This window comes from Bordetella genomosp. 12 (assembly GCF_002261355.1).
GTDB lineage: Bacteria > Pseudomonadota > Gammaproteobacteria > Burkholderiales > Burkholderiaceae_B > Bordetella.
In genome coordinates, this window is the sequence record NZ_NEVU01000003.1 from 1 (window position 1) to 911,317 (window position 911,317).

At 64.4% G+C, this 911,317-nt stretch carries 820 protein-coding genes, 25 tRNA genes, 1 other RNA gene and 3 pseudogenes; 341 read left to right on the forward strand and 508 right to left on the reverse strand.

What is annotated here, in order from left to right; translation table 11 throughout:
- Positions 1-1,098, forward strand: a 1,098-nt coding sequence (locus tag CAL22_RS12145; RefSeq protein WP_094813668.1) for an ISL3 family transposase, incomplete at its 5' end; no start/stop codon positions are given.
- A 279-nt stretch (positions 1,099-1,377) separates the two neighbouring features.
- Here the strand turns inward: CAL22_RS12145 and CAL22_RS12150 are convergent.
- Positions 1,378-6,426 carry an Ig-like domain-containing protein gene (locus CAL22_RS12150; protein WP_094813670.1) on the reverse strand — a complete coding sequence of 1,683 codons (5,049 nt, stop codon included), beginning with the start codon at positions 6,424-6,426 and terminating at the stop codon, positions 1,378-1,380.
- Positions 6,427-6,860: 434 nt separating this feature from the next.
- Between CAL22_RS12150 and CAL22_RS12155 the strand changes: the two genes are divergently transcribed.
- From CAL22_RS12155 to CAL22_RS12165, 3 genes are all read left to right on the forward strand, one after another.
- Positions 6,861-7,373 (forward strand): sigma-70 family RNA polymerase sigma factor, encoded by a 513-nt coding sequence (locus CAL22_RS12155; protein ID WP_094813672.1) that lies wholly within the window; start codon positions 6,861-6,863, stop codon positions 7,371-7,373.
- Positions 7,370-8,338 (forward strand): FecR domain-containing protein, encoded by a 969-nt coding sequence (locus CAL22_RS12160; protein ID WP_244193864.1) that lies wholly within the window; start codon positions 7,370-7,372, stop codon positions 8,336-8,338. The genes CAL22_RS12155 and CAL22_RS12160 overlap by 4 nt, the downstream gene beginning before the upstream one ends.
- Positions 8,339-8,447: 109 nt before the next feature.
- Positions 8,448-10,829 carry a TonB-dependent receptor gene (locus CAL22_RS12165; RefSeq protein WP_094813674.1) on the forward strand — a complete coding sequence of 794 codons (2,382 nt, stop codon included), beginning with the start codon at positions 8,448-8,450 and terminating at the stop codon, positions 10,827-10,829.
- Positions 10,830-10,844: 15 nt separating this feature from the next.
- Here CAL22_RS12165 and CAL22_RS12170 read toward each other — a convergent pair whose 3' ends face one another.
- Positions 10,845-11,420 (reverse strand): restriction endonuclease, encoded by a 576-nt coding sequence (locus CAL22_RS12170; RefSeq protein ID WP_094813676.1) that lies wholly within the window; start codon positions 11,418-11,420, stop codon positions 10,845-10,847.
- Positions 11,421-11,431: 11 nt separating this feature from the next.
- Entirely contained in the window at positions 11,432-11,677 is a 246-nt protein-coding gene (locus CAL22_RS12175; RefSeq protein WP_094813678.1) for an RNA-binding S4 domain-containing protein, read from the reverse strand.
- A gap of 158 nt (positions 11,678-11,835) precedes the next feature.
- On the opposite strand from CAL22_RS12175, the gene CAL22_RS12180 reads away from it, so the two are divergent.
- From CAL22_RS12180 to CAL22_RS12190, 3 genes are all read left to right on the forward strand, one after another.
- The gene (locus CAL22_RS12180; protein ID WP_094813680.1) at positions 11,836-12,345 is read left to right on the forward strand and encodes a sigma-70 family RNA polymerase sigma factor; all 510 of its coding nucleotides are present in this window, start codon (positions 11,836-11,838) and stop codon (positions 12,343-12,345) included.
- A gap of 2 nt (positions 12,346-12,347) precedes the next feature.
- Positions 12,348-13,370 carry a FecR domain-containing protein gene (locus CAL22_RS12185; protein ID WP_244193865.1) on the forward strand — a complete coding sequence of 341 codons (1,023 nt, stop codon included), beginning with the start codon at positions 12,348-12,350 and terminating at the stop codon, positions 13,368-13,370.
- A gap of 108 nt (positions 13,371-13,478) precedes the next feature.
- Positions 13,479-15,926: a TonB-dependent siderophore receptor gene (locus CAL22_RS12190; RefSeq protein WP_244193866.1), complete on the forward strand. Its 2,448-nt coding sequence runs from the start codon at positions 13,479-13,481 to the stop codon at positions 15,924-15,926.
- A gap of 52 nt (positions 15,927-15,978) precedes the next feature.
- Here the strand turns inward: CAL22_RS12190 and CAL22_RS12195 are convergent, their stop codons facing one another.
- Genes CAL22_RS12195 through CAL22_RS12205 form a run of 3 tightly spaced genes read right to left on the reverse strand, consistent with a single transcriptional unit; the run spans position 15,979 to position 18,720 of the window.
- Positions 15,979-16,785 carry a TatD family hydrolase gene (locus CAL22_RS12195; protein WP_094816547.1) on the reverse strand — a complete coding sequence of 269 codons (807 nt, stop codon included), beginning with the start codon at positions 16,783-16,785 and terminating at the stop codon, positions 15,979-15,981.
- Positions 16,786-16,805: 20 nt separating this feature from the next.
- Positions 16,806-17,495 (reverse strand): ABC transporter ATP-binding protein, encoded by a 690-nt coding sequence (locus CAL22_RS12200; protein WP_094813682.1) that lies wholly within the window; start codon positions 17,493-17,495, stop codon positions 16,806-16,808.
- A complete protein-coding gene (locus tag CAL22_RS12205; RefSeq protein ID WP_244193958.1) occupies positions 17,488-18,720 on the reverse strand; it encodes a lipoprotein-releasing ABC transporter permease subunit in 1,233 nt (410 codons plus the stop codon). The genes CAL22_RS12200 and CAL22_RS12205 overlap by 8 nt, the downstream gene beginning before the upstream one ends.
- Positions 18,721-18,865: 145 nt before the next feature.
- On the opposite strand from CAL22_RS12205, the gene CAL22_RS12210 reads away from it, so the two are divergent.
- The 6 genes from CAL22_RS12210 to CAL22_RS12235 all read left to right on the forward strand — a co-directional run bounded on the left by CAL22_RS12210 (position 18,866) and on the right by CAL22_RS12235 (position 25,294).
- A complete protein-coding gene (locus tag CAL22_RS12210) occupies positions 18,866-19,804 on the forward strand; it encodes a hypothetical protein (RefSeq protein WP_094813686.1) in 939 nt (312 codons plus the stop codon).
- A complete protein-coding gene (recJ, locus tag CAL22_RS12215; protein WP_094816549.1) occupies positions 19,786-21,492 on the forward strand; it encodes a single-stranded-DNA-specific exonuclease RecJ in 1,707 nt (568 codons plus the stop codon). Before CAL22_RS12210 ends, recJ begins: the two co-directional genes overlap by 19 nt.
- A 77-nt stretch (positions 21,493-21,569) precedes the next feature.
- A protein-coding gene (prfB, locus tag CAL22_RS12220; protein WP_143276969.1) for a peptide chain release factor 2 occupies positions 21,570-22,674 on the forward strand; the annotation gives its coding sequence in 2 pieces (ribosomal slippage) (positions 21,570-21,650 and positions 21,652-22,674; 1,104 coding nt in all).
- Positions 22,675-22,723: 49 nt separating this feature from the next.
- On the forward strand, positions 22,724-23,473 hold the full coding sequence (locus CAL22_RS12225) for an SDR family oxidoreductase (RefSeq protein WP_094813688.1): 750 nt from the start codon (positions 22,724-22,726) through the stop codon (positions 23,471-23,473).
- A 6-nt stretch (positions 23,474-23,479) separates the two neighbouring features.
- Positions 23,480-24,994: a lysine--tRNA ligase gene (gene lysS / locus CAL22_RS12230; protein WP_094813690.1), complete on the forward strand. Its 1,515-nt coding sequence runs from the start codon at positions 23,480-23,482 to the stop codon at positions 24,992-24,994.
- Positions 24,995-25,006: 12 nt separating this feature from the next.
- Positions 25,007-25,294, forward strand: a complete 288-nt coding sequence (locus CAL22_RS12235) for a hypothetical protein (protein ID WP_094813692.1) — start codon at positions 25,007-25,009, stop codon at positions 25,292-25,294.
- A gap of 138 nt (positions 25,295-25,432) precedes the next feature.
- Here CAL22_RS12235 and CAL22_RS12240 read toward each other — a convergent pair whose 3' ends face one another.
- The gene (locus CAL22_RS12240) at positions 25,433-26,320 is read right to left on the reverse strand and encodes a methylglyoxal synthase (protein WP_094816551.1); all 888 of its coding nucleotides are present in this window, start codon (positions 26,318-26,320) and stop codon (positions 25,433-25,435) included.
- 149 nt (positions 26,321-26,469) lie between these two features.
- Here CAL22_RS12240 and CAL22_RS12245 point away from each other — a divergent pair, with 149 nt between their 5' ends.
- The 3 genes from CAL22_RS12245 to CAL22_RS12255 all read left to right on the forward strand — a co-directional run bounded on the left by CAL22_RS12245 (position 26,470) and on the right by CAL22_RS12255 (position 30,539).
- A complete protein-coding gene (locus CAL22_RS12245) occupies positions 26,470-26,976 on the forward strand; it encodes a sigma-70 family RNA polymerase sigma factor (RefSeq protein WP_094813694.1) in 507 nt (168 codons plus the stop codon).
- Positions 26,958-27,929, forward strand: coding sequence for a FecR family protein (locus CAL22_RS12250; RefSeq protein WP_094813696.1), 972 nt, complete (start codon positions 26,958-26,960; stop codon positions 27,927-27,929). Before CAL22_RS12245 ends, CAL22_RS12250 begins: the two co-directional genes overlap by 19 nt.
- A 114-nt stretch (positions 27,930-28,043) precedes the next feature.
- A complete protein-coding gene (locus CAL22_RS12255) occupies positions 28,044-30,539 on the forward strand; it encodes a TonB-dependent siderophore receptor (protein ID WP_143276970.1) in 2,496 nt (831 codons plus the stop codon).
- A gap of 55 nt (positions 30,540-30,594) precedes the next feature.
- Here the strand turns inward: CAL22_RS12255 and iscX are convergent, their stop codons facing one another.
- The 10 genes from iscX to uvrB all read right to left on the reverse strand — a co-directional run bounded on the left by iscX (position 30,595) and on the right by uvrB (position 39,088).
- Complete coding sequence (gene iscX / locus CAL22_RS12260; RefSeq protein WP_094813698.1) at positions 30,595-30,789, reverse strand: Fe-S cluster assembly protein IscX; 195 nt, start codon at positions 30,787-30,789, stop codon at positions 30,595-30,597.
- Between the two features lies 1 nt (position 30,790).
- Positions 30,791-31,132: an ISC system 2Fe-2S type ferredoxin gene (fdx, locus tag CAL22_RS12265; protein WP_094813700.1), complete on the reverse strand. Its 342-nt coding sequence runs from the start codon at positions 31,130-31,132 to the stop codon at positions 30,791-30,793.
- A 9-nt stretch (positions 31,133-31,141) separates the two neighbouring features.
- Positions 31,142-33,004: a Fe-S protein assembly chaperone HscA gene (gene hscA, locus CAL22_RS12270; protein ID WP_094813702.1), complete on the reverse strand. Its 1,863-nt coding sequence runs from the start codon at positions 33,002-33,004 to the stop codon at positions 31,142-31,144.
- A 39-nt stretch (positions 33,005-33,043) separates the two neighbouring features.
- On the reverse strand, positions 33,044-33,550 hold the full coding sequence (hscB, locus tag CAL22_RS12275; protein WP_094813704.1) for a Fe-S protein assembly co-chaperone HscB: 507 nt from the start codon (positions 33,548-33,550) through the stop codon (positions 33,044-33,046).
- 3 nt (positions 33,551-33,553) lie between these two features.
- Positions 33,554-33,877: an iron-sulfur cluster assembly protein IscA gene (iscA, locus tag CAL22_RS12280; RefSeq protein WP_094813706.1), complete on the reverse strand. Its 324-nt coding sequence runs from the start codon at positions 33,875-33,877 to the stop codon at positions 33,554-33,556.
- Position 33,878: 1 nt separating this feature from the next.
- On the reverse strand, positions 33,879-34,283 hold the full coding sequence (iscU, locus tag CAL22_RS12285) for a Fe-S cluster assembly scaffold IscU (RefSeq protein WP_094813708.1): 405 nt from the start codon (positions 34,281-34,283) through the stop codon (positions 33,879-33,881).
- 36 nt (positions 34,284-34,319) lie between these two features.
- On the reverse strand, positions 34,320-35,531 hold the full coding sequence (locus CAL22_RS12290) for an IscS subfamily cysteine desulfurase (protein ID WP_094813710.1): 1,212 nt from the start codon (positions 35,529-35,531) through the stop codon (positions 34,320-34,322).
- A 21-nt stretch (positions 35,532-35,552) separates the two neighbouring features.
- Positions 35,553-36,101: a Fe-S cluster assembly transcriptional regulator IscR gene (iscR, locus tag CAL22_RS12295; RefSeq protein WP_094813712.1), complete on the reverse strand. Its 549-nt coding sequence runs from the start codon at positions 36,099-36,101 to the stop codon at positions 35,553-35,555.
- 216 nt (positions 36,102-36,317) lie between these two features.
- Complete coding sequence (locus tag CAL22_RS12300) at positions 36,318-36,809, reverse strand: low molecular weight protein-tyrosine-phosphatase (protein ID WP_094813714.1); 492 nt, start codon at positions 36,807-36,809, stop codon at positions 36,318-36,320.
- Positions 36,810-37,057: 248 nt separating this feature from the next.
- The gene (uvrB, locus tag CAL22_RS12305) at positions 37,058-39,088 is read right to left on the reverse strand and encodes an excinuclease ABC subunit UvrB (protein WP_094813716.1); all 2,031 of its coding nucleotides are present in this window, start codon (positions 39,086-39,088) and stop codon (positions 37,058-37,060) included.
- Between the two features lie 74 nt (positions 39,089-39,162).
- On the opposite strand from uvrB, the gene CAL22_RS12310 reads away from it, so the two are divergent.
- On the forward strand, positions 39,163-40,365 hold the full coding sequence (locus CAL22_RS12310; protein ID WP_094813718.1) for an aromatic amino acid transaminase: 1,203 nt from the start codon (positions 39,163-39,165) through the stop codon (positions 40,363-40,365).
- 199 nt (positions 40,366-40,564) lie between these two features.
- Positions 40,565-41,218 carry a transcriptional repressor LexA gene (gene lexA / locus CAL22_RS12315; RefSeq protein ID WP_094813720.1) on the forward strand — a complete coding sequence of 218 codons (654 nt, stop codon included), beginning with the start codon at positions 40,565-40,567 and terminating at the stop codon, positions 41,216-41,218.
- Positions 41,219-41,290: 72 nt separating this feature from the next.
- Here the strand turns inward: lexA and lon (CAL22_RS12320) are convergent, their stop codons facing one another.
- The 4 genes from lon (CAL22_RS12320) to tig all read right to left on the reverse strand — a co-directional run bounded on the left by lon (CAL22_RS12320) (position 41,291) and on the right by tig (position 47,255).
- Positions 41,291-43,720, reverse strand: a complete 2,430-nt coding sequence (gene lon, locus CAL22_RS12320) for an endopeptidase La (protein WP_094813722.1) — start codon at positions 43,718-43,720, stop codon at positions 41,291-41,293.
- Between the two features lie 165 nt (positions 43,721-43,885).
- Positions 43,886-45,184 carry an ATP-dependent Clp protease ATP-binding subunit ClpX gene (gene clpX / locus CAL22_RS12325; RefSeq protein ID WP_094813725.1) on the reverse strand — a complete coding sequence of 433 codons (1,299 nt, stop codon included), beginning with the start codon at positions 45,182-45,184 and terminating at the stop codon, positions 43,886-43,888.
- Between the two features lie 104 nt (positions 45,185-45,288).
- A complete protein-coding gene (clpP, locus tag CAL22_RS12330; protein ID WP_005014589.1) occupies positions 45,289-45,942 on the reverse strand; it encodes an ATP-dependent Clp endopeptidase proteolytic subunit ClpP in 654 nt (217 codons plus the stop codon).
- Between the two features lie 2 nt (positions 45,943-45,944).
- Complete coding sequence (gene tig, locus CAL22_RS12335) at positions 45,945-47,255, reverse strand: trigger factor (RefSeq protein ID WP_094813727.1); 1,311 nt, start codon at positions 47,253-47,255, stop codon at positions 45,945-45,947.
- A gap of 226 nt (positions 47,256-47,481) precedes the next feature.
- On the opposite strand from tig, the gene CAL22_RS12340 reads away from it, so the two are divergent.
- Positions 47,482-48,021, forward strand: coding sequence for a TIGR00645 family protein (locus CAL22_RS12340; RefSeq protein ID WP_094813729.1), 540 nt, complete (start codon positions 47,482-47,484; stop codon positions 48,019-48,021).
- Between the two features lie 58 nt (positions 48,022-48,079).
- Here the strand turns inward: CAL22_RS12340 and CAL22_RS12345 are convergent, their stop codons facing one another.
- The 6 genes from CAL22_RS12345 to CAL22_RS12370 form a co-directional block, all read right to left on the reverse strand.
- Positions 48,080-48,286, reverse strand: coding sequence for a cold-shock protein (locus CAL22_RS12345; protein ID WP_094813731.1), 207 nt, complete (start codon positions 48,284-48,286; stop codon positions 48,080-48,082).
- A gap of 255 nt (positions 48,287-48,541) precedes the next feature.
- Entirely contained in the window at positions 48,542-49,093 is a 552-nt protein-coding gene (locus tag CAL22_RS12350; RefSeq protein ID WP_094813733.1) for a DUF924 family protein, read from the reverse strand.
- Between the two features lie 124 nt (positions 49,094-49,217).
- Positions 49,218-49,421 carry a cold-shock protein gene (locus tag CAL22_RS12355; protein WP_005014599.1) on the reverse strand — a complete coding sequence of 68 codons (204 nt, stop codon included), beginning with the start codon at positions 49,419-49,421 and terminating at the stop codon, positions 49,218-49,220.
- A gap of 315 nt (positions 49,422-49,736) precedes the next feature.
- Positions 49,737-50,057 (reverse strand): hypothetical protein, encoded by a 321-nt coding sequence (locus tag CAL22_RS12360; protein WP_094813735.1) that lies wholly within the window; start codon positions 50,055-50,057, stop codon positions 49,737-49,739.
- Between the two features lie 35 nt (positions 50,058-50,092).
- The gene (locus CAL22_RS12365) at positions 50,093-50,377 is read right to left on the reverse strand and encodes a hypothetical protein (protein ID WP_094813737.1); all 285 of its coding nucleotides are present in this window, start codon (positions 50,375-50,377) and stop codon (positions 50,093-50,095) included.
- A gap of 54 nt (positions 50,378-50,431) precedes the next feature.
- On the reverse strand, positions 50,432-51,439 hold the full coding sequence (locus CAL22_RS12370; RefSeq protein ID WP_094813739.1) for an autotransporter outer membrane beta-barrel domain-containing protein: 1,008 nt from the start codon (positions 51,437-51,439) through the stop codon (positions 50,432-50,434).
- A gap of 427 nt (positions 51,440-51,866) precedes the next feature.
- On the opposite strand from CAL22_RS12370, the gene CAL22_RS12375 reads away from it, so the two are divergent.
- The 3 genes from CAL22_RS12375 (at position 51,867) to CAL22_RS12385 (ending at position 55,080) form a co-directional block, all read left to right on the forward strand.
- Entirely contained in the window at positions 51,867-52,178 is a 312-nt protein-coding gene (locus CAL22_RS12375; protein ID WP_094813741.1) for a DUF4148 domain-containing protein, read from the forward strand.
- Positions 52,179-52,477: 299 nt separating this feature from the next.
- Positions 52,478-54,274, forward strand: a complete 1,797-nt coding sequence (locus CAL22_RS12380; protein WP_094813743.1) for an ABC transporter ATP-binding protein/permease — start codon at positions 52,478-52,480, stop codon at positions 54,272-54,274.
- Positions 54,275-54,498: 224 nt separating this feature from the next.
- Positions 54,499-55,080 carry a GNAT family N-acetyltransferase gene (locus CAL22_RS12385; protein WP_167383626.1) on the forward strand — a complete coding sequence of 194 codons (582 nt, stop codon included), beginning with the start codon at positions 54,499-54,501 and terminating at the stop codon, positions 55,078-55,080.
- A 57-nt stretch (positions 55,081-55,137) separates the two neighbouring features.
- Here the strand turns inward: CAL22_RS12385 and CAL22_RS21145 are convergent, their stop codons facing one another.
- Together CAL22_RS21145 and CAL22_RS12395 are read right to left on the reverse strand one after the other, a co-directional pair.
- Entirely contained in the window at positions 55,138-55,446 is a 309-nt protein-coding gene (locus tag CAL22_RS21145) for a hypothetical protein (RefSeq protein ID WP_167383627.1), read from the reverse strand.
- A 391-nt stretch (positions 55,447-55,837) separates the two neighbouring features.
- Positions 55,838-55,924 (reverse strand) — tRNA-Leu (locus tag CAL22_RS12395).
- Between the two features lie 45 nt (positions 55,925-55,969).
- Between CAL22_RS12395 and dapC the strand changes: the two genes are divergently transcribed.
- From dapC to CAL22_RS12425, 6 genes are all read left to right on the forward strand, one after another.
- Positions 55,970-57,160, forward strand: coding sequence for a succinyldiaminopimelate transaminase (dapC, locus tag CAL22_RS12400; protein ID WP_167383628.1), 1,191 nt, complete (start codon positions 55,970-55,972; stop codon positions 57,158-57,160).
- A gap of 25 nt (positions 57,161-57,185) precedes the next feature.
- Positions 57,186-58,007 carry a 2,3,4,5-tetrahydropyridine-2,6-dicarboxylate N-succinyltransferase gene (dapD, locus tag CAL22_RS12405; RefSeq protein WP_094813751.1) on the forward strand — a complete coding sequence of 274 codons (822 nt, stop codon included), beginning with the start codon at positions 57,186-57,188 and terminating at the stop codon, positions 58,005-58,007.
- Complete coding sequence (gene dapE / locus CAL22_RS12410; RefSeq protein ID WP_094813753.1) at positions 58,007-59,140, forward strand: succinyl-diaminopimelate desuccinylase; 1,134 nt, start codon at positions 58,007-58,009, stop codon at positions 59,138-59,140. Before dapD ends, dapE begins: the two co-directional genes overlap by 1 nt.
- A 6-nt stretch (positions 59,141-59,146) precedes the next feature.
- The gene (gene prmB / locus CAL22_RS12415) at positions 59,147-60,037 is read left to right on the forward strand and encodes a 50S ribosomal protein L3 N(5)-glutamine methyltransferase (RefSeq protein ID WP_094813755.1); all 891 of its coding nucleotides are present in this window, start codon (positions 59,147-59,149) and stop codon (positions 60,035-60,037) included.
- On the forward strand, positions 60,034-61,959 hold the full coding sequence (locus CAL22_RS12420; RefSeq protein ID WP_094813757.1) for an ATP-binding cassette domain-containing protein: 1,926 nt from the start codon (positions 60,034-60,036) through the stop codon (positions 61,957-61,959). The genes prmB and CAL22_RS12420 overlap by 4 nt, the downstream gene beginning before the upstream one ends.
- A 275-nt stretch (positions 61,960-62,234) precedes the next feature.
- The gene (locus tag CAL22_RS12425; RefSeq protein ID WP_094813759.1) at positions 62,235-64,607 is read left to right on the forward strand and encodes a TonB-dependent receptor plug domain-containing protein; all 2,373 of its coding nucleotides are present in this window, start codon (positions 62,235-62,237) and stop codon (positions 64,605-64,607) included.
- An 11-nt stretch (positions 64,608-64,618) separates the two neighbouring features.
- On the opposite strand, the gene CAL22_RS12430 is transcribed toward CAL22_RS12425, so the two are convergent.
- Together CAL22_RS12430 and CAL22_RS12435 are read right to left on the reverse strand one after the other, a co-directional pair.
- On the reverse strand, positions 64,619-66,913 hold the full coding sequence (locus CAL22_RS12430; protein WP_094813762.1) for a UvrD-helicase domain-containing protein: 2,295 nt from the start codon (positions 66,911-66,913) through the stop codon (positions 64,619-64,621).
- Entirely contained in the window at positions 66,910-68,118 is a 1,209-nt protein-coding gene (locus CAL22_RS12435; RefSeq protein ID WP_094813764.1) for a DesA family fatty acid desaturase, read from the reverse strand. The genes CAL22_RS12430 and CAL22_RS12435 overlap by 4 nt, the downstream gene beginning before the upstream one ends.
- A 280-nt stretch (positions 68,119-68,398) precedes the next feature.
- Between CAL22_RS12435 and CAL22_RS12440 the strand changes: the two genes are divergently transcribed.
- Positions 68,399-68,764, forward strand: a complete 366-nt coding sequence (locus CAL22_RS12440) for a hypothetical protein (RefSeq protein WP_244193867.1) — start codon at positions 68,399-68,401, stop codon at positions 68,762-68,764.
- Positions 68,765-68,768: 4 nt separating this feature from the next.
- Here CAL22_RS12440 and CAL22_RS12445 read toward each other — a convergent pair whose 3' ends face one another.
- Positions 68,769-70,139 carry an RsmB/NOP family class I SAM-dependent RNA methyltransferase gene (locus CAL22_RS12445; RefSeq protein ID WP_094816557.1) on the reverse strand — a complete coding sequence of 457 codons (1,371 nt, stop codon included), beginning with the start codon at positions 70,137-70,139 and terminating at the stop codon, positions 68,769-68,771.
- Between the two features lie 190 nt (positions 70,140-70,329).
- Positions 70,330-70,935 (reverse strand): phosphoribosylglycinamide formyltransferase, encoded by a 606-nt coding sequence (gene purN, locus CAL22_RS12450; protein WP_244193959.1) that lies wholly within the window; start codon positions 70,933-70,935, stop codon positions 70,330-70,332.
- 111 nt (positions 70,936-71,046) lie between these two features.
- Between purN and CAL22_RS12455 the strand changes: the two genes are divergently transcribed.
- The 4 genes from CAL22_RS12455 (at position 71,047) to coaBC (ending at position 76,649) form a co-directional block, all read left to right on the forward strand.
- Positions 71,047-72,012, forward strand: a complete 966-nt coding sequence (locus CAL22_RS12455) for a bifunctional riboflavin kinase/FAD synthetase (protein ID WP_094816559.1) — start codon at positions 71,047-71,049, stop codon at positions 72,010-72,012.
- Positions 72,002-74,863 carry an isoleucine--tRNA ligase gene (ileS, locus tag CAL22_RS12460; RefSeq protein WP_094813766.1) on the forward strand — a complete coding sequence of 954 codons (2,862 nt, stop codon included), beginning with the start codon at positions 72,002-72,004 and terminating at the stop codon, positions 74,861-74,863. Before CAL22_RS12455 ends, ileS begins: the two co-directional genes overlap by 11 nt.
- 2 nt (positions 74,864-74,865) lie before the next feature.
- Complete coding sequence (gene lspA, locus CAL22_RS12465) at positions 74,866-75,381, forward strand: signal peptidase II (RefSeq protein ID WP_094813768.1); 516 nt, start codon at positions 74,866-74,868, stop codon at positions 75,379-75,381.
- A 62-nt stretch (positions 75,382-75,443) separates the two neighbouring features.
- Positions 75,444-76,649, forward strand: a complete 1,206-nt coding sequence (gene coaBC / locus CAL22_RS12470) for a bifunctional phosphopantothenoylcysteine decarboxylase/phosphopantothenate--cysteine ligase CoaBC (protein ID WP_094813770.1) — start codon at positions 75,444-75,446, stop codon at positions 76,647-76,649.
- Between the two features lie 31 nt (positions 76,650-76,680).
- On the opposite strand, the gene CAL22_RS12475 is transcribed toward coaBC, so the two are convergent.
- Positions 76,681-77,628 (reverse strand): hypothetical protein, encoded by a 948-nt coding sequence (locus CAL22_RS12475; RefSeq protein WP_094813772.1) that lies wholly within the window; start codon positions 77,626-77,628, stop codon positions 76,681-76,683.
- 127 nt (positions 77,629-77,755) lie between these two features.
- Between CAL22_RS12475 and CAL22_RS12480 the strand changes: the two genes are divergently transcribed.
- Positions 77,756-78,226: an Lrp/AsnC family transcriptional regulator gene (locus CAL22_RS12480; RefSeq protein WP_094813774.1), complete on the forward strand. Its 471-nt coding sequence runs from the start codon at positions 77,756-77,758 to the stop codon at positions 78,224-78,226.
- 16 nt (positions 78,227-78,242) lie between these two features.
- Here the strand turns inward: CAL22_RS12480 and pepE are convergent, their stop codons facing one another.
- A complete protein-coding gene (gene pepE / locus CAL22_RS12485; RefSeq protein ID WP_094813776.1) occupies positions 78,243-78,947 on the reverse strand; it encodes a dipeptidase PepE in 705 nt (234 codons plus the stop codon).
- A gap of 12 nt (positions 78,948-78,959) precedes the next feature.
- Complete coding sequence (locus CAL22_RS12490) at positions 78,960-79,991, reverse strand: metal-dependent hydrolase (RefSeq protein WP_094813777.1); 1,032 nt, start codon at positions 79,989-79,991, stop codon at positions 78,960-78,962.
- Positions 79,992-80,098: 107 nt separating this feature from the next.
- Here CAL22_RS12490 and CAL22_RS12495 point away from each other — a divergent pair, with 107 nt between their 5' ends.
- The 3 genes from CAL22_RS12495 to dut are packed head-to-tail and all read left to right on the forward strand — an operon-like array spanning position 80,099 to position 81,703.
- A complete protein-coding gene (locus CAL22_RS12495) occupies positions 80,099-80,740 on the forward strand; it encodes a DedA family protein (RefSeq protein WP_094813778.1) in 642 nt (213 codons plus the stop codon).
- 11 nt (positions 80,741-80,751) lie between these two features.
- Positions 80,752-81,213, forward strand: coding sequence for a hypothetical protein (locus CAL22_RS12500; protein WP_094813779.1), 462 nt, complete (start codon positions 80,752-80,754; stop codon positions 81,211-81,213).
- A 40-nt stretch (positions 81,214-81,253) separates the two neighbouring features.
- Positions 81,254-81,703, forward strand: coding sequence for a dUTP diphosphatase (gene dut, locus CAL22_RS12505; RefSeq protein ID WP_094813780.1), 450 nt, complete (start codon positions 81,254-81,256; stop codon positions 81,701-81,703).
- Positions 81,704-81,743: 40 nt separating this feature from the next.
- Here the strand turns inward: dut and CAL22_RS12510 are convergent, their stop codons facing one another.
- The 6 genes from CAL22_RS12510 to CAL22_RS12535 all read right to left on the reverse strand — a co-directional run bounded on the left by CAL22_RS12510 (position 81,744) and on the right by CAL22_RS12535 (position 87,096).
- Complete coding sequence (locus CAL22_RS12510) at positions 81,744-82,514, reverse strand: amino acid ABC transporter ATP-binding protein (RefSeq protein ID WP_094813781.1); 771 nt, start codon at positions 82,512-82,514, stop codon at positions 81,744-81,746.
- Positions 82,514-83,185, reverse strand: a complete 672-nt coding sequence (ehuD, locus tag CAL22_RS12515; protein ID WP_094813782.1) for an ectoine/hydroxyectoine ABC transporter permease subunit EhuD — start codon at positions 83,183-83,185, stop codon at positions 82,514-82,516. The genes CAL22_RS12510 and ehuD overlap by 1 nt, the downstream gene beginning before the upstream one ends.
- The gene (ehuC, locus tag CAL22_RS12520; protein ID WP_094813783.1) at positions 83,182-83,823 is read right to left on the reverse strand and encodes an ectoine/hydroxyectoine ABC transporter permease subunit EhuC; all 642 of its coding nucleotides are present in this window, start codon (positions 83,821-83,823) and stop codon (positions 83,182-83,184) included. Before ehuC ends, ehuD begins: the two co-directional genes overlap by 4 nt.
- A 10-nt stretch (positions 83,824-83,833) precedes the next feature.
- Positions 83,834-84,745: an ectoine/hydroxyectoine ABC transporter substrate-binding protein EhuB gene (gene ehuB, locus CAL22_RS12525; protein ID WP_094813784.1), complete on the reverse strand. Its 912-nt coding sequence runs from the start codon at positions 84,743-84,745 to the stop codon at positions 83,834-83,836.
- A 141-nt stretch (positions 84,746-84,886) separates the two neighbouring features.
- The gene (locus tag CAL22_RS12530) at positions 84,887-86,050 is read right to left on the reverse strand and encodes an ABC transporter substrate-binding protein (RefSeq protein WP_094813785.1); all 1,164 of its coding nucleotides are present in this window, start codon (positions 86,048-86,050) and stop codon (positions 84,887-84,889) included.
- Positions 86,051-86,118: 68 nt separating this feature from the next.
- Positions 86,119-87,096, reverse strand: a complete 978-nt coding sequence (locus tag CAL22_RS12535; RefSeq protein ID WP_094813786.1) for an ornithine cyclodeaminase family protein — start codon at positions 87,094-87,096, stop codon at positions 86,119-86,121.
- Positions 87,097-87,217: 121 nt separating this feature from the next.
- On the opposite strand from CAL22_RS12535, the gene CAL22_RS12540 reads away from it, so the two are divergent.
- Positions 87,218-87,640 (forward strand): OsmC family protein, encoded by a 423-nt coding sequence (locus CAL22_RS12540; RefSeq protein ID WP_094813787.1) that lies wholly within the window; start codon positions 87,218-87,220, stop codon positions 87,638-87,640.
- A gap of 102 nt (positions 87,641-87,742) precedes the next feature.
- A complete protein-coding gene (locus CAL22_RS12545; protein ID WP_094813788.1) occupies positions 87,743-89,011 on the forward strand; it encodes an Nramp family divalent metal transporter in 1,269 nt (422 codons plus the stop codon).
- A gap of 50 nt (positions 89,012-89,061) precedes the next feature.
- On the opposite strand, the gene ptsP is transcribed toward CAL22_RS12545, so the two are convergent.
- The 6 genes from ptsP to thrS all read right to left on the reverse strand — a co-directional run bounded on the left by ptsP (position 89,062) and on the right by thrS (position 95,254).
- Positions 89,062-90,756 carry a phosphoenolpyruvate--protein phosphotransferase gene (gene ptsP, locus CAL22_RS12550; RefSeq protein ID WP_094816563.1) on the reverse strand — a complete coding sequence of 565 codons (1,695 nt, stop codon included), beginning with the start codon at positions 90,754-90,756 and terminating at the stop codon, positions 89,062-89,064.
- Positions 90,757-90,865: 109 nt separating this feature from the next.
- On the reverse strand, positions 90,866-91,135 hold the full coding sequence (locus tag CAL22_RS12555; RefSeq protein WP_029580479.1) for an HPr family phosphocarrier protein: 270 nt from the start codon (positions 91,133-91,135) through the stop codon (positions 90,866-90,868).
- Positions 91,136-91,196: 61 nt separating this feature from the next.
- Positions 91,197-91,595, reverse strand: coding sequence for a PTS sugar transporter subunit IIA (locus tag CAL22_RS12560; RefSeq protein WP_094813789.1), 399 nt, complete (start codon positions 91,593-91,595; stop codon positions 91,197-91,199).
- Between the two features lie 13 nt (positions 91,596-91,608).
- Positions 91,609-92,565: a glutathione synthase gene (gene gshB / locus CAL22_RS12565; RefSeq protein WP_094813790.1), complete on the reverse strand. Its 957-nt coding sequence runs from the start codon at positions 92,563-92,565 to the stop codon at positions 91,609-91,611.
- A 167-nt stretch (positions 92,566-92,732) separates the two neighbouring features.
- Complete coding sequence (gene infC, locus CAL22_RS12570) at positions 92,733-93,302, reverse strand: translation initiation factor IF-3 (protein ID WP_244193960.1); 570 nt, start codon at positions 93,300-93,302, stop codon at positions 92,733-92,735.
- Positions 93,302-95,254, reverse strand: a complete 1,953-nt coding sequence (thrS, locus tag CAL22_RS12575) for a threonine--tRNA ligase (RefSeq protein ID WP_094813792.1) — start codon at positions 95,252-95,254, stop codon at positions 93,302-93,304. Before thrS ends, infC begins: the two co-directional genes overlap by 1 nt.
- Positions 95,255-95,721: 467 nt before the next feature.
- On the opposite strand from thrS, the gene CAL22_RS12580 reads away from it, so the two are divergent.
- Positions 95,722-96,462 (forward strand): response regulator transcription factor, encoded by a 741-nt coding sequence (locus CAL22_RS12580; RefSeq protein WP_094813793.1) that lies wholly within the window; start codon positions 95,722-95,724, stop codon positions 96,460-96,462.
- On the opposite strand, the gene hemN is transcribed toward CAL22_RS12580, so the two are convergent.
- The gene (hemN, locus tag CAL22_RS12585; RefSeq protein WP_094813794.1) at positions 96,463-97,851 is read right to left on the reverse strand and encodes an oxygen-independent coproporphyrinogen III oxidase; all 1,389 of its coding nucleotides are present in this window, start codon (positions 97,849-97,851) and stop codon (positions 96,463-96,465) included.
- Positions 97,852-98,219: 368 nt separating this feature from the next.
- Between hemN and CAL22_RS12590 the strand changes: the two genes are divergently transcribed.
- From CAL22_RS12590 to CAL22_RS21320, 3 genes are all read left to right on the forward strand, one after another.
- The gene (locus tag CAL22_RS12590) at positions 98,220-98,477 is read left to right on the forward strand and encodes a hypothetical protein (protein ID WP_094813795.1); all 258 of its coding nucleotides are present in this window, start codon (positions 98,220-98,222) and stop codon (positions 98,475-98,477) included.
- 156 nt (positions 98,478-98,633) lie between these two features.
- Positions 98,634-98,903 carry a hypothetical protein gene (locus CAL22_RS12595; protein ID WP_244193869.1) on the forward strand — a complete coding sequence of 90 codons (270 nt, stop codon included), beginning with the start codon at positions 98,634-98,636 and terminating at the stop codon, positions 98,901-98,903.
- Positions 98,904-99,033: 130 nt separating this feature from the next.
- Positions 99,034-99,528, forward strand: a complete 495-nt coding sequence (locus CAL22_RS21320; protein WP_244193870.1) for an RcnB family protein — start codon at positions 99,034-99,036, stop codon at positions 99,526-99,528.
- A 109-nt stretch (positions 99,529-99,637) separates the two neighbouring features.
- Here CAL22_RS21320 and CAL22_RS12610 read toward each other — a convergent pair whose 3' ends face one another.
- The 10 genes from CAL22_RS12610 to leuC form a co-directional block, all read right to left on the reverse strand.
- Positions 99,638-100,387, reverse strand: a complete 750-nt coding sequence (locus CAL22_RS12610) for a sulfite exporter TauE/SafE family protein (RefSeq protein ID WP_208621985.1) — start codon at positions 100,385-100,387, stop codon at positions 99,638-99,640.
- 407 nt (positions 100,388-100,794) lie between these two features.
- A tRNA-Val gene (locus tag CAL22_RS12615) sits at positions 100,795-100,871 on the reverse strand.
- A 111-nt stretch (positions 100,872-100,982) separates the two neighbouring features.
- The gene (locus tag CAL22_RS12620; RefSeq protein WP_094813800.1) at positions 100,983-101,642 is read right to left on the reverse strand and encodes a phosphoribosylanthranilate isomerase; all 660 of its coding nucleotides are present in this window, start codon (positions 101,640-101,642) and stop codon (positions 100,983-100,985) included.
- Between the two features lie 51 nt (positions 101,643-101,693).
- Entirely contained in the window at positions 101,694-102,764 is a 1,071-nt protein-coding gene (locus CAL22_RS12625) for a TRAP transporter substrate-binding protein (RefSeq protein ID WP_094813801.1), read from the reverse strand.
- Between the two features lie 14 nt (positions 102,765-102,778).
- Positions 102,779-103,594, reverse strand: a complete 816-nt coding sequence (gene truA, locus CAL22_RS12630) for a tRNA pseudouridine(38-40) synthase TruA (protein WP_094813802.1) — start codon at positions 103,592-103,594, stop codon at positions 102,779-102,781.
- Positions 103,595-103,600: 6 nt separating this feature from the next.
- Entirely contained in the window at positions 103,601-105,205 is a 1,605-nt protein-coding gene (locus CAL22_RS12635; protein ID WP_094813803.1) for a type IV pilus assembly protein FimV, read from the reverse strand.
- 189 nt (positions 105,206-105,394) lie between these two features.
- Positions 105,395-106,525 (reverse strand): aspartate-semialdehyde dehydrogenase, encoded by a 1,131-nt coding sequence (gene asd / locus CAL22_RS12640; RefSeq protein WP_094813804.1) that lies wholly within the window; start codon positions 106,523-106,525, stop codon positions 105,395-105,397.
- 145 nt (positions 106,526-106,670) lie between these two features.
- Entirely contained in the window at positions 106,671-107,747 is a 1,077-nt protein-coding gene (gene leuB, locus CAL22_RS12645; RefSeq protein ID WP_094813805.1) for a 3-isopropylmalate dehydrogenase, read from the reverse strand.
- A 77-nt stretch (positions 107,748-107,824) separates the two neighbouring features.
- Entirely contained in the window at positions 107,825-108,475 is a 651-nt protein-coding gene (leuD, locus tag CAL22_RS12650; RefSeq protein ID WP_094813806.1) for a 3-isopropylmalate dehydratase small subunit, read from the reverse strand.
- A gap of 12 nt (positions 108,476-108,487) precedes the next feature.
- A complete protein-coding gene (gene leuC / locus CAL22_RS12655; protein WP_094816565.1) occupies positions 108,488-109,891 on the reverse strand; it encodes a 3-isopropylmalate dehydratase large subunit in 1,404 nt (467 codons plus the stop codon).
- Positions 109,892-110,515: 624 nt separating this feature from the next.
- Here leuC and CAL22_RS21225 point away from each other — a divergent pair.
- A complete protein-coding gene (locus CAL22_RS21225) occupies positions 110,516-111,154 on the forward strand; it encodes a response regulator transcription factor (RefSeq protein ID WP_094813807.1) in 639 nt (212 codons plus the stop codon).
- 13 nt (positions 111,155-111,167) lie between these two features.
- Here CAL22_RS21225 and CAL22_RS12665 read toward each other — a convergent pair whose 3' ends face one another.
- The 3 genes from CAL22_RS12665 to CAL22_RS12675 are packed head-to-tail and all read right to left on the reverse strand — an operon-like array spanning position 111,168 to position 114,473.
- Complete coding sequence (locus CAL22_RS12665; RefSeq protein ID WP_094813808.1) at positions 111,168-111,986, reverse strand: M48 family metallopeptidase; 819 nt, start codon at positions 111,984-111,986, stop codon at positions 111,168-111,170.
- A gap of 26 nt (positions 111,987-112,012) precedes the next feature.
- Positions 112,013-113,071: a chorismate synthase gene (aroC, locus tag CAL22_RS12670; protein ID WP_094813809.1), complete on the reverse strand. Its 1,059-nt coding sequence runs from the start codon at positions 113,069-113,071 to the stop codon at positions 112,013-112,015.
- Between the two features lie 37 nt (positions 113,072-113,108).
- Entirely contained in the window at positions 113,109-114,473 is a 1,365-nt protein-coding gene (locus CAL22_RS12675; protein WP_094813810.1) for a putative bifunctional diguanylate cyclase/phosphodiesterase, read from the reverse strand.
- 253 nt (positions 114,474-114,726) lie between these two features.
- Here CAL22_RS12675 and CAL22_RS12680 point away from each other — a divergent pair, with 253 nt between their 5' ends.
- On the forward strand, positions 114,727-117,441 hold the full coding sequence (locus CAL22_RS12680; protein WP_094813812.1) for an EAL domain-containing protein: 2,715 nt from the start codon (positions 114,727-114,729) through the stop codon (positions 117,439-117,441).
- Between the two features lie 9 nt (positions 117,442-117,450).
- Here the strand turns inward: CAL22_RS12680 and CAL22_RS12685 are convergent, their stop codons facing one another.
- The 3 genes from CAL22_RS12685 to CAL22_RS12695 all read right to left on the reverse strand — a co-directional run bounded on the left by CAL22_RS12685 (position 117,451) and on the right by CAL22_RS12695 (position 120,174).
- Positions 117,451-118,185 carry a response regulator transcription factor gene (locus CAL22_RS12685; protein ID WP_094813814.1) on the reverse strand — a complete coding sequence of 245 codons (735 nt, stop codon included), beginning with the start codon at positions 118,183-118,185 and terminating at the stop codon, positions 117,451-117,453.
- A gap of 148 nt (positions 118,186-118,333) precedes the next feature.
- The gene (locus tag CAL22_RS12690) at positions 118,334-119,803 is read right to left on the reverse strand and encodes a protein adenylyltransferase SelO (RefSeq protein WP_167383631.1); all 1,470 of its coding nucleotides are present in this window, start codon (positions 119,801-119,803) and stop codon (positions 118,334-118,336) included.
- On the reverse strand, positions 119,803-120,174 hold the full coding sequence (locus tag CAL22_RS12695; RefSeq protein ID WP_094813816.1) for a DUF2069 domain-containing protein: 372 nt from the start codon (positions 120,172-120,174) through the stop codon (positions 119,803-119,805). The genes CAL22_RS12690 and CAL22_RS12695 overlap by 1 nt, the downstream gene beginning before the upstream one ends.
- A 17-nt stretch (positions 120,175-120,191) precedes the next feature.
- On the opposite strand from CAL22_RS12695, the gene CAL22_RS12700 reads away from it, so the two are divergent.
- The gene (locus tag CAL22_RS12700) at positions 120,192-121,538 is read left to right on the forward strand and encodes a YihY family inner membrane protein (RefSeq protein WP_094813818.1); all 1,347 of its coding nucleotides are present in this window, start codon (positions 120,192-120,194) and stop codon (positions 121,536-121,538) included.
- 76 nt (positions 121,539-121,614) lie between these two features.
- The gene (locus tag CAL22_RS12705; protein ID WP_094813820.1) at positions 121,615-122,073 is read left to right on the forward strand and encodes a CBS domain-containing protein; all 459 of its coding nucleotides are present in this window, start codon (positions 121,615-121,617) and stop codon (positions 122,071-122,073) included.
- Between the two features lie 94 nt (positions 122,074-122,167).
- Here the strand turns inward: CAL22_RS12705 and dusA are convergent, their stop codons facing one another.
- Positions 122,168-123,175 carry a tRNA dihydrouridine(20/20a) synthase DusA gene (gene dusA / locus CAL22_RS12710; RefSeq protein ID WP_094816569.1) on the reverse strand — a complete coding sequence of 336 codons (1,008 nt, stop codon included), beginning with the start codon at positions 123,173-123,175 and terminating at the stop codon, positions 122,168-122,170.
- A 157-nt stretch (positions 123,176-123,332) separates the two neighbouring features.
- Here dusA and CAL22_RS12715 point away from each other — a divergent pair, with 157 nt between their 5' ends.
- Positions 123,333-124,301: a homoserine kinase gene (locus CAL22_RS12715; RefSeq protein WP_094813821.1), complete on the forward strand. Its 969-nt coding sequence runs from the start codon at positions 123,333-123,335 to the stop codon at positions 124,299-124,301.
- A gap of 63 nt (positions 124,302-124,364) precedes the next feature.
- Positions 124,365-125,168, forward strand: a complete 804-nt coding sequence (locus tag CAL22_RS21325) for a BPSS1780 family membrane protein (RefSeq protein ID WP_244193871.1) — start codon at positions 124,365-124,367, stop codon at positions 125,166-125,168.
- A gap of 251 nt (positions 125,169-125,419) precedes the next feature.
- Here CAL22_RS21325 and CAL22_RS12725 read toward each other — a convergent pair whose 3' ends face one another.
- From CAL22_RS12725 to CAL22_RS12765, 9 genes are all read right to left on the reverse strand, one after another.
- Positions 125,420-126,211: a type II secretion system F family protein gene (locus CAL22_RS12725; protein WP_094816573.1), complete on the reverse strand. Its 792-nt coding sequence runs from the start codon at positions 126,209-126,211 to the stop codon at positions 125,420-125,422.
- 83 nt (positions 126,212-126,294) lie between these two features.
- Positions 126,295-127,146: a type II secretion system F family protein gene (locus CAL22_RS12730; protein WP_094813823.1), complete on the reverse strand. Its 852-nt coding sequence runs from the start codon at positions 127,144-127,146 to the stop codon at positions 126,295-126,297.
- Complete coding sequence (locus tag CAL22_RS12735) at positions 127,146-128,678, reverse strand: ATPase, T2SS/T4P/T4SS family (RefSeq protein WP_094816575.1); 1,533 nt, start codon at positions 128,676-128,678, stop codon at positions 127,146-127,148. Before CAL22_RS12735 ends, CAL22_RS12730 begins: the two co-directional genes overlap by 1 nt.
- Entirely contained in the window at positions 128,678-129,946 is a 1,269-nt protein-coding gene (locus CAL22_RS12740) for a type II and III secretion system protein family protein (RefSeq protein WP_244193872.1), read from the reverse strand. Before CAL22_RS12740 ends, CAL22_RS12735 begins: the two co-directional genes overlap by 1 nt.
- An 86-nt stretch (positions 129,947-130,032) precedes the next feature.
- On the reverse strand, positions 130,033-130,797 hold the full coding sequence (cpaB, locus tag CAL22_RS12745; RefSeq protein ID WP_279628549.1) for a Flp pilus assembly protein CpaB: 765 nt from the start codon (positions 130,795-130,797) through the stop codon (positions 130,033-130,035).
- A 55-nt stretch (positions 130,798-130,852) separates the two neighbouring features.
- Positions 130,853-131,437, reverse strand: a complete 585-nt coding sequence (locus CAL22_RS12750; protein ID WP_244193874.1) for a hypothetical protein — start codon at positions 131,435-131,437, stop codon at positions 130,853-130,855.
- Between the two features lie 44 nt (positions 131,438-131,481).
- Positions 131,482-132,171: a pilus assembly protein gene (locus tag CAL22_RS12755; protein ID WP_244193875.1), complete on the reverse strand. Its 690-nt coding sequence runs from the start codon at positions 132,169-132,171 to the stop codon at positions 131,482-131,484.
- Positions 132,172-132,239: 68 nt separating this feature from the next.
- The gene (locus CAL22_RS12760) at positions 132,240-133,625 is read right to left on the reverse strand and encodes a pilus assembly protein (protein ID WP_244193876.1); all 1,386 of its coding nucleotides are present in this window, start codon (positions 133,623-133,625) and stop codon (positions 132,240-132,242) included.
- Positions 133,622-133,882: a hypothetical protein gene (locus CAL22_RS12765; RefSeq protein WP_094813829.1), complete on the reverse strand. Its 261-nt coding sequence runs from the start codon at positions 133,880-133,882 to the stop codon at positions 133,622-133,624. The genes CAL22_RS12760 and CAL22_RS12765 overlap by 4 nt, the downstream gene beginning before the upstream one ends.
- A 260-nt stretch (positions 133,883-134,142) precedes the next feature.
- Here CAL22_RS12765 and CAL22_RS12770 point away from each other — a divergent pair, with 260 nt between their 5' ends.
- Together CAL22_RS12770 and lon (CAL22_RS12775) are read left to right on the forward strand one after the other, a co-directional pair.
- Positions 134,143-134,550, forward strand: a complete 408-nt coding sequence (locus CAL22_RS12770; protein WP_094813831.1) for an Hsp20/alpha crystallin family protein — start codon at positions 134,143-134,145, stop codon at positions 134,548-134,550.
- Complete coding sequence (gene lon, locus CAL22_RS12775) at positions 134,547-136,889, forward strand: endopeptidase La (RefSeq protein WP_094813833.1); 2,343 nt, start codon at positions 134,547-134,549, stop codon at positions 136,887-136,889. Before CAL22_RS12770 ends, lon (CAL22_RS12775) begins: the two co-directional genes overlap by 4 nt.
- Here lon (CAL22_RS12775) and CAL22_RS12780 read toward each other — a convergent pair.
- From CAL22_RS12780 to metE, 15 genes are all read right to left on the reverse strand, one after another.
- Complete coding sequence (locus tag CAL22_RS12780) at positions 136,877-137,971, reverse strand: acyl-CoA dehydrogenase family protein (protein WP_094813835.1); 1,095 nt, start codon at positions 137,969-137,971, stop codon at positions 136,877-136,879. The genes lon (CAL22_RS12775) and CAL22_RS12780 overlap by 13 nt on opposite strands.
- Before the next feature lie 98 nt (positions 137,972-138,069).
- Positions 138,070-138,201, reverse strand: a complete 132-nt coding sequence (locus tag CAL22_RS12785; protein WP_094813837.1) for an entericidin A/B family lipoprotein — start codon at positions 138,199-138,201, stop codon at positions 138,070-138,072.
- A 14-nt stretch (positions 138,202-138,215) separates the two neighbouring features.
- Positions 138,216-138,911: a fumarylacetoacetate hydrolase family protein gene (locus CAL22_RS12790; protein WP_094816583.1), complete on the reverse strand. Its 696-nt coding sequence runs from the start codon at positions 138,909-138,911 to the stop codon at positions 138,216-138,218.
- 245 nt (positions 138,912-139,156) lie between these two features.
- On the reverse strand, positions 139,157-139,690 hold the full coding sequence (gene ppa / locus CAL22_RS12795) for an inorganic diphosphatase (protein ID WP_094813839.1): 534 nt from the start codon (positions 139,688-139,690) through the stop codon (positions 139,157-139,159).
- A gap of 35 nt (positions 139,691-139,725) precedes the next feature.
- A complete protein-coding gene (locus tag CAL22_RS12800; protein ID WP_094813841.1) occupies positions 139,726-141,285 on the reverse strand; it encodes a heme biosynthesis HemY N-terminal domain-containing protein in 1,560 nt (519 codons plus the stop codon).
- Between the two features lie 4 nt (positions 141,286-141,289).
- Positions 141,290-142,462, reverse strand: a complete 1,173-nt coding sequence (locus CAL22_RS12805) for a uroporphyrinogen-III C-methyltransferase (protein ID WP_208621987.1) — start codon at positions 142,460-142,462, stop codon at positions 141,290-141,292.
- Positions 142,463-142,499: 37 nt separating this feature from the next.
- A complete protein-coding gene (locus tag CAL22_RS12810) occupies positions 142,500-143,279 on the reverse strand; it encodes a uroporphyrinogen-III synthase (RefSeq protein ID WP_094813845.1) in 780 nt (259 codons plus the stop codon).
- A 21-nt stretch (positions 143,280-143,300) separates the two neighbouring features.
- Positions 143,301-144,245: a hydroxymethylbilane synthase gene (hemC, locus tag CAL22_RS12815; RefSeq protein WP_094813847.1), complete on the reverse strand. Its 945-nt coding sequence runs from the start codon at positions 144,243-144,245 to the stop codon at positions 143,301-143,303.
- Between the two features lie 9 nt (positions 144,246-144,254).
- On the reverse strand, positions 144,255-144,377 hold the full coding sequence (locus CAL22_RS21440) for a hypothetical protein (RefSeq protein WP_279628543.1): 123 nt from the start codon (positions 144,375-144,377) through the stop codon (positions 144,255-144,257).
- Positions 144,364-145,086 carry a TerC family protein gene (locus CAL22_RS12820; protein ID WP_094813849.1) on the reverse strand — a complete coding sequence of 241 codons (723 nt, stop codon included), beginning with the start codon at positions 145,084-145,086 and terminating at the stop codon, positions 144,364-144,366. The genes CAL22_RS21440 and CAL22_RS12820 overlap by 14 nt, the downstream gene beginning before the upstream one ends.
- A gap of 141 nt (positions 145,087-145,227) precedes the next feature.
- The gene (locus CAL22_RS12825) at positions 145,228-145,926 is read right to left on the reverse strand and encodes a TerC family protein (protein ID WP_094813851.1); all 699 of its coding nucleotides are present in this window, start codon (positions 145,924-145,926) and stop codon (positions 145,228-145,230) included.
- 290 nt (positions 145,927-146,216) lie between these two features.
- Entirely contained in the window at positions 146,217-147,098 is an 882-nt protein-coding gene (sucD, locus tag CAL22_RS12830) for a succinate--CoA ligase subunit alpha (RefSeq protein ID WP_094813853.1), read from the reverse strand.
- Positions 147,099-147,119: 21 nt separating this feature from the next.
- Entirely contained in the window at positions 147,120-148,280 is a 1,161-nt protein-coding gene (gene sucC, locus CAL22_RS12835; protein WP_094813855.1) for an ADP-forming succinate--CoA ligase subunit beta, read from the reverse strand.
- Positions 148,281-148,290: 10 nt separating this feature from the next.
- A complete protein-coding gene (locus tag CAL22_RS12840) occupies positions 148,291-148,893 on the reverse strand; it encodes a DUF2889 domain-containing protein (RefSeq protein WP_094813857.1) in 603 nt (200 codons plus the stop codon).
- Between the two features lie 224 nt (positions 148,894-149,117).
- Entirely contained in the window at positions 149,118-151,415 is a 2,298-nt protein-coding gene (gene metE / locus CAL22_RS12845; protein ID WP_094813859.1) for a 5-methyltetrahydropteroyltriglutamate--homocysteine S-methyltransferase, read from the reverse strand.
- 139 nt (positions 151,416-151,554) lie between these two features.
- On the opposite strand from metE, the gene CAL22_RS12850 reads away from it, so the two are divergent.
- A complete protein-coding gene (locus CAL22_RS12850; RefSeq protein WP_094813861.1) occupies positions 151,555-152,475 on the forward strand; it encodes a LysR family transcriptional regulator in 921 nt (306 codons plus the stop codon).
- 7 nt (positions 152,476-152,482) lie between these two features.
- Here CAL22_RS12850 and recX read toward each other — a convergent pair whose 3' ends face one another.
- Positions 152,483-153,034, reverse strand: a complete 552-nt coding sequence (gene recX / locus CAL22_RS12855) for a recombination regulator RecX (RefSeq protein WP_094813863.1) — start codon at positions 153,032-153,034, stop codon at positions 152,483-152,485.
- A 49-nt stretch (positions 153,035-153,083) separates the two neighbouring features.
- Positions 153,084-154,145, reverse strand: coding sequence for a recombinase RecA (recA, locus tag CAL22_RS12860; protein ID WP_094813865.1), 1,062 nt, complete (start codon positions 154,143-154,145; stop codon positions 153,084-153,086).
- A 326-nt stretch (positions 154,146-154,471) separates the two neighbouring features.
- Here recA and CAL22_RS12865 point away from each other — a divergent pair, with 326 nt between their 5' ends.
- The 3 genes from CAL22_RS12865 to CAL22_RS12875 all read left to right on the forward strand — a co-directional run bounded on the left by CAL22_RS12865 (position 154,472) and on the right by CAL22_RS12875 (position 158,529).
- Positions 154,472-155,167, forward strand: coding sequence for a response regulator transcription factor (locus tag CAL22_RS12865; protein ID WP_094813867.1), 696 nt, complete (start codon positions 154,472-154,474; stop codon positions 155,165-155,167).
- Positions 155,168-155,282: 115 nt separating this feature from the next.
- Entirely contained in the window at positions 155,283-156,674 is a 1,392-nt protein-coding gene (locus tag CAL22_RS12870; RefSeq protein ID WP_094816585.1) for a sensor histidine kinase, read from the forward strand.
- Positions 156,675-156,852: 178 nt separating this feature from the next.
- The gene (locus tag CAL22_RS12875) at positions 156,853-158,529 is read left to right on the forward strand and encodes an MFS transporter (protein ID WP_094813869.1); all 1,677 of its coding nucleotides are present in this window, start codon (positions 156,853-156,855) and stop codon (positions 158,527-158,529) included.
- 355 nt (positions 158,530-158,884) lie between these two features.
- On the opposite strand, the gene CAL22_RS12880 is transcribed toward CAL22_RS12875, so the two are convergent.
- Positions 158,885-159,103 carry a hypothetical protein gene (locus CAL22_RS12880; RefSeq protein ID WP_005013561.1) on the reverse strand — a complete coding sequence of 73 codons (219 nt, stop codon included), beginning with the start codon at positions 159,101-159,103 and terminating at the stop codon, positions 158,885-158,887.
- Positions 159,104-159,254: 151 nt separating this feature from the next.
- Between CAL22_RS12880 and CAL22_RS12885 the strand changes: the two genes are divergently transcribed.
- On the forward strand, positions 159,255-160,154 hold the full coding sequence (locus CAL22_RS12885) for a recombination-associated protein RdgC (protein ID WP_094813871.1): 900 nt from the start codon (positions 159,255-159,257) through the stop codon (positions 160,152-160,154).
- Between the two features lie 74 nt (positions 160,155-160,228).
- Here CAL22_RS12885 and CAL22_RS12890 read toward each other — a convergent pair whose 3' ends face one another.
- The 6 genes from CAL22_RS12890 to CAL22_RS12915 form a co-directional block, all read right to left on the reverse strand.
- Positions 160,229-161,521, reverse strand: a complete 1,293-nt coding sequence (locus tag CAL22_RS12890; protein WP_094813873.1) for an aspartate carbamoyltransferase — start codon at positions 161,519-161,521, stop codon at positions 160,229-160,231.
- An 89-nt stretch (positions 161,522-161,610) separates the two neighbouring features.
- The gene (locus CAL22_RS12895; RefSeq protein WP_094813875.1) at positions 161,611-161,994 is read right to left on the reverse strand and encodes a hypothetical protein; all 384 of its coding nucleotides are present in this window, start codon (positions 161,992-161,994) and stop codon (positions 161,611-161,613) included.
- A gap of 9 nt (positions 161,995-162,003) precedes the next feature.
- The gene (locus CAL22_RS12900) at positions 162,004-162,432 is read right to left on the reverse strand and encodes a BPTD_2524 family lipoprotein (RefSeq protein ID WP_167383633.1); all 429 of its coding nucleotides are present in this window, start codon (positions 162,430-162,432) and stop codon (positions 162,004-162,006) included.
- Between the two features lie 116 nt (positions 162,433-162,548).
- The gene (locus tag CAL22_RS12905; protein ID WP_094813877.1) at positions 162,549-162,680 is read right to left on the reverse strand and encodes an entericidin A/B family lipoprotein; all 132 of its coding nucleotides are present in this window, start codon (positions 162,678-162,680) and stop codon (positions 162,549-162,551) included.
- 258 nt (positions 162,681-162,938) lie between these two features.
- Positions 162,939-163,274: a hypothetical protein gene (locus CAL22_RS12910; protein WP_094813879.1), complete on the reverse strand. Its 336-nt coding sequence runs from the start codon at positions 163,272-163,274 to the stop codon at positions 162,939-162,941.
- Between the two features lie 111 nt (positions 163,275-163,385).
- Positions 163,386-163,462 (reverse strand) — tRNA-Met (locus CAL22_RS12915).
- Between the two features lie 492 nt (positions 163,463-163,954).
- Between CAL22_RS12915 and CAL22_RS12920 the strand changes: the two genes are divergently transcribed.
- Positions 163,955-165,391: a PLP-dependent aminotransferase family protein gene (locus tag CAL22_RS12920; RefSeq protein ID WP_432264317.1), complete on the forward strand. Its 1,437-nt coding sequence runs from the start codon at positions 163,955-163,957 to the stop codon at positions 165,389-165,391.
- A gap of 103 nt (positions 165,392-165,494) precedes the next feature.
- Here the strand turns inward: CAL22_RS12920 and CAL22_RS12925 are convergent, their stop codons facing one another.
- Positions 165,495-165,740: a hypothetical protein gene (locus CAL22_RS12925; protein WP_094813884.1), complete on the reverse strand. Its 246-nt coding sequence runs from the start codon at positions 165,738-165,740 to the stop codon at positions 165,495-165,497.
- A gap of 127 nt (positions 165,741-165,867) precedes the next feature.
- Between CAL22_RS12925 and CAL22_RS12930 the strand changes: the two genes are divergently transcribed.
- Positions 165,868-166,176, forward strand: coding sequence for a hypothetical protein (locus CAL22_RS12930; RefSeq protein ID WP_244193877.1), 309 nt, complete (start codon positions 165,868-165,870; stop codon positions 166,174-166,176).
- A gap of 4 nt (positions 166,177-166,180) precedes the next feature.
- Here CAL22_RS12930 and blaHBL read toward each other — a convergent pair whose 3' ends face one another.
- On the reverse strand, positions 166,181-167,095 hold the full coding sequence (blaHBL, locus tag CAL22_RS12935) for an HBL family class A beta-lactamase (protein ID WP_094813888.1): 915 nt from the start codon (positions 167,093-167,095) through the stop codon (positions 166,181-166,183).
- A 140-nt stretch (positions 167,096-167,235) separates the two neighbouring features.
- Between blaHBL and CAL22_RS12940 the strand changes: the two genes are divergently transcribed.
- Positions 167,236-167,955, forward strand: a complete 720-nt coding sequence (locus tag CAL22_RS12940) for a phosphatase PAP2 family protein (RefSeq protein WP_094813889.1) — start codon at positions 167,236-167,238, stop codon at positions 167,953-167,955.
- Here the strand turns inward: CAL22_RS12940 and CAL22_RS12945 are convergent.
- The 10 genes from CAL22_RS12945 to CAL22_RS12990 all read right to left on the reverse strand — a co-directional run bounded on the left by CAL22_RS12945 (position 167,949) and on the right by CAL22_RS12990 (position 179,261).
- Entirely contained in the window at positions 167,949-168,671 is a 723-nt protein-coding gene (locus CAL22_RS12945; protein ID WP_094813891.1) for an ABC transporter ATP-binding protein, read from the reverse strand. The two genes, CAL22_RS12940 and CAL22_RS12945, sit on opposite strands and share 7 nt — an antisense overlap.
- A 9-nt stretch (positions 168,672-168,680) precedes the next feature.
- On the reverse strand, positions 168,681-170,438 hold the full coding sequence (locus tag CAL22_RS12950; RefSeq protein WP_094813893.1) for a branched-chain amino acid ABC transporter ATP-binding protein/permease: 1,758 nt from the start codon (positions 170,436-170,438) through the stop codon (positions 168,681-168,683).
- Complete coding sequence (locus tag CAL22_RS12955; RefSeq protein WP_094813895.1) at positions 170,435-171,349, reverse strand: branched-chain amino acid ABC transporter permease; 915 nt, start codon at positions 171,347-171,349, stop codon at positions 170,435-170,437. The genes CAL22_RS12950 and CAL22_RS12955 overlap by 4 nt, the downstream gene beginning before the upstream one ends.
- Positions 171,350-171,504: 155 nt before the next feature.
- Positions 171,505-172,692 (reverse strand): ABC transporter substrate-binding protein, encoded by a 1,188-nt coding sequence (locus CAL22_RS12960; RefSeq protein WP_094816587.1) that lies wholly within the window; start codon positions 172,690-172,692, stop codon positions 171,505-171,507.
- A gap of 72 nt (positions 172,693-172,764) precedes the next feature.
- Positions 172,765-174,018, reverse strand: a complete 1,254-nt coding sequence (locus CAL22_RS12965; RefSeq protein WP_094813897.1) for a dihydrolipoamide acetyltransferase family protein — start codon at positions 174,016-174,018, stop codon at positions 172,765-172,767.
- A gap of 12 nt (positions 174,019-174,030) precedes the next feature.
- Positions 174,031-174,729: a GntR family transcriptional regulator gene (locus CAL22_RS12970; RefSeq protein WP_094813899.1), complete on the reverse strand. Its 699-nt coding sequence runs from the start codon at positions 174,727-174,729 to the stop codon at positions 174,031-174,033.
- An 8-nt stretch (positions 174,730-174,737) separates the two neighbouring features.
- The gene (locus CAL22_RS12975; RefSeq protein ID WP_094813901.1) at positions 174,738-175,460 is read right to left on the reverse strand and encodes an SDR family NAD(P)-dependent oxidoreductase; all 723 of its coding nucleotides are present in this window, start codon (positions 175,458-175,460) and stop codon (positions 174,738-174,740) included.
- Entirely contained in the window at positions 175,444-177,639 is a 2,196-nt protein-coding gene (locus tag CAL22_RS12980; RefSeq protein WP_094813903.1) for a dehydrogenase E1 component subunit alpha/beta, read from the reverse strand. Before CAL22_RS12980 ends, CAL22_RS12975 begins: the two co-directional genes overlap by 17 nt.
- A gap of 15 nt (positions 177,640-177,654) precedes the next feature.
- Positions 177,655-178,425 (reverse strand): SDR family NAD(P)-dependent oxidoreductase, encoded by a 771-nt coding sequence (locus CAL22_RS12985; protein ID WP_094813905.1) that lies wholly within the window; start codon positions 178,423-178,425, stop codon positions 177,655-177,657.
- 182 nt (positions 178,426-178,607) lie between these two features.
- The gene (locus CAL22_RS12990) at positions 178,608-179,261 is read right to left on the reverse strand and encodes a thiopurine S-methyltransferase (RefSeq protein ID WP_094813907.1); all 654 of its coding nucleotides are present in this window, start codon (positions 179,259-179,261) and stop codon (positions 178,608-178,610) included.
- 147 nt (positions 179,262-179,408) lie between these two features.
- Between CAL22_RS12990 and CAL22_RS12995 the strand changes: the two genes are divergently transcribed.
- Positions 179,409-180,182 carry an SDR family oxidoreductase gene (locus CAL22_RS12995; RefSeq protein ID WP_094813909.1) on the forward strand — a complete coding sequence of 258 codons (774 nt, stop codon included), beginning with the start codon at positions 179,409-179,411 and terminating at the stop codon, positions 180,180-180,182.
- 20 nt (positions 180,183-180,202) lie between these two features.
- Here the strand turns inward: CAL22_RS12995 and CAL22_RS13000 are convergent.
- From CAL22_RS13000 to CAL22_RS13030, 7 genes and pseudogenes are all read right to left on the reverse strand, one after another.
- Positions 180,203-180,949: pseudogene (locus tag CAL22_RS13000) on the reverse strand (YoaK family protein); the annotation flags it as partial.
- A 69-nt stretch (positions 180,950-181,018) separates the two neighbouring features.
- Positions 181,019-182,008: an Lnb N-terminal periplasmic domain-containing protein gene (locus CAL22_RS13005; protein WP_094813913.1), complete on the reverse strand. Its 990-nt coding sequence runs from the start codon at positions 182,006-182,008 to the stop codon at positions 181,019-181,021.
- A gap of 32 nt (positions 182,009-182,040) precedes the next feature.
- Complete coding sequence (locus CAL22_RS13010; protein ID WP_094813915.1) at positions 182,041-183,480, reverse strand: N-acyl-D-amino-acid deacylase family protein; 1,440 nt, start codon at positions 183,478-183,480, stop codon at positions 182,041-182,043.
- Positions 183,481-183,482: 2 nt separating this feature from the next.
- Positions 183,483-185,072, reverse strand: coding sequence for an ABC transporter substrate-binding protein (locus CAL22_RS13015; RefSeq protein WP_208621990.1), 1,590 nt, complete (start codon positions 185,070-185,072; stop codon positions 183,483-183,485).
- Positions 185,069-185,749 (reverse strand): TetR/AcrR family transcriptional regulator, encoded by a 681-nt coding sequence (locus tag CAL22_RS13020; RefSeq protein WP_094813917.1) that lies wholly within the window; start codon positions 185,747-185,749, stop codon positions 185,069-185,071. The genes CAL22_RS13015 and CAL22_RS13020 overlap by 4 nt, the downstream gene beginning before the upstream one ends.
- The gene (locus tag CAL22_RS13025; RefSeq protein WP_094813919.1) at positions 185,736-186,656 is read right to left on the reverse strand and encodes a DUF6963 family protein; all 921 of its coding nucleotides are present in this window, start codon (positions 186,654-186,656) and stop codon (positions 185,736-185,738) included. Before CAL22_RS13025 ends, CAL22_RS13020 begins: the two co-directional genes overlap by 14 nt.
- A gap of 171 nt (positions 186,657-186,827) precedes the next feature.
- On the reverse strand, positions 186,828-189,836 hold the full coding sequence (locus CAL22_RS13030; protein WP_167383634.1) for an autotransporter outer membrane beta-barrel domain-containing protein: 3,009 nt from the start codon (positions 189,834-189,836) through the stop codon (positions 186,828-186,830).
- A 714-nt stretch (positions 189,837-190,550) separates the two neighbouring features.
- On the opposite strand from CAL22_RS13030, the gene CAL22_RS13035 reads away from it, so the two are divergent.
- Positions 190,551-191,258, forward strand: coding sequence for a MarC family NAAT transporter (locus CAL22_RS13035; protein ID WP_094813923.1), 708 nt, complete (start codon positions 190,551-190,553; stop codon positions 191,256-191,258).
- Here CAL22_RS13035 and CAL22_RS13040 read toward each other — a convergent pair.
- A complete protein-coding gene (locus tag CAL22_RS13040; protein ID WP_094813925.1) occupies positions 191,250-192,245 on the reverse strand; it encodes a Dyp-type peroxidase in 996 nt (331 codons plus the stop codon). The two genes, CAL22_RS13035 and CAL22_RS13040, sit on opposite strands and share 9 nt — an antisense overlap.
- A gap of 38 nt (positions 192,246-192,283) precedes the next feature.
- Positions 192,284-193,021, reverse strand: a complete 738-nt coding sequence (locus tag CAL22_RS13045; protein ID WP_094813927.1) for a GntR family transcriptional regulator — start codon at positions 193,019-193,021, stop codon at positions 192,284-192,286.
- A gap of 177 nt (positions 193,022-193,198) precedes the next feature.
- Between CAL22_RS13045 and CAL22_RS13050 the strand changes: the two genes are divergently transcribed.
- From CAL22_RS13050 to CAL22_RS13060, 3 genes are read left to right on the forward strand one after another with little or no spacing between them, the layout of a single operon-like run.
- Positions 193,199-194,161, forward strand: coding sequence for a Bug family tripartite tricarboxylate transporter substrate binding protein (locus tag CAL22_RS13050; RefSeq protein ID WP_094813930.1), 963 nt, complete (start codon positions 193,199-193,201; stop codon positions 194,159-194,161).
- A gap of 35 nt (positions 194,162-194,196) precedes the next feature.
- Positions 194,197-195,039: a fumarate hydratase gene (locus CAL22_RS13055; protein ID WP_094813932.1), complete on the forward strand. Its 843-nt coding sequence runs from the start codon at positions 194,197-194,199 to the stop codon at positions 195,037-195,039.
- A gap of 10 nt (positions 195,040-195,049) precedes the next feature.
- Positions 195,050-195,613 carry a FumA C-terminus/TtdB family hydratase beta subunit gene (locus CAL22_RS13060; protein WP_094813934.1) on the forward strand — a complete coding sequence of 188 codons (564 nt, stop codon included), beginning with the start codon at positions 195,050-195,052 and terminating at the stop codon, positions 195,611-195,613.
- A 176-nt stretch (positions 195,614-195,789) separates the two neighbouring features.
- Here the strand turns inward: CAL22_RS13060 and CAL22_RS13065 are convergent, their stop codons facing one another.
- Entirely contained in the window at positions 195,790-196,902 is a 1,113-nt protein-coding gene (locus CAL22_RS13065; protein ID WP_094813936.1) for a porin, read from the reverse strand.
- A gap of 25 nt (positions 196,903-196,927) precedes the next feature.
- Here CAL22_RS13065 and CAL22_RS21160 point away from each other — a divergent pair, with 25 nt between their 5' ends.
- Positions 196,928-197,086 (forward strand): hypothetical protein, encoded by a 159-nt coding sequence (locus CAL22_RS21160; protein WP_167383635.1) that lies wholly within the window; start codon positions 196,928-196,930, stop codon positions 197,084-197,086.
- A 67-nt stretch (positions 197,087-197,153) separates the two neighbouring features.
- Here CAL22_RS21160 and CAL22_RS13070 read toward each other — a convergent pair whose 3' ends face one another.
- Genes CAL22_RS13070 through CAL22_RS13090 form a run of 5 tightly spaced genes read right to left on the reverse strand, consistent with a single transcriptional unit; the run spans position 197,154 to position 201,267 of the window.
- Positions 197,154-198,077 (reverse strand): 3-keto-5-aminohexanoate cleavage protein, encoded by a 924-nt coding sequence (locus tag CAL22_RS13070; RefSeq protein ID WP_094813937.1) that lies wholly within the window; start codon positions 198,075-198,077, stop codon positions 197,154-197,156.
- 25 nt (positions 198,078-198,102) lie between these two features.
- On the reverse strand, positions 198,103-199,068 hold the full coding sequence (locus tag CAL22_RS13075; RefSeq protein WP_094813939.1) for a tripartite tricarboxylate transporter substrate binding protein: 966 nt from the start codon (positions 199,066-199,068) through the stop codon (positions 198,103-198,105).
- Between the two features lie 43 nt (positions 199,069-199,111).
- Entirely contained in the window at positions 199,112-199,624 is a 513-nt protein-coding gene (locus CAL22_RS13080) for a carboxymuconolactone decarboxylase family protein (protein ID WP_094816591.1), read from the reverse strand.
- 15 nt (positions 199,625-199,639) lie between these two features.
- Positions 199,640-200,461 carry an SDR family NAD(P)-dependent oxidoreductase gene (locus CAL22_RS13085; protein ID WP_094813940.1) on the reverse strand — a complete coding sequence of 274 codons (822 nt, stop codon included), beginning with the start codon at positions 200,459-200,461 and terminating at the stop codon, positions 199,640-199,642.
- A gap of 11 nt (positions 200,462-200,472) precedes the next feature.
- Entirely contained in the window at positions 200,473-201,267 is a 795-nt protein-coding gene (locus CAL22_RS13090) for an SDR family NAD(P)-dependent oxidoreductase (protein ID WP_094813942.1), read from the reverse strand.
- A 92-nt stretch (positions 201,268-201,359) separates the two neighbouring features.
- On the opposite strand from CAL22_RS13090, the gene CAL22_RS13095 reads away from it, so the two are divergent.
- Positions 201,360-202,256 carry a LysR family transcriptional regulator gene (locus CAL22_RS13095; RefSeq protein ID WP_094813944.1) on the forward strand — a complete coding sequence of 299 codons (897 nt, stop codon included), beginning with the start codon at positions 201,360-201,362 and terminating at the stop codon, positions 202,254-202,256.
- 36 nt (positions 202,257-202,292) lie between these two features.
- Here the strand turns inward: CAL22_RS13095 and CAL22_RS13100 are convergent, their stop codons facing one another.
- On the reverse strand, positions 202,293-203,435 hold the full coding sequence (locus CAL22_RS13100) for an alginate O-acetyltransferase AlgX-related protein (protein WP_094813946.1): 1,143 nt from the start codon (positions 203,433-203,435) through the stop codon (positions 202,293-202,295).
- 4 nt (positions 203,436-203,439) lie between these two features.
- Positions 203,440-204,849, reverse strand: a complete 1,410-nt coding sequence (locus tag CAL22_RS13105) for an MBOAT family O-acyltransferase (protein WP_094813948.1) — start codon at positions 204,847-204,849, stop codon at positions 203,440-203,442.
- A gap of 82 nt (positions 204,850-204,931) precedes the next feature.
- On the opposite strand from CAL22_RS13105, the gene CAL22_RS13110 reads away from it, so the two are divergent.
- Positions 204,932-205,795 (forward strand): polysaccharide deacetylase family protein, encoded by an 864-nt coding sequence (locus CAL22_RS13110; protein ID WP_094813950.1) that lies wholly within the window; start codon positions 204,932-204,934, stop codon positions 205,793-205,795.
- A gap of 37 nt (positions 205,796-205,832) precedes the next feature.
- Here the strand turns inward: CAL22_RS13110 and CAL22_RS13115 are convergent, their stop codons facing one another.
- The 11 genes from CAL22_RS13115 to bcsD all read right to left on the reverse strand — a co-directional run bounded on the left by CAL22_RS13115 (position 205,833) and on the right by bcsD (position 222,519).
- A complete protein-coding gene (locus CAL22_RS13115) occupies positions 205,833-206,504 on the reverse strand; it encodes an alginate O-acetyltransferase AlgF (protein WP_094813952.1) in 672 nt (223 codons plus the stop codon).
- Positions 206,501-207,163 (reverse strand): SGNH/GDSL hydrolase family protein, encoded by a 663-nt coding sequence (locus CAL22_RS13120; protein ID WP_094813954.1) that lies wholly within the window; start codon positions 207,161-207,163, stop codon positions 206,501-206,503. Before CAL22_RS13120 ends, CAL22_RS13115 begins: the two co-directional genes overlap by 4 nt.
- A gap of 49 nt (positions 207,164-207,212) precedes the next feature.
- Positions 207,213-207,872, reverse strand: a complete 660-nt coding sequence (locus CAL22_RS13125) for an SGNH/GDSL hydrolase family protein (RefSeq protein ID WP_094813956.1) — start codon at positions 207,870-207,872, stop codon at positions 207,213-207,215.
- A gap of 29 nt (positions 207,873-207,901) precedes the next feature.
- Complete coding sequence (locus CAL22_RS13130) at positions 207,902-212,140, reverse strand: cellulose biosynthesis protein BcsC (protein ID WP_094813958.1); 4,239 nt, start codon at positions 212,138-212,140, stop codon at positions 207,902-207,904.
- Complete coding sequence (gene bcsZ, locus CAL22_RS13135; protein WP_094813960.1) at positions 212,116-213,345, reverse strand: cellulose synthase complex periplasmic endoglucanase BcsZ; 1,230 nt, start codon at positions 213,343-213,345, stop codon at positions 212,116-212,118. The genes CAL22_RS13130 and bcsZ overlap by 25 nt, the downstream gene beginning before the upstream one ends.
- A complete protein-coding gene (bcsB, locus tag CAL22_RS13140) occupies positions 213,345-215,699 on the reverse strand; it encodes a cellulose biosynthesis cyclic di-GMP-binding regulatory protein BcsB (RefSeq protein ID WP_094813962.1) in 2,355 nt (784 codons plus the stop codon). The genes bcsZ and bcsB (CAL22_RS13140) overlap by 1 nt, the downstream gene beginning before the upstream one ends.
- A 2-nt stretch (positions 215,700-215,701) precedes the next feature.
- On the reverse strand, positions 215,702-217,960 hold the full coding sequence (gene bcsB / locus CAL22_RS13145) for a cellulose biosynthesis cyclic di-GMP-binding regulatory protein BcsB (RefSeq protein WP_094816593.1): 2,259 nt from the start codon (positions 217,958-217,960) through the stop codon (positions 215,702-215,704).
- Between the two features lie 62 nt (positions 217,961-218,022).
- Entirely contained in the window at positions 218,023-220,233 is a 2,211-nt protein-coding gene (gene bcsA / locus CAL22_RS13150; RefSeq protein WP_094813964.1) for a UDP-forming cellulose synthase catalytic subunit, read from the reverse strand.
- A complete protein-coding gene (gene bcsQ / locus CAL22_RS13155) occupies positions 220,230-221,009 on the reverse strand; it encodes a cellulose biosynthesis protein BcsQ (protein ID WP_094813966.1) in 780 nt (259 codons plus the stop codon). Before bcsQ ends, bcsA begins: the two co-directional genes overlap by 4 nt.
- On the reverse strand, positions 221,009-222,010 hold the full coding sequence (bcsP, locus tag CAL22_RS13160) for a cellulose biosynthesis protein BcsP (protein ID WP_094813968.1): 1,002 nt from the start codon (positions 222,008-222,010) through the stop codon (positions 221,009-221,011). Before bcsP ends, bcsQ begins: the two co-directional genes overlap by 1 nt.
- 53 nt (positions 222,011-222,063) lie before the next feature.
- Positions 222,064-222,519 carry a cellulose biosynthesis protein BcsD gene (gene bcsD / locus CAL22_RS13165; protein WP_244193878.1) on the reverse strand — a complete coding sequence of 152 codons (456 nt, stop codon included), beginning with the start codon at positions 222,517-222,519 and terminating at the stop codon, positions 222,064-222,066.
- A gap of 620 nt (positions 222,520-223,139) precedes the next feature.
- Between bcsD and CAL22_RS13170 the strand changes: the two genes are divergently transcribed.
- Both CAL22_RS13170 and CAL22_RS13175 read left to right on the forward strand, forming a co-directional pair.
- The gene (locus CAL22_RS13170; RefSeq protein WP_208621992.1) at positions 223,140-224,558 is read left to right on the forward strand and encodes a mannose-1-phosphate guanylyltransferase/mannose-6-phosphate isomerase; all 1,419 of its coding nucleotides are present in this window, start codon (positions 223,140-223,142) and stop codon (positions 224,556-224,558) included.
- A 19-nt stretch (positions 224,559-224,577) separates the two neighbouring features.
- A complete protein-coding gene (locus tag CAL22_RS13175) occupies positions 224,578-225,996 on the forward strand; it encodes an undecaprenyl-phosphate glucose phosphotransferase (RefSeq protein WP_244193879.1) in 1,419 nt (472 codons plus the stop codon).
- Positions 225,997-226,000: 4 nt separating this feature from the next.
- On the opposite strand, the gene CAL22_RS13180 is transcribed toward CAL22_RS13175, so the two are convergent.
- Positions 226,001-227,323: a hypothetical protein gene (locus CAL22_RS13180; RefSeq protein WP_143276971.1), complete on the reverse strand. Its 1,323-nt coding sequence runs from the start codon at positions 227,321-227,323 to the stop codon at positions 226,001-226,003.
- Positions 227,320-228,150, reverse strand: coding sequence for a WecB/TagA/CpsF family glycosyltransferase (locus CAL22_RS13185; protein ID WP_244193880.1), 831 nt, complete (start codon positions 228,148-228,150; stop codon positions 227,320-227,322). The genes CAL22_RS13180 and CAL22_RS13185 overlap by 4 nt, the downstream gene beginning before the upstream one ends.
- 193 nt (positions 228,151-228,343) lie before the next feature.
- Between CAL22_RS13185 and CAL22_RS13190 the strand changes: the two genes are divergently transcribed.
- Genes CAL22_RS13190 through CAL22_RS13210 form a run of 5 tightly spaced genes read left to right on the forward strand, consistent with a single transcriptional unit; the run spans position 228,344 to position 233,926 of the window.
- Entirely contained in the window at positions 228,344-229,456 is a 1,113-nt protein-coding gene (locus tag CAL22_RS13190; protein WP_094813978.1) for an SLBB domain-containing protein, read from the forward strand.
- The gene (locus CAL22_RS13195) at positions 229,456-230,217 is read left to right on the forward strand and encodes an SGNH/GDSL hydrolase family protein (protein ID WP_094813980.1); all 762 of its coding nucleotides are present in this window, start codon (positions 229,456-229,458) and stop codon (positions 230,215-230,217) included. Before CAL22_RS13190 ends, CAL22_RS13195 begins: the two co-directional genes overlap by 1 nt.
- Positions 230,218-230,265: 48 nt before the next feature.
- Positions 230,266-231,954 carry a GMC oxidoreductase gene (locus CAL22_RS13200; protein WP_094813982.1) on the forward strand — a complete coding sequence of 563 codons (1,689 nt, stop codon included), beginning with the start codon at positions 230,266-230,268 and terminating at the stop codon, positions 231,952-231,954.
- Positions 231,951-232,883, forward strand: a complete 933-nt coding sequence (locus CAL22_RS13205) for an NAD-dependent epimerase/dehydratase family protein (protein WP_094813984.1) — start codon at positions 231,951-231,953, stop codon at positions 232,881-232,883. The genes CAL22_RS13200 and CAL22_RS13205 overlap by 4 nt, the downstream gene beginning before the upstream one ends.
- 26 nt (positions 232,884-232,909) lie before the next feature.
- Positions 232,910-233,926, forward strand: a complete 1,017-nt coding sequence (locus CAL22_RS13210; protein ID WP_094813986.1) for a capsular biosynthesis protein — start codon at positions 232,910-232,912, stop codon at positions 233,924-233,926.
- Here the strand turns inward: CAL22_RS13210 and CAL22_RS13215 are convergent.
- The 26 genes from CAL22_RS13215 to CAL22_RS13340 form a co-directional block, all read right to left on the reverse strand.
- Positions 233,898-234,962 carry an acyltransferase family protein gene (locus CAL22_RS13215; protein WP_094813988.1) on the reverse strand — a complete coding sequence of 355 codons (1,065 nt, stop codon included), beginning with the start codon at positions 234,960-234,962 and terminating at the stop codon, positions 233,898-233,900. The two genes, CAL22_RS13210 and CAL22_RS13215, sit on opposite strands and share 29 nt — an antisense overlap.
- 65 nt (positions 234,963-235,027) lie before the next feature.
- Positions 235,028-236,302 (reverse strand): lipopolysaccharide biosynthesis protein, encoded by a 1,275-nt coding sequence (locus CAL22_RS13220; RefSeq protein ID WP_094813989.1) that lies wholly within the window; start codon positions 236,300-236,302, stop codon positions 235,028-235,030.
- Entirely contained in the window at positions 236,299-237,489 is a 1,191-nt protein-coding gene (locus CAL22_RS13225; protein WP_094813991.1) for a glycosyltransferase family 2 protein, read from the reverse strand. The genes CAL22_RS13220 and CAL22_RS13225 overlap by 4 nt, the downstream gene beginning before the upstream one ends.
- Positions 237,490-237,493: 4 nt before the next feature.
- The gene (locus tag CAL22_RS13230) at positions 237,494-238,420 is read right to left on the reverse strand and encodes a glycosyltransferase family 2 protein (protein WP_094813993.1); all 927 of its coding nucleotides are present in this window, start codon (positions 238,418-238,420) and stop codon (positions 237,494-237,496) included.
- Positions 238,417-240,675, reverse strand: coding sequence for a capsular biosynthesis protein (locus CAL22_RS13235; protein ID WP_094813995.1), 2,259 nt, complete (start codon positions 240,673-240,675; stop codon positions 238,417-238,419). The genes CAL22_RS13230 and CAL22_RS13235 overlap by 4 nt, the downstream gene beginning before the upstream one ends.
- Complete coding sequence (locus tag CAL22_RS13240; RefSeq protein ID WP_094813997.1) at positions 240,672-242,054, reverse strand: O-antigen ligase family protein; 1,383 nt, start codon at positions 242,052-242,054, stop codon at positions 240,672-240,674. Before CAL22_RS13240 ends, CAL22_RS13235 begins: the two co-directional genes overlap by 4 nt.
- Positions 242,055-242,065: 11 nt before the next feature.
- Positions 242,066-243,034 carry a CpsD/CapB family tyrosine-protein kinase gene (locus CAL22_RS13245; protein ID WP_094813999.1) on the reverse strand — a complete coding sequence of 323 codons (969 nt, stop codon included), beginning with the start codon at positions 243,032-243,034 and terminating at the stop codon, positions 242,066-242,068.
- Complete coding sequence (locus CAL22_RS13250; RefSeq protein WP_143276972.1) at positions 243,031-244,410, reverse strand: GumC family protein; 1,380 nt, start codon at positions 244,408-244,410, stop codon at positions 243,031-243,033. The genes CAL22_RS13245 and CAL22_RS13250 overlap by 4 nt, the downstream gene beginning before the upstream one ends.
- A 182-nt stretch (positions 244,411-244,592) precedes the next feature.
- Positions 244,593-245,036 (reverse strand): hypothetical protein, encoded by a 444-nt coding sequence (locus CAL22_RS13255; RefSeq protein WP_094814003.1) that lies wholly within the window; start codon positions 245,034-245,036, stop codon positions 244,593-244,595.
- Positions 245,037-245,077: 41 nt separating this feature from the next.
- A complete protein-coding gene (locus CAL22_RS13260) occupies positions 245,078-247,039 on the reverse strand; it encodes a hypothetical protein (protein WP_094814005.1) in 1,962 nt (653 codons plus the stop codon).
- Positions 247,036-249,315, reverse strand: coding sequence for an AAA family ATPase (locus CAL22_RS13265; protein ID WP_094814007.1), 2,280 nt, complete (start codon positions 249,313-249,315; stop codon positions 247,036-247,038). Before CAL22_RS13265 ends, CAL22_RS13260 begins: the two co-directional genes overlap by 4 nt.
- 140 nt (positions 249,316-249,455) lie before the next feature.
- Complete coding sequence (locus tag CAL22_RS13270; RefSeq protein ID WP_094814009.1) at positions 249,456-249,866, reverse strand: hypothetical protein; 411 nt, start codon at positions 249,864-249,866, stop codon at positions 249,456-249,458.
- On the reverse strand, positions 249,863-251,230 hold the full coding sequence (gene accC, locus CAL22_RS13275) for an acetyl-CoA carboxylase biotin carboxylase subunit (RefSeq protein ID WP_094814011.1): 1,368 nt from the start codon (positions 251,228-251,230) through the stop codon (positions 249,863-249,865). Before accC ends, CAL22_RS13270 begins: the two co-directional genes overlap by 4 nt.
- Positions 251,230-251,664, reverse strand: a complete 435-nt coding sequence (locus tag CAL22_RS13280) for an acetyl-CoA carboxylase biotin carboxyl carrier protein (RefSeq protein ID WP_094814013.1) — start codon at positions 251,662-251,664, stop codon at positions 251,230-251,232. Before CAL22_RS13280 ends, accC begins: the two co-directional genes overlap by 1 nt.
- An 11-nt stretch (positions 251,665-251,675) precedes the next feature.
- Positions 251,676-252,434 (reverse strand): LamB/YcsF family protein, encoded by a 759-nt coding sequence (locus CAL22_RS13285; protein WP_094814015.1) that lies wholly within the window; start codon positions 252,432-252,434, stop codon positions 251,676-251,678.
- 14 nt (positions 252,435-252,448) lie between these two features.
- Positions 252,449-253,429, reverse strand: a complete 981-nt coding sequence (locus CAL22_RS13290; protein WP_167383636.1) for a biotin-dependent carboxyltransferase family protein — start codon at positions 253,427-253,429, stop codon at positions 252,449-252,451.
- A complete protein-coding gene (pxpB, locus tag CAL22_RS13295; RefSeq protein ID WP_208621997.1) occupies positions 253,426-254,109 on the reverse strand; it encodes a 5-oxoprolinase subunit PxpB in 684 nt (227 codons plus the stop codon). The genes CAL22_RS13290 and pxpB overlap by 4 nt, the downstream gene beginning before the upstream one ends.
- A 5-nt stretch (positions 254,110-254,114) precedes the next feature.
- Positions 254,115-254,750 carry a GntR family transcriptional regulator gene (locus tag CAL22_RS13300; RefSeq protein ID WP_244193964.1) on the reverse strand — a complete coding sequence of 212 codons (636 nt, stop codon included), beginning with the start codon at positions 254,748-254,750 and terminating at the stop codon, positions 254,115-254,117.
- A gap of 131 nt (positions 254,751-254,881) precedes the next feature.
- The gene (locus CAL22_RS13305) at positions 254,882-255,604 is read right to left on the reverse strand and encodes an ABC transporter ATP-binding protein (RefSeq protein ID WP_094816597.1); all 723 of its coding nucleotides are present in this window, start codon (positions 255,602-255,604) and stop codon (positions 254,882-254,884) included.
- A gap of 41 nt (positions 255,605-255,645) precedes the next feature.
- Positions 255,646-256,407: an ABC transporter ATP-binding protein gene (locus tag CAL22_RS13310; RefSeq protein ID WP_094814022.1), complete on the reverse strand. Its 762-nt coding sequence runs from the start codon at positions 256,405-256,407 to the stop codon at positions 255,646-255,648.
- Positions 256,404-257,294, reverse strand: coding sequence for a branched-chain amino acid ABC transporter permease (locus CAL22_RS13315; protein WP_094814024.1), 891 nt, complete (start codon positions 257,292-257,294; stop codon positions 256,404-256,406). The genes CAL22_RS13310 and CAL22_RS13315 overlap by 4 nt, the downstream gene beginning before the upstream one ends.
- Positions 257,287-258,180, reverse strand: coding sequence for a branched-chain amino acid ABC transporter permease (locus tag CAL22_RS13320; protein WP_094814026.1), 894 nt, complete (start codon positions 258,178-258,180; stop codon positions 257,287-257,289). The genes CAL22_RS13315 and CAL22_RS13320 overlap by 8 nt, the downstream gene beginning before the upstream one ends.
- 87 nt (positions 258,181-258,267) lie before the next feature.
- Positions 258,268-259,377 (reverse strand): ABC transporter substrate-binding protein, encoded by a 1,110-nt coding sequence (locus CAL22_RS13325; protein ID WP_094814028.1) that lies wholly within the window; start codon positions 259,375-259,377, stop codon positions 258,268-258,270.
- A gap of 87 nt (positions 259,378-259,464) precedes the next feature.
- On the reverse strand, positions 259,465-260,235 hold the full coding sequence (locus CAL22_RS13330; protein ID WP_094814030.1) for an SDR family NAD(P)-dependent oxidoreductase: 771 nt from the start codon (positions 260,233-260,235) through the stop codon (positions 259,465-259,467).
- A 24-nt stretch (positions 260,236-260,259) separates the two neighbouring features.
- Positions 260,260-261,459: a PLP-dependent aminotransferase family protein gene (locus CAL22_RS13335; RefSeq protein ID WP_094814032.1), complete on the reverse strand. Its 1,200-nt coding sequence runs from the start codon at positions 261,457-261,459 to the stop codon at positions 260,260-260,262.
- A gap of 104 nt (positions 261,460-261,563) precedes the next feature.
- Positions 261,564-264,188, reverse strand: coding sequence for a 2-oxoglutarate dehydrogenase E1 component (locus tag CAL22_RS13340; RefSeq protein WP_167383638.1), 2,625 nt, complete (start codon positions 264,186-264,188; stop codon positions 261,564-261,566).
- 267 nt (positions 264,189-264,455) lie between these two features.
- On the opposite strand from CAL22_RS13340, the gene CAL22_RS13345 reads away from it, so the two are divergent.
- Both CAL22_RS13345 and CAL22_RS13350 read left to right on the forward strand, forming a co-directional pair.
- Positions 264,456-266,111: an acyl-CoA dehydrogenase family protein gene (locus tag CAL22_RS13345; protein ID WP_094814036.1), complete on the forward strand. Its 1,656-nt coding sequence runs from the start codon at positions 264,456-264,458 to the stop codon at positions 266,109-266,111.
- 10 nt (positions 266,112-266,121) lie between these two features.
- Positions 266,122-267,345, forward strand: coding sequence for a CoA transferase (locus tag CAL22_RS13350; RefSeq protein ID WP_094814038.1), 1,224 nt, complete (start codon positions 266,122-266,124; stop codon positions 267,343-267,345).
- A gap of 7 nt (positions 267,346-267,352) precedes the next feature.
- Here CAL22_RS13350 and CAL22_RS13355 read toward each other — a convergent pair whose 3' ends face one another.
- The 7 genes from CAL22_RS13355 to CAL22_RS13385 all read right to left on the reverse strand — a co-directional run bounded on the left by CAL22_RS13355 (position 267,353) and on the right by CAL22_RS13385 (position 274,087).
- A complete protein-coding gene (locus CAL22_RS13355) occupies positions 267,353-268,306 on the reverse strand; it encodes a LysR substrate-binding domain-containing protein (RefSeq protein ID WP_094814040.1) in 954 nt (317 codons plus the stop codon).
- A gap of 266 nt (positions 268,307-268,572) precedes the next feature.
- Positions 268,573-269,562: a tripartite tricarboxylate transporter substrate binding protein gene (locus tag CAL22_RS13360; protein WP_094814042.1), complete on the reverse strand. Its 990-nt coding sequence runs from the start codon at positions 269,560-269,562 to the stop codon at positions 268,573-268,575.
- A gap of 158 nt (positions 269,563-269,720) precedes the next feature.
- On the reverse strand, positions 269,721-270,698 hold the full coding sequence (locus CAL22_RS13365; protein ID WP_094814044.1) for a Bug family tripartite tricarboxylate transporter substrate binding protein: 978 nt from the start codon (positions 270,696-270,698) through the stop codon (positions 269,721-269,723).
- A 41-nt stretch (positions 270,699-270,739) separates the two neighbouring features.
- Positions 270,740-271,537: an SDR family NAD(P)-dependent oxidoreductase gene (locus CAL22_RS13370; RefSeq protein WP_094814046.1), complete on the reverse strand. Its 798-nt coding sequence runs from the start codon at positions 271,535-271,537 to the stop codon at positions 270,740-270,742.
- The gene (locus tag CAL22_RS13375; protein ID WP_348271699.1) at positions 271,534-272,559 is read right to left on the reverse strand and encodes an NAD(P)-dependent oxidoreductase; all 1,026 of its coding nucleotides are present in this window, start codon (positions 272,557-272,559) and stop codon (positions 271,534-271,536) included. The genes CAL22_RS13370 and CAL22_RS13375 overlap by 4 nt, the downstream gene beginning before the upstream one ends.
- The gene (locus CAL22_RS13380; protein ID WP_094814050.1) at positions 272,490-273,281 is read right to left on the reverse strand and encodes an SDR family oxidoreductase; all 792 of its coding nucleotides are present in this window, start codon (positions 273,279-273,281) and stop codon (positions 272,490-272,492) included. Before CAL22_RS13380 ends, CAL22_RS13375 begins: the two co-directional genes overlap by 70 nt.
- Positions 273,278-274,087 (reverse strand): N-acyl homoserine lactonase family protein, encoded by an 810-nt coding sequence (locus tag CAL22_RS13385; protein WP_094814052.1) that lies wholly within the window; start codon positions 274,085-274,087, stop codon positions 273,278-273,280. The genes CAL22_RS13380 and CAL22_RS13385 overlap by 4 nt, the downstream gene beginning before the upstream one ends.
- Positions 274,088-274,210: 123 nt before the next feature.
- On the opposite strand from CAL22_RS13385, the gene CAL22_RS13390 reads away from it, so the two are divergent.
- Positions 274,211-274,621 (forward strand): carboxymuconolactone decarboxylase family protein, encoded by a 411-nt coding sequence (locus CAL22_RS13390; RefSeq protein WP_094814054.1) that lies wholly within the window; start codon positions 274,211-274,213, stop codon positions 274,619-274,621.
- Between the two features lie 104 nt (positions 274,622-274,725).
- The gene (gene yihU, locus CAL22_RS13395) at positions 274,726-275,676 is read left to right on the forward strand and encodes a sulfolactaldehyde 3-reductase (protein WP_094814056.1); all 951 of its coding nucleotides are present in this window, start codon (positions 274,726-274,728) and stop codon (positions 275,674-275,676) included.
- Positions 275,677-275,701: 25 nt separating this feature from the next.
- Here yihU and CAL22_RS13400 read toward each other — a convergent pair whose 3' ends face one another.
- On the reverse strand, positions 275,702-276,409 hold the full coding sequence (locus CAL22_RS13400; protein WP_094814058.1) for a GntR family transcriptional regulator: 708 nt from the start codon (positions 276,407-276,409) through the stop codon (positions 275,702-275,704).
- 67 nt (positions 276,410-276,476) lie between these two features.
- The gene (locus tag CAL22_RS13405; RefSeq protein ID WP_244193882.1) at positions 276,477-277,520 is read right to left on the reverse strand and encodes a TRAP transporter substrate-binding protein; all 1,044 of its coding nucleotides are present in this window, start codon (positions 277,518-277,520) and stop codon (positions 276,477-276,479) included.
- 153 nt (positions 277,521-277,673) lie between these two features.
- Here CAL22_RS13405 and CAL22_RS13410 point away from each other — a divergent pair, with 153 nt between their 5' ends.
- Genes CAL22_RS13410 through CAL22_RS13420 form a run of 3 tightly spaced genes read left to right on the forward strand, consistent with a single transcriptional unit; the run spans position 277,674 to position 282,127 of the window.
- Positions 277,674-279,770, forward strand: coding sequence for a TRAP transporter large permease subunit (locus CAL22_RS13410; protein ID WP_094814059.1), 2,097 nt, complete (start codon positions 277,674-277,676; stop codon positions 279,768-279,770).
- Positions 279,767-281,149, forward strand: coding sequence for an MmgE/PrpD family protein (locus CAL22_RS13415; protein ID WP_094814061.1), 1,383 nt, complete (start codon positions 279,767-279,769; stop codon positions 281,147-281,149). Before CAL22_RS13410 ends, CAL22_RS13415 begins: the two co-directional genes overlap by 4 nt.
- A 24-nt stretch (positions 281,150-281,173) precedes the next feature.
- Entirely contained in the window at positions 281,174-282,127 is a 954-nt protein-coding gene (locus CAL22_RS13420; RefSeq protein ID WP_094814063.1) for a tripartite tricarboxylate transporter substrate binding protein, read from the forward strand.
- Between the two features lie 91 nt (positions 282,128-282,218).
- On the opposite strand, the gene CAL22_RS13425 is transcribed toward CAL22_RS13420, so the two are convergent.
- Positions 282,219-283,199 carry a Bug family tripartite tricarboxylate transporter substrate binding protein gene (locus tag CAL22_RS13425; protein WP_094814065.1) on the reverse strand — a complete coding sequence of 327 codons (981 nt, stop codon included), beginning with the start codon at positions 283,197-283,199 and terminating at the stop codon, positions 282,219-282,221.
- A gap of 32 nt (positions 283,200-283,231) precedes the next feature.
- Positions 283,232-284,170 (reverse strand): esterase, encoded by a 939-nt coding sequence (locus CAL22_RS13430; protein WP_094814067.1) that lies wholly within the window; start codon positions 284,168-284,170, stop codon positions 283,232-283,234.
- 87 nt (positions 284,171-284,257) lie between these two features.
- Here CAL22_RS13430 and CAL22_RS13435 point away from each other — a divergent pair, with 87 nt between their 5' ends.
- Positions 284,258-285,172, forward strand: coding sequence for a LysR family transcriptional regulator (locus CAL22_RS13435; protein ID WP_094814069.1), 915 nt, complete (start codon positions 284,258-284,260; stop codon positions 285,170-285,172).
- A gap of 176 nt (positions 285,173-285,348) precedes the next feature.
- On the opposite strand, the gene CAL22_RS13440 is transcribed toward CAL22_RS13435, so the two are convergent.
- Both CAL22_RS13440 and CAL22_RS13445 read right to left on the reverse strand, forming a co-directional pair.
- The gene (locus CAL22_RS13440) at positions 285,349-286,812 is read right to left on the reverse strand and encodes a metal-dependent hydrolase family protein (RefSeq protein ID WP_094816599.1); all 1,464 of its coding nucleotides are present in this window, start codon (positions 286,810-286,812) and stop codon (positions 285,349-285,351) included.
- Between the two features lie 100 nt (positions 286,813-286,912).
- Entirely contained in the window at positions 286,913-288,268 is a 1,356-nt protein-coding gene (locus tag CAL22_RS13445) for an MFS transporter (RefSeq protein ID WP_167383639.1), read from the reverse strand.
- Positions 288,269-288,430: 162 nt separating this feature from the next.
- On the opposite strand from CAL22_RS13445, the gene CAL22_RS13450 reads away from it, so the two are divergent.
- Positions 288,431-288,967, forward strand: a complete 537-nt coding sequence (locus CAL22_RS13450) for a DUF3455 domain-containing protein (protein ID WP_094814073.1) — start codon at positions 288,431-288,433, stop codon at positions 288,965-288,967.
- 44 nt (positions 288,968-289,011) lie between these two features.
- Here CAL22_RS13450 and glsA read toward each other — a convergent pair whose 3' ends face one another.
- Positions 289,012-289,950, reverse strand: coding sequence for a glutaminase A (gene glsA / locus CAL22_RS13455; RefSeq protein ID WP_094814074.1), 939 nt, complete (start codon positions 289,948-289,950; stop codon positions 289,012-289,014).
- A gap of 44 nt (positions 289,951-289,994) precedes the next feature.
- A complete protein-coding gene (gadC, locus tag CAL22_RS13460; protein ID WP_244193884.1) occupies positions 289,995-291,467 on the reverse strand; it encodes a putative glutamine/gamma-aminobutyrate antiporter GadC in 1,473 nt (490 codons plus the stop codon).
- Positions 291,468-292,025: 558 nt separating this feature from the next.
- Between gadC and hdeA the strand changes: the two genes are divergently transcribed.
- From hdeA to CAL22_RS13495, 7 genes are all read left to right on the forward strand, one after another.
- Positions 292,026-292,334: an acid-activated periplasmic chaperone HdeA gene (gene hdeA / locus CAL22_RS13465; protein WP_094814078.1), complete on the forward strand. Its 309-nt coding sequence runs from the start codon at positions 292,026-292,028 to the stop codon at positions 292,332-292,334.
- An 80-nt stretch (positions 292,335-292,414) separates the two neighbouring features.
- Positions 292,415-293,815, forward strand: coding sequence for a glutamate decarboxylase (locus CAL22_RS13470; RefSeq protein WP_094814080.1), 1,401 nt, complete (start codon positions 292,415-292,417; stop codon positions 293,813-293,815).
- 184 nt (positions 293,816-293,999) lie between these two features.
- A complete protein-coding gene (locus CAL22_RS13475; protein WP_094814082.1) occupies positions 294,000-294,290 on the forward strand; it encodes a hypothetical protein in 291 nt (96 codons plus the stop codon).
- Between the two features lies 1 nt (position 294,291).
- Positions 294,292-295,344, forward strand: coding sequence for a multidrug transporter subunit MdtN (mdtN, locus tag CAL22_RS13480; RefSeq protein ID WP_094814084.1), 1,053 nt, complete (start codon positions 294,292-294,294; stop codon positions 295,342-295,344).
- Positions 295,331-297,205, forward strand: a complete 1,875-nt coding sequence (locus CAL22_RS13485) for an FUSC family protein (protein ID WP_094814086.1) — start codon at positions 295,331-295,333, stop codon at positions 297,203-297,205. Before mdtN ends, CAL22_RS13485 begins: the two co-directional genes overlap by 14 nt.
- A 52-nt stretch (positions 297,206-297,257) precedes the next feature.
- A complete protein-coding gene (locus tag CAL22_RS13490) occupies positions 297,258-298,706 on the forward strand; it encodes a TolC family protein (protein ID WP_244193885.1) in 1,449 nt (482 codons plus the stop codon).
- Positions 298,703-300,346, forward strand: coding sequence for a Na+/H+ antiporter (locus tag CAL22_RS13495; RefSeq protein WP_094814090.1), 1,644 nt, complete (start codon positions 298,703-298,705; stop codon positions 300,344-300,346). Before CAL22_RS13490 ends, CAL22_RS13495 begins: the two co-directional genes overlap by 4 nt.
- Positions 300,347-300,450: 104 nt before the next feature.
- Here CAL22_RS13495 and CAL22_RS13500 read toward each other — a convergent pair whose 3' ends face one another.
- From CAL22_RS13500 to CAL22_RS13530, 7 genes are all read right to left on the reverse strand, one after another.
- Complete coding sequence (locus CAL22_RS13500; protein ID WP_094814092.1) at positions 300,451-301,188, reverse strand: SDR family NAD(P)-dependent oxidoreductase; 738 nt, start codon at positions 301,186-301,188, stop codon at positions 300,451-300,453.
- 137 nt (positions 301,189-301,325) lie between these two features.
- On the reverse strand, positions 301,326-302,291 hold the full coding sequence (locus CAL22_RS13505; protein WP_094814094.1) for a tripartite tricarboxylate transporter substrate binding protein: 966 nt from the start codon (positions 302,289-302,291) through the stop codon (positions 301,326-301,328).
- A gap of 31 nt (positions 302,292-302,322) precedes the next feature.
- A complete protein-coding gene (locus CAL22_RS13510; protein ID WP_094814096.1) occupies positions 302,323-302,988 on the reverse strand; it encodes an RraA family protein in 666 nt (221 codons plus the stop codon).
- Between the two features lies 1 nt (position 302,989).
- Entirely contained in the window at positions 302,990-303,841 is an 852-nt protein-coding gene (locus CAL22_RS13515) for a carbon-nitrogen hydrolase family protein (RefSeq protein ID WP_244193886.1), read from the reverse strand.
- A gap of 36 nt (positions 303,842-303,877) precedes the next feature.
- Positions 303,878-304,615 carry an HpcH/HpaI aldolase family protein gene (locus CAL22_RS13520; RefSeq protein ID WP_094814098.1) on the reverse strand — a complete coding sequence of 246 codons (738 nt, stop codon included), beginning with the start codon at positions 304,613-304,615 and terminating at the stop codon, positions 303,878-303,880.
- Between the two features lie 4 nt (positions 304,616-304,619).
- Complete coding sequence (locus CAL22_RS13525; RefSeq protein ID WP_094814100.1) at positions 304,620-305,876, reverse strand: aspartate aminotransferase family protein; 1,257 nt, start codon at positions 305,874-305,876, stop codon at positions 304,620-304,622.
- Between the two features lie 11 nt (positions 305,877-305,887).
- On the reverse strand, positions 305,888-306,943 hold the full coding sequence (locus tag CAL22_RS13530) for a phosphotransferase (RefSeq protein WP_167383640.1): 1,056 nt from the start codon (positions 306,941-306,943) through the stop codon (positions 305,888-305,890).
- A gap of 303 nt (positions 306,944-307,246) precedes the next feature.
- On the opposite strand from CAL22_RS13530, the gene CAL22_RS13535 reads away from it, so the two are divergent.
- Complete coding sequence (locus tag CAL22_RS13535; protein WP_094814104.1) at positions 307,247-307,942, forward strand: GntR family transcriptional regulator; 696 nt, start codon at positions 307,247-307,249, stop codon at positions 307,940-307,942.
- A gap of 114 nt (positions 307,943-308,056) precedes the next feature.
- Here the strand turns inward: CAL22_RS13535 and CAL22_RS13540 are convergent, their stop codons facing one another.
- The 3 genes from CAL22_RS13540 to CAL22_RS13550 are packed head-to-tail and all read right to left on the reverse strand — an operon-like array spanning position 308,057 to position 311,094.
- Positions 308,057-309,322 carry an MFS transporter gene (locus CAL22_RS13540; RefSeq protein WP_432264302.1) on the reverse strand — a complete coding sequence of 422 codons (1,266 nt, stop codon included), beginning with the start codon at positions 309,320-309,322 and terminating at the stop codon, positions 308,057-308,059.
- Positions 309,323-309,380: 58 nt separating this feature from the next.
- Positions 309,381-310,328, reverse strand: a complete 948-nt coding sequence (locus CAL22_RS13545; RefSeq protein WP_094814106.1) for an N-carbamoyl-D-amino-acid hydrolase — start codon at positions 310,326-310,328, stop codon at positions 309,381-309,383.
- A gap of 37 nt (positions 310,329-310,365) precedes the next feature.
- Entirely contained in the window at positions 310,366-311,094 is a 729-nt protein-coding gene (locus tag CAL22_RS13550) for an aspartate/glutamate racemase family protein (protein WP_167383641.1), read from the reverse strand.
- A 210-nt stretch (positions 311,095-311,304) separates the two neighbouring features.
- On the opposite strand from CAL22_RS13550, the gene CAL22_RS13555 reads away from it, so the two are divergent.
- A complete protein-coding gene (locus CAL22_RS13555; protein WP_143276973.1) occupies positions 311,305-312,228 on the forward strand; it encodes a LysR family transcriptional regulator in 924 nt (307 codons plus the stop codon).
- 48 nt (positions 312,229-312,276) lie between these two features.
- On the opposite strand, the gene CAL22_RS13560 is transcribed toward CAL22_RS13555, so the two are convergent.
- The 10 genes from CAL22_RS13560 to hydA form a co-directional block, all read right to left on the reverse strand.
- Positions 312,277-312,906 carry a glutathione S-transferase family protein gene (locus CAL22_RS13560; protein ID WP_094814112.1) on the reverse strand — a complete coding sequence of 210 codons (630 nt, stop codon included), beginning with the start codon at positions 312,904-312,906 and terminating at the stop codon, positions 312,277-312,279.
- Positions 312,907-312,922: 16 nt separating this feature from the next.
- On the reverse strand, positions 312,923-313,708 hold the full coding sequence (locus CAL22_RS13565) for an SDR family oxidoreductase (protein WP_094814114.1): 786 nt from the start codon (positions 313,706-313,708) through the stop codon (positions 312,923-312,925).
- Positions 313,709-313,732: 24 nt separating this feature from the next.
- The gene (locus CAL22_RS13570) at positions 313,733-315,160 is read right to left on the reverse strand and encodes an FAD-binding oxidoreductase (RefSeq protein WP_094814116.1); all 1,428 of its coding nucleotides are present in this window, start codon (positions 315,158-315,160) and stop codon (positions 313,733-313,735) included.
- A gap of 2 nt (positions 315,161-315,162) precedes the next feature.
- A complete protein-coding gene (locus CAL22_RS13575) occupies positions 315,163-315,822 on the reverse strand; it encodes an aspartate/glutamate racemase family protein (protein WP_094814118.1) in 660 nt (219 codons plus the stop codon).
- Between the two features lie 27 nt (positions 315,823-315,849).
- Positions 315,850-316,788, reverse strand: a complete 939-nt coding sequence (locus CAL22_RS13580; protein WP_094814120.1) for a dihydrodipicolinate synthase family protein — start codon at positions 316,786-316,788, stop codon at positions 315,850-315,852.
- A gap of 96 nt (positions 316,789-316,884) precedes the next feature.
- Complete coding sequence (locus CAL22_RS13585) at positions 316,885-317,553, reverse strand: amino acid ABC transporter permease (RefSeq protein ID WP_094814122.1); 669 nt, start codon at positions 317,551-317,553, stop codon at positions 316,885-316,887.
- 9 nt (positions 317,554-317,562) lie between these two features.
- Positions 317,563-318,240 (reverse strand): amino acid ABC transporter permease, encoded by a 678-nt coding sequence (locus CAL22_RS13590; RefSeq protein WP_094814124.1) that lies wholly within the window; start codon positions 318,238-318,240, stop codon positions 317,563-317,565.
- The gene (locus CAL22_RS13595; protein ID WP_094814126.1) at positions 318,240-318,992 is read right to left on the reverse strand and encodes an amino acid ABC transporter ATP-binding protein; all 753 of its coding nucleotides are present in this window, start codon (positions 318,990-318,992) and stop codon (positions 318,240-318,242) included. The genes CAL22_RS13590 and CAL22_RS13595 overlap by 1 nt, the downstream gene beginning before the upstream one ends.
- 25 nt (positions 318,993-319,017) lie before the next feature.
- Positions 319,018-319,872, reverse strand: coding sequence for a transporter substrate-binding domain-containing protein (locus CAL22_RS13600; RefSeq protein WP_094814128.1), 855 nt, complete (start codon positions 319,870-319,872; stop codon positions 319,018-319,020).
- Between the two features lie 47 nt (positions 319,873-319,919).
- On the reverse strand, positions 319,920-321,419 hold the full coding sequence (gene hydA, locus CAL22_RS13605; RefSeq protein WP_094814130.1) for a dihydropyrimidinase: 1,500 nt from the start codon (positions 321,417-321,419) through the stop codon (positions 319,920-319,922).
- A gap of 249 nt (positions 321,420-321,668) precedes the next feature.
- Between hydA and CAL22_RS13610 the strand changes: the two genes are divergently transcribed.
- Positions 321,669-322,583, forward strand: a complete 915-nt coding sequence (locus CAL22_RS13610) for a LysR family transcriptional regulator (RefSeq protein ID WP_094814132.1) — start codon at positions 321,669-321,671, stop codon at positions 322,581-322,583.
- A 22-nt stretch (positions 322,584-322,605) separates the two neighbouring features.
- Here CAL22_RS13610 and CAL22_RS13615 read toward each other — a convergent pair whose 3' ends face one another.
- The 6 genes from CAL22_RS13615 to CAL22_RS13640 all read right to left on the reverse strand — a co-directional run bounded on the left by CAL22_RS13615 (position 322,606) and on the right by CAL22_RS13640 (position 328,936).
- A complete protein-coding gene (locus CAL22_RS13615) occupies positions 322,606-322,929 on the reverse strand; it encodes a hypothetical protein (protein ID WP_094814134.1) in 324 nt (107 codons plus the stop codon).
- Positions 322,930-322,931: 2 nt separating this feature from the next.
- Positions 322,932-323,459, reverse strand: a complete 528-nt coding sequence (locus CAL22_RS13620) for a thiamine pyrophosphate-binding protein (RefSeq protein WP_208621999.1) — start codon at positions 323,457-323,459, stop codon at positions 322,932-322,934.
- 43 nt (positions 323,460-323,502) lie between these two features.
- Entirely contained in the window at positions 323,503-324,657 is a 1,155-nt protein-coding gene (locus CAL22_RS13625; protein ID WP_094814136.1) for a PepSY-associated TM helix domain-containing protein, read from the reverse strand.
- Positions 324,658-324,789: 132 nt separating this feature from the next.
- A complete protein-coding gene (locus CAL22_RS13630) occupies positions 324,790-327,192 on the reverse strand; it encodes a TonB-dependent siderophore receptor (RefSeq protein WP_143276974.1) in 2,403 nt (800 codons plus the stop codon).
- Positions 327,193-327,423: 231 nt separating this feature from the next.
- Positions 327,424-328,416 carry a FecR family protein gene (locus CAL22_RS13635; protein ID WP_094814139.1) on the reverse strand — a complete coding sequence of 331 codons (993 nt, stop codon included), beginning with the start codon at positions 328,414-328,416 and terminating at the stop codon, positions 327,424-327,426.
- A 16-nt stretch (positions 328,417-328,432) separates the two neighbouring features.
- A complete protein-coding gene (locus CAL22_RS13640) occupies positions 328,433-328,936 on the reverse strand; it encodes an RNA polymerase sigma factor (RefSeq protein ID WP_094814141.1) in 504 nt (167 codons plus the stop codon).
- A gap of 269 nt (positions 328,937-329,205) precedes the next feature.
- Between CAL22_RS13640 and CAL22_RS21335 the strand changes: the two genes are divergently transcribed.
- Positions 329,206-329,658: a PaaI family thioesterase gene (locus tag CAL22_RS21335; RefSeq protein WP_244193887.1), complete on the forward strand. Its 453-nt coding sequence runs from the start codon at positions 329,206-329,208 to the stop codon at positions 329,656-329,658.
- A 243-nt stretch (positions 329,659-329,901) separates the two neighbouring features.
- On the opposite strand, the gene CAL22_RS13650 is transcribed toward CAL22_RS21335, so the two are convergent.
- From CAL22_RS13650 to CAL22_RS13675, 6 genes are all read right to left on the reverse strand, one after another.
- Positions 329,902-331,248: an MFS transporter gene (locus tag CAL22_RS13650; RefSeq protein ID WP_094814145.1), complete on the reverse strand. Its 1,347-nt coding sequence runs from the start codon at positions 331,246-331,248 to the stop codon at positions 329,902-329,904.
- Between the two features lie 79 nt (positions 331,249-331,327).
- Complete coding sequence (locus CAL22_RS13655; RefSeq protein WP_167383642.1) at positions 331,328-332,497, reverse strand: mandelate racemase/muconate lactonizing enzyme family protein; 1,170 nt, start codon at positions 332,495-332,497, stop codon at positions 331,328-331,330.
- A 130-nt stretch (positions 332,498-332,627) separates the two neighbouring features.
- On the reverse strand, positions 332,628-333,995 hold the full coding sequence (locus CAL22_RS13660) for an MFS transporter (RefSeq protein WP_094814148.1): 1,368 nt from the start codon (positions 333,993-333,995) through the stop codon (positions 332,628-332,630).
- A 152-nt stretch (positions 333,996-334,147) separates the two neighbouring features.
- Entirely contained in the window at positions 334,148-335,596 is a 1,449-nt protein-coding gene (locus tag CAL22_RS13665) for an NAD-dependent succinate-semialdehyde dehydrogenase (RefSeq protein WP_094814150.1), read from the reverse strand.
- A gap of 36 nt (positions 335,597-335,632) precedes the next feature.
- On the reverse strand, positions 335,633-336,835 hold the full coding sequence (locus tag CAL22_RS13670) for an iron-containing alcohol dehydrogenase (RefSeq protein ID WP_094814152.1): 1,203 nt from the start codon (positions 336,833-336,835) through the stop codon (positions 335,633-335,635).
- A gap of 42 nt (positions 336,836-336,877) precedes the next feature.
- Positions 336,878-337,885, reverse strand: coding sequence for an Ldh family oxidoreductase (locus CAL22_RS13675; RefSeq protein WP_094814154.1), 1,008 nt, complete (start codon positions 337,883-337,885; stop codon positions 336,878-336,880).
- A gap of 87 nt (positions 337,886-337,972) precedes the next feature.
- Here CAL22_RS13675 and CAL22_RS13680 point away from each other — a divergent pair, with 87 nt between their 5' ends.
- Positions 337,973-338,692 carry a GntR family transcriptional regulator gene (locus CAL22_RS13680; RefSeq protein ID WP_208622000.1) on the forward strand — a complete coding sequence of 240 codons (720 nt, stop codon included), beginning with the start codon at positions 337,973-337,975 and terminating at the stop codon, positions 338,690-338,692.
- A 138-nt stretch (positions 338,693-338,830) separates the two neighbouring features.
- Here CAL22_RS13680 and CAL22_RS13685 read toward each other — a convergent pair whose 3' ends face one another.
- The 3 genes from CAL22_RS13685 to CAL22_RS13695 form a co-directional block, all read right to left on the reverse strand.
- Positions 338,831-339,823 (reverse strand): tripartite tricarboxylate transporter substrate binding protein, encoded by a 993-nt coding sequence (locus CAL22_RS13685; protein WP_094814156.1) that lies wholly within the window; start codon positions 339,821-339,823, stop codon positions 338,831-338,833.
- 97 nt (positions 339,824-339,920) lie between these two features.
- The gene (locus CAL22_RS13690) at positions 339,921-342,023 is read right to left on the reverse strand and encodes an acetate--CoA ligase family protein (RefSeq protein ID WP_094814158.1); all 2,103 of its coding nucleotides are present in this window, start codon (positions 342,021-342,023) and stop codon (positions 339,921-339,923) included.
- On the reverse strand, positions 342,020-342,826 hold the full coding sequence (locus tag CAL22_RS13695) for an enoyl-CoA hydratase/isomerase family protein (protein ID WP_094814160.1): 807 nt from the start codon (positions 342,824-342,826) through the stop codon (positions 342,020-342,022). The genes CAL22_RS13690 and CAL22_RS13695 overlap by 4 nt, the downstream gene beginning before the upstream one ends.
- A 122-nt stretch (positions 342,827-342,948) precedes the next feature.
- On the opposite strand from CAL22_RS13695, the gene CAL22_RS13700 reads away from it, so the two are divergent.
- Entirely contained in the window at positions 342,949-343,773 is an 825-nt protein-coding gene (locus CAL22_RS13700) for an IclR family transcriptional regulator (RefSeq protein WP_094814162.1), read from the forward strand.
- Between the two features lie 61 nt (positions 343,774-343,834).
- Here the strand turns inward: CAL22_RS13700 and CAL22_RS13705 are convergent, their stop codons facing one another.
- The 4 genes from CAL22_RS13705 to CAL22_RS13720 are packed head-to-tail and all read right to left on the reverse strand — an operon-like array spanning position 343,835 to position 347,440.
- On the reverse strand, positions 343,835-344,752 hold the full coding sequence (locus tag CAL22_RS13705) for an SMP-30/gluconolactonase/LRE family protein (RefSeq protein ID WP_094814163.1): 918 nt from the start codon (positions 344,750-344,752) through the stop codon (positions 343,835-343,837).
- A 15-nt stretch (positions 344,753-344,767) separates the two neighbouring features.
- Complete coding sequence (locus CAL22_RS13710) at positions 344,768-345,739, reverse strand: Bug family tripartite tricarboxylate transporter substrate binding protein (protein ID WP_094814165.1); 972 nt, start codon at positions 345,737-345,739, stop codon at positions 344,768-344,770.
- Between the two features lie 43 nt (positions 345,740-345,782).
- Entirely contained in the window at positions 345,783-346,094 is a 312-nt protein-coding gene (locus tag CAL22_RS13715) for an AtuA-related protein (protein WP_094814167.1), read from the reverse strand.
- Entirely contained in the window at positions 346,094-347,440 is a 1,347-nt protein-coding gene (locus CAL22_RS13720; protein WP_244193888.1) for an acyclic terpene utilization AtuA family protein, read from the reverse strand. Before CAL22_RS13720 ends, CAL22_RS13715 begins: the two co-directional genes overlap by 1 nt.
- A 118-nt stretch (positions 347,441-347,558) precedes the next feature.
- Between CAL22_RS13720 and CAL22_RS13725 the strand changes: the two genes are divergently transcribed.
- The 5 genes from CAL22_RS13725 to CAL22_RS13745 all read left to right on the forward strand — a co-directional run bounded on the left by CAL22_RS13725 (position 347,559) and on the right by CAL22_RS13745 (position 353,372).
- On the forward strand, positions 347,559-348,479 hold the full coding sequence (locus CAL22_RS13725) for a LysR family transcriptional regulator (protein ID WP_094814171.1): 921 nt from the start codon (positions 347,559-347,561) through the stop codon (positions 348,477-348,479).
- A gap of 226 nt (positions 348,480-348,705) precedes the next feature.
- Entirely contained in the window at positions 348,706-350,157 is a 1,452-nt protein-coding gene (locus CAL22_RS13730; protein ID WP_244193889.1) for an NAD-dependent succinate-semialdehyde dehydrogenase, read from the forward strand.
- Positions 350,154-351,281, forward strand: coding sequence for a zinc-binding dehydrogenase (locus CAL22_RS13735; protein WP_094814175.1), 1,128 nt, complete (start codon positions 350,154-350,156; stop codon positions 351,279-351,281). The genes CAL22_RS13730 and CAL22_RS13735 overlap by 4 nt, the downstream gene beginning before the upstream one ends.
- Before the next feature lie 32 nt (positions 351,282-351,313).
- Complete coding sequence (locus CAL22_RS13740) at positions 351,314-352,366, forward strand: Bug family tripartite tricarboxylate transporter substrate binding protein (RefSeq protein ID WP_094814177.1); 1,053 nt, start codon at positions 351,314-351,316, stop codon at positions 352,364-352,366.
- 46 nt (positions 352,367-352,412) lie between these two features.
- A complete protein-coding gene (locus CAL22_RS13745) occupies positions 352,413-353,372 on the forward strand; it encodes a tripartite tricarboxylate transporter substrate binding protein (protein ID WP_244193890.1) in 960 nt (319 codons plus the stop codon).
- 51 nt (positions 353,373-353,423) lie between these two features.
- Here CAL22_RS13745 and CAL22_RS13750 read toward each other — a convergent pair whose 3' ends face one another.
- The 3 genes from CAL22_RS13750 to CAL22_RS13760 are packed head-to-tail and all read right to left on the reverse strand — an operon-like array spanning position 353,424 to position 360,284.
- Positions 353,424-354,431, reverse strand: a complete 1,008-nt coding sequence (locus CAL22_RS13750; RefSeq protein WP_094814179.1) for a Bug family tripartite tricarboxylate transporter substrate binding protein — start codon at positions 354,429-354,431, stop codon at positions 353,424-353,426.
- A 54-nt stretch (positions 354,432-354,485) separates the two neighbouring features.
- Positions 354,486-356,933 carry a CaiB/BaiF CoA-transferase family protein gene (locus CAL22_RS13755; RefSeq protein WP_094814181.1) on the reverse strand — a complete coding sequence of 816 codons (2,448 nt, stop codon included), beginning with the start codon at positions 356,931-356,933 and terminating at the stop codon, positions 354,486-354,488.
- Between the two features lie 33 nt (positions 356,934-356,966).
- A complete protein-coding gene (locus tag CAL22_RS13760) occupies positions 356,967-360,284 on the reverse strand; it encodes an acetyl-CoA carboxylase family protein (protein ID WP_094814183.1) in 3,318 nt (1,105 codons plus the stop codon).
- A 271-nt stretch (positions 360,285-360,555) separates the two neighbouring features.
- On the opposite strand from CAL22_RS13760, the gene CAL22_RS13765 reads away from it, so the two are divergent.
- The 5 genes from CAL22_RS13765 (at position 360,556) to CAL22_RS13785 (ending at position 366,520) form a co-directional block, all read left to right on the forward strand.
- Positions 360,556-361,485, forward strand: a complete 930-nt coding sequence (locus CAL22_RS13765; protein ID WP_094814185.1) for a LysR family transcriptional regulator — start codon at positions 360,556-360,558, stop codon at positions 361,483-361,485.
- Between the two features lie 199 nt (positions 361,486-361,684).
- A complete protein-coding gene (locus tag CAL22_RS13770) occupies positions 361,685-362,092 on the forward strand; it encodes a Zn-ribbon domain-containing OB-fold protein (RefSeq protein ID WP_348271688.1) in 408 nt (135 codons plus the stop codon).
- 29 nt (positions 362,093-362,121) lie between these two features.
- Positions 362,122-363,273: an acetyl-CoA acetyltransferase gene (locus tag CAL22_RS13775; RefSeq protein WP_094814189.1), complete on the forward strand. Its 1,152-nt coding sequence runs from the start codon at positions 362,122-362,124 to the stop codon at positions 363,271-363,273.
- 23 nt (positions 363,274-363,296) lie between these two features.
- Entirely contained in the window at positions 363,297-365,393 is a 2,097-nt protein-coding gene (locus CAL22_RS13780; RefSeq protein ID WP_094814191.1) for a 3-hydroxyacyl-CoA dehydrogenase NAD-binding domain-containing protein, read from the forward strand.
- A gap of 125 nt (positions 365,394-365,518) precedes the next feature.
- On the forward strand, positions 365,519-366,520 hold the full coding sequence (locus CAL22_RS13785) for a Bug family tripartite tricarboxylate transporter substrate binding protein (protein WP_244193891.1): 1,002 nt from the start codon (positions 365,519-365,521) through the stop codon (positions 366,518-366,520).
- Positions 366,521-366,672: 152 nt separating this feature from the next.
- Here CAL22_RS13785 and CAL22_RS13790 read toward each other — a convergent pair whose 3' ends face one another.
- From CAL22_RS13790 to CAL22_RS13845, 12 genes are all read right to left on the reverse strand, one after another.
- The gene (locus CAL22_RS13790) at positions 366,673-369,042 is read right to left on the reverse strand and encodes a TonB-dependent siderophore receptor (protein ID WP_094814195.1); all 2,370 of its coding nucleotides are present in this window, start codon (positions 369,040-369,042) and stop codon (positions 366,673-366,675) included.
- Positions 369,043-369,276: 234 nt separating this feature from the next.
- A complete protein-coding gene (locus CAL22_RS13795; RefSeq protein WP_244193892.1) occupies positions 369,277-370,266 on the reverse strand; it encodes a FecR family protein in 990 nt (329 codons plus the stop codon).
- A complete protein-coding gene (locus tag CAL22_RS13800; RefSeq protein ID WP_094814199.1) occupies positions 370,253-370,759 on the reverse strand; it encodes an RNA polymerase sigma factor in 507 nt (168 codons plus the stop codon). The genes CAL22_RS13795 and CAL22_RS13800 overlap by 14 nt, the downstream gene beginning before the upstream one ends.
- A 367-nt stretch (positions 370,760-371,126) precedes the next feature.
- Positions 371,127-371,906, reverse strand: a complete 780-nt coding sequence (locus CAL22_RS13805) for a 1,6-dihydroxycyclohexa-2,4-diene-1-carboxylate dehydrogenase (protein WP_094814200.1) — start codon at positions 371,904-371,906, stop codon at positions 371,127-371,129.
- 15 nt (positions 371,907-371,921) lie between these two features.
- Positions 371,922-373,265 (reverse strand): MFS transporter, encoded by a 1,344-nt coding sequence (locus tag CAL22_RS13810; RefSeq protein WP_432264303.1) that lies wholly within the window; start codon positions 373,263-373,265, stop codon positions 371,922-371,924.
- 84 nt (positions 373,266-373,349) lie between these two features.
- Complete coding sequence (gene catA, locus CAL22_RS13815) at positions 373,350-374,285, reverse strand: catechol 1,2-dioxygenase (protein ID WP_094814204.1); 936 nt, start codon at positions 374,283-374,285, stop codon at positions 373,350-373,352.
- Positions 374,286-374,330: 45 nt separating this feature from the next.
- Complete coding sequence (locus tag CAL22_RS13820; protein ID WP_094816611.1) at positions 374,331-375,476, reverse strand: muconate/chloromuconate family cycloisomerase; 1,146 nt, start codon at positions 375,474-375,476, stop codon at positions 374,331-374,333.
- Positions 375,477-376,224: 748 nt separating this feature from the next.
- Entirely contained in the window at positions 376,225-376,557 is a 333-nt protein-coding gene (locus tag CAL22_RS13825; RefSeq protein WP_244193893.1) for a type II toxin-antitoxin system RelE/ParE family toxin, read from the reverse strand.
- The gene (locus tag CAL22_RS13830) at positions 376,514-376,828 is read right to left on the reverse strand and encodes a type II toxin-antitoxin system Phd/YefM family antitoxin (protein WP_094814206.1); all 315 of its coding nucleotides are present in this window, start codon (positions 376,826-376,828) and stop codon (positions 376,514-376,516) included. The genes CAL22_RS13825 and CAL22_RS13830 overlap by 44 nt, the downstream gene beginning before the upstream one ends.
- A 597-nt stretch (positions 376,829-377,425) precedes the next feature.
- A complete protein-coding gene (locus CAL22_RS13835) occupies positions 377,426-378,064 on the reverse strand; it encodes a CoA transferase subunit B (RefSeq protein ID WP_094814208.1) in 639 nt (212 codons plus the stop codon).
- Positions 378,065-378,076: 12 nt separating this feature from the next.
- The gene (locus CAL22_RS13840; protein WP_094814210.1) at positions 378,077-378,781 is read right to left on the reverse strand and encodes a CoA transferase subunit A; all 705 of its coding nucleotides are present in this window, start codon (positions 378,779-378,781) and stop codon (positions 378,077-378,079) included.
- Between the two features lie 116 nt (positions 378,782-378,897).
- A complete protein-coding gene (locus CAL22_RS13845) occupies positions 378,898-379,806 on the reverse strand; it encodes a LysR family transcriptional regulator (RefSeq protein ID WP_094814212.1) in 909 nt (302 codons plus the stop codon).
- A gap of 174 nt (positions 379,807-379,980) precedes the next feature.
- Between CAL22_RS13845 and CAL22_RS13850 the strand changes: the two genes are divergently transcribed.
- The 12 genes from CAL22_RS13850 to CAL22_RS13905 all read left to right on the forward strand — a co-directional run bounded on the left by CAL22_RS13850 (position 379,981) and on the right by CAL22_RS13905 (position 390,305).
- Positions 379,981-380,796, forward strand: coding sequence for an enoyl-CoA hydratase/isomerase family protein (locus CAL22_RS13850; protein ID WP_094814214.1), 816 nt, complete (start codon positions 379,981-379,983; stop codon positions 380,794-380,796).
- 14 nt (positions 380,797-380,810) lie between these two features.
- Positions 380,811-381,701, forward strand: a complete 891-nt coding sequence (locus CAL22_RS13855; protein WP_094816613.1) for an NAD(P)-dependent oxidoreductase — start codon at positions 380,811-380,813, stop codon at positions 381,699-381,701.
- Between the two features lie 75 nt (positions 381,702-381,776).
- On the forward strand, positions 381,777-382,985 hold the full coding sequence (locus tag CAL22_RS13860; RefSeq protein WP_094814216.1) for an ABC transporter substrate-binding protein: 1,209 nt from the start codon (positions 381,777-381,779) through the stop codon (positions 382,983-382,985).
- A 49-nt stretch (positions 382,986-383,034) separates the two neighbouring features.
- Positions 383,035-383,898, forward strand: coding sequence for a branched-chain amino acid ABC transporter permease (locus tag CAL22_RS13865; protein WP_094814218.1), 864 nt, complete (start codon positions 383,035-383,037; stop codon positions 383,896-383,898).
- Complete coding sequence (locus CAL22_RS13870; RefSeq protein ID WP_094814220.1) at positions 383,891-384,835, forward strand: branched-chain amino acid ABC transporter permease; 945 nt, start codon at positions 383,891-383,893, stop codon at positions 384,833-384,835. Before CAL22_RS13865 ends, CAL22_RS13870 begins: the two co-directional genes overlap by 8 nt.
- Before the next feature lie 7 nt (positions 384,836-384,842).
- Positions 384,843-385,577, forward strand: coding sequence for an ABC transporter ATP-binding protein (locus CAL22_RS13875; RefSeq protein WP_094814222.1), 735 nt, complete (start codon positions 384,843-384,845; stop codon positions 385,575-385,577).
- On the forward strand, positions 385,567-386,289 hold the full coding sequence (locus tag CAL22_RS13880) for an ABC transporter ATP-binding protein (RefSeq protein WP_094814224.1): 723 nt from the start codon (positions 385,567-385,569) through the stop codon (positions 386,287-386,289). The genes CAL22_RS13875 and CAL22_RS13880 overlap by 11 nt, the downstream gene beginning before the upstream one ends.
- Positions 386,290-386,335: 46 nt before the next feature.
- A complete protein-coding gene (locus CAL22_RS13885; RefSeq protein WP_094814226.1) occupies positions 386,336-387,097 on the forward strand; it encodes an SDR family NAD(P)-dependent oxidoreductase in 762 nt (253 codons plus the stop codon).
- 63 nt (positions 387,098-387,160) lie between these two features.
- Entirely contained in the window at positions 387,161-387,433 is a 273-nt protein-coding gene (locus CAL22_RS13890; RefSeq protein ID WP_227740069.1) for a Dabb family protein, read from the forward strand.
- Positions 387,434-387,471: 38 nt separating this feature from the next.
- Positions 387,472-388,602, forward strand: coding sequence for an NADH:flavin oxidoreductase/NADH oxidase (locus tag CAL22_RS13895; protein WP_094814228.1), 1,131 nt, complete (start codon positions 387,472-387,474; stop codon positions 388,600-388,602).
- 105 nt (positions 388,603-388,707) lie between these two features.
- The gene (locus CAL22_RS13900; protein WP_094814230.1) at positions 388,708-389,514 is read left to right on the forward strand and encodes an IclR family transcriptional regulator; all 807 of its coding nucleotides are present in this window, start codon (positions 388,708-388,710) and stop codon (positions 389,512-389,514) included.
- A complete protein-coding gene (locus CAL22_RS13905) occupies positions 389,511-390,305 on the forward strand; it encodes an IclR family transcriptional regulator (RefSeq protein ID WP_244193895.1) in 795 nt (264 codons plus the stop codon). Before CAL22_RS13900 ends, CAL22_RS13905 begins: the two co-directional genes overlap by 4 nt.
- On the opposite strand, the gene CAL22_RS13910 is transcribed toward CAL22_RS13905, so the two are convergent.
- From CAL22_RS13910 to CAL22_RS13955, 10 genes are all read right to left on the reverse strand, one after another.
- Positions 390,302-391,102, reverse strand: a complete 801-nt coding sequence (locus CAL22_RS13910) for an enoyl-CoA hydratase-related protein (protein WP_094814231.1) — start codon at positions 391,100-391,102, stop codon at positions 390,302-390,304. The two genes, CAL22_RS13905 and CAL22_RS13910, sit on opposite strands and share 4 nt — an antisense overlap.
- Positions 391,103-391,104: 2 nt before the next feature.
- Positions 391,105-391,893 (reverse strand): enoyl-CoA hydratase/isomerase family protein, encoded by a 789-nt coding sequence (locus CAL22_RS13915; protein WP_094814233.1) that lies wholly within the window; start codon positions 391,891-391,893, stop codon positions 391,105-391,107.
- A gap of 40 nt (positions 391,894-391,933) precedes the next feature.
- The gene (locus tag CAL22_RS13920; protein ID WP_094814235.1) at positions 391,934-392,896 is read right to left on the reverse strand and encodes an NAD(P)H-dependent flavin oxidoreductase; all 963 of its coding nucleotides are present in this window, start codon (positions 392,894-392,896) and stop codon (positions 391,934-391,936) included.
- A 58-nt stretch (positions 392,897-392,954) separates the two neighbouring features.
- Positions 392,955-393,920, reverse strand: coding sequence for a Bug family tripartite tricarboxylate transporter substrate binding protein (locus CAL22_RS13925; RefSeq protein ID WP_094814237.1), 966 nt, complete (start codon positions 393,918-393,920; stop codon positions 392,955-392,957).
- Between the two features lie 64 nt (positions 393,921-393,984).
- Positions 393,985-394,473 carry an FAS1-like dehydratase domain-containing protein gene (locus CAL22_RS13930; protein ID WP_094814239.1) on the reverse strand — a complete coding sequence of 163 codons (489 nt, stop codon included), beginning with the start codon at positions 394,471-394,473 and terminating at the stop codon, positions 393,985-393,987.
- A gap of 40 nt (positions 394,474-394,513) precedes the next feature.
- The gene (locus CAL22_RS13935) at positions 394,514-395,734 is read right to left on the reverse strand and encodes a CaiB/BaiF CoA transferase family protein (protein ID WP_094814241.1); all 1,221 of its coding nucleotides are present in this window, start codon (positions 395,732-395,734) and stop codon (positions 394,514-394,516) included.
- 13 nt (positions 395,735-395,747) lie between these two features.
- The gene (locus tag CAL22_RS13940; protein WP_094814243.1) at positions 395,748-397,763 is read right to left on the reverse strand and encodes an acetyl/propionyl/methylcrotonyl-CoA carboxylase subunit alpha; all 2,016 of its coding nucleotides are present in this window, start codon (positions 397,761-397,763) and stop codon (positions 395,748-395,750) included.
- A gap of 3 nt (positions 397,764-397,766) precedes the next feature.
- Complete coding sequence (locus CAL22_RS13945; RefSeq protein WP_094814245.1) at positions 397,767-399,371, reverse strand: carboxyl transferase domain-containing protein; 1,605 nt, start codon at positions 399,369-399,371, stop codon at positions 397,767-397,769.
- Between the two features lie 36 nt (positions 399,372-399,407).
- Positions 399,408-399,725 carry an AtuA-related protein gene (locus tag CAL22_RS13950; RefSeq protein ID WP_026383817.1) on the reverse strand — a complete coding sequence of 106 codons (318 nt, stop codon included), beginning with the start codon at positions 399,723-399,725 and terminating at the stop codon, positions 399,408-399,410.
- Between the two features lie 11 nt (positions 399,726-399,736).
- On the reverse strand, positions 399,737-401,113 hold the full coding sequence (locus CAL22_RS13955; protein ID WP_094814247.1) for an acyclic terpene utilization AtuA family protein: 1,377 nt from the start codon (positions 401,111-401,113) through the stop codon (positions 399,737-399,739).
- A gap of 521 nt (positions 401,114-401,634) precedes the next feature.
- On the opposite strand from CAL22_RS13955, the gene CAL22_RS21015 reads away from it, so the two are divergent.
- The gene (locus tag CAL22_RS21015) at positions 401,635-401,829 is read left to right on the forward strand and encodes a hypothetical protein (RefSeq protein ID WP_143276975.1); all 195 of its coding nucleotides are present in this window, start codon (positions 401,635-401,637) and stop codon (positions 401,827-401,829) included.
- Positions 401,830-402,182: 353 nt separating this feature from the next.
- Here the strand turns inward: CAL22_RS21015 and CAL22_RS13960 are convergent.
- From CAL22_RS13960 to ppk1, 6 genes are all read right to left on the reverse strand, one after another.
- Positions 402,183-402,259 (reverse strand) — tRNA-Pro (locus CAL22_RS13960).
- A 116-nt stretch (positions 402,260-402,375) separates the two neighbouring features.
- Positions 402,376-403,152: a phosphate ABC transporter ATP-binding protein PstB gene (gene pstB / locus CAL22_RS13965; protein WP_094814249.1), complete on the reverse strand. Its 777-nt coding sequence runs from the start codon at positions 403,150-403,152 to the stop codon at positions 402,376-402,378.
- A 27-nt stretch (positions 403,153-403,179) separates the two neighbouring features.
- Complete coding sequence (gene pstA / locus CAL22_RS13970) at positions 403,180-404,037, reverse strand: phosphate ABC transporter permease PstA (RefSeq protein WP_094814251.1); 858 nt, start codon at positions 404,035-404,037, stop codon at positions 403,180-403,182.
- Between the two features lie 14 nt (positions 404,038-404,051).
- On the reverse strand, positions 404,052-405,065 hold the full coding sequence (gene pstC, locus CAL22_RS13975) for a phosphate ABC transporter permease subunit PstC (RefSeq protein ID WP_094814253.1): 1,014 nt from the start codon (positions 405,063-405,065) through the stop codon (positions 404,052-404,054).
- Between the two features lie 117 nt (positions 405,066-405,182).
- Positions 405,183-406,220 (reverse strand): phosphate ABC transporter substrate-binding protein PstS, encoded by a 1,038-nt coding sequence (gene pstS, locus CAL22_RS13980; RefSeq protein ID WP_094814255.1) that lies wholly within the window; start codon positions 406,218-406,220, stop codon positions 405,183-405,185.
- A gap of 221 nt (positions 406,221-406,441) precedes the next feature.
- Positions 406,442-408,514: a polyphosphate kinase 1 gene (gene ppk1 / locus CAL22_RS13985; protein WP_094814257.1), complete on the reverse strand. Its 2,073-nt coding sequence runs from the start codon at positions 408,512-408,514 to the stop codon at positions 406,442-406,444.
- Between the two features lie 196 nt (positions 408,515-408,710).
- Here ppk1 and ppx point away from each other — a divergent pair, with 196 nt between their 5' ends.
- The gene (gene ppx, locus CAL22_RS13990; RefSeq protein WP_094814259.1) at positions 408,711-410,192 is read left to right on the forward strand and encodes an exopolyphosphatase; all 1,482 of its coding nucleotides are present in this window, start codon (positions 408,711-408,713) and stop codon (positions 410,190-410,192) included.
- Positions 410,193-410,257: 65 nt separating this feature from the next.
- On the opposite strand, the gene CAL22_RS13995 is transcribed toward ppx, so the two are convergent.
- The 5 genes from CAL22_RS13995 to CAL22_RS14015 form a co-directional block, all read right to left on the reverse strand.
- Positions 410,258-411,073 carry a GNAT family N-acetyltransferase gene (locus CAL22_RS13995; protein WP_094814261.1) on the reverse strand — a complete coding sequence of 272 codons (816 nt, stop codon included), beginning with the start codon at positions 411,071-411,073 and terminating at the stop codon, positions 410,258-410,260.
- A gap of 185 nt (positions 411,074-411,258) precedes the next feature.
- Positions 411,259-412,605: a phosphoglucosamine mutase gene (gene glmM, locus CAL22_RS14000; RefSeq protein WP_094814263.1), complete on the reverse strand. Its 1,347-nt coding sequence runs from the start codon at positions 412,603-412,605 to the stop codon at positions 411,259-411,261.
- Entirely contained in the window at positions 412,602-413,444 is an 843-nt protein-coding gene (gene folP / locus CAL22_RS14005) for a dihydropteroate synthase (RefSeq protein WP_094814265.1), read from the reverse strand. The genes glmM and folP overlap by 4 nt, the downstream gene beginning before the upstream one ends.
- A gap of 28 nt (positions 413,445-413,472) precedes the next feature.
- Positions 413,473-415,359, reverse strand: a complete 1,887-nt coding sequence (ftsH, locus tag CAL22_RS14010; protein ID WP_094814267.1) for an ATP-dependent zinc metalloprotease FtsH — start codon at positions 415,357-415,359, stop codon at positions 413,473-413,475.
- Positions 415,360-415,532: 173 nt separating this feature from the next.
- Positions 415,533-416,204 (reverse strand): RlmE family RNA methyltransferase, encoded by a 672-nt coding sequence (locus tag CAL22_RS14015; protein ID WP_094814269.1) that lies wholly within the window; start codon positions 416,202-416,204, stop codon positions 415,533-415,535.
- Between the two features lie 18 nt (positions 416,205-416,222).
- Between CAL22_RS14015 and CAL22_RS14020 the strand changes: the two genes are divergently transcribed.
- The gene (locus CAL22_RS14020; protein WP_094814271.1) at positions 416,223-416,831 is read left to right on the forward strand and encodes a YhbY family RNA-binding protein; all 609 of its coding nucleotides are present in this window, start codon (positions 416,223-416,225) and stop codon (positions 416,829-416,831) included.
- A 247-nt stretch (positions 416,832-417,078) separates the two neighbouring features.
- On the opposite strand, the gene greA is transcribed toward CAL22_RS14020, so the two are convergent.
- The 3 genes from greA to CAL22_RS14035 all read right to left on the reverse strand — a co-directional run bounded on the left by greA (position 417,079) and on the right by CAL22_RS14035 (position 419,799).
- The gene (gene greA / locus CAL22_RS14025; protein WP_094814273.1) at positions 417,079-417,555 is read right to left on the reverse strand and encodes a transcription elongation factor GreA; all 477 of its coding nucleotides are present in this window, start codon (positions 417,553-417,555) and stop codon (positions 417,079-417,081) included.
- 303 nt (positions 417,556-417,858) lie between these two features.
- Positions 417,859-418,308 carry a helix-turn-helix domain-containing protein gene (locus CAL22_RS14030; protein ID WP_094814275.1) on the reverse strand — a complete coding sequence of 150 codons (450 nt, stop codon included), beginning with the start codon at positions 418,306-418,308 and terminating at the stop codon, positions 417,859-417,861.
- A 174-nt stretch (positions 418,309-418,482) separates the two neighbouring features.
- Entirely contained in the window at positions 418,483-419,799 is a 1,317-nt protein-coding gene (locus tag CAL22_RS14035) for a solute carrier family 23 protein (RefSeq protein WP_094814277.1), read from the reverse strand.
- A gap of 136 nt (positions 419,800-419,935) precedes the next feature.
- Between CAL22_RS14035 and CAL22_RS14040 the strand changes: the two genes are divergently transcribed.
- From CAL22_RS14040 to CAL22_RS14065, 6 genes are all read left to right on the forward strand, one after another.
- On the forward strand, positions 419,936-420,211 hold the full coding sequence (locus CAL22_RS14040) for a FlxA-like family protein (RefSeq protein ID WP_094814279.1): 276 nt from the start codon (positions 419,936-419,938) through the stop codon (positions 420,209-420,211).
- 104 nt (positions 420,212-420,315) lie between these two features.
- Positions 420,316-421,638 carry an ABC transporter substrate-binding protein gene (locus tag CAL22_RS14045; RefSeq protein ID WP_094814281.1) on the forward strand — a complete coding sequence of 441 codons (1,323 nt, stop codon included), beginning with the start codon at positions 420,316-420,318 and terminating at the stop codon, positions 421,636-421,638.
- A gap of 66 nt (positions 421,639-421,704) precedes the next feature.
- Positions 421,705-423,396 carry an ABC transporter permease gene (locus CAL22_RS14050; RefSeq protein WP_094814283.1) on the forward strand — a complete coding sequence of 564 codons (1,692 nt, stop codon included), beginning with the start codon at positions 421,705-421,707 and terminating at the stop codon, positions 423,394-423,396.
- 3 nt (positions 423,397-423,399) lie between these two features.
- The gene (locus CAL22_RS14055) at positions 423,400-424,485 is read left to right on the forward strand and encodes an ABC transporter ATP-binding protein (RefSeq protein ID WP_094814285.1); all 1,086 of its coding nucleotides are present in this window, start codon (positions 423,400-423,402) and stop codon (positions 424,483-424,485) included.
- A gap of 12 nt (positions 424,486-424,497) precedes the next feature.
- The gene (locus CAL22_RS14060; RefSeq protein WP_094814287.1) at positions 424,498-425,406 is read left to right on the forward strand and encodes a LysR family transcriptional regulator; all 909 of its coding nucleotides are present in this window, start codon (positions 424,498-424,500) and stop codon (positions 425,404-425,406) included.
- Complete coding sequence (locus CAL22_RS14065) at positions 425,399-426,037, forward strand: histidine phosphatase family protein (RefSeq protein ID WP_094814289.1); 639 nt, start codon at positions 425,399-425,401, stop codon at positions 426,035-426,037. The genes CAL22_RS14060 and CAL22_RS14065 overlap by 8 nt, the downstream gene beginning before the upstream one ends.
- 5 nt (positions 426,038-426,042) lie before the next feature.
- Here the strand turns inward: CAL22_RS14065 and CAL22_RS14070 are convergent, their stop codons facing one another.
- The 4 genes from CAL22_RS14070 to carA all read right to left on the reverse strand — a co-directional run bounded on the left by CAL22_RS14070 (position 426,043) and on the right by carA (position 432,236).
- Positions 426,043-426,804, reverse strand: coding sequence for an SDR family oxidoreductase (locus tag CAL22_RS14070; protein WP_094814291.1), 762 nt, complete (start codon positions 426,802-426,804; stop codon positions 426,043-426,045).
- A 67-nt stretch (positions 426,805-426,871) separates the two neighbouring features.
- The gene (gene lpxO / locus CAL22_RS14075; protein WP_094814293.1) at positions 426,872-427,768 is read right to left on the reverse strand and encodes a lipid A hydroxylase LpxO; all 897 of its coding nucleotides are present in this window, start codon (positions 427,766-427,768) and stop codon (positions 426,872-426,874) included.
- A gap of 63 nt (positions 427,769-427,831) precedes the next feature.
- Positions 427,832-431,071, reverse strand: a complete 3,240-nt coding sequence (carB, locus tag CAL22_RS14080) for a carbamoyl-phosphate synthase large subunit (RefSeq protein WP_094814295.1) — start codon at positions 431,069-431,071, stop codon at positions 427,832-427,834.
- Positions 431,072-431,081: 10 nt separating this feature from the next.
- Complete coding sequence (carA, locus tag CAL22_RS14085; RefSeq protein WP_167383643.1) at positions 431,082-432,236, reverse strand: glutamine-hydrolyzing carbamoyl-phosphate synthase small subunit; 1,155 nt, start codon at positions 432,234-432,236, stop codon at positions 431,082-431,084.
- A 228-nt stretch (positions 432,237-432,464) separates the two neighbouring features.
- Here carA and tal point away from each other — a divergent pair, with 228 nt between their 5' ends.
- Positions 432,465-433,421, forward strand: a complete 957-nt coding sequence (tal, locus tag CAL22_RS14090; RefSeq protein ID WP_094814297.1) for a transaldolase — start codon at positions 432,465-432,467, stop codon at positions 433,419-433,421.
- Positions 433,422-433,472: 51 nt separating this feature from the next.
- On the opposite strand, the gene CAL22_RS14095 is transcribed toward tal, so the two are convergent.
- The 12 genes from CAL22_RS14095 to CAL22_RS14145 all read right to left on the reverse strand — a co-directional run bounded on the left by CAL22_RS14095 (position 433,473) and on the right by CAL22_RS14145 (position 448,343).
- Positions 433,473-434,267 carry an ABC transporter permease gene (locus CAL22_RS14095; protein ID WP_094814299.1) on the reverse strand — a complete coding sequence of 265 codons (795 nt, stop codon included), beginning with the start codon at positions 434,265-434,267 and terminating at the stop codon, positions 433,473-433,475.
- 5 nt (positions 434,268-434,272) lie between these two features.
- Positions 434,273-435,082: an ABC transporter ATP-binding protein gene (locus CAL22_RS14100; RefSeq protein WP_094814301.1), complete on the reverse strand. Its 810-nt coding sequence runs from the start codon at positions 435,080-435,082 to the stop codon at positions 434,273-434,275.
- Positions 435,075-436,115, reverse strand: a complete 1,041-nt coding sequence (locus tag CAL22_RS14105) for an ABC transporter substrate-binding protein (protein WP_094814303.1) — start codon at positions 436,113-436,115, stop codon at positions 435,075-435,077. Before CAL22_RS14105 ends, CAL22_RS14100 begins: the two co-directional genes overlap by 8 nt.
- 90 nt (positions 436,116-436,205) lie before the next feature.
- A complete protein-coding gene (locus CAL22_RS14110) occupies positions 436,206-437,456 on the reverse strand; it encodes a CaiB/BaiF CoA transferase family protein (RefSeq protein WP_094814305.1) in 1,251 nt (416 codons plus the stop codon).
- 95 nt (positions 437,457-437,551) lie between these two features.
- Positions 437,552-438,160, reverse strand: a complete 609-nt coding sequence (recR, locus tag CAL22_RS14115) for a recombination mediator RecR (protein WP_094814307.1) — start codon at positions 438,158-438,160, stop codon at positions 437,552-437,554.
- A gap of 14 nt (positions 438,161-438,174) precedes the next feature.
- Positions 438,175-438,501 carry a YbaB/EbfC family nucleoid-associated protein gene (locus CAL22_RS14120; RefSeq protein ID WP_094814309.1) on the reverse strand — a complete coding sequence of 109 codons (327 nt, stop codon included), beginning with the start codon at positions 438,499-438,501 and terminating at the stop codon, positions 438,175-438,177.
- A 40-nt stretch (positions 438,502-438,541) separates the two neighbouring features.
- Complete coding sequence (locus CAL22_RS14125) at positions 438,542-440,611, reverse strand: DNA polymerase III subunit gamma/tau (RefSeq protein ID WP_094814311.1); 2,070 nt, start codon at positions 440,609-440,611, stop codon at positions 438,542-438,544.
- Between the two features lie 141 nt (positions 440,612-440,752).
- An RNA gene (gene ffs / locus CAL22_RS14130) (signal recognition particle sRNA small type) lies at positions 440,753-440,850 on the reverse strand.
- A gap of 72 nt (positions 440,851-440,922) precedes the next feature.
- Positions 440,923-444,312 carry a UvrD-helicase domain-containing protein gene (locus tag CAL22_RS14135; RefSeq protein ID WP_094814313.1) on the reverse strand — a complete coding sequence of 1,130 codons (3,390 nt, stop codon included), beginning with the start codon at positions 444,310-444,312 and terminating at the stop codon, positions 440,923-440,925.
- Between the two features lie 3 nt (positions 444,313-444,315).
- Positions 444,316-446,970 carry a PD-(D/E)XK nuclease family protein gene (locus CAL22_RS14140; protein WP_094814315.1) on the reverse strand — a complete coding sequence of 885 codons (2,655 nt, stop codon included), beginning with the start codon at positions 446,968-446,970 and terminating at the stop codon, positions 444,316-444,318.
- Between the two features lie 54 nt (positions 446,971-447,024).
- Positions 447,025-447,156: a hypothetical protein gene (locus CAL22_RS21445; RefSeq protein WP_279628544.1), complete on the reverse strand. Its 132-nt coding sequence runs from the start codon at positions 447,154-447,156 to the stop codon at positions 447,025-447,027.
- Positions 447,153-448,343, reverse strand: coding sequence for an MFS transporter (locus tag CAL22_RS14145; protein ID WP_094814317.1), 1,191 nt, complete (start codon positions 448,341-448,343; stop codon positions 447,153-447,155). The genes CAL22_RS21445 and CAL22_RS14145 overlap by 4 nt, the downstream gene beginning before the upstream one ends.
- A 236-nt stretch (positions 448,344-448,579) precedes the next feature.
- On the opposite strand from CAL22_RS14145, the gene CAL22_RS14150 reads away from it, so the two are divergent.
- Together CAL22_RS14150 and pbpG are read left to right on the forward strand one after the other, a co-directional pair.
- A tRNA-Arg gene (locus tag CAL22_RS14150) sits at positions 448,580-448,654 on the forward strand.
- A 312-nt stretch (positions 448,655-448,966) separates the two neighbouring features.
- On the forward strand, positions 448,967-450,127 hold the full coding sequence (gene pbpG, locus CAL22_RS14160; protein ID WP_167383644.1) for a D-alanyl-D-alanine endopeptidase: 1,161 nt from the start codon (positions 448,967-448,969) through the stop codon (positions 450,125-450,127).
- A 91-nt stretch (positions 450,128-450,218) separates the two neighbouring features.
- Here pbpG and CAL22_RS14165 read toward each other — a convergent pair whose 3' ends face one another.
- From CAL22_RS14165 to CAL22_RS14185, 5 genes are all read right to left on the reverse strand, one after another.
- Positions 450,219-450,590: a ribbon-helix-helix domain-containing protein gene (locus CAL22_RS14165; protein WP_094814319.1), complete on the reverse strand. Its 372-nt coding sequence runs from the start codon at positions 450,588-450,590 to the stop codon at positions 450,219-450,221.
- A 74-nt stretch (positions 450,591-450,664) separates the two neighbouring features.
- Entirely contained in the window at positions 450,665-451,243 is a 579-nt protein-coding gene (locus tag CAL22_RS14170) for a DJ-1/PfpI family protein (RefSeq protein WP_094814321.1), read from the reverse strand.
- Between the two features lie 86 nt (positions 451,244-451,329).
- A complete protein-coding gene (ybaK, locus tag CAL22_RS14175) occupies positions 451,330-451,818 on the reverse strand; it encodes a Cys-tRNA(Pro) deacylase (RefSeq protein WP_094814323.1) in 489 nt (162 codons plus the stop codon).
- A 13-nt stretch (positions 451,819-451,831) separates the two neighbouring features.
- A complete protein-coding gene (xerD, locus tag CAL22_RS14180; protein WP_094814325.1) occupies positions 451,832-452,758 on the reverse strand; it encodes a site-specific tyrosine recombinase XerD in 927 nt (308 codons plus the stop codon).
- 27 nt (positions 452,759-452,785) lie between these two features.
- Positions 452,786-453,697 carry a LysR substrate-binding domain-containing protein gene (locus CAL22_RS14185; protein ID WP_094814327.1) on the reverse strand — a complete coding sequence of 304 codons (912 nt, stop codon included), beginning with the start codon at positions 453,695-453,697 and terminating at the stop codon, positions 452,786-452,788.
- 268 nt (positions 453,698-453,965) lie between these two features.
- Between CAL22_RS14185 and CAL22_RS14190 the strand changes: the two genes are divergently transcribed.
- The 4 genes from CAL22_RS14190 to CAL22_RS14205 all read left to right on the forward strand — a co-directional run bounded on the left by CAL22_RS14190 (position 453,966) and on the right by CAL22_RS14205 (position 458,835).
- Positions 453,966-455,630: a thiamine pyrophosphate-binding protein gene (locus CAL22_RS14190; RefSeq protein ID WP_167383710.1), complete on the forward strand. Its 1,665-nt coding sequence runs from the start codon at positions 453,966-453,968 to the stop codon at positions 455,628-455,630.
- 54 nt (positions 455,631-455,684) lie between these two features.
- Positions 455,685-456,878: an acyl-CoA dehydrogenase gene (locus CAL22_RS14195; protein ID WP_094814331.1), complete on the forward strand. Its 1,194-nt coding sequence runs from the start codon at positions 455,685-455,687 to the stop codon at positions 456,876-456,878.
- Between the two features lie 188 nt (positions 456,879-457,066).
- Positions 457,067-458,062: a Bug family tripartite tricarboxylate transporter substrate binding protein gene (locus CAL22_RS14200; protein ID WP_094814333.1), complete on the forward strand. Its 996-nt coding sequence runs from the start codon at positions 457,067-457,069 to the stop codon at positions 458,060-458,062.
- Positions 458,059-458,835 carry a class II aldolase/adducin family protein gene (locus CAL22_RS14205; protein WP_094814335.1) on the forward strand — a complete coding sequence of 259 codons (777 nt, stop codon included), beginning with the start codon at positions 458,059-458,061 and terminating at the stop codon, positions 458,833-458,835. Before CAL22_RS14200 ends, CAL22_RS14205 begins: the two co-directional genes overlap by 4 nt.
- Before the next feature lie 18 nt (positions 458,836-458,853).
- Here the strand turns inward: CAL22_RS14205 and CAL22_RS14210 are convergent, their stop codons facing one another.
- From CAL22_RS14210 to CAL22_RS14220, 3 genes are all read right to left on the reverse strand, one after another.
- Positions 458,854-459,297 carry a MaoC family dehydratase gene (locus CAL22_RS14210; protein ID WP_094814337.1) on the reverse strand — a complete coding sequence of 148 codons (444 nt, stop codon included), beginning with the start codon at positions 459,295-459,297 and terminating at the stop codon, positions 458,854-458,856.
- Between the two features lie 86 nt (positions 459,298-459,383).
- Positions 459,384-460,943, reverse strand: coding sequence for an acetolactate synthase large subunit (locus tag CAL22_RS14215; protein ID WP_094814339.1), 1,560 nt, complete (start codon positions 460,941-460,943; stop codon positions 459,384-459,386).
- Between the two features lie 181 nt (positions 460,944-461,124).
- Positions 461,125-462,051 carry a helix-turn-helix transcriptional regulator gene (locus tag CAL22_RS14220; RefSeq protein WP_094816619.1) on the reverse strand — a complete coding sequence of 309 codons (927 nt, stop codon included), beginning with the start codon at positions 462,049-462,051 and terminating at the stop codon, positions 461,125-461,127.
- A gap of 104 nt (positions 462,052-462,155) precedes the next feature.
- Here CAL22_RS14220 and CAL22_RS14225 point away from each other — a divergent pair, with 104 nt between their 5' ends.
- Genes CAL22_RS14225 through CAL22_RS14230 form a run of 3 tightly spaced genes read left to right on the forward strand, consistent with a single transcriptional unit; the run spans position 462,156 to position 466,580 of the window.
- Positions 462,156-464,228, forward strand: coding sequence for a TonB-dependent receptor (locus CAL22_RS14225; RefSeq protein ID WP_094814341.1), 2,073 nt, complete (start codon positions 462,156-462,158; stop codon positions 464,226-464,228).
- Entirely contained in the window at positions 464,209-465,420 is a 1,212-nt protein-coding gene (locus CAL22_RS21340; RefSeq protein WP_143276976.1) for an MFS transporter, read from the forward strand. The genes CAL22_RS14225 and CAL22_RS21340 overlap by 20 nt, the downstream gene beginning before the upstream one ends.
- Positions 465,417-466,580: an FAD-dependent monooxygenase gene (locus CAL22_RS14230; protein ID WP_244193896.1), complete on the forward strand. Its 1,164-nt coding sequence runs from the start codon at positions 465,417-465,419 to the stop codon at positions 466,578-466,580. The genes CAL22_RS21340 and CAL22_RS14230 overlap by 4 nt, the downstream gene beginning before the upstream one ends.
- Before the next feature lie 54 nt (positions 466,581-466,634).
- Here the strand turns inward: CAL22_RS14230 and CAL22_RS14235 are convergent, their stop codons facing one another.
- From CAL22_RS14235 to fba, 5 genes are all read right to left on the reverse strand, one after another.
- Positions 466,635-467,663: an L-threonylcarbamoyladenylate synthase gene (locus tag CAL22_RS14235; protein WP_094814345.1), complete on the reverse strand. Its 1,029-nt coding sequence runs from the start codon at positions 467,661-467,663 to the stop codon at positions 466,635-466,637.
- The gene (locus CAL22_RS14240; protein WP_094814347.1) at positions 467,656-468,834 is read right to left on the reverse strand and encodes a 5-(carboxyamino)imidazole ribonucleotide synthase; all 1,179 of its coding nucleotides are present in this window, start codon (positions 468,832-468,834) and stop codon (positions 467,656-467,658) included. The genes CAL22_RS14235 and CAL22_RS14240 overlap by 8 nt, the downstream gene beginning before the upstream one ends.
- A gap of 87 nt (positions 468,835-468,921) precedes the next feature.
- Entirely contained in the window at positions 468,922-469,443 is a 522-nt protein-coding gene (purE, locus tag CAL22_RS14245; RefSeq protein WP_167383645.1) for a 5-(carboxyamino)imidazole ribonucleotide mutase, read from the reverse strand.
- Between the two features lie 221 nt (positions 469,444-469,664).
- Positions 469,665-470,546, reverse strand: coding sequence for a phosphoribosylaminoimidazolesuccinocarboxamide synthase (locus CAL22_RS14250; RefSeq protein ID WP_094814348.1), 882 nt, complete (start codon positions 470,544-470,546; stop codon positions 469,665-469,667).
- 192 nt (positions 470,547-470,738) lie between these two features.
- The gene (gene fba, locus CAL22_RS14255; protein ID WP_094814350.1) at positions 470,739-471,803 is read right to left on the reverse strand and encodes a class II fructose-bisphosphate aldolase; all 1,065 of its coding nucleotides are present in this window, start codon (positions 471,801-471,803) and stop codon (positions 470,739-470,741) included.
- A 274-nt stretch (positions 471,804-472,077) separates the two neighbouring features.
- Between fba and CAL22_RS14260 the strand changes: the two genes are divergently transcribed.
- A complete protein-coding gene (locus CAL22_RS14260; protein ID WP_208622002.1) occupies positions 472,078-473,346 on the forward strand; it encodes a dicarboxylate/amino acid:cation symporter in 1,269 nt (422 codons plus the stop codon).
- On the opposite strand, the gene CAL22_RS14265 is transcribed toward CAL22_RS14260, so the two are convergent.
- On the reverse strand, positions 473,347-473,799 hold the full coding sequence (locus CAL22_RS14265; protein ID WP_094814353.1) for a GNAT family acetyltransferase: 453 nt from the start codon (positions 473,797-473,799) through the stop codon (positions 473,347-473,349).
- Between the two features lie 209 nt (positions 473,800-474,008).
- The gene (locus tag CAL22_RS21165) at positions 474,009-474,161 is read right to left on the reverse strand and encodes a hypothetical protein (RefSeq protein WP_167383646.1); all 153 of its coding nucleotides are present in this window, start codon (positions 474,159-474,161) and stop codon (positions 474,009-474,011) included.
- Positions 474,162-474,391: 230 nt separating this feature from the next.
- Between CAL22_RS21165 and CAL22_RS14275 the strand changes: the two genes are divergently transcribed.
- Both CAL22_RS14275 and CAL22_RS14280 read left to right on the forward strand, forming a co-directional pair.
- Positions 474,392-474,820 carry a tripartite tricarboxylate transporter TctB family protein gene (locus CAL22_RS14275; protein WP_094814357.1) on the forward strand — a complete coding sequence of 143 codons (429 nt, stop codon included), beginning with the start codon at positions 474,392-474,394 and terminating at the stop codon, positions 474,818-474,820.
- Positions 474,817-476,331 (forward strand): tripartite tricarboxylate transporter permease, encoded by a 1,515-nt coding sequence (locus tag CAL22_RS14280; protein ID WP_094814359.1) that lies wholly within the window; start codon positions 474,817-474,819, stop codon positions 476,329-476,331. Before CAL22_RS14275 ends, CAL22_RS14280 begins: the two co-directional genes overlap by 4 nt.
- 52 nt (positions 476,332-476,383) lie before the next feature.
- On the opposite strand, the gene CAL22_RS14285 is transcribed toward CAL22_RS14280, so the two are convergent.
- From CAL22_RS14285 to CAL22_RS14295, 3 genes are all read right to left on the reverse strand, one after another.
- Positions 476,384-477,274, reverse strand: coding sequence for a DMT family transporter (locus CAL22_RS14285; RefSeq protein ID WP_432264304.1), 891 nt, complete (start codon positions 477,272-477,274; stop codon positions 476,384-476,386).
- A gap of 84 nt (positions 477,275-477,358) precedes the next feature.
- Positions 477,359-477,994 (reverse strand): hypothetical protein, encoded by a 636-nt coding sequence (locus tag CAL22_RS21345; protein ID WP_244193897.1) that lies wholly within the window; start codon positions 477,992-477,994, stop codon positions 477,359-477,361.
- Complete coding sequence (locus CAL22_RS14295) at positions 477,994-478,413, reverse strand: hypothetical protein (RefSeq protein ID WP_143276977.1); 420 nt, start codon at positions 478,411-478,413, stop codon at positions 477,994-477,996. The genes CAL22_RS21345 and CAL22_RS14295 overlap by 1 nt, the downstream gene beginning before the upstream one ends.
- A 470-nt stretch (positions 478,414-478,883) precedes the next feature.
- Here CAL22_RS14295 and infA point away from each other — a divergent pair, with 470 nt between their 5' ends.
- Together infA and CAL22_RS14305 are read left to right on the forward strand one after the other, a co-directional pair.
- Positions 478,884-479,147: a translation initiation factor IF-1 gene (infA, locus tag CAL22_RS14300; protein WP_094814362.1), complete on the forward strand. Its 264-nt coding sequence runs from the start codon at positions 478,884-478,886 to the stop codon at positions 479,145-479,147.
- 95 nt (positions 479,148-479,242) lie between these two features.
- A complete protein-coding gene (locus CAL22_RS14305; protein ID WP_094814364.1) occupies positions 479,243-479,557 on the forward strand; it encodes a hypothetical protein in 315 nt (104 codons plus the stop codon).
- On the opposite strand, the gene CAL22_RS14310 is transcribed toward CAL22_RS14305, so the two are convergent.
- From CAL22_RS14310 to mog, 3 genes are read right to left on the reverse strand one after another with little or no spacing between them, the layout of a single operon-like run.
- Positions 479,547-480,374, reverse strand: coding sequence for a peptidoglycan DD-metalloendopeptidase family protein (locus tag CAL22_RS14310; protein ID WP_208622041.1), 828 nt, complete (start codon positions 480,372-480,374; stop codon positions 479,547-479,549). The two genes, CAL22_RS14305 and CAL22_RS14310, sit on opposite strands and share 11 nt — an antisense overlap.
- A gap of 20 nt (positions 480,375-480,394) precedes the next feature.
- Positions 480,395-480,733: a hypothetical protein gene (locus tag CAL22_RS14315; protein WP_094814366.1), complete on the reverse strand. Its 339-nt coding sequence runs from the start codon at positions 480,731-480,733 to the stop codon at positions 480,395-480,397.
- Between the two features lie 53 nt (positions 480,734-480,786).
- Positions 480,787-481,425 (reverse strand): molybdopterin adenylyltransferase, encoded by a 639-nt coding sequence (gene mog, locus CAL22_RS14320; RefSeq protein ID WP_094816629.1) that lies wholly within the window; start codon positions 481,423-481,425, stop codon positions 480,787-480,789.
- Positions 481,426-481,546: 121 nt separating this feature from the next.
- Between mog and CAL22_RS14325 the strand changes: the two genes are divergently transcribed.
- Positions 481,547-483,022, forward strand: a complete 1,476-nt coding sequence (locus CAL22_RS14325; protein ID WP_094814367.1) for an inorganic phosphate transporter — start codon at positions 481,547-481,549, stop codon at positions 483,020-483,022.
- 36 nt (positions 483,023-483,058) lie between these two features.
- On the opposite strand, the gene CAL22_RS14330 is transcribed toward CAL22_RS14325, so the two are convergent.
- Genes CAL22_RS14330 through CAL22_RS14345 form a run of 4 tightly spaced genes read right to left on the reverse strand, consistent with a single transcriptional unit; the run spans position 483,059 to position 485,411 of the window.
- Positions 483,059-483,400 (reverse strand): AzlD domain-containing protein, encoded by a 342-nt coding sequence (locus tag CAL22_RS14330; RefSeq protein ID WP_094814369.1) that lies wholly within the window; start codon positions 483,398-483,400, stop codon positions 483,059-483,061.
- Entirely contained in the window at positions 483,397-484,095 is a 699-nt protein-coding gene (locus tag CAL22_RS14335) for an AzlC family ABC transporter permease (RefSeq protein ID WP_094814371.1), read from the reverse strand. Before CAL22_RS14335 ends, CAL22_RS14330 begins: the two co-directional genes overlap by 4 nt.
- A gap of 51 nt (positions 484,096-484,146) precedes the next feature.
- Positions 484,147-484,461 (reverse strand): chaperone modulator CbpM, encoded by a 315-nt coding sequence (locus CAL22_RS14340; protein ID WP_094814373.1) that lies wholly within the window; start codon positions 484,459-484,461, stop codon positions 484,147-484,149.
- 2 nt (positions 484,462-484,463) lie between these two features.
- A complete protein-coding gene (locus tag CAL22_RS14345; protein ID WP_094814375.1) occupies positions 484,464-485,411 on the reverse strand; it encodes a DnaJ C-terminal domain-containing protein in 948 nt (315 codons plus the stop codon).
- Between the two features lie 214 nt (positions 485,412-485,625).
- On the opposite strand from CAL22_RS14345, the gene CAL22_RS14350 reads away from it, so the two are divergent.
- From CAL22_RS14350 to fabI, 7 genes are all read left to right on the forward strand, one after another.
- Complete coding sequence (locus tag CAL22_RS14350) at positions 485,626-486,108, forward strand: GNAT family N-acetyltransferase (RefSeq protein ID WP_094814377.1); 483 nt, start codon at positions 485,626-485,628, stop codon at positions 486,106-486,108.
- A gap of 25 nt (positions 486,109-486,133) precedes the next feature.
- Entirely contained in the window at positions 486,134-486,463 is a 330-nt protein-coding gene (locus CAL22_RS14355) for a DHCW motif cupin fold protein (protein ID WP_094814379.1), read from the forward strand.
- An 86-nt stretch (positions 486,464-486,549) separates the two neighbouring features.
- Positions 486,550-487,185, forward strand: coding sequence for a glutathione transferase (yfcF, locus tag CAL22_RS14360; protein WP_094814381.1), 636 nt, complete (start codon positions 486,550-486,552; stop codon positions 487,183-487,185).
- A gap of 204 nt (positions 487,186-487,389) precedes the next feature.
- Positions 487,390-490,023, forward strand: a complete 2,634-nt coding sequence (locus CAL22_RS14365; protein WP_094814383.1) for a DUF3141 domain-containing protein — start codon at positions 487,390-487,392, stop codon at positions 490,021-490,023.
- Between the two features lie 17 nt (positions 490,024-490,040).
- The gene (locus CAL22_RS14370; protein ID WP_094814385.1) at positions 490,041-490,979 is read left to right on the forward strand and encodes a phosphate acetyltransferase; all 939 of its coding nucleotides are present in this window, start codon (positions 490,041-490,043) and stop codon (positions 490,977-490,979) included.
- An 8-nt stretch (positions 490,980-490,987) separates the two neighbouring features.
- On the forward strand, positions 490,988-492,178 hold the full coding sequence (locus tag CAL22_RS14375) for an acetate/propionate family kinase (protein WP_094814387.1): 1,191 nt from the start codon (positions 490,988-490,990) through the stop codon (positions 492,176-492,178).
- The gene (gene fabI / locus CAL22_RS14380) at positions 492,175-492,939 is read left to right on the forward strand and encodes an enoyl-ACP reductase FabI (RefSeq protein ID WP_094814389.1); all 765 of its coding nucleotides are present in this window, start codon (positions 492,175-492,177) and stop codon (positions 492,937-492,939) included. The genes CAL22_RS14375 and fabI overlap by 4 nt, the downstream gene beginning before the upstream one ends.
- 7 nt (positions 492,940-492,946) lie before the next feature.
- Here fabI and CAL22_RS14385 read toward each other — a convergent pair whose 3' ends face one another.
- The 4 genes from CAL22_RS14385 to tkt form a co-directional block, all read right to left on the reverse strand.
- A complete protein-coding gene (locus CAL22_RS14385; protein WP_208622003.1) occupies positions 492,947-494,626 on the reverse strand; it encodes a SulP family inorganic anion transporter in 1,680 nt (559 codons plus the stop codon).
- A 99-nt stretch (positions 494,627-494,725) separates the two neighbouring features.
- The gene (locus CAL22_RS14390) at positions 494,726-495,919 is read right to left on the reverse strand and encodes a phosphoglycerate kinase (RefSeq protein WP_094814391.1); all 1,194 of its coding nucleotides are present in this window, start codon (positions 495,917-495,919) and stop codon (positions 494,726-494,728) included.
- 112 nt (positions 495,920-496,031) lie between these two features.
- Positions 496,032-497,042, reverse strand: coding sequence for a type I glyceraldehyde-3-phosphate dehydrogenase (gap, locus tag CAL22_RS14395; protein ID WP_094814393.1), 1,011 nt, complete (start codon positions 497,040-497,042; stop codon positions 496,032-496,034).
- Between the two features lie 14 nt (positions 497,043-497,056).
- Complete coding sequence (tkt, locus tag CAL22_RS14400; RefSeq protein ID WP_094814395.1) at positions 497,057-499,096, reverse strand: transketolase; 2,040 nt, start codon at positions 499,094-499,096, stop codon at positions 497,057-497,059.
- A gap of 185 nt (positions 499,097-499,281) precedes the next feature.
- Between tkt and CAL22_RS14405 the strand changes: the two genes are divergently transcribed.
- Positions 499,282-500,016, forward strand: a complete 735-nt coding sequence (locus CAL22_RS14405) for a 16S rRNA (uracil(1498)-N(3))-methyltransferase (RefSeq protein ID WP_094814397.1) — start codon at positions 499,282-499,284, stop codon at positions 500,014-500,016.
- A gap of 11 nt (positions 500,017-500,027) precedes the next feature.
- On the opposite strand, the gene CAL22_RS14410 is transcribed toward CAL22_RS14405, so the two are convergent.
- The 4 genes from CAL22_RS14410 to CAL22_RS14425 form a co-directional block, all read right to left on the reverse strand.
- A complete protein-coding gene (locus CAL22_RS14410) occupies positions 500,028-500,492 on the reverse strand; it encodes a barstar family protein (protein ID WP_094814399.1) in 465 nt (154 codons plus the stop codon).
- Entirely contained in the window at positions 500,489-501,700 is a 1,212-nt protein-coding gene (locus CAL22_RS14415; RefSeq protein WP_167383647.1) for a patatin-like phospholipase family protein, read from the reverse strand. The genes CAL22_RS14410 and CAL22_RS14415 overlap by 4 nt, the downstream gene beginning before the upstream one ends.
- The gene (locus tag CAL22_RS14420; protein WP_094816633.1) at positions 501,681-503,969 is read right to left on the reverse strand and encodes an NADP-dependent malic enzyme; all 2,289 of its coding nucleotides are present in this window, start codon (positions 503,967-503,969) and stop codon (positions 501,681-501,683) included. The genes CAL22_RS14415 and CAL22_RS14420 overlap by 20 nt, the downstream gene beginning before the upstream one ends.
- Positions 503,970-504,044: 75 nt before the next feature.
- Positions 504,045-504,872 carry a hypothetical protein gene (locus CAL22_RS14425; protein ID WP_094814401.1) on the reverse strand — a complete coding sequence of 276 codons (828 nt, stop codon included), beginning with the start codon at positions 504,870-504,872 and terminating at the stop codon, positions 504,045-504,047.
- A 33-nt stretch (positions 504,873-504,905) separates the two neighbouring features.
- Between CAL22_RS14425 and CAL22_RS14430 the strand changes: the two genes are divergently transcribed.
- Positions 504,906-506,060, forward strand: a complete 1,155-nt coding sequence (locus CAL22_RS14430) for a pyridoxal phosphate-dependent aminotransferase (protein WP_094816637.1) — start codon at positions 504,906-504,908, stop codon at positions 506,058-506,060.
- A 51-nt stretch (positions 506,061-506,111) separates the two neighbouring features.
- On the opposite strand, the gene CAL22_RS14435 is transcribed toward CAL22_RS14430, so the two are convergent.
- The gene (locus CAL22_RS14435; protein ID WP_094814403.1) at positions 506,112-506,930 is read right to left on the reverse strand and encodes a lytic transglycosylase domain-containing protein; all 819 of its coding nucleotides are present in this window, start codon (positions 506,928-506,930) and stop codon (positions 506,112-506,114) included.
- Positions 506,931-507,014: 84 nt separating this feature from the next.
- On the opposite strand from CAL22_RS14435, the gene CAL22_RS14440 reads away from it, so the two are divergent.
- Positions 507,015-508,559: a UbiD family decarboxylase gene (locus CAL22_RS14440; RefSeq protein WP_094814405.1), complete on the forward strand. Its 1,545-nt coding sequence runs from the start codon at positions 507,015-507,017 to the stop codon at positions 508,557-508,559.
- A 77-nt stretch (positions 508,560-508,636) separates the two neighbouring features.
- Here the strand turns inward: CAL22_RS14440 and CAL22_RS14445 are convergent, their stop codons facing one another.
- From CAL22_RS14445 to CAL22_RS14460, 4 genes are all read right to left on the reverse strand, one after another.
- Positions 508,637-508,993 (reverse strand): hypothetical protein, encoded by a 357-nt coding sequence (locus CAL22_RS14445; protein WP_094814407.1) that lies wholly within the window; start codon positions 508,991-508,993, stop codon positions 508,637-508,639.
- Positions 508,993-509,418: a phage holin family protein gene (locus tag CAL22_RS14450; protein WP_094814409.1), complete on the reverse strand. Its 426-nt coding sequence runs from the start codon at positions 509,416-509,418 to the stop codon at positions 508,993-508,995. The genes CAL22_RS14445 and CAL22_RS14450 overlap by 1 nt, the downstream gene beginning before the upstream one ends.
- A 41-nt stretch (positions 509,419-509,459) precedes the next feature.
- Positions 509,460-509,777 carry a DUF883 family protein gene (locus tag CAL22_RS14455; protein ID WP_094814411.1) on the reverse strand — a complete coding sequence of 106 codons (318 nt, stop codon included), beginning with the start codon at positions 509,775-509,777 and terminating at the stop codon, positions 509,460-509,462.
- 88 nt (positions 509,778-509,865) lie between these two features.
- Positions 509,866-510,579 (reverse strand): hypothetical protein, encoded by a 714-nt coding sequence (locus CAL22_RS14460; protein ID WP_094814413.1) that lies wholly within the window; start codon positions 510,577-510,579, stop codon positions 509,866-509,868.
- A gap of 486 nt (positions 510,580-511,065) precedes the next feature.
- Here CAL22_RS14460 and cysG point away from each other — a divergent pair, with 486 nt between their 5' ends.
- Entirely contained in the window at positions 511,066-512,457 is a 1,392-nt protein-coding gene (gene cysG, locus CAL22_RS14465; RefSeq protein WP_094814415.1) for a siroheme synthase CysG, read from the forward strand.
- 2 nt (positions 512,458-512,459) lie between these two features.
- On the opposite strand, the gene upp is transcribed toward cysG, so the two are convergent.
- Together upp and dacB are read right to left on the reverse strand one after the other, a co-directional pair.
- The gene (upp, locus tag CAL22_RS14470) at positions 512,460-513,098 is read right to left on the reverse strand and encodes a uracil phosphoribosyltransferase (RefSeq protein ID WP_094814417.1); all 639 of its coding nucleotides are present in this window, start codon (positions 513,096-513,098) and stop codon (positions 512,460-512,462) included.
- Between the two features lie 54 nt (positions 513,099-513,152).
- A complete protein-coding gene (gene dacB / locus CAL22_RS14475; RefSeq protein ID WP_244193898.1) occupies positions 513,153-514,604 on the reverse strand; it encodes a D-alanyl-D-alanine carboxypeptidase/D-alanyl-D-alanine endopeptidase in 1,452 nt (483 codons plus the stop codon).
- Positions 514,605-514,779: 175 nt separating this feature from the next.
- Between dacB and queA the strand changes: the two genes are divergently transcribed.
- The 5 genes from queA (at position 514,780) to secF (ending at position 520,387) form a co-directional block, all read left to right on the forward strand.
- Entirely contained in the window at positions 514,780-515,823 is a 1,044-nt protein-coding gene (gene queA / locus CAL22_RS14480) for a tRNA preQ1(34) S-adenosylmethionine ribosyltransferase-isomerase QueA (protein WP_244193899.1), read from the forward strand.
- Complete coding sequence (gene tgt, locus CAL22_RS14485) at positions 515,820-516,956, forward strand: tRNA guanosine(34) transglycosylase Tgt (RefSeq protein ID WP_094814419.1); 1,137 nt, start codon at positions 515,820-515,822, stop codon at positions 516,954-516,956. The genes queA and tgt overlap by 4 nt, the downstream gene beginning before the upstream one ends.
- A 153-nt stretch (positions 516,957-517,109) precedes the next feature.
- Positions 517,110-517,451 carry a preprotein translocase subunit YajC gene (yajC, locus tag CAL22_RS14490; RefSeq protein WP_094814421.1) on the forward strand — a complete coding sequence of 114 codons (342 nt, stop codon included), beginning with the start codon at positions 517,110-517,112 and terminating at the stop codon, positions 517,449-517,451.
- Positions 517,452-517,513: 62 nt separating this feature from the next.
- On the forward strand, positions 517,514-519,394 hold the full coding sequence (gene secD, locus CAL22_RS14495) for a protein translocase subunit SecD (protein WP_094814423.1): 1,881 nt from the start codon (positions 517,514-517,516) through the stop codon (positions 519,392-519,394).
- A 57-nt stretch (positions 519,395-519,451) separates the two neighbouring features.
- Positions 519,452-520,387 (forward strand): protein translocase subunit SecF, encoded by a 936-nt coding sequence (gene secF / locus CAL22_RS14500; protein WP_094814425.1) that lies wholly within the window; start codon positions 519,452-519,454, stop codon positions 520,385-520,387.
- 187 nt (positions 520,388-520,574) lie between these two features.
- On the opposite strand, the gene CAL22_RS14505 is transcribed toward secF, so the two are convergent.
- The 3 genes from CAL22_RS14505 to CAL22_RS14515 form a co-directional block, all read right to left on the reverse strand.
- Positions 520,575-520,651: transfer RNA gene (locus CAL22_RS14505), tRNA-Asp, on the reverse strand.
- Positions 520,652-520,690: 39 nt separating this feature from the next.
- Positions 520,691-520,766, reverse strand: a tRNA-Glu gene (locus tag CAL22_RS14510).
- Positions 520,767-520,792: 26 nt separating this feature from the next.
- A tRNA-Ala gene (locus CAL22_RS14515) sits at positions 520,793-520,868 on the reverse strand.
- Between the two features lie 158 nt (positions 520,869-521,026).
- On the opposite strand from CAL22_RS14515, the gene CAL22_RS14520 reads away from it, so the two are divergent.
- Positions 521,027-522,064, forward strand: coding sequence for an aldo/keto reductase (locus tag CAL22_RS14520; RefSeq protein WP_094814427.1), 1,038 nt, complete (start codon positions 521,027-521,029; stop codon positions 522,062-522,064).
- On the opposite strand, the gene lnt is transcribed toward CAL22_RS14520, so the two are convergent.
- From lnt to miaB, 5 genes are all read right to left on the reverse strand, one after another.
- Positions 522,061-523,656: an apolipoprotein N-acyltransferase gene (lnt, locus tag CAL22_RS14525; protein ID WP_094814429.1), complete on the reverse strand. Its 1,596-nt coding sequence runs from the start codon at positions 523,654-523,656 to the stop codon at positions 522,061-522,063. The two genes, CAL22_RS14520 and lnt, sit on opposite strands and share 4 nt — an antisense overlap.
- Positions 523,653-524,531 (reverse strand): HlyC/CorC family transporter, encoded by an 879-nt coding sequence (locus CAL22_RS14530; protein ID WP_094814430.1) that lies wholly within the window; start codon positions 524,529-524,531, stop codon positions 523,653-523,655. Before CAL22_RS14530 ends, lnt begins: the two co-directional genes overlap by 4 nt.
- A gap of 137 nt (positions 524,532-524,668) precedes the next feature.
- A complete protein-coding gene (ybeY, locus tag CAL22_RS14535) occupies positions 524,669-525,148 on the reverse strand; it encodes an rRNA maturation RNase YbeY (RefSeq protein WP_094814432.1) in 480 nt (159 codons plus the stop codon).
- On the reverse strand, positions 525,135-526,160 hold the full coding sequence (locus CAL22_RS14540) for a PhoH family protein (RefSeq protein WP_094814434.1): 1,026 nt from the start codon (positions 526,158-526,160) through the stop codon (positions 525,135-525,137). The genes ybeY and CAL22_RS14540 overlap by 14 nt, the downstream gene beginning before the upstream one ends.
- Positions 526,157-527,572, reverse strand: coding sequence for a tRNA (N6-isopentenyl adenosine(37)-C2)-methylthiotransferase MiaB (miaB, locus tag CAL22_RS14545; RefSeq protein ID WP_094814436.1), 1,416 nt, complete (start codon positions 527,570-527,572; stop codon positions 526,157-526,159). The genes CAL22_RS14540 and miaB overlap by 4 nt, the downstream gene beginning before the upstream one ends.
- 181 nt (positions 527,573-527,753) lie before the next feature.
- Between miaB and CAL22_RS14550 the strand changes: the two genes are divergently transcribed.
- The 9 genes from CAL22_RS14550 (at position 527,754) to CAL22_RS14590 (ending at position 531,471) form a co-directional block, all read left to right on the forward strand.
- On the forward strand, positions 527,754-528,455 hold the full coding sequence (locus CAL22_RS14550; protein ID WP_208622006.1) for a phosphatase PAP2 family protein: 702 nt from the start codon (positions 527,754-527,756) through the stop codon (positions 528,453-528,455).
- A gap of 108 nt (positions 528,456-528,563) precedes the next feature.
- Positions 528,564-528,639: transfer RNA gene (locus tag CAL22_RS14555), tRNA-Ala, on the forward strand.
- A 25-nt stretch (positions 528,640-528,664) separates the two neighbouring features.
- Positions 528,665-528,740, forward strand: a tRNA-Glu gene (locus tag CAL22_RS14560).
- A gap of 37 nt (positions 528,741-528,777) precedes the next feature.
- A tRNA-Asp gene (locus CAL22_RS14565) sits at positions 528,778-528,854 on the forward strand.
- 207 nt (positions 528,855-529,061) lie between these two features.
- Positions 529,062-529,137 (forward strand) — tRNA-Ala (locus CAL22_RS14570).
- Positions 529,138-529,142: 5 nt separating this feature from the next.
- Positions 529,143-529,218, forward strand: a tRNA-Glu gene (locus CAL22_RS14575).
- Between the two features lie 39 nt (positions 529,219-529,257).
- Positions 529,258-529,334 (forward strand) — tRNA-Asp (locus CAL22_RS14580).
- 323 nt (positions 529,335-529,657) lie between these two features.
- A complete protein-coding gene (gene bioB, locus CAL22_RS14585) occupies positions 529,658-530,626 on the forward strand; it encodes a biotin synthase BioB (RefSeq protein WP_094814438.1) in 969 nt (322 codons plus the stop codon).
- Complete coding sequence (locus tag CAL22_RS14590) at positions 530,623-531,471, forward strand: DMT family transporter (RefSeq protein ID WP_094814440.1); 849 nt, start codon at positions 530,623-530,625, stop codon at positions 531,469-531,471. The genes bioB and CAL22_RS14590 overlap by 4 nt, the downstream gene beginning before the upstream one ends.
- A 16-nt stretch (positions 531,472-531,487) precedes the next feature.
- On the opposite strand, the gene CAL22_RS14595 is transcribed toward CAL22_RS14590, so the two are convergent.
- The 3 genes from CAL22_RS14595 to CAL22_RS14605 all read right to left on the reverse strand — a co-directional run bounded on the left by CAL22_RS14595 (position 531,488) and on the right by CAL22_RS14605 (position 533,321).
- Positions 531,488-531,826 carry a 2Fe-2S iron-sulfur cluster-binding protein gene (locus CAL22_RS14595; protein ID WP_244193900.1) on the reverse strand — a complete coding sequence of 113 codons (339 nt, stop codon included), beginning with the start codon at positions 531,824-531,826 and terminating at the stop codon, positions 531,488-531,490.
- Positions 531,823-532,407 carry an NUDIX domain-containing protein gene (locus CAL22_RS14600; protein WP_208622008.1) on the reverse strand — a complete coding sequence of 195 codons (585 nt, stop codon included), beginning with the start codon at positions 532,405-532,407 and terminating at the stop codon, positions 531,823-531,825. The genes CAL22_RS14595 and CAL22_RS14600 overlap by 4 nt, the downstream gene beginning before the upstream one ends.
- A 65-nt stretch (positions 532,408-532,472) precedes the next feature.
- Positions 532,473-533,321 carry a sulfite exporter TauE/SafE family protein gene (locus CAL22_RS14605; protein WP_094814446.1) on the reverse strand — a complete coding sequence of 283 codons (849 nt, stop codon included), beginning with the start codon at positions 533,319-533,321 and terminating at the stop codon, positions 532,473-532,475.
- Between CAL22_RS14605 and CAL22_RS14610 the strand changes: the two genes are divergently transcribed.
- Positions 533,320-534,213 (forward strand): LysR substrate-binding domain-containing protein, encoded by an 894-nt coding sequence (locus CAL22_RS14610; RefSeq protein WP_094816645.1) that lies wholly within the window; start codon positions 533,320-533,322, stop codon positions 534,211-534,213. The genes CAL22_RS14605 and CAL22_RS14610 overlap by 2 nt on opposite strands.
- Here CAL22_RS14610 and CAL22_RS14615 read toward each other — a convergent pair.
- Both CAL22_RS14615 and CAL22_RS14620 read right to left on the reverse strand, forming a co-directional pair.
- The gene (locus CAL22_RS14615) at positions 534,198-534,416 is read right to left on the reverse strand and encodes a DUF3820 family protein (protein ID WP_094814448.1); all 219 of its coding nucleotides are present in this window, start codon (positions 534,414-534,416) and stop codon (positions 534,198-534,200) included. The two genes, CAL22_RS14610 and CAL22_RS14615, sit on opposite strands and share 16 nt — an antisense overlap.
- An 82-nt stretch (positions 534,417-534,498) precedes the next feature.
- On the reverse strand, positions 534,499-534,819 hold the full coding sequence (locus CAL22_RS14620) for a hypothetical protein (RefSeq protein WP_094814450.1): 321 nt from the start codon (positions 534,817-534,819) through the stop codon (positions 534,499-534,501).
- Between the two features lie 325 nt (positions 534,820-535,144).
- Between CAL22_RS14620 and CAL22_RS14625 the strand changes: the two genes are divergently transcribed.
- Entirely contained in the window at positions 535,145-535,558 is a 414-nt protein-coding gene (locus tag CAL22_RS14625) for a copper resistance protein NlpE (RefSeq protein WP_094814452.1), read from the forward strand.
- 9 nt (positions 535,559-535,567) lie between these two features.
- On the opposite strand, the gene CAL22_RS14630 is transcribed toward CAL22_RS14625, so the two are convergent.
- The gene (locus tag CAL22_RS14630) at positions 535,568-535,747 is read right to left on the reverse strand and encodes an oxidoreductase-like domain-containing protein (RefSeq protein WP_094814454.1); all 180 of its coding nucleotides are present in this window, start codon (positions 535,745-535,747) and stop codon (positions 535,568-535,570) included.
- A gap of 122 nt (positions 535,748-535,869) precedes the next feature.
- On the opposite strand from CAL22_RS14630, the gene CAL22_RS14635 reads away from it, so the two are divergent.
- Together CAL22_RS14635 and CAL22_RS14640 are read left to right on the forward strand one after the other, a co-directional pair.
- Positions 535,870-536,505, forward strand: a complete 636-nt coding sequence (locus CAL22_RS14635; RefSeq protein ID WP_094814456.1) for a hypothetical protein — start codon at positions 535,870-535,872, stop codon at positions 536,503-536,505.
- Positions 536,506-536,674: 169 nt separating this feature from the next.
- The gene (locus tag CAL22_RS14640; protein WP_094814458.1) at positions 536,675-536,884 is read left to right on the forward strand and encodes a YdcH family protein; all 210 of its coding nucleotides are present in this window, start codon (positions 536,675-536,677) and stop codon (positions 536,882-536,884) included.
- A 94-nt stretch (positions 536,885-536,978) separates the two neighbouring features.
- Here CAL22_RS14640 and CAL22_RS14645 read toward each other — a convergent pair whose 3' ends face one another.
- Complete coding sequence (locus CAL22_RS14645) at positions 536,979-538,265, reverse strand: MFS transporter (protein ID WP_094814460.1); 1,287 nt, start codon at positions 538,263-538,265, stop codon at positions 536,979-536,981.
- Positions 538,266-538,372: 107 nt separating this feature from the next.
- On the opposite strand from CAL22_RS14645, the gene CAL22_RS14650 reads away from it, so the two are divergent.
- From CAL22_RS14650 to CAL22_RS14665, 4 genes are all read left to right on the forward strand, one after another.
- A complete protein-coding gene (locus CAL22_RS14650) occupies positions 538,373-539,269 on the forward strand; it encodes a LysR family transcriptional regulator (protein WP_094814462.1) in 897 nt (298 codons plus the stop codon).
- A gap of 66 nt (positions 539,270-539,335) precedes the next feature.
- A complete protein-coding gene (locus CAL22_RS14655; protein WP_094814464.1) occupies positions 539,336-540,139 on the forward strand; it encodes an aspartate dehydrogenase in 804 nt (267 codons plus the stop codon).
- A gap of 138 nt (positions 540,140-540,277) precedes the next feature.
- Positions 540,278-542,356, forward strand: coding sequence for a putative bifunctional diguanylate cyclase/phosphodiesterase (locus CAL22_RS14660; RefSeq protein WP_094814466.1), 2,079 nt, complete (start codon positions 540,278-540,280; stop codon positions 542,354-542,356).
- Between the two features lie 101 nt (positions 542,357-542,457).
- Complete coding sequence (locus tag CAL22_RS14665) at positions 542,458-543,579, forward strand: AI-2E family transporter (protein ID WP_094814468.1); 1,122 nt, start codon at positions 542,458-542,460, stop codon at positions 543,577-543,579.
- Here CAL22_RS14665 and CAL22_RS14670 read toward each other — a convergent pair.
- From CAL22_RS14670 to aceA, 5 genes are all read right to left on the reverse strand, one after another.
- Complete coding sequence (locus CAL22_RS14670; protein ID WP_094814470.1) at positions 543,551-544,312, reverse strand: ABC transporter permease; 762 nt, start codon at positions 544,310-544,312, stop codon at positions 543,551-543,553. The two genes, CAL22_RS14665 and CAL22_RS14670, sit on opposite strands and share 29 nt — an antisense overlap.
- Positions 544,309-545,226, reverse strand: coding sequence for an ABC transporter ATP-binding protein (locus CAL22_RS14675; protein ID WP_348271691.1), 918 nt, complete (start codon positions 545,224-545,226; stop codon positions 544,309-544,311). Before CAL22_RS14675 ends, CAL22_RS14670 begins: the two co-directional genes overlap by 4 nt.
- 178 nt (positions 545,227-545,404) lie before the next feature.
- Positions 545,405-545,830: an organic hydroperoxide resistance protein gene (locus CAL22_RS14680; RefSeq protein ID WP_094814472.1), complete on the reverse strand. Its 426-nt coding sequence runs from the start codon at positions 545,828-545,830 to the stop codon at positions 545,405-545,407.
- 125 nt (positions 545,831-545,955) lie between these two features.
- A complete protein-coding gene (locus tag CAL22_RS14685; RefSeq protein WP_094814474.1) occupies positions 545,956-546,411 on the reverse strand; it encodes a MarR family winged helix-turn-helix transcriptional regulator in 456 nt (151 codons plus the stop codon).
- A 156-nt stretch (positions 546,412-546,567) separates the two neighbouring features.
- Complete coding sequence (gene aceA / locus CAL22_RS14690; protein ID WP_094814476.1) at positions 546,568-547,884, reverse strand: isocitrate lyase; 1,317 nt, start codon at positions 547,882-547,884, stop codon at positions 546,568-546,570.
- A 322-nt stretch (positions 547,885-548,206) separates the two neighbouring features.
- Here aceA and queF point away from each other — a divergent pair, with 322 nt between their 5' ends.
- The gene (gene queF, locus CAL22_RS14695; RefSeq protein ID WP_094816649.1) at positions 548,207-549,049 is read left to right on the forward strand and encodes an NADPH-dependent 7-cyano-7-deazaguanine reductase QueF; all 843 of its coding nucleotides are present in this window, start codon (positions 548,207-548,209) and stop codon (positions 549,047-549,049) included.
- 45 nt (positions 549,050-549,094) lie between these two features.
- Here queF and CAL22_RS14700 read toward each other — a convergent pair whose 3' ends face one another.
- The 12 genes from CAL22_RS14700 to CAL22_RS14755 form a co-directional block, all read right to left on the reverse strand.
- Complete coding sequence (locus CAL22_RS14700; protein ID WP_094814478.1) at positions 549,095-550,333, reverse strand: MFS transporter; 1,239 nt, start codon at positions 550,331-550,333, stop codon at positions 549,095-549,097.
- A gap of 142 nt (positions 550,334-550,475) precedes the next feature.
- On the reverse strand, positions 550,476-551,048 hold the full coding sequence (gene pgsA / locus CAL22_RS14705; protein WP_094814480.1) for a CDP-diacylglycerol--glycerol-3-phosphate 3-phosphatidyltransferase: 573 nt from the start codon (positions 551,046-551,048) through the stop codon (positions 550,476-550,478).
- Positions 551,049-551,088: 40 nt separating this feature from the next.
- On the reverse strand, positions 551,089-552,915 hold the full coding sequence (gene uvrC / locus CAL22_RS14710; RefSeq protein WP_094814482.1) for an excinuclease ABC subunit UvrC: 1,827 nt from the start codon (positions 552,913-552,915) through the stop codon (positions 551,089-551,091).
- The gene (gene nagZ, locus CAL22_RS14715) at positions 552,878-553,936 is read right to left on the reverse strand and encodes a beta-N-acetylhexosaminidase (protein WP_094814484.1); all 1,059 of its coding nucleotides are present in this window, start codon (positions 553,934-553,936) and stop codon (positions 552,878-552,880) included. Before nagZ ends, uvrC begins: the two co-directional genes overlap by 38 nt.
- Before the next feature lie 10 nt (positions 553,937-553,946).
- Positions 553,947-554,384 carry a holo-ACP synthase gene (gene acpS, locus CAL22_RS14720; protein ID WP_094816651.1) on the reverse strand — a complete coding sequence of 146 codons (438 nt, stop codon included), beginning with the start codon at positions 554,382-554,384 and terminating at the stop codon, positions 553,947-553,949.
- Between the two features lie 137 nt (positions 554,385-554,521).
- Entirely contained in the window at positions 554,522-555,247 is a 726-nt protein-coding gene (locus tag CAL22_RS14725; RefSeq protein WP_094814486.1) for a pyridoxine 5'-phosphate synthase, read from the reverse strand.
- On the reverse strand, positions 555,244-556,767 hold the full coding sequence (locus CAL22_RS14730; protein WP_094814488.1) for an efflux transporter outer membrane subunit: 1,524 nt from the start codon (positions 556,765-556,767) through the stop codon (positions 555,244-555,246). The genes CAL22_RS14725 and CAL22_RS14730 overlap by 4 nt, the downstream gene beginning before the upstream one ends.
- A complete protein-coding gene (locus CAL22_RS14735) occupies positions 556,764-559,979 on the reverse strand; it encodes an efflux RND transporter permease subunit (RefSeq protein WP_094814490.1) in 3,216 nt (1,071 codons plus the stop codon). Before CAL22_RS14735 ends, CAL22_RS14730 begins: the two co-directional genes overlap by 4 nt.
- A gap of 60 nt (positions 559,980-560,039) precedes the next feature.
- Positions 560,040-561,260, reverse strand: a complete 1,221-nt coding sequence (locus tag CAL22_RS14740) for an efflux RND transporter periplasmic adaptor subunit (RefSeq protein WP_094814492.1) — start codon at positions 561,258-561,260, stop codon at positions 560,040-560,042.
- 190 nt (positions 561,261-561,450) lie between these two features.
- Complete coding sequence (locus CAL22_RS14745; RefSeq protein ID WP_094814494.1) at positions 561,451-561,822, reverse strand: helix-turn-helix domain-containing protein; 372 nt, start codon at positions 561,820-561,822, stop codon at positions 561,451-561,453.
- 137 nt (positions 561,823-561,959) lie between these two features.
- Positions 561,960-563,159, reverse strand: a complete 1,200-nt coding sequence (locus CAL22_RS14750; protein WP_094814496.1) for a DUF3734 domain-containing protein — start codon at positions 563,157-563,159, stop codon at positions 561,960-561,962.
- A gap of 18 nt (positions 563,160-563,177) precedes the next feature.
- The gene (locus tag CAL22_RS14755) at positions 563,178-563,762 is read right to left on the reverse strand and encodes a DUF4136 domain-containing protein (RefSeq protein ID WP_208622043.1); all 585 of its coding nucleotides are present in this window, start codon (positions 563,760-563,762) and stop codon (positions 563,178-563,180) included.
- 103 nt (positions 563,763-563,865) lie between these two features.
- Here CAL22_RS14755 and CAL22_RS14760 point away from each other — a divergent pair, with 103 nt between their 5' ends.
- Positions 563,866-564,669, forward strand: coding sequence for a TOBE domain-containing protein (locus CAL22_RS14760; protein WP_094814500.1), 804 nt, complete (start codon positions 563,866-563,868; stop codon positions 564,667-564,669).
- Here the strand turns inward: CAL22_RS14760 and CAL22_RS14765 are convergent, their stop codons facing one another.
- The 6 genes from CAL22_RS14765 to CAL22_RS14790 form a co-directional block, all read right to left on the reverse strand.
- Positions 564,670-565,356 carry an ATP-binding cassette domain-containing protein gene (locus tag CAL22_RS14765; RefSeq protein ID WP_094814502.1) on the reverse strand — a complete coding sequence of 229 codons (687 nt, stop codon included), beginning with the start codon at positions 565,354-565,356 and terminating at the stop codon, positions 564,670-564,672.
- Positions 565,353-566,024 (reverse strand): molybdate ABC transporter permease subunit, encoded by a 672-nt coding sequence (gene modB, locus CAL22_RS14770; RefSeq protein ID WP_094814504.1) that lies wholly within the window; start codon positions 566,022-566,024, stop codon positions 565,353-565,355. The genes CAL22_RS14765 and modB overlap by 4 nt, the downstream gene beginning before the upstream one ends.
- Before the next feature lie 10 nt (positions 566,025-566,034).
- Positions 566,035-566,790 (reverse strand): molybdate ABC transporter substrate-binding protein, encoded by a 756-nt coding sequence (modA, locus tag CAL22_RS14775; protein WP_094814506.1) that lies wholly within the window; start codon positions 566,788-566,790, stop codon positions 566,035-566,037.
- Between the two features lie 102 nt (positions 566,791-566,892).
- Complete coding sequence (locus CAL22_RS14780) at positions 566,893-567,687, reverse strand: ABC transporter ATP-binding protein (protein ID WP_094814508.1); 795 nt, start codon at positions 567,685-567,687, stop codon at positions 566,893-566,895.
- Position 567,688: 1 nt separating this feature from the next.
- Positions 567,689-568,579, reverse strand: a complete 891-nt coding sequence (locus tag CAL22_RS14785; protein WP_094814510.1) for an ABC transporter permease — start codon at positions 568,577-568,579, stop codon at positions 567,689-567,691.
- A 91-nt stretch (positions 568,580-568,670) separates the two neighbouring features.
- On the reverse strand, positions 568,671-569,639 hold the full coding sequence (locus tag CAL22_RS14790) for an ABC transporter substrate-binding protein (protein WP_094814512.1): 969 nt from the start codon (positions 569,637-569,639) through the stop codon (positions 568,671-568,673).
- Between the two features lie 226 nt (positions 569,640-569,865).
- Here CAL22_RS14790 and CAL22_RS14795 point away from each other — a divergent pair, with 226 nt between their 5' ends.
- Complete coding sequence (locus CAL22_RS14795; RefSeq protein ID WP_094814514.1) at positions 569,866-570,822, forward strand: aldo/keto reductase; 957 nt, start codon at positions 569,866-569,868, stop codon at positions 570,820-570,822.
- A gap of 37 nt (positions 570,823-570,859) precedes the next feature.
- On the opposite strand, the gene sodC is transcribed toward CAL22_RS14795, so the two are convergent.
- The 7 genes from sodC to CAL22_RS14830 all read right to left on the reverse strand — a co-directional run bounded on the left by sodC (position 570,860) and on the right by CAL22_RS14830 (position 577,785).
- Positions 570,860-571,384: a superoxide dismutase family protein gene (sodC, locus tag CAL22_RS14800; protein ID WP_094814516.1), complete on the reverse strand. Its 525-nt coding sequence runs from the start codon at positions 571,382-571,384 to the stop codon at positions 570,860-570,862.
- A gap of 117 nt (positions 571,385-571,501) precedes the next feature.
- Entirely contained in the window at positions 571,502-572,470 is a 969-nt protein-coding gene (locus CAL22_RS14805; protein WP_094814518.1) for a Bug family tripartite tricarboxylate transporter substrate binding protein, read from the reverse strand.
- 168 nt (positions 572,471-572,638) lie between these two features.
- Positions 572,639-574,180 (reverse strand): malonate--CoA ligase, encoded by a 1,542-nt coding sequence (locus tag CAL22_RS14810; RefSeq protein ID WP_094814520.1) that lies wholly within the window; start codon positions 574,178-574,180, stop codon positions 572,639-572,641.
- Between the two features lie 5 nt (positions 574,181-574,185).
- Complete coding sequence (locus CAL22_RS14815; protein ID WP_208622009.1) at positions 574,186-574,965, reverse strand: enoyl-CoA hydratase/isomerase family protein; 780 nt, start codon at positions 574,963-574,965, stop codon at positions 574,186-574,188.
- Positions 574,966-576,225, reverse strand: a complete 1,260-nt coding sequence (locus tag CAL22_RS14820; protein ID WP_094814522.1) for a malonyl-CoA decarboxylase domain-containing protein — start codon at positions 576,223-576,225, stop codon at positions 574,966-574,968. It abuts the gene before it with no gap.
- The gene (locus tag CAL22_RS14825) at positions 576,188-576,937 is read right to left on the reverse strand and encodes a GntR family transcriptional regulator (protein WP_094814524.1); all 750 of its coding nucleotides are present in this window, start codon (positions 576,935-576,937) and stop codon (positions 576,188-576,190) included. The genes CAL22_RS14820 and CAL22_RS14825 overlap by 38 nt, the downstream gene beginning before the upstream one ends.
- Positions 576,938-577,014: 77 nt before the next feature.
- Positions 577,015-577,785: a spermidine synthase gene (locus CAL22_RS14830; RefSeq protein ID WP_094816655.1), complete on the reverse strand. Its 771-nt coding sequence runs from the start codon at positions 577,783-577,785 to the stop codon at positions 577,015-577,017.
- 36 nt (positions 577,786-577,821) lie between these two features.
- Between CAL22_RS14830 and CAL22_RS14835 the strand changes: the two genes are divergently transcribed.
- Positions 577,822-579,408, forward strand: coding sequence for a gamma-glutamyltransferase (locus CAL22_RS14835; protein ID WP_094814526.1), 1,587 nt, complete (start codon positions 577,822-577,824; stop codon positions 579,406-579,408).
- Positions 579,409-579,504: 96 nt separating this feature from the next.
- Here the strand turns inward: CAL22_RS14835 and typA are convergent, their stop codons facing one another.
- The 8 genes from typA to scpB all read right to left on the reverse strand — a co-directional run bounded on the left by typA (position 579,505) and on the right by scpB (position 590,882).
- Positions 579,505-581,325, reverse strand: coding sequence for a translational GTPase TypA (gene typA / locus CAL22_RS14840; protein ID WP_094814528.1), 1,821 nt, complete (start codon positions 581,323-581,325; stop codon positions 579,505-579,507).
- Between the two features lie 10 nt (positions 581,326-581,335).
- Positions 581,336-582,076: a tRNA pseudouridine(55) synthase TruB gene (truB, locus tag CAL22_RS14845; RefSeq protein WP_094814530.1), complete on the reverse strand. Its 741-nt coding sequence runs from the start codon at positions 582,074-582,076 to the stop codon at positions 581,336-581,338.
- Positions 582,077-582,118: 42 nt separating this feature from the next.
- Positions 582,119-582,517, reverse strand: a complete 399-nt coding sequence (gene rbfA, locus CAL22_RS14850) for a 30S ribosome-binding factor RbfA (protein WP_094814532.1) — start codon at positions 582,515-582,517, stop codon at positions 582,119-582,121.
- A gap of 27 nt (positions 582,518-582,544) precedes the next feature.
- A complete protein-coding gene (infB, locus tag CAL22_RS14855; RefSeq protein ID WP_094814534.1) occupies positions 582,545-585,658 on the reverse strand; it encodes a translation initiation factor IF-2 in 3,114 nt (1,037 codons plus the stop codon).
- A 76-nt stretch (positions 585,659-585,734) separates the two neighbouring features.
- On the reverse strand, positions 585,735-587,213 hold the full coding sequence (nusA, locus tag CAL22_RS14860; RefSeq protein ID WP_094814536.1) for a transcription termination factor NusA: 1,479 nt from the start codon (positions 587,211-587,213) through the stop codon (positions 585,735-585,737).
- A complete protein-coding gene (gene rimP / locus CAL22_RS14865; protein WP_094816657.1) occupies positions 587,210-587,689 on the reverse strand; it encodes a ribosome maturation factor RimP in 480 nt (159 codons plus the stop codon). The genes nusA and rimP overlap by 4 nt, the downstream gene beginning before the upstream one ends.
- Before the next feature lie 413 nt (positions 587,690-588,102).
- Positions 588,103-589,842 (reverse strand): 23S rRNA pseudouridine(2605) synthase RluB, encoded by a 1,740-nt coding sequence (gene rluB, locus CAL22_RS14870; protein WP_167383712.1) that lies wholly within the window; start codon positions 589,840-589,842, stop codon positions 588,103-588,105.
- A gap of 41 nt (positions 589,843-589,883) precedes the next feature.
- Positions 589,884-590,882, reverse strand: coding sequence for an SMC-Scp complex subunit ScpB (scpB, locus tag CAL22_RS14875; RefSeq protein ID WP_094814540.1), 999 nt, complete (start codon positions 590,880-590,882; stop codon positions 589,884-589,886).
- A 71-nt stretch (positions 590,883-590,953) separates the two neighbouring features.
- Between scpB and CAL22_RS14880 the strand changes: the two genes are divergently transcribed.
- Positions 590,954-591,030, forward strand: a tRNA-Met gene (locus CAL22_RS14880).
- 596 nt (positions 591,031-591,626) lie between these two features.
- Here the strand turns inward: CAL22_RS14880 and CAL22_RS14885 are convergent.
- The 7 genes from CAL22_RS14885 to CAL22_RS14915 form a co-directional block, all read right to left on the reverse strand.
- Positions 591,627-592,541 (reverse strand): LysR family transcriptional regulator, encoded by a 915-nt coding sequence (locus CAL22_RS14885; RefSeq protein ID WP_094814542.1) that lies wholly within the window; start codon positions 592,539-592,541, stop codon positions 591,627-591,629.
- A gap of 79 nt (positions 592,542-592,620) precedes the next feature.
- Positions 592,621-593,673: a CobW family GTP-binding protein gene (locus CAL22_RS14890; protein ID WP_167383649.1), complete on the reverse strand. Its 1,053-nt coding sequence runs from the start codon at positions 593,671-593,673 to the stop codon at positions 592,621-592,623.
- Between the two features lie 215 nt (positions 593,674-593,888).
- Positions 593,889-593,964, reverse strand: a tRNA-Asn gene (locus CAL22_RS14895).
- A 112-nt stretch (positions 593,965-594,076) separates the two neighbouring features.
- Positions 594,077-594,152: transfer RNA gene (locus tag CAL22_RS14900), tRNA-Thr, on the reverse strand.
- A gap of 165 nt (positions 594,153-594,317) precedes the next feature.
- The gene (gene maiA / locus CAL22_RS14905) at positions 594,318-594,962 is read right to left on the reverse strand and encodes a maleylacetoacetate isomerase (RefSeq protein ID WP_094814546.1); all 645 of its coding nucleotides are present in this window, start codon (positions 594,960-594,962) and stop codon (positions 594,318-594,320) included.
- 55 nt (positions 594,963-595,017) lie between these two features.
- The gene (ispH, locus tag CAL22_RS14910; protein ID WP_208622044.1) at positions 595,018-595,995 is read right to left on the reverse strand and encodes a 4-hydroxy-3-methylbut-2-enyl diphosphate reductase; all 978 of its coding nucleotides are present in this window, start codon (positions 595,993-595,995) and stop codon (positions 595,018-595,020) included.
- A gap of 8 nt (positions 595,996-596,003) precedes the next feature.
- Positions 596,004-596,459, reverse strand: coding sequence for an FKBP-type peptidyl-prolyl cis-trans isomerase (locus CAL22_RS14915; protein ID WP_094814550.1), 456 nt, complete (start codon positions 596,457-596,459; stop codon positions 596,004-596,006).
- 72 nt (positions 596,460-596,531) lie between these two features.
- On the opposite strand from CAL22_RS14915, the gene radC reads away from it, so the two are divergent.
- The 6 genes from radC to CAL22_RS14945 all read left to right on the forward strand — a co-directional run bounded on the left by radC (position 596,532) and on the right by CAL22_RS14945 (position 602,517).
- Positions 596,532-597,209, forward strand: coding sequence for a RadC family protein (gene radC / locus CAL22_RS14920; RefSeq protein ID WP_094814552.1), 678 nt, complete (start codon positions 596,532-596,534; stop codon positions 597,207-597,209).
- Between the two features lie 54 nt (positions 597,210-597,263).
- Positions 597,264-597,893: an arylformamidase gene (gene kynB, locus CAL22_RS14925; RefSeq protein ID WP_094814554.1), complete on the forward strand. Its 630-nt coding sequence runs from the start codon at positions 597,264-597,266 to the stop codon at positions 597,891-597,893.
- An 81-nt stretch (positions 597,894-597,974) separates the two neighbouring features.
- Positions 597,975-598,814, forward strand: coding sequence for a tryptophan 2,3-dioxygenase (gene kynA / locus CAL22_RS14930; protein ID WP_094814556.1), 840 nt, complete (start codon positions 597,975-597,977; stop codon positions 598,812-598,814).
- Positions 598,815-598,972: 158 nt separating this feature from the next.
- The gene (locus tag CAL22_RS14935; RefSeq protein ID WP_094814558.1) at positions 598,973-599,236 is read left to right on the forward strand and encodes a type B 50S ribosomal protein L31; all 264 of its coding nucleotides are present in this window, start codon (positions 598,973-598,975) and stop codon (positions 599,234-599,236) included.
- Positions 599,237-599,395: 159 nt separating this feature from the next.
- Positions 599,396-601,126 (forward strand): ArnT family glycosyltransferase, encoded by a 1,731-nt coding sequence (locus CAL22_RS14940; protein WP_094814560.1) that lies wholly within the window; start codon positions 599,396-599,398, stop codon positions 601,124-601,126.
- On the forward strand, positions 601,123-602,517 hold the full coding sequence (locus CAL22_RS14945; protein WP_094814562.1) for an MATE family efflux transporter: 1,395 nt from the start codon (positions 601,123-601,125) through the stop codon (positions 602,515-602,517). Before CAL22_RS14940 ends, CAL22_RS14945 begins: the two co-directional genes overlap by 4 nt.
- 70 nt (positions 602,518-602,587) lie before the next feature.
- Here the strand turns inward: CAL22_RS14945 and CAL22_RS14950 are convergent, their stop codons facing one another.
- The 3 genes from CAL22_RS14950 to radA all read right to left on the reverse strand — a co-directional run bounded on the left by CAL22_RS14950 (position 602,588) and on the right by radA (position 605,169).
- Entirely contained in the window at positions 602,588-602,812 is a 225-nt protein-coding gene (locus CAL22_RS14950) for a hypothetical protein (protein ID WP_094814564.1), read from the reverse strand.
- Positions 602,813-602,970: 158 nt separating this feature from the next.
- Complete coding sequence (locus CAL22_RS14955) at positions 602,971-603,741, reverse strand: sulfite exporter TauE/SafE family protein (RefSeq protein WP_094814566.1); 771 nt, start codon at positions 603,739-603,741, stop codon at positions 602,971-602,973.
- Positions 603,742-603,810: 69 nt separating this feature from the next.
- Positions 603,811-605,169 carry a DNA repair protein RadA gene (gene radA, locus CAL22_RS14960; protein WP_094814568.1) on the reverse strand — a complete coding sequence of 453 codons (1,359 nt, stop codon included), beginning with the start codon at positions 605,167-605,169 and terminating at the stop codon, positions 603,811-603,813.
- Between the two features lie 170 nt (positions 605,170-605,339).
- On the opposite strand from radA, the gene CAL22_RS14965 reads away from it, so the two are divergent.
- Positions 605,340-605,945, forward strand: coding sequence for a hypothetical protein (locus CAL22_RS14965; protein ID WP_244193901.1), 606 nt, complete (start codon positions 605,340-605,342; stop codon positions 605,943-605,945).
- Positions 605,946-605,954: 9 nt separating this feature from the next.
- On the opposite strand, the gene CAL22_RS14970 is transcribed toward CAL22_RS14965, so the two are convergent.
- A complete protein-coding gene (locus CAL22_RS14970; protein WP_094814570.1) occupies positions 605,955-606,671 on the reverse strand; it encodes an SDR family oxidoreductase in 717 nt (238 codons plus the stop codon).
- 111 nt (positions 606,672-606,782) lie between these two features.
- Entirely contained in the window at positions 606,783-607,913 is a 1,131-nt protein-coding gene (alr, locus tag CAL22_RS14975; protein WP_094814572.1) for an alanine racemase, read from the reverse strand.
- Between the two features lie 106 nt (positions 607,914-608,019).
- Here alr and hpnC point away from each other — a divergent pair, with 106 nt between their 5' ends.
- From hpnC to hpnE, 3 genes are read left to right on the forward strand one after another with little or no spacing between them, the layout of a single operon-like run.
- Positions 608,020-608,841, forward strand: coding sequence for a squalene synthase HpnC (hpnC, locus tag CAL22_RS14980; protein ID WP_094816661.1), 822 nt, complete (start codon positions 608,020-608,022; stop codon positions 608,839-608,841).
- Between the two features lies 1 nt (position 608,842).
- Entirely contained in the window at positions 608,843-609,706 is an 864-nt protein-coding gene (gene hpnD, locus CAL22_RS14985) for a presqualene diphosphate synthase HpnD (protein ID WP_094814574.1), read from the forward strand.
- Positions 609,703-611,022 (forward strand): hydroxysqualene dehydroxylase HpnE, encoded by a 1,320-nt coding sequence (gene hpnE / locus CAL22_RS14990; RefSeq protein WP_094814576.1) that lies wholly within the window; start codon positions 609,703-609,705, stop codon positions 611,020-611,022. Before hpnD ends, hpnE begins: the two co-directional genes overlap by 4 nt.
- Before the next feature lie 8 nt (positions 611,023-611,030).
- On the opposite strand, the gene crcB is transcribed toward hpnE, so the two are convergent.
- Entirely contained in the window at positions 611,031-611,411 is a 381-nt protein-coding gene (gene crcB, locus CAL22_RS14995; RefSeq protein WP_094814578.1) for a fluoride efflux transporter CrcB, read from the reverse strand.
- 18 nt (positions 611,412-611,429) lie between these two features.
- Positions 611,430-611,975: an HdeD family acid-resistance protein gene (locus tag CAL22_RS15000; protein ID WP_094814580.1), complete on the reverse strand. Its 546-nt coding sequence runs from the start codon at positions 611,973-611,975 to the stop codon at positions 611,430-611,432.
- Positions 611,976-612,150: 175 nt separating this feature from the next.
- Here CAL22_RS15000 and CAL22_RS15005 point away from each other — a divergent pair, with 175 nt between their 5' ends.
- Genes CAL22_RS15005 through CAL22_RS15025 form a run of 5 tightly spaced genes read left to right on the forward strand, consistent with a single transcriptional unit; the run spans position 612,151 to position 616,464 of the window.
- The gene (locus tag CAL22_RS15005; protein ID WP_094814582.1) at positions 612,151-612,777 is read left to right on the forward strand and encodes a PepSY-associated TM helix domain-containing protein; all 627 of its coding nucleotides are present in this window, start codon (positions 612,151-612,153) and stop codon (positions 612,775-612,777) included.
- Between the two features lie 20 nt (positions 612,778-612,797).
- Positions 612,798-613,313: a DUF2271 domain-containing protein gene (locus CAL22_RS15010; protein ID WP_094814584.1), complete on the forward strand. Its 516-nt coding sequence runs from the start codon at positions 612,798-612,800 to the stop codon at positions 613,311-613,313.
- Positions 613,314-613,340: 27 nt separating this feature from the next.
- Positions 613,341-614,141 carry a DUF4198 domain-containing protein gene (locus CAL22_RS15015; RefSeq protein WP_094814586.1) on the forward strand — a complete coding sequence of 267 codons (801 nt, stop codon included), beginning with the start codon at positions 613,341-613,343 and terminating at the stop codon, positions 614,139-614,141.
- 5 nt (positions 614,142-614,146) lie between these two features.
- Complete coding sequence (locus tag CAL22_RS15020; protein WP_094814588.1) at positions 614,147-615,136, forward strand: FAD:protein FMN transferase; 990 nt, start codon at positions 614,147-614,149, stop codon at positions 615,134-615,136.
- Complete coding sequence (locus CAL22_RS15025; RefSeq protein ID WP_094814590.1) at positions 615,133-616,464, forward strand: sulfite reductase subunit alpha; 1,332 nt, start codon at positions 615,133-615,135, stop codon at positions 616,462-616,464. Before CAL22_RS15020 ends, CAL22_RS15025 begins: the two co-directional genes overlap by 4 nt.
- Before the next feature lie 15 nt (positions 616,465-616,479).
- Here CAL22_RS15025 and CAL22_RS15030 read toward each other — a convergent pair whose 3' ends face one another.
- Together CAL22_RS15030 and CAL22_RS15035 are read right to left on the reverse strand one after the other, a co-directional pair.
- On the reverse strand, positions 616,480-617,439 hold the full coding sequence (locus tag CAL22_RS15030; RefSeq protein ID WP_167383650.1) for a tripartite tricarboxylate transporter substrate binding protein BugE: 960 nt from the start codon (positions 617,437-617,439) through the stop codon (positions 616,480-616,482).
- Positions 617,440-617,480: 41 nt separating this feature from the next.
- A complete protein-coding gene (locus CAL22_RS15035) occupies positions 617,481-618,929 on the reverse strand; it encodes an N-acyl-D-amino-acid deacylase family protein (protein ID WP_094814592.1) in 1,449 nt (482 codons plus the stop codon).
- A 102-nt stretch (positions 618,930-619,031) separates the two neighbouring features.
- Here CAL22_RS15035 and CAL22_RS15040 point away from each other — a divergent pair, with 102 nt between their 5' ends.
- A complete protein-coding gene (locus CAL22_RS15040) occupies positions 619,032-619,979 on the forward strand; it encodes a LysR family transcriptional regulator (RefSeq protein ID WP_094814594.1) in 948 nt (315 codons plus the stop codon).
- A gap of 55 nt (positions 619,980-620,034) precedes the next feature.
- On the opposite strand, the gene clpB is transcribed toward CAL22_RS15040, so the two are convergent.
- Positions 620,035-622,638: an ATP-dependent chaperone ClpB gene (clpB, locus tag CAL22_RS15045; protein WP_094814596.1), complete on the reverse strand. Its 2,604-nt coding sequence runs from the start codon at positions 622,636-622,638 to the stop codon at positions 620,035-620,037.
- A gap of 159 nt (positions 622,639-622,797) precedes the next feature.
- Between clpB and CAL22_RS15050 the strand changes: the two genes are divergently transcribed.
- From CAL22_RS15050 to CAL22_RS15060, 3 genes are all read left to right on the forward strand, one after another.
- A complete protein-coding gene (locus CAL22_RS15050) occupies positions 622,798-624,342 on the forward strand; it encodes an alanine racemase (protein ID WP_094814598.1) in 1,545 nt (514 codons plus the stop codon).
- Between the two features lie 127 nt (positions 624,343-624,469).
- Positions 624,470-625,198, forward strand: coding sequence for a fumarate/nitrate reduction transcriptional regulator Fnr (gene fnr / locus CAL22_RS15055; protein ID WP_094814600.1), 729 nt, complete (start codon positions 624,470-624,472; stop codon positions 625,196-625,198).
- Positions 625,199-625,205: 7 nt separating this feature from the next.
- Entirely contained in the window at positions 625,206-626,357 is a 1,152-nt protein-coding gene (locus CAL22_RS15060) for an alpha/beta hydrolase (protein ID WP_094814602.1), read from the forward strand.
- A gap of 9 nt (positions 626,358-626,366) precedes the next feature.
- Here CAL22_RS15060 and CAL22_RS15065 read toward each other — a convergent pair whose 3' ends face one another.
- Both CAL22_RS15065 and CAL22_RS15070 read right to left on the reverse strand, forming a co-directional pair.
- Complete coding sequence (locus CAL22_RS15065) at positions 626,367-627,782, reverse strand: MFS transporter (RefSeq protein ID WP_094814604.1); 1,416 nt, start codon at positions 627,780-627,782, stop codon at positions 626,367-626,369.
- Positions 627,783-627,851: 69 nt separating this feature from the next.
- Positions 627,852-628,355 (reverse strand): peroxiredoxin, encoded by a 504-nt coding sequence (locus CAL22_RS15070; RefSeq protein ID WP_094814606.1) that lies wholly within the window; start codon positions 628,353-628,355, stop codon positions 627,852-627,854.
- Between the two features lie 181 nt (positions 628,356-628,536).
- Here CAL22_RS15070 and CAL22_RS15075 point away from each other — a divergent pair, with 181 nt between their 5' ends.
- Positions 628,537-628,992, forward strand: coding sequence for a hypothetical protein (locus CAL22_RS15075; RefSeq protein ID WP_094816665.1), 456 nt, complete (start codon positions 628,537-628,539; stop codon positions 628,990-628,992).
- A gap of 9 nt (positions 628,993-629,001) precedes the next feature.
- On the opposite strand, the gene CAL22_RS15080 is transcribed toward CAL22_RS15075, so the two are convergent.
- A complete protein-coding gene (locus tag CAL22_RS15080; RefSeq protein WP_094814608.1) occupies positions 629,002-629,880 on the reverse strand; it encodes a dienelactone hydrolase family protein in 879 nt (292 codons plus the stop codon).
- Between the two features lie 20 nt (positions 629,881-629,900).
- A complete protein-coding gene (locus tag CAL22_RS15085; RefSeq protein WP_094814609.1) occupies positions 629,901-633,239 on the reverse strand; it encodes a DUF748 domain-containing protein in 3,339 nt (1,112 codons plus the stop codon).
- A gap of 127 nt (positions 633,240-633,366) precedes the next feature.
- Between CAL22_RS15085 and moaC the strand changes: the two genes are divergently transcribed.
- From moaC to CAL22_RS15110, 5 genes are read left to right on the forward strand one after another with little or no spacing between them, the layout of a single operon-like run.
- A complete protein-coding gene (gene moaC / locus CAL22_RS15090) occupies positions 633,367-633,855 on the forward strand; it encodes a cyclic pyranopterin monophosphate synthase MoaC (protein WP_094814611.1) in 489 nt (162 codons plus the stop codon).
- A complete protein-coding gene (moaD, locus tag CAL22_RS15095) occupies positions 633,836-634,087 on the forward strand; it encodes a molybdopterin converting factor subunit 1 (RefSeq protein ID WP_208622012.1) in 252 nt (83 codons plus the stop codon). Before moaC ends, moaD begins: the two co-directional genes overlap by 20 nt.
- A 4-nt stretch (positions 634,088-634,091) precedes the next feature.
- Entirely contained in the window at positions 634,092-634,562 is a 471-nt protein-coding gene (locus CAL22_RS15100; protein ID WP_094814615.1) for a molybdenum cofactor biosynthesis protein MoaE, read from the forward strand.
- Positions 634,559-635,077, forward strand: a complete 519-nt coding sequence (moaB, locus tag CAL22_RS15105) for a molybdenum cofactor biosynthesis protein B (protein ID WP_094814617.1) — start codon at positions 634,559-634,561, stop codon at positions 635,075-635,077. Before CAL22_RS15100 ends, moaB begins: the two co-directional genes overlap by 4 nt.
- On the forward strand, positions 635,074-636,273 hold the full coding sequence (locus CAL22_RS15110; protein ID WP_094814619.1) for a molybdopterin molybdotransferase MoeA: 1,200 nt from the start codon (positions 635,074-635,076) through the stop codon (positions 636,271-636,273). The genes moaB and CAL22_RS15110 overlap by 4 nt, the downstream gene beginning before the upstream one ends.
- Here the strand turns inward: CAL22_RS15110 and mobA are convergent.
- The 3 genes from mobA to CAL22_RS15125 are packed head-to-tail and all read right to left on the reverse strand — an operon-like array spanning position 636,270 to position 639,028.
- Entirely contained in the window at positions 636,270-636,854 is a 585-nt protein-coding gene (mobA, locus tag CAL22_RS15115) for a molybdenum cofactor guanylyltransferase MobA (protein WP_094814621.1), read from the reverse strand. The two genes, CAL22_RS15110 and mobA, sit on opposite strands and share 4 nt — an antisense overlap.
- Positions 636,847-637,926, reverse strand: coding sequence for a GTP 3',8-cyclase MoaA (gene moaA, locus CAL22_RS15120; RefSeq protein WP_094814623.1), 1,080 nt, complete (start codon positions 637,924-637,926; stop codon positions 636,847-636,849). Before moaA ends, mobA begins: the two co-directional genes overlap by 8 nt.
- A 28-nt stretch (positions 637,927-637,954) precedes the next feature.
- On the reverse strand, positions 637,955-639,028 hold the full coding sequence (locus CAL22_RS15125) for a substrate-binding domain-containing protein (RefSeq protein ID WP_094814625.1): 1,074 nt from the start codon (positions 639,026-639,028) through the stop codon (positions 637,955-637,957).
- A 163-nt stretch (positions 639,029-639,191) separates the two neighbouring features.
- On the opposite strand from CAL22_RS15125, the gene CAL22_RS15130 reads away from it, so the two are divergent.
- Genes CAL22_RS15130 through CAL22_RS15155 form a run of 6 tightly spaced genes read left to right on the forward strand, consistent with a single transcriptional unit; the run spans position 639,192 to position 646,428 of the window.
- Positions 639,192-639,689: a formate dehydrogenase subunit gamma gene (locus tag CAL22_RS15130; protein WP_094814627.1), complete on the forward strand. Its 498-nt coding sequence runs from the start codon at positions 639,192-639,194 to the stop codon at positions 639,687-639,689.
- Positions 639,686-641,245: a formate dehydrogenase beta subunit gene (locus CAL22_RS15135; protein ID WP_094814629.1), complete on the forward strand. Its 1,560-nt coding sequence runs from the start codon at positions 639,686-639,688 to the stop codon at positions 641,243-641,245. Before CAL22_RS15130 ends, CAL22_RS15135 begins: the two co-directional genes overlap by 4 nt.
- 11 nt (positions 641,246-641,256) lie before the next feature.
- Complete coding sequence (gene fdhF / locus CAL22_RS15140) at positions 641,257-644,124, forward strand: formate dehydrogenase subunit alpha (protein WP_094814631.1); 2,868 nt, start codon at positions 641,257-641,259, stop codon at positions 644,122-644,124.
- A gap of 17 nt (positions 644,125-644,141) precedes the next feature.
- Positions 644,142-644,963 carry a formate dehydrogenase accessory sulfurtransferase FdhD gene (fdhD, locus tag CAL22_RS15145; protein ID WP_094814633.1) on the forward strand — a complete coding sequence of 274 codons (822 nt, stop codon included), beginning with the start codon at positions 644,142-644,144 and terminating at the stop codon, positions 644,961-644,963.
- Between the two features lie 28 nt (positions 644,964-644,991).
- Positions 644,992-645,252 carry a formate dehydrogenase subunit delta gene (locus tag CAL22_RS15150; protein WP_094814635.1) on the forward strand — a complete coding sequence of 87 codons (261 nt, stop codon included), beginning with the start codon at positions 644,992-644,994 and terminating at the stop codon, positions 645,250-645,252.
- Positions 645,253-645,303: 51 nt separating this feature from the next.
- Complete coding sequence (locus CAL22_RS15155) at positions 645,304-646,428, forward strand: methyltransferase (protein WP_094814637.1); 1,125 nt, start codon at positions 645,304-645,306, stop codon at positions 646,426-646,428.
- A 16-nt stretch (positions 646,429-646,444) separates the two neighbouring features.
- On the opposite strand, the gene CAL22_RS15160 is transcribed toward CAL22_RS15155, so the two are convergent.
- Entirely contained in the window at positions 646,445-646,969 is a 525-nt protein-coding gene (locus CAL22_RS15160; protein WP_094814639.1) for a chromate transporter, read from the reverse strand.
- Positions 646,966-647,532, reverse strand: a complete 567-nt coding sequence (locus CAL22_RS15165) for a chromate transporter (RefSeq protein WP_094814641.1) — start codon at positions 647,530-647,532, stop codon at positions 646,966-646,968. Before CAL22_RS15165 ends, CAL22_RS15160 begins: the two co-directional genes overlap by 4 nt.
- A 167-nt stretch (positions 647,533-647,699) precedes the next feature.
- On the opposite strand from CAL22_RS15165, the gene CAL22_RS15170 reads away from it, so the two are divergent.
- The 3 genes from CAL22_RS15170 to CAL22_RS15180 all read left to right on the forward strand — a co-directional run bounded on the left by CAL22_RS15170 (position 647,700) and on the right by CAL22_RS15180 (position 649,823).
- Positions 647,700-648,125, forward strand: a complete 426-nt coding sequence (locus CAL22_RS15170; protein WP_094814643.1) for a universal stress protein — start codon at positions 647,700-647,702, stop codon at positions 648,123-648,125.
- 107 nt (positions 648,126-648,232) lie between these two features.
- On the forward strand, positions 648,233-649,036 hold the full coding sequence (locus CAL22_RS15175) for an EamA family transporter (protein ID WP_094816667.1): 804 nt from the start codon (positions 648,233-648,235) through the stop codon (positions 649,034-649,036).
- 82 nt (positions 649,037-649,118) lie between these two features.
- A complete protein-coding gene (locus CAL22_RS15180) occupies positions 649,119-649,823 on the forward strand; it encodes an SDR family oxidoreductase (RefSeq protein ID WP_094814645.1) in 705 nt (234 codons plus the stop codon).
- Here CAL22_RS15180 and CAL22_RS15185 read toward each other — a convergent pair.
- The 3 genes from CAL22_RS15185 to CAL22_RS15195 are packed head-to-tail and all read right to left on the reverse strand — an operon-like array spanning position 649,807 to position 651,563.
- Complete coding sequence (locus tag CAL22_RS15185; protein WP_094814647.1) at positions 649,807-650,655, reverse strand: anti-sigma factor family protein; 849 nt, start codon at positions 650,653-650,655, stop codon at positions 649,807-649,809. The two genes, CAL22_RS15180 and CAL22_RS15185, sit on opposite strands and share 17 nt — an antisense overlap.
- Positions 650,652-651,176 carry an RNA polymerase sigma factor gene (locus CAL22_RS15190; protein ID WP_094814649.1) on the reverse strand — a complete coding sequence of 175 codons (525 nt, stop codon included), beginning with the start codon at positions 651,174-651,176 and terminating at the stop codon, positions 650,652-650,654. Before CAL22_RS15190 ends, CAL22_RS15185 begins: the two co-directional genes overlap by 4 nt.
- A gap of 12 nt (positions 651,177-651,188) precedes the next feature.
- A complete protein-coding gene (locus tag CAL22_RS15195; RefSeq protein ID WP_094814651.1) occupies positions 651,189-651,563 on the reverse strand; it encodes a COG4315 family predicted lipoprotein in 375 nt (124 codons plus the stop codon).
- Between the two features lie 228 nt (positions 651,564-651,791).
- Between CAL22_RS15195 and kdpA the strand changes: the two genes are divergently transcribed.
- Genes kdpA through CAL22_RS15220 form a run of 5 tightly spaced genes read left to right on the forward strand, consistent with a single transcriptional unit; the run spans position 651,792 to position 659,539 of the window.
- Positions 651,792-653,471 (forward strand): potassium-transporting ATPase subunit KdpA, encoded by a 1,680-nt coding sequence (gene kdpA, locus CAL22_RS15200; RefSeq protein ID WP_094816669.1) that lies wholly within the window; start codon positions 651,792-651,794, stop codon positions 653,469-653,471.
- Positions 653,472-653,482: 11 nt separating this feature from the next.
- Entirely contained in the window at positions 653,483-655,537 is a 2,055-nt protein-coding gene (kdpB, locus tag CAL22_RS15205) for a potassium-transporting ATPase subunit KdpB (RefSeq protein WP_094814653.1), read from the forward strand.
- Positions 655,538-655,547: 10 nt separating this feature from the next.
- Positions 655,548-656,174, forward strand: a complete 627-nt coding sequence (kdpC, locus tag CAL22_RS15210; RefSeq protein ID WP_094814655.1) for a potassium-transporting ATPase subunit KdpC — start codon at positions 655,548-655,550, stop codon at positions 656,172-656,174.
- A 4-nt stretch (positions 656,175-656,178) separates the two neighbouring features.
- Complete coding sequence (locus tag CAL22_RS15215; RefSeq protein WP_094814657.1) at positions 656,179-658,839, forward strand: sensor histidine kinase; 2,661 nt, start codon at positions 656,179-656,181, stop codon at positions 658,837-658,839.
- Positions 658,829-659,539: a response regulator gene (locus CAL22_RS15220; RefSeq protein WP_094814659.1), complete on the forward strand. Its 711-nt coding sequence runs from the start codon at positions 658,829-658,831 to the stop codon at positions 659,537-659,539. The genes CAL22_RS15215 and CAL22_RS15220 overlap by 11 nt, the downstream gene beginning before the upstream one ends.
- Before the next feature lie 11 nt (positions 659,540-659,550).
- On the opposite strand, the gene CAL22_RS15225 is transcribed toward CAL22_RS15220, so the two are convergent.
- From CAL22_RS15225 to atzF, 3 genes are read right to left on the reverse strand one after another with little or no spacing between them, the layout of a single operon-like run.
- Positions 659,551-660,267: a GntR family transcriptional regulator gene (locus tag CAL22_RS15225; RefSeq protein ID WP_094814661.1), complete on the reverse strand. Its 717-nt coding sequence runs from the start codon at positions 660,265-660,267 to the stop codon at positions 659,551-659,553.
- A 1-nt stretch (position 660,268) separates the two neighbouring features.
- Entirely contained in the window at positions 660,269-663,910 is a 3,642-nt protein-coding gene (gene uca / locus CAL22_RS15230) for an urea carboxylase (RefSeq protein ID WP_094814663.1), read from the reverse strand.
- Positions 663,911-663,927: 17 nt separating this feature from the next.
- On the reverse strand, positions 663,928-665,736 hold the full coding sequence (atzF, locus tag CAL22_RS15235; RefSeq protein WP_094814665.1) for an allophanate hydrolase: 1,809 nt from the start codon (positions 665,734-665,736) through the stop codon (positions 663,928-663,930).
- Between the two features lie 446 nt (positions 665,737-666,182).
- Between atzF and urtA the strand changes: the two genes are divergently transcribed.
- Genes urtA through urtE form a run of 5 tightly spaced genes read left to right on the forward strand, consistent with a single transcriptional unit; the run spans position 666,183 to position 671,730 of the window.
- Positions 666,183-667,433, forward strand: a complete 1,251-nt coding sequence (gene urtA / locus CAL22_RS15240) for an urea ABC transporter substrate-binding protein (protein ID WP_094814667.1) — start codon at positions 666,183-666,185, stop codon at positions 667,431-667,433.
- A 20-nt stretch (positions 667,434-667,453) separates the two neighbouring features.
- Positions 667,454-669,073, forward strand: a complete 1,620-nt coding sequence (gene urtB, locus CAL22_RS15245; RefSeq protein ID WP_208622013.1) for an urea ABC transporter permease subunit UrtB — start codon at positions 667,454-667,456, stop codon at positions 669,071-669,073.
- Complete coding sequence (gene urtC, locus CAL22_RS15250) at positions 669,070-670,209, forward strand: urea ABC transporter permease subunit UrtC (RefSeq protein WP_094814669.1); 1,140 nt, start codon at positions 669,070-669,072, stop codon at positions 670,207-670,209. Before urtB ends, urtC begins: the two co-directional genes overlap by 4 nt.
- A complete protein-coding gene (urtD, locus tag CAL22_RS15255; protein WP_094814671.1) occupies positions 670,206-671,030 on the forward strand; it encodes an urea ABC transporter ATP-binding protein UrtD in 825 nt (274 codons plus the stop codon). The genes urtC and urtD overlap by 4 nt, the downstream gene beginning before the upstream one ends.
- A 1-nt stretch (position 671,031) precedes the next feature.
- Positions 671,032-671,730 carry an urea ABC transporter ATP-binding subunit UrtE gene (gene urtE, locus CAL22_RS15260; protein ID WP_094814673.1) on the forward strand — a complete coding sequence of 233 codons (699 nt, stop codon included), beginning with the start codon at positions 671,032-671,034 and terminating at the stop codon, positions 671,728-671,730.
- Here urtE and CAL22_RS15265 read toward each other — a convergent pair.
- Complete coding sequence (locus tag CAL22_RS15265; protein ID WP_094814675.1) at positions 671,727-672,209, reverse strand: YajQ family cyclic di-GMP-binding protein; 483 nt, start codon at positions 672,207-672,209, stop codon at positions 671,727-671,729. The two genes, urtE and CAL22_RS15265, sit on opposite strands and share 4 nt — an antisense overlap.
- A gap of 134 nt (positions 672,210-672,343) precedes the next feature.
- Between CAL22_RS15265 and CAL22_RS15270 the strand changes: the two genes are divergently transcribed.
- Entirely contained in the window at positions 672,344-672,808 is a 465-nt protein-coding gene (locus CAL22_RS15270) for a CopD family protein (protein WP_167383652.1), read from the forward strand.
- Between the two features lie 3 nt (positions 672,809-672,811).
- Here the strand turns inward: CAL22_RS15270 and CAL22_RS15275 are convergent, their stop codons facing one another.
- Positions 672,812-673,489 carry a M23 family metallopeptidase gene (locus CAL22_RS15275; protein WP_094814677.1) on the reverse strand — a complete coding sequence of 226 codons (678 nt, stop codon included), beginning with the start codon at positions 673,487-673,489 and terminating at the stop codon, positions 672,812-672,814.
- A gap of 159 nt (positions 673,490-673,648) precedes the next feature.
- A complete protein-coding gene (locus tag CAL22_RS21450) occupies positions 673,649-675,040 on the reverse strand; it encodes a methyl-accepting chemotaxis protein (protein ID WP_094814679.1) in 1,392 nt (463 codons plus the stop codon).
- 431 nt (positions 675,041-675,471) lie between these two features.
- Between CAL22_RS21450 and CAL22_RS15285 the strand changes: the two genes are divergently transcribed.
- Positions 675,472-676,356, forward strand: coding sequence for a class I SAM-dependent methyltransferase (locus tag CAL22_RS15285; RefSeq protein WP_244193904.1), 885 nt, complete (start codon positions 675,472-675,474; stop codon positions 676,354-676,356).
- Here CAL22_RS15285 and CAL22_RS15290 read toward each other — a convergent pair.
- The 7 genes from CAL22_RS15290 to CAL22_RS15320 form a co-directional block, all read right to left on the reverse strand.
- Positions 676,328-677,206, reverse strand: a complete 879-nt coding sequence (locus CAL22_RS15290; protein ID WP_094814683.1) for a pirin family protein — start codon at positions 677,204-677,206, stop codon at positions 676,328-676,330. The genes CAL22_RS15285 and CAL22_RS15290 overlap by 29 nt on opposite strands.
- Positions 677,207-677,399: 193 nt before the next feature.
- A complete protein-coding gene (gene cyoD / locus CAL22_RS15295; protein ID WP_094814685.1) occupies positions 677,400-677,744 on the reverse strand; it encodes a cytochrome o ubiquinol oxidase subunit IV in 345 nt (114 codons plus the stop codon).
- A complete protein-coding gene (gene cyoC / locus CAL22_RS15300; protein WP_094814687.1) occupies positions 677,744-678,358 on the reverse strand; it encodes a cytochrome o ubiquinol oxidase subunit III in 615 nt (204 codons plus the stop codon). Before cyoC ends, cyoD begins: the two co-directional genes overlap by 1 nt.
- A 6-nt stretch (positions 678,359-678,364) precedes the next feature.
- The gene (gene cyoB / locus CAL22_RS15305; RefSeq protein ID WP_094814689.1) at positions 678,365-680,341 is read right to left on the reverse strand and encodes a cytochrome o ubiquinol oxidase subunit I; all 1,977 of its coding nucleotides are present in this window, start codon (positions 680,339-680,341) and stop codon (positions 678,365-678,367) included.
- A 3-nt stretch (positions 680,342-680,344) separates the two neighbouring features.
- Positions 680,345-681,253 (reverse strand): ubiquinol oxidase subunit II, encoded by a 909-nt coding sequence (gene cyoA / locus CAL22_RS15310; protein ID WP_094814691.1) that lies wholly within the window; start codon positions 681,251-681,253, stop codon positions 680,345-680,347.
- Between the two features lie 265 nt (positions 681,254-681,518).
- Entirely contained in the window at positions 681,519-682,076 is a 558-nt protein-coding gene (locus CAL22_RS15315; protein ID WP_094814693.1) for a response regulator transcription factor, read from the reverse strand.
- Complete coding sequence (locus tag CAL22_RS15320; protein WP_094816673.1) at positions 682,073-683,275, reverse strand: ATP-binding protein; 1,203 nt, start codon at positions 683,273-683,275, stop codon at positions 682,073-682,075. The genes CAL22_RS15315 and CAL22_RS15320 overlap by 4 nt, the downstream gene beginning before the upstream one ends.
- A gap of 224 nt (positions 683,276-683,499) precedes the next feature.
- Between CAL22_RS15320 and CAL22_RS15325 the strand changes: the two genes are divergently transcribed.
- The gene (locus CAL22_RS15325) at positions 683,500-684,090 is read left to right on the forward strand and encodes a DUF2325 domain-containing protein (protein ID WP_094814695.1); all 591 of its coding nucleotides are present in this window, start codon (positions 683,500-683,502) and stop codon (positions 684,088-684,090) included.
- A gap of 49 nt (positions 684,091-684,139) precedes the next feature.
- On the opposite strand, the gene CAL22_RS15330 is transcribed toward CAL22_RS15325, so the two are convergent.
- Positions 684,140-684,355: a hypothetical protein gene (locus CAL22_RS15330; RefSeq protein ID WP_094814697.1), complete on the reverse strand. Its 216-nt coding sequence runs from the start codon at positions 684,353-684,355 to the stop codon at positions 684,140-684,142.
- Between the two features lie 231 nt (positions 684,356-684,586).
- On the opposite strand from CAL22_RS15330, the gene CAL22_RS15335 reads away from it, so the two are divergent.
- Positions 684,587-685,138 (forward strand): Dps family protein, encoded by a 552-nt coding sequence (locus tag CAL22_RS15335; protein ID WP_094814699.1) that lies wholly within the window; start codon positions 684,587-684,589, stop codon positions 685,136-685,138.
- A 129-nt stretch (positions 685,139-685,267) separates the two neighbouring features.
- Entirely contained in the window at positions 685,268-686,029 is a 762-nt protein-coding gene (locus tag CAL22_RS15340; protein ID WP_094814701.1) for a 3-oxoacyl-ACP reductase, read from the forward strand.
- Here the strand turns inward: CAL22_RS15340 and CAL22_RS15345 are convergent.
- From CAL22_RS15345 to CAL22_RS15355, 3 genes are all read right to left on the reverse strand, one after another.
- Positions 686,026-686,511 carry a hypothetical protein gene (locus tag CAL22_RS15345; RefSeq protein WP_094814703.1) on the reverse strand — a complete coding sequence of 162 codons (486 nt, stop codon included), beginning with the start codon at positions 686,509-686,511 and terminating at the stop codon, positions 686,026-686,028. The genes CAL22_RS15340 and CAL22_RS15345 overlap by 4 nt on opposite strands.
- 67 nt (positions 686,512-686,578) lie before the next feature.
- A complete protein-coding gene (locus CAL22_RS15350) occupies positions 686,579-687,274 on the reverse strand; it encodes an LrgB family protein (protein ID WP_432264305.1) in 696 nt (231 codons plus the stop codon).
- Positions 687,264-687,665 (reverse strand): CidA/LrgA family protein, encoded by a 402-nt coding sequence (locus CAL22_RS15355; RefSeq protein ID WP_094814705.1) that lies wholly within the window; start codon positions 687,663-687,665, stop codon positions 687,264-687,266. The genes CAL22_RS15350 and CAL22_RS15355 overlap by 11 nt, the downstream gene beginning before the upstream one ends.
- 124 nt (positions 687,666-687,789) lie before the next feature.
- Between CAL22_RS15355 and CAL22_RS15360 the strand changes: the two genes are divergently transcribed.
- The 3 genes from CAL22_RS15360 to CAL22_RS15370 all read left to right on the forward strand — a co-directional run bounded on the left by CAL22_RS15360 (position 687,790) and on the right by CAL22_RS15370 (position 690,622).
- Positions 687,790-688,683: a LysR family transcriptional regulator gene (locus tag CAL22_RS15360; protein ID WP_094814707.1), complete on the forward strand. Its 894-nt coding sequence runs from the start codon at positions 687,790-687,792 to the stop codon at positions 688,681-688,683.
- Positions 688,684-688,716: 33 nt separating this feature from the next.
- Complete coding sequence (locus CAL22_RS15365) at positions 688,717-690,087, forward strand: gluconate:H+ symporter (RefSeq protein WP_094814709.1); 1,371 nt, start codon at positions 688,717-688,719, stop codon at positions 690,085-690,087.
- A 100-nt stretch (positions 690,088-690,187) separates the two neighbouring features.
- Entirely contained in the window at positions 690,188-690,622 is a 435-nt protein-coding gene (locus tag CAL22_RS15370) for a GNAT family N-acetyltransferase (RefSeq protein WP_094814711.1), read from the forward strand.
- Positions 690,623-690,635: 13 nt separating this feature from the next.
- Here CAL22_RS15370 and CAL22_RS15375 read toward each other — a convergent pair whose 3' ends face one another.
- The 7 genes from CAL22_RS15375 to CAL22_RS15405 all read right to left on the reverse strand — a co-directional run bounded on the left by CAL22_RS15375 (position 690,636) and on the right by CAL22_RS15405 (position 700,862).
- Complete coding sequence (locus CAL22_RS15375; RefSeq protein ID WP_094814713.1) at positions 690,636-692,300, reverse strand: ABC transporter ATP-binding protein; 1,665 nt, start codon at positions 692,298-692,300, stop codon at positions 690,636-690,638.
- A complete protein-coding gene (locus CAL22_RS15380; protein WP_094816677.1) occupies positions 692,297-693,751 on the reverse strand; it encodes an ABC transporter permease in 1,455 nt (484 codons plus the stop codon). The genes CAL22_RS15375 and CAL22_RS15380 overlap by 4 nt, the downstream gene beginning before the upstream one ends.
- A gap of 5 nt (positions 693,752-693,756) precedes the next feature.
- Positions 693,757-694,734 (reverse strand): ABC transporter permease, encoded by a 978-nt coding sequence (locus CAL22_RS15385; protein ID WP_094814715.1) that lies wholly within the window; start codon positions 694,732-694,734, stop codon positions 693,757-693,759.
- The gene (locus tag CAL22_RS15390) at positions 694,731-696,971 is read right to left on the reverse strand and encodes an ABC transporter substrate-binding protein (RefSeq protein WP_094814717.1); all 2,241 of its coding nucleotides are present in this window, start codon (positions 696,969-696,971) and stop codon (positions 694,731-694,733) included. Before CAL22_RS15390 ends, CAL22_RS15385 begins: the two co-directional genes overlap by 4 nt.
- Positions 696,972-697,072: 101 nt before the next feature.
- Positions 697,073-697,699 (reverse strand): thermonuclease family protein, encoded by a 627-nt coding sequence (locus CAL22_RS15395; RefSeq protein WP_094814719.1) that lies wholly within the window; start codon positions 697,697-697,699, stop codon positions 697,073-697,075.
- Positions 697,700-697,723: 24 nt separating this feature from the next.
- Entirely contained in the window at positions 697,724-698,728 is a 1,005-nt protein-coding gene (locus CAL22_RS15400; RefSeq protein WP_094814721.1) for a magnesium and cobalt transport protein CorA, read from the reverse strand.
- A gap of 58 nt (positions 698,729-698,786) precedes the next feature.
- A complete protein-coding gene (locus CAL22_RS15405) occupies positions 698,787-700,862 on the reverse strand; it encodes an ATP-dependent helicase (RefSeq protein ID WP_094814723.1) in 2,076 nt (691 codons plus the stop codon).
- A gap of 64 nt (positions 700,863-700,926) precedes the next feature.
- Here CAL22_RS15405 and CAL22_RS15410 point away from each other — a divergent pair, with 64 nt between their 5' ends.
- A complete protein-coding gene (locus CAL22_RS15410; protein ID WP_094814725.1) occupies positions 700,927-701,826 on the forward strand; it encodes a DUF72 domain-containing protein in 900 nt (299 codons plus the stop codon).
- Here CAL22_RS15410 and CAL22_RS15415 read toward each other — a convergent pair.
- The gene (locus CAL22_RS15415; protein WP_432264306.1) at positions 701,823-703,337 is read right to left on the reverse strand and encodes a PLP-dependent aminotransferase family protein; all 1,515 of its coding nucleotides are present in this window, start codon (positions 703,335-703,337) and stop codon (positions 701,823-701,825) included. The genes CAL22_RS15410 and CAL22_RS15415 overlap by 4 nt on opposite strands.
- Positions 703,338-703,478: 141 nt before the next feature.
- Here CAL22_RS15415 and CAL22_RS15420 point away from each other — a divergent pair, with 141 nt between their 5' ends.
- From CAL22_RS15420 to CAL22_RS15430, 3 genes are all read left to right on the forward strand, one after another.
- A complete protein-coding gene (locus CAL22_RS15420) occupies positions 703,479-704,744 on the forward strand; it encodes a 4-aminobutyrate--2-oxoglutarate transaminase (protein WP_094814727.1) in 1,266 nt (421 codons plus the stop codon).
- Positions 704,745-704,816: 72 nt separating this feature from the next.
- Positions 704,817-706,280, forward strand: a complete 1,464-nt coding sequence (locus tag CAL22_RS15425) for an NAD-dependent succinate-semialdehyde dehydrogenase (RefSeq protein ID WP_167383654.1) — start codon at positions 704,817-704,819, stop codon at positions 706,278-706,280.
- Between the two features lie 197 nt (positions 706,281-706,477).
- Positions 706,478-707,356, forward strand: a complete 879-nt coding sequence (locus CAL22_RS15430; RefSeq protein ID WP_094814731.1) for an inositol monophosphatase family protein — start codon at positions 706,478-706,480, stop codon at positions 707,354-707,356.
- Here the strand turns inward: CAL22_RS15430 and CAL22_RS15435 are convergent.
- The gene (locus tag CAL22_RS15435; RefSeq protein ID WP_094814733.1) at positions 707,349-708,173 is read right to left on the reverse strand and encodes an NAD-dependent protein deacetylase; all 825 of its coding nucleotides are present in this window, start codon (positions 708,171-708,173) and stop codon (positions 707,349-707,351) included. The two genes, CAL22_RS15430 and CAL22_RS15435, sit on opposite strands and share 8 nt — an antisense overlap.
- 31 nt (positions 708,174-708,204) lie before the next feature.
- The gene (gene epsC, locus CAL22_RS15440) at positions 708,205-709,149 is read right to left on the reverse strand and encodes a serine O-acetyltransferase EpsC (protein ID WP_094814735.1); all 945 of its coding nucleotides are present in this window, start codon (positions 709,147-709,149) and stop codon (positions 708,205-708,207) included.
- Positions 709,150-709,530: 381 nt separating this feature from the next.
- On the opposite strand from epsC, the gene CAL22_RS15445 reads away from it, so the two are divergent.
- The 12 genes from CAL22_RS15445 to dld all read left to right on the forward strand — a co-directional run bounded on the left by CAL22_RS15445 (position 709,531) and on the right by dld (position 726,897).
- Positions 709,531-710,193 (forward strand): TetR/AcrR family transcriptional regulator, encoded by a 663-nt coding sequence (locus CAL22_RS15445; protein WP_094814737.1) that lies wholly within the window; start codon positions 709,531-709,533, stop codon positions 710,191-710,193.
- Between the two features lie 34 nt (positions 710,194-710,227).
- Positions 710,228-712,549 (forward strand): acyl-CoA dehydrogenase, encoded by a 2,322-nt coding sequence (locus CAL22_RS15450; protein WP_167383715.1) that lies wholly within the window; start codon positions 710,228-710,230, stop codon positions 712,547-712,549.
- 11 nt (positions 712,550-712,560) lie between these two features.
- The gene (locus CAL22_RS15455; protein ID WP_094814741.1) at positions 712,561-713,853 is read left to right on the forward strand and encodes an acetyl-CoA C-acetyltransferase; all 1,293 of its coding nucleotides are present in this window, start codon (positions 712,561-712,563) and stop codon (positions 713,851-713,853) included.
- A complete protein-coding gene (locus CAL22_RS15460) occupies positions 713,850-715,835 on the forward strand; it encodes a 3-hydroxyacyl-CoA dehydrogenase NAD-binding domain-containing protein (protein ID WP_094814743.1) in 1,986 nt (661 codons plus the stop codon). Before CAL22_RS15455 ends, CAL22_RS15460 begins: the two co-directional genes overlap by 4 nt.
- On the forward strand, positions 715,832-717,124 hold the full coding sequence (locus tag CAL22_RS15465) for an OmpP1/FadL family transporter (protein WP_094814745.1): 1,293 nt from the start codon (positions 715,832-715,834) through the stop codon (positions 717,122-717,124). The genes CAL22_RS15460 and CAL22_RS15465 overlap by 4 nt, the downstream gene beginning before the upstream one ends.
- A 60-nt stretch (positions 717,125-717,184) precedes the next feature.
- Positions 717,185-719,569: a 3-hydroxyacyl-CoA dehydrogenase/enoyl-CoA hydratase family protein gene (locus tag CAL22_RS15470; RefSeq protein ID WP_094814747.1), complete on the forward strand. Its 2,385-nt coding sequence runs from the start codon at positions 717,185-717,187 to the stop codon at positions 719,567-719,569.
- A gap of 9 nt (positions 719,570-719,578) precedes the next feature.
- Positions 719,579-720,772 carry an acetyl-CoA C-acyltransferase gene (locus CAL22_RS15475; protein ID WP_094814749.1) on the forward strand — a complete coding sequence of 398 codons (1,194 nt, stop codon included), beginning with the start codon at positions 719,579-719,581 and terminating at the stop codon, positions 720,770-720,772.
- The gene (locus CAL22_RS15480) at positions 720,773-721,345 is read left to right on the forward strand and encodes a DUF4442 domain-containing protein (RefSeq protein ID WP_094814751.1); all 573 of its coding nucleotides are present in this window, start codon (positions 720,773-720,775) and stop codon (positions 721,343-721,345) included.
- Entirely contained in the window at positions 721,282-721,893 is a 612-nt protein-coding gene (locus CAL22_RS15485) for a chalcone isomerase family protein (protein ID WP_094814753.1), read from the forward strand. The genes CAL22_RS15480 and CAL22_RS15485 overlap by 64 nt, the downstream gene beginning before the upstream one ends.
- A gap of 7 nt (positions 721,894-721,900) precedes the next feature.
- Entirely contained in the window at positions 721,901-723,565 is a 1,665-nt protein-coding gene (locus CAL22_RS15490; protein ID WP_094814755.1) for an AMP-binding protein, read from the forward strand.
- Between the two features lie 315 nt (positions 723,566-723,880).
- Positions 723,881-724,840: a LysR family transcriptional regulator gene (locus CAL22_RS15495; protein ID WP_094816681.1), complete on the forward strand. Its 960-nt coding sequence runs from the start codon at positions 723,881-723,883 to the stop codon at positions 724,838-724,840.
- 236 nt (positions 724,841-725,076) lie between these two features.
- Positions 725,077-726,897: a D-lactate dehydrogenase gene (gene dld / locus CAL22_RS15500; protein ID WP_094814757.1), complete on the forward strand. Its 1,821-nt coding sequence runs from the start codon at positions 725,077-725,079 to the stop codon at positions 726,895-726,897.
- 149 nt (positions 726,898-727,046) lie between these two features.
- Here dld and CAL22_RS15505 read toward each other — a convergent pair whose 3' ends face one another.
- From CAL22_RS15505 to CAL22_RS15525, 5 genes are all read right to left on the reverse strand, one after another.
- On the reverse strand, positions 727,047-728,486 hold the full coding sequence (locus CAL22_RS15505) for an NAD-dependent succinate-semialdehyde dehydrogenase (protein WP_094814759.1): 1,440 nt from the start codon (positions 728,484-728,486) through the stop codon (positions 727,047-727,049).
- Positions 728,487-728,535: 49 nt separating this feature from the next.
- On the reverse strand, positions 728,536-729,330 hold the full coding sequence (locus CAL22_RS15510; RefSeq protein ID WP_094814761.1) for an HpcH/HpaI aldolase family protein: 795 nt from the start codon (positions 729,328-729,330) through the stop codon (positions 728,536-728,538).
- A gap of 9 nt (positions 729,331-729,339) precedes the next feature.
- Positions 729,340-731,064 (reverse strand): L-arabinonate dehydratase, encoded by a 1,725-nt coding sequence (araD, locus tag CAL22_RS15515; protein WP_094814763.1) that lies wholly within the window; start codon positions 731,062-731,064, stop codon positions 729,340-729,342.
- A 54-nt stretch (positions 731,065-731,118) separates the two neighbouring features.
- Positions 731,119-732,093, reverse strand: coding sequence for a Bug family tripartite tricarboxylate transporter substrate binding protein (locus CAL22_RS15520; protein ID WP_094814765.1), 975 nt, complete (start codon positions 732,091-732,093; stop codon positions 731,119-731,121).
- 158 nt (positions 732,094-732,251) lie between these two features.
- Positions 732,252-733,061, reverse strand: coding sequence for a GntR family transcriptional regulator (locus CAL22_RS15525; RefSeq protein WP_094814767.1), 810 nt, complete (start codon positions 733,059-733,061; stop codon positions 732,252-732,254).
- A 75-nt stretch (positions 733,062-733,136) separates the two neighbouring features.
- On the opposite strand from CAL22_RS15525, the gene CAL22_RS15530 reads away from it, so the two are divergent.
- The gene (locus CAL22_RS15530) at positions 733,137-734,594 is read left to right on the forward strand and encodes a sulfatase-like hydrolase/transferase (RefSeq protein ID WP_094814769.1); all 1,458 of its coding nucleotides are present in this window, start codon (positions 733,137-733,139) and stop codon (positions 734,592-734,594) included.
- Positions 734,595-734,800: 206 nt separating this feature from the next.
- Here the strand turns inward: CAL22_RS15530 and CAL22_RS15535 are convergent.
- The 4 genes from CAL22_RS15535 to CAL22_RS15550 form a co-directional block, all read right to left on the reverse strand.
- A tRNA-Arg gene (locus tag CAL22_RS15535) sits at positions 734,801-734,877 on the reverse strand.
- A 45-nt stretch (positions 734,878-734,922) separates the two neighbouring features.
- Positions 734,923-736,041 (reverse strand): alkene reductase, encoded by a 1,119-nt coding sequence (locus CAL22_RS15540; protein ID WP_094814770.1) that lies wholly within the window; start codon positions 736,039-736,041, stop codon positions 734,923-734,925.
- A 49-nt stretch (positions 736,042-736,090) separates the two neighbouring features.
- A complete protein-coding gene (locus tag CAL22_RS15545; protein WP_094814772.1) occupies positions 736,091-736,390 on the reverse strand; it encodes an ArsR/SmtB family transcription factor in 300 nt (99 codons plus the stop codon).
- Between the two features lie 203 nt (positions 736,391-736,593).
- Positions 736,594-736,670 (reverse strand) — tRNA-Arg (locus CAL22_RS15550).
- A gap of 203 nt (positions 736,671-736,873) precedes the next feature.
- On the opposite strand from CAL22_RS15550, the gene CAL22_RS15555 reads away from it, so the two are divergent.
- From CAL22_RS15555 to CAL22_RS15570, 4 genes are read left to right on the forward strand one after another with little or no spacing between them, the layout of a single operon-like run.
- Positions 736,874-737,776, forward strand: coding sequence for a metal ABC transporter substrate-binding protein (locus CAL22_RS15555; RefSeq protein WP_094814774.1), 903 nt, complete (start codon positions 736,874-736,876; stop codon positions 737,774-737,776).
- Entirely contained in the window at positions 737,776-738,642 is an 867-nt protein-coding gene (locus CAL22_RS15560) for a manganese/iron ABC transporter ATP-binding protein (protein ID WP_167383655.1), read from the forward strand. Before CAL22_RS15555 ends, CAL22_RS15560 begins: the two co-directional genes overlap by 1 nt.
- Positions 738,639-739,490: a metal ABC transporter permease gene (locus CAL22_RS15565; protein ID WP_094814778.1), complete on the forward strand. Its 852-nt coding sequence runs from the start codon at positions 738,639-738,641 to the stop codon at positions 739,488-739,490. The genes CAL22_RS15560 and CAL22_RS15565 overlap by 4 nt, the downstream gene beginning before the upstream one ends.
- On the forward strand, positions 739,487-740,311 hold the full coding sequence (locus CAL22_RS15570; RefSeq protein ID WP_094814780.1) for a metal ABC transporter permease: 825 nt from the start codon (positions 739,487-739,489) through the stop codon (positions 740,309-740,311). The genes CAL22_RS15565 and CAL22_RS15570 overlap by 4 nt, the downstream gene beginning before the upstream one ends.
- A 66-nt stretch (positions 740,312-740,377) precedes the next feature.
- Here CAL22_RS15570 and CAL22_RS15575 read toward each other — a convergent pair.
- A tRNA-Arg gene (locus CAL22_RS15575) sits at positions 740,378-740,454 on the reverse strand.
- Between the two features lie 193 nt (positions 740,455-740,647).
- Between CAL22_RS15575 and CAL22_RS15580 the strand changes: the two genes are divergently transcribed.
- The 3 genes from CAL22_RS15580 to CAL22_RS15590 are packed head-to-tail and all read left to right on the forward strand — an operon-like array spanning position 740,648 to position 745,780.
- Positions 740,648-743,011, forward strand: coding sequence for a membrane-bound PQQ-dependent dehydrogenase, glucose/quinate/shikimate family (locus CAL22_RS15580; protein WP_094814782.1), 2,364 nt, complete (start codon positions 740,648-740,650; stop codon positions 743,009-743,011).
- A 13-nt stretch (positions 743,012-743,024) separates the two neighbouring features.
- A complete protein-coding gene (locus CAL22_RS15585; RefSeq protein WP_094814784.1) occupies positions 743,025-743,687 on the forward strand; it encodes a TetR/AcrR family transcriptional regulator in 663 nt (220 codons plus the stop codon).
- The gene (locus CAL22_RS15590; protein WP_094814786.1) at positions 743,687-745,780 is read left to right on the forward strand and encodes a TonB-dependent receptor; all 2,094 of its coding nucleotides are present in this window, start codon (positions 743,687-743,689) and stop codon (positions 745,778-745,780) included. The genes CAL22_RS15585 and CAL22_RS15590 overlap by 1 nt, the downstream gene beginning before the upstream one ends.
- Positions 745,781-745,795: 15 nt before the next feature.
- Here the strand turns inward: CAL22_RS15590 and CAL22_RS15595 are convergent, their stop codons facing one another.
- On the reverse strand, positions 745,796-747,178 hold the full coding sequence (locus CAL22_RS15595) for an MFS transporter (protein WP_208622046.1): 1,383 nt from the start codon (positions 747,176-747,178) through the stop codon (positions 745,796-745,798).
- A gap of 124 nt (positions 747,179-747,302) precedes the next feature.
- Between CAL22_RS15595 and CAL22_RS15600 the strand changes: the two genes are divergently transcribed.
- Positions 747,303-747,773 (forward strand): DUF1348 family protein, encoded by a 471-nt coding sequence (locus CAL22_RS15600; protein ID WP_094814790.1) that lies wholly within the window; start codon positions 747,303-747,305, stop codon positions 747,771-747,773.
- A 66-nt stretch (positions 747,774-747,839) separates the two neighbouring features.
- On the opposite strand, the gene CAL22_RS15605 is transcribed toward CAL22_RS15600, so the two are convergent.
- From CAL22_RS15605 to cysS, 6 genes are all read right to left on the reverse strand, one after another.
- Positions 747,840-747,932: transfer RNA gene (locus CAL22_RS15605), tRNA-Ser, on the reverse strand.
- Between the two features lie 94 nt (positions 747,933-748,026).
- On the reverse strand, positions 748,027-749,286 hold the full coding sequence (locus tag CAL22_RS15610) for an aspartate kinase (RefSeq protein ID WP_167383656.1): 1,260 nt from the start codon (positions 749,284-749,286) through the stop codon (positions 748,027-748,029).
- An 85-nt stretch (positions 749,287-749,371) separates the two neighbouring features.
- Complete coding sequence (tilS, locus tag CAL22_RS15615) at positions 749,372-750,424, reverse strand: tRNA lysidine(34) synthetase TilS (RefSeq protein ID WP_094814794.1); 1,053 nt, start codon at positions 750,422-750,424, stop codon at positions 749,372-749,374.
- Positions 750,425-750,441: 17 nt separating this feature from the next.
- Positions 750,442-751,407 (reverse strand): acetyl-CoA carboxylase carboxyltransferase subunit alpha, encoded by a 966-nt coding sequence (locus CAL22_RS15620; RefSeq protein WP_094814796.1) that lies wholly within the window; start codon positions 751,405-751,407, stop codon positions 750,442-750,444.
- Between the two features lie 33 nt (positions 751,408-751,440).
- Positions 751,441-752,085, reverse strand: a complete 645-nt coding sequence (locus CAL22_RS15625; RefSeq protein WP_094814798.1) for a DNA-3-methyladenine glycosylase family protein — start codon at positions 752,083-752,085, stop codon at positions 751,441-751,443.
- A gap of 10 nt (positions 752,086-752,095) precedes the next feature.
- Complete coding sequence (gene cysS, locus CAL22_RS15630) at positions 752,096-753,556, reverse strand: cysteine--tRNA ligase (RefSeq protein WP_094814800.1); 1,461 nt, start codon at positions 753,554-753,556, stop codon at positions 752,096-752,098.
- A gap of 200 nt (positions 753,557-753,756) precedes the next feature.
- Between cysS and CAL22_RS15635 the strand changes: the two genes are divergently transcribed.
- Genes CAL22_RS15635 through CAL22_RS15645 form a run of 3 tightly spaced genes read left to right on the forward strand, consistent with a single transcriptional unit; the run spans position 753,757 to position 755,838 of the window.
- Positions 753,757-754,437, forward strand: coding sequence for a tetratricopeptide repeat protein (locus CAL22_RS15635; protein WP_094814802.1), 681 nt, complete (start codon positions 753,757-753,759; stop codon positions 754,435-754,437).
- Positions 754,434-755,075, forward strand: coding sequence for a peptidylprolyl isomerase (locus CAL22_RS15640; protein ID WP_208622014.1), 642 nt, complete (start codon positions 754,434-754,436; stop codon positions 755,073-755,075). Before CAL22_RS15635 ends, CAL22_RS15640 begins: the two co-directional genes overlap by 4 nt.
- Positions 755,068-755,838, forward strand: a complete 771-nt coding sequence (locus CAL22_RS15645; protein WP_094814804.1) for a UDP-2,3-diacylglucosamine diphosphatase — start codon at positions 755,068-755,070, stop codon at positions 755,836-755,838. The genes CAL22_RS15640 and CAL22_RS15645 overlap by 8 nt, the downstream gene beginning before the upstream one ends.
- 60 nt (positions 755,839-755,898) lie before the next feature.
- Here the strand turns inward: CAL22_RS15645 and CAL22_RS15650 are convergent, their stop codons facing one another.
- From CAL22_RS15650 to CAL22_RS15660, 3 genes are all read right to left on the reverse strand, one after another.
- Positions 755,899-756,762, reverse strand: a complete 864-nt coding sequence (locus CAL22_RS15650; protein WP_094814806.1) for an undecaprenyl-diphosphate phosphatase — start codon at positions 756,760-756,762, stop codon at positions 755,899-755,901.
- Positions 756,763-756,783: 21 nt separating this feature from the next.
- Positions 756,784-758,370, reverse strand: coding sequence for a TerC family protein (locus CAL22_RS15655; RefSeq protein ID WP_094814808.1), 1,587 nt, complete (start codon positions 758,368-758,370; stop codon positions 756,784-756,786).
- A 200-nt stretch (positions 758,371-758,570) separates the two neighbouring features.
- Positions 758,571-759,350, reverse strand: coding sequence for an inositol monophosphatase family protein (locus CAL22_RS15660; RefSeq protein WP_094814810.1), 780 nt, complete (start codon positions 759,348-759,350; stop codon positions 758,571-758,573).
- A gap of 143 nt (positions 759,351-759,493) precedes the next feature.
- Between CAL22_RS15660 and CAL22_RS15665 the strand changes: the two genes are divergently transcribed.
- Entirely contained in the window at positions 759,494-760,303 is an 810-nt protein-coding gene (locus CAL22_RS15665; RefSeq protein ID WP_094814812.1) for an RNA methyltransferase, read from the forward strand.
- Between the two features lie 99 nt (positions 760,304-760,402).
- Here the strand turns inward: CAL22_RS15665 and CAL22_RS15670 are convergent, their stop codons facing one another.
- Positions 760,403-761,398, reverse strand: a complete 996-nt coding sequence (locus CAL22_RS15670; RefSeq protein ID WP_094814814.1) for a Bug family tripartite tricarboxylate transporter substrate binding protein — start codon at positions 761,396-761,398, stop codon at positions 760,403-760,405.
- Positions 761,399-761,574: 176 nt separating this feature from the next.
- Between CAL22_RS15670 and CAL22_RS15675 the strand changes: the two genes are divergently transcribed.
- Positions 761,575-762,330: an IclR family transcriptional regulator gene (locus tag CAL22_RS15675; protein ID WP_094814816.1), complete on the forward strand. Its 756-nt coding sequence runs from the start codon at positions 761,575-761,577 to the stop codon at positions 762,328-762,330.
- Between the two features lie 16 nt (positions 762,331-762,346).
- Here CAL22_RS15675 and CAL22_RS15680 read toward each other — a convergent pair whose 3' ends face one another.
- The 5 genes from CAL22_RS15680 to CAL22_RS15700 form a co-directional block, all read right to left on the reverse strand.
- Positions 762,347-763,195, reverse strand: a complete 849-nt coding sequence (locus CAL22_RS15680; RefSeq protein WP_094814818.1) for a mechanosensitive ion channel family protein — start codon at positions 763,193-763,195, stop codon at positions 762,347-762,349.
- 58 nt (positions 763,196-763,253) lie between these two features.
- A complete protein-coding gene (locus CAL22_RS15685) occupies positions 763,254-764,354 on the reverse strand; it encodes a DUF1513 domain-containing protein (protein WP_094814820.1) in 1,101 nt (366 codons plus the stop codon).
- Entirely contained in the window at positions 764,344-765,414 is a 1,071-nt protein-coding gene (locus tag CAL22_RS15690; RefSeq protein ID WP_094814822.1) for an imelysin family protein, read from the reverse strand. The genes CAL22_RS15685 and CAL22_RS15690 overlap by 11 nt, the downstream gene beginning before the upstream one ends.
- Complete coding sequence (locus CAL22_RS15695; RefSeq protein WP_432264318.1) at positions 765,411-766,814, reverse strand: di-heme oxidoredictase family protein; 1,404 nt, start codon at positions 766,812-766,814, stop codon at positions 765,411-765,413. Before CAL22_RS15695 ends, CAL22_RS15690 begins: the two co-directional genes overlap by 4 nt.
- Positions 766,815-766,900: 86 nt before the next feature.
- Complete coding sequence (locus CAL22_RS15700) at positions 766,901-768,199, reverse strand: imelysin family protein (protein WP_094814827.1); 1,299 nt, start codon at positions 768,197-768,199, stop codon at positions 766,901-766,903.
- A 303-nt stretch (positions 768,200-768,502) separates the two neighbouring features.
- On the opposite strand from CAL22_RS15700, the gene CAL22_RS15705 reads away from it, so the two are divergent.
- Genes CAL22_RS15705 through CAL22_RS15730 form a run of 6 tightly spaced genes read left to right on the forward strand, consistent with a single transcriptional unit; the run spans position 768,503 to position 773,369 of the window.
- A complete protein-coding gene (locus CAL22_RS15705; protein ID WP_094814829.1) occupies positions 768,503-769,504 on the forward strand; it encodes an ABC transporter substrate-binding protein in 1,002 nt (333 codons plus the stop codon).
- A gap of 3 nt (positions 769,505-769,507) precedes the next feature.
- On the forward strand, positions 769,508-770,284 hold the full coding sequence (locus CAL22_RS15710) for an ABC transporter permease (RefSeq protein ID WP_094814831.1): 777 nt from the start codon (positions 769,508-769,510) through the stop codon (positions 770,282-770,284).
- Between the two features lie 3 nt (positions 770,285-770,287).
- Positions 770,288-771,109: an ABC transporter ATP-binding protein gene (locus tag CAL22_RS15715; RefSeq protein ID WP_094814833.1), complete on the forward strand. Its 822-nt coding sequence runs from the start codon at positions 770,288-770,290 to the stop codon at positions 771,107-771,109.
- Between the two features lie 21 nt (positions 771,110-771,130).
- A complete protein-coding gene (locus tag CAL22_RS15720) occupies positions 771,131-771,313 on the forward strand; it encodes a DUF4089 domain-containing protein (RefSeq protein WP_094814834.1) in 183 nt (60 codons plus the stop codon).
- Entirely contained in the window at positions 771,310-772,689 is a 1,380-nt protein-coding gene (locus tag CAL22_RS15725) for an AtzE family amidohydrolase (RefSeq protein ID WP_094814836.1), read from the forward strand. Before CAL22_RS15720 ends, CAL22_RS15725 begins: the two co-directional genes overlap by 4 nt.
- On the forward strand, positions 772,686-773,369 hold the full coding sequence (locus CAL22_RS15730; RefSeq protein ID WP_094816685.1) for a GntR family transcriptional regulator: 684 nt from the start codon (positions 772,686-772,688) through the stop codon (positions 773,367-773,369). Before CAL22_RS15725 ends, CAL22_RS15730 begins: the two co-directional genes overlap by 4 nt.
- Here CAL22_RS15730 and CAL22_RS15735 read toward each other — a convergent pair.
- Positions 773,366-773,896 (reverse strand): antibiotic biosynthesis monooxygenase, encoded by a 531-nt coding sequence (locus CAL22_RS15735; RefSeq protein WP_094814838.1) that lies wholly within the window; start codon positions 773,894-773,896, stop codon positions 773,366-773,368. The two genes, CAL22_RS15730 and CAL22_RS15735, sit on opposite strands and share 4 nt — an antisense overlap.
- Before the next feature lie 190 nt (positions 773,897-774,086).
- On the opposite strand from CAL22_RS15735, the gene hpxZ reads away from it, so the two are divergent.
- Positions 774,087-774,458: an oxalurate catabolism protein HpxZ gene (hpxZ, locus tag CAL22_RS15740; RefSeq protein WP_094814839.1), complete on the forward strand. Its 372-nt coding sequence runs from the start codon at positions 774,087-774,089 to the stop codon at positions 774,456-774,458.
- Between the two features lie 70 nt (positions 774,459-774,528).
- The gene (locus CAL22_RS15745; protein ID WP_094814841.1) at positions 774,529-775,077 is read left to right on the forward strand and encodes an NADPH-dependent FMN reductase; all 549 of its coding nucleotides are present in this window, start codon (positions 774,529-774,531) and stop codon (positions 775,075-775,077) included.
- Between the two features lie 864 nt (positions 775,078-775,941).
- On the opposite strand, the gene CAL22_RS15750 is transcribed toward CAL22_RS15745, so the two are convergent.
- Complete coding sequence (locus CAL22_RS15750) at positions 775,942-776,160, reverse strand: dodecin (protein WP_094814843.1); 219 nt, start codon at positions 776,158-776,160, stop codon at positions 775,942-775,944.
- Positions 776,161-776,227: 67 nt separating this feature from the next.
- Positions 776,228-777,130 carry a LysR family transcriptional regulator gene (locus CAL22_RS15755; RefSeq protein ID WP_094816687.1) on the reverse strand — a complete coding sequence of 301 codons (903 nt, stop codon included), beginning with the start codon at positions 777,128-777,130 and terminating at the stop codon, positions 776,228-776,230.
- Between the two features lie 98 nt (positions 777,131-777,228).
- Between CAL22_RS15755 and CAL22_RS15760 the strand changes: the two genes are divergently transcribed.
- On the forward strand, positions 777,229-778,242 hold the full coding sequence (locus tag CAL22_RS15760; RefSeq protein ID WP_094814845.1) for a zinc-binding alcohol dehydrogenase family protein: 1,014 nt from the start codon (positions 777,229-777,231) through the stop codon (positions 778,240-778,242).
- A gap of 2 nt (positions 778,243-778,244) precedes the next feature.
- On the opposite strand, the gene CAL22_RS15765 is transcribed toward CAL22_RS15760, so the two are convergent.
- The 4 genes from CAL22_RS15765 to CAL22_RS15780 all read right to left on the reverse strand — a co-directional run bounded on the left by CAL22_RS15765 (position 778,245) and on the right by CAL22_RS15780 (position 782,401).
- Positions 778,245-778,517 carry an LPXTG cell wall anchor domain-containing protein gene (locus CAL22_RS15765; RefSeq protein ID WP_094814847.1) on the reverse strand — a complete coding sequence of 91 codons (273 nt, stop codon included), beginning with the start codon at positions 778,515-778,517 and terminating at the stop codon, positions 778,245-778,247.
- Between the two features lie 96 nt (positions 778,518-778,613).
- Complete coding sequence (locus CAL22_RS15770) at positions 778,614-779,588, reverse strand: Bug family tripartite tricarboxylate transporter substrate binding protein (RefSeq protein ID WP_094814849.1); 975 nt, start codon at positions 779,586-779,588, stop codon at positions 778,614-778,616.
- 84 nt (positions 779,589-779,672) lie between these two features.
- Entirely contained in the window at positions 779,673-780,851 is a 1,179-nt protein-coding gene (locus CAL22_RS15775) for an alpha-hydroxy acid oxidase (protein ID WP_094814851.1), read from the reverse strand.
- Positions 780,848-782,401 carry a sulfatase-like hydrolase/transferase gene (locus CAL22_RS15780; protein WP_094814853.1) on the reverse strand — a complete coding sequence of 518 codons (1,554 nt, stop codon included), beginning with the start codon at positions 782,399-782,401 and terminating at the stop codon, positions 780,848-780,850. Before CAL22_RS15780 ends, CAL22_RS15775 begins: the two co-directional genes overlap by 4 nt.
- A gap of 101 nt (positions 782,402-782,502) precedes the next feature.
- Here CAL22_RS15780 and CAL22_RS15785 point away from each other — a divergent pair, with 101 nt between their 5' ends.
- The 4 genes from CAL22_RS15785 to CAL22_RS21230 all read left to right on the forward strand — a co-directional run bounded on the left by CAL22_RS15785 (position 782,503) and on the right by CAL22_RS21230 (position 787,702).
- Positions 782,503-783,006 carry a MarR family winged helix-turn-helix transcriptional regulator gene (locus CAL22_RS15785; RefSeq protein ID WP_094814855.1) on the forward strand — a complete coding sequence of 168 codons (504 nt, stop codon included), beginning with the start codon at positions 782,503-782,505 and terminating at the stop codon, positions 783,004-783,006.
- Positions 783,007-783,410: 404 nt separating this feature from the next.
- Positions 783,411-786,038, forward strand: coding sequence for a DNA mismatch repair protein MutS (gene mutS / locus CAL22_RS15790; RefSeq protein ID WP_432264307.1), 2,628 nt, complete (start codon positions 783,411-783,413; stop codon positions 786,036-786,038).
- On the forward strand, positions 786,035-787,222 hold the full coding sequence (locus CAL22_RS15795; protein ID WP_094814859.1) for a cupin domain-containing protein: 1,188 nt from the start codon (positions 786,035-786,037) through the stop codon (positions 787,220-787,222). Before mutS ends, CAL22_RS15795 begins: the two co-directional genes overlap by 4 nt.
- Before the next feature lie 234 nt (positions 787,223-787,456).
- Positions 787,457-787,702 carry an endopeptidase gene (locus CAL22_RS21230; RefSeq protein WP_208622016.1) on the forward strand — a complete coding sequence of 82 codons (246 nt, stop codon included), beginning with the start codon at positions 787,457-787,459 and terminating at the stop codon, positions 787,700-787,702.
- Between the two features lie 65 nt (positions 787,703-787,767).
- On the opposite strand, the gene bamC is transcribed toward CAL22_RS21230, so the two are convergent.
- The 4 genes from bamC to CAL22_RS15820 all read right to left on the reverse strand — a co-directional run bounded on the left by bamC (position 787,768) and on the right by CAL22_RS15820 (position 791,258).
- Positions 787,768-788,886, reverse strand: coding sequence for an outer membrane protein assembly factor BamC (bamC, locus tag CAL22_RS15805; protein WP_094814861.1), 1,119 nt, complete (start codon positions 788,884-788,886; stop codon positions 787,768-787,770).
- Between the two features lie 17 nt (positions 788,887-788,903).
- Entirely contained in the window at positions 788,904-789,809 is a 906-nt protein-coding gene (dapA, locus tag CAL22_RS15810; RefSeq protein WP_094814863.1) for a 4-hydroxy-tetrahydrodipicolinate synthase, read from the reverse strand.
- Between the two features lie 86 nt (positions 789,810-789,895).
- Entirely contained in the window at positions 789,896-790,543 is a 648-nt protein-coding gene (locus CAL22_RS15815) for a site-2 protease family protein (protein ID WP_094814865.1), read from the reverse strand.
- Positions 790,544-790,631: 88 nt separating this feature from the next.
- Positions 790,632-791,258 (reverse strand): L-threonylcarbamoyladenylate synthase, encoded by a 627-nt coding sequence (locus tag CAL22_RS15820; protein ID WP_094814867.1) that lies wholly within the window; start codon positions 791,256-791,258, stop codon positions 790,632-790,634.
- Positions 791,259-791,322: 64 nt separating this feature from the next.
- On the opposite strand from CAL22_RS15820, the gene ypfJ reads away from it, so the two are divergent.
- From ypfJ to CAL22_RS15835, 3 genes are all read left to right on the forward strand, one after another.
- A complete protein-coding gene (gene ypfJ / locus CAL22_RS15825) occupies positions 791,323-792,171 on the forward strand; it encodes a KPN_02809 family neutral zinc metallopeptidase (protein ID WP_167383657.1) in 849 nt (282 codons plus the stop codon).
- 331 nt (positions 792,172-792,502) lie between these two features.
- Positions 792,503-793,054 carry a hypothetical protein gene (locus tag CAL22_RS15830; RefSeq protein ID WP_094814869.1) on the forward strand — a complete coding sequence of 184 codons (552 nt, stop codon included), beginning with the start codon at positions 792,503-792,505 and terminating at the stop codon, positions 793,052-793,054.
- Positions 793,051-793,815 (forward strand): DUF1828 domain-containing protein, encoded by a 765-nt coding sequence (locus CAL22_RS15835; RefSeq protein ID WP_094814871.1) that lies wholly within the window; start codon positions 793,051-793,053, stop codon positions 793,813-793,815. The genes CAL22_RS15830 and CAL22_RS15835 overlap by 4 nt, the downstream gene beginning before the upstream one ends.
- A 3-nt stretch (positions 793,816-793,818) precedes the next feature.
- Here CAL22_RS15835 and CAL22_RS15840 read toward each other — a convergent pair whose 3' ends face one another.
- The 4 genes and pseudogenes from CAL22_RS15840 to CAL22_RS15855 all read right to left on the reverse strand — a co-directional run bounded on the left by CAL22_RS15840 (position 793,819) and on the right by CAL22_RS15855 (position 795,612).
- On the reverse strand, positions 793,819-794,112 hold the full coding sequence (locus CAL22_RS15840) for a hypothetical protein (RefSeq protein WP_167383658.1): 294 nt from the start codon (positions 794,110-794,112) through the stop codon (positions 793,819-793,821).
- A 107-nt stretch (positions 794,113-794,219) separates the two neighbouring features.
- Positions 794,220-794,551 (reverse strand): annotated as a pseudogene (locus CAL22_RS15845) (carboxymuconolactone decarboxylase family protein).
- Between the two features lie 156 nt (positions 794,552-794,707).
- Complete coding sequence (locus CAL22_RS15850; protein WP_143276979.1) at positions 794,708-795,364, reverse strand: hypothetical protein; 657 nt, start codon at positions 795,362-795,364, stop codon at positions 794,708-794,710.
- A gap of 172 nt (positions 795,365-795,536) precedes the next feature.
- Positions 795,537-795,612 (reverse strand) — tRNA-His (locus CAL22_RS15855).
- Positions 795,613-795,742: 130 nt separating this feature from the next.
- Here CAL22_RS15855 and cls point away from each other — a divergent pair.
- Positions 795,743-797,203, forward strand: a complete 1,461-nt coding sequence (cls, locus tag CAL22_RS15860) for a cardiolipin synthase (protein WP_094814875.1) — start codon at positions 795,743-795,745, stop codon at positions 797,201-797,203.
- A 73-nt stretch (positions 797,204-797,276) separates the two neighbouring features.
- Here the strand turns inward: cls and CAL22_RS15865 are convergent, their stop codons facing one another.
- A complete protein-coding gene (locus tag CAL22_RS15865) occupies positions 797,277-797,894 on the reverse strand; it encodes an O-methyltransferase (RefSeq protein ID WP_094814877.1) in 618 nt (205 codons plus the stop codon).
- A 190-nt stretch (positions 797,895-798,084) separates the two neighbouring features.
- Between CAL22_RS15865 and CAL22_RS15870 the strand changes: the two genes are divergently transcribed.
- From CAL22_RS15870 to CAL22_RS15885, 4 genes are all read left to right on the forward strand, one after another.
- Positions 798,085-799,266 (forward strand): PepSY-associated TM helix domain-containing protein, encoded by a 1,182-nt coding sequence (locus CAL22_RS15870; RefSeq protein WP_094814879.1) that lies wholly within the window; start codon positions 798,085-798,087, stop codon positions 799,264-799,266.
- A gap of 172 nt (positions 799,267-799,438) precedes the next feature.
- Positions 799,439-799,951 (forward strand): sigma-70 family RNA polymerase sigma factor, encoded by a 513-nt coding sequence (locus CAL22_RS15875; RefSeq protein ID WP_094814881.1) that lies wholly within the window; start codon positions 799,439-799,441, stop codon positions 799,949-799,951.
- Entirely contained in the window at positions 799,948-800,955 is a 1,008-nt protein-coding gene (locus CAL22_RS15880) for a FecR domain-containing protein (RefSeq protein WP_094814883.1), read from the forward strand. Before CAL22_RS15875 ends, CAL22_RS15880 begins: the two co-directional genes overlap by 4 nt.
- Positions 800,956-801,112: 157 nt before the next feature.
- Positions 801,113-803,458 carry a TonB-dependent receptor gene (locus CAL22_RS15885; RefSeq protein ID WP_167383659.1) on the forward strand — a complete coding sequence of 782 codons (2,346 nt, stop codon included), beginning with the start codon at positions 801,113-801,115 and terminating at the stop codon, positions 803,456-803,458.
- 290 nt (positions 803,459-803,748) lie between these two features.
- On the opposite strand, the gene CAL22_RS15890 is transcribed toward CAL22_RS15885, so the two are convergent.
- The 6 genes from CAL22_RS15890 to CAL22_RS15915 all read right to left on the reverse strand — a co-directional run bounded on the left by CAL22_RS15890 (position 803,749) and on the right by CAL22_RS15915 (position 808,881).
- Positions 803,749-805,068, reverse strand: coding sequence for an MFS transporter (locus CAL22_RS15890; RefSeq protein WP_208622018.1), 1,320 nt, complete (start codon positions 805,066-805,068; stop codon positions 803,749-803,751).
- Positions 805,069-805,109: 41 nt separating this feature from the next.
- Entirely contained in the window at positions 805,110-805,583 is a 474-nt protein-coding gene (locus tag CAL22_RS15895; protein ID WP_094814887.1) for a RidA family protein, read from the reverse strand.
- Entirely contained in the window at positions 805,580-806,647 is a 1,068-nt protein-coding gene (locus CAL22_RS15900) for a DUF4392 domain-containing protein (RefSeq protein WP_244193905.1), read from the reverse strand. The genes CAL22_RS15895 and CAL22_RS15900 overlap by 4 nt, the downstream gene beginning before the upstream one ends.
- 7 nt (positions 806,648-806,654) lie before the next feature.
- On the reverse strand, positions 806,655-807,653 hold the full coding sequence (locus CAL22_RS15905; protein ID WP_244193906.1) for a threonine ammonia-lyase: 999 nt from the start codon (positions 807,651-807,653) through the stop codon (positions 806,655-806,657).
- A gap of 179 nt (positions 807,654-807,832) precedes the next feature.
- The gene (locus CAL22_RS15910) at positions 807,833-808,750 is read right to left on the reverse strand and encodes a LysR family transcriptional regulator (protein WP_094814891.1); all 918 of its coding nucleotides are present in this window, start codon (positions 808,748-808,750) and stop codon (positions 807,833-807,835) included.
- A gap of 54 nt (positions 808,751-808,804) precedes the next feature.
- Positions 808,805-808,881 (reverse strand) — tRNA-Arg (locus CAL22_RS15915).
- Between the two features lie 182 nt (positions 808,882-809,063).
- Between CAL22_RS15915 and CAL22_RS15920 the strand changes: the two genes are divergently transcribed.
- Complete coding sequence (locus CAL22_RS15920; RefSeq protein ID WP_094814893.1) at positions 809,064-810,350, forward strand: phospholipase A; 1,287 nt, start codon at positions 809,064-809,066, stop codon at positions 810,348-810,350.
- Between the two features lie 88 nt (positions 810,351-810,438).
- Positions 810,439-811,032: a hypothetical protein gene (locus tag CAL22_RS15925; protein WP_094814895.1), complete on the forward strand. Its 594-nt coding sequence runs from the start codon at positions 810,439-810,441 to the stop codon at positions 811,030-811,032.
- Between the two features lie 180 nt (positions 811,033-811,212).
- On the opposite strand, the gene CAL22_RS15930 is transcribed toward CAL22_RS15925, so the two are convergent.
- Both CAL22_RS15930 and CAL22_RS15935 read right to left on the reverse strand, forming a co-directional pair.
- Entirely contained in the window at positions 811,213-811,734 is a 522-nt protein-coding gene (locus tag CAL22_RS15930) for a DUF4142 domain-containing protein (protein WP_094814897.1), read from the reverse strand.
- Between the two features lie 115 nt (positions 811,735-811,849).
- Positions 811,850-813,232: a hypothetical protein gene (locus CAL22_RS15935; RefSeq protein WP_244193907.1), complete on the reverse strand. Its 1,383-nt coding sequence runs from the start codon at positions 813,230-813,232 to the stop codon at positions 811,850-811,852.
- Positions 813,233-813,559: 327 nt separating this feature from the next.
- Between CAL22_RS15935 and CAL22_RS15940 the strand changes: the two genes are divergently transcribed.
- The 8 genes from CAL22_RS15940 (at position 813,560) to CAL22_RS15975 (ending at position 823,244) form a co-directional block, all read left to right on the forward strand.
- Entirely contained in the window at positions 813,560-816,139 is a 2,580-nt protein-coding gene (locus CAL22_RS15940) for a sensor domain-containing protein (RefSeq protein ID WP_094816698.1), read from the forward strand.
- Between the two features lie 126 nt (positions 816,140-816,265).
- Positions 816,266-816,775, forward strand: a complete 510-nt coding sequence (locus tag CAL22_RS15945) for a MaoC family dehydratase (protein ID WP_094814899.1) — start codon at positions 816,266-816,268, stop codon at positions 816,773-816,775.
- Between the two features lie 23 nt (positions 816,776-816,798).
- Complete coding sequence (locus tag CAL22_RS15950; RefSeq protein WP_094814901.1) at positions 816,799-817,779, forward strand: Bug family tripartite tricarboxylate transporter substrate binding protein; 981 nt, start codon at positions 816,799-816,801, stop codon at positions 817,777-817,779.
- 5 nt (positions 817,780-817,784) lie between these two features.
- Positions 817,785-819,200: an MmgE/PrpD family protein gene (locus CAL22_RS15955; protein ID WP_244193908.1), complete on the forward strand. Its 1,416-nt coding sequence runs from the start codon at positions 817,785-817,787 to the stop codon at positions 819,198-819,200.
- The gene (locus CAL22_RS15960; RefSeq protein ID WP_094814905.1) at positions 819,197-820,369 is read left to right on the forward strand and encodes an acyl-CoA dehydrogenase family protein; all 1,173 of its coding nucleotides are present in this window, start codon (positions 819,197-819,199) and stop codon (positions 820,367-820,369) included. The genes CAL22_RS15955 and CAL22_RS15960 overlap by 4 nt, the downstream gene beginning before the upstream one ends.
- Positions 820,366-821,586, forward strand: coding sequence for a CaiB/BaiF CoA transferase family protein (locus CAL22_RS15965; RefSeq protein WP_094814907.1), 1,221 nt, complete (start codon positions 820,366-820,368; stop codon positions 821,584-821,586). Before CAL22_RS15960 ends, CAL22_RS15965 begins: the two co-directional genes overlap by 4 nt.
- The gene (locus tag CAL22_RS15970; protein ID WP_094814909.1) at positions 821,583-822,380 is read left to right on the forward strand and encodes a GntR family transcriptional regulator; all 798 of its coding nucleotides are present in this window, start codon (positions 821,583-821,585) and stop codon (positions 822,378-822,380) included. Before CAL22_RS15965 ends, CAL22_RS15970 begins: the two co-directional genes overlap by 4 nt.
- A 3-nt stretch (positions 822,381-822,383) precedes the next feature.
- Positions 822,384-823,244: an HpcH/HpaI aldolase/citrate lyase family protein gene (locus tag CAL22_RS15975; RefSeq protein WP_094814911.1), complete on the forward strand. Its 861-nt coding sequence runs from the start codon at positions 822,384-822,386 to the stop codon at positions 823,242-823,244.
- Here CAL22_RS15975 and CAL22_RS15980 read toward each other — a convergent pair.
- The 4 genes from CAL22_RS15980 to CAL22_RS15995 all read right to left on the reverse strand — a co-directional run bounded on the left by CAL22_RS15980 (position 823,228) and on the right by CAL22_RS15995 (position 832,536).
- Entirely contained in the window at positions 823,228-827,907 is a 4,680-nt protein-coding gene (locus tag CAL22_RS15980) for an autotransporter outer membrane beta-barrel domain-containing protein (protein ID WP_094814913.1), read from the reverse strand. The genes CAL22_RS15975 and CAL22_RS15980 overlap by 17 nt on opposite strands.
- Before the next feature lie 661 nt (positions 827,908-828,568).
- Positions 828,569-830,974 (reverse strand): TonB-dependent siderophore receptor, encoded by a 2,406-nt coding sequence (locus CAL22_RS15985; protein WP_094814915.1) that lies wholly within the window; start codon positions 830,972-830,974, stop codon positions 828,569-828,571.
- Positions 830,975-831,058: 84 nt separating this feature from the next.
- Positions 831,059-832,021: a FecR domain-containing protein gene (locus tag CAL22_RS15990; RefSeq protein WP_094814917.1), complete on the reverse strand. Its 963-nt coding sequence runs from the start codon at positions 832,019-832,021 to the stop codon at positions 831,059-831,061.
- The gene (locus CAL22_RS15995) at positions 832,018-832,536 is read right to left on the reverse strand and encodes a sigma-70 family RNA polymerase sigma factor (protein WP_094814918.1); all 519 of its coding nucleotides are present in this window, start codon (positions 832,534-832,536) and stop codon (positions 832,018-832,020) included. The genes CAL22_RS15990 and CAL22_RS15995 overlap by 4 nt, the downstream gene beginning before the upstream one ends.
- A 236-nt stretch (positions 832,537-832,772) precedes the next feature.
- Here CAL22_RS15995 and CAL22_RS16000 point away from each other — a divergent pair.
- The 27 genes and pseudogenes from CAL22_RS16000 (at position 832,773) to mobF (ending at position 861,318) form a co-directional block, all read left to right on the forward strand.
- Positions 832,773-834,034 (forward strand): annotated as a pseudogene (locus CAL22_RS16000) (M20 family metallopeptidase).
- A 26-nt stretch (positions 834,035-834,060) separates the two neighbouring features.
- On the forward strand, positions 834,061-834,696 hold the full coding sequence (locus CAL22_RS16005) for a trimeric intracellular cation channel family protein (RefSeq protein ID WP_094816700.1): 636 nt from the start codon (positions 834,061-834,063) through the stop codon (positions 834,694-834,696).
- Positions 834,697-835,130: 434 nt separating this feature from the next.
- Complete coding sequence (locus CAL22_RS16010; protein WP_094814920.1) at positions 835,131-835,892, forward strand: SDR family oxidoreductase; 762 nt, start codon at positions 835,131-835,133, stop codon at positions 835,890-835,892.
- 282 nt (positions 835,893-836,174) lie between these two features.
- Positions 836,175-836,468 carry a plasmid mobilization protein gene (locus CAL22_RS16015; RefSeq protein WP_094814922.1) on the forward strand — a complete coding sequence of 98 codons (294 nt, stop codon included), beginning with the start codon at positions 836,175-836,177 and terminating at the stop codon, positions 836,466-836,468.
- Between the two features lie 58 nt (positions 836,469-836,526).
- Positions 836,527-837,201 (forward strand): TrbM/KikA/MpfK family conjugal transfer protein, encoded by a 675-nt coding sequence (locus CAL22_RS16020; protein WP_094814924.1) that lies wholly within the window; start codon positions 836,527-836,529, stop codon positions 837,199-837,201.
- Between the two features lie 11 nt (positions 837,202-837,212).
- Positions 837,213-837,872 carry a lytic transglycosylase domain-containing protein gene (locus tag CAL22_RS16025; protein ID WP_094814926.1) on the forward strand — a complete coding sequence of 220 codons (660 nt, stop codon included), beginning with the start codon at positions 837,213-837,215 and terminating at the stop codon, positions 837,870-837,872.
- Between the two features lie 92 nt (positions 837,873-837,964).
- A complete protein-coding gene (locus CAL22_RS16030; protein WP_094814928.1) occupies positions 837,965-838,285 on the forward strand; it encodes a TrbC/VirB2 family protein in 321 nt (106 codons plus the stop codon).
- Between the two features lie 3 nt (positions 838,286-838,288).
- Complete coding sequence (locus CAL22_RS16035) at positions 838,289-838,609, forward strand: type IV secretion system protein VirB3 (RefSeq protein WP_094814930.1); 321 nt, start codon at positions 838,289-838,291, stop codon at positions 838,607-838,609.
- Between the two features lie 10 nt (positions 838,610-838,619).
- Positions 838,620-841,079 (forward strand): VirB4 family type IV secretion/conjugal transfer ATPase, encoded by a 2,460-nt coding sequence (locus tag CAL22_RS16040; protein WP_094814932.1) that lies wholly within the window; start codon positions 838,620-838,622, stop codon positions 841,077-841,079.
- The gene (locus tag CAL22_RS21025) at positions 841,076-841,624 is read left to right on the forward strand and encodes a hypothetical protein (RefSeq protein ID WP_143276980.1); all 549 of its coding nucleotides are present in this window, start codon (positions 841,076-841,078) and stop codon (positions 841,622-841,624) included. Before CAL22_RS16040 ends, CAL22_RS21025 begins: the two co-directional genes overlap by 4 nt.
- 191 nt (positions 841,625-841,815) lie before the next feature.
- Entirely contained in the window at positions 841,816-842,199 is a 384-nt protein-coding gene (locus CAL22_RS16050; RefSeq protein WP_094814936.1) for a hypothetical protein, read from the forward strand.
- A 39-nt stretch (positions 842,200-842,238) separates the two neighbouring features.
- Positions 842,239-842,943, forward strand: coding sequence for a type IV secretion system protein (locus tag CAL22_RS16055; protein ID WP_094814938.1), 705 nt, complete (start codon positions 842,239-842,241; stop codon positions 842,941-842,943).
- A gap of 9 nt (positions 842,944-842,952) precedes the next feature.
- Positions 842,953-843,903, forward strand: a complete 951-nt coding sequence (locus tag CAL22_RS16060) for a type IV secretion system protein (protein WP_094814940.1) — start codon at positions 842,953-842,955, stop codon at positions 843,901-843,903.
- An 88-nt stretch (positions 843,904-843,991) separates the two neighbouring features.
- On the forward strand, positions 843,992-844,132 hold the full coding sequence (locus CAL22_RS16065) for a conjugal transfer protein (RefSeq protein ID WP_094814942.1): 141 nt from the start codon (positions 843,992-843,994) through the stop codon (positions 844,130-844,132).
- A 3-nt stretch (positions 844,133-844,135) separates the two neighbouring features.
- Positions 844,136-844,822: a virB8 family protein gene (locus tag CAL22_RS16070; RefSeq protein ID WP_094814944.1), complete on the forward strand. Its 687-nt coding sequence runs from the start codon at positions 844,136-844,138 to the stop codon at positions 844,820-844,822.
- 28 nt (positions 844,823-844,850) lie between these two features.
- Positions 844,851-845,723: a TrbG/VirB9 family P-type conjugative transfer protein gene (locus CAL22_RS16075; protein WP_094814946.1), complete on the forward strand. Its 873-nt coding sequence runs from the start codon at positions 844,851-844,853 to the stop codon at positions 845,721-845,723.
- Between the two features lie 10 nt (positions 845,724-845,733).
- Complete coding sequence (gene virB10, locus CAL22_RS16080) at positions 845,734-846,867, forward strand: type IV secretion system protein VirB10 (protein WP_094814948.1); 1,134 nt, start codon at positions 845,734-845,736, stop codon at positions 846,865-846,867.
- The gene (gene virB11 / locus CAL22_RS16085; protein ID WP_094814950.1) at positions 846,845-847,864 is read left to right on the forward strand and encodes a P-type DNA transfer ATPase VirB11; all 1,020 of its coding nucleotides are present in this window, start codon (positions 846,845-846,847) and stop codon (positions 847,862-847,864) included. The genes virB10 and virB11 overlap by 23 nt, the downstream gene beginning before the upstream one ends.
- A gap of 122 nt (positions 847,865-847,986) precedes the next feature.
- On the forward strand, positions 847,987-848,904 hold the full coding sequence (locus CAL22_RS16090; protein WP_094814952.1) for a TrfA: 918 nt from the start codon (positions 847,987-847,989) through the stop codon (positions 848,902-848,904).
- 428 nt (positions 848,905-849,332) lie between these two features.
- Entirely contained in the window at positions 849,333-849,791 is a 459-nt protein-coding gene (locus tag CAL22_RS16095; RefSeq protein ID WP_208622020.1) for a hypothetical protein, read from the forward strand.
- A gap of 31 nt (positions 849,792-849,822) precedes the next feature.
- Positions 849,823-850,275: a hypothetical protein gene (locus CAL22_RS16100; RefSeq protein WP_094814954.1), complete on the forward strand. Its 453-nt coding sequence runs from the start codon at positions 849,823-849,825 to the stop codon at positions 850,273-850,275.
- A complete protein-coding gene (gene stbB, locus CAL22_RS16105) occupies positions 850,272-850,979 on the forward strand; it encodes a StbB family protein (RefSeq protein ID WP_094814956.1) in 708 nt (235 codons plus the stop codon). The genes CAL22_RS16100 and stbB overlap by 4 nt, the downstream gene beginning before the upstream one ends.
- A gap of 11 nt (positions 850,980-850,990) precedes the next feature.
- Complete coding sequence (locus tag CAL22_RS16110) at positions 850,991-851,425, forward strand: hypothetical protein (protein WP_094814958.1); 435 nt, start codon at positions 850,991-850,993, stop codon at positions 851,423-851,425.
- Between the two features lie 11 nt (positions 851,426-851,436).
- A complete protein-coding gene (locus CAL22_RS16115) occupies positions 851,437-853,047 on the forward strand; it encodes a type IV secretion system DNA-binding domain-containing protein (RefSeq protein WP_094814960.1) in 1,611 nt (536 codons plus the stop codon).
- Between the two features lie 137 nt (positions 853,048-853,184).
- The gene (locus CAL22_RS16120; protein WP_094814962.1) at positions 853,185-855,827 is read left to right on the forward strand and encodes an AAA family ATPase; all 2,643 of its coding nucleotides are present in this window, start codon (positions 853,185-853,187) and stop codon (positions 855,825-855,827) included.
- Positions 855,828-855,851: 24 nt separating this feature from the next.
- Positions 855,852-858,116, forward strand: coding sequence for a hypothetical protein (locus tag CAL22_RS16125; protein WP_094816704.1), 2,265 nt, complete (start codon positions 855,852-855,854; stop codon positions 858,114-858,116).
- A gap of 304 nt (positions 858,117-858,420) precedes the next feature.
- The gene (gene mobF / locus CAL22_RS16130; RefSeq protein ID WP_094814964.1) at positions 858,421-861,318 is read left to right on the forward strand and encodes a MobF family relaxase; all 2,898 of its coding nucleotides are present in this window, start codon (positions 858,421-858,423) and stop codon (positions 861,316-861,318) included.
- 92 nt (positions 861,319-861,410) lie between these two features.
- Here the strand turns inward: mobF and arsH are convergent, their stop codons facing one another.
- Entirely contained in the window at positions 861,411-862,169 is a 759-nt protein-coding gene (gene arsH / locus CAL22_RS16135) for an arsenical resistance protein ArsH (protein ID WP_094814966.1), read from the reverse strand.
- A 128-nt stretch (positions 862,170-862,297) separates the two neighbouring features.
- Here arsH and CAL22_RS16140 point away from each other — a divergent pair, with 128 nt between their 5' ends.
- From CAL22_RS16140 to CAL22_RS16165, 6 genes are all read left to right on the forward strand, one after another.
- Positions 862,298-862,636: an ArsR/SmtB family transcription factor gene (locus tag CAL22_RS16140; RefSeq protein WP_094814968.1), complete on the forward strand. Its 339-nt coding sequence runs from the start codon at positions 862,298-862,300 to the stop codon at positions 862,634-862,636.
- A gap of 61 nt (positions 862,637-862,697) precedes the next feature.
- Positions 862,698-863,195 carry an arsenate reductase ArsC gene (locus tag CAL22_RS16145; RefSeq protein WP_094814970.1) on the forward strand — a complete coding sequence of 166 codons (498 nt, stop codon included), beginning with the start codon at positions 862,698-862,700 and terminating at the stop codon, positions 863,193-863,195.
- Entirely contained in the window at positions 863,192-863,677 is a 486-nt protein-coding gene (locus CAL22_RS16150; protein WP_094814972.1) for an arsenate reductase ArsC, read from the forward strand. Before CAL22_RS16145 ends, CAL22_RS16150 begins: the two co-directional genes overlap by 4 nt.
- 74 nt (positions 863,678-863,751) lie before the next feature.
- Entirely contained in the window at positions 863,752-865,038 is a 1,287-nt protein-coding gene (locus CAL22_RS16155; RefSeq protein WP_094814974.1) for an arsenic transporter, read from the forward strand.
- Between the two features lie 374 nt (positions 865,039-865,412).
- Positions 865,413-866,894 carry a SulP family inorganic anion transporter gene (locus CAL22_RS16160; RefSeq protein ID WP_208622021.1) on the forward strand — a complete coding sequence of 494 codons (1,482 nt, stop codon included), beginning with the start codon at positions 865,413-865,415 and terminating at the stop codon, positions 866,892-866,894.
- A gap of 10 nt (positions 866,895-866,904) precedes the next feature.
- The gene (locus CAL22_RS16165) at positions 866,905-867,741 is read left to right on the forward strand and encodes a universal stress protein (protein ID WP_094814976.1); all 837 of its coding nucleotides are present in this window, start codon (positions 866,905-866,907) and stop codon (positions 867,739-867,741) included.
- 659 nt (positions 867,742-868,400) lie between these two features.
- Here CAL22_RS16165 and ssb read toward each other — a convergent pair.
- Both ssb and CAL22_RS16175 read right to left on the reverse strand, forming a co-directional pair.
- Positions 868,401-868,859 (reverse strand): single-stranded DNA-binding protein, encoded by a 459-nt coding sequence (ssb, locus tag CAL22_RS16170; RefSeq protein WP_094814978.1) that lies wholly within the window; start codon positions 868,857-868,859, stop codon positions 868,401-868,403.
- A gap of 64 nt (positions 868,860-868,923) precedes the next feature.
- Entirely contained in the window at positions 868,924-869,733 is an 810-nt protein-coding gene (locus CAL22_RS16175; RefSeq protein WP_094816708.1) for a DUF3560 domain-containing protein, read from the reverse strand.
- Between the two features lie 702 nt (positions 869,734-870,435).
- Between CAL22_RS16175 and CAL22_RS16180 the strand changes: the two genes are divergently transcribed.
- Positions 870,436-871,956: a site-specific DNA-methyltransferase gene (locus CAL22_RS16180; RefSeq protein WP_094814980.1), complete on the forward strand. Its 1,521-nt coding sequence runs from the start codon at positions 870,436-870,438 to the stop codon at positions 871,954-871,956.
- Positions 871,957-871,965: 9 nt separating this feature from the next.
- Entirely contained in the window at positions 871,966-874,656 is a 2,691-nt protein-coding gene (locus tag CAL22_RS16185) for a DEAD/DEAH box helicase (protein ID WP_094814982.1), read from the forward strand.
- Positions 874,657-874,712: 56 nt separating this feature from the next.
- On the opposite strand, the gene CAL22_RS16190 is transcribed toward CAL22_RS16185, so the two are convergent.
- Both CAL22_RS16190 and CAL22_RS16195 read right to left on the reverse strand, forming a co-directional pair.
- Positions 874,713-875,240, reverse strand: coding sequence for a JAB domain-containing protein (locus tag CAL22_RS16190; RefSeq protein ID WP_167383660.1), 528 nt, complete (start codon positions 875,238-875,240; stop codon positions 874,713-874,715).
- A 310-nt stretch (positions 875,241-875,550) separates the two neighbouring features.
- On the reverse strand, positions 875,551-875,979 hold the full coding sequence (locus CAL22_RS16195; RefSeq protein ID WP_094814986.1) for an antirestriction protein: 429 nt from the start codon (positions 875,977-875,979) through the stop codon (positions 875,551-875,553).
- Between CAL22_RS16195 and CAL22_RS21170 the strand changes: the two genes are divergently transcribed.
- The 3 genes from CAL22_RS21170 to CAL22_RS16205 all read left to right on the forward strand — a co-directional run bounded on the left by CAL22_RS21170 (position 875,978) and on the right by CAL22_RS16205 (position 877,762).
- Positions 875,978-876,127 carry a hypothetical protein gene (locus CAL22_RS21170; RefSeq protein ID WP_167383661.1) on the forward strand — a complete coding sequence of 50 codons (150 nt, stop codon included), beginning with the start codon at positions 875,978-875,980 and terminating at the stop codon, positions 876,125-876,127. The genes CAL22_RS16195 and CAL22_RS21170 overlap by 2 nt on opposite strands.
- A 342-nt stretch (positions 876,128-876,469) precedes the next feature.
- Entirely contained in the window at positions 876,470-876,829 is a 360-nt protein-coding gene (locus CAL22_RS16200; protein ID WP_143276981.1) for a helix-turn-helix domain-containing protein, read from the forward strand.
- A gap of 678 nt (positions 876,830-877,507) precedes the next feature.
- Complete coding sequence (locus CAL22_RS16205; RefSeq protein WP_094814990.1) at positions 877,508-877,762, forward strand: helix-turn-helix transcriptional regulator; 255 nt, start codon at positions 877,508-877,510, stop codon at positions 877,760-877,762.
- A gap of 9 nt (positions 877,763-877,771) precedes the next feature.
- On the opposite strand, the gene CAL22_RS16210 is transcribed toward CAL22_RS16205, so the two are convergent.
- From CAL22_RS16210 to CAL22_RS16255, 10 genes are all read right to left on the reverse strand, one after another.
- Positions 877,772-879,037 carry a tyrosine-type recombinase/integrase gene (locus tag CAL22_RS16210; protein WP_094814992.1) on the reverse strand — a complete coding sequence of 422 codons (1,266 nt, stop codon included), beginning with the start codon at positions 879,035-879,037 and terminating at the stop codon, positions 877,772-877,774.
- A gap of 188 nt (positions 879,038-879,225) precedes the next feature.
- Positions 879,226-879,310 (reverse strand) — tRNA-Leu (locus tag CAL22_RS16215).
- A 111-nt stretch (positions 879,311-879,421) separates the two neighbouring features.
- Positions 879,422-881,815 carry a TonB-dependent siderophore receptor gene (locus tag CAL22_RS16220; RefSeq protein ID WP_244193910.1) on the reverse strand — a complete coding sequence of 798 codons (2,394 nt, stop codon included), beginning with the start codon at positions 881,813-881,815 and terminating at the stop codon, positions 879,422-879,424.
- 102 nt (positions 881,816-881,917) lie between these two features.
- Positions 881,918-882,859: a FecR domain-containing protein gene (locus CAL22_RS16225; RefSeq protein ID WP_094814994.1), complete on the reverse strand. Its 942-nt coding sequence runs from the start codon at positions 882,857-882,859 to the stop codon at positions 881,918-881,920.
- Positions 882,856-883,362, reverse strand: coding sequence for a sigma-70 family RNA polymerase sigma factor (locus CAL22_RS16230; protein WP_094814996.1), 507 nt, complete (start codon positions 883,360-883,362; stop codon positions 882,856-882,858). The genes CAL22_RS16225 and CAL22_RS16230 overlap by 4 nt, the downstream gene beginning before the upstream one ends.
- A gap of 133 nt (positions 883,363-883,495) precedes the next feature.
- A complete protein-coding gene (locus CAL22_RS16235; RefSeq protein WP_094814998.1) occupies positions 883,496-885,103 on the reverse strand; it encodes a mucoidy inhibitor MuiA family protein in 1,608 nt (535 codons plus the stop codon).
- 111 nt (positions 885,104-885,214) lie between these two features.
- Positions 885,215-885,973, reverse strand: coding sequence for an iron ABC transporter ATP-binding protein (locus tag CAL22_RS16240; RefSeq protein ID WP_094815000.1), 759 nt, complete (start codon positions 885,971-885,973; stop codon positions 885,215-885,217).
- Positions 885,970-886,854, reverse strand: a complete 885-nt coding sequence (locus tag CAL22_RS16245) for an iron chelate uptake ABC transporter family permease subunit (protein WP_244193970.1) — start codon at positions 886,852-886,854, stop codon at positions 885,970-885,972. The genes CAL22_RS16240 and CAL22_RS16245 overlap by 4 nt, the downstream gene beginning before the upstream one ends.
- A gap of 70 nt (positions 886,855-886,924) precedes the next feature.
- Positions 886,925-887,914, reverse strand: coding sequence for an ABC transporter permease (locus CAL22_RS16250; RefSeq protein WP_094815002.1), 990 nt, complete (start codon positions 887,912-887,914; stop codon positions 886,925-886,927).
- Between the two features lie 2 nt (positions 887,915-887,916).
- The gene (locus CAL22_RS16255) at positions 887,917-888,831 is read right to left on the reverse strand and encodes a siderophore ABC transporter substrate-binding protein (RefSeq protein ID WP_094815004.1); all 915 of its coding nucleotides are present in this window, start codon (positions 888,829-888,831) and stop codon (positions 887,917-887,919) included.
- A 292-nt stretch (positions 888,832-889,123) separates the two neighbouring features.
- Between CAL22_RS16255 and CAL22_RS16260 the strand changes: the two genes are divergently transcribed.
- On the forward strand, positions 889,124-890,275 hold the full coding sequence (locus CAL22_RS16260) for a glycosyltransferase family 4 protein (RefSeq protein WP_094816713.1): 1,152 nt from the start codon (positions 889,124-889,126) through the stop codon (positions 890,273-890,275).
- Positions 890,276-890,320: 45 nt separating this feature from the next.
- Here CAL22_RS16260 and secG read toward each other — a convergent pair whose 3' ends face one another.
- From secG to CAL22_RS16275, 3 genes are all read right to left on the reverse strand, one after another.
- On the reverse strand, positions 890,321-890,761 hold the full coding sequence (secG, locus tag CAL22_RS16265; RefSeq protein ID WP_094815006.1) for a preprotein translocase subunit SecG: 441 nt from the start codon (positions 890,759-890,761) through the stop codon (positions 890,321-890,323).
- A 21-nt stretch (positions 890,762-890,782) separates the two neighbouring features.
- The gene (gene tpiA / locus CAL22_RS16270) at positions 890,783-891,535 is read right to left on the reverse strand and encodes a triose-phosphate isomerase (RefSeq protein ID WP_094815007.1); all 753 of its coding nucleotides are present in this window, start codon (positions 891,533-891,535) and stop codon (positions 890,783-890,785) included.
- Between the two features lie 186 nt (positions 891,536-891,721).
- Positions 891,722-892,696 (reverse strand): NAD(P)H-quinone oxidoreductase, encoded by a 975-nt coding sequence (locus CAL22_RS16275; RefSeq protein WP_094815009.1) that lies wholly within the window; start codon positions 892,694-892,696, stop codon positions 891,722-891,724.
- Between the two features lie 118 nt (positions 892,697-892,814).
- On the opposite strand from CAL22_RS16275, the gene CAL22_RS16280 reads away from it, so the two are divergent.
- A tRNA-Ser gene (locus CAL22_RS16280) sits at positions 892,815-892,904 on the forward strand.
- Between the two features lie 558 nt (positions 892,905-893,462).
- Here CAL22_RS16280 and CAL22_RS16290 read toward each other — a convergent pair.
- The 3 genes from CAL22_RS16290 to CAL22_RS16300 form a co-directional block, all read right to left on the reverse strand.
- Positions 893,463-896,015 carry a TonB-dependent siderophore receptor gene (locus CAL22_RS16290; RefSeq protein WP_143276982.1) on the reverse strand — a complete coding sequence of 851 codons (2,553 nt, stop codon included), beginning with the start codon at positions 896,013-896,015 and terminating at the stop codon, positions 893,463-893,465.
- Positions 896,016-896,254: 239 nt separating this feature from the next.
- A complete protein-coding gene (locus CAL22_RS16295; protein WP_094815015.1) occupies positions 896,255-897,250 on the reverse strand; it encodes a FecR family protein in 996 nt (331 codons plus the stop codon).
- 79 nt (positions 897,251-897,329) lie between these two features.
- On the reverse strand, positions 897,330-897,833 hold the full coding sequence (locus tag CAL22_RS16300) for an RNA polymerase sigma factor (protein ID WP_094815017.1): 504 nt from the start codon (positions 897,831-897,833) through the stop codon (positions 897,330-897,332).
- A gap of 190 nt (positions 897,834-898,023) precedes the next feature.
- Between CAL22_RS16300 and CAL22_RS16305 the strand changes: the two genes are divergently transcribed.
- Positions 898,024-898,932 (forward strand): LysR family transcriptional regulator, encoded by a 909-nt coding sequence (locus CAL22_RS16305; protein ID WP_094815019.1) that lies wholly within the window; start codon positions 898,024-898,026, stop codon positions 898,930-898,932.
- A gap of 33 nt (positions 898,933-898,965) precedes the next feature.
- Here the strand turns inward: CAL22_RS16305 and CAL22_RS16310 are convergent, their stop codons facing one another.
- The gene (locus tag CAL22_RS16310) at positions 898,966-900,081 is read right to left on the reverse strand and encodes an NADH:flavin oxidoreductase/NADH oxidase (RefSeq protein WP_094815021.1); all 1,116 of its coding nucleotides are present in this window, start codon (positions 900,079-900,081) and stop codon (positions 898,966-898,968) included.
- A 144-nt stretch (positions 900,082-900,225) separates the two neighbouring features.
- Entirely contained in the window at positions 900,226-900,741 is a 516-nt protein-coding gene (locus tag CAL22_RS16315; RefSeq protein ID WP_094815023.1) for a polyketide cyclase, read from the reverse strand.
- 283 nt (positions 900,742-901,024) lie between these two features.
- Here CAL22_RS16315 and CAL22_RS16320 point away from each other — a divergent pair, with 283 nt between their 5' ends.
- The gene (locus tag CAL22_RS16320; RefSeq protein WP_244193911.1) at positions 901,025-901,561 is read left to right on the forward strand and encodes a PIN domain-containing protein; all 537 of its coding nucleotides are present in this window, start codon (positions 901,025-901,027) and stop codon (positions 901,559-901,561) included.
- Here CAL22_RS16320 and CAL22_RS16325 read toward each other — a convergent pair.
- The gene (locus CAL22_RS16325) at positions 901,555-902,772 is read right to left on the reverse strand and encodes a threonine ammonia-lyase (RefSeq protein ID WP_094815027.1); all 1,218 of its coding nucleotides are present in this window, start codon (positions 902,770-902,772) and stop codon (positions 901,555-901,557) included. The two genes, CAL22_RS16320 and CAL22_RS16325, sit on opposite strands and share 7 nt — an antisense overlap.
- 154 nt (positions 902,773-902,926) lie before the next feature.
- Positions 902,927-903,832 (reverse strand): LysR family transcriptional regulator, encoded by a 906-nt coding sequence (locus CAL22_RS16330; RefSeq protein WP_094815029.1) that lies wholly within the window; start codon positions 903,830-903,832, stop codon positions 902,927-902,929.
- 102 nt (positions 903,833-903,934) lie between these two features.
- On the opposite strand from CAL22_RS16330, the gene CAL22_RS16335 reads away from it, so the two are divergent.
- From CAL22_RS16335 to CAL22_RS16345, 3 genes are read left to right on the forward strand one after another with little or no spacing between them, the layout of a single operon-like run.
- Entirely contained in the window at positions 903,935-904,582 is a 648-nt protein-coding gene (locus tag CAL22_RS16335; RefSeq protein ID WP_094815031.1) for an HAD-IA family hydrolase, read from the forward strand.
- Positions 904,583-904,628: 46 nt separating this feature from the next.
- A complete protein-coding gene (locus tag CAL22_RS16340; protein WP_094815033.1) occupies positions 904,629-905,798 on the forward strand; it encodes a DSD1 family PLP-dependent enzyme in 1,170 nt (389 codons plus the stop codon).
- The gene (locus tag CAL22_RS16345) at positions 905,788-906,186 is read left to right on the forward strand and encodes a RidA family protein (RefSeq protein WP_094815035.1); all 399 of its coding nucleotides are present in this window, start codon (positions 905,788-905,790) and stop codon (positions 906,184-906,186) included. Before CAL22_RS16340 ends, CAL22_RS16345 begins: the two co-directional genes overlap by 11 nt.
- Positions 906,187-906,204: 18 nt before the next feature.
- On the opposite strand, the gene CAL22_RS16350 is transcribed toward CAL22_RS16345, so the two are convergent.
- The 3 genes from CAL22_RS16350 to rpsO all read right to left on the reverse strand — a co-directional run bounded on the left by CAL22_RS16350 (position 906,205) and on the right by rpsO (position 909,612).
- Positions 906,205-906,933 (reverse strand): hypothetical protein, encoded by a 729-nt coding sequence (locus tag CAL22_RS16350; protein WP_094815037.1) that lies wholly within the window; start codon positions 906,931-906,933, stop codon positions 906,205-906,207.
- A 154-nt stretch (positions 906,934-907,087) separates the two neighbouring features.
- Positions 907,088-909,253: a polyribonucleotide nucleotidyltransferase gene (pnp, locus tag CAL22_RS16355; protein ID WP_094815039.1), complete on the reverse strand. Its 2,166-nt coding sequence runs from the start codon at positions 909,251-909,253 to the stop codon at positions 907,088-907,090.
- A gap of 89 nt (positions 909,254-909,342) precedes the next feature.
- A complete protein-coding gene (rpsO, locus tag CAL22_RS16360) occupies positions 909,343-909,612 on the reverse strand; it encodes a 30S ribosomal protein S15 (RefSeq protein WP_012418311.1) in 270 nt (89 codons plus the stop codon).
- Between the two features lie 270 nt (positions 909,613-909,882).
- Between rpsO and CAL22_RS16365 the strand changes: the two genes are divergently transcribed.
- A complete protein-coding gene (locus tag CAL22_RS16365) occupies positions 909,883-910,401 on the forward strand; it encodes a hypothetical protein (protein WP_094815041.1) in 519 nt (172 codons plus the stop codon).
- A 46-nt stretch (positions 910,402-910,447) separates the two neighbouring features.
- Here the strand turns inward: CAL22_RS16365 and pssA are convergent, their stop codons facing one another.
- Positions 910,448-911,218, reverse strand: a complete 771-nt coding sequence (pssA, locus tag CAL22_RS16370) for a CDP-diacylglycerol--serine O-phosphatidyltransferase (RefSeq protein ID WP_094815043.1) — start codon at positions 911,216-911,218, stop codon at positions 910,448-910,450.
- Positions 911,219-911,317: the final 99 nt, after the last annotated feature.

Below are 911,317 nucleotides of genomic sequence, written 5' to 3' on the forward strand. Positions count from 1 at the left end.
ATGCTGTGCGAGCAGTGCGGCGCACGATGTCGCCAGGTCCATGAGACCACGGTGCGACGGGTGCGAGATCTGCCGCTATTTGAGTACCGGGTTGTTCTTCACGTGCCACGCCGGCGCCTGTTGTGTGAGCGATGCGGTGGCCCGCGCTTGGAGCGGCTTTCTTGGCTGGGTCGCTACCAACGGGTGACGGATCGGCTTGCGGCGGCCTGCAGCCAATTGCTGCAATCAAGCAACGTGCAGGCGGTGGCAAGGTTCTTCGAACTGGGTTGGCACTCCGTCAAGGCGCTGGACAAGGCCCGGCTCCGAGCGTCAATGCGCGAGCCGGATTGGTCCAGGATCGAGTATTTAGCGATGGACGAGTTCGCCCTGCATAAAGGGCATCGGTACGCGACAGTAGTCGTCGATCCGATCAGCAGGCAGGTGCTGTGGATCGGCCCAGGACGCTCACGCGAGACGGCTCGGGCGTTCTTCGAGCAATTGCCGCGTGGGGTGGCCCAACGCATCAAGGCCGTTGCCATCGACATGACTACGGCCTACGAGTTGGAAATCCAGGCCCACTGCCCACAGGCGGAGATCGTCTATGACTTGTTCCATGTCGTGGCCAAGTACGGACGAGAGGTCATTGATCGGGTGCGCGTGGATCAGGCCAACCAACTGCGCCAGGACCGTCCCGCGCGTCGGGTCATCAAATCGAGCCGCTGGCTGCTATTGCGCAACCGCGACAAGCTAGACCGGCAGCAGGCCGTCCGGCTCGACGAATTGCTGCAAGCCAACCAGCCGCTGCTGACGGTCTATGTTCTGAGGGACGAACTCAAGCGGCTCTGGTTCTACCGAAGACCTGCCTGGGCAAAACAAGCCTGGCACCACTGGTGCGAGCAGGCCGAGCAAAGCGGTATAGCCCCCTTGAACACCTTCGCTCAGCGTCTGAAAGGCTATCTGCATGGCATCCTGGCCAGATGCCGACATCGACTAAACACCAGCATCGTTGAGGGCATCAACAACACCATCAAGGCCATTAAGCGGCGCGCCTACGGGTACCGAGACCAGGAATACTTCTTCCTCAAAATCCGCGCCGCCTTCCCCGGTAATGCTCAATGAACCATAAAAAAGGGCGTTGCGGGATGGCGGCACAGGCGCGCGTTGAGCGCTGTTCTGGCGTACCGTCATCCGCTGTTGGCAAGTACTTTAGCGATAAGCTCAGACCAGATAAGCCGCCCGATTCCTACGGATTTGTAGGAAAGATCTGAACGTCAAAGACAGCCCGCCCAAGGCCAGCCATCACGCCCTGGCAAGCCCGATGAGGCGAGTGGAAAACGCCCGGCCTAGCAGGGGAAAAGCAGCAGAGCCCCGTGCGCCCGCAGGCCCGCGAATATGACTTCAGTCATAGACCTGCACATTGAGCATCAAGCGATAGACGCCCTCGCCGGGGATCGTGACGCGCAGCTCGACAAGGTTGTTGTAGCGACCGCGCGGCACGATGCTGACCGATTTTTTGTCGCTGAGCCGATCCCGAAAGCCGATGGCAAATACATTGCGCCGCTTACTCCTGTCATAGCGCAATTCGGTTTCGATATTGCGTTGGACGTAGTTCGCGACCACGAGGTCATAGCCCCCCGAAATGTTGGTCGGGTGTACGCTCACCTTGGCCTTATCCTTATATTTGAGATCCAGGTAGAGCATCCAGAGTCTGCCGCCCGAGTTGCCGGATTTGCTAATAGACAAGTAGTGCTGGCTGGATAGCTCAAACAGCACGGCGCTGGACGGCAGCTTGGCCCCGGTCCGACTGTCTTGATACTGGCGTGTCGCGGGCGCGCTGGTGTTGCCGGCCTCGTCCCTGGCCAGTGCGCGTATCTCGCCCGAGGCGATATCCTGATCCGAGCTGACGGCGTAGTTGCCGTTCTTGTCGGCACGCGCCGTTTTCTTGCTTCCGCCGGGGAAGGTCACATCGACCCAAGCCAACGGTTCGGTCTTGCCTCGCACGGTGACCCGCCCGTTGCTGCTATCGGTTTCCGGGGCATTCATGGACGGTACCCCAGGCGGCGTTTTATCTATCTCATCGTTGTACTGGCGGGTGGCCGCCGCGCCCTGATTGCCTGCGGCATCGGTCGCACGAATCACGATGTTGCCGGAGGGCACATCCTGGGCGGACTGCGCCTCGAAGCGGCCGTCCGCCCCCGCCTGGACACGCTGCTGGCTCCCATCACTGAACACCACCGTGACCGAGGCACCAGGCTCGGCCTGGCCTGAAACCGTCACCCGCCCCGTTTGGGTATCCGTGTTGACGCCCGAGATGACCGGCGCGGCCGGCGGCGTCACATCCACCTTGTCGTGATAGTCATAAGTGGTGGTGCCGCTGGTATTGCCCGCGGCATCCGCGGCCCGGGCCGTGATCGCGCCCGAGCCGATATCCTGCCGAGAGACGGCGCTGTAGGCGCCCTGGGCGTCTGACTGGACCGTTACGCTGGTGCCATCCGGAAAGCGCACCGTCACCGTCGAGGCGGGCTCGGCGCGGCCGGTGACCGTGACCCTGCCGCTCTGCGCATCGGCCGTCGCCGAGACGATGGTGGGTGCAGCGGGCGGCGTGGCGTCGACCTCGTCGACATAGGCCTGCTGCGCCGGAGGGCTGGCGTTGCCGGCCGCATCGCTGGCCTGCACCACGATCCTGCCGGACATCATGTCGCGCGAGGAACTCGCCATATAGCTTCCGTCGGCGGCTGCCACGGTCGATGTCGTGCTTCCGTCCGGCCATTGGACCCGCAGCACCGCGCGCGGCTCGGCCTGGCCTGTCACCGTCACATAGCCGGTATGGGAGTCCGTGCTCACCTTGCTGATGTGAGGCGCCGGCGGAGCCGTCACATCCACCTGATCCTGATAGGCATGATGCGTCGGGCGGCCGACATTGCCCGCGCGGTCCGTCGCCTGAACCGTGATCGTGCCCGACTCCACATCCCGCTCGGAGGTGGCCGTGAATCCGCCGCCGGCGTCGGCCGTGATCACCTTGCTCGACCCATCGGGAAAGCGCAGCGTCACCCTCGCGCCTGGCTCGGCGGTGCCGGTGACCGTGACTTTGCCCGTGGCCGGGTCGGCCGCCACCGAGACGACTTCTGGCGCATCCGGCGGCGTGGCATCCACCTGGTCTCGATAGACATATCGTGTCCGGGCACTTTGATTGCCCGCCGCGTCGGTGACATAGGCGGTGATGTTCCCTGACGCGATGTCCGCAGCCGAGGTGGCCGTGTACTGCCCGTCGCCCGCCGCGGTGCTCGTCGTGCTGGATCCATCGGGCCAGTGCACGGTGACCGCCGCGCCGGGTTCCGCACGGCCGGTGACGGTGACCTGCCCGGTGCCCGGATCGGCCGCAGCGGCATCGATGCTGGGCGCGTCCGGCGCCGTCCTGTCCACCGTATCGCGATAATCGTGGCGAGTCTGCGGCCCGCGATTACCCGCCGCATCCGTGGCCGTCGCGTAAACCGGGCCGGACTCGACATCCCGCAACGACGTGGCGCGGTACTGACCCTGCGCGTCGGCTTGCACGCGTTCCACGCTATGATCCGGGAACCGGACCTCGACCCAGGCTTGCGGCTCCGCCTCGCCGCGCACGGTGAGCCGGCCCGTCGTGTCGTCGGCCACGGCGGCCAGAATGGAGGGCGCGGCGGGCGCCGTCTTATCGACCGTGTCCTGATAGTCCCGCGCGACGCGGGGGCTGACATTGCCCGCGGCATCGCTGGCCTGGGCCACCACCTCGCCCGACGCAATATCTCCGCTCGAGGTAGCGCGGTAACGGCCATCCACGCCGGCAGGCACCCGCAGCACTTCGCCATCGGGAAAACGCAACGTCACCATGGCTTGCGGTTCGGCCATCCCTTCGACCGTGACGCGGCCGGTCTCGGCTTGCGTGTGCAGTCCCTCGATCGTGGGCGCCTGCGGGGCCGTCCGGTCGATCGCGTCGGCATAGTCATGACGAATGACCGGGCTGCGGTTGCCTGCCGCATCGGTAGCCGCGGCCAGAATCGAGCCAGACTCCTGATCCTTGTCAGACGTGACACGAAACCTGCCCTGCTGATCGGCCTGCACGCGCCGGACGCTGCCATCCGGAAACACCACCTCCACCTGCGCCCCGGGCTCGGCCTGACCCGCCACTGTCACGCGCCCCGCATGGGCCTCTGCCTCCACCGTCTCGATGACCGGCGCATCCGGCGCCGTCCTGTCGATGCTGTCGTGATAATCCAGGGTCACTTTAGGCCCCGGATTGCCGGCGGCGTCCGTCGCGCCGGCGACTATGCTGCCCGCCGGCACGTCACCATCTGACTGGGCCTCAAACGTGCCGTCCTCACCCACCTTCAAACGCCGGCGCGAGCCATCCGGAAAGATCAGCTCGGCTTCGGCATCCGGCTCTGCCTGCCCCACGACAGTGACGCGTCCGGTGTCGGCAGCCGTCACCACCCTGACAATGACCGGTGCGGCAGGCGGGGTTTTGTCGCGCACATCCACGTAAGGCCGGACCGTGGCCGCCTCCTCTTCCCCCGGGCGCGGCACGCGCAGCGCCCGCAAGGGGCCGGACGGCACGTCGCCGGCCGAGGTCAGGCGATAGCGGCCTTCCGCGCCCACGGCCGCCCGTTCGCGGCTGCCGTCCGGAAAAGTCAATTCAACGTCGCTGCCTGGCTCGGCCTGCCCGAGCACCGTGACCCGGCCAGTATCCTCGTCAGTCAGCACGGCATCGATCGTGGGCGCCACCGCCGGCGGCGGCTGGTACTGTGCGCCCGTGCGCGCCTCCTCCCTGGTCTGCGGGTCGATGGCTCGCACCAGCACCTGCCCCTGTCCGACCGCGCGGCGCGAGCGGGCCTTGAATAAACCCTTGCCGTCGGACTTGGCCGAAACGGACTCGCCATTGGGAAAGTGCACCACCACATCCACACTGGGCTCGGTTTTGCCAGATAAGGCCAGGGCGCGGTCTGCCGGCTGGGGCGACATCGTCAGGAGCGCGACCTGCAGCTTGCCCAGCACTACCTGGTCGACGTACGGCACGGTGAGTTCCTGGCTCTGATCGCCGTCGGCATTACGGGCCCGCAGCACCAACTGACCCGAGGGCTGATCCGTATCACTGGTGTAGCGATAGCGGCCAGCCGCATCCGCCGAGGCTGAGCCTGCGCTGCCATCCGGCATGCGTATCTCGACCGTGGCGTACGGCTGAGTCAGCCCGGCCACGGTGACACGGCCGTTGATGACATGGGTGGACAATTGGGTCAGCGACAGCGCAAGAATGATCTCCTTGCGCCGCGTCTTGAGCACGATGCGGCTTTCGCGCGACACGAGCGCCATGCGCGGGTTTTCCGCCGAAAAAGGCGCCGCGTCTGCCGGCAAGCGGCGCAGCTGTTTGGCCAACGGCTCGTCCCACGAGATCGACAGCCCGATCTGCACGCGGATTTGCCGCTCGCCGCCCAGCACCTTCGTCTGCTCCAGCCCCAGACTCAGCAAGGGAATGGGCCGGTACTCGAGGCCATACCTGAAACCGCTGGCGCGGTGCTGCGGCTGCCCGTTGTCGTAAAAATCGACGCTGGCGCCGTTCCAGCGGAAGTAAGCCGCACTCAAGCTCAGCCCTGGCACTGCTGCAGGGCGGTAGCGCATGCCGAAATCCACACCCGATGCCGGCCTCTCCTGCAGCCTATCCTCATGCCGGCTGCCGCGCCAACCGGACAGCGGCGCATAGACGTTGCCATGCAAGGTAAATGCCGGCGCGATCGCTTCCCACCCTACCGACGCGCGCCAATGCCGCTTGCCGAACTCGTGGTCCAGGAACCCATTGACGCCAAGCAACCAGCCCCCGTCCAGTTGGCGCCGGTAGACGGCGCCCGCATTGGCGGTAGGCCGGTCATTCTGACTGTGCGCCCCGAGCTGTGCCAGGAGAGACTCCTTGCCCGAACGCTGGAGCTCCTCAATGGTGTTGAACGCCACGGAGCGGCGCCCCGTTGCCAGATCAAGCTGCAGCGCCCCATCCAGATGGCGCAGCCAGGGCAGACCCGAGCCGCGCGCCTTGGCGACCGCGTCCTGCAGCGCCCGGTTGAGTTCGCCCTGCGCCTGGAGCCTGAGATAGCGGCCATTCAGGCCGCTGGTCTGGCCTTCGCGCTGCTGAGCGGCCAGATCGCGCCATTGCGCGGCCAGGGTTTCCGCCCACGCGGGGGGTTCAGGCTGTGCGGCGGCGTCGTCTGCGGGCGCCAGAACCGGCGCGCCACGCGCGAGCACCGATAAGGGCAGCAAGGACTGCATCAGCAAACTGCCCCCTACTGTCGCCGCCACGGACTGGCGGGCGCGGCGTTTACCGCGGCGGCACGCACGGCGCGCCTGCCTATCGTTGTGGCCCCGCACCTGCCGCCGTGTCCCCGCGCCTGGGGCCAGAGACCGTACCAGGCGATAGATATGCTTACTCATGGGGCTTCCTTCGACAAACGGCGCATGGCGCTCTGCTCGCGCCCGCCCTGCGACGGCTAGGAAGGCGCTGGCGGCGGTTGAACAAGGCTTGAAACGAGCGGCCCGGGCGGCGCATGCCCGCCGCGCCTCGGGCCGCTTCTGGCTATGCAACGCACTTTATCGATTACCTCGGACGTGATAAGCCGCCTGAGCCCGACGCGCGTGTGGGATGTGTCTCTAGATCGCCTCGCGCTCCCGCCTCGGCCGCACGGCAGCCGCGCCCGGCACGACGATCGCTGCGCCGCCTAAGCCCCGGCACCTGTCAGGGATGTGGTCATCCCATTGCGGGCGGCCTGCCGGCCACCCGTAGGACGGAAGAAAGCGCCAATTGCCAAAACCGCCGGGGCTGCACCATAATTGATAGCCATTCTCATTCCCTCCTGACCCGGCCTTCCATGGCGTCCCCCTCTTCCGCCTCGCTGCCGCCCGATGTCGCAGCGCTCTACAGTGAGCACCATGGCTGGCTGCAAGCCTGGCTGCGCCGCCGTCTGGGCAATGCCTTCGATGCCGCGGATCTCGCGCACGACACGTTTGTGCGGCTGCTGCGCCAACTGGAGCCGATCCGCGAGCCCCGCGCCTACCTGACCACGGTCGCCCACGGGCTCGTTGTCAACCACTGGCGGCGCCTGGACCTCGAGCGCGCTTATTGCGAGACGCTGGCCACGGTCGACGAAGCCCTGGCCCCGTCGCCCGAAGAAGGGGCATTGCTGCTGGAAGCGCTCTGCGAACTGGACGCGCTGCTCAACCAGCTCAACCCCAAGGCGCGTACGGCGTTTCTGCTCGCCCACCTGGAAGGCCACACGTACGCCGAGATCGCCACCCAGCTCGCGGTCTCCGAACGCATGGTCAAGAAGTACATGGCTCAGGCGATGCTGCACTGCCTGACTGCCGGCCAAGCGGCATCGTGAGCGCAGCTCGTCCCAGCTTCGAGGTGCTGCAAGAGGCGGCGCAATGGTTTGCCGAGCTCGGCGCCTCCCCCGCCGATGCCGAACAGCACCGCCGCTGGCGGCTCTGGCACGAGGCCGATCCCACCCACCAACTGGCCTGGCGCCAGGTCGAGGCCATCAGCGGCAAGTTCAATACCGTACCGGGCGGGGATAAGCCGCTGGCGCACCGGATGCTGGACGCCGCCGCACGCGCGCGGACCCGGCGGCGGCACACCCTCAAAACATTGGCCTGGCTATGCGGAGCGGGGCTGGGCGCCAGCTCGCTGGCCTTGCCCTGGGGCCGCTGGACCGCCAAACATCACACAGGTCTGGCCGAGCGGCGCGACCTGCGCATGGCCGATGGCGCGCAAATCTGGCTGAACACCGACAGTGCCATCGACGTCGATTACACGCCGACGCTGCGCCGCATCAGGCTGCTGGCCGGCGAAATCCTGATCGCCACGGCCGCCGATACGCAAGCGCCGCCGCGGCCTTTTGTGGTGGATACCGCCCAAGCGCGACTGCGCGCCCTGGGCACCCGATACAGCGTTTATCAGCAAGACGGCAGCACCGTGCTGGCCGTATTCGACGGCGCCGTGCAAATAGAACCCCGGCTTGGCGGCCCGCCCATGGGTATCGTGCAGGCAGGCCAGCAGACGCGGATCGGCCCCCAAGGACCGGGCCCCATCGAAGCCGCCGACATGAGCCGCCGCGCCTGGGCCGAAGGGCTGATCGTGGCGCACAACCTGCGTTTGCAGGATTTCGTGGCCGAGCTGTCACGCTACCGCCACGGCTATCTGGGGTGCGACCCCGCCATCGCGGATCTGCGTCTGGTGGGTACCTATGCGATCGCCGACACCGATCAGGTGCTCGAAACCCTGCAGGCGACACTGCCGCTGCGCGTGCGTAAACCGTTGCCCTGGTGGACCGTGCTCGAGCCCCGCTGACGCCTCGCGTCGGCCGGCGTTCCCCATCGCCATGGGCGAGTTCCCCTTTTTGGGCCCTCGATTGGCATACCGGGTGAAAGCACATTCTCCTCTCTCATCCGGACCCACCATGCGCAAGCCCTCCCGCCCCCGCCCTGCCCTGAGTTTGCCGGCCGCTGCCGCTGCGACGCTGATCTGCCTGTCGGCGGCCGCGCCCGCGACCACCCGCGCGCAAACGCCCGCCGCCGACACTGCCCCTGAACGCGACTACAACATCCCGGCGGGCCCACTTAGCCGCGTCCTGACCGAATTTGCCCTGCAGGCCGGCATCCAGGTCTCGGCTGACGCGGTCCTCACCGAAGGCCGCCAGAGCCCGGGGGCACGGGGCCGGCTGAGCGTGGCGGACGGACTGAACGCCGTGCTCAACGGTACCGGCTTGCAGGCCCAGCGCCGTGGCAACGCCTACACCTTGCGCCTGGCTCCCGAGGCGGTGACCTTGCCAGACATCCTGGTCCAAGGCCGCCCCTCTCTGGCTCAGGAGGGCCTGGCCAGCGACGGATATCGCGTCAGCAGTGTGTCGTCGGTCGGCGCCCTGGGGGGCATGGATGTCCGCAGCGCGCCCTATTCGATCAGCGTTATCCCGCGCGAGCTGCTGGAAAACGTACAAGCCCAGTCGCCGGACGATGTCTTCCGCATCAATCCCTCCACGCTGACGCAAACACCCCAGATCAGCGGCTGGGCGCCGATGGTCAAGATCCGCGGCTTTAACAGCTACGACCGCGCCGAAGAAGGCCTGCGCCGCTCCTATGGTTTCGCCGCGTCGATCGAAGACAAGGAACGGGTCGAAGTGCTCAGCGGCCTGTCGGGCTTTCTCTTTGGCGCGGCCTCGCCGGGCGGCATGGTCAACTATGTCTACAAGCGCCCCACGCAAGAGCGCTTCAACAGCATCACCGTCGGTAACTATGGCGGCAGCCAATACTATGTGCATGGGGATTTCGGCGGCCCGGTCGATGACAATGGTGTGTTGGGTTATCGCCTGAATCTGGTGCGGCAGGATGGCGACACATCGGTGGATGATCAAAAAATCGACCGTACGCTGGCAACGCTGGCGCTGGATCTCAAGGTCACCGATCGCCTGAAATTCGAACTGGGCGCCTCCTACAGTGATTACAAGATGCGCTCGCCGACGGCTTACTGGTTTGTGTCCGATGGCGTCAAGCGGCCCGCCGCGATGGACACCAGCAAGGACTGGAGCCAGCCGTGGATACGCGACGAAACCGAAAGCCGTAAATGGATGGCCCGCATGACCTACGAGGCCAATGACCATCTGACCGTGCGCGTAGCGCATCTGCGCGAGTACCAGGACCGCCCGGTCCAGTATCACACCATGAACCTGGTTCAGGCAGGCGACGTCTACAAGCAACTGCGCCAGAAAGTGGGGCCGACGCGCACCGAGTCCGAAGCCTGGCAGGCGTTGGCCGATGTCTCCTTCGATACCGGCGCGGTGGGTCACAAGGTGACCATGGGCTACTACGGCTACACCGACAGGCAATGGCAGACGACCTACTTCCCCCACACCGGTTATGTCGGTCCTTACAGCCTGAGTTCGCCGACGCATGTTCCCGAACCGGACTGGCCCTCCGATGCCGATGCCCGGCAGTACTTCTCCAGCCGCATCCGCAACGACAACTTCATGATCGGCGACATGGTGCGCCTGAACGAACAGTGGTCCGTGCTGCTGGGCGTGAACCGCAGCACGATCAAATACATCGACCGCAATCAGAGCGGCGAACCGACGCAGCCTGACTACGACCGAGGCCGCACCTCGCCCAACGCCTCGCTGATTTATCTGCCCGCGCCCTGGCTGACGACGTATGCCACCTATATCGAAGGCTTGGAGCAAGGCGGCGTAGCGCCTGACGAAGCGATGAACCGCACGCAAGTGCTCGCTCCGATGCGCAGCAAACAAAAAGAACTGGGCATCAAGGCCGAGTTGGGCGGGGTGCTGGTCAGCGGCGCGCTCTTCGATATCGAAAAGGCGTACGAGTACATCAACAACGCCGACGTCTATGTCCAGGATGGTATCCAGCGGCATCGCGGCGCGGAGGTCTCGGCCGTCGGCAAGGCCACCGAAGCCTGGACGATCATGGGGGGTGCCACCTGGTTGCAGGCACGCGTGCAAGGCGGCGAGAACGACGGCAACGCCCCTATCAACGTACCCAAGGTCGTCCTCAAGCTTTATTCGGAGTACGCCCTGCCCTTCGCTCCCGGGCTAAGCCTGACGGGCGGCATCTACCATATCGGCAAGCAGTGGGCCACCGACACCAACAGCAGCCGCCTGCCTTCCTACACCACCTTCGACCTCGGGCTGCGCTATACCACCAAGGTCAACGGGCACCCGGTCACGCTGCGCCTGGCCGTCAATAACGTCGCCGACCGCAACTATTGGCTCAACAGTTACTACCTCGGCAACCCCCGCACGATCGCCTTCTCGGCGCAAACGCAGTTCTGAGGCGGTCAGGCCGCGCTAGAACGTCTGGCCATGCAGCAGCTTGGCCAGTTCTGGCGCGGTCATCAGCGAGATATTCTGCAATTTGGCGTAGTGCCAGGCTTTATCGGAAACCTCACCCAGCGTGATGAAAATAGCCTCGCCCGCGCCGCGTTTTTCGCGCAGCGACTGCAGTTCGCGCAAGGGCTCGACGCCAATGCTGGCGGCCTTCCAGCGGCGCGCGCTGACCACGGCTTCTTTGTCTTTCTTGCGCAAGGAAAAATCGGCGCCCGGCGTTTGCAGGCGCTCGACCTGACAGCCATCGCGCTCGAATCCGGCCTGGGCCGTATTGGCGAACTCCGCCCAGGACATTGCCGCCACCGCCTCGGCCACGGCCAGCACGCGCGCCTCCGAAGGCTTGTTCCAGCGCCGCACGGCCGAAATGACAGAAATGGCCGCAAAAGGCACCGCCACGAAAACCCCCATGGCAGCCAGATCTTTGGGTAGCACGGCAAAACCGCCGACGCACAACACCAGGGCCACGCCCGCGCTCATCCACCACGGCGAGCGCAGCAGCACGGCGAAGATGGAATCCTGCGACATTTTGAATTTCATGGCGAACCGGCTCAAAGAGGGTCTTCGCCGCTGGGCGCGGCCCGCACCACGATGCGGGCATCGCCGCACGTGACAATCTGGCCGCTGCGGATCTTGGCTGTCTTGCGCGTTTCCAAGACGCCGCCCACGCTGACCTGGCCATCGGCCACCAGCGCCTTGCCCGCACCGCCGCTGTCGGCCACGCCGGTCGCCTTGAGCAACTGGTTGATTTCTATATAGGGAGCGCCTTCGGCGAGCGTGAATTCAATGAGCGGCATGCGAGCGGAACCAGAGGGTCGAACAGTGGGCGCATCATACCTGAGCCCTTTGGCCCGGCTGCGCGCGACGTTGCACAGTTTGTTTAGTTTCGGTTATAAATGATAAACATTCCCATTCAATAAGCAGTGCCTCTGAGCCGCCATGCCGCGGTTGCCCCATGCCGACCGCCGAGCTACCCGCGCAGCACGACCTGCACACGCTATATAGCGATCATCACGGCTGGCTCTTTCGCTGGTTACGAAAAAAACTGGGCAATAGTTTTGACGCGGCCGATCTGACGCAAGACACCTTCGTCAATGTCATCACGGCCGGCTCCCTGGAGAGTATTCGCGAACCGCGCGCGTTTCTGGTGACGGTGGCCCGCCGCCTGGTGGCGCATCGGCACCGCCGGCAGGTGCTGGAAACCAGCTATCTGGAAATTCTGGCCGCACTGCCACAGGAGATGGCCCCCTCGCCGGAAGCGCGTTTGCTGGCCCTCGAGGCACTGCAAGAGCTCGACAGCGTGCTCGACGGCCTGCCGCCCAAAGCCAAAGAGGCGTTTTTGCTCGCCCACCTGGAAGACCTCAGCTACGCCGACATCGCCGCCCGGCTGGGCGTGTCCAGCAGCTCGGTCAAGCAATATCTGATCCGCGCCAACCGGCAGTGCCTGTTTGCGCTGAGCGCCTGAATATGCCGCGTCAACCGATATTGGTGCATCCAGCACGGCCGCCCATGGCCGGTGGCCAACCCATCAGCGAGGCCACGGCTGACGCCGCGGCGGAGTGGCTGACGATATTGATGTCAGGCGAGGCAACGCCCGAAGAACGGCAACGCTGGCAACAATGGCGTGCCGCCAATCCCGAGCACGAGCGTGCCTGGCAGCATGTCGAGGCGGTGACGGGCCGTCGCCTGCCGCTCATGCAGTCCAGTGCGGCCTACCAAACCCTCTCTCCCTATCACGGTGCCTCGGCGCGCTCACGCCGCAAGGCGCTGCGTCTGTTGCTGTGGGGCGGCGTCCTCGGCGGTTCGGCGCTCTTGGCCAGCCGCAGCCAGACCTGGCAGACCATGACGGCCGACTACCGCAGCGACACCGGGCAACAGCGCGCCATTGCACTGGACGACGGCACGACCATCCTGCTGAACACCGCCAGCGCCATCGACGTGCGCTTTGACAGCGACGTGCGCTGGGTCAGGCTGGTCGCCGGCCAGGCCATGATCCGCACCGGACACGCACTGATCAACGGCCGGCCAGACCCCCGGCCGTTCATCGTTCAAACCGCCCAGGGGCGCATTCGCGCGCTCGGCACCCGTTTCATGGTGCGGCAAGAGGACGATCGCAGTGCGGTCGCCGTGCTGGAAAGCGCGGTGGAGATTACGCCGCTCAGCGCGAATGCGCGCCGGCTCGATGCCGGAGAAAGCGCGTTCTTTACGCGCCACGGCGTCGACGCCCCGGCCGCCGTGACCGACCGGGAACTGGCCTGGACTCAGGGCCAGATCATTGCCGAAGATTTGCCGCTGGCCGATTTTCTGGCCGAGCTGTCTCGCTATCGTCCCGGGCTGCTGCGCTGTGATCCGTCGGTGGCCCATCTGCGCCTGTCGGGCGTCTTCCCCTTGCAGGACACCGACAACATTCTGGACATGCTGCCCAAGTTTCTGCCGGTGAAGATCTCGCAGCGCACCCGTTATTGGGTGGTGGTTCAGCCTCAATCTTGATCGCTGTTACAAAATAGTCGAAAAAAAACCCTGCGCGGGCTGCCCGATTGCCCGTCTCGCGGTTCATACCCAAGAGAACTTCACGTTACCTACTTTCTTGGGGACTTCATGCGGACCGTCGCAAGACCCGGCGCCTATCGCCACCACCACCATCCCGCTCGCCTTGCCGCCAGCGCCCGTGCCATGCGTCTGCGCCCTGCCGCCCTGGCCGTCGCGCTGGGCCTGGCACTGGCCGGCGCCCTGCCGGCTGCGCACGCGCAAACCGGCGTCGCGCAAGCCCAGGCTGTCCGCTTCAGCATCCCGGCCGGGCCGTTGGCGCCGGCGCTGCGCACGCTGGCCAGTTCGGCCAACATCCTGTTGTCCTTTACCGAAGATCAAACCCGGGGCAAGACCACGGCCGGCATCAATGGCAGCTATACCCCGGGCGCGGCCTTGTCCGCACTGCTGGCCGGCAGCAACCTCGAAGCCGTGCGGCAAGACAACGGCGGCTATCTGCTGCGTGCCTTGCCCAGCACCATTCTGCCGGCCGTCAAAGTGACCGGCATCACCGCCAGCGACGCCAACACCGAAGGCAGCGGCTCATATGCCGCGACCAGCGCCACCGTCGGCAAGATCCCGGTCGCGCTGCGCGAAATCCCCGCTTCGGTTTCGGTCTTGACGCGCCAGCGCATGGACGACCAGAACGTCACCACCATCCAGCAAGGCCTGCGCTACGTGACCGGCGTCGAATCGATCGATTACGGCGACGGCACGGCGTACTTCCGTGCGCGCGGCAATCAGATGGGCATCGAGTTCGACGGCGTGTCCATCATGAACGGCCTGCAGTATCAACAGCAGTTCGATATGGCCATGTATGACCGCGTCGAAGTCATGCGCGGCCCGGCCGGCGTGACCGACGACGCGATCGGCCAGCCCGGCGGCACCGTCAACCTGGTGCGCAAGCGCCCCATGGATGAATTCCATATGTCGGGCGAGACCCAGGTCGGCACCTTCGGCAGCGTGCGCCAGGTGTTCGACGTGACGGGACCGCTCAACCAGGAAGGCACGCTGCGCGGCCGGGTCGTGATGGCAGGCAACAATTCGCTGCAATCGACCGACGACACCCGCAACAAGAATGGCATGCTCTACGGAGCGCTGGACTACGACATCTCGCCGCAGACCACGCTGTCGCTGTCGGCCGGCTATCAGGTCACGTCGATCAGCGGCATGGACTATGGCGCGCCGGGCGTGCTCAATGCCAGCCGCACCGCCCTGATCGGCGGCTTGTCAGGTTCGCCTTCGGACAACTACAGCCCCGACTGGAACCACTCCCATGTTGCGATGAAAGAGGCCAACGCCAATCTGGTTCACCGCTTCGACAATGGCTGGAACTGGGATACCACGACCTTCTACCGCAACGGCAGCCTGAGCGCGAAGTACGCCTATTCCGGCCCGGGCGCGACGGCAGAGGGCCTGAGCGAGTTTGGCGACCAGCGCCAATCGTCGGAGACGGAATGGTTCGGCTTTGACAGCCATGTCTCTGGCCCGCTGCAAGCCTTCGGCCGCACCCATACGCTGACGGTCGGGGTGAACTACTCGCAGATGCACTCCACGCAGAAGTACGGCTTCGAGTCCGTGTATGGCCCCTACCCGGGCGGCACCTTCAGCCTTTATGACCCCAACGCCGTGCCCGAGGTGTCGGTCCCCTTCACCAGCGGCAACAAAGACCGGCTGCAGCAGTACAGCCTGTACACGCAGGCGCGCCTGCGGCTGGCCGATCCGCTGACCCTGGTGCTCGGCGCGCGCGAAGCCTTCCTGGACGAACGCTCAAAATCCATCCTGCCGACCGCGGCGGATTGGGAGACCGTGGCCAAGGTCAACCACCGCTTCCTGCCCTCGGCGGGCCTGGTCTGGGACGTGACGCCGGCCACCACTGCCTATGCCAGCTTCTCGCGTTTCATGAGCGCACAGACCAGCACGACCTATACCGGTGCCATGCTGCCCCCGCGCACGGGCGAACAGTATGAAGTGGGCGTGAAGAACAGCTTTTTCGATAACCGCCTGACCACGACCGTGGCGCTCTTCCGCATCAATGACAACAACCGGGCGGTCGAAGATCCCAACCATCCCATCGGCAGCATCCCGGGCGGCAAGGCGCGCAACCAGGGCGTCGAGTTCGAAGTCGCGGGGCAGCCCACGCCCAACTGGAACGTGTTCGCGGGCTATACCTACCTCAACGTCAAGTATGACAACGACAGCCCCGACCTGACCGACGGCACCGATCCCAAGCATCTGTTCAAGCTCTGGACCAACTACCGCATCACCGAGGGTGCTTTGCGCGACGTCACCGTCGGCGGCGGCATGCTGACCCAGAGCTCCACCTATCGTGGCGTCACGCAAGGCGGATATGCGATCTTCAATGCACAGGTGGGCTACCGCATCAATGCCAACGTAGATGTCGCGCTGCAGTTGAACAATATCTTCGACCGCACCTATTACATCCGTCCGCCCAGCACCTTCTTCAGCGTCTATGGCGATGGCCGCAATGCCATGCTGACGCTGCGCTACCGCATGTAGCGGGGTGCGCCGGTGCGCGCTGACCCTGAACGGGTCACGCGCGCCGGCGGTCTCACGCCAAGAAGGCCAGACGCGGCAGGACCCGACGCGCCGTCAGCGTCGTCTGGCGAGCCACCTCATCGAGCGGGCAAGCCCGCAAGGCGGCCAACTCGGCCGCGATGCGCGGCAACTGCCCGGGCGTGTTGCGCCGGTCTGGCTCATGCAGCCACGCGGGCGGAATATCCGGCGCGTCGGTTTCCAGTACCAGATGCGCGAGATCGAAGGCGGCGGCATGACGCCGGATCTGCAGCGCACGAGCGAACGTCATGGCGCCACCCACACCCAAGGCAAAGCCCAGATCGATGAAGGCCTGGGCCTGTTGCGCACTGCCATTGAACGCGTGCGCGATGCCGCCGCGCTGCCCGCGCTGGCGGCGCAAATACTTCAGCAAAATATCCTGCGACCGTCGCACATGCAGCAGCACCGGCAGGCCGAACTCGGCGGCCAGCGCCAGTTGGGCCGCATAGAAATATTCCTGGCGTGCGCGCGCTTCGCCGCTGGAAATGTCAGGGACGAAAAAATCCAGGCCGATTTCGCCGATGGCAACGAAACGCGGATCGGGCAATGCCGCCTCGACCACCTGGCGCAGGGCCGCCAGGTCCTCCTGGCCTGCCCGCGCCACGTAAAGCGGGTGGATGCCCAGGGCGTAGCTGCCGCCTGCGATGCGATGGGCCAGGTCGCGCACGATGGAAAAATTCGCGCGCTCGACGGCTGGAATCACAATGGCGCCAACCCCGGCGGCATGCGCCCGATCCGCCACGGCCTGACGGTCGGCGTCGAATTCGGCGGCATCGAGGTGGCAATGGGTATCGATCAGCATGGCAGGCAGGCTGCCCCGGATCAACCCGGCAGCAAGCGTCCGTTTTCCATGTGCAGTTGCCGGTCGGCCCGGGCAGCCAGCTCGGGATCGTGGGTCACGATCGCAAAGGCCGTGCCCGACTCGCGGTTGACCCGGGTGAGCAACTCGAACATGTTGTGCGCGGTGTGGCGATCCAGGTTGCCGGTGGGCTCGTCGGCCAGCACGCAGGCCGGCCGGGTGACCAGCGCTCGCGCCAGGGCGACCCGCTGTCGTTCGCCGCCGGACAACTGGCCTGGATAATGGCCTTCACGGGCGGCCAGACCCACCTGGGCCAAGACCTCGCGCGCCTGAGCACGCGCCTGTTCACGATCGGCTCTGCGCACGATCAACGGCATGGCGACATTGTCCAGCGCCGTGAACTCCGGCAACAGGTGGTGAAACTGGTAGACAAAGCCCAGGCTGCGGTTACGCAAGGCGCTTTTACGGGCCTCGGACAGGCCATCGGCCGACGTGCCATCCACGATGAGCGAGCCGCTGCTGGGCACATCGAGCAGCCCCAGAATATGCAGCAAGGTACTCTTGCCCGACCCCGAGGCGCCGACGATGGCGACCATCTCGCCGCGCGGCACGACCAGAGAGACGTCGTCAAGCACCTGGATCCGGGCCGGACCCTCGTCATAGACCTTGGACAGATGTTCGGCGCGCAGCGCCGGCTGGAGCGTATCAGTCATGGCGCAACACCTGGGCCGGTTGCAGGCGCGAGGCGCGCCAGCTCGGGTAAAGCGTGGCCAGCAGAGACAGTACCAGGGAGGTCACTCCGATGGTGATGATGTCGCCAGCCTGCGGATCGGAGGGCAAGGCGCTGATGAAGTAAATCTCGCGCGGCAGAAAGTGCACCCCGAACAGCCCCTCGATGAAGGGGACGATGATGTGTACGTTATAGGCAATGACGATGCCGCCCGCGACACCCAGCAAAGTGCCGATCACGCCGATCAGCGCGCCCTGGACCAGGAAAATGCGCGCCACTTCGCGCGGCCCGGCGCCCAAGGTGCGCAGGATGGCGATATCGGATTGTTTATCCTTGACCGCCATCACCAGCGAAGACAGCAGATTGAAGGCGGCCACCGCGACGATGAGCGCCAGAATGAGGAACATCATGCGCTTTTCGGTCTGGACGGCGGCAAACCAGGTGCGATTGTTGCGCGACCAGTCGCTGGCCATCACGTAAGGCGGCAGCACGCGCGTGAGTTCGGCGGCGACTTCCGGCGCCCGCTGCATGTCGGCCACGCGCAATCGCACGCCGGCCGTGCCGCTGTCGCGAAAGACCTTGGCCGCGTCATCGTCGTCGACAAACACCAGGGAAGAGTCATACTCATAGTGGCCTGAGGTAAAGATACCCGCCACCGTGAACTGCCGCATGCGGGGCGCAAAGCCCGCCGGGCTGATGGAGCCTTGCGGCGCCAGCATCAACAGCGTGTCGCCGACCTTCACGCCCATGCTGTCTGCCAGATCGCTGCCCAGCACCGCCCCGAAACTGCCTGGCTTGAGGTCGGCGAGTTTGCCGCTGACCATCTGCTTGGGTAGATCGGACACCTCGCCCTCGAGGGTGGGGTCGATACCGCGCACCTGCACGCCGCGCAGCGCCTGCCCGCGCACCAGCATGGCCCCGGCGGCGACAAACGGCGCGCCGCCCTTGACCTCGGGATTCTTGCGGGCAGCGTCGGCGAATTCCTGCCATTGCGCCAGAACGCGGTCGGGCAAGGCGCCCGGGATATACAGTTCGATATGAGGCAGCACCGACAGCATGCGGTCGCGCACCTCTTTCTGGAACCCGTTCATCACGGATAGCACCACGATCAGCGCCGCGACGCCAAGCGCGATCCCGGCCATGGAGGAGGCCGCGATGAAGGAAATGAAGCGATCCCGGCGCCCACCGCGCCGGCCCAGACGGGCCAGGCCCGCATAGCGGGCACCGATCCAGAGTTCGTAAGGTAATTTCAGCACCCGCGCATTATGGCATTAACCCGGGCGGCAAAGCACATCCGGGCATGGCCGTCTGTGACGGTCTGTTGGCGGCGCGGACCGGACTACAATTCCGGCCATGCACATCGTGATTCCCGGCGCCCTGCCCGACCTCGCCGTGGCCAGCGAGCTGGCCCGTCATCTTCCCGAACATGCCCCCACCTTCAGCCGCTGGCTGACGCTGGGTCAGGCCACGACCGCCCGCTTCGATCCGCAGACCCATGGCTGCACCGCCTACGAAGGCTGGCAGCTTCAGGCTGCCGGGTTCCATGCCGAAGCCGGGCAACCTCTGGGCGCGGGCCTGGGCCCGATGCTGGCCGGGGTGCACAGCGGCTCACAGCCCGTGTGGCTGGGCGAGCTTGTCCATCTGGCGCTCGGCGCGGATACCGCATCGCTGCTCGACCCGGATCTGATGGACCTGCGTCCCGAAGAAGGCGCGGCGCTCTATGAGGCCATCGCCCCGCTTCTGGCCGACGGCGAATTCAGCGCCGAGATGATTCATCCGCAGCGCTGGCGCCTGAGTCTGCCGGCTGCCATGGCGCCCCGGCCGGCCAGCCCGCACGCCGTGGCGGGCGACCGTCTGCAGCACTGGTGGACCCAGGATGCCGCCAGCCGGCCCTGGCGCCGCCTGCTCAATGAGATGCAAATGGCCTGGTACGAACATCCGGTCAACGAAGCCCGCGCCGCGCGCGGCGCGCCGCCGATCAACGCGCTGTGGCTCTATGGCGGCGCGCGGCCCTGGCAACCGGTGCCGCACGAGGCGCTCGTCTACACCGAGCTGGATGCCTTGGCGCGCGCGGCAGACTGGGGCGGCTGGCTCAGGGCCCTCGCGGCGCTGGACGCCGAACATCTCAAACCGCTGGCCGACGCCGCGGGACAGCCGCTGCGCCCGCTCGAACTGACAATGCTGGGCCGCGATCGCCGCGCCGGCATCACTCTCAAACCCCGCGCCGGCCTGCTCAAGCTGCTGCCCGCGCGCAAACATCATTGGAACAGCTGGTGGTCACACCCCGTCTAACCGTCCGCTCGGCCGACCTGTCGGCCTGCCAGGCGCTGCAAAATGCCGGCGTCCACCCTCTGCTTGCCCGCCTTTGGGCCGCTCGAGGCGTGACAGAGCCCGCCCAGACCCAGATGGGCTGGCCTGCCTTGCTGCCTCCCGGCACCCTGACCCACTCCCAACATGCGGCCGCCGTGCTCGCCGATGCCATCCAGGCGGGCAAACGCCTGTTGATCGTGGCCGACTACGACTGCGACGGCGCCACGGCCTGCGCCGTCGGCCTGCGCGCCTTAAGCGCCATGGGCGCGGATGTCGATTTCCTGGTGCCCAACCGGTTCGAGACCGGCTATGGGCTGTCTCCCGCGGTGATCGACCTGGCCGTCAAGCACCGCAGCGGCAAGCCCGATCTCATCATCACGGTCGATAACGGCATCGCCAGCGTGGACGGCGTGGCCGCGGCCAATGACGCCGGCATAGGCGTGGTCATCACCGACCACCATCTGCCCGGCGACACCCTTCCGCAGGCGCTGGCCATCGTCAACCCTAACCAGCCCGGCTGCGGCTTTCCGTCCAAGAACCTGGCCGGCGTAGGGGTGATTTTCTACATGATGCTGGCGCTGCGCGCCGAATTGCGCCGCCGGGGGGTTTACGCGCCCGACGGCGGCCCGCGCCTCGATGCCCTGTCCGATCTGGTGGCGCTGGGCACGGTGGCCGACGTGGTCAAACTCGACGCCAACAACCGGCTGCTGGTCACCCAGGGCCTGCAGCGCATGCGCAGCGGTCGCATGCAGCCCGGATTGCGCGCGCTGTTTGCCGTCGCGGGCCGCGAACCGCGCTCGGCCAGCGGCTTTGACCTCGGCTTTGCCCTGGGGCCGCGCATCAACGCCGCCGGCCGCCTGGCCGACATGAGCCTGGGCATCGCCTGCCTGACGACCGACGACGAAGACCAGGCGCTGCGCATGGCGCGCGAGCTGGACAACATCAATCGCGAACGCCGCGGGATCGAGGCCGAGATGCGTGAACAGGCCATGGCCGCCATGCAGACGCCCGGGGCCGTGGCCGGCGCCACGGTCTGCGTTTTCGACCCGTCCTGGCATCAGGGTGTCGTGGGCCTGGTCGCATCCCGCCTGAAAGAAAAATTCTGGCGCCCCACCCTGGCTTTCGCGCCCGCCGGCGATGACGAACTCCGCGGCTCGGGCCGCTCCATCCCGGATGTGCATTTGCGCGACGTGCTGGACCTGGTGTCCAAACGCCACCCCGGCCTGATCCGCAAGTTCGGCGGTCACGCCATGGCAGCCGGCCTGACTCTGGGCCGCGAAGGCCTGGCCGACTTTGCGCCGGCGTTTGACGCCGCCGTCCGCGAGCTGACCGGGCGCGATCGTTTCGAGCCCTTGCTCGAGACCGACGGTTCGCTCGAAACGGGCTATGCCAACGCCGAAGTCGCAGGCTTGCTGCAGCAGCAGGTCTGGGGGGCGGGCTTCGCCGCGCCGCTCTTTCTGGACGAGTTCACCGTGCGCAGCCAACGTCTGGTGGGCGAAAAACACCTGAAACTCTCGCTCGAGCGTGGCCACCAGCGCTTTGACGCCATCTGGTTCGGGCATGACGAAATGATGCCCGAGCGCATCCAGGCCGCCTACCGCCTGGAGCAGAACGTCTGGAACGGCATGGTGACGGCACAATTGGTCATTGAATACGCCGAGCCGGCATGAAAACAGGGCCGGCATCCATGGTCCGGCCCAAGCACGTTAAAATGCCAGGTTTCGCATAAAAGTCACCAGGATCAATCATGGAAGCCGAACGTCAGAACCAGATCGCCGCCCGCCTTGCCGACTACGCGGAGCGCGAGCAGGCTCTACGGAGGTATCTTTGACTACGATGCCAAAACTGAACGCCTGCACGTTGTAAACGCCGAGCTGGAAGACCCCGCCGTCTGGAACGACCCCAAGCACGCCCAGGATCTGGGCCGCGAGAAAAAGTCGCTCGAAGACGTGGTGCAAACGCTGACCGAACTGGGCCAGGGTGTCGCTGACGCCAGGGAGCTGTTCGAACTGGCCGCGGCCGACGACGACGACGCCACGCTGGAAGCCATCGAGGACGACGCCAACGGTTTCCAGGAACGACTGGAAGGCCTGGAATTCCGCCGGATGTTCTCCAACCCGGCCGACCCGCTGAACTGCTTCCTCGACATTCAGGCCGGCGCCGGCGGCACCGAAGCCCAGGACTGGGCTTCCATGCTGCTGCGTCAGTATTTGAAGTATGCCGAGCGCAAAGGCTTCAAGGCCGAGGTGCTGGAAGAATCCGAAGGTGAAATCGCCGGCCTCAAATCCGCCACGATCAAGATCGAAGGCGAGTACGCCTTTGGCTATCTGCGCACCGAAACCGGCGTACACCGCCTGGTCCGCAAAAGCCCCTTCGATTCCTCCGGCGGGCGGCACACTTCTTTTGCCAGCGTCTTTGTCTACCCCGAGGTGGACGAGTCCTTCGAGGTCGAAGTCAATCCCGCGGATCTGCGCGTCGATACCTACCGCGCCAGCGGCGCGGGCGGCCAGCACATCAACAAAACGGACTCGGCCGTGCGGATCACGCACATGCCCTCCGGCATCGTGGTGCAGTGCCAGAACGACCGTTCCCAGCACCGCAACCGCGCCGAAGCCATGCAGATGCTGAAGTCCAAGCTGTATGAACTCGAGATGCGCAAGCGCATGGCCGAGCAGCAGAAACTCGAAGACTCCAAGACCGATGTGGGTTGGGGCCACCAGATCCGCTCCTACGTGCTGGACCAAAGCCGCATCAAGGATCTGCGCACCAACGTCGAAATCTCCAACACCCAGAAAGTGCTCGACGGCGACCTCGATCCTTTCATTCAGGCCAGCCTGAAGCAAGGCGTTTGACCTCCGGGGGCGCAAGCCCCTTTCCTGCAGCCTACGGAAGCCCGCAATCATGACCGACACGTTTGCAATTCTGACCGGCGCCTCGCGCGGCCTGGGCGCTGCCCTGGCCCGCGGTCTGCTGCGGCCTGGCATCGAACTGGTGACCCTGGCCCGCCGCAATGATCCCGCGCTGGCCGATCTGGCCCGCGATCACGGCGTGACCTTGCGCCAGATCCAGGTGGACCTGGCCGATACGCAGGCCGCCACGCGCGCCGCGGCCGAGCTGGTCATCCCGCGCGATGCCAAGCGCTATGTGCTGATCAACAATGCGGGCACCGTGCATCCCGTGGCCAACACCAAGGCCCTGAGCGACGCGGCGGCCATCAGCCAGGCGCTGGCGCTCAACGTCACCGCCGTCATGCTGCTCACCGCCCGCTTTCTGCAGGCCGTCGACGGTCTGCAGGCCGACCGGCGCATCATCAACATTTCCTCCGGCGCGGGGCGCAACCCTACCGCCGGCTGGGGCGTGTACTGCACCACCAAAGCGGCCCTGGACATGTACACCCGCGTCCTGAAGACCGAGCACGGCGCATCGGGCCTGCGCGCGGTGTCGCTGGCCCCCGGCATCGTCGATACCGGCATGCAGGCCGATATCCGCGCCAGTGATCCGGCCGCTTTCCCGGGCCTGAGCCGGTTTCAGGACTTCCACGCCACCGGCAAGCTGGCCGCGCCGGCCGATGTGGCCGCCAACATCCTCGCCTACCTGGATCGCGAAGACTTCGGCCAGACCGAAATCGACGACATCCGCAATTACCACTGACCCATCATGACTGATCACTCGCCCACCGCCCAGGATGAAAACCGCTTGATCGCCGAGCGGCGCGCCAAGCTGGCCAAACTGCGCGAGGCCGGCGTTGCCTATCCCAACGATTTCGTTCCGGATGCGCAAGCCGCCCGCCTGCACGACAAATATGACGAACAGGATGCCCAGACCCTGCTCGAATCCGCCGTGCACGTCAAAGTGGCCGGGCGAATGATGCTCAAACGCGTCATGGGCAAAGCCAGCTTCGCGACGCTGCAAGACGGCACCGGCCGCATCCAGATCTACCTCGACCGCGGCACGCTGGGCGAGGAGGTCTATGCGGCCTTCAAACAATGGGATATTGGCGACATCATCGCCATCGAAGGCTCGGTCTTCAAGACCAACAAAGGCGAGCTGACGGTGCACGCCGCGCAGGCGCGCCTGCTGTCGAAGTCGCTGCGCCCGCTGCCCGACAAATTCCATGGCGTTTCCGACCAGGAGCTGCGCTATCGGCAGCGCTACGTCGATCTCATCATGACCGACGCGACACGGCGCACTTTCGAGGCCCGCAGCAAAGCCGTGGGCGGCATCCGGCAGGCCATGCTGGCCGCCGGCTTTCTCGAAGTCGAAACGCCCATGCTGCATCCCATTCCGGGCGGTGCCGCAGCCAAGCCCTTCGTGACCCATCACAATGCGCTCGACATGGAAATGTACCTGCGCATCGCCCCTGAGCTTTACCTCAAGCGCCTGGTCGTGGGCGGATTCGATCGCGTCTTCGAAATCAACCGCAACTTCCGTAACGAGGGCGTCAGCCCCCGGCACAACCCCGAGTTCACCATGATGGAGTTCTACGCGGCCTATGCGGACTACCGCTGGCTGATGGACTTCACCGAGTCGCTGATCCGGCAGGCCGCCATCGCCGCGGCCGGCAGCGCCGTGCTCACCTATCAGGAGCGCGAGCTCGATCTGTCCAAACCCTTTGACCGCCTGACGATCTGCGAAGCTATCCTCAAGTACGCCCCGCATTACACCCAGGCCCAGCTTGATGACACGGCTTTCGTGCGCGCCGAGCTGAAAAAACTCGGCGCCGATGTCGACAAGGCGCCGCTGGCGCGCGCGGGTCTGGGCGCGCTGCAATTGGCGCTGTTCGAAGAAACGGCGGAGTCCCAGCTCTGGAATCCCACCTACATCATCGACTATCCGGTCGAGGTGTCGCCCTTGGCCCGTGCCTCCGATACCCGCGAAGGGATCACCGAGCGCTTCGAACTCTTCATCACCGGACGCGAAATCGCCAACGGCTTCTCCGAGCTCAATGATCCGGAAGACCAGGCCGAACGTTTCCGGGCGCAGGTCGAGGCCAAAGACGCGGGCGACGAGGAAGCCATGTACTACGACGCTGATTACATCCGTGCGCTCGAGTACGGCATGCCGCCGACCGGCGGCTGCGGCATCGGCATCGACCGCCTCGTCATGCTGCTCACCGACAGCCCCAGCATCCGCGACGTGATTCTGTTCCCGCACTTGCGGCGCGAAGACTGAGGCAGCGCCACGATGCTTGCCAAGGTGCTCTTGCTGGCAGGTCTCGTGGTGCTGGCGCTGTACGGCTTCCTGCCGCGCCGCCGTGGCCCCAAGGGGCCGGCGCGGCGCGGCTTTCTATTCTGCTGCGCCGCCTGCGCCGTGCTGCTGGCCAGCGCGGTGCTGGCCTGCCTGTTGTGGATGAGCCGCGCCAGTCTGGTGGGCGCGGACGGCAAGCTCGACTTCCTCTTCCCCCTGGCCCTGACGCAATTGGTGCTGGCCTTGGCCTGCGGTCTGCTCGCCTACCGGCGCCGTCCGCGCTGACTTCCCTGCCTGCCAGACCAGCCGCCTCGCGCGCCCTGTCCGGCCCGGGGCTCGCACGACGCGCCTGGCACGCGCGGACGGCCCCAGTGCAGGAGCGACATCCCCGCGCGCGGGCCCGTCGCTCAGATGCGCGCGCGTCTAGCCCGCCTGGCGCGTACGCACCGCCTCGGCCCAACGCCGCGCCACCGAGGGCGACGTGGCGCAGGTAGCCGATTCCGTCACCACGCGCACGGCCCGCTCGAGCAGTTGAATGTCGGCCTCATGCTGACGCGCCACATGCGGATCTTCGAAGAAAATGACGCGCTGACACTGATGCTCGAGGACGAGCTCGGCGATCTGCGCATCGCCGCCCAAGGGCCCGCTCAAGTAACGGGTCACCCAGGGCCGGTCTTTAGGCCAGCCGCGCGACCAGGCCAGCTCATTGAGCCGCCCGCCCGTCGTACCCGTGGCCACCCGCCGCGCAAACTGCGACAGCACATCGAAATACGCGTCCGCAAACGCCACCATCTCGTCCTTGAGCGCATCGTGGGCGATCATGGCCAGCGTCTGGCCCTCGAAGCGGAATAGCCGCCCCAACGCCGGATCCGGCGTCAGCCCGGCACGGATACGTTCGACCTCTATCCATTCCATGGCGCCCGCCAACGTCGAAATGAACGGGCGGCCGTGCGTGATGCATTGCCGCTTCAGGGCCAGGGCCTCGGGAAAAATCGACGAAGGATCGACCGGATCGATCAGGTAGATGGCGCCATCGAATGGCGCCTGGCCATCACGCCCTTCGGTCACGCGGGCCACCAGCTTCATCAAGCCGCCCTCGCGCCCATAGGGATAGCGGATCAGGCCACGATAGCCTTGCAGCATGCCTTCCCGCACGATGGCATCGTGCGTGCGGCCCACCGTATGCAGCTCGATGCCCATCTCCCGGATGGAAGCGCCACTGGCGCGCAGCCAGCTGAACAGCGCCGCGTCGGGGGTTTCGTGATGCAAGCGGTTGGCGGCCAGGCCGAAACGCAGGGAGGGCACGGTCATGATGCTCGGGGAGGCAGAAGAAAACGGCATCATACCGCCGCGCGATGACAACACCGCCCTTGCCGGGAATTGGCCGCCCGCCCGTTTTAAGTAATAATCATTCCTATTACAAATGACTTCATGGTGCCGCCTCCGGGCAGCAAGGCAAATTGGACGCTTCGGATTACGCATCGCCGCCCAGCCTGGAAACGCTCTACGGCGATCATCATCCCTGGCTGCAGGCATGGTTGCGCAGGCGCCTGGGCAATGCCGCGGATGCAGCAGATCTGGCCCAGGACGCCTTTGTGCGCCTGCTGGCCAAACCCCTATCCTTCGGCAGCCGTCCTCAGGCGCGCGTTTATCTGCGTACGCTGGCCGGCGGCTTGTGCGTCGACCTCTGGCGCCGCCGCCAGATCGAGCAGGCCTGGCTGGATACGCTGGCCGCGCAACCTGAGGCGCAGGTTCCCAGCGCCGAGCACCAAGCCATCGTGCTGCAAACGCTGCAAGAGGTCGACCGCCTCATCCGCGGCCTGCCGGTCAAAGCCGCTCACGCCTTCATCATGGCAGTCGCTTGCGAAATGAGCGATCAGGAAATCGCCACCGAACTCGGCGTATCGACGCGCATGGTGCGCAAGTACGTGGCGCAGGCCATGCTGCAATGCCTGAAGAAACTGTAAGGCTGGCGGCCCGCCAGGGTGATCCGCTGGAGCAGGCTGCGGAATGGTTTGCCGTACTGCGCTCGGGCCAGGCCACGGACGCCGAACGCACGGCCTGGCAGCATTGGCATGATGCCTGCCAGGCCAATGTCCATGCCTGGGCCCAGGTCGAAAGCGTGGGCCGCATGTTCCTGCCTATCCGCCGCAGCGAAGCGCCCGGGGTGGCCGTCCAGGCCTATCGGCGCGCCGAATTCAACCAGGGCCGGCGTCGGGTCGTCCTGGGCCTGGCCGCGCTGGCCGGCGCAGGCCTGGCCGGCCATACCGCCTGGCAAAGCGGCCTGCTGCCTCCCTGGGGCGCCGACTTCCGCAGCACCACGGGCCAGGTCCGCGACATCGTGCTGGACGACGGCACGCGCGTCTGGGTCGGCACGGCCAGCGCTTTCAATCAAGACTACAGTTCCGGCCTGCGGCGGCTGGAACTGCTCGCGGGAGAAATTCTCGTCAGCACCGCGCCCGACCCTTCCCGGCCTTTCGTCGTCGATACTCCGCAGGGCCGTTTGCGCGCGCTGGGCACACGTTTCTCGGTGCGCCGCGACGGCGATGGCACCGAGGTGGCCGTCTACCAGGGCAACGTGCAGGCTCGCGCACGTTCGGGTGCCACCGCCCTGCTACCGGCCGGCTGGCGTGCGCGCATGAGCAGCCAATCCATCAGCCCGGCCGTCGAGGCAGATCCGGATGCCGAGGCGGCGACACGCGGCTTATTCATTGCCAAGAATATCCCGCTGGCCGATATGGCCCGCGAACTGGCGCGCTACCGCCTGGGCCATCTGGGCGTGGCGCCCGAAGTCGCTGCGCTGCCAGTGTTCGGCAGCTTCCCGATGACCGATCCGGATCGCACACTCGCCATGCTCGAGTCCGTCCTGCCCGTCAGAGTCCGGCGCCTGCCTTGGTGGGTGGACATCCTCCCACGCTGACCCGCGGGCTGCGGCGAAAATTTTTTTTAAAAAGAGTTCCGCTTTTTGCGTCTCGTTCGATGAACAGGATGAGAGATCTCCTGATCACCTTCCGATATGCCTGAGGAACGCTTCATGTCCACCCGCTTGTCCCACCGCGGCCGCGCCGCCCCGCTTCGCCACGCCGCCATCATGCCCACGCCCGCCTGGCCGGCCAAGATGACGCGCCTGGCCTGCGCCGTCGCCATGCTCGCGCTGGCGCCGATCGCGGCGCAGGCCCAGGCCGCGCCCGCGGCCCTCTCGGCGCAAAGCAGCCGCAGCTACGACATTCCCGCCGGCGCGCTGGAACCCGTACTGTCACGTTTTGCCGCCGAATCCGGCGTCTTGCTCGCCAGCCCGCCCGGTTTGACGGCCGGACGCAGCAGCCCGGGCCTGACGGGCAGTTACACGCCTGCTGGCGCGCTCGCTGCCATCCTGGCCGGCACGGGATTGCACGCCATCCAGGACTCGCATGGCCAGTACCGCCTGCAGGCCGACGCCCATGCCGTGGCCACCCTCACTCCGGTCGCGGTCACGGGCCGCGACCTGGCCACCACCGAAGGCAGCGGCTCCTATACCGCCAACGTCACCACCATAGCCAAGGGCGATCAAGCACTGCGCGAGATTCCCCAGGCCGTGTCGGTCATCACCCGCCAGCGCATGGATGATCAAGGCGTCACCGATGTGCGCGAAGCCCTGAACTACGCCCCCGGCGTCTCCATGGTGTCCAACGAACCCGGCGGCCAGTTCTACTCGCGCGGCTTCTTCATCCAGAGCTATCAGTTCGATGGCGTGCCGCTCGAGCGGCAGTTGTACGCCCGCGGCTCGGCATTCAACTCGGATACCGCGATCTACGATCGCATCGAGATCATGCGCGGGCCGCAAGCCCTGTTCGAGGGGGCTGGAGACCCCTCCGGGTCGGTCAACCTGGTACGTAAACGCCCCACTCAGGAACGGCAGTTCATCGTGACCGGCCGTGTCGGCAGCGATGATCAGTACGGCGCGCAGGTGGATTTTGGCGGCCCGCTCAACGACAGCGGTACCGTACGCGGCCGCGTCGTCGCTGACTATGAAACCAAAGGCTCATTCCGCGACTACGTCGACAGCAACGAACGGACCTTCTACGGCGCGCTCGATATCGATCTCACACCGTCCACCACACTTGGCCTGGGTTACAGCCGAGAGAACCCCTACGGCGTCATCGATTGGACCGGTCTGCCCAACTACGGCGATGGCTCGATGCCGGACTACTCGCGCTCGACCAATCTGAGCGCCAAGTGGAACCACGCTTACAAGACCCAGAACACCTGGTTTGCCGACCTGACCCACCGCTTTGCCAATGGCTGGAAATTCAAGGCCGCCGTCGTGCGCGTGGACGAAGCCAACGACATCAAGTATCTCTTGCGCAGCGGCAGGCTCGGACCGCCCAATACCTATCGCGGTGATGCCTACGCCTTCGATATGAATTCGCGCAATCTGGGCGCCGATGCCTACCTGTCAGGCGACACCACGCTGTTTGGCCGCCGCCTGGATTTCACCGCGGGCGGCAACTTTTCACATCAGCGCAGCACCGACCTCTGGGGCTGGCGGCGCAACGTCGAAAGCCTGAACGCCAGCTACGATCAGAAGGTCTCCATCCCGGCGCTGGACAGCGACACCATCATCGCGACCAATCGCATGGACGACGGTTACCGTTCGGACAAGAAAGGTCTGTACGCCAATCTCCGCTACCAGATTCTGGATCCCGTGGCCGTGGTGCTGGGCGGCCGGGTGTCGTGGTTCAAGCAGACTTATGTCTCCGATGGCATCTGGGGTTACTCGGAAAGCACTGCCCAGGAGAAAAGTGAGTTCACGCCCTTTGCCGGCCTGATCTTCACGCTCACGCCCAAGTGGTCGGCCTACGCCAACTACGCCGAAATCTTCCGCCCGCAAAGCCAGCGCGACGCCTCCGGCAACTTCCTCAGCCCGGTGACTGGCAAGAACTATGAACTGGGTCTGAAGGGCTCGCTCATGGATGGCAACGTGGACGTGCTGTTTGCCATCTTCCGCACTGAGCAGAAGAAAGTCGCCTTCGAGGACGACACCGTCTCCGAGAGCATCGCCGAGATACGCTGCGGCGGGACGTGCTACCGGCCCAGCGCTCAGGTTCGCAGCCAGGGCTTCGAGAGCGAGATCTCTGGAGAGGTCTTGCCAGGGCTGCAACTGGCCGCGTCGTATACCTACACCCACACACGCCACCTCGGGTCCGACATCCCCTCCGTCGGCTATGACATCTCGTCCAACACCGGCATACCGCGCCATATGGCCAAGTTGTGGGCCAACTACCGCCTGCCTGGTCAATGGAACCGCTGGTCGGTCGGCGGCGGGGTCAACACGCAGAGCAAGTCTTCCGACTTTGGCTACTACGGACGCATGCAGGGCGGCTACACCACCCTCGATGCCCGCGTCGGCTATCAGGTCAACGAGCGCCTCGGTCTGGGCTTGAACGTCTACAACCTGACGGACAAGAAGTACTTCAGCTCCATCAGCTATGACCACAACTTCTATGGCGCGCCGCGAAGCTTCCTGCTGACCGCTCGCTACCGCATGTAGGCCAGCAAAAACAAGAATCCCGCACATGGCGGGATTCTTGTTTATACGCGAGGGCTTACTCGGCCTCTTCGATCCAGGCCATCTGGATGGCCTCGAGAATCTTTTCGCCGCAGCGGGCCGGGTCATCTTCAAAGCCCGGCAAAGCCATGACCCACTCGCGCAACTGCGTAAAACGCACGGTCTTGGGATCGATGTCCGGATGCGTATCCACCAGGGCTTCGGCGATCTGATAAGTGTCTATCCACTTCATGTCAATGATCCTCCTTGGCATGGTTGATCGTGTACTTGGGAATCTCGATGGTGAGATCCTGCTCTTCGATGATGGCCTGGCAAGACAGGCGGGATACCGGAGTCAGGCCCCAAGCCTTGTCCAGCAGATCCTCCTCGTTGTCGCTGGCATCTTCCAGCGAGGCATAGCCCTGACGCACAACGACATGGCAAGTGGTGCAAGCACAGGAAAGCTCGCAAGCATGATCGATGTCGATATGATTATCGAGCAGCACGCGGCAGATGGACTTGCCTTGCGGCGCGTCATCGATGACAGCGCCTTCGGGACACAAATCGGGGTGAGGCAATACAGTCAGTTTCGGCATGACTTCGAGTTAAGCGAGTTCGTCCAATTTACGGCCGGCCAGTGCGGCGCGGATACTGCGATCCATGCGCCGGGCGGCAAAATCCTCGGTGGCGTCAGACAAAGCCTGAACCGCCTGGCGCACCGCTTCCACGTCGGTGGCCAATTGCGCTTGTGTGGCGGCCTGCAATGCGGCATCCACGCGCGCCCTCTCCTCGCTATCGAGCAGATCGCCGTCAACAGCCAGCGCGGCGCTGACGGACTCCACCAATTGACGCGCCTCAACCTGCTGCTCGCGCAGCATGCGCGCCCTGGCGTCGTCATCGGCATGAGACACGCTGTCGGACAGCATGCGCGTGATTTCATCGTCGGACAGGCCATACGAGGGCTTGACCGTCACCGCAGCCTCAACGCCCGTACTCTGTTCGCGCGCGGTCACGCTGAGCAAACCATCGGCGTCGACTTGGAACGTCACGCGGATACGGGCGGCACCGGCCACCATGGGCGGAATGCCGCGCAACTCGAAGCGGGCCAGCGAGCGGCAGTCGGAAACCAGATCGCGCTCGCCTTGCACGACGTGCACGCTCATCGCGGTCTGGCCATCCTTGAACGTCGTGAACTCCTGGGCGCGCGCCACCGGAATGGTGCTGTTGCGCGGAATAACGCGCTCCACCAATCCACCCATGGTCTCAAGCCCGAGCGACAGCGGCGTGACATCCAGCAGCAGCCAGTCTTCGCCCGGCGCGCGATTGCCCGCCAGCAGATTGGCCTGCAAGGCCGCGCCCAACGCCACCACCTGATCCGGATCGAGATTGGTCAACGGCGGCGTCCCGAAGAAGGCGCCAACCGCTTGCCGCACGGCGGGCATGCGGGTCGCTCCGCCCACCAGCACGACGCCCTTGACGTCGGCCACGGCCAGACCGGCATCGCGCAAGGCGCGGCGGGCAGCCTGCAGGGTGCGGTCTATGAGCGGTGTGGCGAGCGCTTCGAACTGCGCACGCGTCAACGTGGCGTTCAGGCTGCGGCCGCCTTCGAGCGTGACGGCGATGGCGGCCTGTCCGGCGTCGGTCAGGGCTTCGCGCGCGGCGCGCGCGGCGACCAACAGGCCGCGCCGATCCGATAGCGACAACCCCTCTACAGCCTGAGCGGCCACCAGGTCGGCCACGATGGCATGATCGAAATCATCGCCACCCAACACGGTATCGCCACCGGTGGCGATCACCTCGAACACGCCCTGGGACAGACGCAAGATCGAAATATCGAAGGTGCCGCCGCCCAGGTCGTAGACGGCGTATACGCCTTCGGCGGCCTGATCCAGGCCATAGGCGATTGCCGCGGCCGTCGGCTCATTCAGCAGACGCAGCACATTCAGGCCCGCCAGCTTGGCGGCATCGCGCGTGGCCTGACGTTGCGCATCATCAAAATAGGCGGGCACCGTAATCACGGCGCCGACCAGATCATCGCCCAGCACGTCTTCGGCACGCTGGCGCAGCGTGGCCAGAATCTGCGCCGAGACCTCGACAGGACTGACATCGCCGTGCAGCGTGCGCAAGCGCACCATGCCGGGCGCATCGACAAAGTCATAAGGCGCGGCGCTATCACGCGCATCCTGCGCCGAACGGCCCATAAAGCGCTTGACCGACACGATGGTATTGGCCGGGTCACTCGCCTGGTGCGGCAAGGCGCCGCGGCCGATGGCCACGCGCCCCTCGGGAAGATACCGTACCGCGGAAGGCAGCAAGGCATGGCCTTCGGCATCCGGCAACACTTCGGGCACACTGCTGCGCACGGCGGCCACCAGGGAATTGGTCGTGCCCAGATCGATGCCTACCGCCAACCGCCGCTGATGCGGGGCGGGCGATTCGCCGGGTTCGGAAATCTGCAATAAAGCCATTGTTGTATTTGTCGCTGAACGCGCCCTGCCGGGCCGCTGCTAGGGCTGGATGGAAGCCAGCTCCTGAGCCAGTTTTTCAATGAACATCCACTCGCGGACCTTTTGGCCAGCGGCGGGATAGTCTTTACGCTTGTCGATCAAATCGGCCAGCGTCTGCCGCATCGCCGCGCGCGCCTGGCCCAGTTCGGCGTCCAATGTCCGCCTGGCCTGCTCGTCATGACGCGCCTCATCGAGCAGCTCGCGCCACTCCATCTGCTGCATCAGAAACGCCGGCGCCATCGCCGTATTGCTCTCGGTCTGCAGATCCACGCCCGCGGACTCGCACAGATAGCGTGCGCGCAGCAGGGGATCTCGCAGTTGCCGGTAAGCCTCGTTGGCGCGCGCAGCCCATTGCATTGCCACCCGGCGCTCAGGCGCGCTGGCGGTGGCAAAGCGGTCGGGATGGACGCGGGCGGCGACGTCGCGCCAGGCGGTTTCAAGCGCCTGGCTGTCGAGCTCGAACGTGGCGGGCAGGCCAAAAAGGCTGAAATGATCGTCAGCGGCCAAGACCTACACCGTGAACGACTCGCCGCAGCCGCAGGTCGCCTTTTCGTTGGGGTTGCGAAACTTGAAGCCCTCATTGAGGCCTTCGCGCGCATAATCCAGCTCGGTGCCGTCCAGGTAGGCAAGGCTCTTGGGATCGACGAAGACCTTCACGCCGAAACTTTCGAACTCCATGTCGTCGGCCTGCACTTCGTCGACGTACTCAAGCTTGTAGGCCATGCCCGAGCAGCCGGTCGTGCGCACACCCAGGCGCAGCCCGATACCCTTACCGCGCCGTTGCAGATAGCGGCCGATATGATTGGCCGCCTGTTGGGTCAGGGTGACGGCCATATCAGTCTGCCGCAACAGCCTCGGCCACGCCGTGCTTGGTCTTGTAATCCTGCACGGCGGCCTTGATGGCGTCTTCAGCCAGGATCGAGCAGTGAATCTTGACCGGGGGCAAGGCCAGCTCTTCGGCGATCTGCGTATTGCGGATGGACATGGCTTGATCCAGCGTCTTGCCCTTGACCCATTCGGTCACCAGCGAGCTGGAGGCAATGGCCGAACCACAGCCGTAGGTCTTGAAGCGCGCGTCTTCGATCACGCCCTCGTCATTGACCTTGATCTGCAACTTCATGACGTCGCCACAGGCCGGTGCGCCGACCATGCCGGTGCCGATGGAGTCGTCGCCCTTGTCGAACGAACCGACGTTGCGGGGATTTTCGTAGTGGTCCAGGACCTTATCGCTGTATGCCATGATGATTCTCCACGTATGTGATGACTTGCGGCGCGCTCAGTGCGCAGCCCATTGCACGCTGTTCAGATCGATGCCTTCCTTGGCCATTTCCCACAGCGGCGACATGTCGCGCAGCTTGCCGACACGGCTCTTGAGCAATTCGACGGCGAAGTCGACTTCCTGCTCGGTGGTGAAGCGGCCCAGGGTAAAGCGGATCGAACTATGCGCCAGTTCGTCATTGCGGCCCAGCGCGCGCAATACATAAGAAGGCTCCAGGCTGGCCGAGGTGCAGGCCGAGCCACTGGAGACGGCCAGTTCCTTGATCGCCATGATCAGGGACTCGCCTTCAACGTAATTGAAGCTGATGTTCAGGTTGTGCGGCACGCGGTGTTCCATGCTGCCGTTGACATAGACTTCCTCGATCTGCGAGAGGCCTGCCAACAGGCGGTCGCGCAACATGCGCACGCGCTCGTTCTCCGTGCCCATTTCTTCGCGCGCCAAGCGGAACGCCTCGCCCATGCCCACGATCTGATGGGTAGCCAGCGTGCCGGAGCGAAAGCCCCGCTCATGACCGCCGCCGTGCATCTGCGCTTCGATGCGCACACGCGGCTTGCGGCGTACATACAGCGCGCCGATGCCCTTGGGGCCATAGGTCTTGTGCGCCGAGAAAGACATCAGATCCACTTTGAGTTTCTGCAGATCGATCTCGACCTTGCCCGTGGCCTGAGCCGCGTCGACATGGAAAATAATGCCTTTTTCACGGCAGATCCCGCCGATGGTCTCGACATCCTGAATGACGCCGATTTCATTGTTGACCATCATCACCGACACGAGAACGGTGTCCGGACGCAGCGCGGCCTTGAAGACCTCCAGGTCCAGCAAACCGTCATCCTTGACATCGAGATAGGTCACTTCGAAACCCTGGCGCTCCAACTCACGACAGGTGTCCAGAACCGCCTTGTGTTCGGTCTTGACCGTCACGATGTGCTTGCCGCGCTCGGCGTAGAAATTCGCCGCGCCCTTGATGGCCAGGTTGTCTGACTCGGTCGCGCCGGAAGTCCAGATGATTTCGCGCGGGTCGGCATTGACCAGCTTGGCCACCTCGGCGCGCGCATTTTCGACGGCCTCTTCGGCATCCCAGCCAAACGCGTGGCTACGCGAAGCCGGATTGCCGAAATTATCGTAAAGCCAGGGGATCATCTTCTCGACCACGCGCGGGTCGACCGGCGTCGTGGCTGAGTAGTCCAGGTAGATGGGGCGGTTGCTCATGAGTACAGTTCCTGATGCTTCTTAAACGGTAGCCGCGGCATTGGCGGCCGTGCCCGAGACGGCGGCCGTTGCGGCATTGGCATTTGAGCCTGCGCGATTGACGCGCACCGAACAGCCTTGGGCTTGATTGTTGGCTTCCTGCAATTGGCGCACGCGCTGCTGGTCCACCAGATCCTGCAGGGAAACCGAATCGAGATAATCGACCATCTTGCGGTTCAGGGTCGCCCAGAGCTCGTGCGTCATGCACTTGCCGGGTTTGCCGTCATTGCCGCTGGTGCAATCCCGCTTGCCGCCACAGCTGGTGGCGTCCAGGGGTTCGTCGACCGCGAAGATGATGTCGGCAACCGTGACATTGCGCGCCAGGCGAGCCAGGGAATAGCCGCCGCCGGGGCCGCGCACGCTGTCCACGAGTTCGTGACGGCGCAGCTTGCCGAACAGTTGCTCCAGATAGGAGAGAGAAATATTCTGGCGCTGGCTGATCGCCGCGAGAGTGACCGGGCCGCTATGCTGCCGCATAGCCAGATCGATCATGGCAGTCACGGCGAAACGTCCTTTGGTTGTTAGCCGCATGATGAGTTTCCTGTGAATCTGTCGGGACCCGCCTGCCGGATACAGACAGCAATCCCGGCTATACACTCTGGCCTAATACCTGAGTAATTGCCTCAAGTATAGCAAATTCCCGAGTAATTTGCTAAGTATCTCAAGTTGAAAAAACCGCGCCTGGGCGCGGTTCATGGCATGGCGGCAAGCGCCAAAACCTGCGGGGCCTTTCGGCCCCCAGAGAGATCAGGCTGCCTGGTACTGGGTAGCACGCTTGCGCACCAGCTCCAGCACGCCCTGACAGGCATCCTCGAGATAATCGAGCACCTTGCCAAAACCTTCCGGGCCGCCATAATACGGATCGGGCACGGTGGCTTCTTCGAAATCATTGGCAAAGCGCATCAGCAGCATCAATTTGTGCTGATAGGCCTTGGGGCACTGCTGCTGCAGGGCAGACAGATTATCCCAATCCATGGCAAGAATCAGGTCATACTCGCGGAAGTCTTCCGGCGTAACCTGACGGGCCAGGCATTGGCTGATGTCATACCCGCGCTTGCGCGCAGCTGCAACCGCCCGGGCATCCGGGGCTTCGCCGATATGGAAGGCATGCGTGCCGGCGGAATCGATCCGCACCATCTCACCCAAGCCGGCATCATTCACCAGATGGCGAAAGACACCCTCTGCGCTCGGCGAGCGACAGATATTGCCCATGCAAACGAAAAGTACCTTGGTCATCATGGGAGCCAGTGTGCGGGAAAACCCGGAATATAGCAAGCTTTTTTTGCTTTTTTGTGATTTAGGGGTCAATATCTCAGAAGATTTTTTTATTCAATAAAATCAATAACTTGAATAGAAAAATTAAGGCGCGCAATGATGTTTTTTGACGTCTTTTTGCATATTGCGCGCCAAGGCTTGACACGACCCCGGATAAGCATATAACGCGCCCTCGCGGCGCGCGCGGCATCAGCCCCGCGCGCCGCGGGAGCTTACTGCGCGCCGTCCAACAGAACGCGGTTTTTCAACGCGGTCAGGGCATCGCGCGCTGCCGCAGCCTGCTCGAACTCCAGGTTGCGGGCGTGGTCCATCATGAGCTTTTCCAGGCGTTTGATTTCGCGCGCCATGGCTTTTTCGTCGCTCAGGGCCGCAGCCGGCACCATGGCCTCCAGCGGATCGTGCGACTCGGCCGGCGCCAGAACGCCATCAATCATTTCGCGCACCGCCTTGCTCACCCCGCGCGCCGTAATGCCGTGGTCTTCATTGTGCTGCAACTGCTTGGCGCGCCGGCGGCTGGTTTCGTCCATCGCCCGCCGCATGGAATCGGTAATCCGGTCAGCGTACAGAATCGCATGACCATGCAGATTGCGCGCGGCGCGCCCGATAGTCTGGATCAAACTACGCTCCGAACGCAGAAACCCTTCTTTGTCCGCGTCCAGAATCGCAACCAGCGACACTTCGGGAATATCCAGCCCTTCCCGCAGCAGGTTGATGCCGACCAGCACGTCGAAGGTGCCCAGGCGCAGATCCCGGATGATTTCCACCCGTTCGACCGTGTCGATATCGGAATGCAAATAGCGCACCCGTTCACCGTGCTCGGTCAGAAAGTCCGTCAAATCCTCCGACATGCGCTTGGTCAACGTCGTCACCAGCACCCGCTCCTGGCGGGAAACGCGCTTGCGGATCTCGCCCAACAGATCGTCGACCTGCGTCAGTGCCGGGCGGACCTCCACCTCCGGGTCCACCAGGCCGGTGGGCCGCACGACCTGCTCGACCACGTTGTCGGCGTGCTGGCGCTCGTACTCGGCCGGCGTGGCCGAGACAAATACGCATTGCCGCATACGCGCCTCGAACTCCTCGAGCCGCAACGGCCGGTTATCCAGCGCCGAGGGCAGCCGGAAACCGTACTGCACCAGCGTTTCCTTGCGGGCCCTATCGCCGCGGTACATGCCGCCCAACTGCCCCATGGTCACATGGCTCTCGTCGATGAACATCAAGGCGTCAGCGGGCAAATAATCGATCAGCGTGGGCGGCGGCTCGCCCGGCGCAGCACCGGACAGATGGCGCGAGTAGTTTTCGATACCCTTGCAAAAGCCCAGCTCCTGCAGCATCTCGAGGTCAAAGCGCGTGCGCTGCTCCAGCCGCTGCGCCTCGACCAAATGACCGTCGCGGGTAAAGCTGGACAGCCGCTCGCGCAGCTCTTCCTTGATGGTTTCGATGGCGCGCAACACTGTTTCGCGCGGCGTCACATAATGCGAGCCTGGATAGACCGTGAAGCGCGGCAGCTTTTGCCGCACCTTGCCGGTCAGGGGATCGAAGAGTTCGAGGGTCTCGACCTCGTCGTCGAACAGGGTCAGACGCAGCGCCAGCTCGGGGCTTTCGGCCGGAAAAATATCGATCGTCTCGCCGCGCACACGGAAGGTGCCGCGCGTGAACTCCGCATCGTTGCGGGTGTATTGCATGGCCACCAGCCGCGCCAGCACCTCGCGCCGGGAAATATTGTCGCCCGTGCGCAGGATGAGCACCATGGCGTGGTAGTCGCCAGGATTGCCGATACCGTAGATGCAGGACACCGTGCCCACGATCACGGTATCGCGCCGCTCGAGCAGGCTTTTCGTGGCCGACAGCCGCATCTGCTCGATATGTTCATTGATCGAGGAGTCCTTCTCGATGAACAGATCGCGCGTGGGCACATAGGCCTCAGGCTGGTAGTAATCGTAATAAGAGACGAAATACTCCACCGCATTGCGCGGAAAGAACTCGCGCATCTCGGCGTAGAGCTGGGCGGCCAGCGTCTTGTTGGGCGCGAGCACGAGCGCCGGGCGGCCCAGCCGCGCGATGACGTTGGCCATCGTGTACGTCTTGCCAGAGCCGGTCACGCCCAAAAGCGTCTGGTACATCAATCCATCGGCGATGCCCTGCGCCAGGCCGTCGATGGCCGCAGGCTGATCCCCGGCAGGCGGATACGGCTGGTAGAGCTGAAACGGGCTACCGGGAAATTCCACGAATCCAGGGTCTGTCATGCTAGACTGTCCGAGGGTAAACCCCCCATTATCCACAGCACATCAACGTGCGTCCACCCATACTCCCAACATCCATGAGCACCCTCTTCGCTTCTGTCGAACTCGCGCCCCGCGACCCCATCCTTGGCCTGAACGAGCAGTACAACGCCGATACCCGTCCCGGTAAAGTGAACCTGGGCGTGGGCGTGTACTACGATGACGAGGGACGCATCCCCTTGCTGGGCGCTGTTCGCAAAGCCGAAATCGCCCGCGTCGAAGCCGCGGCCGCTCGTGGCTACCTGCCCATCGAAGGCATTGCCGCCTACAACAAAGGCGCGCAGACCCTGCTGCTGGGGGCTGACTCCGTCGTGGCCGCCGAGGGCCGTGCGCTGACCACCCAGACGCTGGGCGGCACCGGCGCACTGAAAGTGGGCGCAGATTTCCTGAAGCAATTGCTGCCCCAGTCCAAGGTCATGATCAGCGACCCCAGCTGGGAAAACCATCGCGCCCTGTTCGAGCGCGCCGGCTTCAAGGTCGAGAACTACCCCTATTACGATGCGGCCACCCGCGGCCTGAATTTCGAAGGCATGCTGGCGGCTCTGCAAGCTGCCCCCGAGCAAACCATCGTCGTGCTGCATGCCTGCTGCCACAACCCCACCGGCGTGGACCCCACTGCCGAGCAATGGAAGCAGATCGCCGACGTCGTCAAGGCCCGCAAGCTGGTGCCCTTCCTGGACATCGCTTACCAAGGCTTTGGCGAAGACCTCGATGAGGACGCTTCGGTCGTCCGTCTGTTCGCCGGCATGGATCTGACCATGCTGATCAGCTCGTCTTTCTCGAAGTCCTTCTCGCTGTACGGCGAGCGTGTGGGCGCCCTGACCGTCGTGGCCGGCAACAAAGACGAGGCGACACGCGTCCTGAGCCAGCTCAAGCGCGTGATCCGCACCAACTACTCCAACCCGCCCACCCATGGCGGCACCGTGGTTGCCAACGTGCTGAACACCCCCGAGCTGCTGGCCGAATGGAAGCAAGAACTCGCCGGCATGCGCGACCGCATCCGCCTGATGCGCAAGCAGCTGGTTGAAAAAATCAAGGCCCAGGGCGCCGCCCAGGACTTCAGCTTCGTGCTCCAGCAGCGCGGCATGTTCTCCTACTCCGGCCTGACCGCCGCCCAGGTGGATCGCCTGCGCGAAGAGCACGGCGTCTACGCGGTTTCCAGCGGCCGCATCTGCGTGGCGGCCCTCAACAGCCGCAACATCGACGTCGTGGCTGCCGCCATCGCCGCCGTGATCAAGTAAACCGGTGCGGGCCCGGTGTCGCCGGGCGAGTTCCGAAGCGCTTCAGCCTCCCAAGCTGAGGCGCTTTTTTCATGCCCGCTCGCCCGCTGCCCGCTCCAGGGCGCGCTTGCATTTTTCCGCTGCGTCCCCCAGAATCACGCTGTATATACATACAGTCCGCGGTTCACACAAGCCCCGGGCCATCATTGGGATCGCTACCATGGCCACCAAACTCACGGACCGCCAGCAGGAAATCCTGGATCTGATCCGGCAAACCGTCGCCCGCACGGGCTTTCCTCCCACTCGCGCCGAGATTGCTCAAGCGCTGGGCTTCCGGTCGCCCAATGCCGCCGAAGATCACCTCAAGGCCCTGGCGCGTAAAGGTGCCATCGAGCTAACCGCCGGCGCATCGCGTGGCATCCGTCTCAAGGGGCCCGAGCCCGGCACCGCGGCCCAGCCGCTACTGCCCATCCCGGCGCTGGCGCAACTCTTGCTGCCGCTGGTCGGCCGCGTCGCAGCCGGCTCGCCCATCCTCGCGGCCGAGCATGTCGAGCGCGAGGTCGGCGTGGATCCGGGCCTGTTTGCCCAAGCGCCGGATTACCTGCTCAAGGTCCGCGGCATGAGCATGCGCGATGCCGGCATCTTCGAGGGGGATTTGCTGGCCGTCAAAAAAGCCGCCGAGGCACGCAACGGCCAGATCGTCGTGGCCCGCCTGGGCGATGACGTCACGGTCAAAAGGCTGCAGCGCCATGGCAGCCGCATCGAATTGCTGCCCGAAAATCCGGAGTTCTCGCCCATCGTCCTCAGCCCGGACGATGAATTCGCCCTCGAAGGCATTGCGGTCGGCCTGATCCGCACCCATAGCTTGCACTGACGCCGGTTCGCCACGCTGCAGGGCAAAAAAAACGCCATCGCAAGATGGCGTTTTTGTCTTCGCAGACGGCGATCAGTGCTTGAGCACCGGGTCGCCAGATTCCACCGGCTTGTTGACGAGAGCCTCCTTGACGGGCTCTTCGTCGGCCAGGGGCTCGGGCTGACGCTCCAGCGCCAGTTCCAGCACCTTGTCGATCCAGCGCACCGGCACGATCTCCAGGAAGTTTTTCACGTTGTCCGGAATCTCGGCGAGATCCTTCACGTTTTCTTCGGGGATCAGGACGGTCTTGATGCCACCACGATGCGCCGCCAGGAGTTTCTCCTTCAGGCCACCGATGGGCAGCACCTCTCCGCGCAAGGTGATTTCACCGGTCATGGCGACGTCAGCGCGCACCGGGATGCGCGACAACGCCGACACCATGGCGGTGGTGATGGCGATACCCGCCGACGGGCCGTCTTTGGGCGTCGCACCCTCGGGCACGTGGACGTGCATGTCGTGCTTCTCGAACACGCTGTCGGCAAAACCCAGACGGCGGGCGCGTGAGCGCACCACGGTGCGGGCCGCTTCCACCGACTCCTTCATGACATCGCCCAACGAACCCGTGCGCTGGATGTTGCCCTTGCCGGGCATATCCGCCACTTCGATGGTCAGCAGATCGCCGCCCACTTCCGTCCAGGCCAGGCCAGTCACCTGACCAATCTGGTTCTCTTTCTCGGCCATGCCAAAGGTGTAGCGACGTACACCCAGGTAATGGTCGAGGTTCTCAGCGTTGACCACGACCGGACCCTGTTCGGGCTCGCCCTTGTCCTTGGCCGTGAGCAGTTGCTTGACCACCTTGCGGCAGATCTTGCCAACTTCGCGCTCGAGCGACCGCACACCCGCTTCACGGGTGTAGTAGCGCACGATGTCGCGCAGCGCGCTCTCCTCGACCGTGAGCTCATTCTCCTTCAAGCCGTTGTTCTTCATCAGCTTGGGCAGGAGGTGATCGCTACCGATATGGATTTTTTCGTCTTCGGTGTAACCCGACAGACGAATCACTTCCATCCGGTCCAACAGGGCCGGCGGGATGTTCAGCGTGTTGCTGGTCGCCACGAACATTACGTCGGACAGATCAAAATCGACCTCGATGTAATGATCCTGGAAGGTGTGGTTCTGTTCGGGATCCAGCACCTCCAGCAGCGCGGACGACGGATCGCCCCGGAAATCCATGCCCAGCTTGTCGATTTCATCGAGCAAGAAAAGCGGATTACGCACGCCGACCTTGGACATGTTCTGCAGGATCTTGCCCGGCATCGAACCGATGTAGGTGCGGCGGTGGCCACGAATCTCGGCCTCGTCACGCACGCCGCCCAGCGCCATGCGCACGAACTTGCGATTGGTGGCTTTGGCGATGGACTGCCCAAGCGAGGTCTTGCCCACGCCCGGAGGGCCTACCAGGCACAGAATAGGCGCCTTGACCTTATCCACCCGCTGCTGCACGGCAAGATACTCAAGGATGCGTTCCTTGACCTTGTCCAGGCCATAGTGATCGTCATCCAGCACCCGCTCGGCGTTGGCGATGGAGTTGTTGATCTTGCTCTTTTTCTTCCAGGGAAGATTGATGATCGTATCGATGTAATTACGCACCACCGTGGCTTCGGCGGACATCGGCGACATGAGCTTGAGCTTCTTGAGTTCGGCATCGGCCTTTTTGCGCGCCTCTTTCGGCATATGCGCGGCGATGATCTTCTTCTCGAGCTCTTCGATGTCGGCGCCTTCTTCGCCCTCGCCCAACTCTTTCTGAATGGCCTTGACCTGCTCATTCAGATAATAGTCGCGCTGGCTCTTCTCCATCTGCTTCTTGACGCGACCGCGGATGCGCTTCTCGACCTGCAGAATGTCGATCTCGGTCTCCAACTGCGCGAGCAGCCCTTCCAGGCGCTCGGCGGTGGGTATGATCTCGAGCATCTTCTGCTTCTGCTCGAGCTTGAGCGGCAGATGCGCGGCAATGGTGTCGGCCAGGCGGCCCGCGTCGTCGATGCCGGCCAGGGACGTCAGGATCTCGGGCGGGATCTTCTTGTTGAGTTTTACGTACTGCTCGAACTGCGCGACGATGGCGCGACGCAAAGCTTCCGCTTCGGGGCCGGCCGTCGTGTCAGGCGCGATCGGCGTGACCTGGCAAGTGAAGTGCGAATCAGCATCCTGGATGCTATCGATGCGCGCACGCTGGCTGCCCTCTACCAGCACCTTGACGGTGCCGTCGGGCAGCTTGAGCATTTGCAGAATGCTCGCCACGCAACCGATGTCGTAAACGTCTTCCGGGGTGGGATCATCCTTGCCGGCGGATTTCTGGGCCACCAGCATGATGCTTTTACCCGCTTCCATAGCCACTTCCAGCGCACGGATCGAGCGCGGACGCCCGACGAACAGCGGAATAACCATGTGCGGAAACACCACCACGTCGCGCAGGGGCAACAGGGGCAGATCAATCGGATCTGAAGGCAGGGTCTGGCTCGCAGACATAGGGGGTTCCTCAGAGTGAATGAGAGGGACACAAGAGCTACATAGGCCCAAGGTCGGTTACGTCTGATATGGGAACAATAGCCCAAAAATCAAGATGCAGATTGCCAGTCGGCATCAAGATGCAAAAAAACCCGCCAAAGACGGGTTTTTTTACAGAGAACGGGCTCAGGCCGCAGCGTCTCGAACCTCGCCCTGCCCCGCTTTGGCAGACTCGGCGCTGTCGTCGGCATAAATCAGCAAGGGCTTGCCTCCGCCCTCGATGGCGTTGTCATCGAGCACGACCCGGCTGACATTCCCCTGGGAGGGCAAGTCATACATGGTGTCGAGCAATGCGGACTCAAGAATGGAGCGCAAGCCGCGCGCGCCAGTCTTGCGCTTGAGCGCCTTGCGAGCGATGGCCGTCAAGGCATCCGGACGGATATCCAGCTCGGCGCCTTCCATGGCAAAGAGCTTCTGGAACTGCTTGACCAGCGCGTTCTTGGGCTCGGTGAGAATCTGCACCAACGCAGCCTCGTCGAGCTCATCCAGCGTAGCCACGACCGGCAGACGGCCCACCAGTTCCGGAATCAAGCCGAACCTGACCAGATCCTCGGGCTCGGCTTCACTGAAGAGCTCGCCCACGCCACGCTCTGACTTGGCGCGCACCGACGCCGAGAAACCGATGCCGGATTTTTCGGTACGGTCACGGATGACTTTCTCCAGCCCGTCGAACGCCCCGCCCACGATGAACAGAATGTTCGTCGTATCGACCTGGACGAAGTCCTGGTTGGGATGCTTGCGGCCGCCTTGCGGCGGCACGGACGCCACGGTGCCTTCGATCAGCTTGAGCAGCGCCTGCTGCACACCTTCGCCCGAGACGTCACGGGTAATGGACGGATTGTCGGACTTGCGGGAGATCTTATCGATCTCATCGATGTAGATGATGGCGCGTTGAGCCTTCTCGACATCGTAATTGCAGTTCTGCAGCAACTTCTGGATGATGTTCTCGACATCCTCGCCCACGTAACCGGCCTCGGTCAGCGTGGTGGCGTCGGCCATCACAAAAGGCACATTCAGCATACGTGCGAGCGTCTGCGCCAGCAGCGTCTTGCCCGAGCCGGTCGGCCCGATCAGCATGATGTTGCTCTTGGAGAGCTCGACTTCGTCGCCCTTGATCTCGCCGTGCCGGATACGCTTGTAGTGGTTGTACACCGCCACTGCCAGCATACGCTTGGGGCCGGTCTGGCCAATGACGTATTGGTCCAGGAAGGATTTGATCTCAACCGGAGTTGGCAACTCGGAGCGAATCGCCGCGCGCGCGGTCGCCTGCGCTTCCTCGCGGATGATGTCATTGCACAGGTCTATGCATTCATCGCAGATGAATACCGACGGACCTGCGATCAGCTTGCGGACCTCATGCTGGCTCTTGTTGCAGAAAGAGCAATGCAGCACTTTTGCGTCTGCCGATCCCTTTTTTTCAGGCATAAGTGTTTCTAGTCTCTGGTAGGAGATGCCTCTCCCGTTGCCGGAAGAGGCATGCAACGCTTATCGGACGTGGCGGCAGGGCCTGCAAACCAGGCGAAGACGTATCAAACGTCTTCGCGTCGGGCCAGAACCTTGTCTACCAAGCCATACGATACCGCATCTTGAGCCGACATGAAGTTGTCACGCTCGGTGTCTATGGCGATGCGCTCGACCGGCTGGCCGGTGTTCTCGGCCAGAATGCGATTGAGGCGCTCGCGCAGATCGAGGATTTCCTTGGCCTGGATCTGGATGTCGCTGGCCTGCCCCTGGGCACCGCCCGAGGGCTGGTGAATCATGATGCGGGAGTTGGGCAGCGAAAATCGCTTGCCCTTCTTGCCCGCCGCCAGCAAGAACGCCCCCATGCTGGCCGCCAACCCGGTGCACAAGGTCGACACATCGGGTTTGACGAACTGCATGGTGTCGTAGATGGCCATCCCTGCATACACCGACCCGCCGGGCGAGTTGATGTAGAAAGAAATGTCCTTGTCAGGATTCTCCGATTCCAGAAACAGCAATTGGGCGACGACCAGATTGGCCGTGGCGTCATTGACCGGCCCGACCAGAAAGATCAGGCGCTCGCGCAACAAGCGCGAGTAAATGTCATAGGCGCGCTCGCCGCGGCCGGACTGCTCCACCACCATGGGGATATAGCCCAGCCCGGTGGGCGTCACCGACGCCCCGCCATACATTGCCGCATAGAAATCGGTGAATCGCTGCATAGTTATGCCATCCCCATCAACTGATCGAAGGGAACCTTTTCATCGGTTACCTTGGCCTTTTCCAGCACGTAGGCCACAACGTTGTCCTCCAGCACGATCGCCTCGATCTCGGCGCGGCGCTGACGGTCCGACAGATAGTAGCTGACAACCTGAGCGGGCTGCTCGTAGTTCTGGGCGAACTCTTCGATGCGGGCGCGGACTTGCTCGGGCTTGGCTTGCAGTTGCGCTTGCTTGACCAGCTCCGACACCAGCAGACCCAGACGCACGCGGCGCTCGGATTCAGCGGCGAAGACTTCCGCCGGCATGGGCATGCTGTCGGCATTGGGCACGCCGCGCTGCTTGAGCTCTTCGCGAGCCTGAGCGATACGGCCTTGCACATCGTTGTCCACCAACGCCTTGGGCACGTCGAACTTGGCGGCGTCGACCAGGGAATCCATCACGCTGGTCTTGGTGCGGCCTTGCGAACGGACTTTGACTTCGCGCTCGATGTTGCTGCGGATGTCGGCCTTGAGCTTTTCGACGTCGGCATCAGCCTGACCCAGCGACTTGGCGAATTCGGCATCGACCGCCGGCAGCACGGCTTCGGCCACTTCCTTGACGGTGATGGTGAATTCGGCCGTCTTGCCAGCCACTTCCTTGCCTTGGTAATCCTCGGGGAAGCTCAGCGGAAATACCTTGGTCTCTCCAGCCTTCAGGCCGCGGGCAGCTTCTTCGAACTCGGGCAACATACGGCCCTGACCCAGCACGAAGGGGAAGTCTTCGGCCTTGCCGCCTTCGAAGGGCACGCCATCGATGGTGCCGGCGAAATCGAGGATGACGCGGTCATCGTCTTGCGCGGCGCGGCCTTCGCGGGTTTCGTAGGTGGCGCGTTGCTTACGCAGGACGTCGAGCGTCTTGTTGACTTCCGCGTCGCTGACTTCGGTTTCGTAACGCGTGACGGCCAGGCCGGCCAGATCGGGAACGGCGACTTCGGGATAGACCTCGAAGGTGGCCGCGAAGGCCAGCGTGCCATCATCCACGCCTTCGGTCTTGGGCTCGAGCGACGGGCTGCCGGCAACGCGCAACTTGGCGCCTTCGACGGCCTGCTCAAAGGCACGGCCCACTTGGGAGTTGATCACGTCGTAGCGGATGCTCGGACCATGGCTGCGCTCGAGCATGGCCATCGGCGCCTTGCCGGGACGGAAACCCGGCACCTTGGCGGTGCGGGCCACGCGCTTGAGCTGCGCCTGGACTTCCTTTTCCACGTCGGCCACCGAAATGGCCAGATCAACACGGCGCTCCAGGCCGGAGAGGGTTTCAACCACAGGCTGCATTAAAAGACCTATTTTCCGAGGGATGAGAAGAAATCGACCCCGGTAACCGACGAATCGAACCGGGTAAACCGGCAATTTTACCGGAAACTGGCCCGGCAGCCCCAAACCCCCTGCCGCCGCCCCTTCCGCAGCGCCTCATCGGGCGCATACGGGCACTGCAAAAGGCAAGCCGCCATTGCTAGAATGCGAGCCGCCTGAATCCAACACCCCCATAGGCTCGCAAATCATGAATCCCCAACAGCCCCCCCGGCTCGGCATCCTGCCGGCCCTGATCTTCAGCTCGCGCTGGCTGCAACTTCCTCTTTACCTGGGCCTGATCGTGGCCCAGGGCGTGTACGTCTTTCTCTTTCTGAAAGAGCTCTGGCACCTCGTCTCGCACACCAACAGCTTCGGCGAGATGGACATCATGCTTCTGGTGCTGGGTCTCATCGATGTGGTGATGATTTCCAACCTGTTGGTCATGGTGATCGTCGGCGGCTACGAAACCTTCGTGTCGCGTTTGCGCCTGGAAGGCCACCCGGATCAGCCGGAATGGCTCAGCCACGTCAACGCCAGCGTCCTGAAGGTCAAGCTGGCCATGGCCATCATCGGGATTTCGTCCATCCACCTGCTACGGACCTTCATCGAGGCTGGCAACCTGGGCTCGGCCAATGCGCGCTTTACTGAAACCGGCGTCATGTGGCAGACCATCATCCACGTGGTATTCATCCTGTCGGCGGTCGGTATCGCCTATGTGGATCGACTGACAAGCAGTCACGAGCACTGAAAGCTCTGCGGAATGAATAAGCCCCGGCCTGAAACCGGGGCTTATTCATCACAGAACTTCAAGCAAGAATCATGATGTTTTTGGCACTGGGGCCTTTAGGGCCTTCGCCAATCTCGAACGACACGCGCTGATTCTCCTGCAGCGTTTTGTACCCTTCGCTGCGAATCTCCGAATAATGGGCAAAGAGATCCTTGCCCGCGTCATCGGGGAGGATGAATCCGTAGCCCTTCTCAGCGTTGAACCACTTAACAATACCGGTTGCCATGAACTGTCCTTGAACCAAAGAGGCGATTGCTCGCGGGATGCCGGACGCCAAGGATGGGACGGGAAACCCCGCTTGCGACATAGGACCTGTACCGCGTCGCTTGACCTCGTCAAGCCAGTGTAGGAGTGATGTCGCGCAACGGTCAAACCCGCCGGGACACCCTCGCAAGCCCGCCCCTGACCTGTCACAAAACGACACAATGCCGCAGACAGGGCCGTGTATTCAGCGCAACAGCAGCAAAGGCGGACTTATTATTCAACCAGCAAATCCGCCGCTGTCGAGAAAATGCTGTTCTTCGCTCGAAGTTTCACGACCGAGGCTTGCGTTTCTATGCGGAAAGCGGCCAAAACGCGCAATGATATCTCTATGGATAACAGCAAAGCGCAAGGTTTCTCCGCCCAAGGGCGTCATTAATCGAACGCCCTCTTCCTGAGCCTCGTTATTTTCCGCGTGCTCATATGGCAAATAAATGAATGGCCGCAGTTCCGGCTCGACCTTCACATCCAGACCGCGCGCAACCGCCCGACGCGCCACTGCCAAAGCCAGCCCGTCGGTGGCGAACATATGGCCGGTGCCCCGAAACGCATTGCGCGGAAACTGGTCGAGCAGCACCAGCAAAGCCAGCACGCCCTCGGCGTCCGCTTCCCAGCCGGCGAGCTCGCCACGGGCTGCGGCATAGTGCGCCTCCAGAAACCGCCGGCGAAAATCATCATCGAACGCCACATCCCGCGTGAACCAGCGCTGGGGTCCGGCCTGGCGCCAGAAAGCCAGCACTGCCGAAGGCTGGCAGGTAGACGAAGAGGACATATCTGACTCCCAAGGACGAGGGTGATCTCGGATTCTAATGCTCGCGACGCCAGGGGTCGCGCCGGCGACGGGCAACAAAAAAGCCCCTTTCGGGGCTCGGCTTTGGCCTAGATTCAGCTATTTATTAGATGATCTGAATCTTGGTAGCCTGGGGACCCTTGGGGCCCATCGCCGTGACGTAGCTCACGCGCTGGTTCTCTTCGAGGGTCTTGAAGCCATTGGACTGGATCTCGGAGAAATGAGCGAACAGATCCTTACCACCCGATTCCGGGGTGATGAAGCCATAACCTTTCTCTGCGTTGAACCACTTAACGACGCCGGTTTCCATACTGTATTTCCTAAGATAGTGGGTGCGGACGCACCCGGAGCCACGATGCAATCAAGGAGGGGACAGCAGGACAATAACTGATGCCGGAAAAGGCACGGCACTGAACAGACTTCGCAACACTTGATCTCTCGTGCCGACACTATCGTCAGGTTCCCCTCCTAAGTCAAGATAATCCATAAAAAGGCGTCCGAAGAATGCAACAAATAGAAACTGCCGTTACGTGCAGCTTTAACTCGCGCCCATATTCGCGGACGTCTTATTTACTAATAATCAAAGAGATAGCTGTGAAAATGTGCTAAAGCGAGCACTTAGTGCTCATTCATCGATCGGCAGGCCCAGGAGGTCCAAAGCGGCGGCAAAACAGTCGGCGTCAGCACAGAAGAACACCACCACGTCAGCCGGGTTGAGATTCTCCAGTACCTCATCAATCTGCTCCTGAGCACCGTCGACGCTGTCGACGGAGGCCGCGTGAATGGATGCCCCTTCGGCCAGGGCTTCGGGCGGGACGAAGTCCGCGATGGCATCCAGATCGGGCTCTCCCAGGACGATATAGACGCCAAAACGGGCGCCGTCCATCGTGGTCTCCAGACTGATGCCCGATTCAAATTCGCCGGTCTGGCGGCTGATGATTTCCATTACACGTTTCCAGGTTGAGCCCAGAGGGCATTTCGCTAAAGCGTACCGACCTTGCGGTGACGCACACGGCGAGTCAAAAGCGCGCAAGCGCAGGCAATGACCAGGCAGAAAAGACCCGCTGCCACGGCCAGGAGCGCGGCCATGCCAGCGGTCTCATTGGATGAGGACAGATGCGCCACGGCCGCCAGCGCCAGCACGGCAGCCAGGCTTACGCCGCGCAGGGTGGATCCCAGGGTGCGAAGGTGGCCGGCGGCCACCCCCGCGCCCAGCGCGAAGGCCACGAGGGCCGCCATCGACCAGAACAGCGTCTCATAAGGCATCGTGGCACTCCGCGCCATTGCGTGGCGCATTATAGGCGGCGCGTTTTCTTGCCGCTAAAAGCGGTAGGAGTAACCCACGACGGCGGTCACTTCGTGCGAGATATCCGGACCGTGCCCGTAGCGAAGATCCACAAAAGCGCGGTGCGGGCCCGAGTCCAGGGCCAGGCCGCCCCCGATCCGCCAACGGTCGCCCGGCAGCGTTGCACTGTAGGTCTTGCCGTTGTAGCCCACCGTGTCGTCGTTGGAGAGTTGGGCGAGGTAAGACATGCCCACATAGGGGCGCAAGTTGCTGCCGCCGGCCAGGGTGATATCGCGGCCGACGCGGGCGCCGACACGGCCGATCACCGAGTTCTGGCCACTGTACTCATACAGGATTTGCGCCTGAGGCTCCACGAACCAGCCCTTGCCCAGCGCGAAGTGATAGCCCGTCTCGAGACTACCGGTGAACACGTTGTGCTTGTCGCTGGCGTCGTAGCTCCGGTTGAGCTGCGGGACATCTATCTCCATGTCCAGCTTGATGCGTCCAGCCCGCGTGGCGAAATCGACATACCAGCCTTCCGGTTCGAAGTAGGTCAGATAGCTGCCGATGTAATAGTTGCGGATCTTGCCATCGCCGCCTTCCGAGTCGTGGACCTTACCCCAGCCGGTGCCGCCGTAAACACCGAGAAATAGATGGCCTTTCCCGAGGTCCCAGCCGTAATCACCCCCGATGGACCCATATTTGAGCCGCTCCCTGAAGGCTGGCGCATCCGAGGTGGATGCGTGGTAGCTGGTGATCCCCCCCCGCGTCCACAGCCCGCCTTCGCCGCCGTCGCGCAACTCCCACATGCGCTGCTGCAAATAACCCATTTGGGCATCGAGCAACAAAATGCCGGCGGCCTGGACCATGGCTACCGCCTGATTCGTGCGTTGCAGGACATGAGCCTGGATCTGGCTGGCGGCCGCAGCTGCAGCACTGGCCTGAGTCCCCCCCGTTGACGGTGCCGCCCATGCCGGGGCCTGCCCCAGCGCCGTCATTGCCAAAAGATACGCACCTTGTCTGACATACCGCCGCTGAACCATCTGGCCGCTCCTAGGATGTGAAAACAGGTAGTGCTCTTTCTCGCTATTCCTTTCTGGCCGGCTACGCGCGGCCCTGGTTACGCTGACAAACACCCGAACGCGTCATTGGGACGTGTCTGATCGTATCTTGCTTCTTGCCGTCACAACAGCCTTTTATCGCCGGATCCTCGCCGCGCGCATCGCGCCTTCGAAGCGCTCCGCGCGGCGCGGAGAAGCCAGTCACTGAGCCGCACAATCATCCCAAATAAAACATAAATAAGACGTTCAATTACTAATTACTTATATTTATGGAATAATTATTCCCATAAACAGGGGTTTATCCTAGTGTTGCAAGGGCGCACAATTCAGTCATCGGGAAACAACAACGAACTTCGACGGAAAGGCCGCCGAGTCCGGATCCCAGATCCAACGAACCGGAGGTATCACCATGAAGACCCTTACCAGTGCAGTGCTCGTATCCCTTGCCGTCTTGAGCACCGGTGCTTACGCATCGCAGAACATCGAACCCAATGACGTTCCCTTCCAAGGCGTCTACAGCCAGGCCGACAGCGCCACGACCCGGGCTCAAGTGGCCGCGGATCTGCAACAGGCCAAGGCCAGCGGTCAATACACGTTCGGCGAACTGGACTACCCAGCCGTGCAAGCCAGCGCTCCGTCGCTGACCCGCGCTCAAGTCAAGGCAGAACTGGCGCAAGCCAAGACTAACGGGCAATACAGCTTTGGCGAACTGGATTATTAATCCATGTGATTAATGGCGGCGCCCAAAAACGCCGCCATACGTGAACAGTTCAATAAACGCCGGCGCAAGCCGGCGTTTATGTTTTGCACTCGCAACGACAGTAGCAAACCGTTGTTCGAGCGCAACACATTACTGACACCCTCAAGCCCGCCGATGCCAGCAACACGGGTCCGATCCCGCACGCCGCCGTCCGAGTGCCATGCCTTGCCCCAATCGGGCGCAGACAACCTCCCGCCACTGGAACCAATCCACGCCAGCCGATCTAAGTGGCATGGCCGCAGTCGGCCACTCGGAAGACCATGGATTGGCACTCTCAGCTCAGCGATAGCCTCATATGGCTGCTGAACGCGTTTCTCATTTGTGCATCAGCCTGCGCAGCGGCCGGCGTCCTACTGATCCGCTCCACCCGCTGGGGCCGACAGTTCTGGCGGCTCGCCGGCCCCTATCTGGCGCCGAAGCGCTCCTACAGACCCCTCGTCACCCTGGCGGTGCTTTTGCTGCTCGCCTTGGCCGGGGTGCGAATGACCGTCCTCTTTTCCTTTTGGTACAACGGCTTTTACAGCGCACTGCAGGCGCTGGATGGCGCCGCATTTTGGCGCTATCTGGGGATTTTTGCGGTGCTGGCGGCGGTGCACGTCCTGCGCACACTGCTGGATAGCTATGCCGGACAAGCATTTGATATCCGGCTGCGTCAGTGGCTGACCCAGCGACTGACCGCAGACTGGCTGCAAGGTCGTGCCTACTACCGCGACCACTTCCTGCCGAATCCCGCTGACAATCCTGACCAACGTATCGAACTGGACATCAACAGTTTCGTCATTGGCTCCCGAACCCTGGCCCTCGGGACGATCAGCGCGCTCGTATCGCTGGTCGAGTTCACATTGATTCTTTGGGGGCTGGCGGGCGCCTTGCCTTTGGGTAGCGTGCAGATCCCGCACGGCATGGTCTTCGCCGTCTATCTGTATGTGATCGTGGCAACGCTTTTTGCCTTCCGTATCGGCCGCCCCTTGATAAGACTCAGCTTTCTCAAAGAGCGATTGGCCGCGCATTTCCGATATGCCCTGATGCGCCTGCGCGAGAACGCCGAAAACATCGCCTTCTATGCAGGCGAACCTATCGAAGCTCGCACCCTGTCCAACCGTTTCAGCGCCATGATCGCCAACGCCTGGGCGTTGGTGTTTCGCGGCTTGAAATTCGACGCCTTCAATCTTTCCGCCAGTCAGATCGCAGTGGTCTTTCCCTTCATCGTGCAGGCACCGAGGTTCTTTAGCGGCGCGATCAAGCTGGGCGACGTGATGCAGACCGCACAAGCATTTGGTCAAGTCCAGGATGCGCTGTCTTTTTTTCGCAATTCCTACGACAGCTTCGCTCAATACCGCGCCGTGCTGGAGCGCCTGAACGGCTTTCTGGATACCAACGAGGCAGCACGCGCCCTGCCCTCGGTTCACACCCTGCACGTGGCCGGACGCTTCGAGGTACGCAGCCTGCGTCTCGAACGCCCGGATCACAGCGCATTGTTCCCGCCGCTCAACGTCGTGCTGCACCCGGGAGAATCCCTGCTCATCCAGGGCCATTCAGGCGTGGGAAAAACCACACTGCTGCGCGCATTGGCTGGCCTGTGGCCCTACGCCGAGGGCCAAGTCGAGCGGCCCGTCCGCCAGCAAGCCTTGTTCTTATCGCAACGACCGTATCTGCCCCTGGGCAGCCTCAGGCACGCCATTCACTACCCCGCCGCCGCTGGGCTCGATCAGGATGCGCGGCTGATGGCGATACTCGATCAGGTATGCCTGAGCCATCTGCGGGCACGCCTCGATGACGATCTCGATTGGTCGCGCGTACTGTCTCTCGGCGAACAACAGCGCATCGCCTTTGTTCGGGCACTCATCAACCGCCCGGGCATCGTATTTCTGGATGAAGCGACCTCCGCGCTGGACGAAGGGCTGGAAGCCGCGATGTATCAGCACCTGCGACGTGCTTTGCCGGACAGCATCCTGATCAGCGTGGGCCACCGCAACACGCTGACGGTCTTTCACACGCACTGCCTGCATCTTCAAGCCGGAGACTGGACACTGGAGCGCTTGCCCGGACAAACCTGAAGAGACTGTTCCATAACGAATGGCGGGACACCTGCCTGCAGATAACAGGATGGAGCCGGACGGCACGCCATGCCGGTGACCGGCGCACTCACCCGGTCTCGCGCAAGGGATACAAAACCGGCGCCGGCGGGACCAACCGGCCACCCTGGGCCTGCGGTTACCATATGCGCGGTTCGGCCCCGCGCATCACGCCGCGGCCACGATGCCCTTTCTGGAGTGTTGTTTTGATTTCCCAAGCCGTATGCTCGGCGCTGGCCGAAGCGCTGGCCTCAGACCCCTTTTACCAAGCTGTCACGCCAGATGCTGCGACGCATGCGGAGCGACTGCAGCAACTGGAGAGCTATGCTCGCCTGGCGATTGACGAAGCCCTGGGCACAGGGGAGGTCTGCGTCGCCGATCCCGACGGCATTGCCATCTGGCACACCCTGCGAGGCAGCGCTGAACGACGCCAGGCACTGGCCGATACCCGAAGCCGGGCCTTGCAGCAGTTACTCTCGGCGCAAGGCTACGACAACTACGTCCGCATCTGCGAGAACATGAACCGGCAATTGCCTGCCGACCTGCAGGACAGTTGGTACTTGTCCATTTTGGGCGTGCGCCCCGGCGCGCAAGGCCAGGGGCTGGGCCGCCGCCTGCTTGCGGCCACGCTGGCCCGGGCCGACCGGCAAGGCGCCGGCACCTACCTGGAAACCTTCAATCCCGAAAGCCTGCCCTTTTATCGCAAGCTGGGCTTCAGCCAGGAAATCTGCCTGGACGAAGCGGTGACCCGCAGCACGTACTGGCTGCTCAGCCGCCCTCCGGGCTGACCGGACCCGAGCTTGCCCGCCACGCTGCCACCGTAGGCGGGCGTGGCCGGGCAGCGTTCAATGCACGAAGTGCTGCCAAAGCCATACGGCCAAACGCAGCAGCGCCGCCCCGCCAAACAGCCAGGCGTGGCCAAAAAGAAAACCGAAGGTCATCCAACCGCTGGCGCCGTCGACGCGTCGAGCGGAGTACTCCACGCGCAAGACCAACAGGATAGCCAGCACCTCCAGCACAACCACCGTGGGCAAGACCCAGCGCCACGGAAATCCGAGCAAGGCGACAAAACCAATAAACAACAGCGCCAACCCCGCCATATAGCCGGCCACTGAGCCCAACTGCCTGAAAAACCCCTGATCGGACGCGCGCATTGCCAAAGCCACCCAGGATGGAAAGCCGCCACGATACTCCGTATTGACCACAAGAGTGAGCGGCAAATCGGCCGCGACAAAGCGCCGCGCCCGTTTCGCTTCCGTTTCGCCGCGAATGACCGTAAAGATCAGCCCAGGTCGGGCGCTGGCGCGGCAGACCGCCCGCCATCCGGGCACGCGCCGGCATCGGCGTGTTTTCGTTAACGGCGCCCAACATGGGCAGCAGAAAAGCAAAAACGCACCGGCTAGGCGGCCGCGCAAGTCGGCGGCACGAAGCGGTGCGTCATCTGCCGGGACGCTGGCGAAATGATGTCATTTCCTTGCCAGACAGCCCTGAAGCCCAGGAATCAACACTCGGAATTATCCAAGCCTTTGATTCTCAGGAATTTATTGGTGCGAAGGGCGGGACTCGAACCCGCACACCTGTTACGGCGTCAGGACCTAAACCTGGTGCGTCTACCAATTTCGCCACCTTCGCAAAGCCAAGCCCGCTATTGTAGCTTGCTTGTTAAAATCTTGCTCTATGAATCCAAGACTCGATGCTCTGCATCCCTACCCCTTCGAAAAATTGCGCGCGCTGCTGGCCGAGGCCGGAGCGCCGCCGCAGGGGCTGGCGCCCATCAATCTCTCGATAGGCGAACCCAAGCATGCAGCGCCTGCGCGGGTGGGCGAGGCGCTTTGCGCCAACCTGCAAGGTCTGTCCGTCTACCCCGCCACCAAAGGTGAGCCGGCGCTGCGCCAGGCGATCGCACAATGGCTGTCGCAACGCTACAGCATTCCCGCTCCGGACGCCGACCGCGAGGTCCTGCCCGTGCTGGGTTCGCGTGAAGCACTCTTTGCGTTCACCCAGGCTGTGATCGATCCCGCTGCCGATGCCTTGGTGATCTGCCCGAATCCTTTCTATCAGATCTATGAGGGCGCCGCGCTGCTGGCCGGCGCCACGCCCTACTTCGTCAATGCCGACCCCGCACGCGATTTCGGTTGCGACTGGGCGGCTGTGCCGCAAGAGGTGTGGAAGCGCGCGCGATTGGTTTTCGTGTGTTCGCCGGGCAATCCCGCCGGCAATGTGATGTCGCTGCAAGACTGGCGCGTGCTGTTCGAGCTATCTGACCAGCACGGTTTCGTCATTGCCTCCGATGAGTGCTATTCGGAGATTTATTTCGACGACGCCCCGCTGGGCAGCCTGCAGGCCGCGCGTCGCCTCGGCCGCGATGACTATCGCAATGTGGTGGCCTTCTCCAGTCTGTCCAAGCGCTCCAATGTGCCTGGCATGCGCTCCGGCTTTGTGGCGGGCGACGCCAGCCTCATCAACCGCTTCCTGTTGTACAGGACGTATCATGGTAGCGCCATGAGCCCGGTAATTGCCGCGGCCAGCGTCGCTGCCTGGGAAGACGAGACGCATGTGGCGGAAAACCGCCGCGCGTATCGGGCCAAGTTCGACGCGGTGCTGCCCATTCTTCAACGCGTGATGAATGTGCGGCAGCCTCAGGCAGCGTTCTATTTGTGGGCGCCCACGCCCGGCTCGGACACCGCTTTTGCGCGTGACCTGTATGGGCGCACGGGCGTAACCGTATTACCGGGCAGTTTTCTCGCCCGCAGCGCGCATGGCGTCAATCCGGGCGCCGGGCGCGTGCGTATCGCGTTGGTGGCTCCCTTGGCGCAATGCGTCGAAGCTGCCGAGCGCATTGCGCATTTCATCAAGACTTCCGTTTGACCAACCCTTGGAAAGTAAAAGCTTCATGACTCTCGATCTGCAAACCACTATCGAAAAAGCCTGGGAAGCCCGGGCCAATCTGTCGCCTTCCGATGCGAGCGCCGAAGTGCGTGAAGCGGTCGAGCACACCATCGACGCGCTGGACCATGGCCGCCTGCGCGTGGCCGACAAATCCAGCGGCCAGTGGGTCGTGCATCAGTGGATCAAGAAAGCGGTCCTGCTGTCTTTCCGCCTGCAGGACAATGAAGTGATGGGCGAAGCGCCCCTGACTTTCTACGACAAGGTGCCCACCAAGTTCGCAGAATACGGCGCCGCAGCCTTCAAGGCCGGCGGTTACCGCGTGGTGCCGCCCGCCGTGGCCCGCCGTGGCGCCTTCATCGGCAAGAACGTCGTGCTGATGCCCTCCTATGTCAACATCGGCGCCTATGTCGATGAAGGCACGATGGTCGACACCTGGGCAACGGTCGGTTCCTGCGCACAGATCGGCAAGAATGTTCACCTGTCCGGCGGCGTGGGCATTGGCGGCGTGCTGGAGCCGCTGCAGGCCAACCCCACCATCATCGAAGACAACTGCTTCATCGGCGCGCGCTCCGAAGTCGTCGAGGGCGTCGTGGTCGAAGAGAACTCCGTGCTGGCCATGGGCGTGTTCCTGTCGCAAAGCACCAAGATCTATGACCGCGCCACCGGCACGATCACCTACGGCCGCGTGCCTTCCGGCTCGGTCGTGGTGCCGGGCTCGCTGCCCTCGGCAGACGGTTCGCACAGCCTGGCCTGCGCCGTGATCGTCAAGCGCGTCGATGCACAGACCCGCGCCAAGACCAGCATCAACGATCTGCTGAGGGCTTGATGAGTACCGTACTGGATCTGGTTAAAGACCTGATCGCCCGTCCGTCGGTCACGCCGGACGACAAAGATTGCCAGCAGTTGCTGGCTGATCGCCTGGCGCGCATCGGTTTTGTCTGCGAAACCATCGCCCGCGGCGGCGTCACCAACCTGTGGGCCCGCCGTGGCTCGCAAGCCCCCTTGGTGGTCTTTGCCGGCCACACAGATGTCGTGCCGCCCGGCCCGCGCGAAAAATGGGACAGCGATCCCTTCGTGCCGACCGAGCGCGATGGCTTTCTGTATGGCCGGGGCGCGGCCGACATGAAGAGCTCCATCGCCGCCTTTGTGGTGGCGGTGGAAGAATTCGTTGCCGCACATCCCCAGCACGAAGGCTCGATTGCTTTCTTGCTGACCTCGGATGAGGAAGGTCCGGCCATTGACGGTACGGTCATCGTCTGCGAAGCATTGCAGGCCCGCGGCGAACAGCTGGACTACTGCATCGTGGGGGAGCCCACCTCCACCACGGATGTCGGCGATGTGTGCAAAAACGGCCGCCGCGGTTCGCTGTCGGGTCAACTGACCGTCAAAGGTATCCAGGGGCATGTGGCTTACCCCCACCTGGCGCGCAATCCGGTGCACCAGGCCGCTCCGGCCTTGACCGACCTGGTCGGTATTGAATGGGATCAGGGAAATGAATACTTCCCGCCCACGACGTTTCAGATTTCCAATATGAAGGCGGGCACGGGCGCCACCAACGTGGTCCCGGGCGAGGCCGTCGTGTCGTTCAATTTCCGTTTCTCCACGGCCAGCACACCCGATTCGCTCAAGGCACGCGTGCATGAGGTGCTCGATCGCCATGGTCTGGAGTATGACCTGGCCTGGGAATTGGGCGGCGAACCCTTTCTCACGGCGCGTGGCTCGCTGACGGACGCCTTGTCGGCGGCGATTCTGGCCGAAACCGGCCGCACCACCGAGCTGTCCACCACGGGCGGAACGTCGGATGGCCGCTTCATCGCCAAAATCTGTCCCCAAGTCATCGAGTTCGGGCCCTGCAACGCCACGATCCACAAGATCAACGAGCGCATCGCGCTCGACAGCCTGACTCCTTTGAAGAACATTTACCGGCGCACGTTGGAAAACCTGCTGCCGGCACATTGAGGCTTTATGCCGTCTATCGATCGCCAAGAACTGCAGACCCTGCGCGACCTGATCCGCTACGCGGTCTCGCGCTTTCATGCTGGCGCTGTCGCGCTGGGCCACGGCTCTGACAACGCCTGGGACGAGGCCGTCTATCTGGTGCTGCACGGTTTACATCTGCCTCCTGACACGCTGGATCCCTTTCTGGATGCGCGCGTGCTGAGCGAAGAACGCGACCGCGTGCTCAGCCTGATCGACCGCCGCGTCAATGAGCGCATACCGGCGGCCTACCTGACACAAGAGGCCTGGCTGCGCGGCCAGCGCTTCTATGTCGACCAACGCGTCATCGTGCCGCGCTCGCCCATCGCCGAACTGCTCGACCATGGCCTGAGCCCCTGGGTACAGGATCCGGAATCGGTCGACCGTGCGCTGGACATGTGTACCGGTTCGGGCTGCCTCGCCATCCTCGCCGCCCTGGCCTTTCCGCATGCGCGTGTCGATGCCGTGGACGTATCGGCCGATGCCTTGGCGGTGGCTGGCCGCAACGTCGCCGATTACGGGCTCGAGGATCGAGTGGCGCTGCATCAGAGCGATCTGTTCGACGCGTTGCCCGAGGCGGCCTATGACGTCATTGTCTGCAACCCGCCGTATGTCAACAGCCAATCCATGGCCGAACTGCCGGCCGAGTACCGCGCAGAACCGTCACTGGCGCTGGCTGGCGGCCTGGACGGGATGGACCTGGTGCGCCGGATTCTGCAGGCCGCGCCGCGCTACCTGACGCCGCAAGGCGTGCTGGTGCTGGAGATCGGCCACGAGCGCGACCACTTCGAGGCCGCCTTCCCCGATCTGCAACCCTTGTGGCTGGATACCGAGCAAGCCTCGGATCAGATCCTGCTGTTGACCCGCGAGCAGTTGTGATACGTGCTTCTGGATTGACGTTGCGCCGCGGCACCAAGGTGCTGCTCGACGGCGCGGAGTTCGTTGTGAACCCCGGCGAACGAGTAGGTTTCGTCGGCAAGAACGGGGCCGGTAAGTCCACGCTGTTCGCGCTGCTGACCGGCGCGCTGGACCAGGACGCCGGCTCGCTGGATCTGCCGGCCGGCTGGCGCATTGCCAGCGTACAGCAGGAGATTGCCGCCGATGACAAGCCTGCGCGCGAGTTCGTCATCGACGGTGACACGCATCTGCGCGCACTGCAGGCCGAACGCGCCAGTCTGAGCGACGACCAGGGTACGCGGATCGCCGAACTGGAAGCCGCTCTGGCAGAAGCCGATGTCTGGAGCGCCAACTCGCGTGCCGAGCAGCTCCTGGCGGGGCTGGGATTCGCGCCCGAAGAGTGGATGCAGCCCGTGGCCAGCTTTTCCGGAGGCTGGCGCATGCGCCTGGCCTTGGCGCGTGCCCTGATGGCGCCGTCAGAGCTGCTGCTGCTGGACGAGCCCACCAACCACTTGGATCTCGATGCCATGCTGTGGCTGGAAAAGTGGCTGGCCGCCTATCCGGGCACCGTGCTGCTGATCTCCCACGACACCGAGTTTCTCGACGCCGTCGCGCGCGTCATCCTGCATTTCGACCACGGCAAGTTGATCCGCTATCGCGGCGGTTACGACGACTTTCTGACCCAGCGCGCCGAACGGCTGCGCCAGGCCAGCCTCGCTCACGAACGCCAATCGCGCGAGACCGCGCGCCTGCAGGGCTTTATCGACCGGTTCAAGGCCAAGGCCTCCAAAGCCAAGCAAGCGCAAAGCCGCGTCAAGGCGCTGGCGCGTATGCAGACGCTTGCGCCCCTGCATGCGGAGGCCGGGATCGACATCCGTATCCCCTCGCCCGATCACACGCCCGATCCGCTACTGGTGCTGGATAAGATGGCGGCGGGCTATACCAACGCCGCGGGCCAGCCCGTCTCCATTCTGCGCGACGTCACGCTGATGGTCCGCGCCGGTGCGCGTATCGGCGTGCTCGGCGCCAATGGCGCGGGCAAAAGCACGCTCATCAAGACGCTGGCTGAAGAGATTCCGCTGCAGGCCGGCGAGCGGCGGGCCTCACGCGGCCTAGCCATCGGCTACTTCCATCAGCACCAATTGGACATGCTGGATCTGGAAGCCGCCCCGCTGCAGCACCTGGCGCGTCTGGCGCCCGATGTGCGCGAACAGGAATTGCGCAACTATCTGGGCGGCTTCGGTTTCTCCGGGGACACGGTCAACAGCAAGGTGGCGCCCATGTCCGGCGGCGAAAAAGCCCGCCTGGCCCTGTCACTCATCGTGTGGCAAAAGCCCAATCTGCTGCTGCTGGACGAACCGAGCAACCACCTGGACGTCGAGACGCGCGAGGCGCTGGCCGCGGCGCTGGCCGAATTCTCCGGCAGCATGTTGCTGGTCTCCCATGACCGGCATCTGCTTCGCACGACGGTAGACAGCTTCTGGATCGTCTCCGACGGGCAGGTCAGAGAGTTCGATGGCGATCTGGAGGACTACCGGGACTGGCTGGCCGCCCGCAACGCGCAAGAGCGCGCCGAAGCCGCTCCCCGCGAAAGCGAAGGCATCGACCGCAAAGCCCAGCGCCGCCTGGAGGCCGAACAGCGTCAGAAACAGGCCACGCTGCGCAAGCCGCTGCAAGCCCGCCTGACCAAGGTCGAGGGCGACATGGACAAGCTGCGTGCGCGCCTGCAGGCGCTGGATGCCCTGATCGCCGATACCGATCTCTACACCGATGCCCGGCGCGCCGAGCGCCAGCAGGTGATGAGCGAGCATGGCGATTTGGCGAAACGCCTGAACACGCTCGAAGAAGAGTGGTTGGACATCCAGACCTCGCTGGAAGCCATCACGCAAGACCAGATCGGCTGACCTGCAAGGCAGGCCCGGCGGCGCGCGCCAGCTCCCAGTGCGCGCCGCACCGCACCGGCCGAAGGCCCCGGCTGGTGAGTTCCCTCCTCACTGCTGCAGCCTCCGCGGCGCTTTCCGACTTTGTTGTGTGACCTTTCGCCGCCGGTCCGGCAATGCCCCCGGCAGGCCGACACGCGCCTATAGTTTGGGCTCTCGTTGGTTCCCAATTTCATCATGCACGGCGCTCATCCCCTTCTGCTCCATGGCTGTTTTTCACTGTCATCTGGAAGTTCAGAATGTGGATTCCCCCGCTTCGGCGCTACGCGGCGCTGACCACTCTTGTCCTTTGCGGCAACGCCACGGCGCAGGAACAACCGGCGCCGCAACAGTCCGCCACGCCTTGGCTGGACGCCGTATCCGTGACGGCGCCACTGCCCCGTGAGCATGTGTTTACCTCCAGCGAAATCCGCGCCACCCCCGCCTCCAACCGCGACCTGAGCACGCTGCTCTCGACGCTGCCGTCCGTGCGCCAGGATAATGCTGCGGCCGATAGCGCGGATCGCGGTTCGCTGGACGTGGCGGACATCTCCTTCCATGGCGCCAGTCCTTACCAGAATCTGTTCTTGATCAACGGCGTCACTGCCACCAACCAGGTCGATCCCGCCAACAAGGATCGCCTGTTGGGCAGCGTGCCCAGCAACCCTCAGGCTTACTTCCTGGACACGGCCTTGCTGGGCGAGGTGCGGGTCTTCGACAGCGGCATCCCGGTCGAGTACGGCGCCTTCACCGGCGGCGTAGTCGACGCCAGCCTGCGGCGGCCATCGGGCGGCAATCATATCGAGGCTGGCTACCGCTGGAATAGCTCCAACCTCACGCGACAGCGCGTCCCCGACTATGACCTGGAAAAGTGGACCCAGGGCGAGCCCGGGTTTTCGCCGACCTGGCGCAAACGGTTTTATACCGTGACCACCGACCTCTCGCTGGGCGAGAACAGCGGAGCGATTCTGGGTGTCTCGCGACGAGAATCACGCATCGGGCGCTATCGGCTGGGTGCGATGGACAACCTCGACCTCATCGAGCGCGACAACTACGCCGACCGCGTGGACAACATACTGGCTGACTTCAGCCACACCCTCGACGCCCGCACGGTGTTCGACCTGAACGTCAAGCACGCCAATCGGCGCGAGCATCTGGTCAGCATCGAGTCGCGCGATACCGATTGGCGCAACCAGCATCTGGCCCACGGTGTGGACCTGGGGCTGGAACACGGCTCGCGCCTGGGCCAGTGGTCCTTGCGCGCCGGACTGGATGATTTCAACAGCCGGCAGAACTCCGTGCACAATGCCTTCGTCCAACATGAGTTCGAGGACGGGCGGCCGGACTTCTCCAGCGGCGGCTATGGCAAGAGTGAGCGCGGCCAACGTAACCTCACGTTCAACACCCGTCTGGACCTTGAACCCTGGCAGGCCTCCGGGTGGCAGGCCAGCCCTTACGTCGGCGTGCAGATCGAGCACGCCCGCGCCCGGTTCAAACGCTATCGGGAGGCCTATTCCTACCGTGCCGTTCAGCTGATCGACGGCACGGAGGAACAATCGTCCAAGGTGCGCCACAAGCCAGGCAGCGTGGCCTTGCAACACACGCAGCTCGGCCTGTACGCATCCAACGATCTGCGCTGGCAGCGCTGGAACCTGATGACCGGGGTGCGCTACGACAGGGACAACTACCTGAAGCAACGCCATCTGGCGCCGCGCAGCCGCCTCGATTGGGACGCGCTCGGCGACGGCAATACCGTACTGAGCGCGGGCTGGTCGCGCTACTTCGGCGCGCAAGCGCTGAAGATCGCCATGGCCGAAGAATTCAGCCGCTTGAGCGAAGCCATCCTGGATGTGTTTGGCAATCCGGTACAGGACAGCCTGGCCACACGGGTCGATTACGACGGCCTGCGCAGCCCCTACGATGATGAATGGGCTTTCTCGCTGACGCAGAAGGCTTTTGGCCTGCAGGGGGTGCTGTCTTTCGTGCAGCGCAACGGCCGCGACCAGGTGCTCAGGCGGGGCGATTCTTACAACGGCTATCGCTACACCAATGAGGGGCGATCGCGTACCCGGGACTGGAGCCTGACCATCAGCAACGAGACACCGTGGCGCGTCATGCAAACGCTATGGCAGGCCTCGTTGAGCTGGGGATACCAGAAAAGCCAACGCAACGCGCGGCTCGCCGAAGGCTATGAAGCCACCCCTCTCGAGCGCGATGTCTATGTCATCTACCGCGGCAAGCGCATCCGCGCTTCCGAGCTGCCCCCGGGCGACTTCAATCTGCCGCATAAGGTCTCGCTGGACCTCCATGGACAGTGGCCCCGCTTCGGGTTGAGCTGGACGCATGCGCTCAATTGGCAAAGCCGCCGCCACGACATCCTTTATGTGGACAGCACGCCGGGACGCCGGCCGCTGGATATCTATGCGCCGGTGCGGCTGCCATCGCATTGGACCTGGGACACACGCCTCGCGTGGCACCCTGGCTTTGCCAAAGGGCTGATGCTCGCCGTCGACGTGCTCAATGTGCTGAACCACATGCCGCCCTTGACGGCCACGCGTCCGGGCAACGACATCGATGAGCGTCGTTTCCGCACCGGGCGCGAGATCTGGCTACAGGTGGCCTACCGATACTGAGCCAAGGCCGCTCAGGCAATGATGTCCAGCTTGGCGATACCCAGCGCCAGAGTTTTGGTGCCGACATCACGAAACTGGATCTGCGCCTGGGCATCCTGGCCGGCACCGCTCAAGCCGATGATGGTGCCTTCGCCGAAACGTCCATGACGCACCCCCTGGCCCACCCGGTACTGAACGTCACCCACGGTCACACCGCTGGTGCCGGTCCGCGGCGTGCGAGGAGCGATGGTGCCGGTTTGGCGGCGCCCGTAGGCATCGCCCCGCTCGGTCCATGCGATGCTGCCCGCGTTGCCCATTCCCCCGCCCGTACTACCGGACCGGGGGGTGAGCCACTTGAGGTGCGCCTCGGGGATTTCTTCAAGAAAGCGCGAACGCATGGCGTAGCGGGTTTGGCCGTGCAACATCCGGCTTTGCGCCAGGGTCAGGTACAGACGTTCGCGCGCCCGCGTGATGGCCACATACATGAGACGCCGCTCTTCTTCGAGCCCGGCAGGCTCCAGAATGCTGTTCTCATGCGGAAACAGCCCTTCCTCGAGGCCGGTGATGAACACGGCATCGAACTCCAGGCCCTTGGCCGCATGCACCGTCATCAATTGCACGGCATCCTGGCCCGCCTGGGCCTGGTTGTCGCCGGCCTCTAGCGCGGCATGCGACAGGAAAGCCGCCAACGGCGTCATGACCTGGCTGGCCACAGCCGTCTCCAGCCCATCGGCGGGGTCTGCCTGCGCGGCGGCCGGCATCTCGGGAATCACCCCGGCCGGCAGGCCGTCGAAGTTCTCTTCCGCGGCGAACACGGCGGCCGCGGTCACCAGTTCGTTGAGGTTCTCCAGCCGCTCGGCGCCTTCGCGCTCAGCCTGATAATGCGCCTTCAGGCCGCTTTCTTCGATGAGATGTTCAACCATCTCCGGCAAAGGCAGATCGCGCGTCTCGGCAGCCAGGCGCCCGACCAATTGCGCGAAGGCAGCCAGATTGGCGCCACCCTTGCCAGGTACGCGGGCCACCGCGCCAAACAGGCTGGTCTGCCCGCTTTGCGCGGCGTCGGCCAGTTGCTCCAGCGTGCGTGCGCCTATACCCCGCGTCGGGAAATTCACGACCCGCATGAACGAAGTATCGTCATCCGGATTGGAGATCAGACGCAAATAGGCCAGCGCATGCTTGATTTCCTGGCGCTCGAAGAATCGCAAGCCGCCGTAGACTTTGTAGGCCACACCCGCGGAAAAGAGCGCATGCTCGAGCACCCGCGATTGTGCGTTGCTGCGATAGAGCACGGCGATTTCGCTGCGCGACCGGCCATCGTTGATCAGCGAGCGTATTTCATCGACGATCCACTGCGCCTCCATGCCATCGGAGGGCAACTCCATGACACGGATAGGCTCGCCCTCGCCCTGGTCGGTCCAGAGGTTTTTGCCCAAGCGCCCCTGATTGTGACCAATCAGCGCGTTGGCCGCATCCAGGATGTGGCCGAAGGAACGGTAGTTCTGCTCCAGGCGGATGACGCGTCCATGGGCATAATCACGCTCAAAATCGGCCATGTTGCCGACGTTGGCGCCACGAAACGCATAGATCGACTGATCATCGTCACCCACCGCGAAAATAGCCGCCCCGCCGCCGGCCAACAGGCGCAGCCATTTGTACTGCAGCGTATTGGTATCCTGGAACTCGTCGACCAGGATATGGCGGAAACGCCGCTGGTAGTGTTCACGCACGGGCGCATTGCGCGACAGCAGCTCATAAGCGCGCAACAGCAACTCGGCAAAGTCCACCACGCCTTCGCGCTGGCACTGCGCCTCGTAGAGCTGATAGATCTCGATGAGTTTGCGGCGATGCGCATCCCAGGCCTCGACATCGGCGGGGCGTTGGCCCTCTTCCTTGGCGCCCGAAATGAAACGCTGCACATCACGCGGGGGGTACTTTTCGTCATCGATACCCTGCGCCTTGAGCAGCCGCTTGATGGCGGCGAGCTGATCGGCGGTATCGAGAATCTGAAATGCCTGCGGCAGGCCTGCATCACGGTGATGCGCACGCAACATGCGATTGCACAGGCCGTGAAAAGTCCCGATCCACAGACCCCGGGTATCAATAGGCAATATGGCCGCCATGCGAGTCAGCATCTCGCGGGCAGCCTTATTGGTGAACGTAACGGCCAGAAGCCCAAATGGACTGGCCTGGCTGGTTTGAATCAGCCAGGCCATGCGGGTCGTTAGGACCCGGGTCTTACCGCTACCCGCCCCGGCCAGGACCAGGGCGTGTTGCGGTTCGAGTGTGACAGCGGCGCGTTGTTCTGGGTTGAGCTTGTCCAGCATCATGCCGCGTAGCGGCGCAGACTGACGGCGAACTGCTCCAGCCCGGCGATGCCGCTTTGCTGGGCACGCTGGCACCAGGCTTGCAGCTCATGCAGCAATTGCTCGCTGCTGGCGCTGGAACTTTCCCAGAGACGGCCCAGCTCGCGGCGCATTTGCACCAGCGTGGACAAGGAGGCGTTCTTGGCGATGACCTGATCCACCTCGGCCAACTGAGCCGGACGCAGCACGTCTTCATTGCGGGTCAGGGTGCGGCGGGCGCGCTTGAGCACGGTCCAGTTGCAGTCTTCACTGCCCTTGCGGCGCGAGGACTTCAATTTGGACATTTCTTCACCAGCCGCCTTCTTGATCACATCGGCGTAGCGGGCCATGACTTCGTAGCGGTGCGTGATCACGCCTTGCAGCGTGCGCAGATCGATGGACTTGGCATCCGGGTCGAGGGTCAGCTTGGGAGCGACCTTCTTGACCTTGGCCAGACCCATCCAGCGCATGACGGTGATGTAGCCCCAACCGATATCCAGCTCATACCACTTGGCAGAGAACTTGGCCGACGTGCCATGGGCGTGGTGGTTGTTGTGCAGCTCTTCGCCGCCGATCACGATGCCCCAGGGGAACACGTTGGTGCTGGTGTCCGGGCTGTTGTAGTTGCGGTAGCCCCAATAGTGGCCGATACCGTTGACCACACCGGCCGCCCAGAAGGGAATCCACGCCATTTGCACGGCCCAGACCGTCAGGCCCATGGCGCCGAACAAGGCGATATCGATGGCCAGCATCGTCAGCACGCCCCACAGGCTGTGCTTGGTATAGACGTTGCGCTCGAGCCAGTCATCAGGCGTGCCGTGGCCGAACTTAGCCATGGTTTCTTTGTTGTTGGACTCTTCGCGGTAGAGCTCCGCACCGCGGAACAGCACCTTCCAGATGCCAAACAGCATGGGCGAGTGCGGATCGCCCTCTTTCTCACACTTGGCGTGGTGCTTGCGGTGGATGGCGACCCATTCCTTGGTGACCATGCCCGTGGTCAGCCAAAGCCAGAAGCGGAAGAAATGCATGACCGCGGGATGCAGGTCGAGGCCCCGGTGCGCCTGGCTGCGGTGCAGGAAGACCGTGACGGACACGATCGTGATGTGCGTCACGATCAGCGTGTAAGCGAGGATCTGCCACCAACTGGCCTGGGTCAGACCACCGGATATGAAAGAAAGGATGTAATCCATAAAACCGTTTTCTAGCCTCACAGAAAGAGTGGGTGAAGTGTAGCCCACCTGAATTTCTTATGACAGCGCAATTTCAAAATAGTTTTTGAGGGAAATCAAGTACTAAGCCGTATTTCGCATGCCCCCGGGAGGGTGTCCGCGCGCCGGCCGAAAGGCTGCCTATCGCCTCTATTATGGGGATCGGTCGGCGCCACAACAGACCCCGCCTACAATTTGCTACAACGAGGCTGGCACAATATGTTGTGTCCCACGCCGAGCTGGCCCCAAGAGGCTCCCACCCATGTTACGCCTATTCGCCGCCACCCTGCTGAGCTGCGTGACGCTGGCCGCACAATCTGCCCCCGTTTCTCTGAAACCAGGGCAAAGCGTCGTGCTCGCGACCTTCTATGAGTTGCGGGGCTGTCAGCCCCTGGCCGCCCCACGCTTGCGGCTGACAGAACCGGCCCGCCTGGGATCGGCCACCGTCGTCACCAGTCAGGGCAATACGGCAGGCGCGGGAGGCTGTGGTTATATCGCCACGCCCGTCTCGCAAATCATTTACCGGGCCGACAAAACGGGCCGCGACACCGTCTCCTGGACGGTGCGTTACCAAACACGCGGCCGCGCTGCCGAAGCGGGCAGCGCGGACATCGTGATCCTGCCCTGATCCCTCAACCCTTGGCTTGCTCGGCAGCGCCGGAGGACGCCTCGTCCGCGCCCCCCTCAGGCGCATCGCCTGGCTCAGGGGATTCGGGCAGGGCTTGAGCCAGGGGCTCGGCCGCCGGGCCGCTCGGGGCCGGGGTGTCCGCGTGGCGGCTGGCTTTCTTGCGCTCGAAGACGGCGGCAAAGAACCCGTCCGTGCCATGCAGATCGGGACGCAATTGCACGTAAGGACCTTCCAGCACCAGGTTTTCGCAGCGGTTATGCAACAGCGTCGCCGCATCCAGGCGCTCAAAATCGGGGTGTTCGGCCAAAAAGCGATCAGCCTGATCGGCGTTTTCTTCCGGCAGCAGGCTGCACGTGGCATAAACCAGGCGGCCGCCCGGGGCCACGCAGCGCGCCGCGCTCTTGAGAATGCGGTACTGCAACTCGCACAACTCGCCCAAGGCTTGCGGTTGCTGCCGCCATTTGAGATCCGGATTGCGCCGCAAGGTGCCAATACCGGTACACGGCGCATCGACCAGCACACGCTGCGCCTTGCCCGCCAGGCGCTTGACCCGTGCGTCGTTTTCGCTATCGATGGCGACCGGCACCACGTTGGACAGGCCGCTGCGCGCAAAGCGCGGCTTGGCCTTGGCCAGGCGCGCGGCGGACACATCGAAGGCGTAGAGCCGGCCAGTCGAGCGCATCAGGGCACCCAGCAGCAGCGACTTGCCGCCCGCGCCAGCGCAAAAATCGATGATCATCTCGCTGCGGCGCGGGCCGACCAACAAGGCCAGCAATTGGCTGCCCTCGTCCTGCACCTCGACCTGACCGCTTTCGAACTCCGGCCAGCGGTTGATAGGAGGATGGCCCTTGAAGCGGATGCCCCATGGCGAATACGTCATGGGCTGCGGGTCATAGCGGCCAGCCGGGCCCTCGCGCAGCTTGGCCAGCAGCGCGTCGCGCTCGATTTTCAGGGGATTGGAGCGGACATCGAGCTGCGCCGGCTGCTGCAGGGACTGCATCAGCGAATCCGCCTGCGGCAGTTTGCCCAGCCGCTCTTCCAGCCAGTCGGGCAGACTGTAGCGCACCGCGCGCGGCAAGGCCGACGGATCGACCTGATCCACCCGCTTGATCCAGTCTGCCTCGCCGGGATCCAGCGCGTCCTGCAGCCACTCCAGGCCGCGCGTGGCCGCCAGACCCAGAATGGCCAGGCGACGCGTGGCATTGCCCACGCCGCTTTCGGCCAGCTGGCGGTAGCGGCGCAGATTGCGCACCACGTCATAGACCCCTTCGGCCAGTTCGGCGCGATCCCGGCCGCCCAGGGCCGGATTGGCGCGCAGCCAGTGCGACAGCACGGCATCGGCAGGGCTGGTCCACTGCAGGACCTCGCCCAGCACCCGCTGAACCTGTTCGATACGAAATGCCGCCAGCGGACGGCGGGGCCGGCCATCGCCGCGTTCGGCGGGCCGTGCGGCAGCCGCACGCGACGGTTCGGGCCGGGCAGGCCTGCCGGTGGAGGAGCGCGAGCTTGAGTGCTTCTTGTTCATGATGATTCCTGGGGGAAGTCCCCGATTGGACCGCCGCGCCTCAGTGGGCGGCTGGCGGCCAGGTAAACAGTCGCGCCGGGTCGCCTTCGACCTCGACACGGTGATCGGCAGTCAGGCTGACACGGCGCTCGGCCAGCCAGCGGACGGCTGCCGGATAGACCACGTGCTCGACCTCCAGCACCCGTTCTGCCAGCGCCTCCGGCGTATCGCCGGCCTGCACGGGCACACAACCCTGGGCAATGATCGGCCCATGATCCAGCACGGGTGTGACGAAATGGACGGTGCAACCATGCACCCGCACACCGGTGGCCAAGGCCTGGGCATGCGTGTGCAGGCCGGGGAAAGCCGGCAGCAACGACGGATGGATATTGACCAGGCGCCCGGCATAGTGATTGACAAAACCGGGGGTGAGCACGCGCATGAAACCGGCCAGCAGCACATAATCCGGTTGATAGCGGTCGATGACGTCGGCCAAGGCGGTGTCGAATGCCTCGCGACTGGGAAATTCCTTGTGGAACAAGGCTGCCGTGGGGATGCCCCGGCTGGCGGCCCACTGCAGGCCGGCGGCGTCCGGCCGGCTGGCGATAACCGCGGCAACCTGCGCCGGCCAGGCCTGATCCTCGCAGCTTTGCACCAGCGATTGCATATTGCTGCCCCGCCCTGAAATCAGGATGACGAAGCGGCACGGAGTCGATTGGGATGGGGGCAAGATAAGAAATTCCAAAGCGAGCCAACCCAAAATTGTAAACTCTTGCTCGTGAAACCAACGCTGCGCATCCACCACCACCTGCCGCCCCCCGGGCAGCGGTCCCCCTGTGCCTTGACCATCGGCAATTTCGATGGCGTGCATCGGGGCCATCAAGCCATCCTCGCCCGGGTACGCGAAGCCGCGCAAAAGCGCGGCCTGACGCCTGCGGTCATGACGTTCGAGCCCCATCCGCGCGAGTACTTCGCGCAGTTGCATCAGCGCCCCGAACTGGCCCCGACGCGTATCAGCGGCCTGCGCGACAAAGTCGCCTCGCTGGCCTGCGCGGGCATGCAACAGGTAGTGATCGTACCGTTCGACGCCAGCCTGGCCGAAATGTCGGCCAATGCCTTTATCGAGGATCTGCTGGTCAATGGCCTGCAGACACGCTGGCTGCTGGTCGGCGAGGACTTCCGCTTCGGGCACCAACGCAGCGGCGACATCGACCTGTTGCGGGAGGCGGGCCTGGCCCACGGCTTTGAAGTCGCCACCCTGGCCGACGTCACCGACCGCCACGGCCACCGGATTTCCAGCTCCGAGGTGCGCACCGCGCTGGCCGTGGGCGACCTGGCTCGCGCCGAACACTTGCTGGGGCGCCCTTTCCATATCAGCGGCCATGTGATCCATGGCCGCAAGCTGGGCCGCCAATTGGGATTCCCGACCATGAATCTGCGTGTGGCGCCCCGTTGCGCCGCACGCTCGGGCATTTACGTGGTGCGCGTTCAAGGGCTGGGCCCGCAACCGATGGCCGCCGTGGCCAGCCTGGGCGTACGCCCCAGCGTCGAGGACGCCGGCCGTGTTTTGCTTGAAGTGCATCTGCTCGACGAGAGCCTCGACGCATACGGTAAACTCGTAAGCGTTGAATTCCTGCACAAACTGCGGGATGAAGAAAAGTTTTCCGACCTCCCTTCCCTGACTGCCGCCATCGCCGAAGACGCGCGAAACGCGCGTGCCTATTTTGCCGTTCATGGACTATAAAAAGACCCTCAACCTGCCCGATACCTCTTTCCCCATGCGGGGCGACCTAGCCAAGCGCGAGCCTGGCTGGGTGCAGCAGTGGGAGGAAACCCGCGTCTATCAGGCCATCCGCGCCGCCAGCAAAGGCCGGCCGCTGTTCGTGCTGCACGACGGCCCCCCCTACGCCAACGGCGATATCCATATCGGGCACGCGGTCAACAAGATTCTGAAGGACATCATCGTCAAGAGCCGCAATATGGCAGGCTTTGATGCGCCTTACGTGCCGGGCTGGGATTGCCACGGCATGCCGATCGAGATCCAGATCGAAAAGAAGTACGGCAAGAACCTGCCTGTCACCGAGGTGCAGGCCAAGGCGCGCGCCTATGCGCGTGAGCAGATCGATCGCCAGCGCAAGGACTTCAAGCGCCTGGGCGTGCTGGGAGAGTGGGACAACCCCTATCTCACCATGAACTTCAGCAATGAAGCCGATGAGATCCGGGTACTGGCGCGCATCCTCGAGAAAGGCTATGTATTTCGCGGCCTCAAGCCCGTGAACTGGTGTTTCGACTGCGGCTCGGCCCTGGCCGAGGCGGAAGTCGAGTACGCCGACCGCGTGGATCCTGCCGTGGATGTGGCCTTCCCCTTCATCGACAAGGCCGCGCTGGCCCGCGCCTTCGGCCTGGATAGCGTCGATGATGGTGCCGTCGTGATCTGGACGACCACGCCCTGGACCATCCCCTCGAATCAGGCCCTCAACGTTCACCCGGAAATCGAATACGCCCTGGTGCGCGTTTCGCCGACGCCGGTGCACGGCCCGCTGGTTTTGATCGCCAAAGAGCGGGTCGAGGCCTGCCTGCAGGCCTGGGGCCTGCAAGGCGAAGTCATCGCCACCGCGCAGGGCGAAGCGCTTAACGGCCTGCGTTTTGCGCACCCGCTGGCCAAGGCGGCCGAAGGCTACGACCGCAGTTCGCCCATTTATCTGGGTGACTACGTCACGCTGGACGCCGGCACCGGCGTCGTTCACTCCGCGCCGGCCTACGGCATCGAAGACTTTGTGTCGTGCAAAGCGCACGGCCTGGTCGATGCCGACATCCTCAGCCCGGTCATGGGTGACGGCAAATACGTCTCGACCCTGCCGCTGTTTGGCGGTCTGTCGATCTGGGATGCCAATCCCAAGATCGTCGAAGCGCTCAAGCTTGCCGGCTCGCTCATGCATGTACAGAAGCTCTCGCACAGCTACATGCACTGCTGGCGGCACAAAACGCCGGTCATCTACCGCGCCACCAGCCAGTGGTTTGCCGGCATGGATGTCACGCCCGTCGATGGCGGGCCGACGCTGCGCGAAAGCGCGCTGTCCGGCATCGACGCCACGGCGTTCTACCCGGCCTGGGGCCGCGCTCGCCTGCACTCCATGATCGCCAATCGTCCGGACTGGACGCTGTCGCGGCAACGCCAATGGGGCGTGCCGATGGCTTTCTTCGTGCACAAAGAAACCGGCGAGTTGCACCCGCGCTCGGTGGAACTGCTTGAAGAAGTCGCCAAGCGCGTCGAAAAGGGCGGCATCGAAGCCTGGCAGTCCCTGGACCCGCGCGAGCTGCTGGGCGACGAGGCCGACAGCTACGAAAAGAACCGCGACACGCTAGACGTCTGGTTTGACTCGGGCAGCACCCACGCGACCGTGCTGGGCGGCAAAGACCACGCCTTGGCCGGCTCGCACGGCGAGCAGCTTGCCTGGCCGGCCGACCTCTATCTCGAAGGCTCCGACCAGCATCGCGGCTGGTTCCATTCGTCCTTGCTGACCGGCTGCATGCTTTACGGCCAACCGCCGTACAAAGGCCTGCTCACCCACGGCTTCGTGGTCGATGGCCAGGGCCGCAAGATGAGCAAGTCCGTCGGCAACGTCATCGCACCGCAAAAAGTATCGGATTCGCTGGGCGCCGAGATCCTGCGCCTGTGGGTGGCGTCCACCGATTACTCCGGCGAGCTGTCCATCTCCGACGAGATCCTCAAGCGGGTGGTCGAAGGCTACCGTCGGATCCGCAACACCTTGCGCTTTCTGCTGGCCAACGTGGCCGACTTCGACGGCGTCAGCCAGACGGTCGACTTCGGCGACCTGCTCGAAATCGACCGCTACGCCCTGGTCATGACCGCGCAGATGCAAAGCGAAGTGCTCGCCAATTATGAGCGCTACGACTTTCACCCGGCCGTCGCGCGCCTGCAGACGTTCTGCTCCGAGGATCTCGGTGCGTTCTACCTGGACATCCTGAAGGATCGCCTCTACACCAGCGCGCCTGACAGCCTCGCGCGCCGCAGCGCCCAGACGGCGCTGCTGGAGATCACCCAAACGCTGCTCAAGCTGATGGCTCCCATCCTCACCTTCACGGCCGAAGAGGCCTGGAAGGTGTTGCTGGAATCGACCCTGAAGCATCAAGCCGATGCAGCGCGCCTGACGATTCTCACCGAGGTCTACCACCAGTTGCCGCCCTACGCCGACGCCGACACGCTGGCCGACCGCTGGACGCGCCTGCGCGCCATCCGCGCCGACGTGCTGCGCAAACTGGAAGACGTCCGCAGCGCCGGGCGCATCGGATCTTCGCTGCAGGCGGAAGTCGACCTCTATGCCGAAGGCCAGGATCATGCCCTGCTGTCCAGCCTGGGCGATGATCTGCGCTTTGTGCTCATCGTCTCGCGTGCCACGGTGCATGCCCGGGCCGGCGAGCTGGCCATCGAAATCGCTCCCTCCGCCAATAAGAAATGCGAGCGTTGCTGGCACTGGCGCAGCGATGTCGGGCAGGATGCCGATCATCCCGAGATCTGCGGCCGCTGCGTCTCCAACCTTTTCGGCGCCGGCGAGCCGCGCGCAAAGGCCTGAGCATGACGCACGCCTCGCCCAAGGCCCGGGGGAAACTGGGCGGCGCCCTGGCGCTTGCCCTGTTGATCATTGTGGTGGACCAGATCACAAAGGTCTATTTCAATACCGCGTTCACGTTTGGCGAGCGCGTCAACGTGCTGCCGTTCTTCGACTTCACCTTGCTCTATAACCGCGGCGCGGCGTTCAGCTTTCTGGCCGCGCAAGAAGGCTGGCAGCGCTGGTTCTTCACGGTTCTGGGCCTGGTCGCCGCTGGCGTCATCATCTGGCTGCTGCGCCGCTCACCCGGCCAGCCGCGATTTCGCGCCGCGCTCATCCTGATCATGGGCGGCGCACTGGGCAATGTGATCGACCGCCTGGTTTACGGGCACGTGGTGGATTTCCTGCTGTTCTACTGGAAAGACTGGTACTACCCCGCTTTCAACATCGCCGACGTCGCCATCACTTGCGGCGCGGTACTGCTGGTGATAGACGAACTCTTGCGCGGCCGCGCCAAGTCCAGGACGTCTGCCGGCACCTGATCGCGCCTACAATCCGTATTACCGACCAACCAGGAAAGCGGCGCTCGCGCCGCGCAGCCACCATGCTCGATCTCGCCCGCAAACGCATCGTTCTCGGTATGACAGGCGGCATTGCCTGCTACAAGATCGCCGAGCTCGTGCGCCGGCTGACCGAGCAAGGCGCCACCGTCGACGTCGTCATGACGGAGGCGGCTACGCACTTCATCACCGCGACGACCATGCAAGCCCTCTCCGGCCGACCGGTCTTCGTCGATGCCTGGGATGCGCGTGTGCCCAACAACATGGCGCACATCGACCTGACACGCGGCGCCGATGCCGTGCTGATCGCGCCGGCCAGCACGGACTTCATGGCCAAGCTGGCTCACGGCCTGGCCGATGACCTGCTCTCCACGCTGTGCGTGGCGCGCGCCTGCCCCCTGCTGGTGGTTCCGGCCATGAACCGCGAGATGTGGGCCAACCCCGCCACGCAGCGCAATGCGGCCCAACTGCTGGCCGATGGCATCACCCTGTTGGGGCCCGCCGCTGGCCAGCAGGCCTGTGGCGAAACCGGCTCCGGGCGCATGCTGGAGCCGCAGGACATCCTCGCCGATCTGATCGCGTTCTTTCAGCCCAAGCTGCTGGCCGGCCGGCATGTGCTGCTGACCGCGGGCCCGACCTCCGAGCCGGTCGACCCCGTGCGGGTCCTGACCAACCGTTCGTCAGGCAAAACGGGTTATGCGCTCGCGCGCGCAGCGCACGAGGCGGGGGCACGGGTCACGCTGGTAACGGGCGCCACTGCATTGCCGGTCCCGCGCGGCGTCTCAGCCATACAGGTCATGACGGCGCAGCAGATGTATGAAGCCGTCATGGCACAGGCGGCCGATGCGGACATCTTCGTGGCCGTGGCCGCCGTGGCGGACTGGCGCGTCAAGAACCCCGCCAACCAGAAGCTCAAGAAAGACGCCGAGGGCGGCGGCCAGCCCCGGATGGAGTTCGAACCCAACCCGGACATCCTGGCCGAAGTGGCCCGCCTGCCCAATGGCCCGTGGTGCGTGGGTTTTGCCGCTGAAACCGAGAAACTGTCCGAACACGCTGAGGCCAAGCGGCTGCGCAAAGGCATTCCGCTGCTGGTCGGTAATCTGGCGCACAAAGTCATGGACGCGGACACCACCGAACTGGTGCTGTTTGATGGCCAGGGAGTGCACCCGCTGCCTGCGGCGCCCAAACTGGACGCGGCTCGCCGGCTGGTGGCCGAAATCGCCGGCCGCCTGCCCCAGACACGTAAATAGCGGTCGGTCGGGCGGGCCGCCGCCCCGCCCCTCAAGCCGACCCGGCTCGCGCCGCCGCTGGCTCGGGCCACAGCCGCGCCAGCGCGGCCACGATCAGCAAGGTCAAGGCCACCCGTCCCACCAACACGATCCCGATGTTGGCGCCCACCGCCAGCAGAAGCAAGGTGTCTTCGATCAGCGAATGCGACAGCGATAGCCATGACAGCGCGAGAAAGCGCGTTCGTGCCGAAAATTGCTGCCGTTGCGCCTCTTCGATGATGAGTGCGCCCCCATAAGACAGCCCCAGCAGCACACCCAGCATGGTCACTGGCGCGACCTGGGGTTCCAGCCCGGACCAGCGCAAAACCGGCGTAAGTGCCCGCGTCAAAGCGCGTGTCAGGCCGCAGCGCTGCATGACATCCAGCAGGATCAGCAAGCCGGTGATCACCACGAAGGTCAGTGCCATCGAGACCGCCGTGCCATGCAGCCACTGCCACAGGCTCAGCTCCGCCCCGCTGGATTCCGCCCCCTGCAACCACTCGAAAGCCATCGGCTGCGACAACCATCCCATGGCATGGCAGGTCCAGGAAACGGCCGCCCCGTAGACAAGCGCCGCGCCCAGCCGCAGCCCGGCCGTGGCCCAGAAGCTCGCTCCGGCCCGGCGCACGATGGCTTGCTCGACCGGCAGATTGTGCGCAAACAGCACCATGGCGGCCAGGGCGCTGAACTGGCCCGCGGTGATATCCAGGCCGCCTGCCAGGCCCGCCAACGCCGCCAGCGCCCCGTAAACGCCGACAAAGACGCTTGCCATCCAGATAAGCGCGGCTTGTGCCGGCAGGTTCAGCCAACCCATGACCGGCCCGAAAACATGCCCCAGGACGTCGACCCACCCTAACCATTGCCCTAGCTGCACCAGCGCCATGATGGGCAGCATGATTTTGGCCAGGGCCAGGAATAAACGCAGGCTACGGCTTAGCACACCGTGCAGATACAAGAGCATACGTCTCTGCTTTTCTTAAGAAAACCGCCCGCCAGGGTGTGGGAGCTTCACAACAGCGATACCTTTCATTGCCTAGCCTCAAAAAAACACGCTATAAACCGGCCACGACCCACAATAAAATTGCGCTATGTTGTTAGACCCGTTAGACCATCGTATCCTCTCCATACTGCAGCGGGATGCGGACCTGTCCAATGCCGCCTTGGCCGATGAGGTTGGCCTCTCCCCCTCAGCCTGTCTACGGCGTGTTGCCCGCCTGAAGGAAACCGGCGTCATCCAGCGCGTCGTCGCTCTGCTGGATTCCAAATATACGGGCCGTGCCCTGACGGCCATCGTCACCATCGAATTCAGCCGCCACGGCTCGGAGTACCGCCGCAAGCTCATGCAGTCTTTGATCGCCGAGCCGGCGGTCACCCAATGCTATCTGGTGACCGGCCGCATCTCCTGCGTGATCATCGTTCACATGAACAATATGGACGAGTATCTAGCCTTCGCTGACCGGCATTTCGATCAGGACGAGAACGTCGAGGCCTTCTACACTCATGTGGTCATGCAGACGGTGAAAAACGAACCCGGGCCGCCGCTGCCGGATCTGTCCTGAGCCGCGGCGGGTCGGTTCAAGTCAGCGAGATTTTGCCGGGGGCCACAGGCCTGGGCGCCCGATCCGCCTGAAACAGCAAGGCCTCATGCGGTCCCAGCAAGGCCAGACCGCGCGCGTCCAGACGCAGCGCATCACCTTCCGGCAAGGCCAAGACCAGCCGCTGTGGATTCACGGCGCAGAATTCCGCCAGCCGCTGATCCCGGGTCTCGCCCCGGTGCTCCGGCGGGTGGGCACTGGTGTAGTGCGGGTTGATCTGGAAGGGCACGAGATCCAGCGCGTCGAATCCGCCCGGATCCACGATGGGCATGTCGTTGGTCGTGCAAATGGTGGGCGCGGCCAGGTTGGCGCCTGCGCTCCAGCCCACATAGCCGGCCTGACCCGCACGGACCCGCTCGGCGATCAGCGATAACAGGCCGCGCCGGCGCAACTCGCGCAGCAACTGGAACGTATTGCCGCCCCCGACCACGATCAAACGCGCCTCGGCCAGTGCGCAGGCCGGATCGGCCTCCTGGTGCAGGCCGCGCGTGGCGATGCCGGCCGGGAGTAAGGCATCGGCGACTTGCTGGGCATAGTCGTCCCATGAACGAGTCACGCCCGCAAAGGGCACGAATAGGGCAGGCCCATCGCCGGTCAGCGTCGAGGCAAACTCGGCCAACCAGGACTGGGCGTGGGTCAAGTACCCGGCCGGTCCGGCCGAGTTACTCAAAAGCAGTGCATTCATGATTCAGAGGTTCTACTCAAAGTTGCGCTGGGCCCAATCGGCCAGCGGCAGAGGCTTGCCAGCGATGCGCGCCAGCAATTGCCGCAGTTCATTCCAGCCGCCACGCTCACTGGGCCAGCGCCGGGGAACAATCGCTTGCCAATCCGAGCCACGACGCTCTCCCATGGCAAAGCGAAACGTATAGTAGCCGGGTAGCCCCATGCGCAGATCGGTCACGACCAAGGTGTCGTCCAGGATGTCATAGCGCAGCCAATCCTGGGTGAACCAGCGCAAACGCGCCAGCAGCGGATCCTCGCCCAAAGCCAGCCCCAGTTCACGGTTGAGCGGCTGAGCCAGCAATTGCGGTGGCGAACGGTCCAGCCAACTGCTGAGCGCCTCGTAATACGTATCGCCCTCGGTTTTGGCCACGACCCGCCACAGCAGAATATTGAAAGGCGTGGGCGTGGCCAGCACCTGCGTCACCCGTTCGCCCCGCGTCTGCAGCGCGGCTGTCACCTCACGTTCGGCCTGGAACCGCCCCGCCAAACCGGCAAACAGATAGGCGGTACTGAACACCAAGGTGGCCGCCAGGATGCGCCGCATCGTGGGCGTCACGCCCTGAATCGCCGCCGCCAGCACGGCCAGCAGCATAGGCACCGTGTAGATCGGATCGATGATGAACACCGCCGACCAACTCTCGGGCATCCTGGCCCACGGCCAGAACAATTGCGTGCCGTAGACCGTAAAAGCATCCAGGACAGGATGCGTGACGAGCACCAGCCACAGCGTGATGAACAGACGTCCGGCGGTATAGGGAGCAGCGGGCCAGCGCTTGCGGATCAGCCACGTCATCACGGCCGCCAGCGCGGTCAGCACAAAAACCGAGTGGGAAAACCCCCGATGGTAGGTCATGCTGGAGACCGGATCGGGATAAGCGATGACCACATCGAGGTCCGGCAGCGTGGCCAGCAACGCCCCATACACCAGCGCGCGCCGTCCTTGCCAGCGCCCCAACAGCGTCGCCTGAATGCCCGCGCCCAATACCGCTTGTGTGACTGAGTCCATATCCCCGCCCCTGCTGCCCGATCGCTTGCGCCGCCTGGCGCGCGGCGGCGTCCGCCTGGCCCGCTTCGCAGGCGTTAAGATACAGGATTGATCTCGGCGGTTTTCCCATGGATGCATATATCGACAAAATCGGGACGTTCATCGAAGCCAATCAGGATTGGGCAGGCCCCATCACCTTTTTGCTTACCCTGGGCGAATCGATGCTGATCCTGGGGCTGCTCATCCCGGCCACCGCGCTCATGCTCCTGACGGGCGGCCTGATCGGCGCGGGTACGCTCTCGGTCTGGAGCATTCTGCTCTGGGGCGTGGCCGGCGCCGTCATCGGTGATGCCCTGTCCTATTTGATCGGTCGCTGGCTCGGCCCGGGCATCACACGCCGCTGGCCGCTTTCGACGCAACGCACGGCGGTTGCACGTGCCCGCCTGTTTTTCTACCGCTACGGCTTCGCCTCGGTGTTTCTGGGCCGTTTCCTCGGCCCGATCCGCTCGACGATTCCCACCGTGGCCGGCATCATGGGCATGAATCACCTGCGATTCCAGATCGCAAACGTCCTGTCGGCCATGCTCTGGTTGCCCGCGATGCTTGCGCCGGGCTATTTCGCCGCGCGCGGCCTGGCCGCCGCCCGTGAAAGCCAACAGTACGGCCTGATTGCCGGCGCACTGGCCTCCGTGCTGGTCGGCGCCTGGCTGGCGGCCACGATGCTGAAGAAACGCCGCCAGGCTGCCCATCGCGGCCGCGGCCAATCCTGACCAGGAACACCATGTCCATCTACGGCGAACCCAAGAACGGCGATTTCGCCCGCTACGTCGAAGAACTCTCGCGTCGTGGGCTCGGCTCCCAGCCCGCCTCCTCGACACAGTCACCCGGAGAAATGCCGCGCGGCCGCCCCCCTGCGCCCCGCTGGCGCCGCATGGCTGCCGGCACCCCGTCGGCGGCAACGGCGCCAGCGCCAGCCCCCGCACGCAGCAGCGAGCCCACACTGGCAGGACAGGCCAGCCTGCGCCAATCCAGCTCGCGGCAAGCTTTGTTAGGGTTCATCATGATCTGCCTGGCCGTCTGGAATCTGGCCGCCTTCCTGGCCCATGAACACCAGAGCCCCGCACGATTCATTATCCCGGCCTTGATCGGGCTTTGGCTGTTCCGTGGCGCGGCACGCAAGCGGGCGCTGTCGCGTGCAACGCCCCCTGCCCTGCCACCGCTGAACCTGCCTCCGAAACCTTGAGCGTCTGTTAGGCTTGCGCCTTTCCTATTTTTCTTCAGCCATGAAATCCGTCGATCTCAAAATCCTCGACGCGCGCATGCGCGATTGCCTGCCTTCCTATGCCACCCCCGGCTCAGCCGGCCTCGACCTGCGGGCCTGCATCGACCAGGCAATGGTGATCGAGCCAGGCGCCACGGTCCTCATCCCGACCGGACTGGCCATCCACGTGGCCGACCCCGGTTACGCCGCCGTCATCCTGCCGCGCTCCGGCCTGGGTCATAAGCACGGCATCGTGCTGGGCAATCTGGTCGGCCTGATCGACTCCGACTACCAGGGCCAGCTCATGGTGTCGACCTGGAACCGCGGCCAGACGGCCTTCACCCTCGAACCCATGGAGCGCCTGGCGCAGCTGGTCATCGTGCCGGTGCTGCAGGTGAACTTCAACGTCGTGGAAGAGTTCGGTGAGTCCGAACGTGGTGCGGGCGGCTTCGGCAGCACCGGCCGCTCCTGAGCAGGACGGGCAGGCAGCCCATCGCCGCCTGCCCCACCGGTTACTCGGCCTCGATGACGCTTTGCAGAAACTGACGTGTGCGCTCCTGCCGCGGATCCGCAAACAGCTCTGACGATGGCCTGTCCTCGACGACGTTGCCCTCGTCAAAGAACAGCGTACGGTCGGAGCTGCGCTCGGCGAACTTCATTTGGTGCGTGACGATGATCATGGTCATGTCTTTCTTGGCCGACAGTTCTCTCAGGATTTCCAGAATCCCGCCCACCAGCTCCGGATCCAGCGCGGAGGTGACCTCATCGAACAGCATGATTTCGGGCCGCATGGCCAGCGCGCGTGCGATACCCACGCGCTGTTTCTGCCCCCCGGATAGACGAGCCGGATGCGCGTCCAGTTTGTCGCCCAGGCCGACGAGCTCCAGGTATTCACGACCGCGTGCGTCGGCCTCCTCACGCGACAAACCGAGCACTCGCAACGGGGCTTCCACCACATTGCCCAATGCCGTCATGTGGGGGAACAGATTGAAGTGCTGAAACACCATCCCTATTTTGCCGCGCACCTGGCGCACGTGGGATGAATTGGGATCGGCCAGACGTCCCTGCGCATCGCGCCACATAGAAACACCATCGATCTCGATCTCGCCGTCGCTGGGCCGGTCCAGTGTCATCAGCAAGCGCAGCAAGGTGGATTTGCCCGAACCCGACGGCCCGATGATGGACAGGGTCTGCCCCGCCGGAATGTCCAGATCGATGCCGCGCAGGACTTCATGCTCTCCGTAGCGCTTACGCAAATTCTTCAGGCGTATGCTCGCGCTCATCACGCACCTCCATAAATGACTTTCAGCCGTGCTTCCAGACGGCGCACGCCCCACGCCGCGATCAGGCTCAGGACCAGAAAGATGATGCCCACGAGAGTCAGCGGCTCGGTATAGCGGAATGTGCTCGAACCGATGATCTTGCTTTCCTGCAGCAACTCGACCACGGTGATGGCCGACAGCAACGGGGTGTCCTTGAACATGGCAATGAGATAGTTGCCCAGCGCCGGCACAACGGGTGGGATAGCCTGCGGCAGGATGATGTCCACCGAGGTGCGCCAAGGCGACAGGTTCAATGCCGTGGCCGCTTCATGCTGGCCGCGCGGCACCCCTTCCAGGCCTGCCCGGTAGACCTCGGCGCAATAGGCGGCGTAATGCAGCCCCAGCGCCAGCACACCGGTGATCAACGGCGACATGCTCAAGCCCAACGAAGGCAGCACGTAGAACAGGAAATACATCTGCACCAGCAAGGGCGTGCTGCGGACGAACTCCACCACCAACCCGGCCGTCCACGAGACGGCTTTCCAGGGCGAGCGGCGCAACAATGCCAGCACCAGCCCGAACACGATGGCAAACAGCATCCCCAGTATGGTGGCCTGCACGGTGACCAGCAAGGCCGAGCCCAAAGAGGGCAGGATTTCCCAGGCGAATTTCCAATCGAAAACAGGAGTCATTGGATACGCACCTTTTTCTCAAGCCAACGCACCACGCCGGTGATGCACAGCGCCACCGCGAAATACATCAACAGCATGATGCTGAAGATCTCGGTGGTCTGCAGGGTCTCGCTACGCAGCAACTGTCCCCGGAACGTCAGATCAGTGATCGTGATGAGCGAGACCAGCGCCGTGTTCTTGAGCAGTTCGATGAAAAGATTGCCCGCCGGTGGCAGCATGGCCGCGAAAGCCTGGGGCAGGATCACGCGACGCATGATCTGATGGCGCGTGAAATTCAGCGCCACCCCGGCCTCCCGCTGCCCGGCAGGAACGGCCTGGATCGCGCCGCGCACCACCTCGGCGCCATAGGCGCCAGCGTTAAGCGCCAGAACCACTATGCCCACCAGAATGGCCGGCAGCCGCACACCGAACATCGGCAAGACGAAGTAGAACCAGAATAGCTGCACCAGCGCCGACGTGCCGCGAAACACCTCCACATAAGTCAGCGAGAGCGTGCGCAGCCAAGCCTGGCTGGACAACCGCGCCAGTCCGGCCATGATGGCCAAAGGGATCGCCAGCAGTGCCGCACCCGCCGTGATGCGCAGCGTCACCAACAGCCCCTGCCACAGGGGCCCGATCAATTCAGGCAAAGAATCCATGGCCGCCCCCTCAAGGCGTGCCGCACAACTTGGCCGCCGTCACGTCGCCAGGCAATTCCGCCTTGGTAAAGCCGAACGGCGCCACCAGCTTGGCATGCTCCGGCGTGCCCAGAAACTTCGCCAGTTCCGCATTGAAGGCATCCGCGAACGCTTTGTCTTCCTTGCGGAAAGCAAAAGCGCCATAGCCCCGTGCCTCCTTGCCATCGATGACAGGATTCTTGAAGGGCTGAGCGCGTTCCATGCCGCCGCCATCCTCGGCCTTGTTCAGCAGATCATTGATGGTCAGCGCCGTGGCCGCGTAAGCATCGGCCCGGCCTGCCTGCACGCCGGCGAACGCGCTCACCGAATCCGGAAACACCACCATCTTGCCCGCATCGACCTTGGACTGACGCGCATAATCGCCTTCGATCGCTCCCACCACCACGCCCAACTTCACGTCAGGCTTGTTGGCGACATCCTCGAAACTATGCAACTGCTTCGGATTGCCCTTGGGCACGAGGAAACCCTCGTCCACGCCGTAGGTGGGATTGGAGAACGCCACCTGCTGGCAGCGCTCGGGCGTGACGTACATGCCCGCGGCGATGATGTCGAAGCGCTGCGCCTGCAAACCGGGAATCAGGGACCCGAATTCGGTGAGCACCCCGTCGACCTCATCGATGCCCATACGCTTGAGCACCACGCGCGCGACCTCTACGGACTCGCCGGTGACGCGGGCATTCTGGCTGTCCATGAACGCATAGGGCGCCTCATTGGCGTAACCGATACGGATGCGGCCTGCCTTCTTGGCAGCCTGCAAGGTGTCCTCGGCGCTGCTTTGCTTCTCCGCAGCCGGGGGGGCAGTGCTGCTGCCCGAATCGCAGGCGGCCAGGGCGGCCAGAGTGGCCACAGCCAGCGCACGCTTGGTCCAGGACCAGCTCGTCATCGTTGTCATCTTGGTGTCCCCTAAATTAGTTCACCAAGAATCTTATGCGAATAAATGATTTGAGTACGAATCAAATTTCAACAAAAAGGGGCAGGATCATGCCTGCCCCCCAGGGAAACGCTTATTTAACCCGGGTATATATCAGGGTTGTCCCGCATAAGAAAATTTGCCATCCTTGATCACACCCATGACACGGGCACGCTCGTCAAAGCCTTGGTGGTCCTTGGGCGTGATGTTCAGCACGCCATTGGGCACGGCCAGATCCCGGGTATTCTCAAGCGCATCGCGCAAGGCTTTGCGAAACTCGGCCGTGCCGGGCTTGGCCCCCGTTTTCAGGGCCCGAGCAACCGCAGAATCCAGCAGCATCCAGGCCCCATAGGCGTCGCCCGCGAACTGCGTCAGGCTATGGGCGCCGTGCTCCGCCTCGTACTTATCGGCGAAATCCATGGCGACCTTCTTGACCGGATTATTCGCGGGAAGCTCTCGCGCCACCACGGCCGGGCCGGTGGGAAACAAAGTGCCTTCCACATCGCGCCCGCCAACCTGCAGAAACTCCAGCGTGCCGATGCCATGGGTCTGGTAGATCGGGCCCTTATACCCACGCTCCAGCAGCGTTTTCTGGGGCAAGGCCGAGGGGGTGCCCGCCCCGGCGATCAACACGGCATCCGGCTTGGCGCCTATCACTTTGAGCGCTTGCCCCATGACCGAGGCATCGGTGCGCTGGAATCGCTCCTGCGCCACGATCTGCAGGCCGGCAGCCTGCGCCGCGGCCGAGAATTCCTTCCACCAGCTATCGCCATAGGAGTCGGCAAACCCGATAAAGGCGACTGACTTCACCCCCTTCTTTTTCATGTCCTGAGCCAGCACCGACGCCATGAGCGAATCGTTCTGGGGCATTTTGAAGGCCCAGGCCCGCTTGGGGTCCGAAGTGGGCTCGACAATGACCGCCGAGGCCGCCAGGGCCACCATGGGAGTACCGGTTTCGGCCAGCACGTCCAGGCCGGCCAGCGCGGCGGCCGTGGTATTGGGCCCGACGATGGCGTCGACCTTGTCCTCTGAGGTGAGCTTGCGCATGTTTTTGACCGCGCGGCTGACGTCGGTGCCGTCATCCAGAACGACATAGCGCGCCGGTTGCCCGCCCAGGGTGCTGGGCCACAGACGAATGGCGTTATTGGTTTGAATGCCGATGGCCGCGGCCGGGCCGGTAGTGGAGACATCCACGCCGATGACGACTTCGGCCTGAGCGCCAAAAGCGCAACCCATGGCAACCGCAAGCGCGGCACATCGCTGAACAATGGAGGACATGATTGGATTCCGTGTGGAGGGAAAAAGCCGGGCGGCGGTCCCATGCCCGCCTGGATGCGTATTTTGCCCTATGTCTTTGCGGTGCGCGCCCCGCGCCGCGGTCGTTTGGGCTTGGCGGCCTGGGCCTCGTAGACGAAGGCGGCCAGTGCCAGATCCTCCAGCGCGCTGCCCACGGCCTTGAAAACCGTGATCTGTCCATCCTCGCTGCGCCCGGCCACCCGGCCCGCCACGAGATCGAACAACGTTCCGCGGATATCCGGCATGCGCAGCGTGCCGGCCTTGAAGGCCTCGAGCAGATCGCCGGATTTGGTCGGCGCCTCCTCGGTGTCGACATAGATGGCGTTGCCCGCGAAGCAGGCCGGATCGGTTTCCTTCATTTCCGGCTTGAAACTGCCGATGAGATCGAGGTGCGTGCCAGGCTGCAGCCACTCTCCGCGCACCAGCGGCTCGGTGGACAAGGTCGCGCAGCTGACGATGTCGGCCTGGCGCACCGCCGCCTCGAGATCGCTCACCGCACGCGCGGCCATGCCTTGATCTTGCAGGCGCTGAGCCAGGGCTTCGGCACCTTGGGGACGTACATTCCAGATCAGGATCTCATCGATGGGGCGCACCGCCCGCATTGCGGCGGGCACCAGGCCGGCGATGCGGCCGCTACCGAGCACCAGCAGACGGCGCGCGTCACGCCGCGCGAGATAGTCGGCGCCCAACGCCGCGGCGCCAGCGGTGCGAAATGCGGTCACGGCGTCGCCATCGACCTGGGCCAGCGGGACACCGGTGCGCGAGCTGTACAGGGTGTAGCTCGCGTGCAAGCCGGGCAGGCCATCGCGCGTGTTCTCCGGGAAGATATTGATGACCTTCACGCCGTAGTACCCGGCCTCGCTCCAGGCCGGCATGATGAGCGATGTGCCCTGCCGGTCGCCGGCCGTGATGTTGTGCACATGCCGTGGCGGCACCGTGTATCCGCCGGCGAAAGCCGCCCGCAACGTAGCGATGACAGCGTCGAAAGCCAGCGCTTTGTGCGTGGCGTCAGTATCGATGTTCAGCATGGGTAGCCTCCTGCGCCGCATTATGACCGCATCCTGTCCCGGTTTTCCAGCAGACGCTTGAAACGATATGATGGACCGGCAGGGAGCCGGTCTCCCCTCATCACGCAACAGGAGTTTCCGCATGAAAAAGACAGCATCCGCAGTCTGGCAAGGCGACCTGAAGAATGGCAAGGGCAGCATTTCGACCCAAAGCGGCGCCCTCAAGAACCAGCCTTACGGCTTTAAAACGCGCTTTGAAGAAGAACCGGGCACCAATCCCGAAGAGTTGATCGGCGCGGCACATGCCGGTTGCTTTTCCATGGCGCTCTCGAATGTCCTGGGCGAAGCCGGCCTGACGCCTGACCGCATCGACACCAAAGCCGAGGTCACGCTGGACAAAACCGACGACGGCTTTGCCATCACCGCCATCCACCTCACCGTGGTGGCCGCCATCCCCAATGCCAGCGACGCCGCTTTCCAGGAAGCCGCCGCCAAGGCAAAAGCCGGCTGCCCAGTCTCCAAGGTGCTCAACGCCAAGATCACGATGCAGGCCTCCCTGGCCTGATCGCGGCAGTGCTGCGGCGCGCCACGCGCGCCACAGCGCGAAAATCCTTGGATCTGGGTCCTGGCATATCTACAATGAGAAGTATTCTCAGAAAGGTATGACATGACCCGTTTGCTGCTTGCTCTGTCCGGACCCGCAGCCCGGCATCCCGGGTTGCGCCGTGTCATCGGCTCAGGCGTGCTGGTGGCAGTCGGCTATATCGACCCGGGCAACTGGGCCACCGATATCGCGGGCGGCGCGGGCTTCGGCTATGGATTGCTGGCCGTCGTCTTCGCGGCAGCTTTGCTCGCCATGGGTTTCCAGATCCTGGTGGCGCGCCTGGCGCTGGCCACCGGGCAAGATCTCGCCGCGCTCACCACACGCTACCTGCCGCGCAGCGTGGCCAACGCGGCCTGGCTGGCCGGTGAAGCCGCCATCTTGGCCACAGCCCTGGCCGAGCTCATCGGCGGCGCCATCGCCCTGCGGCTATTATTCGGTCTGCCTCTGCTGGCCGGCATCGCGGTCACCGGCATTGCCACCCTGACCGTTTTTTATGTCGCACGCGGCCAGGTTCAGCGTCATGAGCAGATCATTGCCGCGCTGCTTGGCATCGTCGCGCTGAGCTTTGTCATTCTGTTGGCCAAGGCCCGTCCGGACCTCATGGCCATCACCGACGGCGTGGCTCACACCGCGCACGCCCTGGCCGATCCGCGCGGTTTCATGATTGCGCTGGGCATCCTGGGGGCGACGTTGATGCCACACAACCTCTACCTGCATTCCGGCGAGCTCGCCCAACGCGCCCAGGGACTGCCGCCGGGCTTGCGCGGCATCGCCTTTCGCCTGGCACGGCAGGACACGGTCATTTCGCTGAGCCTGGCCATGCTCGTCAACGCGGCCATCATGATCGTCGCGGCGGCCTCGCTTGCCGGGCAAGGGCCCGTCGTGGCCAATCTGGATGCCGCCCACGCGGCGATCGCGCAGTCGCTGGGCGCCGGAGCCGCCCTGCTCTTCGCTCTCGCCCTGTACGCATCGGGGCAGAGTTCCACTATTACCGGCGTCATGGCCGGCAAAATCCTGTCACGGGGTTTCGAGCGCGGCAAACAGGTGTCGGCCTCGCGGCGAGCCCTCATGACCCGCGTGGCGGCCGGTCTGGCCGCGGCGGCCATGCTGCTGACAGGCGGCAGTGCGCACCCGGACAGCATCCTCGTACTCAGCCAGGTGATCCTCAGCCTGGCGCTGCCCTTTGCACTTATCCCGCTCGTTCTGCTGGCTTGCCGCAGCGATGTCATGGGCCGCTGGAAGCTGTCCGCGGGCTGGGCGGCTGCGGCCCTGTGCTGCAGCGTTGGCATCGTCATCCTCGATGCCTATCTGCTGGCTGACATGATGGTCTGAAAAGCGGAAAGCCGGCTCCTGGCCGGCTTTCGCGTACCCGCAGCCTGGCCTCAAGCCTGATCGAGGTGATCCAGATCCACGGGTAAGGCGCGGTTCAGCACCGAGGCCACCTTGACCCGCAAGGCATTGGAATGCGCTCGCCGGACTTCCCGCTTGACGTCCAGCAACTGCTGCGGGTGCATGGAGAATTCCGTCAGCCCCAGCCCCAGCAAGAGACGGGTCAGGCGTGCATCGCCGGCCATTTCGCCGCAAACGGCAACCGGCTTGCCCGCGCGTTCGCCGGCATTGATGGTCGCCGCGATCAGGCGCAGCACCGCAGGGTGCAATGGATCGTACAGGCCGGCCACGTCATGATCGCCGCGGTCGATGGCCAACGTGTACTGGATCAAATCGTTGGTGCCTATGGACAGAAAATCCAGGGCCTGGGCAAAAGGCTCGATGGCAATCGCCATGGCGGGCACTTCGACCATGGCGCCGACTTCGATTCTCGGGGCATAGGCCTGCCCGCGTTGATCCAGCTCGCGCCGCGCAGCGTCCAGCGCGGCATACACCGCCTTGACTTCATGCATGTGGGCGATCATGGGCACAAGCATGCGCACCGTCCCGTGCGCCGAGGCGCGCAAAATGGCCCGCAGCTGGCTGGCGAACATGTCCGGGCGCGCCAGGCAGTAACGAATGGCGCGTTGCCCCAAAGCCGGATTGGTCGCAACCGTCGCCTCACCGTCCAAGGTTTTGTCTGAGCCGATGTCCAGCGTACGTATGGTGACCGGGCGGCCCGCCATGGTTCGCACCACCGACACATAGGCTTGATACTGCTCCTCTTCGCCAGGCAGGTCTGCCCGCCCCATGAAGAGGAACTCGCTGCGAAACAGACCGATGGCGTCAGCGCCAGAGGCCAAGGCCAGCGCGGCTTCTTCGGGCAGCTCGATGTTGGCCTCGAGCTTGACATCGATGCCATCAAGCGTGATCGCGGGCACGTCGCGCAAGAGGGCGAGTTCGGCGCGTTCGTCGGCATAGGCGCGCTGACGGGCGCGGTACTCATCGAGAATCGCCGCCGAAGGGTTGACGATCAACACGCCCGCGGCGCCATCGACGATCAATACGTCGCCGTCACGCACCAGATCTCGCGCATGACCCAGCGCCACGACGGCGGGCACGCCCATGCTGCGCGCCACGATGGCGGTATGCGAAGTGGGCCCGCCCAGATCGGTCACAAACGCCGCAAAGCGCCCGCCGCGCAAACGCAGCATATCGGCAGGCGAGATATCGTGCGCCACAACCACCAGCGGATCATCGCCGTCGACGCTGGCGCCATCGGGCAGCATGGACGGCGTGCCCGACAACACCTGTAGCACCCGCTCGATGACCTGGCGGACATCTCCGCCGCGCTCGCGCAGGTACTCATCCTCCATCGCGTCAAACTGCTCGCTCAGGATCTGCCCTTGCGCCGTCAGCGCCCATTCGGCGTTATAAAAACGCTCGGAAATCATGGCGCGCGCCTGCTCGGCCAACAAGGGATCGCCAATCAGCAGACGGTGCACATTGAGCATGGCGCCCAACTCGCGCGGTGCATCTTCGGGCAGGCTGTCGGCCAACTCAAGCAGATCGGACTGCGCTTGCAGCAGCGCTTGTGTCAGCCGCTGGCATTCCGCGCCCACGTCTTCGGCTGCGATGCGGTAATGGGCCACCTCGAGCGCCGCGGCCCCCATGACGACGGCCCGGCCAATGGCATAGCCACGGGCCACGCCTTTGCCGAACAAAGACAATACGGGGCTGGCAATGCCAACCCCGTCATCGGAAACAGCCAGCGCCCCCGGCGCAATCATGGCGCCGGAGTCTGCATTCAATTCGCGTCTATTCCTGCTCACCGAATTTGTTTTCGAACAAGGATTGAATCTCAGCCAGGGCCTGATCGGCATCGGCACCGGATGCATCGATCTTGACCGTGACCCCCAGCCCCGCGGCCAGCATCATCACACCCATGATGCTCTTGGCATTGACGCGCTGTGCCCCACGGGCGATGAAAATCTCGCTGTTGAACTTGCTGGCGAGTTGCGTGAGCTTGGCAGCCGCACGGGCGTGCAAGCCGAGTTTATTGCTGATGACAATATCTAACGTAGGCATATTTTGTTTTTTGATCACGGCGGCAAGCCGTGCTGGGTGGATTGTCAGGGCGAGCCCCGCATCAGTCTACACGCAAGCAGCCCTGAACCCCTCCTGCCAACGCTTTTTCACGTGTTTCGGCCAATGACAAATTGCGGTAGGTCAACGCCCGCAGCAGCATGGGCGTATTCAGGCCGGCCAGCACACAGCACTGCACGCCGCCTGCCTGCGCATCGGCCACCGCGCGCTTGGCGATGTTGGCCGGCGTGGCGCCAATGAGGTCGGTCAGCACCAGCACGCCCTGGCCTCGGTTGACGCGCAGAATATCCTGCAGCACCTGAGGCACCAGGTCATCGGGCAGATCCTCCGGCAGGATGTCATGCACGGCCAGCACGTCGGTGGTGTCGCCCAGCACGTGCCGTACGCTTTCGCGCATGGCGTTGCCCAGCGGGGCGTGGACGACGATAACGATCCCAGTCATGGCGGATCCGCGCTCAGGCCGCCGCGCGTTCGAGCGCCTGCGCGAACATGTCCGCCACGTCAAAACCGGTCTGCTCGGTGATCTCGACAAAGCAGGTCGGGCTGGTGACGTTGATTTCCGTCACGTAGTCGCCGATCACATCCAGGCCGATCAACAGCAGCCCGCGGCCGGCCGTGCGCGCCGCCACGGCGCGCGCCAGTTCCAGATCGCGCTCGGACAGCGGTTGCGCCACACCCCGGCCGCCGGCGGCCAGGTTACCGCGCGTCTCGCCAGCCAGCGGAATACGCGCCAGCGAATACGGCACCGGCTCGCCGCCAATGATCAGGATCCGCTTGTCGCCCTTGACGATCTCCGGGATATACCGCTGCGCCATGATGGTACGCGTGCCGTTGTCGGTCAGCGTCTCCAGGATGGCATTGCGGTTGGCCTCATTGGGCTGCAGGCGGAAGATGCCCGTGCCGCCCATGCCGTCGAGCGGCTTGACGATCACATCGCCGTGCAAAGCATGGAAGGCCTTGATGCGGTCCATGTTGCGGCTCACCAGCGTGGGCGTGGTGAGCTCGGCGACTTCGGTGATGGCCAGCTTCTCGGGATGGTTGCGGATGGCGGCGCCACCGTTGAACACTTTGGCGCCCTGAGCCTGGGCATACTCCAGCAAGTGCGTGGAGTAGACGTACTCCATGTCAAATGGCGGATCTTTGCGCATCAGCACCGCGCCAAAGGCAGCCAGGGCAACATCGCTTGACGCGCCGCTATCGCGCCACCAGTCAGGGCCGTGCAGATCCGCGCCCTCGACCAGCTCGATCGCCTGGCTGTGCGCGAAGACCTCGCCCGCCTCGATATAAAGGTCCCCTTGCAAGGCCACGCTGAGGGTATGTCCGCGTGCGACCAGCGCGCGCATCATGGCCACGGAGCTGTCTTTATAGGCCTTGAGCTGCGGCAAGGGATCGATGATGAACAAGACGTGCATTACGTTACCTGACACCTCTGCCCCGCCTCCTGGTCAACAAGAGCACGGAGCCGATAAATACATCGTAGCGCAGCCGGGCGGCACGCCAAGTCCGCCCGATGGCGGCGCGACAAACGCAAACCGGCCCGGCGTCTTCCCTGTGGAAGAGCCGGGCCGGACTCGCGGAATCAACTGGCCGCGTCGGCCTTGGTTGCGCCCGCTTTTTTCTTCGGTGCAAGCACCATGACCATCTGGCGGCCTTCGAGCTTGGGCATCGCCTCGACCTGAGCCAATTCGGTCAGATCGTCGCGCACTCGCTCCAGCACCCGCATACCGAGTTCCTGGTGAGCCATTTCACGGCCGCGAAAACGCAGCGTTACCTTGGCTTTGTCACCTTCTTCCAGGAAGCGGCGCAGATTGCGCAGCTTGACCTGATAGTCGCCCTCGTCGGTCGCCGGCCGGAACTTGACTTCCTTGACCTGGATGACCTTCTGCTTGGAACGCGCCTCGGCCTGGCGTTTTTGTTCCTGGTACTTGAATTTGCCGTAGTCCATCAAGCGGCAGACTGGCGGCTCGGCGTTGGGCGCGATTTCGACCAGATCCACGTCAGCTTGTTCGGAAAGACGGAAAGCGTCGGTAATCTTGACGATACCGAGCTGCTCACCCTCCAGACCTATGAGGCGCACCTCGGGGACGCGGATTTCACCGTTGATGCGAATGCTTTTTTCAGTGGCGATGTTGAAGACTCCTAGAAAGATTAAACAGCTTTGCTGTCCGGCTGAGCGACATTGCGTCGACTGGCGACGTCTTCGTTCAGGCGAGCGACAAAGTCGTCGAAAGGAATGGCGCCCAGATCAAGGCCACCAAGTCCACGTACGGCGACGGTCCCGTTTTGTGCCTCCTTGTCGCCAACGACAAGAATGTACGGAACCTTTTGCAGGCTGTGTTCCCGAATTTTACGAGTGATTTTTTCACCACGCAAATCGGCCTGAACCCTAAAGCCTTGTTTTTTCAGGCTTTGTGTGATTTTGGCCGCATAATCGGCCGAGGGCTCGGAAATGCAGCATACAACGGCCTGCACCGGCGCCAGCCAAGGAGGCATCGCGCCGGCATGGTTTTCGATCAGCATGCCGATGAAACGTTCCAGAGAACCCAGGATCGCGCGGTGCAACATCACCGGCGCGCGGCGCTGGTCGCTCGGGTCGACGTACTCGGCGCCCAGGCGCACGGGCATGGAAAAATCCACCTGAATGGTGCCGCACTGCCAATGACGGCCGATGGCGTCCTTCAGCGTGTACTCCACCTTGGGGCCATAGAAGGCCCCTTCACCCGGCGAAATCTCGAACTCGCAACCCGTGCGCCGCAGGCTTTCCATCAGCGCCGTTTCGGCCTTGTCCCAGATTTCATCGCTGCCGATGCGTTTTTCCGGACGGGTAGCGACCTTGTACAGCACTTCCGTGAAGCCGAAATCCCGGTACACCTTCTGCAGCAGCGCCGTGAAATCCGCGCACTCGTCCTGGAGCTGGTCTTCGGTACAGAAAATATGGCCGTCATCCTGCGTGAAGCCCCGCACGCGCATCATGCCGTGCAGCGAACCCGAGGGCTCATTGCGATGGCATTGGCCGAACTCGCCATAACGCAGCGGCAACTCGCGGTACGAATGCAGCCCGGCATTGAAAATCTGCACGTGGCCCGGGCAGTTCATGGGCTTGAGGCCGTACACGCGGTTCTCCGACTCGGTCGTGAACATGTTCTCGCGGTAGTTGTCCCAGTGGCCGGTCTTCTTCCAGAGCGACAGATCCAGGATCTGCGGCGCCTTGACCTCCTGATAGCCGTTGTCGCGATACACGGCACGCATGTATTGCTCGACCTGCTGCCAGAGTGCCCACCCCTTGGGATGCCAGAAAATGAGGCCGGGAGCCTCGTCCTGGAAATGGAACAAATCCAGGTCGCGGCCGATCTTGCGATGGTCACGCCGCTCGGCTTCCTCGAGCATGTGCAGATAGGCGTCCTGGTCCTCTTTGCTGGCCCAGGCCGTGCCGTAAATGCGTTGCAGCATCTCGTTGTTGCTGTCGCCGCGCCAATAGGCACCGGCCACCTTCATCAACTTGAAGACTTTGAGCTTGCCCGTGGACGGCACGTGCGGCCCGCGGCACAGGTCGATGAAATCACCCTCGCGGTACAGGCTGATGTTCTCATTGCTGGGAATGGAAGCAATGATCTCGGCCTTGTAGGCCTCGCCGATACCTTTGAAGAAGGCCACGGCTTCGTCGCGGGACCACACTTCGCGCGTGACCACCTCGTCCTTGCGGGCGAGCTCGGTCATTTTCTTCTCGATGGCTTCGAGATCCTCTGGCGTGAACGGCCGCTTGTACGAGAAATCGTAATAAAAGCCGTTGTCGATCACCGGGCCAATCGTGACCTGGGCATCCGGATACAGCGACTTGACCGCATAAGCCAACAGGTGAGCCGTCGAGTGGCGGATCAAATCCAGGCCATCGGCCTCCTTGGCCGTGACAATGGCGAGCCGGGCATCCGTTTCGATGCGAAAGCTGGTGTCGACGAGCTTGGGCTCGGCGCCATCGAAGGTGACGCGGCCAGCCAGAGCCGCCTTGGCCAGGCCGGTACCGATGGACTGCGCGACCTCCGCGACCGTGACCGGCCCGGGATACTGGCGCTGAGAACCATCCGGCAAAGTGATTTGTACCATCGACGAGTTTCCTGGATGAGAAACGAAAAACGCGGCTAGTTAGCCGCGTTTCATCTGCCTATGTTTTGCGTTTAACTGTCTGCTGACATCAAACACCACTACTGACTTAACGCGACAAGGGGCGATAGGTCGGAGTCGTAGTTCGTGCCGGTGCGCAAAACATGAAAGGCCTTTTGGGGAATCGGATCCTGGCCGCCCGGTGCAGAAGAAACATCCCGCGCCGTTTGACCACAGAAGATCATTGTAGCACTTTTGCGGCAGCCTACGGGTGCAGAACACCGCTCTGCCTTGTGGCCCGTCCGAAAGTCGGAAACGGCTTTTAGGGCGTACTTATATGCATATGTAGGACTTTTCCTGATTTTTCAACATCCCGATTTTTGCCGCAAATTCCCTTTAACCTCCGGACTGAAGCTAAGTTCCGATCGGACGAAAGCACTTCTCTGAAGCACTCTTTCCAGGAATAAGCCATGTCGAACAACCTCCCTCCCCTTCCCGGCCAAGACAGACCCGAGGACGCGGCCGATCCGGGTTACGGCGTGCGGCGCTACATGTTGCTGTCGCGGCCCAGCCACAAGATCCGCGTGGCCATCGTCGACGACCATCCCGCCATCACTCTGGGCCTGGCGGCCTATCTGCGCAACCAGACCGACCTGGAAGTCAAATGCGTGGAAACCAAGGCCGAGGCGCTGGCCAAAACCCTGAAGCAGAATCCCTGCGACGTGGCGGTGGTGGATTTTTATCTGCCGCGCCAACCCTGGGACGGCATGGACTTCATCCGCCGCCTGCGGCGCCAGCACCCCGAAATGGCCATCGTCACCTTCTCTGCCGGTAAAAACAGCGAAACCGAATTCGCGGCTTACCGGGCTGGCGCCAATGCCTACCTGCCCAAGGAAGCCTCGGTCGAAACCCTGGTGGAAGTCATCCGGCAAACCGCCGCGGACCGGCGCCAGTTCCTGGGCTGGAAAGACGGCCGCTCCCAAATCACCGAACCGGCTCACCCTGACTCACAACTCACCACGGCCGAACTCGAAGTCCTGCGGCAGATCTCGCAAGGCTTGTCGGTCACGCAGGTCGCATCGCGGTTGCTGCGCAGCAAGAAGACCATCAGCACGCACAAGCGCCGCGCCATGAAAAAACTCGGGTTGGCCGACGACCTGGCGCTGGCCCTCTACCTGAACGAGAAATTCGAGCAGAACATCTGCGGTTGATCAGGCGATGCGCGAGAAGCGCTGCGTCGTGGCTGACGCACGCAGATGCGCATCGAACACCATGGCGATCGCCCGCACGAAAAACCATCCCTGCTCCGTCACGCTCAGGCAGCCGTCATCGGCCAGTTGCACCAGCCCCATGGCCTGCAACTGGCGCAATTGGGGCAGCTCCTGAGCAAACACCTGCTCGACGTTTGCCTGGCCGCTGGCCGCGGCCAGATCCACACGCCCGCGGCACATAATGTCCATGATGAGCTGGCGGCGCCAGAGATCTTCGTCGGTACAGGCCAAGCCGCGCTCGACCGGCAGCACACCGGCGTCCATCGCTGCGTAGTAGGCATCGATGTCCTTGTAGTTCTGGCTATACACCCGCCCGACCTGGCTGATGGCCGACACCCCCAGCCCTAGCAGATCGCGATCCGGCTCCGTGGTGTAACCCTGAAAATTGCGGTGCAGACTGCCCTCGCCGCGCGCGCGCGCCAGGCTGTCTTGCGGCAGGGCGAAATGATCCATGCCAATGTAGACATAACCTTGGTCCATGAAGCCCTCGATCGCCGCGGCCAGCAGGGCCACGCGCGTTGCGGGATCGGGCAACTCCTCGACCACAATGCGCCGCTGCGGCTTGAAGCGCGTCGGCAAGTGCGCATAGGCATACAATGCGATGCGGTCCGGGCGCAGCGCATTGACTTGATCTATCGTGCGCGCAAACGAGGCCGCCGTCTGCCGAGGCAGCCCATAGATCAGATCCACATTGATGGACGGAAAACCCACCTCCCTGGCTGCCTGCATCAGATCGCGCACTGCCTCATAAGGCTGAACCCGATGGATCGCCTGCTGCACGGCGGGCTCGAAATCCTGCACACCGTAACTGAGGCGGTTGAACCCCAAAGCCGCCAGATGCTTCAGGCGGCCGGCATCGATCGTGCGCGGATCGATTTCGATGGAGATTTCCGCTGAACTGGCAAGATGGAAATGGCGCCGGATCTCCGCCATGACGCCGGCCAACTCGGCATCGGAGAGAAAGGTGGGGGTCCCGCCCCCAAAGTGCAGTTGCGTGACCATCGCCCGGCCACCGAGCAATTCGGCCTGCATGGCCATTTCACGCGTGAGGGCGGCAATGTAACGCGCGGCTCGCTCATGGTGCCGTGTCACTACCTTGTTACAGGCGCAGTAATAGCAAACCGAGTCGCAAAAGGGGATGTGCACGTAGAGGGACAAGGCTTGCTGCCCTCCTCGCGCGCTCAATGCCTGCGACCACTGGCGCGCGCCAAAGCCTTCGTGCAGGCGGTCCGCCGTGGGATAGGAGGTGTAGCGGGGCCCCGTCTTGGCCAGACCGGCCAGGATGTCGGGCTTGAAATGGGTTCGCGTTGGCGCAGACAGAGGGCACATGTCGCTGATTATGCGGGCACAGGACCCGCCTGCCTTTGATCTGGCGCAAGCCGCCACGCCGTCAAGCCGGCGCCGGCCGCCTTGCGCGGTTGGGGGGGGGCGAGCGGCAACGCGGGTCGGCCGTTCCTGTCGACGGCGCCACGCCATGTGTTCGAGTTGTGAACCGTATATCGCGTCGACGCGGCCGCACTGCCAGACGCGCTAAGCGGCTAGAGCGTGGGCGCTGGCATCAACGCGCAGAGCGCCAGCACCGCCGGCACCGAGCAAGCACGGATGTCTTTCCAGGCCTCGCCTCCACCAGGGGCGGCTCTCGATAGCCAGGTCTCGACACGTAGAATGGCGAACTCTCCCAACAGCTGGAACTCCTCATGGAAACAGAACTCGACGGCCGCCTGCTGGCCCTGCGCCAGGCCTTGGCCATTTCGATCGCGCTGTCCACTCGCGGGCATCCGCAGGCCACCGCAATGGCCCTGGAGCTGCTCGATGATCTGCGCCAGCATGCCGACAACAGCCCGGCCGATGCGCCCTTCGACGCCCCGGCCTGGGTGCAAGGCGCTCAAGACGAGCTCGAACAGATCTCCGCGCTGGTCCAGGCCTTCACCCGGGCGGGCGACGAACCGGCCTGAGGCAGTGACGGCAAGGCCTGCGGTTCTGGCACACGGTGCGCGACGACGCGGAGCACAGCCGCTGACCGCATAGCCGCCCTGCCGCAGCGCCTCCCCTCAGGCTTTGCAATGCTTGACTTTCTTTAGCTCGCCCAGCGATTGTAAGATCTCGTCACATTGACGCAGGATCGATTACATTATCTGCAGGCCATGAGTAAGCATAAGTACAAATTTATCCAGTCTCCCCCGCTCACCGAGGCCGAGCGCCGCGCACAACGCACCCTGGCAGCCGCCAACAAATTGATGAATCGCAATCCGCCAGAGCCCTCGCCGGACGTCAGTCCTGCCGAGGCGGACCTTATCCGTTACATGGATGAACTGCGCGCCCGCCAGACCGGCGTCGCCGTCGCCGCGGCCCCAAAGCCGCGCTCGCGCAAACCGGTTTGACCCAGATAGCTGTGACAGTGGATTTCAGAACCGCGTCGCGCTCACCATATGTAACGGCTGGGCGCTCTCTATCGCTGCCCTGCCGATAGAATTTCTAGGACGGCGTATACCGTTTTATCGGGAATTCATCATGAACCAGAAATTTGCTTCAGTTCTGCTTATGAGCGTGCTGACCGCCAGCGCGAGCCTGGCTACGGCGCAACCCAGCCCGGGCCGAGGCCCGGATGGCGGCCAAGGCCGTCAAGAACAAGGTCCAGGCCGCGGCCCTGATGCCCATGGCGGGCGGCAGGACCCGGGCCGCAGCCCCAATGCCGGCGGCGGACGCCAGGATCACGCGCCGGGCCGCGCGCCCAATGGCGGCCCCGGACAGCAAGGGCCGGGACGCGGCCCCGAAGGCCGCCCAGGCGGCCAGCCCGGTCCGCATGGAGATCCCTCCCCCGCGCGCTGGGAAAAAGGCCAGCGTGTGCCCGCTCCCTACCGGGGCCGTCAGTACGTCATTGAAGACTGGCGCGGCTATCAACTGCGGCAGCCCCCGCGGGGCTACCAATGGATCGGCGTCGGTGCGGATTACTTCCTCATCGGTGTCGCCACGGGCGTCGTGCTGGAAAGCGTATTCGGCCGATGACGCGGCATTGAAAGATGCGCGCTTGCCGTATCGGGCAGCGCGCATCGCAACGACACAGGGCCTCGGCAGCGCAGCGCCGAGGCCCTGTCTACATGGACGCGTCGCTTGGCTAACGCGCCAGCAACTGCGGCACGGATGAGGCCAACAGCGCGACGCCTGAAGCGGTCAACAATCCCAGCACCAATTGCCGAAACCGCAGCTCACTGATGCCGATATACAGCCGGGCTCCCAGCAAGGTGGGCACCAGCATCGCGGGTGCCACGATGGCAAACAGTGGCAGCATGTCCGCCGTGACGAGCCCGGTTGCCAGATAACTGCCCATGGTCACGGCCAGCATGGACAAGTTGAAGTTCTGGATTACGGTGCGTTGCGTATCCTTGGGATAGCCACGCAAGGTACACCACAACGTGGGCAATACCCCGGTGAAACCTCCCAGTCCGCCCATCACCCCGCCGGCCATACCCACCACGCCATCGGCCAGCCGGCCACCTGTCCTTATCTTGGGCAAATGCCGCGACAACAGCATCGCCGGGCACCAGAGCACCAGCAAGAGACCCAGAATCAGTTTGAACCAACTCATGTCCAGACGCGGCAGCAAGATCACGCCCAGCGGAATACCCACCAGCCCGCCCACCACAAACGGCAGCAGCAACGCCCAGGAAAATCCCCGCCGCACCGTCACCGCCGCCACGATCTGCCCAGTCAATGCGCCGAACACCGCCAGCACCGCCGCCAGGCGCGGCTCCAGCACCCAGGCCCAGAACGACATGGACACCATACCGAACGCAAAACCTGACAAGCCCTGCACAAACCCCGCCACCACCGCCCCGAGGGCCACCATCAGATACACCGACGTCATCACCATCCCTCACGCTGCTGAGCAAAAGATTATGCGGCATGAACAAGCAACGGCATTCGCATGTTTTTATTGGCGCATAGTGGCGGGCTTATAGCCGGCGAACCTCATGACGCGCTGCGGCGCGGCGCAAAGATGCCGCACTCGCGCACCGGCGTTTATGGCAGCCGCACTTGGCGCACCTTGGCGTCCCAGACTCCCGCCTCGATGTTTTCTTTATGGAGCCCGGTTCGCTAAGCGTTTTCGGAATATTCCGAACACTACGCCTGCAGACTCGATCCCGTCTCGATCACCTTAAAAAAACATCTCGTGCGCCCGCGCCGACAAAAGCAAAAAGCCCGTTAGCGTAAATGCTTAACGGGCTTTTCTTGCTTTGCTTCATGCTGCCTGGCAGCACTTGCAGGTATTCTTGGTAGGCGGTATTGGAATCGAACCAACGACCTCCACGATGTCAACGTGGCGCTCTAACCATCTGAGCTAACCGCCTAAATTCGGGCCTTGCTTGAAGGCTTGCATGACTTCGCTCTCGATCTCTAGCAGCGCTTTTTTGCGTTGCTGCGTTCGTGCAGCGAAGAAAAAGAATTATATAGATGTTTTTTTAAGCGTGCAAGTCATCGTCCACTTTTTTTATCGCGTCGAAGAAGGCACTGACTTTGACGGCGTCCTTCAGACCCGGGCCTTCTTCAACACCGCTACTGACATCGACCGCCCAAGGGCGCACAAGGCGCACGGCTTGATCGATATTGCCGGGCTTCAGGCCGCCGGCCAGGATCAAAGGACGACTGTCAGGATCCGCTTGCACCGCCGCCAGCAATGCGTGATCGAAGGTCAGCCCGCTGCCGCCAAAGCCCGCGCTGTAACTATCGAACAGCCACCCTGCCGCATCGCGGTACTGGCGACACACAGCGGCGACGGCATTGGCCTCGTCGAGGCCTGGGCCGCCCACCCGGAAGGCACGCACAAAGCGATGTCCGTAGCGGGCGCAGTCCTCCGGGCTTTCATCACCATGAAATTGCAGGAGATCGGGCCCGACGTCGTCGAGAACGGCACGCACTTGGTCCGCGCTCGGGTTGACGAACAGCGTCACCACGCTGACGAAAGCCGGCACTTCCCGACGCAATTGGGCAGCGCGCCTGGTGTCGACAAATCGCTTGCTGCCGGCATAGCACACGAAGCCTATCGCATCGGCGCCGGCTTGTACGGCCTGCGCAATATCGGCTTCGCGGGTCAAGCCGCAGATCTTCACACGCGTTCGCATTGGAGCTACCTGATCGGGTTGGAAACGATGGCTACAGCTTACTTGAAGGTGCTAACGGGAGCCCCGCGTACCCATGAAACCGTCGAAGCTGCCTTCGGCCAGCCGCAACCACGGCGTGCTCTGGTCGCGAAACGCGATCATGCTGTCGTAGAGTTGCTGAAAAGCGGGATCCTGCGCGCCGAGCGCTGAACACAAGGCCGCAGATTCGGCTTGGCAAGCCTGCAGCACCGGCATCGGAAATGCCTTGAGCTGCGCGCCATCGCGGACGAGACGACGCAACGCCACCGGGTTTTCGGCATCGAAGCGTGCAAGCATCTCCTGGGCGGCAGCAGCGCTGGCCTGAGCGATGACGGCCTGGTAAGCCCGGGGCAGCGCATCGTAGGCGTCCTGATTGACGTAGATCGAGGTCTGCAGCGTGCCTTCCCACCACCCTGGAAAATAATAGTTCGGTGCCGCCCGGTGCAAACCCAGCTTTTCATCATCACACGGGCCAATCCACTCGGCCGCGTCAATACTGCCTGCGGCAAGGGCGTCGTACAGCTTTGCCCCATCGATCTGCTGAGGCACCGCACCCAGCCGCGCCAATACGGCCGCGCCAAACGGGCTGGCGCGCAACCGCAAGCCCTTGAAGTCAGCGACGGACTTGATTTCGCGCCGAAACCAGCCGCCCATCTGCGCGCCCGTATAACCGCAGGGAAAATTGATGATGCGATGCTGCCGAAAGCGTTCGCGCAACAGCTCCAGGCCGCCCCCCTGCCGCATCCAGGCATTCATTTGCCGGGTATTCAGACCGAATGGCACGGCACCGTCAAACGACAAGGCAGGATCCAGGTCGTAGTAGTAGCAAGAAGCGGTATGGCCGCATTCGACGCTCCCTCCTCCGACGGCTTTCAGAACATCGAGCTCGGTCGGCACGATGTCGATCGAGAATCGGCCATCGGTGGCGTCGTTGACATAGCGCGAGAAGTCTTCCGCCGCCGAATAGATAATCGCGCTTTCAGCGGGAAAGCTCGAAGCCAGGCGCCACAGCAACACCGGCGTATCTTGGGCGAATACCGGCGCGGCCAGGACCGCGCCCCCCGCGCCAAAGGCAGTTTTCTTCAGGAAAGAACGGCGCCGCATGACAAGTCTCCAGGCTACAGGTGCTCGGCGGACGTGAACGGCGCCAGAAAGGTACTGCCACCATCGAGCTCAGGCAGACTGAAATCCTGCGGATACTCGATGGCGGATAAATACAAGCCATCCGGGGCGAACGTGGGCGCGCCAAGACGCCGGTCGCGGGCAGCGAGTAATCGGGCCATCCAGGCAACCGGTTCGCGTCCCTGGCCGATCTGCACCAAGGCACCCATGATGTTGCGCACCATATGATGCAAAAAGGCATTGGCCTGTAGCGTGATGACCAGGAAATCGCCGCGCTCGGCGATGTCCAGACGGCTCATCGTCCGTACCGGGTGCCGTGCCTGACATTGTGCGGAGCGAAAGCTGGAGTAATCGTGCTCACCCAGGAGCGCCTGCGCCGCCTGGCGCATGGCAGGCACATCCAGCGGCTGAAAACACCATCCCGCCCGGCGCGCCCACAATGCCGGACGCACTCGGCCGCGCCACAGCAGGTAGACATAACGGCGGGAGCGCGCGGAAAAGCGCGCATGGAATTCGTCGGAGACCTCTTGGGCCCAATGTACGGAGATGCTGGCAGGCAAAAAGGCGTTGACGCCCCGCACCCAGGACTCGACCCGACGATCGAGGTGAGTGTCGAGGTGTATCACCTGCATGGCGGCATGTACCCCAGTGTCGGTGCGGCCCGCACACACGGTGGGCAGGGACGATCCGGTCCCAGAGAACTGGCCCAATGCGGCTTCCAGGGTGTCTTGCACGGTCTGGCCGTGCGGCTGGGTTTGCCAACCCTGCCAACTGGAGCCGTCATACGACAGCCCCAATGCAATGCGAGTCATGAAAAATCAGGTCCTGCTTGGCGGAGGCGGCTCGTCCGAAGGCGGCTGATCCAAATCCAGATTGATGGTGTGCAGGCGCTTGTTCAAGGCCTCGTTATCCAGACGCGGACTGTCCGCGTAGGGAGTTTCTTCGTTTTCTTCATCGCGGCGTGCGCCCGCGCGCCGCAGCGCCAGGGCGATGATCAGGACCAACAAGGCCAGGATGGCCGTCACGATGACCAAGAGATTATTGGCCAACCAGGCGGGCAGCCCGCTCTTGTCCGCCTCGCTGCCTTTGGCCTGCGTGCCGGCCGCGGCATTGGCCGGCGCAGCAGCGGTCTTGCCCGGCGCAGCGGCCGCGGGCGAGACTGGCCCCTTGGGCAAGGCGCCGGGCGCGGCGGTTGTTCCCGCAGCAACGCCCGTGCCACTGGCGGCCGGCGCCCCCGCCGCCGCGTCCTTGGCGGCAACGTCGCCGGCTCCCGTGCCGACGGCCGGCGCATCGACCTGCGCGTTGTCCTTGGCCGATGGCCGGGCGCCCGCCACAGCGGCGGCCGCCGCCCCCGCGGCCATGCCCGCAGCCCCCACCGCGCCGTCACTGGCGCTGTCGCGGCCGGCCCCGGCCTGTTTGAGCGCATCGACGTTGGATTGCAGGGTATCGACGCGCTGGCGCGCATCGGCCAGGGCGCGTGCATCCGAACTGCTGCGGTCGCCATTGGCGTCCGCGGCGCCCTCCGAGGCCGCGCCTGACAGACGCAAGCGATCCTGACCCGTGGCGTCTGAGGTCCCCGCGGGCGTGGCCGTGCTGCTGACGACACCGGCGCTGGCCGACCCTGCGCTGACCCGCGCACCGGCAGCCCCCCGCCCCAGACCGGCGCGGTAACGGGCATAGCTGTCGACATGCTCGATATAGCTGCGACGGGCCTCATCAGGATCCACCGCCCGCACGGTCTGCGCATCGGGCAAGGTCAAGGTCGCGCCTGCCTTCAGACGGTTCATGTTGCCGTCGATGAAGGCGTTGGGATTGGCGCGCCACAGTGCCACCAGCATCTGATGCAGATTGGCGCCCGAGACTTGATGACGCCGGGCAATGTTGTAGAGCGTATCGCCCTGCCGCACGGTGACGCTGCCGCTCTGTTGCGCGGCACGCCCGGCCGGTGCCGAACCCAGCTGCGCCGGCTGCACCCGCGGTGCGCCCTTGGGGACCAATACCGTCACTTGCACCAGACGCTGTCCGGCACCGGTGCGAAGATCGAGCAGGATGTCGACGGCCTCGCCCTGCATGGAATCCGGCGAAGCCAGCAAGAGATCCCGGCGAGTCCGGTCGGTGACAGGCTGCGCCTGCAAACTGAGCGTAGCCAAGGCCGCGGGCGGTGTCAGGCCGGCCTGCTGCCAGGCGGCAGGATCGGCCAGGGAAACTTGCAGACTTTGCGCCTCTTCGGGACTGAGGTCGATCAACGGCACCGACACGCGCAACGGCTCACCCGGCGCCGAGATCACACGCGCATGACCAAGCCGCGCCGCCTGAGCGTCCACCCCCCAAGACAGGCCCAAGGCCATCGCCAGGGCGAGCGCCAGGCCGTTCTTACGAGAAATCTGCGGGAAAAGGCGGTGCTGCGTGTGGCGCGAACTCATAGGGTAGGTTTTCCGTGTTCTGAACCAGGGCGATGCAGGAGAAAAGTGTAATGGATCGGGCAGGATTCATAAACTGAACATATTCGTGCCGCCCGAAGGACATGGCCTGCGTGTCTTACCGCGCTAAAACAAAGGGCACCCACCAGGTGCCCTTTGCGATACGGCATCAGCCCTCGCGGGCCGCGGTGCTCAGGCTTCGGACAGCGCGATGCGCAGCATGCGGCGCAGCGGCTCGGCGGCGCCCCAAAGCAGTTGGTCACCCACGGTGAAGGCGCCCAGGTATTGCGAGCCCATGGAGAGCTTGCGCAGGCGGCCAACCGGAATGTCCAGGGTGCCCGTGACGGCAACCGGGGTCAATTGTTCGACCGTGGCTTCCTTGGTGTTGGGCACAACCTTGGCCCATTGCGTACCGGCCGCGATCATGTCTTCGATCTCGTCCAGCGGCACATCACGCTTGAGCTTGATGGTCAGCGCCTGGCTGTGGCAGCGCATCGCACCGATGCGCACGCACAAACCATCGATGGGCGTGGCGGGCGTGCCGAAAGCCTCGCCGCGGCCGAGGATTTTGTTGGTTTCGGCCTCAGCCTTCCATTCTTCGCGCGACATGCCATTGCCCAGATCCTTGTCGATCCAGGGAATGAGGTTGCCGCCCAGCGGCACGCCGAAGTGCTCACGCGGCAGGCTGGCGTCTTTCTGAGTGGCGAGAATGCCGCGATCGATTTCCAGAATCGCCGAAGCCGGGTCATCCAGCAAAGGCTTGACGGCCTGGTTGAGGATGCCGAACTGGTTGAGCAGCTCGCGCATATGCTGAGCGCCGCCACCGGAAGCCGCCTGGTAGGTCATGGAGGTCATCCACTCGACCAGGTCGTTATTGAACAGGCCGGCCAGCCCCATCAGCATGCAACTGACCGTGCAATTGCCGCCGACGAAGTTGCGCACGCCACGCTTGAGCGCCGCATCGATCACCGGACGATTGACCGGATCCAGCACAATGATGGCGTCATCGGCCATGCGCAGCGTGCTGGCCGCATCGATCCAGATCCCCGTCCAGCCGGCGGCGCGCAGCTTGGGATAAACCTCGCTGGTGTAATCGCCACCTTGCGCAGTCACGATAATCGGCAGTTTTTTGAGGGCCTCGATATCGTTTGCGTCTTGCAGCGGGCCGGCGCCTTCGGCCCATTTGGGCGCGGCACCACCGGCGTTGCTGGTGGAGAAGAACACGGGGTCGATAAGTGCGAAGTCGTTCTCCTCACGCATACGCTGCATGAGAACCGAACCGACCATACCGCGCCAACCGACGAGGCCTACTGCTTGCGTCATTTCTGGGCTCTTTAGGGGTCTGGAATGAAAAAACGGAATAATCACTGCAATTTATCAGAATGCGGGGCGCAATGCTGCAACGCACCCACGCATTCCAGGGACGTGTCGCGCCGAACCGACGGCCGCCGCCGGCTCGACGTCGAACTCAACCCAGCGCTTTGAGGACGGCGTCGCCCATCTGCGACGTGCTGACCTTGGTCGTGCCGGCCTCGTAGATGTCTGCGGTACGCAGGCCCTGAGCCAGCACCTTGCGCACGGCGGCTTCGATACGGTCGGCCTGACCCGCCTGTTCCAGGGAGTAACGCAGCAGCATGGCCGCCGACAGGATGGTCGCCAGCGGATTGGCCACTCCCTTGCCGGCGATGTCGGGCGCCGAGCCGTGGCTGGGCTCGTACAGACCCTGCCCGCTGGCATTCAAAGAAGCCGAAGGCAGCATGCCGATGGACCCGGTCAGCATGGCCGCCTCATCGGAAAGAATGTCGCCAAACAGGTTGCCGGTGACGATGACATCGAACTGGCGCGGGTTACGCACCAGTTGCATCGCGGCGTTATCCACATACATGTGCGACAGCTCCACATCGGGATAGTCGCGCGCGGTCTCGATCACCAGATCACGCCAGAACTGCGAGGTCTCCAGCACGTTGGCCTTGTCGACGCTGCACAGTTTCTTGTTGCGCTTGCGGGCGGTCTCGAAACCCACGCGCGCGATGCGGCGCACTTCGGTCTCGGCGTAACGCATCGTGTCGTAACCCTCGCGCTCACCGGAGAACTGACCATCGGCTGCGCTACGCACGCCACGCGGCGTGCCGAAGTAGATATCGCCGGTCAGTTCGCGGATGATGACGATGTCCAGCCCGGCCACGATTTCCGGCTTGAGCGAAGAGGCGCTGGCCAGCTCGGGATAGAGAATGGCCGGACGCAGATTGGCAAACAGGCCCAAGGCCTTGCGCAACCCCAGAATCGCCTGCTCCGGACGGAACTCGCGCGGCAGACTGTCGTACTTCCAATCGCCCACGGCGCCGAACAAGACCGCGCGGGAAGACTTGGCCAACTCCAGCGTGGCGGGCGGCAAGGGATGCTCGAACTCATCGAACGCGGCGCCGCCCACTTTGGCTTCGCTCAGTTCCAAGGGCAGATCCAGCGCCTTGAGGACACGCACTGCCTGCTCGACGATCTCCGGGCCGATCCCGTCACCGGGCAGGACTGCGATTTTCTGGGTCATGGGACTTCCTCTAGATGGCAAAAAAATGCCGGGCATCACACCGATGCCCGGTTTGCGTTATGCAGACGACCGGCCGATCAGGCCACGGGCCGGCTCTCGAGCCAGGGATGGCGGGCCAGCCGCTCGGCTTCAAAGGCGCGGATCTTGTCAGACTGACGCAGAGTCAGGCCGATGTCGTCGAATCCATTGAGCAGACAGTATTTGCGGAACGCATCGATATCGAAACCCATTTCGCGGCCGTCGGCGCCGATGACGACCTGGCGCTCCAGATCGATCTTCAGCTTGTAGCCCGGAAAGGCCTTGACCTCGTCAAACAAACGGGCCACCTCGAGTTCCGTCAGAACGATGGGCAGAAGCCCGTTCTTGAAACTGTTATTGAAGAAAATGTCCGCGTAAGAAGGCGCGATGATGGCGCGAAAGCCAAACTGCTGCAAGGCCCAGGGAGCATGCTCGCGGCTCGAGCCGCAACCGAAATTCTTGCGGCCCAACAGCACCGATGCGCCCTGATAACGCGGTTGGTTCAGCACGAAATCCGGATTGAGCGGACGCTTGCTGTTGTCCATGCCCGGTTCGCCATGGTCCAGGTAGCGCAACTCGTCGAACAAGTTGGGCCCGAAGCCCGTGCGCTTGATGGACTTCAGAAACTGCTTGGGAATGATGAGGTCGGTGTCGACGTTCTCGCGATCCAGCGGCGCGACCAAACCTTCGTGAAATGTAAATGCTTGCATGAGAATCCCCGCTCAGCGATAGCTGCGCACGTCAACGAAATGGCCTGCCACCGCGGCAGCCGCGGCCATGGCCGGGCTGACGAGGTGAGTCCGCCCGCCCTGCCCCTGGCGACCCTCGAAATTGCGATTCGAGGTCGAGGCGCAACGCTCGCCCGGCTCCAGGCGGTCGGCATTCATGGCCAGGCACATGGAGCAACCCGGTTCGCGCCATTCAAAACCGGCGTCGACGAAAATTTTGTCCAGCCCCTCGCGCTCGGCCTGCTGCTTGACCAGGCCCGAGCCCGGCACCACCATCGCCTGGCGCACATTGGCCGCCACACGTTTGCCGCGCGCCACCGCGGCGGCGGCGCGCAAATCCTCGATACGCGAGTTCGTGCACGAGCCGATAAAGACCCGATCGACCCGGATATCGACCAACGGCGTATTGGGCGTCAGGCCCATGTACTGCAGGGCACGCTCCATGCCGCTGCGCTTGACCTCATCCTTTTCGCGATCGGGATCAGGCACGCGGCCATCGACCGGCAGGACCATTTCGGGCGAAGTGCCCCAAGTGACCTGCGGTTTGATTTCCTGGGCGTTGACACGCACCACGCTGTCGAACTTGGCTCCCTCATCGGAGTGCAGAGTGCGCCAGTAATTGACGGCCTGATCCCACAGCACGCCGACCGGCGAGAAGGGGCGATTGCGGAAATATTCGATGGTTTTTTCATCGACGGCCACCATGCCCGAACGCGCACCCGCCTCGATGGCCATATTACAGACCGTCATGCGGCCTTCCATCGACAGACCACGGATGGCGCTGCCGGCAAATTCGATGGCGTGGCCCGTGCCGCCCGCCGTGCCGATGATGCCGATGATATGAAGCACGACATCCTTGGCGGTACAGCCGAAGGGCAATTCGCCATCCACGCTGATCAGCATGCTCTTGGCTTTCTTCATCAAGAGCGTTTGCGTGGCCAGCACGTGCTCGACTTCGGAGGTGCCGATGCCAAAGGCCAACGCGCCCATCGCACCGTGCGTGCTGGTGTGCGAGTCGCCGCAAACCACGGTCATGCCAGGCAGGGTTGCGCCCTGCTCCGGGCCGATCACGTGCACGATGCCCTGACGCAGATCCGTCATCCGGAACTCGGTGATACCGTATTTATCGCAGTTGCTGTCCAGCGTATCGACCTGCAGACGCGAGACCGGATCGGCGATCCCCTGAGCACGATTGAGCGTGGGGACATTGTGGTCAGCCACGGCCAGATTGGCGCTGATGCGCCAGGGCTTGCGACCGGCGATGGTCAAGCCCTCGAAAGCCTGGGGGCTGGTCACCTCGTGCAAGAGGTGACGATCGATATAGAGCAGACAGGTACCGTCTGTTTCCTGATGGACGACGTGCGCGTCCCAGAGTTTGTCGTAAAGGGTTTGGGCCATGGATATGCTCTGCTGTTGGGCAAACCGCCTGCGGCCATCGGGGCCGTGCGGCATGCAGCGATTATGCCCAGGGTATCAAGCTAGTACAATTCAACCATTAATACTAGTACAAACACTACCCCCCTCGCTCTCGGAAAGACAGCGTCCGCCCCGCTGACCATAGCCGCCGGCCCCATGGGCGGTCTTCGCAGAGATCGCTGTTTATGAAGCATTTAGGAAGATATACTTACGTGTCACGATTCCGGCGAGGCTGACCGTTGGCGATGGCATTGCAACGATGCGAAATATTTCAATTCAATTGCAATATATAAATCTGCCGCCTATCGCGCCCTCGCCCGTTACTGAGCTTCATGTCGGCAAACATGTCATGCATCACGTCGAGAGTTATCGATAACGCAGGCCTGCGGGCACTACGTCAGAGAGACGTGGTTGTATCGAACAATCCGGGAGCAAGGTCCCGCCCCCCTCAGTCTCGACGCCTCCGCCCTGCCACCCCTGCTGTTGGCTGCGGCAAACGCACCCTCCCCGACGGCGGTGTTTCGCTCCTGAACAAGCCCGCGCCCTTTGGAAACATCCGCGCATGATGGCCCAGGCCCGCGCCGATGCCCTGGCACCCAAGGAGCCATGAAACCAACGCCCGTCCTGTTGATCACCCATGACGACCTGCTTTGGCAGCATTGGCGCCAGTTGGATACGCGCTGGCTGCCCGCTCGCGGACGCCAGACCCATGACCTCGTGCGCTGGCGCGAGCAAGGCCGGGGCGTCGCGATGATCGACGCCGACTTGCCGCGTCGCCCCCATTGGCAGGATCCGCGCTGGCCGCAGATGACACAGAATTTGGCCCTGGTCGTGGCCAGCCGCCATCCCAGTGACGAGCAAGGCACCCAGGCCCTGGGGGCCGGCGCACGCGGCTACTGCAACGGATACGCAGGCCCGTCAGAGCTGGGCCAGGCGCTCGGCGTCGTCGCCGAAGGCGGCATGTGGATGGGCAGGTCTTTAGTAGCGCGGCTGCTGCAGGCCAGCGACGGACGCACTCGTGCAGCCACGGACTGGGGAAGCGGCCTGCTGACTGAACGCGAAGCCACCGTCGCACGCCATGCGTCGGGCGGGCAATCCAATGCGCAAATCGCGGCGCAGCTTGGCATCACCGAACGCACCGTCAAAGCCCATCTGTCCGCGGTATTCGAAAAAGTCGGGGTTGCCGATCGACTGCAACTGGCCTTGCTGGTGCACGGCGTGCGGCCCGCCAGAACCGGGCACTGACTGCAGCGCAGCGCTAACGCCGCGCCTGCTCGTACAAGGGCAACACGCGCTCGGATGCCTGCCGCAAATCGGCGATGCGGGTACTGGCCGACGGATGCGTGGACAAAAACTCCGGCGACGCCTGTCCGCTCTGGGCCGCGCCCATTTTTTGCCACAGCGTCACCGCGGCACGCGGATCGTAACCGGCGCGGGCAGCGAGCTCCAGACCCATCAAATCGGCCTCGCTTTCGTGCGTGCGGCTGTTGGGCAGGGTGAACATCACTTCGCTTAACCGCGAGCCCAGATCGGCGGCCTGCTGCGAGCCGGTCGCAATCGATAGAACCGACAGGCCGATATTAGTCGCCATCTGTTGCGACACCCGCTCACGCGCATGCTCGCGCAAAGCATGGGCGATTTCATGGCCCAGCACGGCAGCCAACTCGGCATCCGTGGGTTTGATCTGGTTCAACAACCCGGTATAGACGGCGATTTTCCCGCCCGGCATGCACCAGGCATTGATATCGTCGGCCGTGATCATGTGGACTTCCCAGGCCCACTTGGCCGCGTCGGGCCGAAATACTGCGGTCTGGGCGATCAGTTTTTGAGAGATGGCCTTGACGCGGTTCAGTTGGGCGGCATCCTTGTCCAGCAAGCCTTGCGACTTCGCTTTGGCCAGCGTGTCACCGTACTGCTTGCTAGCCTCCTGCTCGAGCTGGGCCGTGGGCACCAGGCTGGACATGTATTGCGTACGATTGACGCCGATGGCCCCCGACTGGGTGGTGCTGATGCTGGCGCAGGCGGCCAAGACCAGCATCGCCAGCGGCGCACTCCATCGGCACAAGCCTGTCAGCATCGGATGTCCTCAAGAACGATCCAAAATCAACCGCACTGGCCGCGATGGCGCAGGGCGTGGTCGGTCAGCACCAGCGCCAGCAGCGCTTCGGCAATGGGTGTCGCACGGATACCTACGCATGGATCATGGCGGCCCAGGGTCTGCACCACGACCGGCTCGCCCGCCCGATTGACCGAGCGGCGCTCGACACGGATGCTGGAGGTAGGTTTGATGGCCAGCGACACCGTCACGGGTTGCCCGGTGGAAATGCCGCCCAGCACGCCGCCGGCATGATTGGACAGAAAACCGTCGGGCGTGATTTCGTCGCCGTGCTCGGAGCCACGTTGCGCGATGCTGGCAAATCCCGCCCCGATGGCCACGCCCTTGACGGCATTCAAGCCCATCATGGCATGCGCGATGTCGGCATCCAGGCGATCGTAAATCGGCTCGCCCCAGCCGGCGGGTAAATGCTCGGCCACGACCTCGATGCGCGCACCGATGGAATCCCCGTCACGGCGCAGTTGGTCCATATAGGCCTCCAACTCGGGCAGCACGGCGGCATTCGGCGCGTAAAAGGGATTGTTGGGCACGTCATCCCACGAAACAAAGGGAATGTCGATAGGCCCGAGCTGGCTCATATAGCCCCGCACCTGCGTTCCGTACTCGCGCGCCAGCCATTTTTTGGCAATGGCCCCCGCCGCGACCGTCGGCGCAGTCAGGCGGGCCGAAGAGCGCCCCCCACCGCGCGGGTCGCGCTGGCCGAATTTCTTCCAGTAGGCGTAGTCGGCATGCCCCGGACGAAAGGTGTCGGCGATATTGGAATAATCCTTGCTACGGGCATCGGTATTGCGGATCAGCAGACCGATGGGCGTGCCGGTCGTCACCCCTTCGTAAACGCCAGACAGGATCTCGACCTGGTCGGCTTCCTGGCGCTGCGTCACGTGGCGCGAGGTGCCCGGACGGCGGCGATCCAGTTCCTGTTGGATGTCGGCGGCCTCCAGCGGCAACCCCGGAGGACAGCCGTCCACCACGCAGCCAATGGCCGGACCGTGGGATTCACCGAAATTGGTGACGCGAAACAGAGAACCAAGGGTATTGCCAGACATAGCGGATCTGCGAGGTACGTTTTTTGGGCAGACTCGATTATGACACCGAAGACGCCAGAACCCGGATCTGGTGCGCGGGCACAGGGCGCCCCAGCAGAAAACCCTGCATGAAATGGCACCCCAGCCGGCTCAGGATGTCGCGTTGCGCTTCGGTTTCTATGCCTTCGGCCACCACCATCAGGCCCAGCGCCCGGCACATTCCCAGGAGTGCGGACACGACCTCCTGGCTGACCGTATCGGACTCGAGTTCAGCGATGAATCCCCGATCGACCTTCACCCAATCAATGGGCAGGCGACGCAAATGGGTCAGGCTGGAATAACCGGCGCCGAAATCGTCCAGCGCCACCTGCACGCCGCGCGCGCGCAAACCATTGAGCGTGGCCACATGCCGCTCGTATTGCAGGATAAAGAGCGACTCCGTGATCTCCAGTACCAGGCGATGCGGCGCCAGACGGGTGTTGGCCAGGGTATGGGCGACCTGGGTGGGCAGCTCCTCGGCATACATCTGGCGCACCGAGACGTTCACATGCAAACGCCAATGCGACGGCCAGGTCGCTGCGCGCGCGCACGCCGTATCGAGCACCCAGGCGCCCAGCCCCACGATCAGGCCGGTGCGCTCGGCCAGCTCGATCGCGATGGCGGGCGAAACGTTGCCGTGCACCGGATGATGCCATCGCAACAGCGCCTCACAGCCCTCGATATTGCCGGTGCGGGTATCGAAGACGGGCTGATAATGGATCTCGAACTGGTCCATCGAAGACGAGGCCAGCGCGACGCGCAGATCGTGCTCCAAACCCTGGTAATGCCGCTGACGCTCCAGCATCGCCGGCTCGAAGACATTCCAGTGCGGCCCGTCCTCATCCATCTGCATGAGCGCAATCTGCACGCCGCGCTCCAGTTCATCGAAGCCATCGCCATGATCGGGGTAAGCGGCTGCGGCAATGCGAAAATCCACGATCAATGGCTGGCCGCGTAACTCATACGGCCAGGAAAGCTGTTCGAGGATGTGCGGCGCAAATTCGGGGATTTCCCAAGCCTGGGCGGCGGGCGCCCAGATCAGAAACGAATCGCTGGCATACCGCGCCACCAGGAAGTCATCGGACTGCTGCTCCAGACGGGAGGCCACCATGGCGAGCAAAGCCCGGTTATCCTCGACGGCCAACATGGCGCTCAAGGCCGGATGATGAATCAGCTTGACCAGAAAGACGGCCCCTTGGCCGACGCGGTGCATCGAGCTTTGCGCGCGGCAGCGCAGGCTGTCGGGCGTCAAGGCAAGGGTGGAGGAATCGCGCGAGAGGCGGCGGCGCAGCCGATGCTCCCGGATCACGAAAAACAGAACGCAAATGGCAAACAGCACCACTCCCGGCAGCAGACACTGTCTCACCAGGTCATCCAAGCCCACGGAGCCCCCTCGTTTCAGCGAGCACAGCGTCCGTTTCTGTGGCACGGACCCATCCCTAGGGTGACCCCTAGCACCCCTAAATCAGGGATCAGCGGAATTATGCATGAAATGGCCTAAATAAGACTGGGTATTTGTCCCTAAATCCCCAATCTTTCTCCGCTGCACGGGACATTTGCCAATACAATCAGTAATGTTTTGATTCTTGCCGCCGAGATCAGGTGACGGCGAACCATGGACCCCCAACCGGCCCCCTATGCGTCTTTCACTGCATCTGTTGTTGAGCATCGTCCTGCTGATGGGACTGCTGCTGTTTGGCACGCTGCTCACCAGCCTGTGGGCGGCCAAGCGGGATGCCGAAATGTATCAAATCGACCAGGCGCGGGAGGCGGCCAGCAGCCTGGCCTGGGCCATCGGCCGATTTGAAGGCAGCTCGCAGGACTGGCTGGACCGATTACCTGCCGCCAGCGCGCAGGGCCCCCGGCTGCGCATCGACGAAGCGTCCTTGGGACGCAGCATTCCGCTATGGCCCGCCGCCGCCGAGCCGCCTCCCGACCTGGCCGTTCTGGCCCGCAGCCCCTATCAAAGCGCCGACGGCGGCAGTGAGGGCCACGTGGTCGCCTATGCCGCGCCCGACGACGCGACTCCTCAGGCCTATCTCACCGGGCTGGGGCTGCAGATTGCCCTGTTTATCCTGGCCACACTGGGCTGGTGCCTGTATGTGCGCCACCTCATGCGCTGGATGCGTCAGGGTCCGCTGCAGTCGCTGGCGCGCGCCGCGCGCGGCCAGGACGACGGCCAAAGCGCTGAGCTCACCGATCTCATGCCCGTGCGCGAAGCCTTGGCCAAGAATCGCCGCGAGCACGAACAGGTCGTCGCCCGGTTGCAACAGCGCATCGCCATGCTCGAGAACGAGGCCACGCGCGAACCCGTCACCCGGCTGCCCAACCGCAAGACCTTCTTCGAGCGCTTTCGCGATCTGTTGCGCGCAGAGGCGGAGATGGCCAGCGGCCATGTCCTGATATTCCGTCAGCGCGACATGGCGGAGATCAATCGGCGCATGCACCACGACGCCACCGATCAGTGGCTGCGCCTGAGCGCCGCACAACTGCAGCAAACCATCCGTGAGCAAGCCGGTCCGCAAGCCATGCTGGCCCGCCTCAACGGTTCGGACTTCGTCGCCCTGCTGCCCGGCCTGGCTGCGCAACCGGCGCTGGCGCTGAGCGAACGCGTGCGCCGCGAATTGCGGTTGCGGCGGCTCCCCTTGCGCCAGCACGAATGGTGCCGCTGGGCCATCGCGCTGGGCCGCTACGAAGCCGGCGAAGAGGTCGGTGCGGTGCTGGCACGTCTGGACAATGCGCTCATGCGCGCCGAGACCGCCAACGACGACGTCCTGCAGATGGCCGAGATCGCCGGCGAGCGGCGCATGGACGGCGAGTACCGTTGGCAGGATCTGATCACCCAGGCGCTGGACGAGCATCGCTTCTATCTCGAAATCCACGCCCGCACCGACAGCGCGGGCCGCCTGCTGCACGAAGAAGCGCGCATGATGCTGCGCAGCGCCGATGCCCTGCCCGCCTCGGCTTTCATGCCGCCTGCCGCACGGCTCGGTCTGGCCGCCGACTGCGACATACAGGCCATCCGGCTGGCGCTGGATACGCGCTCCCGGCAGGCGACGCCGCTGGTCGTCGCGGTGGCGCAGGCATCGCTGGCGCAGCCGCAGTTCCTGGCGCGCGTCAAGGCACTGCTGGACGACCGGCCAGCCCAAAGCCGCTACTTGATTCTGGAAATCGACGCTCACAGTGTGGTCGATGACGACGAGACCGTGCGCGCCCTGGGCGAGATCTGCGCCTCGGCCGGCGCCCGGGTCAGCGTGCAGCGCCTGACCGAACAGTTGTCAGCGATCGAGAAACTCCACCAATTGCCCCTGGCCTATCTCAAAGTCGGGGGCGGATTTGTGCGCAGCCTGGCCAGCAGCCCGGGCAACCGCCAGTTGGCCGCAACCCTCGTGCGCACCGCCCTGGCTTTGAACATCCCCGCCTACGCCAGCGGCGCGCAAGATGAAGGCCAGACCGCCTTGGTCTCCTCGCTGGGATTCATTGCCCTCAAGCGCCTGGCAATCGAAAGCGCGGTGCCGGAGCCGGCCAGCGTCCATCCCGGCCTGCGTCTGGAACCCGTTCCCACGCCCGAGCCCGGTTTCCTCATGAAGCGCCAGGAACACAGCGAACGCCGTCTCACCGAGATGGCTGGCGCGCTCCAATCGCACCGGCAATTGCAGGCCCTGCTTTCGCACGAACTGCGCACGCCCGCGGCCACGATCAGTGCCGCGGCGCAATCCCTCGAAACCATTCTGGCCGGCAGCGGCCAGGAAGTCGACAGACGCCTGGCACGCATCCGCCGCGCCGTGGGCCGGATGATAGACATCATCGACCAGATGCTCAGCCCTGAGCGCCGCGACGACCAGGTCATGGCGCCACGGCTGGAAATCGTTGACCTGGGCGAACTGGCGCACAACGTTTGCGCCAGCATGCAAGCCGACAGCGCGCATCCGCTCATCGTTCGTCACGAATCTCCCGCCCCGGCGCGCTGCGATCCCTTGCTAACTGCGCTGGTCCTGCGCAATCTGATTCAGAACGCAATCAAGTATTCTCCGGCGGATCAACCCGTCGTCATCGACGCCGGCATCGCGGCGGCTCACGACGCACAGGCCATGGCCTGGCTGGCTGTTTCGGACAACGGCCCTGGCCTGGACGAGGATGAGACGGAAGCGATCTTCGAGCCCCACTTTCGCAGCACGGCGCACCGCGAGACCCCGGGCTTGGGGCTGGGCTTGCATTTAGCGCGCGAGATCTGCCTGAGCCAGGACGGCAACCTAACCGCCCAATTCCGGCCGGGCATGGGAGCCCGATTCATTATCGCGCTGCCCGCCAGCGGACCGTCCGCGCCGGCCCTGGCCGAGGATCAGGCCTGAAGCCTGGCCTCAGGCGACGAAGACGTAGCCCTGGCCGCGCACAGACAGCACGGGCAGCTTGAAACCCGCGGACTGCGCTTTGGAACGCAATCTGCTGACCATGACATCCACGCGGCGCGGTTCGAACTTGGCCGGATCGTCCGGCTGAATGATCTCGGCCATGACTTGACGTGTCACCGCCTCACCGGCGCTTTGCATCAATGTCATGAGAAACACGCGCTCCTGCGCGTTCAAGTGCAGCGCACCGCCATCCGGGCAGGCCAGCACCCAGCCGCCATCCATCAACGACCAGGGTTGCCCGGGCTGGCGGGCTCCCGACGGCGCAGCCGCGATCGAGTCTTCCTGAGCCGCCGAACGCGCCAAGCGCATGCGGCGCGCCAGGCTGCGTATCACCGAACTCAGTTCGAGCAGATCAACCGGTTTGGTCAGGTAGACGTCTGCCCCCCCTTCGAGCCCGCGCACCCGGTCTTCCAGGGTGCCGCGGCCTGTGAGCATGACGATGCCCAGGTGGCTATGCGCCCGCAAGCGGGTGGCCACGGAGAAACCATCCTCGCCCGGGACATTGGCATCGATGATCACAATGTCGCAGGGGTGGGTCTGGACGGCCTCGTGGAAAGACGCGGAATCGCCGCAGCCAAACACCACTTTGAAGCCGTAACCCTCCAGACCGAGCGCCAGCTCCTCGCGGAAATCCTCGTCATCTTCGAGAAGACCGATACGCAACAGACTTTCCATTGACAGCATGCCTTCCCCCAAACTCCGATAAATGGAAGGACACCGGCACGCGTAACCGGCATCACCCTATGACATAGTGTTTCTAAATTCTACCCGGGACACAGGGGTTTTCCCAAAGAGATTGAAGGGGACGTTGTGGTAAAGACGCAGCGGACTTTCAGGAGGAGCAGCTGACCGCCAGATCGCTGGCCCAATCGGGAGGCAACGCAGCGTAGGCCTCGGCATGGGGCTGGGCCTGATACGGGTGGCGCAGCAGCGCCATCAAGCGATCGATCTCGCTGGCGTCTCCCTGGGCCGCAGCGCGGATGGCCTGCTCGGCCAGATGATTGCGCAGCACGTAAAGCGGATTAACGGCATCCATCGCCTCCGCCCTGCCTTGGGCACTACGGCCGTCAAGCGCCTGCCGCGCAGCCAAGCTATCCCACCAGGCACGAGCTGCCTCGCGGTCGATAAAGCCATCCAGCAAGGGGCCGACGTCGCCGCGCACGGCATGCGCCACGGCGCGGAAGGTCAGCGTGAAGTCGGCGCGGCTTTCATGCATCAGGCGCAGCAGGTCATCGATGAGCGCTTCGTCGTCGGCGTGCCAATCGGACACGCCCAACTTAGCGGCCATGCGCGCATGAAACGCGCGCGTGAAAATGGCCTCATACTCGGCCAGCACGGCCCGCAACGCTTGTGCATCCGGCACCAGCGTATGCAGGCTGCCGGCCAGCCGGTACAAATTCCACAGCGCCACGGAAGGCTGGCGGTTCCAGGCGTAACGCCCTTGCGTGTCGGAGTGATTGCACACGTGCCCCAATTGGAAGCCGTCCATAAAGCCATAGGGACCGTAGTCCAGCGTCAGCCCCAGGATGGACATGTTGTCCGTGTTCATGACGCCATGGCAGAACCCTACCGACTGCCAGTCGGCCATCAAATGCGCGGTGCGCCGGCTGACCTCTCCCAACAATGCCAGCACCGCGCCCTGTTCGCCGCCGGCGTCGCGAGCCGCGGGATAGAACTTGTCGATGACGTAATCCACCAGCAACTGCAATCGCTCCGGGTCGCGCCGGGAGGACCAATGCTCAAACGAGCCAAATCGCACGAAGCTGGGCGACATGCGCGTCACAATGGCAGCGGTCTCCCGCGTCTCGCGCATGACCGGATCATCGGAGACCACCAGCGCCAGCGCCCGCGTGGTCGGAATACCCAACCCGTGCATGGCCTCGCTGGCCAGGTACTCCCGTACTGACGAACGCAGTACGGCACGGCCGTCGCCCATGCGGGAGTAGGGCGTCAGGCCCGCCCCCTTCAATTGCAGTTCCCAACTGCCATCGGGGCCGACCACTTCCCCCAGCAAATGCGCGCGCCCGTCGCCCAATTGCCCTGCCCACACACCGAACTGATGGCCGCTATAGACCGCGGCCAGCGTGTCGCCGCCCGGCAAAGGCTGCTGCCCGGAGGCCACCGCCAGAAAAGCCGGCGACTGCAAGGCTTGCGGTGCCAGCCCGATCAGCGCCGCCGCCTCGGCATTGGCGTGCAACAGACGAGGATTGCTGGGCGCCTGCGGCTGCAGCCGGGTATAGAAAGCTTCTGGCAGTGCCGCGAAACTGTTGTCCAGAACGAGGTCATCCAACTTGTGATGCATCAGGCGCGCTCCCGCCGCGCGGCGCGTTTGGCCGGCCGCACGTAAAAAATAGCCGCCAGAAAGAAGGTGGCCGCCAGCGCAGCCTCCAGCAAGCCCAAACCGGCCGACAGCGGCGCCGGGTCGGACATCGCTCGCACCACCCCTTCCATCAGGTAGAGCAAGGACAGCATGCTGGCCCATTGATAGGTATAAACATTGCCCCGCATGATCCCACGCAGCGGAAAAGCCAAGGGCAAGGCTTTGAGCAGCAGCCAGGATCCGCCCGGACGCACCGGCGCCAGCCAGGTTTCCCAGGCCAGACAGAGCACGATCAGGGCGAGCAGACTGCCCGTGGCCAGGTAGCGCAGTTTCGGATTGAGTTCAGGGCCCATGCTGCTATTATCGCCTGATGGACCCTACCGCCGATACCGCTGAAGGGGACTCCCCACCCCCGCCGCGCCGCCGTTCCTGGCTGCGCCGCGTCGGGCATGCGCTTCGCTTTGCTGCGCATCGCGCCGACGAAGAGCGCCTGCTGCAAGTCGCCTCCAGCCTGACCTTCACCACGGTGCTGGCCATCGTGCCCATGCTGGCCGTGGTGCTGTCGCTGTTCACGGCTTTCCCGGTGTTTCAGGATTTCCGCGTCGCGCTCGAAGACTTCCTGGCCAACAATCTCATGCCGCCAGCGGTCTCCGACAACATCATGGAGTACCTCAACCAGTTCGCCCGCCAGGCCTCGCGCCTGACGACCATCGGCGGCGCCTTCCTGATCGTGACCTCGCTCTTGCTCATCATGACGATCGACAAGACGTTCAACGATATCTGGCACGTCGGCCGCCAACGGCCCTGGCCCCAAAGAGCGCTGGTGTACTGGGCGGTGATCACGCTGGGCCCGCTGGCCACGGGCGCGAGTCTCTGGGCCACCTCGTTCGTGGCCCGAGAGTCACTGGGGCTGATCCATGACGTACCCGAAATCATCAGCCTGGCGGTCTCCTGCATCCCGCTCCTGTTGACTGGCCTGGGCTTCGCGGCGTTGTTCGTCGTGGTGCCCAACTGCCGCGTCTACTGGCGCGATGCCCTCACGGGCGGTTTTTGCACCGCCATCGCGCTGGAGGTCATGAAATCAGGTTTCGCCCTCTACCTGACGCGATTTCCCGCCTACACCATTATTTACGGCACTTTCGCCACCCTGCCTATCTTCCTGCTGTGGATTTACCTCTCCTGGCTGGCCGTGCTGTTCGGCGCCAGCATCGCCGCCAGTGCGCCGATGATCAGATTGGGCCGCTGGGAGATCAACCGGGCAGCGGGCGCGCAATTCGTCGACGCCGTGGGCGTACTGCGCCAATTACTGGCCGCGCGTGGCCAACTGCCGCCTGGCCGCAGCAGCCAGGCGCTGTCGCGGCAACTCAATCTGCATCACGACGAACTGAACACCGTGCTCGAATCCTTGCACCGCATCGGCATGGTCGCACCCACCACGGACGACCACTGGATACTCGCCGCCGATCCGCATACCACCACCCTGGCCCCCCTTTATGATCAGTTTTTGCTCGACAGGCAGCAGCGGCGCGTGCGCCATGACCCGTCCCTGAGCGTGCTGGCCAGCCGACTGTCGGACAGCGAATCCCCCCCGACACTGGAAGAACTTCTCAGCCTGTCGCACAATAGCGACAGCGACCCCACGCCAGACGATGATGCGTCGCGCGAAACACGCCCCGTCACCGTTCTGCCGCTGGAGAATGTCAAAAAACCCAGGTAATACGCATCACCTGGCCGCAACAGATAAAAATCCAGTATGCAATCGGGGGCAGGCTTTGCGCCCCAGGAGGAACACCATGTTGAAAGTCAGCGAAATTCTGCGGGTCAAGGGCGACACGCTCTATACCGCCACGCCGGACACGCTCGTATCAGTCGCCATTCGCACCATGAGCGAGCAGGACATCGGCTCTTTGGTCATCATGGAGTCCGGCATGCTCAGCGGCATGCTGACCTTCCGCGAAATCATGCAGCACCTGGACAGCAGCGGCGGCCAGGTCGGTGAAACGACCATCCGCGCCATCATGGACGACGCGCCGGTCAGCGTATCGCCCAACACCAGCGCCGACGAAGTGCAGCGCCTCATGCTCGACAAGCACGCGCGCTATATCCCGGTCATGGACGGCCCTACGCTCATGGGCGTGATTTCGTTCTATGACATGGCCCAGGCCATCGTCGCGGCCCAGCAATTCGAAAACAATATGCTCAAGGCCTATATCCGCGATTGGCCATCCGACAGCGCCGCGCCGGCGGCCTGAACGCCCGCGGCCGCGGCCCTGGGCGGCCAGCTGAACGCACCCCAATTGGTGGACACCACTGCCACCATTGGGGTGTTTTTCATGGCGGCGAGCTTCAAATCGCCGGTTGAGCGACGTCGCCAGGCGCCCGCGCTGCCGAACGCAGATTGCGCCAGGCCTCATAGATGAGCCCCGGATCGTTCTCGGCCAGGCGGCCCGGGTCGGACAGCAAGCGCCGCCAACTGCGCGCCCCACTCTGATTGTTCACCAGCCCCAGCATGGGCCTGAGCATCACCCGCAGCGGCACGCCGCGCGCAATCTGGCGCGCCGTGTATTCCATCATGGCGTCGACGACCTGCGCATCGCTGGGCAAGCGGGTGGATGGCCACAGCCGCAAAGACACCTCGGACAGCACGCGAGGCGTGTGCCAGGCCGCCCTGCCCAACATCACGCCGTCAAAGCGCGCCGCGCCCTCCACCGCCTGCGCCGCGTCGGCCAGACCGCCATTGAGCACCATCACGCAGTCCGGAAAATCCCGCTTCAATTGCTCGACCACCTCATAGCGCAACGGTGGGATCTCCCGATTATCCTTGGGCGAGAGCCCCTTGAGGACGGCATTGCGCGCATGCACCACAAACACCCGGCAACCCGTGTCATAGATCTTGCCCACGAAGTCACGCACAAACGCATACGAATCGTCGTAATCCAGCCCCAAGCGGTGCTTGACCGTCACGGGGATATCCACCGCATCCTGCATCGCCTTCATGCAATCGGCCACCAGGTCGGGCTCGGCCATCAGGCACGCCCCGAAAGCACCACGCTGCACCCGCTCCGAGGGGCAGCCGCAATTCAGGTTGATTTCGTCGTATCCCCATTGGCGCCCAAGTCTGGCCGCCGCCGCCAGGGCGGCCGGCTCACTGCCGCCCAGTTGCAAGGCGACGGGATGCTCGGTTTCATCGAAATCGAGATGACGCTCCACATTGCCATGCAGCAACGCGCCTGTGGTGATCATCTCGGTATATAGACGGGCGTGCGGCGCCAGCAGCCGGTGGAAATACCGGCAATGGCGATCCGTCACGTCGATCATGGGGGCGACACAAAGTCGCCAGTCGGGCGCAGTCAAGAACAAATCTTCCGGGCGAAAAGGACGGGAAACCATTATTTTACGGCCCCGGGCGCCGCCGGGCCGGAATCAGGGTAGGCGGTGGTCTAAAATTGGCGAGCCTGAGGCATTCGACAGGCCCCGCCCCCTTTTTCCATTCCGCTTCCCACGCTCATCAATGGCCGTTTTCACTCCCGTATCCGACCAAGACGCCCGCGCCCTGCTCGAGACTTATGACATCGGGGAGCTCGTTTCCCTGCGAGGCATCACTGCCGGTATTGAAAACACCAATTTTTTTCTGCATACGACGCGCGGGGAATACGTCCTGACGTTGTTCGAAGTGCTCACGCAGCAGCAACTGCCGTTTTACATCGAACTCATGCACCATCTGGCCGAGCGTGGCATTCCCGTGCCGCAACCGCAAACCCTGCGAAATGGCAGCCGCCTGACGACCCTGCACGGCAAGCCTGCCGCCATCGTCAGCCGCCTGCCTGGCGGCTACGAGCCGGCTCCGGGGCCGCGGCATTGCGCCCTGACCGGCGCCACGCTGGCCCGCGCGCACAAAGCCGCCGCAGATTTCCCCCTGCATCAGCCCAACCTGCGCGGGCTGAACTGGTGGCTCGACACCGCGCCCAAAGTCGTGCCCTTTCTGACGCCGCAGCAGGCGCAGTTGCTGGAGCAGGAGCTCATCGCGCAACAGGCCGCCGCTGCCGCGCCCGAACGGGCCTTGCTGCCCAGCGGCCCGGCGCACTGTGATCTGTTCCGCGACAACGTCTTGTTCGCCGGCACGTTCGACAGCCCCCTGATGGGCGGCTTCATCGATTTTTACTTCGCGGGCTGCGACACCTGGCTCTTTGACGTGGCCGTTGCCGTCAACGATTGGTGTATCGACCGCGACACCGGGGAGTTCCTACCTGAACTCGTGCAATCCTGGCTGGCCGCCTATGCCAAAGAACGGCCCTTCACCGATGCGGAGCGCCGGGCCTGGCCCCTGATGTTGCGCGCGGCGGCCTTGCGCTTCTGGTTGTCCCGCCTGTATGACTACTTCCTGCCCCGCCCGGCGCAAACGCTCAAGCCTCACGACCCCCGGCACTTTGAAAGAGTGTTGCAAGCGCGCCACCGTAGCGAGCTGCCCACCTTGCCCTGACCGCTACGACCCGCATAATTAGTACTGACCTAGCCATCCGTCCCCTGCGAATTTACGAGACCTATGCAAGCAGCAACCCTACCCGCGTCCTCTGGCTGGCAATGGGTAAGAGACGGGCTGAGGATTTTTTCCAAACAGCCCCTGCCCATGTTTTTCTGGGCCATGACGCTCAGCCTCTTCGTGCTGTTCGCGACCCTGACCCCGCCGGTCGGGCCGCTGTTGTTCGTCGCGTTGATGCCGGTTTTCACGCTCATGACACTCTCGGCCTGCAAGCACATCGAGGCGGGTCGAGTCATGCTGCCCTCGATGTGGCCCAAACCGCTGCTGCGTCCAGGCGTCTTTCGCAAGCTGTTCCTCATGGGCCTGCTCTATGCCGGCCTGAGCCTGGCGGGCGGGCTGCTGGCCTTTCTGCCGTTCTGGTCGGATCTGGCGCAAGGCTTGCGCGCCGTCCAGGTTGAGCACGACATCATGCCCTTCGTGGCGGCCGTGCGGGTTCCGCTGTTGCTGTTCACCGTCATCTACGTGACCATCGCGGCCCTGTTCTGGCATGCACCGGTGCTGGTCGGCTGGCACGGCCTGCGCCTGGTCCAGGCGCTGTTCTTCTCGGGCGTTGCCTGCTGGCGCAACAAATGGGCCTTTCTGGTCTATGGGGCCGTCTGGGTGATGATCTTTTTGTTCATCGACCTGTGCGCCGGCTTGCTGGTGTCGCTGGGCGTTCCCGCCTCGGTGGCCGACATCATCCAGATTCCGATCAATGTTGCGGCGGCGGCAGTGCTCTACAGCAGCTTCTATCCTGCCTACACCACCGTCTTCGGCATCGAGGATGTCCACGCAAGTCTCGACCACAGCGACAGCGCCGCGGCATGATGCCCAACGCCACGGCGCCAGCCGCCGCGCCCGCAACACTCGGCCATCGCAGCCAATAAACCAGACCGCGATGGGATAGGCCATCCCCAGGGTGTGCACGGCGTGGCAGCGGCTGATCAACAACCCGCTACGCCCACCCGGCGCCCGGCGCCGCAACAACAATCCCCACAGCCTGCGCGGCCACGTCTGCGCTACGCGCAGGCGCAGACGTCCTCGAGGGCGCGTGAGCCCGTGATCCGGCAGGGCTGGTCTCATGGCCCCCCCTGCGGGAAAAAATCCATCACTAGCGGAAAACCGAGCATGAGAAACGTGCACGGAAACATGCAACTCACCAGCGGCAATAGCATTTTGACCGGCGCGCGCAGAGCCGCTTCTTCCGCACGCTGAATCGCCTCTTCCCGCAGCTGTCCCGCCAAGGCGCGCAGCATTGCGCTGGTGCCGCCGCCCAGCCGCTCGGCCTGCGTTAGCGCTGCCACCCAGGCATGCACGCCATCGACATCCAGTTTCAGCGCCAACGCCTGTAGTGCTTCACGCTGGGGGCGACCGGCCCGGATTTCATTGAGCGCCAACGACAGCCCCCGGGTCAGGGGGCCGGCCGGACAATAGCGGGCGGCCAGATACAGGGCTTTGGCCATGCCTTGCCCGGCCTCCAGGCACAGGGTCATGATATCGAGGAGGAAGGGCAAATCCGTCACGATGCGGCGGCGGTTGTCCCGGATTCGCCTGCGCAGCGACCACACAGGCAAGCAGCACGCGCCAAGCGCCCCGATCACGACCGCCCCGGCCGCCAGGGCACCAGCCTGGGCCTGCCCCAACCAGGCGGCAAGCCCGCCCGCCGCCGCGCCTGCCCCGCCACCGAGCACCATGCGGGCCGGCAGCCAGGCTGCCGGCAGTTGCACCGGCAAACCCGCCTGCAGCACGAACTGCGCCAGCCGCTCGCGCGTGCGCCAACCAAGCCGGCCCTCCAGGTGGCATGCCAGACGCCATGACAGCGACCAGCCCCAACGCTGGCTCCCGCTAAGCTCGGGAAAGGGAGGGGGCACCGGCTTTGTTCCTCGCCACAGCCCGCGGAAGGCCAGCACGAAGCAAGCCATTGCCACTGCCGCCAGTACACTGGCCATACTCATCATGCCGCGGCCCGCAGAATGCGCCGGATCAGTAGCCAACCCAGCGCCTGTAAGCCGGCCATGGCCGCCATCACCACCCACCCCGCCTCGGTTTGCCACAGCAACGCCATATGCGTCGGGCGCAGCAGATAGAGCACGATCCCCAACACCAGCGGCAGCGCGCTCAACACCCAAGCCTGCATACGCCCCTGGGCTGTCAGGGCCTTGAGGCGTCCCTGCGCCAGCAACTCGCCGCGCAGAGCATGGGCGATCCCCTCCAGCGCCTGGGCCAGATTGCCGCCCGAGGTGCCCGCCACCCGGAAGGCGGCCGCCACCAGGCGCACCGCGGGCACGTTCGCGCGGGCCTCCAAGCGGCTGAGCGCATCGTCGAACGACACCCCGATACGCTGTTCTCGCAGCATCAGGCTCAGCTCCTGCGACAAGGGAGCCTGCGCCAGATCGGCCAGTTGGCGCAGGGCAGTCGGCAAACTGGCGCCCGCTTTCAGGCCCGCGGCCAGGCTGAGCAATCCGGCCGGCAGTTGCGACTGAAGTCGAAGCAAACGACGCGCGCGTAAACGCTTGAGCAAAGCGGCGGGCACGCACCAGCCCAGGCCCGCGCCCGAGGCGGCCAGCAGCCACGGCGAGCCCAGAATCATCAATAGGCCAAACGCCGCGCAGGCGCACACCGCCGCCATCCCCCAGAGCTGCTGCGGATCCAGGAACAGAAACACTTCTTGCAGCCCGTGGCGCGCATCGTGCACATACGTCTCGCGATAACGCCGCCACGCAGGGCGAAGACTGCGCTGCAACTGCCAAGACAACAATGCGGCGGCCAACATAGCCAACACGAGGGCAAGCAACAGACCGCTCATCACCCGCCCTGCCCCGTCTGCCAGTAAGCCCACTCGGCAGCCACGAAGCCGCGCTGCGGGTCATACCGGAAGTGCTCCTGCAATTGGATCGTTCCACTTTCCATGCCGCACACTTCGGCGATCGCGACGATGCGCCGCACCCCATCGGCGCCCCTGGCTTGCTGCACAATGAGGTCGATGCAAGCCGCGACATATTCCCGCAGAGCCAGCATGGGCAGTTCCAGGCCTGCCATGAGCACCATGGACTCCAGTCGGGCCAGCGCATCTCGCGGAGAATTGGCATGCAATGTGGTCAGCGAGCCCTCATGGCCGGTGTTCATCGCCGTCAACATGTCGAACGCCTCCTTGCCACGGCACTCCCCCACGACGATGCGATCCGGGCGCATGCGCAGCGCATTGCGCACGAGGTCCCGGATCTCCACCTTGCCGCTGCCTTCCATGTTGGCCGGCCGGGCCTCGAGCGCAACAAGGTGATCGTGGGACAAGCGCAGTTCGGCCGCATCTTCGATGGTGACGATGCGCTCATGTTCAGGAATGGCGCTCGACAACACATTGAGCAAGGTGGTCTTGCCCGCGCCAGTACCCCCAGCGACGAGAATATTGCGCCGCTGCCGGACCGCCTGCTGCAGGTAGGCCGCCATCTCCCGGCTCAGGGCCCGCCCCTGCAGCAGGTCATCCATGGTGAGGTGGCGCGCCGGGAACTTACGGATGGTCAGGCAGGTGCCGCGCGTGGAAATAGGCGGAATGACGGCATTGACACGAGCCCCATCCGGCAATCGGGCATCCACCATGGGCGAGGCCTCGTCGATGCGGCGGCCCAAGGGGGCGACGATGCGCTCCAGCACATGCCGCAATGCCTGCTCGCCGCTGAACGACGCCGCATGGCGCTCCAGGCGTCCCTGCCTTTCGACGTAGATGCGATCGGGCCCATTGACCATGATTTCGGAAACGGAGGCGTCGTCCAGCAGGGGCTCCAAAGCGCCCAGGCCAACCGCCTCATCCAGCACGCTCTTGCCTAGCGAAGTCCTGTCGACCGTTTCGGGCAGCGCGATCTCGCCCTCGTTGATCAACTGCTCCAGCCGGCTGGCCGCCGCTTGCCGCAGCATCGCGTCGGACATGGCGGCCACATCCCGGCGCCGCAGATCAAGCGCCTGAATCAAAGCCTCGTGCAGCGCCACGCGGCAGGCTTGTAGGGTGGGCGAGTCGGGCGAGCCGTGGTCAGAGGCGCCCGCCTGGCCGGCCGCTGCCGGGACCCGCGGCTGCACCCGCAGACGGCATGGCCCGATGACGATCACATCCGTCGGCAAGAGCGGCCCGTGCATGCCCACTCGCGCGCCATTGACGAAGGTGCCCGCCAGGCCGCCCAGGTCTTCGATGATCCAGCCGTCCGCACCCTCGATCAGGCGGGCATGCTCACGCGCCACACGCCAGTTGGCGATACGCAGTTCGCAATGCGCCGCCCGCCCGATGAGCATCGGTGCCTGCAAGGGCAGGCGCTCGCTGCGGCCATCTTCGTATTGCAGATCCAGCATCATGGCAGCGACACACCCCGGGAGGGGTCGGTGACCCATTGCGAGCCCGACCATGCCGGCCGGTGTCTCACCGACGCCGTGACGGGGTCGGGAGAGAGCACGGCAGGCGGCTCAGGGAAAGCGCGGCGCAGCACCTGGCTGCCCCGTATCGTCTCCAACGCAAGGGCGGGATCGCCCGGCTTGACGATGGTTGGCGTGACGAAAATGGCCAGTTCCGTGTCGCGCGCCTGCTCTCGGCGGGATCCGAACAGCGCGCCGACCAGCGGCAATTCGCTCAACCAGGGCAGCCCACGCGTCTGGCGGGTGCGCTCGCGCCCGAGGAATCCGCCAAGCACCAGCGTCTGGCCCGAAGGCAGATTGAACTCGGTCGCCGCACGCCGGGTGCGCATGGCGGGCCCCGCAGGCACGGTAATCGTCGGATCAATAGAACTGGCCTCGACCTCGATACGCGATCGGATAGTGCCGCGTGGATCGATCCGTGGCGTGATCGTCAACGCCACGCCGTAGGGTTTGAAGACCGTCGTGCCTTTGCCCTCGCCGTCCGCACTGGGATAAGGAACCTCACCGCCAGCCAGAAAGGACGCGGGAGATCCGCTACGCGCGAGCAACCTGGGTCGGGCAAGAAAGACCGCTTCACCGCGTTGCGCCAGCGCTTGCAGGCGTGCGCCCAGCGAGGCCTGAACACCGAGCCATTGCACGCCGCCCCATGGCCCCTGGTGCGCGGCGCCACCGCCCGCCGCCTGGCCCGCCTCCCAGCTCAGGCCCAGCTCCCACAGACGGGTACGAGGCACCTCTACGACTTGCACATCCAGCAACACCATTTGTTCCCAGCCCACGTCTCCCGTGAGATCCAGCACCTCGGGATATCGGGCCGCCAGCGCCGCGATGCGTTGCTTGTGCTCATCGGACAGGCCACTGCCTTCGATGACGATCTGATGCCCCACGACGCTCAAGCGTAACTGCGGCATGCTCGCCAGCAGGCTCTCGACCTCGGCCCGCATGTGCCCGAAGCCGGCCGGCATGACACGCACCTCATAGGCGTGCACGCCTTGCTTGGCCGTCCAGACGTGAACCGATGACACCCCTTCCTTGCGCGCAAAGAGAATGACCTCTTTGCCGTCGACCGCCTGGGCCTGCACCACCTGCCCGCTGCCGACCGCGATGCGGCTCAAGCCGGGAGCGGGGATCACTCGGGTTTGGCCCACCTCCAGCAGGATGGGATCCCCCGCCAGGGACAGGCCGGGCAAGGCCAGGAGAACCGCCGCCACAGCCGCGCGGCACCAAAGACGCGGCCGGCAAGCGCCTGCCGATGAAGCGCCACGTTTCCATATGCCGCACACCGCTAGCCGAGCACTCATGGCAACTCCATCATGGGGGCAGGCAGCGCTGGCTGCTCATCCCCATACAGCACCGGGATCGGCGCATCGACCTCCTCGCGCAAGCCGAGAATATCGCCCAGTTCGCCCGCAGGCAGCGCTTGCGCGGAGGCGTCTTCGGGGGCACGCAGCGCCAGCGTGAGCGCGCCCACCTGCCGCGCAGCGATGACCCGTAAGGCATCGGCGGCGCTGGCCTCCAGAACCACCTGCATAGCCTGCGGCCCCGGCGCGGCCAGCACACGACTGTTTTGCAGCAGCGGCAAGGTCAAGCGCTTGTCATGGTGGGTGAGCGAGACGTAGATATCCAGATGATCGCCATCCTGCATGGCGGGAGGAGCCTCGGCCAGATCGCGCAATGGCAGCGTCAGTGCGCGTTTTCCGGCCGCCAACCGGGCCGAGGTGGCCGGTTGCGCCGCCTCGAGGTCCGTGCGCAGGATGGTCTGCCCCGCGGGTACGTCAATTTTGAGACGCATGCCGACCACCTCGCCCAGAAGGTCGGGAGCCAAGGACTGGGCCGACGTCCACGCCTCGGGGACATCGCGTTGCGCCACATCCTCGGCGGCCAGAACATGCCCTGCCGGCAAATCTGCCCAGGCAACCAGCCGAGCGACGGTCGGCACCTGATGACGCCGCTGCAGATCGAGTTCTTTGCCGCGGATATGCGTTTGCACTGCCCAGGCGGCCCCTGCCGCGCAGACGAGGGCCAAGACCCATACGCCCCGCCCGGACCACAGCAGGGACAACCAACGCCACAGAAGACCCTGCCGCGCGCTGCGCTGAATCGGAAGAGGGGTGGGTTCAGTCATCGTGCCGCACCAAAACCAGGCCGCTGCCAGCGGTCGAATGATCCTCCAGCCGCGTGAAGAAGCTCTCCAGCCGGGCACCGGATCGTGTCCAAGCGCCGTGGAGCGGACCGGCATGCCACCCCAGGGACTTGAGCACGCCCGCCAGCCAGTCGCGCGCGCCCGCCATCGCCATGGGCAAGGCCCAGACCGACAGTGTCGTCTTATCCTCAGCGTGAGCGTGCAGCAACTCGGCCGGCGGGCTCAGGGGCTCCAGACGCGGCGCGGAAAGCGTCTGTGCGGCGCACAGGCGCGATTGGCTTGCCGTGCTGCCGCCTGCCTGGCGGTGCCGCAGACTCAGCAGCATATGGCACGCTCCATCAGCCTGGATCAGGAGTGTGTGACCGGGCCAGACGGCCACCACCGGCTCGCGATCGAGCTCAAGCCGCACCTGATCCCACAGGGCCGGCAAATCTTCGGAAGCGTCGACGTGACGCCATTCCAGCCGGCTTCCCGTAGACAGGGTGGCCGACAGAAGCGGCTGCGCCGGCAACTGAGGCAAGGCGTCCGCCAGGTTGGCGTAGGCAGCTGGGGCGGCCAAGCAAGTAAGCGCGGCCGATACGAGTCTGGATGCGCGAGCAGCCATTAGCGCCCTCCCCCGCGGTTTGCGGCAGCCATGGCGACGTCTGCCCAGGGCGATAGCCAGTCGGTACTGACCCGACGCCGCCCCCAAGGGGCATCCAGCCCAGCGAGCGCCTCATCCAGCCCGCGAGCCTGCCGTAAAGACATCGCTGCGCTATCGGCCCAGCCCAGGGCGGAGCGCTGCACCCGTTGCTGGGTCTCGGCCGGGCTGCTGGCATGGCCGGCTCCGGAAGACAAAATGGTATGGCGCGCCGGCATGCCGGGCCCGGGGCGGGCTTGCACCGCGGCCCAATCCGGCGGTAACTCCAGCCATTGCGCCGCCAGCGCATGGCCGGCTGCCGACACGGCATTGTCGCGCTGTTGCGGCGCTGCGAGCGCGGTGAGGCTAACGCCGCGATCGACGCTCGGCAGCATTTGCGACCGCGCCACAGCAAAAGCCCAGCGGCGGCTCGCCTGCGATGCCTCCAGAACGGCCATGCGTGATGGGGACAACTGCACCACACCGAACCAGAGGACCGCGATCACCCCTGCCACCACCAGCATCTCGGGTAAGGCCTGACCGCGCTGACGATACAGCCGCTGCCAGGGCCGAGGCTCTCGTGCCGGGACGGCGGCCCGAAGATGGCAACCGGGGCGCGGCTTGGACATGCCCGCATCAATAAGTAGCAGTTGCTGCGCGGGCGTTTTCAGCAAACGCAAACGCTCCGCCCCGCGGCGGCGCGAGACGGGAGGACGACGGCGACGCGACGATCGTGTGAACATCATGGATGAGCTCCGGGACGCGAGGCGGGCGCTGCGGCCAAGCGCGCCTGCCAATAGGGTCGAAACAATGAAGGCAACTCAGTGCCCGACGAAGCGCCTGGCGGCACGGCGAAGTAGGTTTCCGCCACCGCGCTGCGAACCAGAGGACGAGCACGCCACCAAGCCTGCTCGCTGCTCAGCCGCGGCACCTGCCAGGCATGCCCCAGGTCGGATACCGCCATCGAGGTATGAAGACTCACCCGGAAACGGGCACGCGCCTGCTGCAAACCAAGGGGTGACAAACCAAGCACGTCCGGCAGCCCGGATCCCTGAGGGGGCGCGTAGCGGTCACGCATGGCATAGGAGCTGGCCAAGGGGTTGTTGCGCCAGGCACCGGGATGCAGACCAGAATGCTGGCTATACCAACGCCAATAATCCTGAGAGGAGAACTCCGCCAGAGGGCGCTCGACGTAATGCCGACCCAGCTTCCAGGCCGTGGACCCGGTGGTGGCCCACCCCATGGGGTACTCGCGAAAGTAGCAACCGATCCAGCGATTACTGCGCAGTGCATGAAAGGATAGGGTGTCGCTGGCGCCCCAACGTCCCTGCGCATCCAGAAAAGTATGGCCGCGCCGACGCAACTGGTGCCGGGAGTTGGGGCATCGCAACTGGACGATCCAGGCACTGGCCCAGGTCAGATCGCGCGGCCGAAGAAAGGCAAAGCGGCGGGTCACGGCCTGCGTTAAGGCCTGCAGGCCCTGCGCTTCGGTCGGCGACTGCCAGGCCAGAAGACGCGGGAAAGTATCGTCGTGCACACGCATGACGGGGACTCCGGAGGGAGGGGAGATCGAAGAGACATAATTGGCCTGCAGCACATGCTGCATATGGGTATCTCGCAGCGACGTCATCTGACGCCATTGCTGTCGCGCCACTTCAGCCAGGATGCGATGAACGACTGCATCATGCCGTTGCAACGACGCTTGCAATGCACCCGGTGCGTAGGAATCGGACGCGGAACCAGAAGGGGAAACCCCATAAGCCCGGGCGAAACGCGGGCCGAACAGCCGCGCGATGAGGAAGGCCGGCGGATTGCCGATGCTGCGCCGCGAGGCCTGCGTGGCACCCAGCTGATGCCACGCGATCAAGGTGACCAGATGCGCCATGGCGACCTGATGCGCCAACTGCGCCCGATGGATGTAGGCCAGCAGATTGAGCTGGCGCGCCTGCATCAGCGCGCCACTGTATGCCACGGCGTCGGCCACATGCGTCAGCCGCGCACTCGCGCTGGCCATGCGCGACGTCCAAAGCGCGGCGACCCATCCCCCCAAAAGCAAAGTGAGCGCAAGCAGGCCCATCACCAGCGCCTGCCCGCACTGGGCGACCTGCCGGTGGGGCCTGCGCCTCATTTGGCCCCCGCGTTACCTGTGAAGGATTTCAGGGTGCGCGCCTTGGCCTGCGCGGCGGCTTTGCCCGCCGCGCCCTGTGCCTGTTTGACCTGCGCCGAGCCATCCTCGCCAGACAGCTCGCGCGCCATCGCAGCCGTCTGCGCGCGCAGTACCTGCCCGAAATACTGATAGACCGCGATGGCGGCCACGGCAACCAGCGCGACCACGATGATGTATTCGGTCATGGCCTGACCGGACTGGCGTCGCTTGCCTTGCATGTAGCACCTCGTCTTCAAGATTCACGAGACGCCAGTCTGCATACGGCCGCCCAGGCCAACAATTCGCATAAGCCGAGGAGCATATAACCATCATCCCATCAGGCTTATGCGACGGGACGACTGGAGTATATTGATCAGGACGGCGGGCCTGCCCGCCATCGATCGAGTGCTTGAACCCGCATTCTGTCCGCTCGCCGGATAGTGGCATCCGAATCAGCCGCGGCGTTGCCCGGCAGAACCTCTTTGGAGCTGGGAGTTCAATGAAATCGCGCGATTTTTCTTCCTGGATATGGGGCGATGCGCTGGCGCTGCTGCACCATGCCGAGCGTCTGCAGCGCCAGATCCTGCAGTTCTCGCAGGCTCCTGCCCACGCCTGGGAGCCGCCCGTGGACATCGTCGAAAGCGAGTCGGCGGTGCTGGTCATCGTGGCACTGCCCGGCGTCTGCGCCGACGATGTCGTGGTCAAGTTCGACCCCGAAGGCATCACGGTATCGGGCCTGCGCCCCATCCCGGCCAATTACGCTACCCGTATCCACCAGCTCGAAATACCCTATGGCCAGTTTCAACGGCGGGTGCGCCTGCCCCTGCATGCGCTGGAACCCGACACGCCTCGCCTGGCCGATGGCTGCCTGTTTCTCACCCTGAACAAACTTAGGGAGATTCCATGACCGACCTGCGCACCCTGCCCGACGATGCGCGCATCATCATTCCCTTGCGCGATGCGGTGCTTTTTCCAGGCGTCCTGACTCCGGTCACCGTGGGCAGGCAGATTTCCGTGGCGGCGGCCCAGGAGGCCGTGAAAACGGAGCGCCCGGTAGGCTTTCTGTTGCAGCGCGACCCCAAAAAAGATGACGTCCAGCCCGACGATCTGCATTGGATAGGCACCCAAGGCCCGATTGCACGCTACATCACAGGCCAGGACGGCGCGCACCATCTGCTGGTGCAGGGCCAAACGCGCTTTCGCGTGCTCGAGTTTCTGGAGGGCTGGCCGTTCATGGTGGCCCGCGTGGCCTTGGTCGAAGAGGCGGCGGCAGACACCAGCGAGATCGAGGCACGTTTCCTGCAGCTCAAGCAGCAGACGCTGGAGGCCATCACCCTCCTGCCCAATGTGCCCGACGAGCTCGGCGGCGTGGTTCAGGGCATCGAGTCGCCCGCCTTGCTGGCCGATATGGTGACCAATCTCGTCGACATCAAGCCCGGTGAAAAACAGGCCGTGCTTGAAACCTTCGATCTGGCGCAACGTCTGGACAAGGTCATTGCCTTGCTGGCCGCGCGCATCGAGGTGCTGCGCCTGTCCAAGGAGATCGGCGAGCGTACGCGCGCGCAGTTCGATGAGCGGCAACGCGAAACCCTGTTGCGCGAACAACTGCGTCAGATCCAGAAGGAGCTGGGCGATACCGAGGACACAGCGGCCGAGCTCGAGCAGCTCAAGACCGCGATCGAGGCGGCCGGCATGCCCGAGGACGTTCTGCGGCATGCGCGCAAGGAGTTCGGCCGTCTGCAACGCATGGGCGAAACCAGTGGCGAAAGCGCCATGCTGCGCACCTATCTGGAGTGGCTGACCGAGTTGCCCTGGAAACAGGAGCCTCAACAGCCCATCGACCTGAACGATGCCCGCAAGATCCTGGACGAAGATCATTTCGGCTTGGACAAGATCAAGCGCCGCATCCTCGAGTACCTGGCCGTGCGCAAACTCAACCCCCAGGGACGCAGCCCGATACTGTGCTTTGCGGGGCCGCCGGGGGTGGGTAAGACCTCCCTGGGCCAATCCATCGCGCGTGCCACCGGGCGCGCCTTCCAGCGCGTCGCGCTGGGGGGGGTGCATGACGAGGCGGAAATCCGGGGGCATCGCCGCACCTATCTGGGCGCCCTGCCCGGCAACATCATCCAGGCAATGCGCCGTGCCGGCACAAGCAACGTAGTGCTCATGCTCGACGAGATCGACAAGCTCGGCGCCGGCGGTTTCCATGGCGATCCGGGCAGCGCCCTGCTCGAAGTCCTCGATCCGGAGCAGAACCACAAATTCCGCGACAACTACCTGGGTGTGGATTTCGATCTTTCGCACGTGATGTTCATTTGTACCGCCAATGCCCTGGATACGATCCCCGGGCCTTTGCGCGACCGGATGGAGATCATCCAACTGCCCGGCTACACCGAAGAAGAGAAGGTTCAGATCGCGCGCCGCTATCTCGTCGGCCGCCAACTGCAGGCCAATGGCTTGAAGGTCGAACAGGTCGACATCAGCGACGCGGCGCTCGCAGCCATCGTGAGCGACTACACCCGTGAAGCGGGCGTACGCAACCTCGAGCGTGAGATCGGCTCCACACTGCGCCATGCCGCCATGCAAATCGCCGAAGGCCGGGCTGAGCATGTCTCCATCGACACGGGCGATCTGGCCGCCATTCTCGGGCCGCAGCGCTTTGACAATGAGGTGGCCCTGCGCACCAGCGTGGCCGGCGTAGCGACGGGGTTGGCATGGACGCCGGTCGGCGGCGACATTCTCTTCATCGAAGCCAGCAAGGTCCCGGGCAGCGGCCGGCTGATACTCACGGGCCAGCTTGGCGATGTCATGAAAGAATCCGCGCAGACGGCGTTGACGCTGGCCAAGACATGGAGCGGGGAGTCACTGGACAAACTGGACATCCATATCCACGTTCCGGCCGGTGCCACCCCCAAAGATGGCCCGAGCGCCGGCGTGGCCATGTTCGTGGCGCTGGCATCTCTGTTGAGCGGCAAGCCTGTGAGCGCCGACGTCGCGATGACGGGCGAAGTCAGTTTGCGGGGGCTCGTGCTGCCCATAGGCGGGGTCAAGGAGAAAACACTGGCCGCGCTGCGTGCCGGCATCAAGATCGTCATGCTGCCGCGACGCAATGAACGCGATCTGGAGGACGTGCCCGCCGAAGCGCGCCGAAAGCTGCGTTTCGTTCTCCTGGACCAGGTCGAGGATGCGCTCAAATGCGCCCTCGACGGCGAGCCGCAAGCCGCAGCGGCGGATCAAGCCGACTGAGCAGCCAGCCTGGCCAGCTCCGTCTTGAGCTGGACCAGGCTGGGCGTAACGACAGGCAAGAAAGCGGCTTCACGCCAACGGCGGGCAAAACCATTGGTGTCGCTTTGCAGCCAGGCTTTGCCACCGGCGGCCTGGAGCTCCAGTTCGGCCGCCTGCTGAGCAAGCTCGGCCAGGGCGATGCGCAGCGCGAACAGGCGCGCCGGCTGTTGAATGAAACGCGCCTGCCTGACCCCTTGCACCAATTCAGCGCTCAGGGCCTGCAGATTGCCGGCCAAGTGTTGCCGCGCCTGGCCCAACACCGCCGCCTGCCCCGGCTCGGCCGCGCGCAGGCTGGCGCGCGCCAGCCCGATAGCCAAGCCGCACTGCAGGCCAACCAGGACAGGCCGCAAGCCGGGCAGGACCTGCCGTGCATCAAGGTGGATGAGGCCGGCCGGCGTCAGAACCAGATTGTTCAGATCCAAGGCGCAGGTGCTGCTGGCGCGCAGGCCCAGCAAAGGCAGGTCGGGGTGGCGGACGAGCCCTTCCGTCTCCGAGCGCAGCGCCACGATGGCCATACTGCCGTCAGGCAGGCTCGTCGCCGCGGTCGCGAGAAACCCCTCCGGCCGCGCATTGGTGATCCAATCGATGCGGCCATTGAGCTTCCAGCCGCGAGGAGTTTCGCTGGCGTGGATACGAAGGCTGTCGATGCCGCTCAGGGACTTGATGGCATTGGACAAGCCAGAAGCGCCGGCCAGACGGCCGGCAAGCAAGTCCGGCAAACAGGCATCCGCCAAGGGCTTGTTCGCACCGCGCGCCACCGTCTCGATGACGACGCGCTGCGCCCAGGCGACGAATGCGGCCGTCAGGGAATGGCTTGCCAGTTCGGCGATGGCCTCGATGGCATGGCCGATATCGCTGCCTGCCCGGCCGCCGAACTCCGTCGCCACACCCAACCCGAACAGGCCCTCGCTCGCCAAGCGAGGCAGCAACTGCGCCCCGGCGCCGGGCTCGCTATCCAACGTTGCGGCATGTTCGTTCAGCCATTGCGCCAAGGCGGCGCCTACGAAGACCTTGCCCGCTCCCATCACGGCTCCTTCATCCATATGCCTGCCCCGATTATTGGTCAAAGACCCGCATCAAGATACCGCAGGCAAAAGAAAACCTCCGCCAAGCGGAGGTTCCGTCCTGCACACGGCCGGGTTTACTTTTCGGCTGCGTTGGTAATGGCGTTGCCTGCCCGCGATACGTCTTTGCCCATGCCGGCCATGGTATTGCAGCCCTGCAGCACAAAGCCGAACGCCACGAAGGCGGTCAACACGATCTTGCTTCGCATGATGACTCCTTGACTCAGGCGATGCGCACGCGCAATTCGCCCAGGCCCTCGACACCGCCCACGATTTCGTCGCCCTTGACCACGGCACCCACGCCTTCGGGAGTGCCGGTAAAGATGATGTCACCCGGTTGCAGCTCAAACAGGGTGGACAGGAAGGCAATGCTCTCGGGGATGTTCCAGATCATCTGCGAGATGTCGCTGGCTTGCTTGCGTTCACCGTTGAGGTCGAGCCAGATCGCGCCGCCGTCCAGGGTGCCGACGACGCTGCGCGGATGGATGGGCCCCATGGGCGCGGAGAAATCAAAGCCTTTGCCAACCTCCCAGGGGCGGCCCTGTTTCTTGGCCTCGCCTTGCAGATCACGGCGAGTCATGTCCAGGCCCAGAGCATAGCCCCAGACGCAATCATTGGCCTGCTCGACCGGGATGTCCTTGCCGCCTTTGGACAACACCACGACCAGTTCCATCTCGTAATGCAGATTGGACGTGCGCGGCGGATAAGGCATGGACCCCGTTTCGCCGTCGGGCACGAAGACAATGGCATCTGCCGGCTTGTTGAAGAAAAAGGGATCTTCGCGGCCGGTAAAACCCATTTCCTTGGCGTGTTCAGCATAGTTACGGCCTACGCAGTAAACCCGACGCACCGGAAAGCTGGCATTGCTGCCAGCCACGGGAACCGCGACAGCCGGCATGGGGGGAATGACATATTCCATGATCATTGAACCTCTGTGAAGGCATGGCCGGCCGGGCCGGCTAACACTGACAATGCGCGAGTTTATCCGGTTTTTCAGGGCTTTTACGCTTCAACCAGCTGTCAGCTGGCACACACCTGACCAGTGTACTGTCGCATAAATCACGCGCGCGCCAAAATAGAAAAACGCGGCAGCGACCGGCCCATAACCGTCGCGGCCGCGTCGCGGTCGCACCCTGCGCGGCGTCGGCCGCGCGCAGCGCTGGCTTATTCGCCCTTGCCGTAGCGCTCGGCGCTACGCAGGATTTCTGCGTGAGCCGCGTCTACACCCTTCCAGCCCTTGACCTTGACCCACTTGCCTTTCTCGAGATCTTTGTAGTGCTCGAAAAAGTGCTGAATGCGGGCAACGTCCTCGGCAGGCAAGTCTTCATAGGACTTGATATTGCGGTAGGGAGGATAGAGTTTGTCCACCGGCACGGCCAGCAGCTTGGCATCGCCGCCGGACTCGTCGTCCATTTCCAGCACGCCGAGGGCGCGGCAGCGCACGACGGCGCCGATCTGGATGGGGAAAGGCGTGATCACCAGAACATCAGCGGGATCACCGTCTTCGGACAGGGTCTGGGGGATGTAGCCATAATTGCAGGGGTAGTGCATGGCCGTCAGCATGAAGCGGTCGACAAAGATGGCATCGCTCTCTTTATCGACCTCGTACTTGACCGGATCGGCGTTCATCGGGATTTCGATGATGACGTTGAAATCATCCGGCAGCTTCTTGCCAGCGGGGACGCGTTCAAAACTCATAGTGGAACCTTGCTGAGTGGTAACTTGAAAGGAAATCAGGCCTTGTCGACGGGCTTGTCTTCAGGTTTGTCTGCCGGAGCGGGGGCCGCGGTACTGAAACTGCTGACCGGCGCCTCGAAGGCAGTCTGCGGAATGGGCGCACTGTCGAAATACTCTTCGATATCCACCGCCGAACGCAACGGCACAATGGCCTGCGGTGCCGCAGGCTCTGCGCGGCCGACCTGCCGCGCATCGGGATCGAGCACATAATCGGCAGCCACGGCCGGCGGTTGCACCGCGGACTGGGCTGGCAGGGTGACATAAACCATCTCATCGCCCTCGGCATAAGCGCCCTCGGCATCCAGATGGTGCGGATCCGATTGCGTGTCTGCCGGCGGCAACGCGGCGTCGGTGGCAAGAATGGGCAACGCCATACTGGCGGAGGTCGCCAGGCGCCAGTGACGCGCGGCCTCGGCCGGTCGATTGAGGCGATCGTACAGGCTGCCCAGCAAGGCATGCGTTTGCGCATCATTACGGCGCGCGACACTGCGCTGCAGATAGCGCTCGGCCTGACCCCAAAGCTGGCCGTTCAGGCACAACAGACCCAAGGCGGTCAGCAAGCCGGCATCTGCGGGCCGCTGCTGCAACCAGGTTTCAGCCTTGGCCAGCCTGCGGGGCACTTGCTCGGCTTCGCAGCGCGCGTAGGCGGCCACCAGCGCGGGGTTGAACTTGACCGCGATAGCCGATTCCAGGATGCGCGCTGCCTCGGTGTGATCGCCCGCGGATTCGAAGGCCGCGGCCGCGGCCAGTGCGATGTTGGGCAACAAACGCTCTTCGGCCTTGAGGTCTTTCCAGACCGCGCGCCATTGTTCGTTGCCGATACCGGCACGCAGGCGCGCCGCACCAGCGCTATCGATCAATTGCTCGGCCTCGGCCTTGCCCAAGGCATTGCGCCGCGCCAGCCCCCGGGCCAACACAAAGACGCGCTCCTGATGGCCCAAAGCCTTTTCTGCGCGCAGCAACAAGCGCATGGTGTGCAGATGGCGGGCGCCGCCATCCTGCAGGGGAGCCAATACCTCGAGCGCCTGAGCCGCCAAGCCCTGATCCAGCAGCATGTCGGCGGCCACGGTGGCGGTCGCTTCGATCAGGCCGGCATCATCGCCGGCCTCTTCTCGCGCCCGGGCCAGCATCTGATCGCGGCGTTCGAACTCGCCCAGGCCGTGTTCGGCACGGGCGGCGGACAAGGCCGCCAGCACACGGCGGCCGCGCACTTTGGTTTGATCCAGGAGTTTGACCAGATCTTTTTCCGCGTGCGAAAACCGCCCCTCCAGCAGGCTGATCCAGCCACGCTCGAGCAATTCGTGGTCGCGCGCCTGAGCACGGCGGCCACGCCAGGCCCGCACACGATCGGGAATGGCCACCAGCCAGGCCAGCAAGCGCAGCCCCACGTAAAGCGCGACAAACAGCGCCACCAGCAGCAGCACGGCCAGCGTGAGCGACATTTCAAAGCGCCACGGCCAGACCAGGATGAGCACATTGCCCGGATGAGCGCGCAACACCACCGCGATCGCAACGGCCACGCACGCCAGCAGAAGAGTCCAGAACCAGGTACGCATGGGCTCAGTCCTGCTCGTCGGGCTTGAAACCGGCCGCACGCAATGCGGCAATCCCGTTGAGGCTGTCGGCGACTTCGGGTACGCGCACCGCGATGTCGGTCTGAGCCAGCTCGCGCGTCAGCGCCAGGGCGGCCTGCGTCTCGGGCGAACGGGGATCGAAGTACTTCGTCAGGGTATCGCTGACATTGTCCAGCTCGCTCTTCCAGACCGCGGGCTGGCGCATCAGCATGGCCAGTTGCACGGACAACAGGCGCTGGCGCAGCACGGAACGCAGATCCGCGGCCTGGTCAGTCGACAACAGCAAGGCGGCGGGCTGATCGACGCGCTGCACACGGATCAGATCGCCGAGCTCGTTGGTCAGGGCGGCACCGGCACGGCCAGGCCAGGAGCCCAGTTCGGCACGCCAACGCTGCCACCACGGCGCATCGGCCGGCAGCGGCTGCGCAGCGGGCGCCGGCAAGGCGGCACGCCCCTTGGCGGGGGATTGCGGAGCCAGATCAGGGGCCGCGCCATCGGGCACGAGCAAAGGCGCGCGCCCAACCAGGGTCACCAGGCGCTCGATGCGGGCAGACACCGCCGGAATGTCGACGGTGCTTACGGCGCGCAGGCGATCCAGATCGCCATTGATGGCCTGTTGCAAGCTGGCGAAACGCGGCCGGTCGGCGCGGGCCAGCCGGGCTTGCGCGGACTCCAGCGCCACGACGGCATTGTTGACATTGCCGGCCAGGCGCAACTGCTGGCTGGCCACGGTGATCAGGCGATCGACGTCATTGGCCAGCATTTCGTCGCTAGTGCCGTCGTTGAGATTTTGCATCGCCTGTTGCAGCGTGCTGTACTGGCTTTGCGTCTCGCGCACCTTGCCTTCGAGATCGGCGACGCGGCCGCTTTGCGCCTGGGCCAGCGACAGGGCCTCGCGGACATCATTGCGTGCCTGCAGGAGGTCGCCCGACAGGCGGTCCAGGCGAGCCGCGACTTCGCGGCCCGTTTTGGCCGATTGCTGCCGCAGATTCCAGAAGGCCGCGCCCAGCCCGATGGCGAGCAGCAGGACGATGATGAACGCCGTGGACAGCGCGCCACCCTTGCGGGCAGGTTTGGACGGCTTGGCGGATTCCGGCGCACGCTCGGCAGGACCGCCCGCCGGCGGGCTCGGCGGAAGAGAAGAGGTATTGTCTGTCATGACGCGATTGTATTCGTTGATGGCATTAAACGACGACTCAAGCAGCACCAAAGGCCTCGAATATCGCCTCATCAGCAGGCATGCATTCTTTTACCATTGCCGCCGCGCCCTCGCCAGCAAGCGGCAGGCGCTGCCGCAATACAGGATGTGTAATGACGTAACGACACTGTGGCCAGCCTGCCGGCACGCCGGCGCGCGCCATCTGCGCGATGACGGCATCAATGCTTTCGCCGCTGGTCAGCAACCACGTGACCGGTCGGCCTTGTGCTGCCCACAATCGTAAAGCATCGAGTCGCGCCGCCTCCCACTGCGCGGGCAGGCGGCGATAAATGGCGTGGACGGTGACCTCGGTGCCAGCCTGGCGCAATTGATCAGCCAGCCAATCGCGGCCTCGCGTACCGCGCAGCAGCAGCACCTTGCGCGGCAACAGGCCACGCGCCTGAATGACACGCCACAAGGCTTCCGAGTCATGCGTCGGCGCGTCGTCGCCCGGATACAAAACTGTTGTATTCGCGCCAAAAAAACCGGATTCCAACAGCGCGCGGGCGCTCGCCGGCCCCACCGTGGCGGCCACGGTGGCTGACGGCCACGCGCGCGACCCGGCCATTACCTGCCCCAGGTAAATGCGCGCGGCGTTGCCCGAAACGAAGATCACCAGATCGAAGTCGTCCGGCCGGGGATGGCCCATACCGGGCGCAGGCAGTGTTTCCAGCAGCAGCGCAGGCCAGAGGCGGGCGTCCCAACCAGCATTGCGCAAGCGGGCAGCCAGGGCCTCATTGCGGCCTGCAGGTCGGGTCAGAATAGCCAAAGGTGACATCAAGCCCCCTTGCTAAAGGCATCAAGGCAATGGGTTATCTTGCAGCAATTCAGCCAGGATGGCGCCCGCGCCGTCATCGAGCAGATCCTGGGCGACAGCCTGCCCCAGTTGCTCGGCGTCGGCGGCAAGCCCGGCGCGCGCGCCTCGCACGACGCGCTGGCCGTCGACCGCGGACACCAGCGCCTGGATCCGCAGTTCGGATCCCTGCAGCTCGGCATAGGCTGCCAGCGGCACCTGGCAGGAGCCGCCCAGCTTGCGCGAGACAGCCCGCTCGGCACTGACGCAGGCCGTGGTGGCAGCGCAGGCCAGCGGCGCCAGCCAGGCGCGCATATCGTCGCGATCGTCGCGGATTTCGATGCCCAGAGCACCCTGCCCTGCCGCCGGCAGGCTCTGCGCAGGGGTCAGCCGGGCGCGTATGCGGTCGGCATAGCCGATGCGCTCCAGGCCGGCCGCCGCCAGGATGATGGCGTCGTACTCGTCCTGATCCAGCTTGCCCAGGCGGGTGTCGAGATTGCCGCGCAGCGGCTTGACCACGAGATCCGGCCGGGCGGCGCGCAGCTGTGCCTCGCGGCGCAGACTGGAGGTGCCGACGATGGCCCCGGCGGGCAATGCCAGGAGCGACTCGTAGCGATTCGAGACGAAGGCATCCCGCGGATCGGCCCGCTCCAGCACGGTCGACAGTTCGAACGGCGGGAGCATGTCGACGGGTACATCCTTGAGGGAATGCACCGCCAGATCCGCCCGCCCATCGAGCAGGGCATTCTCGAGTTCTTTGACAAAGAGCCCTTTGCCTCCGACCTTGGACAGGGTGCGATCAAGAATCTGATCGCCCCGCGTGGTCAGGGTGAGGAGCTCGACCGCGCACGCGGGATAAAGCGCGCGCAACCGGTCCCGGACGTGCTCGGCTTGCCATACGGCAAGCCGGCTCGCACGGGTGGCAATCACCAAACGTTGCGGCAGGGACACGTCGTGACGTCAGGTGAAGGACGAGACGATGACCGTGGTCACCACACCAATGATTGCCAGTATGAACAGGCCTTGCAGCAGGCTGAGGCCCGATTCCGATTGTTGCAGATCTTCAGTCTTACGCAGACTCATGCGAGGATTCCTTGGAGGCGTTTTTCTTGCGGCTAGCCAGCCAACGTCCCAGGACTATGACCAACAGCGCACCGACAACTTCGACGGTGATTTTAACCGCCTGCGGCTGTTCGCCAATTTGATTAACCACAAACACGTCGGTCACCAGCATTCCGCCGGCGATCCAGCCCAGCAAGGCAGCGCCGAAAGTCACCACCAGCGGGAAGCGGTCGATCAGCTTGAGCACGAGCGTGCTGCCCCAGATGATGATGGGCACGCTCACGATCAGGCCGAAGACCACCAGGCCGATCTGATGGTCGGCATGGGCATTCTGCGCCGCGCCGGCAATGGCGATGACGTTGTCCAGGCTCATGACGAAGTCGGCCACGATGATGGTTTTGACGGCCGCCCAGATCGAGGCGCTGCCCTTGATGTTGCCGTGGCCATCGTCCTCGGGAATCAGCAACTTCACGCCGATCCATAGCAGCAGCACGCCGCCCACGATCTTCAGGAAAGGTATGTTGAGCAGAGTCAGCGCAAAGGCGATCAGCACGACGCGCAGCACGATGGCGCCAGCCGTGCCCCAGAGGATGCCCTGCATCCGCTGTTTGGGAGCCAGATTACGGCAGGCCAGGGCGATCACGACAGCGTTGTCGCCGCCCAGCAAGATGTCGATCAGGATGATCTGAAAGACAGCAGCCCAACTGAGGGTCTGAAAAAACTCAAGCACTTGAAACTCCCTTTGGCGTTCTTAGAGGTATTTCACCGCCAGCCGCCCAGGGAATGCAGATCCCACAATGAATAAGGGGCGGCCCTCCCCCTCCCCGCGATGCGGAGGGAGGCGGCACAACCCCTTATTGTAATTCAGCTTTCAGTCAGCTTTCTGACGAATCAAGAAAAACTTTCCGATTGCCAAAACCAGCAAAGCTCCGATCGCCCCGCAAAGCAGCGCGAATTGATGCTGACTCATACCCAGCATGGTGTCGAGCCGCTGGACCGAATCCTGCAAGGCGGGATCCCCCACGAGCAGTTCGCCGGCAATGAAACCGAGCAAGGCCGCACCCACCCAGACGATGAGCGGGAAGCGTTCGATGACCTTGAGCAGCAGCGTGCTGCCGAAAATCACGAGCGGAATACTGATCGCCAGACCCAGCACCAGCAGGGTCGTGTCACCCATTGCCGCAGCCGCCACGGCCACCACGTTATCCAGGCTCATGACCAGATCGGCGATCATGATGGTGCGGATGGCTGCAAACAGCCCGCCGTTTTCCTTGCCCTTGCCTTCATCGTCGCCTTCGGGCAACAACAGGGTGACACCGATGTAGATCAGCAGCACGGCACCGATCAGCTTGAGCCAGGGCAGCATCAGCAACTTGGCCGCCACCAGGGTCAGCACGATACGCATGATGATCGCCGCGGCCGAACCGACGGCAATAGCCTTCTTTTGCTGATGCGGGGGCAGCGAGCGAGCCGCCAACGCGATCACCACGGCGTTATCGCCGGACAACAGGATATTGACCCAAATGATCTGGAGCAGCGCGATCCAGAATGCAGCAGAACTGAGTTCCATGCCTCTCTTTCCTAGAATGATCCCCTAGGAGTTTGTGTATGTAAGAGCGAAAGCGCGCTTGCCGTCTCTTTCGGATGCGAGCCGGGACAGCTGTTTTTTTAGCACGCGGATTTGCGGGACAGGACGCCCCTCACCTTTCATTATAGTTTCTAAGGCCTGTCCACTGGCTTTCCGGACGCTTCGGATACATAAAAAAGCTGTCTGGAAGTTTAAAAAGGCCAGGCGCGCGGAGGACAGACCAAAAAAATCCGCCCCGAGGGGCGGATTTTCCGGAACAGCGGATTAAGCGCTTACAGCACCGACTTAAGCAGCTTGCCCATTTCGGAAGGATTGCGGGTGGTCTTGATACCGCACGCTTCCATGACTTCCAGCTTGGCGTCGGCCGTATCGGCACCGCCCGAGATCAGCGCGCCGGCGTGACCCATGCGCTTTCCCGGAGGGGCGGTAACGCCAGCGATGAAGCCAACCACCGGCTTCTTCATGTTGTCCTTGGCCCATTCCGCGGCGGCAACTTCGTCCGGACCGCCGATTTCGCCGATCATGATGACGGCGTCGGTGTCGGGATCGTCATTGAAGAGCTTCAGGACGTCGACGTGCTTCAGACCGTTGATGGGGTCACCACCGATACCGACGGCGCTGGATTGGCCCAGGCCCAGTTCGGTGACTTGCGCCACGGCTTCGTACGTCAGGGTGCCGGAACGGCTGACCACGCCGATACGGCCCTTGCGGTGGATGTGACCCGGCATGATGCCGATCTTGATTTCGTCAGGCGTGATCAGGCCGGGGCAGTTGGGGCCCAGCAGCAGCGTCTTGCTGCCCTTGTCGCGCATGCGGTTCTTGAGCTCGAGCATGTCGCGAACCGGGATGCCTTCGGTGATGCAGATGACCAGATCCAGATCGGCCTCGACGGCTTCCCAGATGGCGGCGGCGGCGCCGGCCGGCGGCACGTAGATCACCGACACGGTCGCGCCCGTGCCGTCCTTGGCGTCCTTGACCGACGCGTAGATGGGAATGCCTTCGAAGTCTTCACCCGCCCGCTTGGGGTTCACGCCAGCCACGAAGGCGGCTTTGCCATTGGCGTACTCACGGCACATACGGGTGTGGAACTGGCCCGTCTTGCCCGTGATGCCCTGGGTGATGACTTTGGTGTCCTTGTTGATCAGAATCGACATTTGTGAATCCTTGGCAATTTTTTACTTGGCAGCGGCGACGACCTTGGTCGCGGCTTCGGCCATCGTGTCGGCGCTGATGATGGGCAGGCCGGATTCGGCAAGCATCTTCTTGCCGAGTTCTTCGTTGGTGCCCTTCATGCGCACAACCAGCGGCACGCTGAGGTTGACGGCACGGCAAGCGGTGATCACGCCCTCGGCGATGACATCGCAACGCATGATGCCGCCGAAGATGTTGACCAGAATGGCCTTGACGCCCTTGTTCTTGAGCATGATCTTGAAGGCTTCGGTGACCTTCTCGGCCGTGGCGCCGCCACCGACGTCCAGGAAGTTGGCCGGCTCGCCGCCGAACAACTTGATGGTGTCCATCGTGGCCATGGCCAGACCGGCGCCGTTGACCAGGCAGCCGATGTTGCCGTCGAGCTGGATGTAGGCCAGGTCAAACTTGGAGGCTTCGATTTCAGCCGGATCTTCTTCGTCCAGGTCGCGGTAGGCGACGATTTCCGGATGACGGAACAGGGCGTTGGAGTCGAAGTTGAACTTGGCGTCCAGGGCGATGATGTTGCCCTTGCTGTCGCGGTTCAGGGGATTGATTTCGACCAGCGAAGCGTCCGTGTCCATGTAGCACTGGTACAGCTTCTTGAAGACGTCGACGGCCTGGGCGGTCGAGTCGGCCGGCAGGCCGATGGCGTCAGCCACCTTCTTGGCCTGAGCGTCGTTCAGGCCGACGATCGGGTCGATGTATTCGGTGATGATCTTCTCGGGCGTGGAATGGGCCACCTCTTCGATGTCCATGCCGCCTTCGCTCGAAGCGATCAGGGCAACCTTCTGGGTGGCGCGGTCGGTGACCAGCGACACGTAGTATTCCTTCTGGATGTCGGCGCCGTCTTCGATGTACAGACGGTTGACCTTCTGGCCTTGGGGGCCGGTCTGGTGCGTGATCAGCTGCATGCCCAGAATTTGCGAGGCCAACTGGCGGACTTCGTCCAGCGAACGGGCGAGCTTGACGCCACCGCCCTTGCCACGGCCACCCGCGTGAATCTGCGCCTTGACGACCCAGACCGGGCCGCCCAGCTTCTCGGCAGCCGCGACGGCCTCATCTACGGAAAAAGCGGGAATACCGCGCGGCACGGGCACGCCAAATTGCTTCAGCAGTTCCTTGCCTTGATACTCGTGGATTTTCATGTGTTACCTGTCAGGACGAATGAGAAAAAGAAGGTGACTCGGATGTCGCGTCGGCCGTGTCTGGCGCACTATCCCCCGTATACCACCGGGGATAGTACTCAAGCACGACGGGTCCGTCTGTGCGCAATGCATGACAGCCATCCAGTTGGAAGGGACGCTGACCCTCGTTGACGGTTTCGCGCCGGCGGTTGGCCATCATCTGCACCGCGGCCGTGGGCAGGACCTGGGACAACTCGGTCATGTGCGTACAGCCCGACGCTCGCCCAAAGCGCTCTTTGACCCGATGACGGAAGCCTTTGAGCAAATTCAGGCCAACCAGACCGCCATATGCCTCGTCGATCGCCATACAGGAGGCCTCGTAGGGAGCGGCATCGTAGACGGCCTGGGCCGCGACGACGTTGAACTCCTCATCGATGGTGAGACGCAGATGCATGTGATGGATGGGATCGCCAGCTTTGAAGATTTCGCCATTTCGCTTGGGGAAATCGTAACCCTTCACATCGATAAGTTCGGCCTCGAGATCGAAAAGACCGTCCTGGCGGCCATAGCATTGCACGCGTATGGAACGCGTATGCAGGGGCTGGCGAGGAACATCGGGCGGTGGCAAGGGCATAAGTAGGCCTGCGGGCGACTTTTTGGCGCAAGGCAGCAAAACCAGCAAAGTATAACGCAGCCGCCCTGAATGACAGCGCGGGCGGTTGCAGCGCAAAAATCCCCGCCAGCACGGCCCCAGGCAGGCGCCGCTGCGGGCAAAACACGGCCCGCCGGGCTGCGCGCTGCCCGAATGACAAAAACCCGCGCCGGCCCCGGCGCGGGTTCGTGGATGGCAGATGGCCCTCAGGCGACCTGGCGCAGATTGCGGGCGGCCTGCACCATCCCAATGAGCGCGGCCTCGGTTTCGGGCCATGCACGGGTTTTCAGGCCGCAGTCCGGATTGACCCAGAGCCGCTCCTTGGGCAGGCTTTTGGCGGCTTTTTCCATCAGGCCGACCATCCAGTCGACGTCGGGCACGTTGGGCGAGTGAATGTCATAGACGCCCGGGCCGATGTCGTTGGGATAACGGAAGTCCTCGAAAGCCTTGAGCAGTTCCATATTGGAGCGCGAGGTTTCGATCGTGATGACGTCAGCATCCATCGCCGCGATGGCCTCGATGATGTCATTGAACTCCGAGTAGCACATGTGGGTGTGGATCTGGGTGTCGTCCGCCACACCGGCCGTGCTCAGGCGGAAGCAGTCCACGGCCCAGCCGAGGTAGTTCTGCCAATCGGCCCGGCGCAGGGGCAACCCCTCGCGGATGGCCGGCTCATCGATCTGGATGACCTTCACGCCGGCCTTTTCCAGATCCACGACTTCGTCACGCAAGGCCAATGCCAGTTGCCGGCAGGTCGCTTCGCGCGGCTGATCATCGCGCACGAACGACCATTGCAAGATGGTGACCGGCCCGGTCAGCATGCCCTTGACCGGCTTGTCCGTCAGGGATTGAGCGTACGAGGACCAGCCTACGGTCATCGGCGCCGGGCGTGCCACGTCGCCGAAAATGATCGGCGGCTTGACGCAACGTGAGCCATAGCTTTGGACCCAGCCGTTCTTGGTGAAGGCAAAACCGGCCAGCAGTTCACCGAAGTACTCCACCATGTCGTTGCGCTCGGGTTCGCCATGCACCAGCACGTCCAGGCCAACTTTCTCCTGGAAGCGGATGACCTCTTCGATTTCCTTGCGGATAGCGGTTTCGTACGCGGAGTCGCTCAGGCTGCCAGCCTTCCAGTCCCGGCGCAGGCCGCGGATCTGCGCGGTCTGCGGGAAGGAGCCGATCGTGGTGGTCGGGAAGGCGGGCAATTTCAGGCGAGCCTGCTGCTGCTCGATGCGCTGCGCGAAGGGCGCCCGGTCGCGCGATACTTCGGCCGCGCCTGCCATGCGGCGGCCCACGGCCGGATTGTGAATGCGGGGCGAGGCGCGGCGCGCGGCCAGGGCGGCGCGCTGGGCGGCCAGGCCTGCCTGGACGTCTTGCGCTGCATCACCGCTCAGCGCCCGACCCAGCAGGCTGAGTTCCTCGAGCTTCTGGGCCGCGAACGACAACCAGCTCTTGAGCTCGGCGTCGAGCTCGGTTTCGGCGGCCAGATCGACCGGCACATGCAGCAGCGAGCAGGAAGGCGCCAACCAGAGGCGTTCGCCCAGTTGTTGGGCGATGGGTGCCAGAACGCCGAGCACGGCATCCAGATCCGTGCGCCAGATATTCCGGCCGTTGATGACGCCGGCCGAGAGCACCTGGTCCGCGCGCAACGCCTTGACCACGTCGGCCAGTTGCTCCGGAGCGCGCACCAGATCCACATGCAGGCCGGCGACGGGCAAGGCGGTCGCGGTAGCCAGATTGTCTTTCAGGCCATCGAAATAGGTCGCCAGCAACAGCTTGACCGGGCTGTCGGCCAGTTGTGCATAGGTGTCGCGGAACGCATCGCGCCAGGCCTGGGGCAAATCCAGCGCCAGGATGGGTTCGTCGATCTGCACCCACTGCACGCCCAGGTCGGCCAGGCGCTGCAGAACGTCCCGGTAGACGGGCAAGAGATTGGCCAGCAGCTTGAGTTTGCCGGCGTCGGCGGCGCCCTGCTCGAAGGCGTCCCCCTTGCCCAGGTAGAGCCAGGTCAGCGGGCCCGGAATGACCGGCTTGACCTCATGGCCCAGCGCCTGCGCTTCCTTGACTTGTTCAAACAGGTACTCGCGCGCGATGCGATAAGTCTGGCCCGGGACCAGTTCGGGGACGATGTAGTGGTAATTGGTGTCGAACCATTTAGTCATTTCGCAGGCGGCGGCCGGCTTGCCGCTCGGTGCGCGCCCCCGGCCCATGCGGAACAGGGTGTCCAGGCTGACCGCCTCGGACTCCGGCTGGCCAAACCGGGCCGGCACGGCGCCCAGCAAGGTCGTCCACTCCAGAATGTGGTCATACCAGGCGAAGTCGCCCACCGGCACCATGCGCAGGCCATTGGCGGCCTGGCGCTGCCAATGCGCCGCGCGCAACTCGCGGCCGGTGGCCAGCAAGTCCTCGGTGGTCTGCTTGCCGGCCCAGTAGGCTTCGACGGCGCGCTTGAGTTCGCGCTGGGCACCGATGCGCGGGAATCCCAGGTTATGAATAATAGTCATATGAATATCCGGTCAAGACAAAATAAATTCAAGTCAGGCCGCTATTCTGGGGGTAAAGCAAGCTGAGACAAAATCAATCTCTACATGCATTACTTGAGAAATTTTCATAAAATGGGGGTTTTGACACCGCTCGACGCCCATGCTTGAAATCCGTCACCTTGAAACCCTCTCCGCGATTAGGGATGGCGGCAGCCTGCAGGAAGCCGCCGAACGCCTGCACCTGACCCAGTCGGCGCTGTCCCACCAGTTACGCGATCTGGAAACGCGGCTGGGTACACCGCTATTGAACCGGCGGACCCGCCCCGCGCGGCTCACGACGGCGGGGCTGCGCGTGCTGGCGCTGGCCGATGAGGTATTGCCCAAACTGCGCGCCACCGAACGTGACCTGACGCGTCTGGCGGCCGGGCGAACCGGACGGCTGCACCTGGCCATTGACTGCCATTCCTGCTTCCAGTGGCTGATGCCCACGCTGGATGTGTTTCGTGCGCAATGGCCGGACGTCACCCTGGATTTGTCGGCCGCATTTTCTTTTGCGCCCCTGCCGGCTTTGGTTCGCGGCGATCTGGATCTGGTCATCACCTCCGACCCGCAGGCCCTGGAGGCGGTGCAGTATCTGCCGCTATTCAGATATGAGCTGGTGCTGGCGGTTTCCGACAGCAGCCCGCTGGCCCAGCTTCGGCATGTCATGCCAGAACACTTGGCGGACCAGACATTGATCACGTACCCCGTGGACCGCCAGCGCTTGGATATTTTTACGGCGTTTCTTGACCCGGCAGAGGTCGAGCCCGCGGCCTTGCGCCGCGCCGAGCTCACCCCGATGATCGTGCAACTGGTCAATAGCCACCGGGGGGTGGCGGCATTGCCCAACTGGGCGGTCAGCGAGTATGTCGAGCACTCGCCCCTGAAATTGCTGCACTTGGGCCCGCAGGGTGTCTGGCGCACGCTATATGCGGCGGTACGCGACGAAGACCGCGATGCTTCTTATATTGATGAGTTTTTGACGATTGCGCGGGACATCAGCTTCAAGACACTCAGCGGCATCAAGGGCGCCAAGCAATAGCCCCGCCTCAGTCGGCGGCGTCGTCGCCTTCGCCCAGGATGCGGCGGATGACGTCGTGAGCAAAGCCGCGTGACGCCAGAAAACGGGCTTGTTTGGCGTAGGCATTGCGATCCTCTGGCTTGGCGCCATAGCGCCGCCGCCAGACTTCGAGGGCACGCTCATGCTCGGTGGCGCGCAAGCCCTCTCGCAGCTCGGCAATATCGGCGTCCTCGACCCCGCTTTGCCGCAACTCCTGAATGATGCGCGCGGTCCCCTGACGCGGTGCGCGCCGATGCACCAGGCTTTGAGCGTAGCGCGTATTGGACTGCCAACCCTCTTGCTGCAAGGCGTCGAGCACCGCTTCGATTTCGTCAATGCTTTCTGCGTGCGGCCGCAATTTACGCGCCAGCTCCGCACGCGAATGCTCGCGACGCGACAAGTAGCCGACCGCCCGCGCCTTGAGGCTGGGCCCCTGAGGACGCGCCCGAGGCGCAGGAGCATCCGACGCTGGAGCCAACGTCTCGAAGTCATCTTCGCGCTGCTGGCGCTGACGCGGGCTATCGAAAGAACGCGTAACCATGAGAGGACGGGCTGCGCTGATGCGGGGAGGCTGCCCTCCCCGCCCGGGCTCAGTCTTCGGAGCTTTCTTCAGCGGTGGGAGCGAACTCCGCAGCGCGGCTCACGATGCCCTGGTTTTCGCGGATCCTGTTTTCGATCTCGATCGCCATGGCCTTGTGCTCTTTGAGGTACTCGCGCACGTTGTCCTTGCCCTGCCCGATGCGATTGCCGCTGTAGCTGTACCAGGCACCGGATTTTTCGACCACATTGGCAGCCACGCCCAGGTCGATGATCTCGCCTTCGCGCGAGATGCCAGCGCCGTACATGATGTCGAACTCGGCTTGCTTGAACGGCGGCGCCACCTTGTTCTTGACGACCTTGACGCGGGTTTCGTTGCCGACGACCTCGTCGCCCTTTTTGATGGAACCGATGCGGCGGATGTCCAGCCGCACCGACGAGTAGAACTTGAGCGCGTTGCCGCCAGTGGTGGTCTCGGGGTTGCCGAACATCACGCCGATCTTCATCCGGATCTGGTTGATGAAGATCACCATGCAATTGGTGCGCTTGATGGAGGCCGTGAGCTTACGCAGCGCCTGGCTCATCAGGCGGGCTTGCAACCCAGGCAGGGCATCGCCCATTTCGCCCTCGATTTCGGCCTTGGGCACCAAGGCCGCCACCGAGTCGATGACGATGAGGTCGACCGAACCGGAACGCACCAGGGCGTCGGTGATTTCGAGCGCCTGTTCGCCGGTATCGGGCTGGGAGATCAGCAGATCGCCCAGGTTGACGCCCAGCTTGGAGGCGTACTGAACGTCCAGGGCGTGCTCGGCGTCGATGAAGGCGCAGGTGCCGCCGACTTTCTGCATTTCGGCAATGACTTGCAGCGTCAGCGTGGTTTTACCCGAGGATTCCGGGCCGTAGATTTCGATCACGCGGCCGCGCGGCAGGCCGCCGACACCCAGCGCGATATCCAGCCCCAGCGAACCGGTGGAAACGACCTTGATGTCATGCTCGACCTCATTGTCGCCGTAGCGCATGATCGAGCCCTTGCCGAACTGCTTTTCGATCTGAGAGAGCGCGGCGGCCAGGGCCTTGGTTTTTTCCGATGCGGCCTTGCTGGTTTTGTCGTCCATGGAGAGTCCTATATGTGTGGCTGGGCAGGAGCCAGCCAAACGGGTCGAGCGGGTCTATCGTGTCAATCGGTGCGGGCGGGCCCGCGACGTGCCCGGTAGGGCCGATTGGGTGCGAACGCGGATTATGGCATCGGAGTATACTGTATATACAAACAGTATGCGCAAGTTTTCCACGTATACCCTGGGTGGGCAAGCCCTGGCTGCTGTGACAGAATGGCCCGCACCGAAGCAGGCACGACACCCGCTGGGCAGGCAGGCCCGGCCGGGCCAAGCCGCCCGCCCCGGGACTCCCGCCGGCGCCCGCCGGCCAACCATCGCCTACCCGCATGCGCATCCTGATTGCCGAAGACGACAGCATCCTGGCTGATGGCCTGTCGCGTTCCCTGCGACACAATGGCTATGCCGTGGACGCCGTGCGCGACGGGCTGGCGGCCGACTCCGCGCTGGCCGCCCAGCCCTTCGATCTGCTCATTCTCGACCTCGGGCTGCCGCAGCTGACCGGGCTGGAGGTCCTGCGCCGGCTGCGTGCCCGCAATTCGGTGCTGCCCGTGCTGATCCTGACGGCGGCCGACAGCGTCGAGCAGCGCGTCAAAGGCCTGGACCTGGGCGCTGACGACTATATGGCAAAGCCCTTTGCGCTGTCCGAACTCGAAGCACGCGTGCGTGCCCTCACCCGGCGCGGCGCCGGCGGCGGCGCCACCGTGATCCGCCACGGCCGCCTGGTCTTCGATCAAACCGGCCGAGTGGCCACGGTCGATGACCAGACGCTGGACCTGTCCGCCCGCGAGGTCAGCCTTCTGGAGATCCTGCTGGCGCGCAGCGGACGCATGGTCAGCAAGACGCAGTTGGTCGACCATCTCTGTGAATGGGGCGAGGAAGTCAGCACCAACGCCATCGAAGTCTACGTCCACCGCCTGCGCAAGAAGCTTGAGCCCAGCGGCGTCAAGATCATCACCGTGCGCGGCCTGGGCTATTGCCTGGAACGTGATCAGGGTGCCGCGGCCTACCCCCTCGCCAGCTGATCGTCCGGCCTCCGCAGCGATCAATCAGGAAGCCCTGGAAGCCCTGCGAAGCGGCGCCAAGGGGCCGAGCTTCGCTCCGCCGCAACGGTCGCTGTTGGGCGAGATCCTGGACTGGATGCTTGCGCCGCTGTTTTTACTGTGGCCGATGAGCGTGGCCATCACCTATGTGGTGGCGCAGAACATCGCCAACGCCCCCTATGACCGGACGCTGGCCAACAACCTGCATGTGCTCACCCGTCAGATTCAGGCGGAAGACGGGCACGCTGTCCTGCACATGAGCGACGCGGCGCGCGAAGTGCTGCGCGCCGATGAGACCGACAGCGTCTTCTGGCTGGCCTTGGGCAGCCGGGGCGAGTATCTCGGCGGCGATCGCGCCCTGCCCTTGCCGCCGCTGGCCGGCCAGCCGCGCCCGGGCCAGGTCCTGTACGCCGACGACAGCCTGCGCGGCTTCGACATCCGGCTGGCCTATACCTGGGTGGACCTGGATCTGCCCGGCACGCAGCCGCCGCTGCTCATCGTGGCCGAGACCGGAGAAAAACGTGCGCAACTGGCCAACGACATCATCAAAGGCGTGATCATTCCGCAGTTCGTCGTCCTGCCGGTGGCCGTGCTGCTGGTGTGGTTCGGCCTGTCGCGCGGCGTGGCCCCCCTCAATGCCCTGCAGCAGCGTCTGCGTGCCCGGCGGCCCGATGACTTGTCCCCTATCGACGAACATGCCGCGCCCTCGGAGATCGCGCCACTGGTGGCAGCCATGAACGACCTGCTCGACCGCCTGTCGGCCAATGTGGAAGCCCAGCGCCGCTTCGTGGCCGATGCGGCCCATCAGTTGAAGACGCCCCTGGCCGGGCTGCGCACCCAGGCCGAGCTGGCGCTGCGCGACGCCAGCCCGGACGAAATGCAATCGAGCTTGAGGCAGTTGGTGACCGGATCGGACCGCGCCACACGCCTGGTGAACCAGTTGTTGCTCATGGCCAGGGCCGAAACCCCGGACGCCACCGGCATGTCGCGCGTCGATCTGAACGCCGTCGCCTCCGAGCAGACCATGCACTGGGTGCCGCAGGCGCTGTCCATCAACACCGATCTGGGTTTCGAGGGTTGCGACCAGCCGGTGGAAATCCTGGGCAATCCGATTCTGTTGGGCGAACTCATCAACAACCTGGTGGACAACGCCTTGCGCTATACCCCGCGCGGCGGCCACATCACCGTGCGTGTCAGGCGGCTCGACCATCGGGCCGCGGTGCTCGAAGTCGAGGACTCCGGCCCGGGCATCCCGCCGGAAGAACGCGAACGCGTCTTCGATCGTTTTTACCGCGTCCTGGGCACCGTGGCTGACGGCAGCGGCCTGGGGCTGGCCATCGTGCGCGAGATCGCCCAGAAGCATGGCGCGGTCGTGGACATCGACGGCCACCCCAGCGAACACTCCGATCTGCCCGGCACGCGCATCGCCGTGACTTTCGAAGCGTATTCTGCCCATCCCCTCGTGTCCGACCCGCCCCCCCTGGCCTAGGGAATGCCCGCAAGCCCCTAAGAGAGCGTCTTATTTAGTAACACAATTAAGATTGGGGTAAGGGTTACGTCAGAACCTCGTCAGTCTCGCTCCTTACCTTGTCGGCAAGCTCGATGCCGGCAAGGCATAGAGACAAGGAGCACGGTGGACTACCACCGGCCAAAAACGAGGAGACTTCATGAGCACAACGACGTTGCCGGGCCGCGGCCCGCAAACGGGGCCCCGCCCGATGACCAAAGACGAGCGCAAAGTGATTTTCGCCTCGTCGCTGGGCACGGTTTTCGAGTGGTATGACTTCTATCTGTACGGCTCGCTTGCCGCCATCATCGCGCAGCACTTTTTCTCGGGCGTCAACCCGACCGCCGGCTTCATCTTTGCTCTGCTTGCTTTCGCCGCCGGCTTTGCCGTGCGGCCCTTCGGCGCGCTGGTTTTCGGCCGCCTGGGCGACCTCGTGGGCCGCAAGTACACCTTCCTGGTCACCATCGTCATCATGGGCCTGTCGACGTTTCTGGTCGGCGTTCTGCCCAGCTACTCGTCCATCGGCATCGCCGCTCCGGCCATCCTGATCATCCTGCGCCTGCTGCAAGGTCTGGCGCTGGGCGGTGAATACGGCGGCGCGGCCACTTATGTGGCGGAACACGCCCCCCATGGCCGACGCGGCTTTTACACCAGCTGGATTCAGACCACGGCCACCCTGGGCCTGTTCCTGTCGCTGCTGGTGATCCTGGGTGTGCGCAATTACATGGGCGAAGATGCCTTCAAGGAATATGGCTGGCGCATTCCCTTCCTGATCTCCGTGGTGCTGTTGGGTATCTCGGTCTGGATCCGGATGCAGCTCAACGAATCGCCTACCTTCCAGCGCATGAAGGACGAGGGCAAAGGCTCCAAGGCCCCGATTGCCGAGTCTTTTGGCCAATGGCGCAACCTCAAGGTCGTGATCCTGGCGCTGCTGGGCCTGACCGCCGGCCAGGCCGTGGTCTGGTACACGGGCCAGTTCTACTCGCTCTTCTTCCTGACGCAGACGCTGAAGGTCGACCCGAACACCGCGAACATCATGATCGCGATTGCGCTCTTGATCGCCACGCCGTTCTTCGTGATCTTCGGCTCGCTGTCCGACAAGATCGGCCGCAAACCCATCATCATGGCCGGCTGCCTGATCGCCGCCCTGACCTACTTCCCGATCTTCAAGGCCATCACCGCCTACGCCAACCCGGCGCTTGCCGCCGCGCAGGCCTCGGCGCCGGTCACGGTGATCGCGGATCCCGCCACCTGCTCATTCCAGTTCAACCCGGTCGGCACGTCCTCGTTCACCAGCTCCTGCGACGTGGTGAAGTCCTTCATGGCGCGCAACTCGGTCAACTATCAGAACCAGGCAGCCGCGCCCGGTTCGACTGCCCGCGTGAAGATCGGCAACGACGAGTTCGAGTCCTTCGACGGCAAGGGTCTGCCGCCGGCTGAGTTCAAGGCCAAGGTGGCCGAGCTGGACAAGGCGCTGACCACCTCCATCCGCGCCCATGGCTATCCCGCCAAAGCGGACCCGGCCCAGACCAACAATGTCATGGTCGTTCTGCTGCTGACCATCCTGGTGATTTACGTGACCATGGTGTACGGGCCTATTGCCGCCATGCTGGTCGAAATGTTCCCCACGCGCATCCGCTACACCTCGATGAGCTTGCCGTACCACATCGGCAACGGCTGGTTCGGCGGCTTCCTGCCTCCGGTCGCCTTCGCGGTGGTCGCGGCCACGGGCAATATTTACGACGGCTTGTGGTACCCCATCATCATCGCCGTCATGACGCTGGTCATAGGCACGCTGTTCGTGCGCGAAACCAAGGATAACGACATCAACGCCTGACGCACCGTTCCCCCGCCGGATTGGACCGCTGCGCCAGTCCGGCCCTTCAAAAGCTCCCTCGTGGAGCTTTTTTTTCATTCCGGCGTGCCGTCCGGCATTTTCAGGACGCTGTCAGACCACAACAGTAGACTGAGGCCTCAGATTACGGTCTTGCGTTTTACTCACGGACAAACGATCCCCTGGACGTGCGTTGCAGGGCAGTACTCTGACACCGATACCGTGTTCCCCGCGAGCCTTTTTTGACGCGGTATCGTGTGCCCCGTATCGGCCCGGCGCTAGCCGGGCCGCCTTTTTTTGTGCCGCCAAAAAAGAAGGCCGGCATAGCCGGCCCTCTGGGTGCTCACAGGCACGACGCTCAGCGGCGCATGCCCGCGCCGATCACCAGCACGCCCACGACCAGAGCCGCCACGCTGGCCCAGGTCGGGATTGCCACGGACTTCTCGGTTTCGGCCGTGGCCTTGACCGAACCGATCTGCAGCACGGTTTCTTCGGAGTTGTAGTTAAAGCCTTTGTAGATCAGGCCGGCTGCGCCCAGGACTATCAGAATTGCACCCACGATGGTGGCAGGTTTCATCGCCCATCCCCTTTCTGCTGTTGACGATGGGCGGCAAGTTACAGCAAGCCGGCGGCGCTGTCAGTGACAGAGCGTGTCATGTCAAACAATCCGGCAAGCGCGCCCCATCGCCGCCCCCCCTCGTATAGAATCTATGCTTTTGCCCGACGCCATGTGGTTCAAGAATCTCAAGATCTATCGGCTGTCCGCTCCCTGGACGCTGACCGGCGAGCAGCTTGAAGAAAGCCTTGCGCGACACGCCTACCAGAGCGGCAACAATCTGGAAATGCAAAGCCTGGGCTGGATCTCGCCGCGCGAAAACGCCAGCCTGGCGCATAGCCTGAACGGGCAAATTCTCCTGTCTCTGCGTGCCGAGAAAAAACTGCTGCCGACCACGGTCGTCAACCAGGTTGCGCGTGCACGCGCTCAGGAAATCGAAGAGCAGCAGGGCTACAAGCCTGGCCGCAAGCAGATGAAGGAGATCAAGGAGCGCGTCACCGACGAACTGCTGCCGCGCGCCTTCAGTATCTACCGCGACACTCGCGTCTGGATCGACACGGTCAACCATTGGCTGGTCATCGATGCGGCCGCCTCGGCCAAGGCCGATGAAGTCATCGGCATGCTGGTCAAGACGGTGGATCCCTTGCCGCTGGAAAATCTCTATGTGGCGCAATCGCCTGCCGCAGCCATGACCGGCTGGCTGGCGGCCGATGAAGCCCCCGCGAATTTTTCCATCGACCAGGACACGGAATTGCGCGCCTCGGGCGAGAGCCGGGCCGCCATCCGCTACGTCAAGCACAGCATCGACGCCGATGACGTACGCCGCCATATCCAATCGGGCAAGCAGTGCACGCGCCTGGCCATGACCTGGGCCGATCGCGTGTCATTCGTGCTGACCGAGTCCATGGACATCAAGCGGGTCGCGCCGCTGGACGTCCTGAAGGAAAATCCCGAAAACGCGGCCTTCAACGATGACGAGAAGTTCGACTCCGACATGGCGCTCATGACGGGCGAGCTGGCGAAAATGCTGGCCGAACTGGTCGAGGCCCTCGGCGGCGAAAAGCGCGACTGACAAGGCCGCCCGTCAGGGCGGCCCGAGAAGCACCAAGGACGGGGCGGCAGGCCTGCCGCCCGCCCCTGAGATCCTTAATCCAGACCGTGAAAAGACGAGTCGTCCGGCCCCACATGGGACGGATGACGCCAGGTCACGTCACGCATGGAATGCTGCACCAGCCCTTCCACCCCCAGGAGCACGGCGAAAATGGCCATGCGCACAGGGATCCCGTTGTCGGTCTGACGGAATATCGCCAACCGCGGGTCATCATTGAGATCGACGCTCAGGTCGTTGGCACCCGGGCGGCTGTCGCGGGGCAAGGGGTGCATGACAATGGTGTCCGGGCCGCAGTACGCATCCACGATGGCGCGGCTGACCTGAAACTCAGCCGTATAGCCTTCGCTGGACTCTTCATTGGCGAAACGTTCTTTCTGCACGCGCGTCGCGTAGATGACATCGGCGCCCGCCAATTCGGCCAGGGAGGACTTTTGCTCGATCACATTGTCGTTGCGAGCGGCCTGCTCCAGCACGTAATCGGGCATCTCCAGGCCAGGCGGCGAAATCAGCGTAAAGCGCAGCCCCTTGTACAAGGAAAGCAGCTTGATCAGGGAGTGCACCGTGCGGCCATATTTAAGGTCGCCCACCATCGCGATATGTGCGCCGTCGAGCAACTTACCGAGCCGCGAAAACTCGGTAAGAATGGTGTAGAGGTCCAGCAGCGCCTGGCTGGGGTGCTCGCCCGGGCCATCGCCGCCATTGACGACCGGAATATTGGTGGCGGCGGCGAACTCGGCCACCGACCCCTTGTCCGGATGCCGAATGACCATGGCGTCGACATAGCCGCTCATCACCCGGCTGGTGTCATAGATGGACTCGCCTTTGGCCATGGAAGAAAACGTAAACCCCGTGGTGTCGCACACCGAGCCGCCGAGGCGGCAGAAGGCTGATCCGAAGCTCACGCGGGTACGCGTACTGGCTTCGAAAAACAAATTACCCAGCACGGCACCTTCAAGTACGCGGGAGACTTTCTGGCGGCGCGCGATGGGCTGCATCATGTCGGCCACGCGAAACAGATCCTCGACCGACTCACGGCTGAACTGGTCGACCGAAATCAACTGATGCTTGCCGTTCAGCGCGATGCGGTCACACAGCGGCCCACCCTGTACGCTTTGCGTATATTTTTCGAGCAGATCGCGGTTTTGGACGATTTCACTCACAAAACGCTCGACCACCTCCGGCATCGCCCGAAACTCCTGCGAGCCCTCGGGCAGCAACCAGGTATCGAGCGCACGGCGCTTGACGCCAATACGCGCGGCAAACACGTCGCGGGTCAGATTAAGGCGACGCATGGCGTCGCGCAGGAAGGCTTGCTGGGAGATGGACATGAGGATGGGCCTCGGTTTATGTACGCATTGCGCATATTATTCCAGAGGCCGCCCGAGGTAAAGATGGCAAATCGAAAAAAACGCCCGCCTCAGGTTGTTGCGTACTGATCCTCCGCCGCGCCGGAGACGTCGCCAAGCGTCAGCCAGCAGCCGGCGGCAAAGCCGCCGATGCTGGCGCCATAACAGACCAGCGCCAGCAGCATGGCAGGCCAGAACAGCCAAAGCCTGCTCTTGCCGCCGCCACCCGCCAGGATCCTGGCCAGCGCACAGAGCACGAAAGCCAGCGCCGTGGCCGCCACCCCCGCCAGAAAACATGCCAGCGGCCAGGAGAGATCGGCCGGCGCCACATCGCTGCCGACGATCCCCAGGGAAAAGGACATCAGCAATAGGCAGGCCACTCCATTGAGCCACCCCGCCCAGCGCAAGGCCGAACCCAACAGCAGAAACACGCCGCTCACGGCAGGATTTGCCATGCCGCCGCTCTATTGCATGGCGCGGCAAACCGGCGTGGCGGAGGCGATGGAACGACGCGCCGCGGCGATCTCCTCCGCATCCCAAACGCCCTCGCCGAGCACCGTCACGGTGACTTGCGCCTGATTGGCGTATTCCGCCGGCTGCGTATTGATACGCTCGAGAATTTTCGCGGGTTCGGTTTCCTTGTGCACCAGGATCTCGTTGGGCAGCCCACGATCCCCAACGGAACGCTTGCCCACATACACCGCCCCGTACGGATGCGCGCGCACCTCATGGCAGACCCGCACATACTCGCTGGCGCGGCGCAGTGCGGCCATCGGATCGGCGCTTACCACGAAGGTCTCGCTGACCCCGGTAACGTCGCGTTCCTGCAGACCCTTGCTGGCACAACCGCTTAACACGACGGCGACCGCCGCCAACCCCATCCATAGGCGCATGACACTGCCCTCAGTCACAAAACATCGAAGGCCCGATTATGCAACAGCCCGCGGCAAGGCTACAGCTTTGCCGCGGGCTGACGTTGCTTGCCGGCCTGAATCTTTGCTTGCCGACCTTATTTATTGGCACCTCGCTGGATGGCTTCACCACCGCGTTCGATATCCTTGCCGGCGCCGGCAACCGTATTGCAGCCGGCCGACACAGCAGCCATGGCCAATACGATGATCATGAGGGCTTTTTGTTTCATGGGATCTCCTAGTCTTCGAATAAGAACAGCAGGTCGCAAACTGGATGCTGATGCTCCAGGCGCAGCCAGAATACCGCAGCGCATCGGACTTGTCGCGTAGCCCGCGCCAGGGCTTATGCGGCAGCCCTGCTCAGCCCCTGGCAGCGCGCCTTGCCCAGATAGTGAGCAACGCGCGCAAGCCGTTGAGCGACAAGCTTTTTTTGCTGATTGACGGCAACTGTCCCAAGGCTTATCCACCGCCGCTGTGCAAAACTACGCTCAGGCCGTCACGGCCTGCAGCGGCCCCGACCAGGGCAGCGCATCGACACGAAAGCGGGTTTCCTGGTAGCCGCCATCGGTGTCGACCAGCAGCCTGTCTTCGATGGCCTGCCCCAACGCACGGCGGCAAAGCCGCTCCATGTCATCGGAGATCGATTGGAAAACGCCATCAGGAATGCGCAGCCGCAAATTGGGCTCCGCCGCTTCGCCCGGTTTGAAGCGCCCGATGTGTATGTGCGCGGGATAGCCGTGCGGGCACCAAACACCAATGACGAATTTGCCATGCACGCCGGTATCCGCGACAAAGCCTGGATGATCGTACTTCGCCGTTCCCATCCTGTAAGCCTCCCTTCAGTAACGATTGCATTGCATGGTAGCGCAAGCGAGGCAAAGATGGACACCCAAATGCAAAAGCCCTGATTTCTATCGAAATCAGGGCTCTTTATCTGGTTGCGGGGGCAGGATTTGAACCTACGACCTTCGGGTTATGAGCCCGACGAGCTGCCAGACTGCTCCACCCCGCGTCTGATGAAACGAATCATACACCATTTTTTAATGGCCTGCAGGACACGCCTTAAATAAGGCCGCCAAACTGGTTGCGCATGCAAATAAATGATCCGGCAGCTCTGCGCGCCCCGCAGACTGACCACCCCCGCCTCGTGAAAAAAATGGGTCTGCCCGGCATGCAGGGCGAGCGCCGCCTCAGGACCTCCCGGCGGCACGCCGGCACGCGCTTCGCCAACCATGACCCATCCCTCCATGCAGATCACGCGATCGCCCGCCCGGGCGTAGAGGGTGCGGCAACCGCCGGCAGGCAGCGCTTGAGAGAACGAGGACGACATGATGGGACTCCATGGAATCAATGCCATCCAGACTACGCAGCCTGGCCTTGGCGCGACAGACACACGCCGAACCTATCTGTTCCACAACAGCTGCGTCCTGGCGTTTCTGTTATGGTGGTTTTCCGGGCCGTCTGTGCCTGTCTCTTGCGCACGAGGCGCGGCATCATGAAACCCATGCACGCTCAGCCGCTCTACCAACGTCTCGCCGAGTACTACCGCGCCGCCATTCAGTCCGGCGCCTTGCCGCCGGCCGCGCGGATCCCTTCGGTACGCAGCATGGTGCGCACGCATCAGGTGAGTTTGAGCACGGCGCTGCAAGTCTGCCGCCGCCTGGAAGACGACGGGCTGGTCGAGGCGCGACCCCGTTCGGGGTACTTTGTGCGCCGCCCTGCCGCGCCGCGCCTGGCTCCAGCCACCGAACCGGATATGCGCGCGGCGGCCGATCCCGCCCGCTATGTCGGCATCCACGATAGGGTGTCCAACTTCGTGGCCTTGTGCGAACAGCACGACTTGTCCATCAATTTTGCTTTAGCGGCCGCCGAACCCGGCGCCTATCCCCACCATGCGCTGCGGCAAGCGATGAGCCGGGCGCTGCGCCTGAACCCGGAGCTGCTCACCAGCCGTGCCCCTGCCCAGGGCGCGCCGCAATTGCGCGCGGTGCTGGCACGGCGGGCCTGGGATTGCGGCATCCGGGCCAAGCCCGAAGACATCGTCGTCACGCACGGCTGTATCGAAGCCCTCAACCTGGCGCTACGCGCCGTCGCCCGGCCAGGCGACACCATCGCGGTGGAATCGCCGACCTATTTCGGCTTGCTGCAGATCCTGGAGAGTCTGGGCCTGCGGGCCCTGGAAATTCCGACCAGCCCGCAACGCGGGCTGTCCGTCGAGGCGCTGGAACACGCCTTGCACACCCAACCCGCCATCCGCGCCGTGGTGGTCGTGCCCAATCTGCAGAATCCGCTCGGTTGCGTGATGCCGGATGACGATAAACAGCGCCTGCTGGAGGTTTGCGTGGCGCACGGCATTGCGCTCATCGAAGACGACACCTACGGCGCGCTGGCCGACGACGGCCCGCAGCGCGCGATCAAGCACTGGGATGAAGCGGGCAACGTCATCTACTGCTCGTCGTTGCACAAAACATTGGCGCCCGGCATGCGGCTGGGCTGGATCATGGGCGGGCGCTGGCATGCCCGCATCGACATGCTCAAGTTCGCGCAGAGCCGGCCGAACGAGGCCGCTGGCCAACTGGCTGCCGCCGCCTACATGGGCACCAAGGCCTTCGACCGCCATCTGCTGCGGCTGCGCGGCCAGCTGACACGGCAGCGGCAGCATGCCGCCGATACCATTGCCCGCGAGTTTCCGCCCGGCACCCGGCTGAGCCTGCCGCCGGGTGGCATGCTGCTTTGGGTGGAGCTGCCGCAACAGGTCAGCGGCACTGCCGTGTTCGAAGCCGCGCTGTCGGCGGGCATCCGGGTGGCGCCTGGCGCGATGTTTTCGAACTCTGGCCGCTACGACCACTATTTGCGGCTATCCTGCGCCGAACCCGATCCTCGCAAGGCCGAGCAGGCCATCGCCAGGCTGGCGGCCATCGTCATCTCGCTTCAGAAATGACCCGGCTGTTCAAGCCCTTGAGCCATAAGGGAAATGCCGGCTTATCGGATAGCTATCCCAAGACTTATCCACAAAACCAGTGGATAAGTTTTGCCGGCAACGATCACTTCAGGGCTGCCTGCACCATGTCGCGCACGCTTTCGAAGCCGGCCATGTATTGCGGATTTTCGGAACGGGCCAGCAGCGTGGAGTAATTCTTTTCGAGTTGGGCCTCGATGGCTTCCTTCAAGCCGGGCGAGGTCTTGACCAGATGCAGGGTCGCGGCCAAGGTCGCGTTCAGCGCGTCGATGCGCCCGCCCTGGTGCGATACCGTATGCACGATGACGGCGATCTGTTCCTGAATATCCATGGCCTCTCTCTCAGTAAAGCACCGCATGCGCGGCAGATGGGGCGGATGCTAGCACGCCCGTCCGGCGCCGGGCCGGCCTGGCACTGACATAGAATACCGGCATCGCAGCCTTGTTTCGGATACCGACATGCTTCTTCGCTTCGCCCTGCCGCTTTGCCTGCTTTCGCTGCTGACCGCATGCGGTGTCAGTAGCGAAATCAAAGCCGTCGACAAGGACCGCTACCAGATTCGCTACAACGCCGGCGCCAAGGCCATGACCTGGGTCGAGATCAAAAATCAGGCCCGGCAAGAAGCCGAGGACTATTGCGCCCGCAAGAATCAGCGTTATGCCCGCCCTGAAGTCAGTTCCAACCATGCCACCGGCCTCATGCCCAAGGAAGCGTTGGTGACCTTCAGCTGCGAGGACAAGCCCGCCCCTGCTGCCGCTGGCAAGTAAGCCGCTAGCCGGCCTGCAAACGCGCCGACGTCAAGGCGTGCACCAGAATCCGCGCCGCGTCGGCCAAGACGCGCTCGCGCTCCGGCGGGGGCAAGGGTGATTCGGTCAGGTAGGCGCTGATCACCACCGGCCCGGTGGAAGGCGGCCAGGCCACGCCAATATCGTTGCAAGTGCCGTGCTCGCCGGCGCCCGTGCGATGCCCGAAGGCCCACCCGGCTGGCAGGCCGGCCCGCAAGCGCTCCTGCCCGGTGCGGCAATGCAACAGCCAATCGCGCAGACGCTCGCGCTGCGGCTCGGGCAAGGCCTCGCCCAGCACCAACTGCCGCAGATTGCCCGCCATGGCCGCGGGCGTGGTGGTGTCGCGCTCATCGCCAGGCTGCGCCTGATTGAGCGCGGTCTCCAAACGATCAAGACGCGTCACGGTATCGCCCAGCGTTCGCGCGTAGGCGGTCACACCGGGCGGCCCGCCGATGGTCGACAGCAAAAGATTGGCCGCGGTGTTATCGCCCACGAGCAGGGCTGCCTCGCACAAGTGGCCCAGCGTCATCCCCTCATTGAGACGCTGCTGGGTAACCGGCGAATAGGCCACGAGATCGGCCGCGCTCAAGCGCATCGGCCGGGAAAGGTCGTCTTCGCCGCGCGCCACGCGCGCCAGCACGGCCGCCACCGCCAACACCTTGAAGGTACTGCACAGGGCGAAGCGCTCATCGGCCCGATATCCGGCGGTGTAGCCGCTTTGCAGATCGAGCAGGTGAACGCCCAGGCGCCCACCTTCGCGAGCCTCCAGGCGGGCCAGTTGGCGCTGCGCATCATCGCTGGCAGCCGGCAGGTTGTCCCGCACGCCCGCCAGAGCGGGCATGCCCAGCGCCGAAGCACCCACCCAGGCCAGCAGGCCCACGCCAAACGCTCTTCTGTCCATCGCACTATCCCCAGAAAACCATCGCCTTGCGCAAAACGCCATGGTACTGCGAATCCGGCGCTGACCCTGGGCAGCCAATTTGACGTTTTTTCGATCCTCGCGCGGCTAGCATGGCGCCGTCTTTTCAAGGTTGTTCCGCGATGCCGTCCCCCCGTTTGCCCCTTTCCCCCGCCGCCTACATTGCCATCTACGTCGTCGGGCTGCCCGGCCTGCTCGCAGCCATCGCGTATCTCGCTGGCCACAGCGGCCTGGATCTGACCCTGGCCCGGTACTTCTATGACCCGATCAGCCGCCGTTTTCCCTTGAGTCAACTGCCGACTCTGGAACTGCTGGGCCATCAGGCCGTTCTCGCCCTCCCGCTGGGCCTGGCCGCGGTCGCTCTCATCGGGCTGGCCCTGGCGGCATTGCGGCCGCGGCTGCACGCATGGCTGCTGCCTTGCGCACTCTTGCTGACCGCCATGGCGGCGGTGCCCTTGCTGATTGCGGTCTTGAAGAACATTACTGCCCTGCCCCGCCCTTATCGCCTGCAGATGTTCGGCGGCGACATGCTCATGCCGACGCGCTGGTGGGCGGGCGGCACGACCCCCGCCGGCCATGCGCTGCCGAGCCATCACGCCGCCGCCGGCTATAGCCTGGGGCTGCTGTACTTCGTCGGTTGGGCCACCCGCCGCCCCGCCTTGCGCTGGGGCGGCCTGGCGTTGGGGCTGATCCTGGGCGCGGCGCTGAGCAGCGTTCGCATCATGCAGGGCGCGCACTTTCTGAGCCAGACGCTGTGGTCGGCCGCCGTCGTGAGCCTGATCGGCGGCCTGTGCTTTCTGCCGCTGCTGCGCGCCGAGCCCGGGCCAGTGCGGACTCAGTGACGCTGTTTGCCCAGATAGGCCTGGCGCACGCGTTCGCTGGCCAGCAGTTCCTGGCCGCTGCCCTGCATCACGATACTGCCGACCTCGAGCACATAGGCGCGGTCGGAGATGGCCAGGGCCTGGTTGGCCATTTGCTCGACCAGCAGGATGGTCATGCCCTGTTCCTTGAGCGCGCGGATGATGCGGAAGATCTCCGCGACGATGAGCGGGGCCAGGCCCAGCGAGGGCTCATCGAGCATCAGGATGCGGGGTTTGCTCATCAGGGCGCGGCAGATGGCCAGCATCTGCTGCTCGCCGCCGGACAAAGTGCCCGCGTACTGTTCGCGCCGCTCTTTGAGGCGCGGGAACATCGCAAAGCAGGTTTCGATCTCGGCATCGAGCACGGCCTGGGGCTCACGCCGCAGAAACGCGCCAAGCAGCAGGTTGTCGTGAACGGTCTGGTCCGGGAAGACCTGCCGGCCTTCGGGCACATGGGCGATGCCCAGGCCCACGCGCTGGTGCGCGGGGATGCCGGCCAGGTCCTGGCCCTCGAGCAGCACCTGGCCGGTGGATTTCTCGATGCCCGAGAGCGCGCGCATCATGCTGCTCTTGCCCGCCCCGTTGCCGCCGATGATGGTCACGATCTCGTGGCGCTCGACGTGCAGCGACACTTCCTTGAGCGCGTTGACCGCGCCGTAGTTGACCGAGAGGTTCTGGATATCTAGCAATCTGCTCATGACTGGCTCCTACGCCGGGGCGCCCAGGTAGGCTTCGATGACTTTGGGGTTCTCCTGGATCTGGGCGGGCAGGCCGCTGGCGATCTTCACGCCATAGTCCAGCACCACGATCTGATCCGAGATGGCCATGACGAGGTCCATGTGATGCTCGATGAGCAGCACCGTCAGGCCCTTGTCGCGCAGCCGGGCGATCAGTCCGGTGAGCGCGTCGGTCTCGGCAGGGTTCAGGCCCGCGGCCGGCTCGTCGAGCAAGAGCAGCTCGGGCATGGCGGCCACCGCGCGGGCGATCTCCAGGCGGCGCTGCAGGCCGTAGGGCAGGCTGTTGGCCGCGTCATCGGCGTAGCGCTCGAGTTCGAAGAACTTCAGGATGGCATAGGCCTCGCGGCGCATGCGCCGCTCCTCGGCCAGGCTGGAGGGCAGACCCAGCAGGTTGGCCCAGAAGCCGGAGCGCTGCACGCGGTACAGGCCCACCATGACGTTCTCCAGCGTGCTCAGGCCCTCGAAGAGCTTGAGGTTCTGGAAGGTGCGCCCGATGCCCAGCGAGGCGATCTGATCGGCCGGCAGGCCCACCAGGTCGTGATCCTTGAAGCGGATGCTGCCCGCATCGGGCGTGACCAGCCCGGAGAGCAGGTTCAGCGTGGTGGTCTTGCCCGCGCCGTTGGGGCCGATGAGCGAGACGATGCTGCCTTCCTGGATGCTGAAGGACACCTTGTTGGTGGGCACCACGCCGCCGAAGGCCTTGTACAGGTCCTTGACCACCAGCAGGTCGCCGGCGCCTTGCTTGCGGGTCTGCGTGGGCGACCAGGGTTTGATGGCCTCGCGCTCGCGGGCCGAGAGCAGGCTGCGGCGCGGCAGCACGCGCGCCAGCAGGCCGGACAGGCCTTCGGGCATGGCATAGAGCGCGAACAGCAGGATCAGGCCATAGGCGAAGTGCTGCACCTCGGGCCAGCGCGCGAGCATGGCATCGATCACGGTCAGCACCACCGCGCCCAGGAAGGACCCGGTGGGCGAGCGCCCGCCAAAGAGCACCAGCACCAGGAAGAAGACCGAGAGGTTGAAGTTGACGAAGTCGGAGTTGATGTACTGGTTTTGCTGGGCCACCAGGCCGCCGGCGATGCCGCAGGTGATGGCGCTGATGACAAAGGCCAGGATCTTGAAGCGGTAGACGCTGATGCCCACGCTGCCGGCGGCGATCTCCGAGGTGCGCACGGCGGCAAAGCCGCGGCCGAAGCGGCCGTTGAGCAGCAGCGAGGTGGCCGCATGCAGCAGCAGGCCGATCACCACCACCACGACCACCCACTGGCGCCCGTCGAGCGGCGCGCCGCCCCAGGTCAGGCCGGTGATGCCGTAAAAGCCCTCCTGGCCCTTGAAGACGTCGGTCCATTCGGAGACGATCTTCTCGATGAGCAGGCCGAAGGCGATGGTGACCATGGCCAGGCTGGGGCCTTTGACCTTGAGCGCGGGCAGCGCGATGGCCACGCCGAACAGGGCCGAGATCACGATGGCCGCGGCCAGCGCCAGCCAGGGGTTGACCTGGTAGTTCACCGTGAGCAGCGCCACCGTGTAGGCGCCCACGCCGAACAGGCCGGCGTGGCCCAGGGACTTCTGGCCGGTCTGGCCGACCAGGATGTTAAAGCCCGTGGCGGCGATGTAATACACGCCGATGTTAAAGAGGATGAGCAGGTAGAAATCGTTCAAACCCGAGTAGGCGGCAGCCACGGCCAGAGCGGCCACGCACAGCGGGACGAGGAGAGGACGCAGATTCATACTTTCTCCGCGTGGACACGGCCCAGGATGCCGGCGGGCCGGAAATAGAGCACGACGATGATGAGCGCGAAGACAGCGATCTCGCGCAGATTGGAGTACCAAAGGCCGATGAGGGATTCCAGCAGGCCGATCAGAAAGCCGCCGAAGATGCAGCCGCGCGGGTTCTCCAGGCCGCCGAGGATGGCGGCCGAGAAGGCCTTGAGCGAGAGCAGCGTGCCGACGAAGACGGAAGCCGTGGCGATGGGGGCAACCATGACGCCCGCAACCGCGGCCAGGGCCGAGCTGATGGCGAAGACACCCACGGCGACCGCGTTGGCATTGATGCCCATGAGGCTGGCGGCCGATTTACTGAAGGCGACCGCGCGCACGGCCTTGCCCATCTTGGTGCGATGCAGCGCCCAGTCCAGCACGATCATCAGGACCAGGGTGGTGGCAAAGACCAGGATCTCCTGCGGGCGCACGCCGGCGCCCAGGATGTTGACCACGCCCTCGCCCAGCGGGGAGGCCACGGCGATGGGCGCCGGGCCCCAGATGAGCAGAGCCAGGTTCTGGATGATGATGCCGAAACCGATGGTGCTCATGACCCAGGACAGACCGGCCTCGCCCACGAAGTGCTTGATGGCGGTGATGTAGAGCACGTAGCCCAGCAGGGCCAACACCAGCATGGCCGCGGCCAGGGCGAACAGGAAGGTGCCCCAGGTGACGTCCTGCGGTGACGGAAAACCGATCAGCTTGCCCTGGGTGACCAGCACGATGGCGCTGATGCCGATGAGCCCGGCCAGGGCCAGAAACGCCCCTTGGCCGAAATTGAAGGTCTTGGTCGTGGTGTAGGTGATGCTGAAACCGAACGCGACCAGGGCATACACGCTGCCCATGGCCAATCCACTGAGTATGGCTTGTAGTAAAGGCATGATCCGGACCTCGCCGTCGCAGGAGTTCGATACCCGCCGGCAGCGTAGCTGTGCGTGCCGGGCCGGCCGCTGGCGCAGACCGGCACGCGAGGAAGAGAGGCAGTGGAGCCGGGACTCCCCGCCGGGCCGCGCCCGCGCGGCCCGGGGCACCGACGTTATTGCTTGAGGTCTTCCGGCTTCATCTGGCGCGTGATGTCGTCATCGATGGACACCACCTTGCCGTCGACCCAACGCACCAGGCGGAAGTCTTTGTACGACAGCGCTTCATGGTTTTCCTTGGTGAACGCCGGCGCATAAGTCTTGATCACGCCATCGACCTTGCCCAGGTTGTCCAGCGCGGCTTGCACCTTCTCGCCATCGGTGGATTTCGCCTGCTCCATGGCGGCGGCCAGCAATTTGACCGAATCATAGGCATGCGCGGCGAACACGTAAGTGGGCAGTTTGCCGTCACGCTTGACGATGGTTTCGTACAACGCCTTGGACTTGGGCGTGGAGTCTTCGGTAATGGAGGCCGAAAAGATCATCTTCTTGGCCAGATCCGGCCCCGCGATGCGCAAGAAGGGCGAGCTCAAATTGGCCCAGGATCCCAAGGTGACCGGGTAGTAGTTGATCTTCTCCAGACTGCGCATGACGTGCGCGTTGGAATCGGCCAAGGCATAGACGATGAGGGTGTCGGCGCCCAGCGACTTGATCTTGTTCAACTGCGACGTCATGTCCGAGTCCTTGGGCCCGAACTTCTCATTGGCCACCGGCGTAATGCCATGCAGGCCCAGAACGTGCGTGGCGTCCTTGGCACCCTGCTGCCCATAACCGGTGGTATCGGCGATGATGGCGACCTTGCCATTCTTGCTCGCGCGCGCCGCATAGGCCGCCAGCAGCGTGATCTGGTCCAGGTCACGCATGGAGACGCGCGAAATGTAATTGACCGGCTCCTTGCTGTAGCGATTGGTGATTTCCGTGGCAGTGGCGGAGGGCGAAATGGTCGGGATTTTTTTCTGCTGCACAATGTGCATCCAGGCCAGCATATTGCCGGAGTTCACGCCCCCGAGCATGGCGACGACCTTCTCATTGTCGACCAGTTCGTTGGTGTTCTGGATGGACTTGGGCGGCGCACCCACGTCGTCGCGCGCGACGATCACGAGCTTTCGGCCCAGCACGCCGCCGGCGGCATTGATTTCGTCCACGGCCTGGCGGGCGCCCGCCAGCGCCGACACCCCAAAGTCGGCCGAGCCGGTGGCCGACATATCGCTGTTGTAGCCAATCTTGATGTCCTGGGCCCAAGCTCCCTGGGCCATGGCGGCCAACAGGGCCGCGCCTGCAAAACGGAACAGCTGCTTATGCATCATTGTTGTCTCCAGTCCTTTGATTTCCATTGCCGCGCCGGTCTCGTGCCGGCTGCGGCTACCCTTGCGGCCCTAAAGAATCAGTTCGATAGGGTTTTCCAACAAGTTCTGTACGGCAGCCAGATAGCGGGCGCCCGCCGCGCCATCGACCACGCGATGATCGGCCGACAACGTCAGTGACATCACATTGCCGATGCGGATTTCGTCACCGTCGACCACGGGCTGGCGCAGCACGGCGCCCGCTGCCAGGATGGCGCTTTGCGGCGGATTGATGATGGCCGCGAACTCATGCACGCCATACATCCCCAGGTTAGAGATGGTGAGGCTGCCGCCTTCGTACTGTTCGGGGCGCAGCCGGCCCCGGCGCGCCAGATCCACCAGATCGCTCAACTGCCCGGCCAGCGCACGCAAGCCGGCCTGGCCCACGTCCCGCAACACCGGGGTGATAAGGCCGTCGTCCAAGGCCACGGCCACGCCGATATCGACCTGCCCATGGCGCAAGGTGCCGCCTTCAGTCCATTGCACATTGACGTCGGGCACCTGTTGCAAAGCCCGGGCCGCCGCCAGCACGAGCAGATCGTTCAGGCTGTAGCGACGATCCTGGGCCGCGTTGAGCCGCGTCCGAGCGGCCAGCAGACCGTCCATGCGGCACTGCACACTCAGATAGAAGTGCGGGATGTCCTGTTTGGATTGCACCAGGCGCCGGGCGATCGTGCGGCGCATCGGTGTGTGCGGCGTCAGGCCCCCACTCGCGGGCGGCGCAGAGGCCTGGGCGGGCAACGATGAGGCCCTGGAGGCGGCCGGCGCCGAGGTGGCGGGTGCCGGGGCCGGCGGCGCTGCGCGCTCGATATCCACCCGGACGATGCGTCCAGCCGGCCCGCTGCCAGACAGGCTGCAAAGATCCACGCCGAGTTCGCGCGCCAGGCGCCGTGCCGAAGGGCTGGCAAAGACGCGCAGCGAAGCGGGTTCGTTCACTGCGGCGGGCATGGCGGCCTGAGGCAACGCGGCTGGCGCTGCCTCCACGGCAGGGGCCGGTGCTGCCCGGGCGAGATCGGCCCCGGCCTCAGCCGGCGCCGCCGCAGCGGACGCTGCCCGCAAAACGGCGATGACGTCCCCCACGGGGACCTCCGCATCACCCGCTTCGACATGGATACGGTGCAGCACACCGCCGTCCAGGGCTTCGAGTTCGATGACCGCTTTGTCGGTCTCGATTTCTGCCAGGATATCGCCTGCGCGGATCGTCTCGCCGGTTTGCTTAAGCCACTGCAGGATCTTGCCTTGCGTCGTGCCCGCGCCGATGGCGGGCATCACGACATTGATATCCATGTCGAACTTACCTCAAATGTTTGCCAGATTTCCGGTCTTCTCGATGTATTCCGCGGCATCCGAGATGTCCTGTACCACGGCCTGCCGCGCCCCCTCGGCATCGCGCCGCCGCAGCGCGTCCACCAGACGATCGTGATGCGCGAAAGACTCCCAACTTTCCGACTTGCGTTCTTTCCTGCCCATGCTCAGCGAAAACAGCGGGGCGATCTGCAGCCAGATGTTTTCTATCATCGTGACCAGCAAAGGCATGCCCGCTGCCTCATACAATGCGAAATGCAGATTGCGGTTGGCTTCTATGGTCTTGAGGGCATCGATACGCGGCAGGTGGCCCAGGCGGTCGAACTCGCGGGCATGCGCCTGAATACGCGCCACCGTGGCATCGTCGATGACGCGCACGGCCTCGGCCGCGGCGAATCCCTCCAGGCAGCACCGGATGCGCACGATCTCGCGAAACTTGGCCAGATCCGGCTTGGGGACGCGCAAGCCGCGATTGGGCAGCATCTCCAATGCGCCTTCCGCCACGAGCTTGTTCACCGCTTCGCGCACGGGCATCGGGCTGGTATTGAGCACGGCGGCCAGGCCACGCAGCGTGACCTTTTCGCCGGGCGGCACCGCGCCGCTCATCAGCAGCTGCCGGGTTTCGCTGTAGATCTGGTCGGCGACGGTGATACGCTCCTGCTTTTGCAGAAGCCCTTGCAAGATACTGTCCATGGTGTGTCTCAATTCATGTAGACGCCACCATTGACATCCAGGGTGGCGCCGCAGATGTAGCTCGCGCCATCAGAGCAAAGAAAAGCGATGGGCAAGGCGATCTCGCGAGGCTTGGCCTTGCGACCCATGGGAATTCTAGTCTCATCGAACGCCTGGCCCACGGTCATGGGCGTGTCGGTGGCGCCCGGCGCCACGCAGTTGACGATGACGCCGCTTTGCGCCCCGCGCCGCGCCAGCCATTTCACAAAAGCGAGCGTGCCTCCCTTGGCCGCGACATAGTGGGGACTTGCGGCCAGCCCGCCCATGCGCCCGGCGACTGACGCCACCAGCACCATGCGGCCGCCGCCTTGCGCCGCCATCCGCGCCAAGGCGGCCCGGCAAATATGCATCAAACCCAGGAGGTTGATGTCGACGACGCGCCGGAATACATCATCCCAGCCGTCTTCATTCCAATCATCCCAGGGACAGTAGCCCGCATTGGCCACCAGGGCATCCAGACGTTCAAGTCCGGCCACCGCTTGCTCGACCGCCTGCCTGTCGGTGACATCGAAGGCCAGCGCGCGGGCGCGGTATCCCTGCTCGCATAGCGCCTGCGCCACCGCCTCGGGCGCCTGCAGATCGGCCAGCACGACGTCGGCGCCGAGCTCGGCGCAGACCCGCGCCGTTTCCGCGCCAATGCCGCCGGCCGCGCCCGTGATCAGAATGGTTTTTCCTTCAAGCCCGAACGGCATCCGCCTCTCCTTGTTGCGGCAGCCCACTCTCGGCCAACATGCGGGCGATGAGCTGCCGGACGTCATCCGCGCCTGCCAGGGCCGCGCGCTCCAGAGCCTGTGACACGACAGGCGGCGCCCAACGTCCGGTCGCGCGCTGCACGGGCTGATCCAGATAGTCAAAATCGCGCCGCTGGATTTCGTCAGCGATCAGCGCGCCCAGACTGGCTCCGCGCGTGGTCTGCTCGACGATGGCCACCCGGCCCGTCTTTCGAACCGAACGGCTGATGGTGTCGTAATCGATATCGCGCTGAGACAACGTACGCAGATCGATGACCTCCGCATCCACGCCCATCTCCTCGGCCACTTGCACGCACAGCTCGACCATGCTGAGGGTGGCCAACAAGGTGATCTGGCGACCTTCGCGCACACGGCGTGCGCGCCCCAACGGGATGCAGTAATCGAGGTCTTTGGGCACGAGCGTCTTGCGCTTGTGCAGTTCCTGCGGTTCGAGCACCAACACGGGATCCTCGCATCGCAGCGCTGAGTTCATCAGGCCCACGTAATCGAACGCATTGGACGGCGCCACGATGCGCCAGCCGGGAAACAGGGCAAAGACCCCGGCAGGGTCCATCGAGTGTTGCGAACCATACCCCTCCAGCCCCGGAATGCGCGTACGCAACACCAACGGCACCGATGCCGTGCCGTTGAACAAATGCCGGATCTTGCCCGCCTGGTTGAGCAGCTGATCGCCAGCCACGAGGAAGAAGTCGCTATACATCAGTTCGACGACCGGTTTGAGGCCCGACAGAGCAGCGCCGGTGGCCAGGCCGCAGAAGCCGTTTTCCGTGATCGGCGTGTTGATCAGCCGCCCGGCAAAGCGATCCGTCAGACCACGCGTGGCCCCCACCGTGCCGCCGCCCATATTGGCCACGTCTTCGCCAAAAACGTAGATGCGCTCGTCCTCGGCCATTCGGGCGCCCATGGTCCGGGCGATGGCTTCGATGTAGCTCATGGGCTCCATCTCTGCGGCATCGAAGTCCTCGGGCTCGGCGAAACGCGCGTCGTCGAACTCGCGCATGTCGCTGTTCAGGTGCGCATCCACGGTGCTGGCATCCGGCCACAGCTCGGCGCGGATACGGGTTGCAGAGCCGCTGCCTTCGACGCACGAGGCAGCGGCGGCCTCGATAGCTTCGCAGACCGCCTGATCGATGGCAGCCAGCCGGCCTTCGTCCAGAATGCCGCGTGCGGGCAGCTCCCGCTGCAGAAACAGCCAGGGATCGCGGGCTTTCCATTCGGCCTCTTCTTCGCGGGTGCGGTAGCCAAAAGCGCTGCCCGGAATCGAAGAGCTCTGGTGATAGTAGCGGTATACCTCCGCAAGAATCAGAACCGGGCGTCCCTCCTGGCGGATGGCGTTCTGTGCCCAACGGCCAGCCAGCCAGACCGCAAAGGGATTCATGCCGTCGACCTTGACCGAGGCGATGCCGTGTCCTTGCGGCCGCGTCAGCAGTTCGGTCTGATAAGTGGATTGCTCCACACTCATCGACACGGCGTACTTGTTGTTCTCGAGGAAGAAGATCATCGGCAGCCCGTAGAGCGCCGCCAGATTCATGGCTTCATGGGTCGCGCCCTGATGCACGGCACCATCGCCAAAGAAGGTGACCATCAGCTTGTCGGAGCCGCGCTGCTTTTCGGCAAAGGCATGTCCGCAGGCGATGGGGATGCCGCCGGCAACGATGGCATTGGTGCCCATGATGCCCAAGTCCGCCCGTCGCAAGTGCATGGACCCTCCGCGACCGCCGGTCCAACCGCCCGACAGGCCGAGAATTTCCTGCATCAAACCCTGCAGTTCTGCGCGGATGCGCGCACTCAGCACGCCGTCGCGCGGGGCTTCGTAAATGGCGTTGACGGCCTTGGCGACGCATTGATGATGGGCCCGATGCGTACCGTTCATCAAGGTATCGACCGGCAAGGCTGCCACGCATCCGGCCGCGGCGCCTTCCTGGCCGATGCTCGAATGTGCGGGACCGTGCACGAGATTCAGTTTGTCGAGCTGGAGGATTTTCTCCTCGAAACGCCTGGCCGCCAGGAAGAGCGTGACCAGGCGCTCGGCCTCGGCCGGCGTCAGTTGCGCCCAATCGCTGTCTTCGACTACCAGCCTACGCGCGGCCGTGCCGGCGTCGATATCTTCAAATCGCATGCCGTTATCCGTCCGTCAGATGTGCGCGGTCACGCCGCCGTCGACCACCAGGCTGGCGCCGGTCACGAAGTCGGAAGCCGCGGCGGCCAGGAAGATCGTTGCCCCGATCAGATCCTCGGGTTCGCCCCAGCGCCCGAGCGGGGTCGTGGCCACGACCCGTTCGGCGTGGCCCGGAATATCGACCCGAGCCTGACGCGACAGCGCCGTATCGATCCACCCGGGCTGAATCACGTTGACGGTGATGCCGTCGGCAGCCCAGGCGCAGGCCAGCGATCGGGTCATTTGCAACACGCCGCCTTTGCTCGCGGAGTAGGCTGCCGTCACCGCATTGGACGCCAGCGCCAGGATGGAACCGATATTGATGATCTTGCCGCGGCCTTGCGCCTTCATGACAGGGTAGACGGCCTGGCTCATGTTGAAGCTGCCCTTGAGATTGATATCGACGATGCGGTCCCATACCGCTTCTTCGTAGCATTCCGGACGCATTCGGGTGTTGACGCCTGCGCAATTGATGAGCACATCAATCCCGCCGAATTCGCTTACAGCCTGCGCGACCGCCGCCGTGCACGCCTGGCGATCCTCGACACGCAAGGCCAGCGCCGCTACCTTGCCCCCCGTTGCGGCCAACTCGGCGACCAGGCCGTCCAGGGCTTCCCCCGCCAGATCGGCCAGCACCAGCGACGCCCCTTCCTGCCCGAGCGCGCGGGACATGGCGCTGCCGATCCCTCCTGCCGCACCGGTAATCATCACGGTCTTGCCGCGCAGATCGAAAAGCTTGCTGCTCATTTGTCTCCGTCCAGCTTTTTTGTTGATATGTGAGATGTGATCACAAATCAAATTTTAAGAAGCCACCTCCAGCGGCGTCAATGCGCGACGTATCGGGATCTACCCTAGCCCGCCGTCTGCACTTCGCGCCCCCCATGCAAAACGCCCGGACAAGCCGGGCGGTGCACTCCCTGCAGGCAGGCTCAGGTCTGGGCGCCGAGGCGGAACACCAGGGTGTCGAGGCGGCTCACGCCGCGCGCGGCGAACTTGGGCTCTTTGGCGAGAATGTCGCGACGGTCGATGAGTCTGGCGCCGGCCCCATACAAGGCGAGCACCTGGCTCTCATCCAGCGCAAACGGCGGCCCCTCCATTTCGTTCTGGGGGTAGTCCAGCGTAAGGAGCAAGCCGCGGTGCGATGCGGGCATCTGTCCATAGACGTGCCTGACGTAGTCAGCGCGCATCGCGGCGGGCAAGGCGACCAGCGCGGCGCGGTCGTAGGCGGCCTGGCATTGGCCGAGCACCTCGCGATCCAGCTTGAAGATGTCGCCACAGATGATTTCCACGCCATGCGCGGCGTAATGCTCGCCGTACGCGCTGCTCCAGCGCCGCGGGCTCCAGCCCTGTTCGGCAAAGAACTGCTCGATCGCCAACGGCGACAGTTCCACCCCCAGCACCTCATGGCCCTGCTCCGCCAGCCACACCATGTCCAGCGTTTTGCCTGCCAGGGGCACCAGCACCCGCGCCGAGCGCGGCACCTCCAGCGCCGGCCAATACTTCTGCAGCAAAGGCGTCACCCGGGCCTGATGAAAGCCCGTTTGACCTTCACGCCAACGTTGCAGCCAGAAATCCGCTTCCATATGTCTCCACCTTGTCATGCGCCGCGCACCCGGCGGCAGCTGCCTGCATTGTAGGTGGCGAAAGACCGCACTGGTGGCAGGGCCGCCCCGCTGCGGCCCGCGCCCATCGGGATATGCTGATCGCCAATCACCCACCTGGAGACACTGATGGATCTGCAACTCGGCGGCAAGCGTGTACTCATCACCGGCGCATCCAAGGGCATCGGCCTGGCCTGTGCGCTGTCGTTCGCGCGCGAAGGCGCCCGCCCGATTCTGGTGGCGCGGGACCGGCAGGCCCTGGGCGATGCGGTGCAGGCTATCGGCGAACAAACCGCGGTGCAGGCGGAGTTCCTGGTCAGTGATCTGGCGCAACCCGGCGCCGCTCAGGCGCTGGCCGAGGAAGCCGGCGCGATTGACATCCTGGTGAACAATGCCGGCGCGATTCCCGGCGGATCACTGGAGCAGGTCGATGAACAACGATGGCGCGCCGCCTGGGACCTGAAAGTCTATGGCTTTATCAATCTGACGCGCGCGTGCTACCCCGCCATGCGCGAGCGCGGCAGCGGCGTAGTGGCCAACATCATCGGCAAGGCGGGCGTGGCCCCCCGCGCGGACTATATCTGCGGGGCGACCGCCAACGCGGGTCTGATCGCCTTCACCCGTGCATTGGGCGGCCAAGCCCCTGAGCACGGCCTGCGCGTCTTCGGCGTGAACCCCACCCGCACCCGAACCGATCGGGTCGTGACGCTGGCGCAGCAGCGGGCGCAAGCCCGTTGGGGCGACCCGCAGCGCTGGCAAGAGACCCTCACCGACCTGCCGTTCGGGCGCCTGACGGAGCCGGCGGAGATCGCCGATGTGATCGTCTTCGGCTGCTCGCCCAGAGCGGGGTACCTGAGCGGCACCGTCATCGATCTGGACGGCGGCGAGCAGTACACCGGCTAGCGGCGACGCATGCGCTCGGCCCGCCTGCCGAACATGGCGCGCACGTCATCGAGCACGGGCACAATGGCCAGCCCCGCCAGCAACAGAGCCAGCGGAAGCGTCGCGGCAAAGCCCAGCCTCGCATAGGCCAGTGCGCCAGTCAGGCCGCCCACGAAAAACAGGGCGACCATGAGGCTGAGCACCCGCAGTTTCTGGCGGTCTGCCACCACTCTGGGCGCGGCGGTGGCGCGCGCATTCCAGTACAGGAACTTGCCGAGTTCGATCCCGATGTCGGTCACCATGCCTGTGATGTGCGTGGTGCGTATCTCGGCCCGCGACACTTTCGTGATCATGGCATTTTGCAGACCCATGATGTAGCACAGCAGGATGACCGTCAGGGGCAGGTATAGCCACAGAAAGCGCTCGACACTGGCCCCCATGAGGCCAAACAGCAGTAGCAGCGCGGCTTCGAGCAGCAGAGGCAGGGCATACTCGCTGGCCAGCCGGCCGCGCCGCGCGAAGTTGATCAGCCATGCGGAAGTCGCGGCGCCGCACACAAAGGCCAGCAGCGCGGCCAGCCCCTGGACGACCAGGATGGCGCTGCCCACGGCCAGATGATCGGCCATGGCCGACACGATGCCGGACATGTGCGAGGTGTACTGCGCGACGGCCAGAAACCCGCCGGCGTTGACGGCACCCGCGACGAATATAAGGACGTAGGCCAGATGCAGATTGGCCCGGGGCGTGCGTTGCGCCGCGGTCAGTCCGCGCAAATAGGGAATCGCCACATTACCCCCGAGGCAGCGATGTCGACGCCGGCATTGTAGGCACGGGCCAGGCCGGCTGACCATAGCGCGTCACGGCTGGCGTATCGCTCGCGAAAACTCCGGGGTATTCCCCACGCGGGCCGCCCGTGCCGTGATGTCGGCATGCTGACGGATCTGCTCCAGCGACTGGCTGTGGTCCAGGCCGCCGTGCGCGTACAGATACTCCGGCAAATACCCCGACAGCAGAAGCCGGTAATCCATGGGCAGGCCCGGCACGATGGCGCGCGCCATCTGGTAGACCAGCGTGGTGCAGTTGGCCGTCACGGTGTGGTAGAAGCGCGGCTGCTCACGCAAGCCATTGGCGGTGTCGACGTAGGCCAGGAACAGCTCCCGCATGGCCTGGCGCGACATGCTGATGGGATAGATGGCGACCTGTTCGCCGCGCACGGCGGTGCGCACGTAAATGATGTCGCGCTCGTCGGCCGCCACGACACTGAGCTCGAACTCTTTGAAAAAACCGCCGATTTCGGAAAACTTCTCGTGCTTTTCTTTGCGGATTTCTACCGAGAAGACCACGTGCTGGCCATCCGAAAACCCGAATGACACCAGCGTGTGCGCGATGGCGGGCATGCCCCAGGTGGACAGCACCATGTCCACCGACTCGAGCTCATCGAGATCGTAGCTGCGGTTTTCCCAGCGCACGGTGTAGTCATCATCGGTGCGCCACTGGAAATTGCGCACATTTTCCAGGCGAACCACCGAGCCGGCGTGGCTGCCGCCCAACATGCGGGCCACGTCGTCGGCCCAGACCCGGTCGTTGGAGGGTTGCAGGCTGTGCCACCAGCCCAGCAGCACGAGGACCAGCAGCGCATACAGCCACCCCGCGCGCCGCCCCCAATGCGGCCGCGCAAACAGCGCGTAGAGCGCCGCCAGCGCGCTGGCCACCCACAGCACCGTCGCCAGCCCTTTGCCCCAGCGCCCCCCAGGGAGCTGGTAATAAAGCGCCAGCCCGCCCCAAGCGGTGACCAGCACCACGGCCAGGCCGGCCAGCACACGCCACACGATGGACTTTCCTGACACGCCCTGCTCCCGCTCGACCGCCGTTGGACATTCTAGGCTTGGCGGCGCAACACCCTGCCCGGCCGCTCGCCCGTGGATTTGCCATCTTGCCAGACGGCACGCCCGTTGGTCCAGACGACGTCTATCCCTGCGGCGGGGGCAATCGGCCGGGCAAAGGTAGCGCGATCCTCGACGTTGGCGGCATCCAGCAGCACCAGATCCGCGTAAGCCCCCTCGCGCAGCACGCCGCGGTCGGCCAGACCGAAGCGCGCGGCGGTCAGACCGGTCATTTTGTGGATGGCTTTTTCCAGCGGGAACAGGCCGAGGCCGCGCGCGTAATGGCCCAGCACGCGCGGAAAGCTGCCCCACAGGCGCGGATGCGGCATTTCGTCCTGAGGCAGGCCATCCGAGCCTATCATCGTGTCATCAAAGCCCAGAATGCGCTGGACATCGTCCTCGTGCATGCGAAAGTAGATGGCGCCGGCCGGTTGCAGACGACGCACGGCTTCAGGCACCGGACAATTCATCTCCCGCGCCAGCTCATCCAGGTCACGGCCCGCATACTGCGGGCAGGCGGTGGACCAGGTCACGATGACGCGGGCCGCGCCATCGACGAGATCCTGTTCCAGAATGGTCGACGAGGCATTGTAGGGATAGCAATCCAGGCAGATCGGCTGCCGGCGCATCTGCTCGCTGATGCGCGCCAGCGTCTGCTGCGAGCGGCCGTAATTGGGACGCCCGACCACTTTGTGATGCGATATCACCACGGGGACGTCCAGCTCGCGGCCGATGCGAAACGTTTCCTCCAGGCAATCCATGATGGTGTCGCCTTCGTCGCGCAAGTGCGTGGTGAAGATGCCGCCGTGCTCGCGCAAGGGCCGGCAGACTTCGATGACCTCCTCGGTGCTGGCTGCGCGCGACGGGGCATAGGCCAGGCCCGTGGACACGCCAATCGCCCCGGCCTGCAAGGCGAGCTCGACTTGTTCCCGCATCGCGGCCACTTCAGCGGGGCGTGCGGCGCGGTCCAGGTCCGGTACCGCCGCCACACGCAAGGTGATGTGCCCCAGCAGCATGGCGCAATTGGTGGCGGCCGGCTGCTCGCGCAATGCCTGCATATAGTCGGCATAGCGCGCGTACCGGAACCACCCGCCCTGCGTATCGAGCAGATCCAGAGGCGGCACGATGCGCGGCGGGCGCGGCGCCAGCGAAATGCCGCAATTGCCGCCCACCACGGTCGTGACACCCTGGCTGACCTTGGGTGCCATGTCGGCATCGGACAGCAAAGCGCGGTCATCGTGGGTATGCGCATCGATGAATCCGGGCGCGAGCACCCGCCCAGCGCCGTCGACTTCCACGCACCCGCCGTGCCCGGCCAAGTCTCCGATCCGTACGATCCGGTCGCCCTGAACAGCCAGATCGGCGACGAAGCGCGGCGCGCCCGTGCCATCGATGATCTCCGCGCCGCGGATGAGCAAATCATGCATGCCGCCCATGCTCATTGCTCGCTTTTCTTCAGATTCCAGAACAAGGTCACGGGCGCCTCGAGGATGCCGGACAGCCGCTTGCTGTAGGCGGCCGGGATCTGGAACTGCCCCAATGGCCCGACGACACCCTCATCGAGGGCGACCTTCTGGATCTCGGCGGCGATGCGTTTGCGCTCGGCGACATCCGTCGTCTGCGCGTATTTCAGCCGCAAGGCCTCCAGCGCGGGGACATCCGGCCAACCCGCCCAGGCCTTGCGCCCGTTGGCCTGCAAGGTGGTATTGCTGAACGGGTCCCCGCTGGTCGCCAGAATGCTGTAGGTGGAGAAGATATTCCAGCCGCCTTCGGCAGGCGGCTTCTGATTGCCCTGTTGCGAGACGACGCTTTGCCAGTCCATGGCCTTCATGACCACATTGAACCCGGCCTTGCGCAGGGCCGCGCCCAGCACCACGGGCTGCGCCGAGAGCATGGCGATGTCGGAGGGTTGCAGAATGACGACCGGCGTGCCGTCGTACTTGGCTTGTTTAAGTAACTCCTGGGCGCGATCGATGCGCCCGGGCACGACCCAATCCTCGCCCGTCGTATCACCCATGGGGTTGCCGCAACCCATCACGGCCGCGCACGTCCGGTAGAACTTGGGGTTGCCCACCAGTGCCTTGAGCACATCCTCCTGGCTGACCGCGGCAATGGCCGCCTGACGCACCAGTTTGTTGTCAAACGGCGGGTGCAGGTGATTCATGCGGAAATAGGTCCAGGCGCCCAGCTTGTCCAGCACCTGGACCTGCAGCGCCGGATCGCCCTCGACCATGGGCAACAAATCAAAAGGCAGCTGCTGCAGGTAGTCCACCTCGCCGTTCTGCAAGGCATTGACCGCCGTCATCTGATCGGGCATGGCGACCCATTCGACCCGGTCCACATTGACCACCTTGCCGCCGGCCGTCCAACTGGGCGGCTCGGCGCGCGGGACATAGTCCTTATTCTTCTCGTAGACCACTTTCAAGCCGGCCTTGAATTCGCCGGGCAAAAATTTGAAAGGCCCGGAGCCGATAAACTCCTTGATCGGTTGGGCGCTGGGCGTGTCGGCGATACGCTTGGGCATCATGAAAGCCGGCCGCGAGCTGAGCTTGGCCAGCCCTTCGAGCAGCAGCGTCGTGGGCTGCTTGAGCACCACGCGGAACTGCTTGTCGCCAACGGGTTCCATGCTCTGCACCATGGTCATCAGCACCTGGCCGGTGGCATCGACATCCGCCCAGCGCTTGATGGAAGCCAGGCAATCCTCGGCTGTGACGGCCTGTCCATCGTGCCATTTGAGGCCATCGCGCAGGGTGAAGGTGTAGGTCTTGCCATCATCGCTGACGGTCCAGTTCGCCATCTGCGGCTGGATCTTGAAGTGCTCATCCGTACCCAGCAGCGTGTCGTAGATCATGTATCCATGGTCACGCGTCAAGAACGCCGTGGTCATGACCGGATCGAGCACCCGCAGCCCGGACTGCATGACCACGGAAACGGTTTGGGCGCCGACACCGGCCGACAGGCCGGCCGTCAAGGCCGCACTCAACAGCATGTGTCTGGCGCCGCAGCGCAGACCTTGCAACAACGTCATGGCACTTCCCCTTCAGTGTGGCCGGCGTCGCGGCCTTTCTTCGATGTCGGGCGCGCGGCTTCCAGCGCGCTCAACGGTTGCGATTTCAGCGGTTCCGGCAAGCCCTGAACCATGTTTTCCAGGGCCGCGTACAGACGTTCCCACCCCTGGGCGCTGCGCAAAGGCACCCCGAGAAAGTGACTTTCCGTCTTTGAACGCAGCATCAGATACAGCACGCCGGCCAGCATGATGCTGACCTGGGCCGGCACGTCAGCCGCGTCGGTCAGTCCATCGACACGGTCGATGAAGGCGCGCGCGCTGCGCTCGCGGCGTTCGGCCAGACAGGCCGTGACTTCGTTGCGCTCGACCAGCTCCCAGCGGCGGATCTCGCGCAGGCTTTCATTGCCGGCCAGGGCGTCGATCTGCGCACGCAGCATCGCCAGGATGAGTTCGGCGGGCGGACGGGCGCTGGACTCGCCGACAGCGAGCAGATCCGCGTGGCCGGTCCAGTAGTCCTGCTCACTCATCCAGGCCATTAATAGTCCGGGCAGGCCGTCGAAATAGCGGTAGATCAGTTCCTTGCTGACGCCCGCCCGCTTGGCGATGGCATTGACGCCGACACCGGCCATGCCGTTTTCACGGATCACGGCCTCCAGGGCTTGCAGCATCAGCCTCTCGGTCTGCTCACGGCGCGACATCCCGCCCCCGCATCAAAAGATAGGAGCCGGCGGCGGCCGGATGCACGGTGCCGCCACGCAACTCGGCGTACAGCTCGGTCTGCGCGCGTCCGACCCAACGTCCGTCGCGCCAGATGCCAGCGCCCAGATAAACGGCCGTCGCCGCCCGCTGCAGGCCGGCCAGGCGCGGATCGGCGGTCTCCAGGCCCTGAATGCGTCCCTGCGCGTCGATATGCACCCGATCCGTCTTGCCCAGTTCGAGGTGTACGGGCGCGGCCAAGGTCAATAGTTGCAGCCCGCCCGCGCGCCCCGTCAAGCGGGCCCAGGCCAGTTCGGCCAGATCCGGGGCGAGCGGCGCGCGCGTATAGATACTGTTGTGCAGCAAGCCCAAACTGCCTTGATGGGTCTGACGCCGCAGCTCGCCCACATCGTCGCGCCGGGTGACACGCACGCTGTTGCCCATGCCCAGCCGGCCCCGGGTATCCAGCGCAATGAGACCGGCGTCCCACTCGCCATGGGCTGCCAACACCTCATCGACGGCTTGCTGCGGCCCCATGCCTGCTTTCATGCGCTGCAAGACCGCCTGGTTCAGCGCCGTGCCATCGCCGCCCGCCTGATTGGGCAGGCGATGGCCCGTGACCAGCCCCAAAGCCGACTCACCTGCCAGGAACTGGGTGAGGGGTTCCGGCCGATCCGGCCCGCTGGAGATGGCGGCCGCCACCCTTGCGCACTGCCAGGACGCGGGTAGATCGAGTGCGGTGACGCCGCCGCGCTGCGTGCTGCGGTAATCCACCCGGCCCTGCTCGTCCAGGATGGCCAGTACCGCGAAACCGCCGATGGCGCCCCGGCCCAGCAGCTCCGCGCCCAGCACCGCGTCACGCACCGCCCACGCCGCGCGTTCACCGCTTGCCGCCACGCCTATCGTCATACCGCCTCCGCGATGTGACCATGTGGTCACATCGGGATGCTAGAGCGCAGGCAGCGGCCTGGAAAACTAGTGAAAACCCCCGCCATCCCAGGGCCGGGATGACGGGGGAGGAGCGGAAGGACCGGGGGCTTGGGGCAGGGTCATTGCAACCCCGCCCCACGCCCGCCGGCTTCAGAAGCGGTAGCGCACGCCGCCGTTAAAGAGCCAGCCGTTCACGCCGGAGCCGCCCAGCGCCTGCATGCGCGCCACTTCACCGTATAGCGAGAGCGTGTCGGTGACGGCGCCGGTCACGCCCGCCGAGTAGCGCATGGCGTCGCCATACTGACCCGTGCGGAAGGTCGTGTCGCCGACCTCCACATTGGTCGCGCCGTTGAAGGCGTGCAGCACATGCACGCCGACATACGGCGTGATGCGCCCCTTGGCCAGATCGATGGGACGCGTCAGGCGCGCGCCCAGACGGGCCATGCCGTGGGTCTGCGAACCGATGTCCACGTCCAGGCCATCGGCATCGGTCTTGCGGTCAAACCGCAAGTGTTGCGCGATCAACTGGACCTGCGGCTCCAGGTTCATGCCATAGCCGATGGCAAAGGGGTAACCCGCCTCGACCGAAGCCGCGTAGCCCTGGCCTTTCAGGTCCATCGCCTTGCCCCGGGCATCGGTGTGCACGTCGCCATCGAACCAGCCCACGGACAGAATCCCGTCCACATACCAGCCCTGATGGCTCTGGTAGGTGGCGTATCCCGACAGGCGGTAGGTATCGATCTTGCTGCGGCTGCTGCCGTCGACGGCATGCGGATGGAAGTTCAGGCGGCCGATCGAACCGGCCGCGCCGAAGCGCCATACACCGTCCTCGGAGGCTTTACGCAACAGATTTCCACCCAGTTGCATGGCGCCGTAATCGCCGCTGGCGTCGTAACCGAAGGCGCGGAAACTGCGATTGGTACGGTAGCTGAAGTCGCCGCCATAGGCCCGGAAGAAGACTTCGCCCTGCCCCGGATCTTTACCCTGCGTCCCATCCTCGCGAATCTCGCCCAGGCGCCGGTGCAAGGAATCCAGATCGGCGTAGGTCGCATATTGCAAGGCAATCGGGGCGATCAGATACGACGGCACCTGCGGCGCGACCTCCTGCCGCACATCCGGCAGCGTCGGGTCTGGCGTGGGCGCCGGCCCCTCCGGATTGACGTAGGCGCTTTGCAGGCGGTAGTCCCAATAGCCGTCGGCATTGCCGACCAGGGACTGCGACGGGTCGGCTGCGCCCAGCTCCGCATCAGGCCCATAGGCAAACAGGCGATAGGTATAAGGCGCCTGGGTCGTCGTGACGTAGCCGCCTTGCAGCGTAAAGGCATTGCTGCTGGAAGCGCCGCCGACCTGCACGACGGATATCCCCTCGCTACTCAGATGGCCGCCCTCAGGCGAGGTCAACCCGCCCGGACTGGCCGTGACCTCCTTGATTTGCACCGCCGTCGTGCCGCTGGCGTCACCCGCGACCAGGAGACGGTCCGTGTACTGATTGCCAAGCGCACCGCCGCTATTCAGGTAGGTGTTGAGCGCCACCACGCCATCGGCGCCGCGATAATCGCCGCGCACATCGAGTTGGCGGTAAGCGGTGGCATCGGTCGGCCGCGACGCCACGTCGCTGGCGCCTTGCAGATCGATCAGGCTGTTGTCATTGCTCAATCCATCGACCGTGGCGTCCTGCGTCACGTTCCAGCGGCTGGCCTGCGCCAGATTGACATCCACCGTGCTGTCTTCCTGCGCACCGATCAAGCCGGTGATGAGCGAGCCGCTGGCGTTGACCACGCCAGCGCCGGGACCGGCGCCGTCAGCGGCCACCCAGATGGCTGCCTCCCCGCCCGTGACCGTCGAGTCCGTCAACTGCACCACGCCATGACCGCCGTAGAGATAGATGCCTTCGGCCTGCTTGGCGTCGATGGTGCTGCGGGTCAGGTCTACGGTCTTGGGCGTGGCGGCGTCGTCGTCGCCATAGATGAACAAGGCGCGCGACCCCGCGCCCTCGCTCAGCAAGGTCGCGCCATCGGCCGAGAACGAGCCGGTTTTTGTCACGGTCACGGCCGTCGCCTTGTCGCCCGTGGTGTGCACCAGTGTGCCCTGGCCGTTGTATGTCCCCAGCGTCACGGCGCCTCCCTGCACCAGCAAGGCGCGCGAGGTGTCCGCGTTCGTCTGCAGCAGACTGCCGTCCAAGGCGGTCTGCCCGCCTGTCGTCCACACGGCAATGGAATTGGTGCCGTCCGCGGTGATGGTATTGCCCTTTAGCGCGACGTCCCCGCCCGCCACCCAGACCGTCTGCGTGCTGTCCAGCGTGGTGTGCACAGCCGAATCCGTCAGGTCCACCGAGGCGCTGTCGCCCGACACCACCAGACCCCGCGATCCATCGGCGGTGATGCTCACGTTCGAGCCATCGAATTTGCCGCCCGAAATAGCGACCGCATAAGCGTCGCCCTTGGTGTGCACCACGACATTGTTGGCGGTCAGATGCGTGCCCGTGTAGGTCTGCACCCCATTGGACTGGTAGCCGGAGGTGATGATGGAACCGTTGGTCAATGTGAAGCGGGTGTCCTGGGTGGGGTCGCTCCCCACCAGGTAAATCCCATAAGCCTTCTCGCCCGATGTCTCGATGGCGGTTTCGGTCATGATGAACTCCGCACCGCCCCAGCCCACGACACCGGAGGAGCGTTCGCCCGTGGTGGTCAGGGTGGCGTGATTGAGCTCGATCGTGGCCTGATTGCCATAAGACCGCACGGCATCCGACTCGCTGCCCTTGGTGGTGATGAAGATATCGGTGGCTTGCAGTTCAGCGCGCGCGGAGTCGCCGACGGTATAGATACCGCGCGAATTGATGTTGTCATCGTGCTCAGGCGTATCGACGGTGATGTAGGTGCCGCCGCCCAGTACCGTGATCTTGCCGGAGCTGACGTACAGGCCGTCGGCCGCGTTGCCGTGGGTATTGATGTAGATCGCGCCATCGTTAGCCTTGAGCGTGGCCTGAGCGCCATTGAAAACCTGCACGCCGGTCCCCCCGAGATTCGCAGGATAGGGCGGCGTGGGTGTAATGGTGGTGCCGCCTTCGATGACGACACTATTGCCCGCGCCGGTGACCGATATGGGGTCTGTGACCAGACCCGGACCATATACCGTCTCGCTCTGCGCTTGCGCAGGCATATGGAAAGCCAACGCCAGGGTGACGACCAAGGGGGCAACGCGCCACTCGGCGCGAGGATTGTTTCGGCGGGGTATTCGACCAGGCCGAGGCTGGCTCATTACTTGCTTCATGACCACTCCCGTTACGTTGAAACCACGCTGACGGAGGGCATAGAGGGCTTGCTTGAAACTCGTTGCGTCCAGAATGTCGCGCCAACAGGCACATACTGATCGCCTTTCAACCTAGTGAAAACCCTAGTGATCCGACCCTTAGCAATGCTTGACGATTGAAGGGCGGGATGTTGCGCAAGGCGTACACGGCAAGCGCTTCAGAGCGTGAGGGCACGCCCTGGCCCCACAGGGGCTGCGCTGGCGCGATGGCTCCGACGCGCCCCACCCAGGCGGCGTAAGTTTTCGCAGACCGGCAAAAAAAGTGGACTCAATGCCTGATTCACCGCTGCGGCCTGATCCCGCGATCGCCTGGCCGGGTTACAGTGTGGCGCATGAAATCGCACGCCACGCTCACTGCGCAGACCTTGCCGCCCTTGCGCCCGCCGTGCGAGCCATGTGCTTCCGAGCCACGATGCCCGGCCGCGCGCTTTGCCGCCGTGGCTTGCCGACGCCCGAGCCGGGCGGCTCGCCCAGGCTTGGGTCTGCCGCTGTCCGCAGCGCACCCGCCAGCCAACCGCCGCGCCGCCGCTTTCCCGCCCGCCTGTCCCCTGGAATCCCTTTTTCATGTTCAACGACGTATTTGATCTGATCAAACTGACCGGCCTTGGCCTGACGCTGATGCTGCCGTTGGCCAACCCCCTGACTTCGATGAGCCTGTTGCTGTCGTTGGGCGAACAGATCCCCTACCGGGAGCGCCAACGCCAGATCACACAGTCGGCCTTCTATGTCGTGGGGATCATGCTGGTGACTTACTACGCGGGCGCCTGGATCATGAGCACGTTCGGGATTTCCATCCCCGGCTTGCGCATCGCCGGCGGCCTGATCGTCGCGGCCATCGGGTTCAGCCTGCTGTTTCCCAAGAGCACGGTCGATGACATTCCCGAAGCCGAACAGTCCGCTGACACCGCGCCGCAGCGGGCATCGCCCAATATCGCCTTCGTGCCGCTGGCCATGCCGGGCACGGCCGGCCCCGGCACGATCGCGATGATCATCAGCGCGACCTCGACCATTCACCTGACGCATGAGTACGCGCCCTGGGTCGTGCGCGCCACGCCCATCATCGTGTTCCTGCTGCTCGGACTGCTCTTTTGGATCTGTCTGCGTTCGGCGGGCCGCATCGTCAAACTGATCGGCCATGACGGCGTTCAGGCCATCTCGCGCGTCATGGGCTTTCTGCTGGTGTGCATGGGCGTGCAGTTCATCATCAACGGGGTGCTGGAAATCGTCACCACCTATCTGAGCACTGCCGCCCACGCCACCGCGTTACGCTAAGGCCACCGCCGGTTCGACATGCTCGACCGGCGCTGCCTCGGCCGGCTGCGGCGTACGCTCGGCCAAGGCGTCCATCAAGGTGGCTGAGGGCACGAAAAACAGGCCGCCGGTCACCGCGCGCGAGAAGTCCAGCAAGCGGTCGTAATTACCCGCCGGCTTGCCAACGAACATGTTCTCCAGCATCTGCTCTATCGGTTGCGGAGACCGCGCGTAGCCAATGAAGTACGTCCCGAACTCTGCCTGACCGGGCCGCCCGAAGGGCATGTTGTCGCGCAGGATTTTGACTTCGTTGCCGGCCTCATCCTCGAGCGTGGTCAGCGCGCTATGCGACCAATCGGGCTTGCTGGCATCGTCGAGTTCAATGTCGTTGAGCTTTCGCCGGCCAATGATGCGCTCCTGCTGTTCGACGCTCAGGGCATTCCAGCCTTTCATGTCGTGCAGGTATTTTTGCACCAGTACGTAGCTGCCCGCGCGGAAATCCGGGTCTTCGTCTCCCACCAGCGTAAACGGTGCGACCGCTTCGCCTTCCGGGTTCTCCGTGCCGTCGACAAAGCCGATGATGGCGCGCATATCGAAATTGCGGAAACCCTGAACCTCGTCGACCACCTCGATTGCGCCGTCCAGGCGCAGCATCAGTTGCGTGAGCAACTCAAAGCCCAGGTCGTGACGGTCGGCGCGGATATGCAGCAGCAGATCACCCGGCGTGGCGACAGCGCGGCGCTCGGCGGGCCCGAACTCGCGGAATCCATGCAGGCTGGCCGGCACCGGGCCGCCAAACAGGCGCGGCCAGGCCTGCGCGCCAAAGCCCACGACACAGGAGAGCTGGCCGTCGGGCACACGCTTGCCGACGGAACGCACCAATGCCGCGACATCGGCGCACAACGCTCGAACCGTCGCCGCGCTTTGGGCATCGGGCTTGATGGTCGCGACCAGGAAAAAGGCGCTGCGCGTAATCGGGGAGCAGACCGCCTGGGACAGGGTGGACATAGTGAGGGCTCAAACAGGAGGAGGAAGAAGCGAAGGATCTAGAGCGCAGTCGCCTTGGCGCGATGCATCCAGAAGGTAAAACGGAATTTATCGGCAGGATAAGTGCTGACCGTGATGAGGAATTTCTGCTTGGCCTGATCCAGATACTGCCGGGTGATCTCCAACGCCGGCATGTGCGGCGTGGCACGCAGGTAGGGGGCGACCTCTTCGGAAAGCGACGTGGCGGCGATGTCCTGCTTGACGTCCAATACCGCTCGGCCGGAGTTCTTCTCGATCAAGGTGCACAGCAGCCCGCTGCCGTCCTGAATCTGATCCAGAATGGGCAGCCCCTCTTTGGGGTCGAGATAGGCATCGGTCCAGCACACGGGGATCCGTTCAGGCGTTTTCTCGCTGCGCAGCATCCGGATTCTGAGCCACTTCTGTCCGGGGCGGCATTCCAGCACCGCAGCCAGCGCATCGTCGGCCACCGCATCCGAAATATCGATGATCGTGCGCTCGGTGTAGCTGGCGTAATTGACCAGATCCTCGATGTTGTGCAGCGACTTCGTGTAGCTGTTGCGCGTTTCCTTGGCGACCACCACCGTGCCCGCCCGGCGTTTGCGGCTGATCAGCCCCAGGCCTTCGACGATGTTCAAGGCGGACCTGATGGTCGTGCGGCTGACCCCATGCTCTTCGGCCAGAACGACTTCGCTGGGCAGTTGGTCGCCGATCTGCAAGGGGCCTTCGGTTATCTGCTTGACCAGCACGCTCGCGAGTTCTGTGTAACGGACGTCCATGAGGGGCTTTGGGTTGATGGCGCGGCCGCCGTATTGTACCGAGCCTGTCCCCGGAAAATATCGCGTGCCAGCCGATTGACGAAACGGCACCACACTCCCTAGAATGGTACGTACCATTTAAATGGTAGCTACCAATAAGCGGGCAAGCATGCCGCAACCTCAAGGGAGGAGACCCCCATGTTTCACACCATCAAGCACCTGGCGCTGGCCTGTGCGCTGCTTACCCATGCCGCCGCGTGGGCGGCCTACCCCGACAAGCCGGTGACCATCATCGTGCCCTTCCCTGGCGGCCAGACCGGAGACATCATTGCCCGTACCGTCGGAGAGCAACTGACCAGAAAGTTTGGCCAGCCCTTCATCATCGAAAACAAGGCCGGCGCCGGCGGCACCCTGGGCACGGCGTACGCCGCGCGCGCCCAGCACGACGGCTACACCCTGCTGCTGACCAGCACGGGCCCGTTCGCGATCGCGCCCTCGCTGTATTCCCGCCTGGCCTACAAACCGCTGGAAGACTTTGTGGCCGTCGCCGACATCGCCGCCACGCCGCAGATCCTGGCCGTGGGCGCGAACTCGGGGATACAGTCCGTCGCCCAGCTGATCGACGCCGCGCGCAAGGGCGATCTGTCATATGCCTCGGCAGGCAACGGGTCGACCCAGCACCTGACGATGGAGGTCTTCAAGGATGAGACCGGAATCAAGATGGTGCATATCCCTTTCAAAGGCAGCGCCGAGGCCCAGACCCAGGTCATCGGTGGGCTGATTCCCGCCACCTCCGACTCCCTGCCCGCCATCCTGCCGCAGATCAAAGCGAAGAAACTGCGTGCGCTGGCCGTGCTCGACCAGGAGCGCAGCCCGTTTCTGCCCGATCTGCCGACGCTGCACGAGCAGGGCTATCCGGCCTTCAGCACCGTGGCCTTCTTCGGCCTGCTCGCGCCCAAAGGCACCGATCCCCGCATCATCGACGCCCTGAACACCGAACTCAACGACATCCTGCGCAACCCCGAGGTGGCCCAACGCTTCCAGACCCTGGCCCTCACTCCCGCCAAGCCCAAGACCGCCCGACAGTTCCAGGACTACCTCGGCGAGGAAGTCAGCAAATGGCAGCGCATCGTCGGTGACGCCGGCGTCAAGCTGGACTGACCCCGCTGCCCTCTCCTTCTGCCCCCCCTTACGTTATGCGCCAAGTACACACCGACCAGATCACCGACTGCATTGCCACGCTTTGCATCGATGCCTGCCGCAAGCTGCCCGATGATGTCATCGCGGCTTTCGAGCAGGCCCGCCAGACGGAGATCTCTCCGCTGGGCAAATCCGTCCTGCTCAAACTCATCGACAACGACCGCATCGCGCGCGAAAACGAGGTGTCGTACTGCCATGACACCGGCCTGGCCATCGTGTATGTCGATGTGGGGCAGGACGTCCGCATCACAGGCGGCGACTACCAGGCCGCCGTGCATGCCGGCGTGCGCAAGGGCTATGCCGAGGGCTACCTGCGCAAATCCGTCGTGGGCGATCCGCTGCTGCGCGTCAACACCAACGACAATACGCCAGCCGTCATCCATACCGATATCGTGCCCGGCGACCAGATTCGCATCACCGTGCTGCCCAAGGGCGGCGGCAGCGAGAACTGGAGCACGATGAAGTTCCTGCTGCCCGGCGAAGGGGTCGAAGGCGTCAAGCGCTTCGTGCTCGGCGCGATCGAGGCCGCCGGCGGCGCGGCCTGTCCGCCGCTGACCGTAGGCGTGGGCCTGGGCGGCAGTTTCGACAAAGTCACCGACATTGCCAAGAAGGCGATCCTGCGCGATATCGGCCAGCATCACGAGGCCGAGCACATCGCGGCGCTGGAGCGCGACCTGCTGCAAGCGATCAACCGCAGCGGCATCGGGCCGCAGGGCTACGGGGGCTCGAGCACCGCCCTGTGGGTGGCCGTCGAGACCTACGCCTGCCATATCACGGCCCTGCCGGTCGCCGTGAACATCCAGTGCCACGCCTCGCGCCGCAAGACCGCCATACTTTGAGGACATTCGCATGGCCACCCACTGCCTCACGACGCCGCTGGACGACAGCGTTATCCGGACCCTGCATGCGGGCGACGAAGTCCTGCTGACCGGCACCATCTACATGGCGCGCGACGCCGCGCACAAACGCCTGGTCGAACTGCTCGAACGCGGCCAGCCATTGCCGGTGGATCTGCGTGGCCAGACCGTGTTTTATGGCGGCCCCGGCCCCACCATGCCGGGCCATGCCATCGGCGTGGTGGCCCCCACGTCTGCCTATCGTATGGACCCTTACGCCACCGTACTGTTCGACCATGGCGTCAAGGCCGCCATCGGCAAAGGCAACCGCGGCGCGGCCCTGCGCGAGAACTGCCAACGCAACATCGCGGTCTGCTTCTCGGCCATCGGCGGCATTTCGGCCACGCTCTTTGCCTGCATCAAGCGCGCCACGGTCGTGGCCTATGAAGACCTGAAAACCGAAGCCATTCAACGCCTGGAAATCGAGAACTTCCCGCTGCTGGTCACCAACGATGCGCATGGCCGCGATTTGTACGCGGAAGAAGTGGCGAAGTATCGGGCCCAGTTGGCAGGCTGACACGGCGCCCGGGTTCACAAAGCGACGCCAAACACAGGCTCGGGTGAGCGGGCCGGGGGTGGAGCTAGGGAGGTGGCCGCTTTTTTCGCGTCTATGGCCGGGTAAGACGCCCGGCCCGCTCACCCGAACCTGTTCGGGGTCGACCTGGCCGCGGCGCGGCCAGGTGGCGGCAATGCTTAGAAGCGGTGACGAATACCCACGCCCACAACCGTGCTCTTCAGATCTTCCTGGAAGGCAAAGTTGCTGGCATAGGAAACCATGCCGTACAGATTGGTGCGCTTGGACAGATCATAGGTGTAGCCCAGGCTGTAGACATCCATCGTGGCATCGTCCTTGGTCAACAAATCGTTCTTGGGGTCGGCGCGTTGCCACGAGAACAACACGTTGCCCGCCTTGCCTACCGGCGCGCTCAAGCCCACGAGATAGGAGTTGGCCTTGAAATCGGCTTTGGCCGTGTTGCTGGGGAAGCTGGTGGCCGAGGGGCTGCCGCTGCCAAAAGCGTTGATCCCCGTACCCGTGAACCAGCCGCCGCGCGTCTGACCGAAGGCCAGCGCCAGCTTGACGATCTCGAAGTCGTACGAGCCCCCCAGGATCCAGGCCTTGGGCGACGTATCGGTGTTGAGCTGCTCAGCCATGTTGAGCTGGTCGTACGTGAGCGCGACGTTCAGCGGCCCGCTGGCATAACGCAGACCGGCCGTGATGGCGCGCGTATTGTCAGCCGTTTTGAAACCGGTTTGTGCAGATGTCGTGTCCGCGATGTTGAATGCGTAACCGACGCCGGCCTGGAAGCCGCTGAACGACGGGCTCTGATACATGACCATGTTGTCATAACGAACGGTGTTGGCGGCGGTGAACGCCGTGCCGACCGTGGCCTGCCCATAGCTGGCGCCGAAGGGATCGATCGCCGCGAAATACTTCGAGGCGATGTTGGTCTGGCGCCCGAAGTCGAGTTGGCCCCAGGCATTGCTCTTCAGGCCCACGGTGGCCTGACGCCCGAACAAACGGGTGCTCTGGCCCGATTGACCATTGGCCGAATTAAAGCCGCTCTCCAGCGTGAAAACGGCGCTCAGGCCACCACCCAGATCCTCCGCGCCACGCAAGCCCCAGCGCGAGCCGCTGGATACGCCGTTGGTCATGCCCACTTTGGACTCACGATAATCGTTCGGCCCGGACAGACGCTGATAGGCGACACCGGTGTCGATCAAACCATACAGCGTCACGGTGGTGTCGGCATGGGCCGCGCCCGCCACGGTGGCGAGCAGCGCGGTTGCGAGCAAAGTCTTTTTCATGAGGTGTTCCTTGAATGGATGAGGCATGCGCCGGCAAGTAGGCAACGACATCGGCGCCGCGGATTCAAATACTAAGAGCGGCATTTGGATCTACGGTTACAGCAGCGACATCCGCAAAAAACACACGACGATTGTGGTTGGTGAAGCACGTAATGTAAAAAGCCCGGGGCCGAAAAAGCGCTGACACCCAGGCATGTTATTAATGCGTGACAATACGGAATGCCGCCATGCCACACCGGAATGCGCGGCGATCAGCCGCCCCGCCCTGCCGGCCCCCGCAGCGCCAAGAGCTCGCGTGCTTCGTCCGCAGACGCCACTTCCAGATGCAGGGATTCCAGCACGTTGCGGATCTGGCGCACCTGTTGCGCGCTGCTTTCGGCCAGCCGGCCAGGGCCGTTCCACAAGGAATCCTCCAGGCCTACTCGCACATGCGATCCCATCGACGCGCCCATGGTGGCCAAGGGAATCTGCGCGCGGCCCGACCCCAGAATCGACCATTGATACTGATCGCCAAAAAGGCGGTCAGCGGTACGTCGCATGTGCATGAGATCCTCGGGATGCGTGCCGATTCCTCCCAGCACACCGAAGACCGACTGAATGAACAGCGGTCCGCGTACCAGGCCGCGGTCCACGAAATGACGCAGGTTGTACAAGTGGCTGATGTCGTAGCACTCGAACTCAAAACGCGTGCCCTGCTCCGCGCCGATCTGCAAAATGCGTTCAATGTCCGCGAACGTGTTCTTGAACACCAGATTGCGGCTGTTCTCCAGGTGATCCCGTTCCCATTGATGCTTGAGCGCGGGAAAGCGCCCAAGCATCGGAAAGAGCCCGAAGTTCATCGATCCCATGTTCAGGGAGGCGAGTTCCGGTTTGAAGGCCACCACCGGCTGTAGCCGCTCATCGACCGTCATATGGGGACTGCCGCCCGTCGTGATGTTGATGACCGCGTTGCAGTGGGCCCGTATCGTTTGCAGAAACGGCTCGAAGCGCGCCGGGTCCTGCGACGGCCTGCCGTCGGCAGGATCACGGGCATGCAAATGCAGTATCGCCGCGCCGGCGTCGGCGGCCGCCAACGCCGCCTGCGCGATTTCGTCGGCCGTCACCGGCAGATAGGGCGACATGCTGGGGGTGTGGATCGCGCCCGTGGGCGCGCAAGTAATGATGACTTTCTTCATGCGCGGTCTCCGCCCTGACGAGGATTCACTCGCGGATCAAGCCGATCGCGCGCGAGAACAAAGCTTGCTGGTCTTTCAGATACGCGCCGTACTCGGCCGGCCCCAACACGCTGATCTCCGCGCCCATGGTGCCCAGCGTTTTGCTGACGTCGTCGCCATGCTCGGCCACGACCTTGCGGGCAGCCTGATAAAGCGTCTGGATGACCTGATCCGGCGTCCCCTTCGGGGCGACCAGACCGTAGATGGTCGGGCTGCCGACGTCATAACCCAGCTCGCGCAGCGTGGGCACATCCGGATAGGCCGCAAGACGCTTGCTGCTGAATACCGCCAAAGGCTTGAGCCCGCCCGATTGGATATGCGCCTGAGCCGGCCCGACCGCCGACACGGCTATGTCCGTATGCCCGCCCAACAGGGCGGTCACCGCTGGTGTGCTGCCTTGAAACGGAATATGCCGCAGCTTGATCTTCGCCTCGGAGGCGAAAGTCTCTCCGAGCAGATGACTGATGCCCATCGCGCCCGAGGTGCCATAAGAAATGCCATCGGGCCGGGCACGCGCGTCCGCGACCACGTCGGCCAGCGTCTGGTACTTGGATTTACCCGGCGCGACGATCATCATGCCGCCCAACGAGATCGCAGCGACCGGTGCAAATGACTCGGTGGTGTACTTGATCTCTTTGTTGGCCAAGGGCACGACGACCAACGCTCCCGGGGAGCTACCCACGATGGTGTACCCATCGGCGGCCGAGGTGGCGGTGTAGGCCGCTCCGATCCCGCCGCCGGCACCGGGCTTGTAGTTCATGACGATGGGCTGCCCAAGATAGCGTCCCATTTTCTCCGTAATGGGGCGCAGCATCTGGTCGGTATCGCCCGGCGAGAAGGGAATGACCAACTGCACGGGACGTTCGGGATAGGCGGCCAAGGCGGACCCTGATATGGCCATGCCGATGACGATCGGGGCCAACGCACTTTTGAGTTTGTCTACGCATTGCATGCTTGTCTCCTGATGGGTGGCTTGCCGGCTTTCTTCTGCGCCGTTATTCGTGATCGACCTGTATGGCCTCCAGAAAACGCGACACCATGTTGTAGGCCGCGATGGTGGCGGTGACCTCGACGATCTCCTGGTCACTGAAGACGGCCCGAAGGGCCGCGAATGTGTCGTCGCGCACGCGGATCTCGCGCGTCATCTCATCGCAGTACCGCATCGCCGCGCCGTCGGCGTCGCTCAAGGCGGCGAAGTCGCCCTGCCTGATGCTCTCCACTTGCGCCTGCGTGCAGCCCTCTTTCAGGGCTATCGGCAAATGCTGCTCAAACTCGTAGTCGGCTTGGTTCAACACCGCGACACGCAGAATCAGCATCTCGCGCAAGCTCGGCGGCAGGCTGCTTTGCTGGCGAATGGCCGTGAGATAGGTCAACCAGCCCTGAGCCACGGCCGGGCTGTTGAGCAACATGCGGTACAGATTGGGAAGGCTGGACCGCTCCCGCTGTATACGCTCCACCAAGGGGCGGATTTTCGGGTCATGGATATCTGCGTACTCGACTCGCGCCATCATTTGCTCCCAAGATCAATCACAACGGGCACTCATGCCCCCATCCACAATCAATTCCGTGCCGGTCACGAAGCGCGCCTCATCCGAGGCCAGAAAGAGCACCGCGTTCGCGGTGTCGCGGCCATCGCCCTCCACCGGCAGGGGGATGCGCCGCCGGCGGCGCTCCAGCAAGGCCTGGACATCGCCGGCCGTCTGTTGGCGCGCCAGAAATACATCCACCAGCGGCGTGTGCAACTGCCCTGGCAGCACGGTATTGACGCGTACGCCGTGCGGCGCCATCTCCACGGCAGCGACCCGCCCGAACTGCATGACGCCGGCCTTGGCGGCGGCGTAGCCCACCTGCGCGGCCCCGGTCCAGCGGATGGCGGAGGTAGAAGACACGTTCACGACCGCACCGCTGCGCTGCGCCTGCATCATGGGCAGCACCGCCTGGCACGTGGTGAACACCGAGGTCAAATTCAGATCCAACTGCCTATCCCAGTCTGCGCGCGACAGCCCCGCCGCGCCGCCGGGCGCCGGTCCGCCGACGTTGTTGACCAGGATGTCGATGCGTCCATGACGATGCCGCACGGCGGACACCACTTGGTCGACTTGGCGGGGATCCAGCACATCGCAGAGCTGGGTGTCCAGGCGTTCGCGGAATTCGCCCGCCAGCTCCAGCGTCTGCGGCAGCGACTCGGGCTCCTTGTCCACGGCGACCACCAGGGCGCCCTCCTCGGCAAAACGCACCGCAATCGCCCGGCCGTTGCCCCAGCCGGGCCCGACACAGCCCGCGCCGAAAATCAGCGCGACTTTGCCGGCCAGCCGCCCGCCTTTCCTGGGTTCGGTACGCACCATATCTTCTTCCCTCAGGCCGTGGCCATGGTGATGCCGCCATCGACGACGATCTGTTGCCCGGTGATATAGCGGCTTTCGTCGCTGGCCAGAAACGCCACGGCGTGCGCCACATCCCAGGCGTCGCCCATGCGGCCCATGGGCACCTGCCCGTGCCGATGCGCGACAAAACCCTCGTAATCTCCCTGCGCATACTTCTGCGCCAAGCGCGCCACCAGGGGAGTGAACATCAGACCGGGAACGACACAATTCAACCGTACGTTATCGCGCGCATAAATGACCGCCGTGGTCGTGGTCATCTGCATGAGCGCGGCCTTGGCTGCGGCGTACCCGACTTGGGGTTTGCCCGCGTAGCGCAACCCGGCGATGGACGAAATGTTGATAATCGAACCTCCGCCGGCGTGCTTCATCAAAGGAATCACATGCTTGCAACACAGAAAAGCGGACGTGAGATTCACCTGCAATTGGTCGTCCCAGGCGTCTTGCGACAGGGTCACGGGGTCGCCCGGCTCGGAGCGGCCCACGTTATTGACGAGGATGTCGATGCGGCCGTAGACCTGGATGCAGGCCTGGATGAGCGCAGCGACTTCATCGGCGCGGGTGACGTCGCATTGCCGCACCGTCATTTTTCCGCCCTCGGCGATGACCGTGGCCGCGGTTTGAGCGGCCGCGTCGGGATCCAGATCGCAGCCATACACCGTGGCGCCCTGGCGCGCGAGCGCTGCCGCCGCCGCCTTGCCGTTACCCCATCCTTCGCCCAAGGTGCCGCAACCGGTTACCAGGGCCACCTTGCCATCGAGTCGAAACATTCCTGCTCCAGAGAAAGTCTGTGAGGCTCAGGCTACGGCATGCGACCACGCAGGTTAAGTTCCGATTTCACCGTGATTGATAGATAAAAAGAATGAATCTGACACCGAGACAATTGCGCATCTTTGTATTGCTGGCCGAGACCCTGAGCTTTCAGAAGACCGCCGAAGCACTGCATGTCACGCAACCCACGCTGAGCAAGCTGCTCAAAGAAACGGAGGAGATGCTGGGCGTGCCTTTGTTTGAACGCACCACGCGCATGGTGCGGCTTTCGCGAGAAGGCCAGAGCATCCTGGACAGTGCCCGCAAGATCACTGCCCAGCACGAGGCAGGCCTGCTCGAGTTACAGCAACGATTGCGGGAGCGGCACAACCGCATCGCCGTGGCCGCGCTGCCCACGCTGGCAGCGTCGCTGTTGCCGCTGCTGATTCAGCGGCTGGCGGAGAAACGTACGCCGATCCGTGTGGAGGTTTTCGACCCGATCGCCTGTGAGGCCCTGGACCTGCTGCGAGAGCGGCGGGCCGATATCGCCGTCACCACCCGGCGGGAAGACGGCACGGGCGACCTGGTTTACGAAGAGCTGTTCACGGAGCCCTTTGCCCTGTTTCACAGCGCGAAGATCAGGCCCGAGGTGAACCGCTGGTTGCCCGCGCAACTGGCGAGGCTGCCGTTGATCACGATGCCCGTGGGCACCAGCGTGCGTACGCTGACGGACAAGGCCTTTCAGGCCGCGTCCCAGCCCTTCCAGCCGGTTTATGCCTTGCGCGATCTGAATACCATTGCGCGGTTTGTCCAACACGACTGTGGGATTGCGCTGCTGCCGGCCTCATCGCTGGACAACGCGACGCAGCGTGGAGTGCGCAAGACCGCCCTCAAGGGCGCGCTGACCCGCTCCATCGGCATGTATGTGCGCAAGGAGTGCCGCAGTTCGCGCCTGGTGCGTGTGGCCATGGACGAGTTGCAGCGGCTAGGCCGCAGCCGCCCTGAATGAAGCGCTTGGGCTCGCCGGATGGCGGGTTCGCCTGGCTTAGGGTTTGACGCGGTCTTCGTCGGTCAGCGGCGCGCCGAGATCGCGCTCGTCCATCTCCCAGATCACCATGCGCGGCGGGCTTTGCTTCCAGGCAGGACTTTTGAAGTAGGCCTGGGCCGCGCCGCCGAATTTGCCGCCGTCGCGCGCGAAATTGCCTACGGTCACACCCAGCTCCCGGGACAGTTGCGGCAGAAACTCCGAGGTGCGCGAGAAAGAGGTGCCGACCAGCGCCAGCGACGGCAACGCGCTGTCGCCGAAGAGATCGTCGGCAACCTTGGCCGCCGCAGCGGCGGCCGGCGTATAACGATGCTGCACCACTTTCTCCGGCTGCGGCTGCCATGCCAGCGGCAGCCAATCCACCCCCGCCAGGCGCACCAGATCTCCGGGACGCTCGGCGGCGGGCAGCGCCGAGACCTCCCATTGCTGAGGTGCCTGCAAGCCCACGCCGCTGGCTCGCACCTGCCCGGCCACGGCGCGCGCCGCAGCGCCCGCCCCGCCCTCGGTCCAGTGCGAATCGTTGCGGTAATAGGCTTGCTGCTCAACCGCACTGAGGGCGGCGTTCAGGTCCACGGTCCGCACACTCTCGGCCCGCATGACATCCAGCCAACGCGCGTACCTGTCCTGAAACGACGCGGAGCGGTGCAGACCGCACAAGCGGTCGGCCTCGATCCGGCTTTTATCGGGCACCACGGCAACCAGCAGCTCGATGCCGCGCGCGGCCAGGGCGTCACGCGTGGCCACGACGATGCGGGCCCGCTCGGCCTGATTCTTGTCGGCGTCGGGATGCGGTTGCAGCTCGTCAGCCAGGAACAGCCAGCCGGCGCATCCCTGGCGCACGCGCGGCCCCAGATCGCGCAGCATCAACCACCCCAGCCCGCGCTGCAAGCGGGCCGCCTCCGAACTGAAGGTCATATCGGCCAGCCGCTCTGACAAGTCGTGCGTCACGCCGCCTTCAAGCAGGCGCGACAAGGACACATCCTCAGGCAACACATCATGCTGGGCGCTCCACCAGGCATTGCTCAGCCAGGCGCAAGCCATGAACAGCACCAGCGCGACGCCAGCAAGCCGGCTGGCGCGGCGGTTGGCCGCCGTGGCATGCGCGACGGGCGGTCCGGCGGGGGTATCGTGATGGACGCTCATCGGCTCAGAACTGGAAGTAAAGGAAAGGCACCGCACCACGCGCGGCGATCAGTGCGTAGGCCAGCAAAAAGCCGGCCACTGGCCAGGTGGCGCTGCAGGCAATGCGCAGCCACCCCGCCGGCCGGGATGTCCAGCGGGACTGAAACGCCGGCAGGATCACGCACACCACGCCCAGCCCGGCGGCCAGCCAATGGGCGGGCCGCAAGACATAATTCAGGCTGTCGCCGAGCGCCAGTCCGTTCAGGCCGAACTGACCGCGGTACATCGCCAGCGCGGCGTGGAAATCCGCCGCCCGAAAGATCGTCCAGGCCAACATGACAAACAGCAGCGTCAGCAGGCGCGACAACCATCCCGGCACGGCCGGCAGGCCATTGTTGCTCCAGGCGCGCGCCACCGACAGAGCAACCCCGTGACCCAACCCCCAGAGCAGGAAGTTCCAGCTTTCGCCACCGTGCCACAGACCGGCAATGCCCATGGTCAACAGCAGATTGCGATAGGTTTTCCAGACGCCCAGACGATTGCCGCCCATGGGGATGTAAAGATAATCGCGTATCCAGCTGGACAAGGACAAATGCCAGCGCCGCCAGAAATCCTGGATGCTGGAAGCCAGATAGGGATGGTTGAAGTTCTCCGGCAGGTGGAATCCCATCATCAAACCCAGCCCGATCGCCATCGCACTGTAACCCGCGAAGTCAAAGAACAACTGCAGGGTGTAGGCGCCACAGCCTATCCACGCATCGGCCAGCGACGGCGCCGGCAGGGCGAACGCCGCATCGACCACCGGGGCCAGCGTGTCGGCCACCAGGACTTTCATACTCATACCCACCATGAACCGGCGCGCGCCCAGGCAGAAATTCTGCCAGTCCATGGTGCGGTGGACCATTTCCTTTTCCACCCAGGCCCAGCGGATGATGGGGCCGGCGATCAACTGGCCGAACATCGCCTTGTAAGCCGCGAAGTCGATGAAGTTGCGCTCGGCGCGCACATCGCGGCGATAGACGTCGACCAGATAGGAGATGGCCTGCAGCACGAAGAAAGAAAGCCCGGCCGGCAGCGCCACCCGCTCCCAGGCCAGCGGCACCGCGCCGGCCATATGGGCGACATCGTTGACCGTGCTCACCAGGATGTTGGCATATTTGTACCAGCACAAGGCGGCCACATTGGCCACCAGAAGCAAGGTGAGCAAGACGCTGCGCCGATGGCCATCGCGGAATCGCTCCATGAGCAAACCGCCGGCCCACGCGACGACCGTCACGCCGACCAGCAGGAGCAGGTAGATGGGTTTGAGCCAGCTGTAGAAAGTCCAGCTGCCGATCAGAAGCACCAGATTGCGCGCCCGCTGCGGGGTCAACGCATAGATGACCAGAAACAGCGGCAGGAACAGCGTGAGAAATTCCAGGGATGCGAAGACCATTGCGCTTGGGTTCTTATATCAATGAAGCCGTGCACGCGCGCAGGATGGCGCAAGCTCGCAGCCCAGGTTTAGAATTGCCGTCATGATCCGCCGGACCCTCTCTTCCTACCCATCCTTGCTCGCATCGATCCGCCGGGTGATCGTTGTGGCCATGCTGGGCCTGGCGGCCAGCCAGGCGGCGGCGCAGCAGGTCGCGATCACGTTCGATGACGGTTTCGACCCGCGTATCGAACCGCGCGCGGCGCGCTGGAATGCGCACATATTGCAAACCCTGGCCCAGCACCATGTCCGCGCGATGATCTTCCCGGCCGGCGTGGCGGTGGACAGCCCCGCGGGGCTGGCCCTGGTGCGCGACTGGGGCAAGGCCGGTCACGCCATCGGCAACCACACCTATACGCACCAGGGGTACACCGACGGCACGACGGCAGAGGCGTTCATGCAAGACGTGGCGCGCGGCCAGGCCATGACGGACACCATGCCGGGCTGGTGCCCCCGGCTGCGTCTGCCTTACCTCAATGAAGGCAGCACGCCGGAGCGGCGCGAGCACTTGTACCGTCTGCTGGCGCAGCAAGGTTATGGCATTGCGCCGGTCACGATCGGCATCGACGACTGGAACTACAGCGAACGCTTCGTTGCCGCGGCCAACAAAGACCCCGCGCTGAATCTCGAACCCTATCGCAAGCCCTATCTGGACAGGCTGTGGCAGGAAGTCCAGACCCAGGAGGCGCACTGGCAGAAAACGCTCGGACGCAGCCCGGTTCACGTGCTGCTGCTGCATGCCAATGGGCTCAATGCCGTCATGCTGCCGGACATCCTGGCCCTGTTCGAAGCCCGGGGCTGGACGTTCGCCGACCCCATCACGGCATTCTCCGACCCGATCTACCAGCGGCCCTACACCGGCACCGACGGCGCTCAGCACGCGCTGCCCATACCGGCCTGCCGCTAAAGCGCGAGGGATCGCGGCAACGCGCCTGGCAAGCATGTCAACGCGCCACCGAGTCCGTCGCCTGGAAGATTCTCGACTGCTTGCCTTGCGGCACCAGAAACACGGTATAGCGCTGCCCGGCTTCCAGCGTGCCCATATCCAGCGCTTGCCCCACCGGCTGGCCAGCGCAGGATAGCTGCAGGCTCAGCGCGACAGGGTTGATCTGGCGGCGCCGCGATTCGCCCTGCGGCACCTGATCCAGCACCACGATGTTGCGGCCGGCGGCCAACAACGCGGCCGAAGCGCACTGCGCATCCAGGTTGTAAAACGCCACGGAGGCCTTCAGCGCGTTGAAGTCATCCGGCTGCTCGCGCACGATCACCGACTGCAACTTGCCCGCGCCATCCGGCAGGCCAACCACGCTGGCGAATTCCCCCGGCTGGACCGTGAGCGAGACGTTCTGTTTGGCGCCGCCCCGCTCCAGCACGCCCTCGATGGCCTTGCCCGCCCGGATCGGCAGGAAATCCGTGGCCGGTTTAGCCGCATCCAACGTCAGACGCGACTTCGAGCCCGTCGCTACCACGGCCAGCGGCTGCTCGCCGCCGTTGACGAAGCGCACAAAAGAAGAATCCTCGGCCGGGCCGGTTTCATACAGCGGCACTTCGGCCGCGCCGGCCGAGGCAGCCCAGAGCCCCGCGGTCAGCGCCAGCAGCATCAAGGTCTGTTTCATGGTTTTTTCAGCTCTTTGAGGGCGGGAGAGGCATTCAGGGCATCCGCGATCGCCTTGGCCCATGACGCGTAGCCTGCTTGCGTGAAATGTTGCCCATCCAGCGTTGGCCATTGGCCCTGCTTGGAAAACTGCAAGGAGTCGATGTAGGCGCAGGGCGCGACGTTCGAGGCCAGAAAGCGCGACAACTCCACCGTGCGCGCGGCGTTCTTGCCATAAGGGCCGCCGTCCGTACCCCAGGCCGGCCCGACCCAGACGCAGGCCGTCTTCGTGGCCGCGATGGCTTTGGCCAGCCCCGTGGTTTCCTGCCACGCCCAAGTCTTGGGAAACACCGGCTTGGTGTACGAACCCATGGTGTCGCCGATGATCACGACCACCACATCAGGCTTGTCTTTCTGGATCAGTTCTGCGATCGGCGTGGTGCGGGCCTCTTTGCCCATCAGCACCACCGGTTTGTTGTCGACCTGATCGGCCCCGCAGTCCACAGGCGTGGCCTTGAGCCACCGCGCCGGACTCGCTCCGCAGGCACCCACGGTGTGCACGTGCGCAGCCCCTTGTGCCAGCAAGGCTTGCTGCAAGGGTTCGCGCAAATGGTTGTTCAACGTCAGGTGGCTTTCACCGATGACCAGCAGGGACAGCCCCGCCAGGGTGGAAGTCAGCATGCTACAGCTCCTTGTCACTGCGCCCGGCTGGCGGCAGGGCGCCGAATTCTCATGGCTTCAGCGTTTTGACGCCTGGCAGTTGCACCAGTGCATCAGCGATCGCCTTGCCCCAATTGCGATAAGCGGTCGTCGTCAGATGCTGACCATCCGTGCTGCCCCACTCGCCCGGCTTGGACATCTTGGTCGTGTCGATATACTCGCAAGGCGCGACATTGGTGGCCAGAAATCCGGAGACTTGCTGCACGCGCGCATACGTTTTGCCGTATTTGCCCCCTTCGCTGCCCCAGGGCGGACCCACCCATACGCAGGCGGTCTTGGTGGCGGCAATCGCCTTGGTCAAGGCCGTCGTCTGCTGCCAGGCCCAGGTCTTGGGAAAGACATCCTTGCCATAGCCGCCCATGGTGTCGCCCAGCACCACAATCACCAGATTCGGTTTGTCACTGGCCAGCAACTGCGCGATGGGCTTGGTGCTCGCGGTCTGTTTGCGCACCATGGGCGACTTGCCCATGCGCTCGGCGCCTCCGCAGTTGCCCGGCGTGGCAGTCACCCACTCCGCTGGCGTGGACCCGCACACACTGACCGTGTGCACTTGTGCGGCACCATTGGCCAGCAAATTGTCCTGCAGGGTATCGATCAGATACCCGGGATAACCAAGATGGCTGTCGCCGACAACCAGGATGCTGAGGCCTGCTAGTACTGAAGCAATCATGTCTGCTTGACTCCTGAAAAGTGCCGCGCCTATCGGCTATAAGGCGAGCGGTACGGCACCACCGGCAGGTCCATGGAACGGGTCTGCGGATAAAACGAATAACGCAGATAAAGCCCGCCGGCCCACTGGCGGTAATCACTGGCGTTATCGGCCCCCACGCTCGCGCCGACGAACCAGTTATTCGCGAGCTGATACTCCGCCGCGGCCGACAGGCTGTAGCCGACGCCGGTCTTGGATTGACCGCCGTAGGTAGCACCCGTGCCCAGGCCCAGCGACGCGGCAGCCGCCTCGGCGGCCTGCTGGCGCGCGCTGCTGGTCGGGAAGTAGTCGGCGCCGCTCTCGCGGAAATGCTGCACACCGATCGAGCCTTGCAACTTGTAGCTGAAGCGATTGAAACGCTCCGCCCACGTGATCGGCACGCTCAATGCATAGAACTCCTGCGGACTGAAATAACCGCCGTGGCCGTAGGTGAAGAAGCGCTCGTTGCGGTTGTAGAACGTGCCTCCCAGGTTCAGGCCGGCGGTCAGCAACCTGTCGGTATCACGGATGAGGTAGCGATAGACCCCGGCCCCCACCTCGGTGCGATTGTTCGACTGCACATGGCTGCCGTCCAGGTATTGCCACGACCCGTAGCCATAGACGCCGTAGGTCGGCTTGTCCACGCCGATCTGCCCCGACAGCCCGGTCGCCGTCACGCCGCCCCAGGTATCGCCCGTGCGGGAATCGCGGGTCCCGGCGAAAGACAGCAGGCTGTCTGTCACCGCGCGGCGCGACACACCGGCCGAATACCAGCTGCCCGCCTGCGGATCGATGGAGTCCTTCCAGTCGACGCCGCCCACGACATTGTTGCGGGTGAAGCCCAAAGGCGTGGTCCCGATGTCGGCCGTCAAGTTCTTGGTTTCGTAGCCGACGGCCAGGCCTACGCCGCTGTCGCGCTGCGAACCGGGGCCGCCCACGGAGCCAGACTGCTGGGCCAAGGTCGCTTGCGGCCCACCGCCAAACTCGCTGCTGTGGTAGACGTCGCTGCCGACCGAACCGGCCTTGACCTGCACCGGCGTGACCCGCAGCACGAGCTTGCCCTCGCCCACCGGCATGCGGGCCTCGACGGGCTCCTGGATCAGGGTCAGGCGGCTGGTGCCATCCGTACCATTGTTCGACTGCACAAACGCGCCTACGCGAATCTCCGGTGAGCGCTCCTCGTGGATCTCGCGCAATTCGTTCTGCATCGCGCCCAGATCGGAAGCGGACCCTGCGGCGGGCTCGCCGCGCGGCGCGGCCGCGGCAACCGCAACCGGCACGGCCACCGACTGGGGCGCGGTGTTCGAACTCGGCACCGCGATGGCCTGAGCCGGCGCCGCGGCAGGCACCGGCTGCGGCGTGGCCGCAAAAGGCGTCTGCGCCGGGGCGGCCGCCGTCGGCGCCGCGGCAGGCGCGACGGGCTGCGGCATGGGCAAGGGATCGGGCCGCGCCAAGGCAACCGCTTGCGGCGCCGCGGGGGCGGGTGGAGTCGCTTGCGGGGCCGCCACCACCATGGGTGGCGATACCGTCAGACCCGGCGTGCCCAACTCGGCCGTGGGCCGGCCGACCGGGGCGACGGCGAGCAAGGTCTCCGCCTGCTGGGCGCTGCCCGGCACGCTTTGCAGCGGCTGCTCCGGGCTTTCCGGCAACTCCTGCACGGTCGCGGCCAGCGCTTGCGAGGGCACGCCCGTGCGCGCCCGGAAGGGATTGTCCGTTGCGCCGGCATCCGGTTTGGCTGCAGCCAGCGCCACCTGCGTTTGCGGGGCTTGTTGCTTGGCGGCAATCGCGGCCGTCAACAGTTCCGCGGCTCGTCCGCTCTTGCCATTGGCGCGGTACACCCGCGCGGCGCCGGCCAGAATATCCGGGTCACTCGGCGCGGCGGCCACGGCGCGCTCCAGCGCGTCGTTGGAATAGCGTGTCTTGCCCGCTTGCGAGGCCACTTGCGCCGCGCCCAGCAGCAAGGCGGGGTTCGCCGGATCATTGGCCAGCACTTTGTCGTACAAGGCGAGCGCCTTGCCGGCGTCGCCGGCTTCGGCATACATGCGCGCCAGCGCCGCCACGGCCAAGGGATCGTTGGGCCGCTTGTTCAAGGCCGGCGCCAGGGTGTCGTAGGCTTCGGCGAGCTCTCCGCGCTGACGCAGCAAGTCCGCCTGACGCACGGTGTACAGGAAGACCAGGTCTTCCTGCTGCCGGGCCTGGGCGGGCGTGAGCGGCATGGCCTGAAGCTGGCGCAGCACGCTGGCCGCCTCCGCATCCTGCTGCGTTTTGACCAGGAACGCGGCATACGGCAACAAGACGTCTGCGCGCTGGCCACCGGGCCCGGCCAACTGCTGGCGCATCAGGGCCGCGCCGCGTGCGGTGTCGCCCGCGTCGGCATAGGCCTGCGCCACCGCGCCGGCCAGGGCCGGATTCTGCCGGGCTTGCGGCTCGAGACGCGCCAGCAAGGCTTGCGCCTGCTGCGTCTGGCCGCTTTTCCCCAGCTCGGAGGCTTGCCGCAGTTGCAGTTGAAAATTGAGTTGCTGTTCCGTGCTGGCCATGGAGGAGGTCCGCGCCGAGGCCGGAATCCGCGCCAGGGTCTGCTGCGCCTGACCCCAATCGCCCATTTGCATGGACAACAAGGTGCTGGCATAGAGCGCGTCGGGCTGGTCGGGATTGGCCGCGAGCAGTTCGTCGACCACGCGCCGCGCTTCGGTCCGCTTGCCGTTATCCAGATAATGCCGGGCCAGCTCCAACCGCAGCCAAGGATTCGCGCCATCGTCGCGCACCGCGTCTTCCAGCACGCGCCGCGCGCCTTCGGTGTCGCCCCGCGCCGTGGCGGCCTTGGCCTTGCCGGCGGCGACCTCGGCCCGAACCTGCGGCAAATCGCCCAGCGCAGCACGCTGCGACGGGCTCAAACTCTCGACCAGCTTGACGGCCTGATCGGCGCGGCCCGTCTGGGACAGGACACCCGCCAGACCGCGGATGGCATCGCGGTTGCTCTTATCGGTGGCCAGGACGGACCGATAGGTTTTCTCGGCGCCGCTCAGGTCGCCTTGCGCAACCTGCAAGCGCGCCACGGCGTTGCGACCGGTCGCTTCCTTCGCGTCCAGACGCTGGGCCTGGTCCAGCAGCTTGCGCGTGGCGACCAGATCTCCGGCATCCTGTGCCGCGCCCGCTTCGGCCAGCAGATTCCAATAGCGCGCCGAATTCAGTGATTTCGTCCAGCTCGCCCCGCCCGGCCGCGCAGCGGCGCTGGCCAGCAGGCGCTCCGCTTCGGGCAGGCGGTTCTGCTGCATGCGGACCACGCCCAGGCCGCCCAGGGCATCGGCGTTGTTGGGCGTTTCGCGCAATTTGGCGGCGAACTCGGCCTCCGCGGTCGCGGTATCGCCCCGCTTGAGCGCTGCGTAGCCACGGGCCAGGCGCGGATCCTGCACCGGTGCGGTGCTGCGGGTGGCGGGCGCGGCCGCGCGGACCTGCTTCATCTGGCTGGCGATCTCGCTGTCATCCGGATGCTTGGCCAGATAGGCCTCGAAAAGCGGCTTTTCTTCCGCGCGCGGGGCTCCCAGCCAGGTCAGCGCGGTGCGCCAGAACTCGGTGGCCGCGCCGCCGATGTCAGGCCGGTCAGCCAATTGCTGCAGCCGCCGGATGCCGTCGGCGCGCGTGCGCTCATTGCGGGCCATGTGCTGCGCCAGCGGCAGCATGACGGCCGGATCACCCGGCCGCTCGCGATCCAGCCGCTGCAAGCCCTGAATGGCCTTCTCCAGGCCGCCATCCGTATAGCCCAAATAGGTGTAGTACTCGCGGGCCACGTCACCCTGTGGCGTCTTGCCGCCGAGCGCCTTGTCATACTGCGCGACGGCCGCATGCATGGCCTGGGCATTGTTGCTGTTGGCCGCATCCTGCGCCATGAGGCGCGCCTTGTCGATATCCGCCTTGCCGGGATTGGCCGACAGGCGCAAGTCCTGCTCCAACTGCGGGACATAACGGCTATCGGGAGCGGCCGACTTCAGGCGCGCCAGGTACTCACGGGCCTGGGCGTACTGGCGTTTTTCGACCGCGATGGCGGCCATCCCATACAGCGCATCAGGCTGCCCGGGATCGTTGAGCAGCAGCTTTTCCCAAGCCTGGGCCGCCTGCTCGGGCTTGCCTTGCGCGACCCAATAGCGCCCCTGCTCGACCAGGGTGCGGGAAGCATCGTCTTGCGCCCACACCACCGGATGGCTTATGACGGCCAGTAATCCGATGGCTACCGTGTGATGGCGTACGGACATGATTTCTCCCACTCTAATTGAATTTGGCCCGTGCGCCGGAACCGATAACGGCTATCCAGCCAAGCAGTGCTGAACATGCTGAGCACGTAATCATAATAAGGCGGCTGCTGCCTTGCCAGCTGCGCGGGCGCCAGGCTCGCCGCCCAGGCGAAACGAACCCGCCCCAGCTGGCTTTCCAGCAACGCCGCCTGCCCCGAAGCGCGCAGATACGGCAGCAAGGCGGCAGAAAAACCAAAAGGTCCGGTACCGGAAAGCGCGCCCGTATCGACGTTGACCTTCTCGGGCGGCACACCGTTTTGCGCCGTGGCCTTGGCCAGCCCGCCGATCGCTTGCATCAAGGGAGCCGCCAGGGGATCGGCCGGATCCGTCATGCCGGCCCACATATAGGTGCGCACGGCGTCATAACTGCCCACGGCGCCCTTGACCGGATCGGGGCCGAACTTGCCCTCACCGTTCTGCCCGCTCTCATACGCCACCCAGTCGGCCACATAGCCCAAGGGGCTGCTTTGCCGGATCAACTGCAAGGTGTTGACGGCAATGCTGTCCCACGGCCCCTTGGGCGATGCCTGCGCCAGCCTTCTGAGCACCGGAATCGGCATATAGCTCGGATTGAAGCGCCATACCCCGGGCTGCGCAAAGCCCTCGGGAGCGGGCAGCAACATATTGCCCAGCCCGGGAGGCGCGACGAGCTCGCGCGCCTCGATCTGAGCCAGCAACGCCAAGCCGTCGCGCGTGTAGGCGGGCTCGCCCCAGACGCGCCCGGCCTCAAGCAAGGCATAGGTAAACCAGAGATCCGCGTCCGACGCGGCGTTGGCGTCAAGCACGCCCCAACTGCCATCCTCACGCTTGCCCCACGACCACGCCGGCAAATGCTGCTGCACGTCGCCGGCGGCCAGATTCGCGACGCTCCAGCGCCAGAGGCGGTCGAAAACGGCGCGGTCATTGGCCAACAGCGCGAAGAACATCCCGTAGGATTGTCCCTCCGAGGAACTCATCTTGCGGGGTGTACTGTCATCGAGCACCCTGCCGTCGGGCTGCACGAAAACCTTGACGAACGCCGACCACTGCGGCCAATCGGCCGCCGCGCATGCCGGCGCCGCAACCGCCCCCGCCATTCCCGGACTCAAACCCAGCAGCAGGGCAGCCAACATGGCGCGCAGGCGCCATGCGGCAAAGCCAAGGGGCCAAAGCCATGACAGACGCATCAGTCTTCCTTCTTGCGCGCGCGGCGAACCAGACCGCCCAGCGCCGCCACGACGAGGCCGATCACAACCAGCCAGATCAGCGCCATGACAGCCAGCCGCAACAGGGTATAGCCCGGCAGCACCGAAGAAATCGCCCAATCGATGCGCTTGAAGAACGGCAGGCTGCCCATCGTGTAGGTCTGATCAGCGACCAGGGCATCGACCTGCTTGCCACGGATCACCGCCAGGCTGCCCTGCACGGCTTTGTCGTAGCCATCTCCGCCGCGCAAGGCCGCCACCGCTTCGCCCAGGCCTTCAGGCTGACTACTGGCCAGCAAGACCACGCTGCGCCGCGCGGTCAACGGCGACTCGAAGCCGGCCACAATGGCGCTGACGCCATCGCTGGTGTAGCTGAGCGCGGCGCGCGGCGGCATGCGGTTCAGGCGCGGATCGGGATTGAGCCAGTCCGTCACGCGATAGATCAGATCCGACAGCGAGAAGTTCGCCGCCGATTCATAACTTCCAGGGATGCTGGCGGCCCAGGTCTTGAGCAAGGGATGCCCGGACCCGGACGCGATGACGAGCAAATCCTTGTCGGCCTGCGTATTGACCTGCTGCGGCCGGGTGACCGTCACGCCCGTGGCGGGGTAGCCCGTGGAATCGCCCATGCGGCCCATCACGTTCAGATAGGCCGAGTAGATCTGCGCACCGGCCCGTTCATCCAGCACCACCGCCGTCTCCGACAGATCCGCCATCCGGGTGAATGGGAAACCCGCTTCGGTGAAGGCGCGCAGATTCGGCATCAGGATGAAATGCGGATAGCCGCTCAGGTCGATGGTCGACTCGGGTTCGATGACGCCGCGCACGTTATCGACGATGATGTCCCGGCACTCACCCTGCTTGATGTAGTCGTACATATAGCGGAACTGCAGCTGGCCGCTGGTCTTCAACAGATCCAGTGGCACATCCAGCTGGGCCCGCATCGGCAGGCTCTCATCGGGCAGCACTTCGGCGCGCAGCTTGTCTCCACCCTCGATGCGTTCCAACGCGAACAAAGGCATGGACTTGATGAATTCATTGCCGACGCTGAACAACAGGGAGGAACTCATCGACGTCGGCTGCGGCGTGTAGCGGTAGCGCAGGTCGATGGGCACTTTCTTTTCCTGCCAGCCGAAAAGATCAGGCGGCACGCGTACGTCGATACGGATGGTGTCCGGGCTGAAGCCCGAAACATTGAGCCGCTTGGGTTCGATCAGCTCGCCGAAACTCACCGGCCGGTCCGTGCGCAGCCACCGGGGGGCATCGTAGGGCTGGCGCGGTTTCAGATCGGCCAGCTTGGTGATGGCCGCGGAAGGCCCGGACAGCGTCTGGCTGCCCAGCGCCAGGGCGGCGGCCGCCTGTTTGAGGTCCTTGCCATCGCGGCCCATGACCAGCAGCAGTTTGCCATCGGGGTCGTTGGGATTGCCGACCACGGCCACCGACGGGCCGGTGACCGGGCTTTGCCCCAGATCGGCCACCGCTCCGCCCGTGGCAAAGACGACCGCGTTGCCGTGCTCGGGCAGTTGGGTGACGCTGGCCGGGAAGTCCGAGCCGCGATAGCCCGCCAGGGCACCAAACCAGGATGACATCGTTCCGGCGGCTTCCAGCATGGCCGCATCCGGCTCCGTCTGGAAAACAAAGGGCAGAACGACCCGGCGCATATCGCGCCGGTCAAAAAAAGGCAGCGGCAGATTGGCCAGGTCGTTGGGCAGGGGCAGAGAAGCCGTCGCCAGGTCCAGCGTGCTGAGATTGCTGATATTGGCCCAGAGGCTCGAATGCAGCGGATCCTCGCAGTTGAGCGTGTAGTGCCCGATGAGCTGCAGCCGCAGGTCGTTGTAGGCGGTGATCAGATAGGGCGGGATGTCGACGACACGATCCAGATTGCGGCCCGCCGTATCGCGCGGCAGCGGGATCGAGGCGGCCACCTCATCATTGACCAGCACGTTGATGTGCGACAGATCGGCCAGTAGCGACGGTGAGTAGGCATAGCGCAGATCCAGACGTGCGGCCGTCACCACCCGATCATTGCGGACGCTGAAATTGAGCGTATTGCTGCCATCCACCCCGCGCAAATTGAGCGGATACTGGGCGCCAAGCTGCTTGAAGGTATAGACCTGATCGGCCTCGAACGGCGTGAGCACGGGAGCCGGCACGGCTGCGGGCGGCGGCACGGCTGCGGGCGGCGGCACCTGGGCAGCCGGCGGCGTGGGCGCGGCGTGCGCCAGCAAAGCGCTGCTGGTCAGCAGCACCAGCGACAACCGCGACAGCGCCAGTGCGCGCTGGCGGCGCGTGATGCGGGCCAGCCGCGTTTGGGTCGAACGGATATTCTTGGACATGATCACGATCCCAGGCGGCGTTGCGCTCGTGCGCGCAGCGACAGATAGAGCAATACGGCAATGACCAGCGCGCTCAGCAGCAAAGCGGCCACCAGTGTCAAGGGATGCCGCGCGAAGAACCATTGCAGCCCGAGCCAGGCCGGCAAGGTGCCCACGTAGTAGTCCTGCTCGTCAAGCAAGGTGTAGGCCTGCTTCTCGCTGATCACCGTCAGGTTGCCGCCGATACGATCGCTGGGGTCCCGGGATGCCCCATCCTGGGTGCCTCTGGCCTGCAGCGCCCGCAACGCCGCCGTCAAGCCGGCGGCGTCGGTGCCCGACACCACCACCACGCTGCGGCCGGAACGCAGCGGCGATTCAATGCCCGTCAGCGTCGCCAGTACCCCGCTGCCGTTGTAGTCCACGCGCAAATCGGCGCGGCGTTGGCGTTGGCGCGGATCCGGCCCGAACCAGGCGGCCAGGTCGTCCACCCACTCCGACAAACTGAACCGCCGCGTAGGGGTCGTCAGGGCGCTGGGCAACGAGGCGCCCCATTGTTTGAGCAAGGGTTGGTTGTCGCCCGATGCCAGCACCAGAAGATCCTTGTCGCGCAAGGCATCCACCTGCGCAGCCTGGGCCACGGCCACGCCGGTGGCCGGATAGCCCGAAGCCCGCCCCATGCCGCCCAGCAGGTCCAGATAGGCCGAGTATTCCGCTGCGCCAGGGTTGTCGGGCAGCACGACCGCCGTCTGCGACAGATCCGCCAGGCGCGTGAAGGGAAATCCCGCCTCGGCAAAGAGCGACAGGTCCGGCATGGCCGCATACTTGGGCAGACCGGAGATATCGATCGTCGATCCCGGATCGATGGCGCTGCGCACATTGTCCAGGATGCTGTTCTGGCACTCGCCCAGCTTGGCGTATTCATACACGTAGCGGAACTGCAGGGCGGTCAGTGGCGGCAGCAAATAGGTCGGCACCATCACCGTGGCCTGGCCCTCCGACGCCGGCATGCCCGTCACGCGATTGAATATCCCCGTGCCTTCATGCAGCGCAAAGCTGCGCACCAGTTGCTCGCCGGCCATCATCTCCAGTACCGATTGCCGGGCGCCAGGATGGGGGGTGTAGCGGTAAATGAGGTCGACCGGCACGCCGTCGCTGTGCCAGCCGAACAGGCCGGGCGGCATGCGCAGATTCACCTGCACCGCAGGCGGGCGATAGCCCGACACGTTCAGGTCGCGGATGGACGCCAATTCGCCGAACGCCACGGGCCGATCGCTGCGCAACCAGTTCGGCGCATCGAAAGGCTGGCGCGGTGCCGGCGGATCCAGGCGCGTGAACCGAGCCTGTGGCCCGGAGAGCGTTTCGCTGCCCAAGGCCAGCGCCGTGGCGGCCTGCTTGAGCTCTTTGGCATCGCGTCCCATGACCAGCAGCAATTTGCCGTAGGGATCCTGCGGATGCGTGACCACGGCCACGGAAGGCCCCTGAATGGCGGGCGTCTCCAGGCCGGCTATTTGGTCGCCCTGCTGCAGCAACACCACGGCGTTACCCGACTGCGGCAAGGCATCGATACTGGCGTCAAAGCGCGCGCCCCGATAACCGGCCAGGGCGCCAAACCAGGACGTCAGGATGCCGGCGCTTTCCAGACGGGCGGCATCGGGCTTGCGGCCCAGCACCACGGGCAAGACCAGCGGGCGAATATCCCGGTTGTCGAAAAACGGCACGGGCAGCATGGCCAGATCATTCGGCAACTCGACCGGCTCGACGGCCAGATCCAGGGTGCTTCGGCCCGCGACATCGGCCCACAGGCTGGAATGCAAAGGATCTTCGCAGCCCAGCGTGTAGTGGCCGATCAACTGCACGTCCAGGCGGTTGAAGTCCGTCAGCGCAGGCACGGGCAAGGCCACGCTGTGGCTGGTCGGTGCCGCCGCGGCTTCCTTGGGCAAAGCGACGCTGCCTGCCACCTCGCCATTGAGCATGACCTTCAGGTGCGACAACTCCGGCAGCAGCGCGGGCGAATAGCTGTAGTCGAGGTTGACGCGCGCGCCGACGATACGCTGATCGCGGCGCGCGGAGAATCCCAGCCCATTGGTGCCTTCGACACCGCGCAAGGGCAAGGCGTTCTGGCCGCTCAGGCGCGACAGCGGCACGGAATAGACCTGGGCGCCGGCCGGCAAGGCCGGCACGGGCGCCGGGGCGGCCGCCGGGTTCGGCTCGGCAGGCGCTTCGGCGCTCGGTTGCGCGGCAGCCGGCAATGAGAGCAACAGCAAGGCAGACAACGCTGCCATGCGCATGGCGGGTCGCGCGGGGAACGGGCAAGGCCTTGGCGGCCAAGCATTCAGCCTGGTGGTCATCGCTCTATCGCCCTCTCGTTCTTGGCAGAAATGGGACGGCGCAAGGCCGCGAGGCTGCGGTCACGCAGGTGACGTAACAACAATGTGAAACCCCGTGCGCCGATGGTGGAGATCTGTCCCAAGGCATTGAGGGGCGAATCGGGCGCGCTATTGCCCCAATTGACGGCCCAGGTGTCGGCGCGGCCGAAGGTCACATCGGCCAATTCGCGTTCCTGCTCCAGGGTCAGGGCCTGAAAGCTCACGCCCAGGCGGTCCGCCCGGCTGAAGGTCACCAACGCCGGGAACATGGCCTCTTCCTCGTTGCGAAACAGGCACACGCTCAGCGCCATGCCGTTGGGAATCACCACCCCGGCCGGCAGCACCAAGCCCAAGCCACCCTGCGAGTAATCGCTGGTGCGGCAGGCCACCGTGCGGCCATCGGGCAGCAGCAACATGGCGGGCAAACTGATGGACACGCGCGGGGTGTTGCGCAGCTGGCGCACTTCGCCGGCCACGGCGACGCTGGCGCTGGTCATGATGATGTTGTAGAAAGTCCAGACCAGGTTCAGGACGATGGTCAGGCGCGCGCCTTCGCCCCCATAGCCGCCAATCAGGCTCACGATGCCGATGATGAAACCGATCAGGTTCAATGACAGCAGGATCACATAAGGCCGCGCCAGCACCCAGTCGAAATAGGCCTCACGGATGATGCCGCCCTTGGCCGTCACGTTGAACAAGGCCGTCTTGGGGCTGACCAGGGTCACCAGCGCCGGGCGCATGATGTACCAGGCCAGCACCGATTCGTAGACTTCGTTCCAGAAGGAATGCCGGAACCTGCCCTGGATGCGCGAGCCCGCCAAGCTGGCCAGCACGATGTGCGGCAAGGCGTACGCGGCCACCATGATGGCCGAGGCCTGAAAGACATAGGCGTGGAAAAACAGATACGCCAGCGGCGCCGTCAGGAACACCACCCGAGGCAAACCAAAGAAAAAGTGCAGCATGGCGCTGAGGTAGCACAGTCGCTGCCCGAGTTTCAGGCCTTTGCCGATCAAGGGATTATTGACGCGGATGATCTGCGCCATGCCTCGCGCCCAGCGCGTACGCTGGCCGATGTGCCGCGACAGGTTCTCCGTGGCCAGGCCGGCGGCCTGGGGTACCGCCAGATAGGCCGTGTTAAAGCCCAGGCGATTCATCTTCAGTGCGGTCAGGGCGTCTTCGGTGACGCTCTCGGTGGCGACGCCGCCGACGGCATCCAGCGCGCTGCGCCGCATGACCGCGCAAGAGCCGCAGAAAAAGGTGGCGTTCCAGAGATCGTTGCCATCCTGCACCACACCGTAGAACAGTTCACCTTCATTCGGCACGTTGTGGAATGTCCCCAGATTGCGTTCGAACGGATCGGGGGAGAAAAAAACGTGCGGCGTCTGCAGCAGGGCAAGGCGTTTGTCCTTGATGAACCAACCCATGCATATCTGCAGGAAAGAGCGCACCGTGACGTGGTCGCAATCGAAGACGGCGATGAATTCGCCATCGGTTCGGGCCAGCGCCGCGTTGATGTTGCCCGCCTTGGCGTGCTTGTTGTCCGGACGCGTCAAATAACCGACCCCCGCCTGCGCGCAGAAGTCACGAAACTCGTCCCGCCGGCCGTCGTCCAGCACATACACCCGCAATTTGCCGGCCGGCCAATCCAAAGACTGCGCCGCCAGCACCGATTGCCGCACCACATCCAGCGGTTCGTTATAGGTGGGCACATACACGTCGACGGTCGGCCAGCTCTCCCGGTCGGCCGGCAAGGGCACCGGCTTGCGGTGCAGCGGCCAGGCTGACTGGAAATAGCTCAGCAGCATGACGGTCAATGCATAGATTTCGGCCAGCAGCAGCCCGTAGCCGAAGAACGCGTCCACGGCATTATCAAAGCCTATGGTCTCGGTGACCCGCCAGTACATATAGCGCAAAGAGGTGATGACCGAGAGCATCACCAGCGTCAGCGTGACCAGACGCCCGCCGACACGGTGCAGCAACAGCGCCGCAATGACGCAGAAAGCAGCAAACACCATCTGCTGCAGCAGACCCATTTCCACCGCGATGGCCAGCACCGACAAGGCACCGCCCAGCATGAGCGCCAGCCAGCGGGCCCAGCCCATCTTCCAGATGCGCCAGGACAATAGATCGTTACCCAACTGCGTCAGGCGCGGGCTACGCGTCGCCGACTCGTGGCTCGCCGATTTCATGGATGATCTCTTTGGGCATCGTTCAATTGCTGAAGCAGCCACTGCGCGCTGGCAAGGATGTCACTGCAGGCCTGGCTCTGAGGCGCATGGTCGATGACCGTCTTGCCAAAAGCCAGGGCCTCACTGACCGAAGTGTCGCGATGAATGACGCCGCCCAGACGGTCACCCAGGATGCTGCGCATGACGCGCAAGGTGTCCTTGGCGAGCGCGGAGCTGCTGTCGACCTGATTGACGATGAAAGCGTGGCCTAGATAGCCCTCGCGACCCTCGGAGTACTGCGCGATGAGGCTCTCCATCTGGGGCAAGGTCGCATAGGACGCCGCATCGGGCAAGGTCACCACCAGCACCAGATCGGCGCAACGCAGCGCCTGGCTCACATAGACAGACGGCCCCGGCGGCGTATCGATCAACACCAAGGTACCCGGCGCCAGGTCCAGCTCCTGCAAATGGCGCGCGAGCCAGTCCTGATCCTGCAGCATCTGCTGCTCGAGGCTGAGCCGGTCGACTTCATTCAATTGCCCGAAGGGCACGAGATGCAGCCCCGAGTCCCCTTGCACGGCGGCGTCACGCCAACGCATACCGCTCAGACTCGCGCGGGACAGACCGGATTCCGCGGCCTGCGTATCGGCGCCGAGATGAAAGCGCAGCGCATTCTGAGGATCCAGATCAAGGACCAGCGCCGCATGCCCTGCGCGACTGGCCGCCAGGCCAAGCGTGGCGGCAATGGTTGTCTTTCCTACCCCGCCCTTGGCGGAAACGATGGCTATGGTTTTCATTATTTCGCCGTGTTGAGAGGAGGCGGAGGCTGCCCGGCGGCAGGCGACCTGGCCAGGCGCGCGAACACGCCTTGCAGCGGCGTGACAGCCACGTCCTTGGGCTGGGCATCCGGTTCAGGCGTAGGCACGGAGACCTCGCTGGCGGCTTGCGGTTCCGGCGACACGACGGCCACGCTCACGGTTTGTGGCTCGATCGGCACGGCGGCCACGCTCGCAACTTCCGGTTCCAGTGGCACGGCAGCCGCGCTCACGGCTTGCGGTTCGAGCGACACGACGGCCACGTTCGCCACTTCCGGTTCCGGTGGCACAGCAGCCGCGCTCGCAACTTCCGGCTCGGTCGGCACGACGGCCTGGTTCGCGACCTCCGGTTCGGGCGGCACGGCGGCCACGCTCACGGGTTGCGGTTCGAGCGGTACGGCGGCCACCGGGGCGATCTTTACCTCGTCCGCTGCCGTCGCCTTGGCCTTGGGCACGGGGAGGGACGCCGCAAAAGGCATGGGAGCGGTAGCGGAGCCGGACGACGCGGCATCGGCCAGGCCAGGCTCGACGCGTTCCGCGGCCCTGACCCACTCCGGCGGCGCTGCACGCTCGATATCGGCCGAAACGATATTCGGTCGCAGCGGCCGGATGGGCGCGGGCTCTCTCTCCGGCGTTGGCAATACGAGCGCATCCAGGGCCGGGCGCTGCACGCGTGCGCCCCGGATCAAAGCCAATGCCTGCTCGCCATCGACCACGGCACCGGTGCGGACGGCGGCATACTCTGCCTGCGGCAAAGTCAGTGTGGCCTGAGCGGACGGCGGCCAGGGCGCCGCCTGCGCGGGCCGATCTGCCTGCCCCCCCACGGCCGACGGCACCGCCACCCCGGCGGGCCGGGCTTTACCCAGCAGCGGCCAGCGTGCGCACGCCGCCGCCGACTTCGTTTCGTTCCCTATTTCACGGTAATTACGCGGATCTCCGCCAAATTCCCGATACAGGCTGCTTATGTCGCTGCCATTGTGCATCCCTGACTCCCTGTGTGCCGCGGTGTTTTCCCCGGCAGTGGCACCCTCACGCCTCAGCGGCCAAATCGGTAGCGGATCGTTCCAAATGCATCAGGCGTCTGAACTTGCGTGACGCGCAATTGCGCGTCCGCGCCCAGGCGACGCATCCATGATTCGTAAGCACCCTCAAGAAAACCCGTGGTCCACATCAAGTGTTCATCGCCGAAGGCCGCCCGCAGCGGCGCACAACTGTGCGACAGCGCCAGATGGTCCTCGGCCTCGGAAATCTCCACCCAACCCCAGTCAAGCGGACGCCACACCTGATTGATGACCGATTGCATGTCCGCGACGGACACGGACTGCGGCAGCACATGCTTGTCCGCGAAGTGTTCGCCCGCCCTGCGCATCAGCGCACGCAAACGCTGCGCCGTCAGATCCTGGGCCAGTTCGTGCGCGAACGCCGCCAGCACGTCGCGCCACTGGCTCGCACAAAGTCTTTCATCAAGATGGGAGAGAATGGCGCTTTGCACATTAGTCCTTCATTGCAGGCAGGCAACGGGCTTCGAACCGACGTATGCCGCATCGAGACATGTCGCAAGAACGAAACACACTGCAGGGGTGAAGCAAAAAAGGGCGCGCAGAACCGCGCGGCCTGCGGAAAAACCGGGCCGTTGGGGGCACAATGCGTGGCGCATCACTGCCTGAAACCCGCGAATGGTTCGCGTGGGTGGCGGTGCATGCTTTGTGGTTCCCAGGCTGGACATAGCCTGTATCCGCAAGTTGGCAAGGCGGAGCTGCGGGACTTTAGGCCGCATTCTTGGAGCATAACCTTGCGTCTTAAGCGACTGCACTCAAGGGCGATACGGCGAAACCTCGGCATTTCGGCAGCCAACCATCACAGCAGCGCCATCCAAGCCAAGCCTCGAGCGGTATTTCCAGTCGCGGAAATATGTATCGCAATATAGAGATGTGTCGCGAAGCTGTATATTAGTATAGTCCCGACGTAAATTAAAACATATAGATCTTCAGGATTTGCAAACAGGCCGCCACAGTCGGCTCTGCAACCTATATAGTTGATTCACGTGCAAGCATTTGTAGCCGCAGAATATAAGCACCGGGTAGCCCGTGCGGCCATTGCAAGGGACTGTTGATGTCGAGATCCATGCCGCAGTTGCGCCCCGTCATTCTGGTGGGCGGTACGGGCACCCGCCTTTGGCCGCTGTCACGCGGCAGTTATCCGAAACAGTTTCTGCCCCTGTTAGGCGACTTATCCCCCCTGCAGGCCACCTGCGAGCGGGTCGCCGGCCTGGATGCCGAGCCGGCGATTTTCGTCGCCAACGAGGAACACCGCTTCATCGTGGCCGAGCAATTGCGCCAGATCGGCCAGCGCCAGCCCACCATCATGCTCGAACCTGCCGGGCGAAACACCGCACCGGCCATCGCCCTGGCCGCCCTGCTCGCGCAAGCGCAGGGCGATGACCCGGTATTGCTGGTTCTGCCCTCGGATCACGCTGTGACCGATGTGGACCGTTTCCAACACGCCGTGCAGCAGGCCATGCCGGCCGCCCAGGCGGGCCGGCTGGTTACCTTCGGCATCCAGCCCACCTATGCCGAGACCGGCTATGGCTACATCCGGGCAGGCAGCACACAAGAAGGTGTGAGCCAGGTCGAGGCGTTCGTCGAGAAGCCCGACCCCGAAACCGCAGCCCGCTACCTGGCCAGCGGCCACTATTTCTGGAATAGCGGCATGTTTCTCTTTCGGGCCTCCCGCTACCTGGAAGCCCTGCACGCCCACCGGCCTGACATTCTGGCCGCCTGCCGCCAGGCCATGGCCGCGCCCCGCCAGGACGGCGACTTTCTGCGCCTGGATGAAGCCGCCTTTGCCGCCTGCCCGGCCGACTCCATCGACTACGCGGTCATGGAGCGCGATGCGGATGTTGCCATGGTGGCGCTGGATGCCGGCTGGAGCGACATCGGCTCGTTCGCCTCGCTGTGGCAACTGGCGCCCAAGGACGATCAGGGCAATGCGCTGCGCGGCGATGTCCTCGCCGAAGGCTGCCGCGATGTCTATGCCTATTCCAGCCACCGGCTGGTGGCGCTGCTTGGCCTGGAAGACACCGTCGTCGTCGAGACGGCCGATGCGCTGCTGGTGGCCCGGCGCGACCAATTGCAGGATGTACGGCGCATCGTGGCGCGCCTGAATACCGCCAAGCGCAGTGAAGCGTCGGCGCACCGGCTGGTCTACCGCCCTTGGGGCAGTTACGACGCCATCGACGGCGGCGAGCGTTTCCAGGTCAAGCGCATCCGCGTGGCGCCCGGCGCACGCTTGTCGTTGCAAATGCACCACCATCGCGCCGAGCACTGGATCGTGGTCACGGGCACGGCCCGGGTGACGCGCGGCGATGAAGTGTTTCTCCTCACCGAAAACCAGTCCACCTACATCCCTCTCGGTGTAAAACACCGCCTGGAGAATCCGGGTTCGATAGACCTGGAGCTGATCGAAGTTCAGTCCGGCCCATACTTGGGCGAGGACGATATCGTACGTTTTGATGATGTCTACGGCCGTTAATCCCCGTCCACTCTTTCACATGCTCACCTACGCGACGCCCAGCCACCCCCAGCGCTCCTTCATGGCCCTCAGCGGCCTGGTCTGCGCGCTGATCAATGCGGGCGTCTTCTTCTTCGTGTCCCGCTCGCTGGGCCTGATTTCACCGGTTTTCCAGGCCTGGATCCCTGCGATTCTGGCCGCCGGGGCCTTCGCCATCTACGCCCGCTTCAATCTCTTGATCAGCGCCCGCAGCATGATCTGGATGCTCAGCCGCGGCGTGCTGCGCTGGCTGCAAGTGCTGTTTCTGGCGCTGATCACCTTGTTCTTTCTGCCCCTGGCGGCCACGGATACCGAGGCCTTGCGCATGCTGCTGCTCATCTGGACGGCGATCTGTCTGCCATTGCAGGTCATTGGCCTGTTCGGCTTGCGCCGCGTCGCCTACCGCTTGAACAACGCCCCCTCCAGCCGCCGCTCGGCCGTCTTCTTCGGCATGGGTCCGGAGGCGCGCAAGCTGGCCATGCGCCTGCAGCGCTCGCCTATCCTGGGCATACACACCGTCGGCTACTACGCCGAAGAGGAAGTGACCGTCCGCAAGGGCGAACCCGCCCCGCCCCCTTATCTGGGCCCCTATCCCGCGGCGCAGGCGCGCATCGATGGCGGTGAGTACGGCATGGCCTTCGTCACGCTGGACGACAAGAAGAACGATCCCGTCGTGGTCGATCTGATGAACCGCCTGTACGACTCCACCGCGGCGATTTATCTGATGCCTGAATCGCCCTTCCTGGGCGAGCTCACTGCCAGCAGCGCCGAGATTGCCGGCGTGCCCCTGCTCGCTTTGCACGAAAGCCATATGCGCGGGCTATCGCGCAGCCTCAAGCGCGCCATGGACCTGGTGATCGGCGGATTGGCGCTGGTGCTGGCGTCACCGGTGATGCTGATCATCGCGCTGGCCATCAAGCTGGACTCGCCCGGCCCGGTGATCTTTCGCCAGATCCGCTATGGCGAGCGCGGGCTGCCCATCACCGTCTACAAATTCCGCTCCATGCGCGCCGACGCGGGCAAGGAAGCCGACGGCACGTTGCGCCAGGCGCGTCAGGGTGACGCGCGCGTGACCCGGATTGGCCGTTTCCTGCGCAAAAGCTCGCTCGATGAGCTGCCTCAGCTTTTCAATGTGATGACCGGTTCCTTGAGCCTGGTCGGGCCGCGCCCCCATGCCGCCGAACACAATGAAATCTATCGCCGCATGATTCAGGGCTATATGCTGCGTCATAGTGTCAAGCCCGGCATTACGGGCTGGGCGCAGATTCATGGCCTGCGCGGCGAGACCGACACCACGGAAAAAATGTTGCAGCGCGTGCGTTACGACCGCTACTACATCGCCAACTGGTCGCTGATGCTGGACCTGAAAATCCTGGCGCGCACCGTGCTGGTCGTCATCTGGGACCGCAACGCCTACTAAGACCTCAGGGCTCTTCGCCCATGGGGTCGCACATCGCCAGCTCGGGGCGCCGCCATTGGCAATCGGCCGGCTGCATCATGCGCCGCAGGTCTTCCTTGCCCCGGCTGCCGAAGGTGTATTCGAGCCCCACGCGCACGAAATTCTGGTTGTAGCTGTCGTTGGACGAATCGCCGGACTGCCGGTCGCGGTACACATCCACGATCCAGCGCAGATTGTCCTCTTGCTGCCACTGCACGCGGGCGCCGAAGCGGCGAATCTGCAGGGTCTGGTCGTTGCCGCCCGTAAACGCCGTATTGCGCTGGCGCGACAGCTCGGCGCCCAGCTGCAAGGCTGTCTTGACCGTGGGACGCCAGGTCACCGTCGCCAGGCCGCCCGTCTGCACGGAGTACAGCACCGTGGGATCGTCGTCATAGGCGTAAGGCCGGCGCCAAAGCTGCAGATCCAGGCGTGTTTTGGGCGAGTAATCCCAGGTTGCCCGCCCCTGAAACGTAAACAGACTGGTATCGCGGTCGCCCAGGTGGTCATAGTCGCGCCGCAGCAGCCCGACCCGGGCCTGCAGCAGCGTCTTGGGGCTGTATTCCCAGCGCACCGCGCCAAACGCCTCGTTGTCGGTGTACCGGTTGTCGATGGTCTCGATCAGATCCGGCGTGCGGCCGTAATAGTCTGCCTCGCTGCGCCGCAGCCCGGCCTGCGCGAAAGAACGGCCGAAACCGGCATAGCGAGCCGACAACTGCCAGCCTCTTTCCTTGCGGTCGTACAGGGTCTGATTGATGTCCTGGTCATAACGCGTGCCATTGGCAAAGACGCCAATGACCGGCAGTGTCAGGCGATCGCTGATGCGCATGCCGATTTCCGCCGACTTGTTATCCCGCACCTGCATGTCACGGTCTGGCCAGGTCCGCGACAGATTGGGATTGAGCTGCTTCTGGTAGCCGTAATCGAGGCGGCCCGCGAACAAGGGGCCGGCGCGCCAGTACAAGGTCGACAAGGCATTGGCCGGTTGATGATTCAGCTGCCGCCCGTTGCTGTAGCGCGCGTCGGCCAAGGTGCCGCCCGCCTCCAGCCGGGTGTCCTCGGATAACAGAGGCAGGCGCAGGCCCAGGCCAGCGGAGCTTACGCGCAGACCGGCGCCGCGAATATCGTCGGCGCGGGATTCTGGCAAGCGGGCCGGATTGCTTTGGTATTGATAGGAGCTACCGACCTGCACGGCGTAATCGGCGGGCCCGGGAGCGGCCGCAACCAGCACGGGCCAGGCCAGGCAGGCCAGCCCCAGCGGCCGGGTATACCTACCCGGCAGGAGCGCCGGGAAGGCCGCGCGTTTGATCACGGCGCCGGGCCGCGCCGCTTGCGCCACTGACGCCAGCACAGCACCGCGAAACGCGGATCGTCGACCAGATAGCGGCGCCAGAGGCGGCGGGGATTGCTAGCCAGGCGCCACAGCCACTCCATACCGGCGCGCTGCATCCACAAAGGCGCGCGGCGCTGCAAGCCGATGGCAAACTCCATGGCCGCCCCCACGCACAACACGATCCCGCCCGGCAGACGGGCGGCGTGATGCAAGGCCCAATTCTCCTGCTTGGGCATGCCCACACACAGAAACACCACGTCGGGCTGGCGCTCGCACACGCGTTGGGCAAAAGCTTGGCCTTCCGGGCCGACCGGATCAAAGCGCATCGAAGGGCTGACCACCTCGATGTCCAGGCCGGGGAAATAAGTCGCGAACCTGGCATGCAGGTCGGGCTCCGAGCCAGGCATGCCGCCCAGCAGCATCACGCGCCAGCCTTCCTGCTGGGCGCGGCGGCACAGCGCAACGAACAGATCCGAGCCGGTAATACGCGCTGGCAGCGGCTGCCCCAGCAGCCGGCTGGCCCACACGACCGGCATGCCATCGGCAAAGATGAAGTCGGCCTGCGCATAGCGGCTGCGGAACTCGGGCGCGGCATCGAGCCGCACGACATGATCGACATTGGGCGTGACCACGATGCGGGCCCTGCCATCGCGGCGCACCGCTGCCGCGGACAGGCCCTCGAGGGCCTGATCGAAAGACACGGCAGCGATATCCAGATCGAACAGGCGCACGCTGGGCATGGGGGGCAAGGCGCTGCCGGCAGCCGCGTGGGGCCCGGGGTCGGATACGTGCGAGGGACTGTGCAAGGGCAATCTCGATACGAAGGGCTTTAGCTGAAAATAATGATCTCACACTCGCATTTGAGAAAACCACATTCATCAAGGCGGCACGGCCGTATTGTATTTAAAATACTCGCGGATTGGCGCCGGGCCTGGGCTACTATTACACGCGCGCGCAACCTGTATCAAAGGACCGGAGAACAACGTGGCGGGTCGGAAAATGACGTGGCAAAAGGCGATGCTGGCGGCGCTGGGCTTCTGCGCCCAGTTTGCAAGCGCCCAGGGTCTGCCCATCCCCGACCCGGTATCGGCCACCCCCGGCTCCCGGCCGGCAGGCGACACCGCAGAGTTTGAGCGCTATAACGCCCCCATCGCGCCAGCCGCTGCGGCGCCGGGCAGCGAGCCCACGGCCGCCACCGGCTCGGCCCCCTTCGCGCCGCCCGAGGTCTATCTCACCCCCGCCATCAAGCCGCTGTCGGGCACCAGCCCTGAACGCGGTCGCAGCGGCGCGCCGGCAGGCGCGCGCCAGCCGGACGTGCTGCCCATTCCCGCCGCCGTCACCGCTCCCGCTTCGGCCAACACCGCCGCCGAGCAAGCCATCAGCGGCGCCATTGGCGCGGTCGGCCCGGGCGACACACTGGGCATCAACATCATGGGCACCGGCGGCGCGCAAGTGCGCGTAACCGTCGATGCACAGGGCCAGGTCGTGGTGCCCATGCTGGGCAACGTGCAGGCCGCCGGGTTGACCCCTTCGGCGCTGGGCCGCCGCATCGAGCAGGGCCTGCGCAGCAAAGGCTATATGACCGACCCGCAGGTCGCCATCGAAGTGGTCACCATGCGCAGCCGCATCGTCTCCGTGCTGGGCCAGATCGTCCGCCCGGGACGTTACCCGATCGAAGGCCGGCTATCGGTGTTGGAATTGCTGGCCATGGCCGGCGGGGCCACCAGTTCGGCGGCCGATGTCGCCACCCTGGTGCGGCGCGCCGACGGCGGCAGAAACCGCATCAATCTCTACGTCGGCAACCGCCAGGGCCCTTCGATGAGCCTGCAAGACACCGAACTGGAGCCCGGCGATGTCGTCTTCGTGCCGGAAGCGCCGCGGTTCTATGTTTATGGCGAAGTCGGCAAGCCTGGCGCCTATCCGCTGGAACAGGGCCTCAATGTCATGCGCGCCCTGGCCCTGGCCGGCGGCCTGACGCCGCGCGCCTCCGACAGCCGCATCGACATCAACCGCACCGACGTGCTGACCGGAGAGGTCACCGATAAGCGCGTCAAGCTCACCGACGCCGTTCAGCCCGGCGACGTCATCCACGTCAACGAACGTTTCTTCTGATGCATCGCCGCACCCTGCTGTCGGCCATGTTGCTGGCCACGGGCTATGCCGTACTGCCCTCGGTGGCCCGTGGCCAGACGCCCTATGCCGTCGTGATCGGCGACTCGATCGCCGAGGGCGAGATCCATCGCAAAGGCCGACTGAACGTCCAGGGTCGCTTCGTGCCCACGTACCCCTCCAACCCGGGGCAGCTCTCCTACGAATTGGCGCACTACTCGGGGATCTTCCATTTCAATCACGGCATAGGCGGCCAGACCTCCTCCCAAGTGCGCGAACGCTGGCGCCGTGACGCCCTGGCCGAACAGTACGATCCCGGCGACGGCCGGGGTGCCAGCACCCTGCCCGCCGGCACGCTGCCCCGCCTGATCTATCTGCACGTGGGGATCAACGACATCGCCCTGGGCATGCTGCCGCTGCAGACCATGCAGGAAAATTTCACTTATTTCGCGCGTACCGCGGCCGAGAAGAACATCCCGCTCGTGGTCGATAACATCGGCGCCTATCTGGGCATGACCGACGCGATGATCCAGCAGGCCAATGCCTTCAACACCTGGCTGACGCGCACGCTTGCGCCGAAATACCCTCAGATGCGCGTGGTGGATTATCTGCGTTGGTCCAGCGGCGGCAGCAATGACTATCGCAAGCTCGCGCCCGGTATGTTTGCCGACGGAGTGCATCCGGCGCCGGTCGGCTATGCGGCGTTTGCACGCCATGTGCACGAGACGCTGAAACTGCCCGCCAGCAGCAGCGTGCAATACTGATGCCTGACGCAGCGCCCCGCGCCTGCCTTAGAGACGCGCACGCCAACCATGATCCTGGACGCCAGCACCATTCCTGACGGCTCGACCCTGAGCGCCGACCTGTGCATCGTCGGCGGCGGGGCCGCCGGTATCACGCTGGCCCTGGCGCTGATGGATAGCGGGCTGGACATCATTCTGCTCGAAAGCGGCGGGTCGGCCGAAGAACCGGCTACGCAGGATCTTTACGCCGGTTCCGTCGCCGATGCGCGCCTGCACCCTGAACCCAGCCGCTACCGCCAGCGTCGCATGGGCGGCTCGACGACCATCTGGGGCGGCCGCTGCATGCCGCTGGATGCCATCGACTTCGAGCCGCGCGATTACATCGCCCACAGCGGCTGGCCCATCGGTCTGGACGCCCTGCTGCCCTACTACCCGCAGGCCAACCGGCTCTGCGAAGCCGGCGCATTCGCCTATACCGTCGAGACGGCCTTCGACCACCCCGTGCGTCCCATGATAGGCGGCTTCGAGAGTCCGGTCTTTTCGACCGATACGCTGGAGCGCTTCAGCGTGCCGACGGACTTTGGCCAACGCTACGCCCAGCGGCTGCGCGAGGGCGCCGTGCGCGTCGTGCAGCACGCCAACCTCTGCGGCCTGGACGGCAGCGCGGCAGGCCAGCCGGTGGGCCCGGCGCGGATCCGCACGCTGGCCGGCACGGCCTTTACCGTTGCAGCTCGCCGCTATGTGCTGGCCACCGGCGGCCTGGAGACGGCCCGCCTGCTGCTGGCCAGCCCAGGGGCGAGCGGCCAGGGGCTGGGCAATGCCCACGATGTGGTGGGCCGCTACTACATGAGCCATATCGCCGGCACGATAGGCCAAGCCGATCTTTCCGGCGCGGCATCGGTATGGCACGGCTACGAAGTCAGCGACGAGGGGGTGTACTGCCGCCGCCGGCTGGCCCTGCAAGCCCCGGCCCAACGGGCCATGCGTGCCGGCAACTTCATCGCCCGCCTGCATCACCCGCGTATTCCGGATCCCGGGCATGGCAACGGCATTTTGTCAGCGCTCTACCTGGCCAAGCCCATCGTGCCTTACGAGTATGCCAAACGGCTGTACGGCGACACGCCGGGGTCCGCGGGGCTGTGGCTGCGCCATCTGCGCAATGTCGTGGGCTCGGCCCCGGCCACGGCGGCCTTTCTCTGGCATTTACTGACCGAGCGCAAACTCGCCGCGCGCAAGTTCCCCTCCATCATTGTTCACCCGCGCAACCGGCGCTACAGCCTGGACTTCCATGCCGAGCAGGAGCCCAATCCCGAGAGCCGCGTGACGCTGGGCTGCGAGCGCGATGCGCTGGGCATGCCCCGGCTGCATATCGATTGGCGCTATACCCGCCGGGATGTCCACACCGTGCAGGCCTGCCTGGCGGCCCTGTCCGAAGCGCTGCGCGCCAGCGGTGTCGGCAGTTTTTCCTACGACCAGGATCAGGTCGAAGCCGAGATGACCCGCTACGGGGCCTACGGCGGTCACCATATCGGCACGGCCCGGATGGGGCGCGATCCCCGCAGCAGCGTGGTCGACGCCGACTGCCGCCTGCACGAAGCGCCCAATCTCTATATCGCCGGCTCGGCCGTTTTCCCGACCTCGAGCCAGGCCAACCCCACTCTGACCATCGTGGCGCTGGCATTGCGTCTGGCCGAGCATCTGCGCCGCCAGACCTGCCCGCTGACGCTGGCAGACGCCTCTAAGAGTCCCTGCATATGAAACAACGCATTCTGGTCCTGGGCGCCAATGGCTATGTCGGCCAGCGCGTGATGAAGGCCTTGGGCGCCAGCGGCTGGGCCGATCCCGTCGCCGGCGTGCGGCGCCCTGGACGCCACGCGCAGGAAATCGTGCTCGACGCCGCCGAGACCGGCCCGGTTGCCAGCGCGCTGGCCGCGGTCGACGGTGTGGTCAACTGCGTGGCGGGTGCGCCGCAGACCATGGTCGCCAGCGCCCGTGCCCTGGCCGCAGCACTGGATGCCCGGCCGCTGCCCCTGGTGCACTTCAGCTCCATGGCCGTCTACGGACCGGCCGTGGGGGATGTCGATGAAACGACGCCCCCGGCTCAGGGCCTGACCGGCTACGCCGGCGCCAAGGTAGAGACCGAGACCTTGCTGGCAGCACGCCGGAACGTGACCACATTGCGCCCGGGCTGCATCTACGGCCCGCTCAGCCCGCAGTGGAGTCTGCGGATAGCGAGCCTGCTGCGGGCGCGCCGCATTGGCGACCTGGGTGCGGCCGGTGACGGCTGCAGCAATCTGGTTTACATCGATGACGTGGTGAGCGCGGTGCTCGCCAGCCTGCAATCGAGCGACCAGGCGCGTGTCTACAACCTTGCGATGGCCCAGGCGCCCGACTGGAATGACTACTTCCTGGCCTACGCCAAGGCGCTCGGCGCCGTGCCGATCCGCCGTATCGGCGAGCGCCGCCTCAAACTCGAAACCCACGTGCTGGCCCCCGCGCTCAAGATTGGCGAACTGACGCTGGGCCGCGCGGGGCTCAACCTGCCGCCGCCCATTCCGCCCTCGCTGGCCAGGCTCTGGCGCCAACCCATACGCTTGGTCTCGCACCGCGCCGAGCAGCAATTGGGCATGCGCTGGACTTCGCTGCAGCAGGGTCTGGCCGCCACCGTGGCCGCGGCGCGCCCGTGACACGGCCACCAACCGGAGCTTCCGCCATGGACTACCCCTATCGCGTGGCCGCGCAGATCAGCATGTATCCCATGGACTATCCCCATGCGGCACTCTTGCTGCCGCACCAGATCCGCGTCTGGAGCCCCATGGTGGATCGCATCCTGGTGACGATCGACACCCATCAAAGCCGCTCCGGGCGTTATCGGGGCAGCCATTTCGAAGCCTATCGCAGCAAGCTGCTGGCGCTGGCGCAAGACCTCAAACGCGACCATCCCAAACTGGACGTCATCGAGGTCGACTACGCGCCGCAAGCCCGCCGGGAGGTGGCGCAAGCCTTCTTCGGCACGGACGACATCCCCGTCAAGGCCTGGGACGGCGGCCCCTTCTATGCCTATTTCTACGGCATGCACCACAGCCAGGCGCGCCACATCGTGCACTTTGACGGCGACATGCTGTTTGGCGGAGGCAGCACCCGCTGGGTGGAAGACGCCATCCGCTACACCGATCGCACTCCCGATGTCCTGCTGACCGGCCCCTTTCCGGGCCCGCCGCGCGCCGACGGCAGCATCGAGGGCCATGGCCTGCCGGCCCCCGAACGCACGCAGATCGGCGGCGCCCTCGCCTACCGGTTCCAGAATGCCAGCACCCGCATCTTCATGCTGGACATGCAGCGTCTGCACGCCACCCTGGGGCACTTGCCGCTGATGGCGCCAGGCCGGCTGCAGCGGCTGAAATCCCATCTGCTGGGCAACCCGCCCGACGTGCGCGAAGCCGAGGTCATCCTCAGCGAGGTCTTGCGCGAGCGGGGTCTCTACCGCGTCGACCTGCTCGGCTCGCCGCCCGGGCTATGGTCTCTGCACCCCCCTTACCGGGGCGCGGACTTCTATCGCCGCTTGCCCGAGCTCATTGCCGCCGTCGAGTCGGGGCAGCTTCCCGATGCTCAGCGCGGCCACTACGACGTCCACGACAGCATGATTGACTGGTCCGCCCAGCGGGCTGCCACGCGGCGTCACAAACGCTGGCTGCGCATGCTCAAAGACCGGCTACGGATCGGCGGGTAGCCGCTTTGGAGGCAGCCTGCTCACGCGGTTTCTTGAACAGATTGATGAGCGGCCGCTCAAGCAGGTAGTAGACCGCCAGGCCGGCCACCGTGCAGGCCAGGATGCCGACAACGCAGAAGGCAAGCTGCCCGCCCGGCAAGCTGTCCAGATGCAGTTTGCGCCATGCCTGGCTCAGGGCCGACAGCACGAAGGCGTGAGAAAGATAAATGGAATACGAGGCGTCGCCCAGCGCGTGCAGCAACCTCAGCCGGGGCAGGGCCTGAAATCTTTCCAGCAAGATGGCGCCCATGACGATCGCCGCCGCGGGCACTCCCTGCGCCAGGGGCCGCGATGCATCCGGCGCATAGACTGACGCCAGAGCGATGGCGGCAAAGCCGCCAACGACCGACCCCCATCCCAGAGCCGCCGACCCGCCTTTGTGCGGCCGGGAGAACCACCATCCGACGCTCATGCCCAGCAGGAACTCCAGCACGATATCGGAGGTATAGACCTTCAGGATGGGCGTGTCGTCGCCGACCCAGAACCATCCCAGAAAGCTCAGCCCGAACAGCACCAGCGCGGTCACGGCGAAGCGCCATGCCGTGGGCAGCACCAGCGTGAGCCCGAAGATGACGTAATAAAGCATCTCGTAATTGAGCGTCCATCCCACGGTCAACACCGGCTCTATCAGCCCGGCGGGGTTGGGCACCATCACGAAGAAATAGGAGGCGACCACATGCAGCAAGCCGAAGCGGGTGGTCTGCATCAGGTGCGGCGCGATCAACATCACGGCCACGGCCACGGAGGTAAGCAGCCAGTAAAGGGGCACGATGCGCACCGCGCGCCGGCGGTAGAACTCGAGCACGCCCACTTTCTTGCCGCGCGTGGTGATCCACATCAAAAAGCCGCTGAGGACAAAGAAGATGTCCACGCCGGCGGCCAGCCAATGCGGCCAGTATCCCTGGTAGCCCATGCGCTCGAGTTGCGGATAGAGATGGACCACCACCACCATCATGGCCGCAATGCCACGCAGATACTGAATCGAGATGATGTCCATGAACGGCTATCCGGTTCGAAAGAGGCGGCCGCGACACGGCGCGCGGAAAACAGGGCGGGCAGACATCATACCGGCGGCACCTCGGCGTCGCGGCGTACTTCGCCCCAGGCCAGCACGGCCACGGCCAGCCCATAGCAGGCCTCGCCCACCACGATACCCAGGGCCGCGCCGACCGGCCCGAACCGCAACATGCAGCCATAACTGGTCGCCAGCGCGATCAGGGCGCACACCAACGTGCAAGCGCTCAGCGCGCGGAAACGCTGGCGCAGAAGCGGCACCATCATGACGGGCTCGCGTATCACCATCAATACGAACAGCCCGATCCACAGCAGCAGCAAGGTGTCGCGCTGCGGGAAATCCTTGCGCATCAGATCGAGGAAAATCCAGTCCCGCAGCAACCATACGACCGCCCCATACAGCAGCGTGAACATCGCGAGCGCCAGCGAAAACAGCAGCAGGCGGCGCAGCGTGCGGCGTGCGCCCATGCCGTGCATCCAGCCCGAGGCCAGCGGCGTGAGCTGCTTTTGCATGCCGGCCAGCAGCAGATTGATCGGCATGAGCGTCAGCCGCGATGCGGCCAGCGCGGCCACCGCGGCCAGGTCCAGCGTCGCGGCCGTCAGGAAGTTGTAGCCCTGATTGAATAACCAGTAAATCACCCCGCCCGAGGCTGCCCAGAACCCCATCCGCGCGATCTCTCGCAGGCGGCCCGGTTGGGCCTGGGCATCGAGATCGTCGCCCAGCACGCGTCGCAGCAGCGCCGCGCAGGCCAAGGCGGCCGCCATACCGGCCAGCAGCGCGCCCACCGCCGCGGCCGGGGTCAGCACCGCCAACGCGCAACCGGCCAACAACACCAGGACATAGACGGCATCGGCGCCCAGTACCTGCTGCGGCCGGTGATACATGAGCAGGATCCCGCGCAGATATTCGCGATACAGCGCCGCCAGCACCAGGCCGGTGGCCGCGGCAGCCACGGCAGCCGAAGCCGCATCGAACACCCCCGCTGCCCACGCTGCGGCGATCAAAACCAGGGCCAGCCCTGCCCCCCACCCGCCCAGATGGCGTTGATCCCGTAGCAGGCTGCCCATCCATTGCCGCCGCTGCGCGGTGTCCAGCCCGGGAAGCCGGATCACCATCGGCGTACCAATGAAGGTGCCCTGCAAGGTGGTCAGCAGCATCATGGTATTGAAGGCCAGGATGTAATAGCCGTACTGCACCTCGGGCGCGTAGCGGATGAGGATCAGGCCGACCCCGAAGTTGGCTGCCGACAGCATGGCCTGGTCTGCGATCGAGCTGCCGAACAGGCGCGCCAGACCCGGGGCTGAAGAACGTGGCCGACTCACCGGTTGCCCCGATCGGTTTTGATCCAGTTTCGATTCCGGCGGTTGCGCACCAGTACCACCAGCTTCCAGAGCACGAAGAAAGGCACGCGCAGCAAATCCAGCAAGGCTCGCGGCCCCAGCGGGCAGAGTTGCCAGCCGCGCAGCACATGCAGGGCGAGCACCGCCAGCAGGGCCAGCGCCAGCATGGGCCAAAAGAGCAAGCCGGCGCCCGGCAGCACCCATGCCGCCAGGCCTCCCAGCACGAGCAAAACACCGATCTGCAACACGATATAGCCCAGCGGCAGGGTGAGCAGATCGATGGCGAGTTCCAGGCAGACCCAGCTAGGGCGGGTCAGGCCCTGCCGCAACAACGGCAAGACATAGGCCTTGAGCACCGCCATCCGTCCGCCCTCCCAGCGCTGGCGCTGGGTGCGCGACCCTTTTTCGGATGCCACCAGCTCGGCGTCGGCGCTGGCCTCGTCGATATAGACCACACGCCGCCCGTTCAAACCCAGCACGATGCCGTACTCCACATCCTCGGCCATCGAATGGATATTGAAGGGAACCTCGCGCAGGAGGGCGTGCGTCATGCACATGCCGTTGCCGCGCAACCCGTTGGAGGCGCGCAAGCGCTCGCGCGCCCTGCCCCGCACCGCGTGGAAAGCGCCATAGGCAATAGTGATGATGCGCGTGCGCCAGGAGTCATCCGGATTGAGGACACCGTAGTGAACCTGCATCACCTCGGCTCCCTGCTCCATACGGGCAGCGTAAGCAGCCAGCAGATTGGGCGTGACCTCGGTATCGGCGTCGATGACGGCCACGGCCTGGGCGAACCCGTCGGCCGCGCTACGGGCGATGCCGAACTCCAGCGCGTAACCCTTGCCGCGTTGCGTGTCGCTGGTGCGCTCGATCACCAGCGCGCCCGCGGCACGCGCAAGCTCGGCGGTATCGTCGGTGCAATTGTCGGCGACGACGATGATGCGATAGCACGCGCGTGGCCAGTCCAGCGCGGCCAGGCTGCGCACGGTGCGCGCGATGACGGCGGTTTCGTTGTGCGCCGGCACGAGCACATCGAAGCGCCAATCGCGCCGTTGCGGCTGGGGCCGTGGCAGGCGTGCCGACAACAACGTCAATAGACCCAGGTAGCCGCTTGCCAGCGCAACGGGCAAGGCAATGACAAACAGGATGAGATGCAGGAACAAGGCCATGGAATCAGGCGTACTCTTGATAGCGCCCGCCCCAAAGGACGGACAGTTTCCCGTAGTTGGCGCAGGCGCGCCCCAGCCAATGCACACCATGATGGCTGCCCAAGGGCCAACTGAACAGCGCCAGCAGGCCAGCGGCTGCCATCTGGCCTGCGGCGCGGGCGTAAAAAGCCAGCCGGCGTGCGGCACCCGGCCGCGCGCCCAGCCGGCCCGCTTCAAAATGGATGGCAAAGTCCTGCCCGCCACGCAGGGCTCGCTTGAGAACCCAGGGCACCGTCATGCGGCTGCGGGCGACCGGCTCAACCACCTGCGCCTCGTCGCACCATACGATGCGCGCGCCCTCGCTGGCCAGACGCATCAGCATGTCGCCATCTTCGCCGCCGGTCAGGCCATAGGCAGGGTTGAATGCCGGCCCGGCCCGCCGCAGCCATGCCGCCGAGACCAGAAGATTGCCCAAGCGCAGCGCGTTACGCGGGACTTCCTGCCCAGTGCGAAAGCGCGGCCAGTCGAAAAAATGCCCGCGCCGTACCCAGGCCGGCGCGTCGGCAGGGACCTCGGGCACCACGGGCGCCTGCACGGCATCCGCGCCAAACGTATCGGCGGCTTGCATCAGCAGCGCCAACCACTGCGCAGGGGCGCGCTCGTCATCGTCGATCATGGCCAGCCATTGGCCCTGAGCCAGGTCCACCGTCATGTTGCGCGTCAGCGAGATATTCTTCTGCGGCTGGATCGCATAGTCCAGCCGTACGCCCAAGCCCTGCAAGCGGGCCTGGTGCGGCGCGACCACGGTGCGGGCACTGCCCTCGGCGTCGTTGTCCACCACCACCACCTGCAGGGGCAGCAACGTCTGGGCGGCCAGATCGCTCAACAGCGCATCCAGCAAAGGCAGGCGCCGGTAGGTGGCAATGCAGACGCTGATGGCGGGCGCGCTCATGGGGTGTCCTCGTAGACGAATTCGTACCAGGGGCTGGCGTCACCGCCGGTTTGCACCCGCACCCGCGCGGCACCCTGCTCAACGCTGACCAGCGAGGCCGATAGCGGCGCACGCCGGCGGCCTTGCCCATCCAAAGGATAGACCGTCAGGCGGCCGGCGCGGGCCGACAGGCCGAGTGTCGCCGGCATCCGCCGCAACCAGGCCGGCGGCCGCGTGGCATAGTCGCCAGACGGCCCGGCGCCCCCGGGATCCGGCTCCAGTGTCAGAAAGGCCGTTTGCCCACGATAGGGGATACGCAACTTCGGGCGTTGCGGCATTGAGCCGGGCTGGGTGCCCGTCGTGTCGTTGCCCAGACTCAGCAACAGATGACGCGCCTGCGCCAGCGGCTGGCCATCCAGCGCGGTCAATATGGCGGCTGCCGTGCCTGCCGCGTCAAACTGCATCCAGGCGGCCTCGCCGGGCAAGCGCTGCGTGCCCACCGCGCCGAACACCGCCCAGACATCCGGCGTTTGCAGCATCACCTGCCCGTCGCCCTGCGTCAGTGCCGTCGAGGCCGCCTGCCGCGGCACGGACACCTCAGCCCCGGGCCCGGCCTTCAGGTCCAGACCCAATCGGCCTTGCAATGCCCAGCCGGGCTGAACACCCAGCCCCTCGATCAGGCCATGCGTGATGGCGTCGAAGCGCCGGTCCGCCCCCCACCGCAAGCGGGCGTCAGCGCCCACGGGGATATCGACCTGCAGGGGCAAGGCAGCAATGAGCGGCTGGCGGAACAACCGCGCGCTCTGCCCTGCCAAGGCCATGCGCCCCCAATCCCCGCTCAGGGCAAAGCGCGCGGGCGCCTGCGGCAGCGATGGGGTATCGCTGTAATCGAAGTAAAACAAGCCGTCCCAGTCCTGCAAGGCCGCCATGGCGCTCATCAGAGGCAGTATCTCCGCGCCGCGAGGGTTGGGAAAAGGCAGGTTGAACTCGCTGACGACGAAAGGCCGCTGACGGTCGCGCCGCAACGCCAGCGCCAACAACCGGGAGAACTCCTTATCGCTGGCGTTCAGGTCCGGGATGCGCCAATCCTGGGCGCCGCGGATATCCGGGTGCGCGATGTAAAAATGCTCATCGATATAGTCCATGGCGGGCTGAGCATCGGCGTTCATCAATCCACCGTAACCCATTTGTGTGCCCGTCACGGGTACTTCAGCCCCGGCGGCATCGTGCACAACCTGCCGCAGAAGCTCGAAATAGGCTTGATCGGTGGCCGCCAGGAAACGCATGAAGTCCTGCTCACGCGCACCGACGACGCCCGGTTTGCCGGTGCCGAACCAGGTGCTCAGGCGCCTCGCAACCCCCGCGCGCAGCTGGGCCAGACCGGTTTCGTACAGCGGCTGCTGGCGGCCAGGCTCGGGAAAGTCGTCGGCGTCATCGGCCGCGCAGCCGCCCCACCGGGCACATGCCTCTTGCAGCGACCCATACTTGCGCACTAGCCATTCACGCCAACGCATGCGCAGTTGCGGCGCATACGCGGAAGGAATGGCCGCCTGCCAATCCGGGCCCAGCCATGCGGCCAGCAAGGAAGACTCGTTATTGATCTCCACCAGGGCCAGAGCGGGATTGTCTTTCAAACCCAGCAGCGCGATCAGTTGCCGCGCGTAGGCCTGCTGCATGGCGATCAGGCGGGGATCATAGACATGGATGGGCGCGGTCAGCGAGGGCATCTCGGCCCCGCCATCCAGTGCCGGCAGGCCATCGACGCTGGGCCGGAAGCGGTAACCCACGTGCAGGTTCAGATTGATATAGATGCCCTCGGCGGCTAAGGCGCCGATCAGCCCGCGCAGACGCGCCACGGCGCTGCTGCTGAAAGTGGGAAACGGCCCAGGCGTCAGGATGCTGATGGGGGCATCGGGAATGTCGGACGGTAGAGAGTCGAGATGATGCAGGCGCACCGCGTTGAATCCCAGCTTGCGCAATTGCCGGGCCAGATCGGTGGCCTGGCGCGCATCGGGGAAATTTGCGCCGAAAGACAGGTTCACCCCGAACAGACGCGCCCGCCGGTCCGCCTGCCCATCGCGGCCCACAAAAAACAAGTGGCTGCCCCGCGCCACGATACGGGAGGCCGCATCCAGGGGGTGGTTCAATCCTGCCACGTCCGGCGCGCCGCTCAGGGCAGCAGGCTGCATCTCGAACACGAACCAGTCCGCCGTTGCGGCCACGCCGGCGGCCGGGCCCGCCAGCGCCAGGCAGCAGGCTGCCACCCAGCGCTTCATGTCCGGCGCTCCGTGCGAACCCGAGCACCGCGCGGCGCAGCCGGCCCGCCTGGGACCTCGCGCCCGACGCGCATGCGGGCATGCGCTAAGGCCAGACGGCCGCTGATGGCCAGCGACGAATAAATGAACATGATGTTCTGGAAGTTGGTGTCGCGCAGGATCTGGCTTTCCGAGAAGTTGCTGATCATGATGGTCACGCAGATACTCAGATGGATGGCAGCATCCTCCCGGTCTATCTTGTAGAGCCGCATGATGCTGATCACATGCCAGGCCAGGCAACCCAGAAACAGGCCCATCCCCACTTGTCCCAGGTCCAGCAGAATATCCAGATAGCCGTTGTGCGCCTGGCCCGGCAGCCAGCCCAGCTTGGTGCCGATGTACTGAGAGGGGCCGCCCTCGCCGACCCAGAAGGCGCTGTACCCTATCCCCAGCAGCTTGTGCCGCTGGATGGAAACGTCGGCCAAGGCCCAGATCTCGCCGCGGCCGGTCAGATCACTGCTCTTGTTGAACAGCGTCGTGACGACCAGCACCACGTCATCGATCTCCGGCATGCGCCCGACGGCCACGTAGAACACCAGCAAAAAATAGAGCAAGAGCAGCAACCCGCTCAACAACAGGATCTGGCCGGTGTGCCGGCCCCCGAAGAAACGTTTGCGCGTCAGCAGATAAATGCCCACGCCCAGGCCGGTGACCAGGATCGAGGTCGCGCTCTTGGTCATCACCAGCATGAACGCGCTGAAGACCACCCCCATCAAGGCCAGCCCCCGGATCTGCGGCGTCATGAAGAACTCGCGCAACCACAGCAACACGGCAAAGCCGGCGATGGAGCCCAGCATGTTCTTCTGCCAGGTGATCCCGCGCCAGGCGTTGCCCAGCAACACATCCACCCCCACACTGGGCACCAGCAAGGCCACGAAAAACGACAGCACGAGAACGATGGAATAGGTGCCGAGGACGACGCGCAGGAATTGCCGCGGGCTGCTCAACGGCGGCGCCACGGCCAGGCCGATAAGCACCAGCCCGGCAAAAATGATGGTGCGCTTTAACGTAATGTCGGGATAGGGTGACCACGTCGCGCTGCTCAGGCAGTACAGCACCAGCAGCAGCAAAAAGAGATTGGAACCGCGCAGATTGCTCAGGACGGTGGGCAGATGCCGCCATGCCACGAAGGCGGCGCCCAGAAACAGCGACGCATATTGCACCTGCCGCAGCATCGATCCCTGCATCACGGTGTGCGTGGCTTCCGGCCCCAGCTCACTGACCGACAAGGTGTCCGGCACGATGGCAAACAGCAGGCTCAGACCGACGAGCAGCCACACCGCCCAGCGATCCCCACGGCTTTGCCCACCGGCGATCGGAAGGACAGGAGGCGCACCCATGGCCGCGCTCGTCAGCCGCGCAGGCGCGCGGGCAACAGAGACCGCAAACGGGCCAGCCAGCCTCGGCCGCCACGCGGATCGTATTCGTTATAGACCGTGCCCAGCACCCGGGCCCCGGCGTTCTCGAGCAGATCGGCGCTGCGGGTCAGCGCATTGAGGGAGGTCAGGTCCTTGCGCGCCACCAGCAGGCAGGCATCCACCTGGCGCGCGATGCTCTGCGCATCGGAGGAATCTGCGGCCGGCGGGGTATTGACGATGAACACCTCGTACTGATCGGCATAGGCCGCCAGCACGCGTCCGAGCGCCGGCTCGCGCAGCAGTTCAGCCGGATTGGGCGGCTGCGGACCGGCATCGAGCACTCCCAGCGCGGGAAAACCCGGCACGGCACGGCTCTCGCCCGCCGGCGCGCGGCCCGCCAATATCGCGGACAGCCCCGCACCGCTGGCGCTGCCCAACAAGGTCTCCTGCCCGCTGGCGCGCAGGTTGGCGTTGACCAGCAACGTGCGCCGGCCGGTCTGGGCGAACGCAATCGCCAGGCTGGCGCTGAGGTAGGCGCGGCCTTCTTTGTCCTGCGGACTCACCACGGCCAGCGCGATACGGGGCAGCTCCTCTAGCCGGATGGAGATCTCGGCGCGAATCTGGCGGATGGCCTCGGCTTCCCGGCCGAAAGGCATGGCCGCAATGGGCAGGGTGATGTCGGTCTGTTGCGCTGAAGCGTAATCGTAACGGTACTGCTCGGCCAGCACGGCCTGCACCCGCTCTTCGGTGACAAACCCCAGCTTGACCGCAGCCTGGCCGAACCGCAGTTGCTCGGCCTGCTGAAGCTGCACCACCTGCGCGACCTGCGCTTCGGTCAACACCCCCAGGCGCACGAATCGCTCGCCCATTTTCTCGGCGGGTTCGAAGCTCTCCAGCGGGGCTTGCGGGCCGCCGTTATGGTTCAGGCGATCGAACAGCGGCAGCAGTTTGGGATCGCTCATGGGGCAACCGCCACAGGCTTGCGACCCACCCGGCCCAGAACAGGCAGAGTGGTACTGCGCTCCAGATCGTCCAGGCAACGGACGCGGCGACGGCTCAGTTCCAGGATGAGCGCCAGGGCAAGCCCGGCCATCAGCCCGATCACCAGGCCAAGCAGCAAGCTGCTGCGCACACGCGGCCGCGACGGCGACGAAGGCAATTCAGCCGCCCGCAACACCGCCAGACTGGGCAGGGAAATATTGCTGGCCATCAGGATGCCATCGTATTTTTGCAGCGCGGTCTGATAGACCTGCTCCACGCCGGCGAACTGCCGCTGATAGGCGGCGATCCGGTCGAGCTTGGCCATCTGATCCAGAACCTTGGCTTTCTGCGCGTCCATATCATGCTGCAAGGCGGCGTGCTGCGCCTCCAGCCGCTGCACATCGCTGTCGAGCGCATCGACGGCCGCCTTGGCCTGACGGGCGATGTCGGCCTGGAACTGCGCGCGCTGGGCCAGCAAACCCGCCACGCTGGGATGCCGGGGGCCCAGCGCCCCGCGCAATTGCCCCAATTGCTGCTCCACCACCGTCAAACCGTTGCGCAAATCATTGATGGGGGCGATCTGCCCGACTTCCGGCAGGTCTTCCGGCCGCATGCCCGCAGCCAGCAGACTGGCCGTCGTCGCCTTGCGCGCACGGGCGGCCTCCAGCTGCGACTCCAGCCCCAGCAGGGACGTTGCCATATCATTGAGACGGCGCACATCGATATCCCCGCCTGACTGGCGGGTGTCGACGATGCCGGCTTCCTGTTGGTAGCGCGTCAGTTTGTCCTGAATCGCGTCCAATTCGCCGCGCAACTGCTCCAACTGCGCGGTGTACTGCTCGGTGCGCGCCCGCGCCGCGGCCGAGGAAATCCCCTGGCTGACCGCGATATACGAATTGACCACGGCGTTGGCAAACTCGCGCGCCTTCTGCGGGGTATTGGCCGAAAAGGAAACCGTCAGCACCCGGCTGTTCTGCTGTTTGACGACTTCCAGATGGGTTCGGATGTAATTGACCAGATCATTGCGGGCGGCCGACCCCGAGCGGGCGTCGTCCCCGGAGAGCAGCCCCAGGCTGGTGATGACATGATCGGCCACCGTCTGGCTGCGTATCATGTCGATCTGGGTCTGCATGTAGCTCTCGTCCAAGAGGGCCGAAAATGAGCGGCCGCTGATGGGATCGTTCTCGCGGTAATCGATGAAGACATCCGACGATGCCGTCCAGACGCGCGGCAAAACCAGCACGAGCAGGCAGGTCAAGGCCAGGGTGCCGACGGCGACCCACGCGACCAGCCGGGCGCGCGCGACGAGCATCGCCCAAACCTGGTTCAACGATAGCAGACTGTATTCAGGGCTCACGGCGGGTATCGATTCAGCGTGGCGTAACGCCTGATTCTACCGAAGAGTCCGATGTCGGGGGCGGATGGGGGCAGGCGGAAGCAAAAATTCGTCCGCCGGGGTCTTTCGCCCCTGATGCCCCCACGCCCGGCGGCTCGTGCCAGGCAGGCGGCGGCACAGGCCGCCTGCCGGGGATCCCGGCCTTACTGCGCCTTGAATTCGCGCATGATGCGGGCAAATTCCTCGGCGCCGTTATTGAGCATGCGGATGTAGCGCACGAACAACTTGGCATCGAGTTGCGGCTGGCTGGCGGAAATCAGGAACTCCACCGCGCCCATGACGTTGGCGTTATCGCCCGAGGCGTAGATTTTCACGCCCTTGCAGCGGCCGTTGACCATGGAGATCGCCTGCAGGGCGGCGGCGAACTCCTCGTCATCGTCGAGCGGCCAGAAATTGGGAAACACCAGCCGCACGAAGTCTTCGTCGTCGGCGTCCGCAATCAGGATATAGCTGCGGCCATCCACCTTGAAAACGAGGTCAGAGGTCTGCGCCTGATCATCCCACTGGATCTGGCCGCGATTGAATCCCTCGCTATCGAGCAAGGACTGGAAGTAGCTGGTCAGTTTTTCGACTGATTCACGGCTCATGGTAGGGGAACTCCGATAAGTGAACAAAAAGGGATGCGCGCTCAGCCCGCATCCGGCCCGCCGCCGCGGCGCATCACGCGCACCACGAACATGATCAGGGCGATCAAAAATACCAGAAACAGCAATTGCGACGACGAGGCCAGGGAGCTGTCGCGCCATTGATCCAGGCATTCGGGGCTGGGCTGCTGGTGCAGCTCGACCTCATGGCGCGCACATTCAAGCATGGCCGCCGGCGCCCGGGCCGTGGGCAAGCCTTCCGGCCCGGCGGCCGCGGCCGCCCCCGGGTTACGCAGCCAGTACGCAAAAGAGAACGCATCGGTGCCGGCCTGCAAATCGCGGTGATCCTGGATCCGGCTGCCGATCTCCAGCAAAACGAAGCTGGCCGTCACGCCGAGCGCGGCGTTACGCAAACGCTGCTGACTTTCCTGGCGGATGTCCTCGGCCTTGCGGGCCTCGGCCGCCACATGGCGCAAGCGGGCTCGCACCGTGCTCTCGTAGCTGTTGACCAGCTCTTTGAGCGCAAAGATCTCATCGAGCTTGCGCGACGACTCTTCCGGGATCAGGCCCGGCGGCTCGCTGCGCCCCATGCGGCCGAGCTGCACATCCATATTGGCCTTCATCAAATCGGCCAAGGCACGATTGAGCACGTTCTCGATCTGATCATTGATCGAGATGGCTACGCGTTCCTGCAGGCTCAAGCGTTGCGTGCCCAGCGCATAGCAGGCGCAGGCCAGCACGCCGAAAATGACGGCCCATATCGCGCCATCGCCGAAGGGCGCCTGCCATGCCGACAGACGGGTCAGCACACCCGTGGCGCCCTCGAAAGGCGCCAGGACCGGATGCACAGACAGCCACAGCAGGGACAGAAAAACCCCCAAGGCCGACGCGTGCCCCAGACCGGTGACGAGAGTCTGCACCCGCCCGTGCTTGATTTGCTCAGGCAGCCAGGCGCGCCAGGCGTACCACGCCAAGGTTCTCAGATCCCGCCACCGCAGGCCGGAGGCGGTATTCATGGCGGACTTGAAATCCTGAGGCAATTTCTGGCAATGCTCCGGAATCACCGGCACGGCATCCGGCACCCCCTCCCGCCAGGAGTTGCCCGCGTCGTCATACTTATAGTCGAACAACTGCTCCAGCAGATCGCACAGCTCGCGCAACAGGCGCGCCCGCAACAGTGTCGAGATATCCGGCAAGGTCTGCGCCCGCTGTATCAGCTGGCGCAAATCCTCGAGCCGATTGATGCACAAGGCAAGATTGGCCTTGCTGCCGGCCACCTTGGCCAACAAGGTGGCGCGCAGAACGATGCCGTAGCGTGCCGCGTCGTTCTGCAGACTCGCATCCCACATCAGCGCCCGGCAGGCGGCGCTGGCCAACTGCACATGGTCGAACGCAGAATCCGGCGGCGGCGGCTCCAGCCTCACCCGGGCCAGCAGATCCTCGTTGAGGATGGCCGCGCCCTCGTCTCCGCTGATCGCCGAGATGCGGATACGGTCGGTGCGTTTGAAATCCTTGGCGCGGTCCAGCGACAAGGCCGGCTCGCCCGTCGCCGCGCGCGGCCGCTTCTTGCCGGACTGCCCTTGCGGCAGCGGCGTTGCCGCCTTCTCCACAAACGCGGGCTGGGCGGCGGCTTCACCCTGCTGGATACGCTCGGCCGCCCGCTCCCGGGTAAAGAGCTCGTCCTTGGCCGGAATGCGCTGATTGATCAGGCGCGCACTGTCGGAGCGCTTATTGGCGTTTTCTGTCGAGGGCGCCTGACTGCCGAGCGCGGCACCTGGCTGGGCACCGCCGGAAAACGGCATGGCGCTGAGCACCACGGCGAAGTTCGCCTGCTCCACGCCGCGCTCGTCGGCCTCGGCGAAGCAATGCACGCGTTCGAGAAAATGGCTGTGCAGACTGAAACCATCACACCACTTGGCCAGATCGTCCAGCCACCTGGCCAGGCTATCCGGTCGTGCGTCGGTCACGGCGCCTTGCGGCGCGTCGGGGCTGGCTGCCTCACTCATGCCGCCGCATCCCCCACCACGGCCAGCAGGGCTTTGCGGTCCAGCACGTGCTCGGCCTGCAGCTTCTCGCTCAGGGCGTCGAGCAAACCGCGCTGCCCATCGAGCAACGCGCGGGCCCGAAGGAACTGCTCGGCGATCAACGCCTTGGTCTCGGCCTCATCGGGCGACAGAGTATGCCAATTGGGGCTGGTGACGCTAAAACCGTAGGCGCCCAGCGCCGCTTCGGCCAGCCGCCGGGCAACGGCCAGATCATTGTGGCTGCCGTATCCGCCGGCCCCCGTGCTGACCGCGCTATCGCCATAGACGATGGCCTCGGCGGCGCGGCCGGCGAGCACCATGCAGATACGGTCGAGCAACTCTGCGCGCGTCTGATTGTGTTCGGCGCTTTTGATCCCCACGAAACCCAGCGCACCCTGATCATCGGCCACGACCGAAGCCAGCTGCAAGTGCTCGCGCAAACTGGGCAGCAACAGCCCCACCAAGGCGTGCCCGGCCTCGTGGTAGGCCGTGCGGGCCAGCTGCGGCCCGTGCAAGGGATTGCGCGCGGCTTGCGGCGGAATACGGAAGATCTCGTCCTGGATGTCTTGCGCCGTGATCGCGCGGTTACCGTCTAGCCGGGCGCGGCGGCGCGCGCCGCGTACCAGCAACTCCACGTCGGCGCCGGTCAAACCCAGAGACAGGCTGGCGCAGCGCCGCAGATCGTCCGGCGCGATCTCATAGGCGTAGGGCTTGAGCTTGGCCTGATAAATGGCCACCAGCGCCGGCACATCGGGACGATTGATCGTGATGACGCGGTCCAGGCGGCCCGCGCGCTGCAGCGCGGGGTCGACATTGTCGGCATGGTTGGTCGCGCCGATGACGATCACCTGGCTGCGGTCATCAAAGCCATCGAGCTCGCTGAGCAGCGCATTGAGAAACGCCGTGTTCCAGGAGGCATTCTGGCCCTGGAAGGACTCGCGGTTGCCCAGCGTATCGATCTCGTCGATAAACAGGATGCTAGGCGCTTGCTGGCGCGCCGCGGCAAACGTGGCCGACATCAGTTGCACACACTCGTCCAGCCCGTTGCCGACCATCCAGTCCTTGACCGGCGCGACCGCCGTAAAGGCAATACCGCAATCACGCGCGATCGCCCGTGCCAGCGTGGTCTTGCCCGTGCCCGGCGGCCCGGCGAACAACGCCCCCCGGTCGACTTCCTTCCATTGGATTTCGCCGCGCATGGCCAGCCGCAAGTCGTTGAACAACTGCGCTGCCCAGCGCTTGGCGCTCTCGACGCCATGCAGATCCTCCAGGCGCATCGAGCTGCCCGCGGACTGCGCCTGATTGCGCTGATCGGCCAACTGGCGCAGGCCGGCCAGCCAATCGTGCTCAAACTTCAGGGTGTTGACGCACAACAACTCCTGCGGCCCGATGGCCGAAGCCCAGGCCGGCGTGATGGCCGACAGATCCGCGCCGGGAAAACGCTGGCGCGCGTAATCGGCCAGCCGCTCGGCGTTCATCAAGGGAATGCTGAGGTATCCATCGCTGCGCACCAGCGACAGGAACTCGCGCGGCAACTGATTGCGCGAGGTGCAAAACAGAATCATCCCGAAAGCGCGCTGCTCGGCCATCCGGATCACCAGATCCTGGAAGTCCGCCGTCACGCGCGTATCGAGCTGATAGGTGTTGAGCGCCGGGCAGAGATTGGCCAACGCGCTGCGCAAATGCTTGGCATAGCGCGGAAACGGATTCTCGACGATGAACACAGGCAGCAAGGCATTGGCCTGCAAGCGCAATTGGATCTGCTGTGCCACCGGCATGACGAAGAACTCCCAGACATCCTGGGTATTCGGGTCGACCGGTTCGTCCGCGTCATTCACGGAATCCGGGTCTTCCGGCGGGCGCGACAGCCCCGGCAGCGCGTTGCGGCGCAGGCGAGCCAGCACATGCTCGGAAATCGAACGTGCCGATCCTGGTGCCGGCACCGGCCGGACCGGCCGTGCGGCGGGCTCGACCGGCTCGACACGCTCGGCTGGCGCGGCCTGCTCGCCCCGGTCGGCCACCACGGGGGCCGCGGCGGCCGGCGCGGGCCGGGATGCCGGGGAGGCGGGCTTGCCCTTGCGGGCAGCCAATTGGCGCATCAGCTCCGCCTGCACCTTGCGGCCGCCGGCCGGCGCGGGGCGTGCCGCGGCCTCGGTGATCGCGCCGGCCGCTGCCGTCTCCTGAACCCTGGCGCTGGACGGCGCCGTCACCGCAGTCTTGCCAAAGTTGCGGATCCAGTCCGTAATCTCACCCACCATGCCTCCCGGGGCCCCGGGGCCCTGATTCGGATATTAACGACCGCGAAACCCGGCCTCGAGCGCCGGGTTTTCAGCAAGGCACGTATTTAATCCGAAAATGCAAGCAGATGAAAGTATCGATCTTGCGGCGCGACAAAAACTCAAGGCATATCAGGCGCGAGCCTAAACAGTTCCTGGGCATAAGCCACGAGGTCGCCATCCTGCACCAAGGATTCGGCCACAGTTCCGCTGAACTCGCTGCTCAGTGCCCGCAAGCGGTCTCCAACCTGCAAAAATCCCAAGCTATCGCCCACGGCAACCACCGTACCCGGACCCGGGGCACCGGTATCCTGATCGCGAAAGGGATGATGGCTGCGATAAATGCCTATGTCATCGGCGCGTAAGGAACGACCACGCGGCGAGGGGGGAAACTCCGCAGTGGCGGCCTGGCTGTCCGCGGTTCCCAACCGCAGCCGCAGTCGTTCGCCATCCGGCTGCGTGAGTTCGCAGGTGAGCACATTGTTGGCTCTTAGCGCCAGGACCAAAGCCTCGACTTCTTCGATCTTTATCATACAGAGCCACCTTGTTTCAGAACGCCGGTTGCCAACAGCCGCTCCAGGGCGGCGATCTCCATCCCACCAGCCTGAAAATCGCCGTTTTGCAGCAGTGCCGCAAACAAGGCCGCATTGGTGGCCAGCCCGTCAACCATCAGTTCAGATAGCGCCACGCGCATACGCGCTATGGCTTGCTGCCGGCTGCTGCCGTGGACGATCAGCTTGGCGATGAGCGAATCGTAGTGCGCCGGCACCTCGTAGCCCGGGTAAAGATGAGTATCGACCCGCACACCCGGCCCCCCCGGCGCCACCCAGGCCTGAATCCTGCCCGGCAGAGGCGCGAAGGTCCAGGGGTCTTCGGCATTGAGGCGGCATTCGATGGCATGACCCGACGGCGCAACGCACTGCTGAGTCAATGTCAGCGGCTGCCCCAGTGCCACCTTGATCTGCTCGGCGACCAGGTCTACCCCCGTGAGCATCTCGGTCACGGGGTGCTCGACCTGGATGCGCGTATTCATCTCCATGAAGAAGAACGCCCCATTCTCATAGAGGAACTCGAAGGTGCCCACCCCCTGATAACCGATGTCCAGGCAGGCACGCACGCATATCTGCCCGAGGTCGGCGATGCGCTGGCGGTCGATGCCAACGGCCGGCGCCTCCTCGAGCAACTTCTGGTTGCGCCGTTGGATGGAGCAGTCCCGCTCACCTAGCCAGATGGCATGGCCATGCGCGTCGGCGAGAACCTGGATCTCGATATGCCGCGGGTGCTCCAGAAATTTTTCCAGATAGATGTCTTCCTTGCCGAAGAAGCGCCCCGCCTCTTCGCGCGTGATCTGCGCCGCCTGCCGCAGATCGCCGCGTGTGCGCACGATGCGCATGCCCCGCCCGCCACCGCCGGCAGCCGCCTTGATGATGAGCGGGTAGCCGATGGCGTCGGCAATACGCTCGAGCTCGCCCACCTCGTCAGGCAGCGCCTGATCGAAACCCGGCACGCAAGGTACGCCAGATTTCAGCATTGCCGCCTTGGCCGAGATCTTGTCGCCCATCAAGGCCATCACCTCTGGCGACGGGCCAATGAACTGCAGGCCGGCATCCCGCAGCGCAGTGGCGAAGGCGGCGTTTTCGGAGAGAAACCCGTAGCCGGGATGCACGGCCTGCGCGCCAGTCAGGCGCGCGGCGGTGATCATGCGATCCATATCCAGATAGCTCTGGCGCGATGGCGCCGGGCCGATGCACAAGGCCTGGTCAGCCAGCGCCACATGGCGCAAATCTGCATCGGCCTCGGAATGGATGGCGATGGTTCGCAGACTAAGCGCCTTGCAAGCCCGCACAATGCGCAGGGCGATCTCGCCCCGGTTCGCAATCAAGACTGAATCAAACATCAATTGCCCTCCTGCGGGATGATCTCCATCAAGCAGGTCGACGGCTGCACCGGCTGACCATCCTCGACAAGAATGGCGCCCAGGACGCCGCTGACAGGAGCTTCCACCGGAAGCAACATCTTCATCGCCTCCATCAGACCCAGCGTCTGGCCCTCCTGGACGATGTCGCCCGGGTTCACGAAAACAGCTTCTCCGGGCGCCGGACGTCGATGAAAAATCCCCCCCATGCCGGCAGGTACGGCCACACGGGGCGCACCCGGCAAGGCCACCTCGCTTGCCGCTTCGCGCGGTGCTTCAGCGGCAGACAACGCGCCCGACGAAGAAATGGCCCGAGTCAGGCTGATACGGGCTCCCTCGGGGCTGACATAGTCGAGCTCGGTGATGGACAGGCGCGCCATCAGCGCCGCAAGCTCCTGAACGTATTGCAGATGCATAGGAAAAGCCCTCACACGAAGCCGCGCACGACGATGCCTTCGTGCTCGAACCGGTTACGCAATGCCCGCGCCATATCGACGGCGGCAGGCGAGTCGCCGTGCACGCATAGCGAATCGACCGGGGTGGCGATCTGTGCGCCATCGGGCGTTTCGATATAGCCGCCGCGCACCATGCGCAGCGCACGCGCGACGACGGCATCGATGTCGCTCAAGACGGCGCCAGGCATACTGCGGGGCATGAGGCTGCCATCGGGCATGTAAGCACGGTCGGCAAACACTTCGGCGCGCGTGATCAGGCCAGCCTCACGCGCACAGCGTTCCTGGTGCGTGCGGGCAGGCGCCAGATACACCAGCGAAGCATCCACGGCGCATACGGCGCGGCAAATGGCCTGGGCGATCTGTGTGTCGGCAATGGCCATATTGCTCAAGGCGCCATGGGGTTTGACGTAACGGACAGGATGGCCGGCATAGGCCGATAAGGCCTGGGCCGCCCCTATCTGGTAGGCCACCAGGCGTTCGATCTCCCCCGTGCTAAAAGGCATTTTGCGCCGCCCAAAGCCCCACAGGTCCGGAAATCCGGGGTGTGCGCCGGCAACCACGCCACGCTCGCGAGCGAGGCTAAATGTACGCGCCATGATTTCGGGGTCTCCCGCATGAAACCCGCAGGCGACATTGGCCGAACTGACGATGCCCAATATCGCGGCATCGTCGCCGAGCACATAGTCGCCAAAGCCCTCACCTATGTCCGAATTCAGATCCACCGTAACCATCTCCCCTCCTGACGCTATTTGATATTCTGAGCTGCGCGATCAGCCGCGATCCGTTGCCGCAGTCCCTGAAGGGCCAGCTCCTGCTCATCCTGGGCAATCCAGGCATGACGGTGATCAACCGGTGTGAACCGCAGCCGGTCGCCCGGTCGCAACTGGCCCAGTTTCCAGAGGTCGCACCCGATGACCACGGCCAGCTTGGGATAGCCGCCGCACGTATTGGCGTCGGCCAACTGCACGATGGGCTGCCCCGCGCCAGGCAGTTGAATCACGCCCGGCACGATGCCGTGCGACAGCAGCTCCGGCATATGCGTAAAACCCAGTGCCTCGCCTTCCAGGCGATAGCCAATGCGATTGGCGTTGCCCGTGACGGCCCAGGCTTCGGAGAAAAAAAGCGCCTGTGCATCGGCCGTCAAGGCCGAGAACTCGCTGGCAGGCATGACCCGCAGCCACACATCCTGCGCTGCCAGACTGTGATAGAAGTCGCCAATGAAAGCTGGAGCCACCCCAAACTCACGGCGATCTTTCAGGCCCGTACCCGGGTGCGGCAAGGTGGCGCCGCGTGGCAAACCCATGCCGTTGAGACCGCCGAATCCGCTCTTCATATCCGTGGCGCGAGCGCCCAACACTTGCGGCAAGGACAGCCCTCCTTCAAGGCAGAGGTAACTCCGCGCCCCCACTGACGGCGCGTCGATGGATAGTGTCTGCCCCGGAGCTGCCACAGCCGTCCACCAAGGCGGCACGCCCCGGCCATCCAGGCGCACATTGCCCAGCGCACCGGTCAAGGCATAACGGCAGGCGGCATGAAAGCGCAAGCGCAAAGGATATTGCGCGATTTCGATCGCAGCCTCATCCCCCTGGCCGCCCACCAACCAATTACCCACCCGCAAAGCGAGCGTATCCATGGCACCCGCTCGGCCCACCCCCAAGTGCATGCCGCCGCTTCGCCCCAGATCCTGGACTGAACTCAGACGGCTGTCGGTCAGAAGTTCTATCACCGGCGTACCTCCGCCACGCGGAAACGGATGCTGTCGCCGGCGCGCATCAAGCAAGGCTGTGCGGCTGCAGCATCGAACACCCGCGTCGCGGTCTGCCCCAGGATGTGCCAGCCCGTCGGCGCGCTGATGGGCATGATGCTGGCCTGCTGCCCGCCAATAATGACTGCGCCTTGTTCGACCCGCGTCCGAGGCACGGCACGCCTGGGACGATGCAAAGCCGCATCCAGACCGCTCAGATAAGCGAACCCGGGCATCCCGCCCACGCAGGCCACCCGATAGACAGCCTGGCTGTGCAGGCGCACGATAGCCTCGATGTCCAGGCCGCTGTCGCTCGCGATCTCGTCCAGATCGCTGCCGGCCGTCGCGTCATAGCTCACGAGAACCTCGTGTGTGGTTCCGGCCAACTCCCGAGGGGCCAGCGTCAGCCAGGCGGCACGCAGCTGCTGGCGCAGACGATCAGCACAATCTGGCGTTGCAGGCCGAAACACCACCATGAGGTTGTTCATGCCAGGGACGATGTCCTCCAGTGGCGTCACCTGCGGGTTTTGCTCCAACTGTTGCGCCAGCGCCCAGATCCGCGCCTGGGTGCTCGCTCGGTAAGCGCCCTGGCCGGCGTCCAGCAATAGGGCGCACTCGCCCAATGCGCTGATGCGCAGCGCGTCAAGGTCCTCTCGGATCACGATGGCTATTCCCTGGTTTTGGCTTCGGCGTGCAGAACCGGCGCGTTGGTCGAAACCACGGACACCCATCCCCGGATATGACGGCTGATCAGATCGGCTGCGCCCGCTTTATCACCGCGAGACAGCAGCGCCACGAGCTCGAAATGCTCATCGACGGAACGCAGCTGCTGCTCCCGCCCGACCTCGGACTCCAGACCGTAGATACGCATGTTGTCCCGCAGGTACATGATCATCTCAGTCAGATAGCGGCTGCCGGCCAGGGAGATCAGTTCCAGGTGAAACGTCCGGTCATTGGTCACGTAAGCTTGCACGTCGCTCTGACGGGCGGCATCGGCGATGGCCTGAGCCAGCTCACGCAGACGCGCCCCGTCGCCAAAGCGCTCGAGCTGGATGCTCGAGACAGCCAATGCTTCCAGGTGCACGCGCATACGCGCCAGGTCGTTGAGGTCATCTGCGGAGACTGGCAACACACGAAAACCACGGTTCTTCATGGGCTCGAGCAAGCCGTTGCGTACCAGCTCCAGCAAAGCCTCGCGCACCGGGGTCGTGGATACGCCCAATGCCTTGGCCAACGCCGGCACCGACAGCACCACGCCCGGGCCGGCTTTACCAGACACGATCTCCAGCCGGATGCGTTGCATCACGGTTGTCCGCAGGTTGGCGTCGGGGCGCTCATGGAGGCTGCCTCCCACAGAGTGCAGAATTTCATTGCCGGTATGCACTATCGCTGTACTCCCTAAAGACATGAACGCAAGCCCTCGCCATTCTAAAGTCAATCGGATGCCCTTCCGCCGAGGTACAACTCGCGCATTCTCGCGTCCTGCAGCAACTGCGACGCCGCGCCGGTCAACGCCACCGTGCCCATCGACAATACATAGGCACGGTCAGAAATATGCAAAGCCTCGACGGCATTCTGTTCGACCATGAGGATGGTCACCCCTTCGATCTCGCGGATGCGCTGTATAGCCTCGAACACTTCCTGGAGCATCTTGGGCGAAAGGCCTGCCGAGGGCTCGTCGAGCAACAGCAAACGCGGCTCGGGCATCAGCGCTCGCGCCAACGCCAGAATCTGCCGTTCGCCGCCAGACAAGGACGCCGCCGGGGCGTGCAGCTTGCGCCCAAGACTGGGATAGCGCTCACACAGGCCGTCGAGCCGCTGGCGGCAGACGGCCTTGGGCAGGTAATAGCCACCAATGAGCAGGTTATCCATGACCGACAGCGCGTTGAAGACGTTGTCTGTCTGCGGAACGTAACCCAGCCCGCGCGACTTGACCTTGTCCCGCACATGCATGTGGGTGACGTCCTCGCCGTTGATCAGGATACTGCCGGTATGCGGCGTCAGGTAGCCAGCAATCGTCTTGAGCAATGTGGACTTGCCGCAGCCATTGGGCCCTAGCAGCGTGACAATCTCAGCCAGCCCGACATGCAGCGACATACCGCACAGGATGTCGATCTCCCGCGTATAGCCGGCCATTACCGACTGCACTTGCACCATTGTTTGTTCGGAATTCATGATCTCGCCGTTCTCCATCCTGCTCAGGCGCGCTTCTTGCCCAGATAGGCTTCCAGCACATGCTCGTTTTCGGCCAGGGCATCCGGGCGGCAACTGGCAACGATATGTCCCCGATCCAGCACAATGCAGCGGCTGCATAACTCCCGAATGAAATGCATGTCGTGCTCGACCACGACCAGGGTCATGCCTTGACGATTCAGACCCAGCAGCGCCTCAACGATGCTGTTGCGCAGATTGGGATGCACCCCTGCTGTGGGCTCATCAAGCATCAGGATCTCCGGATCCGCCATGAGCGCACACACAATACTCAACAACTTCTTCTGCCCACCCGAAATCGCTGCAGCAGGCAGATCACGCACCGGCCCGAGAAGAAACTTCTCGAGCAGCTGATCCGCCTTGAGTCTGGCCGCACGTTCGGTGCTGCGCGCCGCCGGCGTCGCCAGCACCGTGTCCCAGAAACCGTGGTGCGCCGTCTCGGCGGCCATTGCCACTTCTATCACCGACATCATGCGCGGCATCGAGGGCAACTGAAACGTGCGGGCCATGCCCCGCCCCACAATCTGATAGGAGTGCAGGCCGCCGATTTCCCGGCCCTTGTAGCGGACGCTGCCGGCATCGAGCCGCTCGAATCCCGTAATCGTATTCAGCAGGGTGCTCTTGCCCGAGCCGTTCGGCCCAAGCAAGCCCACCACCTCGGCAGCATCGACGGTAAAGGCGATATCCGTCAGCACCTGGTTGCCGCCAAAGGCCTTGGCAAGGGATCGGACTTCCAACAAACCGCTCATGTGGGGATCTTCCTGATTTTCTCGGGGACCAGGCCTTGGCTGCGCCACAACAGGCAAGCCAGCAGCAGAACGCCAATCAGCCCCAGTCGCAACGCTGCCGTCATGTCCGAATTGAAATTGAAAACATCCTTGAAAAATGGCACTGCCGTGTAAACACCCTGCACCAGCAACACACCCACCACAACCCCCGCGGTGTTACCCATCCCGCCTATCATCAACATCGTCCAAAGCAGGAAAGTCTCGGCAGCCAGCAAATAGTCCGGGCCGACAAAACTCATGTACTGCGCATACAGGCTGCCGCCCACGGCGGTGACGGCGCCGGCTGCCATCAGAGAGCGCGACTTCAGGGCGGTGAGGTTGTAGCCCATGCAGCCGGCCAGCTTGGGCTCTTCGCGCATCAAGCGCAACGCCCGCCCCAGTCTGCCGTTACCCAGACGCTGGCATAGCCAGGCAAACGCAATGAACAGCGCGACGACCAGCAGCAGAAATACCAGGCTGTTGTACGGCCGCGGCAGCGTGCCGAACGGCGTCGGCAAGGCACTGATACCCTGCGCTCCGCCTGTGAGCCATCCCTCATTGTTGGCGATGGTGCGCAGAATCTCAGCTATCGCCAACGTGACGATGGCCCAGTAATCCGCCGCCAGCTGGCGCCCCAACCGGGAAATGCACCAGCCCAACGCGACGGCCAGGCCCACACCCGCGGCCAGACCGAGCGGCGCACCCCAGCCGGCCCGGATAGCGATACCGGTGGCATAGGCCCCCAGGCCCGCAAACGCAATGTGGCCGAAGTTCATCAAGCCGGCATAGCCGGCCTGCAGGTGCAGGCCGAGCGCCATCATGCCGTAGATGGCCGCAATCGTGAGCGCATGAACGAGAAACTCAAACACGGCGCACCTCCTTGTCAAACAGCCCGTATGGCCTGAAGAGCAAGGCCAGCAGCAGGATCAGAAATGAAGTCGTGCCAAGATAGGGCAAGGGAATGAAGGCCATGTCCTGGCCCACCAGCCAACCGAAGTCAACATTGGTGACGATCGTCTCCACTAAGGCGATGAAGGCCGCGCCCAGGACCGCCCCCAATGGATTTCCCAGCCCACCGAGAATGGCGGCCGCAAACACCGGCAGCAACAGGTCATTGCCCATATTGCTATACGCGCCGGAGGACATGCCAAGCAGACAGCCTCCCAGCCCGGCCAGTACGCCGCTGGCGAACGCCACCAGCAGCACGGTGCGGGAGGCATTCAGTCCGCTGGCGTCGGCCAGCACGGGATTGGACGACAGCGCCCGCATCGAGCGGCCCAGCCGGGTGCGCGTCCAGAACATCCAGAACAGCACGATCACGCACACAGTAGTGCCGATTTTGTAGGTCTGGGCTGCGGATAGAAATACCCCGGCAATCGTGACCGTGCTCTGTTGCCCTGCTTGCGGCACATAGGGAAAGGAGCCCGCTACGCCGAGAATCACCGCGCCAATGATCATCGCAATGGCCAACGAACCTATCATGGTGATGGCCGGTCCCGTCCGCAGCAGACGGCTGAAGACCAGCTTATGCACCACGGCGGCGAACACACCGATACTCAGGCTGCTCAGCACCAGCGCGGCCACCGGCGGCAGGCCGGCATGGATGAAGAAGAACATCAAGTACGCGCCCAGCATGGCGTACTGCACATGGGCGACGTTGGGAAACTTGACCAGGCCGTAAACCAAGCTCAGGCCTAAAGCGATCAGGGAGAACTCCGAGATACGCAACAGAATTTCTATCAAGAACTGGATCATGTATTCACTCAGCAAGACGCACGAATGCTTGGGCCTGACCCGCCCTCGGGCTGCCCGCCATGCGCGGCGGGCAGCCCGTGGCCGGGACTAGCGGGCGACGACCTTACCGCCGTCGTACTTGAGTGTGGCGTAGGGCGGCTCGATGCGCTGGCCTTTGTCATCGAAACGAATTTCACCGGTCACCCCGGAGTATCCCTGCTGGCCCAAAGCAACCAAGGCTTTGCGAATGTCCTCTGGACTGGTCGAAGCGGCGTTGTCCATTGCCTTGGCCGCCATATGGATACCGTCATAGGCATAGCCGGAGAACGAAGACCGCACCGGATCCTTGTATTTCTTCTGAAACGCAGCGGCATAGTCCTGGCCGACCTTGCCCTGGAACGACCCCAGCTCCATACCCAATTGGCCTTGGGCGATGTCTGGCGGCGTATCGCTGATGGCGTTGCTCAGCAGGATGGCGTACCAGGGTTTGCTGCGCAGCCCGAGATCGCGCGCCTCGCGATTGATGATGGCGGCTTCCTGCCCGTAGGCGGTATACACATAGCCATCAGGCTTGCGGCGATCCAGTTGCTGCAGTTCGCGGCGATACGAAGGCTGCCCCGCCGTGTACAACACCTCACCAACAACCTCGCCGCCCAAACGACCGAACTCCGTGCGGAAGGCGTGTGCCGTACCCTGACCATGCGCATTGTTGGGCGCGATGATGGCGACCTTGCGCAGCCCCAGCGCATAAGAGTCCTTGGCCGCGAACTCGCCGCCGCGATCCTCCAGCCCCACCAGGTTAAAGGACAATGGTCCCAGTTCGCGCACCTTGACGCTGGTGCTGGCGATATTCATGTGTGTGGTCTTCTCGCCCACGACATACTGCGCCATCGGCAACGTGATCCCGGATGAATACTCGCCCAACACCACCGGGACTTTGTCGACGGATATCAGCTTGCGGGCCGCGCCCAGCGCGGTGGTCGGGTTGCCAGCAGAATCTTCGATGATGACCTCGAAGCGCTGGCCTTTGACGCCGCCAGCCTTGTTGACATCGTCCACCGCCAATTCCACGGCGCGGCGCACATCCTCGCCGATGGTCGCACTGGGCCCGCTCAAGGGCAGGATCACGCCGACCTTGACCTGGGCCGACGCGGTGGACAGCAATCCGCCCGCCAGAAGGCAGCTCGCTGCCAGGGATGCTCGAACACGAGTTCTCATGCCAAATGCTCCTTTTTGTACATCCAGAAATGGAGTTGCGGAAACCATCAGGCTTGAACGCCCCTGGTCACTTGCCCTGCCTAATACTCAGATATCGTCGACCGGCACGGTGTAGTTCAGCCCCAACCGTCCGCCGTCGGCGTAGATCGTCTGCCCGGTAATGTATGAGGCGTCGGAACTGGCCAGAAACACCGCAATGGCGGCGACCTCTTCCGGTTCACCCGTGCGGCGCATCGGGGTGCGCGACATCACGCTACGTCGTGTCGCCTCGTCGCGCATGATGACCTCCCTGGCCAGATCAGTCAGGATGGTGCCCGGCCCGATCGCAACCACTCTGATGCCGTGCTCGGCAAGCGACAGGGCCATCACATTGGTCAACTGCGTCGATCCCGCCTTGGACACGGCATAAGGTGTCATGGTCGGAATCGCCAACCGCGCATTGACGGAAGACATATTGATAATCACGCCCTTGGTGCCTGCCGCGACCATGGCCCTGGCTGCCGCCTGACCGCACAGGAACTGAGACTTCAGATTGGTCTCCATGACGTGATCAAAGACCGACTCCTCCAGCTCGAGAAAGCTGGCCGGTGGATTCACGATGCCCGCATTGGAGACCATGATGTCCAGGCCACCCAGGCTTTGCACCGCTTTGCTGATCAACTCCTGCACCGATCCAGATTTCCTGACATCGGTGACCTGCCAAGGCATACCCAGTCGCCGCGCCTGCGTGGCCAGCAGATCCGCATTGATGTCCGACATCAATACCGACGCGCCCTCCTCCACATAGCGCTGCGCGATGGCCAGACCGATACCTTGCGCTGCACCGGTCACAATGGCTTTCTTACCCTTCAACCGCATTTTTCTCTCCTTGGCGGATGCCGCTCAGGCCAGCGACTGCTGGTAAGCGGCATGCAAACGTTGGGCCCCTGTCGCCAATTCCTGGCGGCTGGGGCTGGCAAATGACAGACGAAACTCCGGGCTGGGCCCTGATTCGGCATAAAAAGCGCCCCCGGGCACGAACAGCACCCGGTTATCAATGGCATGCGCCAGCAGACGCGCCGCGTCCACCTCCTCGCAGCGGGCCCACAAAAACATGCCCCCTTGCGGATGCTCGACGCGGATGCTCGTGCCGAAACTGGCCTGCAAGGCAGCGATCAAGGCCACGCACTTGTCGCGATACGATGCGATCACTTTGGGAAAATGCCGGTCCATGTCGCCGGAGCTCAGATAGGCAGCCGCGACGGCTTGCGTCAGGGACGAGCAACACAGATCACTGGTCTGTTTGGCGATGACACAGCGCTTGATGATGTCGGGATGCGCAATCATCCAGCCAACGCGCAGGCCTCCGGCAATGACTTTTGACAGGCTCGATAGATGCACCACCCAATCACTGGCGCCGGGGATGTCGGCGGCCAGGGTCAACAAGGACGGCAAGGCCGGGCCTTCGAAGCGCAGCTCGCTGTAAGGGTCATCCTCCACGACGAGGAAGCGATACTGAACGGCCAGCTCGAGCAGCTCGCGCCGCCGTTGTACCGACAGCGTCCGTCCCGTGGGGTTGCTGAACGTCGGCACGGTGTACAGCGCCTTGATGGGTTGAGCGGCATGATGTTCGGCCAACCAGGCCCGCAAGCGCGCGGTATCTATGCCGCCCTCGTCGCCATGCAAGCCCACGATGCGCGCCTGATGCATGCGCAAGGCCTGCAAGGTGGCGGGATAGGCGGGTTGCTCCACCAGGCAGATATCGCCGGGCTGCATCAACACTCGCAGCAAGAGATCAAAACCCTGCTGCGATCCCGTGGTCACCAGCAGATTCTCAGCCTCGACCTGCGCGGCGCGTCCAACCATCAGAGACCGCAGGGCATCACGCAAAACGGGCAACCCTTCGGTGCCGGTGTACTGCAGGCAACGGCGCGGATCGGCATAAGCTTGCTCGAATGCCCGTTGCACGCCCTCGACGTCGAACAAGGCGCCGTCCGGGTAACCGGCCGCAAAGGAAATCATGTCGGGCAAGCCGACGTATTTATGCAGCTCCCGGATCGGAGACCCGGCAGGCGCAACATAGGCGGGTACGAAGTCATACATAACGGTGTGTCTCATTCCCTTGGGGTTCAGCGCATTATGAAGAGCGCGCGGGCTGGGCAGAAGCGACGACTTCGCATGAGTCGATGCCGTTTTCGCATCCCTGCCTACGCATCGAAAGCCCGAGCCACCACAGCGGCCTGATCGGCGGCGTGCCGCCCATGGAAGCTGCCCGCCGGCGAAGCGCTGGCTGGCCGCCCGCAATAGACAAACGTGGGGGCCGGATGGCCGCTGCTTGCGGCCATCCGCTCCAGCCGCCGGTCGTACCACTGCCATGCGCCCATGTTTTCCGGCTCTTCCTGCACCCAGACCAGCCGGGCGCGAGGATGCGCCTGCATCAGCCGAAGCAAAGCGTCCTCTGGGCAGGGGTAGAGCTGCTCCAACCGGGCGACCACGACGTCATCCCGTCCATAGGCTGCGCGGTAGTCCTCCAGCTCGTAGGCAATTTTTCCGCTGCACAGCAGCAACCGCTGCGCATGCTGTTGCGGCCCCGACGTCAGTACCGGCGCAAAACGCGTTCCGGGCAGAAAGTCATCCAATGGCGAGATGGCCGCCGGCAGGCGCAGCAAGGTTTTGGGCGAAATCACGACCAGAGGCTTTCTGGAGATGCTGAGCGCTTGAGCACGCAGAGCATGAAAGTAATTGGCCGGCGTAGACGGATTGATCAGGCGGATATTGTCATCGGCGCACAATTGCAGATAGCGTTCGATGCGGGCCGAAGAGTGCTCGGGGCCTTGCCCTTCCAGGCCATGAGGCAACAGCATGGTCAGCCCCGAACTTTGCAGCCACTTTTGCTCACCGCTTGAGATGAACTGGTCGATCACGATTTGCGCACCGTTGGCAAAGTCGCCAAACTGCGCCTCCCATATGTTCAGGCCTGGCTGCGCCGCAAGGCTATAGCCGTACTCGAACCCCAGCGTCGCATACTCGGACAGCGGGCTGTTGATGACGTCGAACTTTGCCCCCTTCTGCGCCAGAGCCTGCAAGGACACATGCCGCTTGCCGTTCTCGACGTCTACCAGATGAAAATGCCGGTGAGAGAAGGCCCCTCTGACCACATCCTGCCCAGCGAGCCGCACAGGCAGACCGGCCTGCAACAGCGTGCCAAACGCCAACGCCTCGGCCGTGGGCCACGCGATACCCGGTTCGATCAGCGCACGCGCCTGAATCTGTTTGAGCAGCCGCTCGCCCAAGGTAAAGCCCGCCGGAATATCGACCAGCAGTTTCAGGCAATGCAACAGATCGACGCGCGCCGCACCGGTTTCTGCATGCGTGACGGCCACCGCGCGCGCGGGAGGCAGGGCCGCCGCTGGCGTGGTCGGCGTCATCGCGCCCTGATACGCCTGCTCCAGCTCGTTGCGGTAAGCCGCGATAAAGCCTGCCTCCGAGTCCAGATCAAGCATGCCGGCCTGCAAAAGCCGTTGCCGCAGCCGCTCGCGTAGAGGTATCCGCGCGTCAACGCATTGATACAACTGAGGTTGGCTGAAACGCGGTTCGTCGAACTCGTTGTGCCCATTGCGGCGGTATGTCACGAGGTCAATGACCGCATCCCGCCCATGCGACTGGCGATACGCCACCGCCAGGTTTGCCGCTTGCAGGGCCGCATCCATATCCTCGCCATTGACATGCAGAATCAGGCTTTGCACTGCCTTCCAGACGTCGGTGCAATAGTGCGAACTGCGCCCCTCATCGGCTTGTGTCGTGAAACCAATCTGGTTGTTGACCACCACATGCACCACGCCGCCCGTGGTGTAGCCAGGCACCGCCGACAACTGCAGGCTCTCGGCCACAATGCCCTGCCCAATGACGGCGGCGTCGGTATGCAGGATGATGGTCAGCACCTGACTCCCATCCTGCGCGCTGCCATGGTCTTGTACCCAGCGCGCCAGGCCCAGCGCCACCGGATCCACGGCTTCCAGATGAGAGGGGTTGGGCAGCAAGGTGACGCGCATGCGCCTGCCTTCGTATTCAAGCTCTCCGGCATGCCCGAGGTGGTAAGGCACATCGGCGGCGACTGACGGTTGCGCGGCAAATGGATGGGCGCCCTTGAACTCAGCAAAAATGCGCCCGATCGGCTTGCCCAGCACGTTGGCCATCAAATTCAGGCGCCCTCGGTGCATGGTGCCAATCACCACCTCCGTGACCCCGCTGCGAGCCGCTTGTGCCAACAGGCTATCCAGCACCACCGGGACCACCTCGGAGCCCTCCTGCCCGAACTTTTTCTTGCCCGGAAATTTCCTCATGAGGAAGCGCTCGAACTCATCGGACTGCACCACACGCTCGTAAGCCCGGATCAACGCCGCCTTGGTGGGCGCCTCGGGCAGCCGTTCGACCCGCTCATGGATCCAGTTGAGCAGCCCGAAATCATGCAGGTGAGCGGTTTCCACGGCCAGGCCGCCTTGATAGGCACGGCGCAACTCGGCCAGGCCGCTGTCCAGGCTAGCGATATGCTCGAGGAAACCGGCCAGCAAGGCCGGATCCTGAACCTGGGCCAACTCCAGCGGATCCAATCTGGCCTGCAAATGTCCGAAGCGGCGGATCAATTCCGCCTGCAACAACCCCTGCTGGCTCGGCGCCTCCGGTTGACACACTTCATCCAGAAAGCGAAACACGTAACGCCAGGCCGGGTCCACCGACAAGGCATCGCCGCGATACTGCTCGTGCATGGCCTCGAGGAAATCCGCCGAGGCCATACTCAAAGGGGACGAAAACTGCTCATGCGGTTCCGACATAGTCCGTTTACCTTTCTGTTGCGCCGCACGCCTGGGCTGGGCGCCGGTCATCGAGTTGCAGGCAGTCTATTGAGCCCGAACCGGGCCTGCCAATGAAATGTCCGCATGACCTGATGCGTAAGCGGAAAACTAAGCGCGGCAGGCCCGTGCGCCATGCGCTCCACGCACTACCTGATGCGGGAATTTCACGCTTGGCCGGGCGACCCCCGACCTATACTTTTCAGGCCGATCCGGCAGAACGTCCCACGCTCCAGGAACATTCGGAAAATGAACAAAGCGGTTTTTCTATCTCTGGCCAATCCTGTTCTGAAGAATCTGGATTTCTTTCTTAAAGAGGCCGTTTGCTGGGTCGCTGAAAGCTGCACGGTCGACGGCAGGCTGGATCAGCAGCGCCTGGATGGCTATCAAGCCACCAGCTATGAGATCGCCTGGATCGCCGCCGATCTGCTGGCATCCCAGGTGCTCGTGCGGGCCTATCCGGCCCAATCCCCGCTGGATCAGGCCCTGTCGATGACATTCATCGGCCAAACCCTGATCAGCGTGCACGCCAGGCTGGAGCATGTACTGCTCGAACTGGGTCTGGACACGGCGGCCATCGCCAGCCTCAAGGCGAGCGACAGCTTTCAGAATGCCTTGCGCATGTCCACGACCAGCAGCCACAACGCCGCGACCGGCTGCGCGCTGGCGCAGGCCCGCCATGAGATCGGGCAACCGCAGTTATCGGCCGAGGTCGCCATGGCACGCGATGCGTTCGAGCGCTTTGCCCAGCAGGAAGTACTGCCCATGGCCGAGGCCATACACCGGCAGGACCTGGACGTACCCGCCGACATCATCGCAGGCATGCAAGCCATGGGGGCTTTCGGGCTGTCGATCCCCGAGAGCTACGGCGGCAGTGCGCCCGCTTCGGGCGACAATCTGCCCCTGATGCTGGCCGTGACCGAGACGCTTTCCGCCGCCTCGCTAGCCGCGGCAGGCAGTCTGCTGACTCGTCCGGAGATTCTCTCGCGCGCCCTGCTGACCGGCGGAACGGAGCAACAAAAACAGCACTGGCTGCCACGGATCGCCAGCGGCGAACTGTTGTGCGCCATCGCCATCACCGAACCCGACGCCGGCTCGGATGTCGCCCGCCTGACGCTCAGAGCCAACAAGGTCAAAGACGGCTGGCGCCTGGACGGCACCAAGACCTGGTGCACGTTTGCCGGGCAGGCCGATGTCCTGATGGTGGTCGCGCGGACCAGCTCGCAACCGGGGCATCGCGGGCTGAGCCTGTTTCTAGTCAGCAAACCGCGCCACCCCGGCCACAGCTTCACGCACCAGCAGGACCAGGGCGGCAGGCTCGACGGCCACGCCATACCCACCATAGGGTACCGGGGCATGCATTCGTTTGACGTGCACTTCGACAACTTTTTCGTGCCCGACGCCAATCTGATTGGCGAGTCCCAGGGTCTGGGTCAGGGCTTTTATCTCACCATGGCGGGCATGACAGGCGGACGTATGCAGACTGCGGCACGCGCCTGCGGGGTCATGCAGGCCGCCATCGCAGCGGCAGTCAGCCACGCCAAGGATCGCAAAATATTCGGCGCCGCCTTGATCGACCTGCAACTGACACAGGTCCGAATCGCCAAGATGGCTGCGCAATATCAGGCCTGCCGTCTGCTGGCCTACGCCGTGGCGCAACGCCTGGACAGCGGCGAAGGGCTGGCCATGGAGGCCAGCCTGGCCAAGCTGTTGGCCTGCCGTTCGGCAGAACTGGTCACGCGGGACGCGCTGCAATTGCACGGCGGCATGGGCTACGCGGAGGAGATGCCCGTCAGCCGCTACTTCGTCGATGCGCGTGTGCTCTCGATTTTCGAGGGGTCGGAAGAGGCGCTGGCGCTGCGGGTGATCTCGCGCTCGCTTTACGAAGCCGCGCTGGCTCGCTAAGAGGCACGACATGTTTGCACCCAACACGCTGACAGGCCTCAGCATCATCGAGCTCTCGGCCTTCGTTGCCGCCCCGCTCGGCGGCCTGACGCTTGCGCAACTCGGCGCGGATGTCATCCGCATCGATCCGCCGCGCGGCGGGCTTGACTATCATCGCTGGCCACTGGCCAGCGATGGCTCCAGTCTATTCTGGCAGGGCCTGAACAAAGCCAAGCGGTCCGCAGCCATAGACACCGCGACGCCAGAAGGTCGCGAGCTCGTGCAAGCCCTCATCGTGGCGCCAGAAGACAACGGCAACATCTTGCTGACGAACTTCCCGGCCCGCGGTTTTCTGCTTTACGAGACCCTGGCCGCGCAATGCCCGCGACTGATTCAGTTGACCATCACCGGAGACAGGCTGGGTCGTTCAGCCGTGGACTACACCGTCAACCCCCGGCTGGGCTTTCCTGGACTGACCGGCCCGCAGAATGATGAGCAACCCTGCAACCACGTTCTGCCTGCCTGGGATCTGATCACGGGCCATCTGGCGGTGATCGGCATACTGGCAGCCGAACGCAGTCGCCGCGCCAGCGGTCAGGGCCAGTCCGTCGCACTGGCCTTAGAAGATGCTGCGCTGGCCATGAGCTCTCACCTGGGCTTGTTGGCCGAGGCCCAACTGGGCATGCAACGGCAAAAGTACGGCAACTATCTGTATGGCGCGTTCGGCCGCGACTTTCTGACCGCCGACCAGGAGCGCATCATGGTCGTCGGCCTTACGCTCAAACAATGGCGGGCTCTGGGCCAGGCTACTGGCCTGCAATCCGAACTGGACGCCCTGGCCACTGAGCTAGGCCTGAACTTTAGCCAGGAAGGGGATCGTTTTCGCGGCCGCGAGGCCATCGCCGAACGGATCGCTGAGTGGTGCGCGCGCCATAGCCTGACGTACATCGGCCCGCTCTTCGAACAGCACGGCGTGTGCTGGAGCCGCTATCAAAGCCTGCAGCAAGGGTTGCAAGACAGCAGCCCCGACGGATTCATGGCCAACCCGCTCCTGAGCATGGTGATTCAGCCGGGCGCGGGCCCTCAGCTGGCAGCCGGGATGCCACTGCAATTTTCGGCGGCCGGGCAGCAAGCTGCGCGCGCCGCACCGGTGCTGGGCAGCAGCACCGCGGAAATTCTGTCAACCATGCTGGGTCTGACGGACGCCCAGATCGGTGCATTGGCGCAACGCGGCATTATTATGTGCGCGGCCTGAGATGGCCTCAACAGACCAGCAGGGGTTCGGCAAGCCTGGGCCGGCAGACCGTCGCCGGCTCGGCGCCCGCAAACAGCCGCGACTGTTGACATAGCCAATCGCGAAACAACTTCATGGTGGAGTTGTCCCGACGATCCTGGGGCCATACCAGATGATAGGCGTGCTCTGACGGTGTATCCGTGTCTATGACCGGAACCAGCGCCCCGCTGTCGATTTCGGCGGCAAACAGAAAACGGGGCACCAGAGCAATACCCAACCCCACTTCAGCGGCGGCAACCAGGGCATCGAACTGATCGAACATCAGGCCTTCTTCCTGATCATAGGCAACCCCATTGCGTTCGAACCAGCGTTGCCAGGAGCCGACCCGCGAACTGAGAACCAGCAGTGGCGCCTTGAGCAAATCCTCCGGGCGCTCAAAGCGATACCGCGCCAACAGTTTGGCACCGGCCACCGGCACAACGGATTCTCCCATCAGGCGCACCGACTCCGTGCCCGTCCAGGTGAGCGGGCCGTAATGAATTGCGCAGTCGAAAGGCTCGCTTTCGAAATCAAAAGGCACGGCACGCGCTGAAAAATTCAGGGAGACGTCCGGATTCTGCCCCAGAAACATATGAATCTTGGGAATGAGCCAGCGCGAGCCGAAACTCGGCAGCATGGCCAGCCGCAGTGAAAGCGCGTGGGGATTGGCCTGCACCGACAGCGAAGCCTCGCTGATATGCCGCAAGGCGTCGCTGATGCTGCGCGCATAACTGACGCCGGCGCGCGTCAGGATGACCCGTTGACGCCCGCGGACGAACAACTCCGTACCCAGGCGCTCCTCGAGCGAGCGTATCTGACGACTGATGGCGCTTTGGGTGTAATTAAGCTCTTGGGCTGCCTGCGTGAAGTTGCCGGTCCGGGCTGCCGCTTCGAAGGCCAAAAGCATGGCAGTCGGCGGCAAAAGTCGACGAGGAATGCCCATGATGTTCTCCTTGGACCGAGGGTTATGAAACCCCTCAGTAGCGCGTCACGCATTATTTGTTAGGCAGTATACGGACTAAGATTTTTCCGGTCCAGAGCACAAAGCCGGCGGAAAACCCTTAGAGCCCATGCGACACCGTTTTATATTCAGGTCCTCGACCTCAGGCCGAACTCGATTCGCCATGCACGTACGGCAAAAAGCCCGCTCATCTTTGCAGATGCGGGCTTCAAAGGTGTCGACCAACTTAACCAGATCGGCGACGGGACTCAGTTCACGGTTACGCGGGCATCGCGCACCACGTCGCCCCACAGCGCGATCTCCCGCACGATCTGATCCTGGAAGGCTTGCGGGCTGCCGGGCGCGGCCTCCTCGCCCGTGGCTTTCAGGCGCTCGGCCATTTCGGGCTTGACCACGGCGGCGTTGATCGCCGCGTTGAGTTTGGCCTGCACGGCCGCGGGCACGCCCTTGGGCGCGATGATGCCGTACCAGACGGTGACGTCATAGGGCACCCCGGCTTCGCGCACGGTAGGGATGTCGGGCGCGGAGGAGACGCGCTGCGGCAGGGTCACGGCCAGCACCTTGAGCCGCTTGTCCTCGCGATAGGGCAAGGTCGAGCCGGCGGTGGTCAGCATCACATTGACCTGGCCAGACACCGTATCGGTCAGCGCCGGCGCGGATCCCTTGTAGGGCACGTGGATCATCTTGATCCCCGCCGTCTTGAGAAACGCTTCCATCGCCAAATGCGAGATCCCGCCCGTGCCCGAGGAGGCGTAGGTCAGCCCCGCGGGTTTGTTGCGGGCCAGATCCACCAGCTCACCGAGCGTGTCGGCCGGCACGGCGGGATTGACCGATACGAAGAAGGGAGCACGCGCGATCATGCCGATGGGCGTCATGTCCTGAACGGGATCAAAGGGCAGCTTGTAGAGGCTGGGGTTGACCGAATAGCTGTTCGACACCAGCGTCAATGTGTAGCCGTCGGGCGGCGATCGCAAACCCTGCTCCACACCCAGCTTGCCGCCGGCGCCCGGGCGGTTCTCCACGACCACGGGCTGCTTCATTTCTTCGGACAGGAGCTGACCCAGCAGACGCGCGATGCCGTCGTTGCCGCCTCCGGCGGCAAAAGGCACGATCAGTTTGATGGGTTGGGACGGATAATCCTCCGCCTGCGCCTGGCACACCGATGCCCCCAGCGCCGTGATCACCAACGCCATTCCCAGCACGGCCCTGCCCAGCCTCGCGTCTGCACGCACTCTCATGTCTGTCTCCTCGTTGTGCGGCCGCTGCGCGGCCCTGTTATGCCGCGGCCCGGGCCTGCGTCAAACGCACGTCCGGGCCGCGTCGGGAAGTATGCCTCATCCCGGCCGAGGATAATCTGCGTGGATCTGGCCAGGGTGCCCGGCGCAGACGCGCCTCGCTACTCCAGTTTGATGCCGGCGTCGTCCACCACTTTGCGCCATTTTTCGATCTCGGCCTGCAGCGAGCGCTGGAAGTCTTCCGACGTGCTGCCGACGGTTTCGATACCGTCCTGCGCCAACCGCGCCTTGAGCGCCGGGTCATTGAGCACGTTGACGATCGCTGTACGCACTTTCTGCACGACGGCATCGGGGGTGCCCCGGGGCGCCAGCACGCCATGCCATGCCGAGGCCTCGTAGCCCGGCACGCCGGCTTCCGCCACGGTGGGGACGTCCGGCAGCAGCGGCGACCGGCGCGCGCCCGTCACCGCGACGGCTTTCACATTCCCCGCCTGAGCCTGTTTGGAAGCAGAAGCCGCGTCTCCGAATGTCATGTCCACGACGCCGCCCACGACGTCCAGCAGCGCCGGGCCAGCGCCCTTGTAAGGCACCGGCACCAGCGACACACCGGCCTGGCGCATGAACAACTCGATGGCCAAGTGCGCCGAGCTGCCCTGCCCTGCCGTGGACACCGTCACGGTGCCGGGCTTCTGGCGAGCGTAATCGATCAGTTCGCGCAGGTTGCTCACGGGCAGTTGCTTCTTGACCGCCACGACGTAGGGATAGCTGGTCAACTGGGTGACCGGCGCGAAATCCTTGCGCGCATCGTAGGGCAGCTTGCTGTAGACCGAAGGATTGATCGCATTGGGTCCGCTCTGGCCCAGCAAGAGGGTGTAGCCATCAGGCTCGGCCTTGGCGACGGCGTCGGCGCCGATGATGCCGCCGGCGCCCCCCCGATTGTCGATGATGAAGGGCTGCCCAAGCTGCTCACTGACACCCTTGAAGACCAGCCGCGCGACGATGTCGGCGCCACCGCCGGCCGCAAACGGCACGATGACCTTGACCGGGCGCTCGGGATAGGCCGCTTGCGCGGCCGGCAACCCGGCCAGCGAGGCGCACACGACGAGCGCCTGCATGATGAATCGATAGGTACTGCTCATGAAAATGTCTCCGTGCTTTTTGTTTTGTCGTTCGAATAAGGTCAGGCGAGCACACCGGGCGGCACGCCGCCGGCATAAGTCCGGTAGCTGACGCCGCCTTCCCAGCCGGCGTCCACCGGCAGCAGAACGCCGGTAATGAAGCGCGCCTGTTCAGAACACAGAAAGATCGCTGCCTGGGCGATGTCCTCGGGCGTGGGCAATTCACGCAAGGCATGCACCGACATCATCTTGGCAAGATCACGATGCCCGCTGTCGATCCGCGCCTGAAGGGCGGGCGTCATCACATACGTGGGTGCAACGCTGTTGACGCGCACGCCGTGCGGCCCCAGCTCCTGCGCCAGAATCTGCGTCAGGCGGGCGATGGCCACCTTGCCCGGGTTGTAGGCGGGCAGAGGCAAAGGATGCAGGCTGTTGATGGAGCCGATCGTGACGATGTTGCCCGCCCCACGATCACTCATGCGCCGGCCGAAACTGCGGCAGGCATGCACGGTGCCGTGGTAATTCACACGCCACATGCGGTCATGCCCGGCCAGATCCATGTCCAGCACCGACTCGGTGTTGGGGATGAGCGCGGCGGAGGTGACCAGCACCGAGGGCTCGCCCAGCTCCTGTACGACGGTATCGGCGCAGGCCTGAACTGCGTCAGCATCCGCGACGTCGCAGGCGTAGTAGCGCGCCGCCACACCGGTGGCACGGATCTCTTCGGCCAGCTGTTGCCCCGCTTGGGCGGCCACATCGAGAATGGCCACGGCCTGGCCTTGAGCGGCGAACAGGCGCGCGCAAGCCGCGCCAATGCCGCCGCTGCCGCCGGTCACGACGGCCACGCCGGCGGCGTTCATGCCTTGCCCGCCGCGGCTTTGCCGCGTACCTGCACGCCCGCGCCCTCTTCGACGTAGCGGATGATTTCGGTCAGATCGGCGTCGTTGCCGAACTTATCGCGCGCATCATTGAGCAGTTTGCGCGCGGCATCCCCCACGCGCAATGTGACGCCCAGCTGCTCGCTTTCTTCCAGGCAAAGGCGCACATCCTTGACCGACAGCCCGATGGCGAAACCGAAATCAAAGTTGCGGGTCAGCACGAAGCGCGGAATTTTGTCCTCCGACGCATTCGTGCGGCCGGAACCGGAGTTGATGACCTGCAGCATGACATCGGGATCCAGGCCGGCTTTGACGCCCATCACCATCAGCTCCGATGTGATGCTCAATGCCGTGACGGAAATCAGGTTATTGATCACCTTCATGGTCTGCGCCATGCCGGGCTTTTCACCCACATAGACCGGCTTGCCCAAGGCGTTGAAAACGGGCTCGAGAGCCTCGAAGCGCTCGCGCGGACCGGAAACCATCAGGGCCAGCGTGCCGCGCTTGGCACCGGTGACGCCCCCGCTGACCGGGCAATCGATGCTCTGAATGTCCAGGCTCGCCAGCCCTTCGGCCAGCGTACGGGCGGCTTCCGAGCCGCTGGTCGACAAATCGATGACGGTGCGCACGGCCTTGCCCCGCGCCAGCCCGTTTTCACCCAGAGCAACCGAAATGACGATATCGGGCGTAGGCAGCGACACCAGCACGGTCGAGGCGGCGTCGGCCACTTCGCGCGGTGAGGCGGCGATGTGGGCACCCTTTGCTTTGAGGGCCTGCAGGCCAGCGGCCTGCGTGTCATAGATGGTGAGTTCAAAGCCGGCGTCCAGCAGCCGTTCAGCCATGGGTGCGCCCATGCGGCCAATGCCGACGAAACCAAGGTGTTTTTCGTTGCTCATCGTTGTCTCTATAGGGTTTGGGGTTTGAAGAATGGTGTTCAGACAGCCGTCCAGCCGCCATCGATAGGCAGCGTGGCGCCGGTGATATCCCGGCCCGTCTCGGCGCAGAGAAAGGCGATCAAGGCCGCGACGTTTTCCATGGCGATGAAGCGGCCGGTAGGCTGGCGCGCGGCCAGATACTCGCGTTGGGCGTCTTCGACGCGCTGGCCGCACGCCTGCGCAATGGCGGCGATCTTGGCCACGATTGCGGGGGTGGGTGCCGTGCCCGGCGCCACGGCATTGCAGGTGATGCCCTGTCCGGCGGTTTCCACCGCCAAGGCCCGAGTCATGCCGAGCAAGGCGGTCTTGGCCGTGATGTAGCCGATACGGTTGGGCGAGGCACCGGAGCCGTAGACCGAGGACACATTGATGATGCGGCCCCACTGCTGTTGCAGCATGCCGGGCAAGGTCAGCCGGGCGAGATGAAACGGCGCCGACAGGTTGACCGCCAGGCCTTCATCCCACTGCGCCGTAGGCAGCTCATGCGCGGGCTCGAAATGGCGAATCACGGCGTTGTTGACCAGGATATCCACGCGCGGGGCGAGCGCCAATGCCGTCTTGGCCATGCGCTCGATCTGCGCCACATCGCGCAGATCCGCCTCCAACAACTCCACCTGTACGCCATGGTTGTCGGCCAGCGCATCGCGGGCCGCGCGCGCGGCCTCATTGGCCGATAAGCAGTGCATCAGCACCGCCGCGCCGGACTGCGCCAGCCCCTGCGCGATGGCGTAGCCCAGGCCAGCCTCCGCCCCCGTCACCAAGGCGTAGCGCCCGGCCAGCGGGCCGCTCATCGCGCGATCTCCGGGGCCACGTCCAACTGGACGATCTTGCCGGCCAGCTCCGGCGCAGGCGCGGGATAGCGCTGCATGACCTGCGGATCATGACCCGGCACGATGTGGTCTTCGGAGTCAGCGAGCTGGCGCACGATGCGATAGCCTTCCAGCATGTCTCCGACGTGGTAGACCGCCGGGAACGGCGCGTTGTTGCCGATGTTGCCGTACAGATGGCTGGCATCGGAAGCCAGCACCACCCACCCCCGCTGCGTCCACACCCGTACGACCTGCAGGCCTGCGGTGTGGCCGCCCACCAGATGCACCGACAGCCCCGGCGCGAGCTCACTCGTGCCCTGATGGAAAGTCACGCGCCCGGCATACAGCCTGCGCACATACTCGACGATGTCTTCCACGTCGAAAGGATGGCGCAGTGTCGCGTGGCACATGCAGCGTCCCGTGGCATAGGCAGGCTCGGCGTCCTGCACATGGAAGGTGGCATTGGGGAAATCTCCCAGGGTGCCGGCGTGGTCGTAGTGCAAGTGCGTCAGGATGACATTGCGCACATCGGCCGGCTGCACGCCCAGCATGGCCAGGCCTTGCGCGGGCCGCATAAACAGTTCGCGCCCGCGCTGGCTGGCCGCGGCTTCGCCAAAGCCCGTATCGACCAGGTACATCTCATCGCCGCGGCGGATGAGCCAGACGTAGTACTCGAGATCGGATTCGGCATCGTGAAAGTCCACGTGGCCGATGTAGTTGTCGGCCGCGCGGCGGCCCGAATGACGTGCGTAGCGAATCGCATACACGTTGAAAGGGGGGCAATTCAAGATGTCTCTCCCACAGATCAGAGCCTGCTTTTTATAAATACAATAGGATTGTATTATAGTAATACGTAGGCAGGTGGCAAGTGGATGGTCCGGCACCGCACTCAATTACGGGAGACAAATCTCATGGCATTAAGGCCTGAATTCCAAACTGAACAATTCCAGAAAGGCCTGGAGGTCCGCCGCGCCGTGGTCGGCGATACCTATGTCGACAAGTCGCTCAACAGCGCCGACGACCTGACTGCCCCGCTGCAAAAACTCGTGACCGAGTACTGCTGGGGCGAAGTCTGGACGCGTCCCGGGCTGGAGCGCAAAACCCGCAGCTTTCTGAACCTGGCCATGCTCATCGCGCTGAATCGGCCCAATGAACTGCGCCTGCACATCCGTGGCGCGCTCAACAACGGCGTAAGCAAGGAAGAACTGACCGAGGTCGTGCTGCAAGCCGCCATTTACTGCGGCGTGCCTTCGGCCCTGGACGCCATGAAGGCCGTGCGCGAAGTCATCACCGAAGTCGAGAAAGAAAACACCCTTTCCTGAGCCGGTTCAAGCCGGCGCTCAGACCGGCCCCGGACGCACCTCCGGCTCACCCGCAGCGGTGACGCCGGAACACCACACAGCACGATTTGGACGGAGACATAACAATGAGCAAAGATTCAGTCGCATTCATCGGCCTCGGGGCGATGGGGCTGCACATGGCGCGCAACCTGGTCAAGGGCGGCTTTGCCGTCACGGGCTTCGATCTCAATCCCCAGGCGCTCGAAGCCCTCGTGCAAGCCGGCGGCAAGCGCGCCGGCAGCGCGCGGGAGGCCGCCACCGGGGCCGGCCTGGTGATCACCATGCTGCCCACGGCCACGCATATACGCGCAGCCCTCGAAGGCAAGGATGGCGCCTTGGCGGCGATGTCCGACGCGTCGCTGCTGATCAATATGTCGACCATCCTGCCGCAGGAAACCGATGCCATCGCCCGCCTGCTGGCCGACCACGGACTGCGAATGCTGGATTCTCCCGTCGGGCGCTCGGCCATGGAAGCCGAGCGCGGCACCCTGCTCATCCTGGCCAGCGGCGCGCCGCAGGACAAGGCCCGCGCTCAGCAAGCCCTGCTGTGCATGGGCAACCAGATCATCGATTGCGGCGACGTCGGCGGCGGCTCGCGCGTCAAAGTGGTGAACAACTTCATGGGGATTTCGCTCAACGCCCTGACCGCCGAGGCCCTGACGCTGGCCGAAGCCTGCGGATTGAGCGTGGAGCTGGCGCTGCAGGTCATGCGCGGCACGATTGCCGGCCTGGGGCACATGAACATTACCTACCCGAACAAAGTCCTGCGGGGGGATCTGTCAGCCGGTTTTCAGGTGGACCTGGCGCACAAGGATCTGGGCCTGGCGCTCGAACTGGCCTCGCGCAGCCGTGCCTGCGTGCCCATGGGTAGCGCGGCGTACCAGTCATACACGGCGGCGCGGGCGCAAGGTCGCGGCGCGCAGGATTACAGCGCCATTTACCCCTTGATGCGCAGCCTGGCCGGCCTGCCTCAGGACCTGCCCTATACCGTGGACGCGCCTGTCAACGCGGATCCCTTCGGCAAGGCGGCGCGCTGAGCCTGCCTGCAAGCCGGGGCAGCGGTCAGTCCGCGGCCTCGGCCTTGAGGGAATCTTGCAGAATGCCGATGGCCACGCTGGCGGCATTGCGCACATGCAGGCTGCCCGCAATGCGCGCGGCCTTGCCGTCGCGCGCCTCCAGCGCCTGCATCAGGTCGGACAGTTCGGCCACGCTGTGTTTGGCGCGCCCGGGAGCCTGCATCGAGGTCGAGCGCAGCAGCATCACGCGGGAGTTGAGCAGCCGCAGCGTGTTGGTCAGCGCTTCATTGCCGGCGCCGTCGAGCAACTGCTGGTAAAAGGAATTCTTGGCCGCGATCTGCTCGAGCGCCGTGCCGCGGGTCAAGGCGCGTTTGAGGCCCTGAAAGGCTTCGCGCAATGCCAGCAGCTGTGCTTCACCGGCCTGCTCGGCAAAGAGCTGACAGGCCAGTCCTTCGAGTTCTTCCCGAACCTGATAGATGCCGCGGGCCTGATCGGGAGACAAGCGCGCGACCACGGGTCCGCGGTGGGGGATCACCAGAATCAGCCCCTCGGATTCCAGCTGACGCAACGCTTCGCGCACCAAGGTGCGGCTGACGCCGGTCATCTCGCACAGCTCGCGTTCGGGCAGGCGCTCGCCGGGTTGAAACCGGCCGACCAGGATTGCGTTGCGAATGCTTTCGGTCACGCTGTGGCGCAACACGGATGCGACGCGCTGGACCTTGAAATCGTCTTGTGGCTCTGCGTGAGAAGTCATGAATGGAATGCTGAAAGGTATCCGGAACGTGGCGGGCGCCCCGGATACCGTTGAATACGCCCGTTGCTTACTGGGTTTCGCTCTTGCCTAACACTTTGCGAACACGCTCGAGGTAGGCCGGGCCGTCAAATCCGACTTGCTTGGCACGCTTATTCCACGCGTCATAGGCAGGTCCGATGTACTTTTGCTGCATTAGTTTAGCCCTTTCTTCGTCGGGCGCGACCCAGAACGTCACCCCATTTTTCTCCATGGCCTGGCGGGCATTGGCGACGTAGTCATCGTACTTGCCGAAGGCATCCTGCTGCAGTTCATCCATGGCGCCCTGAACCTGCTTCTGCAGCTCGGGCGGCAATTTCTGCCAGCTCTCCGGATTGACCAGAATCGCCCAGCCGTTGATCGGACCGAGGCTCCAGTTCTGCACGTTCTTGGCAAGCCGCCAGAATTCCAGTGAGCCGCCGACGCACGTGGAAATGAACAGCCCGTCGATCACGCCGCGCTCGAGCGCGGGGAAGATCTCGGTCGTGGGCATGGCAACCGGCTTGCCGCCCAAGGCGTTGACCACTTCCGCCGTCTGCGGGTTATGCACGCGCAGACGCTTGCCCTTGAAGTCCTCAACCTTGTGGATCGGATCCTTGGAGAACAATTGCTGCGTGCACCAAGCCCCCTCGGCCAGCACGATCGCGCCCCACTTGTCTTTCCAGATTTTGCGCGTGTCTTCGCACCAGAAGGCGTCGCAGACCTGCTTGTATTCCTTGATGTTATTGATGAGCCCGGGCAGGTTGAAGATGCCCATGCGCGGCTCATCGGCAGCCAGATAGGTATGCAGCGCCGCGCTCATGTCGACGCGCCCCTCGCGCACGGCCGTGGCCATCTGGGCCGGCGGCACCAGCGAATCGCTGACCGTCACCTTCACCTTGCCATCGGTGGCCTTGGCCACACGCTCCGGCACCGACGCCGTCAGTATCGAATAGCCATCGCCGGGTGAAGTGATGACCGCCATGGTCAGGTCATAAGTCTCTGCGCGGGCGCTTTGCGCCCACAGCGCGGCGCCCATCGCGCCGGCCAGCACAAAGACCCGGAATCTCGCGGGCAAAAGTTGGGTTGGGTTCATGGTGATCCTCCTTAGGTGGTGCGCTGTGCGCTGTGTAAATTTTATAAGCAGGCAATAATACAATATGTCTATAATATCGTCATAACAAACTCGGCGGGAATCGTTCTCAACTTGGGGACACACCATCACGCACGGGGCCACGAGGAGACAGCAATGAGTACCATCGAGATACCCGCGCAGGGGTCCGTACAACCCGACGAATTGGCGAACACGTCGCCTTATCCGCTCAGCGACGCCGCGGACTTCAGCCTCATCCGAGGCTTTGCCGCCATCTCCCGCTGCTCGGGCGCGCTCGCCACGGCCGCGCTACTGCTGATGGCGCTGTCGATGTGCTATGAGATTTTTTCGCGCTACGCCTTTAACTCTCCGACGGCGTGGGCCACGGAAATCTCCGGCTACCTGCTGGTGGCTACGGTGTTTTTCGGCCTGGCGGCCGCGCAATCGTCCAATGCCCACGTGCAGGTGGAGCTGTGGGTCGACCGCCTGTCGGCGCCGGCGCGCGTCAAGACCGAACTGCTGGGCCAGTGGGTTGCGCTCTTGTTCAGCGTGGTGCTGTGCTGGCAGATGGCCAGCTTCAACATCCGCGAGTACATCAACGACACGCGCGACTGGGGGCTGCTTTCCACCGCGCAATGGATCCCGGAGCTCTCCGTGTCGCTGGGCATGCTGGTGTTCTGCCTGAGCATCCTGGTGGATCTCTACCGCCTGCAGCCTCCCTCGGATACGTTGCGGCGCTGGTTGGCGCCGGCGGCCCTCGCCATCATGGGATTGCTGCTCGTGGTCCTGGGGCCGAACAATCTGGCCATGGCCGGCAGCCGTTTCGACTGGGGCATGCTCATTATCGCGATCGCCTTCCTCATCGCGGTCTGGGCCTGGAGCGGTGTCACCACGCTGGTGCACTTTGTGTTGCTGGTCGGGGGCTGCGCCTTGCTGTATTCGCTTGCACGCGGCCATTCATTGGGCTATGTCGCCTCGCTGCTAGTGCTCAGCATGGTATTGCTGCTGTTTCTTGGCGTGCGCATCGGCGTGGCCCTGGGTATGGTCGGGCTTTTCGGGGTGTACTTTCTGCTGTCGCGCCCGCAGTTGTCCCTGCTGGCCGAACGTGCCTGGAGCAGCACCAATACCTTCACCCTGACCGCCGTGCCCATGTTCATCTTCATGGGCGGCTTGCTGCTGCGCAGCGGCATCACCTCCGGGATGTTCGACGCCCTGGTGCGCTGGTTCGGCCGCGCGCCGGGCGGCTTGGCCCACGCGTCGGCCGGCGCGTCGGCCATTTTTGCCGCCGTGTCGGGCTCCAGCCTGGCAACCGCCGCCACGCTGGGCAAGGTCGCCTGCCCTGACATGATTCAGCGGGGCTACAGCCCGCGCCTGACCTATGGGGTGGCTGCCGCGGGCGCGACCCTGGGCATTCTGATTCCTCCGAGTATCCCGATGATCATCTACGGCACGACGGTCGGCGCCTCGGTGACACACCTCTTTCTGGCCGGGATCATTCCCGGACTGCTGCTGATGGCGTGCTTTATGGCGGGCGCACTGATCTGGGCCTTGACGGTCCCTGGGGCTGCCCCGCCGGCCAGGGCCTACACCATGCGCGAGAAGCTCAGTGCCTCGCGCAGCATGATCCCGTTTCTGGCGATCATCGGCGCCGTGCTGGGATCCATGTACGCGGGCATCGCCACCCCCACCGAGGCGGCAGCCATCGGCGCTGTCAGCGCGTTCGTGCTGTGCCTGGCACGAGGCAAGTTGAGCTGGCGTGCCCTGATGGAAATCGCCTACGACTCCGCCAAGGTGACGGCCCTGCTGCTGCTCATCGTCGTGGGCGCTGGCATATTCAGCTGGGTATTCGACTACCTGCGCCTGCCGCGCGAAACCGTCAACCTGATCCAGGGCGCCAATCTATCGCCGGCATGGGTGGTGGCCGCCATGGTGCTCATCTACCTGGTCCTGGGGATGTTTGTCGAATCCATCGCCATGATGCTGATGACCCTGCCGGTGACCTATCCGATCGCCATGGCGCTCGGTCTGGATCCCATCTGGTTCGGCATTTTCCTGGTGCTGATGATCGAAGTGGGCTTGATCACGCCCCCGGTGGGCATGGTGCTGTTCGTGCTGCGCAGCATGAACGAGAAGGCAAGGTTTGGCGACATCATTCGCGGCGCCCTGCCCTTCGTGCTGATCATCCTGCTCTTCCTGTGCCTGATCTACGTCTTCCCCCAGATCGTGATGTGGCTTCCCAATCAAGTGAAATGACTATGACTGCAGCCGTTTCCCGCGATGCCAGCACGCCCTCTTCGGCGTTGGCCCGCTTTGTCGCCGAGTCTTCCTGGAATGACGTTCCGCAACCCGTACGGCACGCCGCCCACCGGGCGCTGCTGAACTTCTTCGCTGTCGCGCTATCGGCGGCGCGCACGCCTTCCATCGACATCGCGGTGCGGACTTACTCGCGCTTTTCCGCCAATCGCCAAGCCAGCGTGGCGGGACGGACCGACCGCGTGGATGCCTTGACCGCGGCCGCGCTCAATGCGATGGCAGCCAATGTCTTCGATTTCGACGACACCCACCATCCCACCATCATCCACCCGACCTCTCCTGTCGCGCCCGCCTTGTTCGCATTGGCGGAAACCCGGCCCATGACGGGGCAGCAGCTATTGCATGCCTTTGTGCTCGGCGTCGAAACCGCTTGCCGCATCGGCAACGCCGTCTCGCCGGAGCACTACGCGCGCGGCTGGCACATCACGTCCACCTGCGGCGTCTTCGGCGCGGCCATGGCAGCGGCCAAGGCGCTGGGCCTGGATGCGCGGCAGAACCGGCATGCCCTGGGTGCGGCCGCCGTGCAGGCCGGTGGCCTGGTCGAGGCGCTGGGTACCGGCGCCAAGAGCATCAGTGTGGGCAATGCCGCGCGCAACGGTCTGCTGTCCGCCTTCCTGGCGGCCGAAGGTTTCGACGGACCCGCCCAGCCGCTGGAAGGCGAGCGCGGCTATCTGCGGGTCGCGGGCGACAACCCGCGCCTGCAAGCCATCACCGGCGAGCTCGGCCAGCGCTGGGAGCTGCTGAACAACGCCTACAAGCCCTACCCGTGCGGGGTCGTCCTCAACCCCGTCATCGACGCCTGCCTGGAGCTTGCCAGCCATCCCGACATCGCCCACGGCGGGTGGGCCCGGATTGCGCGCATGGAACTGACCGGCCACCCGCTTTTGCGCCAGCGCACCGACCGGCCGGGCGTGACCAGCGGCCGGCTGTCCCAGGTCAGCGCGCAGCATGCGGTCGCGGTGTCCCTGGTGCGGGGCCGGGCGGGCCTGCCCGAGTTTTCAGACGAAGCGGTCGCCGACCCGGCGCTGCGCGAGCTCGGCACCCGGCTCGTGTTTCAGGACGATGCCGCGATGTCGGTCGATGCAGTCAAGCTGCGTATCGACTTTGCCGACGGCTCGACCCTGCGGCGCGAAATCGATGCGCCCCGGGGCTCATTAATGCGCCCCCTCGAAGACCAGGAGATCGAACAAAAGCTGCGCGACCTCGCGCGCTACGGCCAGGCCGATATCGATGTCGATCGCCTCATCGACGCCGTCTGGTCCCTGGAAAGCGCCCCCGATGCCGCGCTGCCCATGCGCCTGGCGGCCTCCCGCAGCTGACAACCCTTTAAGGAGTAGACAAGCATGAAGAAGAAAATCATCGGTTCGTTGTTGGCGGCGTTGTGCTGCGTGAGCACCGCCCAGGCGGAATTCCCGGATCGCGCCGTGCGCATCGTCGTGCCCTTTGCCGCTGGCGGCGGCGTCGATGCGCTGGCGCGGCCTTTCGCCAAAGAACTGGGCGAGATCCTGGGGCAAAGCGTCATCGTCGAGAACAAGCCGAGCAATACCGGCCAGATAGGCGCCTCCGACATCGCGCGCGCCAAGCCCGATGGCTACAACCTGCTGCTCAGTTCCGCGGCCTTCGGCACCACGCCCGCCTTTTACCCGGATGTCCCCTACAACCCCATCAAGGACTTCAGTCCGGTGATGATCATGGCGGCCGCGCCTCAGGTGCTGGTGGCCAGCAATAAATTCAAGGGCGACACCCTGCAGGATGTGCTGAATCAGGCCAAGCAGTCGGACAAGATCAATTTCGCGCTCAGCGCCAGCACCGGTATTCAGGCGCTGGCCACTGCCATGCTGGCCCAGCAAGCCAAAGTGGATTTCATGAAGATCCCCTATAAGGGCGCGGGTGCGGCCTTCGTCGACCTGATCAGCGGCGAGGTCGACCTGATGATCGACAACCCGGCCTCCTCGCTGGTGCATGTGCGGTCCGGCAAACTGCGGGTCTTGGCCACCACAGGCGCCAAACGTATGGAGATTCTTCCGGACGTGCCGACCGTGGCCGAAACGCTGCCGGGCTTCGAGGCGCGGAACTGGTTCGTACTGGCCGCCCCCGCGGGCACCCCTGCCGGCATCATCGACAAACTGAACCAGGCCTCGCGCCAGGCGCTGAACACGCCGGCGATGAAAGAGATGCTCGCGCGCGACGGCATCGATCTGGTCGCGGACACCCCCGCCGAAGCCGCCGCCTTCCTCAAGACCGAAGTCGACAAATGGGCCCAGCTGGTCAAAGCGTCGAATCTGCAGGCGCAGTAAACACAGAACGACGGCCCGGTGGCCTGCGCCCGCAGCGGGCCGGCCACCACGGCAGCCTGGCCTTGCAGGGCCGGGCTGCCCTCCTCTGGCGCTATTGCCGCTGGATTCCCACATCCTTGATGGCCGACGCCCATTGCTCGTGGCTGTCGGCCACGAACTGGCCGAACTGAGCCGGCGTGGTGGGTGCACTCACTTTCACCCCCAGGGTCTTGAAGCGCTCTTGCACATCCGGCTGGGCCATCACTTTGGCAAATGCCTGATTGAGCTTTTGCACCAGCGGCTCGGGCGTTCCGTTCGGCGCGAACATGCCGGTCCAGAAGTAGTAGTCCATGCCTTTCAGTTCGGGGGTATCGCCCGCCGACGGAATGTCGAGATTGCCGATATCCCGCTCATGGCTCATGACGCCGATCGGGGTCACTTTTCCGCTTTTGATGATTTCCAGCAGCGCGGGCAGACCGGAGACGGCCAGGTCCACGCTGCCGCCGATGACATCGGTCGCGATCTTCGAGGCGCTGGCATAGGGAATGAACGTGATATCGGTGCCCGTGACTTTCTTGAAGCTCTCCATGGCAATGGCGGGCAAAGACCCCACGCCGGTCGCGCCGTAGTTCAGTTTGCCCGGTTCAGACTTGGCTCGCCGGATCAGATCGCCGAAGGAACGGATGCCCAATTGCGGATTGGCCACCACCCCCACGCCGCTGGTGCCCAACGGAGCGATGGCGGTCAGATCCTTGTAGGTGTAGCGTGCGGCATTCTGCACCAGGGGGGCAAGCACGACATCCGACACAATGCCCATCAGGATGGTGTAGCCGTCGGGCTTGGCTGTCGTGGCGCGCGAGACCGCAATGACGCCGCCCGCGCCGGGCAGGTTTTCGATAATGACCGTCTGGCCTAATTCCGCCCCCAGCTTGGGTGCGACGATACGCGCGAAGGTATCCACGGAGCCGCCAGGCGCATAGCCGACGATCATCTTGATAGGTTGCGAGGGATAGTCTGCCGCCGCACTGGCAAGGCCGGGGGCCAACGCGAGCCCCAGGCTGAGCGCCAAGGGCAGGAAGGTAAAACGGGTCATAACGGTCTCCATGTTGTAGGTATCAAACTGCCTTACTGCTCAATCCAGGCCCGGATGCGCTCGAACACGCTGTCGCTGTTGCGATCCATCATGGGCAGGTGGGAATTGCCGTGGATGCCGTGCGCCGGCAAGTCCAGCACCGCGATCTCCGTGCCGGCCGCCACGCTGGCCAGGTAGGCATCGGCCTGGGCGCGATAGGTCTGCCAATGCGGCCCCGAGCATTCGATGTAATCGCCCCAGACCACCAGATGGCGCGGCAGCGCAAGCGCGCCCTGCGGCTCGGGCATCCCGCCCGGCTCGACGCCGACCACGGAGACCACGGAGGCCGGCAAGCGGCGGGCGACTTCGGCGGCAAAACCCGCGCCCTGGCTGTGGGCCACGATGTGGCAAGGGCCCACGCGCCGCACCAAGGCCTCGTAGGCGGCCAGAATCATTGCTTCGTGCCCGGGCCAGCGGGGCACCCATTGCTGGGCGAAGGCATCGAACGCCTCGACGGGAAACTGCTGCCCCGGGTAAGCCACGCGCGTGCCGGGGCCGTACTGCGGGCCAAGGCGAAAATTGATCCAGCCTTCTTTCTTGGGACGAAAAACCGGCGCAGTTTTATAGATTTCCGGAAACCGGGCCCAGGATGAGCGCCCCCGCTCCACGGCATCGCTGACCAGCACGTCGTAGCCCGCCTGCAGAAACCGCATGAGCCATCCGTCGCGGCCATCTGGGGTGCTTTCCCATGTGCAGCCCGTCATGCCGCCGCCATGCCACAGCAATACCGGATGGGGATGGCGCGGCCGCGCCTGGCGATAGTGCTGCACGTACATCTGGCCATAGACGTGCTCGCCATTCGGATCCACTTCGCGCGGATAACCATTGAGCACCATGCTGCGGTGCTCCACGGGCAAACCTTCGATGACCGCCGTGTCTCCGCCCACAAAGAACGAGCTGATCGAACGCAGGCAAATCTCTTCTGCACGCATTTACATCTTCCGTTTTTTCAGTGGAACGAAGGATGCTGCGCCTGCTATATTTTCGTCAAACGAATAAATATCAACGATTATTGATCCATGAGAATCAATTACGACATCGAGGACTTGCGGGCGTTTTGTTGCCTGGTGCGCTGCGGGCAATACACAGCCGCCGCGGAAGTGCTTTGCATCACCCCCTCGGCGCTGAGCCGCCGCATCGCCAAACTCGAAGCCGAAATCGGCGGCAAGCTCTTCGAGCGCACCACGCGGCGTCTGGTGGTGACGCCTCTGGGCGTGAGCCTGTATGAACGCGTGCTGCCCGCGCTCAGTCAGTTGGATGCCTCGGTCGCGGAAGCGGCCCGGTCCGCACAGGGCGACGCCCGCAGCTTGCGGCTGGGCGCGGTGGCTTCCGTCGGCTACTCGGTGCTGCCCAAAGTGTTGCCCGCGCTTTACGCCGAGTTCCCCGGCGTATTCCTGAGCATCCGGGACTCCAACGCGACGGTCGTCACGCAAATGGTCGAAGAAGGCGACGTCGAGTTCGCCGTGACGACATCGGTGACCTTTCCCCAGTCCCTGGCGGTGCAGAAACTGGGCACTTATGACTACAACCTGGTCTACCGTAATCCCCAGGCCCTGGCCGGCTTTCCGGCAACACTGAGCTGGCGCGACCTGGCCGATCTGCCTGTCGTGGGCCTGCACCCCTTGAGTTCAACACGCTTGCAGATAGACAGTGTGCTGCACGCGAACGCCATCGCCCGGCCCTGGAAGCTGGAAGTCGACCAACTGGCCACCATGCTCAGCCTGGTGCGCAACGGCGCTTTCGTCGCGGTCATGCCCACGCTGTTCGATGTGCGCGACCAGGGCCTGCACGTCGCGCGGATCCAGAACCCTGACATCACCCGCGACTTCTACATTGTTCACCGCTCGGACGTCAGCCTCTCGTCCCCTGCCCGCTGCCTCATCGGCCTGATCCGCGACCATTGCGACCAGGCGAGCAAGCTCGCGAGGCACTGAAGCACGCGCCCGCGCCTGGACTGATGCACACGAGGCGGCGGTGGTTCACCCGAGCACTGCCGTGTGAGCCGGCGGCGCCGAGGCGAAAAAAAGCCGCCTTGCCCGCGTAGACCACGCGGGGAAAGCGGCTTGACCATCCTGCGCGGCAGCCATGCCCCCGTGAGGGCAGGCCCCCCTCAAAGCGCGTTTTTGAAGACCTTGCCGTCTTTCATGATGAGGCGCAGATTGCTGTCGGGCGCATTCAGGAAGTCCAGATCCTTGGACGGATCGCCATCGACCACCAGCAGGTCGGCCAGCGCCCCTGCGGCAATCTGGCCGACCGGGCTGTCGTAAGGATTGCGCAGGCCAGACATGCCCAGAAGCTCACCGTTCTGACCCGTGGCGATACGCAGCAGATCCAGCGGCGCGTACAAACGCGTCAACTTGGACAGCATGTGGCTGTGACGCTCAATCAGTTGCGGCGAAAACAGGATGTCGGTGCCCCAGGCGGTTTTGACATTGAACCGCTGCGCCAGCGCGTAGGCGCGCTCGGTCCCCTCGGAAACCTGAACCTGCTTGGCATGGCTGCGCGGATCCGGATGCGGGTTGGCATCCTCATCGCCGAAGAAGGGTTGCAGGCTCCACCAGACACCGTTGTCGGCCATCATGCGCACGGTCTCCTCATCGGCCAGCTGACCATGCTCGATGGATTTGACACCGGCTTTCAAGGCGCGCTGAATGCCGCCCGGCGTATAGACGTGCACCATGACGTAAGTGCCCCAGTCCTCGGCGGCGCGCACGCCGGCGCGCAATTCCTCTTCCGTGAACTGGGCACTGTGCAGCGGGTCATACAAGGAAGACACGCCGCCGCCGGCCATCATCTTGATCTGGGAGGCGCCGAGCATCAGTTGCTCGCGCACGCGGCGCAGCACCTCGTCGCAACCGTCTGCGATCGCGCTCACGCCGGCTTCTTCGAAGTGGCTCAGCGTGCCGGGGCGCGAAGGAACCTCGTAACTCATGCGGAAGTCACCATGGCCCGAGGTCTGCGACACCATGGCCCCCGACGGATAAATGCGCGGGCCGTGTACCAGGCCCTCATCGATGGCGCGCTTGAGCGCAAAGCTCGGGCCGCCGGCGTCACGCACACTGGTAAAGCCGCGCATCAGCGTGTTCTGTGCTTCGCGCGCGGCCAGCAGATGGATGAAGGCCGGGTCGGCCGACATGGCCGCCAATTGCGAGATGCCGCAAAGCATGGAATGCCAATGAGCGTCGATGAGCCCGGGCATGAGCACCCGCCCGCCGCAATCCACCACGCTGGCGCCTTCCTCGGTATGGCTGGCGGGCAGAATGTCGGTGATGTGGTTGTTTTCGACCCGGACGATCACCCCGTCACGAAGCTGGGCGCTCAGCCCGTCGAACAGGCGCAGATTCACGAACAGGACGGGCTTGGTGCTTTTCTGGGGCTCGCCCATGAAAGCGCTGTCGGACCGGAAAGCGGCTGCGGGCTGCGTCGCCTGCGCCATGCCTCCGGCGGCCATGCGCACGACGAGGTCATTCTCGATGCGCCGGTGCAACCAGGAAGCCAAAGGGCCATGGGCGCGGCACTGGCAGGGTTCCTGCCGCAGAACCGAAGGGTGAAAACGAGCTGGGCCGCGTCCCATGCTGCTGCGTGATGCGTACATTGTTGCACTGCTCCTGGTCAAAACGTTCGGCTCACCGAACCGCAAAGATAAAGACTGTCCTGCCTACCTGCCGGGCCGCTCAAGCGCCAGCCGCGCTGCGCCGCTGCAAGACGCCCGACAACATGGCGCTTATCAGCATCACGGCGCCGCCCGTCCCGAGAATGATGAACAAGCGCTCATCCGAGCCTGCGGCGCTACCCGAAAAATCGCGGTAGGCGGCAAATGCCGACACGCCCACCAACTGGCCGAACTGCTTGGACAAGGAGGCGATGGAGGCCGCGCCTCCCGAGTTGGCCGCCGGATAGGTGTGCAGCAAGGCCGCGGAGATCGAGCCATTGATGAAGGCGTAGCCCACGCCCAGGGCGGCCATCACTGTGGCCGCCAGCGCATACGAATGCCATTGTTCGGCCAGATAGGCGGCGGCCGCCGCGCCCACGATGGCCACGCCGCCGATGACAAAGGACGTGGCGTAGCGTTGCGATTGCATGAGCCGGTCCGCCAGCGGCGTCGATGCAATGCCCAGCACCCCGAAAGGTACACAGCTGGCGCCGAACATCATCGCGGACATATGCAGATCGCGCTGCACGAAGTAAGACCCCCACAGCAGCGCGATGGTGACGGCGCCAAAGCCGCCCAGCCCGGTGAGGACGATGGGCACCCGCGCCAGGACACCGAGCAGATAACCAGGCTGGCGCAGACGATGCCGCACCGCCACCAGGCTGGCCGCCAGAATCACCAGCAGCACGCCGCCCACCACCCACAGGTAGCCATCATTGATCAGCAGGGCGAGCCCCACGAGCACGGCCGACACCGCGACGTCCGGCAGCAAGGCTGCGAGCGCGCCGGGTTTGCGCGGCGCCTGCGCGGGAGCCTTGCTCACGAAGAGATAAACCGCCACCAGCAAGGCGCTGGCCACGCCGCAGAACGAGAAGATAGAAGGCCAGCCCAGCGTATCCGCAAGATAGCCGCCCAGCACGGGCGCGCCGCCTTGGGCGACGATGGCTGCCAGCGACCAATAGCTCAAGGCTCGCGCCTCGCCCTGGGGCGGCACGCTGCCGCGCACGACCAGAAGCGACGCCGGCGACAACAGGGCCGCCGACGCGCCCTGCATGATGCGCAGCGTGATCAGGGTATCGGCGCCGCTGACCATCGAGCAGAGCAGCGAGAACAGCCCGAAGAGGCTCAAGCCCGTGACGAAGACCAGGCGCGATCCGAGGAGGTCGCACAGGGTGCCGCCGATCTTGAGCAGCGCCACGCGCGCCAGCAGATAGCCGCCGATCACCCACTGCACCTGATACGCAGGTAAAGCCAACTGCAAGGCGATGATGGGCAGCACCAGGCTGACCGCGCCGCCCATCGATGTACTGAGGTAGGTGGCGACGATCGCACACCAGAGAGAGCCGCGCTGTTCGGGCGCAGCGTTGGATTTGGACACTGCGGATTCAGCGATCATGGCGTGGCGCATCAGAGGTAAACATCAACATTTCCAAAAACCGGCGCCCCGCCCCTTACGGCGCTCTGAGCAGCCTGTAGAATCACCGCGACAACGCGGTTTCTTCGTCACTTATTCCTGATTTGCATCCATTCCGGAGAGCGCATGACCCCGACTCTGCACCATCGTCGCCACACGTTCGGCCTGATCGTTGCCGCCTTGCTTGCCACCGCTTCGAGCGGGGCTCAGGCGGCCGATCCGGTTCCTCCCCTGATGCAGGTACCCGCGGGCAATTACGTTGCCTGGCGCACCACGGCGCAGGGCGTTGTGCATTACCAGTGCCAGGCTGCCACCGGTACGCCCGCCTGGGCCATCGCCAGCAGCCAGGCCAAGCTGACCGGCACCGCCGGCTCCCCGAATGGCAACTACACCAGCCCGCCGGAAACCTGGACCGCCGCCGATGGCTCCAGCGTGACCGGGATGGAAGTCGTGCGGGTCAGAAGCGGCAATGACCAGCTGTACGATCAGCTCGTCATGGCCAACCCCGTGCAAGGCGCCGGGGTGCTGGTGCGCGTGACCTACATCCAGCGCCTGGTCAGCGCCGGCGGCGGCATCCCGGCGGCTGCCTGCGACAACAGCCGCCTGGGTCAAGGTGCCGACAGCCCGTTCAAGGCCGAATACGTCTTCTGGGCCCCGAACTGACCGCCCGGCGGAGTGCGGCCCGCGAGGGCCGCGCTTGCCGGTTATCACTGCTTGTCGTAGATATTCGCGCCCACAGCGCGCGCGATATCCGCCACCATCAACTGACCGCGAACGCTATTGCCCGCAACATCCAGCGGCGGCGAGAAGGCAGCAATACCCATCACCCCCGGGACCACGGCGAGCAAACCGCCCCCGACGCCGCTCTTGCCAGGCAAGCCGACGTTGTAGGCCCAGTCACCGGAATGCTCATAGAGCCCTTCCATGGTCATTTCGGCCAGAATGTGGCGCACATGCTCGGCCTTGACGACTTGCTTGCCCGTCACCGGGTTGTGCCCCCGGCCGGCCAGCGTGGCGGCCATCGTCGCCAATTGCGTGGCCGTCACCAGCGTGGAGCACTGGCGCGTGTAGACGTCGCAGGCTTCCATCGGATCGCAGTACATCGCGTTGGCCGCGTACAGCAGCCAGGCAATGCCGCGATTATGGAAGTTGGTGTCCTGCTCGGAACGATTCACGTCATCCGAGAGCTTGACGGGTGACCCCACCAACGCGCTCTGAATGTCGACAATGGCTTGCCAGCGAGCCTCGGTGTCCTTGGCCTGCAAGAGGCTGACGGTCGCCATCGCGCCGGCATTGACCAGCGGCGACAGCGGCTTGCCCTTGTGCAGTTCGAGCGCGATGACCGAATTGAACGGCAGCCCGGTCGGATCGGCGCCGATCTTGTGGCGCAAGGAGGCCGACCCGACCTGGTCGATCGCGGCGGCCAGCGTGCACACCTTGGAGATCGACTCGATGGCGAAGGGGTAATCCGCATCGCCGGCAAACGCGACTTTGCCATCCACGGTGACGATGGCAACGCCGGCAAGGTGCGAGGGCACCTGGGCGAGATAAGGGATGTAGCTGGCGTTGGCGCCGCCACTGGTCTTGGAGTGACGCGCATGCGCGTCATCCACCAGCTTCTGTAAGTTGGATTGATCCAAATTCATGGCAAATTCCTGGGTTCGGCGGGCCCGCGGGCCCGCCGGATGAATCAAGAGGCAGAAGGCGTCGAGGGCGCGGCCGGCTTGGCGGCGGCTTGCGCGGTCTGCTGCCACGTGAAGGGCGCGAAGTCACTTTCCGTGCTGCGCCAGCTATCCTTCTTGACCGCGTAGATCACGAAGGGGCACGCCACGAAGAAAGCAGCCATCACCACCAGAATACCCACATAGGTCTGCGGGCTGCCGACCGAAATCTGATCGGGCGGGATGAAGCTGAACACGAAAGCCAGCAGGGAGCCGAGGAAGCCGGCGCCGGCCAGAATCCACATCCCCGCGTTGCCGCCAGGAATGCGATACGGACGCTTTCTGTTCGGCTGGCTGTAGCGCAGACGGATAGCGGCGGCGAACATCAGCAGATACATGATCAGGTAGAGGATCACGGTCAGCTGGCTGAGGATCTGGTAAGCCGCCTGCACGGAGGGCAGCACGACGAACAAGATGGCCAGCAAGGTCACGATGCTGGCTTGCACCAGCAGAATGTGCGTGGCCATGCCGTTCTTGTTGGTGCGCTGCCACCATTGCGGCAGATAGCCTGCCTTGGCGACCGACAGCAGACCGGTCGACGGACCGGCAACCCAGGTCACCACACCGGCCAGCACGCCCACGGCCAGCGCAATCGCGATCACCGGTCCCAGCCAATCCAGGCCAGCCCAATGGAACATGTCGTTATACGCCATCAGCAGACCCTGGGTCAGGCTGATGCTCGATTGCGGCACGACGAAAGCAATGGCCAGGGTGCCGAGCACGAAAATCAACACCGTACCCACCGCAGCCAGAATGATGGCGATGGGGTAGTTGCGGGTCGGATTGTCGATTTCCTGCACGTGAATGGCGTTCATCTCCATCCCGGCGTAGAACAGGAAGATACTCGCAGCCAGCACGATATTGCTGAAGTTGCTGAAGTCCGGGATGGCCGTGGCAGCCGACAGGGAGATCTGCGGGGTTTGGCCCGAGAACAGATACGCAAAGCCCAGCACGATCAGGATGATGGCGGGGATGATGGTGCCGATGATGCCGCCCCACTTCGCCACCCGGGCGAAGGTCGCCACGCCCTTGAAGGCGATGAACGTGGCCAGCCAATAGATGCCTAGCACGATCGCCAATACGAACTCTTTGTTCGCTGATAAGGCCTGATCCCACTGCTGGTCAGGGCCGACGAAAGCCAGCGACACGGCCGCGAACGTCAGTGCCGTCGGAAACCATACGGTCACCTCGGTCCAAAGCATGAACATCGCGACAAATGCCAGGCGCGGCCCGAAAGCCTCGCCCACCCAGCGGAACACGCCGCCTTTTTCCGGCCAGCCCGTGGCCAATTCAGCCGCGACCAGCGACACTGGCACCAGAAACACTAGTGCAGCAAAAACATAATAAAAAATGGAACTCAGGCCGTATTCGGCCTCGGCGGGCAGGCCACGCAGACTCACCACGGCGACGATATTCATCACCGCCAGCGTGCCAATCGTCATCTTTTTGGATGGCGATTTTCCCGCAGTCGACACTGATGTAGACATAGAAACCCCTTCAAGAATCCAGAAACAACGCAAATAAGAGGGCCAATCGGTAAAGCAAGACAAACAAAAACACGGCGGTGCAGCCGCGCTTGCCGCCGGGTGACGGGAAGCGGACTGCAAACAAATAGCTTTAGCCGGACAAAACAGCGGGGCTGATTGAACGACGTTATTGCGCAACTTGCGAGTATGGAACCACAGATATTTATGGCCGCACCATCTTGAAATGGCGACATGTGCCGTAAACGCAACGATTACATTTTGATACCTTGAGTTAGCTCCACAACAACTATCTGCGCATATGCTCACAACAATCATCATTGTTGATGGCATTCTCCACACGAATATGCAATTTCACACATTCTGAAGTGGCGTTTTCCATCAGTCCATGACTTCATCTGAGTAACCGCTTTTTTCACGGTTTAGCCGCGAATAGGCCCCGCCAAGCTGGCTCCCTTGACCGGGGCGATGTTCCTGGAGCTTCAGTTCAGTAGCCCAATCACTGAGGAATGAGAAATGAAAAATGCAATCCTGGCGTTGACGATGTTTGGCGTGGCAAGCGCCGCTGGTGTGGCCCATGCCGACACCAAGAAAGCCGTTCCGCTCTGGCTGTGCAGCGACTACCTGGCAGTCGATGAATCCTATCGCCCCACCGTGCTCGGCTTTGCCGAAGCCCTGAACCGCAAGGGCAAGCCCGACGCCGAGGTTCTGGACGTCGAAGGCATCACCAAGGTCAAGCCCGAACTGCTGACCTATTGCAAGGAAAACCCCAAGATCGCGCTGCGCGACGCGCTCGTGCAAAGCTGGGGCAAGATCAAGCCGTAAGTCCATGTGCGGTGTGACGCCGTGCTGGCGTCACACCAGCTTCACCTAAGTACTTGCTCCAAGCTTCACAAGGATCTCAAATGCCTTTGCACGCCAAAGACGCCATCCGCGCAGACCTCCTCGATGACGTCTACGCATCGACCGATCTCTCGGTCGCGATGCCCAAGTACAAGTTTCCGGAAGACGAACACGCCGCGCGCCATGCTTACCAGGTGGTGCATGACGAGCTGATGCTCGACGGAAATTCGCGTCAGAACCTCGCGACGTTCTGCCAGACGTGGGTGGACGAAGAAATCCACAAGCTGATGGATGAGTGCATCGACAAGAACATGATCGACAAGGATGAGTATCCGCAAACGGCCGAGATCGAGGCCCGCTGCGTACACATGCTTGCCGACCTTTGGCACTCGCCCGATGCGACCAACACCCTGGGTTGCTCGACGACCGGCTCGTCCGAAGCCGCCATGCTTGGCGGCCTGGCCCTGAAGTGGGCATGGCGCAAAAAGCGCGCCGCCGCCGGCCTGTCCACCGACAAGCCCAACCTGATCTGCGGTCCGGTCCAGATTTGCTGGCACAAGTTTGCCCGCTACTTCGACGTCGAACTGCGCGAAATCCCGATGGAACATGGCCGCCTGACCATGACCGCCGAGGAAGTGCTCAAGCGGGTCGACGAAAACACCATCGGCGTGGTGCCGACGCTGGGCGTCACCTTCACTTGCAACTACGAGCCGGTCAAGGAAGTCAGCGACGCGCTGGACAAGCTGCAGAAAGAAAAGGGCCTGGATATCCCCATCCACGTCGACGGCGCCAGCGGCGGCTTCCTGGCCCCCTTCTGCGCTCCGGATCTGCTGTGGGACTTCCGCCTGCCGCGCGTGGTCTCGATCAACACTTCCGGCCACAAATTCGGCCTGGCTCCCCTGGGAGTGGGTTGGGTGGTCTGGCGTGACGCGGCCAACCTGCCGGAAGAACTGATCTTCAACGTGAACTACCTGGGCGGCAACATGCCCACGTTCGCGCTGAACTTCTCGCGCCCGGGCGGCCAGATCGTAGCGCAGTACTACAACTTCCTGCGTCTGGGCAAAGAGGGCTACACCCGCGTCCAAAGCGCATGCTACGACACCGCGCGCTATCTCTCCGAAGAGATCGCCAAGCTCGGCCCGTTCGAGATCATTTTTGACGGCAGCCCCGACAAGGGCATTCCGGCACTGTGCTGGAAGATCAAGGATGGCCAGAAGCTGGGCTTTAACCTCTATGACCTCGCGGACCGGCTCCGCTCGCGTGGCTGGCAAGTGCCGGCCTACTCGATGCCCGCCAACCGTGAAGATCTCGTCGTGCAGCGCATCCTGGTGCGCCATGGCGTCAGCCGCGACCTCGCCTCGCTGCTGATCGAGGACTTCCGCCGTGCCTTGGATTACTTCGCCAAGCACCCGGTGTCCGTGCAGGGCACCGAGGACGAGTCGGGTTCGTTCAAGCACGCCTAAGCCCGCCGCAGGGGTTGGCCGGCCATCCGTAGCCTGTTACGTACGGATTTCGTAGACGCTTACATTCGTGTACAGTCTGCGCAAGGCCAACCCCGCCAGCAAGTCAGCGCCGCCGAGTCTCTCGGCGGCCTTGTTTTCACTGCGCCACCTACGGCAAGACCATGGTTTTTCGGAGAGCACTGCTTTGAGGAAGTCGCAACGGCCTGCCGGCCACCGCGTGCTGGTTTTGCTCGCGGCTCTCCTGCCCTTTCTTGCGGGATGCAGTACCAGCCGCCCCCCTTACGTCGTCGTTTTCCACTCTTATTTCCCCTCGTGGATTCCCTGCGCCATCGGCGGATGCATCGCCGCCGTACTGCTGCGCGTCATCCTGGTCCGCCGTGGGCTGGATGAGTACCTGCCCTTGCATCTACTGACCTATCTGGCCTTTGCCGCCGCGGTCATGTTCATGCTTTCTCTGTTGATTTTCGCCCGCTGACATGCCGCCCGCCCCTACCGAACACGGCCACAGCCGCCGCTTCGCCGTCTTGCTCATGCTGGTTTGCCTTGCCCTGGCCATCGGCCTGGGCTGGGCGTATTTCGCCCGCATCGCCGCCCGCCCGCTGTCCGAGGAAGCGGTCATCACGGCCAATGTCGCGCGCATGGCGCCCTCGGTGCCCGGACGCCTGGACCAGCTCTCGGTGCACGAGAACGACGCCGTCAAGAAGGGTCAGCTGCTCTTTACCATTGACCCGGAGTTCTATCGCCTGCAGCTCGAGCAGGCGCGCGCCGGAGTGCAGGCCGCCGAGGCGGCATTGTCCACCCGCCGCCGTTCCGTGTCGGCCGAAACGTCCAATGCCGCGATCGCGGCCGAACAGGTCGAGCGCGCCAGGATCAACCTCGCGCAGACCAGCAGCACCCTGCAGCGCCTGCTCGGCTTGCAGCCCAAGGGTTACGTCACGACCCAGCAAGTCGAAGATGCCCGCACCCTGAAGCGCAACGCCGAAACGAGTCTGAAAGAGGCGCTGGCCCAGCAGGAAGCCGCCAAGTCCCTGGTCGGGGATACCGAAGGCGCGCAAGCCCTGGTCTCCGAGGCCCACGCGCGCCTGGCCATCGCCCAGCGCCAACTCAACGACACCGAGGTCCGCGCTCCCAATGACGGTCGCGTGGCGGGCATGTCCGCGGCCAACGGCAATTACTTCCTGCCGGGTCAATCGGCGTTCTCCCTCATAGACACCACCCGCTGGTGGGCCTCGGCTACCTTCCTGGAAACCGAGCTCGACGCCATCAAGCCCGGCACCTGCGCGCGCGTGTATGTCGCCCAGGATCGCTCACGCCCGATTTCCGGCGTCGTGGACTCGATGGGATGGGGGGTCGCCTCCGAAGACCTGATTCCGATTCCGCGCAGCCTGCCCTATGTGCCCAAGAGCCTGAACTGGGTGCGCGTCGGGCAGCGCTTTCCGGTGCGCATCCTGCTGAAAGATCCCCCCGCCGAATTGATGCGCATGGGAGCCTCCGCGACCGTCATCATCAATCCCGATGAAAAGTGCTGAATCCTGGGGCGATTTTCTGCGCCTGGCATGTCATGACCTGATCGACCCGTTTGCGGGACGTTTCGCTCAGGCCTGGCGGATCGCGCTGACCTGCGCCCTGACCACGATGATGGCGGCCGTCTACGGCATCCCCGAAGCGGCCATCAGTTGCTACCTGATCTTCTTCGTCATGAAGCCGGATGCCGCCGAAAGCTCCATCCTGGCGATCGCCCTGACCGTCCTGGTGGCGATCGTGGTCGTGCTGATGTTTCTGATCACGCAATGGACGATAGACACGCCAGCGCTGCGCATCCTGGCCATTGCCGCCACCTCCCTGCCCCTGCTCTACCTCGGCTCGGCCAGCAAGCTGGGCGAGCTGGGCGGCATCATCGCGCTGGTGCTGGCCTTTGTCCTGACGCTGCTGGATTACGTGCCCGTGGGCGAAGCCGCCACGCGCGGGATTCTCTATGCCTGGCTGATGGCCACCATGCCCATGGCCTGCGTCCTGTCTGTCAGCCTCACCATCGGCCGCCGTCCCCTGACCCAGTTGCGCGCCACGCTCCGCGAACGCTTGTCCGCCTGCGCGGACGCCCTGGAGCACCCCGCGGCGGCGACCCGCCTGCAAGAACAGATCGGCGCCGGCCAGGAAATCCCCCTCAAGCAGTTGTCGATGACCAAACTGCTGGCCTTGGCTCCCCGCGCCGAGCTGCGCCGCGTGGCCCGCGGCCTGCTGGAAAGTTATCGCATCGCCTCGGCCATCCTCTTGCTGCCGCCGGATCTGCCCGCCGACGAGCGCACCCGCCTGGCGCAGGCGCTGCGTGAGGCGGCAGCCGCCTTCGGGCGCGGGCAAGCGGCGCCCGCGCCGGCAGCGGGCAGCACCTCGGATAGCCTGGCACGAATCCACCATGCGCTGCAGCAGATGGCCGGCACGCCCGCCGACTACCCTGCCCCGGCCAAGGGTGATCCTTTCATGCGCGCGGATGCGGTGAGCAACCCCATCCATGTGCGCTACGCCATCAAGACGACCGCCGCGGCCATCCTCTGCTATCTGGCCTATACCGCCGTGCAATGGCAAGGCATCCACACCGCCATGATCACCTGCTATGTCGCGGCGCTGGGTTCGGTGGCCGAAACCACGCACAAACTGGTGCTGCGCATTACCGGTTGCCTGATCGGCGCGGCGCTGGGCATAGGCTCCATCGTTTTTCTGATGCCGCACATGACCTCCGTGGGCTCCATCATGCTGCTGGTGTTCTTCGGCACGCTGCTGTCGGCCTGGGTGGCCGTGGGCAATGACCGCGTCTCCTATGCTGGGGTGCAGATCGCGCTGGCCTTTCTGCTGACCGTGCTGCAAGGCTCGGGCCCGACCTTCGACATGGATACGGCGCGCGACCGTATCGTCGGCGTCCTGTTGGGCAATGTGGTGCTGTTCATCATGTTTACCCAGTTCTGGCCGGTCAGCGTGCTGACCCGCGGCTGGGACACGGTACGTCAGGCGCTGGCCCATCTCGCGCTGATGGCCGCGCCGGCCCGTGCCGACAATGTCCAACAGACCCGCGACATCTGCGTGCAGGAAGCCTCCAAAGTCGCCGCGGCGCTCGATCAGACACGGCAGTCCCTGGGATATGCCCGCTTCGAGGTCTATCGGCACCGCCCGACGGACGCCGTCATGGCGCAAATCGAGGACATCTGCGAGTCCGTCGAGCAGGCCAGCCTGCAGTTGTTACTGGCGCCGCCGGCAGATGACAGCGCCGCGCAACGGCTGCATCATTTGAGTTCCGGCGACCTCAAACCCGCTCCGGCCCCGGCCAGCGCGCCTGCCACCGGCCCTCGCCTGGACCAATCCATTCACCATCTTGAGACGCTCATCGATGTTCGCTGACCGGTCGCCATCCGCCCCTGCACGTTGGGCCGCACTGTTCAGCTGCGCCCTGTTGACCGCCTGCGCCAGCGGCGTGGACCATGCGCCGCCGTCGGCCGGACGGGCCTGGGAGGCCCCGCCGCCCCCGGCCGGCTGGCGCACCCTCGCCGTGCAAGGCCCGGCGGCGGCCGCCACGCCGATCGATGCCGAGCAGGAATACAACCTGGCCGCGCTCATCGATCTGGCTCAACGCAACAATCCGGCCACCCGCTTGGCCTGGAACCAGGCCCGGCAAGCCGCCTCGGCGGTCGGTCTGGCCGAGTCGACCTATCTGCCGCGCTTGTCGGCCAGTGTCATCACCGGCCGCCTGGCGCTGGACAGGCGCTACCAGGAAGTGCTGGGTTACCGGCCCGAACTGAAATCCAATATCAGCGGCACCGACCCCATCCTCACCATGGAGTGGCTGCTGTTCGATTTCGGCATGCGCTCGGCCGCCAGCCAGGCGGCTCAGAATCTCTCCCTGGGCGCCAACTATCTGTTCAACGCCGCGCACCAGAAACTGATCTTCGACGTCAGCCGCACTTATTATGAGTATGGCGCGGCGCGCCAGCGCACCCGCATCAGCACCGCCATGCTCAAGAACAGCCAGGATGTGCTCGAAGCCGTGCTGGCCAAACGCAAAAGCGGCCTGGCCACCACCGTCGAAGAAGCCCAGGCCAGGCAGCTCGTGGCTCAGGCGCGCCTGCAATCGACCCGCAGTGCCGGCATGGAACGCAATGCCTACCAGGCCCTGCTCGACACCTTGAGCCTGGGTCCGGGCACTGCCTTGCGCATTGCCGACAGCACCAAGGCAGCGCTGCCCTCGCACGAGCAACTGCCCTCGGCCAGCGTGTTGCAACAAGCCCTGGCCGACCGGCCCGACATCATGGCCAGCATCGCCGCCCTGAAAGCCGCCGAAAACGCGGTGGACGTCGCCGACGCCGACTTTCTGCCCAAGGTCTATATGGCAGGGTTCTATATGGGTAACCATAATGACCTGTCCATCGGGCCGGCATCCGGCCTGACCAGCAGCGGCGCCACCCGCGGCATCCTGTTGGGCGTCACCATGCCGCTGTATGACGGCGGCATGCGCAGCTCCCGGCTGCACGACGCCAAGTCCCGCGTCCAGGCCGCCCAGGCCGGGCTGGAGAAACTGCGCAACGCGGCCATGAGCGAAATCGTCGTGGCCAGCAATCTGCTCGATACGTCGCTGGAATCCTATGACGCCGCCACCTCGCTGGTGGACACGTCCAAAACCACCTATGACGCGGCCTTCGAGGCCTACCGCCTGGGCATGGGCACCGTCACCGTGGCGACCGAAGCCGCCAACGGGCTGCTCACGGCCAGGCTGGCCCGCAACGATGCCCACGCCGCGGCGCAGGTCGCCGCGGTCTCTCTGGCCTTTGCCCTGGGCAGGCTCGACACCGTCATATCCCACCCCGCCGCTGAGCCGGCGAGCGCAGGCGCAGGAGCCCCGCGATGAGCACTTTCTCCATCATCATGGCCATGCTGGTCGCTGTCGTTCTCAGCGGCGTGCTCGCCAAACTGTTGCCCTCGGCCATCCCGCTGCCCTTCATCCAGATCGGGCTGGGCTTTGTCGTCGCCAGCGTGTTCCAGCGCGGGGTCCTGATCGAGCCGGATATTTTCTTTCTGCTTTTCCTGCCGCCGCTGCTGTTTCTCGACGGCTGGCGCGTCTCCAAGATCGCGGTGCTGCGAGAGGCCTCGTCCATCACGCAACTGGCTTTCGGGCTGGTCTTTCTCACGGTGCTGGGCGTGGGGTATTTCATCCACTGGATGATCCCGTCCATTCCCCTGCCGGTGGCGCTGGCCATTGCCGCCATCGTGTCGCCCACGGATCCGGTCGCGGTGGAAGCCATCGCCAAGCGCGCGCCCATGCCCCGCCGCATGCTGGCCATCCTCGAGGGCGAATCGCTGTTCAATGACGCCAGCGGCCTGGTCGCCTTCCGTCTTGCGGTCGCCGTGGCGCTGACCGGCAGTTTCTCCCTGACCAACGCCGCGCTGAGCTTTCTCTGGCTCACCTTTGCCGGCGTGGGCATCGGCGCGGGCCTGACCCTGGCCCTGATGCGGGCACGCTCGGTCTTCTCGCGCCGCTTCGGGTTCGAACCGCGCACCGACGTCCTGCTGAGCCTGTTGCTGCCCTTCTTCGTCTACCTGGTGGCCGAGCATGCCGGCGCCTCCGGCATTCTGGCCGCGGTCACGGCGGGCATCACCATGAGCTACGCCGAAATGTCTGGCCGGCAGTCGGCCGCCACCCGGGTCGAGCGCGCCACCGTCTGGAACATGATTCAGTTCACGCTCAATGGCATGATGTTCGTGCTGCTGGGCGAGCAGTTCCCGACCATTCTGTCCAATCTGTCCAGCGCCGCCACCGAAAGCGGCGAACAATCGCTGTATTGGCTGCCCTTCTACGGCCTGGCCATCTGCCTGGCGCTGATGATCGTGCGGCTGATCTGGGTATCGATCTCGCTGAAGATCAGTGCCATCGTCGCGCGCCGCCGCGGCCATCCCGCCCGGCCGATCGGCATACGCCTCATCCTCGCCATGTCCGTGGCGGGCGTGCGGGGCGCCGTGACGCTGGCCGGCGTGATGACGCTGCCCTTTACCGTGGGCGACGGGATTCCCTTCCCGGCGCGCGACCTGGCGATCAGCCTGTCGGCCATGGTCATCATCTTTTCCCTGCTGCTGGCCAGCGCCGCTCTGCCCGCCCTGCTGCATGGGCTGCATTTCCCGCCCAATAGCCGCTTGCAACAGGAACGCGCACTGGCACAGGAAACGATACTCAAGGCGGCGCTGGATAGTCTGCCGCTGGCCGTCAAGCGGCATGTGGATGCCCGGCCGGACGACGCCCCCCTCTATACCAAGATTTCGGAAGACGTGGCGGCCAATCTGCGGCATCAGGCCGGCCAGGGCATAGAAACCCACACGGACGAAGATCTGGCCAAGCTGCAGGGCATCGAGCGCGAATTGCGTCTCGAAGCCATCGACGCCTCGCGGCACGCCGTGTACCAGCTGGCCAGAACCCACCGCATCTCGGATGCGCTGGCCCGCAACGAAGTCCTGCAACTCGATCTGCAGGAAGCCCGCCTGCGCGGCAACGACTGACATCCGCCGCGTCCAAGAACAAGGGCCGTGTCGTGGACACGGCCCTTGTTCTTACTGCCGGCGCGTCGCGCCCGCACCGGGGTCAGCCGAGGCTGCCGCCGATCTCAGACGTGCTGCCCACCATTGATGGGTATCTCTGCGCCATTGATATAGGCCGCGCCGGAGGTGCACAGGAAGTAAATCGTCGCGGCGACCTCTTCGGGCTTGCCCAGGCGGCGCAGGGGGATATCGCGTTGCACGATCTCGTCGGTGCCCGGCGAGAGAATCGAGGTATCGATTTCGCCGGGTGCGATTGCGTTGACGCGCACGCCATCGGGCGCGAATTCATGCGCCATTTCTCGCGTCAGGGCCATCAACGCGGCCTTGGACGCGGCGTACGCCGGCCCGGCGAAAGGATGCACGCGCGAACCCACGATGGAAGTCACATTGACCACGATGCCCTTGGCTGCCTTGAGCTCCGGGTACAGGCCTTTGGCGATCAAGGCGGTCGAAAACAGATTGACGTTGAACACGCGCAGCCAGGTCGCGTAGTCGCTTTGCAGCACACCCATGCGGGCGCCGCCCTCGGCCTTGGGCGAAATGGCCGCATTATTGACGATGGCGTCGAGTTTGCCGCCGTCCAGGCGCGAGCGTATCTCTTCGATGGCGCTCTCCATCTGGTTCACGTCGGCCAGGTCCAGCTGAACGTGGTTGGCACGCCCCTCGGGCCAGGGGCAGTTGGCGTCGAAGGGCTGCCGCGACACCGTCAGGACTCGCCAGCCCGCGGAGCCGAAATGTTTGACGGTGGCGTGGCCTATCCCGCGGCTGGCGCCGGTAAGCAGCATGGTCTTGCGTACAGTCATCTTGAAACCTCCGGACTGGTGGTGTGGCGTTCGCCGTAAAACCGACGACAGCTCGGGGGCGTCGGATGGAGAAACGAGATAGTCATAAAGCCCGTGACGTCATGCGCGGCGCGATGCCGCCGCGCATGACAGCCGCATCATTGATTGCTCAGATCCAGTTCCTTGATCAGCTTGCCAAAAGTCTCAGTATCGGCGCGAGCGCGACGCTCCGCTTCTTCCTGCGAACTGATGACCAGCGAAATACCCATATCGGCGTATTGCTTACGGATCTCGGGAACGTTGAAGTTCTCGTCCAGCGCACGCTTGATATCGGCGTACAGCTTGGGCGAGGTGCCCTTGGGCGCGGCCAGCGCATACCAGGCCACATTGTCGAAATCTATGCCCAGTTCACGCGCGGTCGGCACGTCCGGCAAGGACGGCACACGCTGCTTGCTGGTCACGAAAATCGGTTTGACCTTGCCGGCCTCGATATGCGCCTTGTAAGTCGCGACGTTATCCAGCGCAGCATCGATACGGCCGCCCATCAGGTCGTTCAGCGCGGGCATGCTGCCCTTGTACGGAATCACCTCGAACTGCAGGCCGGTCGCGCGTTGCAACAGGATCTGCGTCAGATGGCCGTGCGTGCCGGTGCCGGCGTTGGACCAGGTCACTTTCTTGGGATGCTGGCGCACGTAGTCCAGGAATTCCTGGGGTGTCTTGGTCGGGAAGTCATTGCGCGCCACCACGACGAACGGCACGTCCACCAGAATGGAGATGTGGTCCAGCTTCTCCAGCGGGTGATAGTCCGGGTAGATATGGGATGCCGTGCCCGTGATACCGCTGGAGGTCATCAGGAAGGTCGAGCCATCCGGCGCCGCGCGGGTCACGAAGCGCCCCCCGATGGAGCCGCCGGCGCCCGGCTTGTTCTCGACGATGACATTGCGGCCTGTCGACTTGCTGATCGCCTGAGCGATCTGGCGCGCCAGAATGTCCGGCGTGCCTCCGGCGCCGCCTGGCACCACGATGGCGGTTGTCTGTGCGGTTGCGGCGGCCGCCAGCAACACGCCACCCAAAGCGACGACGCATTTCCGGCCTAAGCTGGCCAAGTTTTTCACAGCGATCATTTCTTCCCCTTGTTTGCGTGGTGGCCCGAAGCTAGGCCAGACTGTCGATAACCATCTTGGTCGCGCCCGAGACCTCGCCCAGCTTGGCGCCGTTGGCGACCTCGGCCTCGCGGCCCTTGCTACGGTTCTGGATGAGTGCGGCCCGCTCGGCCAGCGCCACGGCCTCTTCACGGCGCATGACCAGCACCCCGCTGTCGTCGGCCAGGACAATGTCGCCGGGCAGAACCGGAACACCGCCGCAGGAGACGGGGATGTTCATCCCGCCGCCGAGGTTGTGCAGCCGGGTGGTGATGGGCGAGAGGCCCTTGGCCCAGATCGGAAAATCCGACGCCTCGATCTCCGCGATGTCCGTGCAGGCTCCGTCAACCACTGCGCCCACCGCGCCGGCGGTCTTGGCCGCGATCGTCAGCGCCCCGCCCCAGCAGGCGTGGTGGCTGTCGCCCAGGCGATCGACGATCAAGACATCCCCCGGGCGCAGCATGCCGGTGGCATGGTGCAGCAGGGTCGAATCCGACGCGGGGATGGCCACGGTCACGGCGGTGCCCACGACATGCTTGCCGCGCAACATGGCGCGTATCTCCGGCCGCATGAAACCGAACAGATGCCAATGACCGATGGTGGCCGTCTCGATGCCGGCAAAGGCCTGCGTGATGGCAGGATCCAGCGCCGGCGGCATGTCGTTCAACAGGTATTTCATCTCAGGCCTCCACGTGGCGGCCCAGACGCCGGTGTTCACGCATGGGAATCAGGCCGCGCGCGCGGTCCAGTTCGGCGCGCGTCAGGCGCACCGTCACGAAGCCCACCGAATCGGAAGCCTTGGCAATCACATGGCCCCAGGGATCGCAGGCCAGCGAATGCCCGTAGGTTTGGCGCGCCACGCCATTGGCGTGATGCGTGCCGATCTGTCCGGGGGCCAGGAAATACGTTTGCGTTTCGATGGCGCGGGCGCGGCCCAGCACTTCCCAGTGGTCCTTGCCCGTGCCCAGCGCGAACGCGGCCGGCAGCACGATGACGTCGGCCCCCCGGTCGGCCAGCGCGATGAACAGCTCGGCAAAGCGGATGTCATAGCAAATGGCGCAGCCGATGGTGAACCCTTCGAGGTCATAGGTGACGATGTCCTCTCCGGGCTTGACGGTCGCCGACTCGTGGTACTTGATGCCATCGGGCGAGGTGATGTCGAACAAGTGGATCTTGCGGTACCGGGCCACTTCTTTGCCCTTGCGGTCAAAGACCACGCTGGTGTTGTAGACGCGCGTATCGCCCTCGATCTTCTCGACCAGGGATCCGGCATGCACCCACACCCCGTGCTGTTCGGCAAACTGCTGAATGGCCGCGTAGGCCTCGCCGCCCGGTGCGGGCTGCGCCTGTTTCAGTTTCTCGCCAGCGGCGCCGCCGTAGAAGTCAAAGTTTTCCGGCAGAATCAGCAGATCGGGGGCATCCGTCTGCATCGCTTCTTCCATCAGGGCAATGGCCTGACGGATATTGCGCTGGCGGTCATCCGTGGGGTTGGTCTGAATCAAGCTGACTTTCAGAGCGTTCTTGGTAGACATGCAATCACCTGTAAAAATGCGCGGCCCGAAGGCGGTTCAGTCAATCGCGATGCCTTCGGCACGCAGCGTGTTCTGCATGGCGACAATGGCATTGCGGATCAGGGAGGTTTGGGTGCCGACGACGATCTCCTGCGCGCCGTGCTCCACGGCGAACGCGCGCTCGGCGGCGGTCCAGGCCGGCATGACCCAGATCTTCCCGGCCGCGCGGGCGGCCTTGGCGCAACGCTCGAGGTCCTTGCGATTCTCGCCGTCGAAGACGTACTGGCCCCGGCCGCTCGTGAGCGCCAGGTCGGTCGGCCCGGGGAAGATCCCGTCGACCGTATCCAGCGCCAGAATGGCCTCGACCTCGGCCATGGCGCCGGCGCTTTCGATCATGGGCAGGCAGAGCAGACGCGCGTCCTCTCGCTGGCAGTAATCGCTGGGCGGCGCCATATAGTTGACCGTGCGCCCGCCGGCGTAGCTGCGCGTGCCGCGCGGGGGAAACTTGGCCGTGGCGCACAGTTCGCGTGCCTGCGCCGCGCTGGTGATGTGCGGGATGATCACGCCGTCCACACCGACGTCGATGGCCTGCTGAATGGCTTCGGCGGTCGGCCCGGCCACTTTGGCCAGCACATGCATGCCGCTGGCCTTGGCAAAGGCGACATAGCTGCTGAGCTTATCGATGGGAAAGGCGCCGTGCTCGATGTCCAGCAGCACGCGCTTGACCCCGCAGGCCAGAGCCACTTCGGTACAGATGAAGTTCGGCTCGGAGAGCCAGAGCGAGTAGTGCGTCATGGTTTCAATCCTGGGATGCTGAAGAGGGGTTGTCTTGCAAGGCCTGGCAGGCCCGATCCAGCGCGCTGACCAGTGTGTCGACGTGCTGCAGTTGGAAGGTGAGCGGCGGGCGGATCTTCAAGGCCTGGCCTTGCGCGCCGCTGGCGCTGATCAGCACCCCATCGCGGCGCATGCCATTGACGACCGCCGCGGCCTGCGGGGCGTGCTTCATCTCGACGCCCCAGTACAGACCGGCGCCGCGCACCTCGCCGATGACAGCATGGCGGCGGGCCAGCGCCAGCAGACCCTGCTGCAGCGCCTCGCCGACACGCGCCGCATGAGCGGGGGCATCGATCCGCTGCAGTTCGTCGAGCACCGCCATCCCGACGGCGGCCGAGACCGAGTTGCCGCCAAAGGTATTGAAGTAGCGGCAGCGCTGGCCGAACTTCGTCAGCAGATCGCCCTGCGCGACCAGGCCTGCGATCGGGTGACCGTTGCCCATGGGCTTGCCCAGGCTCACCATGTCGGGCACCAGGTCATCGCGCTGAAACGCCCACCAGCTTCCGGTGCGGCCAAAACCGCCTTGCACCTCGTCGGCAATGAAAAGCCCACCGTGAGCGCGCACGGCGCGCGCGCCGGCCGCCAGCGCATCCCGTGCCTCCGTGTGCACACCATCGCTGGCGAATACCGTGTCCACCAGCAAGGCGGCCACGGGGGTGCCCGCTGCCGCGAGATCACGGGCGGCGGCGTCTACCGCCTCGGCGAAGGCTGCGGCGCCCTGCGGGCCGGACGGCGCGTCGACCAGGCGAACATAATCGCTTGGCGGCAATAGCGAAGGCGACATCTCGGCCAGGGCCAACGTGACGCCGTGATACGCGTTGCGCGTGACGATCATGCCCCGGCGGCCGGTGGCCTCCCGGGTGATGCGCAAAACCAGGTCGTTGGCTTCGCTGCCGGTGCAGGTCAGCATGACGGTATCCAGCGCCGCGGGGAACATCGCCGCCAGCCGCTCGGCGTACGTCACCACGTTGTCGTGCAGATAGCGCGTGTGTGTGTTGAGAATGCCGGCCTGCCGGGCCAGGGCCTGCACCACGGCAGGGTTGGCGTGCCCCACCACCGGGACGTTGTTGTAGGCATCGAGATAGCGGCGTCCGGCCGCGTCGAACAGCCAGACATCCTCGCCCCTGACCAGATGCAGAGGCGTGTCATAGAACAGCCGGTACGCCGGGCCCAGCACGGACCGGCGGGCAAGAAGGTCGGAATCGGAAGCAATAGAAGTCATGATGGACGTCGTCAGAATGCAGCGTGGCGCTGCCAGGGTTCGATCAGCCGGTCAAACAGCTGGGAAGCGGCAGCCTGGCTGCGCAGAATGTAGGCACGGTTGGACGGGAACTGCAGCGCACGGCGGGCGGTGATCACCATCCGTTGCGTCAAGCGCGCCAGCACCAGGTCCAGCGCTTGCTCGCGCTCCAGCGCGCTGAGCGGGGCGACCGAGTCAAAGCCGTCGAGCAGACAGGCCAGGGTGTGCAAGGGATCCGTCGCATCCGTCATGTGGTACGACGCGGCGATGGCGGCTTCGGCGATGCGCGGGGCGTGCACCATATCGCCAAAATCCAGCACACCGGTCACCGTGCCGCCCTCCGGGTCGAGCAGGATATTGCTGGGCGACAGATCGTTATGGATCACCTGACAGGGCAGCTCTGCGCGATAGCGCGCCAGCCGCGATTCGAAGCGCGTCAGAAAGTCATTGATGGCCAAGCGTTGTTGCGCGTCGGTAATGACATCGAGCCAGGGCAGCAGGCGCGGCGCACGGCAACTGTCCCAGAGAAAATCGCGCCGCGCCGCCGGATGATCGAAGCCAAGCAAGGCCAGATCGAGCTGCCCGGCGGCCTGACCCACGGCCCGCCATGCCGACTCGTCGGCGCGCAAGCGGCTGCCTGCGGTGCCCTCGAGATAGCTGTAAGCACGCACCCGGATCACTTCGCCGTCGGCGGCCGGCCAATCCAGCCAATCCTGTCCATGGGCCAGGGCTGGCGCCAGATGCCGCGGCACCGGCATGGGACTGCGCGGCTCAAGGTGTTTGAGCACGGCGATCTGCATGACAGTCTCGGCGACCGTCTCGGCGGGGTTGATGAACTTGAGCGTGAACTTGCTGCCGTCAGGCCGGCTGCCGCGGAAATTGCGGTCACGTTCCCCGGTCAACGGATCGCAGGGACCGACGCCCCCGAAATACCGCGCCGCGATCTGCGCCGCCTCGTCGTTGGTGACGGCAGGAGGAGAAGTGGTCAACACCGTGTCACCGCCCTGCAACCCGGCCTGTGCCGCCCCGAAGTCTTGCTTGCTACCCACCACCGCCCTCGCTCAACATGCCCTAAAAATTATGATGCATCATGAGGCATAGCAGGCTAAGCGCCAAATAGGTACAAACCCTCGATGAACAACAAAAAAAGCCCGCGCAAAAATAAAGATGGCAACGAGAATCCCACAAATAAAGGCTTCTCTTGCACCAGACTGCGGCGACTCATGCACCGTCTCGTGCACCATCGCAGGGCCGACAAGGACAGCAGATTATTTTATGATGCATTATGTCGCCACCGGGCGAGAATGTGATTGCATACGGGTTTCACCGCCCGAAAGGCCTGATACCCGCCCATGATTTCCCACCCTGCCCCGCTTCTATCGCCTGACCCGAATCCCGAAGGCAATATCGGCGCGCTGTTGTATCAGCGGCTGTCGCAAGCTTTGATGGAGGGCGGGCTCAAGCCCGGCGAGCGCCTGCGCATTCGCGAACTGGCCGAAACCATGGGAACCAGCGTGACGCCGGTGCGCGACGCCATTCTGCGTCTGGTGCAGGACGGGGCGCTGGTGATGCGCAGCCCGCGCGATATCCGCGTCTATGAGGTGAGCCTGGCGGAGTACCTCGAGATCCGCGACATCCGCCTGGAACTGGAAGGGATGGCCGCGGCTCGCACGGCCGAGGTGGCGACCCTGGCGGACATCGCACGGCTTGAGTCCATCGTGGCCGCCAACGAGAACGCGCTCAAGGCCGGCGACACCTATAGCGCCGTCGGCCTGAACCAGCGTTTCCATTTTGAGTACAGCAAGATCGCCCGCATGCCGATCCTGCTCGATGTATTGCAGCGCCTCTGGCTGAAAATGGGCCCTTTGATCGCCCAGGTCTATGCAAGCAGCGGCCGCGAGATGATCGACGGCCACTACCCATTGCTCACGGCCATCCGCAATCGCGACCCCAAGGCCGCGCGCATCGCCGTGCAGACCGACATCATCGCCGGCGGCGAACCCATTTTGCTGCTCAAGCAGCGCGGCGAAGCCGCCGTGGAGGATTGAGGTTGCGATTCGGGCGCCGCCTGCCATGACGGATGGCGCCGGCCTGCTGCACGCGCCGTCCGGCGGCAGCCGCCGGGGCGCGAGCGCGCCCCGGACCGGTTGACGCGACCTGGGCTACTCCAGCTCGGCGCCCTTGAGCTCCGGGATGAGAAATACCGTCGCCACGATGTCGATCAGGTAGATCAGCGCCAGCGCACCGATGGCCACGGCGAAGGAATACTGCGCAGCCAGAGCGCCGATCACCAAAGGGCTGAAGCCGCCGATGCCCCGCCCGATGCTCCACAGGACGTTTTGCGCCGTGCCCCGCGCATGAGTCGGATAGAGTTCTGCGAGCAAGGCGCCATAGCCGCCCATCATGCCATTGACGAACACGCCCATGACCACGCCGCCGATCAGCAGCGCCTCCGGCGAGGTCAGGGTCGAGTAGACAAAGACCATGACCAACGCGCCGATCTGATAACCGATGAAAGTGGGCCGGCGACCGATCCGATCCGCCAATTGGCCGAAAATCCAGATCCCCACGAGCATCCCGACAATGGAGGCGCCGGTCCATACCGCAGACTTGGCCAGACTGTAGCCAAACATTTTGGACAGGTAGGCGGGCATCCAGACGATAAGGCCGTAGTAGCCGAAGTTCTGCACCGAGCAGAGGATGATTACGCCAATGCTGCGTTTGGTCGTCTCGCGGTCCCGGAACAAGGTCTTGACCGGAAACTCGCGCTTCTTGCGCGTGGACTTCAGGAATATCTCGGACTCGCCGATGACCTTGCGGATGATGAACGAACCCACCGCGGGAAACAGGCCGACCAGAAACATCCCGCGCCACCCGATGTGGGGCAGCAGCAAGGGCGTCAGCACGGCGGCCAGCAACACACCGAGCTGCCATCCCATGCCCACGTATGACGATACCCTGCCGCGCTTCTCGGCCGGCCAGGCCTCGATGGCCAGCGCCATGCCGATGCCGAACTCGCCGCCCAGGCCGATCCCGGCCAGGAAACGATAGGTCAGAAGATCCCAGTAGCCCACGGCGAACGCGCACAGGCCGGTGAAGAAAGCGAACATCAGAATCGTGTACGTGAGCACACGAACCCGGCCGTAATAATCGCTCATGATGCCGAACCCTATCCCGCCGAAGATCCCGCCGATCAGCGTCGCGGTGACCAGAGACCCGCTCTCCGTGGCGCTCAGGCCCAGTTCCATGCCGATGACATTGAGCATGAATCCCAGGATCAGCAGGTCGAAGCCATCCATGGCGTAACCCGAGACGGCCGCGATCAGCGCGCGCATCGGGCTGCTCTTGGCCGAGGTTGCCTGCGTGGCAGGCTCGATATTCGATAGACCGGGCAGCGCGCGGCTGCCCGAAGTGCTTTGCTGGCTCATCTTGATTTCCCCTTCTTGCGGGCGGCCAAGGACTGCCGCCCGCCCTGATCACAGGCTATTAAATATTCTTCAGCGGCAACGGCTCACCCGCCCCCACGCGCTCGACGATGAGGTGGTAATGCTCGGGCCGCCGGTGCTTGGCGAAGTTAAAAACGTGCTCGCGGAATCCCTCGACCAGCGAAAGATCGGCGTTGGCGACGATGACCTCGTCCTCTTCGGTCACGGTGCGCGCCGCGATCTCGCCCGTGGGCGCCACGATGACGGAGCCGCCGATCATATGATGGCCGTCCTCCGAGCCGCATTTCGCCGCCGCCGCGATCCACATGGCATTCTGATAGGCGCTGGCCTGCAAGCTGATCAGATGGGTGGACATGCGCAGATGCACCGGCTCGTTCCAGTGAATGTTCAGCGAAGGCGTGTTGTAGCCCAGGACACCCACCTCGGCGCTTTGCAGCGACATCATGCGCCAGGTTTCCGGCCAACGGCGGTCATTGCACAAACACATGCCGACGCGGGTATCGAAAGCCTCGACCACCGGCAGACCGGCGTCGCCGACCTGGAAGAACTTCTTCTCCAGATGTTGGAAGGGCGCGTCCACCTTGTGGTCGGAATGCCCCGGCAGGTGAATCTTGCGGTATTTGCTGACGATGTTGCCGCTGGCATCGACCAGAATGCTGGTATTGAAGCGCTCGCCGCCGGCGGTCCGCTCCGCGTAACCGAGATAAAAACCCACGCCCAGCGATTTCGCCAGATCAAACAGCGGCTGCACATGCGCATTGGGCATGGCGTGCTCGAAGAAACGCTCCTCGGCCTCTTCTTCGCTCATCCAGTAACGCGGAAAGAACGTCGTCAGCGCCAGCTCCGGAAACACCACCAGGCGGGCGCCGCGCGCAGCGGCTTCCTTGAGCATTTCCACCAATCTGGCAACGACGGCTTTACGGTCGTCGGCCAGATGTACCGGGCCCATTTGCGCCACTGCAATACCGAGTTTTCTGTTGTCGCTCATTGTCATCTCACAAGAAATAAAGGTTGCCGCCGCCGCGCTAGCCACGCGCGAACGAGCAGCCCGTTGTCTGTTGCATCCACCAGGCCACGCAGCTCCTGGCCAACAAATCGGTCGTGTCGAACACGGGAATTTCCAGGCCGGTGGTGGGCATGACGACCGGCAGCTCGGTGCATCCGAGCAAAAGACCGTCGATGCGTGTCTTGCGCAGCCTGGCGCAGGCCTCTTGCAGCAGCTCGGCGCCCAAGGCCAGATTGCCGCTTTTGACCGCCTGAATGCCCGGCATCACCAGTTCTTGCTGCACGGCGCTATCGGGCAGCACCACCTCCACGCCCCTCGCCTGCAGCCGCGCCTGATAGATCTCTCCCTTGAGCGTGGCCGAGGTCGCCAGCAGACCGACCTTGCGAATGCGCCCCTCCTGCGCGAGCACCGCCTGCGCGGCCGCCTCGCCTATGTGCAGCAAGGGCACGTCACTCGTGCGGCTCAGCCGTTCGTACCAGAGGTGCGCGGTATTGCAGGGAATGGCGATGGCGCGAACGTTCAGCGCCTCCAGGCAGGACAGCCCGGCCCGCAGATAGGGCCACGGCGCGTCGGAGCCGCTGAGAAAAGCGGCGCTGCGGTCGGGTATCTGAGGCACGCTGTGCACCATCATGGGAATGTGATCCTGATCACAGGAAGCCGGCGTGGCCTCGACCACCTTTCTCATGAAATCCGCGGTCGCCAGGGGCCCCATTCCCCCCAACACGCCCAGTCTGGGCCGTTCGTCCATGCACCGATCTCCCTTGCAGCAACTTGGCGCGGCCCCGCCCTTGCTGTCCGGAACCGCCGAGTGCGTGAAGATAGCAATGCGGCCTGCGCGCGGTCCAATACCGATACTTGCTTGAGGCATAGACGCAATGCATGGACCTGCCCTGCGGCAGACTCGCGGCCAGGCGGTGCATGCGCTAAGCTCTGGGATGACTTTCCGAAGGAAACCGGCGTGACATTCGAGGCTCCGGCGCACAGACCCCTCGCACTGAGCCTGCGCCAGATAGAAACATTTCGTGCCGTGATGATCACGGGCTCCATCACCGAGGCTGCCAAGATGCTGTTCATCACGCAGCCATCGGCCAGCCGGGTGCTGGCCGCAGCGGAAACGCGGCTGGGCTTCCCGCTGTTTGATCGCGCCAAAGGCCGGCTATTCCCGACGCCGGAGGCGCGCCGCATCTACCGCGAAGTGGAAGGCGCCTATGCCGGCGTGCAACGCGTCGACGACATCGTGCGCGCCATCAGCGAAGGCCGCAGCGGCCGCCTGAACATCGTCTGCAGCCCGAGTCTCGGCGCGCATCTGGTGCCGCGCGCCATTGCCCGTTTCAAGCAGGCTCACCCCAATCTGCCTATCCATTTCGAGCCGCTTACCTACAACAACCTGGTGCCGCGCGTCCTGCTGGGCGAGGATTATCTGGGCGTGTCGATGTTTCCGGTGGCTTCGCCCAACGTGCAGACACAGCGGCTCCTCGACGCGCCCCTGGTCTGCATCGCGCCCAAAGGCTGGCTGGGCCCGAGCGAATTCGTCGCGCTGGACGATCTGGCCGGCCTGCCCTGGATAGGTTATGGGCATGACACGCCGCTGGGCGAAATCGTCGACAGCGTGTTCGAAGGCCGCGCCCTGCCCGAGGCGACGGTCGAAGTCCGTTCGGCGCTCAGCGCCTGCAAGCTGGTCAGGGAGAATCTGGGCGTGGCGATCGTCGATCCCTTCTGCCTGGACGAGGAAGCCAAGGCCGCCATCGACTGCCGCGTGCTCAGCCCGGCCCGCAGCCTGAGCGTCTCGGCCATTCACTCCACGGATGCTCCGCTGTCGCACGCCGCGCGCATGTTCGTGCGCACGCTGGAGAAAATCCTGGCCGCGCATCTGCCGGCATAAAGAAGCAACGGCGGCGGCCGTCTTAGCCCGCCGCCGCTATCGGCTCGCCTAGGACAGTTGAGGCTTGGCGGCATACACCGCCGGATAGCGGGCCGCAAACGCCTCCAACCACGCCTGCAAGCCGGGATGCCGGGTGCGCCAGGCCCCTTCGAAACGCAGATCCAGATAGAGCAAGGCGGCCACCAGCGTGATGGCCCCGATACCCGGCCCGCTCTCGGCGAGCGAGGGCGGCTCGCTCTCGAATGCAGCTAACGCCCGCTCGACCTTGTCGGCCTGATAGTCGAGCCAACTGGCGACGGCGAAACCCTCGGGACGGAACCTGCGTTCATAGACCATCAGCACCGAGGCATCCATCACCCCATCGGCCAGCGCCTGATCCCGCAACGCGATGAACTTCTCCGCGCCGGCCGGAATCAGCGTGGAAGTGCCGTTCTGCCCGGCGAGAAACTCGATGATCACCCGGGAATCGAAGAGCGGCGGCAAGCCGTCGACCAGCAGTACTGGAATCTTGCCCAGCGGATTCTGCCGCCGCAGCGCATCGCCGGGATCCGCGGTATCCGCGCCGATCACGGTCACGCGGTCTTCCAATCCCTGGGCCACGATGGCCATATAGACCTTGCGGCCAAAAGGGGAAGCGGCGGACGTGCGCAAACGCCAGGGGCTTGTGCTCGCTTGCATCTGGGCCCTCCTCCGGTCAGACGCTGGCCAAGAGGCCGCCGTCGACGCGGACGACCGAACCAGTGACATACGACGCCCGCGCACTGGCCAGGAAGCTGACGACGTCGGCGTACTCCTGCGGTTCGCCATACCGCCCAAGCGGAATACTGGCGGCGCTTTCCGCGGAGACGGCTTCGACGGGCCGCTCCTCGCGTTTGGCTTTCTGTGTGTCCAGGAACTTCGTGCGCGCGGTGGCAACGCGGCCCGGCAGCACGATGTTCGCGGTAATACCGTGCGCGCCGACCTCGCGCGCCAGGGTCTTGGACCAGCCCAGCAGGCTGATGCGCAAGGCGTTGGACAGCCCCAGATTGGGGATGGGAGCCACCACGCCGGAAGAGGTGCTGGTGATGATGCGGCCGAACTTGCGCTCCTTCATGCCGGGCAGCACCGCGTCCGTGACGGCGACCACCGAAAGCACCATGCTCTGGAAGTGCTTCATCCAGACGTCGGCGGGCTGACCCGAGACCGGCGTGGGCGGCGGGCCGCCGGTGTTGTTCACCAGAATATCGACCGGCCCGAGATCCCGCTGGATCTGACCCAGCTTCTCGTCGATGATGGCCAGGTCCGCGAGATCCCAGGCCAGGGCGATGGCCTTGCCGCCTTTGTCTGTGATGGCCCGCGCATTGGCCTGGGCGGCTTCGGCGTTGATGTCCGCCAGCGCAACCTGCACGCCCTCGGCCGCAAGGCTGGCGGCAATTGCGCCACCCAACCCGCCGCCCGCGCCAAATACGAGAGCGGTCTTGCCAGCAATTCCTAAATCCATGATTTCACCTGGTAAAGAAAGGTTCTAAATGAGCTTGCCCGGATTCATGATCTGGTTCGGGTCGAGGGACTGCTTGATCAGCATCATCAAGCCGAACTCCGTCTCCGACTTGTAGTGACGCAACTCGTCGCGGCGCAGTTGGCCGACGCCATGCTCGGCGCTGATGCTGCCATTCGAGGCGGATACCAGGTCATGCACGACGCGGTTCAGAGCATGGATCCATGACTTCAGCTCGGCGTCCGGGGTGTCCAGAGGCACCAGGACATTGAAATGCAGATTCCCATCGCCCATGTGACCGAAGTTGATCACCCGGGCATCGGGCTTGACCTGTTTGACCGCATCCACGGCTCGGTCCACAAAACCCGGCAAGCTGGAGATGGGCAGGGCAATATCGTGCTTGATCGCCTTGCCGGCCCGTACCTGCGCCTGGGAAATACCTTCCCGCACCTTCCAGAAGGCCTGCCGTTGCGCGAGGTTGGCGCCGATCGCCGCATCCTGAACGAGGCCGTCTTCCATGGCCTTCTCGAGCACCGACTCCAGCAGCGATCCCAGCTCCGCATCCCGGGTGTCGGCCAGCTCCACCAGCGCATGGTAAGGATGCTTGCCCGCCAGCGGCCGGCGGACATCGGTCACATGCTCGAGCACCAAGGCCAGCGCGTCCTCGGTCAGCATCTCGAAAGCCACGAGCCTGTCGCCACAGTCATTACGCATGCGGGCCAGCACCTCCAGCAACGCATCCATGTCGTCGCAGCCGAGCCAGGCCGATAGGCGTGTCGTGGGTTTGGGGAACAACTTCAACACCGCCGCCGTGACCACGCCCAACGTGCCTTCGGAACCGATGAACAGGTCGCGCAAGGAGTAACCGGTATTGTCCTTGCGCAAGGCGCGCAGGCCATTCCAGATATCGCCGTTGGGCAAGACGACCTCGATGCCCAGCACCAGGTCGCGGGTGTTGCCATAGCGCAGCACGGCAATGCCGCCAGCGTTGGTCGCCAGATTGCCGCCGATCGTGCAACTGCCCTCCGAGCCCAGACTCAGGGGAAAGTAACGATTCACGTCGTCGGCGGCGCTTTGCACATTGGCCAGGAGCACCCCGGCCTCCACCGTGACGGTGTTGTTCAGCGGATCGACCTCGCGGATCTGCTTCAGGCGCGTCGTGCTCAGGATCAACTGCGCACCGCTGTCATCCGGCGTGGCCCCGCCGCTCATACCCGTATTGCCGCCCTGCGTGACCACGGGCGTGCGCGTCTCATGACACAAACGCATCACCGCGGCGACCTCGGCCGTGTTGGCCGGCCGCACCACGGCGCTGCTGACGCCCTGCCACTTCTTCAGCCAGTCCACATCGCAGGCGGCTTTTGCCTGCTCATCCTGGACCAGCCCGGCGTCGCCGACGATGGCGTGCAGTTTCTGCAAAAAGGACGTGCTCAAAGCACGAGTAGGATCCGACATACTCACCACCCCAAACGAATTCTGCCCAGGGCCATGGCGACGGTCGCCTGGCTGGGTTCGACCACGGGCAAACCGACTTCCTGCTGCAAGGCGTCCCGGTAGCGGGCCATGCCCGCGCAGCCCATGACCAGCACGTCTGCCCGCAGACGATCGCGCAGGTCTTTGCCGGCGGCGATCATGGCCGCGAGCGTCGCCGGGGCATCGGAGAGTTCGGCGACCGTGCGCCCGATCGCGACTTCGCCGGCGACCCGGGAGGAAATACCCATGGCCGCCCAGGCACGCATATGGCGCGCAATGGAGCCCTGCAAGATGGCAATGACGCCGAACGTATTGCCCATCGTCAACGCGGTCAGGGCCGCGCCTTCGCTGATGCCCATGGAGAGCACGCCCGGAATTTCCCGCAGCGAATGCAAGCCGGGGTCGCTAAAGCAGGCCGTCACAAAACCGGCGGCCTGCTCCGCGCGTGCCTGCGCGAACTGGCGCACCAGCACGGCGGCATGATCCACGTCCTGCTGGCTCTGTATCCCCGGCGGGCCCTCGGCCAGTGTGACGCACTCGATCCTGGGGCCGTCGTTCTGCCGCAAGACGTCCATGGCGGCATCGATGCCTGCCGTGACGGCCGTGTTCGAGTTGGGGTTGATGACGTACAGTGTCTTTGCCATGGCTGGCCTATCCTTCGCGTTCTGCGTTCATTTGCCCAGGGCAATGTCTTGCCGCTGAATCAGCCGGCCGAGTTCCTCGTGATCATTCTTGTCCAGGACCGGGCCAGGCTTGCGCACGAAGGCCGAGCGGATCGCGCCGCGACGGCGCAGGGTTTCCTTGCGCAGCGCCAGGCCGATGCCGTACTGAAACTCATGGCGCAGCAAAGGCAGATACACATTGAACAGATCCTCGGCCGCTTCGGGCTGGCCGTTGGCGAACAGGTCGCAGACCTGCACCAGCATCTCCGGATAGGCAAAGCCCGTCATGGCGCCATCCGCGCCGCGCAGCATTTCCTGAGGCAGGAACAGCCCGCCATTACCCACCAGGATGCTGATGCGGCGGCGTCCTTCCTTTTCGCTCTGCTCGCGCACCTGGCTCAGCTTGCGCATGCCGGGGAAGTCTTCATGCTTGAGCATGACGACTTGCGAGAATTCGTCGATCAGCCGGTTGATCACCGCGACCGAGGTATATACCCCCGTTGCCTGGGGAAAATCCTGCAGGCAGATGGGGATATCCTTGCCCAGCAGATTCGCAATGCCGGCGTAATAGCCGTAGACCTGATCATCGGTCTTCAGATTGGCCACCGGCGCGACCATCACCCCGGCCGCGCCCAGCGCCATCGCTTCCTTGGACAGGCGCTCGACATTGCGGTTCGACGGGTTGCTCACCCCGACGACCACCGGCACCTTGCCCGCGACGCGCTTGAGGATGCGCTCCATCACCAGCGTGGTCTCCGCCTCGCTGAGCTTAGGCGCTTCGCCCATCATGCCCAGGATGGTGAAACCGGTCACGCCTTTTTCCAGATAGAAATCGGTGAGGCTGTCCACGCTGTAGAGGTCAACCTCGCCATCGTCAGAAAACGGGGTTGCGGCGATGATGAAGACGCCCTGCGCTTGCTCGTTGAGGCGGTTCTGTTGTGCGGCCATGTTAGAAAACTCCAATAAGTGAATGAGGTGGCCCGGTGGCGGGCAAAGCTTCCCCGTGAAGGCGCCTGGCGGCGCCTGCGATCTCCGTGCGTTCGACTATCGTTTGCGCTTGTGTTCGAGCAGACCCAGCCAGCGGGTCAGGGGCCAAAGCAGAACCAGGTACATCAAGGCCGCCAGGACGATGGGCGACGGGTTGTAGACCAGGGCTTGCGCATCGCGGGCGGCGCGCAACAACTCGGGCAGCGCCACCACACTGGCGATGGTGGTCAGCTTCACCACCTCGATGCTGTTGCCGACCAGGTCGGGCAGCACGTTGCGCAGCGCTTGCGGTATCACCACATAGAGCAGCGCCTGCCAGCGCGCCAATCCGGTCGATCGTGCCGCCTCCATCTGCCCCTTGGCCACGCCCTCCAATCCGGCGCGAAACACCTCGGCGTAATAACTCGCGTTGTTCAGCACGAAGGCGATCACGACAGCGGTCAGCTTATCGAGCTCGATGCCCAGGAAAGGCCAGCCGAAATAGATCAGAATCAGCAGAACCAGCGGCGGAAACGCCCGGAACAGATCGATATAAGCAATCACACCCCAGCGCACGAAGCGGCTTTGGGTCTGGGTGAACGCCACCGCCAGGGCCAGGCCAGCCAGCGCGCCCAGGGGAATGACGATGGCCGACAGCCATATCGTCGTCCACAGCCCCTTGAGCAAATGCGGAAAGACCTGCGCGTAGACCTGGAAATTGAAGAAGTTGTAGATGAGGTTTTCCATCTCGGCCTCTTAACCTCGCACCCAGTTCTTTTCCAGCCAGCGGGAGAACACCACCAGTGGCAGGAAAATGATCACGTACAGGATGGCTGCCATCATCAGCGGCGTCGGGTTGCCCGACAGGCTGCTGGCGCCCTGGGCGGCATTGAGCAGCTCATTGAGCGACACGACCGAACCCAAGGCCGTGTTCTTGGTGATCGAGATGATGCGATTGGTCAGGGTGGGCACCGCGCGCCGCACGGCCTGCGGCAGCACCACCCAACGCATCGCCTTCCACCAGCTGAGCCCGGTCGACCGCGCCGCCTCCATCTGGCCGGCCGGCAACGCGGCGATCCCTGCCCAGATACTTTCCTCCGCATAGGCGGCAAGCACCAATGACAGTGAGATCCAGGTCACGAAGAACGCCGAGAGCGGCAGGCCCAGTTCCGGCAAGCCGAAATACAGCACGATGAGGATGACCAGCGGCGGCAGCGAGCGCAGAATATCGGCGAACGCCACGATCGCCCACGTCAGCGGCCGCAGCTCCAGCGCGCGCAGAATGGCCAGCACCAACCCCAATACGGTGCCGGTCACGACCACGGCCGCGCCGGTACCCAGCGTGATCAGCGCGCCCGCGCCCAAGGCCGGCGCATACTGAGCCGCTATCTCCGCATTGAAGAAAGTAAAGAAGAAACCACCAGTGCTGCTCATCAATGGACCAACCTGCTCGAATACCGCGACACGAAACTCTGCGTGCGCGTCTGTTGCGGGTTCTCGAAGATCTGCTTGGCCGTGCCGTGCTCGACCACCACGCCGCCATCCATGAACACGACGTGATCGGCCACCGCATGGGCAAAGGCCATCTCGTGCGTGACCACCAGCATGGTCATGCCGCTTTCGCGCAGTTCGCGCATGACGGCCAGCACATCCTCGACCAGTTCCGGGTCCAGCGCACTGGTCGGCTCATCGAACAGAATGATCTGCGGCTGCAGGGCGATGGCGCGTGCGATGCCCACCCGCTGCTGTTGTCCGCCCGACAACTGCGACGGCATGGACTGCGCCTTGTGGCCCAGCCCCACGCGCTCCAGGGCTGCCAGCGCCAAGGTGCGTGCTTCGGCGGGCTTGCGTTTTTGCACCTTGCTCAGCGCCAGTGCCACATTCTCGATCGCACTCAGATGCGGATAGAGATTGAACTGCTGAAACACCATCCCGACATCCTGGCGCATGCGGTTGATGTCGGTTTTGGGATCCATGACATCGTGACCGTTGGCCAGGATCTTGCCGGATGTCGGGACCTCCAGCAGGTTGCAGCAGCGCAGCATGGTGCTCTTGCCCGAACCCGACGGGCCGATGACGCACACCAGCTCGCCGCGCTGGACGTTCAGATTGACGCCCCTGAGCACCTCGGTGTCGCCATACTGTTTGCGCAGATCGGAAATGCTCAATATCGAACCGGTTTCCATCGTCAGCTTCGCAGTCTGGGTGGGGTCAGGCGCACTTGATCTCGACAGGCGTGGCGTCGTAGCCATCCATATCGGGAACACCGGTCCCTGGGGCGATGCGAACCGCCCAGTTGTCCGAGTCCGGCGTGAAGCCGAACCACTGCTGGGCCAGCTTGGTCAGCGTGCCATCCTTCTTCATGCACTTGAGCACATTGGAAACTTGCAGGCGGCCTTCCTTGTCATCCTTGCGAAAGGCCAGCGCCCACACCAGGCCGGTCTTGATGGTGTAGCTGGTCTTCAGACGCGGGTTCTGTTTGGCGGCCCAGGCCACCACGGTCGTGCCGGCCAGGTTGTAGTCGGCGCGCGAGGCCTGCACCGCCTGCACGGCATCGGCATTGCCGCCGTAGACGTCGTAGCGGAAGCCATACTTGGCGGCATTGTCCTTGGCCCAGGACTCATAGTTCGACCCCTTGTTCACGGCGATCACCTTGCCCTTGAGCTGCTCGAGGTTCTCGAGCGCAGGCGCATCCTTGCGGCCCAGGAAGGTGTAGTCGGTGTCCAGATAGCCTTCGGTAAAGAGCAGGGATTTGGCGCGCTCTGGCGTAACCGTCACCGGCGCGATCAGGAAGTCGTAGCGCTTGCTGTTGAGCCCCGGCACCAGGCCGGAGAACTCGGCCGGTTCGATCGTGATTTCACGCCCCAAGCGCTTGGCGATTTCTTTGCCGAGATCGACGTTGAATCCCTGGACGCCGCCATCCAGCTTGGCCATGGCGTGCGGCGCGAACGTGGAGTCGACCGCGGTGCGCAGCGGGGCGTTTTGCGCGAGAGCCTGTCCCAAACAACCGAACAGAACTGCGCTGGAAATGACGCAACTGCGGAAAAACGGCTTTAGAACTTTCATGACAATCCCCTTGCCTTATAGACACGCGCCAAGGTCGGCGTCGTGGTTTACTTACTGAGAGCTGCTGATTTCAATCCAATAAAGTTGCCAAACGCCTTGCGCTGCGGCGCCGGCTCGGCCCGCTTGACGACGGGATCCGGACGCGAACGGGCGATGAACTGGCCGCTGCCGCGCTCGACCTGCAAGGCGTTGTCCTTGACCACGCAACGGCCGCGGCTGTAGACCTCCACGGGCCAGCCCTGGATCTCGCGGCCTTCGTAGGGCGTATAGCCCACGGCGTCGTGCAGAATCTCGGGGTGCACGGTGGTACGGCGCTGCGTGTCCCAAATCACGATGTCCGCATCGGCGCCGACCTGAATCGCGCCTTTGCGCGGCGCCAGGCCATACATGCGGGCATGATTGGTGGCCGTCAGCGCCACGAACTCCTCGATGCTCAGACGCCCCTTCATGACGCCCTCCGAGAACAGCAGCGGCAGGCGCAATTCGATGCCTGGCACCCCGTTGGCCATTTCCTTGAAGGTGGTGGCATCGCCCTTGGGCAATTTGCCGGACTCGTCGAAGCGATAAGGCGCATGGTCAGAGGAGTAGACCGCCAGCGTGCCGTCCTTGAACCCGGCCCAAACGGCCTCTTGCGAAGCCTTGTCTCCCGGCGGGGGGCTGCAGCAGAACTTGGCGCCTTCCAGACCCGCCAGATCCGAGTCCTTCGCTTCCAGAAACAGATATTGGGGGCAGCTCTCGGCATAGACCTGAGCACCCAGTTGCTGAGCCTTGCGAATGATGTCCACCGTCTCGGTGCCCGCCACATGGACGATGAGCACCGGAACATCGATCAGGCGCGACAGGGCGATGGCCCGGTGCGTGGCTTCCGACTCGACCAGCGGGTCATGCGAGACCGCATGGAACTTGGGCGACGTGTGTCCGCGTTCGAGCAGCCGGCGCGCCACCCATCGGATCATGTCGTGGTTCTCGGCATGCAGCATGACCATGGCGCCATGCTCGCCCGCGACCGCCAACACGTCGAGCAGCTGGTAATCATCCAGCTTGAGCTTGTCGTAGGTCATGTAGACCTTCAGCGACGTAATGCCGCTTTCGATCACGGCCGGCAGCTCGTGCTGCAGGGCCTGTTCGTCCGGGTTGGCCAGGATCAAGTGAAAGCCGTAGTCGATCACGGCCTTCTCGCGCGCCCGGCGCGAGTAGTCCTCCAGCACGGCGGGAATGCGATCATTGCGATGCTGCGCGGCGAAGGAAATGATGGTGGTGGTTCCGCCGAAGGCGGCCGACACCGTGCCCGAGTAGAAGTCATCCGCGCACATCACCCCCATGCCGGAGAGCTGCTCGATATGGGTATGGCTGTCGATGCCGCCAGGCAAAACCCACTTGCCCGCCGCATCCACGTCCCGCTCCCCCGACTCGAGGTTCTCGCCGATTTCGACGATCACACCGTCCTTGATCCCGATATCCGCGAAGAAGGTTTGGTCGGCGTTCGAAATACGGCCATTGCGGATGGTCAGGTCAAAGCGCGAGGTCGGGTGGGAAGCTGCAGGCATTGTCGAGGACTCGGATAAATAAGGTTGGGCAATTATTTCCCGAGCATTACCTCATGCCTATTGATTCTTTGGCCCCCTCCCTTAACATTACGTTAATAACTTCTCCGCTCTCGCCCCGCAACAGCCCGGCGACCTCGAAGTTTTCCTAGGGAAAACGCTAGCTCAGCACCGCGTACCGAGCGTGGCCGACGCCTAAGTATTAACCCTAGGGCAATGCCTCACCTCCCGACGCCCAGGCACGGAACCCGCATGAAACTCAATATTCGCCAGATCGAAGTCTTCCGTGCCGTGATGATCACCGGCACGATCAGAGGCGCCTCGGAACTGCTCTATGTGTCGCAGCCGGCCATCAGCCGGCTCTTGTCCCATACCGAGGAGCGCATCGGGTTTCCGCTCTTTCAGCGCATCCGCGGCCGGCTTCATCCGACCCTGGAAGCCAAGAAGCTGTTCCACGAAGTCGAGATCGTCTACGACAGTGTCCAGCGTGTGAATGACATGGCGCGCGAGCTGTTCGAACACCAGGAGGGCATCCTCAACATCGTGGCCAGCCCCAGCCTGGGGCAAATGCTCATCCCCACGGCCATCGCCAGCTACCGCCACACGCACCCGAGCGTCAAGCTCACCTTCCATTACCTGACGCATATCCCGCTGACCGAGCGGCTGCTGAAGCGACGCGCCGACCTGGCGATCACGATTCTGCCGATCAACCACCCCAATCTCGAGCAGGAAGAGCTGGCCACCGCCAGCCTGGTCTGCATCTGCCCCTACAACCATCCGCTGTCGCGCAGAGCCTTTCTGCAGATCAAGGACCTCCTGCCCTACCCTTTCATTTCGTACGAGCGCAGCTCGCCCTTCGGCCTGATGGTCCAGTCGATGTTTGAAGCCAGCGGCGAAGCGCTGCGTCCGGTGGTGGAAGTCGGATCGCCGCAAAACGCCTGCGCGCTCGTTCAGGCCGGCGTCGGGATTGCGCTGGTGGATCAATTCTCCGCGCGCAGCTGGGCTGCCAGCCGCTTCGTGACGCGCCCGATCGAGCCCAGCCCGCCCCTGAAAGCCTATCTGGTCAGGCTGCGCGATGAGCCGATGTCGCAGATTTCGCAATCCTTCATGGATACTTTGAAAGAGGTCATCCACAAAGACGGCCATGCCGGCATCGGCGCGCCTTGATCCTGGCAGCCTGGAGAGGGGATCAGCGTTTCGAGGCGGGCTTGATCTCGGCTGGGTCAACGACCGCCGTGTGGCCCGGCCCGACCTCCAGCAGGACATAGAAGTTCTCGTCCGGGCGCCGAAAGACACGCTGGCTATGGGCATCGAGCCGGCCGGCCGAAAGGATGCGATTACCCGCTGAGGCGATGACATCCAGCGTCACCCCAGGAGCCTTGCTGCCGTCGGAGAAACCGCCGGTACACAGCACCTTATCATCCGGCATCGCCTGACACGCCAGCACCGGATGGTGTGCCTGCGTCACGGCGCTATAACCGGCCAGCAGGCCGGCGCCCAACACGTTGATCATCTTCACCGCACCCTCCTGGACGCGTCGCTAAGCCACTGCGCCGTCAGCGGCGAGGCCGATGCGATGGGCAGCGTGGCGGTGTGCGTCCGCCCATCCCAGCCCTCGACCGTGATCCAGAACTTTCCGTCCGGCAGCGTGGCCGCCGGGATCTCCACCTCGGCAAAGGCCCGATGCGGCCCGCCGGCAAACAGTGCGCCCGCGGTGCGCAAGCTGCGCGGCGGCCCCGTATGGATGAACACCGCCCGAATCTCACGCTCACAGCCGGGACACAAGGCCATGGTCAGCAGCTTGACCGCCGCGCCTGCCTCGATCTCGGGCGGACCCGCCTCCCACTCCGCGAAATCCAGGGTCCAGCCCCCGACTTGCACAGGCCCGATGGCACGCTCGCCCAAACCGGCGGCCCCCCGCGCCATCGCCATGGCTTTGAAGTAGTCGGGCAGATAAAGCAAGGGCAGAATCAGCACCAGGCCACTCAAATGATATTTCCAGCGGCGCAGGGGCGACGGCGCTCCGGTCTTCGAGGTCATCATGATTGTCTTGTCCCATCGGTGGCGAGCAAACGCCGCGTTGTACTCACGCACGGCCTTTGTTCAGCGCGAGCTTCAAGGCCTTGGCGGTCTCTTGCGCGGTGCGCCGCGACCATATCAACATCCCCGACAGGGACATCATGGTCAATAACAAGCCGAAGAAGAACCACAGCAGTTTGAGCCACAGCCCGCCAAAGTCGCCCGTATGCAAGGGGCGCATGGACTCGGTGAAAAACTCCCAGCCATGGCGGTCGCCCAGCGTGCGCGTGCGCATGACCCGGCCATCATAGGGATTGACCTGGGCGGACTCGTACATCAAGGGATAGGTGCCGCGCCCCAGAATGCTGACCGGATCATAGGCACTGCCTCCCAGGAAGATGTGCTGCGCATCCAACCCAGGAAGCGCCTGCCGGGCATTGGCCACCAACGTATCCAGCGCCACCCATGGCAGGCCCGCCTCGCCCGCGGCGGGCACTTCGGCTCGCGCGATGATGGTCGGAACGCCCTCGGACGAGACGGAAACTTGCGTATCCGCCAACACCGCCTGCACCAGGAACCACAGCGCGCTGACCGAGATCAGCAAGACGAACCAGATCGACCACAGGCCGGACAGCCGGTGAAAATCGCCCCAGAAAATGCGGGCGCCCTGGCCGGTACGCAGCCGCGGTTTTTGCAGATAGGCGCGCCAGAACCGCTTGTAGACCACCAGGCCGGTCACCAGCGAGGCCAACATCGGCAGCGCGAGCACCGACACCAGATACCAGCCCCAACTGTAACCATGCCCAAACGGCATCAAGAGCCAGCCATGCAACGCCCGCATGAACTGCCGCAAGTCAAACGCCAGGGCTGGCCCCTGGATGACGCCGGAATAGGGATTGACATACAACTGGGTGGAGACCCCGCCCGGATAGGACACACTTGCCGTCAGGGCGAAATGCGATTCTTCCGGCCAGGACAAGCCCTGCACCACCGCCGCGGGCTCCTGCGCGCCGATGGCGTCCATCAACGCCTGGTAGCCCAACCGCGTACTGTCGGCGCCGGGCGCTTCGGCACGTACCGCGGGATGCATCAGCCATACGATCTCCTGGCTGATCACCGCAATCGTGCCGGTGGCACAGACAAAAAACATCAGTACCCAGATAGGCATGGCCACCCAACTGTGCACCAGGAACCAGATTTTGGATCGGGAAGGCTTGGCCATCCGACGTCTCCGTTAGAGCGAGTTATTGCAGCGCTGCACCCTGCCCCGCGCACGGCGCAACCCCAAGCACAACGCGCTGCCGCCCCGATCGTGCGGGGCCGGCAGCGTTGCACTCACACACCCAAGAACGACTTAGAAAGCGTACTTCACGGTCAGCATGGCCTTCTGCGGCGAGCCATAGAACCCTTGTCCATCGCCCGTCAGGTCAAAGTACTTCTTGTCGAACAAATTGCTGACATTGAGCTGGGCCGACAGATTCGGCGTGAAGCGGTATTGCGCCATCAGGCTGGCCAGCAGCACCGCCCCCTCGGATCGGCGGGCATCCACCCCCGAGGAAGTGGTCAGATCGACGTAGATGCCGCTGCGCCACTGCAGCCCCCCGCCGATCGTCAGCTTGCCGGACGTGCCGGGCACCAGATAGCTCGTGAACAAATGGGCCAGATTCTGCGGGTGATAGCTATTGAAGCGATTGCCACTGGCATCACGTACCTGCGCACGCGAGAATCCGGCGCTGACTTGCCAGCCGGAGGCCACTTCGCCCGACACCTGGACCTCGAAGCCTTCGCTGGTTACCCCCTTGACGCCGCGATAGGCATACTCCGACGTCCCTTGCACGAAACGCGAGCCGTCCTGTTCGGCCACATTGCGCTCTTCGATGCGAAACACCGACAGGGCCGTCGTGAGCTTGCCGTCCAGATAGTCTGCCTTCAGGCCGGTTTCGTAGCTCTTGCCCTGCACCGGCGAGAGGTAATTGCCGCTGACATCGCGATAGGACTGCGGCTGGAAGATATTGGTGTAGCTCACATAACCGGTGTAGGTCTCGTTAAAGTCGTACAGCAGACCCGCATACGGCGTGAAATCTTCGTTGCGCATGCGCGTATCGCTGGTTTGTTGCACCCAACGATTCTGCCGGCCGCCCACGATCAGCTTGAGCGCGTCGGTGACCGACAGACGCAACGCGCCGTAGACACCCGTCTGGTGGGTATTATTCTTGCCCAGCGAGTTGAACGCGCCCCATTGCGGTTCCGGATAGGAGCCATCCCACTGGTAAATGTCGCCCACCGCGGCGGTATTGAGCGCCGGATAGTTGCCATAGCGCAACGTGGAACGGCTGCCGATGAGCCCGAAGATCGCCTCATGCTGGCGGCCGAGCAGCTCGAAAGGCCCGCTGGCCTGCACCGATGCCGTGTTCTGGTCGAACTCCTGATGCGAACGATTCAGCCAGGCGCTCACGCCCAGGCCCGTATCGCGATCCGGCTGCCCCATCAAATACAGCAATTTGGAGTCGAACTTGCTGTCGAGCCGGCTGACATTGGCGGTGATGTTCCAGCCATTGTCGAACTGATGCTCCAGCGACGCGTAGGCGGTGTTGTTGGTCGTGCTCCACCGCGTCCAGTCCGCACCGATACTGAAGCCGCGCCGCCAGCTTGCTGCCGAGCCGTCGCTATAAAGCATGGGCAAACCGCCCCAGGTCACATCGGTAGGCCGCTTGGCCTGATGCTCGAATCCGACCCGCACCGTCGTATTGGGCGTGATATCCGCCTCGACGGTCGCCAGAAACGCCTCGTTGCGCGTGTGATAACGATCCAGATACGAATCGCGCTCCTCCATCATCCCGGCCACCCGGGCCCGCACCGTACCCTCGGTATTGACGGGCGTGGACACATCCACGGTGGCGCGTCGTTCGTCCCAAGACCCCAGGCCGAGCGACACCGAGCCGGTCAGCTCCTTGCTCGTGGCCCGCTTGCGCACGACGTTGACCGACGCGCCAGGGTTGCCTGTCCCGGTCATCAGACCCGTGGCCCCGCGCACCACTTCGACCCGGTCATACAGCACCGGATCGAAGTTGGACATGCCGAAAAAATCGTTCTGCGTAGAGGTCGGCACCCCATCGTAGGAATAGGTATCAACGTAAAAGCCGCGCGAATGAATGTCGGTGCGATCGATGTCCGAAGACGTCGTGACCAAGCCCGTGACCGTCTTGAGTGTTTCGCCCAGCGAATTCAGATTTTGATCCTCCAGCTGTTGGCGCGTCACCACGCTGACCGACTGGGGTGTTTCGCGCGGCGACAGGCGCAGCCCGGTGGACGCCGTCGTGGCGCGCACCGTATACGAACCCGTGCCTTCAGAGGTGAGCAGATTGCGGCCCTCGACCTTGACCGGTTCGAGTTGCGTGGCCTGGCCGGCCGCCGGGCGCGACAGGGTGATCGTGTTGCCGCGGCGCTCGTACTCCAGGCCGCTGCCCGCCAGCAGACGGCGCAACGCCTCCTCGGGCGGCAGCGTCCCCGCCACGGCAGGGGCCTGGATACCCGCCACGAGATCCTGGGCATAGAAAATCTGCATCGAGGTCTGGCGCCCCAATTGCAGCAATGACTGCTCCAGCGGCTGCGCCGCAATGCTGATGCGCGCTTCGGGCGTCTGGGCTCGCGCCGTCATCGGCGTGCTGCCCAGCGCCAGCGCCAATGACAAAGACAGGGTGCCTAACGCAAAAGGCGTACGTAACGCGTTCTTCTGGCGTGCAACTTCGGTTCTCACGATCTTTCGTTCCAAATCAATCAAGCCGGCGCTTGAGCGCCCCAACCCTTGGCCAAGGTTTCTCCCGGTGCATGGGCCAACTGGCCGGACATGCCCCCTCGTAGGAACAAACGAGCGGGCGCGGCAAACACCTCAATGAAAATGAAAACTATTTTGTAACAGCGCCCGGAACGGTTCTGGCGAGGCCCGGAGCGGCTGGCAGATCGCGCGGCCGCCCGACGTGACGGCGCCTCAGCGCGGCACGATCACCGCACTGCCGTCAGGCTGCATGCGCACCTGCACCGGCGCCACGGCAGGCAGCGCCGCCAGAATGGCTTGCGGCTCATCGATATTGAACACGCCGGCCACGCGATAATCGCGCAGCGCGGGCGCCTGCAGCGTGGCCGGGTACTCGAGATAGCGATTCATCTCGGCAACCACCTGCGTCAGCGGCGCATTGCGGAACACAATCTTGCCCTGCCGCCAGGCGAGCAGATTCTCGATGTGCACCGGCATCACGGCGCTCAGCGCGCCTGCCGCATCGATGTCGACGGCCTGACCGGCCACCAATCGCCGCTCGGCCCGGTTCCACCACGCTCCCGAGGTGACCTGCACCGAACCCGACTCGACGGCCACCCGCGAGTCCTCCGAGCGCACGTCAAAGCGCGTGCCGGTCACCGTGACCGTCACTGCCGGCGCGCGCACCACGAACCGGCGTTGCGTTTCGTGCTGCACGGCGAAAAACGCCTGCCCGCCGGTCAGCGACACCTCACGCCGGCCCTTGAAGAAAGCGACCTCCACGTGGGTGTTGACGTTCAGGTTGATGACCGAACCATCGGGCAGCGTGACTTCGCGCCGCTCGCCGGGCTGCGTGACATAGGCGGCTTGATAGGACGGCGCTTCCGCGGTCAACAGCGGCACGGCCGCCACGGTGACACCGACAAGGGCGCAGGCCACGGCCGTCGCCGCCCACCCGAAGTAGCGGCGCCGCGATGGCTGCGCGCCGCCCGACGCGGCGCGGCTGGCCGCCAACATCGATCGCAGCTCCTTCTGCGGCAACTGACGCGTGGCCTGCCAGAGATACTCGACCCGCCGATACGCCTCATCGTGCGACGGATGAGCGCGCCGCCAGGCGGCACAGGCATCGATCTCGCCGTGGGTGGCCTCACCCGAATGCACGCGCGCAAACCACCCTGCGGCTTGGGCGCGCAGGGCTTCGGCGGAGTGGGCGTCGGTCGGGCTCATGGAAAACACATAGGTCTCAGACGGGGGGCGCGTGATGCTTGAGCTTCTCGGCGATATGCTGCAATGCCCGGATCATATGCTTTTCGACCATGCTGCGAGAAATCCCCATCTCGGCGGCGATCTCCGCATGGCTGCACCCCTCCAGCCGATGCTGCAAATACACCCGCTGACAGGCGGGGGGCAAGGCCTGCAATGCGGCCATCAGCTCCGCCAGCAACTCGGCGGTGTAATAGGCGGACTGCCCGTCGCCGACCGTGGGATGCTCGTGTTCGGCGAGCTCATCGAGCGCGCGAAACGGAATGATGCCCCGGCGCCGATGGCGGTCTATCACCCCATTGGACGCGCCGCGCGCCAGATAGGAGCGCGGCTCCTCCAGATCCACGATGCCGCGCTCGAGCAACTCCACCGCCACGTCCTGAAGCGCGTCTTCGCCATCGGCGGAATGCTTGCTGCGCCATGCCCCCAGCAACTCGCGATAATGGGCGAGCCAGCCTTGCTTGCGCTTGAGCGATGCAGACATGCGGGGCGGCGGAAAGGGGGAAAGTGCGCAATATTAACAATAATTCTCATTCTTATAATTTGCGCCCTGGCCGCGACCGCCCGTCGAACGCCGCTGGCGGTTGCTGCCTGCCCTTCCCCATCCTCAGGTGGCGCCCGGCCGTGAAACAATACGGCTCCGCTCCCTCAACAGGAAACGGCGACCGGCCGTGTTTCCAGCCATACCAAAAACACCGCCCGGGCAGCGCCGCGCATGCGAGTCACCGTCCGCCATTTGTCAGGATTCCGAACGTGAACGAACCTACCCAGCAAGACAGCCCGCCGTCCCAGATCGCAAGCGGTTTCGCCGATGGCCCGCCCAACCCGGAGAACCCCCTGCTTGAACACCTGGGAATCGAGCTGGTGGAGGTCCAGAGCGGCCGCGCCGTGTTCTCCATGGACATCACCCCCAAACACTTGAACCGCCAAGGAAGCTTGCAAGGCGGCGTTTACGCTACCTTGCTGGATGTGGCCTGTGGCTACGCAGGTCTGGCTGCCAGCGACGACGAGCCATTGGGCAATGCCGTGACCGTCACCTTGAACATCAGCTATCTCGGCAAGGTCAGCAGCGGCCGCGTGCTGGCGATCGGGACCGTCACGCGCATGGGACGTTCGATGTACTTCGCCACGGGCGAGCTCCAGACCGAAGCAGGCACGGTGGTGGCCACGGCCCAGGCTGCCTTCAAGCGCTCGCGGGCCAAATAGCGCTGGCGTCTCTGGCGCGCCGTGCGCCGCAGTCTGGACAAGGCCGCCAGGCGCGGGAACATCCCGGTTCGCTCAACACGGGCCGGCGCCACGGCATCGCATAGCGATGCGCTAGCGGAAGTGCTCCCCTCCCGCCGTTTGAGAGGTCGCTTTCGGCCATAGATCGGCAGCGACGGTGGGAGCAGCTTTCGCTGGGCGATAGCGGATACAGGCCTCTTGCCTATCGCCCCAACGGACTGCGGCTCAGGCCTCCTCGTTCCTGCCGGCCGCGAATGTCCGGGCCGGAATAGACAAGGCCAGAATGGCCGTGATGAACAAGGAGCATCCCAACACATAGGTGCCGTTATTGATATCACCGGTGAGCTTTTCCATCTCGCTGGAAATCAGCGCACCACTGATTCCGGAAAGACTGCCCAGGCAATTGATCATCGCAATCCCGGCCGCGGCGGCCGCGCCGGTCAGGATGCGGCCCGGAAATGTCCAGAACACCGGCATCACCGAGAGGATGCCGGACGCTGCCACGGACAAGAACAGAATCGACAAGGTGGTATTGCTATGGAACCAGGCGCTGAGTATCAGCCCCAAGCCGCCGAAGATCGCCGGAATCGCGGCATGCAAACGCCGCTCGCCGGTGCGCTTGGAGTGGTTGGCATTGAGCGTCATGCAGATGGCAGCGCAGGTGAACGGAATGGCAGATAGCAGCCCGATCTCAAGCGTCGTCGAGACCCCCGTCGCCTTGATGATGGTCGGCAGCCAGAACGACAGGCCGTAGAAGCCCGTGTTGTAGGTAAAGACGATGCCGGCCATGACCCAGACACGCCAATCGCGAAACGCCACCGAGAATTTGTGGGACTTGTGTTCCAGTTCGCCACTCAAGGACTGTTTCACATAGGCCTTTTCGTCGGCGCTCAGCCAGTGAGCGTCATCGACCTTGTCTGTCAGGCAGAAGAAGACCACGAAGGCCAGCAATACCGCGGGCAGCCCCTCGATCAAGAGCATCCATTGCCAGCCGTGGTAGGTCGCCATCCCATGCGTCACCTGCATCAACCAACCCGACAACGGACCACCGATCACAAGGCTGACGGGAAGCGCGAGCAGGAAACCCGCCATGATCTTGCTTTGCTTGTTCGTCGGCACCCATTGATTGACATACAAGATCACGCCGGGAAAGAACCCTGCCTCGCAGGCGCCCAGCAGAAATCGCAGCACGTAGAAAGACGTCTCGTTGCTCACCCCGAACAGGCGCGCCAACTCGGCGGTAAACATCAACGAGATCGAAACGATGCCCCAGGAGATCATGATGCGGGCGATCCACAAGCGAGCCCCCACGCGATTCAACATGGCATTGCTGGGGACTTCGAAGATCACGTAACCCCAAAAGAACACGCTGGCGCCAAAGGCGTACGCCGCCGTGCTCAGATTCAGGTCATCGAGCATCTGCAACTTCGCGAAACCGACATTCACGCGGTCAAGATACGAGACGATGTAGCAGACGAACAAGAGCGGAACGATACGCCACCATATCTTGCGGGAAACCACTTCTTCCATTCTGTGCTGTGCTGCGGCATCCAGTGCCATTTCCATTTTCATTATTGTCTCCAGTGATGCTAGGGCTGCGGCCACGCGCTGCATGCGTGGCCGGCCCGCCTGCCTTTATTGGTTTTCCGCGTCAACGATTGCCGAGATTCCTGCTCGCGGCCGGTTGGGTGCTATCGATCGAACCGAACAGGCGATCGTTGTCGCTCACCGCCCACTTCCGCGCGACGGTCTCGTTCAGGTTGTGACCCAATCCGGGGCGCTTGGATGGCACGACCTGTCCGTCGCGCCATTCGATAGGTTCATCGAGCAATTCCGCATGCGCGCCGGTGAACTTGCCCATGCCTTCCGTAATCAGCAGATTGGGGCTGGCCAGGCCCAATTGGATGGAGGCGGCGGCCACCAGAGGACCGCCATAGACGTGAGGCGCGATCTGGATGTAATTGGCTTCGGCCATGGCCGCGATCTTCTTGGCCTCCCACAATCCCCCGACCTGGCTGACGTCGAGATTGAAAATGGAGGCGGCATCCTCGCGGATCAAACGGGCGAACTCCCACTTCGAAGTCAGGCGTTCGCCGGTGGTGATCGGAATGCTCGTGCCGCGAGCCACCTTTGCCATTTCGCTGGCCAGCTCCGGCGGCACCGGCTCTTCCAGCCACAGCGGATCGAATTTCTCCATCCGTTTGGCCACGCGTATGGCCGAGCTGGCCGTCATCTGGCCATGCGTGCCGATGATGATGTCGCACCGCTTTCCGACCCGCTTGCGGATCTCCGCGATGGTCTGCTCGGCCAGATCCAGGGCATCCAGCGACCATTGCAGAGGTGTGACCTGGGAGGCATGAACATCCGAACCGGTCATCAACGGAAAGGGATCCAGCTTCAGGCCTGTGAAACCCTGATCCGCGAACTCCGCGGCCCGCTCTCCCACCGCGCCCGGATTGAGCCAGAAGTCGAAGCCGAGCTCCTTGTCCGAAGGCGGCGCGCTGATATAGGTATAGGTGCGCACCCCCTCCCGAAAACGTCCGCCCAGCAGCATATGGGCCGGCATGTCCAGCTCTTTGCCGATAGCGTCCCAGCAGGCCATTTCGATACCACTGTAGATGGCCGTCTTCAGCAAATCACCGGTGTGGCTGTAGAAGCTGTTGTAGTACTTGTGGTAAGTGTGCTCGACGTTACGAATGTCCGTGCCGACGAAAAAGTCCTCGCCCACCTGTTCGACCGTCGTGGCGAAGGTGCGCGGCCGCAGGTAGGCCTGCGTGGTGAAGATCTCGCCGTAGCCGGAGATCCCTTTATCGGTGTCCACGCGGACAAACATCCACACCGGCCCACCGATATACGGGGTAGGGTTTGCGACAGGAAAAGCTTCAATTCCCGTGATTTTCATGCGACTTCCTTGGTTGAAAATGAGACGTTAAAAACTGGCCTGCAAGCCCTCATGGGCGCGCAGGCCGGCGCCGGGCATGGGTCTCCGGCCCGATCAGAAGAGCCACGATGGTGATCAGGCACATCGCCAGCATGTACAACGCAACGGGCCAGAAAGCCCCCGCGAACTTGGCGGTCAGTGCCGTGGCGATAATGGAAGCCGTCCCGCCCAGCACGGCGGCAGTGATTTCGCGCGCCGTCGTAAATCCCGTCACGCGCAGACGTGGGCTGAACAACTCGGAGAAGTACGACGCCTGCGCCGCAAACATGGCCTGATAGCCAATGGACAGCATCAATGCCATCGCCGTCACGGCCATCACCGAACTGCCGCTATTGAGCATGTTGAAGAACGGCCAGACAAACAAAGCCATGAAGATGGCCCCGCCGATGTAAACCGGCTTGCGCCCGACGCGATCGGTAAGCGCCCCGAACATCGGGATCGTCAATAGCGACAACGCCTGCCCGACCTGGATGCCGATCAGGCCGACGCCCGAGCCTATGGCCGTCCAGCCGACCAGATAAGAAAGGATCCAGACCTGGAAGACATTCACGCCCGTGATCTCGGCGGCTCTGGCGCCAAAGGCCACCAAGAGGTTTTTGCGTGCGGCCGGATCGCTGACCAACTCACGCACCGGCGCAGAGGCCAGCAGATCATCTTCCTTCATCTTCTCGAAGACGGGAGACTCCTGCACTTTCAACCGGATATAGGTGCCGACGGCCACCACCAGCAAACTGAGCAGAAAGGGAATCCGCCATCCCCAGGACAGGAAGTCCTCTTTGGGAAGTTGTTGGAACAGCGTAAAGATGGCCGCGGAAAGCAGAATCCCTGCGGATACCCCGATACCCGGAAGACTGGCGAAGAAGCCGCGCCGTGGCTTGGGCGCATGCTCGGAAGTCAGGGCGACCGCGCTGGCATACTCGCCGCCCGCGGCAAAACCCTGCAACAACCGGCATACCGCCAGCAGAATGGGCGCCCAGATGCCGATGCTGTCGTAAGTCGGCAGCAGGCCGATGACCGCCGTCGCGCCGCCCATCAGAAACATGGTGATGAGAAGCACCTTCTTGCGGCCTAGCCTGTCACCCATGCCGCCGAAGTACAGCCCTCCTATCGGGCGAGCGACAAAGCCCAGGGCCAGCGTACTGAACGACGCGATGATGCCCGTGACAGGATCCAGCGAAGTAAAGAAAAGCTGGCTGAAAATCAGCGCGCTTGCCGTCCCATACAGATAAAAGTCGTACCACTCCAGAATACTGCCCAGGATGGACGACCAAATCACCCGTTTCAAGCCGACCTTCTGCTCCTCGGTCTGCTCATGGGCCGCGATGCTGTCTTCGTCTGCTGCCGCGGCCTGCCTCAATGCACTGTTGTCTGCGTACATCTTGTCTCCTTCGTCCCCATGTTCAGGACGGCGGGACAGCGCGCCGGATGGTATGGCGCACTCCCCCTGCCGCCCTCCTGTTTTGTGCGGCGTTATCCCCGGGTGGCGGCTCGCTCTACGGCGGTCCCGCTACCCGGGGGTGTGTGCGCGGCCTACCAATTGGCCGAGATGTATTTGGCCTCCATGAATTCGAGCATTCCGTGATGAGCCCCTTCACGACCCAAGCCGCTTTGCTTGACACCGCCAAACGGGGCGGCGGGATCCGACACCAGACCCCGGTTGAGGGCGACCATGCCGCTTTCGATCTTCTCGCTGACTCGCAGCCCGCGGGCGAGGTCTTTTGTAAAGACATAGGCGACCAGGCCGTATTCCGTGGCGTTGGCCAGTTCCAGCACCTCGGCTTCCGTCTCAAAGCCGACGATGGGCGCGACCGGGCCGAAGATCTCTTCATTCAAGAGATCCGCATCCTTGGGCACATCAGCCAGCACGGTCGGCGCATAGAAGTGGCCCTTGCGATCCAGCCGCTTGCCTCCCGTCAGCACCCGCGCCCCCTTCTGGCGCGCATCATCCACCAACTGCGCGACCTTGGCCGCCGAAGCCGCATTAACCAACGGCCCGCACTGTGTCTGGGCCGACTCCCCGTCACCCACGGTCAGGGCGCCCATGCGCTGAGCCAGCCGTTGGCTGAACTCGGACAGCACGTTCTGATGCACATAGAAGCGGTTGGCTGCCGTGCAAGCTTCCCCGCCATTGCGCATCTTCGCCACCATGGCGCCTTCGATGGCCAGGTCGAGATCGGCATCCTCGAAGACGATGAAGGGTGCGTTACCGCCCAGTTCCATCGAGCAATTGATGACCTGATCTGCCGCCTTGCGCAACAGCACCCGGCCAACCTCGGTCGATCCGGTGAACGACACCTTGCGCACGCGCGGGTCGTCGAGCACGGCATTGGCGATCTTGCTGGCCGACGAGGACGTCAACACATTGACCACGCCGTCAGGCACGCCGGCCTCGATCAGCAACGCCGCCACGGCATACGCCGTCAACGGGGTCTCGGTGGCGGGTTTGAGAATGCACGTGCAACCGGCGGCCAAGGCAGGCGCGATCTTTCGCGTGGCCATCGCGGCAGGGAAATTCCACGGCGTCACCAGGAAGGAAACGCCCACTGGCTGATACTGCACGACGATACGCGCGGCGCCGGACGGAGACATCCCTATGTCGCCATTGATTCGGACCGCCTCCTCGGCAAACCAGCGGAAGAACTCCGCCGCGTAGGCAACTTCGCCGCGCGCATCGGCCAGCGCCTTGCCGTTCTCCAGGGAGATGAGCCGCGCCAGCACTTCAGCGTCGCGCTGCATCAACTCAAAGCACTTGCGCAGAATTTCACTGCGCTGGCGCGCGGGCGTGGCCGCCCAGCCCGGCGCCGCAGCGGCGGCCGCATCCACCGCGGCAATGGCATCTTCCGGCGACGCGTCCGCGACCGAGGCTAGCAACTCCTCGTTGGAGGGGTTGTAGACGTCAATCCGTCGGCCGGACGAACCGCCCCGCCACTGGCCGCCGATCAGCAGGTCGGTGGGAAGGTTATTGATGGAAGTAGGCATCACTAAAGTCTCTCTGATTAAGCGTTGTCGTTGGCGTTAGTTACGGCCATGGAAAGCGGCGTCGACGATCTCGCGCACGTCGCTGACCTGCAGAGGCCGGGGGTTGTTATTGATCAGGCGCGCGGAGAGCATCGACTGCTCGGCAACCCAATCGAGTTTGTCGGCGGCCAGTCCCAGCGCCTGAAGCGTCGCGGGAATCCCGACACTGCGGCAGAGTTCACGGGTGCGATCGATCGCGGTCCGGGCCGATGCGTCTGCCTCGTTGACCCCCATCGCCATGGCGACCTCCTTCAGATCCTGCTCGCACGCCGGTGCGTTAAAGGCCATGACATAGGGCAACAGCGCGGCCACGCCCAAGCCATGCGCGGTATGCGTCAGCGCCCCTACCGGATACTGAATGGCATGGGCCGCCGCGGTTCCGGCAACGCCAAAGGCCAGGCCGGCGGACACCGCGCCCGCCATCAGCATGGAGCGCGCCTGGAGGTCGCTGCCGTCGTCCACCGCACGCCGCAGGTTTGCCGTGATGACACGGATCGCCGACAACGCATGATGGTCGCTAAAGAGGTTTTTGCCGACGAACACGCGTTTAAGAGCGAGGTCCGGCTCGAAAGGATGACGCACCGCGGTAAAGGCTTCGATCGCATGCGTGAGCGCGTCGGCGCCGGACAGTGCCGTCAGCCCCGGTGGGCAACTAAGCGTCAGCTCGGGATCGCAAATGGCGGTGTGCGGAATCAGATAGGGGCTGGAAATCCCGACCTTGAGATCACGAGACTGGTCGGCCAGCACGGCCACCGGCGTGACCTCCGAACCCGTCCCTGAAGTGGTGGCGATCGCAACCACCGGAATGATGGGACCGGGCACCTTGAATTCGCCGTAATACGCGTCAAGCGGCCCGCCATGGGTGAACACCAGACTCACCAGTTTGGCCAGGTCCATGCAACTGCCGCCGCCCAATCCAATGACAAGCTGCGGCTCGAAATCCTGGAACTGCGCCACACAGTCATAGACGCCCTGGACCGGCAACTCCGGTTGGGTGCCGTCGAATACCCGGGCCTCTACCCCCTGCTGCTCGAGGCTGGCCAGAATCTGGTCCATTTCGGGCGTGGTGGCGAAGCGCTGATCGGTGCAGATCAACGCGCGGCGGCCGATGGCGGCCGCCACCTTGCCCACCACATGACGCTGGCCAGGCCCAAACAGAATCGAATGCGGCGTGCGCATGACGCCAAAAGTCTCGAGCATCTTGTTTCCTATCGCGGTTAAATGAATGACGGTGCCCAGCGCTCAGGCGGCCAGGCGTTCCAGCGTGTTCCAGACATCGGTGGCCATGCTGATCCCGCGCTCGACGTTGGCGGCCCGCCGCCTGCGAGCGCCATCTCCAGGCACGACAACCGGCGCGTCCGCCTTGGCGGGCGTGCAGCGACGGATCTCATCCAGATAGGCCGCCACGGCAGCGCCCACCCCGCTCGCCGGTTCCATCACGATGAATACATCGCCCTTGTTGCAGACCTGCGTGGAATCCAGCGTGCCTTGCACCTCGCGGCCCATGGCCGAAGCCGTCAGGCTGCCCACCAGCACCTCGAATGCCAGCCCCAACGCATAACCTTTGGCCTGACCAAACGGCGCGATAGCGCCCTGCTTCGCCGCCTGGGCGTCCACGGTCGGTTCGCCTTCGGCGTCCAGCGCCCAGCCGGGCTCCAGGGGCAGATTGCGGTGGGCATAGTCATGTACTTTGCCCATGGAGATCAGGCCCGTAGCCATATCCATCACAAACGGTGCCGGCTCGGCCGGCACCCCGATGGCGATGGGATTGGTACCCAGCATCGCGCGGCGTCCGCCCCAGGGGTGGACCAAGGCTTCGCTGGTACTCAGGCCGATTAGCGCCTGACCTCTTCTGGCCACGTGTTCGGCATACAAGGCCAGCATGCCGATGTGGTTGTTGTTCCGAATGACGGCGGCCGCCACGCCAGTCTTGGCTGCGCGCTCTCCGATCTGCTCCAAGGCCCGAAACGCCACCACCGGTCCCAGGCCGCGCATGCCGTCAACCTCCAGCAACGCCTCCTTCTTCCAGTGGCTTTCGCCGCGCGTGACCGGGTCGATCACACCATTGGCGATCCGTTCGACGATGCGCGGCAAACGCAGCAGCCCGTGCGAGGCTCGCCCGCGCAACTCGGCTTCGATGAGCAACTCGGTCTGAACGGCGGCGTTGCCAGGCGGTACTCCCGCCCGGTGGAGCACCGTCTGGGCCACATGGCTGGCTGTCTCCACGCCTATCGTTATCGTGCTTTTCATAAACTATAATATCCGATACGAAATATGATTTGAAATATCCTACATGGGCGTTATCATCAACGTCAAGAAAAGAAATTGGAGTTCGTGATGGCCATCGAATTGAGCGCGCGACGCATGCGTCCGGCACCCGACCAGGCGGCGTCACAGCAGGTAGCCCCCCGCCAATCATTGGGCGACGAGGTCTACGAGCTATTGCTGTCGCAGTTGATTTCCCTGAAGATTTCGCCAGGCAGCCGCATCGCGATTGACGCGCTGGCGCGGGAGTTGGGCGTTTCTCAGACCCCGATCCGGGCGGCCCTGATCCGCCTGGAAAACGAAGGCATGGTGCTGAAAATCCATAACGTCGGCTTCAGCGCTGCCCCGATGCCCTCGCGCGAGCGCTTCGTGCAGATCTATGATTTGCGGCTGTTGCTCGAGCCCTACACGGCGGGCAAGGCGGCGGAGAACCTGAGCGACGATTCCCGCGCCCAGTTACTCGAAGCCGCCGGGCTCATGAACGAACCGGCCAGCAAGGACGTCAAGCTCGCCTACAGCAAGTTCGCGCTGCAGGATGCCCAGTTCCACGAGCTGATCGCCAGGCAAAGCGGCAACGAGCTGGTAAAAGAAGCGCTCTCGCGCGCCTATGCGCACGCGCAACTGTTCCGGCTGCGCTTTCACTCCCGCGTCACGGAAGAGGCGATCACCGAGCACGCCAATATCGTCACAGCCATCCTGGCCGGCGATGCGAAGGCTGCGAGCGCGGCGATGGAGCACCACATCGAGCAATCGCGTGGCCGCATGCAGCCCTTTTTTGACGATATGGAATAGCCAACACCCTCTGTGCCCTGCCCTGGATCGGCCGGGAGAACCTGGCGGCGGTCCTCCCCGGGCAAGCGGCCAACCATTAGCCGCAAAAACGACACGCGCGCCTGCCGGCGCGCGTGTGACATCGGCCCGTACCCTGCGTCAGGGATTGTCGGTAATCCCCGCGTCCTGAATGATCTTGCTCCAGCGCTGCTCTTCATCGCGCACATACTCACCCAGCGCCTCGGGGGTACCCACGCTGGCGACCAGGCCTTCGAGCTCCAGGGCCGCCTGAAAATCCGGTTTACCCGATACATTCTTGATGGCGGCGTTCAGGCGCTCGACGACTGCTTGCGGTGTGCCCTTGGGGACGAAGACGCCGTACCAACTGTCCACGAAGTATCCGGGCTCACCGGATTCCGCCACGGTCGGCACGCCGGGATAGGCCGGCGAACGATCCTTGGTGGTCACGGCCAGGGCGCGCAGCTGCCCGCTTTTCACCTGACCGCTGACGCTGGCGGACGTGGAGAAAATCATATCGATCTGACCGCCCATCAGATCATTGATGCCGGGGCCGGCGCCCTTGTAGGGCACATGCAGGATATCCACGCTGCCCAGGCTTTTGAACAGTTCGCCAGCCAGGTGGGCCGAGGTGCCGTTTCCGTAGGATCCGAAAGTCAGCTTGCCCGGATGCGCGCGTGCATATGTCAGGATGTCCTGCACGCTTTTGAACGGGGCCTTGGGCGACACCACCAGCACATTGGGTGACTTCCCGATCAGCGCCACGGGCGCAAAATCCTTGTCCGTGTCGTAGGGCAGCTTTTTGTGGATGGCCGGATTCACGGCATGTGCAAACGTGGACATCAGCAGGCTATAGCCATCGGCGGGACTCTTGGCGACATTCTCGGTACCGATGATGGTGCTGCCGCCCGGGCGATTCTCCACGATCACCGTCTGACCGAGCTCCTCGCTCAACCCTTTGGCCAACTGGCGCGCGATGATGTCGGTGCCTCCTCCAGGGGTGAAAGGCACGACGATGCGCACGGGGCGCTCCGGGAAGTCGGCCCGAGCCTGGGGCGCGCCCAGCAGCCCGAGGATCAATAGCGCCGAGCCGAGCGTTGTGACACGGCGCCGCGCAATCTGTCTGGCATTCATGATTGTCTCCTGATGTTGTCCGCGCCCGTCTGCTTGAAGCGCGTGAGAAAAAACCGCAGCGCCCTCCCGGACGCTCGCTCCCGGCCCAACGGGCCGTCTAGGGGGTGGCATCCCGCAAAATGACGATTCCGTCAGCCGCGCACACGCCCAGACCCGAAGGCCTGACGAATAAGGGGTTGATCTCTGCCTCCACCAACTGCTGACCCAGCGCCTGCGCCATGCGCGAGAAGCGGATCACGGCATCGATCAAGGCGGGCACGTCGGCGCGAGGCCGGCCCCGGTAACCGTCGAGCAGGGGCCAGGTCTTGAGCCGCCGTAAAGCCGCCGTGACCTCGGCGGCGGAAATCGCCGAACCGTCTTGCGGCAATAGCACCAGCGTCGTATCCCGGATCAGTTCGGCAACCACGCCGCCCATGCCGATCAGCAGCGCGTTACCCAAGGGGTCCTGATGCACCCCCACGATCACCTCGGCAGCGCCAGACACCATTTCCTGCACCAGAAACGCTTCGGGACGTTGCCCGGTGTGTCCATGAACCTCATCCTGCATCTGGCGCAGGCGCGGGCCGATACGCTGCGCATCCAGTCCCACCGCCACGCCACCCACTTCACTTTTGTGAAGAATGTCGGCGCTCAATACCTTCAAGACCACGTTCGGCCCCAGGCTGAGCGCCGCCTCGACGGCCTGGGCCTCGGTGTGCACGATGATCTCCCTCACGCCGGGAATACCAAAGCGCGCAAACAGGGCTTTGGCCTGCGCCTCGTCCAGCGCGCCCTTGAGCTCGCAGCGCACGGGCGGCACGATCGATCCGGAACGAGGCGCTGACGCAAGGCCGGCCGACGATCGGACGCGCCACATCGCGGACAACGCGGCACTCACACTCTCCGGCGCCTGAAACGCCGGGATGCCATATCCACTCAACACCTGCGCCGCGGCGGGCGCATGGGGGCTGATATAGGCCAAGACGGGCTTGTCACTCGAGGCGAGCGATTCCCTGAGCGCGCCCGCCATCAGCTCGGGCTGCGCGACGGCCGATGAGCCCACGATGACGACCAGAGCGTCGTAATCCTCGCTGTCGAGCACGATACGGATCGCGCTACGCAGCAGCTCCGGCTGCAAGCCTGCCAGCGTCACATCGATGGGGTTGCGGTCCAGCGCCGCCTGATCGCCCGTTTGCAGCGCGCGCAATGCCGCCCCGGTGTCCGGCCCCGGAGCAGGAAGCTCGAAGCCGTCGACGCCCAGGCAATCGGCAACCAGCGTGCCCGCGCCGCCGGTCGAGGTCAGGATCGCCACCCTGCGGCCCTTGAGTTCGCGCTCGCTGACCAGCGCGGCCGGAATATCCAGCAGGTCCGCAAACTGCCGGGCGCGCACAATGCCCACCTCGTCGAACAGGGCGTCATACATGGCATCGGTACCCGCCAGCGCCCCCGTGTGCGAGGCTGCCGCGCGCGCGCCGGATGCCGACCTGCCTATCTTGAACGCGACGATGGGCTTGCCGGCCTGCATCGCCTTGCGCGCGGCTGCCAGGAACGCCTTGGGGTTGCGTATCGTCTCGATGTAGAGCGCGATGACCCGGGTCGCGGGATCGTCGGCCAGTTCATCGACAAAATCGGCCAGGTCGAGATCCACTTCGTTGCTCGTGGAGATCAGCTTGGAGAACCCGATGTGCCGCGCCGAAGCGCGCGACAGCAAGGCGCCCAGTATCCCCCCGCTTTGCGAGACCAGCCCGATGGCGCCGCCATGTAAGGCATCCATCTCCAGGACTCCGCTGGCCGACAGGATGATGCGGTCGGTCAGATTGACCAGGCCAATGGTGTTCGGGCCGAGGATGCGCATCGACCCGGCGGCTTGCCGCAACTGGCGCTGGCGCTCGATACCGGCCTGCCCCGTCTCCGAGTAGCCACTGCCGAGCACGATCGCCGCGCCCGTACCGATGCTGGCCAGCTCACGGATGGCGCGTTCGGTGCGCTCGGTGCCCAACAGTACGATGGCCACGTCTGGCGCTTCGGGCAAGGCGTTGACATCCGGATAGCAGCGCAGGCCGGCGATCTGCGCGGCTTTCGGATTGACCGGATAGATACGCCCCTGAAAACCATGTTTGAGCAGATAGGCAATCGGCCTGCCTGAGGTTTTGGCCGGGTCCGCCGAGGCGCCCACGACGGCCACACTTTGTGGCCGCAACAACTTTTCCAGCGCACTCATTTGCCCTCCCCTTTCGCCGCGGCCATCGCGGCCAGAAAGGCCGACACCGAAGCACGGTGTTCCGAACTGGTGTAGCAGATACCCTGCGCCTGGCTGCCCATGGCGAACACCTGGTCCGCCGTCAGCTCCGAGCTTTGATCCAGGATCGATTTGCTCAATGCGAGCGCGGTCGACGATCCCTGTGCAAGCTCGGCCGCCCATTCCTGCGCCGTGCTCAGCTCGTCTCCGGCCGGCGCGAGGCGGTCCGCGATCCCGAGCGCCAGCGCTTCCTGCGCCCCCACCCTGCGGCCTGAGTAAATCAGCTCCTTGGCGCGCGGCAACCCGATGCGGCGCGGCAGAAAATACATGCCGCCGCCGTCCGGAATGAGCCCGCGCGCGATGTAGCTCCAGGTGAAAGAGGCCATCTCGGAGGCGACGACGAAGTCGCAGCTCAAGGCGGTGTCGGCCCCCAAGCCCGCCGCCGCGCCGTTGACCGCCGCGATGGTCGGCTTGGGCATGCGGAACAAGAGGTTGATGGTGTGATGCACGCGCTGCTGTCGCGCCCAGCCATTGAAGGCCACCTCACCGGCCGGCGCCTCCATGCGGCGCTGCATGCCGGCGATGTCGCCGCCCGCGCAAAAGCCTTTTCCCGTGCCGGTCAAGACCAAGGCCTTGATGGCGCGGTCCTGGGCGACCGACTCCAGTGCATGAATGAGCTCGGTGCGCATCGGGTCGCTGATCGCATTGCGCTTTTCCGGCCGGTTCAAGGTCAGCGTCGCCACGCCGCGATCCTGTTGAAGTTTGATGAACTCGTAATCCGCCATGTCTCTCGTTCCGTCATCTCTGAAAGCCAGCTATTGCTCTTGCAGGTTTCTGCTGGCGACGACGACACCTTAGGCGCTACAGTGGCGGGACACACTCCCCTATTTCCACAGAATGGAATTGCATGGCCGCCTCGACTTCGCCCGAGCCCACCGCGACCGCCCGCCCGCGTTTCGGCGGCGTCAGCCAGAATCGCTCTCTGGAGCGCGGCCTGGAAATCCTGCGGGCGTTCCGCCCTGGCACGGACCTGCTGGGCAATGGCGAGCTCGCTGACCGCACGGGCCTGTCCGCCGCGACAGTCAGCCGCCTGACGCAGACCTTGGTGACCGGCGGATTTCTCGAGCACGACCGGACCGCGCGCGCGTACCGGCTGGCCGCGCCGGTGTTGAGCCTGGGACACGCCATGCGGTCCGCCTCCCCCGTGCTCAAGGCCGCCACCCCGCTCATGCAGGAGCTATCGCTCAAACTGAAGGTCAATGTCGGCCTGGCCGCGGCGGACCGCAGCGACATGATTTATCTGGAGTCCATCCGCTACAACCGCAGGCCGTCCCTGCGCACCATCGTCGCGGGCCAACGCGTTCCCATGGAGCTGACTTCCCTGGGACGCGCCTACCTCGCGACCCGAGCGGCCCCCGAGCGCGATGCCTTGCTGGCTACCATCAGACAAGGCTATCGGAGCGCGACGTGGAAACCCGTGGGCGCAGCCATCGAGGCCGCCATGGCAAAAGTCCATGCCGAGGACTATTGCGCTGCCTCCTGGCAGCCCGGCATCGTGGCGATGGCGACTCCGCTGCGCTTGCCGCAAGGCCAGACACTCAGCCTGAACCTGAGCCTGGCCGTGGACGAGCCCGTCAGGCAGGTCGCCCGCCGGTATGTGCGGGCGTTGCTGGCGCTCAAGGCAGCGGTCGGCCGGGCGGTGGCGCTGGCCGGACCGTCAGGGCCAGACTGAACGGCGCCAGGCGCGGCGGCGACGCAGGCCGCGCCCTGCCATCGCCGCCTGCCCTCGGCCCCTATGGCAATGGCTGATGATGCAGGGCCAGGCCCGGCTCATGCCAATCCAGGGCCACCAACTCACCGCGATGCGACAAGGTCACAAAGGCGGTGCGCAACGCCGGGCCGCCGAAACACAGATTGGTGACCTTGCTGTCCGGCACCGTGTGCCAGTAGATACCGCCATGCCGCGGATCGACCTCCATGATGGCGCAATGCTCGAGCGCGGCAACGCATACTCTGCCCGAGGCGGTCACCGCGAGGCTGTCCAGGCGCAGGTAGCCCCCCGGCGCGGCGACCAGCCGGCCGCCGTGAGGCGAGGGATAGGCATTGCGCCGGAGTTCTCCGGGACCCGCCACCTCGAAAGACCAGACTCGCCCGGTGTCGGTTTCAGCGACGTAGACGTACTTGCCGTCAGGCGACAAGCCCACGCCATTGGGCGTGAGCAAGGGCGTGGCCACCCGCCGGATGCAGCTGCCATCGGCCTTGGCCCAATACAAGGATCCGAGGTCCATCTCGTGGGCGCGCCGCTTGCCCAGATCCGTGAACCAGAACCCGCCCTGCCCATCGAACACCAGATCATTGGGGCCTTTCAGGGGCAAGCCGTCGCAGGCGTCGTAGAGCCTGTCGCTTTTACCGGTGGCCGGATCGACGACTTCGATCCAGCCCCCCGCGTAATCGGCGGACGGCCCATGCGGCCTGAGTCCGCCATTCTCGCGCACCCAGCCGAAACCGCCGTTATTGCAGACGTAGATCTGGCCTCCAGGCCCGACGGCCGCGCCATTGGGACCGCCGGCCAATTGCGCCACCCTTTGCAGCCGGCCGTCCGCATGCACCCGCGTCAAGCGCTGTGCCTGTATCTCCACCAGCAGGACACTCCCATCCGCTTCGGCGATGGGCCCCTCCGGAAACGCCAACCCTGTCGCGATCAAACGCATGACATCCTCCGTCCCTCAGTCGACCTTGGCCCCGGACATCTGCACCAGCTTGCCGTAGCGTTCGATTTCGCTGGCGGTAAACGCGCCCAGCTCCCGAGGACTCTGATAGCGCACCGTCGTGCCGGTCGCGGCCAGTTGTTCCCGCAACTTTGGATCCGCCAGAATCCCCCGATAGACCTCGCCGATTTTCTTGACGCGTTCGGGGTCGGTGCGGGCCGGCGCATAGATGCCGAACCAGGCAGCGATGACGGAGTTGGGGTAGCCCAGCTCCGCAGTGGTCGGCACGTCCGGCAGCCAGGCCGGCCGCGTGGAGCTGGCCACGGCCAGCGCCCGCATCTTGCCGGTATCGACATGCGGCTTGAGGGCCTGATAGGGATAGAAGACCAGCGATACCGTGCCCGCCATGACATCGGTCAGCGCCTGCGCGCCGCCCGGATAGGGCACGTGCATCATGTCGATGCCCGCCTCGCGCTTGAAGATTTCACCCACCAGATGGGCCGGCGTGCCGTTGCCGGTCGAGGCAAAAGAAAGACCGCCCGGCTTGGACTTGGCCAAGGCAACGAGTTCGGCCAGCGACTTCGCGGGAAAATTCGCGCCCACCACCAGCACATGATCCTGATCGGCAAGACCGGCCACGGGCGCGAAGTCAGCCACTGGGTCATAGGAGATCTTGGAGTAGAGCGCCGGATCGATCGCGTGCGTCTGTGTGGTGCCCACCAGCAATACCTGGCCGTCTGGCGCGCTGCGCGCGACCAGTTCGGCGCCGATCATGCCGCTGGCGCCCGGCCGGTTCTCGACAATGACCGGCTGGCCCACCTCGGCCTGAACGCCGGCGCTCAGTTGGCGGGCCAGCACATCGGTCGCCGTGCCCGCGCCGTAAGGCACGATGAGGCGGATCGGCCGATCCGGATAGTGGGTGCCCGCGCGCGCACTTGACATGATCCACGGCAAGGTCAGCAGCGCAGTATTGAAGGTGCGGCGATGCATAAGGTTGTCTCCCCTCTTTAGGTGTTATGCGTTGAGGCCGGCGTCAATCCGGCAGGACGATGTTCAGCATCAGATAGGACAGCGATTTTCCGTGGGGATCCTGGGCGGTGGACACCGTCACGCCGCCTCCCAGCGCGTTGTGGATGACGAAGTTCAAGGCCCGAAGCTGAGGCAGCTCGTGGCGCTCGACCGGGCCGCTGGCGATATGCTGAAAGGCGCTGGCGACCAACTCCGAGCTCAATTGCCGCCGGATGCGCTCCCAGCCCTGCGCGTCATAGGCGATGACCGAAATGTTGGCGATGTTGCCCTTGTCCCCGGCTCGGGAATGGGCGATGGTGTGAAGCAGCGTGCCCATCAGAGGCGCTCCATGGTGACGTGAGGATGCACCCAGTGCCTGGGCATCAATACCGACTTGACGCCGATGACTTCACGCAAGGTACTGGCGCTGCCGCCACTGCCTGCCGGGCCGTTCAGATTCAGCGTCTTGACCTCCACCCCGACTGCCCTGGCGGCTTCCTTGTGCAGGCTGCGCCCGCACACGCGCAGACGCACCTCGTAGGCGCCTTGCGCCTGGCCATGCTCGCCGTGCAGCGCCGTATGGCCGATGAGATCCACGCGCAAGTCCTCGAAGACATGCGCGGCCTCTTGCAGCCGCAGTTTGACGATCTCCCCGGCCAGACGGGCACGCGCAAACGCATTGGGGCCGGCGTAGGCGATCTCGCCCTCCCCCATCCACCCCGCCCGGTAGCCGACCGACACTTTGTAGGAGTCGGTGCGCGGACGTGCCCGCACGCCGCTGACCGCAACGCGGTCCCGGCCGATCTCCTCGAATCTCGCCTGCGCGATGTCCAGCACACAATCGGCGGTCACGTAGGCATGAGGATCATGGATCTCGTAGAGGGCCTGTTCCGTGCAGGTCGCGGCGTCCAGGCGTCCGCCCGTGCCGTCCACCTTGCCCAGCTCCATGCGGCCGTCGCGATGCACGTCCACATACGGCATGCCCACGTGCGCCAGGTCGGGCACCTCTTTGACGCCGGGATCGGCGAAACACCCGCCGCTGACCTGCGCGCCGCATTCGAGCAGGTGGCCGGCAAACGTGCCCGCGCCTATCAGAGGATAGTCGTCGTAGCGCCAGCCCAGCCCGTCCATCATGCACGCCACGAACAACGCCGGATCCGCCACGCGCCCGGTGATCACCATGGCCGCGCCCTGGCCGAGGGCGTCGGCCAGGGGCGCTGCTCCCAGATAGGCATTGGCCGCCACGACATCAGGCAGCAAGGCTTCGACCGGCGTGCCGCACTCCATCAGCCGCAACTCCGGGTGAGCGCGCAAGACGGCCAGCACATCGTCGCCTTCCACGACGCCGATCGGGCCCAGGCTGACCTGGTTGGCCTGGCACCATTGCCGCACGGCCAGGCGCGCCTGGCGCGGATTGGCCGCGCCCATATTCGTCACGATACGAGTGCCGCGCGCCACACAGACCGGCAGCACGGCAGCCAGCCGGTCGATCAGATTGGGGGTGTAGCCGAGGTCGGGGTGGCTCAGCCGGGTCAGCGTCTCGCGCGCGATGGTCCGCTCGGCCAGGCACTCGAAGACCAGGTAGTCCAACTGGCCGCGCTCGGCCAGATCGCGGGCCGGGGCCACCCTATCGTCGGCGAAACCCGCCCCCACGCCTATCCGTATCTGCTCGTTTGTTGCCACGCATGCTCCTCCCGGGCCTATCGATGCCCTGGAGCGCATTGTGGTGAGCGCGACATAAATACAGAAGTGAATTTATTTTATCTATATGATGCCTTTTACGCATTTATAGGAAATCATCATGCGGCAGACCATTACGGTGCGGGAACTGGAAGGATTCGTCAGCCTGGCCGAACACTTGAACTTCAATCTGGCGGCCGAGCATCTGCACGTCTCGCAGCCGGCGCTGACCCGCATGGTCCAGTCGGCGGAAAGCAAACTCAACGCCAGACTGTTCGACCGCAATACCAGGCGGGTCGATCTGACCGCGTCTGGCAAAGAGCTGCTGCCCATCGCAAGAAGAATCCTGACCGAGTTTCATGGCTCCTTGAGCGACCTCTCGGAATTCGTCGCCGGGCGCCGGGGCAACATCAGCATCGCCTGCCTGCCGTCGGTCGCCGCCGCCGTGCTGCCGCCGGTCATCTCGCGGCTGCAGGGCACGCATCCCTTGGTCACGGTGACGCTGGATCCCACCTCCGCCCAGCTCATGCCGGATATGGTCAGGGACGGCAGCGTCGACTTCGCCATCACGACACCGGCCGATGACGAGGCAACCACGAGTTTCGAGAGCCTGTTGCATGAACCCTTTGTGCTCATCTGCTCGCGCAATGACGTGGTGGCGCGTAATGCCGCCACCCCCAAAGAGGCCTTGCTCAAGCGGCCCCTCATCTCCAGTGGCGCCTCCAGCAGCATCCGCCAGATCGTCGACCGGGAGCTGGCAGGCACCGGCCACCCCATCCGCCCCAAGTACACGGTGGCCAATATTTCCGTTCTCGGCGCCATGGTGTCGGCCGGCCTCGGGGTTTCGCTGGTCCCGCTCATGGCTCTGCGCCTGATGGACATGACCCAGATCCACTCCGTGCCGATCGAGCCCGACGGCCTGGTTCGGGAAATCGGCGTTCTGACCCGCAAGGGCCGGTCACTGTCTTCGGCCAGCATCCACTTTATCGCCTCGATCCGCGCGGAGGTGGACAGTCTGCGCGCGCGCGGCGCCCTGCCCTGAGTCGGCCCCTGGCGCGCACGCTGGCCCGATAAATAGCCTTCATGCATTGATTCAATCACTTTAATTCAGTTCTATTTACAGCAGGAGGTCAATAGAATTTTTCCAAATTCGTGAATGGCGTGGCGATGCATTTCCTGCGAGGGCCGGCAAGCGGCGCGCAGCCCGGCAAAGCCGGCAGTCGATGCCAGCAGGCCCGGACACCAAGAATTCTTATCAGGAGACAAGTTTGGAAAGCAACTACCCAGCCCTGGGCCTATTCATCCACGGCAAGTGGATCTACGACCGTGCCGAGGGAGAGGATGTCGTCAACCCGGCGACTGGCGATATCCTCGCTCGCTTGCCGCATGCGGACACCCAAGACTTGCTGGCCGCCGCGCAGAGCGCCAAGGCGGGCTTTGCGGTCTGGCGGGCCATGCCATTGGCCGAGCGGACCACCATCCTGCAGCGCGCGGTCGACCTGATCCGCGAACGATCCGCCGCGATCGGCCATGCCATGACGCTGGATCAGGGCAAACCTGTCAAGGAGGCGATCACGGAAGTCAATCGCGCTGCCTCGCTGATCGAGTGGGACTTGAATCAGGCGCAAAGGCTGTACGGCCACATCATCCCCGGCCGTCCAGGATTCCAGCGTTATACCTTGCGCCAGCCGATCGGCCCGGTGGCCGCGTTTACCCCGTGGAATTTTCCCGGCAGCGTCATGGGCCGCAAGATGGGCGGCGCGCTGGCCGCGGGTTGCTCGCTGGTGGTCAAGGCCGCCGAAGAAACCCCTTCGACGGCCTGCGCGTTCGTACGCTGCTTCGAGGATGCCGGCCTGCCGCCCGGCGTCCTGAATCTGGTCTTCGGCGTACCGGCGAAAATTTCCGAGTACTTGATTGCTCGCGAAGAGATACGCGCCATTTCCTTTACCGGCTCGGTCCCCGTGGGCAAACATCTTGCCGCCCTTGCCGCCAGCCACATGAAGCCCGCCGTGATGGAGTTGGGCGGCAGCTCGCCGGTCATTATCTGCAAAGATACCGACGTGCGAGCCGCCGCGCGCGCATTGGGCGCAGCCAAGTTCCGCAACGCGGGGCAGATCTGCACCGCGCCCACGCGATTCATTGTCGACCGCGCGGTGGTGGCCGCCTTTACCGACGAGTTGGTTGCCTACGCCAGCGCGCTGCGCCTGGGCAATGGCCTGGACGCGGGCACCACGATGGGCCCCATGGCCAATCCGCGTCGCCTGCAGGCCATGCAGACCCTGGTCGATGATGCGCGCCAACGCGGCGCCACGATACGCTGCGGCGGCAAATCCACCGGCCAGGCAGGCTTTTTCTTCGAGCCCACCGTGGTGGCGGACACGCCGCTCGACAGTCTGTTGATGACCACCGAGCCCTTCGGCCCCATCGCCCCGGTCATCGGTTTCGACTCGCTGGATGAAGCAATCCGTATCGCCAACGATACGCCGTACGGGCTGGCGGCCTACGCCTACACGGAAAGCTCTGCCTCGGCGCACCGGCTGGCCGAAGCCCTGGATTGCGGAATACTTTCCATCAATCACGGCGAAGGCGCCATCGCCGAAGCGCCCTTTGGCGGCGTCAAAGACAGTGGTTACGGCAGAGAGGGCGGCGAGCAGAGCCTGGACGCCTACACGGTGGTGAAATTCGTTTCGCATCGCGCGACGGCGGAGGTGGCGGCATGAAGGTCCGGGCAGCAGTTCTGTACGAGCAAGGCTTGCCACGGCCGTATGCCGTCTCCCAACCCCTGAAGATCGAGCAGGTCACCCTGGAGCCGCCTGGCGAAGGCGAAGTGCTGATCGAAATCGCCGCCGCCGGCCTGTGCCACTCGGATCTCTCCGCCATCGAAGGCTTGCGCCCGCGCAAACTGCCCAGCGTGCCGGGGCATGAGGCCGCAGGCATCGTGGTGGAGGTCGGCCCGGGCGTGCGTGACCTCAAGAAAGGCGATCACGTCGTGTCCAGCGTCGTCAGCAGTTGCGGCGGATGCCCGTTCTGCGCGCGCGGACGCCTGACGCTGTGCACCAGCGTGGCCGAGCCGCGCAAGAACGGCACGCTGGCCAATGGGGGCCGCAGGCTGCGCCTGGGATCGGAGCTGCTTTATCACTGGTCGGGACTGTCGGTCTTCGCCGAACACGCGGTCGTCATGGCCGCGTCGCTCGTGCGGGTGGAGAAAGACATTCCTCTCGAGGATGCCGCCCTGGTGAGCTGCGCGGTCATGACAGGCACGGGAGCGATTTTCAATACCGCGCGCGTCGAGCCTGGCGACACCGTGGGCATTGTGGGACTGGGCGGTGTGGGCATGAGCGCGCTGCTGGCGGCCGTGGCCGCGGGCGCGAGCCGCATCATTGCGATCGACACCAATCCGGCGAAGCTGGAGATCGCCAAGCGCTTCGGCGCCACGGATGTCTTCTCCGCCACGCAGGAAGGTTGCGTGGAGCTGGTCCAGGCCGCCACGGCGGGCGGCTGCGACCACGTCATCGAGACGGCAGGCTCGGTGCCGGCCATGAAGACCGCCTATGGCATCACGGCGCGCGGCGGCACGACGGTCGCGGTGGGCCTGCCCCACCCCAGCGCCGAGTTCTCCTATCCGCAGGGCGCCCTGGTCTCCGACGAGCGGCGCATTGTCGGCAGCTACATGGGCGGCGGATCGCCCCTGCGTGACATCCCCCGGATTCTGAGCCTCTACCGGCAGGGGAAACTGCCCTTCGAGAAACTGCGCAGCAACGTCGTGGGTTTTGACCAGATCAACGAAGGTTTCGATCAACTCGCCGATGGCGCCGTGCTGCGAAATATGCTCAAGCCCTTTTGAGCCGCCGGCACAACAATAATACGGAGACAACCATGACACGATACCTTCCCGGGGCCGGCCCGCGCGGGCCCAGGGCTGCCGCGCACGCCGATGGCGGACCGGACAGGCCCGCGCGACGCAGCGTATTGCAAGCAGGCGCTGCGCTGACGCTGCTGGCCATCAGTGGTCCGCGCACCTTGGCCGATACCCCTTGGCCCAAGTCGCCGATTACGCTGGTCGTACCCTTTCCGCCCGGCGGAACGACGGACATCCTCGGCCGCATCGTGGCGCATGGGCTGTCCACCAAATTGGGTCAGACGGTCATCGTCGACAATCGTGCGGGTGCCAGCGGCGCGATCGGTACACAGTTCGTGGCGCGTTCGGCGCCCGACGGCTACACCCTGGTCATGGACACCATCGGCACGCATGCCCTGAATCCCGTGCTGCGCTCGATGCCCTATGACGCCGTCAAGGACTTCGAGCCTGTCAGCGAAGTCGCCAGCACCGCCAATGTGCTGCTGGCCTATCCGGACGGCCCGTTCAAATCGGTGGCCGATGTCCTCGCGGCGGCCAAGGCCAAGCCCGGAGAGGTCACGTTCGGCTCCACCAGCGCGGGCGGCTCGCCCCACATGAGCGGCGAGTTGCTCGAATACCTGGCCAAAGTAGACATGGTGCACGTCCCATATAAGGGAGGCGGCCCCATGATGACCGACCTGATGGGAGGCCACATTCCCCTGGCCTTTGACAACCTGCCCTCGGCCATCGGCCCGATTCGCGCCGGCAAAGTCCGCGCGCTGGCCGTCACGTCGGCCAAACGGTCGGAGCATCTGCCCGACGTTCCGACGATCGCCGAAGCCGGTGTTCCCGGCTATGAGGTCGATGCCTGGTTCGCCGTCTTCGCGCCAGCCGGCACGCCCGCCTCGACCGTCAACGCCATCCAGCAGGCCATCGCGCAGACGCTGAAAGAGCCCGAGGTGGCCAAGCAACTGGCCGAACAGGGCGCCGTGGCCGTCGGCAGCACGCCCCAGGAGCTGGCCCAGCGACAGGCGCGCGAAATCAAGAAATGGCGCGCGGTGGTGGACGCGTCGGGCATAAAACTGGATTGATCCGGGGCAGATGATGAGCGCGAATCCCTCAAGCGCAAGACGGAAAATGCTAGGACGACTGCTGGCGGCAGGCGGCGCCGCGGTCGTGGGCCGCACCTGGGCGCAAGCTGCCTGGCCCGATCATGCCCTCAAGCTCATCGTCCCGTATCCGCCGGGCGGCGCCACGGACATCGTCAGCCGCGTCACCGCCCAGCAACTCGGCGCGCAGCTCGGCCAACCCGTGGTGGTCGAGAATCGACCCGGCGCCGGCGGCAATATCGGGGCCGAGCAGGTGGCGCGTTCGGCCGCCGACGGCAACACCTTGCTCGTGGCCACGACGGCGCACGCCATCAACCGGACGCTGTTCCGCCAGCCGGGCTACGACATCAACAAGGACTTCATCCCGCTATCCATTCTCACCAAAGGGCCGCTGGTCTTGCTGGTCAATCCCGAGTTCGAAGCCAGGAGCGTGGAGCAGCTCATCGCCCTGGCGCGCCAGCGACCGGGTGACATCGCGTTTGCGTCATCGGGAAATGGTCAGTCGACGCATCTGGCTGCCGAGCTGTTTGCCAGCAGGGCGGACGTCAAACTGCGCCACATTCCCTACAAAGGCAGCGCCCCGGCGCTCAACGACGTGGTCGCCGGACATGTCCCGATGATGTTCGACGCCTTGCTGTCGTGCATGCCTTTCGTCAAGGCGGGTCGGCTGCGCGCCATCGCGGTCACCGGTACACAGCCGGCCCGCGCCCTGCCTGGCGTGCCCACCCTGGACACTGCCGGACTCCCGGGCTTTGCTGTCTACGCCTGGTATGGCGTGTTCGCGCCTGCGGCCACACCGCAACCCGTCGTACAACGGCTGTCGCGTGAGCTCAAGGACGCCTTGGCCCACCCCCGGGTGCAGGCCGTCCTGGCCGAACAGGGCCTGGACTCCGCCTGGGCAGACCTGGCCCAGACCGAGACCTTCGTGCAATCCGAGGTGGCCATGTGGGCCGACGTCGTGCGCCAAAGCGGCGTGCAGGTCGACTGAAGCGGCCGCAGCCGGGGGGCAGCCCCCCGGTGCGGCGCGTGCGGCGGCGCCTCAATCGATGACGATGTTCTCGCGCTTGACCACATGCGAAAGCTGTTCGACTTCATGCCCGATACGCGTGGCCAGCTCCTGCGGATTACGCATGACCACGATGCCCTGCGCGCTGAGCGAGGTATTGGCGGCCGGTTGCTCCATCGCGTGCTTGGATGCCTCGTACAAGGTATCGACGATCTTCGCGGGCGTGCCCGCCGGCGCGAACAGACCCAGCCAGAAGGTCACGTCGATACTCGGATAACCCGCCTCGGCCATGGTGGGAATCTGCGGCATCTGTGAAATCCGTTGCTTCTGCGTGACGGCCAGGGCTTTCAACTTGCCGGCGGCCACTTGGGGCGCGCTGGCCAGCGTGTCGAAGGAGGTGTTCACCTCACCGGCCATGACCGCCATGCTTGCCTGCGAGGCCGATTTATAGGGAACATGGGTTGCCTTGAACTGGGCGTCATTGCTCAGTTGCGCGAAGGCCAGATGGGCCAGGTTGCCTTGGCCGCCCGACCCGTAGGTCAACTCGCCCGGGTTCTTCTTGGCGTACGCCACCAGATCCTTGACCGACTCGATGGAGTGCTTCTTGGCCCACTCGGGGTTGACGTTCAGGATGAACGGCGCGTCCAGGACCAGGGCAATCGGCGCGAAATCCTTGGCCTTGTACTGCGAGTTCTTGTAGATCAAGGGATTGACCGTGATGCTGCTGCTGTTGGTGGCCAGCAGCGTGTAGCCATCCGGAGCCGAACGGGCCACCTCGGCCGCGCCGATCGAGCCGTTGGCGCCGCCCTTGTTCTCGACGATGACAGGCTGCTTGAGCGTCTTGGACAAGGAGTCCGACAGCAGGCGAGCCATCGTGTCAGTGATCGAACCGGCCGGAAACGGCACGATGATCCTGATGGCCTTGGTGGGCCATGCGCTGTCCTGCGCCAACGCGGCAGTCGACCCCAGCCCCAGAGCCGAAGCCACGGCGATGTGCGCGGAAGTGATGAGGAAGTTACGGCGGGAATGGGATGTAGCCATTGTTTGTCTCCACGAAAATTTAGATCTTGTGTATTGCATCGTGCATGCGGCCGGTCAGGCCGCCTTTCTGGTGGCGGTGGTGCCGATGATGCCGTCGCGCTCGAGCGCTTGTTGTTGATCCGCGCTCATACCCAGCACCCGCGACAACACGTCGCCATTGTGCTGCCCGAGCGTCGGCGCCGGACGCACCGCCGCCACCGTGGCGGCGGGCGTCCTGAACCAGGGCGTCGTCGCCAGAAATTCGCCGATATAGGGGCGCGATGTTGCCTTGAAAAACGCCCGCTCCCTGAGGTGGGGATCATCCAGCACGGTCCAGACCGGCTTGACCTCCCCAGCGCTGATGCCGGCCTGCTGCAGCTCGGCCATGGCGCTTTGCGCGCTGCGGGCGCCGGTCCATGCGCTGATGCGCCGGTCTATCTCTTCGTGCCGAGCCCGCCGGCCGGCCGCCGTCTCCAGAGACGGGTCTTGAGCGAGATCGGCCGCCTGCATGACATTCAGCAATGCCCGCCACTGCGCCGCATTCGTGATGCTCACCACCACCCAGGCGTCTTCGCCCGCGCACGGGTAAATGCCCTGCGGCGCATGCAGCGGATGCGTATTGCCGCCGCGCGGCGCGGCGCTGCCATGCACGGATTGCTCGATGACGAAGGGGGCCGTCATGGGCAGCATGCATTCGACCTGAGACAGATTGACATGCCGGCCTTTGCCCGACCGTTGCTGCACGAACAAGGCCAGCAAGGCTGCCGCCCCGCCGTTCAGGCCGCCCACCGGGTCGCCATAAGCGTAGGAGGTCAACGCGGGCGGATCTTGCGGAAAGCCGGTGTGGTGCGGCAGGCCGCTGGCTTGTTCGAGCGTGCCGCCATAAGCCCTGATCGTGCTCCACGCGTTGCCCGACCCGAACGCCGGCATGGACACCATGACCAAGCGGGGGTTGACCTGAGACAGCACGGCATAGTCCAGCCCGAGTTTGGGCAGAACCTCGGTCGAGTAATTCTCGATGACAATGTCGGCCTTGGCCACCAGATCGAACAGCACCGCACGCCCCTGGGCGCGGGTCAGATCGAGCGTGATGCCCAGCTTATTGCGGTTCATCAGCGCAAAGTTCGAATTCTTTTCGTACAACTTTTCCTGATAGAAGGCATCGGTGTAATGCGTGCCTCGCCACCAGTCCGGATAGCGCGTGCTTTCGACCTTGATGACTTCCGCGCCAAAGTCCCCCAGCGTCCTGGCCGCCAAGGGCCCGGCCCATCCCATCGTCAGATCGACCACCCGAACGTGGCGCAAGGGCAGCGCGTCCGGCGCGGCCGGCGCCATGCCGGACGCTGGCGTCAGACTCGCCACATTCCGGTAGCGCGCGCCGTCCTCATCCAGGGCCGCAGCCCTGCCGCCCGCCAGAGGCCCGGCTTCGCCCAGGGGCAAGGGCACCACCGGCCCCTCGAATGCGGTCTGCCCGGCCTGGACGGCAACAAAAGCCCCGCGCTGCCGATGCACCTCTTGCTGCAGCAGCTCGGCCATGGTCGGAACGATGACGGCGGGAAACTTCTCCGCGCGCAATACATCGAACCACTCCTCGGCGGTCTTGGCGCGCAGGCTCGGAATCAAAAAGGCATCGATCTCGTCGGCATGGACGATACGGGTCGGCCCGCTCGCATAACGCGGATCCTCCGCCTGCTCCGGGTGGCCGATGGCCGCGCACAGCGCGGCCCACTGCGGGCCGGTATGGGCAAACAGCCCGATCCAGCCTTGCTTGGTCTCGTAGATGCCCGCCGGATGCGTCGTGCAGAACCGGTTGACGCCCAGGCGCGCCAGGGGATGCCGGCCATCCTGCACCATGCCGGCTTCCATCTCCACCAGCGAGAAGGCAATCTCATGAATGCTCAGCACATACCGCCGGCTACCGTCGGCGCGGCCCAGTAAGGCCGCCGTCGCGCTCGAGAATGCGGCGACCCCGGCGGCAATGGCGGTCTGGATGTCATGCGGCAGATGGGGCGGCCCTTGCACTGCGCCACTGCAATACACCGCGCCGGCCAGCGCGCGGCACACCGCTTCGGTGCCCGCGAAAGCGCTATAGGGCCCGGACTCCCCAAACCAGGTCAGACATACTTCGATGGGCGTGTGGCCCTGCCCCTCCTGCGCCTCGCCCGCATACACCGGACGGGTCAGTACCTCGACACCTTCGTCCAGGGCACGCGCATCGAGAATGACATCGCAACTGCGGGCAAGCGCGACCAGCCAATCACCCTCCGCGCCCGAGGAGGCCGCGCGCGCCACGCTGCGCTTGTTGGTATTGAGCCAGGCATGCAGCGCGCTGGCGGCCTCGCCATCGGTGTCGGTGAGCATGGGCGGCAGACGGCGCAACGTGTCGCCGTCGGCATCCTCGAGCTTGATAACCTCGGCGCCGAAATCCGCGAAGAGCTTGCCGGCATAAGCCACTGCCGCTCCGCAACCGATTTCCAGCACGCGCAACCCGGCGAAGGCGAGCCGGTTTTCTGATGTTTGCATAGTCACTACCTGTTCCAACGGAGGCCGCCTCGATTACCAGGTATCCACAAAAGCGCGGCGTGCCCGGCCCGCGCGCAGCGAGGCCGACGCAATACCCTGACGTATCCATGTGCGGGTCTGCGCCGGGTCGATCACCGCATCGATCTCCGTCGTGGACGCGACATTGATGGCGTGCCCACGCTCGTAGGCGCGCGCCACCAACTGGTCGTAAAGCGCCTGGCGCTGCGGCCCTTCGGGAACGTTCTCCAGTTCTTTCTTGAAGCCCAGCCGGATGGAGCCTTCCAGGCCCATCGGGCCGAATTCGCCCGTCGGCCACGACACCGCGCAACTCGCCGAGCGGAAGCCCCCGCCGGCCATGGCCATGGCGCCCAGGCCATAGCCTTTGCGCAGCGCGATGGCCAGAATGGCGACCCGCAGCTTGGCCGCGACCACGAACATCCGCGACACGTGCCGGACTTGCGCCTTGGCCTCTTCCTGGGGCCCCACCATGAATCCCGGGGTATCGATCAGCGAAATGATGGGCAGGCCGTGGATATCGCAAAGATTCATGAAGCGGGCCGCCTTGTCGGCCGCGTCGGCATCGATGGCGCCGCCCAGATGATGCGGATTGTTGGCGATGATCCCTACCGGCTGCCCTTCCACCCGGGCCAGGGCGGTATGCATGCCCAGCCCGAATCCCGAGCGCAGCATCAATACGCTGCCCACGTCGGCAATGCCCTCGATGACCTTGCGGCTGTCATAGACGCGCAGGCGATTCTCCGGCACCACATGACGGAGGTGGCGCGGATCGGGCGCCACCCAATCCTTGGTGCGGCCCTGAAACATCGACAGATAATGCTTGGCCGCCGCGACGGCCTGCGCCTCATTGTCGACCAGGATGTCGATGACGCCATTGGCGAACTGCACCGGCGCGGGGCCGACCTCCTCGGGGCGGAAAACACCCAGCCCGCCGCCTTCGATCATCGCCGGGCCGGCCATGCCGATGTTGGCGCTCTTGTCTGCAATGATGACATCGCAGACGCCCAGAAAGGCGGCATTGCCCGCGAAACAGCGGCCGGACACAATGCCGAGCAAAGGCACTTCGCCGCTGAGTTCGGCCAACGCGGCAAACGACGGCTGATACAGCCCGGACACGAAGGGAAAGTCGACATCCCCCGGCCGGCCGCCGCCGCCCTCGGCGAACAATACCATTGGCATTTCGTCGCGCCGCGCGCGCTCCACCAGCCGGTCGGTCTTGATATGGTTGCGCTTGCCTTGCGTCCCCGCGAGCACCGTGGCGTCATAGGCCATCACGGCGGTCAACGAGCCGTCGTAGCCGAAGGCCTCGCCGTTGACATTCCCGATACCGGTGACGATGCCGTCGGCCGGCGTGTTGGCGATCAGGTCCTCCTTGCTGCGGCGCGTCGCCTGCGCGGCAATGACCAGTGCGCCAAACTCCACGAAGGACCCTTCGTCGCACAGATCGTCCAGGTTCTCGCGGGCAGTGCGCTGCCCGCGCGAGCGCCGCTTGGCCACGGCCTGCGGGCGCGCCTCGTCGTAAAGCGAGGCATGGCGGTCGAGAACGGCCTGCAGGTCGGGGCGCACGGCGTCCAGATCGATAGCGTCTGCCGCGATCTGGGTGTCGGCGCCCGTCGATTCCTGTTCCAGCAACACGAGGATCTCGCCCTCGAGCACATTGCTGCCACCGGCGGCCGGCACCTCGACAACCTTGCCATTGAAATCGGCGACGACGGTGTACTCCATCTTCATCGCCTCGATCACCGCGATGGACTGGCCCTTGAGCACCACCGCCCCCGGGCTCACCGACACCTCGACCAGGCGGCCGCTCAAGGGCGCGCGCGACGCCGATAGCCCTTGCGGCACCTCCGCCTGCGCGGCCTGCGGCAGGCTGCCCCCCGATCCGCCGCGGCTGCCCGTATCACCGATCAAACGGTCCTTGTCCTGCTGCGCTTGGGCATACTGCTCGGCCGCCGCCACCAAGTCCCCGAGGATGGACTCGATGTAGCGCGTATGGTTGTGTTGCGACAGGAAGTCATCCCGCGCCACGAGCGCCTGCAAAAGATGGATGTTCGTCGCCACACCGGCAATCCGGAACTCGGCCAGGCACCGACGCAAACGCCGCACCACACCCGAAAAATCCTCACTGCCGCTAAATACGATCAACTTGGCCAGCAGCGTGTCGAAAGCCGGCGCGGGCGAATAACCACTGTAGGCGTGGGTATCGACGCGCACCTCGGGACCGGCCGGCGGCTCGAAACGCTCCAGTTTGCCGTGCGCCGGGCGCGCCATGCCGCTGGCGTCGGTCGACTCGGCATTGATGCGCACCTGAATGGCGTAGCCGGTCAGCGCGGGCGGATTGGCCGGATCCACGCCCAGTTCGGCCAGGCGCTTGCCCTGCGCGACACCGATCTGCACGGCCACCAGGTCCACGCCCGTGACCTGCTCGGTAATCGTATGTTCGACCTGCAGCCGGGGATTGGCTTCGATGAAAACGAAGTCCGTCTGCACCCCCTGCTCGTTCTCTTCCACCAGGAACTCAAAGGTACCCAGGCTGCGGTACTCCACCTTGGCCGCCATTTTCTTGGCGGCGGCCAGGATGGCGGTGCGCAATGGCGCGCTCAGCACCGGGCTGGGCGCGATCTCGACGACTTTCTGAAAGCGCCGCTGCAGCGTGCAATCGCGATCGCCCAGCGCCACTACCGACGCCCCGTCGCCCACGATCTGCACTTCGATGTGCCGCGCACGATTGACCAGGCGCTCCGCATACAGTGCATCCACCCCGAAGGCCGACATGGCTTCGGAGCGGCAACGGGCGTACAGCTCGGCGATATCGCTCTTGGCCTTGACCACGCGCATGCCGCGTCCGCCGCCGCCGCCCACGGCCTTGATGACGATACCTACCCCGCCCTGCTCGTCGAAGAAGCGCTCGACTTCCTCCAATGACGCCCCGCCCGGCGTGGCCGGCATCACGGGCACGCCGCATTCGCGGGCCAGTTGCAGGGCGCGGCCCTTGTCTCCGAACAACGCAAGGTGCTCGGCATTCGGGCCGATGAAGGTCAGGTCGGCCGCGTCGCAAGCCAGCGCGAAGTCCGCCCGTTCACTCAGAAAGCCATAGCCCGGGTGGATGGCGTCGCACTGCTCGGCCTTGGCCGCGGCAATGATGGCGTCAATGTCGATGTAAGCCGCGGGCCCGGAGCCCGCCAGCGCCACCGCGGCATGCGCGAGAATGCGGTGCCGCGAGTTGGCATCGTCCTGGGAATACACCGCGACGCTTTCCAGCCCGAGGTCGCGCACGGCGCGAATGGCTCGCACGGCGATCTCGCCACGATTGGCAACCAACACTCTCTTCATTGTGATCCTATGTCTCTGCGCTGACGCTCGTGCTCAAGACCGTTGGCCGTTGCGCGGCGCCATTGCACGCTACTGCCTGCGCGGCGCGCCTGCGGGCAGGCACCGAAAGGCATTAACATGGAGATGGATACGCGCAATCGCGGCCTGGCTTGATCCGGCGGTTGTCGTTAACTTGCTGAGGATGGTAGGTGTCGTGCAACGGCCACACAATTCACATTTTTCTCTGACCCCTATAGCCGTTCGGCATGTGTCTCGATAAAAGCAGGCGGCAATGGAAATCCGGCAATTAAGAACGGTGTTGGCGATCGCGGAAACCGGCAGCCTCACCAAGGCGGCGGAACTGCTGCACGTGGTGCAGCCCGCCCTGTCCCGGCAGCTCAAGCAGCTCGAAGACGAGCTCGGCACACCGCTATTCGAGCGCAACCGGCTTGGCATGGTGCTGACCGTGCCGGGGCGCCGGTTTGTCGATCAGGTACGGGTTTCCCTCAAGGGGCTCAATGAAGCCCGGGCGGACATCGGCGCCGCCAAATCGGATCTGCTTGGCACGGTTTCCATCGGCATGCTGCCCGGCCTGGCCACCGCGCTGGCGGGATCGCTCGTCATGACGCTACAGCAGCAGTATCCCAATCTGCGCGTGCGCATCGCCACCGGTTTCTCGGATTTTCTGCAAGAAGGGCTGGAGGGCGGCAAGCTGGATATCTGCCTCATGGGTGACTATCTGCAATCAGAATTGCTGCAGACCACGCCTGCCTATACCGAACCCATCTACGTCCTGGGCCTGCCGGGATCCGGGTTGTCCGAAGATGCCCCGATGACGCTCGAGGCCGTCTCCCGCATGCCCATGGTGGTTCCGGAGGCGCGCAGCCTGCGCAACGTGATAGACCGGGCCTGCACCATTTTGGGCGTCAACCTCAATCTGGTGGCCGAGTCGGACAGCACCGCTGTCCTGCTCGATCTGGTGGAGCGCGGCGTCGGCTACACCATCTTGCCGGTCATCCCCATCATGACGATGCTGGCCGACAAGCGCATCGAGGGCGCGCCCATCATCAGCCCCACGCTGCAACGCACCGTGATCATCGGCACCGCCGTGCTCAACCGCAACCCGCGCATCGTCAGTGCCCTGCATACCGAACTGATCCGTCTGCTCGAACCCTACGTCAGGCAGTTCGAGCACGTCGGCGTGCGCTGGCTGGCAGACTGACGGCGCGCTGAGAGCCCCGGCCGAGCTATGCTCAATCGCTATGCCCCTCGTCAAAATTAGTTAATTGTCCCCAGGCGGCTCGCCCCCCTAACATCCTTCGAGCGTCGTGGCGTCGTCAGCTGCCGGACCCGCCCCTGCAGGGGTAGCGGTCCCCGTGGTCTGCCGGCCGTTCACGGCCCGGAAATCTAGGGAGGCGAATGTGCAGAATTCCTCTAACAGCACACACACAGCGGGCGACGAGACCATCGGCCCGGAGCAGTACTTCCAGCGCATGCTCGAACAAGGGCAGTTCATGATCCAGCGCTGCGAAGCCACGGGCCGCGCCGTTTTCTATCCGCGGGCCATCTCCCCGTATGGCGGCGGACGTTTGCGCTGGGAAGCCGCCAGCGGCGGCGGCACGATCTACTCCACCACGGTCGTGCGTCAACGTCCGGAGCGCGGGGGCGACTACAGCGTCGTTCTGGTAGACCTCGACGAGGGCCCCCGCATGATGAGCACCGTGATCGATATGGATCCACAGGCAGTCAGCATCGGCATGCGCGTGCGCGCGCAAGTGCGCCGCCAGCCCTCTGGCGTGCCGCGCGTGGTGTTCGTGCGCGCGGACTGAGCGCTCCCCCTGAAAATTGGAATGATGTGATGGCGACTAGTATTAGAGGGGCCTCGGCGGTTGTCGGGATCGGAACCACGCCGGGCTGGAACAGCCCCGGGTTCTCGGCGTTGGATCAACTCGGCATCGCCGTGCAGGCGGCCGCCGCCGATGCGGGCATCGGTGTTGACCAGATCGACGGTTTGTTCACGTCCACGTTGACGCATTTCATGCCCGCCCTATCCGTGGCGGAGTATCTCGGTATCCATCCGACCTATATGGATGGCACCAATATCGGCGGATCCTCATTTCTGGCCCATCTGTTGTCAGCCACGCTTGCCCTGCAAGCCGGGCTGTGCAAGGTGGCCTGCATTTGCTATGGATCGAACCAACTGTCGGCGGGCGGCAAGCTCACCACCCTGACCGAACCCGCCACGTGGGAGGCGATCTATTCGCCGCGCAACCCCATCAGCGGCTACGCCCTGGCCACCGCGCGGCACATGCACCAGTACGGAACCACCCGCGAGCAACTGGCCAGCGTGGCCGTCGCCGCGCGCCAGTGGGCGCAACGCAATCCCGCCGCGCACGAGCGCGGCCCGTTGAGCATTGCCGATGTGTTGGACTCCCGGCCCATCTCCGATCCGCTCACCTTGCGCGACTGCTGCCTGGTAACCGATGGCGGCGGCGCAATGATTCTCGTCGCCGCCCAGCGAGCCCCGGAGTTTGCCAACACGCCGGCCTATGTTCTGGGTGTCGGCGAAGCCACCACGCATCGCCAGATCTCGGCCATGGAAGACCTCACCGTCACCGGCGCCGTGCAATCCGGCCGGCGCGCCTTCGACATGGCGCGCGTCGCGCCCCGGGAGATCGATGTACTGCAGCTCTATGACGCGTTCACCATCAACCCGATTCTGTTTCTCGAAGACCTGGGCTATTGCGCCAAAGGCGAAGGCGGCGCCTTCGTGGCGTCGGGCGTGACCGCCCCGGGCGGAGCCCTGCCCGTCAACACCAATGGCGGCGGCCTGTCCTGCAATCACCCGGGCATGTATGGGATCTTCGCGGCCATCGAGGCGGTGCACCAGATCCGGCGCTCCGCTGGCGCCCGGCAGGTCGACGGCGTCGAGCTGGCCCTGGCTCACGGCAATGGCGGCCAACTGGCCAGCCAGGTCACGGCGATTCTCGGATCGCGCGCCACCCTGTAAACGCTATCACCGCGGACACTTTCATGAGCAGCACAACTTCGACGCCCGTCGTCTCCTCCTCCCTTCAGGCCGGCGTGGCCTGCATCGTCATCGACAACCCGCCCGTCAACGCCCTGTCTCACGCCGTGCGGGCAGGCCTGCAGGCCGCCCTCACCACCGCGCAGCGCGACCCGGAGGTCAAAGCGCTGGTCTTGCTATGCAAAGGCAAGACGTTCTTTGCCGGCGCCGACATCAAGGAGTTCGCGCTGGCGCCGCAGGCACCCACATTGAGCGATGTCATACAGTGCCTGGAGCAATCGCCCAAGCCCGTGATCGCCGCCATACACGGCACCGCGCTGGGCGGGGGGCTCGAAATCGCCCTCGGCTGCCACTACCGCATCGCCACACCGGATGCGCGTTTCGGGCTGCCCGAGGTCAAGCTTGGCTTGTTGCCCGGCGCGGGCGGCACCCAACGCCTGCCGCGACTGATCGGCGTGGCCGAGGCCCTGGAGATGATCGTCAGCGGCAACCCGATCCCGGCCCGCGACGCGCTGCGCCTCGGCCTGCTGGATGCCATCGCCGAAACCGATCTGGCGGACGCCGCCATGGCGCTGGCGCGCCAGGTTCAGCACGATGACGTGGCGCCGCGCAGAACGAGCGCCATGCCTGCCCCCGCGGCAGATCCCGAACTGTTCACCGCTGCCGAGCAAAACCTGCGGCAACGCCGCCGCGGCGAAGAAGCGCCCCTCAGTTGCGTGCAGGCCGTCCGCGCGGCGGTGGAGCAGCCCTTTGACCAAGGGCTGCAGATCGAGCGGGCCTTGTTCGAGGAACGCAAGGCTTCGCCCCAATCCCGCGCATTGCGCCATGCTTTCTTTGCCCAGCGGCAAGTGCACAAACTGCCATTCGCGGCCGAGCCCCGGCCCGTGAACCGCGCGGCGGTGATCGGCGCCGGCACCATGGGCGGCGGCATCGCGATGTGCTTCGCCAACGCCGGCATCCCCGTAGTGCTGCTGGAAAAAGACGCCGAGCGCCTGCGCCAGGGACTGGCGCGTATCGAAGAGAACTACACCCAATCCGCCCGGCGCGGCCGGCTCAGCACCGCCGACGTCGCCCAGCGTCTTGCCTGCATACAAGGCAGCACGCGCTTCGAAGACCTGGCCGATGTGGATCTGGTCATCGAAGCCGTCTTCGAGGAAATCGGGCTCAAACACGAGATCTTCAGCACGCTCGACCGGGTCTGCAAACCTGGCGCCATCCTGGCCTCCAACACGTCCTATCTGGACATCGACCATATCGCGAGCGCCACCCAACGGCCCCAGGACGTGGTCGGGATGCACTTCTTCAGCCCCGCCAACGTCATGCAATTGCTGGAGAACGTCCGCGGATCGGCCACCTCCGACGAGGTGTGCGCCACCGTCATGGAGGTGGGCCGCCGGCTAGGCAAAGTCGCCGTGCTGGTGCGCTCCTGCGACGGCTTCGTCGGCAACCGGATGTTGAGCAAGCGCACGCGCGAGAGCTACTTCCTGCTCCAGGAAGGCGCCTCCCCCTTTCAGATCGATCGTGTCCTGCGCGACTTCGGCCTGCCCATGGGGCCGTTCGCCATGGCGGACCTGGCGGGCCTGGACGTGGGCTGGCGCAATCGCCAGAGCCGCCTGCAGAACCTCTCGCCGCGCGAGCGCGAGTGCGACATGCTGGACCGCATGTACGCGGCGGGCCGGCTGGGCCAGAAGACGCAGGGTGGGTTCTACGACTACGACAGCGAGCGCAAAGCCACCCCATCACCGGCTGCCGAAACCCTGGTGGCCGCGCATCGCGCCGCCTCGGGCCGCCAGGCGCGGCAGATCTCCGACCAGGAAATCCTGGAGCGCTGCCTGTACGCCATGATCAACGAGGCCGCCTACATCCTGGAGGAGAACATCGTGGAGCGCGCCTCCGACATCGATGTCGTCTGGCTCAAGGGTTACGGCTTTCCCGCCTATCGCGGCGGCCCGTTGTGCTATGCCGACCAGATCGGCCTGCCCGCCGTCCTGGCGGGGCTACGCAAATACGAAGCCGAGCACGGCGCCCAATACTGGAAGCCGGCCCATCTCATCGTCAAACTCGCTCAGGAGGGGCGAGGTTTTCTCGATAGCCCTGCCTGACGCCGCGCCCACGCAGAACACCTCAGCGGTTTCCCGAAGGGATGCAGGCGCAGTCACCTGAGCTGCGTTGGCAACGGCCGGGCAGATACAGTGGTTTTGATAAATACAACAAACCGGAGACAAACGTGTCTGACACCCCCCTGCATCGCCTTCCCGCGAGCCGTACCCTGGCCGCCCTCGTCACCTGCGCCAGCACTCTGCTCGCGGCCAATCCCGCAGGTGCGGCCGAATGGCCCGACGGCAAGCCCGTCACCATCATCGTGCCCTTCTCGCCGGGCGGGTTCACCGATCTGGTCGCGCGCCGCTTCGCGCAGGACCTGGGTACGGCCTTGAAGACGACCATCGTGGTTCAGAACAAGCCGGGCGCCAGCGGCCAGATCGGCACCGCGCTCGTCGCGCGCGAGCAACCCGACGGCTACAACCTGCTCGTGACGGCCACGCAGCATGTGATCTATCCCGGCCTGCAGCCCAACCTTCCTTACGACCCGAAGAAAAGCTTCTCCAACGTGGCTATCCTGGCTTACGCGCCCAACGTCCTCCTGGTGCCCGCCAAATCGCCCATCGCCAATGCCAAAGCCTTCACGGCCTACGCCAACCAACAGGCTGGCGGCCTGGCCTTCGGCTCCAGCAGCGTCGGCGGCTCGGCGCACATGTCCGGAGAACTGTACAAAATGGTGGCCGGCGCCAATCTGCGCCACATCCCCTACAAGGGCGCCGCGCCCGCCGTCACCGACCTGATCGGCGCGCAGATCCCGGCGGCATTCCTGGACGCCACCTCGGCGGCCGCCTTCATCCGCTCGGGCGACGTCAAAGCCCTGGCCGTCACCTCCAAAGAACGCCTGCCCAGCCTGCCCGATGTCCCCACCGTCGCCGAATCCGGCTACCCCAGCTATGAATCGCAAGCCTGGATAGGCCTCTTCGGCCCGGCCGGCATGCCGGCGTCCGTCGTGCAGAAGCTCAACCGGATCGCCATCGACAGCGCCAACACCGACACCAACATCAAATGGCTCAACGACAACAATGCCACGCCGGCCCGCCTGTCGCCGGCACAGGTCACCGACTTCGTCGACGCCGAACTCGACAAATGGAAAACCGTCATCGACCAGGCGCACGTCTCGGTGCAGTAGCACGTTGCAACATGCGCCAACGGCAACGTGCCCTCTGACGCTGAGGGGTCGGCCAGAACTTACCTGACCGGCCCCCTCAACTGATGCAGTCAAGCAGCGAGAGTGGCCAGCAACCCGGACGGGAGTGCGCCCTGGCAGCCACGCTCGGCGCGCTACCAGTAATAATTCAGGCTGAGCATCGCCTCGCGCTCCATGCCCCGGAAGGTATAGGTGTAGTAGCGCTTGTCGAACACGTTATTGATGTTCAACGCGATGCGATACCGTGACGTCTCATAGGCCACCACCACATCGGCCAGCGTGAAAGCCGGGTTGTATGGCGTACTGCCGTCGGCTGCGGTGTTCAGCGGTGCTTTGCCGCGATAGCGCACGCCGCCTCCCAACAGCAGCCCCTGCACCTGATGCGGACGATAGTCCAGCCACAGGCTGGCCGTCTGGCGGGCGGTCTGCGTGAGCTGGCGCCCCACTTCCTGCGCTTGATTGCTCTTGGTGGTACGCGGATCGATATAGGTGTAACCCGCCATCAGGCTGATTTCACGCGTGAGCGGAAATTTCGCCTCCAGTTCGACGCCGGTAGAACGCACCTCGCCGGTCTGCACACTGAAGCGTGGATGATCCGGATCCTGCGTGGTCACATTGGTCTGCCGAATATCGAACACCGCAGCGGTGAACATCGCATCGGTGCCAGGGGGCTGATACTTCAGGCCAACCTCGTACTGCTTACCTTCGCGCGGCTTGAACGCGGTGCCATCAAATTGCTTTCCCGTGATTGGATCGAACGCCGTCGAATAGCTGACGTAGGGCGCCACACCGTTGTCGAACAGATAGAGCAGCCCGACGCTGCCGGTGGTGGCGGTATCACTGATCCTGGGCTGCGTGGCGCTGCTCTGAGTGGTGCGCACGAAGTCGCGGCGCAGACTTACATTGCCGACCCAGTTGTTCCACTTGAGCTGGTTCAAAGTATAGATACCCGTCTGTTTCAAGTCGGTTCGCGACGCATCCAGATCAGGGTAGGCGATCGTCTGTCCGTACACAGGCGCGTATATATCCAGGTTGGGCACATCCCATCCGAAACCCAGGGCATCATTTTCTTTGTAACGCAGATAATCGACCCCCACCGCGAACGTGTGCTGCAGCGCCCCCCAAGTGAGATCGCGCGACGCGCGGCTGTCCACGGCCAGCGTCTTGCCATGGGTGCGCTGGGCCAGGCTGCCCCGTGTCACCGTCCGTTTGTCAGCCAGCAAGTCCATGGCGTAGATATGGCGGTAGTCGATATCGATTTCCGAGTAGCGCAAGTTCTGGCGCAAGCGCCAGCCGTCGGCCGTATCATGCTCCAAGGCGTAGCCGATCGACTTGGTGTCGCGGTCGAATCGATCGAAATCCGGATCGCCGGCGGTGCGGCTAAGAGGCAGCTCTCCTATCTCGGGATAGGTATATAGATTGGGCCACCAACTCTTGGGCGTGGCGCGCTCCTTCGAGTAGGTGCCCAGCACTGTCAGGCGCGTGGTCGGCGTGATGTTCCACAAAACGGACGGCGCTACCGAAATCCGATCGTCGCGCGAACCGTCAGTGCGCCCATCGCTGTCGCGGCCCAAGACATTTAACCGATACAGCACCCTCTGTTCGGCATCGAAGGCGCCGCCCAGGTCGGCCGTGAGTTGGCGCCGGTCGTAGGTGCCGTAGCTGACGCCCACGCTATTGACATGAGAGGCCGAAGGGCGCTTGGATATCACGTTGATGACGCCTCCCGGCCGGCCCTGGCCGAACAGCACGGAAGCAGGTCCCTTCAACACCTCGATGCTGTCCAATTCTTCGACGTTGTCGTTCCAGGAAGCATAAGTGCCCGTGGACAATTGCTTCAGACCATCCTTGAAATACGCACTGCCGTCGCTAAAGCCGCGGATCACCGCACCGGTCATGCGCGCATCGCTTGATCCCGAGACTTCCGTCTGCACGCCGGGCGTGTATGCCAGCGCGCTCTCCAGATTGCGCGGCGCCTGTACCTTCATCTGCTCTTGCGTCACGATCGATACCGACCATGGCGTTTCGATCAGGGGCACTTCAAGCTTGCCGCTCTGGCTCAGCAGCGCGATATAGCTGCCCCCGGTCCCGCCGGCCACGCCTCGCACCTTCACGGCTTCAAGCTGCGTGGCCGCGTCAGACGGCGCAGTCAACGAAACATTGCGCCCCTCGCGCTGAAAAACGACACCTGTGCCCGCCAGCAGCCCGTGCAGCGCCTCATCCGGCGTCAGCCGGCCCGACACTGCAGGCGCGTTGCGGCCGCGCACGGTTTCGGGAAGATAGAAAATCACCAATGAGGCCTGTTCGCCCAACTGCAGCAATGCGTCGCTCAGTGGCTGCGCTGGGATGCTGACCTGTACAGGCGCGGTCTGCGCCAGGACGTCGCGCGGCATCGCTCCCCACGCCAACGCCAAAGAAATCGCCAGCGCGCCGCACGCGGCGTGAGTGTCCCGCCTGAAGGCTTTGCGCGCCGAAACGCGCGGCTTGTCTTGCTTATCCATCATCTGTAGAGAAAATCCAGTTCAACTTCGCGCGCATTGCGCGCCCGACACCCTCGGCCCAAGGTTGCTTCCAGGAGCAGGATCGGCTTGCGCTCCGCCCCTCTAAGCCTAGACGTCGTGAACGCGGAAAAACCGGAATGCTTCTCGACTGATAATTTGAAACAAAATGATTCTCTGCCCACACCTCGGCGCATGGGACCCGCGCATCGCACGCGGGCATGGTCAACACAACGTCGTCTAACGGGAGACCAGGACGACGCCACCATCGCCGGCGTATAGCACGGTCACCGGCGCGATCTGCGGCAACACGCTGAGCACGGATTCCGGCTCATCGATGGGCAAGGTTCCCGCCACACGTAATTGCGCCAACTTTGCATCATCGATCCGCAGCGGTCTGCGCAGGTAGCGATTCAATTCGATCACCACCTGCCCCAACGGCGTATCGCGGAACACTAGCCGTCCGCGCTGCCAAGCCGTGACGACCGCTACGTTGTCCTGATGTGGCGTGTCCAGCGGCATACCTGGCGTGTACTGCGCCACAAAGCCAGCGGTCAAATGGCGGGTTGTCCTGTTCCACCACGAGCCGGCCGAGAACGCAACGCTGCCCTCATCTACGGCCAACGCTACCCGGTTGCCCTCGCGGCGGACGTTAAAGCGCGTCCCCGTCACCAAGACCTGGGCATCTCCTGCCACGACTCGAAAAGGCCGCGTGGCGTCAGGACTGACCGTAAACAGCGCCTCGCCCTGCAGCAGATCTACCTGACGGCGGTCGGCATACAGCGCAACTCGCAGCTCCGTATCCGTGTTGAGCTCTAACAAGGTTCCGTCCGGCAAGGCGACGCGCTGGCGTTGGCCTCGCGCCGTGGCCAGCGTCTGGCGGAATTGCGGCGCAGACGACCACAACCGCGGACCGACAACGCCAGCGACCAGCGTCAAAGCACAGCCTGCCGCCAAACCCGTGGCCAGTTGCCGGCGGCGTGACGAGGCTGGGCGATCTGGCTGCGCCAGGATGGCGCGCATCTCATCCTGCGGCAGGCCATCGGCCACGCGCCACAGCGCCTGCATGGACTCGTACTGCCGCAGATGCTCAGGATCCGCCGCAAGCCAGGCATCGCGCGCCTGGCGTTGCTCGACGTCCAGCGTGCCTAGGCGTTCGCGCGCAAACCATTGAGCTGCCTGCTCGCGCGGCACATGGGATGCATCCGAACGGGGATCAGTGCGGGGCATGATCTTGCAACCGGTCATGAATGTGGGTCAACGCGCGTTTCATGTGCTTTTCAACCGTGCTTTGCGTCAACCCGAGTTTGGCCGCAATCTCGGCCTGCGTATAACCTTCGAGCTTGTTCCACAGGAATACCTGCTGGCATTTCAGCGGCAACTCGGCCAGCGCTGACTTTAGCGCATCGGCTAACTGCGCGGCCCGGATCGCGGACTCCGGGTCCGCCTGGGCAGGGTGCTCGGCCTCCGCAATCCCCTCCAGACTGATCACCTCACGTCGCGCCTGGCGACGGATCTCGCCATTCAGGCGATTCTGGCTCGCGCCATAGAGATAAGCCTTGGGATCCAGCACGGCTGCATCGCCGTTGCGCAGCATATTGGTCACCACGTCGTGCGCCGCATCTTCCGCGTCATGCCGGCTCGCGCTGCGCCGCGTCCACGTCCCGATCAGCCCGCGATAATGCGCGAGCCAGCCTTTATCGGAGGGCGGAGGGCGGGACATACAGTCGACAGGGGGACATCGGAACAATGGCCGGCATTATCAATCATGATTCTCATTACGGCAAATGCATCTCAGAAGCACCACGGATGCCAGCGGCGAGTTTCGACGCGAAGAACCGGGCGCAACGATTCGATGGCCCGACCTGAAGAGATGGTATCTGCCAGGCATCGTCTCACCACACTCGTGGCGCCGCTACGGCGCTTAGATCGCCCCCTCCCGGAACTCGCCGCGATCCGTGAGGCGCCGTACAACGTCCATAAAAAGAAGCCCGCCTTTCCATAGAAAGACGGGCTTCCTTACTGCCTAGGCACAGGCGCCGGCCCTGGATGTCGTCATCCGGGGAGCGGCGGTCGATACCCCTGGCGGCTCACCCCAAGTGCCCGCCCGCCACGTACATCACCTGCCCCGTGATGTACGACGCCTCAGGCGCCGCGAAAAAGCAGATGGCGGCGGCGACCTCTTCCATGCTGCCCATGCGATGCATGGGCGTGGTCGCCAGGCAGTCGGTGTACATCTGCCGTTGCCACGCCTGGTCCTGCTCCGACGGCGGCTCGGTGTTGCGCGGAATGGCGCGTACCCCGTTGTCCAGCGCGCCGGGCGAAACGCAGTTGACGCGTACGCCGCTTTCGGCAAGCTCAAGCGCCATGCACACCGTCGCGGCGTGCACGCCGCCCTTGGACGCGGAGTACGGCACGCGATAAATGCCGCGCGTCGCGTTCGAGCCGACGTTGACAATCGCGCCGCGCCCTTGCTTGCGCATCACCGGAATGACCTCGCGGCATGACCACAAGGTGGGCCACAAAGAGCGGCTCACTTCGCGTTGCATTTCATCGGGGCTGTATTCCCAGAAAGGTTTCATCCAGATAGTGCCGCCCACGTTGTGCACCGCCACGTCGATACGGCCATGGGTATCCAGGGTGTACTCCACCATTTCCTGGGCGCCGGCATGGGTTTCCAGATCGGCGCTGAAAAAGGAAGCACGGCCGCCTTCGGCGAGGATCTCACGGACCACGGCCGCACCTTGCTCGGCGGCCCGGTCGACGAGGACCACGCTGGCGCCCTCGGCGGCCAGCCGCCGGGCGGTGGCACGCCCGACGCCTTGGGCGGCGCCGGTGACCAGGGCAATCTGATTTTCAAAACGATTCATGGGACAGCTCTCGACTTAATGCGCGCGTGAAAGATCGCCCGGCACGGGGCGGGAGGTTTTGATGTCGACAGCCAGCACCGCCAGCAAGGCGCCCGCCAGCGGGACGGCCAGGGCCAGGAAAAAGCCCGACGGCCCAAACCAGCCCAGCACACTGCCACCAATGGCCGAACCGATGATGGCACCCGCACGGCCCACGCCAATAGACCAACCCGTGGCCGTGGCGCGCAGCGCGGTGGGATAGGCGCCGATCACCAGGTAGTTCAACGCCAGTTGCTGGCCGCCGACACCCAGGCCGGCCGCGCCGACCAGAATGAAAACCATGGTCCAGTCGGTGCCTGCATAGCCCAGGCCCAGCGCCACGGCGATGCCCAATGCAAACATGGCGATCAGCAGCGAACGCGTGGGCACGCGCGGCATCAGGTAGGACAGCGGGATGGCGCAAGCGATGAAGACGAGGTTGACCGTGAACGTACCCATCGGCGCCTGTTCAGCGGGCAGCCCGGCGGTCTTGAGCACGGTCGGCAACCACGACAGCAGCATGAACCAGGCCACCCAATTGAGCAGGTATATCGACCAGATGGCGATCGTCTTGCGCGCATAGCCGTCGGCGAACAAAGCCTTGACGCTGGCGCGGATGGTGGCATCTTCCGGAACGGTGAAGCGCGTGCCTGCGGGCATCGGCTCACCGGAAATCTTGGTCAGGATGCGGGCCACATAGTTTTGGCCCGCCGCATCGCCGCGCATCGCCTTGAATTGCAGCGATTCCGGCAGCAACACGAACAAAGCCAGCAGCAAGAGCAGCGGCGCGACACCGCCCACAATGAAAATGCCTTGCCAGCCAATAACCGGCAGCATGCGCGCGGCGAGCAGCCCGCCCAGCATGGCGCCAGCCGGCAGGCCCAGCAACACGCCGGTGATCACGGTGCCGCGCAAACGTGCGGGAGCGTACTCGGAGGCCAGCGCCAGCACGATGGGCGTGCAGCCGCCCATGCCCAGCCCGGCGATAAAACGCAGCGCCAGGATCTGCCAGGTTTCCGTGGCGCCCGCCGTCAACAACGTGGCCAGACCAAACACGGCCACGCCCAACAACGCGGCAGGACGCCGGCCGATGCGGTCGCCCACGAGGCCCAGCAACATCGCGCCCACTGTCATGCCGACAATGCCGGCGGTAAGAATCGGCGCCAGCTCACCCGACTGAAGCTTGAAAGCCGCCAGAATGGCCGGGCCGGTGAAGGCCATTGCCTGCGTGTCGAAGCCGTCGAACAAGGCAATCAAAAAACACAGAATCAAGACACGCCATTGAAAGGCGCCCATCCGATTCTTGTCGATCAGAGTGGGTATAGAAAGCGTTGCTGACATGGAAGTCCCCTCGCGATTTCGTTTGCTACGTTATTGGTATGTGGTGTGGCGGTCTTGCGCAGCGCTGCGCAAGACCTTGCCGCGTTACGCCTGAGCGCTGGCGCGCAGGCGGTTGACGATTTGGTTGTCCTTGCCTTGCACCAAGGTGGTCAGTGCAAAGTTGAATTCGATTTCCTTGTAAGAATCGGCTTTGAGGCCCAGCTTCTCGCCCCCGGTCTTCTCGACCACGGGCGGGATCAGACCCTCACGGGTGGCATAGGCGAAGTCATCCCAGATAAGGGGATCACCCTCGATATTGAATTGCGTGGTGAGCTTGCGATGCTGATCGGCGCTTACGAAAAAGTGCACGTGCGCAGGGCGATTGCCGTGGCGGCCGAGCGCGTCCAGCAGTTGCTGCGTGGCGCCTTGCGGCGGACAGCCGTAACCCACCGGCATCAAGGTGCGGAACTCATACTCGCCATGAGGCCCGGTCTTGACCGCGCCGCGCAGGTTGAAATCGGTCTGCGCACCGGTCGGATCGAAGTGCGAGTAAAAGCCGTTGGAATTAGCATGCCAGCATTCGACCACCGCGTTGGCGAGCGGTTTACCCTGGGTATCGGTAACCACCCCGCGGATGACCAGCGGACCCGCCCCCTCATCCGGATCGATATCGATGCGCGACACCCCTTCGCGCAGCGGCGCGCCCGCCACGTACAAGGGGCCCTCGATGGTGCGCGGCGTGCCGCCCTCCAGGCCTGCCCGCTTGTCCTCCTCGTCCATGCGCATGTCGAGGTATTTTTCCAGGCCCATTCCGGCGGCCAGCAAGGCGGCTTCGCCGTCGCGGCCCAGCTTGTTCAAGTAGTTCACGCCGCTCCAGACCTCATCCGGCGTAATGTCCAAATCGTCGATGGCCTTGAAGAGATCGCTCAACAGCCGGTGCGCGATCTGCTTGAAGCGGGGCGAGCCCTCGCCGCCTTCCTGGTTGGTGGCGGCCGTCAGCAGGTCCTGGACCTCTTTGCGGTTGAAGATGTCGAGTGTCATGGTTTGTGTCTCCGTAGGTTGTTGCTGTGTGCGGGAGGCCCGCGATCAATGCCGTTTGTCAGTCACCTTGATCAGCCCGTCGCGCGTGAAGCGCTTGACACGGGCTTCGTCCAGTTCGATGCCCAGGCCGGGACCGGCGGGCACGGTGAGTTCGAAGTCGCTGTAGTCCAGCGGGCGCGTAAGGATATCCTCGGTAATGAGCAAGGGACCAAACAATTCCGTGCCCCACTGCAATTGGGGAAAAGTGGTGAACAAATGCGCCGCCGCGATGGTACTGACGGCGCCCTCCAACATCGTGCCGCCGTACAATTCAATGCCCGCGGCATCGGCAATCGCGGCCACGCGCTGGGCGGCGAACAGGCCGCCGTTCTGCTCGATCTTGATCGCGAACACATCCGCGCCATGCGCGCAGGCAATGTCAAAGGCGGTGTCGGGGCCCTGCAACACTTCATCAGCCATCAATGCGACGGGAAAGCGCCGCATCAGGCGCGCCAGCGACGTCGCGCTGGCCACCGGCTGCTCGACCAGCTCGCAGCCCACTTGCGCCAAAGCGGGAATCGCCCAGCAGGCCTGCGTCTCACTCCAGGCCATATTGACGTCCACCCGCACCGATGCCCGGTCGCCCAGCGCGCTCTTGATCTCGGCCACGTGCTGGATATCGACCCGAGGTTCCCGGCTGCCGATCTTCAGCTTGAAAATGCGGTGCCGGCGCGTCGCGAGCATCTGCTCGGCTTCGGCGATGTCACGCGCGGTGTCACCCGACGCCAGCGTCCATGCCACCGGCAGCCGGTCCCGGCGGCGGCCGCCCAGCAGCTCGCTGACCGGCAAGCCGAGACGCTTACCGTGCGCATCCAGCAACGCCGTCTCCAGCGCACTCTTGGCGAAGTGGTTCACCTTGACGAGCTTGCCCAGGTGCGCCATCAGCGCCTGGATACGGGTCGCGTCCTGGCCGATCATCGCCGGCGCAAAGTAAGCATCGATGGCCAGCTTCATCGCTTCCGGGCTCTCCGGCCCATAGGCCATGCCGGCAATCGTCGTGCCTTCACCGATGCCCACAACACCATCGCTGCACACCACCCGCACGAGCATCAGCGTCTGCCCATACATCGTCGCCACGGACAGCTTGTGCGGGCGTATCGTCGGGAGATCGACAAGAGACGTTTCTATGCGTTCGATAGTTGCTGCGGGCATATTGGGCAAAGGAATCATGAAAGGTCGGGGTGTCGATTTATAGGGCCGACTGACCTGCCTCGTCCAATACTTTGGATGTCAGCACCCATACCTTAAAGGTATAAAATTCGCCCACGCCAATACGCCCGCCACGCAGACTGCCGCACCATACGGGTTTACCATTAATGACTGGCGGAAAATCGCGCTTGCACGGCGCCTGAAAACACCCTGAGGCGGGCCACATCCATACCTTTTGGATATGCAATCCGTAGCGGACTGCCCCCCCCCTTCGGCCCGCCTCTCAGGCTGGGCTATCAGGTACATCCCCAAATCAAACCTTGTGCGGGCCTGCCCTACGAAGGCGAGTTCAGCGGCATAGCCAAAGGCAGCGCTGATGGCTTGTCGCTAGACACCCGTCTCTCAAAGGAAACACCGGTATCACGAAATTGAACGTGTCTGCCGCCCCCATCGCCAACAACGACGCACTCCGCATGAATAGGCGTGTGCAAGGCGACTTCAATGACCGCCGGGGCAGCTCGGCGCACCTGAACGTTATGTATGTCTTCTGAGTCTTGGCGTCGCCCCCGAGGCGGCAGCGCCCTGCGGTTTCAACCGCCCCCTGAACGGCGAACACCCACTCCACCTTCAGGGATTTTTACTGGGCATGCACAACGAATATTTCAAGCGCCAAAGTCCGCTCTCACCACAAAGCGGATGTCCCGCCGGCAGCGCTGAGCGCCGGGGTGACGTCACACCGTAGGAAGTGACGTCAAGGTCTGAAAGTGCGGATGGGGCGACGGGCGAGTTTGGTTTTGAAATCTTGACGGCTGTCGCAGATGATGTGGATATAGACCGTATCGCCCACGACTTCGTAGATCACACGCTTCTTTACTGCGATGATTTCAAGGAAGTGCGTCGCGGGCAATTCAGCGGGGGCATGCCCGGCATGAGGAAACTGCTCTAGGGTCAGGATTGCCTGCTTGATCCTGGCGTACGAGTCCAGCCATACCGCCTGTGAAAGTGCTTTCGGATGTAGCGCCGAATCTCTTGAAGATCGTCTACCGCCGATTGGAGAAAGACAACCTTGCGGCCCACTGGACATCGCCCTTGTCCATTGCCTCGATCTGAGCGAAGACATCGGCGGCGGGAACCACTCGCCCCTCCTCGATCTCCCGGCGTCCGTGTGCCAGTAGCTGCAAAAGCGCGATGGTTTGCTCTTGCTCCTCGTAGCTCACCACATCCATGACCACGAGCTTCGCCTCGCCATTTTGGGTGATCAGCATAGGCTCACGGCTCTCAGAGATCTCTTTGACAATCTCGGCAGCATGGCTCTTGAGGTAGCTGATGGACTGGACTTGGGTGGAATATTTCATCGGAGCATCTCATTCAGAGGCGGAGGAGATTGACTGCAGTCCAGATTCAATCCTTTCCTCGGAAGGTTTGATCGGTCTATAGTGGCGAAGCGGGGTGAAATACCTGAATCGCCCAAGGTTTCCTGGGTACCCAGTTGACTGACAATTTAGGCGATATGGAAGGCAAGACATCGCGGCAGCGATGCTCAGAAGAGTCAAGCTGTAGGCGGTAAAGCAAGTCCCCAACGCGGGAGACAAGGTCGGCTACATAACGACACGATTGGGCGGGAGCACCACAATCTGTATCCGTAGCTCAAGCGGTAGTCGGGTAGCCTTGAACAGCGTAAATAGCAAGATGGCCAGAGCGCAGATGTCCGTCGGCTTGACGCTGAGCTTAAGCCGGTGAGTCAGGAGCGCGACACCCTATAAAGGCTGTCGCGTCCTTTGCCACGTAGTCCGGGTGAAGCACGCGTCTATCACCATCCATGAGCCGCAACACGCTGTGCGTCGCCTGTAGGCAGTTTTGCGGGGCCGTTCACTAGGGACTGCCGGATTTTCTGCCCGGGGCGAATATTCGCAGAAACTCTCGCCATAGGACTCGCCGCCCACGAAAAACGACTATTCAAGCGCAAAGACCAACCGGGGTTCCGATCTTTCTTGCAATGTCTCTTGGGTGACTCCCGGCGCAATTTCCGTCACTACAAGGCCTTCTTCCGTGATATCCATCACCGCCAAATCGGAGATGATTCGGTGCACAACGCCACGCCCCGTAAGCGGCAATGAGCACTCGTTCAGAATTTTCATTCCTCCCTCGCGTGTATTGTGCTCCATGAGCACAATCACCCGCCGAGCACCGCCCACCAAGTCCATAGCTCCACCCATGCCCTTGACCATCTTTCCCGGAATCATCCAATTGGCGAGGTCACCCTGCTCACTAACCTGCATGGCCCCTAAGATAGTGAGATCCATATGGCCGCCCCGGATCATGGCGAATGACATGGATGAAGTACAAATGGAAGCACCAGGAACCATGGTCACCGTCTGCTTCGCAGCGTCGATCAGGTCAGGATCGATTTCGTCCTCATAGGGAGGCGGCCCTATTCCGATAAGACCATTCTCCGACTGCAGCCAAACCTGCATGTCCTCCGGCACGTATTGCACTACCTTAGTGGGCAGTCCGATACCCAGGTTAACGTAGTCGCCGTCACGCAACTCTTTCGCAGCGCGCGCCGCCATTTGTTCATGAGACCATGCCATTTTAGGTTCTCCTCACTGATCCCGCGACCGGAAGCTCTTGCGCTCGATGCGCTTTTCCGGATTAGGAACGACAACGATGCGATCGACGAAGATGCCGGGCAAATGCACATCATCAGGGTCGATATCCCCCTCGGCCACCAACTCCTCCACTTCAACTATCGTGACCGTTCCAGCCATTGCCACGTCCGGATTAAAGTTGCGCGCGGTGCGGGCAAACACGAGATTGCCCGAACGATCCGCGCGCTGTGCCTTGACCAACGAGACATCGGCGTGAAGCGCCAGCTCCATGACGTAGGTCTTCCCGCCGAATTTCCGGGTTTCCTTGCCGTCCTCTACTACGGTGCCCACACCTGTCCGTGTGAAGAATGCCGGAATGCCGGCGCCTCCTGCGCGCAGGCGTTCCGCGAGCGTTCCTTGGGGATTGAATTCCAACTCCAGCTCACCGCTCAGGTACTGCCTTTCGAACTCTTTGTTCTCGCCCACATACGACGCGATCATGCGCTTGATCTGGCGAGACTGCAGCAATAGTCCCAAACCGAAGTCGTCAACCCCGGCGTTGTTGCTGATGCAAGTCAGGTCCCCTACGCCGCTGGCTCGCATTCCCTCGATCAATGCCGAGGGAATGCCGCACAGGCCGAAGCCTCCGACGGCAATCGTTTGGCCGTTCGCAATCACCCCTTCCAGGGCGCTGGCCACATCTCCATATATCTTTCTCATTCTCTAACCGATCAAATAAGGGTTGAGTGCGTGGTATAGCCCCCCAGATACTAGGGACTTGAGCAATGAGGAACAATGGATTTAACGCAACCTTATTGTGCAATTCTGCACACTACTCAGGCTGGCGGATGGAAGAGCTCCGGCTGGGATTCGACCTGCTCGCGGATGAAGCGCCATACGAACTGATAGCGCTTGATCCCCAGCAGATCCTCAGGCGCCGCGATCCAAAGACTGCGCGTAATCAGGGGCTTATCCGGAAACACGCTGATGAGGTCGCCGCTCTTGGTATTGGCAACGTACGGGGTGAGCAATACCAAACCCAATCCGGCCGCAGCGGCAGAACGCTGGGCCAGCACGCTGTTGGATGTGAAGCATCTGTTGGGCTGCGGGACGAGCTCTTCAAGCACCCGATAACGCTCGCTGACCGAACCATCGTGGATATAGTCGAGGAAATCATGCTGAGCGACGTCCGCAAGCTCGCGGATGGGCGGCCGGCCCTTCTTGTAATCGGGAGAGCAGTAGAGGAAGTAGTCGATCTGCGCAAGCTTGGCGACCTTGTAACGGCCCATCTCCGGCGGGTCGAGCGTGACTAGGATCTCGACTTCCCGGGTCACGAGGCTGGGAAACTGAGGTTGGGCCATCAACTCGATGCGCAACCCGGGGTGCTTCTGACGCAACTGCGCAACGCCAGGCGCAAGCACGTGAATGCCAAACGCCTCCGGCGTTCCCACGCGCACATTCCCCTTGATGAAATCCGCGATGTCCAGGCTCTCTTCCACCGCGGCGAGTAGCGCGCTTTCCATCTTCTCCGCATGCGGGATCAGCGCATGGCCGGCGTCCGTCAAAGAGTATCCGCTGCGGCGCCGATCGAACAGTACCACGCGCAACGTCGCTTCGAGCCTGTCGATGCGCCGCGAAACCGTTGAGTGCTCAATGCCCAGTTTCTCCCCCGCATCCGAGATTGTTCCCAATCGGGCTACAGCCAGAAAAACTTTCAGATCGTTCCATTCGGGATGTGTGTCCATAGCCCATTGTGCATCGGCGCACAGTAAGGGTGCAACGGTGATCTTTGATAAAGCGACTGCGGATCGCACAATTGCGCCTGAAGTTTCACCTCTATAGCTGGTTTCCGCCACGCTGCCCAAGGGCGCGCCGCCGATCACACCCGCCAAATCCCGTGCCTGGAGCTGGAGACAAAAATGACTGAGAACCATCGCTACAAAAACTATACGGCGATCGAATTTGATCGTCCCCTGGAGGGCGTCCTTCGCCTGACGCTGAACAATCCCGAACGCATGAATTCGCTGGACTCACGCGGGCATGCCGAACTGGCGGAGGTCTGGCGCGAGATCGATACAGATCCGGAAGTGAGCGCGGTGGTGATCCGCGGGGCCGGGCGCGCATTCTCGGCGGGCGGTGATTTCCGGATGTTGGATGAGATCAACGACGACTTCAAGGCTCGAGCCCGCGTGTGGCGCGAAGCGCGCGACCTTGTCTACAACATCATCAACTGTTCCAAGCCCATCGTCTCCGCCATCCATGGGCCGGCGGTAGGCGCCGGCCTGGTCGCCGCACTCCTCGCAGACATATCCATCGCGGCCAAATCCGCGCGCATCGTCGACGGCCACACCAAGCTGGGCGTGGCGGCGGGCGACCATGCCGCCATCATCTGGCCATTGCTGTGCGGCATGGCCAAGGCCAAGTACCACCTGATGTTGTGCGAACCCGTCAGCGGCCAGGAAGCTGAAGCGCTGGGTCTGGTATCGATATGCGTCGAGGATGATGTGCTTCAAGAAAAAGCTCTGAAGATCGCTGGGAAGCTCGCCGCGGGCGCGCCGGCCGCGCTGCGTTGGACCAAGTACGCCCTGAACAACTGGTTACGCCAGGCCGGGCCGATCTTCGATACGTCCCTGGCACTGGAGTTCATGGGCTTCGGCAGTCCCGAGGCCAAGGAGGGAGTCAGCGCGCTCCAGCAAAAGCGCGCGGCACAGTTCGACCGGGACATCGCGGTCTAGCCGAAACCATGCATATGGACCCGATCAAGACAGTCGCTTTCATCGGCGCGGGAAATATGGGGGCGCCGATGGCTCTCTGCGCGCTGCGCGCTGGCTACGAGCTGACGATCTGCGACCGAAATCCGGTGGTGCGGGAGGCCTTCGCCGCCCAAGGCGTACGGACGACCGCCGATGTGGCCGCCTGCGCCGCAGCAGATGCAATCATCGTTCTGCTGGCCAACGATGCCCAGATCATCGAAGCGATGCTTGGGGAACACGGGCTGGCTAAGGCCATTCCCGCCGGCCACCGCCCGCTCGTATGCATGATGAGCACCACCCTGCCCGCCACCCTGCGCGCGCTAGAAGTGCCTCTGGCAGCGGTGGGCGCCGGCCTGCTCGACGCACCGGTAAGCGGCGGCATCGTCGGCGCTCAAGAGGGCACGCTCACGATCATGCTGGGTGGAAGCAAGGAAAACGTGCTGCGCGCGCAGCCGCTGATGCAGACGATGGGCAAGCGCATCTTCCATTGCGGCCCGCTGGGCAACGCCGCGGTAACCAAGATCATCAACAACATGCTGTGCGTGACCAACATGTTCCTCACCGCCGAAGCGGTGGAGCTTGCTGCCGCGCACGGCGTGGATTTCGAGCATCTCGCGCCCGTGCTGGAGGTCAGCACAGGCCTGAACTTCCTGACGGCGGATGCCACTGCGGGCCGAGCGCAGTATCGCGCTTGGGTTCCCACCGAAGCGGCCTTTGCCGACATTCACCGCATCATCAGCAAGGATCTGCATCTGGCCATGGCGCTGGGTGACGCGGCCAGTCTCGACCTGGGCATGCTCAAGCAGGTTTCCGGCTTCGTGGACGAACATGGAGGTCAAGCCGGCGCTCGATGGAAGCGTGCCGGAGAACCTCCGCACACCGAATAAACACCCGCCAGAAACCTGGCGAATAGCCGGCTCCCAGCCGGTAATCACTACACCTATAAATAGGGAGACAACAGGATGAAACACCTCAACCGCGTGCTCGTGGCAGCTACCTTCGCGGCCGCCCCTTTCATTGCCGGCAACGCATCGGCACAAGACACCAAAACCCTGATTCTGGGCGTATCCGCCCCGATGTCGGGCGCCGCAGCCACCTGGGGGCTGGGGCAGGAATGGACCGCCAAGCAGGCTGCCAAGGAGATCAACGACGCAGGAGGAGTGAAGATCGGCGGAACGACCTACAAGTTCGAGGTTCGCGCGTACGACAATAAATACAACGCGGCTGAAGGCACAAAGGTCGCGCAGAACATCGTCAACCGCGACAAGTCGCGCTACGTCGTCGGCAGCATCGGCACCGCCCCCATTCTGGCGTTGCAGTCGCTCACCGAACGCAACCAAGTCATCCTGTTCACCTCCGCCTGGGGAAAAACCGTCAAGGGGCCAACCAAACCCTACACCCTGACACAGTCAAGCACGCCGTTCGAAATCCTGGAACCGCTGTATGCGTACGTCAAGAGCAAGCATGGAGCCATCAAGACCGTTGCCATGCTCAACCCCAACGATGCAACTGGCAAGGAGACCGAACCGGTCGCGCAAAAGGCGTGGGAAAAACTCGGCGTAAAGGTGGTCTCCGTCAACTGGTATGAGCGCGGCACCACGCAGTTCCAACCTATCGCCCAGAAGCTGGCGGCGGTGAAGCCCGACGTCATTGATCTCGGGGTGGCGCCACCCGCAGATGCGGGCGTGCTGTTCCGGGAGTTGAGCGTGCTGGGCTGGGAAGGCGTCAAAGTGCAGCCCGTGGGAACTGGAGCCGCACAGCTCGTGGACATTGGCGGCAAGGCCGCCGATGGCGTGTACATGGGGTTTTCGGGCGACTACGCAGGAGCGCAGGCGACCAACAAACAGCGGGAGCTCAACGAAGGCATGAAAAAGGCCGTTGGAGAATCGCTCAACCCGCTGCAGCTTGCTCCCTACGACTCCGTATACGCCCTGAAAGCCGGCATGGAAGCCGCGCAAAGCGTGGAGCCCGCCGAGATCCTGAAAGTGCTTCCCAAGATCGTCTTCGACACATCCTACGGCAAGACCGCTTTCGGCGGCGAGGCCACCTACGGCTCGCCCCAGCAATTGCTCATTCCCGTCATGATCACCCAGATCCAGGATGGCAAGTTGGTCGAGGTGGAACGCGTGGTGCCGCAAGAGCTTCAGCAACGCCTGACGCAGGGTAAGTAATCAGAACGCCGGACGGCGATGGGTCGGGGGAGACAAGTTGGACGTTTACATGCAATTGATCATGAACAGTATGCAGATCGCCGCGGCGTACATATTGTTCTCACTGGGGCTGACGCTCATATTCGGCGTCATGCGTATCGTCAACTTCGCACACGGAGAATTCTTCACGCTGCCGTTGCTGGTCATGGGGGTAACAGTCCCCTTCCTGGCCAGCGGAACCTTGCCGCTTTTTGCATCGTATGCGCTGGGCGGCGTGCTGGGGATTACGCTCACGCTGCTGCTAGGCGGCGTGATCTACAAGTTCGCCTTGCAGCGATTCCAGCGTGACATGACGGGGTCCTTCGTTGTGTCGGTAGGCTTGTCGCTCCTGCTGCAAGGCATCTTCCTTGAGTCATTCGGCGGCGTGCCCAATAAACTTCCCGCCCTTGTCGAAGGAACGGTGAACATCCTGGGCGCCTATATCACCATGCAACGGCTGATCATCACTTGCTGCGCGTTGCTGGTGGCTGTTCTGATGTGCTGGACTATCGCGTCGAGCCGCCTGGGAAAGGCCTTGCGCGCAGTCTCAGAAGACCATGAGGCCGCGATGCTGCAAGGCATACCCTACCGCCGTATCGCCCTGGCCGGCTTCTTCATCGCGACCTCGCTCGCGGCGATCGCGGCGGTGTTGCTGTCTCCCGTGACCGTGTCCAGCCCGATCATCGGCAGCGACTATCTCATCCGCGGGTTCATCGCAATCGTGATCGGCGGCCTGGGCAGCATCCCGGGAGCCATCCTGGGCAGCCTGTTGATCGCCATCATTGAAAGCCTGGGCGGCTACTACTTCGATCCCACCTGGGCCACGATCACGATGTTCGCCCTGACCATGTTCGTACTGCTGGTTCGTCCGAAGGGAATTCTCGGAAATGGCTAACCCTACATTCACTCCCGCACTCGCCTCGCTAGGCTTGGTGGCGCTCTCCGCCGGCCTGCTACAAGGCGGCGGGCTGGCCGCAAGCCTCGTCCTTTGGCTGGCCGTCAATGTACTGATCACGGCAAGCTTTCGCTTCGTGACCCTCATCGGCGAGCTCAATTTTGCCGTCGCCGGCTTCGTGGGGCTTGGCGCCTACATGGCTGGGGTCGGCAGCGTAACGCTCAATTGGCCCTTCTTGCTGACGCTGGCCGCCAGCGCGGTCTTCGCGGGACTGATCAGCCTGGTGTTCGGCTACATCACATTGCGCGCCAAGGGCCCCTACTTCATGCTCATCAGCTTCGCCTTCACGGAGGTGATCCGCATGATCTACACCAAGACCGAAGCGATCGGCGGCAGTTCCGGCATGGTGGGAATTTTCCCGCCAGCCTACCTTGACGGCTATTTCCCCGCAGTCGTCGTGGCCATGGTTCTTGCGCTGCTCTGGGCGCTCTGGTCAATCGAGAAATCCGACTTCGGAAAGGTCCTCGTGGCCATACGCAATAACGACGCGATCGTCGAGACCGTGGGCATCAATGTGCACCTGACGAAGGTAATTTGCCTGGGCATTTCCTCGGTAGTCGCCGGCATCGCGGGCGCATTGCTGGCCTACTCGAACAACGTGATCAGCCCGGGAGACTTCGGCTTCCTGCTGGCGGTGTATGCCCTGGCATATCTGAAGGTTGGCGGAGAGTCGCACATCCTGGGCGCGGTGGTCGGCGCGGTCGTGCTGACGCTGCTAGGCCAGTTCGCGCTGAGCTTCGGCCCGTACGAGCATATCTTCTACGGCGCGGCCATCGTCATCTCTGTGCTGTTGATGCCCGGAGGCTTGATCGGGCTGGGCCGTCATTTCAACAAACGCGCGCCCAGGCTGACACCCGTGGCGAAACCTCAAGGCTGAGGGTTTCATGGAAAACCAAGTACTACTGAAAGTCGACGGGATGAGCCGTCGCTTTGGCGGCCTTGTGGCGGTCAAGGATCTGAGTTTCGAAGTCCGCAAGGGAGAGATCCTAGGCCTCATCGGCCCCAACGGCGCCGGCAAGAGCACCACCTTCAACGTGGTAAGCGGCTATTACCGGCCGTCCGGCGGCAGCTTGACATTCATGGGCCGCGACATTACCGGCCAGAGCGCCGCCCGGATTGCCCGGCAGGGCCTGGTCCGCACGTTCCAGCACGACAGCATGCTGCGCGACATGACCGTCTACGACAATATCGTCGTCGGCACCTTCGCCACGCTGCGCAACAAGTCGGAACGCGATGCGCGCGTGCGCGAAACTGCGGCTCTCATGGGCTTGGCCGATGTCCTGCACGAAATCGCGGGCAATCTGTCGCACGGCCTGCAACGGCTCGTCAGCATCGCCATCGCTTTTGCCGCTCGCCCGACCCTGCTGTGCCTGGACGAGCCGCTGACCGGCCTGAACCAGACCGAGGCCGTCTCCGTCCTGTCGATCTTTCGCAAGATGCGCGAAGCATACGGCGTCTCCATGCTGCTCGTGGAGCACAACATGAAGGCAGTCATGGACATTTGCGACCGCATCGTGGTGCTGGACTACGGCGTGTTTCTGGCCACCGGCACTCCTGCCGAGATACAGCGAGACCCGCGCGTGATTTCTGCCTATCTGGGGAAGCGGCATGAACAATAAGGAAAATGTACTCGACGTCGAACGCCTCTCGGTGATGTACGGCATCGTGCCCGCAGTCAGCGGCGCAAGCTTCACCGTGCAGCGCGGCTCGATCTCGACGATCGTCGGCTCCAACGGCGCCGGGAAGTCGACCATCATGAAAGCGTTGACAGGGTTGGTTGCCCCAGCCTCCGGACAGGTTCGCTTCTATGGCGAAGACATCACCGGTCTGGCCCCGGATGCACTCGTCGCGCGGGGCCTGGTATTGGTTCCCGAAGGCCGACGCCTGTTCAAGGCCATGACCGTGGCGGAAAACCTGGAACTCGGCGCGTACCGCGAGAAAGACAAAAATGCTATCCAGCGGCGCATCGAGGGCGTGCTGGAGCGCTTTCCCGCATTGAAAAGCCGGCTCGATTCGCCGGCTGGGAGTCTCAGCGGCGGCCAGCAACAGATGGTTGCCGTGGGACGCGCCCTGATGGCCAAGCCTCGGCTATTACTGCTCGACGAGCCCACTATCGGGCTGGCACCCGCCATCGTCGACACGATCGCGCAGATCATCCAGGACATCGCGGCCGAGGGCGTCGATGTGATGCTGGTCGAGCAGAACGCCGAAATGGCGCTGGAGATCGCTACCCACGCGTTCATCCTTGAACGTGGCGAGATCCAGCTGCAAGGCCTGGCATCGGATCTGGCCAACAGCGAAGCCGTACGAAAGGCTTATCTGGGCATCTGACCGGCCACCCCGCCTGATCCCATTTTCCGTTTTACGCGAGGTATCCATGCATCGACTCGAAGAAAAAGTTGTCTTCATCACCGGTGGCGGCGCGGGCATCGGCCGCGCAAGCGCATTGCTGTTCGCCAAGGAAGGCGCCCAGATCGTCATCGCCGAGCGTGACGTCGCCGCGGGCGAAGAAACCGCCGCCTTGGTGGGGGCGTCGACAGGCCGCCCCGCCCTGTTCATCCAGACGGACGTCACCGAGCCCGAAAGCCTGGAAGACGCCGTCAAGCGGACCGTGGCGCGCTTCGGCCGTTTCGACGTGCTTTACAACAATGCCGGTGGCTCCACCGTGCGCGACAGCCGCGTGACCGACGCGCCGGTGGAGGAATTCTGGTCCAAGATGAAGCTCGACCTGTTCGGCACCTGGTTGGGGTGCCGCTACGGCATCCAGGCCATGATGGATACGGGCAACGGCGGCTCAGTCATCAATAGCACGTCCATCTTTGCCTTGATTGGTACCCACGGCAAAGACGCGTACACCGCCGCCAAGGGCGCCGTAAGTGCGCTGACCCGGTCGATGGCAGTCGAGTACGCCTCGTACCGAATCCGCGTCAACGCCGTCGCACCAGGCGCGACCGCGACAGAGCGGGTGCTCAAGCTGCTGAAGGATGACGGTGTCACCAGCAAGTCCTTGGACGGCCAACTGTTTGGGTTGGTCCAGCCCGAGGATATCGCGCATGCGGCGCTGTATCTGGCATCCGACGAGTCTCGGTCCACGACCGGCCACATCCTTGCCGTCGACGGCGGCCTGATCATTTCATGAACCGCCCCTTCCGGCCACCAGCCGGCACATCTGAACGGAGCCTCCATGTTTCGCCATATTGTCATGCTTAGCTTCCATCACCCGCTCCCCCCGGGGGACCACGATGAAATCGTCCGCATGTGCCAGACCATCCAAGACGAACTTGCCGGCGTGCTCGAACTACGCTTTGTCACCAATTCGTCGGATAGAGCCCACTCCTACACCCACGCCTTCGTGGCGGACTTCGTTGACGCAGCCGCCCACGATGAATACCAGCAAGCCCCCGCCCACCTGCCGCTGAAGCAAAAGATCTCGACGCTCGCCCGGCAGCTCATCGTGCTCGACTACGAAGCCTGAGCGCGGCAATGGTCCCCCAACCGAACACAAGGAACCCCATGCGCGACACCAAGCTGTTCACCCCGTTCAAGCTGCGCGGCATCGAACTGCCCAACCGAGTGCTCATCTCGCCAATGAGCCAGTACTCCGCCGTCGACGGGATGGTGCAGGACTGGCACCGGTTCCATACGGCAGGACTGTCCCGCGGCGGTCCAGGCAGCATCATGGTGGAAGTGGCGGCGGTCACCCGCGAGGGTCGGGGGACGCCGGGCGACTTGGGTATCTGGAGCGATGAGCAGATTCCAGGACTTGCCGAACTCGCACACATCATGACCGCTCATGGCGTAGTGCCGTCCATCCAAATAGGCCATGCCGGGCGCAAGGCAAGCACCGGACGGCCGTGGGAGGGCAACCAGCCCTTGGCGCTGGGCGCGGCAGAGTCCTCCTGGGAAACCACGGGAGCCTCATCCCTGCCCGTTCAGGACGGATGGCCGGTACCGCGTCAACTTGATACCGATGAACTGGCCAGCCTTGTCGAACGCTTCCGCGAGGCCGCCGACCGCGCGATCAGGGCCGGATACCGCCTGATCGAGATTCATGCCGCCCATGGCTACCTGCTGCACAGTTTTCTATCCCCGGTCACCAACCAGCGACAGGACAACTACGGCGGTTCGCTCGAAAACCGGATGCGCTTTCCCTTGCAGGTCACAGCCGCGGTCCGCGACGCTCTCCCTTCGAACATCCCGCTTTCTGTCCGGATTTCTACCGTCGACGGCATTGAGGGTGGCTGGCAACTTGCCGACAGCATCGCGTTCTCGCGTGAACTGAAGCGGCTGGGTGTTGACCTGGTCGACTGCTCGTCTGGCGGAATTCAAGCCCCCGCTACGGCGGGTAAAGGCCCGCTTGCAGTCAAGCGCGGCCCTGGTTTCCAGGTACCCTTTGCACATGCGGTAAAGCGGGACGCCAACATTGCCACGATCGCCGTGGGGCTTATCGTGGATCCGCAGCAAGCCGAGACTATCTTGGCCTCTAATCAGGCGGATCTGGTGGCGATCGGACGCGAGGCCCTGCATAACCCGAACTGGCCGCTGCATGCGCGACTGGCTTTGCAGGCCGACCCTGACTATCTCGCCTGGCCCGAGCAATACGGTTGGTGGCTCAAACGCAGGCCGAGGGTCTCGGTCGACTAGCCACGAGGCTGCTGTGCCTCGCCAGGGGGCACGGTCTGCACGCAACGCCCCGTAAGTCAGCGTGCTTACCTGTAGAATCGAGTCTAATTTCATTTTGATGACTCGATGAACACATCCGTTGACTCGTCCTCCCACAAGCCAGGCATTCGTGAAGTGCGGGTGCTGGCGCGCGGACTGACCATTCTGTTGGCTTTCGAACCTGACAACGACTGGTTGAGCAATTCCGAAATCGCGGCGCTTACGGGCCTTCCCAAGCCAACCGTGTCGCGTCTTACCGCCAACCTGCTGGAAGCGGAGTACCTCCAGTACTCAGCCGAACGGGCGGCTTATCGTCTCGGCACCGCGGTGCTCGCGCTGGGATTCATCGCGGCCTCGCACCGGGATTTCGTCATGCTTGCCCGGCCGCTGATGCAGCAGTTCGCCGATCTGCACCAGGTGTCTGTGGTGCTGGCCTCGCCCGACGCCAGCAGCATGGTGTGCAACGAGGTCGCGCACAGCCGCGACATGCTTTTTACCTTGCGGGTACGTCCTGGGTCGCGCCTGCGCATAGATCGATCCGCACTGGGCAGGGCACTGATTGGCGCGATGGGCGAGGCCGAGCGCGCGGTGTTCCTTGAGAAACTTCACGCGGCCGACCCGCAGGCCTGGGAACTGCTCCGCCGCGAAGTTCCCGCCGCGATCTCGCAAATGGCGAATGACGGCTATTGCGTCGCGGCAGGCACCCTGGAAGCCGGTACCAACGGCGCCGCCGTGGTTGTCGACACACCGGATGGGCCACACACCTACGCATTGGGCTGCGCCGCGCCCTCCAACTCCCTGGATCTGCCGCGACTCGAGCAAAAGGTCATCCCGGATTTGCTCGCCCTCAAGGGCAGGCTTGAAGCCGAACTCAGCAATGTAAAGGCGGAATGATCATGGTACGTACTCGCCAAGTTACACCCGCGGCGCCCCGTGACGACGCACAGGTGGATTCGCTGCGCCGCGGTCTGGAAGTGCTGCGCCTGTTCGATTTGCGCCACCGCAAGCTTACGCTGGCGGATATTGCTCGCAAGCTCGACCTGTCCCGGCCTACCACCGAAAAGCTCGTCCAGACACTGCAATCCCAGCATTTCCTGCAGGCAACAGGCAACGACAGCTACGAACCCCATATTGCCTGCCTGACGATTGGTCGCGCGGCCAAGAAAGGCCTGGCGGTGGCCCAAGCAGCAAGGCCGCTCATGCGCGAACTGTCGGAACGCTTCGGCGTACATGTCACGCTAAGTGCTCGCGATCGGCTGCACATGCTGGTGGTCGAGCACTGCGTCCCGCCTGGCCGGGTGCAGCTTGGCCTGACCTCGGGTGCCCGTTTCCCCATGGCGGCCTCGGCCTCTGGCCGCGCCTATCTCTGGGCACGCCCGCAAGAACAACGCAGTGAACTGCTTGACATGATCGAAGGCGAAGCTCCGTCCGGCGCATCGCACCAACTGACGGATATCCTCGCCGCTTTTCGGGAACTGGAGACAACAGGATGCTGCTATCTGGCAGCGCCGGTCGCCACGCACACCGCCTCCATCGCAACGCCCGTAAAGGCGGGTTCGGCGTTCGCATTGGCAGCTATGGCCGTTAGCGCCGAAGTCACGGAGGCCGTTATGCGGAGCCAAGTCGCGCCGGTTCTGCTGGCCATGGCCGAGCACATCGCACTATCCAGCGAAGAAGAGAACTAACGCTGCTGCCGAAGTCCGCCGATTACATCGCGCACCGCTCGCACGTGCTCATCGGAAGCATGTGCGATCGCCTGAAATGCTGCCACCACATCCAGGTGGGTTGCCAGGGTATGCTGTTCCGCATCCCGTAACAGGCGCTTATGCATGCGCAGCGCGCCCGCGGGGTGACGTGCAATGCGGCGCGCCATTTCAGAGGTGCGCGCCGCCAGCGCATCGTCCGCCGTCACCTCTGACACCAGACCGATACGCCATGCCTCCTGTGCATCTATCGGCTCCGCGGTGAAGGCCAGCTCCATGGCTTTGGAACGTCCGATGAGTCGGGGAAGCATCCAGGCCCCCCCATCGCCAGCCACGATACCCAGGCGGGCGAAACTGACCGAAAAGCGCGCGCTCTGCGCGGCGATCCGAATATCACAGAAGCAAGCCAGATCGCAACCAGCCCCGTATGCCGGGCCGTTCACTGCGGCGATCGTTGGGATGTCAGCTTCCGCAAGGGCTACTGGCAATTGATGTACTGTTTCGCGGTAACGCGCCTGCACCTGGGCAACATCGCCGGCAGAAAACCCCTCCCGCTCAGCCATCTGGCGCAGGTCTCCCCCGGCGCAGAAGGCCTTTCCTGTGCCTGTGATGACAAGGACTCGGACAGACGGATCAGCGCTGGCTCGGCGTATGTGGCCAGCCAGCTCCAGGAACTGAGAGCCGTCGGAAAACCGATTCAGCGTATCAGGATGGTTGAGGCTGAGCGTGGCGACTCCATCATTGTCGTCGCGTCGGACAAAGGCCGGGCTGCAAGCCATGGCTACGCTCCGATCCATCGCGGGGCACGTTTCTCGGCGAACGCCCGAGGCCCCTCAATTGCATCGGCGCTGGAGTAGACGCGCTCATGGTATTGGCATGCCGCCTCGAGGCCTCGCTCGCAGCCCAGGTCCATGGCCGCCCCTATGCTCTTCTTTGCGGCCCACACGGTAAGCGGAGCGTTGTCGGCGATCGTTCGTGCAATCGCCATGGCGCGTTCACGCACCGCGTCGGGCGTCGCCTCGACATAGTTCACGAATCCCAGTTGATGAAAACGTTCGATGGGATGCATTTCTCCGGTGAGCATGAGTTCCATCATGAAAGGTTGCGGCAGCATCCACAACATGGGCACTCCCCAGGGGGACCCACGCCCCACTTTGGCCTCGGAGATCCCGCCCAGGGTGTCCCGTAGCCCGACACGAATATCGCTGTTGGCGGCCAGGACCATGCCGCCTGCCGTGAAATGCCCAGTCATGGCGGCAATAATGGGCTTCGACACCTTGCGCATACGCTGGTGGAAGGGATCGCGCAGCATCTGCAGCATGTCCTTGCCGGAATCGGCACGCACTTTGGCAGCTTCCTTGAGATCCATGCCTGCTGAAAATACTCCACAATCAGCCGAAGTGAGAATGATCACGCGCACGGCATCGTCGCGTTCAACCTCGTCCCACAAGTCCAGGAGGCGCTCACAGATCGCGATGGACAATGCGTTGCGCTGAGCGGGACGGTTAATGGAAATCGTCGCGACGCCGTCTTGCACGGCGTACTGAACAGGGGTGTCGTCTTTTTTCATGGTGATAGGCACACTCTAGATCATTGAAAATTGGAAAAGCTCATTCCCTGGGTAAGCTGGCCAAAGCTTCGCGATATTCACGGGAAAGACGCTGGACAAGAGTGCGGACAGGTACGGTTGCGTCGACTGCGCCAATGCCCTGTCCGGCCCCCCATATGTCGCGCCAGACCTTAACGGCATCCGGGCCACTGCCGAAGTTCATGTCCTCAGGCCTACCTGCAGGCAGCCGATCCGGATCCATGCCCGCCGTTCGGATAGATCTGGCAAGATAATTTCCAGGGATCCCGGTGAAATAGCTGGAATGCACGATGTCGTCCGAACTACCATCGACCACGGCTTGTTTGTACGCCGCATTGGCATTCGCCTCATCGGTGGCGATGAATGCGGAACCGATATAGGAAAAGTCTGCGCCCATGGCTTGCGCAGCCAGCACTGCACGCCCCGTAGCAATGGAACCCGACAGAGCCAGCGGCCCATCGAACCAGCGCCGAATTTCTTGAATCAGAGCAAAAGGACTGCGGGTTCCCGCGTGTCCCCCTGCCCCAGTGGCCACGGCGATCAGACCATCAGCCCCCTTTTCCACCGCCTTGCGAGCAAAACCATTATCGACAACGTCATGCAGCGTGATGCCTCCATATGCATGCACCGCCTGATTTATCTCCGGCCGGGCACCCAACGACGTAATGACAATGCGCACTCGGTACTTTTCAATAACAAGCATGTCGTGTTCGAGACGATCGTTGCTGCGATGAACAATTTGATTGATCGCAAAGGGCGCCGCCGGACTATGCGGATGAGCGGCATCGTGCGCGGCGATTCCTTCCGTGATTTCGCCAAGCCAATCATCCAGCAAGCTCGCTGGCCTGGCATTCAACGCCGGCATGGCCCCCACGATGCCGGCGCAGCACTGCGCGATCACAAGCTTCGGCGTGCTGACGATAAAGAGCGGCGACGCAATCACCGGCAGGGCCAGCCCGCCCAGAATATCGGAATGCTTGGTCATGCTTATCTCGTTGAGTTTCGCCTGAAGATGCGCGCCCGGCGGACGCGCGGTCCGACCTTTATTCGGGCTTGATACCTGCTTCCTGAGTCAGCTTGCCGTAGTGAGCGCTTTCCTCGGCGATGTACTTGCCAAAAGCCTGGGGCGCCATGGGCGGCAAAAGTTCATAGCCCGTACTGTCGATTTGCTTGCGGACTTCCGGCTGCTCCAAAGCGCCTGTAATTTCACGATTGAGCTTTTCGATGATTTCAGGTGGCGTCCCTTTTGGCGCAAACAGTCCATTCCAGTTCCCTATCTCGAATCCGGGCAAAGCCTCCTTCATTGCGGGCACTCCAGGGAGCTTGTCCGAGCGGGTCGGCGTAATGGCCAAGGGCTTGAGCCTACCCGAGGTCATGTAGGCCAGACCGGTGGAAAAATCGATGAACATCATCTGCGTTTGGCCGCCCAACAGTTCAGATACGGCCTGTCCATAAGCCTTGTAGGGAATTTCCGAAATATCGGTATGTGTCATCACGCGGAAGGTGCTCCCGGTGATTCGCGTGGTGCTATTAGCGTAGGGAAAAGAGAGCTTTCCCGGGTTGGCTTTGGCGTAGGCGATCAGATCTGCCACGGAGTTCACCGGCACGGAGGGATTGACCACGAGCGCGTGCGGCACCCCGCCTACGATGGCGACCGGCGCGAAGTCCTTCAGGCCGTCGTAGGAGATGCTCTTGAAAAAGTACTTGTTTGCCACCTGCGTCGTATTGGTGCCGAACAACAGCGTATAGCCGTCTGGTTGGGAACGGGCGACGTATTCGCTGCCGATCATGCCCGTGGCGCCTGGCCGATTCTGCACGATCAGGGGTTGACCAAGCCTCTTGGACAGCGAGTCGGACAACACGCGGGCCACCGCATCGGTCGGACTTCCCGCAGCGAAGGGAACGACAACCGTTATAGGCTTCTCGGGAAAGGAGGAGGTGGAAGGCGCAGCAACGCATTGAGCGCCCAGCGCGAACGCAAGCAAACCCGAAAACAAGGAAAATTTCATTGGTGTCTCCTAAAGTGAACTCTGGGCCGTCTGCGCGTCCCTCGAGTGAAAAATTTATGCGGGGCTAGGGGCGGGTCTTGACCATGCGCAGCGGGTTGTAGGTAAGCACGACTTCACCGCGCTGATTGACCACCTGATTGGAAGTGCGCACCAGGCCCCGCTCGGGCTTGCTCGTGGCCCTGGCTTCGACGACTTCGCATTCGACATGGATCGTGTCCCCGGCATTGGTGGGCCGATGAACCTTGATGTCGGCCTCCATGAAAGCCATGCCCGTGCGCTGCATCGTGCTTTGCATCAACAATCCTTCGGCCATGCAAAATACGAGTGACCCCGGAGCCGGCCGCGATCCAATGATGGATTGCGAGGCGACATAGTCGAGATTGGTGAACATTTCCTCCACCATGCCCACCGTCCCGATGAAGAGCGTGATATCTGCCTCCGTGATCGTCCTGCCCAGGGTACGAAAGCGATAACCAGGCTCTACGTCGTCCCAGTAAAAGCCCAGGCCCAACAGCTCCAGCCCGTTCTCGTCCACATTGATCGATCTACGCATACTGTCTTCTCCTGGTTATTCAATTGTTTTGATACTGCGGTCAGAGCACGCCGGCGGCACGCAGTTCGGCCAATCGCTCCGGCGCGATGCCCAGCGAATGCAGGACCTCTTCGTTGTGCTGGCCCAGCGAAGGTGGAGCGCCGGCCGGGTTCAACGGCGTTTCAGAAAATCGAATGGGATTGCGCACGGTCGGCACCGCGCCATAAAGCGGATGCTGCACCTCGGCGCGCATCCCGCGCGCGACCACGTGCTCGTCGGCGAACACCTGGTCCATTCCGTTAATGGGGCCGCCCGGGACCTGCGCCCGTTCCAACAGTGCCGTCCAGTCGGCCAGGCTGCGTGAACGGGTGACGGAGACTAGCCAGGCATCCATCTCGGTTCGGTTATGCACGCGATCGGCAATCGTGGCGTAACGGGGATCGACGCCAACCTCGGGTTGGCCGACCGCCTGGCACAGGCGGCGGAACTGGGTGTCGTTGCCGACCGCCAGCACCAGATGCCCGTCGGCGGCGGGATAAACGGCATAAGGGGCGATGTTGGGGTGGCCGCTGCCCATGCGCTGGGGCACGCGGCCGCTGACCAGATAGTTCATGGACTGGTTCACCAGGGAACCCACCATGCAGTCCAGCAGGCTGATGTCGATGTGCTGGCCGCCATGACCGCGATCACGATGCTGCAAGGCGGCAAGAATGGCTGTGGTCGCGTACATGCCGGCCAGCAGATCGGCCACTGCAACGCCCGCCCGTTGCGGACCACCGCCGGGCAGATCATCGCGTTCGCCGGTCACGCTCATCAGGCCGCCCATTCCCTGAATCAGGTAGTCGTAGCCCGCGCGGTCCTTGTAGGGCCCGGTCTGCCCGAACCCCGTCACGGAACAATAGACAAGCTGCGGGTTGAGCTCGCGCAGCGAGGCATAGTCCAGGCCGTAACGCTTCAATGCGCCGACCTTGTAGTTCTCGACGAAGACATCGGCCTTACGCGCCAATTCGCGCAGTATGTCCTGGCCCTGGGGGTTCGAGAAATCGATGGCCAGGGACTTCTTGCCGCGGTTGCAGCTCATGAAATAGGCGGCGTCGCCATCCTCTCCGGTCTGTTTGTCCTTGAGAAAAGGCGGCCCCATCTGCCGCGTGTCGTCACCGACGCCCGGCTTCTCAACCTTGATGACTTCGGCTCCTAGATCGGCCAAGTTCTGGGTGGCCCAGGGGCCGGCCAGGATGCGGGAAAGATCCAGCACACGGATATGGCTTAACGGTTTCTGCATGGTTGTCTCGGTACTAGCGGCGGCTGCCGGTCTGAAACTGCGGTTCGTCGACTTGCCTCACGCCATCGCCCGACGTAGTGACGGCCGGGACGATGTCGGCAATGAGTTCGCCCTCGCGCACGCTGTCGCCGGGTCCATGGCGCAGATGCGAGACGATGCCCTCGACGTCTGCAACGATCGAGTACTCCATCTTCATGGCCTCGATGACGGCCAGGAGGTCCCCCGGACGCACGCTGTCTCCCGGCTGAACCGCCACGGCCGCGATGACGCCGGACATTGGCGCCGTCGCCCCGCCCCCTTCCTTAGCAGAGGCATCGCCCTCCTGCGGGACCGGACGCACTGCGTAGTGATCACCCGCCACCTGCAGATGCCAGCCTTCGGCCGCGAGGCAGGCGTCCCAGCGCCATCCGTCCACCTCGCCTCCGAGGCGAGACGCATCGCGCGACACACTCCAGCTTTGCTGACCGTCGCCCACGCGAACCTCACGCCCCTCCACGCCGTGAAGCGCCGCCCATGCCGGCTCGACGTCCAGCAGGAAACGCATACGCCCCAAAGGCGCTGCAGCATCCAGGAACTTCCGGTCCATCGCGCCGCAGGGGGTGCCAGCCTGCCAAGGGGTGGCGGGGTCCGCCGTCAGCGGCAATGGCAACGTACCGGAGACCGCGGCGGCGGCGGGGCGACTGTTCGGCATCTGCAGCGATTTGTGCTCATCCAGGTAGCGGGTGTGTACCTGTCCTCTTAATACACCTGGATCGTCCAGCAGCCTCAACAGGTAGCCAAGGTTGCTGGTCACCCCCAGCAACGCAGTCTGGCGCAGGCCCGCCTTCAATGCGGCAAGCGCGGCCGGACGGTCTGCGGCGCTCGCAATGATCTTGGCCACCATCGGGTCGTAGAAAGGAGGAACCTCACCCGATTGGTCAAGCGCAGCGTCGACACGCAAGTTCGAAGGCCAGCGCGCGCGCACCACCGTACCGGGCGAAGGACGAAAATCCTGAGCCGGGTCTTCCGCATATATTCTGGCTTCGATGGCGTGACCGCGGCAGGAGATTTCGGGCTGGGACAAAGGCAGCTCCTGCCCCGACGCCACTCGCAATTGCCATTCCACGAGATCCAGGCCGGTGATCGCCTCGGTGACCGGATGCTCGACCTGCAGGCGCGTATTCACCTCCAGGAAGTAGCAGTTGAAATCCCGGTCCATGATGAACTCGAAGGTTCCGGCATTGCGATAGTCCAAGCTGCGCGCCCCCTGCACCGCCGCCTCAAGCAGGTGTTGCCGGGCACGCTCGGGCAGGCGCGGCGCTGGCGCCTCCTCCATGACCTTCTGGTGGCGGCGCTGCAGCGAGCATTCGCGCTCGAACAGATGCACCACATTTCCGCGGCCGTCGCCGAACACCTGCACCTCGATGTGGCGAGGCTCCTCGATGTACCGCTCCACGATCATCCGACCGTCGCCGAAGCTGTTTCGGGCCAGGCGGATGGCCGACTCGATCAGTCTAGGCAGGTCCTCGTAGCGGGTAATGATCTGCATGCCTTTGCCGCCGCCCCCGGCAGAGGGTTTGAGCAGGACCGGCAGATCGATGGCGCGCGCCAGCGCCTCTATGGTGGCAAGATTGTCGCTGGCCTCGTCAGTGCCAGGCACCACCGGCACTCCGGCCGCACGCATCAGCGCCTTCGCCCGCGCCTTGTCGCCCAGCGCCGCGATCGTGGCAGGCGACGGACCAATGAACGCCATGCCCGTCGCCTCTACGCTTGCCGCGAACTCGCTGTTCTCGGAGAGAAAGCCGTAGCCCGGATGCACCGCTTCGCAGCTGGTTTTGCCCGCGGCCTGGAGCAGCTTTCCAGCATTCAGATAACTCTCCGCCGCCGCTCCCGCGCCCAGACACACGGTCCGGGCGGCGCCGCTCAGATGTGCAGATCCTGCATCAGCAAGGGAATGCACCGCAACGTATTCGATGCCCAGCCGCTGGCAAGTGCGCGCGATGCGACGGGCGATTTCACCCCGGTTAGCAATGAGGATTCTCTTGAACATGGATTACATCCTGAACACGCCAAAGCGCGTGGGTTCTTTCGGTCCGGCGGCTGCCAGCGCAAGGCCCAGCGTCAGCCAGTCCCGGGTATCGGCGGGCTCGATCACGCTATCCACCCACAAGCGCGATGCAGCGTTCAGGGCTGTGCTTTCGGTGCCATAGGTATCACGAATCGGCGCCTTGTAGGCCTCGGCCTCATCGGCGCTGAACTCCTTGCCCTGGCGGGCTAGTTGCTCGGCTCGCACCAGCGCCAGGACGGTGGCGGCTTGTTCCCCGCCCATCACGGAGGTCCTGGCATTGGGCCACATGGCCATAAACCGCGGCCCGAAGGCGCGCCCGCACATGGCGTATGCGCCCGCGCCGTAGCTGCCGCCGATGATGACGCTGAATTTGGGCACGCGGGCGGTGGATACCGCGTTGACCATCTTGGCACCATCCTTTGCGATGCCGCCCTGCTCGTACTGGACGCCCACCATGAAGCCGCTAATGTTGTGCAAGAAGACCAGAGGGATGTTCTCCTGGCAGCAAAGCTCGATGAAGTTGGCGGCTTTCTGGGCGCTCTGGCCGAAGAGCACGCCGTCATTGGCGAGTACGCCCACGGGGTAACCGCCGATAGCGCCTGTGCCGCAGATAAGGCTAGAGCCATAGCGCTCGCGGTACTGCACCAGCTCACTGCCATCCAGCAAGCGCGCCAGTACGTCCCTCATAGGCATCGCCTGCTTGGGGTTGGCGGGAATGAACCCGGGCAGCTCCGCCGCGTCGTAACGGGGCGGCCGCTCCCGGCGGGGCGGCGGAGCCAGATCTGGGGCCTCGCAACGCCCCAGGATGCCGTGCACCAGTTCGAGCGCGTGCAGCTCATCGTTCGCGAAATGGTCGGCCACGCCAGACAGGCGTGTGTGCGTATCCGCGCCCCCCAGTTCTTGGGCGTCGACCACTTCGCCGGTGGCAGCCTGCACCAGTTGAGGCCCGCCCAGGTAGATCATCCCCGCCTTGTCGACGATCACGGTTTCATCGCACATTGCGGGGATATAGGCGCCGCCCGCGGTGCAAGCGCCCAGCACCGCCGCCACCTGTTTCAGGCCAAGCGCCGACATCTCGGCAATATTGCGGAAAATCTTGCCGAAATGCTGCTCGTCCGGAAATATGTCGCCCTGCAAAGGCAGATAGGCGCCACCCGAATCCACCAAATAGACGCAAGGCAGTCCGTTCTCGCGGGCAATAGCCTGGGCGCGCAGTTGCTTCTTGATGGTCAGCGGGTAGTAGGTCCCGCCTTTGGCCGTTGCATCGTTGGCCATGATCATGCAGGCGCGTCCTGCCACGACTCCGACGCCGGTAATGATGCCGGCCCCTGGCGACTGGCCATCGTATGCGCCGTCGGCCGCCAACTGGCCGACCTCCAAAAAAGGCGTGCCGGGATCCAGCAGCATATTGACGCGCTCGCGCGGCAGCAACTTGCCGCGCGCCAGATGCGCCTGGCGCGCGCGCTCGCCGCCGCCGGCCACCGCGCGCGTTCTTGCAGCAAGCAGCGGCGCGCGTAATTCGTCATAAGCAGCCGCATTCGCGGCGAAGTCCGGGCTGCCCGGCCCGGGGCGGGAAGAGAGAATAGCCATCAGTGGAATGCCGTCAGAAGATTGGATTGCGAAGGTTCAGCTCGGATCACGCACCGGCAGGCGCAACAGCGCATGCCCCAGCGACTTTCCTGTCTGGTCCAGGCGCAGGGTGCGCGTCGCCCCGCCCCCCAGCGCATGGCGCATGATCACCATCATGGCGCCAATGTTGTCCATGGGATGGCATTCCACCTCGCCCTGGACCCAATCCCCGTACAGACCTTTGACGTCGGCCGGCGTAACGCTGGCCAGCAGCTGCGCATACTCTTGCGGTCCGCGAGCGACCAGTCCCACGCTGCACACGTCCCCCTTGTCACCGGACCGGACATAGGCAATGTCTTTCACTTGAAGTGTCATCAGATCTCTCCTCACGCCGTCAAAATTCTGGTCTTCTGTTCGACGGCTTCCCTCGGGATCAATGTCGGCCACAGAGAGATGACGGGACGCGGTTTCATCGGCGTGCCAAAAGATGTCCCACCGGGCCCCATGATCCAAAGATTCGTGCCTGCGCGGCGCACCTTGTCCGCCTCTTCGGCCGAGCGCGTACGGACGGCGCAACGCAGTCCGACTTCGGGCAGATCGTTGGCCTGTTCTCGTCCCGGGAAGACGGCCGCAGGACCATGTAGAGTATTGAGGCCAACGAAATCGAAGTGGATCTGGTCAGCCGCCAGACCCATACATTCGAAACGCTCGAGCATGGTCTCGCGCGCCTTGACGGCGCGATCGTAGGCATGGGGCCAGGGAAAGAACGCCATGGTCTCGCCAATCCAACCATCCTGGTAACCCACCACGAGCTTCCATAGGTCTGGCGCAGGCTGGCCACGCACCCCGCTTACACGCACCCGATCCTGCCCCTCGTCGGCCAGTCTTAAAGATGTGAAATCGGCCACGGCATCAGGCATGAGATACCGCCGCGGATCGCCCACTTCGTAGACGAGATGTTCCTTGACCGTCCATTGATCGACACGCCCGCCAGTGCCGGGCAGCTTGGTGACGATGGCCTCAGCATCCGGGCCGACCTCCAGAATGGGGAATCCGGCACGTCCCATGTACGGCATTTCGGCGAATCGCGAGGACATGCCTCCCGAGCAGCCCGCCGCACATTCGACGATATGACCCAGGGTCACGGCCGCAGCGTAACGGTCTACATGTGCAGCGTCACGTCGCCAGCCAAATTCGTGAGCCAGCGGCCCGACGTAAAGCGCGTTGTCCGACACGCGCCCTGCGATGACCACGTCGGCCTCGCCCTCTAGTCCTGCGGTGATGCCTGAGCTGTCGGTGTAGACGTTGGCGCAAACGACGCGGTCCCGGATAGCAGCGAAGTTCTCGTCGCCGGTATCCATATTGCGCAGCGGAACCCCCTCCCGCATCAGGTCGTCGAGCTTGTCCAGCATGTCGTCGCCCTCGACCAAGGCAATGCGAGCGCCCGCGAGCCCGGCTACGCGCGCACCCTCGGCGATGCGTTGCGCAGCGGCGTGCGGATTCACACCGCCCCCATTGGAAATCAACTTGGTGCCGAGGTCTCTGGCCTTAGGCAGCAAACTGATCATGGTCTGCACTGCGTCCGGTACGTAGCCGGCATCCGGACGCTTTAACTTCTGCCGTTGCAGCAGCGCCATCGTCAGCTCAGCTAGGTAGTCGAAGCAAAGATAGTCGAGATTTCCGCGCTCTAACAGTGCTTGAGCTGGATCTTGAGCATCACCCCAGAATCCGGAACCTGCCCCGAGCCTTACTCGTTTGGCCATTTTCGGCCTCCTTCTTTTGTCTCTCTAATTTCATTTTGATCTGTTAAATTCCATTTTAAATTCAGATTTGAGGAGGCGTCAAGACACAATCTGCGAAGGTCAAGGTTTAGGGCGCGTCAGGCCTGCAGTCGTCCAGTTCGACAGGCCGTGAGCACAGCGCAGGATGTTTTGGGGAGACGCCTAAAGAGGCAGCATGCACCGGCTGCCGCCATGAGCCGCTAGCGAAATATTGGATTCACGTATGCGCCCGCCGCATGCACGGAAGAGTGCTTCGCGCACACCGTTTTACGCTTTCAAGCAGTCAGGGACGCTCGACATTGTTGTCGCTTCATCATGCAGCCAATCGCACCGCGCCCGTGCGCGGCGAACCTCTCTCAACGGCGCAGGGCAGGCCATCCAACAGGAGGAGCGGCTTGACGCTTCGGTATCAAAAAAGCGTATCAGTTGGCCATTGAGAATGGCCTGCAGGGCCAAGGGTCAGCGAACCGGCTCGACACCCTGCCCATCGATGGAACTCGTAGTTGCTGCAAGGCATCTTGTACAGCACGCCGCGCAGTGTGGCCGGACGCGGCAAGGAATCGCGCGCCGAAGGTTCAGGCGTCACACCGACAGAGTTCGAGCGGGAGCTGGCAGTTGTCAATTGCGCCCACCCCAACGGCTATGTGTACATGAAGGAGTTGGTAGCGGGTGGCGGTAGTGACGCACCGCTCGAGTGAAATCCAGCAAAACACCGTTCTCTCAGGCCCATAAATTCAATGCTTCGGACGTGGATTCTGTTCCATGGCGACGGTGATACTGCCCGGCAAGGCAAACTTTGGGGCAGCTCGCTCGAGCGCCTGAACCACGTTGGCACCGGCTAGACGAAACCCGCCCTCCGATACGGGGCTCTCACGGCCCCAATGATCCACGACGGCTAGCCGCCGAAACGCTTCGCCGCGTGAGTCTTCCTGGTGGCGCCATGTGGCCTCTGGAAGGCACCCAACGCAAACCCACTCAGCGTCTGCTGTATGCCCCACATGCCCCACAAAGAAAAAGGGTTAGCCGCAAAAACGGCTAACCCTTTTGAATTTGGTCGGGGCGGTGGGATTCGAACTCACGACCCTCTGCTCCCAAAGCAGATGCGCTACCAGGCTGCGCTACGCCCCGAAGGTTGAAGACTATACCAGAAGCCGGCGCCCCGCCGCGGGCGGGAGGGTGGGTTTGAGCCCGGGGCGCGTAAAAAAAACACCGCGTGCGGTGGTTTTAGGGGCAGATCGCCGGGTTTAGCCGAAGCGGCCGGTGATGTAGTCCTCGGTTTCTTTGCGGCTGGGTTTGACGAAGATTTGGTCGGTGGCGCCGAATTCCATCAGTTCGCCCAGATACATATAGGCCGTGTAGTCGGAGCAGCGGGCGGCCTGCTGCATGTTGTGCGTGACGATGACGACGGTGTACTCGTGCTTGAGTTCGGCGATCAGTTCTTCGATCTTGGCGGTGGAGATGGGGTCCAGGGCCGAACACGGTTCGTCCAGCAGCAGGACTTCGGGTTTGATGGCCACGCCGCGCGCGATGCACAGGCGCTGTTGCTGGCCGCCGGAGAGGCTGTTGCCGCTTTGATGCAGTTTGTCTTTGACTTCGTTCCAGAGCGCGGCCTTGGACAGGGCCCATTCGACACGTTCGTCCATTTCGCCTTTGGAGAGGCGCTCGAACAGACGCACGCCGAAGGCGATGTTGTCGTAGATGCTCATGGGGAAAGGCGTGGGCTTCTGGAAGACCATGCCGACTTTGGCGCGGATGAGCGAGATGTCCGTCTTGGAGGTGAGCAGGTTCTCGCCGTCCAGGATGATTTCGCCTTCGGCGCGCTGGCCGGGATAGAGTTCGAACATGCGATTGAAGGTCCGCAGCAGCGTGGATTTGCCGCAGCCCGAGGGGCCGATGAAGGCGGTGACCTTATTTTCGCGGATCGACATGTTGACGTTGCGGATCGCGTGGAATTTGCCGTAGTAGAAGTTGAGGTTCTTGACCTCGATCTTGGACTTCGCGGCTTGTGTGGGGTTTTCCATGTTTTTTCCTTGTGCCGATGCGCTGATTTACGACTTGCGGAACAGATTGCGGGCGAGGATGTTGATCCCCAGCACCAGCAGGGTTATCAGCGTCGCGCCGGCCCAGGCGAGGTTGTTCCAGTCCCGGAAGGGGCTGGCTGCGTATTGGTAGATGACCACGGGCAGGTTGGCCATGGGGGCGTTCATGTTCCAGGACATGAACTGGTTGGACAGAGCGGTAAAGAGCAGCGGCGCGGTTTCGCCCGAGATGCGGGCCACGGCCAGCAGCACGCCGGTGATGATGCCGGTGCGCGCCGCGCGATAGCAGACCATGGTGATCATGCGCCATTTGGGGCAGCCCAGGGCCGCGGTGGCTTCGCGCAGGCTGTTGGGCACGAGCAGCAGCATGTTGTCGGTGGTGCGCACGACGACGGGGATGACCAGGATGGACAGGGCCAGCGCGCCTGCCCAGCCGGAGTAGTGGCCGACCTGGGCCACGTAAACGGCGTAGATGAACAGGCCGATGATGATGGACGGCGCCGACAGCAGCACGTCGTTCAGAAAACGCGTGGCGGGCGCCAGCCAGCCACGCTGGCCGTACTCGGCGAGATAGGTGCCGGCCAGAATCCCCACGGGCGTGCCGATCAGGGTGCCCGTGCCGGCCATGAGCAGGCTGCCGACGATGGCGTTGATCAGCCCGCCACCCTGCCCCGGCGGCGGCGTGATTTCCGTGAACAGGGTGTACGACAGGGCCGGCGCGCCCTTGGCGAGCAGGGTGAAGATGATCCAGAACAGCCAGAACAGGCCGAACAGCAGCGCGCCCAGGGACACGGTGAGCATGCAGCGGTTGACCACGCGACGGCGCCGGTAGACGCCGTTATTCATGTTGAGCAGGGATTGAGCCATGGATGTTTTCGCGATCAGGTCTTGGTGCCTTCAGCGGCCGACAGGCGAACCAGCAGCATCTTGGCCAGTGCCAGCACGATGGTGGTGATGAGGAACAGGATCAGGCCCAGCTCCAGCAAGGCGGATTTCTGGATGCCGCCGGCTTCGTTGAATTCGTTGGCCAGGGCCGAGGCGATGGAGTTGCCCGGCGAGAACAGCGATCCCGACCAGCGGAAGGCGTTGCCGATGACGAAGGTCACGGCCATGGTTTCGCCCAAGGCGCGTCCCAGGCCGAGCATGATGCCGCCGATGACGCCCGATTTGGTGAAGGGCAGCACCACTTTCCACATGACTTCCCAGGTCGTGCTGCCCAGGCCGTAGGCCGACTCTTTGAGCATGGCGGGCACGAGTTCGAACACATCGCGCATGACCGCGGCGATGAAGGGGATGATCATGATGGACAGGATCAGGCCCGCGGTGAAGATGCCGATGCCAAACGGCGGGCCGGCGAACAGCCCGCCGATCAGGGGCACGTTGCCCAATGTGGCGATCAGCAGCGGCTGCACGTATTGCTGGAAGACCGGCACGAATACAAACAGGCCCCACATGCCGTAAATGATGGACGGAATCGCCGCCAGCATTTCGATGGCGGTGCCCAGCGGGCGGCGCAACCAGGTGGGGGAGAGTTCGGTCAGGAAAATGGCGATGCCGAAAGAGACCGGGATGGCGATGGCCAGGGCAATGAAGGAGGTCAGCAGCGTGCCGATGATGGGCACGACGGCGCCATAGTTCTGCTGCACCGGGTCCCAGTCGTTGAGCCACAGAAAGGACAGGCCGTACTTGGCCAGCGATTCGCGGCTGCCGTAAATCAGGGACACCATGATCGCCGCCAGCAGAATGAACACCAGAAAGGCGAACAGGCGGGTCAGGTTCCTGAAAAGCGCATCCATCAGCGCGTTGTTGTTTTGCTTCATAGGCGAAGGCGTGCCGGAGGTGGGTTCCGCCTTGCCGGTCGGCAGCGGCACACTATTATCCATTACCGCGCTCATGGAGAGGCTTTCCTTTAGACGCCGGGGCGGGGGCGGAAATCAAGAAGCGAGGCCGGGCGCGGCCGCTCAGGCGGCGCCCGCCGCCAGGGCAGGCACCGCGCCCGGTGACTTGCTGGATCAGTAGACAGCCTTGCCGTCAGCACCCTTGACGTTCTTCCAGGCACCACGGATTTCGTTGGTGACGGCGTCAGGCAGGGGGACGTAGTCCAGCGCGGCGGCCGATTGGGCGCCATTCTTGAAGGCCCAGTCGAAGAACTCGAGCACGGCCTTGCCCTGGGCAGGCTTGTCCTGGGTCTTGTGGACCAGGATGAAGGTGGCTGCCGTCACGGGCCACGAATCGGCGCCCGGTTCGTCGGTCAGCACCACGCCCATGCCCGGCGCGCTCTTCCAGTCGGCGTTGGCCGCGGCAGCAGCGAAGGCCTTCTGCTCGGGTTGGACGAACTTGCCATCCTTGTTCTGCAGTTGCGTCCAGGCCAGCTTGTTCTGCTTGGCGTAGGCGTACTCGACGTAGCCGATGGAGTTCTTCAGCTGGCCGACGTAGGCGGCGACGCCTTCGTTGCCCTTGCCGCCCTGGCCGGTGGGCCACTTCACGGCCTTGCCTTCACCCACGCTGCTCTTCCAGTCGGGGGAGACCTTGGACAGGTAGTTGGTCCAGCCGAAGGTGGTGCCCGAGCCGTCCGAACGGTGCACGACGACGATGTCGGCCGAGGGCAGCTTGACGTCGGGGTTCAGCGCCTTGATGGCGGCATCATCCCACTTCTTGACCTTGCCCAGGTAGATGTCGGCCAGCAGTTTGCCCGACAGCTTGAGTTGGCCCGGGGCCACGCCGTCGATGTTCACCACGGCGACCGTGCCGCCGATGACGGCGGGGAATTGCAGCAGACCGTTCTGCTCCAGATCTTCGGCCTTCAGGGGATCATCCGAGGCGCCGAAATCGACGGTCTTGGCCTTGATCTGTTGCTGACCGCCACCGGAACCGATGGATTGGTAGTTGACGCTGTTGCCGGTGGCTGCCTTGTAGTCGGAAGCCCACTTGGCGTAGATCGGGTACGGGAACGAAGCGCCGGCGCCGGTGATATCGGCAGCGTGCACGGCGAAGACGGCGGCGCTCAGGGCCACGCCGAGGGAAACTTGCTTGAAGACACGTTTGAACATTGCTGGTTCCTTCTGTGCTCTTAGGGAAAGACCTGCGGGCTGGTTGCCCGTTCTTGACTGACAGGGCGAATCTTAAGCACTCAAAATGACAAGATAGTGACAGTCATATTCTTCGCTTCACATGCCGCCCAACGGGGGTCGCTCCCTCAATGCGCGTCTGCGGGCGCCACATGCGACAGGGGCGCTTGCGCGCCCCTGCGGTTCAGTCTGCCAGACCCGGTCTAGCCGAGTTTTTCCATGAGGTATTTGTGCACATTGAAGGGCTGCCGCCGGCTCTGCACGCGCACATAGTCGCCGTTGGGCCGCTGCTGCCAGGACAGCTCGTTATCGCGCAGGGCATAGGTGAACGCCTCGGCGATGACGCGCTTTTTCAAGGTTTTGTCATAGATGGGGAACGCCACCTCGACCCGGCGGAAGAAATTCCGGTCCATCCAATCGGCGGAAGACAGATAGGTCGTCTCCTGGCCATCGGCGTAAAAATAGAAGACGCGCGAATGCTCCAGGAAACGCCCCACCACCGAACGCACGCGGATGTTCTGCGACAGGCCGGGCACGCCGGCGCGCAATGCGCATACGCCACGCACGATGAGGTCGATTTTGACCCCGGCCTGGCTGGCCTTGTAGAGTTCTTCGATCACCTGCTCTTCGAGCAGGGAGTTCATCTTGGCCATGATGCGGGCGCGGCGGCCCGCCTTGGCGGCGCGGGCCTCGGCGCGGATCAGGCTCACCATGCCATCGTGCATGGTGAATGGCGATTGCAGCAAGGCCTTGAGTTCGCGCCGCGCGCCCAGGCCGGTCAATTGGCCAAAGACTTTGTCCATGTCCTCGCACAAGCGGGGGTCGGCGGTCAACAGCCCGAAGTCGGTATAGAGCCGGGCCGTGCGCGGATGATAATTACCCGTGCCCAGATGCGCATAGCGGCGCAGCCGGCCTTTTTCGCGGCGCAGCACCAGCGCCATCTTGGCGTGGGTTTTGTGGGCCACCACGCCGTAGACGACGTGCGCCCCCACCTCTTCCAGCCTTGCTGCCCAATTGATGTTGGTCTGCTCGTCGAAGCGGGCCATCAACTCCACCACCACCGTGACTTCCTTGCCCGCGCGCGCGGCCGCCAGCAGGATCTGCATCAGCTCGGAATCTTCACCCGTGCGATAGATGGTCTGCTTGATCGCCATGACGTCCGGATCCAGCGCGGCGGCGGTCAGAAAGTCGATCACCGGCTGGAAGGACTGATACGGATGGTGCAACAGGCGATCGCGCTCGGCGACCGCGGCAAAAAGATCGGCCGGCTTGTCGCCCACCTGATCAAAGGGTGCGGGCACGGGCGCCAGATAGGCCGGAAACAGCAGTTCCGGGCGGGTGGCCACGTTGCACAGCTGCATCAGGCGCGACAGGTTCACCGGGCCATTGACGCGGTAGGTATCGGCGGCCGTAAGCGAGAACTCCCGCTGCAGAAAAGCCTCCAGATCCGGCGGCGTGAGCTTGTCGATTTCCAGGCGCACGGCCGCGCCGAAGTTGCGCTGCGACAGTTCGCCTTGCAAGGCGTGGCGCAAATTGGTGACTTCTTCTTCATCCACGAAGAGGTCGCTGTTGCGCGTCACGCGCCATTGATAACACCCCAACATCTGTAGGCCGGGGAAAAGCTCGCCCACGAACGCGCGCAGCAAAGAGGTCAGCAGGATGTAGCCTTCCGGCTGGCCGGAGAGCTCGGGCGGCATTTTGATCAGGCGCGGCAAGGCGCGCGGGGCCTGCACCACGGCGATCGAGGCCTGCCGGCCGAAGGCGTCGGCGCCCGAGAGCGCGACGATGAAATTCAGGCTTTTGTTGTAGACCCGCGGAAAAGGATGCGCCGGATCCAAGCCGATGGGGGTGAGCAGCGGCATGACGTCGCGCATGAAGACTTCGTACGCCCAGGCCTGCTGCGCCTCATTCCACTCCGAGGCGTGATGCAGGGTGATGCCTTCGCGATGCAGGCGCGGCAGGATCTGGTCGTTGAGCAGGTCATACTGCCGCGCCACCAGGCGATGCACGGCCTCCTGCACTTCGTCAAAAGCCTGATCCGGCGTGCGTCCATCCGGCCCCAGCACGGCGGGGCTGTGACGCTGCTGCTCTTTGAGACTGGAAATGCGGATCTCGAAGAACTCGTCCAGGTTGGAGCTGACGATGCACACGTAGCGCAGGCGCTCCAGCAGGGGCGTATCGGGCCTTTCGGCCATCGCCAGCACGCGTTCGTTGAACTTGAGCAGCGAGAGCTCGCGATTGAGCAGCAAGGGTTCGTCAACCGAACGGATGGACATACCGGGTTCCATACAAATAAACAGCCTCAGGTTTTACTGCAAAATCGTGACGGTTCCATGACAGGGTCTGCCTCATAGCGTACGCCAAATTCGGGACGCATAACAGCGGCTTTGCGCAAAGGAAAATGGCGGTCGGGCCGGCATTGTCATATGGGGTCTCTATAATTGGGCCGATTACCGTCATACCTGCGAGCACATGGATCATCTTCTGGCCGCCGTGGACCTGGGGTCCAATAGTTTCCGTCTTTCCATAGGCCGCGTTGTCCAGCAGGATGGCGTGGCACAGATTTACCAGATCGACCGCCTGAAAGAGACGGTGCGCCTGGCCGCCGGTCTGGGCCAGGACAAGATCCTCGGGCCCGAGGCCATCGACCGGGCCGTCAGTGTGCTGGAACGCTTTGGCGAACGCCTGCGCAGCTTTCATCCCAACCGGGTGCGGGCCGTGGCTACCAACACCTTCCGGGTGGCGCGCAACACGCCGGATTTTCTGCCGCGCGCCGAAGCCGCCCTGGGTTTCCCCATCGAAGTCATCGCCGGGCGGGAAGAGGCCCGGCTGATTTTCACCGGCGTGGCGCACAGCCTGCCGCCCTCCCCCAATAAACGGCTGGTCATCGATATCGGCGGCGGCTCCACGGAAGTGATCATCGGCAAGGGGCTGGACCCCAATCTGATGTCCTCGCTCTACATGGGCTGTGTGAGCTACAGCCGCCAGTTCTTCCCCGATGGCCGGGTCGACGCCAGCGGCATGAAGCAGGCCGAAATCGCCGCGCGCCGTGAAATCGAAGTCATCGCCAAGCAATACCGGCGGATGGGCTGGAAAGAGGTCTATGGTTCCTCGGGCACCGCCAAAGCGCTGTTTGCCATCCTGACCGAATGCGGTTTTGCCAAGGCCATTACGGCCGCCGGCATGGCCAAACTCAAGGACCGCATCATCCGTTCGGGCAAGGTCGTGCCCTCCGAACTGCCCGGCATCAAGCTGGAGCGCGCCGACGTGCTGCCCGGCGGCCTGGCCATCATGAGCGCCCTGTTCGACGAACTGGGCATCGAGACCATGCTCACGGGCGACGGCGCCCTGCGCCTGGGGGTGCTTTACGACCTCATCGGCCGCGACGATCAGCACGACAAGCGCGATGAGTCCGTGCGCCAGTTCATGCGGCGGTATCACATCGATATCAATCAGGCGCGCCGGGTCCGCCAGACTGCGCTGACACTGTTCGACGAGTTGATGCCGGACGGCGCGGAGCGGGCCGAGTTGCGCAATGCCATCGGCTGGACGGCCGACTTGCACGAAGTGGGCCTGTCCATCGCGCACAACGCGTATCACAAGCACAGTGCCTACGTGCTGGACAATGCCGATATGCCGGGTTTCTCACGGGCCGATCAGCAGCTCATGGCCTTGCTGGCGCTGGCCAGCCAGGGCAAGCTCACCAAGGCCGAGACCCTGGTGCGCAGCCGCGGACAATGGATCGCGATTCTCTGCCTGCGCATGGCGGTATTGCTGCTGCGCCGGCGCGAAGACACGCCCCTGCCCTTCAAGCTGAAGCTCCAGGGAACGCGTATCGAAGTGGAAATCGCCCGCGAATGGCTCGACAGCCATCCGCTGACGGACTTCACCTTGCGCAGCGAAATCTCAGAATGGCGTAAGGTCGGTTTCGCGTTCGAGCTGCTTGAGCGCTAGCCTGATTGGCCGGGTAGCGCGCCGCACGAAACGGATTTTCCAGCGGCGCAGTACCCGGCGCATGATCAGCGCGTCCCCGTGGGGCGCAGATCGGCCGGGGGCTCGATCAGCCCGAAATGGCGTTTGTAGCGCTCGTCCATCATCTCCATGTCCATGAAGACCGGGAAATCGGCGGCGTTGAAATCCGGATCCCAGGCCGGCTCGCCACAGACCCGGGCGCCCAGCTTCAGATACCCTTTGATGAGCGGCGGCACGCGCGCCGGCAGGGTGCTGTCCAGGCGTTCGACCGGATAGCGGTGCAGCGGCGCCACGCGCGGCTCACCCTCGCCGGGTAGGCTTTTGCAAATAGTGCGCCAGACCTCGGCGGCCGTCACGCCATCGTCGCGCAGGCTGACGCTGGCGCAGCCCAGCGCGTAACGATACCCGCCACGCCGCAGGTATTCGGCCAACCCCGACCAGAGCAGCATGATGACCGCGCCGCCGCGATACTCCGCGTCGGTGCAGGAACGCCCCAGCTCGACCACTTCGTTGCGCAGCGGGCCCAGGCCGCTCAGGTCGAACTCCGACTCAGAGTAGTAGCCGCCGGCTTCGCGGGCTTTTTCGGGGGTGAGGATGCGGTAGGTGCCGACCACCCGCCCGGTGTCGAGCTCGGTCACCATGAGGTGCTCGCACCAGGGATCGAATCTGTCCTGCTCGATGCCATCCTGGGCATCGGGAAACACGGCACCCATGTCATGCGTGAAGACTTGGTAGCGCAGACGTTGAATCTGCTCGACTTCCTCGGGGGTACGAGCCAGGCCCACGGCCAGCGTGCGCTGACCGCTGCCGGCCCAGGTACCGCTGCCGTCAGTCGTTTTGTCCAAGCGGGCTAGTTCAAGCATTGCGCGGGGCTCCTAAATTTGCTGCCAGTGTGGACGCGCGTCATGTCAGTTTTCTGACGAAAATGTTACTTGACTATGAAGTTTACGCCGCCTGCGTAAACGGCGCAGGAAACGGCTTATTCTCATATAGTTACAACAACGGCCCGCTCGGAGGCGGGCCGTTTTGTCCGTGCTTTTCGGGGAAATCAGCCCAGGCTGTCGGCCAGCTTCTGAGCGCTGGTTTGCGCCAGTGCCTCATCTTCTGCTTCGACCATCAGACGCAGCTTCGGTTCAGTGCCCGAGGCCCGGATCAACACCCGCCCGCGTCCGGCCAGCTCGGCCTCGACCGCCTGGCGCGCCGCCGCCAGGCCGGCATGGGTTTTCCAGTCCATCCCCGGCTTGAGGGGGACGTTGATCATGACCTGGGGATACATGCGCAAGTCAGAGATCCAGTCCGCCAGCGAAGTCTGATTGGCCTGCAAGGCGCCCAGCACCTGCAACGCCGCGATCGTGCCGTCGCCGGTGGTATGGCAATCCAGGCAGAGCAGATGGCCGGAGCTCTCGCCGCCGTACTGCCAGCCGCGAGCCACCAGTTGCTCGAGCACATAACGGTCACCCACGTTGGCGCGCTCAAAGGCCACGCCCAGGCGGCCCATGGCCAGCTCGAACCCGTAGTTGGTCATGAGGGTGCCGACCACGCCTTCGACCTTGCGCCGCTGCATGCGGTCGCGCACGATGGCGTAAAGCAACTCATCGCCGTTGTAGATCCGGCCGCTGGCATCAACCATTTGCAGGCGGTCGGCGTCGCCATCGAGCGCAATGCCGTAGTGCGCCCCGCGCGCCTTGACCTCGGCGGCCAGCGATTCAGGGTGCAGGGCCCCGACGCCCTTGTTGATGTTGAAGCCGTCCGGCGAGACGCCGATGGCATGGACTTCGGCGCCGACTTCGCGGAACACATGCGGGGCGATGTTGTAGGCCGCGCCGTTGGCCGCGTCGATCACCAGCTTCATGCCGTGCAGATCCAGGGAGGACGGCACGGTGCTCTTGCAGAATTCGATGTAGCGGCCTTGCGAGTCCGACATGCGGCGAGCGCGCCCCAACTCTTCGGATTTGACGCAGCCCAGCTCCTCGTCCAGGGCGGCCTCGATCTCTGCCTCGACCTCGTCGGGCAGCTTGGTGCCCTCGGCCGAGAAGAACTTGATGCCGTTATCCTGGTAAGGATTGTGCGAGGCGCTGATGACGATGCCAGCCACCAGGCGCAGGGTGCGGGTCAGATAGGCCACGCCCGGCGTGGGAATGGGCCCGGCCAGCAGGACATCGATGCCCGCGGCCGACAGCCCGGCTTCCAGCGCGGACTCGAGCATATAGCCCGAGATACGGGTGTCCTTGCCGATCAGCACTTGCGGGCGGCCCCCGACCCGGCTGGCCTTATTGCGGCGCACCAGCACCCGGCCGGCGGCATAGCCGAGCCGCAACGCGAATGCCGCGTTGATCACCGGGCCGCCGACTTCACCACGCACCCCGTCGGTGCCGAAATACTTGCGTTGACTCATGAGAGGATGGCTCCTTGTTCGGCCGCCTGCCAGACCTTGAGCGCGTCGATGGTGGCGGCCACATCATGCACGCGCACGATGGAGGCACCACGCGCCACACAAGCCAGGGCGGCGGCAATGCTACCGGGAAGACGCTCGCCGACCGGGCGGCCGGTGACCGCCCCGATCATGGATTTGCGAGACAGGCCGATCAGCAGCGGATAGCTCGAGACGCGCAGGCTGGCCAACCTGCGCAGCAATTGGTAGTTCTGATCCATGGTCTTGCCGAAACCGAAGCCGGGGTCGAGCACGATGCGGCGCGGATCGACCCAAGCCGCGCGCAGGCGTTGCGCGCGCGCGCCCAGGAACACGCCGATCTCGCCCATGAGGTCGGTGTATTCGGGGGCGTCCTGCATCGTGCCCGGCTCGCCCTTCATGTGCATGACGCACAGGCCGCAGCGCGACTGCGCCACCGCCTCGATGGCGCCCGGCTGCCGAAAACCATAGATGTCATTGATCATGTCGGCGCCGGCATCGAGCACGGCGCGCATGACTTCAGGCTTGAAGGTATCGATGGACAGCGGCACACCGCTGTCGCGCAAGGCTTCGATCACGGGCAGCAGACGGCGCAGCTCTTCCTGGGCCGACACGGCCGGCGCGCCCGGCCGGGTGGACTCGCCGCCCAGATCCAGGATGTGCGCGCCCTCGGCGATCAACTGCCGCGCATGGGCCACCGCGCGATCGGGGTCATCGTGCTGGCCGCCATCCGAAAAAGAATCGGGGGTGACATTGACGATGCCCATAACAAGCGGGCGCTCGAGATCCAGCTCAAAGCGCCCGCACAAAAAAGAATTTGCCATGTAAAGACGTAAGGGGAACGACCGCGGCTTACACCGCTGCGGCCGTATTGCCCCCGGCAGCCACACCGCTGGCAGGCGTGTCCGGCGTATCCGACGGACCCTGGGGGGTCTTGGGCGGACGCGGCGGACGGCCTTCGATGATGTCGTTGATCTGGTCGGCGTCGATGGTTTCCCAATCGAGCAGCGCGCGCGTCATGACTTCGACCTTGTCGCGGTTGTCTTCCAGAATCTTGCGAGCGACACCATATTGCTCGTCGATGATGCGGCGGATCTCGTTGTCGACCTTTTGCATGGTCGCTTCCGAGACGTGGGTCGTCTTGGTGACGCTGCGGCCCAGGAAAACCTCGCCTTCATTGTCGGCATAGACCATGGGGCCCAGTTCGTCGGTCATACCGTAACGGGTGACGATGTCGCGGGCGATGGCCGTGGCGCGCTCGAAGTCGTTCGATGCGCCGGTGGTCATCTGGTCCATGAAGAGTTCTTCGGCGATACGGCCGCCGAACAACACGGCGATCGTATTCAGCAGACGGCCCTTGTCCATGCTGTAGCGATCGGTTTCCGGCAATTGCATGGTCACGCCCAGCGCGCGGCCGCGCGGGATGATGGTGACCTTGTGCACCGGATCGGTCTTGGGCAGCATGCGCGCGACGATGGCGTGGCCGGACTCATGATAGGCCGTGTTGCGACGCTCTTCCTCGGGCATGACGATGGAGCGGCGCTCGGCGCCCATGATGATCTTGTCCTTGGCCTTTTCGAAGTCGGACATGTCGACCGTACGGCCATTACGGCGGGCGGCGAACAAGGCGGCTTCGTTCACGAGGTTGGCCAGATCCGCGCCCGAGAAACCCGGGGTGCCGCGGGCCAGGATGGTGGCATCCACGTTGGGCGACAGGGGCACCTTGCGCATATGGACTTTCAGGATCTGCTCGCGGCCGCGGATATCGGGCAGCGGCACCACGACCTGGCGGTCAAAGCGGCCCGGACGCAGCAGCGCCGGATCCAGCACGTCGGGACGGTTGGTCGCGGCGATGACGATCACGCCCTGGCCCGACTCGAAGCCGTCCATCTCGACCAGCATCTGGTTCAGGGTTTGTTCGCGCTCGTCGTTGCCGCCACCCAGGCCGGCGCCGCGCTGACGGCCCACGGCGTCGATTTCATCGATGAAGATGATGCAAGGCGCGTGCTTCTTGGCGTTTTCGAACATGTCGCGCACACGGGCCGCGCCCACGCCGACGAACATTTCAACGAAGTCAGAACCGGAAATGCTGAAGAAAGGCACCTTGGCTTCGCCGGCGATGGCCTTGGCCAGCAAGGTCTTGCCGGTACCGGGCGAACCCACCATCAGCACGCCGCGCGGGATACGCCCGCCCAGCTTCTGGAACTTGCTCGGGTCACGCAGGAAATCGACCAGTTCCTGGACGTCTTCCTTGGCTTCGTCGCAACCGGCGACATCCGCGAAGGTGACCTGGTTGGTGTTTTCATCGAGCATGCGGGCACGCGACTTGCCGAAGCTGAAAGCGCCCCCGCGTCCGCCGCCCTGCATCTGCCTCATGAAGAACACCCACACCCCGATCAGCAACAACATCGGGAACCAGGATACGAAAATGCTCATCAGCAGCGACGGCTCTTCGCGCGCCTTGCCGGAAACCTGTACGCCGTATTTCAGCAGATCCGACACCATCCAGAGGTCGCCCGGCGAGGTCAGCGTGTACGAACGCCCCGTGTCCGGCGTGACGTAGAGCACATCGCCCTGAACGTCGACCTTGCGGATGCGGCCGGCTTTGGCGTCATCCATGAACTGGGTGTAGGTAACGCCGTCCTGGCTCTGTGCACGTCCGTCGAACTGCTTGAATACCGTGAACAGCACCAGTGCGATCACCATCCAGACCGCAACTTTAGAAAACGAATTGTTCAAGGTCGATCTCCTGCTCTCGATTCCGACCGGCAGACCCGGCGCTCCCGCGCGCAACAACGCCCGGCCTGCAATGTAAAGTCAATAGCCCATTCTACCCTGACAAGGCAGATTGCGCCGGTTGGCGCCCCGTGGCCTGTTCCGCCCGGGCCGTTCAGGGGTGTTACCCCCTTGTTTTATTCGGCTGTACTGTTTTTCGAGTCCCTCACAACGGGGTCCTTGAGATCACGCGCCACCAGGAAAGTTTCAGAGGATTTATCGCGCGAAGCCTTGGGCTTGCGCTCGACCACCCGTTTGAAACGCTGTTTGAAGGATTGGACGATCTGCGAAAACCCGCTGCCGTGAAACGCCTTGACGATCAGGGCGCCGTTGGGCTTGAGATGCGCGCAGGAAAACTCCAGTGCCAGATCACAGACGTGCTGAATCCGGGCGGAATCGGCCACTCCTACCCCCGACAAGTTGGGGGCCATATCAGAGATTACAAGATCCACCGCGTGATTGCCCACGCGTTGCTCCAGTTCGGCCAATACTTCGTCGTCGCGGAAGTCCCCTTGAAAGAACTCCACCCCCGCGATGGGCTCCATGGGCAGCAGATCCAGGGCGATGATGCGGCCCTCGACCACGCCGCCGGCGCCGGCCAGCCGCTCTCGCAGCACCTGCGACCAGCTGCCGGGCGCCGAACCCAGATCGACGACGACATCGCCCTTTTTGAGCAATTTTTCGGTTTCCAGGATCTCGATCAGCTTGAAGGCGGCACGCGCCCGATACCCTTTCTGTTGCGCCAGCTTCACATAAGGGTCATTGATGTGCTGATGAATCCAATCTTTGGAGAATTTCTTTTTGGCCATTACCGTACAATTCCAAGCATGCCTATATTAGAACTCACCTCACGCGAGCGTAGCGATCTTCGCTCCGCCGCCCACCCCTTAAAGCCTGTCGTCCTCATCGGCGACGCGGGCCTGACCGACGCCGTCCTCAAGGAAATCGACCGCGCCCTCAACTCGCACGAGCTCATCAAGGTGCGGGCCGGCGGCGATGACCGCGAAACGCGCGAGGCCATGCTCGCCAGCATCTGCGAGACGCTCTCCTGCGCTCCGGTGCACCATCTGGGCAAGCTGTTCATTCTGTTCCGCCCCTCGGCCGATACGCCCGCCCAGGCGGCCGAAGCCACCGGCAAGCGCCGCGCCAGCGAGCCCCACACGCCCAAGAAGCTGGCCGCCGAAGGCAAAACCCTGGCCAAGAACCGTGCACGCAAGCCCGCCGAGGGAGAAACCCCCAAGACGGCAGCGCCGCGCGCCACCCCCTTGAACGAAAAGGGCCGGCCGATGCGTCCGTCCACGCGCAAGCCCCAGGAAGCCGCCGGCCACGGCATCCCGCGCCGCGCCGGCAGCGCGCTGTCGCTGCGCGCCGGTGCGCGCACCGGTGGCAGCGCCCGCGGCGGTCTGCAGCGCGCCCGCGTGATCAAGAGCAAGTAACACGTTTTACCGCAAGCCTTCGGGCTTGCCGCCTTACAAGGAGCCGCCAGGCTCCTTTTTTCTTCCGGGCCCGGCGCGGCGATCAGGCCGCATCCGGCGAGCCGGGAACCGCTGTGCCGAGCATGATGGCACGGCACGTGAATACTGGATAAAACCGCGCCCCCCTGAACTCGGGACGGTGAACCGGCAGCCCTGAGGGCCATATCGATAACCGGTGCAGTCCGCGAAGGGGGGCGGTTTGTTGCGCTCAGAGGTAGCGCACGCCGATGACTTCGTACTCGCGCACACCCGAGGGGGCTTTGACTGCCACGACGTCGCCTTCGGAGCGGCCGATCAAGGCGCGCGCCACGGGGCTGGAGACCGAAATCAGGTTGGACTTGATATCAGCTTCCACGTCGCCGACGATCTGATAGGTCAGGCGGTCACCCGAATCCAGATCTTCGATTTCAACGGTTGCGCCAAATACGGCGCGGCCTTCCGCATCGAGTGCGGTCGGATCAATCAGGTGAGCGTTGGACAGCGTCCCCTCGAGTTCAGCAATGCGTCCCTCGATGAAACCCTGGCGCTCGCGGGCGGCGTCGTATTCGGCGTTTTCCGACAGATCACCCTGAGCGCGGGCTTCGGCGATCGCATTGATCACCGAGGGGCGCTCGATAGTTTTCAGCCGGTGCAGCTCTTGTTGCAAGCGCTCGGCCCCGCGCACTGTCAAAGGAATGGCAGACATGTCGTTATCCCAGCAAAAGTAGAAAACGCCCCCCAAAGAGGCGTTTCGGTGAAGGCCCAAGCCAAGCTGCCGAAAGACAGTACGCGGTCGCTGCCCTGGCGGGGTCGCCCCGGGGCAGTTTGGCGTATGGTCTTCCAGAGTATTGGCGGCCAGCCAAATACGGCCTGGCCGCGGCACGCCCCAGACGGTAAGCGTGGCTTAAACCCAAAACAAAACCCCGGCTCGGGTCGGAACCGGGGCAGTCAATGCGCCATTGTGGTCAAACTCCAGGGGAAAAGCAAGTCCCTTGGATGCGGCAAATATTTATCGACTGTTGGGCGCCATTTGGACACCATTTTCCGCAAAAAAAGCGATGTTATCGACATCGGTGCCCGCTTGCGAAAAAGCCGTATCGGGCGCGGCCAGGCCGGCGCGGTGCTGAGCCAGGCGCTGACAAAGGTCCACCACCCACCGCCGCACCCATTCGCGGTCATCCTCGGCCAGCAAGGCCAGACGCGCCGCGATATCGCTGAGCTGGTCGCTGGGCCGGGCCGGACCGCCCGCCAGGACCGCGTCCAGGGGCACGCCGAGCACCTCGGTCAGATCCAGCAGGCGGTTCAAGGGCGGCAAGGTGGCGCCGCGCTCGAAACGGGAGATGGTTTCCTGCTCCACGCCGAGACGCTCGGCCACCTGCTCCTGCGTCAAGCCGCGCAGGCGCCGGTGATCGGCGAGCGCGCGCCCCAATCGTTTGCCAAACTCTTCATGGCTGTTCATGGCGGCATTGCACCTCGTTGGGTGATCCCACGATAAGGGCGGCGCGTGGGCGCCAGTTGCCTCAAAGCCGAGGCCTTCCGTTTTAGTAACAAAAAGCCCGGCACAGTTCCAGACCGTGGCTGCGGCATTCGCAGATTTGCCATCGCGGACCCGTCCTGGACCGGCCCGCGACGCTCAAGCCCGCCGCGCCCGGTCCAACAGGGCGTACAGAATGATGGCGCCGAAGGTTGCCGTGCCGATTCCACCCAGGGTGAAGTTGCCCAGCTTGACCGTGAAATCGCCCGCGCCCAGAACCAGCGTCACGGCGGCGACGATCAGATTGCGGTTGTCGCTGAAATCAACCTGGTTCACGACCCAGATGCGCGCCCCGGCGATGGCGATCAAACCAAACACGACCACCGACATCCCGCCCAGAACCGGCCCCGGAATAGTCTGGATCAGCGCGCCGAATTTGGGCGAGAAGCCCAGCACGATGGCGATGACGGCCGCCAGCACGAAAACCAGCGTGGAATAGATACGCGTGACGGCCATGACGCCGATGTTCTCGGCATAGGTGGTCACCCCCGTGCCGCCCACGGCGCCAGACACCATGGTCGCGACGCCGTCGCCCACGAACGCCCGGCCGAGATAGCGGTCCATGTCGCGCCCGGTCATGGCGCTGACCGCTTTGAGGTGGCCCAGGTTCTCGGCCACCAGAATGATGGCCACCGGCACGATCAGGCCCATGGCCTCGGCCTTGAACACGGGCGCCGCGAAATGCGGCAGGCCCAACCAGGCTGCGGCTGCCACGCCGGAGAAATCAATGGCTTTGCCCAGGCCCAGGCCGTTGGCCAGCACGGCGTAGATCAGGCAGGACAGAATGAGGCCGACCAGGATGAGCAGCCGCTGCACCATGCCGCGCGTGAAGACGGCAATACCGCCCACGCACACGATGGTGATGATGGACATGGCCGTGTCGAAGCCCGAGTTGCCCATGGCGCCTTTGGCGGCGATGGGCGCGAGGTTCAGGCCGATGACCGCGACCACCGCGCCGGTGACCACCGGCGGCATCAGGGCCTCGACCCAACTGGCGCCCGCGCCGCCGCGCGCATTGGCCACCCAGACGATCAGGCCGATCAGGGTATAGGCCAGACCGCAGGCGATGATGGCGCCCAGCGCGACGCCGATATTGGGATTGGGCCCGCCACCGGCATAACCCGTGACCGCGATGACGCCGCCGATGAAGGCGAAGCTTGAACCGAGATAACTCGGCACCCGCCCACCGACGAACAGAAAGAAAATCAGCGTGCCGATGCCCGACATCAGAATGGCCACGTTGGGATCGAAACCCATCAGCAGCGGCGCGAGCACCGTCGAGCCGAACATGGCCACCACGTGCTGCGCGCCCATGGCGATGTTCTTGGGCCAGGAGAGCCGTTCGTCGGGCGCGATCAGCGCGCCGGGCACGGTGTCATCGGCCAGCCGCCAACGCGGAAAATAGGAGTCGGACATGGTAATTGAGAGGTCGTCAAAGGATTCCGGGGCGAAGTGTAAGGGCAGCGTCAGGCAGTGGGCAACAAGGTTTAAGTTTCCGGCCTCGCTGCCGTATTAGGAGTAACCCTCACCCCTGCCCTCAAGGACACACGTCATGGCCATTTCCTCGATTGGCTCCAGCGTCTACACCGGGCTGTCGCGCAGCACCGGCGCCAGTTCCAGCACCAGCGACAGCTCGCTGCAAAAGACGCTGCGCGAGCTGCAACAGCAACTGCGTCAACTGCAACAGCAGATGGACCGCGTGCGCAACAGCAACGCCACGGCCGAACAGAAAGCGCAGCAACTGCAGGCGCTGAATACCCAGGCCGCCACGCTGCAGACCCAGATCCAGAAGGTTTTGCAGCAACAGCTGCAGCAGTTGCAGACCTGACCCCCTGGCCGCGCTGATCGGGGGCATCAAAATTTCTGATTGGACGCCCCCGGGGGGCGGGGCTATGGTCTGTTACGCCTACAAAAACACCGAGGAGACAGACCATGAACGCCGTGCGCACCGCACTGGCGGCCGCCCTGCTGGCCGCCACGACCCCCGCCCTTGCTGGCACCGTGACCGTGATCACGTCCTTTCCCAAGGATCTGACCCAGGTTTACAAGGCGGCCTTCGAGAAGGCCAACCCCGGGATCACCGTCGAGATTCTGAACAAAAATACCGTCTCGGGCATTGCTTTCGTGCGCGAGACGCCGGCCGGCCAGCGCCCCGAGATCTTCTGGGCCAGCGCACCGGACGCCTTTGAAGTGCTGGCGCGCGACAAGCTGCTGGCCAAGGCTCCCGATGTGCTGAACAAAGCGGTTCCGGACAAGATCGGCAGCTATCCGATCAACGACCCCTCCGGCCTCTACATGGGCCAGGCCCTGGCCGGTTACGGCATCATGTACAACACCCGCTACATCAAGGCCAACAAGCTGCCCGCGCCGGTGGAGTGGAAGGATCTGCTGGCTCCGCAATGGTTCGGCCATGTGGGCATCACGGCGCCCTCGCGCTCGGGCACCATGCACCTGACCGTCGAGACGATTCTGCAGGGCGAGGGCTGGGACCAGGGCTGGCAGACGATTCTGCGCATGTCCGGCAACAGCAGCGCGGTTACCGAGCGCTCGTTCGGCGTGCCCGATGGCGTGAACAATGGCCAGTTCGGCGCGGGCCCGGTCATCGATTTCTTCGGCCTGTCCAGCAAGTACTCCAATTTCCCGGTGGAATTCGTCTATCCGAGCGAAACCTCCATCGTGCCGGCCAATATCGCCCTGATCGACGGGGCCAAGAATACCGAGGAAGGCAAGAAGTTCATCGCCTTCACCTTGAGCCAGGCGGGCCAGGAGCTGTTGCTCGAGCCCAAGATCTCGCGCTTGCCCGTGCTGCCGTACGCGGACATGAAGGGCAAGATCCCTCCCGGCTATCCCGACCCGGCCGAGATCGCGCGGCGCAGCAAGGTGCACTTCGACGCCGACCTGTCGCAGACGCGCTATTACGTGGTGCAAAGCCTGTACGACCAGACGATCACCTTCCGCCTGAAAGAACTGCAGGCAGCGACCAAGGCCATCTACGAGGCCGAAGCCAAGCTCGGCAAACGCGCCGGCGAAGGCAAGGCCGCCGACTTGCTGGCCCAGGCGCGCAAGCTGACCTGGTCGCCGGTCGTCGATGGCAAGCAAGTCGCCGATCCGGAGTTCCTCAAGCTGTTTGCCGGCAACAAGAAGGACGCCGCGGTCAATCAGAAGCTCACGCAGCTCGAGGGCGAATGGAACAGCAAGGCCCGCGCCAACTATGAACAAGCGGTGAAGCTGGCTCGCGAAGCCGCCGCGCTGTAACCGCCCGCAGGGGCATGCGCCGGCTCGCCTGAGCCGGCGCCCTCTTCTCTTTGCGCAGGAACCCTCATGATGCTCACGGGTCGATCCCGCCTGCCCGCCGGGCCGCTCTTGGCCGCCTTGCTGGTGCTGACCTTTCTGGTGCTTTTCCTGGTCTTTCCGGTCGGCACGGTCTTCTACACCGCCTTCGTCAACGCGGACGGAAGTTTCACGCTTGGCCATTTCGGCGCCTTTTTCGGCCAGCCGCTGATGCAGGAGGCTTTCTTCAACAGCCTGTATGTCGCGGGCTGGTCTGCCTTGCTGGCCTCGGTCATCGCCGTGCCGCTGGCTTACTTCACCGTACGCTTTGACTTTCGCGGCGCGCTGCTGATCCAGACGCTGGGCGTGCTGCCGCTGATCATGCCGCCGTTCGTCGGCGCGGTCGCCATGCAGTTGCTGTTTGGCCGTTCCGGTTCGGTCAATTTGCTGCTCGATGACTGGTTTGGCGTGACCATCCCCTTCATGGAGGGACTCAACGGCGTGATCTTCGTCGAGTCCATCCACTACTTCCCCTTCATCCTGATGAACCTCGTCGTGGCCTTGCGCAACATCGACGGTTCAATGGAAGAAGCGGCTTTCAATCTGGGATCGCGCGGCTTCCGGCTGTTTCGCCGGGTGATTTTCCCGCTGGCGCTGCCAGGCTATGTGGCCGGCACCTCGCTGGTGTTCGTCAAAGTCTTCGACGATCTGGGCACCCCGCTGGTCCTGGGCATCACCAATATGCTCGCGCCGCAAGCCTATCTGCGCATCACCCAGGTCGGTCTGGAAGATCCGCTGGGCTATGTGATCAGCGTGATCATGATCGGATTCTCCATCCTGGCGCTCTGGCTCTCGGCCCGCATGCTGGGCGGCAAGGACTACTCCACCCTGCAAAAAGGCGGCAGCTCCATACAGAAACGCAAGCTGCGCCCGGGCGAGTCAGTCCTGGCCTATGGCTGGATCATCCTGGTGCTGGCCCTGGTGCTCTCGCCGCATCTGGGCGTGCTGCTGCTGTCGCTGGCCAGCGTATGGAGCTATGCCCCGCTGCCCGACGGCTACACCCTGGCGCACTATGCCGCGGTGTTCTCGGAGTCGCAGGGCATGATCGCCAACACGCTGCTGTATTGCGGACTGGCCGCGGGCGTGGATGTTCTGCTGGGCACGGCCATCGCCTACCTGATGCTGCGCACCCGCCTGCCGGCCCGGCAATGGCTGGACTTCCTGGCGTCGGCGGCGCTGGCCATCCCGGGCATCGTGCTGGCCATCGGGTATCTGCGCACCTTCCGGGGCGTCGAGATCGGCGGCGTGCTGCTGACCTCTTCTTGGGTGCTCATCATGATTGCCTACTCGGTGCGGCGGCTGCCCTACGCGCTGCGCGCCTGCGTGGCGTCGCTACAGCAGATCAATATCTCGCTGGAGGAAGCCGCCGAGTCGCTGGGCGCGAGCCGGCTGCGCACGCTGCGCCGCATTGTCGTGCCCTTGATGGCCGGCGGCATGCTGGCCGGCTTCGTGACCAGCTTCGTGACCGCCGCCGTCGAACTGTCGGCCACCATCATGCTGGTGACGCGCGACAGCCAGGCTCCCATGAGCTACGGTATCTATCTCTATATGCAAAGCGCGGCCGGACGCGGTCCGGGCGCCGCGCTGGGCGTGCTGGCCGTCGTTGCGGTGGGCATAGGCACTTACGTTTCTCATTTGCTGGTCGAGCGGGCATCGGCCCGCCAGCGTCCGGCGCAGGAATGAACCATGAAGAAAATCAGCGTCGAGTGCCGCAACATCCGGCTCTCCTATGGCAAGAACGAGGTCCTGAAGGACATCAACATCAATATCGAACCCGGGGAGTTCTTTGCCCTGCTGGGCCCCTCGGGTTCGGGCAAGTCCACCCTGCTGCGGCTGATCGCCGGCTTCAATCAGCATAGCCACGGCCAGTTGCTCATCGACGGCAAGGACATCAGCGGCACCCCGCCCTGGAAGCGCAATATCGGCATGGTGTTCCAGAACTATGCGCTCTGGCCGCACATGACGGTCTGGGACAACGTGGCCTTCGGTCTGGTCGAGCGCAAACTGCCGCGCGCCGAGATCCAGGCGCGTGTGCAGGACGCCCTGGAGCTCGTGGGGCTGGCACAGTTTGCCAAGCGCCGCCCCAACCAGCTCTCCGGCGGGCAGCAGCAGCGCGTGGCACTGGCCCGCACCATCGTCATCGAGCCGCAGGTGCTGTTGCTCGACGAGCCGCTGTCGAACCTGGACAAAAAACTGCGCGTGCAGATGCGTCAGGATCTCCTGGCGCTGCAGCGCCGTTTGGGCATCACCACCATTTTCGTGACCCACGACCAGGAAGAAGCCATGACCACGGCCGACCGCATGGCCGTGCTCGAGCGCGGCGTGGTGCAGCAGATCGGCACCCCCACCACCTTGTTCGACTACCCGGTCAACCGTTTCGTGGCCGATTTCGTGGGCACGATGAATGTGCTCGAGGGCCAGGTGCGCGAGCGCCGCAGCGACAGCGTGTTGCTGGCCGTCGAAGGCGTGGGCGAGCTGCAACTGCCGGTGACGGGCGACATCCCCGAGTCGGCCAGGCTGGCGGCCAGCTTTCGGCCGCATACCGTGCAGATCGAGATGGCCGATGGCACGGGTGACGCGCGATATGTCTGGCTGCCAGCGGTGGTCGAAGCGAGCGAATTCCTGGGAGAATTCACCCGCTATCAACTTTCGGTGGGCGAGCAGCGCCTGACCGCGGATCAGACACATATGGCCGGCCTTTCTCCCTTTCCCATCGGCGCGCCCGTTTCGGTCGGCCTGGAGCCCACGCAGATCCGACTGCTGGCCGCCTGATACGGCCGGTCGATGGAAATCTACCAGCTCCGCGCTTTCGTCACGGTGGCCCGCTTGGGCCACCTGACGCGGGCGGCCGAAGCCCTGTCGCTGACGCAGCCGGCCGTCAGCGCCCAGATCAAGGCCCTGGAACAGAGCCTGGGCGTGGCCCTGTTCGAACGCAGCGCGGGCCGGATGGTATTGGCCCGTTCCGGCGAAGTCCTGCTGCCCACGGCCGAGGCGCTGCTCGTGCTGGGGGCGCAACTGAAGTCCGAAGCCCAGCAATTGCAAGGCGCGCTACAAGGCGCGCTGGACCTCGGCCTGCCCAGCGAGCGCCCGGAATTTCTGCGCCTGGGCGATCTGGCCTCGACCCTCATGCAAAGCCTGCCCATGGTCGAACTCAAGACGCATGTCCTGACGGCCGACGCGCTATTGGAGCAGGTCCAGGGCGGCCGCCTGGCCGCGGCCCTGCTCATCGTGGCCTACCCGCCTCGCGCGGTGCAGTGGCGGGCGTTGCGCAGCGTGCGCTACCGCATCGCCGTGCCCAAACCGCTGCGCGATACGCTGACCCGGGCCGGCTGGCGCGATATCGCCCAACTGCCCTGGCTGGACGGGCCGGCCGGCAGCCACACCCATCTCTTGCTGCGCGATATGTTCGAGCGTCATGGCCTGGCCCCGCGCGTGGTCATGCAGAACGACGATCAGGCCAATCTGGATGCCATGGTGCGCGCCGGGGCGGGCTGCGCGCTGCTGCGCGAAGAAACCGCGCTGGCCGGCGCGGCGGCCGGCGACTTCATCGTTTGGGGCCAGGCCCGCGCCGATGCGATGCTGGGCTTTATTCAATCCCCCGAGCGCGCTGGCGAAGCCTTGCTGGTCGCGCTAAGCTCGCTGGTGCAAAAAATCTGGAAACCTGGCGCCATCGCCACCGCGACACATGACTGAGATCTGGTTCATCCGACACGGCGAAACCGACTGGAATCGCCAACGCCGCCTGCAAGGCTGGCAAGACACCCCCTTGAACGCCAGCGGCCAGGCGCAAGCCCGCGCCCTGGCCGAACGCCTCGCCGGCGAGGCGCTGACCTTCGATGCGCTCTACAGCAGCGATCTGCAACGCGCCATGGCCACGGCCGAACCCGTCAGCCAGGCCCTGGGCCTGCGCGTGCGGCCCGAGCCGGGCATCCGCGAGCGCGGTTTCGGCGTGCTCGAAGGCCTGGACTTGGACCGCATCGAAGAACTCGTGCCGGAGGCGGCAGCGGCCTGGAAAAGCCGCGACCCCGAGCGCATCGTCGAGGGCGGAGAAACGCTTGGGCAATTCAACGCACGCGTCGTGGCGGCGGTCGAAGATATCGCCCAACGTCACGAAGGCCAACGCCTGCTCGCCTTCACCCACGGCGGCGTGCTGGACATCCTCTGGCGCCGGGCCAGCGGGGTGGCCTTGAATGCCCCCCGGCAGGCCACGCTGTTCAACGTCAGCATCAACCGCATCGGTGTGCAGGGCCGCCAATGGCAGCTTCTGGATTGGGGCGACATCAAACACGTGGCCGACGAGGTCGGCAACGACGTGCAGCCCTGAGTGCCTCAGCGTCCCGCGCGCGGTTTGCGCGGCGCATTGCGCGCCAGCATGTCGTAGAGCGCATTGGGCAGCAGCCGCATCAAGCGGCTGACCACCCCCATTTGCCACGGAATGACGCGATAGGAAGCGCCCGCCTCTATCGTGCGCAACGCCCGGCGGGCAAAACGCGCCGCCGGCATCAGAAACGGCATGCGATAGGGATTGTGGCGGGTCATGGGCGTATCGATATAGCCGGGCGCAATCGTCACCACTTTGATCCCGGCCGCGGCAAGCTCCAGGCGCAGGCTTTCGCAATACGTGATCACGGCCGATTTGGACGCGCTGTAGGCGCCCGCCCCGGGTAAGCCACGAATACCCGCCACGCTGGCCACGCCCACGAGCCGGCCCCCACCCTGCGCCTTCATGGCCTCGATAAAGGGCTCGAAGGTGGCGACGGTGGCCAGCACATTGGTATCGAAAATCGCTTTGAAGACGTCGAAATCCTCGGCCGCCTCGGTCAAGGTGCCGGCGCTGATGCCCGCGCTGGCAATCACGACATCGATGCCCCCGCCGCAATGCGCGAGAAAATCGCGGGCGGCCGCGTGCAAGGCGGCACGGTCGCGGACATCGAGCGCGTAGACGTAATGCTCGCCAGGCAGGCGCGCAGCCAGCGCGTCGAGCGCCGGCTTGCGCCGCCCCACCAACCCCAGACGCGCGCCGCGCCGGGCATATTCCTCGGCCAGCGCCAGGCCCAAACCGGAGCTCGCGCCGGTGATAAAGACATGCATCGCAGACTCCACACATGACAACGCCCGCGGCAAAGCGGGCGTTGGGTTCAGCCGCCGGGTCGGCCCATCAGAAAAAGATGAGAGCGAAGATACCCAGAACCAGCAACCATTTCAAGATGTAGTAAAGCGTTTTGTTCTTTTTCTTGATGCTTTTGCCAAACCGGCGCACCGCATATACCGCACCGAAAATGCGGTTAATACCCCCGGTGCGATCACCCGCCTGATTGGGCGAGGTCGCGGCGCGCAGCAAAATAGTGCCGAAGAAATCATTGACCGCCTGCGCCCAGCGGTATTTCATCGGGCGCTCGAGATCACAGAACAAAATAATGCGGTTCTGATCGGTTTTATTTTCGGCGTAATGGATGAAGGTTTCGTCAAACACCACGGCCTCGCCGTCGCGCCAGTAATAATCCTGGCCGTCGACGTTGATATAACAGTCAGGACTGTTCGGCGTCATCAGACCCATGTGAAAACGCAGCGAACCGGCATAGGGGTCACGGTGCCGCGGCAGGCGGCTGCCCGGCGGCAGCGCCGTGAACATGGCGGCCTTCATGCCCGGAATATTGCTGACCAGCTCCGTCGTCAACGGGCACAAGGCCCGCGCAGACGGATGATCGGTGTCATACCACTTGAGATAAAAGCGCTTCCAGCCGCTCTTGAAGAAAGAGTTGAAGCCGGCATCGTTGTACTTGTCGGAAGCCTTGATATGGCCCTCGCCAAACAATTGCTCGGCCTCGGCGCGGATATCCTCCCAGCGGTCCAACAGCACCTTGACCTGCGGGAAATACTTCAGGTCGAGGTAGGGCTGATTGGGCACGCCGGAGAAGGCGTACATGAAGACATTGATGGGTGCCGTGAAGGTGGAGTGATCCAGGGCCTGGCGCGAAAACCGGTGCCTGACACGGCCACGATAATGCACCACCACGGCGGTGACGATGAACAAGGCGAGTATGAACCATTTCATGCCTGACTCTCCCCGGGCCCGGAATCATGGTCCGGGCCCTCTGGATACTGCCCCGTCAGGGGCTTACGACTGCAGCGATGCGTGCAGGTCCTGCAACGGGTAAACCTGGAAGCCCAGGCCTTCGCGCAGGAACTGCATGCCTTCCACCGCCGCGCGGGCACCCGCGATGGTCGTGTAGAAGGTAATACGATTGGCCAAAGCCTGCGTCCGGATGGTGCGCGAGTCGGCAATCGCGTTGCGGCGCTCTTCAACGGTGTTGATCACCAGCGAAACTTCGCCGTTCTTGACCATGTCCACGATGTGCGGACGGCCTTCGGTGACCTTGTTGACCACCTGAACGGGAATGCCCGCTGCCTGGATCTCGGCGGCGGTGCCACGCGTGGCAACCAGCTTGAAACCCAGGTTGTGCAGGCCGCGCGCCACTTCCACGGCACGCGGCTTGTCCTGGTTTTTCACGCTGATGAAGACCGTGCCCGATTCGGGCAGGCGCACGCCGGCGGCCAACTGCGACTTCACGAAGGCCTCGCCGAAGCTGCGGCCCACGCCCATGACCTCGCCGGTGGACTTCATTTCCGGTCCGAGGATGGTGTCCACGCCCGGGAACTTCACGAAGGGGAAGACCGCTTCCTTGACGCAGAAGTAGGCCGGCACGACTTCTTCGGTCACGCCTTGCTGCGCCAGCGTGCGGCCAGCCATGGCGCGCGCGGCGATCTTGGCCAGCTGCAGGCCAGTGGCCTTGGACACGTAAGGCACCGTGCGCGAGGCGCGCGGATTGACTTCGAGCACGTAGACGTCGCCATCCTGCACAGCGAACTGTACGTTCATCAGGCCGCTGACATTCAGCGCGCGGGCCATGGTCGTGGTCTGGCGCTTGATCTCGGCCACGATGTCGGCCGACAAGGAGTAAGGCGGCAAGCTGCACGCGGAGTCGCCCGAGTGCACGCCCGCCTGCTCGATGTGTTCCATCACACCGCCGATGAACACGGTCTCGCCGTCGGCCAGGCAGTCGACGTCGACTTCGGTGGCGTTGTTCAGGAAGTGATCCAGCAGCACGGGCGAGTCATTGCTCACCTTGACGGCTTCGCGCATGTAGCGTTCGAGATCCTGCTGCTCATGGACGATTTCCATGGCGCGGCCGCCCAGCACATAGCTGGGCCGCACGACCAGCGGATAGCCGATCTCGGCGGCATGCGCCAGGGCTTCGGCTTCGGTGCGTGCCGTGCGGTTGGGCGGCTGACGCAGGCCGAGCTTGTTGAGCAGCTTCTGGAAGCGCTCGCGGTCTTCGGCCACGTCGATGGACTCGGGGCTGGTGCCGATGATGGGCACGCCGTTGGCTTCCAGGGCACGCGCCAGCTTGAGCGGCGTCTGGCCGCCGTACTGCACGATCATGCCGATGGGGTTTTCTTTGTGGACGATCTCCAGCACGTCTTCGAGCGTCAGCGGCTCGAAATACAGCCGATCGGAGGTGTCGTAGTCGGTCGAGACGGTTTCCGGGTTGCAGTTGACCATGATGGTCTCGAACCCGTCTTCGCGCAGCGCCAGCGAGGCATGCACGCAGCAATAGTCGAACTCGATACCCTGGCCGATACGGTTCGGCCCGCCGCCCAGGACGATGATCTTCTTGCGGTCGGTGGGCTGCGCCTCGCATTCCTCTTCGTACGTGGAGTACATGTAGGCGGTGCGGGTGGCGAATTCAGCCGCGCAGGTGTCCACGCGCTTGTAGACCGGGCGGACGTTGAGCTGATGACGCAGCTTGCGCACTTCGGATTCGGAGGAATCCAGCAGGAAGGCCAGGCGGCGATCGGAGAAGCCGCGGCGCTTGAGTTCGAACAGCGTGGCGTAATCGAGATCGGACAGCGTCTTTTGCTCGAGCGCCAGTTCGATGTCGACGATTTCCTTGATCTGAGCCAGGAACCACGGGTCGATATGGGTGATGTTGTGCACCTCATCGAGCGTGAAACCCTGGGCGAAGGCATCGCCCACGTACCAGATGCGCTCGGGGCCGGGTTCGCCCAGCTCGACTTGCAGCTTCTCGCGGTCGGTGGTCTTCTGGTTCAGGCCGTCCACGCCGACTTCCAGGCCGCGCAAGGCTTTCTGGAAGGATTCCTGGAAGGTCCGGCCCATGGCCATGACTTCGCCGACCGACTTCATCTGCGTGGTCAGGCGGGCATCGGCCTGCGGGAATTTCTCAAACGCAAAGCGCGGCACCTTGGTGACGACGTAGTCGATGGTCGGCTCGAACGAGGCCGGGGTAGCGCCGCCGGTGATTTCGTTCTTGAGCTCATCCAGCGTGTAACCCACGGCCAGGCGCGCAGCCACCTTGGCGATCGGGAAACCCGTGGCCTTGGAGGCCAGCGCCGAGGAGCGCGAGACGCGCGGGTTCATTTCGATGACGATCATGCGGCCGTTCTTGGGATTGACCGCGAACTGCACGTTCGAGCCACCCGTATCCACGCCGATCTCGCGCAGCACCGCAATGGATGCGTCGCGCATGATCTGGTATTCCTTGTCCGTCAGCGTCTGCGCCGGCGCGACCGTGATGGAGTCGCCGGTGTGCACGCCCATGGGATCGAGGTTTTCGATCGAGCAGACGATGATGCAGTTGTCCGCCTTGTCGCGGACCACTTCCATTTCGAATTCTTTCCAGCCCAGCAGCGATTCTTCGATCAGCAGCTCGCTGGTGGGCGAAGCTTCCAGACCACGGCGGCAGATGGTTTCGAACTCTTCCGCGTTGTAGGCGATGCCGCCGCCGGTGCCGCCCAGCGTGAAGCTGGGGCGGATGACGACCGGGAAGCCGGCCGTGCCGATCTCGGCGGCGATGCGGCGCTGCACGTCCCAGGCTTCGTCCAGGGTGTGGGCCACGCCCGACTTGGCCGAAGCCAGGCCGATGTCCGTCATGGCCTGCTTGAATTTCTGCCGGTCTTCGGCCTTCTCGATGGCGTGTTCGTTGGCGCCGATGAGCTCGACACCATACTTGGCCAGCACGCCGTTATGCGCCAGATCGAGCGCGCAGTTCAGCGCGGTCTGGCCGCCCATGGTGGGCAGGAGCGCGTCGGGACGCTCGCGCTCGATGATTTTTTCAACCGCTTGCCAGGTAATGGGCTCGATATAGGTCACATCGGCCGTTTCCGGGTCGGTCATGATGGTCGCAGGGTTGCTGTTGACCAGGATGGTGCGATAGCCCTCGGTCTTGAGTGCCTTGCAAGCCTGCGCGCCCGAATAGTCGAACTCGCAAGCCTGGCCGATGATGATCGGGCCGGCGCCAATGATGAGGATGCTTTTTATGTCTGTACGCTTAGGCATGGTGGAATCTTTATTTCTGGCCGGCCATCAGGCTGATGAACTTGTCGAACAGCACGATGATGTCGTGCGGGCCCGGGCTGGCTTCGGGGTGGCCCTGGAAGCAGAAAGCCGGGCGATCGGTCAGCTCGAAGCCTTGCAGGGTGCCGTCGAACAGCGAGATGTGCGTGGCGCGCGCATTGGCCGGCAGGCTGGCCGCGTCAACCGCGAAGCCATGGTTCTGGCTGGTGATGAAGACCCGCTGGGATTGCAGATCCTGCACCGGATGGTTGGCGCCATGGTGGCCCGTCTTCATTTTGACGGTCTTGCCGCCCACGGCCAGACCCATGATCTGGTGGCCCAGGCAGATGCCGAACACCGGCAGCTTGCGCTCCAGGAAGACGCGCGTGGCGGCGATGGCGTAATCGCAAGGCCCGGGATCGCCCGGGCCGTTGGCCAGGAACACACCATCGGGGTTGAGCTTGAGGACGTCCTCGGCAGGCGTTTGCGCCGGCACCAGCGTGATGCGGCAGCCGCGGTCGGCGATCAGGCGCAGGATGTTGTGCTTGACGCCAAAGTCGTAAGCCACGACGTGGAAGCGGTCTTGCTCGGGCTGGGTATACCCCTCGCCCAACTCCCAGGTGCCCTGGGTCCAGGAAGTGGTGTCTTTCTGGGAGACCACCTTGGCCAAGTCCTGTCCGGACATGCCGGGAAAGGAACGCGCCAGCTCGACGGCGCGCTCGGCATCCTCGCCCACGAGGATGCAGCCCCCCTGGGCGCCCTTTTCGCGCAGGATGCGGGTCAGCTTGCGGGTATCGATACCCGCAATGGCGACCACGCCTTGCGCCGTCAAGTAGTCGGGCAGGGATTGGGTCGCACGAAAGTTGGACACTCGCGCGGGGCAGTCGCGCACCACGAGACCGGAAGCGTAGACACGATTGGCCTCGACGTCTTCAGCGTTGACGCCGGTATTGCCAATGTGGGGATAGGTCAGGGTCACAATCTGACCGCTGTAGCTCGGATCGGTGAGAATTTCCTGGTAGCCCGTCATGGAGGTGTTGAACACCATCTCGGCTACGGTATGACCCGGCGCGCCTATCGATACGCCCCGAAAAATGGTACCGTCCGCCAAAGCCAGAATTGCAGGAGGGAAACGGTTGATCCCCTCGGGAAAAAGTTGCGGCAGCACAGTGAACCCCGGTTTCAGAATCGATAATCAAACTTTCAGATTATACCTCGAACGGGCAATATCCGGCTCTTTTCGGTGAAAAACCGCGCCAATCAAGGCGGATATCATCAATCCGTCTTTTTCCCCACCCCGCCAGCCAGCCGCAACCGGCGCCGCGCCACGATGCATCCCAAGTCAGCCGCCAGTGCTACCCTAGGGTCAGATATCAACCCTCAACCTGCGATGCCCATGCCCTCTCAGCTTCAAGCCCTGCGCCGCCACACCACTGTTGTCGCCGACACTGGCGATTTCGAGACCATGCGCGCGCTGCGCCCCACCGACGCCACCACTAACCCGTCCCTAATTCTGAAGGCGGTGCAGAAAGACGCCTACCGCCCGCTGCTGGACCAGGCGGCCCGCGATCATCGCGGCGCGCCCGCCAGTGAAATCACCGACCGCCTGCTGGTGGCCTTCGGACGGCAGATCCTGGACATCGTACCGGGCCGGGTATCCACCGAAGTCGACGCCCGCCTGTCCTTCGATACCCGCGCCAGTGTGGAGCGCGCGCGCGGCATCATCGCGCTGTACGAAGCCGCCGGCGTGCCGCGTGAGCGGGTCTTGATCAAGATCGCCTCGACCTGGGAAGGCATACAGGCCGCCCGGCTGCTGCAGGAAGAAGGCATCCACTGCAATCTGACGCTGCTGTTCTCACTGGTGCAGGCTGTCGCCTGCGCCGACGCCGGCGTGCAGCTCATTTCGCCCTTCGTGGGCCGCATCTACGATTGGCACAAGAAAGCCGCCGGCGCGCAGTGGGACGAGACGGCCCGCAGCGGGGCCAACGACCCCGGTGTGCAATCGGTCGCCCGCATCTTCGAGTATTACAAGGCGCACGGCATCGACACGGAAGTCATGGGCGCGAGCTTTCGCAATACGGGGCAGATCCTGGCCCTGGCAGGCTGCGATCTGCTGACCATCAGCCCCGAGCTGCTGGCCCAGCTCGATGCCAGCGAAGGCGAGGTACCGGTCCAGCTCAGCCTGCCGGCAGCGGGCAGCCCGCCGCCGGCGGCCATGGCTTGCGGCGAGATCGCTTTCCGCAGCCTGCTCAATGAAGACGCCATGGCCAGCGAAAAACTCTCCGAAGGCATACGGCTTTTCGTGGCGGATGCGCGCAAGCTGGATCAATTGATCGAGCAGGCCAGCGCCTGAGCGGCGCCACGCGCGCCTGCCTGCCCGCCCCGGCCCGCGAGCCGGGGTTTTTTATAGCTTTTCGGTTTCACCCGAACGCGGCTGCCATTTCATCAGCCGCTTCTCGCCCAGGCCGACGAGGTAATCGAGCACCAGGGCAAAAGCCGTCAACACCACGATGCCGGCAAACACCGTATTCACGTCGAACGTGCCTTCGGCCTGCAGGATGAGATAGCCCACGCCGCTGGCCGAACCCAGGTACTCGCCCACCACCACCCCGACAAAGGCCAGGCCCACCGAGGTGTGCAGGCTGGAGAAAACCCAGCTCGTGGCCGAAGGCAGATAGACGTGGCGCAGCAACTGCCGGCGCCGGGCGCCCAGCATGCGGGCGTTGTCCAGCAAGGTCGGGCTGACCTCACGCACACCCTGGTATACGTTGAAAAAGACGATGAAGAACACCAGCGTCACCGCCAGCGCGACCTTGGACCAGATTCCCAGGCCGAACCACATGCCGAAAATGGGCGCCAGGATGACGCGCGGCATGGAGTTGGCCGCCTTGATATACGGGTCGAGAATGGCGCTGGCCACGGGCGACAGGCCCAGCCACAGGCCGCTGCCCAGGCCGGCCACCGTGCCGATGACGAAGGCCAGCACGGTTTCGGACAGCGTCACCCACAGATGCTTGTAGATATCGGCGTCGGTCACGAACCAGGACCAGATGCGCTCGGCGACCTTCAGGGGTTGGCCGAAAAAGAAAGCCACCTTGCTGTCGAGGGAGGCGAAATGCCAGACGAGCAGAATGACGACCAGCAGCAACAACTGCCAGAAACGCAGGCTCGCCGAGCCGGGTTTGATCAACTTAGCCATGGTTTTCAGGCCCGCTTTTGCTGGGCATAGCCTTTCAGGACTTCTTCACGCAACACGCCCCAGATGGCCGCGTGCAGTTCAACGAAGCGCGGATGCATGCGCACTTCCGCCACGTCGCGCGGGCGGGGCAGATCGATGACGAACTCGCCGATCGGATGCGTGCCCGGGCCGGCCGATAGCACGACCACGCGGTCGCTCATCGCAATCGCTTCGTCCAGATCATGGGTGATGAACAACACCGCCTTGCGCCGCGCCATCCAGAGATCGAGCACCTCGTTTTCCATGAGCTGCCGGGTCTGGATATCCAGCGCGGAAAAAGGCTCGTCCATCAGAATGATGTCCGGGTCGCGGATCAGCGTCTGAGCCAGCATCACGCGCTTGCGCATGCCGCCGGACATCTGATGCGGATAACGGTGTTCGAAGCCGCCCAGGCCCACGCGGCGCATCCAATCGCGCGCCTGCGCCTCGGCCTGTTCGCGCGCCACGCCGGCGAATTCCAGGCCGGCCATGACGTTGTCCAGCGCATTACGCCAAGGCAGCAAGGCCTCGCCCTGGAACATATAGCCGGCCCGGGCATTGATGCCCGAGAGGACTTCACCGAACACCCGCACCTGCCCCGACGACGGCGAGAGCAAGCCCGCGCCGACGTTGAGCAGGGTGGACTTGCCGCAGCCTGTGGGGCCCACCACGGAGACGAATTCGCCGGGAGCGATCGTCAGCGTGGTGTCGGCCACGGCGGTATAACGTTGCTTGCGGTCATCACGGGACACAAAGGTGCAGGTGATGTCTTCAAGCGAAAGTGCAGCTTCAACCATTGGGATACTTCTCGTTGGCGCGACGGGTGAATTCATTGGTCCAGACCTTGGACGTATCGATCTTGGCCAGGTCGATTTCGCCCGCATAGGCTGCCAGCGCCTTGGCCGCCGTGGCCGCGCCGTCTTCCGGAATGACGCCATCGGGCGACAGCCCTTCGAGGCTGGCCTTGACGGCGGCCTTGTAAACCTCGGGATCACCCAGCAGATAGTTGGTCGGCACGGTCTTGGCGATCTCGTCGACACCGGCCTTCTGTATCCACTTGTCGGCGCGCACGATGGCATTGGTCAGCGCCTGCACCGTGTTGGGGTTGGCGTCGATGAAGGCCTGGGGAGCGTAGAGGCTGCCGGCCGGCATATTGCCGCCGAAGATCTCCAGCGTGTCCTTCAGCGTGCGCGTATCGACGATGATTTCCATATCGCCGCCCATCGTCAGCATGGACACCACCGGATCGGTGTTGGACATCGCGTCGACCTGGCCGCTGCGCAGCGCCGTCACCGCGCCAGCGCCCGCGCCGACACCGATGAAGGACACATCGCTGGCCTTCAGGCCATGCTTGGCCAGGAAGAAGCTCACGACCATGTTGGTCGACGAACCCGGCGCGGTCACGCCGATTTTCTTGCCCTTGAGATCGGCAGCGCCCTTGTAGTTGGGCACCGCTTTTTTCGACACGCCCACGCCGATCATGGGCGCGCGGCCCTGCAGCACGAAGGCGCGATAGGCCTGGCCCTTGGACTGCATGGCGATGGTGTGCTCGAAGGCGCCGGACACCACGTCGGCGCTGCCGCCCACCACGGCCTGCAAGGCCTTGGAGCCGCCGGCGAAATCCGCAATGCTGACATCCAGCCCTTCATCCTTGAAGTAGCCTTTGATTTCAGCGATGGTCAGCGGAAGATAGTAGATCAGGGGCTTGCCGCCCACGGCGATCTGCACTTTGGTCTTTTCGAGTTTTTGCGCACGAACGATGGCCGGAGCCATGCTCATGGCACCGGCCGCGCCGGCGAGCTTGAGCAGATCACGACGAGTGACTGACATCGGTTGTCTCCTGTGTGCCGCCGCAAGGCAGCGTGTGGACAGGTGGCCGGCATGGCCACCCGCTCCGGGGCCGGTCCGCTTACCAGCGCCTCAGGTACTGATTGCGCCGGTCTTTGCCAGCTGTTCAATCGCCGCTGCATCATACCCCAGCGACTTCAGGACGGCCTCGGTATGTTCCCCTAAACGCGGCCCCAACCAGCGCGTGCCGCCTGGCGTGAGCGACATTTTGGGGACGACGGCGGGTAATTTGACGGGGCTGCCATCCGGAAAATGATGCTGCTCGACCATCCCGCGCGCCAGAAACTGCGGGTCGGCGAACATATCGGCCACACTGTAGATCTTGCCGACCGGCACATCGGCATCCCGCAAGCGGCCCAACGCCTGATCGATGGTCTGCCCGTCGCACCAGGCCTGGATGGCGCCGTCGATCTCGGCCGCGCGGCGCGCACGTCCGCCGTTACGCAGCAATTGCGGATCATGCGCCATGTCCTCGCGCCCGATGGCCAGCATCAGGCGATGAAAAATCGCGTCGCCGTTGCCGGCGATGACGATATTCTGCCCATCGGCAGTGGTGTAGGTGTTCGAGGGCACGATGCCCGGCAAGGCGCCGCCCGTGCGCTCGCGCACCACGCCCGCCACGTCGTACTCCGGCACCAGGCTTTCCATGACGTTGAAGACCGACTCGTACAGCGCGACGTCGACCATCTGCCCTTGTCCGGCCTGGCAGTCATCGCCCGTCTTGCCGTTCCAGCGCCCGCCCGTGGCGTCGCGGTGGCGCAGCGCCATCAACGCGCCGATCACGCCGTGCAGCGCAGCCAGCGAATCGCCGATAGAAATACCCACGCGCAAAGGCGGACGATCCGGATGACCCGAGACATAACGCAAGCCGCCCATGGACTCGCCGATCGCGCCGAAACCGGGCTGATCGCGCATGGGCCCGGTTTGTCCGTAGCCGGAGAGCCGCACCATGATGGTGGCGGGGTTGATCGCGCGCAGATCCTCGTAACCCAAGCCCCATTTTTCGAGTACACCGGGGCGGTAGTTCTCGATGATGATGTCGGCTTGCAGGGCCAACTGACGCGCGATCTCGCGCCCGCGAGGATCCTTCAGATTCAGGCTGATGGATTGCTTGTTGCGCGCCTGCACCGTCCACCAGAGCGAATTGCCCTCGTGCAGGTGGCGCCAACTGCGTATGGGATCGCCACCGCCCTGCCCGTCCGGACCCGGCGGCGTTTCGACCTTGATGACGTCGGCACCGAATTCGCCGAACATGCGTGCGGCGAACGGACCGGCGATGAGCGTGCCCAACTCGAGCACCTTCATGCCTTGCAAGGCTGACATTTGTCTCTTCCACCCGACTGTTTATGGCTATGGGCCACGACTGCCCAGCAGGCCAACAGTCATGGTCAGGCAAAGTCGGACCCGCGGGCTAAGCCTCAGGTCGCGCGGCGCTCCATCAGTGCCCAGGCGATGGTGCCGGCATCCACATACTCGAGTTCGCTGCCCGCGGGAACACCGCGCGCCAGGCGCGTGACCTTCAGACCGCGGTCGGCCAGCGCCTCACCCAGAAAGTGCGCGGTCGTCTCGCCTTCGGCCGTGAAATTGGTCGCCAGGATGACCTCCTGGACCTGCCCGTCACAGGCGCGGTCCAGCACGCGCTGGAAGTCCAGCGCACGCGGCCCCACCCCCTCGAGCGGCGCTAAGCGCCCCATCAAGACATAGTACAGACCGCGGTAGCCATGACTGGACTCGATGACGTTCTGGTCGGCGGGGGTCTCGACAATGCACAACTGCGTGGCGTCCCGCTTGGGATTGGCGCAGATGAGACAGACCTCGTCTTCGGTAAAGCTATTGCAGCGCGAACAATGGCGCAGATTCTGCACCGCGCCGGCCAGCGCACGCCCGAGCAGATCGGCCCCTTGCAGGTCATGTTGCAGCAGGTGATACGCCATGCGCCTGGCCGAGCGCGCGCCCACGCCAGGCAAGCGCCGCAAGGCCTCGATCAAGGCCAGCAGCGGTTCGGGTTCGGGTAGCGAATTGTCCATCAGGACAGCGGGCCTCAGAAGGGCAGCTTCATGCCCGGGGGCAGCGGCAGGCCGGCGGTCAGCGAAGACATTTTTTCTTGCGACGTCGCTTCGGCCTTGCGCAGCGCGTCGTTGAACGCGGCGGCAACCAGATCTTCGAGCATGTCTTTGTCATCGGCCAGCAGGCTGGGATCGATGGCCACGCGCTTGACGTCGTTGCGGCAGGTCATGGTCACCTTGACCAGGCCGCCGCCAGCGGCGCCCTCGACCAGGATGTCGGCCAGGGCTTCCTGGGCCTTCTTCATGTTTTCCTGCATTTGCTGGGCTTGGCGCATGAGGCCGGCCAGTTGTCCTTTCATCATGGTGAAGTCTTCCTTGGGGAATCAGGGGGAAACGCCGGCCTCAAGCGGCCGGCGGCTCGACGGCGCGCACCGAATTCGGCACGACATGTCCGCCAAAATCATTGACCAGCGCCTGTACGAAGGGATCGACGGCGACGGCTTGCTCGGCGGCCTGCTGACGCGCGGCGCGCTCGATGCGGGCCACGGCGTGCGCGGTGGCATCACCGGTATTGCCGACTTCGATCTCCAGCCGCAAGCCTTGGCCGAAATGTTCGCACAACACCGTCTGCAGACGCACCCGGCTTTCGCTTTCGGCCAGCGTACGCACGGCGACCCGCAACATGACCGCATCGCCCTGCACGCCGGCCCACTCGCTCTGACGTGCGAGTTCGGCGGCCAGGCCGGTGACCGGCAGGCGCGCGGCCAATTCCGGCCAGTTCTGGGGCGACATATCGCTCAGGCGCGAGCGCGGTTGGCGTGGCGCGCGCGCGGCCCGGGGCGCCGCGGCGGCGCGCGGGGCCGGCGCGGGCGCCGCGTCGGTGGCGAGGGTTTCGAAATCGTCGTCCGGGTCTTGCGTATAGGCTTGCGTGGGGGCATAGCCCCCCTCGGCATCGTCGGGGATGGCTTCATCCACCCAAGACGGCGGGCCCGCTTCGTCGGCCGCCACCGCATCGGTCTTTATCTCCGTGACGGGTGCCGGCGCGGGTTCGGGTTCGGGTTCGGGTTCGGGTTCGGGTTCGGGCGCAGCCGGCGGCGCGGTCACGACAGCAGGCGCGGCGCTGGCGCGCGCGATGGCGGCCTCGGCCGCCTGCTCGGGGCTTTCTTCCCAGGGCGGCACCGCCGTCGCCGCGGCAGGCGCGTTGCGCGCCAGGGCCGCCGACGGCGTGCGCGGCTCGGCCGTGACGGCCGTGGCAAGCGGGACAGCGGGTGCGGCGGCAGGCGCCGGCGCGGCCTGGCTCGGCATCGCCGGCGCGCTGGCTGCCGGCAAGGCGGGCGCACTGGCGGCGGGCGCGGCCCGCGGTGCCTCGATCTGCGTGGCCGGACCGGCCTCGCCGTTGAGGGCCAGCATGCGCAGACAGGCCATGACGAAACCGGCGTACTCGTCCGGCGCCAGGCTGAGTTCGCTGCGGCTATGGACCGCAACGGAATAGAAAAGCTGTGCCGCATCAGGATGCAGGCTGGCCGCCAGACGCGCGATGTCCTGGCCCAGCGGATCATCCGCGGGGGTCAATCCGCTGACGCGCTGCTCGATCGCGATACGCGAGAGCAACACGGCAAAATCGGCCAACGCCCCGGCATAGGACAGCCCACGGGTGGCCAGTTCATCGGCCACGGCCAGCACGCCCCGCGCATCGCCCACGGCCAGCGCATCCAGCAGACGCACCAGATGACGCTGGTCGATGGTGCCCAACATGCCGCGCACGGCGTCTTCGGTCAGGTTACCGGCGCTGTAGGCGATGGCCTGGTCCGTCAGCGACAGAGCGTCACGCATGGAGCCCGAGGCAGCCTGGCCAATCAGGCGCAGGGCCGGCACCTCGAAGCCGATCTGCTCCTGGCCCAGCACGGCCTGCAAATGGCCCACGATGGATTCCGGCGGCATCTGCTTCAGATTGAACTGCAGGCAGCGCGACAGCACGGTCACCGGGATTTTCTGCGGATCCGTCGTGGCCAGGATGAACTTGACGTGCGGCGGCGGCTCTTCGAGCGTTTTCAACATCGCGTTGAAAGCGTGCCCGGTAAGCATGTGGACTTCGTCGATCATGTAGACCTTGAAGCGGCCCGCGCCAGGCGCATAGACCGCCTGCTCGAGCAGCTGGGTCATTTCCTCGACGCCGCGATTGGAGGCGGCGTCAAGTTCGAGGTAATCGACAAAGCGGCCGGCGTCGATCTCCGTGCAGGCGCGGCAGACGCCGCAGGGCTTGGAGGTGATGCCGGTTTCGCAATTCAGGGATTTGGCGAGGATGCGCGACAGCGTGGTCTTGCCGACACCGCGCGTACCGGTAAACAGCCAGGCGTGGTGCAGGCGCTGGGTATCCAGGGCATGCGTCAGGGCGCGCACGACGTGATCCTGGCCAACCAGGGTATCGAAGGATCGCGGACGCCACTTGCGGGCCAGAACCAGATAAGTCATGCGGGGATTGTAGAGCCTGATGAGCCAGCCGGCGACGGAACACGACGATAACGGCCATGGGGCGGAAACAAAAGGGGCGCCGCGTGGGAAATCGGTGCAACGACCGACATTCCGTACGCGGCGCCCCTTTTGGGAAAACCGGGAGGCGAGCCTTACTCCGGCACTGGCCCTAAACGACTATGGCTGCTTCGTTCCCGACCTGACCAGGTTCACCGTCGAACCATGCGAAGGGGCCCGCCAGCACGCATTCTATCAGAGCCGAAGAAAGCCTGCTTTGCCCCCGCGCGCCCCTCGCCGGCCGGCCCGATGCCTCATAGTTCGATCCAGGCCTGAGCCCGGGGAAAATACAGCGCGGCGCGCGCCGGGCGGCCGTCCAGCGCGGTGACCTGGGCGCAATAGCGCCTGAGCTGTTCGCCGTGACGCAGCCGCATGCGCTGGGCGAAATGCGCCGGCGTTTCTCCGGCCTGGGCCTGGCCGGTCTTGTAGTCGACGATCAGCCAGCCATCCTCGGTGCTCAGCGCCAGGTCGATGACCGAAACCCGGCCGGCGGCATCGATGAGTGGCCATTCGCGCCGCGCGCGCGACTGGCGTAGCAGCCAAAGCCCCTGTTCGTGCGCCAGCGTGGCCTGCAGCGTCTGCAACACGGCCTCGGCCGCGGCGTCGGCCTGGCTGTCGGGGATGCCGGCGCGCGTCAATTGCCGCCGCATGGCCGGCAGCTGCTGACGCAGACGTTCGGCGTCCCAGTGTTCGCCGCCCTCTTCGCCCATGCGGGCCAGCCAGGCATGCGCCAGGGTGCCGACCGCGGCCTCGTAGCCGGCTTCCAGTTGCCAGGCAGGATGTTCGGCATCGGCCGCCAGACCCGCGACCTGCGCAACACGCCGGGGCATCGCGGCCAAGGCCGCCACGCTGGCGTCATCCAGCCGCATCAAGGGCCCGCCCTGCCAGGCCGGCAGATTGTCGGCGTCGGGCAGCGTATCGCCGTCAGGCCGCGGCGCCGCGCCGGCATCGACGTAGGGCCACAGCCGCCCCAGCAGACTGGAGGCTGCCGGCGGCCGCGGGCCTTTTTCTTCATCGCACGCCACACTGCCCACCAAATGCAGGCGTTTGCGCGCACGCGTGGCGGCCACATAGAGCAGACGATCGGTCTCGTAGGCAGCCCGGCGGGCCTCGCGGGCGCCCAGATAGCGCGAGATCGGATCGGCCTCGGTGTCGGCACGGGCTTTGATCGGCCCCATCAACACCCGTCCCTCGTGGTGTTCAAAGCGCACCAGCGGCGCCTGATCGCCGCGCGGCACCCGATGCAGGCCATACAGGATGACGCTATCGAACTGCAGACCCTTGGATTTATGCATGGTCATGATCTCGACCGCACCCTGCTCGCCCGCCACATCAGGCGCGGCGAACAGCCGCGCCACCGCCGTATCCAGCGCGGCGATATCCAGGCCGCCGTGCGGCGCGAGCCGCTCGACCAGTTGGAACAGGCTTTCGGCATCCGCCGCCGCTCCGACCCCGGCGTACAGACCGGCTCCGCCCAGCGCCTGCCAGGCGTTCTGCAGCCATGCGGCCAGGGGCCAGGCGCCCGAGTCGTTGCCGCGATCGAGCAGAATGTCCGCCACGCGCGATAGACGCGCGTACTCGTCGGGCGACAGGCAGCGCCGCGCCGCGCCGCTGCCGGTCTCGGGCGGCGCATCGAACAGCCCGCCCTGCGGCGAGGCGGCCACCGGCTCGGCCAAAGCCTGGCGCAGCAAATCGGGAATCGGCGCCCGATGATCGTGGCCGAACAAGCGCTGCAGACTCTCCAGCGTCAGACCACACCAGGGGGCACGCAATACGGACAGCCAGGCCATGCGATCGGCCGGATGCGTGAGCGCGCGCAACAACTGCACCAGATCGGCCACCACGGGCCGCAAGCGCAACGGCACCAGTTCCACGGCGCGGCTGGGGATGCCTTCCTGCGCGAGCCTGCGCGACAAACTGCCCAGGTGCGAACGCGCCCGGACCAGTATGGCCACCGGATGCGCGCTGCCGGCATGCTCGGCCAGCGCGGCTCGGGTCAGGGCCACGGCGATATCCTCGGCCGCGGCTTCCCCCGAGGCCAGGCCGGCCATGCCCCATGCCGGATGAAAACTGACCGCCGCCCCGTCGAGCGCGGGATGAAACGCGGCCGACGCGCTGTAGCGGATGGCGCCGGCCAGGGCATCGTTGTCGGCCGGCAGCAAGTCGCCAAAGGCCCGATTGACCCACTCGACCACACCGCCTTGCGACCGGAAGTTATCGGTCAGGCGCAGGAACTCGAGCGGCAGCTCGCCGATGCCGTTCTCGGTGGCGCCGAGAAACAGGCCGACCTCCGCCTTGCGAAAGCGGTAGATGGATTGCATGGGGTCGCCCACCAGAAAGAGCGTGTGGCCATCCCCCGGCTGCCAGCCCGACGTGAGCGTGGTCAGCAAATCGATCTGCGTCTGGCTCGTGTCCTGAAACTCATCGACCAGCAGATGGCTGATGGAGGCATCGAGTTTAAGCAGCAGCTCGCCCGGGTCATGGGCAGAGCCGAGCGCGCGTTGCGCCCGCTGCGCGATCTCGATGAAATCGACCTCCCCGGCATCGGCGAAGACCTGCTGCAACTGGCCGACCGCCAGCGCCAGCGTGACCAGCTGCGAACTGAGTATGTCCCATTGCGTATCGCTGAAAAAAGCGTCCGGCATATCGCCCACGGACGCCAAACGCGCCACCCAGGGCTCGCTGCCGTTATAGCCCGACAGCCATTGGACAAAGGCTTCTTTGTGGGCGCACTTGGCCGGAAAGCCCAGTGTTTTGGTGACCCCTTTCGGGCTGCGCAGCGTGCCCGAGCCCGTCAGCAACAAATGCCCCAGCGCGCGCCAGCGCGGCAAGGCGCTCGCCTCGGCGGGCAGCGGACCATTCCAATCCTGCAACGGGGCCAGGCGCCGGTCCTCGCCCGCGGCAAGCTCCGCCGCCGCCAGCCGCGCCAACCCGCACAGATCGGTATCGAAGCCGCGCGGCATGAGACCGCGCAAGGTCTGCAGTTCCACGGTCAGCGTCTGCGCCAGATGGGCCTGCAGGCGCTCCCGGTCCAAGCCGTGAGCCAGCAGCGGTAACCACTGATCGCGTTGACCCAACATGTCCGAGATGGCTTGCTCGGCGGCCATGACATCCACGTCCAGGTGAGCCAGCAGGTTGACGATGGACTCCTGCTCGTCGGCCAAGGCCAGCGTGGCGCGCGCGGCCGCTTCGTAAAGCGCCCGGGCGTCATCGGTGATCTCCGGCATACCGCCCAGCCCGGACAGCCAGGGCATGCCCCGCACCAGCCCGGCGCAGAAAGAATCGATAGTGCGGATGGCCAGTCGCGCGGGATGCCGCAGCACCTGCCAATCCTGCTCGGCATCGCGATTGAGCGCGGCACGCGCCAGCAACCAACTGCGGCGCTCATGTTCGGCCTGGGGCTCGGGCCCTTTACCGCGGGCCAGTTTTTCCAGCACCCGCGCATGCATCTCGGAGGCCGCTTTGCGCGTGAAGGTGATGGCGACGATTTCCTCGGGCCGCTTGACGGTGGCCAGCAGCGCCAGGATGCGGTCGGTCAACAGTTCGGTCTTGCCCGAACCCGCGGGTGCCTGCACGATGAAAGAGGTTTGCGGATCCAGCGCACGCAAGCGCGCCGCATGGTCCTGGGGTTGGCGGTCGCTCATGGTTTAGGCCTCGTCCACATCCAGATCCAGGCGCAAAAACGGCATGGCATCGCAGTATTTCAGGTCATCGCGGCCCCAGGCCACGTTGGGCGCATGACCGCGGGCGTACTCGTCGGCGAGGTTTTCGATGGCGCCGCGCCAGCCCGCCAAAATCTGTTCCCAGCTGCGTCCGACGAAGGCCTCGCTGTCGGCGGCCACGCGCACACCGTCCATGCCCAGATCTTCTTCGGCCAACCCTTGCGCACCGACGTTGCGCGCATGGATCTGTCCCAGCAACAGGCCGGCCACATGCGTGTCCGGCGCGTCACCGGCCAGCACGGCGGCATAAAAGGGCAATTGCAGATTGATGGGCCGTGCACGCGACCAATCGGCTTCCGGACGCGCCTGCGCGGAACCGGTCTTGTAATCGAGAATCACGGCCCGCCCATCGGCCAACCTGTCCATGCGATCCAGGCGCAGCTTGAGCGAGAGCGGGCCGCGCCGCCAGCGATGATCGTCTTCGAGCCCCTGCACGACAAAGGGCAAGCGGCCGGCCTCGAGCGCCATCCAGCGCGCCAGCACCGACTCCGCACGCGTGCACTCCAGCACGCGCAGGGCGGGAGGATAGGCGGCCAGCTCTTCTTCGGCCGCCTGCTGCACGGCTTCGCGCAGCAAGCCGGCCAGGCGCGCCTGGCTCATGGCCAGATGCAGCGCCTCCTGATCAGGCAGCATGCGCCAGGCAAGTTCCAGCGCACGATGCAGAAACTGCCCGCGGACATTCTGCGCCGCCGCCTGCGCATACGGCGCCAGCTCGCGCGCGCCCAGCCGATGCCGCACGAAGGCCCACAAGGGATTACGCGCCTGCGTGTCGAGCACATCCAGCCCGCCGGTGCTGTCGCCTTTGTTTTCAAGCGGCGGCCCGGACTCGTCGAGCAGACTTTGCTGCGGCCAGGCTCGCGCTGCCTGCTGCACGCCTTCGGCCGCAAGCAAGGGCGCGGCGGCGATCAAGGGCGAAGGCCGCAATTCGCGCTCGCCCTCATGTTCGGCGCAACTGACCACCAGCTCGGGCGCGCAAGCGCGCAAGGCCTCGAAGATGTTTTCGGCCCACTCCCGTTCGCGTTCGGGCGTGGCGCGCGGCGCACCCGCCTGCCGCAACACGCTCAATGGCAGCAAAGGGTTGGGCTTGGGGGAAGCGGGCAACACCTCGTCGGTCAGGCCCAGCATCCACACGCCATCCCAACTGCCGCCCTCGGCTTCCAGCAAACCCAGCACGTCCAGACGCGCCCGGGGATCACGCTGCGGCTGGAAGCTGCCGGCGCGCGCCGCGCTGATCAACAGGCGCACCGCCGAGCGGCCGTTCAAAGGGCCGGCGGCCGGGGCCAGGGCCGCGAAATCGCCCAGCAACTCACCCAAGGCGCCCAGCACCTGATAACCCACACTATCGACCGCCTGCTCACCAGGAAAACCCAGCGCCTTGAGCGCCTCGCGCATGCGCGGCGCCCAGACATCGCACGTGGCGCGTGCCGGCCCGGCGCGCCACAGCGACATCGCCGCCTCCCAAGCCTGGGCCAGCCGCGGGCTGTACTGCAGATCGCTGCGCCAGGCGGCTTCACTGACTTCGATGCGCCCCAGGCGGCGCCAGCGGGCATCCAACACCGCATGCCGCTCGCCGCGATCGCCGGCGCAATGCCCGGCAAGCAAGGCCGCGCCCAGCACGGACACGGCCACCTTGCCCGTGCGGCCCATCTCCGCCAGGGCCTGCAACCAGGACAAGGCCGCGCGCAGCGCCGGCCACTCGATGAGCGAGCGGCCGACCGCCACGTTGAACGGGAGCTCGGCTTCGCCGGGCGCGCCCTGCAAAGCCTGCATCAGCACGCGGCGCGCAAACGGCGCTTCGCTTTCCAGTTGCGAGGAGACAATGGCATAGCGGCGCGTGGGATGTTCCCGCAAACGCGCCGCGGCCCAGGCGGCGGCGGCGCGCCATTCGGCGGCGTGATCGGCCACGAGCACTCGCGCGGGTTCAGCCAGCGCGCGCTGGCCCTCGCGCCATATGAGCAGTTGCGCCCCGCCCTCCTCCAGCGCCGCGAGCAAGCGCGCGAAACGCGGGGACAACTCGCCGAAGCCGGCCAGCACGATGCGCTCAGGCGGGATCAGCTCGCCCGCGCGCAGGGCGCGCAACACGCGCTCATAGCCCTGATTGGCATCATCGGCGTCGAGTTCGGCCAACAACTGGCGATAGCGTGCGCGCCAGCGGGCAAAACCCAGGTGTTCGTCGGTTTGCGCCGGTTCCGGGACCTGCAGGCGCCATTCGTCGCACAGCATGTCCGCGTCCATGGCCAGCCGCGCGGCCTGATCGATATCGAGCAAGGCGCGCTCGGCTTCCTCCTGCTGGATGGCCTCGCGCCAGACCAACTGCGCGGCAAATCCGCCCAGCCGATAGGCCGGCAACTCTGCCTGAGCGGTGAAGGACAACTCATCGGCGGCGCTGGCCAGCCAGGCTGACAGCGGCAGGATGCGCGGCAGCTCGCTGACCTGGCGATCGGCCCGCAGGCGCGCGGCCAGTTCCAGCGTCAGCCGGCGCGACAGGCGATTGTTGACGGTGAGCACCAGTGTGCCCGCGCAAGGCAGGTCACCGAGTTGCGCGGTATCGCAGGCAGGCAGTTGGGCAAGAGAAGACATGCGCGGCGCACAGGCAAATTCGACAAACCGAAGGATAGCCTGCCTGATGCCGCATCAGAAGCCGCACAAGGCAGCCACGTTCTCCCAGCTCAGCCGCATTTGCGGCGACAGATAACCCGCAAAACCCACGGCCAGCACCGCGACCAGCGCCAGACCGGCGAGCCAGCGTGCCCACCGCGTCCTCATGCCGGCGCTCCGACGACGCGCTCACGCACGGGCAGGCACAGCACCATGGCCAGCAGCGCCAACGCCAGACCCATCCACCACACGCCGTTATAGCTGCCCGTATGCGCATAGACGTATCCGCCCAGCCAGACGCCGATGAAACTGCCGATCTGATGGAACAAAAAGGCGATGCCCGACAGGGTGGCGGCGAACCGCAGGCCGTAGATTTCGCCGATCAGGCCCTGCGTCAGCGGAACGGTGCCCAGCCAGAACAAGCCCATCCAGGCCGAGAATAGATAGAGCACGAAGGGGGTAAGCGGCACGGCCAGCACCAGCACGATGCCAAAGGCGCGCAAGCCGTACAGCGCGGCCAGCAACCACTTTTTGCTGTAGCGCCCGCCCAGTTTGCCGGCGTAGAACGACCCGAACACATTGAACAGGCCGATCAGGGCGATGGCGGTCGCGCCATAACTGGCGTTCAGGCCCGCGTCGGCCACGAAAGCCGGCAAGTGCAGGGTGATGAACGCCGTATGAAAGCCGCAGACGAAATAGCTCCACGACAGGAAATGAAATGACGGATGCACCAGGGCCTGGCGCACGGCGAATCCCAAGGTCTGCGCGCCCGTGTGCGGTTGCGGCTTGCCGCGCAGAAACCAGGCCAGCGGCATGGCGGCGGCCACCAGCAAGGACAACAGCCACAGTGCCCCGGTCCAGTCCAGGTGCGTGATGGCGAACTGCCCGCCCGGCACCACCAGGAACTGCCCCAAAGAGCCGCCCGCGCTGGCGATCCCCATGGCCGTGCTGCGATAGGCCGGGGGCACGGCGCGCGCGATGACGGGCAGAATCACCGGAAACGTCATACCGGCCTGCCCCAACCCGACCACGACGCCGCTCGTAAAGCACAGGGTGAACGCATCGGCGGCGTAACGGGTGCCCAGCATGCCGAGAAAATACAGCACCGCGCCCAGGACGATCGTACGGCCCGACCCATAACGGTCGGCCATGATGCCCATGAAAATACAGGAGACGCCCCACACCAGGTTCTGCAGGGCGAAAGCGAAGGAAAACAATTCCCGGCCCCAGCCATGCGCCAGGCCCATGGGCTGCATGAACAGCCCGAAGGTGGCACGCACGCCCATGGCAAGGAGCACCACTACCGTGCCGGCCACGATCGTGCGCACGGATATTGCATCTGCGGTTTTGGACATCAGGGTCGGCTTGTCTCGAGTCATCTTCTGGCGTCGCGGCGCCATGTTCTGTCAGTCCGCCATGCCGGGCATCGCGGTCGCGCCCCTCCTGGCGCCTAAGACGAATAATAGACCTCCCCTCCGCCCGCGAAAAGCCGCGACAGCAATGCTAGAATGCCGTTCCTTCCTTCGCCGCCACCGCTTAAAATCCAGGCTTTTCAAGCACTTAAGATTCAAGCCGGTGGCGCGCGCAAGTACTCGCCGTAGTTAAATGGATATAACCGGCCCCTCCTAAGGGTCAATTGGTGGTTCGATTCCACCCGGCGAGGCCAGCCTGCCCCCTGCCCGGGGCGGCGTCCGGCGCCCCGCAGCCATGCGGCCCCGTCTACGCCACGGCCCGTTCCGATTCCCCTTCCGTTCAGCCAGCTGCAGGACAAATTGGTATACGCTCGCGCCTCCATGGGATGTTCGCGATGAAGCGTCATCAGTTTTTTTACGCAAATAACCGCAATGCCCCCTTGCGCGCCAGTTCAAATTGCTGTTTAAATTTGGCCCGTAAGCCCATAATTCACTTGGTTTTTTTCTAGTCTTATCCTAGACGTGACCGGGTTGTACTTTCATACAGACAGATAAGGCCTGTAATCATGGCATTTCCCTGGATACGCGCGGTCGCATCGGCACTCGCCCCTCTGGCGCTGGCCGTCGCGACCCTGCACTCGGCTAGCGCCCTGGCGGCCAAGCCGGCGGATCCCTGCAAGACCAACGCCAAGTCGGCCGAGTGCAAGGCGGCCAAGAAAAAGGCCGCGAGCGCCAAGTCCACCGGCAAGACCAGCGCCAGCAAGAGCACCAGCAGCGCCAAAAAGACGACCAGCAAGGCCAGCAGCACGAAAGCCGCCAGCAGCAAAACGGCCACCAAGACGGCCACCAAGAATTCCACGCAGGCGCAGAAAAAGAGCGCCGCCAAGACCGCTTCCAGCAAAAAGACGACCACCCGCGCCAAGGCCCGCGCCGTGAGCAGCGCGGCCCTGCCGGCCGCGGCGGCCTCGCCCGCCGCCGAGGCGCGCGCGCTGCGCTCGTCCACGGCGTATGTCCAGGATCTCGAAACCTCGACGGTGCTGTTCGCCAAGAACGAAAACGTCGTGCGCCCCATCGCCTCCATCTCCAAGCTCATGACCGCGCTGGTCGTGGTGGACGCCAATCAGCCGATGAACGAGATCATCGAGGTCACCGACGAGGACGTCGATACGCTCAAGCACACGACCTCGCGCCTGCGCGTGGGCACGCGCCTGTCGCGCGGCGACATGCTCCACCTGGCGCTGATGTCCTCCGAGAACCGTGCGGCCCACGCGCTGGGCCGCAACTATCCTGGCGGCCTGAGCGCCTTTGTGCAGGCCATGAACGCCAAGGCCCGTTCGCTGGGCATGCTCAACACGCATTTCATCGAGCCGACCGGCCTGTCGAGCGAAAACGTCTCCTCGCCCCATGATCTGGCCCGCCTGTTGCGCGCCGCCGCGCAGCGCCCCCTGATCCACCGCTACTCCACCGATACCGAGTACGACGTCGAGATCAACAAGCGCACGCAGACCTTCCGCAATACCAACCTGCTGGTGCGCAAGCCGGATTGGGATATCAAGGTCTCCAAGACGGGCTTCATCAACGAGGCGGGCGAGTGCCTGGTCATGCTGGCACGCATCAATGGGCGTGACATGGCCATCGTGCTGCTCGATTCGCAAGGCAAGTTTTCGCGTATCGGCGATGCCGTGCGCATCCGCCGCATTCTGCAAAGCGACGTGGCGATGCTCTGATCGGCATCTGCCCCAAAGGCCGCGTAAGCGGCCTTTTTTTCGCCCGTCCGCAAGCGCGGCCAACCCGGGCCGCGCCGTCACGGCGGGCGAATCAGGCCGGCTCGGGAAAAAGGTCGTAGCAATGCGCAGGCAGGCCCTCGAGCACGGCGGCCGCGTCCAGCGAGGCAATGGGCACCCGGGCATCCCGCGGGATGCGACCCTCAAGCTGCAAGAGCTGATAGCGCAGGCAGCACACCCTCAGGAAGGATGTGAAATTGACCACCTCGCCGCGATAGGCCATGAGCTCGTCATATAGCTTTTCGATCAATTGATTGACACGCAGGCCGTCGCGTTGCGCCAGCTCCTGCAGCACGGCCCAGAACAGCTTCTCCAGCCTGACGCTGGTCGCCACGCCATGCAGCCGCAACGAGCGGCTTTCGGTGGCATAGGATTGCGCGTTGGCGCGTATGAAAATCTCGCACATGGCCCCCTCCTCGATGGCCCACTGTACGGTCTGGCCGGTGCAGGCGGCAAGCGCCGCCCGCGCCGCCGCGGGCTTCAGTGCGAAATCCGGGTACCCAACACGGCCAGAAACTGAGCCAGCCAGGCCGGATGCGCCGGCCAGGCTGGCGCGGTCACCAAATGGCCATCGGTATGGGCCTGGTCGATGCCGATGTCGGCGTAGGTGCCGCCGGCCAGCCGCACTTCGGGAGCGCAGGCCGGATAGGCCGAGCAGGTGCGGCCTTCGAGAATGCCTGCCGCGGCCAGCAATTGCGCGCCATGGCAGACCGCCGCGATGGGTTTACGCGCCGCATCGAAATCACGCACGATCTGCAGCACCCTGGCGTCGAGCCGGAGATACTCGGGCGCCCGCCCGCCGGGGATGACCAGACCGTCGTAGTGCTGCGCCTGGACGCCGGCGAAATCGTGGTTGAGCGTGAAATTGTGCCCGCGCTTTTCGCTGTAGGTTTGCGCGCCTTCGAAATCATGGATGGCCGTGGCGATCGTATCGCCCGCCTTTTTATCGGGGCAGACGGCATGAACCACATGGCCCACCGCCAGCAGCGCCTGAAAGGGCACCATGGTTTCGTAGTCTTCGGCGTAATCGCCGACCAGCATCAAGAGCTTTTTGCTCATTGTCGTCTCCTGTCCCGGCTCAGGCGTGGCGGGTGCGCCTATTGTGGCGCGGCCGGGCAGGATCGGGGTGGTACAGGATTACCGCGTCACTCCAGACCCACGCTGACAGCCTGAGCACCCAGGAGCTGCGTGAGCACGGCCGGGGCGAGACCCACCAGATAGCCGCGCCGGCCGCCGTTGATATAGACCTCGGGAAAGGCAAGGATGCTGTCCTCGACATAAACCGGCATGCGCTTGCGAGTGCCGAAGGGCGAGGTGCCGCCCACCTGGTAGCCCGAATGCCGCTGCGCCACCTCGGGCTGGCAAGGGGCGACTTTCTTCAGGCCCGCCTGCCGCGCGAGATTCTTGGTCGAGACCTCGCGGTCTCCATGCATGATGACCACCAGCGGCCGGGCGGCCTCGTCTTCCATGATGAGCGTTTTGACCACGGCGTGCGGGTCCAGGCCCAATTGCCGCGCCGCCTCGCCGGCGCCGCCGTGATCGACGTAATCGTAGGTGTGCTCGGTGAACGCCACCTTGTGCTGCTTGAGAAACTGGGTGGCGGGCGTCTCGGAAACGTGGCGGGATTTGCTCATGGGTGACAGGCGGCTAGGCGCGCGGGTGATGAACGGCGTGCAGCGACTTCAAGCGCTCGCGCGCCACATGGGTGTAGATCTGGGTCGTGGAGATATCGGCGTGCCCCAGCAGCAATTGCACCACGCGCAGATCCGCGCCGTGGTTGAGCAAATGGGTGGCAAAGGCGTGCCGCAGGGTATGCGGTGACAGGGGAGCCTGGACATCGGCAAGCCGGGCGTACTTTTTGACCAATTGCCAGAAAGCCTGGCGCGACATGGCTTGCGCGCGGCTGGTGACAAAGAGCGCATCGGCCATGCGCGGGCCGGCCAGCTCCAGGCGTGCTTGGTCCAGATAGCGCTGCAACCAATGCGCGGCCTCGGCGCCCAGCGGCACCAGGCGGTCCTTGCCGCCCTTGCCCTGCACCACCCGCAACACGCCATCGCTCAGGCTGACATCCAGCGTCTTCAGGCCTACCAGCTCCGAGACCCGCAATCCGGTGGCATACAGCGTCTCCAGCATGGCGCGGTCGCGCAGCCCCCGGGCAGTGTCCAGGTCAGGCGCGGCCAGCAAGGCTTCGACCTGGGCTTCGGACAAGGTTTTGGGCACGCGCAGCGGCTGCTTGGCCGCTTCCAGCGTCAGGCAGGGGTCGGCGGCGGCACGCTTCTCGCGCAACGCCCAGGCGTAGAAGCGGCGTAATGTCGCCAGCCTGCGGTTGGCCGTGGTGGGGCGGCTTTCTTCGTGCCGTTGCGCAAACCAGGCTTCGATGTCGGCGCTGCCGGCCGCGCATAGCTCGCCGCCGGTCGAAAGCCCCGAGGCGGGCGACTGCAGCCAGTGCGCAAACGCGCTCAGGTCGCGCCGGTAGGCGGCCAGGGTGTTGGCCGCCAGGCCGTCCTCGAGCCAGATGGCATCGATGAAGGCGTCGATGTCGGGCTGAGAGACGAGTGCGGGCGATTCGGGCATGGCGGACAAGGAAGGAGGCACTCCATTTTAGGGGTTGCGCAGCGCCTCGCGCGCGGCCGTGGCCTTGAGCCAGACCTCGAAAGCCTTGAGTGCGCCCGAACGCTCGCTGTGCTGCGGGTAGCCAAAGTAATAACCCTGGCTGACCTGCAGCGCCTGCGGCGCGGGCATGACCAGGGTGCCGGCCTCCAGGGCCGGCTGGGCCAGAAAACGGGGCATCAGGCCCACACCCAAGCCTGCCTGCACGGCGGCCATCACCATGGTGAACAGCTCGTAACGCGGCCCGCCGGCTGCCTGGGGACCATAGACCTGGCCGGTGGCGCCGTACCATTGCCGCCAGGCGTCGGGGCGCGACGCCAGGTGCAAGTGCGTCATGGCCGACAAGGCGCAAGCGCCCGGCTCGCGCGTCTGCTCGGCCAGGCCGGGCGCGCAGACGGTCACGAGTTCGCGCTCAGGAAACAGCAGCACGCCCTTGGTGCCGGGCCAGATGCCGTCGCCATGATAGAGGGCGCCGTCGAAGGGATGGTCCTTGAACTGGAACGGCAGCGTGCGCACCGACAGGCTGACGGATATGTCGGCATGCGCCTGCTGGAAATCCGCCAGCCGCGGGATCAGCCAGGTGGTGGCCAAGGTGGGGACGACGGCGATATGGATGCTGCGCCCCATTCCCGTGCGGCTGACCAGACCGAAGGTGTCCTTCTCGATCTGATCCAGATGGTGGCGGATGCGCCCGGCGTACTCCGCCCCCTGATCGGTCAGGACGATGCGCCGCCTGACGCGGGTGAACAGCTGCACCCCCAGGCGCGACTCCAGGCTGGCCACCTGGCGATACACCGCGCTGTGGGTCAGGGACAGCTCCTCGGCGGCGCGCGAAAAGCTGCCCAGACGCGCCGAGGCTTCGAAGGCCTGCAGCGCGCTCAGATTGGGGATGCCGTTTCTCATAATCGATGATCCATACTGCGTGTCACTCCGGGCAGACCCGGCTAGGCGCGGCGCCCGCGGGCCGATAGGCTTACCCCGGCCCGCCGCAAGACGGACCCATGCTGCGATGCAGCACTGCGGTCAAGTGCCGGCAGCTCACTATCATGTGCAATTTTATCAATTGCTTTGTGCAAGTCTGGAACATTATTCTGGCGCGATATTCCCGGTAAACCCATCTATGAACACCCAATCCTCCGCGACCTCCTCCTCCTCCGGCAAAGGCCCCCGCATGGGCGGCCACATTCTGGTCGACCAGTTGGCCGCCCATGGCGTCAAGCATGTCTTCTGTGTGCCGGGCGAAAGCTACCTGGCCGTGCTCGACGGCCTGCATGACGCCAGCATCGAAGTCACCGTCTGCCGCCAGGAAGGCGGCGCGGCCATGATGGCCGACGCGCATGGCAAGCTGACCGGCGAGCCTGGCATCTGCATGGTCACCCGCGGCCCGGGCGCCTCCAATGCCCTGGCCGGCGTGCACATCGCCAAGCAGGATTCGACGCCGCTGATTCTGTTTGTCGGCCAGATCGAACGCGGCATGCGCGAGCGCGAAGCCTTCCAGGAGATGGATTACCGCGCGGTCTTTGGCACGCAGGCCAAATGGGTCACCGAGATCGACCAGGTCGAACGCATTCCGGAACTGATTTCACGCGCCTTCCACGTCGCCACTTCGGGCCGCCCCGGGCCGGTCGTCATTGCCCTGCCCGAAGACATGCTGGTCGAAATGGCCGACGTGCCGGATGCGCCGCACTACGAAGTCATCGATGCCGCGCCCGCCACCGGTCAGATGCAAACCCTGGCGCAGATGCTGGCCAGCGCCCGCAAGCCGGTCGCCATCCTGGGCGGCACCCGCTGGGATGCCGAAGCCGTCGGGCGGTTTGCCGACTTTGCCGGCGCGCATGCGCTGCCGGTGGGGGTGTCCTTCCGCCGCCAGATGCTGTTTCCCGCCGATCATCCCTGCTATATCGGCGACGTGGGCCTGGGCATCAACCCGGCGCTGCTGGCTCGCGTGCGCGAAGCCGACCTCATCGTGCTGGTCGGTGGCCGCATGTCGGAAAACCCCAGCCAGGCGTACACCTTGCTCGACATCCCGGTGCCGCGCCAACAACTCGTGCACGTGCATCCGGACAGCGCCGAGCTGGCCCGCGTGTACCGCCCCAATCTGGCCATCAATGTCTCGCCGGCCGCATTCTGCGCCGCGCTGAGCGAAATTCCCGCTCCGCAGACGACGCCGGTCTGGGCCGCGGACACCGAAGCCATGCGCCAGAACTATCTGGCCTGGAGCGACCCCAGTAAAGTCAAAACGCCGGGCAAGCTGCAGATGGGCGAAGTCATGAGCTATCTGGAAGACAAGCTGCCGGCCGACGCCATCATGACCAACGGCGCCGGCAATTACGCCACCTGGCTGCATCGTTTCCATCGGCATACCCGCTATGCGACCCAGTTGGCCCCGACCTCGGGCTCCATGGGCTATGGCCTGCCCGCGGCGGTCGGCGCCAAGCGTGTGTGGCCGGAAAAAACCGTGATCTGCTTTGCCGGCGACGGCTGCTTTCTCATGCACGGCCAGGAATTCGCCACGGCGGTGCAATACGATCTGCCCATCATCGTCGTGCTGGTGGACAACGGCATGTACGGCACCATCCGCATGCACCAGGAAAAACACTATCCGGGCCGCGTGTCGGCCACGCAACTGAAGAACCCCGATTTCGCCGACTATGCCCGCGCCTTTGGCGGACATGGCGAACGCGTGGAGACGAGCGCCGAATTCGGCCCCGCCTTCGAACGCGCGCTGGCCAGCGGCAAGCCCGCCATCCTGCACTGCCTGATCGACCCCGAGACCATCTCGCCGTCGACCACCCTTGAGAAGATTCGCGCCGCCGCGTTGCAGGCCCAAGCCTGAGCGCGCCCGCCGATTTATATTTAAACTTAAAGCATCCATACACTGGAGTACCGCATGTCCGCTACGCCCTCGTTTAACTGGGAAGATCCGCTGTTGCTGGATCAGCAACTGACCGAAGAAGAGCGCATGGTGCGCGACGCCGCGCAAGCTTACGCGCAGGACAAGCTCGCCACGCGCGTGCTGGAAGCCTTTCGCCACGAGAAAACCGATCCGGCGATCTTCGCCGAAATGGGCGAACTCGGCCTGCTGGGCGCGACCATTCCCGTCGAGTACGGCGGCGCTGGCCTGAACTACGTCAGCTACGGCCTGATCGCACGTGAAGTCGAACGCGTGGACTCCGGCTACCGTTCGATGATGAGCGTGCAGTCGTCGCTGGTCATGGTGCCGATCAATGAGTTCGGCAGCGAAGAACAAAAGCGCAAGTATCTGCCCAAGCTGGCAGCCGGCGAGTGGATCGGCTGCTTCGGCCTGACCGAACCCAACCACGGTTCGGACCCCGCTGGCATGGAAACCCGCGCCGTCAAGGTCGATGGGGGCTACAAGGTCAGCGGCGCCAAGATGTGGATCACCAATTCGCCCATCGCCGATGTCTTCGTGGTGTGGGCCAAGTGCGTGGGCGGCGAATTCGACGGCAAGATCCGCGGCTTCATCCTTGAAAAGGGCATGAAGGGCCTGTCGGCACCGGCCATCCACGGCAAGGTCGGTCTGCGCGCCTCGATCACTGGCGAAATCGTCATGGACGAAGTCGAGATCAGCGACGCGCAGATGATGCCCGGTGTTTCGGGTCTGCGCGGCCCCTTCACCTGCCTGAACTCGGCACGCTTCGGCATCGCCTGGGGCGCGCTCGGCGCGGCCGAGGCCTGCTGGCACACCGCGCGCCAGTACACGCTGGACCGCAAGCAGTTCGGCCGCCCCCTGGCCGCCAACCAGCTGATCCAGAAGAAGCTGGCCGACATGCAAACCGAAATCACGCTGGCGCTGCAAGGCTGCCTGCGTCTGGGCCGCATGAAGGACGAAGGCACGGCCGCCGTGGAAATCACGTCCATCATGAAGCGCAACTCCTGCGGCAAGGCGCTGGACATCGCCCGCCTGGCGCGCGACATGCTCGGCGGCAACGGCATCTCCGATGAATTCGGCGTCGCCCGTCACCTGGTCAACCTCGAAGTGGTCAACACCTACGAAGGCACGCACGACGTGCACGCCCTCATTCTGGGCCGTGCCCAGACCGGCATCCAGTCTTTCTTCTAAGCCTGTCCGCCGCGGGCAAGTCCGCCAACCCCAGGCCTGCGCGCCTGGGGTTTTTTCTTGGCCGGCCGCCCTTGCTTCGGCGCGGGCGAAGCCCGTCTTTCCGCATTACTAATAGCCCAAGCCGCTGTCTCTGTTTAGGGTAGAGCCTGGTCCCGCAGAGGACCTGACTCACAATAATCGGAGACACCATGCAGACTTTCCGCCGTCTGGCCGCAATTGCGGCCGGCACGCTCGTGGCCGGGCTGAGCCTGGCCACAGCCACCGCCCAGGCCGCCGAGGCCGACTGGCCGCAACGCCCCGTCACCCTGTACCTCGGGTTTCCACCCGGCACGTCCACCGACATGGTGGCCCGCCTGCTGGGCGAACAGTTCAGCAAACGGTGGGGTCAGCCTGTCATCGTGGAGAACAAGCCGGGCGTGGGCGGCAGTCTGGGCGCGGCCACCGCCGCGCGCACGCCGCCCGACGGCTACACCCTGCTGCTCAGCGCCTCCGGCCCGATGAGCATCAATCCCCATGTCTACAAGAATGTGGGCTACGACAGCGCCACCAGCTTCGCGCCCATCACCCAGACGACCTGGCTGCCTTATGCGCTGGTCGTGCGGCCGGACTTCCCGGCCAAGAACCTGCAGGACCTCATTGCGCTGGCGCGCAGCCAACCCGGCAAGCTCACCTTCGCGAGCACCGGCGTGGGCACCAACAGCCATCTCATCATGGCGATCCTGCAGGCCAAGACCGGCATGAAGCTGACCCACGTGCCCTACAAAGGCAGCTCGCAGAGCCAGGCCGATGTGCTGGGGGGCAATGTAGACATGACCTTCGATACGCTGGCCTCGGAACTGCCCATGATCCAGAACAAGCGCCTTTTGCCGCTGGCGGTCAGCAAAGGCCAACGCACCGATCTGGCGCCCGACGTGCCCACGGTCGCCGAGCAGGGCTTTCCGAATTTCGAAGTGGGCGCCTGGCTGGGGCTGTTCGCGCCGGCCGGCACGCCGGACGCCGTGGTGCGCAAGGTTTTCGACACGACGCAGCAAGTCATGGCCGACCCGGCTGTCCGGCAGAAAATGATCACCCTGGGCTCGGAGGTGCGGCTGAGCCAGAGCCCGGAGGCCTTCGCCGCAATGATGCGCGATGACTATGCCATGTGGGGCAAGGTCGTCGAAGAAACTGGAGCGAAATCCCAATGAAGCAGATGGACCCCTCCACGGCCGAACGCGCGCCCGGAATCTCGGACAGCGAATGGAAGACCCGCGTGGATCTGGCCGCGTGCTACCGCCTGATTGCCCTGTTCGGCATGAGCGATCTGATCTACAACCACATCACGGCGCGCATTCCCGGCACCGAGAATGAATTGCTGATCAACCCGTATGGCCTGATGTATGAGGAGATCACGGCCTCGAGCCTGGTGCGCATCGACATCGACGGCAACGTGTTGCACAACCCCGACCCCGAGCTGGGTATCAACCAGGCCGGCTACGTCATCCACAGCGCCGTGCATGGCGCACGCCACGACGTGGCCTGCGTCATTCATACGCACACCCGCGCCGGCATGGCTGTCTCGGCCATGCAATGCGGCCTGCTGCCGCTGACACAGACGTCGATGCGTTTTGCCGATATCGCTTACCACGACTATGAAAGCGTGGCGATCGACCTGGACGAGCGCGCCCGGCTGGTGGCGGATCTGGGTCAGAAGGAGGCGATGATTCTGCGCAACCACGGCTTGCTGGTGGCCGGCGCGTCCATCGCCCAGGCCTTCAACAGCATGTATTGGCTGGAGATGGCCTGCAAGGCGCAGGTCGACGCCATGCACAGCGGCGTGGCCTTGCACACCCCTTCGCAAGCCGTGGTCGACCGCACCTGCCATCTGTACAAACCGACCACCCGCAGGCCGTTCGGCGAGATGGAGTGGCCCGCCATGCTGCGCCTGCTGGAGCGCCGCGACCCGGGCTTTCGCCATTGATGGCCGGCGCGGGCCGGCTCAGGCCTGCCCGCTCAGATCGAACAGGCTGGTGGCCTCGAGCTCCAGCACGACCTCGTCGTGCTGGTTGTAGATGAACCAGGTCCAGTTGATGATGCCGAGATCCTCGCGCGACGCCGAGGTGCGCGCCGCCTGCACGCGCGCGTGCAGCGTGAGCGTATCGCCCGGGCGAACCGGCACACGCCAACGTACCTCGCCCAGGCCCGGCGAGCCGAAGGACTCGGAATCGTGCAGCACCGTGTCCACGGCCATGCGCATGGCCAGCGCGCAAGTATGCCAGCCGCTGGCGATCAGGCCGCCCCAGCGGCCCTCCTGAGCGCGCTGCTCATCGACGTGAAACCATTGCGGGTCATACTTGCTCGCGAACTCGAGCACCTCTTCACGCGAGACCTTGACCGGCCCGCCCTTGATCACCATCCCCTGGCGCAGTTCGGCAAACTTCATGGCTTGTCCTGTAGAAAGCAGGCCCTGGTGCGGGCCTGCCCTAAAGCATATCGCGCCCGGGCCGGCGCGCGCGAGCCCGGCCGCGCTCAGATCTGCGCTTCGATGACGAAGGGGCCGTTGTGCTTGAGGCCGGCCAGCAGCGCCTGCGTGAACGCTTCGATGCTATCGACCCGCACGGCCTCCACCCCCATGCCGCGCGCCAGGCTGACCCAGTCCAGGCTGGGATCGACCAGATCCAGCATGCGCTGCGCATTGCGGCCCGGCTCCTGCACGCCCACATTGCGCATTTCGCCATGCAGCGTCTGGTAGCTGTTGTTGGCGTAGATGATGGTCAGGCAATTCAGGCGTTCGCGCGCCTGCGTCCACAAGGCCTGCACGGTGTACATGCCGCTGCCATCGGCCTGCATGGTGATCACCTTGCGGTCCGGGCAGGCGATGGCGGCGCCCGCCGCCATGGGCAGGCCGATGCCAATCGCGCCGCCGGTCAATTGCAGCCAATCGTGCGGCGCGGCATTGACGTTGTGCAAACCGATCTCGCGGCCCTGGGTGATGGACTCGTCGACGACGATGGCCTGCTCGGGCAGATGACGCATGGTGATCAGGTTGATCGCCGCGCTGGTGAGCTTGCCCGAGGTGGGCAACGGCTCGCGCCAGCCCGGGGCAGCCAATTGCGGCGCATCGGCCTTGATGCCCAGTTCCTCGGCCAGCCACTCCAGCGCTTGCGCCAGATCCTGCTCCTGCGTGGCCAGCGTCACGGCCTCGCAGCCCTGCGGCGCGAGCAGACTCGGTTTGCCGGGATAGGCGAAGAAGGCCACCGGCGCGCGCGCGCCCACCAGCACCAGATGGCGCACATCGGCCAGGAAGGCCAGCGCCATATCCACCGGATAGGGAAGGCGGTCGACCGGCACGCGGGTGACGCCGCGTTCGATACGGCGGTTGGAGGTCTCGCTGGCCAGACGCACGCCGGTCGCCTGGGCGATGCGGCCGGCCGCGGCCAGCGCGCGCCCGCGCAACGCCGTGCCGCCCAGCATCAGCATGGTGTGCTCGCCAGAACGGATGGCCGCGGCGGCGGCGCGAATCGCGGCGCCGTCGGGACGCGCCGGCGGCTCGATGCCGACGGGCACGGGCGCGGGCGTCTGCGCGGGCAGATCGGTCCAGGCGGCATCGGCCGGCAGAAACAGCGTGGCGACATTGCCGGGCGCCTGGCGTGCCACGCGGATGGCCTCGCTGGTGCGCGCGGCCACGGCGGCCGCGTTTTCGATGCGCCCGACCCAATGCGACATCGGCTTGGCCACGGCTTCGCCATCGCTGGTCAGCGGTGCATCGTATTGCACGTGATAGGTCGCGTGATCGCCCACCACGTTGACCATGGGCGTGCGGGCACGGCGGGCATTGTGCAGATTGGCCAGGCCGTTGCCCAGGCCCGGGCCCAGGTGCAGCAAGGTCGCCGCCGGCTTGTCCGCCATGCGGGCATAACCGTCCGCGGCGCCCGTGACCACGCCCTCGAACAACCCCAGCACACAACGCATGCGAGGCTTGCGGTCCAGCGCGGCCACAAAATGCATTTCCGAGGTGCCGGGGTTGGCAAAACAGACATCGATGTCGTTGGCAAGCAGGGTATCGCAGAGGCTGTCGGCGCCGTTCATGGTGTCTTTATCTGAGGAGGAAAAGATGGGCGGGCCAATCGGCTGTCCGCCCTTGCGCTGGACATGATAGGGACAGCCGGCGGGTGCGCCTAGGTCCATTTCAAAACCGCGTCATGGAACCACTCGGCCTGGCGGCCGCAAACCTAGGGTAGACCCGCATGAAGCCGGACAATTCGGGCTGTCAGTCGGACTGCGCCCAGCAACTGGGCGGCACTCCCTTGGCCTGACGAAACATCTTGCTGAAATGGCTCAGGCTGGAAAAGCCAATGGCCAGCGCCGTGTCGGTAACGCTGTGCCCGCTGGCCAGCATGGCGGCGGCGGCGTCCAGCCTGACCTGCAATAGATAGGCGTGCACCGAACGGCCCGCCACTGAACGGAAACCGGCCTTGAGGCGTTTTTCGCTCATGCCTACGGCCTGCGCCAGCCGCCGCACGCTCCAGTCTTCTTCGTAACGCGCCTCGATGAGATGGCGCGCGCGCGCCAGCAGGCGGCGCTCGCGCGGGTCGTCGGGCAGGTTGCCCACGCGATTGACCATGTCCAGCACCACGGCCAGCGCTTCCAGACCCTTGGCGCGCAGATACAGCCGCCGCGTCTGGGGATCGGCGTAAGGGCAGTCCACGACATCGGCGGCCAGCCGCAGCAATTGGGCCGGCGCGCGGAACCCGGCCATCAACGAGCCGCCGGCACTGCAGTCCTGCAGAAAATCGCCTTGCAGGGCCGCCAGCGGCCGTCCGCCGGCGCGCAGCAGTCCGGCCGGCGTGTAACGGATATCGATCAAGCGCACCCGCTGTCCGCCGGGCATGCGGAATCGCCCGCGCACCCATTGGTCACCCGTCTGTATGACCGCCATGCCCGGCCCCGCGTGCAGGGGTGGCCCGCCGTCGATGCTCATGTGGGCCTCGCCATCGAGAAAGACGGCGATGCACAGCATGGGCGGGCCCTCGGCCTGCACATCCAGCGACTGGGCCGGCATGCCGTGCCAGGCGGTGATGGTCAGTTCGTCATCCAGGCCGTCGATGCGCGACATGCTGGCCCAGTCGGTGGGCAGTCTGACATCGGGCAGCAGGGGATGCGCTTCATGAAAAGGCGCCGGGACGGATAAGGACATGGTGACCCCGAAAACGACAACCACGGCCCCGAAAGTGTTAGCGGCAGCCGCGACGAATGACAATAATTCTCATTAATCATTCTAACGAATAATACGAGGCCCTCATGAAACATCCGCAAGTCTCGCGCCTGGCGGCGCTGGCCCTGCTGTCGCTACCCGTCTCGGCCGCTCTGGCCGAGACCCCGGCCGAACTCGAGGCCGTCACGGTGACGGCGTCCAAACGGGACCAGAAACTCGACAGCATCAATGGCGCGGCTTACGTGCGCGGGGCGGACGAACTGGCCGCCAACCAGGTCGAAAATACACTGCAACTGGGGCGCGTACTGCCAGGCGTGCAATTTGCGCAAAGCGGATCTTTCCTATTTCCCATCATCTCGGTGCGCGGGGTGACCTCGGCGCAGGACTTCTACAACCCGGCGCTGACCGTCTACGTCGATGGCGTGCCGCAATTACCTGTGGCCGCCTCGCAACAGTTGCTCGACGTCGAACAGGTGGAACTGCTCAAGGGGCCGCAGTCGACCCTTTACGGCAGAAGCGCGTTGGGCGGCGTGCTGAACGTGGTGACCCGCCAACCCGACAATGACACGCATGTGCGCGCCTCGGCGGGCGTGTCCAGCCGCGACGGCTATATTTTCAAAGGGGGTGCCAGCGGCGCGCTGGTCAAGGACATGCTGTACGGCTCGGTCAGCGTGGCCACCTCCGACGCGCCGGGCCGCCTGGACAACCCCATCACCGGCAAGGACGGCGTGGGCGGCAGCAGCACCAACGCCGGCGCGGCCAAGCTGCGGCTGGCGCCGGCCGGCAGTCCCTGGGAGATCGGTCTGGCGGTCAGCGGCGAATGCACGCGCGCCAGCCAGGACGCCTATGTCCCCTTCGATGACCCGGGCGCCGGCCAGGCCTATGTGATGCCGGGCTTCCCGGCCGACAAAGCCGATTTCAAACAGCGCCGCTGCGGCGGCAGCCAGGCGCTCAACGCACAGTACGACTTCGATGGCTGGCGGCTGTCCGCGCTGGCGGCATGGCAACGCCTGCACTACAGCCGCGAGTATCCCATCGGGCCGTACTTCACCCAGCAACCCGAGCACTGGCGCCAACAAGTGCAGGAAATCCGCCTGGCCTCGACCGGCAAACGCACGGTCGACAGCGTGTTCGGCCTGTACCGCCAGCGCGTGACGCAATCGCGCGACTACATCAATGACCTGGTCGCGCCCATGGCCATCCAGGCGCTGAACACCCACTCCCGCAACACCAGCGAATCGCTGGCGGCCTACGCGGACCTGACCTGGCACGCCACCGAAGCGCTCGATCTGTCGGCCGGCCTGCGCTGGTCGCGCGACAAGACCACGATCGATTACAGCGGCCAGTCCCTGAACTACACGACCTTCGGGCAGGATCCCTTCGGCGGGCAGGACAGCACACGCGGCAATACCGTGCTGGGCCGCGTGTCGGCCGGCTACCGCCTCGATCAGGCCTGGCGCGTCTACGCCAATGCCTCGCAGGGCTATAAGCCCGCCGGCTTCAACCTCGCCCCCTCTTCGGCGGCCGATGCCCAGGCCTATGGCCGCGAGAAAGCGGTGAGCTATGAACTGGGCGCCCGTTACCAAGGCGACGCGCTGCGCGCCGGCATGGCGCTCTACCGCATCGACGTGCGCGACGCCCAACTCTATGTCAGCGACCAGATCGGCTACCAGCACCTGGAAAATGTCGGCAAGACGCGCTCGAGCGGGGTGGAGCTCGACGCCGCCTGGGACGTCAACGACATGTGGACGCTGGGCCTGCAAGGCAATTGGACCCGGGCGCGCTTCCGCTCGCTCACCCAATCCGCCTGCGCCGCATGCGACGACAATCGCGTGCCCTTCACGCCCGCCTATATGGTGGCTGCCAGCGCCCAGGCCAACATCGGCACAGCGGCCGGCATGCTGCGTCCGCGCGTGGAGGTGCGCCGCGTCGGATCACAGTACTTCGATATCGGCAATACCTTGCGTCAGGATGCCTACACCCTGATCAACGCCAGCCTGGCCTGGCAGCCGCGCAGCGGCGTCACGGTAACGGCCTATATCAACAACCTGACCGACAAGCGTTACCGCACTTACGCCTTCGCCGGCGGTACGCTGGGTAATTACGCCCTCGTGGATCCGGGCCGCACGGTGGGCGTGAATGTCGCGTACGAATACTGACGCGCAAGGTGCGGTCCTGGCCGCCATTGGCGGCGTCTACGCGGCCCAGGGCCTGGTGGGCGGCATCACGTTGCAGGGCATGCCTGCCGTGTTGCGCGCCAGCGGCGCCGAATTAGGCCAGATCGGCCTGATGTCGCTGGCCATCCTGCCCTGGGCGCTGAAGTTCCTCTGGGCGCCTGCGCTGGAGCGGGCCCGGCTGCCGGCTGGCGGCGGGCCGCGCCGCACCCGGGCCATCGTGCTGACCTGCCAGGCGGGCATGCTGGCGCTACTGCTGGCGCTGGCCGCTCACGGTCAGCCCAGCGTGCCCGCCCTGCTGCTGATGCTCAGCCTCCTGGCCGTACTGGCCTCCAGCGCAGACATCGCCTGCGACGCCTATGCGGTGGAGCAGTTGCAACCGGCCCGGCGCGGCTGGGGCAATGCCGCTCAGGTCGGCGGCAGTTATCTCGGCATGTTCGCCGGCGCGGGCCTGTTTCTGCTGTTGCGGGCCCAATATGGCTGGACGGTGGCGCTGGCCGGCATGGCCGCCTTGCTCCTGCTGCTCAGCCTGCCCTTTACGCGCGCGCCCGAACCCATGGCGCGGCCCGCCCAAGCGCACCGGCCCAGCCTGGCCGCCGCCTGGCGCCGGCCGCAAGTCCGTGGCGGTCTGCTCATCACGGTGCTGTTTCAATCCGGCTCGCGCCTGGTCATGACCCTGAGCGGCCCCCTGCTGCTGGATCGCGGCGTGGCGCTGTCGACCGTGGGCTGGCTCAGCGGCGCGGGCGGCGTGGCCGCCGGCCTGGCCGGCACAGGGCTGGGCGTCTGGCTGCAAGGACATTGCCGCAATGCCCTGCCCCTCGGTCTCGCGCTGCAGGCGCTTGGGCTGGCCGCCATCGCCGCAGCCGTGCTGGCCGGCGGCGGCGCAATGCTGCTGATGGCCCTGCTGCTGGTGCAAACCGCGCTGGCGGCGGCCGGTTTTGTCGTGCTCTATGCCTATCTGATGGGCCAGGCTTCGCCCTTGCAGGCGGGCGTGGACTTCACGCTTTTCCAATGCGCCGATGCGGCCATCGCCGCGCTGGCCGGCGTGACCGGCGCGGCCCTGGCCCAGGCCCTGGGCTACGGCCCCGGCTATGTATTCGCCGCCGCGTGGACGCTGGCGGCCTGCTGCGCCCTGCCGCGCGTGGCCAGACATTTTTCTCAAGGAGATCTCGTTTGACAAATCAAGCCCCTTTAGCGGTCATCGCCGGCGCCGGCGTAGCCGGCCTGTCGCAAGCCTGGTGGCTGACGCGGGCTGGCTGGCGCGTCGTCCTGGCCGAGCGTGCGGCGCATCTGCGCGACGGCGGCTACATGATGGGGCTTTCCGGCCCCGGTCTGCACACCGCGCGCAGCATGGGTTTGGTGCCGGCCCTGCGCGCCGTCGAACACGACATCGGCGAAAACGTCTACCGCGACCGCGCCGGGCGCGAAATCATGCGCATCCGCTATCGCGATCTGCTGGAGCAATTGGATTGGATCACGCTGCGCCGTAGCGATCTGGTGCGTGTGCTGCACGAGGCGACCCGCGATCACTGCGATCTGCGCCTGTCCTGCACCGTGGCGCAGTGGCAGGACGACGGCAATCAAGTAGCGGTCACCCTCTCCGACGGCAGCCAATGGCAGGCCGACCTGCTCATCGGCGCCGATGGCGTGCACTCGACGCTACGCGCAGGGGCCTTCGACGCCCGCTACGAAGCGTTGGGCTATCGCTATGCCGCCTACGATGTGGCCGACTCGCTGGGTCTGTCGCCCGACTTCGTCTCCTATGCCGCGGTCGGCCAGCAGGTCGAGTACCACGGCCTGGGGCAAGAGCGCCTGGCCGTGCTGCACGTCTGGCGCAGCGCAGAGAGCGGGCTGGTGCCCGCGTCACAGCGCCGGGCGCTGCTGCAGGAGCTGGCCGGACACACCCACCCGCAGGTGCGCCGCGTGCTGGACAGCCTGCCCGCGGACGCGCCCATCGTGATGGACGATCTGGCCATGATAGACATGCCGAGCTGGCACCGGGGCCGCGTGCTTCTGGCCGGTGATGCGGCGCATAGCCTGTCGCTGATTTCCGGCCAGGGTGCGGGCATGGCCATGGCCTCGGCGGCCGTATTGGCCCAGGAGCTGCAGCGCCAGCCGGTGGCTGGCGCGCTGCAGGCCCACGACGCACGGCTGCGGCCCATCATCGTGCAGTTGCAAGCCCGCAGCCGCAAGCTCGCGCCGATGTATGTGCCCGCCGCGCCGTGGAGCTTCCGCCTGCGCAACACCGCCATGCGCTATCTGCCCAAGCTGGTGCTCAAGCGCTACTTTCTCAGTGGACTCAAATCAGAGGCCGAAGCCGCGCGGGCCTTGGCCTGACCCGAGCGCGCGCGCCCTGGGCCGGGAGAAGTGACGGCAGCCTGCGCGGCGCGCTCAGGCGCCTCGCAGGCCCTCGGTATCCAGTGTGAAGGCCGCCGCGGCGCGCCCAATGCGATCGTTGACGGCGTCCCAGGCCGGATCGGCCGGCGGCGTCTGCACCCAGATGCGGGCATAGCCCTGCACATCGAGTTCGCGCAAGGTCGCGTAGAGCGCCTGGGCGTAACGGGCCGGATCGGCGGGCACGGGATGCCATTCCAGACCGTCGCCGGCCTCGCCGCGCCAACCGTAGGCCACCATGGCGATGCGCCCTGCGGGCCGGTCGCCGGCGCGCAAGCGCGCCCAGTTGGCCTCATCGATGAGTTCGAGCTGCGTATGCGGCGCGTAATGCGCCCTGAGCGTGCCCGACGCACGCGGGGCGGCGGCGTCCGGGCGGCCCACGGGCACACCCAGAACCCGGGACAGCTGCAAGGCGCTGATATGGCCGGGCCGCAGGAGAACGGGACCCACGCCCAGGTCCAGGCGCGAAAGGTCGATAATGGTGGACTCGATGCCCACCTCGGAGGCGCCGCCATCCAGCACCGGCATGCCGGCGGCGACTTCTCGCGGAAACTCGGCGCGGACATGATCGGCGCGCGTGGGCGACACATGGCCGAAGGTGTTGGCCGACGGTGCCGCCACGCCCCCCTGGCCGCCCGGTTTGAGCGCGGCAAACGCGCTTAGCAGCGCCTGCGCCACCGGATGCGAGGGGCAACGCAAGCCGATGCTGTCCTGCCCGCCGCTGACGGCTTCGCCCACACCCGGGCGGCGCTTGAGAATCAGCGTGAGCGGTCCGGGCCAGAACGCGTCGATCAGGCGTTGCGCCTCGGGCGGCACCTCGCTGGCCCAATGCAACAGATCCGCGCCTGGCGCCACATGGACGATGACGGGATGATTGGCCGGCCGGCCCTTGGCGGAATAGATCCCGGCCACGGCCTGAGCACTCTCGGCGTCCGCGCCCAGCCCATAGACGGTCTCGGTGGGAAACGCAACCAGGCCGCCGTCAGCCAGGCGCTGCGCGGCCGCCGCGATTGCCTGATCAATCATGGTTGATATCCGGCAAGCCCAGGGCGCGCGCCACCCTGGCGGCGTCGTGATGGGCCTGCTCCAGCGTCTCGCCCAGAATGGTCACATGGCCCATCTTGCGGCCAAACCGCGCGTCGTGCTTGCCGTAAAGATGCAACTTGGCCGTGTCCACCGCGAGCGCCTCGTCCCAGGCGGGTTCGCGTTGCGTCTGGCCCTCATACCAGATGTCGCCCAGCAAATTGAGCATGACCGCCGGACGCAGCAGCGCCGGGCTGCCCAGCGGCAGGCCGGCCATGACACGCGCCTGTTGCTCGAACTGGCTGGTCAGGCAGGCATCCATGCTGTAGTGGCCACTGTTGTGCGGCCGCGGCGCGATCTCGTTGACGACCAGCGCGCCGCTTTGCAAGACAAAGAATTCCACGCACAGCACGCCGTGGTAATCCAGGCCCTGGGCGATGGACTGAGCCGCGTCACGCGCCTGAGCCTGCACCGAACCGCTTTCTTCGCCTCCCACGGTGGACACGGCCAGAATGCCATCACGATGGACATTGCGCGCGATGGGGAAGACGACGCTGTCGCCCTCGAAGCCCCGCGCGATGACGACCGAAATTTCATGGTCCAGCGGCAACAGCGCTTCAAGGACACAGGGCACGCCACCGAACTCGGCATAGGCGGACAAGGCTTCGGCGCGTGTGGATACACGGGCCTGGCCTTTGCCGTCGTAGCCCAGCCGCGCGACCTTGAGAATGCCGGGAAAGAGCGCCTCGTCCGCTGCGGCCAGGTCTTCCTTGTCGAGGATGGCGGCATGCGGCGCCACCGGGATGCCCTGCGCGGCGATGAACGCCTTTTCCGCGATGCGATCCTGTACGACGGCCACCGCCTCGCCCGAGGGACTGACGCGGCAGCGCTGCGCCAGCGTGCGCAGGCTGTCGGCCGGCACGTTCTCGAATTCCGTGGTCACGACCGTGCAGCGATCGGCCAGGGCTTTGAGGCCCTGCGCGTCGTCATAGGCCGCGCGGATGTGCATATCGGCCACCATGCCGGCCGGGCATTCCTCGGCCGGGTCCAGCACGGCCACGCGGTAGCCCAGGCTTTGCGCGGCATGGCAGAACATGCGGCCGAGCTGGCCGCCGCCCAGCAGGCCCAGCCAGGCGCCGGGAGCGAGAAAGGAATTGGATCGAGATTGCGACATGGTCAGACCCGCAAGAGGCGGGAGAATCTGGGCGCCAGGCGCCCCGGTCAGGTGAACGCCGGCGCCTGAGGGCGGCCGGCACGGCGGTCAGGCGGGCAAGGTCATGTTGCGCGCGGCTTCGGTCTGGGCCGCGCGAAAGGCCACGAGTTTGGCGTGCAGGGCGTCATCGGTGGTCGCGATGGTGGCCACGGCGTGCAGGGCCGCATTGGCCGCACCCGCCTCGCCGATGGCGAAGGTCGCCACCGGCACGCCCTTGGGCATCTGCACGATGGACAAGAGCGAGTCTTCGCCCCGCAGATACTTCGACGGTACGGGTACGCCAAACACCGGCACCTCGGTCAGGGCCGCCATCATGCCCGGCAGATGGGCCGCGCCGCCCGCGCCGGCAATGATGGCCCGCAGGCCGCGCGAACGCGCCACGGCGCCATACTCGGCCATGTCCTGGGGCATGCGATGCGCCGAAATCACGCGCGCCTCGAAGGGCACGCCGAAGGATTCCAGCATCGCCACGGCGTTTTTCATGATGTCCCAATCGCTGGAAGACCCCATGATGACGCCCACCACGGGCGCGGCGCAGGAAGTATTCAAATCCGAGGTTTGTGTGCTCATGAGCAGCTCAGCGCGCCACGCGGGCGCAGAAGAATAAAGCCAGGCCGGACAGCGCCGGCCGCGAAGCCCGCTATTTTACCTGCGTCGCCGTCCGGCCCCGCCGGACCCGCTTTTTGGGCCCAGCCGGCGGGCGCCGGCCGGCCCTCGGGCGGCCAGGCCGTCCGCCGCTGGCGCCAACAAAAAACGGCGCGATTGCGCCGTTTTCTGCCGAGCGTGCCGGATCAGGCCATCAGGCGATCCAAGGCCTCACGATACTTGGCTGCGGTCTTGGTCAGGACATCGGCCGGCAGGCGCGGCGCCGGAGGCGTCTTGTCCCAGGTCTGGGTTTCCAGCCAATCGCGCACGAACTGCTTGTCGAACGACGGCGGGCTGATGCCTTCGCGATAGCCTTCGGCCGGCCAGAAACGCGAGGAGTCCGGCGTCAGCACTTCGTCCATCAGATGCAGGGTGCCCGCTTCATCGAGGCCGAACTCGAACTTGGTGTCGGCGATGATGATGCCTTTGGTGGCGGCGAACTTGGCTGCCTCATCGTACAGGCGCAGCGTCACGGCGCGGATACGCTCGGCCATCTCCTGGCCGACTTCCTTGACGACGTGAGCGAAATCGACGTTCTCGTCGTGCATGCCGAACTCGGCCTTGGCCGCCGGCGTGAAAATCGGTTCGGGCAGTTTGCTGGCCTGTTGCAGACCGGCCGGCAGCGAAATGCCGCACACCGCGCCGCTGGCCTGGTAGTCCTTCCAGCCCGAGCCGATCAGGTAGCCGCGGGCAACGGCCTCAACCAGAATGGGCTTGAGCCGCTTGACCACGACCGCGCGGCCTTTGACCTGCTCGACTTCGTCGGCGGCGACGACGTCCTCGGGCTTCACGCCGGTGGAGTGGTTGGGCAGGATGTGAGCCAGCTTCTGGAGCCAGAACTCGGTCAGCTCGGTCAGCACCTGACCTTTGCCCGGGATCGGGTCGTCCAGAATGACGTCGAAAGCGGAAATGCGGTCGGTCGCCACGATCAGCAACTTGTCGTCGCCGACCGCGTACATATCACGCACCTTGCCGCGCCCCAGAAGAGGCAGGGACTTGATGCTGGATTCATGCAAAGCGGAAGTCACGGAATGGGCCTATGGCAGTAAAGATCCCCGTCGGCGGCTGACGGGAGAGGCCGGCAGGTCAGGAGGCGGCCGGCAGGGGGCTATAGATTACTGCAAAAGCCCCCACGGGCGCTGCCTGTGCCGGAAAGCGAGAAAGCCCCGCGAGGGGCTTTCCGGTGCACGGTCGCTGCCCGGTCGGGCAGCGTCAGGCGCTTATTGCACAACCTGGGACAGCTTGCCCGCGGCGTAGAGCTGAGCCACGTCGGCCAGCGGCGTGGGCTTGATCTTGCTGCCATTGCCGGCGGCGCCGAACTCGGTGTAGCGCGCCACGCAGATGGCCTTGGCGGCGGCGCGAGCCGGCTTGAGGTATTCGCGCGGGTCGAACTTCGAGGGATTCTCGGCAAAGAAGCGGCGGATGGCGCCGGTCATGGCCAGACGGATATCGGTATCGATATTGATCTTGCGCACGCCGTACTTGATGGCTTCCTGGATTTCCTCGACGGGCACGCCGTAGGTTTCCTTCATGTCGCCGCCGAATTCGCGGATCTCGGCCAGCAGCTCCTGCGGCACGCTGGAGCTGCCATGCATCACCAGGTGGGTGTTGGGCAGGCGGGCGTGGATTTCCTTGATGCGCTGAATCGAGAGGATGTCGCCGGTGGGCTTGCGCGTGAACTTGTAGGCGCCGTGGCTGGTGCCGATGGCGATGGCCAGGGCGTCGAGCTGCGTCTTGCGCACGAAATCGGCGGCTTGCTCGGGATCGGTCAGCAACTGGTCCATGGTCAGCTTGCCGTCGGCGCCGTGACCGTCTTCCTTGTCGCCTTCCATGGTTTCCAGCGAGCCCAGGCAGCCCAGTTCGCCTTCGACCGTCACGCCCAGCTTGTGCGCCATGTCCACGACCTTGCGCGTGACGTCGACGTTGTAATCGTAGTCAGCGATGGTCTTGCCGTCTTCCTTGAGCGAGCCGTCCATCATGACGCTGGAAAAGCCCAGGTTGATGGCGCCCTGACAGATGGCGGGCGATTGGCCGTGATCCTGGTGCATGACCACCGGAATGTGCGGATAGGATTCCACGGCAGCCTGAATCAGGTGCTTGAGGAAGGTCTCGCCGGCATATTTGCGGGCGCCGGCCGAAGCCTGCATGATCACCGGGCTGTCGGTCTCCGCGGCGGCTTCCATGATGGCCTGGACCTGCTCCAGATTGTTGACGTTGAAAGCGGGGATGCCATAACCATGCTCGGCCGCGTGGTCGAGCAATTGGCGCATGGAAACGAGGGCCATAACAAGGACTCCTGAATTCTCGTATTGGTGGATAGATGAAATCCGGCTGAATCGCATGATTTTAGCCGGGGTTTGCCTGGCGGTCTTGTCCGAGGCCGACAAGCGGTAACTTGTTGGCACCGTCCCCGCCCGCCGGCCAGGCCCTGCCAGACGAAACTGACAACTCGCTGTCAGCTATAAACGACTATTATCTGTCCGTTGTTTTGTCCACCTGCCGGACGCCTTCCTTCCCGGCCGGCCGCGCGCGGGCGCCCGGTCTTCCTCTGTAGTGATCATGGATACAAAAAAACTGACACGCTATATCGGCATCGCAATGGTGCTCGGTATCGCGGTGGGTTACGTCTGCAACCGCTTTGCGCAGGATGCGCAGCATGCCAAGGAGCTGGCCTCCTATTTCAGCATGGTGACGGATATCTTCCTGCGCCTGATCAAGATGATCATCGCGCCGTTGGTGTTCGCCACCCTGGTCTCGGGCCTGGCCAGCATGAGCGATGGCGCCGCCGTGGGCCGCATCGGCTTTCGCGCCATGGTCTGGTTCGTGCTCGCCTCGGCCGCCTCGCTGCTGCTGGGCTTGCTGCTGGTCAACATCTTCCAGCCGGGCGCCAGCCTGAATCTGGCCTTGCCCGACGCCGGCGCGACCACCGCGCTCAAGACGGGCGACTTCACGCTCAAGGCCTTCATTACTCACGTCTTCCCGCGCAGCATCGTGGAAGCCATGGCCAACAACGAGATCCTGCAGATCCTGGTGTTCTCGCTGTTCTTTGGCGCGGCCCTGTCCTTCGTGCGCCGCGGCGGCCACACGACCATCGTCACCGCCATCGATGAACTGGCGCGTGTGATGTTCCGCGTGACCGATTACGTGATGCGCTTTGCGCCGGTCGGTGTGTTCGCCGCCATGGCCGCGGCCATCACCACCGAAGGCCTGGGCGTACTGGTGAGCTACGGTAAGCTGATCGGCGAGTTCTATCTCGGCCTGGCGCTGTTGTGGGCCCTGCTCTTTGGCATCGGCTATCTCTTCCTGCGCCGCGACGTTCTGCGTCTGGGCGGCCTGATCAAAGAGCCGACGCTGCTGGCCTTTTCGACGGCGAGCAGCGAATCGGCCTATCCCAAGACCATCGAAGCGCTCACCCGCTTCGGGGTGCCGCCCCGCATCTCCGGCTTCGTGCTGCCCCTGGGCTACTCCTTCAACCTGGACGGCTCGATGATGTATCAGTCCTTCGCGGTGCTGTTCATCGCGCAGGCCTATGGCATCCACATGACCTTCGCCCAGCAATTGATGTTGCTGCTGGTGCTCATGGTGACCAGCAAGGGCATGGCCGGCGTAGCCCGGGCCTCGCTGGTGGTGGTGGCGGCGACATTGCCGATGTTCAACCTGCCCGAAGCCGGCCTGCTGCTCATCATGGGCATCGACCAGTTCTTCGACATGGGCCGCACGGCCACCAACGTGGTGGGCAACAGCCTGGCCACGGCCGTGATTTCCAAGCTGGAAGGCGGCCGGGCCACGAACGACGAAATCGCCGCGGCCAGCAACGACGACGCCTGATCAGCCCAGCGCCTGCTCGCCGGTATCGGGGATCAGGCGCTTGCCCAGGCTGATGACGTCGTCCAGCGTGTACCCCAATGCGTGGTAGAAGTGCTGGACGGCCGCATTGTCTGCGCGCACCAACAGATTGATCTTGGGGCAGCCGGCGGCAAGCAGCCGGGCCTGCACCGCCTCCATCAAGGCCCGCCCGTAGCCGCGCTTCTGGCTCGACGGGTCCACCGCCAGGTAGTTGACCCACCCACGGTGGCCGTCATAACCGGCCATGACGGTCGCGACGACGCGGCCATCGACCTGCCCCACCAGAAACCACTCCGGCTGCACCGTCAGCTTGCGCTGCACGTCCTTGTGCGGGTCGTTCCAGGGCCGCGTCAGGCCGCAGGCCTGCCATAGACCGATGACGGCCGGTTCGTCCTGCGGCGCAAAGGGCCGGATGTTCAAGGGCGGAAAACTCATGCTTGCACTCCTTCAGGGTTGAATCAAGATCGGCTGACCCGACTGCCCCTGGCGCGTACAAACAACAAGGCCACGAAGCAAAGTCGTGGCCTTTTTCATCACGGGCGCCAGGCACATGCCGGCGCGCAAGCGCAGCCACTCAACGTCGTTGAGTGAATCGTCGCAGCGCGGCGAGAAGAGACTGGGCTTGGTGATCCATGACGCCAAGACTACCGCGCAAGCGCGGCCGCCGCAAGGCCGGCGCAGGCCAGCGCGCCCAGCCAGAAAGGCGGCACAACCCGGCCGCGGCGCACCTTGAGAAAACTGACTTCATTCTGAACAAAAATCACTAAAACCCCTTGTTTTAAGGGGTCATCTGACATGATCCTGAATGATTTAAACAGGGTGTGGTTTTGGCGCACTAGGGACTTACGCCTAGTTGAACACTTTCCCCCAAACCTGAAAGCCGACTGACAGCCCCCCTCTCTAGTATCGCGCCCAGCACCTCCGGCACCACGTCCGGACGAGGTGTGTCAAACAACGAAAGTAGAGGGAGGCCATCCATCATGGCTGAGAGTAAATGCAGCGTGTTCCTCGCGGGAGAACGCACATCATGAACATGACCAATCGCAATTTTGTCCGTGGACTGTTCATCATGCTGATCGCACTCGGATTCGGCGGCGCGGCCTTGCGCTATCCGATCGGTACGCTCAGCCGATTCGGCCCGGGCCTGTTCCCGTTGATGATCAGCGGTCTGTTGTTTCTGGTCGGCCTGGCCACGGTGATACGCGCGCGTTTCACCGCTCCCGAGCCGCTTAACTACAACTTCAAGAACATCCTCATCATCCTGGTCGCCCTCTGCGGTTTCGTGGTGGTGTCGCACTTTCTCAACATGCTGCTGGGCATTGTGTTCCTGGTCTTCGTCTCGACGCTGGCCGGCACTTCGTACTCGGTGGTGCGCAACCTGAAGATCTCCGCCGGCCTGATTGCTGTGGCTTACGGCTTCAAATACCTCCTCGGCCTGAATCTGCCCCTGCTATGACTGAAATTCTCAACAATCTCGCGTTCGGCTTCGAACATGCGCTGACGCTGCAGAACCTGTTGTACTGCGCGATCGGCTGCGTCGTGGGCACGCTTATCGGCCTGCTGCCGGGTCTGGGTCCGCTGTCGACCATCAGCCTGCTGCTGCCGCTGACCTACTCCATCCCCACCGGCGGCGCACTGATCATGCTCGCCGGCATTTACTACGGCGCGCAATACGGCGACAGCGTGAGCGCCATCACCATGAAGATCCCGCACGCCAGCAGCATCGTGGCGTGTATCGATGGCTACGCCATGAACCTCAAGGGCAAGACCGGCCTGGCCTTGTTCACCGCGGGGGTGTCCAGCTTCATCGGCGGCACCGTGGCCATCATCGTGCTGGCCACCATGGCGCCGGCGCTGGGCGAAGTCGGCCTGCTGTTCGGGCCGGCCGACTACTGCGCGCTGATGCTGCTGGGCTTTTTCTGCGTGAGCTTCGTCAGCGCGGGCAATCTGCTCAATGGCCTGGCCATGGCCATGATCGGCGTGTTGCTGGGCGTGGTGGGCACCGACGTCAACAGCGGCATGCCGCGCTACACGCTGGACCTGGTCTTTCTGCAGGACGGCATCGGCCTGATCAGCATCGCGCTGGGCTGCTTCGGCATCGCGGAAATCGTCAAGAACCTCGACAACCGCAATACGCTCACGCCCTTTAACGGCAAGATCAAGCTCATGCCGACCTGGCCCGAGTTCAAGCGCATCATTCCCAGCGCCCTGCGCGGTAGCGTGATCGGCTCGGTGCTGGGCATTCTGCCCGGCGGCGGCCCGACCATCGCGCAGTTCGCTGCCTACGCGGCCGACAAGCGCTTCAGCAAGTACCGCCACGAAATCGGCACCGGCGCCATCGAAGGCGTGGCCGGCCAGGCCGCCGCCGACGAGTCCGCCGCGCGCACCAGCTTCATTCCGCTCATGGCCATCGGCATCCCCGAGAACGCGGTCATGGCGCTGATGCTGGCCGCCTTCATCGTCAAGGGCATCCAGCCGGGCCCCAACATGATCGCCACTCACCCGGACCTGTTCTGGGGCCTGGTGGCCAGCATGTGGGTGGGCAACTGCTTCTTGCTGATCCTGAACGTGCCGCTGGTGCGCTACTGGCTGTCGGTGTTCAAGATCCCGTACACGGTGCTCTTCCCGTCCATTCTGTTTTTCTGCTGCATCGGCACGTACAGCATCAACAACAGCCTGGATGACATCTTCATCACCGCGTTCTTCGGGGCGATCGGCTACATCTTCATGCGCCTGGGCATGGAGCCGGCGCCGTTGATGCTGGGCTTCATCCTGGGCCCCATGCTGGAAGAAAACTTCCGGCGCGCGATGCTGTTGAGCCGGGGCGACTTCGGCATCTTCGTGACGCGTCCGATCAGCGGCACCTTGCTGGGCGTCATCGCGCTCATCATCCTGTTCCAGTTCCGCGGCTTTCTGCGCAAACGAAAACAGGTGGAACCCTTAGAGAGTCACACCGACCACGCCTGACTCCGCCTTCCCTGAGCAACGCCCGGCCCTCGCGCCGGGCGTTTTTTGGGATTCAGTCGCGTTTGGTCCGCAACCAGCGGGGGCGCAGCTCGCTGACGACAATGCCCAGCACGATCAGCGCGCCGCCAAGCAAGGCCAAAGGCGGCAGGCGTTCGCCAGCCAGACGGCCAAAGGCCGCGGCCCATATCGGCTCGCCGGCATAAATGATGGCCGCGCGCGAGGGCTCGACGGTCCGCTGCGCCCAATTCATGGTGGCCTGAATCGCGGCGCTGGCCAGCCCCAGACCGGCAGCCAAGCCGAAGAGCGGCCAGGAAAACGCCGGGATCTGCGTCTCGCCCGCCAGGGGCATCAACAAAAACGCGAACAGCGCGGCGAATGCCAATTGCGCCACCGTCACGCGGCGCAAATCAACGCGGGGCGCGAAATGGCTGATGAGAACGATCTCCACCGCAATGGCCAGCGCCCCAGCCAGGGTCAGCCACTGGCCATAGGAAAAGGACAGACTGAAGCCACTGCCCGCAAAGCACGCCAAGCCGGCAAACGCGCACAGCGCGCCGGCCAGGCACATCAGGTGCGGGCGGCGGCGCCAGAACATCCATTGCAGCAAGGGCACCAACGGTACGTACAAGCCCGTCAGCAGGCCCGACTCGGAGCTGGGGATGTAGCGCAAGCCCAGGGTCTGCAGGCCGTAGCCCAGCGCGATCATGGCTCCGATGCCCATGCCAGCCAGCAGATCCTGGCGGGTCATGCCGGGCAGGATGCGCCAGGACAATAGCCCGACGGCCAGCGCCGCGGCCGCAAAACGGCAACCGACGAAAAACAGCGCGCCGCTGTATTGCATCGCCAACTGAACCAGCAAGAACGTGCCGCCCCAGACCATGGTGATCACGACCATGGCGAATTCGGGCAGGCGGGACGACGGCGAAGGACGGGATGTACGCATAATGGTGCGCAGTATAGAGAGATGCGCGCCCCTTAAGCCTGGAACAAGGCCCTGACGCGGTATCCGCGGCCGCCGCCCAGCGGGTCAGAAGCCTTCGGGCGCCGGAAAGCTCACCACGGGCTTACCGTCGCGGCGCTCCTGGACGAAGAACACCATGCTGCCCGCCGGCAGCGGCCCCCTCCCCTGCCGCCAATAGGGATGCGCATCGGGCGCGGCCGCTTGGTATTGGTTGTAGCAGCCGATGTGCACCGCGTCGCTGCCCTGCTCGCTCAATGCCAGCACGAAGTCGCCCGTGCTTTTCTTGCCGGCCGCCAGCACGTTGACCGGCGCATAGCGCGTATGCGCGAAGCGCTCGCGCACGACATCCTTGTAATAGGTCCGCACGGCCAGCTCGATGCGCGCGCGCAGAGCCGGGTCGGTCTGCGGCGCATCGCCCCCCATGCGGCGCACGATGCCGGCCGCCTGACGGCACACCGCCTGCACGCTGGCTTGCAGGTCCTGCCTGAGCCCGGCCGCCAATTGCGCACGCCGGGACTCCCCCAGCATCAAACCGGCCAGCGACAGCACGCACAACCCCAGCCCCAGACGCCGGGCCCACGTGGGACGGGCCGCTCCCATCCTGTCGGCCGCCCACACCACCAACAACACATGCAGACCGGCAGCCAGCAAAGCAAAGGCCGCCACCATCCACACATGATAGAAAGAGAACGCCGCGAGCATCACACGGCCTTGCGGCAGGCGCGCAGCCAGAACGTGAACATCGTCATCATGGCCAGCGTGAGGCTGGCCAGCAGCGCCAGCGTCAACAAGGGCAGCACATCGGCCGCCCAGGCCTGCAGGCCCCCGAAGTCGAGCAAGGCGGCCACCTGGGCCCGATAGTCGTCCAGACCAGCCAGCAAGCGGGTCCAGACGCAGACCGCCAGCGCGGCATGCACCCACAGCCCGAACACCAGACGCCAGCGATAGGCCAGCGCAGCCAGCGCCAAGCCCCCCAGCCAGGCGGCGGACACGGCGGAAAGCCGGGCATCGAAGAGCGGCATCCCGGGCTGCGACAGCATCCACACCGCGGCAAATACCATGACCGAGCAGGTCAGCCCCAGCGGCCAGGCAACAGGTGAAGGATTCAGTTTGGGCACCATGCCGCGCACTATACGCAGCTTGCATGACAACATCCTGCAAGCCCGCCTGCGGCCGCACTGGCGGCGACTGATGCGTTTTGGCATCAAACCGGCCCTCGGAAGCGCCCGGACAGAGCGGGTTCCAGGGTTTGTGCTAGGCACATCGTGGTATCCGCGCTACAATTGAAACAGTCCTATCCACTGGGTCTGGTCGGGTTCACTAATAGAGCGTCTTCGCGTTCTCCCTCCCCAGGCCCCGCGGGTTGTGGTTGTCCGCCACCCGCTGCGTCTTCCGGCAAGTCCGACTTGCCGCGACCAAGCCGCGCCTGACCGCGCACATTGCCCTCGCGGCGTGAGTACCCGCCTTATCCAGGCCCTCAGGGGCCGGCCCGTACCCGTGCCAGTTGCGGCGCCTTCGTGCCGCACTGCTCTCTTGCGCTGGGCGTTTGGCGTATGCCCTGGCATGCGCGCATTGATTAAGGAGTCTATACATGGCGAAAGAAGAACTCATCGAGCTGCAAGGCATCGTCGACGAAGTGCTGCCCGACAGCCGCTACCGCGTCACCCTGGACAACGGCGTTGAAGTCGGCGCATACGCGTCCGGCCGCATGCGCAAGCACCGCATCCGCATCCTGGCGGGCGACCGTGTCACGCTGGAAATGTCGCCCTACGACCTGACCAAGGGCCGTATCAACTTCCGTCACAAAGACGAGCGCCCCTCTGCCAGCCCGTCGCGCCCCATGGTGCGCCGCTGATCGCTCGGCACTCCCTGCGCTGATTCGGGAACAGGGCCGCCTCACGGCCTGTCCTGACGCAATCGCCGCGGCCGCCGGCATGGGAAAATCGCGGCATGAACACCCCCAGTCTCCCCCCCGCTGAAACGCTGCGCCAGGCCGCCGATCGCCTGGCTCGCGTTCGCCGCACGCACGAGCAGGGCGAACGCGGCCTCGCCTTGCTGATGCAATCGCGGGAAGCCTTCATCAACAGTCTGCGCAACACCGGCCTGGATTATGCCCAGGCCAGGATCAAGTTCGACATTTGCCTCGAACAGCAGCGTGACCTGCACAGCCGCGTCACGCGGGAGCTGGAGTACGCCCAACGGGTGTACGCCACCTGCATCGCCAGCCCCCAGACCACCGACGCCGACGCAGGCCTCAGCGAATGAAAATCGCCGGGTCTACCCGCGCATCATTGAGGCTGACATTCCAGTGCAGGTGCGGGCCGGTCGCTCGACCAGTAGCGCCGACCCTGGCCACGACGGCGCCGCGCGCCACGTCATCTCCCGGTTTGACATCGATGGCCGACAAATGGGCAAACATGCTGATCAATCCCTGTCCGTGGTCGATGAACAGCGTCTTGCCATTGAAGAAATAATCCCCCACCAGCACGACCTTGCCCGCCGCCGGCGCGCGGACTGGCGTACCCGCCGGCACCGCAAAGTCCAGCCCGGAGTGGGGATTGCGCTCTTCGCCATTGAAGAAACGCCGCAAGCCGAACGGACTAGACAGGCGGCCGCCCTGCACGGGACGGTCCAGGATCACATTGCTGGGGGTCACATCGGCGCGAAAGGCAGCATAGGCGGCATTCTGCGCCGCCAGCTCGCGCTCGATGCGTTTCAGATCTTGCGGATCGGGATTGACCTGGCGCGGGTTCTTCAGGGTGATGTGCTGCGCCGCATAGGTTTTGCCGCGCACGGAAAATGCCAGCTCGCGGCTGCGCCCCTCCTGCGTGACGGTCAGCGTCTGCTGGCCCACCGGCACTTTGAGGCCCAACCCGACCACCGCCACCCAGGCGTTATCGCTGTCGCGCACCACCAGCACCTGCCGCCCCTGAAACCGGGCAGCGGGCCGCGGCCCGTCGCCCAGGCCGATGACAGCCACCCCGCCCGGCACCGGCTGATTCAGGCTGCGGGCGATATAGCCCCGTTCCTGCGCCGCGGCGGCGGCCAGCGGACAAGCCGACAGCGCCGCAGCCAGGCCCATGGCGAGCAAAGCGCGGCGCTTCACAGGCAGAGATTGGCCGACTCGACCAGCGGCTGCGAACGCTGCGGCAGCCGCGATGACAACTTCACATCGGTCTTGCCGCGGTAAGTGCTGGCACTGAGCACCGCCTCCACGCCCAGCGAACCGTCAACGACCAGCTCCAGGCCGTCGCGCAAGGGCTGCTGCGTGAACGTCACGCCCATGCCCTTCCAGGCCGCGCTGACGCACTCGGTATATTGCTGCGCCGTGCGTTGCGTGGACCCATAGAACAACGGGTCCAGTGAGCGGATATTCTGGGCGGTCACGCAGGCGGCCAGAGGGGCGGCCAGCGCGACGATGAGGGCAATGCGGATTTTCATGAGGGATTCCAGACAGCGTCATGCTGCGTCCCACTATACCCCAGCGGCCCGGCTCACCCCTGGGCCTGGCGCTGCGCGGACTTGGGCCGGAAGGCCTTGACCACCTCCGGGCGCGTCTCGATGTAGGGCCCGCCGATGAGGTCGATGCAATAAGGCACGGCCGCAAAAATACCGGGCACGCGGCAAGCGCCGCTGTCGTCCCGCAGCCCCTCCAGGGTTTCGCGAATGGCCTTGGGCTGGCCGGGCAAGTTCAGGATCAGCGCGGCATGCGCGTCCGTTTCGCGCAGCACCCCTACCTGGCGCGACAGAATCGCGGTCGGCACGAACTGCAGGCTGATCTGGCGCATTTGCTCGCCGAAGCCCGGCATCTGCCGGGTGGCGACATCCAGGGTGGCTTCGGGCGTGACATCGCGGCGCGCCGGCCCCGTGCCGCCGGTGGTCAGCACCAGGTCGCAGCCGGCCTGATCCACCAAGGCGATCAGCGCCGCCGCAATCGCCTCGCGCTCATCCGGGACCAATTGTTCGACGGCTTGCCAGGGCGAGGTAAGCGCCTGGCCCAGCCAGTCGCGCAGCGCGGGCAGGCCCTGGTCGGCGTAGACGCCGGCGCTGGCCCGGTCGGAAACCGACACCAGGCCGACGATCAGTTCATCAGGGTGACTGCGGCGCAGCGGGGACAGGGAGACGGACGGCATGACGGTTTCCAGCATAGGCTTGGGGCGAGGCCCGAAGCCAAAATGCTACCGCAAGGCCCGCCGGGCCGGGAACGGGTCACAAATCTGCAATAATCTCGGGACTCCACATCGGCTCGCACCCATGCTCGATCTCTTCTCCGGCCTGGACCTCTGGGTAGGTCTCAGCCTAGTCTTGGCCCTCGCTTTCGTCCTCGCTTTCGAATTCATCAACGGTTTCCACGATACGGCCAACGCCGTGGCAACCGTGATCTACACCAAGGCCATGCCGCCGCATCTGGCCGTCGTGCTCTCGGGCATCTTCAATTTTCTGGGCGTGCTACTGGGCGGCGTGGGCGTGGCGTATGCCATCGTGCATCTGCTGCCGGTCGAACTGCTCATCAATGTCGATACCGGCCGCGGGCTGGTCATGGTCTACGCCATGCTGGCCTCGGCCATTGCCTGGAACCTCGGCACCTGGTATTTCGGCATCCCGGCCTCGAGCTCGCACACGCTGATCGGCTCCATTCTCGGGGTGGGCCTGGCCAACGCCCTGCTGACGGACCTGCCTTTGAGCGCGGGCGTGAACTGGGGCAAGGCCATCGACATCGGCTTGTCGCTGCTGGTTTCGCCAGTCGCGGGCTTTGTGATCGCCGGCGGGGTGCTGCTGCTGCTCAAACGCTTCTTCCCGCTATCGAAGATGCACAAGACGCCGGAGCAGCGCCGCGCCCTGGATGCCAAAAAGCACCCGCCCTTCTGGAACCGCCTCGTGCTCGTGCTCTCGGCCATGGGCGTGAGCTTCGTGCACGGCTCCAATGACGGCCAGAAAGGCATCGGGCTCATCATGCTGGTGCTCATCGGCATCGTGCCCGCCAAGTTCGTGCTGGACGTCAACGCCACCACCTACCAGATCGATCGCACCCGCGATGCGGCCTCGCACCTGTCGGCCTTCTATGAGCGCAATGCCCCGACCCTGGGCGACTACCTCGCGCTGTCGCGCGGCGGCAAAGGCAGTGATCTGCCGGCCAATTTCCGCTGCGATCCTGAGCTGACCACGGCCACCATCGATGCGCTGCAGACCCGCCTCAAGGGCGTGCACCACTACACCGAACTGGCGCCGGACAGCCGCGTCGCGGTGCGCCGCTACCTGCTCTGCCTGGATGACACCGCCAAAAAAGTGCTGGCCCAGCAAAACCTCGATACGCGCGAACGCACGGACCTGCAGCGACTGCGAGCCGACCTCACCGCCACGACCGAGTACGCACCCCTGTGGGTCATCGTTGCGGTGGCGCTGGCGCTGGGCATAGGCACCATGGTGGGCTGGCGGCGCGTGGTGCACACCGTGGGCGAAAAAATCGGCAAGCAGGGCATGACCTACGCCCAGGGGATGTCGGCGCAGGTCACCGCCGTGGGCGCCATTGGCCTGGCCAATGTGTTCAGCCTGCCGGTCTCGACCACGCATGTGCTGTCTTCGGGCGTGGCCGGCACCATGGTGGCCAACCGCAGCGGCCTGCACGGCAGCACCGTGCGCAACATCCTGCTGGCCTGGGTGCTGACGCTGCCGACCTCCATGCTGCTTGCCGCCGGGCTGTACTGGCTGGGGCTGATGATCGTCGGCTGAGGGGCCGCCCCGGCGCCCGCGCGCCGGGGCCGGTTGTCAGGTCACGCCGGCCAGCACGCCACCGTAGACGAGCAAGCCGGCGATAACCGCCACCCCGCTATTGCCGGCCAGGCGGGCCGTCAGGGCCGTCGCGGCCAGGCCGGCCAGATAGGGTGCCAGATCCGCCGCGCGCTGCTCGGCCCACAGGTCCGGCACGATCACGGCGGCCGCGATCGCCGCCAGCAACGCCGGGCCCAGCGCCGACAGCGCCGAGCCCTCTTCGGCCAGTTTGCGCAGCAGCCGGTTACGCGGCGGCAGCATGAAGGGCAGGCTGCGCGTCAGATAGGTGATGACCGCCATGGCCATCACGGCAACCCAGAACGCCAGGCCGCCGCTCATGGTTTTTCCTGGCGAAAACACAAACAACCCGCCAGCGCGCCCAGCAGAATGCCCAGCGTGCCCTGGCCGGCGATCGTCAGCAGCGCGCTCACGCCGAAGCCGGCGCACAGCGGCACCATCATGCCGCGCCTGGCGGTCTGGCAAACCAGCGCCAGAAACAGCGCCGGCAAGGCAAAGCGCATGACGCGTGACAAGACGGGGTAGTGTTGCTCCAGGCTGTCGCCGGCGAACACGCCGACGGCCGTGCCCGCGATCCAGGTCAGCCACGCGCCCAATCCCAAGGCGGTCATCCAGCGCGCGCGCTGCGCGGGGGTGACATCGCCCAACTGATGCAAGGCGGTGGCGAAGACCTCGTCAGTCAGCAGAAACGCCAGGCGCAGGCGGGTACGCAACGACTCCGGCAACAGCCGCGCCAGAATCGGGCCATAAAGCAGGTGGCGGGCATTGAGCAGGGAGCAGAGCGCCACCACCCATATCCAGGGCGTGCCCGATTTGATGGAAGCCAGCAACAGAAACTGGCTCGCGCCGGCATAGACCAGGACGGAGATGAGAACCACCTGGTAAGGCGCCAGGCCCACCCCGGAGGCGGCAATCCCGAAAGCCACCGCCACGGGAAAATAACCGATCATCACGGGCAGGCAGGCCTTCAAGCCGGCCACCGTGCCCGTCGGCGCCTCTACAGCATTGGATGTCATGGGGTTTGCAGCTTGTGTAAACCCCTATTGTAAAGAGACGGCGCCGTGCGTTCAGCGACTCAACCCCAGGGCACGCAGTTGCCCCTTGAGGCGGCGGATCTCCTGCTCCATGTCCAGGATGAGCGCCGCCGCATCCAAGCCCGCGCCGAAATCCCGCTCCAGGCGGCGCGCATCCAGCGCGCGGCGCAGATCGGTGCTCTCGAAACGCCAGGCGGCCGGATGATGGCCGTGCGCGGCCACGATGCCCACCTCGACCAGGCGGGCGACCCAGTCGATCTCCGCTTCGCAGGCCCGCGCCAGTTCCTCGGCGGTCAGCGGATCGGTGGGGCAGATGACAGTGGTATGGGTGATGGTGACGGATTTCATGTTCAAACCCCGAGATGGCGCCGCGGATTGAACGGCAGACTTTCAGCCAGCGTTTGATAGGCCTTGCGCGCCGCGTCGGTGTCGGCCGGCGGCAGCACCAGGTCGAGAACCAGATAGAGATCGCCCGGCGGGTCGCCCGGGATGCCTCGCCCGCGCAGCCGCAGCTTGCGGCCGTTCTTGGAGCCTGCCGGCACCGAGACTTCGAGTTGGCCGCCTGGCGTCGGGATCGGAATGGACGCGCCCAGCGCGGCCTCCCACGGCGTGATGGGCAGGTCCATGTACAGATCGCGGCCGTCGGCGCGATACCGGCCGTGCGGGCGGAAGCGGATTTCCAGATAAAGATCCCCGGCTTCGCCGCCGCCATAGCCAGGCATACCCTGGCCGGCCAAACGGATGAACTGCCCTTCCTTCACGCCGGCCGGGATGTTCACGCTGAGGGTGCGGGTTTGCAGTTGCGGTTGCCCCTGGGCATCCGCTTGCATGGAGCGCAGGCTGATTTCGCGCGTGGCGCCCCGCAAGGCGTCCTCGATGTCGACCTCGATGGCGGCATGCTGATCCTGGCCGCGCGCACGGAAATTCTCCTGGCGGGCACGGCTGCGTTGCTGGCCGCCGAACAAGGCCGAGAAAAAGTCGCTGAAGTGCCCCTCGTCGCCCCCCTGACCCTCGCCAGGCTGGTAATGAAACTCAAACCCTTGATCCCAGCCCGGCGGCGGCTGAAAGCCCCCATCGGGCGACACGCCTGCGGCCAGGTTGTCGTACGCCTGGCGCTTTTCCTTGTCGCGCAGGACATCGTAGGCTTCGTTGACCTCGCGCATGCGGGTTTCCGCATCCGCCTCTTTGCTGACGTCCGGGTGGTATTTGCGTGCGAGCTTGCGATAGGCGCGGCGAATATCGTCTTCGGAGGCGGAGCTCTCCACGCCGAGAATCTTGTAGTAGTCCTTGAACTCCATATTCCGGCTCTCTTTTAGGAACAGGTACCCGCGAAACAGGCCCAGCGGGAATCAACGGCCCGCCGCGCAACGCCGCGCGCAAGGCCGGCGCCGGCACGAGCGGCCGTGCCACCTACAAGATAGGGGTTATGGCGTGAATTTTCAATCACGGCAAAGACCCTGCCCGCACACGGCATAATCATGGGTCCGCCCCACCCCTGTGTCAGAGAGTGCTGTGATCGTCATTACCCAAGCCGATTTTGAAAACCCCAGCCATGCGCAGGCCGTACTGGCCTTGCTGGATGAATATGCCTGTGAGCCCATGGGCGGGTCACAGCCCCTGTCGGCCCATACCCGGGCCAACCTGATCGCCGAGCTGGCGCGCCGGCCCGGTGCCCGCGCGCTCATCGCCTGGTCGCAAAGCGAGCCGGCGGGGCTGGCCATCACCTTCGAGGGCTTCTCGACCTTCGCCTGTCAGCCGCTGCTGAATCTGCACGACTTCATGGTGTCGGCGCGGTTTCGGGGCCAGGGCGTGGGGCTGAAGCTGCTGGCCGCGCTGGACGATCTGGCGCGTGAGCTGGGCTGCTGCAAGATCACGCTGGAAGTCCTGGAGGGCAACGAGCCGGCCCGCGCGCTCTACCGCAAAGCCGGCTACGAAGGCTATGCCCTGCACGCCGATACCGGCCAGGCGCAATTCTGGCAACGCAAACTCGCTTGAACCGCCCTCCACCAGGAACTCCCTCATGAAGATCCAAGACATCCCCTTTGGCGTGACCGACTGGGACGCCGTGCCCGTCACCGAGCACCCTGGCGACAGCGGCAAAGCCCTCTGGCGCACCCGGCAGTTTGGCGATATCCGCGTGCGCATGGTGCAGTACACGCCCGGATATCTGGCCGATCACTGGTGCAGCAAGGGCCATATCCTGTTCTGCCTCGACGGAGAATTGCACACCGAACTCGAGGACGGCCGGCGCTTCGTGCTGACGCCCGGCACCAGCTATCAAGTGGCCGATCAGGCCGAGGCCCATCGTTCATCCACGCCGGTGGGGGCACGCCTTTTCATCGTCGATTGAGGCCACCGCGCCACAGGCCCGATGACCCGGCGCAGCGCTTGCGCTACGCTTGGAGGGCAGACGCACTGCGCTGTCGGAGATTTCTGTTGAACCCTGCTCTCACCCTGTATCTCGATTCGAACTTTCTCAGCCCCTACGCTATGTCGGCGCACGTGGGCCTGCAAGAAAAAGGCCTGCCGTTCGAAATCCGCCTGGTGGACCTGGAGGCCCGTGAACAATTCATGGCGCCGTACACCCAACGCGCGCCTACCTGCCGGGTTCCCGCTCTCACGCACGAGGGCTTTCACCTGACCGAGTCGAGCGCCATCCTCGAGTACCTCGAAGAGGCTTTTCCGGCGCCGCAATACCCCGCGCTCTATCCGGCCGACCCCCAGGGCCGGGCGCGGGCGCGCCAGCTTCAAGCCTGGTTGCGCAGCGATCTCATGGCCTTGCGCGAAGAGCGCAGCACCGTCGCGGTGTTCCATGCCGAAGCCGAGGCGCCTCTGAGCGACGCCGCCCTGCCGGCCATGGCCAAACTGCTGCGCGTCGCAGAATTGCTGCTCAAGCCGGGCCAGCAGACCTTGTTCGCGTCCTGGTGTATCGCGGACACCGAACTGGCCCTGATGCTCAAACGCCTGCGGCGCGCCGAATTGCCCGATTGGCTGGCCGATTATGCCGACGGGCAATGGCAAAGGCCGGCGGTTCAGCGCTGGTTGCGGCACAATCGGGAGGCTCGCGGCTGATCCGCCGGGCGCCGGGGGCTGTCGGAACGCGCCCGGTCCGCCGTGATCCGGCCGGCGCGCGCCGGTCGTCCCGATCTTGTTTGGCACCGGTTAGATGCAGGTCAAATCCGCATTGTTGCAGCGCAGCATGGGTTTGGGGTGTAATGGAGCTATCCACCCCCTTCCGGGGGAGCCGGCCAAAAGCCGATCAAGCAGGAGACCGCCATGGCAGTTAAGGGCAACGCCCCCAAGTCCCTCCCCGCTGGCCAGCCCGCGGGCGCCCAGGACGATTCTATTACGTCACTATTTTCGTCCTGGTTCAAACCCACCCTGCCCGGGCTGTCGGCCGAAACCCTGCAAGCCCTGCCCGGCCCGGCGCTTCTGCAAGCCGCCTACGCTTATGGCGTGGATGCCTGGCAACGCGGCGTGCTCTATACCGACGTCATGCGCCAGCGCGGCAATCAGTATCTGGTGCATATGGCCAAGCGCGAACCGAATGTGCTGGCCATGGAGTCCGAGGTCCTGCTCGATGGCCGCGAGTTCGAGCGCCCGGTCAACTACATGCTGCTGCGCATCGTTCCTCCGGCCGATACGCCGGCAGACCCCGAAAAGCGCCCCTTTCTGGTGGTGGATCCCCGCGCTGGCCACGGGCCGGGCATAGGGGGATTCAAACCGGAGAGCGAGATCGGTGTGGCGGTGCGTGCCGGCCACCCCTGCTACTTCGCTTCCTTTCTGCCCCAGCCCACGCCGACCCAGACGGTCGAGGACGTCATGCGCGCCGAAGCGCGCTTTCTGGAAACCATCATCGACCGCCACCCCGACGCCGAAGGCAAGCCCGTGGTGGTGGGCAATTGCCAGGCCGGCTGGCAGATCATGATGACCGCCGCCATGCGCCCCGAGCTGTTCGGCCCCATCATCGTGGCCGGCGCGCCACTGTCGTACTGGGCGGGCTGGCGCAACAAGAATCCCATGCGTTATTCGGGCGGGCTGCTCGGCGGCTCCTGGCTCACCGAGATGACCAGCGATATGGGCAACGGCAAGTTCGACGGCGCCTGGCTGGTGCAGAACTTCGAGAATCTCAACCCCGCCAACACCTTGTGGAGCAAACAGTACAACCTGTACTCCAAGGTCGACACGGAAGCGCCGCGCTATCTCGAGTTCGAGAAGTGGTGGGGCGGTCATGTTTTTCTCAATGCCCCGGAGATCCAGTACATCGTCGACAACCTGTTCATCGGCAACCGGCTCGCCACCGCCGGCCTGGTGACCTCCGACGGCATCCGGATCGATCTGCGCAACATCCGCTCGCCCATCATTGTGTTCTGCTCCAAGGGCGACAACATCACGCCCCCGCCACAGGCGCTGGGCTGGATCACCGACCTTTACCAGGACGACAAGGAAGTCATCGCCCACGGCCAGACCATCGTCTATGCCGTGCATGAAAGCGTCGGCCATCTGGGCATCTTCGTCTCGGGCAGTGTCGCGCGCAAAGAGCATCTGGAATTCACCAGCAATATCGACATGATCGATGTGCTGCCGCCCGGCATCTACCAAACCGAAATCGCCGACAAGACGCCGGAAACCGCCAATGCCGATCTGGCGCAAGGCAATTACGTGCTGTCTTTCGCGCGCCGCAATCTGGACGACGTGCGCCAGATCGTCCAACGGCTGGAAGAAGATGACCGCCGTTTTGCCGCCGTGGCGCGCATCTCGGATATCAATCTGGGCATGTACCGCAGCTTCCTGCGTCCCTGGGTGCAGGCTGTCGTCACGCCGCAGACGGCGGAGTGGGCGCAACGCCTGCATCCGCTGCGTCTGCCCTATGAATTGATCTCCGACCGCAACCCTTCGATCGCTCCCATTGCCCAGGTGGCCGAACAGGTGCGCGAGCACCGCGAGCCGGTGGCCGCCGACAACCCCTTCCTCGTGGCGCAGCAGATGGTCTCGCAGGCCATCGTGGCCGGGCTGGAGATTTTCACTGAATTGCGCGATGCGGCCGTCGAGCGCACCTTCATGAATGTCTTTGGCTCGCTGCCGGCGCAGAACCTGGCCGGACTGGGCGCGCGGCCCGGCGCGCCACGCAAGCATCCGGGCGTATCGCCCGAGCATCTGGACTTCATGCGCAGGCGGCAGGACGAACTGCGCGCGCGCATCAGCCAGGGCGGCGCCCGCGAGGCGGCCATCCGCATGGTGCTGGCTGTCTCCGGCGCCGGCGGCGGTCTGGACGAACGCAGCTACGCCATGATCCGCCGTCTGCGTGCCGACTCCGAAACCAGCATCTCCCTGCAGGACTTCAAGGACGCGGTGCGCGATCAGGCGCTGCTCATGCTCATGGACGGCCCGGCTGCCGTGCGCGCCATCCCCAAGCTGCTGGAGAACGTATCGGCCGACGGCATCCGCCTGACGCTGGCCACCATGCGCCATATCGTGGAAGCCACGCAGCCGCTCACGCCGCGCGCCCAAGAGGCGCTGCAGGAAATGGAACGCCTGTTCGAGACGGCTGAGCGCCGCGCACGGCGCCGCGAAGGCGGGCAGCCTCAGGATCTGTCGCAACTGCCCTTGATCGACGCCTTCAGCGCCACCGACGTGGGCCGCGAGGCCTTGCAGGTCGCCGGCCTGGATCTGCCCGCCACGCGCAGCGCCAGCCGTCTGGCGGACAAGCCTGCTGCCAAGCCAGGCCGCAAAACGGCCGCCAGGCCCGCGAGCAAGCGCGCCGCCAAGACGCCGGCCAAGCCCGCCGCGGCCAAGAAGGCAACACCCAAAAAGGTGGCGCCAGCGGCGGCGAAAACCGCCGCGAAACCGGCGCGCAAGTCCGCGGATGTCATTCCGCTCACACCGCCGCGTGCCCGCAAACGCGGCTAAGCCCTGGAGGCCGACCCATGACAGAGACGCGTGCTCCCCACTATGAACGCCTGATCGAACGGGCGCGTGAGTTGCCGGCGGCAACCTGCGCCATTGCTCATCCCTGCGACGAGACCTCCTTGAGCTCGGCGCTCGAAGCGGCTCGCCTGGGTCTGCTGGTGCCCATTCTGGTGGGTCCGCAGCGCAAGATCCGCGAGGTGGCCGAGCAATGCGGGCTGGACCTGACGTCGGTCGAGATCGTCGACACCCCGCATAGCCATGCCTCGGCCGCCGCGGCGGTCGAACGCGTACGCAGCGGCCATGCGTCGCTGCTCATGAAAGGCAGCCTGCATACCGATGAATTGATGCACGATGTCGTGGCGCGCGATACCGGCCTGCGGACCGGGCGGCGCATCAGCCATGTTTTCATCATGGACGTGCCCAGTTACGTCGAACCGCTGTTCATCACCGACGCGGCCATCAACATCTTTCCCGATCTGGACACCAAGGCCGACATCATCCGCAACGTGATCGAGCTGCATCTGGGCCTGGGGCTGGGCGCGCCGCGCGTGGCCATCCTGTCGGCCGTCGAACAGGTCACGCGCGCCATTCCCAGCACCCTCGAGGCCGCCGCGCTGTGCAAAATGGCCGACCGCGGCCAGATCATGGGCGGCGTGCTCGATGGTCCGCTGGCGCTGGACAACGCCATCAGCCCCGAAGCCGCCCGGGTCAAAGGCATCGTCTCGCCGGTGGCCGGCCGCGCCCAGGTGCTGGTGGTGCCCGATCTCGAGGCGGGCAATATGCTGGCCAAGAACCTGACGTTTCTGGCCGGCGCCGATGCCGCCGGCATCGTGCTGGGCGCACGCGTGCCCATCATTCTGACCAGCCGCGCCGACAGCGCGCGCTCACGCCTGGCCTCGTGCGCGGTCGCCATGATCTACGCCAACCACCTGGCCCGCACCGCCCCCATCCAATGAGGCCGCCGATGAACAGCCAGGACACACTACTCGTCATCAACGCGGGCAGCTCCAGCATCAAGTTCTATCTTTACGGCATCAGCGCCGAGCGCGAGCTCAGCCCGATTCTTGGCGGCCAGCTCGAAGGCATCGGCACGCAGCACTCGCGCTTGCGGGTGCGCGACGCTCAGGGCCAGACCATGACCGAACGCCAGATCGCGCCGCGCCACGCCGCGGATGTGCGGGATGCCCAGGAAGTCGTGGGCACCTGGCTCAGCGGCCACTTGAGCGGCTCGCCGCTGGCCGTGGGCCACCGCGTCGTGCATGGCGGCCCGGATCTGCATGCGCCGGTCCTGGTCGATGACGCCATCATCGAAAAGTTGCAGAGCTACACCTCGCTGGCGCCCTTGCATCAGCCCAATAATCTGGCGCCCATGCAGGTCATCCGCGAGCGGCTGCCGCACTTGCCCCAAGTGGCCTGCTTCGATACCGCCTTTCACCGCACGCACTCGGCGGTGGCGGATCGCTATGCCGTGCCCGAAGCGATGTATCAGGAAGGCGTGCGGCGCTACGGGTTTCATGGCTTGTCTTATGAGTATGTGGCGCAACGCGTCAAGCGCGCCCTGCCCGACCTGCAAGGCGGCAAAGTCGTCGCCGCCCATATCGGGTCGGGCGTGTCGGCCTGCGCCATGCTCGATGGCAAGAGCGTGGACAGCACCATGGGCTTTACCGCGCTCGAAGGCCTGCCCATGGGCACCCGGCCCGGGCGCCTGGACCCTGGCATCGTGCTGTGGCTGATGGAGCGCGGCATGAGCCATGACGAGATCCAGCATTTTCTCTACCACGACTGCGGGCTCAAAGGCCTGTCGGGCATCGGCAACGATATGCGCGAACTCGAAGCCAGCGACGCGCCTGCCGCGCGGCTGGCGCTCGATTACTTTGCCTGGCGCGTCGCCGAGGGCATCGTCGGCCTGGGCTGCGCCATGAACGGCATCGACGCCATCGTGTTCACCGCCGGTATCGGCGAGAACTCCGCTGGCATGCGCGCGCGCATCGCACGTCACTGGGAGTGGCTGGGCATCCGCATCGATGATGCACGCAATGCCGCGCACGGCCCGCGCATCAGCACCGAAGACAGCAAGATCGGCGTGTATGTGGTGCGCACCAATGAAGAGCTCATCATCGCCCAGCACACCCTCGATCTGGTGTCGGCCCGATGAACGCCCTGGCGGGCAAGCGCGGTCTGATCACCGGCATCGCCAACGACAACTCCATTGCCTGGGGCTGCGCCAAAGCCTTCCGCGCCATGGGCGCGGAGCTGGCTGTCACCTATCTAAACGACAAGGCGCGCCACTACGTCGAACCCCTGGCGCGGCAAGTCGAGGCGCCCCTGCTCATGCCGCTGGACCTTAATCAACCCGGCCAGCTGGAAGACGTTTTCGAACGCCTCCGCGCCGAATGGGGCCGGCTGGACTTCGTGCTGCATGCCATCGCCTACGCCCCGCGCGATGACCTCCAGGGCCGCGTGACAGACTGCTCGCGCGCGGGTTTTCTGGCGGCCATGGATATTTCCTGCTGGTCCTTCATCCGCATGGCCCATCTGGCCGAGCCGCTCATGACCGATGGCGGCACGCTCTTTTGCATGAGCTATTACGGCGCCGAGATGGTGGTGGAGCACTACAACATGATGGGGCCGGTCAAGGCGGCGCTCGAGTCGGCCACGCGCTATCTGGCCGCCGAACTCGGCCCGCAGGGCATACGCGTGCACGCCATCTCGCCCGGGCCTTTGAAAACCCGCGCGGCCTCCGGCATCAGCGACTTTGACGCCTTGCTCTACAAAGCCCAGGAGAAAGCGCCGATCCGCAGCCTGGTGGACATCGATGATGTCGGCGAAGCCACCGCCTGGCTGGCGACCGACGCGGCGCGGCGCATGACCGGCCAGACGCTGTACATCGACGGCGGCTACCACATCGTCGATTGAAGGCGGCTCAGGCCTTGCGGCCGCGCTGCTCGATGGCGGCCACGGCCTGCTCGACGCTGATGAACACCTGCTCCGGCCCCACGGCCTCGATCAATCCGCTGCGCTCCATCGCGGTGCGGAACAGGCCATGGCCGCCCGCGATCATCATGACCGTCTCGCGCGCATCCAGCTCGCGCTTGAGCCTAAAAAGGGCCTCGACGGCGTCGGCATCGGCATGGGTCATGGCTTCGGCGTCCAGCACGAACCAGCGGGCGTTGCCGGCCAGCGAGACCACGTCGCGGGCACGGCGGCGAAAGGCGTCGGCATTGAAAAACCAGATGGACGACTCGAACAGCCAGATCACCGTGTCCGGCACCGGCTCGGCCGTGGGATTCAGATGCAGTTTGCACAACGCCCGGTCGCCCGGCAGGCGCCCGAGCAACGCATCGCGGGGATTGGCCGTGACATACATCACGTACATCAGCGTGGCCGTGACGGCCGTCATGACGCCGCCCAGCACACCGAAGAACACCACGCCCACCGCGGCCAGCATGGCAAAACCCAGCTCCGCCCGCGAAATCCGGGCCAGTTGGACAAAAGCCTCCCACTGGAACAGATGCAGGGCCGCGAAGAACAGGATCGCCGCCAGCGTGGCCTGCGGCAGCCAATAGAGCAGCCCGGTCGCCAGGCTCAGGACCGCTCCCAAGGCCAGGGCCGCCACGACACTGGCCAGCGGCGAGCTGGCGCCGGCGGCCAGGCTGACGGCGGTGCGCGAATCCGCGCCGGTCACGACGAAACCCTGAAACAGCCCGGAGGCCAGATTCGCGCCGCCCAGCCCGACCAATTCGCGGTTGGGCTCGACGTCCTCGCCGCTGACGGTGGCGAAACTGCGCGCCGTGACGATGCCGCTGGAAAAGCTGACGAGCAGCACACCCGCGGCGCCCAGCAGAAAACCCGGCACATTGCGAAAGTCATCCGGCAGCTTGAACACCGGCAGACCCGCCGGCACATCGCCCACCACCGCGATGCCCAGCTTAGGGAAATTCAAGAGCCAGGACAGCAGGCAGGTGACGGCGACCAGCATGATGGCGCCCGGCCAGCGTGGCCGCCAGGCCCGTTGCGCGGCCAGCGCGGCGCAGCAAAGCACGCCCAGCACCAGCGTGGCGGGATGCGCCTGGGTGAGCAAGCGGGTGACGGCCTCGAAAGGCCGCAGCAGATCCGCCGCGCGCGCGCCCGCGCCAGTCAGCGCGCCCAGTTGCGACCAAGCCAGCGTGAGCGCCACGCCGGCCATATACCCCACCAGCACCGGCCGCGACAGCAGGTTGGCCAGCACACCCAGGCGAAACAGCCGCGCCAGCAGACAACCCACCCCCACCACGACGGCCATGCCGGCTGCCGCGGCAAGCCGGGCTTGCGGCTCGACGATGGACAGCCCCGTCAGGGTGGCTGCGATCAGGGTGCAGGTGGCCGTATCCGGCCCGACGATGAGCGTACGCGAAGCGCCGAACAGGGCATAACCCAGCATGCCGGCCATCGCGGCCCACAAGCCGCTGGCGGCGGGCAAGCCCATCATGCTGGCGTAGGCCAGGCCCACGGGCAGCGCCACGGCCGCGACGCTCAGACCGGCCAGGGCATCCTGGCGCGCGGACGCGGCCGTGATGCCGCGCCATTTGGCCAAATTCGGTCCGAGCAGGGATTTGAGATTCATCGGTGGCGGCTGAGAGCGGAACAAACCCAATGACATCGGGGCCTGGCCGCACAGGCGGCCAGGCCCCGATCTTACCCCTGACGCGGCAAATCCGCGTCCTTAGACCGCGCGCGCCTCGAGCACCGCCACGGCCGGCAGGGACTTGCCCTCCAGAAACTCCAGGAACGCGCCGCCGCCGGTCGAAATGTAGCCGACCTTATCGCCGATGTTGTACTTGGCGATGGCGGCCAGCGTATCGCCGCCGCCCGCGATCGAGAAGCCCTCGGAGTCGGCGATGGCTTCGGCCACCACCTTGGTGCCGTTGGCGAACTGGTCGAATTCGAACACCCCTACCGGGCCGTTCCAGACAATGGTGCCGGCCTGCTTGAGGATATCGGCCAACGTCTGGGCGGTCTGGGGACCGATATCCAGAATCATGTCATCCTCGGCCACGTCAGCGGCCGCCTTGGTGGTCGCCTGGGCATCGGCGCCGAACGCCTTGGCGCACACCACGTCGGTCGGGATGGGCACGGCCGCGCCACGCTCGGCCATGATATCGATCACAGCGCGCGCCTGCGCGATCTGCTCCGGCTCGGCCAGCGACTTGCCTATGGGCAGCCCGGCGGCCAGCATAAAGGTATTGGCGATGCCGCCGCCGACCACGAGCTGGTCGACCTTGCCGGCCAGTGCCTGCAGGATGGACAACTTGGTCGACACTTTGGAGCCGCCCACGATGGCCACCAGCGGACGCTTGGGATCATGCAAGGCACGGCCCAGCGCATCGAGCTCGGCTTCGAGCAGCGGGCCGGCGCAGGCGACCGGCGCAAAGCGCGCGATACCGTGCGTGGTGGCCTCGGCGCGGTGCGCGGTGCCGAAGGCATCGTTGACGTAGACATCGCAAAGCGCGGCCATCTTGCGCGCCAGGCCTTCGTCGTCCTTCTTCTCGCCCACATTGACGCGGCAGTTCTCGAGCAAAACCACGCGGCCCGGTTCGACCTTGACGCCGTCGACCCAGTTCTGCACCAGCGGCACGGGCATGCCCAGCAGCTCGGACAGGCGCTGAGCCACACGGGCCAGCGAATCCGCTTCGGTGAGCACACCTTCCTTGGGACGCCCCAGGTGCGAGGTGACCATCACGGCCGCGCCGGCGTCCAGCGCCAGCCGGATGCCGGGCACCGACGCGCGGATGCGGGTGTCTTCGCTGATGCGGCCGGCATCGTCAAAAGGCACATTCAGATCGGCGCGGATAAAGACGCGCTTGCCGGCCAGATCGCCTTGCTTGGCCAGCGCGGACAGGGTGTTCACTTTGGACATGTTGTCTTCCTTCTTTTATGAGCTTGCCTGGACGATAAAAAGGCCGGCACCTGGGGTCCGGCCCGTTGTCCAAGCCGAAGCCCCCCGCGGGAGGCTTCGCGCTTATGGCAACTTACTTGGCGTTCATCAGCGCGACAGTGGTGTCGAGCATGCGGTTGGAGAAGCCCCACTCGTTGTCGTACCAGGACGACACCTTCACCAGCTTGCCCGAGACCTTGGTCAGGGTGGCGTCGAAGTTGCTCGAAGCCGGGTTGTGGTTGAAGTCCACCGACACCAGCGGCTCGGTGTTGTAGTTCAGGATACCCTTGAGCTCGCCTTCGGCGGCCGTCTTGAGGATGCCGTTGACTTCGTCGACCGTGGTGTCGCGCTTGGCGATGAAGGTCAGATCGACGATGGACACGTTGATGGTCGGAACGCGGATGGCGTAGCCGTCCAGCTTGCCGTTGAGTTCGGGCAGCACCAGGCCGACCGCGGCAGCCGCGCCGGTCTTGGTCGGGATCATGCTCATGGTGGCCGAACGGGCGCGGCGCAGATCTTCGTGGTAGACGTCGGTCAGGACCTGGTCGTTGGTGTAGGCGTGGACCGTGGTCATCAGGCCGGTTTCGACGCCCAGCTTGTCGTTCAGCGGCTTGACCAGCGGGGCCAGGCAGTTGGTGGTGCACGAAGCGTTGGAAATCACGGTGTGCTCGGCACGCAGCACGTCCTGATTCACGCCGAACACGACGGTGGCGTCCACATCCTTGCCGCCCGGGGCCGAGATGATGACTTTCTTCGCGCCGCCCTTGATGTGCGCGCCGGCCTTTTCCTTGGTGGTGAAAAAGCCCGTGCACTCGAGCACCACGTCGACCTTCAGCTCGCCCCAGGGCAGCTCGGCCGGGTTGCGGTTGGCCAGCACGCGGATCTTGTCGCCATTGACGACCATGTACTCGCCTTCGACCTCGACGGTGCCGGGGAACTTGCCGTGGGCCGTGTCAAAGCGCGTCAGATGGGCGTTGGTCTTGGGATCGCCAAGATCATTGATGGCAACGATCTCGATGTCGTGCTTCTTGCCGTTTTCGTAGTGGGCACGCAGGATGTTGCGGCCAATGCGGCCGTAGCCGTTGATAGCGACGCGAATGGTCATGACGAAAGCTCCTTTTACAAAACCTGCTTGACAGCCTCGGCCACCTTTTCGGTGGTCAGGCCGAAGAACTTGAACAGGGCGCCAGCCGGGGCCGATTCGCCGTAGCGGTCGATGCCGACCACGGCGCCCTCCAGGCCCACATACTTGTGCCAGAACGCCGTCACGCCGGCCTCGACGGCCACGCGCGGCATTCCCGGCGGCAACACGGCCCGCTTCCAGGCGGTGTCCTGGCGGTCGAAGACGTCGGTGCTGGGCATGGAGACCACGCGCACGGCGATGCCTTCCTGGGCCAGCGCTTCCTGGGCGGCCAGGGCGATGGCCACTTCCGAACCCGTTGCGATGATAGCGGCGCGGGCATCCGGCGCATCGCGCAAGACGTAACCCCCTTTTGCAACCGCCTTCAAGGTGGCCTCGTCACGCGGCACGAAAGGCAGATTCTGGCGCGACAGCAACAGCGCCGTCGGGCCGCCGTCATGCACGTCCATGCCGATGCTGGCCGGCCGCGACACGGCGTAATCCCAGGCCACCGAGGTTTCGACGGTATCGCAGGGGCGCCACACCGACAGATTGGGAATCAGGCGCAGGCTGGAAGCGTGCTCGATCGACTGGTGGGTGGGGCCGTCTTCGCCCAGACCGATAGAGTCGTGCGTGAAGACATGCACCACGCGCTGCTTCATCAGCGCGGCCATGCGAATGGCATTGCGCGAGTAGTCGGAGAACGTCAGGAAGGTGCCGCCAAAGGGCAGGTAGCCGCCATGCAGGGCAATGCCGTTCATGATGGCGGCCATGCCGAATTCGCGCACGCCGTAGTTGATATGACGGCCGAAGCTCACCCCGCCCTGGTCGGCGGCGCGCACCGCGCCCACGCCCTTCCAGTCGGTGAAATTGGAGCCGGTCAGGTCGGCCGAGCCGCCCAGCAGCTCGGGCAGCAGGCCGGCCAGCTCGGTAATCGCAAACTGCGAGGCCTTGCGGGTGGCGACCGTCTCGCCCTTGGCGGCGGTGGCGGCCACGAAAGCCTGGCCTTTGGCCGCATAGTCCGCGGGCAGTTCGCCCTTCATGCGGCGCGTGAATTCGGCGGCCTCGGCCGGGAAGGCCTTGGCGTAAGCGGCAAAGGCCGCTTGCCAGGTTTCCTGGACGGCGGCGCCGGCGGCGCGGCTGTCCCAGGCCTGGCGCACGTCCTGCGGGACCTCGAAGGCCGTGGCGCTCCAGCCCATGGCGGTGCGCGCGGCAGCGATCTCGTCGTTGCCCAGCGGCGCGCCGTGCACGTTGTGCGTGCCGGCCATGGTGGGCGCGCCCTTGCCGATGACGGTGCGGCACAGGATCAGCGTGGGTTTTTCGGATTGCGCACGCGCCGCCTTGATGGCGGCGTCCACGGCGGCCACATCATGGCCGTCCACGCCCCGGATCACATTCCAGCCATAGGACTCGAAACGCTTGGCGGTATCGTCACCGAACCAGTGCTCGACATGGCCGTCGATGGAAATGCCGTTGTCGTCGTACAGGCCGATGAGCTTGGACAGCTTGAGCGTGCCGGCCAGCGAGCAGGCCTCGTGCGAGATGCCTTCCATCAGGCAGCCGTCACCCATGAAGACATAGGTGTGGTGGTCGACGATGGTATGGCCGGGACGGTTGAACTCGGCCGCCAGCAGCGACTCGGCCAGCGCCATGCCCACGGCATTGGCCAGCCCCTGGCCCAGCGGGCCGGTGGTGGTCTCGACGCCAGCGGTGATCCCCACTTCGGGGTGGCCAGGGGTCTTGGAGTGCAACTGGCGGAAGTTCTTCACCTCATCCAGGGAGAGGTCATAACCGGTCAGGTGCAGCAGGGCATAGATCAACATCGAGCCGTGCCCGTTGGACAGCACGAAGCGGTCGCGGTTGGCCCAGGCCGGATCGGCCGGATTGTGGCGCAGATTGCCCAGCCAGAGCGCCTGGGCGATTTCCGCCATGCCCATGGGAGCGCCGGGATGCCCCGAATTTGCTTTCTGGACGGCGTCCATCGCGAGTACGCGGATGGCATCCGCCAAGGCTAGTTTGGGGACAGTCGGAGTGCTCATGCGGAAGGCTCTTTGGCATTGGCGCCTCGCATCCAAGGCGCCAGAGATAGGGGGTGGAAAGCACAACATTTTAGCACCTGGGGGTAAGCGCATCCGAGGCGCCGGCAAACCTCGCCCAAAGCTGGCGTCCCAAGGCGGCTTCGGGCCAAAATGCGACCTTCTTCTCTTGTTTTCGCCGTCCGCGCATGAGTCTGCCCCGCTTCTACTGTGATCTTCCTCTGGCCGCCGGCCAACGCGTCCGCCTGCCGCAAGACCTCGCGCATCACGCCATTCGGGTGCTGCGCCTGCGCGAGGGCGCCGATATCGTGCTGTTTGACGGCAAGGGCGGCGAATACCCCGCCCAGTTGCAGATCGACGGCAAGGACGGCCATGCCGTCCTGGGCCGGCATCTGCCCCGGGAGGCAGAACTGCCCGGACGCATCGTGCTGGCGCAAGGCCTGCCCTCGGGCGACAAGATGGATTGGATCGTAGAAAAGGCCGTGGAGCTGGGCGCGGTTGCCGTGCAGCCCATTGCCGCGCAGCGCAGCGTATTGCAACTGAGCGGCCCCAGGCTGGAAAAACGGCTGGCGCATTGGCAACGCGTGGCGCAGGCGGCCGCCGAGCAATGCGGCCGCAACCGCCTGACGCAGATCGCCGCGCCGCTGACGCTGCGCGACTGGCTGGCCCAGCCGGCCGAGGGGCCGCGCCTGATGTGCCACCCGCAGGCCAGCGACGACCTGAGCGGCTGGCTAGGGCAGCAGCCCGGCCTGGCCGGGCTCACCCTCATGGTGGGCCCCGAAGGCGGCTGGTCGGACGAGGAGGTCGCCGCGGCCCGCGCCGCAGGCGTGGCCGCCGTGCGCCTGGGGCCCCGGGTGCTGCGCACCGAGACCGCCGGGCTTGCCCTCATCGCCTCGGTCAGCGCCCTGCTCGGCTGGCTCTGAATACAGCGGGCTCAGACTTCGCCGTAAGGCGCGGCCGCCACCCCAGGCTCGGGGTCCGGATGCCGTCCGGCGTGCTCGACCACATAGCAGAACACCCGGCCGTTTTCCTTGGCGAAATCGGCTGCGTCGGCGCAGACGGTTTCAATGGCCGCGGCGTCTTCTTCGAGCGCGGGATCCCCGGAGTGCAGGCGATAGAGCCAGAGCACCGCGCCGGTTTTGTGATCCAGGACGGTATCGCACAGGCAGTCGTACAGCGCGTCCAGATTGCCGCCGAAGAACTCCGGAAAGTCCACCGCCTTGGCAATGGCGCGCAGCACCGCAGAACGGCTGCGCGCACGGTCACAATCGGCCACCAGCAGGGGCATGCCCAGCTCATGGGTGGCGTTGACCATGGACTCTTTGTCCGTGTCCTCGAGCGCGATTGCGCCGCCGCGGCGCAGTTGTCGTAACAGCGTGGTCTGGCCGTTGCGCGTCATGCCTGGGCCTCCTCGAAAAACTTCACCACTTCTTCGCTACGCCGCATCGTATCGGCATAACCCAGTTCTATCAATCGTTCCGTATAAGCGCCTTCGAAGAGCAGATAGGACATCAACGATCCGCCCCCCGACCTCCCCGGAACGGAAGATACACCGAGTACACGAAAAAGGGTGCGGACTTCGGCCGGCATGGCGTCCAGATGCTCCAGCGCCAGCTGGTCCAGCGACTGGCTGGGCGTGAAAGCCAGCACTTCGATGCGCCGCATGCCGTGCACCGCGCCTGGCGGGCTGTGGGCCAGCAGACGGTTGATGCCGTCCAGGCGCTCCAGATCCATGGACAGACCGTCCAGAAAGATACTGGACAGGGCGTGGCCGCCGACCTGCGCCAGCGAAGGATAGGCCGGGGCCTGGGCACGCTTTTCGGGATGGGTTTCATCCTGGAAGCTCGTGCCGATCACCAGCACGCGCTCGGCGCCCAGATGAATGGCCGGACTGATGGGTGCCAGCTGCCGCATTGATCCGTCCCCGCACCATTCTGTCTGCCCTTGGACATTGACGGCCCGCGCGGGAAAGACGAAAGGAATCGCCGCGGACGCCATGACATGGTCGACATCGATGGCCGACGGCACGGCGCGGCGCAGCGAGCGATGCCAGGGCTCGATGGGTCGATCAGACTGATAGAAGGTCAGATGCTCGCCGCTGGTGTAGCCCGAGGCCGTGATCGCCAGCGCCGAGAGATGGCCGCGCGCCAGGTTGTGCCGCATGCGCCGGAAATTCAACAGGCGCTCGAGCAGATTGGCCAGCGGCTGGCTGTCCAGCAGGGACTGGGGCCGCTTGCGCATCACCCCCGAGTACATCCAACCCAGCGACAACAGGCCCAGCCAGCGCACGCCGGTACGAATGAGGCTGGGCGTGTCGGCCCGGTAGACCATGCTGGTGTCCAGCGAGGACCACAGGCGCCGCATGCGCCGCAACGCCAGATGCGGACGATCGGCGCGGCAAGCCAGGGCCGCCGCATTGACGGCGCCGGCCGAGGTGCCGCAGATGATGGAAAAGGGGTTGGGAAAGCCGGGGCGGAAGTGCGGGTCGAGAATCTCGAGCACCGCAGACAACACCCCGACCTGATAGGCCGCACGCGCGCCCCCGCCGGTCAGGACCAGGCCGGTGGTTCGCGGGCGGCCCGCCGCGTCAACGCGCAACGTTGGCATCAACCACGGTCATGGCCGTCATGTTGACGATACGGCGCACGGTGGAGCTGGAAGTCAGAATATTGACCGGCGCATTGGCGCCCAGCAGGAAGGGCCCCACGGCCACATTGCCGCCCGCTGCCGTCTTGAGCAGGTTATAGGCGATGTTGCCCGAATCCACATTGGGGCAGACCAACAGGTTGGCTTCGCCCTTGAGCGTGGAAGACGGCAGGATGCGCAGGCGCAGGGCTTCGTCCAGCGCGCAATCGCCATGCATCTCGCCATCGACCTCCAGATCGGGCGACTGGGCGCGCAGAATCTCGAGCGCCTCGCGCATCTTGGCGCCGGAAGCCGAACTGCCCGAGCCGAAATTGGAGCGCGACAGCAAGGCGGCCTTGGGCGCCAGATTCAGCCGGTGCATTTCCTCGGCCGCCGCCTGCGTGATCTCGGCGATCTGCTCGGCGGTCGGATTATCGTTGACGTGGGTATCGGCCAGCGCCACCGTCCGCTCGTTGAGCAGCAGGATGTTCATGGCGGCATAGATGTTGGCGCCCGGCTTTTTGCCGATGACCTCGTCGATGAAGCGCAGGTGGTCGTGGTAGGCGCCCACCGCTCCGCAGACCATGCCGTCGGCGTCGCCCAGACGCACCATCACCGCGCCGATGAGCGTCGAGCGGCGGCGCATTTCCACCCGCGCCATTTCCTTGGTGATGCCGCGGCGGCACATCAACTCCCAGTAGGTGGTCCAGTACTGGTGGAAACGCTCGTCATACTCGGGGTTGGTGACTTCGACGTCCTGGCCCAGGCGCAGGCGCAGGCCGAACTTCTCGATGCGGGCCGACAACACGGACGGACGCCCCACCAGGATGGGCTTGGCCAGGCCTTCGTCGACGATGACCTGGACGGCGCGCAGCACGCGCTCGTCTTCACCTTCGGTAAACACGATGCGCGCCCGGCCGCCTTCGCGCACAAAGCGCTTGGCCGAGGCGAACAGCGGCTTCATGAAAGCGCCCGAGTGGTAGACGAACTGCTGCAATTGCTCGACATAGGCGTCGAGATCGGCGATGGGCCGCGTGGCCACGCCGTCAGCCATGGCGGCGCGGGCCACGGCCGGCGCGATACGCACGATCAGGCGCGGATCGAAAGGTTTGGGAATCAGATAGTCGGGCCCGAAAGACAGGTCGTACGTGCCATAGGCCGCAGCCACGACCTCGCTTTGCTCTTCCTGGGCCAGCCCGGCGATGGCATAGACCGCGGCCTTTTCCATTTCGCGGGTGATCGTGGTCGCGCCCACGTCCAGCGCCCCCCGGAAAATGTAGGGGAAGCACAGCACGTTGTTGACCTGATTGGGGTAATCCGAGCGGCCGGTGGCCATCACGATGTCGTCGCGCACCGACGCGGCCAGCTCAGGCAGGATCTCGGGCGTGGGATTGGCCAGCGCCAGGATGAGCGGGCGCGCGGCCATGGCGGCCACCATTTCGGGTTTGAGCACGCCGCCGGCCGACAGCCCCAGGAAGACATCGGCGTCGGTGATGACGTCAGCCAGCTTGCGCGCCTCGGTTTTCTGCGCAAAACGCGCCTTGTCGGGATCCATCAAGGTGGTGCGGCCTTCGTAGACCACGCCCTCGATGTCGGTGACCCAGACGTTTTCCAGCGGCAGGCCCAGATCCACCATCAGATCCAGGCAGGCAAGCGCGGCGGCGCCTGCGCCGGAGCTGACGACTTTGACCTTGGTGATGTCCTTGCCCACGACCTTCAGGCCGTTGATGAAGGCCGCGCTCACGGTGATGGCCGTGCCGTGCTGATCATCATGGAACACGGGGATCTTCATGCGCTCGCGCAGCTTGCGCTCGACGGTGAAGCACTCGGGCGCTTTGATGTCCTCGAGGTTGATGCCGCCGAACGTGGGCTCCAGGCCGGCGATGATCTCGACCAGCTTGTCCGGATCGGTTTCATTGATCTCGATGTCGAACACGTCCAGGCCGGCGAACTTCTTGAACAGCACGGCCTTGCCTTCCATCACGGGCTTGGAGGCCAGCGCGCCGATATTGCCCAGCCCCAGCACGGCGGTGCCGTTGGAGATCACCCCCACCAGATTGCCGCGCGCGGTATAGCGAAACGCATTGGCCGGGTCATCGACGATTTCTTCACAGGCCGCCGCCACGCCGGGAGAATAGGCCAGCGCCAGATCGCGCTGATTGGTCAGTTGTTTGGTCGGCGTGACCGAGATTTTGCCGGGACGGCCGTGCTCGTGATATTCCAGCGCGGCTTTGCGAAAATTGGCATCCATGATGGGCGAGTGATATACGTCGTTAAAGAAACAGGGCATCGCCGCGCCCTGGGCGGCGGCGAAAGTGCTGCTATCTTACTCTCGCCCTTCCGGGTGTTGGATTCCGGGGAAACGCCCATGCGGGTCAAACAAATCCTTGACGCGCCTATCCAGCCGCCATCCCGCATGGCCACGCTCGCAAGCCTCGCCTGCCGGCCGCCCGCAAGCCCAGTGGCTGTGCTGCACCCAGGCCAGCGCGCCCCCATGCCCGAGCAGCACCTGGGCCAGATTGACGGGTTCGTGCATGGCGTCGAGTCTGAACTGCGCCCGCCAGCCCTGGGCCGTCTGGCAGGCTTGCGCGTCGGCGCTGGCCGCCAGCCGAAACAGCGCGGGCACCAGGCCCTGCACCGTGGCAGAGCGCAGCGGCTGCGTGTCCGCCACCCCGAAGGCGCCCAGCCCCTCCACCGTGCCATCGGAAAACATGACGGTCGCCGCGCGCAGGCCGCTGTCGGCCGGCGCGGCATAGCCCCGCGGGGTGGCCAGCCAGGCGGCGACGGTCTGCTGCGGATCGGCTGGCGCGAACTGCGCGCAACCCTGAGCGGCGAGCACCCCGACCGGGCAGCCAGGTTCGGCCACGATGAGGCCGCCTTCGCGGCGCCAGCCCGACAAGGCGACGGGATCCAGCCACAGGCAGGGCAAGGCGTCAGCCGGGCCGGGCGTTCCCCACAAGGCCAGTGTGACCCCGTGCGTGTCCGCCAGCTCGCGGGCGCGCCAGACATCCTGCGGATGGCCCAGCACCAGGCGCGGCCGGTCCTGCTGTTTGAATTCCCCCACGGCGGCAGCCGCGATCCGCTCGCAAAACGTCTCCCAAGGCGAGCGCGGCGGCCTGCGCCCGGTCAGAAAGGCGCGGCGAGATGGTTGCATGGCTAAAATCCCTCTTTCGCTGTGAGATTCATGATGCCGCGCCTTGCCTCCCGTACCAACGATTTTCTGACATTCCAGGTTGTAGAACTCTTCAAAGAAGCCCAGGCCCTGAGCGCGGCCGGCCGCGACATCATCAGCCTGGGCATCGGCGAGCCGGACTTTACCGCCCCGCCTCAGGTCGTGGAAGCGCTCGAGCGCGCCAGCCGCGCGGGCCTGAGCGGCTATTGCGCGCCCGGCGGCCTGACGCCGCTGCGCGAAGCCATCGCCGAGTTCTACGCCACCGAGTTTGGCGCGCGCATCGACCCGCAACGCGTCATCGTCACCGCGGGCGCCTCAGGCGCCCTGGCCCTGGCCAGCGCCGCCCTGGTCAACCCGGGCGCGGAAGTCCTGATGCCCGATCCCTCCTATCCGGCCAACAGCAACTTCATCCTGGCCGCGGGCGGGCGCCCGCGCCTGGTGCCCAGCAATGCCGCCAAGCGTTTTCAGCTCAGCGCACAGGACGTGCGCGACAACTGGACGGCGGCTACCGAAGGCGTGCTGATCGCCTCGCCCAGCAACCCCACGGGCACCAGCATCCGGCACGACGAACTCGCCGCCCTGCTGGCCGAGGTGCGCAGCCGCAATGGCTACACCATCATGGATGAGATCTATCTTGGGCTGTCCTATGAGCAGGCGCCGCGTTCGGCCCTGACGCTGGACGACGACATCATCGTCATCAACAGCTTCTCGAAGTATTTCCACATGACAGGCTGGCGCCTGGGCTGGATGATCGTGCCGCAGGCCATGGTTGGCACCCTGGAAAAAATGTCGGCCAGCCTGCAGATCTGCGCGCCTACCCTCGCGCAGCACGCCGCCCTGGCCTGCTTCACGCCCGATACGCTGAAGATCTTCGCCCAGCGCCGCGACGCCTTCCGCCAACGCCGCGACTATCTGCTGCCCGAATTCGAACGCCTGGGCATCCCCGTGCCGGTCAAGCCGGATGGCGCCTTCTACATCTACGCCGACATCCGCCACCTGGGCATGGACAGCATGGCCTTCTCGCAGCGTCTGCTGCATGAGGCCGGCGTGGCCGCCGTGCCGGGCGTGGACTTCGGGCCCGCTCACGGCCTGTCGACGATGCGTTTTTCCTATGCGACCGGCCTGGACCGGCTGCAGGAAGCCATCGCCCGCATCGAACGGCTGCTGTAAAAAAAAACCCTCGAGGCCCAAGGCCCGAGGGGTTCAGATCCGGCGTGCGCCTTAGTCGCGAGCCAGGGCAATGCCCGAGGCCAGCGCCAGGCGCCGGCGTTCGGCCTGTACCTTGGCGCCATAACCGCCGTCGTCCGGACCGGTCGCCCCGACATAACAGGCCAGCCCGCCATTGACGGAACCGCGGCGATCGATGCAATCCTTCAGGATGGTGGCGCCCACATGGATGTTGGCGACCGGGTCCAGCGCGCCTGCCCGTCCCGGGGCAATGGCGTCAAACTTGTCCTGATGGATGCGGGTCATCACCTGCATCAGGCCCTGCGCACCCACCGCGCTTTCCGCGAAGGGGTTGTAACGGGACTCGATGGCGATCACGGCCAGCAGCAGCAAAGGATCGACTTGCTTCTCGCGACCCACACGGTAGACGGTGTTCACGAGCACGCCGGTGGCGTCATACGCCACTTTGTATTTGCGCGAGATATAGTTGCGCAACGCCTCCACCTGGCCGTTGCTGGTTCCGGCGGCGGATTTACGTTGCGGCGGAAGCGGCTCCGAGCGAAGCGGACCCAAAAAACCGGTAGCATTGCTGGCCGGCGCATTAGGCACGGCCATCACGACAGCGGTGGAACCTTCCGGCTCCAGCCCGGCTTCGGGGCCAGTGGAAATCGACGTTGGCGCGAGGGCGGTCAACAGGGCCTTGTGCACCTGCAAAGCCTGGTCGCGCAAACCGGGCAAGGCAAACCCCATACTGACGGTCACGATGACCGCGATACCCAGGTAGACCGAGCACAGGCGCAGTCCCTCGGCGAGGTTGTGATGCACTCCCTGGGCCAGCTGTCGAAACACGCCGGCCATTGACGCATCGGGCATAAAGACCTCCTGCGTTGGGAAAGTAAGGGGTGGATGTTAACCTGTAAATGCATCAAAAATGTAACCAACCTGCCGGGATCTGTAGTGAAGTACCGCGACCTCCGAGATTTCCTCAAGCAGCTTGAGCTCAAGGGCGAACTCAAGCGCATCAATGCCGCCGTCTCCACGAGACTGGAAATGACCGAGATCGCCGACCGCGTTCTGCGCGCCGGCGGCCCTGCCTTGCTGTTCGAACGCCCCCTGCATGAAGGCCGCCCCGCCGAGATGCCGGTGCTGGCCAATCTGTTCGGCACGCCGGGCCGGGTGGCCTGGGGCATGGGCGCCGAAGACGTGGCCGCGCTGCGGGAGGTGGGCGAGCTGCTGGCCTCGCTGCGCGAGCCCGAACCGCCGCGCGGCTTTCGCGATGCGCTGGCCAAGGTGTCCATGCTCAAGGCCGCGCTGTGGGACATGAGCCCCAAGACCGTGCGCGGCGCGCCCAGCCAGGAAGTCGTGTGGGAAGGCAATGATGTCGACCTGTCGCGGCTGCCCATCCAGACCTGCTGGCCCGGCGACGTCGCTCCGCTGCTGACCTGGGGCCTGGTCATCACGCGCGGGCCGCATGCCCGGCGCCAGAATCTGGGCATCTACCGCCAGCAAGTGATCGGCCGCAACAAACTCATCATGCGCTGGCTGTCGCATCGCGGCGGCGCGCTCGATTTCCGCGATCATCGTCTGGCCAACCCTGGCCAGCCCTTCCCGGTGGCCGTGGCGCTGGGCGCGGACCCGGCCACCACCCTGGGCGCCGTCACCCCCGTGCCCGACAGCCTGTCCGAATACCAGTTCGCCGGTCTGCTGCGCGGCTCGCGCACCGAGGTCACGCAGGCGCTGGGCAGCTCGCTGTCGGTGCCGGCCACCGCCGAAATCGTGCTCGAAGGGCATTTGCTGCCGGCCGACGATCCGCGAGCCCAGGCGCCGCAGGTCCCCGAAGGCGCCCCGCCGCCGCCGGACCTCGGCTATGAAATGGCCCTCGAAGGACCTTACGGCGACCACACGGGCTATTACAACGAGCAGGATTGGTTTCCGGTCTTCACGGTCGAGCGCATCACCATGCGCAAGAACCCCATCTATCACACCACCTATACCGGCAAGCCGCCGGACGAGCCGGCCGTGCTGGGCGTGGCGCTCAATGAGGTCTTCGTGCCGCTGCTGCGCCGGCAACTGCCGGAAATCGTGGATTTTTACCTCCCGCCCGAGGGCTGCAGCTATCGCCTGGCCGTGGTGTCCATCCGCAAGCAGTACGCCGGCCATGCCAAACGCGTGATGTTCGGTGTCTGGAGCATCCTGCGGCAGTTCATGTACACCAAGTTCATCGTCGTGGTCGACGAAGACGTCAACACCCGCGATTGGGCCGAAGTGATCTGGGCCATGACGACCCGCATGGATCCGGTGCGCGACACCCTGCTGGTCGAGAACACCCCCATCGACTACCTGGACTTCGCCTCCCCGGTGTCCGGTCTGGGCGGGAAAATGGGCCTGGACGCCACGAACAAATGGCCTGGCGAAACCCAGCGCGAATGGGGTGTGCCCATCAAGATGGATGAGGATGTCAAAGCCCGGGTCGACGCCATGTGGCAGGAGCTCGGGCTCTAAGGCTGCCGCCACCTCGCTCAGCACAAAAAAACGCAGCCCTGGGGGCTGCGTTTCACTTGGGTGGCGCCAGGCGCTCGTCAGTCTGACTCGCGCTTATGGGATTTCATCCATGTGCGCGCGAGCTGCCAGCCCGCTAAGCCGATGCCGGCCCAGCGCAGCAGGCCCAGACGCTTGCCACCGCCCATGAACATGGCCGAGGCCGCCGAACTGACAATGGGATAGCGGCGGGCGATATTATAGGCCTGCAGCACCCATTGCGAGGTATTGCCCCGGGTCAGTTTGGGCAACAAACCGCGCACCAGATTGGCGGGTTCCAGCGCCTGGCCGGTTTCGGCGATGCTCTGCGCCAGGCTTTCGCGTTCGATGGCTGCGCGGGCGCGCAGCAATTCGATGCGAACCTGTCTTTCCACGGCAGGAGATTGACGGTGTGCCATCAGCGACCTCCCGAAGCCGTTTCGGCCGCATCACGGCGTTCCAGATCGACCTGAGCGTCGCGGACCCGCTCCATCAGCTCGGCATCGCGGCCGAGTTCCTCGAGCGTGGCCGAGAACGGCAAGGGGCCGTCCACCAGCTCGCGGCGCACCAGGAAAAGCAAGGCCACGCCGATCACGCCATAGATGGCGGCCAGCCAACCCAGGGCGACATAGCGATCCGCCGTGGGCCAGAAGGCCACCGCGATGGTCACCGTAAAGACCAGCACGGCCAGGGTGAGAAACAGCAAAGCGGCAAACGCCATGCCCAAGGTCTTGAGCAAGCGGAGTTTTTCGTGGCCAGCTTCCTGGGCCAGGAGTTCAAGACGTGTGCGGAGCAACCCGACCAGGCTGGCCGCTACGCCGAATACCGAGGTACGTAGACTCATGCAGATCGCCGGGCCTTCGGCGAACCGAAGGCCCTGCCCTATCAGCGGCGGCTGATCAGCAAGCCGAGCAGCAGGCCGGTCACGCCTGCGATGCTGATGGCTTGCCAGGGATTGTCATGGACGTAGTCGTCGGTCGCGCGGGCGGCGCGCCGGCCGCGCTCGAGCATGGCATCCTGGGCGTCATACAGCGCCTCACGCGTGCGCTTGAGCGAACTCAAGGCGCGCTCGCGCAGCTCGGAAGCCTTCTCGCCGGACGAGGCAGCAGCCTCGCGCAGCAAGGTCTCGGCATCGTTGAGACTGCTTTTGACACTGTCAATCAGTTTGTCTTTGGCGATATCTTCAGATCGTTTCGCGGGCATAGAGCACTCCTTTTGAGGTGTCGTTGGTAAAACCATCATACCAGCGCGTTTCAACTGGGCAAGCCGCCCGCGCGCCAGATACTTTCTGCTACTTGATTTCGGTGATCTCGACTTGCGATTTGCTGCCGGCCATGTCGATCTCCTGCTTCATGACGAGACTGACCGCGGGGCAATACCAGTCGGTCACGGTCGTGTTCATCCCGGGGATGGGCAAGGTCAAACCCTTGAAGGTCGCCATGGTGGGATCGCTATTGCGCGTGTAGCTGATCGGCCAGCAGGACTGCTCGCCCAAGGCCGTGGCGATGGTGCGCCGCGCGCCCACCGTCTTTTCGCCGATGCGCACCGTGGTGCTGGGCTGCCCGCCCACCGGCGCTTCCTTGCCGATATTGATGCGATAGCTGCCGCCAGGAAACTTCTGCCCCTGCCCCGTGACCTTGTCATAGGCGAACAAGCCCAGGATGCGCAGATCGAACTGCCCGTCCTTGGCCGGCGCTTCTCCCGCCTGCTCGTAGCGGCTGAAACTGGCCTGCCCGCTCTTGACCGTCATCAGATAATCCAGCTTGGATTTGCCGGCCGGCAGACCGGCATAGGCAAACGTGGCCACACCCTGCACGCGCGCGCGGCAGTTGTCGCCGTTGCTGCGGCTGACGTCACTGAAGGCGAGGTCGGCGCCCAGATTGATGTTGCCCGAGCCGGAAAACTGCAACTGACCGCCGTCATGCATGAATTTGGCGTCGCACACGCCGGCTTGGGTGATAGGGGCGATGCCGGCCAGAACCAGCGCGAAAATCCAACGAGCCACCGTGTACTCCTGTAGGGTTGCGCCGTTTCCGGCGTCTTGCGCCTGATACTACACCGCTTGCAGGGCGTAAGCCCGGTATCTGCCGGCGCATCGGCCCGCCCATGCAGAAAAGGCGTTTCGCCCCGCCGGTCCCGGCGGCGCGAAACGCCCCTCTTGCTTGGTTTTCCCCTTGAGCCATCGCTGAGACGGCATTGAACGACCGTTGCCAGCCGCCTACCTCAGTCAACGCAAGCTTCGTGCCAGCTTGGCCTGGCCGACAGCGATCCGCCAAGCCGCTGATTCTTCGGGGTTTTCCGATAACGGCACAACGCCACGCGCAGGCCGCTGCGGCATAACGGTGCCCGTGGCACCAAGGTTGTGCCAGCGCGCCCCAAAACGGCCCTGCAAATCACTTTTGGCTATAACGATGGAAGGAATCAGAAGTTGTGGGGCTGAACCCCGCTGCCTATGATCGTCGGACGATAGCTGGGCGTGGCATTGAGGTTCATGAAGCTTTTTCCGATTTTTTCCGATCTCCAGGGCCGACGCGTCCTGGTTGTGGGCGGCGGCACCGTCGCCACGCGCAAGACGCAGGCGCTGCTGCAGGCTGGCGCGCAAGTCACGGTGGGCGCGCCTGCCCTGGCCCCCGAACTGGCCCGGCTGGCTGAGCAGCAAGCCATCACCCACGTGGCGGGCGAGTTCGATCCCGCCTGGCTAGACGGGGCCTGGCTGGTGATTGCCGCCACCGATGACCGCGCCACCAACGCCCGCGTCTACGAGGCCTCCTGTAGCCAGCAGCGCTTTTGCAATGTCGTCGACGACCCCGCCTTGTCCAGCTTCCAGGTGCCCTCCATCGTGGACCGTTCGCCGCTCATCGTGGCGATCTCCTCCTCGGGCGTGGCCCCGGTGCTGGCGCGTCGTCTGCGCGAACGCCTGGAGTCGCTGTTTGACCACAGCCTGGGCGCGCTGGGCGAACTGGCCGCCCGCTACCGGCCGCGCATCCGCGCCGCCCGGGCCGACCTCGGCCAACGCCGCCGCTTTTATGATTGGCTGCTCGACGGGCCGGTGGCGGCCGCCTTGCGGCGGGCCAAGCCGCAGCAGGCCGAAGCCCTGCTCGACGCCGCATTGGCGGCCCCGGCCACGCCCGCGTCCGGCCGCGTGATTCTGGTGGGCGCCGGGCCCGGCGACCCCGGCCTGCTGACGCTCAAAGCCCTGCGTGCCCTGAACGAAGCCGACGTCATCCTGCACGACCGCCTGGTCAGTCCCGACATCCTGGCGCTCGCACGGCGCGACGCCGAATGCATCTCGGTAGGCAAGCGCCTGGGCGAGGACCACAACGCCACGCAAGCCCGCATCCACACCCTGATGGTCGAGCACGCCCGCGCCGGGCAGCACGTGGTACGGCTCAAGGGCGGCGACGCCTTCATCTTCGGACGCGGGGGCGAGGAGCTCGAGCACCTGCGGGCGGCAGGGGTGGACTATGAGGTGGTGCCGGGCATCACGGCTGCGCTGGCCTGCGCGGCCTACGCGGGCATCCCCCTGACGCACCGGGATCATGCCCAATCGGTGCGGCTGGTCACTGCCCATTGCCGCGCCGACGAAGACTCCCTGGACTGGGACGGGCTGGCACGGGATCGCCAAACGCTGGCCTTCTACATGGGCGTAGGGCAGTTGGACAGCCTCTCGGCCCGGCTGATTGAACACGGCCGGGCCCCGGACACCCCTTTCGCGCTGGTCGAAAATGGCAGCCGTCCGCAGCAGCGGGTGGTTACCGGCCTGCTGTCGCAACTGGCCGGCATCGCACGCGAGCAGGCCGTTGCCGCGCCCGCGCTGCTCATCGTCGGCGAGGTCGCGGCGCTGGCGGACAAACTGGCCTGGTTCGGCGCTCCGGCCCCTTAGGCTTACTCGACTTTCTGCTTGGTGCCGAAAATGCGGTCACCGGCATCGCCCAGCCCGGGCATGATATAGCCATGCTCGTTCAGGCCGTCGTCGATCGAGGCGGTATAGATGTGGACGTCGGGATGTTTGTCCATCACAGCCTTGATCCCCTCGGGCGCGGCCACCAGCGTCAGCGCGCGGATTTCGCGCGCGCCCGCCCGCTTGAGCATGTCGATCGTGGCGACCAGCGAGCCGCCGGTGGCCAGCATGGGGTCGACGATCAGGGCCAGACGCTGATCCAGCTCGCCCACCAAGCGCTCCAGATAGGTATGCGCCTGCAGGGTCTCCTCGTTGCGGGCCAGGCCCACCACGCTGACCTTGGCCCCGGGAATGAGGCTGAGCACCCCGTCGAGCATGCCGATGCCGGCCCGCAGAATCGGCACGACCGTGACTTTCTTGCCCGCGATCTTTTCGACTTCCACGGTTCCACACCAGCCTTCGACCGTGGTCGGCGCCAGCGCCATGTCCTTGGACGCTTCGTAAGTCAGCAATGCGGCCACTTCCTGCGAGAGCTCGCGAAAGCTCTTGGTGCTCAGATCGGCGCGCCGCATGATGCCTAGTTTGTGCCGCACCAGCGGATGACGGATTTCATGCACGGGCATGTCCGGATTCTCCAAAAATAAAATACTCAAAACCCGCGCCTGCGGGCGATACCCTTATTGTTCGGCGAGCCACGCGATGAGTGCATCATCGAATTTGCGCACCGCATCGGCGTTTTCATGGTTGACCATGCTCACCACCACATAACGCTTGCCGCTGCTGCCCAACACATAACCGGCGATGGAGCGCACGTCGCGCAATGAGCCGGTTTTCAGATGGGCCATGCCCAGCGTGCCATTGCTCTTCATGCGCCGGCTGACCGTGCCATCGACACCGGCAATGGCCATCGACGCCAGATACTCGGGCATGACGGGCGAGCGCCAGGCCAGGGTCAACATGGAAGCCAGGCTGTCGGCCGACACACGCGCCTCGCGCGACAGGCCTGCGCCATTGTCGATCACCAGCTCGGGCATATTCAGCCCCTGCCCGGACAGCAGGCCCTTGGCCACCGCCTCGCTGCTGGCCACGGTCGCCGGACGGCGGCCGCGCTCGGCGCCCAGGGTCAACAGCAGGGTGCGCGCCATGACATTGTTGCTGCGCTTGTTGATGACCCGGATGGCTTCGCCCAGGGTCGGCGACTCATGCGAGGCCAGCACCACGGCGTCGGCCGGCACGACGCCGGCGCGCATATTACCCTTGAATGTGCCGCCCAGCTCACGCCACAGCAGCCGGAACACCGCATCGGTGTAATCCTGCTGCGACAACGCCAGCCGGTACAGGCTGAACTCGCCGCAGGCGCCCGGCACGGAACCGGCCACCCGCAGGGTGATGTCCTGCGGCGTGACCACCGGCTGCGTCGTGACGTCCGGCCCGCCTTTGCAGCGGCCTTCGGCCCACTGGATATCGCCCTCGAGCCGCAGCCCGGGCACCGGTGGATCCACCGTGGCGACCCACTTGCGGGCCGCCGGATCGGGCGTGACCAGCAGGCGCAAGGCGCCGAAACCGACCATCAGCGCATCGGGGCTGGCGTTGTAGGCGCGGTCCGGCGCGCCGTCGAAAGCGCCCGGGTCGGTCGCCACCTGCCCGAAGATGCTGCGATCGACCACCAGATCGCTGATTTCCTTGACGCCGCGCAAACGTAGCTCGCGCAACAGCGTCCAGAGATCCTGCAGCAGAAATTGCGAATCGCCGCCGCCGCGCCAGTACAAGGGGCTCTTGAGCACGCCATGCGCATCGGGACGGGCGCCGGGTTCGGTCAAGAAATCGGTGCGCCACACATAGTTGGGCCCCAGTTCGGACAGCGCGGTCCAGGTCGTGACCAGCTTCATGACGGAGGCCGGGTTGCGCGGCGCCTTGGCGTTGATGGCCACCAGACGCGGCCCATTGACCTCCTGCACGACGAGCGACAGCGCTTCATCGGGCAGTTTGGTGGCCTTCCAGGCCTGGGCCAGGCTGGCCGGCAGACCCGGCGCGCTGGCCGCGCCCTGCGCATGCGCCGCCGAGGGCAGCCAGGCCGCCAATGTGAGTCCGAGCGCCGCCAAAGCGCGCCCCAAAGCCAAATATCCCATGGCCTGTAACACCATCTTATGCACAAAGATGAAAGCATACATAAGGCGGACGCACTGCGGCGGGCGGTTACAGACGGGGGGTTGGGCGCGGGCGTCTACAATACCGGGTTGCGCGCCGCTGGGTTGCGCCGCGCCGATTCCTTTTTCTCCGGTCCTGTCAGGCCGGGATGACACCGTGTCCACTTTTACCGTTTCCGATTTTGATTACGACCTGCCTGCCGAACTGATCGCGCAGACGCCGGCCGCCGAACGCGGCGGCAGCCGCCTGCTCCATCTGGATGGGCAAGGCCAGCTGCATGACCGCCAGTTCAGCGACCTGCTGTCGCTGCTGCGTCCGCAGGACCTGCTCATTTTCAACGACACCCGGGTCATCAAGGCCCGGCTGGCCGGCCAGAAAGCCACCGGCGGCAAAGTCGAAGTGCTGGTCGAGCGCATCACCGAACCGGACCGCGCCCTGGCGCATGTCCGGGCCAGCAAATCGCCCGGCCCGGGAATGCGCCTGGAGCTGGCGGGCGGCGCGGTGACTGCCGAGGTACTGGGCCGTGAGGGCGAGCTGTTCGACCTGCGCTTTGCCGGGCCGGTGCTCGATCTGCTGGAAGCGCATGGCGCGACCCCCCTGCCCCCCTATATCACCCATGCCGCCGGGCAGGAGGACGATGCGCGCTACCAGACCGTCTATGCCCGCGAGCCGGGCGCGGTCGCCGCGCCCACGGCCGGGCTGCATTTCGACGAGACCATGCTGCAGCGCCTGGCCGACCTGGGCGTGCAGCGCGCCTTTGTCACCCTGCACGTCGGGGCCGGCACCTTTCAGCCCGTGCGGGTCCAGAAGCTGGAAGACCACATCATGCACGCCGAGTGGTACACCGTGCCCGAGCCCACCGTCCAGGCCATCGCGCGCGCGCGCCAGGCGGGCGGCCGGGTGATCGCCGTCGGCACGACCAGTGTGCGCGCGCTGGAGTCGGCCGCCGCACAGACGGCCGACGGCCCCTTGGCCGCCACCCAGGGTGATACCCGCCTGTTCATCACCCCGGGCTACCGCTATCGTGTGGTCGATGCCCTGATCACCAATTTCCATCTGCCTCAGTCGACCTTGCTGATGCTGGTTTCGGCCCTGGCCGGAATCGAGCCCATCCGGCGCGCCTATGCCCATGCCGTGGCCGGCCGCTACCGTTTCTTCAGCTATGGCGACGCCATGTTCATCGAATCTGCCCAGCCATGACCGGACTCTCCTTCGAACTGCTCGCCACCGACGGCGGCGCGCGCCGCGGGCGCATGACCCTGAACCACGGCGTGGTCGAGACCCCGATTTTCATGCCCGTGGGCACCTATGGCAGCGTCAAGGCCATGCTGCCCCACGAACTCAAGGAAATCGGCTCCCAGATCGTCCTGGGCAATACTTTCCATCTCTGGCTGCGCCCGGGCACCCACATCATGGAAAAGCACGGCGGTCTGCACGGCTTCATGCAGTGGGACAAGCCAATCCTGACCGATTCCGGGGGCTTTCAGGTCTTCAGCCTGCAGGGCATGCGCAAGATCACCGAGGAAGGCGTCAAATTCGCCTCGCCCATCGACGGATCGCGCCTGTTTCTCACCCCCGAAGAATCCATGCGTATCCAGCGCTCGCTGAATTCCGACATCGTCATGGTGTTCGACGAGTGCACGCCCTATGAAATCGATGGCCGCCCAGCCACCCAGGAAGAAGCCGCGCGCTCCATGCGCATGTCGCTGCGCTGGGCGCGCCGCTCGCGCGAAGAATTCGACCGTCTGGGCAATCCGAACGCGCTGTTCGGCATCGTGCAGGGCGGGATGTACGAAAACCTGCGCGACGAATCGCTGGCCGGGCTGACGGATATCGGTTTTCATGGTTATGCCATCGGCGGCCTGTCGGTCGGCGAGCCCAAAGAAGACATGATGCGCATCCTGGGCCATGTGGCCCCGCGCCTGCCACAGCAGGCGCCGCGCTATCTGATGGGCGTGGGCACCCCCGAGGACCTCGTCGAAGGCGTGTCGCGCGGCGTGGACATGTTCGACTGCGTCATGCCCACCCGCAATGCGCGCAACGGCTGGCTGTTCACGCGGTTTGGCGACGTCAAGATCCGCAACGCCAAGTACCGCGACGATACCCGTCCGCTCGATCCGAGCTGCGCCTGCCATACCTGCCAGACCTTTTCACGCGCTTATCTGCATCATCTGCAGCGCGCCAACGAGATCACCGGCGCCCGCCTGAACACGCTGCATAATCTGCATTTCTACCTGACCATCATGGGCGAAATGCGGGAAGCCATCGCCGCCGGGCGCTTTGACGCCTGGCGTGCGCAGTTCGCCGCAGACCGCGCGCGCGGGGTCGATTAGGCTGCCGGCGGCGCGTCCGTTCCCCGCAAGGCCCGGGCGGGCCGCAACATCGCTACAATAGCCGGCTACCTGTCCAAGGCTCGCGCGGGGGACGGGGACACAACAAGGCTTTAGCCGACAGCAAAACGCAAAACTCAACCAGGAGTACTTTCCATGTCCGTGATCGACACCGCCGGCCTCGTCCTGGCCCAGGCCGCCCCCGAGGGCAACATGTTGGGCGGTATTCTGCCCATCGTCCTGATGTTCGTGATCCTCTATTTTCTGATGATCCGTCCGCAGATGAAGCGTCAGAAAGAGCACCGCAACCTGATCGCCGCCCTGGCCAAGGGCGACGAAGTCGTCACCGCCGGCGGCATTCTCGGCAAGGTCTCCAAGGTGACCGACAGCTACATCAGCATCGAAGTGGCCGACCTGGCCGAAAAGCCTGTTGAAGTCACGCTGACCAAGGGTTCCGTGACCTCGGTACTGCCCAAGGGAACCATCAAGGCCCTGTAACAGTCGCATAGGGCCCCGCAAGGGGCCCTTGTCCGTTCCACCCCTTGATTCCCTTGCTGGCAATGAACCGCTATCCCCTCTGGAAGTACATCACGGTATTGGTTGCGGTCGTCATCGGCCTGCTCTATACCCTGCCCAATTTCTACGGCGAATCGCCCGCCGTACAGATCTCCAGCGCCAAGGCCACCATCAAGGTAGAGCCGGCGCTGCTTGAGCGCGTCGAACAGCTCCTGGCCGATGCCAAGCTGCCCGCCACCAGTGTCTACTATGAACAGAACGGCACGCTGGGCACCGTCCGCGCGCGCTTCAGTTCCACCGATATCCAATTGCAGGCCCGCGATCTGCTGGACCGCAGCCTGAACACCGTCGCCGGCGATCCGCATTACACGGTCGCCCTGAACCTGCTGCCCGCCTCGCCGCCCTGGATGCGCTCGCTGGGCTGGTTCGAGCCCAAGCCCATGTATCTGGGCCTGGACCTGCGCGGCGGCGTGCACTTCCTGTTGCAAGTCGACATGCAAGGCGCCCTGACGGCCCGCTACGACTCGCTGGCCGCTGACGTGCGCTCGACGCTGCGCGACCAGAAGATCGACGTCGGCACGGTCGAACGCGCCGGACAAGCCGTGCTGGCCAGTTTTGCCAGCGCCGAGGCGCGTGATCGCGGCCGCGACATCCTGCGCAGCCGCATGGCCGACCTGCAGTTCAACGAGCGCGACGAAGGCGGCCGTTTCCTGCTCGAAGGCGCCCTCAGCCCGCAGGCCGTGACCCGCGTACAGGAAAGCGCGCTCAAGCAGAACATCAACACCCTGCACAACCGGATCAACGAGCTTGGCGTGGCCGAACCCGTGATCCAGCAGCAAGGCGCCGACCGCATCGTCGTGCAACTGCCCGGCGTGCAGGATGTGGCCAAGGCCAAGGAATTGCTGGGCCGCACCGCCACGCTCGAACTGCGCATGGTCGACGACACGCCGTCCTCGCAATCGGCCCTGGCCAATGGCACCGTGCCGTTCGGCCTGGAGCGCTATGCCGATCGCGACGGCCGTCCCATTCTGGTGCGCCGCCAGGTCATCCTCACCGGTGAAAACCTCCAGGATGCCCAGCCCGGCCGCGATCATCAAACGCAACAGCCGTCGGTCAACCTGACGCTGGACTCCAAGGGCGCCCGCATTTTCCGCGATGTCACGCGTGACAACGTCGGCAAGCGCATCGCCATCCTGCTGTTCGAAAACGGCAAGGGCGAAGTCGTCACCGCGCCGGTCATCCGCAGCGAGATCGCTGGCGGCCAGGTGCAGATCTCCGGCAGCATGAGCGCCGAAGAAGCGGCCGACACCTCGCTGCTGCTGCGCGCCGGCGCGCTGGCCGCGCCCATGTCCATCATCGAAGAACGCACCATCGGACCCAGCCTGGGCGCCGACAATATCGCCAAGGGCTTCTACTCGACGCTCTACGGCTTTATCGCCATCGCGATCTTCATCATTGTTTACTACCACCTGTTCGGCGTCTTCTCGACGATCGGCCTGACCTTCAACGTGCTGCTGCTGCTCGCGCTGCTGTCCATGCTGCAGGCCACGCTGACGCTGCCGGGCATCGCGGCCATCGCGCTCACATTGGGCATGGCCATCGACTCGAACGTGCTGATCAATGAGCGTATCCGCGAGGAGCTCCGGGCCGGCGCCACGCCGCAACAAGCCATCTACCATGGCTTCGAGCGGGCATGGGGCACCATCCTGGACTCCAACCTGACCACGCTTATCGTCGGCCTGGCGCTGCTGGCCTTCGGCTCGGGCCCCATCCGGGGCTTTGCAGTGGTGCACTGCCTGGGCATTCTGACCTCGATGTTCTCGTCTGTCGTGGGCGTTCGCGCGCTAGCCAACCTCTGGTATGGCCGCCGCAAGAAGCTCGGCAGTATTTCCATCGGCACGGTCTGGAAGCCGGGCACCAAGTGATAGTGCCGGGGCGGCGCGCCGCGCCGCCCGGCTCCTGAAAAGACAGCAAGGCGAAACATGGAATTTTTCCGGATTCATCGCACCATCCCGTTCATGCGCCACGCGTTGGTGCTGAACATCATCAGTTTGGTGACCTTCATCGCGGCGGTGTTCTTCATCATCACGCGCGGCTTTCACCTGTCGATCGAATTCACCGGCGGCACGGTGATGGAAGTCAGCTACGCCCAGACCGCCCAACTCGACCAGGTTCGCGGCGTCGTCGGCAATCTGGGCTACACCGACTTCCAGGTGCAGAACTTCGGCACCTCGCGCGACGTGATGATCCGTCTGCCGGTGGCCCACGGCCAGACGTCGGCCACGCAGAGCGAAACCGTCATGGGCGCCCTGAAGGCCGCAGATCCCTCGGTGGAACTGCGCCGCGTGGAGTTCGTCGGGCCGCAGGTCGGCCAGGAACTGCTGCACAACGGCCTGATGGCGCTATTGGTCGTGGTGCTGGGCATCATGGTCTACCTCGGCTTCCGCTTCGAATGGAAGTTCGCCCTGGCCGGCGTGATCGCCAACCTGCACGACGTGGTGATCATCCTGGGCTTTTTCGCGTTCTTCCAATGGGAGTTCTCGCTGTCGGTGCTGGCCGGCGTGCTGGCGGTGCTCGGTTACTCCGTCAACGAATCCGTGGTCATCATGGACCGGATCCGCGAAAACTTCCGCAAGTACCGCAAGGCCAGCGTGCAGGAAGTCATCAACAGCGCCATCACGCAAACCATCTCGCGAACCATCATCACCCACGGTTCCACGCAGATGATGGTGCTGGCCATGCTGTTCTTCGGCGGCCCGACCCTGCACTATTTCGCGCTCGCCCTGACCATCGGCATCTGGTTCGGGATTTACTCGTCCGTGTTCGTTGCCGCGGCACTGGCCATGTGGCTGGGCGTCAAGCGGGAAGACCTCGTCAAACCGGTCAAAAAGGCCGAGGACGGCGTCGAAACACCCTAGGCCGGGCCCTTTACCCGCCAACGAAAACCCGGCCTGAGCGCCGGGTTTTTGTTGGCCACAAGCCGCGCACAAAGGCCAGGCCCCGATCACGCCGCGCACCGGCCACGGACCGCGGCCAAAGACCAAAACCGAAAAACCATAACGAAAAAGCCGCAAGGTCGTGAGACCTTGCGGCTTTTGGAATTTTTGGCGGAGCGGACGGGGCTCGAACCCGCGACCCCCGGCGTGACAGGCCGGTATTCTAACCAACTGAACTACCGCTCCGCAGCGGTCGATACCTTGCGGCATCTTGCCAAGAAAACTTGGCGTCCCCTAGGGGATTCGAACCCCTGTACTCACCGTGAAAGGGTGATGTCCTAGGCCTCTAGACGAAGGGGACTTGGACTAACCATACTGCTGAAAACTTGGTGGAGGTAAGCGGGATCGAACCGCTGACCTCTTGCATGCCATGCAAGCGCTCTCCCAGCTGAGCTATACCCCCATGGTTTCCAGCACTTCGTGGTGTTCACTTTCGTGCCAACCGCGAAGAAACGAGATTATGCACGAGTTTATTCTGTCGTGCAAGTCAGACTGAAAAAATTTTGAAAATAGGGAGGCATGCTAGAGTGAACCATCGCGGGACCCTAGAAGGAAAGCACGATGAGCCAGACTTCCTTTCCAACGCAGGCGCTGGGCACGACGGGCATAGCGCTGTCGCGCGTGGGCCTGGGCACCTCGGCCATCGGCGGCGCGAACTGGGCCTATGGCTGGGGCGAACAGGACGACAGCGAGTCCGTTCGCGCCATCCGCCATGCCGTGGACCGTGGCATCAATTGGATAGACACGGCGGGCAGCTACGGCCAGGGCCATGCCGAATCTCTCATCCAGCGTGCCTTGGCGCAGATGCCGCCCTCGGCGCGCCCCTATGTGTTTTCCAAGGGCGGCTTCATCAGCCGTGACGGCCAGGCCCATTGCGTGGCCCATCCCGACAGCCTGCGGCGCGAACTCGAAGCGTCCCTGCAACGCCTGGGCGTCGAATGCATCGACGTTTATCAAATGCACTGGCCGGCCGGCGACGGCACGCCGCTGGAAGTGTATTGGCAGACGCTGCTGGATTTCCAGCGTGAAGGCAAGGTGCGCGCCATCGGCCTGTCCAACCACAGCCTGCCGCAGGTCCAAGCGGCGGAAGCCATCGGCCATGTCGACGTCCTGCAGCCGCCCTTCTCGCTCATCCGCCGCGAAGCCGGCGCCGATCTGCTGCCCTGGTGCGAATCGCGCCAGACCGGCGTCATCGTCTACAGCCCCATGCAGTCCGGCCTGCTGTCCGGGACTTTCAGCGCCACGCGCCAACTGGCGGCCGACGACTGGCGCTCACGCGATCTGGAATTTCAGGCGCCCCGCCTGGAGCGCAATCTGGCGCTGGCCGATGCGCTGCGACCCATGGCCGAGCGGCATGGCACCACGGTTGCCACCATCGCCATTGCCTGGACACTGGCCTGGCCTGGCGTCACGGCCGCCATCGTCGGCGCGCGCAATCCCGCCCAGGTCGATGGCTGGCTGGGCGCGGCGACGCTGGAACTCGATGAGGAGGCTTTGCGGCTGATCGCCGACACGCTGGCGCAGACGGGCGCCGGCGGCGGCCCGCTCGAGCCGCCCACCTTCGACAGCCTGCCCACGCCGGCGGACTTTCTGCGCTAACGGCGTCGGCGCACCCGCGCCGCGGCCGCGACCAGCACCACGCCGATAATCAGCAGTATCAGCTTGTCGCCAAAGCGGGCATAAAGCGTCAGCCCGCTCATGCCCTGCACCGACACCGGCAGCACGCCGGGCTGATGCGTAGCCAACTGCGCCACCACGCGCCCGTGCGCGTCGATGGCAGCGGTAATCCCCGTATTGGTGGCGGTGACCATGGGACGCGCCGTCTCGATGCTGCGCAAGCGGCCGATCTGCATGTGCTGGCGCAGCGCCCAGGTATTGCCGAACCACCCCAGATTGCTGACGTTGGCCAGAATCGTGGCCCCGCCCTGCCCTTGGGCGTCGGGGTAAAGCGCCGGCAACAACTCGGGACCGAACAAATCCTCGTAGCAGATATTGAAGGCGATGCGCTGGTCTCCCACCACGAAGGGCGGCTGATACGCCGCGCCGCGATCGAAGTCTCCCAAGGGGATCTGCAGCATGTCCACGAACCAGCGGAACCCGGGCGGAACGAACTCGCCCCACGGCACCAGATGCTGCTTGTCGTAGCGCATGGCCGTACTGCCACCGGTCAGATCGGCCAGCGGCGTGTCCGCCCCAAAACCCATGACACTGTTGGTGTAGCGCGTGCGCCCGTCGGGGTCGCGCAGACGCAAGGGCACGCCCATCGCGATCGTGGCCGACTGACGCGCGGCGACGGTCTTCCAAGCCTCCCAGACTTGCGGGGCCAGTTGATCCTGAAAGACCGGTAGCACCGTCTCGGGCAGGATGATGAGCTCGGGCCTGGGTGCGCGAGGCTCGGCGGGCAGCGCCGCCAGCTCGAGATGGCGCCGCAGCCCCGCCTCCATCAATGCCAGATCGAATTTCTGAGATTGCTCGACATTGCCCTGCACCAGACGGATGGCCAACGGCTCGCCTTGCGGGCGCGACCACGGCAGCAGGCTGAGCAAGCCGCCAACCAGCACCAGCACGACGGCCATACCGGCAGCCAGGGCCTGCCGGGCACTGCCCGCAGCGCGCAGACTGGCCACGGCGGCCGCGGCAAACGCCGTCACGAAAGCCAGCCCATGCACGCCGAGGACCGGCCCCCAGCCCGCGATGGGGCTATCGACCACCCCGTAGCCGATATTCAGCCACGGAAAGCCTGTCATGACGGTGGCGCGCAGCCATTCGAACAGCGTCCAGCAGGCGGCCCAGACCAGCGCCACCCGGCAGGCGCGCCAGGGACTGGCGGCACTGCGCGGCGGGCAGATACTGCGCGCCAGCCATCCGGCCGTGGCCGGAAAGATGGCCAGGAACACCGACAAGGCGACCACGCCGGCGGCCGCCAGCGGCGCGGCCATGCCACCGTAGTCATGCATGCTGACATACAGCCAGTACAGGCCGATCGTGAAGCTGACGCTGGCAAAGCCCCAGCCGCGCACCCAGGCGCGCCGGCGGCTCGGCGCCTGCAGCACCGCATGCGCGGCCACGGCCAGCGTGAACACCTGCACCCAGGCCAACGACCAGGCCGGCAGCGGCCCCGGGGCGAAACTCAAGGCATGCAGCGCGCCCGCTGCAGCCAGCAGGCCGGCGCCATAAAGCCCTCGCTTCATGCGTTGGCTTCCGGGCGCAGCGCCTGCGGCGCCCGGCGCACGCGCAGCCACAAGGCGCGGCGCGGGTCGGCGCGGATCACCTCGAACTGCAGGCCGTCGAACTCGGCCGTGTCGCCACGGCGCGGAATACGCCCGAGCTTGCCGCCCAGCCAGCCGCCCACGCTGTCGTACTCATCGTCAGGCATCTGGGTGGAGAAGGTTTCATTGAAATGGCTGATCTCGGTGGCCGCGAGCATGCGCCATTGATTGTCGCCTTCGGGGAAGATCGATTCTTCTTCGTCTTCGTCGAACTCGTCTTCGATGTCGCCGACGATCTGCTCGAGCACGTCTTCCATCGTGACCAGACCCGAAATGCCGCCATGCTCATCGATCACGATGGCGATGTGATTGCGCGCGGAGCGGAACTCGCGCAGCAGCACGTTGAGGCGTTTGGCTTCGGGGATGAAGATCGCCGGCCGGATCAGCGAGCGCAACTCGATGGAGGGGTCCTGCATGTAACGCAGCAGATCCTTGGCCAGGAGCACGCCCAGAATGTTGTCGCGATCATCTTCGTAGACAGGAAAGCGCGAGTGCGCGGTCTCGATAATGGCCGCCAGCAGTTGCGGCACGGGCAGCGAGACATCGAGCAAGTCCATGCGCGAGCGCGGCACCATGATGTCGGCGACGGTGCGCTCGGAGACGGCGAGCGCCCCCTTGATCATGGTGTAGGACTCAGAATCGATCAAGGCCCTGTCGTGGGCGACATCCACAAAGGCTTTGATGCCTTCGCGATCTTCTGGCTCGCGGCGGACCAGCGACATGACGCGGTCCAGCAGGGATTTGGAGGGTTTAGGCGTGGGGGCCGGCGAATCGGCAGCGGGATAAGGGTCAGACATTGTCCAAATGGACTCGTAACGAAAGAGCCAGCATAACCGATACCCCCCCGGGCCAGGCAAGCCGGACCTGCCATATGGCGGCAATATGCCGCCATATCCGGGTTTTTCCGGCCAAATTCGCTCAGGGCGAACCGGACTCAGGCCTGATAAGGGTCCGCAATCCCCATGCGGGCCAATATCGCCGTCTCCAGGGTCTCCATACGCTTGGCCTCGCGCACCTTGATGTGATCGTAGCCCAGGGCGTGCAGCACGCCGTGGATACAGAGGTGGGCAGCGTGATCGGCGAAAGCCTTTTTCTGCTCGCGCGCTTCGCGCACCAGCACCGGCACACAGATCACGATATCCCCGCGCGCCGTACCCAGCGGATCCACACCGTACTCGAAGGTCAGCACGTTGGTGGCGTAATCCCGCCCGCGGAACTGCGCGTTGAGCTCGCGCCCTTCCGCCTGGCCGACCAGGCGGATGTTGAGTTCGGCCGCCGTGAAATCCACCAGGCCGTCGGCGCTTGCGCCGGCCAGCGCATAACCCGCCCAGCGGCGCAGCCGCCAGCGCGGCAGGCGCGCCTCGCTCACCGCATACTGCACCGCCAGCGCGAGCGCCGGATCAGGGTTTTTCATGCTGCTCCGCCGCCTCGTAAGCATCGACGATGCAGGCCACCAGGGGGTGGCGCACCACGTCGCGGCTGGTAAAGCGCGTCGTCGCGATGCCCTGCACGTCGGCCAGCACGTTGACGGCATGCGCCAGACCGCTTTGCTGCCCGCGCGGCAGGTCGACCTGGGAAGGATCGCCCGTAATGACGGCCTTGCTGCCGAAGCCGATGCGGGTCAGGAACATCTTCATCTGCTCCGGCGTGGTGTTCTGGGCTTCGTCCAGAATCACGAAAGCATGATTGAGCGTGCGGCCGCGCATATAGGCCAGCGGAGCAATCTCGATGCTCTGCTTTTCGAACAGACGTTGCACCCGCTCGAAACCCATCAGGTCATAGAGCGCGTCATACAGCGGGCGCAGATAGGGATCGACCTTCTGCGCCAGATCGCCCGGCAAGAACCCGAGACGCTCGCCGGCCTCGACGGCCGGACGCGTCAGCACCAGGCGCTGCACGGTATCGCGCTCCATCGCATCGATGGCGCACGCCACGGCCAGCCAGGTTTTGCCCGTGCCGGCCGGGCCCACGCCAAAGGTGATGTCGTGCTTGAGGATGTTGTTGAGGTAATCGCGCTGGCGCGGCGTGCGCGGCCGCAGGTCGCTGCGGCGCGTGCGCAGGGCGATGCCATCGCTCTGATCATCGACCGGCGGCAGGCTGGGGTCGATGTCGCGCGGATCTTCCTCCTGAACCTCGGTGCGGCGCCCCACCCCGATCTCGACCAGACCAAGCTGGATATCGTCCACCGACAGCGCGCGATGCGTGGCCTGCTCGTAAAAGCGGCGCAGCGCCCGTGCAGCCAGTTCGGCCTGCTCGCCCTCGATGGTGACCCGGCTGCCGCGGCGCGCCATCGTCACGCCCATGCCATCGGCCAGCTGCCGCAGATTCTCGTCCAGCGGTCCGCACAGATTGGACAGATGGATGTTGTCGCCGTCCAGATTGACGATGACAGGCATGCTGCGGCGGCGGCTGCGCGAGTTGCTCATAGTGCTCCTTGGTCGCTATCTTCGGTACCGGCCACCCGGCCGCGCAGCGAATTGGTGAAAGCATGGGTGATGATGACGTCCACCATATTGCCGATCAGGCGGGCAGGTCCGGGGAAATTCACGATGCGATTGTTTTCGGTGCGGCCCATGAGCTCATTGGGATCGCGGCGCGAAGGCCCTTCGACCAGCAAGCGCTGGCGCGTCCCCACCATGGCCTGGGCGATGGCGGCGGCCTGCTCGTTGATCAGGGCCTGCAGTTGCTGCAGGCGCTTGAGTTTGACGTCCTGGGGGGTGTCGTCGGCGAGATCGGCGGCCGGCGTGCCCGGGCGGCGCGAATACACAAAGGAGAACGACGTGTCGAAACCGACGTCGGCGATGAGCTTCATCGTCTTCTGGAAGTCTTCCTCGGTTTCTCCGGGGAAGCCCACGATGAAATCGGAAGACAGCGTCAGGTTGGGACGGGCGGCGCGCAGCTTGCGCACGACCGACTTGAACTCCAGCGCCGTGTAGCCACGCTTCATGGCCGCCAGCACCCGGTCACTGCCGGCCTGGACCGGCAGGTGCAGAAACGACACCAGCTTGGGCAGGCGGGCATAGGCCTCGACCATGCGCTGCGTCATCTCCTTCGGATGCGAGGTGGTGTAGCGGATCCGTTCGATTCCGGGGATTTCGTGCACATACTCGAGCAGCATGGCGAAGTCGGCGATCTCATCGCTGTCCTCCATGCGTCCGCGATAGGCGTTGACGTTCTGCCCCAGCAAGGTGACTTCGCGCACACCCTGGTCGGCCAGATCGGCGACCTCGGTGAGCACGTCCTCGAACGGCCGCGAAACTTCTTCGCCGCGCGTATACGGCACCACGCAGAAGCTGCAGTATTTGCTGCAGCCTTCCATGATCGACACAAAAGCCGTCGCGCCTTCGATGCGGGCCGGCGGCATGTTGTCGAATTTTTCGATCTCGGGAAAACTGATGTCGACCTGCGAGACGCCTTCGTCCCTGCGGCGGCGGATGAGTTCGGGCAGGCGATGCAGGGTCTGCGGGCCGAACACCACATCGACGTAGGGCGCGCGCTTGACGATGGCCGCGCCTTCCTGGCTGGCCACACAGCCGCCCACACCGATCACCAGGCGCGGATTGAGCTTCTTGAGGTGCTGCACACGGCCCAGATCGGAGAAGACTTTTTCCTGCGCCTTCTCGCGCACCGAACAGGTGTTGAATAGAATGACATCGGCCTCTTCGGGATTATCAGTGACTTCCAGTCCCTGATCTTCGCGCAGCACATCCACCATTTTGTCCGAGTCATACTCGTTCATCTGGCAGCCAAAGGTCCGGATATAGATCTTTCCGCTGGCCGCGGTAGCGGCGGACGAAGCAGCGGGCGCGCCTTCGCGCTTGAGTGTGGTTTCTTGCATGGGCGTACGCCGTGACGGGTGTAGATCCCGGGGGCGCTATCTGAATGGTTAGGGAAACCGCCGATTTTACCGTTTTACACAGTAAATCGTCTTTCTCGCGCAAGCTTCGCCCATTACTATTGTCCCCCGCCTCTCCTTCGAGAGTGCTCCGTTCCCTCTCCCACAGGCTCTCCCGACGGCAATGACTACCGGTGTCCCGCTCTCCCCTCCTCTGCGCCCGATCCGCAGCAAAGCCAGCCTGGTCTTGCTGTTCGCGCTGCTGCTGGCCTGCACGCTCTGGGTGGACCGACCCTTGTCGATGTGGCTCAACGCCCATGTCCCCAACGGACTGAACATCGCGTTCGACACCCTGGGCAACCTGGGAGATGCGGGGATCTACATCGTGCTCGCCCTGGGGCTGTACATCTGGTCGCTCAACGGCCTGGCGCGCGGCTGGCAGTGCCCTTTCAAAGCCGGGTTTGACCCCATCGCACGCGCTTCGGTGCTGTTGCTGGCCACCATGGCGCTCGGCGGCAGCGTGACCTGGCTGCTCAAGCGCGTGGTGGCACGCGCCCGTCCCGAAGAACTCTTCGACCATGGCATCTACGGCGTGGGCGAGTTTTTCGCGGGCAAGCCCTATGACTCTTTCCCGTCCAGCCACACTCAGGCTGCGTTCGCCGTCGCCGGTGTCATCGCCATCGTCGCGCCGCGCTGGCGCTGGCCCGCGCTGGCGCTGGCCGCGCTGGTGGCCCTGAGCCGCGTCGTCAATCGCGACCACTACCTCACCGATGTCGTCATGGGCGCGGCCGTGGCGCTGAGCTGCGCCGCCTTCCTGGCCCCGCGCATTCTGAACAAGAACCAGCAATGGCCGCTGCGCGCGCCCTGGCGTTGGTGGCGGGCCTGATGGCACGTCGCTGCACGCTTTTAAAAAATGGTGCATAATTCGGCCCCGTTCACCGAACGACGCAAGACAACGGCAACAACCTCAGGGTCTGCCGCGTATTGTGGGCTTGGGGGTATAGCTCAGCTGGGAGAGCGCTTGCATGGCATGCAAGAGGTCAGCGGTTCGATCCCGCTTACCTCCACCAAGTTTCGGTAGTACGGTTAGTTCAGGTCCCCTTCGTCTAGAGGCCTAGGACATCACCCTTTCACGGTGAGTACAGGGGTTCGAATCCCCTAGGGGACGCCAGTTTTTCTGGCAGATGCCGCAAGGTATCGACCGCTGCGGAGCGGTAGTTCAGTTGGTTAGAATACCGGCCTGTCACGCCGGGGGTCGCGGGTTCGAGCCCCGTCCGCTCCGCCAAAATTCCAAAAGCCGCAAGGTCTCACGACCTTGCGGCTTTTGCTTTCGGGCGCATCGTTTTCTCGCCTGAAAAAAATTTGAATCCGGTTCGAAAAAAAACGCCAAACGCTCTGACACGCACAAAAAAATGGTGCATAATTCGGGCCCGTTCGACAAACGGCGCAAGCAAAGACAAGGCCTCTGGCTCGGTCCAAGCATTGCAGGATTGGGGGTATAGCTCAGCTGGGAGAGCGCTTGCATGGCATGCAAGAGGTCAGCGGTTCGATCCCGCTTACCTCCACCAATCAGGTCCCCTTCGTCTAGAGGCCTAGGACATCACCCTTTCACGGTGAGTACAGGGGTTCGAATCCCCTAGGGGACGCCAAGTTTTCTTGGCAAGATGCCGCAAGGTATCGACCGCTGCGGAGCGGTAGTTCAGTTGGTTAGAATACCGGCCTGTCACGCCGGGGGTCGCGGGTTCGAGCCCCGTCCGCTCCGCCAAAATTCCAAAAGCCGCAAGGTCTCACGACCTTGCGGCTTTTGCTTTTCTGACGCTCCCCACGACGCTGCCCCGCCCCCTTCCGCACTGCCGGCGACTCAGAAGTCGCCCACGCCGCAGCGCATTGCAAATTTACGTATAGATACAATTTTTCGGGCCATCGCGCTGGCGGAAGATGGCGGCGACTTATCCGCCGCCCAACGCCTTTCCCCACCAACATCGCCTTAATCACCGCTTCATGCCGCCAAAAATCGGCTTTCTTGCGATATTGCCAGAGCGGGGCAGGCTTTCTACGATCCGCCGTTCGGAATCACTGGAGTCCCGCATGCAGATCATCCCCCTGCCCATCCGCCGGCCCGCCGGCCCCTGGCGCACCGCCGACGTGCTGGCCCTGTACGACCTGCCGTTTCCCGATCTGTTGCATCGCGCCCAGACCGTCCACCGCGAGCACTTCGACCCCAAGGACATCCAGTTATCCAGCTTGCTGTCGATCAAGACCGGCGGCTGCCCGGAGGACTGCGGCTACTGCTCGCAGTCGGCGCGCCACGACACCGGACTGGCGGCCGAGAAGCTGATGCCCTTGGATGAGGTGCTCACCGCGGCGCGGGCCGCCAAAGCCGCCGGCGCGCAACGTTTCTGCATGGGTGCAGCCTGGCGCAGCCCCAAGGATCATCAGCTTGAAGCCGTGGCCGAGATGGTGCGCGAGGTCAAGGCGCTGGGACTGGAGACCTGTGTCACCCTCGGCATGCTCAAGGCGGGCCAGGCCGAACGCCTCAAACACGCCGGTCTGGATTATTACAACCACAACCTGGACACCTCGCCCGAGTACTACGGCAGCGTGATCACCACGCGCGGTTATCAGGATCGCCTCGATACCCTGGAGCAGGTCCGCGAAGCCGGCCTTCATGTCTGCTGCGGGGGCATCATCGGCATGGGCGAGTCGCGCCGCGACCGGGCCAGTCTCATTGCGCAACTGGCCAGCATGCAGCCCTATCCCGAGTCCGTGCCCATCAACCACCTCGTCCCTATCCCCGGGACCCCGCTGGGCGATGCCGAGCCGCTCGATGTGTTCGAGTTCATCCGCACCATCGCGGTGGCCCGTATCACCATGCCGCGCGCCAAGGTGCGCCTGTCGGCCGGCAGGCAGGCCATGAGCGAGGCCGAACAGGCCCTGTGCTTTCTGGCGGGCGCCAATTCCATGTTCTACGGCGACGCGCTGCTGACCACCGGCAATCCTCAGGTGCAGGCCGACCGCGCCTTGATGAGCAAGCTCGGCATGCGGGCGCAAGCATGAATGCCGGCCTGCTCTATCTGCCCGCCAGCGTCCTGTGCAGCGTCACGCTGGCCGTCTTGCTCAAACTGGCGCGCCGCCATGGCATCGATGTGCGCCAGGCCATTCTGAGCAACTACGCCGTGGCGAGCGGCCTGTGCCTGATGCTGCTGCGGCCGGACCTGAGCCAGATCGCTCACCTGCCCATGCTGCCCGTGCTGGCGGGTCTGGGACTGTTGCTGCCCAGCATCTTCATGGCCCTGGCCCAATCGGTGCGGCACGCGGGCATCGTCAAGACTGATGCCGCCCAGCGCCTGTCACTCTTCATCGCCCTGGGAGCGGCCTTCGTGCTGTTTGGCGAGCCGGTCACGGCCCGCAAGGCGGGCGCGATCGTGCTGGCCTGCGCGGCACTGTTCTGCCTGTTGCGCAAGCCGGCCCGGCAGACCGAGACCCCGGGCAGCGCCTGGGTCTGGCCGCTGGTGGTCTGGGTCGGTTATGGCGTGATCGACATTCTGTTCAAGATCGTCGCGCGCGCCGGCGCGGCCTTTCCCGCCACGCTGCTGGGCGCGTTTATGTTGGCGGGCCTGCTGATGCTGCTATGGCTGCTGTGGCATCGCGTAGCCTGGCGCGGACGCGACCTGGCTGCCGGGCTGCTACTGGGCCTGGTGAACTTCGGCAATATCTACACCTATATCCGTGCCCACCAAAGCCTGCCCGACCAGCCCGCCCTGGTGTTCGCGTCCATGAATATGGGCGTGATCGCCTTGGGCACCGCGGCAGGGGCCCTGCTTTTCTCGGAGAAACTGTCGGCCCTCAACGTGCTGGGCCTGGGATTGGCGCTGGGCGCCATTGCCGTGATGCTGCCCTGAGACGAACCGGCAGCGCTCAGCGCCTGGCGCCAGTCAGTTGCTGGCGCACGGCCGGCTCGGCCGGCGCCAGGCGCTCGGCCTGCGGCACCAGCAATACCAGATCGGATTCGGCATGAGCCACACAGGGCAGCACCCAGCCATCGGCCTGCTCATCACTGGCCACGCCGGGCCATTCAATACGGTAGGTCACCGTGCCGGACGCCATTTTGCACAGACAGGCGCGGCAACTGCCGTTACGGCACGAGCTGGGCAGGCGTAGGCCGGCCGCCTTGGCCGCCCGCAGCACGGGCGTGTCCGGCCCCACCGGGAAGCGCCAGCCCGACGGCAGCAACAGGACTTCGTAGGTCTTACTCACGCGTCCTGCCAATCCAGTTGCCAGGCGCCGGACATCGCATTCTGCAGCCACAGCATGCACGTCAAGGTCTTGGCATCGGTGACTTCGCCGCGCTGGCATGCCGCGAGCAAGGCTGGCAAGGCCTCGGTGCGCACGTCCAGAAACTCATCTTCGTCCAAACGCCGCTCGCCCGCCGACAGGCCGCGCGCGAAGTAAATATGAATGATCTCCGTGGAATAAGCGATGGCCAGATGCAGCGCGCCGGCCCGCGCCCATTGCGCCGCCGTATAGCCGGTTTCCTCCAGCAACTCGCGCTTGGCGCAGGCCAGCGGATCCTCGCCCGGATCCAGCTTGCCGGCCGGGAATTCCGTCATGACGCGCTCGACCGGGTAGCGGAACTGCCGCTCCAGAAGCACCCGCCCGTCGTCGAACAAGGGAATGACCACCACCGCGCCGGGATGCACGACATACTCGCGTGAGACGACGCGCGCATTGGGCAGTCGTACCATGTCGCGGCGCACTTTGAGGAAGCTGCCGTCGTAGACCAGCTCGCTGCTTTGCGGGATTTCTGCCAGATGTTGCTCTTGGGGATCTATGGGCATGATGTTCACGAAAACCGCGCGCCAGGCCGGCGCGCCTGCTGTGAATTTACCATTCGCGCCGCGCCTTAACCCTTGAGCAGCAGGTTGATCCCCAGCAGCGCCAAGGCAATGAAAAACCCGCGTTTGAAGGTCTTTTCGCTGATGCGCTGCCGCAGGCTCTGCCCGGCCCACATGCCCAGCAGCGCCGGCGCCAGCGCCAGCACCGAAGCGCCCATTTCGCTGGCCCCCAGCACGCCGCCATACGCCAGCCCCCCGGCCATGGCCAGCGTGGACACCATGAACGAGATGCCCATGGCCTGCACCAACGCGTTGCGGTCCAGGCCCAGCGCCTGCAGATAAGGCACCGAGGGCAGCACGAACACCCCGGTCACGGCGGTGATCAGGCCTGTCACCGTGCCGCACACGGCGCCCAGCCAGCCTTCCTGGCGCGGCGGCACGCGCAGCTTGAGCGGTGACAGGCCAATGGCGGCATAGCAGAGCAGCGCGGCGCCCAGCAGATGGGATGCCCCGGCATCGCTCACGCCGCTCAATCCCCACACGCCCAGCGCGGTGCCCAGGCAGATGGACAGCAACAGGGCCGCCAGGCGGCGCAGCAACGCGCGGAAGTGGCCGCCCGAGGCCATCTGCCAGATATTGGTAATGATGGCCGGCACCACGAGCAAGGCCGCTGCCTCTGGCGCAGGCATAGCCATGCTGAGCAGGCCCACGGCCACGGTGGGCATGCCCAGCCCGATACAGCCTTTGACGAAACCGGCCAGAAGGAATACGCCCAGCACGGCCAGGGCCAGGGGCCAGCCTGCCTGCGCGAAGAAGTCAGTGAAAATATGCATCATCCCGGCATCATGCGCTGCGCCCGGCACTTTGAAAATGCGTAATACACTGACCCAGCCTATGTTGCTGACAGAGCCTGCCATGCACTTTGACCTGACCGACCTGCGCTTGTTTCTCCATATTTGCGACCAGGGCAGCATCACGGCCGGCGCGGCGGCCAGCCACCTCGCGCTGCCCTCGGCCAGCGCCCGGCTGCGCGGGCTGGAGGCCTCGCTGGGCACGCCGCTGTTTGTCCGCGAGCGGCGCGGCGTCACCGCCACCCCTGCGGGCCACGCGCTGGCGCATCACGCACGGGTGCTCCTGCAGCAGGTCGCCCATCTGCAGGAGGACCTGGGCGAGTACGCGCTGGGTTTCAAAGGCCGCGTGCGGCTGCTGTGCAATACCGCCGCCATCTCCGAGTTCCTGCCCGACCCGCTGGCGCAGTTTCTGACGGCCCATCCCAATGTGGATGTCGATGTGAGCGAGCAGGCCAGCTACCGGATCATCCCCGCCTTGAAGCAGGGCACGGCCGACATTGGCATCGTCTCCGATGCCGTCGACCTCAGCGGCCTGGACGCGCTGCCTTTTCGCCGTGACCGCCTGGAGCTGATCCTGCCGGCGGCTCATCCGCTGGCCTCACGCGACAGCTTGCGATATGCCGAAACGTTGGACTACGACTACGTCGCGCTGGAGGCGGGCAGCGCCCTGTCCGTGCACCTGGACGACCAGGCCGCGCGCGCCGGGCGACAGATGCGGGTTCGCGCCCGCATGCGCTCGTTTTCTGGCGTCGCGCGCATGGTGCAAGGGGGTGTAGGCCTGGCTATCGTTCCGCAATCGGCCTGCCGCCGCCTGCGCTTGGGCGCGTGCGTACGCCGGCTGGCGCTGGCCGACGACTGGGCCGACCGCCGCCTGCTGGTGTGCGTGCGCGATCTGAACACCGCGCCAGGCTATGTCCAGGCATTGGTGCAGGCCTTGCGGGCTCAGCCGCGCCCCTGACGCAGCGGATCCAGCAAGGGCCGCAGCCCGTTGTGATCCAGTTCGTGCATGAGGGCCAGCAGACGGCCTATTTCGCCTTTGGGAAACCCATTGCGCGCGAACCAGGTGAGATAGTGGCCCGGCAGATCCGCGATCAGCCGGCCCTGGTATTTGCCAAATGGCATTTCGCGGCGCACCAGAAGCTCGAGCAGTTCGGGATCCATGGTCCAACACTCTGAAAAAAACGCTAGCCAGGGCTAGCGGGCCGCGAGCAGCCTCCCTCCCCTGCCGAACATCCCGGGCGCATCAGCCCGGCTGGCGGCGCTCTTGCAGCGCTTTCAGGCATGCCGCCACGCCGGCGGTGCGCTGTTCGTTGGTGACAGCGGCGCGATCGGAGACCGTGCGGCAGCGCTGGTATTCGGCAATGCTTTCGGGCGTATCGCGGATGGGTGCGGGTGCCGGCGCGATGGGCTCGACCGTCATGGTCAGGGTGGCCGGAGGCGACCAGTTCGCCGAGCTCTTGGGCTGGGTGCCCGGAAACTGCATTTCCTGCGTGCCGGACTGCGCGTGCGCCGCGCCCGCCAGGCACAGGGCCAGCAGCGCGAACAAGGTACGGTTGGATTTCATGTGGACTCCGCAAAAAAAAGCGCCATGCGTTGGCGCGCCCTGTATGGTAGCTCTCCAAACGCTTCCAAGTCGCAACAATCGCAACAGAGCGATAACCGCGCACCCGGCTGGCCTTGCGGCGCCCTCGCCCCGTGATCGGTCTGAAATCAAGCGCCCAGCGGCATGGCCAGCGCCAGACGGCTATGGTGACTTTCGGGCCAGGGCTGGCACGTCCTTGGCCGATCGCCGCTCTGGCATCATGACACATCGCGTTACTGCGTCCTGGTCAACCCGGTGGCGCTTACCCGCTACCTTGTCGTTTCAATCGCTGTAGGAGATCACTGCAATGCTCAAGTTTCTCAGTCCCCTGGCGGCATCGATCCTGCTGGCGGCCTGCGCCGCCCCGGCAGACAAGCCGGTTGCCGCCCCCGATGCCCACACTTCCCGCAGCGCGCTGGACTGGCAAGGCAGCTATGGCGGAGTCCTGCCTTGCGCCGATTGCCCGGGAATCGAGATGAAACTCACGCTCAATGCCGACGGCAGCTATACGCTCAGCCGCCGCTATCAGGATCGCCAGGCCCAGCCCGAACACGTAAGCGGTCGTTTCCACTGGCTGCCCGGCAACGGCACCATCGAGCTCGAAGGCGAAGGCAGCCGCTGGCGCGTCGGTGAAAACCAATTGTCGCTGCTCGACGCCGACGGCAAGGTCATCACCGGCGCCCTGGCCGAGCACTACATCCTGCGCCGCGTCACACCCTGAACCAGGCGCTCAGGCGCTGGCCTCGGGGTGGCGCGCCAGCCAGGCCTTGAGGTCTTCCCGGTAGGTGTCCATGGCTTCGCTATAGAAATCATAGACACAGGGAATGCAGCCGCTTTGGCAACACTCATTGGGGCCGGGCGCCTCGGGCGGCTGCGGGCGCGGGTCATCGGCATCAGTGACCTGTGACATCTGCAATTCCTGGTTAATACGACACTATTAATGCATTGTCCCGCAAAAGGTATGCTTTGACATAACGAATCGCCGGACCTCACGGTCCGCCGTGGGACACTCTATAAGGGCGTTTTCAGGCGATGACTGATTCCAGGCAGGCTCTCCAGGCACAAGGCGTACGCTTCAAAGTGCTGGCCCATATCTTCCCGGTGCTGCGCCACGATGTCATCGGCCCCATTTCCAATGCCGGGCTGGCCGCAGCGATGTTGCATCAACCCGGCGACAGCGAAGCGGGCTCGCGCCGCGAACGGCTCATCGATGAAGTGCAAAGCCTGCTCGACGAAGGCGTGGCCAGCCTGCGCGGCCTGGATGACTGGCTGATCGATCGCGAGCGCCATGGCGACGCCGGCATGCTGTTCGAAGATTGCAGCCGTATCGTATCGGCGCGCCTGCTGGTCACCGGCAAGCGGGTCGCGCTGCCGCCATTCAATATCGTGCCCGAGCTAAGCCTGTTTTCTTCGCGCTACGTCGTTCTGGCCTGGCTGCTATGCCTGCTCGACACCTTGGCCGATGGCCAGGAACTCGAAGTCCGCGCGCCCTCGGCCAATGTGTGGACCGCCGCTCCCGGCGTACTGACGGCCGCGGCGCCCTGGCCGGGCCAACCCGAAGCCATCCATCCCGACGAACTGCAGGTTCTGGCTGCCGCCAGCGGTTGGCAGGCCGATTGCGGGCCGCAACTCTGGACGCTGTGCGGTCCGGCCTTGCGCCAACGGTGAGTCCGGCCCCCGCCGGCAGGCGCCTCGCGGCCAACCCGTCTGCCGTTTGACGCCCTCGCCCTGGCCGCTATACTGGACTCATCGCAAGGACACCGGTCGTCTTTCTTAGCGCGCTCTTGCGGGTCGCGAGCCGGCATGAGCGTGGCGTCTTCACCACGGAGGTCCCCTTATGTTCCCTGAGTTTCGCGAGCAGATTTCCCGTCTCAAGACCGAAAACCCGCACTTCGCCAAGTTGTTCGACAAGCACAATCAGCTGGATCAGCAGATCCAGAACATGGAGGCGGGCAGAGAAACGGCCACGCCCCTCGAGATCGAAAAACTCAAGAAAGAAAAACTGCACATCAAGGACCAGCTCTACGTCCTGCTCAAGGAGGCGTGAGGGTCCGGCCTGAGCGCCCGCGGCCGCCAGCAGGCGGCCGGGACTGCCGCCGCGCCATCGGCGCGGCATGCCGCTCACGGGTGTGACGCCGCGCTCAGACTTGCGGCTCGCGCCCGGCCTGCAGCGCGGCCTGGGCCCGCCGCGATGACAGCAAGGCCAGCGTCGTGCTCACGCCCAGCGCCACCAGCAGAAATGCCCCGGTAAGTTCGGCCACCCCGGTCCAGCCAGCCAAGGCCCAGCTCTTGCCGCCGACCGACCCCAGCACGCTCGACCCCAGGTAATACACCAGCAGGTAAAGGGCGGCGGCCTGCGCCTTGTAGCCGCGCGCCATTTGACCGACCCAGCCACTGGCCACCGCGTGCGAGGCGAAAAAGCCGAACGTGAACACCACGATGCCGGCCACCAGAATGGCCAGATTGTTCGACAGCGTGAGCAGCAGCCCGCTCAGGGTCAGCACCGTGCCCCACACCAGCATGACGCCGCGGCCGTGCCGGTCAGCCAGCCGGCCGAAGAGGGTCGAAGCGAAGATACCCACCAGATAGACCACGAAAATGCTGCCGATGAAGGTCTGGCTAAGCGAAAACGGCGGCTGCAGCAACCGGAAGCCCACATAGTTGTAGACGGTCACGAACGAGCCCATCAGCAGGCCGCCGAGCAGAAACAGGCTGACCAGCGGGCCATTACGCAAATGCGCGGCCAAACCCTTGCGAGCCTCGCGCCAGCCATTGCCGCGCTTGGGCGCGAAACGGCGCGAGGCGGGCAACAACCAGGTAAACAGCACGGCAGCCAGCACCCCGAGCAGCCCCAGCGTACCCAACGCGGCACGCCAGCCGAAAAAGTCGGAGACCAGACCGGTGATGATCCGGCCCGTCAAGCCGCCGAACGCGCTGCCGCTGATATAAAGCCCCATGGCAAAGCCCAGCGTCTCGGGTTCGACCTCTTCGGCCAGATAAGCCATCGCCACCGCCGGCACCCCGCCCATGGCGATGCCTTGCAAAGCCCGCAGCACCAGCAGGCTGTTCCAATCCGGGGCAAATGCCGCCAGCGTGCCCAATACAGCCGAGGCGATGAGCGAGGCCGCCATGACGCCTTTGCGGGGCAAGGCCTGCGACCCCATGCCGACGACGAAAATGGCCAGCGCCAGCATGCCGGTAGACAGTGACAGCGACAGGCTGCTTTGCGCCGGCGAAATCTGGAAGTTATGGGTGAACAGCGGCATCAGCGGCTGGACACAATACAGCAGGGAAAACGTGGCGAAGCCGGCGGCAAACAGCGCCCACTGCGCCCGATGCAGCGCGGGGGTCCCGCGGCGCAGATATCCCTGCCCCTCGTCCGCGGCGGGCGCGGGCGTCGGTGAAACGGAAGAATGAGGGGCGGACATGGCAGCAATCTCGAAAAACAGCGACCTGATTGGTCATGGCTTCACGGTAGACTTTCCCCCTGCATTTGTCCAATATATGAAACCATCTATCGTCATACTTTAAAAAAATGGAACTGAGGCATCTGCGTTATTTCGTCGCCGTGGCTGAAGCCCTGCACTTCACGCGCGCGGCCAAGCGCCTGGGCATCGGGCAGCCCCCGCTGAGTCTGCAGATCCAGCAGCTCGAGCGCGAGATCGGCACCCCGTTGCTGCTGCGTCTGCCGCGCGGGGTGGAGCTGACCGAAGCCGGTGCCCGCCTGCTCGACGACGCCCGCAGCATTCTGGCCGCGGCCGATCGCGCGGTGGACACCGCACGCCGCCTGGGGCGTGGTGAGCGCGGCTCGGTGAGCGTGGGCTTTACCGCCTCGGCGGTTTTCCACCCCTATTTGCCGCGCGCCATTCGTGCTTACCGCGATCGCTATCCCGGTGTGCACCTGTCCCTGTCGGAAAGCACCTCGGCGGCATTGCTGCAGGCCTTGCGCCTGGAAGAAGTCGACGTCGCCTTCGTGCGCCCGCCTTATGCCCTGGATCCGGACTGCGCGACCGAACGGGTGCTCGACGAGCCCATGCTGGTGGCCCTGCCCCCCGGCCATGCCTTGTGCCGCAAGCGCAGCGTCCCTATGAAAGACCTGGCCCAAGAGGAGTTCGTGCTTTATCCCCGCCCCATCGGCGCGGGTCTCTACGACGCCATTCTCTCGGCCTGCCTGCGGGCCGGCTTCACGCCGCGCGTCATCCAGGAGGCGCCGCAGATGGCCTCCATCATCAGCCTGGTGGCCGCCGGCGTCGGGATCGCCATCGTCCCGGCTGCCATGCGGCATATGGGCGCCGAAGGGATCGAATACCGCCCCATCCGCGGCGATGCGCCGCGCGCCCTGCTGGACATGGCCTACCGCCGGCATGAACGCTCCACGGCCGCGCGCAACGCCATCGCCCTGCTGCGCGAACTCGCCCCGCCGCCCGCCTGACGCCCACGCGGCGGCGCGATCTAGTATCCTTGCCCCGCCTGCCATCCCGTCCTAAAGAGATTCGCCATGTCTGTCCTGCAAGTTGGAATCGCCGGATTCGGCGCCATCGGCCAAGCCGTCGCCCATGCCCTGGACCAAGGGCTGCCCGGCCTGAGGCTTGCGGCCATCGCGGTGCGCCAGCCCGAGCGGTACGCAGACCGGCATTGGCAATCGGATAAACCGGCTTTCACCGACCTGGCCGGGCTGGCCACTCGCTGCGACATCGTGGTCGAAGCCGCGCCGGCGGCCGTCTTTCGTGAACTGGCCGAACCCGTGCTGCGGGCCGGCAAGAAGCTCATGGTGCTCAGCTCCGGGGCCTTGCTGCGCAACGAAGATCTGATCGACACGGCCCGGCAGCACGGCGGCCAGATCATTATCCCTTCGGGCGCCATTCTCGGGCTGGATGCCTTGACCGCCGCGGCCGAAGGCCAGATCCACTCGGTCACCATGATCACGCGCAAGCCGCCGCTCGGCCTGGCCGGCGCGCCGTATCTGCAGACCCATGGCATCGACGTCAGCCGCATCACCGAGCCCACCCTGGTGTTTCGAGGTTCGCCGCGCGACGCGGCCATCGGTTTCCCGGCCAATCTGAATGTGGCCGTCAGCGTCTCCCTGGCCGGCATCGGCGCGGACCGCAGCACGCTGGAGATCTGGGCCGACCCGAGCGTCACGCGCAATGTCCATCGTGTCGAAGTGGATTCCGACTCGGCCAGCTTCTCGATGGAAATCCAGAACATCCCCTCCGAAAACCCCAAAACCGGCAAGATCACGGCCCAGAGCGTGGTGGCAGCCTTGCGCAAACTCACAGCCCCTTTGCGCGTGGGCACGTGAAAAATGGCTTGTCGATAATCCAGCCGCTGCAAAATCGGATACGCTTTCGCGCTCGCGGATCCGACACCGGATTCCTGTATTCCGGATCTCCCTTTTGATTATGTCGCACCTGTCTGACCTGCCTCGCGGAGGCTTTTAATGCTTGTCGGAAACTACGACCCCACCCTGGTGCTGATATCGCTTGGGGTCGCCATCCTGGCCTCCTATACGGCGCTGGGGATGGCCAGCCGGGTCAGCTCGACCGAGGGGCTGGCAGCACGCTTCTGGTTGTTGGGCGGCGCCTGCGCCATGGGCCTGGGCGTCTGGTCCATGCACTTCATCGGCATGCTCGCGTTCAGTCTGCCCATCGCCCTGGGCTATGACCTGGCCCTCACCGGGCTGTCCTTGCTCATTGCGATCTGCAGCTCCGCGTTTGCCCTGTGGGTCGTCACCCGCAGCAAGCTGCCGCGCTTGCGCCTGGCGGGCGCGGCGCTGCTCATGGGCTGCGGCATCGCCGCCATGCACTACGTGGGCATGGAAGCGATGCGCATGTATCCCGCCATCGAGTACTCGCCCTGGCTGTTCGTCCTGTCGGTGGTGGTCGCCATCCTGGCGTCGGGCGCCGCGCTCTGGATCACCCACCGCCTGCGCCACAATCGTCCAGGTGCCCCGGCCTACCGCATTTTCGCGGCCGTCGTCATGGGCCTGGCCATCGTCGGCATGCATTACACCGGCATGGCCGCCGCGCGATTCGCCGAAAACAGCGTCTGCATGGCCGTGCTGCATGGCATCACCGCGGGCTGGCTGGCCGCCAGCGTGACAGCCGTCACGCTCAGCGTGATGGGTATCGCGCTCGTGGTGGCCGTGCTGGACACCCGCCTGGAAGCACGGACCTCGGCCCTGGCCAGCTCGCTGGCGCAGGCCAACGAAGAACTGCTGCACCTCGCGTTGCACGATGCGCTGACCCAGTTGCCCAACCGCGCCCTGCTCGATGAGCGCCTGGTTCAGGCCATTGCGCGCGCCAAGGCGGCCCGCGGCCACCTGGCGGTGCTCTTCATCGATCTGGATGGTTTCAAGGCCGTCAATGACGCCTATGGCCACCAAAGCGGTGACACCCTGTTGCGCCAACTGGCGCGCCGCATCGAGGGCGAGGTGCTGCGTCCGGGGGATCTCGTCGCGCGCCTGGGAGGCGACGAGTTCATCGTCGTGGCCGACATGATCGAGCCCACCGATGCCGCCAACCTCGCCGAAAAGCTCATCGAAGTCTTGTCGCGCGAGGCCGTCGTCGATGGCAACACCCTGTCCGTGACCGCCAGCGTGGGCATCTCCATCTACCCGGCCGACGGGGAAGACGGCCGAACCCTGCTCACGCACGCCGACGCCGCCATGTATCACGCCAAACGGCTGGGCCGCGATCCGCGCTACAGCTATTTCGAACCGGCCATGAACGAGAACGCCCGCGAGCAGTTGCAGCTGCTGCAGGATCTGCGCCAGGCGCAGGCGCGCGGCGAGCTGGTGCTGTACTACCAACCCAAGTTCGTGGCCCCGTCGGGCCCGGTCGTGGGGGCCGAGGCCCTGCTGCGCTGGAATCACCCCAAGCGCGGCCTGATTTCTCCGGTCGAGTTCATCCCCATCGCTGAACGCACCGGGCTGATCTTCGCGATCGGGGAGTGGGTCCTGGACGAAGCCTGCCGCCAGATGCGTATCTGGCGTGACCTGGGGCACAGGAACTGGACCGTGGCGGTCAATCTATCTGCCATGCAGTTTTCCCAGGCTGGTCTGGTCGACACCATCCGGGACACCCTGGCGCGGCATCTGCTGCCAGCCACTTGCCTGGCCATCGAAATCACCGAAACGACCGCCATGCGCGACGCCGAAGCCAGCCTGACCGTGCTGCGCGAACTGGCCGATCTGGGCGTGGCGATTTCGATCGATGATTTCGGCACCGGCTACTCGAGCCTGCTCCACCTGAAGCGGCTGCCGGCCAGCGAGCTGAAGATCGACCGGGGCTTTATCAGCCAGCTCGAACACGACCAGGAAGATGCCGCCATCGTCTCGGCCATCATCGCCCTGGGCCAGCGCCTGAATCTCAAGATCGTCGCCGAAGGCGTCGAGACCGCGGCTCAGCAACGTTTCCTGACCGAACTGGGATGCGACTCGCTGCAGGGATTCTTGCTGGGCAAGCCGCTGCCGCCGCAGGATTTTCTCAAGGCAGACTTCGCTCGCAATCAGGATTGACCCGCACGCGGCTTGCCAGGCAAGCCGCGTATCCGCTACAACCACAGCGTTGATGCCGGGATACGCCCCACCCCTTCCTCCCGGCCCTCGGAGACAGAGTCATGCGCCTTCGGCCGAATGTTGACTTTCAGCAAGTGCTTTCCCGCAGTCTGCTCGATCTCTTCATCCGGATCAGCCTCATCGGCGGCCTGGTCTACTGGTGCTACCGCGTCGCCGAACCTTTCATCGGCCTGCTGCTGTGGTCCATCATCCTGGCCATCACGCTGGCCCCCCTGCATCACCGGATCACGCGCTGGCTGGGCGGGCGGCCCAAATCCGCCTCGCTGCTGTTGGTCATTCTGACCCTGCTGGCTTTTATGATCCCCGGCGCGCTGCTGGCCAGCTCGCTGGCAGAAAGCCTGCGCAAGCTGTTTCATCAGGCCGAAGGGCAGCCCACGCTGCGCATCCCGGATCCGCCCAGCTTCATCTCCAACGTGCCCCTCATCGGCGACCGGCTGCATGACGCCTGGATGCTGGCCACGCAAAACGTCGAAGCCGCGCTCAAGCCGCTGCAACCGGTGCTGACCGACGCGGCCAAATGGCTGCTCAATAGTGTCACCACCGCCGGCATGGAATTCCTGGTGTTTCTGGCCGCCGTGGCCATCGCCGGGCTGGTGCTCGTCTATGACAAACACAGCAAGCGCATGGCCGACGATATCGCCGGGCGCATCGCCGGTGCGCAACGCGGCCATGAACTGGTCCAACTCATCGTGACCACCATCCGCGCCGTGGCGCAGGGGGTGATCGGCGTGGCGCTGATCCAGGCCGCGCTCAGCGGCCTGGGCATGCTGGTCGCAGGGGTGCCGGGCGCGGGCATCTGGGCCATCGTGGCCCTGGCGGTGTGCATCGTGCAACTACCGATTTTCATTGTGCTGCTGCCCGCCACCATCTATGTCTTCATGACCAACAGCACCACCATGGGTGTGGCGTTCGCCATCTGGAGCGTACTCGTCAGCCTGGTGGACAACATCCTCAAGCCGCTGATGCTGGCGCGCGGGATCAGCATCCCGCTGCCCATCATCCTGATCGGCGCGCTCGGCGGCGTGGTCGCCGCCGGCATCGTCGGCCTGTTTCTCGGGCCGGTCGGCTTTGCCCTGGGTTATGTCCTGTTCATGCAGTGGGTGCGCGATCCGCTCGTGACCGCCACCCCCGAGATCACGTCTTCAGACGATAGCCCGTCTTGAAGATCCAGCGCACCGTCAGCAGGCAGATGGCAAGAAAGAGCAGCGTCATACCGATGCTCACGCCCAGATTGACGTCTGCCACGCCGAAGAAACTCCAGCGAAACCCGCTGACCAGATAGACCACCGGATTGAACATCGTCACCGTCTGCCAGAAGGGCGGCAGCATGTGGATGGAGTAGAAGGTGCCGCCCAGGAAGGTCAGCGGCGTGATGATCATCAAGGGGATGATCTGCAATTTCTCGAAGCCGTCGGCCCACACGCCGATGATGAAACCGAACAGGCTGAAGGTCACCGCCGTGAACACCAGGAAGACCACCATCCACACCGGATGCTGGACTTCATAGGCCACAAACAGCCTGGCGGTGATCAGCATGATCAAGCCGAGCAGAATGGATTTGCTGGCCGCCGCCCCCACATAGCCGATGACGATCTCCACATAGGAGATCGGCGCGGAGTGAATCTCATAGATCGTGCCCGAAAACCGCGGCATGTAGATGCCGAAAGACGCGTTGGCCACGCTCTGAGTGAGCAGCGACAGCATGATCATGCCGGGCACGATGAAAGCGCCGTAGCTCACTCCGTCGATCTCGACCATATGCGAGCCGATGGCCGAACCGAAGATCACGAAATACAAGGAGGTGGAGATCACCGGCGAGGCCACGCTTTGCATGAGCGTGCGCCAGGCGCGGGCCATTTCAAACAGATAGATGGCGCGAACTGCGTACCAATTCATGATTGTGCACTCACCAGACTGACAAAGATTTCCTCCAGGCTGCTCTCGGAGGATTGCAGATCGTTAAAACCGATGCTGAGCGCATCGAGCTCACGCAACAAGGGCTGCACCGGATTGATCTCGCCCTGGCTGTCGTAGGTATAGACCAGCACCCTGCCCTCGTCGCTAAGCGCCAGGTCGTAGCGCGCCAACGCGGGTGGCACGGCAGCCAGCGGCGCCGTCAAGGCAAACACCAACTGCTTCTTGCCCAGCTTGCGCATCAGCGCGTGGGTCTGCTCGACCAGGATGATCTCGCCCTTGCGGATCACGCCGACCCGGTCGGCCATCTCCTGCGCTTCTTCGATGTAATGCGTGGTGAGAATGATGGTCACGCCCTGCTCGCGCAAACGCCGCACCATTTCCCACATGCCGCGCCGCAATTCGACGTCCACGCCGGCAGTGGGCTCGTCGAGAAACAAAATGCGCGGCTCGTGCGACAGGGCCTTGGCGATCATCACACGGCGCTTCATGCCGCCGGACAGCGCCATGATGCGGCTGTCTTTCTTATCCCAGAGCGACAGATCGCGCAGAATACGTTCGACCAACGCGGGATTGGCCGGTTTGCCGAACAGCCCGCGGCTGAAGCTCACGGTATTCCAGACCGTCTCGAAAGCGTCCGTGGTGAGCTCCTGCGGCACCAGGCCGATGGCTTGCCGCGCAGCACGATACTCGCGGACATTGTCATGCCCGTCGGCCAGCACCCGTCCGCTAGTGGCGTTGACGATGCCGCAGATGATGCTGATGAGCGTCGTTTTCCCCGCGCCATTGGGGCCCAGCAACGCGAAAATCTCACCCCGCTGAATGTCGAGATTGATGTTTTTCAGGGCCTGATGACCCGAGGCATAGACCTTGGAGAGGTCTTGTACAGAAATCACACTATCGCCGGACACGGCCACCTCGCTTGTTATCCTGGCCGTTGGCGGGCCACACGCAACGATAACCCACTGGGCGCCGGCGCCCGGAGCGCAGGCGGCCAAAGACTGAAGTCGCGCTTGCCGGCCAATGGGACCACAAGCCAGGCACAGGCGGGCCCGCCGGGGGCCCGCCTCACGCTCAGGCCAGCGTCAACGTCACGTCGATATTGCCGCGCGTGGCGTTGGAATACGGGCAGACGATATGCGCCTTATCGATCAATTGCTGCGCGGTGCTGCGCTCCAGGCCGGGCAGCGCAATGGTCAGCGCCACCTCAATGCCAAAACCGTGGGGCAAGGGGCCGATACCCACCGCCGCCTGCACCGACAGATCGGCAGGCAGCGCGATATGTTCGCGGCCAGCGACGAACTTCATCGCGCCGATAAAGCAGGCGGCGTAGCCCGCGGCAAACAATTGCTCCGGATTGCTACCCTGGCCGCCTGCGCCGCCGAGTTCCTTGGGCGTGCTCAGCTGGATATCGAGGTGCTTGTCGGAAGACACGGCACGGCCGTCGCGGCCGCCCGTCGCCTGGGCCTGAGCACGGTAGAGAACTTTTTCGAGAGACATGGACGTTTCCTTAAGAGATTCGCGCCGCAGCGCGGGTGGGCGGACGACCGCCGGAATCAAACTAATTAGCTCACTATTAAATAGTGTGCGATATACATGACGGCGCCTGCGCGATCAGGCGCTGCCTACTCCTGCATCAGCTCGGCACGCAAGCGTTCCAGCCGGGCTTTCAGCGCCAGCGCCTCGTCGGCCGAACAGGACAGCGCTTGCGCAATCCCTTTGGGCACCGCCAGGGCTTGGCTCTTCAAGGCCCGCCCCGCCTCGGTGAGGCTGATGATGACCTGCCGCTCATCATGCGCTCCCCGCTCACGGCGTAGCAGGCCTGCGCTTTCGAGGCGCTTGAGCAAGGGCGTCAGCGTGGCCGAATCGAGAAACAGCCGCTTGCCGATGTCCGAGAGCGTCAGCCCATCCTGCTCCCAAAGCACCATCATGACCAGATACTGCGAATAGGTCAGCCCCAGTTGCGCGAGCAGCTTGCGGTAAACCTTGTTCATGGCCAGCGTGGTCGAATGCAGGGCAAAACAGAGCTGGTCATCCAACAACAGGGAGGACGGAGCCGTGGGCGTCTTTGCGTGCGTCATGCAGGCATATTAGATCGTACACTATCAAATAGCAAGCGATATTGAAGGATCGAGGTGCGTCATGGGATGCGGGAGCAAAAAAAGAGGGGACCCCTCGGTCCCCTAAAACACTCCACCCTACAAACAGGTATTACTGCATCCGAAATGCGTCGCGACTCAGGCCGCGCGCGCCTCGCCGTGCTCGAACTGCGCCTCTTCGGTCGAGCCGGTCAGCGCCGTCGTGGAGGAACGTCCGCCTTCGATGGTCTGGGTCACGGCATCGAAATAGCCGGTGCCCACTTCACGCTGGTGCTTGACGGCGGTAAAGCCCAGTTCGGCGGCGGCGAACTCTTTTTGCTGCAGTTCGACAAACGCGCTCATCTGGCGGCGGGCATAACCATGGGCCAGCTCGAACATGCCGTAGTTCAAGGAGTGGAAGCCCGCCAGCGTGATGAACTGGAACTTGTAGCCCATGGCGCCGAGCTCACGCTGGAACTTGGCGATCGTGGCGTCATCGATATTCTTCTTCCAGTTGAACGACGGCGAGCAGTTGTAGGCCAACAGCTTGCCCGGATACTTGCGGTGAATGGCCTCGGCGAACTTGCGGGCGTACTCCAGATTGGGCGTGGAGGTCTCGCACCAGATCAGATCGGCATAGGCGGCATAAGCCAGGCCGCGCGAAATCGCCTGATCGATACCGGCACGCGTGCGGAAGAAACCCTCCACCGTGCGCTCACCGGTAATGAACGGACGGTCATTCTCGTCGACATCGCTGGTGACCAGGTCGGCCGCATCGGCATCGGTGCGGGCCAGCAGCAGCGTGGGCGTGCCCATCACATCGGAAGCCAGGCGGGCAGCGACCAGCTTGGCCACGGCCTCACGGGTAGGCACCAGCACCTTGCCGCCCATATGCCCGCACTTCTTCACCGACGCCAGTTGATCCTCGAAGTGCACGCCTGCCGCACCCGCTTCGATCATGCCCTTCATCAATTCGAAAGCATTGAGCACACCGCCAAAACCCGCTTCGGCGTCGGCCACGATGGGCGCAAAGTAATCCACATAACCTTCGTCGCCCGGATTCTTGCCCTCCATCCACTGGATCTGATCGCAACGCGCCAGGGCATTGTTGATGCGGCGCACGACCTGCGGCACCGAGTTGGCCGGGTACAGCGATTGGTCGGGGTACATCTCGCCGGCCAGATTGGCGTCGCCTGCGACCTGCCAACCGGAAAGATAGATGGCCTTGAGCCCGGCCTTGACCTGCTGCATGGCCTGATTGCCCGTCAGCGCCCCCAGCGAATTGACGAAGGGTTCGCTGTGCAGCGACTGCCACAGCCGGGTGGCGCCCCGGCGGGCCAGCGTGTGCTCCACCTGAGTGGAGCCGCGCAAGCGGATGACCTCGTCGGCCTTGTAGGCACGCTGGATGCCTTTCCAACGGGGGTTTTCGGCCCAGTCTTGTTCCAGCTGGCGGATATCAGTCTCGCGTTGGCTCATGGTGTCTCTCCGGTAATGGGTTTGCGAAACAGAGGATTCAGGGTCTGTTTGTTTTGCCGCGAATCCATGCCACACAGTCTACGGAGATGCTGCGCAGCAGCGCAGCCTTCCACCACCTTTCGATCGAGTTATTTTTTATATAATTATCAATGACTTACATTTCTTATTCCACATTGCAAAATGCGTTTTAACGCCGTGAAATCCGCTTTCGTTGCTGCGCAGCATGCGCTTTCACATGCCGCGATCCTGATTTCACGATATAAAAAAACGTTGGGTTCAAAGCCCTACAATGCAGGCATCGTTCGCTTCATTTCTTTCCTCCATGCCGCTTACCGACGCGCCGCTGGGCCATAGCGTGGCCTACCCCTCCAAATATGATGCTTCGCTGCTGTTTCCCATCCCGCGGGCCGAGAATCGCGCGGCGCTGGGCCTGAACAGCCTGCCGGCGCTGCCTGGCACCGCGCTGCCTTTTCATGGCACCGACATCTGGAATGCCTATGAGCTTTCGTGGCTGGATCCCAAGGGCAAGCCGCGCATTGCCATGGCGAGCTTTCGCGTCCCGGCCGACAGCCCCAATATCATTGAGTCCAAGTCCTTCAAGCTCTACTTGAACTCTTTCAACCAGACCCGCCTGGCCAACGCCCAGGCGCTGCGCGAGCGGCTCGAAACCGACCTGTCGGCGGCGGCTGGCGCGGCCATCGAGATGGACTTCATCCTGCCGCAGCGTTTCGACACGCTGCGCATCGTGGAGCTCGACGGCATCACGCTGGACAAGCTCGACGTGGACATCGACCGCTATGACCCGGCGCCCGAGCTGCTGCGTTGCGCCGCAGGCGAGATCGTCGAGGAAACGCTGGTCTCGCGGTTGCTGAAATCAAACTGCCCGGTGACCGGCCAGCCGGATTGGGGTTCGGTGCAGATTGCGTATCGCGGCAGGCCCATCGACCGGGCTGCCCTGCTCAAGTACATCATCTCGTTTCGCCAGCACGCAGAGTTTCACGAGCATTGTGTCGAACGCATCTTCTGCGACCTGATGCGGGCCTGCCAGCCCGAGCAGCTTGCGGTCTACGCCCGCTACACCCGGCGCGGCGGGCTGGACATCAACCCCTGGCGTAGCAACGGCGCCGGCCCCGCCCCCGCCGACGTGCGTACCGCGCGCCAATGAATTCAGGCCCCTCGGGGCCTGAATTCATTGCGGTGGGGCGACGCCTCAGGCGGTTTTGCGCGCCTGGATGGCGATCCACTGCGCCAGAATGGCGCCGATCGCAAACGCCAGGCCCGCGCCTATCCACGGCCCTTGCGCCAGACCGGCATCGAGCAACAGCCCGAAACCCAGGGGGCCCAGCGCCGAGCCGACATCCATGCCCGAGTACACCAGGCCATAGACCGAGCCAGTGGCGCCTTTGGGCGTCACCCGACGGATGAGCATGTCGCGCGAAGGGGCCGCCACGCCCGCGCAAAACCCGGCCACACCGACCACCAGGGCGGCTAGCGAGGCCGGCACCCAGCCCATGGCCAGCACCACCAGCGTCAGCCCCGCCATGAGCAAGGCCGCCGTCACGGTCCGTTCGGTGCGCGGCGTGGCAGACACCAGAAAGCCGCCAGCCGCCATGCCCAGTGCCGAGGCCAGCATATAGCCCGACAACGCGGAGCTGGCGGTCACCCGCGACAGGTCATACAACTGGCCCAACAGCGGGATGGTGTAGTTCTGCACCGAAGACAGCGCGATCGAGGTGAAGGCAAAGAACAGAAAAGCCCCCCAAAGCGCGGGCCGCGCCAGCAGCGCGGTCAGGGTCTGCCAGGCGCTGGGCTGCGGTGCCGCCGCGGTATCGGCATCGCGCGACGGGTTGGGCGCGCCCAACAGATCGCGGCCCAGCACCGTCAGCAGCAAAATGAACGCGATCAAGGCGGCCGCGGAAAACGCCGCCACGCGCCAGTTGGCCAGCAAGGTGATGGTCGTGATGAACACGGGCGTCAGGGCCCAGCCCAGATTGCCCGTGAGCCCATGAACCGAAAAAGCGTGGCCCAAACGCGCCGGACTCACCCGATGGTTGATGATGGAGTAATCGGCAGGATGGAAGATGGAATTGCCGACCCCGCCGATGGCGGCGGCCAGCATCAACATGCCGTAACCCGTGGATGCGCCGATCACGATGGCCGACAGCACGAAGCAGGACAGCCCGAACCAGAGCACGGGACGCGCGCCGATCCGGTCCACGATGAATCCGGAAGAAGCCTGGCCCAGGCCGGACACGACGTAGAACACCGACACCAGCAGGCCCAGGCGGGCAAAGTCCAGACCGAACTCATTGCCCAGGGACACATAGAGCGACGGCAGCACCAACTGGAAAAAATGCGAGCTGGAATGCGCCACGCCGATCAGCAAAATGATCTGCCAGTCGCGGCGGCGCAAGTCGGGGGAATCGGATACTGCGGTAGCGGTGTTCATGCGGAAGCAGAGCCAGCAAGGGCCCCTCGAAAAAGTCTCCGGTCTGTGGCGGCGGTGCCGCCACGCTCATCGGGCCGCTTCGGCGGCCTCTGTAAATAGGCAAGGGCGGCGCCCCGGCGCCGCCCTTGCCGACCTGGCTCGCTCAGCCCGCTTTCTCGCGGATCGCCGGCCAGGCGCGTTGCAGGTAATACAGCATCGACCAAACCGTCAGCACGGCGGCCACGACGATCAGCCAGTCGCCCACGCGGCGCATGTCGATGCCCCAAAGCATCTGGTTATAGAGCAGGCAGGGTATGGCCACCATCTGGGCTGCGGTCTTGAGCTTGCCCAGCCGGTGCACGGCCACGCTGGCGCTGGCGCCGATCTTGGCCATCCATTCGCGCAACGCCGAAATGGTGATTTCACGACCGATGATGATGAGCGAGACGAAGGCATCGACGCGGCTCAGATCCAGCAGCACGATGAGGGCGGCGCACACCATCAGCTTGTCGGCCACCGGGTCCAGAAAGGCCCCGAAAGCGGAGGTCTGATTCCAGCGGCGCGCCAGCCAGCCATCGAACCAGTCGGTCAGCGCCGCCACGATGAAGGCCACGGCGGCCATCGTATCGCGCACACTTACCGATATCCAGGTATCGGGCAAATAGAACAGCCCGACCACCAGCGGAATCATGGCGATGCGCAGCCACGTCAGAAAAATGGGAACGTTTATCGGCATAGTGCCCCGTATGCTACATCAGCCGCGACACGCCCGCCTGTCATCCGTGCAAAGCGTCGTAGATGCGCTGGGCCAATTCTTCCGAAATGCCTTCCACCGAGGCCAGATCCTCGACGCTGGCAGACGTGACACCCGACAGGCCGCCAAAGCGCGCCAACAGGCGTTGGCGGCGCTTGGCCCCGATGCCCTCGATCTCTTCGAGCCGCGAAATATTACGGGCCTTGGCGCGTTTGGCGCGCATACCCGTGATCGCAAACCGGTGGGCTTCGTCGCGCACCTGAGCGATCAGCATCAACGCGGCAGACTCCTTCCCCAGCGCGACCGGCTCGCGCCCGTCGGCAAACACCAGCGTCTCCAACCCGACTTTGCGCCCTTCTCCCTTGGCCACCCCTACCAGGGTGGCGATATCCAGTCCCAATTCTGCGAATACTTGCCGAGCCACCTCGACCTGCCCTTTGCCGCCATCGATGAGCACCAGGCCAGGCATGGGCGCCTCGCCGTCGGCCACCTTGGCAAAGCGGCGCGTCAGGACCTGCCGCATGGCGGCATAGTCGTCGCCGGGTGTGATGCCCACGATGTTGTAGCGCCGGTAAAGCGAGGGCTGCATGTCGTGGTGCAGAAAGACCACACAGGAAGCTTGCGTGGCTTCGCCCGCCGTGTGGCTGATATCGAAGCACTCGATGCGCAACGCGTCCAGCGCGGCCTCGTCCGTGTCCAGGTTGAGCGTTTCGGCCAGCGTCAGCGTGCGCGCGGCACGCGCGCCCGATTCGGTCAGGGCCCGCGCCAACGCCAGCTCGGCATTCTTCTGGGCCTGGTCCAGCCATGCGCGTCGCACCCCCTGCGGGCGGGTGAGCAGCCGGCAACGGCTTGCGCCCTGCTCGCCCAGCAGGCCGATGAGATCCGGATCGGGCAAGGCATGCGAACACACCAGCACCGGCGGCAGGGCACTGCCGGCGTAGTGTTGCGCGACGAAGGCCTCCAGTACCTCGGCGGCCGCCTCGCCTTCGGCGTGCGAGGGGAAAAACGGCTTGTCGCCCAGATGCCGCCCGCCGCGCACCATGGCCAGATTGACGCAGACCTTGCCGCCGGCTGCGGCCACCGCAATGATGTCGGTGTCTTCGCCGCCCACGTTCTCCATGGTCTGCTGGTGCAGCACCTTGGATAGCGAACCCATTTGATCGCGCAGCGCCGCGGCCTCTTCGAAACGCAGCTCGGTCGAGGCCTGCAGCATGCGCGCCTCGATCTCGTCCATGACCTCGCGGGCCTCGCCATTGAGAAAACGGGCCGCGCGCTGGACGTCGCGCGCGTAATCGGCGGCCTCGATGGCCTGCACGCAGGGTCCGGAACATCGCCCGATCTGGTAGAGCAGACAGGGGCGCGAGCGGTTGGCAAACACCGTGTCTTCGCAGGTGCGCAGCCGGAACACCTTCTGCAGTATCTGTATGGTCTCGCGCACGGCCCAGGCATTCGGATAGGGACCGAAATACTGACCACGCTTATTGGTCGCGCCGCGATAGTAGGCAATGCGCGGCCAGGCATGTCCAGTGATGAGCAAGTAGGGATAGGACTTGTCATCGCGAAACAGAATGTTGTAGCGCGGGTGCAGACTCTTGATGAGGTTGTTCTCAAGAATCAGCGCCTCGGCTTCCGAGCGGGTGACGGTCACCTCGACGCGCACGACCTTGCCTACCATCTGCGCAATGCGCGGGCTGGACAGGGTCTTCTGGAAGTACGACGACACGCGCTTCTTGAGATCGCGCGCCTTACCGACGTACAGCACCTCACCGGCGGCATCCAGATGCCGATACACACCGGGCAGGTGCGGCAGATCAGCCAGAAACGATTTGAGATTGAAGTCGTCGGGCATGCTGATAACGTGAATCGGCCTGCAGGCCGTCCCAATCCGGGCTGGAGAAGGCGGGCATCAGGCGGCGGATACGGGCGACCGACTCGGGCGCGAGCTGGACATCCAGACGTCCCAGCAACTCGTCGGCCAGATCGGGCCGGTTGCACACGAGCACCATGTCGCAACCTGCGCCCAGCGCAGCCTGGGCCCGCGCCAGAATGTCGCCCGCCACCGAGGCGCCTTCCATGGTGAGGTCATCGGAAAACACCACCCCGTCATAACCCAGTTTGCCCCGCAATATCTCGCTGACCCAGCGGCGCGAAAAACCCGCCGGCTGGCTGTCGACCTTGGGATAGATGACGTGGGCCGGCATCACCGAAGACAGCACGCCATCGCCCAGCCAGCCGTAAGGCGCGGCATCTTCACGCAGGATCTCGGTCAGCGAGCGCTTGTCGACCGGAATCTCGTGATGCGAGTCAGCCTGCACGAAACCATGCCCGGGGAAGTGTTTGCCGCAAGCTGCCATGCCGGCCAGGGCCAGCCCCTGGATCAGTGCGCGCGCCAACATGGCGACCACGCGTGCATCGCGATGGAAGGCCCGGTTGCCGATGACTTTACTGACGCCATAATCCAGATCGAGGACCGGCGTGAAACTCAGGTCCACGCCGCAGGCCCGCAACTCGGCGGCCAGGACATAACCGGCTTCGGTCGCCAGCCGCATGGCCAGCAGCGGATCCCGATCCCAGACCTGACCCAAAGCGCTCATGGCCGGCAGGGCCGTGAAGCCGTCTTCACGGAAACGCTGTACGCGTCCGCCTTCATGATCCACCGCGATGAGCAAGGGCTCGCCGCGCACCGCATGGATCTTGCGCGTGAGCGCCGTCAACTGGGCGCGGTTCTCGAAGTTGCGCGCAAACAGAATGACCCCGCCCACCAAGGGATGCCGCAACCGGTCTTTCTCTTTCTTGGTGAGCGTGGTTCCGGCCACATCGACCATGACCGGACCTGGCGGCAACTTGTGGTGTTTCTTGGATTTCGACATCAAACCATCCTCAGGTGTGACTGGCCGCGGCCCGGGATTCCACGATCACATAGGCCGCCGCCATGTCGGACTCATCGGTGATCGAGACATGAGCCGCGCCAAAACGCTGCTCGAACCAGGGCAGCAAGGCTGCATCAATGACTAATACGGGCCGCCCGCCAGGGGCATTGAGCGTCTGCACGCGGTTCCAGGTCATGGGCATGCGCATGCCCAGACCGATAGCCTTGGAAAACGCTTCTTTGGCGGCAAAGCGGGTCGCCAGAAAACGGATGCCACGCGCCGGATCACGGGCGCTACGCGCGCGGAATTTCGCCATTTCCTGCGGGCCAAGTATTTTTTCTGCAAAGCGCTCGCCATGGCGCTCCAAGGCGCGGGAAATGCGATCGACGCGGATCAGGTCCAGGCCGATGCCGGCGATGGCGCCGCTGGGGGGGCTGAGAGAGACCATGGCATAACCGAAAAAGCGCCGCGCGCGAAGGCGCTGCAATAGCGAAATCATACGCGAGCCCGGCCCGCGTCACATGGCGGGTGCGGGCCATGCAAAAGGGCCGCCCCATAGAGCGGCCCTGCGCCTGAAACGGCGGCCTAGCGGCCGCGAGCCTGGATCATCAGCGCCTTCATGTCGCGGATGGCCTTCTCCCAGCCGTCAAAGATGGCCTGGGCCACGATGGCATGACCGATGTTGAGCTCGGAAATCCCATCGATGGCGGCGACGGCCTGGACATTGCCGTAATGCAGCCCATGCCCCGCATTGACCCGCAAGCCATGACGCAGACCTTCCTTGACCGCGGCCTGGATACGCAACAGTTCGCGGCCGGCAAGCTCACCGTCCGCCTCGGCGTAAGCCCCGGTATGCAGCTCTATCACCGGCGCCTTGGCACGGGCGGCCGCCGCGATCTGGGCGTCGTCCGGATCGATGAACAACGACACCCGGATGCCGGCCTCGGTCAGCAGGGCCACGGCATCGGCCACTGCGTCAAACTGGCCCAGGACATCCAGCCCGCCCTCGGTCGTCAGCTCGGCACGCTTTTCGGGCACCAGGCAGACATCGTCGGGTTTGACCGCGCAGGCGATCTCCAGCATCTCGGGGGTGAGCGCGCACTCCAGATTCATGCGCGTGCGCAGCCTGGGACGGATGGCGTAGACATCCGCATCCTGAATGTGGCGGCGGTCTTCGCGCAAATGCAAAGTAATGACATCCGCGCCGGCATCCTCGGCCCGCACGGCCGCCTCCACCGGATCGGGATAAAGGGTGTGGCGCTGCTGACGCAGCGTGGCCACGTGGTCGATATTGACGCCGAGTTCAATCATTGCGGTTGCGTGGTCGTGGGTTGAGCCTCGGGCGTTGCGGTGTTTTCCAGCCAGCCGCCGCCCAGGGCTTTATAGAGTTCGACGCGATTGATGAGCGAGGCCAGGCCGGCCTGCACCAGCGCGATCTGCGCATTGAACAAATCCACCTGCGCGGTCTGCACCTGCAGATAGCTGTCTATCCCGCTGGTATAGCGCATGTTGGACAGCTCGAGCGAGCGCGCCGACGAGGCCTGCAAGCCGCGTTGCGCGTCCAGCTGGGCACCGTAGGTCGCCTCGCCGGCCAGGGCATCGGCCACCTCGCGGAAGGCCTGCTGAATGGTCTGCTCGTACTGCGCCACGGCGATGTTGTCGCGCGCCTTGGCCAGATTCAGGCCTTCGATGAGGCTGCCGCCGGCGAACAAAGGCGTCGAGATCTGTGGCGAGAAGCTCCAATAGCCTTGGCCGCCCTTGAACAGCGTATCCAGCGAGGGGCTGGCCACGCCCAGCAGGCCGGTCAGCGAGATCGTCGGGAAGAAGGCCGCGCGCGCCGCGCCGATATTGGCTTTGGCCGCGCGCAGCTGATTCTCGGCAGCCAGGATATCGGGCCGGCGCTCGAGCATGTCCGATGGCAGACCGGCCGGCACCGTGGCCAGAATCTGGTCACGCCCGAACTCTGCCGCCGGCGGCAGATCCGCCGGCAGGCTGGGCACGCCCAGCAGAACGACCAGCGCATTGGCCGCTTGCGCGCGCGTGCGCGCCAGCTGCGCCAGATCCGACGACGCCGAATCCAGCAGCGAACGCGACTGATTCAGATCGAGCTCGGAGGCCACGCCCCCATCGAACCGCGTCTTCACGAGGTTGTAGGATTCCTGCCGCGATTGCAGCGTTCTGCGTGTCAGCTCCAGCTGCACATCGGCGGCGCGCAGATTGAAATACGACTCCGCCACCGCGCCAACCAGCGTGATGTGTACCGATCGCTGGGCTTGCTCGGTCGACAGATACTGTTGATAGGCGGCTTCCGACAGATTGCGCAGGCGCCCGAACAGATCGATTTCGAACGAGGTCAGCCCCAAGCCGGCCTGATACTGGCTGCTGATGGAAGAGGAGTCCGGGCCGCCCGTGCGCATGTTCTTGGGCAAGTGCTGGCGCGTGCCTTGCGCACCGGCGCCGATCGACGGCCATTGCGCGGCGCGCTGCACGCCGTACTGCGCGCGCGCGACCTCGACGTTCTGCACCGCCACGCGCAGATCACGGCTATTTTGCAGGGCCAGCTCGATCAGGGCTTGCAGCCGCGGATCGCGGAAAAAGCTGCGCCAGCCCAGATCGGCGGCCACCGTCTCGGCGGGCGCCGCCACGGCCACGGCCGGCTGCGTACCGAGCTCGGTGGGCCGTTCGTAGCCGCCGTAGCTCACCTTGGGTTGATCTGGCCAGTCGGCGCGCACCGGCGCCTCGGGGCGATGGTAGTCCGGCGCCAGCGAGCAGCCAGCCAGGCCGGCTGCCAACAGCACCAGGAAACCGCGCTTATACATCAGGGCCGTCATTCCTTGTTCTCCTGACCGCCTTGGTTTTGGGTCGTGCCTGCCGGCTTGTCGTCTTCGGCTTTTTTGGCTGCCTGCTCGGCCTGGAAGGCGCGCAACTCGGCACCCAGCAGGCGCGGACGGGTCTTGACCAGCTTCATGACGACCACGAAGAAGGTCGGCACGAAAATCACCGCGAACGGCGTGGCCGCGAGCATGCCGCCCAACACACCGATACCCACGGCACGCTGGCTGGCGGCGCTGGCCCCGGTGGCCAGCGCCAGCGGCACCACCCCCAGGATAAAGGCCAGCGAGGTCATCAGAATCGGCCGGAAACGCAGGCGTGCCGCCTCTACCGCCGACTCGTACAGGCCATTGCCGCGCGCGTACTGATCCTTGGCGAACTCGATGATCAGAATGGCGTTTTTGGCCGCCAGACCGATCACGGTCACCATCCCCACCTGGAAGTACACGTCATTGGACATGCCCATCAGGCTGACCAATCCCACGGCGCCCAGCATGCCCAAGGGCACCACCAGCATGACCGACAAGGGGATGGCCCAGCTTTCGTACAGGGCGGCCAACACCATGAAAACCACCAGCAGGGCCAGGGCCATCAGGATCACGGCTTGATTGCCGGCCAGACGTTCCTGGTAGGACAGGCCGTTCCATTCGTAGCCAAAGCCGGCGGGCAACTGCCCGACCAGACGCTCCATCTCCGCCATGGCCTCGCCCGTGGAGTGCCCCGGCGAGGCATCGCCGCCGATACGCACGGCTTCGTAGCTGTTGTAGCGCACCACCTGCGTGGGGCCCTGCGACCACTTGGCCGTCACGAATGCCGACAGCGGCACCATCCCGCCATCTTTGTTGCGGGCGTTGAGCGCCAGCACTTCGTCCATGTGCATGCGGTAGTTCGCATCGGCCTGCACCCAGATGTTCTGCATGCGCCCCATATTGGGGAACTTGCTCAGGTAGGCCGAACCGATGGCCGTGGAGATGAGCGCGGAGGCCTCCGAGAAGTCCACGCCCAACGCCGCGGCCTTATCGCGGTCGATGTTCAGCGAGAGCTGCGCCCCCGGCCCCAGGCCGGTAATACGCACCTGCGACAGGATGGGACTTTGCATCGCCAGGCCCATCAACTGCCCGGTCGCCGCGGCCAGGGCCTCGGTGCCGGAACCGCTGCGGTCCTGCAAGCGGAAGTCAAAGCCCGCGGCATTGCCCAAGGAGGAAATGGCCGGCGGCACCACGGTGAACACCATGGCGTCCTTGATCCCCATGAACAGGTGCTGGAAGGCCGCCCCGGCGATCGCCTGGGCCGAATCCTGCGCGCTCTTGCGATCGGCGAAGTCCTTGAGCGTAGTGAACACCAGCGCCGCGTTCAGGCCGTTGCCGTTGAACGAGAACCCCTGCACGGCCACGATGTTCTGCGTGGTGGGCAATCCCTTGAAGTAATGCTCCACCTGCTCGATGACTTCGATAGTGCGGTTGGCCGATGCGCCCGCCGGCAGCTCGATGTTGCTGATCACATAGCCCTGGTCCTCTTCCGGCAGGAACGCCGAAGGCAAGCGCATATACAGCCAGCCCAGCACGACCACGAGCACGGCGAAGATCAGCATCATGCGCCCGCCCTTGTGCAGCACGCGCGAGATCCAGTCCTGGTAATGGTGCGTGGTCGATTCGAACTTGCGATTGAACCATCCGAAAAAGCCCTTCTTCTCGTCATGATGGCCCTTGGGGATGGGCTTGAGCAGCGTCGAGCACAACGCCGGCGTGAAGCTCAGCGCCAGGAAGGCCGAGAAGAAGATGGACACCGCCATGGCCACGGCAAACTGGCGATAGATCACGCCGACCGAGCCGCTCATGAAGGCCAGCGGCAGGAACACCGCCACCAGCACCAGCGTGATGCCGACGATGGCGCCGGTGATCTGCGGCATGGCCTTGGCCGTGGCTTCCTTGGGCGGCAGGCCCTCGGTGGCCATGATGCGCTCGACGTTCTCGACCACCACGATGGCGTCATCGACCAGAATGCCGATGGCCAGCACCATGGCGAACATGGTGAGCACGTTGATGGACAGCCCCAGCGCCAGCATCACCGCAAACGCGCCCATCATCGCCACCGGCACCACCAGCGCCGGAATCAGCGTGTAGCGCACGTTCTGCAAGAACAGGAACATCACGAGAAACACCAGCACCATGGCTTCGATCAGGGTGTGGATCACTTTCTCGATGGACACCTTCACGTAGGGCGCGGTGTCATACGGGATTTCGTACTTGATGTTGTCCGGGAAGTACTTCGACAGCGAAGCCATTTCCTTGCGGATGCCTTCGGCCGTCTCCAGCGCGTTGGCGTCCGGCGAGAGCACGACGGCAAAGGCCGCCGTAGGCTGGCCGTTCAGGCGCGCACCGAACTGGTAGTTGTCGGCGCCGACCTCGATGCGCGCGACGTCGCGCAGCATGACCCGCGAGCCATCCGTATTGGCGCGCAGCACGATCTTGCCAAACCCTTCCACCGTGCTCAGCTGGCCGTTGGCCGTGACCGTGGCCGTGACCCGCACGTCCTTGGGGTTGGGCGGCGCGCCGATCGAGCCGCCCGAGATCAGAACGTTCTGCGCGGAGATGGCCTGATTGACCTCCTGCATGCTCATGTTGAAGCCGACCAGCTTCTGCGGGTCGATCCAGATGCGCATGGCGCGCGGCGCGGCGAAGAGCTGGAACTGGCCCACGCCCGGCACCCGGGAAATCGGGTTCTTGATGTTACGCGTGATGTAGTCGGCCAGAGCGGCCTGATCCAGCGTGCCATCGGTGGACGACAGCGTCACGAACAGCAGGAAGCCGGCGCTGGTCTGCTCATATTGCAGGCCTTGCTGCGTCACCGCCGACGGCAGTTGTGCCGTGACGTTGGAAATCCGGTTCTGCACGTCGACCTGGGCCAGATCCGGATCGGTCCCCGGACGGAACGTCGCGGTGATCTGCGACTGACCATTCGAATCGCTGACGGACTCGTAATACAGCAGGCCTTTGGCGCCGTTGAGCTCGTCCTCGATGATACTGGTCACCGTTTCGGCCACTTCCTGGGCCGAAGCGCCAGGATAGGTCGCGGTGATGGAAATGGCCGGCGGCGCTACGTCGGGATACTGCGAGACGGGCATATTGGGGATAGCCAATATGCCTGCCATGAGAATGAATAGCGCAACAACCCAGGCGAAGATGGGTCTATCAATAAAAAATTGCGGCATGTGGGCTGACTCTGAAAGCGATGCTCACGAACGAGGAACGCGGCTTGCGCCGCGCGCCGCTTAGGAGTTGGGTTCCTTTTTGGCCGGCGCCTGCCCGTCTGCGGGCTTGGCGCCAGGCTGACCGGCTGCGCCGGCCTGGCCCTTGCCATTGGGGTTCCAGGGCGATGTCTGCACGGGCGCGCCCGGGCGGATTTTCTGGAACCCTTCGACGACCACAACGTCACCGGCCGACAGGCCGCTGCTGATGATCCACTGGTTGTTCAAGGACGAACTGGTGCTGACGGCCACCTGCTGAACCTTGCCGTCCTTGACCACCATCAGGCTTTGCAAGCCATCCGCCGTACGCTGCAATGCCTGTTGCGGCACGAGCAGCGCCTTGTCGTCCACGCCCTCGTCGAGCCGGACGCGCACATACATGCCCGGCAGCAGCACCTGATCGGGGTTGGCGACTTCGGCCCGCAGATTGACGTTGCCGGTCGACGGATCCACGGTGATGCCGGTAAACAGCAACTTGCCGGGCGATTTGTAGACCGAACCATTCTCAAGAATGATGGACACCCGTGCGGCGTCGGGGCCCAGCTTCTGCAGCTGACCCGAGGCGAAGGCCTCGCGCAGGCGCGCCAGCTCCGAGGTGGACTGCGTGAAATCCACGTACACCGGATCGAGCTGCTGCACCACGGCCATTTGCGTGGCCGAGGTCGATTCGACCAGCGCGCCTTCGGTGACCAAGGGCTTGCCAATGCGGCCGGTGATGGGCGAGGTCACATCCGTGTAGCCAAGATTGATCTTGGCCGACGTCTGCGCCGCGCGGGCCGCCGCCACGGCGGCATCGGCCTGACGGAAGCTGGCGACAGCGTTGTCGTACTCCTGCTTGCTCACGGCATTGGCCTTGACCAAGGGCGCATAACGATCGGCCAACAGCTTGGCGCTGTACAGATCCGCCTGCGCCTGCTTGAGCTGCGCAGTGGCCTGGTCATAGGACGCCTGATAGGAGGCGGGATCGATCTTGAACAGAACCTGGTTTTCTTTGACGTCGCCGCCCTGCTCGAACAGGATTTTCTGCACGATGCCCGTCACACGGGCGCGAATCTGTGCATCGCGCACCGCATCGACACGGCCCGGCAAATCGGACACGATCGACGCCTTCTGGGGCTGCACCGTCACGACCGCAACCTGCGGCAAACTCTGGCTTTGTTGCGGCTTCTCGCCGCAACCGGCCAACATCCAGCCAAGTGCTACAACGATGCCCAGACCCGAGACACGCTGAGGTGAAAAACGCATGGATCCCTCACGGAGTGAAAACACGTCCCCCACACTGGCGCGCTTGCGCGATTGTTTTGTTGATACGGAGGGGGTCGCGGACCCACGTAATGTAGCCTACTTTTTGAGGGCAAACCCTCATTTTCTGCGGAAAATGGTGGGCAAAATGCTGGCTTGCGCGCGCGGCGCCGCCGACGGGCCAGCCCGGCCCTCAGCAGGGCTGAACCTGCAATTGCCCGAGAAAGACATATCCCATGCCGTGCACCGTATGCAGGGGCAACTCGGCGCCCGCTTCGCTGACTTTTTTGCGCAAGCGGCTGATGGCCACATTGAGCGTGCGCAAGTTGGATCCGGGCAGGATCTTGCTCAGCACCACGCGTGACAACTCCCGGCCAGGCGACTCGGCGATCGCCTGAAAGCAGACGCGCTCCAGAGAGGTGAGACTGATGCGTATCCCCCGGGGCGTGCCCAAGACCCAACCGCGATACAGCAGATACCAGGTCTCGCCAGAGTCGGCCGGTATTACCTTGGAAGAGAACGAGACCTCGGTCGACGGGCCGGAAGCAGGGAAATGGTGGGCCATGGCGGTATGAGGAAGGGATGCGGCAGGCGCGACAATCGCGCGACAGCTTGCTCAAAGGCACGTCAGGCTACGGCAGATTGCATAACGCTCCGGCTTGCTTGCACATAAACCAGACCTATCTGGCCCGTCTGGCGCCGTCAGCGTTCGGGGCGATGGACGTCGTGCGCGACGAAGGCTTGCTGCTCGCTGGGACGATCCAGCACCCCGGGCTGCGCCAGTGTGCGGCGGATGTCGGTCAGACCGGAGCGCCAGTGCTCGCGCATGGCCTCGGTGCTGAACTCGTAATCCTTGGAATGCCGCTCGTAATGCTTGGCCTCGTAAATGAGGTTGACGATATTGACGGCGGGGGTGCAGGCCTCGGCCCGCAGCTCGGCCAGCTCGGGGCTGTTGCGCTCGGCCTCGGGCAAGCGCTCGAGCAGCGCTTGCAGGCCCCGCCGCAAGCGCAGGACCTGGGCGAAGGTGTCGGTCACGGTCCGGGTGCGGCTGGAGTACTGGATGTCCTTCTGCCTTTCGGCCACCTCGTCCATCGTCGTGGGCAGCTCGCCCCGCGCGGGCCAGAGATCCACCTGAAAAGCCAGGGTATCGCGCAAGGGCGAGTCCGACAGCACCTTGGCCAGCGGGGTGTTCGACACCATGCCGCCGTCCCAGTAGTAGCGGCCATCGACCTCGACGGCCGGGAAACCGGGCGGCAGCGCGCCGGAGGCCATCACATGCTGCGGGCCCAGCTCGCAATCGCGGCTGTCGAAATAATTGAAATTGCCGCTGCGCACATTGACCGCCCCGAAACTGGCGCGCACGCCGCTGCGATTGAGCAGGTCGAAGTCGACGAAACGGCGCAGGGTGTCGGCCAGGGGCGCGGTGTCGTAAAAGCTGGTCGAAGCCTGCCCGGCGTTGCGCAGCAGATAGGGCGAGGGGTAGCGCGGCGTGAAAAACCCGGGCTGTCCATGCCAGACGGCGTTGAGCGCGGCCAGATGGCTATTGACCTCGGGCGAGCCGAAGCCAAAGGGCAGGCCCTGGAACATCGGCGCCCAGACCTCTCCCCAAGGCAGGCTGGAAAAGCCGGTCGGCCGGCAAATCGCCTCCCAGAATCCGCGCAGCCTTTCCACACGCTCCTCTTCGGGTGAGCCCGCGATGATGGCGGCATTGATGGAGCCGATGGAGATGCCCGACACCCAGTTGGGCCGGATGCCAGCCTCGTGCAAGCCTTCGTAGACCCCGGCCTGATAGGCGCCCAGCGCGCCCCCGCCCTGCAACACCAGGGCGACGGTGTCATAGGCGGACGACGGGCGCCGGGCCTTGCCGCGCGGACCTGCCCCCGCTGGACGCTGTTTCGCCATGGCCGGTCCGCAGCGGCCTTAGCGGGTTGCCGGCGCGCGGGCGCCAGCAACGAAGGGATACTGCTGGAAGATCAGCGCCACGGCGGCGTCGACCCGCTGCTGGCTCTCCGCCCAATTGGGCTCCGAGACCTCGCCGGTCACCACCCCCTCCCAGACCAGCTGCTTGCGCCGGCGGTCCACCAGATCCACATTGAGCGTGCCCTGGGTGTATTGATAGACGTCGTCGCCCCAGCCATACCCGGGCCAACCGCCGTAGAACCCGCCGCGGTAGGCGTAATAAGGCATGGGCGGCGTGGCCGCCGGAATGATCTGCACTTTCTCTTCGAGCTTGGCGCTGAAATTGACCTGCAAGTCCGGCTGCGTTTCATCGTAGACATAGCCGCGGCGCTGCATCTCGCCACGCACCGCGCTCTTGAGCCGTTCGGTCAGCAGGCTGCTGTAGCCTGCCTTGTCCGTGCCGAGTGGGGAGAGAAAGCCGTAGCTGTGATACTGGGCGAAATCGACCTTGTGGTCATAATCACTGCGCACGATGGGTTTGGACGCGCAGCCAGCCAGCGCTACCGCCACGCCGACCACGCACAACATCCGGGGTATTGCCTGCATCATATTCTCCGCGTCATACGCAAACTGAGCGGAATCGATCTTGCCCGGAATACGAACAACTTGCAATAAACTCCCAGACACTCCTTTTGCCGGAAGTCAACGCATGGCCCCCTCCCCCGACCTGCAACTCGATGGCTCCCTCTGGCTGCGCAGCGGCGAACAGACCTGGGGCGGCGCCCAGCGCATCGCCTTGCTGGCCCAGATCGGGGCCACCGGGTCCATTGCGGCCGCCGCGCGCGCGGTCGGGATGAGCTATAAGGGGGCTTGGGACGCCATCGATGCCATGAACAACCTGGCCGGCGTCTGCCTGGTGGAACGCGCCACCGGCGGCAAGGGGGGCGGCAGCAGCCGGCTGACCGAGCCGGCGCAGACGCTGATCGCCAGATTCAAGCTGCTGCAGGATGAGCATCAGCGCTTCGTGCAGCATTTGGCCAATCAGGGCCTGGCAGGTGATCTCGATCTCATGAGGCGTTTCATGCTGAAAACCAGTGCACGTAATCGACTGCTGGGCAAGGTGGCCGACGTACGGCCCGGCGCGGTCAATGACGAAATCCGTATTGCCATTGCCGGCGGCCATATTCTGCGCGCCACGATCACCCGCGAAAGCACCGCCGAACTGGCGCTGCGCCCGGAGCGCGAGGTGATTGCCCTCATCAAGGCTTCCGCCGTGCTGGTCGGGCTGCCAGGCAGCGGCATGCGGCTGTCCGCCGACAATCAACTGCCCGGCGTGGTCGCCCAGTTGCGCCCGGGCGCGGTCAATGATGAGGTCATCATCGATCTGGAAGGCGGCGGCACCCTGGTGGCCATCATCACGCACGATAGCGCGCAAAGCCTGGCCCTGGCCGAAGGCAGCGCGGTGCACGCCATCTTCAGCGCTTCGAACGTCATTCTGGGCGTGATGGACTGATCAACCCGCTGCGGCCGGCCGCAAGTCGCCGGCGATCCGCCCGTCGCGTACTTCAAACACCACATCGCCCAGCGCATCGATGTCGGCCGGGTCGTGGGTGATGAGGATCATGGGCACCGCCAGGCCATCGAGCAGATTGCGCAGCTCCTGCCGCATCTTGCCGCGCAGCTGCGCGTCCAGCGCGGAAAACGGCTCGTCCAGCAAGATAAGCTCGGGTTCGGCCGCCAGGGCGCGCGCCAGTGCCGTGCGCTGCTTCTGGCCGCCCGAAATCTGCCCGGGGTAGCTGTTGACGATCGCGCCCAGTTCGAAAGCATCGATCCAGCGCTGCGCCTGGGCGGGCACGCTGCGCCGCCGCGGATTGCACCAGCCCGAACGCAGGGCGAAGGCCACGTTCTGCCCCACCGTCAGGTGCGGAAACAGGGCGTAATCCTGAAACAGATAGGCCACGCGCCGCTGCTGCGTGGGCAGAAAAACCTGGCGCTCGCCGTCGTAGAAGACCCGGCCATTGACCGCGATATGGCCGGAGTCCGGACGCAGCAGGCCGGCCACGGCACGCAGCGTCAGGCTTTTGCCCGCGCCGGAAGGCCCGAACAACACCACCCGCCGAGACGCCGTGCGCAAGCGCACGTCCAGATCGAAGCGCCGGTCGTCCGCCTGCATGATCTTGCGCAACGCGATATCGATCATGCCATCCCCTTGCGGCGCGGCACCAGGCGGCTGGCCAGCAGCAAGGCCGCCACACAGGTCACCGAAGTGATCAGCACCAGCAGATTGGCCGTGCCGTCATCGCCCGCCTGCACGGCCTCGTAAATGGCGATGGACAGCGTCTGGGTACGGCCGGGCAGATTGCCCGCCACCATCAGCGTGGCGCCGAACTCGCCCAGCGCGCGCGCAAAGGCCAGTAGGACACCGGCCATGATGCCGCGCAGGGCCAGCGGCAGCGTGACGCGAAAAAATACCGAGGACTCGCGCAGACCCAGCACACGCGCGGCCGACTCCAGTTGCGGGTCGACCTGCTCGAAGGCCGTGCGCGCGCCCTTGAGCACCAGTGGGAAAGCCACCACCGCCGCGGCGATGACCGCGCCCTGCCAGGTGAACACCAGTTCGATGCCCCAGCCTGCCAGCGTCTGGCCCAGCACGCCGCGGCGGCCCAGAAGGACCAGCAGGTAATAACCCAGCACGGTAGGCGGCAGCACCATGGGCAGCGTCAGGATCGAATCAATCAGCTCGCGCGCGGGCGAGCGCCAGCGCGCGAGCCAGAAGCCCATGGCCGTGCCACTCACCGCGCTGATCACCGTCGCCCAACCCGCCACTTTGAGCGACAGCAGCAAAGGGACCCATACCGGGTCGGTCATGCCCTAGCCTTTAAGGTTTCTTGAAACCGTAGCGAGCCAGGATGGCCTGCCCCTCGGGCGAACGCGCGTAGTCGATGAACGACTTGGCGGCTTCCTGGTTGGCATCGCGCGTCGTGATGGCGATCGGGTAGGTGATCGACTGCGGCGTCGGCACGATCTCGACCACTTTGACCTTGTCGGGCATGACGGCCGCATCGGTGGCGAACACGAAGCCGGCATCGACCTCGCCCCGGGCCACGTAATCCAGGCTCTGGCGCACATTCTGCGCCGGCACGCCCTTGGCCGAGACGGCATCCCACAGGCCCTGCTTCTCGAGCGCAGCCTGGGTGTAACGGCCCACCGGCACCGAAGCGGGGTTGCCGTAGGCCACGCGCTTGACCTTGTCGGTCTTCAGATCCGCCGTGCTCTTGACCGGGGAGTCGCCGGTCGCCGGCACGATCAGGACCAGCGCATTGGCGGCGAAATTGACCCGCGTATCGGGCCGCACGGCCTTGCTTTGTTCGGCGCGGTCCATGGCGGTCTGGTCGGCCGAGGCAAACACATCGGTCGGGGCGCCCTGCTCGATCTGGCGCAGCAGCACGTCCGAGGCCGCGAAATTCATGACGACTTTATTGCCGGGATGCTTGGCCTCATAGGCCTGACCCAGCTCTTTGAAGGCATTGGTCAGGCTGGAGGCGGCGGAGACGGTCAGGTCGGCGGCCTGCGCGGTGGCCGAGGCAAAGACTGCGGCCAAGGCCGCGAAGATCAACTTATTGCGGATGTGCATGGTCTACCCCTGGTAGCGGGCGCGACAGCGCCGTGGTTGCGAAATATACCCAGCTATATAACGAGAGTCAAAAACGGGGCCGCGCTCAGGCGGCCCCGGCAATCAGCCCAGCAGCAAGGCGTCGTCGGCCAGTTTTTCGCCGCGCACGCGCTCGAACATCGCCAGCAGATCGGGCACGTCCATGCCCTTGCGGGCATCGCCGCTGACATCGAGCACGACCTGCCCCTGATGCAGCATCACCGTGCGCTGGCCGACATCGAGAGCCTGCCGCATGCTGTGCGTCACCATCATGGTCGTCAGGTTATTCTCGGCCACGATGCGCGCGGTCAGTTGGAGCACAAAATCCGCCGTGCGCGGGTCCAGCGCCGCCGTGTGCTCATCGAGCAGCAGAATGCGCGAAGGCTGCAAAGCGGCCATCAGCAGGCTGACCGCCTGCCGCTGCCCCCCTGACAACAGGCCGATGCGGTCGCTCAGACGGTTCTCCAATCCGAGACCCAGCGTGGCCAGGCGCTCACGGAAATGCGCCCGCATCGAAGCCTTGACGGCGCGGCTCAGGCCACGCCGCTCGCCCCGGCAATGCGCCAGCGCCATGTTCTCTTCGATGGTGAGGTCTTCACAGGTGCCGGCCATGGGATCCTGAAAAACCCGCGCCACCTGCGCCGCGCGCGCCCACACCGGCTGGCGCGTCACGTCGACATCGTTGATGAGGATGCTGCCGGTGTCAATGGGCAGGTCGCCCGACACGGCGTTGAGAAACGTCGACTTGCCCGCCCCATTGGAGCCGATCACGGTGACGAATTGCCCCGTGGGGATATCCAGCGACAAACCGCGCAAGGCGCGGGTCTCGATGGGGGTGCCGGCATTGAACGTGATGAAAATATCTTTTGCGCGCAGCATATCAACGCCCCTTCTTGCCGAGCAGGCGGCGCTTCAACATGGGTATGACCAAGGCAATCGTCACCAGCACCGCCGTCACCAGGTTCAGATCCTGCGCTTGCAGGCCGATGAAATCGCTGTTGAGCGCCAGGGCGATGAAGAAGCGATAGACGATGGCGCCTATGATGACCGCCAGCGTCGCCAGGACGAGACGGCGCGAAGGCAGGATGCTCTCGCCCACGATCACCGCCGCCAGGCCGATCACGATGGTGCCTATGCCCATGGAGATATCCGCTCCGCCCTGGGTTTGCGCGAACAGCGCCCCAGCCAACCCGACGAGAGCGTTGGACAATGCCATACCGCCCAGGATCATGGCGCCGGTATTGACGCCCTGCGCGCGCGCCATGCGGCCGTTGGAGCCCGTCGCACGCATGGCCAGGCCGCTTTGCGTCGAGAAGTACCAATCCAGCAGCCACTTGGCCAGCAGCACCACCACCAGCAGAATGAGCGGCCGCGCCACATAGTCGCTGAGCCAGTCCGGCTGCAGCACGGTGAAAACGGTGGACTCGGTGATCAGCGGCACGTTGGGCCGGCCCATGATGCGCAAGTTTATCGAGTACAGCGCGATCATCATCAGAATGCTGGCCAGCAAATCCATGATGCGCAGGCGCACGTTGAGCCAACCGGTGATCAGGCCCGCGACCGCGCCGGCCGCCGTCGCCGCCAGCGTCGACGTGAAGGGATCGACGCCCATGGAGATGAGCGTGGCGGCCACGGCACCGCCCAAGGGAAAACTGCCGTCAACCGTCAGATCGGGAAAGCGCAGCAGGCGGAAGGAAATGAATACACCCAACGCAACCAGGCTGAAGATCAGGCCGATTTCCAGTGCGCCGAGCAAAGAGAACAAGGACATGAGACTCATGGCCGCGCGGGTCTTGTGAACCCGCGCAGCGTGTGAACAGAGGGTTCAGGGCCGCCCCCGTGGGCGGCCCCACAGGCACAGCTTACTTGATGACCTGGGCGGCAGACTTGACCAGCGCCTCGGGCAGGGTCACGCCCTGCTTGGCGGCTGCGCCCGGATTGACATAGAGCTCCAGCTTGGTGCTGGTCTCGGAGGGAATGGCGCCGGGTTTTTCGCCCTTGAGAATGCGCACGACGATCTTGCCGGTCTGCACACCGAGATCGCGGTAGTTGATGCCCAGGGCCGCAATGGCGCCGCGCTTGACGCTATCGGTGTCCGAAGCAATCAACGGGATCTTGGCGTCGTTGCCCACCTTGACCAGCGCCTCGTAGGCCGAGACCACGTTGTTGTCGGTGTTGGTGTAGATCACGTCCACTTTGCCGATCAGGCTGCGCGCGGCCGAAGCCACGTCCACCGTGCGCGGCGCGGCCGCTTCGACCAGGGTCATGCCGGACTTGGGCAGGAGCTCCTGCAATTGCTTGACCACCACGACGGAATTGGCTTCGCCCGGGTTGTAGACCATGCCCACGCGCTTGGCGTCAGGCACGACTTTCTTGATCAGCTCGATCTGTTTGTCCAGCGCCAGCAGATCCGACACGCCGGTGACATTGGTGCCCGAGGCGCCCATGCTGGGCACCAGCTGCGCGGCCACCGGATCGGTCACTGCCGAGTAAACCACCGGCACGTCCTTGGTGGCGGCCACCACGGCCTGCGCCGAGGGCGTGGCGATGGCCACGATGGCGTCGGGCTTGTCGCCGACGAACTTGCGGGCGATCTGGGCGGCGGTGCCGGTATTGCCCTGGGCGCTCTGGTACTGCCACTTGAGATTCTTATTGGCGTCATAGCCCGCTTGCTTGAGGGCCTCCTTGACGCCGTCACGCACCGAATCCAGCGCTGGATGCTCGACGATGGCGGTCACCGCCACCGACTTTTGCTGGGCCATCGCGGAACCGGCCGCCATGGCCAGCGCCAGCGCTCCCACGGTCAGAAAATGTTTTTTCCCGATCAGCATAGGAATGCTCCTTCCACCAGATTGATATGTTTGCTTGCGGTTGCTTCCCGGCCCGGCGCCATGGGCTTCTGACCCTTTTTACCAGTCCAGGAAACCCCGTAGTCTAACGTGCGGCCCCGGGCTTGTGGCGGGGCGGCGGCCACGGGATATCCCTGAAAGACCGTCCGAGCCCGGGGCCAGACCGATATACTGAATTGCTTCAGCGCCACTACTCCAAGGAAGCTCCATGCAGACTCGACCCTTGGGCCGTTCCGGCCTTGCCGTTCCTCCCATTGTCTTCGGCAGCAATGTGTTTGGCTGGACCGTGGACGAGGCGGGCACGTTCTCGCTGCTCGACGCCCTGGTCGATGCCGGTCTGAACTTCATCGACACCGCCGACGTCTACTCCCGCTGGGCAAGCGGCAATCAAGGCGGCGAGTCGGAAACCCTCATTGGCAAGTGGCTCAAGAAAACCGGCAAGCGGAACAAGATCGTGCTGGCCACCAAGGTCGGCATGGAAATGGCCCCCGATCGCCAGGGCCTGGCCCCGGCCTACATCCGCCAGGCCGTGGAGGACTCTCTGCGGCGCCTGCAGACCGACCATATCGACCTTTACCAGGCGCACCGCGATGACCCGGATACGCCCTTGGCCGATACCCTGGAAGCCTTTGCCGATCTGATTCAGGCAGGCAAGGTGCGTGTCATCGGCGCCTCCAATTACAGCGCCGCACGGCTGTCCGAAGCCCTGATCACCAGCGAACGCCTCGGCCTGCCGCGCTTTGAAAGCATCCAGCCCGAGTACAACCTCTATACCCGCGAACCCTTTGAGTCCGGACTGCAGGCGCTGGTGCAGGCCCAGGAAGTCGGCGTCATCAACTACTACGCCCTGGCCAGCGGATTCCTGTCAGGCAAGTATCGCCAAGCCTCGGATGCGGCCAAGAGTGTGCGCGGGGAAAAGATCGTGCAAGCCTATCTGGATGAGCGCGGCCACCGTATTCTGGCTGCGCTGGACGATGTGGCCGACGCCACCGGCGCGACCTTGGCCGAAGTCGCGTTGGCCTGGCAGATCGCCCAACCAGGCATCACCGCGCCGATCGCCAGCGCCACCACGCTGGAACAGTTGAGCGAATTGATCGGCGCGGCGCGTCTGCAATTGACGCGCGAAGAACTCGACCGCCTGAGCCAGGCCAGCGCCTGGCAATGATGCGGACAAGACAAAGGCCTCCGCGGAGGCCTTTGTTTTACTTGACGACGCCGCAGAGGATGCGTGCGCCCCCGCCTCCCAATGGCATGGGATGATCGCTGTGGTTGTCGCCGCCAGCGTGGATCATGAGGGCGTGGCCCTTGAGCTCGCTGGCCTTCAACCGCGGAGCCAGCACCGGATAATTGGCCTTGCCATCCGGCATTACGTAGAGGGCGGGCAGATCGCCTTTATGGCCGCTGTCGTCATACGGGCCTTTGTGCGAATTGCTTTTGTCCGGATCCCAATGACCGCCCGCGGCGCCGGCTGCCACCGGCTTGCCATCCGCGGTCGTGGCGTCGCAAGACGGCTTGTCATGCAGGTGAAAGCCATGCACGCCAGGGGGCAGGCCCTCCAGGATGGGCGTCAGCAAGGTGCCATACTTGGTCTGCTCGATCTTGATGGTGCCCACTTTCTGCTCCGGCCCATTGGGGCCGGCGGCATACATGTCGACGGTTTGCGCCGCCACGCTGCCGGCGCCGGCCAATAGGGCGGCGCACAGCGTCGATTGCACGAGGAATTTCATGGGCTAGCCTCCGGAAAGGAAAGACACGGCCGTGGCTTACGGCTAGGGGCAGTGTATCTGCCTGCGCCACGGCCGGGCAATGCGCTTGCCTTATCCAGACCCATTCGCTTTCCAACGCTAATCCAGCGTTACACCCGAGTCCTTGACCACCTTGGCCCAGCGGCCGATTTCACTATCGACATACGCGCCGAACTGCGCTCCGGTCAGGGTGGGCGTTGCCGAGCCATTGGCCAGCCAGATCTCCTTGATCTTGGGCTGATTCAACGCCTTGGTCACCTCGGCCGTCATCTTGTCAACGGCCTCCTTGGGCGTGCCTGCCGGCGCCCACAAGGCGTACCAGGTGGATACCTCGTAATTGGGCACCCCCGCCTCCCTGGCGGTCGGGACATCGGGGAAGGCCGGCGAACGCTCGGCCGAGGCCACGGCCAGCGGCACGATGCTGCCGGAGCGGATATGGTTGGCCGACGAGCCCAAACCGTCGAAAGCCATGTCCACCTGTCCACCGATGAGCGCCGAGAGCATGGGGCCCGCGCCTTGGTAGGGCACATCGACCAGCTTCACGCCGTTTTGCAGCGCGAACAGTTCGCCGGCCAGGTGATGGGTGCTGCCTTTGCCGGCGGTGCCGAAGTTGATTTCGCCGGAGTGCTGTTTGGCGTAGGCGATGAGTTCGGCCAGGGTTTTGACCGGCAGCTTCTGTTTGTTCACGACGATGACCTGCGGCGGCTGGGCCAGCAGGGCCACCGGCACGAAATCCTTCTGGATGTTGTAGCTCAGGCTCTTGTAGAGGGAAGGTGCCAGCGCGTGATGGGCGCCGCCCATGAAAAAGGTATAGCCGTCCGGCCTGGCCTTGGCCGCCACGCCCGCGCCGACGGTGCCGCCCGCGCCCCCTTTGTTGTCGATGACCACGCTCTGGCCCATCTGCATGCCCAGTTGCTGGGCCAGCGGACGGGCAAACGTATCCGTGCCGCCTCCTGCGGGGAAAGGCACGATGATGGTCACGGGACGTTCGGGCCATTGCGCCTGCGCACTAGGCGCGGCCACGCTGGCCAGCGCGGCACAAGCCGCGATGATGATGCGATGCTTCATGGGGTCTCCTCCTCGGGATTCATATTGCGGCTAGCCGCTACTGTTATGTCCGCGCGCCCGCAGGCACACGTCTGTCCACCACCACGAACTGCAAAACTACCGGGTCTGTGCCTGCTGCACCTCACGTTGAAAAATCAGTAACCGGGGGCCTGGCCCCCGGGCCATGCCTCACAAGCCTTGATAGGTCTCGCGCAATAGGTTCTTCTGCACTTTACCCATGGTGTTGCGCGGCAATTGATCGACGATGTGGATCCGCTTGGGCACCTTGAAATTGGCAATGCGCGCTTTGAGCGCCTGCTGCATGGCCTCGGCATCGAGTCGCGCCTGCGGCTTGGGCACCACCACGGCCACAACCGCCTCGCCGAAGTCAGGATGCGGCACGCCGATGACGGCCGACTCGGCCACGCCCGGCATGTCATCGATCACGCTTTCGATTTCCTTGGGGTAGACGTTGTAGCCGCCCGAGATGATCAGGTCCTTGCTGCGCCCGACGATGGACAGATACTCGGCCGGCACCTCGCGGCCGGCCGCCTGGCCGCCCCACCGGCCGACATCGCCGGTCTTGAACCAGCCATCGGCGGTGAACTCCTCGCGGGTCTTCTCCGGCATGCGCCAATAGCCGGCAAAGACATTGGGGCCGCGCACCTGAATGTTGCCGATCTCGCCGGGCGGCAGAATGAGGCCTTCGTCATCCACGACGCGCACCTGCACGTCGGGCAGGGCCCGGCCCACGGTGCCGCCCAGACGCTCGCCGCCCTCGTCCGCGTAGGGGTTGGAAGTCAGCATGACCGTTTCGCTCATGCCGTAGCGCTCGAGAATGGTGTGGCCGCTGCGCTCGCGGAAGTCGTTGAACGTCTCGGTCAGCAGCGGCGCCGAGCCGGAAATGAACAGGCGCATATTGGCGCACGTGTCGCGGCCGAACCTCGGGTCGCTGAGCAGGCGCACATAATAGGTCGGCACCCCCATCATCATCGTGCTCTGCGGCAAATAATGCAGCGCCTGATCCAGGTCCAGTTTCGGCAGCCAGATCATGCGCGCGCCGGCCAGCAAGGCGCCGTGTGAAGCGACGAACAGGCCGTGCACGTGGAAAATGGGCAGCATGTGCAACAGCACGTCGTCCTGACGCCAGCCCCAATAATCGTGAAGCACGCGCGCATTGGCGGCCAGATTGCCATGCGACAGCATGGCGCCCTTGCTGCGGCCGGTGGTGCCGGAGGTGTACAGGATGGCGGCCAGATCATCAGGTTTGCGCGCGACGGTGCGGAAGCGGCGCGGCATGCCGGCTGCGGCGCTCAGCAGCGTCCCGGTGCGATCGTCATCCAGCGTGAAGACATGCCGGGTGCCGGCGGCCTGCGCCGCGCGGCTGACCCACTCCAGATTGCCGCTGGCGCACACCACCACCGCCGGCTCGGCATTGTCGAGAAAGTACTGCACCTCCGATTCCCGGTAGGCCGTATTGAGCGGCAGATAGACATATCCGGCGCGCAAAGTGGCCAGATACAGCAACAACGCCTCGGGCGACTTCTCGACCTGAACGGCCACGCGCGCGCCCTTGGGCAACTTCAGGGAAGCAAGCAGATTGGCCAGGCAAGCGCTGGCCTGCTCGATGTCCTCCCAGGTGTATTTCAGTTCGGGCGTTTCCAAGGCGACCTTGCTGCGGTCCTTGGGAAAACCCGCCGCCAGGACGGCGTACAGATTGGCATTGCTCACCGTTGTCACTCTCCATTGAATAATGGTTTTTCGCCAGCCAGAAAGGCGCGCACGCCTTCCCGATGATCGTGGCTGTCGGCATACGAGAAAAATTCCAGATATTCCGCTTCCGTCAGCGGCCCGCCCCGCTCCAGACGCCGCACCAGGCGCTTGTTGCGCCGCGCGGCATCGGGCGCGCCGCCCAGGATATGATCGACCGAAGCCTGTACCGCGCCGGCCAGACCGCCCGGCTGCGCCACTCGCGTCAGCAGGCCCAGCCGGAGCGCCTCGGCCGCGTCGAACACCCTGCCCTCGAGCAGCAGCGCCAGGGTGGCCGCCCGGCCCAACAGGGCCAGCAAGCCACGCATCTCATCGGGGGCCATGGGAAAACCCAGGCGATTGATCGGTGCGCCGAAACGGGCCTCGGGGCAGGCAATACGGATGTCGCATTGCGCGGCGATCTCCAGGCCTCCGCCCACGCACACGCCCTCGATCTCGGCCACCACCGGTTGCGGACAATCGGCGATCGCCGCCAGCGCAGGGGCCAGGATGTCGCGGTGGTAACGCATGACGGCGGCACGATCGCCGCGCTCGCGGTCGAACTCGCGAATATCCGCGCCGGCGGCAAAATTGCCCTGCGCGCCCCGCAAGACGACACAATGCACCTGGGAGTCCTGCGCGATCTGCGCGAACACTTCGCGCAGTTGCCGCCACATGTCTACCGTGATGGCGTTCAGACGGCCGGGATGCGCGATCTGCACCCGCGCCACCCGGCCCTGCCGTTGCCAGATCACATTGCCGTCCACTCAGACCACCCTGCCGAAGCCACGGCTGAGCGTGATCTTGCCCGCCTGCAGGCGCGCCAGGTTGGTATCCAGATCCTCCAGCACGTAGAGGTAATTGACCATCATGCCGCAGGACTGCTCCAAGCCCTTGTCGGAGACATCCGCGGCCCAGTTCAGCCGCTCCAGGCGCGCGCCATTGCCCAGGTGAAAGCGCGCCACCGGGTCCAGCGGTTGCGCCTGTTTCAAGGTCTGCAGATAGTGCGCGGCCAGCTTGACGCCAGCGCGGCGCAGGGCTTCCGAGGGTTTGCCGCGCGCGGCCCGGCTCAGGCGCGCCACCCAGCGCGCCCCTTCGGGTGTGCGGCCTTCGCCGCCCGTCTCACCGCGAACGATGCGCTCGACTTCGGCTCCCTTCAGGCGCGCCAGCCAGGCGCTAAAGCCCGGCATGGGGGACAGCGTGGCGAACGACTTGAGCTGCGGTAACTCCTGCAACAACCGTTCGATCACACGTTTGAGCAGAAAATTGCCGAAACTGATGCCCCGCAAACCCTCCTGCGTGTTGGAGATGGAATAAAAAATCGCCCAGCGCGCGCGGCTCAGGTCCTGAGTCGGCGCCTGCGTATCCAGCAAGGACTGGACGCTATCCGACATGCGGGCATCAAAGGCGATCTCCACGAAGATGAGCGGCACGTCCGGCATCTGCGGATGAAAGTAGGCATAGCACCGCCGGTCGGTGGCGACGCGATGCCGCAGATCATCCCAGGACTGTATGGCGTGCACGGCTTCGTACTGGATCAGTTTTTCGAGCAAGGAGGCCGGGCTGTCCCAGGTCAGCGGGCGCAGCTCCAGCAGCCCCACGTCGAACCAGGCCGAGAGCAGCTCCTCCAGCACCTGTTCCAGCGCCTGCAGCCCGGCAACCTGCTTGCGCCAGCGCAGCATATCGGCGCGCAGGCTCACCAGAAAACGCAGGCCATCGGATTGCGCGTTGAACCGTTTGAACAGGCGCGCGGTCTCGTCGGCGGCGGGGTCCAGACGTGCCTGCGCGCGCGTCAGGCCGGCCAGCAGGCTACGGCGTCGCGCGCCGTCTGCCTGCGCGTAGGCCGCGCACCAGCCTGCGGCCAGCTTATTGGCGCGCACATCGGTCGCGCGCGCCTGAAACAGCACCAGAATCTCCGTATCGGCGAACGGATCGCGCTCGAGCAAACGGCCCAGCCGGGCCATCAGGCCACTGCCGGCGCCAGGGTCCTCACCCGGCGCGCGCGGTTGCACGCCGCCCGCGGCCATCGGTCTGTCCAGAGATGACATGAGCTTGCTCCTCCGAGTCGGGCAGCCGCTGACCGGGCTGCGTTTGCGCCAGCAGGCGCAGGGCGTCCATCTGCCGCAGCAAGTGCTTGCGCGTGAGCGCTTCGGCACCTTCCGGATCACGCGCCAGCAATGCGGCATAGATGGCCAGATGTTCGGCGCAGGATTCCTGCAGGCGGCCCGGCAGCGCAAGGCTTTTGTGCCGGAACAGGCCGACCACTTTGCGCAACTTGTCCACCATGTCGGATAGCCAGCGGTTATCCGCCAGCGACTGCACCTTGATATGGATGCGGTAATTGGTGTCGTAGTAGTCGTTCATCCTGCCGGCCGCGGCCTGCTCGCGCAGGTTGTCATGCAGCGGCGCCAGTGCCTGGAGATCGTCGGGCGTGGCTTTCTGGGCCGCCTCGTAGGCGCAACGCCCCTCCAGCATGGCCATGAGGGGAAAGATCTGCTCCAGATCGGCCAGCGCGAGTTCGTTGACGAAGCTGCCACGCCGCGGCTCCAGACGCACCAGCCCTTCGTTGGCCAACACCTTGAGCGCCTCGCGCAAGGGTGTGCGCGAAATCCCCAGTTGTTCGGTCAGCCGCAACTCGTCTATCCACTGGCCCGAGGCCAGCACCTGGGCGCGAATCATGTCGCGCAGGCGGTCTGCGACCTCCAGGTAGAGCGCCTGCCGGACAATCGGAGCAGCCATGGCTTATCCATAATGCATAATTACAGCCATGGTAAACCGGCTTGGCGCCCCTGTCTGCCCCAGGAAAAACCCTCGAATCAGAGATGCAGCAGGCCGTTGACGGCGTGGCCCGACAGCGATCGCGCCCAGCGGCGCGCGGGCAGCCCATACTGGGATTCGACCACTTCGGCCCGCGCCAGCAGCTCGGCCGGGGTCACAGCCAGGGACGGGCCCGTAAAGGCCAGGACGATCTGGTTGCCCGCATCGATTTCAGGCAAGAGGATGATCCGATCGTCAAAGGCCTTCGAGAGGTTGGCGATGTTGCGACCGAAACTCTCGTGCCTGCCGAACAGATTGACCGCCAGCACACCGACCTCGCCCAGCACGCGGCGGCAATCGCGATAAAAGCCGACGCTGTCACGCACCGGCCCCTCGGCCTTGGCGTCGTACAGGTCCACCATCAGCACCTGGCAACGGCCGGCATGCAAAGGATCGCCCACCCAGACCGCGGCGTCCTCGTGATGCACTTCCAGACGCGCCGGCGTCGGCAATTTGAAGAACATCTGGCAGACGGCCGTCACCTGCGGATTCCACTCCACGACGTCCAGCCGGCTGCGGGTGTGCTTGAGACAGAAGCGCGCCAGCGACCCCGCGCCCAGCCCGAGCAAACCAATGGATTGCTCGCGCGGCGGCTCCAGAAAGAGCAGCCAGGCCATCATTTGCGAGGTGTACTCCAGCACCAGCTCGGCGGGATTCCGGATGCGCATAGCGCCTTGAATCCATTCACTGCCGAAATGCAGGTAGCGCACGCCATCGGCCTCCGAAAGCGAAGGCTGATCCAGGTCTGAGGGTTGATTGCGTCGTGACATCACGGCATTGTAGCGATAGCCCCCGAGGAGACCCACGTGCACGACAATTTTTCCAGCACCCAAATCACCCGCAAGACCGTACTGCACAGCGCCGACGGTGTCGTCGCCGCCCAGCATCGCAAAGCCGCCGAAGCCGGCGCGGCCATCCTGGCCGCGGGCGGCGATGCCGTGGATGCCGCCGTCGCCACCTCGTTTGCCGCCGGGGTGGTCGAACCCTGGATGAGCGGCCCCATGGGCGGCGGCGCCATGGTCATCTATCGTGCCGACACCCGGCAGACCCGGGTGGTGCACTTCGGCATGCGCTCGCCTGCCGCGCTGGATCCCAAGGACTACCCCCTGGCGGGCGACGGCAGCGTTTCGGCTGACCTCTTCCCCTGGCCGGCCGTGGTCGATGACCGCAATTGCCGCGGCGCCCGGGCCGTTGCCGTGCCCGGCACGGTGGCCGGCATGGCCGCAGCACACCAGGCCTATGGCCGGCTGCCCTGGCGTGACAACCTGCAAAGCGCCATCGCCCTAGCCGAAGAGGGGCCCTTGGTCGATTGGTATGCCACGTTGATGATCGCCGGTTCGGCACGCTGGCTGGCGCGCGACCCCGCCGCCGCCGCGATGTTTCTCGATGAAGGCCTGTGGCCCAAGTCCAGCGGCTGGACCGCCACGGCGGCCAAACGTCTGGATTTCCGGCGTGCGGCCCAGACCCTGCGCCAATTGGCCGAGGAAGGCGCGCAGGCGCTGTATGGCGGTGACATCGGCCGCGCGCTGGCCGCCGACATCCAGGCTCAGGGCGGCAGCCTGGCGCTGGCCGATTTGCAGCACTACGAGGCGCAATGGCTGGATGCGCTGGCCATCCCCTATCGTGGGGGTACGGTGTACGCCACCCCGCAGATGACCGCGGGCCCCAACCTGGCCCGCTGCCTGGGCCGCCTGGAAAGCTTGCTGCAGCCCCAGGGCCGCCCCGGCCCGGCCGCTTTCGAAAGCTATGCGCAGGTCCTCCTGGATGAGTACCAATGGCGGTTCCAGCATATGGGAGACAACGAAGATCCTCGCACCCCGGGCTGCACCACGCATTTCAGCGTCGTCGACCGCCAGGGCAATATGTGCGCGGTGACGCAGACTTTGCTGTCGGCCTTCGGCTCGCACGTGGTCGCGCCGTCGACCGGCATGCTGCTGAACAACGGCATCATGTGGTTCGACCCCGAGCCCGGCAAGCCCAATTCCCTGGCTCCGGGCAAACGCTGCCTGATGAACATCTGCCCGGTGGTGGGCCGGCATGACGACCGCGTCTTCGCGCTGGGCGCTTCCGGCGGACGCAAGATCCTGCCCGCCGTGCTGCAATTGACGTCCTTTCTGATGGACTATGGCATGTCGCTGGAGGAAGCCTTTCACCATCCGCGCATCGATGCCAGCACCGACACCCTCATCATCGACCCGGCGCTGGGCGAACTGACCGTGGCGGCGTTGGCGGGGCGTTTCCCCCATGCCCTGGCTCGCCGCGGCGTCTATCCCTTGGCCTATGCCTGCCCAAGCGGCGTGGCGCGCGACCGGCAAGGCAACCAGGGATGCACGGAAATCATGGCTCCCTGGGGCGACGCCGCCCTGGCCGAGCATCAAGGCCGTCAGGCCTGAACCGGCCCCGCCATGAAAAAGGCCTGAGCCCGGACTTGCCGGCTCAGGCCTTGTGCCACACCAGGGCGGAACACCATCCGCCCCGTGCGCAGTCGCTTACGCGTTTTCGCGCGATGCGCGGCGACGCTCGTGCTCTTGCAGATAACGCTTGCGCAGACGGATGGACTTGGGCGTGATCTCGACCAGTTCGTCGTCATCGATGAACTCGACCGCGTACTCCAGCGTCAGCTGAATGGGCGGCACCAGGCGCACGGCCTCGTCCGTGCCCGAAGCCCGCACGTTGGTCAGCTGCTTACCCTTGATCGGGTTGACGACCAGATCGTTGTCGCGGCTGTGGATACCGATGATCATGCCTTCGTACAGCGGTTCGCCGGGGCTGACGAACATGCGGCCGCGATCCTGCAGCTTCCACAGGGCGTAGGCCACGGCGTCGCCGTTGTCCTGGCTGATCAGCACGCCGTTGCGGCGCTCGCCGATCGCGCCTTCACGCACCGGAGCATACTCGTGGAAGGTGTGGCTCATCAGGCCCGTGCCGCGCGTCAGCGTCAGGAACTCGTTCTGGAAGCCGATCAGGCCCCGTGCCGGGATGATGTACTCGAGGCGCGTGCGGCCACGGCCATCGGGTTGCATGTCCTGCAGATCGCCACGGCGGCGGCCCAGTTCTTCCATCACGCCGCCCTGATGCGGGTCCTCGACGTCTACCGTCAAGGCCTCGTAGGGTTCGCACTTGACGCCGTCGACTTCCTTGAACACCACGCGCGGACGCGAAACCGCCAGCTCATAGCCTTCACGGCGCATGGTTTCCAGCAGAATGGTCAGGTGCAGTTCACCACGGCCAGACACTTCGAACACCGTGTCATCGCCCGTGTCGCGCACGCGCAGCGCCACGTTGGACTTGAGTTCGCGGTCCAGACGATCGCGCAATTGGCGGCTGGTGACGAACTTGCCTTCGCGGCCGGCCAGCGGCGAGGTGTTGACCATGAAGTTCATGGTCAGGGTCGGCTCGTCGATGCGCAGCACCGGCAGCGCCTCGGGCGTGCCCGGATCGGTCACCGTGGTGCCGATATTGAGGTCTTCGATACCGTTGATCAACACGATATCGCCGGCTTCGGCTTCCTCGACCACCTCACGCTCCAGGCCGCTGAACTTCAGCACCTGGTTGATGCGGCCACGCTGCACCTGCCCTTCGGGACCGAAGCGGAAAGCCACGTCCATGCCGGGACGCATGCGGCCGCGGTTGACGCGACCCACACCGATCTTGCCGACATAGCTGTTGTAATCCAGCGAGATGATCTGCATCTGCAGCGGCGCATTGGGGTCGTCCTCACGCTGCGGCACGTGCTGCAGAATGGCTTCGAACAGCGGGCGCATGTCGCCGCTGCGCACATCTTCGGTGGCGCCGGCGTAGCCCGACAGGCCCGAGGCGTAGATCACCGGGAAGTCGAGCTGCTCTTCCGTGGCGCCCAGCTTGTCGAACAGTTCGAAGGTGGCATTGATGACGAAGTCCGGACGCGCGCCGGGACGATCGATCTTGTTGACCACGACGATGGGCTTGAGGCCCAGGGCCAGCGCCTTGCGGGTCACGAAGATGGTCTGCGGCATCGGGCCTTCGACCGCGTCAACCAGCAGGAGCACGCCGTCGACCATGGACAGCACGCGCTCGACTTCACCACCGAAGTCAGCGTGCCCCGGGGTGTCGACGATGTTGATGTGCGTGCCCTGATACTCCACGGCGCAGTTCTTGGCCAGAATCGTGATGCCGCGTTCTTTTTCCAGGTCGTTCGAGTCCATGACCCGTTCAGCAACCGCCTGGTTTTCGCGGAAAGTGCCGGATTGGCGCAGCAATTGATCGACCAGGGTCGTCTTGCCGTGGTCCACGTGGGCGATGATGGCGACGTTGCGCAATGCGCGGGTCATAGCAGGTCCTTTAAGTTCGGGGGGCGGGAAGCAGCCCCGCCGGCAATTCATTGAGCGCAAGCAAGGCCGCCTTGGGGTCGGGCATCGCTTGCAGGGCATCCAGGGTTACTGCGCGGTCCAGGGAGAAAGGCCCGACCTCGGTGCGGCGCAGGGCCGCCAGGTGGGCATAACACCCCAACGCGCGCCCTATGTCCTGGGCCAGCGTACGGATGTAAGTCCCTTTACTGCACGCCACATCGATCTGGGCCTGGTGCCCGGTAAACGACAGCAGTTCGATGCGATAAATCGTGACCCGCCGAGGCGGGCGTTCCAACTCGATACCGGCGCGGGCATACTCGTACAGCGGTTTGCCGTCGCGCTTGAGCGCCGAATACATCGGCGGAATTTGTTCAATGCTGCCCTGAAAACGTGACAACACTTCGCGCAGCGCTGCTTCGTCCGGAACATCCTGGCCGGGCTCGGCCCGTGCCACGACATTGCCAGTCAGATCGCCGCTATCGGTCTCTTCGCCAAACTGCAGCGTGGCCTGATAGGTCTTGTCGGCGTTGAGCATCGCGCCCGAAATCTTGGTCGCGCGCCCCATACAGCACAGCAGCAGCCCGGTTGCAAACGGGTCCAAGGTTCCCGTATGACCGGCCTTGGCGGCATCCAGTGTCCGTTTGGCGCGCTGCAAGGCGTGATTGCTCGACAAACCCACCGGTTTGTCCAGCAACAAAACACCGTCGAGCGGCTGCCCGCGTCGTTTGGCCATCGTCGGAATCCGAAACAGAGAAAAAAAGCGACGACAGCCCGATCAGGACTGGTCTTCAGGCTCGTCGGGAACGCCCGACTGCGGACCGCGGTTGGCGCGATCGATCAGCATCGACATTTCGATGCCGCGTTCCAGTTGCGGATCGTGCACAAAGCGCAAGGTCGGAACGGTGTGGATATGGAGAAGCTTGTAAAGCTGCGAATGCAGCCAGCCGGCCTTTTCGTTCAGCAAGGCAGCAGCGGTCTCGGGCTCGGCGCCCAAGACCGTGAAATGCACCTTGGCATGCGCGTAATCGGCCGACAATTCCACCCCCGAGAGCGTGATCAGGCCAGCGCGAGTCATATCGATCTCGCGCTGAATGATCCCGGCCAGATCCTTCTGGATCTGTTCGGCCAACCGCAAATTGCGGCCGGGGATGGATTTGGACTTGTGACGGCTCATGTAACAACCCGCGCGGGGCCTGTTTGTTTACAGGGTACGCGCAATTTCCTTGATTTCAAAGACTTCGAGCTGATCGCCCACTTCCAGGTCGTTGCTGCCGCGCAGGGTCAGGCCGCAATCGAAGCCCGACTTGACTTCCTTGACGTCGTCCTTGAAGCGGCGCAGCGAATCGAGCTGACCGGTCCAGATGACCACGTTGTTGCGCAGCAGGCGGACCTGCGAATCGCGACGCACCAGACCATCGAGCACCATGCAACCGGCAACGGTGCCGATACGCGAAATCGTGTAGACCTCGCGCACTTCGACCTGACCGATGACTTCTTCTTTCTTCTCCGGCGCCAACATGCCCGACATGGCTGCCTTCACTTCATCGACGGCGTCGTAGATGATGTTGTAGTAGCGCAGATCGATGCCGTTGTTCTCGGCCAGCTTCTTGGCGCTCTGGTCGGCACGCACGTTAAAGCCGATGACCACCGCATTCGAGGCGATCGCCAGGTTGACGTCGCTTTCGGAGATCCCGCCGACGGCAGCATGCACGACCTGCACACGCACTTCGTCGGTCGACAGCTTGGTCAGCGCGTTCACCAACGCTTCCTGCGAACCCTGAACGTCGGTCTTGACGATCAACGGCAGGGTCTGCGTACCTTCGCCCATGTTGTCGAACATGGATTCCAGCTTGGCGGCCTGCTGGCGGGCCAGCTTGACGTCGCGGAACTTGCCTTGGCGGAACAGCGCGATTTCGCGCGCCTTGCGCTCGTCGCTCAGGGAGATGAGTTCATCACCGGCCGCGGGCACTTCGGTCAGGCCCTGAATTTCGACCGGAATCGAGGGACCCGCGCTTTGAATCTGCTTGCCGTTTTCGTCGAGCATGGCGCGCACACGGCCGAAGCTCGCGCCGGCCAGCACCACGTCACCGCGCTTGAGCGTACCGCTTTGCACCAGGATGGTGGCAACCGGACCCCGGCCCTTATCCAGGCGGGCTTCGATGACCAGACCCTTGGCGGAGGCTTCGACCGGAGCGGTCAGCTCCAGAATTTCGGCCTGCAGCAGGACGTTTTCGAGCAGCTCGTCGATGCCAGCGCCGGTCTTGGCCGACACGGGCACGAAAGGCACGTCGCCGCCGTATTCTTCCGGCACGACTTCCTCGGCGACCAGTTCCTGCTTGACGCGCTCGGGGTTGGCGTCGGGCTTGTCGATCTTGTTGACCGCCACGACCAGGGGCACACCGGCCGCCTTGGCGTGGTGGATGGCTTCGCGCGTTTGCGGCATGACGCCGTCATCGGCGGCGACAACCAGAATCACGATATCGGTGGCCTTGGCACCACGGGCACGCATGGCCGTAAAGGCTTCGTGGCCCGGGGTATCCAGGAAGGTCACGCTGCCACGATCGGTTTCGACGTGATAGGCGCCGATGTGCTGCGTAATGCCGCCGGCTTCGCCCGCGGCAACCTTGGCGCGGCGGATGTAATCCAGCAGCGAGGTCTTGCCGTGGTCGACGTGGCCCATGACGGTCACCACCGGCGCGCGCGGCAAGGCTTCGGCCTCGGTCGCTGCGGGGGTTTCGTCCAGGAAGGCTTCCGGATCATCCAGCTTGGCGGCAATCGCCACGTGGCCCAGTTCCTCGACGACGATCATCGCGGTTTCCTGGTCCAGCACCTGGTTGATGGTGACCATCTGGCCGAGCTTCATCAATTGCTTGATGACTTCGGCTGCCTTGACGGACATCTTGTGAGCCAGATCGGCCACGGAGATCGTTTCCGGCACGTGAATCTCACGCGCGATGAATTCCTGAGCGGCGGGCTCATGACGGCGATCGTTCTGGTGATTGCGGCCATTGCGCGAACCCTTACCGCCGCCACCGCCCTTGCCGCCGGCGCGCCAGCCGTCACGGGTATTGGGCGTGGCGGCCGTCTTGTCGGCCGGCTTCTTGCGCGAAGCGTCATCACTCCAGGTCGAGGAAACCTCGGCCGTCTTGATGGTCTTCTTGCCGCCGGCTGCGGGTGCCGGCTTGTTGGCACCGCCCTCTTTCTTGGGCGCGGCCGCGGCGTCTTTCTTGCCAGCAGGCTTATGCAACGTGCCAGACAAGGCCGGGGTGCTGGGCGCGGCTTCCGGTTCAGGTGCACGCAGCACCTTACGCGGACGATTCAGCATTTCGCGCAAGGCGGCGGCTTCTGCCTCCGCCTTGCGGCGTGCGTCTTCGCGAGCGCCGGGAGCCGTGGAGGCAGCGGCCGCGCGGCGCACCGCGTCGGCGGCGACCTGCGGGCGTGCCAGCTCAGCCTTGGACAGCGTCTGGGTGGATTCGGATTTGGCCGCTTGGGCTGGGGATTTGGAGTTTATTTCGGTTTGAGCTTGCACAACGGATTCGGGCCCGGCTTCTTGAGTCGTGGGCACTGCGACAGATTCTTGCTTGGCTTCGGGCTCGACCGGCTGTGCCGTTGATTGCTCGCGGGAAGCTGCGGGTTGGGCGGACTGGGGCTCTGCTTCAGCCTTGACCGCGGGAGCAGGCGCCGACGTTTCCGCCGGTGCCGGGGTTTCGGTGGCGGCCTCGGCCGCCTGGGTCTTGATAGGTTCTGCTGCCTGTTCGGGTTCAGGCGCCGGCGCTGCCTGGACGGCAGGCGCCGGTTCGGCCGCTTCGACTTCCGCCTTGGGCGCGTCTTCGGCCTGAGGCGCTTCGGCCTTGGCTTCTTCCGGCACAACGGCTTCGGTCGGGGCGGACTGGGGCGCTTGCGCCTCAGGCGCCGTCACGGCTGCCTCCACCGGCTCGGCCGGTGCAGGCGAAGTCTCGGCAGCAGCCAGATCGGCGGCGGCCTGGGCATCGGCAGCGGCTTCCGCGGCCAGTTCGGCCGGGTCGCGCTTGACGAAGACGCGCTTTTTGCGCACTTCGACTTGAATCGTACGGGAACGCCCCGTGGCGTCCGCCTGACGGATCTCGGAAGTCTGACGGCGGGTCAGCGTGATCTTCTTGCCGTCGGTCGCGCCGTGCGCGCGGCGCAGCGAGTCGAGCAATTTCGCCTTGTCGCTGTCGGTGACGGTATCGTCGACCGATTTGAGGTCAACGCCGGCCGAACGCAACTGCTCCAGCAGCACGTTGGCAGGCATTTTCAGCTCGGTAGCGAACTGGGCGACAGTATTACTCGACATTAGGCTCTCTTCCCTATCTGCAGCTATTTACAATTTCCAACGCGGGGCGGTCCAGCAACGCCAGGCAGCGGCGCGATCATTCCTCGTCAAACCAGTGGGCACGCGCACGCATGATCAGGTCGCTGGCCTGCTGTTCGTCCATGCCGGCGATCTCCGCCAGCTCGTCGGTCGCCAGTTCGGCCAGGTCGTCCCGCGTATGCACGTCGCGCTCGGCCAGCTTGGCAGCCAGTTCCGGCGTCACGCCTTCCAGTTCGAGCAGATCCTGCGCAGTTTCCAGGCGTTCTTCCTGGGCAATGGCCTCGGTCAGCAAGGCATTGCGGGCGCGGGCGCGCAACTCGTTGATCGTATCTTCGTCAAACGCCTCGATCTCCAGCAGTTCCTGCATGGGGACATAGGCGATTTCTTCCAGGCCGGTAAAGCCCTCGTCAATCAGGATATCGGCGACTTCTTCGTCCACATCCAGCTTGTCCATGAAGGCGGCGCGCAGCGTGGCACGCTCGTTTTCCTGGCGGTTGAGGCTTTCTTCCGGCGTCATGATGTTGATCTGCCAGCCGGTCAGCTCGGAGGCCAGACGCACGTTCTGGCCCTTGGCGCCGATCGCCTTGGGCAGGTTTTCCTCATCGACCACGACATCCATGGCGTGCTTGTCTTCGTCGACCACGATGGACTCGACGTTGGCCGGCGCCAGGGCGCCGATGACGAACTGCGCCGGGTCTTCCGACCACAGCACGATGTCGACCTGTTCGCCGCCAAGCTCATTGCGCACGGCAGTCACGCGCGAACCGCGCATGCCCACGCAAGTACCGATGGGATCGATGCGCTTGTCATAAGCGACCACCGCAATCTTGGCGCGCACACCCGGGTCGCGGGCGGCTGCCTTGATCTCGAGCAGACCCTGCTCGATCTCGGGCACTTCGTTTTCGAACAGCTGACGGATGAATTCCGGCGAGGTGCGCGACAGAATGACCTGTTGGCCCCGGGCGGCGTGATCCACACGCAGCACGAAAGCGCGTACGCGGTCGCCGACTCGCAGGTTTTCCTTGGGAATCATCTCGGTGCGCGGCAGACGCGCTTCGATCTTGCCCGTCTCGACGATGCAATCGCCCTTGTCCATGCGCTTGATCGTGCCCGAGATAATGGTCTCGCCACGGTCGAGGAAGTCATTGAGCACCTGCTCGCGCTCGGCGTCACGGATTTTTTGCAGAATCGCCTGCTTGGCCGCCTGAGCGCCGATACGGCCGAACTCGACCGGCTCCAGCGGCTCTTCGATGTAATCACCTTCCTGCAGATCGGGCGAAATCTCGCGCGCATCGGACAGCATCTCTTGCTTGTCCGGTTCTTGCAGGCCAGCCTCATCAGGCACCACGAGCCAGCGACGGAAGCCCTCATGGCTGCCCGTTTCACGATCGATCGAGACGCGGATATCGGCGTCTTCCTTGAAACGCTTTTTCATAGCCGAAGCCAGCGCGCTTTCCAGCGCCCCGAATACGACTTCACGCGTCACGTTTTTTTCACGCGCCAGAGCGTCAACCAACAGAAGAATTTCGCGACTCATCGCTTTTTGCCCTTGAAATCCAGAACGGGATCCAGCTTGGCGCGCTCGATGTCATCGAGCGTGAAGCTCAGCACCTGAATATCGTCCTTCTTTGCCTCAAATTCGAGACCGAACACCGTCTTGCCGTCGGCAGATGGCTCCGCCAGCTGCAGGATGCCGGTAAACACTTTGCGCCCATCGACCGCTTCGCGCAGCTTGATCTCCACGCGCTCTTGGGCGAACCGGCGGAATTCCGCTTCGGTACGCAGCGGGCGATCAACGCCAGGCGAGCCCACTTCGAGCCGCTTGTAATCGATGTTTTCGACCTCAAAAACGCGCGACAACTGGCGGGACACTTGTTCGCAATCTTCGATGCGAACGCCGCCCTCGCGGTCTATGGTCACGCGCAACAAGCCCAGGGCGGCACGCTCGACATCGACCAACTCGATGCCCATGCCCGCCAACGCTTCTTCGGTCAATGCGAATAAATCAGCCATACGCTCAAAAAAAATGGGCTGCATGCCCAGCCCACCGTGTTGCCCGACCTGCCTGCCGGTTTCGCCTTTGCGAAACACGCGCCGCAACCCGAACGCTCTGCGGCTTTTGCCGCGATTGCCTGCCACCCGTGCCGCCTGGCCCGACTCCGGCCCAGACCGCCCACCATGGCAAGCCTGCATTTCCCTGCCCGAGAACCTCGTTTTAAGGCCCCGCAAGCGCCAGCTGCCCCGACCCCGCTCGGCATCCACTACGGGGCAAGCGGGTTAAGGGCAAACATGGATCAACTGCGAAAAGACGCGCCAGGAAACAAATGATTTTACCAGATAACCGGCAAATTTTCCTGATTCATCCAGGGTTTACGCGATAAAGGGACACGACCCACCGAGAATGGTGGCTCGCGCCCCACACCCGATCAACGATCGCCGCGTCCGCCACGCCCACCCATGAAGCCCAGACGAGATTCATGCGCCGCGGCGCCCTTGGGCTGCCAATCATCGCCACGCCCTTCGCCACTGCGGCGCGGACGCGACTTATTGCCACCGGCGGGCTTGGCCGCGCTCTTCGGGCGGCCCGCCGTCTTGGCGGCGGGCTTGGGACCGGCGGCCGACTTGCCTGCCGCGCCCCGGCTGCCAGCCGGCTTGCCGGTCGCGGGCTTGCCCGCACCGGCCGCCGCCGCACCCGCAGCCGCATTGCCCGCGGGTTTGCCGCGGCCGCCCACCGGGCGCTTGGCGCCGCGCGGGCCTGCGGCCGACTTGGGCGCGCCGTTACCTTGCCCGGCGGCTTGGCCGCCTGCTCCAGCGGCGGGCTTGCGGCCACGCCCCTTGCCCGCGCCGGCAGGCTTGCTCTTGGCCGCGCCGTCGTTACCCAGCGGATGGCCATTGGCATAGCCACCGGTGAACATCAGGCCCGTACCAAACGGATCGGACGGACAAGGCGCGGACGAGCCCGGGCGGCCACCCTGCAACTTGCCCCGGCGGCCGATGCGGGCACCATTCATGCCATTGCGCTCCATCGTGCCAAATCCCGGCGGCAGCGCGCTGTCGTGCGATTGCGGCTGGCGCGACTTGGTGCGCCGCCCGCCACCCGACTCATCATCCTCACGCAGCAAGCCCAATTGCACCATCAGTGCGGCGACCAGCGAAGCATCCAATTCTTCCCAGCGGCCGCGGCGCAGCGCGCGCGGCAGCACCAGGTCACCGAAACGCGTCCGGATCAGGCGACTGACCGTCACACCGACGGCTTCGAACATGCGGCGAACCTCACGATTGCGCCCTTCCTGCAGCGTGACGCGATACCAACGGTTGCTGCCGTCGCCGCCGAGATACTCGAACGAACCGAAAGCCGCCTTGCCGTCGTCGAGGTCTATCCCCTCGACCAGCGATTTGCGCTGCGCTTCATCCATCTCGCCCAACACACGCACGGCGTATTCGCGCTCCGTGCCATAACGGGGGTGCATGATGCGGTTGGCCATGTCGCCGGAGGTCGTGAAAATCAGCAGACCTTCGGTATTCAAGTCCAGACGCCCCACCGACAACCACTTGCCGGTGCGCAGCTTGGGCAAGCGGGCAAAGACGTTGGCGCGCCCGCCCGGGTCGTCATGGCTGACGATTTCGCCGGCAGGCTTGTGATAGAGAATCACTCGCGGCGGCTTCTTGGCATTGGGACGCGCAATCGGCTTGCCATTGACGCGCACCTGATCATTGGCCGCCACCCGCTGCCCGATATGCGCCGGCTCGCCATTGACGGACACGCGGCCCGCCACGATCAGCTCTTCCATTTCGCGGCGCGAACCCACGCCGGCATCGGCCAGGACCTTGTGCAGCTTGGGCATGATGGCCTCGCTGTTGAGGTACTTGCCCAGACGCTGCTCGCTACGCGCGGCCTTATCCAGATAAGACAGGGCTTCGTCGGCCTCGCGCTCGGCCAGGCGGGCATGATCCCCTCCCCTGGCGGACTCCGCCGGCGCCGCTTCGGCAGCGGCACCCGCGTCCTTTTCTTTGCCTTCTTCGCCGGCGGCGTCGGCACGGCGACGTCGGAACGGCGTGCGCAACTTGCGGCCGCGGCTGCGGGCACCACCCTCGCCTTCGGCGGCGGGTGCTGCGGACGCGTCAGCCGACGGCGCCTGATCAACGGTGGAATTGTCGTCCTGCATCGTTGTCGTTGTATTGGTTGTCACTGGGACAGCTCCGGATTTCAAACTGGCTCAGGCTTGCCTGAAGCAAGCCCATTGTTATCTTGGTCTTGGGAACGCTGCGGCACTTCCGGCACCTCAGGGGCGGCTGGCTGCGGCGGCGCGATTTCGGGTTCTGGCTGAACCGGCTCCACTTCGGGAACCGACGGCGGGGCCGTCTCATCAGGTTCGGCGGGAGGCTGAATCCGGTCGGGTTCCGGCACGGGGACCTCCACGGGCACCTCAGGTGTCGCGGGGTGCCCGACTTCCGGATCCGCGGAGGTATCCGCCGGCTCCGGCAAAGACGCTTCTGGCGCGGCAAACTCGGCCACAGACTCGGAAGCGTTGCGAGATTCTACGCCATCCGGAGCGGTTACGTCAGCGTTCATTGTTTCATCCTCCGATTGTGGCGCGCCTGGCACAGGCTCGCCGGTCACTGCGGCGATTTCTTCGAGCTGGATTTCCGTGCCCCCCAGGTCCAGCCCGGCCAGGGCCGCGGCGGCCTGCGACGACTCCAGCGGCGGCAATTCATCCAGGGCACGCAGCCCCAGATCGTCCAGAAACTGGCGGGTGGTGCCGAACAGCGCCGGACGGCCCGGCGCATCGCGGTGGCCGATGACCTCGATCCAGCCGCGGTCCTCCAGCGCCTTGACGATCTGCGAGGACACCGTGACGCCACGGATGTCTTCGATGTCGCCGCGCGTCACGGGCTGGCGCCAGGCGACGATGGCCAGCGTCTCGAGCACCGCACGCGAATACTTGGGCGGGCGCTCAGGATTGAGGCGCTCCAGGTAGCGCTGCATGCCGGGGCGGCTCTGAAACCGCCAGCCGCTGGCCAGATGGGTCAGCGCCATACCCCGCCCTTCCCACTGCTGCTGCAAAGTCTCCAGCCAACCCCGCAAGGTGGCATTGGTCAGTTCAGGATCTTCGCCGAAAAGCCTGTGCATCTCGGTCAATTGCATAGGTTGGCTGGCGCACAACAGCGCTGTTTCCAACACGAGAATTGCCTCGCTATCGTTCATCGATACCCAGTCATAAAAAGCCGGCCAACTTGCGCCGTGATTGATTTCAGTGTAAAGTTCTTCTTCTCAGACGCGGGGTGGAGCAGTCTGGCAGCTCGTCGGGCTCATAACCCGAAGGTCGTAGGTTCAAATCCTGCCCCCGCAACCAAATTCGCAAAGGCCTGGCATCTGCCAGGCCTTTGTCATTGGCGCGCCCGGCCCAAAAAAACAGCACAGCCCGGGCCATCCCACAGGCCCAAGCCAAGACCGCAAGCAAAGCCCCGGCCCGCGCCGGCAGGCGCGGTGCATGCACCCCTGCGACGCTGCGGCCGGCGCGCACGCACACGCCCCCCGGCTGGCAATTTGCCAGCCGATCAGCGAATGCCGATGCGCTTGCCTGCACGTTCATTACCTCTTTCTGTCCGGATGACCGGCGCGCATGGCCCGCATGCATGCGCGACCCCGCCAGCCCAAAGACAATAGAAACCTGAATAGACACCTGGCAGACGCCCGGTTGTGCGCAACAATGCGCAGACATTGCCGGATAGCATGCGGCCAGTTGCGCGCCCGGCCCCGAAACGGGGTGCCACGCACGCCAATCTAGATGCTTATGACCATCGCCGCCATCGACGCGACCGGGCGCGATGAGCAAACCTGAGCGGCCAGGCCGCAAGGCCGTATCCGGCCTGCCAGGGACGGCGCGCCAGCCGCAAACGTAATGCCGCGACGCGCGCTCAAATGGCGATTGACCCCATTATAGCCCCTTCATTTTCGCCCGGCCAATGGCGCATCCCACGGCCCCTGCCCCAACTGCTCGACCAGAAAATCCAACATCGTGCGCAGCACCAGCGGCATCTGGCGCCGCGAGGCATAGACCGCGTAGATGCCGAGGACCTGCGGCTCGCTATCCCCCAGAATCGCCCGCAGACGGCCCGCCGCGATCTCCGGGGCCGCCAGGTAAGTCGGCAGCAAAGCAATCCCGGCGCCACGAAGCGCCGCAGCCATCAAGACCTGCGCCTCGTTGGCGGTGATGCTGCCGCTGACCGGCACATCGACCGTCTCGCCAGCACGCAGGAAGCGCCACAGGCTGTGTCCATGATAAGAATGCGTCAGGCAATTATGGAAGGCGAGGTCCTCGGCGCGCGCCGGCACCCCGCGCTGGCTGAGGTAGGCCTCACTGGCGCATACGACAGAGCGGCAGTCCGCCAGGCGCCGGGCGATGAGGCTGGGATCGACATCATTGGTGATGCGCACCGCCAGATCCACCCGCTCTTCGACGAGATTGACGAGCCTATCCACGAGCAGGAGATCCACGGCCGTACCGGGATAGCGCCTGACAAAATCCGCCACCACAGCCACCAACTGGCTATTGCCGAAGGAGGGCGACGCGCTCATGCGCAACAAGCCTTTCGGCGCCGCCTCGGGCGTGGCCACGGCCTCGTGCATATCGCCTACCATATCGAGCATACGCCGGCAACGCGGCAGCGTTTCGGCGCCGGCGGGGGTCAAGCTCAGGCGACGGGTCGTGCGGTGCAACAGACGCACCCCCACCCACTCCTCGAGCTCGGCCAGATAGCGCGACACCATGGCGCGCGACATATCCAGCTGGGTGGCGGCAGCGGACAGACTCCCCCGGTCCGCGACCTCGACAAAGACCTGCATGGCTTTGAGCCTGTCCATGATTGTCTCGCTCTACGCATCAGACCGCACTGTTTTATAACGGATTGTGCGATCAATCAAATGCCTGCGAGACGCGAAGCTAGTCCTGACCCAGGGCGCGACGCACGTCGGCGCCGACCGCTTCGGGATCCAGGCCGCGCAGAATGAATACCAGCCGCGACGCCCGGCCGTCACCGGGCCAGTGCGGCAGTTGCTCCAGCGGGTAGAGCTGCCGATGCACACCATGCACCACGCAGGGAAAGGCTTCGCCGGCGAAACAGACCAGCCCCTTGATGCGCAGCAAGCCCTGGTCGTAGCGCGCCTGAATGTCATGCATGCCGGCAAAGAACTGCCCGCGGCTCAAGGGCGCCACCATATCGAGCACAAAATGGGAGACGCCTGCATGGCGCCCCAGCCGCCCCCGCCCCGCGAAGGCCGACAACCACCGCCCCAGGGCGGGCGGCTCGACGCGTTCGGCGCGCAACGACACCTCCATCACCGCAGCAGGCAAGGCCGCAAGCGGATCGAGGGCGACGATGGGTACGCCAGGATGCAGCTCGGCAATCGCCTCCCGCGCCCGCGCCGACTGATCGGGGCCAACCAGATCCCCTTTGCTCACGACCACGACATCAGCCAGCGCCAACTGCTGCGCAGCCTCTTGCTGCGCCGGCGCAGCCTCGCCATCCCGCCCCAGATGCTGCAGCAGGTGCTCGCCATCCGCGACGGCGATCGCGCCGCGATAGACGTAGCGCGCCGCCAGAAAAGCATCGTTGCGCAGCGTGAAAAGAATGGGCGCCGGACTGGCCATGCCGGTCGTCTCGATGAGCACGCGGCGAAACGGCTTGATGCGCCGCTGCAGCGCAAGCATGAAAAGATCGCGCAAGGTGTCGACCAGCCCGCCGGCCACGGTGCAGCAAATGCACCCTCCCTCGAGCAGCACGATGCGGTCATCGACGGACCGCACCAGCACATGATCCACGCCAACCTCGCCCAACTCATTGACGATGACTAGCGCATCGGCATAGGCCGGCTCGCGCAGCAGCCGGTTCAAAAGCGTGGTCTTACCGCTGCCGAGAAACCCCGTCAGGACGGTCACGCCGATCCGGGTATCCACCTTGCTGCCCGCATCCGGGCCTACGCTTGCCGATTGCATCCCAGCCGCCCAGTTCAAGACGGCCTGGCGCCGTCGTTGCCGCGCGCAACCTCGCGCGCCTTGAAGATACTGCCTATGCCATGACAAATGCGCCATAGGCCATTGGGGCAGATAGGGATAAGCCAACGCACGGATGACCCAAGCCTGGATGCCCCGCAGCCACCCGCGCAAAAACCAAAAGGGCCATTCACTTGCGTGAATGGCCCTGAATTCTTTGGCTCCCCGAGCTGGGCTCGAACCAGCGACCTGCGGATTAACAGTCCGTCGCTCTACCGACTGAGCTATCGGGGAACTGCTAAGAAACGAGATTATGCGGCATTTTTTCGATGTGCGCAAGTCGCACCTCGCACGCCTGCCCGCCATGCAAAAAGGGCAGCTCATACGAGCTGCCCTTTTAAATTTTTGGTGCCGGCAAGAGGAGTCGAACCCCCGACCTTCGCATTACGAATGCGCTGCTCTACCAACTGAGCTATGCCGGCCTATTCTTGCAACCCGCAGATTTGACTACCTGCGAGCCTTCGCTGCTGCCCCAAGCCAAGCCTGGGTCTGCAACCTTTGGCTGCCGAAAAAGGTGCCAAAGAAAGAAGACCGCGATAATAGCAGAAATTTTTTTAGCTGCGCAAGTCCTGCGGGCAAATCCGCGCTCATTCTGCGTCGGGCTGGTTTTCCGGTGCGGCGTTCTGGAACGCGGGCAAGGCGCTGCAAGCCTGCTCGATGCGCAGAATCGTCGGCATGGCGCTCAGGTCGCACCCGAAACGACGGGCATTGAAAACTTGGGGCACCAGGCAGACGTCGGCCAGTGTCGGCGTATCGCCATGACAGAAGCGGCCCGTCTCGGGCGATTGCGCCAGCATGGCCTCCAGCGCGCTCAGGCCGGTATCGACCCAATGGCGGTACCAGGCGTTTTTCGCCTCTTCTTCGACCTTGAGATCGTGCTTGAGGTACTTGAGGACGCGCAGATTGTTCAGCGGATGGATATCGCAGGCGATATTCAGGGCGATGGCCCGCACGCGCGCGCGCGCCAGCGGCGTGGCCGGCAGCAAGGCCGGCTGCGGATGCGTTTCGTCCAGGTATTCGATGATGGCCAGCGACTGACCGATGGCCTGATCGCCATCGACCAGCGTGGGCACCAGCGCGCTCGGGTTCAGCGAAAGATAATCCGCGCCGAGCTGCTGCCCCCCGTCCTTGAGCAGATGCACGGGCTGGTAGTCATAGGGCAACCCTTTGAGGTTCAGGGCGATGCGCACACGATAGGCGGCCGAGCTGCGGAAGTAGCTGTACAACTGCATGATGTCTCCTGCAGGCGGCCACGCCGCCCGATGGTGGGTTTTTTTATCGTAATGCTCAGTCGAGGTTCTCGACCTGGGCGATCTTGCGCGACAAACCCTTGGGCAGCGGGAAGGCCACGTTTTCTTCCAGCCCGGGCATGGTGCGCACCGAAACCGCCCCCAGCTCGCGCACCCGGTCGATGACCTGGCGCACCAGCACTTCGGGCGCCGACGCGCCGGCCGTGATGCCGACGCGATGCCGGCCGACCAGCCAGGCCGGGTCGATGGCCGATGCGCCGTCGACCAGATGCGCTTGCACGCCGATACGCTCGGCCACCTCGCGCAAGCGGTTGGAGTTCGAACTATTGGGGCTGCCCACCACCAGCACCAGATCGCATTCGGGCGCGAGCACCTTGACGGCATCCTGGCGGTTCTGGGTGGCGTAGCAGATATCGCTTTTCTTGGGCTCGACGATGCTGGGAAAACGCGCCTTGAGGGCGCGTGACACGGCCGTGGCGTCGTCGACCGACAGCGTCGTCTGCGTGACGTAGGCGAGATTGTCCGGGTCGGTCACGACCAAACCCTCGACATCCTCGACCGTCTCGACCAGATACATGCCCCCCTGCGCCTGCCCCAGCGTGCCCTCGACCTCCGGATGTCCCTTGTGGCCGATCATGATGATCTCGCGACCCGCGGCGCGCATGCGCGCCACCTCGATGTGCACCTTGGTGACCAGCGGGCAGGTGGCGTCGAACACGCGCAACCCGCGGCCTTCGGCTTCGGCGCGCACCGCCTTGGACACGCCGTGGGCCGAGAAGACCACGATGGCGCCTTCGGGCGCCTGATCCAGTTCGTCAATGAAGATGGCACCCTTGGCGCGCAGATCTTCCACGACGTAGCGGTTGTGGACGATTTCATGGCGCACGTAGATGGGCGCGCCGTGCAATTCGAGGGCGCGCTCGACGATTTCGATGGCGCGATCGACACCGGCACAGAAGCCGCGCGGTTGCGCCAGCAGGACTTCGGCGTCAGCGGCGGTAACGGGCTTGACCAGCTCGCTCATCATAGAACTCCGAGAATGTGGACGTCGATCCGCAGCCGTATGCCCGCCAGCGGATGATTGAAGTCGAACAGCGCCCAATCGTCGTTGATTTCTTTGAGCACGCCCGAGTAGCGCCCGCCATTGGGCGCGGCGAACTCGACCAGATCGCCCGGGCTGAAACTGGCGTCGGCGCCGGCGTGTTCGGCCAGCATGCGGCGGGTGACCTTCTGAATGAGCTCGGGATTGCGGTCGCCGTAGGCCTGGGCCGGTTCGAGCGTGAAACTGAAGCGCTCGTCCTCCTGATGGCCCAGCAGCCCCTCTTCCATGCCTGGCGCCCACTGGCCGCCGCCCATTTGCAGCGTGGCCGGGCGGCCATCAAAGGTGTCGGTGAACACCGACCCTTCGGCCGGACCCGAGGCCAGAACGACGCGATAGTGCAGAGTCAGGTAGGAGTCCGGATGGATGGAAACAGTCATAGTGGGGGAATAGGACGCGGTGGGGCGCCATCATTTCAGCAACCGAGAATCCGACATTTTAGAGCCTCCCGCATGAACCTGCCTGACACCCTGCTTCCCTGCCAGCGCCCCCGGGAGCGTCTGCTGCGCCTGGGAGCCGGCCCGCTCAATGACGCCGAACTGCTCGCCCTGGCCCTGCGCACCGGCCAGCGCGGCTGCCATGCGCTCGAACTGGCGCAAAAACTATTGGTGCACTATGGCGGCCTGCGCGGGGTGTTCGCCACCACGGCCCAGGAACTCTGCGACCACCCCGGCCTCGGCGCCGCCAAGGCGTGCTCGCTATCGGTGGTGCCGGAACTGTCGCGCCGGGCGATCGAAGAAACCCTGCGCGGACGCCAGGCCATGGACCATCCGGACGAGGTCAAGCGCTATTGCCGCACCGCGCTCAGCCATCGCCCCATCGAACACTGCATCGCGCTCTTTCTGGATCAGCAGTTGCAACTGCTGGCCTGCGGCGAACTGGCCCAGGGCACCCTCGCCCGGGCGTCGGTGTTTCCGCGCGAGGTCGTCAAAGAGGCCCTGCGCCGCCACGCCGCCGCCCTCATCCTGGCGCACAACCACCCTTCCGGCAGCACCCGGCCAAGCAGCTCGGACTGCCTGTTCACGCGCCAACTGCGCCAGGCGCTGGCCCTTGTGGACATCCAGTTGATCGACCACCTCATCGTGGCGCGCGACCAGGTCTATTCCATGGCCGAGCACGGCCAGCTCTAGGCTAGCGCCGCGCGCTTCGCTAGACTAGGCGGCTATTTCTTCCGTCAGGTTTTCATGAAGCGCATCTGGGACATTTCGCCGCCGGTTTCGGCTCAGTCGCCCGTTTTCCCGGGAGACACGCCCTATCACCAGCAATGGAAATGGCAGATTTCGCCCCAATGCCCGGTCAATGTGAGCGAAATCGCCATGTCGCCGCATATCGGCGCGCATGCCGACGCCCCCCTGCATTACGCCGATGGCGCCGCGGCCATCGGCAACCTGCCGCTGGAACCCTTCCTCGGGCCCTGTCGGGTCATCCATGCGCTGGACTGCGGCCCCCTCATCCTGCCGCAACATCTGGCCCATGCCGCCGACGACCTGCCCGCCCGCATCCTGGTGCGCACCGCGCAGCACGCCGCCGTGCACTGGTGGACCGACGATTTCTCGGCCTACGCGCCCCAGACCATCGAATGGCTGGCCAGCCTCGGGGTCCAGCTGATCGGCATCGACACGCCGAGCATCGACCCCGCCAGTAGCAAGACCCTGGACAGCCACCACACCATCCTGCGCCGCGACATCCGCGTCCTGGAGAATCTGGTGCTCGATGCGGTCGAGCCGGGCGATTATGAATTGATCGCCCTGCCGCTCGCGCTGGTCCAGGCTGACGCCAGCCCGGTGCGCGCCATCCTGCGCGAACTGGGCTGATACGCCGCGCCAGCGCGGCCCTTTTTGATCAACACGGTGGCGGGCCGATACCCGCCCGCCACCCGATCACGAGGCTCGGCCATGAGCAAACCTGAAGACATCGTCCGCGCGGAAAACGCCCAACTCGATTTCCGCGCCGACATGACCTACGGCGACTACCTCTGTCTGGATGCGCTGCTGAGCGCCCAGCACCCTTTGTCGCCCGAACACAACGAAATGCTGTTCATCATCCAGCACCAAAGCAGCGAGCTGTGGATGAAACTGATGCTGCACGAGCTGCGCGCCGCCGTGGCCGAGATCCGCAATGACAACCTGCCGCCGGCCTTCAAGATGCTGGCACGGGTGAGCAAGATCATGGAGCAACTGGTGCATGCCTGGGATGTGCTGGCCACCATGACGCCGCCGGAGTACTCCGCGCTGCGCCCGCACCTGGCGCGTTCGAGCGGTTTTCAAAGTTATCAGTACCGCGAGATCGAGTTCACGCTGGGCAACAAGAACGCAGCCATGCTGCGCCCCCATGCCCATCGGCCGGACCTGCTGGCTCAAGTGCAGGCCGCCTACGAGGCCCCCTCGCTCTATGACGAAAGCCTGCGCCTGCTGGCCCGCCATGGGCTGCCCCTGCCGGCCAGCCATCTCGAACGCGACTGGACGCAGCCCTATCAGGCCAGCGCCGAAGTCGAAGCGGCCTGGCTCACGGTCTACCGCGACCCGCAGCGCCACTGGGATCTGTATCAACTAGGTGAAAAGCTCACCGACCTGGAAGATGCTTTCCGCCTTTGGCGCTTCCGCCACGTGACAACGGTGGAGCGCGTGATCGGCTTCAAAAAGGGCACGGGCGGCACCTCGGGGGTGGGCTATCTGCGCAAGATGCTGGACGTGGTGCTCTTTCCCGAAATCTGGACCCTGCGCACGGATCTGTAGGTGGCATGGCCTGCCTCTATCCAGAGGCGGGCAGCCATGCTAGAATGTGGGGTTACTTTTTGGATACGTGGCAAGAGTTGGGCTTGACGCTATGGGCCGCGCGCCTTAAGCAGCCAGCCTTAAATTTTGTTGGCGACCCGCAAACCAGGAAACTCATCATGAAAGAAGGCATTCACCCCGAATACCGCGAAGTGGTGTTCATGGACGTGCAAACGGGCAGCAAGTTCGTGACCCGCTCGACCATCAACACGCGCGAATCCATCGAGCTGGACGGCAAGACCTACCCGCTCTTTAAGTGCGACGTGACTTCCGAGTCGCATCCGTTTTACACCGGCGCTCAGACCCGTATCGTCGAAACCGGCCGCGTGGAGAAGTTCCGCGCCCGTTTCGCCCGTACCGCTGGCACGGTCAAGGCTTCCTGATCGGACGCCTTTAGCGCCACCCCAGGTCGCGCGAAAAAAAGCAGCCTGCGGGCTGCTTTTTTTTCCTCTATCCGCCCGCCCGGCCGGCAAGCTGGCCCGGCTTGCGGTGATCTCTCAGCATAAGCTCCCGGTATCGCGCCGGTCGGTTACATTACGTCCGTGTCCCCAGTAACGCGCTCCACTCCCGCCCGGCTGACCGTCTCAGCCACATCCAAGCTGCCCCGCATGGTGCTGCTTGGCCTGGCGCTCGCCTATATCGTGGCCGGGCTCTTCATGCGCGACCCCTGGAAGACCGATGACGCGGTCGGCATGGCGACCATGTTCACCGCGCTGCGCGAGGGCGGCCTGACCTGGCTGCTGCCGCAGGTGGGCCAATTGGCCCATGCCGAAGAAGCCCCCATGATCACCTGGGTCGGTGGCCTGAGCATCTGGCTTTTCGGGCCGATTTTCGGCGACATTACCGCCGCCCGGCTGCCCAATCTGCTGTGGTTCGCGATGGCAGCCATGAGCGTCTGGTATGGCACCTATCTGCTGGGGCGCCGTCCGGAGGCCCAGCCGCTGGCGCTGCCTTTTGGCGGCGAGCCGCCGCCCCGCGATTACGGCCGGATGCTGGCCGATGCGGCCCTGCTGCTGCTGGTGGCCACGGTCGGCATCCTGCAGCGGGTGCACGAGACCTCCGTGGTGCCCGCCATTCTGGCCTGGCAGGCGCTCACCTTTTACGCCATGGCCCGCACGCTGGACCGCCCCCTGCTGGGCACCACGACGCTGGGTGTGGCGCTGGCCGGCGCCTTTCTGACGCGCGGCTGGATGGGCGGCGCGCCCATCATGCTGGCCGCATTGCTGGCCTTCGTGCCCCGCAGCGCCCTCTGGCAGCGGGTGCGCTGGCTGCCCTGGGCAGCGATCCTAGCCACCGCCCTCATCCTGGCCTGGTGGATCCCTGCCTCGCAGGGCAGCGATTACTGGATCCGCAACTGGAAGATCTGGAACATCGCCTCTTTCTCGTTGCCCGAACTGAGCCTGTCGGCGCGCACCCTGCGCGACCTGCCCTGGTATCTGTGGCCCACCTGGCCGCTGGCGTTGCTGGCGATCTGGCGTTGGCGCAATTGGCTGTTCGCGCCGCACATCTGGCTTGCCCTGATGCTGCTGACGACGTCCTGCCTGATGTTGTTCTTCCTGGAAGACCCCAACGACGCCGAGTACGTGCTTCTGGCCGTGCCCTGCGCGGTGCTGGGCGCGTTTTCGCTGCCCACGCTGCGTCGCGGCGTCGTCAACACCCTGGATTGGTTTGCGGTGATGTGTTTTTCACTCACCGTGGCGACCGCCTGGCTGGGCTGGGTGGCCCTGCATTTCGGCTGGCCGGCGCAGATCGCCCGCAACATCGCACGCCAGACCACCGGCTATGAGCCCGTTATTTCGTGGTTCGCCTTCGGTCTGGCCATCCTGGTCACGGCGGCCTGGGCCATGCTGGTGATCTGGCGCCTGCGGGTCAAGCCGGCCGCCCTGTGGCGCGGCACCGTGCTGTCGGCCGGCGGCCTCATCGCCACTTGGGTGCTGTTGGTGCTGTTGTGGCAACCCGCCGTGGATTACGCCCGCAGCTACCGGGGCGTATCGGGCGAACTGGCTGCGGCCATCAAGACCCACAGCCGGCCCGGCGAATGCGTGCGCGGCCTGAGCCTGGGCAGCGGCCAGCGCGCCTCCTTCCTGATTTTCGACAATCTCACCTTCAGCTACGACTCGCGCTGCACGCTCGTGCTGCAACAGACCTCGGCCAGCAGCCTGCGCGACGGCACGGCCGCCTATAGCGAAGGGGCCGAAGAGCTGTGGCACGGCGGACGCCGCGCCGACCGGCACGAGGTCTTCCGCCTGCTGCGGGTCGCGCCGCCACGATGACCGCGCAGGCCCCCGCCGGCCTGGGCGCCACGATGCGCGGCATTGTGCGCCAGGCCTGGCCCGTTCTGGTCAGCCAATGGGCTGGCATTGCATTTGGCGTGCTGGATACGACCATGACCGGCCACGCCAGCCCGCGCGACCTGGCGGCGATGTCACTGTCGGCTTCCGTGTTCATCACTGTCTTCGTTGGCTTGATGGGCGTGATTCACGCCCTGATCCCGATCGCAGCCCAGCAGTTTGGGGCCGGCCGGCCGCAGGAAGTTGGCCATGTCTGGGGCCAGGGGGTCTGGCTGGCGCTGGGGCTATCAGTCGTAGGCGGCCTGCTCATGTGCTTTCCGGACATGTGGCTGGCTTTCTCCGGCGATGTGGACCCGGCGGTACGCGAAGGCATCGCCTGGTATTTGCGCGCGCTGGTGCTGGCCTTGCCCAGCGCACTGGTGTTTCGCACCATTTATGCCCTGGGCACCGCCGTATCGCGCCCCAAGGTCGTCATGACCATCAATCTGACGGCCATCGTCTTCAAGGCGCTGTTCAACTGGCTCCTCATTTACGGCAAGTTCGGCCTGCCGGCGCTGGGCGCCGCGGGCGCGGGCCTGTCGACCGCCCTGGTGTCGTGGCTGAGCCTGGCCGCCGGCTGGTGGGTCATCCGCCATGACCGCTATTTCCAGCAGTTTCAGTTGCGCGTCGGCCGCCCCGATCCGAAAGTGCTCAAGGAGCTGCTGCGCCTTGGCCTGCCCATGGGCGGTTCCTACCTGGTCGAAGTGTCGGCCTTCACCTTCATGGCCTTGCTGGTTGCCCGCGAAGGCACGCTGGTGTCTGGCGGACATCAGATCATGTCCAACCTCGCTGCCCTGTGCTACATGATGCCCATGGCGCTGGGCGTGGCCAGCGCGGCGATGGCGGCGCAGGCCATAGGCGCGGGCCACCCTGAACTGGCGCGCCGCGTCGGCTCGGCGGGTCTGGCGCTCGGGCTGCTGGGCGCGCTGCTGACTTCGGCCATCCTGTTGCTGGGCCGGCCCGCCATCATCGCAGCCTATACCGATGATGCCGGCGTCGCCGCCGTGGCCGGTACGCTGCTGGCCATGATTCCGCTCTTTCATCTCTGCGACTCCATGCAGTGCATCAACTCCTATCTGCTGCGCGCCTACAAGGTCGCCGTGGTCCCGCTCATTCTGCAGACGGTGGCGTTGGGCGGCGTGGGCCTGATCGGGGGCTGGTGGCTGGGCTTCGGCCCCGGGCGCGGCACGCTGGACGCGTTGCGCCAATGGATACTGCCCGGCTCACCGGAAGGCGCGGGCACCATGTGGCTGATGGCCATGCTGGGGCTGGGTCTGTCTGCCCTGCTGCTGCACTTCTGGTATCGGCGCGTTCTGCGCCGGCACGCGGGTTAAGCGCCAGAAACGCGCAAGGCGCGCCGGTTGCGGATCGGCGCGCCTTGCGTGGGTACTGCGTCAAACGGCATTACTTGGCCGGCGTCGTGCTCTGGCTGTCGGCCTTGGCTTTGTGATGCGCCTTGCCCTTGGCATGCTTATGATGACCGGCCTTGCCATGGCTGCTCTTGGCCGAGCTGGACGTCGTGGCGGGCGCCGCGCCATCCGTGGGCGCCGCGAAGGCTGGCGCAGCGGCCAGCCCCAGGCACAGGGCGGAAGTCGACAGGAAAGCGGCGATGCGGGTGTGAGTGGTCATGTGTGTACTCCTCTGGAACGGTTGCTCCAATCAAGACGCGGCAAAAGGCCGAGATTCTTGTACGGAGTTGGAGGAGCGCGCGGCCCAAAAGGTTCATGCCCGCAGCGAATTATTTCGCGTGTAAAGCCTGGTCATATCGACGACAGAGCACTGAAAGATCAGGCCTCGAAAACGAGCAGGGCCACCGTGACCAGCAGCATGGCGGCGAAGGCCGCGCGCAGCCGTTTTTCCGGCAAGCGATAGGCCAGCCGGACCCCCACGGGCACGAACAGCAGGCTGCCGGCCGCCAGCGGCACGCCGACCCACCAATCCGCCATGCCGGCCCAACTGTAGGTGAGCAGCGCGATGGTAGAGCCCGGAATGACCATGGACAGGGCCAGCGCCTGCGCCGAGGTTTGCGGCAGGCGAAAGACCGAGGTCAGGATAGGCACGGCCAGCACCGCGCCGCCCACGCCGAAGAAGCCGCCCAATGTGCCGCAGACCACCCCCAGCACCACGGCCCGCCCCTGCGTGAAGGCCGGCGCCGCGGCGCGCGCCGGCGCGGACACCGCCCGGGGCTGGCGCAGGGTTTGATAAAGGTAGAACAGCGCGATACCAAACAGAAAGACCGCGAAGGTCAGGCGCAAGGTACTGGACGGGATGCCCAGCGCCAGACGCGCGCCCACCCAGGTGAACACCACGGCGCCCGCCGCGCCGGCCACCGCCGTGCGCACATCGAGCCGGGCATGCTGGTTGTATTTGCGCACGGCCATGATGATGGTGGGCAGCACCATGATGAGCGCCGTGCCCTGAGCGAGCTGCTGCGACATGCCCATCAGCAGCACCAAGGCCGGTATGGCGATCAGGCCTCCGCCGATGCCCAGCACGCCTCCCATGAAACCAATCAACGCTCCGCTGGCCAGACAGGCCGCCACCACCAGACCACTCAAGACTGCTCTCCCCGCCCTGTTTGATGTCGTTGACCCGCCGGCGCCGCGCGCGGCAGGCCCGCGCGCACTTTAGCGCAATTTGTCCAAGGCTTCCTGCAGCCGGTCCACGGCCCAGATTTCCAGCCCCTCGATGGCCTGCCGCGGCGCATTGGCCTTGGGGATGAGCGCGATGGAAAACCCCAGCTTGGCCGCTTCGCGCAAACGTTCCTGGCCGCGCGGCGCCGGGCGGATCTCGCCGGCCAGGCCGATTTCGCCGAACGCGAACAGGCCCTTGGGCAGCGGCCGGTCGCGCAGCGACGACATGATGGCCAGCAGCACCGGCAAATCGGCGGCCGGTTCGGTGATGCGCACGCCGCCCACCGCATTGACGAAGACATCCTGGTCATGGGTGGTCACGCCGGCATGGCGATGCATGACGGCCAGCAGCATGGCCAGGCGATTGCTCTCCAGGCCGACGGTCAGGCGCTTGGGATTGGGCGCATGCGAGCTGTCGACCAGCGCCTGGATCTCGACCAACATGGGGCGCGTCCCCTCCTGGGTGGCCATCACGCACGAGCCCGCGACCTGATCCTGATGCTGCGACAGAAACAGCGCGGAGGGATTGGCCACGCCGCGCAGCCCTCGGTCCGTCATGGCGAACACGCCCAATTCGTTGACGGCGCCAAACCGATTCTTGAAAGCCCGCACCAAGCGGAAAGAGGAATGGGTGTCGCCTTCGAAATACAGCACGGTGTCGACGATGTGCTCGAGCACCCGTGGGCCGGCCAGCGCGCCGTCTTTCGTGACGTGGCCGATCATGACGATGGCGATCCCGGTCTGTTTGGCCAGCCGCGTCAGTTGCGCCGCGCACTCACGCACCTGGGATACCGACCCTGGCGCGGCGGTGAGTTCGCCGCTGTAGAGGGTCTGGATGGAGTCGATGACCGCGACGGCGGGCTTTTGCTGCGATACGGCAGCCTGAATCGCCTCCAGGCGGATCTCGGCCAGGAGATTAACCGCGCCGGTCTGCAGCCCCAGCCGCCGGGCCCGCAAGGCCACTTGCTCGGCGGATTCTTCGCCAGTGACATAGAGCACGGGCACGGTGGCGGACAAGGAAGCCAGCGCCTGCAATAGCAGCGTGGATTTGCCGATGCCCGGATCGCCGCCGATGAGCACGACCGCGCCTTCGACCAGGCCGCCGCCGAGCACGCGATCGAACTCATCGAGCCCGGTGGGTTGACGCGGCGTTTCGCGCGCCTCGATATCGGCCAGGCTGCGCACCGGGCTGGACGAGGCCAGTGGCGCGTAACGATGGCTGGCGGCGGGCGCGGACGACTCGACGGTTTCTTCCAGGGTGTTCCAGGCGGCGCAATGCGGACACTTGCCCTGCCATTTGAGACTGGTGCCGCCGCACTCGGCACATACATAGACGGTTCGCGATTTGGCCATGGCGCAAGTGTACCGGCTGGGCGGCTTTGGCCATGAGACGAGCCTGCGCTTCATTTACAATTATTTCAGCGCGCAATTAACCCTGGCGCTCAGGCAGCCGGCAAGGCTATCCTTTGCGATGATGCGATGCCGCACGCCTTTCACCGCCCGGCCCGCTAGGAGTCTGTAGCATGTGCCCCCATCTGTCGCCTGATGACGACGCCGAAGACCTGGATCTGCGCGCGCACTACCGCAGCCCCCCTCCCCTTGCGCCGGAACTGGCCGCGGGGCAGGCTGCCGTGCGCCGTCCGCACGGCACCTGGCATCCTGGCTGGGGCATCGCCGGCTCGGTCGCCGTCGTGTTCAGCCTGCTGGTGTTCACCGACTACAGCAATCTCGATAATTCGGCCACGCTGGACGACGACGAAGTCGTGGCGCAAAACGACCCGCCCGACGACAGCCTGACCCAGCCGCCCGCGCTGGGCAGCTATGCGTCAGCCCCTCCGCCAGCCCTGCCGGCCTCGCTGACCACGCCGCAAAGCGGCAAAAGCCCGCTCATGCGCCCGGTGCCGCCGCCGGCCGGCCCCGATGGCACCTCACGCATCGAGTACATCCGTAATCTGTTGCGCGGCAACCAGCGAGAAGCGGCGCTGATCCAGTTGGCCGCGCTGCACCGCGATGAGGATGATCTGGAACTGCCGCCCGACTTACAGGTGCTGCTGGCCGAAGCCGAGACGCTGCCCGAACCGGATCACACCGAGTCGGGCCCGACGGCCAGCCGGCCGCCGGCGCACTGACGCGCGGGTTCAGCGTCCGCCCAGGCTGCCGCCGCCGTCCACGCCCAATACCTGGCCAGTAATGTAGGCCGCGTCATCCGAGAGCAAAAAGGCAATGGCCGCGGCGACATCGGCCGGCACGCCGATGCGGCGCATGGGAATGGACGCCAAGGTGCGCTTTTCGGCCTCGCCGCCTGCGGGATGCCCGCGGCGAAACAGTTCCGTCTCGATCGGGCCCGGCGCGACCGCATTGACGGTCACGCCATACTCGGCCAGCTCCAGCGCCCAGGTGTTGGTCAAGCCCACCAGCGCGCTCTTGGCCGCCGAATAAGCCGTGCGCTCATACGCGCCATGGATAGCCCGGCTGGCCACGTTGACGATGCGGCCTGCCCGGCGCGCCTTCATGGATTCGACGAAAGTCTGGGTCACCTGCACGGCGACGCGCACGTTCAGATCCAGCACACTGTAGAGCGTGGCCAGATCGATCTCGCCCAGCGGCTGCGGGGCGACCACGCCGACGTTGTTAACGACGGCATCGACGGGAAATTTCTCGCGGATCTCGCGCAGCACTTCTTCGGTGCGGCCGGCGTCAGCAAGGTCGCAGGCGTAGAGATAGCCGGGGAAATCCACATCCGTGGTATTGCGCGCAATTCCCACCACGTGACAGCCCAGGTCGGCCAGACGCTGTGTAAGAGCCCAGCCTATTCCCTTGGTTGCGCCCGTCACGAGCACGCATTTGTCCTTCATGGATTTCAACCTCGCTTTGTCTATCGGCCTGCCTTAGCGGCAATAGGCGTCTTGTAACTTGACTGGCCCGTCTTGGCTAGACCCCGCGGCAGCCGAGGCGGCAAGCTGGTTTCAGCGGATTTCCGTCACGGGCACGCGCTGAGCCAGGGCCGTGAGCAGTTCGTAGCCGATGGTGCCGCCCGCCGTGGCCACTTCGTCCACGCTCGGACCGCCCTCGCCCCAGAGCACCACAGGGCTGCCCACGCCCGCGGCCCGCACCGGACCCAGGTCTACGGCCAGCATGTCCATGGAGACACGGCCCAGCACCCGGGTCGGCACGCCCGCCACGGTAATGGGGGTGCCCGTGCCGCAATGGCGCGGATAACCGTCGGCGTAGCCGCAAGCGACCACCCCGATACGCATGGCCTCGGGCGCGGTGAAGCTGGCGCCATAACCTACGGTTTGGCCGGGCTGCAGTTGCTGCACCCCGATGAGTTCGGACGTCAGCGTCATGGCCGGGCGCAGATCCAGCACGGCGGCGTTCTCGTCATCGAAGGGCGACGCGCCGTACAGACAGATCCCGGGACGGACCCAGTGCGCATCGCCTCCGGGCTGGCCGATGGCCAGCTGGGGATAGCGCAAGGTGCCCGCCGAATTGCAGACACTCACCGGCCCGGGCAGGCTCTGCGTGGCGGCCTGGAAAACCTCCCACTGCCAGTGCGGGCCCTGCGCGCTGTCGGCCGTGGCGAAGTGGGTCATTTTGCCTACGCTGCCCAGTACGCCCCGCTGCTGCAGCTGGCGGGCTGCCTCAAAGGCCTGACCATAGGCCTGCGGCGCGAAACCGAGACGGTTCATGCCGCTGTTGAGTTTGACCATGGCGTTGATACGATGCGCCGGGCGGGCATGCGCCAGCATGTCCAATTGTTCCTGGCAGTGTATGGCCGTGCTCAGGTGGTAGCGGTCCAGCAGCTCCAGATCGCGCGGCTGAAAGAATCCCTCGAGCAGCATGATGGGCCCGCCCCAGCCGGCCTCGCGGCAGCGCACCGCCTCGTCCAGATCCAGCATGGCCAGGCCTTGCGCTTCGGAGAACGCGCCCACGGCGCGCTCGATGCCATGGCCATAGGCGTTGGCCTTGATGACGGCCCAGATCGAGGGCGGAACCCCCCCTTCGGCCTCGGCCCGGCGATCCAGGCGCCGACGCACGACGGAAAGGTTATGACGCAAAGCCGAAGGCGAAATCAAGGCGGAGATGGGACGTGGCATGGTAGCTTTCTTCCTGAGTCGGATAGTCTAACGTATCCAACCGGGCGGCCACCGTTGCCGCGCCTCTCGTTGAGCCGTCCTGCGGCACGTTTTTCGCATGTCTTCCATGGCTGTTGATCACTACGAAAATTTCCCTGTCGCCTCCCTCCTGCTGCCCCGGCCGTTGCGCCAGGCCGTGCGCGACATTTACCGCTATGCCCGCGCCGCCGACGACATCGCCGACGAGGGCGACGCCGACGATGAGCAGCGTCTGGCCAGCCTGGAGCGTTTTCGCAGCGAATTGCATCGCATCGGCGCCGGCCCCAGCCAAGCTGGCCCGGCAGACCTGGCGCCCATTTTCGAGCCGCTGGCCGTCACCCTGAGACGCCACCAGCTGCCCATCACGCCGTTTTTCGATCTGCTGTCGGCCTTCGAGCAGGACGTCGGCACCAAACGCTACGCCGACTTCGCCACCCTGCGCGACTACTGTTCGCGTTCAGCCGACCCCGTCGGGCGCCTCATGCTGCACCTGTACGGCGCGGCCACGGCCGAGAACATCCGTGATGCCGATGCCATCTGCACCGGCCTGCAATTGACCAATTTCTGGCAGGACGTGCGGGTGGATTGGCGCAAGGGCCGCGTCTATCTCCCGCAGGAGGACCTGCAGGCGCACGGCGTCAGCGAGGAAGACCTTGCCGCCTGCCGCCTGACCCCAGCCTGGCGGGCCCTCATGGCGTTCCAGATCGAACGCACGCGCGCACTGCTACACTCTGGCGCTGCGCTGCCGCGCCGCCTGCCCGGCCGCATCGGCTTCGAACTGAAGCTGGTGGTCCAGGGCGGCTTGCGCATCCTGCAACGCATCGAGCAGGCCAACTACGATGTTTTCATGAATCGCCCGCAACTGGGCGCCCGAGACTGGGCGCTCATGGCGTGGCGCGCCCTAACTTGATATGACCCCTGACGAATACTGCCAGGAGAAAGCCGCCAAGAGCGGCTCCAGCTTCTACTACGCCTTTCTGTTCCTGCCCCCGGAACGGCGGCGCGCCATCACGGCCCTGTACGCCTTCTGTCGCGAGGTGGACGACGTGGTGGACGAGAGCAGCGACCCCCAATTGGCCCGCGTGAAACTGGGCTGGTGGCGCACGCAGATCGACGCCATGTTTGCCGGCAAGCCCGAGCACCCCGTCACCCGCGCGCTGCAGCCCCACGTCCAGCCGCACGGCATCAGCCGGCAGCGTCTGCTGGCCGTCATCGACGGCATGGAAATGGATCTGGACCAGACCCGCTATCTGGATTGGCCTGGCCTGCGCAAATATTGCTGGCACGTGGCCGGCGTGGTGGGCGAGATGTCCGCGGCGATTTTCGGCTACTCCGAAGAGGCGACGCTGGAATATGCCGCCAAACTGGGCCTGGCCTTCCAGCTCACCAACATCATTCGCGACGTGGGCGACGACGCCCGGCGCGGCCGCATCTATCTGCCGATCAACGATCTGCAGCAGTTCGAGGTCAAGGCCAGCGATATTCTCAACGGCAGTTACTCCGAGAATTTCTCCGCGCTGATGGCTTTCGAGACCGCGCGGGCGCGCGAACTGTATCGCGAGGCCATGCAGGCCCTGCCCGAGGCGGACATCCGCGCCCAACGCCCCGGCCTGATGATGGCCGCCATCTATTACGCCCTGCTCGAGGAAATCGAGCGTGACAACTGGCAGGTGCTGCACCAACGCATCTCGCTGACACCGCTGCGCAAACTGTGGCTGGCCTGGAAAACCTGGGTGGGCGGAGGTCGCGGCGTCGTGCGCAGGTTGGGGCGATGAAGGTCGCCGTCATCGGAGCCGGTTGGGCCGGCCTCGCGGCCGCCGCCGCGCTGCGCGAGGCCGACGCCAAGGTCACCGTGTTCGAGGCCGGGCGCACCCCGGGCGGGCGCGCCCGCCGCGTGGTGCATCCGGCCTTCGGCGCCGACCTGGACAACGGCCAGCACGTCATGCTGGGCGCCTATGCTGAAACCCTGGCCCTCATGCGCCGCCTGGGCCGCAACCCCGACGCGTTGCTGATGCGCCGCCCCCTGCGGCTGGCCAGCCTGGACCGGCAATTTTTGCTCTCGGCGCCGCCCTTGCCTGCGCCGCTGCACGCCGCGGTCGGGCTGTTGCTGGCGCGCGGCCTGAGCCTGGGCGAGAAGTTCGCGGCGCTGCGGCTGATCCGCGCGCTGCAGCATTGCCAGTGGCAGCCGCCGCGCGACTGGACCGTGGCCAGCCTGCTGGATTATCACGCCCAACCCGAGGCCGTGGTGCGCAATGTGTGGGCGCCGCTCTGCCTGGCTGCCCTGAACACCCCGCTGGTGCAGGCCAGCGCCTCGCTGTTTGCCACGGTGCTGCGCGACACGCTGGCCGGCCACCGCCGCAACAGCGACGTCCTGTTGCCCTGCGTCGACCTGTCGGCCCTGTGGCCGGACGTGGTCGCGCTGCAGGTCAAGATGCGTTATGGCGACACCGTGCGCCGGCTGCAGCCCTCGGCCGGCGCGGTCGACGTCAACGACGAGAGTTTCGACGCGGCCGTCGTGGCCGTGCCGCCGGCCATTGCGGCGCGATTGCTGGGCAATGCCTTGCGCACCTCGCAATCGCCGGGACTGCTGCGCGCGCTGCAAGCCTTCGAATACCAGCCCATCGCCACCCTGAATCTGCGTCTGGCCGCGCCCTGGTCATTGCCAGAGCCCATGATGATGCTGCGCGAAGACGCCAGCCGCGGCCAGGTCGGCCAGTGGCTGTTCGACCGCGCGCGCCTGACCGGCAAATCCAAGACCGGCGAACTGGCCCTGGTCTGCAGCGCCGCGGCCACCGTCGCCAACATGGAGCGGCAGGATGCCATCGACGCGCTGATCGGCCAGATCGAGGAGCAATCCGCCAAAGCCGGCTTACCGCCGCTGCCGGCGGTGGAAGTGGCTGAACTGTTCATAGAAAAACGGGCTACCTTTGCCTCGGTGCCCAAACTCACCCGGCCGCTGAACAGCACGCCCTGGCCGAATCTGGCGCTGGCGGGAGACTGGACCGACACTGGCTATCCCGGCGTGCTCGAGGGGGCCGTGCGCAGCGGCCTGGCCGCCGCTCGGGTGCTGCTGTCAGGCCGGCCGGCCTGAGCTGCGCCTCAGCGGCCCAGCCAGTGGGCCGTCGCCAGGCCCAGCGCCGTCAGGCACAATGAACCGGCCAGGCTGACCGCGGCGTAGCCCGCGGCCGGCCCGATCTGCCCCCGCTCCAGATACTGCACGACTTCCGCCGAGAAGGTCGAAAACGTCGTCAGACCGCCGAGAAAACCGGTCACCAGGGCCAGCCTGAGCCAGGCCGGCCACTCCGGATGCAGGGCCACCAGGCCCAGCACCAGACCGATCAAATACCCCCCGCCCAGATTGGCCGCCAGCGTGCCCCAGGGCCACGCGCCGTCATTGAACCGCACGCCCAGCAACCAGCGCAGCCAGGCGCCGACGGCCGCGCCCAGGCCAATGACGAGAAAATGCAGCGGGATCAGCATGAGGGGAGAGCCCGGCGCTTAGCCGGCGTGGCGCTTCATGCGAACGGCCAGCACCAGCAGCAGGATGCCGAAAAACACCGCGTACACGCCGATCACCCACACCAGGGCCAGCGCGCCTGCGCCCGGCTGGACGACCAGCATCAGGCCAAAGAGCAGCGAAATCAGGCCCGACAAGCCGTGCAGCCATTCATTCTGCATTTCCTTGCGGAAGCGAATGGCGGCGATGATCTGGAACACCCCGGACACGATGGCCCAGAAAGCAATGATGTAGAGCAGCATCAGCGCGGTGATGCCCGGCCACAGAAAGGTCACGATACCGGCGGCCAGGCCGGTGATGCCCACCAGGATCAAAGGCCACAACGGCTTTTGCTGGTCCCGGATGCGCCAGCCGGCGATCAGGGCGAACACGCCGTCGACCAGGGCATAGGCCCCCCAGACCATGACCAGAATCGCCAGGGTCAGGCCAGGCAGAAACATGGCCAGCAAGCCAAACAGGACCGCCACCACGCCACGCAGCGCGACCCAACTCCATTGCTTTCCTACGTTTTGCGGAATATCGATCATGGAAATCTCCAAAGAAAATCGGACCCTCGACTGACGGGTTGCGCACATCTTATCCCCCGTTCCGTCCCCGCGCCATATCACGTCGGCGAAACAAACTGAAATACCAACCCGGAAATCCTGGTTAAGATTCATTCTCATTGAGTGCTAGAATTCGCCACCTCCGCGGCACTGCACCATGACCGAAAGACACGCCAGCCAGCGACGCGCATACTGGCTGAAAACCCTGCACACCTGGCACTGGATCAGCTCGGCAATCTGCCTGCTGGGCATGCTGCTCTTTGCCTTCACGGGCCTGACGCTCAACAACGCCTCGCACATCGAAAGCAAGGCCCGCGTCCAGACGCGCCACGTCCAGTTGCCCGCGCCCATGCTCGCCTCGCTCAAAGAAGCTGCCGCGCGCCGCGCCGCCCGGCTGCCGCAACCGGCCGGCGCCTGGCTGGAACAGGAACTCGACGTGGACGCCTTGCGCGTCAAGCCCGAGTGGTCCTCGGATGAGGCCTATTTATCACTCCCCCGGGCCGGCGGCGACGCCTGGCTGTCCATCGACATGCAAACCGGCGAGGTCGAGTACGAGCGTACCGATCGCGGCTGGATCGCCTATCTCAACGATCTGCACAAAGGCCGTCACACCGGCCAGGCCTGGAGCTGGTTTCTCGATCTGTTCGCCCTGGCCTGTCTGGTCTTTTCCCTGACCGGGCTGGTGCTCTTGAAAATGCACGCCGGCCACCGCGCCGCCACCTGGCCCATGGTCGGGCTCGGCGTCGTGATTCCCGCCGTGCTCGCACTGCTTTTCATCCATTGATCGCTCTCGCGGAAAACGATATGCGCAAACTGTTGCTCTCTCTTGTCCTGGCCGGCGCCATCGCGCGCACGGCGCAGGCGGCCGATCTCAATGTCAGCGTGGAAATCCCCCGGCTGGACGTCGCGGAATACCATCGCCCCTATGTCGCCATCTGGATCGAACGCGACGACCAGAGCATCGCCGGCGATCTGGCGGTCTGGTACGACGTGGCCAAGAAGAACAACGAAGGCACCGAATGGCTCAAGGACATGCGCCAATGGTGGCGCCGCAGCGGCCGCAACCAACAATTCCCGGTCGATGGCGTCAGCGGCGCCACGCGCCCGGTGGGCAAGCACGAACTGGCCTTCTCCGGTAAAGCCCAACCCCTGGCCGACCTGCCGCCGGGCAACTACGCCGTGGTGGTGGAGGCCGCCCGCGAGGTCGGCGGCCGTGAACTGCTGCGCCTGCCCTTTGCCTGGCCCCCCAAGGCTGCCGCCAGCCAGACCGTCAAGGGCGAACATGAGCTCGGCGAAATCGCCTTGCAGCTCAAGCCCTGATCCCATCGCACACACGGAGTCCCGAACATGAAGCTCTTCGCCAAACTGAGTCTTGCCGCCGCGCTCATCCTGCCGCTGGGCGCTCACGCCCACGATATGTGGTTGCTGCCCTCGTCCACCGTGCTATCCGGCGCCAACGGCTGGGTCACGGTCGATGCGGCGGTCAGCAATGACAAGTTCTACGCCAATCACGCGCCGCTGCGCCTGGACAATCTGGTCATCATCGCGCCGGACGGCAGCCAGGTGCAGGCCGAAAACGCGCACCGCGGCAAGCTGCGCAGCACTTTCGATCTGCCGCTGGCGCAAGCCGGCACCTATCGCCTTGCCGTGGTCAATGACGGCGTCTTCGCGCGCTGGAAAGAAGACGGCAAGCCCAAGCGCTATTTCGGCAAGGCCGAAGGGCTGGCCGAAGCGGTGCCGGCCAAGGCCCAGGATCTGGAGATCACCCAGGCGCTGGGCCGGGTGGAAACCTTCGTGACCTCCGGCAAACCGAGCCCGCTCAAGCCGGTGGGCCGCGGGTTGGAGATGGTCGCCGTCAGCCATCCCAATGATCTGTATTCCGATGAGGCCGCCACCTTCCAGATGATGGTGGACGGCAAGCCGGCCGCCGGCCTGGAAGTGACGGTCGTGCCCGATGGCGGCCGCTATCGCGACAAGGTCGAAGAGATCACGCTCAAGACCGACGCACAGGGCAAATTCCAGATCAAGTGGCCGCGCCCCGGCATGTACTGGGTGGAAGCCCGCCAGGAAGACAAGCATGTGTCCGTACCCAAGGCGACGATGCGCCGCCTGACCTACGCCGGCACGCTGGAAGTGCTGCGTCCCTGACGCGTATGCGGCACACCATCGTCGCGGCCCGGGATTACGGCGCCGCCTTGCGCCGTCCCGTCGCACTGGCAGGCGCCACCATGGGCACGACCTGGTCGCTGCGGCTGACTGCCCCGCTGGGCCTGTCCGATGCGGGCATTCAGGCCGCGGTACAGGGCGCGCTGGATGACGTCGTGGCCCAGATGAGCCACTGGTCGAACGACTCGGATCTGGCGCGCTTTAACCGTGCGGCGCCGGGCTGGCAAGCCCTGCCGCCGGCCCTGCTCCATGTCCTGGACTACGCCTTGGGCCTGGCGCGCGACACCGACGGCGCCTGTGACCCCACCCTGGGAGAATGGGTGGATATGTGGGGGTTTGGCCCGCGCCGCGAGGTGTCGGAGCCGCCATCGCCGGACCTGATCGCCCAGGCGGGCGCACGCTGCGGCTGGCGGCGGCTCGCCCTGGATCTGCCTCGCGGCATGGCCTGGCAAGCGGGCGGTTTGCGGCTCGATCTTTCCGCCATCGCCAAGGGCTATGGCGTCGATGCCGCCGCCTGGGCGCTCGAGGCCCTTGGCCTGCATCACTATCTGGTCGAAGTCGGCGGCGAGCTGCGCGCGCGCGGCACGCGTCCCGACGGCCAGCCCTGGCGCGTAGCCGTCGAAGTGCCCGACGGCAGCGGCTCGCACGCCCTGAGCCTGACGCTGCACAACCAGGCCATCGCGACCTCGGGTGACTACCGCCGCTATATGGAGCACGGCGGGCGGCACTATGCCCATACGCTCGATCCGCGCAGCGGCCGGCCGCTGGACAACGATCTGGCTTCGGTCACGGTGCTGCACGCCGGCTGCATGCAGGCCGATGCGCTGGCCACCGCGCTGAATGTCATGGGCGAATCCCGGGGCATGGACTATGCGCGCCATCACGCGCTGGCGGCGCTGTTCATCGTGCGCGGCAGTCAGGGCTTGCGGCTGGCGCCCAGCCCTGCCTTCCGGCAATTGGGCGCGGCCGGCCTATGAACGCGCGCATCGCCGCTGCCGTGCTGCTGATGGCGGCCTGGGCGCTGCTGAGCTGGCGAGCCTGGCGCCGCGTCCGGGTGACCCGCCAGCCGCCCCCGGACACCGGCGGCTGGCTGGTGGCCCATGCCAGCCAGACCGGGTTGGCGCAACAACTGGCCGAGCAGAGCGCGGCGGCGCTGCGCGCAGCAGGCCATGCCACCACCGTTCTACCCCTCAATCACGTCGATGCCGCGCGGCTGGCCGCCTGCCAGCGTGCGCTCTTTCTGGTCAGCACCTACGGGGAAGGCGACGCACCGGACGGCGCGGCTCGTTTTGCCCAGGAAGTCATGCGGCCCGCCTCGCCCGGCCCGCTGGCGCATCTGCGCTACGCGCTGCTGGCATTGGGCGACAGCAGTTACACCCACTTTTGCGGTTTCGGCCGCGGCCTGGACCATTGGCTGGCCGCGCAAGGCGCGCAGCGGCTGTTCGACCGCGTCGATGTGGACCAGGCCGATCCGGCCGCGCTGCGCCATTGGCAGCGAGAGCTCGTGAGCGCCTGCGGCGCCGCCGAGCAGGCCGCTTGGCAACCCCCCGACTACCAGCGCTGGCGCTTGAGCGCGCGCGTTCATCTCAACCCTGGCAGTTCGGGCGGCCCCTGCTATCTGCTGAGCCTGGTGTGCGACGCCCAAGCCAGTTGGCAAGCCGGCGATATTGCCGAAGTCGGCCCGCGCGCGGCAGTCGATGCGCCCCTGCAGCATCATCGTGAATACTCGATTGCGTCCTTGCCGGCCGACGGCTGCCTGCAGTTACTGGTCAGGCAGCAGCGCCAAGCCGATGGCAGCCTGGGCCTGGGCAGCGGCTGGCTGACCGAGCGCTGCCCCCTTGGCGCAGAGGTCGCCTTGCGCGTGCGCAGCAATCACGGCTTTCATCTGCCCCCGGGGCCGCGTCCGCTCATTCTGATCGGCAATGGCACCGGCCTGGCGGGTCTGCGCGCCTGGCTCAAAGCGCGCGTGGCCGCGGGCCATCGCCGCAACTGGCTGGTCTTTGGCGAACGGCACTCGGCGCACGACGCCTTGCTGCAAGATGAGCTGCGCGACTGGCAGGCGCAAGGCATGCTGCCCGAGCTGGATCTGGTGTACTCGCGCGAAGGTCAGGGCTATGTGCAGGACCGCCTGCGCGCACGCGCGGCGACGCTGCGCACCTGGGTCGATCGCGGCGCCATCATTGCGGTCTGCGGCAGCCTGCAAGGTATGGCGCAGGGGGTGGACGACGCCTTGACGGATATCCTCGGCGCGCCTGTCGTGCTGGCCTTGCGCGCCGATGGCCGCCTGCGGCGCGATGTCTACTGACACCGCGCCACACACTCACTGCAACTTGATGTCCGCCTGCTGAATGACCCGCTGCCAGCGGTCTTTCTCGGTCCGGATCTGCTCGGCAAACTCCGCCGGCGTGTTGCCCAGCGGAAAGGCGCCCGTGTCTTCCATCTTGGCCGCCGTGGCCGGGTCGCGCACCGCCTGCGCAAACGCCCGGGCCAGCGTGTCGCGCACCGCATCGGGCACCCCGGCCGGCGCCACGACGCCGTACCAGGCCGTCACGTCGTAATCGCGATATCCCAATTCGGCAAAAGTCGGCAGATCAGGCAGGCGAGGATTGCGCGCCGCACCGGTAATGGCCAGGGCGCGCAAATGCCCGCTCTTGACGTAAGGCAGCGTAGACGGGAAGTTATCGAAGATCACCGGCACCACCCCCGCCACGGTATCGGTCAATGCCGGGGCCGAACCCCGGTAGGAAATGCTGTTCATCTTGCCGTCGATGATCTGCAGAAACCAGATCATGCCCAGATCATTCACCCCGCCCGCGCCAGCGTTGGCATATCCCTCCTTGCCGGGATGGGCGCGCACGTGCTGGACGAAGCCGGCCAGATCCTGCGCCGCGAACGCCGGGTTGACCGCCAGGATGTTGGGGCTGGTGACCAGATTGCTGATCGGCGTGAAATCCTTGACGGGATCGTAGGCGAGCTTGGGGAAGAGATGCGGCGCGGTGCCGTGCGTGGACACCGTGGCCAGGCCGAGCGTGTAGCCGTCGGGCTTGGCGCGGGCCGTCGCGGCCATGCCGATGGTGCCGGAGGCGCCAGTACGGTTCTCCACCACGATTTGTTGCCCCAGGATTTCGCCTGCCTTGGCCGCCGCCACGCGGCCGACGATATCGGTGGGGCCGCCGGCCGGAAACGGCACGATCAGCGTGATGGGATGGTCGGGAAAGCCGGCGCGCGCGCTCAGCGCGACAGCCGCCAGTGCCAGGGCGGCACCGCTTTTGCGCAGCATGGTTTGTCTCCTGAAATTATGGGTCGTGCGGAAAACGGGGCTTATGGGGTATCGCGGCGCAGCACGCGCCCGGCCCCTGTCGATGCCGGCTGGGGAAATACGGGCTGCCCGTTGACCCACACGCCATCGACGCCCACGGAAGGCAGCGTGGGCGCCTCCCAGGTGGCCCGATCGGCCACGGTGGCGGGATCAAACAAGACCAGGTCGGCGTATGCGCCCTGGCGCAGTTCGCCCCGGTCGCGCAGGCCGTAGACACGGGCGGGCAGGCCCGTCATACGCGCGATGGCGGCCTCCAGCGTCAGCAAGCCGGCTTCGCGCACGAAGCGCCCAAGAATGCGGGTGAACGATCCCCACAGGCGCGGATGCGGAAAGGCATCGTTGGGCAGACCATCCGAACCCACCATACAGCCCGGATGCTGGAAAATCCGCTGTACCTCGGCCTCGTCCATGGCGAAGTAGATGGCGCCGGCCGGCAGCAGGCGCTCGGCCGCCGTGGTCTTATCGCAGCCCCAATCGTGCGCAATGTCGGCCAGGCTGCGGCCGGCGCACTCGGGGTGCGGGACCGACCACGTGATGCGGATGTGCTCGATCTGCTCGGCGCGCGCGGCGATGAGGATGGTGGAGCTGCCCGGGTAAGGGTAGATGTCCAACCCGACTTCCACCCCTTGCGCACGGGCGCGATCGATATTGGCCAGCGTCGCCCGGCTCTTGCCCCAATTGGCGGGCATCATGCATTTGTGATGCGACAACACCGTGGCGCAGCCCGTGGCCCGGCCGATCTCCAGCACCTCTTCGACCGCCTGTTCGACGGCGTCGGCCTCGTTACGGATATGACTGGTGTGCAAGCGGCGATGGGCCGCCGCCACGCGCGCCAGACCATGCAGCTCGGCCGGCTGGGCGCAGCCGCCCGGCTCATAGGCCAGCCCCGTGCTGAAACCCACCGCGCCGGCCAGCAGGGATTGCTCGAGCAAGGCCTCCATGTCGGCCTGCTCCTGTGCGTCGGGCATGGCCGACGGATCCCTCATGACGGCCAGCCGCAGGTTGGCGTGCCCCACCAGCGCGGCGACATTGATCGTGGGCTGCAGACGATCGACCTCGGCCAGGTAAGCCGCCATATCGGCAAACAAGGGGGTCTCGCCCAGCAACGCCAAGGCAGCCGCGGTATTGCCCGGCAGCGGCGCGGGCGCGCCGCTCACGCCGCAATTGCCCACCACCACGGTGGTAATGCCCTGGCTGGTTTTCCAGGGCAGACCGGGTTTTTCCACGAACATCAGGTCGTCATGCCCATGCACATCGATGAAGCCCGGGGCCAGCACGCGGCCCTGCCCGTCGATGCGATGCCGGGCCGGCAGACCGTCGAGCGCGCCGATGGCCACGATGCGATCGGCCAATACCGCCAGATCGGCACGGCGGCGCGGCGCGCCGCTGCCATCGATGAGGTCAGCGCCGTGAATGATGAAATCGACGGGTTCGGAGCGGGGGACATTCATGTGCGTAGTCTCTGCCTGCCGGAACAGCCGGCAAGCGCCAGTATCCGTCCGAAGATCAATCTGTGAAAATTGTTTTAATTGATCCATCTATCGGATTTTGCAATGCATCGCCTGCCCAAGCACGTCACCCTCAAACACCTGAACGCCTTTGTGGCGGTGGCCCAGGAAAGCAGCTTCACGCACGCGGCCAAGCGCCTGTTCCAGACGCAGTCGTCGATCACCACCCTGGTGCGCCAGCTAGAGTCAGCCCTGGGCGCGGCCCTGTTCGAACGCACCAGCCGCCGCGTCCTGCTTACGTCCCTGGGCCGGGACTTTCTTCCCCGGGTATTGCGCCTGCTGGCGGATTTCGACGGCGCGATCGATGACGCCGTGCGTTATGGCGCGGTACAAAGCGGCCGCGTAGGCGTGGCCGCCGCCCCGTCTGCCATCACCGAGATCATTGCGCCGGCCGCCGCCGCGTATGCCGAGCAGTACCCGGGCATCAGGCTCTACCTGCGCGATGACAACTCCGGCAATATCCAACGCCTGGTAGCCGCCGGCGAGGTCGACTTCGGCCTGACCAGCCGCTGGGCGGATACGCCTGGCCTGGTGTTCGACGCCCTGCTGGAAGACCGCTTCGGTGTGCTCTATCGCCACGATGACGCCGCCCTGCAACCCGGCCGCGATGGCTATGTCTCCTGGCGCGCCCTGGTCGGCCGCAAGCTGGTCGGTGTCGTGGACGAGACCGGCATCATGGCCTTGTTGCGCGCGCGGGCCGATCTGCCCATACAGGCCGGCGCGCCCTTTTATGAAGCCTCGAGCACCACGTCGCAGGCCGCGCTGGTGCAGGCGGGGCTGGGCGTGGCGCTGCTGCCCGCCCTGGCGGCTCACCGTGTCATGCTGCCCGGCCTGCGTTACGCGTTGCTGGCCCGCCCGACCGTGGTGCGCACGCTGAGCATTCTGCGCGCCCGCGAGCGCTCGCCCAGCCCGGCTGCGGCCGCGCTGATCACGGCCATCGGCCAGTACCTGAAGCAGGCGCCGTTGCCGGCGGGCTGCCGCCGCTGCCGCTGACACCCCGCCCCCAAAAAGAAACCGGCCTTGCGGCCGGTTTCGATGCTGCCCAGGCTTACTGCAACGTGCGGGTGAAGACAAACTTGCCGTCGCGGTAATCCACCGGCACGACATCGCGCGGGCCGAACACGCCTTGCAAGATGAGCTTGGCCACCGGGTTCTCGATCTGCTGCTGGATGGCACGCTTGAGCGGCCGCGCGCCAAACACCGGGTCGAAGCCCACCCGGGCGATCTCGGCCAGGGCCGCGTCGGTGACTTCCAGCTGCATCTCCTGCTTCTCGAGGCGTTCGGCCAGCCGCTTGAGCTGGATGCGCGCAATAGACTCGATGTGCTGGGCATCCAGGGCATGGAACACCACCACCTCGTCGATGCGATTGAGGAACTCGGGACGCAAGGTCTGCTTGAGTTCTTCCATCACCACATCCTTGATGACCTCATAGGGCTTGCCGGTCATGCTCTGGATCTGCTGCGAGCCCAGATTCGAGGTCATGACGATGACGGTGTTGCGGAAGTCCACCGTGCGGCCTTGGCCGTCGGTCAGGCGGCCATCATCGAGCACCTGCAGCAAGACGTTGAACACATCCGGATGGGCTTTCTCGACTTCGTCGAGCAGCACCACGCTGTACGGCTTGCGGCGCACGGCTTCGGTCAGATAGCCGCCCTCTTCGTAGCCCACATAGCCCGGAGGCGCACCGATGAGGCGGGCCACGGAATGCTTTTCCATGAACTCGCTCATGTCGATACGGATCATGTGCTCTTCGGAGTCGAACAGGAAGTCCGCCAGGGCACGCGTGAGTTCGGTCTTGCCCACGCCGGTCGGGCCCAGAAACAGGAAAGACCCATAAGGCTTGGAGGGGTCAGCCAGACCCGCGCGCGAGCGGCGGATGGCATCGGCCACGAGGCTGCACGCTTCTTCCTGGCCCACCACACGCTGATGCAGCGCGTCTTCCATGTGCAGCAGCTTGTCGCGCTCGCCTTCCATCATCTTGGACACCGGAATGCCGGTGGCGCGCGAGACGACTTCGGCGATTTCCTCGGCGCCTACCTGCGTGCGCAACAGACGCGGCTTGCCGCCGGCGGTCTCGGCGCGTTCGACATCTTCCTCGGCCAGATCCGCCGCCTTCAGGCGGGCTTCCAGCTCCGGCAGCTTGCCGTACTGCAGCTCGGCAAGCTTATCGAACTGCCCCTTGCGCTGCAGCTCGGCCATGTCGGCGCGTACGCGGTCGATCTCTTCCTTGATGGATTGCGTGCCTTGCACGGCGGCCTTCTCGGCCTTCCAGATTTCTTCGTAGTCGTTGTACTCGCGCTGCAGGCGTTCGAGCTCTTCCTCGATGACGGCCAGCCGGCGCTTGGAAGCGTCGTCGGTTTCTTTTTTGACGGCTTCGCGCTCGATCTTCAACTGGATGATGCGACGATCCAGTTTGTCCATGACCTCGGGCTTGGAGTCGATCTCCATGCGGATGCGGGAAGCGGCCTCATCGATCAGGTCGATGGCCTTGTCAGGCAGGAAGCGGTCGGTGATGTAGCGATGCGACAGCTCGGCGGCCGCGACGATGGCCGGATCCGTGATCTCGACGCCGTGGTGAATCTCGTAGCGCTCCTGCAAACCGCGCAGGATGGCGATGGTCGACTCGACATCGGGTTCGCCCACGAGCACCTTCTGGAAGCGGCGCTCCAGCGCGGCGTCCTTTTCGATGTACTTGCGGTATTCATCCAGCGTGGTGGCGCCTATGCAGTGCAGCTCGCCGCGCGCCAGCGCCGGCTTGAGCATGTTGCCCGCATCCATGGCGCCCTCGGCCTTGCCGGCGCCGACCATGGTGTGCAGCTCGTCGATGAAAACGATGTTTTGCCCGTCGTCCTGGGAGAGTTCCTTCAGTACGGCCTTGAGGCGTTCTTCGAACTCGCCGCGGAACTTCGCGCCAGCGAGCAGCGCGGCCAGATCCAACGACAGCACGCGCTTGCCGCGCAGCGTCTCGGGGACTTCGTCATTGACGATGCGCTGCGCCAGACCTTCGACGATGGCGGTTTTACCCACGCCAGGTTCGCCGATGAGCACGGGATTGTTCTTGGTGCGGCGCTGCAGGATCTGAATGGTGCGGCGGATTTCGTCATCGCGGCCGATGACGGGATCGAGCTTGCCTTCACGGGCGCGCTCGGTCAGGTCCATGGTGTACTTGGACAAGGCCTCGCGGTTGGACTCGCCTTCGGCCTCGGAAATTTTTTCGCCGCCGCGCACCGCATCGATGGCGGTTTCGAGCGCTTTTTTCTGCAGCCCGGCTTCGCGCAGGATGCGCCCGGCCTCGCCCTTGTCGTCGGCCAGCGCCAAGAGGAAGAGTTCGCTGGCGATGAAAGTATCGCCGCGCCGCGCGGCCTCTTTGTCGGTGCGCGTGAGCACGCCCTGCAGATCACGGCTGATCTGTACATTGTCGTCGCCGGCGACCTGCGGCAGGGCCCGCATGGCGGTCTCCAGCGCAGGCTGCAGGCGGTTGACCGCCACGCCAGCGCGCGCCAGCAGGCTGCCCGCGCCGCTGTCGGCGTCGGCCAGCAATGCCGCCAGCACGTGGACCGGCTCGATATAGGGATTGTCGTTGCGGGCTGCAAGGCTTTGCGCGTCCGCCAGGGCTTGCTGGAACTTGGTGGTAAGTTTGTCGAATCGCATAGTAGTCGGTTGGCAGTGATGGGAGCCATGCCATAACCCTCAGCCGGCTCGATGACCTAAATGTGCGGCCAATTGGGTGCATTTCAAGGCCCTTCCCCGCACGCTGAAAATCGACTTACAGTGACTTACACTCCCGCCCATATTTCACAGGCAGTCCTGATGAGCATAAACGTTTTTGTCTACGGCACGCTACGCAGCGGTGAAATCCATGACCTGAGTCAAGTCGCCGCCGCTCATGGCCTGCCCCGTCCCCTTGCCCTGGGCGCCGGCCGCGTGCCGGGCTATCTGGTCGACTTCGGCGACTGGCCCGGCCTGGTCCCCGTGGCGGATGGACGCGCCGTGACGGGAGACGTCTACCAGATCGATCCGCGACTGCTGCCGCTGCTGGATCAAATCGAGGAGATCGGCCCCGATAGCGACTCCTGTTTCGTCCGCGCCGAGATCGATGTCGACACCGCCGGCGGGCCCGTGCGCTGCCATTACTACCCCGTGGATCCGGCGCGTCTGCAGGGCGTGCCCGGCATCCCTGACGCGGACTGGGTGTCCTACCGCGCTGCGCGCGAGGCCGCCGCGCTGACGGCGCTGGAGACCCCCGCCCTGCTGCTGGATACCGACCGGCTGCAGGCCAACGTGGACATGATGCGGCAACGGGCGGCGGCGTTGGGCGTGACGCTGCGCCCCCACGTCAAGACCGCCAAATGCGTGGAAGTGGCGCTGGCGGCCTGCGGCGGCCAGCCCGGTCCGATCACCGTGTCCACCCTCAAAGAGGCAGACCAGTTCTTCGCCGCGGGCTTTACCGACATGCTTTACGCCGTCGGCATCACGCCCAACAAGCTCGATCACGTCGCGCGCCTGCGCCGCGCCGGATGCGATCTGAAAATCATTCTCGACAATCGCGAGGCGGCCCAGGCCGTGTGCGCCGCCCGCAGCCGGCTGGGCCTGGACCTGCCCTGCCTGCTCGAGATCGACTGCGATGGCCAACGCAGCGGCCTGAAGCCGGACGACCCCGCGTTGACGGCCATTGCCGACCTCCTGCGCGCGGGCGCGGTGACCGTGGCCGGTGTGCTCACGCATGCCGGCGCCTCCTACACCTGCCGCAGCCGCGAGGCCATCGCGGCGATGGCCGAGCAGGAGCGCACCGCCTGCGTGCAGGCCGCCGCACGCTTGCGCGCAGCCGGGCATCCCTGCCCTATCGTCAGCGTGGGCTCCACGCCCACCGCGCGCTATGCGCGCCAGCTCGACGGCGTGACCGAGCTGCGGGCTGGCGTCTATATGTTCTTCGATCTCGTCATGGCCGGTCTGGATGCCTGCGGCATCGATGACATCGCCCTCTCGGTGCTCGTGACCGTGCTGGGCCATCAGCCCGAACGGGGTTGGATCATCACGGATGGCGGCTGGATGGCCATGAGCCGCGACCGGGGCACCTCCCACCAGCCCGTGGACCAGGGCTATGGCCGGGTCTGCGACCGTCTGGGCCGCCCCATCCCCGGGCTGAACATGACCGAGGCCAACCAGGAGCATGGCGTGCTCAGCTTCAGCCCGCCAGAGGCCGGCGATCTGGTCAAAGACTACCCGGTGGGCTCGCTGCTGCGCATCCTGCCCAATCACGCCTGCGCCACCGCCGCGCAACACCCGCGCTACCACCTGGTGCGCCAGGGCGGCGACCGCGTCGAGGGAATCTGGGCGAGGTTCAGCGGATGGTGACGCAATGCGAATTCCTGCTAGTTAGCGGCGCAAATCGACGAAATTCTGTCAAGAAGACTACAATCTAACGCAAAGAAACCGTGCCACTGCTTCCGCGAGCCGGTGTATCAAGTCTACGAGGTCATGAATGCTCAAGCGGGTTCCTGTCACGCCTGACGCCGCACATTGTTCCAGTTGCATGCTCGGTCATGTCTGCATCCCTATTGGCATGGCCGCCGCCGAGGTCGAAAAACTCGACGATCTGATCAAGGAACGCGTGCGGGTCGAAAAAGGCCATACGCTTTACGAACTGGATGCTCCCCTGGATGCGGTCTACGGCGTACGCTACGGGTCGCTCAAGACGCAACTCGAAGACGCCAGCGGCCAATTGCAGATCACGGGCTTTCATCTGCCCGGCGAAATCGTCGGCCTCGATGGCATGCTCGAGTCACGCCATGTCTCCAACGCCGTGGCGCTGGAAGACTCGGAAGTCTGCGTCATCCGCCTGTCGGAAATCGATCGCATCTCCAGCCACCTGCCCAGCCTGCAACAGCAGTTTCGCCGGCTCATGAGCCGCGAGATCACGCGCTCGCATCAGATGCTGGCCACCTTGGGCTCCATGCGCTCCGAGCAGCGCCTGGCGGCGTTTCTGCTCAACCTGTCGCAGCGTTATGCCGCGCTGGGCTATTCGTCCACCGAATTCGTGCTGCGCATGAGCCGCGAGGAAATCGGCAACTATCTCGGCCTGACGCTGGAGACGGTCAGCCGCCTGTTCTCGCGCTTTGCCCGCGAAGGGCTGATCCGCATCAACCAGCGCGAGGTCGAGCTGCTCGATCAGCCCGCCCTGCGCCAGTTGCTCGGCCACGAGCACTGCTGACGCGCCCATGAAGCCTAGCGGTGGCGGGTTCCGCCTAGCTCTTGCCGCGGCCTGCGCCTGCCTGCCCGCGGCTGCCGCGCTCGCGCAGGCAGCCCTGCCGGGCAGCGAGGAGCCCGATCCCTACGAAGAGCCGGTGGCCGCATCCGTACTGCCCACGCCGCCCTGGCGCGCGCTGGAGCTCGGCCGGCCCGGGCAACGCTACCCTTTCCCCGTTTACGCCAGCAAGAATCTCAAGCGCGATGACTTGCGCGGCATCCGCCGGCTGGTCATCGTCGTGCACGGCGTCAAGCGCGACGCCACGCGCTCTTATGAGGCCGTCTCCGCCCTGATGGGCAACAATGCCGAACGCCAGGACGACACGCTCATCATTGCGCCAAAGTTCTCCAGCGCGATCGACACCGGTTTCGGCCATATGCCGGCCTGGCGCCGCGCCAGTTGGGAAGACGGCGAACTGAGCATGCAGGTCAAGGGCCGGCCCGCGCCGGTGAGTTCCATGCAGGTGCTCGATGACCTCCTGCATGAACTGGCCAATGCCGAACGCCTGCCGGCGCTGCGCACCGTGGTGCTGGCCGGCCATTCGGCCGGCGCGCAACTCATCCAGCGTTATGCCGTGCTGAACAACCTGGATGATGACCTGCGCAACAAAGGCCTGGACGTGCGCTACGTGGTGGCCAACCCCTCGTCCTATCTCTACCTCACGCCCGAGCGTCCGCGCGCCGACGGGCGCGGCTTCGCGCCTTACGAGCGCGGCATCTGCCCGACCTACAACCAATACAAATACGGTCTGGACCAAATCCCTGCCTATCTGCGCAACGGCGATCCGGCGCGGCTGGCCCCGCGCTATGCCGCCCGCCACGTCACGTATCTGCTGGGCGGCGCCGACAACAATCCCGAACATCAGTTTCTGGACAAGACCTGCGGCGCCGAGGCGCAGGGCGCCACGCGCTGGGCGCGCGGCCTGGGCCATTGGCGCTACGAACTGGCCAGCGCGCAGCGCCATCCCGACTGGCCGGCGCTCGTGCACCAGGCCCAGGAGGTCGTCGACACCGGCCACAATGTAGCGGCCATGTTTGGCTCGACGTGCGGCGCGCGCGCGTTGCTGGGCGAAACCAGCGCCCCCCTGACGCAGGGCGCGCCCTGCCTGCCCATCACGCGCTAAGCCCCCGCATCAGACCGGCTTTTCCGTCGGCGGCTCGCCCGCCCCATCGGCCGGCAACACCGTCGCAGCCTCTCCCGGCTCTGCCACCACATTGTCGAATGCGGCCGTGCCCGCCGGAGGCTCGGCCGCCGGCGCGGGAGGCTGCACCACCCCGGCTTCCGGGGTGAGCATTTCCATGGCGGGATCGACCTCGACATCCACGCGCGGATCGAGCGTGACCATGGCCGGCGAGGACTGCAGCGTGTCGGGCATGGGTACGAAATGCACCGGCGCCTCGTCGACCTGATGCAGGCCGGTGACCGCGCTGGGCCGCACGCGCCAGACCAGGATGAGCGCACAGAGGGGAACAAACACGTAATACATGGCGTAGCCCCCGAGCGACATCATGATGCCGGCCACCAAGGGCCCCAGGCAGGCGCCCACGCCGTAGACCATCAACAGCACGGCGCTCAGGCTCACCCGCCGCTCGGCCTCGACGTGGTCATTGGCCAGCGCCGCGCCCAGGGGGTAGAGCGTGAACTGCAGCACGCCCAGCAGCGCCGACAGACATAGCAGCAGCCAGAAAGGCAGATCCAGCCAACCCCACATGAACACCGGCACCAGGACCAGGATGGCGGCATTGCAGCGGATCAGCCCGGCGCGGTTGATGCGGTCGGACAGCCAGCCTATGGGCCATTGCGACAGCAGGCCGGCGGTGACCGAGACGGCCACGAACAGCGCGACCTGCGAGGTTTCCAGGCCATGCTTGGCGGCGTAGACGGGCGCCAGGCCATAAAAGGCGCCGCTCAGGTTGCCGGCCACGAAGAGCACAGTCATGGCCAGCGGCACGCGTTTGACGAAGAAAAAGAAATCCAGCGGCGCGGGCCGCGGCGTGGGCGGGTGGGAGCGGGCCGTGACCGCGATGGGCACCAGACACAGCACCAGGCACATCGCCACCAGGATGAGGGGGCCGTCATCGAGGACCCCGTAGAAGGTGAGCGCCAACTGCCCCAGCACCGTGCCCAGGCCGGACACCACCATGTAGACCGAAAAGACGCGGCCGCGCTGATGGTTTTCGGTCTGCTCATTGAGCCAGCTCTCGATCACCATGAATTCGGTCACCATCATGATGCCGGAGATCAGGCGCAGCACCAGCCAGATCGGCAGACTCTCGGTCTGGGCCTGCAGCAGAATCATGCTGGTGGCCACGGCCGCGCAGGCCACGAAAGCGCGGATGTGACCGACCCGGATGATGAGTTTGTGACCCAGCCGCGCACCGCAGACCAGGCCCAGGTAGTACCCGGCGATCATGGAGCCGATCCAGACTTCATTGACGGATTTCGCCGTCAGTGTCAGCCCCATATAGGTGTTGAACAGGCCCGTGCCGATCAGCATCAGCAGCGTGGCGAAATACAGCGACGAAAACGAGAAGATGGTCGATAGCATGGGCAGGCGGGCAGCAGAGGATACGAGGGGGCTGCACGGGAGGCCGGACCGCCGGCCTCCTGAAAATCATCAGATCTGGGACAGCAGCGTGTCGGCGTCGCTGACTTCGAACTTGCCACCCGCTTCGATGTTCAGCTTGGTGACCACGCCGTCTTCGATCAGCGCCGAGTAACGTTGCGAGCGCACACCCATGCCGCGGGCGATGAGATCCAGCTCCAGGCCCAGCTCGCGCGTCCACAGCGCCGAACCGTCGGCCAACATGCGCACCTTGCCGCCGGCCTGCTGCTCGCGACCCCAGGCGCCCATCACGAAGGCATCGTTGACCGCCACGCACCAGATCTCATCGACACCCTTGTCGGCAAAGGCCTGGGCCTGGGCGATGAACCCCGGCAGATGCTTGGCCGAGCAGGTCGGGGTGAACGCGCCGGGCACGGCAAACAGCGCAATCTTCTTGCCGCGCGTCAGGTCGGCGACCTCGAAGGCATTGGGGCCGAGCTGGCAACCCGGAGTTTCGGTTTCGATGAACTCGGTGAGCGTGCCGTTCGGTACGCGGTCGCCAACGGAAATGGTCATGTATTTCTCCAACAGGAACGATTATCTATTTGGTTTGCACAGCACCGCTGTCGCGGCCTGCCCTCCATCATAGATCCTGCGCGCGCCAGCGGGGTTGGCGCCGGTGCGGGAAAAGCCTGCGCACAGACTGAAACGTCTGCAAACCGGCCCGCAGCGCCGCCGCGGCCCCGGCTTGGTCATAATGAAACGTTGCGAACAAGCGACGGAGGACCCCACCATGCGAGCCCTATGGATTGCAGCGGCCGCCCTGGCGAGCACGGCTCAGGCGCAAACCCCCGCCGAGCCCGGCGGCCAGACCACCTTCGAGCAAATCATCACCGCGGCCGGCGCCACCAATGGCGCGGCGCGGCTGTGCGGCGCTTCCGACCCCGATCTGCGCCAGCACGAATCCAACTGGCAGGTAAATCTGAAGCGCTATGCGCAGGAGTACCGCTACGACACCACGGCGCTCAATACCCGCTTTGCGCAGGGCCAGGAGACCGGCCGGCAAATGATGGAGCAGATGCGCCAGGCCAGCGTGGACGGCTGCGCCGGCGTACTGGGCAGTTTTCAGCGCGAGCGCGCCATCGGCTACAGCGAAATGAAGCAGGCCATCGCCGAAGTCACCGATGGCCTGCCGCGCACGCCCGCCCGCTGAACGGCGTGCTCAGAGCCCGTTCTGCTTGAACCAGTCCAGCATGCGTTGCCAGGCCTGCTCGGCCTCGGCTTTGTGAAAGCTGGGCCGGTAGTCCGCATGAAAGGCGTGCGGCGCATTGGGGTAGATGTCGATGCGCGAGGCCTGGGCGGCGGCAGGCCCCTTGGCCAGCGCCACCCGCATGCGATCGACGTCAGCCACAGGAATACCGGCATCCTTGCCGCCGTAAGCGCCCAGCACGGGGGCCTGCAGATGAGGCACCACGTCCAGCGCCGTGCGCGGCTTGAGATCGCTGCTCGCGCCGCCCAACTGGCCATACCAGGCCGCGCCCGCGCGCAGACCGGGGCGATGCGCGGCATAGAGCCAGACGACACGCCCGCCCCAGCAGAACCCCAGAATCCCCAGCCTGGCGGCCGCGCCGCCATGCGCCGCCGCCCAGGTGGCGGTGGCATCCAGGTCGGCCATCACCTGGGCATCGGGCACTTTGTCGATGATCTCGGCGCGCAAGGAGGCCATATCGGAATACTTGGCCGGATCGCCTTGGCGGGCGAACAGTTCCGGCGCAATGGCCAGATAGCCCTGGTGAGCCAGGCGCCGGCAGACATCCTGGATGTACTCGTGCACACCGAAGATCTCCGAGACGACCAGCAAGGTGGGCAGATCCTTGCGACCCTGCGGCGCGGCCCGGTAGGCGGGCATCTTGCCATCATTGGTGGGTATCTCGACCGGCCCGGCCACCAGCCCCTGGCTGCCGGTTTTGATGGCGGTCTGGGCCACGGCCGGGCCTGCGGCCAGCGAAAAGCCGGCGGCCAGGCCCGTGGCGATGAAGCCGCGCCGGTTCAGCGTCAGGGGCGGCAGCAGACTGTCGAACTCAGCATCCTTGATAACCATGGCACAACCTCCGGAAGGGATTACTTCAGTGAGAAATCGACGCGCGAGGGCATGCCATCATCCTTGATGCCGTCGGCGTCGAGCACGGGCGCGACGATGAAAATCCGGTCTGCCGGCCCTTGGTCCTGCAGTTTTTCGAATACGGCCTGGGCCCGCGCGTCGGCCAGCCGGCGCAGATCGTCCTGGGAAACGCGTGCCGCGCCCCGCAGCAAGGCTTCCATCTGTTGCGCGGGGATGGACTTGGCCATGCCGATGAAATTGCGGGGCTTGCCTTCGATCTTGGTATCGTCGTAGACCTTTTCGAGATACTTGGCGCGCTCGGCCTCGGTGAGCGTGACCGTCGCGAGATCCGGCGGGCGCTTGGCCGAGCCGGCCGTGTCGCGCACCTTGGCCAGGCGGATCTGCCGCTCGACCCAGGCCTGGCGCAGGCCGTCCTCGTCGCTGCGCGGATCGGCGCGGCCGGCGATGTCCAGCTTCAGGCTGGGCCGATCGTTCAACGCCTTGGCCAGCGTCTGCAGGCGGGCCAGGCTGTCGGCGGACAGATCGGCGCTGCCCGGCGCGAATTCGACATAGGAGAGTTCTTCTCCGCCGCCGAAGGCCGCGGCCAGCAAATTGAACGGCGCGGTCACCGCCTTGACGATCAGGTTGACGAATACCCGCACGATGATCCCGCCCACCGAAAACTGCGGATCATCCAGCGAGCCTGAAATCGGCAGGTTGATGTCGATATTGCCCTTGCTGTCCTTGAGCAGGGCGACGGCCAGCAGCACCGGCAACTGCAAGGCATCCTTGCTGTCTGTTTTGTCGCCCAGCGTGAGCTGGTTGAGCACGACCCGATTGCTGGCCTGCAAGGCGCGGTTTTTGATCTGGTACTCGACATCGAGCGAGAGTTTGCCGCGCTTGATGGGATAGCCCACATACTTGGCCGAATAGGTCGTAAAGCGCGGCAGATCCACGCCTTTTGCCGACGCTTTGAGATCCAGCGCCAGGTATTGCGCAAAGGGCTGCACCGTCCCGCTGATCGAAAAAGGCGCGGTGGTGTAGACGCGCCCGCCGATCTTGACCTGCGCCGGCTTGGGGCTGCGCGATGACACCGCCGAGACCGATCCTTCAATGGCCGACAGTTCGGCCGTGTAATTCGGTTTGACGAAGCGGTCGGTGAAATTCATCCTGCCGTGCGTGAGCGTGACGCTATTGACCGAGATCTCCGGCAAGGCGGCCGGGGCGGAGGCCGGGGCCGCGTGCGTACGGGTCTGCGTGTCTTGCGTGATGGAACCCGCAGCCTGGCCAGGCTCGGCCACGAGATCCATGACGTTCAGCCGCCCTTCGGCATTGAGCAACACACGGCCGAAGAAATCGTCCAGCACGATATCGCCCAGCGCGGCCGAGACCTGTTCGCCGCGCATCTGCACTTGCATATTGGACAGCGCGAGCTTGCGCCAGTTGAGAAAATCCGCCTTGTTGACCCGGTCTTGCAGATCGAAGTCGCTGATCTCGGCCGCGCCATGCCAGGAGGCGTCGGTGGGCGTGTCACCGTGAGCCAGAGAGAAGGCCAGTTGGCCGCTCGCGCCCACCGTGATGGCCCGCAGGGTCGCATTCAGGCTGGAGGCGACGTAGGGCGCGAAAGGCGCAAGGTCCAGCGCGGTGAGATCGACATGGGATTTGAGCGTCAGCGGCGCGGTGGTGAGCACGCCCTGCATGGCCAACTGCCCTTTTCCCTGGAGATCGGCGGCCCGCACCGTGAAGGCGGTCGGCGCCGCGCCCAGCGCGAGCCGGTCGGCGCTGAGGTCCAACTGCCCCAGCGACATCTCCACCGCGGGCGAGATGCCCTCATCGCGCGCCCGGACACGGCTGAGCGCGAGCCTGACGTTCTGCGCGCTGGCCTGAGCGTGGTCGCCGGCCGTCGCCACGCGGACACGGCCATCCAGGGCCAGCCGGCCATCCTGCACCACGATGGGCGCAGCGGCACGCACCGCCGGCGCGAAGGGCGCCAAGGCAATGTTGCCCATGTGCAGATCGAGGTCCAGATCCAGCGGCGCGAGCGTCAGCGGCCCTTTGGCCCGCAGCCAGCCGCCGTCCGCGCGGTTTTCCATGTTGGCCCAGATCCGGATCGGCTGCTGCGGCGGCTGCGGCCACTGGATGGTCTCGACCGTGAGGTCCAAACCCGCGAGCCAATAATCCAGCCCCGAGGGCGCATCGCGCAGCCGGACCTCGGCATCATGGACGTTGACGGCATCGACGGCCACCTGCCAGGGCGGCGTGGCGGCTTGTGGCGCGGCCTGCTTGCCGCCCAATGCCTGCTGCAGCCGGCCGATGACATCGAGCCAATTGATGCGCTGATCGGCATAACGGCGGGTTTGCACCTGCGGCGCCCACACCTCCACCTCGCCGATGCGCAACTGCTGCTTCAGCGGCTCGGTGTCGATGCGCCGCACGACCACGGAACTCCATTTGAGCAGGTCATCGCCGGACGCCTCGCGCAGATCCCATTGCCGCAGCCCCACATCCCCCACGATCCGGATGGCCGGCGCGGCGTCACGCGGTTGCTCGAAGCGGATCTGCAACGCCGAGTCGAGCAAGCCGCGCTGCATCGTGAGCGGCAGCGCCAGCGGCCAGATGTCAGCCCATTTCTCCAACTCCAACCCGGAAAAATCGAGGTTCAGGGTGGAATACGGCACTTTGTCGAAGGGCCGCGCCACGCCATCGAGCGTGAAGGCACTGCCATTGACCCGCATATGCAGGCTGGGCTGGACATCGATATCCGTGGCATAGCCGAACGTGGAGATAAAGGGCACGCCCAGCGATATCTGATCGATGACCTGCTTACGGCCCGTGACCTTGTCGTCGAGGACGATGCTGCCGCCCTCGAGGCGCAGATTATTGAGGGAAAACCGGGGCAGGCCGGCGTCGGCTTTCCCCTCGGCGGGCGGGCTGGCGGAGGGGCCGGCCAGCTTCTGCTGGATATCGGAGAAGCTGAACTGCGTGACATCCTCGCGCACGACCGTCACTTGCGGGTCGATCACGCTCACCGAGTCCAGCACGGGAGCAAACCAGAACAGCGAGCTCCAGGCGGCGCTGGCCTGAACCCGCGCCACTTTCAGCAAGGGCGTGTCGGCCTGCGGCTGGGCAATGACCAGATCATGCGCCCGCACCGTCAGGGTGAAGGGATTGAAGGAGATATCGCCCACGCTGATCTGGCGGCCCAGCAGCGCGGCCACGTCGCCGGTGAGCACGCCACGCACGACCTTGGGCACCTGCCAGGCCGCCAGACCCGCCAACAGCAGCACGCCCAGCACGACCGCTCCCAAGATTTTCGCGCCACGGCGCGAAAGCTTCAGTGCGGGCATGCGAACAGACATATCGGCCACTCCTGACGGGTTTGCCGGGGATTATCGCGTCCCCGACTGGGCTCGTCTATCATAAGGCTGCGCGCCACGCGGTGCGCCCGAAGCGCTTCCTCTCCCTGATCTTCTGTTTCTTTCTGAGATGCCTGACACCTTACCCACACTGAGCCATCTGGACGAAAGCGGCCAGGTTCGCATGGTCGATGTCGGCGACAAGGCCGAATCCGACCGTGTCGCCATCGCGCAAGGCGCGGTGCGCATGAGCCCGCAAGCCTACGGCCTCTTGACCCAGCCCGGCCAGGGCAAGGGCGAGGTCCTCAACACCGCGCGCGTGGCCGCCGTGCTGGCCGCCAAGCGCTGCGCCGAGCTCATCCCGCTATGCCACAGCCTGCCGCTGGCCTTCGTGGGCATCGAGTTCTCGCTCGACGACCAGGCTCACCGCATCGACATCCGCGCCACCTGCCGCACCCGCTATAAAACGGGCGTCGAAATGGAAGCCATGACGGCCTGCAGCGTGGCCGCGCTCACCATCTACGACATGTGCAAGGCCGCCGACAAAGGCATCGTCATCGAACAAATACGCCTGGCTTACAAGGCGGGGGGCAAAAGCGGTGAATGGCGCAACGATTGAAATGCGGTACTTCGCCCGCGTGGCGGAACTGCTTGGCAAGCGCAGCGAGCGCCTGCCTTTGCCGCAGCCGGCGGATACGGTCCAATTGCTGGCGGACCTGGCCTCGCGCTATCCGCAACTGTCAGATGCCAGCCGGCTGCGAATCGCCGTCAACCAGACCCACGTGAAGGGTCAGGCGCCCCTGGCCGGGGGGGACGAGGTGGCGGTATTCGAGCCTGTCACCGGAGGTTGAAGCCATGATCTTCGTTCAGGAGGCCGATTTCGATGCGGCCGCCCTCACCGCCCGCTTGCGCGCCGAGGTCGGCGCCCAGGCCGGCGCCATTGTGACCTTTACCGGCTACGTGCGCGATTACGCCCCGGGCCAGGCCACCGAAACCCTGTACCTCGAGCATTACCCCGGCATGTGCGAGCGCGAACTCGACGAGATCGCCCGCGCCGCGCGCCAACGCTGGCAGCTTGCCGGCACGCTCATCGCCCACCGCGTGGGCGCGCTGCCCCGCGAAAGCCAGATCGTGTTCGTGGCCGCGGCCAGCGCCCACCGGGGCGACGCGTTTCGCGGCTGTGAATTCATGATCGATGCGCTCAAAACACGCGCGCCTTTCTGGAAGCGTGAAACGCTGGCCGATGGCAAGCGTTTCTGGGTCCAGCCACGCACCGACGACGAGGACCGCACCCTCGCCTGGGAAAACAACAAGGACAAACCATGAACACCGAAAGCAATATTTCGCTGGCCTGCGCGGTACTGACGGTCAGCGATACACGCAGCGCCGGCGACGACACCTCGGGCAATCTGCTGGCCCATAACCTGGCGCATGCCGGCCATATGTGCGTGCGCCGCGAGATCGTGCGCGACGATATCTACCTGATCCGCCGGATCATGAGCGACTGGATCGCCGACCCGCAAGTCCAGGTCATTCTGAGCAGCGGCGGCACCGGTTTTTCGCACCGCGACTCCGTGCCCGAAGCCGTGCGCCCCTTGTTCGACAAAGAGATCGACGGCTTCGGCGAACTCTTCCGGCAACTGTCCTATGAAGAGATCGGCTCCTCGACCATCCAGTCGCGCGCCCTGGCCGGCTATGCGAACAATACGGTGATCTTCTGCATGCCGGGCTCCAATGGCGCCTGCCAGACCGCCTGGACTCGCATCATCGCCGAGCAGCTGGACAGCCGGCACAAGCCCTGCAACTTCGCCACCCACCTCTCGCGCAAGGACGCATCATGATGGAGTTCGACCAGGCCCAGGCGCAATTGGCCCAGGCCGCAGCCGCCATCGCGCGACGCGAAACCTTGCCGCTGGCCAGGCTGGCCGGGCGGGTGTTGGCGCAAGACATCCGCGCCACGCTCGATCTGCCGCCGGCCGACAATAGCGCCATGGATGGCTATGCCCTGCGTCACGCCGACTACCAGGCCGGCCGCAAGCTGCCCGTGACCCAGCGCATTTTTGCCGGGGATGCCCCGACGGCGCTGGCCCCCGGGCAAGCGGCCCGCCTGTTCACCGGCAGTCTCATGCCCGCCGGGGCCGACACCGTCGTCATGCAGGAAGACACGCATGAAGCCGACGGGCATGTCGAAATCCGCCAGGCCCCCACCGCCGGCCAGCACGTGCGCAAGCGCGGCGAGGACACCACGGCCGGACAGCCGCTACTGACCGCCGGCACGGTGCTGCAAGCCGCGCACATCGCTCTGCTGGCCTCGCAAGGGCTGGACCAGGTCGAGGTCTATGCGCGCTTGCGCGTGGGCATCCTCACCACCGGCGACGAATTGGTTTTCCCGGGTTCGCCCCGGCAAGCGCAACAGATCTACAACTCCAATGGCGCCATGCTGGCCGCACTGGCCGAAGGCATGGGCGCCGAAGCCACGCACGTGCTGCATGCCCGCGATGACGAAGCCAGCCTGAGCGCGGCCTTCGAACGCCTGCTGCAAGACTGCGACCTCATTCTGAGCGTGGGCGGCGTATCGGTCGGCGAACGGGATCTGGTCAAGCCGGTACTGGAGTCCATGGGCGCGACACTGGTGCTCTGGAAAGTCCGCATGAAACCCGGCAAGCCGGTCGCGCTGGCGCACATCCAGGGCAAGCCGCTGGTCTGCCTGCCGGGCAACCCCGTGTCGGCCTATGCGGTCTTTACCGTGCTGGTATCGCCGCTGGTGCGCCGCATGCAGGGCCGCAGCGACACGCATCCCCGCGTGGCCTGGGTGCCGCTACGCACCGAAAAGACCCGCCGCGATGGCCGCGAAGAATTCCTGCGGGTTCAGTACGAGGCCGGCCAGGCACCGCAATTGCATGCCTACGCCAAGCAAGGTTCGGGGGTGATGAGTTCGCTGCCCTGGGCCAGCGGTCTGGCACGGCTGCCCTACGATACCGATATCGCCGACGGCACGCCGGTGCGGTATTACGACTTTCGCCACTGGCAAGCCTAGCCCTGCGCGAAAGCGAAATCCTCGGCGGTATTCAGATTGAGAAACGCCGCGGGCGCGTCATCGAAGGCGACTTCGATGGCCCCCGCGCGGTCTTGCCACCACGCCACCTTGCGCTCGCCTGCGGCCAGGAAGGCGCGCAGATCGGGCAATAGCGCCGGACGTACCGCCATGCACACGGCATGGCGGCGCCCCTGGCAGCCTGCGACGGCCAGCGGCGCGCCGGCCGCCACGGCAGCGCCTGTCAGGCGCGCGGCCAGATCCTCGGGAATCAGGGGCGTATCGCAGGGCACGCACACCAACCACTCGTGCCGGCAGACCGCCAACCCCGCCGCCAGGCCGGCCAGCGGCCCTTGCCACGCGCCGAACTGGTCATCGTCTCCGACCACCTCACCGAAAGCGCCATAGGCGTCGATATTGCGGTTGGCGCTGATGATGAGCTGACTGACCTGGGGGGCCAACCGCCGGGCGACATGGGCCACCAGAGGCTGGCCGCGCCAAGGCAGCAGGCCCTTGTCCGCCTCGTTGACGCGCCGGCCCTGGCCTCCGGCCAGGATCAGCCCGGCGATTGCGATCTCAGCCACCGATATAGCTCATTTCGATTTTTTCGCGCTCGGCCGTGGCCTGGCCACGCCGCTCCGAATAATTGTCCTGCCGCGCCGACCAGATGCCAGCCACGGCGGCCGCGACCGCTTCGTCGTCGTCCAGGTTGCGCAGCAGGCCGCGCACGTCATGGCCGCGCGAGGCGAACAAACACAGAAACAACTGGCCTTCGGGCGACAGCCGCGCCCGCGTACAGCCGCCGCAGAAAGCGTGCGTGACACTGGAGATCACGCCGATTTCGCCAGCACCGTCGGCATAGCGCCAGCGCTCGGCCACCCGGCCCATGGGAGCATCATCGACGGCGATGAGCTCGAAGTGCTGATTCAGACGAGCCAGCAACTCGTCGCTGGGCAACACTTCCGCGACGTTCCAGCCGTTGCTGTTGCCCACATCCATGTATTCGATAAAGCGCAGCACATGGCCGCTGTGGCGAAAGCGCCGCGCCATGGGCAGGATCTCATCGTCATTGACACCGCGCCGCACCACCATGTTGACCTTGACCGGCAAACCGGCCCGGGCAGCGGCATCGATGCCGCGCAGCACGTCGTCCGGGGTGTAGTTGGAATCCGCCAGGCGTGCGAAACGGGCTGGATCGAGGGCATCGAGGCTGACCGTCACGCGCGCCAGACCCGCCGCCTTGAGCGCTTCGGCCTTGCGAGCGAGCAGGCTGGCATTGGTGGTCAGGGTCAGGTCCAGCGCTTGCCCCTGCGGCGTGCGCAGGTCAGCCAGCATGGCAATGAGCTTGTCGACGTCTTTGCGCAATAACGGCTCACCGCCGGTGAGCCGGATCTTCTCGATGCCCAGCCGCACGAAGATGCGCGCCGCCCGGGTGATTTCTTCGAACGACAGCAAGGCCGCGTGGGGCATGAAGCGGTAGTTGGCGTCGAAGACTTCACGCGGCATGCAATAGGTGCAGCGGAAGTTGCAGCGGTCCGTGACCGAGATGCGCAGATCGCGCAAGGGGCGCGCGCGGCGGTCGCGCACCGGCTCGCCGTCGCGCGGCGGCGTGACAGCGGCGGGTCGCTCATCGGCAAGATAGATCACGGAAGACATAAGAAGATCATAGCCCTTGCTGCCCTGCTCAGGGAAACGCCTCGGCCAGGCTCAGAAGACAGCCGCACTCGGCCGCGTCATAGCCGGGCAGGGCCCCGATGTCGCCCGAATAGGCCGGACTGCGCAAGGTTCGCAGAAACTCCTGCATGGCGGGTTGTTCCAGGTCGGCGCGCCGGGCAGCGAAAAAATAGCGCTCTCGGACCAGAGGGATGAAATCCAGGCCGAAGCGGCGCGCGGCCGTCTCCACCCCCATGCCCACATCGGCCATACCGCTGGCGATATGGGCCGCGATCGCCATATGGGTGAACTCATTGGTCTGGAAGCCCTGCACCTGGCCGACATCGATACCGCTGCGCTGCAACAAGAGGTGCGCCAGATAGCGGGTGCTGGACCCCATCTGGCGATTGACGAAGCGCACGTCGGGCCGGGCCAGATCCCTTACCCCGCGAATGCCTTTGGGATTGCCCGCCATGACGAAAAATCCCGTGTTGCGCACCGCCAGCTGGATGAGCGCGTGCGCCTCGCGGTCGAGCCACTGCGCGTAATGCGCCAGGATGTCGCGCTCGAACTCGCCCTGCGGCAGCTGAAAACCGGCCAGATCGCAATCGCCGCGGGCCAGCGAAGCCAGGGCTTCGCTGGCATTGCGGTAGCGCAGTTCCACCCCGGCGCCGTCCAGATGCGGCATCAAGGCCTCGACGGCAAACCCGTGGCTGGCCTGCAATCGCAGGGCCGCGCGCGCCTGGGGCAGCAGCCGCTGCAGGTCTTCCTGCAACTCGCTGGCCAGGCTGTCGAGCGTGGGCGCCAGACGCGCCTCGATGCGCCGATTGGCCCATAGCAGGCGTTGCGCCAGGGGCGAGAGCTCGCTGCCCTGCCGCCGGCGCGTCTGAATGAGCGTTGCGCCGAACAAGGCCTCGAATCGACGCAGCAAGCCCCAACCGTGCCGATACGACAGGCCGCGGGCTTTGCAGGCCCCGGCAATGTGTCCTTCGGCCTCGACGGCCGCCAGGAGGGCGAGCAGATCCTGCAACGAGGTCTCGTCGGCCCCGCCGTCGGCGGACAACACCCACTGCGGGCGCAGGCCGATACGGAATTTATATGTCATTTCTTGCATATTGAACCGAAGGCAATGCGCGATTAGAGTACGCCCATTACATGATTCCACCGTCAAAAATAATATGTTTTTTTAAACATATTAAACAGCCTGGCGGCGGCAAGCAAACGGCTTTCGGCGCGGGCGGCCTGCCCCTACGCCGTGAGGAGACATCTTGGGCCCGTCCTGTACCCCCGCGGAGGCATCCGCATCCTCCCCCGACGCCATCGTGCGCCAACTGTGCGACCGCCACGCCGGCCAGCCCGGCGCGCTGCTGCCCTTGCTGCATGACGTGCAGCACGCGCTGGGCCATATCCCTGCCCATACCGTCGCCCTCATCGCCCAGGCCCTGTCGTTGTCACGCGCCGAAGTGCATGGCGTGATCACCTTTTATCCGGACTTCCGCAGCGAGCCGGGCGCACGCCACCGGCTGCAGATCTGCCGCGCCGAGGCCTGTCAGGCCATGGGCGGCGAGGCGCTGGCCGCCCATGCTCTGTCCCGGCTGGGCTGCGACTTTCATGGCCAGACCGCCGACGGCGCCTATGCGCTGGAGCCAGCCTATTGCCTGGGCCTGTGCGCCCAATCGCCCGCACTCATGCTCGACGGGCGGCCCTATGCGCGCATGACCCCCGCCCGGCTGGACGGTCTGATCGACGGGCAGGGCCAGGCATGACGGCCCCGGTACGCATCTACATCCCCAAGGATGCCGCGGCCCTGGCCGTGGGCGCGGACGACGTCGCCCACGCCATTGCCGCCCAGGCCCGCCAGCGAGGTCTGGCCGTCGAGCTGGTGCGCAATGGCTCACGCGGGCTGCTGTGGCTGGAGCCGCTGGTCGAGATCGTCACGCCGCAAGGGCGGGTGGCCTACGGCCCCGTCGCGGCAGACGACGTGGCCGGGCTGTTTGACGCCGGCTGGCTGGACGGTCAGCCCAGGCACCCCCTATCGCAGGGCCTCACCGAAGCCATCCCCTATCTGCAGCGCCAGGAAAGGCTGACGTTTGCCCGCGTGGGCGTGACCGACCCGCTGTCCATCGAAGACTACGCCGCCCACGGCGGCCTGGCGGGCCTGGAGCGGGCGCTGACGTTGACGCCAGCGCAGATCGTCGAGGAGGTCACCGCCTCGGGTCTGCGCGGCCGCGGCGGCGCGGCCTTTCCCACCGGCCTGAAGTGGAAAACGGTGCTCACCGCGCCCGCGGCGACCAAATACATCGTCTGCAATGCCGACGAGGGCGATTCGGGCACCTTCGCCGACCGCCTGCTCATGGAAGGCGACCCGTATGCACTCATTGAAGGCATGACCATCGCCGGCCTGGCCGTGGGCGCGCACGAGGGCTACATCTATGTGCGCTCCGAGTATCCGCATGCCATCGCCGCCTTGCGCGCCGCCGTGTGCCGGGCGCGTGAAGCGGGCTGGCTGGGCGCCAACCTCCACGGCAGCGGCAAACGCTTTGACCTCGAGGTCCGCCAGGGCGCGGGCGCCTACATCTGCGGTGAAGAAACCGCCTTACTTGAAAGCCTGGAAGGCAAGCGCGGCGTGGTGCGCGCCAAGCCCCCGCTGCCGGCCATCAGCGGGCTGTTCGGCCAGCCCACGGTCATCAACAACGTGATTTCTCTGGCCACCGTGCCGACCATCCTGGCGCGAGGCGCCGCCTTTTACCGCGACTTCGGCGTGGGCCGCTCGCATGGCACGCTGCCGTTCCAGCTGGCCGGCAACATCAAGCATGGCGGTCTGGTCGAAAAGGCGTTCGGGCTCAGCCTGCGCGAACTGCTTTATGACTTCGGCGGCGGCAGCGCCACTGGCCGGCCGCTGCGCACCGCGCAGGTCGGCGGCCCGCTGGGTGCCTATCTGCCCGCCTCGCAATGGGACGTGCCCCTGGACTACGAGGCCTATGCCGCCATCTCGGCCATGGTCGGCCATGGCGGGGTGGTCGCCTTCGACGACAGCGTGGACATGGCCCGCATGGCGCGCTACGCCATGGCGTTCTGTGCCATCGAGTCCTGCGGCAAATGCACGCCCTGCCGTATCGGTTCGACGCGCGGCGTCGAAACCCTGGACCGCATCATCGCCGGCGGCCCGGCGCGCGAGACGCAAATCCATCTGCTGCGCGACCTCTGCGACACCATGCTGGGCGGCTCGCTGTGCGCGCTGGGCGGCATGGCCCCCTACCCGGTGCTGTCCGCGTTGAATCACTTTCCCGAAGACTTCGGGCAGATCACCCAGGCCGCCTGAAGGAGCCCGCCATGCTGGAAACCGTCATCAAACGCGACCGCGACCTGGGAACACCGGCTCGCGTGAGCGAACGCCTGGTCAGCCTCACCATAGACGGCCAGACCATCCGCGTGCCCGAGGGCACGTCGGTCATGCGGGCCGCCGCCGAAGCAGGCATCAACATCCCCAAGCTATGCGCCACGGACAGTCTGGAGGCCTTCGGTTCCTGCCGGCTCTGCCTGGTGCAGATCGAAGGCCGGCGCGGCTACCCGGCCTCGTGCACGACGCCGGCCGAGGACGGCATGGTGGTGATCACCGAAACGCCCAAGCTGCACGAGCTGCGCCGCGGCGTGATGGAACTCTATATCTCCGACCATCCGCTCGATTGCCTGACCTGCGCGGCCAATGGCGATTGCGAACTGCAGGACATGGCGGGCGTGGTGGGCCTGCGCAATGTGCGCTACGGCCACGGCGGCGCCAATCATCTGCAGGCGGCCAAGGACGAATCCAACCCCTACTTCAGCTACGATCCGTCCAAGTGCATCGTGTGCAACCGTTGCGTGCGCGCCTGCGAGGAAACCCAAGGCACCTTTGCGCTGACCATTTCCGGCAAGGGCTTCGATGCCCGCGTCTCTGCGGGCCAGGACCAGCCCTTCATGGAAAGCGAGTGCGTGTCCTGTGGCGCCTGTGTGCAGGCTTGCCCGACCGCGACGCTGCAGGAAAAAACCGTCATCATGATGGGCCAGGCCGAACACGCCGTCGTCACGACCTGCGCCTATTGCGGTGTGGGCTGCGGCTTTAAGGCCGAGATGAAAGGCCAGGAAGTGGTGCGCATGGTGCCCTGGAAAGACGGGCAGGCCAACCGTGGCCACTCTTGCGTCAAAGGCCGCTTCGCCTGGGGCTACACCACGCACCGCGAGCGCGTACTCAAGCCCATGATACGCAAGCGCATCAGCGATCCCTGGCAGGAAGTGTCCTGGGACGAAGCCATCGATTATGCAGCGTCCGAGTTCCGTCGCATCCAGGCGCGCCATGGCCGCGATGCGGTCGGCGGCATCACCTCGTCGCGCTGCACCAACGAAGAAACCTGGCTGGTGCAAAAGCTGATTCGCGCCGCCTTCAACACCAACAATGTCGACACCTGCGCGCGGGTGTGCCATTCGCCCACGGGCTACGGGCTGAAGCAGACGCTGGGCGAATCGGCCGGCACGCAGACCTTCGACTCGGTCATGCACAGCGACGTCGTGATCGTCATGGGCGCCAATCCCAGCAGCGGGCATCCCGTGTTCGCCTCGCGCCTGAAAAAACGCCTGCGCCAGGGCGCGCGGCTCATCGTCATCGACCCGCGCCGCATCGAACTGGTCGACGCGCCGCACATCAAGGCCGACTACCACTTGCAGGTGCGCCCCGGCACCAATGTGGCCCTGTTGACCGCCCTGGCGCACGTCATCGTCACCGAGGGTCTGGTCGCCGAGGCCTTCGTGGCCGAACGTTGCGAAACCCCCGCCTTCGAGCAATGGAAGCAATTCGTGGCCCGCCCCGAGCACGCGCCCGAAGCCACCCAGGACGTGACCGGCGTGCCGGCCGAGGTGGTGCGCGGCGCGGCACGGCTGTATGCCGGCGCGGGCAACGCCGCCATCTATTACGGCCTGGGCGTGACCGAACACAGCCAGGGCTCGACCACCGTCATGGCCATCGCCAATCTGGCCATGGCCACGGGCAATATCGGCCGTGAAGGCGTGGGCGTGAACCCGCTGCGCGGACAGAACAATGTGCAAGGCTCTTGCGACATGGGGTCTTTTCCGCATGAGCTGCCTGGCTACCGCCATATTTCCGACAACGAGGCGCGCGCGCTGTTCGAGGCCGACTGGGGCGTGACGCTGCAGCCCGAGCCGGGGCTGCGCATTCCCAATATGTTCGAAGCCGCGCTGGCCGGGAGTTTCCTGGGGCTGTACTGCCAGGGCGAGGACATCGTGCAATCCGATCCCAACACCCAGCACGTGGCCGCCGCCCTGTCGGCCATGGAGTGCATCGTGGTGCAGGATCTGTTTCTGAACGAGACCGCCAAGTACGCCCACGTCTTTCTGCCGGGTTCGTCCTTTCTCGAAAAGGATGGCACGTTCACCAATGCCGAGCGCCGCATTTCGCGTGTGCGCAAAGTGATGGAGCCGCGCAATGGCATGGCCGACTGGGAAATCACCATGGCGCTGTCCAATGCGCTGGGTTATCCCATGAACTACCGCCATCCGTCGGAGATCATGGCCGAGATCGCGCGCCTGACGCCCTCTTTCAGCGGCGTGACCTACGACAAACTGGAGCGCGCCGGCAGCCTGCAATGGCCCTGCAACGACGACAGCCCGCAGGGCACCCCCATCATGCATGTCGACGGTTTCGTGCGCGGCAAGGGGCGTTTCATGATCACGCGTTATGTCGCCACCGACGAACGCAGCACGCGCCGCTTTCCGCTGCTGCTCACCACGGGCCGCATCCTGTCGCAGTACAACGTCGGCGCGCAGACTCGCCGCACGGAGAATGTGCGCTGGCATGCGGAAGACGTGCTGGAGATGCATCCGCAGGATGCCGAGGACCGCGGCGTGCGCGAGGGGGATTGGGTCGGCATACAAAGCCGCGCGGGCGAAACCGTGCTGCGCGCCACGCTGACAGACCGGGTGCAGCCCGGCGTGGTATATACGACATTCCACTTCCCGGAATCCGGCGCCAATGTGGTCACGACCGACAACTCGGATTGGGCCACCAACTGCCCGGAGTACAAGGTGACGGCCGTCCAGGTCACGCGGGTATCGCAACCCTCGGAATGGCAGCGCCAATGGACGCGCTTTACCGCGACGCAGCAGCGCCTGCTTAACGACCGCGATACAGCCGTGCTGGCCGGGAAATAACGCCTGCGAGACCCGTCATGACCGCATCCGATGCAAGCAACTGGCCCGACCATCGCAAGGTCGAGGTCTGGCGCGTGCGCGCCGAACGCAAGCAGCGCGAACCCGACACGGACCTGCTGGCCGAAGAGACGCCGGTGGCGCTCGAGTTCAATGGGATCAGCCACGCCACCATGCTGGCCACGCCGGCCGATCTCGAGGACTTCGCGCTCGGCTTTGCCCTGAGCGAAGGCATCGTCGGCGCGGCCAGCGACGTGCGCGGCATCGACCTGCAGCCGCGTCCCGACGGCATCGTGGTGCAACTCGAAATCGCCACCGCCTGCGAGGTCCAGCTCAAGCAGCGACGCCGCGCCATGGCAGGCCGCACCGGCTGCGGCCTGTGCGGCGTGGAGACGCTGCCCGAAGTCATGCGTCCGGTCGCCCCCTTGCCGCCCCAGCCTGCGCTGCCGCTGGCTGGCCTGTTGGCGGCCATGCGCGCACTGCGCGCCCGCCAGGTGCTGCACGAGATCACCGGCGCCACGCACGCCGCAGGCTGGGCCGATGCCTCGGGCGAATTGCGGCTGGTGCGCGAGGACGTCGGGCGGCACAACGCCCTGGACAAACTCATCGGCGCGCTGGCGCGCGCCGGGCTGCCCGCCGCGCAGGGCATGGTCGTCGTCTCCAGCCGCGCCAGCTTCGAAATGGTGCAAAAGACCGCCAGCGCCGGCATCGGCGTCCTGGCCGCCGTCTCTGCCCCGACCGCCCTGGCGCAGCGCCTCGCCGAGCAGACCGGGCTGGCGCTGGCCGGCTTTGTGCGCGGTGAGGACGCCACGCTCTATGCCCATCCCGGCCGGCTCGTCTGAACGCCGGCTGCATCAACCCGAATCTCTTATGGACGCCACGAACCTCATCCGCATGGCCAACCGCATCGGCGACTTCTTCGAGGCCTACCCCGACAACGCCGAAGCCCTCGAAGGCATCGCCAATCACATCGAGAAATTCTGGGAACCCCGCATGCGCTGGCAACTGCTGGATTTTCTGGCCGCGCATCCGGATGGGCAGGCGGCCGACATCAGCCTGCATCCGCTGCTGCGCCTGTCGGTCATGCAGAACACCGCCCGCCTGACGCCGCGCCAGGCCCGCCGGCCCTGAACTGCCGGGGGCCCGCCCCGGCGGCGGTAAAAACCGGCTACATTGCCGCCTATGTCTTCCCCCCCCATCACCCTGGTCCACTGGACCGACGCCGACGGATCGGCCCGCCAGGCGCGCTGGCAATCGGAAAGCGGCGCTGCGGCGCCGACCCGCATCGAGGTCATCGACGACCGCATGCCCGCGGACGTGGCTTACCGCAAGGCGTGCGAAGGCACCGCCCTGCTGTGGCGCGGCGACTTTCACAACGCCCGCCAATTGCTCCAGGCCATGACGCGACGCATGGACAAACGGCCGCCCAAGGCGGCCGAGACGCCGCGCGACCGTTTCAATCAGCACCGCATGTGGCAAGCCCAGCGCGCGCGCACGCTGGGCAAACTGCTGATCGAAATCGGCCCGGATCATGACCTGGCGCTGCGGCGCGCGCCGTCGGTGGCGCCGGTCTGCGCCGCCGCTGGCGTGGCCGCGCCTTGCCTGATGTCGTTGCGCGAATTGCAAGGCCTGCTCGGCGCCCATGAGTGGCAGAAAAAAGGCGTGGCCATCGCCGCGCTGGGCGGGCAACGCATCCACCCCTGCTACGGCGTGTATTCGCCGGTGCGTGGCGAGTACATCGATCTGGTGGCCCAGGCGCCCCTGCCGCAAGGCCCGATCTTCGACATCGGCACCGGCACGGGTGTTCTGGCCGCCGTCCTCGCGCGCCGCAGCCCGCATGCCGTGACCGCCACCGACCTGGACGCGCGCGCGCTGGCCTGCGCGCAAGCCAATCTGCAACGTCTGGGGCTGAGCGAGCGCGTCTGCCTGCAACAGACCGATCTGTTTCCGTCAGGGCGGGCCGCGCTCGTCGTGTGCAACCCGCCCTGGCTGCCCGCCAAGCCCAGCTCGCCGATCGAACATGCCGTGTATGACCCCGACAGCCGCATGCTGCGGGCTTTTTTACAGGGGCTGCCGGACCACTTACTGCCCGGCGGCGAGGGCTGGCTGATCCTGTCCGACCTGGCCGAGCATCTGGGCCTGCGCGGCCCGGACGATCTGCAGCAATGGATCGCGCAGGCCAGCCTGCGGGTGGTGCAACGCCACACCGCGCGGCCGCAACATCCGCGCGCGCTCGACACCACCGATCCCTTGCATCGGGCGCGATCGCAAGAGCTGACCTCGCTCTGGCGCCTGGCCTGCGCCTGAACCGCAGCGGGCGGGTTTACCCCCCGAACAACAATCCCGCCAGCGCGCCGGCGGCCAGCAGCCAGAGCGGATGCACGCGCGTGAGCGTGGCGGCCAGCGCGGCGGCCGCGGCAATGGCGGCGGTGGCCGCGTCATGCGCCGAGGCGTAGGTGATCAGGGCCGCGCTGGCCGCCATCAGGCCGGCGGTCATGGGAAAAATCCCCGCCTGCACCACGGCACGCCAGGGCTTTTCCTTGAAACGCTCCCACAGGCCGAGCGCCAGCACCACGACCACCGAAGAGGGGCCGAATTTGGCGATGGTCGTCACCAGCACGCCCATCCAGCCGGCCACATGCCATCCGACCAGCGTGACGACCATGAGGTTGGGGCCGGGCGCGGCCTGACCCAGGGCGAACAGCGCGCCAAAATCGGCCGCCGACATCCACTGATGGACCTCGACGACCTGGCGCTGCATTTCCGGCAGGATGGTATTGCCGCCGCCGAAGGCCAGCAGCGAGAGCTGCGTGAAGATGAGGGCCAGCGCAACCAGGGTGGAAATCATCGCCGTCTCCGCCAGGTCAGAAAGATACTGAGCGGCGTGAGCACCAGCATCGAGGGCAGCAAAGGCAGCCGCAGGACGGCGATCGCGGCAAAGCAGGCCAGCGCGATCGCGATACCGGGCCAGTTGCCGCGCAACGGGCGCGCGATCTTGACGGCCATGGAGATCAACAAGCCTGCAGCGGCCGCCGCCAGGCCGGCGAACATATGCTGAATGTGCGGGTCGCCTTCGTAGCGCTGGTAGATGGTTCCCAGCATGATCACGATGATCGACGGCGCCAGTATCAGGCCCATCAGGGCCGCGAACGCGCCACGCGGGCCGTGAAAGCGCGCGCCCACCGCGACCGACAGGTTGATGATGTTGCCCCCCGGCAGAAACTGGCACAGCCCCAGCAGGTCGGTGAACTCATCGCCGCTGAGCCAGCGTTCTTTCTCCACCAGCATGCGGCGCGCCAGCGGCAAGGCGCCGCCAAAGGCGGAAATGCCCAGGCGGAAAAAGCCGTAAAAAAGCTGGCCGCAGGATGGCCGGTGGCGGCCTGGATCGGTCTCGGGCGTGATGGCTGTCATGGGGGGCGCGCGGGTCTCAAGCGGGCTTTATTCGAATGTGGCGGCAAGGCTACTCCTGACCCGGGCTGGCCGCAAATCCCGCCGCCCGGGCCGGTGAGCAACCGCGGCCATTGTGATTTACAGTGTAAGCAGCGGCGCCTGTCTGGCGCCTGTCCAGGAGGAAAATCATGCAACCGGTTGTCGTCCCCGTCGATGGTTCGGAACATGCTTTGCGGGCCGTGGCCACCGTCCTGAACCCCAGGCTCTACCCCAAGCTGAGCGAGGTGCATCTGGTGACCGTGCAGCCCCCGCTCTTGCGCCAGGGCTTGCACCTTGGCCTGCGGCAGGAGGATATCGACGCCTACCACGCCGAAGAAAGCGCCACGGCCCTGAAGGCCGCCCGCGCCTTGCTCGACCGCGCTGGCCTGCCCTACACCGTGCACAACGAAATCGGGGCGGTCGCCGAATCCATCATCCGCGTGGCCCAGGCCTGCCAGGCCAGCGAGATCGTCATGGGCACGCGCGGCCTGGGCTCGGTCGCCAGCGTGCTGCTGGGATCGGTCACCACCAAGGTGGTCAGCCTGGCCGACCGGCCCGTCACGCTGGTGCAATGAGGGGCCGGGCGGCCTGAAGGCGCGGTGCCGTAGAATCGCGGGCTGACTTCATCTTCGGCCTCATGTCCCGCTCTCCGCTCTACCCCGTCGTTCTGCTGCTCATCGCCATGGCCTCGCTGCAAGGCGGGGCGGCACTGGCCAAAACGCTTTTCCCCGCGGTCGGCGCCCAGGGCACGGCCGCGCTGCGCCTGTTTTTCTCGGCGCTGATTCTGCTGCCCATTCTCAAGCCCTGGCGCCTGACGCTCGATGCCCGCGGCTGGCGCGATGTCGCCCTGTACGGGCTGACGCTGGGCGGCATGAACCTGATGTTCTACATGGCCTTGCGGACCGTCCCGCTGGGCATCGCGGTGGCGCTGGAGTTCACCGGCCCCTTCGCCGTGGCGGTACTGACTTCGCGCCGGCTGCGCGACTTTGCCTGGATCGCACTGGCCGCGGCCGGCCTGCTGGCCCTGATCCCGCACGGCGACGACCTCAGCAGCCTGGATCCGCAAGGCGTGGCCTATGCGCTGGGCGCCGGCCTGTGCTGGGCGCTTTACATCGTGTTCGGCCAGCGCGCGGGCTTGCGCCATGGTTCGCGCACCGTCGCCCTGGCCGCGGGCATCGCCGCGCTGGGGGTGCTGCCCTTCGGCCTGGCCCATGCCGGCGCGGCGGCCATGTTCGCCCCCGCCCTGCTGCCCTGGGCGATCGCCGTGGCGCTACTATCCAGCGCCCTGCCCTATGCGCTGGAGATGCAGGTGCTGCAGCGCTTGCCGGCGCGCACCTTCGGCACGCTGCTCAGCCTGGAACCCGTGTTCGGCGCCTTCTCGGGGCTGTTTTTCCTCGGAGAGACGCTGAGCCTGACCCAATGGCTGGCGGTCGCCGCCATCGTGATCGCATCGGCTGGCATTACCGCCAGCAGCCGCCGCGCCTGAGCCCGGCTCCAGGGCCGGATTTGCGCGGCCTGGTCGCCCCTGCTCAAATAAAGCCTCCCCTTTTCGCACACACGGAGCACACATGAGCCAGCAAAAAGTCGCCATCCTCACGGCCGCAGGCAGCGGTATGGGCGCGGCCGCCGCGCGCAAGCTCGCCGCCGACGGCTTTCAGGTCGCCATCCTGTCCTCCTCGGGCAAGGGCGAAGCCCTGGCTGCGGAACTGGGCGGCCTGGGCGTGACCGGCTCGAATCTGGAACCCGCCGACATCGCCCGCCTGGTCGATGCCACCCTGCAACGCTGGGGCCGTATCGACGCCGTGGTCAACAGCGCCGGCCACGGCCCCAAGGGCGAGCTGCTGGAGATCAGCGACGCCGACTGGACCCGCGGCATGGAGTTCTATCTGCTGAACGTGGTGCGCATCACCCGGCTGGTCACCCCCATCATGCAGGCCCAGCGCGGCGGCTCCATCGTCAACATCTCGACCTACGCGACCTTCGAACCGGAAGCGGCGTTCCCGACCTCGGGCGTGTTCCGCGCAGGGCTGGCCGCCTTCACGAAACTGTTCACCGATGAGTATGCGCCGGACAATGTGCGCATGAACAATGTGCTGCCCGGGTTCATCGACAGCCTGCCCGAGAAGGAAGACCGGCGCGGCCGCATCCCCATGGGCCGCTATGGCCGCGCCGAGGAAGTCGCCAACCTCATCGCCTTTCTGGCTTCGGAGCAATCCAGTTACATCACGGGCCAGAATATCCGCATCGACGGCGGCATCACCCGTTCGGTATAGCCGGCGCGCCCGGGCTGCCCGAGCCCGGGCCTTCCTGCGCAGGGTCTAGCTGCCGGTAGACCTCCTGGGCCAGGCGCAGCAGCTCCTCGCGCGACACCGCGCCCGACAGCGCATAGCCCAGCTTGCCCTCGATCCAGTAGAACACGCGCACCGGCCCATCCTGCATATAGCGGAAGGCCGCGGCATCGCCCGCCGCCTCATGGGTGACATACAGCGTCAGCCGCTGGCCGGCCTGCGAGCTGTACATCAGTTGCGCCACGGCGCCGCGCCCGCCGGGCAACACCCGCCCGCCCACCAGCTCGTAGCCGGCCGAGGCCAGCACCGGCGCATGCACCCTGGCCCCCAGACGCCGCGTGAGCCAGGTGACCATGGCCTGCTCCTGATCCGCGCCCACTTCGACCGGCCGGCGCATGTCGGCGGCGAAGACGGCGTGCGCGACCGCTGCGCGCTGGGCAAAGCCGCCACTGTCGGCGGCCTGGGCCAACTGGCTGCGTTGCGCCTGGTTCTCCATGGCGCCACGCGCCATCCATGCCGCGCTGCCGCTGACCGCGGCGATCAGTATGCCGGCCGCCAGCGCCCAGCCCCACGGCCGCGCGGGCGCGGCACGCAACGGCAACCGTAAGGGCAGCGGCTCGTCCAGCACCTCGTCCAGATGCGCGTGCAACAACGCCTTTTGCTGCGTCCATTGCTCGACCTGATGCTGGGCGGCCGCGTTGCCTGCCAGATAGGCCAGCACTTCCTGCCGCCGGGCGGGCGTCAATTGCCCATCGACCAGGGCGTGGAGATCGGCCTCGGCGATCGGAGCGCCACAGGCAAGAGAGTCGTCTTTCATGGTTTGATGCGGTGCAAAGTGGCCGGCGCGCGCGCCGGCGGCGCTTCGGCCAGTAAGGCGGCCAGCCGCTCACGGGCGCGGGACAGCCGCGACATCACGGTGCCGACCGGCACGTCCAGCACGCGCGCGGCCTCCTGGTAGCTGAACTCCTCCACCGAGATCAGCAAAATGATGGCGCGCTGGTCTTCGGACAGGCGGGCCAGACAGCGATCCAGATCGCGCACGGCCAGGCCGTCATCCTGGGTGGGCCGCGCCGGCACGGCATCCAAGGCCGTGTCGCCGGAGAATTCGGGCTGGCGCTTGTGGGCGCGCAGCCCGTCGATGAAATGGTTGTGCATGATGCCGAACATCCAGGCACGCAGCTCACCGCGCCGCTGCCAGCGCGAGTAACGGCGCCAGGCCCGCTCCAGCGTGTCCTGCACCAGATCATCGGCCCGGTCGCGATCGCCCGTCAGCCCGCGGGCGTAGCGCCGCAGGCTGGGAATGCAGGCCACGATCAGGGCTTCGATATCGCCGGACATGGGAATCCCGTATCAGGGCTTCACAATGTGCCATACGTCCTTGAAGTTGTCGCCCGTTTTGTCGCCGGCCTTGCTGTCCTTGGCGAACAAGTAAAGCGGTTTGCCTTTGTAGGCCCACTGCTTGCTGCCGTCGTCACGGGTGACGATGCTCCAATCGCCCTGCGCCTTGGCGCCGTTGGCGGCGGCAAGCGGGGGCCAGGCCTTGGCGCAGGCATCGTTGCAGGCGCTCTTGCCGCTGCCCGCGCTGTCTTTGTCAAAGGTGTAGAGCGTCATGCCCTGGGCATCGACCAGCATGCCGGCGTCGGTTTTGGCCGGAGCCTGCGCCAAGGCGCTGCCGGCAACCAGGGTCAGGCCCACGAGGGCCAGGGTGGCGGAATGTCGTTTCATCGTCTCGCTCCTAAAGGGAAAGTCGGGTGTTGCCTGACGATGGACGCCGCGGGCGTGCGGATTATTCCCGGGGGCAGCAAAAAAAGTCCGGCCAGGCACGGCGGGCCAGCCCGTCGGGGCCAGAATTTACGCAGAATTGACGCCCCGCCCCCTGCCCGGGCATGGAGAGTTTACGGCGCTCAGGAAGAGAATTCCGCCACTGCCATGACGGCTTTCCGGGTGGGATTCATGACCGAGTTTATTTTCGTGCTGGCGCTTGCGATCGCGCTGGGCTGGCCGATGGGCCATTATCTGGCCGCCGTAATGCGGGGCGCTCCCATGCGCGGCGATCGCTTGTTTGGCCTGATCGAGCGCCCGCTGTACCGCCTGCTTGGGGTGGACCCGGCGCAAGGCATGAGCGGCAAAGCGTATGTCACCGCCTTTCTGGCCAGCAATGCCGTGCTGGGCGGCGTGGTGTGGCTGCTGTTCATGACCCAGGCCTGGCTGCCCCTGAATCCCAACGAAGCGCCCAATATGCGCTGGGATCTGGCGCTGCACACCATGGTGTCGTTCGTCACCAACACCAATCAGCAGCATTACTCGGGCCAGGCCCAGCTGTCCTACCTGGCACAAATGACCGGCATCGTCGGCCTGCAAGTCGTCACGCCACTGATGGGGCTGGCGCTGGTCGCCGCCACGTTGCGCGGCCTGTTCGGCGGCCGCGCGGCCGCGCCACGCGATCTGGGTAATTACTGGGCCGATGTGATCCGGCCGGCCGTGCGGCTGTTTCTGCCGCTGTGCCTGCTGCTGTCGGCCCTGCTGACCTGGCAAGGCGTGCCCGCCACCCTCGAAGGCGGGCCCGTGGCCCGGCCGGTGGACTCCCACGTGGCGATGACGCAGCAGAAAATTCCGCTGGGCCCGGTCGCCGCGATGGTCGCCGCCAAGCAGCTCGGTACCAATGGCGGCGGCTGGTATGGCCCGAACAGCGCCGTGCCGCTGGAGAATCCGACCCCGCTGTCCAACCTGATCGAAACGCTGGCGCTCATCCTGCTGCCGGTGGCCGTCGTGTTCATGGTCGGCCCGTTCACCGGCCGCTGGCGATTCACGGTGCTGGTGTTCGGCGCGATGCTGGCGATGTCCTTGGTCTCGACCGGGCTGTCGCTGTGGTCGGAAGGCCATTCCGCCACCTCGGCCGATATCGCCCTGATGGAGGGCAAGGAAGTGCGGCTGGGCGCCGATGCGTCGGCCTTGTGGGCCGCGCTGACCACGCAGACCAGCAATGGATCCGTCAACGCCATGCATGACTCGCTGGCACCGCTGACCGGGCTGGTGGCGCTGGGCAATATGCTGATCAATGCGATCTGGGGCGGCATCGGCTGCGGCCTGCAGCAGTTTCTCGTCTATCTGCTGCTCAGCGTATTTCTGGCCGGCTTGATGACCGGCCGCACCCCGGAACTCTTCGGGCGCAAGATCGAAGCTCCGGAAGTCAGGCTGCTGGCCGTCCTGGTGCTGTTGCAACCCCTGGTTTTGCTGGGCATGACGGCGATCGCGCTGACCCTGCCCTCCCTGGCCGGCAACTCCAATCCTGGCTTTCACGGCATCAGCCAGGTCTTTTATGAATATGCCTCGGCCTACGCCAACAATGGATCGGGCTTCGAAGGATTGGGAGATGCGACGTATTGGTGGAATCTGAGCGGCGCGGCCGTGCTCGCGCTGGGCCGCTATCCGGCGCTCATTCTGCCGCTGGCCATCGCCGCGATGCTGGCCCGCAAACGCGCCGTGCCCCAGGGGCCGGGCAGCCTGCAGATCGAAACACCCACCTTCGCGCTGACCCTGATCGCGATCATCGTCATCCTGACCCTGCTGCAGTTCATGCCGGTGCTGGTGCTCGGCCCGGTGGCCGACCATCTGGCGCTTACGGCGCAATGAGGCGACCCACCATGACAGACATCTCTTCCTTCTTGCCGGGGCGCGGCCAACGCGCCGTATTGCTCGATGCCGCAGGCTGGCGGACAGCCCTGCTGGCGACTTTCACCAAACTGGCGCCACAGCACGCATACAAAAATCCCGTCATGGCCGTCGTCTGGCTGGGCGCACTGTTGTGCGCCGCGCTCACGGCGCTGGGCAGCACGCCGGCCGGCCTCGGCTGGAGCGTGACCGCGCTGCTGACGATCACCGTGCTGTTTGGCAACTTCGCCGAGGCCGTGGCCGAGGCGCGCGGGCGTGGCCAGGCCGCCTCGCTGCGCCGCGCTCGCCAAGACCTGCTGGCGCGCCGCATGGCCCCTGGCGACGACTCAGGCGCGACGCAGACCGTCGCGGCCACGGACTTGCGGCCGGGCGATCTGGTAAAAGTCGCCGAGGGCGAGCTCATTCCGGCTGATGGCGAGATCGTGCGTGGGCTGGCCACCATCAACGAGTCGGCCGTCACCGGCGAGTCCGCGCCCGTGTTGCGTGAGGCCGGCACCGACCGCTCGGGCGTGATCGGCGGCACCAAAGTGCTCTCCGATGAGATCGTAGTGCGCGTCTGCGCGCAGCCCGGCGACAGCTTCCTGGACCGCATGATCGCGCTGGTCGAAGGCGCCAACCGCCAGAGGACGCCCAATGAAGTGGCGCTGGGCCTGCTGCTGGCCACCATGACCCTGACCTTTGTGATCGTGGTCGGCACGCTGCCCGCCATCGCCGCATTCGTCGGCCTGCGGCTCGATCCCCTGCTGCTCATCGCCTTGCTGGTGTGCCTGATCCCCACCACCATCGGCGGCCTGCTGCCGGCCATCGGCATCGCGGGAATGAACCGTGCGTTACGCGCCAATGTGCTGGCAAAATCCGGCAAGGCGGTGGAAGTGGCTGGCGACATCGACGTCCTGCTGCTGGACAAGACCGGCACCATCACCCACGGCGACCGGCAGGCCACGGCGCTGCATCCGCTGGCCGGGATCGACCCGGCGCGCCTGCGCCAGGCGGCCCTGCTGGCCTCGCTGGCAGACCCCACGCCCGAGGGCAAATCCATCGTCAAGCTGATCGGCGCGGACGCGTTTGCAGCCGGGTCGCTGCCAGAGGCGCATTTCATCGCCTTCAGCGCGCACACCCGCATGTCGGGCGTGGATCTGCCCGATGGCCGCCGCATCCGCAAGGGCGCGGCGCCTGCCATCATCTGCGACATTCAGGCGCAAGGCGGCGCAGCGGCCAGCGACCTGGACGCGCGCGTGCGCGAAGTCGCCCGCAAGGGCGCCACGCCCCTGGTCGTGGCCGAAGGCGCCCAAGTGCTGGGCGTCGTCGAACTCTCCGATGTGGTCAAGCACGGTATCAAGGAAAAATTCGCGCAACTGCGCAGCATGGGCATCAAGACGGTGATGATCACGGGCGACAACCCCTTGACCGCAGCCGCCATCGCCGCCGAAGCCGGCGTGGACGACTACATTGCCGAAGCGCGGCCTCAGGACAAACTGGCGCGCATCCGCCAAGAACAGGCCGGCGGGCACTTGGTCGCCATGGTGGGCGACGGCACCAACGACGCGCCCGCGCTCGCCCAGGCGGACGTGGGCCTGGCGATGAATTCCGGCACCCAGGCCGCCAAAGAGGCCGGCAACATGGTCGATCTCGATTCCGACCCGGCCAAACTGCTGGCCGTGGTCGAGATCGGCAAACAACAGCTCATCACGCGCGGCGCGTTGACCACCTTCTCGCTGGCCAACGACGTCTCCAAGTACTTCGCCATCCTGCCGGCGCTGTTCGCCGGCGCCCTGCCGTCGATGGCAGCGCTGGATGTCATGCACTTGTCCAGTCCGTCCCATGCGGTGCTGGCCGCGCTGATTTTCAATGCCGGCATCATCCCGCTGCTCATCCCGCTGGCCTTGCGCGGGGTCCGCTTTCGCGCGGGCGGCGCCACGGCCCTGCTGCGGCGGAACATGCTTGTCTATGGCCTCGGCGGCGTCCTGCTGCCGTTTCCGGCCATCAAACTCATCGACATGCTGCTGGCCGCCGCGGCCGGCCTCTGAGGACCCCGACATGCCTACTGCTTACGCCCCCTCCCCGGCCTCGCGGCCCACCCGTCCAGGCGCCCTGCTACGGCCCAGCCTGGGCCTGGCCGCCATTGTCCTGCTGCTGTTCGGGCTGAGCTATTCGCTCGTGGCCACCGGTATCGGCCGGGCGCTGTTTCCGCACGCGGCTCAGGGCAGCCTGCTTGAGCGCGCAGGCCAGGTGATCGGCTCCGCCCTCGTCGCGCAACCTTTCGCCGCCGACGGCTACTTTCAGCCCCGCCCCTCTGCCGCCAACTACGATCTGATGGCCCTGGCAGGCAGCAATCAGGCGCGCGGCAACCCCGAGCTGCGCGCGCGTCTGGACCAGACGCGCGCCGCCATCGCCGCGCGCGAAGGCATCACGCTGGCGGCGGTGCCAGGCGACCTGCTGACCCAATCGGGTTCCGGCATCGATCCGCACATCAGCCCGCAATCGGCGCGGATTCAGATCGCCCGGATCGCCCGTGCGCGCATGCTGCCCGCCCCGCGCATCGCGGCCCTGGTGGCGCAACACACCGAAGGCCCTCAATGGGGATGGTTCGGCCAGCCCAGGATCAACGTCTTGCAACTGAACCTGGCCCTGGACGCCCTGTCCGCCACAAACGGTTTACATTGACCGCATGAACGCAAACCGCGAGACGAAGGCTGACGCGCTGGCCGGCGCGCTGCGGCGCCAGGACGCCGGCCGCCTGACGGTGTTTCTCGGCGCCGCGCCCGGCGTCGGCAAAACCTACGCCATGCTGGCCCGGGCCCGCGATCTGCGGCGGCAGGGCATCGACACGGTGGTCGGCATCGTCGAGACCCACGGCCGCAGCGAGACGGCCGCCCTCGTCGAGGGGCTGGAGCTCGTGCCGAGACGGCGACTGCCCTACCAGGGCAGGTTGCTGGAAGAACTGGACCTCGACGCCGTGCTGGCACGCCGTCCGCGCGTGGCGCTGATCGACGAGCTGGCCCACCGCAATGCGCCCGGCAGCCGGCATGAGCGCCGCTGGCAAGACGTGATCGAACTGCTCGATGCCGGTATCGACGTCTACACCACGGTCAACATCCAGCACCTCGAAAGTCTCAATGACATCGTGTATCGCATTACCGGTGTGCGGGTCGGCGAAACCGTGCCCGACGCCGTGCTGGACCGCTTGCGCGACATCCGCCTGGTCGACCTGCCGGCGCGCGAACTGATCGAACGGCTGCATCAGGGCAAAGTCTATCTGCCCGAGCAGGCCGAACAGGCCCTGCAGTCGTTCTTCTCGCCCGCCAATCTGGCGGCGCTGCGCGAACTGGCCATGCAGACGGCCGCCGACCATGTCGAGGAAGACCTGCGTGAATCGCAGGCCGCGCGCGGCCTGCCTGGCCTCGCCCTGCGGCGGCGCGTCCTGATCGCCATCGATGGCATGGGCGCTTCCGAATACCTGGTGCGCGCCGGGCGCCGCATCGCCGAACGCCGCGATGCGCCCTGGAGCGTGGTCACCGTGCAGGCCAGCGGCACGGTCAGCCCGCAGCGGCAGGCCGAACTGGACCGCGCCTTCACCCTGGCGCGCCATCTCGGCGCGGACACGGAAGTCCTGCACGGCGCGCATGTCGCCGACGCGCTGCTCGATCACGCCGAGCACGGCGGGGCCTCTACCCTGGTCGTGGGCCGCACGCGCGAGCGGCCGATCGCACGCATGTTCAACCGCACGCTGACCCAGCAGCTGCTGCAGCGCGGCGCGCACTACGAGCTGGTCATCATCAGCGCGCCGCCCGCCCGGGCGCGGGCGCGCCAGAGCGCGGCCAACGCACCGCGCCCCGGCCGCCAGGACATTCTGCCCGCTGTCGCCGCGGCCGCGGCTGCCACGCTGCTGGCGTGGATCGCCGAGCGCTGGGCGGGTCTGGAAGACCTGTCCATGGTATTCATCGTGGCCGTGGTGCTGGTGGCCGCGCGCACCCGCATGGCGGCCGCCGTGCTTGCTGCCTTGCTCTGTTTTCTAGCCTACAACTTCTTTTTCATCGAACCCAAGCTCACGCTGTTCATCAGTGCGCGCCAGGGGCTGACCACGGTCAGTCTGTTCCTGGTCGCGGCGCTGGTGGCCGGCCGCATGGCCTCGCAGTTACGCACGCAAGTCCTCGCGCTGCGCTCGGCCAACGCCCATGCCACCGTCTTGCAGAACCTGGGCCGGCAACTGAGCGTGGCGGCCGATTTGGGCGAAGTCCTGCATGCCGGCCGCCTGGCGCTGGAGCGCTCGCTGGGCGTGCCGGCCTGGCTGGCGGTCGACGCGGCCAGCCAGGCCGATGACGATCCCTCATTCGCCCCCATCGACCGCGCCGCCGCCGATTGGGTGCTGCAGCACGGGCAGCCGGCCGGCCGCCACACCGACACCCTGGCCGGCGCGGCCTGGTGGTTTCTGCCGCTGCGCAGCGGCGCGACCATCATCGGCGCGCTCGGCCTGAAGTTCGGCGCCGCGCCGGCGCGCGCCACCACGCAAGCGCGCCGGCTGGCCGAAGCCATGGCGGGCGACATCGCGCAAGCCGCCCTGCGTACCCGTCTGGTCTCCGACCTCGAAAGCGCGCGCGTGGCCAACGAAACCGAACGCCTGCGCTCGGCGTTGCTGTCCTCGGTGTCGCATGACCTGCGCTCGCCCCTGGCCGCCATGGTCGGCTCGGCCAGCAGTCTGGCCAACTACGCCAGCGCCATGAGCGAGGACGATCGCAAAAGTCTGCTCGACACCATCCTGCTGGAAGGCGATCGCCTGGATCGCTATATCCAGAACCTGCTGGACATGACCCGGCTGGGCCACACCGGCCTGACGTTGAACCGCGACTGGATCGGCGTCGACGAGCTGGTCGGCTCGGCCGTGGCTCGCCTGCGCCGCTACCAGCCCGACGTCACGCTGCGCCTGGACCTCGCCGCCGGGCTGCCGCCCATCTGGGTGCATCCGGCGCTCATCGAACAGGCGCTGTTCAACGTGCTGGAGAACGCCGCCAAGTTCTCGCCCCCGTCGGCGGGCATCGACGTGGCGGCCAGACAGGCCGGCGACAGCCTGCAACTGGACGTGCGGGACCGGGGCCCGGGGATCCCGCCGCCCGAGCGGCGCCGCGTGTTCGATATGTTCTACAGTGTGGAACGCGGCGACCGCGGGCATCAGGGCACCGGTCTGGGCCTGACCATCGCCCAGGGCATGGTCGGCGCGCACGGCGGCCACGTCGAGGCCTTGCCAGGGCCCGACGGAACCGGCACCCTGATACGCCTGACATTGCCTTTGCTCGAACCGCCTCGCCCCCTGCCCCCCTCGGATGCCGACTGATCCTCTTGCCCACCCCGCCCGGATTCTGGTGATCGACGACGAGCCCCAGATCCGCCGTTTTCTGGACATCAGCCTGCGCGCGCAGGGCTATACGGTCGCGCTGGCCGCCAGCGGCCAGGAAGGCCTGGACAGGCTGGCCACCCAGGGAGCCGACCTGCTGGTGCTGGACATCGGCCTGCCCGACCTGGACGGCCATGAAGTCTTGCGCGAGCTGCGCGCCTGGTCGCAAGTGCCGGTCATCATGCTGACCGTGCGCGCCGGCGAGGCGGAGAAAGTCGCGGCGCTGGATGCCGGCGCCAATGACTACGTCACCAAACCCTTCGGCACGCAGGAACTGATGGCACGCATCCGGGTGCTGCTGCGCCAGCATGCCGCCAGCGCCGAAGAGCCCGTCGTCTTCGATGACGGCCAGTTGCGCATCGATCTGGCCAAGCGCGAGGTCCACCTGTTCGGGCGCCGCCTGGCGCTGGGCCGCAAGGAATATGCCTTGCTGGCGCTGCTGCTGAAAAACAGCGGCCGCGTGGTCACGCAGCCGCAAATACTCAAGGAAATCTGGGGTTCTGCGCATGCCGACGACACGCACTATGTGCGGGTGCTGGTCGGCAAGCTGCGGCAAAAACTCGGTGACAACGCCGCCGAGCCGCGCTGGATCGCCACGGAGCCCGGCGTGGGCCTGCGCTTCATGGCACCGCCGGCCTGATCTGGCCGGCCTCAGTGCCCGCGGTTGCGCGCTTCGTGCAACATATGCAGGGTGATCTTGCGCACCACGGCCTTGGATAACTCGATGTGGGCGCGCAGCATGCGCATGGCCTCGGCGGCGCGCCGCGCCATGAGGGCGCGCAGAATCGCCGCGTGCTCCTCGTACGTGGCGTCCACACGGAAGTCCTTGGTGAAATCCAGGCGCCGGATGATGCGGATCTTTTCGGTGACATCGCGATGGATCTGGGCCATCTCGGCATTGCCGGCCGCGGCCACCACCGAACAATGAAACGCCTCGTCCAATTGCGCCACCAGCCGGCCATCCCGGATACGCTGCGATGGCGGAACGCACCACACATCCTGCAATGCGCCCAGCAGGCCGGCCGGATCCTGCGGATCACGGGCGCACAGGCGTTCGACGGCCGCGTGCTCGAGCACGATGCGCACGTCGTACAGGGCCTCGAAACGCTCGAAATCAAAGGGCCGCACCTGCCAGCCCGCGCGCGGACGCGCGAGCAAGAACCCCTCACGCTCCAGGCGCGCCAGGCCCAGCCGCACCGGCGTGCGGCTGACCCCCAGACGCTGGACGAGATCGGCCTCGGTGAACAGATCCCCCGGCAGCAAGCGAAACTCGAACAGATCCTCCTTGATCTTGTCGTAGACCGACTCGGCCAGCGAGCCCGAGGCAAGCTGGCCAAGCACCGGACTGATGTTCAGTGCCACGGCCATGTCAGGCGACCGGCTCGGAGACCGTCTCCTCGGCGAGCACCACCAGGGCATCGCCGCTGTTGACCTGTTTGCCAGGCACGCAGCGTATGGCCCGCACGACACCCGCGGCAGGCGCGATCACCGCAAGCTCCATCTTCATGGCCTCGATGATCACCAAGGTGTCGCCCGCGGCCACGCTCTGCCCCACGCTGACCGGCACCTTCCAGACACTGCCGCACATATCGGCCGCGACCAGGGTTTCGTCGGCGGCCAGCGCCCCCTCCTCGGTCATGTCGGGCAGGCGTTGAGGCACGGCAGTGTCTTCATGCTTCCACAAGGCGACTTCGGCATCGAAAGCCGACTTCTGCCTGGCCTGGAAGGCCGCAATGTCCGAGGCTTGCTCGCGCAGAAAGCGCTGATGCGCCGCGAAGTCGAAGATCTCTTCCTCGATCCGCACCCCGGCGCGCCCTTCGCGGAAATCGGCGCGCAGCCCGTCGAGCTCCGCCTCGCTGACCGGATAGAAACGCACTTGATCGAAGAAGCGCAGCAGCCAGGGCTTGCCGTCCTGAAACACCGGATTCTTGAGGAACTTGTTCCAGATCGGCAGCGTGCGGCCCACCAGCTGGTAGCCGCCCGGCGAGTCCATGCCGTAGATGCACATATACACCCCGCCTATACCCACCGTGCCCTCGGCCGTATAGGTGCGGGCCGGGTTGTACTTGGAGGTCAGCAGGCGATGACGCGGATCGATGGGCACCGCGCAGGGTGCCCCCAGATACACGTCGCCCAGGCCCATGATGAGGTAGCTGGCGTCGAACACGATGCGCTCGACATCCTCGCGGCTCGGCAAGCCGTTGATGCGCTGAATGAAGTCCACATTGTTCGGCAGCCAGGGAGCTTGCGCGCGCACGGTTTCCTGATACCGCTGCACCGCCCCCAGCGTGGCGCTATCTTCAAAGGCCATGGGCAAATACACCACGCGGGTGGGGATCTTCAACGTCGCCACATCCGGCAAGCCGGCCTCGATCTCCAGCAGCCGCGCGATGAGCCGGTCCTGGCGAATGACGCGGCTGTCATAGCGTATCTGCAGCGACCGCACGCCGGGAGACAACTCGTGTACGCCGGCAATGGGCGCGGCCGCCAGCGCCTGCATCAGCAGGTGCACCCGCATGCGCAGGGCCAGCTCCAGCACGTTCTCGCCATACTCGAGCAGCAGATAGCCGTCGCCGGCCTGCCGATAAGCCACACCGGGATGCGTGGCGCTGGCAGGCAGCTCGGCCACCACGGTCGGCGAGACGGTCGGCGCGCGCCGGGCAGGCGCCTGCGGCGCCGGCTCGGCCACGGGGGTCAGCGCCGCGATGGCCTCATCCTGGGCTGCCTGCAAGGCCACGGCGTCCTCGTAGCCGATGCGCTTGAAGCGAATGCGATCGCCCGGCTTGACCTGCCCCACCTTCCAGAGTTCGGCACGGGCAATCGTTACCGGGCAAACAAAGCCGCCCAGACTGGGGCCGTCGCGCGTCAGAATCACCGGGCTGTCACCGGTGAAGTTGATGCTGCCGACGGCGTACTCGCAATCGTGGATATTGGACGGATGCAAACCGGCCTCGCCGCCGTTTTCGCGCGCCCAGGCCGGCTTCGGGCCGATCAGACGCACGCCCAAGCGGTTGGAGTTGTAATGCACCTCCCAGTCGGTTGCGAAGAAATCGTCCATGGATTGCGGCGTGAAAAAATCGGGCGCGCCGTGCGGGCCATAGAGCACGCCAATCTCCCAGGTGCTGCCATACGCGGGAATCAGGGCGGCGGGCGCGGCGGCGGGCTCCTGCACCGCGGCCGGGGCCAGGCTGGCCGGCAACGCAGGCCGGCCCAGGGGCAGCATGTCCCCCATGCGCAGCACGCGCCCGGCATGTCCGCCGAATTGCCCCAAGGCAAAAGTCGAACGGCTGCCCAGATAAACCGGGACATCCAGGCCCTCGCGCACGGCCAGGTACAACCGGCACCCGCTTTGCACCCGGCCGGTGCTCAGCACCTGTCCGCTCTTGACCGCCACGGGCTGCCACATGGCAATGGGCTGGCCATCCAGCGTGACCGCGCAGGGCGCGCCGGTCAGTGCAATCAGGGCATCGCCATGGAATCGCAGCGTCGGCCCCAACAAGGTCGCCTCCAGGCCGGCGGCATCAGGCGCATTGCCCACGATGCGATTGGCCAGGCGAAAGGCATAGTCGTCCATCGGGCCGGAAGGGGGCACGCCCACGTCCCAATAGCCTTCGCGGCCCGGATAATCCTGCACGCTGGTGTAGGTGCCCGCCTCCAGCACCTCCAGCATGGCCGGCCGATACACGAAGTCGTCCAGAAAGCGCGTACTCAGATGACCCGCGCGAAACGCCGCGTCATCGACGATCTGCCGCAAGTAGTCGAGGTTGGTCGCGATGCCATGCAAACGCGTCGCGCCGAGAGCAGCCGAGAGCTTGTCCAGCGCCTCGGCCCGATCGCGCCCATGCACGATGAGCTTGGCCAGCAAGGGGTCGTAAAAAGCCGGCACGTCGGTGCCGGTGGCGATCCAGCCATCGACCCGCGGCCCCTCCGGAAAATGCACTTCGGTGAGCGTGCCGGGTGAAGGCTGAAACTGCTTGAGCGGATCTTCGGCATAAAGGCGTACCTCGATGGCCGCGCCCTGAGGCGGCCGGTGCAGGGCCGACCAGTCCAGGTCGTCGCCGGCGGCCACGCGCAGCATGCACTCCACCAGATCCAGGCCGGTGACGCACTCGGTCACGGGATGCTCGACCTGCAAGCGGGTATTGACCTCCAGAAAATAAAACTGGCCAGCACGCTCGTCATAGATGAACTCCACCGTGCCCGCGGAGCGGTAATTGACCGATTTGCCCAGGCGCACGGCGGCCTCCAGCAAGGCCTCGCGTGTGGCCTGCGGCAGATGCGGCGCGGGCGTCTCCTCGATGACCTTCTGATTGCGCCGCTGCACGGAGCAATCACGTTCACCCAGCGCCACCACCTGGCCCTGGCCGTCGCCAAAGATCTGCACTTCCACATGGCGGGCGCGATCGACGTAGCGTTCGAGGAATACCCCGCCGTCGCGGAAGAAATGCTCGCCCAGCCGCTGCACGCCCTCATAAGCCGCCGTGAGCTCGGCCTCATTGGCGCAGCGCGACAGGCCTATGCCCCCGCCGCCGGCCGTGGTCTTGAGCATCACCGGATACCCGATGCGCTCGGCCTCGACCAGCGCCTGCCCCAGGCTGGGCAACAAACCGGTGCCCGGCGTCATCGGGACGCCGGCTGCCTGCGCCAATTCGCGCGCCCGATGCTTGAGGCCGAACTCCTCGATCTGCTCGGCAGTAGGGCCCACGAAAGCCAGGCCGGCGCTCTGGCAGGCGGCCGCGAACGCCGCGCTCTCGGAAAGAAAGCCATAGCCGGGGAACACGGCCTGCGCCCCGCTGCGGCGCGCTGCGTCGAGCAACAGATCAATGCGCAGATAACTATCGGCTGCCTTCTGCCCGCCCAGGGCGATGGCCATATCGGCCTGGCGCACGTGCGGCGCGTCACGGTCCGCATCGGAATAGACCGCGACGCTGCGCACACCCAGCCGCTTGAGGCTGCGGATGGCCCGCAGGGCGATTTCGCCGCGATTGGCGATGAGTACAGTATCGAACATGATGCCGGTTCTCCGAATCAGGGCCGCGCGGCGATGAACGCGCGCCAGCCGCCAAAGGATGTGATGTCGCGCGCGTTTTGCAGTGCGCACGGCTCGCAGATAAAGCCCTTGACTCGCCGGCCGTCGGCCAGCTCCAGCGTGCCTATGCCCAAGGGCGCGGGGATCTCCGCCACGAAGGAGCCGAAATGCACGCTGGGCACGTCCCAGAGCTCGACCTCGATGCCGGCGCCGCCCTCCTCCGTGCGAACCAGCCCGGGTTTGGGCGGCGTGGTGTTGGCCAGGGCGTAGAGGCGGTAACTGTCCGCCGTGCGCGTCTGCTCGGCCAGCTTCGCCTGGCGCGAGATCAGTTGATGATTGAGCGGCATGCCGGTCAGGTGCGCGCCGACCACGGCCACCCGCACGGTGTCGCCCGACGCCGGCAGGTCGGCGGCGGGCGGCAGGGGCTTGCCGGTCGCGCCCAGAGGCAGATCCAGCGCGCGCTGCCAGCGCTGCCCGAACGCGGCCAGGCCATGATCCTGCCAGGCCAGGCCGATGAAAGTGATGCCGGCAGGCAGTCCGTCATCGCGCATGCCCGCCGGCACCGCCAGCGCGGACAGATCCGCCAGATTGGCGAAATTGGTATACCGCCCCAGACGCGAGTTCAGCGTCACCGGGTCGGCCTGCAATTGCGCGATGGTGTAGATGGAGGGCGATGTCGGCACGACCAGCGCGTCAAAGCCGGCCAGCGTGTCCTGGATCCGGCGCGCCAGCGCCGCGCGGCGATACTCGGCCATGAACGCATCCGTGGCGCTAAAGCCCTGTGCTTGCTCGACGATGCCGCGCACCACCGGGTGCAATGCCTCCGGCTGCTCGCGCCAGATCGACTGCACAGCCGCGAAACGCTCGGCCACCCACGGGCCCTGATAAAGCAGCTCAGCCAGTGCTTCGAAAGGCGCGAAATCGATCGTGTCGATCTGCGCGCCCAAGGCGCGCAGACGCGCCAGCGCGTCCTCGTACACCTTGCGGGCCGCCTCGTCGCCAAAAAACTCGCACTGCGCCGGCACCGCCAGCCGCGGCGGCGCCTGCCAGGACAAGCGCGCGCCCGGCGGCTCGGCGCGCGAGTACGCATCCGCGCCGTCATAGCCGCCGGCAATGTCGGCCACGGCCAGCGCATCCTCGACCGTGAGCGCGAAGACCGATACACAATCCAGTGTGCGGCAGGCGGGGACCACGCCCGCGGTGCTGAGCCAGCCGCGCGTGGGTTTGAGGCCCACGATATTGTTAAAGCCGGCCGGCACACGGCCCGAGCCGGCCGTATCGGTGCCCAGCGAAAACGGGACCAGCCCACGCGCGACCACCGAGGCCGAGCCCGAGCTCGACCCGCCGCTGATATAGCGCGCATCGAAGCTGTTGCTCACCGCGCCATGGGGCGATCGGGTGCCCACCAGGCCGGTCGCGAACTGATCGAGGTTGGTCTTGCCCACGAGAATGGCGCCGGCCGCGCGCAGCCGCGCCACTACCGTCGCGTCCGCATCCGGACGATAGGCAAACGGCGGGCAGGCGGCGGTCGTCGCCCACCCCTGCGCATCGATGTTGTCCTTGATCGCGAAGGGCACACCGTAAAGCGGCAGGCGCTCCAGATCGCCCCCGGCATTGTTCAAGCGCCGCGCCAGGGCCGCTAGCTGAGCCGCCAGGCCGGCGGTGTCCAGACCGGCGATCCAGGCATTGTCCTGGCCGACTCCGGCCGTGAAGGCGGCGAGCAGCGCGTCGGGTGAAGCGCCCTCCCGGTAAGCCTGGCGCCATTGGGCCAAGGTCCATCCCTGGGTTTGTGCAGCGGGGGCATTCATGCTGGGATCCTTTCTTGTGTACAAGTACGGATACCCAAGCAAGCGCCGTGCCATCTCTGCGAACCGGGCCACCTGCCACAGGCTGGCACATGCGGTTTCTCCCTGGAGCGAGGGGCCGCGCCCTGCTCAGCGCCTGCCCGCCGCGCCGCCCGCGCCTGCGATCCGCCGACCGGCGGCAAGCACGATAGTCGAGCGTATCGCGCACTGTTTCTGTGCCTGCCGCACCAAGCCGGCCCCTGCCTTCCCCCCCAGGAAAACCCCTGCGCCGCACGCACGGCTCCCATGACGCGGCCGCCTCGGCTTGGCCTGGCACAAAGCTTGCTTTGCTCCCTATGCCCGCAGCACAGGCATTGCCACCGCTGGCCTGACGCCCTGCCAAGCGAACGGTGTTGGATGTTCCACGAACAAAGCGGCCGGATCGACCGGCCATCATCCCGGAGTCAACCATGCAACGCAGACTAGTCATCAAAACTTTGAGCGCCGCCACCCTTCTGGCCATCTCCGGCTGGATGCCGCAGGCGCTGGCCGCCGACACCATCAAGGTCGGCATCCTGCATTCGCTGTCCGGCACCATGGCCATATCCGAGACCTCGCTCAAGGATGTGGCGCTCATGACCATCGACGAAATCAACGCCCAGGGCGGCGTCATGGGCAAGAAGCTCGAAGCCGTCATCGTGGACCCGGCCTCCAACTGGCCGCTGTTTGCCGAGAAGGCGCGCCAACTGCTTACGCAGGATAAGGTCGACGTGGTCTTCGGCTGCTGGACCTCGGTGTCGCGCAAGTCGGTGCTGCCGGTCTTCAAGGAACTCAACGGCCTGCTGTTCTATCCGGTGCAGTACGAAGGCGAGGAATTGGAGAAGAACGTTTTCTACACCGGCGCCGCCCCGAATCAACAGGCCATCCCGGCGGTCGAGTACCTCATGAGTGAAGATGGCGGCGGCGCCAAGCGCTTCGTGCTCCTGGGCACCGACTATGTCTATCCGCGCACGACCAACAAAATTCTGCGCGCCTATCTGCACTCCAAGGGCGTGAAAGACAGCGATATCGAAGAGGTCTACACGCCTTTCGGGCACGCCGACTACCAGACCATCGTGGCCAACATCAAGAAGTTCGCCACCGGCGGCAAGACGGCCGTGATATCCACCATCAATGGCGACTCCAACGTGCCCTTCTACAAAGAACTGGGCAACGCGGGCCTGAAGGCCACCGATGTGCCGGTGGTGGCCTTTTCGGTGGGCGAGGAAGAACTGCGCGGCGTGGATACCAAGCCGTTGGTCGGCCACCTGGCCGCCTGGAATTACTTCCAGTCCGTCAAGAATCCCGCCAATGATGCCTTCGTCGCAAAGTGGAAGGCCTACGCCAAGGCGAAGAACCTGCCCAATGCCGCCACGGCCGTCACCAATGATCCGATGGAAGCCACCTATATCGGCATCAATATGTGGAAGCAGGCCGTCGAGCAGGCCAAATCCACCGATGTGGACAAGGTCATCGCGGCCATGGGCGGGCAGAAGTTCAACGCCCCCGACGGCTACACCATCGAAATGGACAAGACCAACCATCACCTGCACAAGCCGGTCTATATCGGCGAAGTGAATGCCGATGGACAGTTCAACGTGGTGTGGAAGAGCAAGGGCCCCATCCGCGCCCAGCCCTGGAGTCCCTACATCGCCGGCAACGAAGGCAAGCAAGGCCTCTGATCACAGCAGAAAGGGCAGTCATGCATAGAATGGTCGTTCATTGTTGTCACCGCCGGCTGGCGAGCTGGTTGCTGGCCTGCCTGATGGTCCTGGCCGGTGGCCAGGCCAGCGTCCAGGCCGCCGGACTCGATGAGCTGGCGGTGCTCGCCGGCGATGACAGCAGCGCCAAGCTGCTCTTGATCGGCCAACTGGGCGGGCTGCCCGATGCGCGCGCGGCTCAGGTGCTGCGCGCGCTGGGCGGACAGCACCTCTATGCCAGCGATGGCGGCCGGGTGCTGATCGAGGCTGACGGTCAAGCGCTCGACCCCGTGACGGGCGCCCGGCTGGCCATGCCGGCCGGCGCGCAGCCCATCACCATCAACAACCGCCTGCGGCGCGCCATCGAAGACGCGCTGGCCACATCGGCGCTGTTTGCTCCCGATAGCGCCGAGCGCCTGCGCGCCGCGCAACGGCTGATGCAAAGCAACGACCCCGGGCGCCTGCCGCTGATCGGGCGCGCCTTGCAGCAGGAGACCCAGCCGCAGGTGCGTGAGGTCCTGCAGCAGGCGCAGGCCCGCCTCGAACTGGCCAGCGCCGATGCCTCGGTGCGCCTGCACGCCGTACAAATGCTGGGCAAAGCGGCCGATCCGGGCGTGCGCCCGCTGCTCATGCCCTTGGCCGGCGAGGCCGGCGAACCGGATGCCGGCGTGCGCCAGGCCGCGCTCAACGCCCTGCATCAGATAGACCGCCACATGACGGCCATCGAATGGGCCGGCAATCTGTTCTACGGCCTGAGCCTGGGCAGTGTGCTGTTGCTGGCCGCCCTGGGCCTGGCCATTACGTTCGGCCTGATGGGCGTCATCAACATGGCGCACGGCGAACTGTTGATGATAGGCGCGTATGCCACCTATCTGGTTCAGACCGTATTTCGCGCCTACCTGCCCGGCTGGATGGACTGGTATGTGCTGGCGGCGCTGCCAGTGGCTTTCCTGACGACCGCCCTGGTCGGCATGGCGCTGGAACGCACCGTCATCCGCTGGCTGTACGGCCGTCCGCTGGAAACCTTGCTGGCCACCTGGGGCATCAGCCTCATCCTGATGCAGACCGTGCGCAGCATCTTTGGCGCGCAGAATGTCGAAGTCAGCAACCCGGCCTGGATGAGCGGCGGCATCACCGTCCTGGGCGGCCTGGTCCTGACCTACAACCGCATCGCCATCATACTTTTCGCCTTGCTGGTGGTCTTTCTGGTCTGGCTGCTGCTCAACCATACACGGCTGGGGCTGTTCGTCCGCGCCATCACCCAGAACCGCCGCATGGCCGATTGCGTGGGGGTGCCGACCGGCCGTGTAGATATGCTGGCCTTTGGCCTGGGCTCCGGCATCGCCGGCCTGGCCGGAGTCGCCCTGTCCCAGCTGGGCAACGTCGGCCCGGACCTGGGCCGTGGCTACATCGTCGATTCCTTCATGGTGGTGGTGCTGGGCGGGGTGGGCCAGTTGGCCGGCACCGTCATTGCCGCTCTGGGCCTGGGCGGGTTGAGCAAATTCCTCGAACCCTACTCCGGCGCGGTCATGGCCAAGATCAGCATCCTCATCCTCATCGTCCTCTTTGTCCAGAAACGCCCGCAGGGCCTGTTCGCCCCGCGTGGCCGGAGCGCCGAATGAAACCCGCCTCGCTGACTCTCGCCGCGCCCGCCCCGGCGGCATTGCCCTTCCGCCCTCATGCGCTGTTCTCGCCGGCCGCCTGGATGGGACTGGCCGCGGCCACGCTCATCCTGGCCCTGCTGCCAGCGCTCAATCTCTGGTTTGCGCCGGACCATCCCCTGCACGTCTCGGCCTATGCCGTGGCCTTGCTGGGCAAGTTCATGTGCTATGCACTGGCCGCCCTGGCCCTGGATCTGGTCTGGGGCTATACCGGCATCCTCTCGCTGGGCCATGGCCTGTTCTTCGCGCTGGGCGGCTACGCCCATGGCATGTATCTCATGCGCGCCATCGGCCGCGACGGCGCCTATCAGAGCGAGCTGCCGGACTTCATGGTCTTTCTGAACTGGAAAGACTATCCCTGGTACTGGGCCTATACCGATCATGCCTGGTATGCCTGGTTGCTCGCGCTGCTGGTGCCTGGCGTGCTGGCCTTTCTCTTCGGCTACTTTGCCTTTCGCTCGCGCATCAAGGGGGTCTACTTCTCCATCATCACCCAAGCCCTGACCTACGCGGCCATGCTGCTGTTCTTCCGCAACGAGACGGGCTTCGGCGGCAACAACGGTTTCACCGACTTCAAGCGCATTCTTGGCTACGACATCACCTCGCCGGACACTCGCGCCGCGCTGTACTGGATCACCCTGGTCGCGCTGGCCGGCTGCCTGCTTCTGGCGCGCGTGGTCACGCAATCGCGGCTGGGCCGCGTGCTGACGGCGGTGCGCGACGGCGAAGCGCGGCTGCGCTTTCTGGGCTATGAACCCTTGGGCTTTAAGCTGTTCGTCTGGACCTTGTCGGCCGTGATGTGCGGGCTGGCCGGCGCGCTTTACGTGCCCCAGGTCGGCATCATCAATCCGGGCGAAATGTCCACCGAGAACTCCATCGAAATGGTGATCTGGGTCGCCACCGGCGGCCGGGGCACCCTCATCGGGCCGATCGTCGGCGCCGGCGCGATCAACGGCCTGAAAACCTGGTTCACCAGTGTGTTCCCCGAATTCTGGCTGTATGCGCTGGGCCTGATCTTCGTGCTCGTCACGCTGTTTTTGCCCCAAGGCCTGGCCGGCCTGGCGCGCCGCCTGCTGCAAAGGAGCAGATCCTCATGAGCGAGACGCAAATCCCGGGCGGCTCCGGCGGCCCGGCCAGCTATGGCCGCGTCAATCCCCGCGACGTCGACACCGCGCACGGCGCCATTCTCTACCTGGATGACATCACGGTCAGCTTCGATGGTTTCAAGGCGCTCAACGGCCTGACGCTGGATATCGGCGTGGGCGAGCTGCGCTGCATCATCGGCCCCAACGGGGCGGGCAAGACCACCATGATGGATGTCATCACCGGCAAGACACGCCCGACCTCAGGAACGGCGTTCTTCGGGCAGAACATCGATCTGACCACCTTATCCGAGGCCCGCATCGCCGATGCCGGCATCGGCCGCAAGTTTCAACGGCCCACCGTGTTCGAACAGCACAGCGTCTTCGAGAACCTGGAGCTGGCCATGAAAACGGACAAGCGTGTCTGGCCCATCTTGCGGGCCAGGCTGAACCGGGAGCAGACCGACCGCATCGCCGCCACACTGGATCTGATCGGCCTGGGCGGCCACGCCAGCCGCCAGGCCGGGTTGCTCTCGCATGGGCAGAAACAGTGGCTGGAGATCGGCATGCTGCTCATGCAAGAGCCCCGGCTGCTGCTGCTCGATGAGCCGGTGGCCGGCATGACGGACGCCGAAACCGCCCGCACCGGCGAATTGCTCAACACCCTGCGCGGCAAGCACTCGCTGATGGTCGTCGAACACGACATGGATTTCGTCACGCAGATCGCGGGCCAGGGCAAGGTGACCGTCCTGCACGAAGGCGCCGTGCTGGCCGAAGGACCGATGCAGCAGGTGCAGCAGGACGCACGCGTGATCGAAGTCTATCTGGGACGCTGACATGCTCGATATCGACAACATCCATCAATACTATGGCGGCAGCCACACTTTGCGCGGCGTCTCGCTGTCGCTGGCGCGCGGTGAATGCATGGCCCTGCTGGGCCGCAACGGCGTGGGCAAGACCACGCTGCTCAAATGCCTGATGGGCGTGCTGCCCGTGACGCGGGGCACGATCGGCCTGGAGGGCCGCGACATCACCCGGCTGGCGCCGCACCAGCGCGCCGCCCTGGGCATGGCCTACGTGCCGCAAGGCCGCGACATCTTCGCGCGGCTGAGTGTCGAAGAAAACATTCTCATGGGCATGGCAACCCTGCCCGCTGCCCGGGCGCGCCGCATCAAGGGCGAAATATTCGACCTGTTCCCGGTGCTCAAGAGCATGCTGCAGCGGCGCGGCGGCGACCTGTCCGGCGGCCAGCAACAACAACTGGCCATCGCGCGCGCGCTGGTGGCCGAGCCGCGGGTCATCATCTTCGACGAACCCACCGAAGGCATTCAGCCTTCCATCATCAAGGACATCGGCCGCGTCATCCACCTGCTGCGCCAACGCGGCGATATGGCCATTCTGCTGTGTGAGCAATACTTCGACTTCGCCCGCGAGCTGGCCGACCAGTTTGTCGTCATGTCACGCGGGGAAGTCGTGGCCGCCGGCACGCGCGCCGACATCGACGGCGAGCACGTGCGGCGGCACCTGGCGGTCTAGTCGCGGAAGTTGTCGTACTGCAGCGGCAGGTCCACATCGGTCTTGCGCAGCAACTGCATGACTGCCTGCAGATCATCGCGCTTCTTACCGGTGATCCGCAGTTTGTCGCCATTGATCTGGCTTTCGACCTTGATCTTGCTCGCCTTGATGGCCGCCACCAGCTTCTTGGCGGTGGCCTGCTCTATCCCTTGCTTGACGGTGATCTTCTGGCGCGCGCCTCCCAGGTTTTCCAGCGGGCTGTCCTCGTCGAGGCACCGCACATCGATATTGCGCGCCGACAGCCGGCCGCGCAGGATGTCGAGCATCTGCTTGAGCTGAAAAGCACTGGAAGCAACCTGGGTGACCACGTAGCCCTCCAGTTCGAACTTGGCGTTGGCGCCCTTGAAATCGAAACGGGTGGACAACTCCCGGTTGGCCTGGTCCACCGCATTGGTCAGTTCGTGCTTATCGACCTCGGAAACCACGTCAAAACTCGGCATGAAACAAATCCTGAAGAAAGCCTAGAAACGGCCGGGCAGCCCGCCCGGCCTCCTGACCGCCAGTTTAAGACGAATTCACGGCCGCTGCCCCCGCGCCGGTATGATGAAGACTTTCCTGCTGCCCGAGGCGCGCGATGGTCTACAACGTAGTGAAACTGCTGCATGTTCTGGCCATCATCTTCTGGCTCGGCGGCATGGCCTATACCTTGTTCTTCGTGCGCCCTGCGCTGGCCTGTCTGCCGCCGCCCGAGCGCCTGCGCACGCTGCGCGGCCTGCTGGCCCGATTTCTGGGCGCACTGCTGGCAGCCATCCTGATCGCGCTGGCCAGCGGCGCCTGGATGCTTGCCGAGGTGGCCTCGCAAGTCCACGCCACAGGCGGGGACCTGCGCATCCCGCCAGGCTGGCATGTCATGGCCGGCCTGGGCGTGGTCATGACGGCGATCTATTTCTATGTCCGCTACGCCCTGTTCGCGCGCCTGAGCGCGGCAGTCGACCGCGGCGATTGGCCCGCGGGCGCCCGTGCGGCGGCCCAGGTTCGCGCCTGTGTGGCGGTCAATCTGGTCCTGGGCGTGCTGATCGTGGCCGCCGTGCTGCTCTGAGCCTCAGCGCGCGGGCAAAACGCCGGTCGGGTCGACCGGTTTACCGTCGCGCCTGAGCTCGAAATACAGCTGGTTGGCACTGGCGTCGCTATTGCCCATCTCCGCGATCTTCTGGCCCTGTTTGACGGCCTGCCCCTGTTTGACCAACAGCTTGCGATTATGGGCGTAGATGGTGATGAAGGTCGCGCCGTGGCGCAAGATGACCAGGTTGCCATAACCCCGCAGGCCATTGCTGGCGTAGGCGACCGTGCCGGCCGCGGCGGCCACCACCGGCGTGCCCGCCGTGTTGCCGATCACCAGGCCATTGGAGGAAGAGCCGTTGTAGCCGCGGGTCAGTTTGCCTTCGGCCGGCCAGATCAGGCTGATGCCGCGCACCGGAGCGCCGCGCGGCACGGATTTGGCCGTGGCCGCGCCACGCGAGGACGATGCTGTCGATGCGGTTTTGGCGGTCCCGCCTGGCGGCACAACCCGCAGCAACTGCCCTTTGTCGATCTGATTGGCGCTGGAGAGTTTGTTCCAGCGGACCAGGTCGGCCACGCTCTGATCGTAACGCCGGGCGATACTGGTCAGCGTCTCGCCGGCGGCCACCCGGTGAAACCCCGGCTGGGCCGCCCCGCCGCCGGACGACGACGCGCACGCGGCCAGCAAGGCAATCAGACTGAGCGCCAGAAACAGGCGCAAACGGGCAGGCAGGGAGAGGGGGGTTCTGGACAAAACGTTATCGGACAGCGAAGTGGTTGGCCTGGCAAGCGTACCAAGAAATGCGCCAGGCCACCTGTGACGCCGCGCATCAAAGCCCGGTTTTGTCCGATTTTAGGCAGTGTTTCAAGGCTTTAGCCTTCAGTGCGCGGTCAATGCCGTGCGCGGCATCTCCGGCAATAGCGGGCGCGCCTCGGCCAGCCGCAACCTGGGCGCAGGTGTCTGCCGCGTGCCCGATCCCTGGATCAGGTCTTCCGTGACATCCCCCAACCTGCCGGACTGCTCCAGAGACTCCTGCACCACTTCGCCCATGATCTCGGTCACCCTGCGCGAAGACGCCACGATATCGGTCATGGTGCTGCCGGCCGATTGAACCAGCGTAGCGCCGCGCTCGATCTGATGCACGGAGCTGCGAATGAGATCCTTGATCTCCTTGGCCGCCGCCGCGCTGTTCTGGGCCAGGCTGCGCACTTCGGCGGCGACCACGGCAAAGCCCTTGCCGTGATTGCCGGCCCTTGCGGCCTCCACGGCGGCGTTGAGCGCCAGGATATTGGTCTGGAATGCGATCCCATCCATCACGCCGATGATCTCCGATATCTTGCGCGAACTGGCAGTAATGGCGTCCATGGTGCTGATGACGTTGTGCACCGTCTGGCCGCCCTGCTCGGCCACGCGGCAAGCCTCCTGCGCCAGTTCGTTGGCCTGCGATGCCCGCTCGGCATTCTCGGTCAGGCCCTGCACCGCCACGCGTAAGGTCTGCGCTGCGGTAAACCGGCGCGTGATGTCGGTGGCGTACTTCACCACCTTGAACGGCCGGCCGTCGGCGTCAAAAATCGGGTTGTAGCTGGCTTCGATCCACACATTGCGCCCGCCCTTGCCGATGCGCAGAAACTGCCCGGTCTGATGCTCGCCGCAACTCAGCCGCCGCCAGAAATCGCCATACGCCGCGCTGCGGCGCTCGTCGGCTTGCACGAACATACTGTGGTGCTGATCGATGATCTCATCCAGGCGATAGCCCAGCGCGCCCAGGAAAAGGTCATTGGCATGCAGGATATAACCTTGCAAATCGAATTCGATAACCGCCTGCACCTTGCCTATGGCCTCGAGCTGGCCTTCGGCATCGGCGCGGCGCAATTGCTCGGTGGTAATGTCGGTGGCGTATTTCACCACTTTGACGGGGCGTCCCTGGGAGTCGCAAATCGGGTTATAGCTGGCCTGCAGCCAAATATCGCGGCCGTCCTTGGCCAGACGGCGATAGCGGCCCGAATCCGGCATGCCCAGGGATAGTTTTTCCCAGAATCGCTGGTATGCGCCGGTTTCTCTTTCTTCGGGATCGATGAATATGCGGTGGTGCTGCCCCAATATTTCCGGCAATGTATAGCCGAAGGTATCCAGGAAAATACCGTTGGCGGCCAGCACATAGCCGTCCAGGTCAAACTCGATCACCGCCTGCACCTTGTCCAGCGCCGCCAGTCTGGCGCCCTGCTCCGCCGCATGCTGGCCCAGCCACCTGCCCCAAGAGAACTGCTGCATCTCCGCCTCCCGCCAATCGAAGTGATACCAAGGAACGGGTGGCTGATTCAGCACCCGGCTGATCGTTCGTAACAGGCAAATTCACTTTCCGAAATAATCTTGCGTGGTGCGCGGCGCCAGGGCTGCGGCGCGAATGCTCGTAGATATTTGAATTTCAAAAAGTTAAATCCAATCTACACGAGAAGCCCCCTGCACATCACAGGGTAAACACCATTGCAACATCCAGAACATTTATTAAGTTGTTGAAACTTTTTAGTACCGGCACACCGCAATATATTCCATCAAAGTAATAAACCGATATTTATTTCGATATCAGCAGAGGGGCGGCCCTGGCCGTTGATGCGGGGCCCGCGGCCAAAGAAATCAGCCTTTCGCCGCTATGACGGGGATCGCAAGCAAAGTAAGTTGTGGATTTTTTTGCACGCGCCCCAATGCCCCGCGATACTTCAAATCTCAGCCATGGCCACCGCCGGCCCCACACCGACATCGAAGCCCGCCTGATGCAATGCGGAGACCTGCCCGGCTGGCCTGTCAGCCGCCAGATTGAACTGCTGCATGACCTGGCCCAATGCCCGCTCGGCGCGTTTCTGCTGCGCCACGGCGGCCTGGATGCCCACTGGACCGATGTGGTGGTGGGCTGCCAGCCCGGCAACGGCGATGCCACGGAACGCCTGCTGCTCGAGCGCCTGCCGGCCGCGGCGGCCACACGCGCGCGATTCGGAATCTTCACTCAGCAGTTGCAAGGCGCGCTGCGCCCCGGCATGACCCTGCTCAGCCTGCCCTGCGGCACGCTCTCCGACCTGCTCAATCTGGATTACCGCCACGCGCCCGCGGCGCGGCTGGTCGGCATCGATATCGATCCCTCGGCACTGGCCACGGCGCAGCAACGCGCCGCCCAACGGGGATTGCCCGCGGAGTTGCGGCATGAGGATGCCTGGCAGTGCCGCCTGGACGTCGCAGCCGATATCGTTGTCAGCCACGGCCTGACCATCTACGAGCCCGACGACGCCCGTGTGCGCGAGCTCTACCGGCGCTGCGCCGCCTTGCTCAAGCCGGGCGGCCTGCTGCTCACCAGTTTCATGACGCCGCCGCCCAGCCTCAACCCGGCCTCGCCCTGGCGCATGGACCTGCTGGACCCGGCCGATCTGATGTTGCAGCAAGTCCTGTTCACGCGGCTATTGCAACCCGCCTGGACGGGTCTGCGCACGCATGCGCAGACCCGCGCCCTGCTACAGGAGGCAGGCCTGGACGAAATCGTCTTTCACGACGATCCCGCGGCCCTCTTTCCTAGCGTGACGGCCCGGCGCCGCGAATAAAGCGGCCAGTCTCGAAGTCCTGAAACGCCTGCAGGATCTCCTCGCGGCTGTTCATGACGAAAGGGCCATGCCCGACGATGGGCTCATCGATGGGTTCGCCACTGAGGATGAGCACCAGCGCATCGTTATTGGCTTCCAGATCCACGCCTTCGCCCTGCGCGCCAAAGATCGCAAGCTGGGCGTCTCGCAGCACGTCCTCGTCATTGACCAGCACCGTGCCGCGCAACACCACCACGACCGCCTGATGGCCCTGCGGCAAGGGCAAACGCAAGCGCGCTCCCGCGGCCAGGCGCAGGTCCCACACATTGAGCGGCGTATGGGTGTGCGCCGGGCCCCGCGTGCCGTCGTACTCGCCGGCAATCACGCGCAAGCTGCCCTGCGGCAGATCCAATTGCGGGATCTGGCCGGCCGTGATGGCCTGATAGCCCGGCTCGGACATCTTGGCCGTGCGCGGCAGATTGACCCAAAGCTGGGCCATCTCCAGCTCTCCGCCCTTGGCGCTGAAATCCGGCGAGTGGAACTCCTCGTGCAAAATGCCGCCGGCCGCGGTCATCCATTGCACGTCGCCCGGGCCGATCACGCCGCCCTGACCCGTCGAATCCCGGTGCGCCACCTCGCCGGCATAGACGATGGTCACGGTCTCGAAACCGCGATGCGGATGCTCGCCCACGCCGCGCCGCGCCCCATCGCCGGGAAAGGTCGCCGGGCCCGCATAGTCCAGCAGCAGAAAAGGGCTGAGCTTCTTGCCCAGCGAGGGATAGGAAAACAGCGAACGTACCGGAAAGCCATTGCCCACCCAATGGGGCGAGGGCGCCGACAGGCGCTCGAGCACCACCTTGCGATCGCTCATGATCAACTCCTGTTGGTTCGTGCCAGAAAAAGGCCGAACATGATGGGTCAAGCTTAGCCCTGGCTACTGTTGCTGAATAGTGGCGCGGCCTGTCCGCAGCGTCCTGACGGTGGAACAATCATCGCGCCGGCGCACCCAACGAAACGGCGCCCCAGAGGGGCGCCGTTTGCCTTGCCGGATCAGCCGTGCGGGCTTAAGGCATGGGGTGCAACATGTTGGCGTTCATGTTGTGCAAGACCCAGATCGAACCGCCCACGATGATGGCGATGACCATGACCGTGAACAAGAAAGCCGACAGGTTTTCACGCTGGCTCTTGGATGCGCCCATGTGCATGAAGAACACCAACTGCACCAGCAACTGCGCCACGCACAGCACCAGCACGCCGATCAACATGAATTGACGCGTGAAACCGCCGCTCATCACCAGCCAGAAGGCGACCAGCGTCAGGACGATGGAGAGAATGAAACCGACGATATAGGACTTCAAGCTGCCGTGATCGGCATGGTCGGCGTGGGCGACGTCGTGATGAGCGGACATCAGATGGCTCCCATGAGGTAGACAAAGGTGAAGACGCAGATCCAGACGATGTCCAGGAAGTGCCAGAACAGGCTCAGGCACGACAGACGACGCTTGTTCACGCCATCCAGGCCGTGGCGGCGCACCATGTCGATCATGATGATGATCCACAGCAGGCCGGCGGTGACGTGCAGACCGTGGGTGCCGACCAGGAAGAAGAAGGCCGACATATAGGCGCTGCGATCGGGGCCCGCGCCTTCATGGATCAGGTGCTGGAACTCGTAGAGTTCCATGGCGATAAAGCCGGCACCCAACAGGAAGGTAATGACCAGCCAGCCGATCACCTTGTTGGCTTTGCCAGCATGCATATTGAGCATGGCCACGCCGAAGGTGAAGCTGGAGATCAGCAGCAACATCGTTTCGACCAGAACGAACTTCAGGTCGAACAGTTCGCTGCCGTGCGGGCCGCCGGCCGTCGCATTCGACAGCACGGCGAAGGTCGCGAACAGCACCGAGAAAATGAGCAAATCGCTCATCAGATAGACCCAAAAACCGAAAACGGTCTTGGATCCATCGTCGTGGTGCTCATGCCCGTGATGGGCATCGTGAGAGGAGTTGGCTACAGCGTGCGTCATAGTGGATCAGGCCGCCTTTTGCATTTTGGCGTAGTGTTCGTTCTCGATGCGCTCGACTTCGGCGGCAGGGACGTAGTAGTCCACGTTGCGGTCATAGACACGGGCGATGAAGGAACCGATCATGCCGACCAGGCCAACGATGGCCAGCCACCAGATGTGCCAGATCAGAGCAAAACCCATGACCAGGCCGAAAGCGCTGATGTAAATACCGGCGCCGGTGTTGCGCGGCATGTGGATGTCTTCGTACTTCTTGGGTTGCACGTAGGCGATGCCGCGTTCTTTGTCTTCCCAGTGCTGGTCGAGCGAATCGACGTGCGGCACATGGGCGAAGTTGTAGAACGGCGGGGGCGACGAGGTGGCCCACTCCAGGGTACGGCCATTCCAGGGATCACCCGTCAGGTCCGGGTTCTGCTTGCGGTCACGGATCGAGACCACGACTTGCTGCAGCAGGAACCAGATGCCCAGCGCGATGAAGAAAGCACCCACCAGAGCAACGATCAGGTAAGGCTGCCACTCCGGATTGTCGTAGTGGTTCAGGCGGCGCGTCATGCCCTTGAAGCCCAGGATGTACAGGGGCATGAAGGCCAGATAGAAACCGATGAACCAGCACCAGAACGAGTAGCGACCCAGACGCTCATTCAGCTTGAAGCCGAAGGCCTTGGGGAACCAGTAAGTCATGGCCGCGATACAACCGAAGACCACGCCGCCGATGATGACGTTGTGGAAGTGGGCGATCAGGAACAGGCTGTTGTGCAGCACGAAGGACACGGCCGGGATGGCCATCAGCACGCCGGTCATGCCGCCGATCACGAAGGTGACCATGAAGCCGATGGTCCAGAGCACCGGCGTGGTCATCTGCACGCGGCCCTTGTACATCGTGAACAACCAGTTGAACACCTTCGCCCCGGTCGGGATGGAGATGATCATTGTCGCGATGCCGAAGAAGGCGTTGACGTTGGCCCCCGCGCCCATGGTGAAGAAGTGGTGCAGCCAGACCAGGAAGGACAGCACGCCGATGGCGGCCGTCGCATAAACCATGGAGTTGTAGCCGAACAAGGGCTTGCGCGAGTACGTGGCGATGATTTCCGAGAACGCACCAAAGCACGGCAAGATCAGGATGTAGACCTCCGGGTGACCCCAGATCCAGATCAGGTTGACGTACATCATCACGTTGCCGCCACCGTCATTGGTGAAGAAGTGCGTACCGAGATAACGGTCCGCCGTCAGCAGCGCGAGCGTGGCGGTCAGCACCGGGAAGGCGGCCACGATCAGGATGTTGGTGACCAGCGCAGTCCAGGTGAACACCGGCATCTTCATCAGGTTCATGCCCGGGGCGCGCATGCGCAGGATGGTGACCACGAAGTTGATGCCGCTAAGCGTTGTGCCCAGCCCGGATATCTGTAGCGCCCAGATGTAGTAATCCACCCCCACGCTCGGGCTGTAATCCAGCCCGGACAAGGGCGGATAGGCCAGCCAGCCGGTCGCGGCGAACTCACCCACGAACAGCGACATCATGATCAGGACCACGCCGGCGGCGAACAGCCAGAAGCTCAGCGAGTTCAGGAAGGGGTAGGCCACGTCGCGCGCGCCGATCTGCAGCGGCACGATGAGGTTCATCAGCCCGGTGATGAAGGGCATCGCCATGAAGAAAATCATGATGACGCCGTGGGCGGTGAAGATCTGATCGTAGTGATGCGGCGGCAGGAAGCCCGTCGAGTCGCCCGAGGCGACGGCAAGCTGGGTGCGCATCATGATGGCATCGGCAAAGCCGCGCAGCAGCATGATCAGGGCGACGATGATGTACATCACGCCAATGCGCTTGTGGTCCACGGTGGTAAACCACTCGGTCCACAAGTACTTCCACTTGCCCAGATAGGTTATCGCGCCCAGGAGGGCCAGGCCTCCCAGGGCGACAGCGGCCAGCGTAACCATGACGATAGGTTCATGGTACGGAACGGCCTCCAGAGTGAGTTTTCCGAACATCAATTACTCCGCAACAGCGATCAGATTCTTCGAGGCGGGCGTACACGTCGCAGGGTCGACACCGGCCATCTTGCTCATTTGGTTATGCACGATGAAGTCGAACATGCCGACCGGCACATCCGAGTACAGTGCCACCGGGTTGTGTTCGCTCGGCTTGGTCAGCTCGGCGTAGACCTCAGGCGTGAGGGTCTGCTTGGCCGCCTTGGCCTTGCTGATCCAGTCCTCGAAACCTTGCTGCGACATGGCCAGCGCACGGAAACGCATGCCGGAGAAGCCACCGCCGCTGTAGTTGGCCGACAAGCCCGCGTAGTCACCCTCTTCGAACGCGTTCAGGTGCAACTTGGTCTCCATGCCCGCCATCGAGTAGATCTGGCTGCCCAGCTGGGGGATGAAGAAGGAGTTCATCACCGATTGCGACGTGATGCGGAAGTTGACGGGCGTATTAACCGGGAAGGCGATCTGGTTGACCGTGGCAATGCCGTATTCCGGGTAAATGAACAACCACTTCCAGTCCAGCGACACCACCTCGATGGTCACCGGCTTGGCCGTCGACTCCAGGGGGCGGTAGGGATCCAGCTCATGCGAGGACTTCCAGGTCAGCACCGCCAGAATGACGATGATGATGCAGGGAATGGTCCAGACCACGACTTCGATACGGGTCGAGTGCGACCACTTCGGCAGGTACTCGGCATCCGTATTGGAGGCGCGGTACTTCCAGGCGAAGTAGAGCGTCATGAATATGACGGGCACCACGATCAGCAGCATCAAGCCGAGTGCGGTGAGGAGCAGGGTTTTTTCCTGGGCGCCGATGTCTCCCTTGGGAGAGAGAATTTCCATCGTGCAGCCGCCAAGCAGCAGGACAGCGCCGACAGCTAGCGTGCGCGCGATAGTCGCAAGGTGGGGGTGTTTCACGTACAGCCTTGGGATGGATGGAGAAAAGGTTTGACGGCCCGCGGGCAGTCCGCAATGAGCGGAATTTCACACAGAACCAGAGCAGACTTAGACTTTAGCCAGTGCAGCGGCCCCAGGGGGTGCGACGAAATGACGCAGGGTGGAGGGGGAGCAGGTGGCTGGCGGGGCCTTGAGGCTTATCAGCAGGGTCTTATGGCCACTGCGGCCCGAGGCTGGGACTGCGACAATATGACGCACCCCAAAATCGCCCTATGCGGCGGATCCGCTACTCGATGACCGAATCGCGCTCCGGACCGGGCTTTTTCATGAGCTTGCGCTGCAAAGAACGCCGGTGCATGCCCAACAGGCGGGCGGCGGCCGACACATTGCCGCCGGTTTCGTGCAAAGCCTGCTGGATGTGCTCCCATTCTAGGCGGTGCAACGGCGTCATGGTCGCTTCAATCGTAACCGTTTCCGGCTTCATCAGGCCCAGGGTTCTCAATATCATGGGGGCGGTCGCGGGTTTGGGCAAGTAGTCGTCGGCGCCCCGCTTGATGGCCTCGACCGCCGTGGCCACGCTGGCATAGCCGGTCACCAGCAGGATGCGCATGTCCTCGCGCAATGCGCGCAGGGGACGGATCAAGGTCAGGCCCGAATCCTCGCCCAGCCGCAAGTCCACCAGGGCAAACGCCGGCCGCACCTCCTCGGCCACCCGCAGCGCCTCGGCGATATTGCAGGCCACATGGGTCTGCAATCCCCGCCGCGCCAGGCTGCGCTGCAGCGTTTTGACATAGAGTTCGTCGTCGTCGATCAGCAGACCAACGGGGGAGTTCGATTCTGTCATAGTGATGATGTCGCCCCGCCCAAAGGCAGATGAAAGCTGATGCGGGCGCCTCCGCCCTCGGCAGCCGAGATGGTCATTTCGCCCCCTAGTTGTTCAACCGTGGCGTGAGACAGCGCCAGGCCCACGCCCAGGCCGCCCGGTTTGTCGCTGCTGAAAAGCGCCGGCAACACGGTGTGATCCGGATCGAACCCTCGCCCATGATCGCGCACTTCGCCGCGCAGCGCCCCGTCCAGGAACTCCAGATGCAGATCGACCCGCGGATCGCCGGCCTCTTCGCCGGCGTCGGCGGCATTGTTCAGCAGAGCCTGCAACAGGTGGGCGATGGCCGGCTCCACCCGCAGCGATTCGGGCAGGCTGCCGGTGCGGCGCAAATCGATCGTCGGGCGGATGAGGCGCCACTGCCCCACCACGCGTACCAGATCGACCTCCGTGGGCACGGCCAGATTGCGGATGCGCTCGCGGCACAAGGCCAGCAGCTCACGCAGCGTATCCACATCGGCGCGCAGGTCCGGATCCTGCACTTCTTCGCGCACCTCGTCGGCCAGCAGCGTCATGGTGGCCAGCGGCGTATTCAGTTCGTGCGCCATGGCCGCCGCATGGGTGGCCAGCGCGACGATACCCTCGTTGCGCGTGAAGCGCTCGCGCAGCAGGGCCAGTTCTCTTTCCCGGGCCCGCAAGTCGGCGGCCAGACGCGTCGAGAAATACAGCACCACGCCCGCGGAGATCAGGAAGTTGGCCCCCAGCCCCCAGAGCAGCAACAAATACGTATTGTGGCTGCTGGCCAGCGGCTGGCCGAACACGGCCGCGGCGGTGTAGCCCGCCAGGCTGGCCAGGGCCGCGGCGAACGCCCAGCCGCCGGGCAGCGCGAAGGCCGCCAGGGCGATCAACACCAGAAACATGGTGCCGAACGGATTGGTGATGCCGCCGCTCCAGCCCACCATCCAGGCCAGCACCGCCATATCCACCATCAGATGGGCAAAGGCCGTGCCGTAGGAAATATCACTGGTGCGCCGCAGACGCAGGCTGGCGTAGGCATTGAATGCCACCAGCGCGCCCACGCCAGCCCATAAGGGCTCCAGCGGCAAGGGCAGCCCCAACAGACTGCTGGCCACGAGCACGGTCATGGCCTGCCCGCCGATGGCTAACCAACGCAGGCTGCACAGAGTGCGCAGGAAAGAAATGGCGGAACTACCGGGCATGGGCAGGAAAAAGCCGCGAAGGCTGGGAGAGGCCGACAAGGCCCTCCAAGAGGGCAAAAGGAGCCAAACCTCGGATTGTAGGGGGATTTCCCGGGGGACGCTCGGCGCCCTGCGCGCCTGCCGGGCCAGCGGCCGGCCATGCAAATCCGCCCTACAAACAATAATGATTATCAATTATACTGCCGGTCTGCGCGAATTCCGCCGCGTTCGTCCCAGGAGGTCGCATGTCCACGCTATCCGACACCGAGCAGCTACGCTCGGAGCACGCCGCCCTGCTGCAAGCCTACGGGCGCATCCAGGCCGATTGCTCCCTGCGCCTGCGACGCCAGGCCGAGCGTATCGACCATCTTGAAAACGCCCTCTTCCAGACACGCCTGGCGGTCGTGCTGCGCGATACGCGCATGGCCTGGGCCGAAGCGGATCAGCAGGCGCTGCGCGAAGCCGCCCAACTGCCGCGGCGCAAAACCCTGGCGCGGCAGGTCGAGCAACTCATGGAAAGGGTCCGGACGTTGGCCCGCCAGCGCAATGGCGGCAGCCGGGCAGTGCTGTGCGTGGGCAGCGATGGCAATACCGTCGGCCTGGCGCGGCAACTGGTAGAAAGCACGGGCGGGCGCTTTCTCACGCACGAAGGCGAAGAAGAAGCCCTGGAGGCCAGCCTGCGCGCGGCGGATCTGGTCATCTGCCAGACCGGCTGCATCAGCCATGACGCCTATTGGCGGGTCCGCGACCATTGCAAACGCACAGGAAAACAGTGCGTGCTGGTCGACAGCCCGGAAGCCGTCATCCAGCCCCCCACTTCACGCAAACCGGCTTGATTCGAGCGCAAGCCCGGCTCGCCGCAGCGACGAGCGCGGGCCGGCTGCCTTACTCGAAGCGCGGCGCTTCGTCGAACTCCTCCGACAGGCGGCGCAGGGCGCCTTTCAGCGCAAGCGCTTCGGTCGGATAGGGCGCCTCGGCGACCTCCAGCGGCGGGAAACCATATACATTGACGCGCGGCACGAAGCCGGCTGCCTCTTCGCGCATTTCGACATCGAAGTTGCGGTCGCCCACCCAGCCGCTACGCACGATTTTCCATTCCATGCCAGTCACTCCCGAAAGCCGGCGGCGCCTTGCCGCACGAGGTTGATTCCACGTCCACCATCCTCGCCCATCCGCATGAGCAATGCAACCTCAGGACATTGCGGCAAGTCATGGCGCGGCCCGATCACGGGTTGGCAAAGCGAGCCATGGGGTTTACGCTAGAAGTGAGCCGGCATGATTCACATCGCCGGAACTGACTCGGACATACCCTCTTAAAAGGAGTTGCTTGCTATGGTCAAGAAACTGGATCCGAAACAGAAGAGCGCCGCGGTTCAACGCCGCAAGCGCCCGCTAGCCACCCCGACTGACCTGGCCCAGGCCGCCACCCGCGATATCTCGGTTGCCCTGAACCAGTTGCTGGCTGACGTCTTTGCTCTCTACCTCAAAACCAAGAACTTCCATTGGCATGTCAGCGGCCCGCATTTTCGCGACTACCACCTGATGCTCGACGAACAAGGCGATGAGCTGTTCGCCATGACCGACGCGCTGGCCGAGCGCGTGCGCAAGATCGGCGGCACCACGCTGCGCTCGATCGGGCACATCGCCCGCATGCAGCGCGTGCTGGACAACGACGCCGATTACGTCCAACCGCTGGACATGCTGGCCGAGCTGCGCGATGACAACAAGGCGCTGGCCGCCGCCCTGCGCGAAGCGCACGACGTGACCGACGAGTACCACGATATCGCCAGTTCCAGCCTGCTCGAAAACTGGATCGACGAGACCGAAAAACGGACCTGGTTCCTCTTCGAGGCCAGCCGTCAGGCCGACAGCACCGGCCACTGAGCCGCCGCCCTCGCGTCTGTCACACTGCCCCGGCCTGTCCGGGGCAGTGTCGTTGGGGCCCACACGCGGACGCGGGCAGCGCCCGGCCCTCTGTCCGCAGGCATAATGCCCGCGTACAGGAGATTCGACATGGACATATCCGCACAGACCGTCCTGGTCACCGGCGCAAGCCGTGGCTTAGGCGCGGCCATCGCGCGGGCGCTGGCGCAGGCCGGCGCCCGCGTCATCATCAACTACCATCGCAGCGAGCGTCAGGCACGGGCGCTGGCCGAAGAGCTCGGGCCGCTGGCCATTGCCCTGCAGGCCGATGTCACCGACGCCGCGCAGGTGCGCGCCTTGGTGGCGGCAGCCGCCGAACACACCGGCCAACCGATACTGTCCGTGGTCAACAATGCGCTGGCCGACTTCCGCTTCGACGGCGACGCCCGCCCGCTGCTGGGCGACATCGCCTGGGAACGCTTCGAAGGGCAGATCAATGGCGCGGTCAAAGGGGCGCTCAACACCATGCAAGCCGCCCTGCCCGCCATGCGGCAGGCGGGTTTTGGCCGCATCGTCAACATAGGCACCAACCTGGTTCAGAACCCGGTCGTGCCCTATCACGACTACACCGCCTCCAAGGCTGCATTGCTGTCGCTCACGCGCACTGCCGCCCAAGATCTGGGCCCGGACGGCATCACCGTGAACATGGTCTCCGGCGGGCTGCTGCAAACCACGGACGCCAGTTCAGCGACCCCGCAGGCCGTGTTCGATCTGATCGCCAGCCTGACGCCGCTGCGGCGCGTCACCACGCCGGCCGAGTTCGCCGACGCGGTGCTGTTTTTCCTGTCGCCGTGGGCGCGCGCGGTGACCGGGCAGAATCTGGTCGTCGACGGCGGGCTGGTCAAAGACTAGCCCGCGCTGGCGCGCTTTTGCGCGCCCAGCAAGGCATCGGCCACATACTGGCTGAGCAGGGGCGCGGACAGCTGCATCATCGCCGCTCCCACCTGATTGGCCGTCTCCTGCATCTTGGCGGCCTCGGGTGCGGCATCGCCCTTGTCGGCCACCGACTGCAATTCGGCGGCGGTGAAAAACTGGCTATAGGCCTGAGCCAGGTTTTCTTCCCATTGGGCGCGATACGTGGGCGCGGCCCGTTTGAGTTCTTCTTCGAGCAGGGCATGGGCTTTCTCGGCGCCCAGATGCTGAACCAGGCCCGCATAGGTTTGCGTACGCAACGCCGCGGCCATTCCCATGGGCAGCAAGGCCACGCCGAGATCCTGCCGCGCCACCATCTCACGCGCCGCATCCAGCGGCCCGGCCGCCTGGGCCAGCCCGGCCATCGAGCACGACAAAGCCAGGCCCAAGGCCAGCCCGCGCAAACTCCTTGCTATCTTCATGACGCCCTCCCCGGCGATGTTCGACACCCACTGTACACCTGGTGCCGGCCGCCCTGGTAGCGGAGGTTCAACTGGCCAGCAGATAGGCCACGCTAGGCGTGATGAGGACGTTGGACAGGCCGGCCAGCACCATGACCAATCCGGCGATGGACCCTTCCTCGGCGGCGAGCTCGCGCGCTTTGGCCACGCCCGCGCCGTGCGCGCCCATGCCGAACAACGCGCCGCGCGCCAGCGACGATCGCAGGGGCAACAACCGCCGCAACGTCTGCCCCATGAGCGCGCCCAGCACGCCGGTGACGATGACGAAGACCGCGGTCAGGTCGGGCACCCCGCCCAAGCGCGACGACAGCGCCATGGCAAACGGCGTGGCGACCGAACGCGGCACCAGGCTCAGGCGCACGTCGGCCGGCAAGTCCAGCCAGGTGGCCAGCAGCCATGCGCTCACCCCGGCGATGGTGCTGCCCACGGTGACGCCCACCAGCAGTATCGGCCAATAGCGGCGGATGAGCGCCCGCTCCTGATAGAGCGGCAAAGCGAAAGACACGATGACCGGGCTGAGCATGACCATCAACCAATGACTGCCGCGCATATAGTCGGCATACCCTGCGTGCAGACACAGTGCCAGGGCAAGCAACAGCGCCGGCGCCAGGACCAGCGTCGAGCTCCACCAATAACCGCGACGGCGGTAGACCGTGCGCGCGCACAGATAGGCCAGCACCGTGGCCACCGGCCAGAATAAGAGCGCGCCCAGATCAGCAAACACGGCGGTTCATCCAGCGATAGCACAGGTCGATGGCCAGCGCCGTGCCCCCCATCACGAGCACGGTGCCCAGCACGATGACCGCCAGGATCTTCAGCCCCAGCATGCCCATCAGCTCGCGATGGTCGAGCAGGCACATCACCGCCGGCACGAAAAACAGCAGCATTTCGGCCAGCAGCCAGCTGGCGCCACGACGGATGTGATTGAGCCGCAACAGGCCGCTGCCCAGCAGCAGCAGCACCATCACCATGCCGAGCACGCTGCCTGGAATCGGCAGACGGCTCCATTGCGCCAGCGCCTGACCCGCCCAGGCAAACCCCGCGATCACCCCGACCTGCATCAACCTGCTGCGCCTCAGATAGCTGCGTCCGAGGGTCCAACTACGAGAAAACATGACAACACTCCCTGAGCGCGCTTCTCTGTCTCCGGAAGCTTGAGCGCTGTCTCTCTTGTACGCCTTTCCCTCGCATAGATAAAATGAATTCATTTCATCGAATCTATACCAATTTGGAATACCCATGGATTTGCGTACCTTGCGGGCGTTCTGCGAAGTGCTGCGCCAAGGCGGTTTTTCTCAGGCCGCGCGCGCGATTCACGCCACCCAACCCACGGTCAGCAAGGCCGTGCGCCAGCTCGAAGACGAGATAGGCATGCCCTTGCTGGACCGGCAAAGCCATCCGCCCCGGCTGACCCAGGCCGGCGAGGTGGTCTTCCGGCGCGCCCAGACCATGTTGGCGCAACGCGACGATCTGATCGCCGAACTCGAGGAATTGCGCGGCCTCAAGCGCGGTGTCTTGCGCCTGGGCCTGCCGACGCTGGGCAGCAGCGTGTTGTTCGCGCCGCTGTTCGCGCGCTTTCGCGGGCGCTATCCCGGCATCGAAATCAGCCTGGCCGAGCACGGCAGCCGCCGCCTGGAAGACATGGTGCAAAGCGGTGACATCGAACTGGGCGCCACCCTCACGCCGGTGCCGGAGGCGTTCGAGTATCAACCGGTCGCGCGTGAGCCGCTCATGGTGCTCATGCCGCCCGACCATCCGCTGGCGGGCGCTCGCCGCTTGCGCCTGGCCGAACTGCGCGATACGCCCTTCGTGATGTTCGAAAGCGGTTTCGCGCTCAACCATGTGCTGATCTCGGCTTGCGAACGCGTGGGTTTCACGCCGACCACGGCCGCGCGCAGCGGCCAGATCGACTTCATTGTGGCGCTCGTCGCCTCGGGCCTGGGCATCGGCTTTCTGCCGCGCCTGATGGCCGAAAAGCGCCAGCAGCCCGGTGTGCGGCAGGTGGAGCTCGATGATCGCGACGCGGTCTGGGAGATGACGCTGATCTGGCGCCGCGGCGGTTACCTCTCGCACGCGGCGCTCGCCTGGCTGGCGCTCAACCGTGAAATCTATCCGTCAGGAGGCCTGCAGTAGCATAGAAAAAGCGAAGAATTACCGAGGACCTGCATGAATTCCGTTGCCCAAGCCGCCTGGACTGCCTACGACAGCCAGCTCGTGCTCTACTGTATCGTGGCCCTGCTGGCCATTGTCGTACTGATCAGCGTTCTGAGAATCGCGCCTTTTCTGGCCATTTTGCTGGGCGCCTTTGGCGTGGGCCTGGCCGTCGGCCTGCCGTTGGACAAACTGGGCCACAGCTTCAGCCAGGGCGCCGGCGGCATCCTCGGCGATGCGGGCCTGATCATCGCCTTAGGCGCCATGCTGGGCGCCTTGCTGGCTGAATCCGGCGGCGCCGACCGTATCGTCAATTCTCTCTTGAATAAAGCGCACGGGGCCGCGCTGCCCTGGGTCATGGCCGGCGTGGCCATGATCGTCGGCCTGCCCCTGTTTTTCGAGGTCGGGCTGGTGATGGTCGTGCCCATCATCTTCGTCATGGCGCGCCGCTCGGGCCTGCCCATTCTGGCCGTCGGCATCCCGGCCCTGGCCGGCATGACCACCCTGCACGCGCTGGTGCCCCCCCACCCCGGCCCCTTGATCGCCATCAGTGTGCTGCACGCCGACCTGGGCATGACCATGGCCCTGGGCCTGCTGACCGCCATCCCGGCCGTCATCCTGGCCGGCCCGGTTTACGCCCGCTGGCTGGCGCCGCGCATGCCCATCGCCGAACCCGAAGAACTGGGCCAACTGTTCACCAGCACCCGCGACGCGAACCGGCTGCCCAGTTTTGCGGTGTCGATCTTCATCATTCTGCTGCCCGTGGCGCTGATGCTGGGCCGCACCGTGGCGCGTATCGCGCTGGCCAAAGAAGGCCTGCCCTACGCCGTGCTGGACTTCCTGGGCGAACCCATCGTCGCCCTGTCGGTGGCCGTGCTGGCCGCCATTGCCCTGCTGGGCTGGGCTCAGGGCACCAGCCGCGACGCGGTTGGCAAAACCCTGCGCCGCGCCCTGCCCCCCATCGCCGGACTGCTGCTGACCATCGGCGCCGGCGGCGGCCTGAAGCAGGTGCTGCTTGCCGCCGGCATGAGCGACACCATCAGCAAGATCGCCACGCAAAGCCATATGCCCTTGCTGCTGCTGGCCTGGATCGTCGCCGTGGCGCTACGCCAGGCCACGGGATCGGCCACCGTGGCCACCACCACGACCGCCGGTATCATCGCGCCGCTGGCCATGGGGCTGTCGACCACCCACGGCGCCTTGCTCGCGCTGTCCATCGGCGCGGGCTCGGTGTTCTTCTGCCACGTCAATGACGCGGGCTTCTGGATGGTCAAGGAGTACTTCGGCCTGAGCCTGAAGCAGACCTTCGCCGTGTGGTCGGCCTTGCAGACCATTGTCTCCGTGGTCGGTCTGGTCGTGACCTTCGGGCTGTGGCAGTTGCTCTGAACCCCGAAATCCGGTGAAACAGCCCTGATCGCCCGCCGTCACTTCAGACGGCGGGTTTTGGCTATGCTGGGCAGGTGATCGACACTGGAGACGGCTGGCCATGATGCTGCAAACCCCTCTTGCCCAGGAATCCGATTTCGACAGCCTGGCCCAGCTCAGGCTTGCGGCCATGCGTGAGAGTCTGCAGGCTCTGGGCCGCTACGATCCTCAGCGCTCGGCGCAACGGCTGCGCGACGGCTTCGACCCCGCCCTCACCCGCCACATCGTGATCGACGGCGCACGCGCCGGCTTCTATATTCTCGACGACCGCCACCCCATCTGGCGGCTCACGCACTTTTACCTCAGCCCCGATTACGCCGGGCGCGGCATCGGCTCGCGCGTGCTGCGCGAGCTCTGCGCCCGGGCACGCACGCTGCGCGCCAGCATCGAATTGGGTGCCCTCAAGGGCAGCCGCTCCAACGCTTTCTACCTGGCTCACGGCTTTGAGCCAGTCGGGGAATCCGAATGGGATATCGAGTACCGCTATCAGCCGTGAACCGCCCGGCGGGCTAGCCGGCCTGCCCGGGCCCGAACACCAGCCGGGGCACCGCATCGAGCAGGCGGCGGGTCAGATCGTGGCCCGGTTGCCGCAGTACGGAGGCGGCGTCATCGATTTCCACGATACGGCCGCCTGCCATGACCGCGATCCGGTCAGCCAGGTACTCCACGACCCCGAAGTTGTGCGTGATGAACAAATAGGCGATCCCTAACTCCGCCTGCAACTCGCGCAGCAGATCGAGAATCTGCGCCTGCACCGAAACATCCAGCGCGGAGGTGGGCTCATCGCAGATCAGCACCCGAGGCTCGACGGCCAAAGCGCGGGCGATGGCGATGCGCTGCCGCTGGCCGCCGGAGAATTCGTGCGGATAGCGTTTTACGGTATCGGCGGGCAGGCCCACACGCTGCAACAACTCCTGCGCACGGGCCTGGCGCTTGGGCGCGGCGAGCTCCGGATGCAGCGATGCCACGCCTTCGTCGAGGATTTCACCCACGCGCATGCGCGGGTCCAGCGAGGCATAGGGATCCTGAAACACGATCTGGATGTCGCGTCGCAAGGCCTGCATGGTGCGGCGGTCGGCGCTCAACAGGTCCCGGCCGTCGAGCAAGGCACGGCCGGAGATATGCGCGCCGTCGATCAGGCGCAGCAAGGCCTTGCCGGTCGTGGTTTTGCCGCAGCCGGACTCGCCCAGCAACGCCAGCGTTTCACCGGCCCGCAAGGTAAAGCTCACGCCGTCGGCCGCCTTGACCCATGAGGTGGGCCGGCGCAACAGGCCTTCCCGCACGGGATAATGAACCCGCAGATCCTGAACATCGAGCACGACCTGCCCGGGCGGGCGCGGGGAAGCGCTCGGCACTGCGCCCGCGGGGGCCGTCAGCGGCCGGCCGCGTTTCTCGAAAGTGGGAATGGCTTCGAACAATTGCCGCGCATACGGATGGCGCGGCGCGGAAAAAAAGGTCGCGGCATCGGCGGCCTCGACGATCTCGCCGCCGCGCATGAGGGCGACGTGGTGCGCCGTCTGGCGCACGATGGCCAGATCGTGCGTGATCAACAGCACGGCCATGCCCATTTCGCGCTGGATATCCGCCAGCAGATCCAGCACCTGGGCCTGAACCGTCACGTCCAGCGCGGTGGTGGGCTCATCGGCGATGAGCAAGCGGGGTTCGGCGGCCAGGGCGATGGCGATCATGATGCGCTGCTTCTGCCCGCCGGAAAACTGGAAGGGATAGTCGTCGATGCGCCGCTCGGGTTCGGGGATGCCCACCCGCGTGAGCCATTCGATGGCGCGCCGGCGCGCCGCCGCCCCCCGCAAGGGCGTATGGGCCGACAGCGTCTCGATGATCTGCTGCCCCACCCGCATGACGGGGTTGAGACTGGTCGAAGGCTCCTGGAAGATGATGCCGATCTGCCCGCCCCGCACGCCGCGCATCTGGCGCTCGCTCAGGGTGTTGAGATCCTGATCCTGAAGATTGACCTGTCCGCCGACGATGCGCCCGGCGTCGGGCAGCAGCCGCAACAGCGCCAAGGCGGTCATGCTCTTGCCGCTGCCGGACTCGCCGACCAGCGCGAAGGTCTCGCCGCGCTCGATGGCGAAACTCAAGCGTTTGACCACATGCGCCAGCCGGTCCTCGGAGGCCACGGCCACGTCCAGATCCTTGACATTGAGCAGGCTCATTGCGTGCCTCCGGGCGCTTGCTTGAGTTTGAACCTGAACCGCCGGCTGCGCGGATCGAACGCATCGCGCACACCGTCAGCAAACAGATTGGCCGCCAGCACCAGCGCCAGCAAGAACACGAAGGCCGTCAGCAGATTCCACCAGATCATGGGGTCACGCGACATTTCCAGGCGCGCGCCGTCGATCATGGAACCAAAGGAACTCATGCTGGGGTCCACCCCGATACCCAGATAGGACAGCACGGCCTCATACAGGACCAGGCCGGAAAACTCCAACACGGCGGTAATCAGCACGATGTGCATGACGTTAGGCAGCAGGTGGCGTGCCATGATGCGCCAGTGCGACACGCCGAAAGCGCGCGCGGCCTGAACGTATTCCTGTTCGCGCAACTTGAGGGTCTCGGCGCGCAGCAGACGGCACAGCGCCGACCAGCCGGTCAGGCCAAGAATCATGCACAGCAGAAACAGCCGCGCATCGGCGCGGGCCGCCGAGGTATTGAAATACTCGGCATGGTTCTCGATGTAGACCTGCATCATCAATGAGCAGGCGGCCACCAGCAGCACGCCGGGGATGGAGGTCAGCGTGGTGTAAAGGTATTGAATGACGTCATCGACCCTGCCCTTGAAGTAACCCGCGGCGATACCGAATACGATGGCCGGCGGCAGCATCGCCAGCGTAGTGAGCGTGCCGATCACCAAAGCCGTGCGGATGCTCTTGAGCGCCTGCCAGAGCACGTCATTGCCCGTGCGGTCCGTGCCCAGGACGTGATAGCCCGTGGAGAGCGCACCCGTTGCTCCCGCCACCAGAAACAGCAGCGTCAGCGTCAACAACATGGCGCGCCACGGAACCTGACTGTTGCCGCGCAACAGATCGCGCACCGCGACGCGGCCGGCGCCCCGGCGCCGGGCCAGGAACACCGCCAGCAAACCGCTCACCAGCAAGGCGGCCGCCAGGCCGCAGGCCATGCCGCGCGCCAGTTGGCCGCGGATATCGGGCCAGGACTGCGTCGCCGGATCGGTCAGGTGCGCGCCGCCGTGGCGCAGCCGCGGATAACCGCGCGTGACCGTGCCGTCGCCGGCCACCATGCTCTCCTTGGAGAACTGATGCGAAGCCAGCGGCGCCGAATAGGTTTTTTCCGGTTTGGCCAGCACCGAGCCGGCCAGCAGGCTATCGAGCAATGAGGTCACCACTGGGGCATAAGCCGGCGGGGCATCGGCAGCCGCCGTGGGCGCGGGCGGCAGCCGCAACTGGAAGTGCACCGAATCCAGCAGCCCGACGATGACAAAGCAGGACAGGACCACGGCCGAACACATGGCGGGCGCATCGCCGGCGACCCGGCGCCAGGTCGCGCGCAAGGCCGGGCTGCGTCGCACCCGCCATACATAGGCCAGCACCGCCAGCACCATCAGATAAAGCGCGATGTCTGTCCAGAGAAATACGAATCGGGGCATGGCGGTCACTCGAAACGCACGCGGGGATCGGCCAGCGTGTAGGAGATGTCGGCCAGAATGAGGCCCAGGATGTAGAGCACCGAACCGAGAAACACCATGGCCCGCACGATGGAAAAATCCTGCGCGCTGATGGCATCAATGGTGTAACTGCCCAGGCCGGGGATGCCGAAGAACGACTCGGCGATCAGACTGCCCATGAAGAGCAGCGGAATCGCCGACACCGTGCTCGTCAGGATGGGCAGCATGGCATTGCGCAGCACATGTCGAAACAGCACCACGGTTTCGGTCAGGCCCTTGGCGCGGGCGGTGCGGACATAGTCCTTGCCGATCTCTTCCAGAAAGATGCTGCGGTAGAACCTCGCCTCGGGTCCCAGCCGCGAAATCACCGCCACCAGAACCGGCAGCGCCAGGAACTTGATGCTGTCCAAGCCGCCGGCATAACCGGAGTACGGCACGAGCTGCCAGAGTTTGGCGAACAGCCACTGGCCCGCAATGATGTAGAACAGGCTGGAGATCGACAACAGCACCACGCACAGGACCACTCCCCAGAAATCCAGGCGGGTGGCGCGGAAAAACACCAATGTCAGCGCAAACACGATGCTGGCAAACAGGCCGAGGAAGAACGACGGCAGCGCCAGCGCCAGGCTGGGCCACATGCGCGTCTTGATCTCGCGGCCGATGTCGCGGCCGGCGTCGGAAGCGCCGAAATCCATGGTCAGCAGAGGCACCGAGCGCTGATAGAACACCGTGTCGGTGAAGCGCTCGGCGCCGCCTTGCGCATTGTTGATGAAAAGCGGTTTGTCGTAGCCGCGATCGGCCTTCCATTTGTCGATGGCATCCTGGCTGGTGCGCTGCCCGCCGATGGCCAGGCGGGCCATGTCATCGGGCGTGTTGACCGCGAAGAACAGCACAAAGGTAAAGAGGTTGACGCCGATTAGTATCAGCACGCCGTACAGCAGCCGGCGCAGCACATAGCTCGTCATGATTGTCGCTCCCGGTTGCCAAAGGCCGTCTGGCGTTCGCGCCGCTTGAGGGTGAGATAGGAGGGAATGATGGCCAGAACCAGCAACAGCAGCAAGATCCCCAGCGGCCACCAGCGCGGCTGGTTCCAGTCGTCGGTCTTCTGGACGCGCAAGGCCGGATCGACCTTCATGTACTGCAGCGTGTTGCGCACCATCTGCGTCGGCTTGGCATTGCCCACCCATTGCTGATAGGCGCCGCCGGACATCGGGAAGAAACCGAACATCCATACGGCATCGCGCCGCACGACATCGACCATTCGCGCGATGATGGCTTCTTTTTCCGGGCCGTCGTCGAGAAATTTCATCTGTTCGAACAGGCGATCAAACTCGGGATTCTCATAGTTGGCGGCGTTCTCGCCGCCGGTCTTGGCCTTGGCGTTGGGACCATAGAGCAGGAACAGGAAGTTCTCCGCGTCGGGATAGTCGGCATTCCAGCCCCAGAGAAAGAGCTGCGCCGTGCCGCGCCGCATCTTGTCCTGGAAACGGTTGTAATCCGTCGAGCGCACATCCATCTGGATGCCGAGCTTGGCCAATTGCCGGCGCATCCAATCGAACTGCGGGCTGGATCCCGCCCCGCTCATGGCGTCGTAATAGAGCACCAGCGGCGCGCCGGTCTCGGCGTTGCGGCCGCCCGGGTAGCCCGCCTCGGCCAGCAACTGCCGCGCCGTCTCGAGCGATTTGCGCACCGGTTTACCGTCTTCGAGCTGGTAGACCTGCGGGTTGTAGCCCTGCGGCAAGGGCTGGTAGCCCAGCACGCCCGGCGGCACCGGCCCGTAGGCCACGGCGGCCTGACCGTTTTCGAAGATATTGATGTACTCCTCCCAGTCAAAGGCGATGCTGATGGCCTGGCGCAACTTGCGGTTGCGCTCGGCCTGCTCGGGCGTATCCCCTTTACCCACGACCGGATCCAGCCAGTTGAAACCCATGTACCAGTTGGACGTCTCCACCGTGGTGGGCAGGCGGATGCCCCGCTCGCGATAAAGCGCGGCCTTTTCCTGGGAGTCGCCGGCGGCCACCAGCATGGACACCCCGTACTCGCCGCGCTCGACTTGCGGCACGTCGTAGTACCCCTGCAGGAATTTTCCGCTCAGCGGCAGGGCCTCTTTTTCGACGCTGAACACCACCCGGTCGATGAAGGGGGTGGGCTTGCCGCAATCGGCCAGCAGGCCCGCCTCCTGGTCGCCCGGCTCGCCCTCGCAGGGATAGGCCTCGCCATGGTAGTTGGGATTGCGAGCCAGCACATGCCGCCAGTTGGGACGCGACTCGACCAGCATGTAAGGCCCGGTTCCCACCGGCCAGGTGTTGAGCGACAGATCATGCTCGGCCATGCCGGGCTGGCTGTAGAAACGGTCGGCCTCCCAGGGGATGGGCGCGGTGAAGGTCATCGCCAGCCAATACTTGAACTGCGGATACTTGCCTTTGACCCGGATGCGCAGCGTATGGTCATCCAGGGCCTGCACCCCGTCGAACCCGTCGGGCTGGCGCAGATCCAGCCAGGGCAGATCGCGTGATCCGGACGGCACCGTCTGGCGCTGGGCACGGTCGCGCTCGCGCAGCGTGTCGCCATACTGCTGCATGCCGACGACATACTCGGCCATGAGCGAATAAATGGGCGAAACCACGCGCGGGCTGGCCAGCCGCCGAAAGGCGTAGACATAATCGTGGGCCGTCAATTCGCGGCTGCCGGTGAGCGCGAAATCCGGCACATAGAACTTGTCGTCCAACTCGCCCGGCGCCAGCGGGAAGTAGGCATAACTGCCGTCCTCCTTGCGCGCAAAGGCGGGATGCGGCTGATAACGAATGCCCGGCCGCAGCTTGATGTCATAGACGCTCTCGGCGACGCGGTCGCCGGGGGTGTCATCGGGCAGCCGCTGGCCCTGGGCGTCGAGATAGATCGGCTGGGAAATGTCGCTGGCCGCGCGCGGAATCAGCTCATAGGGGCGTTTGAGGTAATGGTAGCCGTAGAGCGGCTCGTAGATGTTGTAGGTATACGGCGTCTCGTCGGTGGAATAGGAACTGGCCGGATCGAGATACTTGGGCGAGCGCTTGACGAAAGCGGTGTAGAGCGCGTTCTCATCGAGCGCGCCGGACAGATAGGGGCTGTTGATCGGGCTTTCGCGGCCGCAGCCAGCCAGGACGGCCGCCATGGCAAACACGGCCAGCCCGCAGCGCAGCAACCGCCCAGATATGCCTAACATTGTCATCAAAACTTATCCCGTTTTTTGCGCCAGCAGATTCGCAAAGCCCTCATTCCCACCCTACGGAAACCGGGCTGCTTTTCTGTGGCCGCTCATCTTAGTCAGCAGCGCTTTTCTTTCCAGCAGTCGTAGCGCCATTTCCAGGGCTCGGTCGCGCCGTTGTCGGCCCACAAGCCGATGCGCGCTTCACGCGCCCGGCGCTGCAGGCCCGGCATGGCCTCATCCCGGAGGTAATCGCCGCGCCTGGCCGTATACGCCCAGGCATAGCCGGCCGCCACCTGCTCCCGGTTGGCCGAACGGCCATCGGGCAACACCAGCGCGCACAGATCCCGGCCGTATTGGTCTTTCTCGTAGCACTGCGCCGTCAGCGTCTTGCCTTCGACCAGCGCCGCCAGATGCTGGCGCGACGCTTCGGCATGAGGCTGGCCCGGCTCCTGCTGCCCATGCCCGGCTTCGGGCGCATCGATGCTGTCCAGGCGGATACGCCGCCGGCCGTCGGCCGCGCGCAGCGTGACCGTATCGCCGTCAGCCACGCTGACCACCGTGCCCTGCAGGCGATAACTGGCCTGCGGCAGCGCCACCGTGCTGGCCCCTGCGGGCGCCGGATCCGGCGCCGAGCCTGGCGGCAGCCCGAACCAGGCGGCAGCCAGCGCCAGAACGACGATCAGACCCGCGAGACGACGGCCAGGCCGGCGCCAGGCGCTGGGGGAAAAGCCATGAAGGGGCACGGCAACCTCATCGGATGGGCGGACTCAGAGCCAGCCGGACTTTCGAAACCGCCAATACAGAACGGCGCAAATCGTAACAATCACGCTCAAAGTGATTGGATAGCCCCAATGCGCCTTGAGTTCCGGCATGTACTCGAAATTCATGCCGTAAATGCCGGCCACGGCCGTGGGAACGGCCAGAATGGCGGCCCAGGAGGCCAGTTTGCGCGTGGTGTCGTTCTGCTGCCCCTGCCCGATCATGAGGCTGGCCTCGAAGGCAAAGGCCAAGGCTTCGCGCAGGGCGTTGACCAGCTCGTCGACCCGCAGCACGCGATCGGCCACCTCGGCGAAATAGGGCCGGGCCTGCGCATCGATGGCCGACATTTCCACCCGCGCCAGGCGACGACAGATTTCGGCCATGGGCGCGATCGCATTATGGATGCGCAGCAGATCGCGCCGCTGCCGATAGAGTTTGCGGATGTCGGCATCCTTGGCGCCCCGGATGAGCAGTTTTTGCTCGGCATGCTCGACCACGTCCTCGAGCTGAGCGACGGCGGCCACATACCGGTCGACCAGCAAGTCCAGCAATTCGGAAGTGATGTAGTCGCTGCCGCGCTTGAGCAGATCGGGCGCGGACTCCAGGCGCTCGCGCAGAATGCTGTGCGTGGACAGCGCGGTGCGCCGCACCGTGACCAGAAAACCTTCGCCGACCAGATACTGGGTTTCGCCAAAAACCGGACGCCCGCCCTCGACCTCCACCGTAATGGCCACGATGAGCACCATATTGCCGTAGTCGATGATCTTGGGCCGGCGATGCGACTCGATCATTTCCTCGCGGTTCTTGACGCTGGCGCCCAGCGCATCGACCACCTCGGTGATGCACTCGGGCGTCGGGTTGCGCAGGCCGATCCAGAGCATGCCCTTGGCACCGCCGACATAATCGGCCACTTCGGCAATGGGCACGTCGCGCGCGCGGCGCCCATTCACATAGGCGACCGACGCCACGACCTGACTGACGGGCGGCTCGGCTGCCGCTGAATCCTGAGCCATGAGCTTCCCTCCCCTGCTGGCCTTAGGCCGGCAACGCCCGACCCTCGGGGATGATAGCTCAGGAGAAGAGCTTGCGTAGGCGCTGGCCGACGTCGATCGCGGGCGTGCCCGAGGCGGCCGGCAAGCCCTCGCCGCGCCCGTGCGGCAGCGCCGGCGGCTTGGGCAGATGATCGAACAGCGGCATCAGATCGTCGGGCAGAAAACGCGTGCGGGCCGCATAGACGTGCCGGTCGCCCATCCCGCTTTGCTGATGCACGTAGAAGCGCTGCGGCACGAGCACCTGCAGGCGCTCACGCGCGCGCGTCATCGCCACGTAGAGCAGCCGGCGCTCCTCCTCGATCTCGTCGCTGCTGTCTGTGGCCATGTCCGACGGGATGCAGCCATCCACCGCATTGAGGACGTACACCGCTTTCCACTCCTGGCCCTTGGCCGAATGAATCGTGGAAAGAATCAGGTAGTCTTCATCCAGCAAGGGCTTGCCGGACTCATCGCTGGTGGCCGCGGGCGGATCGAGCGTCAGTTCGGTCAGGAAGCGTTCGCGGGTGGGGTAGCCCCCGGCCAGCCGGGCGAGCTGCTCCAGGTCGGCGCGGCGCACGCGGGCATCTTCGTACAGATGCTCGAGCAAGGGGGCATACCAGGCAAGCGCCAGATCGACGTCCGCCGGCCAGCGCGCCTGTTGGCTGCGCAAAGCGCCCAGCAACCCGACCAGCCCCTCCCATTGCGGCCCCGCGCCCGGTTTGAAGGCCTGGAGACAGGCTTGCGGATCGGCCGCCTCGGCCAGGGCATCCATGAGCTTGCCCGCTTTGGCCGGCCCGACGCCGGGCACCAGTTGCGCGACGCGGAATCCGGCCAGACGCGAACGCGGATTTTCCGCCCAGCGCAGCACCGACAGCAGATCCTTGATGTGGGCGGCCTCGAGAAACTTCAGGCCGCCGAACTTCACGAAGGGGATATTGCGCCGCGCCAGCTCCAGTTCGAGCGCGGCGCTGTGGCTGGCGGTGCGAAACAGCGCGGCCTGCGCGGTCAGGCGCAGGCCCTCCTCTCGGCGGGCCAGGACCTGATCGGCCACCCAGCGTGCCTGCCCGGCTTCGTCGCTCACATTGACCAGTTCGGGCTTCTGCTCGCTCTGGCGGTCTGTCCAGAGCGCTTTGGCATAACGCTGTGGCGCGCGGGCGATCATCGCATTGGACGCATCGAGGATGGGCTGCGTGCTGCGGTAATTGCGCTCGAGGGCGATGACATGCGCGCCGAACTGCTGCGGAAAATCCAGGATGTTGCGCACCGTCGCGGCGCGAAAGGCATAGATGGACTGCGCATCATCGCCCACGACGGTCAGCCCCCGCCCGTCGGGTTTGAGCGCCTGCAGAATACTGGCCTGCAGGCGGTTGGTGTCCTGGTACTCATCGACCAGCACATGGTCGAAACGCGCCGACACATCGCGGGCAATGCCCGGGTCGGCCATCATCTCGGCCCAATACAGCAGCAGGTCGTCGTAATCCAGGATCTGCTGCTCCTGCTTGGCCTGCATATAGGCCTGGAACAGCCGCTTGAGCTCGGCCTCCCATTGGGCGCACCAGGGGAAGGCGCACGCCAGCACGTCGGCCAACGGCTCCTGGCTGTTGATCACGCGCGAGTAGATCGCCAAACAAGTGCCTTTGAGCGGGAAGCGGCTTTGCGTGGCGCTGAACCCCAACTCGTGGCGCAGCATGCCCATGAGGTCTTCGGCGTCGCCGCGGTCGTGCACCGTGAAGGCTTCGGACAGGCCGATGCGGGTGGCGCAGTCGCGCAGCAAGCGCGCACCCACACTGTGAAAGGTGCCCGCCCAGGGCAGCGAAGGCGCCGCGCTGTCCAGCTTCATGACCCGGCGCAGCACCATGCCCACCCGGCGGTCCATCTCCTGGGCGGCGCGGCGGGAAAACGTCAGCAGCAGCAAGCGCTGCGGATCGGCGCCATGCCGGATCAGATGCGCCACGCGATGCGCCAGCGTGCTGGTCTTGCCCGAGCCCGCGCCCGCGATGACCAGCAAGGCGCCCGACGGGGCCGCGCCCGGCGCGATACCGAACGTGGCGGCCTCGCGCTGCTCGGGATTGAGTTCGTCCAGCGGATCGCTGGCATCGGCGTTGAGGGGAATCATGGCAATACACTGTATATTTATACAGACTATACCGCGTTCCGAGCGCCCCTTGCGCAGCCCCCACATGAGCGTACTGATCGGCACCGCCTCCTGGACAGACCCCACGCTGCTGGCCTGCGGGCGTTTCTACCCGCCCCAGGCCCGCGATGCGGCGGCACGGCTGCGTTTTTACGCCGAGCACTTTCCGGTCGTGGAAGCCGACTCGCCCTATTACGGTCTGCCGACGCCGGAACTCACGCATGCATGGGCGCAGCGCACACCCGCGGGCTTTGTCTTCGACGTCAAGGCTTTCCGGCTGTTCACCGGCCACCAGACACCGCTGCGCGCCCTGCCGGCCGATTTGCTGCACGACCTGGGCTGGCAGGCCAGCGAGGCGCGCGTCTGTTTCGATAACCAGATCCCCGCCGCCTGGCGCGAGGAACTCTGGCGCCGCTTTCTGTTGGCGCTCGAACCGCTGCGCGCGGCCGGCAAGCTGGGCCTGGTGCATTGCCAGTTTCCGCCCTGGGTGCGCAACGATGCGCGCGGCGCGGCGCGTCTGGCGGCATGCGCCGGGCAACTCGAAGCGCTGGACGCCTCCATCGAGTTCCGGCACGAAAGTTGGCTGCGCGACGCCGCCACGGCCGCGGCCACACTGTCCCGCCTGCGCGAGCGCGGGCTGGTGCACACCATCGTCGATGCGCCGCAGGGCGTTGACAACACCGTGCCGGCGGTGTGGCGCACCACCCGCGACGATATTGCATTGCTGCGGCTGCATGGGCGCAATGCGCAAACCTGGCTGAACCGCGGTCCGGCCTCGTCCTCGCGCTTTCAGTATGAGTACAGCCCGCAAGAGCTGGCGGAACTGGCGCAACGCCTGCGCCAGCTTCCCGCGCAGCACACCCATGTCATCCTCAATACCAACTATCAGGATCAGGGCGTCAGGAACGCCCAAGGCTTGTTGCGCGCGCTGCAGGGGCCGGCTTAGGTCACCGCGCTTGCCAACGGGCTGCGCCGGGCCACCTCATTGAGGCTGGCCAGAAGGATTTCGAATTTGCGTGCGATCTGGCTTTCGGGCACGCAGGCGTAGCCCAGGAGCAAACCATGGCGGGCCGGTTCGGCGCCCGTGTAATAGCGCGACAGGGGCCGCGTCAGGACGCCGCGGGCCCGCGCCACATCGACCACGGCCGTGTCGTCGATGTCTTCCGGCAGGTTGAGGATGAGGTGCAGGCCGGCCTCGCTGGCGTCGCGGTGCAGCCATTGCGGCCCCAGACGCCGCTCGATGAGATTGACCAGAATCGCACGCCGCTTGCCGTACAGCATGCGCATGCGGCGGATGTGGGCCGCGTAATGCCCCTCCGACATGAAGGTCGCCAGCGCGGCGTGCGTGATCAAATGGCCTTCGCGGTACAGCTCCGCATGCCCGGCCTGAAAGGCCGCGGCGAGATTCTTGGGCAGCACCAGATAGGCCACCCGCAGGCCGGGATAGAGCGTCTTGCTGAAGGTGCCCAGATAAATGACCGGCGCATCGGGCTCCAAGCCCTGGAGCGAGGAAATCGGCCGCCCCGAGAAGCGGAATTCGCTGTCGTAGTCATCCTCGATGATCCAACTGCCCCAGCGCCGGGCCAGGGCCAGAAGCTGCCGGCGGCGTGCCAGCGACATCACCGTGCCCAGCGGATACTGGTGCGAAGGTGTTACGAAAATAAATCGCGGCGGCGTGCTCACGCTTTCGGCCGCGGCCGGCAGCAGCATGCCTTCCTCGTCAACGGGCTGCGGCTCCACGCGAACCCCGTTGGCACTGAGCACGGTGCGCGCGCCCCAATAGCCGGGGTTTTCTATCCAGGCGACATCGCCGCTGGCCCCCAACAGGCGCGTGGCCAGATCGATCGCCTGATGCGACCCTTCGGTGATGATGATTTGTTCAGGGTCGCAATCCACCGAGCGGGTCAGACCCAGATGCTCGGCCAGCACGGCGCGCAAGGCCGGCAGCCCGCCGCCGTAGGAATACGTCAGCAGCTCCGGCGCGGGCCGGCGCCACAACGCACTGAAAATCCGGCCGAACTTGCGATGCGGAAACTCCGTGACATCCGGCACCCCGGGCATGAAAGCGCCCCATTGATAGGGCGACGCCGAGGCCCGGTCGACGATATGGGCGCCGCGCTCGGACAAAACAGGGCCCGATGGGCCATTGGCCTGGTGCCGCCGCGAGCGGCCGGTGGCCAGATAGGCATCGGGCACACTTGCCGTTACAAAAGTGCCATTCCCCTGCCGGCTGCGGGTATAGCCCTCGGCCTGCAACTGGGCGTATACATGAACCACGGTATTGCGGGCAATGCCCAGCTCGGCCGCCAGATCGCGGGTCGCGGGCAGACGGGTGTCGCCGGGCAGCGTGCCGTCCAGTATGGCCTCGCGGATCGCGCGGTACAGACGCTGATTCATGGGCCCGTCGGAAGCGTCACCCAAGCGCAGCAGCAACAAGTCGCCGACGATGGACCTCAATTGGTTCTACCTGATATGCAAAAGTGGTTCCTAAGAATGGGGCCATCTTAGCATTAAAGTATCAGGGTGACGCCGCTGGCGATGACCGCCTGGCCAGTCTTTCGCCGCGCAGCGGCTGCCTATTGCCAATTTGAGGCTTTGATGAAAAACCGTGATCTGAATACCCGCCGCGCCCTGGCCACTCCCCGTGGCGTGGGCGTCATGTGCGACTTCTACGCCGTGCGCGCGGAAAACGCCACCCTCTGGGACGCCGAAGGCAAGGAGTACATCGACTTCGCCGGCGGCATCGCCGTGCTCAACACCGGGCACCGCCATCCCAAGGTCATGGCCGCCGTGGCCGCCCAGCTCGACAACTTCACGCACACGGCCTACCAGATCGTGCCCTACGAGGGCTATGTCGCCCTGGCCGAGCGCATCAACAGCCTGGCTCCGATCGACGGCCTCAAAAAGAGCGCCTTCTTCACGACCGGCGTCGAAGCCGTCGAAAACGCGGTCAAGATCGCGCGTGCCGCCACCGGCCGCTCGGGCGTGATCGCCTTTTCCGGCTCCTTCCACGGCCGCACCCAGCTGGGCATGGCGCTGACCGGCAAGGTCGCGCCCTACAAGCTGGCCTTCGGCGCGATGCCGGCCGACATCTACCACGTCCCCTTCCCCAACAAGACGCAGGACATCTCGGTGGCCGACTCGCTGAAGTCGCTCGACCTGCTCTTCAAGGTGGATATCGATCCCAAGCGCGTGGCCGCCATCATTCTCGAGCCGGTCCAGGGCGAAGGCGGCTTTAACGTCACCCCGCCCGAACTCATGGTCGCCCTGCGCAAGCTCTGCGACGAGCACGGCATTCTGCTGATTGCTGACGAAGTGCAGACCGGCTTCGCGCGCACCGGCAAGCTCTTCGCCATGGAACACCATTCCGTGCAGGCCGACATCATCACCATGGCCAAGAGCCTGGGCGGCGGCATGCCTATTTCGGGCGTGGTCGGCCGTGCCGAAGTCATGGATGGTCCGGCCGCCGGCGGCCTGGGCGGCACCTACGCCGGCAACCCGCTGGCCGTGGCGGCCTCGCTGGCCGTGCTGGATGTGATCGCCGAAGAAAAACTCTGCGAACGCTCCACGGCCCTGGGCCAGCGCCTGCAGGATCGCCTCAACAGCCTGCGCGACAAGGTGCCCGCCATCGCCGACGTGCGCGGCCTGGGCTCCATGGTTGCCCTCGAATTGCATGACCCCGCCACCGGCAAGCCGGACGCCGAGGCCGTCAAGCGCGTGCAGCAAAAGGCCATCGAGAAAGGCCTGCTCTTGCTGAGCTGCGGCGTGTATGGCAACGTGTTGCGTTTCCTGTACCCGTTGACCATTCCCGATGCCCAGTTCGATCGTGCGCTGGACATCCTCACCGAAGCCCTGACCGCCTGATACCCGGCTGTCCGATCCACGCGCGGGATGGAGCACCCATCCCGCGCGTGTCTTATTCAGAAGGAAATACTCATGTCCTTGACCAAGACCCTGAGCCGTCCCGATCTGCTGCGTGACGCCTGCTTCATCGACGGCAAGTGGGTGGCCGCGACCGGGGCCAGCATTCCCGTGGACAATCCGGCCACCGGCAAGACCATCGTGTCGGTGCCCAAGCTGGGCCGCAAGGAAGCCGAAGCCGCCATCGCCAGCGCCGAAAAGGCGCTGCCCGCCTGGGCCGCCAAGACCGGCAAGGAGCGCGGCGCCATCCTGCTCAAGTGGGCCAACCTCATGATGCAGCACCAGCAGGATCTGGCCACCATCATGACCTCGGAGCAGGGCAAGCCGCTGCCCGAGGCCGCCGGCGAAATCGCCTATGCCGCCTCGTTCCTGGAGTGGTTCGGCGAAGAAGCCAAGCGCATCGACGGCGATGTGCTGCAAAGCCCCAAGGCCGGCCAGCGCATCATGGTGCTCAAGCAGCCGATCGGTGTCACGGCAGCGATCACCCCGTGGAACTTCCCCGCCGCCATGATCACCCGCAAGGTAGGCCCGGCCCTGGCCGCCGGCTGCCCCATGGTGGTCAAGCCCGCCCAGCAAACGCCGCTGACCGCGCTGGCCCTGGCTGTGCTGGCCGAAGAAGCCGGTGTGCCTGCCGGCGTGTTCCATGTGATCACCGGCAGCTCGCGTGAAATCGGCGCGGCGCTGTGCGAAAGCGACGTGGTCCGCAAGCTGAGCTTCACGGGCTCGACCGAAGTCGGCCGCACCCTGATGGAGCAATGCGCCCCCACCATCAAGAAGCTGTCGCTCGAACTCGGCGGCAACGCGCCTTTCATCGTTTTCGACGACGCCGACCTCGATCGCGCCGTCGATGGCATCCTGGCCTCCAAGTACCGCAATGCCGGCCAGACCTGCGTCTGCGCCAACCGCATCTACATCCAGGCAGGCGTCTACGAAGAAGTCGCCAAGCGCCTGGTTGCCAAGGTGCAGGCCATGAAGGTCGGCGACGGCTTCGAGCAAGGCGTGACCCAGGGTCCGCTGATCGATGACGCGGCCGTGGCCAAGGTCAAGGAGCACATCCAGGACGCCGTGGGCAAGGGCGCCAAGGTCGTCACCGGCGGCAAGGCCCATGCGCTGGGCGGCAACTTCTTCGAACCCACCGTGGTGCGCGACGTGACGCAATCCATGTTGTTCGCGGCGGAAGAAACCTTCGGCCCGGTGGCCCCGCTGTTCAAGTTCGAAACCGAAGAAGAAGTCATCAAGTACTCCAATGACACCATCTTCGGCCTGGCCGCCTATTTCTTCACGCGCGATTACGCCCGCATCTGGCGCGTATCCGAAGCGCTGGAGTACGGCATTGTCGGCATCAACACCGGCCTGATTTCCAACGAAGTCGGCCCGTTCGGTGGCGTCAAGCAATCCGGCCTGGGACGCGAAGGCTCCAAGTACGGCATCGAGGACTACCTCGAACTGAAGTACCTCTGCGTGGATCTGGGCGCCTGATCGCCCTGGCCGCCTCGGCGGCCCCCACCTGAGGCAATGCCCCCCGACAGCCACCCGGCTGCCGGGGGGCATTTTGCATGCCGACACCGGGCGGCCACCCGGCAATGTCCGCAGCTTGCGGCATCGCGCGCTTTTTTCATCTGGCGCTCGAGCAGGCATGCTAGATTGGCGGCTCCCTCGCATCCGCCCCGAACATCATGAGCCGCACACTGACGCGCGACGATCTGCGTCGCATCATGGCCATTCTGGCCGAGGCCGCCCAGGTCGAGATCCTGCCGCGCTTTCGCAACCTGCCCGTGCAAGCCGTGCGCGGCAAGACGTCGCCGCGCGACCTCGTCACCGATGCCGACGAAGGCGCCGAGCGCCTGATCAGCGCGCGTCTGGCCAAGCTGTTCCCCGGCGCGGTGCTCATCGGCGAAGAAGCCAGCACCCTCAACCCGGCCTTGCTGAACATGCTGGTCGATGCCGAGCTGGCGTTTCTCATCGATCCGATCGACGGCACCCGCAACTACGTCGCGGGGCTGCCGCTGTTCGGCATGATGGTGGCCGCCTGCCACAAGGGCGACGTCATGGCCGGCATCATCTACGACCCCATCAATCGCGATGCCGCCATGGCCATCCGCGGCGAAGGCGCGTGGTTCGAACATGAGAACGGCAGCCAGGAAGTCATGAAGGTGGCTCAGCCCGCGCCACCCGAGGACATGGACGGCATCATTGCCACCGGCTCCTTGCCCGATGCGCAGCGCCAGACGGTCAATGGCAACCTGGCGCAACTGGCCAGCACCGCCTATTTGCGCTGCGCCGCGCACGAGTACCGCATGGCGGCTTCAGGCCATGTGCATCTGCTGTTCTACAACAAGCTCATGCCCTGGGATCACGCCGCGGGCTGGCTGCTGCACCGCGAGGCGGGCGGCTATTCCGCCCATTTCGACGGCACGCCCTACAAGCCCACGCATCGCAGCGGCGGCCTGCTCTACGCCCCGGATGCGGGCAGTTGGCATGCGGCGCACCGGGTGCTGTTCGGCAGCGATGCACCGCTGCTGGATCATCCCGCCAACGCCTCGCCCGCTAGCTGAACAACGCCCCCAGCACCTGATCACAGGGCTGGCTGATCTTGAGCGCCAGCAGATCATCGGCCCGGGTACGGCCCAGATTGATGGCGGCCACGGGCTTGCCCTCGCGGGCCGCGGCCTGCACATAGCGATAGCCCGAGTGCACCATCAGCGATGAGCCGACGACCAGTACCGCATCCGCGGCGGCCAGACCGGCGTAGGCACGCGCCGTGCGGGCGCTGGGCACCAACTCGCCGAAAAACACCACATCGGGTTTGACGATGCCGCCGCAACGCGGGCAGGCAGGCACCTCGAACAGGCTGAAATCCACGCCCTCCAGATCGGCATCACCGTCGGGGGCATCGTCGGCATCGAGAAACGCCCAGGCCGGATTCATGGCCTCGAGCTGCTCTTGCCAGGCTTTGCGCGGCCCCACCCAATCGCAGCGCGTACAGCGCACCTCGTCCAGGCGGCCGTGCAGATCGACCACGGCCCGGCTGCCGGCCGCCTCGTGCAGGCCATCCACGTTCTGCGTCACCAGTAAGGCGATGCGGCCCGCGTGCTCGAGCCGCGCCAGCGCCAGGTGCGCGGCATTGGGCCTGACCTGCCCGAAGCGCCGCCAGCCGATCAGGCCGCGCGCCCAGTAGCGCGCTCGAGCCAGATCCGTGGCCATGAAGGTCTGAAAATCAATCGGCGGCTTACGCTTCCATTGGCCCTCGACATCGCGATAATCCGGGATGCCCGACGGCGTGCTGCAGCCCGCCCCCGTCAGGACAAACAGCTGCCGGTGGCCGTCGATGAAGGCCCGCAACGCCTCGATCTGATCTGGTATCGCATCCATGCGCGGACCTCCTGCCGGCAGCCCCGCGCGCTCAGCCGCCCAGACCGCAATTGGGCATATCGTTGATCAGACCGGCCTGCGTCACATTGCTATTGGGCGCCACGCTGCGCGTGAGCCAGACATTGCCGCCGATGGTCGACCCCTTGCCGATGGTGATACGGCCGAGAATGGTCGCGCCCGCGTAAATGACGACGTCGTCTTCGATGATGGGGTGGCGCGGCAGGCCTTTCTTGAGCTCGCCATTTTCGCCCGGCGGAAAGCGCTTGGCGCCCAGGGTCACCATCTGATAGAGCCGCACCCGGTCACCGATGATGGCCGTCTCGCCGATCACCACGCCCGTGCCGTGATCGATGAAAAAGCTGCGGCCGATGGTCGCGCCCGGATGGATATCGATGCCGGTTTCGGCATGTGCGATCTCGGCCACGATGCGCGCCAGCATGGGCGCGCCCAAGCGGTAGAGGACGTTGGCCAGGCGATGGTGGATCATCGCCGTCACGCCGGGATAGCAGAGCAACACTTCGTCCACGCTGCGCGCGGCCGGGTCGCCCTGATAGGCCGCCGTGACATCCAGATCCAGCGCGGCGCGCACGTCCGGCAGCGCCGCGCCGAATGCGCGAACGATCTCCACGCCGCGGGTCAGCGTCTCGTCATGCGGGCGCGGGTCATCGCGGCCCAGATGCTCGAGCTCCAGACAGACCTGCTGCAACAGGGCATCGAGCGCCGCGCCGATGGTGTGCCCGACGTAGAAGTCCTCGCCCTCTTCGCGCAGGTCCAGCGGCCCCAGGCGCATCGGAAACAAGGCGCCACAGAGCTGCTTGATGATTTCCTGCAGACTTTGCTGCGAGGGAAACTCGCGCCCGCCGGAGGCCTCTTCGCGCAGGCGCCCGCGCGGGCCGCGCCAGGCCACGCGCGCGGCCCGCAGGCCCGAGACGATGCCATCCAGATTCCAGTGCGCCAGGGTCAGATCCTTGCTCATCGCCGGGCTCCCCGGCGCGCTTCCATACGCGAAAAAACCATGCTCAACCTCGGAACGAGGGGCGCGCAGAGGCGCGCCCGTCTATCAATAACAGGGGTCACTGTAACCGGTGGCGCCCTCCCGGCGCGCGCCGGCTGACATGTTTGCGGGGTTATGCCGCCCGGTTTCTGTGACGCGCTCGCAACACTGCGCCGCAGCATAAACGCCTGCGGCCCCCGAGCCGCGGCGGACCGCCACCGACCGCCGCATGGCGATGGCGCGGCGCAGCAAGGGCTTGCGGCCCCGCGTCGGGACTAACCCTGAGCCGGGCGGCGGGCGCTCGCCGCCCCCGCTTCAAACCCGTATAGTCGATTCAAACAAACGTTTGAATCAGGGCGGGCGATGCAAGACCACCGCAATACCCGGCAGACCATTTTGCACAGCGCCGAGCGTCTTTTTGCCCAACAGGGCTACGACGGCACCTCGATGCGCCAGATCACCCGCGATGCGGGCGTCAATCTGGCGGCCGTGAACTATCACTTCGGCAGCAAGGAGGCCCTGGTGCAGGCCGTGCTCAAACGGCGGCTGGAAATCGTCAATCACGAACGCTTGCGCCTGCTCGACGCGCTGGAGGCCCAGGCCGCGGGCGCGCCCCTGAAACCCTCACAGATCGTCGACGCCTTCTTCGGCACCCTGCTGCGGCTGGCCGCCAGCAGCGACCCGGATGGCAAGGCCTTCATGCCACTGCTCGAACGCACCATGACCGATCCGGCCGGCTTCATCCGGGCCCTGTTCGCCGACGAGTACGCGGATGTCATGGAGCGCTACAAGCAAGCGCTGTTCCAAGCTCTGCCCGGGGTGCCGCGCGCCGAAATCATGTGGCGTTTCCAGTTCATGCTGGGCGCGACCTCCTACGCCATCATCGGCACCGATACGCTGCGCATCGCCACGGGTTGGGCCATCCAGGAGGAAGAGCAGCCGGACAATCCGGACCTGCTTCTGCCGCGCTTGATGAGTTTTCTTCTGGGTGGTCTGCGCGCGCCGCTGCCGCCCCCCACTGTCTGAACACACAAATCGGGAGAGGCTGCGCATGACCGCTCTGAAGATCGTCCTGTGGGTATTGCTCGCGCTGGCCGTGCTGGCCGCGCTCGTGCTGGCGCTGGCCCCCTTGCGCCGCACGCTGCTGACCCGGCCCGTGTTCCGGCTGTATCGCAAGGTGCTGCCGACCATGTCGCAAACCGAGCGCGACGCGCTGGAGGCGGGCACGGTATGGTGGGAGGGCGAACTGTTTCGCGGCCGCCCGGATTGGCAGCGCCTGCTGGCCATTCCGCGGCCGGCCCTGAGCGCCGAAGAGCAGGCTTTCCTGGAGGGCCCGACAGCCCGGGTCTGCGCCATGGTGGATGACTGGCGCGTCACCGAACAGGATCTCGATCTGCCGCCCGAGGTCTGGGCGGCGCTCAAGCGCGACGGTTTCTTCGGCATGATCATTCCCAAGGAATACGGCGGACTGGGCTTTTCCGCCTTCGCCCATTCGGAGATCGTGACACGGCTGTCGACGCGCTGCTCCGCGCTGGCCGTCTCGGTCATGGTTCCCAACTCCCTGGGGCCTGCCGAACTGCTTCTGCACTACGGCACCGAAGCCCAGAAGGATCACTATCTGCCCCGGCTGGCGCGCGGCGATGAGATCCCCGCCTTCGCCCTGACCAGCCCCTGGGCCGGCTCGGACGCCGCGGCCATCCCCGATTACGGCGTCGTCTGCCGCGGTCAGTGGCAGGGCCGCGAAGTGCTCGGCATGCGCGTGACCTGGGACAAGCGCTACATCACACTCGCGCCGGTCTGCACCTTGCTCGGGCTGGCCTTCCGGCTCTACGACCCGGATGGCTTGCTGGGCCCGACGCCGGATATCGGCATCACCTGCGCGCTGGTGCCGCGCGATCACCCGGGCGTAGAGACCGGCCGGCGCCATTTTCCGCTCAACGCCATGTTCATGAACGGCCCGACCCGCGGAAAGGACGTCTTCATGCCGCTGGACTTCATCATCGGCGGCGCCGAACGGGCCGGCCACGGCTGGCGCATGCTCATGGAATGCCTGGCAGCGGGGCGCTCGATTTCTTTGCCGTCCTCGAATACCGGCATGTCGCAACTCACCACCCGTGCCGTCGGCGCCTATGCCCGGGTACGCAGCCAGTTCCAGCTCGCGGTGGGCAAGTTCGAAGGCGTGCAGGAAGCGCTCGCGCGCATCGGCGGCAATACCTATGCAATGGACGCCGCGCGTGTCATGACCGCGGGCGCCATCGACCTGGGCGAACGTCCTTCGGTGGTATCGGCCATCGTCAAATATCACGTCACCGAGCGCGCGCGCCAGGTCGTCAACGACGGCATGGACATCATCGGCGGCAAAGGTATCTGCCTGGGGCCGTCGAATTTCCTGGGCCGGGCCTATCAGCAACTGCCCATCGGGATCACGGTCGAAGGCGCCAACATCCTGACCCGCAGTCTCATCATCTTCGGGCAGGGCGCGATCCGCTGCCACCCGCATGTTCTGGACGAAATGCGCGCAGCCCAGAATCCCAAGACCGACGAGGGCCTGCTGGCCTTCGACCGCGCTTTCTGGGCCCATGTGCGTTTCGTGTCGGCCAATACCCTGCGCACGCTGGGCAGCGCGCTGACCGCGGGGCGCTTCAATCGCGCCCCCGGGCAAGCCGACGCGGCGCTGCAGCCTTACTACCGCGCGCTTGGCCGCTTGTCGGCCGCCTTCGCCCTGAGCTGCGACGCCTGCATGCTGGCGCTGGGCGGCAGCCTGAAACGGCGTGAAAGCCTGTCGGCCAGACTGGGCGACGTGCTGGCGCAGATGTATTTGGCCAGCGCCGTGCTCAAGCGCTTCGAAGACCAGGGCCGGCCCGCCGACGATCTGCCGCTGGCGCAATGGGCGCTGCAGGACGCGCTCTGGCGTGCTCAGGAAGCCTTGCTGGGGGTGCTGGACAACCTCCCTCAGCGCGCCCTGGCCAAGACCCTGCGCGTCGTCATCTTCCCCTGGGGCCGTCCCTGGAAGCGGCCCTCGGACCACCTCGGCCAGCAAGTGGCCCAATTGCTCATCGCCCCCGGCGGTGCGCGCGAGCGCCTGACCGCGAACTGCTTTGTACCGGCCGACGTCGGCGAGCCCGTCGCGGCCATCGAAGCCGCCCTCAGCGCCACCATCGAAGCCGAGGCCATCGAAGCGCGTGTGCGCAAACTGCAGAAAAGCGGCACGCTGGGCCATGATCCCAAGGCCAACGTCCGGGACCTGGCCACCGCCGCTTTCGAGGCCGGCGCCCTGGGCCAAGAGGACTATGCCATCATGCAAAAGCGTAATGCCCTGCGCGACCAGGTCGTCAAGGTCGACGACTTTCCGCCTGACCTGCATCGCCGGCCCACCGCTTGAGGAACCCGCCCATGCCTTTCGAACCGGTTTATGTCGTCGACGGTGCCCGCTCACCGTTTCTCAAAGCCCGCACCGGGCCTGGCCCTTTCGCGGCATCCGATCTGGCCGTGCAGTCCGGCCGCGCCCTGCTGTTGCGCCAGCCCTTCGCCCCCACCGATCTCGACGAGGTCATCATCGGCTGCGCAGCGCCTTCACCCGATGAGGTCAACATCGGCCGGGTCATCGGCCTGCGCCTGGGCTGCGGCCATCGCGTGCCGGGCTGGACGGTGCAGCGCAATTGCGCTTCCGGCATGCAGGCGCTCGACAGTGCCATCGCCAATATCCAACTGGGCCGCAGCCAGCTCGTCCTGGCTGGCGGCACCGACGCGCTATCGCGCGCGCCGCTGCTGTTTTCCGATGAGATGGCGGCCTGGCTGGCGCAGTGGTTCGCCGCACGCAGCCTGGGCGCGCGCCTGAGCTTGCTGACCAAACTGCGCCTGCGCGCCCTCGCACCGGTCATCGGCCTGCTCAAGGGCCTGACCGATCCGGTCGTGGGCCTGTCCATGGGCCAGACCGCCGAAAACCTCGCGACGCGTTTCGGCATCAGCCGCAGCATGATGGATGCCTATTCCGCCCTCAGCCACGAGCGTGCGCTTGCCGCCCAGCAGGCCGGACGTCTGGCGGAAATCCAGCCCTTGATCGACGCCTCGGGCAAACGCTATCCGGCCGATGACGGCGTGCGCACCGACTCTAGCGTGGAGAAGCTCGCCCGCCTCAAACCCGTCTTCGACAAACCCTTTGGCAACGTGACCGCCGGCAACAGCTCGCAGGTCAGCGATGGGGCGGCCATGGTGCTGCTGGCCTCCGAATCCGCCGTGCGGCAATGGCAGTTGCGCCCCATCGGGCGCATTGTGGACAGCCAGTGGGCCGGCCTGGATCCGGCACAGATGGGCCTGGGCCCGGTGCATGCCGCCACGCCCATCCTGCAGCGTCACGGCCTGGGACTCAATGATCTGGACTTGTGGGAAATCAACGAGGCCTTTGCCGCTCAGGTGCTAGCCTGCGTAGCCGCCTGGCAAGATGACGCCTATTGCCAGGAACACTTCGGTACGGCGGCCTGGGGCGCGCTGGATCCGCAGCGGCTCAACGTCGACGGCGGCGCCATTGCCATCGGCCATCCCGTCGGCGCATCCGGCGCGCGCATCGTGCTGCATCTGCTGCAGGCGCTGCGCGCCCGGGGCAAAAAGCGCGGCATGGCCGCTATCTGCATCGGCGGCGGCCAAGGCGGCGCCATGCTGGTCGAAACCCTGGAGGAGGCGATATGAGCGCCGCAACACACTGGCTGCATTGGCGGCTCGAGCGCGAAAGCAACGGCCTGGCCTGGCTGGTGCTCGACCGTGCCGGATCCAGTGTCAACGCCCTGTCTGCCGATGTCATGGCCGAGCTGTCCCAAGTGCTCGATCACCTGGACGCCGCCGCGCCCGCGGGCCTGATCATCCGCTCGGCCAAGCCGGGCGGTTTCGTGGTGGGGGCCGACATCGATGAGTTCGCCCATCTGGCCACCCCCGACGACGCCCGCGCTCTGGTCGAGCGCGGTTGGAATCTGTTCGCCCGTCTGGCGCGCGTGCGCTATCCCACGCTGGCGCTGATTCACGGGCAATGCCTGGGCGGCGGCCTGGAACTGGCCCTGGCCTGCCGTTACCGCCTGGTGGCCGACGACCCGGCCACCGCGCTGGCGCTGCCCGAAGTCATGCTGGGCATATTCCCGGGCTGGGGCGGGATGCTGCGCCTGCCGGCGCTCATCGGTGCGCCGGCCGCGCTGGACATGATGCTCACGGGCCGGCGCATCGATGCGCGCCGCGCGGTCACGCTGGGGCTGGCCGATGCCCGCGTACCGCAACGGCTGCTGCTGCAGGCCGCCCGCCAGACGGTGCTCTCGGGGCGCAAGCCCCGCCGCGCCGGCGGTGTGGCCGGCTTGACCAACCGCTGGCCCTTACGCGGCATCATCGCCGCCCGCGCGCGCAAAACCATTGCCGCCAAAGATCCGCAAGGACACTATCCCGCCCCGGCGGCCATCGTCGACATCTGGGAACGTCATCACGGCAACGCCCTGCTCGCGGCGCCTCTGCTGGCGCGGATCATCCAGTCGCCCACGGCCCGCAATCTGCTGCGCGTCTTCCGGCTGCAAGAGCGCCTTAAGGCCAATGCGCGCGGCGAGGCCGGCATACAGCATGTGCATGTGATCGGCGCGGGCGTCATGGGCGCGGATATCGCCGCCTGGTGCGCCTACAAAGGGTTGCGCGTGACCTTGCAGGATGTCTCGATGGAGCGCATCGCCCCCGCGATCCAGCGCGCCGGCGCCCTGTTCAGCCGCCGCCTGAAAGATCGGCGCGCCGCACGCGCCGCCTTCGATCGCCTGATCCCCGACCCCCGGGGCGATGGCATCCCCGGCGCGGATCTGGTCATCGAGGCCATCTCCGAACAGGTTCAGGCCAAGCAGGCGCTCTACCGCCAGGTCGAACCCCGGCTCAAGACGGGCGCACTGCTGGCCACCAATACCTCCAGCCTATCGCTGGCCACCCTGCGCGAAGGCCTGGCCGATCCGCTGCGGCTGGTGGGCGTGCATTTCTTCAATCCGGTGGCCAAGATGCCGCTGGTCGAGGTCATCGGCGCGGCAGGCAACGAGGCCGCCCAAGCCCGGGCCTGCGCCTTCGTGGGCCAACTCGGCAAACTGCCCCTGCCCGTGCGCGATGCGCCCGGCTTTCTGGTCAATGCGGTGCTGGCGCCTTACATGCTGGAGGCCATGCGCTGCGTCGACGAAGGCCTCCTGCCCGAGACCATCGATGCGGCAATGACTAAGTTCGGCATGCCCATGGGCCCGCTGGAACTGGCCGACACGGTGGGCCTGGACATCGTCCTGGCCGCAGGCAAACCGTTGTCCGCGCAGGCCGAGCCGCCCAACTGCCTGGCCGAACGCGTGGCACGCGGCGATCTGGGCCGCAAAACCGGCCGCGGCTTTTACCGCTGGCAGGAGGACAAGCCGCAGCGCGGCACGCCAGGCCAGGCGGCGCCCGGCCTGTCTCAGCGCCTCATCGATCCGCTCATCGACCGCACCCAGGCCTTGGTCGACAACGGCGTGGTGGCCGACGCCGAGCTCGCCGACGCGGGCGTGATTTTCGGCACCGGCTTCGCCCCATTTACCGGCGGCCCCCTCCATTACCGCCAATCCCAGACCGGAGATTCGAGCCGGCCCATCGCTTCCCCGCAGCATGAAGAAATAAACACCCCCGGAGACTATCCAACATGACACGCCCCAAACTCGCCTTGAAAACTTTGGTCATTGCCCTGACCAGCCTGGGCGCGGCGCAAGCCTATGCCGCCGGCTTCCAGTTGCTCGAACAGAACGCCAGCGGATTGGGCAATGCCTACGCGGGCTCGGCGGCCAATCCGGAAAACGCCAGCGTCATGTACTACAACCCCGCCGGCATCACCTACCTGCCGGGCGTCTCGATCAGTGCGGGCATGAACGCCATCCGCCCGTCGTTCAAGTTCAAAAACAACGGCGAGAGCCGCAACCCCTCGGCGCTGGGCGGCGGCGCGCCGACCGGCGGCAACGGCGGCGACGCCGGCAGTTGGGGGTATGTGCCCAATTTCTATATTTCCTGGCAGGTCACCGACAAGTGGTATCTGGGCCTGGGCATGGGCGCGCCCTTTGGCCTGATGACCAAGTACGACTCCGGCTGGGACGGCCAATATCACTCGAACAAGTTCGACATCAAGACCATCAACATCAATCCGACGGTGGCCTACAAGGTCAACGAGATGTTCTCGCTGGGCGCGGGCCTGAACTGGCAGCACATCGACGCCGAGTACAAGAAAAAGACCGTCGTGCCGGTCGGCCCGCTGGTCACCACGGGCGATGCCACCCTCAACATGGACGGCGACGCCTGGGGCTGGAACATCGGCATGATGCTGCAACCGACCGAGGACACCCGCATCGGCGTGTCCTACCGCTCCAAGATCCGCCACACGGCCACGGGCACGACCGACGTCGACAACATCCGCACGCCGCTGGGCATGGCCAGCGCCTCGTATGACGCCAAGGCCAAGGTCACGCTGCCCGACACCCTGATCTTCAGCGTCAGCCATCAGCTCAATGAGAAATGGCAGTTGCTGGGCGATGTGTCCTGGACGGGCTGGAGCAGCATCCCTCAATTGCGCATCCAGAACGATGGCGCCGGCAGCGACGAACTGCCGCTGAACTTCCGTGACAGTTGGCGCGTCGCGTTGGGTGCCACGTACAAGTTCGCCTCGCAATGGAAATGGAAGGTCGGCGTGGCCTTTGATCAATCCCCGGTCTACAAGGCCAGCGACCGGCCCGCCTCGTTGCCCGACAGCGACCGCTGGTGGTTCTCCACCGGCGTGCAGTATCTCGTCACCAAGGACACGACCATCGATCTGGGCTATACCTATCTGTATGTCCGTGACTCCAAGGTCGACTCCACGTCGGGCAATATCCTGACCAAGGGCCGCCTGGCGGGCGACTACACCAGCAAGGGCAACATCATCGGTCTGCAGGTCTCCACCCGCTTCTGATTGCCGTATCCGGCCCCGGCGGGCGCATGCCCCCGGGCCGGCCAAGACAGGAGGTTTTTCGTGAGCACGTTCACCGTCAAGCATGCCGCCGTCCTCGGAGCGGGCGTCATGGGCGCGCAAATCGCCGCGCATCTGGCCAACGCCGGAATACCCGTCACGCTCTATGACCTGACCGCCAAGGAAGGCGCGCGCAACGGCGTGGTCGAGCGTGCGCTGGCCGGCCTGAAGAAACTCGAGCCGGCGCCGCTGGCGCGGCCCGATCGCCTGGCGCTGATCACGCCCGCCAACTATGACGACGATCTGCCGCGCCTGGCGCACTGCGATCTGGTGATCGAGGCCATCGCCGAGCGGCTGGATTGGAAGACCGACCTCTATCACCGCATCGCACCGCATGTCGCGCCCGACGCGATTCTGGCCTCCAACACCTCCGGCCTGTCGATCAACACCCTGGCCGACGCCCTGCCCGAAGCCTTGCGGCCGCGTTTCTGCGGCGTCCACTTCTTCAATCCGCCGCGCTATATGCGCCTGGTGGAGATCATCGCCACGGCGCACACTCGCCCCGACGTGCTGGATCATCTCGAAACCTGGTTGACCTCGCGGCTGGGCAAAGGCGTCGTGCGCGCCTTGGATACGCCCAACTTCGTCGCCAACCGCATCGGCGTGTTCTCCATCCTGGCCGCGCTGCACCATACCCAGCGCCTGGGCCTGGCTTTCGATGACGTGGATGCGCTGACCGGGCCTCGCCTGGGCCGCCCCAAAAGCGCCACCTACCGCACCGCCGACGTGGTGGGCCTGGACACCCTGGCCCATGTCGTGGGCACGATGCGCGACCAACTGCCGCAGGATCCCTGGCACCGCTATTTCTCGGTCCCCGCCTGGCTGCAGACGCTGATCGATCACGGCGCGCTCGGTCAGAAAAGCGGTGCCGGCGTATACAAAAAAGTCGGCAAGGAGATCCAGGTGCTGGACGCGGCCACCGGGCAGTATCGCGCCGCTGCCGGCAAGATCGTGCCTGCCGTCGACGCCATCCTCAAAGAGCGCGATCCGGCCCGCCGTCTGGCTGCGTTGCGGGCCAGCCCGGAGCCCCAGGCCCAATTCCTCTGGAGCCTGTTGCGCGACACCTTCCATTACAGCGCCGTGCATCTGGCCGACGTCGCCGACAATGCGCGCGACGTCGATCTGGCCATGCGCTGGGGTTTTGGCTGGGCCCAGGGTCCTTTCGAGACCTGGCAGGCCGCGGGCTGGCAGGCGCTGACGCAGGCCATCGCCGAAGACATCGCGGCGGGCCGCGCCATGAGCGACACGCCGCTGCCTGATTGGGTGGGCGAGCGCGACGGCGTGCACAGCGCGGCCGGCTCATGGTCGGCGCGCTCGCGCACGCTGCGGCCGCGTTCCGATCTGCCCGTCTACCAGCGCCAATTGCTCGCCGAACGCCTGGTGGGCGAACCGCCGGCGCCGCGCGGCACCACGATCTGGGAGGGCGAAGGCGTACGGCTGTGGCAATTGCCGGAGCAGGACCGCGGGCTGGCCATTCTGTCGCTGACATCCAAGATGCACACTCTGGGCAGCGAAGTGCTGCAGGGCATTCAACACGCCGTCGCGCTGGCCGAACGCGACTTCGACGGCCTGGTGTTCTGGCATGACGCTCCCTTTGCGGTGGGCGCCAACCTCGAACAGGTCCACCAGGCCTGCCAGGCTGGCGAGTTCGACATGCTCGAGCGCATGGTCGAAAAATTCCAGAACACCTCGCTCTGCCTGCAGGAGGCCCGCATCCCCGTGGTGGCCGCCGTACAAGGCATGGCCCTGGGTGGCGGCTGCGAATTCCTCATGCGCGCCAGCCACCGCGTGCTGGCGCTGGAGAGCTATATCGGCCTGGTCGAGGCTGGCGTCGGGCTGATCCCGGCCGGAGGCGGCAGCGCCTTTCTGGCTAGCCGAGCGGCCGACCTGGCGCAGGCCACGGCCACGCCCGCCGAGGTCTTCCCGTATCTGCAGCCGGTGTTCCAGAACATCGCCACTGCCCAAGTCAGCAAGAGCGCCCTGCTGGCCATATCGATGGGCTACGCGCAGGCCCAGGATGTCATCGCCTTTCACCCTGACGAACTGTTGTGGATCGGTTTGCGAGTCGCGCGCGCGGCTGCCGATGCCGGCCATGTTCCGCGCCCCCGGCGCCAACGCATACCCGTGGCGGGCCGCACAGGCATCGCCAACTTCGAGATGGTGCTGGTGAACATGCATGCCGGCGGCATGATCAGCGACCATGATTTGCGCGTTGCGCGCAGCGCCGCCGTGGCACTGTGCGGCGGCGAAGTCGACGCCGGCACGCTCGTGGATGAGGCATGGATGCTCGCCGTCGAACGGCGCGAGTTCGTGGCGCTGTTGCGCACCCCCGAAACCCAGGCCCGCATCCGCCACACCCTGGACACCGGCAAGCCCCTGCGCAACTGAGGATAGAGCATGAGCCAAACCGACGCTTATATCGTGGCCGCCACCCGCCTGCCCGTGGGCAAGCGCAACGGCATGTACGCCACCACCCGCCCCGACGATATGCTGGCTGCGGCCTTGCAGGGTGCGCTGGCCCAGGTCCCGACGTTAGACCCGGCCCTGATCGAGGATGTCATCGCAGGCTGCGCCATGCCCGAGGCCGAACAGGGCATGAACGTCGCCCGCATGTCGCTCCTTCTGGCCGGGCTGCCGCAATCCGTAGCCGGCGTGACCGTCAACCGCTTCTGCGCCTCGGGCCTGCAGGCGGTCGCGGACGCGGCCGCCCGGATCCGCAATGGCGAGGCCGACATCATGATCGGCGCAGGCACCGAATCGATGAGCGCCATGCCGCAGATCATGGGCAACAAGGTCGCCCTGAACCCGCGCATCTTCGCGCAAGAAGACACCCTGGGCATGGCCTATGGCATGGGCCTGACGGGCGAACGCGTGGCCGAACGCTGGAAAGTCTCGCGTGCCGATCAGGACGCGTTCGCGCTGGCCTCGCACCAGAAAGCCTGCGCGGCCATCGCCGCTGGCCACTTCCGCGCCGAGATCACGCCCTACAACATCGTGCGGCATTTGCCGGACGGCCAGACGGGCGTCGTGCGCGAGACCGCGCAACTGGCCGAGATTGACGAAGGCCCGCGTCCGGACACCTCGCTCGAAGCGCTGGCGCGCCTGAAACCCGTCTTCGCCGCACGCGGCAGCGTCACCGCGGGCAACAGCTCGCAGATGTCCGATGGCGCGGGTGCGATCATTCTCGTGTCCGAGCGCATGCTCAAGCAGTTCCAGTTGGAACCGCTGGCCCGTTTTCTGAGCTTTTCGGTCGCCGGCGTACCGCCCGAGATCATGGGCATAGGGCCGATCGCGGCCGTCCCCAAGGCGCTGCAGCGTGCCGGCCTGGCGCTGGACGACATCGGCTGGATCGAGCTGAACGAAGCCTTTGCCGCCCAGTCCCTGGCGGTCATCCGCGACCTGGGGCTGGATCCGGCCCGCGTCAACCCGCTGGGCGGTGCGATCGCACTGGGCCATCCGCTGGGCGCGACCGGCGCCTTGCGCACCGCCACCCTGCTGCACGGGCTGCGCCGCACCGGCACGCGCTACGGCATGGTGACCATGTGCATCGGCACGGGCATGGGCGCGGCCGGCATTTTCGAGGCGCTCTAGATGCAACTTGACTGGCTGCGCTACGTACCGCCCGCCTGGCGGGCCGCGGTCCTGCGTCTGGGTTTCAACCTGCACCCGGCCTTCCGTGCCACGGGGGGACGGGTGACCCACGTGGCCCGCGACTACCGCAGCCTGCGCGTGCGTCTGCCCCTGAACCGGCGCACGCGCAATCTGGTGGGCTCCATCTACGGCGGCGCGTTGTTCGCCGTGACGGACGGCGCGCATCCTACCCTGCTCATGCTGGCCCTGGGGCGGGACGTCATCGTCTGGGACAAGGCCGCCAGCATCCGGTTTCGCCGCCCGGCCTACGAAACGCTGTATGCTGAGTTTCATCTGCCGCGCGGGGAGATCGCCCAGATACGCACCCTGCTCGATAGTCAGCACGAAACCACGCGCCTCTATACGGTCGAACTCAAGGATGCGGCCGGCGAGGTCTACGCCGTGGTCGAGCGCAGCGTCTATCTGGCAGACAAGGACTTCTATCGCCAGAAGACTTCAGGAGCCGTGCCATGGTCTACCCCTACAGACTCTCCTGCCTGCGCATCCTCGTCCAGGGAGGAGTCTGCGCCCTGATCATCGCCTGCCCCGTCCCCGCGGCCGCCAGCGGCCAGACCCTCGAGGTCGAAGGCATCCCCATCGCGCGGGAGGTCAACCAGGCCGGCCAGACCCTCCAGCTGGTCGGCGCCGGCGTGCACACCAAGTTCGTCTTCCGGATCTATCTGGCCGCGCTCTACGCGCCCGACCCCAACGCCACGGCGGCCCAGCTGATCGAAGGACCGGGCGCGCGCCGGCTGCATCTGCACATGCTGCGTGACATCGAGAGCCAGGACCTGGACGAGGCCATGCGCAGCGAACTCGAGGCCAACCACAGCGCCACGGACTCCTGGGCGCTCAAACCGTCCGTCGATCAGATGTCACGCATGCTCAAGACCATAGACCGCCTGCGCGAGGGCGACACGATCGATCTCGACATGAACGGCGCGACGGTCGACATCGTTTACAACCGCCAAGATAAAGGCCGCATCGACGATCCGCTGCTGCCCGCTGCGCTGATGCGCGTCTGGCTGGGCGACACCCCGACACAGGCCTCGCTCAAACAAGCCTTGCTGGGCCTGCACTAGGAAGCATATGGAAAGACTCTGGCTACGCAACTATCCCGCAGGCGTGCCGGCCGACATCACGGCCGACGGCACCTTGAATGACGTACTGGAAGAAGCGTGCACGCGCTTTGCGGACCACACCGCCTACATGAGCATGGGGGCCGACCTGCGCTATGACGAACTGGAGCGCCTGTCGCGCCACTTCGCCAACTGGTTGCGTGCCCAGGGGCTGGTTCCGGGCGACCGCGTCGCCATCATGATGCCCAATATGCTGCAGTACCCGGTGGCGGCGTTCGGGACGCTGCGCGCCGGCTGCGTGGTGGTCAACTGCAATCCGCTGTACACCGCGCGCGAACTGCGCCACCAACTGGCCGACTCCGGGGCCCGCGCCATCGTCATCGCCGAGAACTTCGCCGCCACGCTGCAAGCCGTGCTGCCCGACACCCAGATCAAGCATATCGTGGTCACCTCCGTGGGCGACATGCTGCGCCCCGTCAAGGCCCGGCTAGTCAACTTCGTGCTGCGTCATATCAGAAAACTGGTGCCGGCCTGGACGCTGCCCGGCCACACCGTCTGGCGCGCCGCCCTGCGCCAAGGCAGCCAGCAAAGCTACGAGCGCCCGGCCATCGGCGGCGAGGATTTGGCCTTTCTGCAATACACCGGCGGCACCACTGGCCGAGCCAAGGCCGCCATGCTGAGCCATCGCAACATGGTGGCCAACCTCAACCAGGCGCACGCCTGGATCCGGCCGCTGGCCACCGAGGGCAAGGAGTGCGTGGTCACGGCCCTGCCGCTCTACCATATCTTCGCACTGACGGCGAACTGCCTGACCTTTCTCAAACTCGGTGCGAGCAACCTGCTGATTCTCAACCCGCGCGATATCCCCGCCACGGTGCGAGCGCTGCGGCGCCATCGTTTCACCAGCTTCACCGGCGTCAACACCCTCTTCAACGCCCTGCTCGAAAACAAAGATTTTCGGGCCCTGGACTTTCACGACCTGCACATGACCCTGGGCGGCGGCATGGCAGTCCAGAAAACCGTGGCCGAGCGCTGGCGCGCGGTGACCGGCAAGCCCTTGGCTCAGGCTTACGGCCTGACCGAAGCTTCGCCCGCCGTGGCCCTCAACCCGCTGGACCAGGCCGAGTTCAACGGCTCGGTCGGCCTGCCCGTGCCCTCGACCGACATCTCCATCCGCGACGAACAGGGCCAGGAAGTCCCGCCGGGGCAAAGCGGCGAAATCTGCGTGCGCGGGCCGCAAGTGATGAGCGGCTACTGGCAGCAGCCTGCAGAAACCGAGCGCGCCTTCTATCCGCAAGGCTATCTGCGCACGGGCGACATGGGCTATGTCAATCCGGAAGGCTATCTGTTTCTGGTCGATCGCAAGAAAGACCTGATCCTGGTCTCCGGCTTTAACGTCTATCCGAGCGAAGTCGAAGAAGTGGCCGCAACCTGCCCCGGCATCCGCGAAGCCGCCGCGGTCGGCTGGCCCGACGAACGCTCCGGCGAAGCCGTCAGGCTGTTCGTCATCGCCAGCGATCCCACCCTGACCGAAAAAGCCGTGATCGACTACTGCCGCCGCTACCTCACCGGCTACAAGGTCCCGCGTCACGTCGTGTTCCGCAAGGACCTGCCCCGCAGCAACGTGGGCAAGATCCTAAGACGCAAACTGCGCGAAGAAACGCTGAATCCCTGAGACGGCGATTCCGCGCCATCTGACGCAATGAGCGGGGCCGCCCGAGCGGTGGCATGTTGCCCTTGCAGGCTCCCCGCAAGGGCAACGTTCGATTGGCGCGATACCGGCAGATGGCGGACCGCGCCTGGCCGGCAGGCCGTTCGGCGCGACGACCGCTGAAGGTACAAGGAAAGACGCACCCTCTCCGCGGCACTGGCGCGCGGCGGAAAACAGCCTTACCCACCTGCTTTTCCCGCTATGCGCTAAGGCGTGGCTCTTAGATAATCACACGCTCATGCCATGCGCCATAGTTTCGCTATCACCCTGGGAGCCGCGATGATGGAACGTCCACTTTCTACTGCGACGCCCCCCCACCTACTGAGGTCGCGGCTGCGCATCAAGCACATCGAGCTGTTTCGCCACCTGTGCGAAATGCAATCCTTGCGGAAGGCCGCCGAGGCTTCCAGCATGACCCAGCCTGCCGCCACCAAGCTGATTCAAGATCTCGAAAGTATGTTCGGCGTCCCGCTCTTCGTGCGTGACAGAAGAGGCATGCGAATGACTGCCCACGGCGAGCTGATACGCCGTCACTTCACCATTGTCATGTCAGACGTCGGCAATATGTGCAACGAACTGGCCTTGTTCGCCACAGGCGGCATCGGCGAGATTCGCCTCGGCGTACTCCCCTCCCTGTCCATACCGCTGCTGGCCCGCGTGACCGAACAGCTCATGATGACGCATCCGCAGGTGAGCCTGGCGTTGACGGAGGCTCCCACTAACCGGTTGGTCGTAGGCCTGCAACACAACGAGCTGGATCTGATATTCGGCCGCGTCCTGTCCGCCAACCTGCTGAACGATTTTCGCGTCGTCGAGGTTTATTCGGAATCCTTTGATGTCGTCAGTGCAGCGCACCATCCCTTGGCCAGGCAAGACCGTGTGGGATGGACAGATCTTTGCAGCGAAAAGTGGGTACTCCCCGCAGCAGGCTCGCCGCTACGCGAAATGGCCGACCACCTCTTCACCCTGCGCGGCCTGCCACGGCCTAACGTCGTCGTGGCCTTCAATAGTTTCAGCCAGGTTCGGACGCTGATCGGCGGGAGCAGGCTGATCGGCCTGATGCCCCGCTCCCTCGCCCAGCAAGGAGAAGCGAGCGGGGAGCTGGCCCGGCTACTCGCGGCCGATCGCGGACGCTTCCCCCCTATCAGTCTCATTTCCAGGAAAGACCTCGAGCAAGCGCCGCATGTCCGCACGTTCGAAGCCCTGGTGCTGCGCACCGCAGCCGAACTGGCATCTTGAACGGCCGTACAGCGCCCACTCATCGGTTTTGGTTATCGCTCAGCGAAAATTCCTGATCACCCAACCACGCGCTTTCGTGCACACTACAAGATCAGCTTCGGCAGCCCCGGGCCGGCCGCGCGACAACGATGGATGCAGGCCGCTGTCCCTCGGCGGGCGGACGTCGACTCGACGTGCCAAAGAAACCTGAACTCGGCGCGCAGCCACGACTAGCCCGTCCGATGAGGGTCACGCCCATGCTGTCCTCGCATCCCCCATTGAGGCAGCGCGTGACATCCTTGTCCGGCCCGTCAAGACTCCGCCCTCCTACAAGCTGGGACGATCCATTGAACAACACTTCATTTGAGCAGGATGGCCAGGCCAAGCACGAGGACGCCCCCGCTTTCCTGGCGCGGCTGCGTGACGTGGTCGGCACCGCGCATGTCCTGACCGACGAGCAACGTACCCGGCGCTACCGAGCCGGATTCCGGTTCGGATTCGGGCGAGCCATCGCCGTGGTGCGGCCGGGCAGCCTGCTGCAACAGTGGCGCATCGTGAAGTTGTGCGTTGAACACAACAGAATCGTCATCATGCAGGCGGCCAATACGGGGCTGACCGGCGGCTCCACGCCAGACGGCGACGGCTACGATCGCGAGGTGGTGATCATCAGCACCTTACGGATGAAACGTGTCGATCTCATCCGCGACGGCCAGCAGGTGATTTGTCTGCCTGGCGCCACGCTGGATCAGCTCGAACAAGCGCTCAAACCCCTCGGCCGGGAACCACACTCCGTCATCGGATCTTCGTGCATCGGCGCCTCCGTACTGGGCGGGATCTGCAACAACTCTGGCGGATCCTTGGTGCAACGCGGCCCCGCCTATACCGAGATGGCCTTGTACGCCCAGTTGACCCAAACAGGAGAGCTGCAACTCATCAACCATCTTGGTGTGCAGCTCGGTTCGGATGCAGAGGAGATACTGGGCCGCCTGGACGCCGGTGACTACCGTGCCGCTGACATCACGGATGAGGCCCGCCGAGGCTCCGACCACGGTTATGCACAACACGTCCGGGATGTCGAGGCAGATACGCCGGCTCGATACAACGCGGATCCCGGCCGGCTCTTCGAAGCGTCCGGCAGCGCCGGAAAAGTCATTCTGTTTGCGGTACGGCTAGACACCTTCCCCGCCGAGAGCCAGACAGAAGTGTTCTACGTGGGCACCAATGACCCCCAGGATCTGAACGATATCCGCCGATTTCTCTTGACTGCCATGCCCACGTTACCGATCTCAGGAGAGTATCTGCATCGGGACGCCTTCGACATCGCCGACGTCTATGGAAAAGACACCTTCATCACCATCCGCAAACTGGGCACGGCCAGGATTCCGAAGTTCTTCGCAGCCAAGGCGTGGTTTGACAATGTCTGCGCGCGCCTCCCCTTTCTGCCTAAGCACAGCAGCGACAGACTCCTGCAATGGTTGAGCCGACGCTTCCCTGACCACCTCCCGGCGCGGTTGCGCACGTATCGTCAGTCCTATGAACACCATCTCATGATCAAGGTGTCGGCCGGCCTGATCGAGACCGTACGGACATTCATGGAGAGTTATTTTCACGCGCGGGAAGGCGACTTCTTTCTTTGCAGTCCGCAGGAGGGCGTTGCGGCATTTCTCTTACGCTTTAGCGCGGCGGGCGCGGCGATACGCTATCGTGCGGTTCACCACGAAGAAGTCGAGGATATCGTTGCCCTGGACGTCGCATTGCGGCGCAATGATAGAAATTGGGTGGAGCAGCTTCCGCAAGACATGGAGGCCGCCTTCATCAAGAAACTCTATTACGGGCATTTCCTCTGCCATGTCTTCCATCAGGATTACATTGTCAAACGGGGCACCGACTGCCTGGCACTTGAACATCGCATCTGGAAACTGCTGGATGCGCGCGGTGCCCGCTATCCTGCCGAGCACAACGTCGGTCACCTGTACGATGCGCCCCCGGAGCTCAAGGCCTTCTACCGGCAACTGGATCCTTGCAATCAGTTCAACCCGGGCATCGGCCGAACCTCCAAGCTCGCAGACTGGGCGTAACCGGAGGACAACTGGCCGAACCCGCCCTGCGGCAAGGGCCTCGCGCAGCGCCCAGCCTGCCCTTTGAATCAAGGCGCCTCGCCAGGCGTGGCGCTAGAAGGGCTGCCAGGGCTTGCGGAAGATCGACGGGGCTTCGCCGATCTCGAGGTTCAGTGGCTGCACATCGAGATGGATCGGGCCACGAGATACCCCTCAATCGCCTCGGGTCCGCAATCCGAACCATACCCTGAATCCTTGACTCCCCCGAACGGCATTTCAACGGCAGGAATCGACGGCATATTGATCCACAGCAGTCCTGCCTGCAGTCTGCGAATAAAGAGATCGGAATACTTCAGTGAAGACGTGAAAGCATAGGCCGCCAAACCGTAGGGAAGCCGATTTGCCTCCTCGATGGCTTGCTCGACATGGTCGAATGGCATCACGCTGGCCAGCGGCCCGAAAGGCTCTTCGTTAAACGCGAGCGCATCCGCCGGTACGTTGAAAAGCACGGTCGGCTCCCAGAAGTTGCCCGGCCTATCCAGCGCCTTTCCGCCCGCCAGCAATGTCGCGCCACGCGCCAAGGCATCGCCTGTCAGCTTTTTCATGGCCAGCACGCGCCGGGGATTGGACAGCGGCCCCACCTGGCTTCCGGCGACCATGCCATCGTCTACCTTCAGTTGCTTTGCCCGCTCCGAAAATCGCTCGGCGAACGCCGAGGCCACTCGCGACTGCACGAGAAATCGCGAAGGTGACACGCAAACCTGACCCGAATTGCGAAACTTCGCTGCGATGCACGCATCGACCGCCAGATCGAGATCGGCATCCTCGGCGATCAATACCGGAGCGTGCCCACCCAGCTCCATCGAGGCGCGCTTCATGTACTGCCCCGCGAGCGCGGCCAACTGTTTACCGACAGCGGTCGAACCGGTGAACGTAATCTTGCGGATCACAGGGTGAGCGACCAGGTAACTCGAAATCTGGGCAGGATCTCCGAATACCAGGTTCACTACGCCGTCGGGCAAGCCCGCTTCCTGCAAGGCCCTCATGAGTTCGGCCGGAGCCGCCGGCGTCTCTTCCGGAGCTTTGACAATCAAAGCACATCCCGCCGCCAGTGCTGCACCAACTTTGCGCACGACCTGGGTAAGCGGGTAGTTCCAAGGGGTAAACGCCGCAACGGGGCCGATGGGATCCTTGACCACCATGTTGCGCACGTTCGCCGCCACGCGCGAAGGAACCAGGCGGCCGTAAATGCGTAACGACTCATCGGCATACCACTCCAAGGTATCCGCGGATGCCCGCACCTCGCCCATCGCCTCAGTCAGCGTTTTGCCCTGCTCTTGCGTAATGAGTTCGGCGATGAAGGCTGCGCGCTCGCGCAGTTGCTCCGCGGCCTTGCGCATAATGCGGTTACGCTCGATCGCAAGCATGCTGCTCCAGATCGAAAAACCGGTGCCCACCGCGACGATCGCATCGTCAAGATCGGCGATTTCCGCTCGGGCCACCTGCGCGAGCACTTTGCCGCTCGAAGGGGATACGACGTCGAGGGTTTTCCCCTTTGCCCCCGCCCGCCATTGTCCCGCAATAAAAAGTTGTGTGCCTGGATAAGTCATGTGTGGACCTTGCTGTGTAAGCGTCGTCAGCGTGTCTGAAGCGCGGACATCAATAACCCATGGCTTGAGGGCCGCGGGTCTGCAACGGGCTCAACAGGGCTTCTATGCCCTGCTTCATGAAACTGATGTCGCTGCCTGCGGCAACCAGCTGGAACCCCAGTTCGACCAAGGCCTGCGCGTTGCGTCCCGCATGCGGCAGCGTGCCGACAGGGGTGCCTGCCGCCTTGACGCGGCTGACGATGTCATCGATATATGCGGTCAGTGCGGATTGAGAAAGACCACCGCTGCGGTCCATGTCCGCCGACAGATCACTGGGCCCGATAAAGACCAGGTCCACGCCTTCGGCGGTCGCAATCTCCACAGCCTGCTCGGCCGCGCGACGCGATTCGACCTGGACGGCGACCAGCACTTCCTCGTCCGAGCGGGCGCGAAACCGTGTATCGGAGCCGTAATTCGCGGCCCTGACGACGCCAGGCGCGAGGCCGCGGGTCCCCGAGGGCGGGAACCTCGCCGCCGAGGCGACACGGCGGGCGGTTTGCACATCATCCACGCGCGGAACCACGATGCCGTGCGCGCCGCGGTCAAGAACACGAGCGATCAGCGTCACATCATGATTGGGAACCCGTACCAAAGCGCGGGTATGCCCGCGGGACTCGAGCGCCCGGATCATAGGCGCGACGTCAGGCAGATCGAGGCACCCATGCTCCAGGTCGATCAGTACGAAATCCAGGCCGCAAACTGCCGCGAGCTCGGCGAAGGCCGGGTTGGGCGTCGCTATCCAGCTCCCAATCAGGGCTTCGCCGCGCTTGAGGCGCGTACGCAGAGTGTCTTTGTGCTCAGTCATCGGCTTGCCTCAATAGATAATGAAGTCTTTCACGCCACCGGCCCCTTCGAGGAAATCGAAGTCGCATCCCTCCGGCGCCTGGGTTACGTGTTCTGCAAAGAGCTTGGAGTACCCTCGGGATGCAGTCGGTGCAGGCGCCTTCCACTTCTTGCGGCGGCGGGCGAGCTCTTCCTCGCTGACCAGCAGACTCAAGCGGCGCTCTTCCAAACTCAATTCAATGATGTCCCCGTCCTGAACCAAGGCAAGCGGTCCACCAATGGCAGCCTCAGGCGCGACGTGCAGCACACAGGTTCCATAGTGAGTGCCGCTCATGCGGGCGTCCGAAATACGGACCATGTCCCGCACGCCTTTGGCCAGCAGACGCTTGGGCATCGGAAGATTGCCCCACTCCGGCATACCCGGTCCGCCCAGCGGGCCGGCATTGCGCAACACCAGCACGGTGTCTTCCGTGACCTCCAGGGCTGGGTCGTCGATCCTGTTGGTCATATCCGTTGGATTCTCGAAGACCAGGGCAGGCCCTCGATGCTGCAACAGGCGGGCGGTTGCCGCCGTCGGTTTGATGACCGCGCCGTCAGGCGCCAGGTTACCGCGCACGACCGCGTAGGCCGGCAGCGTTGAGACGGGTGTATCAAGGGTACGAATGACTGCCCGGTCGGGCGCTTCAGCATCCGCAATGGCGCTTCCCAACGTTTGGCCGCTAACGGTCAGCGCCTCCAGATGCAAATGGTCTCTGAGCTCGTTCAACACCGCAGGCAGGCCACCCGCGAAGTGAAAGTCTGCCATCAGGTGCTCGCCCGCGGGCATGAGGTTGACCAGCAACGGAATCTTGCGCCCGATGGCATCGAAGTCGGCCAACGTGATCGAAAAACCTGCCCGACGAGCCATTGCAATGATGTGGATCGCCGCGTTGGTCGAGCCGCCGCAGCCCGCGATCGCTACGATCGCATTGAGAAAAGACTCACGGCTGAGAATTTTCGCCGGCGTACAGTCTTCCCAGATCAGATCGACAATACGCCGCCCGGCTGCCGTTGCCATGCGTTGGTGATCAGCATCCACCGCCGGAATCGATGCCGCGCCCATGGGGGATAAGCCCAAGGCCTCGATCGCGAGCGTCATCGTTGACGCAGTTCCCATGACATTGCACGTGCCGACACTACGCGTCATGCCGGTTTCAAGCTTGATCCAGTCCTTTTGCGTAATGGTGCCCGCGCGATACTCCTCCCAATACTGCTTCGAATGGGTGCCTGCACCGATTTTTTCTCCCCGCCAGGTGGCGTTGATCATCGGGCCGGCCGGGACGAACATGCAGGGCAATCCCGCGCTCACCGCCCCCATGATCATGCCCGGGCCAGTCTTGTCGCAACCGCCCAGCAGAATGGCGCCGTCGACGGGGTGAGAGCGAAGTACCTCCTCCGTCTCCATGGCCAGCATATTGCGATACAGCATGGTTGTCGGCTTGACCATGACCTCACCCAGTGACATCACGGGAAGCTCGACAGGAAAGCCTCCACTGGCAATGACGCCGCGCGCCACGGATTCGGCTCGATCTCGCAGATGGGCATGGCAGGGACTCAGGCCGCTCCACGTATTCAGAATCGCCACGATCGGCCGGCCCACGAACTCGTCTCTGCCGTGGCCGACTTGCTGCATGCGCTGACGGTGCATGAACGCCTTGAGCGTGTCTGCGCCAAACCAGCGTTGGCTACGCAAATCCTCCGCACTACGCTTTTTCATTTTGCTTCCTTCCCTTGACGCCACGTCGTTGGCGTGCCGCGAGTATCGAGACGATCAATTGGTGGTGATGCCGGCTTGCTGGATCAGATCGCCCCAACGTTTGCGCTCTTGCGCAACGAAGGCTGCAAAGTCAGCCGAGTTCATGTAGGCTGCCTCGGCGCCCTGCGCTTCCAGCCGCTGCTTCAGTTCGGGGCTGGCCAGCACCTCCTCCAGCGCCTTGCTGACCTTCTCGATCACTTCCGGCGAAGTACCCTTGGGCGCCAGGACGCCCTGCCACCCATAGATAAGCATGTCAGGAAGCCCGACCTCCGCCGAAGTCGGCACATCCGGGTACTGGGCGTTACGTTGCTCGCTCGGCGTGAACAAGGGGCGCAGCTTGCCGGTCTTGATCAAAGGACCTGTCACACTGAATCCATCGATCAACAAAGAGACGCGATTGCTGATGAGATCGGGAATCGCCGCTGCGCCGCCTTTGTACGGCACATGCCGAAGGTCGATACCTGCCTGCTGCTTGAGCATTTCGGTGCCGAGTTGCTGGATCGCGCCGTTGCCGCCCGATGCGTAGGTGTAGTTTCCGGGGTTGGCCTTGGCGAGTGCCAGAAACGCCTTCGTATCTTTGGCCTGCAGTTCAGGGGAGGTCACGGCGACAAGCTGTGAGGTGGCCACTCGAGCCACTGGGTCGAGGTCCTTCGCCGGATCAAAAGACAGGTTCTGGTAGAGGGCGGGGCTGGCCGCCAGCACCCCGAGATTCGTCATCAGAAAGGTATAGCCGTCCGGGCGAGCCCGCGTCACCCACTCGGCACTGATGTTGCCGCCGGCACCCGCACGGTTCTCCACGACGATGGATTGTCCGAGCTTGCGGGCCAGTTGATCCGAGATCTGCCTCGTCACCACGTCCAGACCCGACCCTGCCGGGAAGCCTACGACGATAGTGATCGGGTGTTCCTCAGGCCAAGGCTTGGCCACAGCCTGAGGGGCTAAGGTGGCGAACGCGCAGGCCGCCAAAACGCCAGTAATGAGTCGCTTCATTGTCTTCCTCCGATGTTGGTTTTGCTATGGAGTAACTATATAGCAATATAACAATAGAGTTCAAGAATTCTGAAGCATGCACAGCTAAGCGTGGGGTGTCGCCGCTTGTCAGCGACGCGGAGCTGATCGGCTACCCGTTTGCCCCGCCGTCGCAGAACCTAGCGCGAGAGGCCATCCTGGATCTCGTTGGTACGCGAAAGCCCTTCCGTGACGACGTGCAGTTCACGTTCATTGGGAGGGATATAGATGTGCTGGTAATACACCGCATCGCGGGTTCCCACATAGCCGATAGCGCGTAACGCGATGCAGTCCGCGCTCGAGGTCAGCCCGAGGCTCTCGGCAATACGTTCATTGACGGGGCGTTGCGACAAGAAGATATCGACCCTCTTCATCGTCTGCCCGGTGGCGCGAAAGATGAGGTCTTTGAAATTCTGTCCGTCCAACTGATCCAGCGGAGCGGTAGCGAAGATCGGCAAACGCGCGGCATCGATCCAGAACACGCTATAGACATCGAACTCGCTGCCTATGCGTATCTTGCGCGTAATTTCGACGATACGGCCTGGACCAAGCGACGGGGTCCACTCGCCCTCTCCGACCTCTTTACGCTCGACGACCTTGGGAAAAACCGGCAGATAGCCGTCCCCGCTGTCATTGACGAAACGGCAATGAAACGGGTGCGACATCTCGCCGCCAGCCTGGCGGCCACTGACGAACGAGCCCAGGCCATGGCGACGTTCGATCACGCCTTCGTCGGCAAGCTGCCGCAGGGCGCGCTGGATCGTCCCGAGGCTGATGGGCAAGGTCGCCGCGAGTTCCTGCTCATTCGGGACACGATCGCCGGCTTGCAGCTGCCCGCTCGCCACCGCGTGCACGATGGCGTCTCGCAGTGCTGTGTATTTCGGCACTCCCGTGCGCTGGAATCGTCCCAGGGCAGCCGCCAACCGTGTCGTGTCCATGGTCATGATCATCTAGTTATCAGTTGCTGAAGCGTAGCATACACCATTACTATATAGCTTTAGTACTGTATAGATAAGGGGAGACCAATGACCACGCCACGCAACGTAATTGTCGTGATGTCCGACGAGCACAATCCTAAGGTGATGGGCTGCGCCGGCCATCCGATTATCTCGACGCCCAATCTCGACCGGCTGGCTGGTCGCGGAAGCCGTTTTTCGGCGGCCTACACCACCAGTCCCGTATGCGTACCCGCGCGCGCCGCTTTTGCCGTGGGCAAGTACATCCATCAAATGGGTTTCTGGGATAACGCCGACGCTTATGACGGCTCGCAAACGAGTTGGCACCATGTGCTGCGTGAGCGCGGCCATGATGTCGTGTCCATCGGCAAGCTTCACTTCCGCCTGACCGGCGAAGACCATGGGTTCACGGAAGAACAAGTGCCCATGCACATTCTCGAAGGCAAAGGCGACCTGATGGGCCTGGTCCGGGATGATCTGCCGCGCCGTGGCGGCGCCAAGAAAATGATCGGCATGGCGGGGCCTGGCGAGTCCACCTATACGCTTTATGACCGCGAAATCTGCGCGCGTGCTCAGGTGTGGCTGCGCGAACGGCAGCAACAGGCCAGCGATAAACCGTGGGTGTTGTTTGTATCATTTGTCGCCCCGCATTTCCCGCTGACGGCGCCGCCAGAACATTTCTATCGCTACTTCAACCAAGAACTGCCCATGCCCAAACTGTACGCGCGCGAGCTGCGTACTCAGCACCCCTATCTGGAAGACTACCGTGGCAGCTTTTGCTACGACGACTACTTCAGCTCGGACGCTGATGTGCACCGCGCCTTGTCGGGATATTTCGGTTTGGTGAGCTTTCTGGATGAAAACGTCGGCAAGCTCATGACCGTGGTGGACGAACTCGGCCTCGACGCCACGACGGACATCATTTACACGAGCGATCACGGTGACAATCTGGGCGCGCGCGGCCTCTGGGGAAAAAGCACGATGTACGAGGAAATCGCGGGCGTGCCGCTGATCTGCGCCGGGCCGAGTTTCCCGGTCAATGCAGTGATCGCAACGCCGGTCAGCCATGTGGATGTCTTTCCGACCATCGTCAACGACGTCGGCATCCCCTTTGTGGAAGTCGCCGATGGCCAACCGGGGGTTTCGCTGGTGGACATCGCCCATGGCCAGACCCCGGATCGAACCGTGTTGAGCGAATACCATGGCATGGGATCGTCGACCGGCGCCTTCATGATCCGCGTCGGAAAGTACAAATACGTGCATTACGTCAAGTACCCCGCGCAACTGTTCGATCTGGAACAGGATCCCGAAGAACTGCACGATCTTTCTGCCGAACCCACGGCAAGCGACGCCCTGCAACATTGCCGGGAGAAGCTCTTCGCGCTTCTCGACCCCGTGGAAGTCGATAAGCGCGCCAAAGCCAGACAGGCGGAATTACTTGCTTCTCACGGCGGGCGTGAAGCCGTGATCGCCCGAGGAGATCTGGGATTCACGCCGGCGCCGGGCGTGCGTGCCGACTTCCGGTAAATCCGCCTAACGCCAGGTTGCGCTGCCTGGCCGGCTCGGTTCAACACTCGGCCGGCCCGCCAGCAGGCCGATCGCAGCCGCAGCCTGTCGCCGCATCTCGCAAGATGCGCCGCCGCAGTGGCGGCAAGTTCATGCGACTACGACTGCGCGAAAATCCAGAAGCCATGAAAAAAGCCCGCAAGCTTCGCTTGCGGGCTTCTCAAATATGGCGCGCCCGGCAGGATTCGAACCCACGACCCCTTGGTTCGTAGCCAAGTACTCTATCCAACTGAGCTACGGGCGCTAAAGAGGCAAGATTATATCTCTTTTTTCTGACTTGTCCAATCCATCAGACAGGCAGTGCGGGATAGTCGATATAGCCGTGCTCGCCGCCGCCGTAGAACGTCTTCTGATCCGGCGTATTCAACGGCGCGTGATTGCGCAGGCGCGCCACCAGATCCGGATTGGCAATGAAGGGACGGCCAAAAGCGATCAGATCCGCCCGGCCGTCTTCGACCGCGGCGGCAGCCAGCGCGCCGTCGTAGCCGTTATTGAGCATCCAGGCGCCGCGTCCGCCCGCCTGGCGATACGTGGCCTTCAGACGCGCATAGTCAAAGGGTTCGGCGCCCTGGAAGGAATCGCGCGCGCCGCCCGTGGTGCCTTCGACGATGTGCAGATAGGCCAGGCCATATTGGGCCAGGCGTTGCACCACGTAGTCGAACAAGGCCTGGGGATGCTCATCGCTGATGTCATTGGACGGCGTCACCGGCGACAGGCGGATCCCCACGCGCGCGCCCCCGACTTCGGCCACGACCGCATCGAGCACTTCGAACAGAAAGCGTGCGCGGTTTTCGATGCTGCCGCCATAGGCGTCATCGCGCCGGTTGGCGCCTGCACGCAGAAACTGGTCGATCAAATAGCCGTTGGCGGCATGCAGCTCCAAGCCGTCGAACCCGGCTTCGTCCACGGCGGCGCGGGCCGCGCGCCGGTAGTCATCAACGATGCCCGGGATCTCCGTCAGCTCCAGGGCTCGCGGCATCGAGGTCTCGACGAAAGTACCGCTGCCATCGGCATTGACCAGATAGGTTTTGCTCTTGGCCTGGATGGCCGACGGCGCGACCGGGGCCTGGCCGCCGGGCTGCAACGACGTATGCGAAATCCGGCCCACATGCCACATCTGCACGACGATCTTGCCGCCCTTGGCGTGCACGGCGTCAGTGACCCGGCGCCAGCCCGCCAGTTGTTCGGGCGCATACAGGCCGGGCACGTCGGCATAGCCCTGCCCTTGCTGCGACACCGATGTGGCCTCGGTGATCAGCAGACCGGCGCTGGCGCGCTGGGCGTAGTACGTGGCGGTGATGGGTTGCGGCACGGCATTGGGCGAACGATTGCGCGTCAGGGGCGCCATCACGATGCGATTGGCCAGATGCAGATCACCGATGGCGATGGGCTGGAACAGCTTGGACATGAATTGCCTCTCGAAAAGGTGCCGGGGGTGGGCGTGAGAATCGAATGACTTACAGCTCGGCCTGCAAGGTCTTGACGAACTCGGCGATGGTGGCCTCATTGCGTTGATAGAAAATCCACTGCCCGACGCGCCGCGTCTGAACGAGCCCGGCGCGCTGCAGGATGCCCAAATGCGTGGACACGGTGGATTGAGACAGGCCGCAACGCTCGAACTGGCCGGCGCACACGCCCAGTTCCAGGGGATGCTCCTGGCCGGCAAAGTGCTGCTCGGGCGCTTTGAGCCAGGAAAGGATCTCGCGCCGAACCGGGTGGGCGAGCGCCTTGAGGATGTCTTCGGTATGGATGCTCATGCGTCAGTCTCGATCTGTCTGCCCATGATATATCTATAAATCTAAATATGCAGATATATCGATATTAACGTAGGGTCTTTGCCCTTGGCGGCGCTCCGCGCGGCTTGCGGCCCCACCCCACCCCGCCCCGCCAGAGTGGGCAGCAAGGTGCCCGCCGCGCGGATAAAAAAAGCCTGCAAGCATTGCTTGCAGGCTTTTCAATATGGCGCGCCCGGCAGGATTCGAACCCACGACCCCTTGGTTCGTAGCCAAGTACTCTATCCAACTGAGCTACGGGCGCAGAAGAAAGATTATAGCGCGTTTTTTATGTTTGTCCAATTGACGGCTTTTTTACCGGCTGCACGCCCGGCAGGCGCTGGACATAAATAATTAATGAGACTTATTATCCTTTAAATTCTAAACAGTGCCGCATGACTTTCGATCGATCCTGTTGACGCGCCCTTGCCATCAAGGGCCTAGCCTTTTTTTTCGAGGAGTCCCTCCGTGTCGCTGGATCGATCCCGCCGCCTCTTGCTGTCCGTCTTTCTGTTCGCCGGACTGGCCGCCGCGCTGCCCGCGCAGGCAGCCGAAAAATTCAAGGTTGTCACCACCTTCACCATCATCGCCGACATGGCGCGCAATGTCGCCGGCGATGCCGCCGAGGTCACGGCCATCACCCGCCCCGGCGCCGAAATCCACGAATATCAACCTACGCCCGGGGATCTGGCTCGCGCCCAGGGTGCGCAACTGGTGCTCTGGAACGGCCTGAATCTGGAGCGCTGGTTCGAGCGCTTCTTCCGTCGCGTGCGCGATGTGCCCAGCGCCGTAGTCAGCGAAGGCATCGCCCCCATCGGCATCGACGCCGGCCCCTACCAGGGCAAGCCCAATCCCCATGCCTGGATGTCGCCGCAAAACGCCCTGATTTATGTCGACAACATCCGGGATGCGCTGGTGCGCCACGATCCCGCCCACGCCGAGACCTATCGCGCCAACGCGCAAGCCTACAAAGCCCGCATCCAGGCAACGCTGGAACCCATCCGGGCCCGACTGCAGGCCATCGCTCCCGAGCGCCGCTGGCTGGTCTCCAGCGAAGGGGCGTTCAGCTACCTGGCGCGCGACTTCGGCCTGAAAGAACTCTACCTCTGGCCCATCAACGCCGATCAACAAGGCACGCCGCAACAAGTGCGCCGCGTCATCGACCTGGTCCGCGAGCACCGCATCCCGGCCGTCTTCAGCGAAAGCACCATTTCCCCCGCGCCGGCCAAGCAGGTCGCGCGCGAAACCGGCGCCCGCTACGGCGGGGTGCTCTATGTGGATTCCTTGAGCGAGCCTGATGGCCCCGTTCCTACCTACCTGGATCTGCTGCGCGTGACGACCGACACCATTGCCCGCGGGCTGCAACCCTGATGCCGCACCGCGCTCTCATCGGCCTGAAGGTCGAACACGCCACGGTGACCTACCGCAACGGCCACACCGCGTTGCGCGACGCCAGCTTCGAGATCCCGGCCGGCACCATCACCGCGCTGGTCGGCGTCAACGGCAGCGGCAAGTCCACGCTGTTCAAGGCCATCATGGGCCTGCAGCGGCTGGCGCGCGGCCAGGTTCAGGTGCTCGACATGCCGGCGCGCGCGGCATTGCGCCGCAAGCTGGTGGCCTACGTGCCGCAGAGCGAAGACGTGGACTGGGATTTCCCCGTCCTGGTCGAAGACGTCGTCATGATGGGACGTTACGGCCATATGGGGCCCTTGCGCCGGGCCCGGCCAGCGGATCACCAGGCGGTGACGTCGGCGCTCGAGCGCGTGGGCATGCATACCCTGCGTACCCGCCAGATCGGCGAATTGTCGGGCGGGCAGAAAAAGCGCGTGTTCCTGGCGCGCGCGCTCGCCCAGGACGCGCGCGTCATCCTGCTGGACGAGCCTTTCACCGGCGTGGACGTCAACACCGAAGAGGCCATCATCGCCCTGCTCAGCCGGCTGCGGGACGAAGGCCGCATCATGCTGGTGTCGACGCACAACCTGGGCAGCGTGCCGGAGTTCTGTGACCGCGCCGTGCTGCTGAACCGGACCGTGCTGGCTTGCGGCCCGGTATCCGAAGTCTTCACCCAGGCCAATCTGCAGGCCACTTTCGGTGGCGTGCTCAGGCGCTTCGTGCTGAGCAATACCGACGAGCGCCGGGCGCTGGCCGTGGACATCGTCACCGACGACGAGCGGCCGCTGGTGTTCTATGGCGACACCGCCACGCCACGCGAACCCCGCAGCGGGGAGCGGCCATGATCGCCGCCTTGAGCGCGCCCTTCGCCTATGACTACATGGTCAAGGCCATGTGGGTGTCGGCCCTGGTCGGCATGGTCTGCGCCTTTCTGTCCGCCTATCTGATGCTCAAGGGCTGGTCGCTCATCGGTGACGCGCTGTCCCACGCCATCGTGCCGGGCGTGGCAGGCGCGTACATCCTGGGGCTGCCGTTTTCGGGCGGCGCGTTTCTGTCCGGCCTGTTGGCGTCGGCCGCGATGCTGTTCATCAAGCAACGCACCGCCCTGAAGGAGGACGTCGTCACCGGCCTGGTGTTCGCAGGCTTTTTCGGGCTCGGCCTGTTCATGGCCTCGTTGTCGCCCACGGCAGTCAATCTGCAAACCATCATCATGGGCAACATCCTGGCGATCACGCCCGAAGACACCCTGCAGCTGGTCATTATCGGCCTGGTATCGCTGGCGATCCTGCTGTGCAAGTGGAAAGACCTGATGGTCACCTTCTTCGACGAGAATCACGCCTGGACCATCGGCATCAACCCGCGTGTGCTCAAGGCGGTCTTCTTCAGCCTGCTGGCCGCCTGCACGGTGGCCGCCATGCAGACCGTGGGCGCGTTCCTGGTGGTCGCCATGGTGGTCACGCCGGGGGCCACGGCCTATCTGTTGACCGACCGCTTCGGCCACCTGCTGATCCTGAGCATCCTCATCGGCGCGGCCACCAGCTTTATCGGCGCCTATGCCAGCTACTTTCTCGACGGCGCCACCGGCGGCATCATCGTATTGCTGCAGACCGCATGCTTTCTGTTGGCCTTCGTCTTCGCGCCCAAGCACGGCCGCCTGGCCGCGCACCGCCGCGCCGCGCTGGAGGCCCCATGACGCTTACCGAATTGCTGCTCGCGCCGCTGGCGTTCGACTTCATGCGCCAGGCGCTGCTGATCGCCGTGCTCGTGGCCGTGCCCACGGCACTGCTGTCCTGCTTTCTGGTCCTGAAGGGCTGGGCCCTGATGGGCGACGCCGTCTCACATGCGGTCTTTCCCGGCGTGGTGCTCGCCTACATGGCGGGCATCCCGCTCGAGCTCGGCGCCCTGGCCGCTGGCATGCTGTGCGCGGTGGGCACGGGCTATCTGCAGGCCAATAGCCGCCTGAAGCAGGAAACCGTGATGGGGGTGGTTTTCTCGGGGATGTTCGGCCTGGGCGTGGTGCTGCACACCAGCATACGCAGCGAAGTGCACCTGGATCACATTCTGTTTGGCGACATGCTGGGCGCGGCGTGGCCGGATCAACTGGAAAGCGGCGCCATTGCCCTGCTGGTCAGCGGCGTGATCGCCCTGAAATGGCGCGATCTGCTGCTGCAGGCTTTCGATCCCGTGCAGGCGCGCGCGCTGGGCTTGCGCACCGGTTGGCTGCACTATGGTTTGCTGGCCCTGCTGTCCCTATCCATCGTGGGCGGGCTCAAAGCGGTCGGCATCATCCTCATCATCGCCCTGCTGATCGCGCCCGGCGCGATCGCCCTGCTGCTGACCCGCAGCTTCGGCGCGATGCTGATCTGCGCCGTGACCATCGCCGTGGCGACCAGCCTGACCAGCGTGTACCTGAGCTTCTTTCTCGACAGTGCGCCCGCTCCCACGATCGTGGTGAGCTTGTCGGTGCTGTTCATCACCGCACTGGCCTTGCGCCGCTCCCGGCATGCGTGCTGACCGCCCCGGGCCGCAGCGGCCACCAAAGAGAAAGCCCGCAAGCATGGCTTGCGGGCTTTCTGGAAATGGCGCGCCCGGCAGGATTCGAACCCACGACCCCTTGGTTCGTAGCCAAGTACTCTATCCAACTGAGCTACGGGCGCTAAAGAGGCGTGTTTATAGCATGCGCGGCGTGGTAGCACAAATCATTCCCTTCCCTTCACCCCTTTTTCCTTAGGGTTTGCCCCAAATGATACCGATAGGTATCATCTCGTAGGACTTTTCCTGAACACGCGGGCTGGCATGACACCCGGCTCCGCGCACACCGTGTGCTGGTGAAAACATAGAGGTAGACACATGTCCCCCAACCCAAATCGCCCACCCTGGTACGTGATGCTGTTCGGCATCGTGCTGGCGCTCATCGGCCTGGCGCTTGCCATCGGCGGCGCCCGTCTGGTCAGCCTCAGCGGCTCCTGGTATTACCTCATCGCCGGCCTGGGCATGCTGGCCTCCGGCATTCTCCTGATGCGCCGCCGCACCGCGGGCGCCTGGCTCTACACCCTCGTCTTCGTCGCCACGGTCATCTGGTCGTTCTGGGAAGTCGGCACCGATTTCTGGCAACTGGTGCCGCGCCTGATCGGCCCCATCGTGCTGGCGCTGTTCACGCTGCTGATCTGGCCCGCGCTGCATGATGACGGCACCCGCAGCCGCGTGCGCCGCAACGCCTATCCGCTGGCCGGTGTCGCCTTGCTGGCACTGATCGGCTTTGGCGTCGGCATGTTCCGTCCGCAAGGCGTCATCCGCACCGAAGCCACCGCGCAGCAAGCGGCCGTGCCCGCCACGCCCCAGCCGGTTTCCGACTGGCAATACTACGGGCGCACGCCTTCGGGCACCCGCTATGCCCCGCTCACGCAGATCGACCCCAAAAACGTCGACAAGCTGGAAGTGGCCTGGACCTTCCGCACCGGCGACGTCGCCAGCACGGGCGCCGAAAACCAGAACACCCCCATCCAGATCGGCGACACGGTGTACGTCTGCACGCCGCACAACAAGGTCTTTGCGCTGGACGCCGATACCGGCAAAGAGCGCTGGCGCTTTGATCCCGAGGCGTCCTCGCCCGTGTGGCAGCGCTGCCGTGGCGTGGGTTACTACGAAACCGCCGCCGCGCCCGCAGCCGGCGAAGCCCAACCCGCCGCATGCCGCAAGCGCATCATCCTGAGCACCATCGATTCGCGCCTGATCGCTCTGGATGCCGAGACGGGCAAACCGTGCGAAGATTTTGGTACGCATGGCGCCGTGGATCTCAAGCAAGGCATGGGCGAGATCAAGCCGGGTTACTACTTCCAGACCTCGGCGCCGACCGTCGTGCGCAACATGATCGTGATCGGCGGTTGGGTGTTCGACAACCGCGCCATCGACGAGCCCTCGGGCGCCGTGCGCGCGTTCAATGCCGACACCGGCGAACTGACGTGGGCTTGGGACATGGCGGATCCGTCCATCACCGGCCTGCCGCCCGAAGGCAAGACCTACACGCGGGGCACTCCCAATGTATGGTCCACGCCGGCCTTCGACGACAAGCTGGGCCTGCTCTACCTGCCCACCGGCAATTCGCCGCCTGACTTCTGGGGCGCGCATCGCAGCAAGGCCGCCGAGAAGTTCGCCTCCTCCGTGGTTGCCCTGGACATCGCCACCGGCCGCGAACGCTGGGTTTTCCAGACCGTCCATCATGACCTCTGGGACTACGACGTCGCTTCGCAACCCGCGCTCTACGACATCCCCGACGGCAAAGGTGGCATGCAGCATGGCCTGATCCAGGTCACCAAGCGCGGCCAGATCTTCCTGCTTGACCGCGCCAACGGCCAGCCGCTTGCCGAGGTCAAGGAACAACCGGTGCCGCAGGGTGCGCAAGAAGGCGATTGGACGTCGCCGACCCAGCCCTATTCGGTGGGCATGCCCTCGATCGGCACGGAACCGCTGTCCGAAGCCAAGATGTGGGGCGCGACCTTCTTCGATCAGCTCTGGTGCCGGATCGAATTCAAGAAGATGCGCTATGAAGGCGAGTTCACCCCGCCCTCCACGCATCGCACGCTCCAGTACCCGGGCTACTACGGTGGCATGAACTGGGGCAGCGCCTCCGTGGACGAAGCGCGCGGTTACCTCATCGTCAACGACATCCGCATGCCGCAATGGATTCAGTTGATCCCGCGCTCGGAAGCCGACAAGGAAGGCGCCGCCGGCGTGCATGACGGCTTCGCGCCGCAAACCGGTACGCCTTATGGCGTTTCCAAGAACGGCTTCATGTCGCCCCTGGGCGTGCCTTGCCATGCGCCGCCCTACGGCACGCTGTCGGCCATCAACCTGAAGACCCGCCAACTGATGTGGCAAGTGCCCATGAGCACGCTGCAGGACACCGGCCCCCTGGGCATGAAAACGGGCCTGCAGATCCCCATCGGCATGCCCACGCTGGGCGGCCCGCTGACCACCGCTTCCGGCCTGGTGTTCTATGCCGGCACGCAGGATTACTACCTGCGCGCCATGGACACCGCCTCGGGCAAGGAGCTCTGGAAGGCCCGCCTGCCGGTCGGCGCGCAAGCCACGCCGATGAGCTTTGTCTCGCCCAAGAGCGGCCGTCAGTTTGTCGTGTTGTCGGTCGGCGGCGCACGCCAATCCCCGGATCGTGGCGATTACGTGATCGCCTACGCGCTGCCCGGCAAGCCATGAGACTGAGCTGGCTATGAGCCGCCCGGACCCGACCGCCCCTCTGACGACTCGCCAGCCGGGCGGCCGGGTCACGCGGCGCGGCCGCGATCGCAGCGAACGATTGCTGCGCGTGGCCGCCGATCTCTTCCTTGAACGCGGTTACGACAACGTCACGCTGGACGAGATCGTGGCTCAGGCCGGCGGCTCGAAAACCAATATCTACCGCTATTACGGCAGCAAGCAAGGATTTTTCTGCCGGGTGGTGGAGTATCTCTGCGATGATTTCCTGGCCGCCCTGTCTGACCTCGATGTCCAGACAGGCGGCCTGGAGGGCGCATTGAGCCGTCTGGCTCGCGCCTTGATCCATGCCATGCTGAACCCGCGCCAGGTCGCCTTCTACCGCATGGTGGTGGCGACCTCGGCTCGCTTGCCGGAGGTCGGCCGCGCCTGGTTCGCCCACGGTCCCGTCGCCTCGCGCGCAGCGTTTACCCGCTTGCTCCAGGTCCAGATCGATCTGGGCACGATTCATCCCGACACACGCATCGACGAAGTCGCCACCCAGTTGCACGGGGCGCTCGTCTATGACTTTTTCACCCGCACCGTCATGCTGGGCGCGCATCTGGACAGCGCGGCCATCGACACGGCCACCGAGGCCCTGGTGCGCAGCGCCAGGCGCTGGCTCTCCATCGAGGCTTAGTGAACCCTTTCCGACCTCTCTCGCGGCTGGCCTTGCTGCTGCTGCCCCTGCCCGCGCTGGCGCAGACGCCCACGCTCGCCCCCATCATCGTCACGGGCACCCGCAACGGCACATCGGTGCTGGACACCCCGGCGTCGGTGGATGTCATCGATGGCGCCACGCTGCGGGCCAACGCCCTGCAGATCAATCTCTCGGAAAACCTCAGCGCAGTGCCCGGGCTGCAAATACAGAATCGCCAGAACTTCGCGCAGGATCTGCAACTGTCCATCCGCGGCTTTGGCGCACGCTCGACCTTCGGCGTGCGCGGCGTGCGGATTTATGTCGACGGCATACCGGCGACCATGCCCGATGGGCAGGGGCAGACCTCCAACATCGACATCGGCTCGGCCGACCGGGTCGAGGTCCTGCGCGGGCCCTACTCGGCGCTGTATGGAAACTCGTCCGGCGGCGTCGTGCAGGTGTTTACCGAAGATGGCGCCCGTCCGCCGCGCGTGCAAGCCAGCATGGCCGCGGGCAGCTTCGGCACCTTTCGCTATGGCGTGCAGGCCAGCGGCGCCAGCGGCACCGGCGTGGGCGACCTGGAGTATGTGGTGGGCCTGAACCGCTTCACCAGCGACGGCTATCGCGACCACAGCGGCGCGCGCAAAAATCTGGCCAACGCCAAGCTGGGTCTGCAACTCGATGACGACAGCCGGCTGACGCTGGTGCTCAATCGCGTCGACCTCAAAGCCCAGGATCCCATGGGCCTGACGCGAGCTGAATTCGACGACGATCCGCGTGCCGCCTCGCCCGCGGCGCAACGTTTCAACACCCGCAAGACGGTGCAACAGACGCAAGGCGGCCTGGTGTACGAGCGCCAGGTCGATGCCGACAATGCCTTGCGCGTCATGGTGTATTACGGACAACGCGAGACCTGGCAGTACCAGAGCATCCCCGTGGCCGTGCAGCGCCCGCCTGCGCAGTCGGGCGGCGTCATCGGCCTGCGGCGTGACTACGGCGGCGCCGACGTGCGCTGGACCTCTCATCTGACCCTGGCCGGCCAGCCCCTGACCGTGGTGGGCGGACTGGCCTACGACAGCCTGCGCGAGATCCGCAAGGGCTATGAAAACTTCACCCAGGGCGGCGCCACCCTGGGCGTCAAGGGCGCGCTGCGCCGCGACGAGACCAATGAGGTGTACAACCTCGACCCCTACCTGCAGACGTCGTGGGAATTCCTGCCGCGCTGGACGCTGGACACCGGCCTGCGCTATAGCAGCGTGAACTTTGATTCGCGCGATCACTACATCGTGGCGGGCAACGGCGACGACAGCGGCGGCGCACGCTACCGGCGAGCGCTGCCCGTGGCGGCCCTGCGCTATGCGCTGGATGAAGACAGCAATGTCTATGTGTCGTACGGCAAGGGTTTCGAAACGCCCACCATGAACGAAATCTCCTATCGTCCCGATGGGCAGCCAGGCCTGAACTTCGGCCTGCAGCCCTCGGTCAGCACCAATCTGGAAGCCGGCATCAAGCGCCGCCTGGCAGGTGGGCTGGCGACGGCGGCGGTTTTTCATACCCGCACGGAAAACGAGATCGTGTCCGCAGGCAGCATCGACGGACGCAGCAGTTTTCGCAATGGCGGCCGCACCCGCCGCGACGGCGTCGAGCTGGCTTGGGATGGCGAGTTCGGCACGCATTGGCGCTCACGCCTGGCCTATACCTACATCAATGCGCGCTATCGCGACAATGTAGCCGGCACGGGCATCGAGGCTGGCAACCAGATCCCCGGCGTGGCACGCCAGGCCCTCTACGCCGCCCTGGCCTGGGCGCCGCCGCAAGGATGGCAGGCCGGCATCGAAGGCCGTTATCTGGACAAACTGTACGTGGACGACGCCAACAGCGACGCCGCAGCGGGCTATGTCGTGGCGGCGCTGTCGACCGGCTATATCTGGAAGAACGGCCCCTGGACCTGGAGCGCTTACGCCCGCGTGGACAATCTATTTGACCGCCGCTATGCCGGCTCGGTCATCGTCAACGAAGGCAATGGCCGGTATTTCGAGCCGGCGCCCGGCCGCAACTGGAACGCCGGCCTCACGGTCGCCTACCGCTTCTGAGCGGCGCGGCGCCGTTCAATCGGCAAAACGCAGCCGCGCGAAGCTGGCGATGCTGGCCAGCGCGGCAAAGATCACGCCCAGCCACAAGGCCCAGGCCGTGCCTCCCACGCCCGCCATGTGCAGGCAGGCCGCCACCAGCGCCGCGCCCGAAGACTGGCCCAGCAAGCGCACCGTACCCACCATCCCGCTGGCCCCGCCCGCCCTGCCGGGCGGGGCGGCGCCGATGATGGCACGCAGATTGGGCGACTGAAAAAATCCGAAGCCTGCGCCGCACAGCGCCATGCGCCAGCAAATATCCCAGACCGACGGTTGTGCCGGCAGGGTCGCCATGGTGAGCATGCCCAGCGCGAGCACGGCCAGGCCCACACCGCCCAACAGACCGGCCGAATAATGATCCGACATCCGGCCCGCGATCAAGGCCATCATGGCCACCACGACGGGCCAGGGCGTAATCAGAAAGCCGGTCTCGACCTGGGAATAGCCCAGCACTTGCTGCAGCATGAAGGGCAACGATACGAAAGCCAGGGCCTGCGTCGCGAATGCACAGACCGCCGTGGCGGCCGACAACGCAAAAATGGGCCGGCGCAGCAGGTCCACGGCAAGGATGGGCGCGGGATGACCGGCCTGCCGGTACAAGAGCAGCAGCAGGCACACCGCGGCCACGGCCAATTCCACGGCCACGCGCCAGGCGGGCACGTAATGCGCGGCCTCGCTCAAGCCCAGCACCAGAAAGGACAGAAAGCCGGCGCACAACAAGCCCGCGCGCCACTCGAAGCGATGGCCCGAGCGCGCCGTCGCGGGCAGACCTCGCAGCGACAGCATCAGCGCAAGCAGGCCGACCGGCACGTTGATCAGAAACAGCCAGTGCCAGGAGCCATAAGCCAATATCACCGAGGCGAGCGTGGGCCCGGCGGCAAACGACAAGCCGACCACCAGCGCATTGGTGCCCAGGCCGCGCCCCAGCGCATGCGAGGGATAGATAAAACGCACGAGCGCCCCGTTGACCCCCATCAGTCCCGCGGCGCCCAGACCCTGCAGAACCCGCGCGGCCACCAGCACGGGCAGCGAGGGCGCCAGGCCACAGGCCAGCGACGACAGAATGAAAACGATCAGGCCGACGAGATAGACCCGGCGATGACCAAACACATCGCCCATCGCGGCGGCCGGCAACAAGGCGGCCACCATCGCCAACTGATAAGCACTGATCACCCAGATCGACGCGGATTCGGTGGCGTTGATCTCGCGTGCGATGGTGGGCAAGGCGGTGTTGGCAATGGCCGTATCCAGGCTGGCCATGCAGACGGCCAGCATAACGGCCACCATCGCGCCGAGCCGTTCGGATTGCGGAACCCCGGCGCCGGCCGGATAGACTTCATTGCGGGAGAAGGTCAACAACATGGCAGCGGAGAAGGCGACGTCCAAGTCTTATATATGAGTTGGCCTTCACTATACTGCCAACATCCCCCCGCCGCGAATCGCGGCTGACAGGCCGCTGTCTTGCCTTCAACGATGAGGATCAACCATGCTGGAATCGCGCCCGCCTTTGCCTCCCTTCAGCCATGAAAGCGCCATCCTGAAGGTGCGCGCCGCCGAGGATGCCTGGAACGGCCGCGACCCGGCCAAAGTCAGCCTGGCCTACACGCCTGACACGCGCTGGCGCAATCGCGCGGAGTTCATCAACGGACGCGAAGCCGTGATAGCGTTTCTCGCGCGCAAATGGGCGCGCGAACTCGACTATCGGCTCATCAAGGAATTATGGGCGCACGATGGCAATCGCATCGCGGTGCGCTTTGCCTATGAATGGCGCGACGACTCGGGCAATTGGTTCCGGTCGCATGGCAACGAAAACTGGGAGTTCGACGACGCCGGCCTTATGCGCGTGCGCCACGCCAGCATCAATGACCAGGCGTTGCGCGAGACGGAACGGCTGTTTCGCTGGCCCCTGGGGCGCCGCCCCGATGCACATCCGGGCCTGAGCGCGCTCGGCCTGTAGAACACCCGGCCGCGGGCCGGGCGCCAAATGAAAAGGCCCGCGATAAATATCGCGGGCCTTAAATCTTGGCGGAGACGGTGGGATTCGAACCCACGATGCAGTTTTTAGCCACATACTCCCTTAGCAGGGGAGCCCCTTCAGCCTCTCGGGCACGTCTCCGAAGAATCCGAGATTCTACACGAATTTTTTGCGGTTTTAGCGAGCGAGCCGGGAAAAATCGCAAAAAAGCGGACGCATCAGCGCCCGCCTGACCTCATGCCGCCGGCGCCTGATCCAGACCGAAGGCCTTGTGCAACGCGCGCACCGCCAATTCCATGTATTTGTCGTCGATGACCACCGAAGTCTTGATCTCGCTGGTGCTGATCATCTGGATGTTGATGCCCTCTTGCGACAGCGTCTGGAACATCAGGCTGGCCACGCCAACGTGCGAGCGCATACCGATGCCCACGATGGACACCTTGGCGACTTTCTCGTCGGTGATCAGTTCGCGCGCGCTGACCGCGGGGATCACATCACGCTTGAGCAGTTCGACCGTGCGCAGAAATTCATTGCGATTGACGGTGAAGGAGAAATCAGTGGTACCGGCGACCGACTGGTTCTGCACAATCATGTCGACATCGATATTGGCGGCGGCGACCGGACCCAGGATCGAATAGGCAATACCAGGTTTGTCAGGCACGGCCAACAGGGTGATCTTGGCTTCGTCGCGGCTGAAGGCGATGCCGGAGACAACGGCGGCTTCCATTTTTTCGTCTTCCTCAAAAGTAATCAGCGTGCCCGAAACCATTTCTTCTTCGAGCGGAATGAGCGGGTCGGTCAGCGAGGACAGCACGCGGGTCGGCACACGGTATTTACCGGCGAACTCGACCGAACGGATCTGCAGCACCTTCGAGCCCAGCGAGGCCATTTCGAGCATTTCCTCGAAAGACACCACGGGCATGCGGCGCGCCTCGGGAACCACGCGCGGATCGGTGGTGTACACACCGTCAACGTCAGTGTAGATCAGGCATTCATCGGCCTTGAGCGCGGCCGCCACGGCCACGGCCGAGGTATCGGAGCCGCCCCGGCCCAGCGTCGTGATGTGGCCTTCCGGGTCCACGCCCTGAAAACCGGTCACCACGACCACGCGTCCGGCGTCCAGATCGGCGCGGATGCGGGCATCATCGATGGAAGAGATACGGGCCTTGGTATACGCCGAATCGGTCATCACGGGCACCTGCCAGCCGGCATAGCTGCGCGAGGCCACGCCTTCGGCTTGCAGCGCGATGGCCAGCAAGCCGCTGGAGGCCTGCTCACCGGTGGCGGCAATCATGTCGAGTTCGCGGCCGTTGGGCTGCGGCGTGATTTCGCGGGCAAGCCCGAGCAGGCGGTTGGTTTCGCCTGACATGGCCGACGGCACCACGACGACCTGGTGGCCGGCGGCGTGCCACTTCGCGACGCGGCGCGCCACATTCTTGATGCGCTCGATGGAGCCCATCGATGTACCGCCATACTTGTGAACGATCAGGGACATCTCGTACTCTGGCTGGGGGGCCCGCAAAGGCGGGCAAAGTCGATGATTTTAGCGCATGGTGAAAATTTGCGCAGACAGTCCGCTGTCAGCGGCCCGATGCCTCGCGGCCTGGCAGATGCTGCGCCTGCAGCCACACCCGGCCCCGATGGCAGCGGATGTCATGACCCTCATGAGCCACGCTTAACTGGCGGTCATGCCCCAGAGCATGCAATTGCCGCAATTGCCGCATGAGATCCGCCAGCCGCGCCTCGCTCGGCATGCGCAGACCCGCCTGCGCCAGCCAGTAACGCAACACCTGGGCCTGCCGCGGCGGCGACAGCGCCCGCCAGAGCGCCAGGCCAAAACCGCGGCCATCCGCATCCGGCTCCAGGCGGGCAAAATCCTCGCGCGCCACCTCGTGCAGGATTTCGACGGCTTCGCCCATCTGCCGCGCATGGCGCGCCACGATGGCCTGCCAACCCGGCCAGCGGGCATCGAGCAGCGGCGACAGCGCGGTGCGCACCGCGGCGCGGGTATAACGTGGATCGGCGTTGCTGGGATCGTCGACCGCCTGCCAGCCCGTCAGGTCGGCAAAGGCGGCCGCAGCGCGCCGGATGGCGTCCCGGCCCAGATCCAGCCAGGGCCGCAGATAGACCACACCGTCGCGCTGGCTGGCCGGCCGCATCGCGGCCATGCCATCGACACCGCTGCCACGCAACAGACGCAGCAGCACGGTTTCGGCCTGATCGTCCCGATGGTGAGCCAACAGCACATGACTCACGCCCTCGCGCCCGGCCATTTCGGCCAGGGCTGCATAACGCGCCGCGCGGGCGGCGGCCTCCATGCCGCTGCCGTCCACGGGCACGGCCACATGCGCCACCCGCACCGGCAGCCCGAGCAACGCACCCAATTGGCCGGCGCGCACGGCCCAGGCATCGGCCTGCGCCTGCAAGCCATGATGGACATGAAACGCCAGCACCGGACGGTCCGGCTCAGCCAGGGCCAGGGCCAGGGCCAGCATGGCCGAATCGGCGCCGGCGCTCAGGGCCACGGCGACGGCCTGCGCAGACGGCAGGCCGGCTGTCGCCGCACGCACGCGCGCGACGGCCGCCGGCCCTAGCGCCTGGGCGTAAGCATCGGGGAGCGGGCGGCGGGACATGCGTCGCCCCTGCGGACTTAGCCGCGGACTTCCTGGTAGCGGCCGTAAGCCAGCACGCGCTCCAGGCGCTGCGCGACCAGCGCTTCGGGGCTCAGGCCCTGCAGCTGGCGCAGCGAGTCGCCCAGCGCACGGCGCAGCAGACGCGCCATGACACGGGGATCGCGGTGGGCGCCGCCCACCGGTTCATTGACCACGCGATCGATCAAGCCCAGGTCTTTCAGACGCGGGGCCGTGATGGCCAGCGCCTCGGCCGCATCGGGCGCCTTGTCGGCGCTGCGCCACAGAATGGACGCGCAGCCTTCGGGCGAAATCACCGAGTACGTCGAGTATTGCAGCATGAGCACGGCATTGCCCACCGCGATGGCCAATGCGCCGCCCGAACCGCCCTCGCCGATGATGGTCACGATGACCGGCACCTTCAATTCGGCCATGACGTACAGATTGTGGCCGATGGCCTCGGACTGACCGCGCTCTTCGGCGCCGATACCCGGGTAAGCGCCCGGCGTATCCACGAAGGTGAAGATCGGCAGACGGAACTTCTCGGCCAGACGCATCAGGCGCAAGGCCTTGCGATAGCCTTCGGGACGCGGCATACCGAAATTGCGCGCGGCGCGCTCCTTGGTGTCGCGGCCTTTCTGGTGGCCGATCACCATGCAGGGCATGCCGTTGAAACGCGCCATGCCGCCGATGATGGACTGATCATCGGCGTACATGCGATCGCCATGCAACTCATGGAAATCCGTGAAGATCTCGCGCACATAGTCGAGCGTATACGGACGTTGCGGATGGCGAGCCACCAGCGCCGTCTGCCAGGGCGTCAGCTTGGCGTAGATTTCCTTGGCCAAGGTCTGGCTCTTCTGCTGCAGACGGCCGATCTCGTCGGAGATGTCGACAGCGGAATCGGCCTGCACATAGCGCAGCTGCTCGATCTTGTTTTCAAGTTCGGCGAGCGGTTGTTCAAATTCCAGAAATGTATTGCGCATGAAGTGTGGTTCCGTTGATGGGCGCTGGCAAGCTCAGTACTGGACCGGGGTCGGTTCCAGACTGCGCCACAAATACCAGGTCGCCACGGTACGCCAGGGCTGCCACGCCAAAGAGACCTCGCGGGCCTCGAAGCGGGAAACGGGCTCGCCGCTGAAATAGTGTAACGAGATTGCCTTGAGCAACCCAAGATCATCCAGCGGCAGCACGTCCGGACGCTGGAGATTGAAAATCAAAAACATCTCCGCCGTCCAGCGCCCGATGCCACGAATGGCAACCAGCTCCGAAATGACGGCTTCGTCATCCATCGTCGCCCAACGTTCGGGGTGAACCTTGCGCTGGCCGAAATGATCAGCCAGATCCTGCACGTACTCCGCCTTGCGCTGGGACAGGCCCGCGCCGCGCAGACCGGTCACGCCGGCGCGCAGGACCGTGGCCGGCGTCGGCCGCTTGCCGGCGACGTCCAGCAAGCGCGTCCAGAGCGCATCGGCGGCCTTGGTCGAAATCTGCTGGCCGATGATGGCGCGCGCCAGGGTCACAAAAGGCGTGCCGCGCGACAGGAGCCAGGTGTGGCTGTGCTGCGGGATGATTTTCTTGAGAATGCGGTCGCGGCGCATCAAGTGCGCGACGGCCTCCTCCCAATAATCGGGCTTGACGAGTTCGAGATCGGTACTGGACATAAGCGGGATCTCAGGCGCGGCGCCACTGGGTCACGCCGCCGGGCTTGTCATCCAGTTCGATGCCGGCAGCCCGCAACTCGGCGCGGATGGCGTCAGCGCGCGCGAAATCGCGCGCCTGCTTGGCCTGCGCGCGCTCGGCGATCAGGCTGTCTATCTGGCTGGCCAGCAACACCGCGGCCGATGCGCCTTGCTGCTGCATGGCGGCGGACGAATAGCGGGTCGGCGACTGGAAGTAGGCCTGCGGCGGCTGCTGCAGCAGGCCCAGCAAAGCGGCCAGGGCCTTCAATTGGCCGGCGGCGCGGCTGTCGCGCTCGCGATTGGCGCGGCCGGCCAACTCGAACAGCGCGGCGACCGCGCCGGAGCTGTTGAAATCATCGTCCATCGCGGCCTTGAAGGCCCGCGCCTGGGCTTCGTTCCAGTCGATGCCAGCGGCATCGGCCGGCACGTTCTGCAACGCCTGGTAGAGGCGGTCGAGCGCGTTCTGCGCATCGATCAGATTATCCGGGGTGTAATTCTGTGCGCTGCGGTAATGATTGCGCACGATGAAAAAGCGCAGCATCTCCGCCTCGCGCGGATTGACGGCGTACTCGGCCTGATCGGCGGGGGCCTCGGTTTGCGCGATGGTCTGGCGGATGGTGCGGAAGTTGCCGAGCGACTTGGACATTTTGTCGGCATCGACCATCAAGGGGCCGCAATGCATCCACACATTGGCCAGCGTGCCGCCGAAGGCGCCCTCGGTCTGGGCGATCTCATTTTCGTGATGCGGAAACTTCAAGTCCGGCCCGCCGCCATGGATATCGAGCGGCAAACCCAGCAGGCTCTTGCTCATGGCCGAGCATTCGATATGCCAGCCCGGCCGGCCGAAACCGTAGGGCGACTCCCATTTGGTTTCCGGCGGCTCTTCGGCCTTGGCCGACTTCCAGAGCACGAAATCCAAGGGGTCACGCTTGGAGGAGTCCACCGCCACGCGTTCGCCGGCGCGCAGATCGTCCAAGGATTTGCCGGACAGCTTGCCGTAACCGGCGAATCCGCGCACGGAATAGTTCACGTCGCCATCGTCAGCCTGGTAGGCCAGGCCGTTTTGCTGCAGGCGGCCGATGATATCCAGCATCTCGCCGACATATTGCGTGGCGCGCGGCTCCTGATCGGGCCGCGCCACGCCCAGGGCGCGCTCATCGGCATGCATGGCGGCGATGTAGTACTCGGTCACCTCGTGCATGCGGCGGCCGGTCTCCACGGCGCGGCGAATGATCTTGTCATCAATGTCGGTAATATTGCGCACATAATCGACGGCATAGCCGCTGGCGCGCAGCCAGCGCTGGATCACATCGAAGGACACCAGCATGCGGGCGTGGCCCAGATGGCAATAGTCATAGACGGTCATGCCACACACGTACATGCGCACCTGCCCGGCATGCACCGGTGTGAAGGCTTCTTTGGTACGCGACAATGTGTTGTAGATGTGCAGCATGGCGCTCGTTTTGGCTATCTGGGCGTCGTCGGGAAGGTTGCTTGCCCGGCCCCCGACATGGTGGGTGGGCGAGAGGCATGCCGCCCGCGTAAGGCATGCCTGAAGGCCATTGCCGCAACCGGGGCTAAAATGGCGATCGTAAAGTATAGCAAGCGGCCTGCCGCCGCGCTTTCGGACAGGCCACAGAACAACGGACACCCATGACCAACACGCCGCTTATCCGCTCTTTTTTGCTGGCGCTGGCCTTGTGCGGCGCGGTCCCGCTCGCCCACGGCCAGTCGATGTATGGGGGCGCCTCCGAAGGGCGCAATGCCAACATGACCAAGCTGGATGAGCCGCGGCCCGAAGGCGGCTGGGACGGCCTGGCCCACCTGCTGGAGGCCATCAAGCCTGGCGTCGATACCCGGCTGGACCCCACGCCCTCGCAGATCACCGACCACATCGAGCTGCTGCTCAATGCCGGGCGCAATGAAGAAGCGCTCCAGAAAATCGAAGCGCGGCTGCAGGCCTCGCGCAAGATTCCCGGCACCGACGTGCAATTGATGTTTCAGCACGCCCGCGCCCTGGCCGCGCTCAAACGCCCCCAGGAAGCGGAAGCCATCTATGTTGAAATGACCACGCGCTTTCCCGAGCTGCCTGAACCCTGGAACAACCTGGCTGCGCTGTATGCCGCCAGGGGAGACCTGGATCGGGCGCAGGATGCGCTTAACATGGCGTTGCGGGCCGATCCGAATTACGCGGCCGCCCGCTCCAACCTGGGCGACATCCAGCTCATGATCGCATTGCGCACCTATCGCCAAGAAGCTGCGCGCGGCGTTCCTGGCATGAAGGAAAAAGCCCAGGAGCTGGACAAACTACTGAAGGACAAGTCGCACTCATGACCGCATTTGTTTCTCGCATCAAGCCGCTGGGCCATTGGGCCGGCGCTTTTCTGCTGGCGGCCCTGCTGCCCCTGAGCGCTGGCGCGCAACCGGCCTCCCCCTCCCCCTCTCTTTCAGAAGGCACTAAATCCATGAGCAATCCTCGCGTCAAACTGCAAACCAATCAGGGCGATATGGTCATCACCCTGGACGCCGAAAAAGCCCCCAAGACGGTTGCCAACTTCCTGAACTACGTCAAGGAAGGCTTCTATAACGGCACCGTCTTTCACCGCGTGATCGACGGCTTCATGATCCAGGGCGGCGGCTTCGAGCCGGGCCTCAAGCAAAAGCCCACCCAGGCGCCGGTCGAAAACGAAGCCAACAACGGCCTGAAGAACGACAAGTACACCGTCGCCATGGCCCGCACCAGCGACCCGCACTCGGCCACGGCCCAGTTCTTCATCAACGTCGCCAACAACGACTTCCTGAACTTCACCGCGCCCACCCCCCAGGGCTGGGGCTATGCCGTGTTCGGCAAGATCACCGAAGGCACCGACGTCATCGACAAGATCAAGGGCGTGAAGACCGGCAACAACGGCTTTCACCAGAACGTTCCCAAAGAGGACGTGATCATCGAGAAGGCCGAAGTCCTTGAATAAGCTGGTATTGCCAGGCTCGATCTGGCTGGCCTCCGACGTGCACCTGGGGCCGGCCACGCCGGCCACCGCAGAAGCCTTCATCGGGTTTCTGCAGGCCGCAGCCGAAGAGGCCGACGCGCTGCTGTTGCCCGGCGACATCTTCGACGCCTGGATCGGCGACGATGTCATCCGGGCCGCGCCCCCCTGGCTTGCCCAGGCGCTGCAAAGCCTCAAGGCCACGGCGGCGCGCATCCCGGTCTATCTGGGACGCGGCAACCGCGACTTTCTGATCGGCCAGGAACTGGCCGATGCGCTGGGCGCGACGCTGCTGCCCGAGCCGGCGCTGGTGGACTCCGATTTCGGCACCTTGCTCATCACGCATGGCGATGAGTACTGTACGGACGACGCGGCCTACCAGCAGTTTCGCACCATGGTGCGCGACCCGCGCTGGCAGGCCCAGTTTCTGGCCAAGAGCATTCCGGAGCGCCTGCAGATGGCTCAGCAGGCGCGCGGCGAAAGCATGGCAGCCAACCAGAGCAAAACGCTGGAGATCATGGACGTCAATGCACAGGCGGTCGAAGCCGCGTTTCGCGACGCCGGCGTCGCCACCCTCATCCATGGCCATACGCATCGCCCCGACCGCCATGTGCTGGCCATCGACGGCAAGAAACGCGAACGCTGGGTACTGCCCGATTGGGACTGTGACCACGGCGCCTCGCGCGGCGGCTGGCTGGTCATCGACCGCGACGGCCTGCAGTTCTACGATCTGGACATGGCCGCCTGAGCCACGCCCGGAACGCAGCAAACCGCCCCACGGGGCGGTTTTTTCATGACTGGCAAGCGCCTACTTGCTCAGCAGCCAGACAGCCACCACCAGCCCGAGCGCGATCCGATACCAGGCAAAGCCGCGGTAGGTGTGGTTGGCCACGAAGCGCAGCACCGCGCGCACCACCACCAGCGCGCTCAGGAATGCCGCCACGAAGCCGACCGCAATGCCGCTCAGATCGTGGCTGGTGAGCACATCCATGTTGCGGTACATGTCGTAGACGGCCGCACCCAGCATGGTGGGCATGGCGAGGAAGAAAGAGAATTCGGTCGCCGTCTTGCGCTGGATGCCGGCGATCATGCCGCCGATGATGGTTGCGCCCGAGCGCGAGGTGCCCGGAATCATCGCCAGACATTGCGCCACACCCACGCCCAGCGCCTGCTTCCAGCTGATGTCCTCCAGACGGCGCGCCGTGGCGCGTTCGTCGGAAGCGGTGTCGTCGGCGGCCCCCGGCGCATCCCCCGGGGTGTGCGGTGCGCGCCGCTCCACCCACAACATGATCAGGCCGCCGATCACCAGCGTGACCGCGACCACGCCGGGGTGATAGAAGGTCTGCTTGATGCTCTTGATGAAGATGGCCCCGATCACCGCGGCCGGCAGGAAGGCCAACATCAGATTGCGCGTGAACAGCAGCTCCTGGCGCTCGCCGCACAGCGTGCCGCGGATCAGCTGCCACAAGCGGGCGCGGAAAATCCACATGACCGCCAGGATGGAACCCAGCTGGATCACCACCTCGAAGACCTTGCCCGAACTGGACTCGAACTGAATCCAGTCACCAAAGAGGATGAGGTGACCGGTGCTGGAGACCGGAATAAATTCGGTGAGGCCCTCGATGATGCCGAGGAAAAATGCCTTCAGAAGATAAAGCGTGCTGTCGCTCACAGGGGGTACATCCGCAAAAATTTAGTCGTGGTCGTAATTATCAGGGTCTTCGAGCGCTTCGTTGACGGAACGTTCCACTCGCACCGAAGCGATGCGCCGGCCATCCATGCGCAGCACCTCAAAGCGGAAGCGGAAATACGGCGTCTCGTACTCGCAGCTATCGCCAGGCTTGGGCAACTGCCCGAAACGCATCAGCAGATAGCCCGCCAGGGTGGAGTAATCCTCGGACTCGTCGATCAGGCCCTCGGTGTCGAGCACCTGCTCCACATGCCGCAGGTCGGCCGCGCCATCGATCTCCCAGACGCCATCGCCCTTGGCGATGATATCGGGCACCTCGTCCTCGTCGGGAAACTCGCCCGCGATGGCCTCGAACACATCGATCGGCGTGACCAGGCCGGCGATGGCCCCGAATTCGTCGGCCACCAGCACCAGCTGGCCGCGCGAGCGCTTGAGCGTTTCCATCAGGCGCAGAATGCCGATGGACTCGTGCACGATGATGGGGTCGCGCAGACGGTTGCGGCGCACCTGCCCCTCGGCCATGAGATCCGCCACCATGTCCTTGGCGCGGCCGATACCGATGACCTCATCCAGAGACCCCCGGCAGACCGGGAAGAAGCTGTGCGGCGTATCCATGATCTGCTTCTGGATATCCTGCGGGTCATCCTCGATGTTGACCCATGAGACATCGATGCGCGGCGTCATGATGGAATGGATGGAACGCTCGGCCAGCGTCAGCACACCACTGACCATATTGCGCTCTTCCACACCGAAGGCGCCCGAAGCCGGCGTCTGCCGATTCGGCTCCTGGTCCGGGTCGATCATCTGCGGCCGCTTGCCCAGCATGCGTAGTACGGCCTCGGCGGTGCGGTCGCGCATGGGGCGGCGGGCATCGAGCTTGAGCAGATTGCGCCGCGCCACTTGATTGAGCGCCTCGATGAGCACCGAGAAGCCGATGGCCGCATACAGATAGCCTTTAGGCACCTTGAAGCCAAAGGCTTCGGCCAGCAGCGAAAACCCGATCATGAGCAAAAAGCCCAGGCACAGCACGACCACGGTCGGATGGGCATTGACGAAGCGGGTCAGCGGTTTGGACGCGGCCAGCATGATGCCCATGGCGATGACCACGGCGATCATCATGATGGCCAGATGGTCGACCATGCCCACGGCGGTGATGACCGAGTCCAGCGAAAAGACCGCATCCAGCACCACGATCTGTGTGACCGTGACCCAGAAGCTCGGATAGGAACGCGATCCTCCCACCACATCCTGTCCGCCGCCTTCGAGGCGTTCGTGCAGCTCCATCGTGCCCTTGAAGAGCAGAAAGAAGCCACCCAGCATGAGGATCAGGTCCCGGCCGGCGAAGGAGAAGGGGCCGACGGAGAACAGCGGCTGCGTCAACGTGACCAGCCAGGACATCACGGACAACAGGCCCAGGCGCATCACCAGGGCCAGGCTCAGGCCGACGATACGCGCGCGGTCGCGCTGCGACGGAGGCAGCTTGTCCGCCAGAATGGCGATGAAGATGAGGTTGTCTATCCCGAGGACGATTTCAAGGATGACAAGGGTAAGCAGGCCGACCCACGCGGCGGGGTCCAGCAGCCACTCCATCAGGCACTCCACAAGTTACAGGACCGATTATCGTACATGGAAAAAATGTGTCACGCGGGTGACAAAGCCCCGCGGCGCGCGGCGATCCCGTCCGCGGCGACGATGCTGACGACAAGATGAAAAACCCCCGAAAGCCGGATGCGTATCCCGCTTTCGGGGGTCGGTTCAGCGAGCCGCCGTCTCAGGGCTGCCCGGCCGGATCAGGGCTTGGGCTGCAGCGCCGTCAGCATGTGGGTGAAGATCTTCGGGCTGCCGGCAAGCACATTGCCGGAATCCATCCAACCCTGCTCACCGTCGAAATCCGCCACCAGGCCACCCGCCTCGAGCACCAGCAGGCTGCCCGCGGCCAGATCCCAGGGCTTGAGGCCCACGCCGCAGAAACCGTCCAGGCGGCCGCTGGCGACATAGGCCAGCTCCAGCACGGTCGAGCCCAGGCGGCGCACGCCGGTGCTGCCTTCGGCCATGGCGCGGAAACGCGAACTGCCCTGGTCGGCGTCGGCCGGCGTGGGCCAGTGCGCGCCGAGCAATGCCTCGTGGTAGCGGATGCGGCCGGAGACACGCACGCGGCGGTCATTCAGGAAGGTGCCGCCGCCACGGCTGGCGGTAAACAGCTCGTTGCGCGCCGGGTCATAGACGACGGCCTGCGTAACCTGGCCGCGCTGCGTCAGCGCGATGGAAACCGCATAATTGGGCAACCCGTGGATGAAGTTGGTCGTGCCGTCCAGGGGATCGATGATCCACTGGAACTCGGCTTGATCCGGGCCTTGCAGGCCGTATTCTTCGCCCAGCACGGCGTGGTCGGGGTAAGCCGTGCGCAAGGCCTCGACAATGGCCTCCTCGGCGGCGCGATCGACTTCCGTGACATAATCGCGCGGACCCTTGCGCGCCACGGTCAGGCGGTCGGGATCGAGGCTGGCGCGATTGATGATGGCGCCGGCACGGCGAGCCGCCTTGATGGCGGTATTGAGCATCGGGTGCATAGAATTCCGTTCGGTAAAGGCCTGGCCTGCGCAGATGCATGGCAAGGGAGTATCGTACTTCGCCTGAGGGCAATTTGCCCTGCGGCTCCCAGCCTGCGCCCCGCAAAATCCAGGAAAGCACAAAGCCAAACCTCCCATTTTAAATGACTCAAGAATTTTCACGCGCTCGCTTCATCATGGTGCAGCCCAGCCACCCCGGCAACGTGGGTTCGGCCGCACGCGCCATCAAGACCATGGGCTTCGCCGACCTCGTTCTGGTCGACCCCCGGATGCCCGACATGACGGCCCAACCCGAGGCAGTGGCCCTGGCTAGCGGCGCGGCCGATGTCCTCGAGCGCGCGCAGATCTGCGCCACGCTCGAAGAGGCGTTGGCGCCGGTCACGCTGGCTTTTGCCCTGACCGCCAGGGTGCGCGACCTCGGCCCGCCGCCTTGCGACATCCGCCAGGCGGCCACGCTCAGCCGGGAACACCTGGATCAGAATCCGGACGGCGCGGTGGCCATTGTTTTAGGGACGGAACGATCCGGACTGACGAACGAACAGATCGGCCTGTGCCAGCGCATCTGCCACATCCCGGCCAACCCCGAATACAGCTCCTTGAACGTGGCCCAGGCGCTGCAACTGGCGGCCTGGGAGTTGCGCTATGCGCTGCTGGAGGCCTCGGGCGCCACCCTGCTGCCCGCTTCGCGCGCGCAACAGCCCGATCCGGGCGCGCAACCGGCCAGCGGCGAAGCCGTGCATGCCATGCTCGCGCACTGGGAGCAGGCCTTGGTGGCAGTGGATTTTCTCAATCCGGCCCACCCCAAGAAACTCATGCCGCGCATGCGGCACCTCTTCACGCGGGCCGAACTCACCCGCGACGAAATCGATATGCTGCGCGGGGTGTGCACCGCCATGATCGATGTCGCCGGGCGCGCGGCACCGCGCAAAAGCCGCAAGGACGACTCGCACTGAGTCTAGAACCCTGCCGGCCCTGGCGGCCGGCTTGGGGCGCGAGACGAAAAAAAAGGGGCGGCGCGCCGCGCCAGCCCCCCTGCTTCGCCGTGCTACTTATCAGTCGACGCGTGCGCCCGAAGTCTTGACCACGGGGGCCCAGCCTTCGACTTCCGACTTGATGAAAGCACCAAACTCGGCCGGTGTGGTCTTTTGCCCCACCGCGCCCAGGCTCTCATAGGACTTCTGCACTGAGGCTTTGTCCAGGGCCTTATTCATTGCCGCATTCAACTTCTCGATCACATCCGGGGGCGTGCCGGCAGGCGCGATCAGGCCGAACCACGACGAGACGTCGAACTTGTCAAAGCCCGATTCCTGCATGGTGGGCAGATCCGGAGCGCTCTTGGAACGCTCGGCCGTGGTCACCGCCAGGGCGCGCAGCTTGCCCGATTGCGCATGAGGCCAGGACGACGGCATATTGTCAAACATGAATTGCACCTGGCCGCCGATCAGGTCGGTCACCGCCGGCGCGCTGCCCTTATAGGGCACGTGCAGGACATCGATGCCGGCGCGCTGCTTGAACAGTTCGCCCGCCATATGAATGGAGGTGCCGCTGCCCGACGAGGCAAAGGCCAGCTTGCCCGGGTTGGCCTTGGCATAGGCCACCAGTTCCTCGACCGATTTGACCGGCACCTGGGGATTGATCACCAGCACGTTCGGCACCTTGGCGCCCAGCGCGACGGGGGCAAAGTCCTTGACCAGATCGAAGTTGACGTTGGAATACAGCGTCTGATTGATGGCGCTCGTCACGGCCACGAACAGCAGCGTGTAGCCATCGGGCGTGGCGCGGGCCACGTAGTCCGTGGCGATATTGCTGCCGCCGCCGGGTTTGTTTTCGACGACGAAGGATTGGCCGAGCGCTTCGGTCAATTCCTTGGCCATGATGCGGGCGATCACGTCGGTGGTGCCGCCGGCGGAAAATCCCACCACGATACGCACGGGCTTGTCCGGATAGGCGGCCTGCGCGGGGGCTGAGCTAAGGGCAAAGGCGCTGATGGCACCGGCGATCAAGCCGGTGAGGGCACGCGCCAGACGAGGCTTTTTGGCCAATGTCATGCGATTGTCTCCATGCAAAATGTCCATGGTATGGACGTATAAAAATTATGATTTTTCGGATGATGCGCTATACACCGGCGTTCAGGCAAGGTAGAGTCCACCCTACGGACGCTTGCCGCTCCCCCGGGGGGCTGGCCTGACGAGCCGAGATTGAGCATTGATAATCAGAGACATACATGCAAGAGAGTGAGACCGCGGCTGCCGGGCCGCGCACCCTGCGCCGGGGGCTGACCGTGCTGTCCGCCCTGCGCGACCAGGGTAACAACGGGCTGAGCGTCACCGACATCGCACGGCAAACCGGCATCCAGCGCCCGACCATTTATCGGCTGCTGGCCGCCCTGCTGGAGGCAGGGCTGGTGTCCACCATTCAAGGCAGTAAAAAATACCGCGCCGAACTCGGCGGCGAGCCGGATGCCGCCTCGCCCGATCCGCGCGTGCGCCAATTACTGCCGACTCTCAGGCGCCTGGCCGAGCGCACGGGCGACGCGGTCTTTCTGGTGGTGCGCGATGGCGACGATTCCGTCAGCCTGCAGCGGGAAATCGGCAGCTACCCGGTGCAAATCCTGGCGACTTATGCGGGCAAGCGCCAGCCGCTGGGCGTGGGGTCCGGAGGCATGGCCATCCTGGCCGCGCTGCCCGACGAGACGGCGCATGGCATTGTGACGCGCAACTCCGGACGGCTGGATGAGTTTGGCGGCATGACTCCCCACGAAATGCACCGCCTGATCGAGAACACGCGCTCACGCGGCTATTCCGTGGTGGGCAACCATGCGGTGCGCGGCGCCCTGGGGGTGGGCTGTGCCCTGCTCGACGCGCAGGGCCTGCCGTTGCTGGCCGTCAGCGTGACGGCCATCATCGACCGCATGCCCGCGCAACGCCAGCGAGAGATCGCCGGTTGGATCAAGACCGAACTGGCCCGCCTCAAGACCTAAGCGGGCCCGCGCGGCGTCAGGCCGCGGCGTCCTTGTCCTTGTCGGCCGCGGGCGGCGCCTGGATCTCGCGCACCGGAATGGGCGGGCGGAAGCCGGCCTCGGCCAGCTTGCGGCGGATCTGCTGGAACAAATCCCAGCGCAGATCCCAGTAGGTGGCAGCCTTGGTCCAGACGCGGATATTCACCACGGTGCCATTGTCGCGGTACTCGATGGCGCGCACCACGGGCGCCGGCGCCGCTTCGACCAGCGGGTGGTCCTTGACCAGGGCCTCCAGGCGGGTCACCGCGGCCTCCAGATCATCGGCGTAATGAATGATCACCGGGATGTCGCAACGGCGGTTGACGTTGCGGCTGTAGTTGGTGATCGTCGAGGCCCAGACCGCGCTGTTGGGCAAGGTGATGTTGATGCCATCGGATTGCACCAAGCGCGTCAGGAACAGGCCGACCTCTTCGACCGTGCCCTCGTTGCCGGAACTCAGTGCGATGTACTCGCCCGTGCGGATCGGCCGCAATATCAGCAGCATGATGCCCGCGGCGATATTCTGCAGTGTGCCCTGCAAAGCCAGGCCCACGGCCAGGCCGGCGGCACCCAGCACGGCAATGAGGCTGGCCGTCTGCACGCCGAAACGGGCCAGCACGGCAATCACGGTGAAGATGCGCACCGCCCAGACCACGGTGGTCTGGAACATCGGCACGATGGTCGGATCGATGCGCGGCGAACGCTGCGCCATGCGGCGCACCCAGCGCCCCAGCAAAGACGATACCCACCAGCCGATGATGAGTATCAGCAGCGCCACGAGCAGGTTGATGCCCAGCTCCAGCAATTGGGGCATGGCTGCACCCATGCCTACAAACCATTCTTTCATGTGATCTCCTGCCCAGTCCCGGCATCAGTAACATCCGGACTCTAGCAGAAGCGCGGGATCACCCCAAGCGCGGCGCCCGGCGAAAATGGTTGTCCCAGGATTGCTCCCGGCCAGGCGCCATCAAGGTGGCGGTTTGCCCCTGCGGCCCGGTCTGCACCATGGCGCCCAATCCGCTCGAAACCAGAAAATCGCTCTTGGGCGCCGGCGCCACGCCGCAGCCATCCGGCAGATCGGTGGCGCCCAATTGCCGCCCGCTGGCGGCATCCCAATACAGCACCTGCCCGCCCACCGGGCTGGAGGTGGCGATGATGCGGCCGCTGGCGTCGGCCGCCACAGACCCGACATAGTTGCGCATGCCGCGCAAACGCTCCGGATCGCCGGCAAAGCATTCCGGCGCGTGGCCGCGCCGATGGCGTCCCACCAGCGCGGGACGCTCATGGGCAGGCCCCATATGCTGGCAGCCAAACCACACCGAACCATCGCCGGCCAAGGCCAGGTGGCGAATGGAAAGCTTGTGCCAGCGCGCGTCCAGTTCGACCTTCTCGAGCAATTCGCCGCTGGCGGCATCCAGATAGGCCAGCGACGGCCGCATGGTATCCAGGTTGAGTTCGAGTTTGCCGTAATCGGGATGGGTCAGGATGCCGCCGTTGGCCACGCACAGGGTCTTGCCATCCGGCATCAGGATGACCTCGTGCGGCCCGATGCCGCCACTGGAGAACTCGCCGACCCGGCGCGGCGCGGCGCTGACGTCATAGATCCCGATCACGCCCTGCCCGCCCTCGTAATCATTCTCGGTGGCCAGCATCAGGCGGCCGCCCGGCAGATACACCCCATGACCGAAAAAATGCCGGCCTTCGGCCGCCTCGATCACCTGCGCGGGTTGCCGCCCCCGCAGATCGAAGCTCAGCGCAAAAAAACCTGGTTGGCGGCCGAACACCGTGGCCCGCTCGCCGTCGATGGCGAAGCTGTGGCCGCGGTCAGGCATGGCCAGCGCGAGCCGGTCCCGGCCGCGCTCATCGAGCACCACCACCTCGTGGCGGCCCGCGCGCAGACGCGCCGTCACATAGAGCGCCTCCTCGGCCGGCGCGCCCAACACCCGGCCCGGCAACAGCAGGGCGCTGGCCCCCAGCGCCAGAAACTCGCGTCGGTCAATCGCCATCGAGCGCGTTGAATCCTATCGTGACGCCCAGTGCCGGGGCGATATCCTGATCGACCACGTCCTTGGCGTTTTTGAGCACCATGGCCGCCAGCGTCAATGCCGCGCGCGGCTCGGGCTGCGTGAAGGCCGCCTCCGCCTCGGCCGGCACCGAGGCCACCAGCGTGATCGCCTGCTGCAATTCATGCGTCAGGGTCGCGTCCAGGCCCTGCGAGCCCGGCGCATATCCATACCCGCCAGCCTGATAGAAGGCCAGCATCCCGCGCACGCTGGCCGCCAGGGTGGCCGCTGCCTGGCCGCTGCGCCAGAAGGCGGCGCGCTTGGGACGGGCGGCCTGGGCATCCGCGCCCAGCACCGGCAGCAAATTGATATCGCGGGCGAACTGCAAGCCGGTCGACAACGCCTTCATGGCCTCGGCCGCCACCTCCTGGCGATCCCGGTAAAGATCGTTGGCGCTGGCCGGCGCGGTGAACTGGCGTCCGAACTCCGCCTGCGGGCTCCAGGCCTGGCGCAACTGCGCGGCCAATCCCTGGATATTCGCCGCCACCGCCGTGGCGTAAGCGCAGGGATAGGCCGACGAGGCCGCCGCCGGCGCCGAGGCGCGCAGCAATGCCGGCTCGCCGTAGAGCAGATACTCCAGCGCGGGCAGGCCCTGCACGGCCACGCTGCGGCCGGCCAGGCCGCCTTCGGCCAGCGCGGCCGGGTCGGCGGCCGCCAGCGCGCTTTGCACCTGCCGGGGCATGACGCCGCGTGGATCCGGCCAGAAATACAGGCGCTCGTAACGATTACCCTCGACCAGCGGCCCGAAGCGCAGGAACGCCACGCCGGCCCAGGCTTGCGCCAGGGCGTCGAAGGACGCCGCAACCTTGTCCGCGCCGGCCTGTCCCGGCGTCTTGCACCAGGCCTGCAGGTCGCGGTGCATGCCGCGCGCACTGTCGTCCAGGCGGATCATGGCCGGGCGCGCATAGCCCTCGGCCAGCCGCTGACCCAGATCGGTCGGCGGCGCGGCCCAGGCAGACGCGGCGGACAGCACACCAGCCAGCAATAAAAGCGGGGACTTCATAAAGACTCCAGAAAGCGGATCAGGTCGGCACGCTCGGCCGGCGTCATCTCGACCACGCGATCGCGCGCGGCCTGCGCCTCGCCGCCGTGCCAGAGAATGGCCTCCAGCAAGTTGCGGGCCCGGCCATCATGCAGATACGTGGCGTTGGGGTTGACCTGCGCGGTCAGCCCAATACCCCAGAGCGGCGGCGTGCGCCACTGGCGGCCGCTGGCCTGGCCTTCGCTCACGCCATCGGCCAGACCGTCACCCATGTCGTGCAAGAGCAGATCGGTGTAGGGCCAGATCAGTTGGAACTGATGCTCGGGCTGTTTCGCGTCGCGGCGCGTCACGTACTTAGGCACATGACAGCCTATGCAATTGGCCTCGTAGAATAATTTCTTGCCCGCCAGCACCCGCGCGTCATCGGCATCGCGCCGCTGCGGCACGGCGAGATTCTTGGAATAAAAGGTCACGAAATCCATCAGGCGCCCGGGCACCTCATGTTCGCCCAGATGGGGCTGCGCGCCATGCGGCATCTCGGCACAGGACGGCTGCGCGGCGGTGCAATCGCCGTAGTGGCTGGGAAACAGCGGCGAGGACAGCCCCATGTCGTTGGAGAAGGCCGAAGCGCTTTGCTGCTCGACCGTGGGCTGGCCGGCTTTCCAATTGAAGCGGCCCAACACCTGGCGGCCGGTGCGCAAGTCCTGCACCCAATTGGGTTTGCCGCGAATGCCATCGCCCTTGTCCTGGGCCGCATTGGCCAGGATGTCGTCTTCGTGGATGGCCTCGAGCAGCCCCAGCCCGATCATGGGCGGCGCCAGGCGCGGCGAAATCTGCACCTCGGGATGCAGGGGGCCATAGCCCAGGTCTTCGATACGGTAGGCCGGCCGCATGAGCGTGGCCGTCTCGCCCCCGGCCAAGGGCACGGTGACAGGGGTGTAATCGACCTCGACGCGCCCTTCGCTGGGCAAGCCGGCCACGGAGAAATTCTGCAACTGGCTGCCATAAACCGGGTCAGGCAATGCGGCCAGTTCCGCCGCCGACAGGGCAGTCCCGGCGGGCGCGGCCGCCGGGACTGCCAGACGCAACAGCAGCGCCACCGCATCGGTGCGCTCGAGCGGATCAAACCCCGGCACCGAACCCCGACCATCCTTGACGTGACAGGCCTGGCAGGAACGGGCGTTGAACAACGGCCCCAGGCCGTCGGAGGCCTGGGTAGACGACGGCGCCGATACCCAGTCCTTGCGGAACAGGCCATTGCCGACCAGAAACTGCTGACGCCCCTCGAAGCTCAGATTGCCGGACGCATGCGAAAAGATATCGGCATTGATGAGCTTTTTGATGGTCGCCGCGCCGGCCTGCATGGTCTCGAACGGCTCGGCGGCCGAGAAGTCGGCCGCCGGCGCCGTGATGCTCCGCACCCGCTCCAGATCATCGTCGCTCAGATCACTGCGCGCGCCGGCGCCGGCCGAAGCCAGCGCAGCCAAAAGCCACAGAACCCGTCGCCTCACTTGAACACGGCGTCCGGTTTGTCCAGGCTGTCCGACCCTTCGATGGCCACGTCACCCAGTTCGAGCAAGGCGATCACGCGCTCCAGGCTGCGGGTTTGATCGATGAGGCGATCGATGGCGGCCTGCACCACGGCATTGCCCTCTTTATTGCCTTCGGCAATCATCTGGTCGTAGGTCTCGACCTTCTCGGCGCGATCGCGCATCGCCTGCATGGCGGCCACGGTCGCGTCGAGTTTGCTGCGCACTTCGGCGTCGAGCTTGGGGTCTTTTTCCTTGACCAGGCCGGACAGGCTCTCGCCTTGCACCTTGCTGCCGTCGGGCCGCGCGTAGCTGCCCAGGTAGACGTTGCGGATGCCGAGCTGGTTGTAATAGTGCGAGTTATGCGTGTTGTCCGAGAAGCAATCATGCTCTTCTTCGGGATCGTGCAGCATCAGGCCGAGCTTCATGCGCTCGCCAGCCAGTTCACCGTACGACAGGCTGCCCAGGCCGGTGAGCATGGCGACCAGACCCGCCTTGGGATCCTCGGAAACCGCCTTGCGCGCGGCGCCTTCGTTCTTCCATTGATCGGACATCTGCTGCAGATCGTCGACCAACAGTTGCGTCACAGCCTTGAGAAACTCGATGCGGCGCTCGCAATTGCCGCCCGTGCAGTGCTTGGGATCGAAATCGGTGTGCGGTCGGTTGCCCGCGTGACGCTGCTGCGGCGTACCGGTGCGATCCTTGGGTGCCGGGCCGGTGCCGTTCAGGTCCTGGCCCCAGAGCAGGAATTCGATGGCGTGATAGCCGGTCGCCACATTGGCCTCGTTGCCATCGGCCTCGTGCAGGACCTCCGACAGCAGCTCGGGCGTGATCTTGCTGGCGTCGATGGTCTTGCCGCCCACAGAAATCTTGGCGTTGCCGATTACGTTGACGGCGTAAAACGCGTTTTCGTCGTTCTCGGTGCCGTACGAGGCGTCGACATAGTCGATCAGCCCTTCGTCCAGGGGCCAGGCATTCACGCTGCCCTCCCAGTCATCGACGATGGGATTGCCAAAACGGAAGGCCTCGGTCTGCTGATAAGGCACGCGTGCATCGATCCATGCCTGGCGAGCGGCGGCCAATGTGGCCTCGCTGGGTTTGGCGATCAGCGCATCGATCGCCTTCTGCAAAGCCTGCGCGGTGGTCAGAGAGTCCTGATAGCCCGCCGCGGCGATGTCCGCATAGGTTTTGACGACAGCCTTGGGTTCGACCGCGGCCTGGGCGCCCCCCGACACGGCGGCGGCCACCAGCAACATGCCTTGCAGCAATTTTCGCATCCAACTTCTCCTGATTGAGGGCAGCCCCGCGGCCAGCCCGTTTGATGACATTTTTTTGGCGAATGCAAGTGTAAACAATTTTCGTTTGCCGTTCAGAATACAGTCAGCTTTTGCGCCCGGCAGCCTGTTTTGGGGCCAAGAACACGCACCATGACGGTGCATCACCTCGGCCTGCGACCCCGTGGCGGCCCGCCGTACCCGCACGCCTAGCCGCGTCGCGACGATAGGCAGACGCTGGCACGCTCTTTGCTTGGGTTGGTATACAAGCTTGTCGCCAAGACAAGCGCCAACCGGAGCGCCTTCATGAGCCAACGTTCGTCCGCCATCAACCTGTCCCGCCGCCGTCTGGTGCAAAGCGCCGCGCTGGGCGCAGCCTGCCTCGGCCTGCCCGCCCTGAGCCGCGCGCAAAGCGGGCCGGTCATCCGTATCGGCTTCTGGCCCGTCGCTGCCGGCCTGCCCTTTTACGCCGCCGTGGAAAAGGGCTACTTCAAAGAAGCCGGCCTGAACGTGGAACCGCAGAAGTTCGCCGGCGCTCAACAAGTGATGGAAGCCATGCTGGCCGGCCGCTCTGACGGCAGCGCCAATGGCACGGGTTCGGCCAACCTGGCCATCGGCGAGATCGCCTCGCCCGGCCTGTTCAAGATTTTTGCGTCCAATCCCAGCAATGCCCAGTATGTGCTGGACGAGTTCATCGTCGCCAAAGACAGCCCGGTGAAATCCATCGCCGACCTCAAGGGCAAGAAAGTGGGCTCGGGCCCGGGCATACAGAACGCCACCCTGGCGCGCACCGTCCTCGAGCGCGCTGGCGCGACCGGCGCCACCGTGGTCGAACTGGCCATCAGCCAGCATGTGGCAGCCGTGGCAGCCGGCCAGCTCGATGCCTGCTACACGCTGGAACCCACCGGCACGGTCGGCCGCCTCAACGGCACCACCCGCGTGCTCGAAGCCGGCGTCATCGCCAAATACGTGCTGGGCGATCCCATGGCCCCCTGGTTTGGCGGATCGGCCTCGCTGACCACCGCCTTCTTGAAGAAATATCCCGAAGAGTCCAAGCGCTTCATCCAGGCGTATGCCCGCGGCATCGACCTGGTGCGCAAACACCCCGAAGAGGCGCGCCAATACATGAAGGGCTACACCGCCATCGAAGGCCCCATGACGCAGGAAGTCCCGCTGGCCGCCTACACGCTCTACAACGAGTTCACCGACAGCGACGTCCAGTACTTCCAGAAGTTCTTTGACCTGTTCGCAGACAAAGGCGTCTTCGCGCAGAAAGTCGACGTGGCCAGCATGCTCTACAAGGGTTGATTCATGAGTACCTCCACCAAACGCGGCCGCGACTTCACGCGTTGGCTGCCCCTGATCGGGCCGCTGGCCCTCTTTCTGGTCTGGGATCTGACGTTGCGGCTGTCGCTGGTCAGTCCGGTGCTGCTGCCCACGCCGGGCGCCACCCTCACCGCCCTGGTCAAGGGTCTGGCAGGCGGCCCCTTGCTCACCGACTTCATTGCGTCGGTCAATCGCAGCCTGCAGGCCTTCGTCATCTCGGCCATCATCGGCGTGCCCTTGGGCGTGTTGCTGGGCAGCAATGAAAAGCTCTACCGCAGCGTCGAGTTCCTGATCGACTTTTTCCGCTCAACGCCGTCGTCGGCGCTCATCCCGCTGTTTCTGATGATCTTCGGCGTGACGGATATGAACAAGGTCGCCATCGCCGCCTTCGCCTCGCTGCTGGTCATCGTGTTCAACAGCGCCTATGGCGTGCTCAATGCGCGCAAACAGCGCGTGATGGCGGCGCGGGTGATGGGGGCCTCGCGCTGGCGCGTGTTCAAGGACGTGCTCATCTGGGAAAGCCTGCAACAGACCTTCGTCGGTCTGCGCAGCGGCGTATCGATGGCCTTGGTCATCGTCATCGTGGCGGAAATGTTCATCGGCGCCGAAAGCGGCCTGGGCAACCGCATCATCAATGCCCAGCAGGTACTCAATGTGCGCGAGATGTACGCCGCCATCCTGGCCGCGGGCGCCCTGGGCTATCTCTTGAACATCCTTTTTCTGCTGATCGAAAAGCGCATCGTCCATTGGAGCGGCAGGTAAGCCATGAGCACCGTCATCAATCCCACCATCTGGCCCGAACCCCTTCCCGAACCTTTTCAGCCAGGACCTGCCGGCACGCACATCACCATCCGCGGCCTGCACAAGACATTTGCCGGCGCGCCGCTGTACAAGGACTTCAACCTCGACATCCCCAAAGGCAAGATCGTCTCGGTCTTCGGCCCGAACGGCTGCGGCAAGTCCACGCTGATCAATATGATCGCCGGCCTGATTCCCATCGACTCGGGCGAGATCCTGTTCGATGGCAAGTCGCTGGCGCAGACCAAGATCGGCTATGTATTCCAGAACTATCGCGAAGCCCTGTTCCCGTGGCTGCGCACCATCGACAACATCGCCTACCCGCTGCGCCTGGAAGGCCGCAGCAAGGCCGAGGTGCAGCGCCGCGTCGAAGAACTGATCGCTTCCTTCGACGTCAAGTTCGACCTCAACCGCTATCCCTATGAACTGTCGGGCGGCCAGCAGCAAACCGCGTCCATCATGCGCGCGCTGGCGCCGGGGCCGGAAGTGCTGTTTCTGGATGAGCCCTTCTCCGCGCTGGATTTCGAGATGACGCTGTTCATCCGCGAAAAGCTGCAAGAAGTCCATATGCAGACGGGCACCACGATGCTGCTGGTCTCGCACGACCTGGAGGAAGCCGTGTATCTGGCCGATGAGATCCTGTTGCTGACCAAGCGCCCGACCCGCGTGGCCGAGATTCTGCACTATGACGATCCCCGGCCGCGCACCGTGGAGACGCTGAGCGAGCCGTCTTTCATCCATGCCAAGAAGCTGAGCCTGGAAATCTTCCAGCGCGAAGTCCGCAAGTAAGCATCGCAACGGAGTGCCGTCATGACCCAAGACACCATAGACCATTATGTCCGCAGCGCCCTGCTGTTGCAGGGCTATGCCCTGAGCGAAGCCGCCACGCGCGAGGTCAGCCTGCAGTTCGAGCGCATCCAGGCGATTGCGGCCGGGTTTGCCGACGAACCCTTGCCGCTCGAGACCGAACCGGCCGCGGTGTATCGGGCATGAACAGCGCCCTGACCCTCGCCAGCCAGATCGCCGCCGGACAACGCCGCGCCGTCGACGTTCTGGACGACACCCTGGCCCGCATCCGCGCCGACGGCTCCAATGCGTTTACCGAGGTCACGCAGGCACGGGCGCGCCGCGAGGCCGCCGAGATCGACGCCCGACGCGAGCGCGGCGAGCCGCTGCCGCCCCTGGCCGGCGTACCCTACGCCGTGAAGAATCTGTTCGACATCGCGGGCGTGGTGACATTGGCCGGCGCCAAGGTCAATGCCGCCAACGCGCCGGCGCACCAGGACGGCCCGCTCATATCGCGCCTGCGGGCCGCCGGCGCCGTCCTGGTTGGCGCGCTCAATATGGACGAGCATGCCTACGGCTTTACGACCGAGAACAGTCATTACGGCCCCTGCCGCAACCCGCACGATCCGGACCGGATCGCCGGCGGTTCCTCCGGCGGCAGTGCCGCCGCGGTCGCCGCCGGCCTGGTGCCGCTGACGCTGGGTTCGGACACCAACGGCTCCATCCGGGTGCCCGCCTCGCTATGCGGCGTGTTCGGTCTGAAGCCCACGTATGGCAGGCTGCCACGCTCCGGCAGTTTCCCCTTCGTCTACGGCTTGGACCACCTCGGTGCCCTGGCCGGCACGGTGCCTGACCTCGCGCTGGCCTACGATCTCATGCAAGGCCCCTGGGCCGACGATCCGGCCTGCGCGCAACGCCCCCTCGAAGCCACCCTGCCCGCGCTGGATGAGCGTCCCTTACGCGTGGCGGTGCTGGGCGGATACTTCGACGACTGGGCCGGACCGCAGGCCCGGCGCAGTGTGGCGGCGGCCGCCTCGGTGCTGGGCGCCCGCGATGTGGTGACACTGCAGGGCGCCGATCAGGCCCGTGCGGCGGCGTTCATCATCACCGGCGCCGAAGGCGGCGCCCTGCATCGACATCAGCTCATCGCCCGCTACGACGACTATGAACCCTATTCGCGTGACCGTCTCGTGGCAGGCAGCCTCATCCCCGCGACCTGGGTGACGCAGGCCCAGCGCATCCGGCAGCGCTTCCGCGAGGCTGTGCTGCCGTGGTTCGCGCAGTATGACGTCCTGATCGCCCCGGCCACGCCTGTGCCAGCCACGCCCATCGGCACTGACACCCTGACCCTGGCCGGCCGCGCGATGCCCGCGCGTGCCAGCATGGGTTTGCTGACCCAGCCCATCTCCTGCATCGGGCTGCCGGTGGCGACTGCGCCGCTTTGGCAGGGCGAGGGTGACACGGCACACCTTCCGCTGGGTGTCCAACTGATTGCCGCCCCGTGGCGCGAAGACCTCTGCCTGGCAGCGGCACGCGCGCTCGAGCGCGCCGGCCTGGCCGCTTGCCGCAAGGCCGCCGCATGAGCGCCGGCCCCGCGCAGATCCGGTCGCGCGCGGATTCCGTCTATGACGCGGTCAAACAGGACATCCTGGACTACCGGCTCGCGCCGGGCGACCGGTTCACCGAGACCGAAGTGGCCGAACGGCTACAGGTAAGCCGCACGCCCGTGCGCGAGGCGCTGTTCCGCCTGCAGCGCGAGGGCTATCTGCAGGTGCGGCACCGCAACGGCTGGCTGGTGTGCCCGCTGGATTTCGACACGCTGGATCACTTCTACGACCTGCGCCTGGTGCTGGAGCAGAACGCCATCGAGCGGCTTTGCGCCATGCCCCAGGCGCCGACGCTGCTCAAGACGCTGATCGCCATCTGGCTGGCGCCGCACCCCTGCCGCGATGGCGCGACAGTGGCGGGGCTGGACGAGCAATTCCATCTGGAACTGGTGCGGGCGGCGGGCAATCCCGAAATCGCCCGTATTCACCGCGAAGCCACGGAACGCATCCGCATCGTGCGGCAACTGGACTTCACCATGGCCGAACGCGTGAACAAAACCTATGAAGAGCACGGCGCCATCCTGCAGGCCATCCTGGCAGCCGATGCGACGCGGGCGGTTCATCTCTTGCGCACCCACATCGCCGAAAGCCAGGCCGAGGTGCGCAAGATCACCCTGCACCGCTTGTACTCCCGGCGCAGCCTGACGGCGGCCTAAGCGCGGCCAGCGTGCAGCCAGCGATGCAGAACGCGCGAGATCACCGGAATGCAGATAAAGGACAGCACCGGCGTCATGCTCAAGGTGGTGACCAGCACACGCCAGAACACCGGCAGGGCGCTGAGTTGCTCATTGAGCAGCGTGCTGAACAACAGCAGCATCGGAAAGTAGGCGATCCAGATGCTGATGGCCTGCTTCCAGCGCGGCGGCGCGAGTTTGCGTGCGCCAAACCAGCTTTCGATGCCGCTGACACGCTCGACCTCGCTGTGCTGCACCAGGCTTGCGCCACGCTCGAGCCACATGCGGCGCGGCAACGACCCCTCCCAACGCTTGAGGCTGGCTTCATCCTCGAAACGCAGCACGATTTGGTACAGATCCCCGCCCTCGGGAGGCTGCAGCACCCCGGAACCCAAAAAACCGGGAAAACCGGCCGCCAGGATTTCTCCCTGGCGCATCCAGGCAAGGAAAGCCCCATAGCGTTGTGGCGAAATACGCCGGGTGACTAACATCGTGACGGGGTGGGACATTGCAGACTCCTAGGCAAGCGGCGCCGACATCGCGCCTCGGTAGTTACCCTAGCAATCGCCGTGCCAACCTTGCAGCGCAGCATCTCTGCCGTGCTAGCAGAGGCGGAAAGACTTCCCTGCACTTTTATTGCACCGCAACATACACCATATTGGTGATAACCCTAGCACCGCTTCGGTGCATCGGAGCCCTATGACCGCCATCAACCTGCCCCACGTCCTGGCTGAAGTCCAGCAGGTCTTCGAACGTTACGAGCGCGCCCTGGTCGGCAACGACGTGGCCGTGCTGGATGCCTTGTTCTGGAACAGCCCCCACACCGTGCGCTTTGGCGCCAGCGAGAACCTCTACGGCTACGAGATGATCCAGGCCTTCCGCAAGCAGCGCAGCCCGGCAGGCCTGGACCGTGAAGTCCTGCGCACCCAGATCACGACCTACGGAGAGGACGTCGCCACCACGCACCTGGAATTCCGCCGCGACGGCCGCATCGGCCGTCAGAGTCAGACGTGGATGCGCACCGCCGACGGCTGGCGCGTGGTGGCGGCCCATGTCAGCCAGATGACCTGAACCCATGCATTGAGCCCTCATCGCCACGGGTCTACACTGGGTTTCCCGTCAACCCCGGAGCACGCCTTTCATGAGCAACCTCAATATCGCGGTTTTCGTCGGCAGCCTGCGCGCCGAGTCCATCAACCTGCGCCTGGCCCGCGCGCTGGAAAAGCTCGTCCCTGCCCACGTGAAGTTCCACTTCGTGGATTTGAACGTGCCGTTGTTCAATCAGGATCTCGAGAACGACATGCCTGCCGCGGCCGCCAAGCTCAAGCAGCACATCAAGGATGCCCAGGGCGTGTTGTTCGTGACGCCGGAACACAACCGCTCCATCCCGGCAGCGCTGAAAAACGCGATCGACTGGGGGACCCGGCCCTGGGGGCAGAATGTGTGGATAGGCAAAGCCGGCGGCATCGTCGGGACCTCACCTAGCGCCGCGGGCACGGCCATGGCGCAACAGCATCTGCGCAATATCCTCGCCGCCGAGGGCGTCAATGTGCTGACGACACCCGAAGTCTTCCTGCAGATGAAGGACGGCCTGATCAACGATCAGTACCAGATCACCAACGAAGACACCCGCAAGTTTCTTCAGGGTTGGCTGGACCGCTATGTCGAGTGGGTCGGCAAGTCCGCCTGACGGGCTACGCCAGCCGCCGCCTGGCGCGGCGGCTTTATCCCCGCCCAATGTGGAAAAGCTTGAGGACAGCCTGCTGGCACTCGGCGATTCCTAAGCCATATCAATGACTTGAGGCGGGTGATCAACATCTGACCAAAACCTCATCCACGGCCTTAAGTTGTCCCCGCATTTTGTGGATAAGCATGAGGAAAGCTTGCCCACATCCCAAAAAAACCCTTGCAGATCATTGGACTAAGGTCCTTCGTTCGAAAAAGGAGCAGACCCGGGTAAACCCGCAAGGCCGTGCAAAGGTGCCCTGGACGCCGGCGCGCCCGCCGGGGAGTTATCCCCTGCTGATGTGGACAAGACACTTGATAGCTCGCGCACAAACCAGAAATACGTAGACGGATCAATCGCTTGCGCACACTGGGCAAAAAATGCCCACCCCGCCTTTGCAGGCACTGCCAGGCGCTGCCATCGCCTCAGGTTTATCCCCTGCCAGTGTGGACAAACCCCTTGATAGCTCGCGCACAAGCCCGAAAACGCCATAGGCTTCAAGTGCTTGCGAGCGGCGGTCACGAATTGCCCACGGCATGGGGCGGACAGAACGCCGCTCAGACACGGCGCCTTCGCGGGGATTTATCCCCGTGCAATGTGGACAAGGTATTGAACAGCTTTGGGGCAAACCCGAAAAACCCATATGGGCCGGGCACTTGCGAGGAGCGGTCAAATATTGCCCACCCCGCACGGCCGGGCCGCCGCGCCAAGGCGCGGCGGTTTATCCCCGCGAAATGTGGACAAACACTTGCACAGATGTCGGACAAAGACAAAATCGCCTTGCCTGACAAGGACTTGCGACGGCCGATCAGAAAGTGATCAGCACCCTCACTCGTCTTCGAGCCGCATGCCCAGTTTCAAGCCCACTTGCCAATGCGCGACCTTGCCATCCTTGATATGGCCACGCACCTCGGTCACCTCGAACCAATCCAGATGGCGCAAAGAACGCGATGCGCGCTCGATGGCCTGTTTGATGGCGTCATCACTGGAGACGGGCGAAGACCCCACCAGTTCGATCTGCTTATACACATGAGCTTTCTTGGACATCATGATCTCCTTACAGCGTGTGAACCCCATTGAACCACGCCCCAAGCAGCCCGGCCAACCGGCGCGCTCAGGCCGTTGCGGCAAAACGCGCCGCCAGAAAATCGCGCAGGCGGCGCACCGCGGGAGACAGGCGTGAACGCTCCACACACAGCAAGTAAACCGGGCTGCGCTCGCCCTGATAATCCGGCAGGGCCGCGACCAGCCGCCCTGCCCGCAGATCGTCGGCCACGTCGAAATAGGATTTATAGGCCAGGCCATCACCGGCCAGCGCCCATCGCCTGACCACGTCACCGTCGTCGGCGGCCCTATCTCCCGACACGGCGATCTCGCTCATCTGCCCGTCGCGCTCAAAGCGCCAGCGATCATGCGGCGCATCGCTGAGCATGAAAGTCAGGCAATTATGTTGGCGCAGATCCTCGGGCGTGCGCGGCATCCCGCAACGGGCGAAGTAGTCGGGCGCCGCGCACAGCACGCGGCGGTTGTCCGGCGCCAAGGGCAAGGCAATCATGCTGGAATCCTCGGGTTCCCCATAGCGGATCGCGATATCCACCCCTTGGCGATGCAGATCCGTCAGGCGGTCACTGATGCGGACCTGCAAGCGGATGCGCGGATGCTCACGCTGAAATGCATCCAGCCAGGGCAGGAGCATGTGCCGCCCGAGATCCGAGGGCATGGACAGCGACAGCGTGCCGGCGATCGAATGACGGTCACGCTGCACCGACCCGCGACCGGCCTCCAGCGCAGCCAGCGCCGCGTGGGCGTGGTCACGATAGCGCTCGCCTTCGGCGGTCAGCCGCAAGCTGCGGGTCGAGCGTACGAAGAGCCGCACACCGAGAGTGTCTTCCAGCCGCTTGACTGCCGCACTGGCCACCGCGGGCGTCAACCCCAGCTCGCGCGCGGCGGCGGAAAAACTCCCCGCCGCCGCCGCGGAGACGAAAATACGCAGGTCTTCCACGCGCTCTGCGGCCATTTTCAAAATTCCTTTGAAACTGAAGCTGATCTTAGCGGGTTTTTTCATACGCCGGATCGGGCGAGCATGACGCAACCCCCAAAACACGAGGATCGCCGATGAAAGCCATTGCCTACACCCGCAACCTGCCCGCCAGCGACGAGCAGGCCCTGATCGACATCGAACTGCCCACGCCCGAGCCTGGCCCGCGCGACTTGCGGGTGCGGGTGCATGCCATTTCGGTCAATCCGGTCGACGTGAAGATCCGCAACAACCGCAAGCCTCAGGACGGCAAACCCGAAGTCATCGGCTGGGACGCCGCCGGCGTCGTCGAAACCGTGGGGGAACAGGTCAGCCTGTTCAAACCCGGCGACCGCGTCTGGTATGCCGGCGCGTTGAACCGGCCCGGCGCCAACAGCGAGCAGCACCTGGTCGACGAGCGACTGGTCGGCCACATGCCCGACACGCTGGACTTCGCCCAGGCCGCCGCCCTCCCCTTGACCGCCATCACCGCCTGGGAATTGCTGTTCGACAGGCTGCGCGTGCTCGACAACTTGCGCCCCAGCCAGGATGCCATCCTGGTGGTGGGCGCCGCAGGCGGGGTGGGCTCCATCCTCGTCCAACTGGCGCGCCAGCTCACAGGCCTGACCATCATCGCCACCGCGTCGCGCCCCGAAACCCAGGCCTGGGCCAAAGCCCTGGGCGCGCACCATGTCATCGACCACAGCCAGCCCCTGGCCGCCCAATTGGCCGCCACCGGCCACGCCGAAGTGCGTTACATCGCCGGGCTCACCCAGACCGACCAGCACTTTGCCGAACTGGTCAAAGCCATCGCGCCACAAGGCGCGCTGGCCCTCATCGACGACCCCGCCGCCATTGACGTGCGCCAGCTCAAGGCCAAGTCCGCCTCGCTGCACTGGGAGTTTATGTTTGCCCGTTCGATGTTCCAGACGCCCGACATGGCTGCCCAGCACGAGCTGCTCGAACAAGTCGCCCGCCTGATCGACGCCGGCAGGCTGAAAACCACCCTGGGCGAGCACTACGGCCAGATCAACGCCGCGAATCTGCGGCGCGCGCACGCCTTTATCGAAAGCGGCCGCGCCCGCGGCAAGATCGTCCTGGAAGGCTTCTGAGCCTAACCATTGGCGCGCGGGCCCTCCCGGCCGCGCGCCAGCAGGCCCAGCACGAAGGCCAGCAGCGCCGGTGCCCCGAACACCACGGCATGCCCGGCCACCTCCTCGCTGTCCCCCAGCGCCGCGACACGCATGGCGTAGGTCAGATGGGCCGCGCAAAGCGCCAGCCACACGGCAATGAAGCCGAAATAGGCCAATTGCGGGCGCTTGCGGCCGAACACACCGAACAGCGCGAGGATCACCAGGCCAGCGGCCGTGAAGACGAGGGTCTGCATGCCAGTTCTCCAAGCCCGGCTACCGCCCGGGCAATGGTGCCAGCGTAGAGCAAGCGCGCTCGCTTGCCCAGCGCCGGCGGCGCCGCCCCCGGGGTTTCAATCGGCCGGTTTGAAATGGCTCAAACGGACGCGATCGGTCCACACGGCGCGCTCCCCCTGGAGCAGCGCACAGAAGTCCTCGGGCTGCTGCGACGGCACCCGGTAACCCAGCTTGCCCATCGCCTCGCGGTAGCCGGGCGAACGGACGACCCGGTCAACGTCGGCCCGCCAGGCATCGAGCCGGCGCTGCGCCGTGCCCGTTTTCAGGAAGGCCCCGAACCAATCCACAGCCACCAGCTCGGGCAGGCCGACCTCACTGGCGGTCGGCACCTCGGGCATCAGGGGATTGCGCTGTTTCGAGGTGATGAACAAGGTCCGGAGTTTGTCCTGCCCTTGATAGGGCACCATCAATTGCTCGGTGGCGATCAGCATCGGGACCTGGCCTCCCATCACATCATTGAGCGCTGGCGCCCCCCCTTTGTAGGGGATATGCACCAGATCGACACCCAAGGCCTGGTGCAATTGCGCGCCCAGAAAATGCTGGGGAGTGCCCTGCCCGGGCGAAGCGAAACTGCTGCGCGACGGGTGGGCCGCCGCCCACGCTTTGTAGCCGCTGACGTCACGGGCGCCCGAGGCCGGGCCGGCCGCCACGGCGAAGCCATACTCGGCCAGGCTGCCGATCGCCGTCAGTTCCTGGATCGGGTCGAAGGTCAGGGCAGGCATTACCGTCGGAGCCAGCTCCATGACGCTGGCTGGCGCGATCAACACGGTCAAGCCATCGGCTGGCGCGTTCATGACGGTGTCAAAGGCAATCTTGCCACTCGCCCCCGCACGATTCTCGACCAATAGCGTGTTGCCCGTCGCCAGGCGCATCTGTTCGGCAAATGCGCGGGCAATCGTGTCGACCGGGCCGCCCGGCGCAAAGCCGACGACCAGCCGTATCGTCTGTGCGGGCTCGGCCTGGCTCATCGATGCGGCCGCCATGGCGATGGCGGCGACAGCGGCCGAGCGAAAAAGGGAAAACCGCCTCATCGTTTGTCTCCTGGTAGATCAGCCACTTCTGCGGTGGCGTGGGTTGGAAAACGCGCGCCCGCCGCGCTGGCGCCGCGCGCGGGCCTAAGCTGTTGCATCCCTGTCGATACGGCCGCGCAGCGCGCTCACCGAAGCGGCCGCGCACAAGGCCATGGTTCGATCCAGCTCCGCCTTCAGGATGTCCAAAGCCTGCTGCACGCCGTGCTCGCCGGCGGCGGCCAGGCCATAAAGCGTCGCCCGTCCCAGCTGCACCCCATGCGCGCCCAAGGCGATGGCCTTGCCGATGTCCACGCCGCTGCGAAAACCGCTATCGATCAGCACAGTCATGCGCTCGCCCACCGCCTCGACCACCGGCGCCAGCCACTCGATGCTCGCTCTCGAGCCCTCCAGCTGACGCCCGCCATGGTTGGAGACCACCACGCCGTCCGCGCCGGCGTCGAGACATTGCCGCGCCTGCTGCGCCGAACTGATGCCTTTGATGACGAGATGGCCGGGCCACCGCTCGCGCAGCCAGTCCAGATCGCGCCACGTGAGCGCACTGCTCAGTTGCTGCTGCATCACGTCACTGATGGTCGCGCCTTGCGGCGGCTTGCCCGCTATGTCTTCGAACAAGCGCAGCGTGGGCGTGCCGGTGCGCAGCATGGCCAGCGACCATGCCGGATGCCGGGCGCAGTCAAGGACGTTGCGCCACGTCCAGCGAAACGGCAAGGTAAACCCGTTGCGAATATCGCGATTGCGCCGCCCGGAGACGGCGGTATCGACCGTCAACTGCAGCACGTTGAACCCGCCGGCGTGCACCCGTTGCAGAAAGGCCTGCACCAACGCGCGGTCCTTGAGCATGTAGAGCTGAAACCAGCGCAAAGGGCCCGCCGCCTGCCTGAGCGCGTCCAGCGTCACGGTCGCCGCCGAGCTCATCACAAACGGCAGGCCCGAACGCGCGGCCGCGCGCGCCAACGCCAGATCGCCTTGCGGCCAGAAAGCCCCGTTCAGACCCGTCGGGCCGATCACGAACGGCGCGGCCACCTCGACGCCGAACAACGTCGTGGCCAGCGTGCGCGCCGATACGTCCACCAGCGGCGTCGGCGCGAGCGGCACGGCGTCCAAGGCGCTGCGGTTACGCCCGGCGGTGACCTCCCCGCCAGCAGCCCCATCGATGTAATCGAACACCATACGGGGAAGCCGGCCGCGGGCCAGCGTGCGCAGATCATCGATACAGGCCACCCGCTCAAGGCGCATTTTCCGGCTCTGCGGCAGGGTCGTCATGCGGTACCAATGGGTTGCGGCAAGGGATCGCGCTCGTCGTCGGGCCGCGCGTGAATCATGTCGGTCAAGGCATCGCGCAATCCCTTGCAGGCGGGATCGTCGAAACGATTGTGCATCTCCGACGGATCTTCGCTGAGCACATAAAGCTCGCCGGCGTTCGAGCCCAGTTCCAAGGTCAGCTTGGCGTCTCGCGTGCGCACCGCACGCAGATCCAACGCTACGCCGCAGCGCCCGGCGCCGAGCTTCCATTCGCTGTAGGCGAACTCGCGGCTTTGCCGGTCCTCCAGCAAGGGGCGCAGACTGCGGCTATGCCTGGCCGCGGGAATGTCGTGACCGGCGAAGTCACCCATCGTGGCGGCCAGATCCAAGGTGGATACCGGATCATGGACCACCTTGCCGGCAGGAACGCCCGGCCCGCGCATGACCATGCCCACACGCAGCAGGCCTTCATAGAACATCGGCCCCTTGAGCACCAGACCGTGGTCGCCCAACCATTCGCCATGATCCGAAGTAAAAATCACCAGGGTGTTGGCGCTCAGGTCCAGTTCGTCCAGCGTAGTGAGAATCCGCCCGACGTTGTGGTCAATCAGCGAGATCATGCCGTAGTAGTTGGCGATCATGTGACGCAGTTGCTCATCGCTTTGCGGCTCGATGCGCGAATACTCCCTGCGCACGCGGCCCATTTCGCCGGAGACGCCGGGCGGCGTTTCCGTGGCGGCCCGGTGCCACCAGGGACGCCGGTCAAAATCGCGCGTACGATGCGCGGGCAAGCGCATATCCTCGGGCCGGTGCAGCAGGCTCCAGGGAAGCGGCGCATCGAAAGGATGATGCGGATCCGGAAAGGATGCCCAGGCGCAGAAAGGTTTGCCGCCACTGCGCTTGTGTTCACGCAACAATTCCACGGTCCGGTCGCCGATCCAGCTGGAGTTGTGCCAGACCGGCGGCAGGCAGGAGTGGTGCGTTTGCGCGGCCGAGCCATCATCGCCGCCGCGCTGCCGGTAAAGCCGGTCTTTCAGATCACCCTGGCCGTCGCCGTGGTACCAGGCCTCATAGTGCAGACCGCGCGGCGCCCGTTCGGGCAGCCAGTAATTGTGCCCGATCAGCATCATGTCGACCTGATCAAAACCCATGTAGGGACCGCGCCAATCCCGGCCGTAAAGCGCCGAGCCCGCCACATTCTCGGGGCGCTGTGTGGGCGCGTGCGTGTAATAGGTGGAGAAATGCCCCTTGCCGATGAAGGTCGTGGCGTAACCCGCGCGCGCCAGCTCCGCAGCAAAGCCGCCCGAGGCGGCCTCTTCCTCGAGTTCTATCCCGTTATCATGAACGCCGTGCGTCAGCGGCAGCAGCCCGGTCAGCATCGAGGCGCGCGCAGGCTGGCACACGACGTTAGGCGTAATACAGGCCGAGAACCTCGTCCCCTGCCGGGCCATGGCATCCAGATGCGGCGTATGGATCGGCGCCCCCTCAAAGCCATAAGCATCGCCGCGGTGCTGATCGCTGGTGATCAACAGGATATTGGGGCGTTCGTGGTTCGGGAGGGGTCGAGTCATGTGTCCTTGGCCCGTCAGAGCCAACCTTTGCTTGCTGATGGTTCACTGTATCGTCAATTCGTTTACTAATCAACAAATAGCGGAGTTGGGATAATCCCGAGATGAGCACCCCTGCCCACCCTGCCGACTGGCTCGACCCGCTGGCGCAACTCGACGCCGGCGGCGTACTGCCCGTCGAAGACTTCCTCACCTTCCGCGTGAACCAACTGTCGGCCGCCTTCGAGCGCCAATGGACGCGCTTCATGCGCGAACAGGCAGGCGTGAGCCTGAGCGAGTGGCGCATCCTGGCCATGCTCAAGGACGGCTCGTCCACCTTCGCGCGCCTGGTCGACGGCACCGGCGTCAATCGCGCGCTGCTGCATCGCTCCGCGCGCGCATTGGAAGCGCTGAATCTGGTCACGATCACGGACACGCCCGGCGATGCCCGCAGCACCACGCTCACCCTGACCGGCGCCGGCAAGAAACTTCTCGCGAAAGTGCTGCCCCTGGCGCTCGAGCGCCAACGGCATTTGCTGGGCGTGCTCAGCCCCGACGAACGCCAAACGCTGTACCGCGTGATCGGCAAACTGCGGGATGCCGCCCTGGACTGGGATACGGCGCGATAAGGCCCCGCCGCGCACGGCGCGCGGCGCGCCGACAGCCCCCCCCCGGCGCACGCGCGCCGCCTGGTTCACGCACGCATTGCGCGTACAATCGGGAGCTGTCTTGCTTGACCGGTTGCGGCAGCGATTCGGGCCCCTTTCCCGGCGCCCTCAAGGCGCTCAGCCCCTGAGGTCCTGCGCCAGGCCGGCTTGGCCGCGGGGCGGGTTCAAACCGAGGCCACGCACGCCTTGCGTGCCTCGCTGCTGGGTGGTCAACCGTGCGAAGCCCGCGGCCACGCCCTACCCGCCGGCCTGTTGGCCCAGGCCCCGCTCAAGACGGGTCTGTGAGCACGCCGTGGCACGCGGACAAGCCAGGCAGCAAGATCACGTCAAGAGGCGATCAAGGATCCCGTCAGTTGTTGAATTCAATGAATAAATCAGATCACTCTGCGCACACGCCCATGATGCAGCAATACCTGCGCCTCAAAGCCGAGGCCGGGCAGTTGCTGCTGTTCTATCGCATGGGCGACTTCTATGAGATGTTCTACGAAGACGCGGAAAAAGCCGCGCGCCTGTTGAATGTCACGCTCACCAAGCGCGGCACGTCCAACGGCGCGCCGATCCCGATGGCAGGCGTGCCGGTGCATGCCATGGAGCAGTATCTGGCCCGTTTGGTGGCGCTGGGCGAGTCGGTGGCCATCTGCGAGCAGATCGGCGACCCCGCGGCCGCCAAAGGCCCGGTCGAGCGCCGCATCGTGCGCATCGTCACCCCCGGCACCCTGACGGATGATGCCTTGTTGCCGGCCAAGGCCGATCGCGCCCTGGCGGCCGTGTGCCTGGCGGGCAAGCGAGACCCGCGTGCCGGCATCGCCTGGCTCAACCTGGCCAGCGGCGAATTCCACCTTACCGAATGCGCTCCCACGCAATTGGATTCCGAACTGCACCGCATCGGGCCGGCCGAGCTTATCTATGCCGACAGTACGGAGTTGGATACGAGCTTTAGCGGCGCCCGTGCGCGCGTGCCGGACTGGCATTTCGAGGCCGATGGCGCGCGCGCGCATCTGCTGGCCCACTTCCAGACCGACTCGCTGGCCGGTTTCGACGTCGAAGACATGCCGGTGGCAGTGTGCGCGGCCGGCGCCTTGCTGCGCTATGCGGCGCGCACGCAGTCGCAGGCCCTGGCCCATGTGCAGACCCTCAGCGCCGAACGCGCCGGCCAATATGTGCTGATGGACCCGGTCACCCGCCGCAATCTGGAACTCACGCAGACCCTGTCGGGCGAAGACGCCCCGACGCTGTTCTCGCTCCTGGACGATTGCCGCACCCCCATGGGCAGCCGGTTGCTGCGCCGCTGGCTGCATCATCCGCTGCGCGAGAATGCGCCCGTGGCGGCGCGCCAGCAAGCCATCTCCACCCTGCTCTCGGCACGCCTGGACATGGCACAGACTTTCGGCGCGGCCGGCTTGCTGGAATCCCTGCGCACGGCGCTGGGCGCCTTCCCGGATATCGAGCGCATTGCCGCGCGCCTGGCCTTGCGTTCGGTCCGCCCGCGGGAGCTGGCCAGTCTGCGTGACGCCCTGGCCACCTTGCCGCACTTGCACCAGCTGGTGGCGCCGCTGGCCGAATCGCCGCGCCTGGCCGACCTCGCCCGGCAGCTCACGCTGGACCCCGGCATCGCCGATCTGCTGGTGCGCGCCATCGCTCAGGAGCCCGCCCTGGCGCTGCGCGATGGCGGCGTCATCGCCACCGGCTTCGATGCCGAGTTGGACGAGCTGCGCGTGCTGGCCGCCGACAGCGGCGAGTTCCTGCTGCAACTGGAGGCCCGGGAGCGCGAGCGCACCGGCATCTCCAATCTGCGCGTGGAGTTCAACCGCGTCCACGGCTTTTACATCGAAGTCTCCAAAGGCCAGGCCGAGAAAGTCCCCACGGACTACCGCCGCCGCCAGACGCTGAAAAACGCCGAGCGCTACATCACACCCGAGCTCAAAAGCTGGGAGGACAAAGTCCTGTCGGCGCAGGATCGCTCACTGGCCCGCGAAAAATGGCTGTTCGAACAAGTGCTCGACGCCCTGGCCGGCTACGTCCGCCCCTTGGCGGATGCGGCGGCCGCCCTGGCCGAGCTGGATGCGCTGGGCAGTCTGGCCGAACATGCCCGCCGCCACGAGTGGGTCGCCCCGGATCTGCTCGACACCGCCGAAATCGACATCGAGGCCGGCCGTCACCCCGTGGTCGAGCACGCCATCGAACGCTTCACCCCGAATCACTGCCGCTTGGACGCCACTCGCCGCATGCTGCTGATTACCGGCCCGAACATGGGCGGTAAGTCCACCTATATGCGGCAGATTGCCCTGATCGCGCTCCTGGCGCGCACCGGCAGCTTCGTGCCCGCCCGGCGAGCCCGCGTGGGCAGGATAGACCGTATCTTCACCCGCATCGGCGCGGCGGACGATCTGGCCGGCGGACGCTCCACCTTCATGATGGAAATGACCGAGGCCGCCGCCATCCTGGCAGCCAGCACGCCCAATAGCCTGGTGCTGATGGATGAGATCGGCCGTGGCACCTCCACTTACGATGGCCTGGCCCTGGCCTGGGCCATCGCCCTGCGGCTGGTGACCCACAATCGTGCGCTCACGCTGTTCGCGACGCACTACTTCGAACTGACCCGCCTGCCCTCGGAACAGCCCACGGCGGCCAATGTGCACCTGGCCGCCGCCGAATCGGCCGCCGGCATCGTCTTTCTGCATGAAGTGCGCGAAGGCCCGGCCAGCCGCAGCTACGGCATCCAGGTGGCCCAACGCGCCGGCATTCCCGCGGCGGTCATCCGGCACGCCACGCGCGAACTCGAACGCCTCGAAGCGCAGGGCGCGCCCACGCCGCAGCTGGGGCTGTTCTCGGCAGCCCTGGACGCCGACGCCCACAGCCAGGCTCAGGCAGACCGCGACGAGGACAGCGCCGCCCTGGTCGCCCTGCACGATGCCCTGACCGATATCGATCCCGACAGTCTGACGCCGCGCGAAGCGCTGGACGCCCTCTACCGCCTCAAGGCCCTGCAATGACACTCGACCAGCCTCTCGCCCTGCTCGGCGGCCTCTCTCCCGACGATTTCATGCGCCGCTATTGGCAGCGCAAACCGTTGTTGATCCGCCAGGCCATTCCGGGATTCAAGCCTCCCGAGAGCATCGCCGCGCTGAAAAAACTCGCTCGCCGCGACGATGTCGAGTCGCGGCTGATCTGGCGCGAACAGGGCCAATGGCAGATGGAAACCGGACCCTTCGCGCGCCTGCCCAAGGCCAGCGAACCCGACTGGACCTTGCTGGTGCAAAGCGTGGATCTGCACAGCGATGCCGCGGCCGAACTCATGCACCGCTTCCGCTTCGTGCCCGATGCGCGCCTGGACGATCTGATGGTCAGCATCGCCTCCGACGGCGGCGGTGTGGGTCCGCACTTCGACAGCTATGACGTCTTTCTGTTGCAGGCCGCCGGCAAACGCCGCTGGCGCTATGGCCGGCAGAAAGACCTCTCCCTCGAGCCCGACCTGCCGCTGAAGATACTCAGCCATTTCGAGCCCGAGCACGACGCCGTGCTCGAACCCGGCGACATGCTCTATTTGCCGCCTCAGGCCGCGCATGACGGCGTGGCGCTGGGCGATGACTGCATGACGATTTCCATAGGTTTTCGGGCGCCCACTCAGGCGGCGCTGGCCCGCGGTTTGCTGGAAGCCGCCGCGGATCAAGCCATGGCGCGGATCGGCCTACTGGGCGGCCCTTATGGCGAACCCGCCCTGCCCGGCCCCAAGCTTGACGGCCTGTACCGCGACCCGGGCCAGCCCGCCACGCGGCATCCCGCGGCCCTGCCCGATGCGCTGGTGCAAGCCACCCTCGACACCTTATCCAAGCTGCGCTTTGACGACGCGCTGGCGGCGCGCTTTCTCGGTTGCTGGCTGACCGAACCCAGCCAGCTCGCGGTCTTCGAGGGGGCCGAGAATCCGCAAGATCTGGAAGACAGCTGGCCGGCCGCCGGCCGTCTGGTGCTGGACCGCCGCAGCCGCATGCTCTATCGCGGCAAGCAACTGTTCATCAACGGCGAAACGGCCATGACCCCCGCCGACGCGGCGCTCAAGCAATTGGCCGACGCCCGGGTGCTGGAATGCGCCGACCCGCGCTGCAAAAAGCTTTCCGAAGAGGCCCGCAGCTGCCTGGCGGATTGGCTCGATTCGGGCTGGCTGCATTACCGGCCGTAACCCTGCCATGCCCACGGCCCCGCCGCCGCCCTGCGCGGGGCCAATTTCGCCCGCCCAATGCCCCGCCTTGCAACAATTAGACAGGGAATACACATAACCGCAAGCCCTGTTGCAATTGGGATGCCACCGCTTTAATTTCCACACCCAAGCGCCTGACAGATTCCTGTAGCCTGGATTCTGGTTTCCCCTAATACCCAAGGGATCCACCACAATCCCACAAACAGGAGTCTCGATATGATGAGCAAAACCCTGATCGTCGCTTCGGTGTTGGCCGTGGCTTTGTCTGCGTGCAACAAGAAGGAAGAGCCCGCCGCGCCGGCCGCCACGCCGGCCCCCACTTCGCCCGCCCCCTCGCAGTCGGCCCCGAGCACCAGCCCGGCCCCGAGCACGAGCCCGGCTCCGGCTGACAGCGCCCCCGGCACGACCCCGGGCACCGGCTCGACGACGCCCAGCGGTGGCGCTACCACCCCGGCATCCTGATCGCCTCAGCGAGACAAAAAAAACGGCCTTCCATCGGAAGGCCGTTTTTCTTGGGGCGTCAGGACTTACATCTTGTCCTTGAGCACGCTCAGCAGACGTTGCGCGGTCGCGCTGTTGTCTCGCTGGCCATTGGCATCGAGCACCGTGACCTGCGTCTGATCCCCCGCGCCCGCCACATGGATGCGGTACTGGGCAGCAGCGGCCTTCTTGTCGCCGCCGAACAGACGGCTGAAGAAGCCAGGTTCGTCATTCTTCAGGCCCGTGTCGCTGTCGACGTAGCGCACGAAGTAGTCACCGGCGCTGCGATCACGATCGTCCACGGCAAAGCCGCCGGAATCCAGCGCGACGCCCACACGGCGCCAGGCGCGGTCGAAGGACTCCGCGACCACCAGCATCGCGCCTTCGGCACGCACGCTTTGCTCCACGGCGGGACGCTGGGGCGAAGCTTCGGCTTGTGCGACCAATTTACGCGCGGCGTCCACATCGGTGCCCAGATAGACCATCAGGCGAGCCAGCATGGCGGCGTTCAGACCGGGGTCTTCCTTGCCGTTGGTCCATTGCACCTGGGCACCATCGGGGCCGGTGCGCTTTTCGAGCATCTGCGAATGGCTGATGAAGATCTCGGTATGGCCATTGACGCGCTCGACGCGGGTGCGGAATTTCTCGCGTTCGCCGCTATCCCATGCCGTTTCCAGCACGGCGCCCAGCAACTGGCGCAGCCAGCTTTCCGGGATCTTGGCGCGGTTTTCCGCCCACTCGGTCTCGATCAGGCCCGAGCGCGGGTCGTTGGTCGCCACGGTAAAGCCCGTGTCGGTCCAGAAATCGACCACCTTGGGGAAAATCTGCTCAGGCGGACGCTGCACCACGAGCCAGCGCAGATTGCCATCGCGCTCGACCTTCATATCATCACGCTGCGGCAGCACATTGGTGTTCTGCGGGGCCGAGACAACCTGTTGACCTTGCGCCTGATACTGAGAGAAGGTGGTCGAACCCGAAGCCGGCGCCTTGTAGCGCGGATCGGCGTTGGCCTGCGTCAGATCTGGCGGAATGGAGAGCGGTTCGCCGCGGCGAGTGCTCTTGTAGTCAATGGATTCATCATTGCCCATGAGCTGGTTGATGTCATTGCAACCAGACAACAACATCAGGGCCATCAATGCCGACATGCCGGCATGACGAGTATTCATACGCGTCCTCACGATATTTAAAGCAGACCCACTTCCTGGAGCGCGCGACGAACAGTGTCGTGATGCGCAGCCCCCAGTTCGACCAGCGGCAGGCGGTAGCCCAGCGCGCTGCGTCCCATTTGAGCCAGCGCCCATTTGACGGGGATAGGATTGGCCTCGACGAACAAGGCCTTGTTCAGACGGGCGAGATGCGCGTTAAGTTCACGGACACGGGGCACATCGCCGGCCTGGGCGGCGGCGCACAGCTGACTCATCAGCTTGGGCGCCACGTTCGCGGTCACGGAGATATTGCCTCGTGCACCCAACAGGATCAGGGCAGCAGCGGTGGGATCATCGCCGCTGAAAACCTGAAATGCCGCCGGAGCTTCACGCAGGAGCAAGGCACCACGGGCGATATCTCCCGTGGCATCCTTGATGCCGATCACGCCCGGCACCTGGGCCAGACGCAACACGGTATCGTTGGACATGTCGGCCACCGTTCGGCCGGGCACGTTATACAGAATGGTCGGCAGATCCACCGCTTCCTGAATGGCGCGGAAGTGCTGGTAGATGCCTTCCTGGGTAGGCTTGTTGTAGTAGGGCACCACCGACAGGCCCGCCTGGGCGCCCACGGCCTTGGCGTGACGCGCCAGATGAATGGCTTCGTCGGTCGAGTTGGCGCCCACGCCGGCGATGACCGGGATGCGGCCGGCCGCATGCTCCACGGCCACGCGGATCAACTCGGCGTGCTCTTCCATGGAGACGGTCGGCGACTCGCCCGTGGTGCCCACCACCACCAGCGCGTTCGTGCCTTCCTGGACATGCCAGTCGATCAACGCACGATAGGCGGTGTAGTCCAGGCTGCCGTCGGGCTGCATCGGGGTGACCAAGGCCACCATGCTGCCCTTGAAAGTAATGTCTGCGGTCGAAGCAGAGGATGCCATGATTTCGAGAGGCTCCTGACCCGGAACCCCATGCCCCAGGCGTCAATCTATTAAACCGGCGAGTTTACCGGATATTGAACAAAATCCTAGAGAAACCAGTTCACGATACTGGCGCCCAGGGAAAAGATCGGTTCCATCAATACCCACAGGACATCCGTCACCAGCAACAGCAGGACGATGACCAATCCGTAGGGTTCGATACGCGAATATTGCCAGGCCAGGCGATGCGGCAGCAGGCTAAAGAGGATGCGTCCGCCATCGAGCGGCAAAATAGGCAGCAGATTGAGCGCCATTAGCACCAGATTGACACTGATGCCGGCCTGAACCATCTCGTACCAGAAACTTTCTTCCAGTCCCATTTCGCGGTAGAGCCGGAAACAGAGCACCCACAGGATGGCCATCAGCAGGTTGGACGCCGGCCCGGCCAGCGCCACCCAGAGCATATCGCGCTTGGGATGGCGCAGACGTCCGAAATCAACTGGAACGGGTTTCGCCCAGCCGAACAGCAGTCCGCCCGCACCCAGCAGCTTGGAAGTCAACAAAATGACCACCGGCACCAGCAGTGTTCCCACCGGGTCGATGTGTTTGAGCGGATTCAAGGTCACCCGTCCGGCCTGCTGCGCGGTCGGGTCGCCGAACAGGCGCGCCACATAACCGTGCGCCGCCTCGTGCAGCGTGATGGCGAAAATAACGGGGATCGCGTAGACCGCGATGGTCTGAATGATGTCGTTCATGGCCGCGCCATTGTAGAGGCAGCCAGGCGCCGTGGCGCGTGCCGACGCAAATCAAACATTTTCGGGGACAAATTAAGCCCGGCCCGTCTCAGGACAGGCCCAGGGTCTGCGGGTCGCCGCGGCCACGCCGCAGCACGGCCGGCTCGTCACCGGTCAGATCGATCACGGTGGTCGGATGCTGCGCGCACGCCCCGGCGTCGATCACCGCGGCCAGCTCATGCGCGTAGCGCAAGCCGATATCCTCCGGATCGTTCAGGGCGTCTTCTTCGTCCCGGGGAATGAGCGTCGTCGACAACAGGGGCGCGCCGACCTGCTCCAGCAAGGCCAACGCGACCGCATGATCCGGCACCCGTATGCCTATGGTCTTGCGCGAGGGATGCGACACCCTGCGCGGCACCTCACGCGTGGCTTCGAGAATGAAGGTCCACGGCCCGGGCGTCGCCAGCTTGAGCAAGCGGTACTGGCGGTTGTCCACCTTGGCGAAATGGCCGATCTCGGCCAAGTCGCGGCACAGCAAAGTGAGGTGGTGGCGCTCGTCGAGCCCGCGCAAGCGGCGCAGCCGGTCGGCGGCGTCCTTGTCGTCCAGGCGGGCGACCACCGCGTAACTCGAATCCGTCGGGATGGCGACCAGGCCGCCGTCGCTGATCCACTGCGCGGCCTGCTTGAGCAGACGCGGCTGCGGGTTGTCGGGATGGATAGTCAGATGCAGAGCCATGGATTTATCCTACCATTAGTCCTGCGAACCGGCCATGCGGCCGGCAACGCCCAAGGAGAGCGCCATGCGCATGGATGATTCGCGCGAAAGTGAAAATATCGAAGACCGCCGCAGCCAGGGCCCCCGCCTGGGCAAGGGCAGCATCGGCCTGGGCACCGTGGTGCTCGCGCTGGTGGCCATGTATTTCGGGATCGACCCCTCGGTCGTGCTGCAAATGGCACAGGGCCCCGAGACCAGCCAACAGCAACAAGCGCCCGCGCCGCGCGCCGACGATCCCGCCAGCCGCTTCGTGGCGCGCGTGCTGGGCGAGACCGAGGACACCTGGAGCACGATCTTCCAACGCGACCTCAATCGCCAGTACGCCGCGCCGAAACTGGTGCTGTTCCGAGGCGCCACGCCCACGGCCTGCGGCACCGGGCAGGCGGCCATGGGGCCGTTTTACTGCCCGGCTGATCGCAAAGTCTATCTGGACCTGAGCTTTTTCGACGAGATGAAGCACAAGCTCAATGCGCCCGGCGAATTTGCCCAGGCCTATGTCATTGCCCATGAGGTCGGCCATCACGTGCAGAACCTGCTGGGCATCGCCGATCAGGTCGATCAGGCGCGCCGGCGCAATCCCGCGCAGGCCAATGCGCTTTCGGTCAGGATGGAGCTGCAAGCCGACTGCTTCGCGGGCCTGTGGGCACGCCGCGCCGACCAGGCGCGCCACATCCTCGAAAATGGCGATATCGAAGCCGGCCTGAACGCCGCCAGCGCCATCGGCGACGACACGCTGCAACGCAAATCCCAGGGTTACGTGGTGCCCGATGCCTTCACGCATGGCAGTTCCGCGCAGCGCGTGCGCTGGTTCAAGCGCGGTCTGGAATCGGGCGACCTGCGCCAATGCGACACCTTCGCGGCCAACCCGCTCTGAAACTTGTCGCCTGTACATAAAACCAGCATACTTTGCGGCTTGCCCTTAGCGCCGGTCTTTGCCCGGGCCGCGACCGGCTCGGCCCGGCTATCTTGTAAGATAGCGCCCCGCTTTAGGCGTCTTGCCGCGCGGCAGTGAGCGCTTTGCCGGGGCGCCGAAGCCTGGCCACGGCCGGCAGCGCAGGCGCGCCACCGCGGCGGCTCTGGCAGCCAGGCTGGCCGCCCAGGCCACAAGCCCCTGTGAGCGGCAACCCTGCGGACAACACCAGATCAGCCCGAAAGGCGGCGCAACGCCCCGAATCGGGCATACGCATTCATTCTTTTTTTCGCCCATGGCCAACAAAGTCGAACCCCTCATTACGCCGGACGAGGTCCAGGAGATCCTGGCCGAGCCGAAGGAAACCGTCAAACCGATTTCCTGGGTTCATCGGCCGCTTAACACCGCGGGAAATGCCGCGGCCGCCCTCTGGATGGAATTCGGCTCGCCCTGTAAGGTCAAGGGCGAAGTCCGCGAAGACGTCATCTTTCGCGTGTTTTATCGCAGCCCTCGCACCCGGGTGCATGGCCAGGCCGCCATCATGATGGGCGAGACCTTCAGCGCCAGTCTGTTCGTCGGCCCGCACCGCGTGTTTGGCGTGGACAGCGATGACAGCTTCCACAGCAGCCTGGTGGGCAATGGCCTGCCCAATTACCGCCGCGTGCTGGCTGACCGCAGCCACCAGCACATCTGGGTCGCCGAAGGCGAAGGCTATGCAGAACCCATCACGCCGGCGCTGAGCAGTATCTCCGCCCTCATCGAATACTTCCTGCCGCGCGCGAATCTGACGTTGGCAGGCGGCTTTGCCCATCCGCTGAAGGGCCGCCAAATCGAGTTGATCCTATGAGCAATTTCCTCGAAGCCTCCGGCTGGACGGTCATTCCAGCCGGCGAACGCGCCATACGCGCCATCGCCCCCATGACACTGGGCCTGGATGGGCAGCATGCTGCCTTCTTTATCGCCTACCCCGATGACGACAGCTTTTATTTGACCGACGCCGGCGAAACCGCCATGCATGCCGCTGTCTACGGGATCGAGCTGGTCGCCAAGCGCCTGGAAACCCTCAATCAGACGCCCGGCGTGACGCTGGCCAGTTTTGACGACGGCGGGGCCATCGTGGCCAGCGGCCCGAAAAGCCAATTGCAGGAAGCGCTCTGGGATGCGGTCAAACTGGCCATGGCGTTGTCCTTCCAGTGCGCCAAATGGATGCCCAAATTCAGCCGTCTGCGCTTTCGTGCCCAGGTCGGCCGCGCCCTGCTCGACGCCCTGGATGCAAACCGCTTGATCAAAGGCGCACGGGCTCAAGGCAGCAGCGGCCATGCGGCAGACTTTGCCTTTGCCGTGCGTGCCGAGCAGAACAACTCGGTGACCTACATCGAACCGATTGCCCTGAAAGCCGGCAAGAAGGTCGACTGGACGCAGGTCTATCAAACCCACGGAAAAATGTCGGACGTGAAAATGGCCGATGCGCGCAACGCACGCATGGTTATCCTGGAAGACGGCGCTTCCACCGAAGAGTTCAAGAAAGCGACGGCTATTCTCGAGCAATCCGCCGTGGTGCGCACGCTGAACCGCACGCGCAACTGGGCCGAATTGTTCGCGGGCTGAGGCCTAGCCGGCGCGCGGCATGTTGATCAGGCCGTCGACGATCTCGCGGCCATGCGTGATTGCGGCGTGCACAGCCTCTCTGGGGCTGTACACGCTGGACCCTTCCGCAAAGTAGGGCACCGGATACTCATCACCTTCGTCGTGAATGGAATCCGCCTGAACCACGACGACGGTCGCAGTAAACAACGGGCCACTGGCGGCTGGACTTACCTCGCGCGCCACCTTGGCCGTCAGGCGGTATCCCTTGTAAACCGAGTTGTTTGCTAGCACTGGGACACCCTCTCTGGCCATGAGCATACCGCGTATCTTTTGCTCAGAAGCGATATATTTTGTAATTGATGTGGACTCTGGATACAAGTGCGAAAGGCTTGCCGGGCCCTATTGCCGCAGCCCGGCCAGCCGCCTCAACCCGGCAAAGCGTCGAGCACGCGGGCCGAGTACACCAGTGCGGCGCCCGCATTGAGCGCCACCGCCACACCTAGCGCTTCGGCGACCTCTTCCTTGCTTGCGCCCGCATGCGCGGCCTGCGCCGCGTGAACGGCGATGCAACCGTCACAGCGCGTCGTGACAGCCACGGCCAGTGCAATCAGCTCACGGGTCTTGGCATCGAGATGCGCGGTTTTTTGCCGCCGGCGCCGGCCAGCGCTTGATAGCCGCTCAGCGTCTCGGGCGACAGCACACCCAACTCGCCGATACGGGTCTTCAGCTCCTTACGATAGTTGTCCCAATCGAGCATGGCATTTCCTTTTGAATCAGGGATGCCGCACGCGCGAGCGCGTCCGGCATCTGCCATTCTGCAAGCCGCAGATCATCCTTCAAATAGAAGTTTTGCTCATTTTCGGTCTGCCGCTGTGCTGACCGGAACCAAATCCGCGGCGCCGGCAGGCCAACCCTACAGCGCGGGCGACTCGCTCGCCTGCGCCGGCCGCCGCCGGCGCCAGAACAACGCCTTGCTGGGCAGAATCAGCAACGCCGCGGCCACGATGCTCACGGACGACACCATGACGCCGGGCCTGGCCTGCGTCTGCACATAAACCTGCCCGGCCCACACCAGCGCGGTTGCCAGCGCACCTGAAAGCGCCCGCAACACCAACATGGCGGAAAAACTCGCCCTCATCCGTCCGACTTGCGGCCGCAGCCAGCAGACCAGCGCCAAAGCCAGGCGCTCGAAGAGCACGGCCAACAGCCAAATGACCAGAAACTTGCCAATGACGTCCGCCAGCATATTGGATGGCCCCCAGCGCGTGTCGTCCAGCGCCTGGGAAATCAGGGCCACGCAAGCCACCCAGACGAGAAGTTTCAGCGCCAGCGCGGCAAGCCTGCCTGCCCGGGCCAGCAACGGCCGGCTCGCCCTGCCCCATTGCGTCGCGGCCCTCCTGCGATGCGCGGCCTTAAGCTGAGCCACACGCAGTTTGACGTACTCGAGCCGCTGGGCGGGGCCCGTATCGCTGCCTTGCGCCTTGACCCAAGCCTGGGCAAGCAGCTCGGCGTCTGCCGCGCCGCTGTCAAACTCCTGCATGGCTATCTGATAGAAATCGGCCTCACCCATCACAGCTCCAAATGCGCTTTGTTTTTCGTCGTTGCGCATCACGGGCGCAATACCGGCGGCCGGTCTGATTCAGGCCCGCAGGCATTCTAGGCCTGAACACCAGCCCGATGCGCAAAAGGAGCACGAAAAAAAGGCACGCCTATTCGGGCGTGCCTTTTTTCCTGCTATTCGGTGGGGTGGCTGATGGGGCTCGAACCCACGACAACCGGAATCACAATCCGGGACTCTACCAACTGAGCTACAGCCACCGCTGCAAAGAAGAAGAATTCTAGCACGAAAATTAAATAGTGTGCCAATCACTTTTACCGCGCCGCCAGGATTGCTATCCTTGCGCCCTAATAAGGGTCGCGCGGGGCGACACCAGCCATTGGAAGGCGCATGGAGCATTTCGACGAACTTCTGAGTCAATACTGGCCGCATCTGGTCCTAGCCATCAGCATCATCGCCGGCACCGTGGCCGCCGTCCATGCGGCCATGACCAAACAGGATGTTCGGGCCGCCATCGCCTGGGTGGGCGTAGCCATGTTCTCGCCCATTTTCGGGGCGCTACTGTATTTCGTGGCCGGCATCAATCGCATCCGGCGCAGCATGGTTTCACAACAGCGCGACGAAGCCGCGCTGGCCAACGTGGATCTGCTCAGCGCCGCCACGCTCGGCGACGTGGTCCCGCACAGCGCGGCCCAGTTTGCTTCCCTGCGCACCTTGGGAGACCAACTGAGCTACTTCCAACTGCTGGGCGGCAACCACGTCCGGCCGCTGGACGGCGGGGATGAAACCTACCCGGCCATGCTGGCGGCGATCCGCCAGGCCCAGCACTGCATCGCCATGCAAAGCTATATCTTCGACAACGACCCCATCGGCCGCGAAATCGCCGATGCCTTGATCGAAGCCCATGCGCGTGGCGTGCAAGTGCGCGTACTGATCGATGCCGTGGGCAGCCGCTACTCGCATCCGCCCATCGTGCGCAGGCTGGTCAAAGGCGGCGTGCCGACAGCCCGCTTCATGACCAATCCCCTTGGCGTGCTGCGCATGCCCTACGCCAATCTGCGCAGCCACCGCAAAATCCTGGTGGCCGACGGCTGCTACGGCCTGACCGGCGGCATGAATGTCCGCGCCGCCTTCGTCTCGGCCCTGTCCGGCGCGCAGACCAATCGCGACACCCATTTCGAGCTGCGCGGCCCGGTGGTGGGCCAACTGATGTCCGTTTTCGCGCATGACTGGAACTTCACCACCCATGAAACCCTGGCGGGCGAACCGTGGTTCTGCGCCAAGCTCACCGAGCCGGCCGGCACGGTGCCGGTGCGTTGCGTGGCCTCGGGCCCGGACCGCGCCCTGGGGAATAACCAGAACGTGCTGCTGGGCGCGCTGGCGGTAGCGCAACAGCACGTCCGTATTCAATCCCCGTATTTTCTGCCCGACCAGACCCTGATCGGCGCCCTGGCCACCGCAGCGCGCCGCGGAGTCGTGGTCGATATCGTCATCCCCGACAAGAACAACCTGCGCCTGGTCGACTACGCCATGCAGGCACAACTCGACCAGGTGGTGCGCACGGGCTGCCGCGTCTGGCGCGCGGGCGGCGCCTTCGACCACTCCAAGCTGATGACGGTCGACGGCGTCTGGTCATACGTAGGGTCGTCCAACCTCGACCCGCGCAGCCTGCGTCTGAACTTCGAACTGGATACCGAAATCTACGACGCCGAACTGGCGCGGTGGGTGGCGGCCCGCATCGATACCCGCGTGGCCGAAGGCCAGCGCGTGACGCTGCAATCGCTGTACGAGCGCCCCTTTGCCACCCGGCTGCGCAACAAACTCATCTGGCTGGCCACGCCCTACCTCTAGCCCTGTTTCTGGCGAGCAAAGCCATGCAGGCTTTGCTCGCCATTGCCGTGTCCGGCCGCGTCATCGCGCGCACTCAGTCGGCTTGATAGCGGCTGACCTCGATGCCCGTACCCACGGGCAGCAAGACGCTGCGCATGCCCGGCTTGGCGCGCACCGCCTTGGCGTACGCTTTCACGCCCTCGGTGTCCGGCCGGAGCATGTTATCGGCCACGATGATCGCTCCCGGACTCAACTTGGGATAGAAGGCTTCCAGGCAAGGCGCGTACATGTCCTTCCAAAGATCCACGAACACGAAGTCAAACTTGCCCGGCAGGGCCGCGATCAGCGCCAGCGCGTCGCCAATCTGGAAATCCACGTAGTCGGCCAGACCGGCCTTGGCCGCCATGTCGCGGGCGTAGTGCGATTTATAGGCATGCAACTCGGTGGTGATGACGCGTCCGCCCGTGGCGCGTGCCGCTTCGGCCAGCCAGATGCCGGAATAGCCGAACGAGGTGCCCAGCTCCAGCACCCGCGGCTCGTGCAGGCTCTTGACCAGGATGTTCAACAGTTGGCCAGTCTCGGGGCCGATGGCCCGCATGCGCTGATCCTGGCCGCCATCGCGCCCGCCCGGCGGCTCGACGCGCGGAGCCGCCCGCTCCTCATCCATGCGTGTCTCATACTGCTGCAAAACCTGCGTAATCCTGGCATCCATATCGCACCACCTCCGAAGACTAGACCCGCCTATCTGACCACGATCCGGACGGGTTCGCCCAGCCAGCCGGGAAATATTTGTAATATGCGCGGGCTGTGACGACGATCCTGCCGCCCGGCGTCCTGCCCGGGCTGCTTCGTGCCCCCTCCCCCTCCGCCAGGCAGCCACCCTGTACGCTATTGTCCCTTCCATGATGACTTTGATCTCGACGCGCCATTGGTACCTCATCCACAAGTGGTCCAGCCTCGTCTGCACGGTGTTCCTGTTACTGCTGTGCGTGACGGGCCTGCCGCTGATCTTCAAGGATGAAATCGAGGATCTGGTCAGCAATCAGGCACCGTATGCCGAAGCGGCTGCCGATGCGCCCCGCATCAGCTTGGACGTCCTGGCCGACGCGGCCCGCGCGCGCTATCCCGGCCAGATCATCACGTCCATGCTGATCGATGACGACGAACCGCAGATCATCGTCTACATGACCCAATCGTGGGACACCTTCATCGGCGGCGGCTCGAAGAACCACTCCCTCCGCTTCGATGCCCACACCGGGGCGGTGCTGCATGACTCGACCGCGCCGCCCGAAACCGGGGCGGCCTTCATGAAAGTCGTTCGCGATCTGCATACCGATCTCTTCGTCCACCTGCCCGGCGCTCTTTTTCTGGCAGCCATGGGTCTGCTCTTTGTCGTGGCCATCGTGTCGGGCGTCGTGCTCTACGGCCCTTTCATGCGCAAACTCGATTTCGGCACGGTGCGCAAGGATCGGTCGCGGCGGCTGCGCTGGCTAGATCTGCACAATCTGTTGGGCATTGTGCTGACCGTCTGGATGACCGTGGTGGGCGCCACGGGCATCATGAACGAACTGTCCACGCCCTTGTTCCAGTACTGGAATCGCACCGAAGTCCAGGCTATGCTGGTGCCGTACAAGAACCAGCCTGCCCCTGCCCAGGAGCGCTGGCACTCGCCGCAAGCGGCCTTCACGACGACCGTGCAGGCCATGCCCGGGATGACCGTCATGCTGCTCTTTCCCCCCGGCAACCCTTTCGGCAGCCCCTATCACTACCTGGCCTGGGCCAAAGGCGAGACGCCGCTGACCTCGCGGCTCTTCACCCCCGTGCTCATTGACGCCAGCACGGGACAGATCACCGACAAGGTGAAAATGCCGCTCTATCTACGCCTGCTGGAAGTCTCGCGCCCTCTGCATTTCGGTGATTACGGCGGTATGCCGCTGAAAATCCTCTGGGTGCTGCTGGACCTGGCCACGATCGTTGTACTGTGCAGCGGCCTGTACCTTTGGATCAAACGGCGCGAGGGCCAACAGCGCCACCGCCACAGCCTCGCCCAGCGGGACGAGGCGCCCGGCCATACCGCCGACTAGGCGGACCCGGCGGAATGCAGCGCGTATGCCACGGTTCTGGATAATGCGGATTGCCCGTCATGTCGCACAAATGTTAAAAAGGCAATGATAATTATTACCATTAGTACGTCCGGCGCAGCGTTTGCGCCGGCTTGCTAAGGCACTTCAGCTCCTTTTTGTGCAGAACGCTTCCATGGCGCCTCAGGCCCAACCCGCCACTTCCTCCGTGGCCGCCCTCTATAAAGACCACGCGGGATGGCTGGCCAACTGGCTGCACCGCCAGTTGGGCAATGGCGCGGACGCCGATGATCTCAGCCATGATGTCTTCACCCGCCTGCTGGCGCGTCCGCGGCCGGTGCCCACCGATCAGCCGCGCGCCTACCTGAGCAGCATCGCCCGCGGCCTGGTCATCGATCATTGGCGGCGGCGCGAGTTGCATCGTGCGTGGATCGACACCCTGGCTCACGCGCCCACGGACCATGAGCCCTCCGCGGAAACGCATGCGCTGATGTTCGAAACCCTGGTTCTCATCGACCGCGCGCTCGACGGCCTGAAAGCTCCCGTACGCGCAGCCTTTGTCCTCGTACAGCTCGAGGGGCTGACTTGCGCCCAGGCCGCGCAAGAACTGGACTTGTCTCTGGCCACGATCGAGCGCCACGTCGCGCGCGCTCTGCGGCACTGCTACAGCACCTGGTTCTCGGCATGAGCGTGGCCCGGCCTGCCCTGCCCGAGGCGGTGATCGATGCAGCGATTCATTGGGCCGTCAAAATCCGCTGCAATCCGCCCACGCCCGCCACCCAGGCCGCCTTCGACGCCTGGATGGCGCGCGATGCCACGCATCCGCTGGCCTGGGCGCGGGTGCAATCCATGGTCAGTGCGATGGCGGGCGTGCGCTCGCCGCTGGCGGTGGATACGCTGCGCAACGCCCAGGAGCAACGCGCCGCCCAGGGTCTTAAGCGACGCGCAGCGCTGCGCAAGATGGCGACTTTGGGCATCCTGGCGCCGGCGACTTTCTGGCTCGGGCGGCAATACGCCCCCTGGCAACGCCTGCAGGCCGATTACAGCACCCGCACAGGCCAGCGGCAGCACTTGCGCCTGCCCGATGGCACCCAGGTGGATCTGAATTCCGATACCGCCATCGCCTTCCAGCAATTGCCTGAGCGACGCCTGGTCACGCTGCTGCGCGGCGAGATCTACGTTCAGACCGGCAAAGATCCGGCGCTGACGCGCGAGCGGCCTTTCTTTGTTGCCACGCCGCAAGGCATGCTCGAAGCGCTGGGCACCCGCTTCACCGTCCGGCTCGAGGACGACACCTGTCGCCTGGCGGTGATGGAGGGGGCCGTACGCCTGTCGCCCGTCCAGGGCGCCGCCCTGGTGCTGCAGTCCGGGCAAAGCGGCTGGCTCTCGCGCAGCGCCAGCGGGCGCTCGGCGCCGGCGGCCATGGACGCCAAAGCCTGGACCGACGGTGTCATCAGCGGCCGCGACATGCGCTTGGACGACGTGCTGGCCGAAATCGCCCGCTACCGCCACGGCCGTATCGTCTGCGACCCGGACATCGCAGCGCGCCCGATATCCGGCACGCTTCAGGTCGAGGACACGGACGCGCTGCTGCGCTTCCTGGCGCGCACGCATGCCTTGAAGCTGACGTATTTCACGCCGCTATGGGTGCACGTCGCAGCCGCCGACGAACCGCCGCCGGGCGCATCCTGACTGTTACACATTCGTTGAGCGAAAACTGAGGGGTTTTCGATTCTGTTTCGGTCTAGGGGAATACGACTCACCCATCCCCCTTCGAATCATGATGCGATTTTTCTCCGGTGCCTTCTCCCGTCCGTGTCCCGGCCGCCTGCCACGACTGACCCTGGCTGTGAGCCTGGCGCTTGGCGCCACGGCGACGCTGCCCTCTCAAGCGCTGGCGCAGGCCGCCAGCGCCACGCGAGCGGGCTATGTCATCCCGCCCGGACCGTTGGCGCGCGCCCTCGATACCTACGCGCGGCTCGAGCACATCACCATCACCTATGACGCCACCCTGATCGGATCGCTGCAATCGCCCGGTCTAAAGGGCCGCCCTGCGGTGGCCGAAGGCCTGAACCAACTGCTCGCCGGCACGGGCCTGGCCGCCATCGCGCAGCCCGACGGCGGCTATACCTTGAAATCGGCGCCGGCCGGCACGGTGGCCGAACTGCCGGTGGTCAGTGTGACGGCTGGCGCTGCCAGCGGCGAGGTGACACCCTATGCGGGCGGCCAGGTGAATACGAGCGCAGCGCTCGGGCTGCTGGGCGGCACCACCATCATGAACGCGCCCTTCAATGTGACCAGCTTCTCCAGCCAGCTGATCGCCGACCAGCAGGCGCGTACCGTCGGAGCCGTCGTCGAAAACGACCCCTCGGTCCGGCTGGTGAGCCCGCCCGGGAGCATGTACCAGGACTTCACGATCCGTGGGTTCTACCAGGATGCCATTTCCGTCAATGGGCTATATGGGCTGTCGTTCGGCGACGCCATTCCGGCCGAGATCGCCGACCGCATCGAAGTCATCAAAGGCCCCACGGCACTGATCGGCGGCATGCCGCCCAGCGGTGCGGTCGGCGGGTTGATCAACGTCCAGACCAAACGCGCGGGCGACCAGCCCCTGAACCGCGTGACGCTGGACTACACCTCGGACGGACAGGTCGGCACGCAGGTCGATCTCAGCCGCCGCTTCGGCGACCAGAACGAATTCGGCATCCGCTTTAACGGCGTGTACCGCGATGGCGATACTTCGCTGGACCACAACGCCAGCCGGTTGGCCTTGGGCGCCCTCGGCCTGGACTACCGCGGTTCGCGTCTGCGCGCCTCGCTCGATGTCGTGTCGCAGCGTAGCGCCATCGACGGCTTCCCGCGTTACGTCGGGTTCTCCGGCACCGGCGAAGTGCCCGCCGCCCCCCGGGCGGAGGTCAACCCTTTCGCCGGTTCGCGCTATGACGTCAACACCACGACCGTCATGGGCCGCGCCGAGTATGACCTGAACGACAACTGGATGGCCTATCTGGCGGGCGGCAAAGGCCGCAACCGCTCGACCTTCCTGGGCATCAACGCCATCGGTAAGGTCAACGACGCGGGCAACTTTACCGCCGCCGTGGGCAATGGCCGCTACTCCAAGGACGGCGAGGTCGGCCAGGCCGGTCTGCGCGGGAAATTCCTGACAGGCCCGGTCTCGCACCAGATTTCTTTCGCGGTCGATCAAGTGCGCACCAAGGGGGGGTCGAACTACGTCAACGGCCCATCGGTGACGTCGAACATCTACGACCCTGTCTCCGTGAACATCGTCGACAACATCCCGAGCGATGCCTATACGATCTCGCGCACCACGCTGCAGGGTCTGTCCTTGGCGGATACGCTGGGCTTCCTGGATGATCGCGTCCTGCTGACCGTGGGCGGGCGCAAGCAATGGATCAAAACCGAGAGTTTCAACAAAGCCGGCGACCGCACCGCCAAGTATGACGACGACGCGCTCACGCCCATGCTGGGCATTCTGGTCAAGCCATGGAGCAACGTCTCGCTGTATGCCAACTACATCGAGGGCCTGACGGCCGGCTCGACCGTGACCGACACGCTATCGAGCAGTTACGGCCAGACGTTTGCGCCCTACAAGAGCAAGCAATATGAAACCGGCGTCAAATGGGACATGGGCAGCTTCACCAACACCCTGAGCCTGTTCCAGATCGAAAAACCCAGTCTCATCAAGAACCCGACGACCACGGCCTACAGCGCAGACGGCAAACAACGTAATCGCGGCGTGGAGTGGAATGGCTTCGGCGCGATCACCGACGGCGTGCGCCTGCTGGCCGGCGCCTCCTACACCCGCGCCGTCGTGGTGCGCAGCGCAGGAGATGTCTATAACGGCAAGCAGGCCTTCGGGGTTCCCAAGTGGCTGGCCAATGTCGGCGTCGAATGGGATCTGCCCTGGATTGCGGGCGCCTCGCTCAACGCGCGGGCGATCTATACCGGCGGCCTCGCCATCGATTCGGCCAACACCCAGACCATCCCGAGCTGGATCCGCTACGACGCCGGCGCGCGCTACGCCACCAACATCTCCGGCAAACCGGTGACTTTCCGGCTCAATGTGCAGAACCTGTTCAACCACGGATACTGGATCGGACAGACCTATCTCGGCGGCTACGTCATCAAGGGTGCGCCACGCAGCGTCATGCTTTCCGCGTCGATCGACTTTTGAGTGTGCGCCCCTGCGGTCCGAACACCGAGGCCGCAGCGCGCGGAATAAAAACGGCGGGGGAGATTCGCCCTTCCCTGCCGCTCAAGACAGGCACTCGGCAAAGGCCGACGACAGCAAGCATTGCGTTTGGCCAGCATCGTCCGGGGCCCTGAACATGGCCGCGGCCGGTGTCTCAGCGGCGAGCGCAAACGCACAAGCGCCCCGCACGCTGGCGCACTCGCCAGGCCACGGGGGGCTTGATTTTCTGCCCGGCCGGGTCGCACCCTCAGGGCCGGCCCGGACCGGTCATGCTATCGATTGACCAGCTTTTTGGGCAACGTCAGCGTCAACGCTGCGCCGACCAGGGCGATGGTGGCGATGAAAATCACGCCATTGTCGGTGCTGCCGGTCACATCCTTGACCACACCCACCACGTAAGGGCTCACAAAGCCGCCCAACCCGCCGAAGCAATTGATCATGGCCACGCCAGCGGCCATCCCCACGCCGGACAAAAACAGCCCCGGGATGGTAAAGAGCATCGAGGTCGTGCTGTAAGCGCCCACGGCGGCGATGGTCAGCGACAGCAGCGCCATGCCCATCGAGTCATGGAAGACGACGCTGCCTATCAGGCCGATGCACACGCAGCTGAAGGGACCGACCAGGTGCCAGCGGCGCTCGCGCATACGGTCGGAACTGCGGCCAATCAGGTACATGACGATGAAGGCCGCGGTAAACGGCACGGCGGTGTACAAGCCGACGTGCATCACGTCACCGACGTTGAGCTGTTGGACCAGCGTCGGCAGCCAGAAAGACACGCCGTAAGAGCAGATCGCCGAGCAGAAGCAGATCATGGTCATCTTCCACACGCGGCGGTCTTTGAGCGTAGCGGCCAGCGAACCGGTGGACTTGTCGTGCTGCGTGAGGGCTTTTTCGGCCTGGAGCTCATCCTGCACCAGCTTGCGCTCCGCGTCCGACAGCCAGCCCGCCTTGGCCGGATTGTCTGCCAGGAACTTCAGGCACAGCAACCCCAGGATGAGCGAGGGCACGGCCTCGATGAGGAACATCCATTGCCAGCCGGACAGGGCGTGCGCGCCATGGCCGAACTCGATGATGGCCCCGGACAGCGGCGCGCCGATCATGCCCGACAACGGCACGGCACCCACGAAAAGCGCCACCATCTTCGCGCGCTTGTTGGCCGGAAACCAATAGGTCAGATAGAGAATGACGCCAGGGTAAAAGCCGGCTTCGGCCGCACCCAGCAGAAAGCGCAGCACATAGAACTGCGTGGGCGTTTCCACGAAGGCAAACGCCGCCGAGATAAAGCCCCACAGGATCATGATGCGCGAGATGGTTTTTTTGGCGCCGATGCGCATCATCAGGAGATTGCTCGGCACCTCGAAAATCAGATAGCCGATGAAGAACAGCCCGGCGCCCAGCCCGTAGATGGCATCGCTGAACCCCAGCTCATTGAGCATATGGAGCTTGGCAAAGCCGATATTGATGCGGTCAAGATAGGCCGCCACATAGCACAGCATCAGAAACGGCATGATGTGCAACGCGATCTTGCGATAGACGGCGTGGCGGTCGAGAGGGTTGTCCGCCGGTGTGGGCGGGTTCAGAATTGCTTGCACGGTTTTCCCCTTGCTATGTCAGGCGTGAAGTCCGCCTGGTCTCATGGTTTGATCTGGAAGATGGCTTCGACTTCCACCGCCATCCCGGAAGGCAGCGAAGACGCGCCGGTGGCGATGCGGGCATGCCGGCCGCGCTCGCCCAATAAGGCGGCCAGCAGTTCCGACGCGGCATCCAACACTTTCGAATGCGCCTCGAAATCCTCGGCGCAATTCACCACGCCAGCCAGCCGCACGGCCGCTTGCACCCGGCTCAGATCGTCGCCGCAGGCCTGCGCCAGATGGGCCAGCACGTTCAGCGCACACAGCTCGGCAGCCTCGCGTCCGGCTTCGATGCTGAGGTCGCGCCCGACGCGGCCGGAGAACTTCAGCTCCCCGTCCAGGCGAGGCGCCTGCCCGGCGACGAACAGCAACTCGCCCGCCTGCACGGCCGGCACGTAACTGCCGCGCGGCGGATTGACGGCCGGCAGCGTTTTGCCCAGCTCGGCCAGGCGCCCGGAGATCGTCGTCTGGCTCATTTCAACTGCCTCCAGTCGCCGCGCTGCCCTTGCCAGTTGATCGAGTGGCCGAGCGCGCGCATCACGCTGCCGCGCAAGGCGCGCACCATTCCGGCGTACTCCTGCATCGCAATGCCGTCATGCGCGGGTTCCGGTGCCATGAACATACCGTCCACGCCGCCGCTGGCCACGCACAGCTCGGTGCTGCGGGTTTCCAGCTCCGGCTCGTGAAACACCACCGGGTTTTCCAGCAAGGCAGACAAGGCGGCCACCACACCGGTCGCGCCAAAATTGGAGACATTCGACACGACCAGCCAGTCGGCAGCCGTCACGGCGGCGACGCCACCGCGGCCTGGCGTGCCCGTATCGGCGGCCTTGGGCGAGAAGCGCGGCAGATCTTCAGCGATCACGCCCATGCCGAGCTCATTGCCGCCATCGCCGATGCCAATAAAGGGAATGCCGGCGGCCTTCACCTGGTCGAACAGATAGTCCAGATTGGCCACGAGGCCGTCGAGCGGACGCCCGCCCAGGCCGTGATACAGCCCCTTGGCGTTGCGGCCCGGACGTTCGATGGCGATGGCCGCGCAGGGCCGGGTCACGGCGATCAGCGCGTCGCAGATGGCATGAGCGCCCCTGTCATCCTTGGGAACGGTCTTGATGTAGACCGGGCGCAGAAAATCAAAAGGCTTGATCACGCCATCGGCGGGAAACGGCATGGGTGCCAACCCGGCGCCCCGGCAGGTGGCAACCATCATGTCTTCCCAGTCTTCGTCGATGACGATGACGGTCTCACGCCGCAGCCCCAGGAAGAACGCACGCGCCATCAACGCCGCGCCGATGGGCCCGTCGGTTTCGGGCGCGCCGCCGCCTTCGGGAAAGCCGGTCGCAATCAGAATCGGGCCGGTGCTGTCCTGCGCGGCCTTGGCCAGCCTTTCGGCCGCGCCCATGCAGGCGTAGCCCGGCTGGCGGGACTGCAAGGCCGCATACAGGTTGCCGATCAGGCCTACGCCGGTGTAGTCGATGCGCATGAAGTCATCGATGGTTCGGGCCACGCGGTGGTAGGTATTGGAATCAGAATTCAGCATGATGGGTTCAAACGTTGAGCGCTTCGATGAATACGGAGGTGTCTACATTGCCGCCGCTGAGCACGATGGCGACTGTCTTGCCCGCAATGTCGAGCTTGCCGGCCAACAGGGCCGCCAGCGGCACGGCGCCGCCCGGTTCGACCACCAGACGCAGATGCTGGTAGGCGGCCTTCATGGCGCGCCGCACATCGTCGTCGGTCACCACCAGGCTGCCCGAGAGATAGTGCAGATTGATCGGGAAGGTGAGCTTGCCGGGCTTGACCACCTGCAAGGCGTCGCAAATGGACACGGCGCCGGGTGCGTTGCTCTCGGGCTGCCCCGAAGCCAGCGAACGGGCCAACTCATCGAACCCGGCCGGCTCGCCGGCATAGACTGCGGTGTCGGCGGACAAGGCCTTGACCGCGGTCGCCACGCCGGCGACCAGACCGCCGCCGCTGGAAGCGGCGATCACCGCGTCCAGCTTGGCGCCCAGCGCCTGGGCTTGTTCGACGATCTCGAGCCCGACCGTGCCCTGGCCCGCCATGATGTCCGGATCATCGTAGGGCGGCACGATCACAGCGCCGGTGCGGCCGGCGATTTCCGCGCCGATGGCTTCGCGGTCGTCTTTCTGGCGGTCATACAGAACCACGGTCGCGCCATTGGCGCGCGAGCCGTCGATCTTGGCCTTGGGGGCATCCGAGGGCATGATGATGGACGCGGGAATGCCCAGTTTGCGCGCCACGGCAGACGTGGCCAGAGCATGGTTGCCCGAGGAGAACGCCACCACACCGGCTTGCCGCTGCGCTGCGCTGAGCTGCAGCAAACGATTGACTGCGCCGCGAAACTTGAAAGCGCCGGCGTTCTGCAACGATTCGGCCTTGACCAGCACCCGCGCGCCCAGCAACGCATTAAGCGTGGCGCTTTCGAGAAGCGGGGTGCGGACGATGTGCGAACGGATGCGTTCGTAGGCTTGCTGCACGTCGCTGAACGACACTGCAAAGGCGGCTTGAGAAGAGGGAGTAGGCAAGACGGCTCCTGACTGAATGCGAGATTGCGCTGGCATTACAGCGGAGCCCTTCTATAACAACAAATCCTGATTTTTGATCGAGAACAATAAGATTATCTTATCGATACCGGGTTCTCCTGGGAGAGCCAGATGGACGCGCTGGCGCGAAGCCTCTGGCAATCAGGGAAAGCACTAGGCCGCTATTTTGCGGCGCGCCGGCGCCGGCGATGTCCGGCGGTGGACGCTTTGGCGATCTCGCAAGCCAGCGCCGCCAGCGCGGCCTTGGTGGGTTCATCGCTGCCCCGCGCATAGGCCACCGCAAAGGTCAGGTCGCGCAGTTCCAGCTGCGTGTTGCGCACCTTCAAGCGCCCTTGCTCGACCTCTTTCAGGACGGCCAGGCGCGGCACCACGCAGACCCCGTAGCCGTCTTCGGCCATGCGCACGATGGTCGACAGCGACCAGTTGGTGAAAATACGCGGCGCTCCATGCTCAGGCGTGGTGAGTTCCTGGCGCAGAAAAGTATAGGGATAGGTGCGGCGCGGAAAAGTGATCAGCGGATGCGCCGCGATATCGCTGTTGGACAGCGGCTCCTTGCCAAGCTTCATGCCAGGCGCCGACAGAAAATTCAACTCATAGCTGCACAAGGTCGTTTCGACCAGATCGTCGTCCTGGCTTGGCCCCAGCATGAAAGCCATGTCGAGCTCTCCGCTTTTGAGCTCCTCACGCAAGGTGGGGGTGATGTCCACCACGAAATCGATGGTCACGCTGGGATAACGCCTGCGGCATTGCTCGAGAAACTCCACCAGCCAGGTGTGCACGATGGTTTCCGCCACGCCCAGGCGGATGACCCCGCTGATCGCCTGCTCTTCAGCCACCTTCTGCATCATCTCGGCGTGCAGGGCCATGAAGCGTTCGGCATAGTCATAGAGCACGCGGCCCTTGGCCGTGAGCTTGATCGAGCGCGAGCTGCGATCCAATACCTTGATGCCCAGCTGAGACTCGAGCGTCGCGACGCGTTGCGACACGGCCGGCTGGGTCGTGTGCAACTTGGCGGCGGCCTTGTTGAAACTATTGAGCGTGACGACCCAATAAAACACTTCCAGACTTTTGAAGCTCATGTCGTCATCTTGCCGGGGAGGCATCGGGATGATCCGGCCCGAAGAAACCGGAATTGGCCCGCCCTACACGATTCGAACGTGTGACCGCTCGCTTAGAAGGCGAGTGCTCTATCCAACTGAGCTAAGGGCGGCGCGGGCCGGATTGTAACCTGTTGCGGCCAGGCTGCGGCGCCCGCCCGCCAGCCCGATGTCTGCCGTGCCGCGCATTGCCTCGGCTCGCTTTACAAGCGGTTGCGCTTGGCGTGCGGGCCAGGCTGAACATTCACTAGGACAAAATGCTAAATTGCCCCGTCCTTATCATCCTGTTAATACCATGTCCTATGTGACTGCCTCGGGCGCCACGCGCGCTCTCGGGCTGGCCGTTCTGTTGGCCGCCTCCCTGCCCGCTACGGCCGGCGTCACCTACCGGCTCGACCGCCCGTCCGCGGCGCCCGGCGAAACCGTGCGCATAGAAGCCGTCTATTTCAATGATGGCAACACCCGGGCCCAATGGCAGCCGCCCGCCCGCCTGGTGCTGCAATGGCGCAATCCGCAGGGCCAGGTCGTGCGCACCTTCGCCCGCCTGGAAGGCAACCCCTCGGCGCTGAGTGTGCCGGTCAATAATTTCGCGCGCCTGGCCTGGGCGGCGGTCGTGCCCGTTTCGGCCCATGGCCTGCAAGCCATCAGCATCGAAGGCGAGCCGGCCCTGATGGCGCTGGACGCCACGGGCCGCGAAAGCGGCACCCTGGTGAGCCAGGCGGCCAATGTGCCGGTCACCGACGCCCATAGCGGCCAGGCCGTTCCGGACGCCGTCGTCGTGGCCGCGGGCGCCTCGCCCGAAGCCGGTCCGGCGCCCGAAACCGTGGCCCGCGAACAAGCCACGACGCAGAACTCCGGCTTTGACAGCTTCCGCAGCGCGCTGTCGGCTTACGAGCCCATGTACTTCGACATCGGTTGGCGCGGCCGCACCACGGCGCGATTCCAGCTCAGCGCCAAGTACCGGCTCTTCAGCCCCGCCGATGGACGCGATGCGCGCTGGTTCGAGAATTTCTATCTGGGCTACACCCAGACCTCGTTGTGGGATCTGCAAGGCGATTCGATGCCCTTCATCGATACCACCTTCAATCCCAGCGTGTTCTGGAAGAACGATCGCCTCTGGTCTTCCGCCAATGCGAAATGGCGCACGGGCGTCAACACCGGCGTGGAACACCGCTCCAACGGCAAAGATGGCGACGATTCGCGCTCGGTCAACGACGCTTATGTGGAGCCGGCGCTCTACTACCGCTTTGACGGCGGCAGCACGCTGTCGTTCGCGCCGCGCGTGCGCGCCTACTTCGGCGTCGCCAGCGAAAACAGCGACTACTCGGCCTATGCCGGACACGTGGATTGGAAACTGCGCTGGCAACAGGACGGTGGTGCGGTCGTGTCGGCCATGTACCGCCAGGGCGATAACCAGCGCCGCACCACCCAGTTGGATTTCAGCTGGCCGCTCAAGCGCACCTTCCTCGACATGAACGGGTATCTGCATCTGCAGTACTTCAATGGTTACGGCGAGACCTTGCTGGGCTATAACCAACGCAACGAATCGCAGTTCCGCATCGGGCTGTCTCTCGTTCCGTAAGATCCGTCCCCCAAGGACAGATCTTGTCACGCCGCAGGCGTCCCGGGACGTGTAGCATGTGGAGCTGCCCGACGTCCCGGAGAACGCCATGCACCGCCGTCTGCTCCTCAGCCTGGCCCTGAGCCTTTACGTCTTGGGCTGCCAGGCCCAATCCGCCGAACCCGCCCCGGCCAGCCCGCCTCAGGCGGTCAGCCTGCTAGAGGGCAAACTGAAGTTCGACCTGCCCGACGGCTTCGACGCCAGCGCATTGCCTGCGGGCAGCGCCGAAGACGGCACGGCCGGCGCGAGCGGCCAACTCTTTGTCAACAACGCGGCGCGGCAGGTCGTGGTGGTCAGCGAAGCGCCGACCCCGGGCGGGGTCGCGGCCGATGACGACGACAAAGTCTTTCTCAATGGCGCGGCGCAAGGTTTTGTCAGCCAGCAAAAACAGGCCTCGGCGGACTATCAACCCATCGACGAAGACACCTTGCACACCGGCGCGCTGGGCCTGCGGCGCATCAACGCCAAAGGCAGTTTCGCCGGTACCCCCACGCTGAACACCAGCCTGTTGGCCGGCTCCGGCTCCCGGCTGGTGGTGGTCCAGATCGTGTCACGCGAAGATGACCCGCAAGGCCACGCCCATCTTGTGCAGCGCGTGCTCGATTCCATGCCGGCCCGGGTTGCGGCGCTGGCGCCGCGCTGAACCTGCGCGCGCCGTCCAGACAAAAAAGCGCCCTGGAGGGCAAGCCTCCAGGGCCAACTCGAGGTTCCTATTGCGAATTGTCGCGACTGGTTCGGGGAAGCCGCGACAAACCCATGGTAGACAGGAGTGCCGGCCCCGGTCTTGATAAAGGTCAAACCGGGCCGACAGGCGGGCGGACAGCTAGCGCGGCTTGGGCCCTTGCAACTGGCGCGCCATGTCCAGATGATGTTGCAGCACCGGCAGCGCCCGCGCCAGAAAGGCCTTGACGTCCTCGTCCTTGCCTTGCGCTTCGGTCTGCTGAAAGAGCTTGATCGCATCCTCATGCGCGGCGACCGCCACCTGATCGACATAGGCTTTGTCGAAATCCGGACCGCTTTCGGCGCCGATCACGGCCAGCTTGCCCTTCTGGGCAAACGACAGATCTTCCGGCGGCTGCACACCCTTTTTCCGCGCCAGCGCAATCAGTTCGTCGGTCAGGCGCGCATGGTCGGCGATCATGAGTTCGCCAAATTGCTTGACGCCGGCAGTACTCGAGTGGGAGGCCGCCAGTTTTCCGCCCGCGATCTCGGCATAGCCGCCCTGTATGGCGCGCTCCAGAAACTGCTTGTCGGCCTCGCCGAGAGCGCCTTGCGCGAACACGGTGCCGGACAGCGCAAGAACCGCCAACACCAGCCCGTTGCGGGCCAAGGACTTCATGTTCATCGTGACTCCCTGAGCAGGGGCGCCTGGACCGGCGCCAGTGGGTAAGCATAACCGCGTATGCGCTGCTCTTCTTATACCCCGCCCGCGGACTGGCTGTCGCTCACGGCGGACCGCTTCAGAACAGCACATGAAAGACGAGGTCGAACAAGGGATAGCCCAGGACTTCAAGACGAACCAGGGCATCGAGCCAGCCAATATCGATCCCTCCTGAGGCAGCCCAAGCCGCATAAGCTGGGTCAGCGACCAACCCGGCGGGCCAATTGCGCGCCGCCAGGCTCAGCGCCCAGACACCGGCGACGAGCGCGACCAGTTCCACACCCGCGCGGCGCAAGCGCCAGCCGCTGACGTAATGAATGGTCAACAGCCCTGCGCGGCACAAATGGGTGAGCATGCCCAGCAGCGACAGCGCCAAGCCCAGCATGGGCGCGACCATCAGCTCATAGGCGCGCCGGCCATAGGCCTCCCGCTCGGCGCCATTGGCGTAGCGCTGCGGCGCGGCCAGAACCGCCGATGCCGGCTGCGCGCGGGCATCGCGTAGCGGGCGGTAGTAGTACAGGGCGAAGGTCTCGCGCCCTATCGGCGTGAGCGACAAGGGCGGGCTGGTTTGCGGATAGGCCAGCAAGGTCCGCCAGCTCGCCTGCGTCAGCGGATGCGCCGCGAACTCGCCCAGGCTCAGGCCTGGCGGCAGGCTATCCACGCCGGCTTGCTGCCGCAAGCTGGCCTCGGTCTGCGCGACGAAGGCTGCGTGCTGCGCATCCTTTGAGGCGCCGGCGCGATGCCGCGGCTCGCTCCACGCGGCCATGGCCTCGTGCCTGAACACCGCCGCATCGCGGTAAGCCTGAAAGCGACTGCGCACGGTGAACTGGCTGCTCACGAAACGCTGATACGCCTGCTCCAGATCCGCGTCCGCCGGCACCGGTTCCGGCTCCGGCGCCATCAAAAAGCCCACCATGGCCGCCACCGCCTGGCCCGACACCGACACCGGCATACCGGCCGGCCACAGGGCGGCAAAGGGCGCGGCCTCGGGTGCGGCTGCGGCCGCGTCCCGGCGCCACTGCAGGGTGGCTACCGCCGTGGCGCGCGCCTGCACACTCGACGCATCGATCAAGCGATCCAGGACGACGCGTTCCAGGCTCCCTGCGGCCCAGGACAACGCCGCCACCAGCAGGCCGCCATACAGCAGAGCCCGGCCGCGGCTCGTGCTGCTGCGCAGCATGGGCCATACCAGCAACACGATCGCGCATGCGCTCAGAACCCGCCCGCAGGCGCGCGCGCCCGCCAGGGCGTGGCCGTGGACATCGACGGCGCAAATTTCGATGAGCCTGGCGCTGAGCGCGCATTCGGCCAGCAGATAAATCAAGCAGAAAACCAAGGGCAGCGCCGCGCGATGAGCAGCCGAATCCTGGAGGAAAAGGCTGTCGCGCCAGAGTCGGAGCCAGCGGGCTTTTTTGCGTTGTTCATAGCGGCGCTGCAGCATCGCGCCCGACAGTCTGTTCATCTGACTTTGGTCCAACCCCTATCGCCGCAGGAGCTTACTTTAGCTTGGACGCACCGCCAAGCTGCTTGCCCTTGCACGCCAAAATCGAATGCCAGAACGACGAGGCATTGCACTGAAAAGAATTAGTTTGAAATTCCCTCAATAACGTCTAAAGTCAAACAAGGCAGCGCTGTCGGCCATTCCAAAAAGCAAACAAGCTTGGCCATGACAGCGCCGGCGTCCGGGCTCTCCCGGGCGCGCGCCCTGAAACTCCCGCAGCAACTGTTCGGGCCCGAGCCCCTGACCAGCGGCGTGCTTTACGCCGCAAGCCATTGCGAGAAGGTGGGCATGTTCAAGCAAAGCGAGCCTGTCGATCGGCCGATGGCGCAACTGGAGGCGCTCAACCGACTGATGGCTTTGGCCGAGTACAGTCCCGACGGACGGCTGCGGCGCGCCAACGACCTGTACCTGTCCATCCTGGGCCTGCAACGTCAGGAGGTGCTCGGCCGCCAGCGGCGCAGCTTCTGCCCAGGCATTACCGAAGATGCGGATTTCTGGCCCAGGCTGCTCGCCGGCGAAGCATGTTCGATCAAAGAAGAACAGATCGGGCGCGACGGCAAAAGCTGCTGGCTGCAAGCCAGCTATACGCCGGTCTTCAGCCCTGAAGGCAACATCCAGCACATTCTGAAGGCCGCCACCGACATCACCGAGCAGGTCAGGCAGGAACAACTGCAGCTCGACAATGTGCAACGCCTCACCCTGGCTGCGGACGCCACCGATACGGCCGTCATCATGGCCGACGACGAGGCGCGCTTCATCTACGCTAACGCCGGCTTCACCCGCATGTTCGGGTGGAATGCCGAAGAGGTCATGGGGCAACACACGGTCGAACTGCTCACGCCCCACCTGGGCCGTGCCTACGCTCAGGCACGGCACAAGCAACTGCTCAAAGGCGTCTCCTCCCAACTTGAAGAGATCGTGGTCGGCAAACAGGGCCAACGCTATTGGGCCAAGATCATCACCAACCCGATCTTCGGCAGCCAGGGCAGGATCACCCATATCGTGACGATGTTCACGGACATCACCCACGCCAAACTGCATGAGGCCCTGCAGCAGCAAGTGCTGGAAGCCATGGTGCGCGAACAGGCGCTCACCGACGTACTCGAACTCGTCTGCAAGGAAGTCGAGCGCATCGCGCCCGAGATCGCCACCATCATCCTCGAAGTGGATCATGACGCGGGCCTGCGCACCCTGGCCGCGCCCAGTCTTCCCCCCCATTTCTGCCAGGAGCTGCAAAGCGCGTCCATCGGGGCTGGCTGCGCCGCGCGTCCGGATCCGGACATGCATCAGGACGGCGGCCGCGTGGAGGACCACGCCATCGAGTTGCTGTGCTCCAATTGCCTGGACATGGTGCTGCCGCAGGGCTTCACCGGCTGCTGCGCCACCCCCATTCGCAGCAGCCAGAATACGGTGGTGGGTTACTTCGCGTTTTACTACCGGCAACCGCGCAATGCGGCGGCGCAGGCCTTCCACCAGAGCCTAGTCGATGCCTGCACGCACTTGTGCGCCCTGGCGCTGGAGCGCGAACACGCCCGCCAGCGCATCCGTCAATTGGCCTTCTACGATGATCTGACGGGCATCCCCAACCGCAATCTCTTGCTGGCCAAGGCGGCCCAGGCAATTACCGCGGCCGTGCGCAACAAGACGCCGCTGGCCGTGCTGTTCATTGATCTGGATCGCTTTAAACAGGTCAACGACACGCTGGGCCACATCGCCGGCGACGAGTTGTTGCGGACCGCCGCCGACCGCATGCGCGCCAGACTACGCCCCAACGATCTGATGGGACGGCTGTCCGGCGACGATTTCGTGGTCGTGCTGCCGAACACGGATGCCGACCGCGCGGCCGACGTCGTCGAGCACCTACAAAACGAGTTGGCCCAGCCGCTGCGGCTGGCCAACACCGATCTGTCGGTTTCGGCCTGCGTGGGCGTGGCGCTGTTTCCCACGGATGGCAAGGATATGGATACGCTGCTGCAGCGCGCCGACCTAGCCATGCACGAAGCCAAGGCCGCCGGGCGCGGCGGCTTCAGCTTTTTCAGTGCGGACATGAACCGTCTGGCGCAGGAGCGCCTGGCGCTGGAAAACGATTTGCGCCTGGCCCTGAAGAAAGGCTTGTTGCGGCTGGACTATCAACCCCAGATCGCGCTGGCGTCCGGCCGCCTCTATGGCGTGGAGGCCCTGGCCCGCTGGACCCATCCTACCCTGGGCGAAATCCCGCCCTCGCGCTTCATTCCACTGGCCGAGGAATGCGGGCTGATCGCCGATCTGGGCCGTTGGGCCGTCCGTACGGCCTGCCGCCAATTGGCGGAATGGCGCGCCAGCGGCATGACCGTGCCCGCCGTGTCGGTGAATCTGTCGCCCACCAGCTTCCATAACCCCGACCTGCCGCGCATGATCTCCGAGACCTTGCGCAGACATGGCCTCGCGCCGGATGACCTCACGCTGGAGCTGACCGAGAGCATCCTGCTCGATACCCACCCCAGCACCATGCGCACCATTGCCCAAGTCCATGCGCTGGGCGTGCGCCTGTCCATGGACGACTTCGGCACGGGCTACTCCAGCCTCAGTTATTTGCGCCGCCTGCCCGTCTCGGAACTCAAACTGGACCGCAGCTTCGTGGCGGATCTGGATCACGATGCGGCGGCCAGCGCACTCAGCGCGGCGATTCTCGGTATTGGCGAGAGCCTGCAATTGACCGTCGTGGCCGAAGGGGTCGAAACCGCCACGCAGAACCAAATGCTGCGTGACCAAGGCTACCCGGTAGCCCAGGGCCACCTGTTCTCCCGCCCGCTGCCGGCCACCGAACTCGAAAACTGGCTGCGCCGGGAACTGCCGGCCGTGCTGTCGCCCGCGCGCGGCGCTCACTGAAGGCCGCCGGGCCCGCCAGGCAGCGCAGCGTGCTGGTAAACCCCAATACTTTAGAAATCCATTCCGCCTACACTTATTTGTACGAACAAATAATCAATACGTACAAATAAGTGAGGAGGATGTTTCATGCAGTCTGCCATCGAAGTCGGCCCTCAGCGTTTTCGGGCTTCCTACGGCCGTTATCTCGAGGATTTCCAGCCCGGCCACGTGTATGAACATCGTCCGGGCCGCACCATCACGGACAACGACAACATTCAGTTCTCGCTGTTGACCATGAATGCCCACCCCATGCACTGCGACGCCAACTACGCCGCCAAGAGCGAGTTCGGCCGCCTGCTGGTCAACAGCGGCCTGTCGCTGGCGGTGGTGCTGGGCATGACCGTCAATGACGTCAGCGCCAAGGCCGTCGCCAATCTGGGCTGGAAGGAAATCAAGCTGACCGCTCCGGTCTTCGGCGGCGATACGCTGTACGCCGAATCGGAAGTGCTGGAGGTCCGCCCCTCGAAAAGCCGCCCGACCCAGGGCATTGTGACCACCCGCACACGCGCCTTCAATCAGAACGGCGTGATGGTCATGGAGTTTCTGCGTATGTCGCTCGTGCCCAAGCGCGGCCACGCCGTCGACGACCAACTCTAAAAAAAACGTGAGGAGACAAAACAATGAAATTATTCTCAACCCCATGGCGTGTCGCCCTGGCGGTGGTGGCCGCGTGCGCCGCCAGTCTGCCGGCCCACGCCGAGTATCCCGAAAGACCCATCCGTATGATCGTGGGTTTTCCGCCCGGGCAAGCGACGGACATCGTGGCCCGGATCGCCGCCAAGCAAATCCAGGATGCGCTGGGCAAACCTGTCATTGTCGAGAACAAACCCGGAGCGGCGGGCAGCATCGGTTCTGATCTGGTCGCCAAGGCCGACCCGGACGGCTACACCCTGGTGGTGGGCTCCAGCGGCACCATGGCGATCAATCCCAGCCTGTACTCGCATCTGCCCTACCACCCGCTCAAGGACTTCGAGCCCATCTCACTGCTGTCGGTCGTCCCTCTGTTTCTGGCGGTCAATCCCTCCGTCAAGGCCGAGACGGCCGCCGACTTCGTCAAGCTCGCCAAGGCCTCGCCGGGCAAACTCAATTACGGTTCGGGCGGCAGCGGCGTGACCAGTCACCTCACCATGGAGTTGCTCAAGCACGAGCAGGGCATGGACCTGGTACATGTGCCCTATAAAGGCAGCCCCGCAGCGGCCACCGACCTCATCGGCGGCCAGGTCAGCGCCATGATCGACACCGGCGCCGTGCTGCTGCCCTATGCGCGCAACGGCAAATTGCGCGTGTTGGCCGTGGCCAGCGAAAAACGCAATCCCGCCGCGCCCGAGATCCCGACCATGGAAGAAGCGGGCCTGGGCCATTTCGTGGCGCCCGCCTGGGTCGGTCTGGCCGCCCCCAAGGGCACGCCTCAACCCATCATCGACAAGATCTACCAGGCGCTGGCCAAAAACTGGACCACAGCACCGGAAGTCGGGCGCGTGCTCAACGGTCTGGGCGCGGAGGCCGTGGTGATGCCGCCGGCGGAGTTTCGCAGCTATATCCAATCTGAAATCGACAAATGGGCCATCGCGGTGAACCTCGCTGGCGCCAAGGTGGACTGATCCTCATGACGACATCCGACACGACGACGCGCCTGTCGGCGCAACTGGCGCACCATGCCGTGCACGCCGATATCGACCATATCCCGGCCGAAGTCCGCCTGCGCGCCACCCACCTCATGCTCGACGCCTTGGGCATCGCGCTGGCTTCGACGCAATGGGACTTCGCTCGCCAGACCCTGGCCGGTCTGCGCGAACTGGCCGGCCCCGGCGGCGACCAGCCCGTCATCGGCCACGGCCAGAAACTGCCCATGCGCGATGCGGTCATCATGAATGCCCTGCTCATTCACGGGCTGGACTATGACGACACCCATCCCAGCGGCGTCATCCATGCCACGACTTCCGTGCTTCCCGCTGTGTTGGGGCTGTCCACGCGCCTGAATGCGTCGGGCCGCGACCTGCTCAATGCCTACGTCCTCGGCATGGAAACCGCCACGCGCCTGGGCGCGGCCGCCAAGGGCGGTTTCCACCAGATCGGGTTTCATCCCACCGGACTGATCGGCGCCTTCGGCTGCACCCTGGCTGCGGCCCGGCTGCTGCGCCTGGACACCGCGCGCACCATCGATGCGCAAGGTATCGCGCTGTCGGTCGCCTCCGGCAGCCTGGAATGCCTGGAGGACGGGGCCTGGACCAAACGGCTGCATCCCGGCTGGGCCGCCGCGGCCGGCATCACGGCGGCCACCCTGGCCAAACATGGCTTCGTGGGGCCCGGCGCGGCGTACGAGGGCCGTTTCGGTCTGTACCCCAGCCACCTCGGCGCGCTGTACGAAAAGTGCGATCTGGGCATGGTCACCGCAGGTCTGGGCGAAGTCTGGGAAACGCTGAACGTCGCCATCAAGCCGGTGCCCGCCTGCCACTTCACGCATGCCTTCGCCGACGCGGCCGGCCTGTTGTCCAAAAGCTGGAATGGCGCGCCGATCCGGCGCATCGTGGCCAAGGTGCCGCCTGGCGCCATGAAAGCCGTCTGCGAACCGCGCGACAAGAAACTGCGGCCCTCCAACGCCTACGAGGCCCAGTTCAGCGTGCCCTACTCCGTGGCCTCCGGCCTGCGTTTCGGCCGCTTCACGCTGGATGCCCTCGATCCGGCTGCCTGGCAGGATCCGCAAACCCTGCAACTAGCCGCGCTGGTGGAGTGCGTGCCCGATCCGCAGGCGGACTTTCCGCGCTATTTCGGCGGGGAAGTGCATATCGAATTGGCCGATGGCCGCGTGCTCTCGCATGCCGAACCCATCAATCGCGGCGCGCCGGGCCGCCCCATCACCAATGAAGACATCGTCGTGAAGTTCTATGAAAACGCCTCGCGCGCGGTCGACCGCAAGCATGCCGATCATGTGCTGAACGCCGTCCTGGATATCGAACACGGCAGCGCCGCCGCGCTGTCCGAACTGCTGGGCGTGCAAGCCCGCATGGAGAATCGTCAATGACGTCGCAATCCCTGGCCTCCCACCAAGACGCGGAACAGGAAGGCCTGATCCTCGACATGCTGGACCGCTTCCTGGCGGTCGAGGTCAAGCCGCATGTCCAACGTCTCGAGCACGATGATATCTATCCCGAGGAAATCGTCGAGAAGATGAAGGAAATGGGCCTGTTCGGCTGCATCATCGATCCCGAGTACGGCGGGCTGGGCCTGTCGACGACGACCTATGCCAAGATCATCGAACGCATGTCGGCGGTGTGGATGTCCATCTCGGGCATCATCAATTCGCATCTCATCATGGCGATGGCCGTGCAGCGGTCCGGCACGCCGGCTCAGAAACGGGAGTTCCTGCCGCGCTTTGCCACCGGCGAGCTGCGCGGCGGCGTCGGGCTGACCGAGCCCGACGCGGGCACCGACCTGCAGGCCATCCGCACGGTGGCGCGCCGCGAAGGTGACGACTACGTGGTCAACGGCAGCAAGATGTGGATCACCAACAGCATGTATGGCAACTGCCTGGCGTTGCTGGTCAAGACCGATCCGCAGGCCGAGCCGCGCCACAAAGGCATGAGCCTGCTCATCGCCGAGAAGGGCCCCGGTTTCATTGTGAGCAAGAAGCTGGAGAAGCTCGGCTACAAAGGCATCGACACCTGCGCACTGTCCTTCGAAGACTATCGCGTTGCGGCGGATCGCCTGGTCGGCGGCGTCGAAGGCAAGGGACTGCAGCAAGTGCTCGGCGGCCTGGAACTCGGCCGCATCAATGTGGCCGCACGCGGGCTGGGCGTGGCGCAGGCCGCACTGGACGAGGCCGTCGCCTACGCGCAGGTCCGCAAGACCTTCGGCAAGCCCATCGCCGAGCACCAGGCCATCCAGCTGAAACTCGGCGAGATGGCGACCCGCACGCAGGCCGCGCGGCTGCTCGTCTATGCGGCGGCCGCCGCGTTCGATCGCGGCGAGCGCTGCGACATGGAAGCCGGCATGGCCAAATACTTCGCCACCGAGGCCGGCCAGGAAAACGCGCTTGAAGCCATGCGCATCTTCGGCGGCTATGGCTACTCCAAGGAATACAACGTCGAGCGTCTGTACCGTGACGCGCCGCTGCTGCTCATCGGCGAAGGCACCAACGAACTACAACGCATCATCATCGCCAAGCAATTGATCGAAAGGAATCCGGCATGAACGCCGCCAGCGAACCCTCCTCTTCCCTGCCGCAGACAGGCCTGCCCCTGGCCGGCCTGCGCATCATCGCCGTCGAGCAGTACGGCGCCGGCCCCTTCGGCACCCAACATCTGGCCGACTTGGGCGCCGAAGTCATCAAGATCGAGAACCCGCGCGACGGCGGCGACGTGGGCCGTTCGGTCGGGCCGCACTACTTCGGCCCGGGCGACAGCCATTTCTACCAGTCCTTCAATCGCAACAAAAAAAGCATCACCCTGGACCTCAAACTGCCCGAAGGCAAGAAGGTGCTGCGCGAGCTGGCCGCCGGCGCCGACGTGGTGTTCAACAACCTGCGCGGCGATCTACCGGGCAAGCTGGGGCTGACTTATGAGCAGCTCAAAGACGTGAATCCGCAACTGGTCTGCGGCCATCTTTCGGCCTATGGCCGCAGCGGTTCGCGCGCGGCCTGGCCCGGCTACGACTATCTCATGCAGGCCGAGGCGGGCTATCTCTCCCTGACCGGTGAACCGGACGGCCCCCCGGCGCGCATGGGCCTGTCCATCATCGATCTGATGACGGGCACCACGGCCGCCATGGGGCTGCTGGCCGGTGTCCTGGGCGCGCGCGCCAGCGGCCAGGGACGCGATATCGACGTCAGCCTGTTCGACGTCGCACTGCACAACCTGGCCTATGTGGCGACCTGGTACCTGAATGCCGGCAAAGCCATCGGCCGTGAACCGCGCTCCGGCCATCCCTCGCTGACCCCGAGCCAGTTGTACAAGACCCGCGATGGGTGGATTTTTCTCATGTGCAACAAGGAAAAGTTCTTCGGCGTGCTGGCCGAGTGCGTCGGCAAACCGGAATGGATCACGGCGGCGCACTACAAGACATTCAGGGACCGTCTGGCCAATCGCGAGCGCCTGACCGAAGAGCTGGATGCGGTCCTGCAACAGGAAGACACCGCGGAATGGATGCGCCGCTTCGCCGGCAAGGTTCCGGCCGCCCCGGTCTATGACGTGCAGCAGGCGCTCGACAGCGATTTCGTCAGGGAACAGGAGCGGGTGCTGGACTTCGCCCATCCGCAAGGCGACGTACGCATGGTGGCCTCGCCGGTGCGCGCCGGACCGCACCCGGTCAATCCGGCGCCGTCCATGGGGGCCAACACTGACGAACTCCTGCGCGAACTCGGCTACGATGCGGAGGATATTGATCAGCTCCGCCACCGCTCCGTGATATGACCTCCGACGCCGCCTCCGCCTCTCCTTTCGCGCTGAACCCGGCGCTGAAAGCCAGCCAGCCGCGCTATATGCAATTGGCGCAGACGCTGCTGAGCGAAATCGAGAGCGGGCAGTATCCGGTCGGTTCGCAAATGCCGACCGAGTTCGAACTGTGCGAGCAGTTCGGCGTGAGCCGCTCGACCGCGAGGGAGGCGGTCAAGCGCCTGGTCGACCTCGGCCTGGTGGTGCGCCAACCGCGCATCGGCACGACGGTCTGTGCGCGCACGGTGTCCACCGGCTATCGGCAAAGCGTGGCCGATGTCAGCGATCTCTACCAGTACGCATCCGAAACGACCTTGGTCATCGAATCGCGCCAGACGCGCGAGATCGATGCCGAACGCGCCCGCGCCCTGGATGCGACGGCCGGCGAAACCTGGCTGCACCTGCAGGGCCGGCGCCACGCCGGCAATCCCGCGGAACCCATCTGCACGACCGAGATCTGGATCCATCCCGCCTTCCGCTCCATCCAGGGCATGCATGGCCCGCTCAAAGGCGCGGTGCACGCCCAGATCGAAAAACACTTCGGCGAGGTGATCGCCGCGGTTGAGCAGGAGATCCGGGCCGTCGTCCTGACCAGTGCCGACGCGCAGCAACTCAACGCCCAGCCGCATACCGCGGCGCTGCTGGTCACCCGCAAATATCGCAACCGGCGCAACCAGCTCGTCGAGTTGGCCACCAGCATTCATCCGGCCGACCGCTTCAGCTACAGCACCGTCCTGCGCCGCGAATGGGGCGTGGGCATGAAGGACCGCTGACCCATGACAGATCGCAGTTTTCTTTTCGTGCCGGGAGATCGTCCCGAGCGCTTCGACAAAGCCGTGCGCAGCGGCGCGCATCAGGTCATCATCGACCTCGAGGACGCGGTCACCCCGCAGCGTAAGGATGCCGCGCGCGAGGCGGTTGCCCTCTGGCTGCGCGACACCGACGTGCAGGTTTGCCTGCGCATCAATCCGGCGGACACGCCCTGGCATGAGGCCGACCGCGCCTTGCTGGCCTGGCCGGCAGTCAGCCGCGTGATGCTGCCCAAAGCGCAGGCGCGCCCGGAACTGGAAAGCCTCGCGCGCGTGCTCAACGCCCAACAGCGCATCCTGCCACTGGTGGAATCCGTGGCGGGCTGGTTCAACCTGGCCGAACTGGCGGCGGCGCCACGCGTCGAGCGGCTGGCCTTCGGCTCCTTTGACTTCATGGCTGACTCGGGAATACAGGGCGACGGCCCGGAACTCGACGCGGTACGTACCCAGTTGGTATTGCATTCGCGTCATGCCGGCCTGCTGCCGCCCATCGATGGCGTATCACTGGCCACAGACGATGCCATCCGCCTGGAAGAGGAAGTGCGCCGCTCCAAACGCTGGGGCATGGGCGCCAAACTGTGCATTCACCCCAAGCAGGTCGGGGTGGTCAATCAGGGCTTTGCGCCCAGCGAAGCGGAAGTGACCTGGGCGCGGCGCGTCGTGCAGGCGCTGGCCGAAGCGCCGCTGGGCGCGGTGGCCGTGGACGGTAAGCTGGTTGACAAGCCCATCGCCAAGCTGGCGCAAGCCATCGTCGATGAGGCTCAGGCGGCTGCCGTGCCCGGGCCGCAGCATGCGGCCCGGCCCACAGGACTCACCACTGGTATTTGAATCCCACCATTGCTCCGATGCCCGACCCCTTGCCGCTGTCTATGGGGAAGTTGTAGTCGATGGAGGTATAAAGGCTGGTGCTCTTGCCGACCTGGCCCGTGATGCCCGCGCCGACCTGCGCCCAACTGCCCCCCAGCTTGGTTTTGAGCAGCACCGGGTTCTGGCCGTCCAGAGTATTGAACTCGGTTTTCGCCTTCGCGCCGAAGTCCTGCCAGAGGTTGGCCCGGGCAAACGCGCTCAGATTGCGGTCCGGGCGCGAGGACAGGTCCATGCTCAACTTACCACCGACCCGGCCATACAGCGCATTGCTCGGCCGGTAATCCACGCTCCCGAAGCTGTCACTGCCTCCCGTCAAGGACACATGCTGATAGATCAGCTGCGCCTGCGGAATGAAGGAGAATTTTTCGCTCAGGGCAATCGGATAACCGGTTTCCAGCGAGCCGACATAGCCCCAGCCGTCGGAGCGCAGGCGCTCGCCATCATCGGACTTGGCTTTGATCCTGCCATACCGGGTAGCCTGCGCAACCACATCGACATACCAGCCGGTAGTGGCGCGACGCGTGAAGTAGGCGCCTGCGGAGTACGCGTCCATATCGACGCGGCCGACACGGCCGCCGTTGGCCTGATCGACTTTGGCCTGTGCCTGCCCCGCCCCGAAATAAACGCCTGCGATATTGCCCGCGTTGTTGTCATCCAGGCTGCGGTACAAATCCACCCCGGTCTGAAACCCGCTCAAGGTGTAATGGTAGGCGGGCCCCTTGCTGGCGAAAGCTTCGAGCCTGTCCTCAAAACCAGAACCGGCAAAATCCGTGTTGCCTTTCTGACCGAACAGCCTGCCCCATACGGCTTTGCCCGCTCCCGCGTCACCACAATTTGTGGTCATGGCGTCGACGTAGGCGCCGGATCGGTCATCGCAAGTACCCAGCATGGCCAGCCCAAAGCGGCTGGCCAAGCCCGGAGAGCTCATATACACCGGCACTTCCGGCCGATAGGGGTCTGTCGGGATAACCGGGTCGACCGGGTCGACCGGAACATCCAACGAAGAGCGCAGATACCAGTTGCCATTGGCATCCCGCACGCCATGCTGAAACAATTGGTACTCATAAGCGCCTGCCTTGACGGCCGACCCGAGGACAAAGGCGTCCGCCGCCGATGCGGCCGCTCCCCCGGTCACATGCACGAGTTCGATGCCGTCGTTCGATGTCAGGGCACCTAATCCACCCGCATTGCTGACGAACACTCGCGTAGCGCCGCCCGAGTCGACCGTCACGCTGCCGGCCACGACTTTATCGGCCACGGAGCTGTCGTTGCCCAGCGCCACTCGGGTCAGCAACGACCCGCCATTGGACGCATAGTTGTTGCTTACGGTCAGCACGGTGCCAGGCGCGCCGCCCAGATCCACCACCCCGGCGTTGTTCATGCCGCCCACCGTCTGGGACAAACCCAGGAGCTTCATCATGCCGGCCGCCCCCACCGTGACGGCGGAGTTGGGACTGAATACGTTGGCCGCGCCAGCCGCCAACACGCCCTGGTTGATCTGCGTGGCCCCTCGATAGGTATTGGCCCCCGATAGCATGGTGCTGCCTGCGCCATCCTGGGTCACGCCGCCACTGCCGGAAATCACGCCGGCGAACGTGATGTCATCGGCACGGTTAAAGGCCAGGGTTCCGCTATTGGCCACATTGCCGACAATGGAACCCGTGGTGCCGCCATCGCCCAGCTGCAGCCGGCTGGCCGCGCCTATCGTGGTGCCTCCGGTATAGGTCATGTCCTTCAGAAAGGTCACATCCGCCTTATCCATCACCTGTACCTGTCCGGCACCGGCGATCATCAGCGTGGTCGCCCCATTCTGAAAACCGGTAACGGCCGAGCTGGTGTGTTGCGACAGATCGCCAAACACCAGTCGATCCGCCGCGGTCACCAGATTGACGCCGATCCCGGCCACGCCCTGGGTTCCCACGGCCGTATCCAGGCCGTCGGCCGTGTTGAGCACGACCGTGGATCCGCCCGTGACCGTCACCGTACCGGTAAATCCGCTCTGCTGGCCATCGATGGCCAACACCGAAGGATCGATGACCAATTGCCCAGGCCCAAACAGCGTATTGTTGGCCAGATAGCCGCCAGAGGTGTCACCGGCCTGGCGCTGAGCATCCGTGACGGTCAAGGTCGCGCCATCGAGATGGACCGCCGAACCCGCCGACGTCGTCAATTTGCCCACACTTTGGTTGTAGCCCGCCAAGTCCGCGATGGCGCCGCCTTGCAACAACAGCTCGGCGGTCTTGCCAAGCACATTGGGGTTGGCCATGAGCAGCGTGCCCGTGCGCACATCGGTCACGCCGGTATAATCGTTGTGCGTGCCGGACAAGGAAATGACGTTAAAACGCCCGGACAAGGCGTCCACCGCGAGGTCGCCCGCTCCGGTCACCTTGACGTCCAGATTGTTGACCAAGCCCGAGGCGCCCGACAGGTTCAGCATCAGGGCATCGGCGCCCGTCCCTATCAGATTCAACTGGGTCAAGCCATAACCGGCATAGAGCCCGTCATCTCGCAGGCCGGTGTGCAAACGGTAGTCGTAGGTCGCCTCCGCAGCCAGCACGCCCCCCTGTAAGAGATTGACCACTTGCGCATCGGTGATGACATTGCTGCTCTGGTCGACCAAGACCAGGTTCGCCCCTGTGCCACTTAAGGTGCCCAGGCTATTGACCAGCTTGATATCGACCCCACCGATACCTTTTTGCTGATCGAACAAATGTGCGGTGCCGGGGGCCGTCGGGGTGTAGTTCTTAATATCGACACCAGGTGGCAACACGATGCCCACATTACCCACGCGACCGGCATCCAGCAAACCACTGGTGTCGATCGTGCCATTGGAAACGGAAGAGTTAGGTGTGGTGACATCGAAGTTGAGTGTGCCGCCATCGATGATCAATCCGCCAATCGCTTGGGATCCCTGCCCCACGTCGGTCGTGTTGCCGGCCTGCAGCACCAGGGTGGCGTTGGTCAGCGCGGCGGTATTGGCGTTGACGCCGGAGGCGTCGCCGAGCTCAAACCGGTTCTGGCCTAACTTCACCGCACCGGCATAAGCCGAGCCCACGCCTGCGCCGAAGCTGAAACTCTGCCCGCCATTGCTAGCCTGCAATGTGCCCGTGCCGGTCAGCACGTTAGTGAAGGCCATGGCACCGGTGGTGTTGAGCGTCAGCAGCCCATCGCGGTCGATGAATACGCCTCCCGTACCCAGGTTCTGGGTACTCGTGGTCGCGGCCGCATCCACGGCGAGTTCACCGCCGTATACGTTGACTCTCCCTTGATAATTGGCGTTGCCCCCCGTCAAGGTGGTCTTCCCGGCGTAATTACTGACGCTTTGCGTGCCCGCCGCACTACTGTTGAGCGCCGGAGAGAAGACATAATTGGCGGACGTGTGATTGAAATTCAACTCCGCCGTGCCCGGGCCAAAGACCACGGACGGCCCGTCCACGGTGCCGGGCGCGACGGGCGCCTGCCCTGCCTCGGAGCCGATATTCACCACCCCCTTGCCGGCCCCCGGGCCCAAGGAAATACCGGAGGTCACGGTGGCCTTGCCGCCATTCTGCAGCGTCAGTGTGCCCTGCCCGTTGCCGCCAAAATAAAGTATCCCGTTAACCCGCCATTCGGAACCAGCCCCGGAAACCAGGGCGCTCCCGACGGCATTGGTCGCACTGCCCACCGTACCGCCATCAATCGTAAACACCCCCCCGTTGGTGATACGCAGCGCACCTGTGGATCCGCCCTGTGAGCCGATGACGGCCCTCGCTCCGGAGGCGCGTCCGCCGTCGAGGGTGAGAACACCCTGCCCGGTATAACCCACGTAATAATTACCGCTGGCGGAGGCCTGGGCGCCGTTTAAGGTGAGAGTGCCCGGTCCGCCATACCCCACGTAAATGTCAACATTACTGCTTATCTTTGACCGGTCGTTGGCGGTGACATCCCCCTGGCTTCCCTGGCCGCCGATGACGATGCCATCGGCACTGGTCAGCAGCGCATCGTCATTCAGAATGATGGTGCCCGTGCCGCCCGACGACGTCGGGGAGCTGCTGTTGCGGTACTCTCCGCCCACGAATATCCAGGACGTATTGACCACGCCATTGTTGTTGACCTCCAGCAGGCCCACGCCGGATCTGCCCACAACGAAGTTATCCTGACCATAGCTGCCTCGGAATACCCCGCCGTTGACAATGACATGCCCGTTGGACCCGGCCTGCTCGCCGATTCTCACCGACCAGTTGGTGCCCGCCTGCACCTGTCCGCTATTGAGGATCAGCGTACCCTTGCCCGTGCTGCCCACATTCAGGTACTGATTGGATATCAGCGATCCGCCATTGATTGTCACAAGGCCGTTGCCATTTCCGCCCAGCCCGATGTCGATGACGTTGTAATACCCTGCGGACACGGTCGCATTATTGAGCGTCAGGCTTCCCGTGTTGTTGTCGCCGATCGACAACCCGCCGGTAGTGAGCGTCGCGCCGGTGACCACCAAAGCGCCCGTGCCTCTGGTGCTGCCCAGATTGATGGTGCTGACCCCATACGTCCCGGAACCGGGAGCCAACACCGCAGTGCCCCCGTTGTCGACCACCACATTGCCGCCGCCATCGGGCGGGCCGGCCGGCGTCCAGTTTCCTGGCGTCATCCAGTCGCCTGACCCGGGCAGGTCCCAAGTAAAGGCAGCGGCGAACGCTTCGGTTCTCACTAGAATCAGGGGGCTCGCCAAAAGCGCCGCCGTTAAGGCTCTGCGAGCAGGAGTAGTTCGGCCTAGACTGGAACACATAACTCACCTCCGTGGTTACCGCCTGTACAGCCATTGTGAGACAACCGAAATTGAAGCGCCGACGCCGCTTGCGTTAGAGATTCAACGGCCACGAGCTTGTCGTGGCGCCGCGGGCATCGGGTTTCAATATGAAAAGCGATTCAGCCTAGCAGTTAACTCAGGATGAGGGCTACTATTATTTTATTGTTGCAGAATCTGCGATTATTGAATAATAAATGGCAATTGACGCAGCGATTGCGTATGACGCTGCGCCTGCCCGGCACATTTTCGCGGCCGGAGGCGGGCTCAGCTATCCACGTAAACCGTAACGCGCCCTGGCCGCCGTGACCCCGCAAAGCGCCAAATCTGGCGCCCGTCCATACGGGAGGGTGTGCAAATGCCTGCGCTCAGTCGCACCTCAACGGACTTCAGTGGCCGCCTGAACAGAAGCGGTGTCTGCCCAAGCGGCCCTGCCGCGGCCGCACCTGCGGTGGCCGCAGCCTTGCGCAGCGGGGGTATTGTTTTGATGCGCCAGGCCTGGTGGCTAGAAGGTAGCCCGCAGCGCCAGGCGGAACGTGCGCGGCTGGCCCTGGAAACTCCAGTAATTCGGATTACCTACGGACTGGTAGTACTCCCTGTCGAACAGGTTATCTACGTTGAACTGCACCGTCAGGTTCTTATTGACCTCATAAATGGCGTGCAATCCAACCAGCGCATAAGGCGACTGCGAAATACGATATTCGTCCTCATCGGCGCCACTGACGTTGTAAATGCCGCTCTGGGCATACACCGAACCGCCGATGCGCAGTTGATTCCAGCGCTGCGGCAAGCGGTAATCGGTCGACACTTTCAACAAATGCCGCGGGTAGGTCGTGGCAAACGCCTGACCTGACTGCGGACCTTGGGCATATTTCGATTGGGTGTAGGTATACCCGAAACTCACATGCCAGGCCGGAGTGAGCGCACCGTTGATCTCAAAATCTACGCCCCGGTTGCGAACTTTCTCCGCAGCCCTATAGCAATAGAAAACCCCTGGCGGGCACAGATCACTGTTCTCGATCAAGTCCGCCCGGCCTTTCTGGTCCGTTTGGAAAACGGCCAGTGCGGCATTGATCCGTTTCTCCAGGAATTCCCCTTTCAGGCCGACTTCATAATTCTGCCCCGTCATCGGCTTGAGCACTTCATTGTCCACACCTATGTTTTCCTGCGGTTTGAAGATCTCGGTGTAGCTTGCGTAGGCAGAAATGTCCTCACTCAGATCCTGCACCAGACCCGCATAGGGCGTGATTTTGCCGCTCTGCTTATAGCGGCTTTCGGTGCGCACGGTCGTCTGGGCATACCGGTCGAAATCAAACCAGCTCATGCGCGCGCCGAGGACCAAGGTCGTGCCTTGCGCCAGGCTGAAGCGCCCGGCGGTATAAATGCCTTGCTGTTTCTGCGTGATGTTGTAATGCCACATATCCGCATCCAGGCCGGTCGGCGCCGGCGGGTCAAAAGCCCCGAGGTTGTTCATATCAACCAGATAGCGGTAACTGACGTCACGCCCGCCGTGGTAACTGAAGTCGTCCTTGCGCGTCGACGCGCCGATGACCAGCTCGTGCTGACGCCCCAGCAACTGGAAGGGACCCGATGCATAAGCATCCAGCCCCCATTGCGTGTCGTCATACTGAAACAAGCGCGGATTCAGGGTGAACAGATCACCGGTGGTGCGTTGCGTGTAATTGCCCAGAAAATCAGACTTGGCAGACAGCCAGTTGCCAGCCAGCGTCAGTTTCCAGCCATTGTCCAGCTCATGCTTGATATCGGCGAAAAGATTGGTATTGCGCTTGTCCAGATAGTTCCAACTGCCGACCAGGGAAGTCTTGCGTGTCATCGGGTAGAAGGAACCGTCGGCGCGCGTAGGCAGGCCGGACCAATCGTAGCCCTGGTTGCGATCCTTCTGGTAGCTCAGGCCCGCGGTGACGGTGGTCGCCGGCGTGACATCGCCTTCCAGAATGCCGTAGAAAAGCTGATTCTCCTTGCCCGCATGCTCGATGAAACTACCCGCATTGGTGTAGGCCATCACGGCGCGGCCACGCAAAGTCTTGGACGCATTCAAGGGCGAAGAGACATCCAGCATTGTCCGATAATCGTCCCAGGAGCCTGCGGAGACGGTCACGATCCCCTGGCTTTCCATGCCAGGCCGCTTGCGGATCAGGTTAATGGCGGCGGCCGGGTTGCCGGCGCCTTCGAGCAAACCCGTGGCGCCGCGCACCACCTCGACCCGATCGTAGATTTCGGTGGTGGGCTTGTTGATGGCATCGAACGAGTAGGCATTGCTGATATTGGTAGCCAAGCCATCGATCTGCAGATTGTCGACCAACTGCCCGCGTGCCTGATAAACCGACCGCTCCGATCCGTTCTGGATGACCGAAATGCCGGTGGTGGCCTGCAACACATCATCGAGGTTCTGCATGGCCTGGTCATCCATGCGCTGACGCGTCACCACCGTGACCGATTGCGGCGTTTCACGTTGCGACAGCAGCAGGCGGGTCGCACTGCTACTGGCCGGTACCACATAGCTGCCGCTAGAGTCCGTCGGTGCCTGTTGCGCCGAGACGGCAACGGGCGCCAGGGTCGTTGCCTGTACATCCACGCGCCGCAGGGTCAGCGTGCCATCGGCCACTCGCGCAGGCTCCAATCCGCTACCGGCCAAGGCTGCGCGCAACGCCGCGTCGACGGTGTACACGCCGCGTACCGCGGGTGCGTGCAGGCCGCGCACCAACTGCGGGTCATAGGACACGACGATCTTGCCCAGCCGCGCGATTTCCGTCAGGGTGGTGTCCAGGCTCGCGGCAGGCAGTGCAAATGCCAGCGGCGCCGACGACTGGGCATGAACGGGCTGAGACAGGCTGACGGCCGCTAGGGCCACCACCAAGCTCAGGGCGGAAGGAACAGGTAACACGCGCATGAGGATCTCCGATACGTTGCGCACAGCGATATGGAGATATGTGCCGCGAGATCCGAAAAGTGACAGTGGCTTTGAGAAAAAAACTCAGGCTGTGCGCACGTCGATCACGGTTAGCCAACGCGTATAACGGCTGACGGTGATGGGCAAGGTGTGTTCCAGCGCACTGAGGGCACGATCGGCGTCATCCAAAGGATAAAGGCCGGAGACCGCAAGCGTGGCCGCCTGCGGACTCACCCGCAACAAACCCGTGCGATAACGTTCCAGCGCCGTGACCACCGTCCCCAAGGGCTGATCGCGCACCTTGAGCCAGCCCTCTTGCCAGGCGGCGGCATCTGCCATGGGCTCAGGCCGATCAGCCCAGGTTTGCCCGAAACGCGTGCCCTCGCCGGCGTCCAGCATGACCGGCTCGCCGGCACGCGGCAAGACCTCGATGCGGCTTTGCAAGGCAACCGCCAGGCTGGACTGCCGCTCCAGGCGCACCATGCAACTGGCGCCGGCGCTACGCACCTGCCCGTGCGGCGTCAACACCTCAAACAAGGCCAAGGGATCCTCACGCGGCTGGAGCAGCAGCGCCCCCTCCAATAGCCGTATGCTGCGTTGCCGCCCCGCAAAGGCCAGATCCACCCGGCTGCGTGCATCCAACGTCAGCATGCTGCCATCCGGCAATGTGAAGGACCGGCGTTCTCCCGTGGCAGTGCCCAGATCGGCCAGCATATTGCCCAAGGGGGTGACGCGATCCGTGGCCCAGGCGCCGACTGCCGCGGCGCCCACCAGGCCCGCCGCATTCAGCAGAATCCGGCGCCGAGCGGGACGTTCCAAGGTGCTGCGCAAGGCGTGATACTCGGTTTTCATCACCGACTCCAGGCGCCCGACCGACTGATTCAACCCCTGCTGCAAACGGCCCCAGGCGCGCTCATGCGCGGGATCCGCGGCACGCCAGACGGCGCAGGCATGCCGGTCAGCATCGGTCGCCTCGCCCGACGTCAGCGTCATCCAGAAAGCAATCGCTCTGTCGCCGGGTTCTGCTGCGGCCTGGTCACGCTTCACGTCGATTCCGCCAGCGCATAGCAGCGCGCCAGCGCCTGCGCGATGTACTGCCGCACCATGCTTACCGACACTCCCAGCAAGGCCGCGATCTCCTTGTGCGTCAAACCATCGAGCTGGCTGTACAGAAAGGCCGCGCGCGCCTTGACGGACAAGCCGTCGAGGATTTGGTCGACCTGCTGCAGTGTCTGCAGCGCGCTCAGTTGCTCCTGAGGGGAAGGCGCGAGAGCCTCCCCCTGCGCAAACAGGCTTTCGAGCCAGGCGGCCTCGAGTTCCCGGCGGCGCCACAACTTCCAGACCAGGCGCTTGGCGATCGTGATGATGAGCGCCCTCGGTTCGCGCACAGAAGCCAGTCGCGGCGTCTGAATCAATTGCACGAACGTATCGCCGGCGATGTCCTCAGCATCCTCGATGTTGCGCAACCGGGTATAAAGCCTGCCCAACAACCAGGGCCGGTCTTCGGTATGGATGCGAACCAGAAGTTGCTGGTCCGATAAAAGAGTAGACGGCGAAAGCATGGCGGCGCGGACCGATCTTCCATCAGGAATGGGAATCGATCGCATTCTATATCAGACGGGCGGGTTCGGGCACGCCTGGTGCCCGGACGCCAGGCGTGCCCGAACGCGCTGCGGCGCGGCGGTGTAAGGTATGCAAGACTGCCCGATGATAGACCCGCCCCGCCAGGCACGAATCGACCGGCCAGTGACGGCCCGGCGCAGTCTGCCCTTTCCCGTCGTTCATTTCTGGAACTGTCATGAATGCGCTGACTCAAGCATTGAAGCAGGCAGATCCGGCCCTGCTGGCCGAACTCGAAGCCATCTACAAGGATCTACACCAACACCCTGAACTGTCCATGCAGGAAGTGCGCAGCGCTGGGATCGTTGCCGAGGCAATGCAGCGTTATGGTTACGACGTGACCCCCCATGTCGGCGTCACCGGCGTGGTGTGCGTCATGGAGAACGGCGCCGGCCCGACGGTCATGTTGCGCGCCGACATGGACGCGCTGCCGATGGCCGAAAACACCGGGCTGCCGTATGCCAGTACCATCACCGTGCGCGACGCCGACGGCATGGAGGTGGGCGTCGCCCACTCTTGCGGCCACGACATGCATGTGACGTGGATGCTTGGTGCCGCCCGCATTCTGGCGTCTAACCGCGGCGCCTGGCAGGGTACCCTGATCGTCGTATTCCAGCCGGGAGAGGAGACGGCCGAAGGAGCCAGCGCCATGGTGAGCGACTGGGGGCAAGACCGCTTCCCCAAGCCCGACATCATCCTGGGCCAGCACGTCATGGTGGGGCCGCAGGCACCGTCAGCTATCGGCCTGGCGTCACCCTGTCGGCCGGCGACAGCCTGAAAATCCGGCTATTCGGGCGCGGCTCTCACGGCTCACAGCCGCAAACCTCGATCGATCCGGTCATCATGGCTGCGGCCACCACGCTACGGCTGCAGACCATTGTCTCGCGAGAAATCGCGCCCACCGAGCCCGCGGTGCTCACGATCGGTTCGCTGCAAGCCGGCACCAAAGAGAACATCATTCCGGACGATGCGACGATCAAACTGAATATGCGCACGTACAGCGAAGATACGCGGCAATACATGCTCAAGTCCATTCGCCGCATCTGCTGCGCCGAGTGCGACGCCTCCGGCGCCGAACGCGCGCCAGAATTCACGACCATCAACAGCTACCCCCTGACCGAAAACGATCTGGCAGCCACTCAGAGAGTCGGCCGAGCTTTCGAGCAGCAATTCGGCAAGAATGCGGCCCTGGCCGCCGCGCCGGCGGCAGCCAGTGAAGACTTCAGCGTTTTCGGCCGAACCTGGAACGTCCCCTACGTCTTCTGGTTCGTCGGGGGCACCCACCCCGAGATCTACGCCAAGGCCCTGCGGGACAAAACCGTGAACCAAATCCCAAGCAATCACTCCCCGAAATTCGCACCTGAAATTCATCCTACGCTGGAGACCGGTTTGCAAGCCATGTTGACCGCCGCCAGTGCCTGGTTGTGTCCGCAACCATGAGCGTGCACGAATTGGCCCTCGCGGCCTTGAATCAGCACGGTCTGTTTACCGTGCTTGATCTGGCGGGGACATTTGCGTTTGCGATCAGCGGCGCGGTGGCGGCCCGAAATCGCGGCCTGGATTGGTTTGGCGTCATGGTCATCGCCTTCTCCGTGGCTTGCGGCGGCGGCATCGTGCGTGACCTGTGCATCGGCGCGGTCCCTCCGGCCGGCCTGACAGACTGGCGCTACCTGACCGTGGCCATGGTGGCCGCTGTCATGACGATCGCCGCAGGCTCTCTGGTGACCCGTTTGGCGCACCCCGTAACCTTTTTTGACTCCCTGGGGCTGGGCTTGTTTGCGGTCACGGGAGCGCAGAAAGCGCTGATCTACGGACACAACGCCGAGGTCGCGGTGTTGCTCGGGGTGGTTACCGCCGTGGGCGGAGGCGTGGTGCGTGACGTGCTGCTAAACCGCGTACCGGTCATCCTCCAACGCGAGATCTACGCCTCTGCCGCATTGGTCGGCGCGCTCATCGAGGTGGTGGGGGAACGCCTTGGATGGATGTCGAGCGCGCGAACCTGGTTCGCGCTGTTTGTTTGTTTCGCCCTGCGGTATCTATCGCTACGCTACAAATGGAACTTGCCGCGCGCCTCCGACTACGGAAAAAAACATAGCGACTGACCCCTTCGCCACGTAAAGAGCAATAGCCCGGTTGGCATTCTGTGTTGCGCGCGCGGTGAGCTATCCCGCCGTAGAATGCCTACAGCGCATCGCCGCCACTCAAGGAGGGCTGTCATGACCCGCCCAAGTTTGCACGCACGCCGCCTCGGTGCCTGGACACGGGTTTCCTGCGCGGCGCGCCCGACAGCCGGCTCGGCATCTTTCTCCGATGCCGCGGCAGCCTACCCTGATGGCAGTATGTCTGCACCATTGTCTCAACCGGCGCGCAAGCCTTTGGCGACTGGCGCAAGGCCACAGACACGGCGTTCGCAACCCAGACCCTCGTTTGTTCCTGAGCGCTGCCCAACCCCTCTCGTCGAGCCGGAACGCTTGCGCGAATCATCGCCACGCCATGGGCCCGACGACAGCTTCACCGCCAAACACGGGAGATCAACATGAGCCAGAAAGTTCTCATCACCGCAGCCGCATCCGGCATCGGGCTTGAAATTGCCCGGGCTTACGTCGCGGCGGGCGCCACCGTCTTCATCACCGACATCAATCAGCAGGCGATCGACGCTGCCCAACGGGAAGTCCCCGGCCTGCTGGCAACGCTGTGCGACAACGCCAAACTCGCCGACATCGAGAAAATGATCCCGGCTGCCATCAAGGCCCTGGGAGGCCTGGATGTGCTGGTCAACAACGCGGGCATCGCCGGGCCGACCGCGACGGTCGAAGAGGTAGACCCCGCTAAATGGGAGCAAGTCATTGCCGTGGATCTGATCGGCACCTTCAATGTCACCCGCTTGGCCATCCCGCACCTCAAACAGCAAGCAACGGCCAGCATCCTCATCATGTCGTCGCTGGGAGGGCGATTCGGTTACCCCAACCGCAGCCCTTACGGTGTGGCCAAGGCCGGCCTGATCTCCCTGGCGCAGACGCTGGCCATCGAACTGGGCAACGACAACATCCGCGTCAACGCCATCGCCCCCGGCGCCGTGGGCGGCCAGCGCATCGAAAATGTGCTGCAAGGCCGGGCAAGCGCCAATGGCAAAACGGTCGAAGACGAACGTGCCTCCATGCTCAGCATCCAGTCGATCAAAAGCTTTGTGGACCCCAAAGACATCGCCGCGCTATGCGTCTTTTTGAGCTCCGACGCGGGCAAGTCCATCACCGGGCAGGTGATCCCCATCGATAACGGCGCACTCAAAGCCGCGTAAATGCGCCATGGCGCCGCCCAGAAGGCGGGCAACAAAAAACCCGCGTCTCTAAGAGAATCGCGGGTTTCTGCAACTGCGTACTGCTAAGTATTCTTGGTGCGACGGCGAGACTCGAATAGTCAATGTTTATGCTAGTTACAGGCGATTCATCCTGAATAAGTACCCAAACAGGTACCCAAAAATCTCTGCTTGCTGTCAGCGAAGCTAATCAACTATCTGCATTTTCTCCCACAGCACTTACTGACACAAGCTTTCTGAAACATCATTCCGACAGGCTTCTCTATGAACGAACCTCTCTCTGAGGTCATCCGCATCCGGGTGACCCCGTCCCATGCTGCCCGCTTGGGCGAGGCAGCGGCCCTGTCAGGGCTATCCCTCTCTAACTATATAAGGCGGCGGCTCTCCGCCGACGACACGTTGCAGGAAGAACTGGCGCTGTTGCGTCAGATCGTGGCTGACCTGGGCCACCTGCGCGATACCCGCGTGGCTGCTATCGAAACGGCTCATCTGCTGCGGGCCATGGCCAAGCCTGAGCACATCGCCATCGCACAGCAAACCCTTCTGCAACAACGCTAGACCCTTCCCCCGGCCTGCTCTACGGCCACCAGCATTACCCTTCCCGGAGACTTCCCCCATGCACACCCTTCCCGCCCTGCGGGCCGGGGCGCTGGCACTCGCCTGCGTCCTGGCTCCGGCTGCCCATGCCACTGACACCCTGGAACTGCTCACCGGCATCCCCCGTCTGGCCTGCGAAGCGACGTTATGCCTGTCGTCCAGCCTGCGCCCTGGTGAATGCAGCCCTTCGCTGGATCACTACTTCAGCATCAAGAAATTCAACAAGCGCGGCCTGGACTGGGCGGCAACGGTTGCGGCGAGGCGTTCCTTTCTGTCCGAATGCCCCGCATCCAGCGACCCAGGCATGCCTGAGCGCGTGGACGCGATTTCACGCGGAGCCGGGAAATGTGATGTGGAGTTTTTGAATCGCACTTATGCGGCCACCGCATATAAGTGGCGCGAACGCAGCCACAGCTACGGAAGCGGAGACAGCACGGAACCCGTCTATGAAGTCCACCCGCTGCCCACCGTCACGCTTACCCAGCTTCCCACCTACTGCGTTGTCTACAACAATCACGCCTGGACGCATGAACTATCGGTTCGGTACGTAGGCCAGCCGACCATGGGCGGGCGCTGGGTCAAGGCCGCGGACTACGAGGCGGCGCAGGCCAAGTGGGATGCCGAACACGATGGCCGCTGGGCCAGGGGCTGGAATTTCTCCTTGACTGACCCTAGGCGACGCAACGAATACTGAGGAAACTCGCCATGATCACAGAGCTTGCCGCCCTGGCCCTGAGCTGCGCACCTAACATCCACCCGGTCACGCTGCACGCCCTGGTGCGGCATGAGTCCCGCGCCCGCCAATACGCCATAGGCGTGAATCGCAAAGGCCAACACCTGCCGCGTCAGCCCAGGACACTGGCCGAAGCCAGCGCAGCGGCGCAGCGCCTGATCGACCAAGGCATCGACTTTGATGCCGGGCTGGGCCAAATCAATGTGCGCAACTGGGCTTGGCTGAATCTGGACACCGCCACCGTATTTGACCCCTGCCGCAATCTGGCGGCTGCGCAGACGGTGCTGGCTGATTGTTACGTCAGGGCATTGCCCAGCCACAAGGATCCACAGCAAGCCTTACGCGCGGCTCTGTCCTGCTACAACACCGGCAATTTCAGCCGTGGTTTCAGCAATGGCTATGTCGGCAAGGTCTTGACCCAGGCTCAGATCAAAGTGCCCGCCTTAGCTCCGCTGGCCAAAGAAACGCCTCCGCCCACACCACGGGCAGCGTCAGCGGATTCGGCACAAGAGCCGGATCAGGAGCAGAGCACGCAAGCCGAAGGTACACCGGACGGCTTCAGCGCCAACCCGGCAACCGACGGTTTTTCTCGGCCACACGACGGCAAATCCGAATCCGAATCCGAGCAGTAGCCCGACACCTGACGCCCAAGCCGCTGCGGCCATCTCCTTCTTCTTTCATCCTTTACCCCAGCGCGCCCAGCGTCCGGGGCAGGAGTCTTCGCATGTCTCTACTGAAACGCCTCAAAAGCACTGCGCCGCTGCTGCGCTCCATCAACAAACTGACTACTGCCACACTGCTGTTTGGCATCCATCAGACTACAACGGCTCAATCCATCGGGGGGCTTTCCCGAGCGCGCACCACGCTGGAGACGCTGCGCGACAACCTCGACGTCATTCTGCCGATTGCCGCCATCATCATCGGGATCATCATCTTCGTGCTGTATTCAGCCGAAGTGATGCGCAAAGACGATGCCATCCGCTGGGGGATCGGAGTGCTCCTGGCCGGTTCCGCCGCCGAACTGGTGGTGCTGCTCTGGAAGTAAGCCATGACTGAGAACACCTATCCGGTCTTCAAAGGGTTGGGGCGCAAGGCCACCTTCATGGGCGTTCCGACCAAGCTGCTGCTGGGCGCCTTTGCCTGCGTGGCCATGATCGCCATGACGGCGGGCCTGGCCTGGTGGGGGTTGCTGTTTGTGGTCATGCCCGCCCTGGCCATCCTGACCCGCGACGACGATAAAGCCCTGGATGTGATCTGGCTTGAACTGAAGACCCGCCGCCGCAATCGCAATCAACGCTTCTGGCAGGGTTCGAGCTACGCCCTGCAGGGCTATCACCGCCACCGCCCCTGGCGCACGCTCATCAAATAAAGGATGCCCCATGACTGCTGCCGCCACCCTCGCCGTGGATGAACGGCGGGTTTCGCGCTACCTGCCCTATTCCCACCACGTCACCGATCAGATCATCGCCTGCGACAACCACGAGTACCTGGCCGTCATCAAGGTGGCGGGCCGTGCGCCCGACGCCTACGCGCAAGCCGAACTGAAAGACTGGATCGAAGCCCTGCATAACGTGCTGCGCGGCCTGCCCATGGGTTCCATCGGTCTTTATTCCCATATCGTTCGCCGCCGTGTCACGGAATACCCCGAAAGCACTTTCAGTCAACCCTTCGCCGCACAGTTTGACGCTGCTTACCGCGCTACGTTCGACGTCTCAGGCCTGATGGTCAACGATTTGTACCTGACCGTTCTGGTTCACCCGGTGCAGGATCCCGTCCTTGGCACATTCGCCAGCCTGGAGAAAGCGGACGCCCAACGCATCGCGCACTGGCAGGCGGAATCCATCGAGCGCCTGGACAGCATACTGCGCACCCTGACGGCGGGCCTGTACCGCTATGACCCGCACACCCTGAGAATCGTAGATCGCAAGGGGTTCGCGTTCAGTGAAACCGCTGAGTTTCTGAGCTTTCTTCTGTCTGGTCGGCATCGGCCTGTGCCGGTCAGCCGGGAGCGTCTGCGCGATACCCTGCCCTACGCCAGACCAATTTTCGGCCGCCACGGCGAACTGGGTGAACTACGCACCGTCGCCGACTCGCGCCTATTCGGCATGATGGAACTGCGCGACTACCCCGAAGCCAGCAAACCCGGTCACCTTGACCGGCTGCTGGGCCTGCCACATGAGTTTGTGCTCACCCAATCATGGGGCAGCCATACCGGAGCCGCTGCCAAGAAACTGGTCAAGAAGCATCACAAGCTGCTGGTCGATTCGGGCGACGATGCCGACAGCCAAATCAGCCAACTGACCAAGGCGATGGACGACCTGACCTCCAGCCGCCTGGGCCTGGGCGACCATCACGCCACCGTGCTGATCTACGGCGATACCGCCGAAGGCGTGCGCCAGGCACTGGCTCATACCGCAACAGCCCTGGCCGAGGACGCCGTCGGCTTCAGGCCGCTGGAACGGGCACTGGAAGCCGGGTTCTGGGCGCAACTGCCTGGCAACTGGCACTGGCGACCGCGCCCTGTGCCCATCACCTCGCTCAACTTCCTGTGCTTTTCCAGCCTGCACAACCAACTGACCGGCAAGCCGGCAGGCAACCCCTGGGGGCCGGCCGTCACTCTGCTCAAGACGCAAACAGGCAGCCCGTTCTTTTTCAACTTCCATGCGTCCATCGAAGACCTCGATGAAACCGGCAAGCGCCGGCCGGGCAACACCATGATTATCGGCATGACCGGCACCGGCAAGACCGTGCTGCAGGGCATGCTGCTTACTCAGGCGCAGAAGTTTGGTGCTACGTGCGTCGTCTGGGATAAGGATCAGGGGATGCAAGTGCTCATCATGGCGCTGCGCGGCCGGTACTTCAATATTCGCCTGGGTGAAGCAACCGGCTGGAATCCGTTTCAGATGGAGCCCACCAAGGGCAATGTCGCGTTCATGGTGCGTCTGGTGGTATGGCTGGCTGAGCGCCGGGGCGAAGCGGTCAGCACGCGCCAACATGCCGACATCAGCCAGGCCGTGCAGCAGCTGACCACACTCATCGACCGGGAAGCCCGCACCCTCTCGACGCTGAACACGCTGCTGCCTAACCCCTACAGCGAGGATGACAGCGCCAGCACCATTCACGCCCGGCTGGCCCCCTGGTGCCAGGGCGGGGAATACGGCTGGCTGTTCGACAACCCTGCCGACGAACTGAGTCTGGCCAGCGACGGCGGCGCACCTGCCATCTTCGGTTTTGACCTCACCGAGCTGCTGGACGATGACGCGGTACGCGGCGCGGCCACCATGTATCTGAAGCACCGCATCGACGCGCTGCACGATGGCCGCCGCATCATCAACCTGTACGACGAGTGCCAGCACCCGTTGAAAGACCGCCATTTTCAGGAGGACATGCAAGACGCCAGCCGCACCATTCGCAAGAAAAACGGCGTGCTGGCTTTCGCCACCCAGGAACCTGGCGCCATCACGGAAAACTCGGTCGGCCCATCGCTAGTGCAGCAGACAGCCACCTTAATTCTGCTGCCTAACCCCAAGGCTCGTGCCCGCGATTACATCGAAGGCTTCGGCCTGACCGCCGCCGAGTTCGAGCTTCTGAAAACGCTGGGCGAGGCCAGCCGCAAGTTTCTGGTCAAGCAAGGCTCCAGCGTCACCGTCGCCCAGTTGGACTTATCCGGCTGCGACGACGAACTGCTGGTGTTCTCCGGCAGCCCCGACATGGCCGAGATTGCAGAACAAGCCGTTGCCCAGGCCGGGCCGGACCCCGCCGCCTGGTTGCCTGTCTATCTCGATAACGTTCGGCAAAGCCGCCGGAGCACGGCCACCGCGCAGAGAGACCATCTATGAAACAAACCACCCGCGACCGGGCCAAAGATCGCGCCACGCTTGAAGGCAGGCAGCGACAGACACAAGCCCGCGACGATCTACAAGCTGTCAAGGATCAGGACTTCTATGCCCGCCTGGGACTGGAAGCCCCGGATACCCACCCACCGGAGGATGCCTTCATCGTCTCTATCCATGCCGAACACTGGACGCATGAAAACCTCGCGGCAGGCGAAACCCATACCCGAGACATCGAACTGGACCGCGTTACCTTTAATGCTGATGAACTGGTGCGTCACGCACGGGATTACGGCATTTCTGAACCCTCGTGCAACGACCCACGGACGACGCCGGAGATATGGTTTCGCTCCACGTTCCCAAGCGAAGATCGTGCCTATTTTGAGCAAGGTGTGCACAAGTATTACAGCCTGTATGTGCACAAATTGAATGGCCAACCGCCCAACCCGCATGATTATCAACGGATCGCCGATCTGATCGGCGTGCGCTTCGATCACGCGCTAGACCTGACTTACAGGGTGGAACAAGAGGGACCAGACCTATGCCCATAGACACCCAAAACCCTCGACGCAGCCCCACGCCCGATGAAGCCGCAGGCAAGGCCTGGTGGAACATTCTGAAACCTTTGGAGCGTGCCTACTGGCTTACAAAGGTCGGAGCCGCTTGCAGCGTGGCTGACGCCTGGGCAGCGTGCAAGCGCAGCCAGACTCATCCCAATAACCGCTCACCGTAGGAAGACCCCATGAATCGAAGGTATTTCATCACCGCTGCCGGCGCAGCCATCCTGCTGACCGTCCTGGCCGGATGCAAGACGGAGCCGGACGGTGGGAAATTTCTTGGGTACTGGAAATCAGATAGCAAATATGACCCTGATGCTATCCATATCACACGTAACGGCGACAGTTTTCTCTTTACCGTTGTAACCAAGGATCCGTTTGGCGGCGGCTATCAGGCTCACAAGCTGCCCGGCAAACTGGAAGGATCAGACAACATCTTGATTGTCGGCGATAAGCAGATTGCCTACGACGAAGCTGCCGACCTCATCGTTTCAGACCAGATGAAAGCGCATCGCGCCACTGAAGCTGAGTATCTGGCTATTGCTCAGCAGGCTGACGCCACCCCCTGATCTCTGCGCCCTAAGGCGCATTCCCTCGGAGTTCTTCCCATGACACGCTGCAAGTTTCTTACGGCGGGCATAGTGCTGTCCGCCACATTCCTGAACCCCGCACATGCCAGCGGTATTCCTACGGTAGATGCGGCCACGATTGCCCAATTGCAGGAGCAATTACTAACCGCCCGCGACCAGTTGGCGAATTTGACTGAACAGCTCGCCACCGCGAAAGATCAGTTGGCCGCTTTCACGCAATCCCGTGGGTACGGCAATCTGGCCAATGATTACGACATCCGCAACCAGCTTCGTGCCGCCCTGCCTTCCAACGCCAACGACCTTCTGAACCGCACCGGCAGTTCAGGTTTGACTGGCGATGTGTCACGCATTACAGACGATGTACTGGCCCCTGTGAATTTTCAGGAGGATCGCCAGGCGCTCTCAAAGCAAGCGCTGAACATTGAGGCTACTGCCAAGGCCATGAGCGAGCGCGCTTATAACTCCATGACACAGAGACTATCCAATGTAGATTCACTACAAGACAAGATCAACCACACTACCAACCCGAAGGAAATCGCCGAACTCCAGGCCCGAATCCAAATCGAGCAAGCCAATATTGCGGCAGAACAGACCCGTATTCAGCTTGCCGCCCAGCAACTGGAAGCGGAGCGAAACCTGCTGCAAGCCAGGGCGGAACGGGTATACGGCGGCTGGTTCGGGAATAATGACGCAACTGGCGAAGCCGCCGGAAGCGAAAGGTAAGGCCACATCATGTCTGGCCTGACCCCATCCGTAACCCCGCCTTCCGCGCCCAGCGATGTTGCCCAATGGGTCATGACTCAGACAGAAAACACACTGAGCGATGCCATCAACGACCCGATGCAGGCGCTGTTTGAAGCCCTTATGCCGATGATAGTCGTGGGACTCACGCTACAGTTCGTGGTGTACGCCTTTGCTCTCATGCACGGTCAAAGCAATATGACGGTCACGGAGTTCTTCCGCAAGGCCATCCTCGTAGCCATTACAGCGATGATTTTTGGTGTCGGAGGGCTATACCAGAACGACATTGCCAAGACGATGATCGCGCTACCTGACGACATTACTCAGGTCGCAATCAGTAGCGGCAGCGTGGCCGAAGAAGTGGACAAACTACAAACCGAGACAGGAAAAGCCTCCAATGCCATGATGGGGAAGGGGCAGGACGCTTGGTACAACGTCCTGCCCTCCACCAAAGAAATGCTGGTCAGCCTGCTGGCGACGATGGTCCGGATCAATGCGGCCATACTCGGCAGCATCATCATGGTCATTGTCGTAGTGTGTAAAGTCGGCATGGCGCTTGTCGTGGCCTCTGGCCCTATCTTCATAGCAGCCACACTGTTTGAGCCGACCAAACCGCTTTTCAACAGCTGGGTTTCACAAGCCTTGAATTTCATATTCCTGGCGCTTTTGGCTGGCCTGATATTCGGGCTGATTCTGCAACTGAATATCCAGCTTATCCGCATGATTGCCGACCAGATAAATGGTGGAGCCAAGGACATTCTCGGACTTTTCGGAGCGCAGCTTCTGGTAGGTGTCGCCAGTCTCGTAATCATGGTCATGATTCCCGGCCTCGCCGCCGGTCTTTCCAACGGCTTCGGCGCTCAGCTTGGCATCGGCACCGCTGCACGTGGCGCGTTTTCCATCATGAGACTGCGCAGCATGCTTCGACTACGCGGCAAATAAACCAACCACCTGTTGGCCTACGCCGGGCCGATTCAGCCCTTTTCCCATTCCATCCTTCTGCCAGCCCGGCAGGACAGGAGCCTTTCCCATGCAAAAACTCTTTGCCGCCCTGGCGCTGGCCGGGCTGTTGGCTGGCTGCGCCTTCCACGCGCCTCAGGCGCCCCAACCCGCTGATGCGCCCCGCATTCCGGTCAACGCCACGCCACCCCCGCTTACCCAAGGAGTCTGAGCCGTGTCAGAAGCCCTTAAATCCGAAGACATCGCCGCCTGGCTGGAGCAGTCGCGCGGCCTGGAGCGCGACCACCTCGGCGAATTGGTTAAAAGCCGCAAACGTGCCTGGCAAGTTGCCATGGGGGCGGGCCTCATCGCCTTCGCGTCCGTCCTGGCCGTGGCCGGACTTACCCCTTTAAAGCAGCCGCCGCAAATGTATGTGGTGCGGGTCGATAATGCCACCGGCGCCATCGAGCATGTCAGCACCCTGGGCCAGCCCATGGAAGACTACGGCCAGCGCATCGCCAAGTATTTCCTGAACGCCTATGTGCTGAACTGCGAAAGCTACAGTTGGCAAACCATACAGGAGCAATTCGACACTTGCGCTCTGCTGTCTTCCCCGCCTATCCAGACGCAATACGGCCAGCGGTTTGAAGGGCCGGATGCCGTCACCACGCGTCTGGGTACTCTAAGCACGGTCGATGTGCAGGTTCATTCCATCACCCTTGGGGCCAACCAGTCGGCCATTGTCCGGTTCACCAAGGCAGAACGGGAAGTCAGCACTGGCAACATCACCAAGGTCAGGCACTTGATCGCCACCATGGCCTATCAGTACGCCGATGTGCCGCTCACAGAAGAGGTCGCCCGCCGCAACCCGCTGGGTTTTCAGGTCATGCGCTACGACCTGGCCGCCGACCTGTCGCGCTGAACCCCGACAAGGATCAGAAGGAATCCCCATGTTTGAACACCTCCTTACCCGGCAGGCGCTGGCGCTACTGCTGTGCCTGTCCTTGCCTGTCAGCGCCCTGGCGCTGGAGAATCCGCGTTCTTCGCGGCTCGATCATCGCGTGCGCTATGTGAACTACAACCCCGCTGATGTAATCCAGCTTGATGCCGTCATCGGCGTGGCCACGCACATCATGCTGGAACCCGGCGAAAGCTACCTCTATCATGTCTTTGGCGACAGCCAGGCCTATGCCTTCACCCACAAGAACAATCATCTGTTCTTCAAACCGACGGCAGAGGATGCCGACACCAATCTCATCGTCATCACCGACCGGCGCGATTACAGCTTCAGGCTTTCCTACAGCGACAACCGCAGCGCGCCCGCGCTTTACAAGCTGGTGATCCGATACCCGGAAGTACAGGCCCGGCAACGCGCCCAGGCGGCGCAAAAAGCCGCCGTTGAACGCGCTCTGCAAACCGCTGGCAATCCCACGAACTGGATGGCCTACACCCGTAGCGGCGATGCAGCCATCGCCCCGGTACACGCTTGGGACGATGGGCGTCAGACCTGGCTGCAATTCGCCCCGGAAGCCGACATTCCCACCGTGTACCGCGTCACCCCCGACGGCCAGGAAGTCATCACCAACCACCACATGGCCGATGAGCGCACCATGGTTCTACATCGCACTGCTGCCCGCTGGCACCTGCGCCTGGGCAATCAAGTGCTGGCCATCCACAACGACGCCTACGGCGTGACACCCGTACCCGCCCATACCGGCACCGCCTCACCGGCAGTACGCCGCAACGTGAAGGGCGCCACTGCAAAGCAACCCTCAGCCGCTGCGCCCGTGCCCACGCTGCGCATCCGTGAAGTCACGCAATGAAGGAATCCCCATGACGGATAAAGAACACGGCCCAGCCCAGGCATCCCCGCCACCGGATACGCACGCTGCTACCCCCGGCCTTGATCGCGACGCTCCGAATCTGGATGCCACCGGGCGCAGCGCCCCGCGCGGCGCCCGGGCCTTTCTCTGGCTCACCATACTGGTCGCCATCGCCGTGGCCGTCGGCGTGCTCCTAAAAGCCTGGGGCGGGGAACCCGGCGCAAAGGCCGATACCGGCCTAGAAGCGGATCAAAGCGGCATCACCAACCGCCTCAAAGCCCCAAAAGTGGAACGACCGGCACCTCCAGCCCCCTTGCCGCCACCGTTCCCCGAGCCTGCAGCCATCCCCCGCTATGCTGTTCCGCCATCGGCACCGGCTACACCGCCGCCTGTAGATGAAGTGGCCCAGCGTCGGCTTGCCAGCCCGCTGCAAGCGGGCGGCGCGGAAGGCGGTAGCACAGCAAGCAATCAGCCGAATGGCCCCAACGGCCCCTACAGTGATGCAGGGCCGCTCGCCGATAAGCTGCGGCCCCTAGAACTAGCACCCTCCGTTGCCGGACAACTGGGCGACCGGAACTTTCTGTTGACGCAAGGCACCATGATCGACTGTACCTTGCAGACGAAACTGGTCAGCACCCAGCCCGGCCTGCTGACTTGCCTGGCGACACACGATGTCATGAGCGCCAATGGCAAGGTCAAGTTGATCGACGCAGGTACCAAGTTCACCGGTTATCAGTCCGGCGGCATCCAGCAGGGCCAGGCCCGCGCCTTCGTGACATGGAACCGGCTGGAAACCCCAACCGGCATCATCGTGGACCTGGCCTCGCCCGGCACCGGCCCGCTGGGCGAAGCCGGGCTGGACGGCCATATCGACAATCATTTCTGGGAACGCTTCGGCAACGCCATCCTGCTGTCGCTGGTCGGCGACTTCGGCAACTGGGCTTCTAACAAGGGGCAATCCGGCAGCAACAACATCCGCTTCGACAACACCGCCGAAGGAGGCCAGGAAGCGGTCGCCAAAATCCTGGAAAGGTCTTTAGACATTCCCCCCACGCTTTACAAGAACCAGGGCGAACGTATCGGCATCATGGTCGCCCGCGATCTGGACTTCAGCCACGTCTATGAGCTCGAACCCATCCATTGACCCCATTCCCTTTGACCGCGCCATTGCGGTACGTACCTTCCTGCGGCCTTTATCCCAGCATCTGGACGACCCCAACGTGACGGAAATCGCCATCGTGCGCGCTGGGGAACTCTATACCCGCGTGCGCGGAGCCTGGTTGCTGCATGACTGCCCGGCGCTGACTTACCCGCACCTGGAAGCGCTGGCTACCGCCCTGGCGGCCTACAACCACATGGCCCGCAGTCCCATCCAGTCGGTCATCCTGCCTGACGGCGAACGCGGCCAGATTGTGCAGCCCCCGGCCTGCATCGACGGCACCCTGGCCATCAATATCCGCAAGCATGCACAAGTTGCACTATCCCTGGAGGAACTGCTAGCGCAAGGCGCGTTTACCGCTACCCAAGACGCTGACGCAGGCTACTCGGCGGCAGGCCTGTCGCCAACCGACCAGACGCTGATGTCACTCAAGGCCGACGGCGACCTCCCCGGCTTTCTTCATGAGGCGGTGCTGGCGCGCAAGAATCTGGTGATCACTGGCGCGACGGGCTCAGGTAAAACAACGTTTGCCCGCTCGCTCATCGACCGCGTGCCCGTCGATGAGCGGCTGGTGACCATTGAGGATGTGCATGAACTGATCCTGTCCCGGCACAGAAACCGGGTACACCTCATGTATGGTGGGGCGCGCGGTCGCGTATCCGCCACCGAAAGCCTGGCCGCCTGCATGCGTTTGTCACCCGACAGAATCTTCCTGGCCGAACTGCGCGGCCCCGAAACCTGGGATTATCTGGCCGCACTCAACACCGGCCATCCAGGATCCGTCACCACCACCCACGCCAATGGCGCAGCCGACGCCTTTGACCGCCTGGCCATGCTGATAAAACAATCCCCCACCGGCGGCAATCTCGACCTGCCGACTATCCAGGCGTTTCTACGTCAGACCGTGGACATCGTGCTGCACTTTGAGCGCTTCCGCCTGAAAGAACTCTGGTTTGAGCCCAGGCGACAGACCAGCGCCTGACAGAATTTCCCCTTTGTAGTGGCCTGGCTCATCTTGCCCGGTCGCCCCACCCCCTGAAACCCGTGTGAGGCGCTGCACACGTTCCAGGCGGGCCTTGCATGGGTTCGTCTGGAGCTTGCCCCATGAGCACATCCACCCGTGCGCCTTTTCACGAAGATAACAACCTGCTGCGCCTGTCAGCCGCCATGCAACGCGCCCAACAGAAAGCGGCCCAGGCCATCGCCGACGCCGCTGAAAAGCAGGCCGCGACACCCGCCCCGTTCATTCTGCCGGGCATCAACGAAACCGCCCATGCGATCCCCAACTACATCGCCCGCAGCGCCGTCTTCGCGCCCGTGCGCCGGGGCTGGCGTCACTTGCATGACGACACCGTGTTTCTGGAGGGCGCGCATATCCTGCTCAAAGGCTCAGGTAAGCAATTGAGCGAGGACCACGCCGACATCTGGATGCACGCCATGTACTTGCAAACCACGGCCTTGCTGGGCGAAGCGCCCGTCATCAACCGGGCGGATTTTCTACGCGGCATGGGCCGACCCACCGGCGGCAGCGCCTACGAATGGCTGCACGAGGGCATGAAAGACCTGGCCCGCTTTACCCTGTGCATCGAAGCGCGCCGCAGGGATGGCTCGGTGAAGTACAGCTATGGCAAACACCCATCGACCCGCGTGCTGGCCATGCTGGGCGGCTTCGATTATCACGAAGCCAGCGGCAGCTACACCCTGTACGCCGACCCGCGCTGGGCGCAGATTTTTGGCAACCGGGAATATGCCCTGGTGGACTGGACCAAGCGCCTGCTAATGCGCCACGACCTGTCCAAGAGCCTGCAACGCCTGATCGGCACATCGGCCGACATCCAGCAGAAATACAGCCTGAAAATCCTCAAGCAGCGAGCGCAATACACCGGACGCATGCGCGATTTTCGGGCGACGCTGGAGCGCAGCCTGAGCGAGCTGGAAGCTCTGAACATCATTGCTGAACCCCGGATTGAAGTCGCCATTCGAGGCCATGAACAAGCGGTCTGGACGCGGCTGGATCGGTAAGTTTTCATCGTCATAGCATCGCGCTTTCTCCCCAAGAACAAGCTGTCTGAGCGCCTTTTCAGCCTGTGGACAAGTCACTTTTCCCGTCGTCATAGCATCGCGCCGGGCGCGTCATAAGATCGCGGCCTTTCGTCATAGCATCGCGCTTTATCGTCACAGCATCGCGCCTCGTTTTCGGAAACCCGCATGAACAGGGGCTTTCCAGACATCGAATCGCCTTCTACCTTATTTCTACCTTTCTTCTACCACACCGGCCTGTGAATAAGTCGGAAGGCCGGCGCAGGTAGGCCAAGCCGTCTTACATCGTCACGCTGGGCAGCCGCATAGCGGCTGCTTCGGTCGGCAACGGTCTACAGCCGCCCTTCCGGGTAACGCCTTCTCTCACCCCCAAGAACTTGCCCTTCAAGCTGCAAGGCAAAGGAGTTCTCATGAGCACAACCATCGACACCCGCATGCTCCACATCACCCAACAAGCCGCCTTGTCCGGCATCGGAGCCATGAGTCTGGGCGAAGCCCTGACCGCCGCCCTGGTTCTGAATCGCAGCGACTGGCTGCGCGACTGCGGCTACAGCATTGCCGACGCCCTGGATCGCATCGGCCCCGAATGGGCGGCCCGCCTCTCTGCCGTCGCCCGGCAGTTTCGTAACGAAGTCACCCAGGCTCAATTGCGGTTTTCCTTTGAGATCGTGCCCCATCAATCCCATAGCGGCGGCTTCACCCTGCGCTTGCTGGAAGCGGGCGAAGAAGTGGGCGGCGGGCAATTCATCGCCCAGGGCGATTCCGGACCATTCACCGATGAGCAATCCGCCTACGACGAAGCCCTGGCCACCGGCCGCTGCTGGCTGGTGGGCAAGCAGGCCAATGTCTTTCCCGAGCTGTCGCGCTAAGGGCGCACACCCCCACCGATTCTGGAAACTTATGAATGACTCCCCCTCCATCGCACGCTACCGGGCCGCGCTCGCGGCGCTGGATCCCCGTATCAGCATCGCGGCGCAGCTGCGCGCACTATTCCCCCTGATCGAAGCCGAGCTGGCTGTGGGCGTTCCCCATGCCGCCGTGCTGGATGATCTGGCCGCCGCGGGCCTGTCCGTCCAACGCAGCACTTACGCCATCACCTTGTATCGCTGGCGCAAAGCCAAGCGGACATCCTCAGGCAGGGCAGCCCCGGCTGCAAAATCGTCTCCCAGCCCCGCGACTCCGCCCGCGCCGGAGATAGATGCCATCCAGGGCCGACCGCGCAACATCCAGACGCCCGGCGACCTGCGCAAAATCCGCGACATGCAGATAGACCTCGAAGCCTTGCGCCGCGAAGGGCTGGCCAACCGCACCGCCTCCCCTGAATCCACACCATCGAAAAGGAATGAACCATGAAAGTCGCCGTCCTGAACTACACCGGCTCCGTCGGCAAAACCGTTGTCGCCTCTCACCTGCTGGCGCCCCGCATGAACGGGGCGCAAATCTTTGCGGTGGAATCCACCAACGAAACCGGGGCCGACCTGGGCCTGAACGTCGATCAGCTGCGCGGCGAACACTTTGGCCGTTTGTTCCGGGAACTGCTAACTCGCGACGATGCGATTGTCGATGTGGGCGCCAGCAATATTGAAGATTTTCTGACGCACATGATGCGATACGAAGGCGCGCACGAGGAAATGAGCTACTTCGTGCTGCCGGTCATCAATACCGGCAAGGCCCAGCGTGAAACCATCAAAACGGCAGCGGCCCTGGCTGAGCTGGGCGTTGACCCGCAGCGCGTGCGGATTCTCTTTAACCGTGTCGATAGCAGCGTGCAGGATGAATTCCCCTCCATCCTGGCCTACGCCGCCAAGACGGGTGAAGTGCTGGCCAACCCGCAGGCCGCCGTCTACGAAAACGAGGTCTTCGAGCTGCTGGCCGATCAGCGCACCACCATTGCGGATGTGCTGGCCGACCAGACGGACTACCGCGCCCTGCTGCGCGAAGCCGACCCTAACGACCATGCCCGTATTTCCCAGCTGAGCAACCGGCACGCCCTGCGCGCCATGGCCAAGCCGGTGGACAGGCAGATGAACGCGGCCTTCAGCGCCCTGTTTTCCTGAGTTCGGCCATCATGGAACCCCTCGCACCCCCTAGCGGCGCGCGCACCAAGCTGGACTTGCTGTACCACGAGGTGCTGGGAGAAGTCGCGGGCCTGGTAGACAGGCTGGAGAACGTCGCCCAGCGCCTGGATACTGCGCAACAGCAGATGCAGGCCGTGGCCGACACCCAGCAAGTCCTGCCCCAGCAACTCAGCCGTCACCTGAGCGACACCATAGAAACGGCGGCAAAGCCCATCAACCAGCAGGCGCAACACGCCATTCAAGCCATGCTGGCCGACACCCACACCCGACTAGATCACTTGGCCGGGCAAGCAACCCAATACGCTAGCATCGCCCACCAATCCGCGCGGCGCATGGCGCTTATTGCAGTTGCGGTGGGCGGCGCGGCAGGCGTCCTGGGTGGGCTACTGGCAGGGCTGGCCCTGGGCCAGCTTCTGGTTTCCTGAGAATTTACGCCATGTCTACTCTCATCTCTCCCATCACACGGCGGCGCATCGCCGCCTTTTCTCTGGCGCTCTTTCCGACCGCAGCCTGGATGGCCGCCGCCACCTGGGGCAGCCACATGCAATGGCGCGACTGGAACACCCAAACCTTCCGGCATTTTGTGATGCTCACACCGCAATATCCCTTGCTCTACGGAGCGCTGGGCATCGGTCTGGTTTGCTCCTTGGCCCTGATCCTGTACATTGGGCGCACGGCCCGAACAGAAGGGTTCGAGGGTGCAGGCTACAAGCGATTCGTGCGCGGCACCCGCACTACCTCTGCCAAAAGCCTGGCCCGCCAGTGTGAAGAACGGGGCAAACAACAGATCGACGTCGGCGGGATACCCATGCCGACTGCCAATGAAAACCTGCACCTGCTGATCAGCGGCGCAACCGGCTCCGGAAAATCCGTCCTGCTGCGCAACATGGCGGCTTCCGTGCTAAAGCGCTCCCGACACGACATGGCTACCCGATTGTCGGGCGGCACATCCGAGCGCAACGACCGCATGATCGTGATCGACCCCAACGGCGACCTGCTCAGCAAATTCTGGCAACCCAACGATGTGATTCTCAACCCCTACGACGCCCGCAGCCAGGGCTGGTCATTCTTCAACGAAGTGCGTGCGGATTACGACTGGAAGCGGCTGGCACGCTCCCTGGTGCCCATGAGCCAGGACAAAAACGCAGAGGAATGGAACGACTTTGGCCGCCTGCTGCTGCGCGAAACCGCCAAAAAGCTGCACCAGCTACAGGGCGACGAGGCCAGCATCATGGACTTGTTTCGCCTATGTACCATCGAAGACCCCAAGGTCCTGAAGCAATTTCTGGAAGGCACGCTCGCCGAATCCCTGTTCGTCGGCTCCAGCGAAGCCAGCAAGGCGCTGTCTTCCGCCCGCTTTGTGCTGTCGAACAAACTCTCGGAACATACCGGCATGAAACCGGGCAAGTTTTGCATCCGAGACTGGCTGGAGAAGCCCGACGGGGGCAACCTGTATATCAACTGGCGTGAAGACATGATGAGTTCCATGAAACCGCTGGTGTCATCCTGGGCCGACGTATTCATCACCTCCATCCTTTCCATGCCCGAAAGCACCCACCGGCGCTGGTGGCTGTTCATTGATGAGCTGGCCAGCCTGGAGGGCCTGCCCTCACTGGAAGCCGGACTGACCAAAGGCCGCAAGAACGGCCTGCGCATCGTGGCCGGCCTGCAAAGTACTTCCCAACTGGAACACATCTACGGCCGCACCATGGCCACCACCATCCGGGCCAGCTTCCGGAACCTGGCTGTGTTGGGCGGCTCTCGTACTGATCCGCAGACAGCCAAGGACATGAGCGAAAGCCTGGGCAAGCATGAAGTGGAACGGCCCAAATACAGCATCAGCCGTAGTGCCGATCATCGCAATACGTCGGACAACATGGACCGGGTTACTGAGGATGTGGTGACGGCCGCGCAGATACAGGCACTGCCGTCATTGAGCGGATATGTGGCCTTGGCGGGGGATTATCCGATTGCGCGGATGGAGCTGCCGTTCAGGCGGTATGGAGCGGCGGCGGAAGCGTTTCGGGAGTGTGGGAAATATGGGTGAAACCACTACATATTCGGTAACACTCACAAACAGATAGAATACTTGGGGCGACCTCAACCTCAGCCAAAAGCAAAACTCGACAGGAACTGCTCACTGTATGTTTTGCAGATTATACTTGAATTGAAGGGTAAAGCTTCATGACTCAGTCGACGTTCAACATCTTTGACGCCCTGTCCGCTTGGGGCAAGACACTTCCCACTTGGCAGCATTTCCTGCTGAGTAAATTGGTGGAGGAAGTTGAACTGTCCGACACTGACCTTGACGAGGTCTTCTCAGAGTACCTGATCGATCAGAACCTAGCCGACCCCGGTGCCGCTCGCGTTGCTTGGGACCTGGGACTCCCTCAGTTTCAGTCAAGTGCTCCTGCTGTGGTTAGCACCCTGACGACGATGACCGGCGTTTCAGGCGTCAACGCACTAGCCGCTGGTGAAACGCTAAGCTTCGGACCCAAACTTACGGTGATTTATGGACCCAATGGTGCCGGAAAGTCTGGCTACGCACGGGTGCTGAAATCCGCATGCTTTACGCGATCGAAGGACATTGGGATCCTGGGTGATGTGAAGCTTGCAGAAAGCAAACAGCCAAAGCCAACTGCGAAGTTCTCCTTCGATGATGGTTCCGCCGTGGAATTTGTTCATCAGGAACCCTGCCAACGAATGCTTGATGGCTTCGCGGTCTTTGACTCGACCTGCGTAAGTACGCACCTGGACAGCCGCAACGCTTTCCAGGTCATGCCGTATCTGTTCGATGTCTTCCCACGTATGGTAGCTGCATTCACCGAACTACAAACCAAACTCCGAGACCAGATCACGCTGCGCACGCCTACCACTGACGAATACGTCATCCCTAACAGCACATCCGAAGTCGCAACGGCACTCTCCGCCCTCAATGCAAAGACAGATCTGTCTCGGCTACATGAACTTGCGGTGTATGGTGAAGCCGAAGCTGCCCAGCTATCTGCGATCGAACAGAAGTTGGTTGAGTTGCGCACTACAGACCCGAAAGAGATCGTCAAGAGGAACGAACAACGTATTGTCGACTTGAAGACCGTTCACGCGTCCATCGGTGCCTTGGCGGAATCGATCCAACCATCGCTCGTGCAAGACATCACTGAAGCCGCATCGCGGATAATGGCGCTGATGCAGCAAGGCGCGGCGCTGTCAGCCGCCCATTTTGGCGGAGAGCCGGTTCAACCTGTTGGAACCCGTGCGTGGCTAGATCTGCTGGTAGCAGCGATCACCTATGGCGAGGAAGCGTATCCAGGCGCCACATTTCCTCCTCAGACCGACGGTGCGCGTTGCGTGCTATGCCAACAAACCTTGGATGCTGCCAGCGCAGATCGCCTTGCCAAATTCTACCAGGCAGCCACCAGTGATGTGGAGGCTCAGCTTGCTGCCACGAGGCATTCGCTCGGATCTCACAGCGTCGCTCTGAACAAGGTAGGGCTGTCTTTCTTCGACGAGAAAACTGCCGCGCGGCGCACTGTAGAAGAACTCGATGCGACACTGGCAGCGGAGATTTTCGGGCACGTTGAGGGCTATCGCTCTGTCGTCAACGTGCTAAGCGACGCCGTGGCGGCGGAGACGGGAGCGGCACTGTCATTGCTTGCATATGACGCTGTTTCGGACCGACTGTCTACGCTTGCAGATCGACTAGATCAAGACAACATAAAGCTCCGACAGAGCGATCCTCAGGTATTAATCGACGCGCTGCTTTTGGAACAGCAATTGCTCAAGGATCGACAGCATTTGGCCAGTAAGTACGTTGCAGTGGTGGAAGCGGTCGAAAATTTTAAGTGGATAGAAAAAGCGAGTACATGCCTTCGCACCCTGCCCACCACCCAGCGCGATGTTACGAGTAAGCAGAAGGCTCTGGCAAAAGAACTGGTTGCACAGGGTTTCATCGCGCGATTCACTAAGAACTGCGAAGCGCTGCGGCTGACACTCCCTGTGCAATTCAAGTTTTCCGGCGATGCGGGAACCACGGATCGGAAGATCGAGATTTCCAACGCTGAGATGACCAAAGTCGCTCCTTCTCGAGTGCTTAGTGAAGGAGAGCAGACTGCCGCTGCGCTGGCCGATTTTCTGACAGAGGTCGAACTCAACGGCGCTTGCGCGGGAATAATCTTTGATGATCCGGTAACGTCGATGGATCATATACGCAAAGAGGCTATCGCGCAGCGCCTGGTTTCCGAAGCCGATCGGAGGCAAGTCATAGTTTTCACGCACGACATCCTGTTCACAAACTATCTCGCGACGGCTGCCGAAGAGAAGGGAGTGGCGTTCGCAGGGCGCACCGTTTGGCGCGATCATGCCAATTTACCCGGAGCAATCGACCGACTGGCCTTTCCACACGAACATTATGAAGGCGCTGCGCATGATCGGGCCAGGAGATACTACGAGTCAGCGCGGGCCTTGGAAGGTGATCCGCAACGGGATGCTTTGGAGAAAGCCTGTGGCAGTCTTCGCACCGCCTATGAGGACTTCATCCAGAAGAGACTGTTCAACAATGTGGTGCGGCGCTGGCGGGAGAACATCACGTTTACACTGAATCAGGTGTATTTCGACGAAGCGATTGCCGCACGCATTCACGACCGGATGGCTGCGTTATCGCGCTACATCGACGCACATTCTCACTCGGAAGACTTTCATGAAGTGCCGCTCACAATCGATTCTGTCAAAAGCGAACTGGCCTATTTCGATGCGATCAAGTCTGACTACAAGAAGGCTCGTACGGAATGGGAAAAGACGAGACCAAAGGCCGTAAATGTCTTCAGTTGAATCACCGTTGGAAAGCGATTGAACATGTATGACCTGCACAGACTGGGGTGGAACAGCTTCCAACAGCTTTGTCTCACCATAGCCCGGGAAGTTCTGGGGCAGACGGTGCAGTCATTCTTAGATTCGAACGATGCTGGGCGCGATGGTGCTTTTGCGGGAAGCTGGACTCCGTCACCTGGACAGCACTTCAGTGGTAATTTCGTTATCCAATGCAAATTTTCCAGCAAGGTAGGAGGTCTGCTGACGCGGTCTGGCATCGCGGATGAGATTCCGAAAGTCCGAAAGCTCGTATCCGACGGACTTTGTAATGTCTACATCCTGATGACGAACGCCGGCGTGTCCGCAAAGCAAGAGGCTCAGATCAAAGCCGTGCTGAACGACACCGGAGTGAAGGACGTTCTGATATGCGGGTCCACCTGGATCGAGGATCAGATCAGAGAGAGCGCGCGGCTGCGGATGCTCGTGCCCCGCGTCTATGGTCTGGGTGACCTGAGCCAGATTCTAGATCAGCGCGCCTACGCTCAGGCTCGCGCCGTCCTTGAGTCGTTACGTGATGATCTGGCTAAGGTCGTCATCACGGAGTCCTACCGCAAGGCCGTCAATGCGCTCGACGAGCATGGGTTCGTCTTGCTGATCGGTGAGCCTGCTGCAGGCAAGACGACGATCGCTTCGATGTTGGCGATGGCGGCGGCCGACAAATGGAAGTCATCGGTCGTTAAACTGGCCGATCCGGCCAAAGTCGTGGAACGGTGGAATGTTGACGAACCTTCGCAGTTCTTCTGGATCGATGACGCATTCGGCGTGACGCAGTACGAATCGCCGTTGGTGCATGGCTGGAACCACTCGCTGGCTCAGATCAAGGCCATGCTGCGCCGAGGGGTCAAGATAGTCATGACGTCCAGAGACTACATCTACAACAGGGCCCGCCAAGATCTCAAGGAAAGCGCATTTCCTCTGCTCAGCGAGAGCCAGGTTGTGATCGATGTGCATGATCTGACCGACTTGGAAAAGCAGCAGATTCTTTATAACCACCTCAAGCTGGGCAAGCAAACCACGGAATTCCGAACAGCCATCCAACCTCACTTGGAATACATGGCAGAGCACCCGCGCTTCATTCCAGAGACCGCACGACGTATCGCGGACCCTTTTTTCACAAATAATCTCTACCTCAGCAGATACCATTTGGGCGAGTTCGTGGAAAAGCGGGAACAGCTTCTTCTCGAAGTGATCCAGGGTCTGGACGCGAGCAGCAAAGCAGCTCTGGGTCTGATCTACATGAGAAAGGACCATCTTGAAAGCCCGATCATGTTGCAAAATTCCGAGGAGAGCGCAATTGAGAGACTCGGCAGCACGTTGGGAGAGTGTATTCAAGCACTCGATGCACTCAATGGCAGTCTCGTGACGTACATGGATGTGGACGACCAGCCGGTCTGGCGATTCAAGCATCCGACTATCGGTGATGCCTACGCGGCGACTTTAGCTTTCAACCCGGACCTGCTCGGCATCTTTCTCAGCGGTAGCTCCACCGAGAATCTTCTGTCTCAAGTTACATGTGGGAAGGTCGGTGTGGAGAAGGCTGTCATTGTCCCCAGGTCGCTGTTTCCAGCAATGATGGAGCGTCTAAAGGGCTTCTCGGCCAGCAACCAGTACAAGGTTGAGTGGATGTCCTCGTGGGGCGCTCGGTGGACACTCTATCGATTTCTCGCCAATCGTTGTTCGAAGGATTTCCTGGCGATGTACCTTCAACAATCTCCAGACATTCTGCAGCGCGTGGCCAAACCGGGCCTGAGTCTGAGTGTCGTTCCCGAAGTAGATCTTGCCGTGCGCTTGCATGAATTCGGTCTTCTCTCTGAGGAAGTCCGTAAGGCGTTCGTCGAGACAGTGAGCACTTTTGCCGTCGAGGGTGAAGATCTGTATGCGCTCAACGATCCTGGTGTCCGGAGTGTGTTCCAGGACAGTGAGTTTCACGAGTTGGTGGAAAGGGTCAGAACAGTTTTGCTCCCAAATCTACAAGATGTCCGGATCACTGCACAGATGAGTCACGCGTTTTCTGACTCGCCGGATGAACACATGCAGGGAGTCCTAGAATCGCTCGGCACCCTCAAGAAGCAGTTTGGAGGTGACGATCAACTGGTCAAGCTTGTTGACAAAGAAATCAATCTCGTGAACCAGTGGATCTCCGAAAGAGAGGCGCCAGAACCGAAGGTGGGCCCACGAGTTCTCGGAACCATGGATCGCTCAGAGCACAAGCACGGGACGAGAAGCATCTTTGACGATATTGCGGACTGACGTTTCTAGGCCCCAGTCAGACTGAAGAGCATCCTTATTACGGTCGGCAGCATCTCGCAGGTCGAATATCTCCAAACTGCGGCGCATCAGAATCTGTGACGCCAACGAGCAGACTCATTGTCCAAAGTTGAAACTAGCTAGTTAAACATCCGCATTGTGGTCGCCCGCTAACACTCCGCCACCTAAATGAACAGGTGGATGAATATACGCAATCTCACATCCTTTCCTCGTCAAAGCCAGCCCTGACGCTAGTTAGGTTCTGCTGAACAGTCTCTCATCACCCCTTCCACCTCCCGGAGCCCCCATGATCTCCCACAGCCAGATCTATCGCGCCCGTGCGTCCGTTGCCACCCATTACTACGCCGACCAAGCCGACGACTACTACAGCCGCGATGGCAGCGCCGCGACCTGGCAAGGGCAAGGCGCGCGCCGCTTGGGAGCTGTCGGCGAAATAGACGCCACACGCTTCAAAGCCATGCTGCAAGGCGACTTTGGCCGTAGTGTCACGGCGGGCCGTTCAGTTCGCAAGGACTCAAAAGCCCGTGCTGCCCTTGACCTGACATTCGGCGCTCCGAAGAGCATCACCCTACAGGCTTTGATTGGCGGCGATGAGCGCCTGATTCACGCCAATGACAAATCCGTGGCCGTCGCGCTGGATTATGTGGAACAACACCTGACCATGGGCCGCCGCAAGGAGAACGGTAAGTCGCGGGTAGAACATACTGGCAACCTCATCATTGCCAAGTTCCGCCACGAAACTGCTCGCCCCACTGAAGAGGCTGCGCCTGATCCTCATCTTCACGTTCACGCCTTGTTGATGAACCTGACCCAGCGGGCCGACGGAAGCTGGGTGTCGCTGTCCAATGAAGACATCTTCAAGCTGCTGCGCGTGACGGACGCCATATATCAGGCGGAACTGGAACGCAACGTGCGGGCGCTGGGATACGCGGTTCGTCATGAGAAGCACCATATCGAACTGGCCCATATCAGTCGCGAGCAAATCGAATACTTCAGCAAACGTAGCGCCGGCATCAATGCCGAGCTAGCCGCGCGCGGCACCAAACGTGCAGACGCCCCTCACGCACTGCGCCAGGGCATCAACCTCTCCCACCGCCAGGAGAAAACGCAGGCGTTCAGTCGCGCGGAATTGCACCAACAGTGGCGCGATGCCGCCGCAGCCATCGGCATGCAGTTTGGCCAAGTCGCGCACCAGGCCCACCAGCAAAAGCACCAGCCGCTAGAACAAAGCCCAAACCTGGTGGCACATACCTCTCTGGACTGGGCAATCCGGCATCTGACTGAACGTGAATCCGTCATGCCCTTGGCCGACCTCCTGCAACACGCCGTGCGCCATGCGGGCGGGCATACAGACATTACGGCTATCCAGACGGCCATACAAGAACGGGTAGCATCCGGCACCCTCATCCGCGAGGCGCCGCATTACCGCAGCACGCAAGACAAGGACGCGCTGCCCATGACACGCGAAGGCTGGGCCGCAGAAGTCGTGCTATTGCGTGGCATTTCCCAGGACGCTGCGCTGCAGCTCGTTGACCAAGCGATTGCCCAAGGCCGCCTGTTAATGGAAAGCCCACGGTACGCGACCCGCAGAGCCTTTGAAGCCGAATCCAGAATACTGGCCGCTGAACAGGCAGGCCGCAGCGCCTGGACAACCACCATTACTGCCACCCATGCAGAAAACGGTCTGGACACGAACCTAACACCCGGTCAGCGTGAAGCCGTCATGCTGATTGCGACCGGCACCGACCAGATTGCTGGTATCCAGGGGCTGGCTGGCACCGGCAAATCCTTCGCTCTGCAAAACGCCCAGGCCATCCTGCAGGAGCAGGGCCACAGCATGGTGGCCCTGGCCCCCTATGGGAACATGGTGCGCAACCTGCGTGAAGATGGCATACCGGCGAACACCATCGCATCGGTGCTAGCTGCAGCCGACAAACGCCCTTTTCTCGAAAGTCTAGGGCCGCAATCCGTTGTGGTTATAGATGAAGCCGGAGTCGTGCCAGTTCGCCAGATGGACAAGCTGCTGGCGCTCATTAAGCCGACCGGGGCCAAGGTGGTCTTGCTGGGCGACACTGCCCAGACCAAGGCCATTGAGGCGGGCCGTGCCTTCTCCATGCTTCAAGAGCGCGGCATGAAAACCGTACTGATGGCCGACATCCAGCGCCAACGCTCGGAACGACTGCGCCAGGCGGTCCACCTGGCTGCCGAAGGTAAGGCCAGTCGATCTTTGTCACTGCTGAACCAGATCCATTGGATCCCGGATGAATTCACGGTCGATGAACACGGCAAGAAAACACGAGACAGTTCCGCCCGGTATGAAGCCATCGCTCAAGCCTATATGACGCTTCCTACTACAGAGCGGGCCAACACCATTGTCGTGACCGGCACCAATGCGTCACGCCAGGCCATCAATGAACGGATCCGCGCCCTGCTTGGCCTGGAAGGCAAAGGCCACCAATGCCAGTTGCTGGCCCGGCATGACGCCACCCGCGCCCAGCGTAGCGTGGCCCGGTATTACACCGTGGGCGATATCGTCGTTCCTGAGCGGGACTATCAGTGCGGGCTGAAGCGCGGCGAGCTATACCGCGTGACTGGCAACACACGGCATGACCGCATCACGGTAGAACCGCTCCGACCCAATGCCGCGTCTGCTTCGTCCATTGAGATCATCCCCAAGACCATGAGCAAGCTGTCGGTCTATCACCTGAACCGGGCAGAATTGTCCGCAGGCGACCATGTCCGTATCACGCGCAACGATGCCCACCACGATCTGGTCAATGGCCAACTGGCGAAGGTCGTGGCCATCGATGCGGCCAGAATCACCATCGAAACCAACGGTCGCCATGTTCAACTGAGCACAGATCGACCGCTGAACGTGGACTATGCCTACACAACCACTGCACATAGCGCCCAAGGCCTGACTTGTGACCGTGTGTTCTACAACGCCGAAAGTTTCAGCCGCACAACTGCCCAAGACACCTACTACGTCAGCATTTCGCGTGAACGGCATGAGATCAGCGTGTTCACTGATGACGTGGCGAAGCTGCCAGAGCGGATAGATCGGATCACATACAAGGGGCTGGCGCATGATTTGCAGACGGTGGTGGCAAATAGGCTTGCACAGGATCAAAATGCACTCGCCACCCAGCCCCTACAGGCAAAGTCTGAATTGGAAATCAGTTGATCTCCAAGGTCATTTCATCACTTGCCAACGCTCTTACTCAAACGTTGATGGATGGCCGTCTCGCCCTGCAACACCACTCATATTTGGCTTCGCTATGCCCGGGCAACCGTACGCTCATGTTCCATGGCAGTCTCTGCCAGTCGCAGCGCTTCTGCATGGACTTCCTTTCTCTCACTGTAACGGTCAACAAGATATTCTGATCGACCACGCACCAGCAGCGTGAACTTCACCAATTCCTCCATTACGTCCACAACACGGTCATAGTAGGCCGATAGTTTCATTCGGCCAGCATCGTCAAATTCCTGATAGGCCTTGGCCACTGATGACTGGTTGGGAATCGTCACCATACGCATCCAGCGGCCCAGCACGCGCAAAGCGTTCACCGCGTTAAAGGACTGCGAACCACCACTGACCTGCATGACAGCCAATGTCCGACCCTGTGTTGGTCGGACACCACCAGCCTCAAGCGGCAACCAGTCGATCTGGCTTTTGAAGATGCCGGTAATCGTGCCGTGACGCTCGGGACTGCACCATACCTGGCCTTCCGACCACAATGACAGGGCTCGCAGTTCGGCAACCTTGGGATGGTCGGCCGGAACGCTGTCGGGTTGCGGCAACCCGAGCGGATCGAAAATTCGTGTTTCGGCACCCAGGCGTTGCAGGATGCGGGATGCTTCCTCGATTAGAAGTTTGCTGTACGAGCGCTCGCGCAGCGAACCGTAAAGTAGCAAGATGCGGGGCGGATGGGCGATATCGACCGGTATGGCGACCTTTTCGTGCGTCGGGACATCGAGCAGGGAATCGTCCAGAGCAGGCAGCGAAGCGTCGTGTAGCGATGTGAACTGTTTCATAATGATTTGGAGGTTTAGCGGACTCGGGCGGCGCCATCCAACGACTGGCTGGCGTGCTGTCATCATTTCGTCATTTCTACTATTATAGAATTAATTTAACGTAGATATAAACGCAACTTGGAAAAGCTATGAATTCCAAAGACGTTGTACGGTCATTGGCCGCGATCGCCCATGAATCTCGCCTTGAAGCGTATCGCTTGCTGGTGCAGGCCGGCCCTGGCGGGCTACACGCCGGGCGACTGGCAGAGTTACTTCAGCTGCCGCCGTCATCTCTGACCTTTCATCTCAAGGAACTCGTCCACGCAGGCCTGCTCACGTCACGGCAAGAAGGCCGCTTTGTCTTCTATTCAGCAGAGTATGGCGCCATGAGCTCGCTGCTCGCCTACCTGACGGAAAACTGCTGTGGCGGCAACCCCTGCTTACCGGCAAGAAGTGATATCTGTTCCGGAATGGATGAAGTTCAGTAGCCGTCACCAACCCTGTTCCACTCGAAATATCTTGGGAACGATTCAAGGAAACATGCTCGCTATGGCAGACAAAATCTACAACACCCTGTTCCTCTGCACGGGGAATTCCGCACGCAGCATCATGGCGGAAGTGCTGCTCAACCAGTTGGGAGATGGCCGTTTCAGAGCATATAGCGCAGGCAGCCATCCCGGATCCCACGTCAACCCCATGACGCTTGAAATTCTGGAATCCGTTCATCTTCCCACTGATGGCTTACGCAGCAAAAGCTGGGACGAATTCGCGAGACCTGACGCCCCTCAGATGGATTTCGTGATTACGCTTTGCGACAACGCGGCAGGCGAGCAGTGCCCCGTATGGCCCGGCCAACCCATTACGGCCCATTGGGGGTTCGAAGACCCGTCGGCATTCCAAGGGTCGCCCGAGAAAAATCGGGAGCATTTCGACAAAATTTTTCGGCAGATCGCAAACCGCATCAAGATTTTCACCAGTTTGCCGCTGACAACGCTCGACCGCGTCGCCATCAAGCGCGAACTCGATACCCTGGGAAACAGCAAATGAATGTCCTATTCCTCTGTACCGGCAACTCTTGCCGCTCGATTCTGGCCGAAGCCACCTTTAACCATCTTGCTCCAGCGGGCTATAGGGCGTTGAGTGCCGGCAGCCGCCCAACGGGTGAAGTACATCCCCGCTCATTGGCGCTACTGGGACGAGAAGGCATTTCAACAAGCGGCTACGCAAGCAAATCGTGGGATGACCTGCCCGCCGCACCCGACATCGTGATCACGGTGTGTGCCAGCGCTGCGGGTGAAGAATGCCCGGCCTACCTGGGGAATGTCATGCGTGCCCACTGGGGCGTAGAAGACCCCGCCCACGCCACCGGCACCGATAGCCAGATTGATGCCGCGTTCGACACGGCTTATCGCATTCTAAGGGCGCGCATTGAAGCCTTCCTATCTTTGCCGCTGAAAGATTTGAAGAGCCAAACCGCCCAGCTCAAAGAAGAGCTCGAACGCATCAGCTATATCACGCCTTCCCTGTAAAGCGCCCATAAAAAACATCCGACACGCCGTCGCCGGACGGCGTTTCCCCATTCCTGGCATAAAGAGAATCTTCCGTGGCTGTCGCACTGCTAATCTTCCTACTCACGATTGTGCTGGTTATCTGGCAACCCAAAGGGCTCAATATCGGATGGAGCGCTACCCTCGGCGCTGTGCTTGCTCTCGCTTTCGGAGCAGTCAGCTTCAACGACATTCCCGTCGTCTGGAATATCGTCTGGAACGCCACGGCCACTTTTATTGCCATCATCGTCATCAGCCTGTTACTGGATGAAGCCGGTTTCTTTGAGTGGGCGGCCCTGCATGTGGCGCGCTGGGGCGGGGGTCGGGGCCGGCTTCTTTTCGCCCTGATCATTCTGCTTGGTGCGGCAGTATCTGCATTCTTCGCCAACGACGGGGCTGCACTGATACTGACACCCATCGTGATGGCTATGCTCCTCGCGCTTGGCTTCACACCGGCGGCAACGCTCGCTTTCGTGATGGCCGCCGGCTTCATCGCGGACACGGCCAGCCTTCCGTTCATCGTGTCGAACCTGGTGAATATCGTATCGGCAGACTTCTTCGATATCAGTTTCGCGCGATACGCAGCAGTCATGGTGCCGGTAAACCTAGTTTCCGTGGCGACGACCTTGCTCGTGCTGTTGATCTATTTCCGCAATAGCATCCCGGTCAATTACGATGTCGGCCAGCTCAAGGTGCCTGCAGACGCCATTCGTGACAAGGCAACCTTCCACGCAGGCTGGTATGTGCTCGCCTTCCTGCTGATCAGCTTCTTCGTATTGGAAGGCTTCGGTATTCCGGTCAGCGCTCTCGCCGCCACAGGCGCTGCCATTCTGCTGCTGGTAGCCGGACGCAGCCATGTGATCAGCATACGCAAAGTCATGCGCGAAGCGCCCTGGCCCATTGTGGTGTTCTCGCTTGGCATGTACTTGGTCGTGTATGGCTTGCGTAATGCCGGGTTAACCGACATGATCGCCGGATGGCTCAATGCCATGGCAGATCAAGGCATGTGGGTCGCCACCCTGGGTACCGGCCTGCTGACCGCCTTGCTTTCTTCCATCATGAACAACATGCCTACGGTACTTGTCGGCGCACTGTCCATCGACGCAAGCCAGGCGGCCGGACCCATCAAGGAAGCCATGATTTATGCGAACGTCATTGGCAGCGATCTCGGCCCGAAGATCACGCCTATCGGCAGCCTGGCAACACTCTTGTGGCTGCACGTGCTGGCCCGAAAAGGCGTGAAAATCACCTGGGGATACTACTTCAAGGTGGGAATCGTGCTGACACTGCCGGTATTGCTTATTACGCTGGCGGCACTGGCTGTGCGGTTGGGGGCTTTCTGACCACGCTCGCAATTCTGGAGTTTATCGGGCGTCTGGCCACGTAACGTTTACCGATGCGTGACAAGGATTAATTTTGAACCCGACCCCGCAAGGTATACTGTCGCGATGCACAACAGTCTTTCCCCATCCATCCGAGATGTCGCCCCAGCAGGGGCGAGATTGTCTGTGCCTTCTCCTACCGCGAAATTGGCCTACCAAGTAGGCCACGGTCTATACAGGGCAGCTCGGCAACGACTGAGTCCGCCCTAAGTCGGTAAGTTCGCATTGTGTTCCAGCACTAAGTGCTGCTGGTTCGACATCCGTCTTCTCGTTTATTCCGACTTATGTCGGCTCTGCTGCATGCGTGTAGCAGAGCGACGCTTAGTATTTTGCTCATGCTGACTAAATCACTACATCAAACCTGGTTTTCCAATATCCGTGGCGACCTGCTCGCCGGTATCGTCGTCGCGCTCGCGCTGATCCCCGAAGCCATTGCGTTCTCCATCATCGCCGGCGTGGATCCCAAAGTGGGTCTGTACGCCTCCTTCTGTATCGCCGTCGTCATCGCGTTTGCCGGTGGCCGCCCGGGCATGATCTCGGCCGCCACAGGCGCCATGGCCCTTTTGATGGTCACTTTGGTCAAGGAACATGGCCTGCAGTACCTCTTGGCTGCGACCCTTCTGACTGGCGTGTTCCAGATTCTAGCCGGTGTACTGAAGCTGGGCGGCCTAATGCGTTTCGTGTCGCGTTCCGTGGTTACTGGCTTCGTCAATGCGCTGGCCATCCTTATCTTCATGGCCCAACTTCCCGAGCTGACCAATGTCACCTGGGTGGTCTATGCCATGACGGCAGTGGGGCTGGGCATCATCTATCTTTTCCCCTACATCACAAAATCCATTCCGTCCCCGCTGGTCTGCATCGTGTTGCTCACGGCAGTCGCCATGATGCTGGACCTGGATATCCGCACCGTAGGCGATATGGGCGAGCTGCCAGACAGTCTGCCGGTGTTTCTATTGCCGCAGGTGCCGTTGAACTGGGAAACGCTGTCCATCATATTCCCATACTCGTTGACTCTGGCAATCGTCGGGTTACTGGAATCCATGATGACCGCTACCATCGTGGACGATCTGACCGACACGCCGAGCAACAAGAACCGCGAGTGCGCTGGACAAGGTGTCGCCAACATTGCCTCCGGTCTGCTGGGCGGCATGGCAGGCTGCGCGATGATCGGCCAGTCCGTCATCAATGTTAAATCCGGAGGACGGGGCCGGCTTTCCACGCTGGCAGCGGGTGTCATCCTGCTGATCATGGTGGTGTTCCTCGGGCCGTGGGTGAAGCAAATCCCCATGGCCGCCCTGGTCGCTGTGATGATCATGGTGTCTATCGGCACCTTTAGTTGGGAATCCATCCGCCATCTGCGCACTCACCCCAAAAGCTCCAGCATTGTCATGGTGGCAACCGTCATTGTGGTCGTTGCCACGCATGATCTGGCTAAGGGTGTTTTCGTGGGAGTCCTGCTTAGCGCCCTCTTTTTCGCCACCAAGGTCAGCCGGCTGTTCCAGGTCAGGTCCAAACTCGTGGACGAAGGAAAACACCGTAACTACGTAGTATCCGGCCAGGTTTTCTTTGCGTCCGCAGACAGATTCGTCTCAGCGTTCGATTTCAAGGAAGCCGTGGATCAGGTCACGATAGATGTGAGCCGTGCGCACTTCTGGGACATCACTGCAATCAACGCGTTGGACAAGATCGTCCTGAAGTTTCGACGGGACGCCACCACCGTTGACATCATCGGCATGAACGAAGCCAGCGCAACTCTGATCGACCGATATGCCGTTCACGACAAAGCCGGCGCAAATCACGATCTGACAGCACATTAAGGAGACCACTATGAACAATGTGATTGCTTGTATTGATGGGGCGAGTTACACCGAAAGCGTTTGCGACTATGCAGCCTGGGCCGCCAAGCGCTTGGATTCGCCGCTTGAATTTCTGCATGTGCTGATACGTCAAGACGATGCCAAGGTGGATGCCAGCGGCAGCATCGGGTTAGGCGCCCAAGAGTCGCTTCTACAGGAGTTGTCCGATCTGGATGAGCGTCGCAGCATTATTGCGCGTGAGCATGGCCGGCAACTATTGGAAGGCGCCAAGCAGCGGGCCACCACTGCCGGCACACAACAGGTCAGTGCACGCCAGCGCCATGGAGAGCTGGTCGAGACGTTAGTTGAGATCGAGGCAGACACCCGGCTATATGTGCTCGGCCAGCACGATCATGAAACAAAGCCCAAGCACTTTTTGCTGGATCACAACCTGGAAAGTGCGGTGCGTGCGCTGCATCGCCCGATTCTGGTGGCAAACTCGAAATTTACAGAGCCAAGAAGCTTCATGATTGCGTTCGATGGCAGCACAACAGGTCGCAAGACCGTGGAAATGGTGGCTGACAGTCCGCTATTGCGCGGTTTGGGCTGTCATGTCGTGATAGTGAGCAACGAAGATAAACCTTTGCACTGGGCGTCTCAGCGACTTGCGGCTACCGGATTCCAAATTGAGGTAAAACAGCTTGAAGGGGAACCCGCCAACGCCTTGGCCGAGTATGCTGAGCAGCGCAGCATTGATTTGCTCGTCATGGGCGCATACGGACACTCGCGAATCCGGCACTTGGTTGTGGGCAGCACCACTACAGCAATTTTGCGACGAAGCAAAGTCCCCGTGCTGATCCTTCGTTAAGCGAATGTGCAGCACCCCCCAACCGGCCCATATAACTGAGTTCTCGGGTAGGTCTATTGGGGCGATACTGTAAATCTATCGCAAGCCGTTTGTTGTCATCGCGTCACACCAATTCAGCCTTCCTGCTGTCAAAACGTAGGATGAAGGCTGCAACTTTGTAGTCATTCTATTGGAATCAGATGGTTTCCGAACCGTCTACCCACTATGAGTCCACATTCGTGGCTGAAATCAAGCTTGCTATATCAAAGCCTTACGTGAATTTGGTGCTCTATCTGTGCCACAGTAGTGCGGGTGGCCATTTCCCCACAACCCCTTGAAAACACAGCTCTTTCCCCACCCCTTCAGGGGTGCGTCATGTGTGGGACTTTTAAGGCCACAAATGAGCGAAGGCGAATTTGGGGACGGAAAGTCCCAGCCAGACCGGGAACCGGGCTGGCATCGTCATCGGACAGGGGCCCAGGCGCAGCCTGGGAACTGCACGACACCAGCAGCGCAAGCTGCTCCAATCAGCACACACGCATCCCTGAACACCAGTCAACGACAAGCAGCAAAACAGACAGCAGCACTCACAAACACCAGATGGCACAAAGCCCGGACAATGCCGGGCTCAGGGTTTGAAAGTCAGGCCGGTCTCACCAGCCTGACTACTCAGCAGTCAATCAAAAGGGAATATCCGAGGCATCTTCCTCTGCAGGCACTGCAGCAGGGGCCTTGCCTTTAACGTTGCGACCTTTGGCGCGGCTCGCTGGCGCAGCCGGGGCAGCTTCGGCCTGCCCGCTGTCGCGGCTGCCCAGCATCTGCATTTGATCGGCGATGATCTCCGTGCTGTAACGGTCTGCGCCGGTTTCCGAATCCTGCCATTTACGGGTTTTGAGCCGTCCTTCTACAAACACCGTGCGGCCTTTGCGCAGGTACTCGCTCGCAATTTCAGCCAGACGGCCATAGAAAACGACGCGGTGCCATTCGGTTTCCTCGCGGCGCTCGCCGCTGGCCTTGTCCTTCCATTGGTTCGTGGTGGCAATCGACACGTTGCACACGGCGGCACCGTCTGCGGTGTAGCGGATTTCGGGGTCTTTGCCCAGGTTGCCAATCAGGGTAACGCGGTTCAATGATGCCATGGTGATATCTCCCGTTTAGGTCGGAGTGAAGCCCCGGGCGCTCTTTTGCCCGGAGCAAAAGGGGTTATTGCTGCGTGGCTGCTTCGTCAAGAAAGCGGATAACGTCGCGAGCGGCCCATTGGGCGTTACCCGTCAACTGCCGCACCCAGGCGCCGCGCGTCGGACTCCAGCGGAAACCGTGGCGCTTCAGCACGTCGCGGGTGTCCTTTGCCGGTTTGCCGTCAAACAAAAACAAGGCGCGGTTTTCCTGCGGATCCTCGCGGTAGGTGTAGCCGTCGCCGCTGCGTTCGGTTTCCGGGCGCTCTGCCACCTTCTCCAGTGCCTTGATGCGTTCGGCAATGCGGCGAATGTTGGCGTTGTTGTTCTGCAATTGATAGGCAGCAAAGCCTGCGCGGCCCGCATAGTCCGGTGTAATAAGCTGCCGGGCGCGTGCTTCATCAATCAATCCAGTCGCCACCAGCATGACTACCCGGGTTTCGGTGTCGGACTTGGCATAACGCCGCACCAGGGCGTTTAACTTTTTCATGGTGTCCTGCGCGGCCTGCAGCTTCAACAGCTTGTGTTTCAACTTATCAATCGCCTCCGGGTCATCGCTGGAAATACCGCCCTTGCCCACTGAAGCGGCCTTGTCTGCGTAGTGTTCGGCCTTCTTCTGCAATTCATAGGATTTTTCATAGCTGCGGCTGACCCGCTCCCGATAGCGGCGGTCGCTGCGTTCGGAGTGATGGCCCACCAGAATCGGCTGACCAAACGGGATGGCCTGCGCCATAGTCTGCGCTTGCGCGTGGGTGGCGTCGGCCTGCCGCTGTGCCTGTGCTGCGCGGGTTTCATAGTTCGCCTTACGGGCTGCCTGCTTCGCTTCATAGGTGTTCATGGTCATGATCTCCAGATGAGGTTCGGGTTTTCAGCTGACCGGATTCGAAGATTCTTGAGCCGGAACGTAAATCCGCCGTTTGGGGTCTGCGCTGGCTCTCCGGTCTTTGCCGCCGTCTTTCGTGAGTTCCGTCGCCGTGCCGAACCGGATCAGGTAGCGCCGACCGGAAAGGGGCGGGCACGGAAGCCGCAGCCTGGAGCGCAGCGGAAGGACCGGGTGAGTACCCGGCGAAGCGAACCCCTTGCAGGAAGAAGCGCAGTGATACAGTCGGTGGTTTTGGCGGCGGGACTCACGAAAAACGGCATAGCGGCCCGCCCGAAGCGATGACCCCGCACGGCAGTCGCGCGGCGAGCGCGCCTAGCCGCGCCCCAGCGCGGCTCCAACCGGCCACGAGACCCATAGGCAAGCGAAGCGCGTAGCGCCGCTCGGCGCGAAGACGTGAGGGATGGAAACCCGAAGGGGCGAGACACCGCGGGTGACTCGATGCGAAGCACGAGAGCCCGGCCCTAAGCCGACAGGCGCAGGGACACGCCCAACTCCGCATCAGGTGTGGTGATGATGATCTATTCGACGGACTTACTGTTCGCGGCACCTGCATCGCGGTTCGCCAAGGATCGCGGCAAGGGATGCTGCCTCACCGACAGATACAAAAGAGGACGTACCGCTACAATGACCCGTCAGTATTTATACGGTAGCTAGAAGATGCCTTTTTTGGACTGGGTGAACAAAAACAGCGCGAAGGACGCGGCAGGTGCCGTGCCCTATCATCTGCTGCGCAAAGAAGCTGCCTATGGCGACGTAGACTCTGAGAACCTGATTATCCAAGGCGACAATCTGCTGGCTCTGAAAGCCTTGCTGCCGTTTTATGCTGGCCGCGTAAAGTGCATCTTCATCGACCCGCCCTACAACACCAAAAGCGCCTTCGAGCACTACGACGACAGGCTGGAACACAGCCAGTGGCTATCCATGATGTATCCGCGTCTGGTGTTGTTACGCGAGCTTCTTGCCGAAGACGGCAGCATCTGGGTCACCATTGATGACAATGAAGCACATTACCTCAAGGTGCTGATGGATGAGGTGTTTGGGCGGAAGAACTTCATAGCTAATGTAGCTTGGCAAAAAAAGTATGCCGTGAAAAGTGACTCGGAATTTCTCTCTGAGTCCCATGATCATGTGCTTCTCTACGGAAAGAGCAGAGGATCCACGAGGATCTACCGCCTTCCCCGCACTGCGGCACAAGATGCTCGATACAAGAACCCCGATAATGATCCGCGCGGGCCTTGGACATCCGGACCGTTACAGCGTAACGAGGCGAGAGACTACGCCATTTATCCAATTATCAGCCCAGCAACCGGCAAAGCGCATATGCCTCCCAAAGGGACAAGCTGGCGCTTCACGAAGGAGAAAATGGAAGAACTGATAGCCGAGAACCGAATCTCTTTTGGTGCACATGGAAACAACGTACCGCGCCTCAAACGCTTTCTTTCAGAAGTAGCTGAAGCTGTGCCTGCAACGACATGGTGGGACTACTCCGATGCAGGTCACAACGACGAGGCCCGTCGTGAAGCCAAAATCCTTCAAGATGACGATGACCTTTTCGGTACTCCAAAGCCCGAGAGGCTGCTCCAAAAAATCCTCACTCTCTCCTCTCAACCAACAGACCTCGTCCTTGACTCCTTCCTGGGCTCCGGCACGACTGCTGCCGTGGCCCACAAAATGGGGCGGCGCTATATCGGCATAGAAATGGGCGAACACGCCCGCACGCACTGCCTGCCCCGTCTGCAAAAAGTTATCGACGGCGAACAAGGCGGCATCAGTAAGGCTGAGAACTGGCAAGGCGGCGGCGGGTTCTCCTTCCTTACCGTGGGCGAACCCGCTTTTGACGAGAATGGTCGCCTGAACAAACAGATCAAATTCCCTACGCTCGCCGCCTATATCTGGCATGTGGAAACCGGCGTGCCCAGCCAACAGGAGTTCAACAGTCCTTTCCTAGGCATCCACGACGGAAAAGCGTATTTCCTGCTTTACAACGGCATTCTTGGCGACCGGCGGCCTGATGGCGGCAACGTGCTGACTAGCGCCGTACTCGCGCACTTACAGACGCTCTGCCCAGACCCTCTGTCTTCTGTCATTTATGGGGAAACGACACGACTGGGCCCTGCCCGCCTGGCTGCGGAGGACATCATCTTCAAACAGATTCCCTACGATGTGGCGATGCGGTAAGGATTGACGATGCTAACGTTAAAGCAATACCAGAATGACGTTCTCGCAGTGCTCACAGATTTCATGCAGCACTGCCGAACCGCATCCGTTTCCCAGGCTTGGGACAGCGCCATGCAGACCCAGGGGCGCGCAGGTGAGCCCTATCATGACAGCTTTCCGGACACGCCCTGCGTCTGTCTGCGTGTGCCCACAGGCGGCGGCAAAACCCTGCTGGCCGCCCATACTGTCGCTAAGGTGGGTAAAACGCTGCTTGATTCCGACGCCCCGGTCGTGCTCTGGCTGACGCCATCCGACACCATACGCAGCCAGACGCTGGAAGCGCTTTCTAATGTGCGCCACCCTTACCGCCAGGCGCTGGCCCATTATTTCGGTGACAAGATCCGCATTGCTGATCTGGAGAGCCTACAAACCATAGGCACCCAGGATGTCGACAAGGCCTGCGTCATTGTTGTGACGACGATTCAGTCACTGAACGTCACAGATACCAGGAAGCGGCATGTCTATTCCTTCTTTGAAGAACTACAGGAGCATTTTCGCGATTTACCTCACCATGTAGAGGAAAGTCTGGAAAAAGTGACAGTGGCCGATCTGGAAAACCAAACCTACCTCACGAAAAAGGATATAGGCCGGGTCAAGTGGTCGGTCGCCAACTGGCTGCACCTGCACCGCCCTCTGATCATCGTCGATGAGGCCCACAACAACCGAACGCACCGCTTCTTCACGACCTTGGGCCGCCTGAACCCCGCCGGCATCGTGGAAATGACCGCTACGCCGGTGGCAGACAATAACGTCCTTTACCATGTCTCTGCCCAGGAACTACGGGCAGAAGAAATGATCAAGCTGCCAATTGTGCTGGCCGAGCACCCGGAAGGCTGGCGCGAATGCCTGCGTGACGCGATTCTGATCCGCAATCGGCTGGAACTGACCGCGCAGAAAGATACAGACTATCTACGCCCCATCATGCTGGTGCAAGCCATGCCCAAAGGCGGCGAAGCCACGGTGGATGTGGTCAAACAGCATCTGATTGAACAAGAACAGATTGCCAGCGAACAGATTGCCGTTGCCACCGGCAGCCAGAAAGAACTGGATGGCATTGATCTTTTCGACCCTGCCTGCCCGATACGCTATGTCATTACGGTGGAAGCCTTGAAAGAGGGCTGGGACTGTTCTTTCGCCTACGTACTGGCGAGCCTGCAATCGGTCAATTCTGCCAAAGATGTGGAGCAACTGCTAGGTCGGGTATTGCGCATGCCCTACGCCCGCAACCGCAGCCAGGAAGCGTTGAACAAGGCCTACGCTCATATTGTCGCCAGCAACTTCGCGGAAGCGGCCAGCAACCTGCGCGACAGGTTGGTGCAAAACATGGGCTTCGAGCGCCTGGATACAGCCAGTTTGATCGTGCCTCAACCCTCGCTCGACCTTCAGGGCGGCACCGGCACACGGCCCAACACCCTGCGAGATTCGGCATCGCTGGACTTATACATTAACCTGCCCGCTCTACCCGACACGAGCCATTGGCCAGAGGAACTTACACAGCAGGTGGAGATCCGTCCGACCTCGCAAGGCGCAACGCTGATCGTAAAGGGAAGCATCGACAGCGATAGTCTCAGGCAAGCCGAAGCCTTTACGACCGCAGCCGTGCCTGCGCGAGCAAAGCAAAGCATCGCCGACCAGTTTGCTGAGCAGCGGGCCATACGCCAAGCCATGCGCGCACCGGCAGAGCTGGGCGCCAGTTTCTCGCCGATCCCGCAACTGTGCCTGGAACTGGAGGGCCACCTGGAGGTAGTCGAAAAAGACACCTTGGCGCAACTGGGCGACTGGAGCTTGCTCGACAACCCCATCCAGTTGGCGAATTTTTCCATCAATGAAACGGTGAACTCTTTCGAGATCAACGTGAACGGCGAAAAAGTCAGCTATCGCCATGTAGACGTCTCGCAACTGAAGTTGAACGAGGTCGCCAGCCACATCAGCGAACAAGACCTGATACGCTGGCTGGATGGCCAGGTTCGCCAGGCTGACATTGCCCAACCCACCCTGCAAGCCTATCTGGTCAAGCTGTTAAGTCATTTGCAACATGAACGCGGTTTCACTCTCACCGCCCTGGTGCGTGCCCGTTTTCAACTGGCTGCCGCCATCCATGCTGAAATCCGCCGACTTCGGCAACTTGCCATGCACAGCGGCTTCCAAGGGCGACTTTTGCACATGAGCGTTCCCGAACCCGATAGCTCGGCGCTGTACTATTTTCGATTTGAGCCTGGGAAGTATCCAGCGCGCAATCCATACAGGGGCGGCTACGAGTTCAACAAACACTTCTACCCCGCCATCCATGACCTGCGGGAAAAAACCGGCGCAGGAGTGCCTTCCGAGGAATTTCGCTGCGCCCAGGCTATTGATGCACACCCAAAGGTCAAGCACTGGGTGCGCAATATTGAGCGCCAACCAAAAACCTCTTTCTGGTTGCCTACCTCATCAGACTATTTCTACCCTGACTTCGTCGCGGAGCTAGTCGACGGTAGGCTGCTTGCCGTTGAGTACAAAGGCGAGCCATACAAGACCAACGATGACTCCAAGGAAAAGCAGCAGGTAGGTCATCAATGGGAACAATCCAGTGAAGGGCGGTGTCTGTTTCTCTTCGCTGTCGCTGAAGATGACAACGGGCGCGACATATTCCAACAACTTGCTGCAAAGTTAGGTAACTGATATCACAGGTGTCGATACGAGGGCAGGGCAGAACGCCCTGCCCTGCTTTTGAGGCTTTACATCTGCCCCTGCTCGGCCAGCGAAGTCGTGCCGGTAGCTGTCACGATGACATGATCGAGCAACCTCACATCAATCAGCATCAATGCTTTCTTAAGATGCTGAGTCAGGTTCAGGTCCGCCGTGCTCGGCTCAGTGACGCCCGAGGGATGGTTATGCGCCATGAGGATCGCGGCAGCATTCAGCCGAAGCGCCGTTTTCACAATCTCGCGCGGATAGACGCTGGCCTGACTCAACGTGCCCGATCCCTGCTCAATGTAGCGGATAGGCTTGAAGCGCGAGTCCAGGTAGAGGAAGGCAGCGCACTCGTGACCCAGCCCGGCCAGCTTGGCCTGGAAAAACTGCTTTACCTTCGTCGGTTGATCAACCGGCGAGGATGAGGAAACCAGACTTTCTGCCGCCGTGCGGCCAGCAGCCAGAATCTGCTCGTCGCTCGCCAACTTGTAGCGGCCGGCAGGACTGCGCACATATAGGGCGCATGCCTCGTTCATATTGTCATAGCTCAGCGCGGCGATGTTGTTGTTCATGATGCTCTCCAGTGTTCAGGGCGGGATTGCCCGGAACCCCAAAGGCATGGCGCAGCGCAGGTATCAAGGGTCGAAGACGGCCAGCGGCCGCGAGCGGTGCCCATGGCAACGCGACGCCCTTGAAACCGAGAACGGCATGACACAATGACCGGGAGCAAGACAGCCATACAGTGTCACTTGGTTTTTCGTTGGAGACACCGCGTGAAACGCGGCCATATCTCAGTGCCTGCTTGCCAAACAAGCGAAAGGGCAAGGAAGCATAGGAAGGCGACCGATACCCGCGCCGAAGCGCGGGTGAGGTTGGCAAGCGTCAGTCAATCGCATGCCAGATCAGACTCGCCTCCGGGTGCTGATCCGTATAAGCGCGCAGTCCATAGTATCTGTCGACCAGCATCTCGTTAAAAGTGATGCTGGTCAGATGGTTGAGGCCGTAAAACGTAGCGACGATGCCGGCGGCATCAGCCGACATTTCACTGTCAAAGAAGTTGTTTGCCCAGACCAGGCGCAGTTTGGATGTGATGTCCGGCGCCATGTAGAAAGCCCCATTCGACAGCCAGTAGTAATGCCAGTAGCCGCCTTGGTAGTCGTCAGAAAGCTCGCGCAGCCAGCTGAAAACCAGGCGTTCCCCTTGCAAGTAATCTGCGCCAAAGGCTTTCGGCAGAAAGTCCATGCGCTTGTCATCTTCCACACGCTGCGCAGTGATGATGGGGGATTCGGTTTCGACATTGATGTTAGACATGATGCTCTCCGGAATGCAGGGCGAGATTGCCCGGAATCCGAAGGGCATGGCGCAGCGCAGGTATCAAGGGTTGAAGACGGCCAGCGGCCGCAAGCGGTGCTCAAGGCAACGCGAAGCCCTTGAAACCGAGAACGGCATGACAGAATGACCCGGAGCAAGATAGCCACACAGTGTCACTTGGTTTTTCGTGAGGGATGAAAGCCCGGCAGGGGCGAGACACCAAAAGGGGGCTCAATGCGAAGCACGACAGCCTGACCCGGAGCCGACAGGCGCAGAGGCACGTCATGAATGAGGCAGCTACTCTATGGCCTTACAATTCTTGTCCATTTGGCCGTACCGTTAAATGCCACAATGGTTCATTATGCTAGTTGCGCTAGTGTTTGAAGCATAAAGAATAATAGTTATCTATTTTTATGGATGGTTATATCTTGCATTACCTTTCTGTCATAATGTATCCAGCCACTAGAAACCATTCCGAATCCTGTTGACCATGAGCAGCATCGGCGATCGCCTACGCATTGCGCGCAACAAGCGCGGTTTGACCCAGGAAGCCCTGGCCAGCTTGGTTCAGACGCCGCTGACCCAAGGAACCATTGCGCACATTGAAAATGGCCGAAGCGAATCCTCACGTCATATCGTCTGGATCGCCGCCGCCCTTCGTATCCGCGCCGAATGGCTGGTCACCGGCAAGGGGGAAATGTTTGAAAGCGAGTGGCTTTGGCCGGGAATTCCCATGAAAACAGTGGCGGAGCTACCGGACCACACACTGGAAGACATCGGCGACTACATCCAGATGAAGCTGATCAAACACGCCAAGACCAGCAACGACAACAGGCAGCAGGAAGACTAACCTCGCCTCCGGGGCAACACTTCGCCCCTGATACAAATAAACCACAAAAAAATGCACGCTAGCCCTGCGTCTCAGATTGAGTCAGGGCGGCCCTCCCTGTTTCACTCGCCCCCTTCACATCAGACTAAGCGGCAATTTGGCCTAACAATATGACTTTAAGATATTAGCTAGGTATTGACGTTGCTTAATAGATACGTAATGATTGCATCAACTCTGCTCTTTAACAACACAACACCGATAAATACCGTGCCCTGCTCGATTCCGAGCGGTGCGAGTGCACGGCTACCCGTGTCGTCAGCACCATGCGGGGCGACATGCACCTGGGTAGGAGCAAAGCAGGTGAAAAATCATCCATCTTTTGGACCGGTAGCGACTGGTGTCAACTGAGAGTGTGGATGACGATCCGTATCAACGGACGCCGGTGCTGCCAAAGGCAGACCAAATTTGACGGATGGCGCGTAATCCATCAATGACAGCGGCAAAGACCGCAGTTCCTAGCACCCCGACGAACCGCACAGCGGGTCCAGCGGCGGGCACTACTGGGAATGATCCAAGCACCCAGCCCCCATCGCGGCACCTTGGCGGGCTGCTCACGACGGCGCGAACAGCGCCGGCTTTGGAAAGCATCCTCGCAGCACATCATTCAGGGTGCTTCCCAAGGTCCCAACGGAGGAAGAAATGAAGGAACAACAGGCTCAGCCGACGGCATTCGGCTTCCCGTCAACCGGACATCACACCCCGGGTGCGCCCGACCAGGCACTTCTATACCGGATTCATACGGCGGAAGCCAAGCTGGGAGTCTCCAGGTCGACGATTTACCGCCTCGTGAATGAAGGTGAGCTAGTGCTGATCAAGATCGGCAAACGATCCAGTGGGATCACTGCAGCGAGTCTTCACGCGCTAATCGAGCGCAACAAGGCGCTTGCTTGCTGAAGCAAAGCACTATGCGCGCTTCATATGCAAAACCGTGGCGGAGTCAGCCTGCTCATGCAGGAAGTCCGCCCACACTTGCATAACAACACGACGCTCGTCCTCAAACCGCGCCCGGTCATAGGCGGCCTGAATATCATCCGCCTTCGCATGGGCCAATTGGGCTTCCAGCACATCAATATCGATTTTCAGCCTCTCACGCGCCACAGTACGCAGCATGGCCCTGAAGCCGTGAGTGGCATGCTGACCCTGGAATCCCATGTCTCGCAACGCCTTGCTGAGCGCATCGCGGTGAAGGTGGGGGTTACCCCGCTTCCCCACCCCAGGAAACACATGTTCTCCCCCGCCATACTGGCGCATTTCGTTTAACATTTCGACAGCCTGCTTCGGCAGGCTCACCACATGCTCAATCCGGGTTTTCATCTTGTGGGCCGGAATGCACCATTCGGCCCGGTCCAGATCCATCTCAGCCCAACGGGCGGACGCGACAACACCCGGCCGGGAAGCTGTGTAAGCGGCTAATAGAAGGCCGCCGCGAACAACCCTGCCGTCGTACCCCATGATTGCCCTTATGAGCGGCCCTACGCCCTGTATTTTGGTGATCGCAGGTATATGACCCCCACGATGTCGTGGCAACGCTCGTTGCAACCGAAGAAGCTGATCGTCGCTGCGGATACCGCGCACAATGCAGTAATCGACGATACCGTTGAGACATTGACGTGCCTTCACGGCAATGGATGGGGTTGCGGTCGCGAGACTGATCAATACCGGCACAACGTCTTTACTCGCAAGTGTCCGCATGTCGGCACCACCAAGTAGTGGCTGCAGACGCTTCTGAACGATGAAGGTTGATTTGCTGTAGGTTGCTGGCGCCCAACCAGGCTTACGGTCTTCAAGCCACGCATCAGACAAGACCGTAAAGGAATGCTTTCGCGCATCCTCCGCATCCTGCTGTTGTTTAATCTCTGCAAGCGACAGGGTTTCACGTTCCATCCTGAGGCGGTCATATAAGCCTTCAGGAGATTCGCCCATGCGAACTTTCTGATGCAACTGTGCAGCGGCTTGATGCGCAACTGCTATCCCCATATCGGGATAGATGCCGACGATCTTCTTACCTCGGCGACCGTCGGGTTCACGGTACCTGACCTGCCATTGTTTCACACCGCTTGGCAGCACCACCAGAAACAAACCCTGACCTGAGGCGAGGGTGTATGCAGTATTACGTGGCTTCGCCTTACTGGCCGCCAATTCCGTCAGCTGTTTAGCAAGCTTGGGCATCGATTTAATCTCAAAGTGGGCATGATTTGGGTACCTGTATTCTAAGGTACCCAAACAAGTACCCAAAAACTCGGCATTTAACGAAACTCTCTGAGACGCACTGAACGCAAAAAACCCGCATGAAGCTAATGTTCATGCGGGTTTCGGGTACTTTACAAGCCGCTCTGGAACGACCTGATTTTTAACTGTGGTGCCGACGGCGAGACTCGAACTCGCACAGCTTTCGCCACTACCCCCTCAAGATAGCGTGTCTACCAATTTCACCACGTCGGCTAAGACTTCACTCCCAAGTGCGTAAACCCAAAAAGCATTCACGTCCTAGGAAGTCGGGCATTCTAGCATGATTTTTTAGGCCATGCCAAGATGCCCGATCAGCGATGCGCCTCAGTACTGGTAGCGCATCGTCAGCATGACGCTGCGCGGCTGGCCATAGTAGTTTTGACGCGATTCACCGCCCAGCTTCTCGTAATAGACCCGATCGAAAAGATTGTCGACCGTCAGGGTTGCCTCCAGATGCTTGTCGTAGCGGTAGCCAATCTGGGCCGACACGGTGGTGAAGCTGCCCTGCTTCCAACGCACGTCGTCTGACTCTTCGTAAAAGCCGCTGTTAAAGCGCACCCCCGCGCCCACCGAGAACCCTTGCAAGGCTGGCTGCCTGAAATGGTAGCGGGTCCAAAGGCTGATCGCGTGGCGCGGTGTGATCGCGCTGAAGGTCTGACCCTTGGTCGAGTCCGGCGCCTCCAGATACTTGGTGTCCGTATAAGCATACCCGGCAATGACATCCCAGCCCGGAAATGGTGAACCGCTCACCTCGGTTTCAAAACCCTGGCTGCGGACTTTACCGGCGGCCACCGAGAAGTAAGGATTATCCGGGTCGGTCATGGCCCGATTGCGATCGACGATCTGAAAGAGCGCCGCATGCGTATTCAGGCGGCCGTCGAGCAATTCGCCTTTGACACCCGTCTCGATCTGCCGGCCCGTACGCGGCTTCAATGTGCTGCCCTGAGCCGTCGTGTCCGTCTGCGGCTGGAAGATGCTGGTGTAGCTGACATAGGCCGACCATTGCGGCGTGAAGTCATAGATCAAGCCCGCATAAGGCGAGGTGCGGGCATCGATGCGATCGATGTTCTGGCTGAAGTCGTCGAAATAGAAGTTGTTGTTGCGCGCATCATTCTTCCACCAGGACAAGCGGGCCCCGGCGATCAGTTTCCAGGCATCGGCCAGTTGCACATTCGCGCGCGTATACAGCCCGAACTGCGTCACCCGCCCCAGGCTGCCATTGACGCGATCCATCTCGGGCTGGGGAAAACTGGTCACGGGGTTGTAGATATTGCTCGGATAAACCGTACCGCCGCCGTAACTGAAGTCCTTGATGGTGTGCCGGTAGTCGGCGCCGATCAGCAGGCTGTGCTCGCGCCCGAAGAGATCCACCGGCAAGTTGAGGTTCACATCCCCGCCGGTCGTCTTCCAATGGTTGCGGTACGACCAGGCGATGAGATTGGTATCGCCTGTCACCGGGTTGACCGCGCTGTTGCTCCAGGTGGTGTTGCGCACCGGGTTGTCGATGTCACGATGAAACACACTGGCCTTGATGCGTCCTCCGCCATCCAGGCGGTGCTCCAGATCGGCAAATATCTCGGTGGTTTCCTCTTCGATGCGATTCCAGTCCGCGCTCAGGTTGGTGGCGCGCTTGACGTCGAGCAGGCTGCCATCGGCATACGCGGGCAGGCCGAAGGACGGCGTGCTGCGATTGCGCTGCCAGGCAAAGCCCGCGGCCACGGTCGTGCGCGGGGCGATATCGGCTTCGACCACGCCATAGAACACGGGATGCTCGGATTTCACCCGGCTCATGAAGGAGCCGCGGTCATCGTAGCCCGCCACGAAACGCCCTCGCACCTTGCCTTCACTGTCAAAAGGCGTGCTCAGATCCGCCACGGCGCGGTAGTAATCCCAGGATCCCACGCTGGTTTGCGCGCTGAACGCAAAATCCTGCAGCGGCCGCTTGCGCACGAGGTTGATGGTGCCTCCCGGCTCTCCCGTGCCCTGATACAGGCCCGACGGGCCGCGCAGGACTTCGATGCGGTCGTACACGGCCAGATCGAGCCCGGTAGACAGGTCGCCCGACCCGGCCGGCATGGACATCCCGTCGACCTGGACGGTATCCATGGCATAGCCGCGCGAGATATAACCAGATATGCCGGCGCCTGCGCTTAAGGTCTCCACCGTGATGCCCGTCACATTGCGCATGGCATCGGACAAGCTGTTCATGTTCTGATCGTCCATCTGCTGGCGGGTGACCACGGACACCGACTGCGGGATCTCGCGCAGGGTCTGCGTGCCCTTGCCTAGCGTCAGGGCGTTGCTCGCATAGGATCCGCTGCCTTCCGTGACACCCGGCGCGGCCCGCCCCGTGACGGTGACGGCAGGCAACTCGCTCACGCTGCTCAATCGGCTGAGGACATAACTGCCCGCGCCATCGGGCCGCGCCTGAAAACCGCTGCCGGCCAGGAGCCGGTTAAAGCCTTCCTGCGTGTCCACACTGCCCGTCAGCCCGCCACTGCTGCGCCCGGCCAGTTGCGCCGGATCGAAGATCAATTGCACGCCAACCGCCGCCGCGTAATTGGCGAGCACCGCCGCCAGCGGCCCCCCGGTGATCACGACTGAATGGGCCGACTGGGCATGCGCCGGGCCTGAGGCAGCCAGAATTAGCGCACTGCTCAGTGCCGAGCAGAGCATGGCCTTGCGCCGACCCGAGCGCGCGCGTTGACGTGCATTCACAATTTCATCCTTCCTGTGTGTGCGTGGCGGCATCCCCTCGATGCGGCTTCACTTCCATAGCCGGATGAAAAACAAAAAGTGATCAGGTCCAAGAGAAAAAAATCAAACGCGGGGTCCGAGCGTGGTCCAGTAAGGCCCCAGCCGGGCAATGCGCAGATCAAGCCGCCTGACCAACAAGGCCAGGGCGGCATCGGTGTCGGCCACGGACAAGGCGCCCGATACCCGCATGGCGGCCACGCGCGGCTCGCAGCGCAACACGCCCCGGCGATAGCGCGACAGTTCGCTCAGCACCTCGCCCAGCGGCCAGTCGGTCACCACCAGCATGCCGTGCTCCCACGCGATGGCACTGGGTTGCACGGCCTGATAATCGCTCGCCCCATCGGCCAAGAGCGTCGCCTGCTGGCCGGCTGACAAACGCCGCGAGGCGGCGGCGCGTGGCCGCAGCTCCACCGCCTGCTCAAAGACAGCCACCTGGCTCGAGCCTTGCCCTTGACGCACGCTGAAGCGCGTGCCCAGCGCCTCGACCTCGCCCTGGGCGGTTTCCACCAGCAGCGGTCTGCCGGGCTGCGCCGGGCCGGATGTCAGCAAAATTTCGCCTGCGATCAAACGCAAGCGGCGCTGCCGGAAGGTGAACTGCTGCTCCACTGCGCTGTCGGTATTCAATACCAGCACCGAACCATCGTCCAGCGACCAGGCGCGGCGTTCGCCGACCCCGGTGCCGTAAGTCGCGCTCCAGCGCGGCGCCTGCTTCCAGGCCACCCAGCCGGCCGGCAACGCCACCGACGCCGCTACCACGGCCCGCAGCAGGCCGCGCCGGCGCTGCCCGCGCAAACGCAGCACTTCCCGGCCCAGATCGCCGGGCAATTGCGCAAAGCTGCCCATGACGGCCTGCGCGCGCGCCCAGGCCTGGGCGTGCGACTCGCTTTGCGCAAGCCAGAGAGAAAACTCATGCCTTGCCTGCTCGTCCGGCGTTTCATAGCGCATACGGATCGCCCAGTCCGCGGCCGCCTCCAGCAGGGCCGCATCCAGATGCTTTGCACTCATGCGGCGGCCATGCAGGTTACCAGCGCCTTATGCACATGCCGGCGCACCGTGATGACGGGCTTGCCGCAACGTTCGGCGATCTCGGCCAGCGTCAGGCCATCGAGCTGCGCGAGCAGAAACATCTCGCGAGTCAGACGGGGCAGGCGATCCAGCATGGCATCGATCTGAACCAGCGTCTGCACGATGATCAGTCCCGTCTCAGGCGACGGCACCTGCGGCTCGGGCAAATGGGCAATCGCTTCCAGATAGGCCTGCTGCACGGCCCGGCGGCGCCAGTGATCGATCAGCAAGCCTTTGGCGATATGGGTGATGAAGGCGCGCGGCTCTTCCCGCAACTCGACGCCTTGCCGTCCGGCGATCAGGCGCACGAAGGTGTCTTGGGCCAGATCCGCAGCGTCGCCGGCATCGCCCAATTTGCGGCAAAGCCAGCCCTGCAACCAGCCATGATGACGGCGGTACAGGGTTTCGATGACAGGGAGGGTGAGCGGATCGGGGGCTGGCAAAGTGCCAGCAGTCTAACGAATAAGAATGAGAAATACTATTAACAAGATGGCGGCGCGGCGTTGACGCAACACTTGCCCGCCTCCCGCGCAAGCCTCCCCCGGGCGCCTGCTGCGCAGGCAGGCGCGAACGGGATCACAGACCGGACACCGTCATATCGCCGGGATAATCGATGGAGAACTTCAAGCGAGCCTCGCGCGACTGCCCCGGCTTGAGTGTCCAGTTCCAGGTAAGTTTGCCCTCATCGCCCTTCTCGGCGTCGCTGGACGACAACAGTTTGACCACGATTTTTTCATGCCGCGAGACCGGCAGCCGGTCAGAGAATGCAACGTGGACCTCGCTGGCCTTGTTGTTCTTGACGCGGAATTCATATTCATAGGTCTGACGCCGGCCGTTGCCCGAGAAACCCGTGCTCTCTGTTTTGCGGTCCAGCAGGATTCGCTTGACCGACACCCCGTCGTCGGCACCCAGCGCCAGATCCAGCTTCTCGCCCGGCATGACGGTCGGAATGGTGCTGGTAGCCAGAAAGGCATCCCCCAGAAAGCTGTTCAACGCGCCCGCCAGCAAGGGATAGTCGGTGCCGTTATTGACCTTGGCGGTGAGGTACATGGTCTCGCGCAGGGCCGGCACGGCCTGGTATTGCAGCTCGGCCGGCAGGCTGGCCGAGGTGATCGCGACCCGCTGCGTGGCGCTTCCGGAAGGCAGCGTCGCGGGGCTGTCTATGACGAAGGACGCGCTGGTCTGTTCGTTGCGCACACCGGCTTGCGCGATCTCCGCCGCTGCGACGGCCTCGTCCGCCGCCAGCCCGGCCTGCGGCCGGGCCTTGGCGTCATAGCGCACGGCGGCCAGCGGCGCGGGCGGCACGAGCGCTGGCGGGGCGGCCGCGTCCAGCACCCAGGGAGTTTGCGTGGGCGCGGCTCCGCCCAGAGCCGGCCGCGCCGTGGACAGTGTCAGTTTGACCTTGTTCCAGTCCTCACCGGTGTTCTGCCGCACGACACCGAAATAGGCCAGGTCGACATGGCCGTCGTTTTTGCCCAGGCGCACATCGTAGGCGGGGGTCCAGCGCGCGCCCGGCACGGCATACGATAGCCCGATGTCCACCTTGCCTGCCCGCGCCAGCTTCAGGCGCAGGGTCACCGCCTTGCTCTGGCGGCCCAGCTCGCCACGCACCTGCTGCTGACTGGCCTGCAGGACCTCGAGCTCGCGCTGGCCGATCTCGCGCTGGGCAGCGATGCGCCGCAACCCCGCCAAGGCCCGGGCCAGCGTGTCCGCGCTGGCCGCCTGGATGTTGTTGAGCTGCTCGAGCGTCAGGCGGGAACCATCGCGCGCAGGCTCGGCCGCCCCCCGCTGCACCAGGCCCACCCATTCGCGCTGATTCTCCAGCACGGCGGCCTCGTCATCCAGGCTGGCCAACCTGGCCTGCAGCTGCCGCACCTGCTCGTCGATCGCCTTGAGGCGATCGTTGCTGCGCTCGGCCAGCAGGACCGTGCCGGTCTTGACGTCGAGCAGCGTGGCCTGACCGTTGCTGCGGGCCGCCACCTGCACCGAATTGTCCTGCAAGGTGGCGGGCAGCTTGTCCAACACCAGCTCGTGCTCGCCGGCCGGCAGCTCGACGCTGGCTTGGCGGGACACGACGGCGCGGTCCTGATAGACCGTGACCGCCTCGATCGCCGACGGCAGCGGGGCGGACTGGCCCAGGCCAGGCAGTGCAAGAGCAAACAGAACCGGGAGCAAATAGCGCACAGCAGCACCTGAGAGAAAGGGGGTACGGCGCAATGTAGCCCGCGGCGCCGGCCGCCGGTTTACAGAACATGACAATGACGACAGGGCGCTACCGCGCTGCCGGCAGGCGCGCTAGCGGTAGTAGACGCAGATCCGCTGGCCGTCCCATTCGCGCACATCGATGGGCAGCGCGTAAAGGTCGCTGAGCAGGTCGGCGCGGATGATCTGCGCCGGCGGCCCCTGGTGCGCGACCCTGCCCTGCCGCATGGCCACGATGTGGTCCGCATAAGCCGACGCGAAATTCAGGTCGTGCAGCACGATGACGACCGTCTTGCCCAACTCATCGGCGGCGCGGCGCAGGATGCGCATCATCGCCACCGCGTGCTTCATATCCAGGTTGTTCAGCGGTTCGTCGAGCAATACATAACGCGTATCCTGGCACAACACCATGGCCACGAACGCGCGCTGCCGCTGACCGCCCGACATCTCGTCGAGAAAGCGGTCGGCCAACGGCTCCAACTCGAGATAGGAGATCGCCCGCTCGATATGTGTTTGATCCTCGGCATTGAGCCGCCCGCCGCTATGGGGATAGCGGCCGAAAGCCACCAGATCGCGCACCGTCAGCCGTAAGGGCAGGTGGTTGTCCTGTCTCAGGATGGCCAGTCGCCGCGCCAACTCGCGGCTATCGGCGCGTGAGACGTCCAGTCCATCGATCAGGACCTGCCCGGCCGACATGGGCAACAGACGGCTGACCATGGACAGCAGCGTGGACTTGCCCGCCCCGTTGGGGCCGACGATGGCGGTAATCCCCGCATCGGGCAATGCCAGGCTGACATCGTCAACCACCACGGTCTGGTCGTAGCGCTTGCTGAGCGATTGAAGTTCTATCATCGGCGCCTCTTGCGCAGGATCAGGATAAGAAACAGCAGGCCGCCCACGAACTCGATCACCACACTCACCGTCGTGCTCAGGCCGAGAACCCGTTCCAGCAGGGTCTGCCCCCCGACCAGAAAAACCACGCCCCAGAGGATGGCCGCGGGCACCGTGCGGGCGTGCCGATCGCTGCCCATGCTCTGGTAAGCGAGATTACTGACCAGCAGGCCGAGGAAAGTCACCGGCCCCACCAGCGCGGTGGCCACGGCCACCAGCACCGCCACGCCGGATAAGGTGACCAGCAATGTACCGCGGTAGTTCACGCCCAGATTGATCGCGATCTCGCGGCCCAAGGCCACGACATCGTAACGGCGGCGCAGACGCCAGAACACGAGGCTCACCAACAGCGCCACACTGGCCGCCAGCGGCAGCAAGCCGGTGCGCACGCTATTGAAACTGGCGAACATCCGGTCCTGCAGCACCAGGAACTCATTCGGATCGATCAGGCGCATGGCAAAGCTCGACAGGCTGCGAAACAACAAGCCAAAGACAATGCCCACCAGCATCATCAGATGCAGGCTTTGCGTGGCGCCCGTGAACAGCCAGCGAAACAGCAGGCAGGCAAACCCGGCCATGGCGCCGGCTTCCAGCAGAAACTGCCACACCGGCTCCTGACCGCTCAGGGCATTGAGCCCAAAACCGTAGACGATGGCGGCCTGGATGGCGACGTACAGCGCATCGAAGCCCATGATGGAGGGCGTGAGGATGCGGTTGTGCGTGATGGTCTGAAACAGCACTGACGACACAGCCACACAATAGGCCACCAACAGCATGACGAGCAGTTTGCCGCCCCGAAACGGAATGACGAACGACCATTGGCCGCGCGCATCCAGCGTCATGTAGGCAGTGCAGCACAGCACTGCCAATGCGGCCAACAATGACAGACGCACGGACGGAGCGAGGACGCGTTCAATCACGGCGCCCCCTTCGGCTGAGCAGCAGCCACAGAAAGATCGCGCTGCCCACCACGCCCACCACCGTCCCGATGGGCACTTCGTAGGGGTAGAGCAGCACACGGCCCAGAATGTCACAGGCTAGGACGAACACGCCGCCCAATAGCGCCACCCAGGGAATGGCGCGCCGCATGTTGTCGCCCATGACCAGGCTGACGGCATTGGGCACGATCAGGCCCAGAAAAGGAATGCTGCCGGCCGTGACCACCACCACCGCGGAGATCGCCGAAACGATCAACAGGCCCACGAAAGTCAGACGAGCATAATTCAGCCCAAGATTGGACGCGAAGTCCTTGCCCATGCCTGCCACGGTATAGCGGTCGGCGGCCAGATAGGCCACACAGGTCAGCGCCGCGCCGATCCACAGCAACTCATAGCGCCCGCGCAACACTCCCGAGAAGTCGCCCGTCGTCCAGGCCTGCAGCGACTGCAGCAAATCATGCTGCAGGGCGACATAGGTGGTGACCGCATGGATGACCCCGCCCAGAATCAAGCCGATCAGGGGCACCAGAAAAGGGCTGCGCAGCGGCACGCGGCGCAAGAGCGCGAGAAACACCAGGCTGCCCGCCAGCCCAAAGCCCGTGGCCGTCAGCATCTTGGCCACGACCGGCGCGCCGGGTGCCAGCAGCGTCACCACCAGAATGCCCAGCGTGGCCGACTCGATGGTGCCCGCCGTCGATGGCTCGACATAGCGATTGCGCACCAGCATCTGCATGAGCAGGCCCGCCACCGCCAACGACATGCCGGCCAGCAGCAGCGCCAGGGTGCGCGGCACCCGGCTGACCAGCAACAACTGCCAGGCACGGGCGGCCCTGTCGCCGCCCAACAGATCCGCGAACGCGAACTGCCCCGCGCCCAAGCCCAAGCTGATCAGGCACAAGGCAAGCAAAAGCAGGCAGACGCCGGCCAGCGCCCACCCCGCCCCGCGCGGGACGACCCTGGCCACGGTTACTTGGCGAGGGCTGTGTCGACTTCCTGCACGCTTTGCTGCAGCGAGGTCAGCCCGGCCGCGCCCAGCGAATACCAGTTGAACGCATCCAGGTAGACCACGTGATTGTTCTTCCAGGCTTTGGTCTCGCGGATGAGCGCATTGTCGAGCAACTGGCGCGCCGACGTCCCTTCGCGGCCGATGGCGGCGTCGCGGTCGATGACGAACAGCCAATCGGGATCGACTTGCGAAATGAACTCGAAAGACACGGCCTGCCCGTGGTTGGAGACTTTCAGGTCGCGCGCGGCAGGCGCCACGCCGAAAGCGTCATGAATGACGCCAAACCGCGAGCCCGGGCCATAAGCGCTCATCTTGCCGCCCGTGGTCAACACGATGAGGCCGTTGCCGGCCTTGCCGGCGCGCGCCTGCAAGGCCGCGATGGAGGCGTTGAGCGCGGAGAGCTTCTCGTCGGCTTGTGGCTGGCGCCCGTAGATTCCGGCCAGCGCCTGCGCATTGCGCTGCACGCTGCCCACCAGATCCTTCGGGTCGACGGTCAGGTCGACGGTTGGCGCCAGGCGCGAGAGCTCGGCATATTTGGGCGCCGACCGGCCTGCGACGAAGATCACGTCCGGCGCCAGGCGGTGAATGGCCTCGTAGTCGGGCTCGAACATCGACCCCACCTTGGGATAGCGCTTGTCCGCGTACTGCGCCAAATGATCCGGCCATTTCGTGGCCGCGGGCACTCCCGCGACATCCACGCCCAGCGTATGCAAGGTGTCCAGGACCGCCAGGTCCATCACGACGGTCTTGGCCGGCTTGTCCGGCACCTGCGTGCTGCCTTGCGCGTGTTTGACCTCGGCGGCCGACGCCAGCACGGGCGTCAAGGCGAGCATGGCGCCGGCCAGCCAGCGGCGCACTCCTGAATATTGGGACATTTGCTTTCCTGGTTACTGCGGCCGCCGGCAAGCGGCCCACTCTACAAATAAGAATTATTCTCAATATAACAGCATCTTCAGCTGGATGACAGCTATGCTCGCCGCCCTCCGGGGCATGGCGATGGATAATGTGTTTCGGGTGATTTCAGGATTTACGGCTTCCCTGGGAAGCCTGTTTTTTGCATTAATGGAAAACACATTTCCATTGCAAATGGAGCGGCAATTAGAAAGTAAGGTAAAGGACATTCAAGCCTGCGGCGGTCATAAACCTACCGCCGCCATTTTTTTGCCGATGTCCATTTCTCCCCTATTACCTTCCCTGCGCATACTTCATGCCGAAGCCGCTACTGGCCTGGGTGGCCAGGAACGGCGCATTCTCAAAGAGATGGCCGCCATGCGTGAGCGCGGCCACCACCTCGAACTCATTTGCCAGCCGCAAGCCCAGATGGCCGCCAAGGCGGCCGAACTGGGTTTCACCGTGCACCACCTGCCGATGGGCGGGATGGGCAATCTCCTGCGGGGATTGCCGCAGATCCGGCGCATTCTGAAAGAAGGCCGCTTTGACGTCCTGAATACGCACAGCCGCATCGATACCCTGCTGGCAGGCACGGGCGCACGGCTGGCGCGCACCCCCTTGGTGGTACGCACCCGTCACTTGAGCAACCGGGTCAATTCCATGCTGGCCTACACCTGGGTGCCGCATCGGATCAGCACGGTGAGCAATCACGTGCGTGACTACCTGATTGAGCGCGGCGTGCCCTCGGCCCGGGTGGAAACGATTTATTCGCCCATCAAATTGCCCCCTGCGGACCTGCAATCCACGCTGCGCACCGAGCTTGGCCTGTCGCCGCAAGACATCGTGATCTGCAGCGTGGCGGTCCTGCGGGCCACCAAAGGGCACCCCGAACTGATCGAGGCGCTGCACCCCCTGATCAAGGCGGACGCGCGCGTGCATCTGGTCATCGTCGGCAATGGCTCGCCCATGTTCGAGACCCTGCAGACGCAGATCCGCGAGCGGGGTCTGCAAGGGCGCATTCACATGCTGGGCTTTCGTGATGATGTCCCGAACATTATGGCTGGCAGCGATATTTTCGCCTTGCCCACCCGCAAGGAAGCCTCGGGCACGGTCTTCGTCGAGGCAGCCGCTTGCGGGCTGCCCGTGGTCGGCCTGGATGTCGGCGGCGTCAGCGAAATGCTGCATGACGGAGAAACCGGCATGCTGGTCCCGCCTGACGACATCACGGCGCTGCGCGCGGCCTTGCAGCGGCTCATCGATGAGCCCCAGCTGCGTCTGAGCATGGGACAGGCCGGGAAGCAGCGGGTGCGCGGTGAAGACAAATTCTCGCTGCGCCGCCTGGCCGAGCGCACCGAAAGCGTATATCGGCGTTGGCTCAATGAAGTCGCGCCCACGCGCTTTGCGAGCGCCAAGCACCAGACGCAATAAAACAACGGCGCCCCGAGGGGCGCCGTTATGTTGCCTACCGGCCGATTACTTGCTCTCGGCGGGCGGCGTGGCCGGCGCGGCCGGCGTTTGAGGCACGTCAGCCGGGGCGCTGGGCACGGTCGACGGCGCAGCAGGCGCCTGAGGAACCGAAGCAGCGCCACCGGTGGCCGGGGTACCCGGGGCCTGGGGCACGGAGCGATCCTGGAAGTTCTGCATCACGCCGCTTTCGACGGTGGTGGCGCTATTGCCCTTGTGCGACAGATAGGCCAGGCCGGCGGTCGTGGCGAAAAAGACCACGGCAGCCCATTTGGTGCTGCGCGACATGAAGTTGGCGGCGCCCGACGCGCCGAACAGGCTGCCGGCCGAACCGGAACCAAAAGAGGACCCCATGTCGGCGCCCTTGCCCTGTTGCAAAAGCACCAGGGCAATGATGGTGAGCGCCGAGATCACCTGGACGACCAGCAGGATGGTAAGCATCAAAGACATTACAGACTCCGGACGGAAACTTTAGTTTGCGGCGATGCGCAAGAATTCTTCGGCCACCAGCGACGCGCCGCCAACCAGCGCGCCGTCGATATCGGCCATGGCAAAAAGGGTGGCGGCGTTGGCGGCCTTGACGCTGCCGCCATACAACACCTGCACCTGAGGCGCACCCAGTTTGGCCAGCGCCGCGCGAATCGCGGCATGGACCTCCTGAGCTTGCTCGGGCGTGGCCGACAAGCCGGTGCCGATGGCCCAGACGGGCTCATAAGCCAGCACCATGCCCGCGACCGCCTCGCGGCCCAAAGCCAGCACCGGGGCCAATTGGCGCTCGATGATGGCCAGCGTTTGACCGGCCTCGCGTTCGGCCAGCGACTCACCCACGCACACCACCGGCACCAGCCCGGCGGCCAGGGCGGCGCTGGCCTTCGCGGCGACCTGCTGGTCGGTCTCGCCGTGCAGGCTGCGGCGCTCGGAGTGACCCGCCAGGGCCCAACGGCTGCCGAAGTCCTTCAGCATGGCGGCCGAGACCTCGCCGGTAAACGCGCCCTTGGCCTGCGCGCTGACATCCTGGGCACCCCAGCTGATGGCGCTGCCCGACAATTCGGCGCTGGCCTGAGCCAGATAGGGAAAAGGCACACAGACACCGATCTCGCAATGCGAGGCGGGGTCGGCGGCGCGCAGGGCGGCAAGCAGGCTGGCGTTTTCGGCCAGGCTGCCATGCATCTTCCAGTTGCCCAGCACCAGGCGGGTACGGCGAGTGGCGGCGTTTTCGGTCATGCGCTCAATGGGTTGAAGGCTATTCACAAATGGTGAAGCCCGGTCGGCCAGACAGCCCACCAGACACTCGCCAAGATGAGCCGCAAAAGCCTGCCAGGCGAGTCAGCGGAGCGCAGAAAACCCCCGCACCCCGGGTCAAACCCATGATTGTATCCTGTTGGGGCGGTTTCCGCCGCCCCAACGGTGTTACACGGTGAGGATGATCTTCCCGATCTGCTCGCCGGCTTCCATCATGGCGTGCCCCTTGGCGGCCTGCTCGAGCGGCAAGGTGGCATGGATGATGGGCTTGATCGCGCCTTGTTCCAGCAAAGGCCAGACTTTCTGGCGCAAGGCCTGGGCGATCGCGCCCTTGAACGCCACCGGCCGCGGGCGCAGCGTGGAACCGGTCACCGTCAGGCGGCGGCGCATCAGATCGGCCGTGTTGATGGTCGCCTTGGCGCCGCCCAACTGGGCGATGATCACGACGCGGCCGTCATCGGCCAGGCAGCTCAGGTCACGGCCGATATACTCGCCCGCCACCATATCCAGCACCACGTCCACGCCCTTGCCACCCGTCAAGGTTTTGATTTCCTGGACGAAATCCTGCGTCTTGTAGTTGATGCCCTTGGCGCCCAGGCGTTCGACGGCGGCCACCCGGTCATCGCTGCCGACGGTGGCATAAACCGTATGCCCCAAAGCGCGCGCGATCTGAATGGCCGTGGTCCCGATGCCGCTGGCCCCGCCATGCACCAGCAGGCTCTCGCCCGTGGCCAAGGCGCCCCGGTCGAAAACATTGCTCCAGACCGTGAAGTACGTCTCGGGCAGACCGGCCGCTTCGATATCGGACATGCCCTTGGGAATGGGCAGGCATTGCAGGGCCGGTGCCACACAGTACTCGGCGTAGCCGCCACCGGCGAGCAAGGCGCAGACCTTGTCGCCCACCTTGAAGCCACCTGCCGCGGCGTCCCCGCCCACGATCTCGCCGGCCACTTCCAGGCCCGGCAGATCCGAGGCCCCCGGAGGCGGTGCGTAATTACCCAAGCGTTGGAACACATCCGGACGGTTGATGCCGGCCGCGGTCACTCTGATCAGAACCTCGCCGGGGCCGGGCTCGGGCGTGGGGCGCTGAGCCGGTACCAGGACATCGGGGCCGCCAGGCTGGCTGATTTCCACTGCGCGCATGAATTGTCTCCGTCCTTCGTTGAGCAAATAGATTATTATGACGCCCTTTACGGAAACCCTGCGCCACGCCCCGGCGGACGACAGGGTCTCCCGACGCCCTGCACGGCGTCAAAAACCAGGAAGCGTGGCCGAGCGGTTGAAGGCACCGGTCTTGAAAACCGGCAAGGGTTTATACCCTTCGTGGGTTCGAATCCCACCGCTTCCGCCACAAACTCTGTGAGCAGCCCTCCGGCTGCGCCTGACAGGTTTGCGGCATAGTGCGCACTCAGCCCGAGTGGTGAAATCGGTAGACACAAGGGACTTGAATAATTTGAGCCCTCCGGGGGAAACCCCAGAGGTGAAGCCCGTCAAATTCGGTGAACGCCCTGGATGCCCCGGCATCCGCGCCAACGCCGAGCCAAGCCCAGGCCCCGGCCCGGGAAGGTGTAGAGAGCAGACGGCGGGCACCTACGGCCACCAGGCTAGGGTGAAGGCGTGCTCCAGACCACGAACAGCCTCGGCGCTGGCGGCGAAAGCCGAAGTGGTAAGAAAATCCCTCGCCGCAAGGCGTGCCGGTTCGATTCCGGCCTCGGGCACCATCAAACTGGCCAAGACCGCTGCATGAGAGCGGGTCTTGTGCCGCGTCATCGTCAGGCCCGCTTCGCCGCATTGCGCCATGGCGTGCAGGCCGCGTCGGCAGGCCGGGCCGGCCCAAGCCGGCACGACCGAGGAGCCCTCGGCCGTCCCTGACATGACGGCCCGGCGTTATCAGGGCAGAGCGAAACGCTCAAAACCTGCCGCGCAGCGTCAATCGCACATTGCGCGGTTCGCCGTAGTAATTCCCCAGGGTGGAGCTGCCCACCGTGCGGTAGTACCACTTGTCAAAGAGGTTATCGACGTTCAGCGCCACGGTCCAGTTGCGATTGACGCGATACTCGGTCATCAGGTTCCACACGGCGTAGCCGCCCTGCGTATAGTCAAACGGCACATTGCCGCCCGTCCAGTTCTGCGCCGCCTCATTCCAGCTGGCTGCCGTCCCCGACACATACTGTTTGCTGTTGAGGGTGACACCGGCTCCGACTTTCCACGCCGACGCCTGGCCGGGCAATTGCCACGTACCGAAAAGCTTCAAAGAATGCTTGGGCGTGATCGTGCTGAACACCGCGTCCTGGGTTTTATCCTGATTATGGTTATAGGTATACCCGGCATAGATGTTCACGCCGCGGGCGATTTCGCCACTGACCTCGAGCTCCACCCCCTCGCTGACGACCTTGCCGGCATTGAGGTAGCAGCAAGCGCCTGCGAACAGGGTCTCACTTGCAGGATAGCGGCTGTCACGCACGGCCCTATCCTTTTGAACGATGCGATAGAGCGCGACCGAGGTGCTCAATTTGCCGTCCAGCAAGTCGCCCTTCACACCCACTTCGGTGTTGCTGCCATGCATGGGGTCCAGACCGGTGCCGGGCGCCGGGCCCGACCGGTAATAGGCCTGCGGATTGAAGATTTCCGCATAGCTCGCGTAGCCCGTCCATTCCGGCGTGAAGTCATACAGCACGCCGCCAAAAGGCACGACCTGCGTAGGCTCACTGTATCGGGTGGCGCTCGCGACCCGCCAGGTATCGGTCATCTGCCAGCTGTTATCCAGATAGGTGCTGTACACCTGATTGAACTTGTACTTGTTGGCGCGGGCTCCGACAATCACCTTGGTGTTGTCCGTGACTTCCATCCTCAACGTGCCGTAGATGCCGTACTGTCTGGTGTCGTTGGGCTCATAACTGCGAAACAGCTGCCCACGGCTCAGATCGCCCGAGACATAAGGCGTCGAACCAATGTCGAACAAGTCGGCCTGCTGTCCCGTGGCGCGTTGCACGACATAGCTCTGCCATTTGCTCTTGATGTCCTGCATGTCCGCGCCGATCAGGACCTCATGGGTACGCCCCCCCAGATCGAAGGCGCCGCTGAGGTTGATATCCAGCATGAGCTGACGATTCCAGCTGTGCTGATCGGAACCGACCCAGCGCGAGCCCTTGAGTGTCACCGGATTGACGGCGCCCGACACATAACCGCCATTGACGTCACGGTTTTCCTCCGTATAGCTGGCATTGGCGCGCAAGGTCCAGCGCGGGGCCAGATGCCAGCTCAGTTTCGCGAACACCTCGTCGGAGGTCGTGTCCTCAAATGCCCACGGCGCCGTCAATGCCGTATTACGCGACAACCCCAGGTCAGCGCCGTTGCTATATCGCGGAAAGCCTTGCGGCGTGCCTTGTTCCTTGATCCGCTGGTGCCGCCCCCCGACGGCCAGTACGGCGTCCGGGCCGAGGTCGGCCTCCAGCACGCCGTAGAAGGTGGGCTTCTCGCTGGCGCGGCGGTCGGTGAAATACTTGCGGTCTTCATAGACCACGACGCCTCGCCCCCGCAGCTTGCCCTCAAACGCCAGCGGGCCGGACGCATCGACTTCCGTGCGGTAGTTGTCCCAACGGCCGGCGCTCGCGGTGAAATTGAACTGGGGCGTGGCCGTCGGCATCTTGCGCACCAGATTCACCGCGCCGCCCGGGTTGCCCGTGCCGTTGATCAGGCCGGCCGCGCCACGCAGCACCTCGACACGGTCAAACTCCGCCATGTCATAGGAAATGAAGGTGTAGTTTCCGCTGGAGGTCGACATCGGCGCGCCGCCGTCGAGCTGCACGCTGTCGATGGCAAAGCCGCGCGAATAGATATCCGTCAGGCGATGGCCCGAGTCCTGCACGGTCAAACCCGTCATCTGGCCCGCGGCCTGACCCAGGTCGGTGAGGTTCTGATCTTCCATGCGCTGCTTGGTCAGAACGGACACCGACTGCGGAATCTCGCGCAGGCCCTGCGCGGTTTTGCCTAAGGTGATGGCATCGCTGGTATAGGAGCCCGTGCCTTCGGTTTCTCCCACGCGTTGGGCCTCCACGCGCACCGCCCGCAGAGAATAGACGTCTTCCTGGCCCTGCGCTGACGGCAGCGACAAGGAGGCGGTCTTTCCATTCCAACGCACGGTAATACCCGTACCATGGAGCAACCGCGCCAGCGCCTGTTCCGGGGTCAGCGCACCCGACACCGCCGGAGCGTTCAGGCCGGCCACCGTCTCGGGGAGATAGTAGATCTGGATGTCGGTCTGCTGGCCCAACTGCAGCAGGGCCGAGTTCAGGGACTGGGCCGGGATGTTGATGTGCACGGCATCCGTGCTTTGTGCGTAGCTGATATCGGGCGAAAGGCCAAAGGTCAGCGCGAGCGAAATCGCCAATACATTCAGGTTCAAGCCGAACCGCTTGCCGCGCAAGGCAGGCGAAGTGTGCTTAGTGATGAGAGGGTTCACCGGACGTTCTCTAGATAATGAAAGCGGCGCATGCGCGCCAAACCCTTTGGCCAAAGGTTCCTTGCAACCTGCATCACTCACGATGAAAGGCAGGCCGTCATTAATAAAGAGAGTTCTGCGCCCTCAACCCCGTAAAGAATCCGGCAGAAAATTTGAAATAAAATGTTTCTGCGATTAATGCTGACACGCATTCTTATTCGTAAACAAAGACATCGCCGCGGCGCGCCAGCGACGCATGCTCAACGGGGAACGATCTCGCTGCTGCCGTCGGGCAACCTTCGCACCGCGACATGGGCCAGGGCGGGCAGCACCTCGAGAATGGCCTCAGGATCATCGACACTGAACACCCCTGTCACGCGCAATGCCTGCAAGCCGGGATGATGCAGACGAACGGGCCGGACGCGATAGCGATTCATTTCGGTGACGATGGTTGCCAAAGGCGCAGCGTCAAAGACGATCTTGCCCTGCCGCCACGCGGTCAGCGCCCCGACATCCGCCTTGGACACCCCCGACACGCTATCCGTCCCGTCAACTTGCACGGACTGCAGTGCGACGAGCCGGCGTGTCTCGCGATGCCACCATGCCCCCCCCGTGACCTCTACCGATCCCGACTCCACGGCGACGGACACGCGCTCGGCGCTGCGCCGCACGTTGAATCGGGTCCCGGTGACCGTCACCGTGGCTGCAGCGGCCTGTACCACGAAGGGGCGCTGCGGTGCCGACGCAATGGCAAAGAAGGCCTCACCCTGCTCCAGCACCACGCGCCGTTCGGATGCATAGAACGCGACGACAACGACACTGTCCGTGTTGAGCGTGAGGAGGGAGCCGTCAGGCAATGCCACCTCGCGGCGCTCGCCGCGCTGGCTGGCGTAACGCTCGGAGAATTGCGGAGCTCCGAACCAGCGCTCGGGCCCCAATGCGACGGTCGCCACGGCGGCGCAACAGGCCGCCCCGACGCCAAGCGCCAGTATCCGGCGGCGGCCCGCAAATGCCGCGGTTGGCCGTGCCTGCCCACGCGCCAGAATGCCCGCAAAAACCTGATCGGGCGTGGCCTCGGCCACGCGCCAGACACGCAGCATGCCCTGATAGGCCTGTTCATGCCGAGGGTCGGCGGCCCGCCATGACTCGAAACGCTGGCGCTCATCCGGCGTCATGAGTCCCCCGCTTTCGCGGGTAAACCAATGCGCGGCGGCGGCGCCGGGATCCTCGGGAATGTTTGAGTCTTGGGTGGTCATGCTGGACGCAGAAGCCGTCGGATGCGGATAACTGCTGCTCCTTAGTAAAAGACGCTCGATGGCAGCAAACCCCGTAATTCTACGAGGCGAATCTTTGTAACTTTTCGTGCAAGTGCCTCATTGCCCTGGTCAGGTTCTTCTCCACGGTGCTGACGGACAAGCCCATATGCCGGGCGATTTCCGGTACGGTCCAATGCTCCAACCGATGCCAGGCAAATATTTTCTGGCATACCTCGGGCAATTCGGCCAGCGACGCAGCCAGGGCCGCTGACAGTTCCGCCACGTAGGCGGCCGACTCGACCTCATCGACGACAGGATGGTCCCCCTCCGCCAGATCCTGCAACGGCACGCAGGGCAAGGCTTCGGTGCGCCGGTGGCGGCTGATCAGGCCATTGACGGCGCTGCGATGCAAATAGGCCCGCGTATCCTGGATGACCAGCATATTCGCGCCCAGCATACGTTCCGCCGCATCCTGCACCGCGTCCTCGGCGTCATGCGCATTGGCAGCGCCTTTCGCCCACGTCCCAACCAGCCTGCTGTAATGAGCAAGCCAGTTTCTTTTGGGTGCAGCGGGGGGAGACATGACGCGAAGGACGGCGGACCAGAAAACGAATCGCGAAGTTTAACAATAATTCTCATTTGCAAGCCGGCCTGCCAGTGCCCGTATGCGCCGTGCTGCGCGCCTACGTCGGCACCTACTCCCGCGCGCCGGCTGGCCGAGCACGCGGGAGTGATATAAGAGAGGGGCCTTAGCAAGCGACTCCCGCCTCAGCATGACCATCAGCAAAACTCTGGATCTGAATCTGCTCAAAGCCCTGGACGCCCTGCTCGAGGAGCGCAATGTCACGCGCGCGGCCGCGCGATTGGGCGTCACCCAGCCGGCCATGAGCGGCATGCTCACGCGGCTGCGCAACGCGTTCGGCGATCCGCTGTTCGTGCGTGCGCAACGCGGCATCGTGCCCACGCAACGAGCGCTGGCGCTGAGCATCCCGCTCAAGCAGGTCATGGGCGAGATTGGCGGCTTGCTGCAGCCCCCGGTATTCGATCCCGCCGCCGCCACGCTGACCTTCACCATCGCAGCGACCGACTATGCGCTGCGCGCCATCGCCGTGCCCTTTCTGGCGGCGCTCAAACCCCAGGCGCCCCATATCCGCGTGGCCCTGGTGCCGGTCGACGACAAGCAGGTGCATGCGCAGCTCGAGCGCGGCGACATCGATCTGGCCTTGCTCACGCCCGACAACACGCCGACCGACCTGCATGCCCGGCCCCTGTTCGCCGAACGCTATGTCTGCGTACTGCGCGCGGATCACCCAGCGATACAAGGCCGCAAACGCCTGAGCGTCAAACAACTGTGCGCCCTGGACCACGCCTTGGTGTCCTACACCGGAGGCGGCTTCCGGGGCGTGACGGACGACGCCCTGGAAAAACTGGGCAAACAGCGCCAGATCACCCTGTCGGTAAAAAGCTTTCTCATCGTACCGGACATCCTGCGGGCCAGCGATATGGTGGCCATTTTGCCGTCACGACTGGTCTGCGGCATGCCGGGGCTGGCCGTCGTCGAGCCCCCTATCGACATCCCGGGCTTCACCAAAGTCGCCGCCTGGCATGAGCGCACCCATGGCGATACGGCCCACCGGTGGTTGCGCGACCTGTTGTTTCAGGCGTGTGCCGACACGCCCTGAGGCCCACGGCAGGCCAACGGCCTGCCCTGGGCCTCAGGCGGCCGTTTTGGCTGCGCCGCGGTAACGCTCCAGCCAGTGAGCATAGGGCGCGGGCAGTATCCAATCCGGGCGCTCGAGCTTGAGCGCCTGCGCGAGCGCATACGGATAGTGCGGATTAGCCAGCATGGCGCGGCCCATCATCACCACATCCATCTGGCCCTCGGCCACCACACGCTCGGCGACCTGCGGGTCATCGATCCCCCAGCTCGAAGCCACCGGCAGACCCGCTTCGCGGCTGACGCGTGCGGTGATCGGCGCCAGAAAGGCCGGCGTGCCCCACGGGATCTTCACATCGGGGATGACAAAATTGACGCTGACATTGAGCATATCCAAACCGCCCTGACGCATGCGCTTGACCAATTCAATCGACTCGGCGAGCGTTTGCTCGTCGTGCCCGTCGTATTCGATGACGCCAAAGCGCGCGGTCAATGGCAGATGCTGCGGCCACACCTCACGCACCGCCGCCAGCGTCTCGAGCAGGAAACGGCCGCGGTTGTCGAAACTGCCGCCGTACTGATCGCTGCGCTGATTGCTATGCGCAGAGAAAAAACTCTGCGCCAGATAACCATGGGCGAAATGCAGCTCGAGCCACTTAAAACCGGCGTCGCGCGCGCGGCGCGCCGCGGCCACGAAATCCGCCGTGACGCGATGGATATCCTCCAGACTCATCTGCCTGGGCACGCGCGGCAAGCCTTCGCCATAAGCGATCGCCGACGGGCCGATGGGCTGCCAGGCTCGCGGATCGCTGGCCGGGATGTGATCGTCGCCCTCCCAAGGCTTATTGGCGCTGGCCTTGCGGCCGGCATGCGCGATCTGGATGCCGGGCACCGCGCCCGCGGCACCGATACTGGCGGCGATACGCGCCAACCCCTCGGCCTGCGCATCGTTCCACAGCCCCAGGCATCCCGGCGTGATGCGGCCCTCCGGCGACACCCCAGTGGCTTCAACCACCACCAGCCCGGCACCGCCGCGGGCCAGAGAGGGATAGTGAACCTGGTGCCAATCGTTGGTCAAACCATCGACGGCGCTGTACTGGCACATCGGCGAGACCGCGATGCGATTGCGCAGCGTGACATCCTTGAGCTGGAAGGGGGTGAACAGTGCGGCCATGCGTTTCTCCACGACTTTCAAATACGAACAATCAAATAAATCCACCTCGCGCGCGGCAAGGCAGCCGGACCGACGATAGGCGTCAGCTCGCCGGCGCGGCAGGGGAAGCTTAGCAGCCGTGCCACGCGCCCGCCTTGGGCGGCATCAGGGCCGGCCGTTGCGCGCGGCGCCCACCAGCCCATCCAGCCAATCCTGGTGGCCGTTGATCATGGGATTGGGCCGAGCCTGATGAAGCGCCCTGGCAGGCGCGCCCACCTGGGTTTCCTGCGTGAGGATGCGCACACGCTCGCCAGGAAGATCTTCGATCAGCCAGGCGTGATGCACGTCCAGACGTTGCGGGCTGCCGGGCTCGCCAGCCCAGCCGTGCCAGGCCACCCGGCCGGGCTGGCCGGCCGCCGGCGCCGCGTACTCCACGCACTGCGCCTCGATCGGAAAGCCAAAGGTCTCAAAGTAGAAACGATCGTCACAGACCAGCTCAGGCCCCCGGCCCTCATGGAAGCGCACGTTGGCCGAATTGGCGTAATAGCCCGGCCAACGCGCGGGCGTGATCAGCCACGGCCACACGTCAATGGCGGCCAGACCCGCGACAATGACCTCGTTGGAAACAAAATTGTCGGTAAAGCCGGGCAGATAGCCGTCCGGCCAGATGATGGCGTGCATGGTCAAGAGACTCCAGAATGGGTCGCGGCCTGCGGCGGCCCTGTGTACCCACACAGCGGCAAGCACGCGGAAAGCGACAGGCATGACGTTATGGTCGGCCTCGCAGAGAAATAAATCCAATCCTATATTTTTATTTTTGCCATCATCTCAACTGATATCAGAGCCGCTAGGGGGCGGGTGCAGGCAAGGGGCGCCGGCTATACTTGCCCGCTTGCCTTCGTCCCGTGCCCTACCGATCTTGTCTGCACCTTCCCCTTACATCGTTCTTGACGCTTGCGTGCTCATGTCCAATATCGTGCGCAGGCTGATGTTGCGTCTGGCGGCCGCGGGGGTGTATCAGCCCGTCTGGACGGAGCGTATCGGCCAGGAGTGGCGGCGCAATGCGGCGCGCATCTGGGAGGTCCCGCCCGAGTTTCTGGCGCAGCAATGGGCAGAGATGAACAGCCAGTTCCCGCAGGCGCTGGAAACGGATATCGAACCCTATGAACTGAGCCTGCGCTATAGCGACCCGAAGGACTTTCACGTCATCGCAGCGGGCCTGGCGCGCCGTGCGCGCTGCGGCCAACAGCTGCCGCCGGTCGTACAGATCGCCACCTGGAACCTGAAGGATTTCAATCGTTCGGAGCTGCGCCGTCAGGGGCTGGATGCCTTCAATCCCGACACCTTGATCGCACGCTGGCATGCCGAACATCCGCAAGCGGTGCTCGATGCGCTGGCGCCGGTGCCGCAGGACTACCTCGCGCTGGGCCGGGAGGCTGAACCCCTATCGGCCACACTGCATCGCGAACGGCTTTACCGGGTCAAGAATCTGGCTCAGTGATCGTGATTGCTGGCGGCAAAGCCGGCCTCGTTGAGGATGCGTATGACTTCCTCGATGTGCTCGGGCCCGCGGGTCTGCAGCACGAAATCCACCTCTACATTGCGCACCGGCAACGCGGTGAACGCCCGCTGGTGATGCACCTCGGTGATATTGGCATGCGCATCGGCAATCAGGCGCGTGGCCTGGGCCAGCGCGCCAGGCAGGTCGCGCAAGTCCACGCGGATGCGGGCCAGCCGGCCTGCACGCACCATGCCGCGTTCGATGAGCTCGCCCAGCATCAAGGGATCGATATTGCCGCCCGTCAGCACCAGGCCGATGCGTTTGCCCTTGAAATAGCTGTTGCCGCGGGATTTTTCCAGCAGCAACGCCGCCAGGCCCGCCGCGCCAGCGCCTTCGACCACGGTTTTTTCAATTTCCAGCAGTACGACGATGGCGTGCTCGATATCGGCCTCGCTGACCAGCTCGATGCGATCGACCAAGCGGCCGACGATCTCCTGTGTCAGCGTGCCGGGCGATTTCACCGCGATCCCCTCGGCGATGGTGTAGTTGCCGGTCTCCATCGTCAGGCCGCGAACCGCCGCATACATGGACGGAAAACGCTCGGTCTGCACGCCAATGATCTCTATCCCGGGCTTGATGGCCTTGGCCGCCGTGGCCACGCCTGAAATCAGGCCGCCGCCGCCGATGGCGATGACGATGGCGTCCAGCTCGGGCTGAGCCTGCAGCATCTCGATGCCGATGGTGCCCTGCCCCGCGATCACCGCCTCATCGTCATAGGGATGGATCATGGTCAGCCCGCGCGCCTGGGCAAGCTCGAAGCCGTGCGCCTTGGCGTCGTCAAAGGTGTCGCCGGCCAGCACCACCTCGGCACCGAAACGCTTGGTGTTGGCCACTTTGACCGTGGGGGTGAAGCGCGGCATGACGATCACGGCGGGCACCTGCATGCGTTGCGCGTGATAGGCCACGCCCTGCGCATGGTTGCCTGCCGATACCGCGATGACGCCCTGCGCCCGTTCTTCGGGCGAGAGGGTCAGCATGCGGTTCAGGGCCCCGCGTTCCTTGAAAGACGCCGTGAATTGAAGATTTTCGAACTTCAGCCAGACCTCCGCGCCCAGAATGTCAGAAAGCGTGCGCGACAGCGTGAAAGGGGTGTTCTGCACCTGCCCGCGCAGGTTGTCGCGGGCGGCTTGGATGGCGGCGAAATCGATCATGGGAAGTCTGGTTTCAAGGTACGAGCGCCAAGGCTTGCGCCTGAGCGGCGGGGGCCGGGTTCCGCAGCCCGGATCGGGCTGGACGGCGCCGGCCGTAAAGGACATTGCCACTGAACGCGGCCGGGCGCAACCGCGGGCGGCGCCGGATCGGATGCTAGCGTCCGCCGGCATGCTCCTGCAGCAAGAATTCGGAGAAAGCCTGTACCCGGGCGCTGCGGCCCTTGCGTACCGGCACCAAAAGCATCACCGGCGCGCTGTCGAACCGCCAGTCCGGCAGCACACGCACCAACGTGCCCTGGGCAATGCCAACGGCCGCGTCCCATTCCGAACGCAATACCAGGCCCATGCCCGCCTCCGCCCACAGCCTTGCCACCGCACCGTCGTTGGTCACGTAGGCCGGCGTCACCCGCACGGACTCGGTGCGCCGCTTGCCCGCGGGCGCCGCCGGCCGGACATGCCAGAGTGTGACGTCTTCGTCGTTCTCGCGGATGCAAATGCAAGCGTGATGGGCCAGATCCCCCGGCGAACCGGGCACACCGTGCGCCTGTAGATAGGCGGGGCTGGCACACAGCCATCGTTCATTGGGGGCTAGTTCGCGCGCAATCCAGGAAGAGTCGCGCACGCCGCCGATATGGATCACCGCGTCGACGTCGCGCCGGTCCGGCCAAGGTGTCTCGCAAAGTTCGAGCTGGACGCGCAAGTGCGGATGGCGGCGTGAAAACCGCGCCAACAGCGGCGCAATCCGGTGCCGCCCATAACCAAAAGGCGCAGCCACCCGCAACGTGCCGCCCAGGCGCTGGTCGTCATGGCGCAAAGACTCGCACAGCCCGTCGATCTTGGCGAGCAGTTCCTGCGCTTCACGGCCAAAGCGCTCGCCTTCCGGCGTCAGGCAGAGGCTGCGCGCATCCCGCTTGGCCAGGGCCAGGCCGAGCTCGTTTTCCAGCTTGCGCAGCCGTGTCGATAAGGCCGGCGGCGTGACGTCCAAGGCGCGCGCGGCCGCACTGAGCGAGGGCTCGCGCAGCAGGGTCGCCGCCAGCCGCAGGTCTTCGATCTGGATCATTAAATATAGATTAACGATTGATTATCAAATATTTAACCATGAATACACGCCTGCGCCACATAATCCTTCCTCGACACCGGATCACCCGTCCAAGGAGTCCATATGGCTGACGCCTATCCCAAAGCCGTCCTGTTCGACCTGCTCACCGCGCTGCTGGATTCATGGAGCATCTGGAATGCCGCTGCCGGCTCCGCCGAGCGGGGCCGCCAATGGCGCGGCGAGTACCTGAAACTGACTTATGGTTGCGGCGCCTATCAACCCTATGAACAACTGGTCCGCGACTCGGCTGCCGCGGTCGGCCTGCCGGCGGCCGCCGCCGCGTCGCTCACCGAACGCTGGAGCCAACTGCCGCCCTGGCCCGGCGCTCGCGAGCTGCTGCAAGCCCTTCGGCCCCACTGCAAGCTGGCCGTCGTGACCAATTGCTCGGAACACCTGGGTAAACAGGCCGCATCGTTACTAGGCGTGGAATGGGACGCGGTGGTCACCTCGGAAGAGGCCGGCTACTACAAACCCGATCCCCGACCCTATCTGCTGGCCCTGGAGCGGCTCGACGTCCCGCCGGCCGAGGCGGCCTTCGTCGCCGGCTCCGGCTACGACATGTTCGGCACCGCTGCCGTGGGCTTGCGGACTTTCTGGCATAACCGCATCGGTCTGACGCTGCCCGCAGGCGCGGCCGCCCCCGAGCGCGAGGCGGCAGACCTGCAGCCGGCGCTGAGCTGGCTGCGTACATTCCAGACGCTACCTCATTGAGCACCGGCCGCGACACCGGATTTCCCCACTCCTCATCCACACCGCCATGCACTCCCAGCACACCCGCGTCACGCCGCCCGAAGCCTCGGGCCTGGCAACCCTTGATACCCCGGCCGCACTGATCTCGGTACCCCGGATGCAACACAACATCGCGCGTATGCAAGCCCAGGCCGATGCGCTGGGCGTCGGCCTGCGCCCGCACGTCAAAACCAGCAAGTGCACGCCGGTCACCCAGGCGCAACTGGCCGCTGGCGCACGCGGCATTACCGTGTCCACGCTCAAAGAGGCCGAGCACTTCTTCGCGGCGGGTATCACCGATATTCTCTATGCCGTCTGTATTGCGCCCCACCGTCTACCGCAGGCGCTGACCTTGCGGCGGCGCGGCTGCCAACTCAAGCTCATCACCGACAGCGTCGAAGGCGCGCAGGCACTGGCCGACTATGGCCGCCAACAGGGCGAGGCCTTCGATGTCCTCATCGAGATCGACACCGACGGCCATCGCTCCGGCATCAAGCCGGACTCGCCCGCAGTCCTGGCTGTTGCCGAGATACTGCGGCAAGCGGGCATGTCTTTGCTCGGGGTGCTCACCCATGCCGGCTCCAGCTACGAACTCAATACCCCCGAGGCCTTGACCGCCCTGGCCGAACAAGAGCGCGCAGGCTGCGTGCTTGCCGCCGAGCGCCTGCGCAGCCAGGGCTTTGCCTGCCCGGTGGTCAGCGTGGGTTCGACGCCCACAGCGCTGGCGGCCGGACATCTGCACGGCGTGACCGAGCTGCGTGCCGGCGTCTATGTTTTCTTCGATCTCGTCATGCACAACATCGGTGTGTGCGCGCAGGAAGACATCGCCTTGAGCGTACTGACCACGGTCATCGGACACCAACGCGACAAAGGCTGGGCCATTGTCGATGCCGGCTGGATGGCCATGAGCCGCGACAGAGGCACGGCACGCCAACAGCAGGACTTCGGATACGGCCAGGCCTGCGACGAGGCTGGCCGACCGCTGCCGGGCTATGTGCTCATCGGCGCAAACCAGGAGCATGGCATTCTGGCGTGCGCTGCCGAGCCCGATCCGGACATCGAAACGCGCTTTCCGATCGGCACTCGGCTGCGTATTCTGCCCAATCATGCCTGCGCCACCGGTGCGCAGTTTCCCGTCTATCACGCGCTTGCCGAAGATGGCCAGCCGCAACCCTGGAGCCGCTTTCATGGCTGGTGAATCCCTCACCCCCCAAGCGCAGCCTGCCGCCCTGGCGGCGCCGGCTGGCCATTACCGCCATTTCACGACGGGCGGCGGCCTGGTGTTCGTGTCGGGTCAGCTGCCGATCACCGCCGACGGCACCCGGCTGGCCGATGCCTCGTTCGAAGATCAGGCAAGACAGGCCTTGGCCAATGTCGGCGCCGCGCTGACCCTGGCCGGCAGCGGCATCGATCGCCTGCTTCAGGTACGTGTGTATCTCGATGACATCGGCAACTGGCCCGTTTTCGATCGTTTGTATGGCGCATGGCTGGGCGAGGCACGGCCGGCCCGCGCGGTGGTGCCGACTCAGCCCTTGCACTACGGCTTCAAAGTCGAGATCGAGGCCGTCGCGGCCGCGGCCGGTTAAGACCCCGGGCCAGCGCCCTCAGCGCACCGGCAGAAAATTGAAGAACATCAGGCCCTGGGCATAATTGATGCCCACGCGCCGGGAGTTTTCTCCCAGCAGATTGGCGATCAGGTCCAGGCGCCCGATGATGGCGCCGAACTCGCGCTCAAAGCTCAGGTTGGTCACGGTGCTGGACATTTCGTTGGCCAGCAGCAGCGGCTCACCCTGGGCGTTGCGGCGCGACGATAGCAGCCACGCTGCCGCCTCCACATTGCGGGCGGCGTTATAGATGCGCTGGCCGTCCAGGATGTCGGAGACATAAAAGCGGGTTTTGTCGTTGTGGGCAGCCAGAATGGTGTCGGCCAGGCCATAGATGAAGGCCGCCACCCGGTCGCCCTGGTAGTTGGGATCCAGCGAGACCGCCAGCACCTGGACATCGCGCAACCCGGCCAGACCGCTGGGCGCGCGGCGCTCTTCGATCAGGCGCTTGACGTAGGCCACTGCCGCGGCCTGGTCGGCCACTCCCGACTTGCGCCACTCGCGCGGATTGCGCCGGTAAAGCTTGTCCAGCAGGGAGTACAGGCTGTTGAAGTTGTCGCGCGCCGCGAGCGTGACCGTGCGATTGAAGTCCGTCTGGGCCAACTGATCGGCCGACATGGGCTCACTGCGCGGCACCCGCGCCGAGGAAGGGGTGGCCGCAGGCGACACACACCCCGACAGGGCCCAGCCTGTCAGCAGTAGTGTCGCGGCCAGCCTCCATCGCCTCATGCCAGATTCGCCAGTCCTCTGTCGCCATCCGCCGCCCGCGGAACTGCCAAGACTTTACCGGATTTGCCCGCCGGCGTAAGCAGGGAAGTTCCCGCTTTTGCAAGCGAAAGAAAAACGGCACCCGAAGGTGCCGTTTCTCGACCTGGCGAACCGATTACTCGGCTTGCGGCTCGGCGGGCGCGGCAGCCGGGGCGTCGGCAGCAGGCTGTTGCTGCTGTTCGATGCCACCGATGGCCTTGACCGACAGGCGCAGACGGCCCTTGTCGTCGGCCTCGATGACCTTGACGCGGACTTGCTGGCCGACCTTCAGCACATCGTTGATGTTGGCGATGCGGTAGTTGGCGATTTCCGAGATGTGCAGCAGACCGTCACGGCCCGGCAGCACTTGCACGATGGCGCCGAAGTCCAGCAGACGCAGCACGGAACCATCATAGACCTGGCCCACTTCGACATCGGCGGTGAGTTCGACGATGCGGCGTTGCGCTTCCTTGGCCTGGCCCTCATCCACGCTGGCGATCACGATCGTGCCGTCATCGGAGATGTCGATCTGCGTGCCGGTCTCTTCGGTCAGCGCACGAATCGTCGCGCCGCCCTTGCCGATCACGTCACGGATCTTCTCGGGGTTGATCTTGATGGTCAGCATGCGCGGCGCGAACGCCGACAGCTCGGTGCGCGAACCGTCGAGCGAGTCACGCATCTTGCCGAGGATATGCAGACGGCCTTCGCGGGCCTGAGCCAGCGCGACCTGCATGATTTCCTTGGTGATGCCCTGGATCTTGATGTCCATCTGCAGCGCGGTGATACCGTTTTCGGTACCCGCCACCTTGAAGTCCATGTCGCCCAGGTGATCTTCGTCGCCCAGAATATCCGTCAGCACGGCGAACTTGCCGTCTTCGAGGATCAGGCCCATGGCCACGCCAGCGACGTGATCCGTGGTCGGCACGCCGGCATCCATCATGGCCAGCGAACCGCCGCAGACCGAAGCCATCGACGACGAGCCATTGGACTCGGTGATTTCCGAGACGATACGGATGGTGTACTGGAAGTCCTCGGGCTTGGGCAGCACGGGGATCAGCGAACGCTTGGCCAGACGGCCGTGGCCGATTTCACGCCGCTTGGGCACACCGATGCGGCCGGTTTCGCCGGTGGCGAACGGAGGCATGTTGTAGTGCAGCATGAAGCGATCACGGTACTCGCCCATCAGAGCGTCGATGATCTGCTCATCCTGCTTGGTGCCCAGCGTGGCCACGACCAGCGCCTGGGTTTCACCACGGGTGAACAGGGCGCTGCCGTGCGCGCGCGGCAGCACGCCCAGGCGCACGCTGATGGGGCGCACGGTGCGGGTGTCGCGGCCGTCGATACGGGGCTCACCGTTGAGGATCTGGCTGCGCACCAGGCGGGCTTCCAGATCGAACAGGATGTTGTCCACGGTCACGCCATCCGGCGTGTCCTGACCGGCGGCGGCAGCCTGCTCGGCCAGCTTGGCCGACACGTCTGCGTAGACTTCACGCAGCTTGGTCGTACGCGCTTGCTTTTCGCGGATCTGATAGGCGGCGGTCAGGCCGTCCTGGGCAGCGGCGGTCACCGCGGCGATCAGGGCCTCGTTCTTGGGCGCGGGCGCCCAGGTCCACTCAGGCTTGCCAGCGTCGCGCACCAGGTCATGGATGGCGTTGATGGCGGCCTGCATCTGCTCATGGCCGAACACCACACCGCCGAGCATGATGTCTTCGGACAGCTGCTGAGCTTCGGATTCGACCATCAGCACGGCGTTTTCCGTGCCGGCGACCACCAGATCCATCTTGGAGGTCTTGAGCTGCGACGCCGTGGGGTTGATGACGTACTGGCCATCGACATAGCCCACGCGGGCCGCGCCGATGGGGCCGTTGAACGGGATGCCCGAGATGGCCAGTGCGGCCGAGGCGCCGATCATGGCGGGGATGTCGGGGTCGATTTCCGGATTGACCGACAGCGTGTGGATCACCACCTGGACTTCGTTGTAGAAGCCTTCCGGGAAAAGCGGACGCAGGGGACGATCGATCAGGCGCGAGGTCAGCGTTTCCTTCTCGGAAGGCTTGCCTTCGCGCTTGAAGAAACCGCCGGGGATACGGCCGGCCGCATAGGTTTTTTCGATGTAGTCGACGGTCAGGGGGAAGAAATCCTGACCGGGTTTGGCCTTCTTGGCGGCGACGACCGTGGCCAGCACGACGGTGTCCTCAACGGACACAAGCACAGCGCCGGAGGCCTGGCGAGCGATCTCGCCGGTTTCCAGAACGACCGTGTGTTGGCCGTATTGGAAGGTCTTGGTCACTTTATTGAACATGACGATGGTTCCTTGCAAATGAAAAACCGTGGCCGTCGCGACAACGTCGCAGCGACCACGGTTGCGTCATGGGGAGCCAGCCCCGTCGATCACTTGCGCAGACCGAGTTTTTCGATCAGAGCGCGGTACGAATCGGGATTGCGGCCCTTGAGATAGTCGAGCAGTTTACGGCGACGGCTGACCATGCGCAGCAGACCGCGGCGCGAGTGGTGGTCCTTCGCGTGTTCCTTGAAGTGACCGGTCAGTTCGTTGATGCGGGCGGTGAGCAGAGCCACCTGGACTTCGGGGGAACCGGTATCGCCTTGCGCGCGTTGAAACTGCGAAACGATTTCGGCTTTTTTGATGTCAGCAACAGACATTTTTGACCTCTACGGACATGCGTCAGGGCCGAGGTGCCCGGACGTGGGTTGAGAAAAGACCTCGATATCATCACTACTGCGATGCGTTAAAGACGCTTGCGCGGCTTGGGCACGCATCGCCCGAACTGCTCTTTCTGTGGCTTTCCATACAAAGAAAGCGCAGATCGCCAGCGATTATAGCTGATTCGCTAAAATCCATGGCAAAGCCGCTGCCCGGTCTTTCCCGCGCGCACGGAAAAAATGGGGCCGGTCCCCAACAGGAGAAACCCTATGTCCTGCCTGCACATTCTGGCCCGCGCCCTGGCCGTCGGCGCGGCCGCGTCGGCACTGGCCGCCTGCACACCCATGACCGAGGTGCCGCCCGGCTCGCCCTACGCCAGCGTCGTCAGCGCCTATGGCCAACCCAATTTCACCTGCCGCCTGCCGGACGGACGCGAACGTGTCATCTGGACCCAACAGCCCATGGGTCAGTTCGCCTGGGGCAGCAATCTCACGGCCGACGGCCGCGTCGAACGCGTCGAGGCGCTGCTGACCGACGCCCAGTTCAAGCAATTGGGCGAAGGCACGTGGTCGGCCGAGCGGGTGCGCTGTGAATTCGGGCCGCCAGCGGAGATCCGCGAAACCGGCCTGCCCAGCGTGCGCCAGGTGGTCTGGGCCTACCGCTATCGGGAGTCTGGCGTCTGGAACTCCCTGATGTATGTCTACATGGGGCGCGGTGGGCAGCAGGTCACGCGCTTTCATCCCGGGCCAGACCCGATGTACGAAGAGCGCGACCACGGCTGGCGCTGAGCCCCGATAAAAAATGCCACCTCGCAGGTGGCATTTTTGCATTCGGCTAGGAATGGTTGCGGCGCTCTTGCTGCAACCTGCGCGCCCGGCTCCAGCGCCAGAACATGATCACCCAGCCCGAAAACCCATACAGCACGAACAGGCCGAAAAGCACGACCGGGGGATCGCTGGAGACGAAGACGAACACGGCCACGACCACCAGAATGCCCCAGAACGGCACGCTGCGCCCCAGCGCGAAACTCTTGCCGCTGAAAAACGGCGCGTTCGACACCATGGCCACGCCCGCATAGGTCGTCAAGCCAAACGCCGCCCAGGCCATGACACTGTCATGAATGGGCAGTTTATTGTCGATGGCCAGCCACACAAAGCCCGCCACCAGGGCCGCGGCCGCTGGGCTGGGCAAACCCTGGAAGAACCGTTTGTCGACCACGGCGATATTGGTATTGAAGCGGGCCAGGCGCAATGCCGCCCCCGCCACATACACAAAAGCCGCCAGCCAGCCCCAGCGCCCGAGGTCCTGAAGTATCCACTCGTAAGCCACCAGTGCCGGCGCCACGCCGAAGGACGTCATGTCCGACAAGGAATCATATTGCTCGCCGAAGGCGGACTGCGTGTTGGTCAGCCGCGCCACGCGGCCATCCATGCCGTCGAGCACCATGGCCACGAAAATGGCGATGGCGGCGGTCTCGAAGCGGTCATTCATGGCCTGCACCACGGCGTAGAAGCCCGCGAACAGGGCTGCCGTGGTGAAGGCATTGGGCAGCAGATAAATGCTGCGATGACGATTCTCGGAATCGCGCATGTTGAAATTGGGCATGGCGTATAAAAACTTCCGCAAGCTTTGTGAGGTGAAAGGTTAACCCATCTGGCCCCGCTTGAGGGAAAGGCGGGCAAGCGCCGGGGCGCTCGTCCCCGC

Excerpts from the sequence above, each read along its gene's own strand:
- CAL22_RS12150 (WP_094813670.1), bottom strand. The coding sequence starts at position 6,426 with ATGAGTAAGCATATCTATCGCCTGGTACGGTCTCTGGCCCCAGGCGCG.
- CAL22_RS12155 (WP_094813672.1), top strand. The coding sequence starts at position 6,861 with ATGGCGTCCCCCTCTTCCGCCTCGCTGCCGCCCGATGTCGCAGCGCTC.
- CAL22_RS12165 (WP_094813674.1), top strand. The coding sequence starts at position 8,448 with ATGCGCAAGCCCTCCCGCCCCCGCCCTGCCCTGAGTTTGCCGGCCGCT.
- CAL22_RS12170 (WP_094813676.1), bottom strand. The coding sequence starts at position 11,420 with ATGAAATTCAAAATGTCGCAGGATTCCATCTTCGCCGTGCTGCTGCGC.
- CAL22_RS12175 (WP_094813678.1), bottom strand. The coding sequence starts at position 11,677 with ATGCCGCTCATTGAATTCACGCTCGCCGAAGGCGCTCCCTATATAGAA.
- CAL22_RS12180 (WP_094813680.1), top strand. The coding sequence starts at position 11,836 with ATGCCGACCGCCGAGCTACCCGCGCAGCACGACCTGCACACGCTATAT.
- CAL22_RS12185 (WP_244193865.1), top strand. The coding sequence starts at position 12,348 with ATGCCGCGTCAACCGATATTGGTGCATCCAGCACGGCCGCCCATGGCC.
- CAL22_RS12190 (WP_244193866.1), top strand. The coding sequence starts at position 13,479 with ATGCGGACCGTCGCAAGACCCGGCGCCTATCGCCACCACCACCATCCC.
- CAL22_RS12195 (WP_094816547.1), bottom strand. The coding sequence starts at position 16,785 with ATGCTGATCGATACCCATTGCCACCTCGATGCCGCCGAATTCGACGCC.
- CAL22_RS12200 (WP_094813682.1), bottom strand. The coding sequence starts at position 17,495 with ATGACTGATACGCTCCAGCCGGCGCTGCGCGCCGAACATCTGTCCAAG.
- CAL22_RS12210 (WP_094813686.1), top strand. The coding sequence starts at position 18,866 with ATGCACATCGTGATTCCCGGCGCCCTGCCCGACCTCGCCGTGGCCAGC.
- CAL22_RS12225 (WP_094813688.1), top strand. The coding sequence starts at position 22,724 with ATGACCGACACGTTTGCAATTCTGACCGGCGCCTCGCGCGGCCTGGGC.
- lysS (WP_094813690.1), top strand. The coding sequence starts at position 23,480 with ATGACTGATCACTCGCCCACCGCCCAGGATGAAAACCGCTTGATCGCC.
- CAL22_RS12235 (WP_094813692.1), top strand. The coding sequence starts at position 25,007 with ATGCTTGCCAAGGTGCTCTTGCTGGCAGGTCTCGTGGTGCTGGCGCTG.
- CAL22_RS12240 (WP_094816551.1), bottom strand. The coding sequence starts at position 26,320 with ATGACCGTGCCCTCCCTGCGTTTCGGCCTGGCCGCCAACCGCTTGCAT.
- CAL22_RS12250 (WP_094813696.1), top strand. The coding sequence starts at position 26,958 with ATGCCTGAAGAAACTGTAAGGCTGGCGGCCCGCCAGGGTGATCCGCTG.
- CAL22_RS12255 (WP_143276970.1), top strand. The coding sequence starts at position 28,044 with ATGTCCACCCGCTTGTCCCACCGCGGCCGCGCCGCCCCGCTTCGCCAC.
- iscX (WP_094813698.1), bottom strand. The coding sequence starts at position 30,789 with ATGAAGTGGATAGACACTTATCAGATCGCCGAAGCCCTGGTGGATACG.
- fdx (WP_094813700.1), bottom strand. The coding sequence starts at position 31,132 with ATGCCGAAACTGACTGTATTGCCTCACCCCGATTTGTGTCCCGAAGGC.
- hscA (WP_094813702.1), bottom strand. The coding sequence starts at position 33,004 with ATGGCTTTATTGCAGATTTCCGAACCCGGCGAATCGCCCGCCCCGCAT.
- iscA (WP_094813706.1), bottom strand. The coding sequence starts at position 33,877 with ATGGCCGTCACCCTGACCCAACAGGCGGCCAATCATATCGGCCGCTAT.
- iscU (WP_094813708.1), bottom strand. The coding sequence starts at position 34,283 with ATGGCATACAGCGATAAGGTCCTGGACCACTACGAAAATCCCCGCAAC.
- CAL22_RS12290 (WP_094813710.1), bottom strand. The coding sequence starts at position 35,531 with ATGAGCAACCGCCCCATCTACCTGGACTACTCAGCCACGACGCCGGTC.
- iscR (WP_094813712.1), bottom strand. The coding sequence starts at position 36,101 with ATGCGGCTAACAACCAAAGGACGTTTCGCCGTGACTGCCATGATCGAT.
- CAL22_RS12300 (WP_094813714.1), bottom strand. The coding sequence starts at position 36,809 with ATGATGACCAAGGTACTTTTCGTTTGCATGGGCAATATCTGTCGCTCG.
- uvrB (WP_094813716.1), bottom strand. The coding sequence starts at position 39,088 with ATGACAGACCCTGGATTCGTGGAATTTCCCGGTAGCCCGTTTCAGCTC.
- CAL22_RS12310 (WP_094813718.1), top strand. The coding sequence starts at position 39,163 with ATGAGCACCCTCTTCGCTTCTGTCGAACTCGCGCCCCGCGACCCCATC.
- lexA (WP_094813720.1), top strand. The coding sequence starts at position 40,565 with ATGGCCACCAAACTCACGGACCGCCAGCAGGAAATCCTGGATCTGATC.
- lon (WP_094813722.1), bottom strand. The coding sequence starts at position 43,720 with ATGTCTGCGAGCCAGACCCTGCCTTCAGATCCGATTGATCTGCCCCTG.
- clpX (WP_094813725.1), bottom strand. The coding sequence starts at position 45,184 with ATGCCTGAAAAAAAGGGATCGGCAGACGCAAAAGTGCTGCATTGCTCT.
- clpP (WP_005014589.1), bottom strand. The coding sequence starts at position 45,942 with ATGCAGCGATTCACCGATTTCTATGCGGCAATGTATGGCGGGGCGTCG.
- tig (WP_094813727.1), bottom strand. The coding sequence starts at position 47,255 with ATGCAGCCTGTGGTTGAAACCCTCTCCGGCCTGGAGCGCCGTGTTGAT.
- CAL22_RS12340 (WP_094813729.1), top strand. The coding sequence starts at position 47,482 with ATGAATCCCCAACAGCCCCCCCGGCTCGGCATCCTGCCGGCCCTGATC.
- CAL22_RS12345 (WP_094813731.1), bottom strand. The coding sequence starts at position 48,286 with ATGGCAACCGGTATTGTTAAGTGGTTCAACGCTGAGAAGGGCTACGGA.
- CAL22_RS12350 (WP_094813733.1), bottom strand. The coding sequence starts at position 49,093 with ATGTCCTCTTCGTCTACCTGCCAGCCTTCGGCAGTGCTGGCTTTCTGG.
- CAL22_RS12355 (WP_005014599.1), bottom strand. The coding sequence starts at position 49,421 with ATGGAAACCGGCGTCGTTAAGTGGTTCAACGCAGAGAAAGGTTATGGC.
- CAL22_RS12360 (WP_094813735.1), bottom strand. The coding sequence starts at position 50,057 with ATGGAAATCATCAGCCGCCAGACCGGCGAATTTGAATCGGGCATCAGT.
- CAL22_RS12365 (WP_094813737.1), bottom strand. The coding sequence starts at position 50,377 with ATGCCTTATGAGACGCTGTTCTGGTCGATGGCGGCCCTCGTGGCCTTC.
- CAL22_RS12370 (WP_094813739.1), bottom strand. The coding sequence starts at position 51,439 with ATGGTTCAGCGGCGGTATGTCAGACAAGGTGCGTATCTTTTGGCAATG.
- CAL22_RS12375 (WP_094813741.1), top strand. The coding sequence starts at position 51,867 with ATGAAGACCCTTACCAGTGCAGTGCTCGTATCCCTTGCCGTCTTGAGC.
- CAL22_RS12380 (WP_094813743.1), top strand. The coding sequence starts at position 52,478 with ATGGATTGGCACTCTCAGCTCAGCGATAGCCTCATATGGCTGCTGAAC.
- CAL22_RS21145 (WP_167383627.1), bottom strand. The coding sequence starts at position 55,446 with ATGCGCGCGTCCGATCAGGGGTTTTTCAGGCAGTTGGGCTCAGTGGCC.
- dapC (WP_167383628.1), top strand. The coding sequence starts at position 55,970 with ATGAATCCAAGACTCGATGCTCTGCATCCCTACCCCTTCGAAAAATTG.
- dapD (WP_094813751.1), top strand. The coding sequence starts at position 57,186 with ATGACTCTCGATCTGCAAACCACTATCGAAAAAGCCTGGGAAGCCCGG.
- dapE (WP_094813753.1), top strand. The coding sequence starts at position 58,007 with ATGAGTACCGTACTGGATCTGGTTAAAGACCTGATCGCCCGTCCGTCG.
- prmB (WP_094813755.1), top strand. The coding sequence starts at position 59,147 with ATGCCGTCTATCGATCGCCAAGAACTGCAGACCCTGCGCGACCTGATC.
- CAL22_RS12425 (WP_094813759.1), top strand. The coding sequence starts at position 62,235 with ATGTGGATTCCCCCGCTTCGGCGCTACGCGGCGCTGACCACTCTTGTC.
- CAL22_RS12430 (WP_094813762.1), bottom strand. The coding sequence starts at position 66,913 with ATGATGCTGGACAAGCTCAACCCAGAACAACGCGCCGCTGTCACACTC.
- CAL22_RS12435 (WP_094813764.1), bottom strand. The coding sequence starts at position 68,118 with ATGGATTACATCCTTTCTTTCATATCCGGTGGTCTGACCCAGGCCAGT.
- CAL22_RS12440 (WP_244193867.1), top strand. The coding sequence starts at position 68,399 with ATGTTACGCCTATTCGCCGCCACCCTGCTGAGCTGCGTGACGCTGGCC.
- purN (WP_244193959.1), bottom strand. The coding sequence starts at position 70,935 with ATGCAATCGCTGGTGCAAAGCTGCGAGGATCAGGCCTGGCCGGCGCAG.
- ileS (WP_094813766.1), top strand. The coding sequence starts at position 72,002 with ATGGACTATAAAAAGACCCTCAACCTGCCCGATACCTCTTTCCCCATG.
- lspA (WP_094813768.1), top strand. The coding sequence starts at position 74,866 with ATGACGCACGCCTCGCCCAAGGCCCGGGGGAAACTGGGCGGCGCCCTG.
- coaBC (WP_094813770.1), top strand. The coding sequence starts at position 75,444 with ATGCTCGATCTCGCCCGCAAACGCATCGTTCTCGGTATGACAGGCGGC.
- CAL22_RS12475 (WP_094813772.1), bottom strand. The coding sequence starts at position 77,628 with ATGCTCTTGTATCTGCACGGTGTGCTAAGCCGTAGCCTGCGTTTATTC.
- CAL22_RS12480 (WP_094813774.1), top strand. The coding sequence starts at position 77,756 with ATGTTGTTAGACCCGTTAGACCATCGTATCCTCTCCATACTGCAGCGG.
- pepE (WP_094813776.1), bottom strand. The coding sequence starts at position 78,947 with ATGAATGCACTGCTTTTGAGTAACTCGGCCGGACCGGCCGGGTACTTG.
- CAL22_RS12490 (WP_094813777.1), bottom strand. The coding sequence starts at position 79,991 with ATGGACTCAGTCACACAAGCGGTATTGGGCGCGGGCATTCAGGCGACG.
- CAL22_RS12495 (WP_094813778.1), top strand. The coding sequence starts at position 80,099 with ATGGATGCATATATCGACAAAATCGGGACGTTCATCGAAGCCAATCAG.
- CAL22_RS12500 (WP_094813779.1), top strand. The coding sequence starts at position 80,752 with ATGTCCATCTACGGCGAACCCAAGAACGGCGATTTCGCCCGCTACGTC.
- dut (WP_094813780.1), top strand. The coding sequence starts at position 81,254 with ATGAAATCCGTCGATCTCAAAATCCTCGACGCGCGCATGCGCGATTGC.
- CAL22_RS12510 (WP_094813781.1), bottom strand. The coding sequence starts at position 82,514 with ATGAGCGCGAGCATACGCCTGAAGAATTTGCGTAAGCGCTACGGAGAG.
- ehuD (WP_094813782.1), bottom strand. The coding sequence starts at position 83,185 with ATGACTCCTGTTTTCGATTGGAAATTCGCCTGGGAAATCCTGCCCTCT.
- ehuC (WP_094813783.1), bottom strand. The coding sequence starts at position 83,823 with ATGGATTCTTTGCCTGAATTGATCGGGCCCCTGTGGCAGGGGCTGTTG.
- ehuB (WP_094813784.1), bottom strand. The coding sequence starts at position 84,745 with ATGACGAGCTGGTCCTGGACCAAGCGTGCGCTGGCTGTGGCCACTCTG.
- CAL22_RS12530 (WP_094813785.1), bottom strand. The coding sequence starts at position 86,050 with ATGTCCTCCATTGTTCAGCGATGTGCCGCGCTTGCGGTTGCCATGGGT.
- CAL22_RS12535 (WP_094813786.1), bottom strand. The coding sequence starts at position 87,096 with ATGCTGAACATCGATACTGACGCCACGCACAAAGCGCTGGCTTTCGAC.
- CAL22_RS12540 (WP_094813787.1), top strand. The coding sequence starts at position 87,218 with ATGAAAAAGACAGCATCCGCAGTCTGGCAAGGCGACCTGAAGAATGGC.
- CAL22_RS12545 (WP_094813788.1), top strand. The coding sequence starts at position 87,743 with ATGACCCGTTTGCTGCTTGCTCTGTCCGGACCCGCAGCCCGGCATCCC.
- CAL22_RS12555 (WP_029580479.1), bottom strand. The coding sequence starts at position 91,135 with ATGCCTACGTTAGATATTGTCATCAGCAATAAACTCGGCTTGCACGCC.
- CAL22_RS12560 (WP_094813789.1), bottom strand. The coding sequence starts at position 91,595 with ATGACTGGGATCGTTATCGTCGTCCACGCCCCGCTGGGCAACGCCATG.
- gshB (WP_094813790.1), bottom strand. The coding sequence starts at position 92,565 with ATGCACGTCTTGTTCATCATCGATCCCTTGCCGCAGCTCAAGGCCTAT.
- thrS (WP_094813792.1), bottom strand. The coding sequence starts at position 95,254 with ATGGTACAAATCACTTTGCCGGATGGTTCTCAGCGCCAGTATCCCGGG.
- CAL22_RS12580 (WP_094813793.1), top strand. The coding sequence starts at position 95,722 with ATGTCGAACAACCTCCCTCCCCTTCCCGGCCAAGACAGACCCGAGGAC.
- hemN (WP_094813794.1), bottom strand. The coding sequence starts at position 97,851 with ATGTGCCCTCTGTCTGCGCCAACGCGAACCCATTTCAAGCCCGACATC.
- CAL22_RS12590 (WP_094813795.1), top strand. The coding sequence starts at position 98,220 with ATGGAAACAGAACTCGACGGCCGCCTGCTGGCCCTGCGCCAGGCCTTG.
- CAL22_RS21320 (WP_244193870.1), top strand. The coding sequence starts at position 99,034 with ATGAACCAGAAATTTGCTTCAGTTCTGCTTATGAGCGTGCTGACCGCC.
- CAL22_RS12610 (WP_208621985.1), bottom strand. The coding sequence starts at position 100,387 with ATGACGTCGGTGTATCTGATGGTGGCCCTCGGGGCGGTGGTGGCGGGG.
- CAL22_RS12620 (WP_094813800.1), bottom strand. The coding sequence starts at position 101,642 with ATGCGAACGCGTGTGAAGATCTGCGGCTTGACCCGCGAAGCCGATATT.
- CAL22_RS12625 (WP_094813801.1), bottom strand. The coding sequence starts at position 102,764 with ATGCGGCGCCGTTCTTTCCTGAAGAAAACTGCCTTTGGCGCGGGGGGC.
- truA (WP_094813802.1), bottom strand. The coding sequence starts at position 103,594 with ATGACTCGCATTGCATTGGGGCTGTCGTATGACGGCTCCAGTTGGCAG.
- CAL22_RS12635 (WP_094813803.1), bottom strand. The coding sequence starts at position 105,205 with ATGAGTTCGCGCCACACGCAGCACCGCCTTTTCCCGCAGATTTCTCGT.
- asd (WP_094813804.1), bottom strand. The coding sequence starts at position 106,525 with ATGACGCAAGCAGTAGGCCTCGTCGGTTGGCGCGGTATGGTCGGTTCG.
- leuB (WP_094813805.1), bottom strand. The coding sequence starts at position 107,747 with ATGACCCAGAAAATCGCAGTCCTGCCCGGTGACGGGATCGGCCCGGAG.
- leuD (WP_094813806.1), bottom strand. The coding sequence starts at position 108,475 with ATGCAAGCATTTACATTTCACGAAGGTTTGGTCGCGCCGCTGGATCGC.
- leuC (WP_094816565.1), bottom strand. The coding sequence starts at position 109,891 with ATGGCCCAAACCCTTTACGACAAACTCTGGGACGCGCACGTCGTCCAT.
- CAL22_RS21225 (WP_094813807.1), top strand. The coding sequence starts at position 110,516 with ATGAAACCAACGCCCGTCCTGTTGATCACCCATGACGACCTGCTTTGG.
- CAL22_RS12665 (WP_094813808.1), bottom strand. The coding sequence starts at position 111,986 with ATGCTGACAGGCTTGTGCCGATGGAGTGCGCCGCTGGCGATGCTGGTC.
- aroC (WP_094813809.1), bottom strand. The coding sequence starts at position 113,071 with ATGTCTGGCAATACCCTTGGTTCTCTGTTTCGCGTCACCAATTTCGGT.
- CAL22_RS12680 (WP_094813812.1), top strand. The coding sequence starts at position 114,727 with ATGCGTCTTTCACTGCATCTGTTGTTGAGCATCGTCCTGCTGATGGGA.
- CAL22_RS12685 (WP_094813814.1), bottom strand. The coding sequence starts at position 118,185 with ATGCTGTCAATGGAAAGTCTGTTGCGTATCGGTCTTCTCGAAGATGAC.
- CAL22_RS12690 (WP_167383631.1), bottom strand. The coding sequence starts at position 119,803 with ATGCATCACAAGTTGGATGACCTCGTTCTGGACAACAGTTTCGCGGCA.
- CAL22_RS12695 (WP_094813816.1), bottom strand. The coding sequence starts at position 120,174 with ATGGGCCCTGAACTCAATCCGAAACTGCGCTACCTGGCCACGGGCAGT.
- CAL22_RS12700 (WP_094813818.1), top strand. The coding sequence starts at position 120,192 with ATGGACCCTACCGCCGATACCGCTGAAGGGGACTCCCCACCCCCGCCG.
- CAL22_RS12705 (WP_094813820.1), top strand. The coding sequence starts at position 121,615 with ATGTTGAAAGTCAGCGAAATTCTGCGGGTCAAGGGCGACACGCTCTAT.
- CAL22_RS12715 (WP_094813821.1), top strand. The coding sequence starts at position 123,333 with ATGGCCGTTTTCACTCCCGTATCCGACCAAGACGCCCGCGCCCTGCTC.
- CAL22_RS21325 (WP_244193871.1), top strand. The coding sequence starts at position 124,365 with ATGCAAGCAGCAACCCTACCCGCGTCCTCTGGCTGGCAATGGGTAAGA.
- CAL22_RS12730 (WP_094813823.1), bottom strand. The coding sequence starts at position 127,146 with ATGAGCGGTCTGTTGCTTGCCCTCGTGTTGGCTATGTTGGCCGCCGCA.
- CAL22_RS12735 (WP_094816575.1), bottom strand. The coding sequence starts at position 128,678 with ATGCTGGATCTGCAATACGAAGATGGCCGCAGCGAGCGCCTGCCCTTG.
- CAL22_RS12760 (WP_244193876.1), bottom strand. The coding sequence starts at position 133,625 with ATGAGGCGCAGGCCCCACCGGCAGGTCGCCCAGTGCGGGCAGGCGCTG.
- CAL22_RS12765 (WP_094813829.1), bottom strand. The coding sequence starts at position 133,882 with ATGCAAGGCAAGCGACGCCAGTCCGGTCAGGCCATGACCGAATACATC.
- CAL22_RS12770 (WP_094813831.1), top strand. The coding sequence starts at position 134,143 with ATGAAATCGCGCGATTTTTCTTCCTGGATATGGGGCGATGCGCTGGCG.
- lon (WP_094813833.1), top strand. The coding sequence starts at position 134,547 with ATGACCGACCTGCGCACCCTGCCCGACGATGCGCGCATCATCATTCCC.
- CAL22_RS12780 (WP_094813835.1), bottom strand. The coding sequence starts at position 137,971 with ATGGATGAAGGAGCCGTGATGGGAGCGGGCAAGGTCTTCGTAGGCGCC.
- CAL22_RS12785 (WP_094813837.1), bottom strand. The coding sequence starts at position 138,201 with ATGCGAAGCAAGATCGTGTTGACCGCCTTCGTGGCGTTCGGCTTTGTG.
- CAL22_RS12790 (WP_094816583.1), bottom strand. The coding sequence starts at position 138,911 with ATGGAATATGTCATTCCCCCCATGCCGGCTGTCGCGGTTCCCGTGGCT.
- ppa (WP_094813839.1), bottom strand. The coding sequence starts at position 139,690 with ATGAGTTTTGAACGCGTCCCCGCTGGCAAGAAGCTGCCGGATGATTTC.
- CAL22_RS12800 (WP_094813841.1), bottom strand. The coding sequence starts at position 141,285 with ATGCGTACCTGGTTCTGGACTCTTCTGCTGGCGTGCGTGGCCGTTGCG.
- CAL22_RS12805 (WP_208621987.1), bottom strand. The coding sequence starts at position 142,462 with ATGACAGACAATACCTCTTCTCTTCCGCCGAGCCCGCCGGCGGGCGGT.
- CAL22_RS12810 (WP_094813845.1), bottom strand. The coding sequence starts at position 143,279 with ATGTCACCTTTGGCTATTCTGACCCGACCTGCAGGCCGCAATGAGGCC.
- CAL22_RS21440 (WP_279628543.1), bottom strand. The coding sequence starts at position 144,377 with ATGAGTCTGCGTAAGACTGAAGATCTGCAACAATCGGAATCGGGCCTC.
- CAL22_RS12825 (WP_094813851.1), bottom strand. The coding sequence starts at position 145,926 with ATGGAACTCAGTTCTGCTGCATTCTGGATCGCGCTGCTCCAGATCATT.
- sucD (WP_094813853.1), bottom strand. The coding sequence starts at position 147,098 with ATGTCGATTCTGATCAACAAGGACACCAAAGTCATCACCCAGGGCATC.
- sucC (WP_094813855.1), bottom strand. The coding sequence starts at position 148,280 with ATGAAAATCCACGAGTATCAAGGCAAGGAACTGCTGAAGCAATTTGGC.
- CAL22_RS12840 (WP_094813857.1), bottom strand. The coding sequence starts at position 148,893 with ATGCCCTTGCCACCGCCCGATGTTCCTCGCCAGCCCCTGCATACGCGT.
- metE (WP_094813859.1), bottom strand. The coding sequence starts at position 151,415 with ATGACTATTATTCATAACCTGGGATTCCCGCGCATCGGTGCCCAGCGC.
- CAL22_RS12850 (WP_094813861.1), top strand. The coding sequence starts at position 151,555 with ATGCTTGAAATCCGTCACCTTGAAACCCTCTCCGCGATTAGGGATGGC.
- recX (WP_094813863.1), bottom strand. The coding sequence starts at position 153,034 with ATGGTTACGCGTTCTTTCGATAGCCCGCGTCAGCGCCAGCAGCGCGAA.
- recA (WP_094813865.1), bottom strand. The coding sequence starts at position 154,145 with ATGGACGACAAAACCAGCAAGGCCGCATCGGAAAAAACCAAGGCCCTG.
- CAL22_RS12865 (WP_094813867.1), top strand. The coding sequence starts at position 154,472 with ATGCGCATCCTGATTGCCGAAGACGACAGCATCCTGGCTGATGGCCTG.
- CAL22_RS12870 (WP_094816585.1), top strand. The coding sequence starts at position 155,283 with ATGCTTGCGCCGCTGTTTTTACTGTGGCCGATGAGCGTGGCCATCACC.
- CAL22_RS12875 (WP_094813869.1), top strand. The coding sequence starts at position 156,853 with ATGAGCACAACGACGTTGCCGGGCCGCGGCCCGCAAACGGGGCCCCGC.
- CAL22_RS12880 (WP_005013561.1), bottom strand. The coding sequence starts at position 159,103 with ATGAAACCTGCCACCATCGTGGGTGCAATTCTGATAGTCCTGGGCGCA.
- CAL22_RS12885 (WP_094813871.1), top strand. The coding sequence starts at position 159,255 with ATGTGGTTCAAGAATCTCAAGATCTATCGGCTGTCCGCTCCCTGGACG.
- CAL22_RS12890 (WP_094813873.1), bottom strand. The coding sequence starts at position 161,521 with ATGTCCATCTCCCAGCAAGCCTTCCTGCGCGACGCCATGCGTCGCCTT.
- CAL22_RS12895 (WP_094813875.1), bottom strand. The coding sequence starts at position 161,994 with ATGGCAAATCCTGCCGTGAGCGGCGTGTTTCTGCTGTTGGGTTCGGCC.
- CAL22_RS12900 (WP_167383633.1), bottom strand. The coding sequence starts at position 162,432 with ATGCGCCTATGGATGGGGTTGGCGGCGGTCGCCGTCGTGTTAAGCGGT.
- CAL22_RS12905 (WP_094813877.1), bottom strand. The coding sequence starts at position 162,680 with ATGAAACAAAAAGCCCTCATGATCATCGTATTGGCCATGGCTGCTGTG.
- CAL22_RS12910 (WP_094813879.1), bottom strand. The coding sequence starts at position 163,274 with ATGGGAACGGCGAAGTACGATCATCCAGGCTTTGTCGCGGATACCGGC.
- CAL22_RS12920 (WP_432264317.1), top strand. The coding sequence starts at position 163,955 with ATGCACGCTCAGCCGCTCTACCAACGTCTCGCCGAGTACTACCGCGCC.
- CAL22_RS12925 (WP_094813884.1), bottom strand. The coding sequence starts at position 165,740 with ATGGATATTCAGGAACAGATCGCCGTCATCGTGCATACGGTATCGCAC.
- CAL22_RS12930 (WP_244193877.1), top strand. The coding sequence starts at position 165,868 with ATGCTTCTTCGCTTCGCCCTGCCGCTTTGCCTGCTTTCGCTGCTGACC.
- blaHBL (WP_094813888.1), bottom strand. The coding sequence starts at position 167,095 with ATGGACAGAAGAGCGTTTGGCGTGGGCCTGCTGGCCTGGGTGGGTGCT.
- CAL22_RS12940 (WP_094813889.1), top strand. The coding sequence starts at position 167,236 with ATGCCGTCCCCCCGTTTGCCCCTTTCCCCCGCCGCCTACATTGCCATC.
- CAL22_RS12945 (WP_094813891.1), bottom strand. The coding sequence starts at position 168,671 with ATGAGCAGATTGCTAGATATCCAGAACCTCTCGGTCAACTACGGCGCG.
- CAL22_RS12950 (WP_094813893.1), bottom strand. The coding sequence starts at position 170,438 with ATGAATCTGCGTCCTCTCCTCGTCCCGCTGTGCGTGGCCGCTCTGGCC.
- CAL22_RS12955 (WP_094813895.1), bottom strand. The coding sequence starts at position 171,349 with ATGCCTTTACTACAAGCCATACTCAGTGGATTGGCCATGGGCAGCGTG.
- CAL22_RS12960 (WP_094816587.1), bottom strand. The coding sequence starts at position 172,692 with ATGCATAAGCAGCTGTTCCGTTTTGCAGGCGCGGCCCTGTTGGCCGCC.
- CAL22_RS12965 (WP_094813897.1), bottom strand. The coding sequence starts at position 174,018 with ATGGATATCAATGTCGTGATGCCCGCCATCGGCGCGGGCACGACGCAA.
- CAL22_RS12970 (WP_094813899.1), bottom strand. The coding sequence starts at position 174,729 with ATGGACAGTATCTTGCAAGGGCTTCTGCAAAAGCAGGAGCGTATCACC.
- CAL22_RS12975 (WP_094813901.1), bottom strand. The coding sequence starts at position 175,460 with ATGCCGTTCGGGCTTGAAGGAAAAACCATTCTGATCACGGGCGCGGCC.
- CAL22_RS12980 (WP_094813903.1), bottom strand. The coding sequence starts at position 177,639 with ATGCGATTTGAAGATATCGACGCCGGCACGGCCGCGCGTAGGCTGGTA.
- CAL22_RS12985 (WP_094813905.1), bottom strand. The coding sequence starts at position 178,425 with ATGAGCAGCAAGCTTTTCGATCTGCGCGGCAAGACCGTGATGATTACC.
- CAL22_RS12990 (WP_094813907.1), bottom strand. The coding sequence starts at position 179,261 with ATGGAAGCGGATTTCTGGCTGCAACGTTGGCGTGAAGGTCAAACGGGC.
- CAL22_RS12995 (WP_094813909.1), top strand. The coding sequence starts at position 179,409 with ATGGATCTGCAACTCGGCGGCAAGCGTGTACTCATCACCGGCGCATCC.
- CAL22_RS13010 (WP_094813915.1), bottom strand. The coding sequence starts at position 183,480 with ATGGGCGGCATGCATGATTTGCTCATCCGCGGCGCGGAGATCATCGAT.
- CAL22_RS13015 (WP_208621990.1), bottom strand. The coding sequence starts at position 185,072 with ATGACGTTGTTGCAAGGTCTGCGCTGCGGCGCCAGACACATGCTGTTG.
- CAL22_RS13020 (WP_094813917.1), bottom strand. The coding sequence starts at position 185,749 with ATGTCGCGCCGTGAGCAGACCGAGAGGCTGATGCTGCAAGCCCTGGAG.
- CAL22_RS13025 (WP_094813919.1), bottom strand. The coding sequence starts at position 186,656 with ATGACGATAGGCGTGGCGGCAAGCGGTGAACGCGCGGCGTGGGCGGTG.
- CAL22_RS13030 (WP_167383634.1), bottom strand. The coding sequence starts at position 189,836 with ATGCCTGCGCAAGCGCAGAGCGAGACGGTATATGGTCCGGGTCTGGTC.
- CAL22_RS13035 (WP_094813923.1), top strand. The coding sequence starts at position 190,551 with ATGTTCAACGACGTATTTGATCTGATCAAACTGACCGGCCTTGGCCTG.
- CAL22_RS13040 (WP_094813925.1), bottom strand. The coding sequence starts at position 192,245 with ATGTCCACCCTGTCCCAGGCGGTCTGCTCCCCGATTACGCGCAGCGCC.
- CAL22_RS13045 (WP_094813927.1), bottom strand. The coding sequence starts at position 193,021 with ATGGACGTCCGTTACACAGAACTCGCGAGCGTGCTGGTCAAGCAGATA.
- CAL22_RS13050 (WP_094813930.1), top strand. The coding sequence starts at position 193,199 with ATGTTTCACACCATCAAGCACCTGGCGCTGGCCTGTGCGCTGCTTACC.
- CAL22_RS13055 (WP_094813932.1), top strand. The coding sequence starts at position 194,197 with ATGCGCCAAGTACACACCGACCAGATCACCGACTGCATTGCCACGCTT.
- CAL22_RS13060 (WP_094813934.1), top strand. The coding sequence starts at position 195,050 with ATGGCCACCCACTGCCTCACGACGCCGCTGGACGACAGCGTTATCCGG.
- CAL22_RS13065 (WP_094813936.1), bottom strand. The coding sequence starts at position 196,902 with ATGAAAAAGACTTTGCTCGCAACCGCGCTGCTCGCCACCGTGGCGGGC.
- CAL22_RS21160 (WP_167383635.1), top strand. The coding sequence starts at position 196,928 with ATGCGCCGGCAAGTAGGCAACGACATCGGCGCCGCGGATTCAAATACT.
- CAL22_RS13070 (WP_094813937.1), bottom strand. The coding sequence starts at position 198,077 with ATGAAGAAAGTCATCATTACTTGCGCGCCCACGGGCGCGATCCACACC.
- CAL22_RS13075 (WP_094813939.1), bottom strand. The coding sequence starts at position 199,068 with ATGCAATGCGTAGACAAACTCAAAAGTGCGTTGGCCCCGATCGTCATC.
- CAL22_RS13080 (WP_094816591.1), bottom strand. The coding sequence starts at position 199,624 with ATGGCGCGAGTCGAGTACGCAGATATCCATGACCCGAAAATCCGCCCC.
- CAL22_RS13085 (WP_094813940.1), bottom strand. The coding sequence starts at position 200,461 with ATGGTGCGTACCGAACCCAGGAAAGGCGGGCGGCTGGCCGGCAAAGTC.
- CAL22_RS13090 (WP_094813942.1), bottom strand. The coding sequence starts at position 201,267 with ATGTTTCGACTCGATGGCAAGGTGGCCCTGGTAACCGGTTGCGGCACC.
- CAL22_RS13095 (WP_094813944.1), top strand. The coding sequence starts at position 201,360 with ATGAATCTGACACCGAGACAATTGCGCATCTTTGTATTGCTGGCCGAG.
- CAL22_RS13100 (WP_094813946.1), bottom strand. The coding sequence starts at position 203,435 with ATGAGCGTCCATCACGATACCCCCGCCGGACCGCCCGTCGCGCATGCC.
- CAL22_RS13105 (WP_094813948.1), bottom strand. The coding sequence starts at position 204,849 with ATGGTCTTCGCATCCCTGGAATTTCTCACGCTGTTCCTGCCGCTGTTT.
- CAL22_RS13110 (WP_094813950.1), top strand. The coding sequence starts at position 204,932 with ATGATCCGCCGGACCCTCTCTTCCTACCCATCCTTGCTCGCATCGATC.
- CAL22_RS13115 (WP_094813952.1), bottom strand. The coding sequence starts at position 206,504 with ATGAAACAGACCTTGATGCTGCTGGCGCTGACCGCGGGGCTCTGGGCT.
- CAL22_RS13120 (WP_094813954.1), bottom strand. The coding sequence starts at position 207,163 with ATGCTGACTTCCACCCTGGCGGGGCTGTCCCTGCTGGTCATCGGTGAA.
- CAL22_RS13125 (WP_094813956.1), bottom strand. The coding sequence starts at position 207,872 with ATGATTGCTTCAGTACTAGCAGGCCTCAGCATCCTGGTTGTCGGCGAC.
- CAL22_RS13130 (WP_094813958.1), bottom strand. The coding sequence starts at position 212,140 with ATGTCCGTACGCCATCACACGGTAGCCATCGGATTACTGGCCGTCATA.
- bcsZ (WP_094813960.1), bottom strand. The coding sequence starts at position 213,345 with ATGCGTCTGTCATGGCTTTGGCCCCTTGGCTTTGCCGCATGGCGCCTG.
- bcsB (WP_094813962.1), bottom strand. The coding sequence starts at position 215,699 with ATGTCCAAGAATATCCGTTCGACCCAAACGCGGCTGGCCCGCATCACG.
- bcsB (WP_094816593.1), bottom strand. The coding sequence starts at position 217,960 with ATGGCAGCGTTGTCTGCCTTGCTGTTGCTCTCATTGCCGGCTGCCGCG.
- bcsA (WP_094813964.1), bottom strand. The coding sequence starts at position 220,233 with ATGAAATCGGCGAGCCACGAGTCGGCGACGCGTAGCCCGCGCCTGACG.
- bcsQ (WP_094813966.1), bottom strand. The coding sequence starts at position 221,009 with ATGAAAACCATAGCCATCGTTTCCGCCAAGGGCGGGGTAGGAAAGACA.
- bcsP (WP_094813968.1), bottom strand. The coding sequence starts at position 222,010 with ATGCACAATGGCAGCGACATAAGCAGCCTGTATCGGGAATTTGGCGGA.
- CAL22_RS13170 (WP_208621992.1), top strand. The coding sequence starts at position 223,140 with ATGTCGAGATCCATGCCGCAGTTGCGCCCCGTCATTCTGGTGGGCGGT.
- CAL22_RS13175 (WP_244193879.1), top strand. The coding sequence starts at position 224,578 with ATGCTCACCTACGCGACGCCCAGCCACCCCCAGCGCTCCTTCATGGCC.
- CAL22_RS13190 (WP_094813978.1), top strand. The coding sequence starts at position 228,344 with ATGACGTGGCAAAAGGCGATGCTGGCGGCGCTGGGCTTCTGCGCCCAG.
- CAL22_RS13195 (WP_094813980.1), top strand. The coding sequence starts at position 229,456 with ATGCATCGCCGCACCCTGCTGTCGGCCATGTTGCTGGCCACGGGCTAT.
- CAL22_RS13200 (WP_094813982.1), top strand. The coding sequence starts at position 230,266 with ATGATCCTGGACGCCAGCACCATTCCTGACGGCTCGACCCTGAGCGCC.
- CAL22_RS13205 (WP_094813984.1), top strand. The coding sequence starts at position 231,951 with ATGAAACAACGCATTCTGGTCCTGGGCGCCAATGGCTATGTCGGCCAG.
- CAL22_RS13210 (WP_094813986.1), top strand. The coding sequence starts at position 232,910 with ATGGACTACCCCTATCGCGTGGCCGCGCAGATCAGCATGTATCCCATG.
- CAL22_RS13215 (WP_094813988.1), bottom strand. The coding sequence starts at position 234,962 with ATGGACATCATCTCGATTCAGTATCTGCGTGGCATTGCGGCCATGATG.
- CAL22_RS13225 (WP_094813991.1), bottom strand. The coding sequence starts at position 237,489 with ATGGCCTTGTTCCTGCATCTCATCCTGTTTGTCATTGCCTTGCCCGTT.
- CAL22_RS13230 (WP_094813993.1), bottom strand. The coding sequence starts at position 238,420 with ATGAGCGCGCCCGCCATCAGCGTCTGCATTGCCACCTACCGGCGCCTG.
- CAL22_RS13235 (WP_094813995.1), bottom strand. The coding sequence starts at position 240,675 with ATGAAGCGCTGGGTGGCAGCCTGCTGCCTGGCGCTGGCGGGCCCGGCC.
- CAL22_RS13240 (WP_094813997.1), bottom strand. The coding sequence starts at position 242,054 with ATGGGTGCGCCTCCTGTCCTTCCGATCGCCGGTGGGCAAAGCCGTGGG.
- CAL22_RS13245 (WP_094813999.1), bottom strand. The coding sequence starts at position 243,034 with ATGAGCGATCCCAAACTGCTGCCGCTGTTCGATCGCCTGAACCATAAC.
- CAL22_RS13255 (WP_094814003.1), bottom strand. The coding sequence starts at position 245,036 with ATGAGCCGTGAATCAGTCGAAAAACTGACCAGCTACTTCCAGTCCTTG.
- CAL22_RS13260 (WP_094814005.1), bottom strand. The coding sequence starts at position 247,039 with ATGAGTGAGGCAGCCAGCCCCGACGCGCCGCAAGGCGCCGTGACCGAC.
- CAL22_RS13265 (WP_094814007.1), bottom strand. The coding sequence starts at position 249,315 with ATGGTGGGTGAGATTACGGACTGGATCCGCAACTTTGGCAAGACTGCG.
- CAL22_RS13270 (WP_094814009.1), bottom strand. The coding sequence starts at position 249,866 with ATGATAAAGATCGAAGAAGTCGAGGCTTTGGTCCTGGCGCTAAGAGCC.
- accC (WP_094814011.1), bottom strand. The coding sequence starts at position 251,230 with ATGTTTGATTCAGTCTTGATTGCGAACCGGGGCGAGATCGCCCTGCGC.
- CAL22_RS13280 (WP_094814013.1), bottom strand. The coding sequence starts at position 251,664 with ATGCATCTGCAATACGTTCAGGAGCTTGCGGCGCTGATGGCGCGCCTG.
- CAL22_RS13285 (WP_094814015.1), bottom strand. The coding sequence starts at position 252,434 with ATGGTTACGGTGGATCTGAATTCGGACATAGGTGAGGGCTTTGGCGAC.
- CAL22_RS13300 (WP_244193964.1), bottom strand. The coding sequence starts at position 254,750 with ATGCAACGCATCCGGCTGGAGATCGTGTCTGGTAAAGCCGGCCCGGGC.
- CAL22_RS13305 (WP_094816597.1), bottom strand. The coding sequence starts at position 255,604 with ATGGTGCAAGTGCAGTCGGTAATGGCCGGCTATACGCGGGAGATCGAC.
- CAL22_RS13310 (WP_094814022.1), bottom strand. The coding sequence starts at position 256,407 with ATGAGCGGTTTGTTGGAAGTCCGATCCCTTGCCAAGGCCTTTGGCGGC.
- CAL22_RS13320 (WP_094814026.1), bottom strand. The coding sequence starts at position 258,180 with ATGATCCAGTTCTTGATAGAAATTCTGTTGCGTATCTCGGAGTTCTCC.
- CAL22_RS13325 (WP_094814028.1), bottom strand. The coding sequence starts at position 259,377 with ATGAGAACTCGTGTTCGAGCATCCCTGGCAGCGAGCTGCCTTCTGGCG.
- CAL22_RS13330 (WP_094814030.1), bottom strand. The coding sequence starts at position 260,235 with ATGCGGTTGAAGGGTAAGAAAGCCATTGTGACCGGTGCAGCGCAAGGT.
- CAL22_RS13335 (WP_094814032.1), bottom strand. The coding sequence starts at position 261,459 with ATGTATGACTTCGTACCCGCCTATGTTGCGCCTGCCGGGTCTCCGATC.
- CAL22_RS13340 (WP_167383638.1), bottom strand. The coding sequence starts at position 264,188 with ATGTCGGAACCGCATGAGCAGTTTTCGTCCCCTTTGAGTATGGCCTCG.
- CAL22_RS13345 (WP_094814036.1), top strand. The coding sequence starts at position 264,456 with ATGAACAAAGCGGTTTTTCTATCTCTGGCCAATCCTGTTCTGAAGAAT.
- CAL22_RS13350 (WP_094814038.1), top strand. The coding sequence starts at position 266,122 with ATGTTTGCACCCAACACGCTGACAGGCCTCAGCATCATCGAGCTCTCG.
- CAL22_RS13355 (WP_094814040.1), bottom strand. The coding sequence starts at position 268,306 with ATGGGCATTCCTCGTCGACTTTTGCCGCCGACTGCCATGCTTTTGGCC.
- CAL22_RS13360 (WP_094814042.1), bottom strand. The coding sequence starts at position 269,562 with ATGAGAGTGCGTGCAGACGCGAGGCTGGGCAGGGCCGTGCTGGGAATG.
- CAL22_RS13365 (WP_094814044.1), bottom strand. The coding sequence starts at position 270,698 with ATGAGCAGTACCTATCGATTCATCATGCAGGCGCTCGTCGTGTGCGCC.
- CAL22_RS13370 (WP_094814046.1), bottom strand. The coding sequence starts at position 271,537 with ATGAACGCCGCCGGCGTGGCCGTCGTGACCGGCGGCAGCGGCGGCATT.
- CAL22_RS13380 (WP_094814050.1), bottom strand. The coding sequence starts at position 273,281 with ATGAGCGGCCCGCTGGCCGGGCGCTACGCCTTGGTGACGGGGGCGGAG.
- CAL22_RS13390 (WP_094814054.1), top strand. The coding sequence starts at position 274,211 with ATGGCATTAAGGCCTGAATTCCAAACTGAACAATTCCAGAAAGGCCTG.
- yihU (WP_094814056.1), top strand. The coding sequence starts at position 274,726 with ATGAGCAAAGATTCAGTCGCATTCATCGGCCTCGGGGCGATGGGGCTG.
- CAL22_RS13400 (WP_094814058.1), bottom strand. The coding sequence starts at position 276,409 with ATGACTTCTCACGCAGAGCCACAAGACGATTTCAAGGTCCAGCGCGTC.
- CAL22_RS13405 (WP_244193882.1), bottom strand. The coding sequence starts at position 277,520 with ATGAACCCAACCCAACTTTTGCCCGCGAGATTCCGGGTCTTTGTGCTG.
- CAL22_RS13410 (WP_094814059.1), top strand. The coding sequence starts at position 277,674 with ATGAGTACCATCGAGATACCCGCGCAGGGGTCCGTACAACCCGACGAA.
- CAL22_RS13415 (WP_094814061.1), top strand. The coding sequence starts at position 279,767 with ATGACTATGACTGCAGCCGTTTCCCGCGATGCCAGCACGCCCTCTTCG.
- CAL22_RS13420 (WP_094814063.1), top strand. The coding sequence starts at position 281,174 with ATGAAGAAGAAAATCATCGGTTCGTTGTTGGCGGCGTTGTGCTGCGTG.
- CAL22_RS13425 (WP_094814065.1), bottom strand. The coding sequence starts at position 283,199 with ATGACCCGTTTTACCTTCCTGCCCTTGGCGCTCAGCCTGGGGCTCGCG.
- CAL22_RS13430 (WP_094814067.1), bottom strand. The coding sequence starts at position 284,170 with ATGCGTGCAGAAGAGATTTGCCTGCGTTCGATCAGCTCGTTCTTTGTG.
- CAL22_RS13435 (WP_094814069.1), top strand. The coding sequence starts at position 284,258 with ATGAGAATCAATTACGACATCGAGGACTTGCGGGCGTTTTGTTGCCTG.
- CAL22_RS13440 (WP_094816599.1), bottom strand. The coding sequence starts at position 286,812 with ATGGGACGCGGCCCAGCTCGTTTTCACCCTTCGGTTCTGCGGCAGGAA.
- CAL22_RS13450 (WP_094814073.1), top strand. The coding sequence starts at position 288,431 with ATGACCCCGACTCTGCACCATCGTCGCCACACGTTCGGCCTGATCGTT.
- glsA (WP_094814074.1), bottom strand. The coding sequence starts at position 289,950 with ATGAATTTGGATCAATCCAACTTACAGAAGCTGGTGGATGACGCGCAT.
- gadC (WP_244193884.1), bottom strand. The coding sequence starts at position 291,467 with ATGACGATTGGCACGCTGGCGGTGATGAATATCGTCGCCGTGGTGAGT.
- hdeA (WP_094814078.1), top strand. The coding sequence starts at position 292,026 with ATGAAAAATGCAATCCTGGCGTTGACGATGTTTGGCGTGGCAAGCGCC.
- CAL22_RS13470 (WP_094814080.1), top strand. The coding sequence starts at position 292,415 with ATGCCTTTGCACGCCAAAGACGCCATCCGCGCAGACCTCCTCGATGAC.
- mdtN (WP_094814084.1), top strand. The coding sequence starts at position 294,292 with ATGCCGCCCGCCCCTACCGAACACGGCCACAGCCGCCGCTTCGCCGTC.
- CAL22_RS13485 (WP_094814086.1), top strand. The coding sequence starts at position 295,331 with ATGAAAAGTGCTGAATCCTGGGGCGATTTTCTGCGCCTGGCATGTCAT.
- CAL22_RS13495 (WP_094814090.1), top strand. The coding sequence starts at position 298,703 with ATGAGCACTTTCTCCATCATCATGGCCATGCTGGTCGCTGTCGTTCTC.
- CAL22_RS13500 (WP_094814092.1), bottom strand. The coding sequence starts at position 301,188 with ATGACTGTACGCAAGACCATGCTGCTTACCGGCGCCAGCCGCGGGATA.
- CAL22_RS13505 (WP_094814094.1), bottom strand. The coding sequence starts at position 302,291 with ATGATCGCTGTGAAAAACTTGGCCAGCTTAGGCCGGAAATGCGTCGTC.
- CAL22_RS13510 (WP_094814096.1), bottom strand. The coding sequence starts at position 302,988 with ATGAAATACCTGTTGAACGACATGCCGCCGGCGCTGGATCCTGCCATC.
- CAL22_RS13515 (WP_244193886.1), bottom strand. The coding sequence starts at position 303,841 with ATGTCTACCAAGAACGCTCTGAAAGTCAGCTTGATTCAGACCAACCCC.
- CAL22_RS13520 (WP_094814098.1), bottom strand. The coding sequence starts at position 304,615 with ATGACGCACTACTCGCTCTGGCTCTCCGAGCCGAACTTCATCTGTACC.
- CAL22_RS13525 (WP_094814100.1), bottom strand. The coding sequence starts at position 305,876 with ATGACTTCTATTGCTTCCGATTCCGACCTTCTTGCCCGCCGGTCCGTG.
- CAL22_RS13535 (WP_094814104.1), top strand. The coding sequence starts at position 307,247 with ATGATTTCCCACCCTGCCCCGCTTCTATCGCCTGACCCGAATCCCGAA.
- CAL22_RS13540 (WP_432264302.1), bottom strand. The coding sequence starts at position 309,322 with ATGAGCCAGCAAAGCACTTCGGGCAGCCGCGCGCTGCCCGGTCTATCG.
- CAL22_RS13545 (WP_094814106.1), bottom strand. The coding sequence starts at position 310,328 with ATGAGCGACAACAGAAAACTCGGTATTGCAGTGGCGCAAATGGGCCCG.
- CAL22_RS13550 (WP_167383641.1), bottom strand. The coding sequence starts at position 311,094 with ATGGACGAACGGCCCAGACTGGGCGTGTTGGGGGGAATGGGGCCCCTG.
- CAL22_RS13560 (WP_094814112.1), bottom strand. The coding sequence starts at position 312,906 with ATGCAAGCGAGCACAAGCCCCTGGCGTTTGCGCACGTCCGCCGCTTCC.
- CAL22_RS13565 (WP_094814114.1), bottom strand. The coding sequence starts at position 313,708 with ATGGATTTAGGAATTGCTGGCAAGACCGCTCTCGTATTTGGCGCGGGC.
- CAL22_RS13570 (WP_094814116.1), bottom strand. The coding sequence starts at position 315,160 with ATGTCGGATCCTACTCGTGCTTTGAGCACGTCCTTTTTGCAGAAACTG.
- CAL22_RS13575 (WP_094814118.1), bottom strand. The coding sequence starts at position 315,822 with ATGGCAAAGACACTGTACGTCATCAACCCCAACTCGAACACGGCCGTC.
- CAL22_RS13580 (WP_094814120.1), bottom strand. The coding sequence starts at position 316,788 with ATGGCCGCACAACAGAACCGCCTCAACGAGCAAGCGCAGGGCGTCTTC.
- CAL22_RS13585 (WP_094814122.1), bottom strand. The coding sequence starts at position 317,553 with ATGGAAAACCTCATCTACAACTTCTTCAATTTCCAGGTCTACGCGCAG.
- CAL22_RS13590 (WP_094814124.1), bottom strand. The coding sequence starts at position 318,240 with ATGAGCAGCACTGGTGGTTTCTTCTTTACTTTCTTCAATGCGGAGATA.
- CAL22_RS13595 (WP_094814126.1), bottom strand. The coding sequence starts at position 318,992 with ATGGAAACCGGTTCGATATTGAGCATTTCCGATCTGCGCAAACAGTAT.
- CAL22_RS13600 (WP_094814128.1), bottom strand. The coding sequence starts at position 319,872 with ATGAAAGTTCTAAAGCCGTTTTTCCGCAGTTGCGTCATTTCCAGCGCA.
- hydA (WP_094814130.1), bottom strand. The coding sequence starts at position 321,419 with ATGCCTGCAGCTTCCCACCCGACCTCGCGCTTTGACCTGACCATCCGC.
- CAL22_RS13610 (WP_094814132.1), top strand. The coding sequence starts at position 321,669 with ATGAAACTCAATATTCGCCAGATCGAAGTCTTCCGTGCCGTGATGATC.
- CAL22_RS13615 (WP_094814134.1), bottom strand. The coding sequence starts at position 322,929 with ATGATCAACGTGTTGGGCGCCGGCCTGCTGGCCGGTTATAGCGCCGTG.
- CAL22_RS13620 (WP_208621999.1), bottom strand. The coding sequence starts at position 323,459 with ATGATGACCTCGAAGACCGGAGCGCCGTCGCCCCTGCGCCGCTGGAAA.
- CAL22_RS13625 (WP_094814136.1), bottom strand. The coding sequence starts at position 324,657 with ATGGCCAAGCCTTCCCGATCCAAAATCTGGTTCCTGGTGCACAGTTGG.
- CAL22_RS13635 (WP_094814139.1), bottom strand. The coding sequence starts at position 328,416 with ATGAGCCCGACCGACGCCCACTCCGCCGAAGCCCTGCGCGCCCAAGCC.
- CAL22_RS13640 (WP_094814141.1), bottom strand. The coding sequence starts at position 328,936 with ATGTCTGCATCGCTCAAGCGCAAGCAAGGCTGGCTCGCCCATTATCGC.
- CAL22_RS13650 (WP_094814145.1), bottom strand. The coding sequence starts at position 331,248 with ATGAAAATGGAAATGGCACTGGATGCCGCAGCACAGCACAGAATGGAA.
- CAL22_RS13660 (WP_094814148.1), bottom strand. The coding sequence starts at position 333,995 with ATGTACGCAGACAACAGTGCATTGAGGCAGGCCGCGGCAGCAGACGAA.
- CAL22_RS13665 (WP_094814150.1), bottom strand. The coding sequence starts at position 335,596 with ATGCCTACTTCCATCAATAACCTTCCCACCGACCTGCTGATCGGCGGC.
- CAL22_RS13670 (WP_094814152.1), bottom strand. The coding sequence starts at position 336,835 with ATGCTCGAGACTTTTGGCGTCATGCGCACGCCGCATTCGATTCTGTTT.
- CAL22_RS13675 (WP_094814154.1), bottom strand. The coding sequence starts at position 337,885 with ATGAAAAGCACGATAACGATAGGCGTGGAGACAGCCAGCCATGTGGCC.
- CAL22_RS13680 (WP_208622000.1), top strand. The coding sequence starts at position 337,973 with ATGGCCATCGAATTGAGCGCGCGACGCATGCGTCCGGCACCCGACCAG.
- CAL22_RS13685 (WP_094814156.1), bottom strand. The coding sequence starts at position 339,823 with ATGAATGCCAGACAGATTGCGCGGCGCCGTGTCACAACGCTCGGCTCG.
- CAL22_RS13690 (WP_094814158.1), bottom strand. The coding sequence starts at position 342,023 with ATGAGTGCGCTGGAAAAGTTGTTGCGGCCACAAAGTGTGGCCGTCGTG.
- CAL22_RS13695 (WP_094814160.1), bottom strand. The coding sequence starts at position 342,826 with ATGGCGGATTACGAGTTCATCAAACTTCAACAGGATCGCGGCGTGGCG.
- CAL22_RS13700 (WP_094814162.1), top strand. The coding sequence starts at position 342,949 with ATGGCCGCCTCGACTTCGCCCGAGCCCACCGCGACCGCCCGCCCGCGT.
- CAL22_RS13705 (WP_094814163.1), bottom strand. The coding sequence starts at position 344,752 with ATGCGTTTGATCGCGACAGGGTTGGCGTTTCCGGAGGGGCCCATCGCC.
- CAL22_RS13710 (WP_094814165.1), bottom strand. The coding sequence starts at position 345,739 with ATGCATCGCCGCACCTTCAATACTGCGCTGCTGACCTTGCCGTGGATC.
- CAL22_RS13715 (WP_094814167.1), bottom strand. The coding sequence starts at position 346,094 with ATGGGCACGCTGCTTCACACCATCGCCCATTCCCGAGCCGGGGACAAG.
- CAL22_RS13725 (WP_094814171.1), top strand. The coding sequence starts at position 347,559 with ATGCGGCAGACCATTACGGTGCGGGAACTGGAAGGATTCGTCAGCCTG.
- CAL22_RS13735 (WP_094814175.1), top strand. The coding sequence starts at position 350,154 with ATGAAGGTCCGGGCAGCAGTTCTGTACGAGCAAGGCTTGCCACGGCCG.
- CAL22_RS13740 (WP_094814177.1), top strand. The coding sequence starts at position 351,314 with ATGACACGATACCTTCCCGGGGCCGGCCCGCGCGGGCCCAGGGCTGCC.
- CAL22_RS13745 (WP_244193890.1), top strand. The coding sequence starts at position 352,413 with ATGCTAGGACGACTGCTGGCGGCAGGCGGCGCCGCGGTCGTGGGCCGC.
- CAL22_RS13750 (WP_094814179.1), bottom strand. The coding sequence starts at position 354,431 with ATGGCTACATCCCATTCCCGCCGTAACTTCCTCATCACTTCCGCGCAC.
- CAL22_RS13755 (WP_094814181.1), bottom strand. The coding sequence starts at position 356,933 with ATGCAAACATCAGAAAACCGGCTCGCCTTCGCCGGGTTGCGCGTGCTG.
- CAL22_RS13760 (WP_094814183.1), bottom strand. The coding sequence starts at position 360,284 with ATGAAGAGAGTGTTGGTTGCCAATCGTGGCGAGATCGCCGTGCGAGCC.
- CAL22_RS13765 (WP_094814185.1), top strand. The coding sequence starts at position 360,556 with ATGGAAATCCGGCAATTAAGAACGGTGTTGGCGATCGCGGAAACCGGC.
- CAL22_RS13775 (WP_094814189.1), top strand. The coding sequence starts at position 362,122 with ATGGCGACTAGTATTAGAGGGGCCTCGGCGGTTGTCGGGATCGGAACC.
- CAL22_RS13780 (WP_094814191.1), top strand. The coding sequence starts at position 363,297 with ATGAGCAGCACAACTTCGACGCCCGTCGTCTCCTCCTCCCTTCAGGCC.
- CAL22_RS13790 (WP_094814195.1), bottom strand. The coding sequence starts at position 369,042 with ATGATGGATAAGCAAGACAAGCCGCGCGTTTCGGCGCGCAAAGCCTTC.
- CAL22_RS13795 (WP_244193892.1), bottom strand. The coding sequence starts at position 370,266 with ATGCCCCGCACTGATCCCCGTTCGGATGCATCCCATGTGCCGCGCGAG.
- CAL22_RS13800 (WP_094814199.1), bottom strand. The coding sequence starts at position 370,759 with ATGTCCCGCCCTCCGCCCTCCGATAAAGGCTGGCTCGCGCATTATCGC.
- CAL22_RS13805 (WP_094814200.1), bottom strand. The coding sequence starts at position 371,906 with ATGAATCGTTTTGAAAATCAGATTGCCCTGGTCACCGGCGCCGCCCAA.
- CAL22_RS13810 (WP_432264303.1), bottom strand. The coding sequence starts at position 373,265 with ATGTCAGCAACGCTTTCTATACCCACTCTGATCGACAAGAATCGGATG.
- catA (WP_094814204.1), bottom strand. The coding sequence starts at position 374,285 with ATGACACTCGACATCTTCAACCGCAAAGAGGTCCAGGACCTGCTGACG.
- CAL22_RS13820 (WP_094816611.1), bottom strand. The coding sequence starts at position 375,476 with ATGCCCGCAGCAACTATCGAACGCATAGAAACGTCTCTTGTCGATCTC.
- CAL22_RS13825 (WP_244193893.1), bottom strand. The coding sequence starts at position 376,557 with ATGTCCAGTGGGCCGCAAGGTTGTCTTTCTCCAATCGGCGGTAGACGA.
- CAL22_RS13830 (WP_094814206.1), bottom strand. The coding sequence starts at position 376,828 with ATGAAATATTCCACCCAAGTCCAGTCCATCAGCTACCTCAAGAGCCAT.
- CAL22_RS13835 (WP_094814208.1), bottom strand. The coding sequence starts at position 378,064 with ATGGCATGGTCTCATGAACAAATGGCGGCGCGCGCTGCGAAAGAGTTG.
- CAL22_RS13840 (WP_094814210.1), bottom strand. The coding sequence starts at position 378,781 with ATGAGAAAGATATATGGAGATGTGGCCAGCGCCCTGGAAGGGGTGATT.
- CAL22_RS13845 (WP_094814212.1), bottom strand. The coding sequence starts at position 379,806 with ATGGACACACATCCCGAATGGAACGATCTGAAAGTTTTTCTGGCTGTA.
- CAL22_RS13850 (WP_094814214.1), top strand. The coding sequence starts at position 379,981 with ATGACTGAGAACCATCGCTACAAAAACTATACGGCGATCGAATTTGAT.
- CAL22_RS13855 (WP_094816613.1), top strand. The coding sequence starts at position 380,811 with ATGGACCCGATCAAGACAGTCGCTTTCATCGGCGCGGGAAATATGGGG.
- CAL22_RS13860 (WP_094814216.1), top strand. The coding sequence starts at position 381,777 with ATGAAACACCTCAACCGCGTGCTCGTGGCAGCTACCTTCGCGGCCGCC.
- CAL22_RS13865 (WP_094814218.1), top strand. The coding sequence starts at position 383,035 with ATGCAATTGATCATGAACAGTATGCAGATCGCCGCGGCGTACATATTG.
- CAL22_RS13870 (WP_094814220.1), top strand. The coding sequence starts at position 383,891 with ATGGCTAACCCTACATTCACTCCCGCACTCGCCTCGCTAGGCTTGGTG.
- CAL22_RS13875 (WP_094814222.1), top strand. The coding sequence starts at position 384,843 with ATGGAAAACCAAGTACTACTGAAAGTCGACGGGATGAGCCGTCGCTTT.
- CAL22_RS13880 (WP_094814224.1), top strand. The coding sequence starts at position 385,567 with ATGAACAATAAGGAAAATGTACTCGACGTCGAACGCCTCTCGGTGATG.
- CAL22_RS13885 (WP_094814226.1), top strand. The coding sequence starts at position 386,336 with ATGCATCGACTCGAAGAAAAAGTTGTCTTCATCACCGGTGGCGGCGCG.
- CAL22_RS13890 (WP_227740069.1), top strand. The coding sequence starts at position 387,161 with ATGCTTAGCTTCCATCACCCGCTCCCCCCGGGGGACCACGATGAAATC.
- CAL22_RS13895 (WP_094814228.1), top strand. The coding sequence starts at position 387,472 with ATGCGCGACACCAAGCTGTTCACCCCGTTCAAGCTGCGCGGCATCGAA.
- CAL22_RS13900 (WP_094814230.1), top strand. The coding sequence starts at position 388,708 with ATGAACACATCCGTTGACTCGTCCTCCCACAAGCCAGGCATTCGTGAA.
- CAL22_RS13905 (WP_244193895.1), top strand. The coding sequence starts at position 389,511 with ATGATCATGGTACGTACTCGCCAAGTTACACCCGCGGCGCCCCGTGAC.
- CAL22_RS13910 (WP_094814231.1), bottom strand. The coding sequence starts at position 391,102 with ATGGCTTGCAGCCCGGCCTTTGTCCGACGCGACGACAATGATGGAGTC.
- CAL22_RS13915 (WP_094814233.1), bottom strand. The coding sequence starts at position 391,893 with ATGAAAAAAGACGACACCCCTGTTCAGTACGCCGTGCAAGACGGCGTC.
- CAL22_RS13920 (WP_094814235.1), bottom strand. The coding sequence starts at position 392,896 with ATGACCAAGCATTCCGATATTCTGGGCGGGCTGGCCCTGCCGGTGATT.
- CAL22_RS13925 (WP_094814237.1), bottom strand. The coding sequence starts at position 393,920 with ATGAAATTTTCCTTGTTTTCGGGTTTGCTTGCGTTCGCGCTGGGCGCT.
- CAL22_RS13930 (WP_094814239.1), bottom strand. The coding sequence starts at position 394,473 with ATGCGTAGATCGATCAATGTGGACGAGAACGGGCTGGAGCTGTTGGGC.
- CAL22_RS13935 (WP_094814241.1), bottom strand. The coding sequence starts at position 395,734 with ATGCAGAAACCGTTAAGCCATATCCGTGTGCTGGATCTTTCCCGCATC.
- CAL22_RS13940 (WP_094814243.1), bottom strand. The coding sequence starts at position 397,763 with ATGTTCAAGAGAATCCTCATTGCTAACCGGGGTGAAATCGCCCGTCGC.
- CAL22_RS13945 (WP_094814245.1), bottom strand. The coding sequence starts at position 399,371 with ATGGCTATTCTCTCTTCCCGCCCCGGGCCGGGCAGCCCGGACTTCGCC.
- CAL22_RS13950 (WP_026383817.1), bottom strand. The coding sequence starts at position 399,725 with ATGACACTTCAAGTGAAAGACATTGCCTATGTCCGGTCCGGTGACAAG.
- CAL22_RS13955 (WP_094814247.1), bottom strand. The coding sequence starts at position 401,113 with ATGGCCAAACGAGTAAGGCTCGGGGCAGGTTCCGGATTCTGGGGTGAT.
- pstB (WP_094814249.1), bottom strand. The coding sequence starts at position 403,152 with ATGGAAAACCCCACACAAGCCGCGAAGTCCAAGATCGAGGTCAAGAAC.
- pstA (WP_094814251.1), bottom strand. The coding sequence starts at position 404,037 with ATGGCTCAATCCCTGCTCAACATGAATAACGGCGTCTACCGGCGCCGT.
- pstC (WP_094814253.1), bottom strand. The coding sequence starts at position 405,065 with ATGAGCGCGGTAATGGATAATAGTGTGCCGCTGCCGACCGGCAAGGCG.
- pstS (WP_094814255.1), bottom strand. The coding sequence starts at position 406,220 with ATGTTCAAACGTGTCTTCAAGCAAGTTTCCCTCGGCGTGGCCCTGAGC.
- ppk1 (WP_094814257.1), bottom strand. The coding sequence starts at position 408,514 with ATGTCCATCCGTTCGGTTGACGAACCCTTGCTGCTCAATCGCGAGCTC.
- ppx (WP_094814259.1), top strand. The coding sequence starts at position 408,711 with ATGGATCATCTTCTGGCCGCCGTGGACCTGGGGTCCAATAGTTTCCGT.
- CAL22_RS13995 (WP_094814261.1), bottom strand. The coding sequence starts at position 411,073 with ATGCTTGAACTAGCCCGCTTGGACAAAACGACTGACGGCAGCGGTACC.
- glmM (WP_094814263.1), bottom strand. The coding sequence starts at position 412,605 with ATGAGTCAACGCAAGTATTTCGGCACCGACGGGGTGCGTGGTGAAGTC.
- folP (WP_094814265.1), bottom strand. The coding sequence starts at position 413,444 with ATGGCAAATTCTTTTTTGTGCGGGCGCTTTGAGCTGGATCTCGAGCGC.
- CAL22_RS14015 (WP_094814269.1), bottom strand. The coding sequence starts at position 416,204 with ATGGCCAAAAAGAAATTCTCCAAAGATTGGATTCATCAGCACATCAAT.
- CAL22_RS14020 (WP_094814271.1), top strand. The coding sequence starts at position 416,223 with ATGCCTATATTAGAACTCACCTCACGCGAGCGTAGCGATCTTCGCTCC.
- greA (WP_094814273.1), bottom strand. The coding sequence starts at position 417,555 with ATGTCTGCCATTCCTTTGACAGTGCGCGGGGCCGAGCGCTTGCAACAA.
- CAL22_RS14030 (WP_094814275.1), bottom strand. The coding sequence starts at position 418,308 with ATGAACAGCCATGAAGAGTTTGGCAAACGATTGGGGCGCGCGCTCGCC.
- CAL22_RS14035 (WP_094814277.1), bottom strand. The coding sequence starts at position 419,799 with ATGTCCGACTCCTATTTTCCGCGTTGGCGGCTGGCCGATGACACCGTG.
- CAL22_RS14040 (WP_094814279.1), top strand. The coding sequence starts at position 419,936 with ATGGCCATTTCCTCGATTGGCTCCAGCGTCTACACCGGGCTGTCGCGC.
- CAL22_RS14045 (WP_094814281.1), top strand. The coding sequence starts at position 420,316 with ATGAACGCCGTGCGCACCGCACTGGCGGCCGCCCTGCTGGCCGCCACG.
- CAL22_RS14050 (WP_094814283.1), top strand. The coding sequence starts at position 421,705 with ATGATGCTCACGGGTCGATCCCGCCTGCCCGCCGGGCCGCTCTTGGCC.
- CAL22_RS14055 (WP_094814285.1), top strand. The coding sequence starts at position 423,400 with ATGAAGAAAATCAGCGTCGAGTGCCGCAACATCCGGCTCTCCTATGGC.
- CAL22_RS14060 (WP_094814287.1), top strand. The coding sequence starts at position 424,498 with ATGGAAATCTACCAGCTCCGCGCTTTCGTCACGGTGGCCCGCTTGGGC.
- CAL22_RS14065 (WP_094814289.1), top strand. The coding sequence starts at position 425,399 with ATGACTGAGATCTGGTTCATCCGACACGGCGAAACCGACTGGAATCGC.
- CAL22_RS14070 (WP_094814291.1), bottom strand. The coding sequence starts at position 426,804 with ATGCATGTCTTTATCACCGGCGCGAGCTCCGGTTTGGGCCTGGCGCTG.
- lpxO (WP_094814293.1), bottom strand. The coding sequence starts at position 427,768 with ATGAAATGGTTCATACTCGCCTTGTTCATCGTCACCGCCGTGGTGGTG.
- carB (WP_094814295.1), bottom strand. The coding sequence starts at position 431,071 with ATGCCTAAGCGTACAGACATAAAAAGCATCCTCATCATTGGCGCCGGC.
- tal (WP_094814297.1), top strand. The coding sequence starts at position 432,465 with ATGCCCTCTCAGCTTCAAGCCCTGCGCCGCCACACCACTGTTGTCGCC.
- CAL22_RS14095 (WP_094814299.1), bottom strand. The coding sequence starts at position 434,267 with ATGGCTAAGTTGATCAAACCCGGCTCGGCGAGCCTGCGTTTCTGGCAG.
- CAL22_RS14100 (WP_094814301.1), bottom strand. The coding sequence starts at position 435,082 with ATGGTTGAAGCTGCACTTTCGCTTGAAGACATCACCTGCACCTTTGTG.
- CAL22_RS14105 (WP_094814303.1), bottom strand. The coding sequence starts at position 436,115 with ATGTCAGTCACTCGTCGTGATCTGCTCAAGCTCGCCGGCGCGGCCGGT.
- CAL22_RS14110 (WP_094814305.1), bottom strand. The coding sequence starts at position 437,456 with ATGTCAGCCTTGCAAGGCATGAAGGTGCTCGAGTTGGGCACGCTCATC.
- recR (WP_094814307.1), bottom strand. The coding sequence starts at position 438,160 with ATGGACAATTCGCTACCCGAACCCGAACCGCTGCTGGCCTTGATCGAG.
- CAL22_RS14120 (WP_094814309.1), bottom strand. The coding sequence starts at position 438,501 with ATGATGAAAGGACAACTGGCCGGCCTCATGCGCCAAGCCCAGCAAATG.
- CAL22_RS14125 (WP_094814311.1), bottom strand. The coding sequence starts at position 440,611 with ATGACTTATCTGGTTCTGGCCCGCAAGTGGCGTCCGCGATCCTTCGAT.
- CAL22_RS14135 (WP_094814313.1), bottom strand. The coding sequence starts at position 444,312 with ATGAGCGACCGCCAACCCCAGGACCATGCGGCGCGCTTGCGTGCGCTG.
- CAL22_RS14140 (WP_094814315.1), bottom strand. The coding sequence starts at position 446,970 with ATGTCTTCTCTTGCCCAACTGCCTGCCTGCGATACCGCGCAACTCGGT.
- CAL22_RS21445 (WP_279628544.1), bottom strand. The coding sequence starts at position 447,156 with ATGAGGACGCGGTGGGCACGCTGGCTCGCCGGTCTGGCGCTGGTCGCG.
- CAL22_RS14145 (WP_094814317.1), bottom strand. The coding sequence starts at position 448,343 with ATGTCCAAAACCGCAGATGCAATATCCGTGCGCACGATCGTGGCCGGC.
- pbpG (WP_167383644.1), top strand. The coding sequence starts at position 448,967 with ATGGCATTTCCCTGGATACGCGCGGTCGCATCGGCACTCGCCCCTCTG.
- CAL22_RS14165 (WP_094814319.1), bottom strand. The coding sequence starts at position 450,590 with ATGTGCGAGATTTTCATACGCGCCAACGCGCAATCCTATGCCACCGAA.
- CAL22_RS14170 (WP_094814321.1), bottom strand. The coding sequence starts at position 451,243 with ATGAGCAAAAAGCTCTTGATGCTGGTCGGCGATTACGCCGAAGACTAC.
- ybaK (WP_094814323.1), bottom strand. The coding sequence starts at position 451,818 with ATGAGCAAATCCCGCCACGTTTCCGAGACGCCCGCCACCCAGTTTCTC.
- xerD (WP_094814325.1), bottom strand. The coding sequence starts at position 452,758 with ATGCCCGAATCGCCCGCACTCGTCTCTCAGCCCGACATCGACGCCTTC.
- CAL22_RS14185 (WP_094814327.1), bottom strand. The coding sequence starts at position 453,697 with ATGAGAAACGGCATCCCCAATCTGAGCGCGCTGCAGGCCTTCGAAGCC.
- CAL22_RS14190 (WP_167383710.1), top strand. The coding sequence starts at position 453,966 with ATGGGCGGCCACATTCTGGTCGACCAGTTGGCCGCCCATGGCGTCAAG.
- CAL22_RS14195 (WP_094814331.1), top strand. The coding sequence starts at position 455,685 with ATGTCCGCTACGCCCTCGTTTAACTGGGAAGATCCGCTGTTGCTGGAT.
- CAL22_RS14200 (WP_094814333.1), top strand. The coding sequence starts at position 457,067 with ATGCAGACTTTCCGCCGTCTGGCCGCAATTGCGGCCGGCACGCTCGTG.
- CAL22_RS14205 (WP_094814335.1), top strand. The coding sequence starts at position 458,059 with ATGAAGCAGATGGACCCCTCCACGGCCGAACGCGCGCCCGGAATCTCG.
- CAL22_RS14210 (WP_094814337.1), bottom strand. The coding sequence starts at position 459,297 with ATGAAGTTTGCCGAACTGCGCCAGGGGATGGTGATCAAGGGCGGGCCG.
- CAL22_RS14215 (WP_094814339.1), bottom strand. The coding sequence starts at position 460,943 with ATGAACGGCGCCGACAGCCTCTGCGATACCCTGCTTGCCAACGACATC.
- CAL22_RS14220 (WP_094816619.1), bottom strand. The coding sequence starts at position 462,051 with ATGTCCTTATCCGTCCCGGCGCCTTTTCATGAAGCGCATCCCCTGCTG.
- CAL22_RS14225 (WP_094814341.1), top strand. The coding sequence starts at position 462,156 with ATGAAACATCCGCAAGTCTCGCGCCTGGCGGCGCTGGCCCTGCTGTCG.
- CAL22_RS21340 (WP_143276976.1), top strand. The coding sequence starts at position 464,209 with ATGTCGCGTACGAATACTGACGCGCAAGGTGCGGTCCTGGCCGCCATT.
- CAL22_RS14235 (WP_094814345.1), bottom strand. The coding sequence starts at position 467,663 with ATGATTGATCAGGCAATCGCGGCGGCCGCGCAGCGCCTGGCTGACGGC.
- CAL22_RS14240 (WP_094814347.1), bottom strand. The coding sequence starts at position 468,834 with ATGTCGCAATCTCGATCCAATTCCTTTCTCGCTCCCGGCGCCTGGCTG.
- purE (WP_167383645.1), bottom strand. The coding sequence starts at position 469,443 with ATGAGCACACAAACCTCGGATTTGAATACTTCCTGCGCCGCGCCCGTG.
- fba (WP_094814350.1), bottom strand. The coding sequence starts at position 471,803 with ATGGCCCTCGTTTCCATGCGCCAATTGCTCGACCACGCGGCCGAGCAT.
- CAL22_RS14260 (WP_208622002.1), top strand. The coding sequence starts at position 472,078 with ATGGATACAAAAAAACTGACACGCTATATCGGCATCGCAATGGTGCTC.
- CAL22_RS14265 (WP_094814353.1), bottom strand. The coding sequence starts at position 473,799 with ATGAGTTTTCCGCCCTTGAACATCCGGCCCTTTGCGCCGCAGGACGAA.
- CAL22_RS21165 (WP_167383646.1), bottom strand. The coding sequence starts at position 474,161 with ATGTCAGATGACCCCTTAAAACAAGGGGTTTTAGTGATTTTTGTTCAG.
- CAL22_RS14275 (WP_094814357.1), top strand. The coding sequence starts at position 474,392 with ATGAACATGACCAATCGCAATTTTGTCCGTGGACTGTTCATCATGCTG.
- CAL22_RS14280 (WP_094814359.1), top strand. The coding sequence starts at position 474,817 with ATGACTGAAATTCTCAACAATCTCGCGTTCGGCTTCGAACATGCGCTG.
- CAL22_RS14285 (WP_432264304.1), bottom strand. The coding sequence starts at position 477,274 with ATGCGTACATCCCGTCCTTCGCCGTCGTCCCGCCTGCCCGAATTCGCC.
- CAL22_RS21345 (WP_244193897.1), bottom strand. The coding sequence starts at position 477,994 with ATGCTCGCGGCGTTCTCTTTCTATCATGTGTGGATGGTGGCGGCCTTT.
- CAL22_RS14295 (WP_143276977.1), bottom strand. The coding sequence starts at position 478,413 with ATGGTGCCCAAACTGAATCCTTCACCTGTTGCCTGGCCGCTGGGGCTG.
- infA (WP_094814362.1), top strand. The coding sequence starts at position 478,884 with ATGGCGAAAGAAGAACTCATCGAGCTGCAAGGCATCGTCGACGAAGTG.
- CAL22_RS14305 (WP_094814364.1), top strand. The coding sequence starts at position 479,243 with ATGAACACCCCCAGTCTCCCCCCCGCTGAAACGCTGCGCCAGGCCGCC.
- CAL22_RS14310 (WP_208622041.1), bottom strand. The coding sequence starts at position 480,374 with ATGGGCCTGGCTGCGGCGCTGTCGGCTTGTCCGCTGGCCGCCGCCGCG.
- CAL22_RS14315 (WP_094814366.1), bottom strand. The coding sequence starts at position 480,733 with ATGAAAATCCGCATTGCCCTCATCGTCGCGCTGGCCGCCCCTCTGGCC.
- mog (WP_094816629.1), bottom strand. The coding sequence starts at position 481,425 with ATGCCGTCCGTCTCCCTGTCCCCGCTGCGCCGCAGTCACCCTGATGAA.
- CAL22_RS14325 (WP_094814367.1), top strand. The coding sequence starts at position 481,547 with ATGCTCGATCTCTTCTCCGGCCTGGACCTCTGGGTAGGTCTCAGCCTA.
- CAL22_RS14330 (WP_094814369.1), bottom strand. The coding sequence starts at position 483,400 with ATGAGCGGCGGCCTGGCGTTCTGGGTTGCCGTGATGGCCATGGCGGTC.
- CAL22_RS14335 (WP_094814371.1), bottom strand. The coding sequence starts at position 484,095 with ATGACATCCAATGCTGTAGAGGCGCCGACGGGCACGGTGGCCGGCTTG.
- CAL22_RS14340 (WP_094814373.1), bottom strand. The coding sequence starts at position 484,461 with ATGAAATCCGTCACCATCACCCATACCACTGTCATCTGCCCCACCGAT.
- CAL22_RS14345 (WP_094814375.1), bottom strand. The coding sequence starts at position 485,411 with ATGGAGTTCAAGGACTACTACAAGATTCTCGGCGTGGAGAGCTCCGCC.
- CAL22_RS14355 (WP_094814379.1), top strand. The coding sequence starts at position 486,134 with ATGAAGATCCAAGACATCCCCTTTGGCGTGACCGACTGGGACGCCGTG.
- CAL22_RS14365 (WP_094814383.1), top strand. The coding sequence starts at position 487,390 with ATGGCAGTTAAGGGCAACGCCCCCAAGTCCCTCCCCGCTGGCCAGCCC.
- CAL22_RS14370 (WP_094814385.1), top strand. The coding sequence starts at position 490,041 with ATGACAGAGACGCGTGCTCCCCACTATGAACGCCTGATCGAACGGGCG.
- CAL22_RS14375 (WP_094814387.1), top strand. The coding sequence starts at position 490,988 with ATGAACAGCCAGGACACACTACTCGTCATCAACGCGGGCAGCTCCAGC.
- fabI (WP_094814389.1), top strand. The coding sequence starts at position 492,175 with ATGAACGCCCTGGCGGGCAAGCGCGGTCTGATCACCGGCATCGCCAAC.
- CAL22_RS14385 (WP_208622003.1), bottom strand. The coding sequence starts at position 494,626 with ATGAATCTCAAATCCCTGCTCGGACCGAATTTGGCCAAATGGCGCGGC.
- CAL22_RS14390 (WP_094814391.1), bottom strand. The coding sequence starts at position 495,919 with ATGTCCAAAGTGAACACCCTGTCCGCGCTGGCCAAGCAAGGCGATCTG.
- gap (WP_094814393.1), bottom strand. The coding sequence starts at position 497,042 with ATGACCATTCGCGTCGCTATCAACGGCTACGGCCGCATTGGCCGCAAC.
- tkt (WP_094814395.1), bottom strand. The coding sequence starts at position 499,096 with ATGAGCACTCCGACTGTCCCCAAACTAGCCTTGGCGGATGCCATCCGC.
- CAL22_RS14405 (WP_094814397.1), top strand. The coding sequence starts at position 499,282 with ATGAGTCTGCCCCGCTTCTACTGTGATCTTCCTCTGGCCGCCGGCCAA.
- CAL22_RS14410 (WP_094814399.1), bottom strand. The coding sequence starts at position 500,492 with ATGACGCGCAACGGCCAGACCACGCTGTTACGACAACTGCGCCGCGGC.
- CAL22_RS14415 (WP_167383647.1), bottom strand. The coding sequence starts at position 501,700 with ATGCCAACGTTGCGCGTTGACGCGGCGGGCCGCCCGCGAACCACCGGC.
- CAL22_RS14420 (WP_094816633.1), bottom strand. The coding sequence starts at position 503,969 with ATGGATGCCAATTTTCGCAAAGCCGCGCTGGAATATCACGAGCACGGC.
- CAL22_RS14425 (WP_094814401.1), bottom strand. The coding sequence starts at position 504,872 with ATGCAACCATCTCGCCGCGCCTTTCTGACCGGGCGCAGGCCGCCGCGC.
- CAL22_RS14430 (WP_094816637.1), top strand. The coding sequence starts at position 504,906 with ATGCCGCGCCTTGCCTCCCGTACCAACGATTTTCTGACATTCCAGGTT.
- CAL22_RS14435 (WP_094814403.1), bottom strand. The coding sequence starts at position 506,930 with ATGCCCGATGCGTCAATGGCCGGCGTGTTTCGACAGCTGGCCCAGGGA.
- CAL22_RS14445 (WP_094814407.1), bottom strand. The coding sequence starts at position 508,993 with ATGGCACACCGTCAATCTCCTGCCGTGGAAAGACAGGTTCGCATCGAA.
- CAL22_RS14450 (WP_094814409.1), bottom strand. The coding sequence starts at position 509,418 with ATGAGTCTACGTACCTCGGTATTCGGCGTAGCGGCCAGCCTGGTCGGG.
- CAL22_RS14455 (WP_094814411.1), bottom strand. The coding sequence starts at position 509,777 with ATGCCCGCGAAACGATCTGAAGATATCGCCAAAGACAAACTGATTGAC.
- cysG (WP_094814415.1), top strand. The coding sequence starts at position 511,066 with ATGAAGCTTTTTCCGATTTTTTCCGATCTCCAGGGCCGACGCGTCCTG.
- upp (WP_094814417.1), bottom strand. The coding sequence starts at position 513,098 with ATGCCCGTGCATGAAATCCGTCATCCGCTGGTGCGGCACAAACTAGGC.
- dacB (WP_244193898.1), bottom strand. The coding sequence starts at position 514,604 with ATGGGATATTTGGCTTTGGGGCGCGCTTTGGCGGCGCTCGGACTCACA.
- tgt (WP_094814419.1), top strand. The coding sequence starts at position 515,820 with ATGACCGGACTCTCCTTCGAACTGCTCGCCACCGACGGCGGCGCGCGC.
- yajC (WP_094814421.1), top strand. The coding sequence starts at position 517,110 with ATGTCCGTGATCGACACCGCCGGCCTCGTCCTGGCCCAGGCCGCCCCC.
- secD (WP_094814423.1), top strand. The coding sequence starts at position 517,514 with ATGAACCGCTATCCCCTCTGGAAGTACATCACGGTATTGGTTGCGGTC.
- secF (WP_094814425.1), top strand. The coding sequence starts at position 519,452 with ATGGAATTTTTCCGGATTCATCGCACCATCCCGTTCATGCGCCACGCG.
- CAL22_RS14520 (WP_094814427.1), top strand. The coding sequence starts at position 521,027 with ATGAGCCAGACTTCCTTTCCAACGCAGGCGCTGGGCACGACGGGCATA.
- lnt (WP_094814429.1), bottom strand. The coding sequence starts at position 523,656 with ATGAAGCGAGGGCTTTATGGCGCCGGCCTGCTGGCTGCAGCGGGCGCG.
- CAL22_RS14530 (WP_094814430.1), bottom strand. The coding sequence starts at position 524,531 with ATGTCTGACCCTTATCCCGCTGCCGATTCGCCGGCCCCCACGCCTAAA.
- ybeY (WP_094814432.1), bottom strand. The coding sequence starts at position 525,148 with ATGAAAAACCCTGATCCGGCGCTCGCGCTGGCGGTGCAGTATGCGGTG.
- CAL22_RS14540 (WP_094814434.1), bottom strand. The coding sequence starts at position 526,160 with ATGAGCAACTCGCGCAGCCGCCGCCGCAGCATGCCTGTCATCGTCAAT.
- miaB (WP_094814436.1), bottom strand. The coding sequence starts at position 527,572 with ATGCAAGAAACCACACTCAAGCGCGAAGGCGCGCCCGCTGCTTCGTCC.
- CAL22_RS14550 (WP_208622006.1), top strand. The coding sequence starts at position 527,754 with ATGACTACCGGTGTCCCGCTCTCCCCTCCTCTGCGCCCGATCCGCAGC.
- bioB (WP_094814438.1), top strand. The coding sequence starts at position 529,658 with ATGCAGATCATCCCCCTGCCCATCCGCCGGCCCGCCGGCCCCTGGCGC.
- CAL22_RS14590 (WP_094814440.1), top strand. The coding sequence starts at position 530,623 with ATGAATGCCGGCCTGCTCTATCTGCCCGCCAGCGTCCTGTGCAGCGTC.
- CAL22_RS14600 (WP_208622008.1), bottom strand. The coding sequence starts at position 532,407 with ATGCCCATAGATCCCCAAGAGCAACATCTGGCAGAAATCCCGCAAAGC.
- CAL22_RS14610 (WP_094816645.1), top strand. The coding sequence starts at position 533,320 with ATGCACTTTGACCTGACCGACCTGCGCTTGTTTCTCCATATTTGCGAC.
- CAL22_RS14605 (WP_094814446.1), bottom strand. The coding sequence starts at position 533,321 with ATGGCAGGCTCTGTCAGCAACATAGGCTGGGTCAGTGTATTACGCATT.
- CAL22_RS14615 (WP_094814448.1), bottom strand. The coding sequence starts at position 534,416 with ATGGATCCCGAACTGCTCGAGCTTCTGGTGCGCCGCGAAATGCCATTT.
- CAL22_RS14620 (WP_094814450.1), bottom strand. The coding sequence starts at position 534,819 with ATGAAATCCAACCGTACCTTGTTCGCGCTGCTGGCCCTGTGCCTGGCG.
- CAL22_RS14625 (WP_094814452.1), top strand. The coding sequence starts at position 535,145 with ATGCTCAAGTTTCTCAGTCCCCTGGCGGCATCGATCCTGCTGGCGGCC.
- CAL22_RS14630 (WP_094814454.1), bottom strand. The coding sequence starts at position 535,747 with ATGTCACAGGTCACTGATGCCGATGACCCGCGCCCGCAGCCGCCCGAG.
- CAL22_RS14635 (WP_094814456.1), top strand. The coding sequence starts at position 535,870 with ATGACTGATTCCAGGCAGGCTCTCCAGGCACAAGGCGTACGCTTCAAA.
- CAL22_RS14640 (WP_094814458.1), top strand. The coding sequence starts at position 536,675 with ATGTTCCCTGAGTTTCGCGAGCAGATTTCCCGTCTCAAGACCGAAAAC.
- CAL22_RS14645 (WP_094814460.1), bottom strand. The coding sequence starts at position 538,265 with ATGTCCGCCCCTCATTCTTCCGTTTCACCGACGCCCGCGCCCGCCGCG.
- CAL22_RS14650 (WP_094814462.1), top strand. The coding sequence starts at position 538,373 with ATGGAACTGAGGCATCTGCGTTATTTCGTCGCCGTGGCTGAAGCCCTG.
- CAL22_RS14655 (WP_094814464.1), top strand. The coding sequence starts at position 539,336 with ATGTCTGTCCTGCAAGTTGGAATCGCCGGATTCGGCGCCATCGGCCAA.
- CAL22_RS14660 (WP_094814466.1), top strand. The coding sequence starts at position 540,278 with ATGCTTGTCGGAAACTACGACCCCACCCTGGTGCTGATATCGCTTGGG.
- CAL22_RS14665 (WP_094814468.1), top strand. The coding sequence starts at position 542,458 with ATGCGCCTTCGGCCGAATGTTGACTTTCAGCAAGTGCTTTCCCGCAGT.
- CAL22_RS14670 (WP_094814470.1), bottom strand. The coding sequence starts at position 544,312 with ATGAATTGGTACGCAGTTCGCGCCATCTATCTGTTTGAAATGGCCCGC.
- CAL22_RS14680 (WP_094814472.1), bottom strand. The coding sequence starts at position 545,830 with ATGTCTCTCGAAAAAGTTCTCTACCGTGCTCAGGCCCAGGCGACGGGC.
- CAL22_RS14685 (WP_094814474.1), bottom strand. The coding sequence starts at position 546,411 with ATGACGCACGCAAAGACGCCCACGGCTCCGTCCTCCCTGTTGTTGGAT.
- aceA (WP_094814476.1), bottom strand. The coding sequence starts at position 547,884 with ATGAGCCAACGCGAGACTGATATCCGCCAGCTGGAACAAGACTGGGCC.
- queF (WP_094816649.1), top strand. The coding sequence starts at position 548,207 with ATGCCGCTTACCGACGCGCCGCTGGGCCATAGCGTGGCCTACCCCTCC.
- CAL22_RS14700 (WP_094814478.1), bottom strand. The coding sequence starts at position 550,333 with ATGAACACCGCTACCGCAGTATCCGATTCCCCCGACTTGCGCCGCCGC.
- pgsA (WP_094814480.1), bottom strand. The coding sequence starts at position 551,048 with ATGCCGATAAACGTTCCCATTTTTCTGACGTGGCTGCGCATCGCCATG.
- uvrC (WP_094814482.1), bottom strand. The coding sequence starts at position 552,915 with ATGCCCGACGACTTCAATCTCAAATCGTTTCTGGCTGATCTGCCGCAC.
- nagZ (WP_094814484.1), bottom strand. The coding sequence starts at position 553,936 with ATGTCGAAATCCAAGAAACACCACAAGTTGCCGCCAGGTCCGGTCATG.
- acpS (WP_094816651.1), bottom strand. The coding sequence starts at position 554,384 with ATGGTCTCTCTCAGCCCCCCCAGCGGCGCCATCGCCGGCATCGGCCTG.
- CAL22_RS14725 (WP_094814486.1), bottom strand. The coding sequence starts at position 555,247 with ATGATTGAACTCGGCGTCAATATCGACCACGTGGCCACGCTGCGTCAG.
- CAL22_RS14730 (WP_094814488.1), bottom strand. The coding sequence starts at position 556,767 with ATGACGGCCCTGATGTATAAGCGCGGTTTCCTGGTGCTGTTGGCAGCC.
- CAL22_RS14735 (WP_094814490.1), bottom strand. The coding sequence starts at position 559,979 with ATGCCGCAATTTTTTATTGATAGACCCATCTTCGCCTGGGTTGTTGCG.
- CAL22_RS14740 (WP_094814492.1), bottom strand. The coding sequence starts at position 561,260 with ATGCGTTTTTCACCTCAGCGTGTCTCGGGTCTGGGCATCGTTGTAGCA.
- CAL22_RS14745 (WP_094814494.1), bottom strand. The coding sequence starts at position 561,822 with ATGGCCCACCATTTCCCTGCTTCCGGCCCGTCGACCGAGGTCTCGTTC.
- CAL22_RS14750 (WP_094814496.1), bottom strand. The coding sequence starts at position 563,159 with ATGGCGAAACAGCGTCCAGCGGGGGCAGGTCCGCGCGGCAAGGCCCGG.
- CAL22_RS14755 (WP_208622043.1), bottom strand. The coding sequence starts at position 563,762 with ATGCAGGCAATACCCCGGATGTTGTGCGTGGTCGGCGTGGCGGTAGCG.
- CAL22_RS14760 (WP_094814500.1), top strand. The coding sequence starts at position 563,866 with ATGGCCCCCTCCCCCGACCTGCAACTCGATGGCTCCCTCTGGCTGCGC.
- CAL22_RS14765 (WP_094814502.1), bottom strand. The coding sequence starts at position 565,356 with ATGATCGATATCGCGTTGCGCAAGATCATGCAGGCGGACGACCGGCGC.
- modB (WP_094814504.1), bottom strand. The coding sequence starts at position 566,024 with ATGACCGACCCGGTATGGGTCCCTTTGCTGCTGTCGCTCAAAGTGGCG.
- modA (WP_094814506.1), bottom strand. The coding sequence starts at position 566,790 with ATGCACATCCGCAATAAGTTGATCTTCGCGGCCTTGGCCGCAGTCTTT.
- CAL22_RS14780 (WP_094814508.1), bottom strand. The coding sequence starts at position 567,687 with ATGCTGCGCGCAAAAGATATTTTCATCACGTTCAATGCCGGCACCCCC.
- CAL22_RS14785 (WP_094814510.1), bottom strand. The coding sequence starts at position 568,579 with ATGTCCTTGTTCTCTTTGCTCGGCGCACTGGAAATCGGCCTGATCTTC.
- CAL22_RS14790 (WP_094814512.1), bottom strand. The coding sequence starts at position 569,639 with ATGCTGATCGGGAAAAAACATTTTCTGACCGTGGGAGCGCTGGCGCTG.
- CAL22_RS14795 (WP_094814514.1), top strand. The coding sequence starts at position 569,866 with ATGCAGACTCGACCCTTGGGCCGTTCCGGCCTTGCCGTTCCTCCCATT.
- sodC (WP_094814516.1), bottom strand. The coding sequence starts at position 571,384 with ATGAAATTCCTCGTGCAATCGACGCTGTGCGCCGCCCTATTGGCCGGC.
- CAL22_RS14805 (WP_094814518.1), bottom strand. The coding sequence starts at position 572,470 with ATGAAGCATCGCATCATCATCGCGGCTTGTGCCGCGCTGGCCAGCGTG.
- CAL22_RS14820 (WP_094814522.1), bottom strand. The coding sequence starts at position 576,225 with ATGGCCGCGGGCGGCGTGCAACCGCGCGCGCCGGGTGAGGACCCTGGC.
- CAL22_RS14825 (WP_094814524.1), bottom strand. The coding sequence starts at position 576,937 with ATGGCTGCTCCGATTGTCCGGCAGGCGCTCTACCTGGAGGTCGCAGAC.
- CAL22_RS14830 (WP_094816655.1), bottom strand. The coding sequence starts at position 577,785 with ATGTCACGACGCAATCAACCCTCAGACCTGGATCAGCCTTCGCTTTCG.
- typA (WP_094814528.1), bottom strand. The coding sequence starts at position 581,325 with ATGACCCGCGCATTGCGCAACGTCGCCATCATCGCCCACGTGGACCAC.
- truB (WP_094814530.1), bottom strand. The coding sequence starts at position 582,076 with ATGGCCAAACGACGCGGGCAGCCGCTCGACGGTGTTTTGTTGCTGGAC.
- rbfA (WP_094814532.1), bottom strand. The coding sequence starts at position 582,517 with ATGAGCCGTCACAAGTCCAAATCCATCCCCGGCCGCAATTTGCGGTTG.
- infB (WP_094814534.1), bottom strand. The coding sequence starts at position 585,658 with ATGTCGAGTAATACTGTCGCCCAGTTCGCTACCGAGCTGAAAATGCCT.
- nusA (WP_094814536.1), bottom strand. The coding sequence starts at position 587,213 with ATGAGTCGCGAAATTCTTCTGTTGGTTGACGCTCTGGCGCGTGAAAAA.
- rimP (WP_094816657.1), bottom strand. The coding sequence starts at position 587,689 with ATGGCTGATTTATTCGCATTGACCGAAGAAGCGTTGGCGGGCATGGGC.
- rluB (WP_167383712.1), bottom strand. The coding sequence starts at position 589,842 with ATGCAGGACGACAATTCCACCGTTGATCAGGCGCCGTCGGCTGACGCG.
- scpB (WP_094814540.1), bottom strand. The coding sequence starts at position 590,882 with ATGAACGATAGCGAGGCAATTCTCGTGTTGGAAACAGCGCTGTTGTGC.
- CAL22_RS14885 (WP_094814542.1), bottom strand. The coding sequence starts at position 592,541 with ATGGACAGGCTCAAAGCCATGCAGGTCTTTGTCGAGGTCGCGGACCGG.
- CAL22_RS14890 (WP_167383649.1), bottom strand. The coding sequence starts at position 593,673 with ATGCAATCGGCAAGCGTAGGCCCGGATGCGGGCAGCAAGGTGGATACC.
- maiA (WP_094814546.1), bottom strand. The coding sequence starts at position 594,962 with ATGCAGTTGTACAGCTACTTCCGCAGCTCGGCCGCCTATCGTGTGCGC.
- CAL22_RS14915 (WP_094814550.1), bottom strand. The coding sequence starts at position 596,459 with ATGACTGTTTCCATCCATCCGGACTCCTACCTGACTCTGCACTATCGC.
- radC (WP_094814552.1), top strand. The coding sequence starts at position 596,532 with ATGAACCTGCCTGACACCCTGCTTCCCTGCCAGCGCCCCCGGGAGCGT.
- kynB (WP_094814554.1), top strand. The coding sequence starts at position 597,264 with ATGAAGCGCATCTGGGACATTTCGCCGCCGGTTTCGGCTCAGTCGCCC.
- kynA (WP_094814556.1), top strand. The coding sequence starts at position 597,975 with ATGAGCAAACCTGAAGACATCGTCCGCGCGGAAAACGCCCAACTCGAT.
- CAL22_RS14935 (WP_094814558.1), top strand. The coding sequence starts at position 598,973 with ATGAAAGAAGGCATTCACCCCGAATACCGCGAAGTGGTGTTCATGGAC.
- CAL22_RS14945 (WP_094814562.1), top strand. The coding sequence starts at position 601,123 with ATGACCGCGCAGGCCCCCGCCGGCCTGGGCGCCACGATGCGCGGCATT.
- CAL22_RS14950 (WP_094814564.1), bottom strand. The coding sequence starts at position 602,812 with ATGACCACTCACACCCGCATCGCCGCTTTCCTGTCGACTTCCGCCCTG.
- radA (WP_094814568.1), bottom strand. The coding sequence starts at position 605,169 with ATGGCCAAATCGCGAACCGTCTATGTATGTGCCGAGTGCGGCGGCACC.
- CAL22_RS14965 (WP_244193901.1), top strand. The coding sequence starts at position 605,340 with ATGTGCCCCCATCTGTCGCCTGATGACGACGCCGAAGACCTGGATCTG.
- CAL22_RS14970 (WP_094814570.1), bottom strand. The coding sequence starts at position 606,671 with ATGAAGGACAAATGCGTGCTCGTGACGGGCGCAACCAAGGGAATAGGC.
- alr (WP_094814572.1), bottom strand. The coding sequence starts at position 607,913 with ATGCCACGTCCCATCTCCGCCTTGATTTCGCCTTCGGCTTTGCGTCAT.
- hpnC (WP_094816661.1), top strand. The coding sequence starts at position 608,020 with ATGGCTGTTGATCACTACGAAAATTTCCCTGTCGCCTCCCTCCTGCTG.
- hpnD (WP_094814574.1), top strand. The coding sequence starts at position 608,843 with ATGACCCCTGACGAATACTGCCAGGAGAAAGCCGCCAAGAGCGGCTCC.
- hpnE (WP_094814576.1), top strand. The coding sequence starts at position 609,703 with ATGAAGGTCGCCGTCATCGGAGCCGGTTGGGCCGGCCTCGCGGCCGCC.
- crcB (WP_094814578.1), bottom strand. The coding sequence starts at position 611,411 with ATGCTGATCCCGCTGCATTTTCTCGTCATTGGCCTGGGCGCGGCCGTC.
- CAL22_RS15000 (WP_094814580.1), bottom strand. The coding sequence starts at position 611,975 with ATGATCGATATTCCGCAAAACGTAGGAAAGCAATGGAGTTGGGTCGCG.
- CAL22_RS15005 (WP_094814582.1), top strand. The coding sequence starts at position 612,151 with ATGACCGAAAGACACGCCAGCCAGCGACGCGCATACTGGCTGAAAACC.
- CAL22_RS15010 (WP_094814584.1), top strand. The coding sequence starts at position 612,798 with ATGCGCAAACTGTTGCTCTCTCTTGTCCTGGCCGGCGCCATCGCGCGC.
- CAL22_RS15015 (WP_094814586.1), top strand. The coding sequence starts at position 613,341 with ATGAAGCTCTTCGCCAAACTGAGTCTTGCCGCCGCGCTCATCCTGCCG.
- CAL22_RS15020 (WP_094814588.1), top strand. The coding sequence starts at position 614,147 with ATGCGGCACACCATCGTCGCGGCCCGGGATTACGGCGCCGCCTTGCGC.
- CAL22_RS15025 (WP_094814590.1), top strand. The coding sequence starts at position 615,133 with ATGAACGCGCGCATCGCCGCTGCCGTGCTGCTGATGGCGGCCTGGGCG.
- CAL22_RS15030 (WP_167383650.1), bottom strand. The coding sequence starts at position 617,439 with ATGCTGCGCAAAAGCGGTGCCGCCCTGGCACTGGCGGCTGTCGCGCTG.
- CAL22_RS15035 (WP_094814592.1), bottom strand. The coding sequence starts at position 618,929 with ATGAATGTCCCCCGCTCCGAACCCGTCGATTTCATCATTCACGGCGCT.
- CAL22_RS15040 (WP_094814594.1), top strand. The coding sequence starts at position 619,032 with ATGCATCGCCTGCCCAAGCACGTCACCCTCAAACACCTGAACGCCTTT.
- clpB (WP_094814596.1), bottom strand. The coding sequence starts at position 622,638 with ATGCGATTCGACAAACTTACCACCAAGTTCCAGCAAGCCCTGGCGGAC.
- CAL22_RS15050 (WP_094814598.1), top strand. The coding sequence starts at position 622,798 with ATGAGCATAAACGTTTTTGTCTACGGCACGCTACGCAGCGGTGAAATC.
- fnr (WP_094814600.1), top strand. The coding sequence starts at position 624,470 with ATGCTCAAGCGGGTTCCTGTCACGCCTGACGCCGCACATTGTTCCAGT.
- CAL22_RS15060 (WP_094814602.1), top strand. The coding sequence starts at position 625,206 with ATGAAGCCTAGCGGTGGCGGGTTCCGCCTAGCTCTTGCCGCGGCCTGC.
- CAL22_RS15065 (WP_094814604.1), bottom strand. The coding sequence starts at position 627,782 with ATGCTATCGACCATCTTCTCGTTTTCGTCGCTGTATTTCGCCACGCTG.
- CAL22_RS15070 (WP_094814606.1), bottom strand. The coding sequence starts at position 628,355 with ATGACCATTTCCGTTGGCGACCGCGTACCGAACGGCACGCTCACCGAG.
- CAL22_RS15075 (WP_094816665.1), top strand. The coding sequence starts at position 628,537 with ATGAAACGTTGCGAACAAGCGACGGAGGACCCCACCATGCGAGCCCTA.
- CAL22_RS15080 (WP_094814608.1), bottom strand. The coding sequence starts at position 629,880 with ATGGTTATCAAGGATGCTGAGTTCGACAGTCTGCTGCCGCCCCTGACG.
- CAL22_RS15085 (WP_094814609.1), bottom strand. The coding sequence starts at position 633,239 with ATGTCTGTTCGCATGCCCGCACTGAAGCTTTCGCGCCGTGGCGCGAAA.
- moaC (WP_094814611.1), top strand. The coding sequence starts at position 633,367 with ATGCCTGACACCTTACCCACACTGAGCCATCTGGACGAAAGCGGCCAG.
- CAL22_RS15100 (WP_094814615.1), top strand. The coding sequence starts at position 634,092 with ATGATCTTCGTTCAGGAGGCCGATTTCGATGCGGCCGCCCTCACCGCC.
- moaB (WP_094814617.1), top strand. The coding sequence starts at position 634,559 with ATGAACACCGAAAGCAATATTTCGCTGGCCTGCGCGGTACTGACGGTC.
- CAL22_RS15110 (WP_094814619.1), top strand. The coding sequence starts at position 635,074 with ATGATGGAGTTCGACCAGGCCCAGGCGCAATTGGCCCAGGCCGCAGCC.
- moaA (WP_094814623.1), bottom strand. The coding sequence starts at position 637,926 with ATGTCTTCCGTGATCTATCTTGCCGATGAGCGACCCGCCGCTGTCACG.
- CAL22_RS15125 (WP_094814625.1), bottom strand. The coding sequence starts at position 639,028 with ATGACATATAAATTCCGTATCGGCCTGCGCCCGCAGTGGGTGTTGTCC.
- CAL22_RS15135 (WP_094814629.1), top strand. The coding sequence starts at position 639,686 with ATGACGGCCCCGGTACGCATCTACATCCCCAAGGATGCCGCGGCCCTG.
- fdhF (WP_094814631.1), top strand. The coding sequence starts at position 641,257 with ATGCTGGAAACCGTCATCAAACGCGACCGCGACCTGGGAACACCGGCT.
- fdhD (WP_094814633.1), top strand. The coding sequence starts at position 644,142 with ATGACCGCATCCGATGCAAGCAACTGGCCCGACCATCGCAAGGTCGAG.
- CAL22_RS15150 (WP_094814635.1), top strand. The coding sequence starts at position 644,992 with ATGGACGCCACGAACCTCATCCGCATGGCCAACCGCATCGGCGACTTC.
- CAL22_RS15155 (WP_094814637.1), top strand. The coding sequence starts at position 645,304 with ATGTCTTCCCCCCCCATCACCCTGGTCCACTGGACCGACGCCGACGGA.
- CAL22_RS15160 (WP_094814639.1), bottom strand. The coding sequence starts at position 646,969 with ATGATTTCCACCCTGGTTGCGCTGGCCCTCATCTTCACGCAGCTCTCG.
- CAL22_RS15165 (WP_094814641.1), bottom strand. The coding sequence starts at position 647,532 with ATGACAGCCATCACGCCCGAGACCGATCCAGGCCGCCACCGGCCATCC.
- CAL22_RS15170 (WP_094814643.1), top strand. The coding sequence starts at position 647,700 with ATGCAACCGGTTGTCGTCCCCGTCGATGGTTCGGAACATGCTTTGCGG.
- CAL22_RS15175 (WP_094816667.1), top strand. The coding sequence starts at position 648,233 with ATGGCCTCGCTGCAAGGCGGGGCGGCACTGGCCAAAACGCTTTTCCCC.
- CAL22_RS15180 (WP_094814645.1), top strand. The coding sequence starts at position 649,119 with ATGAGCCAGCAAAAAGTCGCCATCCTCACGGCCGCAGGCAGCGGTATG.
- CAL22_RS15185 (WP_094814647.1), bottom strand. The coding sequence starts at position 650,655 with ATGAAAGACGACTCTCTTGCCTGTGGCGCTCCGATCGCCGAGGCCGAT.
- CAL22_RS15190 (WP_094814649.1), bottom strand. The coding sequence starts at position 651,176 with ATGTCCGGCGATATCGAAGCCCTGATCGTGGCCTGCATTCCCAGCCTG.
- CAL22_RS15195 (WP_094814651.1), bottom strand. The coding sequence starts at position 651,563 with ATGAAACGACATTCCGCCACCCTGGCCCTCGTGGGCCTGACCCTGGTT.
- kdpA (WP_094816669.1), top strand. The coding sequence starts at position 651,792 with ATGACCGAGTTTATTTTCGTGCTGGCGCTTGCGATCGCGCTGGGCTGG.
- kdpB (WP_094814653.1), top strand. The coding sequence starts at position 653,483 with ATGACAGACATCTCTTCCTTCTTGCCGGGGCGCGGCCAACGCGCCGTA.
- kdpC (WP_094814655.1), top strand. The coding sequence starts at position 655,548 with ATGCCTACTGCTTACGCCCCCTCCCCGGCCTCGCGGCCCACCCGTCCA.
- CAL22_RS15215 (WP_094814657.1), top strand. The coding sequence starts at position 656,179 with ATGAACGCAAACCGCGAGACGAAGGCTGACGCGCTGGCCGGCGCGCTG.
- CAL22_RS15220 (WP_094814659.1), top strand. The coding sequence starts at position 658,829 with ATGCCGACTGATCCTCTTGCCCACCCCGCCCGGATTCTGGTGATCGAC.
- CAL22_RS15225 (WP_094814661.1), bottom strand. The coding sequence starts at position 660,267 with ATGGCCGTGGCACTGAACATCAGTCCGGTGCTTGGCCAGCTTGCCTCG.
- uca (WP_094814663.1), bottom strand. The coding sequence starts at position 663,910 with ATGTTCGATACTGTACTCATCGCCAATCGCGGCGAAATCGCCCTGCGG.
- atzF (WP_094814665.1), bottom strand. The coding sequence starts at position 665,736 with ATGAATGCCCCCGCTGCACAAACCCAGGGATGGACCTTGGCCCAATGG.
- urtA (WP_094814667.1), top strand. The coding sequence starts at position 666,183 with ATGCAACGCAGACTAGTCATCAAAACTTTGAGCGCCGCCACCCTTCTG.
- urtB (WP_208622013.1), top strand. The coding sequence starts at position 667,454 with ATGCATAGAATGGTCGTTCATTGTTGTCACCGCCGGCTGGCGAGCTGG.
- urtC (WP_094814669.1), top strand. The coding sequence starts at position 669,070 with ATGAAACCCGCCTCGCTGACTCTCGCCGCGCCCGCCCCGGCGGCATTG.
- urtD (WP_094814671.1), top strand. The coding sequence starts at position 670,206 with ATGAGCGAGACGCAAATCCCGGGCGGCTCCGGCGGCCCGGCCAGCTAT.
- urtE (WP_094814673.1), top strand. The coding sequence starts at position 671,032 with ATGCTCGATATCGACAACATCCATCAATACTATGGCGGCAGCCACACT.
- CAL22_RS15265 (WP_094814675.1), bottom strand. The coding sequence starts at position 672,209 with ATGCCGAGTTTTGACGTGGTTTCCGAGGTCGATAAGCACGAACTGACC.
- CAL22_RS15270 (WP_167383652.1), top strand. The coding sequence starts at position 672,344 with ATGGTCTACAACGTAGTGAAACTGCTGCATGTTCTGGCCATCATCTTC.
- CAL22_RS21450 (WP_094814679.1), bottom strand. The coding sequence starts at position 675,040 with ATGCAGCAGTTCTCTTGGGGCAGGTGGCTGGGCCAGCATGCGGCGGAG.
- CAL22_RS15285 (WP_244193904.1), top strand. The coding sequence starts at position 675,472 with ATGCCCCGCGATACTTCAAATCTCAGCCATGGCCACCGCCGGCCCCAC.
- CAL22_RS15290 (WP_094814683.1), bottom strand. The coding sequence starts at position 677,206 with ATGAGCGATCGCAAGGTGGTGCTCGAGCGCCTGTCGGCGCCCTCGCCC.
- cyoD (WP_094814685.1), bottom strand. The coding sequence starts at position 677,744 with ATGTCCGCTCATCACGACGTCGCCCACGCCGACCATGCCGATCACGGC.
- cyoC (WP_094814687.1), bottom strand. The coding sequence starts at position 678,358 with ATGACGCACGCTGTAGCCAACTCCTCTCACGATGCCCATCACGGGCAT.
- cyoB (WP_094814689.1), bottom strand. The coding sequence starts at position 680,341 with ATGTTCGGAAAACTCACTCTGGAGGCCGTTCCGTACCATGAACCTATC.
- CAL22_RS15315 (WP_094814693.1), bottom strand. The coding sequence starts at position 682,076 with ATGACAGAATCGAACTCCCCCGTTGGTCTGCTGATCGACGACGACGAA.
- CAL22_RS15320 (WP_094816673.1), bottom strand. The coding sequence starts at position 683,275 with ATGCCCGGTAGTTCCGCCATTTCTTTCCTGCGCACTCTGTGCAGCCTG.
- CAL22_RS15325 (WP_094814695.1), top strand. The coding sequence starts at position 683,500 with ATGTCCACGCTATCCGACACCGAGCAGCTACGCTCGGAGCACGCCGCC.
- CAL22_RS15330 (WP_094814697.1), bottom strand. The coding sequence starts at position 684,355 with ATGGAATGGAAAATCGTGCGTAGCGGCTGGGTGGGCGACCGCAACTTC.
- CAL22_RS15335 (WP_094814699.1), top strand. The coding sequence starts at position 684,587 with ATGGTCAAGAAACTGGATCCGAAACAGAAGAGCGCCGCGGTTCAACGC.
- CAL22_RS15340 (WP_094814701.1), top strand. The coding sequence starts at position 685,268 with ATGGACATATCCGCACAGACCGTCCTGGTCACCGGCGCAAGCCGTGGC.
- CAL22_RS15345 (WP_094814703.1), bottom strand. The coding sequence starts at position 686,511 with ATGAAGATAGCAAGGAGTTTGCGCGGGCTGGCCTTGGGCCTGGCTTTG.
- CAL22_RS15355 (WP_094814705.1), bottom strand. The coding sequence starts at position 687,665 with ATGTTTTCTCGTAGTTGGACCCTCGGACGCAGCTATCTGAGGCGCAGC.
- CAL22_RS15360 (WP_094814707.1), top strand. The coding sequence starts at position 687,790 with ATGGATTTGCGTACCTTGCGGGCGTTCTGCGAAGTGCTGCGCCAAGGC.
- CAL22_RS15365 (WP_094814709.1), top strand. The coding sequence starts at position 688,717 with ATGAATTCCGTTGCCCAAGCCGCCTGGACTGCCTACGACAGCCAGCTC.
- CAL22_RS15370 (WP_094814711.1), top strand. The coding sequence starts at position 690,188 with ATGATGCTGCAAACCCCTCTTGCCCAGGAATCCGATTTCGACAGCCTG.
- CAL22_RS15375 (WP_094814713.1), bottom strand. The coding sequence starts at position 692,300 with ATGAGCCTGCTCAATGTCAAGGATCTGGACGTGGCCGTGGCCTCCGAG.
- CAL22_RS15380 (WP_094816677.1), bottom strand. The coding sequence starts at position 693,751 with ATGCCCCGATTCGTATTTCTCTGGACAGACATCGCGCTTTATCTGATG.
- CAL22_RS15385 (WP_094814715.1), bottom strand. The coding sequence starts at position 694,734 with ATGACGAGCTATGTGCTGCGCCGGCTGCTGTACGGCGTGCTGATACTA.
- CAL22_RS15390 (WP_094814717.1), bottom strand. The coding sequence starts at position 696,971 with ATGTTAGGCATATCTGGGCGGTTGCTGCGCTGCGGGCTGGCCGTGTTT.
- CAL22_RS15400 (WP_094814721.1), bottom strand. The coding sequence starts at position 698,728 with ATGGCTCAGGATTCAGCGGCAGCCGAGCCGCCCGTCAGTCAGGTCGTG.
- CAL22_RS15405 (WP_094814723.1), bottom strand. The coding sequence starts at position 700,862 with ATGATTCCCCTCAACGCCGATGCCAGCGATCCGCTGGACGAACTCAAT.
- CAL22_RS15410 (WP_094814725.1), top strand. The coding sequence starts at position 700,927 with ATGAGCGTACTGATCGGCACCGCCTCCTGGACAGACCCCACGCTGCTG.
- CAL22_RS15420 (WP_094814727.1), top strand. The coding sequence starts at position 703,479 with ATGAAAAACCGTGATCTGAATACCCGCCGCGCCCTGGCCACTCCCCGT.
- CAL22_RS15425 (WP_167383654.1), top strand. The coding sequence starts at position 704,817 with ATGTCCTTGACCAAGACCCTGAGCCGTCCCGATCTGCTGCGTGACGCC.
- CAL22_RS15430 (WP_094814731.1), top strand. The coding sequence starts at position 706,478 with ATGAGCCGCACACTGACGCGCGACGATCTGCGTCGCATCATGGCCATT.
- CAL22_RS15435 (WP_094814733.1), bottom strand. The coding sequence starts at position 708,173 with ATGGATGCGATACCAGATCAGATCGAGGCGTTGCGGGCCTTCATCGAC.
- epsC (WP_094814735.1), bottom strand. The coding sequence starts at position 709,149 with ATGAGCAAGGATCTGACCCTGGCGCACTGGAATCTGGATGGCATCGTC.
- CAL22_RS15445 (WP_094814737.1), top strand. The coding sequence starts at position 709,531 with ATGCAAGACCACCGCAATACCCGGCAGACCATTTTGCACAGCGCCGAG.
- CAL22_RS15455 (WP_094814741.1), top strand. The coding sequence starts at position 712,561 with ATGCCTTTCGAACCGGTTTATGTCGTCGACGGTGCCCGCTCACCGTTT.
- CAL22_RS15460 (WP_094814743.1), top strand. The coding sequence starts at position 713,850 with ATGAGCGCCGCAACACACTGGCTGCATTGGCGGCTCGAGCGCGAAAGC.
- CAL22_RS15465 (WP_094814745.1), top strand. The coding sequence starts at position 715,832 with ATGACACGCCCCAAACTCGCCTTGAAAACTTTGGTCATTGCCCTGACC.
- CAL22_RS15475 (WP_094814749.1), top strand. The coding sequence starts at position 719,579 with ATGAGCCAAACCGACGCTTATATCGTGGCCGCCACCCGCCTGCCCGTG.
- CAL22_RS15480 (WP_094814751.1), top strand. The coding sequence starts at position 720,773 with ATGCAACTTGACTGGCTGCGCTACGTACCGCCCGCCTGGCGGGCCGCG.
- CAL22_RS15485 (WP_094814753.1), top strand. The coding sequence starts at position 721,282 with ATGGTCTACCCCTACAGACTCTCCTGCCTGCGCATCCTCGTCCAGGGA.
- CAL22_RS15490 (WP_094814755.1), top strand. The coding sequence starts at position 721,901 with ATGGAAAGACTCTGGCTACGCAACTATCCCGCAGGCGTGCCGGCCGAC.
- CAL22_RS15495 (WP_094816681.1), top strand. The coding sequence starts at position 723,881 with ATGATGGAACGTCCACTTTCTACTGCGACGCCCCCCCACCTACTGAGG.
- dld (WP_094814757.1), top strand. The coding sequence starts at position 725,077 with ATGCTGTCCTCGCATCCCCCATTGAGGCAGCGCGTGACATCCTTGTCC.
- CAL22_RS15505 (WP_094814759.1), bottom strand. The coding sequence starts at position 728,486 with ATGACTTATCCAGGCACACAACTTTTTATTGCGGGACAATGGCGGGCG.
- CAL22_RS15510 (WP_094814761.1), bottom strand. The coding sequence starts at position 729,330 with ATGACTGAGCACAAAGACACTCTGCGTACGCGCCTCAAGCGCGGCGAA.
- araD (WP_094814763.1), bottom strand. The coding sequence starts at position 731,064 with ATGAAAAAGCGTAGTGCGGAGGATTTGCGTAGCCAACGCTGGTTTGGC.
- CAL22_RS15520 (WP_094814765.1), bottom strand. The coding sequence starts at position 732,093 with ATGAAGCGACTCATTACTGGCGTTTTGGCGGCCTGCGCGTTCGCCACC.
- CAL22_RS15525 (WP_094814767.1), bottom strand. The coding sequence starts at position 733,061 with ATGATCATGACCATGGACACGACACGGTTGGCGGCTGCCCTGGGACGA.
- CAL22_RS15530 (WP_094814769.1), top strand. The coding sequence starts at position 733,137 with ATGACCACGCCACGCAACGTAATTGTCGTGATGTCCGACGAGCACAAT.
- CAL22_RS15540 (WP_094814770.1), bottom strand. The coding sequence starts at position 736,041 with ATGTCCAAGCTGTTCCAGCCCATCGCCATCGGTGATCTGCATCTGGCC.
- CAL22_RS15545 (WP_094814772.1), bottom strand. The coding sequence starts at position 736,390 with ATGAGCATCCATACCGAAGACATCCTCAAGGCGCTCGCCCACCCGGTT.
- CAL22_RS15560 (WP_167383655.1), top strand. The coding sequence starts at position 737,776 with ATGCCGCACCGCGCTCTCATCGGCCTGAAGGTCGAACACGCCACGGTG.
- CAL22_RS15565 (WP_094814778.1), top strand. The coding sequence starts at position 738,639 with ATGATCGCCGCCTTGAGCGCGCCCTTCGCCTATGACTACATGGTCAAG.
- CAL22_RS15570 (WP_094814780.1), top strand. The coding sequence starts at position 739,487 with ATGACGCTTACCGAATTGCTGCTCGCGCCGCTGGCGTTCGACTTCATG.
- CAL22_RS15580 (WP_094814782.1), top strand. The coding sequence starts at position 740,648 with ATGTCCCCCAACCCAAATCGCCCACCCTGGTACGTGATGCTGTTCGGC.
- CAL22_RS15585 (WP_094814784.1), top strand. The coding sequence starts at position 743,025 with ATGAGCCGCCCGGACCCGACCGCCCCTCTGACGACTCGCCAGCCGGGC.
- CAL22_RS15595 (WP_208622046.1), bottom strand. The coding sequence starts at position 747,178 with ATGTTGTTGACCTTCTCCCGCAATGAAGTCTATCCGGCCGGCGCCGGG.
- CAL22_RS15600 (WP_094814790.1), top strand. The coding sequence starts at position 747,303 with ATGCTGGAATCGCGCCCGCCTTTGCCTCCCTTCAGCCATGAAAGCGCC.
- CAL22_RS15610 (WP_167383656.1), bottom strand. The coding sequence starts at position 749,286 with ATGTCCCTGATCGTTCACAAGTATGGCGGTACATCGATGGGCTCCATC.
- tilS (WP_094814794.1), bottom strand. The coding sequence starts at position 750,424 with ATGTCCCGCCGCCCGCTCCCCGATGCTTACGCCCAGGCGCTAGGGCCG.
- CAL22_RS15620 (WP_094814796.1), bottom strand. The coding sequence starts at position 751,407 with ATGCGCAATACATTTCTGGAATTTGAACAACCGCTCGCCGAACTTGAA.
- CAL22_RS15625 (WP_094814798.1), bottom strand. The coding sequence starts at position 752,085 with ATGTCCAGTACCGATCTCGAACTCGTCAAGCCCGATTATTGGGAGGAG.
- cysS (WP_094814800.1), bottom strand. The coding sequence starts at position 753,556 with ATGCTGCACATCTACAACACATTGTCGCGTACCAAAGAAGCCTTCACA.
- CAL22_RS15635 (WP_094814802.1), top strand. The coding sequence starts at position 753,757 with ATGACCAACACGCCGCTTATCCGCTCTTTTTTGCTGGCGCTGGCCTTG.
- CAL22_RS15640 (WP_208622014.1), top strand. The coding sequence starts at position 754,434 with ATGACCGCATTTGTTTCTCGCATCAAGCCGCTGGGCCATTGGGCCGGC.
- CAL22_RS15655 (WP_094814808.1), bottom strand. The coding sequence starts at position 758,370 with ATGGAGTGGCTGCTGGACCCCGCCGCGTGGGTCGGCCTGCTTACCCTT.
- CAL22_RS15660 (WP_094814810.1), bottom strand. The coding sequence starts at position 759,350 with ATGCACCCGATGCTCAATACCGCCATCAAGGCGGCTCGCCGTGCCGGC.
- CAL22_RS15665 (WP_094814812.1), top strand. The coding sequence starts at position 759,494 with ATGACTCAAGAATTTTCACGCGCTCGCTTCATCATGGTGCAGCCCAGC.
- CAL22_RS15670 (WP_094814814.1), bottom strand. The coding sequence starts at position 761,398 with ATGACATTGGCCAAAAAGCCTCGTCTGGCGCGTGCCCTCACCGGCTTG.
- CAL22_RS15675 (WP_094814816.1), top strand. The coding sequence starts at position 761,575 with ATGCAAGAGAGTGAGACCGCGGCTGCCGGGCCGCGCACCCTGCGCCGG.
- CAL22_RS15680 (WP_094814818.1), bottom strand. The coding sequence starts at position 763,195 with ATGAAAGAATGGTTTGTAGGCATGGGTGCAGCCATGCCCCAATTGCTG.
- CAL22_RS15685 (WP_094814820.1), bottom strand. The coding sequence starts at position 764,354 with ATGGCGATTGACCGACGCGAGTTTCTGGCGCTGGGGGCCAGCGCCCTG.
- CAL22_RS15690 (WP_094814822.1), bottom strand. The coding sequence starts at position 765,414 with ATGAAGTCCCCGCTTTTATTGCTGGCTGGTGTGCTGTCCGCCGCGTCT.
- CAL22_RS15700 (WP_094814827.1), bottom strand. The coding sequence starts at position 768,199 with ATGCGAAAATTGCTGCAAGGCATGTTGCTGGTGGCCGCCGCCGTGTCG.
- CAL22_RS15705 (WP_094814829.1), top strand. The coding sequence starts at position 768,503 with ATGAGCCAACGTTCGTCCGCCATCAACCTGTCCCGCCGCCGTCTGGTG.
- CAL22_RS15710 (WP_094814831.1), top strand. The coding sequence starts at position 769,508 with ATGAGTACCTCCACCAAACGCGGCCGCGACTTCACGCGTTGGCTGCCC.
- CAL22_RS15715 (WP_094814833.1), top strand. The coding sequence starts at position 770,288 with ATGAGCACCGTCATCAATCCCACCATCTGGCCCGAACCCCTTCCCGAA.
- CAL22_RS15720 (WP_094814834.1), top strand. The coding sequence starts at position 771,131 with ATGACCCAAGACACCATAGACCATTATGTCCGCAGCGCCCTGCTGTTG.
- CAL22_RS15725 (WP_094814836.1), top strand. The coding sequence starts at position 771,310 with ATGAACAGCGCCCTGACCCTCGCCAGCCAGATCGCCGCCGGACAACGC.
- CAL22_RS15730 (WP_094816685.1), top strand. The coding sequence starts at position 772,686 with ATGAGCGCCGGCCCCGCGCAGATCCGGTCGCGCGCGGATTCCGTCTAT.
- CAL22_RS15735 (WP_094814838.1), bottom strand. The coding sequence starts at position 773,896 with ATGTCCCACCCCGTCACGATGTTAGTCACCCGGCGTATTTCGCCACAA.
- hpxZ (WP_094814839.1), top strand. The coding sequence starts at position 774,087 with ATGACCGCCATCAACCTGCCCCACGTCCTGGCTGAAGTCCAGCAGGTC.
- CAL22_RS15745 (WP_094814841.1), top strand. The coding sequence starts at position 774,529 with ATGAGCAACCTCAATATCGCGGTTTTCGTCGGCAGCCTGCGCGCCGAG.
- CAL22_RS15750 (WP_094814843.1), bottom strand. The coding sequence starts at position 776,160 with ATGTCCAAGAAAGCTCATGTGTATAAGCAGATCGAACTGGTGGGGTCT.
- CAL22_RS15755 (WP_094816687.1), bottom strand. The coding sequence starts at position 777,130 with ATGGCCGCAGAGCGCGTGGAAGACCTGCGTATTTTCGTCTCCGCGGCG.
- CAL22_RS15760 (WP_094814845.1), top strand. The coding sequence starts at position 777,229 with ATGAAAGCCATTGCCTACACCCGCAACCTGCCCGCCAGCGACGAGCAG.
- CAL22_RS15765 (WP_094814847.1), bottom strand. The coding sequence starts at position 778,517 with ATGCAGACCCTCGTCTTCACGGCCGCTGGCCTGGTGATCCTCGCGCTG.
- CAL22_RS15770 (WP_094814849.1), bottom strand. The coding sequence starts at position 779,588 with ATGAGGCGGTTTTCCCTTTTTCGCTCGGCCGCTGTCGCCGCCATCGCC.
- CAL22_RS15775 (WP_094814851.1), bottom strand. The coding sequence starts at position 780,851 with ATGACGACCCTGCCGCAGAGCCGGAAAATGCGCCTTGAGCGGGTGGCC.
- CAL22_RS15780 (WP_094814853.1), bottom strand. The coding sequence starts at position 782,401 with ATGACTCGACCCCTCCCGAACCACGAACGCCCCAATATCCTGTTGATC.
- CAL22_RS15785 (WP_094814855.1), top strand. The coding sequence starts at position 782,503 with ATGAGCACCCCTGCCCACCCTGCCGACTGGCTCGACCCGCTGGCGCAA.
- mutS (WP_432264307.1), top strand. The coding sequence starts at position 783,411 with ATGAATAAATCAGATCACTCTGCGCACACGCCCATGATGCAGCAATAC.
- CAL22_RS15795 (WP_094814859.1), top strand. The coding sequence starts at position 786,035 with ATGACACTCGACCAGCCTCTCGCCCTGCTCGGCGGCCTCTCTCCCGAC.
- CAL22_RS21230 (WP_208622016.1), top strand. The coding sequence starts at position 787,457 with ATGATGAGCAAAACCCTGATCGTCGCTTCGGTGTTGGCCGTGGCTTTG.
- bamC (WP_094814861.1), bottom strand. The coding sequence starts at position 788,886 with ATGAATACTCGTCATGCCGGCATGTCGGCATTGATGGCCCTGATGTTG.
- dapA (WP_094814863.1), bottom strand. The coding sequence starts at position 789,809 with ATGGCATCCTCTGCTTCGACCGCAGACATTACTTTCAAGGGCAGCATG.
- CAL22_RS15815 (WP_094814865.1), bottom strand. The coding sequence starts at position 790,543 with ATGAACGACATCATTCAGACCATCGCGGTCTACGCGATCCCCGTTATT.
- CAL22_RS15820 (WP_094814867.1), bottom strand. The coding sequence starts at position 791,258 with ATGGCTCTGCATCTGACTATCCATCCCGACAACCCGCAGCCGCGTCTG.
- ypfJ (WP_167383657.1), top strand. The coding sequence starts at position 791,323 with ATGCGCATGGATGATTCGCGCGAAAGTGAAAATATCGAAGACCGCCGC.
- CAL22_RS15830 (WP_094814869.1), top strand. The coding sequence starts at position 792,503 with ATGGCCAACAAAGTCGAACCCCTCATTACGCCGGACGAGGTCCAGGAG.
- CAL22_RS15835 (WP_094814871.1), top strand. The coding sequence starts at position 793,051 with ATGAGCAATTTCCTCGAAGCCTCCGGCTGGACGGTCATTCCAGCCGGC.
- CAL22_RS15840 (WP_167383658.1), bottom strand. The coding sequence starts at position 794,112 with ATGCTCATGGCCAGAGAGGGTGTCCCAGTGCTAGCAAACAACTCGGTT.
- CAL22_RS15850 (WP_143276979.1), bottom strand. The coding sequence starts at position 795,364 with ATGGGTGAGGCCGATTTCTATCAGATAGCCATGCAGGAGTTTGACAGC.
- cls (WP_094814875.1), top strand. The coding sequence starts at position 795,743 with ATGGAGCATTTCGACGAACTTCTGAGTCAATACTGGCCGCATCTGGTC.
- CAL22_RS15865 (WP_094814877.1), bottom strand. The coding sequence starts at position 797,894 with ATGGATGCCAGGATTACGCAGGTTTTGCAGCAGTATGAGACACGCATG.
- CAL22_RS15870 (WP_094814879.1), top strand. The coding sequence starts at position 798,085 with ATGATGACTTTGATCTCGACGCGCCATTGGTACCTCATCCACAAGTGG.
- CAL22_RS15875 (WP_094814881.1), top strand. The coding sequence starts at position 799,439 with ATGGCGCCTCAGGCCCAACCCGCCACTTCCTCCGTGGCCGCCCTCTAT.
- CAL22_RS15880 (WP_094814883.1), top strand. The coding sequence starts at position 799,948 with ATGAGCGTGGCCCGGCCTGCCCTGCCCGAGGCGGTGATCGATGCAGCG.
- CAL22_RS15895 (WP_094814887.1), bottom strand. The coding sequence starts at position 805,583 with ATGAGCCAGACGACGATCTCCGGGCGCCTGGCCGAGCTGGGCAAAACG.
- CAL22_RS15900 (WP_244193905.1), bottom strand. The coding sequence starts at position 806,647 with ATGCTGAATTCTGATTCCAATACCTACCACCGCGTGGCCCGAACCATC.
- CAL22_RS15910 (WP_094814891.1), bottom strand. The coding sequence starts at position 808,750 with ATGAGCTTCAAAAGTCTGGAAGTGTTTTATTGGGTCGTCACGCTCAAT.
- CAL22_RS15920 (WP_094814893.1), top strand. The coding sequence starts at position 809,064 with ATGTCCTATGTGACTGCCTCGGGCGCCACGCGCGCTCTCGGGCTGGCC.
- CAL22_RS15925 (WP_094814895.1), top strand. The coding sequence starts at position 810,439 with ATGCACCGCCGTCTGCTCCTCAGCCTGGCCCTGAGCCTTTACGTCTTG.
- CAL22_RS15930 (WP_094814897.1), bottom strand. The coding sequence starts at position 811,734 with ATGAACATGAAGTCCTTGGCCCGCAACGGGCTGGTGTTGGCGGTTCTT.
- CAL22_RS15935 (WP_244193907.1), bottom strand. The coding sequence starts at position 813,232 with ATGAACAGACTGTCGGGCGCGATGCTGCAGCGCCGCTATGAACAACGC.
- CAL22_RS15940 (WP_094816698.1), top strand. The coding sequence starts at position 813,560 with ATGTTCAAGCAAAGCGAGCCTGTCGATCGGCCGATGGCGCAACTGGAG.
- CAL22_RS15945 (WP_094814899.1), top strand. The coding sequence starts at position 816,266 with ATGCAGTCTGCCATCGAAGTCGGCCCTCAGCGTTTTCGGGCTTCCTAC.
- CAL22_RS15950 (WP_094814901.1), top strand. The coding sequence starts at position 816,799 with ATGAAATTATTCTCAACCCCATGGCGTGTCGCCCTGGCGGTGGTGGCC.
- CAL22_RS15955 (WP_244193908.1), top strand. The coding sequence starts at position 817,785 with ATGACGACATCCGACACGACGACGCGCCTGTCGGCGCAACTGGCGCAC.
- CAL22_RS15960 (WP_094814905.1), top strand. The coding sequence starts at position 819,197 with ATGACGTCGCAATCCCTGGCCTCCCACCAAGACGCGGAACAGGAAGGC.
- CAL22_RS15965 (WP_094814907.1), top strand. The coding sequence starts at position 820,366 with ATGAACGCCGCCAGCGAACCCTCCTCTTCCCTGCCGCAGACAGGCCTG.
- CAL22_RS15970 (WP_094814909.1), top strand. The coding sequence starts at position 821,583 with ATGACCTCCGACGCCGCCTCCGCCTCTCCTTTCGCGCTGAACCCGGCG.
- CAL22_RS15975 (WP_094814911.1), top strand. The coding sequence starts at position 822,384 with ATGACAGATCGCAGTTTTCTTTTCGTGCCGGGAGATCGTCCCGAGCGC.
- CAL22_RS15980 (WP_094814913.1), bottom strand. The coding sequence starts at position 827,907 with ATGACGCCAGGAAACTGGACGCCGGCCGGCCCGCCCGATGGCGGCGGC.
- CAL22_RS15985 (WP_094814915.1), bottom strand. The coding sequence starts at position 830,974 with ATGCGCGTGTTACCTGTTCCTTCCGCCCTGAGCTTGGTGGTGGCCCTA.
- CAL22_RS15995 (WP_094814918.1), bottom strand. The coding sequence starts at position 832,536 with ATGCTTTCGCCGTCTACTCTTTTATCGGACCAGCAACTTCTGGTTCGC.
- CAL22_RS16010 (WP_094814920.1), top strand. The coding sequence starts at position 835,131 with ATGAGCCAGAAAGTTCTCATCACCGCAGCCGCATCCGGCATCGGGCTT.
- CAL22_RS16015 (WP_094814922.1), top strand. The coding sequence starts at position 836,175 with ATGAACGAACCTCTCTCTGAGGTCATCCGCATCCGGGTGACCCCGTCC.
- CAL22_RS16020 (WP_094814924.1), top strand. The coding sequence starts at position 836,527 with ATGCACACCCTTCCCGCCCTGCGGGCCGGGGCGCTGGCACTCGCCTGC.
- CAL22_RS16025 (WP_094814926.1), top strand. The coding sequence starts at position 837,213 with ATGATCACAGAGCTTGCCGCCCTGGCCCTGAGCTGCGCACCTAACATC.
- CAL22_RS16030 (WP_094814928.1), top strand. The coding sequence starts at position 837,965 with ATGTCTCTACTGAAACGCCTCAAAAGCACTGCGCCGCTGCTGCGCTCC.
- CAL22_RS16035 (WP_094814930.1), top strand. The coding sequence starts at position 838,289 with ATGACTGAGAACACCTATCCGGTCTTCAAAGGGTTGGGGCGCAAGGCC.
- CAL22_RS16040 (WP_094814932.1), top strand. The coding sequence starts at position 838,620 with ATGACTGCTGCCGCCACCCTCGCCGTGGATGAACGGCGGGTTTCGCGC.
- CAL22_RS21025 (WP_143276980.1), top strand. The coding sequence starts at position 841,076 with ATGAAACAAACCACCCGCGACCGGGCCAAAGATCGCGCCACGCTTGAA.
- CAL22_RS16050 (WP_094814936.1), top strand. The coding sequence starts at position 841,816 with ATGAATCGAAGGTATTTCATCACCGCTGCCGGCGCAGCCATCCTGCTG.
- CAL22_RS16055 (WP_094814938.1), top strand. The coding sequence starts at position 842,239 with ATGACACGCTGCAAGTTTCTTACGGCGGGCATAGTGCTGTCCGCCACA.
- CAL22_RS16060 (WP_094814940.1), top strand. The coding sequence starts at position 842,953 with ATGTCTGGCCTGACCCCATCCGTAACCCCGCCTTCCGCGCCCAGCGAT.
- CAL22_RS16065 (WP_094814942.1), top strand. The coding sequence starts at position 843,992 with ATGCAAAAACTCTTTGCCGCCCTGGCGCTGGCCGGGCTGTTGGCTGGC.
- CAL22_RS16075 (WP_094814946.1), top strand. The coding sequence starts at position 844,851 with ATGTTTGAACACCTCCTTACCCGGCAGGCGCTGGCGCTACTGCTGTGC.
- virB10 (WP_094814948.1), top strand. The coding sequence starts at position 845,734 with ATGACGGATAAAGAACACGGCCCAGCCCAGGCATCCCCGCCACCGGAT.
- virB11 (WP_094814950.1), top strand. The coding sequence starts at position 846,845 with ATGAGCTCGAACCCATCCATTGACCCCATTCCCTTTGACCGCGCCATT.
- CAL22_RS16090 (WP_094814952.1), top strand. The coding sequence starts at position 847,987 with ATGAGCACATCCACCCGTGCGCCTTTTCACGAAGATAACAACCTGCTG.
- CAL22_RS16095 (WP_208622020.1), top strand. The coding sequence starts at position 849,333 with ATGAGCACAACCATCGACACCCGCATGCTCCACATCACCCAACAAGCC.
- CAL22_RS16100 (WP_094814954.1), top strand. The coding sequence starts at position 849,823 with ATGAATGACTCCCCCTCCATCGCACGCTACCGGGCCGCGCTCGCGGCG.
- stbB (WP_094814956.1), top strand. The coding sequence starts at position 850,272 with ATGAAAGTCGCCGTCCTGAACTACACCGGCTCCGTCGGCAAAACCGTT.
- CAL22_RS16110 (WP_094814958.1), top strand. The coding sequence starts at position 850,991 with ATGGAACCCCTCGCACCCCCTAGCGGCGCGCGCACCAAGCTGGACTTG.
- CAL22_RS16115 (WP_094814960.1), top strand. The coding sequence starts at position 851,437 with ATGTCTACTCTCATCTCTCCCATCACACGGCGGCGCATCGCCGCCTTT.
- CAL22_RS16120 (WP_094814962.1), top strand. The coding sequence starts at position 853,185 with ATGACTCAGTCGACGTTCAACATCTTTGACGCCCTGTCCGCTTGGGGC.
- CAL22_RS16125 (WP_094816704.1), top strand. The coding sequence starts at position 855,852 with ATGTATGACCTGCACAGACTGGGGTGGAACAGCTTCCAACAGCTTTGT.
- mobF (WP_094814964.1), top strand. The coding sequence starts at position 858,421 with ATGATCTCCCACAGCCAGATCTATCGCGCCCGTGCGTCCGTTGCCACC.
- arsH (WP_094814966.1), bottom strand. The coding sequence starts at position 862,169 with ATGAAACAGTTCACATCGCTACACGACGCTTCGCTGCCTGCTCTGGAC.
- CAL22_RS16140 (WP_094814968.1), top strand. The coding sequence starts at position 862,298 with ATGAATTCCAAAGACGTTGTACGGTCATTGGCCGCGATCGCCCATGAA.
- CAL22_RS16145 (WP_094814970.1), top strand. The coding sequence starts at position 862,698 with ATGGCAGACAAAATCTACAACACCCTGTTCCTCTGCACGGGGAATTCC.
- CAL22_RS16150 (WP_094814972.1), top strand. The coding sequence starts at position 863,192 with ATGAATGTCCTATTCCTCTGTACCGGCAACTCTTGCCGCTCGATTCTG.
- CAL22_RS16160 (WP_208622021.1), top strand. The coding sequence starts at position 865,413 with ATGCTGACTAAATCACTACATCAAACCTGGTTTTCCAATATCCGTGGC.
- CAL22_RS16165 (WP_094814976.1), top strand. The coding sequence starts at position 866,905 with ATGAACAATGTGATTGCTTGTATTGATGGGGCGAGTTACACCGAAAGC.
- ssb (WP_094814978.1), bottom strand. The coding sequence starts at position 868,859 with ATGGCATCATTGAACCGCGTTACCCTGATTGGCAACCTGGGCAAAGAC.
- CAL22_RS16175 (WP_094816708.1), bottom strand. The coding sequence starts at position 869,733 with ATGAACACCTATGAAGCGAAGCAGGCAGCCCGTAAGGCGAACTATGAA.
- CAL22_RS16180 (WP_094814980.1), top strand. The coding sequence starts at position 870,436 with ATGCCTTTTTTGGACTGGGTGAACAAAAACAGCGCGAAGGACGCGGCA.
- CAL22_RS16185 (WP_094814982.1), top strand. The coding sequence starts at position 871,966 with ATGCTAACGTTAAAGCAATACCAGAATGACGTTCTCGCAGTGCTCACA.
- CAL22_RS16190 (WP_167383660.1), bottom strand. The coding sequence starts at position 875,240 with ATGAACAACAACATCGCCGCGCTGAGCTATGACAATATGAACGAGGCA.
- CAL22_RS21170 (WP_167383661.1), top strand. The coding sequence starts at position 875,978 with ATGATGCTCTCCGGAATGCAGGGCGAGATTGCCCGGAATCCGAAGGGC.
- CAL22_RS16195 (WP_094814986.1), bottom strand. The coding sequence starts at position 875,979 with ATGTCTAACATCAATGTCGAAACCGAATCCCCCATCATCACTGCGCAG.
- CAL22_RS16200 (WP_143276981.1), top strand. The coding sequence starts at position 876,470 with ATGAGCAGCATCGGCGATCGCCTACGCATTGCGCGCAACAAGCGCGGT.
- CAL22_RS16205 (WP_094814990.1), top strand. The coding sequence starts at position 877,508 with ATGAAGGAACAACAGGCTCAGCCGACGGCATTCGGCTTCCCGTCAACC.
- CAL22_RS16210 (WP_094814992.1), bottom strand. The coding sequence starts at position 879,037 with ATGCCCAAGCTTGCTAAACAGCTGACGGAATTGGCGGCCAGTAAGGCG.
- CAL22_RS16225 (WP_094814994.1), bottom strand. The coding sequence starts at position 882,859 with ATGAGTGCAAAGCATCTGGATGCGGCCCTGCTGGAGGCGGCCGCGGAC.
- CAL22_RS16240 (WP_094815000.1), bottom strand. The coding sequence starts at position 885,973 with ATGATAGAACTTCAATCGCTCAGCAAGCGCTACGACCAGACCGTGGTG.
- CAL22_RS16245 (WP_244193970.1), bottom strand. The coding sequence starts at position 886,854 with ATGACGCTGGATGCGCGCGGCCAATGGTCGTTCGTCATTCCGTTTCGG.
- CAL22_RS16255 (WP_094815004.1), bottom strand. The coding sequence starts at position 888,831 with ATGTCCCAATATTCAGGAGTGCGCCGCTGGCTGGCCGGCGCCATGCTC.
- CAL22_RS16260 (WP_094816713.1), top strand. The coding sequence starts at position 889,124 with ATGTCCATTTCTCCCCTATTACCTTCCCTGCGCATACTTCATGCCGAA.
- secG (WP_094815006.1), bottom strand. The coding sequence starts at position 890,761 with ATGTCTTTGATGCTTACCATCCTGCTGGTCGTCCAGGTGATCTCGGCG.
- tpiA (WP_094815007.1), bottom strand. The coding sequence starts at position 891,535 with ATGACCGAAAACGCCGCCACTCGCCGTACCCGCCTGGTGCTGGGCAAC.
- CAL22_RS16275 (WP_094815009.1), bottom strand. The coding sequence starts at position 892,696 with ATGCGCGCAGTGGAAATCAGCCAGCCTGGCGGCCCCGATGTCCTGGTA.
- CAL22_RS16295 (WP_094815015.1), bottom strand. The coding sequence starts at position 897,250 with ATGACCACCCAAGACTCAAACATTCCCGAGGATCCCGGCGCCGCCGCC.
- CAL22_RS16300 (WP_094815017.1), bottom strand. The coding sequence starts at position 897,833 with ATGTCTCCCCCCGCTGCACCCAAAAGAAACTGGCTTGCTCATTACAGC.
- CAL22_RS16305 (WP_094815019.1), top strand. The coding sequence starts at position 898,024 with ATGACCATCAGCAAAACTCTGGATCTGAATCTGCTCAAAGCCCTGGAC.
- CAL22_RS16310 (WP_094815021.1), bottom strand. The coding sequence starts at position 900,081 with ATGGCCGCACTGTTCACCCCCTTCCAGCTCAAGGATGTCACGCTGCGC.
- CAL22_RS16315 (WP_094815023.1), bottom strand. The coding sequence starts at position 900,741 with ATGCACGCCATCATCTGGCCGGACGGCTATCTGCCCGGCTTTACCGAC.
- CAL22_RS16320 (WP_244193911.1), top strand. The coding sequence starts at position 901,025 with ATGTCCAATATCGTGCGCAGGCTGATGTTGCGTCTGGCGGCCGCGGGG.
- CAL22_RS16325 (WP_094815027.1), bottom strand. The coding sequence starts at position 902,772 with ATGATCGATTTCGCCGCCATCCAAGCCGCCCGCGACAACCTGCGCGGG.
- CAL22_RS16330 (WP_094815029.1), bottom strand. The coding sequence starts at position 903,832 with ATGATCCAGATCGAAGACCTGCGGCTGGCGGCGACCCTGCTGCGCGAG.
- CAL22_RS16335 (WP_094815031.1), top strand. The coding sequence starts at position 903,935 with ATGGCTGACGCCTATCCCAAAGCCGTCCTGTTCGACCTGCTCACCGCG.
- CAL22_RS16340 (WP_094815033.1), top strand. The coding sequence starts at position 904,629 with ATGCACTCCCAGCACACCCGCGTCACGCCGCCCGAAGCCTCGGGCCTG.
- CAL22_RS16345 (WP_094815035.1), top strand. The coding sequence starts at position 905,788 with ATGGCTGGTGAATCCCTCACCCCCCAAGCGCAGCCTGCCGCCCTGGCG.
- CAL22_RS16350 (WP_094815037.1), bottom strand. The coding sequence starts at position 906,933 with ATGAGGCGATGGAGGCTGGCCGCGACACTACTGCTGACAGGCTGGGCC.
- pnp (WP_094815039.1), bottom strand. The coding sequence starts at position 909,253 with ATGTTCAATAAAGTGACCAAGACCTTCCAATACGGCCAACACACGGTC.
- rpsO (WP_012418311.1), bottom strand. The coding sequence starts at position 909,612 with ATGTCTGTTGCTGACATCAAAAAAGCCGAAATCGTTTCGCAGTTTCAA.
- CAL22_RS16365 (WP_094815041.1), top strand. The coding sequence starts at position 909,883 with ATGTCCTGCCTGCACATTCTGGCCCGCGCCCTGGCCGTCGGCGCGGCC.
- pssA (WP_094815043.1), bottom strand. The coding sequence starts at position 911,218 with ATGCCCAATTTCAACATGCGCGATTCCGAGAATCGTCATCGCAGCATT.